Source organism: Streptomyces winkii (assembly GCF_032248595.1).
Classification (GTDB): domain Bacteria; phylum Actinomycetota; class Actinomycetes; order Streptomycetales; family Streptomycetaceae; genus Streptomyces; species Streptomyces winkii.
The window spans coordinates 1-838,128 of record NZ_JASTTH010000004.1 but is presented as its reverse complement, the minus strand read 5'-3'; the positions used below and the strand labels follow the sequence as shown (position 1 = coordinate 838,128).

The 838,128-nt window shown below is 71.3% G+C and carries 695 protein-coding genes, 2 tRNA genes and 13 pseudogenes; 383 read left to right on the top strand and 327 right to left on the bottom strand.

Translation table 11 applies throughout. The features are described from left to right. Positions 1–973: 973 nt before the first annotated feature. From gcl to QQM67_RS15770, 3 genes are all read right to left on the bottom strand, one after another. Positions 974–2,692, bottom strand: a complete 1,719-nt coding sequence (gene gcl, locus QQM67_RS15780) for a glyoxylate carboligase (protein WP_314174460.1) — start codon at positions 2,690–2,692, stop codon at positions 974–976. Between the two features lie 3 nt (positions 2,693–2,695). Beyond that, positions 2,696–3,601, bottom strand: a complete 906-nt coding sequence (locus tag QQM67_RS15775) for a 2-hydroxy-3-oxopropionate reductase (protein ID WP_314174459.1) — start codon at positions 3,599–3,601, stop codon at positions 2,696–2,698. 158 nt (positions 3,602–3,759) lie between these two features. After that, positions 3,760–4,596: a TIM barrel protein gene (locus tag QQM67_RS15770; RefSeq protein ID WP_314174509.1), complete on the bottom strand. Its 837-nt coding sequence runs from the start codon at positions 4,594–4,596 to the stop codon at positions 3,760–3,762. Between the two features lie 295 nt (positions 4,597–4,891). Between QQM67_RS15770 and QQM67_RS15765 the strand changes: the two genes are divergently transcribed. Continuing rightward, positions 4,892–5,230 carry a hypothetical protein gene (locus tag QQM67_RS15765; protein ID WP_314174458.1) on the top strand — a complete coding sequence of 113 codons (339 nt, stop codon included), beginning with the start codon at positions 4,892–4,894 and terminating at the stop codon, positions 5,228–5,230. Positions 5,231–5,292: 62 nt separating this feature from the next. Next, complete coding sequence (locus tag QQM67_RS15760; protein ID WP_314174508.1) at positions 5,293–5,631, top strand: helix-turn-helix domain-containing protein; 339 nt, start codon at positions 5,293–5,295, stop codon at positions 5,629–5,631. Between the two features lie 33 nt (positions 5,632–5,664). Here QQM67_RS15760 and QQM67_RS15755 read toward each other — a convergent pair whose 3' ends face one another. Further along, the gene (locus QQM67_RS15755; RefSeq protein WP_314174457.1) at positions 5,665–6,006 is read right to left on the bottom strand and encodes a VOC family protein; all 342 of its coding nucleotides are present in this window, start codon (positions 6,004–6,006) and stop codon (positions 5,665–5,667) included. Positions 6,007–6,547: 541 nt separating this feature from the next. Between QQM67_RS15755 and QQM67_RS15750 the strand changes: the two genes are divergently transcribed. Further along, positions 6,548–7,165, top strand: a complete 618-nt coding sequence (locus tag QQM67_RS15750; RefSeq protein WP_314174507.1) for a CBS domain-containing protein — start codon at positions 6,548–6,550, stop codon at positions 7,163–7,165. A gap of 86 nt (positions 7,166–7,251) precedes the next feature. Here the strand turns inward: QQM67_RS15750 and QQM67_RS15745 are convergent, their stop codons facing one another. The 3 genes from QQM67_RS15745 to QQM67_RS15735 all read right to left on the bottom strand — a co-directional run bounded on the left by QQM67_RS15745 (position 7,252) and on the right by QQM67_RS15735 (position 8,859). Further along, complete coding sequence (locus tag QQM67_RS15745) at positions 7,252–7,866, bottom strand: cyclodeaminase/cyclohydrolase family protein (RefSeq protein WP_314174456.1); 615 nt, start codon at positions 7,864–7,866, stop codon at positions 7,252–7,254. Next, complete coding sequence (locus QQM67_RS15740; protein ID WP_314174455.1) at positions 7,863–8,015, bottom strand: hypothetical protein; 153 nt, start codon at positions 8,013–8,015, stop codon at positions 7,863–7,865. The genes QQM67_RS15745 and QQM67_RS15740 overlap by 4 nt, the downstream gene beginning before the upstream one ends. Before the next feature lie 124 nt (positions 8,016–8,139). Further along, positions 8,140–8,859 (bottom strand): LysE family translocator, encoded by a 720-nt coding sequence (locus QQM67_RS15735; RefSeq protein WP_314174454.1) that lies wholly within the window; start codon positions 8,857–8,859, stop codon positions 8,140–8,142. A gap of 226 nt (positions 8,860–9,085) precedes the next feature. On the opposite strand from QQM67_RS15735, the gene uraD reads away from it, so the two are divergent. The 6 genes from uraD (at position 9,086) to QQM67_RS15705 (ending at position 14,938) form a co-directional block, all read left to right on the top strand. After that, complete coding sequence (uraD, locus tag QQM67_RS15730) at positions 9,086–9,598, top strand: 2-oxo-4-hydroxy-4-carboxy-5-ureidoimidazoline decarboxylase (protein WP_314174453.1); 513 nt, start codon at positions 9,086–9,088, stop codon at positions 9,596–9,598. Then, complete coding sequence (locus tag QQM67_RS15725; protein ID WP_314174452.1) at positions 9,595–10,110, top strand: hydroxyisourate hydrolase; 516 nt, start codon at positions 9,595–9,597, stop codon at positions 10,108–10,110. The genes uraD and QQM67_RS15725 overlap by 4 nt, the downstream gene beginning before the upstream one ends. 7 nt (positions 10,111–10,117) lie before the next feature. After that, a complete protein-coding gene (gene pucL / locus QQM67_RS15720; RefSeq protein ID WP_314174451.1) occupies positions 10,118–11,026 on the top strand; it encodes a factor-independent urate hydroxylase in 909 nt (302 codons plus the stop codon). Between the two features lie 48 nt (positions 11,027–11,074). Next, positions 11,075–12,502, top strand: coding sequence for an 8-oxoguanine deaminase (locus QQM67_RS15715; RefSeq protein WP_314174450.1), 1,428 nt, complete (start codon positions 11,075–11,077; stop codon positions 12,500–12,502). A 266-nt stretch (positions 12,503–12,768) separates the two neighbouring features. Next, positions 12,769–14,352 carry a nucleobase:cation symporter-2 family protein gene (locus QQM67_RS15710; protein ID WP_314174449.1) on the top strand — a complete coding sequence of 528 codons (1,584 nt, stop codon included), beginning with the start codon at positions 12,769–12,771 and terminating at the stop codon, positions 14,350–14,352. 79 nt (positions 14,353–14,431) lie between these two features. Beyond that, positions 14,432–14,938 (top strand): metallophosphoesterase family protein, encoded by a 507-nt coding sequence (locus QQM67_RS15705; protein ID WP_314174448.1) that lies wholly within the window; start codon positions 14,432–14,434, stop codon positions 14,936–14,938. 71 nt (positions 14,939–15,009) lie between these two features. On the opposite strand, the gene QQM67_RS15700 is transcribed toward QQM67_RS15705, so the two are convergent. Beyond that, complete coding sequence (locus QQM67_RS15700; RefSeq protein ID WP_314174447.1) at positions 15,010–15,516, bottom strand: DUF6624 domain-containing protein; 507 nt, start codon at positions 15,514–15,516, stop codon at positions 15,010–15,012. A gap of 344 nt (positions 15,517–15,860) precedes the next feature. Between QQM67_RS15700 and QQM67_RS15695 the strand changes: the two genes are divergently transcribed. From QQM67_RS15695 to QQM67_RS15675, 5 genes are all read left to right on the top strand, one after another. After that, positions 15,861–16,241, top strand: coding sequence for a tautomerase family protein (locus QQM67_RS15695; protein ID WP_314174446.1), 381 nt, complete (start codon positions 15,861–15,863; stop codon positions 16,239–16,241). Between the two features lie 264 nt (positions 16,242–16,505). Then, complete coding sequence (locus QQM67_RS15690; RefSeq protein WP_314174445.1) at positions 16,506–17,504, top strand: RNA polymerase subunit sigma-70; 999 nt, start codon at positions 16,506–16,508, stop codon at positions 17,502–17,504. A gap of 398 nt (positions 17,505–17,902) precedes the next feature. Next, positions 17,903–18,796, top strand: a complete 894-nt coding sequence (locus tag QQM67_RS15685) for a hypothetical protein (protein WP_314174444.1) — start codon at positions 17,903–17,905, stop codon at positions 18,794–18,796. A 129-nt stretch (positions 18,797–18,925) separates the two neighbouring features. Further along, complete coding sequence (locus QQM67_RS15680; protein ID WP_314174443.1) at positions 18,926–19,507, top strand: putative glycolipid-binding domain-containing protein; 582 nt, start codon at positions 18,926–18,928, stop codon at positions 19,505–19,507. 115 nt (positions 19,508–19,622) lie between these two features. Further along, a complete protein-coding gene (locus QQM67_RS15675) occupies positions 19,623–20,522 on the top strand; it encodes a MerR family transcriptional regulator (RefSeq protein ID WP_314174442.1) in 900 nt (299 codons plus the stop codon). A 56-nt stretch (positions 20,523–20,578) separates the two neighbouring features. Here QQM67_RS15675 and QQM67_RS15670 read toward each other — a convergent pair whose 3' ends face one another. Then, positions 20,579–20,965: a hypothetical protein gene (locus tag QQM67_RS15670; protein ID WP_314174441.1), complete on the bottom strand. Its 387-nt coding sequence runs from the start codon at positions 20,963–20,965 to the stop codon at positions 20,579–20,581. Positions 20,966–21,144: 179 nt separating this feature from the next. On the opposite strand from QQM67_RS15670, the gene QQM67_RS15665 reads away from it, so the two are divergent. Then, complete coding sequence (locus QQM67_RS15665; RefSeq protein ID WP_314174440.1) at positions 21,145–21,882, top strand: class I SAM-dependent DNA methyltransferase; 738 nt, start codon at positions 21,145–21,147, stop codon at positions 21,880–21,882. Positions 21,883–21,907: 25 nt separating this feature from the next. Here QQM67_RS15665 and QQM67_RS15660 read toward each other — a convergent pair whose 3' ends face one another. From QQM67_RS15660 to QQM67_RS15640, 5 genes are all read right to left on the bottom strand, one after another. Then, positions 21,908–22,147 (bottom strand): DUF397 domain-containing protein, encoded by a 240-nt coding sequence (locus QQM67_RS15660; protein ID WP_399066762.1) that lies wholly within the window; start codon positions 22,145–22,147, stop codon positions 21,908–21,910. After that, positions 22,135–22,980: a helix-turn-helix domain-containing protein gene (locus QQM67_RS15655; RefSeq protein WP_314174439.1), complete on the bottom strand. Its 846-nt coding sequence runs from the start codon at positions 22,978–22,980 to the stop codon at positions 22,135–22,137. The genes QQM67_RS15660 and QQM67_RS15655 overlap by 13 nt, the downstream gene beginning before the upstream one ends. Positions 22,981–23,305: 325 nt before the next feature. Beyond that, the gene (locus QQM67_RS15650; protein ID WP_314174438.1) at positions 23,306–24,565 is read right to left on the bottom strand and encodes a BtrH N-terminal domain-containing protein; all 1,260 of its coding nucleotides are present in this window, start codon (positions 24,563–24,565) and stop codon (positions 23,306–23,308) included. A gap of 272 nt (positions 24,566–24,837) precedes the next feature. Further along, positions 24,838–26,466, bottom strand: coding sequence for a malate synthase A (aceB, locus tag QQM67_RS15645; protein ID WP_314174437.1), 1,629 nt, complete (start codon positions 26,464–26,466; stop codon positions 24,838–24,840). Between the two features lie 399 nt (positions 26,467–26,865). Then, complete coding sequence (locus QQM67_RS15640) at positions 26,866–27,501, bottom strand: nucleotidyltransferase family protein (protein WP_314174436.1); 636 nt, start codon at positions 27,499–27,501, stop codon at positions 26,866–26,868. A 271-nt stretch (positions 27,502–27,772) separates the two neighbouring features. Between QQM67_RS15640 and QQM67_RS15635 the strand changes: the two genes are divergently transcribed. The 3 genes from QQM67_RS15635 (at position 27,773) to QQM67_RS15625 (ending at position 30,346) form a co-directional block, all read left to right on the top strand. Continuing rightward, a complete protein-coding gene (locus QQM67_RS15635) occupies positions 27,773–28,108 on the top strand; it encodes a DUF5955 family protein (RefSeq protein WP_399066757.1) in 336 nt (111 codons plus the stop codon). Positions 28,109–28,301: 193 nt separating this feature from the next. Further along, complete coding sequence (locus QQM67_RS15630; protein ID WP_314174434.1) at positions 28,302–29,705, top strand: DUF1996 domain-containing protein; 1,404 nt, start codon at positions 28,302–28,304, stop codon at positions 29,703–29,705. A 53-nt stretch (positions 29,706–29,758) separates the two neighbouring features. Then, on the top strand, positions 29,759–30,346 hold the full coding sequence (locus QQM67_RS15625) for a cellulose binding domain-containing protein (RefSeq protein WP_314174433.1): 588 nt from the start codon (positions 29,759–29,761) through the stop codon (positions 30,344–30,346). A gap of 165 nt (positions 30,347–30,511) precedes the next feature. Here QQM67_RS15625 and QQM67_RS15620 read toward each other — a convergent pair whose 3' ends face one another. Continuing rightward, positions 30,512–31,342 carry an IclR family transcriptional regulator gene (locus QQM67_RS15620; protein ID WP_314174432.1) on the bottom strand — a complete coding sequence of 277 codons (831 nt, stop codon included), beginning with the start codon at positions 31,340–31,342 and terminating at the stop codon, positions 30,512–30,514. 268 nt (positions 31,343–31,610) lie between these two features. Between QQM67_RS15620 and allB the strand changes: the two genes are divergently transcribed. Beyond that, positions 31,611–32,933 carry an allantoinase AllB gene (allB, locus tag QQM67_RS15615; RefSeq protein ID WP_399066812.1) on the top strand — a complete coding sequence of 441 codons (1,323 nt, stop codon included), beginning with the start codon at positions 31,611–31,613 and terminating at the stop codon, positions 32,931–32,933. Beyond that, entirely contained in the window at positions 32,930–34,060 is a 1,131-nt protein-coding gene (alc, locus tag QQM67_RS15610; RefSeq protein ID WP_314174430.1) for an allantoicase, read from the top strand. Before allB ends, alc begins: the two co-directional genes overlap by 4 nt. Before the next feature lie 8 nt (positions 34,061–34,068). Here the strand turns inward: alc and QQM67_RS15605 are convergent, their stop codons facing one another. After that, positions 34,069–34,839: a GAF and ANTAR domain-containing protein gene (locus QQM67_RS15605; RefSeq protein ID WP_314174429.1), complete on the bottom strand. Its 771-nt coding sequence runs from the start codon at positions 34,837–34,839 to the stop codon at positions 34,069–34,071. A gap of 81 nt (positions 34,840–34,920) precedes the next feature. Then, positions 34,921–35,586, bottom strand: a complete 666-nt coding sequence (locus QQM67_RS15600) for an ANTAR domain-containing protein (protein WP_314174428.1) — start codon at positions 35,584–35,586, stop codon at positions 34,921–34,923. Positions 35,587–36,277: 691 nt separating this feature from the next. Between QQM67_RS15600 and QQM67_RS15595 the strand changes: the two genes are divergently transcribed. Continuing rightward, positions 36,278–36,757, top strand: coding sequence for an SsgA family sporulation/cell division regulator (locus QQM67_RS15595; RefSeq protein ID WP_314174427.1), 480 nt, complete (start codon positions 36,278–36,280; stop codon positions 36,755–36,757). 132 nt (positions 36,758–36,889) lie between these two features. Beyond that, a complete protein-coding gene (locus QQM67_RS15590) occupies positions 36,890–37,318 on the top strand; it encodes a ribonuclease domain-containing protein (protein WP_314174426.1) in 429 nt (142 codons plus the stop codon). Between the two features lie 95 nt (positions 37,319–37,413). Here QQM67_RS15590 and QQM67_RS15585 read toward each other — a convergent pair whose 3' ends face one another. The 5 genes from QQM67_RS15585 to QQM67_RS15565 all read right to left on the bottom strand — a co-directional run bounded on the left by QQM67_RS15585 (position 37,414) and on the right by QQM67_RS15565 (position 44,059). Then, entirely contained in the window at positions 37,414–38,904 is a 1,491-nt protein-coding gene (locus QQM67_RS15585; RefSeq protein WP_314174425.1) for a glycoside hydrolase family 30 protein, read from the bottom strand. 134 nt (positions 38,905–39,038) lie between these two features. Further along, complete coding sequence (locus tag QQM67_RS15580; protein ID WP_314174424.1) at positions 39,039–40,427, bottom strand: GH1 family beta-glucosidase; 1,389 nt, start codon at positions 40,425–40,427, stop codon at positions 39,039–39,041. Positions 40,428–40,716: 289 nt separating this feature from the next. Next, a complete protein-coding gene (locus QQM67_RS15575) occupies positions 40,717–41,721 on the bottom strand; it encodes a carbohydrate ABC transporter permease (protein WP_314174423.1) in 1,005 nt (334 codons plus the stop codon). Continuing rightward, positions 41,714–42,730 carry a carbohydrate ABC transporter permease gene (locus QQM67_RS15570; protein WP_314174422.1) on the bottom strand — a complete coding sequence of 339 codons (1,017 nt, stop codon included), beginning with the start codon at positions 42,728–42,730 and terminating at the stop codon, positions 41,714–41,716. Before QQM67_RS15570 ends, QQM67_RS15575 begins: the two co-directional genes overlap by 8 nt. Positions 42,731–42,739: 9 nt before the next feature. Beyond that, positions 42,740–44,059 carry an ABC transporter substrate-binding protein gene (locus QQM67_RS15565; RefSeq protein ID WP_314174421.1) on the bottom strand — a complete coding sequence of 440 codons (1,320 nt, stop codon included), beginning with the start codon at positions 44,057–44,059 and terminating at the stop codon, positions 42,740–42,742. Between the two features lie 138 nt (positions 44,060–44,197). Between QQM67_RS15565 and QQM67_RS15560 the strand changes: the two genes are divergently transcribed. The 7 genes from QQM67_RS15560 (at position 44,198) to QQM67_RS15530 (ending at position 49,868) form a co-directional block, all read left to right on the top strand. Then, positions 44,198–45,472 carry an ROK family transcriptional regulator gene (locus tag QQM67_RS15560; protein WP_314174505.1) on the top strand — a complete coding sequence of 425 codons (1,275 nt, stop codon included), beginning with the start codon at positions 44,198–44,200 and terminating at the stop codon, positions 45,470–45,472. 107 nt (positions 45,473–45,579) lie between these two features. Further along, positions 45,580–46,509 (top strand): sugar kinase, encoded by a 930-nt coding sequence (locus QQM67_RS15555; RefSeq protein WP_314174420.1) that lies wholly within the window; start codon positions 45,580–45,582, stop codon positions 46,507–46,509. Positions 46,510–46,677: 168 nt separating this feature from the next. Then, positions 46,678–47,328 (top strand): bifunctional 4-hydroxy-2-oxoglutarate aldolase/2-dehydro-3-deoxy-phosphogluconate aldolase, encoded by a 651-nt coding sequence (locus QQM67_RS15550; RefSeq protein ID WP_314174419.1) that lies wholly within the window; start codon positions 46,678–46,680, stop codon positions 47,326–47,328. Between the two features lie 204 nt (positions 47,329–47,532). Beyond that, the gene (locus QQM67_RS15545; RefSeq protein WP_314174418.1) at positions 47,533–48,066 is read left to right on the top strand and encodes a GNAT family N-acetyltransferase; all 534 of its coding nucleotides are present in this window, start codon (positions 47,533–47,535) and stop codon (positions 48,064–48,066) included. A gap of 8 nt (positions 48,067–48,074) precedes the next feature. Then, the gene (locus tag QQM67_RS15540) at positions 48,075–48,860 is read left to right on the top strand and encodes a class I SAM-dependent methyltransferase (RefSeq protein WP_314174417.1); all 786 of its coding nucleotides are present in this window, start codon (positions 48,075–48,077) and stop codon (positions 48,858–48,860) included. 165 nt (positions 48,861–49,025) lie between these two features. Then, positions 49,026–49,406 (top strand): VOC family protein, encoded by a 381-nt coding sequence (locus tag QQM67_RS15535; RefSeq protein ID WP_314174416.1) that lies wholly within the window; start codon positions 49,026–49,028, stop codon positions 49,404–49,406. 108 nt (positions 49,407–49,514) lie between these two features. After that, on the top strand, positions 49,515–49,868 hold the full coding sequence (locus tag QQM67_RS15530) for a VOC family protein (protein ID WP_314174415.1): 354 nt from the start codon (positions 49,515–49,517) through the stop codon (positions 49,866–49,868). Between the two features lie 73 nt (positions 49,869–49,941). Here QQM67_RS15530 and QQM67_RS15525 read toward each other — a convergent pair whose 3' ends face one another. Next, a complete protein-coding gene (locus QQM67_RS15525; RefSeq protein WP_314174414.1) occupies positions 49,942–50,940 on the bottom strand; it encodes a Gfo/Idh/MocA family oxidoreductase in 999 nt (332 codons plus the stop codon). 237 nt (positions 50,941–51,177) lie between these two features. On the opposite strand from QQM67_RS15525, the gene QQM67_RS15520 reads away from it, so the two are divergent. The 9 genes from QQM67_RS15520 to QQM67_RS15480 all read left to right on the top strand — a co-directional run bounded on the left by QQM67_RS15520 (position 51,178) and on the right by QQM67_RS15480 (position 60,434). Beyond that, on the top strand, positions 51,178–51,900 hold the full coding sequence (locus tag QQM67_RS15520) for a GntR family transcriptional regulator (protein ID WP_314174504.1): 723 nt from the start codon (positions 51,178–51,180) through the stop codon (positions 51,898–51,900). 135 nt (positions 51,901–52,035) lie between these two features. After that, entirely contained in the window at positions 52,036–53,046 is a 1,011-nt protein-coding gene (locus QQM67_RS15515) for a sugar ABC transporter substrate-binding protein (protein WP_314174413.1), read from the top strand. A gap of 177 nt (positions 53,047–53,223) precedes the next feature. After that, a complete protein-coding gene (locus tag QQM67_RS15510; RefSeq protein WP_314174412.1) occupies positions 53,224–54,363 on the top strand; it encodes an ABC transporter permease in 1,140 nt (379 codons plus the stop codon). After that, complete coding sequence (locus tag QQM67_RS15505; protein WP_314174411.1) at positions 54,360–55,328, top strand: ATP-binding cassette domain-containing protein; 969 nt, start codon at positions 54,360–54,362, stop codon at positions 55,326–55,328. Before QQM67_RS15510 ends, QQM67_RS15505 begins: the two co-directional genes overlap by 4 nt. Positions 55,329–55,594: 266 nt before the next feature. Next, a complete protein-coding gene (locus tag QQM67_RS15500) occupies positions 55,595–56,749 on the top strand; it encodes an ROK family glucokinase (RefSeq protein ID WP_314174503.1) in 1,155 nt (384 codons plus the stop codon). After that, positions 56,746–57,309 (top strand): hypothetical protein, encoded by a 564-nt coding sequence (locus tag QQM67_RS15495; protein ID WP_314174410.1) that lies wholly within the window; start codon positions 56,746–56,748, stop codon positions 57,307–57,309. Before QQM67_RS15500 ends, QQM67_RS15495 begins: the two co-directional genes overlap by 4 nt. Before the next feature lie 81 nt (positions 57,310–57,390). Beyond that, positions 57,391–58,635 carry a bifunctional 3-oxoadipate enol-lactonase/4-carboxymuconolactone decarboxylase PcaDC gene (gene pcaDC, locus QQM67_RS15490; RefSeq protein WP_314174502.1) on the top strand — a complete coding sequence of 415 codons (1,245 nt, stop codon included), beginning with the start codon at positions 57,391–57,393 and terminating at the stop codon, positions 58,633–58,635. Between the two features lie 371 nt (positions 58,636–59,006). After that, positions 59,007–59,645, top strand: coding sequence for an MBL fold metallo-hydrolase (locus QQM67_RS15485; protein WP_314174409.1), 639 nt, complete (start codon positions 59,007–59,009; stop codon positions 59,643–59,645). Positions 59,646–59,654: 9 nt separating this feature from the next. Next, on the top strand, positions 59,655–60,434 hold the full coding sequence (locus tag QQM67_RS15480; RefSeq protein ID WP_314174408.1) for an exodeoxyribonuclease III: 780 nt from the start codon (positions 59,655–59,657) through the stop codon (positions 60,432–60,434). Between the two features lie 87 nt (positions 60,435–60,521). Here QQM67_RS15480 and QQM67_RS15475 read toward each other — a convergent pair whose 3' ends face one another. Then, positions 60,522–62,324 carry a GDSL-type esterase/lipase family protein gene (locus tag QQM67_RS15475; protein WP_399066743.1) on the bottom strand — a complete coding sequence of 601 codons (1,803 nt, stop codon included), beginning with the start codon at positions 62,322–62,324 and terminating at the stop codon, positions 60,522–60,524. A gap of 206 nt (positions 62,325–62,530) precedes the next feature. Between QQM67_RS15475 and QQM67_RS15470 the strand changes: the two genes are divergently transcribed. After that, complete coding sequence (locus QQM67_RS15470) at positions 62,531–62,971, top strand: DUF6278 family protein (protein ID WP_314174407.1); 441 nt, start codon at positions 62,531–62,533, stop codon at positions 62,969–62,971. Positions 62,972–63,067: 96 nt separating this feature from the next. Here the strand turns inward: QQM67_RS15470 and QQM67_RS15465 are convergent, their stop codons facing one another. Continuing rightward, entirely contained in the window at positions 63,068–63,847 is a 780-nt protein-coding gene (locus tag QQM67_RS15465) for a hypothetical protein (protein ID WP_314174406.1), read from the bottom strand. A gap of 126 nt (positions 63,848–63,973) precedes the next feature. Here QQM67_RS15465 and ggt point away from each other — a divergent pair, with 126 nt between their 5' ends. The 7 genes from ggt to QQM67_RS15430 all read left to right on the top strand — a co-directional run bounded on the left by ggt (position 63,974) and on the right by QQM67_RS15430 (position 74,027). Then, positions 63,974–65,803, top strand: coding sequence for a gamma-glutamyltransferase (gene ggt / locus QQM67_RS15460; protein WP_314174405.1), 1,830 nt, complete (start codon positions 63,974–63,976; stop codon positions 65,801–65,803). Between the two features lie 137 nt (positions 65,804–65,940). Further along, positions 65,941–67,521 carry a hypothetical protein gene (locus tag QQM67_RS15455; RefSeq protein WP_314174404.1) on the top strand — a complete coding sequence of 527 codons (1,581 nt, stop codon included), beginning with the start codon at positions 65,941–65,943 and terminating at the stop codon, positions 67,519–67,521. Positions 67,522–67,749: 228 nt separating this feature from the next. Then, entirely contained in the window at positions 67,750–68,592 is an 843-nt protein-coding gene (locus QQM67_RS15450; protein WP_314174403.1) for a nitrilase-related carbon-nitrogen hydrolase, read from the top strand. After that, positions 68,592–69,935 carry an aspartate aminotransferase family protein gene (locus tag QQM67_RS15445; protein WP_314174402.1) on the top strand — a complete coding sequence of 448 codons (1,344 nt, stop codon included), beginning with the start codon at positions 68,592–68,594 and terminating at the stop codon, positions 69,933–69,935. Before QQM67_RS15450 ends, QQM67_RS15445 begins: the two co-directional genes overlap by 1 nt. Further along, complete coding sequence (gene hydA, locus QQM67_RS15440; protein ID WP_314174401.1) at positions 69,932–71,338, top strand: dihydropyrimidinase; 1,407 nt, start codon at positions 69,932–69,934, stop codon at positions 71,336–71,338. The genes QQM67_RS15445 and hydA overlap by 4 nt, the downstream gene beginning before the upstream one ends. Positions 71,339–71,366: 28 nt before the next feature. Continuing rightward, positions 71,367–72,368, top strand: a complete 1,002-nt coding sequence (locus tag QQM67_RS15435; protein WP_314174400.1) for a TIGR03842 family LLM class F420-dependent oxidoreductase — start codon at positions 71,367–71,369, stop codon at positions 72,366–72,368. Positions 72,369–72,461: 93 nt separating this feature from the next. After that, positions 72,462–74,027, top strand: a complete 1,566-nt coding sequence (locus QQM67_RS15430; RefSeq protein WP_314174399.1) for an NCS1 family nucleobase:cation symporter-1 — start codon at positions 72,462–72,464, stop codon at positions 74,025–74,027. Between the two features lie 25 nt (positions 74,028–74,052). Here the strand turns inward: QQM67_RS15430 and QQM67_RS15425 are convergent, their stop codons facing one another. Next, positions 74,053–80,100: a WD40 domain-containing protein gene (locus QQM67_RS15425; protein ID WP_314174398.1), complete on the bottom strand. Its 6,048-nt coding sequence runs from the start codon at positions 80,098–80,100 to the stop codon at positions 74,053–74,055. A 93-nt stretch (positions 80,101–80,193) separates the two neighbouring features. Between QQM67_RS15425 and QQM67_RS15420 the strand changes: the two genes are divergently transcribed. After that, positions 80,194–81,381 carry an SLC13 family permease gene (locus QQM67_RS15420; protein ID WP_314174397.1) on the top strand — a complete coding sequence of 396 codons (1,188 nt, stop codon included), beginning with the start codon at positions 80,194–80,196 and terminating at the stop codon, positions 81,379–81,381. A 105-nt stretch (positions 81,382–81,486) separates the two neighbouring features. Here QQM67_RS15420 and QQM67_RS15415 read toward each other — a convergent pair whose 3' ends face one another. From QQM67_RS15415 to QQM67_RS15405, 3 genes are read right to left on the bottom strand one after another with little or no spacing between them, the layout of a single operon-like run. Continuing rightward, positions 81,487–82,425, bottom strand: a complete 939-nt coding sequence (locus tag QQM67_RS15415; protein WP_314174396.1) for an inositol monophosphatase family protein — start codon at positions 82,423–82,425, stop codon at positions 81,487–81,489. Next, entirely contained in the window at positions 82,406–83,110 is a 705-nt protein-coding gene (locus tag QQM67_RS15410) for a hypothetical protein (RefSeq protein ID WP_314174395.1), read from the bottom strand. Before QQM67_RS15410 ends, QQM67_RS15415 begins: the two co-directional genes overlap by 20 nt. Further along, complete coding sequence (locus QQM67_RS15405) at positions 83,107–84,057, bottom strand: hypothetical protein (RefSeq protein ID WP_314174394.1); 951 nt, start codon at positions 84,055–84,057, stop codon at positions 83,107–83,109. The genes QQM67_RS15410 and QQM67_RS15405 overlap by 4 nt, the downstream gene beginning before the upstream one ends. 176 nt (positions 84,058–84,233) lie before the next feature. On the opposite strand from QQM67_RS15405, the gene QQM67_RS15400 reads away from it, so the two are divergent. Then, the gene (locus QQM67_RS15400) at positions 84,234–85,325 is read left to right on the top strand and encodes a methyltransferase domain-containing protein (RefSeq protein WP_314174393.1); all 1,092 of its coding nucleotides are present in this window, start codon (positions 84,234–84,236) and stop codon (positions 85,323–85,325) included. A 125-nt stretch (positions 85,326–85,450) separates the two neighbouring features. On the opposite strand, the gene QQM67_RS15395 is transcribed toward QQM67_RS15400, so the two are convergent. After that, positions 85,451–86,239, bottom strand: coding sequence for an SIR2 family NAD-dependent protein deacylase (locus QQM67_RS15395; protein WP_314174392.1), 789 nt, complete (start codon positions 86,237–86,239; stop codon positions 85,451–85,453). Positions 86,240–86,593: 354 nt separating this feature from the next. Between QQM67_RS15395 and QQM67_RS15390 the strand changes: the two genes are divergently transcribed. From QQM67_RS15390 to QQM67_RS15345, 10 genes are all read left to right on the top strand, one after another. Next, a complete protein-coding gene (locus tag QQM67_RS15390) occupies positions 86,594–87,652 on the top strand; it encodes a DUF2637 domain-containing protein (protein WP_314174391.1) in 1,059 nt (352 codons plus the stop codon). A 263-nt stretch (positions 87,653–87,915) separates the two neighbouring features. After that, complete coding sequence (locus QQM67_RS15385) at positions 87,916–89,502, top strand: ABC transporter substrate-binding protein (RefSeq protein WP_314174390.1); 1,587 nt, start codon at positions 87,916–87,918, stop codon at positions 89,500–89,502. Continuing rightward, positions 89,499–90,452: an ABC transporter permease gene (locus QQM67_RS15380; RefSeq protein WP_314174389.1), complete on the top strand. Its 954-nt coding sequence runs from the start codon at positions 89,499–89,501 to the stop codon at positions 90,450–90,452. Before QQM67_RS15385 ends, QQM67_RS15380 begins: the two co-directional genes overlap by 4 nt. Further along, a complete protein-coding gene (locus tag QQM67_RS15375; RefSeq protein ID WP_399066732.1) occupies positions 90,449–91,378 on the top strand; it encodes an ABC transporter permease subunit in 930 nt (309 codons plus the stop codon). Before QQM67_RS15380 ends, QQM67_RS15375 begins: the two co-directional genes overlap by 4 nt. Continuing rightward, a complete protein-coding gene (locus tag QQM67_RS15370; protein WP_314174388.1) occupies positions 91,375–92,535 on the top strand; it encodes an ABC transporter ATP-binding protein in 1,161 nt (386 codons plus the stop codon). The genes QQM67_RS15375 and QQM67_RS15370 overlap by 4 nt, the downstream gene beginning before the upstream one ends. Continuing rightward, the gene (locus tag QQM67_RS15365; RefSeq protein ID WP_314174387.1) at positions 92,532–93,626 is read left to right on the top strand and encodes an ABC transporter ATP-binding protein; all 1,095 of its coding nucleotides are present in this window, start codon (positions 92,532–92,534) and stop codon (positions 93,624–93,626) included. Before QQM67_RS15370 ends, QQM67_RS15365 begins: the two co-directional genes overlap by 4 nt. Before the next feature lie 107 nt (positions 93,627–93,733). Next, on the top strand, positions 93,734–95,620 hold the full coding sequence (locus QQM67_RS15360) for a gamma-glutamyltransferase family protein (protein ID WP_314174386.1): 1,887 nt from the start codon (positions 93,734–93,736) through the stop codon (positions 95,618–95,620). Positions 95,621–95,727: 107 nt separating this feature from the next. Beyond that, complete coding sequence (locus QQM67_RS15355; protein ID WP_314174385.1) at positions 95,728–96,546, top strand: inositol monophosphatase family protein; 819 nt, start codon at positions 95,728–95,730, stop codon at positions 96,544–96,546. 43 nt (positions 96,547–96,589) lie between these two features. Beyond that, positions 96,590–98,017 carry a phytoene desaturase family protein gene (locus QQM67_RS15350; RefSeq protein ID WP_314174384.1) on the top strand — a complete coding sequence of 476 codons (1,428 nt, stop codon included), beginning with the start codon at positions 96,590–96,592 and terminating at the stop codon, positions 98,015–98,017. A gap of 191 nt (positions 98,018–98,208) precedes the next feature. Continuing rightward, positions 98,209–99,345, top strand: coding sequence for a glycerate kinase (locus QQM67_RS15345; protein WP_314174383.1), 1,137 nt, complete (start codon positions 98,209–98,211; stop codon positions 99,343–99,345). Positions 99,346–99,394: 49 nt separating this feature from the next. On the opposite strand, the gene QQM67_RS15340 is transcribed toward QQM67_RS15345, so the two are convergent. From QQM67_RS15340 to QQM67_RS15275, 14 genes are all read right to left on the bottom strand, one after another. Next, positions 99,395–100,477 (bottom strand): fatty acid desaturase, encoded by a 1,083-nt coding sequence (locus QQM67_RS15340; protein ID WP_399066725.1) that lies wholly within the window; start codon positions 100,475–100,477, stop codon positions 99,395–99,397. Positions 100,478–100,526: 49 nt separating this feature from the next. Beyond that, positions 100,527–100,712 (bottom strand): hypothetical protein, encoded by a 186-nt coding sequence (locus tag QQM67_RS15335; RefSeq protein ID WP_314174382.1) that lies wholly within the window; start codon positions 100,710–100,712, stop codon positions 100,527–100,529. 5 nt (positions 100,713–100,717) lie between these two features. Continuing rightward, positions 100,718–101,272, bottom strand: coding sequence for a DUF5994 family protein (locus QQM67_RS15330; RefSeq protein WP_314174381.1), 555 nt, complete (start codon positions 101,270–101,272; stop codon positions 100,718–100,720). Positions 101,273–101,393: 121 nt separating this feature from the next. Continuing rightward, positions 101,394–101,789: a DUF5994 family protein gene (locus QQM67_RS15325; protein ID WP_314174380.1), complete on the bottom strand. Its 396-nt coding sequence runs from the start codon at positions 101,787–101,789 to the stop codon at positions 101,394–101,396. Further along, positions 101,780–102,037: a hypothetical protein gene (locus tag QQM67_RS15320; RefSeq protein WP_314174379.1), complete on the bottom strand. Its 258-nt coding sequence runs from the start codon at positions 102,035–102,037 to the stop codon at positions 101,780–101,782. The genes QQM67_RS15325 and QQM67_RS15320 overlap by 10 nt, the downstream gene beginning before the upstream one ends. A 468-nt stretch (positions 102,038–102,505) precedes the next feature. Then, complete coding sequence (gene pssA, locus QQM67_RS15315; RefSeq protein WP_314174378.1) at positions 102,506–103,366, bottom strand: CDP-diacylglycerol--serine O-phosphatidyltransferase; 861 nt, start codon at positions 103,364–103,366, stop codon at positions 102,506–102,508. Beyond that, the gene (locus QQM67_RS15310; protein WP_314174377.1) at positions 103,353–104,000 is read right to left on the bottom strand and encodes a phosphatidylserine decarboxylase; all 648 of its coding nucleotides are present in this window, start codon (positions 103,998–104,000) and stop codon (positions 103,353–103,355) included. The genes pssA and QQM67_RS15310 overlap by 14 nt, the downstream gene beginning before the upstream one ends. Before the next feature lie 169 nt (positions 104,001–104,169). Next, entirely contained in the window at positions 104,170–105,387 is a 1,218-nt protein-coding gene (locus QQM67_RS15305; protein WP_314174376.1) for an acyl-CoA dehydrogenase family protein, read from the bottom strand. A 1-nt stretch (position 105,388) separates the two neighbouring features. After that, complete coding sequence (locus tag QQM67_RS15300; RefSeq protein WP_314174498.1) at positions 105,389–105,925, bottom strand: MaoC family dehydratase; 537 nt, start codon at positions 105,923–105,925, stop codon at positions 105,389–105,391. Positions 105,926–105,930: 5 nt separating this feature from the next. After that, complete coding sequence (locus QQM67_RS15295) at positions 105,931–106,917, bottom strand: HpcH/HpaI aldolase/citrate lyase family protein (RefSeq protein ID WP_314174375.1); 987 nt, start codon at positions 106,915–106,917, stop codon at positions 105,931–105,933. Continuing rightward, positions 106,914–108,935, bottom strand: a complete 2,022-nt coding sequence (locus tag QQM67_RS15290) for a protein meaA (protein ID WP_314174374.1) — start codon at positions 108,933–108,935, stop codon at positions 106,914–106,916. The genes QQM67_RS15295 and QQM67_RS15290 overlap by 4 nt, the downstream gene beginning before the upstream one ends. Next, on the bottom strand, positions 108,928–110,298 hold the full coding sequence (gene ccrA, locus QQM67_RS15285) for a crotonyl-CoA carboxylase/reductase (protein WP_314174497.1): 1,371 nt from the start codon (positions 110,296–110,298) through the stop codon (positions 108,928–108,930). Before ccrA ends, QQM67_RS15290 begins: the two co-directional genes overlap by 8 nt. A gap of 772 nt (positions 110,299–111,070) precedes the next feature. Further along, positions 111,071–111,859: a TetR family transcriptional regulator gene (locus QQM67_RS15280; protein ID WP_314174373.1), complete on the bottom strand. Its 789-nt coding sequence runs from the start codon at positions 111,857–111,859 to the stop codon at positions 111,071–111,073. Positions 111,860–111,956: 97 nt separating this feature from the next. Beyond that, entirely contained in the window at positions 111,957–113,741 is a 1,785-nt protein-coding gene (locus QQM67_RS15275) for a 3-hydroxyacyl-CoA dehydrogenase family protein (RefSeq protein WP_314174372.1), read from the bottom strand. A gap of 403 nt (positions 113,742–114,144) precedes the next feature. Between QQM67_RS15275 and QQM67_RS15270 the strand changes: the two genes are divergently transcribed. Then, entirely contained in the window at positions 114,145–114,777 is a 633-nt protein-coding gene (locus QQM67_RS15270) for a HEAT repeat domain-containing protein (RefSeq protein ID WP_314174371.1), read from the top strand. On the opposite strand, the gene QQM67_RS15265 is transcribed toward QQM67_RS15270, so the two are convergent. Beyond that, positions 114,755–115,330 carry a GNAT family N-acetyltransferase gene (locus QQM67_RS15265; RefSeq protein WP_314174370.1) on the bottom strand — a complete coding sequence of 192 codons (576 nt, stop codon included), beginning with the start codon at positions 115,328–115,330 and terminating at the stop codon, positions 114,755–114,757. The two genes, QQM67_RS15270 and QQM67_RS15265, sit on opposite strands and share 23 nt — an antisense overlap. Before the next feature lie 131 nt (positions 115,331–115,461). On the opposite strand from QQM67_RS15265, the gene QQM67_RS15260 reads away from it, so the two are divergent. Further along, positions 115,462–115,971, top strand: coding sequence for a pyridoxamine 5'-phosphate oxidase family protein (locus tag QQM67_RS15260; protein WP_314174369.1), 510 nt, complete (start codon positions 115,462–115,464; stop codon positions 115,969–115,971). 37 nt (positions 115,972–116,008) lie between these two features. On the opposite strand, the gene QQM67_RS15255 is transcribed toward QQM67_RS15260, so the two are convergent. Beyond that, complete coding sequence (locus QQM67_RS15255) at positions 116,009–116,407, bottom strand: RidA family protein (RefSeq protein ID WP_314174368.1); 399 nt, start codon at positions 116,405–116,407, stop codon at positions 116,009–116,011. Between the two features lie 81 nt (positions 116,408–116,488). Beyond that, positions 116,489–117,535 (bottom strand): Rv2578c family radical SAM protein, encoded by a 1,047-nt coding sequence (locus tag QQM67_RS15250; protein ID WP_314174367.1) that lies wholly within the window; start codon positions 117,533–117,535, stop codon positions 116,489–116,491. Positions 117,536–117,689: 154 nt separating this feature from the next. Here QQM67_RS15250 and QQM67_RS15245 point away from each other — a divergent pair, with 154 nt between their 5' ends. The 7 genes from QQM67_RS15245 to QQM67_RS15215 all read left to right on the top strand — a co-directional run bounded on the left by QQM67_RS15245 (position 117,690) and on the right by QQM67_RS15215 (position 126,972). Further along, a complete protein-coding gene (locus QQM67_RS15245) occupies positions 117,690–118,142 on the top strand; it encodes an SRPBCC family protein (RefSeq protein WP_314174366.1) in 453 nt (150 codons plus the stop codon). A gap of 298 nt (positions 118,143–118,440) precedes the next feature. Further along, positions 118,441–121,011, top strand: coding sequence for an MFS transporter (locus QQM67_RS15240; protein WP_314174365.1), 2,571 nt, complete (start codon positions 118,441–118,443; stop codon positions 121,009–121,011). A 191-nt stretch (positions 121,012–121,202) separates the two neighbouring features. After that, the gene (locus tag QQM67_RS15235; RefSeq protein ID WP_314174364.1) at positions 121,203–122,036 is read left to right on the top strand and encodes a M55 family metallopeptidase; all 834 of its coding nucleotides are present in this window, start codon (positions 121,203–121,205) and stop codon (positions 122,034–122,036) included. After that, positions 122,029–123,357 carry a M20/M25/M40 family metallo-hydrolase gene (locus QQM67_RS15230; RefSeq protein WP_314174363.1) on the top strand — a complete coding sequence of 443 codons (1,329 nt, stop codon included), beginning with the start codon at positions 122,029–122,031 and terminating at the stop codon, positions 123,355–123,357. Before QQM67_RS15235 ends, QQM67_RS15230 begins: the two co-directional genes overlap by 8 nt. A 65-nt stretch (positions 123,358–123,422) precedes the next feature. Next, on the top strand, positions 123,423–125,447 hold the full coding sequence (locus QQM67_RS15225) for a S9 family peptidase (RefSeq protein ID WP_314174362.1): 2,025 nt from the start codon (positions 123,423–123,425) through the stop codon (positions 125,445–125,447). Then, positions 125,444–126,436: a S66 peptidase family protein gene (locus QQM67_RS15220; protein ID WP_314174361.1), complete on the top strand. Its 993-nt coding sequence runs from the start codon at positions 125,444–125,446 to the stop codon at positions 126,434–126,436. Before QQM67_RS15225 ends, QQM67_RS15220 begins: the two co-directional genes overlap by 4 nt. Beyond that, positions 126,433–126,972: a DinB family protein gene (locus QQM67_RS15215; protein WP_314174360.1), complete on the top strand. Its 540-nt coding sequence runs from the start codon at positions 126,433–126,435 to the stop codon at positions 126,970–126,972. The genes QQM67_RS15220 and QQM67_RS15215 overlap by 4 nt, the downstream gene beginning before the upstream one ends. A 42-nt stretch (positions 126,973–127,014) precedes the next feature. On the opposite strand, the gene QQM67_RS15210 is transcribed toward QQM67_RS15215, so the two are convergent. After that, entirely contained in the window at positions 127,015–128,013 is a 999-nt protein-coding gene (locus tag QQM67_RS15210; protein WP_314174359.1) for an aminoglycoside phosphotransferase family protein, read from the bottom strand. 195 nt (positions 128,014–128,208) lie between these two features. Between QQM67_RS15210 and QQM67_RS15205 the strand changes: the two genes are divergently transcribed. From QQM67_RS15205 to QQM67_RS15180, 6 genes are all read left to right on the top strand, one after another. Further along, positions 128,209–130,218: a DUF5107 domain-containing protein gene (locus QQM67_RS15205; protein ID WP_314174358.1), complete on the top strand. Its 2,010-nt coding sequence runs from the start codon at positions 128,209–128,211 to the stop codon at positions 130,216–130,218. A 310-nt stretch (positions 130,219–130,528) separates the two neighbouring features. Beyond that, positions 130,529–131,290 (top strand): DeoR/GlpR family DNA-binding transcription regulator, encoded by a 762-nt coding sequence (locus QQM67_RS15200; RefSeq protein ID WP_314174357.1) that lies wholly within the window; start codon positions 130,529–130,531, stop codon positions 131,288–131,290. Between the two features lie 103 nt (positions 131,291–131,393). Beyond that, complete coding sequence (locus QQM67_RS15195) at positions 131,394–132,755, top strand: ABC transporter substrate-binding protein (protein ID WP_314174356.1); 1,362 nt, start codon at positions 131,394–131,396, stop codon at positions 132,753–132,755. Further along, a complete protein-coding gene (locus QQM67_RS15190) occupies positions 132,752–133,729 on the top strand; it encodes a carbohydrate ABC transporter permease (protein WP_314174355.1) in 978 nt (325 codons plus the stop codon). Before QQM67_RS15195 ends, QQM67_RS15190 begins: the two co-directional genes overlap by 4 nt. Next, positions 133,726–134,607: a carbohydrate ABC transporter permease gene (locus tag QQM67_RS15185; RefSeq protein ID WP_314174354.1), complete on the top strand. Its 882-nt coding sequence runs from the start codon at positions 133,726–133,728 to the stop codon at positions 134,605–134,607. Before QQM67_RS15190 ends, QQM67_RS15185 begins: the two co-directional genes overlap by 4 nt. Beyond that, positions 134,604–135,593, top strand: coding sequence for a zinc-dependent alcohol dehydrogenase family protein (locus QQM67_RS15180; protein ID WP_314174353.1), 990 nt, complete (start codon positions 134,604–134,606; stop codon positions 135,591–135,593). The genes QQM67_RS15185 and QQM67_RS15180 overlap by 4 nt, the downstream gene beginning before the upstream one ends. Positions 135,594–135,900: 307 nt before the next feature. Here the strand turns inward: QQM67_RS15180 and QQM67_RS15175 are convergent, their stop codons facing one another. The 5 genes from QQM67_RS15175 to QQM67_RS15155 form a co-directional block, all read right to left on the bottom strand. Beyond that, the gene (locus QQM67_RS15175) at positions 135,901–136,257 is read right to left on the bottom strand and encodes a VOC family protein (RefSeq protein WP_314174352.1); all 357 of its coding nucleotides are present in this window, start codon (positions 136,255–136,257) and stop codon (positions 135,901–135,903) included. 33 nt (positions 136,258–136,290) lie between these two features. Next, positions 136,291–137,187, bottom strand: coding sequence for a methyltransferase domain-containing protein (locus tag QQM67_RS15170; protein WP_314174351.1), 897 nt, complete (start codon positions 137,185–137,187; stop codon positions 136,291–136,293). Between the two features lie 132 nt (positions 137,188–137,319). Beyond that, complete coding sequence (locus tag QQM67_RS15165; protein ID WP_399066702.1) at positions 137,320–139,131, bottom strand: phosphatase PAP2 family protein; 1,812 nt, start codon at positions 139,129–139,131, stop codon at positions 137,320–137,322. A gap of 605 nt (positions 139,132–139,736) precedes the next feature. Beyond that, positions 139,737–140,135, bottom strand: a complete 399-nt coding sequence (locus QQM67_RS15160) for a DUF2795 domain-containing protein (RefSeq protein WP_314174496.1) — start codon at positions 140,133–140,135, stop codon at positions 139,737–139,739. Continuing rightward, positions 140,122–141,348, bottom strand: a complete 1,227-nt coding sequence (locus QQM67_RS15155) for a baeRF2 domain-containing protein (RefSeq protein ID WP_314174349.1) — start codon at positions 141,346–141,348, stop codon at positions 140,122–140,124. Before QQM67_RS15155 ends, QQM67_RS15160 begins: the two co-directional genes overlap by 14 nt. 155 nt (positions 141,349–141,503) lie before the next feature. Here QQM67_RS15155 and QQM67_RS15150 point away from each other — a divergent pair, with 155 nt between their 5' ends. Continuing rightward, the gene (locus QQM67_RS15150; protein ID WP_314174348.1) at positions 141,504–141,725 is read left to right on the top strand and encodes a DUF6158 family protein; all 222 of its coding nucleotides are present in this window, start codon (positions 141,504–141,506) and stop codon (positions 141,723–141,725) included. A 499-nt stretch (positions 141,726–142,224) separates the two neighbouring features. On the opposite strand, the pseudogene QQM67_RS15145 reads toward QQM67_RS15150, so the two are convergent. Continuing rightward, positions 142,225–144,006: pseudogene (locus QQM67_RS15145) on the bottom strand (thiamine pyrophosphate-requiring protein); the annotation flags it as partial. A 363-nt stretch (positions 144,007–144,369) separates the two neighbouring features. Between QQM67_RS15145 and QQM67_RS15140 the strand changes: the two are divergent. Next, complete coding sequence (locus QQM67_RS15140; RefSeq protein ID WP_314174347.1) at positions 144,370–145,203, top strand: SigB/SigF/SigG family RNA polymerase sigma factor; 834 nt, start codon at positions 144,370–144,372, stop codon at positions 145,201–145,203. 245 nt (positions 145,204–145,448) lie between these two features. Here the strand turns inward: QQM67_RS15140 and QQM67_RS15135 are convergent, their stop codons facing one another. Beyond that, positions 145,449–146,630: a PAS domain-containing protein gene (locus QQM67_RS15135; RefSeq protein ID WP_314174346.1), complete on the bottom strand. Its 1,182-nt coding sequence runs from the start codon at positions 146,628–146,630 to the stop codon at positions 145,449–145,451. A 172-nt stretch (positions 146,631–146,802) separates the two neighbouring features. Here QQM67_RS15135 and QQM67_RS15130 point away from each other — a divergent pair, with 172 nt between their 5' ends. The 3 genes from QQM67_RS15130 (at position 146,803) to QQM67_RS15120 (ending at position 149,955) form a co-directional block, all read left to right on the top strand. Then, entirely contained in the window at positions 146,803–147,552 is a 750-nt protein-coding gene (locus QQM67_RS15130) for a GAF and ANTAR domain-containing protein (protein WP_314174345.1), read from the top strand. A 121-nt stretch (positions 147,553–147,673) separates the two neighbouring features. Beyond that, positions 147,674–148,789: an aminotransferase class I/II-fold pyridoxal phosphate-dependent enzyme gene (locus tag QQM67_RS15125; RefSeq protein WP_314174344.1), complete on the top strand. Its 1,116-nt coding sequence runs from the start codon at positions 147,674–147,676 to the stop codon at positions 148,787–148,789. Beyond that, positions 148,786–149,955 carry an MBL fold metallo-hydrolase gene (locus QQM67_RS15120; protein ID WP_399066696.1) on the top strand — a complete coding sequence of 390 codons (1,170 nt, stop codon included), beginning with the start codon at positions 148,786–148,788 and terminating at the stop codon, positions 149,953–149,955. Before QQM67_RS15125 ends, QQM67_RS15120 begins: the two co-directional genes overlap by 4 nt. A gap of 3 nt (positions 149,956–149,958) precedes the next feature. Here the strand turns inward: QQM67_RS15120 and QQM67_RS15115 are convergent, their stop codons facing one another. Next, positions 149,959–150,549, bottom strand: a complete 591-nt coding sequence (locus QQM67_RS15115) for a DedA family protein (RefSeq protein ID WP_314174494.1) — start codon at positions 150,547–150,549, stop codon at positions 149,959–149,961. 86 nt (positions 150,550–150,635) lie between these two features. Continuing rightward, positions 150,636–151,409 carry an MBL fold metallo-hydrolase gene (locus tag QQM67_RS15110; RefSeq protein WP_314174343.1) on the bottom strand — a complete coding sequence of 258 codons (774 nt, stop codon included), beginning with the start codon at positions 151,407–151,409 and terminating at the stop codon, positions 150,636–150,638. Positions 151,410–151,668: 259 nt separating this feature from the next. Here QQM67_RS15110 and QQM67_RS15105 point away from each other — a divergent pair, with 259 nt between their 5' ends. After that, positions 151,669–153,813: a phage holin family protein gene (locus tag QQM67_RS15105; protein WP_314174342.1), complete on the top strand. Its 2,145-nt coding sequence runs from the start codon at positions 151,669–151,671 to the stop codon at positions 153,811–153,813. Between the two features lie 16 nt (positions 153,814–153,829). Here QQM67_RS15105 and QQM67_RS15100 read toward each other — a convergent pair whose 3' ends face one another. From QQM67_RS15100 to QQM67_RS15080, 5 genes are all read right to left on the bottom strand, one after another. Next, positions 153,830–154,891: a fatty acid desaturase family protein gene (locus QQM67_RS15100; RefSeq protein WP_314174341.1), complete on the bottom strand. Its 1,062-nt coding sequence runs from the start codon at positions 154,889–154,891 to the stop codon at positions 153,830–153,832. Between the two features lie 154 nt (positions 154,892–155,045). Further along, positions 155,046–155,369 (bottom strand): YrhK family protein, encoded by a 324-nt coding sequence (locus QQM67_RS15095; RefSeq protein WP_314174340.1) that lies wholly within the window; start codon positions 155,367–155,369, stop codon positions 155,046–155,048. Between the two features lie 23 nt (positions 155,370–155,392). Continuing rightward, positions 155,393–156,439: a PHP domain-containing protein gene (locus tag QQM67_RS15090; protein ID WP_314174339.1), complete on the bottom strand. Its 1,047-nt coding sequence runs from the start codon at positions 156,437–156,439 to the stop codon at positions 155,393–155,395. Between the two features lie 291 nt (positions 156,440–156,730). Then, a complete protein-coding gene (locus QQM67_RS15085; RefSeq protein WP_314174338.1) occupies positions 156,731–157,831 on the bottom strand; it encodes a LacI family DNA-binding transcriptional regulator in 1,101 nt (366 codons plus the stop codon). Between the two features lie 222 nt (positions 157,832–158,053). Next, positions 158,054–158,854 (bottom strand): helix-turn-helix domain-containing protein, encoded by an 801-nt coding sequence (locus tag QQM67_RS15080; protein ID WP_314174337.1) that lies wholly within the window; start codon positions 158,852–158,854, stop codon positions 158,054–158,056. Positions 158,855–158,990: 136 nt separating this feature from the next. Between QQM67_RS15080 and QQM67_RS15075 the strand changes: the two genes are divergently transcribed. Continuing rightward, positions 158,991–159,296, top strand: coding sequence for a 4a-hydroxytetrahydrobiopterin dehydratase (locus QQM67_RS15075; RefSeq protein ID WP_314174336.1), 306 nt, complete (start codon positions 158,991–158,993; stop codon positions 159,294–159,296). Positions 159,297–159,333: 37 nt separating this feature from the next. Here QQM67_RS15075 and QQM67_RS15070 read toward each other — a convergent pair whose 3' ends face one another. Together QQM67_RS15070 and QQM67_RS15065 are read right to left on the bottom strand one after the other, a co-directional pair. Continuing rightward, positions 159,334–160,530 carry a S1 family peptidase gene (locus tag QQM67_RS15070; protein ID WP_314174335.1) on the bottom strand — a complete coding sequence of 399 codons (1,197 nt, stop codon included), beginning with the start codon at positions 160,528–160,530 and terminating at the stop codon, positions 159,334–159,336. A gap of 389 nt (positions 160,531–160,919) precedes the next feature. Continuing rightward, positions 160,920–162,746 (bottom strand): AMP-dependent synthetase/ligase, encoded by a 1,827-nt coding sequence (locus QQM67_RS15065; RefSeq protein ID WP_314174334.1) that lies wholly within the window; start codon positions 162,744–162,746, stop codon positions 160,920–160,922. A gap of 300 nt (positions 162,747–163,046) precedes the next feature. Between QQM67_RS15065 and QQM67_RS15060 the strand changes: the two genes are divergently transcribed. Further along, positions 163,047–164,069, top strand: coding sequence for a bile acid:sodium symporter family protein (locus QQM67_RS15060; protein ID WP_314174333.1), 1,023 nt, complete (start codon positions 163,047–163,049; stop codon positions 164,067–164,069). Positions 164,070–164,100: 31 nt separating this feature from the next. On the opposite strand, the gene QQM67_RS15055 is transcribed toward QQM67_RS15060, so the two are convergent. From QQM67_RS15055 to QQM67_RS15020, 8 genes are all read right to left on the bottom strand, one after another. Beyond that, on the bottom strand, positions 164,101–165,954 hold the full coding sequence (locus QQM67_RS15055) for an exo-alpha-sialidase (RefSeq protein ID WP_314174332.1): 1,854 nt from the start codon (positions 165,952–165,954) through the stop codon (positions 164,101–164,103). Positions 165,955–166,154: 200 nt separating this feature from the next. Then, the gene (gene fdhD, locus QQM67_RS15050) at positions 166,155–167,027 is read right to left on the bottom strand and encodes a formate dehydrogenase accessory sulfurtransferase FdhD (protein ID WP_314174331.1); all 873 of its coding nucleotides are present in this window, start codon (positions 167,025–167,027) and stop codon (positions 166,155–166,157) included. A 114-nt stretch (positions 167,028–167,141) separates the two neighbouring features. After that, positions 167,142–168,014, bottom strand: a complete 873-nt coding sequence (locus QQM67_RS15045; RefSeq protein WP_314174330.1) for a 2Fe-2S iron-sulfur cluster-binding protein — start codon at positions 168,012–168,014, stop codon at positions 167,142–167,144. Further along, the gene (locus QQM67_RS15040) at positions 168,011–170,026 is read right to left on the bottom strand and encodes an NAD(P)H-dependent oxidoreductase subunit E (protein WP_314174329.1); all 2,016 of its coding nucleotides are present in this window, start codon (positions 170,024–170,026) and stop codon (positions 168,011–168,013) included. The genes QQM67_RS15045 and QQM67_RS15040 overlap by 4 nt, the downstream gene beginning before the upstream one ends. 8 nt (positions 170,027–170,034) lie before the next feature. After that, complete coding sequence (locus QQM67_RS15035) at positions 170,035–171,987, bottom strand: molybdopterin oxidoreductase family protein (RefSeq protein ID WP_314174328.1); 1,953 nt, start codon at positions 171,985–171,987, stop codon at positions 170,035–170,037. Then, positions 171,984–172,961, bottom strand: coding sequence for a 2-dehydropantoate 2-reductase (locus QQM67_RS15030; RefSeq protein WP_314174327.1), 978 nt, complete (start codon positions 172,959–172,961; stop codon positions 171,984–171,986). The genes QQM67_RS15035 and QQM67_RS15030 overlap by 4 nt, the downstream gene beginning before the upstream one ends. Positions 172,962–173,125: 164 nt before the next feature. After that, on the bottom strand, positions 173,126–173,290 hold the full coding sequence (locus tag QQM67_RS15025) for an MFS transporter small subunit (protein WP_314174326.1): 165 nt from the start codon (positions 173,288–173,290) through the stop codon (positions 173,126–173,128). Next, positions 173,287–174,687, bottom strand: coding sequence for an L-lactate MFS transporter (locus tag QQM67_RS15020; protein WP_314174325.1), 1,401 nt, complete (start codon positions 174,685–174,687; stop codon positions 173,287–173,289). Before QQM67_RS15020 ends, QQM67_RS15025 begins: the two co-directional genes overlap by 4 nt. 200 nt (positions 174,688–174,887) lie before the next feature. On the opposite strand from QQM67_RS15020, the gene QQM67_RS15015 reads away from it, so the two are divergent. After that, positions 174,888–175,115, top strand: a complete 228-nt coding sequence (locus QQM67_RS15015) for a hypothetical protein (RefSeq protein ID WP_314174324.1) — start codon at positions 174,888–174,890, stop codon at positions 175,113–175,115. A 56-nt stretch (positions 175,116–175,171) separates the two neighbouring features. Here QQM67_RS15015 and QQM67_RS15010 read toward each other — a convergent pair whose 3' ends face one another. Beyond that, on the bottom strand, positions 175,172–175,930 hold the full coding sequence (locus QQM67_RS15010) for an MBL fold metallo-hydrolase (RefSeq protein WP_314174323.1): 759 nt from the start codon (positions 175,928–175,930) through the stop codon (positions 175,172–175,174). Between the two features lie 59 nt (positions 175,931–175,989). Further along, complete coding sequence (locus tag QQM67_RS15005; RefSeq protein WP_314174322.1) at positions 175,990–176,688, bottom strand: class I SAM-dependent methyltransferase; 699 nt, start codon at positions 176,686–176,688, stop codon at positions 175,990–175,992. A 268-nt stretch (positions 176,689–176,956) separates the two neighbouring features. Between QQM67_RS15005 and QQM67_RS15000 the strand changes: the two genes are divergently transcribed. The 20 genes from QQM67_RS15000 (at position 176,957) to QQM67_RS14905 (ending at position 206,371) form a co-directional block, all read left to right on the top strand. Then, positions 176,957–177,634 carry a GntR family transcriptional regulator gene (locus QQM67_RS15000; RefSeq protein ID WP_314174321.1) on the top strand — a complete coding sequence of 226 codons (678 nt, stop codon included), beginning with the start codon at positions 176,957–176,959 and terminating at the stop codon, positions 177,632–177,634. Between the two features lie 401 nt (positions 177,635–178,035). After that, positions 178,036–179,217: an ROK family transcriptional regulator gene (locus QQM67_RS14995; protein WP_314174320.1), complete on the top strand. Its 1,182-nt coding sequence runs from the start codon at positions 178,036–178,038 to the stop codon at positions 179,215–179,217. A 198-nt stretch (positions 179,218–179,415) separates the two neighbouring features. Further along, complete coding sequence (locus QQM67_RS14990; RefSeq protein WP_399066684.1) at positions 179,416–180,987, top strand: ATP-binding cassette domain-containing protein; 1,572 nt, start codon at positions 179,416–179,418, stop codon at positions 180,985–180,987. Then, on the top strand, positions 180,981–182,006 hold the full coding sequence (locus QQM67_RS14985; RefSeq protein ID WP_314174318.1) for an ABC transporter permease: 1,026 nt from the start codon (positions 180,981–180,983) through the stop codon (positions 182,004–182,006). Before QQM67_RS14990 ends, QQM67_RS14985 begins: the two co-directional genes overlap by 7 nt. After that, complete coding sequence (locus QQM67_RS14980) at positions 182,003–183,142, top strand: substrate-binding domain-containing protein (protein WP_314174317.1); 1,140 nt, start codon at positions 182,003–182,005, stop codon at positions 183,140–183,142. Before QQM67_RS14985 ends, QQM67_RS14980 begins: the two co-directional genes overlap by 4 nt. Before the next feature lie 242 nt (positions 183,143–183,384). After that, a complete protein-coding gene (locus QQM67_RS14975) occupies positions 183,385–184,596 on the top strand; it encodes a Gfo/Idh/MocA family protein (RefSeq protein ID WP_399066680.1) in 1,212 nt (403 codons plus the stop codon). A gap of 351 nt (positions 184,597–184,947) precedes the next feature. Further along, positions 184,948–185,946 (top strand): sugar phosphate isomerase/epimerase family protein, encoded by a 999-nt coding sequence (locus QQM67_RS14970; protein ID WP_314174316.1) that lies wholly within the window; start codon positions 184,948–184,950, stop codon positions 185,944–185,946. 403 nt (positions 185,947–186,349) lie between these two features. Then, on the top strand, positions 186,350–186,745 hold the full coding sequence (locus QQM67_RS14965) for an SseB family protein (protein WP_314174315.1): 396 nt from the start codon (positions 186,350–186,352) through the stop codon (positions 186,743–186,745). Beyond that, positions 186,742–187,380, top strand: coding sequence for a hypothetical protein (locus tag QQM67_RS14960; RefSeq protein WP_314174314.1), 639 nt, complete (start codon positions 186,742–186,744; stop codon positions 187,378–187,380). Before QQM67_RS14965 ends, QQM67_RS14960 begins: the two co-directional genes overlap by 4 nt. A 3-nt stretch (positions 187,381–187,383) precedes the next feature. Continuing rightward, a complete protein-coding gene (locus QQM67_RS14955) occupies positions 187,384–192,081 on the top strand; it encodes a putative T7SS-secreted protein (protein ID WP_314174313.1) in 4,698 nt (1,565 codons plus the stop codon). Positions 192,082–193,114: 1,033 nt separating this feature from the next. Further along, positions 193,115–195,568 carry a PQQ-dependent sugar dehydrogenase gene (locus QQM67_RS14950; protein WP_399066803.1) on the top strand — a complete coding sequence of 818 codons (2,454 nt, stop codon included), beginning with the start codon at positions 193,115–193,117 and terminating at the stop codon, positions 195,566–195,568. A 14-nt stretch (positions 195,569–195,582) separates the two neighbouring features. Next, complete coding sequence (locus tag QQM67_RS14945) at positions 195,583–197,031, top strand: ThuA domain-containing protein (RefSeq protein WP_314174311.1); 1,449 nt, start codon at positions 195,583–195,585, stop codon at positions 197,029–197,031. Positions 197,032–197,344: 313 nt separating this feature from the next. Continuing rightward, entirely contained in the window at positions 197,345–198,547 is a 1,203-nt protein-coding gene (locus QQM67_RS14940; RefSeq protein WP_314174310.1) for an inositol-3-phosphate synthase, read from the top strand. Continuing rightward, positions 198,544–199,959: an SCO3242 family prenyltransferase gene (locus tag QQM67_RS14935; RefSeq protein ID WP_314174309.1), complete on the top strand. Its 1,416-nt coding sequence runs from the start codon at positions 198,544–198,546 to the stop codon at positions 199,957–199,959. The genes QQM67_RS14940 and QQM67_RS14935 overlap by 4 nt, the downstream gene beginning before the upstream one ends. Next, positions 199,956–200,987, top strand: coding sequence for a sugar phosphate isomerase/epimerase family protein (locus QQM67_RS14930; RefSeq protein ID WP_314174308.1), 1,032 nt, complete (start codon positions 199,956–199,958; stop codon positions 200,985–200,987). Before QQM67_RS14935 ends, QQM67_RS14930 begins: the two co-directional genes overlap by 4 nt. Further along, entirely contained in the window at positions 200,981–201,712 is a 732-nt protein-coding gene (locus QQM67_RS14925) for an EboA domain-containing protein (RefSeq protein WP_314174307.1), read from the top strand. The genes QQM67_RS14930 and QQM67_RS14925 overlap by 7 nt, the downstream gene beginning before the upstream one ends. Beyond that, on the top strand, positions 201,712–202,608 hold the full coding sequence (locus QQM67_RS14920) for a TatD family hydrolase (RefSeq protein ID WP_314174306.1): 897 nt from the start codon (positions 201,712–201,714) through the stop codon (positions 202,606–202,608). The genes QQM67_RS14925 and QQM67_RS14920 overlap by 1 nt, the downstream gene beginning before the upstream one ends. A gap of 138 nt (positions 202,609–202,746) precedes the next feature. Then, positions 202,747–203,925, top strand: coding sequence for a metabolite traffic protein EboE (gene eboE, locus QQM67_RS14915; protein WP_314174305.1), 1,179 nt, complete (start codon positions 202,747–202,749; stop codon positions 203,923–203,925). Beyond that, positions 203,922–205,346 (top strand): nucleotide pyrophosphatase/phosphodiesterase family protein, encoded by a 1,425-nt coding sequence (locus QQM67_RS14910; RefSeq protein ID WP_314174304.1) that lies wholly within the window; start codon positions 203,922–203,924, stop codon positions 205,344–205,346. Before eboE ends, QQM67_RS14910 begins: the two co-directional genes overlap by 4 nt. Beyond that, on the top strand, positions 205,343–206,371 hold the full coding sequence (locus QQM67_RS14905) for a sugar phosphate isomerase/epimerase family protein (RefSeq protein WP_314174303.1): 1,029 nt from the start codon (positions 205,343–205,345) through the stop codon (positions 206,369–206,371). Before QQM67_RS14910 ends, QQM67_RS14905 begins: the two co-directional genes overlap by 4 nt. 75 nt (positions 206,372–206,446) lie before the next feature. Here QQM67_RS14905 and QQM67_RS14900 read toward each other — a convergent pair whose 3' ends face one another. From QQM67_RS14900 to QQM67_RS14885, 4 genes are all read right to left on the bottom strand, one after another. Further along, positions 206,447–207,835, bottom strand: a complete 1,389-nt coding sequence (locus tag QQM67_RS14900) for an OFA family MFS transporter (protein ID WP_314174302.1) — start codon at positions 207,833–207,835, stop codon at positions 206,447–206,449. 297 nt (positions 207,836–208,132) lie between these two features. Beyond that, on the bottom strand, positions 208,133–210,292 hold the full coding sequence (locus QQM67_RS14895) for an acetate--CoA ligase family protein (RefSeq protein WP_314174301.1): 2,160 nt from the start codon (positions 210,290–210,292) through the stop codon (positions 208,133–208,135). A gap of 3 nt (positions 210,293–210,295) precedes the next feature. Continuing rightward, the gene (gene frc, locus QQM67_RS14890; RefSeq protein WP_314174492.1) at positions 210,296–211,528 is read right to left on the bottom strand and encodes a formyl-CoA transferase; all 1,233 of its coding nucleotides are present in this window, start codon (positions 211,526–211,528) and stop codon (positions 210,296–210,298) included. A 55-nt stretch (positions 211,529–211,583) separates the two neighbouring features. Continuing rightward, positions 211,584–213,284: a thiamine pyrophosphate-binding protein gene (locus tag QQM67_RS14885; RefSeq protein WP_314174300.1), complete on the bottom strand. Its 1,701-nt coding sequence runs from the start codon at positions 213,282–213,284 to the stop codon at positions 211,584–211,586. A gap of 151 nt (positions 213,285–213,435) precedes the next feature. Here QQM67_RS14885 and sucC point away from each other — a divergent pair, with 151 nt between their 5' ends. The 6 genes from sucC to pntB all read left to right on the top strand — a co-directional run bounded on the left by sucC (position 213,436) and on the right by pntB (position 221,005). Continuing rightward, on the top strand, positions 213,436–214,590 hold the full coding sequence (gene sucC / locus QQM67_RS14880; protein ID WP_314174491.1) for an ADP-forming succinate--CoA ligase subunit beta: 1,155 nt from the start codon (positions 213,436–213,438) through the stop codon (positions 214,588–214,590). 14 nt (positions 214,591–214,604) lie between these two features. Next, the gene (sucD, locus tag QQM67_RS14875) at positions 214,605–215,483 is read left to right on the top strand and encodes a succinate--CoA ligase subunit alpha (protein ID WP_314174299.1); all 879 of its coding nucleotides are present in this window, start codon (positions 214,605–214,607) and stop codon (positions 215,481–215,483) included. A gap of 171 nt (positions 215,484–215,654) precedes the next feature. After that, a complete protein-coding gene (locus QQM67_RS14870) occupies positions 215,655–217,400 on the top strand; it encodes an aldehyde dehydrogenase family protein (RefSeq protein ID WP_314174490.1) in 1,746 nt (581 codons plus the stop codon). Continuing rightward, positions 217,358–217,442: transfer RNA gene (locus QQM67_RS14865), tRNA-Leu, on the top strand. The genes QQM67_RS14870 and QQM67_RS14865 overlap by 43 nt, the downstream gene beginning before the upstream one ends. A 521-nt stretch (positions 217,443–217,963) precedes the next feature. Then, positions 217,964–219,511 carry a Re/Si-specific NAD(P)(+) transhydrogenase subunit alpha gene (locus tag QQM67_RS14860; RefSeq protein WP_314174298.1) on the top strand — a complete coding sequence of 516 codons (1,548 nt, stop codon included), beginning with the start codon at positions 217,964–217,966 and terminating at the stop codon, positions 219,509–219,511. A gap of 6 nt (positions 219,512–219,517) precedes the next feature. Then, entirely contained in the window at positions 219,518–221,005 is a 1,488-nt protein-coding gene (gene pntB, locus QQM67_RS14855) for a Re/Si-specific NAD(P)(+) transhydrogenase subunit beta (protein WP_314174297.1), read from the top strand. A gap of 95 nt (positions 221,006–221,100) precedes the next feature. Here pntB and QQM67_RS14850 read toward each other — a convergent pair whose 3' ends face one another. Further along, the gene (locus tag QQM67_RS14850) at positions 221,101–224,430 is read right to left on the bottom strand and encodes an AAA domain-containing protein (RefSeq protein ID WP_314174296.1); all 3,330 of its coding nucleotides are present in this window, start codon (positions 224,428–224,430) and stop codon (positions 221,101–221,103) included. 150 nt (positions 224,431–224,580) lie between these two features. Continuing rightward, positions 224,581–225,780, bottom strand: coding sequence for an acyl-CoA dehydrogenase family protein (locus QQM67_RS14845; protein WP_314174295.1), 1,200 nt, complete (start codon positions 225,778–225,780; stop codon positions 224,581–224,583). A 573-nt stretch (positions 225,781–226,353) separates the two neighbouring features. Between QQM67_RS14845 and QQM67_RS14840 the strand changes: the two genes are divergently transcribed. The 3 genes from QQM67_RS14840 to QQM67_RS14830 all read left to right on the top strand — a co-directional run bounded on the left by QQM67_RS14840 (position 226,354) and on the right by QQM67_RS14830 (position 229,484). Then, positions 226,354–227,514, top strand: coding sequence for an acyl-CoA dehydrogenase family protein (locus QQM67_RS14840; RefSeq protein WP_314174294.1), 1,161 nt, complete (start codon positions 226,354–226,356; stop codon positions 227,512–227,514). Then, positions 227,511–228,704, top strand: coding sequence for a Glu/Leu/Phe/Val dehydrogenase dimerization domain-containing protein (locus QQM67_RS14835; protein WP_314174293.1), 1,194 nt, complete (start codon positions 227,511–227,513; stop codon positions 228,702–228,704). The genes QQM67_RS14840 and QQM67_RS14835 overlap by 4 nt, the downstream gene beginning before the upstream one ends. Before the next feature lie 147 nt (positions 228,705–228,851). After that, the gene (locus QQM67_RS14830) at positions 228,852–229,484 is read left to right on the top strand and encodes a TetR/AcrR family transcriptional regulator (protein WP_314174292.1); all 633 of its coding nucleotides are present in this window, start codon (positions 228,852–228,854) and stop codon (positions 229,482–229,484) included. Between the two features lie 61 nt (positions 229,485–229,545). On the opposite strand, the gene QQM67_RS14825 is transcribed toward QQM67_RS14830, so the two are convergent. Further along, on the bottom strand, positions 229,546–231,006 hold the full coding sequence (locus QQM67_RS14825; RefSeq protein WP_314174291.1) for an Nramp family divalent metal transporter: 1,461 nt from the start codon (positions 231,004–231,006) through the stop codon (positions 229,546–229,548). Positions 231,007–231,070: 64 nt separating this feature from the next. Here QQM67_RS14825 and QQM67_RS14820 point away from each other — a divergent pair, with 64 nt between their 5' ends. After that, on the top strand, positions 231,071–231,805 hold the full coding sequence (locus tag QQM67_RS14820; protein WP_314174290.1) for a FadR/GntR family transcriptional regulator: 735 nt from the start codon (positions 231,071–231,073) through the stop codon (positions 231,803–231,805). Positions 231,806–231,862: 57 nt separating this feature from the next. Here QQM67_RS14820 and QQM67_RS14815 read toward each other — a convergent pair whose 3' ends face one another. Then, on the bottom strand, positions 231,863–232,351 hold the full coding sequence (locus tag QQM67_RS14815) for a PaaI family thioesterase (RefSeq protein WP_314174289.1): 489 nt from the start codon (positions 232,349–232,351) through the stop codon (positions 231,863–231,865). Positions 232,352–232,379: 28 nt separating this feature from the next. Further along, entirely contained in the window at positions 232,380–233,303 is a 924-nt protein-coding gene (locus QQM67_RS14810) for an alpha/beta fold hydrolase (protein ID WP_314174288.1), read from the bottom strand. A 290-nt stretch (positions 233,304–233,593) separates the two neighbouring features. Between QQM67_RS14810 and QQM67_RS14805 the strand changes: the two genes are divergently transcribed. Continuing rightward, positions 233,594–234,739, top strand: a complete 1,146-nt coding sequence (locus QQM67_RS14805) for a site-2 protease family protein (RefSeq protein ID WP_314174287.1) — start codon at positions 233,594–233,596, stop codon at positions 234,737–234,739. 82 nt (positions 234,740–234,821) lie between these two features. Here QQM67_RS14805 and QQM67_RS14800 read toward each other — a convergent pair whose 3' ends face one another. From QQM67_RS14800 to QQM67_RS14785, 4 genes are all read right to left on the bottom strand, one after another. Beyond that, on the bottom strand, positions 234,822–237,296 hold the full coding sequence (locus QQM67_RS14800; RefSeq protein WP_314174286.1) for a GcvT family protein: 2,475 nt from the start codon (positions 237,294–237,296) through the stop codon (positions 234,822–234,824). Then, positions 237,293–238,930: an APC family permease gene (locus tag QQM67_RS14795; protein WP_314174285.1), complete on the bottom strand. Its 1,638-nt coding sequence runs from the start codon at positions 238,928–238,930 to the stop codon at positions 237,293–237,295. Before QQM67_RS14795 ends, QQM67_RS14800 begins: the two co-directional genes overlap by 4 nt. 67 nt (positions 238,931–238,997) lie before the next feature. Continuing rightward, positions 238,998–239,951, bottom strand: a complete 954-nt coding sequence (locus tag QQM67_RS14790) for a choline/ethanolamine kinase family protein (protein WP_314174284.1) — start codon at positions 239,949–239,951, stop codon at positions 238,998–239,000. A gap of 230 nt (positions 239,952–240,181) precedes the next feature. Further along, the gene (locus tag QQM67_RS14785; RefSeq protein ID WP_314174283.1) at positions 240,182–240,823 is read right to left on the bottom strand and encodes a DUF2238 domain-containing protein; all 642 of its coding nucleotides are present in this window, start codon (positions 240,821–240,823) and stop codon (positions 240,182–240,184) included. Between QQM67_RS14785 and QQM67_RS14780 the strand changes: the two genes are divergently transcribed. From QQM67_RS14780 to QQM67_RS14765, 4 genes are all read left to right on the top strand, one after another. Further along, entirely contained in the window at positions 240,795–241,178 is a 384-nt protein-coding gene (locus tag QQM67_RS14780; protein ID WP_314174282.1) for a hypothetical protein, read from the top strand. The two genes, QQM67_RS14785 and QQM67_RS14780, sit on opposite strands and share 29 nt — an antisense overlap. 387 nt (positions 241,179–241,565) lie before the next feature. Beyond that, positions 241,566–243,080 (top strand): amino acid permease, encoded by a 1,515-nt coding sequence (locus QQM67_RS14775; RefSeq protein WP_314174281.1) that lies wholly within the window; start codon positions 241,566–241,568, stop codon positions 243,078–243,080. Positions 243,081–243,219: 139 nt separating this feature from the next. After that, positions 243,220–243,981 (top strand): dienelactone hydrolase family protein, encoded by a 762-nt coding sequence (locus QQM67_RS14770; RefSeq protein WP_314174280.1) that lies wholly within the window; start codon positions 243,220–243,222, stop codon positions 243,979–243,981. A gap of 279 nt (positions 243,982–244,260) precedes the next feature. Then, complete coding sequence (locus QQM67_RS14765) at positions 244,261–244,653, top strand: DoxX family protein (RefSeq protein ID WP_314174279.1); 393 nt, start codon at positions 244,261–244,263, stop codon at positions 244,651–244,653. A 76-nt stretch (positions 244,654–244,729) separates the two neighbouring features. Here QQM67_RS14765 and QQM67_RS14760 read toward each other — a convergent pair whose 3' ends face one another. Both QQM67_RS14760 and QQM67_RS14755 read right to left on the bottom strand, forming a co-directional pair. Then, a complete protein-coding gene (locus QQM67_RS14760; protein ID WP_314174278.1) occupies positions 244,730–245,587 on the bottom strand; it encodes a TauD/TfdA dioxygenase family protein in 858 nt (285 codons plus the stop codon). 2 nt (positions 245,588–245,589) lie between these two features. Next, positions 245,590–246,657 carry an isocyanide synthase family protein gene (locus tag QQM67_RS14755; RefSeq protein ID WP_314174277.1) on the bottom strand — a complete coding sequence of 356 codons (1,068 nt, stop codon included), beginning with the start codon at positions 246,655–246,657 and terminating at the stop codon, positions 245,590–245,592. 107 nt (positions 246,658–246,764) lie between these two features. Here QQM67_RS14755 and QQM67_RS14750 point away from each other — a divergent pair, with 107 nt between their 5' ends. Further along, entirely contained in the window at positions 246,765–247,739 is a 975-nt protein-coding gene (locus QQM67_RS14750; RefSeq protein WP_314174276.1) for a LysR family transcriptional regulator, read from the top strand. Positions 247,740–247,923: 184 nt separating this feature from the next. Here the strand turns inward: QQM67_RS14750 and QQM67_RS14745 are convergent, their stop codons facing one another. Further along, a complete protein-coding gene (locus tag QQM67_RS14745; protein WP_314174275.1) occupies positions 247,924–248,355 on the bottom strand; it encodes a nuclear transport factor 2 family protein in 432 nt (143 codons plus the stop codon). 97 nt (positions 248,356–248,452) lie between these two features. Between QQM67_RS14745 and QQM67_RS14740 the strand changes: the two genes are divergently transcribed. Continuing rightward, positions 248,453–249,004 carry a PadR family transcriptional regulator gene (locus QQM67_RS14740; protein ID WP_314174274.1) on the top strand — a complete coding sequence of 184 codons (552 nt, stop codon included), beginning with the start codon at positions 248,453–248,455 and terminating at the stop codon, positions 249,002–249,004. A gap of 75 nt (positions 249,005–249,079) precedes the next feature. Here the strand turns inward: QQM67_RS14740 and QQM67_RS14735 are convergent, their stop codons facing one another. The 7 genes and pseudogenes from QQM67_RS14735 to QQM67_RS14705 all read right to left on the bottom strand — a co-directional run bounded on the left by QQM67_RS14735 (position 249,080) and on the right by QQM67_RS14705 (position 255,227). Continuing rightward, positions 249,080–249,838 carry an urease accessory protein UreD gene (locus QQM67_RS14735; RefSeq protein ID WP_314174489.1) on the bottom strand — a complete coding sequence of 253 codons (759 nt, stop codon included), beginning with the start codon at positions 249,836–249,838 and terminating at the stop codon, positions 249,080–249,082. A 164-nt stretch (positions 249,839–250,002) separates the two neighbouring features. Continuing rightward, entirely contained in the window at positions 250,003–250,728 is a 726-nt protein-coding gene (gene ureG / locus QQM67_RS14730) for an urease accessory protein UreG (protein ID WP_314174273.1), read from the bottom strand. A gap of 95 nt (positions 250,729–250,823) precedes the next feature. Beyond that, a complete protein-coding gene (locus tag QQM67_RS14725; protein ID WP_314174272.1) occupies positions 250,824–251,492 on the bottom strand; it encodes an urease accessory protein UreF in 669 nt (222 codons plus the stop codon). Positions 251,493–251,574: 82 nt separating this feature from the next. Then, positions 251,575–253,311: an urease subunit alpha gene (locus QQM67_RS14720; protein WP_314174271.1), complete on the bottom strand. Its 1,737-nt coding sequence runs from the start codon at positions 253,309–253,311 to the stop codon at positions 251,575–251,577. Between the two features lie 103 nt (positions 253,312–253,414). Continuing rightward, positions 253,415–253,723 (bottom strand): annotated as a pseudogene (locus QQM67_RS14715) (urease subunit beta); the annotation flags it as partial. A 100-nt stretch (positions 253,724–253,823) separates the two neighbouring features. Continuing rightward, complete coding sequence (locus tag QQM67_RS14710) at positions 253,824–254,126, bottom strand: urease subunit gamma (RefSeq protein ID WP_314174270.1); 303 nt, start codon at positions 254,124–254,126, stop codon at positions 253,824–253,826. Between the two features lie 186 nt (positions 254,127–254,312). After that, positions 254,313–255,227 (bottom strand): LLM class F420-dependent oxidoreductase, encoded by a 915-nt coding sequence (locus QQM67_RS14705; RefSeq protein ID WP_314174269.1) that lies wholly within the window; start codon positions 255,225–255,227, stop codon positions 254,313–254,315. Positions 255,228–255,554: 327 nt separating this feature from the next. Here QQM67_RS14705 and QQM67_RS14700 point away from each other — a divergent pair, with 327 nt between their 5' ends. The 9 genes from QQM67_RS14700 (at position 255,555) to QQM67_RS14660 (ending at position 265,710) form a co-directional block, all read left to right on the top strand. After that, a complete protein-coding gene (locus tag QQM67_RS14700) occupies positions 255,555–256,343 on the top strand; it encodes a DeoR/GlpR family DNA-binding transcription regulator (RefSeq protein WP_314174268.1) in 789 nt (262 codons plus the stop codon). Next, positions 256,340–257,863 carry a rhamnulokinase gene (locus QQM67_RS14695; RefSeq protein ID WP_314174267.1) on the top strand — a complete coding sequence of 508 codons (1,524 nt, stop codon included), beginning with the start codon at positions 256,340–256,342 and terminating at the stop codon, positions 257,861–257,863. The genes QQM67_RS14700 and QQM67_RS14695 overlap by 4 nt, the downstream gene beginning before the upstream one ends. A 52-nt stretch (positions 257,864–257,915) precedes the next feature. Continuing rightward, positions 257,916–258,938 (top strand): autoinducer 2 ABC transporter substrate-binding protein, encoded by a 1,023-nt coding sequence (locus QQM67_RS14690; RefSeq protein WP_314174266.1) that lies wholly within the window; start codon positions 257,916–257,918, stop codon positions 258,936–258,938. 114 nt (positions 258,939–259,052) lie between these two features. Continuing rightward, positions 259,053–260,627 (top strand): sugar ABC transporter ATP-binding protein, encoded by a 1,575-nt coding sequence (locus tag QQM67_RS14685; protein ID WP_314174265.1) that lies wholly within the window; start codon positions 259,053–259,055, stop codon positions 260,625–260,627. Between the two features lie 2 nt (positions 260,628–260,629). Further along, the gene (locus QQM67_RS14680; protein WP_314174264.1) at positions 260,630–261,637 is read left to right on the top strand and encodes an ABC transporter permease; all 1,008 of its coding nucleotides are present in this window, start codon (positions 260,630–260,632) and stop codon (positions 261,635–261,637) included. Beyond that, positions 261,634–262,740, top strand: coding sequence for an ABC transporter permease (locus QQM67_RS14675; RefSeq protein WP_314174263.1), 1,107 nt, complete (start codon positions 261,634–261,636; stop codon positions 262,738–262,740). The genes QQM67_RS14680 and QQM67_RS14675 overlap by 4 nt, the downstream gene beginning before the upstream one ends. After that, positions 262,737–263,528: a class II aldolase/adducin family protein gene (locus QQM67_RS14670; protein ID WP_314174262.1), complete on the top strand. Its 792-nt coding sequence runs from the start codon at positions 262,737–262,739 to the stop codon at positions 263,526–263,528. The genes QQM67_RS14675 and QQM67_RS14670 overlap by 4 nt, the downstream gene beginning before the upstream one ends. Further along, positions 263,528–264,262: an HAD family hydrolase gene (locus QQM67_RS14665; protein ID WP_314174261.1), complete on the top strand. Its 735-nt coding sequence runs from the start codon at positions 263,528–263,530 to the stop codon at positions 264,260–264,262. Before QQM67_RS14670 ends, QQM67_RS14665 begins: the two co-directional genes overlap by 1 nt. Continuing rightward, positions 264,259–265,710, top strand: a complete 1,452-nt coding sequence (locus tag QQM67_RS14660) for an FGGY-family carbohydrate kinase (RefSeq protein ID WP_314174260.1) — start codon at positions 264,259–264,261, stop codon at positions 265,708–265,710. Before QQM67_RS14665 ends, QQM67_RS14660 begins: the two co-directional genes overlap by 4 nt. Positions 265,711–265,728: 18 nt before the next feature. Here the strand turns inward: QQM67_RS14660 and QQM67_RS14655 are convergent. The 4 genes from QQM67_RS14655 to QQM67_RS14640 all read right to left on the bottom strand — a co-directional run bounded on the left by QQM67_RS14655 (position 265,729) and on the right by QQM67_RS14640 (position 268,355). Beyond that, positions 265,729–265,803, bottom strand: a tRNA-Cys gene (locus QQM67_RS14655). 125 nt (positions 265,804–265,928) lie between these two features. Beyond that, a complete protein-coding gene (locus QQM67_RS14650; RefSeq protein WP_314174259.1) occupies positions 265,929–266,879 on the bottom strand; it encodes a sulfite exporter TauE/SafE family protein in 951 nt (316 codons plus the stop codon). 100 nt (positions 266,880–266,979) lie between these two features. After that, a complete protein-coding gene (locus QQM67_RS14645) occupies positions 266,980–267,438 on the bottom strand; it encodes an RrF2 family transcriptional regulator (protein ID WP_314174258.1) in 459 nt (152 codons plus the stop codon). A gap of 110 nt (positions 267,439–267,548) precedes the next feature. Beyond that, positions 267,549–268,355, bottom strand: a complete 807-nt coding sequence (locus QQM67_RS14640) for a thioesterase family protein (protein ID WP_314174257.1) — start codon at positions 268,353–268,355, stop codon at positions 267,549–267,551. Positions 268,356–268,553: 198 nt separating this feature from the next. Between QQM67_RS14640 and QQM67_RS14635 the strand changes: the two genes are divergently transcribed. Both QQM67_RS14635 and QQM67_RS14630 read left to right on the top strand, forming a co-directional pair. After that, positions 268,554–269,240, top strand: a complete 687-nt coding sequence (locus QQM67_RS14635; RefSeq protein ID WP_314174256.1) for a TetR/AcrR family transcriptional regulator — start codon at positions 268,554–268,556, stop codon at positions 269,238–269,240. 340 nt (positions 269,241–269,580) lie between these two features. Continuing rightward, a complete protein-coding gene (locus QQM67_RS14630; protein ID WP_314174255.1) occupies positions 269,581–270,960 on the top strand; it encodes an MFS transporter in 1,380 nt (459 codons plus the stop codon). A gap of 175 nt (positions 270,961–271,135) precedes the next feature. Here QQM67_RS14630 and QQM67_RS14625 read toward each other — a convergent pair whose 3' ends face one another. The 3 genes from QQM67_RS14625 to QQM67_RS14615 form a co-directional block, all read right to left on the bottom strand. Beyond that, positions 271,136–272,149: a phosphotriesterase family protein gene (locus QQM67_RS14625; RefSeq protein ID WP_314174254.1), complete on the bottom strand. Its 1,014-nt coding sequence runs from the start codon at positions 272,147–272,149 to the stop codon at positions 271,136–271,138. A gap of 284 nt (positions 272,150–272,433) precedes the next feature. Then, the gene (locus tag QQM67_RS14620) at positions 272,434–273,876 is read right to left on the bottom strand and encodes an MFS transporter (protein WP_314174253.1); all 1,443 of its coding nucleotides are present in this window, start codon (positions 273,874–273,876) and stop codon (positions 272,434–272,436) included. 104 nt (positions 273,877–273,980) lie between these two features. Beyond that, positions 273,981–274,463: a PaaI family thioesterase gene (locus tag QQM67_RS14615; protein WP_314174252.1), complete on the bottom strand. Its 483-nt coding sequence runs from the start codon at positions 274,461–274,463 to the stop codon at positions 273,981–273,983. A 285-nt stretch (positions 274,464–274,748) separates the two neighbouring features. Between QQM67_RS14615 and QQM67_RS14610 the strand changes: the two genes are divergently transcribed. Next, on the top strand, positions 274,749–276,455 hold the full coding sequence (locus QQM67_RS14610) for a benzoate-CoA ligase family protein (RefSeq protein ID WP_314174251.1): 1,707 nt from the start codon (positions 274,749–274,751) through the stop codon (positions 276,453–276,455). A gap of 64 nt (positions 276,456–276,519) precedes the next feature. On the opposite strand, the gene QQM67_RS14605 is transcribed toward QQM67_RS14610, so the two are convergent. Together QQM67_RS14605 and QQM67_RS14600 are read right to left on the bottom strand one after the other, a co-directional pair. Next, entirely contained in the window at positions 276,520–277,422 is a 903-nt protein-coding gene (locus QQM67_RS14605; RefSeq protein WP_314174250.1) for a cytochrome c biogenesis CcdA family protein, read from the bottom strand. Between the two features lie 16 nt (positions 277,423–277,438). Continuing rightward, entirely contained in the window at positions 277,439–278,068 is a 630-nt protein-coding gene (locus QQM67_RS14600; RefSeq protein WP_314174249.1) for a redoxin family protein, read from the bottom strand. A 265-nt stretch (positions 278,069–278,333) separates the two neighbouring features. Here QQM67_RS14600 and QQM67_RS14595 point away from each other — a divergent pair, with 265 nt between their 5' ends. Next, the gene (locus QQM67_RS14595) at positions 278,334–278,702 is read left to right on the top strand and encodes a hypothetical protein (protein WP_314174248.1); all 369 of its coding nucleotides are present in this window, start codon (positions 278,334–278,336) and stop codon (positions 278,700–278,702) included. 30 nt (positions 278,703–278,732) lie between these two features. Here QQM67_RS14595 and QQM67_RS14590 read toward each other — a convergent pair whose 3' ends face one another. Next, positions 278,733–279,179 carry a PIN domain-containing protein gene (locus QQM67_RS14590; protein WP_314174247.1) on the bottom strand — a complete coding sequence of 149 codons (447 nt, stop codon included), beginning with the start codon at positions 279,177–279,179 and terminating at the stop codon, positions 278,733–278,735. Next, positions 279,176–279,418, bottom strand: a complete 243-nt coding sequence (locus tag QQM67_RS14585; protein WP_314174246.1) for a type II toxin-antitoxin system Phd/YefM family antitoxin — start codon at positions 279,416–279,418, stop codon at positions 279,176–279,178. The genes QQM67_RS14590 and QQM67_RS14585 overlap by 4 nt, the downstream gene beginning before the upstream one ends. A gap of 126 nt (positions 279,419–279,544) precedes the next feature. Between QQM67_RS14585 and QQM67_RS14580 the strand changes: the two genes are divergently transcribed. Then, entirely contained in the window at positions 279,545–280,678 is a 1,134-nt protein-coding gene (locus QQM67_RS14580) for a CapA family protein (RefSeq protein WP_314174245.1), read from the top strand. A 236-nt stretch (positions 280,679–280,914) separates the two neighbouring features. On the opposite strand, the gene dgoD is transcribed toward QQM67_RS14580, so the two are convergent. The 5 genes from dgoD to QQM67_RS14555 all read right to left on the bottom strand — a co-directional run bounded on the left by dgoD (position 280,915) and on the right by QQM67_RS14555 (position 287,486). Then, positions 280,915–282,063, bottom strand: a complete 1,149-nt coding sequence (gene dgoD / locus QQM67_RS14575) for a galactonate dehydratase (RefSeq protein WP_314174244.1) — start codon at positions 282,061–282,063, stop codon at positions 280,915–280,917. Positions 282,064–282,135: 72 nt separating this feature from the next. After that, positions 282,136–283,074 (bottom strand): carbohydrate ABC transporter permease, encoded by a 939-nt coding sequence (locus QQM67_RS14570; RefSeq protein WP_314174243.1) that lies wholly within the window; start codon positions 283,072–283,074, stop codon positions 282,136–282,138. Next, positions 283,071–284,054 carry an ABC transporter permease subunit gene (locus tag QQM67_RS14565; protein WP_399066635.1) on the bottom strand — a complete coding sequence of 328 codons (984 nt, stop codon included), beginning with the start codon at positions 284,052–284,054 and terminating at the stop codon, positions 283,071–283,073. The genes QQM67_RS14570 and QQM67_RS14565 overlap by 4 nt, the downstream gene beginning before the upstream one ends. Further along, positions 284,054–285,379, bottom strand: a complete 1,326-nt coding sequence (locus QQM67_RS14560; protein ID WP_314174241.1) for an ABC transporter substrate-binding protein — start codon at positions 285,377–285,379, stop codon at positions 284,054–284,056. The genes QQM67_RS14565 and QQM67_RS14560 overlap by 1 nt, the downstream gene beginning before the upstream one ends. Before the next feature lie 85 nt (positions 285,380–285,464). After that, a complete protein-coding gene (locus QQM67_RS14555; RefSeq protein ID WP_314174488.1) occupies positions 285,465–287,486 on the bottom strand; it encodes a beta-galactosidase in 2,022 nt (673 codons plus the stop codon). A gap of 154 nt (positions 287,487–287,640) precedes the next feature. Between QQM67_RS14555 and QQM67_RS14550 the strand changes: the two genes are divergently transcribed. Both QQM67_RS14550 and QQM67_RS14545 read left to right on the top strand, forming a co-directional pair. Further along, positions 287,641–288,516 (top strand): SDR family NAD(P)-dependent oxidoreductase, encoded by an 876-nt coding sequence (locus QQM67_RS14550; RefSeq protein ID WP_314174240.1) that lies wholly within the window; start codon positions 287,641–287,643, stop codon positions 288,514–288,516. Between the two features lie 87 nt (positions 288,517–288,603). After that, positions 288,604–289,344, top strand: coding sequence for a FadR/GntR family transcriptional regulator (locus QQM67_RS14545; protein WP_314174239.1), 741 nt, complete (start codon positions 288,604–288,606; stop codon positions 289,342–289,344). A gap of 96 nt (positions 289,345–289,440) precedes the next feature. On the opposite strand, the gene QQM67_RS14540 is transcribed toward QQM67_RS14545, so the two are convergent. From QQM67_RS14540 to QQM67_RS14530, 3 genes are read right to left on the bottom strand one after another with little or no spacing between them, the layout of a single operon-like run. Further along, the gene (locus tag QQM67_RS14540; RefSeq protein ID WP_314174238.1) at positions 289,441–289,878 is read right to left on the bottom strand and encodes a VOC family protein; all 438 of its coding nucleotides are present in this window, start codon (positions 289,876–289,878) and stop codon (positions 289,441–289,443) included. A gap of 60 nt (positions 289,879–289,938) precedes the next feature. Further along, the gene (locus QQM67_RS14535; RefSeq protein ID WP_314174237.1) at positions 289,939–291,210 is read right to left on the bottom strand and encodes a PP2C family protein-serine/threonine phosphatase; all 1,272 of its coding nucleotides are present in this window, start codon (positions 291,208–291,210) and stop codon (positions 289,939–289,941) included. After that, positions 291,207–292,010 (bottom strand): alpha/beta fold hydrolase, encoded by an 804-nt coding sequence (locus tag QQM67_RS14530; protein WP_314174236.1) that lies wholly within the window; start codon positions 292,008–292,010, stop codon positions 291,207–291,209. Before QQM67_RS14530 ends, QQM67_RS14535 begins: the two co-directional genes overlap by 4 nt. 117 nt (positions 292,011–292,127) lie before the next feature. Here QQM67_RS14530 and QQM67_RS14525 point away from each other — a divergent pair, with 117 nt between their 5' ends. The 3 genes from QQM67_RS14525 to QQM67_RS14515 all read left to right on the top strand — a co-directional run bounded on the left by QQM67_RS14525 (position 292,128) and on the right by QQM67_RS14515 (position 296,404). Then, positions 292,128–292,724, top strand: coding sequence for a MarR family winged helix-turn-helix transcriptional regulator (locus QQM67_RS14525; RefSeq protein WP_314174235.1), 597 nt, complete (start codon positions 292,128–292,130; stop codon positions 292,722–292,724). Continuing rightward, positions 292,724–293,638, top strand: coding sequence for an EamA family transporter (locus tag QQM67_RS14520; protein WP_314174234.1), 915 nt, complete (start codon positions 292,724–292,726; stop codon positions 293,636–293,638). The genes QQM67_RS14525 and QQM67_RS14520 overlap by 1 nt, the downstream gene beginning before the upstream one ends. A 120-nt stretch (positions 293,639–293,758) precedes the next feature. Beyond that, complete coding sequence (locus tag QQM67_RS14515) at positions 293,759–296,404, top strand: ATP-dependent Clp protease ATP-binding subunit (protein ID WP_314174233.1); 2,646 nt, start codon at positions 293,759–293,761, stop codon at positions 296,402–296,404. A gap of 56 nt (positions 296,405–296,460) precedes the next feature. Here QQM67_RS14515 and QQM67_RS14510 read toward each other — a convergent pair whose 3' ends face one another. The 3 genes from QQM67_RS14510 to QQM67_RS14500 form a co-directional block, all read right to left on the bottom strand. Beyond that, positions 296,461–297,174 (bottom strand): GAF and ANTAR domain-containing protein, encoded by a 714-nt coding sequence (locus tag QQM67_RS14510; protein WP_314174232.1) that lies wholly within the window; start codon positions 297,172–297,174, stop codon positions 296,461–296,463. A gap of 137 nt (positions 297,175–297,311) precedes the next feature. Continuing rightward, positions 297,312–298,190, bottom strand: coding sequence for an Fpg/Nei family DNA glycosylase (locus tag QQM67_RS14505; RefSeq protein ID WP_314174231.1), 879 nt, complete (start codon positions 298,188–298,190; stop codon positions 297,312–297,314). A gap of 42 nt (positions 298,191–298,232) precedes the next feature. Continuing rightward, complete coding sequence (locus QQM67_RS14500) at positions 298,233–298,658, bottom strand: OsmC family peroxiredoxin (protein ID WP_314174230.1); 426 nt, start codon at positions 298,656–298,658, stop codon at positions 298,233–298,235. 281 nt (positions 298,659–298,939) lie between these two features. Between QQM67_RS14500 and QQM67_RS14495 the strand changes: the two genes are divergently transcribed. The 3 genes from QQM67_RS14495 to QQM67_RS14485 all read left to right on the top strand — a co-directional run bounded on the left by QQM67_RS14495 (position 298,940) and on the right by QQM67_RS14485 (position 301,108). Further along, the gene (locus tag QQM67_RS14495; protein ID WP_314174229.1) at positions 298,940–299,491 is read left to right on the top strand and encodes a glycoside hydrolase family 25 protein; all 552 of its coding nucleotides are present in this window, start codon (positions 298,940–298,942) and stop codon (positions 299,489–299,491) included. 110 nt (positions 299,492–299,601) lie between these two features. Then, positions 299,602–300,129 (top strand): hypothetical protein, encoded by a 528-nt coding sequence (locus tag QQM67_RS14490; RefSeq protein ID WP_314174228.1) that lies wholly within the window; start codon positions 299,602–299,604, stop codon positions 300,127–300,129. Between the two features lie 109 nt (positions 300,130–300,238). Next, positions 300,239–301,108 carry a DUF1707 SHOCT-like domain-containing protein gene (locus tag QQM67_RS14485; protein ID WP_314174227.1) on the top strand — a complete coding sequence of 290 codons (870 nt, stop codon included), beginning with the start codon at positions 300,239–300,241 and terminating at the stop codon, positions 301,106–301,108. Between the two features lie 64 nt (positions 301,109–301,172). On the opposite strand, the gene QQM67_RS14480 is transcribed toward QQM67_RS14485, so the two are convergent. Both QQM67_RS14480 and QQM67_RS14475 read right to left on the bottom strand, forming a co-directional pair. Beyond that, entirely contained in the window at positions 301,173–302,831 is a 1,659-nt protein-coding gene (locus QQM67_RS14480) for a CoA transferase (protein ID WP_314174226.1), read from the bottom strand. Positions 302,832–303,127: 296 nt separating this feature from the next. Next, positions 303,128–304,054 (bottom strand): AraC family transcriptional regulator, encoded by a 927-nt coding sequence (locus QQM67_RS14475; protein WP_314174225.1) that lies wholly within the window; start codon positions 304,052–304,054, stop codon positions 303,128–303,130. Positions 304,055–304,148: 94 nt separating this feature from the next. Here QQM67_RS14475 and QQM67_RS14470 point away from each other — a divergent pair, with 94 nt between their 5' ends. Next, complete coding sequence (locus QQM67_RS14470; protein WP_314174224.1) at positions 304,149–305,063, top strand: MBL fold metallo-hydrolase; 915 nt, start codon at positions 304,149–304,151, stop codon at positions 305,061–305,063. An 84-nt stretch (positions 305,064–305,147) separates the two neighbouring features. Here QQM67_RS14470 and QQM67_RS14465 read toward each other — a convergent pair whose 3' ends face one another. The 3 genes from QQM67_RS14465 to QQM67_RS14455 are packed head-to-tail and all read right to left on the bottom strand — an operon-like array spanning position 305,148 to position 307,733. Then, complete coding sequence (locus QQM67_RS14465) at positions 305,148–305,954, bottom strand: DeoR/GlpR family DNA-binding transcription regulator (RefSeq protein ID WP_314174223.1); 807 nt, start codon at positions 305,952–305,954, stop codon at positions 305,148–305,150. Then, positions 305,951–306,793 carry a class II fructose-bisphosphate aldolase gene (locus QQM67_RS14460; RefSeq protein WP_314174222.1) on the bottom strand — a complete coding sequence of 281 codons (843 nt, stop codon included), beginning with the start codon at positions 306,791–306,793 and terminating at the stop codon, positions 305,951–305,953. The genes QQM67_RS14465 and QQM67_RS14460 overlap by 4 nt, the downstream gene beginning before the upstream one ends. Before the next feature lie 43 nt (positions 306,794–306,836). Then, positions 306,837–307,733 (bottom strand): SIS domain-containing protein, encoded by an 897-nt coding sequence (locus tag QQM67_RS14455; RefSeq protein ID WP_314174221.1) that lies wholly within the window; start codon positions 307,731–307,733, stop codon positions 306,837–306,839. A gap of 346 nt (positions 307,734–308,079) precedes the next feature. On the opposite strand from QQM67_RS14455, the gene QQM67_RS14450 reads away from it, so the two are divergent. The 5 genes from QQM67_RS14450 to QQM67_RS14430 all read left to right on the top strand — a co-directional run bounded on the left by QQM67_RS14450 (position 308,080) and on the right by QQM67_RS14430 (position 315,050). Further along, positions 308,080–309,243 (top strand): CaiB/BaiF CoA transferase family protein, encoded by a 1,164-nt coding sequence (locus tag QQM67_RS14450; RefSeq protein ID WP_314174220.1) that lies wholly within the window; start codon positions 308,080–308,082, stop codon positions 309,241–309,243. Next, positions 309,240–310,265: an LLM class F420-dependent oxidoreductase gene (locus tag QQM67_RS14445; protein ID WP_314174219.1), complete on the top strand. Its 1,026-nt coding sequence runs from the start codon at positions 309,240–309,242 to the stop codon at positions 310,263–310,265. Before QQM67_RS14450 ends, QQM67_RS14445 begins: the two co-directional genes overlap by 4 nt. 98 nt (positions 310,266–310,363) lie before the next feature. After that, a complete protein-coding gene (locus tag QQM67_RS14440; RefSeq protein ID WP_314174218.1) occupies positions 310,364–311,506 on the top strand; it encodes an acyl-CoA dehydrogenase family protein in 1,143 nt (380 codons plus the stop codon). Positions 311,507–311,545: 39 nt separating this feature from the next. Beyond that, positions 311,546–312,760: an acetyl-CoA C-acetyltransferase gene (locus QQM67_RS14435; RefSeq protein WP_314174216.1), complete on the top strand. Its 1,215-nt coding sequence runs from the start codon at positions 311,546–311,548 to the stop codon at positions 312,758–312,760. A 109-nt stretch (positions 312,761–312,869) separates the two neighbouring features. After that, positions 312,870–315,050 carry a 3-hydroxyacyl-CoA dehydrogenase NAD-binding domain-containing protein gene (locus tag QQM67_RS14430; RefSeq protein ID WP_314174215.1) on the top strand — a complete coding sequence of 727 codons (2,181 nt, stop codon included), beginning with the start codon at positions 312,870–312,872 and terminating at the stop codon, positions 315,048–315,050. A 13-nt stretch (positions 315,051–315,063) separates the two neighbouring features. Here QQM67_RS14430 and QQM67_RS14425 read toward each other — a convergent pair whose 3' ends face one another. Then, positions 315,064–315,852: a MerR family transcriptional regulator gene (locus tag QQM67_RS14425; protein WP_314174214.1), complete on the bottom strand. Its 789-nt coding sequence runs from the start codon at positions 315,850–315,852 to the stop codon at positions 315,064–315,066. Between the two features lie 168 nt (positions 315,853–316,020). Between QQM67_RS14425 and QQM67_RS14420 the strand changes: the two genes are divergently transcribed. Beyond that, entirely contained in the window at positions 316,021–317,856 is a 1,836-nt protein-coding gene (locus QQM67_RS14420) for an AMP-dependent synthetase/ligase (RefSeq protein ID WP_314174487.1), read from the top strand. Positions 317,857–317,900: 44 nt separating this feature from the next. Here the strand turns inward: QQM67_RS14420 and QQM67_RS14415 are convergent, their stop codons facing one another. The 5 genes from QQM67_RS14415 to QQM67_RS14395 all read right to left on the bottom strand — a co-directional run bounded on the left by QQM67_RS14415 (position 317,901) and on the right by QQM67_RS14395 (position 322,299). Beyond that, positions 317,901–319,106, bottom strand: a complete 1,206-nt coding sequence (locus tag QQM67_RS14415; RefSeq protein WP_314174486.1) for a cytochrome P450 — start codon at positions 319,104–319,106, stop codon at positions 317,901–317,903. Positions 319,107–319,216: 110 nt separating this feature from the next. Beyond that, complete coding sequence (locus tag QQM67_RS14410; RefSeq protein WP_314174213.1) at positions 319,217–319,831, bottom strand: GTP-binding protein; 615 nt, start codon at positions 319,829–319,831, stop codon at positions 319,217–319,219. Then, positions 319,812–320,168 (bottom strand): DUF742 domain-containing protein, encoded by a 357-nt coding sequence (locus tag QQM67_RS14405; protein WP_314174212.1) that lies wholly within the window; start codon positions 320,166–320,168, stop codon positions 319,812–319,814. Before QQM67_RS14405 ends, QQM67_RS14410 begins: the two co-directional genes overlap by 20 nt. Then, a complete protein-coding gene (locus tag QQM67_RS14400) occupies positions 320,165–320,581 on the bottom strand; it encodes a roadblock/LC7 domain-containing protein (RefSeq protein WP_070010021.1) in 417 nt (138 codons plus the stop codon). Before QQM67_RS14400 ends, QQM67_RS14405 begins: the two co-directional genes overlap by 4 nt. Then, positions 320,578–322,299 carry an ATP-binding protein gene (locus QQM67_RS14395; RefSeq protein WP_314174211.1) on the bottom strand — a complete coding sequence of 574 codons (1,722 nt, stop codon included), beginning with the start codon at positions 322,297–322,299 and terminating at the stop codon, positions 320,578–320,580. Before QQM67_RS14395 ends, QQM67_RS14400 begins: the two co-directional genes overlap by 4 nt. Before the next feature lie 673 nt (positions 322,300–322,972). Between QQM67_RS14395 and QQM67_RS14390 the strand changes: the two genes are divergently transcribed. Together QQM67_RS14390 and QQM67_RS14385 are read left to right on the top strand one after the other, a co-directional pair. Beyond that, positions 322,973–323,794, top strand: coding sequence for an oxygenase MpaB family protein (locus QQM67_RS14390; protein WP_314174485.1), 822 nt, complete (start codon positions 322,973–322,975; stop codon positions 323,792–323,794). Between the two features lie 160 nt (positions 323,795–323,954). Next, entirely contained in the window at positions 323,955–324,740 is a 786-nt protein-coding gene (locus tag QQM67_RS14385) for a VOC family protein (RefSeq protein WP_314174210.1), read from the top strand. 123 nt (positions 324,741–324,863) lie between these two features. Here QQM67_RS14385 and QQM67_RS14380 read toward each other — a convergent pair whose 3' ends face one another. Beyond that, positions 324,864–326,375, bottom strand: coding sequence for a M1 family metallopeptidase (locus tag QQM67_RS14380; protein ID WP_314174209.1), 1,512 nt, complete (start codon positions 326,373–326,375; stop codon positions 324,864–324,866). Between the two features lie 138 nt (positions 326,376–326,513). After that, complete coding sequence (locus QQM67_RS14375) at positions 326,514–327,440, bottom strand: FAD-dependent oxidoreductase (protein WP_314174208.1); 927 nt, start codon at positions 327,438–327,440, stop codon at positions 326,514–326,516. Positions 327,441–327,600: 160 nt separating this feature from the next. Between QQM67_RS14375 and QQM67_RS14370 the strand changes: the two genes are divergently transcribed. Both QQM67_RS14370 and QQM67_RS14365 read left to right on the top strand, forming a co-directional pair. Beyond that, positions 327,601–331,092, top strand: a complete 3,492-nt coding sequence (locus QQM67_RS14370; RefSeq protein WP_314174207.1) for a hypothetical protein — start codon at positions 327,601–327,603, stop codon at positions 331,090–331,092. Between the two features lie 438 nt (positions 331,093–331,530). After that, entirely contained in the window at positions 331,531–333,177 is a 1,647-nt protein-coding gene (locus QQM67_RS14365) for an ABC-F family ATP-binding cassette domain-containing protein (RefSeq protein ID WP_314174206.1), read from the top strand. 267 nt (positions 333,178–333,444) lie between these two features. Here the strand turns inward: QQM67_RS14365 and QQM67_RS14360 are convergent, their stop codons facing one another. From QQM67_RS14360 to QQM67_RS14345, 4 genes are all read right to left on the bottom strand, one after another. Next, a complete protein-coding gene (locus QQM67_RS14360) occupies positions 333,445–335,880 on the bottom strand; it encodes a Tex family protein (protein WP_314174205.1) in 2,436 nt (811 codons plus the stop codon). A gap of 125 nt (positions 335,881–336,005) precedes the next feature. Further along, the gene (locus QQM67_RS14355) at positions 336,006–336,131 is read right to left on the bottom strand and encodes an LPFR motif small protein (RefSeq protein WP_277400556.1); all 126 of its coding nucleotides are present in this window, start codon (positions 336,129–336,131) and stop codon (positions 336,006–336,008) included. Between the two features lie 87 nt (positions 336,132–336,218). Then, complete coding sequence (locus QQM67_RS14350; RefSeq protein ID WP_314174204.1) at positions 336,219–337,082, bottom strand: SCO6745 family protein; 864 nt, start codon at positions 337,080–337,082, stop codon at positions 336,219–336,221. Between the two features lie 52 nt (positions 337,083–337,134). Beyond that, positions 337,135–337,902 (bottom strand): enoyl-CoA hydratase/isomerase family protein, encoded by a 768-nt coding sequence (locus QQM67_RS14345; protein WP_314174203.1) that lies wholly within the window; start codon positions 337,900–337,902, stop codon positions 337,135–337,137. A 219-nt stretch (positions 337,903–338,121) separates the two neighbouring features. Between QQM67_RS14345 and QQM67_RS14340 the strand changes: the two genes are divergently transcribed. Continuing rightward, on the top strand, positions 338,122–338,670 hold the full coding sequence (locus tag QQM67_RS14340) for an ATP-binding protein (protein WP_314174484.1): 549 nt from the start codon (positions 338,122–338,124) through the stop codon (positions 338,668–338,670). On the opposite strand, the gene idi is transcribed toward QQM67_RS14340, so the two are convergent. The 3 genes from idi to galE form a co-directional block, all read right to left on the bottom strand. Beyond that, positions 338,645–339,205 carry an isopentenyl-diphosphate Delta-isomerase gene (gene idi / locus QQM67_RS14335; RefSeq protein WP_314174202.1) on the bottom strand — a complete coding sequence of 187 codons (561 nt, stop codon included), beginning with the start codon at positions 339,203–339,205 and terminating at the stop codon, positions 338,645–338,647. The two genes, QQM67_RS14340 and idi, sit on opposite strands and share 26 nt — an antisense overlap. Positions 339,206–339,268: 63 nt before the next feature. Continuing rightward, positions 339,269–340,204 carry a cation diffusion facilitator family transporter gene (locus tag QQM67_RS14330; protein ID WP_314174201.1) on the bottom strand — a complete coding sequence of 312 codons (936 nt, stop codon included), beginning with the start codon at positions 340,202–340,204 and terminating at the stop codon, positions 339,269–339,271. Between the two features lie 248 nt (positions 340,205–340,452). After that, positions 340,453–341,457 carry a UDP-glucose 4-epimerase GalE gene (gene galE, locus QQM67_RS14325; RefSeq protein ID WP_314174200.1) on the bottom strand — a complete coding sequence of 335 codons (1,005 nt, stop codon included), beginning with the start codon at positions 341,455–341,457 and terminating at the stop codon, positions 340,453–340,455. A gap of 435 nt (positions 341,458–341,892) precedes the next feature. Between galE and QQM67_RS14320 the strand changes: the two genes are divergently transcribed. The 7 genes from QQM67_RS14320 to QQM67_RS14290 all read left to right on the top strand — a co-directional run bounded on the left by QQM67_RS14320 (position 341,893) and on the right by QQM67_RS14290 (position 349,104). Next, entirely contained in the window at positions 341,893–343,794 is a 1,902-nt protein-coding gene (locus tag QQM67_RS14320) for a DUF5941 domain-containing protein (RefSeq protein ID WP_314174483.1), read from the top strand. Continuing rightward, positions 343,791–344,543, top strand: a complete 753-nt coding sequence (locus QQM67_RS14315) for a phosphocholine cytidylyltransferase family protein (protein WP_314174199.1) — start codon at positions 343,791–343,793, stop codon at positions 344,541–344,543. The genes QQM67_RS14320 and QQM67_RS14315 overlap by 4 nt, the downstream gene beginning before the upstream one ends. Continuing rightward, on the top strand, positions 344,531–345,592 hold the full coding sequence (locus QQM67_RS14310; RefSeq protein ID WP_314174198.1) for an iron-containing alcohol dehydrogenase family protein: 1,062 nt from the start codon (positions 344,531–344,533) through the stop codon (positions 345,590–345,592). Before QQM67_RS14315 ends, QQM67_RS14310 begins: the two co-directional genes overlap by 13 nt. Beyond that, entirely contained in the window at positions 345,570–346,349 is a 780-nt protein-coding gene (locus QQM67_RS14305; RefSeq protein WP_314174196.1) for a CDP-alcohol phosphatidyltransferase family protein, read from the top strand. The genes QQM67_RS14310 and QQM67_RS14305 overlap by 23 nt, the downstream gene beginning before the upstream one ends. Positions 346,350–346,363: 14 nt before the next feature. Further along, positions 346,364–347,272: a glycosyltransferase family 2 protein gene (locus QQM67_RS14300; RefSeq protein ID WP_314174195.1), complete on the top strand. Its 909-nt coding sequence runs from the start codon at positions 346,364–346,366 to the stop codon at positions 347,270–347,272. A gap of 67 nt (positions 347,273–347,339) precedes the next feature. Further along, complete coding sequence (locus QQM67_RS14295; RefSeq protein ID WP_314174194.1) at positions 347,340–348,284, top strand: ABC transporter permease; 945 nt, start codon at positions 347,340–347,342, stop codon at positions 348,282–348,284. Continuing rightward, on the top strand, positions 348,271–349,104 hold the full coding sequence (locus QQM67_RS14290; RefSeq protein ID WP_314174193.1) for an ABC transporter ATP-binding protein: 834 nt from the start codon (positions 348,271–348,273) through the stop codon (positions 349,102–349,104). Before QQM67_RS14295 ends, QQM67_RS14290 begins: the two co-directional genes overlap by 14 nt. Before the next feature lie 141 nt (positions 349,105–349,245). On the opposite strand, the gene QQM67_RS14285 is transcribed toward QQM67_RS14290, so the two are convergent. Further along, positions 349,246–351,510 (bottom strand): MMPL family transporter, encoded by a 2,265-nt coding sequence (locus QQM67_RS14285; RefSeq protein ID WP_314174192.1) that lies wholly within the window; start codon positions 351,508–351,510, stop codon positions 349,246–349,248. A gap of 101 nt (positions 351,511–351,611) precedes the next feature. Between QQM67_RS14285 and QQM67_RS14280 the strand changes: the two genes are divergently transcribed. From QQM67_RS14280 to QQM67_RS14240, 9 genes and pseudogenes are all read left to right on the top strand, one after another. Beyond that, positions 351,612–352,397, top strand: coding sequence for a TetR/AcrR family transcriptional regulator (locus QQM67_RS14280; protein ID WP_314174191.1), 786 nt, complete (start codon positions 351,612–351,614; stop codon positions 352,395–352,397). Positions 352,398–352,609: 212 nt separating this feature from the next. Next, the gene (gene hpnC / locus QQM67_RS14275) at positions 352,610–353,524 is read left to right on the top strand and encodes a squalene synthase HpnC (RefSeq protein ID WP_314174190.1); all 915 of its coding nucleotides are present in this window, start codon (positions 352,610–352,612) and stop codon (positions 353,522–353,524) included. A gap of 7 nt (positions 353,525–353,531) precedes the next feature. Beyond that, on the top strand, positions 353,532–354,470 hold the full coding sequence (gene hpnD, locus QQM67_RS14270; RefSeq protein WP_314174189.1) for a presqualene diphosphate synthase HpnD: 939 nt from the start codon (positions 353,532–353,534) through the stop codon (positions 354,468–354,470). After that, positions 354,467–355,891 (top strand): annotated as a pseudogene (hpnE, locus tag QQM67_RS14265) (hydroxysqualene dehydroxylase HpnE); the annotation flags it as partial. The gene hpnD and the pseudogene hpnE, both read left to right, overlap by 4 nt. A 197-nt stretch (positions 355,892–356,088) precedes the next feature. Next, positions 356,089–357,159, top strand: coding sequence for a polyprenyl synthetase family protein (locus tag QQM67_RS14260; RefSeq protein WP_314174187.1), 1,071 nt, complete (start codon positions 356,089–356,091; stop codon positions 357,157–357,159). 52 nt (positions 357,160–357,211) lie between these two features. After that, the gene (gene shc / locus QQM67_RS14255; protein WP_314174186.1) at positions 357,212–359,251 is read left to right on the top strand and encodes a squalene--hopene cyclase; all 2,040 of its coding nucleotides are present in this window, start codon (positions 357,212–357,214) and stop codon (positions 359,249–359,251) included. Then, positions 359,248–359,937, top strand: coding sequence for a phosphorylase family protein (locus QQM67_RS14250; RefSeq protein ID WP_314174185.1), 690 nt, complete (start codon positions 359,248–359,250; stop codon positions 359,935–359,937). Before shc ends, QQM67_RS14250 begins: the two co-directional genes overlap by 4 nt. Before the next feature lie 7 nt (positions 359,938–359,944). Further along, on the top strand, positions 359,945–360,958 hold the full coding sequence (gene hpnH, locus QQM67_RS14245) for an adenosyl-hopene transferase HpnH (protein ID WP_314174184.1): 1,014 nt from the start codon (positions 359,945–359,947) through the stop codon (positions 360,956–360,958). Between the two features lie 97 nt (positions 360,959–361,055). Next, positions 361,056–362,438 carry an aspartate aminotransferase family protein gene (locus tag QQM67_RS14240; protein WP_314174183.1) on the top strand — a complete coding sequence of 461 codons (1,383 nt, stop codon included), beginning with the start codon at positions 361,056–361,058 and terminating at the stop codon, positions 362,436–362,438. A gap of 21 nt (positions 362,439–362,459) precedes the next feature. On the opposite strand, the gene QQM67_RS14235 is transcribed toward QQM67_RS14240, so the two are convergent. After that, positions 362,460–363,251 (bottom strand): tyrosine-protein phosphatase, encoded by a 792-nt coding sequence (locus QQM67_RS14235; RefSeq protein WP_314174182.1) that lies wholly within the window; start codon positions 363,249–363,251, stop codon positions 362,460–362,462. A 991-nt stretch (positions 363,252–364,242) separates the two neighbouring features. Here QQM67_RS14235 and QQM67_RS14230 point away from each other — a divergent pair. The 5 genes from QQM67_RS14230 to QQM67_RS14210 all read left to right on the top strand — a co-directional run bounded on the left by QQM67_RS14230 (position 364,243) and on the right by QQM67_RS14210 (position 368,256). After that, the gene (locus QQM67_RS14230; RefSeq protein ID WP_314174181.1) at positions 364,243–366,093 is read left to right on the top strand and encodes an ATP-binding protein; all 1,851 of its coding nucleotides are present in this window, start codon (positions 364,243–364,245) and stop codon (positions 366,091–366,093) included. 211 nt (positions 366,094–366,304) lie between these two features. Next, a complete protein-coding gene (locus QQM67_RS14225) occupies positions 366,305–366,721 on the top strand; it encodes a roadblock/LC7 domain-containing protein (RefSeq protein ID WP_314174180.1) in 417 nt (138 codons plus the stop codon). A 9-nt stretch (positions 366,722–366,730) separates the two neighbouring features. Continuing rightward, positions 366,731–367,114 (top strand): DUF742 domain-containing protein, encoded by a 384-nt coding sequence (locus tag QQM67_RS14220; protein WP_314174179.1) that lies wholly within the window; start codon positions 366,731–366,733, stop codon positions 367,112–367,114. Next, complete coding sequence (locus tag QQM67_RS14215; RefSeq protein ID WP_314174177.1) at positions 367,092–367,697, top strand: GTP-binding protein; 606 nt, start codon at positions 367,092–367,094, stop codon at positions 367,695–367,697. The genes QQM67_RS14220 and QQM67_RS14215 overlap by 23 nt, the downstream gene beginning before the upstream one ends. Beyond that, positions 367,687–368,256: a GAF domain-containing protein gene (locus tag QQM67_RS14210; protein WP_314174482.1), complete on the top strand. Its 570-nt coding sequence runs from the start codon at positions 367,687–367,689 to the stop codon at positions 368,254–368,256. The genes QQM67_RS14215 and QQM67_RS14210 overlap by 11 nt, the downstream gene beginning before the upstream one ends. A 72-nt stretch (positions 368,257–368,328) precedes the next feature. On the opposite strand, the gene QQM67_RS14205 is transcribed toward QQM67_RS14210, so the two are convergent. Beyond that, positions 368,329–369,531, bottom strand: a complete 1,203-nt coding sequence (locus QQM67_RS14205; protein ID WP_314174175.1) for an acyl-CoA dehydrogenase family protein — start codon at positions 369,529–369,531, stop codon at positions 368,329–368,331. Between the two features lie 667 nt (positions 369,532–370,198). Between QQM67_RS14205 and QQM67_RS14200 the strand changes: the two genes are divergently transcribed. Then, complete coding sequence (locus QQM67_RS14200) at positions 370,199–371,140, top strand: alpha/beta hydrolase (protein WP_314174481.1); 942 nt, start codon at positions 370,199–370,201, stop codon at positions 371,138–371,140. 69 nt (positions 371,141–371,209) lie between these two features. On the opposite strand, the gene QQM67_RS14195 is transcribed toward QQM67_RS14200, so the two are convergent. After that, positions 371,210–373,450 carry a putative bifunctional diguanylate cyclase/phosphodiesterase gene (locus QQM67_RS14195; protein ID WP_314174173.1) on the bottom strand — a complete coding sequence of 747 codons (2,241 nt, stop codon included), beginning with the start codon at positions 373,448–373,450 and terminating at the stop codon, positions 371,210–371,212. Next, entirely contained in the window at positions 373,447–374,268 is an 822-nt protein-coding gene (locus QQM67_RS14190) for an SAM-dependent methyltransferase (RefSeq protein ID WP_314174480.1), read from the bottom strand. Before QQM67_RS14190 ends, QQM67_RS14195 begins: the two co-directional genes overlap by 4 nt. 697 nt (positions 374,269–374,965) lie before the next feature. On the opposite strand from QQM67_RS14190, the gene QQM67_RS14185 reads away from it, so the two are divergent. The 3 genes from QQM67_RS14185 to QQM67_RS14175 all read left to right on the top strand — a co-directional run bounded on the left by QQM67_RS14185 (position 374,966) and on the right by QQM67_RS14175 (position 376,203). Further along, positions 374,966–375,166: a DUF2180 family protein gene (locus tag QQM67_RS14185; protein WP_314174172.1), complete on the top strand. Its 201-nt coding sequence runs from the start codon at positions 374,966–374,968 to the stop codon at positions 375,164–375,166. A 130-nt stretch (positions 375,167–375,296) separates the two neighbouring features. Beyond that, on the top strand, positions 375,297–375,647 hold the full coding sequence (locus tag QQM67_RS14180; RefSeq protein WP_314174171.1) for a DUF6343 family protein: 351 nt from the start codon (positions 375,297–375,299) through the stop codon (positions 375,645–375,647). Positions 375,648–375,699: 52 nt separating this feature from the next. Beyond that, the gene (locus tag QQM67_RS14175) at positions 375,700–376,203 is read left to right on the top strand and encodes a hypothetical protein (RefSeq protein ID WP_314174170.1); all 504 of its coding nucleotides are present in this window, start codon (positions 375,700–375,702) and stop codon (positions 376,201–376,203) included. A 91-nt stretch (positions 376,204–376,294) separates the two neighbouring features. On the opposite strand, the gene QQM67_RS14170 is transcribed toward QQM67_RS14175, so the two are convergent. Continuing rightward, complete coding sequence (locus QQM67_RS14170) at positions 376,295–377,641, bottom strand: transglycosylase family protein (protein WP_314174169.1); 1,347 nt, start codon at positions 377,639–377,641, stop codon at positions 376,295–376,297. Between the two features lie 281 nt (positions 377,642–377,922). Beyond that, positions 377,923–378,705 carry a DUF6227 family protein gene (locus QQM67_RS14165; RefSeq protein WP_314174168.1) on the bottom strand — a complete coding sequence of 261 codons (783 nt, stop codon included), beginning with the start codon at positions 378,703–378,705 and terminating at the stop codon, positions 377,923–377,925. A 199-nt stretch (positions 378,706–378,904) separates the two neighbouring features. Here QQM67_RS14165 and QQM67_RS14160 point away from each other — a divergent pair, with 199 nt between their 5' ends. Then, positions 378,905–379,549 (top strand): phosphoribosyltransferase, encoded by a 645-nt coding sequence (locus tag QQM67_RS14160; protein ID WP_314174167.1) that lies wholly within the window; start codon positions 378,905–378,907, stop codon positions 379,547–379,549. A 129-nt stretch (positions 379,550–379,678) separates the two neighbouring features. On the opposite strand, the gene QQM67_RS14155 is transcribed toward QQM67_RS14160, so the two are convergent. After that, positions 379,679–380,860: an alcohol dehydrogenase catalytic domain-containing protein gene (locus QQM67_RS14155; RefSeq protein WP_314174166.1), complete on the bottom strand. Its 1,182-nt coding sequence runs from the start codon at positions 380,858–380,860 to the stop codon at positions 379,679–379,681. Positions 380,861–381,227: 367 nt separating this feature from the next. On the opposite strand from QQM67_RS14155, the gene QQM67_RS14150 reads away from it, so the two are divergent. Further along, positions 381,228–382,775, top strand: a complete 1,548-nt coding sequence (locus QQM67_RS14150; protein ID WP_314174165.1) for an FAD-dependent oxidoreductase — start codon at positions 381,228–381,230, stop codon at positions 382,773–382,775. Between the two features lie 237 nt (positions 382,776–383,012). Then, on the top strand, positions 383,013–384,533 hold the full coding sequence (locus QQM67_RS14145) for an LCP family protein (RefSeq protein ID WP_314174164.1): 1,521 nt from the start codon (positions 383,013–383,015) through the stop codon (positions 384,531–384,533). A 142-nt stretch (positions 384,534–384,675) separates the two neighbouring features. On the opposite strand, the gene QQM67_RS14140 is transcribed toward QQM67_RS14145, so the two are convergent. The 5 genes from QQM67_RS14140 to QQM67_RS14120 all read right to left on the bottom strand — a co-directional run bounded on the left by QQM67_RS14140 (position 384,676) and on the right by QQM67_RS14120 (position 389,525). Then, on the bottom strand, positions 384,676–386,478 hold the full coding sequence (locus QQM67_RS14140; protein ID WP_314174479.1) for an acyl-CoA dehydrogenase: 1,803 nt from the start codon (positions 386,476–386,478) through the stop codon (positions 384,676–384,678). 101 nt (positions 386,479–386,579) lie between these two features. Next, positions 386,580–387,281, bottom strand: a complete 702-nt coding sequence (locus QQM67_RS14135; RefSeq protein ID WP_314174163.1) for a TetR/AcrR family transcriptional regulator — start codon at positions 387,279–387,281, stop codon at positions 386,580–386,582. A gap of 71 nt (positions 387,282–387,352) precedes the next feature. Then, positions 387,353–388,294, bottom strand: coding sequence for an SAM-dependent methyltransferase (locus QQM67_RS14130; protein ID WP_314174161.1), 942 nt, complete (start codon positions 388,292–388,294; stop codon positions 387,353–387,355). A 111-nt stretch (positions 388,295–388,405) separates the two neighbouring features. Beyond that, a complete protein-coding gene (locus QQM67_RS14125; RefSeq protein ID WP_314174160.1) occupies positions 388,406–388,663 on the bottom strand; it encodes a DUF397 domain-containing protein in 258 nt (85 codons plus the stop codon). Positions 388,664–388,667: 4 nt separating this feature from the next. Continuing rightward, positions 388,668–389,525, bottom strand: coding sequence for a helix-turn-helix domain-containing protein (locus QQM67_RS14120; RefSeq protein ID WP_314174159.1), 858 nt, complete (start codon positions 389,523–389,525; stop codon positions 388,668–388,670). A gap of 219 nt (positions 389,526–389,744) precedes the next feature. Between QQM67_RS14120 and QQM67_RS14115 the strand changes: the two genes are divergently transcribed. After that, the gene (locus tag QQM67_RS14115; protein WP_314174158.1) at positions 389,745–390,197 is read left to right on the top strand and encodes an ATP-binding protein; all 453 of its coding nucleotides are present in this window, start codon (positions 389,745–389,747) and stop codon (positions 390,195–390,197) included. 208 nt (positions 390,198–390,405) lie between these two features. After that, entirely contained in the window at positions 390,406–391,221 is an 816-nt protein-coding gene (locus tag QQM67_RS14110) for an SAM-dependent methyltransferase (protein ID WP_314174157.1), read from the top strand. A gap of 27 nt (positions 391,222–391,248) precedes the next feature. Here the strand turns inward: QQM67_RS14110 and QQM67_RS14105 are convergent, their stop codons facing one another. After that, positions 391,249–392,166: a helix-turn-helix domain-containing protein gene (locus QQM67_RS14105; RefSeq protein WP_314174155.1), complete on the bottom strand. Its 918-nt coding sequence runs from the start codon at positions 392,164–392,166 to the stop codon at positions 391,249–391,251. Positions 392,167–392,338: 172 nt separating this feature from the next. Next, positions 392,339–392,581, bottom strand: a complete 243-nt coding sequence (locus QQM67_RS14100) for a DUF397 domain-containing protein (protein WP_314174154.1) — start codon at positions 392,579–392,581, stop codon at positions 392,339–392,341. Between the two features lie 213 nt (positions 392,582–392,794). Between QQM67_RS14100 and QQM67_RS14095 the strand changes: the two genes are divergently transcribed. From QQM67_RS14095 to QQM67_RS14085, 3 genes are all read left to right on the top strand, one after another. Next, complete coding sequence (locus tag QQM67_RS14095) at positions 392,795–393,001, top strand: hypothetical protein (RefSeq protein ID WP_314174152.1); 207 nt, start codon at positions 392,795–392,797, stop codon at positions 392,999–393,001. 141 nt (positions 393,002–393,142) lie between these two features. Then, positions 393,143–394,042: a universal stress protein gene (locus tag QQM67_RS14090; protein ID WP_314174150.1), complete on the top strand. Its 900-nt coding sequence runs from the start codon at positions 393,143–393,145 to the stop codon at positions 394,040–394,042. A 197-nt stretch (positions 394,043–394,239) separates the two neighbouring features. Next, entirely contained in the window at positions 394,240–395,673 is a 1,434-nt protein-coding gene (locus QQM67_RS14085) for a dihydrolipoyl dehydrogenase family protein (protein ID WP_314174149.1), read from the top strand. Positions 395,674–395,719: 46 nt separating this feature from the next. Here QQM67_RS14085 and ligD (QQM67_RS14080) read toward each other — a convergent pair whose 3' ends face one another. After that, positions 395,720–396,601: a non-homologous end-joining DNA ligase gene (ligD, locus tag QQM67_RS14080; protein WP_314174148.1), complete on the bottom strand. Its 882-nt coding sequence runs from the start codon at positions 396,599–396,601 to the stop codon at positions 395,720–395,722. Between the two features lie 194 nt (positions 396,602–396,795). On the opposite strand from ligD (QQM67_RS14080), the gene egtA reads away from it, so the two are divergent. The 4 genes from egtA (at position 396,796) to egtD (ending at position 401,292) form a co-directional block, all read left to right on the top strand. Beyond that, positions 396,796–398,016, top strand: coding sequence for an ergothioneine biosynthesis glutamate--cysteine ligase EgtA (gene egtA, locus QQM67_RS14075; RefSeq protein WP_314174147.1), 1,221 nt, complete (start codon positions 396,796–396,798; stop codon positions 398,014–398,016). A gap of 80 nt (positions 398,017–398,096) precedes the next feature. Further along, positions 398,097–399,452, top strand: coding sequence for an ergothioneine biosynthesis protein EgtB (egtB, locus tag QQM67_RS14070; protein ID WP_314174145.1), 1,356 nt, complete (start codon positions 398,097–398,099; stop codon positions 399,450–399,452). Further along, positions 399,452–400,306, top strand: coding sequence for an ergothioneine biosynthesis protein EgtC (gene egtC / locus QQM67_RS14065; RefSeq protein WP_314174144.1), 855 nt, complete (start codon positions 399,452–399,454; stop codon positions 400,304–400,306). The genes egtB and egtC overlap by 1 nt, the downstream gene beginning before the upstream one ends. Beyond that, positions 400,306–401,292: an L-histidine N(alpha)-methyltransferase gene (egtD, locus tag QQM67_RS14060; protein WP_314174143.1), complete on the top strand. Its 987-nt coding sequence runs from the start codon at positions 400,306–400,308 to the stop codon at positions 401,290–401,292. The genes egtC and egtD overlap by 1 nt, the downstream gene beginning before the upstream one ends. Positions 401,293–401,331: 39 nt before the next feature. On the opposite strand, the gene QQM67_RS14055 is transcribed toward egtD, so the two are convergent. Continuing rightward, positions 401,332–401,661 (bottom strand): hypothetical protein, encoded by a 330-nt coding sequence (locus QQM67_RS14055; protein WP_399066792.1) that lies wholly within the window; start codon positions 401,659–401,661, stop codon positions 401,332–401,334. 5 nt (positions 401,662–401,666) lie between these two features. After that, entirely contained in the window at positions 401,667–401,831 is a 165-nt protein-coding gene (locus QQM67_RS14050; RefSeq protein WP_314174139.1) for a hypothetical protein, read from the bottom strand. A gap of 139 nt (positions 401,832–401,970) precedes the next feature. Between QQM67_RS14050 and QQM67_RS14045 the strand changes: the two genes are divergently transcribed. Beyond that, a complete protein-coding gene (locus QQM67_RS14045) occupies positions 401,971–402,612 on the top strand; it encodes a TetR family transcriptional regulator (protein WP_314174138.1) in 642 nt (213 codons plus the stop codon). 57 nt (positions 402,613–402,669) lie between these two features. Here the strand turns inward: QQM67_RS14045 and QQM67_RS14040 are convergent, their stop codons facing one another. After that, a complete protein-coding gene (locus QQM67_RS14040) occupies positions 402,670–404,337 on the bottom strand; it encodes a serine/threonine-protein kinase (protein ID WP_314174137.1) in 1,668 nt (555 codons plus the stop codon). Positions 404,338–404,418: 81 nt separating this feature from the next. After that, the gene (gene ligD / locus QQM67_RS14035) at positions 404,419–405,432 is read right to left on the bottom strand and encodes a non-homologous end-joining DNA ligase (protein ID WP_314174136.1); all 1,014 of its coding nucleotides are present in this window, start codon (positions 405,430–405,432) and stop codon (positions 404,419–404,421) included. A 120-nt stretch (positions 405,433–405,552) separates the two neighbouring features. Here ligD (QQM67_RS14035) and QQM67_RS14030 point away from each other — a divergent pair, with 120 nt between their 5' ends. Beyond that, a complete protein-coding gene (locus QQM67_RS14030; RefSeq protein WP_314174135.1) occupies positions 405,553–406,632 on the top strand; it encodes an ATP-dependent DNA ligase in 1,080 nt (359 codons plus the stop codon). Positions 406,633–406,654: 22 nt separating this feature from the next. After that, the gene (locus QQM67_RS14025) at positions 406,655–407,236 is read left to right on the top strand and encodes a DoxX family protein (RefSeq protein ID WP_314174134.1); all 582 of its coding nucleotides are present in this window, start codon (positions 406,655–406,657) and stop codon (positions 407,234–407,236) included. Here the strand turns inward: QQM67_RS14025 and trxA are convergent. Continuing rightward, positions 407,224–407,640, bottom strand: a complete 417-nt coding sequence (trxA, locus tag QQM67_RS14020) for a thioredoxin (RefSeq protein ID WP_314174133.1) — start codon at positions 407,638–407,640, stop codon at positions 407,224–407,226. The two genes, QQM67_RS14025 and trxA, sit on opposite strands and share 13 nt — an antisense overlap. A 394-nt stretch (positions 407,641–408,034) precedes the next feature. On the opposite strand from trxA, the gene QQM67_RS14015 reads away from it, so the two are divergent. The 3 genes from QQM67_RS14015 to QQM67_RS14005 all read left to right on the top strand — a co-directional run bounded on the left by QQM67_RS14015 (position 408,035) and on the right by QQM67_RS14005 (position 412,102). Next, positions 408,035–408,553: a lytic polysaccharide monooxygenase auxiliary activity family 9 protein gene (locus QQM67_RS14015; RefSeq protein ID WP_314174132.1), complete on the top strand. Its 519-nt coding sequence runs from the start codon at positions 408,035–408,037 to the stop codon at positions 408,551–408,553. 226 nt (positions 408,554–408,779) lie between these two features. After that, on the top strand, positions 408,780–409,853 hold the full coding sequence (locus QQM67_RS14010) for an LLM class flavin-dependent oxidoreductase (RefSeq protein ID WP_314174131.1): 1,074 nt from the start codon (positions 408,780–408,782) through the stop codon (positions 409,851–409,853). 113 nt (positions 409,854–409,966) lie between these two features. Next, entirely contained in the window at positions 409,967–412,102 is a 2,136-nt protein-coding gene (locus tag QQM67_RS14005) for a neutral/alkaline ceramidase (RefSeq protein ID WP_314174130.1), read from the top strand. Positions 412,103–412,218: 116 nt separating this feature from the next. On the opposite strand, the gene QQM67_RS14000 is transcribed toward QQM67_RS14005, so the two are convergent. Further along, positions 412,219–413,532 (bottom strand): S1 family peptidase, encoded by a 1,314-nt coding sequence (locus tag QQM67_RS14000; protein ID WP_314174128.1) that lies wholly within the window; start codon positions 413,530–413,532, stop codon positions 412,219–412,221. A 361-nt stretch (positions 413,533–413,893) separates the two neighbouring features. Between QQM67_RS14000 and QQM67_RS13995 the strand changes: the two genes are divergently transcribed. Then, complete coding sequence (locus QQM67_RS13995) at positions 413,894–414,475, top strand: LAETG motif-containing sortase-dependent surface protein (protein WP_314174127.1); 582 nt, start codon at positions 413,894–413,896, stop codon at positions 414,473–414,475. Between the two features lie 142 nt (positions 414,476–414,617). Here QQM67_RS13995 and QQM67_RS13990 read toward each other — a convergent pair whose 3' ends face one another. Then, positions 414,618–415,850: an acetyl-CoA C-acetyltransferase gene (locus QQM67_RS13990; protein ID WP_314174126.1), complete on the bottom strand. Its 1,233-nt coding sequence runs from the start codon at positions 415,848–415,850 to the stop codon at positions 414,618–414,620. A gap of 160 nt (positions 415,851–416,010) precedes the next feature. Then, a complete protein-coding gene (locus QQM67_RS13985; protein WP_314174478.1) occupies positions 416,011–416,958 on the bottom strand; it encodes a LysR family transcriptional regulator in 948 nt (315 codons plus the stop codon). 203 nt (positions 416,959–417,161) lie between these two features. Here QQM67_RS13985 and QQM67_RS13980 point away from each other — a divergent pair, with 203 nt between their 5' ends. The 6 genes from QQM67_RS13980 (at position 417,162) to QQM67_RS13955 (ending at position 423,764) form a co-directional block, all read left to right on the top strand. Then, positions 417,162–418,109: a CoA transferase subunit A gene (locus QQM67_RS13980; RefSeq protein WP_314174125.1), complete on the top strand. Its 948-nt coding sequence runs from the start codon at positions 417,162–417,164 to the stop codon at positions 418,107–418,109. A 54-nt stretch (positions 418,110–418,163) separates the two neighbouring features. Further along, positions 418,164–418,940 (top strand): CoA-transferase subunit beta, encoded by a 777-nt coding sequence (locus QQM67_RS13975; protein ID WP_314174124.1) that lies wholly within the window; start codon positions 418,164–418,166, stop codon positions 418,938–418,940. A gap of 126 nt (positions 418,941–419,066) precedes the next feature. Continuing rightward, on the top strand, positions 419,067–420,653 hold the full coding sequence (locus QQM67_RS13970; protein WP_314174123.1) for a 3-hydroxyacyl-CoA dehydrogenase NAD-binding domain-containing protein: 1,587 nt from the start codon (positions 419,067–419,069) through the stop codon (positions 420,651–420,653). After that, positions 420,650–421,831 (top strand): acyl-CoA dehydrogenase family protein, encoded by a 1,182-nt coding sequence (locus tag QQM67_RS13965; RefSeq protein ID WP_314174122.1) that lies wholly within the window; start codon positions 420,650–420,652, stop codon positions 421,829–421,831. The genes QQM67_RS13970 and QQM67_RS13965 overlap by 4 nt, the downstream gene beginning before the upstream one ends. 125 nt (positions 421,832–421,956) lie before the next feature. Beyond that, positions 421,957–422,763 (top strand): SAM-dependent methyltransferase, encoded by an 807-nt coding sequence (locus tag QQM67_RS13960; RefSeq protein WP_314174121.1) that lies wholly within the window; start codon positions 421,957–421,959, stop codon positions 422,761–422,763. A gap of 506 nt (positions 422,764–423,269) precedes the next feature. Beyond that, positions 423,270–423,764: a VanZ family protein gene (locus tag QQM67_RS13955; RefSeq protein WP_314174120.1), complete on the top strand. Its 495-nt coding sequence runs from the start codon at positions 423,270–423,272 to the stop codon at positions 423,762–423,764. 123 nt (positions 423,765–423,887) lie between these two features. Here QQM67_RS13955 and QQM67_RS13950 read toward each other — a convergent pair whose 3' ends face one another. Then, positions 423,888–425,171, bottom strand: a complete 1,284-nt coding sequence (locus QQM67_RS13950) for an FAD-binding protein (protein ID WP_314174118.1) — start codon at positions 425,169–425,171, stop codon at positions 423,888–423,890. 370 nt (positions 425,172–425,541) lie between these two features. Between QQM67_RS13950 and QQM67_RS13945 the strand changes: the two genes are divergently transcribed. After that, positions 425,542–426,444, top strand: a complete 903-nt coding sequence (locus tag QQM67_RS13945) for a helix-turn-helix domain-containing protein (RefSeq protein WP_314174117.1) — start codon at positions 425,542–425,544, stop codon at positions 426,442–426,444. An 83-nt stretch (positions 426,445–426,527) separates the two neighbouring features. Here QQM67_RS13945 and QQM67_RS13940 read toward each other — a convergent pair whose 3' ends face one another. Then, on the bottom strand, positions 426,528–427,661 hold the full coding sequence (locus QQM67_RS13940; protein ID WP_314174116.1) for an MBL fold metallo-hydrolase: 1,134 nt from the start codon (positions 427,659–427,661) through the stop codon (positions 426,528–426,530). A gap of 159 nt (positions 427,662–427,820) precedes the next feature. On the opposite strand from QQM67_RS13940, the gene QQM67_RS13935 reads away from it, so the two are divergent. The 15 genes from QQM67_RS13935 to QQM67_RS13865 all read left to right on the top strand — a co-directional run bounded on the left by QQM67_RS13935 (position 427,821) and on the right by QQM67_RS13865 (position 451,168). Beyond that, complete coding sequence (locus QQM67_RS13935) at positions 427,821–428,402, top strand: TIGR03086 family metal-binding protein (protein WP_314174477.1); 582 nt, start codon at positions 427,821–427,823, stop codon at positions 428,400–428,402. 126 nt (positions 428,403–428,528) lie between these two features. Further along, positions 428,529–430,376 carry an MBL fold metallo-hydrolase gene (locus QQM67_RS13930; protein WP_314174115.1) on the top strand — a complete coding sequence of 616 codons (1,848 nt, stop codon included), beginning with the start codon at positions 428,529–428,531 and terminating at the stop codon, positions 430,374–430,376. A gap of 161 nt (positions 430,377–430,537) precedes the next feature. Continuing rightward, on the top strand, positions 430,538–432,439 hold the full coding sequence (locus QQM67_RS13925; protein ID WP_314174114.1) for an alpha-amylase family protein: 1,902 nt from the start codon (positions 430,538–430,540) through the stop codon (positions 432,437–432,439). Positions 432,440–432,464: 25 nt separating this feature from the next. Continuing rightward, positions 432,465–433,586 (top strand): LacI family DNA-binding transcriptional regulator, encoded by a 1,122-nt coding sequence (locus QQM67_RS13920; RefSeq protein WP_314174113.1) that lies wholly within the window; start codon positions 432,465–432,467, stop codon positions 433,584–433,586. A 362-nt stretch (positions 433,587–433,948) separates the two neighbouring features. After that, positions 433,949–435,286: an extracellular solute-binding protein gene (locus tag QQM67_RS13915; RefSeq protein WP_314174112.1), complete on the top strand. Its 1,338-nt coding sequence runs from the start codon at positions 433,949–433,951 to the stop codon at positions 435,284–435,286. Continuing rightward, positions 435,286–436,311, top strand: a complete 1,026-nt coding sequence (locus QQM67_RS13910; protein ID WP_314174111.1) for a carbohydrate ABC transporter permease — start codon at positions 435,286–435,288, stop codon at positions 436,309–436,311. The genes QQM67_RS13915 and QQM67_RS13910 overlap by 1 nt, the downstream gene beginning before the upstream one ends. Next, entirely contained in the window at positions 436,308–437,267 is a 960-nt protein-coding gene (locus QQM67_RS13905; RefSeq protein ID WP_314174110.1) for a carbohydrate ABC transporter permease, read from the top strand. The genes QQM67_RS13910 and QQM67_RS13905 overlap by 4 nt, the downstream gene beginning before the upstream one ends. Continuing rightward, the gene (locus QQM67_RS13900; protein WP_314174109.1) at positions 437,264–438,343 is read left to right on the top strand and encodes an ROK family protein; all 1,080 of its coding nucleotides are present in this window, start codon (positions 437,264–437,266) and stop codon (positions 438,341–438,343) included. The genes QQM67_RS13905 and QQM67_RS13900 overlap by 4 nt, the downstream gene beginning before the upstream one ends. A 95-nt stretch (positions 438,344–438,438) precedes the next feature. Further along, the gene (locus tag QQM67_RS13895) at positions 438,439–439,104 is read left to right on the top strand and encodes a D-sedoheptulose-7-phosphate isomerase (RefSeq protein WP_314174108.1); all 666 of its coding nucleotides are present in this window, start codon (positions 438,439–438,441) and stop codon (positions 439,102–439,104) included. Continuing rightward, positions 439,101–441,593 (top strand): alpha-mannosidase, encoded by a 2,493-nt coding sequence (locus QQM67_RS13890; protein ID WP_314174106.1) that lies wholly within the window; start codon positions 439,101–439,103, stop codon positions 441,591–441,593. Before QQM67_RS13895 ends, QQM67_RS13890 begins: the two co-directional genes overlap by 4 nt. Then, complete coding sequence (locus QQM67_RS13885; protein ID WP_314174105.1) at positions 441,590–444,232, top strand: glycoside hydrolase family 2 protein; 2,643 nt, start codon at positions 441,590–441,592, stop codon at positions 444,230–444,232. Before QQM67_RS13890 ends, QQM67_RS13885 begins: the two co-directional genes overlap by 4 nt. Beyond that, a complete protein-coding gene (locus QQM67_RS13880) occupies positions 444,213–447,713 on the top strand; it encodes a GH1 family beta-glucosidase (protein WP_314174104.1) in 3,501 nt (1,166 codons plus the stop codon). Before QQM67_RS13885 ends, QQM67_RS13880 begins: the two co-directional genes overlap by 20 nt. An 82-nt stretch (positions 447,714–447,795) precedes the next feature. After that, positions 447,796–449,505 (top strand): FGGY-family carbohydrate kinase, encoded by a 1,710-nt coding sequence (locus QQM67_RS13875; protein ID WP_314174103.1) that lies wholly within the window; start codon positions 447,796–447,798, stop codon positions 449,503–449,505. Beyond that, complete coding sequence (locus QQM67_RS13870; RefSeq protein ID WP_314174102.1) at positions 449,502–450,506, top strand: hypothetical protein; 1,005 nt, start codon at positions 449,502–449,504, stop codon at positions 450,504–450,506. The genes QQM67_RS13875 and QQM67_RS13870 overlap by 4 nt, the downstream gene beginning before the upstream one ends. Further along, entirely contained in the window at positions 450,503–451,168 is a 666-nt protein-coding gene (locus QQM67_RS13865; protein ID WP_314174101.1) for an aspartate/glutamate racemase family protein, read from the top strand. The genes QQM67_RS13870 and QQM67_RS13865 overlap by 4 nt, the downstream gene beginning before the upstream one ends. A 128-nt stretch (positions 451,169–451,296) precedes the next feature. Here QQM67_RS13865 and QQM67_RS13860 read toward each other — a convergent pair whose 3' ends face one another. The 4 genes from QQM67_RS13860 to QQM67_RS13845 form a co-directional block, all read right to left on the bottom strand. Continuing rightward, entirely contained in the window at positions 451,297–451,590 is a 294-nt protein-coding gene (locus QQM67_RS13860) for a hypothetical protein (RefSeq protein WP_314174099.1), read from the bottom strand. 87 nt (positions 451,591–451,677) lie between these two features. Continuing rightward, the gene (locus QQM67_RS13855; protein WP_314174098.1) at positions 451,678–453,561 is read right to left on the bottom strand and encodes a GMC family oxidoreductase; all 1,884 of its coding nucleotides are present in this window, start codon (positions 453,559–453,561) and stop codon (positions 451,678–451,680) included. Further along, on the bottom strand, positions 453,558–455,006 hold the full coding sequence (locus QQM67_RS13850) for a hypothetical protein (protein WP_314174097.1): 1,449 nt from the start codon (positions 455,004–455,006) through the stop codon (positions 453,558–453,560). The genes QQM67_RS13855 and QQM67_RS13850 overlap by 4 nt, the downstream gene beginning before the upstream one ends. Continuing rightward, entirely contained in the window at positions 455,006–455,698 is a 693-nt protein-coding gene (locus QQM67_RS13845) for a FadR/GntR family transcriptional regulator (RefSeq protein WP_314174096.1), read from the bottom strand. Before QQM67_RS13845 ends, QQM67_RS13850 begins: the two co-directional genes overlap by 1 nt. Before the next feature lie 198 nt (positions 455,699–455,896). Here QQM67_RS13845 and QQM67_RS13840 point away from each other — a divergent pair, with 198 nt between their 5' ends. Beyond that, positions 455,897–456,598 carry a nitroreductase family protein gene (locus QQM67_RS13840; protein WP_314174095.1) on the top strand — a complete coding sequence of 234 codons (702 nt, stop codon included), beginning with the start codon at positions 455,897–455,899 and terminating at the stop codon, positions 456,596–456,598. A 48-nt stretch (positions 456,599–456,646) separates the two neighbouring features. Here QQM67_RS13840 and QQM67_RS13835 read toward each other — a convergent pair whose 3' ends face one another. Further along, positions 456,647–457,801: an AAA family ATPase gene (locus QQM67_RS13835; protein WP_314174094.1), complete on the bottom strand. Its 1,155-nt coding sequence runs from the start codon at positions 457,799–457,801 to the stop codon at positions 456,647–456,649. 151 nt (positions 457,802–457,952) lie between these two features. Between QQM67_RS13835 and QQM67_RS13830 the strand changes: the two genes are divergently transcribed. Next, positions 457,953–458,861, top strand: coding sequence for an aminoglycoside phosphotransferase family protein (locus QQM67_RS13830; protein ID WP_314174093.1), 909 nt, complete (start codon positions 457,953–457,955; stop codon positions 458,859–458,861). A gap of 145 nt (positions 458,862–459,006) precedes the next feature. On the opposite strand, the gene QQM67_RS13825 is transcribed toward QQM67_RS13830, so the two are convergent. Both QQM67_RS13825 and QQM67_RS13820 read right to left on the bottom strand, forming a co-directional pair. Continuing rightward, positions 459,007–461,166, bottom strand: coding sequence for an OmpL47-type beta-barrel domain-containing protein (locus tag QQM67_RS13825; protein WP_314174476.1), 2,160 nt, complete (start codon positions 461,164–461,166; stop codon positions 459,007–459,009). 95 nt (positions 461,167–461,261) lie between these two features. Further along, complete coding sequence (locus QQM67_RS13820) at positions 461,262–463,793, bottom strand: ThuA domain-containing protein (protein WP_399066555.1); 2,532 nt, start codon at positions 463,791–463,793, stop codon at positions 461,262–461,264. 321 nt (positions 463,794–464,114) lie between these two features. On the opposite strand from QQM67_RS13820, the gene QQM67_RS13815 reads away from it, so the two are divergent. Continuing rightward, positions 464,115–465,095 carry a multicopper oxidase domain-containing protein gene (locus tag QQM67_RS13815; RefSeq protein ID WP_314174092.1) on the top strand — a complete coding sequence of 327 codons (981 nt, stop codon included), beginning with the start codon at positions 464,115–464,117 and terminating at the stop codon, positions 465,093–465,095. Between the two features lie 196 nt (positions 465,096–465,291). After that, positions 465,292–465,495 carry a cold-shock protein gene (locus QQM67_RS13810; RefSeq protein WP_070009937.1) on the top strand — a complete coding sequence of 68 codons (204 nt, stop codon included), beginning with the start codon at positions 465,292–465,294 and terminating at the stop codon, positions 465,493–465,495. Positions 465,496–465,612: 117 nt separating this feature from the next. Here QQM67_RS13810 and QQM67_RS13805 read toward each other — a convergent pair whose 3' ends face one another. Beyond that, positions 465,613–467,133: a hypothetical protein gene (locus QQM67_RS13805; RefSeq protein WP_314174089.1), complete on the bottom strand. Its 1,521-nt coding sequence runs from the start codon at positions 467,131–467,133 to the stop codon at positions 465,613–465,615. Positions 467,134–467,284: 151 nt separating this feature from the next. Here QQM67_RS13805 and QQM67_RS13800 point away from each other — a divergent pair, with 151 nt between their 5' ends. Next, on the top strand, positions 467,285–468,217 hold the full coding sequence (locus QQM67_RS13800; protein ID WP_314174088.1) for a 2-dehydropantoate 2-reductase: 933 nt from the start codon (positions 467,285–467,287) through the stop codon (positions 468,215–468,217). Positions 468,218–468,298: 81 nt separating this feature from the next. On the opposite strand, the gene QQM67_RS13795 is transcribed toward QQM67_RS13800, so the two are convergent. Further along, on the bottom strand, positions 468,299–468,700 hold the full coding sequence (locus QQM67_RS13795) for an RNA-binding S4 domain-containing protein (RefSeq protein ID WP_314174087.1): 402 nt from the start codon (positions 468,698–468,700) through the stop codon (positions 468,299–468,301). Positions 468,701–468,830: 130 nt separating this feature from the next. On the opposite strand from QQM67_RS13795, the gene QQM67_RS13790 reads away from it, so the two are divergent. From QQM67_RS13790 to paaK, 6 genes are all read left to right on the top strand, one after another. Then, on the top strand, positions 468,831–469,388 hold the full coding sequence (locus tag QQM67_RS13790) for a (2Fe-2S)-binding protein (RefSeq protein WP_314174085.1): 558 nt from the start codon (positions 468,831–468,833) through the stop codon (positions 469,386–469,388). Further along, the gene (locus QQM67_RS13785; protein WP_314174083.1) at positions 469,385–470,377 is read left to right on the top strand and encodes an FAD binding domain-containing protein; all 993 of its coding nucleotides are present in this window, start codon (positions 469,385–469,387) and stop codon (positions 470,375–470,377) included. The genes QQM67_RS13790 and QQM67_RS13785 overlap by 4 nt, the downstream gene beginning before the upstream one ends. Further along, positions 470,374–472,554, top strand: coding sequence for a xanthine dehydrogenase family protein molybdopterin-binding subunit (locus tag QQM67_RS13780; RefSeq protein ID WP_314174082.1), 2,181 nt, complete (start codon positions 470,374–470,376; stop codon positions 472,552–472,554). The genes QQM67_RS13785 and QQM67_RS13780 overlap by 4 nt, the downstream gene beginning before the upstream one ends. 274 nt (positions 472,555–472,828) lie before the next feature. Then, positions 472,829–473,611, top strand: a complete 783-nt coding sequence (locus QQM67_RS13775) for a haloacid dehalogenase type II (RefSeq protein WP_314174081.1) — start codon at positions 472,829–472,831, stop codon at positions 473,609–473,611. A gap of 110 nt (positions 473,612–473,721) precedes the next feature. Next, a complete protein-coding gene (gene paaI, locus QQM67_RS13770; protein WP_314174080.1) occupies positions 473,722–474,141 on the top strand; it encodes a hydroxyphenylacetyl-CoA thioesterase PaaI in 420 nt (139 codons plus the stop codon). Beyond that, the gene (paaK, locus tag QQM67_RS13765) at positions 474,138–475,463 is read left to right on the top strand and encodes a phenylacetate--CoA ligase PaaK (RefSeq protein WP_314174079.1); all 1,326 of its coding nucleotides are present in this window, start codon (positions 474,138–474,140) and stop codon (positions 475,461–475,463) included. The genes paaI and paaK overlap by 4 nt, the downstream gene beginning before the upstream one ends. Here paaK and QQM67_RS13760 read toward each other — a convergent pair. The 5 genes from QQM67_RS13760 to QQM67_RS13740 all read right to left on the bottom strand — a co-directional run bounded on the left by QQM67_RS13760 (position 475,452) and on the right by QQM67_RS13740 (position 479,173). Then, positions 475,452–476,360 (bottom strand): SDR family oxidoreductase, encoded by a 909-nt coding sequence (locus QQM67_RS13760; RefSeq protein ID WP_314174077.1) that lies wholly within the window; start codon positions 476,358–476,360, stop codon positions 475,452–475,454. The two genes, paaK and QQM67_RS13760, sit on opposite strands and share 12 nt — an antisense overlap. A gap of 175 nt (positions 476,361–476,535) precedes the next feature. Continuing rightward, a complete protein-coding gene (locus QQM67_RS13755) occupies positions 476,536–477,210 on the bottom strand; it encodes a methylated-DNA--[protein]-cysteine S-methyltransferase (RefSeq protein ID WP_314174076.1) in 675 nt (224 codons plus the stop codon). Continuing rightward, positions 477,207–477,737, bottom strand: a complete 531-nt coding sequence (locus tag QQM67_RS13750) for an RNA polymerase sigma factor (protein ID WP_314174075.1) — start codon at positions 477,735–477,737, stop codon at positions 477,207–477,209. The genes QQM67_RS13755 and QQM67_RS13750 overlap by 4 nt, the downstream gene beginning before the upstream one ends. 112 nt (positions 477,738–477,849) lie before the next feature. After that, entirely contained in the window at positions 477,850–478,470 is a 621-nt protein-coding gene (locus QQM67_RS13745) for a methylated-DNA--[protein]-cysteine S-methyltransferase (protein WP_314174074.1), read from the bottom strand. Positions 478,471–478,585: 115 nt separating this feature from the next. Next, positions 478,586–479,173, bottom strand: a complete 588-nt coding sequence (locus tag QQM67_RS13740; protein WP_314174474.1) for a DNA polymerase ligase N-terminal domain-containing protein — start codon at positions 479,171–479,173, stop codon at positions 478,586–478,588. Positions 479,174–479,629: 456 nt separating this feature from the next. Here QQM67_RS13740 and QQM67_RS13735 point away from each other — a divergent pair, with 456 nt between their 5' ends. From QQM67_RS13735 to QQM67_RS13720, 4 genes are all read left to right on the top strand, one after another. After that, a complete protein-coding gene (locus tag QQM67_RS13735) occupies positions 479,630–480,454 on the top strand; it encodes an LLM class F420-dependent oxidoreductase (protein WP_314174072.1) in 825 nt (274 codons plus the stop codon). Between the two features lie 15 nt (positions 480,455–480,469). After that, complete coding sequence (locus QQM67_RS13730; RefSeq protein ID WP_314174071.1) at positions 480,470–480,901, top strand: TIGR03668 family PPOX class F420-dependent oxidoreductase; 432 nt, start codon at positions 480,470–480,472, stop codon at positions 480,899–480,901. A gap of 219 nt (positions 480,902–481,120) precedes the next feature. Continuing rightward, positions 481,121–481,993 (top strand): PTS sugar transporter subunit IIA, encoded by an 873-nt coding sequence (locus QQM67_RS13725; protein ID WP_314174070.1) that lies wholly within the window; start codon positions 481,121–481,123, stop codon positions 481,991–481,993. Between the two features lie 25 nt (positions 481,994–482,018). Next, the gene (locus QQM67_RS13720; RefSeq protein WP_314174069.1) at positions 482,019–483,638 is read left to right on the top strand and encodes a PTS ascorbate transporter subunit IIC; all 1,620 of its coding nucleotides are present in this window, start codon (positions 482,019–482,021) and stop codon (positions 483,636–483,638) included. A gap of 18 nt (positions 483,639–483,656) precedes the next feature. Here the strand turns inward: QQM67_RS13720 and ssuE are convergent, their stop codons facing one another. From ssuE to QQM67_RS13695, 6 genes are all read right to left on the bottom strand, one after another. Beyond that, positions 483,657–484,235, bottom strand: a complete 579-nt coding sequence (gene ssuE / locus QQM67_RS13715) for an NADPH-dependent FMN reductase (RefSeq protein WP_314174068.1) — start codon at positions 484,233–484,235, stop codon at positions 483,657–483,659. Positions 484,236–484,296: 61 nt separating this feature from the next. Beyond that, on the bottom strand, positions 484,297–485,703 hold the full coding sequence (locus tag QQM67_RS13710) for an MFS transporter (protein ID WP_314174066.1): 1,407 nt from the start codon (positions 485,701–485,703) through the stop codon (positions 484,297–484,299). Beyond that, on the bottom strand, positions 485,700–486,944 hold the full coding sequence (locus QQM67_RS13705; RefSeq protein WP_314174065.1) for an LLM class flavin-dependent oxidoreductase: 1,245 nt from the start codon (positions 486,942–486,944) through the stop codon (positions 485,700–485,702). Before QQM67_RS13705 ends, QQM67_RS13710 begins: the two co-directional genes overlap by 4 nt. Before the next feature lie 309 nt (positions 486,945–487,253). Beyond that, on the bottom strand, positions 487,254–487,334 hold the full coding sequence (locus QQM67_RS30655; protein WP_399066787.1) for a putative leader peptide: 81 nt from the start codon (positions 487,332–487,334) through the stop codon (positions 487,254–487,256). Positions 487,335–487,471: 137 nt separating this feature from the next. Continuing rightward, complete coding sequence (locus tag QQM67_RS13700; RefSeq protein ID WP_314174064.1) at positions 487,472–488,032, bottom strand: hypothetical protein; 561 nt, start codon at positions 488,030–488,032, stop codon at positions 487,472–487,474. Beyond that, positions 488,029–488,223: a hypothetical protein gene (locus QQM67_RS13695; protein WP_314174063.1), complete on the bottom strand. Its 195-nt coding sequence runs from the start codon at positions 488,221–488,223 to the stop codon at positions 488,029–488,031. Before QQM67_RS13695 ends, QQM67_RS13700 begins: the two co-directional genes overlap by 4 nt. Positions 488,224–488,752: 529 nt before the next feature. Here QQM67_RS13695 and QQM67_RS13690 point away from each other — a divergent pair. Continuing rightward, positions 488,753–489,697, top strand: a complete 945-nt coding sequence (locus QQM67_RS13690; RefSeq protein WP_314174062.1) for an SDR family NAD(P)-dependent oxidoreductase — start codon at positions 488,753–488,755, stop codon at positions 489,695–489,697. Positions 489,698–490,057: 360 nt separating this feature from the next. Further along, positions 490,058–490,654 carry an NlpC/P60 family protein gene (locus tag QQM67_RS13685; RefSeq protein ID WP_314174061.1) on the top strand — a complete coding sequence of 199 codons (597 nt, stop codon included), beginning with the start codon at positions 490,058–490,060 and terminating at the stop codon, positions 490,652–490,654. Positions 490,655–490,821: 167 nt separating this feature from the next. Here the strand turns inward: QQM67_RS13685 and QQM67_RS13680 are convergent, their stop codons facing one another. The 4 genes from QQM67_RS13680 to QQM67_RS13665 all read right to left on the bottom strand — a co-directional run bounded on the left by QQM67_RS13680 (position 490,822) and on the right by QQM67_RS13665 (position 495,426). Then, positions 490,822–491,718, bottom strand: a complete 897-nt coding sequence (locus QQM67_RS13680; protein WP_314174060.1) for a carbohydrate ABC transporter permease — start codon at positions 491,716–491,718, stop codon at positions 490,822–490,824. Further along, entirely contained in the window at positions 491,705–492,805 is a 1,101-nt protein-coding gene (locus tag QQM67_RS13675) for a carbohydrate ABC transporter permease (protein ID WP_314174473.1), read from the bottom strand. Before QQM67_RS13675 ends, QQM67_RS13680 begins: the two co-directional genes overlap by 14 nt. A gap of 144 nt (positions 492,806–492,949) precedes the next feature. Beyond that, a complete protein-coding gene (locus QQM67_RS13670; RefSeq protein WP_314174059.1) occupies positions 492,950–494,197 on the bottom strand; it encodes a sugar ABC transporter substrate-binding protein in 1,248 nt (415 codons plus the stop codon). A 68-nt stretch (positions 494,198–494,265) separates the two neighbouring features. Next, positions 494,266–495,426: a LacI family DNA-binding transcriptional regulator gene (locus QQM67_RS13665; RefSeq protein WP_314174058.1), complete on the bottom strand. Its 1,161-nt coding sequence runs from the start codon at positions 495,424–495,426 to the stop codon at positions 494,266–494,268. A 128-nt stretch (positions 495,427–495,554) separates the two neighbouring features. Here QQM67_RS13665 and QQM67_RS13660 point away from each other — a divergent pair, with 128 nt between their 5' ends. Beyond that, positions 495,555–497,768, top strand: a complete 2,214-nt coding sequence (locus tag QQM67_RS13660; RefSeq protein WP_314174057.1) for a glycogen debranching N-terminal domain-containing protein — start codon at positions 495,555–495,557, stop codon at positions 497,766–497,768. 33 nt (positions 497,769–497,801) lie between these two features. Here QQM67_RS13660 and QQM67_RS13655 read toward each other — a convergent pair. Together QQM67_RS13655 and aroQ are read right to left on the bottom strand one after the other, a co-directional pair. After that, a pseudogene (locus tag QQM67_RS13655) lies at positions 497,802–498,696 on the bottom strand (shikimate dehydrogenase). Then, complete coding sequence (gene aroQ, locus QQM67_RS13650) at positions 498,693–499,160, bottom strand: type II 3-dehydroquinate dehydratase (protein ID WP_314174056.1); 468 nt, start codon at positions 499,158–499,160, stop codon at positions 498,693–498,695. The pseudogene QQM67_RS13655 and the gene aroQ overlap by 4 nt, the downstream one beginning before the upstream one ends. A 137-nt stretch (positions 499,161–499,297) precedes the next feature. On the opposite strand from aroQ, the gene QQM67_RS13645 reads away from it, so the two are divergent. After that, positions 499,298–499,960 (top strand): TetR/AcrR family transcriptional regulator, encoded by a 663-nt coding sequence (locus QQM67_RS13645; protein ID WP_314174055.1) that lies wholly within the window; start codon positions 499,298–499,300, stop codon positions 499,958–499,960. 83 nt (positions 499,961–500,043) lie between these two features. Here QQM67_RS13645 and QQM67_RS13640 read toward each other — a convergent pair whose 3' ends face one another. Together QQM67_RS13640 and QQM67_RS13635 are read right to left on the bottom strand one after the other, a co-directional pair. After that, entirely contained in the window at positions 500,044–500,748 is a 705-nt protein-coding gene (locus QQM67_RS13640) for a response regulator (protein WP_314174054.1), read from the bottom strand. Then, complete coding sequence (locus QQM67_RS13635) at positions 500,745–505,298, bottom strand: HAMP domain-containing protein (protein ID WP_314174053.1); 4,554 nt, start codon at positions 505,296–505,298, stop codon at positions 500,745–500,747. Before QQM67_RS13635 ends, QQM67_RS13640 begins: the two co-directional genes overlap by 4 nt. Before the next feature lie 170 nt (positions 505,299–505,468). Here QQM67_RS13635 and QQM67_RS13630 point away from each other — a divergent pair, with 170 nt between their 5' ends. After that, on the top strand, positions 505,469–507,223 hold the full coding sequence (locus QQM67_RS13630; protein WP_314174052.1) for a SpoIIE family protein phosphatase: 1,755 nt from the start codon (positions 505,469–505,471) through the stop codon (positions 507,221–507,223). A 259-nt stretch (positions 507,224–507,482) separates the two neighbouring features. On the opposite strand, the gene QQM67_RS13625 is transcribed toward QQM67_RS13630, so the two are convergent. Next, the gene (locus QQM67_RS13625) at positions 507,483–508,331 is read right to left on the bottom strand and encodes a helix-turn-helix transcriptional regulator (protein WP_314174050.1); all 849 of its coding nucleotides are present in this window, start codon (positions 508,329–508,331) and stop codon (positions 507,483–507,485) included. A 112-nt stretch (positions 508,332–508,443) separates the two neighbouring features. Between QQM67_RS13625 and QQM67_RS13620 the strand changes: the two genes are divergently transcribed. Next, on the top strand, positions 508,444–510,090 hold the full coding sequence (locus tag QQM67_RS13620; protein WP_314174049.1) for an AMP-binding protein: 1,647 nt from the start codon (positions 508,444–508,446) through the stop codon (positions 510,088–510,090). 88 nt (positions 510,091–510,178) lie between these two features. Here the strand turns inward: QQM67_RS13620 and QQM67_RS13615 are convergent, their stop codons facing one another. From QQM67_RS13615 to QQM67_RS13605, 3 genes and pseudogenes are all read right to left on the bottom strand, one after another. Beyond that, positions 510,179–511,183 carry an amidase family protein gene (locus QQM67_RS13615; RefSeq protein WP_314174048.1) on the bottom strand — a complete coding sequence of 335 codons (1,005 nt, stop codon included), beginning with the start codon at positions 511,181–511,183 and terminating at the stop codon, positions 510,179–510,181. Next, positions 511,153–511,389: pseudogene (locus QQM67_RS13610) on the bottom strand (amidase family protein); the annotation flags it as partial. The pseudogene QQM67_RS13610 and the gene QQM67_RS13615, both read right to left, overlap by 31 nt. Positions 511,390–511,498: 109 nt before the next feature. Continuing rightward, on the bottom strand, positions 511,499–512,299 hold the full coding sequence (locus tag QQM67_RS13605; RefSeq protein WP_314174047.1) for an IclR family transcriptional regulator: 801 nt from the start codon (positions 512,297–512,299) through the stop codon (positions 511,499–511,501). A 102-nt stretch (positions 512,300–512,401) separates the two neighbouring features. On the opposite strand from QQM67_RS13605, the gene QQM67_RS13600 reads away from it, so the two are divergent. From QQM67_RS13600 to QQM67_RS13575, 6 genes are all read left to right on the top strand, one after another. Continuing rightward, complete coding sequence (locus QQM67_RS13600) at positions 512,402–513,856, top strand: MFS transporter (protein WP_314174046.1); 1,455 nt, start codon at positions 512,402–512,404, stop codon at positions 513,854–513,856. Further along, a complete protein-coding gene (locus QQM67_RS13595; protein ID WP_314174045.1) occupies positions 513,853–515,412 on the top strand; it encodes a mannitol dehydrogenase family protein in 1,560 nt (519 codons plus the stop codon). Before QQM67_RS13600 ends, QQM67_RS13595 begins: the two co-directional genes overlap by 4 nt. Before the next feature lie 127 nt (positions 515,413–515,539). Further along, complete coding sequence (locus QQM67_RS13590) at positions 515,540–516,586, top strand: alcohol dehydrogenase catalytic domain-containing protein (RefSeq protein ID WP_314174044.1); 1,047 nt, start codon at positions 515,540–515,542, stop codon at positions 516,584–516,586. A 121-nt stretch (positions 516,587–516,707) separates the two neighbouring features. Continuing rightward, positions 516,708–517,961, top strand: a complete 1,254-nt coding sequence (locus QQM67_RS13585) for an alpha-hydroxy acid oxidase (RefSeq protein WP_314174043.1) — start codon at positions 516,708–516,710, stop codon at positions 517,959–517,961. Positions 517,962–518,138: 177 nt separating this feature from the next. Further along, positions 518,139–518,870 carry a creatininase family protein gene (locus QQM67_RS13580; RefSeq protein WP_314174042.1) on the top strand — a complete coding sequence of 244 codons (732 nt, stop codon included), beginning with the start codon at positions 518,139–518,141 and terminating at the stop codon, positions 518,868–518,870. Further along, positions 518,867–519,793, top strand: coding sequence for a RibD family protein (locus tag QQM67_RS13575; RefSeq protein ID WP_314174041.1), 927 nt, complete (start codon positions 518,867–518,869; stop codon positions 519,791–519,793). Before QQM67_RS13580 ends, QQM67_RS13575 begins: the two co-directional genes overlap by 4 nt. 105 nt (positions 519,794–519,898) lie before the next feature. Here the strand turns inward: QQM67_RS13575 and QQM67_RS13570 are convergent. The 5 genes and pseudogenes from QQM67_RS13570 to QQM67_RS13550 form a co-directional block, all read right to left on the bottom strand. Next, a pseudogene (locus tag QQM67_RS13570) lies at positions 519,899–520,720 on the bottom strand (lysylphosphatidylglycerol synthase transmembrane domain-containing protein); the annotation flags it as partial. Further along, positions 520,717–521,580, bottom strand: a complete 864-nt coding sequence (locus tag QQM67_RS13565) for a class I SAM-dependent methyltransferase (RefSeq protein WP_314174039.1) — start codon at positions 521,578–521,580, stop codon at positions 520,717–520,719. The pseudogene QQM67_RS13570 and the gene QQM67_RS13565, both read right to left, overlap by 4 nt. Positions 521,581–521,591: 11 nt before the next feature. After that, the gene (locus tag QQM67_RS13560; RefSeq protein ID WP_314174472.1) at positions 521,592–522,647 is read right to left on the bottom strand and encodes a glycosyltransferase family 4 protein; all 1,056 of its coding nucleotides are present in this window, start codon (positions 522,645–522,647) and stop codon (positions 521,592–521,594) included. 53 nt (positions 522,648–522,700) lie between these two features. Next, complete coding sequence (locus QQM67_RS13555) at positions 522,701–523,099, bottom strand: 6-pyruvoyl trahydropterin synthase family protein (protein ID WP_314174038.1); 399 nt, start codon at positions 523,097–523,099, stop codon at positions 522,701–522,703. A 107-nt stretch (positions 523,100–523,206) separates the two neighbouring features. Next, positions 523,207–524,202, bottom strand: coding sequence for a zinc-dependent alcohol dehydrogenase (locus tag QQM67_RS13550; protein ID WP_314174036.1), 996 nt, complete (start codon positions 524,200–524,202; stop codon positions 523,207–523,209). Between the two features lie 107 nt (positions 524,203–524,309). Here QQM67_RS13550 and QQM67_RS13545 point away from each other — a divergent pair, with 107 nt between their 5' ends. Together QQM67_RS13545 and ribA are read left to right on the top strand one after the other, a co-directional pair. After that, positions 524,310–525,101, top strand: coding sequence for a CDP-alcohol phosphatidyltransferase family protein (locus tag QQM67_RS13545; RefSeq protein ID WP_314174035.1), 792 nt, complete (start codon positions 524,310–524,312; stop codon positions 525,099–525,101). A 141-nt stretch (positions 525,102–525,242) separates the two neighbouring features. Next, positions 525,243–525,899, top strand: coding sequence for a GTP cyclohydrolase II (gene ribA, locus QQM67_RS13540; protein WP_314174034.1), 657 nt, complete (start codon positions 525,243–525,245; stop codon positions 525,897–525,899). Between the two features lie 882 nt (positions 525,900–526,781). On the opposite strand, the gene QQM67_RS13535 is transcribed toward ribA, so the two are convergent. Further along, a complete protein-coding gene (locus QQM67_RS13535; RefSeq protein WP_314174033.1) occupies positions 526,782–527,441 on the bottom strand; it encodes a histone deacetylase in 660 nt (219 codons plus the stop codon). Between the two features lie 276 nt (positions 527,442–527,717). Here QQM67_RS13535 and QQM67_RS13530 point away from each other — a divergent pair, with 276 nt between their 5' ends. Continuing rightward, the gene (locus QQM67_RS13530; protein ID WP_314174032.1) at positions 527,718–528,572 is read left to right on the top strand and encodes an SAM-dependent methyltransferase; all 855 of its coding nucleotides are present in this window, start codon (positions 527,718–527,720) and stop codon (positions 528,570–528,572) included. Positions 528,573–528,618: 46 nt separating this feature from the next. On the opposite strand, the gene QQM67_RS13525 is transcribed toward QQM67_RS13530, so the two are convergent. Together QQM67_RS13525 and QQM67_RS13520 are read right to left on the bottom strand one after the other, a co-directional pair. Continuing rightward, positions 528,619–529,932 (bottom strand): phytase, encoded by a 1,314-nt coding sequence (locus QQM67_RS13525; protein ID WP_399066783.1) that lies wholly within the window; start codon positions 529,930–529,932, stop codon positions 528,619–528,621. Positions 529,933–530,174: 242 nt separating this feature from the next. Next, the gene (locus tag QQM67_RS13520; protein ID WP_314174030.1) at positions 530,175–530,627 is read right to left on the bottom strand and encodes a subtilase-type protease inhibitor; all 453 of its coding nucleotides are present in this window, start codon (positions 530,625–530,627) and stop codon (positions 530,175–530,177) included. Between the two features lie 788 nt (positions 530,628–531,415). Between QQM67_RS13520 and QQM67_RS13515 the strand changes: the two genes are divergently transcribed. Then, positions 531,416–532,504: an RICIN domain-containing protein gene (locus tag QQM67_RS13515; RefSeq protein ID WP_314174029.1), complete on the top strand. Its 1,089-nt coding sequence runs from the start codon at positions 531,416–531,418 to the stop codon at positions 532,502–532,504. 95 nt (positions 532,505–532,599) lie between these two features. Here QQM67_RS13515 and QQM67_RS13510 read toward each other — a convergent pair whose 3' ends face one another. Then, on the bottom strand, positions 532,600–533,817 hold the full coding sequence (locus tag QQM67_RS13510) for an MFS transporter (RefSeq protein WP_314174028.1): 1,218 nt from the start codon (positions 533,815–533,817) through the stop codon (positions 532,600–532,602). Between the two features lie 197 nt (positions 533,818–534,014). Here QQM67_RS13510 and QQM67_RS13505 point away from each other — a divergent pair, with 197 nt between their 5' ends. Both QQM67_RS13505 and QQM67_RS13500 read left to right on the top strand, forming a co-directional pair. Further along, positions 534,015–536,744, top strand: a complete 2,730-nt coding sequence (locus QQM67_RS13505; RefSeq protein ID WP_314174027.1) for a glycosyltransferase — start codon at positions 534,015–534,017, stop codon at positions 536,742–536,744. After that, complete coding sequence (locus tag QQM67_RS13500) at positions 536,744–538,225, top strand: radical SAM protein (RefSeq protein WP_314174026.1); 1,482 nt, start codon at positions 536,744–536,746, stop codon at positions 538,223–538,225. Before QQM67_RS13505 ends, QQM67_RS13500 begins: the two co-directional genes overlap by 1 nt. A 38-nt stretch (positions 538,226–538,263) precedes the next feature. On the opposite strand, the gene QQM67_RS13495 is transcribed toward QQM67_RS13500, so the two are convergent. Next, the gene (locus tag QQM67_RS13495; RefSeq protein ID WP_314174025.1) at positions 538,264–539,520 is read right to left on the bottom strand and encodes an NAD(P)/FAD-dependent oxidoreductase; all 1,257 of its coding nucleotides are present in this window, start codon (positions 539,518–539,520) and stop codon (positions 538,264–538,266) included. Between the two features lie 226 nt (positions 539,521–539,746). Between QQM67_RS13495 and QQM67_RS13490 the strand changes: the two genes are divergently transcribed. From QQM67_RS13490 to QQM67_RS13480, 3 genes are all read left to right on the top strand, one after another. Then, positions 539,747–540,943 (top strand): CdaR family transcriptional regulator, encoded by a 1,197-nt coding sequence (locus QQM67_RS13490; protein ID WP_314174023.1) that lies wholly within the window; start codon positions 539,747–539,749, stop codon positions 540,941–540,943. Positions 540,944–541,025: 82 nt separating this feature from the next. Continuing rightward, positions 541,026–542,549, top strand: coding sequence for a sodium:solute symporter family protein (locus QQM67_RS13485; protein WP_314174022.1), 1,524 nt, complete (start codon positions 541,026–541,028; stop codon positions 542,547–542,549). 12 nt (positions 542,550–542,561) lie between these two features. Further along, positions 542,562–542,684: a hypothetical protein gene (locus QQM67_RS13480; protein WP_314174021.1), complete on the top strand. Its 123-nt coding sequence runs from the start codon at positions 542,562–542,564 to the stop codon at positions 542,682–542,684. Here QQM67_RS13480 and QQM67_RS13475 read toward each other — a convergent pair. Both QQM67_RS13475 and rpsN read right to left on the bottom strand, forming a co-directional pair. After that, on the bottom strand, positions 542,665–543,675 hold the full coding sequence (locus tag QQM67_RS13475) for an arginase family protein (protein ID WP_314174020.1): 1,011 nt from the start codon (positions 543,673–543,675) through the stop codon (positions 542,665–542,667). The two genes, QQM67_RS13480 and QQM67_RS13475, sit on opposite strands and share 20 nt — an antisense overlap. A gap of 133 nt (positions 543,676–543,808) precedes the next feature. After that, positions 543,809–544,052, bottom strand: a pseudogene (rpsN, locus tag QQM67_RS13470) (30S ribosomal protein S14); the annotation flags it as partial. Between the two features lie 294 nt (positions 544,053–544,346). On the opposite strand from rpsN, the gene QQM67_RS13465 reads away from it, so the two are divergent. From QQM67_RS13465 to QQM67_RS13440, 6 genes are all read left to right on the top strand, one after another. Next, on the top strand, positions 544,347–545,249 hold the full coding sequence (locus QQM67_RS13465) for a hypothetical protein (protein ID WP_314174019.1): 903 nt from the start codon (positions 544,347–544,349) through the stop codon (positions 545,247–545,249). A gap of 154 nt (positions 545,250–545,403) precedes the next feature. After that, positions 545,404–546,351, top strand: a complete 948-nt coding sequence (locus tag QQM67_RS13460; protein ID WP_314174018.1) for a glycerophosphodiester phosphodiesterase — start codon at positions 545,404–545,406, stop codon at positions 546,349–546,351. Between the two features lie 388 nt (positions 546,352–546,739). Continuing rightward, the gene (locus QQM67_RS13455; RefSeq protein WP_314174017.1) at positions 546,740–547,144 is read left to right on the top strand and encodes a GntR family transcriptional regulator; all 405 of its coding nucleotides are present in this window, start codon (positions 546,740–546,742) and stop codon (positions 547,142–547,144) included. After that, positions 547,141–548,082 carry an ABC transporter ATP-binding protein gene (locus QQM67_RS13450; protein WP_314174016.1) on the top strand — a complete coding sequence of 314 codons (942 nt, stop codon included), beginning with the start codon at positions 547,141–547,143 and terminating at the stop codon, positions 548,080–548,082. The genes QQM67_RS13455 and QQM67_RS13450 overlap by 4 nt, the downstream gene beginning before the upstream one ends. Further along, positions 548,079–549,023 (top strand): hypothetical protein, encoded by a 945-nt coding sequence (locus QQM67_RS13445; RefSeq protein ID WP_314174015.1) that lies wholly within the window; start codon positions 548,079–548,081, stop codon positions 549,021–549,023. The genes QQM67_RS13450 and QQM67_RS13445 overlap by 4 nt, the downstream gene beginning before the upstream one ends. A 184-nt stretch (positions 549,024–549,207) precedes the next feature. Continuing rightward, the gene (locus QQM67_RS13440) at positions 549,208–551,853 is read left to right on the top strand and encodes a LuxR C-terminal-related transcriptional regulator (protein WP_314174014.1); all 2,646 of its coding nucleotides are present in this window, start codon (positions 549,208–549,210) and stop codon (positions 551,851–551,853) included. Between the two features lie 27 nt (positions 551,854–551,880). On the opposite strand, the gene QQM67_RS13435 is transcribed toward QQM67_RS13440, so the two are convergent. The 3 genes from QQM67_RS13435 to QQM67_RS13425 all read right to left on the bottom strand — a co-directional run bounded on the left by QQM67_RS13435 (position 551,881) and on the right by QQM67_RS13425 (position 554,820). Beyond that, the gene (locus QQM67_RS13435) at positions 551,881–553,212 is read right to left on the bottom strand and encodes a hypothetical protein (RefSeq protein WP_314174013.1); all 1,332 of its coding nucleotides are present in this window, start codon (positions 553,210–553,212) and stop codon (positions 551,881–551,883) included. Between the two features lie 259 nt (positions 553,213–553,471). After that, positions 553,472–554,185 (bottom strand): SRPBCC family protein, encoded by a 714-nt coding sequence (locus QQM67_RS13430; RefSeq protein ID WP_314174012.1) that lies wholly within the window; start codon positions 554,183–554,185, stop codon positions 553,472–553,474. After that, positions 554,185–554,820 (bottom strand): ArsR/SmtB family transcription factor, encoded by a 636-nt coding sequence (locus tag QQM67_RS13425; RefSeq protein WP_314174011.1) that lies wholly within the window; start codon positions 554,818–554,820, stop codon positions 554,185–554,187. Before QQM67_RS13425 ends, QQM67_RS13430 begins: the two co-directional genes overlap by 1 nt. A gap of 328 nt (positions 554,821–555,148) precedes the next feature. Here QQM67_RS13425 and QQM67_RS13420 point away from each other — a divergent pair, with 328 nt between their 5' ends. Then, positions 555,149–555,694: a putative immunity protein gene (locus tag QQM67_RS13420; protein WP_314174010.1), complete on the top strand. Its 546-nt coding sequence runs from the start codon at positions 555,149–555,151 to the stop codon at positions 555,692–555,694. Between the two features lie 215 nt (positions 555,695–555,909). On the opposite strand, the gene QQM67_RS13415 is transcribed toward QQM67_RS13420, so the two are convergent. Then, complete coding sequence (locus QQM67_RS13415; RefSeq protein WP_314174009.1) at positions 555,910–556,209, bottom strand: hypothetical protein; 300 nt, start codon at positions 556,207–556,209, stop codon at positions 555,910–555,912. 657 nt (positions 556,210–556,866) lie between these two features. On the opposite strand from QQM67_RS13415, the gene QQM67_RS13410 reads away from it, so the two are divergent. Further along, positions 556,867–557,409, top strand: a complete 543-nt coding sequence (locus QQM67_RS13410) for a hypothetical protein (RefSeq protein WP_314174008.1) — start codon at positions 556,867–556,869, stop codon at positions 557,407–557,409. A 96-nt stretch (positions 557,410–557,505) separates the two neighbouring features. Here QQM67_RS13410 and QQM67_RS13405 read toward each other — a convergent pair whose 3' ends face one another. Further along, the gene (locus QQM67_RS13405; protein ID WP_314174007.1) at positions 557,506–558,951 is read right to left on the bottom strand and encodes an NCS2 family permease; all 1,446 of its coding nucleotides are present in this window, start codon (positions 558,949–558,951) and stop codon (positions 557,506–557,508) included. A 268-nt stretch (positions 558,952–559,219) separates the two neighbouring features. Here QQM67_RS13405 and QQM67_RS13400 point away from each other — a divergent pair, with 268 nt between their 5' ends. The 4 genes from QQM67_RS13400 (at position 559,220) to QQM67_RS13385 (ending at position 565,712) form a co-directional block, all read left to right on the top strand. Further along, positions 559,220–559,894, top strand: a complete 675-nt coding sequence (locus QQM67_RS13400) for a helix-turn-helix domain-containing protein (RefSeq protein ID WP_314174006.1) — start codon at positions 559,220–559,222, stop codon at positions 559,892–559,894. A 264-nt stretch (positions 559,895–560,158) separates the two neighbouring features. Next, positions 560,159–561,838, top strand: a complete 1,680-nt coding sequence (locus QQM67_RS13395; protein WP_314174005.1) for an FAD-dependent monooxygenase — start codon at positions 560,159–560,161, stop codon at positions 561,836–561,838. Positions 561,839–561,996: 158 nt separating this feature from the next. Further along, a complete protein-coding gene (locus QQM67_RS13390; RefSeq protein WP_314174004.1) occupies positions 561,997–563,517 on the top strand; it encodes a PstS family phosphate ABC transporter substrate-binding protein in 1,521 nt (506 codons plus the stop codon). A 281-nt stretch (positions 563,518–563,798) separates the two neighbouring features. Further along, the gene (locus QQM67_RS13385) at positions 563,799–565,712 is read left to right on the top strand and encodes a LamG domain-containing protein (RefSeq protein WP_314174003.1); all 1,914 of its coding nucleotides are present in this window, start codon (positions 563,799–563,801) and stop codon (positions 565,710–565,712) included. 15 nt (positions 565,713–565,727) lie between these two features. Here QQM67_RS13385 and QQM67_RS13380 read toward each other — a convergent pair whose 3' ends face one another. Then, complete coding sequence (locus tag QQM67_RS13380; RefSeq protein WP_399066512.1) at positions 565,728–566,303, bottom strand: TetR family transcriptional regulator; 576 nt, start codon at positions 566,301–566,303, stop codon at positions 565,728–565,730. 115 nt (positions 566,304–566,418) lie between these two features. On the opposite strand from QQM67_RS13380, the gene QQM67_RS13375 reads away from it, so the two are divergent. From QQM67_RS13375 to QQM67_RS13365, 3 genes are all read left to right on the top strand, one after another. Continuing rightward, the gene (locus QQM67_RS13375; protein ID WP_314174002.1) at positions 566,419–567,210 is read left to right on the top strand and encodes an SDR family NAD(P)-dependent oxidoreductase; all 792 of its coding nucleotides are present in this window, start codon (positions 566,419–566,421) and stop codon (positions 567,208–567,210) included. Between the two features lie 236 nt (positions 567,211–567,446). After that, positions 567,447–568,166 (top strand): hypothetical protein, encoded by a 720-nt coding sequence (locus QQM67_RS13370; RefSeq protein ID WP_314174001.1) that lies wholly within the window; start codon positions 567,447–567,449, stop codon positions 568,164–568,166. After that, entirely contained in the window at positions 568,148–568,339 is a 192-nt protein-coding gene (locus QQM67_RS13365) for a hypothetical protein (protein WP_314174000.1), read from the top strand. The genes QQM67_RS13370 and QQM67_RS13365 overlap by 19 nt, the downstream gene beginning before the upstream one ends. A gap of 19 nt (positions 568,340–568,358) precedes the next feature. On the opposite strand, the gene QQM67_RS13360 is transcribed toward QQM67_RS13365, so the two are convergent. The 3 genes from QQM67_RS13360 to QQM67_RS13350 all read right to left on the bottom strand — a co-directional run bounded on the left by QQM67_RS13360 (position 568,359) and on the right by QQM67_RS13350 (position 571,787). Next, a complete protein-coding gene (locus QQM67_RS13360; RefSeq protein ID WP_314173999.1) occupies positions 568,359–568,853 on the bottom strand; it encodes an SRPBCC family protein in 495 nt (164 codons plus the stop codon). 54 nt (positions 568,854–568,907) lie between these two features. After that, a complete protein-coding gene (locus QQM67_RS13355) occupies positions 568,908–569,528 on the bottom strand; it encodes a TetR/AcrR family transcriptional regulator (RefSeq protein WP_314173998.1) in 621 nt (206 codons plus the stop codon). A 102-nt stretch (positions 569,529–569,630) separates the two neighbouring features. Then, positions 569,631–571,787, bottom strand: coding sequence for a beta-glucosidase family protein (locus tag QQM67_RS13350; protein WP_314173997.1), 2,157 nt, complete (start codon positions 571,785–571,787; stop codon positions 569,631–569,633). A 391-nt stretch (positions 571,788–572,178) separates the two neighbouring features. Here QQM67_RS13350 and QQM67_RS13345 point away from each other — a divergent pair, with 391 nt between their 5' ends. The 4 genes from QQM67_RS13345 (at position 572,179) to QQM67_RS13330 (ending at position 576,158) form a co-directional block, all read left to right on the top strand. Then, on the top strand, positions 572,179–573,126 hold the full coding sequence (locus tag QQM67_RS13345; RefSeq protein WP_314173996.1) for a cellulose binding domain-containing protein: 948 nt from the start codon (positions 572,179–572,181) through the stop codon (positions 573,124–573,126). 353 nt (positions 573,127–573,479) lie between these two features. Next, positions 573,480–573,959, top strand: a complete 480-nt coding sequence (locus QQM67_RS13340; RefSeq protein WP_314173995.1) for an ImmA/IrrE family metallo-endopeptidase — start codon at positions 573,480–573,482, stop codon at positions 573,957–573,959. After that, positions 573,956–575,188, top strand: coding sequence for an MAB_1171c family putative transporter (locus QQM67_RS13335; protein ID WP_314173994.1), 1,233 nt, complete (start codon positions 573,956–573,958; stop codon positions 575,186–575,188). Before QQM67_RS13340 ends, QQM67_RS13335 begins: the two co-directional genes overlap by 4 nt. Next, positions 575,166–576,158, top strand: coding sequence for an aldo/keto reductase (locus tag QQM67_RS13330; protein ID WP_314173993.1), 993 nt, complete (start codon positions 575,166–575,168; stop codon positions 576,156–576,158). The genes QQM67_RS13335 and QQM67_RS13330 overlap by 23 nt, the downstream gene beginning before the upstream one ends. Before the next feature lie 104 nt (positions 576,159–576,262). On the opposite strand, the gene QQM67_RS13325 is transcribed toward QQM67_RS13330, so the two are convergent. Then, positions 576,263–576,718, bottom strand: coding sequence for a helix-turn-helix domain-containing protein (locus tag QQM67_RS13325; protein WP_314173991.1), 456 nt, complete (start codon positions 576,716–576,718; stop codon positions 576,263–576,265). Between the two features lie 255 nt (positions 576,719–576,973). Next, positions 576,974–577,783 (bottom strand): IclR family transcriptional regulator, encoded by an 810-nt coding sequence (locus tag QQM67_RS13320; protein WP_314173990.1) that lies wholly within the window; start codon positions 577,781–577,783, stop codon positions 576,974–576,976. Positions 577,784–577,965: 182 nt separating this feature from the next. Between QQM67_RS13320 and QQM67_RS13315 the strand changes: the two genes are divergently transcribed. From QQM67_RS13315 to QQM67_RS13270, 10 genes and pseudogenes are all read left to right on the top strand, one after another. Further along, positions 577,966–578,571, top strand: a complete 606-nt coding sequence (locus tag QQM67_RS13315; RefSeq protein WP_314173989.1) for a thioesterase family protein — start codon at positions 577,966–577,968, stop codon at positions 578,569–578,571. Between the two features lie 66 nt (positions 578,572–578,637). Next, on the top strand, positions 578,638–579,858 hold the full coding sequence (locus QQM67_RS13310; protein ID WP_314173988.1) for an acyl-CoA dehydrogenase family protein: 1,221 nt from the start codon (positions 578,638–578,640) through the stop codon (positions 579,856–579,858). Next, positions 579,858–582,176 (top strand): acetate--CoA ligase family protein, encoded by a 2,319-nt coding sequence (locus QQM67_RS13305; RefSeq protein ID WP_314173987.1) that lies wholly within the window; start codon positions 579,858–579,860, stop codon positions 582,174–582,176. Before QQM67_RS13310 ends, QQM67_RS13305 begins: the two co-directional genes overlap by 1 nt. Beyond that, the gene (locus QQM67_RS13300; protein WP_399066502.1) at positions 582,164–582,988 is read left to right on the top strand and encodes an enoyl-CoA hydratase-related protein; all 825 of its coding nucleotides are present in this window, start codon (positions 582,164–582,166) and stop codon (positions 582,986–582,988) included. Before QQM67_RS13305 ends, QQM67_RS13300 begins: the two co-directional genes overlap by 13 nt. Positions 582,989–583,144: 156 nt before the next feature. After that, on the top strand, positions 583,145–584,359 hold the full coding sequence (locus tag QQM67_RS13295; RefSeq protein ID WP_399066500.1) for an EfeM/EfeO family lipoprotein: 1,215 nt from the start codon (positions 583,145–583,147) through the stop codon (positions 584,357–584,359). Beyond that, entirely contained in the window at positions 584,356–585,639 is a 1,284-nt protein-coding gene (efeB, locus tag QQM67_RS13290; protein ID WP_314173986.1) for an iron uptake transporter deferrochelatase/peroxidase subunit, read from the top strand. Before QQM67_RS13295 ends, efeB begins: the two co-directional genes overlap by 4 nt. Positions 585,640–585,863: 224 nt before the next feature. After that, on the top strand, positions 585,864–587,720 hold the full coding sequence (locus QQM67_RS13285; RefSeq protein ID WP_314173984.1) for a phospholipase C: 1,857 nt from the start codon (positions 585,864–585,866) through the stop codon (positions 587,718–587,720). Between the two features lie 378 nt (positions 587,721–588,098). Then, positions 588,099–589,353, top strand: a pseudogene (locus QQM67_RS13280) (glycosyltransferase family 4 protein). Further along, positions 589,350–590,321 carry a hypothetical protein gene (locus tag QQM67_RS13275; RefSeq protein WP_314173983.1) on the top strand — a complete coding sequence of 324 codons (972 nt, stop codon included), beginning with the start codon at positions 589,350–589,352 and terminating at the stop codon, positions 590,319–590,321. The pseudogene QQM67_RS13280 and the gene QQM67_RS13275 overlap by 4 nt, the downstream one beginning before the upstream one ends. Positions 590,322–590,377: 56 nt before the next feature. Further along, a pseudogene (locus QQM67_RS13270) lies at positions 590,378–590,500 on the top strand (sugar phosphate isomerase/epimerase); the annotation flags it as partial. 12 nt (positions 590,501–590,512) lie between these two features. On the opposite strand, the gene QQM67_RS13265 reads toward QQM67_RS13270, so the two are convergent. Both QQM67_RS13265 and QQM67_RS13260 read right to left on the bottom strand, forming a co-directional pair. Further along, complete coding sequence (locus tag QQM67_RS13265) at positions 590,513–591,043, bottom strand: PAS domain-containing protein (RefSeq protein WP_314173982.1); 531 nt, start codon at positions 591,041–591,043, stop codon at positions 590,513–590,515. A gap of 156 nt (positions 591,044–591,199) precedes the next feature. Further along, a complete protein-coding gene (locus QQM67_RS13260) occupies positions 591,200–592,123 on the bottom strand; it encodes a LysR family transcriptional regulator (protein WP_314173981.1) in 924 nt (307 codons plus the stop codon). Between the two features lie 332 nt (positions 592,124–592,455). Here QQM67_RS13260 and QQM67_RS13255 point away from each other — a divergent pair, with 332 nt between their 5' ends. Both QQM67_RS13255 and QQM67_RS13250 read left to right on the top strand, forming a co-directional pair. Continuing rightward, positions 592,456–592,641, top strand: a complete 186-nt coding sequence (locus QQM67_RS13255) for a hypothetical protein (RefSeq protein WP_314173980.1) — start codon at positions 592,456–592,458, stop codon at positions 592,639–592,641. 57 nt (positions 592,642–592,698) lie between these two features. Then, positions 592,699–593,673: a hypothetical protein gene (locus QQM67_RS13250; protein ID WP_314173979.1), complete on the top strand. Its 975-nt coding sequence runs from the start codon at positions 592,699–592,701 to the stop codon at positions 593,671–593,673. 254 nt (positions 593,674–593,927) lie between these two features. On the opposite strand, the gene QQM67_RS13245 is transcribed toward QQM67_RS13250, so the two are convergent. From QQM67_RS13245 to QQM67_RS13220, 6 genes are all read right to left on the bottom strand, one after another. Next, positions 593,928–594,314 carry a DUF2255 family protein gene (locus tag QQM67_RS13245; RefSeq protein ID WP_314173978.1) on the bottom strand — a complete coding sequence of 129 codons (387 nt, stop codon included), beginning with the start codon at positions 594,312–594,314 and terminating at the stop codon, positions 593,928–593,930. A gap of 175 nt (positions 594,315–594,489) precedes the next feature. Further along, positions 594,490–595,491, bottom strand: coding sequence for an ABC transporter permease (locus QQM67_RS13240; RefSeq protein WP_314174468.1), 1,002 nt, complete (start codon positions 595,489–595,491; stop codon positions 594,490–594,492). Positions 595,492–595,571: 80 nt separating this feature from the next. Next, a complete protein-coding gene (locus QQM67_RS13235) occupies positions 595,572–596,534 on the bottom strand; it encodes an ABC transporter permease (RefSeq protein ID WP_314173977.1) in 963 nt (320 codons plus the stop codon). Beyond that, positions 596,527–598,179 carry a sugar ABC transporter ATP-binding protein gene (locus QQM67_RS13230; RefSeq protein WP_314173976.1) on the bottom strand — a complete coding sequence of 551 codons (1,653 nt, stop codon included), beginning with the start codon at positions 598,177–598,179 and terminating at the stop codon, positions 596,527–596,529. Before QQM67_RS13230 ends, QQM67_RS13235 begins: the two co-directional genes overlap by 8 nt. Beyond that, complete coding sequence (locus tag QQM67_RS13225) at positions 598,179–599,252, bottom strand: ABC transporter substrate-binding protein (protein ID WP_314173975.1); 1,074 nt, start codon at positions 599,250–599,252, stop codon at positions 598,179–598,181. Before QQM67_RS13225 ends, QQM67_RS13230 begins: the two co-directional genes overlap by 1 nt. 213 nt (positions 599,253–599,465) lie before the next feature. Then, on the bottom strand, positions 599,466–600,530 hold the full coding sequence (locus QQM67_RS13220; protein WP_314173973.1) for a LacI family DNA-binding transcriptional regulator: 1,065 nt from the start codon (positions 600,528–600,530) through the stop codon (positions 599,466–599,468). Positions 600,531–600,744: 214 nt separating this feature from the next. Between QQM67_RS13220 and QQM67_RS13215 the strand changes: the two genes are divergently transcribed. The 3 genes from QQM67_RS13215 to QQM67_RS30650 all read left to right on the top strand — a co-directional run bounded on the left by QQM67_RS13215 (position 600,745) and on the right by QQM67_RS30650 (position 604,259). After that, positions 600,745–603,387 carry a PA14 domain-containing protein gene (locus QQM67_RS13215; protein WP_314173972.1) on the top strand — a complete coding sequence of 881 codons (2,643 nt, stop codon included), beginning with the start codon at positions 600,745–600,747 and terminating at the stop codon, positions 603,385–603,387. Positions 603,388–603,405: 18 nt separating this feature from the next. Continuing rightward, on the top strand, positions 603,406–603,750 hold the full coding sequence (locus QQM67_RS13210) for a hypothetical protein (protein ID WP_314173971.1): 345 nt from the start codon (positions 603,406–603,408) through the stop codon (positions 603,748–603,750). 137 nt (positions 603,751–603,887) lie between these two features. Continuing rightward, complete coding sequence (locus QQM67_RS30650; protein ID WP_399066489.1) at positions 603,888–604,259, top strand: ClpX C4-type zinc finger protein; 372 nt, start codon at positions 603,888–603,890, stop codon at positions 604,257–604,259. 103 nt (positions 604,260–604,362) lie between these two features. On the opposite strand, the gene QQM67_RS13200 is transcribed toward QQM67_RS30650, so the two are convergent. The 3 genes from QQM67_RS13200 to QQM67_RS13190 are packed head-to-tail and all read right to left on the bottom strand — an operon-like array spanning position 604,363 to position 606,300. Continuing rightward, positions 604,363–605,115 (bottom strand): DUF1775 domain-containing protein, encoded by a 753-nt coding sequence (locus QQM67_RS13200; RefSeq protein ID WP_314173970.1) that lies wholly within the window; start codon positions 605,113–605,115, stop codon positions 604,363–604,365. Positions 605,116–605,169: 54 nt separating this feature from the next. After that, a complete protein-coding gene (locus tag QQM67_RS13195; RefSeq protein ID WP_314173969.1) occupies positions 605,170–605,883 on the bottom strand; it encodes a hypothetical protein in 714 nt (237 codons plus the stop codon). Positions 605,884–605,943: 60 nt separating this feature from the next. Next, positions 605,944–606,300 carry an ArsR/SmtB family transcription factor gene (locus QQM67_RS13190; protein WP_314173968.1) on the bottom strand — a complete coding sequence of 119 codons (357 nt, stop codon included), beginning with the start codon at positions 606,298–606,300 and terminating at the stop codon, positions 605,944–605,946. 72 nt (positions 606,301–606,372) lie between these two features. On the opposite strand from QQM67_RS13190, the gene QQM67_RS13185 reads away from it, so the two are divergent. Together QQM67_RS13185 and QQM67_RS13180 are read left to right on the top strand one after the other, a co-directional pair. After that, positions 606,373–607,533 (top strand): cation diffusion facilitator family transporter, encoded by a 1,161-nt coding sequence (locus QQM67_RS13185; protein ID WP_314173967.1) that lies wholly within the window; start codon positions 606,373–606,375, stop codon positions 607,531–607,533. Positions 607,534–607,626: 93 nt separating this feature from the next. Then, the gene (locus tag QQM67_RS13180; protein WP_314173966.1) at positions 607,627–608,274 is read left to right on the top strand and encodes a M15 family metallopeptidase; all 648 of its coding nucleotides are present in this window, start codon (positions 607,627–607,629) and stop codon (positions 608,272–608,274) included. Between the two features lie 52 nt (positions 608,275–608,326). Here QQM67_RS13180 and QQM67_RS13175 read toward each other — a convergent pair whose 3' ends face one another. Together QQM67_RS13175 and QQM67_RS13170 are read right to left on the bottom strand one after the other, a co-directional pair. Then, positions 608,327–609,259 carry a M56 family metallopeptidase gene (locus QQM67_RS13175; RefSeq protein WP_314173965.1) on the bottom strand — a complete coding sequence of 311 codons (933 nt, stop codon included), beginning with the start codon at positions 609,257–609,259 and terminating at the stop codon, positions 608,327–608,329. A gap of 4 nt (positions 609,260–609,263) precedes the next feature. Further along, entirely contained in the window at positions 609,264–609,671 is a 408-nt protein-coding gene (locus QQM67_RS13170) for a BlaI/MecI/CopY family transcriptional regulator (RefSeq protein ID WP_314173964.1), read from the bottom strand. A gap of 337 nt (positions 609,672–610,008) precedes the next feature. Here QQM67_RS13170 and QQM67_RS13165 point away from each other — a divergent pair, with 337 nt between their 5' ends. Continuing rightward, the gene (locus QQM67_RS13165) at positions 610,009–611,199 is read left to right on the top strand and encodes an acyltransferase family protein (RefSeq protein WP_314173963.1); all 1,191 of its coding nucleotides are present in this window, start codon (positions 610,009–610,011) and stop codon (positions 611,197–611,199) included. Between the two features lie 72 nt (positions 611,200–611,271). On the opposite strand, the gene QQM67_RS13160 is transcribed toward QQM67_RS13165, so the two are convergent. Both QQM67_RS13160 and QQM67_RS13155 read right to left on the bottom strand, forming a co-directional pair. Further along, on the bottom strand, positions 611,272–612,024 hold the full coding sequence (locus QQM67_RS13160; RefSeq protein ID WP_314173962.1) for a LamG domain-containing protein: 753 nt from the start codon (positions 612,022–612,024) through the stop codon (positions 611,272–611,274). A 274-nt stretch (positions 612,025–612,298) separates the two neighbouring features. Continuing rightward, positions 612,299–612,565, bottom strand: coding sequence for a GlsB/YeaQ/YmgE family stress response membrane protein (locus QQM67_RS13155; RefSeq protein ID WP_314173961.1), 267 nt, complete (start codon positions 612,563–612,565; stop codon positions 612,299–612,301). An 802-nt stretch (positions 612,566–613,367) separates the two neighbouring features. Between QQM67_RS13155 and QQM67_RS13150 the strand changes: the two genes are divergently transcribed. Both QQM67_RS13150 and QQM67_RS13145 read left to right on the top strand, forming a co-directional pair. Then, positions 613,368–614,381 (top strand): DUF4331 family protein, encoded by a 1,014-nt coding sequence (locus tag QQM67_RS13150; protein ID WP_314173960.1) that lies wholly within the window; start codon positions 613,368–613,370, stop codon positions 614,379–614,381. A gap of 187 nt (positions 614,382–614,568) precedes the next feature. Next, a complete protein-coding gene (locus tag QQM67_RS13145; RefSeq protein WP_314173959.1) occupies positions 614,569–615,414 on the top strand; it encodes an alpha/beta fold hydrolase in 846 nt (281 codons plus the stop codon). A gap of 31 nt (positions 615,415–615,445) precedes the next feature. Here the strand turns inward: QQM67_RS13145 and QQM67_RS13140 are convergent, their stop codons facing one another. From QQM67_RS13140 to QQM67_RS13120, 5 genes are all read right to left on the bottom strand, one after another. Continuing rightward, positions 615,446–615,610: a hypothetical protein gene (locus tag QQM67_RS13140; RefSeq protein ID WP_314173958.1), complete on the bottom strand. Its 165-nt coding sequence runs from the start codon at positions 615,608–615,610 to the stop codon at positions 615,446–615,448. Between the two features lie 219 nt (positions 615,611–615,829). Then, the gene (locus QQM67_RS13135; protein ID WP_314174467.1) at positions 615,830–616,537 is read right to left on the bottom strand and encodes a class I SAM-dependent methyltransferase; all 708 of its coding nucleotides are present in this window, start codon (positions 616,535–616,537) and stop codon (positions 615,830–615,832) included. Between the two features lie 192 nt (positions 616,538–616,729). Continuing rightward, entirely contained in the window at positions 616,730–617,581 is an 852-nt protein-coding gene (locus tag QQM67_RS13130; RefSeq protein WP_314173957.1) for an RCC1 domain-containing protein, read from the bottom strand. A gap of 124 nt (positions 617,582–617,705) precedes the next feature. Beyond that, positions 617,706–618,539 carry an enoyl-CoA hydratase/isomerase family protein gene (locus tag QQM67_RS13125; protein ID WP_314173956.1) on the bottom strand — a complete coding sequence of 278 codons (834 nt, stop codon included), beginning with the start codon at positions 618,537–618,539 and terminating at the stop codon, positions 617,706–617,708. 282 nt (positions 618,540–618,821) lie between these two features. Then, on the bottom strand, positions 618,822–619,343 hold the full coding sequence (locus QQM67_RS13120) for a hypothetical protein (RefSeq protein WP_314173955.1): 522 nt from the start codon (positions 619,341–619,343) through the stop codon (positions 618,822–618,824). A 301-nt stretch (positions 619,344–619,644) separates the two neighbouring features. Here QQM67_RS13120 and QQM67_RS13115 point away from each other — a divergent pair, with 301 nt between their 5' ends. The 4 genes from QQM67_RS13115 to QQM67_RS13100 all read left to right on the top strand — a co-directional run bounded on the left by QQM67_RS13115 (position 619,645) and on the right by QQM67_RS13100 (position 624,256). Then, on the top strand, positions 619,645–620,040 hold the full coding sequence (locus QQM67_RS13115) for a hypothetical protein (RefSeq protein ID WP_314173954.1): 396 nt from the start codon (positions 619,645–619,647) through the stop codon (positions 620,038–620,040). Then, the gene (locus tag QQM67_RS13110; protein ID WP_314173953.1) at positions 620,037–620,537 is read left to right on the top strand and encodes a hypothetical protein; all 501 of its coding nucleotides are present in this window, start codon (positions 620,037–620,039) and stop codon (positions 620,535–620,537) included. The genes QQM67_RS13115 and QQM67_RS13110 overlap by 4 nt, the downstream gene beginning before the upstream one ends. Positions 620,538–620,756: 219 nt before the next feature. Next, positions 620,757–623,390 (top strand): alpha/beta fold hydrolase, encoded by a 2,634-nt coding sequence (locus tag QQM67_RS13105; protein ID WP_314173952.1) that lies wholly within the window; start codon positions 620,757–620,759, stop codon positions 623,388–623,390. Next, positions 623,387–624,256 (top strand): ABC transporter permease, encoded by an 870-nt coding sequence (locus tag QQM67_RS13100; protein WP_314173951.1) that lies wholly within the window; start codon positions 623,387–623,389, stop codon positions 624,254–624,256. Before QQM67_RS13105 ends, QQM67_RS13100 begins: the two co-directional genes overlap by 4 nt. Positions 624,257–624,328: 72 nt before the next feature. Here the strand turns inward: QQM67_RS13100 and QQM67_RS13095 are convergent, their stop codons facing one another. Continuing rightward, on the bottom strand, positions 624,329–625,564 hold the full coding sequence (locus QQM67_RS13095; protein WP_314173950.1) for an MFS transporter: 1,236 nt from the start codon (positions 625,562–625,564) through the stop codon (positions 624,329–624,331). Between the two features lie 416 nt (positions 625,565–625,980). On the opposite strand from QQM67_RS13095, the gene QQM67_RS13090 reads away from it, so the two are divergent. Beyond that, entirely contained in the window at positions 625,981–626,709 is a 729-nt protein-coding gene (locus QQM67_RS13090) for an LppU/SCO3897 family protein (protein ID WP_314173949.1), read from the top strand. 1 nt (position 626,710) lies between these two features. Here QQM67_RS13090 and QQM67_RS13085 read toward each other — a convergent pair whose 3' ends face one another. Continuing rightward, the gene (locus tag QQM67_RS13085; RefSeq protein ID WP_314174466.1) at positions 626,711–627,241 is read right to left on the bottom strand and encodes an isoprenylcysteine carboxyl methyltransferase family protein; all 531 of its coding nucleotides are present in this window, start codon (positions 627,239–627,241) and stop codon (positions 626,711–626,713) included. Between the two features lie 5 nt (positions 627,242–627,246). Further along, on the bottom strand, positions 627,247–628,323 hold the full coding sequence (locus tag QQM67_RS13080) for a type III polyketide synthase (RefSeq protein WP_314173948.1): 1,077 nt from the start codon (positions 628,321–628,323) through the stop codon (positions 627,247–627,249). 273 nt (positions 628,324–628,596) lie between these two features. Between QQM67_RS13080 and QQM67_RS13075 the strand changes: the two genes are divergently transcribed. Then, positions 628,597–629,517, top strand: coding sequence for an NADP-dependent oxidoreductase (locus tag QQM67_RS13075; RefSeq protein WP_314173947.1), 921 nt, complete (start codon positions 628,597–628,599; stop codon positions 629,515–629,517). A 38-nt stretch (positions 629,518–629,555) separates the two neighbouring features. Here the strand turns inward: QQM67_RS13075 and QQM67_RS13070 are convergent, their stop codons facing one another. From QQM67_RS13070 to QQM67_RS13050, 5 genes are read right to left on the bottom strand one after another with little or no spacing between them, the layout of a single operon-like run. Continuing rightward, positions 629,556–630,314, bottom strand: a complete 759-nt coding sequence (locus tag QQM67_RS13070; RefSeq protein WP_314173946.1) for an SDR family NAD(P)-dependent oxidoreductase — start codon at positions 630,312–630,314, stop codon at positions 629,556–629,558. Beyond that, the gene (locus tag QQM67_RS13065) at positions 630,311–631,252 is read right to left on the bottom strand and encodes a BKACE family enzyme (RefSeq protein WP_314173945.1); all 942 of its coding nucleotides are present in this window, start codon (positions 631,250–631,252) and stop codon (positions 630,311–630,313) included. The genes QQM67_RS13070 and QQM67_RS13065 overlap by 4 nt, the downstream gene beginning before the upstream one ends. Beyond that, the gene (locus tag QQM67_RS13060) at positions 631,252–632,058 is read right to left on the bottom strand and encodes an HpcH/HpaI aldolase family protein (protein WP_314173944.1); all 807 of its coding nucleotides are present in this window, start codon (positions 632,056–632,058) and stop codon (positions 631,252–631,254) included. Before QQM67_RS13060 ends, QQM67_RS13065 begins: the two co-directional genes overlap by 1 nt. Next, on the bottom strand, positions 632,055–633,002 hold the full coding sequence (locus tag QQM67_RS13055) for a cupin domain-containing protein (RefSeq protein ID WP_314173943.1): 948 nt from the start codon (positions 633,000–633,002) through the stop codon (positions 632,055–632,057). The genes QQM67_RS13060 and QQM67_RS13055 overlap by 4 nt, the downstream gene beginning before the upstream one ends. 35 nt (positions 633,003–633,037) lie before the next feature. Then, positions 633,038–633,928 (bottom strand): DUF6282 family protein, encoded by an 891-nt coding sequence (locus QQM67_RS13050; protein ID WP_314173942.1) that lies wholly within the window; start codon positions 633,926–633,928, stop codon positions 633,038–633,040. Between the two features lie 268 nt (positions 633,929–634,196). Between QQM67_RS13050 and QQM67_RS13045 the strand changes: the two genes are divergently transcribed. Continuing rightward, positions 634,197–635,495 carry an MFS transporter gene (locus tag QQM67_RS13045; RefSeq protein WP_314173941.1) on the top strand — a complete coding sequence of 433 codons (1,299 nt, stop codon included), beginning with the start codon at positions 634,197–634,199 and terminating at the stop codon, positions 635,493–635,495. Between the two features lie 112 nt (positions 635,496–635,607). On the opposite strand, the gene QQM67_RS13040 is transcribed toward QQM67_RS13045, so the two are convergent. Beyond that, positions 635,608–636,414 (bottom strand): IclR family transcriptional regulator, encoded by an 807-nt coding sequence (locus tag QQM67_RS13040; protein ID WP_314173940.1) that lies wholly within the window; start codon positions 636,412–636,414, stop codon positions 635,608–635,610. Positions 636,415–636,676: 262 nt separating this feature from the next. Here QQM67_RS13040 and QQM67_RS13035 point away from each other — a divergent pair, with 262 nt between their 5' ends. After that, positions 636,677–638,044 carry an FG-GAP repeat domain-containing protein gene (locus tag QQM67_RS13035; RefSeq protein ID WP_314173939.1) on the top strand — a complete coding sequence of 456 codons (1,368 nt, stop codon included), beginning with the start codon at positions 636,677–636,679 and terminating at the stop codon, positions 638,042–638,044. Positions 638,045–638,110: 66 nt separating this feature from the next. Here QQM67_RS13035 and QQM67_RS13030 read toward each other — a convergent pair whose 3' ends face one another. Further along, positions 638,111–638,677 carry a peroxiredoxin gene (locus QQM67_RS13030; RefSeq protein WP_314173938.1) on the bottom strand — a complete coding sequence of 189 codons (567 nt, stop codon included), beginning with the start codon at positions 638,675–638,677 and terminating at the stop codon, positions 638,111–638,113. A 56-nt stretch (positions 638,678–638,733) separates the two neighbouring features. Further along, entirely contained in the window at positions 638,734–640,968 is a 2,235-nt protein-coding gene (locus tag QQM67_RS13025; protein WP_314173937.1) for a 2Fe-2S iron-sulfur cluster-binding protein, read from the bottom strand. A 67-nt stretch (positions 640,969–641,035) separates the two neighbouring features. Between QQM67_RS13025 and QQM67_RS13020 the strand changes: the two genes are divergently transcribed. After that, the gene (locus QQM67_RS13020) at positions 641,036–641,674 is read left to right on the top strand and encodes a TetR/AcrR family transcriptional regulator (protein ID WP_314173936.1); all 639 of its coding nucleotides are present in this window, start codon (positions 641,036–641,038) and stop codon (positions 641,672–641,674) included. A gap of 53 nt (positions 641,675–641,727) precedes the next feature. After that, positions 641,728–642,678 carry an oxygenase MpaB family protein gene (locus tag QQM67_RS13015; protein ID WP_314173935.1) on the top strand — a complete coding sequence of 317 codons (951 nt, stop codon included), beginning with the start codon at positions 641,728–641,730 and terminating at the stop codon, positions 642,676–642,678. A 55-nt stretch (positions 642,679–642,733) separates the two neighbouring features. On the opposite strand, the pseudogene QQM67_RS30645 reads toward QQM67_RS13015, so the two are convergent. Beyond that, positions 642,734–643,321 (bottom strand): annotated as a pseudogene (locus QQM67_RS30645) (MFS transporter); the annotation flags it as partial. A gap of 155 nt (positions 643,322–643,476) precedes the next feature. After that, the gene (locus QQM67_RS13010) at positions 643,477–643,971 is read right to left on the bottom strand and encodes an RrF2 family transcriptional regulator (protein WP_314173934.1); all 495 of its coding nucleotides are present in this window, start codon (positions 643,969–643,971) and stop codon (positions 643,477–643,479) included. Between the two features lie 157 nt (positions 643,972–644,128). Between QQM67_RS13010 and QQM67_RS13005 the strand changes: the two genes are divergently transcribed. Further along, on the top strand, positions 644,129–644,701 hold the full coding sequence (locus QQM67_RS13005) for a cupin domain-containing protein (RefSeq protein ID WP_314173933.1): 573 nt from the start codon (positions 644,129–644,131) through the stop codon (positions 644,699–644,701). Between the two features lie 135 nt (positions 644,702–644,836). Here QQM67_RS13005 and QQM67_RS13000 read toward each other — a convergent pair whose 3' ends face one another. The 6 genes from QQM67_RS13000 to QQM67_RS12975 form a co-directional block, all read right to left on the bottom strand. After that, positions 644,837–646,471: an SLC13 family permease gene (locus QQM67_RS13000; protein ID WP_314173932.1), complete on the bottom strand. Its 1,635-nt coding sequence runs from the start codon at positions 646,469–646,471 to the stop codon at positions 644,837–644,839. 152 nt (positions 646,472–646,623) lie between these two features. Next, positions 646,624–647,709: a tartrate dehydrogenase gene (locus QQM67_RS12995; RefSeq protein ID WP_314173931.1), complete on the bottom strand. Its 1,086-nt coding sequence runs from the start codon at positions 647,707–647,709 to the stop codon at positions 646,624–646,626. Between the two features lie 112 nt (positions 647,710–647,821). Further along, on the bottom strand, positions 647,822–648,784 hold the full coding sequence (locus QQM67_RS12990) for a LysR family transcriptional regulator (protein WP_314173930.1): 963 nt from the start codon (positions 648,782–648,784) through the stop codon (positions 647,822–647,824). Positions 648,785–648,894: 110 nt separating this feature from the next. After that, positions 648,895–649,977, bottom strand: coding sequence for a tartrate dehydrogenase (locus tag QQM67_RS12985; RefSeq protein ID WP_314173929.1), 1,083 nt, complete (start codon positions 649,975–649,977; stop codon positions 648,895–648,897). Between the two features lie 168 nt (positions 649,978–650,145). Further along, positions 650,146–651,045, bottom strand: a complete 900-nt coding sequence (locus QQM67_RS12980) for an ABC transporter permease (RefSeq protein ID WP_314173928.1) — start codon at positions 651,043–651,045, stop codon at positions 650,146–650,148. After that, a complete protein-coding gene (locus QQM67_RS12975) occupies positions 651,042–652,118 on the bottom strand; it encodes an ATP-binding cassette domain-containing protein (protein ID WP_314173927.1) in 1,077 nt (358 codons plus the stop codon). Before QQM67_RS12975 ends, QQM67_RS12980 begins: the two co-directional genes overlap by 4 nt. Before the next feature lie 341 nt (positions 652,119–652,459). Between QQM67_RS12975 and QQM67_RS12970 the strand changes: the two genes are divergently transcribed. Next, on the top strand, positions 652,460–653,191 hold the full coding sequence (locus tag QQM67_RS12970; protein WP_314173926.1) for an alpha/beta hydrolase family protein: 732 nt from the start codon (positions 652,460–652,462) through the stop codon (positions 653,189–653,191). A gap of 212 nt (positions 653,192–653,403) precedes the next feature. Further along, positions 653,404–654,048: a GAP family protein gene (locus tag QQM67_RS12965; RefSeq protein WP_314173925.1), complete on the top strand. Its 645-nt coding sequence runs from the start codon at positions 653,404–653,406 to the stop codon at positions 654,046–654,048. A gap of 54 nt (positions 654,049–654,102) precedes the next feature. On the opposite strand, the gene QQM67_RS12960 is transcribed toward QQM67_RS12965, so the two are convergent. After that, positions 654,103–654,699, bottom strand: a complete 597-nt coding sequence (locus tag QQM67_RS12960) for a TetR/AcrR family transcriptional regulator (protein WP_314173924.1) — start codon at positions 654,697–654,699, stop codon at positions 654,103–654,105. A 116-nt stretch (positions 654,700–654,815) separates the two neighbouring features. Between QQM67_RS12960 and QQM67_RS12955 the strand changes: the two genes are divergently transcribed. Next, entirely contained in the window at positions 654,816–655,721 is a 906-nt protein-coding gene (locus QQM67_RS12955; protein ID WP_314174465.1) for an NAD(P)-dependent oxidoreductase, read from the top strand. A gap of 22 nt (positions 655,722–655,743) precedes the next feature. On the opposite strand, the gene QQM67_RS12950 is transcribed toward QQM67_RS12955, so the two are convergent. Genes QQM67_RS12950 through QQM67_RS12920 form a run of 7 tightly spaced genes read right to left on the bottom strand, consistent with a single transcriptional unit; the run spans position 655,744 to position 664,257 of the window. Then, positions 655,744–657,180 (bottom strand): xylulokinase, encoded by a 1,437-nt coding sequence (locus QQM67_RS12950; RefSeq protein WP_314173923.1) that lies wholly within the window; start codon positions 657,178–657,180, stop codon positions 655,744–655,746. Beyond that, positions 657,177–657,893: a GntR family transcriptional regulator gene (locus tag QQM67_RS12945; RefSeq protein WP_314173922.1), complete on the bottom strand. Its 717-nt coding sequence runs from the start codon at positions 657,891–657,893 to the stop codon at positions 657,177–657,179. Before QQM67_RS12945 ends, QQM67_RS12950 begins: the two co-directional genes overlap by 4 nt. Then, a complete protein-coding gene (locus tag QQM67_RS12940; RefSeq protein ID WP_314173921.1) occupies positions 657,890–659,095 on the bottom strand; it encodes a CaiB/BaiF CoA transferase family protein in 1,206 nt (401 codons plus the stop codon). The genes QQM67_RS12945 and QQM67_RS12940 overlap by 4 nt, the downstream gene beginning before the upstream one ends. 5 nt (positions 659,096–659,100) lie before the next feature. Then, complete coding sequence (locus QQM67_RS12935; RefSeq protein ID WP_314173920.1) at positions 659,101–660,801, bottom strand: thiamine pyrophosphate-binding protein; 1,701 nt, start codon at positions 660,799–660,801, stop codon at positions 659,101–659,103. A gap of 34 nt (positions 660,802–660,835) precedes the next feature. Continuing rightward, positions 660,836–661,843 carry a MaoC family dehydratase gene (locus QQM67_RS12930; protein WP_314173919.1) on the bottom strand — a complete coding sequence of 336 codons (1,008 nt, stop codon included), beginning with the start codon at positions 661,841–661,843 and terminating at the stop codon, positions 660,836–660,838. After that, entirely contained in the window at positions 661,840–663,234 is a 1,395-nt protein-coding gene (locus QQM67_RS12925) for an MFS transporter (RefSeq protein ID WP_314173918.1), read from the bottom strand. Before QQM67_RS12925 ends, QQM67_RS12930 begins: the two co-directional genes overlap by 4 nt. Before the next feature lie 60 nt (positions 663,235–663,294). Next, positions 663,295–664,257 (bottom strand): MaoC family dehydratase, encoded by a 963-nt coding sequence (locus QQM67_RS12920; protein WP_314173917.1) that lies wholly within the window; start codon positions 664,255–664,257, stop codon positions 663,295–663,297. Positions 664,258–664,675: 418 nt separating this feature from the next. On the opposite strand from QQM67_RS12920, the gene QQM67_RS12915 reads away from it, so the two are divergent. Next, on the top strand, positions 664,676–667,429 hold the full coding sequence (locus QQM67_RS12915) for an SCO7613 C-terminal domain-containing membrane protein (protein ID WP_314173916.1): 2,754 nt from the start codon (positions 664,676–664,678) through the stop codon (positions 667,427–667,429). A gap of 91 nt (positions 667,430–667,520) precedes the next feature. Here the strand turns inward: QQM67_RS12915 and QQM67_RS12910 are convergent, their stop codons facing one another. From QQM67_RS12910 to QQM67_RS12880, 7 genes are all read right to left on the bottom strand, one after another. Beyond that, on the bottom strand, positions 667,521–668,522 hold the full coding sequence (locus QQM67_RS12910; protein WP_314173915.1) for a proline racemase family protein: 1,002 nt from the start codon (positions 668,520–668,522) through the stop codon (positions 667,521–667,523). Then, on the bottom strand, positions 668,522–669,460 hold the full coding sequence (locus QQM67_RS12905) for a dihydrodipicolinate synthase family protein (protein ID WP_314173914.1): 939 nt from the start codon (positions 669,458–669,460) through the stop codon (positions 668,522–668,524). The genes QQM67_RS12910 and QQM67_RS12905 overlap by 1 nt, the downstream gene beginning before the upstream one ends. Further along, positions 669,460–670,983: an FAD/NAD(P)-dependent oxidoreductase gene (locus QQM67_RS12900; RefSeq protein WP_314173913.1), complete on the bottom strand. Its 1,524-nt coding sequence runs from the start codon at positions 670,981–670,983 to the stop codon at positions 669,460–669,462. Before QQM67_RS12900 ends, QQM67_RS12905 begins: the two co-directional genes overlap by 1 nt. Next, positions 670,980–671,294, bottom strand: a complete 315-nt coding sequence (locus QQM67_RS12895; RefSeq protein ID WP_314173912.1) for a (2Fe-2S)-binding protein — start codon at positions 671,292–671,294, stop codon at positions 670,980–670,982. Before QQM67_RS12895 ends, QQM67_RS12900 begins: the two co-directional genes overlap by 4 nt. Further along, positions 671,291–672,622: an NAD(P)/FAD-dependent oxidoreductase gene (locus tag QQM67_RS12890; RefSeq protein WP_314173911.1), complete on the bottom strand. Its 1,332-nt coding sequence runs from the start codon at positions 672,620–672,622 to the stop codon at positions 671,291–671,293. The genes QQM67_RS12895 and QQM67_RS12890 overlap by 4 nt, the downstream gene beginning before the upstream one ends. A 114-nt stretch (positions 672,623–672,736) precedes the next feature. Next, positions 672,737–673,330 carry a helix-turn-helix domain-containing protein gene (locus QQM67_RS12885; RefSeq protein WP_314173910.1) on the bottom strand — a complete coding sequence of 198 codons (594 nt, stop codon included), beginning with the start codon at positions 673,328–673,330 and terminating at the stop codon, positions 672,737–672,739. 120 nt (positions 673,331–673,450) lie between these two features. Continuing rightward, positions 673,451–674,140, bottom strand: a complete 690-nt coding sequence (locus QQM67_RS12880) for a GntR family transcriptional regulator (protein ID WP_314174464.1) — start codon at positions 674,138–674,140, stop codon at positions 673,451–673,453. A 32-nt stretch (positions 674,141–674,172) separates the two neighbouring features. On the opposite strand from QQM67_RS12880, the pseudogene QQM67_RS12875 reads away from it, so the two are divergent. The 4 genes and pseudogenes from QQM67_RS12875 to QQM67_RS12860 all read left to right on the top strand — a co-directional run. Continuing rightward, positions 674,173–674,388, top strand: a pseudogene (locus QQM67_RS12875) (hydantoinase/oxoprolinase family protein); the annotation flags it as partial. Between the two features lie 29 nt (positions 674,389–674,417). Further along, positions 674,418–674,777, top strand: coding sequence for a hydantoinase/oxoprolinase family protein (locus QQM67_RS12870; RefSeq protein WP_314173909.1), 360 nt, complete (start codon positions 674,418–674,420; stop codon positions 674,775–674,777). 66 nt (positions 674,778–674,843) lie between these two features. Beyond that, a complete protein-coding gene (locus QQM67_RS12865; protein WP_314173908.1) occupies positions 674,844–676,046 on the top strand; it encodes a metal-dependent hydrolase family protein in 1,203 nt (400 codons plus the stop codon). A 198-nt stretch (positions 676,047–676,244) separates the two neighbouring features. Then, entirely contained in the window at positions 676,245–676,925 is a 681-nt protein-coding gene (locus QQM67_RS12860; RefSeq protein ID WP_314173907.1) for a GntR family transcriptional regulator, read from the top strand. Positions 676,926–676,959: 34 nt separating this feature from the next. Here the strand turns inward: QQM67_RS12860 and QQM67_RS12855 are convergent, their stop codons facing one another. Continuing rightward, positions 676,960–677,703 (bottom strand): GntR family transcriptional regulator, encoded by a 744-nt coding sequence (locus QQM67_RS12855; protein ID WP_314173906.1) that lies wholly within the window; start codon positions 677,701–677,703, stop codon positions 676,960–676,962. Positions 677,704–677,873: 170 nt separating this feature from the next. On the opposite strand from QQM67_RS12855, the gene QQM67_RS12850 reads away from it, so the two are divergent. The 7 genes from QQM67_RS12850 to QQM67_RS12820 all read left to right on the top strand — a co-directional run bounded on the left by QQM67_RS12850 (position 677,874) and on the right by QQM67_RS12820 (position 687,237). Beyond that, positions 677,874–679,589 carry an alpha-amylase family glycosyl hydrolase gene (locus QQM67_RS12850; protein ID WP_314173905.1) on the top strand — a complete coding sequence of 572 codons (1,716 nt, stop codon included), beginning with the start codon at positions 677,874–677,876 and terminating at the stop codon, positions 679,587–679,589. A gap of 4 nt (positions 679,590–679,593) precedes the next feature. Then, a complete protein-coding gene (locus tag QQM67_RS12845) occupies positions 679,594–680,529 on the top strand; it encodes a carbohydrate ABC transporter permease (RefSeq protein ID WP_314173904.1) in 936 nt (311 codons plus the stop codon). Continuing rightward, positions 680,526–681,374: a carbohydrate ABC transporter permease gene (locus QQM67_RS12840; RefSeq protein WP_314173903.1), complete on the top strand. Its 849-nt coding sequence runs from the start codon at positions 680,526–680,528 to the stop codon at positions 681,372–681,374. The genes QQM67_RS12845 and QQM67_RS12840 overlap by 4 nt, the downstream gene beginning before the upstream one ends. Positions 681,375–681,442: 68 nt before the next feature. Next, positions 681,443–682,777, top strand: coding sequence for an ABC transporter substrate-binding protein (locus tag QQM67_RS12835; RefSeq protein ID WP_314173902.1), 1,335 nt, complete (start codon positions 681,443–681,445; stop codon positions 682,775–682,777). Between the two features lie 59 nt (positions 682,778–682,836). Further along, on the top strand, positions 682,837–683,913 hold the full coding sequence (locus tag QQM67_RS12830; protein WP_314173901.1) for a Gfo/Idh/MocA family protein: 1,077 nt from the start codon (positions 682,837–682,839) through the stop codon (positions 683,911–683,913). Continuing rightward, complete coding sequence (locus tag QQM67_RS12825; protein WP_314173900.1) at positions 683,910–684,863, top strand: alcohol dehydrogenase catalytic domain-containing protein; 954 nt, start codon at positions 683,910–683,912, stop codon at positions 684,861–684,863. Before QQM67_RS12830 ends, QQM67_RS12825 begins: the two co-directional genes overlap by 4 nt. Positions 684,864–684,951: 88 nt before the next feature. Next, positions 684,952–687,237 carry an alpha-amylase family glycosyl hydrolase gene (locus QQM67_RS12820; RefSeq protein WP_314173899.1) on the top strand — a complete coding sequence of 762 codons (2,286 nt, stop codon included), beginning with the start codon at positions 684,952–684,954 and terminating at the stop codon, positions 687,235–687,237. Between the two features lie 36 nt (positions 687,238–687,273). On the opposite strand, the gene QQM67_RS12815 is transcribed toward QQM67_RS12820, so the two are convergent. The 3 genes from QQM67_RS12815 to QQM67_RS12805 form a co-directional block, all read right to left on the bottom strand. Then, positions 687,274–687,660, bottom strand: a complete 387-nt coding sequence (locus QQM67_RS12815) for a sensory rhodopsin transducer (RefSeq protein WP_314173898.1) — start codon at positions 687,658–687,660, stop codon at positions 687,274–687,276. A 107-nt stretch (positions 687,661–687,767) separates the two neighbouring features. Beyond that, entirely contained in the window at positions 687,768–688,544 is a 777-nt protein-coding gene (locus QQM67_RS12810; RefSeq protein WP_314173897.1) for an SDR family NAD(P)-dependent oxidoreductase, read from the bottom strand. A 51-nt stretch (positions 688,545–688,595) separates the two neighbouring features. Then, a complete protein-coding gene (locus QQM67_RS12805; protein ID WP_314173896.1) occupies positions 688,596–689,732 on the bottom strand; it encodes a mandelate racemase/muconate lactonizing enzyme family protein in 1,137 nt (378 codons plus the stop codon). A 243-nt stretch (positions 689,733–689,975) separates the two neighbouring features. Here QQM67_RS12805 and QQM67_RS12800 point away from each other — a divergent pair, with 243 nt between their 5' ends. Then, positions 689,976–690,650, top strand: coding sequence for a GntR family transcriptional regulator (locus tag QQM67_RS12800; protein ID WP_314173895.1), 675 nt, complete (start codon positions 689,976–689,978; stop codon positions 690,648–690,650). A gap of 48 nt (positions 690,651–690,698) precedes the next feature. On the opposite strand, the gene QQM67_RS12795 is transcribed toward QQM67_RS12800, so the two are convergent. Next, positions 690,699–691,553 (bottom strand): NAD-dependent epimerase/dehydratase family protein, encoded by an 855-nt coding sequence (locus QQM67_RS12795; protein WP_314174463.1) that lies wholly within the window; start codon positions 691,551–691,553, stop codon positions 690,699–690,701. Positions 691,554–691,680: 127 nt separating this feature from the next. On the opposite strand from QQM67_RS12795, the gene QQM67_RS12790 reads away from it, so the two are divergent. Continuing rightward, on the top strand, positions 691,681–692,511 hold the full coding sequence (locus tag QQM67_RS12790; RefSeq protein WP_314173894.1) for a helix-turn-helix transcriptional regulator: 831 nt from the start codon (positions 691,681–691,683) through the stop codon (positions 692,509–692,511). Positions 692,512–692,732: 221 nt separating this feature from the next. On the opposite strand, the gene QQM67_RS12785 is transcribed toward QQM67_RS12790, so the two are convergent. Beyond that, a complete protein-coding gene (locus tag QQM67_RS12785; RefSeq protein ID WP_314173893.1) occupies positions 692,733–693,482 on the bottom strand; it encodes a dienelactone hydrolase family protein in 750 nt (249 codons plus the stop codon). A gap of 349 nt (positions 693,483–693,831) precedes the next feature. Beyond that, positions 693,832–694,575 carry a helix-turn-helix domain-containing protein gene (locus tag QQM67_RS12780; RefSeq protein WP_314173892.1) on the bottom strand — a complete coding sequence of 248 codons (744 nt, stop codon included), beginning with the start codon at positions 694,573–694,575 and terminating at the stop codon, positions 693,832–693,834. Positions 694,576–694,759: 184 nt separating this feature from the next. Between QQM67_RS12780 and QQM67_RS12775 the strand changes: the two genes are divergently transcribed. The 7 genes from QQM67_RS12775 (at position 694,760) to QQM67_RS12745 (ending at position 699,780) form a co-directional block, all read left to right on the top strand. Continuing rightward, on the top strand, positions 694,760–695,464 hold the full coding sequence (locus QQM67_RS12775) for a GOLPH3/VPS74 family protein (RefSeq protein ID WP_314173891.1): 705 nt from the start codon (positions 694,760–694,762) through the stop codon (positions 695,462–695,464). A 317-nt stretch (positions 695,465–695,781) separates the two neighbouring features. After that, positions 695,782–696,021: a pentapeptide repeat-containing protein gene (locus QQM67_RS12770; RefSeq protein ID WP_314174511.1), complete on the top strand. Its 240-nt coding sequence runs from the start codon at positions 695,782–695,784 to the stop codon at positions 696,019–696,021. A 341-nt stretch (positions 696,022–696,362) separates the two neighbouring features. Continuing rightward, the gene (locus tag QQM67_RS12765) at positions 696,363–697,394 is read left to right on the top strand and encodes an AraC-like ligand-binding domain-containing protein (protein WP_314173890.1); all 1,032 of its coding nucleotides are present in this window, start codon (positions 696,363–696,365) and stop codon (positions 697,392–697,394) included. Positions 697,395–697,557: 163 nt separating this feature from the next. Further along, positions 697,558–697,929 carry a hypothetical protein gene (locus QQM67_RS12760; protein WP_314173889.1) on the top strand — a complete coding sequence of 124 codons (372 nt, stop codon included), beginning with the start codon at positions 697,558–697,560 and terminating at the stop codon, positions 697,927–697,929. Positions 697,930–697,980: 51 nt separating this feature from the next. Next, a complete protein-coding gene (locus tag QQM67_RS12755) occupies positions 697,981–698,715 on the top strand; it encodes a hypothetical protein (RefSeq protein WP_314173888.1) in 735 nt (244 codons plus the stop codon). A gap of 16 nt (positions 698,716–698,731) precedes the next feature. Next, positions 698,732–699,028, top strand: coding sequence for a hypothetical protein (locus QQM67_RS12750; RefSeq protein WP_314173887.1), 297 nt, complete (start codon positions 698,732–698,734; stop codon positions 699,026–699,028). 14 nt (positions 699,029–699,042) lie between these two features. Then, positions 699,043–699,780 (top strand): hypothetical protein, encoded by a 738-nt coding sequence (locus QQM67_RS12745; protein WP_314173886.1) that lies wholly within the window; start codon positions 699,043–699,045, stop codon positions 699,778–699,780. A 57-nt stretch (positions 699,781–699,837) separates the two neighbouring features. On the opposite strand, the gene QQM67_RS12740 is transcribed toward QQM67_RS12745, so the two are convergent. Beyond that, positions 699,838–701,757 carry a CocE/NonD family hydrolase gene (locus tag QQM67_RS12740; RefSeq protein ID WP_314173885.1) on the bottom strand — a complete coding sequence of 640 codons (1,920 nt, stop codon included), beginning with the start codon at positions 701,755–701,757 and terminating at the stop codon, positions 699,838–699,840. A 268-nt stretch (positions 701,758–702,025) separates the two neighbouring features. On the opposite strand from QQM67_RS12740, the gene QQM67_RS12735 reads away from it, so the two are divergent. Together QQM67_RS12735 and QQM67_RS12730 are read left to right on the top strand one after the other, a co-directional pair. After that, entirely contained in the window at positions 702,026–703,600 is a 1,575-nt protein-coding gene (locus tag QQM67_RS12735; protein WP_314173884.1) for an AbgT family transporter, read from the top strand. A 21-nt stretch (positions 703,601–703,621) separates the two neighbouring features. Then, positions 703,622–704,710, top strand: a complete 1,089-nt coding sequence (locus QQM67_RS12730) for an ArsR/SmtB family transcription factor (protein WP_314173883.1) — start codon at positions 703,622–703,624, stop codon at positions 704,708–704,710. Between the two features lie 101 nt (positions 704,711–704,811). On the opposite strand, the gene QQM67_RS12725 is transcribed toward QQM67_RS12730, so the two are convergent. Then, positions 704,812–705,075: a hypothetical protein gene (locus QQM67_RS12725; RefSeq protein ID WP_314174510.1), complete on the bottom strand. Its 264-nt coding sequence runs from the start codon at positions 705,073–705,075 to the stop codon at positions 704,812–704,814. Between QQM67_RS12725 and QQM67_RS12720 the strand changes: the two genes are divergently transcribed. After that, complete coding sequence (locus QQM67_RS12720; RefSeq protein ID WP_314173882.1) at positions 705,007–705,285, top strand: winged helix-turn-helix domain-containing protein; 279 nt, start codon at positions 705,007–705,009, stop codon at positions 705,283–705,285. The genes QQM67_RS12725 and QQM67_RS12720 overlap by 69 nt on opposite strands. A gap of 56 nt (positions 705,286–705,341) precedes the next feature. Here the strand turns inward: QQM67_RS12720 and QQM67_RS12715 are convergent, their stop codons facing one another. The 3 genes from QQM67_RS12715 to QQM67_RS12705 form a co-directional block, all read right to left on the bottom strand. Then, the gene (locus QQM67_RS12715) at positions 705,342–706,355 is read right to left on the bottom strand and encodes an HpcH/HpaI aldolase/citrate lyase family protein (RefSeq protein WP_314173881.1); all 1,014 of its coding nucleotides are present in this window, start codon (positions 706,353–706,355) and stop codon (positions 705,342–705,344) included. After that, positions 706,345–707,562: a CaiB/BaiF CoA transferase family protein gene (locus tag QQM67_RS12710; protein ID WP_314173880.1), complete on the bottom strand. Its 1,218-nt coding sequence runs from the start codon at positions 707,560–707,562 to the stop codon at positions 706,345–706,347. The genes QQM67_RS12715 and QQM67_RS12710 overlap by 11 nt, the downstream gene beginning before the upstream one ends. Before the next feature lie 119 nt (positions 707,563–707,681). Beyond that, the gene (locus QQM67_RS12705; RefSeq protein ID WP_314173879.1) at positions 707,682–708,602 is read right to left on the bottom strand and encodes a LysR family transcriptional regulator; all 921 of its coding nucleotides are present in this window, start codon (positions 708,600–708,602) and stop codon (positions 707,682–707,684) included. A 172-nt stretch (positions 708,603–708,774) separates the two neighbouring features. On the opposite strand from QQM67_RS12705, the gene QQM67_RS12700 reads away from it, so the two are divergent. Next, the gene (locus tag QQM67_RS12700; protein WP_314173878.1) at positions 708,775–710,181 is read left to right on the top strand and encodes a CitMHS family transporter; all 1,407 of its coding nucleotides are present in this window, start codon (positions 708,775–708,777) and stop codon (positions 710,179–710,181) included. 95 nt (positions 710,182–710,276) lie between these two features. After that, on the top strand, positions 710,277–710,921 hold the full coding sequence (locus QQM67_RS12695) for a LysE family translocator (protein ID WP_314173877.1): 645 nt from the start codon (positions 710,277–710,279) through the stop codon (positions 710,919–710,921). 190 nt (positions 710,922–711,111) lie between these two features. Here the strand turns inward: QQM67_RS12695 and QQM67_RS12690 are convergent, their stop codons facing one another. Together QQM67_RS12690 and QQM67_RS30640 are read right to left on the bottom strand one after the other, a co-directional pair. Continuing rightward, positions 711,112–712,455, bottom strand: coding sequence for a M14 family metallopeptidase (locus QQM67_RS12690; protein ID WP_314173876.1), 1,344 nt, complete (start codon positions 712,453–712,455; stop codon positions 711,112–711,114). A gap of 220 nt (positions 712,456–712,675) precedes the next feature. Then, positions 712,676–713,146, bottom strand: a pseudogene (locus QQM67_RS30640) (glycoside hydrolase family 3 C-terminal domain-containing protein); the annotation flags it as partial. 277 nt (positions 713,147–713,423) lie between these two features. On the opposite strand from QQM67_RS30640, the gene QQM67_RS12680 reads away from it, so the two are divergent. After that, positions 713,424–714,551, top strand: a complete 1,128-nt coding sequence (locus QQM67_RS12680) for a hypothetical protein (RefSeq protein ID WP_314173875.1) — start codon at positions 713,424–713,426, stop codon at positions 714,549–714,551. A gap of 938 nt (positions 714,552–715,489) precedes the next feature. Here QQM67_RS12680 and QQM67_RS12675 read toward each other — a convergent pair. Further along, the gene (locus tag QQM67_RS12675; protein ID WP_314173874.1) at positions 715,490–716,704 is read right to left on the bottom strand and encodes a PucR family transcriptional regulator; all 1,215 of its coding nucleotides are present in this window, start codon (positions 716,702–716,704) and stop codon (positions 715,490–715,492) included. Between the two features lie 687 nt (positions 716,705–717,391). Between QQM67_RS12675 and QQM67_RS12670 the strand changes: the two genes are divergently transcribed. After that, positions 717,392–718,996: a long-chain-fatty-acid--CoA ligase gene (locus QQM67_RS12670; RefSeq protein ID WP_314173873.1), complete on the top strand. Its 1,605-nt coding sequence runs from the start codon at positions 717,392–717,394 to the stop codon at positions 718,994–718,996. A 196-nt stretch (positions 718,997–719,192) separates the two neighbouring features. Here the strand turns inward: QQM67_RS12670 and QQM67_RS12665 are convergent, their stop codons facing one another. Together QQM67_RS12665 and QQM67_RS12660 are read right to left on the bottom strand one after the other, a co-directional pair. Continuing rightward, positions 719,193–719,669 carry a (2Fe-2S)-binding protein gene (locus QQM67_RS12665; RefSeq protein WP_314173872.1) on the bottom strand — a complete coding sequence of 159 codons (477 nt, stop codon included), beginning with the start codon at positions 719,667–719,669 and terminating at the stop codon, positions 719,193–719,195. Between the two features lie 9 nt (positions 719,670–719,678). After that, positions 719,679–722,012, bottom strand: coding sequence for a molybdopterin cofactor-binding domain-containing protein (locus QQM67_RS12660; protein ID WP_314173871.1), 2,334 nt, complete (start codon positions 722,010–722,012; stop codon positions 719,679–719,681). 589 nt (positions 722,013–722,601) lie between these two features. Here QQM67_RS12660 and QQM67_RS12655 point away from each other — a divergent pair. From QQM67_RS12655 to QQM67_RS12645, 3 genes are all read left to right on the top strand, one after another. Further along, positions 722,602–723,051: a winged helix-turn-helix transcriptional regulator gene (locus tag QQM67_RS12655; RefSeq protein ID WP_314173870.1), complete on the top strand. Its 450-nt coding sequence runs from the start codon at positions 722,602–722,604 to the stop codon at positions 723,049–723,051. Positions 723,052–723,163: 112 nt separating this feature from the next. Then, complete coding sequence (locus QQM67_RS12650; RefSeq protein WP_314173869.1) at positions 723,164–723,697, top strand: SRPBCC family protein; 534 nt, start codon at positions 723,164–723,166, stop codon at positions 723,695–723,697. Beyond that, complete coding sequence (locus QQM67_RS12645; RefSeq protein WP_314173868.1) at positions 723,697–724,755, top strand: LLM class flavin-dependent oxidoreductase; 1,059 nt, start codon at positions 723,697–723,699, stop codon at positions 724,753–724,755. Before QQM67_RS12650 ends, QQM67_RS12645 begins: the two co-directional genes overlap by 1 nt. 60 nt (positions 724,756–724,815) lie before the next feature. On the opposite strand, the gene QQM67_RS12640 is transcribed toward QQM67_RS12645, so the two are convergent. Next, complete coding sequence (locus QQM67_RS12640) at positions 724,816–725,352, bottom strand: PaaI family thioesterase (protein WP_314174462.1); 537 nt, start codon at positions 725,350–725,352, stop codon at positions 724,816–724,818. Between the two features lie 92 nt (positions 725,353–725,444). Between QQM67_RS12640 and QQM67_RS12635 the strand changes: the two genes are divergently transcribed. Then, entirely contained in the window at positions 725,445–725,909 is a 465-nt protein-coding gene (locus QQM67_RS12635) for a winged helix-turn-helix transcriptional regulator (protein WP_314173867.1), read from the top strand. Positions 725,910–726,020: 111 nt separating this feature from the next. Here the strand turns inward: QQM67_RS12635 and QQM67_RS12630 are convergent, their stop codons facing one another. Beyond that, a complete protein-coding gene (locus QQM67_RS12630) occupies positions 726,021–726,434 on the bottom strand; it encodes a winged helix-turn-helix transcriptional regulator (RefSeq protein WP_314173866.1) in 414 nt (137 codons plus the stop codon). A 438-nt stretch (positions 726,435–726,872) separates the two neighbouring features. Between QQM67_RS12630 and QQM67_RS12625 the strand changes: the two genes are divergently transcribed. Then, positions 726,873–728,096, top strand: a complete 1,224-nt coding sequence (locus QQM67_RS12625; protein WP_314173865.1) for an MFS transporter — start codon at positions 726,873–726,875, stop codon at positions 728,094–728,096. A gap of 158 nt (positions 728,097–728,254) precedes the next feature. Here QQM67_RS12625 and QQM67_RS12620 read toward each other — a convergent pair whose 3' ends face one another. From QQM67_RS12620 to QQM67_RS12610, 3 genes are all read right to left on the bottom strand, one after another. Continuing rightward, complete coding sequence (locus QQM67_RS12620; protein WP_314173864.1) at positions 728,255–729,124, bottom strand: alpha/beta fold hydrolase; 870 nt, start codon at positions 729,122–729,124, stop codon at positions 728,255–728,257. An 88-nt stretch (positions 729,125–729,212) separates the two neighbouring features. After that, on the bottom strand, positions 729,213–730,217 hold the full coding sequence (locus tag QQM67_RS12615) for an NADP-dependent oxidoreductase (RefSeq protein WP_314173863.1): 1,005 nt from the start codon (positions 730,215–730,217) through the stop codon (positions 729,213–729,215). 300 nt (positions 730,218–730,517) lie between these two features. After that, on the bottom strand, positions 730,518–731,204 hold the full coding sequence (locus tag QQM67_RS12610) for an SDR family oxidoreductase (protein WP_314173862.1): 687 nt from the start codon (positions 731,202–731,204) through the stop codon (positions 730,518–730,520). A 115-nt stretch (positions 731,205–731,319) separates the two neighbouring features. Between QQM67_RS12610 and QQM67_RS12605 the strand changes: the two genes are divergently transcribed. The 5 genes from QQM67_RS12605 (at position 731,320) to QQM67_RS12585 (ending at position 736,772) form a co-directional block, all read left to right on the top strand. After that, positions 731,320–731,880: a TetR/AcrR family transcriptional regulator gene (locus QQM67_RS12605; RefSeq protein ID WP_314173861.1), complete on the top strand. Its 561-nt coding sequence runs from the start codon at positions 731,320–731,322 to the stop codon at positions 731,878–731,880. Positions 731,881–733,068: 1,188 nt separating this feature from the next. Continuing rightward, complete coding sequence (locus QQM67_RS12600; protein ID WP_314173860.1) at positions 733,069–734,397, top strand: copper resistance CopC/CopD family protein; 1,329 nt, start codon at positions 733,069–733,071, stop codon at positions 734,395–734,397. Positions 734,398–734,437: 40 nt separating this feature from the next. Then, on the top strand, positions 734,438–735,436 hold the full coding sequence (locus QQM67_RS12595) for a cupredoxin domain-containing protein (RefSeq protein ID WP_314173859.1): 999 nt from the start codon (positions 734,438–734,440) through the stop codon (positions 735,434–735,436). 119 nt (positions 735,437–735,555) lie between these two features. Then, positions 735,556–736,071, top strand: coding sequence for a hypothetical protein (locus tag QQM67_RS12590; protein WP_314173858.1), 516 nt, complete (start codon positions 735,556–735,558; stop codon positions 736,069–736,071). Continuing rightward, entirely contained in the window at positions 736,068–736,772 is a 705-nt protein-coding gene (locus QQM67_RS12585) for a plastocyanin/azurin family copper-binding protein (protein WP_314173857.1), read from the top strand. Before QQM67_RS12590 ends, QQM67_RS12585 begins: the two co-directional genes overlap by 4 nt. A 223-nt stretch (positions 736,773–736,995) precedes the next feature. Here the strand turns inward: QQM67_RS12585 and dapB are convergent, their stop codons facing one another. The 3 genes from dapB to QQM67_RS12570 all read right to left on the bottom strand — a co-directional run bounded on the left by dapB (position 736,996) and on the right by QQM67_RS12570 (position 739,702). Next, positions 736,996–737,751, bottom strand: a complete 756-nt coding sequence (gene dapB, locus QQM67_RS12580; RefSeq protein ID WP_314173856.1) for a 4-hydroxy-tetrahydrodipicolinate reductase — start codon at positions 737,749–737,751, stop codon at positions 736,996–736,998. Between the two features lie 157 nt (positions 737,752–737,908). Then, a complete protein-coding gene (locus QQM67_RS12575; RefSeq protein ID WP_314173855.1) occupies positions 737,909–738,688 on the bottom strand; it encodes an HpcH/HpaI aldolase family protein in 780 nt (259 codons plus the stop codon). 33 nt (positions 738,689–738,721) lie between these two features. Beyond that, on the bottom strand, positions 738,722–739,702 hold the full coding sequence (locus QQM67_RS12570) for an aldo/keto reductase (protein ID WP_314173854.1): 981 nt from the start codon (positions 739,700–739,702) through the stop codon (positions 738,722–738,724). Positions 739,703–739,949: 247 nt separating this feature from the next. Here QQM67_RS12570 and QQM67_RS12565 point away from each other — a divergent pair, with 247 nt between their 5' ends. From QQM67_RS12565 to QQM67_RS12555, 3 genes are read left to right on the top strand one after another with little or no spacing between them, the layout of a single operon-like run. Beyond that, positions 739,950–741,239, top strand: coding sequence for a four-carbon acid sugar kinase family protein (locus QQM67_RS12565; RefSeq protein WP_314173853.1), 1,290 nt, complete (start codon positions 739,950–739,952; stop codon positions 741,237–741,239). Further along, complete coding sequence (gene pdxA / locus QQM67_RS12560) at positions 741,236–742,285, top strand: 4-hydroxythreonine-4-phosphate dehydrogenase PdxA (protein ID WP_314173852.1); 1,050 nt, start codon at positions 741,236–741,238, stop codon at positions 742,283–742,285. Before QQM67_RS12565 ends, pdxA begins: the two co-directional genes overlap by 4 nt. A gap of 33 nt (positions 742,286–742,318) precedes the next feature. After that, positions 742,319–743,155: a DeoR/GlpR family DNA-binding transcription regulator gene (locus QQM67_RS12555; RefSeq protein ID WP_314173851.1), complete on the top strand. Its 837-nt coding sequence runs from the start codon at positions 742,319–742,321 to the stop codon at positions 743,153–743,155. Positions 743,156–743,336: 181 nt separating this feature from the next. Here the strand turns inward: QQM67_RS12555 and QQM67_RS12550 are convergent, their stop codons facing one another. The 4 genes from QQM67_RS12550 to QQM67_RS12535 form a co-directional block, all read right to left on the bottom strand. After that, positions 743,337–744,743 (bottom strand): Nramp family divalent metal transporter, encoded by a 1,407-nt coding sequence (locus QQM67_RS12550; RefSeq protein ID WP_314173850.1) that lies wholly within the window; start codon positions 744,741–744,743, stop codon positions 743,337–743,339. Between the two features lie 78 nt (positions 744,744–744,821). Continuing rightward, positions 744,822–745,889 carry a sialidase family protein gene (locus tag QQM67_RS12545; protein ID WP_314173849.1) on the bottom strand — a complete coding sequence of 356 codons (1,068 nt, stop codon included), beginning with the start codon at positions 745,887–745,889 and terminating at the stop codon, positions 744,822–744,824. 619 nt (positions 745,890–746,508) lie between these two features. Further along, on the bottom strand, positions 746,509–747,066 hold the full coding sequence (locus QQM67_RS12540) for a MarR family winged helix-turn-helix transcriptional regulator (RefSeq protein WP_314173848.1): 558 nt from the start codon (positions 747,064–747,066) through the stop codon (positions 746,509–746,511). A 10-nt stretch (positions 747,067–747,076) separates the two neighbouring features. Next, positions 747,077–748,477 carry an MFS transporter gene (locus QQM67_RS12535; RefSeq protein ID WP_314173847.1) on the bottom strand — a complete coding sequence of 467 codons (1,401 nt, stop codon included), beginning with the start codon at positions 748,475–748,477 and terminating at the stop codon, positions 747,077–747,079. Positions 748,478–748,924: 447 nt separating this feature from the next. Between QQM67_RS12535 and QQM67_RS12530 the strand changes: the two genes are divergently transcribed. The 15 genes from QQM67_RS12530 to QQM67_RS12460 all read left to right on the top strand — a co-directional run bounded on the left by QQM67_RS12530 (position 748,925) and on the right by QQM67_RS12460 (position 767,044). Continuing rightward, positions 748,925–749,488: a flavin reductase family protein gene (locus QQM67_RS12530; RefSeq protein ID WP_314173846.1), complete on the top strand. Its 564-nt coding sequence runs from the start codon at positions 748,925–748,927 to the stop codon at positions 749,486–749,488. Between the two features lie 40 nt (positions 749,489–749,528). Beyond that, positions 749,529–750,980: a 4-hydroxyphenylacetate 3-monooxygenase, oxygenase component gene (hpaB, locus tag QQM67_RS12525; protein WP_314173845.1), complete on the top strand. Its 1,452-nt coding sequence runs from the start codon at positions 749,529–749,531 to the stop codon at positions 750,978–750,980. Positions 750,981–750,994: 14 nt separating this feature from the next. After that, entirely contained in the window at positions 750,995–752,431 is a 1,437-nt protein-coding gene (locus QQM67_RS12520; RefSeq protein ID WP_314173844.1) for a fumarylacetoacetate hydrolase family protein, read from the top strand. Continuing rightward, on the top strand, positions 752,428–753,354 hold the full coding sequence (gene dapA / locus QQM67_RS12515; RefSeq protein ID WP_314173843.1) for a 4-hydroxy-tetrahydrodipicolinate synthase: 927 nt from the start codon (positions 752,428–752,430) through the stop codon (positions 753,352–753,354). Before QQM67_RS12520 ends, dapA begins: the two co-directional genes overlap by 4 nt. A 6-nt stretch (positions 753,355–753,360) precedes the next feature. After that, the gene (gene hpaE, locus QQM67_RS12510; RefSeq protein WP_314173842.1) at positions 753,361–754,845 is read left to right on the top strand and encodes a 5-carboxymethyl-2-hydroxymuconate semialdehyde dehydrogenase; all 1,485 of its coding nucleotides are present in this window, start codon (positions 753,361–753,363) and stop codon (positions 754,843–754,845) included. Beyond that, complete coding sequence (hpaD, locus tag QQM67_RS12505; protein WP_314173841.1) at positions 754,845–755,849, top strand: 3,4-dihydroxyphenylacetate 2,3-dioxygenase; 1,005 nt, start codon at positions 754,845–754,847, stop codon at positions 755,847–755,849. The genes hpaE and hpaD overlap by 1 nt, the downstream gene beginning before the upstream one ends. A 339-nt stretch (positions 755,850–756,188) precedes the next feature. After that, on the top strand, positions 756,189–756,722 hold the full coding sequence (locus tag QQM67_RS12500) for a 2,4'-dihydroxyacetophenone dioxygenase family protein (protein WP_314173840.1): 534 nt from the start codon (positions 756,189–756,191) through the stop codon (positions 756,720–756,722). Positions 756,723–756,752: 30 nt separating this feature from the next. Next, positions 756,753–758,075, top strand: coding sequence for an MFS transporter (locus QQM67_RS12495; protein ID WP_314173839.1), 1,323 nt, complete (start codon positions 756,753–756,755; stop codon positions 758,073–758,075). Further along, entirely contained in the window at positions 758,072–759,169 is a 1,098-nt protein-coding gene (locus QQM67_RS12490) for a 2,3-butanediol dehydrogenase (protein WP_314173838.1), read from the top strand. Before QQM67_RS12495 ends, QQM67_RS12490 begins: the two co-directional genes overlap by 4 nt. A gap of 1 nt (position 759,170) precedes the next feature. Next, positions 759,171–759,905, top strand: a complete 735-nt coding sequence (locus tag QQM67_RS12485) for an SDR family NAD(P)-dependent oxidoreductase (protein ID WP_314173837.1) — start codon at positions 759,171–759,173, stop codon at positions 759,903–759,905. Between the two features lie 242 nt (positions 759,906–760,147). Beyond that, positions 760,148–761,125 (top strand): helix-turn-helix domain-containing protein, encoded by a 978-nt coding sequence (locus tag QQM67_RS12480; RefSeq protein ID WP_314173836.1) that lies wholly within the window; start codon positions 760,148–760,150, stop codon positions 761,123–761,125. A 202-nt stretch (positions 761,126–761,327) separates the two neighbouring features. Continuing rightward, complete coding sequence (locus tag QQM67_RS12475; protein WP_314173835.1) at positions 761,328–762,281, top strand: AraC-like ligand-binding domain-containing protein; 954 nt, start codon at positions 761,328–761,330, stop codon at positions 762,279–762,281. Positions 762,282–762,410: 129 nt separating this feature from the next. Next, positions 762,411–763,823, top strand: coding sequence for an aldehyde dehydrogenase family protein (locus QQM67_RS12470; RefSeq protein ID WP_314173834.1), 1,413 nt, complete (start codon positions 762,411–762,413; stop codon positions 763,821–763,823). 31 nt (positions 763,824–763,854) lie between these two features. Then, positions 763,855–765,372, top strand: coding sequence for a GMC family oxidoreductase (locus QQM67_RS12465; RefSeq protein ID WP_314173833.1), 1,518 nt, complete (start codon positions 763,855–763,857; stop codon positions 765,370–765,372). Positions 765,373–765,676: 304 nt separating this feature from the next. Then, positions 765,677–767,044: an MFS transporter gene (locus tag QQM67_RS12460; protein WP_314173832.1), complete on the top strand. Its 1,368-nt coding sequence runs from the start codon at positions 765,677–765,679 to the stop codon at positions 767,042–767,044. A 60-nt stretch (positions 767,045–767,104) separates the two neighbouring features. Here QQM67_RS12460 and QQM67_RS12455 read toward each other — a convergent pair whose 3' ends face one another. From QQM67_RS12455 to QQM67_RS12410, 10 genes are read right to left on the bottom strand one after another with little or no spacing between them, the layout of a single operon-like run. Further along, positions 767,105–767,536, bottom strand: coding sequence for a carboxymuconolactone decarboxylase family protein (locus QQM67_RS12455; RefSeq protein WP_314173831.1), 432 nt, complete (start codon positions 767,534–767,536; stop codon positions 767,105–767,107). A gap of 23 nt (positions 767,537–767,559) precedes the next feature. After that, positions 767,560–767,865, bottom strand: a complete 306-nt coding sequence (locus QQM67_RS12450) for an NIPSNAP family protein (protein ID WP_314173830.1) — start codon at positions 767,863–767,865, stop codon at positions 767,560–767,562. Further along, positions 767,862–769,553, bottom strand: coding sequence for a bifunctional 3-(3-hydroxy-phenyl)propionate/3-hydroxycinnamic acid hydroxylase (locus tag QQM67_RS12445; RefSeq protein WP_314173829.1), 1,692 nt, complete (start codon positions 769,551–769,553; stop codon positions 767,862–767,864). The genes QQM67_RS12450 and QQM67_RS12445 overlap by 4 nt, the downstream gene beginning before the upstream one ends. After that, positions 769,550–770,398, bottom strand: a complete 849-nt coding sequence (locus tag QQM67_RS12440) for an alpha/beta fold hydrolase (protein ID WP_314173828.1) — start codon at positions 770,396–770,398, stop codon at positions 769,550–769,552. The genes QQM67_RS12445 and QQM67_RS12440 overlap by 4 nt, the downstream gene beginning before the upstream one ends. 1 nt (position 770,399) lies before the next feature. After that, the gene (locus QQM67_RS12435) at positions 770,400–771,002 is read right to left on the bottom strand and encodes an amino acid synthesis family protein (RefSeq protein ID WP_314173827.1); all 603 of its coding nucleotides are present in this window, start codon (positions 771,000–771,002) and stop codon (positions 770,400–770,402) included. A gap of 28 nt (positions 771,003–771,030) precedes the next feature. Beyond that, a complete protein-coding gene (locus QQM67_RS12430) occupies positions 771,031–771,594 on the bottom strand; it encodes a VOC family protein (RefSeq protein ID WP_314173826.1) in 564 nt (187 codons plus the stop codon). Then, positions 771,594–772,616 carry a WD40/YVTN/BNR-like repeat-containing protein gene (locus QQM67_RS12425; RefSeq protein ID WP_314173825.1) on the bottom strand — a complete coding sequence of 341 codons (1,023 nt, stop codon included), beginning with the start codon at positions 772,614–772,616 and terminating at the stop codon, positions 771,594–771,596. Before QQM67_RS12425 ends, QQM67_RS12430 begins: the two co-directional genes overlap by 1 nt. Positions 772,617–772,651: 35 nt before the next feature. Further along, positions 772,652–773,446: an SDR family NAD(P)-dependent oxidoreductase gene (locus QQM67_RS12420; protein WP_314173824.1), complete on the bottom strand. Its 795-nt coding sequence runs from the start codon at positions 773,444–773,446 to the stop codon at positions 772,652–772,654. Positions 773,447–773,486: 40 nt separating this feature from the next. Then, on the bottom strand, positions 773,487–775,001 hold the full coding sequence (locus QQM67_RS12415; RefSeq protein ID WP_314173823.1) for an aldehyde dehydrogenase family protein: 1,515 nt from the start codon (positions 774,999–775,001) through the stop codon (positions 773,487–773,489). Between the two features lie 11 nt (positions 775,002–775,012). Then, positions 775,013–776,581, bottom strand: coding sequence for an acetolactate synthase large subunit (locus tag QQM67_RS12410; protein WP_314173822.1), 1,569 nt, complete (start codon positions 776,579–776,581; stop codon positions 775,013–775,015). A 150-nt stretch (positions 776,582–776,731) separates the two neighbouring features. On the opposite strand from QQM67_RS12410, the gene QQM67_RS12405 reads away from it, so the two are divergent. Then, positions 776,732–777,478 (top strand): IclR family transcriptional regulator, encoded by a 747-nt coding sequence (locus tag QQM67_RS12405; RefSeq protein ID WP_314173821.1) that lies wholly within the window; start codon positions 776,732–776,734, stop codon positions 777,476–777,478. An 8-nt stretch (positions 777,479–777,486) separates the two neighbouring features. Here QQM67_RS12405 and QQM67_RS12400 read toward each other — a convergent pair whose 3' ends face one another. Beyond that, positions 777,487–778,434: a hypothetical protein gene (locus tag QQM67_RS12400; protein WP_314173820.1), complete on the bottom strand. Its 948-nt coding sequence runs from the start codon at positions 778,432–778,434 to the stop codon at positions 777,487–777,489. Between the two features lie 88 nt (positions 778,435–778,522). Next, positions 778,523–779,485, bottom strand: coding sequence for an AraC-like ligand-binding domain-containing protein (locus QQM67_RS12395; protein ID WP_314173819.1), 963 nt, complete (start codon positions 779,483–779,485; stop codon positions 778,523–778,525). A 397-nt stretch (positions 779,486–779,882) separates the two neighbouring features. Here QQM67_RS12395 and QQM67_RS12390 point away from each other — a divergent pair, with 397 nt between their 5' ends. The 5 genes from QQM67_RS12390 to QQM67_RS12370 all read left to right on the top strand — a co-directional run bounded on the left by QQM67_RS12390 (position 779,883) and on the right by QQM67_RS12370 (position 785,960). After that, positions 779,883–781,307 carry an APC family permease gene (locus QQM67_RS12390; RefSeq protein ID WP_314173818.1) on the top strand — a complete coding sequence of 475 codons (1,425 nt, stop codon included), beginning with the start codon at positions 779,883–779,885 and terminating at the stop codon, positions 781,305–781,307. 36 nt (positions 781,308–781,343) lie between these two features. Beyond that, positions 781,344–782,660, top strand: a complete 1,317-nt coding sequence (locus tag QQM67_RS12385; RefSeq protein WP_314173817.1) for a flavin monoamine oxidase family protein — start codon at positions 781,344–781,346, stop codon at positions 782,658–782,660. A gap of 236 nt (positions 782,661–782,896) precedes the next feature. Further along, positions 782,897–784,837 carry a primary-amine oxidase gene (locus tag QQM67_RS12380; protein WP_314173816.1) on the top strand — a complete coding sequence of 647 codons (1,941 nt, stop codon included), beginning with the start codon at positions 782,897–782,899 and terminating at the stop codon, positions 784,835–784,837. Further along, positions 784,830–785,339, top strand: coding sequence for a hypothetical protein (locus QQM67_RS12375; protein WP_314173815.1), 510 nt, complete (start codon positions 784,830–784,832; stop codon positions 785,337–785,339). The genes QQM67_RS12380 and QQM67_RS12375 overlap by 8 nt, the downstream gene beginning before the upstream one ends. A 33-nt stretch (positions 785,340–785,372) precedes the next feature. Continuing rightward, positions 785,373–785,960, top strand: coding sequence for a TetR/AcrR family transcriptional regulator (locus QQM67_RS12370; RefSeq protein WP_314173814.1), 588 nt, complete (start codon positions 785,373–785,375; stop codon positions 785,958–785,960). Positions 785,961–786,033: 73 nt separating this feature from the next. Here the strand turns inward: QQM67_RS12370 and QQM67_RS12365 are convergent, their stop codons facing one another. Next, entirely contained in the window at positions 786,034–787,488 is a 1,455-nt protein-coding gene (locus tag QQM67_RS12365) for an aldehyde dehydrogenase (protein WP_314173813.1), read from the bottom strand. Positions 787,489–788,165: 677 nt separating this feature from the next. Between QQM67_RS12365 and QQM67_RS12360 the strand changes: the two genes are divergently transcribed. Next, the gene (locus QQM67_RS12360) at positions 788,166–789,827 is read left to right on the top strand and encodes an amidohydrolase (RefSeq protein WP_314173812.1); all 1,662 of its coding nucleotides are present in this window, start codon (positions 788,166–788,168) and stop codon (positions 789,825–789,827) included. A gap of 283 nt (positions 789,828–790,110) precedes the next feature. Then, on the top strand, positions 790,111–791,481 hold the full coding sequence (locus QQM67_RS12355; protein ID WP_314173811.1) for an MFS transporter: 1,371 nt from the start codon (positions 790,111–790,113) through the stop codon (positions 791,479–791,481). Positions 791,482–791,625: 144 nt separating this feature from the next. On the opposite strand, the gene QQM67_RS12350 is transcribed toward QQM67_RS12355, so the two are convergent. Further along, on the bottom strand, positions 791,626–792,780 hold the full coding sequence (locus QQM67_RS12350; RefSeq protein ID WP_314173810.1) for a trans-sulfuration enzyme family protein: 1,155 nt from the start codon (positions 792,778–792,780) through the stop codon (positions 791,626–791,628). A gap of 59 nt (positions 792,781–792,839) precedes the next feature. On the opposite strand from QQM67_RS12350, the gene QQM67_RS12345 reads away from it, so the two are divergent. Both QQM67_RS12345 and QQM67_RS12340 read left to right on the top strand, forming a co-directional pair. Continuing rightward, positions 792,840–793,337: an Lrp/AsnC family transcriptional regulator gene (locus tag QQM67_RS12345; protein WP_314173809.1), complete on the top strand. Its 498-nt coding sequence runs from the start codon at positions 792,840–792,842 to the stop codon at positions 793,335–793,337. An 879-nt stretch (positions 793,338–794,216) separates the two neighbouring features. Beyond that, complete coding sequence (locus QQM67_RS12340; RefSeq protein WP_314173808.1) at positions 794,217–794,660, top strand: DoxX family protein; 444 nt, start codon at positions 794,217–794,219, stop codon at positions 794,658–794,660. A 167-nt stretch (positions 794,661–794,827) separates the two neighbouring features. Here QQM67_RS12340 and QQM67_RS12335 read toward each other — a convergent pair whose 3' ends face one another. The 3 genes from QQM67_RS12335 to QQM67_RS12325 all read right to left on the bottom strand — a co-directional run bounded on the left by QQM67_RS12335 (position 794,828) and on the right by QQM67_RS12325 (position 797,837). Continuing rightward, positions 794,828–795,664, bottom strand: coding sequence for an IclR family transcriptional regulator (locus QQM67_RS12335; RefSeq protein ID WP_314173807.1), 837 nt, complete (start codon positions 795,662–795,664; stop codon positions 794,828–794,830). A gap of 539 nt (positions 795,665–796,203) precedes the next feature. After that, entirely contained in the window at positions 796,204–796,959 is a 756-nt protein-coding gene (locus tag QQM67_RS12330) for a 4'-phosphopantetheinyl transferase family protein (RefSeq protein WP_314173806.1), read from the bottom strand. Then, entirely contained in the window at positions 796,956–797,837 is an 882-nt protein-coding gene (locus QQM67_RS12325; protein WP_314173805.1) for a metallophosphoesterase family protein, read from the bottom strand. Before QQM67_RS12325 ends, QQM67_RS12330 begins: the two co-directional genes overlap by 4 nt. 295 nt (positions 797,838–798,132) lie before the next feature. On the opposite strand from QQM67_RS12325, the gene QQM67_RS12320 reads away from it, so the two are divergent. The 6 genes from QQM67_RS12320 (at position 798,133) to QQM67_RS12295 (ending at position 810,774) form a co-directional block, all read left to right on the top strand. Continuing rightward, positions 798,133–798,891: a thioesterase II family protein gene (locus QQM67_RS12320; RefSeq protein WP_314173804.1), complete on the top strand. Its 759-nt coding sequence runs from the start codon at positions 798,133–798,135 to the stop codon at positions 798,889–798,891. A 128-nt stretch (positions 798,892–799,019) separates the two neighbouring features. After that, complete coding sequence (locus tag QQM67_RS12315; protein ID WP_314173803.1) at positions 799,020–801,914, top strand: helix-turn-helix transcriptional regulator; 2,895 nt, start codon at positions 799,020–799,022, stop codon at positions 801,912–801,914. Between the two features lie 19 nt (positions 801,915–801,933). Continuing rightward, the gene (locus QQM67_RS12310; RefSeq protein WP_314173802.1) at positions 801,934–804,744 is read left to right on the top strand and encodes an AAA family ATPase; all 2,811 of its coding nucleotides are present in this window, start codon (positions 801,934–801,936) and stop codon (positions 804,742–804,744) included. Beyond that, entirely contained in the window at positions 804,744–807,545 is a 2,802-nt protein-coding gene (locus QQM67_RS12305; protein WP_314173801.1) for an ATP-binding protein, read from the top strand. The genes QQM67_RS12310 and QQM67_RS12305 overlap by 1 nt, the downstream gene beginning before the upstream one ends. A gap of 332 nt (positions 807,546–807,877) precedes the next feature. Then, on the top strand, positions 807,878–808,561 hold the full coding sequence (locus QQM67_RS12300) for a helix-turn-helix transcriptional regulator (protein WP_314173800.1): 684 nt from the start codon (positions 807,878–807,880) through the stop codon (positions 808,559–808,561). Beyond that, the gene (locus QQM67_RS12295; protein WP_314173799.1) at positions 808,558–810,774 is read left to right on the top strand and encodes a cytochrome P450; all 2,217 of its coding nucleotides are present in this window, start codon (positions 808,558–808,560) and stop codon (positions 810,772–810,774) included. Before QQM67_RS12300 ends, QQM67_RS12295 begins: the two co-directional genes overlap by 4 nt. Before the next feature lie 27 nt (positions 810,775–810,801). Here QQM67_RS12295 and QQM67_RS12290 read toward each other — a convergent pair whose 3' ends face one another. From QQM67_RS12290 to QQM67_RS12275, 4 genes are read right to left on the bottom strand one after another with little or no spacing between them, the layout of a single operon-like run. Further along, positions 810,802–811,023: a ferredoxin gene (locus tag QQM67_RS12290; RefSeq protein ID WP_314173798.1), complete on the bottom strand. Its 222-nt coding sequence runs from the start codon at positions 811,021–811,023 to the stop codon at positions 810,802–810,804. Between the two features lie 20 nt (positions 811,024–811,043). Continuing rightward, positions 811,044–812,219: a cytochrome P450 gene (locus tag QQM67_RS12285; protein WP_314173797.1), complete on the bottom strand. Its 1,176-nt coding sequence runs from the start codon at positions 812,217–812,219 to the stop codon at positions 811,044–811,046. Between the two features lie 28 nt (positions 812,220–812,247). Beyond that, positions 812,248–813,303 carry a DegT/DnrJ/EryC1/StrS family aminotransferase gene (locus tag QQM67_RS12280; protein WP_314174461.1) on the bottom strand — a complete coding sequence of 352 codons (1,056 nt, stop codon included), beginning with the start codon at positions 813,301–813,303 and terminating at the stop codon, positions 812,248–812,250. Positions 813,304–813,308: 5 nt separating this feature from the next. Beyond that, positions 813,309–814,706 carry a glycosyltransferase gene (locus tag QQM67_RS12275; protein ID WP_314173796.1) on the bottom strand — a complete coding sequence of 466 codons (1,398 nt, stop codon included), beginning with the start codon at positions 814,704–814,706 and terminating at the stop codon, positions 813,309–813,311. Between the two features lie 226 nt (positions 814,707–814,932). Here QQM67_RS12275 and QQM67_RS12270 point away from each other — a divergent pair, with 226 nt between their 5' ends. Next, entirely contained in the window at positions 814,933–817,833 is a 2,901-nt protein-coding gene (locus QQM67_RS12270; RefSeq protein WP_314173795.1) for a helix-turn-helix transcriptional regulator, read from the top strand. A 77-nt stretch (positions 817,834–817,910) separates the two neighbouring features. Here the strand turns inward: QQM67_RS12270 and mhpA are convergent, their stop codons facing one another. From mhpA to QQM67_RS12255, 3 genes are all read right to left on the bottom strand, one after another. Next, on the bottom strand, positions 817,911–819,563 hold the full coding sequence (mhpA, locus tag QQM67_RS12265) for a bifunctional 3-(3-hydroxy-phenyl)propionate/3-hydroxycinnamic acid hydroxylase MhpA (RefSeq protein ID WP_314173794.1): 1,653 nt from the start codon (positions 819,561–819,563) through the stop codon (positions 817,911–817,913). A gap of 81 nt (positions 819,564–819,644) precedes the next feature. Further along, positions 819,645–820,835 (bottom strand): 3-deoxy-7-phosphoheptulonate synthase, encoded by a 1,191-nt coding sequence (locus QQM67_RS12260; protein ID WP_314173793.1) that lies wholly within the window; start codon positions 820,833–820,835, stop codon positions 819,645–819,647. Between the two features lie 119 nt (positions 820,836–820,954). Continuing rightward, positions 820,955–821,977, bottom strand: a complete 1,023-nt coding sequence (locus QQM67_RS12255) for an FkbO/Hyg5 family chorismatase (RefSeq protein ID WP_314173792.1) — start codon at positions 821,975–821,977, stop codon at positions 820,955–820,957. A gap of 285 nt (positions 821,978–822,262) precedes the next feature. On the opposite strand from QQM67_RS12255, the pseudogene QQM67_RS30770 reads away from it, so the two are divergent. Further along, positions 822,263–824,947: pseudogene (locus tag QQM67_RS30770) on the top strand (AMP-binding protein); the annotation flags it as partial. A 93-nt stretch (positions 824,948–825,040) separates the two neighbouring features. Further along, positions 825,041–838,128, top strand: a 13,088-nt coding sequence (locus QQM67_RS12250) for a type I polyketide synthase (protein ID WP_449657451.1), incomplete at its 3' end; no start/stop codon positions are given.

The following is an 838,128-nucleotide window of genomic DNA, read 5'->3' as shown; positions in this document are numbered from 1 at the left end:
GCCCTAACCCCGCCCGCACGGCCGCCCGGCCCAACTGGGCCCCTTCGGGGGCCTCCTGGCGGCGGCCCCGGGACCACGGCCCCGTTCCGCCGGTACGGCGCCCGTCCGGGACGGCCGGTGGCGGCGCGGGTGTTGGGGCGCTGGGCGCTGAGCCGGCGGACGCACGGGGGCGGCTCGGCCGCCCCCTGTGGCACCTGTGGCACCTGGGGCCCCGGTAGCCAGGGTGGCCCCGGGGGTTGGACTCGGACGGCCTCTCGGCCGTGACCGCGGGCACCGCCCGTACTTCCGCCGCGACGGTGCCCAGCCGGGACGGCGTGGGTCCGGCGGCTGTACGACGGCCGGTAGCGCTATGGGAGTTGGCACACTGGGTGCCCAACTCATGGCTGCTGGGCAGCACCCTGCCACCTTGCACCGCGACGCGCACCCGGCCGGGATGGCGGGTGGCGGCGCGGGTGTTGGGGCGCTCGGTGCTGAGCGGGCGGACGCACTGAGGGCGGCTCGGCCGCCCCAGTGGCCCGGCGGCCCGGTGCCCCGACCCCGGCCCTCTTTCCGCCGCGACGGCGCGCGGCCGCGACGGCGTGGGTCCGGCGGGACTGTGACGGCCGGTGGTGCTACGGGAGTTGGCACATCGTGTGCCAACTCATCGCTGCCGCTCGGCGCCGAACCGCCGTCCGCCGCGACGCCGTGCGCGGCGGATCCGCTTCCCCGGAGCCGAGGGGACACCGCTCCGGGGAAGCGGATCCGGCTTCGCCGGATCCGTGAAGCCGGAGTGCAGGCCCGCCCGGGATGCCCGTGTCCGGGACAACCTCACCCAGGAGGTCAGGTCCCGAGGCGGGCCCGGCCCGTAGGTGCGCCCGGAGCTGAGGCGGGCCCGGCCCGTGGGTGTGCCGCGGCGCCCGCGTCCCCCGGTTGTGGAGGCGCCGCCGCCCGGGAGGGCGGCCGGCGGGAGGCGGGGCGGCCGCCCGCCCAGGGCCTACGCCTCCTCGAACTCCCGCACCGCGTCGATGTCCGGCCCGTGCGGCGTGTTCGCCTCGCGCTCGATCATGATCTCCACCAGTACGGGACGCGACGTGGCCACCGCCTCCTTCCGCGCCCACTGGATCGCGCCGGCGATGTCCTCCGGCTCCCACACGCGCCGCCCCGAACAGCCGTAGGCCTCCATGACCTTGACGTTGTCCGTCCCGAACTCGTCGTAGTGGATGTCGACCTGGTAGTTCATGCCGAAGCCGATCTCGGCCTGCCGGATCAGCCCCAGATACTCGTTGTTGAGCATGATGAGCACGTACGGCACGTTGTACTGGGCGGCGACGGCGAGTTCTTCGACCAGGTACTGGAAGCCGTAGTCGCCGACGATGCCCACGACTTCGGCCTCGGGCCTGCCCATCCCCTCCAGCGCCTTCTTCACGCCGATCGCGGCCGGGACCTCCCAGCCCAGCGGGCCCGCCTGCCCGCAGACCTGGTAGTGCCGCGGCAGATACGCCTTCTGATGCTGGCCGCCCCAGATCTGGTACAGCCCGATGGCGGTGACGAAGTACGTCTGCTCGTCGAAGGCCTCGTTGATCTCCTTGTACGCGCGCGGCGCCTTCACCGGCGTGGAGTCGAAGTCCTCCCGGCGCACCAGCGTCCGCTTCAGCTCCTTGCAGCGCTCGACCCAACTCTCCACGTCCGCCCGCGCCTTGCGCTTGCGGGCCGCGGCCAGCAGGGCCGTCAGGAAGAGCCCCGCGTCGGAGACGATGCCGAGGTCGGGCTCGAAGACCTTGCCGATCTGCCCGGGTTCGATGTCGACGTGCACGAAGGTGCGCTCGCCGCGGTAGACGTCGATGTTCGCGCCGGTGTGCCGGTCGCCGAAGCGCGCGCCGACGGCGAGCACGAAGTCCGACTCCAGGAAGGAGGCGTTGGCGTAGCGCTGCGAGGTCTGGATGCCGGTCGTGCCGAGGTTGAGTTCGTGGTCGTCCTCGATGACGCCCTTGCCCATCAGCGTCACCTGGAAGGGCACCCGCAACTCCTCGACCAGCTCCCGCAGTTCCGTACCGGCCTCGGCGAGGATCACCCCGCCGCCCGCCAGGACCAGCGGCCGCTCGGCGGCGAGCAGCATGTCCAACGCCCGTTCCACGCGCGGCAGATGGGGCTCGACGGCCGGTACGGGCAGCCGCGCGTCGATCTCGGCGTCGTAGGTGATCTCGCGCTTGGCCAGGTCCAGCGGCAGGTCGATGAGCACCGGCCCGGGACGGCCCGTACGCGCGATGCGGAACGCCTCGCGGAAGACCCAGGGGATCTGCGCCGGTTCCTTGATCTGCACGGCCCACTTGGTGACGGGCTTGGCGATCTCGACGATGTCGACTGCCTGGAACGCCTCCTGGTGCAGCTTCGGCGAGACGGCCTGGCCGGTGAGGCACACCATGGGGATCGAGTCGGCCTGCGCGGTGTAGAGCCCGGTGACGAGGTTGGTCGCGCCGGGCCCGGAGGTGGCGATCGCGACGCCGACCTTGCCGTTCGTACGGGCCCAGCCGTCGGCCATGTGCGTCGCGCCCTCCTCGTGGCGGACCGTCAAGTGCTCGATGCGGCCGTCCACTTCCATCGCCTTGTACAGCGGGAGGATCGCGGCGCCCGGGCAGCCGAAGGCGATGTCCACCCCTTCGTCGACCATGATGGAGACGGCCGCGTCCATCGCGGGCATCCTCTTCGGGGCCATGCGTCAGCCCTCCGTCTTCTCACCGGACAGGCGCCGCACGCCGAGCACGAGCGCCGAGTGGTCGAGGCCGCCGTCGCCCTGCTGCCGCAGCGCGCCGACGAGCTGTGCCAGCAGCGCACCCGCGGGGACGGCCGCGCCGACGTTGCGCGCCGCGTCCGTGACGATGCCCATGTCCTTGTGGTGCAGGTCGATCTTGAATCCGGGCCGGAAGTCGCCCGCGAGGATGCTGTCCTTCTTGCGGGTCAGCACGGTGGAGCCGGCGAGCCCGCCGTTCAGTACGTCCAGGGCGGCCGCGAGGTCGACGCCCGACTTCTCCAGGAAGACGACGGCCTCCGCGACGGCCTGGATGTTGACGGCGACGATCAGCTGGTTCGCGGCCTTCACCGTCTGTCCCGAACCGTGCGGGCCGCACAGCACGATCGTCTTCCCGAGCGCTTCGAGCACGGGCAGCGCCGCGTCGAAGGTCGCCTTCTCGCCGCCCACCATGATGGACAGCACGCCCTCCACCGCTCCGGCCTCGCCGCCGGAGACGGGCGCGTCGAGAACCCGGACTCCCTTGGCCGCGGCGGCCTTCGCCACGTCCACGGAGGTCTGCGGGGTGATGGAGGACATGTCGATGAGCAGGGCGCCGGAGGGGATGTTCTCCAGCACGCCGCCCTCGTGCAGCACGACCTGCTCGACCTGGGGCGAGGCGGGGACCATCGTGATGACGACGTCGGCCTCGCGCGCCGCGTCCGCGATGGAGGAGGCGGGCGTGCCGCCGTCCTTGACGGCCGCGTCCACGCGGGCCGGGTCCAGGTCGTAGGCCGTCACGTCGTATCCGGCGGTGACGAGGTTGCGCACCATGGGCGTGCCCATGATGCCGAGACCGATGAAGCCGATCTTCGTGTTGTCCGGGGTGTGGCTCATGGTGCGTCATGCCTTTCGAAGTCTTCGTCGTACGGGCGGAGTCGGTACGCAGCGGCCGGTGTCCGTCGGTCGCCGTCGGCCGGTGTCCGTCGGCGGTGGACGGTGGCGGTGGTGTCCGGCCCCGGGCCGGCGCTGCCCAGCGGGCCCGGGGCCGGGGCTCAGGCGCGGCGCAGCTCGCGCGGCAGCCAGCCGAAGCTCTCCGCGCTCGGCAGGTCGCCGGGCTTGTACTCCAGGCCGATGCGGCCCTCGTATCCCGCCTTGGCGAGGCGCTCCAGCAGGTCGGGGAAGTCGAGTGCGCCGGTGCCGGGCGCGCCGCGGCCGGGGCTGTCGGCGATCTGCACATGGCCGGTGCGTCCCGCGTGCTCGTCGATGATCTTGTGCAGGTCCTCGCCGTTCATGGCCAGGTGGTAGAGGTCCATGAGGAACTTCGTATTGCCCAGCCCGGTGGCCGCGTTGACCTTGCCGGCGACGTCGACGGCCTTGGGCGCGCTCACGATCGGGCAGTGCGGCGACTCGATGGCGTTGAGCGCCTCGATGAGCAGCACCGCGCCGATGCCGTCGGCCGCGCGCGCCGCCGACGCCAGGTTCTCCAGGGCGAGTTCGTCCTGCTCGTCGGGTGTCGCGCCCGGAACGCGATTGCCGTAGAGGGCGTTGAGCGCCGTGCAGCCGGTCGACTCCGCGAACTCCACGGCGACGTCGATGTTCCGGCGGAACTTCGCGGACTCCTCGCCCGGCACGGACAGCGCGCCGCGGTCCGGGCCCGGCAGCTGCCCGGCGTAGAAGTTCAGACCGGTGAGCCTGGTGCCCGCGTCGCTCAACGCCCGCCGCAGCGCGTCCAGTTCGGCCTTCTCGGGTACGGGCGCGTCCACCCACGGCCACCACAGTTCGACCGCGGTGAATCCGGCCGCGGCCGCGGCGGCGGGACGCTCCAGCAGCGGCAGCTCCGTGAAGAGGATCGAGAGATTGACGGTGTAGCGGTGCTCGGTGCGGCCGATGCCGGCGAGCTCAGAAAGGGGCGCCACGGGCGATCGCCTTCCCTCCGGGTCGGAGTGTCCACGAGGAGAGTTCGAGTGTCGTCGGGTGTTCCGTATGTTCCGTATCGTGAAAGTGTATTTCTACTTTATGGAAGACTGCTCTCGCATCCCGGAAGCTGTCAAGGGGTCTGCGGCCGGTCCGCCGCCGCCGGAGGGTCGTCAGAGGGCCGCCGGAGGTCCGCCGGAGGCATCTCCCGGCGCTTCGGCCGCTCCCTTCGGATGGCCGCTGCCTGCACCGCTCGCGTAGGTTGACGACGTGCGATTGCGAGTTGAGTTCACGACCGAACCCTTCGACCTCGACGAGGCCCCGCGGCATGCGCTCGTGGCCCGCGAGGTCGTGCAGAGCGCACCGCTGGACTCCGTGGACGTCGGCCCGTTCGGCAACACCGCCGAGGGCCCGGCGGAGGCGGTGCTCAGCGCCGTCCAGTCCGTGCTCCGCGACTCGCTGGGCGCGGGCGCCACGCGCATCTCGCTCCAGCTCAACGTCCTTCCGGGCGCGGAAGCGGAGACGAACGCGGACACGGACCCCGGCACCGGTACCAGCACCGGCACCGGCACCGGCGCGGACACCGGCGCCGCCGGGAGCGGGACGTGACCGGCGGAGGAGCATCCGGAGGCCACCCCTTCGCCGACGCGGTCAAGCCGCTCGTCGACGCCATGGGGGGCGAGATGATCGCGCCGGAGGACGCGGAGGGCGACGACGTGGTCCTCGCCTGGGAGGGCCGGGACGTCGTGGCCGTACGGCTGCCGCACCTGTCCGACTCCCTCGACCACATCCTCGCGGAGCTGGAGCGCCGTCACGGGATGCCGCTCTGCGAACTGGACCGCAAGACGAAGCAGTCGGTCGTCCGAATCCTGGAGACCCGGGGCGCCTTCTCGGTGCGGCACGGCGTGGAGACGGTCGCGAGCGCGCTCGGGGTCAGCCGCTTCACCGTCTACAACTACATCAACGCCCAGGAGGAGAAGCGGGCGAAGAAGCGCCGCGACGAGGGGTGACGCAACCCCCCTCGCCGGCGTCGCGGGCCGCCGTCAGCCCCGGGCGCCGCCGAGGCTGATCTCATTGCCGTCCGCGTCCCGGTAGATCACCTTGGTCACGCCGCCTTCGAACGTCTCGCGCTTCGCGGGCTCGATGCCCCGCCCGGCGACCTGGGCGACCTGTTCGGCGAGGTCGTCGACGAACGACAACACCAGCGCGTTCCCCGCCCGTTCCGGGTCCTCGACGATGTAGACGTACCGGTGCTCGGCCACCTCCCACACCGCCTCGATGTCGTTCGGCAGAAACGACGGCTGCGCGCCGAAGAACCGCTCGTACCACGGCAGCGCCGCGGCGTAGTCGGTGACGGGGATGCCGGCGAACAGGTTCAGAGCCATGCCGTCCTCCAGGTGCGGTGGATGCGATGTCCGTACCGACTCCGGCGGCCTCGCCAACTCATCGCCGTCCGGGCCGTTTACGGCTGCCCGGTTCCGTTCGCGGTCATGTCGAGGCCGGGCCACGCCGCACGGCCGGTCGCACGGCGGTCCTGCCGCGGTTGCACACCGTGGCGGCGAACCACACCGTTGAAACAGCGGAAGGGTCTTCCGGCCTGGACGGCGCGCAGGCGGGGCGCTCCCGTCCACCGGCCGTGAGGAACCGTGCACGCCGATGCGAGACCGGTGGCGAACGCACGCTCTGTTGCACCGTGCGCATTGCCCCGTCGTCGTGGCACGAGAGCAGAACCCCGTCCGTGAACCCCGCCGCTGTCCCGCGGCGGGCGCCTGCCGCGCTCGGAAGGGAGCCGCTATGACACCCGAGGCCCACAGCCGGCACCGTGCCCGGCCGTCCGCCGAGCCGGCATCGGCGGAGGCGGAGGCGTCCCGGCCGCATGCGCAGGACTCCGTGCCGGGAAGCTCGTCGCGCACCGTGGCCGACGTCATGACGCGGGCCGTCATCGCCGTGGGCAGGGAGGCCACCTTCAAGGACATCACCCGGAAGATGCGCGAATGGCAGGTGAGCGCCGTCCCGGTCCTGGAGGCGGACGGGCGCGTCATCGGCGTGGTCTCCGAGGCCGATCTGCTGGCCAAGGAGGAGTACCGCGACGGCGCCCCGGTCCTCGGCGAACCCCGCGAACGCATGGAGCAGTTGCGCAAGTCGGGTGCCCTGACCGCGGGCGAGTTGATGACCACCCCCGCCGTGTCCGTCCACGAGGACGCCCCCCTGGCGGAGGCCGCCCGCATCATGGCGCACATGCGCGTGAAGCGGCTGCCGGTCGTGGACGGCGAGGGCAGGCTCCGGGGCATCGCCAGCCGCGTCGATCTGCTGAAGGTCTTTCTGCGGACGGACGAGGACATCGCCGCGGAGATCAGGCGCGACGTGATCGGCATGCTCCCGGGCACCGCCGCTTCCCCCTCGCCGCCCTCGCTTCGCGTGGACGTGGAGAAGGGAGTGGTCACGGTCACGGGCGAGCTGGCCGACTCCTCACTCGTACCGGTCGCCGCCCGCCTCATCCGTTCGGTCGAAGGGGTCGTGGACGTACGGTTCGACCTCGACTGAGCCCCCGGCCTCGACTGGGCCCCGGCCCCGGCCGAGCCCCGGCCTCGATCAAGCGCGACGGCCTGTGCCTGTGCCGATGCCGATGCCTATGCCTGTTCCGGTGCCGATGCCGATGGCGGTCCGAGGGTCTCCCTCATGGCCTCGACCGCCCTCGCGACCGCGAGCGTGTGGGCTCCGGCCCTGCGCTCCGGTTCGTCGTCGAGTCCGCCCGCGCGCACGTTGATCCGTACGAGGGCCACCGCCGACTCCGCGGCCGCGGAGCACAGCATCGCCGCCGTGTACGCGTCCCCGCGCAGGTTCGGGTTGCCGTCCGTGCCGACCCGCGCGGCGAGTTCGGCAACGGCTGCCGCCACGCCCGCGATCCGCAGCGGCACGTCGCACGCCGCGCGGCAAGCTTCGGCGAGCCGCTCCCGGTGGCCGGGTTCCTTGTCGCGGAACGCGGCGAGCAGCTTCCCGTACGCCTCGGCGTCGGCCTCCGCCAGTGGCAGCGCCTCGCCGCGCAGATCGTCGGCGGTCGCCGCGACCCGCTCGGCGTCGGGCAGCTGCTTCGTGGAGAAGCGGGCCGACATCGCGACGAGCGCCGCTGCGGTGCCGGCGGCGAACGCACACGACGCGCCACCGCCCGGCGCCGGCGTGCGCGCCGCGACCTGGTCGAGGAAGCCGCGGACGGTCGCGGACGGGAAGCCGGCCGGTTCGCTCACGACAGTCCGACGATGTCGTTGTTCTCGTCGAGGTCGATGGTGTAGTCGACGCCGTCGGCGCCGTAGACCCGGGTGGCGACGGCCTCGATCTTGTCGCGCAGCGTGGCGCCGTCGGGGTAGAGCGGCCGGACCGCGACGGTTCCTCGCACGCCTCCGCGACGGCCTCGGCGAGCCGGGTCGCGCCGCGTCCGCTGTCGGAGAGGTGGGTGCACACGGCCGACCGTACGCCCTACCGGCTTGCGGCACAGGACCGCGCCCGGGCTGGCCCGTCCGCTACGCGGGGTCCGCGCGTCCGGTGACCGCGACGGTCACCCCGAGGCCGATCATGCTGAGGCCGCCGGCGGCGCCGAACAGCGACGTCCGGCGCGGTGAGCGTGCCAGGCGGCTCCTCGCTGCGGACGCCGTCAGGCCCCAGACGCTGTCCGAGGCGAACTGGAGCAGGGCGCCGGCAAGGCCCAACACCAGCATCTGGAGCACGACATGGCCCGCGCTCCGGTCCACGAACTGGGGCAGCACCGCCATCAGGAAGACGACGCTCTTCGGGTTGGTCACCCCGACCGTGAAGCCCTCCCATGCCTGGCGCGGGCCGCGGCGGGCGTCGTGTGGCGGGCTCGCGGTACGCGCGCTTGCGGTGCGTGCGCTTTCCGCACGGGGCGCGGCGTGTTCGGCCGGGCCGTCGCTGAGGGCGGCGTTCCGGCGGGCCTTCCGGGCGTCGAGAAGTGCCCGTACACCCAGCACCACCAGATACGCCGCCCCCGCCATCTTGATCACGCCGAAGAGGAAGGCCGACCGCGCCACCACACTGCCCAGGCCCGACGCCACCGCGACGACGAGGACGTAGCCGCCGACGGCGTTGCCGGTCACGGACGCGAGCGCGGCCCGGCGTCCGTGGGCCAGCGCCCTGCCGACGACGAAGAGCACGCTCGGTCCGGGCACGGCGGACAGGACGAGGGACATCGCGCAGAAGGCTGCGAGCCGGTGCGGGTCGACCATCCCCCGAGAATCCCGCAGCCGGACCGGCACGACCACCCGGACCTTCGCACCAGCACCCCGGACCTCCGGACCAGGACCCCGGACGTAGCCCGGGACCGGACCGCCGGTGGAGACGTCGTCCGGAGCCAGATTTCAACAAAGTGTTGACGTTACGTTGCTCCGGGGTTTAGCTGTTCCCCAGCCCGAACCGTCTCCGGAGGCTTACGTGACGCCTTCCCCTTCCCCCGTGGCGCCAGGTCTGACCTGGCTCAACTCGGCTTCGCAGAGCGATGCCGGGGCCGCGCTCGACGAGGTCTGCGCCGCCCGTGCATGGGCAAGGCGGCTGCTCGCTGGCCGTCCGTACGCGGACACGGCGGCGCTGCTCGCCGCGAGCGACGCCGCCATGGCGGAGCTGACCGCCGCGGACCTCGCCGAGGCCATGGCGGGGCATCCGCCCATCGGACGGCCCCGCCCCGGCGATCCGTCCTCGGCGCGCGAACAGCGCGGCATGGCCGGAGCCTCCGGCCGGCTCAAGGAGGAGATGCTGGAGCTGAACCTGGCGTACCAGGAGAAGTTCGGCCACGTCTTCCTGATCTGCGCGACCGGCCTGAGCGGCGAGCAGATGCGGGACGCCGCGCGCGAGCGCATCGCCAACTCACCTGAAACGGAACGGGAGATCGTCCGCACCGAATTGACGAAGATCAACCGGATCCGGCTGACCGCACTGGCGGACGCGGACAAGGAGCCTGAACGAGCATGACCAGCGAAGCCGCCGCGGCGAGCGCCGCCCGTACAACGGCGTCGGTCTCCACGCACATCCTCGACACCAGCGCGGGACGCCCCGCCGCGGGCGTCGGCGTCCAGCTGTCCGTACGCACGGGCGGTACGGCGGAGTGGTCCGCGCACGCCGCCTCGACGACGGACGGGGACGGACGCTGCAAGGACCTGCCGCCCCTGCCGGAGGGCACCGCACACGCACGGCTGACCTTCGGGGTCGAGCCGTATCTGACGGCAAGCGGCGCGGACGGCGGGCAGGACGCCGGCCACGCGAAAGACACGAACAGCACGGACAGCACGGACAGCACGAACAGTGCGAACAACGCGCGGAGCACGGACGGCGGCGGCAGCAGCGCGCACGGCGCGCACGCCGCGGGGGAGCGGGGAAGCTTCTTCCCCGAGGTGACCGTGGTCTTCGCGGTCGCCCCCGGTGAGCACTACCACGTGCCGCTGCTGCTCAGCCCGTTCGGCTACTCCGTATACCGAGGGAGCTGACAGCGACATGACGGTGCCGACCACGGTTCTCGGCCAGAACCAGTACGGCAAGGCGGAGAACCGCGTCGTCAAGATCACCAGGGACGGCGCGACCCACCACATCAAGGACCTCAACGTCTCCGTCGCCCTGAGCGGCGACCTCGACGAGGTCCACTACTCCGGCTCCAACGCGAACGTCCTGCCCACCGACACCACCAAGAACACGGTCTTCGCCTTCGCCAAGGAGCAAGGCGTCGAATCCGCCGAGCAGTTCGGCATCGCCCTCGCCCGTCACTTCGTCGACGAGACGGAGCCGATCCGCACCGCGCGCGTCCGCGTCGAGGAGTACGCGTGGGACCGCATCGCGGTCTCCGGCGGCGACGCCCCGCACTCCTTCGTGCGCCGCGGCCAGGAGACGCGCACCGCGCAGATCACCTACGACGGCTCAAGCGTCCAAGTCCTCAGCGGGCTCAAGGGACTTACGGTCCTCAACTCCACCGACTCGGAGTTCTGGGGCTACATCAAGGACAGGTACACGACCCTCAAAGAGGACTACGACCGCATCCTCGCCACCGAGGTGAGCGCCGTGTGGCGCCACCGCTCGGCGGAGGGCGGACCCGGCTGGGACGACTCGTACGAGGCCACCAAGCAGCTGATGCTGCGGGCCTTCGCCGAGACCTACTCCCTCTCCCTCCAGCAGACGCTGTACCGGATGGGCTCCCAAGTACTGGAGGACAGGGGCGAGTTGGAGGAGATCCGGTTCTCCATGCCCAACAAGCACCACTTCCGGGTGGATCTGGAGCCGTTCGGCATCAAGAACGACACGGCGGACGGCGCGGTCTACATCGCCGCCGACCGCCCCTACGGGCTCATCGAGGCCACGGTGCTGCGCGCCGGCGCCGAGGAACTCATACCGGCCGACATGACCAACCTGTGACGCGCGGCGCACCTGCGTACGCGACCGGCCTGGAGGGCACGAGAGAGCATGACTGATCCGGCAGACCGCACCACGAACGACCCGGCCGGGCGAACACGGCGGGCAGAGCGCACCGTCATCGAGAACTGCGCCGTCGCCACCGTCGACGCGCACGGCACCGAACACGCCGAGGGCCACGTCGTCGTCGCCGGCGACCGCATCGAGCACGTCGGCGAGGGCAGCGCGCCCCGCGAACTCGACGGCGTGGTGCGCCGCGTCGACGGCACCGGACACCTCGTCACGCCCGGACTGGTCAACACCCACCACCACTTCTACCAGTGGCTCACCCGGGGACTCGCCCAGAACGCCAACCTCTTCGACTGGCTCGTCGCCCTCTATCCCGTCTGGGCGCGCATCGACGAGGACATGGTGCGCGCAGCCGCCCGCGGCTCGCTCGGCATGATGATGCGCGGCGGGGTGACCACCGCCATGGACCACCACTACGTCTTCCCTCGCGGTTCGGGGGACCTGCTCGGCGCCGAGATCCGGGCCGCGCGGGAGCTCGGCGTCCGCTTCAACCCCACGCGCGGATCGATGGATCTGGGCGCGTCCGACGGCGGACTGCCCCCGGACTTCGCCGTCGAGACCACCGACGACGCCCTCGCCGCCACCGAGGAGGCCGTCGACACCCACCACGACCCGTCCTTCGGATCGATGCTGCGCATCGGCGTCGCGCCCTGCTCGCCGTTCTCGGTCACCACCGAACTGCTGCGGCAGGCAGGCGAGTTGGCGCGCCGCAAGGGCGTACGGCTGCACACGCACGGCTCGGAGACGGTCGAGGAGGAGAAGTTCTGCCACGAGCGGTTCGGCATGGGCCCCACCGACTACCTGGACTCGGTGGGCTGGCTCGGCGACGACGTGTGGATGGCGCACTGCGTCCACATGAGCGACACCGACATCGCCGCTTTCGCCCGCACCCGCACGGGCGTCGCCCACTGCCCCTCGTCCAACGCCCGCTTGGGCGCGGGCATCGCGCGCGTGCCCGACATGCTGGCCGCCGGGGTTCCGGTCGGCCTCGGCGTCGACGGCACCGCGTCCAACGAATCCGGCGAACTGCACACGGAGTTGCGCAACGCGCTGCTCGTCGGGCGGCTCGGCCCGCACAAGGAGAAGGCCCTCACCGCACGCCAGGCGCTGCGCCTCGGTACGTACGGCGGAGCCGAAGTCCTGGGCAGACAGGACGAGATCGGCTCGCTGGAGCCCGGCAAACTCGCCGACCTGGTGCTGTGGCGCATCGACGGCATCGGGCACTCCTCGATCGCCGACCCGGTCGCCGCGCTCGCGCTCGGCGCCGCCGCGCCCGTCACGCTCTCGCTCGTGAACGGCCGGACGGTCGTCGAGGACGGCCGACTCACCACCGCCGACGAGGACTTGATCGCACGCGAGGCACGCGACCAGGCCCGGCGCCTGGCCCGGGCCGCCGCGGACGCGAGCTGAACCGGAGCCGGGCGTCCGCACGACGGCGACCGCGGCGCCGACCCAAGTGGGTGACGACCGCGGCGGCGACCGCGACGAACCGGCAACCCCAAGACTCCGGCCGGGAGGGACGGCTCCCGGCCGGGCCGAACACCACCCAAGCCGTTCCCGGGGCGTGGCCCAACCCCTCACGCTCCCGGGACGGTCCGGCACCACCGGGCGTAACGGCAGCGCACAGCACCACCGTTGAACGTGACTGACCTGTGAACACCGACAGGAGGAACGCCGTGACCGACACGCCCGCACACGACGACCAGCCCCGCGGCGCCGACGACCAGTCGGAGGGCGCCGCCCGCGAACCCGAGGACGCCGGGGCCCCGCCGGCGCAACCGGAACCGGCCGGGCGGGGAGAGCCCCAGGAGGCGTCCCGGGAAGGGGCGCAGGAAAAGCACCCCGTTGACCGGTCCCTCCCGCCGCTCAAACTCCTCACCACCGGCCTCCAGCACGTCGCGGCCATGTACGCGGGCGTGGTGGCGCCGCCCCTCATCATCGGCTCCGCGGTCGGGCTGTCCGTATCCGAGCTGACCTTCCTCACCGGCGCGAGCCTCTTCCTCGCGGGCATCGCCACGCTGCTCCAGACCCTCGGCGTATGGCGCATAGGCGCACGCCTGCCGTTCGTCAACGGCGTCACCTTCGCCTCGGTCGCGCCGATGCTCGCCATCAACAAGTCCGAAGGCCCCGACGACGCGCTCCCCGTGATCTTCGGCGCCTGCATGGTGGCCGCAGCCCTCGGCTTCGTGCTCGCGCCGTACTTCAGCAAGCTCGTGCGCTTCTTCCCGCCCGTGGTCACGGGCAGCGTCATCACGCTCATCGGCGTCTCGCTCATGCCCGTCGCCTTCAACTGGGCGCAGGGCGGCGACTCTCAGGCCCCCGGCTACGGCGCGACGAAGAACATCGCCATGGCCGGAGTCACCCTCGTCGTGGTGCTGCTGCTCAGCCGCTTCACCCGCGGCTTCGTCAAGCAGATCGCGGTGCTGCTCGGGCTCGTCGCGGGCACTGTGATCGCGATCCCCGTCGGCATCACGGACTTCGGGGCGCTGCGCGGCGCGGGCATCGTCGGCTTCCCGGCGCCGTTCCACTTCGGCGCACCGCAGTTCGCCGTCGCGGCCATCGTCTCCATGTGCATCGTCATGCTCGTCTCGATGACGGAGTCCACGGCCGACATGCTCGCCCTCGGCGAGATCGTGGACCGCCCCGCCGACGAGAAGACCATCGCCGCCGGGCTGCGTGCCGACACCCTCGGCTCCTTCGTCAGCCCGTTCTTCAACGGCTTCCTGGCCACCGCCTTCGCGCAGAACATCGGCCTCGTCGCGATGACGCGCATCCGCAGCCGGTACGTGGTCGCCGCGGGCGGCGGCATCCTCATCCTCATGGGGCTCTGCCCGGTGGCCGCCGCGCTCATCGCGACCGTGCCGCAGCCGGTGCTCGGCGGCGCGGGCGTCGTCCTGTTCGGCTCCGTCGCGGCCAGCGGCATCCGCACCCTCGCCCGGGCGGACCTGGGCGACGACAGCAACATCGTGATCGTGGCGGTGTCGTTGGCGGTGGGCGTCATCCCGGTCGCCGCCCCGGACTTCTACGACGTCTTCCCGGGCAGCGCGCGGATCATCCTGGACTCCGGCATCTCCACGGGCTGCGTCACGGCGGTCGTCCTCAACCTGCTCTTCAACCACCTTGGACGGCGGCGCGATTCGGCGGTGAGCGCCCCGCCGGACACGGCCACGGGGAAGGACGCGGTCCCACGGCAGCAAGACAAGGACCACGCCGCGGGCCGCGCGCCCGGGACGCCGGACCGGGCGCCCGCGGAGGGGTGAACTCCCGGACGACGGTGGAACTCCCGGCCCGCGGGACGCCGCACCCGCGCGGCCGGGCCCGTCCGCTACCGTCGCCGTCGTGCGACTACTGCTCACCTCGGACACGCACCTGCCCAAGCGCGCCAAGCGGCTGCCCGACCCGCTGCTCGGCGAACTCGCCCGCGCCGACGTCGCCGTACACGCCGGGGACTGGGTCGACACCGCCACGCTCGACCTGTTCGAGTCGCGCGCACGCCGGCTCGTCGGCGTGTACGGCAACAACGACGGGCCCGAGCTCCGCGCACGCCTGCCGGAGGTGGCGGAGGCCGAACTCGCCGGTGTGCGCCTCGCCGTCGTCCACGAGACGGGCGACGCGCGCGGCCGCGAACGCCGCTGCGCCGAGCGCTTCCCCGAAGCGGACGTGCTGGTCTTCGGCCACAGCCACATCCCCTGGGACAGCACCACGGCCGACGGCCGCCTCCGCCTCCTCAACCCCGGCTCACCCACGGACCGCCGCCGCCAGCCGTACTGCACCTACATGACGGCCCGGTTGACGACCGACGGCCTCTCCCAGGTCCAGCTTCACCGCGTGCCCCGGCGCGGCTGAACCCCGACCCGCGCAGCGCCCAAGGGGCGCCGCACGGCAGGGATTTCCGTTCCACCGCTCACCAACCGGTGTCAGGCCGTTGCGAACTTGGCGACGTACGCGTCGAAGGGCTCGATGCCGACTTCGGCCCGCAGTTCGTCCATACGCTCTGGCTCTTCGCAGGGCCACGGCACGGGTGCCCCGTCCTTCACACCGGCGATCTGAGTGCCGTAGATCTGCTTGCGGCCCTCGTTGACCAGCGTGCGGTCACGTAGAAAGGCCAGCTCGCGCGGACCGGCCGAGCCCGCTGACACCGCCTGCTGCATCAGCTGGAGGGCGCGTCGCTGGACGTGGAGTTGCCGATCGGCGTGCTGGGCGATCAGCCACGCCGAGCGCGCGGCCTCCTCGCCGACGAGTTCCGCGGTAGGCCAGCCGTACTCGTCCATGATCTCGCTGAGCCGGTCACCGTGCCGTGCGGTCAGCCGGCGCCACGCCAGCTGTTCGGCCGGGTCGTCGCTGTTCGCGTGAAGGGAGGACCGGTGATCGCTCGCAGCCATGGCCTTGAGTTCCTCCGCCAGTGCGGCAACATCGTGCGCCACTCTCAACTCCCCAGCCGGATCGCTGTGTTGTGCTCCTCGCCCGCAACCCTAGGGGTGCATATCGACCCGAAGATCATTCCGGAGGACGGTGACAGACACCTCGGCGAACGGCGACAATGGATCCGAGCCCGGAACCAGAGCCGTGGTACGAGCGACGGTCACGGCGCATGGAGGGCAATGGCACGCTTGTCCGTCGCGCGGCCATCGCGCGGAAGACCGTGCTCGCGGATGACCGCCGCGCCTTTTCCCACCCCGTCCCCTGGCCCAAGGCGCAGCCATCGCCTGTACCCACCGGTGCGACAGTGGCTGGGTCACGCTGCAGACCCATCTTGGAGGCATGCACCATGCCACTCGTCCGCATCGACGCCATGCACTGCGACACAGAGCGGTTGAAGGCCCTGGGCCGAGCCGTCCACGAGGCGCTTGGCGAGACGATGGGCTTCCCCGATGAGGACCACTTCCAGATCCTGACCGGTCACGACGGACAGAAGGGACTGCTGCGCCACGGCACGTATCTCGGCGTGCAACGCGATGACGGCATCGTCTACGTGGCCATCACTCTGCGGGCCGGCCGTCCGGACTCGCAGAAACAGGCGTTGTACCGGCGCACATCGCAACTCGCCCAGGAATACGCGGGCGTCGAACCACGCAACATGTTCGTCGTGCTGACAGAGAACTCGAACGCCGACTGGTCCCTTGGCAACGGCGAGGCCCAGTACCTCTGACGACAGCAGCCTCGCACGGGCAGTCCTCGAAGCTCGCACGGACACCGGGCCTGGTCTCGCAGCGGGTCACGAGGACGCTGTCTGGTCCAGGGGCCGGCCGGGCCGCCTACCGCGCCTCCACTCCGTGCTCGTCACCTGATCCGTCACCTGAATCCGTCACCGGATCAGCCACGCCGCCCCGACCCGGTGATGAGTTGTCGCGCCCGCACCCGTCACACATACGACGGGACACGACGATGCACGACGAGGCGGAAGGACGACGCGATGAGTGCGGACACGCGGCCGGAGGAGCTGGGCGTGAGCGGGCTGGGTGAGGTCGGCGAGGCGGCGTTCTCGGGGATGGCGGAGCGGCACCGGCGGGAGCTGCACGTGCACTGCTACCGGATGCTCGGGTCGTTCGAGGACGCCGAGGACACCGTGCAGGAGACGTTTCTCCGTGCCTGGCGGCGGCGGGAGACCTTCGAGGGGCGGTCGACCTTCCGGGCCTGGCTGTACCGGATCGCCACCAACGCCTGCCTGGATCTCCTGGCCAGGCGCCGCCCGGAGCCCGCCACCGGCGGCGAGGTGCTGTGGCTTCAGCCCTACCCGGACCGGCTGCTCGACGAGCTGCCCGCCGGTGACGCGGACGAGCCGGAGACCGTCGCCGTCGCCCGGGAGACGATCGAGCTGGCGTACCTGGTCGCGGTCCAGCACCTCGCGCCGCGCCCGCGGGCCGTCCTGATCCTGCGGGACGTGCTCGGCTGGCCCGCGAAGGACGTCGCGGAGCTCCTCGGGGACTCCGTCAACTCCGTGAACAGCGCCTTGCAGCGGGCCCGCGCCGGCATGCGGGAGCACCTGCCCGCCGAGCGGCAGGACTGGACGGGCGGCGACGAGGGCACCGGGACGCGCGAGCTGGTGCGCCGGTTCACCGACGCCAGCGTCGCCACGGACATCCCGGCACTCGCCTCGATGCTGCGCGACGACGTCCGCTCCTCGATGCCGCCCACCCCGGGCCTGCACGTCGGCCGCGACGCGGTCGTCAACAGCTGGATCGAGGACGGCTTCGAGGGGATGACGGGTCTGCGCCCCGTCCCCACCTCCGTCAACCGGCAGCCCGCCGTCGCCTTCTACCTCTGGCGGGAGCAGGACGGCGCGTACCTGCCGCTGACGATCGACGTCCTGCGCATCTCCGGCGGTGCGATCACCGAGGTCACCACCTTCCACGACGACCAGTTCCCGCGGCTCGGGCTGCCGGAGCGCCTGCCGCCGGACGCCGCGGAGTAGTCCCGGTGCGGACGCTCGCGCAGCGCGACGGCGACCCCGGGCCCGTACTCGGACGCGACGCCGGTTCCGGCTCCGCGGCACCGGCGTCCGCGCCCTGCGGAACCCCGGCCGTCGGCGTCGGCTTTCGACGAGGAATTGCTCGGCTTCTGGCTGGATCGGGCCGGATTCGGCTGATCCGCCCGCCCTGTCGCGAATCCGCGCCGCCCTCCGGATGCACTCTTTTTGCCGATGGCTCATCCGCCACGTACGGCCCGCCACGGGCGAGTACGGTGACGTCTCACCGACGGCCCCGCGGTGGCTGACGCCCCGGGGAAACAGGAGCCGGCACCCCGGCTCCGCGGCTGAGGGCAGTGAGGAACGGTGTTTCGGTGACTGCGGACCATCAAAGGGAAGATGTCATGCCAGAGGCCTCACTCGATCGTGACGAGGACGAGAAGGCCACCGAGCCACCCCCGGGGGCGGGCCCCCCGCCGCCCCCTGCGCAAGGCGTCCCGCTACCCGCGCAGAGAGTCCCGCTCCCCGCGTGGCTTCCCGAGCGTGCGGTGCCGCTCAGACGCGAGGCCCTGTGGGCGCTGGCGGCGGCCGCCTCGTACGCCGTCACGCTCTTCGTGGCCAGCGACGACCTCGTATTCCTCGCGATACCCGGGATACTGGGCCTGGTCGCTCTCGAGGTCGCAGCCGTGCGCTACGTGCTGCGACGGCCGTCCCGTGGCGCTCCCGCCCCGTACGCAACCGACGGCAGCGACCAGAAGGGCCCGGTCCACTTCCTCTACGCGGCCCTGCTCAAGCGCTACGCGATCCTCGTGCTCTCCTGCCTGGTGATCATGGCCGTGCCCCTGGTCACGAGGGTCAGCTACCTCATACCGCTCATGGGCGTCGGCCTTCTCGGGGTGGCGCTGGCGACGGTCTTCTGGTTCGACCAGCTCCGCTGGGTGCGGCAGTGCGCCCGCGTCCTGGACGTCTACCCCTTCGAATTCCGCAGCCCCGTCTACGGGTTGGAGCTGTGGAGGAACGGACGGCGCGTCCTCGTCCTCGGCTATGGCGGCCTGGAGTCGCCGGACATGCACGCCAGGGAGCCCATGGGCCACCCGCGGTGGCCGGACGGCATCGCCCAGGGCGGATGGTTCGCCGGTGACGAGGTGTTCGGCGGCGTGCTGCTCGTCCCGGGGACGGGGGAGCTGATGTGCATGCAGCCGCTGGAGTGGGACGAGTTCGAGCAGTGGCGGAAGGAGGCGGGGGAGGAGCGCCGCGCGAGGGCGAAGCGGGCCGGGCTCGACCTTCACTCCGTCTGACGCGCAGGCCGCACTCAAGGCCGTTGGTCCGCCGCCCTGGCGTGCTCTTCGAACGGCGAGCCGCCTCGGCATGCCCCTGGGCGCGGGCGAGGATGGTGCCTCCGCGAACCCCCAGGAGGAGGCGCCCGCATGGACTTCCGTGACCCGCCGAAGGCCGCAGCGTGGCAGCACATGAAGGCCCGTTCGGGCTTCGAGGTCGTCTACTTCCGCCAGGCCGACGACGGCTGGCGTATCAACGGCTGCACGACGGCCGTTGAGGACGGCCGCACCTGGATCGTCGACTACGAACTCGACCTCGACTCCGCCTGGGCGACCCGCGCCGCGCACATCTCCGGACGCTCCGCGGCCGGGCACCGTACGGCGTCGGTCATCACCGACGGCGCCGGCCACTGGCAGGTCGACGGCATGGTCTCCCCGCATCTCGACGGATGCCGCGACGTCGATCTCGAATCCTCCGTGATGACCAACGCCCTTCCCGTGCGCCGCCTCGGCCTCGCCGACGGGGGCCCCGCCGACGCCCCCGCGGCGTACGTGCGCGCCGCGGACCTCGCCGTCGAACGGCTCGACCAGACCTACGAGCTCGTCCGCGACAAGGCGGGTCAGCAGCGCTACGAGTACGCCGCCCCCGCCCTCGACTTCAACTGCCGCCTCGCCTACGACAGTTCCGGCCTCGTCCGCGACTACCCGGGCATCGCGATCCGCGTCACCTGACGGCGCGGTCCGGCACGCGGAGAGCACGCCGGAGCGGTGTGAGGAGGCCCACGCGCCAGGACGGCCCGCGTCCCGCGCTTGAGTCTCCAGCCGCTGGAAGGTCCACACTCCCGGTATGAGTGACGAACACCCGGAATCTCTCACCATCGGGCAGCTCGCCGAGCGCGCCGATGTGTCCGTACGCACCGTCCGCTACTGGTCGGACGTGGGCGTGCTGACACCGGAGCGGCGGTCCGAGGGCGGCTACCGGCTGTACGGGGCCGACGCCGTCGCCCGGCTCGAACTCGTACGCACCCTGCGCGAGTTGGGGCTCGGGCTGGAGGAGATAAGCCGGATCGTGCGCAGCGAGGCCACGGTCGCCGAGGTCGCCGCCGCACATGTCGCCGCTCTCGACGCCCGGATACGTGCGCTGAAGGTCAGCCGGGCCGTTCTTTCCACCGTCGCGGAACGCGGTTCCACCGCTGAGGAGACAGCACTGATGAACAAGCTCGCGCGGCTCTCCGTCGCCAAACGCAGAACCATCATCGAGGACTTCATGCTGGAGGTGTCCGAGGGCGTCGAGGGCGGGCCCGACATGCGCGAGCGCCTGCGGCGCGCCCCGGTCGAACTGCCCGACAGCCCCACGCCGGAGCAGGTCGACGCCTGGATCCAGCTGGCCGAACTCATACAGGACCCCGACTTCCGGGCCGGGATGCGGAGGATGCTGGAGCTGAGCGCTCCGCGCTCGCACGGCGGCCACATCTGGTTCACCCGGCACGTCGTCGAGGTCGTCAAGGACGCCAGGGAGGACGGCGCGGATCCGAACGGGCCTGAAGCGGCAGAGGTGTTGAGCCGCCTCTTCGGAGACGCCGACAGGGCCGAGGTCCTCGAAAGCCTGGACGCCGGTCTGAACGCGGGCGCCGAGCGCTACCAGGAGCTGTTCCGCGCCGTCAGGGGCCACGAGCCGCTGCCGTCACGCGCCGAGGACTACGCGTGGCTGCGGGAGGCGCTCGGGGCGGAGGTGCAACAGGCGTAGGGAGAGGCCACGACCCCACGGCACCCTCCGGCACCGCGCGGCGGAGTCCGCAGCGTTCACGGCGTCCGCTTCTGCTCCCAGTGGCTCCGGCGCCGGGTGAGCTTTCTGGCCGTCCTCCGTGTCAGGCGTACGACCACGCCGGTCCGGAAATCGTCGAGGAGGACGAGGGCGACGACGCCGAGGGCGACGCTCGCCCACGATTCGAACGCGAAGCAGCCCACGCCGGTCACCGTCGCACCGCCGCCCAGGACGATCTTGTCCCGGAGCCCGAGGGGCCGTTTGTCGTGCAGCTCGTCGATCTCGGCGGTGCGGCGGTCCGCCCAGTCCCGGAGGTGGGCACGCCGGTCCGTCTCGGACTCGGTGGTGCCCGCCAACGTCAGCTCGTAGCGCCTGCGTTCGGCGTCCAGCCGCTCCATCTCCTCTTCGGCCGTCTCGCGTGGCATCTGTCCTCCTCGCCGTTCGGGGCCCGCACAGAACATGCCATGGATGCCCCGGCGGAGGGACGGGTTCAGCCCGGCACCTTCCGTGATTCGCCGGTCGGAGCCTTCTCGGGCGGTGCGTGTCCGCCCCGTCCGCGGAAATCCGATGGCAGCCGGGCGGGCCGGCGTGGGAACTTCGGGCCATGGATGGAGAGATCTGGAACGAGCGGGTGGCGCAGGAGTACGACGAGTCCTCCGCCTTCATGTACGCACCCGAAGTCCTCGATCCCACCGTCGACTTCCTGGCCCGCCGCGCGGGCCGCGGCCCGGCCCTGGAGTTCGCGATCGGGACGGGCCGTGTCGCCCTTCCCCTGAGCCGGCGCGGCATCCGCGTGGCCGGGATCGAGATGTCGGAGCCCATGCTGGAACAGCTGCGCAAGAAGCCGGGAGGCTCCGAGATCCCCGTGTCGGTCGGCGACATGGCGAGCGCGAGGGCGCCGGGCCGATTCAGCCTCGTCTACCTGGTCTTCAACACCATCACCAATCTGCTCTCCCAGGATGAGCAGGTCGAGTGCTTCCGCAACGCGGCGCGGCACCTGGAGCCCGGGGGCCGCTTCGTCATCGAGGTCGGCGTCCCGGACCTCCAGCGTCTGCCGCCGGGGGAGACGGCGCAGCCGTTCCACGTCGGCGAACACCATCTCGGCTTCGACACGTTCGATCTGGCCCGCCAGCGGATGGTTTCGCACCACTACCGGATCGCGGACGACGGGCGAGCGGACGTCTTCCGCTCGCCGCACCGATTCGTCTGGCCCTCGGAGCTCGATCTGATGGCCAGGCTTGCGGACTTGGACCTCCGCGAGCGCTGGGCCGACTTCCACGAGAGCCCCTTCACCGCTGACAGCAGGTCGCACGTCTCCGTCTGGCAGAAGCCGGTCGGCTAGCGCCTCGCGGCCCGGTGCCGCCCTGTCAGTCCCGGGCGGCGTAGGAGACGAACGCCGTCCAGGCGGCGGGGGAGAGGGCCAGTTGGGGACCTGCGGTGTCCTTGGAGTCCCGGACGTGGACGGTGTCCGGGAGGGTCGCGACCTCGACGCAGCTGTCCCCTTCAGAGCCGCTGTAGCTGCTCTTGCGCCAGGTCAGGGCGACCTCCAGGCAGCTGTCGCCGTCAGAGCCGCTGTAACTGCTCTTGAACCACGTCAGTTCGCGCATAGCGATCCTCGCATTCGCCTCAGCAAGTCCATTGATTCCTCGGGGGTTTCGGCTTGCGAGCGAAGTTTGGCATACCGCTGCGAGAGGACACTCACCTCTCCGGACTCTGTGATCAGCATCCCGCTGCGCTGGGCTTCCGAGTAGCCCAGCCACTGATGCGCCGAAGTCTCCAGCAACTGCATGGGCCCGTCAGCACCGGCGTGCCAAGGCTGACAGAGCGGCATCACCTGAATCTCCATGTTCGGCAGCTGTGCGCATGTGACGAGGTGGTCGATGAGCTCTCGCGTGACGTCGACGCCACCCACCTGCCGTTCGATCAGAGCCTGTTCGACGATGAAGCTGTACGCCGTGTTCGGCCTGTCGCGCAGCAGATGCTGCCGGTCGAGCCGTGCCGAAACCTGGTCCGCCACCTGGTTCTCACTCTTGGGCGGCGGGACACTCAGCGTCACCGCCCGCGCGTACGCCTCCGTCTGCAACAGCCCCGGGATCACCCGGCATTCGTACGTGCACAGGCTCACCGCCTCCTCCTCCAGCCGCGCCCACTCGCGGAACCAGGACGCCAACCCCGGCCTGCGTACGGCATGTTGGGCCGCCGCCTTCAGCGCGCCGAAGGCGTCCAGGACGACCTCCGCGCGCTCGACGAGATCGGCCGGTGGCAGTCTCCGGCCCTGCTCCACGGACGAGATGGTCTGCACCGAATAGCAGACTCGCGGGGCCAGTTCTTCCTGGGTGAGCCGTGCCCGCCTGCGGAACACCTTGAGCACCGCTCCGAACGCCTTCAGGCCGTCGGAGCTTTCCGGCTCGCCCCCGTACGCCGCATCGTTCCCCGTCATCTCCGGCCACCTCCGGTGCTCCGCGAACTGCCTCAGATTCAGGGTGCCGATGATTACGGACGGTGATGCGTACCGTCCACGGAGAGAACCCGTACGCGGCCCGGCGTACGAGCCAGAGTGCTGGTCAAGTCGCCTGTCACGAGGGCGGGTTGGCCCGCATGCCCGCCCGTGCGTCCGCGCCGGAGGCCATTACCGTACGTGCGTTCGTGCGGCGATCCAGCGCCATGGGGCGCGGCGCGCTGGGGAATACGGACGACGCACCCGCGCCCGGCAAGACCGAAACGGCGCGGGTGCGGTCGCCCGCACACGGGTGGCAGCGGTCAGGTCAGGCGTCCGCGTCCGCCAGCAGGCGCGCTCCCTCGCGTTCCAGCGCCGCGCAGGACTCGACGATGCCCGCCATCTCGCCGAACAGCTCGCGCCGGGCGGCCTCGTCCAAGTGCCCGTGCTTCTCGGCCAGTTCGTCCGCACGCCTGTCCAGGGCGCGCAGCTGCTCCGGCCGCGGGTCCTCGTGCGACATGAGCAGCCGCATCCGCTCCTCGCAGATCTCGGAGTAGTCACCCGCTTCCGAGACGGTCTCGAGCGCGAGCGCGGCCAACTGCTCCCATCCGCGGCCCGATTCGCGGAAGAGCTTCGCCGCGTCCGGCCTGCCTGCCTGTTCGAGGAACCGCGCGTACAGGGGGCGCGTCGCGCCCGGAGCCGTGTACTCGACCTCCAGGCACTCATGCAGCCGCCGCAGTACGCGGCCGAAGGGAGCCGCACGGTCGAAGCGGCGTTCCCACCCGGTCTTCGTCGTCGTGTCGCGCAGCTGCGCGGCCAGCTTCTCCATCCCGGACAGTCCGAAGTTGACGTCGAAGTTGTTGCCGAGCACCGGGCCGGTCAGATGTGACGTCGTGGCCGCGACGGCTCCTGCGACGTCGGGCTCTCCCGCGGGCGGCCCCGTCGGCACGATCATCTGGTGGCGGCCCTTCTTGTGCGCCGACCAGGCCGCCCCGAACGCCTCGGTGGCGATGGCGTGCGGCGCCGCGGACTCGTCGTCGACGTACAGCGTGTCCCCCTGATATCCGGCGATCACCACGTTGTACGGGTCCTGCCCGAAGCCCGGTTCCATCCCGTGCCACGGCAGCCGCGACTTGTCCACCGTGCAGAAGACGGGACGTCCCTCGTCGAGTGCCTTGCGGACGCGGTCCCAGCGGGGCTTGCCGCTGTGCTGCTCGGTCCAGGGGACGCCGAGCCGGTCCAGCGCCGCCGGCACCCACGGTTCGGGGTGGTGCTGGGCGACGATGGTCATCAACGGCGGCACGTTCTGGTACTCGAAGACGAAGTACATGAACCCGATGCCTCCGGCCAGGCCCGCGATCATCGCCTCGTCGTGCGTACCGCCGAGAGCGCCGAGCGCATGGCGGATCAGGGAGGCGTCGTGATGCTGGTCCGTGCCGAACTCGGTATAGAGCACACCGTCCGGAAGCGCGGGGGCCTCGGCACGTGCGGCCTGGGCCAGTACGTGCCGCCGGGCCGTGGTGTACGACTCTCCGGTACGGGTCATGCGCTGCCGTACCAGCTTCTTCAGTGCTCGCTGCTCGGTCACCGCCGGTCCTCTCAAGGCGCACGATGCGAGCCCCTCACGCGGGCCCACCACCGTCGCCACGAAAGGAAAGGCCGACAAGGCAGACAACGGAACACGCCCGCGATGACAAGGAGATCACCTTCGCCTCCGCGCGGCCCGGCAGCGTGAGTGCCGGGTCAGGAGGTCGGGCGCACAGGCGGCGCCGGCGCCGCAGTCTAGCGTCTCGTCTCCCGTCCCGGCACTGCTCGTCCGCGGGGGAACCGGCCGACGGGGCCCGGTTCCCTTCCCGGGGATCAGCCCAGCAGCTCGTACGCCGGGAGCGTCAGGAACTCCTCGTACTTCTCGTCGAGCGCGACGCGCAGGAGCAGTTCGTGGGCCCGCCGCCACTCGCCCGCCTCGAAGGTCTCGGCGCCCAACTCCTCGCGCAGCTGCGCGAGATCCTCCTCGGCGACGCGCCGCACGAGCTCCGGTGTGACGCGCAGCTCGCCCTCCGGTGCGTCCGGCAGCACGACGCCCGCGTTCACCCACTGCCAGATCTGCGAGCGGGAGATCTCCGCCGTCGCCGCGTCCTCCATGAGGCCGAAGATGGCCACCGCGCCCATGCCGCGCAGCCATGCCTCGATATAGCGGGTGCCGACCTGCACGGCGTTGCGCAGGCCCGCGTACGTCGGCTTCGCGCCGGTCGAGTCGACGGCGATGAGTTCGGCGGCGGTGACCTCGACGTCCTCCCGGAGCCGCTCCTTCTGGTTCGGACGGTCGCCGAGGACGGCGTCGAAGGACTCCTGCGCGACGGGCACCAGGTCGGGGTGGGCGACCCAGGAGCCGTCGAAGCCGTCGGAGGCCTCGCGGTCCTTGTCGGCGCGTACCTTCGCGAGCGCCTGCTCGTTGGCCTCCGGGTCGCGGCGGTTGGGGATGAACGCGGCCATGCCGCCGATGGCGTGGGCGCCGCGCTTGTGGCAGGTGCGCACGAGCAGTTCGGTGTAGGCACGCATGAACGGTGCCGTCATCGTCACGGAGTTGCGGTCCGGCAGTACGAACTTCGCCCCGGCGTCACGGAAGTTCTTGACGATGGAGAAGAGGTAGTCCCAGCGCCCCGCGTTCAACCCGGAGGCGTGGTCGCGCAGTTCGTAGAGGATCTCGTCCATCTCGTACGCCGCGGTGATGGTCTCGATCAGCACGGTCGCCCGCACGGTGCCCTGCGGGATGCCGCAGTAGTCCTGCGCGAAGACGAAGATCTCGTTCCACAGCCGGGCTTCGAGGTGCGATTCGAGCTTGGGCAGATAGAAGTACGGGCCCTTGCCCATGTCGATGAGGCGCTGGGCGTTGTGGAAGAAGTAGAGCCCGAAGTCGACGAGCGCGCCCGGCACTTGCTCGCCGTCCACCCGCAGATGGCGCTCGTCGAGGTGCCAGCCGCGGGGGCGCATGACGACGGCGGGCATGTTCTCGGGCGGCCCCAGCTCGTAGGACTTGCCGGAGACCTCGTCGGTGAAGTCGATGGTGCGCTCGTAGGCGGAGATCAGATTGAGCTGGCCGCCGACGACGTTCTCCCATGTGGGGGCGGAGGCGTCCTCGAAGTCGGCGAGCCACACCTTGGCGCCCGAGTTGCAGGCGTTGATGGTCATCTTGCGGTCGGTGGGGCCGGTGATCTCGACGCGGCGGTCGTTCAGGGCCTCGGGACAGTCGGCCACCCGCCAGTCGCCCTCGCGGACGTGCGCGGTGTGGGGGAGGAAGTCGAGTGTGGAGGTGCGGGCGATCTCGGCGCGCCGCTCCGCGCGCTGGCTCAGCAGCTCGTCGCGGCTCGGCGTGAACCGGCGGTGCAGGGCGGCCAGGAAGTCGAGCGCCCCGTCGGTCAGCACCTCCTCCTGACGCTCCACGGGAGCTGCGCCGGCGATCTCGACCGGGGAGGACGCGGGTGCGGTCATGGTGGGTCACTCCTTAGGGCGGCGTGCGGTCACGGCCGCCGGATCGCGTGCGTCGCGGCACGGAGTGCCGCGGGTCGAGCGGTGCTTGCGGAAGCGGTCCGGTTTACGAGTGTGAGAGACCGGACGCTTCTGAACAGTGGATACTAGTTTTCTCATGGTGGAACAATCAAGGGTCTGTTGATGTCGAGACATCGCTGCTGGGTCGTCGCTCCCGTCAGATGGCCCGGGGTGCCAGCCCGCGGGCAAGGCGTCGGCCCTGTCCTCGGCCCCGTCCTCGGCCCTGTCCTCGGCCAGGTCACCGGCCGGGCATCGCCGACTCATGGGGCGGCGAAGGCGGTTGGCTGAGTTCCGCGCCGGCGCGCGGCGAAACCCCGCGCCGCCTTCCAGGGTTCGGACGTCTCAGGGTCCCGTCCGTCTCAGCCGCTGGAGGTCCTTCGGGGTGTCGATGTCCGCCGGGTCGGCGATGTCGCCGCACTCGACCAGTTCGATCTCATCCGCCCGCGTACGCAGATAGGGGCGCGCTCCCTCGTCTCCCTCCGCGCCCTTGGCGATCGCCGCCCAGTGCTCGGCCCCGAAGAGGACGGGATGCCCGCGCCGTCCGCCGTACGACGCGGCAGCGAGCGTGGCGGAGGAGCGGCACAGCTCCCGCACGCGGGCGACCGCGGCCGCGCCGACCCCCGGCTGGTCGACGAGGAGGACGAGGGCCGCGTCCGTGCCCGTACCCGTGAGGGAGTCGAGCCCGGTCCGCAGCGACGAACCCATGCCGGATTCCCAGTACGGGTTGTCCAGCACGGTGCAGCCCGAGAGTTCGGCCCGTGCCCGCACCTGCCCGGCCGCCGCGCCCAGCACCACGTGCACGCGATCGCAGCCGCCCGCGCGCAGCGTCCGTACGGCGTGCTCCACCAGCGGCCTTCCGGCGAGCGGCAGCAGCGCCTTGGGCCGTCCGCCGAGACGCCTCCCGCCGCCGGCCGCGAGCAGCAGCCCGGCCACGACGGGGGCGGCCCGGTCCTGCGCCTCGTCCCGCTCGGTCGTCATTCGGGCCTCTCTCCGTCTTCGGCTTTCCGTGTGCAGTCGCCTGCTTCGCCTGCTGCCGAGTCGGTGACCGGCGAGCGGTGGCGAGGCACCTCCATACCGCACGATTGTGACGAGTCGCGCAAGGTGTTGCGAACTTGGCGCTGCACGCCCCGAATTTCGCCCTCCGTGTGGCGCGATGTGCGGAGAGTGGCGTTTACTTGGGCGAGCCGGTCGCGCTCCATCCTGTGGGGGATAGGCGCACGGCACCATCTCTGTGTGGGGGAGAACCGTGGTGCGAAGCGATGCTGTGGGGCAGCGTGCGATACCTGTGGCACACCGCGCGGACGATCCGCGCGTCGCCGGGCTGAGCGCTGCCGTGGCCCGTCTCCGGGCCGAACTGGACGCTCATCCCGCCCAGTTGCGCGACAGGCGTGCCGCCGAGGACGAACTCGCCGCGCTCGACGCCCAGGCCGCCGGGGGCGCGGTCACGGCGGAGCAGCTGCGCCACTCGCTGCTTCAGATCGTCGCGGCCGTCGGTTCGGTGAGTGCGCTGTCCGCGGCGCTCTCGGGCCTGCGGAACGCGATAGAACTCTTCGGGGAGCCGTCGGGCTTCCGCAGGGTCAACTAGACGGACGGTCGCCGCCGGAGGAACGGACAGCCCGCGAACGTAAGGGATTTGTCCGAGTCCTTACGCGCCCGTGACGCCGGGGCCGAACCGATGGCTCGTCGTGAGTCCTTCACGCGAGCGTGTTGAACCGATGAGAGCGCGGAGAACCACTCCGCCTCATCGGTATGCCGACACGCGAAAGTGAGGATTCATCGTGCGTGCTCACAAACGCAGCAGGGCCCAGCGCCACGGCATCGTCGCCGTCGTCGCGCTGCTGGTGGGAGGCGGCGGAATCGTGGTCGTAGGCTCCAGCGCCGACGCCGGGGAGTCCGGCGCCTCCGAGCCCGGCGCCTCCCGTACGGCGCAGACGGTCGACTGCCCCTCCGTCCAGGACCGCCTCCAGGGCGTCCCCGCGAAGGCGAAGGACGAGGTGGACCGCGAACTGGCGCAGCTGAAGACCCAGATCGCCGAGGCGAACAGCCGGCTCGCCTCGGCGCGTGGCGAGGGCGGCCCGGAGTTTCCGCGCAACGCCGTTCTCGAACCGCTGAAGGACAAGCGCACCGCCACGCTGGAGCGCATATCCATCGCGATCGGCCGCGTCGCCGACCGCCCCGAAGGCCTCGGCGCGCTCGCCCCCTGCGCGCTCGCGGCCGGGGGCGACGGTTCCGCAGGCGGCTCCGGAGAGGCCGGGCAGGAGCACGGCCACGGAGGCGGCGCGGGCGGCGACGCCGGGGACGGCGGCCCGGTCAGGAGCGACTTCGTCGACATCACCAAGGTGCCCGGCAACGTCGAGGAGCCCAGCCGAGGCGCGGACGCCTCCACCGGCACCTTCACCTCCGCCTGCGGCACCAACTCCGGCGGGCAGCACAACTCCGACAACGTGATCGTGGCTCCGGGCGTGGGCAACGGCGCGCACCACACCCACGACTACGTCGGCAACAAGCAGGTCGACGCCGACTCCACCGACGAGTCGCTCGCGGCCCAGGGGACGACCTGCACCAACGGAGACCAGTCCACCTACTACTGGCCGGTGCTCCGCGACCGTACGAAGCAGGGCCCGGACGCGGACAAGCCGGGCGGCGGCGCCGAAGGAAACCTCGGAGCCGTCATCGAGCCCGCTTCCGTGGACATCACGTTCCGCGGGAACGCCCAGAGCGACGTCGTCGCCATGCCGCGCTTCCTGCGGATCATCACCGGCGACGCGAAGGCCTCCACGAACGGCGGCGCGAACGCCAACGCCTCCTGGTCCTGCACGGGGTTCGAGGAGAAGGTCCAGCTGAAGGACAAGTACCCGATCTGCCCGGAGGGGAGCAAGGTCGTCCGGACGTCGTTCTTCCAGAGCTGCTGGGACGGCCGGAACGCCGACAGCGCCGACCACCGCTCGCACGTCGCGTTCACCAAGGCCGACGGATCGTGCCCCGGCGGCTTCAAGGCCGTCCCGCAGCTGACAGAGCGGCTGACGTACGACGTTCCGGAGGCGCCCGACTTCGCCGTCGACACCTTCCCCGAGCAGAAGCACAAGCCGGTCACCGACCACGGCGACTTCATCAACGTGATGAAGGACGACCTCATGAAGGAAGCCGTGGACTGCATCAACTCCGGTCGCCGGTGCGGCTGACGGGCCCCCTGATTCCCACCGTTGTCATGTGATTGCCGCCGAGAAGGGGGCTGTTGAGCATCGACGATCACGAGGAGTCCCGGGTCGCCGCGGGCCGGGTCTCAGCCCTACGGGCTGTACGGGCCGCACGAGCCGTCCCGGCGGGCACGGTCGTCGCTCTCGCCGTGGTGCTGCTGGGGATGACCGTGGTCCTCCGGCTGGCGGGCGCTTGGCCGTTCGGGCAGTACGAGTCCGTGGACGCCCGGTCCGTGCCGGACGCCAGGCTGCCGCTGCCGCCGTCGGCGGTGGGCTCCGGCGGTTCGCCGTCAGGCCGGGACGGCGACGCCCGGGGCCGTAGTTGCAGGGCCGTCTGGCACGCCGACGCCTGGCGCTCCCGCACCCGGGAGGGATTCGACGCCACGGTCAGGATCGTCAACCGGGCCGAAGTGCCCGTCCGCGGCTGGGAGGTCGCCTGGAAGTGGCCCGGCAGGCAGCGGACGGTCAAGGGCTGGAACGCCCGCATACGGGACTCCGGAAGCGCCGTCACCGTACGCGACGGCAGCGGCAGCGCGGAGATCCCGGCGGGTGGGGAGACCACGTTCGGCCTCCAGGCCACGGGCTGCGCGACTCCGGCTCCGCGTCTGACCTGCCGCGCCCTGTGAGGCCCGCTCTGTGAGGCCCGCCCTCTGAAGTGCGACCTCTGAGGCGGCGGCCCCACCTGCCCCCGAACCCGGCGCCCGTGAGCCCGGGTTCGGGGTGCTGGGGTGCGCCAGTACCGCAGTGCCGCAGTACCGCGGTCGGGGAAGGGGAGAGTGCCGGAGCGTCCGTCAGCGGCCCGTGCCGCCGTTGCCGTCCGTGCTCGCGAGCGCCTTCGAGAGCTGCTCCGCGACCTCGTGCATCAGCGGTACGAACTTGTCCGTGGCCGCCTCCGTGACCCGCCCCGCGGGCCCGGAGATCGAAATCGCCGCCGCGGTGGGCGAGTCGGGCACCGAGACGGCGATGCAGCGCACCCCCAGCTCCTGCTCGTTGTCGTCCATCGCGTAGCCCACCTCGCGGACGTGTTCCAGCGCCGCGAGGAAGTCGTCCGGCGTGGTGATGGTCCGCTCGGTCGCCGCGGGCATCCCCGTACGGGCGAGCACCGCGCGCACCTCCTCGGGCGGGCTTCCCGCGAGCAGCGCCTTGCCGACGCCCGTGGAGTGCGGCAGCACGCGCCGGCCGACCTCGGTGAACATCCGCATCGAGTGGCGCGAGGGCACCTGCGCCACATAGACCACCTCGTCGCCGTCGAGAAGCGCCATGTTGGCGGTCTCACCGGTCTCCTCGACCAGCCTCGCGAGGTGCGGACGCGCCCACGTCCCCAGCAGCCGCGACGAGCTCTCGCCGAGGCGGATGAGGCGCGGGCCCAGCGCATAGCGCCGGTTGGGGTGCTGGCGTACGTAGCCGCAGGCCACGAGGGTGCGCATCAGGCGGTGGATGGTCGGCAGGGGCAGCCCGCTGCTGCCGGAGAGCTCGCTCAGACCGACCTCGCCGCCCGCGTCGGCCATCCGCTCCAGCAGATCGAAGGCGCGCTCAAGGGACTGGACGCCGCCCGAGGAACCCGTGGCGGCGCCGGCGGCGGGATCGGCGGTGGCGGCATTTCGCCGGTCGGACGACGGCACGTCGCATTCCTTTCCTGCGGGTGGGGCGCATGCTACCGGCACGGATTCACCGGCCCCCGGGACGCTCACCCTGCCGGTCTCCCGGCGGAATCGCCCGGAGAATTCTGCATGCTGGAATGGTAGTTCCATTTTGCGGAATCCGCCATGGCCAACGTCTTGACGGGGCGGGGGATCTGCCCAGAGGATCTGACCTCAACAGAATGTTGAAGGCACGGCTCGAAGTGGAGCCGAAGAGGAGGGTGGTCGAGTGCCCGGCGTCCAACTCGTGATGCGCTCGTCGCGCGTCGTCACACCCGAGGGTACGCGGCCCGCGTCGGTGGGCGTCGCGGACGGCAGGATCGCTCACGTCGGTGCGTACGACGCACCGGTTCCGGACGGGGCACGGGTGGTCGACGTGGGCGACGACGCGCTGCTCCCCGGCCTCGTCGACACCCACGTCCACGTCAACGATCCCGGCCGCAGCGCATGGGAGGGCTTCTCGACCGCGACCCGCGCGGCCGCCGCGGGCGGCATCACGACGCTGCTCGACATGCCGCTGAACTCGCTGCCACCGACCACCACCGTCGCCCACCTCCGTACGAAGCAGGAGTCGGCCCGAGGGCAGGCCCACATCGACACCGGGTTCTGGGGCGGCGCCGTCCCCGGCAACGTGGCGGACCTGCGTCCGCTCCACGAGGCGGGAGTCTTCGGCTTCAAGTGCTTCCTCTCGCCGTCGGGCGTCGAGGAGTTCCCCGAACTCGACCCGGAGCGGCTGGAGTCGGCGCTCGCCGAGATCGCCGGATTCGGCGGGCTGCTCATCGTCCACGCGGAGGACCCGGCGCATCTGGCCGCGGCGCCGCAGAAGGGCGGGCCCGCCTACGCGGACTTCCTCGCCTCCCGGCCGCCCGCGGCGGAGAACGACGCGATCGGCCTCCTCATCGCGCTGGCCCGCAAGCTGGACGCGCGCGTGCACGTGCTGCACCTGTCCTCCGCGGAGGCGCTGCCCGCGATCGCGCGGGCCCGCGGCGAGGGCGTGGCGCTCACCGTGGAGACCTGCCCGCACTTCCTCACCCTCGCCGCCGAGGAAGTCCCGGACGGTGCGACGGAGTTCAAGTGCTGTCCGCCCATCCGCGAGCGGGCCAACCAGGACGCCCTGTGGCAGGCCCTGGCCGAGGGCACCGTGGACTGCGTGGTCTCCGACCACTCGCCCTGCACCGCCGACCTCAAGGACGGCGACTTCGGCACGGCGTGGGGCGGCATCTCCTCGCTCCAGCTCGGCCTGCCCGCCGTGTGGTCCGAGGCCCGCGCCCGAGGGCACACGCTCGACGACGTCGTGCGCTGGATGGCCGCGGGGCCCGCCCGGCTCGCGGGCCTGGAGGGGCGCAAGGGCGCCGTCGCGCCGGGCTACGACGCGGACTTCGCCGTCCTCGCTCCCGAGGAGTCCTTCACCGTCGACCCGGCGAAGCTGCACCACCGCAACCAGGTCACCGCGTACGCGGGGCGCACGCTGCACGGCGTGGTACGGGCGACCTGGCTGCGCGGGCGGCAGATCAGCGAGGGCGGCCGACCGCTCCAGCAGACCGGACGACTGATCGAGAGGCCCACGGCATGACGGCAGCAGAGCACGTCGCGCGCTTCACCGGTGACGCGAGCCCTTACGGCGGCGGCGACCCCTACGCCGACTACCGCACCGCCGAACTCCCCTTCACCCACCTTCCCGATCTCGCCGACCGCCGTCTCGGAGCCGGAGTCCTCGCCGCCAACGACGAGTTCTTCGCGGAGCGCGAGAACCTCCTGGAGCCGGGCCGCGCCGAGTTCGACCCCGAACGCTTCGGCCACAAGGGCAAGATCATGGACGGCTGGGAGACCCGCCGCCGGCGGGGCACCGGGGCGGCCGCGCCGCACCCCGCCGCGGACGACCACGACTGGGCCCTCGTGCGGCTCGGAGCGCCCGGCGTCGTGCGCGGAATCGTCGTCGACACCGCCCACTTCCGCGGCAACTACCCGCACGCCGTCTCGGTCGACGCCGCCTGCGTGCCGGGGGCTCCCTCGGCCGGGGAACTGCTCGCGGACGGCACCGAGTGGACGCCCCTCGTCCCGCGGACCGCGATCGGCGGCCACGCGGCCAACGGCTTCACCGTCGACAGCGGCCGCCGCTTCACGCATCTGCGTCTCAACCAGCACCCCGACGGCGGCGTCGCGCGGCTGCGGGTGTACGGCGAAGTCGTCCCCGATCCCGAGTGGCTGGCGGCCCTGGGCACCTTCGACGTCGTCGCCCTGGAGAACGGAGGCGCCGTGCAGGACGCGTCCGACCGGTTCTACTCGCCGCCCAACAACACGATCCTGCCCGGCCGTTCACGCCGTATGGACGACGGCTGGGAGACGCGGCGGCGCCGGGACGACGGCAACGACTGGATCCGCTACGCCCTGACCGCCCAGTCCGCCGTCCGTGCCGTCGAGATCGACACCGGCTGCCTGAAGGGCAACGCCGCGGGCTGGGCCGCGCTTCGGGGCAGGGACGGCGCGGAGGGCGATTGGCTCGAACTGCTGCCGCGCACAAGGCTCCAGCCGGACACCGTGCACCGTTTCGTGCTCACCGACGCTCCGCCCGTGACCCATGTACGGCTCGACATCTTCCCCGACGGCGGCATCGCCCGGCTCCGGCTGTACGGCTCGCTGACGTCAGAGGGCGCGCGTGACCTCCGTGAACGGCACCAGAGGTCGGCTGGCGGTCCGTGAACTCCGGCTCAGCTCGCGCCGGGCGGCGGCGCGGTGGGGTCCGTGGCCGGCTGCTCTGACGCACGGTCGCCGGCCAGCGCGGCGAAGAGCGCTTCGTCACCCTCGGCGATCCGGCGGGCGACGGCGGACAGCCGCTCGTGGTGGGCTCGTGCGTGATCCCGGATCACGGTGAACGCCTCGTCCATCGGCATCCCCAGCCGCGTGGACAGGACCCCCTTGGCCTGCTCGATCGTGATTCTGCTGGTCAGGGCGTTCTGCAGCTGGCCTGCGAGGACCTCGCCCTCCCGGAGACTGCGCTGGGACAGGATGCTGATGGTGGAGATGTCCGCCAGGGCCTGACCGACGTGCCTGTCGGAGTCGCTCAGCGTGCTCGGTTCGCTCTGGAAGAGATTCAGGACGCCGATGATCTCGCCGCGCAGACGCAGCGGGAGTGCGTGCAGCGAGGAGAAGCCGGCCTCGCTTGCGGCATCGTTGAGGTGCGGCCAGCGCGGGTTGTCGAGATCGGTGTTGATCAGTGGCTGTCCGCTGCGGAAGCAGTCCACGCTGGGGCCGGTCTCGGTCTGTGATTCGAACAGATCGAGGAGCCGGGCGTGCTCCGAGGAGGCCGCGGCCGACCGCAGCCGGCCGTGCTGGTCGCCGAGCATGATTCCGGCTGCCTGCACGTCGAGCAGTTCCACACAGCGGTGGGCCAGGGTGTGCAGGAAATCTATGACGTCGAAGTCGTCGACGAGCGTGTCAGCCAACTCCACGAACACCGCGACCAGTTGTTGTTCACGCATCGTGCGTCTTCCTCCAGTCGCCCGCCCGCTGCCGGGCAGTAAAGCCGCCATTGTACTTTGGCAGGGTGTGGGTGGGATTCGTCATAGGCAGTCGGTGAAGTCCAGACGGTGCGCCACGACATCCGCGGCGACTTCGTCGATCGGACGGTTGCTGCCGAACGCGTGGCCCCGCAAGCGGACCAGCGCCTCGTCCAGGCTGATGCCCAGTTGTGCGGCGATCATCCCGGTGGCCTGATGCACCGCGCTGCGCAGGACGACGAACTCGCCGTCGAGAGACAGCCGTAGCAGACGTGAGGTCAGCGCGTCCGCGAGGACCAGTACATCGCTGATCTCACCGGTGCTCATCGAACCCGGGGCATCACGGTGGAGTTCCAGCACACCGAGACCGATCGCCCCGATCCGCAGCGGGAACGCGAACAGCGCGCGTACCCCGAGCTCGCAGGCGGCACCGGCGAAGGCCGGCCAGCGCGTCATCGGCGCATCGGCGAGGTCCGGTTCGAGGACCAGGACGCCGTGCCGTGCGGCGTCGACGGAGGGACCCTCTCCCAGTGTCAACTGGAGGTTTCCCAAAGCTGTGTTGGTCTCCCCGGTCGACCAGATGCTCTCGGCTGTTCCGGCCGTCGTGGTCAGGATCGCGCCGAGGCCGCTGACACCCGCGACGGTTGCCGCCTGCTCACCGAGCACGCCGGTCAGGCTGCCGTTCGAGGTGATCCGCGCCAAGACTGCCGCCATGCGCTCACTGGCCACTGTTGCTCGTCTCTGTGCCGACGTCCTAGCGGAGCGTCATCCCGGACCTCCTTGGTCCGGGTCCGCCTGGGGCGGCTTGCCGGACAACGGTTCCCGCGCGATCCGGGTTCTCATTCGGCGCGGTGCTGCTGTGCGCCGCCTCCAGCCGTCAGCCGGCGGCGGAACGGTCCAGTGAGCCTGGTCCAGCTTAGACCTCCGGCACTCCTGGGCGGTCCGGTGCCGGAGATGAATCCAGATAAGGCGGAAAAAAGCAAGAGTGCACGCCGCAGACTGTACCCGGGAGGAGACGGACGGTTAGTATCCCCGGTACCGTCCCGGACCCGACGGTATCCGCACGAAGCCTTCCCTTGACGCAGGTGCCGCTACGGCACGATCCGGCAGTGCGTGTGCGTCTTCCGTCTCGGCTCCATCAGAGGCGGGGCCGCCGCAACCAGGTCCTCCTCACCAATGCCCGCCGCATTGCGGCCGTTGCGCCCCGGACGAGCCGGATCCCCGAACTGGGCTCCCCTTCCAAGGCCGTCACTGCCCGCTTCAGCGTCGCACTCTGCGGTCCGTCTCTCCCCAGGGACGAAGAACGGCAGGGCACACCCAGGTCGCGCTACTTCACGATCCGTGACCGTCCTTGTGCCGTGAGGTGCCGCACCGTGGTCCCAGCGGCCGGGAGACGCAGGTCAGATGAGGATGCAACACCATGATCACCCCCGGTGAAGAACCGCACGACAAGACACCAGCCGGCAGCGCGGACGGTCCCCAAGCCGTGGGCGTGGAGGACGAGTTGGAACTCTTCCTGCGCTTGTCCTCGGAAGTGTCGGTGCCGATCACGGCCCGTTTCGCCTACTGCACGAACGACCCCTACGCCGTGGACGTCGTCTTCGATCTGGGCATGCATGAGCCGGTGCGCTGGATCTTCGCCCGCGAGCTGCTGGCGGCCGGGATGGACGGGCCGACGGGCGAGGGGGACGTGCTGGTGTGGCCGGTCCGCGAAAGGGCGGTGTGCTGTCTGTCCCTGGCGTCACGTGAGGGTCACGCGCTGGTGGAGATGCCGTCGGGCATCCTCGCGCGGTGGCTGAAGCGCACCCATCGGCTCGTCCCGCCCGGGCGCGAGGCGCAATTCGTCGATGTGGACGCGCTGTCGCGGTACCTGCTGCACGGAGCGGGGCCGGACGGATGAGACGAGGGTCGGCCACGGCTGCCCCTCTGACCTGGCTCGGAAAGGCCGGCCGGAGCTGACGGCTCGTGAACTCCGGGGAAAAATCCTTCACTTGGCGTTGACATGTCATCTACGCGCGTCAGCATGGAATGCATGAGATTCCCCCCACGAATCGCGCGCATCAGCGCCCTCAGTGCCCTGTCCCTGACCCTCCTCGTCGGCGGCCCGGCCGCGATCGCCCAGGCGACGGCGGACGCCCCGAAGGCCTCGGCTCCGGCCGCGCCCGCGCCCGCGGACGTCGGCAAGATCTGCGAGTCGAAGCTGCCGAAGGAGGCCCACGACACCCTCGATCTCATCGACAAGGGCGGCCCCTACCCGTACCCCCAGGACGGGACCGTCTTCGACAACCGTGAAGGAATCCTCCCCGACCAGGAGTCCGGCTACTACCACGAGTACACGGTGGAGACGCCGGGCTCTCCCGACCGCGGAGCCAAGCGCATCGTGACCGGTGAGGAGAAGCAGGAGGACTACTTCACCGAGGACCACTACGAGTCGTTCGACAAGGTCGACTTCAGCTGCTGACGCGTCGTCACGGCCGCACGGCCCGCATGGACCGGGATGTGCGGCCGTGACGGTCAGCGGCGGCGTCAGCCGGCGGCCGTCCGGCCGGCTGCCGTTCAGCCGGCGGGTGCCGCGGGCCAGGTGAAGGTCGCGACGGCGCCCGCCGGCAGCTCGTACGCCAGCGAGCGACCGGACTCCGTGACGGAGAACTTCCGTGCGGACTCCGCGGAGTTGAGGACGACGGCCGCGCGGGAACCGTCCGGGTTCTCGAAGACCACGTCCTCGACTCCGCCCGGCTGCTGGGTCGTCGAGCCGATGCGGTGAGCACCGCGGTCCACGAACTTGGAAATGTGGCCGAGCGAGTAGTACTCGGCGTTCTTCCCGACCTTGCCGCCGTCGATCTCCACGACGCCGTTGCACCTCGTGCCGCAATTGCCGAAGTGCGGGCCGCCGTTCGCGTCGAGCGCCATGTTCCACAGCACGACGGTCTCGGCGCCGGAGCGCAGGCTGCGCACGACCAGGTTCTCCGTCTGCCACTTCAGGCTGTCGGCGAAGGTGTGCGACGGGTCGTCGCTGTCCGTGCCGGAGCACTCGGTGAAGAAGACCCGGCTGCCCGCGTCCCGCACCTGCTGCTGGGCCTCGGGCTCACCGCCGTAGCAGTGGAAGGCGGCGCCCTGGACGCGGCCGATGTCCTTCGTCTTCTCCAGGACTTCGAGCGGGTACTCGGGCTTGTCCCAGTTGTGGTCGTAGGCGAAGAGCTCCGTGTCCAGGCCGGCCGAGGTCAGCTTGGCGTCGAGCACTCGCAGGAACTCCGCCTGCTCGGCGGCGGACATCCCCATCGACGGATACGTGGTCTCGAACAGCGGCTCGTTCTGCGCCGTCAGGTCGTGCACGGTGACGCCCTCGTCGGCGTACGCCTTGAGTGCCTTGACGAGGTAGTCCGCGTACGCGTCGTAGTTCCCGGGCTTCAGCTTCCCGCCCTCCAGCTTGCCGCCCTCCTTCATCCAGGCCGGCGCCGACCAGGGCGTGCCCATCACGCGGATGCCGGAATTGACGCCGAGGGCCTCGCGGAGCAGCGGAAGGATCTCCTTCTTGTCGCGGTCGACGGAGAAGGAGCCCTGCTCGTCCTCGTAGCTGTAGTAGGGGAGTTCGGCGACGAAGTCGGAGCCGCCGAGGGGCTGGCGCAGATAGTCGAGGCCGATGCCGTCGCCGTCCGCGGAGAACAGGCTCCGCATCAGCTTCTCGCGCTCGCCGTCCGGCAGCCCGCTCATCAGACGTGCCGACGCCTCGGTGACGGAGGCGCCGGCGCCGGTGAACTGCTGCCCCTGCGCGGACGCGTCGACGGCGATGTCGATGTCCTGCTTGCTGCCGTCGAAGGAGACGTCCTCGCCGCGCTCCAGGCGCTTGCCGCCGTCGGCGGTCGTCACCCACACCTGGGCCGTGTCCGCGGCGGCCGCGGCGGCCGCGGCGTTCGCGGCCGCCGTCCTCCCGGCGGCGCCGGGGGAGCCGTCGCCGTCCGCCTGGGCGGCCTGGCCCGCCAGCACGTTGGCGCCTGCGAGCAGCGCGAATGCGGTCGCCGATGCGGCGAGTCTCCGTCTGTGTGTCACGGTGCGGCTCCTTCGTCGGGTGTGGGGTGTGGGGCGGGTTGCGGGGACGCCGGAGTGAACCGGCGGGCCCCGTCCCGGTGTTGCGTGTTCCGGTGTCGCGGGCTCCGGTATCGCGGGTTCCGGGTGGTACGCGCTCACGCCGCGCGGCGTGAGCGGCGGCGGTGCCTGCGGACGATGTCCGCGTACCGGTGCCCGCTGCTCTTGACCGTCCGCCGCTGCGTCGCGTAGTCGACGTGGACGAGCCCGAAGCGCTTGTCGTAGCCGTAGGCCCACTCGAAGTTGTCCATCAGGGACCAGGCGAAGTAGCCGGCGAGCGGCACGCCCCGGTCGACCGCCGCCACGCAGGCGGCCAGGTGCTCGTCGAGGTAGCGGACGCGCTCCGGGTCGTGGACCTGGCCGTCCGTCCCCACCACGTCCGGGTAGGCGGAGCCGTTCTCCGTGACGTACAGGCATCGGGCCCCGTAGTCCTCGGTCATCCGCACCAGGGTCTTGGTCAGGCCCGGCGGGTGCACCTCCCAGTCCATGTGGGTGCGACGGGCGCCGGCCGGTACGACCTGGCGGGCGCGCGGGACGGAGCCGCCGGGCTCGTCGGCGACGAGGCTGCGGAAGTAGTAGTTCAGGCCCAGCCAGTCCAGCGGCTCGGCGATCGTGTTCAAGTCGCCCGGCTGCTCGGGGAGTTCGACCCCGTACAGCTCCAGCATGTCCTGCGGGTAGCCGCGGCCGTGCAGCGGATCCATCCACCAGCGGTTGGTGTGCCCGTCGGCGCGGCGTGCGGCGGCGACGTCGGCGTCCCTGTCGGACGCGGGCTCGCAGTGGGTCAGGTTGTTGACGATTCCCACCTGCGCGTCGGGCACCTGAGCCCGGATCGCCTGCACAGCGAGCCCGTGGCCGAGGTGCAGGTGGTACGAGGCGCGCACCGCCGCTTCGATGTCTGTCAGGCCGGGCGCCATGTGGCCCTCTAGATGGCCGATCCACGCGGAGCACAGCGGCTCGTTGAGGGTCGCCCAGTGCTTGACGCGGTCGCCGAGCCGCTCGGCCACCACCGAGGCGTACGCGGCGAAGTGCTCGGCGGTCGCGCGCGCGGGCCAGCCGCCGCGGTCCTGGAGCGCCTGCGGCAGGTCCCAGTGGTAGAGCGTGGGGAAGGGCGTGATGCCCTCCTCCAGGAGGGCGTCGGTGAGCCGGTCGTAGAAGGCCAGTCCCGCCTCGTTGGTCTCGCCGCTGCCGTCGGGCACGACGCGCGGCCAGGCGACGGAGAACCGGTAGGCGTCCACGCCCAGTTGCTTCATCAGGGCGATGTCCTCGCGCCAGCGGTGGTAGTGGTCGCAGGCGACGTCGCCGTTGTCGCCGTTCGCGACCGCCCCGGGGACGCGGCAGAAGGTGTCCCAGATGGACGGGCCGCGGCCGTCCTCGAAGGCGGCGCCCTCGATCTGGTACGAGGCGGTGGCCACGCCCCAGAGGAAATCGGCGGGCAGGGCGTGCAGCGACGCTGCGGGGGCGGTGGAGGCTTCGCTCGCTTCGGACACGGACTTCCTTTCGTACGGACTGGACTGGTGTGACGGGCTGCTCAGGGCGTGACGGACCTGTGGGCCCGCGGCGTGGAGGACGGGCGTGACGGACTGGTGGGGTGGCGTGGCGGGACAGGGCGGTGGCGTCTGCGGGCGCGGTCGGGCTCCGGCGCGGGCCGTGACGGCACGGGCGGGCGGAACGCCCGCCGTGCTCCGTGCCGTTCACGGCCGGCGCGCGGGCTCGTGGGGGTCGTGCGGTCGTGCGGTTCAGTTGTGTGGTCGTGGGATCAGCCGGGGGCGGGTCCGCTCACTTCACGGCGCCCGCCGTGAGCCCGGTGACGAGATAGCGCTGGAGCAGCAGGAACCCGGCGACGATGGGCACGCTCGCGACGAGCGAGGCCGCCATGACCTGGTTCCAGTAGACCTGCGTCTGCGTCGCGTACCCCTGGAGCCCGATCGCGAGGGTGCGGGTGGTCTCGTTCGTCATGACGGACGCGAAGAGGACCTCGCCCCACGCCGTCATGAACGAGTAGACGGCGACGGCGACGATGCCGGGGACCGCGGCCGGCACCACGACCCGCATCAGCGCGCCGAGCGGCCCGCAGCCGTCGGTGAGCGCCGCCTCGTCCAGGTCGCGCGGGATCGAGTCGAAGTAGCCGATCAGCATCCAGATGGAGAAGGGCAGGGTGAAGGTGAGGTAGGTGACGATGAGCGCCCCGCGCGAGCCGTACAGCGCGATGCCCGTCGCGTTGCCGAGGTTGACGAAGATCAGGAAGAGCGGCAGCAGGAAGAGGATGCCGGGGAACATCTGCGTCGAGAGGATCGTGACCGTGAACAGGCGCTTGCCGCGGAAGCGGTAGCGGCTGACGGCGTACGCCGCGAAGGTGGCGATGAGCACCGAGCAGCCGGTCGCCGCGCCCGCCACGATCAGCGAGTTGAGGAAGTAGTCCGCGAGCGGAACCGTGCTCCAGATGTCCACGTACGGACTGATCGTCAGGCCGCTCGGTATCCACCGGAAGCGGTCCGTGACGTCCTGAAGCGGCTTGAGCGAACTGCTCACCATCACCAGCAGCGGCGTCGCCGCGAAGATCGTGAGCAGCGTCAGCACGATGCGCCGCGTCCAGATGAAGGACGGGGGCGGCGCCGTCGGGGAGGCCGCGCGCACGCCGGACCGGCCGCCCTTCCGGGAACCGGCGAGCGAAGTCACCGCCAGGAAGGGCCTGTTGGGCTTCTGTGCGGTGCCGCTCGCCGAGCCGCCCGCGCCCCCGTTCGCCGTCCCGCCCGCGGGGGCGGTCGCCGTCGCCTCAGACATCGCGCTTCCTCCCCGTGCCGGTCGCCAGCAGATAGACGCCCGTCACCACGAGCAGGAAGAGCAGCAGCAGCACGGACATGGCCGAGCCGGAGCCGAAGTCCCAGGTGACGAACGACGATTGGTAGATGTGGATCGAGATCAGGTCCGCCGCCTCGGGCGCCGACTTGCCGAAGAGGATGTACGGCACGTTGAAGTCGTTGAACGTCCACAGGAACAGCACCAGCACCAGCACCTGGTTGACGGGGCGCAGCGAGGGCAGCGTGATCCGGCGGATCTGCTGCCGCATGCCGGCGCCGTCCACCTGTGCCGCCTCGTACAGCTCCCGGGGGATGTTCTGGAGCGCGGCCATCAGGATGAGGAACGCGAACGGCCATGTGCGCCACACGGCGACGACGACCAGGGCGGCGAAGCTGTTGTCGCCGATGAGCCAGAACGGTTCGGAGTCGGTGAGGCCCAACTGGTCGTGTATGACGTGGTTGACCATGCCGCCGTCGCGCTGGAGCAGGAAGGACCAGGTGATGACGGCGGTGTAGACGGGCAGCGCGTAGGGCGTCAGGAACAGCGCCCGCAGCACTCCTCGTCCCCGGAAGGACTCCTGCATCAGGATCGCCGCGGTGACGCCGAGCAGCCAGGCCAGCGAGACCGCCAGCACGGTGAAGGCGCAGGTGACGAGGAACGAGTGCAACAGGGCTTCGCCGACGGGGGCGTCGACGTCGACGGCGATGCGGAAGTTCTCCGCGCCCGTCCACGGCGCCGCGCCCCAGTTGCGGATGTACTCCTGCGTCAGCTCCTTGAAGCTCATCACCACGCCCACGGCCATCGGCGCGAGGTGGATGAGGAGTTCGAGGACCAGGGCCGGCAGCAGCAGGAGATACGGCAGTCCGGCCCGGCGCAGGCGGTCGGGGAGGATGCGCCTGCGCCGGGGGCGTGAGGGTGCGGCGCCGGCCGGGCCGTCCGCGGCGGGAGCCGGGCGGGATGTTCCGGGTGGTGGGGGGCTGAGAGTCGTCATCGGCCGGACTTACTTCCGCATCTGCTGCTGTGCTGCGGACAGTTCCTTCTCGACCGTCGCGGAGGTCACCTTGCGTCCGGCCGCGGCGTCGGCGAAGAGGTCCTTCGTGGCGTTGCCGACGAGCGTCTCGAACTTCGACTCGTCCTTGACCTGCGGGAGCGGTGCGGAGGAGGTGGTGAGGACCTCGCGCAGCACCTTCAAGTCGGGGGTGTCGAAGGCCTTGTCGGACTGCGCCGACTTCACCGGAGGTATCGATCCGTAGGCCTCGTTGAGGGTGCGCTGCTCCTTGTCCGACGTCATGAACTTCGCGAACTTCATCGCGCCGTCGATGTTGTCGGTGTTCTTGAAGACGGCCAGGTTGATGCCCGCGACCATCGACCTCGTGCCCTTCTCGCCCGAGCCGGGCGTCTGCACGGGTATCGGTGCGACGCCGTACTCGTCGGGCTTCATGCCGTTGGACTTCAGCCCGGTCGCCGCGGCCTGCCACATCAGCATGGCGGCCTTGCCCGTGGCGAAGTCGCGCACCGACTCGCGCTTTGCGTACTCGGCGTTGCCGGGCGGTGCGATCTTCTCGGCGGCCACCAGGTCGACGTACTGCTTGACGGCCTTGACCGCACCGGGCGAGTCGAAGTTCGGCTTGCCGGAGGGGTCGAAGAAGTCGGCGCCGTGCTGCTTGCCGAGGATGAAGGCGTGGTGCGAGTTCTCGACCGGGTCGCCGCCCTCGACGGCGATCCCGTACTTGCCGTCGCCCGTGAGCTTCTTGCCGTCCTTCACCAACTCGTCCCAGGTGGCCGGGGGTTCATCGATCCCGGCGTCCTTGAACATCTTCTTGTTGTAGTAGAGGCCGTAGGCGAGCGAGTAGAGCGGCAGGGCCGCCGGGTCCTTCTGCGGCGCCCCGGCCGCGGCCAGCGCGGACGGCGTGAAGCGCTTCGCGCCGCCGACCTTCGCCATGTGCGCGTCGTCCCAGGGCAGCAGCGCGCCCGTCGCCTGGAGCGAGGCGGACCAGGTGTTGCCGATGTTCAGCACGTCCGGGCCCTGGCCGGAGGACGTGGCGGCCAGGATGCGGTCCAACAGGCTGTCCCACGGGATGACTTCGAGCTTGACCTTGATCCCGGTCTGCTTCTCGAAGCGCTTGAGCTCCGGGGTGAGCACGCGCTTGTCGTGGGCGATGCTGGTGCCCTGGTTGCTGGCCCAGTACGTCAGCTCCTTCGGCTTGTCGTTGCTGCCCTCGCCGTTCGTCGTGCTGCCGCCACCGCAGGCGGCGGTGACGGCGGTGAGTGCGGCGACGGCTGTGACGGTGACTGCGTTGCGTGCCCGGCTTCTGCGCATGGCGACGGCCCCTCCCCGAGGCTCCTGCGTTCGGACCCTGAATGGTCCGAACCATTAATTTCACGCCGTGAGTTAAGTAGTGAGAGAAGGGGGCGTCAAGACTTCTGACAGAGGTAGATTGACATGGGAGGGCGGCTCATGGGCGGATACGACAGGCGAACTGTGCGCGACCTGCGGCGGAGCAACCGCGCGGCCGTGCTCCGCCGGCTGTATTTCGAAGGCCCCCTCAGCAGACAGGAGTTGGGCCCGGCGACGGGGCTCAGCTCCGGGTCGATAAGCAATGTCGTCACCGAACTCCTCGCGGAGGGCGTCCTGGAGGAGGCCGGCTCCGTCGGCTCCGACGGCGGCCGCCCCCGTACGTTGCTGCGCGTGGCCCCCGGCAGTGCCTGCCTCGTCGGCGTCGACGTCGGCGAAACGCGGGTGCGCGTCGAGCTGTTCGACCTGATGCTCACCGAAGTGGCCCGCAGCGAGCAGCCGTTGGACGACGGCGGGCACGACGCGAGCCTCGTCGTCCGGCTCATCGAGAAGGGCCTCGCCACGGTGCTGGCCCGGGTCGGCCCCTCCACGGGGCCGCTGCTCGGCGTCGGCGTGGGCGTCCCCGGCATCGTGGAGCGCCGCACACCCGGGGGAGCCGTGGTGCACGGCCAGACCATCGGCTGGGACGCCGTCCCGCTGGAGGCCATGCTGCGCGACTCCGCCGGGCTGCCGGAGGGCGGGCCCCATGCCGAGGGGAACCGCGCGCCGCTCCACATCGACAACGGTGCGAAGACCCTCGGCCAGGCCGAGATGTGGTTCGGCGCGGGCCGCGGAGCCCGGGACGCCGTGATCGCGCTGATCGGCTCCGGCGTCGGCGCGTGCGTGGTCACCGGCGGCGAGCCGTACGGCGGCGCGTCCAGCGGTGCGGGCGAGTGGGGCCACACCGTGCTCACCGTGGGCGGCCGCCGCTGCCGCTGCGGGGCGCGCGGCTGCCTGGAGGCGTACGTAGGCGCCGCGGCCGTGATCGACCGCTGGCGCGAGGCCGGCGGCCGGCCGGGCAGCGACGACGAGGAGTCGGCCCTGGCCGAACTACTGGCGACGGCGCGGGGCGAGGGCACGCGGGCGCGGATCGCGGCGGCGGTGCTGGCCGGGACCGCCGAGTACCTCGGGGCCGGCATCGCCGACCTGGTGAACCTCTTCAACCCGGAACGGATAGTGATCGGCGGCTGGGCCGGACTGTTGCTGGGCCCACAACTCCTTCCCGCTGTGCGGGCCGCGACGGACGCGTACGCTCTCCGGTACCCGGCGGCCCGTACGGCCGTCGAACTGTGCAGGCTCGGCCCGGACGCTGTGACCGTCGGCGCGGCCACGCTGCCGCTGCGCCGGTTCCTCGACGCGGGAGGAAGTCCGCCCCCAGGGGTGGCATTGTCCGTGTGAACGGGTAACGTCTCCACAGAGAGTGATGCCATGGTGGCAGATGTGGGGAGACTTCTAGGGGGAAATCGGTGGTAAACGGACCGGAGGCCATTACGTGCGGTGAGGCGATGCTGCTCATGCTCGCCGAGCCGGGCATGCCGCTGGACCGTGCCGTCTCCTTCCGGCGCTCCGTCGCCGGCGCCGAGTCCAACGTCGCGCAGGGCCTCGCGCGTCTCGGCCACTGGGCCCGCTGGATCGGCCGCGTCGGCGACGACCCCGCGGGCGAGGCCGTGCTGCGTGAGCTGCGCGCGGACGGAGTCGACGTCTCCGGCGCCGAGATGGACCCCCAGGCGCCCACCGGCCTGCTGCTGCGCGACAGCCACGCACAGCGCGTGATCGACGTGCAGTACTACCGCGCGGGCTCCGCCGCCTCGCTCCTCTCGCCGGACCAGATCCGCCTGGAGATGCTCGAAGGAGCCCGGGTCGTGCACGTCACCGGCATCACGCCCATGCTCTCGGAGCCGGCGGCGCAGGCCACTTGGGCACTGATCGAGCGCGCCCGACAGGTCGGCGCCGCGGTCTCCTTCGATCCGAACGTGCGGCGCAAGCTCGGCTCCGAGCACGAGTGGATCCGCACGGTGGGCCCGCTGCTGCGCGAGGCCGACCTCGTCATCGCGGGGGAGGACGAGCTGGAGCTGCTGCTGGGCGGCGGCGCCGAGGAGACGTCGAAGGCGCTGCTGACGATGGGCCGGGCCCGCACCGTCGTCGTCAAGCGGCGCGACCACTCCTCCGCGGCCCTCTCGCGGGACGGCGAGTGCACCCAGGAGCCCTTCGACGTCCCGGTGTGCGACCCGGTGGGCGCGGGAGACGCGTTCGCGGCGGGCTGGCTCTCCGCATGGCTGCGCGGCCAGAAGGCCGAGGTCGCCCTGGCCGAGGCGGCGTGCGTCGCGGCACTGGTCGTCCAGGCGCCGGGCGACACCGACGGGCTGCCCACGGCGCACACCAGGGACCGGGCGCTGGCGGGCTTCCTCGAGGGGGCCGACTCCGTACACCGCTGAGCGCGGGCAGACGCTTCCGTACGGCACGGCGGGAGTCCCGAGTATCAGCGGCCAGACAGGCAACCAGCCCAAGAAGAGCGCATCACAGGAGGCCGGAAGCGGGAGGGGGCCCCACGGCGGCCGTCCGCCCGGCCCGGCCAGGGGACGAGAAGAGAGGCGGCGACTGCCGTGTACCGATGGGAGATCACCCGTACCGCCCTTGAGCAGCGTGTCTTCGCCATCGTCCGCAGCGACAGCTACGAGCGCGTCACGGCCACGGCGGACACCCTCCTCGGGGCGGGCATCACGAGCCTGGAGATCTCGCTGACCACGCCGTACGCACTGGACGCCATCGCCACGCTGGGCCGCGAGACCGGAGAGGACTGCGTCATCGGTGCCGGCACGGTCCTGGACGCCTCCGCCGCCCGCGCCGCCGTCGACGCCGGCGCCCGCTTCCTCGTCTCGCCCGCGCTGGACGCGGAGGTCATCAGCACCGGCCACCGTTACGGGGTGCCCGTCTTCCCCGGGGTCGCCACGCCCACCGAGATGGTGCGCGCACTGGAGCTCGGTGCGGACGCCCTCAAGCTCTTCCCGGCCTCCGGGCACGATCCGGGCTGGCTCAAGGACGTACGGGCGGCGCTGCCGCAGGCGCCGCTGCTGCCCACCGGAGGCGTCACCGTCAAGAACGCCCCGGAGTGGATCGCCGCCGGAGCCGTCGCCTGCGGAATGGGCTCGGCGCTCGCGGAGGGAGACAGGGAGGCGGTCGCCAAGCGCGTCACGGCGCTGTTGCAGCGGCTGGAGGAGGCGGTGCCCGTGCCGTCCGGCAGACGCGGGCGCTGACGGTTCACCGGCGCGGGCACCGACCGACGGTCCGCGGCGCGCAGTTGGCGAGAAGACGGCGATCAGGCAGCGCCGTGGAGACGGCGAGGAGACACGGGCGTGGAGAGGCCGAGGAGGCATCGCCGTCGAGGAGCCGCATGTTCCGCCTCACATGCCTCCGGAACCCCCACCTCACCGGCACATGAGGAATCTAGTCTGTGCGCAATGAAAATCAGGGAGTGCCGGGAAGAGGACGTGGCATTGCTCGACGAGCACATGCCCTGCCCCGGTGCTGCCTTCGACCACGCCTCGCGCTTCGTCCGGCACCGGGACGGCCTCAGCACCCTCCTCGTCGCATGGCGCGACGGACTGCCCGTCGGCAGCTGCGAGGTCCTGTGGGAGGGCTGCCAGGCACCGGAGGTGAGGGCCGTGCACCCCACGTGCTCCGAGATCAGCGGCCTCGGGCTCTGGCCGGAGACGCTCCGCTCCCAGACCGTGGGCGCCGCCCTCATCCACGCGGCCGAGCAACTCGTCCTCGGGCGGGGCCGGTTCAGCATCGGCGTGGGCGTCGAGAAGAACAACCCGCGCACCGAGGACCTCTACAAGAGGCTCGGCTACCGCCCCTCGACCCCGTACCTCGACCTCGGGTCGTACGAGGACAGTGCCGGTCTCATCCACCGGGTGGCCGACGCGTGCACGTTCATGGTCAAGGACCTGACGCCGGCTGACGCGATCGCCGTCCGGGAGACCCAGCCCTGACCCGGTCGATGCGTGGCTCGTTCGACGCCGCCCTGGATTCGTGGCGGGCGTGGCAGGAGAGCCCGTGGGGCCGACTGCGGTACACACTCGCCGAGTTCAACCTTCAGCGGCGGCTGGCCGGGCTCGGCCCCGGGCCCCTGCGGGTGCTGGACCTCGCGGGCGCCGACGGCGGTGACGCCGTGCGGCTGCTGCGGCGCGGACACCACGTCACCATCGCGGACTTCTCCCCGGGCATGCTCGCCGCCGCGCGCGAACGGGCGCGGCAGGCCGGGGCGGGCGACCGCCTGCGCACCGTCGAGGCGGACGTCTTCGAGCTGCCCGCGTCCGTCTCCGGCGAGCGCTACGACGTCGTGCTGTGCCACAACCTTCTCCAGTACGTGGCCGATCCGGCGCTCGCGGTCCGCACGGCGGCCTCCCACGTACGGGGCGGCGGGTTGCTCTCCGTCATGGCGGTCAACCGGCACGCCGCGCCTCTCGGCCTCGCCGTGCGCTCGCTCGATCCGGTGGCGGCGCTCGACGCCCTGGACCGGCGTACGTCCCACGGCGAGACCTTCGACTCCGAACTGACCCTCCACACGGCCGAGGAGATCACGCCGCTGCTCGCCGAGGCGGGCTGCACCGGCATCGAGCACTGCGGCATCCGCAACGTCAACGACCACATCACGGACGACGCGCGCAAGCACGACCCGGAGTTCTTCGCCGCGCTGGAGGCGCTGGAGCTGGCGATGACGAACCGCCATCCCTATCCGCACACGGCGAAGATCTTCCAACTCCTCGCCACCGCGGGCGACTAGGGGGTGTCCTCGGAGCCGACCGCGCGGCTTCCCTTCTGCCCCGAAATCGTTTCGCCCGTGCTCACCCCGTCCCGGTACGCTCGCGGGGTCGTTTTCACTGCTGGGAGCCCATGAGCTTCGCGTGCGGTCTCCCTGGCGGTCCTCAGGCTGAGAGCAGGTTCCCTTATGGCATGTCGTATCGGTGAGCTCGTCCTCGGGTGCCGGGACCCCGAGCTGCTGGCGCGGTTCTGGTGCGAGGTCCTGGACTTCGTCGTGCTCGATCGGGAGGACGACGGCACGCTGGAGATCGGGCCGCGCGAAGGGTTCGGCGGTCCGCAGCCGACGATCATCCTCAGCCGCAGGGACGAGCCGGAGAAGGGCAAGTCCCGGCTGCACATCGACGTCAACGCCACCGACCGCGATCAGGACGCCGAGCTCGAACGCCTTCTGAACATCGGTGCCCGCCCGGCCGACATCGGCCAGACAGGCGAGGAGCAGTGGCACGTCCTGACCGACCCCGAAGGCAATGAGTTCTGTCTGCTCAAGGCCCGCCTCGACCCGCTCTGACGCGACTCGGCCACGTCTCGGGACCAGCCGGCGCCGGCCACCGCCCCCACTCCGTACGACTCCATCCGGCCGGGCGGACGCCCGGCCGGCCGACCCACGGGAGCCTCGATGTCCGTCCGCCGCGTCGTACCCGACATCCGTACCGACGCCATGGAGGAGAGCCGCGATTTCTACGGATCGCTCGGCCTGGAAGAGGTCATGGACATGGGCTGGGTCGTGACGCTCGCCTCGCCCTCCAACGCCACGGCCCAAGTCATCCTCATGACGGAGGACATGACCGCTCCCGTCCCGCCCGACCTCAGCGTCGAGGTCGAGGACGTCGACGCGGTGTACGAGGCCATGCATGCCCGCGAGGCGGAGATCGTGCGGCCGTTGCAGGACGAGGAGTGGGGCGTGCGCCGCTTCTTCGTCAGGGACCCGAACGGGCGCGTGGTCAACGTCCTGAGCCACAACCAGGCCTGAGCCGGTACTCCGCCGGGGCGGGCCCCCAACCGTCGGTCGCGCCCGCCCCGTCGGGTTCCGGCTCCGCCGGCCGCTACGCCAGTTCCTCCACCGCCACCGGGCGCCCCTCGTGCCGCGAGCGCTCGCACGCCTCGGCGATGCGCAGCGCCGCCAACGCCTCGTATCCGTCGCAGGGGTTGGGCGCCTCGCCCCGCACCGCCCGTACGAACGCGGCGAGTTCGGACTCGTACGCGGGGGCGAACCGCTCGAGAAAGCCGGGCCAGGGCGTGCCCTGCGAGGCGCTCGCCGTGGGCTCGACGGAGGTGAGCGGCGTGCGGGCGTCGAGGCCGACCGCGATCTGGTCCTTCTCGCCGGCGAGTTCCATGCGTACGTCGTAGCCCGCGCCGTTGACGCGGGTGGCCGTCGCCGTGCACAGCAGGCCGTCGTCGAGTGTGAGCAGGACGGCGGCGGTGTCGACGTCGCCCGCCGCGCGGAACATCTCGGGGCCGGCGTCCGATCCGGCCGCGTACACGGAGATCACCTCGCGGCCGGTCACCCAGCGCAGCGCGTCGAAGTCGTGCACGAGGCAGTCGCGGTAGAGGCCGCCGGAGAGCGGAATGTACTCGGCGGGCGGCGGCGCCGGGTCCGACGTCGCGGCCCGTACGGTGTGCAGCCTCCCCAGCGAGCCGGACCGCACGGCGGCGCGGGCGGCCGCGTACCCCGCGTCGAAGCGGCGCATGAAGCCGATCTGGAGCAGGAGCCCCGCGTCGTCGACGGTGCGCAGGGCGTCCATCGTGCCGGGCAGGTCGAGGGCGATCGGCTTCTCGCAGAAGACAGGCACTCCGCGTGAGGCGGCCGCCTGGATCAGCCCCGCGTGGGACGAGGTCGCCGAGGCGATCACGACGGCGTCGAGATCGCGGGAGAGGAGTTCGTCGGGGGAGGGGGCGAGGGTCGCGCCGAGGTCCGAGGCCACCGCGGCGGCGCGTGCGGCGTCCACGTCGGTGACGAGCAGCTCGCTCACCTCGGGTTCGGCGGTGAGAGTACGGGCGTGGAAGGTGCCGATCCGGCCGGTGCCGATGAGTCCGATGCGCATGGGGGTACGTTCGCCCGCGCCCTCAGGAGCTGTCAATACTTTGTCAGGACAATTGGACGAGCGTGCCGTACCGGCCGAAGAGGAGCCGGGGTGCGCCGGGAAGAGCGGCGTTGTCCAGGAGCGGCGCCGCTACGGCTCGCTTTGTCCGGACAACCGAACTTACGCCTTCCGGCGAACCGCCCGGCCCACTACGCTCCCCTCGTGGCAAAGAATGATCCCGTGGACCTGGAGTTCAGCGTGGACCGCAGCAGCCCGGTCCCGCTCTACTTCCAGCTGGCCCAACAGCTCGAGACCGCCATCGAACGCGGACGACTCTCCCCCGGAAGCCTGCTCGGCAACGAGATCGAGCTCGCCGGGCGGCTGGGCCTGTCCCGCCCCACGGTGCGTCAGGCCATCCAATCGCTCGTCGACAAGGGCCTGTTGGTGCGGCGGCGCGGCATCGGCACGCAGGTCGTGCACAGTCAGGTGCGGCGCCCGCTGGAGCTGAGCAGCCTCTACGACGATCTGGAGGCCGCCGGTCAGCGCCCCGCCACGCGGCTGCTGCTGTACGAGAAGGAGGAGGCCACGGCCGAGGTCGCCGCCGCCCTGTCCGTGGCCGAGGGCGCCGAGGTGCGGCGCGTGGAGCGGCTCCGGCTGACCCACGGCGAGCCGATGGCGTTCCTCCGCAACCATCTGCCGGGCGATCTGCTCCAGGGGGAGAGCGGTGAGGAGCTGGAGTCCACGGGCCTCTACCGGCTCATGCGCGGGCTCGGCGTGACGCTGCACAGCGCGCGGCAGTCCGTCGGCGCACGGGCCGCGACCGCCGAGGAGGCCAAGCTGCTGGGGGAGGACGCGGGTGCGCCGCTGCTGACCATGGAGCGGACGACCTTCGACGACACGGGCCGCCCCGTCGAGTACGCCTCGCACCTGTACCGTGCCTCCCGCTACGCCTTCGAGTTCCAGCTCCTCGTACGCTCCTGACGAGCGCGGCGGCGGGCCATGGCGCTTCCGGGCTCCCCGAGTCCAGGCCCCTCAGCTTTGTTCGGACAAACTCTCATGGAGAATGTTCGGACAAAGTATTGACGCCCCGCTCCGGCCCCGGCTACAACTCCGCTCATGGTCCTTCGGCGTAGAGCACTAAGAGCGACAACTGTGGCGGCAGCCCTGACGAGCGCGGCCCTTCTCGCCGCCGGATGCAGCAGTTCCGGCGGCAAGGGCGGCGAGGAGAACAGCGACGGCGCGGGCGGCGGCAAGGGCGTCGACACACCGCGCATGACGATCGCGATGGTCTCCCACTCCGGGGAGGGCGACACCTTCTGGGACATCGTGCAGAGCGGAGCGAAGGACGCGGCCCGCAAGGACAACGTCCAGTTCGACTACTCGCACGACGACGAGGCGGGCCGCCAGGCGCAGCTCGTGAAGTCGGCCATCGACAAGAAGGTCGACGGCCTGATCGTCACGCTCGCCAAGCCGGACGCGATGAAGGGCGTCGTCAAGAAGGCGGTGAAGGCCGGGATTCCGGTCATCACCATCAACTCCGGCGGCGAGTTCTCCAAGGAGTTCGGCGCCCTCTCGCACATCGGCCAGGACGAGGCGATCGCGGGTGAGGCCGTCGGCGACGAGCTGAACAAGCGCGACCGCAAGAAGGCGCTGTGCGTCATCCACGAGCAGGGCAACGTCTCCCTCGAAGACCGCTGCGCCGGCGCGAAGAAGACGTTCGACGGCGAGATGAGCACGCTCAACGTCGACGGCACCAACATGCCGGACGTGCAGTCCTCCGTGGAGGCCAAGCTCCAGTCGGACAGCAAGATCGACACCGTCCTCACGCTGGGCGCCCCCTTCGCGGCGACGTCGGCGAAGGCCAAGGAGAAGGCCGGCAGCAAGGCGGAGATCGACACCTTCGATCTCAACGCGCAGGTCGTGAAGGGCCTCAAGGACGACAGCTTCGGCTTCGCCGTCGATCAGCAGCCCTACCTCCAGGGGTACGAGGCGGTCGACTCCCTGTGGCTCAACTCCTACAACGCCAACGAACTGGGCGGCGGCAAGCCCGTGCTGACCGGGCCGCAGATCGTCACGGACAAGGACGTGCCACGGCTGGAGAAGTACACCAAGCGCGGCACCCGGTGAGATCCCTCCGCAGGCGGATCGCCGATACTGGCGCGGGCCTCCGCGCCGGTAGCGGCGACCGCCGCGGGCGCCGGGCATCGAGTCGGGACCGCCGCAGGGGCGGGCACTGACCGGCCCGCAGATCCTCACGACGAAGGACGCATCCACCTTGCAGAAGTACACGAAGCGGGGAACGCGATGACGGCTGCACCCACACCCACACCGTCCGACGCCCCCGAGGCGGCGGAAGAGAACGCGACCACCGCGACCGCACAGTCCGGAGGCGCCGGCGCCGCGAAGGACGCCGGCAAGGCCGCGGGCACCGACGACCGTCTGGTGCACCGCTCGCTGCTCCAGCGGCTGCTGGGGCGACCCGAACTCGGCGCCGTCGTCGGCGCTGTCGCCGTCTTCATCGTCTTCTCGGTGGTCGCCGACAGCTTCCTGCGCGCCTCCAGCCTCTCCACGGTCCTCTACGCCTCCTCGACCCTGGGGATCATGGCGGTGCCGGTGGCGCTGCTGATGATCGGCGGCGAGTTCGACCTCTCGACCGGCGTGATGGTCACCACGTCGTCGCTGGTCTCCTCGATGTTCAGCTACCAGATGACGGCCAACGTCTGGGTGGGCGTCCTCGTCTCGCTGCTCGTCACGCTGGCCATCGGCCTCTTCAACGGCTACATGCTCGTACGTACGAAGCTGCCGAGCTTCATCATCACGCTCGGCACGTTCCTGATGCTGACGGGCCTCAACCTCGGCCTGACGAAGCTCATCAGCGGCACCGTCTCCACCAAGACCATCTCCGACATGGACGGGTTCGCCTCGGCCAAGGCGGTCTTCGCCTCCGAGCTGACGATCGGAGGGGCGGACATCCAGATCACCGTCGTGTGGTGGCTGGTGCTGGTGGCGCTGGCGACGTGGCTGCTGCTGCGCACGAAGGCCGGCAACTGGATCTTCGCGGTCGGGGGCGGGCAGCACACCGCCCGCGCGGTCGGCGTCCCCGTCGCCCGTACCAAGATCGGCCTGTATCTCGGGGTCGCGCTGGGCGCGTGGATCTCGGGCCAGCATCTGCTCTTCAACTACGACGTCGTCCAGTCCGGCGAGGGCGTGGGCAACGAGCTGATCTACATCGCCGCGGCCGTCATCGGCGGCTGTCTGCTGACCGGCGGCTACGGTTCGGCGGTCGGCGCCGCCGTGGGCGCCTTCATCTTCGGCATGACGAGCAAGGGCATCGTGTACGCGCAGTGGGAGCCCGACTGGTTCAAGTTCTTCCTCGGGGCGATGCTGCTGGTCGCCGTGCTGCTCAACGCGTACATACGCAGGCGGGCGGAGGCGAACCGATGACCGCGGACAAGGACGGGAACGTGGCGGACAGCGCACCCAAGGACGCTCAGGACGCCGAGGGAACCCAGGACGTCCAGGACGTCCAGGACGTCCAGGACGCCCGGAGGACGCGGACAGTTCAGGACGCGACGGCGGCGACGGACGACCCGGCACCGGCGGCGGCGCAGGACGCGCCTCCGCTCGTGGAGCTCACCGACGTCAGCAAGTTCTACGGCAACATCCGGGCCCTCCAGGACGTCTCCCTCACGGTGCACGCGGGCGAGATCACCTGCGTGCTCGGCGACAACGGCGCCGGAAAGTCGACCCTGATCAAGATCGTCGCGGGCCTGCACCAGCACGACTCGGGCACGTTCCGGATCAACGGCGAGGAGGCACGGCTCTCCTCCCCGCGCGAGGCCCTGGACCGGGGCATCGCCACGGTCTACCAGGACCTCGCCGTCGTGCCGCTGATGCCCGTGTGGCGCAACTTCTTCCTCGGCTCCGAGCCGACCAAGGGGCGCGGGCCCTTCCGGCGGCTCGACGTCGAGCACATGCGCCGTACGACACACAGCGAACTGCTGCGCATGGGCATCGACCTGCGCGACGTCGACCAGCCCATCGGCACCCTCTCGGGCGGCGAGCGCCAGTGCGTCGCGATCGCCCGCGCCGTCTACTTCGGCGCGAAGGTGCTGGTCCTGGACGAGCCGACCGCGGCCCTCGGCGTCAAGCAGTCGGGCGTCGTGCTGAAGTACGTGGCGGCGGCGCGCGACGCCGGGCTGGGAGTCGTGCTGATCACGCACAACCCCCACCACGCGTATCTCGTCGGAGACCGCTTCGTACTGCTCAAGCGGGGCGCGATGGCCGGCAGCCACCGCAAGGAGGGGCTGGAGCTGGACGAGCTGACCCGGCAGATGTCCGGCGGCAGCGAGCTGGAGCAGCTCAGCCACGAGCTGGAGCGTGCGCAGGTCCCGCAGCACCTGTCGTGAGGCGGCGGCGACGGTCGCGGGGCGCCGGGGCCACGGGTCGCGGGAGTTCGGAGTACGGGGGCTCCGGTTGCGGACTCCGGGGCCGCGGATTCCGGGCGGGCCCCGCGTCGTTGCTGGTGAGAGGCCCGAGGCGCCGCCGGGCCGCGCGGTAAGGCAGAATCGGCCAGTGGGCCGGGGTACGGGGGGACCGTACGGCCTGGCCCACGAACGACCCGACCCGTGGCCCAGAGCCAGCAGCCGCGCACAGGAAAGGCCGCGCAGTGAGCATGTACCGAGAGCGCGCGGACCGTGACCGTCTCTACCGCCGCTCCGCGCCGAGCGCCAGCGTCCTGCGGACCGTCAGCACCAGGGAGCGGCGTTCGCCCCTGTCCGCGCCCCGCGTGCCCACCGTCGGCATCGACATCGGGGGCACCAAGGTGATGGGCGGCGTCGTCGACGCCGACGGCCACATCCTGGAGCAGGTGCGCGCCGAGACGCCCGAGAAGTCCAAGAGCCCCAAGGTCGTCGAGGACACCATCGCCGAGTTGGTCCTGGACCTCTCCGACCGGCACGACGTGCACGCCGTGGGCATCGGCGCCGCGGGCTGGGTCGACGCCGACCGCTCCCGCGTGCTCTTCGCGCCGCATCTGGCCTGGCGCGACGAGCCGCTCAAGGACGCGCTCACCGCGCGCCTCGCCGTCCCCGTCATGGTCGACAACGACGCCAACACCGCCGCCTGGGGCGAGTGGCGCTTCGGCGCCGGCCGCGGCGAGGACAACCTCGTGATGATCACCCTCGGTACGGGCATCGGCGGCGCCATCCTGGAGAACGGCCAGGTCAAGCGCGGAAAGTACGGTGTGGCGGGCGAGTTCGGGCACATGCAGGTCGTGCCCGGCGGCCACCGCTGCCCCTGCGGGAACCGCGGCTGCTGGGAGCAGTACAGCTCCGGCAACGCCCTCGTGCGCGAGGCGCGCGAGCTGGCCGTCGCCGAATCGCCCGTGGCGTACGGGCTGATCGAACGCGTCGGCGGCCACATCTCGGAGATCACCGGGCCGCTCATCACCGAACTCGCCCGCGACGGCGACGCCATGTGCACCGAGCTGCTCCAGGACATCGGCCACTGGCTCGGGGTGGGCATCGCCAATCTGGCGGCCGCCCTCGACCCCGGCGGCTTCGTGATCGGCGGCGGGGTCAGCGCCGCCGACGAACTGCTCATCGACCCGGCCCGCGAGGCATTCAAGCGCCATCTCACGGGTCGCGGATACCGGCCGGAGGCCACCATCGCCAAGGCACAACTCGGCCCGGAGGCGGGCATGGTCGGCGCCGCCGACCTGGCACGCCTCGTCGCCCGCCGCTTCCGCCGCGCCAACCGCCGCCGCCTGGAGAGATACGAGCGCTATGAACGGGCCGCGGACAACCTGCGACGGGCGGTGGGCCAGTGACCACCACGGCGCCGCAGAGCGTGCGACCGTCGCAGCGTCCTCCGCACCGGCCGCGCCACCGCGTGCTCACGCTGCTCATCGTCGTGATGCTGATCGCGATCCCCGGCGGATACATCGTCAAGTCGGCCTTCGAGAGCCGGGCCAGCGGCGAGAAGAAGGAACGCAACGCCGCCGCCACCAACCTCACGTACGGCTGGCCCAGCAAGGTCCAGCGCAGCGTCTACGACGTCCCCCTGCCGTCCAAGTCCAGCCACTACGCCTTCTACGAGACCAACTCGTGGCAGACCAGCTCGCTGTACGTGCAGTTCCGCGTCCCCAAGAAGGAGCTCGACGACTTCCTGGACGATGTCGGGACCAGCTCTTCCGCGCTGCGCCCGGGGCACGTCACCATCAGCGACAAGCATGCGGAGAGGGTCGGCTGGGACCTGCACAAGGACGGCCACGAATACGCGGGCACCACCTACCGGCAGGAGAAGAGCCGGCCGGATGTGGCGATCACGGTCGACCGCAGCTACAAGCGCATGCCCCGTGTATATGTCGTGTCCACCGTGAAGTTCTGATGTACGGGGCAATGCCCCTGTGGCCGCGTCCCGGCAGGCGCTGGGTAGCGTGGCCGCGTGAGCGAGAAGCAGAGTGACCGGATGTTGCAACACCGCCTCGACGGCCCCGACGGCGCCCCCGTGCTCGTACTCGGTCCGGCCCTCGGCACGACCTGGCACATGTGGGACCGGCAGATCCCTGAACTGACCCGCAATTGGCGCGTTCTCCGCTTCGACCTGCCAGGTCACGGCGGAGCCCCCGCGCACGCCGCCGACTCGGCGACCTCGCTCGCCGAGCGCGTCCTGGCGACCCTCGACTCCCTGGGCGTCCAGCGCTTCGGCTTCGCGGGGTGCTCGATAGGCGGCGCGGTCGGCATCCAGCTCGGCCTGCTGGCCCGCGAACGGCTCTCCTCGCTCGCCCTCATCTCCAGCTCGCCCCGCTTCGGCACCGCGGACGCCTGGCGGCAGCGCGGCGTCGTCGTCCGTACGAACGGGCTCGACCCCATCGCCCGCTCGACGCCCGAGCGGTGGTTCACCGAGAGCTTCATCGAGGCCCAGCCCGCGATCGTGGAGTGGGCCGTGCAGATGGTCCGCACGACCGATCCCGGCTGCTACATCGCGGCCTGCGAGGTGCTCGCCGCCTTCGACGTACGCAGCGACCTGGGCAGCATCGGCGTACCCACGCTGGTCGTCGCCGGCGCGGAGGACGAGGCGACGCCGCCCGCCGACGCGCGTGCGCTCGTCGCCGGGATACCGGACGCGAGACTCGCGATAGTGCCCGGGGCCTCACATCTGACTCCCGTCGAACAGCCGGGCGCCGTCACGGAGTTGATCATCAGGCACTTCACCACCGGCTGGCAGGAGTCCTCGGCCGGCCCGCCCGCGCCCGCTCCCGTCATCGCGCCCCGGCCGGCGCCCACCGGCGCCATCGCCGAACTGGAGTCCGCGGACGCCGTCGTGGCCCGCGGCGACTCGTACGACGCGGGCATGAAGGTACGCCGCGAGGTCCTCGGCGACGCGCACGTGGACCGGGCGCAGGAGAACGCCGACGACTTCACCCGGGACTTCCAGGACTTCGTCACCCGCTACGCGTGGGGCGAGGTGTGGACGCGGCCCGGCATCGACCGGCGCACGCGCAGCGTGATCACGCTCACCGCGCTCGTCTCGCGGGGCCACTACGACGAGCTGGCCTTCCACATCCGCGCGGCCCTGCGCAACGGGCTCACACCGGAGGAGATCAAGGAGGTGCTCCTCCAGACCGCGGTCTACGCGGGCGTCCCGGCCGCGCACTCCGCGTTCTCGGTGGCCCAGCGCGTGATCCTGGAGGAGACCACCCCGGACGAGTAGTCCCCTGCCGGCGCGGGCCCGCCCCGGCAGGGCGCTGGGCGATCCGGGCCTCCCGGGCCGCCACGGCCGTGGGCCCCGCAGGGCCCGGTCCTGCCGCCGCGGCGTGCGACGGTCCGGCAGCATGTGCGGCGGCCTGCGGTGCGGCCGGGGCCGCGCAAGTGCCGTGCTGGCGGCCGTCGTTCGTGCCGCCGCACTCTCGCCGTCGTGGCCGCTCGCCGTCGCGGCGGGGGAGGGAAGGCGGGCCAAGCCCGCCGTCTGAGGACGCCGTCGCGGCGGGGATGGCCCGGGGGACCCCGGGGCCCGGGGGGCCTCGGGGTGGTCGCGCGGCGAGGTCGGCCCGGGCGCCGCAGGCAGCAGGCACAATGGGGCCCATGAAGCTGATCAAGAAGGGACACGCCTGCGTACGGATCGAGCGGGACGGGCGCACGCTCGTCATCGACCCCGGAGGCTTCAGCGAGGGCGACGCCGCCGTCGGGGCCGACGCGATCCTCGTCACGCACGAGCACGCGGACCACTTCGACGAGAGCAGGCTGCGCGCCGCCATGGAGGCCAACCCGGCGGCGCAGATCTGGACGCAGCGCAGCGTCGCCGAGAAGATCTCCACGACCTTCCCCGGCCGCGTGCACATCGTCGGCGAAGGCGACACCTTCGAGGCGGCCGGATTCGAGGTCGAGGTGCACGGGCAGCTGCACGCCGTGATCCACCCCGACATCCCGCGCATCGCCAACTGCGGCTATCTCGTGGACGGTTCGCTCTTCCACCCCGGCGACGCCCTGACCGTCCCGGGCCGCTCCCTCGACACGCTGCTGCTGCCCGTGCACGCGCCCTGGAGCAAGGTCTCCGAGATCATCGACTACGTGCGCGAGGTCGCACCGCGCCGCGCCATCGACGTACACGACGGGCTTCTCGCGGACCGGGCGCGGCCGGTCTACGACAGGATGATCGGCGACCTGGGCGGCGTGGAGCACGGCCGACTGGCCCCCGGCGAGAGTGTCGGTGTCGCGCGGTAGATTCACGGCATGCGTATCGCGACCTGGAACGTCAATTCCATCGGAGCCCGTCTGCCGAAGCTGCTGGCGTGGCTGGAGTCCTCGGCCCCCGACGTGGTCTGCCTCCAGGAGCTGAAGTGCTCCGCGGAGGCGTTTCCCGGCTCCGAAATCGCCGCGCTCGGCTACGAGTCGCTGGTCAACGGCGACGGGCGGTGGAACGGGGTCGCGGTGCTCTCCCGCGTCGGCCTGGCCGACACCGTCCTGGGCCTCCCCGAGGGCCCGGCGTACGACGGCGGGGAGGAGTCCCGCGCCGCGGCCGCCACATGCGGCGGCGTCCGAGTGTGGTCGGTGTACGTGCCGAACGGCCGCGAGGTCGGCCACCCGCACTACGACTACAAGCTGCGGTGGCTGGAGGCCCTGCGCCTCACGGCGCAGCGCGAGGCGCCCGGCGACCTGCCGTTCGCGATACTCGGCGACTACAACATCGCCCCGACCGACGAAGACGTCTACGACCGGGCCGAGTTCGAGGGCTCGACACACGTCACCGAGCCGGAGCGTGCCGCTCTCGCGGCCCTGCGCGAGACAGGCCTGACGGATGTGATGCCCCGTCCCCTGAAGTACGACCACCCGTACACGTACTGGGACTACCGGCAGCTGTGCTTCCCCAAGAACCGTGGCATGCGCATCGACCTCGTCTACGGCAACGCCCCGTTCGGCGCGGCCGTCAAGGACGCCTACGTCGACCGGGAGGCACGGAAGGGCAAGGGCGCCTCCGACCACGCCCCCGTCGTGGTCGACATCGAACTCTGACCGGGGTGCCCGGGGCGGGGCGCCCGCAGGCGCCCCGCCCAGGACCCAGTCCGCGCCCCGGACCGGCGCCCCGCCCCGGACCGCGTCCTACGGCACGAGCTTCTTCAGCTCCACCGAGTCCGCCATCGCCTTCAACCCGGCGTCGCCCGGGTGCAGATGGTCGCCGCTGTCGTAGGCGGGCAGCATCCGCTGAGGTCGCGCCGGGTCCCGTACGACGGCGTCGAAGTCGAGCACCGCGTCGAACGTGCCCTTGTTCTCGCGTACGAAGGCGTTGACGGCGCTGCGCTTGGCATCGACTTCGGGAAAGCAGTCCTTGTAGCCCTCGCAGGGCGTCAGAGTCGCCCCGACGACGCGCAGTCCCCGCTCGTGCGCCCGCCGGGCCACCTCCTTCAGGCCCGCGATGACCTCCTCCGATGTCGCGCCCCACCGCACGTCGTTGATGCCTTCGAAGACGACGACGGTGTGGGCGTTCGTCTGCGCCAGCACGTCGCGCTCCAGCCGGTGCAGTGCGCTGACGCCGCCGGTGTCGTCGCTGACGCCGTCGCCGGGATAGCGGTCGGAGACGACGCGGTTCGCGGAGATGCCCTGGTTGAGCACCCCGTAGCGCGGCACCTCCTGCTGTGCGCGCAGCCGCCGCGCGAGCACGTCCGGCCAGCGCCGGTTGGCGTCCGGCGTCGAGCGCACCCCGTCGGTGATGGAGTCCCCGAACGCGACGACCGAGCCCGGTCCGCCGCGCACGTCGACCCCCGTCAGGAACGGCCACACGTTCAACGAGCCGGTGAACGCGGCGCCTTCCTGGTCTCCCGTACGGTCTCCGCTGCCGCCCGCGCTGACGTAGCTGCGCTGGATGGCCTCGCTGTGCACGGGGGCGGCCTCGACCGGCTTCGGCAGATGGACGCTCACCAGCAGGTTGGTGTCGGCCGGCACCTGGAAGCCGACGGAGTCGCTGACGGCGCTCGTGCCCGCGGGCATCACCACGCCGTCCCTTCCGCCGAATTGCAGCCGCACGGGCCGTCCTCTGCCCGTGGCGCCCTCGCGCTGTACGACGACGGACGCGTGCCCGATCTCCACGGGGCCGGAGGCGAAGGTGTTGGCCAGCCTGATCCGCGTGTGCGAACCGCCGGCCGAGGTGTGCACGACGAGCCGGAGGGTCTGGTTCGTCCAGGGGCCGACGGTGGTGTAGCCGGCGGAACTCGTCGTCCAGCTGCCCGTCCAGGACGACTCCTGACGCCGCACGGACGCGGCGAAGACGTGCAGATCGCTCGCCGGGCCCGCGTCGCGCGGCAGCGTCAGCGAGCGGATGCTGCGGCCCTCGCGCACCGGAACCGTGACCGCGTACAGCTTGGCCTTCTCGGTGAGCGGGCCGCCGGACCGGGTGTTGATGCGCGGCAGCGCCACGCCCTTCGTGGCGAGGGGGCCGCCGCGCCAGTCCGGGGCGGACAGCGTGTACGCGGAGGTGGAGCCGTCCGCGTAGCGGATGGTGCCGCTGCCGGTGACGTCGCCGCCGGGGGCGCCGCGGGAGGTGCCCGCCACCAGTAACGAGACGGCGTTGCCCTCGCCGCTCAGCCGCACCTGCTGCCCGTCGGCCCGTACGTTGTCGGGGCTGCCGGGCTTGGTGTGCGGCCAGCGCAGGGCGGCGGAGTCGAGTCCGAGGAGCCGGCCGGGCTCCCATCCGGCATTGTGCAGATCCTGTGCAGAGAGGGAGTTGCCCGCTCCGTCGAAGTCGGCGTCACCCGGGCTCGCGTCGTCGCTCACCGCCCGGTTGTCGAAGAGCCGCTCCAGAGGGAGCGGCTCGGTGGTCGTCGTACGGTCCTCCGCGACCGCGACCGCGGGGGCACCCGCGAGCGTCAGCAGGATCAGGAGGGGAACAGTCCACAGACGTCTGCGCACGCCGGTTGTCCTCTCTCTCGTCTCTCGCGTCCGGCACCAACACCCTTTCCGCGCCCCCTGATTCGAGCGAGGCCCGGTGAAGGTAGAGAGACGGCAAAGCGGCGTCAAGGTGTCCAGTCGGGACACCGTCCGTTTTTTCCGCACCCCTGCCCGTTGCACAGCGTGCCTGTGGTGCTCGCCCATGTGGGGATGACACCCTGATCCGTATGAACATCCCCTTCCTGGACAACTGGCGTAAGAGGCACGAGGACGCGCAGGGCGCGTCGCTCGCGGACGCGGTGTCCAGCGACCCCGAGGGCGCCGCTCAGCTGCTCTCCGAATGCGAACTGCTGCGGGACCACGCAGAGGACGCAGGGGTCGAACTCGACGACTCCGCCGAGTCGTTGTCCGCTCTCGACCAGCTGCTGCCGCGCTGGCGCGAGGACCCGGAGGTCTCGCCCTGGCTCGGCAGCGACGCCGGCCTGTATCTGGGCACGGTCCTCGTGCGTACGGTTCCGGGCGCCGTGTGGGGGCTGCGCCCGGACGGACAGCCGGTGGTGCGGCTGGAGTCGGGCCGGGAGCTGGACGTACTGGAGGAGGGGGCCGCGTGGGCGGAGACCGGCACGCCGGAGCTGTCGCAGCTGTACGCGGAGTTCTCCGAGGGCTGACGGCGGCGGCAGGGCTTGCCGGGGCTCAGCGGGCCGCCGGAGGGGCCCACAGTTCAGGTGCCGGTGTGCCGCGCCCGCGGCAAGGACGGACGTGCGTCAGCTCTTCGCGCGGTGGCCTCCGCGCCGGCCGCCGCCGTCCGGGTCGGCGGCAGGGGGCGGCGGGGCGCTCGCGGCGCGCGTGACGTCGGCGACGAGTTCGACCACGTCCGCCCCGTACGCCTGGGAGTTGACGACCCTCAGCAGCACGCAGAAGTTGCCGTTCGTCCCGTACTTGCGCATCAGACGCGCGTGGTGCCGGGCCAGATAGCGGGCCGCGGCCTGGTTGGTGACGGCGCGCTGGCCGCAGAAGAGGAAGACGGGGCGGGAGGTGTCGCTCTGACCGGCCGTGAGGCGCGCGAGCAGCACGTGCTCCCGTACGCCGGGCTCCAGCAGATGCCGCTCGCCGCCGATGGTGAAGGCACCGCGGTCCGGGCTGTTTCCGGTCTCGGTGTCGATGTGGACGCCGGGCAGCAGCGACTGGAGATGCGCCGCCATGCGGCGGTTGGAGACCGGCCCGCCGATGCAGAACTCGGTGCGTTCGCCGAAGCCCTGCTGCGCCATCTCGTGGGATATGACGTCCCCGTTCGCTCCGCACTCCTTCACGACGGCCGACAGCTCCAGGAGCGCGAAGACGTCGTTGCGCGCGACGGACCACTCGCCGGTGGCCGCGTCGCGGTTGACCACCAGCAGGCATTCGGAGTGCTCCGGCAGCCCGAAGAAGCGCCGCTTGCGGGCGAGTCCGCGCTGCCACAGATACGTGCGCGCGAACCAGCCCAGCGCGGCGGCGAGAGCCGCCGCGAGGACACCCAGCACGAGCGCAGGCAGGTTCTCCGTCATGGGGCGGCAGCGTACATGCGCACGAGAACGGGGCGTACGGGGTGCGCGGGATCTGCGCCGCTCCGGTGCTGACGCTGTTCGGGCCGCGGGCTAGTCTTCGCTGAACCGTCTCGTCAGGAGGTCTCCATGCGGCGCATGACCAACCGCCGTTCCGCCAGACTGCTCGCCGTGGTCACCGCCACCGCCGCCGTCGCCGCGCTGGGAGCGGCGGCCGCGCCCGCGCTCACCGGGAGCGGCGGGGAAGCGGAACACGGGCAGCAGTCGAAGAAGCCGGTCGCGGTCGGTTCCGGCGGCGCCGTCTCCAGCGTGGACGCCGACGCGTCGGCGGCCGGCATCAAGGTGCTCAAGCAGGGCGGCAACGCGGTCGACGCGGCGGTGGCCACCGCGGCCGCGCTCGGCGTCACCGAGCCGTACTCGGCGGGGCTCGGCGGGGGCGGCTACTTCGTCTCGTACGACGCCGCCAGCGGCAAGATCCGCACTCTCGACGGCCGTGAGACCGCCCCGAAGAGCGCCGACGAGAAGCTCTTCCAGGAGGACGGCAAGGCCATTCCGTTCGACGAGGCCGTCACCAGCGGCCTGAGCGTGGGCACGCCCGGCACGCCCGCCACCTGGGAGCAGGCCCTCGGCAAGTGGGGCACCAAGCCGCTGGGCAAGGTCCTCGCCCCCGCCGAGAAGCTTGCGCGCGACGGCTTCACCGTCGACGACACCTTCCGCCAGCAGACCGCCGACAACGAGAAGCGCTTCCGCAAGTTCCCCGACACCGTCAAGCTGTTCATGCCCGGCGGCAAGCTCCCGGAGACCGGCAGCACGCTGCGCAACCCGGACCTGGCCCGTACGTACGGCACGATCGCTCGCGAGGGCACCGGGCCGCTCTACGACGGGGCGATAGCGGACGACATCGTCGACACGGTGCGCAAGCCTCCGGTGGACCCGGACGCCGGGAAGGTGCGCAAGGGCGATCTGACCCAGGACGATCTGAAGGCGTACGGGGTCAAGAAGCAGGCGCCGTCGCACACCCGCTACCGAGGTCTCGACGTCTTCGGGATGGCTCCCTCCTCCTCCGGCGGCACCACGGTCGGCGAGGCCCTGAACATCCTGGAGCGCGGCGATCTGAGCAAGCTCAGCAAGAAGAAGCTGCTGCACCGCTACATCGAGGCCAGCCGCGTCGCCTTCGCCGACCGAGGACGCTGGGTCGGCGACCCCGCCGCCGAGGACGTCCCGTCCAAGGAGCTGCTGTCGCAGCGCTTCGCCGACTCGCGGGCCTGTCTCATCAAGGACGACAAGGTGCTCAAGAGCCCGGTGGCGCCCGGCGATCCGCGCGACCCGGAGGACTGCGGCAAGGGCGACGAGGCCGCGCCCACGACGTACGAGGGCGACAGCACGACACATCTGACGGTCGCCGACAAGTGGGGCAACATCGTCTCCTACACGCTGACGATCGAGCAGACCGGCGGCAGCGGCATCACCGTCCCCGGGCGCGGCTTCCTGCTCAACAACGAGCTGACGGACTTCTCCTTCGTGCCCGCCGACCCCGACGTGCACGACCCGAACCTGCCCGGTCCGGGCAAGCGCCCCCGCTCGTCGATGTCGCCGACGATCGTGCTGGACGGCGGCAAGCCCGCCTTCGCGCTGGGTTCGCCCGGCGGCGCCACGATCATCACCACCGTCCTCCAGAGCATGATCAACCACGTGGACCGGGGGATGACGCTCCCCGATGCCCTCAACGCCCCGCGCGCCAGCCAGCGCAACGCGGCGAAGACGGAGATCGAGCCGAAGCTGTGGAACAGCGGCGTGCGGCCCGAACTCGAGGATCTCGGCCACTCGTTCACCAAGATCGACGAGATCGGCGCGGCCACCGCCGTCCAGCCGCTGCCCGGCGGGCGCTGGCTCGCCGCGGCGGAGAAGGAGCGGCGCGGCGGCGGTTCGGCGATGGTGGTGCACCCCTCGAAGAAGTAGCAGCGGGAGAGCGGGCGGCCGGCGGGACGACCGCCGGCCGACCGCCGCTGGTCGGGCGGTCGGCGGGAGCGGGACGAAAACCGGCCGTAGCGCTCCGGTAACACCCGCCGTAACACGGCGGGTGTGCAATGCGGGGCATGGCCGATATGCCCGCACCGGCGACCGTCCGGCAGCCTCCCGGCGCCGTGCGTTCGTACGCCGCCGAACTCCTCGCGCTGGCCCGGCGGCTGGATCCCGCGTCCGGCTGGTTCGCCGTCTTCGCGGAGCACGATCCGGACGGGCTGCGCGAGTGTCTGTCGGGGCGGGAGATGCCGCCGTGGGACGTCGTGGCCTCGCTGCTGGAGGACCTGCGGCGGCAGCACGGCCCCGGCGCCGCGCGCCAGGCGGAGGAGCAGCTGCGCCCGCTGCACGGCACGGCCGCCACCGCGTACGACCTCCATGCCGGCGGCGAGCCGGTGCTGCGCCGCCGACTCGCCGCGGCGGCGGGGGAGTTGGACGAGGCGGCTGCGCGTGTCCGGGCGCTGGAGCCGGGCGGCGGCGCGGAACAGGCATGGGCGCACGACTATCTCGTACGCGTCGAGGCGCGCTGCGAAGAACTGCGCGCCCGCCTCGCGGCGCTGACCGCCTCCGGGCAGGCGGAGCCGGCGCATCGCGACGCGCACCCGGGCGCGGGCGGCGAGGGCTCCGCGGCCGATGCGGGCTCCGTGGCCGATGCGGCTTCCGCCGCGCCGCCGGCCAAGAGGCGTGTCCGGAGCGGTGGTTCGCGGTTCGCCGGGGCTCTGGATGAGGAGACGGAGGCGGGCGGGCCCGCGCCGATCGTGCCGCCCGGCGCCCCCACGCCCGACCTGGCTCCCCGTAGCGGCGGCGCGGCCGATGCGGGCCCCGTGGCCGATGCGGCTTCCGCCGCGCCGCCGGCCAAGAGGCGTGTCCGGAGCGGTGGTTCGCGGTTCGCCGGGGCTCCGGGCGAGGAGACGGAGGCGGGCGGGCCCGCGCCGATCGTGCCGCCCGGCGCCCCCACGCCCGACCTCGCTCCCCTTACCGGCGGCGCGGGCGGTCCCGGCGACCGCGACGACGCGGCACCGAGCGGTGAACTCGCCCCGCGCGGCGCACGGTTCGCCGGGTCGGTGCCGCGGCCCGCCGAGGCCGGGACCCTGCCCTCCCCCGACGAGATCGCACAGGCCCGCGCCCTCGCGGACGAGGCCGCGGCACGCCTGGTACGGCTGCGGCGTGCGGGAGCCGGCGGCGAGGCGCACGCCCTGCTGTGCGAGGCCGCGCACTGGCCGCCCTTCCGATTCGCCGTCCTGGTCGACGAGTTGCAGGGCCGCGGGCTGGCACCGGACGCGGGAACCCTGCTGTGGGAGGCGGCGGATCTGCCCGCCGGAGCCTTCGCCGCCGCAGCGGCGGCACTGGCCGCGCTGGGCCGCGGCGAGGACGGCGTCCGGATGCTGCGCCAGGGCGTGTCCCGCCCGCCGCGCGAGATAGCCGAGGCGGCGCTCGCCCTGCACCGCGCGGGCCGGGAGCACGAGGCCAGGGAGCTGCTGGCCGCCGTGATCCGGGCCCGCACGCCGGCCGGGGCCGCGCAGGTGGTGCGCGCGGAGCCGGCGGTGCTCGCCGGGCTCGTCCTGGAGGCGGCCCGCGCCATGTCGCACGAGCAGTTGCGCAGGGTCGCCGACGCGCTGCGGACGGCAGAAGTTCCCGGCGTGCCGAGGGCGCTGTGAGGCCGCGGCGCACCCTTGGACGTACGGCGCTGCCGCCGCTCGTCATGCCTGGTGGGCGGCGTTTGGACGGCCGCGGGACCGCGCCGCGCCCCCGCCCGCGGCAGGGAGATCGTTCGGGCGACGTGGCGCAGATGCCCTTGCCACCGTGCGAGAGCCGACCTACGGTCACATTCTCACGTGGATCTACGCGTGTCGAATGGCCTTGACCTCCCGGCAAAGGAGCTGCTCATGCCCGATGTTGTGCGCGCCGCCCTCGTGCAGGCGACCTGGACAGGCGACACCGACTCGATGATCGAGAAGCATGAGCAGCACGCGCGCGAGGCGGCCCGGCAGGGCGCCCGCGTCATCGGCTTCCAAGAGGTCTTCAACGCCCCGTACTTCTGCCAGGTGCAGGACGCCGAGCACTACAAGTGGGCCGAGCCCGTGCCGGACGGTCCGACGGTGCGGAGGATGCAGGAGCTCGCGCGCGAGACGGGGATGGTCGTCGTCGTGCCCGTCTTCGAGATCGAACAGCCCGGCTTCTACTACAACACCGCCGCGGTGATCGACGCCGACGGCACCGTACTGGGCACCTACCGCAAGCACCACCTGCCCCAACTGCCGGGATTCTGGGAGAAGTTCTACTTCAAGCCGGGCAACCTGGGCTGGCCCGTCTTCGACACCGCCGTCGGCCGGGTCGGCGTCTACATCTGCTACGACCGCCACTTCCCCGAAGGCTGGCGCGCCCTGGGCCTGGAGGGCGCCCAGCTCGTCTACAACCCCTCGGCCACCTCCCGCGGCCTCTCCAGCCATCTGTGGCAGCTGGAGCAGCCCGCGGCGGCCGTCGCCAACGAGTACTTCGTCGCCGCCATCAACCGCGTCGGCCGCGAGGAGTACGGCGACAACGACTTCTACGGCACGAGCTACTTCGTCGACCCGCGCGGCCAGTTCGTCGGCGACGTCGCGAGCGACAAGGAGGAGGAACTCGTCGTGCGCGACCTCGACTTCGGGGTCATCGACGAGGTGCGGCAGCAGTGGGCCTTCTACCGGGACCGCCGGCCCGACGCGTACGAGGGGCTGGTGCGTCCCTGATGACCTCCTCACACTCCCCGGGCACGGCCGAGGCGCTCCTCCAGCGCCACCGGGCCGTCCTGCCCGACTGGCTCGCCCTCTACTACGACCGGCCCCTGGAGATCACCCACGGCGAGGGACGGCACGTCTGGGACGCGGAGGGCAACCGCTACCTGGACTTCTTCGGCGGCATCCTCACCACGATGACGGCGCACGCGCTGCCCGAGGTCACCAAGGCCGTCAGCGAGCAGGCCGGCCGCATCCTGCACACCTCCAGCCTCTATCTCGCCCGTCCCATGGTGGACTTGGCCGAACGCATCGCGGCCCTGTCCGGAATCCCCGACGCCCGCGTCTTCTTCACCACCTCGGGGACCGAGGCCAACGACACGGCGCTGCTGCTCGCCACCACGTACCGCCGCTCCAACCAGATCCTGGCGCTGCGCAACAGCTACCACGGGCGGTCCTTCTCGGCGATCGGCATCACCGGCAACCGCTCCTGGTCGCCGACGACCCTCTCGCCGCTCCAGACGCTGTACGTGCACGGCGGAGTCCGCACCCGCGGCCCCTACGCCGCGCTGGACGACGCCGAGTTCATCGACGCCTGCACCGCGGACCTGGAGGACATGCTCGGCCAGACCGGCGGCGACGTCGCGGCGCTGATCGCCGAACCGGTGCAGGGCGTCGGCGGGTTCACCTCGCCGCCCGACGGGCTGCTCGCCGCGTTCCGCGAAGTCCTGCACGAGCACGGCATCCTGTGGATCAGCGACGAGGTGCAGACCGGGTGGGGCCGCACCGGCGAGAACTTCTGGGGCTGGCAGGCGCACGCGCAGTCGGGGCCGCCCGACATGCTCACCTTCGCCAAGGGCATCGGCAACGGCATGTCGATCGGCGGCGTCGTCGCCCGGGCCGACGTCATGAACTGCCTGCCTGCCAACTCGATTTCGACCTTCGGCGGCAGCCCCGTCACGATGGCCGCCGGCAACGCCAACCTCAACTACCTGCTGGAGCACGACCTTCAGGGCAACGCGCGCCGCGTCGGCGGCCTCCTCCTGGAGCGGCTGCGGGCCGCCTCCGCCGGTCTCGGCGTCGTACGGGAGGTGCGGGGGCGCGGGCTGATGGCCGGCGTCGAGCTGGTCGAGCCGCACACCGACACCCCGTCGCCGAAGGCCGCCTCGCTGGTGCTGGAAGCGGCACGCGAGAGGGGCCTGCTCATCGGCAAGGGCGGCGGCCACGCCACGAGCAGCGTGCTGCGCATCGCGCCGCCGCTGAGCCTGACCGTCGCGGAGGCGGAGGAAGGCGCCGAGATCCTGGAGCACGCCCTGCGCACGGCCGACACGGAGCTTGGAGGGGAGAGCACACAATGACGCACTCACGTACGGTCGTTCGCGGGGGACTCGTCATCACCGCGGCCGACGAGACGCACGCGGACGTACTCGTCGAGGACGGGCGGATCGTCGCCACCGCCGCCACCGGAAGCGACGTGGCCGAGGGCTGGAGCGCCGAGCGGACCATCGACGCCACCGGCAAGTACGTCATCCCGGGCGGCGTCGACCCGCACACGCACATGGACATGCCCTTCGGCGGCACCTTCTCCTCCGACGACTTCGAGACTGGCACCCGGGCCGCCGCGTGGGGCGGCACCACGACCATCGTCGACTTCGCCATCCAGACGAAGGGGCACGCCCTGCGCGAGGGGCTGGACCGCTGGCACGCCAAGGCCGACGCCCAGTGCGCCGTCGACTACGGGTTCCACATGATCCTGTCCGACGTGAACCAGGGGACGCTCAAGGAGATGGACCTGCTGGTGGAGGAGGGCATCACCTCCTTCAAGATGTTCATGGCCTACCCGGGCGTCTTCTACAGCGACGACGGGCAGATCCTGCGCGCCATGCAGCGCACGGCGGGCAACGGCGGCCTGATCATGATGCACGCCGAGAACGGCATCGCCATCGACGTCCTCGTCGAACAGGCCCTGGCCGCGGGCCGCACCGACCCCCGCCACCACGGCGAGGTCCGCAAGGCGCTGCTGGAGGCGGAGGCCACCCACCGCGCCATCCAGCTCTCGCGGGTGGCCGGTTCGCCGCTGTACGTCGTGCACGTCTCGGCGGAGGAGGCCGTGGCCGAGCTCGCGTCGGCGCGCGACAAGGGCCTGCCCGTCTTCGGGGAGACCTGTCCGCAGTACCTGTTCCTCTCCACGGACAACCTCGCCGAGCCGGACTTCGGCGGCGCCAAGTACGTCTGCTCCACGCCGCTGAGGCCGAAGGAGCACCAGGCGGCGCTGTGGCGGGGGCTGCGCACCAACGACCTCCAGGTGGTCTCCACCGACCACTGCCCCTTCTGCTTCGTCGGCCAGAAGGAGCTGGGCCGCGGCGACTTCTCCAAGATCCCCAACGGGATGCCGGGCGTGGAGCACCGCATGGACCTGCTCCACCAGGCCGTGCTCGACGGGCACATCACGCGCCGCCGCTGGATCGAGCTGGCGTGCGCCACCCCGGCCCGCATGTTCGGGCTCTACCCCAAGAAGGGCACGTTGCAGCCCGGTTCGGACGCGGACATCGTGATCTACGACCCGCAGGCGCAGCAGACGCTCTCGTCCGAGACGCACCACATGAACGTCGACTACTCGGCGTACGAGGGCAAGCAGATCACCGGCCAGGTGGAGACGGTGCTCTCGCGGGGCGAGAGCGTGATCGACAGGCGCACCTACACAGGACGCGCGGGGCACGGGCAGTACACGCCCCGCGGTCTGTGCCAACTCCTCGACTGAAACCAGCGGTTGAAAGGACGGACAGGGCATGGACTTCGGACTCGTACTGCAGACGGACCCGCCCGGCTCCCGCACGGTCGGCCTCATGCGCCGCGCCGAGCGGCAGGGGTTCCGCTACGGCTGGACGTTCGACTCGGCGGTGCTGTGGCAGGAGCCGTTCGTCATCCACAGCCGCGTGCTGGAGAACACCGAGCGGCTGATCGTCGGCCCGATGGTCACCAACCCGGGCACCCGCGCGTGGGAGGTCACCGCCTCCACGTTCGCGACGCTCAACGAGATGTACGGCAACCGCACCGTCTGCGGCATCGGCAGAGGCGACTCGGCGATGCGCGTCGCCGGGCGCAAGCCCAACACCCTCGCGAGACTCAGCGACGCGATGTCCGCGATCCGCGACCTGGCCGAAGGGCGTGAGGCGGTCATCGAGGGCAAGCCGCTCAGACTGCCGTGGGTGCGCGACGGGAAGCTGCCGGTGTGGATGGGCGCATACGGGCCGAAGGCGCTCGCCATGGCGGGGCGTGAGGCCGACGGCTTCATCCTTCAGCTCGCCGACCCGTATCTGACGGAGTCGATGGTCAAGGCGGTGCGCGTCGCCGCCGCGCAGGCGGGCCGCGACCCGGACGACGTCACGGTCTGCGTCGCGGCACCCGCCTACGTCGGCGACGACCTCCAGCACGCGCGCGAGCAGTGCCGCTGGTTCGGGGGCATGGTCGGCAACCACGTCGCGGACCTCGTCGCGCGGTACGGCGAGGAATCCGACGTGGTGCCCGCCGCGCTGACCGACTACATCAAGGCCCGTCAGGGCTACGACTACGCGCACCACGGCCGCACGGGCAACCCGGACACCGAGTTCGTCCCGGACGAGGTCGTCGACCGCTTCTGCCTGCTGGGCCCGGCCGAGTGGCACATCGAGAAGCTGCGCACGCTGCGGGACCTCGGCGTCGACCAGTTCGCGGTGTACGCCATGCACGACGCCACGGAGTCCGTCATCGACGCGTACGGGCGGGACATCATTCCCGCGCTGAACAGCTGACGGGTGACAGCTGACAGTTGACGACGACTGTCAGCCGACGATTGCCAACTGACAACCGAAGAATTCCAGCACCGAGCCGAAGAGGTGTGAGCCATGACCGGGACCGTTCCCACCGCCGCACCGGGCCCGCAGGGCGCGCCCGGCCACGGCACCGCCGAAGAGTTCACGCACCCCGACGGCCGGGTCGAGCTCGCCCCGGGCGCCATACCCGAGGGCAGCCGCTTCGCCAACGCCGACCTGCACCCGGTGCCGGTGGCCGAGCGGCACTGGACCACGTACAACTTCGCCGCCGTGTGGATCGGCATGGCGCACAACATCCCGTCATGGCTGCTCGCTTCGGGTCTCGTGGCCCTCGGCATGGACTGGAAGCAGGCCGTCTTCACCATCGCCCTGGCCAACGTGATCGTGCTGCTGCCGATGCTGCTGACCGGGCACGCAGGCCCCAAGTACGGCATCCCCTTCCCCGTCTTCGCACGCGCCTCCTTCGGTCTGCGCGGCGCGAACCTGCCCGCGATGATCCGGGCGGCGGTCGCCTGCTGCTGGTTCGGCATCCAGACGTGGATCGGCGGCCAGGGCATCTTCGTACTGCTCGGCAAGATCTTCGGCGGCTGGACGGAGGCGGCGAAGATCGGCGGCCAGCCGTGGACGCTGTGGGTCTGCTTCGTGCTGTTCTGGGCGCTCGAACTCGCCATCATCTACCGGGGGATGGAGACGCTGCGCCGCTTCGAGAACTGGGCGGCGCCGTTCGTCATCGTCGGCGCGTTCGTGCTTCTGATCTGGATGGCCGTCAAGGCCGGCGGCTTCGGCCCGCTGCTGGACGAGCCGTCGAAGCTGGGCTGGGGCCCGGAGTTCTGGCCGGTCTTCTTCCCCGCGCTGATGGGCATGATCGCCTTCTGGTCCACGCTGTCGCTCAACATCCCCGACTTCACGCGCTTCGGAGCGGGGCAGCGCGCCCAGGTGTGGGGACAGTCCCTCGGGCTGCCCACGACGATGACGCTCTTCGCCCTGCTGTCGGTGTTCGTCACCTCCGGCTCGCAGGTGGTGTACGGGGCGTCGGTCTGGGACCCGGTGCAGCTCGCCGGGAAGACGGACAACGTCTTCGGGCTGCTCTTCGCCCTGGTGACGGTGCTCGTCGCCACGATCTCCGTGAATCTCGCCGCGAACGTCGTCTCACCGGCGTACGACCTGGCGAACCTCGCGCCGCGCTTCGTCAACTTCCGTACGGGCGCGCTCATCACGGGCGTCCTCGGTGTCGTGATCATGCCGTGGAAGCTGACCAAGACGCCGGAGCTGTACATCTACACCTGGCTCGGCACCGTCGGCGGTCTGCTCGGCACCGTCGCCGGCATCCTCATCGCCGACTACTGGCTGGTGCGCCGGACCCGTCTCGACCTCGCCGACCTGTACCGCGAGGGCGGCACCTACTGGTACGGCTCCGGCTGGAACTGGCGTGCCGTCGCCGCCTTCGTCGTCGGCGGTCTTCTGGCCGTCGGCGGCTCCTACTCGGCGAAGGGCAAGGGCCCGTTCCCCGCCGACGGCCTGATCCCCTTCCTCCAGCCTCTCGCCGACTACGGCTGGGCCGTGGGCGTCGCCAGCTCGCTGGTGCTGTACGTCGTGCTGATGCGGATCAGCCCGCCGAGTGCGGGCGCCGCGCGCTGAGTTCGGGGCAGCACCCGCGTCACAGTCACAACTCCGCGTCGAGAGCGAGGCGGTGGACCCCGGGAAGGAACTCGTCGAGTTCCCCCGGGGTGAACCGTGTCATGCCGACGACGTGCCAGAACTCGCCCGTCACATCGCCCTCGTACTTGTATCCGCCGCTCGGCGTCAGCGCGGCCCAGCCTCCGGGCACGCCGATCAGGGTGGCGCGCAGGTCCGGGGCGGCCTCACCGGCACCGGCGGCCCCCGCCTCGCCGAACCCGTCGCCCGGTCCGGCCTCGTCGGGCACGTTCCACAGCCGGACCGTGCCGTCCTCGCCGCCGCTCGCCAGCAGCCCGCCGTCCGGGCTGAAGGCGAGCGTGTGGATGCGGCCGGTGTGGCCCGTCAGCCGTGCCGTCTGCTCGCCGCTGTCCGCGTCCCACAGGCAGATCGCGCGGTCGTCGCCCGCGGTCGCGAGCAGCGGGCGGCGCGGGTGTGCCGACGCCGTCCACAGCCGGCCGCGGTGCCCGCGCAGCACGTGCCGCTGCTCGCCGTCCTCCCACACGACGGCCGTGCCGTCCCACGACGCGCTCAGCAGGGCGCTGTCGCCGCAGCAGAAGGTGACGGCGTACACGCGGTCGGCGTGGCCGTCGAGGTCGGCGACCATGCGTCCCGAGGAGGGCTCCCACAGCCGTACGCGGCTGTCGTCGCAGCCGGTGGCGAGGAGTCCGCCGTCCTCGCGGAAGGCGATGGAGCGCACCCGGCCGCGGTGCTGCGTCAGCGTCGTCACATGCGCGCCGGTGCTGCGCCACCACAGCCGTACGGTGTCGTCGTCGTTGGCGGTGGCGAGGAGTTCGCCGTCGCCGCTGAAGGCCTCCGCCCAGGTGTGGTCGGTCTCGACGTCGATCTCGCGCAGATATTCGCCGTTCGCGGCGTTCCACAGATAGACGTCGCCGTCGTTGCTGGCCGTGCCCAGCACGGGCCCGGCCGGGCTGAAGACGGCGGAGACCAACCGGTCGCCGCGGCCGGAGAGTTCGGCGGTGCGCCGCCCGGTGCGGGCGTCCCACACGCGTACGAGTCCGTCGTTGCCGCCGGTGGCGAGCCGGCTGCCGTCGGCGCTGAAGGTCAGGGTGTTGACGCGGCGGCCGTGGCCGCGCAAGATCCGCTTGCCCTGACCCGTCCCGGCGTCCCAGATCTGCGCACCGCCGTCGTTGCCGACGGTCAGCAGCTGCCTGTCCTGCGGACGGAAGGCACAGGCCCAGGCCGAGCCGCGGTGTTCGAGGGGCTGTTGCGGCAGCAGGCCCACCGACGGGCCGCCGGCACCGGAGGCGGTCACGCGCCACATCCGAACGGTGCCGTCGCTGTCGCACGCGGCCAGCAGGCGGCCCTCGTCCCCGAAGAGCACCTGGTAGACGGCGCCGGTGCAGCGCTCCAGCGTCCCGGCCGGCGCCCCGACACGCGGGGCCCACAGCCGCACTCCGCCGTCGGTGTCGCCGCTGACGAGGAGGTCGGCGGCGGGGTGGAAGTCGAGCGTATAGACGTGCCCGGAGTGGCCGGTGAACTCGTGCAGCAGCCGGGGGACTTGCGCGTGCGGATCTGCGTACGGTGCTGAATCCGGGCCCGTGTCCTGCCCGTCCGGGTCCGCGGCTTCGCCCGCGCCCGTCGCCGCCGTGCCGGCCCCGGCTCCCGCCGTGGCCGCCGTCATGTCCCAGACGCGGACCGTGCCGCGGCCGTCGGCGCCGCGGTCGCCGGTGGCCAGCAGCGTGCCATCGGGGCTGAACCTCGCCCGGTACAGGGCCCCTTGGTGCTCGCGCAGCTCAGCGGTGCACCGCCCCGTGCGGGTGTCCCAGATCCGCATGACGGCGCCCGCGTCGCCCGTGACGAGGGTGCCGCCGTCGGGGCTGAAGACCGCCGTGTAGACCGGTACGGCGTGGCCGGGCAGCCGGTGCACGGGCCGCCCCGCGTCCGGCCCCGTCGCGTTCCAGAGCGTCACCATGCCCTCGGCGTCGCCCGTGGCCAGCAGCCGTCCCCCGGCGTCGAGCGAGACGGGCCACACACCGCCGGGGTGGACGTCGAGGCGGTGCAGGCAGCGGCCCGAGACCGGGTCCCACAGCCGCACTTCGCCGTCGGCGGCGCCCGTCGCGAGCACGTCGGCGCGGAACTTGACCGCGTAGACCCGCCCTTCGTGCCCGTGCAGCGTGCGCACCGCCCGTCCGGTGTCCGCCGCGCAGACCAGCACACCGCCGTCCTCGCTTCCCACGGCGAGGAGTTCGCCCTCGGGGCTGAAGGAGATCGGCTCCGGCAGCCGGCTCGTGCGCATGTCGAAGCCGTACGGGACGCCGACCGCCGACGGACGCAGCCCCGCCTCCACCGGCATGCCCGGCGCGACGGAGGCCGTGGCCAGCTCCGGTGCCGACGCGGCCTCCGCGTCGGTGACGGCGTCGATGAGCGCCGCCCGGTTCCACCGGCTGTCCGTCAGCACCGCGCCGCGCAGATCGGTCCTGGTGAGCCGCGCCCTGCGCAGGTCGGCGCCGGTCAGGTCCGCGTCGCCGAGGTCGGCCTGGTCGAGGCGTGCGCCGACGAGGCGTGCGCCGCGCAGTATCGCGCCGGAGAGGTTGGTGCCCAGCAGCCGTGCGTCGGTGAGGTCGGCGCCGGTGAGGTCGACGCCGGAGAAGTCGCGCGCGGAGAGGTCCTCGCCGACGAGGCGCGCGCCGCGCAGATCGGCGTCCGCCGGCACCCGCAGCCGGTCGATGATCCGCACCGCGTTGGCGCGGGCCGCCTCGCTCGTACGGGGACCGGGGGAGTTGAGCACGCCCTGGACCCACTCGGTGCACCGCGCGTGGTCCGCGAGGTCGCAGAAGAACTCCACGGCGAGCTGGGTGAGCGGGCGGGCCGCGAGCAACGCGTCGTCGCCGCGGGCGAGTTGGGCCGCGGCCTCGCGGGCGACCAGCCACTCGACGACGGAGCCGTGGATGAAGTGGAAGAGCCCGTCGTCCGTACGCACCAAAAGGCTCCCGGCGCCGACGGCCTGCGCGCTCTCCTGGGTCGACATCGAACCGCTGTCCGCCAGCCCGCTCAGGGTCTCCGCGACGGTCTCGGTCAGCTCGTCCAGGCGGAGCGCGCTGCGCCCGCTCTCCCACAGCCGCTGTGCGAGCGCGGTGACGGCAGCCCACAGGTGCTCGATGCTCAGGCCGGGGGCGGCCCCCGGCCCGCCCTGGCCTCGGCGCTCCTCGACGGCGAGCCACGCGGCGAAGACGTCCTCGTACAGTCCGGCGGGGCTCAGCGCGCGGCCCGCCCCGGCCACGGCGCGCAGCTGCTCCGGTTCGAGGTCGGCGACGAAGCTGAGCAGCCGCGGATTGCCGCACAGCTCCAGCAGGTCGGGGATGTTCCGCAGCATCCGGAAGCGCTGTTCGGCGACGGCCTCGTCGCCGTAGCGGTTGACGAGGTACGTGCGGATCTGCGCCGGGGCGAAGCCTTCGAGGGACAGCACGCGCCGGCGCGGGAGCATGCCGACGCGTTCGCCGAGCGCCGTGAGGATCTGCGCCTGCGACTTGAAGTGCTGGGTCCGGCTGCTCACCACGATCTTGGCGTTGTCGACGGACGCGTCGAGGAGGACCTGGAGGTGGTCGGCGGCCCGGTCGTAGCTGACGCGGTTGACCAGCTCGTCGAAGCCGTCGAAGAGCAGCACCACACGGCCCTGCCCCAGCATGTAGCGCAGCGCCCGCAGATCGATGGTGTCGACTCCGTGCCCGGCCAGGTGCGCCGCGACGAGACCTTCGAGGCTGTGCGCCCGGTCCAGGGTGTTGAGCGGGATGAGCAACGGCGTGAGATGCGGCAGCTGTTCGGGGATGCGCCGCGCCAACTCCCGCAGCGCGAAGGTCTTTCCGTGCCCGAAGTCGCCGAGGAGCAGTACGAAGCGGCCGTGGTCCGCGGCGAGCAGATCGAGCATGTTCTCGACGAGGCCGTCGCGTTCCTCGCCGTCGGGGCGCTCCGCGTCGCGGAAGCGGCCGGGCAGGTAGAGGCCGGGCGCGTAGCGGCCGTCGGCGGCGAGGCTCGCCGTCTGAGCGCTCACGTACGCGCGCAGGTCGAGCAGCCCCTGGAACTCGAGGAAGCTGCGGACGCGGATGCCGCGGCGGCCCGCGCGCTCGCGCAGTGACCGCTCGGGCGAGGGGCCTTCGTGGACGATCTCCGCCTCGGAGCCGGTGTCGGTCGCGTGGGCCTGCGCCGTGAAGCGGTCGATCTCCTCCTCGGCCGGGGTGCCCGGATGCACGGCGATGCGCTGCTGCCGGACCACGCCCTCCTCGTGCCACGTGGCCATGATCTGCGTCATGTCGTGCGGATCGCGGCGGGGGACGTCCCGCAGGCGTACGCCCTCGCGCCGTGCGCGGCAGACCTCGCGTACGCGTTCGGCGAGCGAGTCGGCGGGCTCGTCGACGGGCCGGTTGTCCGTCTCGTCCTCGGGGGCGGATGCCGTCGGCAGCGGCGCGGCGGGCTCGTCGGGCACGGCGAAGACGCGCCGCGCTGAGCGCCATTCGAGGGGGAAGTCCGCGGGCTCGCTTCCGGCCTCATCCGTCCAGCGGGTGATGCCGCCGGAGCCGACGCGCAGCAGCTCGCAGCGCGCCGGGGCCGCCGATCCGAACAGCGGCAACTCACCCGTGGGGGTGGTCAGTTGTCCGTACGACGGCTCCGAGGAGGTGGTGCGGGGACCGCCCGTGGGCCCGTGCAGCACGAAGTGCAGGCGGCGCGCGGTCAGCCGGGCGAAGGTGTCGGCGTCCCGGAGCGGACCGGGCCCACCCGGCGCGTCGCCAGGCCGCTGCCGGCCGCCGGTGAGCGGATGCCGCAGCACGCCGATGCGCAGCCAGCCCTCCTCCTCGTAGGTGCGCAGCGCCTCGGAGAACCAGGTGGCCTGGTCGCGTCCGAGGAAGCCGTACTGGTCGTCGGTGCGGTGGCTGAAGGCGATGGAGGAGTTGAACCCGGCGACGACGGTGTGCAGTTCGGGCACGGGGAAGAGCGTCCACGGCTGGTCGCTCTCGAAGACCGTGTCCATGCCGTGGTACAGCCCGCGGAACAGCCGTGTGTAGTGGCGCCACTTGGGCCAGTACGGCGGCTGCGGCGGCACCTCGTCGGCCTCGCAGGTGTGGAAGTAGCCCCGGCACGCGGCCTGGCTGACGTCCTGGGTGCCCGGCACGATCACCGTCCGCTGCGGCGGCAGGTCCAGCTGGGAGCGCAGCCCGGTCAGGAAGTTCAGCGCCTGGTCGCACTCGCGGGGGCTGCCGGACGCGGTGAGGTCGCCGGAGACGACGAGCAGATCGGGGGAGGGCGCGCCGGCGTCCTTCAGCTCGACCAGGTCGCTCCACATCTCCCGCAGCAGCGCGTCGGGTTCACGGCCGCGGCCGAAGTCGGGCCCCGCCACATGCAGTACGGACAGGGCCTCCTGCCGCGCCGCGCCGCCGCCCGGCCCGGCGGGATAGTGCGGTGCCCTGGCGGGCCGCCGCCGCCCCGGCCAGCCCGTACGGCCCAGCGGCCGCTGTGCGTCGCCTGATCCGCCGCCGTGCCGGCCGGCGGCGGCCGTCTCCAGCGGGGCGCGCTGGCCGGGGACGTCCGCGGAACCGTCGGCGCCGCCGGGGTAGCCGGGCCGCAGTCCTGGGCGCGCATGGCCCTCGACGGCCTGCCCGACGCGGGTGAGCAGCATGCCGCGCGCCGTCTCCGTGTCGGTCACGCCCACGAGGTCGACGTACGTGATCGTCGCGAGCAGCCCCTCGATGGGGATGTCCTCGACCCGCACGGTGAGCAACTTGCGCTCCGGCGCCTCCGGTTCGGCACGCAGCGCGGCCTGCCACTCCATGCGCCCGTATGTGGAGCGCCCGTAGTGGCTGGAGAGCACGGCGATGACGGCGGCGGACTCGCTGACCCCGCGGTCCATGAAGTCGATGAAGTTGGTGCCGGGAACGAAGTCCCACGCCTGGATCACCGTGCGGTACCCGGCCTCCTCCAGCGTCCACGCGATCCACGACGCCCACTGCTCGTCCGCGGGGGAGTAACTGATGAAGAAGTCCAAGTCCCTTGCCTGCCCCACCAGTTCCCCGTTGTCCGTCATGGGGACATCGTAGGAGCCGCGGTGCAGGCCGGGCACCTCGGCTACGACACGCAGCGACGCCCCCCTCACATCGCGTGTGCGATTCTGTCTGCCGTGCGAATCCTGAAGAGCGTGCATCCACTGGACTGGCTGGCCGGCGGACTACTGGTGTGCGGGGTCCTGCTGGTGGCGACGGGGCTGCTGCCGGCAAGGCCCGCGGGGGACGCGATGACGCGCATCGGGCCGCTGCTCGTCTTCCTCGCCACGGTCATCGTCCTGGCCGAACTCACCGGCAAGGCCCAGGTGTTCGACGCGGTCGCCTCCTGGGTCGCGCGCTCCGGGAAGGGCAGCTATCCGCTGCTGTTCGGGCTGTGCGTGCTCTTCGCCTCCGTCACCACCGTCACGCTCAACCTGGACACCACGGCCGTGCTGCTGACGCCCGTGATGCTGGCCCTCGCGACCCGGGTGGGCATCGCGGCCGTGCCGCTGGCGATGACGACGGTCTGGCTGTCGAACACCGCGAGCCTGCTGCTGCCCGTGTCCAACCTGACCAACCTGCTCGCGGCGGACCGCGTCGCGCTGTCGCCCGTCGAGATGGCCGCCACGATGTGGCTGCCGCAACTCGCCTCGATCGCGGTGACCATGGTCTGCCTGTGGGGCTTCTACTGGCGCCGCGGGCGGCGCGGCGCCGCGAGCTACATACCTCCGGAGCCGCTGCGGCCCGCCGACCCCGTGCTCTTCCGTGTGTGCGCGCTCGCGTGCGCGGGCTTCCTGGCGGCGATACTCGTCGCCGATGTGCCGCTGTGGTCGGCCTCGTTGACGTCGTCCCTCGTCGTCGTCGCGGCCTTCGCGCTCAGACGGAGAGCGGACCTGCGGCTGTCGCTCGTCCCGTGGCGGCTGCTGATGCTGGTCCCGGGGATGTTCCTCGTCGTGGAGACCGTCAACGCGCACGGACTGCACGATCTGCTCACCGCGGCCATCGGCTCCGACGGCGGGCTGGCGGGAATGCTCCGCTCGGCGGGCGTCGGCGCCGGCCTGTCCAACGTGCTCAACAACCTCCCCGTCTATCTCGCGGGTGAGGCGGCCGTACCGGTCGAGAACCAGCACCAGTTGCTCGCGCTGCTCATCGGCACCAACGTGGGCCCGCTCGTCACACCCTGGGCGTCGCTGGCGACGCTGCTGTGGTTCGAGCGCTGCCGCGGGCACGGCACGCGCATCCCCCTGACGCGCTTCGTGGGCACCGGATTCGTCCTGGCCGTGGCGGCGACGCTGGCCGCGACCGCCGGACTCGCCCTCGTCTGACGGCTGTTGAGCCCCCCCCGGTAGCTCTCCTGGCTCTCCTGGCCCTTCTGCCCTTACCGAGCCTCCGCCCCCGCTCCTCCGTCTCTTCCCGCCCGTCCGGTGCTCTCACTGCCGCGCGGGGCCGGCGGCCGGGGCCGCCGCGGACACGAGATCCACGAGATGGCCGAGCACCTCGCCCCGGGCCGCGACGAAGCTGCGGCCCGAGTCCGGCCCGTCGAAGCCCACGTGGAACTCGCCGCCGGTCAACGTACGGAATTCCACGCCCGCTTCGGCGGCCAGCAGCGCGCCCGCCGGAAAGTCGATGCCCTCGGCCCGGTAGCCGACGTAACCGTCGATGGTGCCGCTCGCCAGCATGCTCCACCCCAACAGCGGGGCCCACAACTGGAGTACGCGCCGGGAGTGCAGCTCCAGGGCTCCGCGCAGGCCCCGGGCGCGCGCGTCGCCGCGGCCCACCGCATGCCCCTGCGTCCACGCCAGTACGGGTCCCGGGCGCGGCAGCCGCCCGCACGGGCCGCCCAGCCGCGCGGTGCCGCACCAGGCCCCCTGCCCGAGTGCCGCGCGCCAGGTGCGCCCCGTCACCGGCTCGTGCACCGCGCCGACGACGGGCGAACCGTCCACACACAGCGCGATGCCCACGGCGTAGGCGGTGAGGCCGATCGCGACGTTGTTGCTGCCGTCCAGCGGGTCCACCAGCCACGTCCGGCTGCCGCCCGCGTCGAGGAGCCCGGCCTCCTCCGAGACGATCCGCTCGTGCGGGAAGTGCGTGCGCAGGCGGTCGAGGATGACCTTCTCCGCGGCCAGGTCCAGATCGGTGACGACGTCGCCTCCGTCGCCCTTGCTGCCCACGGTGTGCGCCTCGGCGAAGCGCGCACGCAGCAGCGCACCGGCCTCCTCGGCGGCTTCGACGGCCACCTTCTGCTCGTACGAGTACGTCCCGGCGTGCGACCCCGGCTCCGTCCCGCCCGTCCCCGGGTACGCTCCGCCCGTCCCCGCGTCCGCGGCTCCGCGCGAACTCGCGTGCCTGTCAGTCCCGTTGCCCGGCATGGACCCTCCTCAGCGCCGCCCGCACCGTCCTTCGGGTGTCTTCTGCCCCGCACAGCCGCCGCACAGTGCGGTGTCCGCCGCCGTGCAGGGGCCCGAGGAACAGGTCCGTGCGCCCCGGCAGCGTCCTGCCCAGCACGAGCGTGGCCGCCGGTTCGCCGTGCCGGACGACGGTCGAGTGGAACTCGCCCGCGGCCAGCGTGTACGTCTCGCCGCCGCCGCTGGTCTTCTCCGGGCCGGGCTCGCTGCGCACGAGCCGCCCCGTGGGCCGCAGTTCGTCGGTGCCGTCCGGCGCGCTGTGCACCTCGAAGACGCGGTGCGTGGGACCGGGCGCCGGCGCGGGCAACGTGTCGGCCACCCGCACGGGGACGTTGGAGACGTGCCCGTAGAGCACGTAGCTGAGCAGCTCCCAACTGTGGGCGTGGACGCCGGCGTTCGCCGGCCCGGCGGGGGTGTCCCCGTCGAAGAGGTGCACGCACACGCCGCGTTCGCCGTCGCGCACCACGGGCAGGCACAGAAAGCCCAGCGGATGCCGCACCGCGCGTAACCGCCGCTCTCCCGCGGCGATTTCACCGAGGACGTCCGCGACCGCCTCTCGCGGGCTCCACCGCGGGCCCCGCGACGCCGAGCCGCCGCCGCGCAGCGCGTCTTCGAGCTCGTCGTAGTCCATGGCGCGCGACAGGTTCACCTCCGGTACGGGTCCTCGGCGTGCAGTGCCTTGTCAATGATCTCGCCGACGTCGCCGTCGGTGAAGACGGCAGGGAGCGGAAGCCGCAGATCGTCGAAGACGGCGCGCACTTCGTCGACCGTCGGCTCCTCGCTCAGCGGCGGCAGACCGTGCAGATCGAGCCGCTCGGCCTGCTCTCTGCTCTGGTGCAGCTCGGTGACGTAGTAGTCGTAGAGCGGCTGGTCGCGTGCGACGAGGAGGTTCACGCGGTTGGGGTCGTCCTGGGTGATGACGAGGCAGGATTCGGACAGGTCGAAGCGCAGAGTCGGCACACCGGAGGAGAGATGCACGGTGATCTCCAGGGTGTCCAGGCGCTGCCGGTACCAGCAGGCGGCCAGCACCGTCGCGTACGACTCCTTGCGGGTACGGGTCGCCGTCCAGGCGTTGGCGGCGTCCACGTTGCGCTGCCGTGCGAAGGTCTGCCGGAAGCGCGCGTAGTCCGAACAGGTCTTCTCACTGCCGGGGTTGATGATGTCGATCTTGATGTTGAGCGGTGTCCGCAGCCGCGTGGCCCGCTCCACGCAGCGCGGCAGCGTCACCGCCCGCAGATAGGTGCCCGTGCCGCCCTTGAAGTACCAGAGGTTGGTCTCCTCCCGGGCCTTGCTCAGCGCCTCGGCGACCTCGCTGCCGGTCAGGGAGCGCACCATCGCCAGGTCCTCCAGGGCCCGGCGGGTGTCCGCGGAGACCTCCTGGATGTCGGACCTGCGGCGGACGCGCTCCGTCATCGAGCCCACGGCGAGCGCGCCGAGGACGAGGAGGGTCGCTCCGGAGGAGACGTCGTCGCTGACCACGTCCCCGAAGACGTCGAGGAAACCGATCGTCAGACCGAGCCCGACGGCGATGACGACGTCCAGATTCCGGATGATCCAGCTGACGCCCGACTCCAGGCGTCCCACACGCTGTGCCACGTAACCGCCCCTCCCCGTGATGACCAGCATCGTAGGAGCAGCGGCGATCGGCACGCCAGGCGGGCCGGGTCCGGCTCCCGTCCAACTCCGCGGTGTACCGCGGGATTTCACGGCGTACGGCATGCTGTGCGCGGTGGCGGGGCGGCGGGGGAGCCGTCCGGGCAGGAAGGAACCCGATGACCGACGCGACGCGGTCCGTGCTGGAAGGCGCCGAATCGGCCGCGCTGGCCGAGCAGTTCCACGGCGCGGACGGCCGCGCCGTACGTCCCTGCACGCCCGCCGACGTCACGCGGCGCCATCTGCGCATGCTGGACGTGCGCCCCGGCGCCAGAGTCCTCGACATCGGCGCCGGCTCCGGGCTCTCCGCGGCGCTCCTCGCCCGGCTCGCGGGCCCGGAGGGGCAGGTCACGGCCGTCGAGATCGATGCCGGTCTCGCGGGGCGCGCCGAGGGCCTCTACCGCGCGCACGGGCACCGGGTCGCCGTCGTCGTGGGCGACGGCCGCCTGGGGCATCCGCCCGGCGCCCCGTACGACCGCATACTCGCCGGGACCACGCCGCCGGCCGTGCCGGACGCCTGGCTGCGCCAACTCGCGCCCGGTGGCGTGCTGTTGAGCGGCGTACGCATCAGCGACCTGCCGTTCGGCTACGCGATCGCGCGCATCACCGTCGACGAGCGGCACCGCCCGCACGAGGTCGAAGTCCACCACGGCGGCTATATGCCCATGGCCGGCCCGGAGCGGCCGGACGACGTCACGCACGCGGCCGACCCCGAGCGGCCGGAGCGCTCCGTCACCCTTCTCGGCACGCACGATCCGCGGGTGGCGGACTCGTTCCTCACCGCGCTCACCGGTGCGCGTCACATCGAGCCGAGCCCTGCGATGGAGGGCGACTGGTACCACCTGAAGAACTGGCTCATGGCCGTCGAGCCGGACGGGCTGCTCGAAGCGACGCTGGACCGCGGCAACGGGATCGGCATCGGCGTGCGGGGCGCGGGCCATCCCCTGGCGGGCCATCCCATGAATGCCTCCCCGGACCCGGACTCGCCCCCGGAACGCGGCTCTTGGACCGTGGGAGACCGCAGCGCTCACGCCGCCCTCGTCACCGGCCTGCACCTCGTGGCCGATCACTCCGGCTCGCCCGCTCTCGCACGCCTCCGCGCACTGATCGACCGCTGGCGGGCGGACGGCGCCCCGCGCACGGACCGGCTGCGCGCGGAGCTGCGTCCCGACGGAGACGTGTGGCATGTGCGGATCACCGCCCGGGCGTGACGGCACCCCGCATCGCGTCCGTGTGACGTCGGCAACCAGCGTGCGGTGCCGGGCTGTTCCGATGTGCGCCCGATGTGCGCCCGCGCCCGGGGGGAGAACCGCCTCCCGGCACGCGGCGGCCGCCCTCAGCCCCTGTGCAGGCTCTCCAGCAGCGGCGGAAGCGCCTCGCCGATCGGTTCGCGGACGATCTCGTCCGCCATGCCGTCGTACGGCGTGGGCTCGGCGTTGACGATGACGAGCCGCGCGCCGTGGTCGACGGCGATCTCCGCGAGCGACGCCGCGGGCTGCACCTGGAGCGACGTGCCGACGGCCACGAAGACGTCGCACGCCTTGGCCACGCCCACCGCCTGCCCCAGGACGTCGGGATCGAGTGCCTGCCCGAACATCACCGTGCCCGATTTGAGGATGCCGCCGCAGTCCAGGCAGGCCGGGTCGTCCTCCCCGGCCTCGACTCGCCGCAGGGCCTCCGCCATCGTGCTGCCTGCCTCGCAGCGTGTGCACACCACGGTGCGCGAACTGCCGTGCAGCTCCAGCACCTTGCGGTCCGGCAGCCCGGCGAGCTGATGCAGCCCGTCCACGTTCTGCGTGATGACGCGCACCGGTCTGCCGGACTTCTCCAGCTGCGCGACGGCCTTGTGCGCGGCGTTCGGGCGGGCGTCCCACGTCGGGCTGGTGCGGCGCATCTGCCATGACTTGCGGCGGATGTCCGGATCGTTCATGTAGTAGTCGTACGTGACGAGCTTCTCCGCCTCCGGGTCGCGGCGCCAAAGCCCCTGCGGGCCGCGGTAGTCGGGGATGCCGGAGTCGGTGGAGATGCCCGCGCCGCTGAGGATCGCCACGAGGGGGCCGCGCGGGGAGTCCGCGGCGTGCGGTCCGTCCGGTGCGGGTGCGGAGGAGTCAGGGGAAGCGGCCATGCCCGCCAAGGGTAGTCATCGTCCGGACTCCGGCGGTCGCGGCGCAGCACCCGTCGCGATCGCCTCGGCCCAACCGCCGTCGGACCGAAGCCACTTGACCGGCACCGGACGTCTCGCCTCCTTCTCGCCCGCCACCGGGGAGCAGCTCGCCGAGTATCCGGTGGACGGCCCGGCCGAGGGCGGACGCCCGACTCCGCACCGTGGAACGGCCGTCGGTGTGCACTTGAGCTTGATCCACGTTAATGTTCCGGCTCCTGCACCGGGATGCCTCGCGGCTGACCGGGGGTGACAGGTCGGAGCAGGCTGAGCAGGCACGTCTGGCGACGGGCGGGCTCGCCCGGCAAGGGGCAAGGAATGGCAGAGACAGACATATCGCCGGGCGTGGTGGTGGCGGGCGCTGTACTGCTGACCGCCTCACTGGCGGCCGTCGTGCTGACAACACGAGGAAAGCAAGTGATCAAGCAGACGCGCGACAGCAGCACTTCGTCCGGCGACTCGTGGGAGCAGCTCGAACAGCGCCGCCGCCGCAAAGAGGCCGGTTACGCGTTGGCCGCGTATCTGCTGCTGTTCTGCTGTGCGGCGGTGGCCGCGGCGCTCTCCTTCCACGGTCTGGTCGGCTTCGGGCGGCAGAATCTGCGGCTGTCCGGCGGCTGGGAGTACCTGGTGCCGTTCGGTCTCGACGGCGCCGCCATGTTCTCCGCCGTCATGGCCGTGCGCGAGGCGAGCCACGGCGACGCGTCGCTCGGATCGCGGCTGCTGGTATGGGCGTTCGCCGGCGCCTCGGCCTGGTTCAACTGGGTGCACGCGCCGCGCGGCGGCGGGCACGCGGGCGCGCCGGAGTTCTTCGCCGGGATGTCGGTCTCCGCGGCGATCCTCTTCGACCGCGCGCTCAAGCAGACGCGGCGGGCAGCTCTTCGTGAACAGGGCCTGGTGCCGCGGCCGTTGCCGCAGATCCGGGTCGTACGGTGGCTCCGCGCTCCTCGGGAGACCTTCCGCGCCTGGTCGTTGATGCTGCTGGAGGGCGTACGGAGCCTCGACCAGGCGGTCGAGGAGGTACGGGACGAGCGCCGCCGGCAGGAGCAGGAACGACTGCACCGCCGGGAGCAGCACAGGCTGGAGCGTGTGAAGGCGAAGGCCCTGGGCGGTCAGCAGCCGTGGCGCGGCAGCCCCTGGCTCGGTCGCGGTCTCGGCGGTGCGGCAGCCGCCCCGGCACCCGCGGAGGTCCCGGCCGGTCCCACGGTCCAGGCCCCGCAACTGCCCGCGCCCCAGCCGCAACCGCAACCGCACAACGCCGCCCCGAGTACGCGCGCGGACGCGTCCGCGGGTGCCCGGAGCGAGGAGGACGGCCCGACAGGACCGCGGCTCGACTCGCTGGAGGAGAAACTCGCCAAGATCGAGCGGCAGTTCGGCTGAGACGACGCGGCCACGGGGCCGCGGGCCACCGGCTCGCGGCCCTCGTCGCACACCGTCCCGCCATCGGCGGAGCGGCGAACGACCACCCTGACCAAGTCGCTCGGGCAGGGGGCTAGTCAAGAAGACTGTATACGACATACAGTCGCCCGCATCTGTCGATACCGCTTCAGAGGTGGGCAGCCTTGCTCCCCCACGCTTCGCCTTCCTGGCTCCGTCAGGGGGAGTTCCCCCGGCGCGCACCGGTTCGCTCACGCGCCGCGGCCGTGGCGGCCGTTCTCGCTCTCGGTCTGACGGGCTGTGCGTCCCTCACGACGTCCGCGACCGAGATCGGCGGCGTACGGATGGCGGACGACAGACCGGTGCGCGACGGCGGCACCCTCACCGTGGCGTTCAAGTCCGACCCCGACAAGCTCGATCCGAGCCTCGGCAGCACCCTCGTGGGCCGCAGCGTCTTCGCCGCGATGTGCCAGAAGCTGTACGACACCGACGCGGACAACCGCATACGGCCCCAACTGGCGTCCGGCATGCCGGAGGTGAGCGACGGGGGCCGCAAGGTCGTGATCCGGATACGTGGCGGCGCACGCTTCAGTGACGGCACGCCGCTCGACGCGAAGGCCGTCGAGACGTCCCTGCGCCGCCACCGTGACCTGCCCGAGTCGGCACGCGCCAGCGAACTCGAACCCGTGGAGAAGGTCGAGGCCGTCGGCGACGACAAGGTCGAACTCCGCCTGAAGGAGCCGTACGAACCGCTGCTGGGCGCGCTCGCCGACCGCTCCGGCATGGTGATGTCGCCTCGTGCGCTGAAGAAGTACGGCAAGGACTTCGCCACCCACCCGTCCTGCGTCGGGCCGTTCCGCTTCAAGGAGCGCGTGACGGGCGACCGGATCGTGCTGGAGAAGGACCCCAACTACTACGCCGCCTCCCGCGTCCACCTGCGCAGGATCGTCTACCGCACGATCATCGACGGGAACGTGCGGCTGGCCAACCTCCGCTCTGGCGACGCCCAGATCAGCGACCAGACCGCACCACTCGAAGTGCAGAGCGCGCTGACCGACGACACCCTCCAGCTCTTCAACTCCCCGACGCTCGGCTACCAGGGCCTGACCGTCAACATCGGCAACGCCCACGGCCTGGGCAAGAAGCCGGGCAAGGTCGACGGGGCGCTGGCGCGCGACAAGCGCATACGGGAGGCGTTCGCGCTCTCGCTCGACCGCCGGCTCATCAACAAGATCGTCTTCCAGGGCATGTACGACACGGCCTGCGGCCCCGTCGCCCCGTCCAGCGAGCTCGGCACCAAGGCCCGCTGCCCCGGCCGCGACCTGGCCGGGGCACGACGGCTGCTGCGCGAGGCGGGGGAGAAGGGCCGGGTCCCCGTCGAACTGACCATCTCCAACACGGTGGAGGACATGCGGCTCGGGCAGGTCGTCCAGGCGATGGCCAAGGACGCCGGATTCCAGGTGAAGCTGCGGCCCACGGAGTTCACCACGCTCCTCGAACACGCCGACAAGGGCGACTTCGAAGCCGTGTCCGTCGGCTGGTCCGGGCGGCTCGACCCCGCGGGCAACGTCGACGCGTTCGCCGGCACGCTCGGCTCTGAGAACCGCTCGGGGATCTCCGACGAGCGCATCGACTCCCTCATCGCGGACGGCCGCCGAACCGCCGACCCCGGCGAGCGCCGCGACATCTACCGCGACGTCACCCGCGCCATCAACGACCAGTACGCCCTCATCTACCTCTACCGGCAGCGCAATTACGTCGTCGCGACCGACGACGTCGCGGGCCTGCGTGTCTACGGGGACGGGCTGATCCGCGTCGAGAACGCCGGCTACGCGGAGGGAAGGAGCCGATGACCCGCTACGTCCTGCGCCGCCTGGGACAGTCGGCGGTCACGCTCGTCCTCGTCAGCATCGTCGTCTTCCTCGGCGTACGGGCCATGCCCGGCGACACGGCGCGCGCCCTGGCCGGTGAGGAGACCACGCCCGAGGCGCTCGCGGCGATCCGCCGCCAGTACGGGCTCGACCAGAACATCGCCGTGCAGTACGGCCGTTACGTGGAGCACGCCGTCACCGGCGACCTGGGCACCTCGGCCCGCACAGGGCTGCCCGTCCTCGACGGCATCTTCGACGCGCTGCCCGTCACGCTCGAACTCGCCCTGCTCTCCCTGCTGCTGGCCGTCGTGCTCGGCATCGGCGCGGGCGTCGTCGCGGCCGTGCGGCGCGGCAGGCCCGCCGAGTGGGTGGCCAACACCGTGGCGCTGCTGGGGCTTTCGGTGCCGAACTTCTGGCTCGGCATCGTGCTCATCCTCGGATTCGCCATCGCCGTACCGCTGTTCGCCGCGTCCGGCTACGTGCCGTTCGGCAACGATCCGCTGGAGAACCTGCGGCGCATGGTCCTGCCCGTCGTCGTCCTCGGCAGCGGCCTCGCCGCGATCGTGATGCGGCAGACCAGAGCGGCGATGCTGGAGTCCCTGTCGGCCGACTACGTGCGCACCGCGCGCGCCAAGGGCCTCGCGCCGCACCAGGTGGTCGGCGGTCACGCGCTGCGCAACTCCCTCGTCACAGTCGTCACCGTCCTCGGCCTCCAGCTGGGCCATCTCATCTCCGGTGCGGTGGTGACGGAGCAGATCTTCGTCCTGCCCGGATTCGGCAAGCTGATGATCGACGCGGTCTTCACGCGCGACTACGCGATGGTGCAGGGCGTCGTGCTCTTCACCGCGTCCGGCTACATCCTCGTCAATCTGGCCGTGGACCTGCTCTACTCCGTCATCGATCCGCGCATCAGGCTGGGAGGCGCCCAGTGACCACCGACAGCACGGTCACCACGGCCGGCGGCAGCGCGGACGCGTCCGGAGCGCGCGAGGCCACGCCCGGATCCGGTGCCGCACCGGCACGGCCGAGCGGCCTGCTGCGCCAACTGCGCCGCAACAAACTGGCGTTCAGCGGCGCGGTCATCGCCGCCGTCTTCGTCGTCACCGCCCTGGCCGCCCCGCTCATCGCGCCGTACGACCCGGCGCGCGCCGACTTCGGCTCCGCGCTCGCCGCGCCGGGCCTCGACCACTGGCTCGGCACCGACGACCTCGGCCGCGATCAGCTCTCCCGCGTCATCCACGGAGCCCGCGCCTCCATGCAGGTGGGGGTGCTGGCGGTGGCGCTGGCCTTCGCGGCGGGCGTGCCGCTCGGGCTCGTCGCCGGATACTTCGGCCGGTTCGCGGACTCGCTGGTCTCGCGCGTCACCGACACGCTGCTCGCCTTCCCCTTCCTGGTGCTGGCCGTCGGCCTGGCGGCCGTGCTGGGGCCCTCGCTGCTGAACGCGACGATCGCGATCGGCGTCTCCCTCGTCCCGCAGGTCATACGCGTCATGCGCGCCGAGACGCTGCGCCTGAAGCACCTCGACTACATCGGGGCGAGCATCGCCTGCGGCGGCGGCGACGGCACCGTGCTGGCCCGGCACATCCTCCCCAACGCCGCCTCGGCGCTCCTCGTGCAGGCCACCGTCGGCGTCCCCACCGCCATCATCGGCGAGGCGCTGCTCAGCTTCCTCGGTCTCGGCGTGCAGCCGCCCGAACCCTCGCTCGGCGTGATGCTCTCCAGCGCCCAGCCCTACATCGCCGCGGCGCCGTGGATGGCGGTCTTCCCCGGGCTCGCGATCGTCGCCGCGACGCTCGCCTTCAACCTCTTCGGCGACGGGCTGCGCGACGTGCTCGACCCGAGGGGGGTGACCCGGTGAACCGGACCACCGCCGGCGAAGCGGCCCCCGGCGCCGGGGCGCCCGTGCTGCGCGTACGCGATCTCACGGTCACCTTCCACGCGGAGGAGGGCGACGTGCACGCCGTCGACGGCGTCGGCTTCGACGTCGCACCGGGTGAAGTGCTCGGCGTGGTGGGCGAGTCGGGGTGCGGTAAGTCCGTCACGTCGCTGGCCGTGATGGGACTGCTGCCGGGAACGGCGAGCGTACGAGGCTCCGTCGAGCTGCGCGGACGTGAACTCGTCGGCGCGGACGAGAAGTCGCTGCGCGGCGTGCGCGGCAGCGAGATGTCCATGATCTTCCAGGAGCCGATGACGTCGCTCAACCCGGTGCTGAGCGTCGGGCGCCAGATCGGCGAGGTGCTCCGCCGCCACCAGGGGCTGGACCGGCGCCAGGCGAAGCAACGCGCCGTGGAACTCCTGGAGTTGGTGGGCATCCCCGCGCCGGGGCGGCGCATCCACGAGTACCCGCACCAGCTCTCCGGGGGCATGCGGCAGCGCGTCATGATCGCCATAGCCGTAGCGTGCGACCCGGCGGTGCTCATCGCGGACGAGCCGACCACCGCGCTCGACGTGACCGTCCAGGCGGGCATCCTCGACGTACTGACGTCGCTGCGGGAACGGCTCGGCACGGCCATCGTGCTGATCACCCACGACCTCGGCGTCGTCGCCCACACCGCCGACCGCGTGCTCGTGATGTACGCGGGCCGTGCCGTCGAACACGCCCGCGCCGACGACCTGTTCGCACATCCGCGGCACCCCTACAGCCGCGGCCTGCTCGACGCGGTGCCCCGCCCGGGGGCGTGGTCCGCCGACTCTGCCGACTCCGCCGACGCCCGCGACCCTGCCGATCCGGCGGCGTCGACGGACTCCGCGGACTCCGGGCCCTCGCCCGCCCGGCGGGCGCGACTGCGGGAGATTCCGGGCATCGTCCCCGGACTCTTCCGGCAGCCCGACGAGTGCACGTTCGCGCCGCGCTGCTCCCGCGCCGACGAGCAGTGCACCGCCGAACGGCCCGTGCTCGGCACGCCAGGCGAGACGGCCGGCGAACAGGCGGGCCCCGGACACACGGTGGCCTGCTGGCACCCGCTGGGCGACGCGGGCGAACCGGCCGGCTCCCGGGGAAAGGCAGCACCATGACGGTCCCACCAGCCGCGGCCGGGAAGACCCGGGACGCGGACGCCTCCTCATCTGCCCCCGCCCTCGAAGTGCGCGATCTGGTACGGCACTTCGCCGCGCACCGCGGACGCGGCACCGTACGCGCCGTCGACGGCGTGTCCCTCACCGTCGGACGCGGCGAAGTCGTGGGCCTCGTGGGGGAGTCCGGCTCGGGCAAGTCGACTGTCGGGCAGTGCGTCGTACGCCTCGACACACCGACCGCCGGCACGATCCGCATCGGCGGCACCGACGTCACGCGGCTCTCCCGGCGCCGGCTCCGGCCGCTGCGCAAGCACTTCAACATCGTCTACCAGGACCCCTCGGCGTCCCTCGATCCGCGGATGCGCGTCGCCCGCATCGTCGGCGAACCGCTCGTCCTGCACGGGGTCGCGAGCGGCACCGCCCTCCGCGACCGGACCGAGGAGCTGCTGCGCCAGGTGGGGCTGCCGCCCGGCACGGCGGAGCGCCGCCCGCACGAGCTGTCCGGCGGCCAGCGGCAGCGCGTCTCCATCGCGCGCGCCCTCGCCGTCGACCCGATGCTGCTCGTCGCGGACGAGCCGACCTCGGCCCTGGACGTCTCCGTGCAGGCGTCCGTGCTGAACCTCCTGGCCGACCTCCAGCGCGACCGCGGCTTCGGCTGCCTCTTCATCACCCACGACCTGGCCGCCGTGGAGTTCCTCGCCGACCGCATCGCCGTGATGTACCTCGGCGAGATCGTCGAAACCGCCCCGGCCGCCGCCCTGTTCGCGGAGCCCAAGCACCCGTACACGCAGGCGCTGCTCTCCGCCGTGCCGGTGCCCGATCCGCCCGTACAGCGCGCGCGGCAGCGGATCGTGCTCCAGAGCGATCTGACCGGTCCCGTCTTCCCCGGAGCCGGGGGCGCGTCGCAGACTGTGGACCAGTGCCGTTTCCACACCCGCTGCCCCCTCGCGGTCGAACGCTGCCGTACGGAGGCACCCGAGCACCGCACGCTGCCCGGCCCGGACGGCAACGGGCGCATGGTGGCCTGCCACCTCGTCTCGGACGACGGGACGGCGCCGGACGCGGCGGCGCCCGCCCACGCCCGCCCGTGACCACTCCGATGCGACCCGCGATCCCGTCACCCCATAACCCCCCGCACCCGCAGCGAACCCCGTAACCCGGACCCCCGGGACCCCGACGAAGCAGGAGCCGCACCGCCGTGTTCACCACCCGCCCCACCCTGCAAGGCACCTTCGGCATGGCCTCCTCCACCCACTGGCTGGCCTCCCAGACGGCGATGGCCGTACTGGAGGACGGGGGCAACGCCTACGACGCCGCCGTCGCCGCCGGCTTCGTGCTGCACGTCGTCGAACCCCATCTGAACGGTCCCGCCGGCGAGGTGCCCATCATGATCGCGCCGGCCGGAGGGCCGGTGCAGGTGCTGTGCGGGCAGGGCGTCGCGCCGGGCGGCGCGAGCGTGGAGCACTACACCTCCCTCGGGCTCGAACTCGTCCCCGGCACCGGCCCGCTGGCCGCCGCCGTACCGGGCGCGTTCGACGCCTGGATGACGCTGCTGCGCGACCACGGCACCCTGTCCCTGGAGCGAATACTCGGCTACGCCATCGGCTACGCCGAGCGCGGCCACCCCGCCGTCGAACGCGTCGGGGAGACGGTCGAGACCGTGCGGGAGCTCTTCGAGACGGAATGGACCACATCCGCCGCTCTCTACCTCGACGGCGGACGCCCGCCGGCCCCCGGAGCGCTGCTGAAGAACCCGGCGCTGGCCGCGACGTGGCGGCGCCTGCTCGCCGAAGCGGCGGCCGCCGGCCCGGGCCGCGAGCAGCGCATCGAGGCCGCCCGGCGCGTCTGGCGCGAGGGATTCATCGCCGACGCACTGCTCGCCGCCTCGGCCCGCCCCACCATGGACACCTCGGGCGAGCGCCACACCGGCACCCTCACCGGGGACGACCTCGCCGGCTGGGAGGCCACGTACGAGGACCCCGTCACCTACGACTGGAACGGCTGGACGGTCTGCAAGGCCGGCCCGTGGTCCCAGGGCCCCGCCCTGCTCCAGCAGCTCGCGCTCCTGCCCGCCGAAGTGACGGCGGCGGACGTGCACTTCGGCGTCGCTACAGGCACCGCCGGCACAGCCTCCGCCTCGGACCCCGGCGGCTCCGCGTCCGATGACGCCTCGGCCTTCGTCCACCGCCTCATCGAGGGCACCAAGCTCGCCATGGCCGACCGCGAGGCGTGGTACGGCGACGCCGAGGGCCCGGCCGCCGTCCCCGTCGGGGCGCTGCTCTCCGCCGAGTACAACGACGAGCGGCGCGCGCTCATCGGCGAGAGCGCCTCCCGCGAACTGCGCCCCGGCAGCCCGAAGGGCCGCGAGCCGCGCCTGTCCGCGCACGCCTCCGCCGTCGCGAACGGCGAGGCCACCTCGTTCGACCCCCTTGCCGTCTCCGCGGGCGCCGGTGAGCCCACCGTCGCCCGCACCGGCGCCACCAGCGGAGACACCTGCCACATCGACGTCGTCGACCGCTGGGGCAACATGATCAGCGCCACCCCCAGCGGGGGCTGGCTGCACTCCAACCCCGTCGTCCCCGAACTCGGCTTCCCGCTCGGCACCCGGCTCCAGATGACCTGGCTGGAGCCCGGCCTGCCCAACTCCCTGACGCCGGGCCGCCGTCCGCGCACCACCCTCACCCCGTCGCTGGCGCTGCGCGACGGGCAGCCGGTCCTCGCGTTCGGCACTCCGGGCGGCGACCAGCAGGACCAGTGGCAGCTGCACTTCTTCCTCGCCGCGGCGCTGCGCCCGTACGTACGCGGCGGACTCGACCTGCAAGGTGCCGTCGACGCTCCCAACTGGCACACCGACAGCTTCCCCGGCTCCTTCTACCCGCGCGCCATGCGCCCGGGCAGCGTCACCGTCGAGTCCCGGGCGCCGCACGCGGTGACGGACGGGCTGCGGCGGCGCGGCCACGACGTCGAGGTGGGCCCGGCCTGGTCCGAGGGGCGGCTGTGCGCCGTCGCACGCGACCCGGAGACCGGTGTGCTCAGCGCCGCCGCCAACCCGCGCGGTATGCAGGGCTACGCGGTGGGCCGGTGACGCCGGTCGTCAGCGCACCCTCGGGAGCCAGGTGTGAGCCAGGGGGAGGCAGAGTGCGGCAGGAAGAGGGGGCAGCGCCGGCCGGTGCTCCGTGCTTTCATGGGCGCATGATCGACGATGAGCTGGTCACAGCGGTCGAGGGCGTCGTGCGCAGGGCCGTCGCTCAGGAGGTGACGCCGCGGTGGCGCCAGCTCTCCGACGACGAGGTGGTGCAGAAGAGCGGCCCGCACGACCTCGTCACCGTCGCCGATCAGCGCGCGGAGGAGCAGTTGAGCCGGGAGCTGGCCGCCCTGCTGCCGGGCTCCGTCGTCGTCGGCGAGGAGGCGGTGCACGCGATGCCCGCCACATACGAGGCGCTGCACGGCGACGCACCGGTGTGGATCGTCGACCCGATCGACGGCACACGGCAGTTCGTCCGGGGCCACGAGGGGTTCTGCACGCTCGTCGCCCTGGCCCGCTACGGCGAGCTGCTCGCCTCGTGGACGTACGCGCCGGTGCCCGGCGAGATGGCGGTCGCCCGGCACCGCGGCGGCGCCCTGCTCAACGGGGAGGTGCTGCGCGCCGGTTCGCCCGAGGAGGGCAAGGTCCTCGAAGTGGCCACCTCCCACCCGGACTTCACCACGGACGCGCAGAAGCACTCGCTCCTCGGGCTGCGCACGGAGGGCGTCGCACCCCGCCCGTGCGGCTCCGCCGGGCTGGAGTATCTGTCCGTGGCGCGCGGCCGCGTCGACGCCGTCGCCTTCAGCTGGGAGGCCGCGTGGGACCACGCCGCGGGCCTGCTTCTGGTGGCCGAGGCGGGCGGCGAGAGCCGCACCGTCGCCGGTGAGCCCTTCCGCCTCGCGGGCGGCAACGCGCTGCCGTTCACCGCGGCGCGGGACGCCGGTACGGCCCGGCGTATGGTGGGCCTGCTGCGCGCCGGACGTTGACCAGGTACGGCACGCGACCTCACAGGCGAGGGGAGAGCCGACAGTGCCATCGATCCGTGACGCGGTCGTCGTCGGAGCAGGTCCCAACGGTCTGACCGCGGCGGTCGAACTGGCCCGCCGCGGCTTCTCCGTGGAGCTGTTCGAGGCGAAGGAGTCCGTGGGGGGCGGAGCGCGCACCGAGGAGCTGACGCTGCCGGGCTTCCGGCACGACCCGTGCTCGGCGGTGCACCCCACGGCCGCGGTCTCGCCCGCCTTCAACAGCATGCCGCTGGAGAAGTACGGGCTGGAGTGGCTGCATCCCGAACTGTGCATGGCCAACCCCTTCCTCGACGGCACGGCGGCGGTGCTCTCCCGCTCCGTCAGCGAGACGGCGGTCTCGCTCGGGGCGCGCGACGCGGGCACCTACCGGCGCATGGTCGAGCCCTTCCTCGCCAAGTGGGACACCCTCGCCGCGGACTTCCTCGGCATGGGCTCGTGGTTCAACGGCCGCTTCCCGCAGGACCCGCTGCTGCTGGCCCGCTTCGGCCTGACGGCGTTGCAGCCCGTCAGCCTCCTCAACGTCCGCTTCCGCGACGAGAAGGCGCGGGCTCTGATGGCGGGCATGGGCGGGCACGTCATCGCGCCGCTCGGCACGATCGCCATGAGCGGCGCCGCCCTGACCTTCGCACTGGCGGCGCACAAGGCGGGCTGGCCGGTCGCGCGGGGCGGTTCGCAGGCCATCTCGGACGCCCTCGCCGCGTATCTACGCGCGCAGGGCGGCCGTATCCACACGGGCACCGAGGTCAAGCGCCTCGACGAACTGCCCCCGGCCCGCGCCTACATCTTCGACACCTCGCCCCGCGCGCTCGCCCGCATCGCGGGTCTCGGCAACGCCTACGACGGCTTCCGCTACGGCGCCAGCGTCTTCAAGATCGACTACGCGCTGGACGGGCCGATGCCCTGGACGTCGCACGCCGCGCGCCGCGCCGGCACCGTACACGTCGGACCTACGGCCGGGGCGATCGGCAAGGCCCTCAAGGACGCCGTCTCCGGCCGGGCGCCCGAGCGCCCCTTCCTGATCACCTCGCAGCCGAGCCTCGTCGACGCGAGCCGCGCCCCGGAGGGCAAGCACGTCTTCTGGGCGTACGGGCACCTCCCGAACGGCTGGGAGGGCGACGCGACGGAGGCCATCGAGGCCCAACTCGACCGCTTCGCCCCGGGGTTCCGCGACCTCGTACTCGCGCGTGCGACGGCCGGACCGCCCCAACTCGCCGCCCGCAACGCCAATTACGTCGGCGGTGACTTCTGCGCGGGGGCCGCCGACGGGCTCCAGCTGATGATCCGCCCGAAACTCACGCGCCTGCCGTACGGCACCGCGCACCCCGCCGTCTTCCTCTGCTCGTCCGCGGCGCCGCCCGGCCCCGGGGTGCACGGAATGTCCGGACATCATGCGGCTCGTGCCGTCTGGAGGCAGCTGCGGCAGCGTCCCTGAACGGCCGGCGGCGCCGTACGGGGCCCGCCCGGCGTCTCCGCCTCCCGCATGCGGGAGCCCACCGGCCTTCCGCATGGGCCCCTCTACCGGGGCTCTCGTTGCATAGCCCATGGTGGCCGGGGGCCCGCGCCGGATAAGGTCGCACCGGCGCGACTGCCTGTTCGAACGTAAACAGACCCAGGGGCAGAACCATGACGACGACGGCGCGCGTACTGATCGCCGCGGACAAATTCAAGGGCTCACTGACGGCCGTCGAGGTCGCCGAGCGGATCACGGCCGGGATCAGGCGGGCACGGCCCGACGCGAGCCTGGAATCGCTGCCCGTGGCCGACGGCGGCGACGGCACCGTCGCCGCGGCCGTGGCGTCCGGCTTCGAACGCCACGAGAAGGAGGTCACCGGGCCGCTGGGCGCACCCGTCATGGCGGCGTTCGCGCTGCTCGACGGCACCGCGGTCGTCGAGATGGCCGAGGCCTCCGGGCTCGAACTGATGCCGCCGGGCGTCTTCGCACCGCTGACCGCCACGACGCGCGGCACGGGTGAACTGCTCCTCGCCGCCGTCGAGGCGGGCGCCCGCACCATCGTCCTCGGCGTCGGCGGCTCCGCGACGACCGACGGCGGCGCCGGCATGCTCGAAGCGCTCGGCGCGCGCTTCCTCGACGAGGACGGCGATCCGGTGCCGCACGGCGGCGGCCCGCTGGTGGAGATGGTCTCCGCGGATCTCTCGGGCCTCGATGAACGGCTGCGTGACATCGAAGTCGTCCTCGCGAGCGACGTCGACAACCCCCTCACGGGCCCGAAGGGCGCCGCGTGCGTCTACGGTCCGCAGAAGGGCGCGGGGGAGCAGGACGTGAAGGTCCTCGACGCCGCGCTGACCCACTTCGTGCAGGTGATGGGCGAATCCGTGGGCCCGCGCGCCGCGGAGACCGCCGAGGCGCCCGGCGCCGGCGCGGCCGGCGGCATCGGCTACGGCGCCCTCGTCGGCCTCAACGCGACCTTCCGGCCCGGCATCGACGTGCTCCTGGAGGTGCTGGGCTTCGGTGACGCCCTCGCACGCGCCGACGTCGTCATCACGGGCGAGGGCTCACTGGACGAGCAGACCCTGCACGGCAAGGCGCCCGCGGGCGTCGCGGCGGCGGCCCGCAAGGCCGGCAAGCCCGTGCTCGCGGTGTGCGGCCGGCTCGGCCTCGACAACAAGACCCTCAAGGGCGCCGGCATCGAACGGGCCTACGCCCTCTCGGACTTGGAGAAGGACCCGAGCCGCTCCATGTCCCAGGCCGGGCCGCTGCTGGAGCAGCTCGCGGAACGCCTCGCGGCCGACCGTCTCTGAGAGGACGTCTCCGAGGCGTACGAACCGGCCACGTCGTGTGCGGGCGGCATCAGCCGGCGCGGGCCGCCCGCAGGGGCGCTCCGGCGCGGTGCAGGCTCCTGAGCGTCTGCCGGTAGGAGGCGATGATCCCGGTCTCCAGATAGTCCACACCCATCTCGGAGCAGTACTGCCTCACGATGGGCTGCGCCTTGCGCAACTGCGGGCTCGGCATGCTCGGGAAGAGATGGTGCTCGATCTGGTGATTGAGCCCGCCCAGCGCGATGTCCGTGAACCATCCGCCACGTACGTTGCGCGAGGTGAGCACCTGACGCCGCAGGAAGTCCGGGCGCTCCCCGGCCCTCAGGATCGGCATGCCCTTGTGGTTGGGGGCGAAGATCGAGCCGAGGTAGAGGCCGAACGTGCACTGGTGCACCGCCAGGAAGATCAGAGCCAGGACGGGCGGAAGCACCAGGAAGAGCGCTGTCAGATACAGCCCGAAGTGCGCGAACAGCATGGTCCCTTCCACGCCGCGGCGTTTGACCGCCCGGTTTCGCAGCGCCCTGACTCCGGAGACGTGCAGATTGAAGCCCTCCAGAGCGAGAAGCGGGAAGAACAGGAAAGCCTGTGCGCGCCCGATCAGCCGCGGCAGGCCCCGGGCCGTACGGGCCTGGTCCTGCGTCCACACCAGCAGGTCGGGGACGACGTCGGGGTCCAGTTCCTCGTCGTTGGGGTGAGCGTGGTGACGGGTGTGCTTGTCCTGCCACCAGCCGTAGCCCATGCCGATGCCCAGGTTCCCGGCGATACGCCCCACGCGCTCACTCGCCCCGCGCCGCCGGAAGACCTGACGGTGAGCCACGTCGTGTGCCACGAGCGCGACTTGGCCGAACACCAGCGCCAGGTACCCTGCCACGGCCAGGCTCCACCAGCTCTCGCCGAGCAGCAGGAAGGCGGCCCAGCCCGTGGCGTAGAGCGCCGCCACGAGCGTGATCCGCAGCGTGTAGTAGCCCGGTCGACGGCGCATCAGCCCTGCCGACACGATCTGCTTCGACAACCGGGCGAAGTCACTTCCGCCGGAGCGCGAGGCGGTGTCCGCGGCGGGGGGTGCCGGACCGGAGTGCTGACTGCGGGCCGGTTCGTGTTCAGCGCTGCTCAAGGGAAGAGCCTCCTTTGAAGGGATTGACAGGGGCCGGTGATCATTCATTTCAGGATGCCTCCTTGGAGTGGTCCCCGCGTCGGCCGGCACCGGGACGCCCCTTCCCGCTCCGCCGGAGTGGCTTCTGAAGCGTGGTCGCGGCCCGGTCGGCCTGGGTGCGGTTCAGCCGGCGGATGGTGAGCGTGCCCGCGGCGATCATCGCGAGGACGATGCCGATGGTGATGAGGGTGTCCATCGTGCTCACACTCCGCGCGTCTGTGAGGTTGCGGCGGTCACGGGAGCGGAGCCGCCGTCGGACTCCCACTTCTCCTCTTGGGCTCGCAGCTCCTCGGTCACGGTCCGAGCCGCGTCGTCGGCCGCGAGAAGAGCGCTCGCGGTGAGGCGGAGCCCGGGGTCGATCGCGGCGGCCATCAGCCGGGCGGCAGTGGCCGAGCCCGTCTCGGGCGGTACCACCAGCAGGTCCCAGCGTCCGACGCGGTAGGACAGCAGTACGAGCTTGTGCTGGTCCTGCTCCGCCCTGAACCAGCCGACCTTGACCTCATGACCGGTGACCGGCACCTTGCGCGGGATGACCGGCCAGCGAGCGGGGTTCACGGAGATTCGCGTGATGCGTCCCCGGCGGGGGTCCAACGCGTCCGTGAGGGCGGGGAGTTCACGCAGAAGATTGCGCGAGTGCGGCCACCAGGCACCGTCGAGAAGACCCGCCGGGGCCCCGTCCGACTTCAGTGCGAGCCGGAGCGGCGGCGCGGAATACGGCTCGTGGATCAGTTGAGTGCGGTCTGCGGTCACGTGCATGACGCGTACCTGACTCGGGCGCATGAGCGGCCCGGTGTCTTCCATCGCCCAGGACGGCACCCGTATGGACAAGCGGTGCACGGAAGGCCCTCGGTATCGCCAGCCTACTCCGCCGTGAGGCTCAACGGGTCTGCCACGGCCCGGCGTTCCGGCGGGCCCACCCCGGACCGGGAGGTATGACCAGCAGGTCGCAGTGGGCTGCGGCGGAGCGCAGGCGTACCGTGTGCGGGTCCGGGGGGACGTCGCACCGGTCGATGTGCACCGTGCGGTCCTCGTCAAGTGCCAGGACTTCGGGGCGGATTCGCCACATCGCACGGCTGACGGTGACTCGGGTGATGCCGGGCCAGCGCTCCTCCAGCGCGGAGATGAGGGCGGGAAGTTCCCGGCCGAGGTCGTGCGAGCGTGGCCACCAGGTGCCGTCGCACCACAGCGGTTCCGTGTGCGCGGGCAACAGGGCGAGGCGGACGGCGAGGCGGCCTGTCCGGTGCGGGGGCCTGACGTTCCCGGCTATGCCCATGTCTGTCCGGTTCCTGCTGCCAGGTGTCCGGGCCGCCCCAGTGCGTGCCCACGGGGGAGCCGGCTGGTGTCCAGGGTGAGGCGGAGCTGCGTGCCCGTGCCGGTTTCGCCGGCGGGATAGCTGCGTTGTTCCGTGCCGGCGAAGCAAGCGCGCAGTGCCTGCGCCACCTGCCGGGCGACGTCGGGTGAGGCCGCCGTGATGCGTACCTCGGCGAGGCCGGGCTCGGGAAGGGTGTCATCGTGTGTCATCAGTGGTCCTGATCGTTACGGCGCGTTCCGTCGCGCCTTGGAACCCGCGGCGATCGCACTCCACCCGTCCCCTCGGGGGCGGTGGAGGTCCACCGCAGGGATGGTCAGAAGTCGGCAGCCGTCATCGGGGGATGCGGGGCGGGACCCTGGGGCTCCGCCCCGAAATCCGTGACTGCTCCGGAGGTCTCGCGTGCTGCCTCGGCGTGGTCGGTCATCGCGAACACTGCGCAGACCCGTCCCCGGCCGTTGTCGGGCCGGCGTCGTCGTTCGGCGAGAGCGGCGCCAGCGTGAAGGCCAGCGTACGACGAACTCTCCGTGCCGACTGTACGGCACAGCCGACCGGGCACACAGCCGACGGCTGAACAGAACAGCGCCGGGGCCCGGTTGTGGAAACCCGGGCCCCGGCGCCGACGAGACGGTAAGCGGTGCCGTCGCACCGCGACGCGGTGTGCTGCCGAAGGTGAACCGCTAGCCCTGCGCCGCGGTCCTCGCCTCACGGCGGTTGTCGCGGAAGGTGTGCACTCGGCGGAAGGTCGCGAAGAGCGGGATGACGGCGCCCAGTACGACCTGGAGCGCGCAGCCGGTCTGGAGCAGCAGCTCGCCGCCCGGAGCGTCGAACGCCCAGGCCGCCAGCAGCCCCATGCTCGCGACGATCCAGCCGAGCATCGCCACCGCCAGCCGTCCCCTCGGCTTCGGATACTCGACGCGGCTCACCATCAGCCACGCGACGCCCATGATGGCCAGCAGCGTCGGCACGAACGGCAGCTCCAGCAGCACGATCGACACGACGCTCAGCGCACCGAACGGCCCCGGCATGCCCTGGAACATGCCGTCACGCATGGGCACGCACGAGAATCTGGCAAGGCGCAGCACCACCGCCAGCAGCACCACGACGGCGGCCACCACCGACACCTGCTGGTTCGCGTCGTTGGCGACCATGCCCCACGTGGCCACGAAGTAGGCGGGGGCCAGCCCGAAGCTGATGAGATCGGAGAGGTTGTCCAGCTCCGCGCCCATGGCCGAGCTGCGCAGCTTCCGCGCCACCAGCCCGTCGAAGAGGTCGAAGACGGACGCCAGCAGCATCAGCATCACGGCGGTCGCGGCGCTGTGCCGGGCCATGCCGCCGTCCTCGCTGCCCGTCAGATGCGGGATGAGGACGCCGGTGGTGGTGAAGTACACCGCCATGAAGCCGCAGGTCGCGTTGCCCAGCGTGAGGGTGTCGGCTATCGAGAGCCGCGTGGAGAGCGGCATCTCGTCGTCATCGTCCGCCCCTGCCTCTGCCTCGGCGACCCAGGCGGCGGCCTGCGTATCGGGATCAATCACGGTCAAGGCGAGTCACCCCCGCGGTGGTGGCCTGGCCGACCTCGACGGCGGCCTCGACTCCTTCGGGGAGGTAGACGTCGACGCGGGAGCCGAAGCGGATCAGGCCCACGCGGTCGCCCTGTTCGACCTTGCAGCCCTGCGGCACGTACGGCACGATCCGGCGCGCCACCGCACCGGCGATCTGCACCATCTCCACGTCGCCGATCTCGGTGTCGAAGTGCCACACGACCCGTTCGTTGTTCTCGCTCTCCTTGTTGAAAGCGGGGACGTAGCCGCCGGGGACGTGCTCCACGGACGCCACGGTGCCCGCGAGCGGGGCGCGGTTGACGTGGACGTTGAGAGGGCTCATGAAGATCGCGACGCGGGTACGTCCGTCGTGCCACGGCATGATGCTCTGCACCACTCCGTCGGCAGGAGAGATGACGCGTCCCTGCGAGATCTCGCGCTCCGGGTCGCGGAAGAACCAGAGCATGCCTGCCGCGAGCGCCGTCGCCGGTACGGCGACCGCGGCCGCTCTCTTCGAGCGGCGGGCGCGGAGGAGGCCGACGGCCGCGGTGGCCACGGTCGGCACGAGCCACGGCGACGCTCCGCGCGCGATACGGACTCGTCCGCGGGGTGCAGAGGATGGGCTGTGGGGCATGTATGACCTTCGTAGCGGAGGGAGCCGCGGCAACGATTGGGGGACGGCGGCTTTCCGGGATGCTATCGGTTACGGATGGCAACTGGCCAAGCCAGTGCGGCAGTCCGTGCCGTGAATCCCGGATCGGGATGCCTTCCCGGCTGTCAGGAAAACACCCCGAAAAGGGACATCACCCCTGGAAGCGATACTCCTCCAACAGGCGGCGGCCTACGATCATTTTCTGGATCTCGGCGGTTCCTTCACCGATCAAGAGCATCGGCGCCTCTCGGTAGAGGCGCTCGATCTCGTACTCCTTGGAGAAACCGTACCCGCCGTGGATGCGAAACGCGTCCTCCACGACCTCCTTGCAGTACTCGGAGGCGAGGTATTTGGCCATTCCGGCTTCCAGGTCGTTGCGCTGACCGGCGTCTTTCTTACGGGCCGCGCCGACCATCAGCGCATGGGCCGCCTCCACCTTCGTGGCCATTTCGGCCAGCCTGAACTGAATGGCCTGATGCTGGGCGATCGGCTTTCCGAATGTGTGCCGTTGCTGTGCGTAGTCGATGCCCAACTCGAAGGCACGCTGTGCCACACCGCAGCCACGCGCCGCCACATTCACGCGGCCCACTTCGACGCCGTCCATCATTTGGTAAAAACCGCGGCCCGTCTGGCCGCCGAGCACCCGGTCCGCCGGGACGCGCAGGTCCTGCATGATGAGCTCGGTCGTGTCGACGCCCTTGTAGCCCATCTTGTCGATCTTGCCGGGGATGGTCAGGCCGGGCCGCACCTCCCCGAACCCCGGCTCCTTCTCGACCAGGAACGTCGTCATCGACTTGTGCGGCGCCGTTCCCTCGGGGTGGCCCTCGTCGGTGCGGCAGAGCACCGCGACCAGCGTCGACGAACCGCCGTTCGTCAGCCACATCTTCTGGCCGTTGAGGACGAAGTCCCCGTCGGGGCCGTCGCCCTCGCGCACGCCCTTGGACGAGATGGCCGAAACGTCCGAGCCCAGACCGGGCTCCGACATCGAGAAGGCGCCGCGCACCTCGCCCGTGGCCATCCGCGGCAGGAAGTGCTCCTTCTGCTCCGTGGTGCCGTGCTGCTTGAGCATGTACGCCACGATGAAGTGCGTGTTGATGATGCCCGAGACGCTCATCCAGCCGCGCGCGATCTCCTCGACGCACAGCGCGTACGTCAGCAGGGACTCGCCGAGGCCGCCGTACTCCTCGGGGATCATCAGTCCGAAGAGGCCGAGCTCCTTGAGGCCCTCGACGATCTCCGTCGGATACTCGTCGCGGTGCTCCAGCTCCGTGGCGACCGGCAGGATCTCCTTGTCCACGAAGCCGCGGACGGTGGAGAGGATCTCCTGCTGGATGTCCGTGAGGCCTTCGGTCTGTGCGAGCCTTCCCATCTCACTTGCCTCCCTTGGCCTCGTCGCGTGAGGGCGCCTCGCGCAGTTCGGGCCGGCCCGGCTGCTCTCCGCCGCGCTCCTTGACGTACGCCTCCGTGGGCACCATCACCTTGCGCCGGAAGACGCACACGAGCGTGCCGTCCTGGTTGTAGCCCTTGGTCTCGACGTGCACGATCCCGCGGTCGCTCTTCGACTTCGACGGGATCTTGTCCAGGACCGTCGTCTCGCCGTAGATCGTGTCGCCGTGGAAGGTCGGTGCCACGTGCTTGAGCGACTCGACCTCAAGATTGGCGATGGCCTTTCCGGAGACGTCCGGCACGGACATGCCCAGCAGCAGCGAGTAGACGTAGTTGCCCACCACGACGTTCTTGCCGAAGTCGGTCGTGCGCTCCGCGTAGTTGGAGTCCATGTGGAGCGGGTGGTGGTTCATCGTGAGCAGACAGAACAGGTGGTCGTCGTACTCGGTGACGGTCTTGCCGGGCCAGTGCCTGTAGACGTCCCCGACGGTGAACTCCTCGTAGGTGCGGCCGAATTGCATGTCGCTCACGCCTCCGGTGCTTCGAAGGACGTCGTACGGGACATACCGGCGGCACGGCCCTTGCCCGCGACGACCAGTGCCATCTTGCGGCTGGCCTCGTCGATCATCTCGTCGCCGAGCATCGCCGAGCCCTTCTTGCCGCCCGCCTCGGACGTGAAGTACTCGTAGGCGTCGAGGATCATCTCGGCGTGGTCGTAGTCCTCCTGGGAGGGGGAGAAGATCTCGTTGGAGGCCTCGACCTGGCCCGGGTGCAGCACCCACTTGCCGTCGTAGCCGAGCGCGGCGGCGCGCTGGGCCACCTCGCGGAAGCCGTCGACGTTCTTGATCTGGAGGTACGGTCCGTCGATCGCCTGGAGGTCGTGCGTGCGGGCGGCCATCAGGATCCGCATCAGGATGTAGTGGTAGGCGTCCGACGGGTAGCCCGGCGGCTGCTCGCCCACGACGAGGGACTTCATGTTGATGGACGCCATGAAGTCGGCCGGCCCGAAGACGATCGTCTCCATGCGCTGCGAGGCCGCCGCGATCTCGTCGACGTTCACGAGGCCCTTGGCGTTCTCGATCTGCGCCTCGATGCCGATGCGGCCGACCTCGAAGCCCATCGTCGTCTCGATCTGGGTGAGCAGCATGTCCAGGGCGTGCACCTGCTGCGCGTCCTGCACCTTCGGCAGCATGATGCAGTCCAGGTTGTGACCGGCGCCCTCGACGACGGTGATCACGTCGCGGTAAGTCCAGTGCGTCGTCCAGTCGTTGACGCGCACGACCCGCGTCTTGCCGCTCCAGTCGCCCTCGTTGAGGAACTTCACGATGGTGTGCCGGGCGTCCTCCTTGGCCAGCGGCGCACACGCGTCCTCCAGGTCGAGGAAGACCTGGTCGGCGGGGAGGCCCTGCGCCTTCTCCAGGAAGCGCGGGTTGCTTCCGGGCACGGCCATGCAGGAGCGCCGAGGGCGCAGACGGCGGGATGCCTGGCCGGTGTCCGGCGACGGGGCAGTCATGCGGGGACCTCCAGGGGGTCGAGCTTGTTCGCTGTGCGGATTTCGTTGACGATACGGCCGATGATCTCCGTGATGCCGAAGTCCTTGGGCGTGAAGACCGCGGCGACTCCGGCCTCGCGCAGGGCCGCGGCGTCGGCCGCGGGGATGATGCCGCCGACGACGACGGGGACATCCGCCGCGCCCGCGCGCCGCAGCCGCTCCAGCACGTCCGGCACCAGCTCGGCGTGCGAGCCGGAGAGGATGGACAGGCCGACGCAGTGCACGTCCTCGGCGACGGCAGCCGAGGAGATCTGCTCGGGCGTGAGCCGGATGCCCTGGTAGACCACCTCGAAACCCGCGTCGCGGGCCCGTACGGCGATCTGCTCGGCACCGTTGCTGTGCCCGTCCAGGCCCGGCTTGCCGACCAGCAACCGCAGCTTGCCGACGCCGAGTTCACCGGCTGTCAGCTCCACCCGGCGGCGTACGTCGGCGAGCGCGGAGCCCTCCTCGGCAGGCACCGCCAGGGGCGCGCCGCCGACGCCCGTGGGCGCGCGGAACTCCCCGAACACCTCGCGCAGGGCGCCCGCCCACTCGCCGGTGGTCACGCCCGCGCGGGCGCACTCCAGCGTCGCCTCCATGAGGTTCGCGTCGGTGGCGGCGGCGTCCTTGAGGCGCTGGAGCGCGCGGGAGGCCGCGGCGTCCGGCGAGGCGTCGCGGTCGGCGCGCCAGAGCCTGACGGCGTCGGCCACCTGCGCCTCCGTCGCGGGGTCGACGGTGTGGACGGCCGTCTCCAGATCGGCGGTGAGCGGGTTCGGCTCCGTCGACTCGTAGCAGTTGACGCCGACGATCTTCTCCTCGCCGGACTCGATGCGGCCTCGGCGCTCCGCGTGCGAGGAGACCAACTGCGACTTCAGATAGCCCGATTCGACGGCCGCCATCGCGCCGCCGAGCTTCTCGATGTGCTCGATCTCGGCGGACGACGCCTCGACGAGCTCGTCCACCTTCGCCTCGACGACGTGCGAGCCGGCGAAGATGTCCTCGTACTCCAGCAGGTCGCTCTCCAGCGCCAGCACCTGCTGGATGCGCAGGGACCACTGCTGGTCCCAGGGCCGCGGCAGGCCCAACGCCTCGTTCCACGCGGGCAGTTGGACGGCGCGGGCGCGCGCGTCCTTGGAGAGCGTGACGGCCAGCATCTCCAGCACGATCCGCTGGACGTTGTTCTCCGGCTGCGCCTCGGTCAGGCCCAGGGAGTTGACCTGCACGCCGTACCGGAAGCGGCGCTGTCTGGGGTTCTCGATGCCGTACCGCTCGCGGGTGATGCGGTCCCAGATGCGTGTGAAGGCCCGCATCTTGCACATCTCCTCGACGAAGCGGACGCCCGCGTTGACGAAGAAGGAGATCCGCGCCACCACGTCGCCCATCCGCTCCTGCGGCACCTGCCCCGAGTCCCGTACGGCGTCGAGTACGGCGATCGCCGTGCTCATCGCGTACGCGATCTCCTGGACCGGCGTGGCACCGGCCTCCTGGAGGTGGTAGCTGCAGATGTTGATCGGATTCCACTTGGGGATGTGGCTCACCGTGTAGGCGATCATGTCCGTCGTCAGCCGCAGGGAGGGCCCGGGCGGGAAGACGTGCGTTCCCCGAGAGAGGTACTCCTTGACGATGTCGTTCTGCGTCGTCCCCTGGAGCTTGGAGATGTCGGCGCCGTGCTCCTCCGCGACGACCTGGTACAGCGCCAGCAGCCACATGGCCGTCGCGTTGATCGTCATCGAGGTGTTCATCTGCTCCAGCGGAATGCCCTCGAACAGCCGCCGCATGTCCGCGACATGGGACACCGGCACGCCGACCCGGCCGACCTCGCCGCGCGCGAGGACGTGGTCGGGGTCGTAGCCGGTCTGCGTCGGCAGGTCGAAGGCGACCGAGAGCCCGGTCTGGCCCTTGGCGAGATTGCGCCGGTACAGCTCGTTGGACGCCTCGGCTGTGGAGTGGCCCGCGTACGTGCGCATCAGCCAAGGGCGGTCCTTGGCCCGCTCAGGCATGCTTGCCGTTCCGCCCGCCGTCTGCGTCCCGGAACAAATTGATCGCGCCGAGGTGCTTCGCGCGCTTCTCGGCGTCGCGGACGCCGAGGCCCTCTTCGGGGGCCAGCGCGAGGACGCCGACCTTGCCCTGGTGGACGTTGCGGTGCACGTCCTGCGCGGCCTGTCCCGTCTCCTCCAGGTTGTACGTACGGGAGAGGGTCGGGTGGATCTTGCCCTTGGCGATGAGGCGGTTGGCCTCCCACGCCTCGCGGTAGTTGGCGAAGTGCGAGCCGATGATGCGCTTGAGCGACATCCACAGGTAGCGGTTGTCGTACGTGTGCTGGTAGCCGGACGTGGAGGCGCAGGTCACGATGGTGCCGCCCTTGCGCGTCACGTAGACGCTCGCGCCGAAGGTCTCGCGCCCGGGGTGCTCGAAGACGATGTCGACGTCCTCGCCGCCGGTGAGTTCGCGGATGCGCTTGCCGAAGCGCTTCCACTCCCTCGGGTCCTGGTTGTGCTCGTCCTTCCAGAACTTGTAGCCCTCGGCGTTGCGGTCGATGATCGCCTCGGCGCCCATGCGGCGGCAGATGTCCGCCTTCTGCTCGCTGGAGACCACGCAGATGGGGTTGGCGCCGCCGGCGAGTGCGAACTGCGTGGCGTACGAGCCGAGTCCGCCGCTCGCGCCCCAGATGAGGACGTTGTCGCCCTGCTTCATCCCGGCGCCGTTGCGGGAGACCAGCTGCCGGTAGGCGGTGGAGTTCACCAGGCCCGGGGCTGCGGCCTCCTCCCAGCTGAGGTGATCCGGCTTGGGCATCAGCTGGTTCGACTTCACCAGTGCGATCTCGGCGAGGCCGCCGAAGTTGGTCTCGAAGCCCCAGATGCGCTGCTCCGGGTCGAGCATCGTGTCGTTGTGGCCGTCGGCCGACTCGAGTTCGACGGAGAGACAGTGCGCGACGACCTCGTCGCCCGGCTTCCAGGAGTTCACGCCCGCGCCCGTACGCAGCACGACACCGGCCAGGTCGGACCCGATGACGTGGTACGGCAGGTCGTGCCGCTTGGCCAGCGGCGACAGGCGCCCGTAGCGCTCCAGGAACCCGAAGGTGGACATGGGCTCGAAGAGCGACGTCCACACGGAGTTGTAGTTGACGGAGGAGGCCATGACGGCCACCAGCGCCTCGCCCGGGCCCAGTTCGGGCACCGGCACCTCGTCCAGGTGCAGGGACTTGCGGGGGTCCTTCTCCCAGGAGGGGAGGCCGTCGAACATCTCGGCCTCGTCCCGGTGGACGGTCACCGCGCGATAGGACTCCGGGAGGGGGAGGTTCGCGAAGTCTTCGGCGGTCGTGTCTGACGCGAGGATCGCGTCGAGGATCTTGTTCACGGTAATGCCTCCGGCGAAGCGCTGAGGAAGGAGACGCTTTGAGGGTCGTCGGGTATGAGGCAGAGCCGTCGGTTCGGCGGGGTGATGCTGTTGGCGCGCTGGTGAGCGCGGGGCTCGCCTGGTGACGCAGGCGTCCGGGCACGGACGGTGTGGTGCCGCTGGGACGGCGCCCGGATACTCTGAAGGTATGACACCCAGTGCCAGTACGCAAGACACTGCGTGCCAACAATTTCTCACATGTTACGGAGCCCCGCACGCATGAGCACCCCGGCCTCCGCCCGACCGGCCTTCCCGGCCCGCGCACGGCCCGTACGGCTCCCGTGGCCGTGACCGGTCGCGGGCCCGCACCCGCAACCGGCTCGGGCGGCCCGGCGCTCCCGGGCCGCGCCTGGAGCCCCGGGTGCGTGAACTTGCCTATCTGGCAAGGGGGTTGGTGCCCGTTACGGGCTTGTTCTTCCCGCCGCAGTGGCGGGACGCGGGACGGCGGTGTCCGGCGGTGACGTGCGTGCCGTAGCCGCGCTCGGTGGTGTTCGGTGGGTTCCGCACCGCCGGGCTGCGCCGCTGTTCGTCCCGCCGTCGCGGCGGGTCAGGTGCCCGGCACTTGTCGGTGCGGGGATGCGGCGTGCCTGCTCTGGTGTGATCGTGGCTCGAACTGGCCGGTTCGCTGCGGGAGTTGGTGCCGGGCGCCTTCCCCCGCCACGGCGGAGGGATACCGCCGGGCCGTGCCCGCCGCCGGAGCGGGTGTGAGGGAGCGGGCGGGTGCGGCGCCGCCAGGTGATCAGTCGCGGAGCGCCTGTTCGATCGTGCGCATGATCTCGCCGATAGGCGTATCCGTGCGGGCGACGGTGACCAGCACCTCGTCCTCCCGCGTCGTCTCCGCGCGCGGCGCGGCGGCGCCCGCACCGCCCGGCTCCGGCGCCGCGAGCCGGTTCGCCCCGAAGCCCGTGCCGAAGGTCCTGCGTACGATCGCGAACGCGTGGTCCAACTGCGCCTCCACGTCGCCGACTCCGCCGCTGCGCAGCCACCGCCTCAGCACGTGGTTGTGCGCCGTGACGACCGCGGAGGCCGCGACCTCCGCGAGCAGCGGATCGTCGTCGCCGTCGCGGTGCGCGGCCTCGTCGAAGTGGCCCAGCAGATACCGCGTGAAGAGCCGCTCGTAGCGCGCGACGGAGGCGATCTCGCGCTCGCGCAGCGCCGGCACCTCGCGGGTCAGCTTGTAGCGCTCGACGCTTCCCTTCGGGGACGCCGCGTACATCCGCATGACCTCCTTGATCCCGCGGCACACGGTGTCGAGCGGGTTCTCGTGGGCGGGCGCGGCCTCCAGAACCGCCTGGGCCCGTACGAGCGTGTCGTCGTGGTCCGGGAAGATCGCCTCTTCCTTGGCGCGGAAGTGGCGGAAGAAGGTGCGGCGGGCAACCCCGGCCGTCGCCGCGATCTCGTCGACCGTCGTGGCCTCGTAACCCTTCGTCGCGAAGAGCTCCATCGCCGCCGCCGCCAACTCGCGGCGCATCCTGAGGCGCTGGGAGGTTGCGGCAGGCGAACGGGACGGCTTCGCGGAGTCTGGCATGTGGGGAACGTTACATGCCGTGACGGACTCGGTGGGCGGGCGGCTTCGGGATGGCTCAAGCAGCCCGCCCCACCGGTTGTCCCATTTCACAGACGCGTCACCGTCGTGCGTACTCGCGGAAACCTCGTCCCGTCTTGCGGCCCAGGCACCCCGCCGCGACCAGGTGCTCCAGCAGCGGCGCCGGTGCCAGCCCCGGGTCGCGGAACTCCCTGTGCAGCACCTGCTCGATGGCGAGGGAGACGTCGAGACCGACGACGTCCAGCAGCTCGAAGGGCCCCATCGGATAGCCGCCGCCGAGCCGCATCGCCGCGTCGATGTCGTCGAGCGAGGCGTAGTGCTGCTCGACCATCTTCACGGCGTTGTTGAGGTACGGGAACAGCAGCGCGTTCACGATGAAGCCCGCGCGGTCGCCGCAGTCCACGGGGTGCTTGCGGACGCGCCCGCACACCTCGCGCACCGTGGCGTGAGCCTCGTCACCCGTGAGCACCGTACGCACGACCTCGACGAGCTTCATCGCCGGCGCAGGGTTGAAGAAGTGCATGCCGACGACGTCCTGCGGGCGGGACGTTGCGCGGGCGCAGGCGACCACGGGGAGGCTGCTCGTGGTCGTGGCCAGCACGGCGCCGGGCTTGCACACCTCGTCGAGGCGAGCGAAGAGCTCCCGCTTGACGGTGAGGTCCTCGGTGACCGCCTCGACCGCGAGGTCCACGCCGGCCAGGGCGTCCAGGGAGCCGGCGGGCGAGACGCGCGCGAGCGCCGCGTCGCGGTCCTCCTCGGTCATTCGGCCCTTCTTCACGGCCCGTTCGAAGGAGGCGGCGATGCGGGCTTTCGCCGCCTCCGCCTTCTCCTCGCTGCGGGCCGCGAGCACCGTGTCGTAACCGGCCTTGGCGAAGACCTCGGCGATGCCGCTCGCCATCGTGCCGGATCCGGCGACGCCGACGGACGAGACGGGACGGCCCTGCGTACGGGCGGCGCCGTCGTCCGGGGTCTCGGAATCCGCCACGGTGACGGACGAGCCGGGGGCCTCGTAGGAGTAGAAGCCGCGGCCCGCCTTCTGGCCCGTCAGTCCGGCGTCGCTGAGCTGCCGCAGGATGGGCGCGGGCGCGTGCAGCCGGTCGTGGGAGTCGGCGTACATCGCGTCCAGCACGGTACGGGCGGTGTCGATTCCGATGAGGTCGAGCAGCGCCAGCGGGCCCATCGGGAGCCCGCAGCCCAGCCGCATCGCGCTGTCGATGTCCTCGCGGCTGGCGTAGCGCGACTCGTACATCGCCGCGGCCTGGTTGAGGTAGCCGAACAGCAGCCCGTCGGCGACGAATCCGGGGCGGTCGCCGACCGCGACGGGCTCCTTGCCGAGGTCCCGCGCCAGTTCGGTCACCGCGGCGACGGCCTCCGGCGAAGTCAGCACGGACGAGACGACCTCGACGAGCTTCATCTTCGGGGCCGGATGGAAGAAGTGCAGGCCCAGCACGCGCTCGGGGCGGTCCGAGTCGGCGGCGAGGCGGGTGACCGACAGCGCGTTGGTGCCCGTGGCGAGGATCGCGTCGGGCTTGACGACGGTGTCGAGCGCGGCGAAGACCTGGCACTTGGTGTCGTAGTCCTCGGGCACGACCTCGATGACGAGCTCCGCCTCGGCGGCGGCCCCCAGATCGGTGAAGGTGCGGAAGCGGGCGAGGGCGTCCTGCCGCTCGGCCTCGGTCATGCGCTCGCGCTGGACGGCCCTCGCGGTCGAGGCCTCGAAGGCGGCGGCGGCCTGACGCGCGGCGGCGTCGCTGATGTCGATGCCGACGACCTCACGGCCGGCACGTGCGAGCACGTCGGCGATGCCGGTGCCCATGGTGCCGAGGCCGACGACGGCGATGGTGTGCAGAGGCGGACGGTCCATCACGGGACTCCTCTGTGTGACGACTGACGGTGAGGGTGTGCCGGGCCGCGCGCACGGCGAGCGAGCAGAGCGCGACGGCGGGCAGGGAAAGCAGGCGGCTCGGAAAACCGATGAAGGAAACCGAAGGAGGAAAGAGGTAAGGAAGGCGGGAGGAGAGACGGGTCAACCGGCCGTGTCCCAGGGGCCGTTCCGTACCAAGCGGGCGCTGCCCGGGCTGGGCCGCGGTGGTGCACCGCGGAACCCGGACCCCCGCCGAACCGACTTCACTCTCGGGCGGCTGCGTCACCAGGCCGCCTGAGCGGGGGTGCCGCTCCGACGAGCAGCTTAACTCGTGGGTAACCAATGCGCCAGGGGTATGGCACTTCCAGGGCTGTGGGACGGAGCACGTGGGGGTGGAGCGGAAGTGGGCGACGCATTCCGGTCGTTGATCGATCGCGTACGGGCCGAGGCCGAACCGGCCGAGTACGAGCGCCTGGTCGCGCTCGCCCGGGAGGACACTCCCGCGGCGCGCGACGAACTGGCCTCTGTGCTGGCCGAGGGCCAACGCCCGCTGTGGGCACGGGAGGTGGCGGCGTTCGCTCTCGGCAGCGCGGGAGACAGGCGCAGCTTTGAGACGCTGATCTTCATGCTGAACTACCGCGACCCCGTGCGCTGTGCCACAGCCGCCCACGCCCTCGCACGCCTGCGGGACCCTCGCACGGCCCGCGCCGCCGCCGCCCTCGCCACGAACGAACTGCGCACCGGCTACGCCCTGCACGCCGTACGGCTGCTCACGGCGTTACGGGCGCCGGAGTCCGTGCCCACATTGATCTCCGTGTTGCAGCGCCTGCTGATGGGGCCGGTGCACTACTGGCCGATCGCCGAGGCCTGCGTGCAGGGTCTGGGCGCGCTGGGGGACCGGCGCGCCGTCGCGGTGCTCGGAGCGGCCGCCGAGCACCACCGGCTCTCGCCCTCGGCGAAGGCGGCGCTGGCACGGATTCCCGCGCAGCAGGGGCGGGCCCGAAGGAGAGCGGTCAGGCAGCACCGCTGCCCGTGAGCGGCAGCGGTCTCGCGTAGCGCACGATCGGGACGTGCGTGCCCCGGCCGTCCAGGTCGTACGTCTCCTGTGTGCCGTCCGGTGCGAAGCCTGCGCGCTCGTAGAAGCGGCGGGCCCGCGTGTTGCCCTCGATCACCCACAACACGGCGCGTGTGAAGCCCCGTTGGGCTGCCCACTCCAGGCAGGCGGCCGTCAGGGCCCGCCCGAGACCCGTGCCGACAAGCCCCGGCAGGACGTAGATCGCGTACAGCTCCGCGCACTCGCCCGGCCCCTGCTCGTCCTGCGTCCGGATGTGGGTGTGGATACCGCCGGGCCGGTCCGGGCCGATGGCCGCCCAGCCCGTCACCGTGCCGTCCGCGCGCTCCGTGACGAGGTTGGCGACGGTGCCCTCGGTCCTGGCGAAGGTCTCGCGCCGCCGGGCGGCGTCCTCCTCGACGGACATCGCGTCGAGGAACGCGTCCGGCAGCAGGTCCCTGTACGCGGACTGCCATGCGCGCACGCGCAGTTCGGCGACCGCGCCGACGTCCGCCGTGGTCATCTCCCGTACCGGCATGAAACGGATCGTGGCAGAACGCCGCGGTCACCACGACAGGTTTTCCGGTGACCCGGGCCGCTCGGGCGGGGAGCGGCGCGCCCGGCCGAATCCGGACGGAAGATGTCGGGTATCGGCGCCAGCATGTGCGTATGACTGAGAGCTGGGCGGCCTTCCACGCCGCCGAACCCGACTTCGCCGACGCCGTACGTGCCCGCTTCAAGGCGTTCCAGCACCACGTGCTCGCCACGCTGCGCCCCGACGGCTCACCGCGCCTGACCGGTCTGGAGGGCGACTTCCGCGGCGACGAGCTGTGGCTGGGCATGATGATCGGCTCCCGCAAGGCGCTCGATCTGCGCCGCGACCCCCGCTTCTCGATGTACGCCAACCCCGGCACGGGCACCGGCATGGGCGGCGGCGACGTCCGGATCTCGGGGCGCGCGGTCGAGGTGACCGACCCCGAGGAGTTCGCGCGGTACGCCGAGGGCACTGAGCAGGGCGAGGTGCCGGAGCGCTTCCATCTCTTCCGCGCGGAGCTGTCGGAGGCCGTACGGATCACGATCGAGGACCCGTACATCGTCTTCCAGGTCTGGCGCCCGGGCCACGCCCTGCGCACGATCCGCCGTGCCGACGAGGACAGCACGCTCTACGAGGACGCGTGAGCCGCGCGTCCGCGTGGCACCGGCTCATGCCACGCCGCTAGGAGCGGACGACCGCGAACGCCTCCACCTCCAGCAGCAGATCCGGGCGTACGAGCGAGGAGACCTGGACGGCGGTGCTGGCCGGTGGCCGTTCGACGTCGATGCACGCGTCCCGTGCCTCGCGGACCGCGGGCAGGACGGCGACGTCGGTGGTGAAGAAGGTGAACTTCACGACGTCGTCGAAGCCCGCGCCCGCCGCCGCGAGACAGCGCCGCAGATTCACGAACACCTGCCTGGCCTGCGCCGCGGGGTCGCCGGGGCCCACGAGGTCGCCGTTCTCGTCGAGCGCGATCTGCCCGGAGACGGCGACGAACCTGCCGTCTCCCCATACGACATGGCTGTAGCCGTTGCCGGGGGCGACTCCGTGCGGGGCCCTGATGTGAGTGAGTTCGGACATGCGTGGATCGTCGTGCCTCCCGCACGGCCGCGCGAGCGGTTTTCCGCCCCTCTGCCCTCTGGGGTCCGCCGTCTGGAGCCTCTACAGGAGAGTCAGCTGTGTGCAGTGGGGCGACTCGGGCTCGGCCTCCTGCGGTTCCGTTCTGTCGGGGTGTACGTCGATGCGGCGGTGCGTGCCGGAGTCGGCGGGGCCGATGCCGTATTCGGCGGCCAGTTCGTGTACCTGGCGCGTGATGCGGCGCTGGTACCACTTCGGGGCGTAGGCGCCGTCCGCGTACAGCCCCTCATAGTGGCGCACCAGCCCCGGGTGGTGCTCGGCGAGCCACTGCATGTACCACTCGCGGGCGCCCGGCCGCAGATGCAGCGCGAGCGGGGTCACGGAGGTGGCCCCGGCAGCGGCTATCGCCCGCACTGTGGTGCGCAGTTGGGCCGGCGAGTCGCTGAGGAAGGGGATGACGGGCGCCATCAGCACCCCGCACGGGATGCCCTGGCTGCTGAGGGTGCGCACGACGTCGAGGCGGCGTTCGGGCGCCGGGGTTCCCGGTTCGACGGTGCGCCATAGCGCCTCGTCGGTGAACCCGACGGAGACCGAGATCCCGACGTCCGTGACGGCCGCGGCGGAGCGCAGCAGATCGAGGTCGCGCAGGATGAGCGTCCCCTTGGTGAGGATCGAGAAGGGGTTGGTGTAGTCGCGCAGCGCCGTGAGGATGCCGGGCATCAGCCGGTAACGGCCCTCGGCGCGCTGGTAGCAGTCGACGTTGGTGCCCATGGCGATGTGCTGGCCGCGCCACCGGCTCGAACCGAGTTCGCGCCGCAGCAGGTCGGGGGCGTTGACCTTCACGACGATCTGGGTGTCGAAGCCCGCCCCCGTGTCGAGGTCGAGGTAGCGGTGCGTGCCCCGCGCGAAGCAGTACACGCAGGCGTGCGTGCAGCCCCGGTACGGGTTGACCGTCCATTCGAACGGCATCCGGGAGGCCCCCGGCACCCGGTTCACGATCGACCGGGCGCGCACCTCGTGGAACGTGATCCCGGCGAACTCAGGGGTGTTGAACGTGCGTGTGACCACGTCGGTGCCGAAGAGGGCGGGATTCACCGCCGACCCGTCGCCGCTCAGGTTCTCCCAGCGCATGGACCCTCCTCGTGCCTCGTGCTGTTCGTACGCAGAGAATAGAACATCCGTTCCCACTCGTGCTGTCAAGCCGATTTGGGCCCCGGTCCGCGGGGTGATTGGGTTGCCATGCGCTTACGGGGCGCGACGGACGTACGAGGAGCAGGAGGACCAGATGGCGCAGGTCGAGGCGGAGACCCACCGCGAGATCGCGGCGGAGCCCGAGGCGGTACGCCGCGCGCTCGCCGACTACGGCGAGACCCGGCCGAAGCTGCTGCCGGACCACTTCAGCGAGTACGAGGTGCGCGAGGGAGGCGACGGCGCCGGGACCCTCGTGCACTGGAAGCTCCAGGCCACCAGCAAGCGCGTCCGCGACTGCCTCGTCGACGTCACGGCGCCGGCCGAGGGCGAACTGGTCGAGAGCGACCGCAACTCGACGATGGTCACGACCTGGAAGGTCGCGCCCGGCGCCGCGGACGGCGGCTCCCGCGTCTCCGTGCGGACCACGTGGAAGGGTGCCGGCGGCATCGGGGGCTTCTTCGAGCGGACCTTCGCCCCCAAGGGCCTCGCTCGCATCTACGACGAGATGCTCGCCAAGCTCGCCGCCGAGACGGAGAAGCAGGGGTAGACGCCGCGGAGCGGCCTCTTCAGGGGGCGCGGGAGGGCGGCGCGGCGGCGGGTGAGCGGCCGCACGTGCGCTCACCGGATCGGGTGGTCTTCCCGGTGGGACGGGCGGTGAGCCGCCGGGTGCGTCCCGCCGACGTCCGTCCTCAAAGCCGCAGTTGAGCGCCCGACAGGCGCCCGGGGCAACGGACTTGGCGCATCCGCGGACCGCTGTGCCCCGGGTGCTGTCTGACTTGCTCGCCCTTGTCGCGTAATGCGAGAAATGCTCCCCGAGGACGGGCGGACGCGATCAGGGGAGTGCGATGAGCGGTACGGCTCTGGAGCGCCCGGACGCTTCCCGTGCGCCCGGGGCCACCACCCGGGCCGAAGGCCCAGGGGGAGGCCCGAGCGAAACCCCTGTGCCGCCGGTCGTCGAAGTGAGCGTGGAGATCCCGGCGTCGGGCCTTGCGGCCGCGACCGGCGCGACCGGCGCGACCGGCGCGGCGGAGCCCGCGACGTCCCGGCCCGGGTCCGGCCCCGTCGCCGCCCCCCAGCAGGACAGCCCGGCAGGGCTGAGCCCCAGCCGCGTACGGCTGGTCTTCCTCGCCCTGATGCTCGCGTTGCTGCTGGCCGCGCTCGAACAGACCATCGTCGCCACGGCGTTGCCCAAGATCGTCGGCGAACTGCACGGCCTGGACCGCATGCAGTGGGCGGTGACGTCCTACCTCCTCGCCGCCACGATCGGCCTGCCCGTCTACGGCAAGCTCGGCGATCTCTTCGGCCGCAAGGGAATCTTCCTCGTCGCCATCGCCGTCTTCGTCGCGGGCTCCGCGCTCGCCGGCTGGTCCCGCACGATGACCGAACTGATCGCCTACCGGGCGCTCCAGGGCGCGGGCGCCGGCGGACTCATGATCGGCGTCCAGGCGATCATCGCGGACGTCGTGCCGCCGCGGGCCCGCGGCCGCTACATGGGCCTGATCGGTGCCGCGTTCGGGCTCGCCTCGGTCGCGGGGCCGCTGCTGGGCGGCTGGTTCACCGACGAACTCTCCTGGCGCTGGTGCTTCTACATCAACGTCCCCTTCGGCCTGGTCACGCTGCTCGTCACCGCGTTCGTCCTGAGGCTGCCGCGTCCGCGCGGGCGTCCGAAGCTGGACGTGCTCGGGACGGTGCTGCTGGCCTCCTTCTCCACCTGCCTGGTGCTGCTGACGAGCTGGGGCGGCACCGAGTACGAGTGGGACGACACGGTGATCCTCGGGCTCGCCGCCGGGGGTGCGCTGAGCGTGGTCCTCTTCCTCGCCGTCGAACGGCTCGTGAGCGAGCCCGTGCTGCCGCTGCGCCTCTTCCGGGACTCCGTCTTCAACGTGACCGGCATCGTCGGAGTGGCCGTCGGCGTCGCGCTGTTCGGCGCCGCGAGCTATCTGCCGGGGTTCCTCCAGATGGTCGACGGCGTCACCGCGACCGAGTCGGGCCTGCTGATGCTGCCCATGATGGGCGGGGTCGTGCTCTCCTCGACCGTCTCGGGCCAGCTCATCTCCCGTACGGGCCGCTACCGGATCTTCCCCGTGCTGGGCTGCGCCGTCTCCGCCGTGGGCATGTGGCTGCTGTCCCGGCTGGAGACCGACACCTCGCGCACGGCCTACAGCGTCTGGATGGCCGTGCTGGGGCTGGGTATCGGGCTCGTGCTGCCGGTGCTGGTGCTGGCCGTGCAGAACTCCGTGCCGGCGCGCGACCTCGGCGTGGCCACCAGCGCCAACAACTACTTCCGGCAGATCGGCGGCAGCGTGGGCGCCGCCGTCTTCGGCACGGTCTTCATCCAGCGGCTCACGGACGCCCTGGCGGACAAGCTGCAGCGCGACGCGCCACAGCGGCTTCCCGACCCCTCCTCGCTCACCCCGCAGACCGTGCACAGGCTGCCCGGGCCGCTGCGTGAGATCTACGTGCACGCCTACGCCGAGGCGATGCCGCGCATCTTCCTGTACCTGGTCCCGGTGCTCGTACTCGGGCTGCTCTTCACCTTCTTCCTCAAGGAGAAACCGCTCGTGACCGAGAACGCTCCCGTGCCCGAGGCGCGTACGCCCGGGCACGCCGACGCCCCCGCCCCCGCGTCCGGAGCCGCCGCAAGTGCCCCGCCCGTCGCGGGAGTTCCCGTGTGCGGAAGCGTGCGCCACCACGACGGCAGCAGCGTGCCCCGCGCGGCCCTCACCCTCATCGACACGTCCGGGAAGCAGGTCGGGCGTGGTGCGACGGGCGAGGACGGCCGGTATGCGCTGAGCACGCCCGCCACCGGTTCCTACGTCCTGATCGCCGCGGCGAGCGGCCACCAGCCGCAGGCCGTCAGCGTCACCGTGGCCGAACGCCCCGTGGAGCTGGACGTCGTGCTCGGCGGCGCCGGGCGGCTGGCGGGCTGCGTGCTCACGCCGGACGGGCAGCCCGTGCGGGAGGCCGCGGTGACCCTCACCGACGTACGGGGCGAGGTGGTGGCCGCCACCCGCAGCGGCGTGGAGGGGAGTTACGTGCTCGACGGGCTCGTGGACGGCGAGTACACACTCGCGGCGAGCGCCCCCGCCTACCGTCCCGCGGCGCTGCCGGTCTCCGTACGCGCGGCGCGCGAGACGCGGCAGGACATCGAACTGGCGGGCGGCGCCATGCTGCGCGGCACCGTGCGGGCCGCCGGCGGACGGCCCGTGGAAGACGCGCGCGTGACGCTGCTGGACGCGGCGGGCAACGTCGTGGACACGGCGACCACGCGCGCCGACGGCGTCTTCCGCTTCGTCGATCTGGCCGCTGGCGAGTACACCGTTATCGCCGCGGGTTACCCGCCCGTGGCGGCGGTGCTGCACATCGCGGGCGGCGGGCGCACGGAGCACGACGTGCAACTCGGCCACGAGAACTGACGGTTGGCGGTGGCCCGGACCGGCCTTCGTCCGTGCGTTGACGCGCAGCGTGTCGCGGTCCCGTCGAGAAGGGGCCCGCGACCGGTGAAACGCCAGGTCAGGAAGGGGTGGTGGGACTCCTCAGTGGTTGAGACCACAGGAGTTATCCACAAGGGTGTCACCGGGTTTGCGTACCGCGTAACGTTCCCGCCATGAAGATCCTCATCAGCGCGGACATGGAAGGCGCCACCGGCGTCACATGGCCCGCGGACGTCCTGCCCGGCACCGCCCAATGGGAGCGCTGCCGCCCCATGTTCACCTCGGACGTCAACGCGGCCGTGGCCGGCTTCTTCGAGGGCGGCGCCGATGAGGTCCTCATCAACGAGGCGCACTGGACGATGCGCAATCTGCTGCTCGAACAGCTCGACGACCGCGCGGAGATGCTCACGGGCCGGCACAAGTCGCTCAGCATGGTGGAGGGCGTGCAGCACGGCGATGTGGACGGCATCGCCTTCGTCGGCTACCACACGGGCGCCGGCACCGAAGGCGTCCTGGCGCACACGTACTTGGCGAACTCGATCACCGGCGTGTGGGCCGACGGGGCACGGGCGAGCGAGGGCCTCCTCAACGCCCTCGTCGTCGAGGAGTACGGGGTGCCGGTCGTGCTCGTGACCGGCGACGACCGCACGGTCGAGGACGCGAAGGGATACGCCCCGGACGCGTTCGGCGTCGCCGTGAAGGACTACGTCTCGCGCTACGCGGCGGTGTGCCGCACGCCGGGCCGCACGGCCGCGGACATCAGGGCCGCCGCACGCAAGGCCGTGGCTCTGGCCGAGCGGTCGAGCCCGTCACGGCCTCAGGAACACACGGTGGAGCTGGAGTTCGACGCGGAGCACCTGGCGGGCGCCGCGACCGTCGTGCCCGGCGTGGAGCGCACCGGGGAGCGCCGCGTCGCCTACACCTCCCCGGGCATGTACGAGGGAATCCGCACGTTCAAGGCGGTCACGACCGTCGTATCGGCCGCGGTGGAGGAGCAGTATGGCTGAGCACATCGACCAGACGGCGCTCGACGAGGCGGTGACCTTCACCTCGGAGCTGATCCGCATCGACACCACGAACCGTGGCGGAGGCGAGGGCTCGGAGCGCGCCGCCGCCGAGTACGTCGCCGAGCGCCTCGCTGTCGCGGGAGTCGAGCCGCGGCTTCTGGAGAAGGCCCCGGGGCGTACGAACGTGGTGGCGAGAGTCGCCGGAAGCGATCCGGCTGCCGACGCCCTGCTCGTGCACGGCCACCTCGACGTGGTGCCCGCCGAGCCCGCCGACTGGAGCGTGCACCCCTTCTCCGGGGAGATCCGCGACGGAGTGGTCTGGGGCCGCGGCGCGATCGACATGAAGAACGCCGACGCCATGGTGCTCGCGGTGGTCCGCTCCTGGGCGCGGGCCGGCGTGCGGCCGCGCCGCGACATCGTGCTGGCCTTCACCGCGGACGAGGAGGACAGCGCCGACTACGGCTCCGGTTATCTCGCCGACCACCATCCCGAGCTCTTCGAGGGCTGCACCGAAGGCATCAGCGAATCCGGGGCGTTCACCTTCCACGCGGGGGAGGGCCGCCGGCTGTATCCGGTCGCCGCGGGGGAGCGGGGCACCGCCTGGCTGAAGCTCACCGCGCGGGGCAAGGCCGGCCACGGCTCGAAGGTCAGCCGGGAGAACGCCGTGACCAGGCTCGCCGCCGCCGTCGCCCGCATCGGCGAGTACGAATGGCCGCAGCGGCTCACGCCGACCGTGCGCGCGGCCCTGCGCGAACTGGCCGCGGTGCACGGCCTGCCCGAGCCCGACGTGGACGCGCCCGGCTTCGACGCCGACAAGCTCCTCGCCGAACTCGGCCCGTCCGCCGCCCTGGTGGAGCCGACCGTGCGCAACAGCTCCAACCCGACGATGCTCGACGCCGGTTACAAGGTGAACGTCATCCCCGGCAGCGCCACCGCCTTCGTCGACGGCCGGATGCTGCCCGGCGGGGAAGAGGAGTTCCACCGGACTCTCGACAGCCTCACGGGCCCGCACGTGGACTGGGAGTTCCACCACCGGGAGGTTCCCCTGGAGGCGGCGGTGGACTCGCCGACGTACGCCGTGCTGCGCGCCGCGCTCGAGCACTTCGACCCCGGTGCGCACGTCGTGCCGTTCTGCATGTCCGGCGGCACCGACGCCAAGCAGTTCTCCCGGCTGGGCGTCGAGGGCTATGGATTCACCCCGCTGAAGCTCCCCGAGGGCTTCGACTACCAGGCGCTCTTCCACGGTGTGGACGAGCGCGTCCCGGTCGACGCACTGCACTTCGGAACCCGGGTCCTCGACCGCGCCCTGCTCGCTCTGTGACGCGGACAGGTCCCAGGTCCCCGCACCCGCATCCCGTACCCCACGCTTACGGAGGCTCACAGCACATGGCGAAGACCACCGCGCCGTACGGCAGTTGGCCGTCCCCCATCGACGCCGCCCTCGTCGCGTCGCACGACGGGCGGCCCGAATACCTCGGCGCCGTCGGCGACGAGATGTGGTGGACGGAGCCCCGCCCCGACGAGGCGGGCCGGCGCGCCCTGATGCGGCTGCCCGCCGGCGGCGGCGAGGCACAGTCGGTGCTGCCGCCCCCGTGGAACGTGCGCAACCGTGTCATCGAGTACGGCGGGCTCCCGTGGGCGGGCACACCCCGCGCCGAGGGCGGGCCGCTGATCGTCTTCACGCACTTCGCCGACCAGCGGCTGTACGCGTTCGAGCCGGACAGCCCCGGCAGCGCGCCGCGGCCCCTGACGCCCGTGGCCGAGGTCATCCCGGGCGGGCTGCGCTGGTGCGATCCCGTCGTGGTGCCGGACGGTCCGGCGGGGCCCGAAGTGTGGTGCGTACTGGAGGAGTTCACCGGTGAGCGCCCGACCGATCTGCGGCGGCTCATCGCGGCCGTGCCGCTGGACGGCTCGGCCGCCGACGACCGGGGCCGCGTACGCGAACTGACCGACGACGCAAGCCGCTTCGTGACGGGGCCGCGGCTCTCACCGGACGGCGGCCGCGTCGCCTGGCTCGCCTGGGACCACCCCGCGATGCCCTGGGACGGCACGCAGGTGAAGACCGCCCGGATCACCTCCGACGGCGGATTCTCGGACGTGCGAACCGTCGCTGGCGGCCCGGAGGAGTCCGTCGCGCAGGTCGAATGGGCCGCCGACGGCGCCCTGTTGCTCTGCTCCGACGAGTCCGGCTGGTGGAACCTTCAGCGTCTCGACCTCGACGCGCCCGCCTCCGGTCCGGGCGCCAGAAGGGATCTGTGCCCGCGCGAGGAGGAGTTCGCCGCCGGGCTCTGGCGCATCGGGCAGAAGTGGTTCGAGCCCTTCGACGGCGGGCTCATCGCGGCCCTGCACGGAAGAGGCGCCATGCGGCTGGGCGTCCTCGACCCGGAGACCGGTGAACTCGCCGACGCCGGCGGCCCGTGGACGGAGTGGGCGGCCCTGGCCACGGCGGGCAGCCGGGTCGTCGGCGTCGCCGCCGGTCCGCACAGCTCCTACGAGGTCGTCGAACTCGACACCCGCACCGGCCACAGCAGAGTCCTCGCGGCACACCACAAGGACCCGGTCGACCCCTCCTACTACCCGCAGCCGCTCGAACGCACCTTCACCGGCCCGGACGGGCGCGACGTCCACGCCCACGTCTATCCGCCGCGCCACCCCGGATACGAGGCGCCCGAGGGCGAGTTGCCGCCGTACGTGGTGTGGGCGCACGGCGGCCCGACGAGCCGGGCACCGCTCGTACTCGACCTGGAGATCGCCTACTTCACCTCACGCGGCATAGGGGTCGTGGAGGTGAACTACGGCGGCTCGACGGGCTACGGGCGCGCCTACCGCAATCGGCTGCGCGAGCAGTGGGGCGTCGTGGACGTCGAGGACTGCGCCGCCGTCGCACGGCGGCTGGCCGCGGAAGGCGAGGCCGACGCGTCGCGGATCGCGGTGCGCGGGGGCAGCGCCGGCGGCTGGACCAGCGCCGCGTCCCTCACCTCCCCGGCCGCCGAGGGCCTCTACGCATGCGGGACGATCAGCTATCCCATCCTCGACCTGACGGGCTGGGCCACAGACGAGACGCACGACTTCGAATCGCAGTATCTGGAGTCGCTCGTCGGCCCGCTGGAGCGCTTTCCCGAGCGCTACCGCGACCGCTCGCCCCTCCACCGTGCGGACCGGGTCACCGTGCCGTTCCTGCTGCTTCAGGGGCTGGACGACGTGATCTGCCCGCCTGTGCAGTGCGAACGCTTCGTGGCCCACGTCGACGGCGGCCGCGTCCCGTACGCGTACCTCACCTTCGAGGGCGAGGGCCATGGCTTCCGCCGCGCCGAGACCATCATCCGGGCGGTCGAGGCCGAACTCTCGCTCTACGCGCAGACTTTCGGCATCGCCCGCGACGACGTACCGGTACTGGAGCTGAACGCATGAGCAGCAGCAACGCGCCCGCAACGGCACCCGCACCACCGGCCGCCGACGCCGGTCCCGCACCCGCCGCCCTGACCAGGCCGCGCCGGCTGCGCGCCGGCGACCGCGTCGGGATCGTGGCGCCCAGCGGGCCCGTGCCGCGGGAGCGGCTGGAGGCGGGCCTCGCCGTTCTGCGCGAGTGGGGCCTGGAGCCCGTCGTCGGCCCGCATGTGCTGGAACCGCACCCGTCCCTCGGCCATCTCGCGAGCGCGGACGAGCACCGGGCCCGCGATCTGGAGGAGGCCTGGTGCGATCCGTCGCTCGCGGCCGTCATCTCGGCGCGCGGCGGATACGGCACCCAGCGCGTCCTCGACCTGCTCGACTGGGACAGGCTCCGCGCCGCGGGCCCCAAGGTGTTCGTCGGCTACAGCGATCTGACCGTGCTCCATGAGGCGCTGGCGCAGCGCCTCGGCCTCGCCACCCTGCACGGGCCGATGACGGCCACCGGCTCCTTCCTCGGCGACGAGGCGACGCGCGACCATCTGCGGCGCTCGCTCTTCAGCCCCGAGACGGTCCTGCAGATCGGCCCAACCGAGGGGACCCGCACGCTCGTTCCCGGGCGCGCCCGCGGCGTCACCGCCGGCGGAAACCTCGCCCTCCTCGCGGCCGAGCGCGGCACTCCGCACGCCCGCCCCTCCGCGGCCGGAGCCATCGTGCTCCTGGAGGACATAGACCAGCCTCCCTACAGCCTCGACCGGCTGCTGACGCAGCTGCTGCGCTCGGGCTGGTTCGACGGCGTCGCCGGGATCGCCCTCGGCTCCTGGACCGAGTGCGGCGATCCCGAGGAGGTCGGCGTGGTGCTGCGTGAGCGGCTCGAACCCCTCGGCGTGCCCGTCGTCGAGGAGCTCGGCTTCGGCCACGGGCCCTCGACGCCCACCCTGCCCCTCGGCGTCCCGGCCGTACTGGACGCCGACGCCCGTACTCTCACCTACGACGAACCGGGACTGCTGTGACTGCCATCGAAGCCGCCATCCCGCCACTGCCGCCGGGTCAGCCGGATCCGTCCGTCGGCGATCCGCACGTCCTGCTGCGGGGCTACCTCGACTTCTACCGCGACACACTCCTCAGGAAGCTCGACGGCCTGTCGGATGAGGATCTGCGGCGCAGCCGGGTCCCGTCGGGCTGGTCGCCGCTGGAGCTGGTCCGGCACCTGACCTATACCGAACGCCGCTGGCTCGCCTGGGGTTTCGCGGCGGAGCGCGTCCCCGACCCGTGGGGCGATACGGGCGGCGACGACAGATGGCGCGTGCCCGACGGGATGCCGGCCGCCGATGTCATCGACGCGTTCCGCGCGCAGTGCGACCGCTCGCGCGAGATCGTCCGCGAGGCGCGCCTGGACGCGCACGCCCGGCTCGGAGGCCGCTTCCCCACGGAGGACGAGGCGCCGTCGCTGGCCTGGATCCTCTTCCATCTGCTTCAGGAGTACGCCCGCCACGTCGGACAGCTCGACGTGGCACGGGAGTTGGCGGACGGCGTCACGGGGGAGTGAACGGGGCTCCGGCCACTGGAGCCGCGCAGCCTCGGGTCCCGCCTACAGCCCGGCCAGCTCCGCCAGCACGCGGGCTCGCTCCAACATCCGTACGGCCACGCGCAGTTCGCCCCCCTCTGCGCGTGCCGTCTCCCCGTCTCCGTCCGCCGCCCACAGCGCGTGCTCCACCTGCCGCGCCACGGCCCACGCGCGCATCCGTGCCACGTCCTCGCCGAGGGCGTCCGCGACCAGCTCGGTGCGGTGCGCGAGCGTACGGCGCGGATCGTCGTGCGCGAACGGGTCGTCGATCTGCTCGACCAGCCGCCAGGGATCGAACGCCGGATCGCCGTACATCGGCTTCGCATCGATCGCCAGCCACGGTGTCCGCTCGGCGGCGAGCAGATTGCCCGGGTTGAAGTCGCCGTGCAGCACGGTCTCCCGCCGTGCGCTCAGGGGGAGTTCACGCAGCAGTTCCGCGCCGAGCGCGGTCACGCCGGTGTCCAGCGCCCCCGTCCGGCCGTGGCGCTCCGCGCGCTCCTCGACCAGGTCCGCCCACTCCGCCGCCACGTCGGACAGCCGCTCGACCGACGTCGCAGCGTCCCGTGGCGGCCCGCCCTCCCAGGCCTCGCGGCCCGCGTCCCACAGCCGGCGCAGCACGCCCGCACCCAGCAACAGCCGTTCCCCGGCGGGGATCTCACCGGCCGCGCCCAGCTCGGTGCCCGGCTCGCACCGCTCCAGCAGCAGCGCGTACCGCCCGGGGTCGTGTTCGAGGACGAGCACCGAGCCGCGCCCCGCCCACAGCTTCAGTACCTCGCCCTCGGGCCGCGCCTCCCGGTGCGGCCACGTCACCTTCAGTACGGCCCGGGTTCCGTCGGTGCGCCGCGCCGGTGCCACCCAGGAACAGCTGCCGCCGTGGTACGGAGCGCCGAGCCGCAGCTCCCAGCGCTCGCGGAACTCGCCGACCAGCGCGGGCAGTTGCTCCAGCCATTCCCGTCCGCTCGCGGTGCGCCTCATGTCGTTGAGCACGGGCAGAGACGGCGGGAAGAGCGCGGCGTCGGTCACGCCACGTTCGTACCATGCCCGCCCGCCCCGCGGCCCCGGGGACCTGACACCCGCCCCCACCTGGGGCCCGAGCGCCCCGGCGTACGAGACCGCGCCCCCCGGCGCCCTGTTCAAGGCGCCGTCCACCGTGTTCCATGGCGATCGAGAGGGGGTCCCGGCAAGGCGGCGGCGCCCGCGGAGAGGATCGAGGTAGCCGTGCCGACGACGCTGCGCCGCACCACCCTCACCCTGCCCTTCGCACCGGTCGGCCCCGAGAATCCGCTGCCGGCGCTGGCGCCTCTCGACGAGATGCACACGATCGACGAGCGCCAGCGGGCCGAGCTGCCGCCCGACATGGCGCGTCAGGTCGGCTACGCGCCGCTGCGGTCCGTGCTGCCGGCCCCCGTTCTCGACGGCTACACACGCGAGCGCGCACCCGCGGCCCTGGACGCCCTGGTCCTGGAGAACGACCTGCTGCGCGCGACCGTGCTGCCGGGCCTCGGCGGCCGCGTCCACTCGCTCCACCACAAGCCCAGCGGGCGCGAACTGCTCTACACCAACCCCGTGCTGCAACCCGCCGACTTCGCCCTCAACGGGGCGTGGTTCTCCGGCGGCATCGAGTGGAACATCGGGGCGACCGGGCACACGACGCTCTCCGTCGCTCCCGTGCACGCCGCCCGCGTGCCCGCCCCCGGCGGGGACGGCGCGATGCTGCGGCTGTGGGAGTGGGAGCGGCTGCGCGACACTCCCTTCCAGGTGGACCTGTGGCTCCCTGAGGGATCGGAGTTTCTCTACGTCGGCGCCCGCATCCGCAATCCGCACGACCGGACCGTGCCCGTCTACTGGTGGTCCAACATCGCGGTCCCGGAGCAGGAGGGCACCCGCGTGCTCGTACCGTCGGAGGAGACCTGGTACTTCGCGTACGAACGGCGGCTGCGCCGCATCCCCGTGCCGGAGTGGGACGGCGTGGACCGGTCGTACGCGCTGCGCAGCGAGTTCCCGGCGGACTACTTCTACGAGATCCCCCGCGAGGAGCGGAAGTGGATCGCCTCCCTCGACGAGCACGGCACGGGCCTCGTCCAGACCTCGACCGACCTGCTGAGCGGCCGGAAGCTGTTCGTGTGGGGCCACGGCCCCGGCGGGCGGCGCTGGCAGGAGTGGCTGACCGAGCCGGGGACCGGCGGCTACGCCGAGATCCAGGCCGGCCTGGCGCGTACGCAGCTGGAGCACGTTCCCCTGGAGGCGGGGCAGGAGTTCGCATGGCTGGAGGCGTACGGTCCGCTCACCGCCGACCCCGCCACCGTGCACGGCGAGGACTGGGATGCCGCCCGGCGGCACACCGCGGACCGCCTGGAGGAGGCCCTGCCTCGCGCCGACGTGGACGGGGCGTTCGCGGCCTGGCGCCCGTGCGCGGACGCCGAGCCGCACACGGAACCGGCAGACGGTCCGGACGGTGGGCTGCTGGCCACCGGCTCCGGCTGGGGCGCCCTCGAAGTGGCCCGCGGCGGCTACGAGTTGCCCGGCACGCCCTTCCCGCGGGCGGCGATGGGGGAGCAGCAGCGCCCCTGGACGGAGCTGCTCACGCAGGGCCGGTTCCGCGACGACGCCGCCGGCGTACGCACGGCCCTGACCGCTTCCAGACCGCCCGGGCACTCGCTCGTCTCCGACGCCTGGCGCGACCAGCTGGAGTGCGCGCCCTCGGGCCCGCTCACCGACTACCACCTGGGCGTCGCCCAGTGGCACGCCGGGGACCGGGCCCAGGCCGTACGCAGCTGGGAGCGCTCGGCCGCCGCGGCGCCCACGCCGTGGTCGCTGCGCTGCCTGGCCTTCGCCGACGCCCGCGACGAGACGGCCGGCCTGCACCCCGAGCGGGCCGCCGACCGCTATCTGGCCGCCATGGACCTCGCGTCGGCCGCGGGAGCACCGGCTCTGGCGGCTCTCGTACGGGAGGCCGTGCCCGTACTGCTCGACGCGGGCCGGGCCTCCGCTGCCGCCGATTCCCTGGACCGGCTGCCCGCCGAATACCGCCACCGCGGCCGTTTTCAACTCCTCCGCGCGCAGGTGCTGTTGGCGCAGGGCGAGACGGAGCAGGCGCGCGCGGTCTTCGACGCGGGCTTCGACGTGGACGATCTGCGCGAGGGCGACGAGGTGCTGAACGAGACCTGGGCGGCGATCACCGACGAGCCGCTGCCCGCTCGGTATGACTTCCGGATGCGCCCGGCCTGACCAGCCGGGCCCGGAACGGGCACTTCCGGGCCGGGAAACAGACAGTCCGAACCGCCGTCAGGCCCGTTCCGTCCCAGGGCACAGGGCCCGTATGCAGCAGCGGAACGGGCAGATACGGTCACGATCCGACCGGCACCTGGCCTGGTCCTCGTGTTCGAGGGGCTGTACAACTCTCCACACAGGCCCGAACGGGCAGATCGGTGACCGTACGGAGGACGACCGTGCGGAGAAGAAGACCCCGCGGACATCTGCGGACGTCCGCGGAGCCACTTGGCAATGGAGCCCCGTGGAGAGGAAGGGAGCGCCGCTCATGAGCGCGGAGGAGCGTCAGCGGGAGATCGTCGGGGCGGCCCGGCGAAGCGGATCCGTGGACGTCGCCGAGCTCGCCGCCGAACTGGGCGTGGCGAAGGAGACGGTCCGCCGCGACCTGCGCGTACTGGAGTCCCACGGGCTGCTGCGCCGCACGCACGGCGGTGCCTATCCCGTGGAGAGCGCCGGCTTCGAGACGACGCTCGCCTTCCGCACCACGATGCACGTGCCCGAGAAGCGCCGCATCGCCGCCGCCGCGGTCGAGCACCTCGGCGAGGCGGAGACGGTCTTCATCGACGAGGGGTTCACGCCGCAGCTCATCGCCGAGGGGCTGCCCCGTGACCGCCCGCTGACCGTCGTGACCGCCTCGCTGGCCGCGGCGGGTGCGCTCGCCACAGCCGAGGAGATCACCGTGCTGCTGCTCGGCGGCCGCGTACGGGGCGGCACGCTCGCCACAGTCGACCACTGGACGACGAAGATGCTCTCCGGCTTCGTCATCGACCTGGCCTTCATCGGAGCCAACGGCATCTCCCGTGAACACGGCCTGACCACTCCCGACCCGGCCGTCAGCGAGGTCAAGGCGCAGGCGCTGCGCGCCTCCCGGCGGCGGATCTTCGCGGGCATGCACACGAAGTTCGGTGCGGTGAGTTTCTGCCGCTTCGCGGAGGTCGGCGACTTCCAGACGATCATCACCTCGACAGGTCTGCCCGCCTCCGAGGCCCACCGCTATTCACTGCGCGGACCGCAGGTGATCAGGGCTTGACGGCGCGGACGGCCAGCACGCTTCCGTCCTCCGCCCGTCAGACCCTCCGCCCGCCCCGCCCTCTCAACGCCCGTTTCGCCCCCTTATGAGCAGGAGACCGTTCATGCGCAGCCACAGCCGCCACAGGACACGCGCGCTCATAGGCGTCGCCACGGCCAATGTGCTGCTGGCCGCCTGCGCCGGCGCCGGCAGCCTCGCCACCGGCGGCGACACGATCAACGTCCTGATGGTGAACAACCCGCAGATGGTCGAGCTCCAGAAGCTCACCGCCAAGCACTTCACCAAAGAGACCGGCATCAAGGTCCGCTTCACGACGCTGCCGGAGAACGACGTCCGCGACAAGATCAGTCAGGACTTCGCCAACCAGGCCGGCCAGTACGACGTCGCGACCATCAGCAACTACGAGACGCCGATCTATGCCAAGAACGAATGGCTCAAACCCCTGGACGGCTATCTCAAGAAGGACGCGGACTTCGACCAGAAGGACATCCTTCCGCCCATCCGCGAGTCCCTGAAGGGCGAGGACGGCAAGACCTACGCGGAGCCGTTCTACGGCGAGTCCTCCTTCCTGATGTACCGCAAGGACGTCTTCGCCAAGAAGGGCCTGAAGATGCCCGACAGGCCGACCTGGCCGCAGGTCGCGAAGCTCGCCGCGAAGGCGGACGGCGCGGAGAAGGGCATGAGCGGCATCTGTCTGCGCGCGCTGCCCGGCTGGGGCGAGATGATGGCCCCGCTCACCACGGTCGTGAACACCTTCGGCGGCACCTGGTTCGACAAGGACTACAAGGCGAAGCTGACCGACCCGGGCTTCGCCAAGGCCACGAAGTTCTACATCGATCTGATCCGCAAGCACGGCGAGTCCGGCGCCACGCAGTCCGGCTTCGCCGAGTGCCTCAACAACATGACCCAGGGCAAGTCCGCCATGTGGTACGACGCCACCTCGGGAGCGGGCTCTCTCGAGGCCGCCAAGTCCCCGGTCAAGGGCAAGATCGGCTACGCGCCCGCGCCGACGGTGAAGACGAAGTCCTCCGGCTGGCTCTACAGCTGGGCGTGGGGTCTGCAGAAGGCCTCCCGCAACCAGGACAAGGCGTGGAAGTTCATCAAGTGGGCCTCCAGCAAGGAGTACGAGCGGCTGGTGGGCAAGGAGTTCGGCTGGGCCAACGTCCCCGCGGGCAAGCGCGCTTCGACGTACGAGATACCCGAGTACAAGAAGACCGCCGGAGCCTTCGGCGAGACCACCCGCAAGGCCATCACCGAGACCGACCCGCGCGACCCGGGCGTGCAGCAACGGCCCACGATCGGCATCCAGTTCGTGGACATTCCCGAGTTCTCCGACCTGGGCACGAAGGTCTCCCAGGAACTCAGCGCGGCGGTCGCCGGACGCCAGTCCGTCGAGACGGCCCTGAAGAAGTCCCAGCAGCTGGCCGAAGAGATCTCCGAGGAGTACGAGGGGCGAGGGCAGTGACCGACACGACCGACACCACGACCACCACGACCACACCACCCGGCGCGCCCGCGGACCGTACGGCCACGCCCGCGCCGCCGGCGACCCCGCCCGCCAAGCTCCGCGCCTGGGTCACCCGCGCACCGCTGCTGCCCGCGCTGATCTTCCTGATCATCGTCACGCAGCTGCCCATGGTGGCCACGCTGGTGATCTCCGTATTCGACTGGAACGCCCTGTATCCGGAGGCGCGTTCGTTCGCGGGACTCGCCAACTACGGGGAGGTGCTGGGCGATCCGGAGCTGCGCAAGTCGGTGCTCACCACGATCATCCTCACCGTCACCGTCGTGCTCGTCAGCCTCGTGCTGGGGATGCTCCTCGCCCTGCTGCTGGACCGCCGGTTCCGGGGGCGGGCCGCGGTCCGCACGATGCTCATCGCGCCGTTCCTGCTGGTGCCCGTGGCCGCGGCGCTGCTGTGGAAGCACGTGCTCTACAACCCCGAGTACGGGCTCTTCAACGGCGTGCTGCACGCGCTCTTCGGCGACGGCGCCGCCCAGCCCGACTGGGTCGCGGAGATGCCGCTCGGCGCCGTCGAGGCGTCGCTGGTGTGGCAGTGGACGCCGTTCATGATGCTGATCCTGCTCGCCGGACTGCAAAGCCGTCCCACCGAGGCGGTCGAGGCCGCCTGGATCGACGGCGCGAGCGCGTGGCAGGTCTTCCGCTACATCACGCTGCCGCATCTGCGCCGCTATCTGGAGCTTGGCGCCCTGCTCGGCACGATCTACATCGTGCAGAACTTCGACGCCGTCTTCACCATCACCTCCGGCGGACTCGGCACCGCCAACCTGCCGTACACGATCTACCAGACCTTCTACCAGGGCCACGAGTACGGCCTGGCCTCCGCGGCCGGCGTGCTGGTCGTGATCGGCTCCATCGTCATCGCCACCTTCGCACTGCGGGTGGTCTCGTCCCTCTTCCGCGAGGAGGCCCGGTCATGAGCGCCGCCACGCACGCCACATCCGCACCGAAGGTGCCGGACACCGCGCCCAAGAAGGTCCGCAGGAGGAACGCCGGACTGGGGCTGGTCGCCTGGCTCGTCGGCATCCTCTTCGTACTGCCCGTGCTGTGGATGGCGCTGACCTCCCTGCACTCCGAGACCGACGCCGCGACGAACCCGCCGTCGCTCGCCGCGCCGCTCACCCTCGACGGCTACCGCGAGTTCTTCGGCGCCGGGGGAGGACCCAGCCCGTGGTTCTCGCTCGCCAACTCCGTTACGGCGTCGGTCGTCTCGACCCTGTTCGTGCTGTTGCTGGCGCTGCCCGCGGCGTACGCGCTGTCGATCCGGCCCGTGAAGAAGTGGACGGACGTCCTCTTCTTCTTCCTCTCCACGAAGATGCTGCCCGTCGTCGCCGGCCTGCTGCCGATCTACCTCTTCGCGAAGAACTCCGGCATGCTGGACAACATCTGGCTTCTCGTCATCCTCTACACGTCCATGAACCTGCCGATCGCGGTGTGGATGCTTCAGTCGTTCCTCGCCGAGATCCCCACCGCACTGATCGAGGCGGCGCAGATCGACGGGGCGCGCCTGTCCGTGATCCTCACCCGCGTCGTGGCGCCCATCGCCATGCCCGGCATCGCCGCGACCTCGCTGATCTGCTTCATCTTCAGCTGGAACGAAATGCTCTTCGCACGGGTCCTGACGGGCGTGATCGCGCAGACCGCGCCCGTGTTCCTGACCGGATTCATCACCAGCCAGGGCCTGTTCCTGGCGAAGGTGTGCGCCGCGTCGCTCGTCATCTCCCTGCCGGTGCTCGCGGCGGGGTTCGCCGCCCAGGACAAGCTGGTCCAGGGCCTGTCCCTAGGAGCCGTGAAATGAAGGCAGCTCTCGTCGAGTCCGTGGGCAAGGTCGGACTCACGACCGTGCCCGATCCGACGCCCGGGCCCCGTCAGGTCGTCGTCCAGGTGGCGGCGTGCGGGCTGTGCGGCACGGATCTGCACATACGGCAGGGCGAGTTCGCCCCGTCGCTGCCTCTCGTTCCCGGCCACGAGTTCGCCGGGGAGGTCGTCGGCACCGGCGGCGAGGTGAGCGAACTCGCCGTCGGCGACCGCGTCGCCGTCGACCCGTCCCTGTACTGCTACGAGTGCCGCTACTGCCGCACCGGGCACAACAACCTGTGCGAGCGGTGGGCTGCGATCGGCGTCACCACGGCCGGCGGCGCCGCGGAGTACGCTGTCGCGCCCGTCGCCAACTGCGTGAAGCTGCCCGAGCACGTACGCACGCAGGACGCCGCGCTCATCGAACCCCTGTCGTGCGCCGTGCGCGGCTACGACGTGCTGGGCAGCCGCCTCGGCGCCCACGTGTTGATCTACGGCTCCGGCACCATGGGCCTGATGATGCTGGAGCTGGCCAAGCGGACCGGCGCGGCGAGCGTCGACGTCCTCGACCTCAACGAGGAGCGGCTGGCCACCGCCCGGCGCCTCGGCTGCTCCGCCGCGGCGGCCACCGCCGACGAACTGGACCGCCCGCAGGGTTGGGACCTCGTGGTCGACGCCACGGGGAACGCCGCCGCGATCCAGGACGGCCTCGGCCGCGTGGCCAAGGCAGGAACCTTCCTCCAGTTCGGCGTCTCCGACTACGCGACGACGGCCACCATCGAGCCGTACAAGATCTACAACCAGGAGATCACCATCACCGGCTCGATGGCGGTCCTGCACAGCTACGAGCGCGCGGCCGAACTCTTCGCGGGCGGCGTGCTGGACCCGGAGATCTTCATCTCCGACCGCCTGCCGCTCGACGAGTATCCGGAGGCGCTCGACCGCTTCGCGGCGGGGAAGGGGCGGAAGATCGTCGTCGTGCCGTGAGCCGTGCCCGGCGGGTGGCCGCCGGGGGTCCGGGTGGTGCGGTTCCGTTGCCGGGCGCGAGCCCACCCGCCTCCGGCGCGGGCCCGCGCCCGGGAGAGCCGGGGGCCTCTGCGTGCACGGAACCGGTGCTGTGAACAGGCCTGCGGGCGCGGGGAGTTGGGGCGTGAGGCCTGTGCTTTCCGGTGTGGTGTCCCGTGGTGACGGGCTCGTCGCGGGGTGGTGCGGTTGCGTTGCCGGCGTGGACCCGTGCCGCCCGCGACGGTGGCCCGCCGCGGCGGCACGGTCCTCCCGCGCGCTTGTCCCGCCGTCAGCCGGACGTCTCCTGGCGGTCGACGTACTCGAAGACGCTGCCGTCAGGATGGCGGGCGATGACGCTCCGGCCGATCGGCGTCTCCTTCGGACCCGCGATGATCTGGGCGCCGACCGCCTCCAGATCGGCGACGGCTTCACTCACGTCCTTCACGGCGAGAGTCGCCGCGATCTTCCGGAGGATGTCCAGGTGCTCCGACGGGCCGCTCATCAAGAAGAACGGCCCGACGGCCGCGACCGAGACCGGTCCTTGCGTGAAGCGCACCGCCTCGGTGCTGGCGAGCCGCTCGTACGCCGGAACCGCGGCATCCAGATCGTCGACGCAGACGCGCAGTGAAGTCCCCAGAATGTCCATGCGCAGCACCCTAGTTGGGCGACTCGGCGCACGTCAGGCCCGGCACAGGATCTCCCCGTGAGGCACCGCGAACCAGCCGTCCGGGTGCGTGCCCCACTCCCGCCACGCGGCCGCCGCCGCCCGCAGCTGCTCCCGCGAGGCGTGGCCGCCGTCCACGGCGGACGCCGCGAACGACGACGCGAGCGTGCGTTCCGCCCACAGCTCGCTCCACCACGCCCGCTCCTCCTCGGTGGCGAAGCACCACATGCTCGACGACGCGTGGACGTCCGCCGCTCCCGACTCCCGCGCCCACGCGTGGAGTCGGCGCCCCGCGTCCGGCTCGCCGCCGTTGGCGCGCGCCACGCGCCGGTACAGCTCCTGCCATTCGGCGAGGCCGTCGATGAGCGGGTACCAGAACATCGCGCCGTAGTCCGCGTCCCGGGCCGCGACGATGCCGCCCGGCGCGCACACACGGCGCATCTCCCGCAGCGCCCGCACGGGATCGCCGACGTGCTGGAGCACCTGGTGTGCGTGCACGACGTCGAAGGCGCCGTCGGGGTGGTCCAGCGCGTGCACGTCGCCGGTCTCGAACGAGACGTTGCGCAGCGACCGTTCGGCCGCCGTCGCCCGCGCCTGCTCCAGCACCCCGGACGCCGAGTCGAGGGCGGTGACGTGCCCCTCCGGGACGAGCGCCGCCAGATCCGCGGTGATCGTGCCGGGACCGCATCCGATGTCCAGCACGCGCATGCCCGGCTTCAGTTCGCCCAGCAGATACGCCGCCGAATTGGCCGCCGTCCGCCAAGTGTGAGAACGCAGGACCGCCTCGTGGTGACCGTGCGTGTAGACGGCGGTCTCCGCGTGCGGCCCCCCGTCCGGCGCCGCTGCTGCCGTTGTCGCCTCTTGCGCCCCTGCCACCCCTGCCGTCCCCGCCGCCTCTTCGCCGTCCGTCATGCCCGCAGGCTATGCCGCCAGGGGTGAGGGGGCGATCGCGGACCGCCATGCGGACGGACGCCGCCGGGCGGCCCCGCCGCGTCCCGGACGATCCGGATTCCGGCTCCCCTCACCGGGGCTTCCCGGCTCTCCTCACACGCTCAGCGGCCGGTAGACCCGCAGCGCCTCGTGCTTCTTGTCGAGCAGCAACCGCCCCGGCGCCCTTGCCACTTCACCGTCGTACGTGAGGTGGGTGCCCGGCGGAATGTCGGTGATCATCAGACGCCGCAGCCGCGTCGTGCTGTGCAGCGGCGAGCGGTCCACCGCGCTCGTGAGCGCGGCGATGAACAGGCGCGTACGGGCCCAGCGGCCCGCCTTGACGAGACGGACGTCGAGCATGCCGTCCGCGAGGTCGTGCCGCCGCACGGGCGCCATGCCCACCCGGTACGCGCAGTTGCCGGCGAAGAGCAGCCACAGGGCGCGCTCCTTGCCGCCGAGCCCGGCCTCGACCGGCCCGCTCGTACGAAGGACGCGCAGCGCCGCAAGCACTCCGGCGGGCCACGGTCCGATGCGGTGCGCCCACCGTTCGCGGATGCGGACGAGCTCCGGGTACGCGCCGAGGCTGAAGGTGTTGAGGAAGTAGCCCGCCTTCCGCTCGGCCTCGCCGGCCGCCGCTCCCGGTTCGGGCTGTGGTGTGAAGCGGCCCAGGTCCACGGCGACGGCGTGGCCCGACTGCACGGCACGGCAGGTGTCGGCGAACTCCTCGACGCCGAGGTCGAAGGCGAAGTGGTTGTGCGTGCCGCCCGGCAGCACGGCGAGCGGAACACCCGCTCGTACGGCGCAGGACGCGGCGGCGTTCACGGTGCCGTCGCCGCCGCAGACGCCGAGCGCGCCGCCGAGCTCCGCGGCCCGCCGGGCGGCGTCCCGGAGCGCGTAGGCCAGGCCGCCGGACCTCGCGTCGCAGGTGATGAACTCCGCCTTGGGGAGCATGTTCCGCACGACGCGCAGCGCGGCGGGCTCCGGGGCCTCGGAGACGTCCGCGGATGCCTCCGAGGCCGCGGACGTCGCCGCCGTCGTGGTCGTCGTGGTCGTCGCCGCGGACACGGGGCGCGCCACGGACGCCGTGTGTTCGCGGGACGGACCGCCCGCCGCCTCGGAGTCCTCCAGCCGCGATCCGGACGCGGAGTTGGCGACCAGCACCAGACCCGCGCCGTCCGGCATCGCCGGGGCATCGGCCAACGGGCGCCCTGGGGAGGGGAGTTGGGAACGGGTCGGGGCGATTCCCCGTACGGCGAATGCGGAGCCGACGCCGAGCGCCGCACCCACCAGGACGTCGCTGGGGTAGTGAACGCCGGTGTAGACGCGGGAGAACGCCACGGCCGCCGCGATCGGGGCGAGCGCCGCGCCCCAGCGGGGCGACTCCAGGGCCACACCCGTGACGAACGCGGCGGCGGACGCCGCGTGCCCCGACGGGAAGGACGTGGTCACCGGCTGACGGTGCAACTGCCGTATCAGTGGCACCCCTTCGAGCAGTGGACGCTCGCGCCGCACCGAGCGCTTGCCCAGAGTGTTGACCGTCGCCGAGGCGACGGCCAGCGAGGCGATGCCGCGCGCGGCGCTTCTGCGGGCGCGCGGGGTGTTGGAGAGCGCGAGGGCGCCCGCCACGGCGAACCACAGCCGCCCCTGGTTGGCGCTCCGGCTCAGCCGGGGCAGCACACGTTCGGATCCGGGCCAGTCTCGACGGGCCACGAGCGCGAAGACGCGGCGGTCGGTCTCCGACCAGGCCCGTGACGCCGGCCAGTTCCGCCAGGACGACGTACCGCGGCGCGTACCGGGCCTCGCGGCCCCGGGGACGGCTGCCGATACGGCGACCGGATTCGCCGGCCCGGCGGCCGCCGGGCCCCGAAGGCGCCGGTGCCGGAGTCCTCGCAGGCTCTGCCCCACACGGTAGGTGAACGTAGCCATGGAGCCTTGTTTTCTCCGACCTGGTCGCTGTAAACACTCGCTGCACGTGATCCGTGCCGTAGCGGACGCCGCGGGCCGGTCCTCCGCGGACCTGCATGGACGCGGAACTGGCCGTGGCCGAGGCCGACTTGAGGGCCTTGCGCGTCCGGAGCGTTGACGGACTTCGGCTGGATGGACTCCGCCTGGACGCCCGGCCGCCGTCGGCGGGACAGTCGCAAGCGGGGTCGGCTTCGTGTGGGCGGCCGCATGTCGCGGCCGTCCTCAAGGTGCGGCCGCCGTCGGTGTGGCATGGACGCGGAACTGGCCCTGGCCGAGGCCCTCCTGGTCGACCGGCCGCCGTTGACGGCCGCATGTCGCGGCCGACGCCGGGTTGGCACCGACGCCGAACTCGCTGTGGCCGAGGCCGACGACCCGCCGCCGTCGGCCGGACAGTCGCAAGCGCGTCGGCCGGATCGTCCGGGGTCGGAGCCGCTTCGCTAGCCCTGTCCGGGGCCGGGTCGGTGGCGACCGACCCCGGCGGCGAGTTCGAACGCACCCCCGAGGGGCAACTTGACTCCCCCAGGAAGGCGCCGAGTTGGCCATTCTGCCGCCCGGCTGCGCCCTCCTCACGCCTGGGGCTTCCGCCCCAGTGCGGCCATCACCTCCTGCACGTTCCCGTACGTGTCACGGCTCTTGGGCAGCTCCCGTACGGTCTCCACCAGGAAATCCGGCGCGTACTGGTCCAGCAGGGCCCGCTTGAGCCCCTCACGGTCGGCGGGAAAGGCGCCGCGTCCGAGGTGACGCGCGAGGTCGGAGCGCAGCGCCTCGTCCTCGGCCTCCTCCTGGCCCGCCCCGCCGAGCACCGGGACCGGATGCTCCGTGACCTCGGGGTCGTCGTCCGCGCCCGGTTCGGGGTCGTCCCACTCCTCGGCCCGCGTGGGGTGCCCGGACCGGATGCGGCCCTGCATCTCCTTCTTGGCCTCGTCGTCCCGGTGGACGTTCAACGGGTCACTACCGCGTTGCATGTTGTCCGCCACCGGTTCCACCTCCTTCCGGTGCTCCTCCGTGCGGCCAGCGCAGCAGCGCGCCGAGGCCGCCGTCCGGCAGGTCGCGCGGCACGCCCTCGGGCACGTCGGCGTCCCGTACGCACAGCACGTCGGCACCCGTCGCCGCGGCGGAGCGCAGCAAGGCGTCGTCGGCGCGCGCGGGGGCGGACTCCGTCGCGCCCAGGTACTGGGCCTCGGAGCGCCGCACGGCCAGCTGGCCCGGCTCGTCGCCGACCCAGACCTCGCGGCGCAGATCGGCGCCCTCGGGCCGTACGAGCAGCACGCCGATGCGGTGTTCGCGCGCGGCCTCGGCCAGCGCGGGCACGCCCTCGGCGGCGTCGATGCGGCCCTCCTCGCTGGGCGCGCGCCCCGCCTGGAAGCGCTCCAGCGCCTCGGCGACGCGCCGCCGCGCGTACTGCGAGCGGGCCTCCGCGACCTCCTCCTTCAGCAGCCTCCGGCCGCCGGCGGTGTTGAGGGCCGGGCCCTCGGGACCGCTGTCGGCGCGCACGCCGTGCTCCGCCTGGACCGTACGCTCGCGCAGGTCGGCCGGGAGATGGCTGTGGACCGAGTTCCGCTCGCGGGCGTCCCCGGCCAGTACGAGCACCTCCGCGCCGCACTTCTCCCAGCGGTTGCGCAGCTCTTCGGCGATCTCCGCCGCGTTCTGCTCCCAGGTGTTCTCGACGGCCGTCTGGAAGTGCCGCTCGGACCAGTCGCCGGTGGGGGTGCGGTGCACGGGCCAGTCACTGCCCGTGACGCGGCCCGCGGCCTGTGCGCCCAGGGGGCCCGTCAATTCGAATTCGGCGCCCTTGCGGTCGATGTACGCGACGAGCCCGGGCGGATCGCCGTCGGCCAGTTCGACGAGCGGGCCCGTACGGGGCAGCGCCTGCCAGGCGACGAGGGGTCCTCCGCCGGGCGGCGGCTCTGTCAGCTCGGTGTCCAGCACGACCTCGCCATGGGCTGCGAAGACCGCGTGGCCGGGCGGCTCCGCGCCCCGGGGCAGCGATACGAGCCTGTCGTACACGGCGCGGCAGGTGGCGTCGTCGGCCCCTTCGTCCTTGAGCTGCTCGCGCGCCGACTTGGCGACCAGCTTCTGGCGGGCGGCGGCGTCCTCGGAGGCCGCGGTGGTGTCGAAGTAGACCGACGCCCAAGGGCCCTGGCGCTCCAAGAGCGGACCGAGGAATCCGAGTTCCATTTATTCCCTCCTTGGATTGCCGAGGCCGGGTACCCGTACGGTCGCGGACCACACGAGGAATCCCGCCCACGCGGGCCTCCTGGCAGGTCGGCCGCGGGGCCCGGCGGAGGCCGGGACGCACAGCGCAGCAGCAAGCGAAACCGAGAGGGAGCCCCATGGGAATCGACCCCCGCGAGTTGTCCGACGCGGACCTCCTCAAGGAGCTGGAGACGATCCACCGCACCCGGCACGACACCCTGCTGCACGCCCCGGAGGACGCGCTGTCAGCGCACAGCGTCCGCATGACGGAGCTGGAGGCGGAGTATCTGCGCCGCCACCCGGTCCGTCCGGTCACGCCGGGCCGCACGAGGGAGGGCGCACGGGCCCGGGAGGCCTGAAGGGGCCTGTCCGGCGGCGTGCCCGGCGGCCCGGATGAACGGTGCTGCCGCCCCGGCCCCGGCGGTGTGGCCGGGCGGCGGCCCCACGGGCGCGGCCGGGGAGGCACCGCCCGGCGGCGCCTCCGCGCGGCTCATGCGGCGAGCAAGGACATCAGCTGCCGGCGCCCTTCGCGGCGCGTCCGCGCCGGCCCGTCGCGCGCTCGCGCTTGTGCTTCTTGGGCTCCTTGCCCGCCTTGGGCGTGCCGTGCCGTCGCCCGCGGCGTTCGGCGCCGTGGCGTTCGCCCTCGCCGTGCTCGTACGTACGGTGCTCGCCCGTGCCGTGCTCGTCCGCACGGTGTTCGTCTGGGTGTTGCTCGCCTGCGAAGTGCCGGCCTTCGGGAGGCTCGTGCTCGCGGTCCTCGCCCCGGCGGTCTCCGTTCTCGCGGTGCTTCCCACCGTCCCGCGTGGGTGCCGTCCCGTCGTCGGCTGCTCCCGCCGTCTCCGGCGTACGGGGCCTGCCGCCCGGCAGGAAGTCCTGGAGCTTCGCCTTGAAGCCCTGCCTGATCATCGCCCTGCGGCCGGTGTCGCCCTTGACGATCGACTCCACCGTGGCCTCGATCTGGTCCCAGTCGGCGTGCGGGGGGATCGGCGGTACGGACGGGTCGGTCATGAACTCGACCACCGCGGGACCGCCGCACTCCAGGGCCTGCCGCCAGGCGTCCTCCACTTCCTCGGGCTTCTCAGCCCTGATACCGGTCATGCCGAGGGTGCGGGCGAACGCGGCGTAGGAGACGTCGGGAAGCGACTGCGACGGGACGAACTGCGGCGAGCCGCCCATGGCGCGCATCTCCCAAGTGACTTGGTTGAGGTCGCGGTTGTTCCACACACCGATCACGAACCGCGGATCGTTCCAGGTCATCCGGTACTTGGCGAGCGTGATGAGTTCGGCGAGCCCGTTCATCTGCATCGCGCCGTCGCCGACGAGCGCGATGACGGGCCGGTCCGGGTGGGCGAACTTCGCGCCGATCGCGTACGGGACGCCGCAGCCCATGGTCGCCAGCGTGCCCGACAGGGAGCCGCGCATGGTGCCGCGCATGGTCAGATGCCGGGCGTACCAGTTGGTCGCGGAGCCGGAGTCGGCGGTGATGATCGCGTCGTCGGGAAGCAGCGGATCGAGGGTGTGCGCGACGAACTCGGGGTTCACCGGGTCCGCTTCGACCTCGGCACGCCGCCGCATGACGTCCTTCCAGCGGGCGACGGAGGCCGTCAACTCCTCCAGCCACTCGGTCCCTTCGTCCTTCTGACGGAGCTTCGGCAGCAGCCGCCGCAGGGTGGACCCGGCGTCGCCGATGAGGTTCACCTCGTACGGGTAGCGCATGCCCACCATGTGCGGGTCGAGGTCGATCTGGACGGCGCGCGCCTTGCCGTACTCCGGCAGGAACTGGCTGTAGGGCAGGCTCGATCCGATGGTGAGGAGGGTGTCGCAGTCACGCATCATCTCGTAGCTGGGGCGGCTGCCCATCAGCCCGATGGGGCCGGTCACATACGGGAGCGTGTCGGGGAGAACGTCCATCCCGAGCAGCGCCTTCGCGACGCCCGCCTGGAGCGTGCCGGCGATCTGCCGCACCTCGGACTCCGCGCCGCGTGCGCCCTGCCCGGCCAGAATCGCCACCTTCTTACCGGAGTTGAGCACCTCCGCGGCGTGGTCGAGCGCTTCCTCCGTGGGCTCGGTGCGCCAGCCGCTGGTGCCGATGCTGGAGGGCACCATCTTGAACTCGTGGCCGGGCGGCCGGTATTCGAGCTCCTGCACGTCGGAGTGGACGATGACGGCAGTCGGCGCGCGGCGCGCGTAGGCGGTGCGGACGGCGCGGTCCAGGACGTTGGGCAGTTGCTCGGGAACGGTGACCGTCTCCAGGAACTCCGAGGCGACGTCCTTGAAGAGCGAGTGCAGGTCGAGCTCCTGCTGGTACGAGCCGCCCATCGCGGAGCGTGCGGTCTGGCCGACGATGGCGACGACGGGCACGTGGTCGAGCTTCGCGTCGTAGAGGCCGTTGAGCAGATGGACGGCACCGGGGCCCGAGGTCGCGGTGCACACGCCCAGCGTGCCGCGGAACTTGGCGTAGCCGACGGCCTCGAACGCGGCCATCTCCTCGTGCCGTGCCTGTACGAAGCGGGGCTCGTTCTTCGCCCGTTCCCAGGCGGCGAGCAGGCCGTTGATGCCGTCGCCGGGGTAGCCGAAGACATGCTCGACACCCCACTCGCGCAGCCTGCGCAGGATGTGGTCGGAGACCTTCTCTGACATGGAGGTGCGCTCCTCTCTCGGTACGCGCCGGGGCCGGTCCTCGTGGGCGGGCACGGAGCCGTACGCCGTCGCCGTCGCGACAGCCATGCCGCCGGGTTACCGGACCTCAGGGCCGGAAACCCGCACTCCACGGCGGCGTACGCCGCACCGCGACGGCTGTAAGACGGCCCACATGACGCGGCGTTGACGTTTGCGGCACACACGCCCGGGCACGCGCACCACCAGTGCTTCGGCAAGAAGGCACATCCGCGGGAGCAGGACCTGTGTGTCTGCTCAGGGCCGCACGACGGCCCGTCCGCATGTGCCTCTCCCGCGGTGTCCGCTTGGACGCAGTACACCGAAGGGAAGAGGGCAGAAGCACACATGGCACCCGTACAGACTCGTACGAAGCGAGCCCGTCACCCGCACGACGACGCCCCCGACACCTCCGAGGAGTTCCGCCGCATCGTCTCGCTGCCCGAGGGGCCGGAGAAGGAACGGTTGCGGCAGGAGGTCGTGAGGGCGTGGATGCCGATGGCCGAGCGTCTGGCCCAGCGGTTCCGCAACCGCGGCGAAGCGCTGGAGGACCTCCAGCAGGTCGCGTCGCTCGGCCTCGTCAAGGCCGTCACCCGGTACGACCCCGGGCGCGGCAGCGCCTTCGAGAGCTTCGCCGTCCCCACCATCGTGGGTGAGATCAAGCGCCATTTCCGCGACCACATGTGGGGACTGCACGTACCGCGCCGGGTGCAGGAGCTGCGCAACCGAGTCCGCATCAGCCGCCGCGAGCTGAGCCTGTCCATGGGCGGGCGCAGCCCCTCGGTGGCACAGATCGCGGAGCACAGCCGGATGTCCGAGGAGGACGTCCTGGTCGGCCTGGAGGCGCTGGAGAGTTACAGCACCCTGTCCCTCGACGCCGAGCTGCCGGGCGCGGACGACGGGTACTCCCTCGCGGACACCCTGGGCCGCACCGAGCCCGGCTTCGACCACGTCGTGTACCGGGAGTCGGTCAAGCCGCGGCTGGAGAGGCTGCCGGAGCGCGAGCGCCGCATCCTCTACCTGCGGTTCTTCTGCGACATGACGCAGACGAAGATCGCCGACCAGCTCGGGATCTCGCAGATGCACGTCTCGCGGCTGATCAGCCGGACGTGCGACCGGCTCCAGCGGGAGGTCGACGCCGACGTCGAGCGCGAACGCGAGCCGGAGCTCGCCGCGGCCTGACGGCCGGGCCGCCGAAGGCCCGGCGGTTCCGAGCGCCGGGCCGTTTCCCCCCTGTGTCCCGGCCCGTCCGGTGTCCGGCGCACGCCGCCGGACGGGCCGCGGAACGGCCCACCGGCTCCGGTGCACCGGAGCGGACCCACGGCAGACATGCCGGTGCACCGTCGGACGGACCTCCGCCGGGAGCGGTCGGCGCGCCGCAGGGCGGCCGCAGACGCGCCTTGCGGCGCGGCCTTCCGACCACCGGCTCAGCGGCCGTCGGGCACTTCCTCGCCGTTCCGGGCCCGCCTGAGTGCCAGCGCGATGTGGCGTGCCATGCGCTCCACGGCGCTCGCTTCCGCGAGTTGGAAGGCGCGCCCGCTGCGCCTACGGAAGAGGGTCAGCACCCCCTGCGATTCCGGCAGCGGCGCGCACACCAGCGAGCCGGCCTCGGCCCGCACGAGCACCGCCGAGCCCGTGCCGTCCCAGCCGAAGGCGCCCGAGTCCTCCGTACGCGCCTGAAGGGTGCTCGTGCCCTGCTCGACCGCCTCGACGACCACGGGAGCGGAGAACGGGTCCTGCTCGGCGAGCGCGGCCCGCAACGCCTCGTCGGGGCCGAGTACCACGGCCCGTGCGAGGGCGTCCTTGCCGCCGACGTCGACGATCACCCAGTCCGCGAAGCGCTCGCGGAGCACCGAGGCCGCGCGCTCGGCGACGCGCTCCGGCGGGCCGTCCTCCGCGAGCAGTCCGGCGGCCACGTCGTCGACGAGGTCCAGGAGTCCCGTCAGTTGGGAGACCTCGTCGAGGTCGGGGACGGGGGCGGTCCTCGCGTCCAGCGGCGTCACCTCCGCCGGCGCGGGCCCTTCCTGCCCCTCCACGACGGGCTGGAAGACGCCGAGCACCGCGCTGCGCGCGTCCTGCGGCGTGTGCAGCCCGGTGAGCGTGACCCGGAGCGTGGTGTGCGCGGTCTCGCCGGGCCCGGGTGCCGCGGGGTGCAGCAGATGCACGCGCAGGCTCCGCGCGCCCTCGCCCCGTGCCGTCGCTGCGACCTGCGTACGGAAGAGCGGCCGTCCGTCATGCGTGAGCGAACCGGTGAGGGAGCGGCCCGCCGCGTAGCCGGCGCGCACGCCGAACAGCTGTGCCGCCGCGGAGTTGAGACGGCGCACCACGGCATCCCGGTCCAGCAGGACGACGGGAACCGGCAGCCCCTGGAAGACGGCGCGCAGCAGCTGCTGCTCGTGTCCTTCGTCGCGGCTGCCGCTGCGCCTGCCGGCCGCCGCGAGCTCTTCATAGCGCGGCCACAACACCTCCGCGACGTGACGGAGTTCGAAGAGAGCGGCGTCCAGGGAGGGCTGGTGTTCCTCTTCGGGGAGGGAGCGCGCCGCCCGCAGTTCCTCGACTCGCCTGCGGAAATCCGCCAGTTCAGCGCCGAAGCCCTCAACGTCCGTCATGCAGGTCAACCTAGCGTGCGGGCCAGGCGCGCACACCGTGCGGCCGGTCCCTGCGCGACGTTCACAAGCCCTGCCGGATCTGCGCACACCCGGCAGTTTCCAGGCCTCGATGCCGGGCAGCCGAACGGCTGTGGAATCCCCGCACACCCTCGCAGCCGACCGTTCTCACGCCGTGACACTGCCGTCGCTGACGCCCCTGGGCGAGGCGAACGAGAGCGGCGGAGAGATATCCCTCAGCCGCGGCTTCACGGAACTCGCCGAACGAGCCGTCGCCTGCGTGCCCGGCAGCTGCGCCGCCGCCGTCACGCTCACCGACGCGGCAGGCGGACCGCTCAGCGAGTCCCCGGAGGGACCGGCCGCCGCCGTCACCCACCCCGACGTGTCCGAACTCGTCGCCGTCCAGTGGGAGTCCGAGGAAGGACCTGTTCCAGCGGCCCTGGAGAGCGGCGAACCGGTCCTGGTCAGCGACGTGCTGCACGAGACGCGCTGGCCCCACTACCGCGCGATGTCGTTGCAGCGGGGGCTGCGCGCGTGCGCGACCCTGCCCTACCGGCACGACGGCGCCGTACTGACCATCTCCGTCTACTCCTTCCGCCCCGGCACTCTGGCGGGCGTGGTCCAGGAGCACGGCGCGGAGCTGGCGGGGCTCGCGGCGGGCGTGCTGGGCCGCGACCGCCGCTACCGCGACGCGCTCGTCGAGGTCGAGCAGCTCAACTCCGCGCTCCGCTCGCGGCCCGTGGTGGACCAGGCCTGCGGGATCGTGATGGGACGGGAGAACTGCTCCGCCAAGGAGGCCTTCGGCCTGCTGCGCACGCTGTCCCAGCGCACCAACCGCAAGCTCGCCGACCTGGCCGAGGCCATCGTCCGCAACCGCGGACGCGGCGTGGACGAGCAGTTGGCGAGGCTGCGGCGCCCGCGCTGAGCACGTACGTGTCGCCGCGCGCCACCGTCGAAGCGTCTGTAAAAGTGGACGCATTGTGCGTTTGTCCGATTCCGGCGCCTTACGGGCGGCCGATGGCGGCACGACGGCGGAGGCATGAGCGATGGAGGGCAGCGACGACACCTGCCGGCAGGTCCGTTCCGCCGCAGCCGTTGCCGCCTGCGGCTACTGGCAGCGCCGCGGAATGGACACCCGGCCGGAACAGGTCGTCGCCGCGCCCAGCGCCCCGTTGCTGCTCCTCGCGGTGCTCGCCGCGACGGGCTCCGGCACCGTCCTGACACCGAGGCCCGGCGAGGGCTGGTACACGCGGTCGGCCCGGCTGCTGGGCCGCAGAACGCAGACCGTGCCCGTCCCGGCCGAGTGCGGGGGAGTGCCCGATCCGGTCGCCCTGCGCGAGACGGTGCGCCGCGAACGTACCGCCGGGCACGAGCCGCGCGTGCTGCTGCTCTCCGTGGCCGACGACTGCACGGGCACGGCCGTGCCCCCGGAGCTGCTGCACGAGGTGATCGAGGCCGCCGGGGACGAGAGGCTGCTGATCGTCAGCGACGAGACGTGGCGGGACACCACGCACGCCCCGCACAGCACGGTGATCGTCTCCCCCGCGGAGATGGTCCACGGCGGACGGGAGACGGACGCCGTCGTCGTGCTCGCCGGGCTCGGCGAGACGCTGCTGCCGCAGGGCGCACCCGGCGCCGGGATCGGCCGCTTCCCCCACAGCGGACGCGGACGCGGACTCGCCGAGTCCGTACGGGAGGTGCTGAAGGTGCTGCGCACCGGCCTGAGCGGACCGCACGACGCGGCCGTCGCCGACGCCCTCACCGAACCGGAGTCGCTGCGCAGCGCCCGCGCCGCCACCGCACGCGCCCACGGCACGCTCCTGACCGGGCTGCACCGCGCCGTCACCGCGGCCGGAGCGCTGTGCCGCCCGCCGCGCGTCGGACGGCACGTCTACGCCGACTTCGAACCGCTGCGGCCCCGGCTCGACGCCCGCCGTGTCCGCGACTCCCCCGCGCTGGAGGCACACCTCGCGGGGACGCTCGGCCCGTACGTGTGCGGTGGGCACCGCCTCGGCGACGACCCGGAGGCGCTCCGCGTGAGGCTGTCCGGCGGGCTCCTCACCGGCCCGGAGCAGCCCGGACCAGCGGCATCGCCCGGCGGCAGCCGGGTACTGGACTCGGTGGAAACGGCCCTTGCCGAACTGACGGCCCTCCGGGAGTGAGCGTGGAAACGGACCGGACGCTGACCGATCAGGACGCGCAGAGCGCGGCGAAGCCGGCGGGCCCGCGCCCGCCCGCGGCCCCGCCGACGGCTCCCGAGCGCCCGGCGCAGCCCGTCCGGCCCGGTGGACCCGTCCGTCCGCAGCCCCCCGTGCCGCGTCCCGTCGGCGCCAGGCGGTTCTGGCCGCGGAGCTTCGCCGACCGGCTGACCGCGCCGCTTCCCGACGTACGCGCGCTGCTCCGCGTCGTACGCGAGGGCTCGCTGCGGCCGGACCCCGCGACGCTGGCCGACATCGTGCGGCTGCCCTACGCGCCGGGCCCGCTGCCCGAGGCCGGCCCCGGCACCGTCGCCCTCACCTGGGCCGGGCACGCCAGCTGGGTCGTCCGCATCGGCGGGCTGACGGTGCTGACCGACCCGGTGTGGTCCCGCCGCATCCTCGGAACGCCGCCGCGCGTCACGCCTCCCGGCGTGGCCTGGGCGGATCTGCCGCCCGTCGACGCCGTCGTCATCTCGCACAACCACTACGACCACCTCGACGCCCCCACGCTCCGCCGACTGCCGCGCCGCACGCATCTGTTCGTGCCCGCGGGGCTGGGCCGCTGGTGCCGGAGGCGGGGCTTCACCAGCGTCACGGAACTGGACTGGTGGGAGGCGGCGGAGCTGGCAGCACGCGAAGGCGGCCGCGTCCGCTTCGAGTTCGTGCCCGCGCACCACTGGTCGCGCAGGACGCTGACGGACACGTGCCGTTCCCTGTGGGGCGGCTGGGTGCTCACCCGGAGCTACCCGAGAGCGGAGGGCGGCCGGCGGCCGGAACAGCGCGTCTACTTCGCCGGCGACACCGGCTACGGGCACTGGTTCACGGAGATCGGCCGCCGCTGCCCCGGTATCGATGTGGCGCTGCTGCCCGTCGGCGCGTACGAGCCGCGCTGGATGCTCAAGCCGGTGCACACCTCTCCCGAGGAGGCGGTGCGCGCCTGTGCGGACGTGGGCGCGCGGGCCATGGCGCCCATGCACTACGCGACGTTCCTGCTCTCCGCGGAGCCGCCGCTCGCGCCGCTGGAGCGCGTGCGCGCCGCGTGGGCCGCGGCGGGGCGGGCGCGAGGCGATCTGTGGGACCTTCCGGTCGGGGCGTCCCGCGTGCTCGGGGAAGCGGTCCGGTCGCCTTGAGTCTCAACTCCCGCGCAGCCGCCGCCAGACGGTCGGCGCGACGCTGATGATCACGGTGAGGACGACCGCAGCCACGACCCCTTCCCACGGTTCAGGGAAGAGGGAGCCGCTGAACAGCCCGACGAGCTGATAGGCCACGGTCCAGGCGAGACAGGCGGGCAGGTTTCCCCGTACGAACTCGCGCGTGCGCATCCGCGCGAGCAGGCAGGCGAGCATCACGGGTATGCGTCCCGCGGGTATGAGCCGCGAGACGATCAGCACGGGCACCTCGTGCCGGCGCAGCTGGTCCTGTGCCTGCGTCAGGCGCTGCGGGGGCGCGTGCTCCCGCAGCCGCTCCAGCCAGCGCGACCCGCTCTTCGAGTCGACTCCGCGTCTGCCCAGCCAGTACAGCGTGACGTCGCCGAGGAACGCGGCGGCCGCTCCCACGACGAAGACCGCGGCCAGGGCGCGGCCCGGCACGCTCTGGTGCAGCGCCACCACGGCGGCGCCGCTGACGAGGGCGCCCGTCGGCACCACCGGCACCAGCGAGCCCAGCACCACCAGGAGAAAGAGTGAGGGGTAGGTGACGGCCTGCTGCGTCGACTCCGGGGGCATCACCGCGCCGGCTCCGAAGCCCGTGCCGAGGTCCGTGCCGAGGTCCGTGCCCAGTCCCGCCCCCACGGCCAGGTGGTGAGCGAACATCAGGCCGCCTCCAGGCGCAGGCTCTCGCCGTGCGTGAGCCGGTGTACCGCGACTTCGGGCGCGAGCATGCCGGCCTTCCGTACGAACTCGTCCCCGGGCGCGTGGAATTCATGCGGCCGCACGGCGTCCATGCCGATCGGCCAGTACGTGCCGTAGTGCACCGGCACCGCCGTGCGCGGGCACAGCCGCGTCAGGGCGTGTGCGGCGCTCTCCGCGTCCAGATGCTCCTCGCCCAGCCACGGACCCCAGCCGCCGACCGGCAGCAGCGCCACGTCGACGGGGCCGACGGCCTCCGCCATGCCGTCGAAGAGGCCGGTGTCACCCGCGAAGTACGTACGGGCGGCGCCCTCGACGACGTATCCGAGCGCGGGTGCGCGATGCGGCCCGTACGGCATGCGCCGCCCGTCGTGGGCGGCGGGCACCGCGCGCACCGTCACCTCCCGCACGCTGACGCACTCACCGGCGCGCACCTCCTCGAACCGCAGCACCGGCGCCAGCCGCCGCAGCCGCGGCACGGCGCGCAGCGCGCCGCGGGGCACCACGACGCGGGTGCCGGGCGCGAGCAGGGCGAGCGAGCCGAGATGCAGATGGTCGGCGTGGAGATGGGAGACCAGCACGACGTCGGCGAGGGCGGCCGAGGGCGGCGGAAGGCGGCCGCGCCGCCTGCGCAGGTGCGCCATGCGCCGCACCAGCAGCGGATCGGTGAGAACCGTCACGCCGGAGTCCCGCACCGTGGCGGTGGCGTGCCCCCACCATGTGACCTCCACCGGCACCTGTGCTCCTCCCTGCCCATAGGGATGTCCGTGTCCGTACGGGGATCGCGCGGCTCGGGCTTCCGGCCCGGCCGTCCGTGCGGGCCTCCCGTACCGGTCGCGTGCTTCGAGCGTATGCGCCCGGCGCACGGGGCCGGTACGGGCGCTGTGCCACGAGCCGTCCGGAACATGGAGAATTGGAGAATATCCCGCGCATCGGGTGGGTTCTCGTGCCTGTGGCGTGCGAGCGGAGCGGGGAGAGTCGGGAGGTGCCATGCGGATGCGGATCCTTCGCCCGGCCATGCCGGGGGGAACGCTCCGGCGGTGGCGGTTCTTCGGTGCCGCCCTGCTCCGGGTGCTCGCGGTGTGGGCCGTGAGCACCCTCACGCTGCTGGTTCTCGCGGGCATCCTCCCCGACTTCCGGTTGCAGTCGCCGGACGGCGACAGCGCCACGTACATCGCCACGACCGCCGCCATAGGAGCCGGCGTCTTCGGCCTGCTCGGCGCCGTGGTGTGGCCCTTGCTGGTCCGGGCTCTGCTGCTGGTGCCCGCCCTCGTGCTGGGCACACTCGTCTTCTTCCTCAACGGCTCGCTGCTGTGGCTCGCGCTCTCCCTCGTGCCGTACGGGCGCGGTTCGGCCGATCCCGGCACGGCCGTCGTGGTGGCGGCGGCGATGTCCGCCGCGTCGTCGGCCACGAGTACGGCGCTGGCCGTGCGCGACGACGGCGCATACCGCCGCCGCCTGGCCCGCCTCGCCGACCGCAGGCGCCGCCGCGAGGGCCTGGGTCCGGCGCCGCGCACCCCGGGCACGGTCTTCGTGCAGCTCGACGGCGTCGGGTACGGCATGCTGCGCGAGGCCCTCACCGGTGCGGACGGCGAGCCCGCGCTGATGCCGACCCTCGCCGCGATGTACGGCACCACGCACCGGCTGACCCGCTGGCGTACCGACTGGCCGTCCCAGACCGGCGCCAGCCAGCTCGGCATCCTCCACGGCACCAACAAGGACGTGCCCGCCTTCCGCTGGTACGAGAAGGAGTCCGGCGAGGTGCTGATCAGCAACCGTCCGTCCGGTGCCGCCGAACTCCAGCGCCGCGCCGTCGAGGCGACCGGCGACCGGGGGCTGCTCGCCCTGGACGGCGCCAGCCGCGGCAACCTCTTCAGCGGCGGCGCCAGCCAGGTGGCCCTGGTGGTCTCGGTCGCCGCGCGCCGGGACCGCGAAAACCGCTCACGCGCGGGCTACTTCGCCTACTTCTCCGACCCGGCCAACGCGACGCGCACCGCCGTCTCGTTCGTGGCCGAGGCGGTGCGGGAGGTCTGCCAGTCGACGCGGTCGCGGCTGCGCGGCGACCGGCCGCGGGTGCCCCGCGGCGGGCTGTATCCGCTGATCCGCGCCTTCGCCACCGTCGTGCAGCGCGACGTCGTGGTCGCCGCGGTGCTCGGCGACGTCTTCAGCGGACGCAGCGCCGTCTTCGCCGATCTGGTGGCGTACGACGAGGTGGCGCACCACTCCGGTCCGCGGGGGAGGGACGCCCGGCAGGTGCTGCGCCGGCTCGACCGCTCGGTGGCGATGATCGCCAAGGCGGCGCAGCGCGCGCCCCGTCCGTACCGCATCGTGCTGCTCTCCGACCACGGGCAGAGCGCGGGAGAGACCTTCCGCGCCTCGTACGGGCTGACGCTGGAGGACCTTGTACGGGCGGGCTGCGGGCTGCCGGTCTCGCGCCGCGTCGGGCGCACCCCCAGCGGCGCGGAGGCGAGGGCCGCCGCGCGCGCGGCGCTGCACATCCCGGAGGACGGCCCGCAGGGCGAGGAGCGCACACCGTCCAGGAACGCGGGCCCGATCGTGCTGGCCTCCGGAAACCTGGGGCTGGTCTCCTTCCCCGACGTGCCCGGCCGGATGTCCAGGGAACAGGTCACCAAGCGGCACCCCGCGCTGCTGCGTACGCTCGCCGACCATCCCGGCATCGGCTTCCTCCTCGTCCACAGCGAGCGGCACGGCCCCGTCGTCCTCGGCCGGGGCGGTGCCGAACACCGCCTGGACACCGGTGAGATCACGGGCGGGCCGGACCCGCTGGCACCTTTCGGGCCGGGCGCCGCGGAGGCCGTGCGGCGCACCGCGGGGTTCGGCAACGTGCCCGACATCGTGATCAATTCGGTGGTCGATCCGGAGACCGGCGCCGTCCACGCCTTCGAGCAGCAGATCGGCTCGCACGGCGGCCTCGGCGGCGAGCAGAACGAGGCGTTCCTGCTCTCGCCGCACGAGCTGTCCGCACCGTGCGAGGGGGAGGAGCTGGTCGGGGCCGAGCGCGTGCACCAGGTCCTGCGCCGCTGGCTGAGCGAGTCGGCGGGCCGCGCCGTGCCGCCGACCCGGGCGGGGGACGCGCTGGAGGCCGCGGAGCGCGAGTTCCCGGCCTCCCGCCCGGTGTGAGTGGGCCCGGCAGCAGTCAGTCCCTGATCGGTGCGCCGACCTCGCGCAGATGGTGAAGCGCCTCACGCCACGAGGCGATGAGACCCGTCTCGTGGTAGCCGATGCCCAGTTCGGCACAGTGGTCTCGGACGATGACGCGGGCCCGCCGCAGATGAGGCGCGGGCATGCTCGGAAACAGGTGGTGCTCGATCTGGTGGTTGAGCCCGCCCAGCATGACGTCGGTCAGCCGCCCGCCCCGTACGTTGCGCGAGGTGAGGACCTGGCGGCGCAGGAAGTCCGGGCGTTCCGCGCCGGTGAGCGTCGGCATGCCCTTGTGGTTCGGGGCGAAGATCGAGCCGAGATAGACGCCGAAGACGGCCTGGTGCACGAAGAGGAACGCGAGCGCCGTGACGGGCGGCAGGAGGAGGAAGAGCGCCGCGAGATACGCGCCGATGTGCGTGAAGAGCAGCACGCCCTCCAGCACCCGTCGCTTCATGTGCGCCTCGCGCAGCGCGCGGACGCTCGACACATGGAGGTTGAAGCCCTCCAGCGTGAGCAGCGGGAAGAAGAGACCCGCCTGGTGGCGCCCTATGAACCGCGGCAGGCCCTTCGCGGCGCGGGCCTGCCGCTGCGACCACACGAGGATGTCCGGCTGCACGTCCGGGTCGAGCTCCTCGTGGTTGGGGTTGGCGTGGTGCCGGGTGTGCTTGTTCATCCACCAGCCGTACGACATGCCGATGCCGAGGTTGCCGACGATGCGGCCGCCGATCTCGCTCGGTCTGCGGCGGCTGAAGATCTGACGGTGCGCGAGGTCGTGCGCGACCAGGGCGAGCTGGCCGAAGACCAGCCCGAGGCACCCGGCCACCGCCAGCTGCCACCAGCTGTCGCCGAGCGCGAGGAACGCGGCCCAGCCCGCCGCGAACGCCAGTCCCACCAGCGTCAGCCGGAGCGTGTAGTAGCCAGGGCGCCGCCGCATCAGTCCGGCCGCCTCGATCCTTTCGTGGAGACGGGAGAAGTCGCTGCCTTTGCGGCCGGATCGCGCTGCGGGCGCCGGGGCCTCGGTGGGCTCGACCGTCGTCTGTGTCGCCGGTGTCGTCATGCACCGAGCATCGCCGTGCGGCATGGTGCCCCGACAGCCGCGCAGCAGGCCTCTCACCAGGGGTGTCCGCCTCAGTGCGGGGGTGTCGCCAAGTACACCCCGGTACGGGGGCGGGCCGCGTGCGTGCATCGAGGTTCTGCCCCCGGCGCCGTCCTCAGAAGTCCTGCGCGGCCTCCTGCACCGCGTAACTCCCCCCGTGGATGCGCAGCAGGTGCACATGGCGCGTCAGCCTGATCACCGGCCTGGCAAGCAGCTCGACGCTGCCGAAGACGAAGCACCAGGTGCCCGTCGTCTGCCAGTCGGTGAAGAAGAACATGACGCTGCCCGCGAGGAACCACATCGCGATGAGGATGTCGTTGGCGATGCTGACGACTTCGTAGCGCTGACGGATCACCACTTCCGCGTGGCCCACGTGGATCGTCAACGTCCCCTTGCCGTCGCCGTGCTGGGGCCGGCCGGAGCTGGGCTGCTGGGACACCTTCGTCCTCCTGTCACGTCACGTCACGCGTCGCGTGAACCGTGCGTCCAGCTCAGCAGCTCCGCGGCCGTCCAGGTGGTGATGACGCGCTCGGCGGGCACGCCGCACTCGGCGGCGCGTACGCACCCGTTGATCTGCCAGTCCAGCTGGCCCGGGGCGTGCGCGTCGGTGTCGATGGAGAAGTACACCCCGGCGTCCACGGCCTGCCGCAGCAGTCGGCGCGGCGGGTCGAGCCGTTCCGGGCGGCAGTTGATCTCCACGGCGGTGTCCGACTCGGCGCACGCCGCGAAGACCGCCTGCGCGTCGAACTCGGACTCGGGGCGGCTGGAGCGCAGCCTTCCCGTGCAGTGGCCCAGCACATCGACGAGCGGATGACGGACCGCGGCGACCATGCGCCGCGTCATCTCCGCCGCCGGCATGCGCAGTTTGGAGTGCACCGACGCCACCACCACGTCGAGGCGGGCGAGCAGCTCCTCGTCCTGGTCGAGCGACCCGTCGAGCAGGATGTCGCACTCGATCCCCGTCAGCAGCCGGAACGGTGCCACCTGCTCGTTGACCTCCGCCACCACGTCCAGCTGCTGCCGCAGCCGGTCCGCGGACAGGCCGCGGGCGACCGTCAGCCGGGGCGAGTGGTCGGTCAACACCGTCCATTCGTGGCCGAGTTCGGCGGCCGTACGGGCCATCGTCGCGATCGGGCTGCCCCCGTCCGACCAGTCGGAGTGGGTGTGGCAGTCGCCGCGCAGCGCGGAGCGCAGGCGCCGGGCCTCCTCGGTGACGGGCACGTCGTCCACGGTGGTCGCCTCCGGCGCGGACTCCGCCTCCGTCTCCAGCTTCGCGAGATAGCCGGGGACCTCGCCGCGCAGCGCCTCCCGTACGACCTGCGCGGTCTTGGGCCCCACACCTTTGAGTGACTCCAGTCCCCCTGCGGCGGCGGCTCGCCGCCCAACCTCCTCGGGGCCCAGGTCCGCCAGCACCTGCGACGCGGTACGGAAGGCCCGCACGCGGTAGGTGGGGGCCAGGGCGCGTTCCAGCAGGAAAGCGATCCGGTCCAGTGCCGTGAGCGGGTCCACCGGGTGCCTCCTCGCCGTGCCGGTGCAGTGATGTGCCGTGCAGCGCTGTGCGGTGACGTGTGCTGTGCCGCGTACACAGGTCATCTTCCACGGTGGCGCAGCCGGGCGCAGGGCGCGCGTCCGCGCGGGCGCGGATGCGCCGGGCTCAGCCGGTCCGCTCCGGCCGGACGGCACCGGTGTGCGCGTCGGCCAGGCCGTCGAACGCGGCGGACGCCGTCGACCTCCTCGACGGCCGTCGGAAGGACGACGTCCGGCACGGTGCCGGGAAGCACCTCCCCGTCGTCATCATCGTCAAGGCACTCTCCGTGCCGCCGGCTTCGGCTCAACGGCCGTGCCGCCGGGGCCTGTTGAGGAGCGGCGCCCGGGAGCGGGACCCATCGAGGCGCGCGGCAGCAGCTCGGCGGGGGCGAGTTCGACGTCGTCGGCACGTCCGGCCCTGATCACCTCGTCGAGGGCGCGTGCCGCGGCGGCGCCCCAGCCGAGCGCGTCGGCGCGGGCGGAGGCCAGCGGCGGATGGGTGTAGGCGGCGAGGGGAGTGTCGTCGTAGCCGACGACGGAGAGGTCCTCCGGTACGGACAGGCCCAGTTCGTGTGCCACGGCCAGACCGGCCGTGGCCGACAGGTCGTTGGCGTAGACGATCGCCGTGGGCCGCTCCGAGCCGCCGAGCGACAGCAGTTCGCGGGTGGCCGCCGCTCCGCCGTCGGCGGTGAACCCGCCCGGCAGCACCGGCCCCGGCGTCAGCCCCGCCGTCCGTACGGCCCGCTCCCACGACTCCTGCCGCCGCCGCGCGTGCCGGAACTCCCGCGGACCCGCGACGTGCGCGATCCGGCGGTGGCCCAGCTCGGCGAGGCGTGCGACGGCGGCGCCAAAGGCGGGCCTGTCGTCCAGGCTCACCGCGCACAGCCCCCGCGCGCAGTCCGGATCGCCCACCACCACGGCGGGCAGGCGCAGTTCGCTCGTCAGGGCGGGGCGCGGGTCGTCGACGCGCATGTCGGTCAGCAGCACGCCGTCGACGCGGCGGTCGGCCGCGAGGCGGTGGTAGGCGGCCGCCTCGGCGCCGGGGTTCGTCACATGCAGCAGGAGCGAGTCGCCGCGCGGCGAGAGCACCGTCTCCACGCCCGCGATGAAGGCGGGGAAGAAGGGGTCGGCGCCGACGGCGTCGGTCTCCCGCGTCAGTACGAGCCCGAGGGCTCCGGCGCGGCCGTGTGAGAGCGCCTGTGCGGGACGGCTGGGACGCCAGCCGAGCTCGGCCGCCGCGGCCAGGATCCGCGACTTGGTCGCCTCCGCGAGACCCGGGCGGCCGTTGAGCGCGAAGGAGACGGCGCTGGGGGAGACCCCGGCGAGCCTGGCCACGTCCGAGATCGTGGGGCGTCTCTCACGTGCTGCTGCCATGCCGCGAAGTCCGTTCGGTCGGCGGTCCGTTGAAGAATCCGCGAGGGCTCGGTCGGCTTGTCCGAGTCTGCCCTCGAATGAGGGTCATCAACTGTTTGAACCGCTTTACCCGAGGTGCGATGCGTGCACTCAACCGGAACGCCGCCGGGGTGTCAACGTGTGTGCCGGAAACATCCGTTCCCGAGCGGAAGGCCCCACGGCGTCTGCGGAGCGTGCGGCGTTCTACGGCGCGTGGAGCCGGAGCTGTTCGGCGGTCTCCGGGTCGGCAGGCAGGAACGTCTCCACCGCCAGTTCGGAGACCGTCACGTCCACCGGTGTGTTGAAGGTGGTGATGGCCGAGAGGAACGAGAGCCTGTGCCCCTCGTACTCGACGACCAGCGGGAGCGCGAACGGGCTCTCGTCCCCGGCCACTTCGTCGCCGCCGGGCGGCAGGGGGAAGGCCGACACCTCCTCGTACAGTCCGCGCAGCGGCTGCGAGCGCAGCAGCGCCAGCTGCCGCTCCATCTGATGCAGCAGATGGCCGCGCCACTCGCGGAAGTTGAGGATCCGCGGAGCGAGCCCCTCGGGGTGGAGGGTGATGCGCATGGCGTTCAGCGGCGGTTCCAGCAGCCACGCGGCGACGCCGTCGAGCAGCAGGGAGATGCCGCGGTTGGCGGCGAGCACCCGGTACGTGCCGTCCACGGCGAGCGCGGGATAGGGCTCGTAGGCCGTGACCATGCGCTCCAGGCCCGCGCGTACGGAGCCAAGGGCGGGGGAGTCGAGCGGCGTCTCCGGGTAGTGCGGGGCGTAACCGGCGGACACCAGCAGCGCGTTGCGCTCCCGTACGGGCACCTCCAGCCGCTCCGCCAGCTTCAGCACCATGGCCCGGCTGGGCCGGGAGCGGCCCGTCTCGATGAAGCTGATGTGGCGGGACGAGGAGTCGGCGCGCAGAGCGAGATCGAGCTGGCTCAGGCCCGCGCGCTCGCGCCAGCTGCGCAGCATGGGGCCCACGCCGCTGTCGGCGGCGGCTCCGGCGGTGGTCATGCGCCAAGCGTAGGCCCGCCCGTCGGAGCCGGGCGGGGCGAGCCGCGTCCTACGCTGGTGAGACGTCATCGAGCACGCCGTCGACCACGTCAACCACCCCCTCATGCACGCCGCGACAGAAAGCGAGAGACACTCCATGGCTCCCGAAGCGCTGACCAGGCAGCAGACCGACGAGGCACTGGCCGGGCTGCCCGGCTGGAGCACCGACGGCGACAGCATCGCCCGTACGTACACCTTCGCCAAGCACCTGCCGGCCGCGGCGATGGTGGTCCACGTGGCCGCGATCCAGGAGGAGCTGAACCACCACTCGGACATGTCGCTGGGCTACAACAAGCTCTCGATCACGGTGAACACCCACAGCGTCGGAGGGCAGGTCACCGGGAAGGACATCGAGCTGGCCCGCCGCGTCGAGGAGATCGCGGCGGGCCACGGCGCACAGTAGGGCGGACCCCGGCATGCCCGGGGGCGTGCGCCGACCCTCAGCTGGTGCTCAGGGTCAGCCCGTACGCCGAGAGGGGCTCCGCGACCGGCTGGTAGTAGGTCGTGCCGCCCGTCGAGCAGTCGCCCGAGCCTCCCGAGGTGGTTCCCTGCGCCTGGTCGCCGGAGACGAACGGCCCGCCGGAGTCGCCGGGTTCGGCGCACACGGACGTACGGGTCAGGCCCCGCACCGTGCCCTGCCGGTAGGTGACGGTGGCGTTGTGCTGCTCGATCGTGCCGCAGCGCCAGCCGCTGGTCGACCCGGAGCGGCAGACCGAGGAGCCGGAGGGCACCTGCTTCGACCCGGCGACCGACAGGTTCGCGGCGCCGGGGCCCTTCACATACGGTGTCGCCCTCCAGCCGCTGCCGGCCTCCACCCACGCGTAGTCGTTGCCCGGGAAGGAGCTGCCCCGGACGGTGCCCTGCGCGGCCCGGTTGTGCCCCGTCGTCTTGGCGCCGGCCTTGCCGCAGTGCCCGGCGGTGACGAATCCGTCCTTGCCGCCCTTGGTCACGGCGAAGCCGACGGAGCAGCGCGTGGAGCCCCCGGTGTAGTACGCGTCGCCGCCGCGCAGATCCTCGGCGTACGTGCGGGGCTTCTCCGCGGACTGCGTCACCCGGACCAGTGAGGCGGACGCCCCGCTGCGGTTGAGGAAGTCCTTCGCGGCGGACGGCTCTCCCGCCCGCACGATCACGCTGTTGCTCCGTACGTCCACCGCCCAGACCGAAGTTCCGCGCGGTGCGCGCTTCACGGCCGACTTGTCGAGCGCTTCCTTCGCGGCCTCCAGGGCGGCGAGGCTGTGCTCGACGACCTTCGGCTGGGCGCCCGCGGCCTTGATCGCCGTGCTGTCGGCGCGGTCGGTGCTCGCGACGACGAGCTTCGACGTCGACCCCGTGACCCAGGCGCCGCCGAAGCGCGTCCCGAGCCTCTTGCGGAGCTTCTTCTCCACGGCGACAGCCCGCTGCTCGTTGACGATCCGCTTGCGTGCGTCTTCCGCGGTGATGCCGAGGTCTCTGCTGACGCTCCTGAGCATCCCCGGTGCGATCTCGGGGGCGGGCGTCGCGTCGTCGTCGGCGCCGGTCGTGCCGCCGGCCCCGGTGCCGGGCGGCGAGGGCTCACCCGCGCTCGCGGGCAGCGCGCCGAGGCCGAGGGCGCCGGCGGCGAGGACCGCGGCGGCGAGGACCGGGAGCTTACGGGGCATTGGCGCTCTCCTCGTGTCGCTGGTGCACGGGCGTGCTCGGCTCATGCCTCAGCGTCCGGCCGCGGTCCGGGGCGCACCACTCGTGAGGGGGCCGGATGGAGGTACGCGCGCTCGCGATTTCGCCGCCCGGGCCTACGGGTCACGGGCGTGCGGGTTACGGGCTACGGGGGTGCGGGTTACGGGGTGCGGGCTCGCGCAGGGCGGCCTGATGCGCGGCGGTGTCACGGACCAGGGGATCACCATGTTCCCCGTCAGGAAGTGCCACCGCGGTGCTGCGCTTCCGCCCGCTCAACGACCGTCCGGGCGGCGGCACTCCGGCTGCCGGCGACGAGGCCGCGAGGTGAGACGGGGGCGCGACGTGAGGAGCCGCGACCGGACCGGCGGCCGGATCACTGGTGGTAGAGCGCCTCGATCTCGACGGCGTACGCGGTCTCGATCGCCTTGCGCTTCAGCTTCAGCGACGGGGTCACATACCCCGCCTCCTCGGTGAACTGCGCGGCGAGTATCCGGAAGGTGCGTATCGACTCCGCTTGCGAGACCTGGGTGTTGGCGGCCACGACGGCACGCCTGACCTCCGTCTCCAGGTCCGGGTCGCGCACCAGCTCGGTCGGCTTGAGCTCGGGCTTCTCCCGCATCTGGAGCCAGTGCGAGACGGCGTCCGGATCGAGGGTGACCAGCGCGGAGACGTACGGGCGGTCGTTGCCGACCACGATGCACTGCGCGACCAGCGGGTGCGCGCGCACGCGCTCCTCCAGCACGCCCGGGGAGACGCTCTTGCCGCCCGAGGTGACCAGGATCTCCTTCTTGCGGCCGGTGATGGTGAGGTAGCCGTCCTCGTCCAGCGCGCCGAGGTCCCCGGTCGCCAGCCAGCCGTCGTGCAGGGCCTCGTCGGTGCCCTTGGGGTTGTTGAGGTAGCCCTGGAAGATCTGCGGGCCGCGGAGCCAGATCTCGCCGTCGTCCCCGATGTGCACGGTCGTTCCGGGCAGCGGGTGGCCGACGGTGCCGAAGCGCGTGCGCTCGGGCGGGTTGAGGGTGGCGCCGGCGCTGGTCTCGGTCAGGCCGTAGCCCTCGTAGATGCGCATGCCCACGCCGTCGAAGAAGAGCCCGAGCCGCCGCTCCATCGCGGAACCGCCGGAGATGGCACCACGGCAGAGGCCGCCCATCGCCTCGCGCAGCTTGCTGTAGACCAGCGTGTCGAAGACCTGGTGCTTCAGGCGCAGGGACGCGCTGGGCCCCGGGCCCGTGCGGAAGGCCTTGTGCTCCATCGCCTCCGCGTAGCGCACCGCCACGTCGACGGCCTTCTCGAACGGGCCGAGTTTGCCCTCCAGTTCGGCCTTGCGGCGCGAGGCCTGGAAGATCTTCTCGAAGAGATACGGCACGGCCAGCATGAACGTCGGCTTGAACGTCACCAGGTCGGGCAGCAGCGCCTCGGCCGCCATGACGGGCTGGTGCCCGAGCCTCACCTTGGCCCGTATGCACACCAGTTGCACCATCCGCCCGAAGACGTGCGCGAGGGGCAGGAAGAGCAGCAGGGACGGCGGCTCGCTCGGCTTGGAGCTGAAGACGGGCTGGTACTTGCCCTGGATGGCGTCCGCGTCGGCCAGGAAGTTGGCGTGGGTGAGGACACAGCCCTTGGGGCGGCCCGTCGTACCCGAGGTGTAGATGATCGTCGCCGTGGAGTCCGGGGTGACCGCGAGCCGGTGCCGGTGGACGACGTCGTCGTCCAAGTGGGCGCCCGCGGCGAGGAGTTCCTTCTCCGCCTGGGCGTCGAGCTGCCACAGCCGCTTGAGCTGCGGCAGCCGGTCGATGACGGAGCCGACCGTCATCGCGTGGTCCTCGTGCTCGACGATGGCGGCCGAGACCTCGGCGTCGTGCATCATCCAGCAGACCTGCTCGGCCGAGGAGGTCGGGTAGATGGGCACGACGTGCACGCCGATGGACCACAGGGCGAAGTCGAGCAGCGTCCACTCGTAGCGCGTACGGGACATGATGGCGACCCGGTCGCCGAAGCGGATGCCTTCGGCCAGCAGGCCCTTGGCCATGGCCATCACCTGGTCGCGGAACTCCGCGGCCGTCACATCCTGCCACTCGCCTGCCGCGTCCTTGCGGGACAGGGCGACCCGGTCCGGGTCCTCCATGGCATGATCGAAAACGGTGTCAGCCAGCCCGCCAACCTGGGGCGTGGGCGCCAGGGCCGGGACGGTGAACTCGCGCAATGGGAATGCTCCTCGACGTGCAGTGCACAGCTGTGTAAAGCACAGCGCGCGGAGACCGTATCCGATGAAAGAGCTGGTGGGGAGAGTCCCCGAAGCCCGTTAACCGGTCATTTCGGGGCGCATCGGAATGCCGTCGTCAGGTTGTTGCAGATCGTACGAGCTTTCTGCACCGAACCTCCCCGAGTAAAGCAGCCATGTGGCGTCGGAGAGAATGGGGCGTAGGACATTCGTACCGATGTCCCGCACGGCGGCCCCCTCACCAGGGGCCCCGCGGGACGCCCGCACCGCACCGAGGGAGACATGCGCCGACTGGCACAACTGGCCGACCCGTACATCGCACTGCTTCTCGCGACCGTCCTCCTCGCCGTGTTCCTCCCGGCGAGCGGCGGCGTGGCCACCGGACTCGGGTGGAGCACCAAGGCAGCGGTCGGACTGATCTTCTTTCTCTACGGCGCCCGCCTCTCCACCCGCGAGGCCCTCGACGGGATGCGCCACTGGCGGCTCCAACTGTTCGTCGTCCTCTGCACGTTCGCTGCCTTCCCACTGCTCGGGCTGGCCACACAAGCGCTCGTCCCGTACGCGCTGACGCCGGGGCTCCAGGCGGGGCTGCTCTTCCTGTGCCTCGTCCCCTCTACGATCCAGTCGTCGATCGCCTTCACCTCAGTGGCACGCGGCAACGTGCCGGGCGCCATCTGCGCCGGCACCTACTCCAGCCTCCTCGGGATGGTGGCCACTCCGCTGCTCGCGGCCTGGCTCATCGGCGGTGACACGGGGATCGGCGCCGACGGGCTCGTCGGGATCGTCGGCCAGCTGCTCGCGCCCTTCGTGGCCGGGCAGTTGCTGCGCCGCTGGATCGGGGGATTCCTCACGCGGCACCACCGCATCCTCTCCTTCGTCGACCGCGGTTCGGTGCTGCTCGTCGTCTACACGGCCTTCAGCCAGGGCATGGTCCAGGGGATCTGGGGGCAGATCACACCGCTGCGCCTGCTCGCGCTGCTCGGCGTCGAGGCGGCGCTGCTCGCGCTGATGCTGACGCTCACGTGGTACGGGTCGGGCCGGCTCGGCTTCTCGCGGCCCGACCGCGTCGTGTCCGTCTTCGCCGGCTCCAACAAGTCCCTCGCCGCCGGACTGCCCATGGCGAGCGTCCTGTTCGGGGCGCACGCGAGCCTCGCCGCGCTGCCGCTGATGCTCTTCCACCAGATGCAGCTCATCGTCTGCGCGTTCCTCTCCCGGCGCTGGGCGGGGAGCACATCGCAGGTACGCGCCACCGGCGAGGCCGGCCGCGCCGGGGCAGGGAGCTCCGAGCTCGCCCGCACCCCGTAGCGGGCTCGCCGCGGGGTGCGGGCGGAACCGCTCAGCGGCCCTGCGGCGTACGGACCTCGTCCAGCGGGAGATCCAGCACCCGGTGGGCACCGGTGGTGACACGGACCTCGTCCAGCGCTCCCGTGAACTGCGCCCGGCTGTCGAGCCTCTGCCCCAGGTGCACACCGAACGGGGAGCCGACGCTCACCGAGCCCGGCACATCGGAGGCGGACACGCTCTCCTTGTCGACGGTCAGGCTCAACCGCCCGTCCCCGCGGCGCAGTTCGGCACGGTGCCACTGCCCGTCGTTGTACGCGCCCGCCGTGGCCACCTCGGCGGTGGCGGAGGGCGCCGGGACCCGCCGCGCGGTCACCGCCGCCGTGACGCGCCCGCCCGCCGGGTCGGCCACGAGCCGCACGTGCGGCTGGGCCCCGACGCCGCCCATCCACAGCAGGGGCTGCTCGCCCGCGCCGGCCGAGTAGCGGAACCACAGGCGGGCCGTGAAGTCCCGCTCGCCGAGCGGGAGTTCGCTACGGAACGGCAGGCGCACGGCGTCGTCGTGGCCGTCGAAGGCGAGCGCGCGCCCGTACCGCCCGCGCACCTGCTCGGCCCCGCCGAGCACGGCGGCGTCCGCGGCGCCCGGGGCGTCGTCGTCGGTGACCGGGTCCGGGCCGCGGCGGTCGCCGAGCCAGTCCTCGGTGAAGCGCGCGAACCGGATCTCGTCGCGTGCGTCGGCGGCCCCGCCCTCGTACAGCAGGCCGACCTCGTCGTGGCCGGCCCGCACCAGGTCGGAGTAGCCCGACCAGTCGGTCGTCACGGTACGGCCGCGGTCCACGCCCTCCCATGTCGCGCCCTCGTCGTAGGAGGAGCGAATGGTCATGGTGCGGCGCCGTTCCGGGTCGGCGGGTGCGGACAGCAGCAGCCGGCCGCCGCCCAATGGCAGTACGGAGCCCTGCACTTGAGGCGTGTAGAGGCCGGGCAGCGTGCCGAAGGGCGCCTCGAAGGACTCACCGCCGTCGCCGCTGACCGCGGCGGCCCGGTGCCCGAGGTCGGTGCCCTCGGTCTCGCGGGCGCTCGCGAGGATCGCGCCGTCGCCGCGCTCGTGCAGCGTCAGCTCCTGCGGCTTCTGCCGGAACGTCCCGTCGGCCGCGTGCGGATGGCTGTCGGTGGCGCCGCGGCGCCAGTTGCGGCCGCCGTCGTCGCTGAAGACGAGCGCGGCGTGGTTGCGGGTGTTCCTGCCGTCCTGCCACGTCTCGGCGTTGACACCGAGGACGAGCCGCCCGGCGTGCGGGCCGTTGCGCAGCTGGAGGCCGTGGCCCGGGCCCGTCGCGTACCAGGAGTTCCAGTCGCCCGGGCGTAACTGCGCGCTCAGATCCCGGGGCGGCGACCAGCTCTCGCCGTCGTCGTCGCTGTATTGCAGGTGCGGGGTGCGGTCACAGGGCGACTCGCAGCTCTTGCCGTCCGCGCGGCCCGTGTTGAAGGTCTCCGCGAGCAGGACCCTCCCGGTGCGGCGGTCCACGAGGGGAGCGGGGTTGCCGTGGGTGTCGCCGTCCCCCTGGCTGACCACGCGCAGTGGGCCCCAGGTGCGGCCGCCGTCGGCCGACCGCTTGACGACGATGTCGATGTCCCCGGCGTCGCCGCAGTCGCGCACCCGGCCCTCCGCGAAGGCGAGCAGCGTGCCCTTGGCCGTCCGTACGACGGCGGGGATGCGGAAGCAGCTGTAGCCCTGCTCCTGCGCGGCCTTGAAGAGCACCTGCTCCGTGAAGCCGGTGTCCTGCGCCGCTCCGGCCTGCTGGGGCTGTGCGCCCGCCCGCGCGGGAACCGCGAGCAGCGACGCGCACAGGGTGAGCAGCAACCCCGCCCGGACAGCGGCTCCGTCACGGAAAGCCGAGCAAGTCCACGTCATGCGCGCCCCTTTCCGCGGCCCGAGCGAACGCACCGCATCAGCCGTTGTTCGGATGTCACGGAGTACATGCCCGATTGCCGCGAAAGGTACGTGTGTTGGGGGCATCCGGCCCGTACGGCCTCACGCACGGGGAAGGGCCCGGCCGGCGCAGGGGGCGCCTCCCGCCGGCCGAGCCCCTATCCCGTGCAGCAGGCGGACCGTCAGGCCCGGCCGGCCGTTGTGCGCAGGGCGAGGCGGTGCTCACCTGCGTACACGTTCATGGAGGAGCCGCGGAGGAAGCCGACCAGGGTCAGCCCGGTCTCCGCGGCCAGGTCCACCGCGAGCGAGGACGGCGCGGAGACGGCCGCGAGCACCGGGATGCCCGCCATCACCGCCTTCTGCGCCAGTTCGAAGGACGCGCGGCCCGAGACCATCAGGACCGCGTCCCGCAGCGGGAGCGCGCCCTGCTGGAGTGCCCGCCCCACGAGCTTGTCGACGGCGTTGTGGCGGCCCACGTCCTCCCGTACGTCCAGCAGCTCGCCCTCGGCGGTGAAGAGGGCGGCGGCGTGCAGACCGCCGGTGCGTTCGAAGACTCGCTGGGACGCGCGCAGCGTGTCGGGCAGGGAGGAGAGCACCGAGGGTTCGAGGCGGACCCGGGGCCCGGCGGGGTCCACGGGGTCGCCGGGGTTCTCGATGCTCCAGCGGGCGGTCGTACGGACCGCGTCGAGGCTCGCCTTGCCGCACAGTCCGCACGAGGACGTGGTGTAGACGTTCCGCTCCAGGGCGATGTCCGGGACGGGGACGCCGGGCGCGAGGCGCACGTCGACGACGTTGTAGGTGTTGCGGCCCTCGTCGGTGGCGCCGGCGCAGTAGACGATGTTCGCCAGCTCCTCCGCGGCGCCGAGCACGCCCTCGCTGACGAGGAAGCCCGCGGCCAGCGCGAAGTCGTCACCGGGGGTGCGCATGGTGATGGCGAGCGGCTTGCCGTTCAGCCGGATCTCCAGCGGCTCCTCGGCGACCAGGGTGTCCGGGCGGGTGCTGACCGCACCGTCCCGGATGCGCAGCACACGCCGTCGCTCAGTGACCCGTCCCATTCGGTCCGTCCTGTGGGTGCGTGATGGGGGCGGCGGCTCAGCCGGTCCGGCGGGGGAGGAGGGCCGGGACCGGCTGACAATCGCCGTCATCTGTCATCTGTCATCTGGTGTCTGTCATGTGTCGGCTGTTTTCCCGCCGCCGACGTGCTGATAGCCGAAGCGGCCCTTGATGCAGAGGTTGCCGTGCGTCACCGGATTGTCGAGCGGCGAGCTGACCTTGACGATCTCATTGTCCTGCACGTGAAGCGTGAGGTTGCAGCCCACACCGCAGTACGCGCACACCGTGGTCGTCTGCGTCTGCCGCTCCTCGTCCCACGTGCCCGCCTCCCGCATGTCGAACTCCGACTTGAAGGAGAGGGCGCCGGTCGGGCACACGTCGATGCAGTTGCCGCAGTACACGCACGCGGAGTCCGTCAGCGGCGCGTCGTGCTCGGTGGAGATCCGGGCGTCGAAGCCCCGGCCCGCCATCGAGATCGCGAAGGTGTTCTGCCACTGCTCACCGCAGGCGTCGACGCACTTGTAGCACAGGATGCACTTGTCGTAGTCCCGTACGTACAGGTCGTTGTCGATCTTCGGGACCTCGTTCATGGTGGCGGCGTCCGCACCGAAGCGGCCGGGCTCCGCGCCGTACTCCTTGATCCACTCCGCGGCGCGCGGCGTCGTCGACAAGTCCGTTGCCGAGGCCAGGAGTTCGAGGACGATCTTGCGGCTGTGCCGGGCCCGCTCGGTGTCCGTGCGCACCGTCATCCCCGCCTCCGCCTTGCGGGAGCAGGCCGGAGCGAGCGTGCGGGAGCCCTCGACCTCGACGACGCACGCACGGCACGCGTTCTTCGGCGTGAGCGTCTCGCCCTGGCACAGGGTCGGGATGTCCTTGCCCGCCGAGCGGCACGCGTCCAGGATCGTCGACCCCTCGGGGACGCGGGTCGGTTCGCCGTCGAGCTCGAACTCGACGAGGCGTCGCGGGGGATTCAGCGGTACGGCGGTCATGCGTAGGCTCCCAGTCGGTCGATGGCGGACTCCACGGCGTTCCACGCGGTCTGTCCCAGACCGCAGATCGAGGCGTCGCGCATCGCCTCTCCCACCTCGCGGAGCAGCGCGATGTCGTCGGCGGTCCCGTCCGCCCCGTTCTTGCCGTTCGCGGACGGCACGCCCACCCGCTCGGCGAGCCGGTGCAGCGCCTCCTCCTGGCGCACGGTGCCGATGCGGCACGGCACGCACTGCCCGCAGGACTCGTCACGGAAGAACTCGGCGATGCGCAGCAGAATCCGCGGCAGCGGCACCGAGGAGTCCAGCGCGAGCACCACGCCGGAGCCGAGCGTCGTCCCCGCCTCCCTGGTGCCCTCGAACGTCAGCGGGATGTCCAGCTCGTCGCCGCGTACGAACCCGCCCGCGGCGCCGCCCAGCAGCACCGCCCGCAGATCCTCGCCCGCGCCGGCGAGGCCGAGCAGGTCACCGAGCGTGGCGCCGAAGGGCAGTTCGTAGATCCCGGGGCGCGCGACGCTGCCGGAGACGCAGAACAGCTTCGGCCCCGTGGACTTCCCGGTGCCGATCGCGGCGTAGGCCTCGGCTCCCATCTCCAGGACCGTCAGCACGTTCACCAGCGTCTCGACGTTGTTGGCGGCGGTCGGCTTGCCGAACAGGCCCTTCTCCACCGGGAAGGGCGGCTTGGAGCGCGGCTCGCCCCGGTTGCCCTCCAGCGAGTTGAACAGCGCGGTCTCCTCGCCGCAGATGTACGCGCCGGCGCCGCGCCGGATCTCGATGTCGAAGGCGTAGCCCTGCCCGAGCACGTCCTCCCCGAGCAGCCCGCGGGCACGGGCCTGCACGATGGCGTTCGTCAACAGCCGCAGCGCGCGCGGGTATTCGCCGCGCAGATAGAGATAGCCGTGGTGCGCGCCCGTCGCGTATCCGGCGATCGTCATCGCCTCGATGAGGGCGAACGGGTCGCCTTCCATCAGCACCCGGTCCTTGAAGGTGCCGGGCTCGCTCTCGTCGGCGTTGCAGACGACGTAGTGCGGCTGGTCCGGCTGTGCCGCCGTGGCCTGCCACTTGCGTCCGGTGGGGAACGCGGCGCCGCCGCGCCCCAGCAGCCCGGAGTCCGTGACCTCCCGCAGCACCCCGGCCGGGCCGAGCGCGAACGCCCGGCGCAGTGCCCGGTATCCGCCGTTGGCGCGGTACTCGTCGAGCGACTCGGGATCGGCGACCCCGATCCGCGAGAGCAGCTTCAACTCCGGGTCGCCCGCCTGCGGTACGGCGAGGGCGGCGGAGGGTTCCTCGGGAGCGCCCTCGGGGGCGCGCGCCGCCGCTTCCACCGTCTCGGCGGTGGCGGGCGCGACGACGGCGGTGGCGTACTCCGCAGCTCCGGGAACGGAAGAGGAGGCGGACGCGGCACCGTGCCCGCCCGGCGAACTCCCCTCGGGCGAAGCCCCGTTGGGCGAGACACCGGCCGCGGCGGCAGCCGCGGCACCGGCCCCCGGCCCCGCGGCCGACGGACATCCCTGCCCGGCCCGTATCGCCAGCGCCGCCGGGGCGCGCTCGCACAGACCCAGACAGGGGCTCGGCTGCCAGACCGCGCCGTCGCGCGCCTGGCCCGCCGGGCCGAGGCGCTGCTCCACCTCGGCCTGGAACTCGTCCGCGCCCGGCGCCGCCGCGCAGGCGATGTCCGTACAGACGTGCACCACGGTCGCCGGGCGCGGACGCATCGAGAACATCGAGTAGAACGTCGCCACCCCGTATGCCTCGGCCGGCGGAACCGTCAGCCTGCGGCACAGATAGGTGAGCGCGCCCTCGCTGATCCAGCCCACCCGGTCGTTGACCGCGTGGAGCCCCGGCAACAGCAGATCGCGCCGCTCCCGTGCGTCCCGGCCGCCCAGGGCCCATCGCAGGTCACCCGTGCTGCGGTCGTCCGCTCCCTCCCAGGCGCTGGGAGGCGGCCCGAGCAGATCGTCGACGGCCGCCTTCTCCTCGTCCGTCGGCTTGCTGTCACCGAAGCGCAGATCCATCGCAGGTCTCAGCTCCTCACGGCTGCCGCGACAGGCAGCTTCTCGATCCGTATCGCGGATGCCTTGAACTCGGCGGTACCGGCGATGGGGCAGTTGGACTCGATGGTCAGCTGGTTGGTGTCCACCTCGTCCGGGAAGTGCATGGTCATGAACGCCAGGCCCGGCCGGAGCCCGGGGTCGATCCACACGGGTGCGACCACGGAGCCGCGCCGCGAGGTGACCCGCACCTCCTCGTCCACGCTGACGCCGTAGAGCTCCGCGTCCTCCGGGCACAGCTCCACGTACTCGCCGCGGCGCATCGGCGAGGCGAAACTCCCGCTCTGCACACCGGTGTTGTACGAGTCCAGGCGCCTGCCCGTCGTCAGCCGCAGCGGGTACTCGTCGTCGGTGAGGTCGACCGGCGGGTCGTGCTTGACGATGCCGAACGGCGCCGGCATGCCGCGCTTGTCCGGGTCGCTCTCCCACAACCGCCCGTGCATGTACGGCGGTTCGATCCGCTCGGTGCTGGGGCAGGGCCACTGGATGCCCTGGTGCTCCGCGAGGCGGTCGTACGTCATGCCGTAGTGGTTGGGCGAGACGGAACGCAGCTCGTCCCAGACGGCCTCGGAGTCCGCGAACTTCCACTCGTGTCCGAGCCGCGCCGCGATGTCGCAGATGATGTCGATGTCCTCGCGGGCCTCGCCGGGCGGGTCCACGGCCTTGCGTACGCGCTGCACGCGCCGTTCGCTGTTGGTGGTGGTGCCGTCCGTCTCGCACCACGCGGCGGTGGCGGGCAGGACCACGTCGGCCAGCTCGGCCGTCTTGGTGAGGAAGATGTCCTGCACCACGAGGTGTTCGAGCTTCTGCATCCGCTCGATGGCCTGGCCCGTGTCGGCCTCCGACTGCGCCGGGTTCTCACCGATGCAGTAGACGGTCCGCAGCTCGCCGCTCTCCATCGCCTCGAACATCGCCGTGAGGTTGCGCCCGTGGCGCGGCTCCAGCGTGGTGCCCCACGCGGCCTCGAACTTCTCCCGGGTCTCGGGGTCGAGGACGTTCTGGAAGCCGGGCAGCCGGTCCGGGATCGCGCCCATGTCGCCGCCGCCCTGCACGTTGTTCTGGCCGCGCAGCGGCTGAAGTCCGGCGCCGTAGCGGCCGACGTGGCCGGTGAGCAGCGAGAGGTTGATCAGCGCCCGTACGTTGTCGGTGCCGTTGTGGTGCTCGGTGATGCCCAACGTCCAGCACAGCTGGGCGCGTTCGGCGGTGGCGTAGGCGTGCGCGAGGTCGCGTATCGCTTCGGCCGGCACGCCGGTGACCTTCTCGGCCGCGCTCAGAGTCCACGGCTCGACCTCGGCCTTGTACTCCTCGAATCCGGTGGTGGCGCGCTCGATGAACGTGTGGTTGGCCAGGCCCGCGTGGATGATCTCGCGGCCGATCGCGTGCGCCAGCGGAATGTCCGTGCCGACGTTCAGCCCGAGCCAGCTCTCCGCCCACTCGGCGGTGGACGTGCGGCGCGGGTCGACGGCGTACATCCGCGCGCCGTTGCGGATGCCGCGCAGCACGTGCTGGAAGAAGATCGGGTGCGCGAAGCGGGCGTTGGAGCCCCACATCACGATCAGGTCGGTGGCCTCGACCTCCTCGTAGGAGGACGTGCCGCCGCCGGAGCCGAACGCGGCGGAGAGCCCGGCCACGCTGGGCGCGTGACACGTGCGGTTGCACGAGTCGACGTTGTGCGTGCCCATGATGACGCGCGTGAACTTCTGCGCCACGTAGTTCATTTCGTTCGTCGCACGCGCGCAGGAGAACATGCCGAAGGCGTCCGGCCCGTGCTCCGCCTTGATCCTGCGGAACCCCTCGGTGGCCTTCTCCAGTGCCTCTTCCCACGTCGCCCTGCGCAGCGGGCCGCCCTTCTCGTCCCGCACCAGGGGGTGTGTCAGTCGCGGGTAGTCGGTCGACGGCGGTTTCCCGCGGTCGCGTTGCCTCATGCTGCGCTCCTTACGGTCTGTGCCAGCAGGTCGGTGACTGCGTGGATGGCGCAGAGCTTCGGCACGGGCGTGCCCGTCAGCGCGGCGAGTTCGACCACGGCCGCCAGGAGCACGTCCAGCTCCATGGGCTTGCCGCTCTCCAGGTCCTGGAGAGTGGAGGTCTTGTGTTCGCCGACGCGTTCGGCTCCGGCCAGTCGCTTCTCGACGGAGATGTCAGGGCGGCAGCCGACGGCCTCGGCCACCGCGAGTGTCTCGCGCATCATCGTCGCCACCAGTGCCCGAGTGTCCTGGTGGCGGCAGATTTGCGCCATAGTCGCGCGCGAGAGCGCGCTGAGCGGATTGAAGGCGATGTTGCCGATCAGCTTGATCCACACGTCGTTGCGGATGTCCGCCTCGACGGGGCACTTCAGGCCTCCGGCCTTCATGGCTTCGCTGAACTCCTCGCAGCGCGTGGAGTCCGTCGTGTCCGGCTCGCCGATGGAGAACCGGGTGCCTTCCAGATGCTGTACGACGCCGGGACCCTGCAACTGGGTCGCGGCGTAGACGACGCAGCCGATGGCGCGCTCGGGCGGCAGCACCGCGCTCACGGCGCCGCCGGGATCGACGCTCTCGACGCGCCGGCCCCGGTACGGCCCGTCGAGGCCGTGGAAGTACCACCAGGGGATGCCGTTCTGCGCGGCCACCACGGCCGTCTCCTCGCCCAGCAGCGGATGGACCAGCGGACCGCACTCCGCATAGGAGTTGGCCTTCAGGCCGAGGAAGACGTAGTCGACGGGCCCGATGGCGGACGGATCGTCGGTGGCGTGCACGCGCGCGGTGAAGTCACCGCGCGGGCTGAGGACCTGTACCCCGTTCTCCTTCATGGCGGCAAGGTGAGGTCCACGGGCAATGAGGTGTACGTCGGCGCCCGCGCGGTGCAGCGCTGCTCCGACATAGGCGCCGATTGCTCCGGCACCGACGACTGCGACTTTCATATCCGCTCTCCGTTCGGTTGAGGGACCGAGCGTGGGATCAGACCTGGGATGGTCGACAGAATATTGTATACACTTGCTCCTGTGAACGGACAAGAGATGTGCGGCAGTTACGCCGCGTACGCTCCGTCCGAATTATCCCTTGACGTTCGCCCTGAGGGAACCCGTCAGCCGCCGGTGAAGAGCTGGATCGCCTTGAGGATCAGCTCGTAGAGCCCGTACGCCATCGGTACGCCGACCCAGATCCAGGCCAGCGCGAACAGGCCCGTGGTGGGCGGGTTTCCCGAAGGTGCGGAAGGTGTCCCGGGGTTGCTGTTCTCGCCGGTCGTCATCGCCCCGTCGCCTCCTTGTGCTCCTGGTCGTCGCCGTCCTGCCCGGCGGCGGCGGTCGCTGCGGCCTCGGGCACATGGTGCTTCGGATCGACGGGCCGGATCAGCTCGTTGGCGACGAACCCGACGACGAGCAGTCCGATCATGATCGACAGCGCGAGCGCGTAGAGCCCGGGCCCCGAACGCCCCGCCGCCTCCTGCGAGTCGGCGACCCAGTTGACGATGAGCGGCCCGAGCACGCCGGCGGTGGACCACGCGGTCAGCAGCCGCCCGTGGATGGCGCCCACCTCGTACGTCCCGAACAGGTCCTTCAGATACGCCGGTACGGTCGCGAAGCCGCCGCCGTAGAAGGAGATGATCACCAGCGCGCACACGATGAACAGCGGCTTGGACGAGTCGCCGAGCAGCACGATCCCGAGGTACATCAGCGCGCCCACGCCGAGGTAGCAGCGGTACATGTTCTTGCGACCGATGACGTCCGAGGTCGAGGACCACAGGAAGCGCCCGGCCATGTTGGCGAGCGAGAGCAGCGCCACGAAGCCGGCCGCGGCGGAGGCGGAGACGGGCGTCGAGGTGTCGGCGAAGAAGTCGCCGATCATCGGCGCCGCCTTCTCCAGGATGCCGATGCCGGCCGTCACGTTCATGCACAGCACGACCCACAGGCACCAGAACTGCGGTGTGCGCACGGCGCTTCGGGCCGAGACGTTCGCGGTGGTCACCAGCGGCTTCTGCGACTGCTGCTCCTGCGGCGTCCGTCCGCCCGGCGGTTGCCAGCCCTCCGCCGGTACGCGGACGAGCAGCACGCCGAGGGACATGAACACGGCGTAGACCAGGCCGTGCACGAGGAACGCGGCGGCCACGCCGCCGTTGTCGGAGCCGAAGCTCTCCAGCATCTGCGCCGACCACGGCGAGGCGATCAGCGCGCCGCCCCCGAATCCCATGATCGCGATGCCGGTCGCCATGCCGGGCCGGTCGGGGAACCACTTGATCAGTGTGGAGACGGGCGAGATATAGCCGATGCCCAGTCCGACACCGCCGATGAAGCCGTAGCCGAAGACCACCAGCCAGTACTGCTCCAGGGCCGCGCCGAGTGCGGCGAGGAGGAAGCCGGAGCAGAAGCAGAGCAGCGACACCGTCATCGCCCAGCGCGGCCCGTTGCGTTCCACGAGGGTGCCGCCGAAGGCTGCCGAGAGGCCGAGCATCACGATGCCGAGCTGGAAGGGCAGCGCACTGGCCGTCCCGGACAGGCCGAGGGACGACTCCAGCGGGGGTTTGAAGACGCTCCACGCGTACGCCTGGCCGATCGAGAGGTGGACCGACAGGGCGGCGGGCGGTATCAGCCAGCGGCTCCAGCCGGGAGGTGCGACGGTGCGGGAGCGATCCAGAATCCCAGGTGCCATGGCCAAGGAGCGTAGGAAGTTGAAGAGCGGATGACCAGAGGCGGGAGGAGATTTCGTCGACTGTATGTGGCCGGACCGATGCTCTGCGCCGGGTTGCGCCTAACGAGGGGTTGAAGAACGGGACAAGCGTGTCGTTCTTCATATAGGCATCCGAATAAGCACATTGGTGATGTCAGCACCCCAGGAGAAAAGGATTCCTCATGCGATCTGTCATCCGTCCCGCCTTCGTAGGGCTCGCGGTCGTCGGCATGGCCTTCGCGGGCGCCGCTTCTGCCCAGGCCTGCGACGACGAGTACTCGCCCTCGGAGCACGCGAGCAGCGTGAACGTCGAGGACAGCTTCAACACCATCGAGGACAGCTTCAACGAGACCACCTTCACCAACAGCTTCAACGGTTCGATCATCGACGGTGGTTTGGACGTCAACTGACGATCGTCTGTCAGTGGGGCGGCCGCGCGTTCAGCGGGCCGCCCCGCTTCCTTGTGTCATGAGTCCCCGGCGCCGAGGCGCGCGACGCGTCCGGGGACGGCCACGGAGAGCGCTCCGGTGAACGAGGTGCGGGCCGCGTCGATCGCCTCTCCGTGCGGGGTGCCGGGCCACAGATGGGTCAGCAGGAGCCGGGCGGCGCCGGCCTGCTCGGCGTACCGGCCCGCCAGACGGGCGCTCAGCAGATACTTCGCGTCGGCGGCCGGCACGCTCTCCGGGTAAGTCGCCTCCGAGAGGAAGAGGTCCGCGTCCCGGGCCAGCCTCGGCACATCCGGGCTGGGGCCGGTGTCGCCGGTGTAGGCGAGGACGGCGCCGCGCGGATCCGTGAGCCTGACGCCCGCGTTCGGGACGAAGTGCGGGAGGAGCCGGGTCTCGACGTCGTACGGACCGATCCGCAGCCGTGCTCCCGGAGCGAACTCGTGCAGGGTCCAGGCGTGGGCGAGCATGCCGTGACGGTCCAGCGCGAGCACCGGGCCGAGGGCGCCCGGCGGTGCGTACAGCGGAAGCGGCGGGGGAGAGGCGCCGCCCAGGGCGCGGGCGCGCAGCAGCGGTGAGACGTCGGCGCAGTGGTCCGGATGTCCGTGGGTGACCAGCACCGCGTCGACGTCTTCCGGGCGCACCTCGGCCGGCAGGAGCGGCAGCGTCGCGTAGCCGGGATCGACGAGGAGACGGAAGCCCTCGCAGACGACGAGATAGCCGCTGCACGCCTGCGCCGGAGCCGGCCAGGCTGCGCAGCCGCCGAGAACGGTCAGCTCCACCGGACCACAGTCCTCTCCCAGGGTTCCCTTCCGGCGCTCTTCCCGGCTTCGCGGCTCTCTCAGCGCTTCACGCAGGTGTACGACGCGTAGACGGAGGCGCTGTAGGAGCAGTCGGTGATCTCGAAGCCGGCCGCCGTGAGCATCGGTTCGAACAGCCAGCGGAACGTGCTGTGTTCGGTGCGGACGTGCTCCGCGAGGTCCTCGCGGGTGTAGGCCGTGGCGGAGTCCCGCGAAGCGTTCGCGAGCCAGCGCTCCAGGAAGCTCTCCGCGTCCTGCGGGGCGAAGTCGTAGATCAGGTCGTGCAGCCGCAGGATGCCGCCCGGCCGCAGGATCCCGGCGATGCGGTGGAGCGCCAGCGCCTTCCAGAAGTCGGGAAGCTGGTGCAGCGCGTGGCGGGTGAAGACCGCGTCGGCGGGCGCTCCCGAGTGCTCGTAGCCGAGGAATCCGCCCCGTACGCACTCCAGAGTCGCGAGCCCCTCCGCGGCGGCGCGCTCGCGCAGCACGTCACGCATCGCGGGGGAGATCTCCACGGCCACGACGCGTCCGAAGTGCCGCGCCGCCGGAACCGCGAACTGCCCTGTGCCCGCGCCGAGATCGACGACGACCGAGTCCGCCGAGAGCCCGTGTGATCGCAGGAGCTCCAGGTCCGGGCCGGGGTCGGGGTGTCCCTGCTTGAGGTCGAAGCCGCTGACGAACCCGGGGTCGAGGTGCTCTGGGCCGGCGTGGGCGAGTTCGTCGGGCATCCAGTCGTAGTCCATGGGACGGGAGACTGGCACGGCGGAGGTGCCGGGCGCTCTTGAATATCCAGGGCCCGGCCGCGGCCCGGTCCGGGAGTGCGGGGGCCGGAGGGGACGGTGTGACGCGTCACAGAGGGCCGGAAGATGGCCCACGACCCCGCCACATCGCCACTGCACTCCGTAGACTGTATTCAATAGCCAAGGAATCGAATGTCCTCGCTTTTCACAGTCCAGTTTCAGGGTCCAGTTTTTCACTGTCCGGGGTCCCGCCGAGAGTCAGGAGTCGCCGATGCTGTCCGCCGGATTGCCTGAAGGCGCCATGCCCAAGCTGGAGCGGCCGGGGCCGCTCCGCGAGCGGGTCTACGAAGCGCTGCTGGAGCTCATCACGACGCGCTCGCTCAGGCCCGGCCAGCATCTGGTCGAGAGTGAACTCGCCCAGCACCTCGGCGTCTCGCGGCAGCCCGTACGGGAGGCGCTCCAGCGGCTGAACACGGACGGCTGGGTCGATCTGCGCCCCGCCCAGGGGGCGTTCGTGCACGAGCCGACGGAGGACGAGGCAGACCAACTGCTCACCGTGCGGACCCTGTTGGAGGCGGAGGCCGCGCGGCTCGCGGCCGTGCACGCCGACGCGAACGGCATCGCGGAGCTGGAGGATCTGTGCAGCCGCGGCGAGGCCGCCGTCGGCGGCGAAGAGGTGGAGAAGGTCGTCGAGGCGAATGCCGCGTTCCACGCTCGCGTGATGGCCCTGGCGGGCAACGCCGTCCTCGCCGAACTCGCCCGCCAGGTCGACCGCAGAGTGCGCTGGTACTACACGCCGGTCGCACGGCAGCGCGGCGCGCAGTCCTGGATCGAGCACCGCGAGTTGATCGCGGCCATCGCGGAGCGCGACGAGCAGCGCGCCGCCGGGATCATGCGGGAGCACACAGAGCACACGCGCCGCTCGTACCACGAGCGCGAACGCAGCTGACCCCGGTCGGCCTCCTTTCTCTTCCAGCTTCTCTTCCCGGGCTTCTCCCCGGGTCTGCTCGCCGTTCCCCGATACGGGGCGCCGGGCGGCCGGCCAGGGCAAATCGAGGTCCGGCAAGGCCACTTGGGCTCGCGGGCCGGGCTCCGCGGTGATGCGGGGAGGCTCTCCTTTGTCCAGTGCATGGAAAAAGTCGAAGGGATTCCCGCAGAACTTCTTCCCAGTTGCGCAGAGCGCTGATACGTTCCCAGTCAATCCCCGGGGAGCGACCCACGCTCCGCGGGAGAGGTCGACGAGAAGTCCGGCCGCTGGCAGGGGAGTTGCCTTCCTGCCTGCCGACCGGGTGGCTTCCCGAGAGCCGGCTCGACACGGTGACGAGGGGAGGGAGGGTGGCGGTGAGGCGCATGACTGCTCGGCCCGCGAACGCGCACCAGGCGCGACTGCTCCGCCTGCTGCGTGACGGCGGCCCGAACTCACGCGCCGAACTGGGCGACCACGTCGACCTCTCCCGCTCCAAGCTCGCCGTGGAGATTGACCGCCTGCTGGAGACGGGGCTCGTCGTCGCCGACGGGCTCGCCGCCTCCCGCGGCGGACGGCGCTCGCACAACGTGCGGCTCGCCCCCGGACTCCGCTTCCTCGGCGTCGACATCGGTGCCACGTCGGTCGATGTGGCCGTCACCAACCCGGAGTTGGAGATCCTGGGGCACCTCAACCAGCCGATGGACGTCCGCGAGGGTCCCGTCGCCGTCTTCGACCAGGTGCTCGCGATGGTCGCGAAACTGCGTGACTCCGGCGTCGCCGAAGGCTTCGCCGGGGCGGGGATCGGCGTGCCCGGCCCGGTCCGCTTCCCCGAGGGCGTGCCGGTGGCGCCGCCGATCATGCCCGGCTGGGACGGCTTTCCCGTACGGGAGGCCCTCAGCCAGGAGCTGGGCTGCCCGGTCATGGTCGACAACGACGTGAACCTCATGGCGATGGGCGAGATGCAGGCCGGAGTCGCCCGCTCCGTACGGGACTTCTTCTGCGTGAAGATCGGTACGGGCATCGGCTGCGGCGTCGTCGCCGGTGGCGAGGTGCACCGCGGCACCACGGGCAGCGCGGGCGACATCGGGCACATTCAGGTCGAGTCGGAGGGCCGGCCCTGCCCGTGTGGCAACCGCGGCTGCCTCGAGGCGTACTTCGGAGGGGCAGCGCTCGCGCGCGACGCCGAGGCCGCCGCGCGCGACGGGCTCTCGACCGAGCTCTCCGCGCGGCTGGAGACCGCCGGACGGCTGACCGCCGAGGACGTCGCCACCGCGGCGGCGGCCGGGGACGGCACGTCCCTCGATCTGATCCGCGACGGCGGGGCCCGCGTCGGCCAGGTCATCGCGGGACTCGTCAGCTTCTTCAACCCCGGACTCGTGGTGATCGGCGGCGGTGTGACCGGGCTCGGCCACACTCTGCTGGCGAGCATCCGGACGCAGGTCTACCGCCAGTCGCTTCCGCTGGCGACCGGCAATCTCCCCATCGTCCTGGGCGAGTTGGGCCCCGCCGCCGGCGTGACCGGAGCCGCCCGCCTCATCAGCGACCACCTCTTCTCACCGGCCTGATCCGACTCCCGCACCTCAAGGCCCGGGCGAGACGCCCGGCCTCCACGGCCTGACGGCCCCGTAGCACAGCGCGCGCACAGCCCCGGCACACCGAACCCGTACACACGGCACCCCCGTACACACGGCACTCGACCACCGCCCCGCAAGGGCACCCGCAATTCCCGCCTGTCCGCACGCGGTACGCACGGAGGCCCAGCCATGGCTCCAGAGGTCCCACCGGCTCCACAGGATCGACCGGCCCCACTGCTGACGATGTCCCGCATCACCAAGACCTTCCCCGGCGTACGCGCCCTGGACGGCGTCGACCTCGACGTGCAGGCGGGCGAGGTCCACTGCCTGCTGGGCCAGAACGGCGCGGGCAAGTCCACCCTGATCAAGGTCCTGGCGGGCGCCCACCAGCCCGACGAGGGCGACATCCGCTGGCAGGGCGAGCTCGTACGGCTGGCCACGCCCATGGCCGCGATGCGCCTCGGCATCGCCACCATCTACCAGGAACTCGACCTGGTGGAGCACCTGTCGGTCACCGAGAACATCTTCCTCGGCAACGAGGTCTCCGCCCGCGGCTTCATCCGCGCACGCGACGCCCGCACCAGGGCAGCCGCGCTCCTGCGCCGGCTCGGGCACGCGGAGATCGACCCCGACGTCAGCGTCGGCGCGCTCCCGGCCGCCGGGCAGCAGATCGTCTCCATGGCCCGCGCCCTCTCCCACGACGTGCGCCTCATCGTCATGGACGAGCCCAGCGCCGCGCTCGACCCGGACGAGGTCGACAACCTCTTCCGCATCGTCGGCGGCCTGACCGCGGACGGCGTCGCCGTCGTCTACATCTCCCACCGCCTGGAGGAGATACGCCGCGTCGGCGACCGCGTCTCCGTACTCAAGGACGGCCGCGTCGCCGCCCGCGGACTGCCCGCACGCACCACCGAGACCCGGGAGTTCGTGTCGCTGATGACCGGTCGCGACGTGCAGTACGCCTTCCCCGAGCGCCCGGCCTCGTCCCCCGCGGAGGCCGCGGCCGCGTCGTGCGACGGGGCGCCCCCGCCGGTGCTGCGCGCCGAAGGCCTCACGCGCGAGGGTGAGTTCGCGCCGCTCGACCTCGAACTGCGCCCCGGCGAGATCACGGGGCTCGCCGGCCTCGTCGGCTCCGGGCGCTCGGAGATCCTGGAGACCCTCTCCGGTGCCCGCCGCCCGACCGCCGGCCGCGTCCTCGTCGACGGCAGGCCGCTGCGCCCCGGCGACGTGACCGCGGCCGTACGGGCGGGCATCGGCCTGGCGCCCGAAGAGCGCAAGTCCCAGGCGCTGTTGATGCTGGAGCCCGTCACCAGCAACGTCTCCGTCTCCGCGCTGCCCCGCTTCTCCACCGGCGGCTGGCTCGACCGCGCCCGCGAGCGCACCGAGACCCGCGCCCGCACCCGCGACCTCGCGCTGCACCCCGACGACCCCGACCGGTCCGTCCGCACCCTGTCCGGCGGAAACCAGCAGAAGGTCGTCCTCGCGCGGTGGCTGCTGCGCGAGTGCCGGGTGCTGCTGCTGGACGAGCCCACACGCGGCGTCGACGTCGGGGCGCGCGCCGAGCTGTACACCGTCATCCGACGACTCGCGGACTCCGGCGTCGCCGTCCTCCTCGTCTCCAGCGAAGTGCCCGAAGTCCTCGGACTGGCCGACCGCGTGCTGGTGATGCGGGAGGGCCGCGTCGTGCACACCGCCCCCGCCCGGGAGCTCGACGAGCACCGGGTGCTCGACCTCGTCATGGAAGGGAGCCCGTCGTGCTGAGCCCAACCGGCGCCGACGCCGGCGCCGACGCCGTCAAGGAGCCCGCGCAGCCGCCCGCTTCGCCGACACGGCGCGGCGTCGGCGTACCCCGTGCCGGTCTGCGTCACCTCTCCCTGGCGGGAGTGCTCGTGGCGCTGGTCGTCGTCGGCGCGTTCACGAAGCCGCAGCAGTTCCTGACGGCCGACAACCTCCAGCTGATCCTCACCCAGTCCTCCGTCATCGGCGTCGTCACCGTAGGCGTCACCTTCGTCATCATCGGCGGCGGCATCGACCTGTCCGTCGGCGCGATCGTCGCGCTCGCCTCCGTATGGGCGACGACCGTGGCCACGCAGGAGTTCGGGCTGGGCGGCATGCTGCTGTGCGCGCTGTCCGTGGGGCTGGGCTGCGGCCTCGTCAACGGCGTGCTCATCGCGTACGGGCCGATGGTGCCCTTCATCGCGACGCTCGCCATGCTCGCCTCCGCGCGCGGGCTGGCGCTGCTCATCAGCGACGGCAAGACGCAGGTCGTCACGGTGGAGTCCGTCCTCGACCTGGGCGTCTCCGACAGCTACGTGCTCGGAGTGCCGCCTCTGGTGCTGGTCTTCGCGGCGGTCGCGGTGCTGGGCTGGCTCGTCCTCGGCCGTACCACGTTCGGACGGCGCACCGTCGCGGTCGGCGGCAACGCCGAGGCCTCGCGGCTCGCCGGCATCGCCGTACGGCGCCAGCGGCTGCTGCTGTATCTGCTCTCCGGTCTGTGCTGCGGCATCGCCGCGTTCATGCTGATCGTCCTCACCGGGTCCGGTCAGAACACCAACGGCAACCTCTACGAACTCGACGCGATCGCTGCCGCGATCATCGGCGGCACCCTGCTCAGCGGCGGCCGCGGCACCATCACCGGCTCCGTGCTCGGAGTCCTCGTCTTCACCACGATCACCAACCTGTTCGCCCTCAACAACCTCCAGACCGACGTCCAGCAGATCGCCAAGGGAGCGATCATCGTCGCCGCAGTCCTGGTCCAGAAGGGTCGGAAGACGCCATGAGCCACGAATCTGAGAACCCGAACTCGCCCCGCTACGACACCACTTCGTCTCCTCCGCGCTCGTCGGAGCCCGGCGGTCCGTCCCGTACGGCTCCCGCATCCCGTACGTCCCGGCGGAACGTGCTCTTCGGGACGGCGGCCGCGGGTGCCGCCCTCTTCGCCGCGGGCTGCACCAGCAACACGAGCAACGACGCCAAGGAAGCGGACGCCGGGCAGGCCGAGGTGGCCGACGACAAGCCCGGCAAGCAGGTCACGATCGGCTTCGCCGGTCCGCAGGCCGACCACGGGTGGCTCAACGCCATCAACGAACAGGCCAAGGAGCGGGCGAAGAAGTACAAGGACGTCACGCTGGAGGCCACCGAGGGCTCCAACGACAACGCACAGCAGGTCGGCCAGATCGAGACGCTAATCAACAAGAAGGTCGACGTGCTCGTGATCCTCCCGGCGGACGGCAAGGCGCTCACGCAGGTCGGTCTGAAGGCGATGCGCGCGGGCATTCCCGTCGTCAACCTCGACCGTGTCTTCGCCTCGCAGCAGGCCTACCGCTGCTGGATCGGCGGCGACAACTACGGCATGGGCCTCAACGCCGGCCGCTACATCGGCGAGAAGCTCAAGGGCAAGAAGAAGGCGAAGGTCGTCGAACTCGCCGGCATCGACAACCTGGAGCTGACCCGGGAGCGTACGGAGGGCTTCGACGACGCCCTGAAGAACTACCCCAACATCAAGAAGGTCGCCCGCCAGGCCGCCGAGTTCACCGTGGAGTCGGGCCAGTCGAAGATGGCGCAACTGCTGCGCGCCGAGCCGGAGTTCGACGCGCTGTGGAACCATGACGACGACCAGGGCGTGGGCGCCGAGCGGGCCATCAAGCAGGCCGGCCGGGACGACTTCCTGATGGTCGGCGGCGCCGGGTCGCGGCGGGTCATGGACGCCATCAAGGCCGACAACAGCGTCATCAAGGCCACCGTCCTCTACCCGCCGACGATGGCCGCCTCCGCCATCGACCTCGCCCGTGCGCTCGGGCAGGGCAAGGGGATCGGCGGGCTCGCCGAGTTCGAGATCCCGGCCTCCATGACGCTCTACTCGGCCGTCGTCACCAAGGACAACGTCGACGAGTATCTGCCGACCGGCTTCAAGTAGCGGCCATGGCAGGGCCCGTGGCCGTCGTGCGGCGCCGGTCCGTCACCGCCCCGGCGGGGCGGCGCGTCCGCGCCGGGCCGATTCCGGTGTGAACCCCGGGGCCGCGCACCGCGCCCCCGCGCCCCCGCGCCCCCGGGCTCGGCCCGAGCGAGCCACCGTCCTGCGCCGCGCAGCGCACCACGCCGATGCCGTACCCGCGGCAGTGCCCCACCCCCCACTCGCACCCGACAGGGAGGAGCCCCATGTCCGACGACGCAGCGCCCGCCCCCGCGTCCGTACGCCCCGCGCCCGGCGGTTCGGCACCGCCGACGCTCGGCGTGGGCATGGTCGGCTACGCCTTCATGGGAGCAGCCCACTCCCAGGGGTGGCGCACCGTGGGCCGGGTCTTCGACCTGCCGCTCGCGCCCGCGATGACGGCGGTGTGCGGGCGCGACACGGAGGCCGTACGGGCCGCGGCCGGGCGGCTGGGATGGGCCGAGGCGGAGACCGACTGGCGGGAGCTGATAGCCCGCAGCGACATCCAGCTCGTCGACATCTGCACGCCCGGCGAGAGCCACGCCGAGATCGCCGTCGCGGCGCTGGAGGCGGGCAAGCACGTGCTGTGCGAGAAGCCGCTCGCCAACTCCGTAGCCGAGGCGGAGGAGATGGCGGCGGCGGCCCGGCAGGCCCGTGCGCGCGGCCAGTTGGCGATGGTCGGCTTCAACTACCGCCGCACGCCCGCGCTCGCCTTCGCCCGCCGCATGGTCGTCGACGGGCGTCTCGGCGAGCTGCGGCACGTACGGGTGAGCTACCTCCAGGACTGGCTCGTCGATCCGTCCTTCCCGCTGGCGTGGCGGCTGCGCCGGGAGGCCGCCGGCTCCGGTGCGCTGGGGGACCTCGGCGCGCACGCCGTCGACATCGCGCAGCATCTGGCGGGTTCGCCGCTCGCCGGGGTCTCGGCCCAGACGGAGACCTTCGTGACGGAGCGTCCGCTGCCCGGCGAGGCGTCCGGCGGGGCGCTCGGCCCCGTCACGGTGGACGACGCCGCCATCTTCAACGGGCGCCTCGCATCGGGGGCGCTGGCGTCCTTCGAGGTCACCCGTGTCGCCGCGGGCCGCAAGAACGCGCTGCGGGTCGAGCTCAACGGGACCCGCGGATCAGTGGAGTTCGACCTCGAACGCCTCAACGAGCTGCACTTCCACGACCACACGGACGCGGCCTCGGAGGCGGGCTTCCGCCGCATCCTCGTCACCGAGGCCGACCACCCCTACCTGGAGGCGTGGTGGCCGCCGGGGCACGGCCTTGGCTACGAGCACACCTTCGTGCACCAGGCGCGCGACCTGCTGCACGCGATCGCGACCGGCACCGACCCCGAACCCTCCTTCGACGACGGCCTCCAGGTCCAGCGGGTGCTGGCGGCGGTCGAGGAGAGCGCGGCGAAGCACAGCGAGTACATCGCCGTCGCGGCGGAGTAGCGGCGGCGGGACGGCACGGCGGGACGGCACCGGCGGAGGCCGGAGCGGATCACCGACAGCGGAGACAGCGAACCAAGCGGAGACAGCGAACCAGGCGGAGGCAACGGACCAAGCGGAGAAGCCGAGCGAGCAGGGACAGCGAACCAAGCGGCAGCGACGGCGAGTCAGGCGGATCGCCGGAAGGCGATCGCCATACGGCGAATCGACGGACAGCGAATCTTCGGAACAGCAGATCAGAACAGATCAGAACAGATCAGAACAGATCAGAGCAGGTCAGCGGACAGCACATCGCCGGACGGCGATTCACGCGGATCACGAGCTCAGTTCGGACCGGATCAGGAGGCTGCGTACATGCCCCGACAGTTCACGCTCTTCACCGGCCAGTGGGCCGACCTCCCGCTGGAGGAAGTCTGCGCCCTGGCCCGGGACTTCGGTTATGACGGACTCGAACTCGCCTGCTGGGGAGACCACTTCGAGGTGGACCGCGCCCTGGCCGAACCGGACTACGTCGACGGCCGCCGGGCCCTGCTGGAGAAGTACGGCCTGAAGTGCTGGGCCATCTCCAACCACCTCGTGGGGCAGGCCGTCTGCGACGACCCGATCGACGAGCGCCACCAGGGCATCCTGCCCGCCCGCATCTGGGGCGACGGCGACCCCGAGGGCGTACGGCAGCGCGCCGCCGCCGAGTTGAAGGACACGGCACGGGCCGCGGCGGCGCTCGGCGTGCGTACGGTCGTCGGATTCACGGGCTCGTCGATCTGGCATCTGGTGGCGATGTTCCCGCCCGTGCCGCCGCACATGGTCGAGCGCGGCTACGAGGACTTCGCCGAGCGGTGGCACCCCATCCTGGACGTCTTCGACGCGGAGGGCGTGCGCTTCGCGCACGAGGTGCACCCCAGCGAGATCGCGTACGACTACTGGACGACGCACCGCGCGCTGGAGGCCGTCGGCCACCGGCCCGCGTTCGGGCTGAACTTCGACCCGAGCCACTTCGTGTGGCAGGACCTGGACCCCACGGGATTCCTCTACGACTACCGGGAGCGCATCTACCACGTCGACTGCAAGGAGGCCCGCAAGCGCCTCGACGGCCGCAACGGCCGCCTGGGCTCGCACCTTCCGTGGGGCGACCCGCGCCGCGGCTGGGATTTCGTCTCCGCCGGGCACGGGGACGTGGCATGGGAAGACGTGTTCCGGATGCTGCACTCCATCGGCTACGACGGGCCCGTCTCGGTGGAGTGGGAGGACGCCGGCATGGACCGCCTGGCGGGCGCCCCGGAGGCGCTGCGACGCCTCAAGGCGTACGACTACGACCCGCCGGACTCGTCCTTCGACGCCGCCTTCTCCAGCTGACCCGCGCCCGGCCCGGCCGCGCCGCCGCGCCCGGTCCCGTGGATGTGCCGCCCCTGCCGGGGCGTGCCGCCACGTCCGGTTCCGGCGGGCCGCCGGGCCCGGCGCCCAGAGTCCGCCGCGCCCCGGGCAACCCGCCTGTCCGGGGCGCGGCTTCGCATGCGGGGGCGGCACCGCGGCCCGTTCCCGCCCCGTTGGCGCCCGCCCCCATGGGCAGCCCGACGTGATCATGGCCTCATTCCGCCGCCGTCACCCCGTACGCGTCATACGCGCTGTGTACGGTGACGAGGGACTCCGGCGCTACGGCGAGTTGATGTGTGCCGCGCTGGGGCGGCCGGGGGGCGAAACCTGTTGCAGGCGCGTTGTGTCCCCTACGGTCGGAACAGCTGATCGAGTCGGGGGGCTCATGCTGACGGAGGACTTCGAGGACGGCGGGGACGTCGACGCGGCGCGGGACCATGTGTTCGCCGTGCTGGGCGAGTTCCGCAGGTCGATGGTGCTGGTGCCGATCCGGGACGGCGGTGTCCTCACGGGGGATCAGGGCGGCCTGCGGTGGATCTACGCGTTCACTGACACGGACACGCTGACGGCGTTCGCGCAGGCGCGGGGCGAGGGCGGCGAGTGGGAGTTCCGGCGGGTCTACGGGGCGCGGCTGCTGGACGAGACCGTCGCGGAGGTCGGCGTGCCGTGCGGGGTCGCCGTCGATGTGGGCAGTGAGGGGGCGTTCCTGCTGCCGCCGGCGAAGGGGATCGTGCCCGACGAGGTGGCCGTGACCGGGGAGCCGGAGGGGGCGTCGGAGTGAGCGGCGGTTACAAGTTCGATCCGGAGGCGGCCAAGCAGGTCGAGCAGGGCCTGAAGGCGGCGACGGCGGAGCTGGAGGAGACCGGCTACTTCTCCATCACCGCTCAGCAGGGACACGGCTTCCAGTTCCTCCAGATGTCGGGGATGGAGATGGGCAGCGGTGAACTGGCCGATGTCTTCGGGCAGTTCTGCGGCCGGTGGGGGCTGGCGATCCACGGCAAGATGCAGGACCTGAACGACATCGCGGAGCGGCTCGATCTGTCGGCGGGTCTGTACCACGAGCAGGAGCAGTACGTGAACGACACCCTCAAGGAGGTCGTCGTCACCGCCGGTTCCTACAACCCGCAGCAGGGTGTTGCGGAGGGCGGCAAGGCCGGCGAGAAGTCCTGGGGCGAGGTGTGGGGCGACGTCAAGCCGCGGGTGCCTGAGGTGGATACGTCGCAGCCCGACTGGGGTCAGATGGGCGACCAGTGGGGGCAGGTCGGGGACGACTTCGGCAACTCCCCGTGGCAGGACGTGGCGGGTCCGGACCGGTGGGACGACTCGGACTGGCAGTGGGACGGGCCGCCGCCCGAGCAAGGACAGCAGGGCCAGCAGGGCGGCCAGAGCAACGGCAGCGGCAACGGGGGGAGTTGACCGGTGGGACTGGGGGAGGTCTTCGAGAACCCCATCGGCGCGGCGAAGGACGGGCTGGAGGCGGTCGGCGACGGCGTCGAGTGGGCCGGGGACAAGGCCGCCGACGGCCTGGACAAGGTGGGCCTGGAGAGCGCGGCCGAGGGCGTACGGGACGCCGGCGAGTGGACGGCGGACAAGCTCGGCGCCGACGTCGCCGAGCGGCAGCTGGGCGAGACGGAGGACCCGAAGGAGATCATCCACGGCGACGTGGAGAAGCTGACCGAACGGGCCGAGCATCTGCGGGACTTCTTCAAGGCCTTCGACAAGCTCGGCTCCGGGCTGAAGCGCCTGGACGTGCACGGCTGGGAGGGCGAGGCCGGAGAGGCGTTCCGCACCGAGTTCGAGCCGCAGCCGAAGTTCTGGGTCCAGGCCGCGGACGCCTGCGAGGCCGCCGCGAAGCAGATCGTCCAGTACGCGTCCACCGTCCAGTGGGCGCAGGGCGAGGCCAAGGAGGCCATCGCCCTGTACAAGAAGTCGAAGGCGGACTCCGACAAGGCGGTCGACGACTACAACGCGAAGGCCGACGCGTGGAACCGTAAGAACGAGTCCGGCCAGGACCCGGGCCCGAAGCCGCCGCCGTTCCAGGACCCGGGCAAGGCCGGGCTGGCGCGCGCCCAGCACATGGTCACCGAGGCCCGCAGCCAGCGGGACGACGCGGCACGCCGTGCGACCGACGCGGTCCGGGGGCTGGTGCAGCAGGCCCCGGAGGTGCCCGGTGCCTGGGAGCTGATGAAGTCGGCCGGCCGGGACATGGCCGAGGGCATGGCCCTGAACAGCGTGCACCTCCTCGGCGGGGCGCTGAAGGGCCTCGGCAAGACGGCGGGCCTGGTGCGGATGCTGAACCCGACCGACCCGTACAACATGACCCACCCCGGCCAGTACCTGCAGAACATGAACGGCGTCGCGACCGGCCTTGCCTCCACCGTCGCGCACCCAGAACGTCTCGTCGGCATCGTCACGAACCAGAACTGGCGCGACCCCGGCGAGGCCATCGGGAAGATCGCCGTCGACCTCATCGGCGGCAAGGGCGCGGGCGGCGCGGTCAAGGGAGGCCTCAAGGGCGCCCTGAAGGCGGGCGGCAAGGAAGCCGTCGAGCAGGGCGCGAAGCAGGCCGCCCGTAAGACGATCAGGGAACGTCTCGGAGACCTCGCGCGGGACCTCAACTGCAAGGTCCTGCGCAACGAGCCCGTCGACATGGCCACCGGGCGGATGGTGCTGCCGCAGACCGACGTCTCGCTGCCCGGCACGTTCCCGCTGGCCTTCACCCGCACCTTCGAGTCCGCGTACCGCAACGGCGGCTGGTTCGGGCCCGCTTGGGCCTCCACCATCGACGAGCGCCTGGAAGTCGACGCCGAGGGCGTCGTGCACGTCGCCGCCGACGGCAGCGTGCGCGCCTACCCCCACCCGGCACCCGGCCTGCCCGTCACCCCGGTCAAGGGGGTGCCGTGGTCGCTGGAACGGGAGCCGGACGGCTCGTACATCCTGTACGACCCGGTCGAGCGGATCACCCGCACCTTCGAAGCCCCCGCCGGAGTGGCGCCGGGCGGCGACGGCATCGCCCGGCTCGCCTCCCTCTCCGACCGCCTGGACAACTGGATCTCCGTCGAGTGGGAGCTGGGCCGGCCCCACTCGATGACCCACTCCGGCGGCTACGAGCTCCTCTTCACGTGCGACGCGGGCCGCATCACGGCGCTCTCGCTGAACACGCCGGACGGCCCGGTACGGCTGCGCTCCTACGCGTACAGCGAGCGCGGCTTCCTCACCTCCGTCGCCGACTCCGAGGACCGGGCCACCGAGTACGACGTGGACGAGCGCGGCCGTATCACCAAGTGGACGGACAGCAACGGCCGTTCGTTCTCGTACACCTACGACGACGAGGACCGCTGCGTCCACCACGCGGGCGAAGCCGGACACCTCGCGGCCCGCTTCGAGTACGGGCTGGACAGCAGCCTGCCGGGGTGCACGAGGACACGGGTCACCGACTCCTTCGGGCACGCCTCGCTGTTCACGGTCGACTCGCAGCTGCGGATCGTCGCGGAGACGGACCGCGCGGGCCACACCACGCGTACGACGTACGACGCGCAGCACCGGCCGCTGACGGTCACGGATCCGAACGGTGCGACGGCCGAGTACGCCTATGACGAGTTCGGGCGCCTGCTGCGCGTCGTGCTGCCCGACGGCGGCGAGGTCCGCGTCGAGTACGACGAGGAGGGCCTGCCGGTCCGCAGGACGGGCGCGGACGGTGCGCAGTGGCGGTACGCCCGCGACGAGCGTGGGCTGCTCACAGCCACCACCGATCCGGCCGGCTCGACGACGACGTACGGCTACGACGCCCGCGGCCATCTCGCCTCCGTGACCGATCCGTTGGGAGGGACCAGCACCGTCCGCTGCGACGCCGCCGGGCTGCCGCTCCGGATCACCGACCCTCTCGGCGGGACCACGGTGTACCTGCGCGACGCCTTCGAGCGTCCCGTCACGGTCACCGACCCGTCGGGCGCCGTCACCCGGCTGGAGTGGACCGCGGAGGGGCATCTCGTACGGCGCGAGGACCCCGGCGGCCAGGTGCAGAGCTGGACGTACGACGGAGAGGGCAACTGCCTCACGTACACCGACGCGGCAGGCGGCGAAACCCGCTACGAGTACGGCCACTTCGACCTGCGCACGGCGCAGACCGGCCCCGACGGAGTGCGGCACAGCTTCGCCTACGACAGCGAGCTGCGGCTCGTCGAAGTCGCCAACCCCCAGGGCCTGACCTGGAGTTACGCCTACGATCCCGCGGGCCGGCTGATATCCGAGACCGACTTCGACGACCGCACCGTGCAGTACGGTCACGACGCCGCGGGGGGACTGGCCTTCCGCACCAACCCGGCGGGCCAGACGGTCAGCTTCACGCGCGACGCCATGGGCCGCGTCACCAGGAAGAACGCCGACGGCGACGCGACCGACTTCACCTACGACGCGGCCGGGCGTCTCATCTCCGCCCACGGGCCCGACGCCGAACTGATCTGCCGCCGGGACAAGTTGGGACGCGTCAGGGACGAAGCCGTGAACGGCCGCGTCCTGAACCACGACTACGACGCGCTCGGCCGCCGCACCCGCCGCATCACCCCCGCGGGCACCGTCACCACGTACACCTACGACGCGGCAGGCAACCGCACGTCACTCACCGTGAACGGCCACACGCTCACCTTCGACCACGACGAGGCGGGCCGCGAGACCGCCCGCCGCATCGGGGAGGGTGAGTTGGCCTTCACCAGCCTCTGGGACCCGGCGGGACGTCTCGCGTCCCAGACCATCACCGGTCCCTCGGCGGGAACGGTGCAGCGGCGGACGTACCGCTACCGGGCCGACAGCCATCTCGTCGGCGTCGAGGACCAGTTGAACGGATCGCAGCTCTTCGACCTCGACCGGGCCGGTCGCGTCACGGCGGTCCGCGCCGAGAACTGGTCGGAGTCGTACGCCTACGACGAGGCCGGCAACCAGACCAGCGCCGACTGGCCCGCCCAGCACGCCGGTTCGGACGCACGCGGCGAGCGCGCCTACAGCGGCACGAAGCTGCTCACCGCGGGGTCGGTCCGCTACGAATACGACGACGCGGGGCGCGTGGTGCTGCGGCAGAAGTCCAGGCTGTCGAAGAAGCCGGACACGTGGCGCTACACGTGGGACGGCGAGGACCGCCTCACGTCGGTGACGACGCCCGACGGGGTCCGCTGGCGGTACCTGTACGACCCGCTGGGCAGGCGGATCGCCAAGCAGCGGCTCGGCGACGGCGGTGAGGGGGCCGACGGTCAACAGGTGCTGGAGCAGGTCGACTTCGCCTGGGACGGCACGACGCTCGTGGAGCAGACGACCACGGCCCCGAACCTGCCCGACCCGGTGACGCTCACCTGGGACCACGACGGTCTGCGTCCGCTGACGCAGACCGAGCGCATCACGAACGAGACGACCCAGGCCGAGATCGACTCACGCTTCTTCGCGATCGCCACGGACCTGGTGGGCGCCCCCACCGAACTCCTCGACGAGACCGGCGGCATCGCCTGGCGCACCCGCAGCACGCTCTGGGGCACGACAACCTGGAACGCGGACGCCACGGCCTACACGCCCCTCCGCTTCCCGGGCCAGTACGCCGACCCGGAAACGGGCCTGCACTACAACTTCCACCGCCACTACGACCCGACGACGGCCCGCTACCTCTCCCAGGACCCCCTGGGCCTGGACCCGTCCCCGAACCCGGCGACGTACGTCCACAATCCGCATACGTGGGCGGACCCGCTGGGGCTGGCGGGGTGCAAGGTTGACTCCAAAGCGGTCGAGCAGATGGAGCGCGAAGGAACCAAATTCAATCGAGAACAGCTTGTTGCTGCTGGATTTGATCGTGACGGCAAAGTAGTTTTTCTTGAGGAGGGGAATGCCAAGGCTGGGCTTCAACATGTGGTGGGAGAGCACGCAGATGACTTTGCGCGGCAAGGGGTGTCACGCGAGCAGATTCCCGATCTAGTCATGAGGGCTCGCACTGAAGGAGAAGTGATCGGACACCAAGGGACAGGACCGCGGGCGAGGCCCATTTATGAGGTGGAGTACGGCGGTGCAAAACGTCATGTTGCGGTCACCACCGGTAACAACGGCTTCGTGGTGGGGGCAAACCCGAGGAGTATTGGATAGGGGTGGATATGTCCAAGGTTGTGCGACTGGCCCCTGAGTACGAGTGCTATCCGTTGTGGCGTCCAACGGAGTCTGGCGTTGACAATATTCCGTCCTCTGACCTTCCCGTCAGTGAGTCACTCGCCGAAGAGGTGGAAAACTGGGGCGAGGAATACGAATCCACGTACGATCCTGAAGATCCCCTGAGCTCAGGCTTCTCAACCCCTTACGAGGAGAGCGATTTTGCTGATCGTGGGCGAAGAATTGCTCAACGCCTGGCCGAGGAACTCGGTCCGGATTGGCGCGTATTCTATTCCTTTCCAGGGAGGAAGTCAGAAGAGGTGAGGAGCAAGTCCGAGTAGGGCATGACCTGGGTCCAGGTTGCGCTTCTCTGTCATGGTCGGCACCCGGTCAGCGAGCCCTGAGTCACCTCCATTCCGCCCTCGGCGAAGGAGAGAGGTACTGCTCAAGAGGTGAGCTGTACGACGGGGCAGCCGCTTGTGCTGCCCGGACCTCGGACTCCGCCTCGATCTGGCGCGCCCAGCGGCTGAAGTCGCTCGGGAGATAGTGTCCGTGCTCTTGTCGGCCGCCCCCGCCTGCGCGGTGACCTCGCACACCGGTCGCCGCCCAGTGTGCGGCCCCCCCCCGCGAGGCACCGCACCCGCTCCTCACTTTGTCCACATGGTGGATGAAGCCAACTTGGGGTATGTCAAAGGGGTTTCCGAATCCGACGAAGATGGCTACCGTCCTTGTGATGCAACGGACATGAGCCGCGTTCCCCCTCGTAGCTCGTATGGCTCCCGCACTTGCCCGTAAGCCCCGACTCCCACGCACTCCCGGCCCCCGGGCCGGGCGGACCCCCGGATCACCTCGGCGCGACGGCGCGCGCCTGTGCCAGCTCAAGCGGTCAACGACAGTCACGTCACCAACCGTTCGCCCTCTCAGGAGGAGACGCGTGCACAGGATCACCCGTTACTCATCCCTGCCCTCCGGACCCTTCAGACACCCACGACGGCGCCTGACACCGCGCCAGATCCCCCGCAGGCCGCGGCCGCTGAGCGCAGCGTCCGCTTTCCGTTCCCGTATCGCAGTCCTCGTCTCCGCCGTGCTCGCCGTCGCCGGTCTCACCCTCGGCGCCGCCGCACCCGGCGCGAGCGCCGCCGAGCGGCAGGCCGAGAAGAAGAAGGCGGCCGACTTCCAGCAGGTCACCCTCGCCAAGGGGGTCGCCGAGACCGGCGAGCCCATGACTCTCGCGGTGCTGCCGGACCGCTCGGTGCTGCACACCTCGCGGGACGGCACGCTGAGGCTGACCGACGCGGGCGGAGCCACCAAGGTCGCGGGGCGCATCCCTGTCTACAACCACGACGAGGAAGGCCTCCAAGGAGTCGGTGTGGACCCGCACTTCACCGACAACCGCTTCGTCTACCTCTATTACGCGCCGCCGCTGAACACCCCGGAGGGCGACGCCCCGGAGACCGGGAACCCCGACGACTTCAAGCCGTTCGACGGCGTCAACCGGCTCTCGCGCTTCGTGCTCGGAGAGGACGGCACGCTGGAGGCGGACAGCGAGAAGACGATCCTCGAGGTGCCCGCCAGCCGCGGCCTGTGCTGCCACGTCGGCGGCGACATCGCCTTCGACGGCGACGGCAACCTGCTGCTGTCCACCGGCGACGACACCAACCCGTTCCAGTCGGACGGCTACACGCCGATCGACGAACGCGCCGACCGCAACCCCGCGTTCGACGCCCAGCGCAGCGCGGGCAACACCGACGACCTGCGGGGAAAGATCCTCCGCATCAAGGTGAAGGACGACGGCTCGTACGACATCCCGGAGGGGAACCTCTTCGCGCCGGGCACCGAGAAGACCCGTCCCGAGATCTACGCGATGGGCTTCCGCAACCCGTTCCGCATGACCGTCGACAAGCCCACCGGCATCGTCTACGTCGGCGACTACGGCCCCGACGCCGGCGCCGCCGACCCGGCGCGCGGACCCGCCGGACAGGTGGAGTTCGCCCGCGTGACGAAGGCGGGCAACTACGGCTGGCCGTACTGCACGGGCGACAACGATGCCTACACCGACTACGACTTCGGCAGCCAGAAGTCCGGTGAGAAGTTCGACTGCGCCGCCCCGAAGAACGATTCGCCGCACAACACCGGCCTCACCGACCTGCCGCCCGCGCAGCCGGCGTGGCTTCCCTACGACGGCGCGTCCGTACCGGAGTTGGGCGACGGCTCCGAGTCCCCCATGGGCGGCCCGGTCTACCGCTACGACAAGGACCTCGACTCGGCCGTGAAGTTCCCGAAGGAGTACGACGGCGACTTCTTCGCCGGCGAGTTCGGCCGCCGCTGGATCAAGCGGATCGAGCACGACGCCGACGGCGGAGTCGGCTCCATCAACTCCTTCCCCTGGAACGGCACTCAGGTGATGGACATGGAGTTCGGCCCGGACGGAGCGCTCTACGTGCTCGACTACGGCACCGGCTACTTCAACGGCGACGAGAACTCGGCGGTCTACCGGATCGAGAACGCCACGAACGGCCACAGCCCCGTCGCCGAGGCGACGTCGGACAAGACCAGCGGACAGGCGCCGCTGGAGGTGGCCTTCTCCTCCGAGGGCAGCAGCGACGCCGACGGCGAAGAGCTCAGCTACAGCTGGGACTTCGGTGACGGCGCCACATCCGACGAGGCGAACCCGACGCACACGTACACCCAGAACGGCACCTACTCCGCGACCGTGACGGCGACCGACCCCGGCGGCCGTACGGGCAGCGCGAGCGTGATCGTCACCGTGGGCAACACGGCGCCGACGGTGAAGCTCCAACTGCCCGCCGACGGACAGCCGTTCGGCTTCGGGGACGAAGTGCCCTTCAAGGTGGAGGTGACCGATCCCGAGGACGGTGACATCGACTGCTCCAAGGTGGAGGTCAGTTACATCCTCGGCCACGACAGCCACGGCCACCCGATCACCTCGGCCAATGGCTGCTCCGGCACCATCAAGACCAGCGCCGACGGCGAACACGACCCGAACGCCGACATCTTCGGGGTCTTCGACGCCCAGTACACCGACGGCGGAGGCGGCGGACAGGACCCGCTGACCGGGCACGACCAGAGCATCCTCCAGCCCGAGCACCGCCAGGCCGAGCACTTCACGGCCTCCGCGGACGGGGTGACCGTCGCCGACGCCGAGGGCGCCGAGGGCGGCCGTGCGGTGACCGGCGCCGAGAACGGCCAGTGGATCTCCTTCGACCCGTATGTCACCGAGAACGTCACGCAGTTGTCCGCTCGCATCAAGGGAGGCGGCACCGCGGGCGGCGCCATCGAGGTACGCGCGGGAGCGCCCGACGGCACCCTGCTCGGCACCGCCGAGGCGGGCACCGGAGACGGCTGGCGGGACGTCACCACCGCCGTCGAGAACGCGCCGCAGGGCACCGGGAAGCTCTATCTGGTCTTCACCGGGGGCTCCGGCGACCTGTTCGACCTGGACAGCTTCACGGTCACGACGGGCTGAGAGGAGGAGAACACATGAGACGCAAACGCAGGTCACGTACCGTCCTGCTGGCCGTGACCGCATCGTCGGCACTGCTGCTCACCGCGGCGGCACTGCCGGTGCACACGGACCAGGCGCGGGACGGCACGCACGATGCCACGCACGATGCAACCCGCGCCGCCCCGCAGGACGGCGAGTCCGTGCTGGTCTTCTCCAAGACGGCCGGCTTCCGGCACGACTCCATCCCCGACGGCGTCGAGGCCCTGAAACAGCTCGGCGCCGAGGGCGGGTTCACCGTCGACGCGACCGAGGACGCGGGGGTCTTCACGCCGGAACGGCTCGCCGCGTACGACGCCGTGGTCTTCCTCTCCACGACCGGCGACGTGCTCGACGAGTCCCAGCAGGACGCCTTCGAGGGCTACATCGAGGAGGGAGGCGGCTACGTCGGCGTCCACGCCGCGGCCGACACCGAGTACGAATGGCCTTGGTACGGCGGGCTCGTGGGCGCCTGGTTCGACTCGCACCCGGCGATCCAGCCCGCCACGGTCGAGGTCGAGGACCGTGCGCACCCGGCCACCACCCATCTGGGCGAGACCTGGCAGCGCACGGACGAGTGGTACAACTACCGCGCCAACCCGCGCGAGAACGTCCACGTCCTGGCGGCCCTCGACGAAGGTTCCTACACCGGCGGCACCATGGGCGAGGACCACCCCATCGCCTGGTGCCACGAGTACGGGGGCGGTCGCGCCTTCTACACGGGCGGCGGGCACACCAAGGAGTCCTACGCCGACGATGCCTTCCGGGCACACCTGCTCGGCGGAGTGCGCTGGGCGACGGGCGCCGAGCAGGCCGACTGCCGTACGGAGAACGGCTACAGAGCCCTCTACGACGGCAGCACCGGACTGGGCGGCTGGAAGCAGGCCGGGCCGGGCTCCTTCGAGGAGGGCGACGACGGCACGCTCAACACCGTCGGCGGCATGGGCCTGTTGTGGCATCAGGCGGAACAACGCGGCGGCTACTCGCTGAAGTTGGACTGGAAGATGACCGGGGACGACAACTCGGGTGTGTTCGTGGGCTTCCCGGCCTCCGACGACCCGTGGTCCGCGGTCGACAAGGGCTACGAGATCCAGATCGACGCGAGCGACGTGCCGGAGAAGACCACCGGCTCCGTCTACGGCTTCCAGTCGGCCGACCTGGAGGCCCGCGACGCGGCACTCAATCCGCCGGGCCGGTGGAACACGTACGAGATCCGCGTCGAGGGCGAACGGCTCCAGGTCTGGCTCAACGGCACCCGGATCAACGATTTCACCAACACCGACCCCGCACGCAGCCTCGCGGACGGCCACATCGGACTCCAGAACCACGGCGACGGCGACGACGTGGCCTTCCGCGACATCAGGCTGCGCAAACTCGCCCCGGAGGCGCGCGGCCACAACCGGGACCCGGACGGCATCCACGCCGGGACCGCCGGGCGGGATCGCTAGGCGGCGTACCGGGACGCACCGTCCCGACCCCCGTCCGGCACACGCCGGATGACGAGCCGCAGCCAGCGGCCCGTCCGCACGGTGTCCGCGGTCCGAGGGGGGCCGCCGGCACCGTGCAGGCGGCGGGTGAGGAGAACGCCGACTCCTCCCCGCCGCCCCCGACTTGCCCTTGCCCCTGCCCTTAGTCCGATCACTCCGACTTCCCGCTACTCCGACTGCCGGTGCCCGGAGCGCCGGTGCTCCTCCTCGCTCCGTCAACCCCCTCGCCGGAGCGACGAGACCGACCCGTACCCCCTCACAGCGGAGGCAGGCCGTGACCGAACACCACCCGAACCAGCCGACCGCCACCACCCCGGACGCCGCCCGTACCGGCGTCTGGCTCATCGGAGCGCGCGGCTCGGTCGCCACGACGGCGATCGCCGGCTGCGCCGCTCTCGCCTCCGGGATGCAGCCGCCCACGGGCATGGTCACCGAGACCGCCGCCTTCGCCGGATGCGGCCTGCCACCGCTGGGGCGGCTGGTCTTCGGCGGCCACGACACCGCGTCGTGCCCCCTGCCCAAGCGGGCCGAACAGCTCGTCGCGGGCGGTGTGATCCCGCACGGCCTGCCCGCGGCCGTGCACGCCGAACTCGCCGCCGCCGACGCGTGCATACGCCCGGGCGGACCGCTTCCCGGGGGCGCGTCCGGGCCCCGCGGGACCCAGGGGGACGACCCGCGCGGCGAGGACGGCCTCATCGACTCCTTCGCCGCCGACATGACCGAGTTCGTACGGGAGAACGCGCTCGCCCGTGCGGTCGTCGTCAACGTCGCCTCCACGGAAGGCGCTTGCGCCGACGGCGACCCCGCGCTGCCGCCCAGCTCCCTCTACGCGGCCGCCGCTCTCCGCGCGGGCTGCCCGTACGTGAACTTCACCCCGTCCACCGGCCTGCACCACCCGCGCCTGCGCGAGGAGGCACGCCGCAGCGGGCTGCCGCACGCCGGACGCGACGGCAAGACGGGCCAGACGCTGCTGCGTTCCGTGCTCGCGCCGATGTTCTCGCAGCGCGCGCTGCCCGTACGAGCCTGGTCGGGAACCAATCTGCTCGGCGGCGGCGACGGCGCCGCCCTCGCCGACCCGGGCGCGGCAGCCGCGAAGAACGCCGGGAAGGAACGCGTACTCGCCGACAACCTGGGCGGGACGCCGGAGGGGCGGTTGCACATCGACGACGTGCCCGCGCTCGGTGACTGGAAGACGGCATGGGACCACGTCGCCTTCGACGGCTTCCTCGGCTCGCGCATGATCCTCCAGACCGTCTGGCAGGGCTGCGACTCGGCGCTGGCCGCGCCCCTCGTACTCGACCTCGCCCGCATCGTCGCGCGCGTCCACGAGGCGGGGAGGGCGGCGACGGGCGGCGACGGCGGAGCCGTGGAAGGGCTGGGCTTCTACTTCAAGGACCCGGACAGCGGCCCGGCCGATCTGCCCGGTCAGTGGCGTGAGTTGCTCGCGCTCGCCGACCGCCTGCGGGTGGACGCATGAGGGGCGGTCACACGGCGGGCGAGCGGCCGAGCGACGAGCACCTGAGGGACGGGCGGCTCGCGGACGGGCCGCCGGGCGCCACCAGGCGTGGAGCCGCCGGGAGTGGCGAAGTCGCCGTCGAGGGAGCCGTCGAGAGAGCCGTCGAGGGCCCCTTCGACGAACCTGCCGACGAGGGTCCCGAGCGCGCCGACGGCGCCGCGGCGCGGGCCGCCGCCTGGGCCGAACTGCTGCGCGTGTCGGCCCTGTTCACGGTGCCCGGCGACGCGGTGGCCGGTGCCGCGGCCTCGGGCCACCGGCCGAACCGCGGAACGGTGCTCGCGGCCGGTGCGTCGCTGTGCCTGTACGAGGCGGGCATGGCGCTCAACGACTACGCCGACCGGCACATCGACGCGGTCGAGCGCCCCGGCCGCCCGGTCCCGTCCGGGCGGATCAGGCCCGGCCATGCGCTGGCCGTCTCCGCAGTGCTCACGGTGGCGGGCCTCGGTCTGGCGGCGGCGGCCGGCGGCACCGCCCTGGCGACGGGCACCGCGCTGGCCGGTGCGGTCTGGGCGTACGACATGCGGCTCAAGCACACGGCGCTCGGACCGGCGGCGATGGCCGCCGCTCGGGGACTCGACCTCGTACTGGGCGCGGTAGCGACGACTGCCGTGGCCACGGGCACCCCGGTGCCGTGCACGGGGCCGGGACCCGCGGGACCCGCTCCCTCGGCTTCCCGGATTCGCGCCCTTTCGGGCTCCGTTCGCCCGGGTCCCGCACCGGCCGCGCGAGCCACGCCCGGAGAACCGGCGTCCGGCATCGGCGAGGTGCTGCGGGCCGCCGGGCTGCTCGGGCTCCACACCTTCGCCGTGACGACCGTCTCGCGGCGGGAGGCACTCGGTGGAACATCCGTGGTGCCTCTCGCCGCGCTGGGCGCCGTGGGCGCGGTCGCGGCGGCCCTCGGCCGCAGCCGCCCACCGGGACGTACGCCGGGACGCGGAGGTGTGAGTGCGCCGGGACGCGGGCCTGTCCGGTCACCGGGACGTACACCGGAACGCGGACCCCTACGTGCACCGCGACATTCCGGGAGCGCGGTGCCGGTCCGCCGAGCACCGGGCCGCCGAGCACCGGTTCGCCGCGCACCGGCGGGCCTCCGCACATCCGAACCGGTGGGCTTCCCCGCACCGGCGGCCTCCCGCGCCCCCGCGGTCCTCGCCGCCGCCGCATACGCCGTCACGGCCGCCCGCCCCCTCGTACACGCTGTCCTCAACCCTTCGCCGCCGCTGCTGCAACGCGCTGTCGGAGGCGGCATCCGCGCGACGATCCCGCTTCAGGCGGCGCTCAACGCCCGTGCGGGGCGGCCCTGTTCGGGGGCGGCCGTGCTGTCGCTGCTGCCGTCGGCCGTCCGGCTCTCACGGAAGGTCAGCCCCACATGACGGGCACCGGCGGCACAGCGCCGCCCCCGACACGGTCCGGCCTGCGCTACGCGTACGGCACCAACGGCCTCGCCGACCTCCGGCTCGGCGACGCCCTCGCGCTCCTCGCGGACCTCGGCTACGACGGCGTCGGTCTCACCCTCGACCACATGCACCTCGACCCGCTCGCACCGGACTTGGCGCGCCGTACCGCCGCCGTGGGCAGGGCGCTCGGGAAGCACGGGCTGGCGGTCACCGTCGAGACGGGCGCCCGGTACGTGCTGGACCCGCGCCGCAAGCACCACCCCACCCTGCTGGACCCCGACCCGGACGCGCGCGGGGCCCGTCTGGAGCTGCTGCTGAAGGCCGTACGGGTCGCGGCCGATCTCGGTGCGCACGCCGTGCACTTCTTCAGCGGCGTCCTGCCGCCCCGCACCGACGCGCACACGGCCTGGCCGCGCTTCGCCGACAGTGTGAGCGCGCTGCTCACCGCCGCACGGGCCGCCGGTGTCGAGCTGGCCGTCGAGCCCGAACCGGGCCATCTGCTGGGCGACTTGGCGGCGTTCCAGCGGCTGCGGACGACGCTGGGCGAGCCGGACGGCCTCGGTCTGACGCTGGACGTCGGGCACTGCCTGTGCCTGGAGTCCGCCACGCCGCAGGAGTGCGTACGGGACGCCGCGCCCTGGCTGCGGCATGTGCAGATCGAGGACATGCGGCGCGGCGTCCACGAGCATCTGCCGTTCGGCGAGGGCGAGTTGGACGTGCCGCCCGTGCTGGCCGCCCTCCGCGAGGCGGAGTACGGGGGACTGGTCACCGTCGAACTGCCCCGCCACTCCCACGCCGGGCCCGACTGCGCGCGCGACGCCCTGCGCTTCCTCCGCCGGGCGGAGAGCGTCGCGCGACCTCCCGGAGCCTCGACCGAAGGCGGAGCCGCGTGGGTCGGCGCATCCGGTGCCGAAGCCGGAGCCCGGACGGGGCCGGCCGACGCGGCCGGTGACGCCGCCGGACGCGCGCTCCCCGGTGAGCAGAGAGGAGCCGCACCATGCTGAACCCTCCCGGCCCCGAAGACTTGCAACCGGAGCCCCGAGCCCCGTACCCGGACGCCCGGGGAGCCGAAGGCGTCGAGGAGATCGCGGCGCGACTGGAGAGCCGGCTCGACGAACCGGCCCGCACCTGGCTGCACTCGGCCCTCGCCGAGGCCGCACGCGCTCCCGGCGAGACCTCCTGGGAGGCGCACTTCGCCGCGGCGGGCCGCCACTGCGGACGCGCCTGCGCTGCGGACGCCAGGGTGCTGCTGCTGCGCACCGCGGGTGCCGGTGCGGAGACGCTCACCCGTCTCTACCGGCAGGGCACCGCGGGCGAACGCGTCGCCGTGCTGCGCGCACTGCCCCATCTGCCCGCCGGCGTCGCCCCGGAGCTTCTGCCGCTGGTCGAGGACGCGCTGCGGGCCAACGACACGAGCCTCGTCGCCGCCGCGGTCGGCCCGTACGGGGCAGCTCATCTCGACGCGCACGGCTGGCGGCACGCGGTGCTCAAGTGCCTGTTCACCGGAGTGGCGCTCGACGCCGTCGCCGGTCTCGAACGCCGGGCACGCGGGGACGCCGAACTCGCCCGCATGCTCGACGACTTCGCCCGCGAGCGCACTGCCGCCGGCCGCGACGTACCGGCGGACCTGCACCGCGCCCTGCGCCTGACGGGCCCCCGCGGCGGCTCGTCAGGCCCCGACCCGTCCGATGCCGTCGCCGCGCCCCCGCACCCGCCCCAGGAGTCCTGATGCGCATCTTCGACCCGCACATCCACATGACCTCGCGCACCACCGACGACTACACGGCCATGTACGACGCGGGGGTGCGCGCCCTCGTCGAGCCGTCCTTCTGGCTGGGTCAGCCGCGCACCTCGCCCGCGTCCTTCTACGACTACTTCGACTCCCTCCTCGGCTGGGAGCCCTTCCGCGCCGCCCAGCACGGCATCGCTCACCACTGCACCATCGCCCTCAACCCCAAGGAGGCCGGCGACCCCCGCTGCGTGCCCGTGCTGGACGAGCTGCCCCGGTATCTCGTCAAGGACGGAGTCGTCGCGGTGGGCGAGATCGGCTACGACTCGATGACGCCCGCCGAGGACACCGCTCTCGCCGCGCAGCTCCAACTCGCCGCCGACCACGGCCTTCCCGCCCTCGTGCACACCCCGCACCGCGACAAGGCGAAGGGCCTCACCAGAACGCTCGACGTGCTCCGCGAGTCCGCGCTGCCGCCGGAGCGCGTCCTGCTCGACCACCTCAACGAGACGACGGTCGACGAGGCCGCCGCCTCCGGCTGCTGGATGGGCTTCTCCATCTACCCCGACACCAAGATGGACGAGCAGCGCATGGTGCGGCTGCTCCGCCTGCACGGCACGGAGCGTGTCCTGGTCAACTCCGCGGCCGACTGGGGCCGCAGCGATCCGCTCAAGACCCGCGCCGTCGGCGAGGCGATGCTCGCCGCGGGCTTCGGCGACGACGAGGTCGACCGGGTGCTGTGGCGCAACCCCGTCGCCTTCTACGGGCAGAGCGGCCGCCTGGAACTCGACCGCCCGGAACTCGTACGTCCCGGGACAGGCCCCGATTCCGGGGCGCAGGGCCCGGCGGCATCCGCCACCCACGAGGGCAACTCCATTCTGCGCGGCGGGGGTTGACCCGGGCCGCGGATCCAGGAGCGACGCCCCAGAACCGGGACCCAGGACCCGGGGACCCAGGACCCGGGGACCCAGGACCCGGGCCCCCAGGACCGGGGACAGCGGACCGAGGAGAGAGCAGAGAGGAGAGAGGCCGCCATGCGCTTCAGACACCCCGACGGCTCGACCGTCCACCTCGCGTACTGCACCAACGTTCACGCTGCGGAAGACCTCGACGGCGTCATGAGCCAGCTGCGTGAACACGCCGAACCCGTGCGCCGCCGCCTGCACCGCGACCGCCTCGGCATCGGCCTGTGGCTGGCCCGAAAGGCCGTGCGCACGCTCACCGCCGATCCCTCCGCCGTACGGGCGCTCCGCGCCGAACTCGACCGCCGCGGCCTGGAGGTGGTCACCCTCAACGGCTTCCCCTACCAGGGATTCGGCGAGGAACGCGTCAAGTACCGCGTCTACAGGCCCGATTGGACGGAACCCGAACGGCTGGAGCACACCACCGAACTGGCCAGGCTCCTCACGGCCCTGCTGCCCGATGACGCCGCCGAAGGCACCGTCTCCACGCTGCCGCTGGCCTGGCGCGAAGGCTTCACACCCGGGCGGCGCCGTACCGCCCTCGCCGCCCTCGGCACCCTCGCACACCGCCTCGACGCACTGGAGGAGATGACGGGACGCAGCATCCGCATCGGACTCGAACCCGAGCCGGGCTGCACCGTGGAGACCACGGCGGACGCGGTGGAGGCGCTCGGCGGTGCCGGCGCACCGCCCGCGCACCGCATCGGCGTGTGCGTCGACACCTGCCATCTGGCCACCCAGTTCGAGGAGCCGGAGCGCGCCCTGGACGCCCTCGCCGACGCGCGCGTGCCCGTCGTCAAGAGTCAGCTCTCGGCGGCGCTGCACGCCGAACACCCCGCGTCCGAGGGCACCTTGAGCGCACTCGGCGAGTTCGACGAACCCCGCTTCCTCCATCAGACCCGCGCTCTGACCGCGGCGGGCGTGCGCGGCACGGACGACCTCGGCGAGGCCCTGCGCCCCGGCGCGCTGCCCGGTTCCGTGCCGTGGCGCTCGCACTTCCACGTACCGCTGCACGCGCCGCCCGCCCCGCCGCTGGCGTCCACGCTGGACGTCCTGGAGGCGGCGCTCGCCCGTCTCGTCGGCGGACCCGTACCGCTGACGCACCACCTGGAGGTGGAGACCTACACCTGGCAGAGCCTCCCGCACGGGCTGCGGCCCCGCACCCGTTCCCAGCTGGCCGACGGCATCGCGGCCGAACTCGACGCCGCCCGCGCGATGCTGACCGGCCTCGGCCTCAAGGAGCTGCCATGAGCGACGCCCGGAACTCCTTGCGTTCCGCGGGTACGCCGCATCCGCTGCTCGTCCTCGACGTCGTGGGCCTCACCCCCCGACTCCTCGCCCACATGCCGGAGTTGAGCGCGCTCGCCCGCGGCGGCAGCTCCCGCCCGCTCGGAACCGTGCTGCCCGCCGTCACCTGCGCCGCGCAGTCCACGTTCCTGACCGGACTCACCCCCGACGGCCACGGAATCGTCGGCAACGGCTGGTACTTCCGGGAGCTGGGCGAGGTGCTGCTGTGGCGCCAGCACAACGCCCTCGTCTCCGGCGAGAAGGTGTGGGACGCCGCCCGCTCCCGGCATCCCGGCTACACCGTCGCCAACGTCTGCTGGTGGTACGCCATGGGAGCCGCCACCGACTGGACGGTCACGCCGCGCCCCGTCTACTACGCCGACGGACGCAAGGAGCCCGACTGCTACACCCGGCCGCCGGACCTGCACGACGAACTCACCGACGCCCTCGGCACGTTCCCCCTCTTCCACTTCTGGGGCCCCGGCGCGGACCTCGTCTCCTCCCGCTGGATCATCGACGCGACGCGGCACATTCTGCGCACCCGCCGCCCCGACCTCGCCCTGTGCTACGTCCCGCACCTCGACTACGACCTCCAGCGTCACGGCCCCGACGACCCGCGCTCCCACCGGGCGGCGGCCGAACTCGACGCCGCCCTCGCCCCGTTGCTGGACGACGCCCGCGCCGAGGGCCGCACCGTCGTCGCTCTCTCGGAGTACGGCATCACGCGCGTCGACCGCACCGTCGACGTCAACCGGGCGCTGCGCCGCGCGGGCCTGCTCGAAGTGCACACCCAGGACGGCATGGAGTACCTCGACCCCACCACCTCACGCGCGTTCGCCGTCGTCGACCACCAGCTCGCCCACATCTACGTACGCGACCCGGCCGCCGACCTCGACGCCGCCCGGGCCGCGCTCGAACCCCTGGAGGGCATCGCCGAACTCCTCGGCGAGCAGGGCAAGAAGGCGCACCATCTGGACCATCCGCGCTCCGGCGAACTCGTCGCCGTCGCCGAGCCCGGCGCCTGGTTCACGTACTACTACTGGCTCGACGACGACCGCGCGCCCGACTTCGCCCAGCTCGTCGAGATCCACCGCAAACCGGGCTACGACCCGGCCGAGCTGTTCATGGATCCGCTCGACCCGTATGTGCGCCTGCGTGCCGCCACGGCGCTCGCGCGCAAGAAGACCGGCATGCGCTACCGCATGGCGGTCGTGCCGCTCGACCCCTCGCCGGTGCGCGGCAGCCACGGACGGCTCCCCGAACGCGCCGACGAGGGGCCGGTGTTCATCTGCTCACGCCCCGGCGTCGCGGAAGGCCACGGCCCGCTGCCCGCCACCGATGTCAAGTCCCTGCTGATCGATCTCGCTCTGGGAGAGCACACATGAGACGTACGAAGAAGACGACGAACACCACCGCCCCCGACCCCGGACTGTCCCGTCGGCTGCGCCGCCGCGGCTTCCTCGGCGTCGCCACCGGAGCCGCCGCCGCTGCGGTGCTCGGCGGCGCCACTCCCGCCGTGGCCGACGCCGCCGTGCAGGGCCGTCCGGCCGTGCCGAAGGGCAGGCTCGGCATCCAGCTCTACACGCTGCGCGACAAGGTGGCCTCCCTCGGCTTCGCCGCCGTCTTCGAGGAGCTGTCGCGCTACAGCTACGAGCAGGTCGAGTTCGCCGGCTACACCCAGGGGACCGGAGAGATCTCCCTGGCCGAACTGCGCAAGCTGCTGCGGGAGTACGGGCTGCGCGGCATCGGCAGCCACGTCGGCTACTACTCCGCGAACCCCGGCGACTACACCTTCGACACCCAGCTGGAGAAGGTCGTCGACGACGCCGCCGCCCTCGGACTGCCCCATGTGGGGACGGCCTCCAGCCCCGACCGCTACGGCCGCACGGTCGACGGCTGGAAGCGCGCCGCGGAGGACTTCAACAGGTACGGCGCCGCGGCGAAGCAGCGCGGCCTGAAGTTCTACCAGCACAATCACCAGATGGAGTTCGGCTTCGCCGAGGACCGGCCCGACGTGCGCCTCTACGACGTGCTGCTCGCCGAGACCGACCCGGACCTGGTCTTCCTGGAGATGGACATCTACTGGGCGTACGCGGGCCAGTACCGCTTCAGCGTCCGCCCCGACGGCACCCCGGCGCCCTTCGAGCCGCTGGAGTACGTACTGAAGCAGCCGGAGCGCTACCCGCTCTTCCACGTCAAGGACGGCGAACACGACGAGAGCGCCGAGGACGGCTACCGCATGGTGGACGTCGGCGACGGCGACATCGACTACCGGCGCTTCCTGACGAAGGTCGGCGGGACGCACGGCGGCCGGAGGCACAACTGGCTGGTGGAGCACGACAATCCGGCCGACTCCTTCCGGACCGCCCGCCGCTCGGCCGGTTATCTGCGGTCCCTGCGCGGCAGTTGAGGCCGACGGCACAGAACGGCGCCTGGCCGGCTGCCGCAGTGGACAGCCGGCCGGGCGCCGTGACGAACAGGGGCGCTACATCGCCTCCCTGCTGATCGGCTGCGGGTTGGGCTCGATCGCGGCCTTCCGCGGCCGTCCCGGCTGGTGCAGGAACAGCGCGACGGCTCCGGCCACCAGCGACGTGCCTCCGGCGAGCCCGAAGGCACCGCCGTATCCCCACGCCCCGACCACGAGCGAGCCGAGGCCCGCGCCGGCGAGACCGGAGAGCAGCTTGGAGCTGTAGATCATGCCGTAGTTGCTCGCGTTGTTGTTCTCACCGAAGTAGTCGGCCGTCATCGCCGCGAACAGCGGGAAGATCGCGCCGCCGCCGAACCCGGAGATCATCGAGCAGAGCAGGAACAGCGGCATCGACCCCGCCTGTCCGGACAGCAGGACGCCGAACTGCGCCAGGCCGAGCACGATGCAGACGAAGATCAGGCACTGCTTGCGTCCGTACCGGTCGGACAGCCAGCCGATCACACCCCGGCCGGAGCCGTTGACGATGGCCTTCAGTGACATGGCCGTGGCGACGATGCCGCCGGCGAAGCCCATGTCGTCACCGAAGGGCACCTGGAACGCGATACCGAAGATGTTCACGCCGGAGGTGCAGAGCAGACAGAACCACATGATCAGTGGCGTACCGGTCTTCAGGGCCTCCTTGGGGGTGTACTGCTTGACCGCCGGCGGGTTCTTCTCCAGAGCACGGCGGGCACGCCGGTCGTCCGGTGTCTTCAGCGGATCGACGTCCGCGGGCCACCAGTTCTTCGGCGGGTCCTTGAAGAAGAATCCGGCGACGGCGACCACGAGGGCCAGGAAGACGCCCACGCTCACCAGGACCCACTTGAAATTGTGCAGGTCCATGAACCCGGTGAAGATGTACACGAATGGCACCGAGCCATAGGCGAAGCCGCCGTTGACGAAGCCGGTCTTGCCGCCCTTCCGCTCCGGATACCACTTGCCGACCATGTTGACGCAGGTCGCGTAGACGGCGCCCGCGCCCATGCCGCTGAAGACGCCGAAGCCGAGGTAGGCCCAGATGGGGTTCTCCGCGTACGCGAGCGAGAGATAGCCCAGGAACGTACCGATGGCGCCCCACATCATCGCCAGGCGTGCCGGGAACCGTCCCGACTCGCGCAGCTGCCCGACGGGCATGGCCACACCGGCCTGGAAGAAGACCCAGACGCCCATGATCCAGAAGATGTGCAGGCTGTTCCAGCCGTGTGCGTGATGGAGCGTGTCCTCGGCGGAGGCGAATGCGTACTCCGCCGACGAAATGCCCATCATGCCGACCCACGGAAGGATGACCATCCAGCGCCGGCGTCGCCCCATGATGTCTATGTCGGACTCGCCTATGCGATAGGTCCGTCCGTTGCGGTCGGTCACCTCCCGGTAGGGAAGTGCCGATGGTGCTTCTGTTGTTGTCATGTGCTGCACCCCTTGCGTGGAGAGAGTCTGGCCAGCGCCCCCTGTCCCGATCTCTTGCTCTGGTGCTGCGTCCTGCCTTTCCGCTCGTCCTGGGATGGGTGATGGGTGATGGGTGTGGACTTGCGGGTCTCCCGCGGCCGCGGTTCCGGCGGAGACCCTCCGTGGCCGCCCGCCGTGGGATCGGAGGACGAACCTCCGGCCCCACGGGGGAAGTCCACGGACGGTGCGGCTCTTGAGATGTGCTCGATGTGTGTGCGGCCCGGCCGTCCGGTGTACGGCCGCCGGGCCGCGCGCCCGTCAGTGCAGCAGCCCCGCCGCCCGCGCCCAGCGGTACTTGGCGCCCAGCACGGCCACCGGCTTCTCCGTGGTGTACGGGTAAGCCACCACTCCGCGTTCGAAGAGGTACTGGCTCGCCTCCTCCACCTCGGTGTCGCCTGCGAGCGAGGCCACCACGGGCTTCTCGATGCCCTTCTCCCGAGCCTCGGCCACGACCCTGGCCGTCAGCTCCGCGAACACCATGGGCGGAGTGACGATCGTGTGCCAATAGCCGAGCACCAGGGAATGGATGCGGGGGTCCTCCAGACCGAGCCGGATCGTGGCCTCGTACGTGGAGGGCGGTTCGCCGCCGGTGATGTCCACCGGATTGCCCGCGGCCCCGAACGGCGGGATGAAGGCGCGGAACGCCTCGTCCAGGTCCGGCGGGATCTCCATCAGCGACAGGCCGTTGTCGACGATGGCGTCCGAGAGCAGCACGCCCGAACCGCCGGCGCCGGTGATGATCACGGTGTTGTCGCCCTGCGGGGTGGGCAGCACGGGCAGCGCCCGCGCGTACTCCAGCATCTCGTTCAGGCCCGGCGCCCGGATGACGCCGGCCTGCCGGAGTACGTCGTCGTAGACCGCGTCGTCGCCCGCGAGCGCGCCCGTGTGCGAACCCGCGGCCTTCGCGCCGGCGCTCGTGCGGCCGGCCTTGAGCACGACGACGGGCTTCTTCGGCACGGTCTCCCGCGCCGCCTCCACGAACGCCCGCCCGTCCTTGAGGTCTTCGAGGTGCATCGCGATGCACTTCGTGTTCGGGTCGTCCGCGAAGTAGGTGAGCAGGTCGTCCTCGTCCAGGTCCGACTTGTTGCCGAGCCCGACGATCGCCGAGACACCGGTGCTGGTGCTGCGGGCGAAGCCGAGGATGGCCATGCCGATGCCGCCGGACTGGGACGTGAGCGCCACACCGCCCTTGACGTCGTACGGCGTGCAGAACGTGGCGCACAGGTCGTGCCACGTCGAGTAGTAGCCGTAGATGTTCGGCCCCAGCAGCCGTACGCCGTGCTTCTCGCCGATGGCGACGATCTTCTCCTGGAGCTCCACCTCGCCCGTCTCGGCGAAACCGGACGGAATGAGCACGGCGTTGGGGATGCCCTTCGCGCCGACGGCCTCCAGCGTGTCCGGCACGAACTTCGCGGGCACCGCGAAGACCGCCACGTCCACGTCGCCCGGGATGTCGCCGACCGACTTGTACGCCTTGCGCCCCAGGATCTCGTCGGCCTTCGGGTTCACCGGGTGGATCTCGCCGGGGAACCCGCCGTCCACGAGGTTGCGCATGACCGAATTACCGATCTTGCCCTGCTCGTTGGAGGCGCCGATCACCGCGACCGACGTCGGCTGCATCAGCCGCCGCATCGAGGTGCGGATCTCCGCGGGGGAGTAGCGCCGCCGCTCGGCGGGCGCGCCCTCGGTGAGCAGGATGCGGATGTCGGCGGCCGTCGCGCCCTCGGGGGAGGCGAAGACGGGGTTGAGGTCGACCTCGGCCAGCTCGGGGAAGTCGTGCGCGAGCTGTGAGACGGACGTGATCACCCGCGTCAGCGCCGCACGGTCGACCGGCTCGCCGCCCCGTACGCCCTTGAGGACCTCGGCGGCCTTGATGCCGTCGAGCATCGACTCGGCCTCCTCGCGGGTGGCCGGAGCGAGGCGGAAGGTGACGTCCTTGAGGACCTCCACCAGCACACCGCCCAGGCCGAACGCGACGACCTTGCCGAACGTGGGGTCGGTGACGGTGCCGACCAGCACCTCCTGCCCCGGCTTGGCCATCTGCTGCACCTGCACGCCGAGGACGTTCGCGTCCGCGTCGTACTCACGGGCGTTGCCGACGATCTCGCGGTACGCGCTGCGCACTTCGGCCGCGGAGGACACCCCGACGCGGACGCCGCCCGCGTCGGTCTTGTGCAGGATGTCCGGGGAGACGATCTTCATGACGACGGGGAAGCCGAGCCTGTCGGCCAGCTGCACCGCCTCGTCGGCGGACTCCGCCAGCCCTTCGTCCGGTACGGGAATCCCGTAGGCGTCCGCGACGCGCTTGCCCTCGGGGGCGGTCAGCGACGTGCGGCCCTCGGCGCGTGCGGCGTCGAGCACCGCGCGTACCGCTTCCTTGTCCGGCGTGGCGAGGCCGTCGTTCTTCTCCTGCGCCATCGGTCAGATCACTCCGTTCGTCTTGAGCTGCGCCAGTTCTTCCTCACCCAGGCCCAGCTCGCCTATGTAGACCTCTTCGTTGTGCTCGCCCAGCAGGGGCGAGGAGGTGATCTCCACCGGGGAGTCGGAGAGCTTCATCGGGGAGCCCACCGTGGTGAAGGAGCCGCGTTCGGGATGCTCGACCTCGACGATCATTCCGTTGTCGGCCAGGGAGGCGTCCTCGACGATCTCCTTCGTCGAAAGGATCGGCCCGCAGGGGATGTTGTGGGCGTTGAGAGCGCCCAGCACCTCCCACTTGGGCAGCGTCGAGGACCACTCCTCGATCAGCTGGAACATCTTGTTCAGCTTCGGCAGCCGCGCCTCGGGCGTGTTCCAGTCCGGGTCGTCGGCGAGTTCGGGACGGCCGATGAGCTGCGTCAGCGGCTCCCAGCCCACCGGCTGCACGATCACGTACACGTAGTCGTTGGGGCCGCCCGGCGCGCACTTGACCGCCCAGCCGGGCTGCCCGCCGCCCGAGGCGTTGCCCGAGCGCGGCACCTCGTCGCCGAAGTCCTCGTTCGGGTACTCGCCGAGCGGGCCGTGCGCCAGCCGCTGCTGGTCGCGCAGCTTCACGCGGCACAGGTTGAGCACCGAGTGCTGCATGGCCACGTTCACCCGCTGACCGCGGCCCGTGCGCTCGCGCTGAAGCAGCGCGGCGAGGATCGCGGCGACGGTGTGCACGCCGGTGCCCGAGTCGCCGATCTGCGCACCGGTCGCCAGCGGCGGCCCGTCCTCGAAGCCGGTGGTCGACATCGAGCCGCCCATGGCCTGCGCGACGACCTCGTAGGCCTTGAACGAGGTGTACGGGCCTTCGCCGAAGCCCTTGATGGACGCGTAGACCAGCTTCGGGTTGATCTGCTTGATGCGATCCCAGGTGAAGCCCATCCGGTCCACCGCTCCGGGGCCGAAGTTCTCCACCAGCACGTCGCTGCGGCGGATCAGCTCCGTCAGCAGCTCCTTGCCGCGGTCGCTCTTGGTGTTGAGCGTGATGCTGCGCTTGTTGCAGTTGAGCATCGTGAAGTAGAGCGAGTCGACGTCCGGGATGTCCCGCAGCTGCTTGCGGGTGATGTCGCCCGAGGTCGCCTCGAGTTTGATCACGTCGGCTCCGAGCCAGGCGAGGAGCTGGGTGGCGGAGGGGCCGGACTGGACGTGCGTCATGTCCAGTACGCGAATCCCGTCGAGCGCCCTCTCCGTCACCGTCGTCGCGCCCGTCGCATGACTGGTATCCGTCACATCGGTCACCGAGGTCACCTCACTTGTACATCGTCTGGTTCATGGTTCCGGGGGCGTACGCGTCCGGGTCGATCCACACGTTGATCAGGGACGGCTTGCCGGAAGCGCGGGCGCGCTCCAACGCCGGCCTGATCTCGGAGGGTTCGCGCACGGACTCGCCGTGTCCGCCGAGCATCCGCGCGAACTCGTCGTAGGGGACGTCGCCGAGGGTGTTGCCGACCCGCTCCCGCTCCTCGCCGTACTTGGCCTTCTGGCCGTAACGGATCTGGTTCATCGAGGAGTTGTTGCCGACGATGCCGACGAAGGGCAGGTCGTAGCGCACGAGCGTCTCGAAGTCCCAGCCCGTCAGGGAGAACGCGCCGTCGCCGAAGAGCGCGACGACCTCCTTGTCCGGACGGGCCTGCTTGGCGGCCAGTACGAACGGCACGCCCACGCCGAGCGTCCCCAGCGGCCCCGGGTCCATCCAGTTGCCCGGCGCCTTGGGCTGCACGACCTGGCCGGAGAAGGTGACGATGTCGCCGCCGTCGCCGATGTAGAGCGAGTCCTCGGTGAGGAAGTCGTTGATCTCGCTCACCAGCCGGTACGGGTGGATCGGCGAGGCGTCCGAACGCAGCTGCGGCAGCCGCTTGTCCAGCGCGGTCTGCTCGGCGGTGCGCAGCTCCTCCAGCCACGCCTTGCGCTTGTCGTCGCCCCCGTTGATCCGTCCCGACGCCGCCTGCGTGACGGCGGAGAGCACGAGGTCCGCGGAGCCGACGATGCCGAGGTCGATGTCGCGGTTCTTGCCGACGGTGCGGTAGTCGAGGTCGATCTGCACGACGGTCGCGTCGGGGGAGAGGCGCTTGCCGTAGCCCATGCGGAAGTCGAAGGGCGTACCGACGATGACGATGAGGTCGGCGTTGGAGAAGGCGTAGCGGCGCGAGAGCTGGAAGTGGTGCGGGTCGCCGGGCGGCAGGGTGCCGCGGCCCGCGCCGTTCATGTACGCGGGTACGTTCAGCGTCCGTACGAGCTCGGTCGCCGCGTCCGTCGCCCGGCACGTCCAGGTCTGCGAGCCGAGCAGGATCGCCGGGCGCTCCGCCTGTACGAGCAGGTCCGCGAGCTTCTGGACGTCGTCCGGGTCGCCGGACTGCCGTGTGGACGCGCGGTAGTTGCCGGGCTTCGGTACTCGCGCCTTGTCCGCGGGGACCTTCGCGTCCAGCACGTCGCGAGGGATCTCCAGGAAGGACGGGCCGGGCGCACCGTGGTAGCACTCGCGGAACGCCATCGAGACCATGTCCGCCGCGCGTGCCGTGTCCGGCACCGTGGAGGCGAACTTGGTGATGGGCGTCATCATGTCCACGTGCGGAAGGTCCTGAAGGGACCCCATCTTGTGCTGCGTGTGGGCTCCTTGGCCGCCGATGAGGAGCATCGGCGACTCGGCACGGAACGCGTTGGCCACGCCCGTGACGGCGTCGGTGGTGCCCGGGCCGGCGGTGACGACGGCGCAGCCGGGTTTGCCGGTCAGCCGTGCGTATCCGTCGGCGGCGTGCGCCGCCACCTGCTCGTGGCGAACGTCCACCACGTCGATTCCCTCGTCGACGCAGCCGTCGTAGATGTCGATGATGTGGCCGCCGCAGAGCGTGTAGATGACCTCCACGCCCTCGGCCTTGAGCGCCTTGGCGACCAGGTGGCCGCCGGATATCAGGTCCTGGCCCTCGCGGCTGTCCTGGCTGTCGTCGGGCATGGCGTACGTGTCCCTTCGTCGGGTGTGAGCTCAGGTCAGAGCAGATTGCATACAGTCGACGAATACTGTATGAACCTTGTTATCCCGCATCGAGAGAGCGATGTCCAGGGGGCGTGCACCGATCGTTTCGAAGATCGACCAGGGAGCACATGTGGACCTTTACGAGCACCAGGCGAGGGAACTCTTCGAGCGCTACGGCGTCTTGGTACCGGAAGCACGGGTCGCGGAGACGGGCGGCGCCGCCCGTGAGGCGGCCGTGGAACTCGACGCCGACAGCCGCGGCGTCGTCGTCAAGGCGCAGGTCAAGACCGGAGGCAGGGGCAAGGCCGGCGGTGTGAAGCTCGCGGCCGACGCCGCTGCCGCCGAGATCACGGCACGCCAGATCCTGGGCATGGACATCAAGGGCCACACCGTGCACAAGGTGATGCTGGCCCAGCCCGTCGAGGTGGATAAGGAGTACTACGTCTCGTTCGTTCTCGACCGTGCACGGGGATGCTTCATCGCCATCGCCTCCGCGGAAGGAGGCATGGAGATCGAGGAGGTGGCCGAGGCCCGTCCCGAGGCCGTCGCCCGCATCCCGGTCGATCCGGCGGACGGAGTCACGGACGCGAAGGCCGCGGAGATCGTCGCGGCGGCGGCGCTGCCGCAGGACGTCGCGCCCGTGCTGCGCAAGCTCTGGCAGATCCTGCGCTCCGAGGACGCACTGCTCGTCGAGGTCAACCCCCTTGTCCGTACGGCCGGCGGCGAGATCACCGCCCTGGACGGCAAGGTCACCCTCGACGACAACGCCCGTTTCCGGCAGGCCCGTTGGGGCGAGCAGGACGAGGGCGGCGACCTGGACTCGCTGGAGGCGCTGGCCGCCGGGAAGGGCCTCAACTACGTCAAGCTGGACGGCGAGGTGGGCGTCATCGGCAACGGCGCGGGGCTGGTGATGTCCACACTCGACGTGGTCGCCGGCTGCGGTGCGAAGCCCGCGAACTTCCTCGACATCGGCGGAGGCGCCTCGGCGCAGGTCATGGCCGACGGGCTCTCCGTCGTCCTCGGCGACCCGTCCGTGAAGTCCATCCTCGTCAACGTCTTCGGCGGCATCACCGCATGCGACGCGGTGGCCGAGGGCATCACCCGGGCCCTGGGGCAGATCCGGCTGACCAAGCCGCTCGTCGTACGGCTCGACGGCAACAACGCCGTACGGGGACGGGAGATCCTCGACGCGAACCCCCATCCGCTGCTGGAGCAGCGGACCACCATGGACGGCGCCGCGGGACGGGCCGCCGAACTGGCCACGGCAGCGGCCGCGGCCGCGTAGGGAGGCGGAAGACCATGGCGATCTTCCTCGGCAAGGAGAGCAAGGTCATCGTCCAGGGCATGACCGGCTCGGAAGGCATGAAGCACACACGCCGCATGCTCGCTTCGGGCACCGACATCGTCGGCGGCGTCAACCCGCGCAAGGCCGGAACGGACGTGGACGTGGACGGCCGTTCAGTGCCGGTCTTCGGCTCGGTGGCCGAGGCGCGGGACGCGACGGGTGCCGACGTGTCCGTCCTGTTCGTCCCACCCGCCTTCTCCAAGGCGGCGGTCGTGGAGGCGGCCGACGCGGGCATACCGCTCGCCGTCGCCATCACCGAGGGCATCCCCGTGCACGACGCGGTCGCGTTCCGCGCGTACGCACAGGAGCGGGGCACCCGCATCATCGGCCCCAACTGCCCCGGCCTCATCAGCCCCGGGCTGTCCAACGCCGGGATCATCCCCGCCGACATCGCACCCGAGCCCGGCCGCATCGGCCTCGTCTCGAAGTCCGGCACCCTCACCTACCAACTCATGTACGAGCTGCGCGACATCGGCTTCTCCAGCTGCGTCGGCATCGGCGGCGACCCCGTCATCGGCACCACGCACATCGACTGCCTCGCGGCCTTCGAGGACGACCCGGAGACCGATCTGATCGTGATGATCGGCGAGATCGGCGGTGACGCGGAGGAGCGCGCGGCGGACTTCATCAAGGAGAACGTCTCCAAGCCCGTCGTCGGATACGTCGCCGGGTTCACCGCCCCCGAGGGCAAGACCATGGGCCACGCCGGGGCGATCGTCTCCGGATCGTCCGGCACGGCGCGCGCGAAGAAGGAGGCACTGGAGGCGGCGGGCGTACGGGTCGGGGAGACCCCGACGGAAACCGCGCGCCTGGTACTCGACCGGCTGGCGTGAACTGCCCGAAGCTGAGCGGGCCGGCGTGAACTGCGCGGACGGACGTGACCTTCCGCATATCTGGGCTCAGGCGGTGTCACCGCAGGCGACAACTCACTACTGTCCAGTAATCAGTCCACGCCGGCTTCAGCGACCCCGCCCCGTCCCGTGCAACGAGAGCGGAGAAGAACGATGGGCACCACACCCTCACCCTCGTCACTCCCACCCCCGACGCCACCAGCACCGCCGACCCTGACCCTCAAACCCGGCAAAGCCTGGGCCGACGCCTGGCGCCGCTGCCGCGAGACCGCGCCCGAAGCCTTCACCGCCGACGGCCGGCTCAACAGCCTCCGGCACGGCGGCTGGCACGGCGGGGGTGAAGCGCCTCCCGCCACAAGTCCCGTCGACGGCACGCCGGTTGCCGCCGCACCGGCGCTCGACGCCGCCACGGCCCGCGACGCGGTCTCCGACGCACTCGCCCGGCACCGCGCATGGCGCCATGTTGCGCTGCCGGAGCGCTGCGCCCGCGTGGCCGCCGCCCTCGACGCGCTGGCCGAACACCGCGCCCTGCTCGCCCTGTTGCTGGTGTGGGAGACGGGCGCGCCGTGGAGGCACGCACAGGCGGACGTCGACCGTGCCGTCGACGGCGTGCGCGACCACGTCGGCACCATCGGCACCGCGCTGCGGGGCCGCACCTGTCTGCCCGGTCCCGTGGAGAACGTCACCGGCCCGCACCACCCGGTGAGCGACCTCGTCCACGCCATGCTCGTCGAGGCGCTCGCGGGCAACGCGGTGATCGCCCGGACTCCGGACGAGGGCGGCGCGGCCTGCGTGAGCCTGGCCTGCGCCCTGTCCGTACGGGAAGGGCTGCCCTTCACGCTCGTGAGCGGCCCGCCCCGCCGCGGCGACGGCGAGGAGACGGCCCCGGCGACCGCGCAGGCTCAGGTCAGCCGCCACAGCCTGGAGCGGGAAGAGCCCGCGCGCTGGGGGCTCTGGGAGTACTCGGACTGGGAGCAGCTGACGCACCTTCTCCGCGCGGCCTACGGCGGTGCCGCGCACTGCGGTGGCCGGCGGCCCTGCGCCGCCGGTGCGCGCTTCGCCGTGCAGCGCTCGCTGCTCGACGACTTCCTCGGGGCGTATCTGCCCGCCGTCCGCTCCGCGCGGTACGGGCATCCGCTGGCCGTCGCGTCCCCCGAAGAGCCCCTGCCCGACCTGGACTTCGGGCCGCTGAGCAGCGCGGGCACGGCCGCGGAGCTGTCCGGTCTCGTCCGCGACGCCGTCGGCCGGGGAGCCGTGCCGGTGCACCGGGGCTCTCTGGCGGAGGGCCGCTTCCTGCCCGGCCAGGACACCTCCGCGTATCTGGCGCCGACGGTGCTGCTCCTCCCGTCCCCGTCGGCCGCGCCGCCGCGCAGCGCGCAGGCGTACGGGCCGGTGGACAGCATCGTCGCCGTGGACACCGAGGAGGAGCTGCTCGCCGCGATGAACTCCGGCCACGGCGGTACCTGTACCGGTGCCGCCACTACTGGTGCCGCCACGCTCTGCACCGACGACCGGAACGTCTTCGACCGGCTCGCGCCGCGCGTCCGCGCCGCCGGTACCGCACACAACGGGCCGCGTCCGCGCGGCGGGAGGGAGGAGCACTCCGGCGGCGAAGCCCTCGTCCGGGCCGTCACCGACGGTCCGTCCGGCGAAAGTACGAGCGGCGGTCCCGGTGATCGCCGCTCGCGCGCGGGAACGGACCCCTCTGGACGGCGGCTTGACCGACCGCCGGGACGGGCGGCCCGGCGGAAGCCTCGCCGGGCCGCCCGTTCACCGGGAATTACCGAGGTGAAGAGCGCCGCCGGAGCTTGGTATGGTTGTCCGCGTCGCCACGGCAGAGCCGGGCGACGACCCTTGTCCGGGTGGCGGAATGGCAGACGCGCTAGCTTGAGGTGCTAGTGCCCTTTATCGGGCGTGGGGGTTCAAGTCCCCCCTCGGACACAGACATTGAGCCTGCCGGTGCCGGCCGCTTTCCGGTCGGCACCCGCGGAAATCCCGCCGCCGGGCAGCCTGTCTCTCTGTGTCCGCGGGTTCTCCCGCCCCGTTGCCGCCGCCGACATCTCCGCCCCGCGGTGGGCCACCCCCGGCCGCAGACCGGTGGAGTAAGGCCCCGCGGCCCTTGCCCTGTCCCCGCCCCGCTCCCGCCCGTTCCCTCTGGTTTCGCGCTCGTTCCGCTTCCGGGATGCCGGACCTCCGGCCTTCCGGTTCGCCGGCCCTCCAGGTCTCCGCTTCTCCGGTACGGCCTCCCGTCCCGGAAGGCGTCCCGAAGTGGCGGGCCGCCGCCGCGGAGAAGCCGTCACGGGACCACCTGGGAAACGCGGCGCGGGCCGGGCCCGTCACACTGACAGTAATTGCGCACCCCTGAGCAGTCCCCGCACTGCCGTCCGGCCCGGCAGTACAACTGATCATCCCGCCGGTACAACGGATCACAGAGCCGCCCGAGACCCCGTAAAGGGAGACCGATGTCAGATTCACATCCGCAGCAGGTCGGCGTCGCCGCCGAGTCGAGAGCGGGGGAGACCCGCGTCGCGGCCACGCCCGACAGCATCCGGAAGATCCTGAAACTCGGCTACGAGGCCGTCGTCGAATCAGGAGCGGGCGCGGCCTCGGGCTTCTCCGACGAGCAGTACACCGAAGCGGGCGCACAGATCGGCGACGCCTGGCAGGCGGACGTCGTACTGAAGATCAACGAGCCCTCGAGCGAGGAGACTCAGCGCCTGCGGGACGACGCGACCCTCGTCGCGATGATCGGCCCGGGCCTCAACCCGAGCCTGCTGGACGAGCTCTCCCAGCGGTCCCTGACCGTGCTGTCCATGGACGCGGTCCCGCGGATCTCGCGCGCACAGTCGCTGGACGTGCTCTCCTCGATGGCCAACATCGCCGGATACCGTGCCGTCATCGAGGCCGCGCACGTCTTCGGGCGGTTCTTCACCGGTCAGGTCACCGCGGCGGGCAAGGTGCCCCCGGCCAAGGTCCTCGTGGCCGGCGCGGGCGTCGCCGGTCTCGCCGCGATCGGCGCGGCCAGCAGCCTCGGCGGTGTCGTACGGGCGACGGACCCGCGCCCGGAGGTCGCCGACCAGGTCCGCTCGCTCGGCGGGGAGTATCTGCCCGTCGAGGTCGAGCAGGAGGCCTCCACCGACGGATACGCCAAGCAGACGTCCGAGGCGTACGACCGCCGCGCCGCCGAGATCTACAGCGAGCAGGCGGCGGACGTCGACATCATCGTCACCACGGCCCTGATCCCCGGCAAGCCGGCCCCGCGGCTGATCACCGCGGAGGACGTGGCGAGCATGAAGCCCGGCAGCGTCATCGTCGACATGGCCGCCGCGCAGGGCGGCAACGTCGACGGGACGGTCCCCGGCAAGGCCATCGTCACGGACAACGGCGTCACGATCATCGGCTACACCGATCTGCCGGGACGACTGCCCGCACAGGCCTCGCAGCTGTACGGGACCAACATCGTCAACCTGCTGAAGCTGCTCACGCCGGACAAGGACGGGCAGCTGACGCTGGACTTCGACGACATCGTGCAGCGCTCCGTCACCGTGGTGCGGGACGGCGAGAAGATCTGGCCGCCGCCACCGGTGCAGGTCTCCGCGGCGGCGTCCCCCGCCAAGGCCGACGAGGGAGCCGAGGCCGCGGCCGAACCGAAGAAGCCGCGCCTCACCCCGGCCGGCCGGTACGGCCTCATCGGGACCGGAATGGCCGCGGTATTCGCGCTGATCGCCTTCTCGCCCGCCCAACTGGCGGCGAACTTCACGGTGTTCGCGCTCGCGGTCGTCATCGGCTACTACGTCATCGGGAAGGTGCACCACGCGTTGCACACACCGCTGATGTCGGTCACCAACGCCATCTCCGGGATCGTCGTCGTCGGCGCACTGGTGCAGATCGGCCATGTGGGGCCTGTGGTCACGGTCCTGTCGTTCGTGGCGATCCTGCTCACCAGCGTCAACATCTTCGGTGGCTTCTCCGTCACCCGCCGCATGCTCGGCATGTTCTCGAAAGGCTGAAGCCCCATGACTGCCACCACGTCTGCCCAGGCCGCGGATCTCGTCGCGGCGCTTCTGTTCATCCTCAGCCTGGCCGGGCTCTCCCAGCACCGCACGTCCCGCGCCGGTGTCGTCTTCGGCATCGCGGGCATGGCGCTGGCGCTGCTCGCCACCGTCGTGCTCGCCGCGCGCGAGATCTCCGTCACCGCGACCCTGCTGATCCTCGCCGCGATGGTGATCGGGGGCGCCGCGGGCCTGTGGCGCGCGCGGATCGTGGCGATGACCGAGATGCCCGAACTCATCGCGATCCTGCACAGCTTCGTCGGCGTGGCCGCGGTGCTCGTCGGCTGGAACAGCTACTTCGAGGTCGAGGCGAAGGGGGACGGGCAGCACGTCGTCCCCGCCGAGCTGCTGTCGATCCACCATGCCGAGGTCTTCATCGGCATCTTCATCGGCGCCGTCACCTTCACCGGCTCGGTCATCGCGTTCCTCAAGCTGTCCGCGCGGATCAAGTCGCAGCCGCTGATGCTGCCGGGCAAGAACGTCCTCAACCTCGGTGCGCTGGCCGCGTTCCTGGTTCTGACGGTCTGGTTCACGATCACGCCGAGCCTGGGCCTGATGATCGCCGTGACCGTACTGGCGCTCCTCCTCGGCCTGCACCTCGTCGCGGCCATCGGCGGCGGCGACATGCCGGTCGTGGTCTCCATGCTCAACAGCTACTCGGGCTGGGCGGCCGCCGCGGCGGGCTTCCTCCTCGACAACAACCTGCTCATCGTCACGGGCGCGCTGGTCGGCTCCTCCGGTGCGTACCTCTCGTACATCATGTGCAAGGGCATGAACCGGTCGTTCATCTCGGTGATCGCCGGCGGCTTCGGCATCGAGGCACCGGCGAGCGGCGACGCCGAACAGGGCGAGCACCGCGAGACCAGCGCGGAGGACGCCGCCGAGCTCCTGGGCTCCGCAAGCTCCGTGATCATCACCCCCGGTTACGGGATGGCCGTCGCACAGGCCCAGCACCCGGTCGCGGAACTGACCCGCACCCTGCGCGAGCGCGGCGTCGAGGTCCGCTTCGGAGTCCACCCCGTCGCCGGGCGGCTGCCGGGCCATATGAACGTGCTGCTTGCCGAGGCGAAGGTGCCGTACGACATCGTCCTGGAGATGGACGAGATCAACGACGACTTCGAGCACACCTCGGTCGTCCTGGTGATCGGCGCGAACGACACCGTCAACCCCGCGGCGGCCGAGGACCCCACGAGCCCGATCGCGGGCATGCCGGTGCTGCGGGCCTGGGAGGCGGAGAACGTCATCGTCTTCAAGCGCTCGATGGCCTCCGGATACGCGGGAGTTCAGAACCCGCTGTTCTTCCGGGAGAACACCGCCATGCTCTTCGGCGACGCGAAGCAGAGCGTGGAGAACATCCTCCGGGCACTGGACGACGCCGGGTCCTCCGGCCGGGCACCGGCGCCGGGCGGCAGCGCGGGGTCGGCCCAGCCGGCGGGAGCCTCCGCGGAGTGACACGGCCGGGGCCCGCTCCTCCGGCCGCGCGGCACCCTGCGGCGGGAGGAGCGGGCGCCGCAACCGAAGACGCCCTGCGGCACGGGCCGCCCCGATCAGCTGCTGGTCCGACGCCCCTGCCCTCCGCGGGGCTTGCGGTTCCGGCTGTTCAGGTCGACGGGCTGTTTCCAGGCCCTCTGGCCGGTGCCGTGCGGGCACTGGGAGTTGCAGCAGCGCCAGTACCAGTGGCCCTTGGCTCCCCGCCGGATGTCGACGTCGTTCCTGCGGCAGTGGGGGCACGAGGGCGGGTGGGAGAACGGCTCGGCGTGCTCCTCCTTGAGGATGCGTCGCGCGAAGTAGCCGCCGTCGATGGTCGTCATGATCTCGCGAGTGCTTCTGTGCGACAGGGTGTTGAGGCTTCCCAGCATGACGGTCTGCTCGTCGACGACGACGATCTTCTGATGCATCTCGTGTATCCGCACCACGGTGGGCACCGCCGCCCGGAGCTCCCGCAGGAAGTCCGAGTGCTCCCGCTGGTTTCCGTCGCTCTCGCCCCGTACGAAGACGACCACGCGCACCCCGCGCTGCACGGCTGCCTTCAGTTCGGGAAGGATCGAACGGACCCGGCTGAAGACCCAGGGCGACCACAGCCAGATCGAGTGCCTCGCTGAGCGGACGGCCCGCTGGAAGGCCTCGAAGAACTCCCGCTCGCTGTCGACGGCTTGCACCGTGACGTGCCGGGCCAGCACCTGCGCGAGGTCGTTGCCGACCGCGCCGAGCATCGCCTCCGCCTCGCAGTCGCCCGGCGGTGCGATGAGGGCCCTGGCGGGTATGACGCGCATCTGCGGTGTGCTCAGACGGCGCGCCACATGATGCAGCGCCAGAGCCGGATCGTTCTCGAAGTTCTTGAGCCGCGACCAGCTGCCGATCAGATAGAGGCGTGTCTTGACGCGGGTGACCGCGACGTTGAAGAGCCGCACGCCGTTCCTGTGCCACGTGCTCGCCTTGCTTCCGCGGGACGCCCGCGACATCCACAGCTTCCGGCCGGACTCCGCTTCCACCGTGTCGAAGACGACCACCGGGAACTCCCGCCCCTGGAACCGGTGCGCGGTACCGACCTCCGCGAGAGGCGCCTGGCCGCCTGCTTCGACGTCGCGGAGCGCCTCCAGCGTCGCGGCCGCCTGTTTCGTGTACGGCGTGACGATGCCCGTGCTTCCGGAGCTCTCGTGGTGCAGCTCCGCGAGTGCCCGGGACAGCAGGACACCCGCCGGCCACCAGCCGCTGGCGGCGCCCGTCAGCCGGGGGACCGCGAGGTCGCCCAGACCGTCGGTGTCTATGAGCACGATCTCCGGATCGCCGGGGTCCTGGGGCCGGCGCCGTATGTTCTGCCCGGCCTGGAGGACGCCGTCGTACGCGAGGTCGTTGGCCAGCTGCATCACCGCGTGCCCGAACCGGTTCTGCTCGACGAGGGTGATGCAGCCGGCCGTGGCCTGCGCGGTCGCCGGCGAGTCGATGCCGCAGTGCTCGAAGACGTCAGGGATCAGCCACCGCTGCACCTCGCGCCGCTCGCTGTCCCTCACCGACTGCGGGACGACGGCGCCGAGTTGCATGAAGTCGCCGAGCAGCACGGCCGTCGTCTGCGCCCGCGCGGCCGCGAGGATCACCTCCGGGACGGTGGCGGCACCGGCCTCGTCCACCAGGACCACGTCGTAGTGCTTGTCGAAGACGTGCTTGTTGGTACGGAAGCGCGCGAGGGTGGTGGCGACGAGCTTCGCCTCGCCGATGATCTCGCCCTGGGCGTCGCGGGCGAGCCGCTCGTACTCCGACTCGACGCGCCGGTACTCCGCCTCCAGCGCCTCGCGCCCCGCCCCGTCCTCCTTGACCTCCCGGCGCAACTTCTCGTGCTGGGCGTGCAGTTCGGGGTGGCCGAGGCTTTCGGCCCGTTCGATCAGCCGCTGCGACCGTGCGGCGGCCTTGCGCAGCCCCTTCGCCCGACCCAGCCTGTCGGTCGCGGTCTTGAGCGCCTCGCGCTCGTCCCGCACGCGGGCCGCCCACTGCTGCTGTGCCGCCTCGCACTGGCGGATGCGTTCGCGGCTGTAGGGGATGGCGTCTGCCAGCTCCTGTGCCTGGCGGCCGAGCGTGCCGCCCTGTCTGTCCGCGGTCGAACGGGCGGACAGGGCACGGGCGTTCAGTTCCGCCTCACGTTCCCTGTACTCGGCCAGCTCTGTCAGGGCCGCGGCGTGGGACTTGCGCTTGCCCCATCTGGCACGGCCCGGGGCGCGCTCCAACTCGGCCACGCGTAACCGCGCTTGCTCGCTCGCTTCCGCGGCCAGCAGGGCTACGCCTTCGGCCCGGGACGCGGCCTCGTCGAGCTGAGCCGCCTCGGCACGGAGCGAATCGACCTGCTGCCACAGGTGCCGCGAGTCCTCGGCCGCCGCGAGCTCGTCCCTTGTCGCCTGCCAGGCGTCTTCGGCACTGCGTACGGCCTGTGCGGCGGCGTCCCTCTCCTCCGTGCGCCGCGCCAGCGACGCCTCGCAGGCGGTGAGGTCGCCGCCGGTCGACGCGAGCGTTGAGACGGCCTTGCGGTACGCCTGGGGGTCGAAGCCCTCAAGACGGGACTTCAGGCGGGCCAGTTCCCTCGCCCTCCGCGTCGCCTCCGCCATCCGCCGTGCGATCAGATCGCGGCGGTCGTCCACTGCCTTGAGACGCTGCCTGACGATGAGCGGAAGAGACACGAGGGGATCCTCCGCGATCGCCCGGATGTGCGGAGTGCCGACGCGTAACAGGTCGCCGGGCTCATACCGGGACCCCTTCATGACACCCGAAAGGGCGTTGTCCACCGCGATGTTGGTGGCCGAGACGAGCAGGACGCGTTTGCCGTCCGCGATCAGGTCCCCGATCGCCTTCGTCAGGACCATCGTCTTGCCGGTGCCCGGAGGACCCCAGACGAGCCACAGCCCCGAGCCCAAGCAGGCCCGGTAGACCTCCTGTTGGGCGGGGAGCAGGCCCGCGGGGGGCGAGGTGTGCGCGCGGGTGCCGCCGGGACGCCCTTCCGCGAGCCTGTTGCCGAGCGGGATGTCGGTCAGATTCCGGAGCCGGTCGCGCAGCGCTTCGAGGAGGAAGGTGGGCGGCTGCTTCAGCGCCCACAGGTGCGGGTCGGACGGATCGGCGAACTCGGCGACGCGGACGGTGAGGCTCGACCCGGTCTGCGCGGCATCGAGGACGTTGAATCCGTCCTCGACTCCGGACTCCTCACCGTCGGCCAGCCGCAGGCTCTCCAACTGATCGGCGCCGACCTCCACGCCGCGTACGTCGACGGTGAAGACTCCCGATTCCGCCGTACGCACCGCTCTGCCGATGCGGCTCCAGCTCGCCTTGCGGCCGCTGCCGCCTTCCTGCTTGAGCCAGTGTTCCACCGCTGCGACGACTTCCTCGCGCCAGTCCACGTTCCCCCTCGTTACGCAGCCCGCGATGCCCGAGATCACTCACCGTGATGCATCGTAGAACGCTTCGTGCGAGGCCAACGGGTTGTTGTTGCGATCACTGCAACACCTTCGCGGAGGAGTCACCGGCGCGAGACCTGGCGGCCGGCGGTGTCAGCCGCCGGCGCCCCGTGCGCCCGCGGCCCCGGCGAGCCGCTGCGACCACTGCCCCCGTGCCGCCCCCAGCGCCGTCTCCGCGAGGCGGTGGAGCTGGATGTCGCCCGTACCGGCCGGAGCGTAGGTGTGGAAGGCGTCGCGGACGAGGCGTTCGAGGGGGCGGTCCGTCTGGAGGCCGGCCGCGGCGTGGATCTCCATGGCGGCGCGGGCGGAGTCGATGGCCGCCTCGACGTTGACGTACTTGGCGTGCATCAGCTCCGTGTCGCACGCCCTGCCCCGGTCCAGGAGATGCACGGCGTCGTAGGCGGTCAGCCGTGCCGTCATCAGACGGGCCTGCATCAGCCCCAGCTTGTGCCGGACGGTGGGGAGGTCGGCCAGCGGGCCGCCGTAGCGCTGGCGCTCCTTCACGAAGCGGGTGGTCTCCTCCAGGATCGCCTGGTGCAGGCCGAGCGAGACGGCGGTGAGGTTGGGCCGTCCGTACAGGATGCTGGAGGAGTAGGCGACGGCCAGGCCGTCGCCCTCGTCCCCGATCAGGTTGGCGGCGGGTATCCGGCAGTTCTCCAGGACGAGTTCGCCGAAGCTGAAGCCGTGCAGGCCCATGGCCCGCCTGTGGGGAGCGAGCGAGAAGCCGGGTCTGTCGGACTCCACGAGGAACGCCGAGAGGCCCTTGGAGCCCTCGCCGGTACGGACGACCACGCCGTGTACGTCGCCGACGTGGCTGTTGCCGACGAAGACCTTGCGGCCGTCGAGCACGTAGTCCCCGCCCGAGCGCCGCGCGGTGGCCTCCATGCCCAGGACGTGCCCGCCGGAGCCGGACTCGGTCACGGCGATCGTCGGCAGGCAGGTGCCGTCGGCGAACCTCGGCAGCCACTTCCGCTTCTGCGGCTCGCTGCCGAAGTGGATGACCTTGGCGACCCCGAGCTGGGACGCCTGCACCATCGCACCCATGGCGCCGCTGACGCGGGAGAGCTCCTCGATGACGATGGTCTTGGCGAGATGACCGGCGCCCATGCCGCCGTACTCGGGATCGATGGTCACGCCGATCCAGCCCTGCCGGGCGATGAGGGCCGACAGCTCGTGTGCGACGTCCGCGCGCGCTTCCATCTCCGGCACGCGGGGGGCCACCTTGGCCTCGGCGAACTCCCTCACCCGCAGGCGAAGACGCTCGTGATCTTCAGTCTCGTAGGCGGTGGACATCTCGGTTCCACTTTCTCCCCCGGGTGGTTCTTGATCGATTGGTGTGCCGGCTTCCTGCGCGTGGAGGGCGGGAGAGCCGTCGTCCGTCGTCCGGCCGGAAAAGGACGTACCGGAAAAGGGCGTAACGGACATCGGTGTGCACGGTGGGCTCTGGGTCGGATGCGGGAGTGTGGTGACGGACCCGGCGACCTGGGCAGAACGGCCCGGCACGCATTCTCGAATCGCCGGCCGCCCCAAGATGCCGCGTGGCCGTCGGGTGCTGGCGGAATCACAGCGATGCGGGGCGGTCGGGACCAGGCGAACGGCGAAGCTCTCCTGGTGTGGGTTGCAGAACCAATAGAGCACCACGTGCGACCCCTGTCGAGGGTGATGCGGCCGAAGTCACAGAAAGGGACAACTGAGGTGATCCCGCTCGTCTCGCCCGAAGTGATCGGCCCGGCGGCCGGCGGCTGACTCGCGGTTCAGTCAGGAACCGCCGTTGACACGCTCGGGGCCGCCTCCGGATACTGACTGGCGGTTCAGTTGCGAGACGGGGGACGCGAGAAGGACAGCCGCCCGGGCCCTGGAGGCGCCGTGTCAGACCTGCCCACCGAGCTGGTCCCGCTCAGCGCCGAGCAGCGGGACATCGTCGAACTCAGCCGGGCGTTCGCGAGCGCCGAGATCCGCCCGCGCGCCCGGTCCGTGGACGAGGCGGACACCGTCACTCCCTGGGACGTGTGGCGCAAGGCGGCCGGCGCCGGCATCACGGGATTCATGCTGCCGCAGGAGTACGGAGGCGGCGGGTTCACCGACGTGTTCAGCCAGTGCCTCGTCCAGGAGGAGCTGTGCGCCGGGGACCTCGCCATCGGCAATCTGCTGTGCTCCAACGGCTTCTTCGCCGGCCCCGTGCTGGAGTTGGGCGTCGAGCGGCAGAAGCGCGAGTGGCTGACGCCGCTCGCCGCGTCCGACACGCCGATGACCGCGCTGGCGACCACCGAACCCGGCGCCGGATCGGACGCGGCCTCGATGACGACGAGGGCCGAACGCATCGCCGGCGGCTATGTGCTGAACGGCCAGAAGGCGTGGATCTCCAACGCCGGGGAGGCCGAGCAGTACGTGGTCTTCGCCAAGACCGACCCGTCCGGCGGCTCCCGCGGCGTGACCGCGTTCCTCTTCCGCAAGGACACAGAGGGCGTCGCGTTCGGCGAGCCGATGCGCAAGATGGGCCAACGCGCCATCGTCTGCCGGGAGATCTTCTTCTCCGGGGCCTTCGTGCCGGAGGAGCAGCGCCTCGGAGCCGAGGGCCAGGGCTTCTACGGGCTCATGCGCACCTTCGACGTCTCCCGCACCGTATTGGGCGCCGCCGCGACGGGAGTCGCCCGCGCCGCGTACGAGTACGCCCGTGAATACGCAAGGAACCGGGAGCAGTTCGGCAGGCCGCTCGTCGAGCATCAGGCGGTGGCGTTCCGCCTCGCCGACATGCGTACGAGGATCGAGCAGTCGAGGCTGATGACCTGGCGGGCCGCCAAGCGGCTCGACGCCGGGCTCGACGCCCGCACCGAGGCGGCGATGGCGAAGCTCACCGCCTCCGAGTCCGCCGCCTACTGCACCTGGGCCGCGGTGCAGACGCTCGGCGGCTGGGGCTACTCGCGTGAGCATCCGGTCGAGCAGTGGATGCGCGACGCGAAGCTGGAGGAGATCGAGGAGGGCACCTCGGACATCATGCGGCTCGTCATCTCCGCGGACCTGCGATGAGCGGTGCTCCGGAAGGAACGCCGCTGATCTCGCTCTGCTGGACCGACCATGTCACGGGCCGCCGGGGCTACTTGGTCGTGGACCGCCTCGTGCGCGGCGTCTCCAGCGGCGGCCTGCGCATGCGCAAGGGCTGCGCGCTGGACGAAGTGGCCGGTCTGGCCCGGGGCATGACGATGAAGGAGGCCCTGCACTACGACCCGGACGGCCGCTACATTCCGCTCGGCGGAGCCAAGGGCGGCATCGACTGCGATCCGCGGGACCCGGAGGCCCACGGCGTCCTGGTGCGCTATCTGCGTGCCATGCGCCCGTACATCCAGAGCTTCTGGACCACGGGCGAGGACCTGGGCCTCACCCAGGCGACGGTCGAGGCGGCAGCGGCCGAAGCCGGCGTGGGCTCCACCGTCCAGGCCGTCTATCCACTGCTCGACGACGAGCGCGCGGCGCGCAGGCGGCTCGACGACGCCTTCGCCATCGACGTGGACGGCATCGGCCTCGACGAGCTGGTGGGCGGCTGCGGCGTCGCCGAGGCGGTGCTCGCGGGCCTCGACAGGGCCCAAGTCCCGTACGAGGACACGCGGGTGGCGGTGCAGGGCTTCGGCACCATGGGCGGGTCCGCGGCGCGCTTCCTCTCCCGGGCGGGCCTGAAGATCGTCGCGGTCGCCGACGTCGAGGGTACGGTCGCCAATCCCGCCGGGCTGGACGTCGAGACCCTGCTCGCCGCCCGCGACGGGTACGGCGGCGTGGACCGTTCCGCGCTGGCACGCGGCGACCGCCTGCTGCCGGGCGGTGCCTGGCTGTCCGCGGACGCCGAGGTACTGATTCCGGCCGCGGTCTCCTACGCGGTCGACACCGTCAACCAGGAGCGGATCACCGCCCGTTGGGTCGTCGAGGCCGCCAACATGCCGGTCCTGCCGGAGGCGGAGAGGATGCTCGCGGCGCGGGGGATCACGGTGCTGCCGGACGTCGTCGTCAACTCCGGTACCAACGCCTGGTGGTGGTGGACCCTCTTCGGGGACATCGGCGCCGACGCCGACGAGGCGTTCGCCCACATCCGCCGCTCGATGCGCGCACTGATCGAGCTGATGCTGGCGCGCGCCGAGGCCGAGGGCACGAGCCCTCGCGCGGCGGCCCACGCCATCGTGGCCGACCGGCTGCCCGCGATCGCGGAGCGCTTCGGGTGGTACGGGTGACGCACCTGCCGCACCGTGCGCACCGCACACGGCCGTACGGGCCCCGACTCCCCGGCGGATTCCCGTACTTGAGTCCAGGACGTTTCCGCCGGTCGGGGCGGTTTCCGCCGTCCGGCCGCATGTGACGCCGGTGTGTAGGGTGACGGCGTGGCCAGGGTGCGACTGAGCGTGGAGCAGCGCCGGGAGGAGCTGCTGCGCGCGACGGTGGAGCAGATCGAGGCCCGGGGCGTGTCGGCCGTCCGCATCGCCGACGTCGCATCGAGCCTGGGCGTCAGCAACGCCCTGGTGCTGTACCACTTCGCCTCGAAGGAGAAGCTCGTCGCCGCGGCGTACGCGTATGCGGCCGAGGGCGACCTGGCGCATCTGCGGAAGCTTCTGGGCCGCCGCACCACCGCGCTGCGCAGACTGCGCGCGGCACTGCGCTGGTACGCGCCCACGGGGCACGCCAAGGGGTGGCGGCTGTGGATCGAGGGCTGGGCCGCCTCGCTGCGCGAGCCCGTACTGCGGGAGGTCGCCCGCGATCTCGACGAGCAGTGGAAGGCCGCCCTGACCGAAGTGATCGCGGAGGGGGCCGGTGCCGGCGAGTTCCGCTGCGAGGACCCCTCGGCCGCGGCCTGGCGGCTCACGGCGCTCCTCGACGGCCTCGCCGTGCACGCGATCTCCTACACGGGGTCGCTCTCCCGGGCGGCGCTGCTGCGCTGGGCGGACGACGCGCTCGTACGCGAACTGGGCGTCGACCGCGAGGCGTTGACGACGGCGGGCGGCAGGGCGGTGACGTGACCGGCGGCACGCGAACCGCCGGGCCGGGCGGCCGGCGCGGGGGCCGGCCGCCCGGATGCCGTCAGCCGAAGATGTCCAGGATCTGCTGGCGCACCGTCAGGACGCTCAGCACGCCGAACAGCACGATCGCCCAGATGAGGGCGGCGATCCGGACGCCCCGCACCTTGAGCGGCGCGGGCATCGCCTTGCGGTTCATGTAGAGCAGCAGACCGGCGTAGACGAACATCATCATCCCGGCCACACAGGCCGAGATCACCAGCAGCACCAGCGGCTGGTCGAGCACCGTCAGCAGGATGACCACGCCGATGGCGACGATGGCCCACACCAGGAAGAAGTAGAGCCTGCTCTCGGAGAGCCGGGAGCCGCGCATGTACGTCGACTTGAGGACGTCCGAGGCGAGCCGGCTGGTGTAGTCGACGATGCCCGTCGCGGCGGTGAACAGCGCGAACGCGCCGATCAGCCAGAACAGCACGCCGAACCAGTTCCCCACCTGCGCCTGGAGGGCCTCGCCCTCCTTCTGGAGGAAGCTGATGTCGTTGGCCAGGCCCTTGGAGCCGAAGAGAGTGGAGTGGGCGAGGAGGGAGGAGAGCACGATGGTCAGAACGGTCACCAGGCCGAAGGTCAGGGCCTGTTCGGTGTTCGCGAACCTCCACCAGCGCTTCCACCGCGCCAGGTTCTCCTCGTTCGGCACGAAGACGTACCCGGTGGTCGCCGCCGAGTCCTCCTCCTTCTTGCCGGTCAGGGGGCTGACCAGCCGCGGCACGTAGTGGCCCATGCCGAAGCCCTTGTCACGTATCCAGTTGCTCTGGCACAGGTTCTGCCCGCCGCCCGCTCCGGCGTAGGCGATCGCGCCCATGAGCACGGCGACGCCCAGGTCGGTGGGGAACTGGCCCACGTGCGTCGCGCCCTGCGGCAGATCCGCCCAACTGGACGCCTTCACCGCGAAGATGACCGCCAGCGTGAAGAACCCGCCGATCACCGCGACCTTCAGGAACAGCAGGCCTTCCAGCGCCGTGTAGACGACCGGGGCGAGCGTGAGAATCGCGCCGATGCTCAGAAGCAGGGCGATCGCGATGTACGTGGGATTGCCGCCGAAGACGTAGGAGGCCATCGTGGCCGAGCTGGTGACCCAGCCCGGCCAGAGGTTCGACGCGTATGTCAGCAGCGCCATCACCGCGCCCCAGTGCCGCCAGTACCGGTTGAAGCCGGTCATGGCGGTCTCCCCGGTGGCGAGCGTGTACCGCTCGATCTCCATGTTCAGGAACCACTGGGTGACGATGCCGACGACCGCGCCCCACAGGAAGACGAGACCGGCCTGCGAGGCGATGTACGGCCAGAGGATGAACTCGCCCGAGGCCAGGCCCACTCCGGCACCTACGATGCCGGGGCCGATGATCTTCCAGGTCTTGCGGGGCGGGGGCGGCAGCTCCCGTACTTCGGGTGGCGGCAGATTGCGGGTGCTCAGGGGGAACGGGCCGTCGGCGGTACGGCCGGTGCCGCTTCGGTCGTCCGTGTGCGTCATCGTGAACGCCTCTCTTGGGCCGGGGGGCGGCGTAATGTGGCGGTAATCATCGAATGATTCGATGATGGCGTCCAGGGGGTGGACAGAGACGGTGGAGCAGTACCGGACCAAGCACCAGTTGGTCGTGCACGAATTGGGCCGCCGTATCGTGAAAGGTCAGCTGAAACCGGACCGGCCGCTGCCCGTCGAGGACACGCTCGCCACCGAACTCGGCGTCAGCCGCGGTGCGTTGCGCGAGGCGGTGAAGGTCCTCGCCGCCAAGGGGATGCTGCACTCCCGCCCCCGTACGGGCACGCGCGTACTGCCCCGCGACCAGTGGGACCATCTCGACCGCGATGTGCTGCACTGGCAACGGGCCTGCGAGCCACGGGAGTTGCTGCGCGACACCGGCGAACTGCGGCGCGCCGTCGAGCCGGAGGCGGCCCGGCTGGCGGCCGGGCGTGCCGGGCCCGGCCACATACGGACCATGTTCGAAGCGCTGACCGCCATGGAGACCGCCGCCGGGCAGCCCGATCTCGGCGAGTACGTCGAAGCCGACATGGCCTTTCACCGTGCGCTGCTGGACGCGAGCGGCAACCGCCTTCTCGCCTCCCTGGGGCGAGCGCTCGACGTCGCGCTCCAGCACAGCTTCGCCGTCAGCTCGCAGACCCCGGGAGCGGTCGAGGCCTCGCTTCCGGCGCACCGGGCGATCGCGGAGGCCGTCGAAGGCGGCCGGCCGTCCGAGGCCTCCGCGGCCATCCTGACGATCATCGAATCCGCCGAGCGGGAGATCGCCCGGTCGCCGGGGCTGCCCCGGTGAACTCCGCGAGGGAACGGCCTCGTCGGGCCGGCGTGCCGCAGTGCCGCGCCCCGCGTGTCAGACGGCCCCGGGACCGTCCGCCAGGTCGATGACGCGGGCCGTCGCCGACGCGGTGGCGACGGTCAGGTCGCCGTCGTCGAGGAGATGCGCCTCCAGGAAGGCCAGATCCCCCTCGCGGCGCACCACGCGGCCCTTTCCGACCAGTCGGCCCGGGCGGGCCGGACGGAGGAACGTCACCTTGAGCTCCAGCGTCGACTGGAACTCACCGGGCCCGAGCGTCGCGAGCAGCGCGGGCCCCACGGTGTCGTAGAGCATCGCGGACAGGAACGCGCCCAGGACGTTCCCCATCGGATTGGTGAAGTCCTCCGTCGCGGTGAACGCCAGCTCGATCGTGCCCTGTTCGGGGTCCGCGTCCAGGAACTCAAGGCCGAGGGTCCGCGCCGCGGGGGGGGCATCGGCACGCGTCCCTCGACCCCCTCCCAGAACGGCCCGGTTCGTTCGGGCATCGGATCTCCTGTCTGCCGCCGCCTCGGTCGCACACGGCATTGTCGGCCCGGCGGTGCCGCGCCGCACGTCACATCGGCGTACGTCCCGCGCCGGTGGCCGCCAGGAGGCTGTCCGCGACCGTTCGTGCGCCCTCGTCGCCGAGCAGCAGCGTGTAGTGGTTGGTGCCGGGAACCTTGCGGGGGCGGATGACGGTGTCCTCGATGCCGGCGGCCTTGAGCCGCTGCTCGTCGTACAGGCCCTGCGGCTCGTCCATGATGCCGCGCTCCGCCCACAGCAGTTCGCCGGCGACGGTCAGCTCGTGCACCGCGCGCGCCGTCTCCTCGGCGAGGGTGCCTTCACCGTCCGCGAGTATCGCGTCGACCAGGCACGAGGAGCGCAACTCCGGCTCGGCGCCCACCAGATCACGCATGATGTGCGCCTCCGTCCACGGCTCCCAGGACTCCGCGAACGCCGGATGGCGCTGCCAGAAAGCGCGGTACGCGGCGCGGTCGGGGAACGTCGTCTTGAGGCGCTCCATGGCCGGACCGAGCACGGCGGTGAGCAGGTCGTCCGTCGACAGGCCCTCCGGAACGGGGAAGCCCACGCCGCCGTCGACGAGCAGCAGCGACCGGAACCGCTCCGGGCTGCGCACCCCGGCGACGGCGGCCACGAACGCGCCCATCGAATGACCGGCCAGCACGACCCGGTCGAGCCCGAGCGCCTCCGTGAGGGCCGCCACGTCCTCGGCGTGCGCGGTGATGCCGTACGGGCCGGGAAGCGTGTTGCTCCCGGCGCGGCCGCGCAGGTCGGGCGCGACGAGGGTCACGCGTCCGCCGAGGTGGCGGGCGACTCCCGCCCAGGACATGGCGTTGGAGGTGATGCCGTGCAGAGCGACGACGGTGGGCGGCCCGCTGTCTCCTCCGTCCGGCGGCACGGTCGCGGGCCAGCGCAGAACGGTGAGGTGACCTCCCCGTACGGGCGCCCGCAGCTCCTCGTAAGTGATCGCTCCCATGGGACCTCCTGTCGTGGAACGGCGCCGCCGGGCGACACCCCTCGCTCCTCGCCCCGCCGCTCCCTGTCGCGGTGCGCTGATCGCGGCGCGCGCTGCCGCGTGCCTCATCGTCCGTCCCGTCCTGCCGTACTGGCGATGGAGCACCGGCACATCGCGCCCGCCCGCGCTGTGGGCCGGGCGCCCACCAGGATGCACCCACCGGGCCACCGATGGCCCATCAGCGGTTCGAGGCCCCGGGCGGGGTGGGACGAGTGTCTGCCGGGAGAGGTTTCGAGCAGGGGAGAACGGACGTGCGCGCGACCTTCGTACTGGGACGGGCCGCCGGAGTGCGGATCGGCGTCCACTGGAGTGTGCTGCTCATCTTCGCGCTCATCGCCTTCGGGCTGGCTCAGGGCCGGCTCCCGGCGACGCATCCGGGCAATGCGACGGTCCTGTACTGGGTGGCCGGGCTGTTCGCGGCCGTCGTCTTCTTCGCCTCGCTGCTCGCCCACGAACTCGCCCACGCGATCGTGGCCCGCCGCAACGGCATCGACGTGGACGACATCGTCCTGTGGCTGCTCGGCGGGGCCGCCCGGCTGAAGTCGGAGGCGTCGAACCCGGCGGCGGAGCTGCGCATCGCGGGCGTGGGCCCGCTGGTCAGCCTCCTCTTGGGAGGCGTCTTCGCGCTGGCCGCGTGGCTGTTCCATCTGGCGTCCGCACCGGGACTGGTGGTCGAGGTGGTGGGGTGGCTGGCCGCCATCAACGTGCTCCTCGCCGTCTTCAACGCCGTGCCCGCCGCCCCGCTCGACGGCGGCCGGCTGCTGCGCGCCTTCCTGTGGTGGCGCACCGGAGACCGGCTGAAGGCGACCGCCGGCGCCACCACCGCCGGACGTGTCTTCGGATGGCTGCTCGTGCTGCTGGGCGTCGTGCTGTTCCTCGGCAGCGGCTCGTTCGGCGGGCTCTGGCTCTCGGTGGTCGGCTGGTTCCTCATCGCCGCCGCCACCGCGGAGGGGCGTCAGGCGCAGCTGCGCGGCGTGCTCTCCGGTGTGCCGGTGCGGGACGCGATGACGACCGGGCCCGTCACCGCGCCGTCCGGTCTCGCGGTCGCCGATTTCCTCTCCGGGCCCGCCTACCGCTACCGGCACTCGGCGTTCCCCGTCGTACGCGACGACGGCGTCCCCGCCGGGCTGCTCACCCTGGACGGCGCCAGACGGGTGCCGTGGGACCAGGCCGAGCAAGTGACCGTGGACGAGGCGATGATCCCCCTGGAGAAGATCACGGTCGTCGGTCCGCAGGACTCGCTCGCGGACCTCCTGCCGACCATGGAGCCCGGCGCGCAGAACCGGGTGCTCGTGGCGGACGGCGGAAGGCTCGTCGGCATCCTCACCCTGTCCGACGTCAGCCGTACGGTGACGTGGCTGATGAACTTCGCCCCCGCGCGGCGCGACGGCTCGTGACGGGCGGGTGACGACCGGGCGGGCGGCGCCCCTCGTACTGGCTCCATCGCCGTACCTTTCGAAGCCGCTGTCACCGCAGCCGTCACCGCCGCACCCTGCTGAAGTCCGGGTCGAACGGCGGGCGCAAGTGCACGGTGGCCGGGCTGAGTTCGCCGCCGATGTCGACCTCGTACGTACCGGACGTGAGGTAGTCCCTCGTGACGGGAGCGCCGTCGCGGCGCCACACGTAGGCCAGCCCCGCGCAGGCCCCGAGCGTCGCCCCCCACGCCGCGGAGGTCACCTGGCCGACGGCGGCGCCGTCGCGCAGCAGCAACTCGCCGCCCCACATCATGGGTTCGGGGTCGCCGAGCACGAACGAGACCATCCTGCGCCGTACGCCCTCGGACCTGGCCTTCTCGACGGCCTCCCGTCCGCGGAAGGGGATGTGCGTCCTGAGCTTGCACGCGAACAGCAGCCCGGCCTCCACGGGGTTGTAGTCGGCGGTCAGATCGCTGCCGATCGCGCGGTAACCCTTCTCCAGCCGCAGCGAGTTGATCGCGTAGTAGCCCGCGTCGGCGAGGCCGAGCCCGGCGCCCGCGTCGGTGAGGAGTTCGTAGACCCCGACGGCGAACTCGACGGGCACATACAGCTCCCAGCCGAGTTCGCCGACGTAGGTGATGCGGGTGGCGCGCACCGTGTACGGGCCGATGTCGATCTCGCGGCTCGTGCCGAAGGGGAACGCCTCGTACGAGAGGTCCGTACGCGAGAGCTTCCGCAGCAGGGCACGCGAGTCCGGGCCCATCACGCCGAAGACGGCGTACATCGACGTCACGTCGACGGCGGTGACGTGCGCGTCCTCAGGCGTCCGCCGGCGGACGTAGTCGAGGTCCCGCTGCACCGCGCCGGAGCTGGTGACCCACAGGAACTCGTCGTGGGCGGTGCGCGTGACCGTCACGTCCGCCTCGTAACCGCCGCGGTCGTTGAGCACGCCTGTGTAGACCGTACGGCCGGGAGGAACCGCGACGTCCGCGGTGCACAGCCACTGCAACAGGGCTTCCGCGTCACGGCCCTTGACGAGCAGCTTGCCGAACGACGTCTGGTCGAACAGGGCGACCCGCTCACGGGCGGCCCGGTGTTCGGCGTCCGCCCAGGGCTGCCAGTTCTGCTTTCCCCACCCGTACTCGATGACGGGCTCGGCGCCCGCAGGCGCGAAGACGTTGGCGCGCTCCCAGCCCGTCTTCGACCCGAACACGGCGCCCGCACGCTCCAGCAGATGGTGGACGGGGGAGCGGCGGAAGGGACGGGCGGTGCCCAACTCCCTGTTGGGCCAGGGAACTTCGTAGTGAAGCCCGAGGATCTCGCCGACGCGGGCGCGCAGCCACTGGTTGTTGCCGTTGAAGCGGTTGAAGCGGCGGATGTCGACGGCCCCGACGTCGCCGGTGGGGGAGCCCTCGGCGATCCACTCGGCCAGGGCGCGTCCGGCGCCTCCCGCCGACGCGATGCCCACGGAGTTGAACCCGGCCCCCACGAAGAAGTTCCGCAGCTCGGGCGCCTCCCCGAGGATGAACTGGTTGTCCGGGGTGAAGCTCTCCGGCCCGTTGTAGAACTTCTTGATCCCCGTCTCGTGCAGTGCGGGGATGCGCACCAGGGCGTTCTCCATCAGGACGGAGAAGTGGTCCCAGTCCTCCTCCAGCAGCTGGAACTCGAAGGGGTACGGCAGCTCGTCGGGCGCGGCCCACGGCTTCGCCGCGGGTTCGAACCCGCCCACGACGAGCCCGCCGACCTCCTCCTTGAAGTAGGTATAGCCGTCCGGGTCGCGCAGGACGGGCAGGTCGCCGCGCACGCCGTCGATGCGGTCGGTGACGACGTAGAAGTGCTCGGCCGAGTGCAACGGCACGTTCACACCCGCTAGTTCGCCGACCGCCTTGGCCCACTGGCCGGCGCAGTCGACCACGAACTCCGCCTCGGTGCCGCCCTGTTCGGTGGTCACCCCGGTGACCGTGCCGTTCCGCGTGGAGACGCCCGTGACCCTGGTCCGCTCGAAGATCCGCGCACCGTTCATGCGGGCGCCCTTCGCGAGCGAGGCGGTGAGGTCGGTGGGGTTGGCGGTGCCGTCGCCCGGCAGCCAGATCGCGCCGACGAGGTCGCCGGTCTCCAGCACCGGATAGAGCTCTCTGGCGCGGGCCGGGCTGATCAGTTCGCATTCGAGGTCGTACGCCTCGGCGGTGGCGGCCGTGCGCCGCAACTGCGTCATGCGCTCCTCGGTGCGGGCGACGGTGACGCCGCCGCAGCGCTTGTAGCCGGTGGCCAGTCCGGTCTCCGCCTCCAGCCGCTCATACAGCCGTGTCGAGTACTGGACGAGGCGGGTGCCGCTCTGCGAGGCGCGCAACTGCCCGATGAGGCCGGCCGCGTGCCACGTCGTACCGGAGGAGAGCCGCCCCTGTTCGACGAGGACGACGTCTCTCCAGCCGAGCTTGGTGAGGTGGTAGGCGACGCTGGTGCCGATGACGCCGCCGCCGATGACGACGACGCGGGCGCGGGCGGGCAGGGCGCGCGCGTCCGCGTTCTCCGGGCTCATCGCAGAATCCCGTCGCCGAGGCCGTCGGTGTCGCCGTCCACGTCGGCTGTCCCGTCCACGCCGGCTGTCGCGGGGGCGTGTCCGTCCGCGCGCGCGTGTCCGTCCGTTTGGGAATCGGTCGCCAAGTGGTGTTCTCGCGTGACGCGTTCGGCCTTGTGCCGCTGTACGAGCAGGTAGTACGCGCCGCCCAGCGCCGCCGCCCCGGCGAAGCTGACGACGCCGCCCCACGCGTAGCCGCCCTCGCCGTACAACTCGACGCGCGGCCACAGCAGATTGACGGCCATGAAGAGTCCGTACGCCACCGCCAGGCCGTTCACGAGCAGGCCCGGCACGCGTCCGAGCGTGAACAGCCCGCCGGCGCCCCTGTCGTGCGGCCAGCCGGCGGACCTGCGGCGAAGCACGGGAACCGTCACCAGCAGATAGGCGGCGTAGACGATCGCGATCGCCACGGAGGTGACGATCGAGAAGATCTTGGGGTTGCCGACGTTGACGATCAGGATCGCCGCCGCCACCACACCGGAGACGAGCGCCGGGGCCGCGGGCGACCGCCGCGCGTCCGTGACGTGGGAGAGCTTCTCGCCGAACGGCAGCTTGTCGTCGCGCGCCATGGAGAACGCGATCCGGATCGTGGCCGTCTGGATCGCGAGCGTGCAGACGAACACCGCGATCGCGACGTCCAGCAGCAGGATCTTGCCCATGGTCGAGCCCAGAACCGTCTGAAGGATGTAGGGGAGACCGTCCGTGCCCAGCTTGCCGAGGCCGAGCGTGGGCGTCGCCATCAGTGCGAACAGCAGGAGCAGCGCACCGGCCAGGCCCGACGCGGCGAGGGCCTGGAGCAGCGCGACGGGAGTGCGCCGGCGGGGGTCCCGCGTCTCCTCGGCCAGCGAACCGGCCGTGTCGAAGCCGAACATGACGAACGCGGGCATGATCGCCGCCATCAGCAGAGGCGCACCGTAGCCGAGAACGTCCCAGCCGGGGGTGCCCGGACCCGCCCCCTGTGCGGAGGCGACGACCTGCGGGCCGCGCACGGCATGGACCGCCAGCAGCACCAGCACCACCGCGACGCCCAGCAACTCCGCTGCCACGCCCACGTTGTTGACCTTCGTCATGACCTTCACGCCGAGCGCGTTGATCAGGGTCGTCAGAGCGATGCAGACGGTGCCGAGGAACACCGCGTTGTGGGTGTCGTTCGCGAACACCTGGAATCCCGGCCAGAGTTGAGGCAGTACGACCTGGAGAGCCATCGTCACGGCGGCGACGCTGACGACGGAGCCGACGAGCATCGTCCAGCCCGCCATCCACGCGCCGCCCGGACCGGAGATCCGCTTCGCCCACTGGTAGACGGAGCCGGCGATCGGGAAGCGCGCACTGAGCTCCGCGAAGACCAGGGCCACGCAGAACTGCCCCGCGAGCACGGCCAGCCAGGCCCAGAAGATCAGCGGACCGCCGAACCCGTAGCCCAGGCCGAAGAGCTGGAACATGCCCGTGAGGATCGAGATGTAGCTGAACCCCGCGGCGAAGGAGGAGAAGCCGCCGAGGCCGCGGTGCAGCCGCTGGCGGTAGCCGAGGGAGGCGAGGTCGTCGGAGTCCGCCGTCTCGGACCGGCTCTGCGGACGGGCGTTGCTCTTGCGCATGGGCAGACCTTTCGCAGGTTGCGGGCGTCCGGAACGGGCCTGTGCGGAGTCGGGCCGGTTGCGGCGGTCAGTCCGCGAGCCGGACGTCCTCCAGCAGACGCTCGAAGCGGGGGCCGTCCGAGCACAGCTCGACGCCCGACTCGTACTTCTCCATCCCCCAGGTCCAGAAGTCGAAGTCGATGCGGCTGGTTGCCTGCTGGATCGACGCCCACAGCGTCCAACCGAACTTCGACATCAGTCCCTGAAGCTGCGCACGTGCGACCTTGCTCGGCCGGGGGCGGCCGAAGTACGTGGTGATCAGCTCCTCCAACTGCTCAAGTGACAGGTGGCATTCGCTCCAGATGTTTCCCAGCTCGAAGCACGGGTCGTTGTTGCCCGCGTACTCGTAGTCGATCACCCACACCTGTTCGCCGTCGTCGATGAAGTTCTCGGCGAGCAGGTCGTTGTTGCACGGCACCGTCGGCACGCGGGTGGCGTCCAGGACGGCGCGTACGCGGTGGACTGCCTCCATGTTCTCCATATAGCCGTCCGGCAGCCGGAAGCCGCGGGCGCGCACCGTGGCCAGGTACTGGTCCTGGACTGCGGCCATGTCGAAGTCGTTGACGAATCGCGGTCCTTCGTGGAGGCGGCGGCACGACGTCGCGATGCGGGCGGGGTTCCCCGGCTTTCTGACGAGTTCCTCGGACAGCGTCACGCCGTCGATGTAGCCGACGACCAGCATCCCGTGCTCGGGGAGGTAGTCGATCACGGGTGCGCCGACGCCCGCCGCCGCCGCGGCACGGGAGTTGTGGAACTCGTGGTCCCGGTCGATCGGCAGCTCCGGCTCGTTTCCGAACACCCGCACCACACAGTCGATTCCGGGTGCCACGACCCGGTAGTTGCGGTTCGTCAGCCCGCCGGGGAGCTCGCCGACCCGGCAGGCGTGACCGGAGAGGACGGGGATCTTCTCCAGGAGTTCCTTCAGCGGGCCCTCTTCGGGCCGGTGGAGGTCTTCCACGACGCCGGCGTCCTGCTTGTCCATGAGCGGTCGCTCCTCGGGTCTCGTGTCGTCGTGTCCTCGTGCGCCCGTGTACGGCTGCCGGTGGGGTTTCGGATACGCATGTTCTTCCCTGAGGACTCACGAAGGAATGCGTGCGACACCCCGGGATCACCCGTGAGCGACCGCTGGGCGGGGTGGGTGACGGGGCGGATGTCGGCTGTCAGCTCACGACTGGCAGCTGGCAACTGACAGCTGACAGCTGACAAACGACGCTATCTGTCAACGGCCGACTGCTGATCGGGCCCGACCCCGCTTTCGTGCGGCGCCCCGCCCCCGCGACTGCCGTCCTCCAGAGTCGCCAACTGACGGTCGTGCGCCCTGCCGAGGAGGAGGACGGCCGACGTCGCGCCGACGAGCGCGAGGAACATGTCCCACTGGGTGTCCCACACATCGCCCTGAGTCGCGAGGAAGTCGTCCGCGCCGGAGCCCCCGATGAGCGCGGCCCACCACTCGATCAGCTCGAAGAACGCGCTGAAGGCCAGGCAGCCGCAGACGACGAGCGGGGCAAGCCAGCGGCTGCCGCGCAGCGGAGAGCGCCGGGCGAGGATCTCCCGCCACAGGATCGCGGGGACGAACCCCTGCACGAAGTGGCCGACGCGGTCGTACGGGTTGCGCGTCAGGCCGAACCAGTCCTGGAACCACTCGCCGAGGGGGACGCGCGCGTACGTGTAGTGGCCGCCCAGGATCAGGATCAGCGCGTGCAGGGCGAGCAGACAGCACAGGAGCCCGGTCAGCGGGAAGCGGCGCCGGGCCAGCACGGCGAGCGGTACGCCGATGAAGACCCAGAACGTCTCCATCAGCCACGTGGCGCGGTCGAAGGGCGCGATGCCCGAGACGATCAGCGCAGCGGTCACCGTCACCACCAGCACGGCCCCCGGCGAGAAGCGGAAGCGCGTGCGCGGCGTCGCGGAAGGAGGCGACGTGGCCGACGACGCGGAGGTGGCCGATGAGGCAGACGAGGCGGACGAGGGCATCTGGACCATCCCGGATGAGCTGCTGTCGCGCGCACCGAGTGTGCACGCGGTGCGCGAGGACCTGTTGGGACCTTTGTGCAGGCGCACTCTTCCTCAGGGTGGGGGGCCAGGACATGAGTATGCGTACTCAACCGGGCGGCGCCGGCAAGCCGACGGTTTTGGGAGGGAGGCCGCCGTCCCTGCCCTGACCGAACGGACAGAACTCCGCGCGCCCGCAACGGCTTTCCTCAAGTGACGCTCAAATCCCGGGAAATGTTCTCCCAGGGCCGTCTGACGAACCCTCAGACGATCCTCAAGCCGTACCTCAATTCGGCCTCAAGTGCCCGGCGCGTTCCTTAATCCCCCCTCAAATCGAGGTAACGATCGGAGCGTTGAGGCGGCGGTGATTGAACCGGCACGCAGGCTTATGGGCGGTTCTCCCTGTGGTGCCTGTCACATTTGTGTGCGCGAGCCGGTCCGGCGGCCGTGGTAAATCTTCACGATCTCCTGCACGGCACCCCTCCTGTCGTGCAGGAGACCCTGTGCTGGCGCATTGCCGGCCAGCACCTCCAACCATTCCCGGGAGAGCCGGATCCGGCCCGATACGGAGACGTGGCCGGACGTGGAGAAAGGCACGGACGTAATGGTCTCGGTGGAAACAAGGCAGCCTGAGCAGGCCGGAGATGCTGCCGGCGGACGGCCCGACGAGGAGTACGAGCGGGGTCTGGGCTCACGTCAGGTCCAGATGATCGCGATCGGCGGCGCCATCGGCGTCGGGCTGTTCATGGGTGCCGGCGCGAACATCGCGAAGGCGGGCCCCAGCATCGTTCTGATGTACGCGCTGGCAGGCGTGGTCGTCTTCCTCATCATGCGCGCACTCGGTGAACTCCTCCTCTACCGGCCGATATCGGGAAGCTTCGCGGAGTACGCCCGCGAATTCCTCGGCCCCTTCTTCGGATTCGCCACGGGCTGGACGTACTGGCTCAACTGGGTCGTCACAGGAATGGCCGAACTGACCGCCGCGGCCATCTACATTCATTTCTGGTTCCCGGCTATCCCGCAGTGGTTCAGCGCACTGACGTTCCTGGTGGTGCTCTTCGGCGTCAACCTGATCTCGGTCAAGATATTCGGCGAGGTCGAATTCTGGTTCTCGATGGTCAAGGTGACGGCCATCATCGGCATGATCGTGATCGGTCTCGGCGTGCTGACCCTGGGCTTCTCGGAGGTCGGTGACACCGCCACGACCGAGAACCTCTACGCCCACCACGGCTTCTTCCCCAACGGCATCGGCTCCAGCCTGATGACGCTCCAGGGCGTCATGTTCGCCTACCTCGCCGTCGAACTCGTCGGCGTCACCGCGGGCGAGTCGGAGAACCCGGAGAAGACCCTCCCCAAGGCGATCAACACCCTTCCCTGGCGCATCATCTTCTTCTACGTCGGCGCCCTGCTCGTCATCCTGTCCGTCGTGAAGTGGACGGAGTTCTCGGAGGGCGAGAGCCCGTTCGTGAAGGCGTTCTCCGAGATGGGCATTCCGCTGGCCGCCGGGATCGTCAACTTCGTCGTACTGACCGCGGCCCTGTCGTCCTGCAACTCCGGCATGTATTCAACGGGCCGCATGCTGCGCGACCTCGCGGCGAACAGCCAGGCGCCGAAGATCTTTGGACGGCTCAATTCGCGCAAGTCGCCTGCCGTCGGCATCACGGCGTCCGTCGCGCTGATGGGTGTCGGGGTCGTCCTCAACTATCTGGTGCCGGAGAAGGCGTTCGCCTATGTCACGTCGGTGGCGACGGCCGCGGGCATCTGGACGTGGATGATGATCCTCGCCAGTCACATCCGCTACCGCAGGGCCCTGCGGGCGGGTCTGCTGCCGCGTTCTCCGTTCCCGGCGCCGGGAGGCGCCGTCGCCAGCGCGGTCGCGCTGCTCTTCCTCCTCATGGTCACGGGTCTCATCGCCTACGACTCCGAGGCGCGCATCTCGCTGTACGTGGGCGCCGTCTGGGCCGTCCTCCTCGCGGGCGGCTGGATCAGGCTGAGGAGCCGCCGGACGCAGTCCGTGGAGTCCGTCGAGACCGTGGCGGTCGGGCGGGTCCTCAAGACCGGTGACGACGTGCAGCGGCGGCAGCCGGACGGTACGGACGGCTCGCCCTCCGCCGAGTAGGCGCAGCCGCCGCTCCACGGGTGCCCCGCGGCCCCGGCGCGCTTGTGAATCGCGTCCGGGCCGCGGGGCACCCGAACGCGGCGGCGCGGGACGGTGATAGTACGGAGCGGGCCACCTGTCGCAACGGAAGGACCGCAGCATGGAAACCACGTCCCTCGACGTCGACATACCGGCTCCGGGCGGTACGGCGGACGCGTTCGCCGCCCACCCGGCCGAGGACGGGCAGTACCCGGGCGTGCTGATGTACATGGACGTGATCGGCCTGCGTCCCGTCATCAGGGACCTGGCGAGGGAACTCGCCTCGCACGGCTACTACGTGCTCGCCCCCAACGTCTTCTACCGCCACGGCCGGGCGCCGCTCTTCCCGCTGCCCGACATGACGGAGCCCGAGGGCCGTGAGGCCTTCATCGGCAAGGTGATGCCGGTGATGGCCGAACACACCCCCGACAAGTCGGTGCCGGACTCGGGCGCCTACCTCGAATTCCTTGCCCGTCAGGAGCGGGTGAGCCCCGGCAAGGTGGGCGTCACCGGCTACTGCATGGGTGCGGCGCTCGCTCTGCGCACGGCGTCCGCCCACCCCGGACGGGTCGCCGCCGCCGCCGGTTTCCACGGCGCCCGTCTGGCCACCGACGCACCGGACAGCCCGCATCTGGACGTCGGCGGCATCACCGCCGAACTGCACTTCGGCCACGCCGAGAACGACGCCGCCATGCCCCCAGAGGACATCGCGCGGCTGAACGACGCCCTGGACGCGGCCGGGGTCGCCTACACCTCCGAGGTCTATCCCGGCCCGCACGGCTTCACGATGTCCGACACCGCCGCGTACAGCCCGCCGGCGCTGGAGCGGCACTGGGAGCGCCTGCTGCCGTTGCTGCACCGGAACCTGCCGGACGACGGCTGAGGGACGCCGAGTTCGCGGTTCCCCCCTCGCTGGTCACCGGTCGCCGGGCGCCGGTCGCCGGCTCCCCCGCGCGCCCGCCGACGCCGGTTCTCCGGGCCGTCGTCGGCGCGGCCGACCGAGCCGCCCGACCCGCCCCGACCTGCTCCGAGGAGACCCCGGCCCGTTCCGCCGGGGCGCCTCCGGACCATCCCGGGACCACGTCGGGACCGCGCGGATGTCACATCGCGGCTCCGCGTTCCGTCAGGTGGCTGACGCTGTTTCCGATTCGGGAGTCTCACCATGAACGCCGCGCTGTGGACCGTGCAGATCCTGCTGGCCGCCGTATTCCTGCTGTCGGGCGCCCTCAAGGTCAGCATGCCGAAGGACCGCCTGATCGCCTCCGGCCAGACCGGGGTGGCGCCGTTCCCGCCCGCGGTGATCAAGACGACGGCGGTGTGCGAACTGCTCGCCGCGGCGGGGCTGACGCTTCCGCCGCTCACCGGCGTGGCGCCGGTCCTGACCCCGCTGGCCGCCGTGGGACTGGCCGTCGTGATGATCGGCGCCCTCGCGAGCCACGGCTGGCTGCTGCGCGCCGACCGCGCCGCCGGACGCGGTTCGTCCGAGGCGCGCAACGTCGCGGCGAACCTCGTCATCCTGGCGCTCTGCCTGTTCGTCGCGTCCGGCCGCTTCTGACGTTCCTCAGCCAGAGCCGGGGCAGGGCCTCCCCCGAAACCGGGGGAGGCCCGCGTCCGCGTCTATGCGGTGCCCCTCAACTGCCCGGCGGCAGCCCGCCGTCCCGCAGCGCGGGGTTCTCCAGCGGCGGGTCGCCGAGCACGTGCACACGCCGCAGATGGCGCGGGGCGCGGCTGGTGAAGGCCTCCCGGCCGTGCAGCAGCGTGTAGTTGTCCGCGACGACGAGGTCGCCCGTACGCCACCGGTGCGTGTACGCGACTCCGGGTGCCCGCAGGGCGCCGCTCAGTCCGCGGTGGAACTCCTTCAGACGGCCGGCCGGTATCCCGGTGAACTCCAGCACGGGGTGGTTGATGAACTCGTCGTCCGGAGCGACGGGTTCGTTGTAGCGGATCACGGCCTGCCCGGTGACGGGGTGCTCGGCCACCACCGGGGAGACGGCCGTGCTCTCGTAGAACTCGGTCTTGCGGCGGTAGGTCCCCGTGACCTGTTCCCACAGCGCCCGTGTCTCCGGCTCCGCCTCCCGCAGGACGGCCGAGGTCTGGGAGAAGACCGTTCCGCCCCCCTGGTCGTAGCGGGGTGCGCTCACGCAGTGGAAGATCTGGAACTCCGGCACCTGGGGCCGGTACATGCCGTCCCAGTGCAGCGGCACATGGCGGTGGTCGAAGATGTGGTCGTCGGGGTTCTCGTGCTCGACGAGTTCGAGCACGGCACCGAACGGCCACATGCCGATCTCGCCCCAGCGGGCGCAGTACGCGGCCAGTTCGTCGCCGTCCGCGAAGCCGGAGAACCCGCGCAGGAGCAACAGGTGCTGGGAGCGGGCCAGTTCGCGCAGTTCCTCGACGGGAAGGTCCGTCAGTCTCTCCTGCGGCGAAGACGCCTGGACGAGGGCTCCGAACGCCGCGCGGGGCGGGCGGACCCGAGTACGGATGGTCAAGATCACCACTCCTTCGGTGTGTTGGGTGCGGTGCCCGCCGCCGCATGCGCGACCGCGTGCCGGGCCGTGCCGCCGGAGTCCTCACGCGCGGAGCGGGCGGGCCCGCGCAGGACGTAGTGGCTCGGCCGGCCGTCGCGTTCGACGAGTTCGCAGTCCAGAGCCTCGGCCTCCGCGCGCTTCATCAGCACCGTGCGCCCGCCGATGTCGACGGCGACGCCGTGCCACGGCGTGAGCCATCTCCCGGTGGAATCGCCGAGGCGGATGCCCAGCTTCGCCGCGGAGCAGGGCTGCGGGTGTATCGACAGCCTGACCGAGCCGGGGAAGCGCCCGGCGAGGAACTCGCCCCAGGCCTTGCTGCGTTGGATGACGACGTACGCGCGCGTGCGCGCGTCCCGTTGCAGCGCGGCCCTGCTGCCCTCGTACTCCGGTGTGTTGCCGTCCTCGAAGAGGAAGCGGGTGATCGCGCGGTACAGCGGCACGTCCTCGCCCTCCCGTACGCGGCTGCGCAGCCGGTCCAGCGGCACGGCGTGGCGTTCGATGAGGGCCGTGCGCATCCCGTCGTGGTCGAGGCCCGCGAACTCCGGCACCTGGTCGAGCGTGAAGAGCGAGACGGCGCCGCCCGGAAGCGCGGCGATCATCGTGCGCAACTCCCGGTGGTAGGCGGTGATGTCGTCGTCCGGGATGCGGACCGCGTCGCTGAAGACACGGCCGTCGGAGCAGATCACGATCTCGGCGCCGGGCGGATGGATCCCCCGGATCGCCGCCGCGAGGGAGTCGAGGAAGCCCAGCGCCGCCTCCTCGGCCATGTCGGGGAGGGCGCCCAGCACCTTGGCGCGGTTGGGGGACTTGCCCGGGAAGGCGGGGAGGACGAGACGTACGGGGCGCTCCTCCCGTACGAACGTCTCGATCACGCGGGCCTGAGCGTCGCGGCAGGCGGCGCAGGGCAACTCGCGGCACTCGCCCGGCTGTCCGGTGCGGTGCGGTCTTCGCTGACGGTCCAGCAGCAGTCCGGCTATGTCGTTCGCCCGCTCCCTGGCGCGGGAGGCGGTGCGGGCATGCGGGGTGAGCATGCGAAGGCTCCTGGGGGTGAGTGGGGGGTGGCTCCGGGCGCCCGTGATCTCACGATGCCCGCTGCCGGCCGCTCCCGGCTCATCCCAGCTGGACATAGCATCGTGTGATGGACCTCGAAGTGCGCCACCTCCGAGTGGTCCGGGCCGTCGCGGACGCGGGGAGCCTGACCAGGGCGGCCGCCACTCTCGGGCTCTCCCAGCCCGCCCTGACGGCACAGTTGCAGCGCATCGAACGCATGCTGGGCGGCTCGCTGTTCGTACGGCACCGAGGCGGCGCGGACCCGACGGCACTGGGCGAACTGGTCGTCGCCAAGGCCCGCGAGCTGCTGCCGCAGCTGGACTCGGTGCAGCAGGAGGTCCTGTCCCATCTGGGCTTCTCCGGCGGCCGGCTGACGCTGCGGTACGTCGCCAATCCGGGGCCGCTGATGGTGCGTCTGCTGGAGCCTCTGCGCGCGCTGTTCCCCGGTGCGGAAGCGAGGCTGCGCACGGAGCCGGACGTCGCGACCGTGCTCGACCTCGTCGCCGCCCGGCAGCAGGACCTGGGCGCGCTCGTGGAGTACGAGGGGGGCCCGCGTCCGGAGCGCCGGGAGGTGGAGCAGCGGGTGGTGGCCGTCGAGCCGGCGTTCGTGCTCCTGCCGGAAGCGCATCCGATGGCGGAGCGCACGATGCCGGGCCTCGACGAACTGGCCCGCGACGTATGGGTGTTGCCGCCGAGCCAGGGCAGCGGCCTGCACGACGCCTTCACCGCCGCCTGCACGGGTGCCGGCTTCACCGCGATCGTCCAGCACGAGGCCGAGGCCGCCGCGGCCCGCGAACTCATCGTCGCCGGGGTGGCGATCGGCCTGGGGCAGGCCACGTTCCGCAGCACGCCGGGCATCGTGCCGAGGCCGCTGCGCGGGACGCCGCTGCGGCTGCGGCACTCCCTGGTGTGGCACCGGGACGGCGCCCTGGCACCGCACGGCGCGGCACTCGTCGGCAAGGCGGAGCAGGCCTACGCGGACGCCATCGGCAACAACCCGCAGTACGAGGCATGGCTCAGCGACCACGGCCACCGCGGCCCGACGCACCGGGCGCCGGGCTGAGGGGACGGGACGTTGCGTACCGGTGGCGGGGGCGGGAGACGCGTCCCCGGACGGGTGACCGCGGCGCCGTTCCTCGCCCGCGCGCGCCTCAGCGCCGGTCCCCCCAACGGTCCATGAACGTCCCGTAGTTCATGATCTTGCACACCGGCGGCCGTGCCGCCGGGGCCGGATCAGCCCCCGCCCGTCAGCGGCCGGGAGGTGCGGGGACGAGGCCGTCCGCTACCAGTCCGGCGAGCACCGCCTCGCCCAGCGCCTGCACGGCGGACTGCGGCCGGACCATCACGGTGAACTCCTTGATCCTGCCCGCGTCGTCGAAGTGGAGCAGGTCCATGCCGTGGATCTGCTTGCCGTCCACTGTCGCGCGGAAGAGGAGGACGGCGGCCGCCGCCTCGTCGCCGTCGACGCCGGTCTGGGCCGCGCCCTCGAACTCGCCGATGTAGCGGAAGTCCTGGAACGTGCGCAGCAGGACGCCGAAGAGTCCCATCACCATCGGCCTGCCCTCGAACGGGGCGAACTTCACGGGGCTGTAGAAGCGGACGTCCTCCGTGAACAGGTCTTCCAGCGCTTCGGCGTCGCGGTTCTCGACGGCGGCGCGGAAGCGTGCTGCGGTCTCCATGGTCCTCCTGTGCAGAGCTCTCATACTCAAAAAAGTGAGTAGTCACATTCTTGAGTATGATGCACGGGCGGGCGAAGTCTGGGAAGAGGGAGCGTCGATGGCCTTGCGGCATGCGGTGCTGGCGGCGCTGCTCGACGGCGAGTACAGCGGCTACGAGTTGGCCAAGGCGTTCGACGTCGGCGTCGCGAACTTCTGGCACGCCCGGCCCCAGCAGCTGTACTCGGAGCTCACCAAGCTGGAGAAGCAGGGCCTGGTCACGGGGCGGCAGGTGGTGCAGGAGACCCGTCCCAACAAGCGCCTCTTCCGGGTGTCCGACGCGGGCGTCGCGGAGCTGGAGCGGTTCGCCGCGAATGCGTCGAAGCCCTCGTTCATCCGCGACGAACTGCTCGTCAAGGTCCAGGCCGTGGACCGCACCGGCACCGGCCCGGTGATCGGGCAGCTCGAAGAGCGCGCGTCGGCGGCGGAGGCCAAGATCGAGCTCTTCGGCGAGCTGCTGCGGCGCATGCGCGGCGAGTCGGACGAGAGGGAGTTCCTGCGGCGGGGCGAACGGATCGGCCCGTATCTGACCTGCCTGCGCGGCCTGGCCTTCGAGGAGGGCCACCGGGACTGGTGCCGCCGCGTCGCGGACGTCCTGAGGGCACGCGAATAGGCGTGCGGGGAGGCGTACGGACGCTCGCCCCGGCGGTCATCGAGGCCCGATCGCCGCCGCCCGTCGGCCCGTTCGTCACCCGTCCGGTGCCGGAGGCCATCGCAGCAGCCGGGACACCGCGAGGGCGTCCGGGCCGAGGGCGGTGACGAGCACCGCCGGACCGGCCAGCGGTGTGACCGCCGCTCCCGGGCCCAGGACCCGTGGCTCGGGCGGAGCGCCCGCCAACTCCGGGTCGACGACGAGCAGTTGGCCCGCCGCCCGGTGGCCGCCGAGCACGGCGCCGCCCTCCCAGCCCGGAGCGCCGAGCCCGGTGTCGAGCTGCTGGTCGAGCAGCGGGCGGCCCTCGCGCCGGACCGTGAGCCGCGTGGTGAGACGTCCCGGTTCCTCGCCGCTGCGCCCGAGCACCGAGACGTCGCGCAGCAACAGCCGGGCGGTGGCGGCGAGTTCGATCAGGACGGTCTGCCGCAGGACGCTGCGGGACGCCGAGATGAGCGGCTCCGGAAGCCAGCACAGCTCTCCGTGCTCGCCGACGGACAGCCGTACGTCGTAGTGCGCCGCTTCGCCGCCGCGTCCGGGCAGCGCGACGGTGGCCGCCGCCGAGTCGACGCGCAGCCGGGCCCGCGCCCCGACCCGTACGTCCAGGGCCAGCCGGTCGCCGCCGAGCGGCCCGCTCATGGCGCCGACGAGCGTCACCCGTGCCTCGTTCCCCGCCGCGCGGGTGAGGCGCGGCGCCAGCGGTCCCTCGCCGCGCACCGTGCGCACCGCGGTGCCTCCGCGGCCGTCGGCTTCGGCGCTGATGCGGGCCGCCGCCCGTACGGCGGACGAGTGCGGCACCGGGACCGGGACAGGCTCCGTCGCGGCTGCCGTCGAGGGCGCCGTCGTGCCGCCGCGGGCCGCGCCGGGCACCGCGGACTCGCCCGCCGCGCCCGTCACTTCGGCGTCGCCGGTGTACGTAGCTCCGGTGGTCCCGTCCACGCTCGTCGCTCCGGCCGTGCCGCTCACGCGGACGCGGTCTCCCGCTGCCACGCCGCGAGGCGCGCACGCGTCCAGTCGGCCACCGGCGTCACACCGTCCTCGGCGTTGAGCGACGTGAGGGCGACGGGGAGCTTCCCGCGCTGCTTCTCCGCCTCCGCCGCCATGGACGCCAGGTCGGAACCGACGTACGGGGCGAGGTCCGTCTTGTTGATCACGAGCAGATCGGAGGTGGTGATGCCGGGGCCGCCCTTGCGCGGGATGTCGTCGCCCGCAGCCACGTCGATGACGAAGATCTGCGCGTCGACGAGTCCTCTGGAGAACGTGGCGGTCAGGTTGTCGCCTCCGGATTCGACGAGGACGAGGTCGAGGCCGCCCGAGGGCGCGGCGGCCTCCTCCAGGTCCTCGATGGCTTCGAGGTTGGCGGAGATGTCGTCGCGGATCGCGGTGTGCGGGCAGGCGCCGGTCTCGACGGCGGTGATCCGCTCCGGCGGCAGCACGGCCGCGCGCACCAGGAACGCGGCGTCCTCCCGCGTGTAGATGTCGTTGGTGACCACGCCGAGCGAGAACTCCTCGCGCAGCACGCGGCACAGGGCGGCGACGGTGGCGGTCTTGCCGGAGCCGACCGGACCGCCGAGCCCGATCCGCAGCGCGCGGCGCGCCCCGCCGGACCGTCCGGGCGAGCGCAGGGGCGCCGGTTCGGCGCCGTGGGTGTGACGTTGAGGAAGGCCCTCGGTGTTCTCCAGATGCATGACGCTGGCTCCTTCGTGGGGGTCTGAGTCCTCGGTGTACGGACGCCGCTGCCGGTAACGCGCCCCGGTCACCGTCCCGTTCACCGGTCCGGGTCTCAGGAGGCGAACAGGCGCACCGGCCAGGTGGCGTGGTCCTCCGCGGTGATCTCCAGCAGGGGTGCGGCGGCGGCCGGAAGCGAGTCGACGCTGGCGCCCGCCGCGTCGGCGGCCTGCCGGGCGACCTCGTCGACGGCGGGTGCGAGCCGGGCGAGCACCGCTGTGGCCTCGAAGGGGTCGAGCGAGAGCAGACGTACGGCCGCGGTCGCCGGAACCGACACCGCTTCGTAGGCCGCCGCGTACGCCGCGTCCCGCGGGGCGAGTCCGGCACCGGCGGCCGCGAGCCCGAGGACGACCGGCTGGTGCGCACCCCGCGGACGCGCCGCCGCCAGAGCGTCGAGCGCCGTAGAGGGCCATGCGGCACGGGCCGCGCGCATCAGCTGACGGCCGAGCCTTCGCGAGGTGCGCCGCAGCGCGGGGGAGGGCGTACGGGCGTCGGCGGCCTCGTCGAGGTCGAGGACGTCGTGCACACCGGTCGCCGCCGCGGCGGCGAGCCCCGAGCTCACCAGCCCCGCCGTGTGCAGCCGTCCGCGGCAGAACTCGCGCAGCGTGGCGGCGTCGGTGATACGGCCGGCGCGCACGGCGGCCTCGGCTCCGCCCGAGTGCGCGTGCGTGCCCGCGGGGAAGCGTCCGTCACTGAGGACGAGGAGAGCTGCTGTCGCTGTCATCCGGTGCCGTCCAGCCGTTCCACGGAGGTCACGTGTCCGATGGCACGTGACAGGTGCCAGAGAAGTATCGGTGGCGCGGCCCTCAGAAGAGGAAGTACCGCTGCGCCATGGGCAGTTCGGAGGCCGGAGCCGGGTCGATCGGTTCGCCGTCCACGGTGACCGTGAAGGTGTCGGGGTCGACGGTGACGTGCGGCAGCGCGTCGTTGCCCCGCATGTCCGCCTTCGTGACCCCGCGCGTATCGCCGGTGGCGGCGAACCGCTTGCCGAGGCCGAGCCGTTCGGGCAGCCCGTCCTCCAGCGCCGCCGGGTTCACGAAGTTGAGCGAGTTGGCCGCCGGAGCACCGCCCGTGGCCCCGAACATGGGCCGGGGCAGCACGGGTTGGGGCGTGGGGATGGAGGCGTTGGCGTCGCCGATCTGCGCGTACGCGATCTGCCCGCCCTTGATGACGACGTGCGGCTTCACACCGAAGAACGCCGGTTCCCACAGCACCAGGTCGGCCAGCTTGCCCGGCTCGACGGAGCCCACCTCGGCGTCGATGCCCTGGGCGACGGCGGGGTTGATGGTGTACTTCGCGACGTAGCGGCGGGCGCGCAGATTGTCGGCGCCATCGCCGTCCCCCGGAAGCGCCCCGCGCCGCAGCTTCATCACATGCGCCGTCTGCCAGGTGCGCAGCACGACTTCGCCGATCCGTCCCATGGCCTGGGAGTCGGAGGAGATGATCGAGATGGCGCCCATGTCGTGCAGCACGTCCTCGGCGGCGATCGTCGAGGGCCTGATGCGTGACTCCGCGAATGCGAGATCCTCGGGGACGGCCGGGTTGAGGTGGTGGCACACCATCAGCATGTCGAGGTGTTCCTCGACGGTGTTCACGGTGTGCGGCCGCGTCGGATCGGTCGAGGACGGCAGCACGTTGGGCCGGCCGACCACGGTGATGATGTCCGGCGCGTGACCGCCTCCCGCGCCTTCCGTGTGGTACGCGTGGATTCCGCGGCCGTCGATCGCCGCGAGGGTGTCCCCGACGAAGCCCGCCTCGTTCAGCGTGTCTGTGTGGACTGCGAGTTGGGCCCCGGTCTCCTCGCACACGCCGAGGCACGTGTCGATCGCGGCGGGGGTGGCCCCCCAGTCCTCGTGGATCTTGAATCCGGCCGCGCCGCCCCGCAGTTGGCTGTGCAGCGCCTCGCGCGAGACGGTGTTCCCCTTGCCCAGCAGGCCGACGTTGACGGGCATCCCGTCCATCGCGGCGAGCGTACGGGCGAGATGCCACGGGCCCGGCGTGATCGTGGTCGCCTTCGTGCCCTCGGCGGGGCCCGTACCGCCGCCGATCAGCGTCGTCACACCGGACGCGAGCGCCTCGTCGACGAGTTGGGGACACACGAAGTGGACGTGGGCGTCGACGCCGCCCGCGGTCAGGATCCTGCCGTTCCCGGCGATGATCTCGGTCTCGGGCCCGATGACGAGATCGGGGTGCACGCCGTCCATGGTGTCCGGGTTGCCGGCCTTGCCGAGCGCGGTGACGCGGCCGTCGCGGATGCCGACGTCCGCCTTGACCACGCCCCAGTGGTCGAGGACGAGAGCACCGGTCACGACGGTGTCGGGCGCGCCCTCGGCACGCGTCGCGAGTGCCTGGCCCATGGACTCGCGGATGACCTTGCCGCCGCCGAACACGGCCTCGTCGCCCGCGCGACCGGGGCCTCCGCAACGGTCCTCCTCGACCTCGACGAAGAGCCCGGTGTCCGCGAGGCGCACGCGGTCGCCGGTCGTCGGCCCGTACAGGTCGGCGTAGGCGGCCCGGGAGAGCACGCCGCCGTCGTCAGTCATCGCCGCCTCCGTCCGCGTTCTCCTTGCCCTCTCTGTCCTTTCTGTCCTCTCTGTCCTCGCCGTCACGGCCGGGCTCCTGTCCGGACTCGCCGTCCTGTCCCGGTCCGTCGAGCGGACCGGCCGTCTCCCCGCGGAGCCCGGCCACCACGCGCCGCCCCCGCAGCGGCACGAGCCCGACCTCGACCGGGATGCCCGGCTCGAAGCGCACGGCCGTACCGGCGGGGATCGCGAGCCGCCTCCCGCGGGCGGCGGCGCGGTCGAATTCGAGCCCCGGATTGGCCTCGGCGAAGTGGTAGTGCGAACCGATCTGGACGGGCCGGTCGGCCGCGTTGAGCACCGTGAGCCGCAGTACGTCGGCGCCCTCGTTGAGACGCACCGGCGCACCGGAATGAACGATCTCTCCTGGGATCACTCGGCGACGCTCCTTTCCGCCGTCCCCGCGCCCGTGGTTCCGCCGGGCCGGGCCCGGGACTCGGGATTCAAGGTCGGGGGTCCGGGACTCGGGTTCCGGCTCAGGGAATGGGCCTGTGGACGGTGACGAGCTTGGTGCCGTCGGGGAAGGTCGCCTCGACCTGGACGTCGTGGATCATCTCCGGGACGCCCTCCATGACCTCGTCCCGGCCGAGGACCGAGCGGCCCGAATCCATGAGTTCGGCGACCGGACGGCCGTCCCTCGCACCTTCCAGCACATGGGCCGTGATCAGCGCGACGGCCTCCGGGTGGTTGAGCAGCACGCCACGCCGCCTGCGCTTTTCCGCCACGTCCGCCGCGACGTGGATGAGCAGCCGCTCCTGCTCGTGCGGCGTCAGTCGCATCGTCCCTCCCGCCCCGCGTCTCCCGCCGTCCCGTGGCGAGTACGTACCCGCGGCGAGTACGCGTCCGCAGGTCGCCGCAGCCTATGCCGGGAGCGTTTCACCGGCGTTAACACGGGGTCCGGTCCGTGCCGCCCGGGGCACGGACCGGACCCCGCACCGCTGCGGCTCCTGTCGCCGCTGCGGACCTCAGCCCGGCAGGAGAGCCCCCGCGAGCGCGCGCCACTCGGGAAGCGGCAGCGCGTTGAACGTGTCCTCCGTGACGACCTGAAGCGCCACGTGGTCCGCCCCCGCGGCGAGGAACTCGTCGACCCGGGACCGTACGGCCTCCGCGTCGCCGATCGCGTAGACCGCGTCGAGCAGCCGGTCGCTGCCGCCGCCGGCGAGGTCGTCCTCGGTGAAGCCCATCCGCAGCCAGCTGTTGCGGTAGTTGGCCAGCGCGAGGTAGCGCTTCAGATAGCCGCGGGCCGTGGCGTGTGCACGGTCGAGGTCGGTGTCGAGGACGACCTTCAACTCGGGGGCGAGCAGCGCGTCCTCGCCGAGGACCGTGCGCGCCTGAGCGGTGTGCTCGGCCGTCACCAGATACGGCAGCGCACCCAGCGCCCTGTCGCGCGAGAGCTCCAGCATCCTCGGCCCGAGGGCGGCGAGGGCGCGCTGGTGCGCCGGAACGGGAGGCGCCGAGGAGTCCAGCGCGTCGAGATACGTGCGCATGGCGCTGTAGGGGCGCCGGCGCCGCTCCTCCCGCTCGGCCTCGTCGGTCGCCGCCTCCGCGTGGCTGACGCCCAGGCCGAGCACGAAACGGCCGCCGTGGGCCGAGTTGAGCGCGGCGTGACGAGCCGCGACGTCCTCCGCCCGGTGCTGCCAGATGCTCATGATGCTGGTGCCCACGGTGAGCCGGGTCGTGGCGGCGAGCAGCGGCTCGGCCGCCTCGGGCCCGGGGCTCCCGCCGATCCAGAGGGCGCCGTAGCCCAACTCGTCGAGTTCCGCGGCCGTTTCGCCGATCTCCGTGCGGCGCGAGGGGCTGGTGGAGCCGAGTGCCGTGCTCCACACGCCGATCGTGCCGAGTCGTTCCGTGTGTTCGCTGTGTCGTCGGTTCGTCGCCATGCCCGTACAGACGGCACGGACGCGGAAGGTATTCCGGCCGGTCGTCCGTACGGGGACGCGGATTCGTCCGCCTGGCGCCGCGGGGGCGGCCGTACGGCGGCGGGGGGCGGCCGGGTCGGTCACAGCCGGTCCGGCGGCGGGCGCATTCTCCACGCGCCCGTCACTTCTCGCGGAATACCCGTGCGGTCCCGTCAGCCCCGGCTTTCGAAGGAAAGCGCTTCGAGGGCGGTTTCTGTTTCCTTCATTGACTTTCTGACCTCGGCATTTCTACTCTCACGCAGCGTTTCGAAAGGCCGGGAGCTTCCGGACCCCGCGAGGAGTAGTGACATGCCGGGTATCGCGGAGCACGAACGCCAGCAGGAGGTCCTGCGGCTGCTCGAAGGCACGGGAAGGGTGAGCGTCCCGGAGCTGGCCGAGCGTCTGGGCGTCTCCGTGGTGACGGTGCGCAAGGACCTCGACGCTCTGGAGCGGCGACGCATCCTGCGGAGGGTGCGCGGCGGCGCGGTGGCCGTACGGGGCGCCGACGAGGGCGCGTTCGAGATGCGGGTGCGCTACCGCGTCCCGGAGAAGCAGGCGATAGCGCGGGCCGCAGCGGAGCACGTCCGCGACGGCGACGCCATCGTCCTGGACTGCAGCACCACCTGCTATCACCTGGCCCGGGAGATACGTGACCGCAGCGGTCTGATCGTCGTCACCAACGGCCTGCGCGCGGCGGAGGTGCTGAGCGAGTCGGACGCGACCGTGGTGATGCCGGGAGGCACGCTGCGCCGTTCCTCGTGGTCGCTGGTCGGCGAGTTCGGCGAGGCGTTCAACGGGCGGGGACGCGTCGCCCGGGGCTTCTTCGGCCTGCGCTCCCTCTCGCCGGAACTCGGGCTGCTGGAGCTGTCCGCGGAGGAGACCGAGGCGAAGCGCGTCCTCGTATCGATCTGCGACGAGGTGTACGGGCTCTTCGACTCCGGCAAGGTCGGCCGGTTCGCCCTGCACACCTTCGCGCCCTCGGACCGGATCACCGCTCTGGTCACGGAGGGCGGCGCCCCCGACGAACTGGTCGAGCAGTGGCGTGCGGTGGGCGTGCCCGTGCGGCGGGCCCCCGTACAGGCGGAAGCGGCGACATGACGGCCCGGCGCCAGGTGCTCGCCGTGGACCTCGGAGCGGAGAGCGGACGCGTCGTCCTGGGACGGTTCGACGGGGCGGCGATCGGGACCGAAGAGGTGCACCGCTTCGCGAACGTCCCGCGACGGGACGGGGACGGAGTCCTGCGCTGGAACCTCTCCCGGCTGTGGAGCGAGGTCCGCGACGGGCTGGCCAAGGCGGCCGCGCTCGCCGACGGCCCCGTGGACTCCGTCGGCGTCGACACGTGGGGACTGGACTACGGCTTCGTCGACGCACACGGAGCGATCCTCGACGACCCCGTCAGCCATCGCGACGGCCGTACGCGGGGCATGCTCGCCGAGGCGGCCCGGCTCGTGGGACGCGACAGGCTCTACGCGGACACCGGCATCCAACTGCTGGAGGTCAACACGGTGTTCCAGCTGCTGGCGGACGAGCGGTCCGGAACGGGCCGGCACCGCCGGGCGAGCCGCATGCTGATGCTGCCGGACCTCTTCCACCGTCTGCTGTCCGGCAGCGCCGTGGCGGAGTACACCGCGGTGAGCACGTCCGGCGCGTACGACATGACGCGCCGCAGATGGGCCGTGGAGCTGCTGTCGGACCTCGGCATCCCGACCGGCGTGCTGCCCGAGGTGGTCGAACCGGGCACCGATCTCGGTGCGCTGCTGCCGGAGGCGGCGGACCACTCGGCGTACCGCCGCACGCGCGTCGTCGCGCCGGGCAGCCACGACACCGCGAGCGCGGTGGTGAGCGTGCCGTTCGAGGAGGCCGCCGCCGAGGGCCCCGCCGCGTACATCTCCTCCGGAACGTGGTCCCTCGTGGGCGTCGAGTCGGACGCGCCCGTCGTCGACGAGGGCTCGCGCCGCGCGAATCTGACCAACGAGGGCGGCGTCCTCGGCACGATCCGGCTGCTGCGCAACTGCATGGGGCTGTGGCTGCTCCAGGAGTGCCGCAACCACTGGGCGCGGGAGGGCCGGGAGTACGGCTACGGCGAACTGGTCGCGCTGGCGGCGCGGGCGCCCGCGGGGCGCAGCGTGGTCAACCCGGACCACCGGGACTTCGTGGAGCCCGGGGACATGCCGGCCCGCATCCGCGAGTACTGCACGCGTACGGGCCAGCCGGTGCCGGACGGCGTGGCGGAGACCGTACGCACGGTCCTGGACAGCCTCGCCCTCGGCTACCGCATGGCCCTCGAAGATCTGGCGCTGGTCACCGGGCGGCAGCCGGCCGCGGCGCACATCGTCGGCGGAGGCTCCCGCAACGCGCTGCTCAACCAGCTCACCGCCGACGCGAGCGGCCTGCCGGTCCTGGCCGGGCCCGTCGAGGCGACCGCGGTCGGCAACATGCTCGTCCAGCTGCTGGCCCTGGGGGAGTTGGCGGACCTGTCCGAGATGCGTGCGGTGGTGCGTGCCGGGCAGCGCGTCGGCCGCTACGAGCCGGGAGGCGCGGGCGCGGCGGAGGAGTGCTACGGCCGCTACCGGGAGTGGGTCGCGGCCGATTCGGCGGAGGCGGGGATCACGGACTGACGAAGCAGCCCGGCCCGTCGCTCGGGCCGGGTCACAGGAAGGGAGAGGCAGGATGCGGATTTCGCGAGGCGTCGCGGCGGGTGTCGCGGTCGCCGTGTCGGCGTCGCTGACGCTGGCCGGATGCAGCAAGAAGAACAACGGGTCGGAAGGGTCCGGCGGCGGAGGCGGCCCGAAGGTGGCGTTCGTGCCCAAGGTGCAGGGCATTCCGTACTTCGAGGCGATGAACAAGGGCGGCAAGAAGGCCGCCAGGGACCTGGGCGCGCAGTGGATCTACAAGGGGCCGACGACGGCGGACCCCGGCGCGCAGACCGACATCGTCAAGTCCCTGCTCCAGCAGCGGGTCGACGTGCTGGCGGTGGCGCCGAACGACCCCGACTCGATGCCGCCGATCCTGCGCGACGCCAAGGACCAGGGCGTCCACCCCATGACCTCGGACACCGACGCGCCGAACTCCCCGCGCGAGGTCTTCGTCAACCAGGCCACTCCGGAAGGCATCAGCAAGGCGCTGACCGACACCCTGATGAAGAAGACGGACGGCAAGGGCGACTACGCGATCGTCTCGTGCGGTCAGACCGCGGAGAACCTCAACTCCTGGATCAAGGAGCAGAAGAAGTACACGGCGCAGAAGTACCCGAAGGCGAAGATCGTCGACGTCGTGTACGCGGGCGAGGACGAGGCCAAGGCCGTCTCCATGGCGAAGGACCTGATGAACGCGCACCCCGATTTGAAGGGCCTGGTCGGCGAGTGCACCACGTCCGCGCCGGGCGTCGCCAAGGCCGTCCGCGAGGCGGGCAAGACGGGCGAGGTCGCCACCACCGGCGTGGGCACCCCGAAGTCGATGAAGCCCTACCTCAAGGACGGTTCGTCCGCGGGAGCCGTCCTGTGGAACGTCGAGGCGCTGGGCTATCTGACGGTGTGGGCCGGCAAGCAGGTCAGCGAGGGCAAGCAGTTCAAGAAGACCAACCGGGTCAGCGACGAGTTGCCCGCGGTGAAGTACTTCCCGGACCGCAAGGAGCTGCTCCTCGGCGACCCGCTGCGCATCACCAAGGACAACGTGGACGACTACGACTACTGACGGCGCCGCAGGCCGCGGCCCGTGAACGACGGCCGCCGCCCGGACCGGGCGGCGGGTTCACCGGGCCCGGCCGCCCCGCCCCGACCGTCCGAACGAGGCGCCCGGGGAAGTGAGATGACCGAGAGGAGTGAGATGACCGAGTCCGGGACATTGCTGGTCTCCCGCGGCATACGCAAGCGCTACAGCGGCGTGCAGGCCCTGCGGGGGGTCGACTTCGACGTGCGTGCGGGCGAAGTGCACGCCCTGGTCGGCGAGAACGGCGCCGGCAAGTCCACCCTCATCAAGATCATCTCAGGTGCCGAGGCGGCGGACGCGGGGGCGGTCGAGGTCGGCCGTACGCCGCTCGCCGCGGGAGACACCAACGCGGCGCTGGCCGCCGGTGTCGCGACCGTCTACCAGGAACCGCAGCTCTTCGGGGAGTTGACCGTCGCCGAGAACGTCTTCCTCGGCCGGGAGCTGCGGCGGGGCGCCCTGATCGACTGGGGCGCACAGCGCCGGCGCGTCGCCGAACTGCTCGAACGCCTCGGCCTCGACCCCTCTCTCGCCGACGAGAGAGCGGCCGACCTGCCCGTCGCCGAGCAGCAACTGGTCTCCATCGCCAAGGCGTTCGCGCACGAGGTCCGCGTCCTGGTACTCGACGAGCCCTCCGCCATCCTCACCGACCAGGAGGTGCAGACCCTCTTCCGCGTCATCGACTCGGTCAAGGCCGAAGGCGTGGGAGTCGTCTACATCAGCCATCGCCTGGACGAACTCGTCGTGGTCGCGGACCGGGTGACGGTGCTGCGCGACGGCGAGGTCGTCGCGACGCGCCCCGCCGCGGAGCTCACCGTCCGGCAGATCGCCGAGCTGATGGTGGGGCACGCCCTGGCCTCCCGGCAGGTCAGCCGCGCCGCCCCCGCCGCCGATCCCGTGCTGGAGGTCCGCGGACTGGCCGTTCGCGGCGCCTTCCGCGGCGTCGACATGGCGCTGAACCGCGGCGAAGTGGTCGGCCTCTACGGCCTGGTCGGCTCCGGCGTGAACGAGGTGGCGCGGGCGCTGTACGGGATCGACCCGGCGGACTCCGGCACGGTGACCGTCGCGGGCGAACGGCGGCGGCTGCGCAGCACGCAGGACGCGGTGCGCGCCGGCGTCGCGATGCTGCCCGCGAACCGCAAGGTCCAGGGCGTCTTCGCGTCCAAGTCGATCGCCTTCAACATCTCGATCGGCCATCTGCCGCTGCTCAGCAGGCTCTCCGTCATGATGGACCGCCGCCGAGAGAAGACGGTGGCCGCGGAGTTCCTGGAGCGGATCGCGATCAAGGCACCGGGAGTGCAGAGCCTCGTGGGGACGCTCTCCGGAGGCAACCAGCAGAAGGTGGTGCTGGCCCGGTCACTGGTAGAGCGGCCGGACGTGCTCGTACTGGAGGAGCCCACGCAGGGCGTGGACGTCGGCGCGAAGGACGAGATCCACGACATCGTCCTCTCCCTCGCCGACCGGGGCAGCGCGGTGCTGACGGTCTCCTCCGATCTCGCCGAACTCCAGCGCCTGGCCGACAGGGTGCTCGTCATGCGCGAGGGCGAGGTCGTCGGGGAGTTCCCCCGCGGAGCCTCGCAGGCGGACCTGCTCTCCGCGGCGGCCGGCGGCTCCGAGGCGGAGGAGACCACGTCGCTGGACACCGCGAGGGCGGCGATCACCAAGGAGGTGCCCTAGCCATGGCATCGGCGACCGCAGGCACCGAGAGCGCGGCCCCGCGCGCGCGGCGCGGAACGCTCCGCCTCGCCGAGGGACAGGAAGTCGTCCTCGCGGGACTGCTCGTGCTGCTCTGGCTCACGCTGGGCCTGAGCACCGACACCTTCCTCGCCGCGTCCAACCTCCAGAACATCCTCTTCACCGTCGCGCCCGTGGCGATCGCGGGCATCGGCATGACCGCCGTCATCGTCACCGCGGGCATCGACGTGTCGGTCGGCGGGACGATGGCCGTGGCGGGCGTCGTCGTCGCCAAGCTCATCCGGGACGCCGGCGTCGGGATGCTGCCGGCGGTGGCCGTGGCGGTGCTCGTCGGCGCAGTCCTCGGGCTGGTCAACGGGGCGCTCGTCGCGTACGGGCGGCTGCATCCGATCATCGTCACCTTCGGCACGCTCAACCTCTTCCGGTTCGTGGCCCTCCAGATCTTCGACTCCAAGCAGGTCTCCGGGGTACCGGGAACGCTCGGCCTGATCGGGGGCGGCGAGAGCGGGCTCACCCTCGGGGTGCCGCACGCCGCGCTCCTCGCGCTGGTGCTGGCCGCCGCGGCGTGGACGTACATGCGGTACGTGCCGACGGGCCGGCACCTGTACGCCGTGGGCGGCGACGCGGCCGCCGCGCGCCTCGCGGGAGTCCGGGTCGAGCGCCGCCAGATCAGCGTCTACGTGCTCGTCGGCCTGCTCGTCGGCCTCGCGGCCTGCGTCAGGATCGGCTCGGGCGGCCTTGTCGGACAGGACATCGGCACCGGCTTCGAGTTGGAGGTCATCGCGGCGGTGGTGATCGGCGGGACGAGCATCCTCGGCGGACGGGGCAGCGTCGTCGGCACCCTCCTCGGCGCGATGCTCGTCAGCACGATCACGAGCGCCGTGACGCTGCTGCGCTGGCAGAACGAACTCACCCAGCTCTTCATCGGGCTGTTCATCGTGGCGGCGGTCGGTGCGGATCTGCTGCGCGAGCGAAGGAGGCGGCGGCTGTGAGCTCTTCGACGCCGGAGACGGGAGCACCGGCGGAGGCGCCCGAGGCGCCTTCCGCGCCGGAGAGGGACGGAGCAGGCCACGGTCCGCTGCGCCGGGCGGTCACCGTGCTGCTGACCGAGCGCGTCGTCCTGCTCGCCGCGCTGCTGGTCGTCCTGCTGGTCTGGATGAACGTCCTCGACGCCGGCGGCTATCTGCTGGCCCCGTACGACGTGGCCTATCTCGCCTCCGCACTGGAGACGATGGTGCCGCTGTGCATCCTCGGCCTGGCCGAGCTGCTCGTGATGGTCTCGGGCCGGGGCGGCATCGACCTGTCCGTGGGCGCCATGGTCAGCCTCACCGGCATGTGCTTCGGATTCACGGTGAGCGAGTGGGGGTGGCCGCCGCTGCTCGCGGTCGTGGCGACGCTCGCGGCCGGTGCGCTCCTCGGGGCGGTCAACGGGTTTCTCGTGGCCCGGCTCGGCTTCCCCGCGCTGATCGCCACGCTCGCCACGTACTACGCGTACAGCTCGCTCTCCCTGGTCGGCAGCGGCAACAAGCCGATCTCCACCGCGCCCGTACGGGACCTGCACTCGATGACGAGCCGCGTCGAACTGCCCGGTCTGCCCGGCCTGCCGATGCAGGTCTTCACCTTCATGCTGCCGTGCGCCGTGCTGATCTGGCTGCTGGTCGACCGCTCGACGTTCGGGCGCAAGCTGTACGGGGTCGGGACCAACGACGTGGCGGCCCGGTTCGCCAACGTGTCGGCCGCGTCCGTAAGGCTGCGGGCGTTCACGCTCTCCGGGCTGCTCTCGGCCGTGGTGGCCGTCGTGACGGTGGGCCAGTTCGCCTCGGCACGTCCGGACGCCGGGACCGTCGGCAACGGCATGGCCCTCCCAGCGATCACCATCGCGGTGCTCGGCGGCGTGGCCATCACGGGCGGGATCGGCCGGGTGGGCGGTGTCGTGGTCGCCGCGCTGCTGGTGGCGTGGCTGAACGCGGGGATCCTGCTCGCGTTCGAGGGCTCGCAGGGCAGTCGCACCCAACTCCTCGCCCTCGGCGTCCTGTTGGTGTGCTCGGCCCTGCTGAACTCCGTCACGGCACGGCGGCTGGGAGGCACCCGATGAGCGCCCTGTGGAGGCCGGAGTCGGTGCCCGGCGAGCTCGTCGGACTCACGCGCAGGCTCGGCGACCCGGCGGCGGACCTCGTCGTTCTCGCCGAGGGCAACACCTCGACGCGGCTGGCCGACGGCACGTTCGCGGTCAAGACGAGCGGCGCGCGCATGGACACGGCCGAGGAGGGCGACTTCGCCGTGGTCGACCCGGAGGAGCTGCTTGCCGTGCTGCGCGGCGAAGGCGGCAGCCGCGGACGGCAGGGCACGCAGGAGGAGGTGACCGAGGCGCTGGCCGTCGACGGCCCGTACGAAGGCCCCCGCCGTCGCGCCTCAGTCGAGACGCTGGTGCATCTCGCCGCCCTCGAGTACGCGGGCGCGACCTGGGTGGCGCACACCCATCCGACGGCCGTGGTCGGCCTGCTGGCCTCCTCGGCCGCCGAGGAGCTGTGGCGGGCGCCGCTCTTCCCGGACGAGGCGGTCGTCCTGGGCCGCCCGGCGTGGGTTCCTTACGCCGCACCCGGGCTCCGGCTCGGCCGCGCCGTCGTGGATTCGCTGGTGCGCTACCGGGAGGCGGAGGGAGTCCCGCCGCGCCTGGTGCTGCTGGGCAACCACGGCATCGTCGCGCTGGGACGGTCCCCCGCCGAGGTGGAGGCGGTCACCGCGATGTGCGTGAAGGCGGCACGGGTGCGTTCGATCGCCCTCGGGGCAGGGGAGTTGGCGCCGCTGGACGCCGGCCACGCCGCGGCACTGGCCGGCCGCGGGGACGAGACGGAGCGGTGGGCACGGCTGGGAGGCGCGTGATGAAAGGCTTCCGCGACGTCGAGGCCGTCTTCTTCGACATCGGCGGCCCGCTGTACGACGACGAGAACTTCGTACGCGCCGTGCTCAGCGCCCTCGACGAGCTGCGGGCCGAACGCGCCCGGCCCCCGGCCGACAGGGAACGGTTCCGGCAGATCTACGACGAGACGCGGGCCCGGCAGCACGGCTCGCTGCGCGCCGCCCTCGCCGAGGAGTTCCTGGGCGGCGCCGCGCACCGAGGGTTGCTCCACGAGCGGACGGGCCCGTACTGGAAACACCCGCAGGGCAGCCTGCACACCGACGTCCTGCCCTGTCTGCGGGCGCTGCACGGCAGCGTCCGTACGGGCGTGGTGGCCAACCAGGAGGCGACGGTCGTCGACGCGCTGCACCGCGACGGAGCCGCCCCCTACGTCGACGTGTGGGCGGTCTCCGGGATCGTCGGCGTCGAGAAGCCGGACCCGGCCCTGTTCCGCTGGGCCCTGCGGGAGGCGGGCACGACCGCGGCGCACGCCGTGCACGTCGGCAACAGGCTCGACACCGACGTACGTCCGGCCCGGGCGCTGGGCCTCGGCACCGTGTGGGTGCTGCGCGGCGAGGCACCTCCGGAGCCGACGGCCGCGCAGCTCGCCGAACCCGACGTGGCCGTACCGGACTTGAGCACGCTGCCGGAGACGCTGTTCCGGCTGCCCGCGCCGGGCGGCGCGTCCGCCGCGCGCGACGGGGACGGGCCGCGGTGACGGTCGTGATCGGCGTGGACGTGGCCACGGCCGACGTGCGCGCCACCGCCGTCGACCCCGCGGGCTCGGTCGTCGCCACGGCGGCACGGCCGCTGCCGCCGCCGGTGCGCCCGCGGCCGGGCTGGTCCGAACAGCCCGCGCGCTACGCGGAGGTGGCGTTCGAAGTTCTGCGCGCGGTGGCGGAACGCCTCGCCGGGCGTCCCGTCGCCGGCCTCGCGGTGACCTCCACCTCGGGCACAGTCGTGCCCTGCGGTACGGAGGGCGTCCCGAGAGGCGACGCGCTGCTGTACGACGACAGGCGCGCGGAGCGCAACGGCGGCCCGGCGCCCGCGGCGGACGAACTGCCCGCCGCCCTGGGCCGGATCGTATGGCTGGAGAGGCACCGGCCCGCGCCGCGGTATCTGCACGTCGCGGACGTGGTGGTCGCGGCGCTCGCCGGAGAGATCCAGCCGACGGACGGCAGCCACGCCCTCAAGGCGGGCGCCGACCCGGAAAGTCTCGAATGGCCCCGGCAGTTGCTGACGCGGCTCGGCGTCGGCCCCGGCACGCTGCCCGCTCTGGAGCGTCCGGGCGTGGTCGTCGCCGGAGTCTCCGCCGCGGCCGCGGCGCGTACGGGGCTGCCGGAGGCGGTGCCGGTCGTGCTGGGCATGACCGACGGCTGCACCGGGCAGATCGCGGCCGGGGCCGTCCGCGTCGGCGACGCGGTGAGCGTGCTCGGCACCACGCTGGTGGTCAAGGCCGTCACGCAGGCCCGACCGCGCGCGACGGACTCGGCCGTCTACAGCCACCGCGCGCCGGACGGCCGCTGGTGGCCGGGCGGCGCGAGCAACGTCGGCGCGGGCGTGCTCGGCCCCGCCTCGTCCGGCGCCGACCCGGCCGGGACGGACCTGGCCGCTCTCGACCTCGCCGCCGGCCGGCACGGTCCCGCGGCCGTGTGCTGCTACCCGCTGACGCGCCGGGGCGAGCGGTTCCCGTTCGCCAGGCCGGACGCGGAGGGCTTCTGGACGGGAGAGCCTCGGGACGCCGTCGAGAGGCACCGGGCGCTGCTGGAGGGCGTGGCCTTCACGGAGCGGCTGGCTCTCACGGTGCTCGGCCGCGCCGGGGGTCTCGCGGACGACGGCCCGCTGCGCGCGGTGGGCGGCGCGAGCCGCAGCGACGTATGGCTCCGGATCCGGGCCACCGTCACCGGACGTTCGGTGTCGGTGCCCGAGCATCCGACGAGCGGCTTCGGCGCCGCCGTGCTCGCCGCCGCCGCGACCGTCCACGGCTCGCTCGCCGCCGCGGTGGCCGCGATGGTCCGTCCGGCCCGCACGGTCGATCCGGACGAGGCCGAGCGCGAGGCCCTCGAAGCCTCCTACGGGCGCTTCCTCGCGGGGCTGCGCGAGCACGGCTATCTGGCCGGGGACGACGAAGCGCCCCGCTCCGGGGGAGCGGGGCGCCAGGGCTGACGGGCAGCGGTCGGGACGTGGAGGCCGTGGCGGGAATCGAACCCGCGTAACTCGCTTTGCAGGCGAGCCCCTGAACCGCTCGGGCACACGGCCGTGCCTTCGTGATGCCACGACGGTAGGCCGGGCGCCCCGGCCTGCGGAAGGCCGCGCGGGACAGTGCCAGGAGACCGCAATACGCCGTTCACACCGGGCGGTTCACACACGCGGGGAGCGGTGCGTCACGCCGTGGGCGCGCCTTGCTTCGCGGTGTCCGCACCCGTGCCGCCGGGCTCGCCCGCTGCCTCGGCCTCTTCCCGCTCACGGGCCAGATTGCGCCGGTGCTCACGGATCGAGTATCCGAGCGCCGCCGCCCAGATCGCGTAGAGGACCACGTACACCACGGTCTTGACCGGGCCGCCGGCGGCGATCCAGTCGCTGTCGAGCAGCGTGCGGGTGTTGGTGATGACGATGATGCCGCCGACGGCCGAGCCGAGAACGCGCGGCGGAACGTGCCGCACCAGCCACGCCGCGATCGGCGCCGCGATCACACCGCCGACCAGGAGTGCCGCGGCCCAGGCCAGGTTGATGCCCTCGGAGCCCAGCCCCGTCAGGAAGCCGATGCTCGCGGCGACGGTGACGAGGAACTCGCTGGTGTCGATGGAGCCGATCACCTTGCGCGGTTCGAGCCGCCCGCTGGCGAGGATCGCGGGAGTGCCGACCGGGCCCCAGCCGCCGCCACCGGTGGCGTCGACGAACCCGGCGACGAGACCCAACGGCGAGAGGAAACGCTTCCGCAGCGGCTTGTCCAGATTGCGGGACGAGAAACCGGAGAAGGTGAAGCGGCCGAGCAGGTACACGCCCAGGGCGAGCAGGATGAGGGACATCACGGGCTCGGCGACAGCGGTGGAGAGCTTCGAGAGAACCGTCGCACCGGCGAACGCGCCCACGGCGCCCGGGATTCCGATCTTCGCCACGACGCGCCAGTCGACGTTGCCGAAGCGCCAGTGCGAGGCACCGGAGGCGAGCGTCGTGCCGATCTCGGCGAGGTGCACGGTGGCGGACGCGGCGGCGGGGTTGGTGCCGACGGCGAGCAGCAGCGTCGTCGACGTGACGCCGTAGGCCATTCCCAGGCTGCCGTCGACAAGTTGGGCTCCCAGACCCGCTATTGCCAACAGGATGAGCGTGCGCATGCTGCCCCGATCTGAATCCCTAGTATTCCTACCGCTTTGATAGGGAAATCTGCCGGATGGCAGGAGAGCAGGTCAAGGGCGTCTCGTCAGCTGGACATGATCAGGGATTCGTCCACGACTCCGGTTGCTCCGCGAGCTTGTAGACGCGCTCGGGAAGCTTGGAGCACGCGATGTCGGCGAGCGTCACCTCGCCCAGGATCGCCCGTACGTTGGCGCGCACGGCGATCCACAGCGGCAGCAGCGACTCCGCGGGCCCGGTGTACGACAGCGCGGGCGGCCGCTCGCCCCGTACGGAGACCAGCGGGCCGTCGACCACGCGGATCACGTCGGCGACGGTGACCGTCTCGGCGGGCGCGCTCAGCTTGTAGCCGCCCTGGCCGCCGCGGCGGCTCACCACGAGCCCGCCCCTGCGCATGTCGTTGAGGATGCCCTCCAGGAACTTGCGCGGGACGCCCTGGGCGTCCGCGATCGCCTCGGCCTTGAGCGGGCAGTCGTCGCCCGCGGCCGCCAGTTCCAGCGCGGCACGCACCGCATAGTCCGCTCTCGCCGAGATCCGCATACCGGCATTGTCCTGCACACGCGCGCGCCCGCGGGACGGGCGCCGGAACCGCTCACGCCCGTCCCCGAGGTCCGGCGGGGAAGGCTCGGCGGAGGCTCGGCGCCGGTGCTTCAGCGGCGCGGTGCCGCGAACAGGCTCTGCACGCCCCGGCCGATCTGGCCCTCCTCGTCGTGGAGCGCGGACTCCGTCATGCCCACACCGGCCTCGTCGATGCTCGTACGGGCGTCCACGCAGACCCATTCGCCCCTGGGGTGCCGGTGCAGATGAACAGTCAAGTCCGGGTTGACGAAGAGGTGTTGGGAGAAGTCCAGTACGTTGCTGACGCCGTTGCCGGAGTCCGCCGCCACCAGCACCCGGTCCAGCGGCGCCGGCTTCTCCCCGTCCACGAGCGGGACCCGCATCCGCAGCCAGCAGGCCGCGGGTCCCCGGCCGAGGAACGAGCCGTGCGCGAAGCGGGCCTCCATGGCCGTGTGGTAGCCGACGTCCCACGGGACGGGAAAGAACGGCTCGGCCCCGGAATCGTCCGGGCCGGGGATCTCCGGTCCCGGGGTCTCCTGCGGGACCGAGCCGGGCAGGGTGCGGATGCGCAGCGCCCGCGCGCGCATGACCTCCTCGCCGCCCTCCGGCGTCAGTGACGCCTCGACCAGCTCGACGCTGCGTCCTTCCCGCAGCACGCGCGTGGCCACCGTCAGCGGCTTCAGCGGCACGGGGCTGGTGATCTCGAAGGTGAGCCTCGCCAGGCGCATGTCCTCGCGGGCGCCCGTGCGCGTCTGCACCGCGCGGCCCAGCAGCGCCGCCGGCGGGCCCGCGTGCTGGCTGTCCGCGGACCACGGGCCGCGGGTGTTCTCGGTCGGTACGTACCGGTCGTCCGCCACCCGCTCGAAGAAGGCCTCGGCGGAACTGGTCTTGTCTGTCACGGCTGTTCTCCTGCACACGGTGTGGTGGTCGAGAAGGCTACTGGCAGGTAGTCGGGGTGTCACGGCCGAGGCCCCTGCCGCCCCGGCGGGGGAGAGCAGGTCAGCCCGTCCTGGTGCGAGTCGCGGCAGGTCCCGCGGCAGGTCCCGCACAAGATCGGCGAAGTTGGAGGTGAAACCGAGTTCATGTATACGTTGACCATGGCTACCACCGTGTCCGCGTCCGACGACTGGGACGGAGCCCCGCTGCCTTCGCTGGTGAACCCGGCCCTCCTGCGCGAGACGCCGGCCACCGAGCGCGGCGCGCGACGGCGGTCGACGCTGATCGCGGCGGCGCGCAAGGTCTTCGAGCGCTCGGGCTATCTGGACGCCCGCCTCACGGACATCACCAAAGAGGCCAAGTGCTCGACGGGGTCCTTCTACACGTACTTCAAGAACAAGGAAGAGATCTTCGCCGCCGTACTCGAAGTCGCCCAGCAGGAGATGCTCCACCCCGGCATGGGGCGGCTGCCTGACAGCGAAGATCCGTATGCCGTGCTGGAGGCGAGCAACCGGGCCTATCTGGAGGCCTATCGGCGCAATGCGAAGCTGATGGCGCTGCTGGAGCAGGTCGCCAGCGTCGACCGCACGTTCAGGGAGCTGCGGCGGCGCCGCGGCGAGGCGTTCGTCCACCGCAACGCGCGCGGCATCGCGGACCTTCAAAAGCGCGGCATCGCCGATCCCGGTCTCGACCCGATGCTGGCCTCGCGGGCGCTGTCCGGGATGGTCAGCCGCTTCGCCTTCAGCGTCTTCGTGCGGGGCGGGGACCACCCCGTCGACTTCGAGCAGGTCGTCTACACGGTGACGAGGATCTGGGCCAACGGGCTGCGCTTCCCCGGTCACCGCTGAACCGGAAGCCCCTTCATGACCGGTGGTCATCCGCCGGGTCCTTCTGTGCGCCGTCGCGCCGGGCTGTCATGGGCCGTGGTGCAGCGCGCACGACTCGCTGCATAACTCGCCGCTCCCGTACGGCACTTGGGGCGCGGCGGCGCTCTCCTCGCCGTCGTACGGGCCGTGGCGGCGCGCGCCCGCGCGGTGCCCCGCAGCGGCCGCGTCGTCGCAGCGCAGAGGTTTCTGCCGCGACTGTTGACAGCGTTACTGCCTTCGCCCAGGCTTCGCTCACAGTTGAACCTGACGTCAGCTTACGGTGACCGCTTGCAGTCCACCCCCCCCTCAAGAGGAGTGCCTGATGACTGAAACGGCAGAACCGAGCGGGGAGGCGACCGCGGCGCAGCAGCCCGGGATCGCGCCCAGGAGCCATCGCAAGCTGCTCGCCGCGGGGCTCATCGGCAGCTCGATCGAGTGGTACGACTTCTTCCTCTACGGGACGGCAGCCGCGCTGGTCTTCCCGCACGTCTTCTTCCCCTCCAGCTCTCCGCTGACCGGGACGCTGCTCTCCTTCAGCACCTTCTGGGCGGGGTTCATCGCCCGTCCCCTGGGCGGCGTCCTCGCCGGGCACTTCGGCGACCGCTACGGCCGCAAGCCCATGGTCGTCGCCTGCCTTCTCGGCATGGGCCTCGCGACGTTCCTCATCGGCTGCCTGCCCAGCGCCGAGGCGATCGGGATGACCGCGCCGGTGCTGCTCGTGGCGCTGCGCTTCGTGCAGGGGCTCGCGTGCGGCGGCCAGTGGGGCGGCATCGTGCTGTTGCTCATCGAGTCGACAAGTCCCAAACGCCGCGGATTCGCGGGCACGTTCGGGCAGATGGGCGTGCCGTTCGGTGTGATCCTCGGCAACGTGGCGTTCCTCGCGGCCACCGCCGTCATGCCGGAGGCGTCGTTCATGACGTGGGGCTGGCGCATTCCGTTCTTCTTCTCCGCGGTCCTCTTCCCCGTCGTGCTCTACATCCAGACGAAGGTCGAGGACACCCCGGAGTTCCGGGCACTCCAGGCCGAGGTGTCGAAGAAGAAGCAGACGGTGGCCCGCGCCCCGCTGAGCGAGGCCGTACGGAGGGACTGGCGCAGGATCCTGCTCGCGTGCGGCATGCTCGCGGCCACCAACTGCCTCTTCTACATCAGCATCGCGGGCGTCCTCAGCTACGCGACCGAGAAGCTCGGCATGAGCCACGAGTCGCTGCTCGCTGTCTCGCTCGGCTCCTCGCTCATCGGCGCGGCGGCGATCCTGTGGTCCGGCGCGGCGTCCGACCGGATCGGGCGCAGGCCGATGGTGCTCATCGGCGCGGCGATGCTCGTGGTGTGGGCGTTCCCGTACTTCTGGCTCGTCGACACCAAGAGCCTGTGGCTGTTCTTCGTGGCGCTGGCCGTCGGCAGCGTCTTCCAGTCGATGACGTACGGGCCGGTCGCGGCCTACATCGGGGAGATGTTCGCGCCCAACATCCGCTTCTCGGGCGCCTCGTTGGCGTACCAGCTCGCGGCGATCACCGTCAGCGGCGCGACGCCGCTGGTGATGACGGCGCTCATTGCGGAGACCGGTTCGACCACTCTGGTGTCGGTGTTCGTGGCGCTGATGGGCCTGATCACCTTCGGCTGCACGTGGGCGCTGCGGGAGACCAACCCCGCGGAGGTGCGCGCCGATCCGAACGCCGTGCCGGGCGAACTGCTGCACGCCTGACGGGAGCCGGGCCGGGGCGGGGGTCGGGGCCGGCCCGGCCCGGCGGCCCGTTGCGCGCGAGGCGAACGCCCTGCCCGGGACCGCTGATTCGGGACGGTCCCGGGCGGGGCCGTCCCGAACGCGCGCGACATGCGCGCGACATGCGCGCGGCGTCGGGACCGTACGGCGCGAGACCTCAGTAGCCGCCTGAACTGCCCAGAATCCGCCGGGGATTGGCGCTCATCATGGCCGTGATCTGGTCCTCGGTCACGCCCCTCTCCCGCAGGGCGGGGAGCACGTCGCGGGAGATGTGCAGGTAGTGCCAGTCCGGGAGCAGGGACGGCAGTTCGCGCATCGGATACCAGTCGATGTAGCAGGACGCGTCGTGGGCGAGCACCATCCGGTCCGCGTAGCCGCGGGCGCACAGCGCGGCGACGGTCTCCACGCGCTGCTCGAACGGCAGCCGCGTCTCCAGGCCGAAGCGGTCCATTCCCAGCACGGACCCGCGGTCGGCGACCGACATCAGATAGTCGAGGTCGGTGGTGTCGCCGCAGTGACCGATGACGACACGGCCGAGATCGACGCCCTCGGCCTCGAACACGTCCTGCTGCTCGGTGCCGCGGCGCGTGGCGGCGTGGGTGTGCGTGAGGATCGGTGCGCCGGTTGCGCGGTGTGCCTGGGCGACGGCCCGGAGTACGCGCTCCACGCCCGCCGTCAGCCCGGCCTCGTCGGTGGCGCACTTGAGGATGCCGGCCTTCACGCCGGTTCCGGCGATGCCCGCGGTGATGTCCTCGGTGAACATGTCCACGAGCGGCTCTTCGCCTCCCAGCAGCGTTCCCGGCCCGCGGTACTGGAGGTAGTGCGGGATGTCGCCGTAGGTGTAAAGACCGGTGGCGACCACGATGTTGAGGCCGGTACGCGCCGCCACCCGCTGGATCCGCGGAATGTACCGGCCGAGGCCGACGACCGTCGGATCGACGATCGTGGAGATCCCCTCGGCGGCGAGCGCGTCGAGCCGCCGGGCGGCCTCCGGTATCTGCTCCGACTCCCGGAACCCCTCGTGCTCGGGGTAGTTGTCGGCGAATTCCGGGCTGAGGATGAAGATGTGCTCGTGCATGAGGACCCTGCCCAGCTCCGCGAGCGGCAGCGGCCCGCGGACCGTCTCGACCGTGCCGGCCCCTGCTGCGGGCGTCTCGTCCTGGTGCGTCATGCGGGAGGTGTCCCCTCACGTACGTCCTCGTGTACGGACGCGCCGCCCGTACGTTCTGCCGGTGCCCCCGCGGGCGCGCACGCGGGCGAGTGCGGGGCGGGCACGTTCCGGCCCGCGGGTGATCGGGCGGTGACAGCGACGGTGATCGCGGTGCACGCGGCAGCCGTGCGGCGGCGACCCTAGGCGCGCCCGGATACGGGGTCAATGACCGGTCGGGGGGGCGGTTCCGCGCGTCCGCCGGGCGGTGCTTCCGTGGAACGGAGCCAAGTGCCGTGCGCGGCGACTCACTTGGCCTGCGCGGCGGCGTGCCGGGGCACCGTCAGCGCGGTGAGCGCGGCAGCGAGCAGAAACGCGCAGCCCGCCACCGAGAGCGCCACCCGCAGCCCGCCGCCCGGCGAGGCCCCGGTGTCGTGCATCAGCGCACCGAGCAGGGCGACGCCGATGACGCCTCCCGTCTGCCGCGCCGCGTTGATCACCCCGGAGGCCAGCCCCGCGTGTTCGCCGGGAGCCGCCTCGACCACGGCCGTCGTGGCCGCGGGCATGGTGAAGGACATGCCGAACCCGACGGCTATGAGCGGCGCGACGAGCAGCCCGTACGCGGCGCTCGTCCCCGCACCGGCCGCGGCCAGCGCGAAGAAGCCCGCGCTTCCCGTCAGCAGTCCGGCGAGCATCGTCGTACGCGGACTGCCCGCCCGCGCCGTGAAGCGGCCCGAGAGCGCCGAGCCGATCGTGGCCATGCCCATCTGCGGCAGCAGTGCGATCCCCGTGAGCAGTGCGGAGAGACCGAGCACATGCTGGAAGCCGAGGTTGAGCACGAACAGCTCCCCGTAGAAGCCCAGATTGATCAGCAGCCCCACGAAGGTCGCGCCGGTGAACGTGCGGTCGCGGAAGAGTCCCAGCGGCAGCATCGGTTCGGTGACGCGGCGTTCGACGGCGACGAACGCGGCGCACGCGAGGACGAACGCGGCCGCCGCGGCGGCCGCCGGCCCGCCGGCCCCGCCCCGTCCGCCCTCGATCAGCGCATACGTCAGCGCGGCCAGCGCGACCGCCCCCAGAACCTGCGCGGCCGGGTCGAGTCGGCGGGGGGACGGCGCGGGCGCGGGCACGTGGCGTGCGGTGAGCACCATGGCGAGCAGGGCGACCGGCACGTTGACGAAGAACACCAGCCGCCAGCTGGCCTGACTCACCAGCAGCCCGCCCAGCACCGGTCCGGACGCCGCGGCCAGCCCCGCGACCGCGCCCCACGCCCCGATCGCCCGTGCCCGCGCTGAGCGTTCGGGGAACGCGGCCCGCAGCAGCGCCAGCGAAGCGGGCACCGTCAGCGCCGCGCTCGCGCCCTGTACGAGCCGCGCGGCGACGAGTACGGAGGTCTGCGGCGCGAAGCCGCACGCGGCGGACGACACGGCGAAGAGCACCAGCCCCGCCTGGAACACGCGGCGGGCACCGGCCCGGTCGGCGAGCGCCCCGCCGGTGAGGAGGCCCGCGGCGAGGGTGAGCATGTAGCCGTCGACCACCCACTGGAGCCCCGCCACCCCGGCGTTCAGGTCCGAACGCAGCGCGGGAAGCGCCGCGTTCACGATCGTCGTGTCCAGGATGACCATGAAGTAGCCGAGGCACACGGCAAGGAGCGCGGGTGAGTACGTCCGTGAGTGCGACTGTCCTTCGCCGGAGCCCGTGGAGGCGTCGGGCTCCTCGGCCGGGGCCGCGCCCTTCTTGTTCGCTCGCATCGCAGCAGTCTCGCCGCGGAACAGTTCGGTCGCGGTCGAAGTGACGGCGCGCGGCCGGGCGCGGGTGCGGTACGGGCGCCGCGGGTGCGCGCGCCGCCCGGGGCTCAGGCGCCTTCGGAGCGCCCCGCGTCCGCGGCCTCACCGCTCTCGGCAGCGTCACTGCCCTTGTCGCCCTTGTCGTCCGTGCCGGAACTCCCGTCCGCAGCGGGCAGGTTGGTCAGGCGCACCTCGCCGCGCGCGACGTCGCGGCCCGTGTCGTCGGTGACGGTGACGAGCCAGAGCTGCTGGGTGCGGCCGCGGTGGATCGGCGTCGCGGTGGCGGTGACCGTGCCCGAGCCGATGGCCCGGAGGAAGTTGGTGTGGTTGGCGACGCCGACGACGTTGCCCCGGTCGCCGTACCAGATGGCGCCCGCGACGCTGGCGGCCGTCTCGACGAGCGAGCAGTACACGCCGCCGTGGACGATGCCGTAGGCCTGGAGGAGTTCGGGAGTGATGTCGCAGGTGACGACGGTCCGGTCGCCCGTCAACTCGGGGAAGTCCATTCCCACGGTCTTCTCGAAGCCCGTCCCGAACCCGTTCCCGTTCATTCACTCACTCCGTGGTCGAGGGCGATCCTGTGGCGGTCCGGGCGAAGCCGCCCGGCGCTGCGGCGTGCACGGAAGAAGCCGCGCCCCTTCCGCCCCTTCCGTATGCGTGTGGCGACCAAGTATGCGCCGGTCGACCGTCGCTCTGTCCAATGCCGCGTGCGACGGAACGCCCGATGCGCTGCCAGGCGCCGACCGGTGCCCCGGCCAATCATTCCACACTGCTATTGACGAGCGTCCCGAATATGTAGAGCATGACGCCACGATTCCAGGCGAAGGGGAGACCCGATGACCGCCCACAGCGCGACTCCGTCCGTCACTCCCGTCACACCCGTCGTCCCCGACATGTTCAACGCCTCCGACTACCTCCTCCAGGCCGCCGTCCAGCCCGGGACGGCGGACCGTACGGCGGTCACTGGCCCGGCGGGAGAGCTGACCTACGCCGAACTGGCCGAGCTCGTCGGCCACATCGCCGCCGGGCTCCAGGCGTGGGGTGTGCGCGCCGAGGAGCGGGTCATGCTGCTGATGGCGGACGGCCCCGACATGGCCGCGGCGATCCTGGCCGCGATGCGGCTCGGCGCGGTCCCCGTGCCGGTCTCCACGATGCTGACCGGGCCCGAACTCGCCGAGCTCCTCGGGGACTCGCGGGCGAGGGTGCTGCTGGTCAGCGCGGAGTTCCGCGCCGCAGCCGAGGCGGCGGTCGCGCGGGTGCCCGGAATCCAGTACGTCGCGGTCGCCGGGGCCGGGGCCGGGGCCGGCGGCGGGGGAGACGTGCGGAGTTCCCAGGGCACCGAGGGTGCCGAGGGCGCGGGCGGTGACGTGCCCCCGCTGGCCGTGCCCGCAGGCGTACGCGTGCGCCCCTTCGCCGAGCTCGTGGAGGAAGGACGGCGCCGCGGCGGCGAGTTGCACGACCCGTACATCACCTCCGGCGACTCCTGCGCCCTGTGGCTCTACACCTCCGGAACCACCGGCAAGCCCAAGGGCGCGATGCACCGGCACGCCAACATCCGTCATGTCGTGGAGAGTTACGCACGCCAGGTGCTCGGCATCACCTCGGAGGACCGCTGCCTGTCCGTGGCGAAGCTCTTCTTCGCATACGGCATCGGCAACTCGCTCTTCTTCCCGCTGGCGGCCGGCGCCGAGACCGTACTGGATCCGCAGCGGCCCACGCCGCAGTCCGTCGCGGAACGGCTCACCGAGTACCGGCCGACGCTCTTCTTCGCCGTGCCCACCTTCTACGCCGCGCTGCTGCGCTCGGACGTTCCGCGCGAGGCCTTCGACTCCGTACGGCTTGCGGTGTCGGCCGGAGAGGTGCTGCCCGCGGATCTGTGCTGCAGGTTCGCCGACCGCTTCGGCGTCGAGATCCTCGACGGCATCGGCTCCACGGAGGCCCTGCACATCTTCCTCTCCAACCGCCCCGGCCGCTCCCGTCCGGGCACGACGGGCACCGCCGTCGACGGTTACGAACTGCGCGTCGTGGACGGCGAGGGACGCGACGTCCCGCCGGGCGAACCGGGCTCGCTGCTGGTCAAGGGCGAGTCGATCGCGACCGGTTACTGGTGCCGCACGAGCGTCACCAGGCGGGTCTTCCAGGGCGAGTGGCTGCACACCGGCGACACCTACGTCGTCGACGACGACGGCTACTACACCTGCCTGGGGCGTACGGGCGAGATGCTCAAGGCCGGCGGCATCTGGGTCGCGCCGTCCGAGGTCGAGGCGCGGCTGCTCCAGCATCCGGCCGTATCGCAGGCGGCGGTGGTCGGCCTGCCCGACGAGGACGGCATCGACAAGCCGGTGGCGTGCACCGTGCTCGCGGACGGCGCGCACGTCCGCCCGGAGGAGCTCATCGACTTCTGCCGTGACGGCCTCGCGGCCTTCAAGCGGCCCCGTGAGGTGCTCGTCGTCGACGAACTGCCCACCACCGCAAGCGGAAAGCTGCGGCGTCACGCCGTACGCGACCTCGCCGCGGCGCTGCTGGGGCCGTCCGCGGAGTGAGCCTCCGGGCTCCGCACGCGGATGACCGGCGCAGCGCCCGGCAGCCGCAGACGGAGACCGGGCGTCAGCTGCTGGCGTGGCCGGGAACGCCCTCGCGCTCCGGTGGCGCCGCATCGGCGGCCGGCCGCCGCGACCGCTTCCGTACGAGGAACAGCGCCGCGGCCAGCGCCACCACGAAGGCTCCCGCCACCACGGGGATGCCCGTCCACTGCAGGGCGCCGGCGATCGCGCGCTGCACCGCGCCCGCGCCGTCGATGACCGGATCGCCGTCCGTGATCCCGCCGCTGAGAGCACGGATCTCGTACCAGCCGTAGTACGCCGTGTACGCGCCCACGATCACCAGCAGGCCGCCGCCGAGCCGGGACGCCGCCGCGCCCAGGCGCCGCAACCGGCCGACTGCCGACGTACGGGCGAGCGCCACGGCCAGCGCCGCAGTGCCGACGACGGCGCCCATGCCGACCGCGTACGCACCGAACAGGGCCAGCCCGCCCGCCACCGATCCACTGCGGAACGCGGAGACCACGATCGCCAGGAAAGGCGCGATGGTGCAGCCGAGCGAGGCGACGGCGTACGCACCGCCGAAGAGCGCCATCGACGGAACGGAGCGGGTGACGCCGGGCGCGCGGCGGACTCCCGGCAGCAGCTTCGGCAGGTCACGCCCGGCCAGCAGCCACACCCCGACACCGGCGAGAAGCACCCCGAACACCACCGTGAACCACGGCAGATGCTGCTGCACCTGGCTCGCGGCGGGCGCCACGACCAGGCCGAAGAGCCCGAAGACCGCCGCGAATCCCAGCGTCATGGCGGCGGTCGCCGCCAGCGCCCGCCCCACCGCGGCGCCCCGCGAGGGAGAGTCCTCGCCCAGCACCAGCAGCGACAGATACGCGGGAAGAAGGGCGAATCCGCAGGGGTTCACCGCGGCGAGCATGCCCGCGGTGAGCGCCAGTGCGAAGGGCAGATCGGCCATCGGTCGGCGTCGTGGTTCAGCCGGCCAGCCCGGCCACCTGCTTGGTCAGGTCGCTGGGACTCGTCGCGGCACCCTCGTGGACCGTCTTGCCGTTCTTGTCGAGCATGACGTACGAACTCTGCTGCGAGATCCCGAACTTCTTCCAGACCGCGCCCTTCTGGTCGTTGAGGTGCGGGAAGTTGCCGACCTTCTGCGTCTTGACGAAGCCGCGGATGGGCTCGGTCTTGTCCAGGCCCGCGACGCCGAGGAAGTTGACCTTGCCCTTGTACTTGTCGGCGAGCTTCGCCGTCTGCGCCGCCTGGCCCTGGCAGGTGCCGCACCACGGCGCCCAGAACCACAGCACGGACGGCTTGTTCGCCAGGGACTCGCCCTTGAACGCCTTCCCGTCCAGCGTGGTGCTCGTGAACCGCAGCTTCGCGGGCGTGTCCTTCCCGTCCGGTGCCTTCTCCCCGGGCGCGACGCCCTCCGGCGCGTCCTTGTCCCCTGCCTCTTTCCCGCCCTTCTCGTCCTTCTGATCGTCCGCCCCGGCCTTGCCCGCGGGCTTCGGGGCCGCGGAACCGGCGTCGTCCATGCCGCATCCGGCCAGGGACAGCGAACTCGCCACGAGCAGGGCAGTGAGGGCCACACGGGTACGACCGGCACGCATCATCTGAATCCTCTGGTGATGAATCGGGCTCGTCACGCTAGGACTTCCCTCCCGCCGGCAGTCGGTCTTTAGCGGCAGCTGACTAATCCGGACCGATCACCGAGGCGCGGTGTCCGCCCTCCCGCCAGGCTCCCGTTGCGGCCCGGCGCACTCCATCCGCGTGACGCCCCAGCGGTCCCGGCGCGGGTCCCGGACGAACGGCGCGCACGGTGGAGCACGATGCGGCGGTGACTCGGGGATACCGGGCACCGGAAGGACGACGGGGATGGACACCCACTGGCACGCCTTCGGCTACACCGGCCACGAGAGACCGGGCGACGCCGAGGCACGCGACCCGGAGTCGGCGACACCGCCGATCGAGATCGACCTGTGGTTCCGGAAGCCCCGTTCGATGCTGGAGGGCACGTTCACCGACGCCTCCGCGGCGGCGGACTGGCTGGAGCGAGAGCTGAGCGAGTCCCCGCCCCAGGACGGCGCGCTCCCCGTCCGGTCGCATCTGCGCCACGCCCGCGACGCGCTCGCCCGCGGAGCGGACGCATACGTCGGCTACTACACGACGCACGGCCGCTTCCTCGTCCGCGCCCTCCTGTCCTGCCCCCGCCCCGGCCTCCCGTGCCCGTCACCCCCGCGCTGACGGCACGGGACTGGCGGCTGCTGTGGGCCGCTACACGTCGTCTGGAAGCAGACGGAACGCCGCGTGCCCGGTCAACGGGACCATCATGCGGAAGTGCTGGTCGCTCGTGAATACCGTCTCGGTGCGGTACGCCGCGGCCAGGGCAACGTTCATCGCGTCGGCGAGGCCCACGCCCCGGCCGTTGTCCGCGTCGCGGTAGCCCTCCATCACGGCGAGGGCCGCGCTCATGTGCGGCGCCAGGTCGGGGATTTCGAAGCGGCGGGTCGCGGTGTAGCGGTCGATGAACCGCAATGCGGTGATGGCGCTGTCCGCTCCGGCTCTGGTGGACAGGAGGTAGTCCAACTCCCCGAGCACCAGTGGGGAGATCACAAGGTGCCGGATGCTCCCCAGCGCCTTCCTGTGCTCTTCGTGTCCGGAGAGCCGAGTGTCGAGTACGCGGTACAGGGCGTTGGTGTCGGCGACGACGACGTCGGTCACGATCCCATCCCGCGCAGAGTCTCTTCGATCTCGTCATCGGTCAGATCCGGGAGGTCCAGGTCGGGGATGTCGAGGTCTCCCATCGGGCCGACGGGGAAGGGCGGGACCTCCTCCGTCTCGTAAGGACGAACAACGGCGACGGGGCGCCCGTTCTTCGTGACCGTGATGGTCTCGCCCGCCTCCGCGGCAGCGAGAACGCGCGATGAGTTCTGGTTGAATTCGCGGGCCGTCGTCTCCATGTAGTACAGAGTAGTACACGAGAACCGGGTCACTTCTGGAGATCTTTCTCCGGCGGCAGGCGGTACATCCGGCCATGCGTTCGCGCAGTTCGCTCCGCATCGTCGGCCGGCGCCTATATTGCGACGATGAGCGGTGAATCGGTCACTTTGTCCCTGTGCGGTGACGTCATGCTCGGCCGCGGCGTCGACCAGATCCTGCCGTATCCGGGCGATCCGGAGCTGAGTGAGGGGTTCCTGCGGGACGCGCGGGCCTATGTCGAGCTGGCGGAGGCGGTGAACGGGAAGGTGCCGGTGCCGGTCGACGATTCGTGGCCCTGGGGGGACGCCCTGGAGGTGCTGGATGACGCCGCGCCCGATGTCCGGGTGGTGAATCTGGAGACCAGCGTCACGCGGCACGGCCACTTCGACCCCCGCAAGGGAGTCCACTACCGGATGAACCCCGCCAACCTCGGCTGCCTGGCCGCGGCCCGGCCCGATGTGTGCGTTCTGGGGAACAACCACGTGCTGGACTTCGGGCAGCCCGGCCTCGAGGAGACCCTGGACGCCCTCGCAGAGGCGGGCCTGCGGACCGCGGGCGCGGGACGGGACCTGGACGAGGCGCGCGGCCCCGCCGTCGTGCCGGTCGACGGCGGACGGCGGCGCGTGCTGGTGCTCTCGATGGGGACGCCCTCCAGCGGCATCCCGGTCGCGTGGGCCGCGCGCCCGGACCGTCCCGGAGTGAACTTCCTTGCCCGGCTCAGTGAGGAGGCGGCCGGCGAAGTGTCCGGGCGGATGCGGGAGTTGAGACGCCCTGGCGACGTCGTCGTCGCGTCCGTGCACTGGGGCTCCAACTGGGGTTACGGCGTCCCCGCCAACCAGAGGCGGTTCGCGCACGCGCTCATCGACGGCGGCGGCGTCGACGTCGTACACGGCCACTCCTCGCACCACCCCCGCCCCGTGGAGGTGCACCGCGGCAAGCTCGTCCTCTACGGCTGCGGCGACTTCATCGACGACTACGAGGGCGTCGAGGGCCACGAGGAGTACCGCGACGATCTGCGGCTGCTCTATCTGGCCTCGGTCGAGGCGGACACGGGCCGCCTGGCCGCCCTGCGCATGGCGCCCTTCCAGGCCCGGCGCATGCGGCTGACGAGAGCCGCACCCGAGGACGCCGAGTGGCTGCGGGCCGTACTCGACCGCGTCAGCGCGGACTTCGGCGTACGGGTCGGGTACGGCGGCGACGGCATGCTGACGCTGCGGACCGAGGGGAGCGACGGGGACTGACAGCCGGGGCTGCCGGGGCCGTTGACCGGGACCGCCGGCGGCGAGGCTCCGCCGTGAACGGCCTCGGCAGGCCCGCTCGTACTCGACCTGGTCGACGGGGTTGCCGTCGCCGTGGTCGTACGCGCGCGACGCCGACGGGTCTGTGCGCGGCGGCCGGCGTCACGGTGTGGACCCTGCTGGCCCCGGTTCGCCGCGATTCCGCGGCCGTGCCCGCCGCGACGTGAGCGTGCGGCGGCTCACCACTCCGCGAACGCGCCGTCCCTGTGCCGCCAGAGCGGGTTGTGCCAGCTGCCCGCTGTCCCGTCCGCGGCCCGTACGGCCTTCTCGTCGATCTCGACTCCCAGACCCGGTGCCGTCGGCAGCAGCAGATGCCCCTCGTCGAAGCGGAAGACGGAACGGTCCGCGACGTAGTCGAGCAGCTCAGCGCCCTTGTTGTAGTGGATGCCGATCGACTGTTCCTGGATGAGGAAGTTCGGGGTGCAGAAGGCGAGTTGGAGGGAGGCCGCGAGCGCGAGCGGCCCCAGCGGGCAGTGCGGTGCGATCGCCACGTCGAAGGTCTCCGCGAGCGCCGCGATGCGGCGGGTCTCCGAGATGCCGCCCGCGTGCGAGAGATCGGGCTGGAGCACCGCGATCCCCGCCCGCAGCGCGGGCAGCACCTCCGAACGGGAGAAGAGCCGCTCACCCGTGGCGACGGGCAGCGTCGTCGAGTCGGTCACCTTTCCCAGCAGATGCGTGTACTCGGGCAGTACGGGCTCCTCCACGAACATCGGCGCGTACGGCTCCAGCACGCCGACGGCCCGCACGGCGCCCGCCGTGGAGAAGCGGCCGTGGAAGTCGATCGCGAAGTCCCGCCCGGGGCCGAGGACTTCACGCGCGGCCTCCGCCCGTGCCGCCACCTGATCCAGCTCGGAGACGGTCGGCAGCCGGCTCATCCGTCCCGACGCGTTCATCTTCACCGCGGTGAAGCCCGCCTCCACCTGTGCGGCCACCTGGTCGCGCACGGCCGCCGGCTCGTCGCCGCCCACCCAGCTGTAGGCGCGCGCCCGCTCCCGTACGGGGCCGCCCAGCAGCCGGTGCACGGGAGCGCCGAGGGCCTTGCCCGCGATGTCCCACAGGGCCTGGTCGATTCCGGCGACCGCGCTGGAGAGGACGGGACCCCCGCGGTAGAAGGAGCCCTTCGTCATCACCTGCCACAGGTCCTCGATGCGCGAGGGGTCCGCGCCGACGAGGAACTGGTCGGCGAGTTCGTGCACGGCGGTGCGTACGGTCTCGGCCCGGCCCTCCACCACCGGCTCGCCCCAGCCGACGAGGCCGTCGTCCGTCTCGATGCGGCAGAAGAGCCAGCGCGGCGGGACGGCGAAGGTCTCGACTCGGGTGATCTTCAAGTGGTGCTCCAGGTACGTCAGTTCGGGCTCAGTGCGGCCGGTGCGGACGGTTGCGCGGACGTTCCGTGCCGATCACCCCTTCAGGCTTCCCTCGGTCAGGCCGGTCCTCCAGTAGCGCTGGAGCACCAGCATCGCGATCGCCAGCGGGATCACCGAGAGGAATGCGCCGCCGACGGTGTACTGGATGAGCTGCGGCACCCGCTCACCGGCTGTCTGCCAGGCCGTCAGGCCCAGCGTGACCGGGTACTTGCGGTCGTCGGAGAGCATGACCAGCGGCAGGAAGTAGTTGTTCCAGATTCCCACGAACTGGAAGAGGAAGACCGTCACGAGCGCGGGCGACATGATCCGCAGGGCGAGCCCGAAGAAGATCCGCCCCTCGCGTGCCCCGTCCACCCGTGCCGCCTCCAGCAGCGTGTCGTCGACGGCCGACTCGGCGAAGATGCGGCACAGGTAGACACCGAAGGGACTGACGAGGCTGGGGATCAGCACCGCCCAGTACGTGTTGACGAGGCCGATCTTGTTGAACAGCAGATACAGCGGCAGGGCCAGCGCGGTGTGCGGCAGGAGTACGCCCGCGAGCACGGTCTTGAACACCGCTTCCCGGCCGTTGAAGCGGTACTTGGCGAGGGCGAAGCCCGCCGCGGCCGCCAGCAGCGTGGCAAGCGCCGCGCCGACTCCCGCGTACAGCAGGGAGTTGAGCACCCACTGGAGATAGATGTTGTCGTCGTAGGTGAGGATCTTCCCGAGGTTGTGCAGCAACTGCGGGCTGTCGAACCAGAGTCCGGTGCTGCCGTAGAGCTTGGCCGTGGTCTTCGTCGCGGCCACGACCAGCCAGTAGACCGGCAGCAGGAAGTAGCCCGCCGCGGCCGCGAGCGAGGCGACGAGCAGGATGCGGCCCGGCGACGGCACGCGCCGCGGCCCGGCGGTCGCCGCCGCAGCCGGTGAGGGCCCGCCCGCGGCGACCGCCGCCGCCCCGGCCCCGGCGCCCGATGCACTGGTCGTTGTGCTCATCGCCTGCTCCTGTCCTTGCGGCTGACGAGGGTGAGGAAGCCGAACGACACCGCGCAGGCGGCGAGCGCGAGGATCACCGACTTCGCCGCCGCCAGATAGACGTTGGCGTTCGCGAAGGCGTCGTTGTAGGCACTGAGGTTCGGGGTGAAGCTGGCGGTCACCGCCGGCGAGAGCACCCGCATCACGAGGGGCTCCGCGAACAGCTGCATCGTGCCGATGATGGAGAAGACGCAGGTGAGGATGAGCGCCGGGCGCACCAGCGGAATCTTGATCCGCAGCGCGGTCTGCCACGGCCCCGCTCCGTCGATCTTCGCCGCCTCGTACAACTCCTGTGGCACGGACTTCAGTTGGGCGACGATGATCAGCATGTTGTAGCCAGCGAACTCCCAGACGACGATGTTCGCGATCGACCACAGCATGTTGTCGTAGCTGAGGAAGTCGGGTGCGGCACTGCCGAGCACCTCGGTGATGGGGCTGATACCCGGCACGTACAGGAACCCCCACAGGATGGTCGCGATGACGCCGGGGATGCCGTACGGCAGGAAGTACGAGGCGCGCAGCAGCCCCGCCCAGCGGTTCGAGACCTGGTCCAGCAGCAGCGCCAGCGTCAGCGCGAGTACCAGCATCACGGGCACCTGGACGACGCCGAAGAGCAGTACCCGTCCGAAGCTCTCGACGAAGTCGGTCTGCTGGAGGGCGAGGGCGTAGTTCTCCAGCCCCCCGAATCCCACCGTCGGCTTGCCCAGCCCGAGCGGGCCGTGCCGGTCGACCTTGAGGAGGCTCTGGTAGACGGCGTAGCCGATCGGCAGGACGAAGGTGAAGAGGAAGAGCGCCAGGAACGGCCCGAGGAAGAGCCAGGCGGCGCGGTCGGGCCGCGAGGAGCGCTGGGAGCCCCGTACGGATGTGCCCCGGGAGACGCCCCCGGATGAGGCGGCGGCAGCGGCGTCGCGCCCGGCTGCCGTTTCGGACTGTGCCGGCATCATGCGCTCCTCACCTTGAGCCCCTTGGCCTTCAAGTCGTCGAGGACGCGGATCTGCACGTCGCGCAGCGCGTCCGTGAGGCTGCCCTTTCCGGCGGAGGCGCGTCCGAAGGCGTCCTTGATGTGCTCGAAGGACTGGACGGTGGTCGGGGCCCACTTCCAGGAGGTGTCGACATGCTCGTCGGAGGCCTGGAACACCTCGTTGTAGCGCTGTCCGCCGAAGAACGGATCGGGCTTGCCCAGCGCCGACTCCTCGAGATCGACCTTGGCGGCGGGCCATCCGTAACCGGCCTTGACCAGAAGGTCGATGCTCTTGGGATCGGTGTTGAGCCAGTGCGCGAACTCGATGGCCTCCGCGGGGTGGCGGGTGCCCTGGAGTATCGCGGTGGACGAACCTCCCCAGTTGGCCGAGGCGGTCTGCCCGGCCTCCCACTGCGGAAGGCCGGTCACGCGCCATTTGCCCTTCGTGCCGGGGGCGTTGCCGCGCAGCAGCGCGTCCCCCCACTGCGCCGCGAGCCAGCTCACCAGCTGCCCCGACTGCACGGCCTTGAACCAGGGGCCCTGTGTGTCGGGCATGACCGCGAGGAGATCGTCCCGCAGCAACCCGTCCCAGAAATCCGCGACTTCGAGCGACGCCTTGCTCGCGATGTCGACGATCCAGGTGTCGCCCTCGGAGCGGATCCACTGCGCGCCGCGCTGCCAGGGGAACGCGGCATACCACTGGGCGTTGTTGGGCGGGAACGCGCAGATGTGGGCTCCGCCGCCCCGCTTCTTGACCTTGAGCGCCGCCGTCCTGAACTCGTCCCAGGTGCGCGGCACTTCGATGTCCCAGCGCTCGAAGAGATCCTTGCGGTAGAAGTGGGCCATGGGGCCGGACGCCTGCGGTATCGCGTGCACCCGGCCGTTGAAGACGCCCTGCTTCCACTGCCAGTCGACGTAGTCGCCCTTCAGCTTGTCGGCCCCGTGCTCGCTCAGATCCGTCAACCCGTTGACCAGCATGAACTCGGGCAGGGCGTAGTACTCGATCTGCGCCAGGTCCGGCGGGCTGCCCGCCTTCAGCGACGAGTGCATCTTCTGGTAGCCGCCCTGGGTGTTGGCGGGCACGATCTGCACCTTTACGTGGATGTCGGGGTGCGTCTTGTTCCACAGGGCCACGGCCTCCTGCAACGGAACCCACGTCCAGAAGACGAGCTCGACCTTGCGGCCTTTCCTGCGCGGCGCCTGCTCGGTGAGCCGGGCCGCGCCCGCGGACTCGCCGCACGCGGCGAGCGCGGGAGCCGCGGCAGCGGTGGCGCCCCAGGCGAGAACCTTCCTACGGACCGGCATCTGACCTCCTTGTCAGGCCGTCCCCCAGGCTGGAGGCCCAGGGTGGGGGTCCCCCCAGGCCGCAGGCCGAGGGGGCAGTTGGTTGTCAGCGCTCCATGACTGCGACGCCACGGGGCGGCAGCGTCACGGCGGTGACGGGGCCGGCGCCGTCCGGGCTCAGCCGGTCGCGCATCGGCTCCAGCAGCTCGACCACGGCGGACTCGTCGCCGTGGTTGAGCAGGAACAGGAAGCTGTGCTCGTCGTCCTCGCGGACCGTGGCCTGCACGCGGCCGGGCAGCCCCGGCAGTACGGGGCCCACGCCCGCCGCCTCCCGTACGTGGTCCAACAGCCCGCGCAGAGCGGCGGGTTCGAGCCGGGTGCCGACGTACCAGGCGGTGCCGGTGCCGTGGCCGTGCCGCGTCACCGCCGGGCGGCCCGCCGACTCGCCCTCGCCGAAGACCGCGACGGCCTCCGCGCCCTCCAGCTCGATCGCCTCGGACCACAGATCGCCGACGGCGCCCGACTCGGCGCCGGGCTCCCCGCCTTCGGACCTCGGGGCCGGCAGTCCCTCTACGCGCACGCTCGCGCCCTCGTCCAGCGGGTGGAACTCCTCGACGCGCAGACCGAGCAACTCCCGTAGCGGCGCCGGGTATCCGCCCAGGTGCACGCGGTCGCACTCGTCGACGATGCCCGAGAAGAAGGAGACGAGCAGATGCCCGCCGTTCTCCACGTACTCCGCCAGACGACGGGCGTCGGCCTCGCCGAGCAGATACAGATTGGGGACCACCACGAGCCGGTACGCGGAGAGTTCGCTCGCGGGCGGCAGGATGTCGCAGGCCACGCCCGCCTCGAAGAGCGCTCGGTGGTGGGCGCGGTTGATCTGCGTCAGGTCCAGCGCGGTCGAGGGATGCGAGTCGAGCTCCAGCGCCCACCAGCTGTTCCAGTCCGTCAGCAGCGCCGTGTCCGCGCGTGAGCGGGTGCCCGCGATCTCCGGCACGGACGCGAACTCCCGCCCCAGCTCACTGACTTCGCGGAAGATCCGGGTGTCCGTGCCGCCGTGCGGAAGCATCGCGGAGTGGAACTTCTCGGCGCCGCCCCGCGACTGCCGCCACTGGAAGAACATGATCCCGTCGGCTCCCTGCGCGACGGCCTGCCAGCTCCACAGCCGCATCGCACCGGGAGGCTTGGGGCTGTTGCGGGCCCGCCAGTTGACGGCGCTGGGCGCCTGCTCCAGCAGCAGCCACGGCTGCCCGCCGCGCGCCGAGCGCATCACGTCGAAGTTGAACGCGGCGCCGAGATGCGTGTCCGCATCGAAGGGGTCCTGGTAGAAGTCGAGCGACATCACGTCCTGATGGGGAGCCCATGCGAAGGCGTCGACGGGCTTGTGGTGCGGCATCAGGTTCGTCGTCACCCGCACGTCCGGGGTGAGTTCGCGCAGCACGGCCAGTTCGGCGAGGTAGCACTGCCGCAGCGCGTCGTCGCTGAAGCGCCAGTAGTCCAGCTGCTGGGAGGGGTTGGCGAACGTCGGTGCCAGGCGCGGCGGCAGCACCTCCTCGAAGGAGTCGTAGCGCTGCGACCAGAAGGCGGTGGACCAGGCGTCGTTGAGGGCGTCGACGGTGCCGTAGCGCTCGCGCAGCCAGCGGCGGAAGTCCGCCGCCGAGACATCGCAGAAGCACTGGCGGATGTGGCATCCGTACTCGTTGCCGACGTGCCACAACTCCAGGGCCGGGTGCTGCGCGTACCGCGTCGCGACCTTCCTCACGAGCCGGGTGGCGTACTCGCGGTAGACGGGGCTGGAGGGGCAGTAGTGCTGCCGGCCGCCGGGCCACTTGCGGCGGCCGTCCTCGGTCTCCGGCAGGATCTCCGGGTGCAGCCGCGAGAGCCACGGCGGCGGTGACGCGGTCATCGTCGCGAGGCAGACGCGGAGCCCGGCCTGCGAGAGGTTGTCCATCACGCGGTCGAACCAGCCGAAGTCGTACTCGCCGGGGCGCGGTTCGACGCGGGCCCAGGCGAAGACCCCCGCCGTGACCATGGTGACCCCGGCCTCCTTCATCAGCCGGGTGTCCTCGGCCCACACCTCTTCGGGCCACTGTTCCGGGTAGTAGTCGCCGCCGAAGTGGATCTGCATGTCTGACCTCTTCATGCTTCGAGCACCTTCGAGTCGTCGGCCGCCGTCGCACGCCCGCCCATGGTCAATCCATTAATTATGAATTAACGTAAGTGGGGTCCGGGTGGTGGTCAACCCTTCCGGTCCGATCTGTACCGAAGCGAGGAGCAGCCCGATGGCAGGGTCCAGGACGGAGGGCGGAACGGCCGGGTCAGCAGCGGCGGCGGGGTCGGCAGAGTCTGCCGGGTCTGCCGGGTCTGCCGGGTCTGCCGAGTCAGCAGCGGCAGGGCACGGATGCCCTCACGGCCGCTTCCGCGGGAGGACCGCCGTCGTCACCGGCTCCGCCACGGGCATCGGCGCGGCCACGGCTCACCGCCTCGCCCAGGAGGGCGCCGCCGTCGTCGTCGCCGACGTCGACGAGCAGCGGGGCGCCGGGGTCGCGGACGCGATACGGGAGAGCGGCGGCGACGCCGTCTTCGTCCCCGCCGATGTCGGGCAGGAGGAGGCGTGGCGGCGGATCCTCGAATCCGCCCACGCCTACGGGCCCGTCGGCGTCCTCGTCAGCAACGCGGTGAAGGTCGAGGTCGCACCCGCGCACGAGACCACGCCCGACTCCTGGAACCGGCAGATCTCGGTGGGTCTCACCGCCGCCTTCCTCGGCGTACGTGCCTGCCTGGAGGACCTCCGCGCCGAAGAGGGCGCCGTGGTGCTCGTCTCCTCCGTACACGCCTACCGCGGCATCCCCGGCCACCCCGCGTACGCGGCGGCGAAGGGCGGACTGCTGTCCCTGAGCGGCCAGTTGACCGTCGAGTACGGGCCGCGGGTGCGGTTCAACACCGTGCTTCCGGGGCCGGTTCTCACCGGACTGTGGGACCGGGTTCCGCAGGAGGAGAGGGAGGCCAGCGTCGCGGAGACCGCGGCTCGCCGCTTCGGCACCCCGGAGGAGGTCGCCTCCGCCATCGCGTACCTTGCCTCGCCGGAGGCGTCGTACGTCACGGGCGCGAGCCTTCTCGTCGACGGGGGCTGGAGCGTCATGAAGTCCTCTGCATGACGGGGGATTCCGGGACGGCGAGACCGGTACCGGCGGAGGGAGAGGGCTCGGAATCGGGGGCGGATCGAGGAGAGAGAAGGTTCAGGAATGGCCGGTTACTCGGGCCGCGGAGTACACGGCCAGACCGTCGAGGCCATCGCTCACCGGGTCATCAGCGGCCGCATCGGTGAGGGCGACACACTCGACCTGGCGGCGCTCCAGGACGAACTCGGCGTCAGCCTCACCGCGTTGCGCGAATCGCTGAAGGTGCTCGCCGCCAAGGGCATGGTCGACGCCCGGCAGAAGCGGGGCACGTTCGTACGGCCGCGGTCCGACTGGCACTTCCTCGACGCGGACGTGCTGCGCTGGCAGTTCGAGTCCGCGGAGGGCCCCGCGGCCGGCGCGGGCGACCCGCTGCTGCGCGACCTGGGCGAGGTGCGCGGCATCGTCGAACCGGCGGCGGTACGGCTCGCCGCGGAGCGCCGTACGGACGCGGACCTGGCCGCGCTGGACGAGGCGCTGGACGCGATGGCGCGCGCCTCCGAGGTCGGCGACGAGGCCGTGGACGCCGACCTCGCCTTCCACCGCGCGCTTCTCGCCGCGTCTCACAACGAGATGCTGGAACGGATGGAGATGGTGATCGCCACGGGCCTCGCCTTCCGCGACCGCCTCGTCCACGCCTCCGGCCACCGCCCGCAGAACCCCGTGCCCAGCCACGGGGCGGTGCTCGACGCCGTACGGGCACAGGAGCCGGACGAGGCCGAGGCCGCCATGCGGGCCCTTCTGGAACAGTCGGCACGCGACCTCGACAAGCTCCGCGGTACGCGCGGCGGGCGGCGCACGCGCTGACCGCAGGCGGTACGGAGGGGTGGGGCATTGCGCGTCGTCGGTCCTCCAACCACCGCTAGGCTTATGGGAGTTGGTTCGAGGCCGCCGGCCCGGCCGTCAGTCCTTCTTCAGCTCCTCGGCGAGCATCACGATGATGCCGCTGGGACCGCGGACGTACGTGAGCTTGTAGACGTCCGCATAGGTCGCCACACCGCGAAGCGGACGGCATCCGTGCCGTGCGGCGATCTCAAGGGCTTCGTCGATGTCGTCGACCGAGAAGGCGACGCGATGCATGCCGATCTCGTTGGGACGTGTGGGCTGCGACTCGATCGCTTCGGGGTGGATGTACTCGAAGAGCTCAAGGCGACCGTGACCGTCCGGTGTCTGGAGCATCGCGATCTTGGCGTGATTGCCGTCAAGGCCGACGGCGGTGTCGGTCCACTCACCGCTGACCGTGTCCCGGCCGAGGACCGTGAGGCCGAGGTCGGTGAAAAAGGAGATCGTTGCTTCGAGGTCGCGGACGGCGATGCCGACGTTCTCAAGTCTGATGGGCATGCTTTGCATGCTATTGAAGGCAGCCGGAACACTCTGGCCGGGCGCGACCTGTTCACCCCGTCACCCCGGAGCGCCGTGCGGCGGAACGCCGAGGGCCAGTACCGCCGTGTCGTCGACCAGGCCCTCGCCGAAGGCGTCCAGCAGTTCGGCCATGGCGTCGACGGTCTGCTCGGCGGTGCAGGGAGCGAGGACGTCGGTGTAGGCGAGCAGTGCGTCCTCGCCGTAGCGGTCGCCTCCCGCGGTGGCGGTGTGGGCCTCGGTGAGTCCGTCGGTGTAGAGGAGCAGCGTGTCCCCGGCTTCGAGGCGTACGGACGTGGTGGCCACCGTCGGGTTGGCCAGCACGCCGATCAACTGCCCGCCGGGCGTGGGGATGTACTCGGCGGTTCCGGAGCCGCGCAGCAGGAGGGCGTGGGGATGGCCGCCGCTGGCCAGCGTGACGCGGAAGCCCTCGTCCTCGCTGTGCAGCACGCCGAAGAGGACGGTGCAGAAACGGGGGTCGTGCTCGTAATCGGCGGTGTTCAGCACGGTGTTGAGGTTGCTGAGCACCGCCACCGGCTCGGGGTTGTAGACCGTGGCCGCTCGCAGGGTGTAGCGGGCCAGCGACGTCAGCACCGCCGCGGGCGCTCCCTTGCCGCACACGTCGCCGATGAACAGTCCCCACGTGTCCCGGGCGAGGGGGAACAAGTCGTAGAAGTCTCCGCTGACTTCGTCGGGGGAGGCGATGTGGTAGTGGGCGGCGACGTCCAGTCCCGGAGGGGACGCCAGGACCGGCGGCACGAGCGTCTGCTGGAGCGTGCTGACGAGGCGCTGAGAGCGTTCCCGTTCGCGTTCGGCCTTCTCGCGGGAGCGCAGCAGCTCCGTCTCGTACGAACGGCGGTCGCGCGCGTCGTTGACGGTGGTACGGATCAGCTGCGGGCGCCCCGCGCTGTCCGTCTTGACGCTGGCGGTGACCAGGACGGGCAGCCGCGTGCCGTCCGCAGCCTTCAATTCGAGGGCCACACCGCTGACTTCGCCCTGGAGGTGGAGCAGCGGCGCGAAGTGGGTCTCGTGGTAGAGCTTGCCGCCCACCGTGAGCAGGTCGGCGAAGCGCATGCGCCCGACGACCTCGTCGCGGTCCCGGCCCAGCCGTGAGAGCAGCGTCCGGTTGGCCCTGACGATCAGCCCGTCCAGCTGGGTGGAGAGATAGCCGCACGGGGCGTTCTCGTACAGCTCCTCGGTGTCCTCGTCCGACAGCCTCTGCGGGCCGGACTGCTGCTGCCCGGACTGCTGCGGGCCGCCGACCTGTGGGGAGGCGCGCCGGTACGGGGGCGGGGATCCTGCTGCGGACATCATCCGTCACGGGCCGCGAACCCGGCGATGGCCTCGGTGGTGGCTGACGGCGCGCTCAACTGCGGGCAGTGGCCCACCGCGTCGAGCGTGACGAGCTCGCTGCCGGGGATCGACTCGTGCACGAAGGCGCCGACCTCGCGCGGTGCGATCACGTCCTGGGCGACCTCGATCACCCGCGTCGGCACGGAAACCCGCGGCAGATCGGTGCGGTTGTCGGAGAGGAAGGTCGCCCGCGCGAACACCCTGGCGATGGCGGGGTCGATCCGGCAGAAGCTGTTGGTCAACTCGTCGGTCAGCTCGGGCCGTTCGGGGTTGCCCATGACGACCGGAGCCAACGACTCGGACCAGCCCAGATAGTTGCTGTCGAGGGACTCCAGGAGCTCGTCGATGTCCTCGGCGCTGAAACCGCCGCGGTATCCCTCGTCGTCGATGTAGCGCGGCGAGGGCGTGAGCAGAATGAGCTTCTCGAACAGCTGCGGCTCCCACGCCACGGCGAGGACGCCGAAGACCGCGCTCACCGAGTGCCCGACGAGTACGACGGGACCGAGGGCGAGCTCGCGGCAGATCTCGACGATGTCCTCGGCATAGGCGTCCACCGACGTGTACCGCTCCTCGCTCCACGCGGAGAGATCCGAGTTGCCCGTTCCCACATGGTCGAACTGGACGACCTTGAAGTCCCGGGCCAGCTCCGGCGCCACCAGGCGCCACATGTTCTGATCGCAGCCGAAGCCGTTCGCCAGCATGATCACCGGGGCGCCCTCACGGCCCGTGATCACCACATTGTTTCTGCTCAGCACATCCATAACGGGCTCCGTTTGCCATGCTAAATCGCTTATGAGGCGGTTGCAGGCGATCGAGCCGCAGTGATCAACTCGCGTCCGGGGGTTGAGGGTGCACGGGAATCCATGTATGCATGAGTCATGCATGATGCGAATCGCACGGCCAACCTCCTCGGCGCCACCGCACTCGCCGTGACCGACATGGCCCTCACCGGAGCCACCAAGGCAGCGGGCACGAGTGCGAGCGGCGCCTCCGCGCTCGTGGTGCTCTCCGCCTCGCCCGGCCTGAGCGTCACCGAGCTGGGCCGCCGCGTCGGCCTCTCGCAGCCGGCCGCGGCCCGCATGGTCGACTCGCTCGAAGCGGGCGGACTGGTCACCCGCCGTCAGGGGCCCGGGCGTTGGGTGTCCGTGAAGCCCACCGCCGCCGGGACCCGCACCGCCCGCACGATGCTCGCCGCCCGCGGCACCCCGCTGAACGCCGTCGTGGACGTACTGGACGAGCCGGAGCGCGAGACGCTCGACGGCCTCCTGTCCAAGCTGCTGACGCGGCTGTACGGAGAGGTCGGCAACGCCGATCTGCTGTGCCGCCTGTGCGACCGCGCGGGCTGCGTACGGGACGGCGCGGTCTGCCCGGTGGGGCAGGCCGAGCGCGACGAGCAGGCCGCCCAAGACGGCGCGGGCGGCGAAGGCGGCCACGAGGGCGGCGGCGGAGAAGGTGCCGGTCCGCGCGGCAGCTGATGGGCGCCCTCCTCGCGCTCGGCTCCGCCGTCCTGTACGGCCTCGCCGACTTCGCCGGCGGGCTGCTCTCGCGCCGCGCGGCCTTCGCCCTCGTCGCGCTCGCCGGACAGGCCGGGGGCCTCGCGCTCACCCTGGTTGCCGCGCCGCTGCTCCCAGCTCCGGCTCCGGCCGGGTCCGATCTCGCGTGGGGAGCGCTCTCCGGCATCGGCACCGGCACGGGGATGGTCTTCCTCTACCGCGGCATGAGCCGCGGCGCGATGAGCACCGTGGTGCCCGTCAGCGCCGTCGGTGGTCTGGCCCTGCCCGTGCTGGCCGGTGTCGTACTCCTCGGAGACCGGCCGTCGGCGCTGTCCTGGCTCGGCATCCTGACAGCCGTGCCGGCCCTGTGGCTGGTCTCCCGCGGCGGGCCGGCGCGCTCCGCCTCGCCCCGCGGCACCGGCGCCTCCCTGGACGGACTGACCGCCGGCGCCGGAATCGCCCTCCAGTACGCGGCGCTCGCCCAGGCCGGCCCGGGCACCGGCATCTGGCCCGTCACGGCCGGGCGTCTCACCGCGATCGCCGTGATCCTGCCCGCCGCGCTGCCGCCGCTGCTCCGCGGGATGCACCGCCCTGCGACGGATCGCGTCGGGACAGAGCGCGCCGGTACGGGTCCCGCGGACGGGATGCGGCTGCGGCTGCCGCCGCTCCGCGCGGCCGGAGCCGCCGCCACGGGCATGGCCGCCGCGCTGGCCCTCGTGCTCTATCTCCTCGCCACACGGGAGCAGCTCGTCACCGTGGCCGTCGTGCTCTCCTCCCTCTATCCGGCGATCCCCGTGCTCCTCGGGCTCACCGCGCTGCGTGAACGCCCCACCCCGCTACAGGCCGCCGGGCTGCTCGGCGCCGCCACCGCCACCGGCCTGCTCACGGCGGGCTGAGCGGCGCGGCACCTGTGCCGTACACGTGTCGCACGGCCGTACAGGGGAACCCCGCACCGGAAGCTTGATGCAGCCGACACAGCGTGGCCCGGCGACGTCGGGTCAGCGGGACGGATACCTATGACCAGCGGGTACATGGGTCCCGAGGACTTCGGCAGGGACCCGTTCGGAGAGTTCATCGCGCGCTTTCTGGGGGGCGCCGCCCCGTCCGGCAGCGGCGGGCGGGACCCCCGCTACTACGACTTCCTCCGTCTGATGAGCGAGCCGGCCAGGCAGCTCGTATCCGAGGCAGCCTCGTACGCGGCTCAGCACGGAAGCAGCGATCTGGACACCGAGCACCTGCTGCGCGCGGCGCTCACCACCGAGCCGACCCGCACCATGATCACCCGGGCCGGTGCGGACGCCGACGCGCTCGCCGAGGAGATCGACCGGGAGGTCGGGGAGGGCACACCGCGCAAGTCCATCTCCGTGAGTCCCGCCGTGAAGCGCGCCCTGCTCGACGCGCACGACATCGCGCGCTCTCGCGGCGCCTCGTACATCGGCAGCGAGCACGTCCTCATCGCGATGGCGGCCAACCGCGACTCCGCGGCCGGACAGATCCTGGGCGCGGCCCACTTCGACCCGCGTTCGGCGTCCTCCGGCGGCTTTCCCGGACACCCGGGCCAGCCGGGTCACCCCGGCCAGGGCGGCGCCGGATACCCGGGCGCGCAGGGCTCCGGCCCCGAGACACCGGCCGGGCGCGGGGCGCAGGGCAAGCCGCCCTCCGACACCCCGAACCTCGACAAGTACGTCACCGACCTGACGGAGATGGCCCGCGACGGCCGCATCGACCCCGTCATCGGCAGGAACGAGGAGATCGAGCAGACGATCGAGATCCTCGCCCGCCGCGGCAAGAACAACCCCGTACTCATCGGGGAGGCCGGCGTCGGCAAGACGGCCATCGTGGAGGGGCTCGCGCAGCGCATCGTGGACGGCGACGTGCCGGACAACCTCCTGGGCCGCCGCGTCGTCCAGCTCGACGTCTCGGGCGTCGTCGCGGGAACCCGCTACCGCGGCGACTTCGAGGAGCGCCTCAGCGGAATCATCGACGAGATCCGCCGCCACTCCGAGGAGCTGATCGTCTTCATCGACGAGCTGCACACCGTCGTCGGCGCCGGCGGAGGCGGCACCGAGGGCGGCTCGATGGACGCGAGCAACATGCTCAAGCCGCCGCTCTCCCGGGGCGAGTTGCATGTCATCGGGGCCACCACGCTGGAGGAGCACCGCCGCCACATCGAGAAGGACGCGGCGCTCGCGCGGCGCTTCCAGCCCGTCCTCGTCCCCGAGCCGAGCGTCCCGGACGCGGTGGAGATCCTCCGCGGCCTGCGCGACCGTTACGAGGCGCACCACCAGGTCCGCTACACCGGCGACGCGCTCATCGCCGCCGTCGAGCTCTCCGACCGCTATCTGACGGGGCGGTATCTGCCGGACAAGGCCATCGACCTCCTCGACCAGGCGGGCGCCCGCGTGCGGCTGCGCACCGCGACCCGCGGCACCGACGTGCGGGCACTGGAGCGCGAGGCCGAACAGATCAACCGCGACAAGGACCAGGCCGTCGCCGCCGAGGACTACGAACGCGCCACACAGCTGCGCGACCGGCTCGCCGAGGTGGAGAAGGAGATCACCCGGGACGAGCGCAAGCAGCAGCCCAACGGCCGCATCGCCGAGGTCACCGTCGAGGACATCGCCGACATCGTCTCCCGCCAGACGGGCATCCCCGTCAGCAACCTCACCCAGGAGGAGAAGGAGCGCCTGCTGAGCATGGAGGACCGGCTGCGCGAGCGCGTCATCGGGCAGGACGAGGCGGTCGCCGCCGTCGCCGACGCCGTGCTGCGCTCGCGCGCCGGGCTCTCGAGCCCGTCCAAGCCCATCGGCAGCTTCCTCTTCCTCGGGCCGACCGGCGTCGGCAAGACCGAACTCGCCCGCGCGCTCGCCGAGTCGCTCTTCGGCACCGACGACCGCATGGTGCGCCTGGACATGAGCGAGTACCAGGAACGGCACACCGTCAGCCGTCTCGTCGGCGCCCCTCCCGGCTACGTCGGGCACGAGGACGCGGGCCAGCTGACCGAGACCGTTCGCCGCAACCCGTACTCCCTGCTGCTCCTGGACGAGATCGAGAAGGCGCACGCGGACGTCTTCAACATCCTGCTCCAGGTGCTCGACGACGGGCGCCTGACGGACTCCCAGGGCCGCACCGTGGACTTCACGAACACGGTCATCGTCATGACCAGCAACCTCGGCTCCGAGGCGATCTCCGGACGCGGGGCCGTCCTCGGCTTCGGCGGCGGCGACGAGGAGGACGAGGAGGAGGCCCGCCGGGAGCGGGTGATGCGGCCGCTGCGGGAGAACTTCCGGCCGGAGTTCCTCAACCGCATCGACGAGATCGTCATCTTCCGCCGGCTCTCGGACGAACAGCTGCGCACCATCACCGACATGCTGCTCGACGAGACCAGGCACCGGGTGCACGCACAGGACCTGGCCATCGACTTCGCTCCGGCCGCGGTCGACTGGCTCGCGCGGCGCGGCTACCAACCCGAGTACGGCGCACGGCCGTTGCGCCGCACCATCCAGCGCGAGGTGGACAACCAGCTCTCGCGGATGCTGCTCAGCGGTGAACTGAAGCCGCACACCAGGCTGCTGGTCGACGTGGAGGAGGACGCGCTGGTCTTCCGTACGGAGCAGGAGGCGACCGCCGGGGCCCGTGGGAGCGACATGGGCGGCGAGTGACTGCCCGACGGGAGCGGCAGGAGGCGCGGCCGCGGTGGGCGGGGAGCGCGGCCGCGTCAGTGAGGCTTCGGCTTCACACCGGGGATCTCGCCGGTCTCCGTGACCGTCCGCACGATCTCGCGCAGCTTGGTGTTCCGGTCCTGTGAGCTCTTCCGCAGCACGGCGAACGCCTGGTCCTCGTCGAGCTTGTAGCGCTCCATGACGATGCCGACCGCCTCGCCGATGTTGTGCCGGGTCTCCATGGCGGTGTGCAGCTGCGCGTGCGTACGGGCGCTGGAGAAGGCGACCGCCGCGTGCGAGGCGAGCAGCCAGCCGATGTGCTCGGAGCTCTTGGTGAAGGCGTTCGGGGCGGAGGAGTAGAGGTCGAGGGCGCCGAGGTTGTCCTCGTCGGTGTAGAGCAGGAAGCCCATCATGCTGCCGATGCCGATCCGGCGTGCCTCGGGCGCGTAGCGCGGCCAGCGCCGCACGGTCTCGGTCATGTCGGCGACGCGGTAGACCTCCTTCGGCGTCCTCGCGGCGTCGAAGCACGGGCCCTCGTTCAGCTCGCCCTGTATGCGGTCCGAGGCCAGCACCACGTCGCTGCTCGACGCGAGCGTGCGCACCCGCTTGTTCTCCACCGTCATCACGCCCGCGGCCTCGCACCCCTCCACCAGGTCCACCGCGTGGACCACGATGCGGTCGAGCGTCCTCTGCACGGAGTCCTGCGCGAGCAGATCGCGGGCCATGTGGGCGAGGCCTGTGGCGAACTCCTCCAGCTCGTCGGCCGACATGCCTGTCCCTTCATGACTCGCCATCCCTGAACCCCCGGGGTGTGTGCCGGCGCAACGGTAGTACGTCCGTCCCGGCGCCCTGCCGCAGCGCCTTGCGCCGCGGTCCGCCCGTGGCGGTAGCCACGGGCGGACCGCCGCTACTTCAGCAGCCGTGACATGCGCCGGTCGGCGAGCGGTTTGCCGCCGGTCTGGCACGTCGGGCAGTACTGGAGCGAGCTGTCGCTGAAGGAGACCTCCCGCACGGTGTCGCCGCACACCGGGCACGGCTCGCCCGTGCGGCCGTGCACCCGCAGCCCCGTCTTCTTCTCCGACTTCAGCTCCCCGGCCGCCAGCCCGCGGGAGCGCTCGACGGCGTCGCGGAGGGTCGCGCGCAGCGCCTCGTAGAGCCCGGTGACCTCCTCCTCGGAGAGCTCCCCGGCGATCTTGAACGGTGAGAGTCGTGCCGCGTGCAGGATCTCGTCCGAGTAGGCGTTCCCGACGCCGGCGATCACGCTCTGATCGCGCAGCACCCCCTTGATCCGGTGACGCTCGCCGCGTACGAGACCGGCGAGGACCTCCCGCGTGAACTCGTCGGCGAGCGGATCGGGACCGAGGCGTGCGACACCGGGCACCTCGGACGGATCGTGCACGCAGTACACCGCGAGGCGCTTGCGCGTGCCCGCCTCGGTGAGGTCGAACCCGCCGCCCTCGCCGCCCTGTTCGGAGGCGGCGAGGGTCAGCCGGAGAGCCAGCGGGCTCTTGCCCGGACGCGGCGGAGCGGCCGGCATCGACTCCCGCCAGCGCAGCCAGCCCGCCCGGGCCAGATGGACGACCAGATGGAGACCGCCCGCTTCCAGGTCGAGGAACTTCCCGTGCCGGGACACACCCGTGAAGGTCTGCCCCTCCAGCGCGGCCGGCTGCGGCTCGTACGTCTTGAGCACGCTGATCGCCACCGGCATGACGCGCTCCACCGTGCGCCCCTCGAGGCGGTCGTCGAGGAAGTCACGCAGGGCCTCGACCTCGGGCAGTTCCGGCATGTCTCCTCCGCTCCGTGCGGCGCACGAGCGCGCCGTGCACGCTCAGCTCAGCTTGGCCGTCAGGGTGATGGTGGTGCCCGAAAGGGCCTGGGAGACGGGGCAGTTGGCCTTGGCCTCCTCCGCCGCGGCGACGAAGGCCGCCTCGTCGATGCCCGGCACCTCGCCCTCGACGGTGATGTGGATGCCGGTGATCCCGGTGCCCGGCTGCAAGACCACGTCGGCCTGCGTGGTCAGCCGGGTGGGCGGCTTGCCCGCGGAGTCGAGCCCGTTGGAAAGCGCCATCGAGAAGCAGCTGGAGTGCGCGGCCGCGATCAGCTCCTCTGGGCTCGTCCTTCCGTTGGGCTCCTCGGCGCGCGACGCCCACGTGACGGACTGGGTTCCGATGCCGGAGGAGTCGAAGGTGATCTCACCCGACCCCTTCTTCAGGTTCCCGTTCCACACGGTGTGCGCGGTGCGTGTCGTCGCCATGGTCGTGCTCCTCTGCTCCTGTTTCGGCTCTGCTCCTGTTTCGGGCGGGCCGTTCTCCACCAGTGTGCCGCGTGCGCCGGCACTCGCCGGGACCGATCCTCCGCCCACGGGCGCCGCCCGGACAGGGACGACGCGCCGGAGCACGCGCGGGCGGCTCCGCGCGGTGACCCGGAGCGACCGATCGGTGCCCCACAGCGGCCTGTTCGGGGTACGGTGCGCCGCGTTGCGGGTATCGGAACGGATGAGTGAAAGCGCTTGTCCGTACGGCAGAGGAGAGCATCGTGATCAAAGGCGTCGACGTCTCGTCGTACCAGCCGCGGGACTACAGCACGAAAGGTCTCGACTTCGTCTTCATCAAGATCACGGAAGGTACCTCGTACACGAACCCGAAGTGGGTCGACCAGCGTCAGACCGCGCGCGACGCCGAACTCGTCACCGGCTTCTACCACTTCGGCCGTGCCGGGAGCATGAAGGCACAGGCCGACTACTTCATGTCGAAGATCAACCTCGTCAAGGGCGACATGCTCGTACTGGACTGGGAGGACTCCGAGGTCACCAACGCGGAGAAGGACTCCTGGATCAAGTACGTACAGGACAAGCGCCCCCACACCAGAGTGCTGCTGTACTGCAACACCAACTTCTGGTTCAACCACGACACGACGTCCTTCGCGGGCGACGGCCTGTGGATAGCCCACTACAACGGCAAGCCCGGCCACCCCGGCATCAAGCACTCCTGGCGCTTCCACCAGTACACGAACGACCCGATCGACACGAACATGGGCAACTTCGACAGCCGCTCCGAACTGCGGAAGTGGACGCACAAGGAGCCCTAGGGACAAGGGAGTCGAGCCGCCGGACAGTTCGCGGCGGACGATCGCGGGCCCCATCCCGGCCTGGCCGACCCCGCGCGACAGACGCCGGCGAATGCGGATAACCTCCCGGCATGCCGGAAGCCAACATAAGCCCGCCGACCGACGACGAGACGACCGGAGCGCGGGCCGCCGCGGCCGACGGGGACGGGGAGCCAGCGACCTCGCCCGCGGAGGGCGAGAAGCGGGCGGAGCGCTCGGAGTCCTCGGAGCAGCCGGTGTCGCGGGCGCCTTCGGAGCAGGGGGACGGGGAACTGGGGGAGCAGGAGGAAGCGGGGGAGTACGCGGAAGCGGGGGAGCAGGCTCACCCGGCGGAAGTGGGGGATCCGGATGCGCGTCCGGGCCTCACGCCGCGGCAGGCGCGCAGGGTCCGCGCGATCGTCTCCGGCATCGTCATGGCGGCGGTGGCCGTCGCGCTCGTCGTGCGACTGGGCAGCGCGCCGTCCGTGCTCACCATGGGCTTCTACGGGATCGCGCTCATACTCTCCGGCACCGCCATCGCCCTGAGCCGACGGGGCCGCACCAGGGTCGCGACGGGCGTGCTGGCGCTGGGATTCGCGGCGGTGGCCCTGGCCGAGTGGCTTCTCGCGTCCGTGGAGTAGCCCGCGGAGGGACCCGAGCACGCGGTCGGCGTTCCGACGCGGTGCGTGCACGCCGGGGGGCGCGCAATACGGTACGGGCCCGCAATACGGTGCGTAATAGGGTGGCCACATGAGTGACGAGCTGCCCGAGATGCGTGCGTCGGACGCGGAGAGAGAGCGCATCGCCGAGGTGCTGCGCGACGCGCTGTCCGAGGGGCGGCTCGCCATGGACGAGTTCCAGGAACGGCTCGACCGCACCTATCAGGCCCGTACGCGGGGGGAGTTGGTGCCGCTCGTCCGCGATCTGCCGCACCACGGGAGCGCCGACTCCTCCGTGAGCGGCCTGCCGGACGTGGCCGGTGGGCGGAAGGATTCCTCCGTTCCCTCGCTCCGCAAGAAGCGGCGCTGGGCCGAGCGGATCGGCGGACGAGCCACCTCGCGCTGGGGCGTCGGCATCATGGGCGGCTTCGGCCGCAGGGGCGAGTGGACGGTGCCGCGTGCCTTCACCGGCGTCGGCTTCATGGGCGGCGGCGAACTCGACCTGCGGGAGGCCCGGTTCGAGGAGCGGGACGTCGTCATCCGCTGCTTCGCGCTGATGGGCGGATTCAGCGTCATCGTGCCGCCCGGGGTCGGGGTCGAGGTCCGCGGCGTCGGCATCATGGGCGGATTCGACTCCTCCGCCGCGGGGTTCGCGGACCCCGAGGCGCCGCGCGTGGTCATCACGGGTCTCACCGTGATGGGCGGCGTGGGCGTCGCGCGCAAGCTTCCGCGGGAGGAGCAGCAGCAGTTGCGTGCCGAGCGGCGCGAACGGCGGGAGCTTCAGCGCCGTCAGCGCCGGGAAGGGCGCGGCGGCAGGCGCGGCCACGGCGGTCCGCACGGCGGGTCGCACGGCGGACGGTACGGGCCTCACGGCGGACGCCGGGACGACGAGTCCCCTGGAGGCCACCGAGATCACGGGGACCACGGGGACCAGGGAGACCAGGGGGGCAAGTCGCTCTAGGACGGCGGGTGTTGGCGGCCGTGCTGTTGCCGCGCGCCGCCACCCGCGCCGCCGCCGCGGAGGCTCACCACCACTCGGCGGGGTCGCCGCCCGGCACACCGGGCGGCCGGGACCAGTCGGCGGGGGAGCCCTCATAGCCGACGGGCGGCAGCGCATAGCGCAGCCGCCCCAGGGGGCTGTCGGTCTCGGCCAGCCAGAGGGCCGGGTCCTCAGGGCGGGCCGGGTGTTCCGGGTCGGCGGGGTCGGCGTGATGGTCCGGGCCGGAGCCGTTGCCCGGACATGCGGGCCGCGCGGCGGGCGCGCCCTGTGAAGTGAGCCCGTTCATCAGCCAGTCGGCGGTCTGGGCGAGCGCGAGCCGTACGAGCCTCGCGCCCGGCCGTCCGCGCCGCTGCTCGGTGAGGGCCCGCATGACGGCGGCTGCCAGAAGATAGCCCGTGGTGTGGTCGAGGGCCTGTGCGGGCAGGGCGCCGGGAATCTCCTCACCCGCCTCGTCACGCTGCCCCTCGATGAGGGAGATGCCGCTCGCCGCCTGGACGAGGCTGTCGAACCCGCGTCTCCTGTGCCACGGGCCGTACGCACCCCAGGCGCTCAGCTGGCCCACGACCAGCCCGGGACGCCGGTCGGCCAGCGACTCCGGTGCGAGGCCGAAGCGGTCCAGCGCGCCGGGCCGGTAGCCGGTGACCACGACGTCGGCCGCCGACAGCAGCTCCTCGAAAGCCGACTGCCCCGAGCGGGACGAGAGATCGAGGAGCGCGGAGCGCTTGCCTGCTCCGGTGTCGGCGTGCGTGTCCGCGTTCTCGGGAAGCTGCGGGGCGTCGAGGCGCAGCACGTCCGCGCCGAAGAGCGCGAGGACGCGGGTCGCGACCGGTCCGGCGAGAACCCGGGTGAGGTCCAGCACGCGCACCGCATGCAGCGGGCCGTTCCCCTCCGGCGAGGGCAGCGGGCGAGGGAGCGCCTGGTCCATGCGCGCGGTGGTGAGCAGCGGACGGCGGGAGGCCTGCTCGCCCTGGGGGTGGGCCGCCCACTCCTGCGGCGTACGGACGGCGACCGCGAGTCCGCCCGCCGCGAACACCGCCTCCTCGACCTCGGCGGCGCTGCGCCCGGAGAGCTCGGAGGCGAGGATCTCCGCGAGCGTGGCGTCGTCGCGGTCCTCGACCGAGATGCCGAGGGCGGAGAGCAGCCGGGTGCGGTGGTGCGGGTAGTTGGCGTGGGTGCGCAGCCAGCCGTCCGAGGTGCGCCAGAAGCGGGAGAGCGGGGAGAAGGTCACGGGTGCGCGGCCGTCCGTCCGCAACCGGCGCTCGCTGGTGAACGCGGCGGCCACCGCGCCGTCGTCCACGCTCACGGCCGGAACCACCGGCCCGGCTCCGGCCGGGGCGCCCGCGCTGCCCGCGCCGGCTGCGCCCTCGGACCGTACGGACGAGAGTTCGGCCGCCGCGAGCGAGCACACCGCGACGGACGCACGGGCCAGCTCCCGGACGGGCAGCCGCGCGGGCAGGACCGCCCGCACCGTGCAGGAGATCCGGTCGAGCAGTGCGATGTCGCCGCCCAGCGCCCTCCAGGCGTGCGCGGTGCCGGGAAGTCCGGCGGCCGCCTCCGCCGATTCGCGTCCTGCCGCATCGGACCGTGCCGGGGCGGAGTCCGCGCCGCGCGGATCACTGTCGAGGTGGTCCGCCGGGCCGGCCGGGGCCGCCGTGCCGGCTGCCGCTGAGGAAGATCGTTCCATGCTTGGCATTCTGGCACCGGCCGTCCGCGTGCCGGCGGTAGCGGACTCCAAGGCGGCCGCGTCGTTCCCCGGCGGCGGACCCTCACCGGCCCCGCCCGCACGGCGAGTTCGCCGGACCGCTCGGCTCGGCTCCGGGGCTCGACGGCGTGACCTCGGCCGGGGTCATGTGGGCCATGGGACGAGGCCCGGATCACCCGGCCGTTCGGCCGCGTGCCGCCGGGCGCCCGGCTGCTGGGCGCCCGGTTACGCGTCCGTCCGGCCCGGCCGGAACCGCCGTGCCGTCCGTCGATCCAGACTCATGACCCCGGGTTCAGTGGGGGATGCGGCGCCGCGGTCTCCTGCGCCTTCTGCCGGTCCTCGCGGTAGCGGGCCGGCGCCATGCCGAACTCTCGCTTGAAGGCGTGCGAGAACGCGAACGGCGAGGCGTAGCCGACCTGTCGCGCGACGGCCGCCAGTGCCAGTTCGGTCTCCCGCAGCAGGCGGGCCGCGAGCGTCATCCGCCACTGGGTCAGATAGGCCATGGGAGGCTGGCCCACCGACTCGGTGAACCTCCTCGCGAGGGTGGCCCGCGAGAGACCGATCTCCGCGGCGAGGTCCTCGATCCGCCACTGTCTGGCCGGGGCGCCGTGGAGCGCTTCGAGCGCGGCGGTGATGTCGTGATCGCTGAGCAGCCGTGGCCGGCCATCGCCGTCTCGGTGGTCGTCGAACCACGCGCGGATCATGTAGACGAGCAGCAGATCGAGCAGGCCCGCGATCGCCGCGTCCCGTCCGGGGCGGCGGCCCGTCGCCTCGCTGCCCAGCAGATCGACTGCCGAGCGCAGGTCCCGGTGATCGCCGACGCGGGCCGGAAGGTGCACGACGTCCGGCAGCATCGCCAGAAGCGGGTGCGTACGGTGCCGCTCCAGCCGGTACTTCCCGCACAGGAACTCGGTGTTCCCGTCGGGATCCGCGACAGCCGTCTCGAAGGGGACCGCGCCGGACCCGTCCCGCGAATCCGACAGCACATGTGCGCGGCCGGACGGCATCAGCACCACGTCGCCGGTTCCGAGCCGTACCGGCGCCCGCTGATCCATGAGAAGCCAGCCGGAACCGCAAACGACGACGTGGAACCCCGCCCCGTCATAGGGCGCGAACCGGTAGGACCAGGGGGAGCCCACCCGCAGGCGGCTCGCCGAAGGGCGCCCAGTGCGCATGACACCGGTGATGTCGCTGAGCAAATCCACGGTGCCACCATACGCTCGACGCCTGAGACGTACGCGTATGGGAAAGCGACGATCAGCCATTCATGCGCTCGGAACCCGGGGATAGCTTGACGGTATGAGTGACTTCAACGTGGGTGCCGTGGAGGTGACGAAGGTGGTCGAGTGGCAGAGCGAGATCGCTCCCGCCCGCACCGTCGTCCCCGACAGCACGCCGGAGATCTGGCGGGACAACGCGTCGTGGCTCGCGCCGGACCACTGGCATCCGGAGACGGACGCCTACCACGCGGCCGTGCAGACCTGGGTACTGCGCAGCGACGGCAGGACGGTGCTCGTCGACACCGGAGTGGGCAACGGCCGTGAACGGCCGCAGATCCCGCTGTTCGACCGTCTCGACACCGGCTTCCTCGACCGGCTCGCCGAGGCGGGCGTGCGGCCCGGGGATGTGGACGTCGTCGTCAACACGCATATCCACTACGACCACGTCGGCTGGAACACCCGCTCCGGGGACGGTGGTTGGGAGCCCGCCTTTCCCAACGCCACATACCTCATCCCGGCCGTGGACCAGCGGTACTTCGCCCCGGAGAACGCTCACCGGCGCCGTACGCCGCGCAACGACTTCGAACGTCTGCGGCAGCGGGGGAGTCTGCTCGTCTACGCCGACAGCATCGCGCCGGTTCTCGGCCGGGCCGTGCTGTGGGAGGGGACCCACCGCGTGGACGACAACCTCGTGCTCGAAGCGGCGCCGGGACACACCCCGGGCTCGTCCGTGCTCAGAGTGCGGTCGGGTGCCGACAGGGCGGTCTTCGTGGGAGACGTGCTGCACAGCCCGGTGCAGATCCTGGAGCCCTCGTACAACAGCTGCTTCTGCGAGGACCGGCGGCAGGCGGCGGCCACGCGGCGCCGGCTGCTCGAACGCGCCGCCGACGAGGTCGAGTTGGTGATCCCCGCTCACTTCGCCGGTGCGGGTGCCGCCGAGGTGAAGCGGGACGGCGACCGCTTCACGGTCAGCCGGTGGGCTGGTTCCGGCTGACCCGCGACGGGCGCTTCCGCGGCGCCGAGTGCCGCGCAGGTGCCCTCTCTTGTCGCCGGAACGCGGCTGCGTCGCCAGGTGCCGTCAGGCCTCCGCGATGTGCGGGGCGGCCACCACCACGCGCAGCCCCTGGTCCGCGAACTCCTGTCGCGCGTCGTCGTCCATCCCCGTGTCCGTGACGAGAGTGCCGAAGACGTCCGCGCCGCCCACCCGGGCGAAGCAGCGCAGCCCCAGCTTCGAGGAGTCCGCCACGACGACCGCGCGGGCCGCCCGCTCGGCCATGAGCCTGTTCGTCGTCGCCTCGGCCTCGTCGTGGACCGTGCCGCCCCACTCCGCGTCGATGCCGTTCACACCGATGAAGGCGATGTCCAGTGTCAGCTGCCGCAGCACCATCTCGCTGTAGGGGCCGGTGAGTTCGAAGGATCGGGAGTGGGCGACGCCGCCCGTCAGCACGATCTTGATCTGCGGGCGGACCGCCAGCTCGTTCGCGATGTTCAGGGAGTTGGTGACGATCGTCAGATGTGCGCGCGGGCCCGGCTCCGCGAACTCCGGCCGGGTGGCGAGGACTCGCGCGATCTCGGTCGTCGTCGTGCCGCCGCTGAGCCCCACGACGTCGCCGCGTGCGACCATTCCCGCCGCGGTCTCCGCGACGGCGTGCTTCTGCACGCCGTGGTGCCCGTGCTTGTAGCGGATCGGCAGGTCGTACGCGACGGAGCCGAGCACCGCACCGCCGCGGGTGCGCTTGAGCAGCTGCTGCTCGGCCAGCGCGTCCATGTCGCGGCGCATGGTGGCCGCGGAGACCTCAAGGGCCGTCGCGGCCTCCTCGACGTCGAGCCTGCCGCGCTCGCCGAGCAGCTCCAGCAGCGCGTTCATCCGCTCGTGCCGCTTCATGACGCAGGGCTCCCGAGCACGCGCAGCAGCCGCTCCGCCTCCCGCGCGACGGCCTCACGGGCCGGGCCCACGTACTTCCGTGAGTCGATGAGCGACGGGTTCTCCGACAGCGTCCTTCGCACCTCGCCGGTGAACACCGACACCAGATGGGTGGAGATATTGATCTTCGTCATGCCGGCGGCGACCGCCGCACGCAGCTCCTCGTCCGGCACCCCCGACGATCCGTGCAGCACCAGCGGCACGGGAAGCCGCTGACGCAGCGCCCGGATCAGTTCCTTGTCGAGCACGGCCGTGCGCTCCCGCATCGCGTGCGAGGAGCCGACGGCGACGGCGAGGGCGTCCACCCCCGTGGCCTCCACGAAGGCGAGCGCCTCCTCCGGGTCCGTGCGCGCACCGGGTGCGTGCACGCCGTCCTTGCCTCCCACCTCTCCCAACTCGGCCTCCGCATAGACCTGCCGGGCGTGGCACCAGCCGGTCAGCTCCGCGGTCGTGGCGACGTTCTCCCCGTACGGAAGCGCCGAGGCGTCGATCATCACCGACCGCGCCCCGGATTCGACGCCCTCCCGCAGCAGGGCGGGGTCGGTGATGTGGTCCAGATGTACGGAGACGGCCGCAGCGGAGGCCTCCGCCAGCGCGAGCGTCGCACGCAGCAGAGGCGTCAGACTCCCGTGGTACCGGGCGCAGTTCTCGCTGATCTGGAGGATGAGCGGAACGCCCGCGCTCTCCGCTGCCGCGACGAGCGCCTCGGCGGTCTCCAGATGCAGCACGTTGAACGCGGGCGCGCCGAGGCCCGCCGCACGTGCCGGATCGAGGATGGACGCGGTGGAGACAAGGGGCATGCTGCGGGCCTCCGTCGAGGGCAGGGCGGTGGATGGATGCGAATCAGGGGGCATCCAGCATGACGGAGCGGGTCAGGGCGCGCGGAGCGTCGGGGTCGAGCCCCCGCGCCCGTGCCCGCTCCAGCGCGACGCGCTGCACCAGCACCAGCTCCGCCAGCGGATCGCGCCCCGCATGGTGCACGAACGCCCCGCCCGTGCCCGCCACTTGCTGCTCCAGCCCCTCGGGCGACGGCCCGAACAGCCATGTCACGCGCCCGGGAGCGGCGATGGATATCGGGCCGTGCCGGTATTCCATCGCCGGATAGGACTCGGTCCAGGACTGCGATGCCTCCCGCATCTTGAGCGCGGCCTCGTGTGCCAGGCCCACCGTCCAGCCAGTGCCCAGGAACGTGAACTGCTCGGCCTCCACCCACTCCTGGCGGACCTCGGCCGTCAGCGTCTCCCGCGCGTCCCGCGCGGCCTCCTCGACGTCCTCCCCGAGGTGCGCACGGAGCAGCGCGAGCGCACTGGTGGCGAACCGCGTCTGGACGACGGACCGTTCGTCGGCGAAGGGCAGGGCCACCGTCTCGTCCGAGACGGCCGTGGCCGGGGTGTCCGGATCGCCGATGACCGTCACGGTGGGGATGCGGCCCCGCACCGCCTCCAGCAGGCGCAGCACTTCCGTCGTGGTGCCGGAGCGGGTGATCGCGAGCACCTGCTCGTAGTTCCGCTCCGCGCCGAGCAGCGCCTCGGAGGCCGCGAACGCGTCCGTCACACCGAGCCCCGCGCTCTCGCGCAGTGCCGCGTACGCCTGCGCCATGAACCACGACGTGCCGCATCCCACCACGGCCACCCGCCGGCCGGCGCGCGGCAGCGGCGCCCCCGCCGCGAGCTGCGCCGCCGAGCGCCACGCCTCCGGCTGGCTGCGCAACTCCCGCTCCATGTGCGTGGTTTCGCTCATCGGACCCCCATCAGACCTCGCCGCTCCGCGCCTCAGCGATCTGCGCGAAGTTGTTCATTAGAGCGGTATCGCAGTCAGTATTGCGCAGTTTCCGCTCTCGTGCCATCGCTCGTACCGGTGAGCAGCGGCGCTGTTGACCGACCCGGCCGGCCGCGCCCGGCGCTGCCGCGGCCGACCGCCCCGCGCGGGCGGAGAAGGAGGCGTCCGCACGGCCGTTATCCGGTGTGGTGCATGCCACGGGACGACCGGCTCGGCGCTCCGGGGTGCGGGCTTGTGGATTGCGCGGGACGTCCTTAGCATCCCTGGTGTTACATCAGTTGTGTCAAAGTGTCAGGGGACGGGCGTGATGACAGCGGCGTCGTACACCGAGGGCCCGCTCCGTGGCGTACGCGTCGTGGAACTGGCGGGGATCGGCCCGGGCCCCTTCGCGGGGATGGTGCTCGGCGACCTGGGCGCCGACGTGGTGCGCGTCGACCGGCCCGGCGGCGCCGCCCTCGGCATCGACCCCGCCATGGACGTCACCAACCGGAACAAGCGCTCCGTCACCCTCGACCTGAAGGACCCGGACGGTCTCGCCGCCGTCCTCGACATGGCCGAGCGCGCCGACGTCCTCATCGAGGGCAACCGCCCCGGCGTCGCCGAGCGCCTCGGCGTGGGCCCCGACGCCTGCCTCGCCCGCAACCCCTCGCTCGTCTACGCCCGCATGACCGGCTGGGGGCAGGACGGGCCGCTCGCCCAGCGCGCCGGGCACGACATCGGCTACATCGCCCTGACCGGCGCCCTCGGCATGACCGGCCCCGCCGAAGGCCCGCCGTACGCGGCGGCCAATCTGCTCGGTGACTACGCCGGAGGCTCCCTCTATCTGGTGATCGGCGTACTGGCAGCCCTCCAGCACGCGCGCACGCCCGAGGGCCGGGGCCAGGTCGTGGACGCCGCCATCGTGGACGGCACCAGCCACCTCACCGCCATGATCCACGGCATGCTCGCCGCGGGGGCCTGGCAGGACAGGCGGGGTGCGAACCTGCTGGACGGCGGCGCCCCCTTCTACGGGACGTACGAGACGGCCGACGGCGGCCACATGGCCGTGGGCGCTCTGGAGCCGCAGTTCTACCGGGAGTTCACGAGGCTGCTCGGCATCGAGAGCGAGGTGCCGGGCCGTGACGACCCGGCCGCCTGGGGCGAGTTGCGCGCCGTCGTGGCCGAACGGTTCAAGGCACGTACGAGGGACGAGTGGAACGAGGTCTTCCGCGACTCCGACGCCTGCGTCGCCCCCGTCCTCTCCCTGCGCGAGGCGCCCCGGCATCCGCACCTCGCCGCCCGCGGCACCTTCGTCGAGCACGCCGGCATCACCCAGCCCGCGCCCGCGCCGCGCTTCTCCGAGACGCCCGCCGCCGTCTCCCGCCCGCCCGCGGTGCCCGGCGCGGACGCCGCAGAGGTGGCACGCGACTGGCAGCTGCCCGCGCTCGCCGAGCCCGCCCGTACCGACTCCGCCAAGGACAGTGACGCATGAAGATCGCCACCCCCCTCCAGTACGCCGACAACCCGCGCACGGCCGCCGAGGAGGCCGTGAAGCTGGAGGCCGCCGGCCTCGACGCCGTGTGGGTCGCCGAGGCGTACGGCTTCGACTCGCCCACCATCCTGGGCTACATCGCCGCCCGCACCGAGCGCATGCTCATCGGCGCCGGCATCCTCAACGTCTACTCCCGCACGCCCGCGCTCATCGCCCAGACGGGAGCCGGCCTCGACGTCCTCTCCGAGGGGCGCGCGCTGCTGGGGCTCGGTGCGTCCGGGCCGCAGGTCGTCGAGGGCTGGCACGGACGGGCATACGACAAGCCGCTGGGCCGCACGCGCGAGACCGCCGAGCTGTGCCGGCGCATCTGGCGGCGGGAGGTCATCGACCACCACGGCATCACCGACATGCCGCTGCCGGCGGAGAAGGGCGGCAGGCTCGGCAAGCCGCTGAAGTTCCTCAACCCTCCGCAGCGAGCAGAGATCCCGATCTTCATCGCCTCCCTCGGCCCTGCCAACGTCCGCATGACCGCCGAGATCGCCGACGGCTGGCTGCCCCACCTCTTCGTGCCGGAGAAGGCCAAGCAGGTGTGGGGCACGGCCCTGGCGGAGGGCGCCGCGCTGCGCGATCCGGCCCGCGGGCCCCTGGAGATCTCCGCGGGAACCCTGCTGGCCATCGGCGAGGACGCCGCGGCGGTACGGGAGCAGGTGCGCCCCCTCATCGCCCTCTACATCGGCGGCATGGGCGCCAAGGGGAAGAACTTCTACAACGACGTGGCCCGGGCGTACGGTTACGAGGAGGCGGCCGAGAAGGTGCAGGACCTCTACCTCGCGGGAAAGAAGAGGGAGGCAGAGGCCGCGGTCCCCGCCGAGTTCTGTGAGCTGGTCTCCCTCTGCGGCCCCGAGGGATACGTGCGTGAGCGCATCGAGGCGTTCCGCGAGGCCGGGGTGACGATGCTCAACGTGACGCCCGTCGGGCCCGACCCGGCCGTGCTGATCGAGAAGGTCAAGGGCTGGCTCTGACGAAGCCGCCGGCTCGTGGGCGCGGTGCGCGGCAGGGCGCGAGCAGGCGAGACGCGAGGATGCGAAGACGCGAACGCTCGAAGGGGAGCACCGACCACATGAAGCGCCAGATCTACACCGAGGACCACGAAGCGTTCCGGCAGACCGTCCGCACCTTCCTCGCCAAGGAGGTCGAGCCGCACTACGAGCAGTGGGAGAAGGACGGCATCGTCTCCCGCGAGGCGTGGCTGGCGGCCGGCCGTCAGGGCCTGCTCGGACTGGCCGTCCCCGAGGAGTACGGAGGCGGCGGCACGGACGACTTCCGCTACGCGGCCGTGCTCGCCGAGGAGTTCGCGCGTACCGGCACGGCGGGCCTCGCCCTCGGCCTGCACAACGACATCATCGGCCCGTATCTGACATCCCTCGCGACGGACGAGCAGAAGCGCCGCTGGCTCCCCGGCTTCTGCTCCGGCGAGATCATCACCGCGATCGCCATGACGGAGCCCGGCGCCGGCTCCGACCTCCAGGGAATCCGGACGACGGCGGAGGACGAGGGCGACCACTGGGTGCTGAACGGCTCCAAGACCTTCATCTCCAACGGAATCCTCGCGGACCTGGTGATCGTCGTCGCCCGTACGAAGCCGGAGGGCGGCGCCAAGGGCCTGAGCCTTCTCGTCGTCGAGCGGGGCATGCCCGGCTTCGAGCGGGGCCGCAACCTCGACAAGATCGGGCAGAAGTCGCAGGACACCGCCGAGCTGTTCTTCGACAACGTACGCGTGCCGAAGGAGAACCTCCTCGGCGAGCTGCACGGCGCCTTCCTCCACCTGATGACCAACCTGGCCCAGGAGCGGCTGGCCATCGCGGTCGGAGCCATCTCCGGCAGCGAGGAGATCCTGGAGCAGACGACCCGGTACGTGAAGGAGCGCGAGGCCTTCGGGCGTCCGCTCGCCAGACTCCAGCACGTCCGCTTCGAGATCGCCGAACTCGCCACCGAGTGCGCCGTGACCCGTGCCTTCCTCGACCGCTGCATCGAGGACCACGCGAAGGGCGAACTGGACGCCGCGCACGCCTCCATGGCCAAGTGGTGGGCGACGGAACTCCAGAAGCGCGTGACCGACCGCTGCCTCCAACTCCACGGCGGCTACGGCTACATGAACGAATTCCCGGTCGCCCGTGCCTACACCGACGGGCGCATCCAGACCATCTACGGCGGCACGACCGAGATCATGAAAGAGATCATCGGCCGCTCGATCCTCGACTGATCCGACCCGTACCCCGTACGCACCGAAAGGCTGCCGATCGTGAGCACCGAAGCGTATCTCTACGACGCCGTCCGCACCCCGCGCGGCCGCGGCAAGGCCAACGGCGCCCTGCACGGCACCAAGCCCATCGACCTCGTCGTCGGCCTGATCCACGAACTGCGGCGCCGCTTCCCCGACTTGGAGCCCGGCGCCATCGACGACATCGTGCTCGGCGTCGTCAGCCCCATCGGGGACCAGGGCTCCGACATCGCCAAGACCGCGGCCATCGCGGCCGGGCTCCCCGTCACCGTCGCCGGAGTGCAGGAGAACCGCTTCTGTGCGTCGGGCCTCGAAGCCGTCAACCTCGCGGCGGCGAAGGTGCGTTCGGGCTGGGAGGACCTCATCCTCGCGGGCGGCGTCGAGTCGATGTCCCGCGTGCCGATGGGCTCCGACGGAGGCGCATGGCACATGGACCCCATGACGAGCCTGGAGACGGGCTTCGTGCCGCAGGGCATCGGCGCCGACCTCATCGCCACCATCGAGGGCTTCTCGCGCACCGACGTCGACGAGTACGCCGCCCGCTCCCAGGAGCTGGCCACCCAGGCGTGGAAGGACGGGCGCTTCGACCGCTCGGTCGTCCCCGTCGTCGACCGCAACGGCCTCACCGTCCTCGAACGGGACGAGCACATCCGGCCGGGCACCACGGTCGAGTCGCTCGCCGGTCTGAAGCCCTCCTTCAAGGACATCGGCGAGATGGGCGGCTTCGACGCCGTGGCGCTCCAGAAGTACCACTGGGTCGAGGAGATCGACCACGTGCACCACGCGGGCAACTCCTCCGGCATCGTCGACGGAAGCGCACTCGTCGCCGTCGGCAACGCGGAGGTCGGCGAGCGCTACGGGCTGCGGCCGCGCGCCCGCATCGTCTCCGCCGCCGTCTCCGGGGCCGATCCGACGATCATGCTCACCGGCCCGGCGCCCGCCTCCCGCAAGGCGCTCGCCAAGGCGGGCCTGACGGCCGCAGACATGGACCTGGTCGAGATGAACGAGGCGTTCGCCGCGGTGGTGCTGCGCTTCGCCCGCGACATGGAACTGCCGCTGGAGAAGATCAACGTCAACGGCGGCGCCATCGCCATGGGCCACCCGCTGGGCGCGACCGGGGCGATGCTGCTGGGCACCCTCGTCGACGAACTGGAGCGCCGCGACCAGCGCTACGGCCTCGTCACGCTCTGCGTCGGCGGGGGCATGGGCAGCGCCACCGTCGTCGAACGGCTCTGATTCACGGCCCCGTACGGCCGCCGGGCCCGGGCCCGGGCCGTACGGACCGCCGTCCGCGCACACCGCCCGCCCCCACCGCATCGCTTCACGTACGGAGAGAGCACCCACCATGCCCGAGTCCACGACCATCCGCTGGGAGCAGGACGAGACCGGAGTCGTCACGCTCGTACTGGACGACCCGGACCAGTCCGCCAACACCATGAACGCCGCGTTCAAGGAATCGCTCGGCGTGATCGCCGACCGCCTGGAGCGTGCGAACGAGGCGGGCGAGCTCCGCGGCGTCATCTTCACCTCTGCCAAGAAGACCTTCTTCGCCGGCGGCGACCTCAACGACCTCATCCGCGCCCGTCCCGAGGACGCCGACGAGGTCTTCGAAGGGAGCATGCAGCTCAAGCGCGATCTGCGCCGCATCGAGACCCTCGGCAAGCCCGTCGTCGCCGCGATCAACGGCGCGGCCCTGGGTGGCGGTTTCGAGATCACGCTCGCCTGCCACCACCGCGTCGCGCTCGACGCGAAGGGCTCCAAGATCGGCTGTCCGGAGGCCACCCTCGGCCTGCTTCCCGCCGCCGGCGGCGTGACCCGCACGGTCCGCCTGCTGGGGATCGCCGACGCGCTGCTGAACGTGCTGCTCCAGGGCCAGCAGTACTTCCCGGCCAAGGCCAAGGAGAAGGGCCTCGTGCACGAGGTCGTGGAGAGCGAGGAGGCCATGCTGGCCGCCGCCCGCGCCTTCATCGACGCCAACCCGGAGTCCGTACAGCCCTGGGACGTGAAGGGCTACAAGATTCCCGGCGGCACGCCGTCCCATCCGAAGCTCGCCGCCAACCTGCCTGCTTTTCCCGCCAACTTGAGGAAGCAGACCGGTGGCGCCCCCTACCCGGCCCAGCACAACATCCTGGCCGCGGCCGTCGAGGGCTCCCAGGTCGACTTCGAGCTGGCCCAGGTGATCGAGGCCCGCTACTTCGTCGAGCTGGTCACCGGGCAGATCTCGAAGAACATGATCCAGGCGTTCTTCTTCGACATGCAGGCCGTCAACGCCGGACGCAGCCGCCCCGCGGGCGTCGAGTCCCGCCCCGTGCGCAAGGTCGCGGTGCTGGGCGCCGGGATGATGGGTGCGGGCATCGCCTATTCGTGCGCGAAGGCCGGCATCGACGTCGTGCTCAAGGACGTGTCGGTCGAGGCCGCCGAGAAGGGCAAGCGCTACTCCGAGGGCCTGCTGGAGAAGGCACTCAAGCGCGGACGTACGACCGAGGCGAAGCGCGACGAGTTGCTCGCCCGCATCACGCCCGCGGCCGACCCGCAGGCGGTCGCGGGCTGCGACGCCGTCATCGAGGCGGTCTTCGAGGACCCGGCGCTCAAGCACAAGGTCTTCCAGGAGATCCAGGACATCGTCGAGCCCGACGCCCTGCTGTGCTCCAACACCTCCACGCTGCCGATCACCGCGCTCGCCGAAGGCGTCGAGCGCCAGGCCGACTTCATCGGGCTGCACTTCTTCTCGCCCGTCGACAAGATGCCGCTCGTGGAGATCATCAAGGGCCGCAGGACGGGGGAGGAGGCGCTGGCCCGCGCCTTCGACCTGGTGCAGCAGATCAAGAAGACCCCTATCGTCGTCAACGACTCCCGCGGCTTCTTCACCTCCCGCGTCATCGGCCACTTCATCAACGAGGGCGTCGCGCTCGTCGGCGAGGGCGTGGAGCCCGCGACCGTCGAACAGGCGGCGGCCCAGGCCGGCTACCCGGCCAAGGTGCTCTCCCTGATGGACGAGCTGACCCTCACGCTGCCCCGCAAGATCCGCGAGGAGACCCGGCGCGGCCTGGAGGCCGAGGGCGTCGAGTGGAAGGCGCACCCGGCGGACGCGGTCATCGACAGGATGGTCGACGAGTTCGGGCGTACGGGCCGAAGCGGCGGCGCGGGCTTCTACGACTACGACGAGGACGGCAAGCGCGGCAAGCTCTGGCCGGGCCTGCGCGAGCACTTCAAGAAGGACGCCGACCCCGGCATCCCCTTCGAGGACATGAAGGAGCGGATGCTCTTCTCCGAGGCGCTGGACACCGTCCGCCTCTTCGAGGAGGGCGTGCTGACCTCGGTCGCCGACGCCAACATCGGCTCCATCATGGGCATCGGCTTCCCGCCGTGGACGGGCGGCGTGATCCAGTACATCAACGGATACGAGGGCGGCCCGGCCGGGTTCACCGCCCGTGCCCGCCAGCTCCAGGAGCGCTACGGCGACCGCTTCGCCGTGCCGGACCTGCTCGCGGAGAAGGCGGACAAGGGCGAGTTCTTCAAGGACTGACGTCCTCAAGTCCTCAACGACGGACGTCGTCCGGGGAGTGCGGGGCGCGCCCCTTCGGGAACGCGCCCCGCAGCTCCTCCTTCAGCGACCGCTGGAACGCGGTCATCAGCGCCTGCACCACCATCGGCTGCATATGGGCCGAAAGGGACTTCATCCGCTCCACCTGCTCCGGATCGTCCTCGCGCGACCGGTAGGGCTCCCACACCTCGTCCTTGAAGAGGCGGCTCAACTCCCGTGCCGCCGCGCGCGCGTGCTCCAGCATCGCCTCGCGCGCGGCGAGGATCGTCTGCTGCGACAGCGGCATGTCCAGCAGCCGCACGCCCAGGTGCAGCAGCGCGGGATCCACCAGGAAGCGGCCGGGGTCGTCCGTGGTCTCCAGGACGCCCATCGCCGTCAGCCGCTCCAGGTCGTCGCCGGTCAGCTCCCGGCCGACCCGCCCCTCCAGCTGCTCGCGGGTGGACTCGTCGACGGTGTCGGGCATCCAGGAGGCGACCATGGCGCGGTGGATCGCCAGATCGTGCGGGTCCGTGTCCTCCGGCAGGCGCCGCAGATAGCGCTCGATCGCCGCGAGGGTCATGCCCTGGTTCTGGAGCTCCTCGATCAGGGCCAGCCGGGAGAGGTGGGCCGGTCCGTAACGGCCCACCCTGCGCGGCCCGATGGCGGGCGGCGGCAGGAGGCCGCGGGTGCTGTAGAAGCGGATCGTACGGACCGTGACACCCGCCCGCGCGGCGAGCTGGTCCACGGTCAGGCCGTCGGCTCCGGCGCTTTCTCCGCCCTCGCCGCCCTGCTGCTCCTCCACCATGCGCCTCTCCCTGACACCGTCCGCCGGAAATCCGCTGAACCGCGTTCAACAGTATTGCTGTCTCACCGGTCCTGTACTGCAATGCCCCGAGCAAAGTCGCCGCACGCCCTCCTGCCCGCCCGTAAGGTCCCGTGTCACCGGTACAGCCGCACACGTACGGAGGCAGCCATCACCACCGCACTGCGACTCCCCGCAGCCGACCCCGCCGAAGTCACCGTCCCAGCACTGCTGTTGCGCAACGCCGAGGACCACGGCGACCTGCCCGCCCTCTCCTGGAGAGAGCACGGCGGGCGCCCTCCGTCCGGCGGAGACGGCGCACGGTGGGCGACCCTGACCTGGGCCGAGGTGCGGGAGCGCACCGCGCGGCTGGCCACGGGCCTCGCCGCCCTCGGCGTCGATCGCGGCGATCACGTCCTGATGATGATGGGCAACCGTCCCGAACACTGGCTCACCGACCTCGCCCTCGTCCATCTCGGTGCCGTCCCCGTGTCCGTGTACGGCACCGCCGCACCCGCGCAGATCGCCCACATCGCCCAGCACAGCCGCGCCCGGCTCGCGGTGGTCGAAGGAGCCGCGGAGGTACGGGCGTTGGGGCCGCACATGGAGCGCCTCGTCGTGGCCGAGGGGGAGGCCGCCGAAGGGCACACCCCGTGGGCGGAGCTCGAACGCTCCTACGACGCGGCGGAGTTCGAGAACAGGTGGCGGGCCGCGGAAGCCTCCGACCCGGTGACCGTCGTCTACACCTCGGGCACGACCGGCCCCCCGAAGGGCGTCGTCGTCTCGCACCGCAACGTCGTGCTCAGCGGCCTCGCGCTCGAAGAGGTCGTCCGGCTGCCCGACCACGTCGAGCACATCTGCTACCTGCCCTTCGCCCATATCGCCGAGCGCATGCTCGGCATCTATCTGCCCGTGTTCCGCGCCTCGCACGTCCACATGTGCGCCGATCCGGCCGAAGTCGCCGCCACCGTACGGGAGTTGCATCCCGCGCAGTTCTTCGGGGTGCCGCGCGTGTGGGAGAAGCTGACGGCGTCCGTACGGGCAGCGCTCGCGCAGCTCCCCGAGGAGCGGCGCCGCGCCGTCGAGGAGGCCGGCGACATCGCCCGCGAGTACGTGGGCCATCTGGAACGCGGTGAGGAGCCCCCGCCCGCGACGGCGGCCGCCTACGAGCGCGTCAAGCGGGAGATCCTCCAGCCGATGCTGGCCCTCGCGGGCTTCGACCGGCTGGTCTGGACGGCGAGCGCGTCCGCGCCCATGCCGCAGGAAGTGGTGCGGTTCTGGGCGGGGTTCGGCCTTGTGATCATGGACGCCTGGGGGCTGTCCGAGACGACGGGCGCCGCGACAGCCAACGGCATGGAGGCGTTCCGGCTCGGCTCGGTCGGCAGGCCGCTGGACGGCGTCGAGTTGCGCATCGCGGGAGACGGCGAGATCTCCGTGCGCGGCCCCATCGTCTGCGAGGGGTATCTGTGCGCCGACGGGTCCGTGGAGCCCGTCACGGACGGCGAAGGGTGGTTCGCCACGGGCGACATCGGACGCATCGACCAGGACGGCTTCCTGTGGCTGACGGACCGCAAGTCCGAGATGATCGTGGCCTCGACCGGCAAGAACGTCTCACCCGCGCTGGTGGAGAACACCCTCAAGGAACACCCGCTCATCGGGCAGGCGTTCGTGCACGGAGACGGCCGCTCGTACATCGTCGGCCTGCTGGTGCTGGACGGTGAGGCGGCGCCCGCATGGGCCGCGGCCAACGGCGTCGACGCGGAGCCCGGCCGCCTGCACCTCCACCCCGCGGTCCTGGCCGAGACGGACCGCGCGGTGGCGGCGGCCAACGCCCGCCTCGAACGCGCCGCCCAGGTCCGGCGGTACGAGCTGCTGGGCGACGAATGGAGCCCGCAGACCGGCGAGTTGACGCCGTCCCTGAAGCTGCGCCGCAGCACGCTGCGCGAGCGGTACGGACATCTCGTCGAGCAGCTGTACGCGGACGGCGGGCGCACTCCCGCCGTCTGAACGGGCCGCCGCGCCGCGGCCCGGCGGCGCGGCCCGTCCCGGCGTCAGCGCCTGCCGCCCACCGCGGAGGTGGGCGTGAAGGTGACGGGCAGCGCCTCCAGCCCGCGGAGGAACGGGGAGGGGCGCCAGGTCAACTCCTCCTCGGGGACGGCGAGATCGACGTCGGGCAGCCGGTCCAGCAGCACCTCGATGCCCGTACGCGCGATGCCTTCGGCGATCTCCTGCGCCGGGTACGGGCAGCGGTGCGAGCCGTGCCCGAAGGAGAGGAACGCGCTGTTGCCGCCCGTGAACGAGTGCTGGTCCGGGCGGATCTGGGGATCGGCGTTGGCGGCGGCGAAGCTGAGGATGAGCAGGTCGCCGCCCTGGATGTGCCGGCCGCCGAGCTGAGTGTCGCGCGTCGTCCAGCGTCCGGCGATGTTCTGCGTGGGCGTCTCCTCCCACAGGACTTCGTTCATCGCCTCGCCGACGCTGGCCCGTCCGCCGCCGAGCGAGGCGGCGAACCGGTCGTCCGTGAGCATCAGCCGCAGCGAGTTGCTGATCCAGTCCGCGGTGGGCTGATGGCCCGAGACGATGTTGACCATCATGTCCTCGAGGATCTCCTCCGAGGAGAACTCGCCCGAGTCCGGATGCGTCTGCATCCGCGTGGCCACGTCGCCCGCGGGCGAGATCGCCCGGGAGCGCAGCAGCGTTCCCATGGCGCGCTGGAGGTGCTGCCTGCCCTCGATCGCGCCGTCGTCGCCGTCGACGACCGCGTTGATGCTCGGGACGAGCGCGGCGCCGTCCTCGTCGGTGAAGCCGAAGATGCGGGCGAGCACGAGCGCGGGGAGCTGCATGGCGTACTGGTCGACCAGATCGGCACGGGCGCGCTCGCAGAAGGCGTCGATGAGCTCGTCGGCGTGCTGCTCGCAGTGCGTGTGCAGTTCGAACGGGTCGACGCCGCGCAGCGCGTCGCTGACGAGGGCCGAGCGCCGCTCGTGCCGGTCGCCCACCTCGTAGAGGATCGAGGGCTGGCGGCCCACCATCGGCATCAGCGGCCAGTCCTGCGGAATCCGCTCCCACATGTTCCAGACCGAGGAATCGCGCGTGAACAGCGCGGGGTTGCCGGTGATCTGGTGCAGCTCGCGGTAGCCGAGCACCAGCCACGCGGGCACGTCGCCGATAAGGGTCACCGGAGCGACGGGGCCGTGCTGTTCGCGCATGTCGCGGTAGAGCTGCCCTCGGTTCTCGCTGATGAAGCGGTGCCCGAACATGGGGACGGCGTCGGGGTGCACCGGGCACCCGGACGCCGGCGCGGTCCGCTCCGATTCCGCGTCGCCGGGCTCGCGGGACTCCTCGGAGGCGGACTGCGGGTCTGGGGTGGTCACGTAGCGCTCTCCCGGGCGGAGGAGGACAGGGTGTACAGGTGGTCGACGAGGGTGATCAGCACTTCCTTGCTCGACTCGCGGGAGCGGGCGTCGCATTCGATGAGCGGGATGCCGTCGGACAGATCGAGCGCCTCCCGCACGTCGTCCGCGGAGTAGTGGGGACCGCCGAAGTCGTTGCTGGCCACGATGAAGGGCATGCCGTGCTGTTCGAGGCGGTCGATCGCGTACCAGCTGTCGACGAGTCTGCGGGTGTCGACGAGGACGACGGCGCCGAGGGTGCCGGTGAAGAGCCGGTCCCACAGGAACCAGAAGCGCTCCTGGCCGGGCGCCCCGAACAGGTACAGCACCGTGCGCTCGTCGAGGCTGATGCGCCCGAAGTCGAAGGCGATCGTGGTCGTCGTCTTGGTGGGCACGCCGTCGGCGTCGTCGACGCCCTCGCCCGCCCGCGTCATCGTCTCCTCGGTGTTGAGCGGACGGATGTCGCTGACGGAGCGCACCATCGTGGTCTTGCCGACACCGAAACCGCCGACGATGACGATCTTGAGGCCGTTGTCGGCGGTGCTGCGCAGTGGTGGGCGGGTTCCTGTCAGATCAGAGATTGCGGAGTCCAACGAGCACCTGCTTCAGGATTTCTGGATCGGGGAGTTGATCCGCCGCTGCGGCCGTACGCGGATGCCGGGCGGTGATCCGCCCTGCGGCATGCAGGTCGCCGAGGAGGATCCGTACGATGCACACGGGCAGCCCGAGGTCCGCCGCGATCTCGACGACCGCCGTGGGCGACCGGCAGATCCGCAGGATGGAGGCGTGTTCCGACTGCATTCCAGGAGTCGGCTCGGACTCGCTGACCACCAGCGTTACCAGGTCGAAGGCGTCGGTGCCCGACCGGCTGCGCCCACCCGTGACGGTGTACAGCCGGTCCGGGTCGTCGTCCCGGCCCGGCCGTTTCATGCGGGGTCTCTGGTCTCGTCCTGCTGCCTGGGCGGAGTGGTGAGGTACTCGCTCAGCTGCTCGACGAGTTCGTTCATGTTGTGGCCGATGAGGCCCACGTCCGAGTCCTCCGTCGCCACGACCGCGAGATGGGCTCCTGAGCCCGCCTCCACGACGAAGAGGATGCCGCCGTAGAACTCGGCCATCGCCTGGCGCACGCCTCCGCTGCCGTTGCCGAACTCCACGGACGCGCCGTGGGAGAGGCTCTGGATGCCCGCGGAGATGGCGGCCAGCTGATCGGCCTGGTCCATGTCGAGTTCGGAGGAGCTGCACAGCTTGAGTCCGTCGCGGGACAGCACGAGGGCGTGCCGCGCTCCCGGTGTCCGCCGTAGCAGACTCTCCAGCAGCCAGTCGAGCTTGCCGTCGGTGATCATTCGGTGTTGTCCTCCGGGCGGGACGAGGAGGTGGAGGGGGACACGGAAGAAGCGTCGTCGTCGGGTTTCTGCTCCTGTGCGGACGAACCGCCCTGCACGGCCCGGCGGAAGGCACCGAACCGCGACCCTGACTGCTCGGCCGATCTCGCCGGCTGGGCCGCGGCCCTTCCCGGTTCGGAGGACGCGTTGCGCTGCTGGGCCGCGGCGAGCGTCTGCCCGCGCCGCCGCTTGGGCAGGCCGCTGGGGCCGGTCTCCGTGACGGAGGCGTGCTCGGGGGAGGGTTCGGGTTCGTCGTTGCGGCCCGGGTCGGCCGTGCGCGCGGACGCCAGGGCCGTGTCCTGTTCCGTGCTCTCGCCCGCGGGTGCCGCGTCGGGGCGCCTGCGCCGCGGCAGATCGCCCGTGCGCTTCGACTCCCGGCCGGGCAGCGAGGACTCCGTACCGGAACCGGCGACGGGTTCGGACGGACGGGGCCCCGAGGGAGCGGACGTCGCGGGGGAGGAGCGCGGCCCGGAGGCACCGCTCTCGCGGCTGCGTGCGGGCGCGGGGCTCTCGGTCTCCCGCTTGGGCTGGGTGACCAGCGTCTGCGGGATCATCAGCAGCACTCCGGTGCCGCCGTGCGCGGAGGGCCGGAAGGAGACGGAGAGGTTGTGCTTGTGGGCCAGCCGCCCCACGACGGCGAGACCCAGCCGCGTACCGGAGAGGTTGGTCAGGTCCAGCGACTCCGAGGAGACGGCCTGCTGCGCGCGTTCCAGGGCGACGTCGCCCATCACGAGCCCGCCGTCCTCGACGGTGATGATGACGCCGGCGGACGCCTCCTCGACGTACACGTGCACTTCGGAGGTCGGCGGCGAGAAGTTCGCGGCGTTGTCCATGAGTTCGGCCAGCGCGTGCATCACGCCCTCGGCCGCGTGACCCGCCACGGCCAGCTCGCACGACGAGTGCAGGCGTATGCGCTGATAGCCGCTGATGCGTCCCATCGCGCCGCGCAGGATGCTCTCCATGACGATCGGCTTCGCCCAGCGCCGCCCGGTGCGGGCGCCGGTCAGCACCGCGATCGAGTCCGCGAGACGCCCCGTCTGCGCCGTGCGGTGGTCCAGGTGCAGCAGGTCCCCGAGGACCTCCTCGTCGGAGTACTTGTGCTCCATCTCCCGGAGGTCCGCCGCCATGCTCGTCGCCAGCGCCTGCACGCGGCCCGCCGCGTTGGCGCACGCGGCCATCGCGGCGGCGCGCATCCCCTCTCCGCGGTGCACCTCGTTGGCCAGGGAGTGCAGTACGCGCTGGTGGGTGCTGTTGGCGACCGTCGGCACGGCGGCGAGCGCCGTCTGCGCCGACGCGCCGGAGCGCAGCCGCTCCACCAGGATCGGGACGATGACGTCGGCGAAGTGCGCGGCCACCGCCCGCTCGGCCTCCGCCTCCGAGTTCTGCCGCTCGATGACGGCGCGAAGCCCCCGGGCGACGAGGATGCCGCGCGTCGCGAGGGCGACCGCGATGCTCAGCGCCGCCGCGGCCGCGCCGCTGCCCCAGGCGATGCCGGGGCGCATGGACTGCGGCGCCGCATAGACGGCGACCAGGCAGGCAGGCCCGGTGAGAAGCACGGCTATCAGCAGGGCGAGAGCCGTGCCCGTCCCCGCTCTCGGCGTCTTCGGCGGCCGGCCGGATCCAGTGGCCGCGGCGCCGTTGGCGGAGCGTTTGGACGGTGGAGAGGTCTCGGGGGTCATCAATCAGGGTCCTTGTGGACAGGTCCGGGCAGGGAGGGAAGTGAGCCGCGACAGCCCGATCAGCGCCGCACCAATATAGGGGAGCCCGCGATCATTTAAAGCCGCAGGCCGAAAAGATCTGATCAATCGCTCATCTCTGTCCGCCCGTTCAGAACTTCCGGGTGCGCGGGACCGGCGTAGGAGGTCGAAAGGCCCGCCGAATATGTCCCGTTGGATCCCGCTCGTACCGCCGCAGACCTGAAGACCACCGCTGCACGCAAATGCTGCTTCCCCTGTCGTATCTGGTCGTTCGGGCGTGACCGGCCGCCCTCCGCATGTCTTCCCGCCGCGAAGTGCCCGACCGGTTACGCCGTCTTCAGTCTGGCCATGGATGCCTTCCGTGGGAAGGGCTCGTGAGGTTCCGCATCGCCTCGTCGCTGCGGTCCGTGCACCGAAAGCCGGGCGCTCTGCGAATCGGCGGCCAAAACGGCAGGACGGATGCGCAGCACGTGAAATTACCCATCAACCGCAGGCGGACGGGCACTCGTAATCCGCAGGGAGCATCATGAGCAATGTGAGCGGCGACAGCAGCGACGGCAGGAACCGCGACGGCGGCACGGACGGCGACGGAACGTCCCTCACGGGCGGGACGGCCGACGCGGCCGAGGCGCCCCAACCGCCCCCGCCCGGCGGCATGCTGTGGGATCTGGCGGGCGAGGTGCGGACGCTGCTGGCCCTTCCGGCCGCCCTGACCATGCAGGTCGCGCACCCCGCCGTCAGCGCCGGAGTCGACGAGTACTCGGTCTTCCGCACCGACCCGTGGGGCCGCGGCGAGCGCTCCCTGGCCAGCGTGCAGCTGTGGGTCTACGGCGGCGACGAGGCCGCGGCGGAGGGCCGGCGGCTGCGGCGGCTGCACCGCGGAATCCAGGGCGTCGACGCGCACGGCCGCGAGTACCGCGCCCTCGACCCGGGCTGCTACTCGTGGGTGCACGCCACCGGCTTCCCCGTCTACCGGAACGCGCAGCGCTACCTCGGCAGCCGCCCGTACACGGACGCCGAGGAGCGGCAGCTGTACGGGGAGTGGCTCCAGGTGGGCCGGGTCCTCGGCATCCCGGACCGCCACATGCCGCAGAGCGTCGAGGAGTTCTGGCCGTACTACAGGCGGATGCTGGCGGAGGAGGTGGAGAGGACCCTCGTCGTGGACGAGCTGGTCGACACCGGCCGTCCGCTGCCTCCGCCGGATCTCGGCCCGCGCCCCCTGCGCGCCGTGCTGCGGCTGCTGTGGCCGGCGCTGCGGCGCGGGGTCGCCCGCTTCCGGCGCTTCGTCACCATCGGCCTGATGCCGCCGGACGCCCGCGAGGCGATGGATCTGCCCTGGACTCCGCGGCAGGAGCGGCGGCTGGTGCGGCTCGGGCGGGCGGTGCGCCTCGTGATGCCGGTGCTGCCGGAGCGGCTGCGGTACCTGCCTCCCGCGTACGCGGCACGCAAGGAGCACCGCGAGGGTCTGCGCCGCTGACACCCCCGCGCACGGCCGCGGTGCCGGGGCACCGGAGCGCGGATGAGGGGATGCGAGTGAATTCGGTGTGGCGGCCGGGGCCGGGGGCGGCGTGGCGGAGGCGGCCCCGCACGGCTGTCTCGGCACAGTGACCGGCACCGAGTCCCGACAAGGAGCTGTCATGCCCGAGGTAACTCAGAGGTACGAAACCGGCGTCCCGTGCTGGACCGATCTGATGGTCCCCGACCAGCAGGCCGCACTCAACTTCTATACGGATCTCTTCGGCTGGCAGGGCCAGATCGGCCCTCCGGAGACCTCCGGATACTCGGTCTGCACCCTGCACGGCAAGCCCGTCGCGGGCATCATGAAGGCGATGCCCGCGGACGACCAGCCCACGCCGCCGACCGCCTGGACCATGTATCTGGCGACGGAGGACGTCGACGCCGCGACGCACCGCGTCACGGCCAACGGGGGCGAGGTGATGGTGCCCGGCATGGACGTGATGGACCTCGGGCGGATGGCCGTCGCCAAGGACCCGACCGGTGCCGTGTTCGGCCTGTGGCAGGCGAAGGACTTCATCGGCGCGCAGATGGTCAACCAGCACGGTGCCGTGATCTGGAGCGAGCTCAACACCTCCGACCCGGACGCCGCGATGGCCTTCTACCGGAACCTGGGCATCGAGACCACGCCGATGGAGGGCGCGCCCGGCTACCACGCGCTCAACGCGGGCGGGAAGACGGTCGGCGGCATGCAGGGCCTGGAGAACTCCCCGCCCGGAACGCCCTCGCACTGGATCACGTACTTCGCGATCGACGACACGGACAGCACGGTCGACGCCCTCACCAGAGCGGGCGGTTCGGTGCTCGTGCCGCCGTTCGACATGATGGCGGGCCGCATGGCGGTCGTTCAGGACCCGCAGGGCGCCGTGTTCGCGCTCATCAAGCCCGTACCGATGGGCAACGCCTGAGCCGTCCGGGCCCTCGCGGCTCACGACGCCACACCGCAACGCCCCGGCTTCCGGAACCGGCCGGTTCCGGAAGCCGGGGCGTGTGTGTGCGTGGTGGCGCCGTACGACTCGCCGGGACGTCGCTCAGTGGCGGTGCGCGGTGTGCACCGCCTGGATCTCCTCCCACGACTCCGGCCGCTCCCGCTTGCCGTCGGCGGCCTTGCCCTCGGCGGCCGCCGTACCGCCGCCGAACGCGGGCTTCGCGGGCTTCGAGGCCGTGCGCAGCCACGTGTCGAAGAGCGACGAGAGGGACTTGCCGGAGACCTTCTCCGCGTACTTCACGAAGTCCCCGACGCGCGCGTTGCCGCCCCCGCGCTCGGCCGGCCAGCCCTTGAGGATCGTGAAGAAGTCCTTGTCGCCGATCTTGTTGCGCAGCGCCTGGAGGGCCATCGCCCCCCGGTCGTAGACGGCCTCGTGGAACTGGTTCTTCGCGCCGGGGTCGGCCGGGGCGACCTTCCAGAACTCGTCGCCGGCGGGGTGCGAGGCGTAGACCTCGTCGGCGATCTCCTGCGCCGTGCCCTCGTCCTCCTTCTCCGACCACAGCCACGAGGCGTACGTCGCGAAGCCCTCGTTGAGCCAGATGTCCCGCCAGTTGCGCACCGAGACGCTGTCTCCGTACCACTGGTGCGCCAGCTCGTGTACGACGACGGAGACGTCCGTGCCCTCCTTGAACCGGTCGTTGCCGTAGAAGGGCCGGGTCTGCGTCTCGAGCGCGAAGTGCGCGCCCGTGTCCGGCACATAGCCGCCGACCGAGCTGAACGGGTACTTGCCGAACACGCTCTCCAGCCAGTCGGTGACCTCGGCGGTGCGCTCGATGGAGGCGCGCGCCGAACCGTCCTCGTCGCCGAGGCCCTTGCTGTAGGCGTTGACGACGGGTATCCCGCCCTCGGTGCGGCCCTTGGTGATGTCGAATTTGCCCACGGCCAGCGTCGCGAGATACGTCGCCTGCGGTGTGCTGGAACGCCACGCGTCGCGGACCCAGCCGTCTCCCGCGGGCTCCTGGGAGACCAGTTCGCCGTTGCTGAGGCTCTGGTAGCCCTTGGGGACGGCGACGCTGATGTCGAAGGTCGCCTTGTCGCTGGGGTGGTCGTTGCTGGGGTACCACCACCACGCCGACTCGGGCTCGTTGGCCGCGACGGCGCCGTCCGGCGTGCGCTGCCAGGAGGTGAAGCCGTTGACCTCCACCTTGGAGGGGACGCCCGAGTACCGCACGACGACGGTGAAGTGCTCGCCCTTTTCGATCGGTTGGGCCGGAGTCACCTCCAGCTCGTGGGCGCCGGTGGCGGACGCCTTCGCCTTGCGGCCGTTGACGTGCACCTCCTTCACATCGAGCGCGAAGTCCAGATTGAAGCGGCTCAGGTCCTGGGTGGCACGGGCGAGGACCGTGGCGGTGCCGCTCAATTCGTCCGACTTCGGCTGGTACTTCAGCCGCAGGTCGTAGTGGGAGGCGTCGTAGCCGCCGTTGCCGTAGTCCGGGTAGTAGGAGTCACCCGCCCCGGGGGCGCCCGGCGAGGGCCCCGCATCGGCCGCGGATGCGGGGACCGTCAGCGCGAGGGCGGCCACCACCGCGCCCGCAACGATGAGTCTGTGACGCACGAGTCCTCCAACTCCCTTGAAACAGCGCCGAGATGCGCGATTCGAGTAGTCGAAGGGTAAGTACTGGGGTCGCGTGCCGTATCTGTTTCGTATGCATCTACACATGAATGCCATGCGATTGGCATCCGGCACCGTGCCTCAACTGCGCGCGTCCGTCTGCCCGTCGCCGTGCATCAGCCGTACGGCCTCCCGGGCGCAGCCCCAGGAGACGGTGACTCCGGCGCCGCCGTGGCCGTAGTTGTGCACGCACGGCGTGCCGTCCGGCAGGACCTCCGACTCCAGCCGCACGCGCGGCCGGTACGGGCGCAGCCCCACCCGCACCTCGATGATCCGCGCCTCGGCCAGCGCGGTGTGGACGCGGGAGCAACGGTCCACGATGGCACGGGTGGTGGCGGGGTCGGGCGTGGTGTCCTCGGCGCCCTCGTCGGCCGTGCCGCCCAGCAGAAGTCCGTAGGGCTGCGGCAGTACGTACGTGGTCTCGGCCGAACCCTCCTCGGAGGAGAGGAACCACTCCTCGACGCCGGGGTTCTCCACGACGACGATCTGGCCCCGCACGGGCCGCATTCCGGTGTCACCGGCCAGCTCCCGGGCGCCGAGCCCGGTGCAGTTCACCACCGCAGACGCCTCCGCGGAGGCCTCGTCGAGCGAGCCGACGGTGCGCCGCTCGCAGCGGCCGCCCGCCGCCGCCAACCGCCCCCGCAGATACGGGAGATACCGCTGCATGTCGGCGATGGGAGTGCGCGGCGGCGACCCGATGAGGGAGAGCCACTCGGGCGGCGCCGAGCCGGACGCTGCCCCCTCCAGGGTGCCCCGCACCAGCCGCACACCCGTCAGCGACGGCTGCTCCGCGAGCCAGGCGAAGTTGCGGAAGGAGCGCACCGCCCACTCCAGCGCCTTCTCCTGCGGCTCGATGCGGTACGGCCAGCACAGCCCTCCGGATATGCCCGACGCCGTGTCCTCGTCCGCGTCGCGGCTCCACACCCGTACGTCCAGGCCGCGCTCCGCGAGGAGCACGGCCGTCGTCAGTCCGCTCACCCCGCCGCCCACGACGATCACTTCGTCCATGGACCGACGTTATCCCGCGGTCCCGGTGGGGCACTGTCCGACCGGGAGTGAGGCGTCTCGGCGCGTTCATGTACACGTACCGGCCGCAAAACACTCACGTCCTGCACATCCCTGCGAAGAACTCTTACGTGACGCACATGCAGGGGGCAGAATCCCCGGCATGTCCCGTGCAGCCGCCACCGAACTTCTGGACACCCTCGAGCCGCTCGCGTATCCGCAGCGCACGCGGCAGATCGCGGCCCACGCACGGGCCCTCGGCCGCGAGGAGCTGACGGGGCTTCTGGAGGGGCTGGAGGAGTACGGGATGTACGGGCGGCGGGTTGCCGTGATCGCCGCCTGCGCCGGCCAGGACAGCGTCTACCTCTCGGCCCGGCTCGCACACCCGGACCCGTTCGTGCGCGGCCACGCCCAACGCGCCGCCGCCGCGCGCTCGGCCGCCGTCAGCGACGACGCGCTGTGGGTCGCGCTGCACGACGCGCCCTCTGCCGTACGGGCGCAGCTGGTGCGCACCATCGTCCGCGGTCGCCGAACCGAGCTCGCGGACGGTCTGGTAGACGCCGTCCGCGGGCGCTGGGGGGACGCGGAGGCCGCCCGGCTGCTCCCGGCCTGCGGGCCGGAGACCGTGGCGCGGCTGCTGCCCGCACTCTTCCACGCCGTCACGGGGTGGCGCTCGCTCGCCGTGCGGCACTCCGACGTCCTGCTGGCGGAGGCCGGACGGCAGTTGGACGACCTGCCGCACGCGCTGCGCGAGCAGTGGTGGCAGCGGTACGGCGCCGGCGTGGCCCGCACGGCCGGCCAACGGCCCCGGCGCGTACTGGATCTGCTGGAGCAGTACCGCGAAGGGGGCCTGCTCACCCCGGAGTTCGAGCCGCACCTCGTACGGCTGGTCTCGGCGGACGCGGGCCGCACCCTGCGGCTGCTGCTGCGGCCGGGGCAGATAGCGCAGCTGCGCGAACAGGGGCTGTCCGCACGGGTGTTGAGGCGGCTGGTGGACGCGGACCCGCCCGAGCTGGCGGATCTGGGGCGCGTGCTCAGCGGTCACCCGGCCCGCTTCGCCGAGCTGCTGCACGCCCTTCCGCCGGCCGTCCGCGACGGGTTCTACGACATCGCGACCGACCCGGACGAACGCGCGCACGGAGTGCTCGACGAGGCCGTACTCGAAGCGCTGCCGCACGACCGCCGCGAGGAGGAGGCTCGGCGGATGGCGCGGCAGGCGCGCGCACGCGGAGCGCACTGGACCGTCGTGCTGGCCGCCCTGGCCCATCTGCCCGACGAATCGGCGTATGCGGAGGTCACCGCCGCGACCCGCCGCCCGTCCCCGGAGGACAGAGCGACCGCCTGGCCGATGCTCGTGCGTCAGGCCGCGCACACCGCCGCCCGGCACGGCGGCAACAGGAGCGTCGTGACGGCGCTCGTCGCCGACATGGCGCGGCTGCGCGAGGAGCCGGAGACCGTACGGGCCGCGGCGCTCTCCGCCCTCGCGGACCTGTCTCCGAGGCTGTTCGAGGACGAGGCCGTCGACCATCTGGACCGCGTCGCCGGCGACGCGGTGCGCGCCCCCGGCTCCTCGCACGAGAGCCGGGCCGCGCTCGGCCGTCTCGCCCGTGCGCTGCTCCGCGAACACGTCGCCGGCCCGCGGCAGGGCCTGGTGGGCTGGGCGCTGCGCACGACCGTGCGGCTCTCGGGCAACACCGAGGGAGCCGACCTGGGGCAGCTCGACCGCACGCTGCCGCACGGGCAGGAGCACGCCGTGCACGAGGCGCTGCGGTACTGGCTGGAGGCGGGCGCCGAGAACGACGACCACGGGCTGACGTTCGCCCTCGCACGCGCCGTCGGCCGGCGCGCCGCAGGCATGCCCGAGTTGCAGCAACTGCTGTGGCAGGCAGTCCAGTTCGGCAGCGAGTCCACGGCACGCACCGCCGTCGCCCTGTGGATGGACGACCCGGCGACGCGGGAGGAGAGGGCAGCGCAAGTGCTCGCCGTCGACGCCTCCGCGGCACTGCTGCCGAGCGTCGCCCGGACGATCACGACGCGGCGCACCGACCTGCTCGATCCCGTACTGGACACCACTCCGCCCTACGGACGGTTCCTGAGCAAGGAGAGCCGCCGCCCGCAACCGCCCGTCGGCCGGTGCACGGCGCGCTGGCTGCCGCGCCAACAGCGCGCCGCCGCACGCCTGTTGGTGCAGGAGGCGGACGACGACGGCAGCGACATGCGGATGCGGTGCGCAGCGCTGCGGCGGCTTGCGACGATACCCGGCGACGGCGCGAGGGACCTGCGCCTGTGGGCGAACGACCCGGTCGAGGCCGAGTCGGAGCTCGCCGACACCGCGCTCGCGGCGACCGTCCGCACCGACCGGCCCGACGAGGCGCTGCCGCTGCTGCTGGAGCACGCCCGCGACGGCCGCGCCCGCGTCGCCGTCCCCGCGCTGGCGCGGGCCTTCCGCTACACCGATCCCTGGCGGCTCTCCGACGTACTGCACCGGCTGCTGCTCCAGGCGCCGTCGGGGGAGACGGAAGGCGGCGGGAGCACCGCAGGCAGCGACGGCGACGCCGACGCCGACGGCGGGCAAAACGACGCCCGCGCGCCCCTCCCGGCCCCCGGACGCAAGGCGATGGTCCGGCTCGCCGCGGAGTGCCTCCCGCTCGCCGAGGCGGCGGAGCTGCTGCTGAAGGTCTACTCGCTGCCCGGCCAGCACCCCCAGGTGAAGGCGGCCTGCGTGGCCTGCTCACCGCGCCTGCTCGACGACGACCGCGCCTGGGAGCTCGTCGAGTCGGCGGCGCAGGGAGTGCCCGTACTGCGCCACGCCCTGCTGCGCGCGCGCCCGCTCGGGCTGCCGGAGCGGCACCGGGAGAGGTACGCGAAGCTGATCACCGGGCTGTGCCACGCGGACGACCGGGGCGTCACGGAGGCCGTCTACGCCTCGCTGGCCGACTGGGCGCCGTGGGCGCCGGACGCGGCGGCGGTTCTCTCCGCGGCCGTCACCGACCTCGGCAACCGCGGCACCTGGCGGCAGGCCGCCGAGGGACTGGTCGAGCTGGTCGTCGCGATGCCGGGCACCGGCCGCACGCTCGAACAGGTCCTGTCGGGACTCATCGCGGCGGACGCCGCGCCCGACACCCCCGACGCCCGCGCCGACCGCGACCGCCCGGCCAGGCGCCGCGTCGAGCACATCGCGCTGACTCTCGGCGACCAGGCGCGGCGGCGGCCCCTCGCACGCCGCACCGCGGGCCGTACGGGCGTACTCCTCGCCGGGCACGAGGAGTTCGTACCGGACGCGGCGCGCCTGCTCTGCTCCGCGGTGACCCTGGAGAGCGACGCCGAGACGCTGAACCGTCAGCTGCGCGGCATCGCCGGACTGCACGCCCACCGGCCGGGGCTCGCGTGGCGCACCGCGGAGGAGCTGCGCCGCTCGCTGGGCCCCGTACAGCGCCCGGCCGAGACGAGGGAGCGGCTGCTGCCGGTGGCCCAGGACCTCGCGGCCGACGGCGGCGCGGCCACAGGGCTGCTGGCGGTGACGCTCGCCGCGGGCGTCAACCCGGCGAGCGGCTGGCCCGAGCCATGGCGTGAACTCCTGCGCTCGATACGCCGCCACGACGAGCCCGACGTACGGGCGGCGGCGCTGGAGGTGGCCACGCACCCCGCGGAGTGACCGGGGGCGGGGAGTTCGGGGCGGGACTGGGACGGACCGGAGCGGGTGCGGCGGGCACGGGCTGGGCCGTGCGGTTGCCGACAGTCGGGGCAGACCGGGCCTGGCAGAGCGGGCGCGCTTGGTCGGGCCCGCCCGGCGGGGTGCGGCGGAAGTGCGTGCACTGTGTGCCGCGGTGGGCGCATGCCGCGGCCCTGGGCACCCCGCGGAGTGACGGCGGGGGACGGGGAGTTCGGGGCCGGGATGGGCCGGAGCGGGTGCGGCGGGCACGGGCCGGGCTGCGCTCGCCGCGCCCGGCGGACCGGCGGTGCCTGGCCGGACCGCCGACGGCGCGGCGCAGCGCGCACGCCGCCGGAAGCGCGCGGACACGTCCGCGTACGCCGAGCCGCCCCGCGGAAATGCTCGCGACCCGCGCGGTGAATCCCCGTAGCATCGGCGGCCATGTCCGCCACTCTCGTCGCCAAGGCGCTCGCCGCCGGTCACGGTGACCGGCCCCTCTTCTCCGGACTGGATCTCGTCGTCGCCCCGGGCGAAGTCGTCGGCCTCGTCGGGGTGAACGGCGCCGGCAAGTCGACGCTCCTGCGGCTGCTGGCGGGGCTCGAGAAGCCGGAGCAGGGAGCGGTCTCGCTCACCCCGCCGACCGCGACAGTGGGCCACCTCCCGCAGGAGCCGGAGCGGCGCGAGGGCGAGACCGTCCGGGCCTTCCTGGAACGCCGCACCGGCGTCGCCGCCGCCCAGACCGCCCTCGACGAGACCACGCACGCGCTCGGCGAGGACCGGCCCGGCGCAGCGGACGCCTACGCCCTCGCGCTGGAGCGCTGGCTGGCGCTCGGCGCCGCCGACCTGACCGACAGGGCCGCGGAGGTCACCGCCCGGCTCGGCCTGGACGTGGCCCTGGACCGGCCGATGACCACTCTCTCCGGCGGGCAGGCCGCACGTGCCTCCCTCGCGTCGCTGCTGCTCAGCCGGTACGACGTCTTCCTGCTGGACGAACCCACGAACGACCTGGACCTGGACGGCCTGCACACCCTGGAGACCTTCGTCGGCGGACTGCGCGGCGCCACCGTCCTCGTCAGCCACGACCGCGAGTTCCTCGCCCGGACCGTGGACAGCGTGCTCGAACTCGACCTCGCCCAGCAGCAGGTGCACCAGTACGGCGGCGGATACGAGAGCTATCTCGAAGAGCGCGCCCGTGCCCGCAGGCAGGCCCGCGACGAGTACGAGGAGTACGCGCGGGCGCGCGCCGGGCTGGAGGCCAGGGCGCGGCAGCAGCGCGGATGGATGGACAAGGGCGTGCGCAACGCCCGCCGCAAGATGCCCGACAACGACAAGGGCCTGCGCAACGCCCGCGTCGAGGCCACCGAGAAGCAGGCCGCCAAGGCCCGCCAGACGGAGCGCATGATCGAGCGGCTGGACGCCGACGCCGTCGAGGAGCCCCGCAAGGAGTGGCAGCTGCGCATGGAGATCGCGGCCGCACCGCGCTCCGGGGCGGTGGTCGCCACGCTGCGCGGCGCCGAAGTCCGGCGCGGAGCCTTCCGGTTGGGGCCCGTTGACCTCCAGATCGACTGGCGGGACCGCGTCGCCGTCACGGGGCCGAACGGCTCCGGCAAGTCGACGCTGCTCGCCGCCCTGCTCGGCAGGGCCGAACTCGACGCCGGTGCCGCCTCGTCGGGGTCGGGCGTCGTCGTCGGCGAGGTCGACCAGGCCCGCCGCCTCTTCCTCGGGGACGAGAGCCTGCTGGACGCCTTCCGCGGCGCCACGTCCATGGAGCCGGAGGAAGTACGCACGCTGCTCGCGAAGTTCGGCCTCTCCGCCGGGCATGTGCTGCGCCCGGCGGCGACCCTCTCGCCCGGCGAGCGGACCCGCGCCGCGCTCGCGCTGCTACAGGGACGCGGGGTCAATCTGCTGGTGCTGGACGAGCCCACGAACCATCTGGACCTGCCCGCGATCGAGCAACTGGAGTCGGCCCTCGCCTCGTACGAGGGCACGCTGCTGCTCGTAACGCACGACCGGCGGATGCTGGAGGCCGTGCACACGACGCGGCATCTGGAACTGGACGGCGGCCGCGTGACGGAACGCCCGCGCTGAGACGCCGCGAGGCGTTCCCTGCGGATCGCGAGGCGCGAGGCGCCGGGCGCGGGGCTCGTACCGCCGAGCCGCGAACCCGGGCACGGAACACCGGCGTTGACGCCACGAGCCGTTCGTTGCGGGCCGCGAGGCGTGACCCACGAGCCGCGCCCCGCGGCCCGCGAGCGCCGGGCGCAGTCACCCGCCCGGCATCCCGCGTCCCGCAGCCCGCTCAACTCATGCGTGCCCGGCGCCGCTTGGCACCGGCGCGCCGCATCACGCCCGCGCTCAGCGCTTCTTGCCGTCGCCGCCGAGCAGCCCGGCCCGGCGCAGCGCGTCCGCCATCTCGCTGTTGGCGGGGGCGGAGTCCCGGCGCTGCTGCCTGCCGCCGCTTCCGCCGCCCTGCCTCCTGCCGTCCTGGCGTCCCCCGCCCTGCTTGCCGCCGCTCTTGCCGCCGCCGTTCTGACGCGGCCGGGACGGGCGCTCCCCGCCGCCGCGGGACGCGCGTGCACCGGAACCGGAGTCGTCCGCGCCCGAACCGGAGACCTCGTCGTCGAGCCGCATCGTCAGCGAGATCCGCTTCCGTGCCGCGTCGACCTCGCGCACCTTGACCTTCACGATGTCGCCGGGCTTGGCGACGTCCCGGGGGTCCTTCACGAACGTCTTCGACATCGCGGAGACGTGCACGAGCCCGTCCTGGTGCACCCCCACGTCGACGAAGGCGCCGAACGCCGCGACGTTCGTGACCACGCCCTCCAGGACCATCCCGGCCTCCAGGTCCGTGAGCTTCTCGACGCCCTCCTTGAACTCCGCCGTCTTGAACGCGGGACGCGGGTCGCGGCCGGGCTTCTCCAGCTCCCGCAGGATGTCCGTGACGGTCGGCAGTCCGAACGTGTCGTCCACGAACTGAGCGGGGTCCAGCGAGCGCAGCACCGCCGTGTTGCCGATGAGGGCGGGCACGTCGGTGCCCGCCGCGCGCACCATCGTGCGGACGACGGGATACGACTCGGGGTGCACGCTGGAGGCGTCCAGCGGGTCCTCTCCGTCGCGGATGCGCAGGAAGCCCGCGCACTGCTCGTACGCCTTCGGGCCGAGCCGCGCCACGTCCTTCAGCTCGCGGCGGCTCTTGAAGGGGCCGTTGCCGTCGCGGTGCGCGACGATGTTCTCCGCGAGCACCGTGCCGATGCCGGAGACGCGTGAAAGCAGCGGAGCGGACGCGGTGTTGACGTCGACGCCGACGCCGTTCACGCAGTCCTCCACGACGGCGTCCAGCGAGCGCGACAGCTTCACCTCGGACAGATCGTGCTGGTACTGACCGACGCCGATCGACTTGGGGTCGATCTTGACCAGCTCCGCGAGCGGGTCCTGGAGGCGGCGCGCGATGGACACCGCGCCGCGCAACGAGACGTCCAGCTCGGGCAGTTCCTGCGAGGCGAAGGCCGAGGCCGAGTACACGGAGGCGCCCGCCTCCGAGACCATCACCTTCGTCAGCTTCAACTCCGGCTGCCTGGCGATGAGTTCGCCGGCGAGCTTGTCGGTCTCGCGGGACGCCGTGCCGTTGCCGATCGCGATCAGCTCGACCGAGTGCTCGCGCGCCAGCTTCGCCAGCTTCGCCAGCGACTCCTCCCACTGCTTCTGCGGCGCGTGCGGATAGACGGTGTCCGTCGCGGCGACCTTGCCCGTCGCGTCGACGACCGCGACCTTCACGCCCGTACGCAGGCCGGGGTCCAGGCCGAGCGTCGCGCGCGTGCCGGCGGGAGCGGCGAGCAGCAGATCGCGCAGGTTCGCCGCGAAGACCCCGACCGCGTCGTCCTCCGCGGCGGTACGCAGCCGAAGCCGCAGATCCAGCCCGAGCCGCACCAGGATGCGCGTGCGCCACGCCCAGCGCACCGTCTCGGCGAGCCAGGCGTCGGCGGGCCTGCCCTCGTCGCGCACGCCGAAGTGGTGCGCGATGGTGCTCTCGTACGAACTCGGCGTGCCGGACGCCTCCTGCCCGGGCTCCTCCGGCTCCAGGGTCAGATCGAGGATCTCCTCCTTCTCGCCGCGGAGCATCGCCAGCACCCGGTGCGAGGGAAGCTCGGTGAAGGCCTCCGCATAGTCGAAGTAGTCCTTGAACTTGGCGCCCTGCTCCTGCTTGCCCTCCCGTACGGCGGCGGACAGCCGGCCCCGCAGCCACATCCGCTCGCGCAGCTCGCCGATCAGGTCGGCGTCCTCGCTGAAGCGCTCGGCGAGGATCGCGCGGGCGCCCTCCAGGGCGGCAGCGGCGTCGGCGACGCCCTTCTCGGAGTCGACGAACGCGGCGGCCGCGGCCTCCGGTTGGACTCCCGGGTCGCTCAGCAGCCCCTCGGCGAGCGGTTCGAGCCCCGCCTCGCGGGCGATCTGCGCCTTGGTGCGGCGCTTGGGCTTGAACGGCAGGTAGATGTCCTCCAGACGTGCCTTCGTCTCGGCCGTCCGGATCTGCTCCTCGAGCTTCGGATCGAGCTTGCCCTGCGACCGTACGGATTCGAGGACCGCCTCGCGCCGCTCCTCCAACTCCCGCAGATAGCGCAGCCGCTCCTCCAGGGAGCGCAGTTGCGCGTCGTCGAGCATCTCGGTCGCTTCCTTGCGGTAGCGCGCGATGAACGGCACGGTCGAACCGCCGTCGAGCAGCTCGACCGCGGCCTTCACCTGGCGCTCCCGTACGCCGAGTTCCTCGGCGATCCTGCCTTCGATGGTCGTCGTCACGATGGTTGGTCCGCCTTCTTGGTGCTGGGTGTCCCCGGTGACCCTGCATTGTGGCAGGCGGCACCGTCAGGCGGAGGCACGGTCCGTGTGTCTCTCCCGTCTTCTCGCGGGATGTGCGGGGGGATTCAGACCCTGCGGCCGGCCCGGGACGCGCCGCCGAAGAGGCGGGCCAGCAGGCGGAACGGCAGGGTCACCACGGTTGCGACTGCGCCCCCGATCATGCGGAGGCCGTCTGCGATTGCTCGGAACATGCGGGCCGGGTAGCCCGGCAGCGCGCGGACAAACCGGCGGGCCCGGCCGCCGCCGCGGCGCCGGCGGGCCCAACCGGCCGCCGTGGCTCAGGCCTTGCCGACCAGGTCGTCCGGGAAGGCGCCCGCCTGAGCGGCCGCCGCGGTGAATCCGCCGGCCAGTTCTGTCAGGCGCGCCACGCCCGCCTCACCGAGGTGTTCGTACGGGGCGCTGTCCAGGCGGTCCGTGTCGTACTCCAGCTCCTTGCGCAACGCCGAGCCCGCCTCGGTGAGTTCGCCCTCGTCGTCGAGCAACCCCCGCTCGCGCAGGCGCTCCTGGGCCGCCGTCCAGTCCTGCCTGTTGTAACCGCGGGTGGACAGCACCCACTTGGGGGCCATGCCGCGCCCGCTCGCGGTGTGGCTGACGAGCGCCTCCAGCGGGTCCAGACCGGCGGACAGCAGCACGGCTATGTGCGCGTCGCCGCGGTGCTCGCGCAGCAGCGTCGCGGCGTGCCAGTAGGCGAGGTGCGGCGCGTCCGGAAGGGGCAGGTCGGCGTTGGCGGAGTAGAGCGGACGGCCCGGCCGCGTACACGCCTCGGCGGCCTTCAGCGCGAGCTGTGCCGCCTCGCTCATCTCCGGCGAGGAGACGGCCTCGTCGCCGAGCAGGCCGCGCAGCATCGAGTCGACCGCGCGCAGCCGGGCGGCGAGCACCGTCGCGGGGGAGGCGGACTCCCATACGGCGGGCACGAAGCGGGAGACGAGCGCGTGGCTGAAGTTGTAGAAGGTGGCCGTGACCGTGCCGGCGCTCGCCGCTCCGAGAGGCGCGGCGCGTCCCGCGAGATAGACGGCGCTGGGGTCCTCGATGCCGTACGGGGCGAGTTCCTTGCCCAGCGCGGGGGAGAAGTACACGGCCGAGTGGACCGGGTTGACCATGTTGTGGCACCGCCGGGCGGCGCGTTCCGGGAGTGACGTCATGACCACACGTTACCCGTAGGTATGAAGTGTCCCTTGTGCTCCCCTCACCGGTTCACGGAGTCCAGCGGAAGCGCGGAGCGCGCCGCTCCAGGAACGCGGCGGCACCTTCCGCGGCTTCGCCGCTCTCCGCGGCCTCGCGCCGCCAGTGCTCGGCACGGGACGCGTCGGCGCGGCCCGAGGCGAACTCCTTCGCGGCGGCCTGCGTCAGCTGCGAACGCTCCACCAGGGTGCGCGTGAACGCGCCGACCCGCTCCGCCAGGCTCTCCGCCGGGTGCACCTCGTCCACCAGACCGGTGCGCAGCGCGCGGTCGGCGTCGATCAACTCACCGGAGAACAGCAGGTACTTGGCGGTCGCCGGTCCCACCAGCGAGACAAGCCGCCGCGTCGAGGACGCCGGATAGACGATGCCGAGCTTCGCCGGAGTGACGCCGAACAGCGCGCCCTGCGCCGCGAACCGCAGATCGCAGGCCGCCGCGAGTTGTGCGCCGCCTCCCACGCAGTGGCCGCGCACGGCGGCCAGGGTCGGCTTGGGGAACGCGCTCAGCGCCTCCTCCGCGGCCACCGCCAGCGACTGCGCGGACTCGGCGGAGTCACGCAGCGCCGAGATGTCGGCGCCCGCGCAGAAGGTGTCCTCCGCCCCCGTGACGACGAGGACGCGCACGGACGCGTCGTCCGCCAACCCCGCCAGCAGCCCGGGCAGTTCGCGCCACATCGCCTCCGTCATCGCGTTTCGCTTGGCGGGGTTGTGGAGGACGAGCGTCGTGACGCCGTCGTCGTACTCGGTGAGCAGCGTCGGCTGCGCTGGTCGTACTCGCTCCATCTGCGGATCGTAACCGGGCCGTGGCCATCGCCTGCCGGAGCGTGGATGCAAGCTCTGTCACAGAGCCGTCCCGCGCGTAAGTCTTCTGTCAAATGCCATCGATAAGTGCCGACTTGCGGTCAGTGGGCCGGACCTGGGCCTCGGCTTACCAAGACTCGTGCACGTACATCTGCAAGAACGCCCGGATGCAAGAACAGCCGGAGGAGTGGGGTGCGGGAGATGGAGAGCCGCGGGAGTGATCCGCCGGGTCCGGGCAGAGCGCCCCCGACCGCGCTGCCGGTACGGGAGTGGGCCGAAGCCCCCGTTCGCGAGGGGACCTGGCGGTTCACCGCGCCCGCGGTGGACTCCTCCGTGCCGCAGTTGCGGCACACCGTGCGGGATCTCGTCCGGCGCCAGGGCGCCGTGCCGGACGAGACCCTTCAGAACCTGCTGCTGATCCTCTCCGAGCTGGCCACCAACGCCGTACGGCACGCGGCGCTCCTGTCGCCCGAGATCGGAGTGGAGGTACGGCTCCATGGAGGGTGGCTGCGCATCGCCGTCGAGGACAGCCACCCCTACCGTCCCAAGGCCCTGGTCAACCATCCGGATCAGGAGCACATCGGCGGACGGGGCCTGCTGCTGGTCAAGATGATCACATCCGAGGCGGGCGGCATGTGCGACATCGAACAGACCGGTACGGGAGGGAAAGTGATCTGGGCGGCGCTGCCGGTGCCCGTCGCGGGCGGCGCGCTGCCGCCCGCCGTCACCAGCCGGCCGCCGCTCCCGTGACCTCGCCGATCGCGGGACGAGCCGCGTCGAGCACCGTCATGAACCAGGTGGAGAACGCCCCTTCGGCATGCCGGCGCGCCAGCTCGCCGGCGGTGACGAAGGCCGTGTCGGCGATCTCCTCGGGATCGGGGCGCAGTTCGTCGCGTACGAGCCCCGCGAACAAGTGGTTGAACTCCTGCTCCACCAGGCCCGAGTCGGGGTCGGGGTGGTTGTAGCGGACAGTGCCCGCCTCCCGCAGCAGGAACGGCGCCACGCCCAGCTCCTCGCTCACGCGCCGCGCCGCCGCCGCGAAGGGCGCCTCGCCCGGAAACGGATGCCCGCAGCAGGTGTTGGACCACACGCCGGGGGAGTGGTACTTGCCGAGCGCACGGCGCTGAAGCAGCAGACGGCCCGATTCGTCGAAGAGGAAGACGGAGAACGCGCGGTGCAGCCGGCCGGGAGCCACATGCGCGGAGACCTTCTCCGCCGTACCGATCGTGGTCCCGTCCTCGTCGACCAGTTCGAGCATGATCGGTGCCGCTGCGCTGTTCGCCATGTTGATCCTTCTATCGGGGCTGTCCGTCGTCCGTCGGCCGGCAACGCCCCAGTCTGCCGCAGATCAGTGGCACAACTTCGCTTCGTGGGCCGCATGTCCGCGCGGCTCCAGCTGGAACGTGCAGTGCTCGACGTCGAAGTGGTCACCGAGGCAGAGCTGGAGGTCGTGCAGCACCCGCTCCTGCCCCACGGAGTCCAGCATCTGCTGTGTGACGACCACGTGGGCCGAGAGAACCGGCATGCCGGAAGTGATCGTCCACACATGCAGATCGTGCAGCCCGACCACGCCGTCCACGGCGAGGATGTGCTCGCGCACCTCGGCCATGTCCACGTCGCGCGGAGCCGACTCCAGCAGCACGTCGAGCGCCTCGCGGGCCAGCTTGAGCGTCCGCGGGACGATCATCGCGCCGATGACGAGCGAGGCCACCGGGTCCGCCGCCTGCCAGCCCGTCGTCGCGACGATCAGCGCCGAGATCAGCACGGCCAGCGAACCCAGTGCGTCCGCCAGCACCTCCAGGAACGCGCCGCGCACGTTGAGGCTCTCGCGCTGGCCGCGCAGCAGCAGCGAGAGCGAGACGACGTTCGCCACGAGGCCGATGGCGCCGAAGAGCGCCGTGAGCGCACCGTTCGTCCCCGCCGGTTCGATGAACCGCTCGACGGACTCGAAGAGGATGTAGCTGCCGACGCCCAGCAGCAGGAGGCAGTTGGCGAGCGCCGCGAGGATCTCCGCGCGGGCGAGGCCGAAGGTGCGCCGCTCGCTCGGCGGCTTGTTGGCGAAGTGGATCGCGAGCAGCGCCATGCCGAGCCCGAGCGAGTCGGTGGCCATGTGGCCCGCGTCCGCGAGCAGCGCGAGCGAATCGGCGAGCAGCCCGCCGGCGATCTGCGTGACCAGGACACCGAGCGTGATGAAGAGCGCGACACGAAGCCGCTTGCGGTACGCCGCCGCTGCCGTACCGCCTGCTGCCGGAGCGGGCCCTCCGTGAGCGTGCCCAGCGCCCATCGCTGCGAGCCTCCGCGTCCTTCGTCCTGTGCGCCGCGCGCCTGTCGATCGCAAGTCAACTACGCCGGACGGGCAGGTGCAACGCGACGCTGAACACCGTTGTCATGTGCTGTGACCTGGGATTTCCGTCTGTGCCAAGGGCGGACGGGCGCCGGGCGCGCGCCGGGCACGGCCGGTGTGCGCCGCGTGCTGTCACCGTCCGCCGTGTTCCGTCACTGTCCGCCGGTGCCGTGTTCCGTCACCCGGGGTCACCGCGCTTCGGGATGCCGCAGGCACCAGCCCTCCCAGGCCGAGGTGATCATGTCGCGCACGCTGTGCCGGGCCGTCCAGCCCAGCTCCTTCTCCGCGAGCTCTGCCGAGGCGACCACACGCGCCGGGTCTCCCGGCCGCCTCGGGGCGACCTTCGCGGCGGGCTCGCGCTTGCCCGTGATCTCCGCGACCAGCGCTGCCATCTCCCGTACGGACAGGCCCTCGCCCGTGCCGATGTTGACGGTGAGATCGCGGCCGGCGTCGCCCGCGGGCCCCGAGAGCCGCCGGGCGGCGGCCAGATGCGCCTCCGCCAGATCCTTTACGTGGATGTAGTCGCGCACGCAGGTGCCGTCCGGCGTCGGATAGTCGTCACCGAAGATCAGCGGGGCCTCGCCGCGCGTGAGGGCGTCGAAGAACATCGGGACGATGTTGAAGACCCCGGTGTCCGCGAGGCGCGGCTCGGCGGTGCCCGCGACGTTGAAGTAGCGCAGACAGGCCGTGGCGATTCCGGAGGCGCGGCCCGTGGCGCGCACCAGCCACTCGCCGGTGAGCTTCGTCTCACCGTAGGGATTCACCGGCACGCAGGGCGTCTCCTCCGTGACGAGGTCGACGTCCGGGGTGCCGTAGACCGCGGCGGAGGACGAGAAGACGAAGCGGCGCACGCCCGCCGCCACGACCGCCTCCAGCAGCACCGTCAGCCCGTGCACGTTCTCCCGGTAGTAGCGCAGGGGCTGCTCGACCGACTCCCCGACCTGCTTGCGGGCGGCGAGGTGCACCACGCCGGTGACCCCGTGCTCGGCCAACGTACGGTCCAGCAGCGCCCGGTCGAGGACCGAGCCCCGCACCAGGGCGGGCTGCGCCGCCGCCCCCGGCATCCCCTCCAGACGCTCGGGCACCCCCGCCGAGAGGTCGTCCAGGACGACCACCCGCTCACCGGCCTCCGCCATCGTCCGCGCGACATGCGCCCCGATGTAGCCCGCCCCACCTGTGATCAACCACGTCATGGGCCGCAGCCTATCCGGCGCCTCGCGGGCCGGTCCGTGCCGCGAGAGCCCGCCCGCCGCCCGCCGGAGCGGGTGGTGGCGACCGGCCCCGTGGGGGCACCACCCGAACGAGGTCGCGTAGGCACCCTCCCCCTTGTCGATTCGTACGGGTTCCCGAGGTTTTCAGCCGGTTCGAATCGGCTCCGGCACCGCTTCCGGGGAGCGCCGGCGCCGGCGCGGGCACCCGCATTTGTCGCACCGTCCAAGATCGACCATGCTGTTCCGCGGCAGCGCAACACCGGCCCGGTGAACGTGCGATGAAAGACCGGCCGTTCGATCCGATAGCCTCTGCCGACGCGCCGCCCGCACCCGACGGGCCACGGCGCACCCTGCCCGCCGTCCGGCCGTCCCCAGGCCGGAACACGCGCCGTGCGAAGCGTCCAAGGAGTGAGTTCGCTGCCGACCGCCATCCTCACCGGTCCGCCGGTCGCGGGATCGTCCCTGGAGGGCGACCTGCGGTCGCTGGGGTTCGTCGTGCGCGTCGCCGCGGACACCGGCATGGTCCCGGCGGAGGTGGCCGCCGCCCCCGCCGGAGCGCGCATCGCGCTCGTCGACCCGCACTTCGTCGGCCACGTCCACAGTCTCCGCCTCGCACTGACCGACCCCCGCTTCGCGGCGGGCGCGGTCCCCGGAGCCCTCGCCGTGCAGGCAGAGGCCCGCGGCGCGCTCACGCGAGCCCTGCACCAGGCACAGTCCGCGAGCACGGCTCGTCCGATCGACTCCGCCGGCCGCGCCGCCGATGACGACGTGGCCGTCACCATGCCCGCGCGCACCCTGCCGGACGCCGTCGCCGACGCCCTCGCGTCGGACGACATCGACGTGCACCGCCCGGAGTTGGGGCTCCTGGTCGCGTCCGTGCCCATGGACGACCAGGCGCGTGCCGCCGCGCGCGGCGCCGTCGACGCCGTCGACGACGAGGCGGAGCGCCTGCACAACGCGGTCAAGTCCCGCGACGGCTTCTTCACCACCTTCTGCGTCAGCCCGTACTCGCGCTACATCGCCCGCTGGTGCGCCCGCCGCGGTCTCACCCCGAACCAGGTCACGACCGCCTCCCTCGTCACCGCGCTGATCGCCGCCGCGTGCGCCGCGACCGGCACGCGCGGGGGCTTCGTCGCCGCCGGTGTACTGCTGATCGCCTCGTTCGTCCTCGACGCCACCGACGGTCAACTCGCCCGCTACGACCTTCAGTACTCGACCCTCGGCGCCTGGCTCGACGCCACCTTCGACCGCGCCAAGGAGTACGCCTACTACGCCGGCCTCGCCCTCGGCGCCTCGCGCGGCGGCGACGACGTATGGGGGCTCGCGCTGGGCGCGATGGTGCTTCAGACCGTGCGCCACGTCGTCGACTTCTCCTTCAACGAGGCCAATCACGACGCGGCCGCCAACACCAGCCCCACCGCGGCCCTTTCGACCAGGCTCGACAGCGTCGGCTGGACGGTGTGGCTGCGCCGCATGATCGTGCTCCCGATCGGCGAACGCTGGGCGCTCATCGCGCTGCTGACCGCCTGCACCACGCCCCGCATCACCTTCGTCGTCCTCCTCGTCGGCTGCGCCCTCGCTGCCTGCTACACCACCGCCGGCCGTGTGCTGCGCTCCCTGACCAGGAAGGCGCACCGCACCGACCGCGCGGCCCGAGCCCTCGCGGACCTCGCCGACAGCGGCCCGCTCGCCGGGAGTTGCGCGGACCTGGCCCTCCGTACGGGCCTGCGCCTGCCCGCATTCGGGGCGCCCGCCGTCGCGTTCGCCGGCACGGTCGTGCTCCTCGCCACCGCCCTGTGGACACCGCCGGGCAGCGTCTGGCCCTGCATCGCCGCCCTCGTCTACGCGTCGGCCTCCGGGTTCGCCGTCGCGGACCCGCTGCGGGGCGCGCTCGACTGGCTCGCACCGCCCTTCTTCCGTACCGCTGAATACGTGCTCGTGCTCGTCCTCGCGGTACGTGCGGGAGAATCAGGCGTGAACGGCGCACTGCCCGCCGCTTTCGGGCTGGTGGCGGCGGTCGCCTACCATCACTACGACACGGTGTACCGCATCCGCGGCGGCACCGGCGCGCCTCCGCACTGGCTTGTCCGTGCGACCGGGGGTCACGAAGGTCGGGCCCTGGTCGTCGCCATCGCCTCCGCTCTGTGGGTGTCAGGCGCAGGCAGCGGCCCCGGCCAGGCGGACCGGGGCCAAGGTTTCACCATCGCGCTGACCACGCTCGCCGTGGCCATCGCGGCAGTGGTGCTCGTCGAGAGCATCCGATTCTGGGTGTCCTCCAAAGCACCCGCCGTACACGACGAAACAGGAGAACCCGCATGATCGGCCTCGTGCTGGCCGCCGGCGCCGGACGGCGTCTGCGCCCCTACACCGACACCCTCCCGAAGGCCCTCGTGCCGGTGGGCCCCGAAGGTGACGAGGAGTCCCAGACCGTCCTCGACATCGCCCTCGCCAACTTCGCAGCCGTGGGCCTCACCGACGTCGCCGTGGTGGTCGGCTACCGCAAGGAGGCCGTGTACGAGCGCAAGGAGGCGCTGGAGGAGAAGCACGGCGTCAAGCTCACCCTCGTCGACAACGACAAGGCCGAGGAGTGGAACAACGCGTACTCGCTGTGGTGCGCGCGCGAGGTCATCAAGCAGGGCGCGCTGCTCGCCAACGGCGACACCGTCCACCCCGTCTCCGTCGAGAAGACGCTCCTCGACGCCCGCGGCGGCGGCCAGAAGATCATCCTCGCCCTCGACACGGTCAAGCACCTGGACGAGGAGGAGATGAAGGTCGTCACCGACCCCGAGAAGGGCGTCCAGCAGATCACCAAGCTGATGGACCCGGCCGTCGCCAGCGGCGAGTACATCGGTCTCACCCTCATCGAGCCGGAGGCCGCCGAGGAGTTGGCCGACGCCCTGAAGGCCACCTTCGAGCGCGACCCGCAGCTCTACTACGAGGACGGCTACCAGGAGCTGGTCAACCGCGGCTTCAAGGTCGACGTCGCACCGATCGGCGACGTGCAGTGGGTCGAGATCGACAACCACGACGACCTCGCCAAGGGCAGGGAGATCGCATGCCGGTACTGACCCGCCTCATTCCGTCGCCCGTCGTCGTCGACATCAGCCGCGGCGCCCTGGACGACCTGGCGGGCCTGCTGGCCGATCAGCGGATCTCCTCCAACGGGAAGCTCGCCTTCGCCATCAGCGGTGGCTCGGGCGCGGCTCTGCGCGAGCGCTTCGCCCCCGCCCTTCCCAGCGCGGACTGGTACGAGGTCGGCGGCGGCACCATCGACGACGCCATCAAGCTCGCCGACTCCATGAAGTCCGGGCGCTACGACGCCGTCGTGGGCCTGGGCGGCGGCAAGATCATCGACTGTGCGAAGTTCGCGGCGGCGCGCATCGGCCTGCCGCTGGTGGCCGTCGCCACCAACCTCAGCCACGACGGCCTGTGTTCGCCGGTCGCCACCCTCGACAACGACGCGGGCCGCGGCTCGTACGGCGTGCCCAACCCGATCGCCGTCGTCATCGACCTCGACGTCATCAGGGAGGCCCCGGCCCGGTTCGTACGCTCCGGGATCGGTGACGCCATCTCCAACATCTCCGCCGTACGGGACTGGGAACTCGCCCACACCGTGCGGGGCGAGGACATCGACGGCCTCGCCGCGGCCATGGCCCGCCAGGCCGGAGAGGCGGTGCTGCGGCACCCGGGCGGCGTCGGCGACGACGCATTCCTCCAAGTGCTCGCCGAAGGGCTGGTGATGACCGGCATCTCGATGTCGGTCGCGGGCGACAGCCGCCCGGCGTCCGGCGCCTGCCACGAGATCAACCACGCCTTCGACCTGCTCTACCCCAAGCGCGCGGCCAGCCACGGCGAACAGTGCGGTCTCGGGGCGGCGTTCGCCACGTTCCTGCGCGGCGACCGGGAGATGTCGATGCTGATGGTCAAGGTGCTTCAGCGCCACGGGCTTCCCGTATTGCCGCACGAAATCGGCTTCGACGAGGACGAGTTCGTGAAAGTGGTCGAATACGCCCCGGATACCCGCCCCGGGCGGTACACCATTCTCGAACATCTCGACCTGTCCGCCGACCAGATCAGGGACGCTTACCGCGACTATGCACAAGCCATCAGTAGCTGAACTCCGCCCGGTCGTTCACCCCGAGGGCGTGAAGGACCGGCGCAGCGGTGAGCACTGGGCCGGGCGGCTCTACATGCGCGAGGTCTCCCTGCGCATCGACCGGCATCTGGTGAACACACGGGTCACGCCCAACCAGTTGACCTACCTGATGACAGTCGCGGGTGTCCTCGCCGCCCCGGCCCTGCTGGTGCCGGGGGCCGGCGGGGCGGTGCTCGGCGTGATCGCGGTCCAGCTCTACCTGCTGCTCGACTGCGTGGACGGCGAGCTGGCCCGCTGGAAGCAGCAGTACTCGCTCGGCGGCGTGTACCTGGACCGGGTCGGCGCCTACCTGTGCGACGCCGCCGTGCTGCTGGGCTTCGGCCTGCGCGCCGCCGACCTGTGGAGCGGGGGCCGCATCGACTGGCTGTGGGCCTTCCTGGGCACGCTCGCCGCGCTCGGCGCCGTACTGATCAAGGCCGAGACCGACCTGGTCGGTGTGGCCCGCCACCAGGGCGGGCTGCCGCCCGTGAAGGAGGCCGCGAGCGAGCCGCGTGCGTCCGGTGTGGCGCTGGCCCGCAAGGCGGCCGCGGCGCTGAAGTTCCACCGGCTGATACTCGGGATCGAGGCCTCGCTGCTGATCCTGGTCCTGGCGGTCGTGGACGAGATCAGAGGGGACCTCTTCTTCACCAGGCTCGGTGTCGCCGTGCTCGCGGGCATCGCCGTCGTCCAGACGCTGCTGCACCTGGTGTCCATCCTCGCCTCCAGCAGGCTCAAGTGACGGAGGGAGCCACCATGCCGCAGCAGAGCCCGGAGCGCTCCGTGCCGACCCCGAGGCTCGGTGCCGTCATCCTGACGATGGGCAACCGCCCCGAGGAGCTCCGTGCGCTGCTCGACTCCGTCGCGAAGCAGGACGGCGAGCAGATCGAGACCGTCGTGGTGGGTAACGGGGCGCCGCTGCCCGAGTTGCCGGAAGGTGTACGGACGGTCGAGCTTCCGGAAAACCTCGGCATCCCCGGAGGCCGCAACGTCGGCATCGAGGCGTTCGGCCCGTCCGGCGCCGAGGTCGACGCCCTGCTCTTCCTGGACGACGACGGGCTGCTGCCGGACACCGGCACCGCCGAGCTCGTCCGGGAGGCCTTCACCGCCGACCCGTCGCTGGGCATCATCAGCTTCCGCATCGCCGACCCGGACACCGGCGAGACCCAGCGCCGGCATGTGCCCAGGCTGCGGGCCGCGGACCCGATGCGCTCCTCCCGGGTGACCACGTTCCTGGGCGGCGCCAACGCCGTCCGTACGAAGGTCATCGCCGAAGTCGGCGGACTGCCGGACGAGTTCTTCTACGCCCACGAGGAGACGGATCTGGCCTGGCGGGCCCTGGATGCGGGCTGGTCGATCGACTACCGCGCCGACATGGTGCTGCACCACCCCACCACCGCCCCCAGCAGGCACGCGGTCTACCACCGCATGGTCGCCCGCAACCGCGTCTGGCTGGCCCGGCGGAACCTGCCCGCCCCGCTCATCCCCGTCTACCTCGGCGTATGGCTGGCGCTCACGCTGGCCCGCCGCCCCTCGCGGCCGGCGCTGCGCGCGTGGCTCGGCGGATTCCGGGAGGGGTGGACCCGACCGTGCGGCGGCCGCCGACCGATGCGGTGGCGTACGGTGTGGCGGCTGACCCGACTAGGTCGCCCGCCCGTGATCTGACAAGCTCGTTCTCAGCACCACCATTTCCTCCAGTTCACCTGCGCGCGTAAGGACGAAAGTTTCCAACGTGACCGAGACAACGCACGGTGGTGCGGTGGGCGTGAAGCCCCCGCCCACACCGGACGACCGTCTGTCCCCGGCCGAGCTCGCTGCGAAGTACGGCCTGTCGGTGAGCGGGGCGCGCCCCTCGCTGGCGGAGTACGTGAGGCAGCTGTGGGAGCGGCGCCACTTCATCCTCGCCTTCTCGCGGGCGAAACTCACCGCCCAGTACAGCCAGGCGAAGCTGGGGCAGCTGTGGCAGGTGGCGACGCCGCTGCTGAACGCCACCGTCTACTACTTCATCTTCGGGCTCCTGCTGGGCGGCAGGAACGGCACGCCGGGCGGCCACCAGAACTACATCCCGTTCCTGGTCACCGGCGTCTTCGTCTTCACGTTCACGCAGACCTCCGTCCTCAACGGGGTCCGTGCGATCTCCGGCAACCTCGGCCTGGTGCGCGCGCTGCACTTCCCGCGCGCCTCGCTGCCGATCTCGATCTCGTTGCAGCAGCTCCAGCAGCTGCTGTACTCGATGATCGTGCTGGTCGCCATCCTCATCGGATTCGGGCATCTGCCCACGTGGTCCTGGCTGCTGATCTTTCCCACGCTGGCCTGCCAGTTCCTCTTCAACACCGGCATGGCACTGATCATGGCCCGGCTGGGCAGCAAGACCCCCGACCTGGCTCAGCTCATGCCCTTCGTACTGCGTACGTGGATGTACGGGTCCGGCGTGATGTTCCCGCTGGAGCCCATGCTGCGCGGCCGGGCGCACGCGCAGGGATGGCTGGTGGACATCATCCAGGCCAATCCGGCGGCCGTGTACATGGACCTCATGCGCTTCTCGTTCATCGACGGATACACCCCGGCGGACCTTCCGCCCCACGTGTGGTCGCTGGCGCTGGGCTGGGGGCTGCTGATCGGCATCGGCGGATTTGTTTTCTTCTGGAAGTCGGAGGAGCGTTATGGCCGTGGCTGAGGAGACCCAGGAGGAGACGAAGACGGTCCAGCAGCAGGCGGCCCCTGCTCACCAGGAACCCTGGGTTCCCACCGTCATCGCCGAGGATCTGCACATCGTCTACCGCGTCTACGGCGGCGCGCGGGGCAAGGGCAGCGCCACCGCGGCGCTGAGCCGGATCATCCGCCGCAAGCCGGGCGGCGGCAGCGTCCGCGAGGTGCACGCGGTCAGGGGCGTCAGCTTCACCGCGTACCGCGGCCAGGCCGTCGGCCTGATCGGCTCCAACGGCTCGGGCAAGTCGACGCTGCTGCGTGCCATCGCGGGCCTGCTGCCCCCCGAGAGCGGGCGCGTCTACACCAACGGCCAGCCGTCGCTGCTCGGAGTCAACGCCGCGCTGATGAACGACCTGACGGGCGAGCGGAACGTCGTGCTCGGCGGACTGGCGATGGGGATGTCGCGCGACGAGGTCGCCGAGCGCTACCAGGGGATCGTCGACTTCTCCGGCATCAACGAGAAGGGCGACTTCATCACGCTGCCGATGCGCACGTACTCGTCCGGCATGTCGGCCCGGCTGCGGTTCTCCATCGCCGCCGCCAAGGACCACGACGTGCTGATGATCGACGAGGCGCTGGCGACGGGCGACAAGAAGTTCCAGCGGCGCTCGGAGCAGCGCGTCCGCGAGCTGCGTGAGGAGGCCGGCACGGTCTTCCTCGTCAGCCACAACAACAAGTCGATCCGCGACACGTGCGAGCGGACGCTGTGGCTGGAGAAGGGCGAGCTCGTGCACGACGGCCCGACGGAGGAAGTGCTCAAGGAGTACGAGAAGTTCACGGGCAAGTAGGTCCGCGGGCCCGTACGGAGTTGCCAGCCCGTACGCGCAGAACACAGCAGCGGCTGATCCGGTTCCGTACCGGATCAGCCGCTGTCTTCCGTGGCGGGGCCCCGGACCGAGGCGCGGGGCGACGGACCGCTGAGGCCCTCGTCAGACCCCGGCTCCCGTGGTTTCCCCGGCCTGTTCCATCTCCTGCCCCGGCTGCGGGTCCAGGCTCGACCGTGCCGGCGTCCGGGCCCCCGCGACCGGCGCGGCCGACTCGTCCAGTCCGACCTTGCCGTGCAGCTTCCGCAGCACGCGCGGCGCGTACCAGGCACCGCGTCCCAGCAGCCGCATCGCGGCGGGCACGAGCACTCCCCGCACGGCGACCGCGTCGATGAGGATCGCCAGCCCGCTGCCCAGGCCGAACATCTGGAGGAAGCTGATCTCGCTGGTCGCGAAGGCGAAGAAGCTCACGGCCAGCAGCCCCGCCGCCATCGTCACGATGCGCCCGGTGCGCGAGAGCCCGCGGGTGACGGCCGTCGCGTTGGCCTCGCCGGCGTCGTGCAGCTCCTTGATGCGGCTGGTGACGAAGACCTCGTAGTCCATGGAGAGCCCGAAGACGATGCAGAACATCAGGACCGTCATCGAGGTGTCCATGGGCATCTCGGTGAAGCCCAGGACCGACGAGAGGTGTCCCTCCTGGAAGATCCACACCATCGCGCCGATCGACGCCGTCAGGCTCACCGCGTTGAGTACGAGCGCCCGCAGCGGCTGGACGACGCTGCCGGTGAAGAGGAAGAGCAGCACGAAGGTCGTGCCGACGACCATGCCGACGGCACCCGGAAGCCGGTCGCCGATCGACGCCTTGGTGTCCACGAGCTGCGCGTCGCGCCCGCCCACCAGTGCCTCGCCGCCGCCGGGAGCCGGCACGTCGCGGACGCTGTGCACGACGTCCTGCCGCTCCGCGCTTCCGGTGCCCGACTCCGGCGTGACGGTGAGCAGTTGCGCGTCGGGCTTGCCGAGCGCCAGTTGCGCGCGGCCGGCCGGCGCGGACTTCCCGTCGGTGTAGACGCCGCTGCTCGCCTGGACGCGGGCCACGCCGTCGAGGCGTGAGAGGTGCTTCGCGTAGGAGTCGAGTTCGTCCGCGGGCACTCCGGCGGTGGTGACGATCTGGAGGCCCTCGGTGGAGCTGCCGGGGAAGTCCTTCTCCAGCGCGGTGCTGACCTGCCGGCTCTGCGCGTCCTCGGGCAGCACGCGCTCGTCCGGCATCCCGAAACGGGCGCCCAGCAGCGGGCTCGCGGCGAGCAGCAGCACGGCCAGCACCGGCAGCGCGGTGAGCACGGGCCGGCGCATGACCGTACGAGCGACCGTGCCCCACATCGGCGCGTCCGGGCGCCGTACGGCATCGGCCCAGGGCAGCCGCCCCTTGTTGACGCGGTGACCGAGCACCGCCAGCAGCGCCGGCACGACGATCAGCGCCGCGATCGCCGCGATGGCGACGACCCCGATCCCGGCGTACGCGAACGACCGCAGGAAGAACGGCGGGAACAGCAGCAGCGCCGACAGCGCCGCGACCACGGTGGCCGCCGAGAAGGCGATCGTGCGTCCGGCCGTCGCCACGGTCGTACGCAGCGCGTCCCCGACCTCGTCCCCCGCGGAGAGCCGTTCACGGAAGCGGCTGACGATGAGCAGCCCGTAGTCGATGCCGAGCCCGAGTCCGAGCGCGGTGGTGAGGTTGATGGAGAAGACCGAGACGTCGGTGAGGCTGCCGAGGACGAACAGCTCGGCGAAGGTGCCGAGGGTCGCGATCAGCCCGATCGCGAGCGGCAGCAGCGCCGCCACGAAGCTGCCGAAGGCGATGACGAGCAGAACGAGCGTCAGGGGCACGGCGATCGACTCGGCTATCGCCAGATCCGCCGAGACCTGTTCGGAGATGTCGTTGTTCAGCGCGGCGCCGCCGCCCGCCCGCACGTCGACCGGACCCTGGTCACCGCTCCACTTGTCGGTGACCTCCCTGGCGTGCTCGGCGACGTCGGTGCTGTCGCCCCGCACGTGCGCCAGTACGAGCGCCTGCGAGCCGTCACGGGAGGTCAGTGCCGAGCCCCCGGCGTCCCAGTACGAGGAGACCCGGGAGATCTGCGGCTCCTGCTTCAGATCCTTCGTGAGCTTCCGGCCGGCCTCGCGCGCGGCTGAGGTGTTCAGGTCCCCGTCGTCCGCCCGTACCAGCAGCACGAGGTTGTCCTCGCCGCCGAACTTGTCCGCGATGAGCGTCTGCGCGCGGCTCGAAGGCGCGTCGGGATCCTCGAACCCTCCGGCCTGGAGCTTGCCGAAGGCGCCGAAGCCGATGGCTCCCATGGCCACCACTGCGATCAGGCTGAGTACGAGCAGGGCCCGTGGCCGGCGCAGGGCCAGCTCCGCGATTCGTCGTAGCACTGTCTTCGTCCCCCCATGAGGCGTCCGCGCCGATGTTTACGGCGTCAACATAGACTGTGGCAGCGGATGTTAATGCTGTCAACATCGGGCAGGATGAAAGCATGACGGACATGGAGACCGGCGGAACGGGCGCGGACCGCGCGGCGAAGAACGGGGAGGACGCGGGGGAGGAGCGCGCCTCCCGTACGGGCGGCCGGGCCGCCGGCGGAAAGGGCGCCTACCACCACGGCGACCTGCGCAACGCGCTGATCGAGGCCGCCACCGACCTCGCCCGCGAGGGCGGGCCCGAGTCCGTCGTGCTGCGCGCCGCCGCCCGCCGCGTCGGCGTCTCACCGACGGCCGCCTACCGGCACTTCGCCGGTCAGGCCGAACTCCTGCACGCGGTCAAGGAGCTGGGCCAGGAGCGCCTGGCCGACAGCATGGAGGCCGCGAGCCGAACGGGCACCGACCCCGGCAGCGGCCCGGAGGCCGCCGAGGCGCGGCTGCGTGCGCTCGGGCACGGCTACCTCTCGTTCGCTCTCGCCGAGTCGGGCCTCTACCGGGTCGCCTTCTGTCCCGACACGCTCCATCTGAGCCCGGTGGACGGCACCGTGAACTCCGATCGTGAGGACGGCGGCTGGGAGGCCCGCTCGTTCGCGATCCTGATCCAGGTCCTGGACGCCCTCGTCGAGCACGGGCGGATGCCCGCGGAGCGGCGTCCGGGCGCGGAGATCACGGCCTGGTCGACGGTGCACGGGCTGGCGATGCTCTGCCTGGACGGCGTTCTGACGCAGCTGTCGTCCGAGGAGGTCCACGCCATGGCCGAGCGCGCCTTCGACGTTCTCATCGCCGGTTTCACCGCGCCGGTCACACCCGCCGGTCCCGCCGCGTCCTCAACCGGGCACTGACGCGCGGCTGTCGCCCCGCGGGCCTGCCGCCGGGCCGCGACCTGCCGTTTCCGTACGCCGGTCGCCCCCGTTCCGCGAGCGCCGCGAGGAGCCGCCGCGGGCGGCCGTGAGCGCCCAGGCCGCCGCCGTGCCGGAGCGGCGTGTCCGAAATAGGATGTTTTCGCCCAGCGGTGTAGAAACGGAGATGTGACGGCAATGGCCCCTGGCAGCACGTGGTGAGCGCCGAGGCGGACGCGCATGCGCGTGCCGTCCTCGCCAAGGCCACGCGGGAGAACTTCCCAGTGGCGCCCGGATTCCTGCCGCGCGAATGGCGCTACGACCTGATGGCCGTCTACGGCTACGCCCGGCTCGTCGACGACATCGGCGACGGCGATCTCGCCCCCGGCGGTCTCGACGCGAAGTTCCTGGGCCTCGGCCCCGGATGGGGGAGCGAGCCCGGTGCCGACCGCCTCGCGATGCTCGACGCCTTCGAGGCCGATCTGCGCGGTCTCTTCGACGACGGCCGTCCCGCCCCGGGCCATCCGCTGCTGCGGGCCCTCGCGCCCACCGTGCGGCGCCGCAACCTCACCCCCGAACCGTTCCTCGCCCTCATCGAGGCCAACCGCCAGGACCAGAAGGTCCGCCGCTACGCCGACCACGCCGAACTGCTCGGCTACTGCGAGCTGTCGGCCAACCCCGTCGGCCATCTCGTCCTCGCCATCACCGGAGCCGCGACACCCGAGCGGATCCGGTACTCCGACGACGTGTGCACAGCGCTCCAGATCGTCGAGCACCTCCAGGACGTCGCCGAGGACCTCGGCCGCGACCGCATCTACCTCCCCGCCGAAGACATGGCCCGCTTCCACGTCACCGAGTCGGACCTCGCCGCACCGCGGGCCAGCGCATCCGTCCGCGCGCTGCTGGCCTACGAGGCCGAGCGCGCCCGGGACCTGCTCTCGGCGGGCGACCCCCTCGTGGCCAGCGTCCGCGGGCGACTCCGGCTGCTGCTCGCAGGGTTCACCGGCGGTGGACGGGCCGTCCTCCGCGCCATCAGCCGTGCCGGATACGACGTACTCCCAGGACCTCCCCGGGCCACCACGCGCGGGCTGCTGCGCGAGGTGGCCGCAACCCTGCGACGAGAGGGGTGAGCGGACCGTGGACAGAGCCCGGCCCGTACCGTATGTGCCGCCGCCGGTGGCCGCCGCGTACGACTACTGCGAGTCCGTCACGGGTCAGCAGGCCCGCAACTTCGCCTACGGAATCCGGCTGCTGCCGACCGGGAAGCGCCGGGCCATGTCCGCTCTCTACGCGTTCTCCCGGCGCGTCGACGACATCGGCGACGGCCCTCTCGAAGAGTCCGTCAAGGTGGCCAGGCTGGAGGAGACCCGGGAACTGCTCGGCCGCATCCGCGACGGAGCCATCCAGCAGGACGACACGGACCCGGTGGCGGTCGCCCTGAGCGACGCCGCGCGCCGCTATCCCGTCCCGATGGGCGGGCTCGACGAACTCATCGACGGCGTGCTGCTGGACGTGCGCGGCACCACCTACGGCAGCTGGGAGGAGCTGGAGGTCTACTGCCAGTGCGTGGCCGGTGCGATCGGCCGCCTCTCGCTCGGCGTCTTCGGCACCCTCCCCGGGGTGCGCGACGCGGTACGCGCCTCCGAGTACGCCAACACTCTCGGGCTCGCGCTCCAACTCACCAATATCCTCAGGGATCTTCGGGAAGACGCCGATCACGGACGTACGTATCTGCCCGCGGAGGATCTTGAAAAGTTCGGCTGCTCCACCGACTTCCGCAGCGAAGTACAGCCCGGCAGCGACTTCCGCGGGCTGGTGCATCACGAAGTCCAGCGCGCCCGCGCCCTGTTCGACCAGGGCTACCGGCTGCTTCCACTGCTCGACCGCAGGTCCGGTGCCTGCGTCGCGGCGATGGCCGGGATCTACCACCGTCTGCTGGAACGTATCGCCGCCGATCCGTACGCCGTGCTGCGCGAGCGCGTCTCCCTGCCGAGCAGGCAGAAGGCGTACGTCGCGGTGCGTGGGCTCACCGGGATCGACGCCCGGTACGCCGCGAGACGGAGAGTGCGCACATGACCGGGCATGACGAGACCGGGGCGGCTCGTCCCGGCTCCCGCCGGGAGCGCCGCGCCGTCGTGATCGGCGGGGGCATCGCGGGGACCACCGCGGCGCTGCGGCTGGCCGACGCGGGGGTGACCACCACGCTCCTGGAGTCGCGTCCGCGCCTCGGCGGGCTGGCGTTCTCCTTCCGCCGCGATTCGGCGGCCGGGAGGCTGACTGTCGACAACGGGCAGCATGTGCACCTGGGTTGCTGCACCGCCTACACCTGGTTCCTGGAGCGCATCGGCGGGGCCGGGCTCGCGCCGCTGCAAGAACGCCTCGACGTCCCCGTCCTCGATGTGGGCCGCGAGCGGCCGCGGTTGAGCAGGCTGCGCCGCAACTCCCTCCCCGTACCACTGCACTTGGCCGCGAGCCTGGCCGGCTACCGGCATCTGACACCGGGGGAGAGGGCCCGGGTGGGGCGTGCGGCGCTCGCGCTGGACGGGCTCGACCCGGCCGATCCCGCCCTGGACGACGTCGACTTCGCGTCCTGGCTGCACCGGCAGGGCCAGAGCGACCGCGCGATCCGCGCGCTCTGGGACCTCGTGGGAACCGCCACCCTCAACGCCCGTGCCCCGCATGCCTCGTTGGGCCTCGCGGCGATGGTCTTCCGGACCGGCCTGCTCTCCGAGCCGGGCGCCGCCGACATCGGGATCTCCTGCGTACCGCTCGGGCACCTGCACGACACGCTCGCGCGGAAGGCCCTGCGCGCCGCCGGCGTACGGACCCTGACGCAGGCACGGGCCCGCGCGGTGACCGCGGCGGAGGGCGGCGGGTGGACCGTCTCCGCCGAGCACGGGCAGGCCTCCGGGGGCGATCACGGTGAACACCGCGCCGACGCCGTCGTCATCGCCGTACCGCAGCACGAGGCGCACCGTCTGCTGCCCGGGGGAGCGCTGCCCGCGCCCGGCAGACTGCTGGAGATCGGCACCTCCCCGATCCTCAACCTCCATGTGATCTACGACCGCCGCGTGCTGCGGCGCCCCTTCTTCGCCGCGCTCGGATCGCCCGTGCAATGGGTATTCGACCGCACCGGCCCCTCGGGGCTCGGCAGCGGCCAGTACCTCGCGGTCTCCCAGTCGGCCGCGCACGCGGAGATCGACAAGCCCGTCGCGGCACTTCGTGAGCGCTATCTGCCGGAGCTCGCCCGGCTGCTGCCCGCCGCCCGGACCGCGCACGTGGTCGACTTCTTCGTCACCCGGGAGCGCACCGCCACCTTCGATCCGCGGCCCGGCGTCGGCCGGTTGCGCCCCGCCGCCCGCACCGCCGCGCCCGGCGTCTGCCTCGCCGGAGCTTGGACCGACACCGGCTGGCCCGCGACCATGGAGAGCGCCGTACGGAGTGGAACGACCGCCGCCAGGGAAGCCCTCAACGTCATGGGCCGTCCGTACGACAATGATCGGGTGCCAGGCACCACAGGAAAGGGCGGTGGCATGAGCAGCGCCGACACAGGCGGCACGTCCCGGCAGCGCAGACGGACGGCACGCACGGAACCTCCCACACACGCAGCACCCCGTACATCCGCAGCACCCCACGCGCCGGCATCGCGAGCAGCGGTGCCCGCACGCCCCGCACAGAACGCAGAGGAGACCCCGTGACCACGGCGAACCAGCACCCCGTCGTCGACAACACGAGCGTCAGCGCTCTGCTGGAGCGTGGGCGCAGGCTCGCCACTCCCGTGCTGCGCGAGGCGATCGGCCGGCTCGCACCTCCGATGGACACCGTCGCCGCCTACCACTTCGGCTGGATCGACGAGGCCGGGCGCCCCTCGGAGGCGCACGGCGGCAAGGCCGTACGCCCTTCGCTCGCGCTGCTCTCGGCCGAGGTCACCGGCGCAGCTCCCGAGACGGGCCTGCCCGGCGCCGTGGCCGTCGAGCTCGTGCACAATTTCTCGCTGCTGCACGACGACCTGATGGACGGCGACGAGCAGCGCCGCCACCGCGACACCGTGTGGAAGGTGCACGGCCCCGCCCAGGCGATCCTCGTCGGCGACGCGCTGTTCGCCCTCGCCAACGAAATACTGCTGGAGCCGGGCACCGCCGAGGCCGGCCGCGCGACGCGGCGGCTGACCCGGGCCACCCGAAAGCTCATCGACGGTCAGGCGCAGGACATCTCGTACGAGCACCGCGAGCAGGTCACGGTCGAGGAGTGCCTGGAGATGGAGGGCAACAAGACCGGCGCGCTGCTGGCCTGTGCCGTCTCCGTCGGAGCCGTGCTCGGCGGCGCCGACGACCGCACGGCCGACGCCCTGGAGTCCTACGGCTACCACCTCGGGCTCGCCTTCCAGGCCGTCGACGACCTGCTGGGCATCTGGGGCGACCCCGAGGCCACCGGCAAGCAGGCGTGGAGCGACCTGCGGCAGCGCAAGAAGTCGCTGCCCGTCGTGGCCGCGCTCTCCTCGTCCGACCCGGCGGCCACGCGCCTGGCCGACCTGATGAGGACCGACGCGAAGAAGAGCCAGGAGGAGTTCGAGGACTTCGACGAGGCCGAGTTCGCCACGCGTGCCGCGCTGATCGAGGAGGCGGGCGGCCGCGAGTGGACCTCGGCGGAGGCGCAGCGGCAGCACACCAAGGCCCTCGCCGCCCTCGAACCGGTCGACATGCCCGTCCACGTGCGCGACCAGCTGGTCGCGCTGGCCGACTTCGTCGTCGTACGACAGCGATGACCACCCTGCCCCGGCGCTCGCGGCGTCGCAGGATCCTCCGGAAGGGAATGAGATGACAGCGACGACGGACAGCGGCGCCGGGGCGACGGCCACCGCCGAGCCGAGAGGCGACGGGAGCCTCGCCGACCGTGCGGAGCGCACGGCCGCCCTCGCCGTGGAGAACCTGCTCGCACGGCAGGACGAGGCGGGCTGGTGGAAGGGCGACCTGGAGACCAACGTCACCATGGACGCCGAGGACCTGCTGCTGCGCGAGTTCCTCGGAATCCGCGACGAGACCACCACGCGGGAGGCGGCCCGCTTCGTACGCTCGCAACAGCGGGCGGACGGCACCTGGGCCACCTTCCACGGCGGGCCCGGAGACCTCTCCACGACCATCGAGGCGTACGTAGCGCTGCGGCTGGCCGGCGACGCGCCCCACGCGCCGCACATGGAGCGGGCCTCGGCGTGGGTGCGCGAGCAGGGCGGCGTCGTCTCCAGCCGGGTCTTCACCAGGATCTGGCTGGCGCTCTTCGGCTGGTGGCGCTGGGCCGACCTGCCCGAGATGCCGCCGGAGATGATCTGGTTCCCGAAGTGGTTCCCGCTCAACATCTACGACTTCGGCTGCTGGGCACGGCAGACGATCGTGCCGCTCACCGTCGTGTGCGCGAAGCGGCCCGTACGGGCGGCGCCTTTCGCGCTCGACGAGCTGCACCGGGACCCGGCGTGCCCCAACCCCCCGCGCGGGATGGCTCCGGCGGCCAGCTGGGAGGGCTTCTTCCAGCGCCTGGACCGTACGCTGCACGCCTACCGCAAGGTCGCCTCCCGCTCGCTGCGGGCCGCCGCGCTGCGCAGCGCCGCCCGGTGGATCATCGAGCGGCAGGAGAACGACGGCTGCTGGGGAGGCATCCAGCCGCCCGCCGTCTACTCGCTGATCGCGCTGCGCCTCCTCGGCTACGACCTGGACCACCCGGTCATGCGTGCCGGGCTGGCCTCCCTGGACCGCTACACCGTCAGATACGAGGGCGGCCACGGGGAGGCGGGGAACGGGAAGTCCGAGGACGCGCGTTCCGAGCACGCTCGGGACGGTGCCATGCGGATGGTCGAGGCGTGCCAGTCCCCGGTCTGGGACACCTGCCTGGCCACCATCGCGCTCGCCGACGCGGGCGTGCCGCCCGACCATCCCGCGCTGCTCAAGGCCGCGGACTGGATGCTCGGCGAGCAGGTGCTGCGTCCCGGCGACTGGTCCGTACGCAAACCCCAACTGGCGCCGGGCGGCTGGGCGTTCGAGTTCGAGAACGACAACTACCCCGACGCGGACGACACCGCCGAGGTCGTCCTCGCGCTGCGCCGCGTACGCCACCGCGACCAGCCGCGCGTCGACCGCGCGGTGCGCAGGGCCGTTCGCTGGAGCCTCGGCATGCAATCCAGGAACGGCGCGTGGGGCGCCTTCGACGCCGACAATGACAGCGCCTTCCCCAACCGGCTGCCCTTCTGCGACTTCGGCGAGGTCATCGACCCGCCTTCCGCCGACGTCACCGCCCACGTCGTGGAGATGCTCTCGGCGGAGGGCCGCCGCGACGATCCGCGCGTGCGCAAGGCCGTGGTCTGGCTGCTGTCCGAACAGGAGGTCAGCGGCGCCTGGTTCGGCCGCTGGGGCGTCAACTACATCTACGGGACGGGGTCGGTGGTTCCGGCTCTCATCGCGGCCGGGCTGTCCGCCTCCCATCCCGCCGTGCGCCGCGCCGTCAGCTGGCTGGAGAGCGTGCAGAACGGCGACGGCGGCTGGGGCGAGGACCTGCGCTCCTACCGCCCGGGCCACGAGCGCGAGTGGGCGGGCCGCGGCACCTCGACCGCCTCGCAGACCGGCTGGGCGCTGCTCGCGCTGCTCGCGGCGGGGGAGCGGGAGTCGATGGCCGTCGAGCAGGGGATCAGCTGGCTCGCCCGTACGCAGCGGGAGGACGGCTCGTGGGACGAGCCGCACTTCACCGGCACCGGATTCCCCTGGGACTTCTCCATCAACTACCACCTCTACCGTCAGGTCTTCCCGCTCACCGCACTCGGCCGGTACCTGCACGCGACCGGCGCCGGTCCCGTGCGGCAGGAAGAGAGATGACCGTCCCCGGTCACCGCGGCCCCCTTCTGATCGCCTGCGCGCTGGGCATCGAACGGCTCGCGCTGCGGCGCTTCGGCGACGCCACGGCCAGGACGGACGGAGCTGACGGGAGGGACGGGCGGGTCACCGTACTGCGCACCGGAATGGGAGCGCAGGCGGCGGGCAGCGCGGTGGCACGGGCCCTGCGGGACGAGCGGGAGCCGGGCAGCACCGCGGTCGTGGCGACGGGCTTCTGCGCCGGGCTGCTGCCCGGCATGCACCCCGGGGACCTCGTCGTCGCCGACGAGACCCGGGACGCCGAGGGCCGCACCGAGTGCACCGGCACCCGGCTGCTGGCCGAGGCGCTGCGCCCCCACGGAACCGTCCACGTCGGGCCGCTGGCCGGGTCCTCGCACATCGTGCACGGACTCACGCGCGCCGCACTGCACACGACGACGGCCGCCGTGGCCGCCGACATGGAGTCCGCCGCCACGCTCCGCACCGCGACGCTCGCCCCCGGCGAGGCGGCCGGGGCCGCGGAGCGCAAGCGCCCCGTTGCGGCCGTACGGGTGGTGGTCGACGCGCCCGGACATGAACTGATCCGTCTCGGGACACTGCGAGGTGGAATATCGGCATTCCGTGTACTCCGCGGAATCATGCCCGCGTTCCTCGAATGGCACCGATCCTTGCTGCTCCCCCGGAGGTGAGCGAGTCATGGCCATGCCTCTGCGTCAGACCGTCCGAATCGGCACGTATCTCTTCCAGCAGAAGCTGCGAGGCCGCGAGAAGTTCCCGTTGATCGTGGAGCTGGAGCCGCTGTTCGCGTGCAATCTGAAGTGCGAGGGCTGCGGGAAGATCCAGCACCCGGCGGGGGTGCTCAAGCAGCGGATGCCGGTCGCGCAGGCCGTCGGGGCCGTGATGGAGTCGGGGGCGCCGATGGTCTCCATCGCGGGCGGCGAGCCGCTGATGCACCCCCAGATCGGGGAGATCGTCCGGCAGCTTGTGGCGAAGAGGAAGTACGTCTTCCTGTGCACCAACGCCATGCTGCTGCGCAAGAAGCTCGAAGAGTTCACCCCCTCCCGCTACTTCGCCTTCGCGGTGCACATCGACGGTCTGCGCGAGCGGCACGACGAGTCCGTCGCGAAGGAAGGCGTCTTCGACGAGGCCGTGGAGGCGATGAAGGAGGCCAAGCGGCGCGGCTTCCGCGTCACCACCAACTCCACCTTCTTCAACACCGATACGCCTCAGACCATCATCGAGGTGCTGGACTACCTCAACGACGAGCTCCAGGTCGACGAGATGATGGTCTCGCCCGCCTACGCCTACGAAAAGGCCCCGGACCAGGAGCACTTCCTGGGCGTCGAGCAGACGCGTGAACTGTTCCGCAAGGCGTTCGCCGGCGGCAACAGGCGCCGCTGGCGGCTCAATCACAGCCCGCTCTTCCTCGACTTCCTGGAAGGCAAGGCGGACTTCCCCTGCACGGCGTGGGCCATTCCCAACTACTCGCTCTTCGGCTGGCAGCGGCCCTGCTACCTCATGAGCGACGGCTACGTGCCCACGTACAAGGAGCTCATCGAGGAGACCGACTGGGAAGCGTACGGCCGCGGCCGCGACCCCCGCTGCGCCAACTGCATGGCGCACTGCGGCTACGAACCCACCGCTGTGCTGGCGACGATGGGCTCGCTCCGGGAGTCCCTGCGCGCGGCCCGGGACACCGTACGCGCCTGAGCCGTACGTACGCCTGCGGCTCCGTGCCCCGCGAGGGCGGCGCGGCCAGCCGCGCACTTCGCAACGAGGAATCCGACACCGAGAAGGGGGCCGGGCGATGGGCGACTTCGACCTCACCGAGCTGCTGGCGGAACGCGGAGCCGAACGGTACGAACTGCACGCACGGCATCTGAACCACCAGCAGCCGCGGATGCTGCGGACCATCGGCTTCGACAAGGTCTACGAACGTGCCGAGGGCGCCCGGCTCTTCGACGCCGAGGGACACGAATACCTCGACATGCTCGCCGGGTTCGGCGTGATGGGAGTCGGCCGGCACCATCCCGTCGTGCGCCAGGCGCTCCACGACGTGCTGGAGGCCCAGCTCGCCGACCTCACGCGCTTCGACTGCCCGCCGCTGCCGGGGCTGCTCGCCGAGCGGCTGCTCGCCCTCACGCCCGGCATGGAGCGGGTCTACTTCGGCAACAGCGGCACGGAGGCCGTGGAGACGGCGCTGAAGTTCGCCCGGTACGCCACCGGGCGGCCCCGGATCCTCTACTGCGACCACGCCTTTCACGGGCTGACCACGGGGTCGCTGTCCGTCAACGGGGAGGCCGTCTTCCGGCGCGGGTTCGGTCCGCTTCTGCCCGACACCGCCGTGCCGCTGGGCGATCTGGCCGCCCTGGAGCGGGAGTTGGGGCGCGGAGAGGTCGCGGCCCTCATCGTCGAGCCGATCCAGGGCAAGGGCGTACACCCCACGCCGCCGGGATACCTCGCCGCGGCCGGCGAACTGCTGCACCGGCACGGCGCGTTGCTCATCGTCGACGAGGTGCAGACGGGCCTGGGCCGCACGGGCGACTTCTTCGCCTACCAGCACGAGGCGGACGTGCGGCCGGACATCGTGTGCGTGGCCAAGGCCCTCTCGGGCGGCTACGTACCGGTCGGCGCGACTCTCGGCAAGGAGTGGATCTTCAAGAAGGTCTTCTCGTCGATGGACCGCGTGCAGATCCACTCGGCGAGCTTCGGCACCAATGCCCAGGCGATGGCCGCCGGGCTGGCGACCCTGTCCGTGATCGAGAACGAGGACCTCACCGCGCGGGCGCGCCGCATCGGCGATCTGCTGCGCGGACAACTCGCGGCGCTCGTCGGGGAGTACGAGATGCTGCACGAGGTGCGCGGGCGCGGACTGATGGTCGGCATCGAGTTCGGCAGGCCCAAGTCGCTGGGCCTGCGCGGACGTTGGACGATGCTCCAGGCCGCGCGGAAGGGGCTCTTCGCGCAGATGGTGGTGGTCCCGCTGCTCCAGCGGCACCGCATCCTCACGCAGGTCTCCGGCGACGAACTCGAAGTCATCAAGCTGACACCGCCGTTGGTGATCGGGGAGGCGGAGGCCGAGCGCTTCGTCGGCGCCTTCAAGCAGATCATGGACGAGGCGCACGACGGCGGCGGCCTCATGTGGGAGTTCGGACGGAACCTGATCAAGCAGGCGGCGGCGAACCGCTGAAGGCCGCCGCGGCCCTTGGCGTCAGCCGTCCTCCAGCAGCCTCTCCTGAAGCCGTCCGCGCGTGGCCGCGTCCAGTCCGAGCCCCTCGGCGAGGTACGCCTCGACGCCGCCCCACGTCTCCTCGATGGTGTTGACGGCGGCGTGGAGATACGCGGTACGCGCGTCGAAGAGCGGGGAGAGCAGCTCCGCCACCTCGGGGGAGACGCCGCCGTTCGCGCCGCGGTGCATCTTGTAGCGGCGGTGCGGCGAGTTGGACTGGAGGTAGTCCGCCTCGATGGCCTCCTGCTCCACCCCGAGCGCCATCAGCGTCACCGCGATCGACAGCCCGGCCCGGTCCTTGCCCGCCGCGCAGTGCATCAGGGCGGGCACGCTGTCGTCCGCGAGGGAGTGCAGGATCCGGCTGTGCTCCGCGGTGCGGTTCTTGATCATCGACCGGTACGAGGCGATCATGCGGGCCGCGCCCTGCCCGTCCGCGAGGACCGTGCGCAGCTGGTCGAGCTCGCCGTCGCGCACCATCTTCCAGAACTCCGCGCCGTCCGCCGGGTCGGAGAGCGGGATGTTCACGTTGCGCACACCCGGGATCTCGATGTCCGGGCCCTCCAGCGCCTGGTCGGCGGAGTTGCGGAAGTCGAAGACCGTGTGCAGCCCGAGGCCGCCCAGGAACTCCGCGTCGGCCTCCGTGGCATGGGCCAGGTGGCCGCTACGGAAGAGGACGCCGTGCCGCAGCCGCCGGCCGTCCGCCGTCGGTACTCCGCCGACGTCGCGGAAGTTGCGCACCCCGGTCAGGGCCGGTTCGGTGGACTGCTGGCTCACGGATGCTCCTCGTCTGTGCGACAGCCGATGCCCGAACCGACGATACGACATGGGGCGGGTGGCGGCTGGTCCGGCTGATGAGAGCGGTGACACAGGGTGCTGTGCCGTACTCGTTGAGTGTCCATGGGTTCGCGCGCCCTGGCGCGCCGGCGGTGCCGGACGGGGATGACTTCCGGCCCCGTCGACGGGGCTGAACGCGGTGCTCCGCGGAGCGGTCCGGCGGAGCGAATATGCCTGCGTCAGCGAATCGGCAACGGTCCTGCATGCACGCTTATGCGCGGTTCGCGTGGATCATCTCGCACAGGGAAACAGCGGGTTGGGTTCCACTTGTGAATCGGTTCATGACGTCCGCGGCGGTGCGGGCCTCCGCGACGTCCGTACGACGCCGACTCGCCCTCCATAGCGGCGAATTGGCAGGCCAGAGGGGGTGTCGCGGTGAACTCCGCGACCCCGGCGGCCAGTTGACCGGCGAGCCTCGTGCCCCGTCCGGGCCCGCCAGGGGATGGCGAAGAGTAACCGCGGGGCTCCGTAAAGGAGTTACGATCCCCACGCGTGCCAGAGCACACGGCGTTGCGATCTTCACTCGTTAGGAGCTGGCGAAGGGTGGCGAATATGTCATCTGCGTCCGCGATGAGTGGTTGTGAGCACTAGCGTGGCGGTGGCGCGACAGAGCTGACGCGCACTGCTCCCGTGCTCCCGAGAAGCCCACCAGCAGACCTCAAGTCAACCGAGGAATCCGATGCCTGAACCCCCGAGCCACGCGGTGCAGACAGGAAGGGGAACATCCGCTCCCGCACACTCCTCGGGCCTCCACCCCGGGAACGTCCCGCTCCCCGTCGCCGCTCCGGGGCCCAACGGCGCAATCCAGCACGGTGCGGCGGCAGTTCAGGCCCCGGCGGTTCAAGCGGCGGCCGCCACGGGCGGCTCCCGGCGGCGGCACGGCCGCGTCCCGGCACGGCAGAGCCAGGGCGACGCCGCGCTCAGACGCCGCATGGTGCGCAACGCCGTGCTGCCCGCCTGCGTCATCGCCGTGGCAGGGGCCGCGGTCGTCGCGTACGTGATGAGCTTCGAGGGCGGCACGGCTGCGTCCGTGCAGGGCGACGACGGGGTCGTGCTCTGGAGCATCCTCGGTGCCGCGCTCTTACTCGTCTGCGGCGTCATCTTCGGGGCGGCCCACACCGCCACCGCGCAGGCCCGTCTCGCGCTGGAGCGCCAGACCGTACTGCGCCGCTCCGTGGCACGCGGACACTCCGAGATCCGCGCCCTGCTGAGCAGGCTAGAGCAGGGCGAGCGTCCCCGGCCCCGCCAGCAGCCGCCGCTGCCCGAACCCGGCGCGCAGGCCGACGCGTTCGAGCTCCTGACCCACGAACTCGCCCACGCGCAGCACGCGGCCGAGACGGCCGTGACCGACGCCGTGGCGCTCGTACGCAGCACCACCAGCGGCAGCGAGGAGAAGGTCGAGGTCTTCGTCAACCTCGCCCGGCGGCTCCAGTCCCTCGTCCACCGGGAGATCGAGCTCCTGGACGAGCTGGAGAACGAGGTCGAGGACCCCGACCTGCTCAAGGGGCTCTTCCACGTCGACCACCTCGCCACCCGCATCCGCCGGCACGCGGAGAACCTCGCCGTTCTCGGCGGCGCCGTCTCCCGCCGCCAGTGGAGCCGCCCCGTCACCATGACCGAGGTGCTGCGATCCTCCATCGCCGAGGTCGAGCAGTATCCGCGGGTCAAGCTCGTACCGCCGATCGAAGGCACCCTTCGCGGGCACGCCGTCGCCGACGTCATCCACCTGCTGGCCGAACTCGTCGAGAACGCCACGGTGTTCTCCGCCCCGCAGACCCAGGTGCTGCTGCGCGCGCAGCACGTGACGGCCGGCCTCGCCATCGAGGTGGAGGACCGCGGGCTCGGAATGCCGGCCGCCGAGCAGAACCGCATGAACGCGGTGCTCTCCGACCCCGAGCGCATCGACGTCGGGGAGCTGCTCCAGGACGGGCGGATCGGCCTGTTCGTGGTCTCGGCGCTCGCCCAGCGGCACGGCATCGTCGTACAGCTTCAGAGCAACATCTACGGCGGGATCCAGGCGGTGCTCGTGCTGCCCCGCGAGGTGCTCGGCGACGACCCCGGTGCGGGCGAACAGTCCGGCGCCGCCGGAGCCGCCGCAAACGGCAACGCCGCCGGCCGTGCCGCTCGCGCACGGGCGGAGAGCGCGGAGCACGCGCACCAGCGCGGCCAACAGCACCCGCACCAGCAGCCGTTGCCGGACGCCGCGCCGGCGCGCTCGATCCCCGCGCAGCCCCGGTCCGGGCACGAGGCTTCGCCGCAGGCGGCGGGGTCCCAGCACGCCTCCCAGGAGCAGCCGCACGCACACTCCCAGGCACAGGCGCACTCGCATGCCCACTCCCGGCCCGAGGCGAACTCCCACTCCCAGGCCCACGCACAGTCCCACTCGCAGGCCCAGTCCCAGTACCGGCCTCAGACCCGACCTCAGCCCCAGACCCAGGCACAGGCGCCGTCCCACGGCGGGCCGCAGGCCCAGCCCCAGCCCCACCCGCAGGCACCCCTTCCCAGGCGATCCGCACCGGCCGGCGGTGCCATGAACGGCGAGCGCCCCGAACTCCCCAAGCGCCGCCGTCAGGAGCACCTCGTGCCCGAGCTGCGTGAGGCACCGGCCGCCCGCGGCGGTGAGTCCGCGGACGCCGGCTGGGACGAGGCGGCCCAGGGCCACGACCCCAGCCTGATGGCGGCGTTCCGGCGCGGCACCAGCCTCGCCGAGAGCGACTCCGACGGCACCACCGGCCGCAGGGCCGACGGCACGGGCACCGACGCCGCCGACCCTGCCGACTAGGCCCGCCCGTGCGCTTTCCGCGATACCCCGCCTTCCGGCACGGGCGTTCCCACCTGCCCACCGGCACGGCCGACCAGACGTCCCCGGCCCCGCGGCCGCACGCAGCACCACAGGCCGCGGGCCCCACCCCGAGATTCCGACGGACCGGGCCCCGCACGGCCCCGTCCCAGCCCGCTCTGCGGTTACCGCCCTGAAGGAGAAGAACGCGATCATGGTGAGTGAAGCCCCCATCGGCCACACGGCAGACCTCTCCTGGCTGCTGACCGGACTCGTCCAGCGTGTGCCCCACACGCGCAGCGCGCTGCTGCTGTCATCCGACGGTCTCGTCAAGGCCTCACACGGTCTGGAGACCGACACCGCCGACCACATGGCGGCGCTCGCGTCCGGGCTGTACTCCCTGGCACGCAGCGCCGGGGTCCGCTTCGGGGACGGCGGTGAGGTGCGCCAAGTGGTCGTGGAACTCGACACGTCGCTGCTCTTCGTCTCGACCGCCGGGCAGGGGGCCTGCATCGCCGTGCTCGCCGGGCGCGACGCCGACGCCGCCGTCCTCGGATACGAGATGGCGATGCTGGTGAAGAGCGTCCGTCCCTATCTGGGCACACCGGCACGACAGCCCGCCGGCCACTGAGGCGGCCGGATGAGACAGGAGCCGTTAGAAGGGCCGTGGCTCGACGACGACGCCGGGCGGCTGATCCGCCCGTACACGGTCAGCAACGGACGTACGAAACCCTCGGCCCAGTTCGACCTGCTGACGATGGTGATGGCCACCGGCGACCGTCCGCACAGCTATCTGGGCCCCGACCACAGCCATGTACTGAAACTGTGCGGCGGACCCGTCTCGGTGGCCGAGATCGCCGCACAGATAGCCCAGCCCGCAGTGGTCACCAAGGTGCTGCTGTCCGACCTGGTGGACTGCGGAGCGATCACTTCGCGTGCTCCGGGGCGTGCACCGCTGGGCAACGACCCGACCGATCGAGACCTGCTGGAGGCGGTGCTGGATGGGCTCCGTAGACGACTCTGAGGCGAGCCGTGCCGATCCGTTCCCTACCGCGCTGAAGATCCTCATCGCCGGCGGCTTCGGGGTCGGCAAGACGACCTTCGTGGGCGCGGTGAGCGAGATCGAGCCCCTCAGTACGGAGGAGCTGCTGACCCAGGTCAGCGCCGCCACCGACAGCCTCGACGGCGTCGAGGACAAGGCCACCACGACGGTGGCCATGGACTTCGGCCGCATCACGCTCAGCGCCTCGCACATGCTCTACCTCTTCGGCACCCCCGGCCAGGAGCGCTTCTGGTTCATGTGGAACGAGCTGTCCGAGGGCGCCCTCGGCGCGGTCGTGCTCGCCGACACCCGGCGCCTCGAACACTGCTTCGCGGCAGTGGACTTCTTCGAGCGGCGCGGGATCAGCTTCATCGTCGCGGTCAACGAGTTCGACAACTCCTACCGCTACGAGCCGGACGAAGTGCGCGCCGCGATCGACCTCAAACCCGATGTGCCGGTGGTGCTCTGCGATGCCCGGCAGGCCAGTTCGGGCACGCAGGTTCTCGTCTCCCTTGTCCAGCATCTGATCAATACGAGGAGCTCCCATGGCACCGATGCAGTTTGACCCCACCAGCCATCTGCTGCTGACCCCGGAGGACGCCGAGGCTCCCAACAGGGTCGTGCGGCTGAGGGAGTTGGGCCTCGGCGAGGCTCCCGTCCCCGAGTTCGACGACTTCGCCCGCCATCTCGCGCGGGTCACGGGCGCCCCGTACGCGATGGTCAACTTCATCGACGAGGAGCGTCAGTACTTCGCCGGACTGTACGCGCCGGGCTCCGACCAGGCCGTCGAGCTGGACGCCTCCTCGAACGCCGGCGAGTCCGTGGGCCGCGTCATGGCGCGCGACCACGGCTACTGCCCGCATGTGATCGTGCGCCGCAAGGCCCTGGTCCTGGAGGACGTCTGCGACTACCCGCGCTTCGCGGGGAACCCCGTCGTCGACGAGATCGGCATCCGCTCCTACCTCGGGGCGCCCCTGATCGACCGTACGGGCATGGCGCTGGGCACGGTGTGCGTCGTCGACCAGGAGCCCCGGCCGTGGGGACGGCAGGGGCTGGAGACCATCAAGTCGATGGCCGCGGACCTCGTGGAGCAGATCCACCGGCGGGAGCACCAGGGGCCCTGACGGGTCCACCGGCGCCCGCCGGCCGCGCAGGCATCCACTGCTGTCAGCCGGCGGGCCGGGGATCGGCCGGGGTCAGCCGGTGGGTTCCGGCTCGCGCCGCACGAGCTCGCTCAGCCGCTCGGACCAGGAGCCCTTGGCCGTGCCGAGGGCGATCTCGCCCAGGCGCAGCCGCTGGACGTCGGAGGTCCCGGCGGGAGCGAAGATGTGGTGGGCGTCGCGCAGATACCGCTCGACGGGCCGGTCGGTGAACAGGCCGCACGCGGCGTGGATCTCCATGGCGTCGCGCGCGGAGTCCAGGGCGTACTCCACGTTCACCAGCTTGGCGTTCATCAACTCCGCGTCGCACGGCAGCCCTTGGTCGAGCAGATGGACGGCGTGATACGCGGCCAGACGTGCCGTCATCAGCCGCGACTGCATCTGGCCGAGCTTGAGCTTGATGGAGCCCAGCTCGCCCAACGGGGCGCCGTAGCGCTGCCGTTCGCCGCAGAACGCGGAGGTCTCGTCCAGGATCGCCTGGTGGATGCCGAGGGAGACGGCGGTGAGGTTCGCGCGCCCGTAGAGAACGCTCGAGGAGTAGGCGACGGCGAGGCCGTCACCCTCCGCACCGAGCCGGTTGGCCGCCGGGACACGGCAGTTGTCGAAGACCAGCTCTCCGAAGCTGAAGCCGTGCAGGCCCATGGCGGGCCGCTGGGCGCCGAGCGAGAAGCCGGGGGTGTCGGACTCGACGAGGAAGGCGGTGAGGCCCTTGGAGCCCTCTCCGGTGCGGACGACGACGCCGTGGAGGTCCCCGACGTGTGAGTTGCCGACGTAGACCTTGCTGCCGTTGAGGATGTAGTCGTCGCCGTCGCGCACGGCGGAGGAGGTCATTCCGAGTACGTGGCCTCCGGAGTCGGGTTCTGTCACGGCGATGGTCGGCAGGCAGTCGCCAGAGGCAATCGCCGGAAGCCACGTTTTCTTTTGCTCTTCGTTGCCGAAGTGAATGATCTTCGCGACGCCGAGCTGTGAAGCCTGGACCATGGCGCCCATCGCGCCGCTCACCCTGGACAGTTCCTCGATCACCACCGTCTTGCCGAGGTGCCCCACGCCCATGCCTCCGTATCCGGGTGGGACGGTGGCGCCGATCCACCCCTGACGGGCGATCTGACGCGACAGTCCGACGGATGCGGTGCGGGTGGCCTCCATCTCGGCTATTCGGGGTGTGACCTCGGTGTTCGCGAACTCCCGGACCGCCACTCGTAATTCCTCGTGGCGTCGGTCCGTGAAGTAGCGTTCCATGACGAGCCCTTCTCCGCGGGTGGCTCCGCTTCCGGTTGGGCGGAGGTCTTGCATCGGCAGCTGACCCGCCCCTGGCATAGGCCGACCGCATTATCCTCCACTGTCGCACCGCCGGTTCAAGATCGCTCAGGCGTTTTGGCCGAAACCCTCCCTCATGCAACCTCAACTGGCTTGTGCAAAGGGGCGTATGCCACCGGCAGCGGACCGGCGCATGCGGGGACGCCCCACAGCATTACCCACTGGCATAGCACCGTTACCGCTTGCGGTCAGCAATTCCGGCCGATTGGCGGCAACTCGACACGGGCGGAACCAAAGTGGATTCGTGAGGATGCGACGCCGGTCGTCGGCGTCTGTGCCGGTTTGTGCGGACAGGAGCCGCTGTGCCGCAGCCCGGCGACCTGTGTGCGCTCCGCGCCGCGGGCGCGTGCGGCGCACGCGTCACGCGAGCCCGCCGGCCGGGCGCCGTGCGGCTGAGGCGAGTGCGCTCGGTTCACTGTATCCGGCGTCAACTGTGCGACGAGTACGGCCAGTACGTCATCGAGGGGCCGGGGCGGTCGGCACATCGTGTACGTGCTCTCACCCCGGAGCGGTGACCTTCACGCCGGACGCACCGGACAGTACGGTGACCGTCTGCGAACCAGCCGGGCGATGCGAGGAGGCGGACACCGTGGGCGGCGTACGGCAGGACCACACGACGGCAGCGGACGGCACCCGGATCGCCACCTACACCTGGCACCCGGACGACGCCGAAGGTGCGGGCAGAACCCCGCGTGCCCTGGTCCAGATCGCCCACGGCGCCGCCGAACACGCCCAGCGCTACGACCGGTTCGCCCGCTTCCTCGGCCGGTACGGCTACGCGGTCGTCGCCTCCGACCACCGCGGCCACGGCGCGACCGCCGAGCAGACCGGCGGATACGGCGTGGTCGGCGAGAGCGGCTGGCGGGCGACCGTCGAGGATCTGAAGGCCGTCGGCGACCGCGTGCGGGCCGAACTGCCCCTCGGCACGCCCTTCGTCTTCTTCGGGCACAGCATGGGCTCCCAACTGGCCCGCGACTACGTCCAGGAGTACGGCGAGGGAGTGGCCGGGCTCGTCCTCTCCGGCACCTTCCGCTCCCTGCCCGGCTGCGAGTCGGAGACGGCGATCCGTCAGCTGGAGGGCGAGATCGACAAGGGCGGCCGTGACGCCGTCTCGGACTTCGTGCCCGATCTGTTCAGCTCGTTCAACGACCCGTACGCCCACCGCACCGGGTTCGAATGGCTCTCCCGCGACGAGGCGGAGGTCGACGTCTACGCGGGCGACGAGCGCTGCGGCTTCGCCTTCAGCGCCGGGCTCTCCCTGGACTGGGTGGTCGGCAGCCGGAAGATCAACGACCCCGAGCAGCTCGGGCGCATCCCGCGCGACCTGCCGGTGCACATCGCCGTCGGCGACCAGGACCCGTGCAACCAGGGCATGACGCTCGTCTACGAACTCCTGGAGGACTTCCGCTACTTGGGGCTGCGCGAGCTGGGGTGGAGGGCGTACGCGGGTGCGCGCCACGAGATCCTCAACGAGACCAACCGCGACGAGGTCCAGACGGACCTTCTCCAGTGGCTCGACGCGCGGGTGTGAGACGTACGTACGGGCGCCGCGCGCGGGCCCGGCTCCGGGAGCCGGCCCCGGGCACCCGGCGCGTCCGGCTCACAGCGTGACCGCGAAGCCCTGCTGGAAGCTGGCGGCGGGCCCGGGACGCGCGTAGTACCAGCCCTGAGCGGTGTCGCAGCCCAACTCCCGCAGTTTCGACGCCTGGTGCTCCGTCTCCACGCCCTCCACGGTCACCGTCAGGCCCAGCGCGTGCGCCAGCGTGACGATGCCCTCGACGAAGGTGACGTCCGCCGGGTCGGCCGGGTGCTGTTGCAGGCCGCGCGTGAAGGAGCGGTCGAGCTTCAGCGTGGTGGCGGGCAGGCGGCGCAGGTTCGCGAGATTCGAGTAGCCGGTGCCGAAGTCGTCGAGCGCGATCTCCACGCCCAGCTCGGCGAGTTGGCGCAGCGGCTTCAGCTCGTCCTCGTCGGCGCCGATCAGCGCGCTCTCCGTCACCTCCAGGCAGAGCGAGGACGGCGCCATGCCGGCGGCCTCCAGCACCGCCACCGTGTCCGGCACCAGATCGGGGTGGTGCAGCTGGCGGGGGGAGAGGTTCACATTGACCCGCAGCGGCCTGGCGTCGTCCACCGGTGCGCCGTTGGCCTTGCTCCCGCCGTTGCCCTTGCTCTTGCCTTTGCCCTTCCTGCTGCCGTTCTTCGACGCGGCGCTGCGCTCCTCGTGCCACGCGCACGCCTGGCGCACCGCCTGCTCCATCACCCAGCGCCCCAACGGGACGATGAGACCGGTGTGTTCGGCGAGCGGGATGAAGCGGTCCGGGCCGAGGAGCCCGTGCACGGGGTGCTTCCAGCGCACCAGGGCCTCGGCTCCGTCCACGTGGCCGTCGCTCATGCGGATCAGCGGCTGGTACTCCAGGAAGAACTCGTCCCGCTCGAGTGCCGCCGGCAACCGGTTCGTCAGGCTGTGCCGGTCTATCGCCCGCGCGTCGGAGTCCGGGTCGGCGAGCTCGTAGCGGTTGCCGCCCGCGTCCTTGGCCCGGTACATGGTGATGTCCGCGCTGCGCATCACCTCCTCGGGGCGCAGCTCGCCGCTCGGGCCCTCGACGATGCCGATGCTCGCCCGTACGGACAGCTCACGGCCGTCGATGCCGATGGGCGTCGCCAGGGCCGCGAGCACCTGGCGGGCCAGCTCGGCGACCTCCTCCGGGCCTGAGGGATCGGTGACGAGCGCCGCGAACTCGTCGCCGCCGATGCGGGCCACGAGGTGGCCGGACCCGGCGGTGCAGGACTGGAGCCGCTCGGCGACGTTGATCAGCAGCTGGTCGCCGACGGCGTGGCCCAGGCTGTCGTTGACGGCCTTGAAGCCGTCGATGTCGAGATAGCACAGCCCGAACCGCTTCACGTCGCTGCTCGCCGACAGGAGCCGGTCGAGCCGCTCGGCGAAGAGGGTGCGGTTGGGCAGGCCCGTCAGCTCGTCGTGCGTCGCCTCGTAGCGCAGCCGCAGATGCAGCAGCCGGCGTTCGGTGATGTCCTCCAGCAGCGCGAGCTGGTAGCGCGGTTCGCCGTCGGCGTCGCGCAGCAGGGAGACGGTGAGATTCGTCCACAGCACCGTGCCGTCGGGCCGGTGGTACGGCTTTTCCACGCGGAAGTGATCGCGCTCGCCGCGCACCAACTGCCGGTGCATGCGCCAGACATGGGGAGCGTCGTCCGGATGCACCCACTCGTTGACGTTGCGCCGGCGCATCTCCTCCTCGGAGCGGCCGAACATCCGGGCCAGAGCCCCGTTGGCGTCCCGGATACGCCCGTCCATGTCGGCGATGGAGATGCCGATGGTGGTGCCGTTGAAGACGGCGCGGAAGCGTGTCTCGCTGGCGTGCAGCGCCTCCTCCACGGCCGTCTGGGCGGCCAGGGCGGCCCGGGAGAGGGACTCCTGCTCGCTGAGCGTGCGGTCGCGCAGGGCCTGGGTGAAGCCGGCGGCGATGGAGTGCTGGAGGCGGGAGCAGCGGGCCCGTGCCTCGTCGACGTGGAGCTCGGAGCTCTCCGGGTCGCGTCCGTAGAGCACCAGGTAGGAGTCGATGACGCCGAGGAGATGCGGCAGCGCGTCGGGGCTGGTGCAGTGGCCGTCGACGAGCGCGGAGCCGACCTCGCGGCCGACGGCCGGGGAGAAGGGCTGGGCGTGGAGCGCGTCGCACAGCTGCACGGCCAACGGGTAGAGGTAGTCCTCCAGTTCGGCACGTGTCATCGAGGTCTGCGTCACCGGGTAGACGGCGCGGCTCCAGATCGTCGCGAAGCGCCGTAGTCCGTCGTTCTCGAGCCCTTCGGACTCGTGCGGCCCCGAACTCACCCGACGCTTCCCGCCTTGCGCCCCACCCCTGCGTAGCCGCTGAGGAGGAGAGGATCTTCCGTCTCCGGCATGTCTTCGGGGCGCCAGCGGGGGATCGGCACCACCCCCGGTTCGACGAGGTCGAACCCCTCGAAGAACTGCTTGATCTCCGAGCGGCTGCGCGTGATCAGCGGTGAGCTCGTCTGTCTGTACACGTCGCGGACATCGTCGCCGACGCTGCGCAACGGGCCTTCGTCCGCCGAACTGTGCGACACCACAAGGAGACTGCCGGGTGCGAGAGCGTCACCGATCTCCCTGACGGTCTTCCAGGGATCGTCCTTGTCCTCGATGAAGTGCAGCACGGCCACGAGGAGCACGGCCACGGGCCGCTCCAGGTCCAGCAGCCGTTCCACTTCAGCGCTGCACAGGATGTCCTGCGGGGAGCGGAAGTCGGCCGAGACGACGTCCGCGCGGTCCTCGTCCTCGAGTACGGCGCGGCTGTGGGCGACGGCGACGGGGTCGTTGTCGGCGTAGAGCACGCGGGCGGAGGCCTCAGCGGACAGGGCGACTTCGTGGACGTTTCCGAAGGTGGGGATCCCCGAGCCGATGTCGAGGAACTGCGTGACGCCTTCCCCGATCGCAAAGCGGATGGCGCGGCGCATGAAGGCACGATTCGCCTGGACGATTTTCGGAAGCCCCGGCCAGGCCTCCATGGCACGCTTCCCGGCTTCCCTGTCCACCTCGAAATTGTGCGAGCCGCCCAGATAGTAGTCGTACATCCGGGACACGCTCGGCACCGTCAGGTCTATGCCCTGCGGGGCCCATGCAGGACGTTCCATCCGGGTCTCCAGCTCGTTCAGCTCCACGGCGGCTTGCCGTCGATTCATGAGGCTACTGACAGGTGCGGGGCAGTTGGAAGGAATCGGTAACTCTGCGGCTGGATCTTGTCGGCTGGCGCGGTGAGTTTCCGGGCATAGCACCCTGGCAAGTCCACCCCGGCCGGATGACGCCCCCCGAGAACGGGACGAACTGGGCGGCCCTGCCCCTGTGTTGGCTTCATCTCACTCCGCGGCGCGGGCTGCGACGCGGATGCATGGCACCGTAACCCTCTTCGGTGTCCGAGCGCGCGGGAACGGCAGACCTTCAGTGCGAATTGCACAGGAACGGTACGTGCGGCGTGAGCCGCACGATCCGTGCACGGGGCGGCCAACCCGGCGGATTCCGGGGTGCGTTCGGGGGTGCGGTTCCGGGTCGGTGTGCGTGCGGCACGGGGCCGGCGCGCATGCGGGCGCGGGGGCGTGCGCGTTCCGCCTCCTGCTCCCGGGGGCGTTCGTCCGCCGCGGGGCACCGGGGTCGGTCGTGCGTGCCGGTTGTGCGCTCGTGGACCGGCGAGCACCGGGCCGTCCCCGGTCGCGGTGGTCTGCGCCGTCGGGGCGGTTCCGCGTCGCCTGCCGTTTCCGGGGCGCGGGCGGTGGCACCCGGGCGCCTGCGCGGCGGGCCGTCCGGTCGCCGCAGGCGGCAGGAGGGAGACCGGTCATGAACTGCTACGAGTGTCATGCACGGCAGGAGCCGAGGACCGCCGTGGCGGTGTGCAGCCGATGCGGAGCGGGCCTGTGCCTGGACCACGCCCATGTCGCGCCGCAGACCGTCCACGAGGCCGCCGGTACGGGCCGCTCCACGCACACACCGAACGCGCGTCGCCTCACGTGCGGCGTGTGCCACGAGGCCGAGATCTGAGCGGAACGGGGTATCCCAAGGCATCCCCGGCGAGCGGCGCTCCGGCCTCCGCGAACAGCGGCTCCCCGCCGCCGTACGCGCTGGAGGACACTGGAAGTGGAAACCCCGAGCACGGGAAGAGGCGAGAGAGATGACACTTCGCCGTCCCGGACAGCGGGCCGGTACACGGCGCCAGGAGCCGCGCCCCGAGCCGCCGCAGCCCTTCGAGCGCTACTGGTCACGTACGGGCACGGAACCCGTCACGGCCCGTAGCGCCCTGGGTGTCCGCCTGTTTTTCGCGGCGCTCTTCACACCCGTCTTCCTGGCGGCGACCGGGCTGTTCTGGTTCTGGATGACGCAGACGGGCCCCGGCGACGTGCCGGGCGTGGACTCGCTGCGCACCCTCACTGCGATCTGTGGGGGCCTGTCGCTGTTCGCCCTGACCGACCTGATCGTCGTGCTGCGGCGCAGGAGCAGGCGGCGGCCTCCGCCCGCCCGATGAGGGGCCCGGCATGGACGTTTTCCGCACCACCACACGGGTACCGCCGGGTGGCATGACTGAGGACGAAGGCCACGACCCGGGGGCGGAGCCTGAGGACGAGGGAATCCCGGACGTCCAGGACGACGGATCCCCCGAGGCGGAACTGGCCAGCGACCCCCAGCGGGCGCCCGTTCCGGGCGACGAGCCCGTGGCCGTCGAGAGCTACGGCACCACCTTCGCCGAGCAGGTCGCCGGCGAGTCCCTGGACGAGCGGCTGTCCGAGGAGGAGCCCGACATCGGCGACGAGGCCGCCGAGGAGCCCGCCGACGAGCAGGCAGGGCAGCTGAGCGACGACCCGCTGTCGTGGCGGGCGGCGAACCAGGACACCTTCTCCACAACGTCTCCGGCGCAGGGGATGTCGGGGGAGGAGCGGGCCGTGCACGTCGCCGAGGACGACGACCGGGAACTCGGCCTGGACCTCGAGGACATCGAGGAGGCGGCGGAGGGCCCAGACCTGCGGCCCGTCCGTCCTGCCGGTCCGCAGCGGGTCGACCTGGACACCGAGGAGGATCTGTGAGCTGCCGTACGGTCAGGGGCCGAGCGGACCGCGGACGCGTGTCAGGTTCGCCGACCTCACAGATGCGCGGTGTTCTGCGGGACCGCAGTCCTCACAACCGCACGCCGCGCCCCCGCAGATAGCCGAGCGGGTCGATGTCCGTGCCGTATCCGGGGCCGGTGCGGATCTCGAAGTGCAGGTGCGGGCCCGTGGCGTTGCCCGTCGCTCCCGAACGGCCGACGCGCTGCCCGGGATTGACGGTCTGCCCGGCCCGCACGGAGATCGCAGAAAGATGCCCGTACTGGCTGTACCTGCCGTCGCGGTGGCGCAGCACCACCTCGTAGCCGTACGCGTCCGCCCAGCCCGCCGAGACCACCTTGGCGGCGGAGACGGCCTTCACGGCGGTGCCCGTGGGGACGGGGAAGTCCACACCGGTGTGGTGACCGGAGGACCAACTGCCGCCCGCCGCGCGGTACGGGGTGCTCGGGCTGACCCCGCCGACCGGGGCCGAGACGGCGGGCGAGGAGGGCTTGCGGGCCGGGGCCTGGGCCCGGGCCTCGGCCTTGCGCTGCGTCGTGCGGTCCGCGTGACGGTTGGCGCCCGCCTTGGGCTTGACCTTGTCCGCCGACTTCTCCGCTGACTTCTCCGCTGACTTCTGCGTGGATTCCGCCCCGGGCTTCGTGGTGGGCTTCTCCGTGGCCTTGGCGCCGTTCTTCGCCTTCGCGTCGGCCCTCTTGCCGGACTCCGCCCGCGTACCGTTCAAGTGCAGCCGCTGCCCGGGGAGGATGAGGTCCGGGTCGCCTCCCACGGTCTTGCGATTGCGGTCGTAGAGGCCCGGCCAGCCGCCCTTCACATCGTGCTCAGCGGCGATGGACGAGAGGCTGTCTCCGCTGACGACTTCGTACGTCGTCGCCTTCTTCGACCGGTCGGCTCTTGCCCGTTCGGCTCTCTCGGTCCGCTCGGCCCGTTCCCGCTCGGCCTGTTGAGCTTGTTCGGCCTGTTCGGCCTGTGCCGGCTCCGCCGAGCGCTTCTCGTCGCCGGCGCTCCCTCTCTTCGCGCGCGCCGAGAGGGGACGCGCGTCGCCGGCCGAAAGTCCGCCGCGCGGACCGCAGTTCGGCCACGCCCTGGGGCCCTGACCCGCCAGCACCTTCTCGGCGACGGCGATCTGCTCGTCCTTGGTGGCAAGGTCAGCGCGGGACGCGTAGGCGGTGCCGCCGTACGCCTCCCAGGTGCTCTGGGAGAACTGGAGCCCGCCGAAGAAGCCGTTGCCCGTGTTGATCTGCCAGTTGCCGCCGCTCTCGCACGCGGCGACCTTCTGCCATGTGTCGGCCGGAGCGGCATGCACGAGCTGCGCACCGACCAGGGGTAACGCGACGCCGGCTCCCCCGGCGGTGACCTTGAGCGACGTGCGCGAGAGCGTGCCGGTGCGGTTGCGGCGGTGGCGTCCGCGAGCGGCCATGGCGGGACCTCCGGTCAAGTGGGCACCCCGTCAAGGGAGTTACGGAGCGTCAGTGAAGTTACGGAGCGCGCCCACGATACGGTCGGCGCCCAGAAGGTCACAAGGGGTCACAACGCGTCGCACCGAGGCACACTCCGGCACTCATGCCGTACGGGCGGGCGTACGGACGTACGGATGCTGAAGAACCGCGCCCGGGAGCCGTGTTGAGGAACCGCGCCGGCAACTGCCCCCAGGAGCCCAGCCCCAGACGGACGTTCAGGAGCCGCGCCGGTGAACCGAGTTCAGGAGCCGAAGCCGCGGTCTCGCACGAGGCGGTTCACGGCGCGGTCGGCGAAGCCCTCCTCCAGGTAGACCTCGCAGACCAGCGCGCCCGTGCCCGACAGGTCGTGCTCCACCTCGTAGAGGCTGATCTCGGAGCCGTCGGCCAGCAGGAACGCGTGCTCGTACACCGTGCACCAGACCTGCCACTCGTGGGCGAGGATCTGCGGCTTGGGCACCGGAAGGATCTCGTGCCCCCGGGCCGTCTCCAGCAGGGCGGCGATCTCCTCGCCGGGGCGGTCGGCGTTCTCGGCACGGCGCAGCAGCCTGCGTGCGTGATCGGGGGAGCCCGTCTCGCTGTAGGTGCGGCGGCCGAAGGGATGGTCGGCGGTCAGCAGAAGCTCGACGGGGACGTCCCGCCTGCCGGGCCTTCCGCGCGGCCTGCGCACGGCCGCCCGGTGCGCCTGCTGCACGCGCTGCTCGGAGCGGATGAGCGCCTCTTCGCTCTCGTACACCTCGTGAAGGACCCCGGTGGCGACGCCGCTTCCGTCGTCGGCGCTGTCGTAGCTGAGCTCCCACAGCGACACCAACTGCCCGTCGGACAGCAGGAAGACGTGGCGGTGGCTGCTGCACCGCAGGGCCGGCGCGGGTGCCTTGCGCTGCCGCCAGCCGTGCAGCTCGACATGGCAGACCATGGCGTCCTCGAGCCGCGCGATCACGGCGTCGGAGACGTCGAACGGATTCCGGGCCCGCGCCAGCAGTTCACGCACATGCACAGCAGGCGTCGGCACTGCTTCCATGCCCATTGCGGAGCCCCTCCCCGGCATACACCACATGACGATCCCCGCAGCCACACACCGTAGTCCTGAGGGCACGCTCGTGGGGTCGGATTCGATGGAATTCCCGTGCCGGAAGCGGAACTTCCGTGGTGCCGTCCTGTGTAATTCCAGCGCATCCGGGTACCGCGGGCGCCAGAGCTCCCCGGCATGGAGGGAGGCGGCCGTCATGCAGTTCCGCGACCGCCGCGAGGGCGGAAGGGCCCTCGCCGAGAAGCTGACCGCGCAGCAGCAGGAGGGACGGCTCCGCGATCCCGTCGTGCTCGCCCTGCCGCGGGGCGGGGTGCCCGTGGGGGACGAGATCGCCCGCGCTCTGGGCGCACCGCTCGACGTGGTCGTCGCCCGCAAGATCGGCGCACCCTTCCAGCCGGAGCTGGGCGTGGGCGCGGTGGCGGGCGACGCTCCGCCGGTCTACGACCCCATGCTGCTGGGGCACTTGGGGCTCAGCGAGCGCGAGCTGGAGCCGATCGCCGAGCGCGAGCAGAGCGAGCTGCGGCGGCGTGAGGAGGCCTACCGGCACGGCCGCGGCAGGCTCGACCTCACCGGGCGCTCGGCCGTCGTGGTCGACGACGGCGTCGCCACCGGCTCGACCGCGCGGGCCGCGCTGCGCGCCGTACGGCAGGCGGGCCCCGTGCGCACGGTGCTCGCCGCTCCCGTGTGCTCGCGGGAGGCCAAGGAGCAGCTGTCCGGGGACGCCGACGAGATCGTCTGCGCGTACGTCCCGCCGGCCTTCGGCTCGGTCGGCTTCTGGTACGAGGACTTCCCGCAGCTGAGCGACGACGAGGTGCTGGACATCCTGCACGTCACGAAGTGACGCCCGGGCGGTCCTCCCGGGTCGCCGCGCGAGGTCCCCGCCGTCCCCGCGGGCGGGGCTCCGGGGCCCCTCCCACGGGGTCCGTCTCGCGGTACACCCGCGGAACCCCGGTGCAGGCTCTGCGGCTGGTCAGGGCTTCAGGACGACCTTCACGGCTCCGTCGGCCTTCTTCTGGAACATCTCGTACGCCTCGGGCGCCTGCGCGAGCGGCAGATGGTGGGTCGCGAAGTCGTCCACGCCGAGCACGTCCTCGTCCGAGAGCAGCGGCAGGATGTCGGGCACCCAGCGCTTGACGTTGGCCTGTCCCATGCGCAGCTGAATCTGCTTGTCGAAGAGCGTGATCATCGGGAGCGGGTCGGCGGCGCCTCCGTACAGCCCGGAGAGCGAGATCGTGCCGCCGCGGCGGACGATGTCGATCGCGTGCTGGAAGGCGGAGAGGCGGTCCACTCCGGCCTTGGTCACGGCCTTCTCCGCCAGCTTCCCGGGCAGCATGCCGCCCATGCTCTGCACGACCTTCCCGGCGACGTTGCCGTGCGCCTCCATGCCGACGGCGTCGATGACGGCGTCGGTGCCGCGGCCGTGCGTCATGTCCCGTACGGCCTCGCCGATGTCGACGTGCCCGGTGACGTCGAGCACCTCCGCGCCGCGCGCACGGGCGCGGGCCAGCCGCTCCGGCACGAGGTCGATGCCGATCACCTGCCGGGCTCCGCGCAGCAGCGCCATCCGGCACGCCATGTCGCCGATCGGTCCCAGGCCGATGACGGCGAGCGTGCCGTCCTTGGGCACGTCCGCGTACTCCACGGCCTGCCACGCGGTGGGCAGGACGTCCGAGAGGAACAGGAACCGGTCGTCCGCGGGCCCCTCGGGGACCTTGACCGGTCCGTACTGGGCCTGCGGCACCCGCAGATACTCGGCCTGCGCTCCGGGCACCGATCCGTAGAGCTTCGTGTAGCCGAACAGCGGCGCACCCATGCCGTGCTCGCGTATCTGCGTCGTCTCGCACTGCGTCTGAAGGCCCTGATCGCACATGAAGCAGTTCCCGCACGCGATCTGGAACGGGATCACCACGCGGTCGCCGGGCTTCAGGCCCTGCACCCGGCTGCCGACCTCCTCGACGACGCCCATCGGCTCGTGGCCGAGGATGTCGCCCGGAGCCATCAGCGGCGTCAGGACCTCGTACAGGTGCAGGTCGGAGCCGCACACTCCACTCGAAGTGATCTTCACGACCGCGTCGGTCGGTTCCTGCACGGCGGGGTCGGCCACGTCCGTGACCTGCACGTCGCGCTTTCCCTGCCAGACGACTGCCTTCATTCGTCATCACCTCCGTCGGAGGCGGCCACGGGTACCCGGCAGTTCCCGGCAGGACACGTACGTCCCGCAGCCGGACGCGTACGTGCCCCGACCGGGGATATACGTGCCGCGCCCCCCGGAAACGTACGTGTGCCGCCGTGAACCCCGCTGTCACGCGTGACACGTGCGGCGCCGGGAATCACAGCAGGGCGACAGCTCGACGGGGGCGGCACGGGCAGCACCGGCGGCACGATCACCGGCGCCGCGGACGCGCGAGCCGCACGAGCGTCGCGAGCCCGATGCCACATGCCGCACGAGCGGTACGGGCAGCACGGCCCGGACGAGCCGGAGGAGCCGGCGAGCCGCGGACGACCAATGAGGAGCAGCGGTGACCACACTGCCCGTCGGTTACGAGTCGTACTGGATGCTGTCCGCGGGGGCCGCTCCCCATGCACCGCTCCCGCCAGGGAGCGTGACGGACGTGGACGCCGCGGTCGTCGGCGGCGGCGTCGCGGGCCTGTCCGTCGCATGGGAGCTGGCGCGGGCGGGCCGCAGCGTCGTGGTGCTCGAAGCCGACCGCATCGCCGCAGGGGTCACGGGCCACACGACCGGCAAGGTCTCGGCACTGCACGGTCTCGTCTACTCGTATCTGAGGGAGAAGCGAGGCGCCGGGGACGCCCGCCTCTATGCCTCCTCGCAGCAGCAGGCCGTCGAGCATCTCGCCGCCGTGACGGGGGAGTTGGGGATCGACTGCGAGCTGGAGCGGATCCCCGCGTACTCCTTCGTCGAGTCCGGTCACCACGCCGACGAGATACGCGCGGAGGCCGACGCCGCCCGCGAGGCCGGTCTGCCCGCCTCCTTCGTCACCGAGACGGGGCTTCCCTTTCCGGTGCGCGCGGCCGTACGGGTCGAGAACCAGGTCCAGTTCCATCCGCGCAAGTACCTCCTGGGGCTCGCCGAGGACCTGCTGCGGCGCGGCGGCCGCATCCACGAACGCACCCGCGTGACGGGCCTGGACGAGGGCGAGCCGTGCCGCGTGGTCACCGAGAACGGCGCCGAGGTGGTGGCGCGGGACGTCGTCGTGGCCACCCATTACCCGGTCTTCGACCGGGCGTTGATGTTCTCCCGGCTGGAGCCGCGGCGCGAACTCGTCGTCTCGGCGCTGCTGCCCGCCGGGCAGGACCCCGGGGGCGCGTATCTGACTCCGGAGCGCGGCACGCGGTCGGTGCGCACCGCGCCCTATCCGTTCGGGAAGGGGAGGCGGCTGCTGATCGTCACCGGGGAGAAGTTCACCCCCGGAACCGCCGGTCAGGGCTCGGTGAACGCGGGCTACGAGCGCCTGGCGGCATGGACGTACGAGCGCTTCCCGGACGCCCGCCTCGTGCACCGGTGGGCGACGCAGGACAACGACACCACCGACGGCGTGCCCTACATCGGCGCCTTCCATCCGGCCTCGCAGCACACCTGGGTCGCCACCGGATTCGGCGGCTGGGGCATGTCCGGGGGCGTGCTCTCCGGGCAGCTGCTGGCCGCGTACATCACCGGTCAACAGCTGCCGCCCTGGGCGAAGTTGTACGAGCCGCGCCGGCTCAGCCCCCGTGAGGCGCCCGCGATGCTGCGCTTCCAGTCGACGGTCGCGGGCCGCTTCGTGGGGGACCGGCTGCGGTCCTCGTACGCCGACACCGTGGACGAGATCGCTCCGGGCACCGGCGCGATCGTGCGCGTGCGGGGACGGCGCTGCGCGGTGCACCGCACGCCCGAGGGCGAGGTGCGCGCGCTCTCGCCGCGCTGTACGCACCTGGGGTGCCTGGTGCGCTTCAACGACGCGGAAGGCGCATGGGAGTGCCCGTGCCACGGGTCGCGCTTCGACACGGAGGGCCAGGTCATCCAGGGGCCGGCGACGAGACCCCTGGAGCGGCGCGACGACGTGAGCTGACGTGAGCACGGTGTGAGCCGGGGAGCGTGCCCCATGGGTGGGCTCACCGTTGGGGCACGGGGGAGGGCCCCGCGGCGGAGAGCGCCCGGCGCGTGGGAACGGGCCGGGCCCCTGCGGGCCCGGTCGGCGTTCATCTGACCGGGTGAGCCGGACGGGTGGCCCGACGTATCGCCGTTGGTCCGGATCCAGCGGTGCCTAGCATGCGGAATCCCACATTCCGCGGAGGTGTTCAGGCTCATGTCCCCTCACTCCCACCCCTCCCGCTCCCACCCGTCCCGCTCCGGCCTGGCCCGCATCGCCCGATCCTCTCGCTCGCGCCGCTCGCTCGCGCTCTCGTGCGCCGTCGTGGCGGCGCTCACCTGCGGCGCCGGGTCGACGGCACCGACGGTCGCCGCCAACGCGCCCACGCCGCCCGGCGGTTCGGACCGCGTACGCGACGCGTTCGACAAGGTCCCCGCATCGGGCAGACCCGCGCGCGGGCCCGGCGTCAACATCCTCATCGCCGGCCTCGACCGGCGGGAGGGCCTCTCCAAGGAGACGAAGAACCGGCTGCACGTCAACGGGGAGCAGTGCGACTGCACCGACGTGCTGATGCTGGTTCACATCTCAGCCGACCGGAAACGCGTCAGCGTGGTGGGCATCCCCCGCGACTCCTACGTGCGCTTCGCCTCCCACCGCGACCACGGCAAGGGCTTCGGCAAGATCACCGCGCGCACCACCCGCCACCTCGGCAAGATCAACAGCACGTACGCGCACGGCGGCCCCGCACTCACCATCCGTACCGTCGAACAGGCGACGGGAGTCCGCGTCGACCACTACGCCGAGACGGACTTCCCCGGGTTCGAGAAGACCGTCGACCGGCTCAAGGGCGCCAAGGTGTGCACCTCCAAGGCCCTGGAGGACAAGAACAGCGGCCTGCGGCTGGCGAAGGGCACGCACGTACTGAACGGAAACCAGGCGGTGCGGTACGTGCGCGCACGCCACGTCGACCCGCCCGGCGACCTCGGGCGCATGCGCCGGCAGCAGCACGTTCTCGGAGAGCTGCTGCGGACGCTGACCAGCGACCGCCTCGCCGCGCACCCCCTCGAAGTCATGCGCACCGCCGCCGCGTTGCGCGGTTCGGTGCGCTGGGACAAGGGCCTGACCACCGCCCGGCTCATCCGCCTCGCCCGCGAACTGCACGGACTGAAGCCGAACCGCACCGAGTTCGCCACCGTGCCGATCCTCGACTTCGACCAGCGCGTACCGGTGTGGGGCTCGACACTCGGCTGGGACGGGCCGCGCGCCCGCGCCCTCTTCGCCGATCTGCGCGCCGACCGGACCATCACCGGCAATCCCGTGACCGGCCCGGCGCCGGGCGCGACGGCCGTCCCGTACCGGCCCCAGGACGTGACCGTACGGGTCGAGGGCAGCGGCGAGACGGCGGCGCGCATCGCACAGGACCTGCGTGACAACGGGTTCCACGTCCTGGACGCACAGCGCGGCGGCGCGGCCGGCCCGCGCGGCGGACGTACGGAGATCACCTACGACTCCCACTGGGAGCGCAAGGCGAGCACCCTCTCGTCGGCGATGCCGGGTGCGGTGATGCGGCCCAAGACCGTGGCGGGCAGCAAGCATTCGCACGTCTTCACGGTGCGGCCCGGCACGGAAGGCACCGACGTGGCCGACGTCGTCCACGACCGCAGCAGCGTCGAGGGCGCCCCGGTGCACGGTGACGATCTGGACTGCGACGGGCGGACGCCGCACAACAAGGGCTGAGCGGCCGGAAGTTCACGCGCGGGCCCGCCGAGCAGGCCGGACCCGCGCGTGCGCCTGGCAGCCGGGAAACCGGGCCCCGAAGGCGCAGCCCTGGAGGCGGGTCGGGGAAGCCGGGCCCCGGCTCCCGCCCTGGAGCCCGGCCCTAGAACCAGTCCGGATCGGTGTCCAGCGTGGTCGTGTCCAGCGAGTCCAGCAGGTCGAACTGCGGCCCTGTACGGGGCAGTTCGTAACGGAAGAAGTAACGGGCCGCCTGCCGCTTGCCCTCGTGGAAGCCGTCGTCGTGACCCGTCGTGGCCATGAACTGGCCGAGCCATATCCACGCCACGACCGTGTGCCCCACCGCCTCCAGGTACACCGAGGCGTTGGCGAGCGCGACCGACGGGTCGCCCGTGCTCCACAGCCGGGCCGTGCAACTCGCGACCCGCTCCCACGACTCCCGCAGCGCCGCGCCGAGTTCGGCGGCCTCGCCGCCGGTCGCCAGCGCGCGCTCGACGGTCTTGCCGATCGTCTCGCCGAGCGCGACGAGACCCGCGCCGCCCTCCATGACGGCCTTGCGGCCGAGCAGGTCGAGGGCCTGGATGCCGTGCGTCCCCTCGTGGATCGGGTTGAGCCGGTTGTCGCGGTAGTGCTGCTCGACGTCGTACTCGCGGGTGTAGCCGTAGCCGCCGTGCACCTGGATCGCGAGGTTGTTGGCCTCCAGGCACCACTGCGAGGGCCAGCTCTTCGCGATCGGCGTGAGCACGTCCAGCAGCAGCCGCGCGTGTGCCCGCTCCTCCTCCAGCTCGGCGGTCTGCTGCTCGTCGACGAGCCGCGAGCAGTACAGCAGCAGGGCCAGCGCGCCCTCGACGTACGACTTCTGCGCGAGCAACATCCGCCGCACATCGGCGTGTTCGACGATCGGGACCTGCGGCGCCCCGGCGTCCTTCGCCGCCACGGGACGGCCCTGCGGGCGCTCGCGCGCGTAGGCGAGAGACTTCAGATAGCCGGTGTAGCCGAGTGCCATCGCGCCCGCACCCACGCCGATGCGCGCGCCGTTCATCATGTGGAACATGTACGACAGCCCGCGGTGCGGTATGCCCACGATCTGCGCGACCGCGCCGGGCTGACCGCCCGGAGTGTGGGCGCCCTCACCGAAGTTGAGCAGCGTGTTGGTCGTACCGCGGTAGCCCATCTTGTGGTTGAGCCCCGCCGTCACGACGTCGTTTCGCTCGCCGATGCTCCCGTCGGAGCCGACGAGGTACTTGGGCACGACGAACAGGGAGAGCCCCTTGACGCCGGGCGGCGCCCCGGGAATGCGGGCGAGCACGAGGTGGACGATGTTCTCCGACAGCTCGTGGTCGCCCGCCGAGATCCACATCTTGCTGCCGAACAGCCGGTAGCTGCCGTCCTGTTGGGGTTCGGCGCGCGTGGCGACGTCCGCCAGCGAGGACCCGGCCTGCGGCTCGGAGAGGCACATGGTGCCGAAGAACCGGCCCGCGAGCATGGGCCGTACATAGGTGTCGATCTGCTCGCGCGAGCCGTGCTCGCACAGGAGCCTCGCGTTGCCGAGAGTGAGGAAGACGTACGAGGACGTGCCGACGTTGGCGGACTGGAACCAGCTGAAGCAGGCGGTCGCCACCAGCTGCGGCAGCTGCATGCCGCCGAGCTCCTCGTCCATGGGCGCCGCGAGCAGATCGGCCTTGGTGAAGGCGTCGAGCGCCTCCTTCACCTCCGGCACGGTGTGGACGCGCTCGCCGTCGAAGTGCGGCTCCTGCTGGTCGTTCTTCTTGTTGTGCGGCGCGAAGTGCCGCGTGGCGATCTGCTCGCTGAGGTCGAGGACGGCGTCGAAGGTCTCGCGGGAGTGCTCGGCGAACCGCGGGCGGCGGGTCAGCTCCTCGGCGTCGAGCCACTGGTGGAGCAGGAAGTCCAGGTCCCGGCGGGAGAGGAGGAGCGACGAGGAGGCCATGTGGCGTGATCCGATCACGGTCGGCGGCAAGCGGGAGAAACCTAAGCGCTTGCTTATCCTGCGTCGCTCCGCAGCTCCCTGTCAACGGCCGCCGGCGTCCGTCAGCGACCGGCCGGCTTCCGCGAGGCGGACCCGGTCATGCCGGGGCTTTCCCCGGGCTCCTTGCGCGTCTCCCGCGCCTCGACGGCCCCGTACAGGAACAGCTGCGCCAACTCCTGTGCTGTCAGCTGCGGTTGGTCGTCGCCGCCGCGGGGCTGCATGAACAGCAGCCCGAGGAAGACGGCGGCGGTCTGCTCGGCGGGGTGCCGCAGGGACTCCTTGTCGGGCTCCAGGAGCTCGGCCACGGCGGTGCGGATCTTCGCGAGCGAGTCCTCACGGTCCCCGGGCCTGGGCTCGGCGGTCTTCCCGCCCCTCTCGCGCCGCCGGTGGCCGGAGGCGTGCAGGGATCCCGCCACCGCGCCCATGCGCGCCAGATATGCCCGCAGCGCGTCGGCGGCCTCGGCCAGGCGGTCCGCCAGGGGCTGGTCGAGCGAGATGGAGTTGAGCTCGCGGACGGTGTGGTCGGGGCGCATGGCCTCCGCCATGCAGGCGTCCAGCAGCTCTTCCTTGTCGGCGAAGACCCGGAAGACGGTGGCCTCCCCGATGCCGGCGGCGCGCGCGATCTTGCCGGTGGTCACTGCGGCGCCGTACTCGGCGATCAGCGGGATCGCCGTGGAAATGATCATGTCCCGGCGCTGGGCCGGCGTCATGCCCGGCGCACGGCGCCGGCTGCTTCGTGTCTCGCTGTCACGTGTCTCGGTCATGCGTCGAGTCTACGGAGTGAGTACTCACTCCGTCAATGCCTGAGTGAGTGCTCACTCCGCACGCGCTCGTCTCAGGGCTTGCGAGCCACCCCCGCATAGCTCGGAACGTCCGCACCGGAGAGGTGAGTTGGCGTCTCCGGGTCCGGGCGCCAGCGGTGGGGGAGCACGAGGCCGGGCTCGGCCATCTCCAGCGCCTCGAAGAAGCGGGCCACCTCCCGCCGCGTACGGGGCCGCAGCCGCGCTCCGCTCTCCGCGCAGTGCTCCAGGACGGCCGCGGCGCGGGCCGCGTACGCGTCGTCGAGGAAGTCGGCGGTCGTATGTGTGAGGACGAGATGGCTGTCGGCGGGCAGCGCGCCGAGCAGCGTGCGGACGATGTCGTACGGATGCTGCTCGTCCCCCACGAAGTGGAAGACGTCGTTGAGGGTGAGCGCCACGGGGCGTCCGAGGTCGATCGTGTCGCTCAGGCCGGGGGCGTCGAGGATGCTCTCCGGGTCGGTCACGTCCGCGTGGACGTAGGCGGTGCGCCCGTCGACGGCGCAGTCGCCGCTCCCGTCCCCGCCCCCGGTTCCGTTCCAGTCCGCGGCACCGTCACCACCTGCGTCACCGCCCCCGTCAGGGCACAGCATCGCGTGCGCGTGCCGTACGACGACCGGGTCGCTGTCGCTGTAGACGACCTTCGCCTCCGGCGAGACCGTCCGTACGACCTGGTGCAGGCCGGGCTCGGTGGGAAGCCCGGACCCTATGTCCAGGAACTGTCGTACGCCGCGCTCCGCCGCGAGCCACCTGGCCGCCCTGGCCATGAAGTCCCGGTTGGCGCGGGCCGCGGTACGCACGGCGGGCACCTCGGTCGCCACCGCCTCCGCGGCTCTCACGTCAGCTTCGGAGTGGTGGCAGCCTCCGAGGTAGTAGTCGTGGATCCGGGCCGGGTGGGCTCTGTGGGGCTCCTCCGCGGGGGCCGGAGGGGCGCTGCCGCCGCTGCCGCGCCCGCCGCCCTGGCCGCCGCCGCGAGCCACCGCCGCCGGGCGTACCGGCCCCGTCCGAGCCGGGCCCGGCCGTGCCGCCCGTCCCGGCGTTCCCGTCGTTCCAGTCAACGGTGTCTCCGTTTCCGTACTGGGCGGTCGTGGTCATCCGTGGGTGAGCAGGAAATCGGCCTCCCCGCGCTTGGCGCCGCGTATGAAGGTGTCGATCTCGGCGGGGTCGTAGATCAGGGCCGGACCGTCCGGGTCGTTGGACTGCCGCAGCGCTATACGGCCGTCGGCGAGCCTCATGGCCTCCAGGCAGTTGCCCCCGTTCGGGCCGCTCCACGGCTTGTGCCAGCCCTCGGCGCCCAACTCGCGGGAGGGCATGCCGTTGTAGATGTGCTGTGTGCTCTCGCGGCCCATACAGTCAGAACTCCTTGCGGATCTCACCGAGGAGAGCCTCGGTGCGTTGTGCCGGTGCGGCCTGCGCACCCATGCGGTCCAGTGCCTCCAGGAAGACGCCGGTGTCGCGGCGTTCGTCGTGGTAGACGGCGCCGCTGAGGCTCTCGGTGTAGACGATGTCGGGCAGTTCGGGGATATCGAACCGGAAGAGCTGGAAGGGCCCGAACATGGCCGGGTGCGCGCCCGCGAGGAACGGGATGATCTGCACCGTCACGTTCGGCATGGCCGCGCACTCGACGAGCCGGTCCAACTGGGCGCGCATCACGTCGGGCCCGCCGACGTGCCGGCGCACGACCTGCTCCTCCAGCAGCACCCACAGCCGGGGCGCGTCCGGGCGGCGCAGCAGCTCCTGCCGCTCCATCCGCAGGGCCACGCGCCGGGCGAGCTCTTCGTCGGGTGCGTTGGGGAATCCGGTGCGCAGCAGCGCACGCGCGTACTCCTCGGTCTGGAGCAGCCCGTGCACGCAGTGCGGTTCGTAGGCGCGGATGAGGCTCGCCTCGCCTTCGAGGCTGACGTAGAGGCTGAACCAGGACGGCAGCACGTCGCGGAAACCCTGCCACCAGCCGGGCTGGTTGGCCTCGTCCACCAGCTGAAGGAAGGCGGTGATCTCGTCCTCGGGGATTCCGTACGTTTTGAGAAGTTTCTCCACGTACGGTGGTTTCAGGCCGACTTCGGCCTTCTCCATGCGCCGGACCGTGGTGGTGTTGACGCTCAGAGCCGCGGCCGCTTCGGAGAAGGAGCAGCCGGCCGCCTCCCGCAAGTCCCGCAGGCGCAGGCCGAGGACCATCTGACCCACGGTCGGTGCGGTACGGCCGTCAGCCAAGACGCCTCCCTTCCACCGGACTTGCTGCGAAAGAAGTCTGCCATGCGATCAGTGCACCGGCCACACTGCGCCTGCGATTCTGCAATTCGCAGAACGAGTCTTGCCAACTGTGACGAGCGCGGAGCATAGTGATGTACGTGATACAGCTCATGAGCCGGATCGTGCTGCCTCCACGCCCCGTCTCCTTCTCCCTCGGGTAGTCGGAAGGCATAACCAACCGTGGCCCTGTCCCGCCCCGTCATACCGCTCACCCCGTCCGGACCGGCCGGGGCTCTCGTGCGCCGTGAGGGCTTCGAGCTGCCCGCGCACGCGACGGCGGTCGCGGACGCGCGCGAGAAGGTATGGGGCCAGGTGCGCAGCTGGGGCCTTCCGGAGGAGCTGGGGCGGACGGCGCAGCTGGTTGTCTCCGAGTTCTTCACCAACGCCGTGGTGCACACCGACAGCTGCCGCGTCAGATGCAGACTCCTGGTCATGGGGGAGCGGCTGCGCATAGAGGTCTGCGACGAGGGCGCCGAATGCGACGACGTCGCGCCGCGCGAGGCCGCGACGGAGGATGTGAACGGGCGGGGGCTTCAGCTGGTGAACGCCGTGGCCGAGACGTGGGGCGTGCGCTCGGAGGACCCGGACACCGGACGCGTCGTATGGGCGGAGCTGACGCTTCCCGAGGTGTGACCGCGGCCGTGGCCGCAGGTCCCTCGTCTTCGCGACCGCAGGCCCCGTGCGCCACGGTCGCCACTGCGGCCACAGCAGCCGCATTCCTTGCGAATTCCCCTTCCCTACTGGGCAGTTGAGGTGCTCTGCGCCACGTCACCGTGCCATGCTTCGCCGTAACGGATCGTGTACGCAACGGGACGCGTCACGGCGAGACGGTGAGGCACGCATGCGCGAAGACGAAGCCGCGGCGGTCACGGGGGTGGACGTCACCACCCCGAGCGTGGCGCGGATGTACGACTACTACCTCGGCGGCAAGGACAACTACGAGGTCGACCGCCAGGCCGTCGAGGAACTCGACAAGGTCGTGCCGAGCACCAGGCCGCTGGCCGTCAACAACCGGCGCTTCCTCCAGCGCGTCGTCCGCGTCCTCGCCGAGGAGTACGGGGTGCGGCAGTTCCTCGACCACGGGTCAGGCCTGCCGACGCAGGACAACGTGCACCAGGTCGCCCAGCGCGTCGACCCGGAGTCGCGGGTCGTATACGTCGACAACGACCCCATCGTGCTGGCACACGGCAGGGCACTGCTGGAGGAGAACAGCAACACGGCGGTCATCCAGGCGGATCTGCGCGGGACCGAGGAGATCTTCGGGCACCCCGAGGTGCGCCGGCTGATAGACCCCTCACAGCCCGTCGGCGCCCTCTTCGTCTCCGTGATGCACTGCATTCCGGACTCCTCCGACCCCGCCGCCCTGGTGCGCGGAGTCGTCGAACGCCTGCCGTCCGGAAGCTTCCTGGTGATCAATCAGCTGGTGAGCGAGGACAAGGCCACGCGCGACTTCGTCACCGACTTCATGGCGAAGAGCACCGGCGACCGCTGGGGCAGGGTGCGTCAGGCGCACGAGGTCGAGCGGTACTTCGACGGCCTGGAGATCCTGGAGCCGGGGCTGGGGGAGATCAACGACTGGCGGCCGGACTCGGAGCTCGGCCCGCGGCAACTCACCGACGAGTGGTACGAGTTCGGCGGAGTCGCCCGTAAACCCTGACGGGTCGGCGAGGGCCGGCGGCCGGCGTCAGCCGAGCTGGCCCTCGAAGCGGCTGAGCAGCCGCTCCAGGAAGTCGACGGTCATGGACGGCGGTTCGGCCGTGGCGCAGAGGCGGTCCATCACCACCATGTAGTTCTCGACCTCTTCGCGCTTCTCCAAGTACAGCGAGGAGGTGAGCTGTTCGAGGTAGACGATGTCCGGCAGGTCGGGCTCCTGGAAGCGGAGTATCGTCACCGGACCGCCGGCCGCCGCGAGGCCGCCGATCGCGAACGGGGCGATCTGCACAGTGATGTTCGGCTGCTCGGTCGCCCACAGCAGCCGTTTGATCTGCTCGCGCATCACGTCGGCGCTGCCGAGCGGCCGCTGCAAGGCCGCCTCGTCGACGACCGCCCACAGCTTGGGGCTGTGCGGCCGGGTGAGGATGGCCTGTCTGTCCTGTCTCAGCCCCACGCGGCGCTCGATCTCCTCGGTCGAGGCGCGGGGATGGCCCAGCCGCATGACCGCGCGGGCATAGTCCTCGGTCTGCAACAGGCCGGGGACGAACTGCACTTCGTACATGCGGATCACGGAGGCCGCTTCCTCCAGGCCGATCAGCCTGTCGAACCACGGCGACATCACATCGCTGTACTTCTGCCACCAGCCTGGGGTGTTGGCGTGCCGCGCCAGCACCAGATACTCCTCGCGCTCACGCCCTTCCGTCACGCCGTAGAGGGAGAGCAGGTCGGCCACGTCCCGTTCCTTGCAGCCCACCCGGCCCAGTTCGAGACGGCTGATCTTGGCATGCGATCCGCGGATGGCCTCGCCGGCTGCCTCACGGGTGATGCCGCGCTCCTCGCGGAGCCGCCGCAGCGCCGTCCCGAGCACGATGCGCAGAATCGTCGGCCCACCGCGCGGGTGGTCGAGGATCCGCCTGACCGACGAATCGCCTTCCTGCTGTGCTGCCATCAGGTCTTCCTGCTCCCGTGAGTGACGCGTCGAACGCTCAGTGTCCCACTTGGCGAACCGCCCGTACAGTCATGCTGATTGCACATACCCCGGCCATGTGCCGGTGCCGACTCGGCGCCGTACACGGCCGGGGGCCTGCGCCCCCGTATCTGTGCTCAGCCGGTGTGCCGGCTCAGCCGTCCGCCGTCAGCAGATCGTCGAAGTCGCCGTCCTTGGCGCCCTGTACGAATGCAGCCATCTCCGCGGGGGTGTAGATCAGCGCCGGGCCGGAAGGATGGCGGGAGTTGCGTACGGCGACATGGCCGCCGGGGAGTCCGGCCACTTCGACGCAGTTGCCGTTCGGGTTGCTGCGCGCGCTCTTGCGCCACGTGACGTTCGTGAGGCGAGTCGCCTCGATGCCGTTGTCGATCTGCATGAATGCCTCTCCGTGACTTCCATCTGACGGGCGTACGGGGGGTGTTGGCTCAGTACTGTCTCACAGCGGAGCGTTCTTGCATCTGTAATTGCAGATGTACTTGCAGGGGTAAGTACGCCCGTGGAGAATGGCCGACGCAGTGGTACTTGAGCGCTGAACATGCCCCGGCAGCACGGCAGTTCGGCTCATCTGTCCCTCACTCATGGAGCTCTGGTGACCTCAGACGGATTCGAACGTCCCGCCACAGCCGGGCCGGTGGACGCTCAGTCCGCCATCGCCGAACTCGAGCACTGCGACTGGGACGACCCGCTGACGCGGCTGCTCCTTCTGCTGGAGATCGCCGACCGTCCCGCGTGGCTGCGGGAGGTCGCCTCCCGCAGCGGACAGCGCGGCGGTTCGGGAGGGCCCGCCGGCGCCTGAACCGCCCGCCGCCCGGGCCCACGCACGCCGCTCACCTGGCCCGACGCCTCGTCATCTCAGGCCGTTCCGCCTCCTCCGGGCCTTCGCCCGAATCCCGCACACTGGGACATACGGACGAGCCGAAGCGAGGAGAGCATCCAGATGAATGACCGCTCCGCAGCCCATGGCGCCGAAGGCCGCGTGGTCGTCGGCGTCGACGGATCAGAACCTTCGCTGCGCGCCCTCGACATGGCCGCCGAGGAGGCGGGCCGCCGTGGAGCCACCCTCGAGATGGTGTACTCGGCCGGATGGCCCCGCCGTTCGCGTGTGCCCGTGACAGAGGCCGACACCGAGCGCTTCCGGGTCGCCGGGGCCGCCATCCTGGACGACGCGGGGCAGCGCGCCCACGAACACGTGCCCGGGCTGCGCATCATGGCGCAGGTGCACACCGAGTCCCTCGCCGCCGACGTACTCGTCAAGGCCACCCGCACGGCCGCGCTCACCGTCGTCGGCACCCGCGGATACGGCGGATTCGCCGGGCTGCTCGTCGGCTCCGTCAGCCTCCGCACCGCCACCCACTGCGAAGGTCCGCTGCTGGTCGTCGGCGACAGCCGGATCGGCGGCGGGCCCCAGCGCGGCACCGTCCTGGCAGGGGTGCACACCGAAGCGGACGAACCCGCGTTGCGCTTCGCCTTCGAGGAGGCCGCCCGCCGCGGCTCGTCGCTGCGCGTGCTGCACGCCTGGAGCCAGCCCCGCATGCCCGGCAGGCTCCAACTGCCGCGCAACGAGGCCCAGCGGGCCGGGGCCGCCGCGTCGGAGCAGCTGCGCGAGATGGTCGACCCCGTCAGCAAGAAGCACCCCGGCGTGGAGGTCAGCGCGGAGGAGCAGGGCGGCAGCCCGGCCGCCACCCTCATCGAGGCCAGCCGCGCCGCCGACGTCATCGTGATCGCGGTGCACCGGCGGCAGCCGCGCCGCCTCGGGTTGCAGCTCGGCCCCGTCGCGCACGCGGTGCTGCACCACGCGCACTGCCCGGTCGTGCTGGTGCCCACGGAGGTGAGCTGAGCCGGGCGAGGCCCACACCGCCACGGAGCCACACGAGTCCCGGCCCGCCCGTGCGGAGGACGCACCGGGCGGGCGGACACTCGGGTGAGCCAGGCGTCCCGCGCGCCCCGGACGTACTCCACCGGCCTCGTACGCCGTTTACCGGCGCCGGTCCGCGCGCACCCGCAGCACTCCAGCACCCTTCACGTGGAGGCCACATGACAGCCGACGAGTACGACGTCATCGTGATCGGAGCGGGCCCGGTCGGGGAGAACGTCGCCGAGCGCGCACACGCCTCGGGGCTCAGCTCCGTCGTCGTCGAGAACGAACTCGTCGGCGGGGACTGCTCCTACTGGGCCTGCATGCCCAGCAAGGCGCTGCTGCGCCCCGTTACCGCGGTCGCCGACGCCCGCCGCGTGGCCGGCGCCGCGCAGGCCGTCGGCGGCGCCCTGGACGTGGACGCCGTGCTGGCCCGCCGCGACTCCTTCGTCTCGGACTGGCAGGACGACGGCCAGGTCGGCTGGCTGGACTCCGTGGCGGTGGACCTCGTACGCGGGCACGGCCGTCTCGACGGGCCCCGGCGCGTCGCCGTCGAGACCCCCGACGGCTCGACCCGGACCCTCACGGCCCGTCACGCCGTGGCCGTCTGCACGGGCAGCCGCACCGCCCTCCCGGATCTGCCGGGCATCGCCGAGGCACGGCCCTGGACCAGCCGGGACGCGACGTCCTCCAAGGAGGTCCCCGGGCGGCTCGCGGTCGTCGGCGGGGGAGTCGTCGCGGCGGAGATGGCCACCGCGTGGCGGAGCCTGGGCGCCGAGGTGACCATGCTGGTGCGGGGAGCGGGGCTGCTTGCCCGCATGGAGCCGTTCGCGGGTGAACTCGTCGCCGAGGCGCTCACGGAGGCCGGGGCTACGGTGCGTACGGGCGTCTCCGTCGAGAGACTGGAGCGGCCATCCCCGGACCGGCCCGTCACGCTCTCGCTCAGCGACGGCGGACGGCTGGAGGCCGACGAGGTGCTCTGCGCCACCGGCCGCGAGCCGCGCACCGACGACATCGGCCTGGAGACGGTGGGCTGCGAGCCGGGGAGCTGGCTGACCGTCGACGACAGCTGCCGCGTCACGGGCGTGCACGGCGGCTGGCTGTACGCCGTGGGAGACGCCAACGGCCGCGCGCTGCTCACGCACCAGGGCAAGTACCAGGCGCGGATCGCGGGCGGCGCCATCGGTGCGCGGGCCGCGGGCGTCCCGCTGCTGGAGACGGACCGCTGGGGCGCGCACGCGGCCACCGCCGACCACGACGCCGTCCCCCAGGTCGTCTTCACCGACCCCGAGGCCGCCTGCGTCGGACTGACCGCGGCCGAGGCGGAGCAGCGAGGCCTGCGGGTGCGGGCCGTCGACCAGGACATGGGCGCGATCGCGGGGGCGGCCCTCTACGCGGACGGCTACCGGGGCCGCGCCCGCATGGTCGTCGACCTGGACCGCGAGGTGATCGTGGGGGTCACCTTCGTCGGGCCGGGCGTCAGCGAGCTGCTGCACTCCGCGAGCGTGGCCGTCGCCGGCGAGGTGCCGCTGGAGCGCATGTGGCACGCCGTCCCCTCGTATCCCACGATCAGCGAGGTGTGGCTGCGGCTGCTGGAGACCTACCGGGGGTGACCGGCTCCGGACCGGTGCGTGCCTGGGCGAGCGCTGCGGGAAGCCGTCAGACCACGTCCGTCAGCCGCCGGTCCGCGGCCCGTACGGAGCGGCCCCGGACGCCCGTCTTCGCCCACGGATCGTCCTCGCCCAGCCGGTCGGCGATGTTGCGCAGGGTCCACCGGTCGGGCCGCAGCTTCGGATCGTCCAGCTCCGACCAGCCGACGGGCGTGGCCACGGGTGCGCCGGGCCGTGCCCGCACCGCGTACGGCGCGACGGCCGTCTGCGCGTAGGCGTTGCGCTGGATGTCGAGGTAGACGCGGTCGCCGCGGTCCGCCTTGCGGGGCTCGTCGGTGAGCCGGCCGGGGTGGCGTGCCACCAGCACTTGGGAGACCCGGCGGGCGAATGCCCGCACGGTGCCGAAGTCCGACCCGCGGTCCAGGGCGGCGATGACGTGGAGCCCGCGCGAGCCCGTCGTCATCAGCTGCGTCGGCAGCTCCACCTGCTCCAGCAGCCCGCCCACGCACGAGGCCGCCCAGCGCACGTCCTCGAAGTCGGCGTCGCCGCTGGGGTCCAGGTCGAACACCAGCAGGTCCGGGTCGTGGGGACGGTCCGCCTTCGCGAGCCAGCGGTGCGGTGTGACGCACGCCTGCCCGGCGAGATACACCAGCGTGTCGGCGTTGTCGCACACGGCGTGCAGCACCGTGCCGCCCTCCTTTGCCAGTTCGGCCGTGTGCACCCAGTCCGGGAAGTAGCCGGGGACGTTCTTCTGCATCAGCGGTTTGCCGCCGATGCCGTCCGGGTGGCGCTCCATCATCAGCGGCCTGCCCCGCAGCCGCGGTACGGCGCGGGACGCCACGCGACGGTAGTGCGCGGCGAGTTCGCTCTTGGTGATCCCGTCGTCCGGGAAGAGCACCTTGTCCGGTCTGCTGATCTCGATGTCCTTCACGACGCGACGAGTTGACCGCTCCCAGCAGCGCAAACCGCCGCCGGGCACCCGCCGTCGCCGTCCGCGGAACGGCGCCCGGATTTCACCCCGGCCGACACTGCCGTCTTGCGCGCAGCGCGTCCCCGAAGCAGTCTCGGACTCCTCAGGACTAAGCTCGCGCACCGCTCCGTATCCGACAGGAGGCGCCGGATCCCATGGATGCCGTGCTGAACGAGGACGAAGCAGCCGCGTACGTCGGCGGGATCTGTTTCAAGACGGGCCCGCCGCGCCGGGTGGGAGTGGAACTGGAGTGGCTTGTCCGCGACCGTTCCGCGCCGTCCCGCGCCGTACCTCCCGACCGTCTGGAGAAGGCGCTCGCCCCGCTGTGGACCCGCGGCCTGCCCGGCGGCAGCAGGCTCACCCGGGAACCCGGCGGGCAGCTCGAAGTCTCCTCACCGCCCGGCGAGACGCTCGCCGAGTGCATCGCCACCACCGCCGCCGACCTGACCGTACTGCGCAACCGTGTACGCCGCTCCGGTGCGCTGCTCTACGGGCGGGGACTCGACCCGTACCTCAGTCCGCCGCGGGTGCTGGAGGACCCCCGCTACCGCGCCATGGAGGCGCACTTCGACCGCTCCGGCCCCTGGGGCCGGATGATGATGAGGGCCACCGCCGCCGTCCAGGTCAGCGTGGACGCCGGTGACGACTCCGACGGGCCCACCGGTTACCGGCACCGCTGGCGGCTCGCCCACCGGCTCGGCCCCGTACTCGTGGCCGCCTTCGCCAACTCCCCGCTGTGGCGCTCCCGTCCGACCGGCTGGGTCTCCACCCGGCAGAGCGTGTGGGCACGCGCCGATCCGGGACGCACCAGGCCGCCGCGTTCGCACAGCGACCCCCGCGAGGGCTGGGCCCACTACGCGCTCGACGCCGAACTGCTGTGCCTGCGCCGCGATCCGCCCGCCGAGTGGACGGCGCCGCCGCGGCTCTCCTTCCGTGCCTGGCTGCAAGGCGCGCACCCGGAACGCCCGCCCACCCGCGACGACCTCGACTACCACCTCGGGACGCTCTTCCCCCCGGTGCGACCGCGTGGCTGGCTCGAACTGCGGATGATCGACGCGCAGTGCGGCGACGGCTGGATCGCCGCCACCGCCGTCGCGGCGACCCTGCTGGACGACCGGCGGGCCGCGGAGTCGGCGTGGGCCGCGACGGAGCCGCTGGAAGGCGACTCGACGGTGTGGCAGCGGGCCGCGCGCGACGGCCCCGCCGACCCGCTGCTGGGCCCGGCGGTGCGGCAGTGCGTCGCGGCCGCCGAGGCGGCGCTGTCACGTCAGGCACACGGCAGCGTGGCGCACGGCTCCGTCCTCGACTTCGCCGAGCGCTACTCCGAACGCGGGCGCTGCCCCGCCCACGACCAACTGGACGCGATGCGCGGCTGATACCTGCGGCTGATCAGCCGCGCGCGCTCGCGCCCCGGTCGTGCACAGCCGTCCCGCACAAGGAGAGGAGACCACCGAACATGTCCGAACACGCAGCCGCGCCTGCCTCAACTCACGGAGTACGCGGCGGCCGTGAGCTCGCGCTCGCCGCGCTGGAGCGCGCGCGACGGCGTACCGAGGCGCTCACCGACTGCCTCGACGAGAGCGAACTGACCGCACAGCACTCCAAGTTGATGTCACCGCTCGCCTGGGACCTGGCGCACGTGGGCAACCAGGAGGACATCTGGCTCCTGCGGGCCGCCGGCGGCACGAAGGGCGTGCGTCCCGATCTCGACGCCGTCTACGACGCGTTCCAGACCCCCCGCGCCGACCGGCCCGCCCTGCCGATGCTCTCGCCCGACGAGGCCCGCGCCTACATCGCCGACGTACGCGCCCGCGCCCTGGAGGTGCTCGCCGGGCCGCCGCCCGACGGCGTCGATCCCGCGCTCTTCGAGGGCGACTTCGTCTTCGGCATGGTCGCCCAGCACGAGCAGCAGCACGACGAGACCATGCTCGCCACGCACCAGTTGCGGCGCGGCCCCGCCGTCCTCGACGCCCCCGACCCGCCCGCGCCCACCTCCAGGGCCATGGACGAGAGGCACGGCGAAGTGCACGTGCCCGCGGGGCCGTTCACGATGGGCACGTCCACCGAGCCCTGGGCGCTGGACAACGAACGGCCCGCGCACACCGTCGACGTCGCGGCGTTCGACCTGGACGCCGTGCCTGTCACGAACGGCGCCTACCAGCGCTTCATCGAGGACGGCGGCTACCGCGACCCGCGCTGGTGGCATCCCGAGGGCTGGGCGTACGTGCAGAAGGCGGAGCTGAGCGCGCCCCTGTTCTGGCGCTGGGACGGCGGGATGTGGCTGCGGCGCCGCTTCGGATACACCGAACGGGTCCCGCCCGGCGAGCCGGTGATGCACGTGTGCTGGTACGAGGCCGACGCCTACGCCCGCTGGGCCGGACGCCGCCTGCCGACGGAGGCCGAGTGGGAGAAGGCCGCACGCCACGACCCGGAGACCGGCGAGTCCCACCGCTACCCGTGGGGCGACGACGAACCCGACGAGGGCCGCGCCAACCTGGGCCAGCGCCATCTGCGTCCCGCCCCCGCCGGTGCCTATGCGGCCGGTGCGGCCCCGTGCGGCGCGCGGCAGTTGATCGGCGACGTGTGGGAGTGGACGTCGTCGGACTTCACCGGCTACCCCGGATTCACCGCCTTCCCCTACCGCGAGTACTCCGAGGTCTTCTTCGGAAGCGACCACAAGGTGCTGCGCGGCGGGTCGTTCGGCACGGACGAGGTCGCCTGCCGGGGCACGTTCCGCAACTGGGACCTGCCCGTGCGCCGCCAGATCTTCGCCGGCTTCCGCACCGCGCGCAGCAGCGGGGGAGCGCTCTGATGTGCCGCCATCTCGCCTACCTGGGCCCTCCGTCGGCGCTGGCGGACCTCCTCGTCCGTCCGCCGGGCGGCCTGTACGAGCAGTCGTGGGCGCCTCGGATGCAGCGGCACGGGACCGTCAACGCCGATGGTTTCGGGGTGGGTTGGTATCCGGCCGGCCCGGGCGAGGCGTCCACCGGCGGCGCTCCCGCCGACGGTGAGCCTCCTGCCCGCTACCGCCGCGCGGTTCCGGTCTGGGCGGATGGGAACCTGCCCGACCTGGCGCGCGCCGTGCACAGCACCGCCGTGCTCGCCGCCGTGCGCGACGCGACCGAGGGCACGGCGCAGGACGAGACGGCCGCCGCGCCCTACGCCGACGGCCCCCTCCTCTTCAGCCACAACGGCGCGGTGCGCGACTGGGAACGCCTCGTGGACGACCTCGGCGTGCCCATGCGGCGCGGCGAACTGCTCGGCCTGGAGGCCCGCTGCGACTCCGCGCTGCTGTGGGCCCTGCTCACGCGCAGGATCCACGACGGCGAACCGCCCGAGGACGCCCTCGCATGGCTCACCGGCCGCGTCGCGGAGATACGCCCCGGCGCCCGGCTCAACTTCCTTCTCACGGACGGCCGCACGATCTGGGCCACCCGCCGCGGCGACACGCTCTGGTACCGCACCAGGCCGGGCAGCGTGCGCGTCGCGTCCGAGCCGGACGCCGCCCCCGTAGCCGGCGCCGAGGCCGGCTGGCAGGAGGTCCCCGACGAATCGCTGCTGGTGGCCACGGTCTCGTCCGTACGCACCGTCCCGCTGGTTCACGCAGCCCAGCCGGCCCCGGAACAGTCCGGAGGCGTGCAGGGCGTCCACGCAAGGAGATCCTGATGACGGGCCGTTTCGAACTCACCCGCCGTCTGCCCGACGGATACTTCACCGACGCGCTCCACACCGACGTGCTCAAGGGCCTGACCGGCCGCCCCAAGTCGCTGCCGCCGAAGTGGTTCTACGACGCCCGCGGAAGCGAACTCTTCGAGGAGATCACGCGGTTGCCCGAGTACTACCCGACGCGGGCCGAGCACGAGATCCTCGGCGACCGGTGCGACGAGGTCGCGGAGGCCACCGGCGCGCGCACGCTCGTCGAGCTGGGCTCCGGATCGTCCCGGAAGACGCGGCTGCTGCTCGACAGCCTGCTGCGGCACGGCACCCTGGAGTCGTACGCGGCCCTCGACGTGAGCGCCGACGCGCTGCGCGAGGCGGGCGAGCAGCTGTGCCTCGAGTACCCGGACCTGAAGGTGACGGGGTGCGTCACCGATCTGGAGACCGACCTCGGGATGCCGGAGAACGCTCCGGGCCCGCGCCTGGTCGCCTTCCTCGGGGGCACCCTCGGCAACCTCGACGGCGACGCGCGGCCGGCCTTCTACGCGGCGCTGCGTCGCGAACTGAAGCCGGGGGACGCCCTGTTGCTCGGCGCGGACCTGGTGAAGGACCCGGGGGTCCTCGTTCCGGCGTACGACGACGCGCAGGGCGTCACCGCGGAGTTCAACAAGAACGTGCTGCGCGTGCTCGACCGCGAGCTGGGCGCGGACTTCGACCCCGGCGCCTTCGAGCACGTCTCGGTGTGGAACGCGGAGGAGGAGCGCATCGAGATGCGCCTTCGCTCGCTCCGCGCGCAGACGGTGGAGCTGCCCGCCCTGGAGATGACGGCGGAGTTCGAGGCGGGCGAGGAGATCCTCACGGAGATCGCGGTGAAGTTCCGCCGCGGCCCGCTCACGGCCGAACTCGCCCGCGGCGGCTTCGGATTGAGCCGCTGGTGGACGGACGAGCAGGGGCGCTTCGCCCTGCTGCTCGCCGAGCCCGAGCCGGAGCCGTAGACGGCCCGTACCGCCGCGGAGCCGCTCGGCCGCCGACGCTCAGCCCGTGATGCTCCAGGAGAACGACTGGTCGGCGGCGGCGACCGCGGCGAGTACGGCGAGGTCGGCGGCGCCCAGCGTCAGCCCGAGGAAGGCCCGGGTCCGGCGCGTCGTGCCGCGCGTCAGGGCGAGCCCCGCGAGCACCAGGGCGCACGGCCCCAGAACGACGTTGAAGACGAGCAGACCCGCCAGGCCCAGCACGAAGGAGGCGACGGCCATTCCGTCCGCGTCACGCACGCGCGCGGAGAGGGCGGTGCGCGTCCGCTCGCCGGACTCGTCCGCCTGGGGCGCCTTCGCGTGCGAAGTACCGGGACGGACAAGGGTGTTCATGGCGTTCACTGGTCAGCTCCCTTGACGTGGTGCTTGCGCTCACGGACGGCGAAGATCAGCAGCCAGGCGCCGATGGCGGCGGCTGCGGCGAGGGTCGCCGGAAGCGGGATGTGCGCCGCGGTTCCCACCAGAAGTCCCAGCAGGAGGAACGCGGCAACGATGAAGAGCATGAGTGGCCTTTCTTCTCGGAGGCCGAGGCAGCGTCTGTGATGCTCTGCCTCACGTCTCAGTGAACAGTTGGGATTACAACTGTTCACTGAGAACAGCGTACCTTGGCACACGACCGCGAACACCTGTTTACTCAATGACATGAGCCACACCCCCGCACCCGAACCGACCGCCCGGGAGGCCCAGAAGGCGAGGACCCGCCGGGCGCTCCTCGACGCGGGGCTGCGGCTGCTGGAGCACCAGAGCCTCAGCAGCCTGGGCCTGCGCGAGGTGACACGCGTCGTCGGGGTGGCCCCGGCGGCCTTCTACCGGCACTTCAAGGACATGAGCGACCTGGGCGTGGCGCTCGTCGAGGAGTCGCTCGGCAGCCTCCACGCGGTCGTGCGCGAGATCCTCTCCGCCCCCGCCGACGAGACCGCGCGCATCGACCGCACGGTCTCCGTCATCGCCCGCTACGTACGCGAACACCCCACGCACATCCGCTTCGTCGTACGCGAGCGCCACGGCGGCGTCCCGGCCGTACGGGCCGCCATAGGCGCCGAGTTGGACCGCTTCGCCGACGAGGTCGCCGGTGCCCTGGCCACGGACGAGGTCTCGGACGGCTGGAGCGCCCAGGACATGCGGATGCTCGGCGAACTCTTCGTCGACCACATGGTGATGACGGCGTCGGCCTTCCTGGACGCCGAGCTCGGCGAGGGCCCGGACGAGAAGAGCGTCGCCCGCACGGCCCGCCGCCAGCTGCTGCTCATCAGCATGGGACGGCGGCACTGGCTGGACGGCTGAGCGGCGGCGAGCGAAGGTGACCTTCGGCGGGGAAGAGGGAGTCGGGCCCCCGCAGCGTCAACTCGGCGGCTTGATGCGGAAAGTCTTCACCGCCATGTCGAAGTACTTCTTGGAAGCGCCCCATTCGGCGTCCGGCGCCGAGAGGTAGAGCGCGTAGTGCCGCTCGCCCTCCTTGCCGAAGCCGAGGTCGATGGCCCGGAAGGGCCGCGCCCGCCCCTGCCAGGTGTACTCCCAGATCGCGGCCCTGCGGCCGTGGTAAGTCGTGGCGTTCATACGGAGGTTGCGGTAGCCCGGCGACTTCTGGCGCACCTCCGGCTCCAGCTTGCGCCAGTGTTGCAGCGGGCTGTTGCCCGCGAAGTCCAGCACGCTGAACTTCAGCCCCGCGAGCCGGGACGGGGAGAGGTAGTCGACCTCCTGCCCGCCGGGCTTCTCCTGCCGCGTCCAGCCGTTCGGCACGTCGACGGAGAAGCCGAGCTTGTCCCTGACGCGGTGATAGCCGTTTGCGACGGGCCCCCGAGGGGGCGGCCCCGCATGGGACGGATCCGCGGAGTGGGAGGCGGGCGGCTTCGCCCCGCCGGGAGCGCCCGGCCCGTCGCCCTGCTGCGCGAGCCACCAGCCACCGCCCGCGGCGGCGGCAGCGGCCACCGCCGCGCCCGCGGCCCAGGCCACGGCACGCGATCCGCGCCGCCGCGGCGAGCCGGACGCCGGGGGCGGCCCGTACGGGGCCCCGGCCCCGGCCCCCGGACCGGGACCCGGACCCTGACCCGGACCCGCCGCAGAGTCCCGCTCCGGGCCCTGCCTCTGCGGGGCCGTACGCTCCCGCTCGTCCCGCGGCCCGTGCTCCCACGTTCCGTGCTCCCGGGCCCCGTCGCCGTCGCTCCACGGCGCATCCGACGGCAGCGACACCGTGCCCGCCGCGCCCGCCAGCCACTCCTCGGCGCGCTCCAGCGTCATCCGCTCGTGCGCGTCCTTCTCCAGCAGCCCCTCGATCAACTCGCCCAGCGCACCGGCCCGTTCCATCGGACGCGGCGGTTCGCTCGCCGTGGCGTACGCCGTCTCGACCCAGGTGCCGCGCCGGAAGGGGGCGACGCCCTCGACGGCCTCGTACAGCGTCGCGCCGAGCGCCCAGGCGTCGGCGGCCGGCCCCGACTCGCCGCCCTGCATCCGCTCCGGAGCCGCGTAGTCGATGGAGCCGACGAACTCGCCGGTGCGGGTGAGCGTCGTCGTGCCGGAGGCGGCCGCGATGCCGAAGTCGGTGAGGACGATGCGCTCCGCGTCCTGTGAGAGCAGTACGTTGGCGGGCTTCACGTCGCGGTGCAGCACCCCGGCGGCGTGCGCGGCACGCAGCGCCGCGGCCATCGCGACCCCCGTACGGGCCGCGGCCTCCGGCGCCAACGGGCCGTCCTCACGCAGCACATCGCTGAGGGAGCGCGAGCGCACGTACTCCATGACGATGCACGGCAGGCCCTCCTCCTCCACCACGTCGTGCACGACGATGACGCCGGGGTGGCTTATCCGGGCCGCGCTGCGCGCCTCGCGGCGCGTGCGCTCGTAGAGGCGTGCCCGGTCGTCGTCGTCCAAGTGCGGTGGCACATGCAGCTTCTTGACCGCGACGCGCCGGTCCAGCAGCGCGTCCTGAGCGAGCCACACCGTCCCCATTCCCCCGCGGCCGAGCTCCCGGGAGAGCCGGTACCTCCCCGCCAGCAGCCGGTCCTCGTCCGTCACCTCGAACTCCCGATCCCCCCGCGTGCACGTGTTCCGAGGTGAACCCTAGCCGCCCGCCCGGCAGTTGTGAGGGTGCGGTGCTCAGTCGGCCGTGCGCTTGGCCCTGCTCGGCTGCACGCGCTTGGGCTCGCCCTTCACCTTGGGGTGCTCGGGAGGGTAGGGCAGGTCGCCGAGGCCGTGCTCGCGCTCGTCCCTGTTGGCCAGCTCCAAGGCGGCGTCCAGGCGGCAGGGGTGCGCGTCCATCTCCGCGTGCACGTCGCCGACTTCGGCGAAGCGCAGCGGCATGGTCACCACGTCGAAGTCGTCGGGCTGCGCGCTGCCCAGCTCTTCCCAGCGCAGCGGCGCGGAGACCGTCGCGCGCTGGTTGGGACGTACGGAGTAGGCGCTGGCGATGGTGCGGTCGCGCGCCGTCTGGTTGTAGTCGACGAAGATGCGGCTGCCGCGCTCCTCCTTCCACCAGGCCGTCGTGACGCGCGACGGGTCGCGGCGCTCCAGCTCCCGTCCGATGGCGATGGCGGCGCGCCGCACCTGCGCGAAGTTCCACTCGGGCTCGATGGGGACGAAGACGTGCAGCCCGCGTCCGCCGGAGGTCTTCGGCCAGCCGCGCAGCCCCAACTCCTCAAGGAGCGGCCGGAGTTGCTCCGCCGCCCGTACCGCGTCCCCGAAGTCCGTGCCCGGCTGCGGATCGAGGTCGATGCGCAGCTCGTCGGGGTGGTCGGTGTCGGCGCGGCGCACCGGCCAGGGGTGGAAGGTCAGACAGCCGAGGTTCGCGGCCCACAGCACCGCGGCCGGCCCCGTCGGGCAGATCTCGTCGGCGTGCCGCCCGCTGGGGAAGCTGATGCGCGCCGTGGGGATCCAGCCGGGAAGGTTCTTGGGCGCCCTCTTCTGGAAGAAGGACTCGCCCCCCACGCCCTCCGGGTAGCGCTCCAGCGTCGTGGGCCGCTCGTGGAGGGCGCGCGCGATGCCGTCCCCGACGGTCACGTAGTACCGGGCGACGTCCAGCTTGGTGAGCCCGCGCTCGGGGAAGTAGACCTTGTCCGGGCTGGACAGCCGCACCTGCTGCCCGCCGACCGTCAGCTCCACCGCCTCACCCATGCCGCCACGCTATGCGGGCGGGGGCCGCGGCGCCTCCCGGCGGACGGTAAAGCTTCGCGGCTCCGCACGGTCGACGCAGAGAACGGGCGTGACCGCTCACGCCCGAATAGAGTGCCGGTCATGGACCTGCCGGTGATGCCGCCCGTCAAGCCGATGCTCGCCCGACTCGCCTCGAAGATCCCGGCGGGCATGCAGTACGAGGCGAAGTGGGACGGCTTCCGCGCCATCGTCTTCCGCGACGGCGACGAGACCGAGATCGGCAGCCGTACGGGCAAGTCGCTCAAGCGCTACTTCCCCGAACTGGTCACGGCGCTGCTCGCGAATCTCCCGGAGCGCTGCGTGGTGGACGGGGAGATCGTCGTCGCCCGGGAGGGCCGGCTCGACTTCGACGCCCTGGGCCAGCGCATCCACCCGGCCGACTCACGGGTGCGGCTGCTCGCACAGGAGACCCCGGCGTCCTTCGTCGCCTTCGACATCCTCGCGCTCGGCGACGACTCCCTCCTGGAGACGCCGCTGGAGGAGCGCCGCGCGATCCTTCAGCGTGCGATGCGGCCCGCGCGGGACCCCGTCTTCGTGGCTCCCGCGACGACCGACATCGACCTGGCCAGGCAGTGGTTCGACGAGTTCGAGGGAGCCGGGCTCGACGGACTCGTCGCCAAGGCCCTCAACCTGCCGTACCGGCCGGACGAACGCCTCATGGTCAAGATCAAGCACGAGCGCACCGCGGACTGCGTGCTCGCCGGGCTCCGCCCCCACAAGAGCGGCGAGGGAGTCGGTTCGCTGCTGCTCGGCCTGTACGACGAGACCGGCACCCTCCAGCACGTCGGCGTCTGCGCCTCCTTCACCATGAACCGTCGCCGCGAGCTGATGGAGGAGCTCGAACCGCTGCGCATGTCCGATCCCGGTGAGCATCCGTGGGCGCGCTGGCAGAGCGAGGACGCCCACATGGAGAGCCGGATGCCGGGTGCGCCGAGCCGCTGGTCCGGCAAGAAGGACCTCTCGTGGGTGCCGCTGCGCCCGGAGCGCGTCTGCGAGGTGGCGTACGACCACATGGAGGGTGACCGCTTCCGGCACACCACGCAGTTCCGGCGCTGGCGCTCCGACCGCGACCCGCGCGGATGCACCTACGCCCAACTCGAAGAGCCCGTCAGCTACGACCTCTCACGCATGCTGACCGAGTCCCCGGAGACCCCCGACTGAGCACCTGAGAAGGGACGACGCCATGGGCCACACGATGTGCTGCGGCAGGCGCCACCGGCGCAGCCACCGCATCCACAACACCCGGCACGACCTCGGACTCCTCGCGCTGCGCCTCGGAACCGGAGGCGTCCTCTTCGCACACGGTACGCAGAAGCTCTTCGGCTGGTTCGGCGGTCACGGCCTGGAGGGCACCGGACGGTTCATGGAACAGCTCGGCTTCCGGCCCGGGCGCAACCACGCCCTCGCCTCCGGTCTCGGTGAGGCCGGAGGCGGGACGCTGCTCGCGCTGGGTCTGGCGACTCCGGGAGCCGGCGCCGCGGTGGCGGCGGCGATGTCGGGCGCCGCCTCCATCCATGTGCCGGCGGGGTTCTTCAACGACAAGGGAGGGCTGGAGTATCCGGCCTTCCTGGGGCTCGCGGGCACGGTCCTCGCGCTCGCGGGGCCGGGCGGCTTCTCTCTGGACCATCTGCTGGGGCACCGGCTCAACCAGCCCTGGATGCCGGTGGTGACGTTCGCCGCCGCGGCGGCCGCGGTGGCGTGCGTCGTCTCCAGGCGGGCGCGCGCCCAGCGCGAGGAGGCGGGGGAGGAGTCTCAGCCCGGCTGACCCGCGGCGCCGGACTGCCCGGGCTCGCCGGCCTCGCCGGCCTCCTCCTCGGGCACCCCCGCGGACTGGCGTACCTCTTCCATGTCCAGGCCGCGCGCCTGGCCGATCAGGTCCTCCAGCGCGGCCTCGGGCAGCGCTCCCGGCTGCGAGAAGACGACGATGCGGTCCCTCACGATCGTCAGCGTGGGGATCGACTGGACCTCGAAGGCCGCGGCGAGCTCCTGCTCGGCCTCGGTGTCCACCTTCGCGAAGGTCAGATCGGAGTGACGCTCGGCAGCCGCCTCGTAGACAGGCGCGAACTGCCGGCACGGACCGCACCAGCCCGCCCAGAAGTCGATCAGCACGAAGCCGTCGTCCGCGACGACCTCGTCGAAGTTGGCCTTGGTGAGCTCCGTGGTGCTCATGTGCTCTCCTGCTGTTGAGGACGGTGTCGGACCGTGGCGGCCCTCAGTGGGCCCGACGGGTGATGCCGGGAGTCTGGGACCGCGTTCCCACCGTCTCACGCGACGTAAACCGCTCGTCCGGCCCCGATGTTCCGCAAGCGCTCTCACCAATCGCGTCCGGAACTCTTGACCGATCCCAGACAATCGCTATGGTCTAGACTAATGGCGAGCGTGAATAACGGGTCCCCCAGCTCGAAGCCGTCAGAACCTCCTCCCACGGCTGGTCCTCGCCGCTGGCGGGGCGTGCCTTCACATCGCCTCCGTGCTCAACGAGGCCGTCCGTAAGGGTGTGCGGCACCCGTGTGCCCTCCCCTCCTCGCCGCTTGCCGGCGGCCCGGACCGTGAAGGAGTTGGCATGCACTTCAAGAGGAAGCTCGCGGCAAGTATCGGGGCGGGGGTCGCGCCTCTGCTCGTCCTCACCCTGCCGGCCTCGCCGGCCAGTGCGCACGGCTACGTCGACTCGCCGCCGAGCAGGCAGGCGCAGTGCGCGGCGGGCACCGTCGAGTGCGGAGACATCAAGTACGAGCCGCAGAGCGTCGAGGGCCCCAAGGGGCTGACGAGTTGCAGCGGCGGCAACCAGAAGTTCGCCGAGCTGGACGACGACAGCAAGGGCTGGGCGGTCACCGACGTCGGCAAGTCGACGAGCTTCAAGTGGCATCTGACGGCTCGCCACTCGACGAGCACATGGCAGTACTTCGTCGGCGGCTCGAAGATCGCGGAGTTCGACGACGGAGGGGCGCAGCCCGGTGAGACGGTCACGCACCAGGTCGACTTCGGCGGCCTGAGCGGCAAGCAGAAGGTGCTCGCCGTGTGGAACATCGCCGATACGGCCAACGCGTTCTACGCCTGCATCGACGTGAACATCGGCGGCTGACGCCGCCGGCCCCTCTTCCCCTCGTCCCACGCGGCGCCGCCGGAGGTGCGACTCCGGCGGCGCCGTCGTGTGCGTGGCCCGCGGCCGGTCGCGGGCGCGTGTCCTGCGGCGTCGCCTCAGCTCGCCCTCCGCGCGACCATGGAAGTGACGCGCGTGGGAGACTCCCCGGCGTAGTTCAAGAGTGAACTACAGGTCGCGCGCCGCAGCGAACGAGAGGGTGAGAGCCGTGCAGTTCGGGATCTTCAGCGTCGGGGACGTGACACCCGATCCCACCGACGGCAGCACGCCGAGCGAGCACGAGCGGATCAAGTCGATGGTCGCCGTCGCGCTGAAGGCGGAAGAGGTGGGGCTCGACGTCTTCGCCACGGGCGAGCACCACAATCCGCCGTTCGTCCCGTCGTCGCCGACGACCATGCTCGGATACATCGCCGCCCGCACCGAGCATCTCGTCCTGTCCACGTCGACGACGCTGATCACCACCAACGACCCGGTGAAGATCGCCGAGGACTTCGCGATGCTCCAGCACCTGGCCGACGGCCGGGTGGACGTGATGATGGGCCGCGGCAACACCGCACCCGTCTATCCGTGGTTCGGGCAGGACATCCGCCAGGGCATCCCGCTGGCCATCGAGAACTACGCGCTGCTGCACGAGCTCTGGCGCAAGGACGTCGTGGACTGGGAGGGCCGCTTCCGCACCCCGCTGCACGGCTTCACCGCCACGCCGCGCCCGCTGGACGGGGTGCCGCCGTTCGTCTGGCACGGCTCCATCCGCAGCCCCGAGATCGCCGAGCAGGCCGCGTACTACGGCGACGGCTTCTTCGCGAACAACATCTTCTGGCCCAAGGAGCACTACATGAAGCTCATCGGGCTCTACCGCGAACGCTTCGCCCACCACGGCCACGGAACCCCGGAGCAGGCGATCGTCGGCCTCGGCGGCCAGGTGTTCATGCGCAGGAACTCCCAGGACGCCGTACGGGAGTTCCGTCCGTACTTCGACAACGCGCCCGTCTACGGACACGGGCCCACGCTGGAGGAGTTCACGGAGCAGACGCCGCTGACAGTGGGCAGTCCGCAGGAGGTCGTCGACAAGACCCTCACCTTCCGCGAGTCCTTCGGCGACTACCAGCGGCAGCTGTTCCTGATGGACCACGCGGGGCTTCCGCTGAAGACCGTGCTGGAGCAGCTGGACATGCTCGGCGAAGAGGTCGTGCCCGTGCTGCGCAAGGAGTTCGCCGCACGCCGGCCCGCCGGAGTTCCGGACGCTCCGACCCACGCGTCGCTGCTCGCGCAGCGCACCTGAGATTGGTCCGGTCCTTTTTTCAGGCAATCCCCGCACGCTCATTGTGAGAGGTGACAGGGGCTGCCATCCTCAACGGGCAGTTACCGGGAAGTATCCCTACCGAGGAGAACCCGTTGAGTAGTACCCACCCCCACACCCCGCCGTCCGCCGGCGAACCGGAGCACCCCACGTCTCCGGACTCCCCGCCCCAGCACAGCAGCCGACGCACGGTACTGCGCGCAGGCGCAGCACTGACGGGCGTCGGACTGGCCGGGGCGGCCCCCAACGCCCGCGCCGCGCAAGCGGATCGGGCCGCACACGCCGCCGCTGCCGCGAGCGGCTATCTCGTCGGCCGGGGCGTCTCCGACGCCACCGGCGAGATAGCCGAGGTCGGCATGATGGGCTACGGCCGCGTCGACCAGCAGGCGCAAGGACTCCATACGCGGCTGCGCGCCCGGGCGTTCGTCTTCGCCGACCGGGAGACGGACGAGCGCGTGCTCCTCGTCGTCGTCGACACCGCCATGATCTTCGAGAGCGTGCACCAGGCGGTGCTCAAGAGACTCGGGGAGAAGTACGGCGACCGCTACACGCACCGCAACGTCATGATCGCCGCCACGCACACCCACTGCGGGCCGGGCGGCTCCTCGCACCATCTGCTCTACGACCTCACCACGCTGGGCTTCCACAAGAAGACCTTCGAGGCCATGACGGACGGGATCACCGAAGCGGCCGTCCGCGCCCACGAGGACCTCGCGCCGTCCGAACTGACCCTCACCCACGCCGAGTTGCGCGGCACCAACGCCAACAGGTCCCGCGAGGCCTTCGAGCGCAACCCCTCGGACCTGCGAGGCCACTTCCCCGACGCCGTCGACACGCAGAGCACCCTGCTGCGCGTCGAGCGCGACGGGCGCGCCGCCGGAGCGGTCAACTGGTTCCCCGTGCACGGCACCAGCATGTCCGGCGACAACAAGCTGATCAGCGCGGACAACAAGGGCTACGCCGCCTACCACTGGGAGCGGGAGGTCGAGGGCGCGGACTATCTCGCGGACGCCGCACCCGACTTCGTCTGCGCGTTCGCGCAGACGAACGCCGGCGACATGTCCCCGAACCTGGATCTGAAGCCGCCGACGACGCCCGCCGACTTCGGGCACACCCGCGAGTCCGGTCTGCGTCAGTACGAGTCCGCCGCCGGCCAACTCGACCAGCGCGGCACGAAGATGACGGGCGGCGTGGACTCCCGGCTCGTCTACATCGACCTCTCCGACGTCACCGTCGAGCCCGAGTACACGGGAGACGGCAAGCAGCACAAGACGGCGAAGCCCGCGATCGGCGCGGCGATGGCGGCCGGAAGCCTCGAGGACGGCCCCGCCTTCCCCGGCTTCGACGAGGGCGAGAACCCCCTGTGGGACACCATCTCGGACTCCGTCATCTACGAGGCGTCGCCCGAACTGCGCGAGGCGCAGGCGCCGAAGGGCATCTTCGTACCCATCGGCGAGATGAACGCGATCTATCCGTGGGTGCAGGAGCAGGTGCCCGTACAGCTGCTGCGCATCGGGCAGTTGTACCTGATCGGCGTCCCCGGGGAGGTCACCGTGTGCGCCGGGCTGCGGCTGCGCCGCACCGTCGCGGAGACCGTCGGCGCGGACCTGCGGGACGTACTCGTCGCGGGCTACGCCAACTCCTACTTCCACTACCTCACCACGCCGGAGGAGTACGACTCGCAGCAGTACGAGGGCGGCAGCACCCTCTTCGGGCGATGGCAGCTGCCCGCGATCCAGCAGACGGCGGCGCGGCTCGCGCGCGCGATGCGCGACGGGGAGAGCCTGCCGATCGGACCCGTCGCCCCGGACATCTCCGGCAAGACGATCTCGCTCCAGCCGCCGATCGTGCTCGACGCACCGCCGCTGTCGCACGAGTTCGGCGACGTGCTCACGGCGCCGCGCGCCAACTACCGGGCAGGGGAGCGGGTCACGGTGGTCTTCGCGGGCGCCCACCCCGGCAACGTGCTGCACAGGGGCGGGACTTATCTGCGCGTGGAGCAGCGGAAGGACGGAGGATGGCGCACCGTCGCGGACGACGGCGACTGGTCGACGACCTTCCACTGGGAGCGGTACGGCGTCGCCGCCTCGAAGGTGACGGTCACCTGGGACATCCCCAAGGGGACGGACTCGGGCGAGTACCGCATCGCCTACGAGGGCGACGCCAAGCCGGTCGCGGGCGACCCGAAGGCCATCTCCGGCACCAGTCCCGGTTTCACCGTGAGCGGCTGACGGGCCGCCCGCCGGAGCGGCTTACTCACCCGGCCGCTCGTGCGAGCGGCTTCTGCCCGGGTCGCCCGTCGGGGGCGGGCGACCCGGGCAGCGCTTGCCGTACTTGCTGTGTGTGACTACTGCTGCTGCTGTTCCTGCTGTCCGGCCTGGTCACCGGCCCCGGCACCGCCGTCGCCGATCGTCGCGCCGGTCGCCTCCAGCGCCGCGGTCACCGGCTGGAAGAAGGTCTCGCCGCCCTGCGTGCAGTCGCCGCTGCCGCCGGAGGTCAGGCCGACTGCCTTGTCCTCGGAGAACATCGCGCCGCCGCTGTCGCCGGGTTCGGCGCAGACGTTCGTCTGGATCATGCCGTTGACGACGTCGCCGCCGCCGTAGTCGACCGTGGCGTCCAGGCCCGTGACCTCGCCGTCGGTGACGCCGGTCGTGCTGCCGCTGCGCTGCACCTGCATGCCCACGGCCGCCTCGGCGGCTCCGGTGATCTCCTGCGTGCCGCCCTGGCCCTCGCCCAGCGGGTCGAGGTTCACGGCGCTGGTCGCCTCGGCCTGCGCGTCGTCGAGGGTGGCGATCGCGAAGTCGGTCTCCGGGAACTTCGAGTCCTGGATCGTGCCGAGCGCGTTGGCGCCGCCCTCGTCGGAGGTCCAGTTCTTCGCCTCGTTGCCGCAGTGGCCCGCCGTCAGGAAGCCGGGCGCGCCGTCCACCTGGACGTTGAAGCCGAGGGAACAGCGGACGCCTCCGGCGAAGATGGCGTCGCCGCCGAGCACGCCTTCCGCGGCGGCCTGGCTGCCGTCGCCGGCGGCCGCGCCCTCGTCGCCCTGGCCCGCGCCGTTGCCGTTGCCGGCGCCTTCGGCACCCTGGCCGGCGCCGTTGCCCGCGCCGTTGCCCTCTTCCATGGCGCCCGCGCCGCCGTTGCCGTGGAACCGCTTGAACTCGCCGCCGGTCCGCTTCAGCGTCATCATGCCGCTCATGCTGTCGGCGGTCTTCTTCAGCGAGGCCCACTCCTGGCTGTCGACGGTGCTGTCGGCGAGCACGGAGACCTTGTTGGTACGCGGGTCCACGGACCAGGCCGAACCTTTCACCGAAGCGCCGTTCGCCAGCGTGTCGCTGGCCTTCTTCAGCTCCGCCTTGGAGTTCTGGACCATTCTGGCCTGGGCGCCGCTCTCCTGGACGCGCTGCGCGGTCTCCTCGTCGAGTACGTTCATGACCAGGCGTTTCGCCTTGCTGTCGATGAACCAGCCCGCCGTACTCGATCCGTTCTCGTCCGCGAGTTTCGTGCCCATCGCGGCGGCTGCCTTTGCGCTCATCGTGCGCGGACCCGGCTGCGCCTGCTGCCCCGCGTTCGCGTACGGCAGCATGATCGCGGCCGTCGCCAGTGCCGCTGTGCCCGCGCCGGCTATCACATACGCCCGCTTGCTGTCCTTGCGTCGATGGCTCAACTCACTGACCTCCCTGGATGGTGGACCGGCGCCTTGTTGCCGGCTCGGCGCAGTGGCACGCCATGGTGCTCCACAGGTACTCGCTCGCTTTGTTTCGTAGTTGAGACCGCTCAATGTCCGTGAGTTTCCCCCGCCGTTGTCCGGGAGGCGGTAGGGTCAGCGGGTTCCAGCGGGAACGGGCGGGCAGCCACCGGACCGCACGGGGGAGCGTCGCATCACACGCCACCACGCCTGAACTGCCCCTTTTGCAGGGCTTCTTGGTAATCGGGGGGCAGGCGAGACCAGTGATGTACCGGGGAGTACCGTGCTGTCCTCGCACGACATCCGCTCTGCATCACTTCTTCATCCTCAGAGGGAGACCATGACTGCTATACGCCAGAGATGGCACCGCTCCGCCGCCGTCGCCACCGGTGCTGCCGCCCTTGTCGGCACAGGGATGTTCGTCGCCTCGCCGGCCTCGGCCCACGTGCCGGGCTGGAACGTGGACTGCTACTCCACGAGCATCCACCTCGAGAACTACAACGAGCAGGCCAAGAACACCATCACGATCACCGCGGGCGAGAAGACCCTGGTGAACGAGGAGTTCGGCAGGACCTTCGACAAGAAGGTGAAGCTGCCCAAGCACACGTCGCCGCTCGACGTGCACCTGGTCATCAAGGCCGGTGACGACGACAAGTTCTCCCGCGACGAGCACAAGATGTCGCCCGTGTGCGAGGAGTCCCCCTCGCCCTCGTCGCCCGCTCCCTCGCCCAGCGAGTCCAGCAGCGAAGCCCCGGCGCCGTCCGAGAAGCCCAGCACCGCTCCCAACGGCGGAGGCGACGACCTCGCCGAGACCGGTGCCTCCAGCGCCACCCCGATGATCGCCGGCGCCGCCGGTGTCGTCCTCGTCGCGGGCGCGGGCCTGGTCGTGGTCGCGCGCAAGCGCCGCTCCGCGCAGGACTGAGCCTCACCAGCACGCTCTTCGAAGCACGGCACGAAGGGGCCCGGCAGCCGAACGACGGCTGCCGGGCCCTCGTAGCGTGTGCCGCACCTCCCGCACCTCGCCGGACAGTCCAGCAGCACGGGCCCCAGGCCGCCGCCCGACGTCAGCAGCGCTCGAACACCGCGGCCAGCCCCTGCCCGCCGCCGATGCACATCGTCTCCAGGCCGTACCGCGCCTGTGTGCGGTGCATGTGGTGCGCCAGCGTCGTGAGGATGCGCGCACCCGTCGCACCGACCGGGTGGCCCAGCGAGATGCCGGAGCCGCAGACGTTGATCCGCTCCTCGTGGTCCTGCTCCGTCAGTCCCAACTCACGTGTGCAGGCAAGGACTTGAGCGGCGAAGGCCTCGTTCAGCTCGATCAGGTCCACGTCCCGCGCCGAGAGCTCCGCGCGCTCCAGCGCCGCCCTGGTCGCGCCCACCGGGCCGATCCCCATCGTTTTCGCCGGAACGCCCGTACGTGCGAAGGAGACCAGCCGCAACAGCGGCCGCACGCCGAGGCGTTCGGCCGTGGCGGCGGTGGTGACGAGGCATGCGGCGGCGGCGTCGTTCTGCCCGCTGGCGTTGCCCGCGGTCACCGTCGCCTCGGGGTCCGCCTTGCCCATCACCGGGCGCAGCGCGGCCAGTTGCTCCGCCGTCGTCTCCGGCCGCGGATGCTCGTCCACGGAGACGGTGCTCTCACCCTTGCGTCCCCGCACCGTGACCGGGACGATCTCCTCCGCGAACCACCCCTCCTCCATCGCGCGGGCGGCACGCTGCTGCGAGCGCAGCGCCAGGGCGTCCTGGTCGGCTCGGGAGACGCCGTACTCGCGGCGCAGGTTCTCGGCCGTCTCGATCATGCCGCCCGGCACCGGGTGGTGCTCGCCGCCCGCGGTGACCCGGCCGCGCGCGAGGGCGTCGTGCAGCTGGAGCCCGGGACCCTTGATGCCCCACCGGCCCTCGTGCGTGTAGTACGGCGCCGCGCTCATCACGTCGACGCCGCCCGCGATCACGACCTCGCTGAAGCCCGCCTGTATCTGCATGGCCGCGTCGAGCACCGCTTGGAGGCCCGAGCCGCAGCGCCGGTCGATCTGGATGCCGGTGACCGACTCCGGCAGGCCCGCGTCGAGCGCGGCGACCCGTCCGATGGCCGGGGCCTCTGCGCTGGGGTATGCGTGGCCGAGGATGACCTCGTCGACCCGCGAGCCGTCGATGCCGCTGCGCGCGACGACTTCGGAGATGACGTGTGCCGCCAGCGCGGCAGGCCGCTGGCCCGCCAGGGCACCTCCGAAGCGCCCGATCGGTGTGCGCAGCGGATGGCAGACGACGACGTCGGAACGAGCCGGGACGGGGGCTGACATGGGGTGTGGCCTTCCTGGCTGGAGGTGGCGGTCTGGTCGTGGCGCGCAATCTGTGCAGGGCGGTCGGGGTGCGGACGGGCTGACGCTCGCGTACGACCCTTCCACCGCGCACTTTTCCGGTCCAATATCCGATTCGCCTCGCACTGATATGCAGGCGTACTCAATCGCCGCCGCCGTCCCCGCCGTTGTCGTTGTCGCTGCCGCTGTCTCCGCCCTCCCCGGGGTGGGGCAGCGTCTCCGCCGCGACGTCCAGGACGCTGCGCAGCGCCGCCGACGGGTTGTCCGTGCGCCATGCGAGCGCCGACTCCAGTACGACGGGCGGCCCGGCGAGCGGCCGGTAGACCAGCCCGGTCTGCTGGACGTGCATGCAGGAGGTGAGCGTGAGCGTCACCCCGACTCCCATCGCCACGAGCGCCAGGATCGTGTACGAGTCGGGGGCCTCCTGCACGATCCGCGGATGGAAGCCGTTCTGCGCGCACGTGTCGAGCGTGACGTCCCGCAGGCTCGACCCGGTGCGGTCCGGGAAGCTGACGAACGGCTCCTCGGCAAGGTCCGCCACGGCGATCCGGCCGTGCCGCGCGAGCCGGTGGTCCGAGGGCAGGGCGCACACCAGCTCCTCCTCGGCGATCACCCGGTGTTCGACGCCCGGCCGGTTCACCGGAAGCCGCACGAAGCCCAGATCGAGGGTGCCGTCGGCGACCCGCGTCAGCGCGTGGTTGGCATAGGTCTGGCCGAGCATGACGAGCTCGATGCCGGGGTGCGCCGACCGTACGGCACGGGTGAGCCGGGGAAGGGTCGCGTGGCTGGAAGCACCGGCGAAGCCGACGCTGACGCGCCCGTACTCACCGCGGCCGGCCGCCTTGGCGACGCGGGTGGCGATGTCGATGTCGGCCAGGACGGTGCGGACCGGCTTGAGGAAGGCCTCACCGGCGCTGGTCAGCCGCACCGAGCGCGTGCTCCGCTCGAAGAGCTGCACGCCCAGCTCCCGCTCCAGCTGCCGGATCTGCTGGCTCAGGGGCGGCTGCGCCATCTGGAGCCGCTTGGCGGCGCGGCCGAAGTGCAGCTCCTCGGCGACGGCGACGAAGGAGGAGAGATAGCGCAGTTCCACGTCGGGCACGGCCCCTCGGTCAGTTATCAGTCTCGCGTCTCAAACTGACCTTAATTCGGTATTGGACGCCAATCAATGGAGGGTGGGAGCGTGGTCCCGGACCCTGCCGATGCCCGCCGCCCCGCCGCCCCGCCGCCGCCCTGCCGAACCTGCCGGTTCGTGCCGTGAAGAGCCCCGCCGAGCCCCGCCGAGGAGATGTGGAGATGTCCGTGGAGACCGCGACCGACAAGACGACGACGATGCGGGAGGCCGTCGGCACCTACGTACGCGACGGCGACACCGTCTCCCTCGAAGGCTTCACGCACCTCATACCGACCGCCGCCGGTCACGAGATCATCCGCCAGGGCCGCCGCGACCTGACCGTCGTCCGCATGACCGCCGACATCGTCGTGGACCAGATGCTCGCGGCAGGGTGCGTCTCGCGGCTCGTCTCCTCCTTCGTCGGCAACTCCTCCGCGGGCTCGCTGGGCGAGCTGCGCCGCCGCGTGGAGCGCGCGGACCCCGAGCCCCTCGCCTTCGAGGAGTACAGCCACTACGGGATGATCTGCCGCTACATGGCCGGAGCACAGCGGCTGCCCTTCTACCCGCTGCGCAGCTACGGCGGCAGCGACCTGCCGGGCGTCAACCCGGCGCTGCGCAAGGTCACTTCGCCCTATCCGGGCCCGGACGGCGAGACCGAGGAGATCTACGTCGTGCCGCCCGTCAACCCGGACGTGACGATCGTGCACGCGCAGCGCGCCGACCGCTCCGGGAACACCCAGATCTGGGGCCTGACCGGCGTACAGGCCGAGGCCGTCTACGCCGCGCGCAAGGCGGTCGTCGTCGTGGAGGAGATCGTCGAGGACGACGTCGTACGCTCCGACCCGAACCGCACGCTCATCCCGGCACACGCCGTGGACGCCGTCGTCGTCTGCCCCCGCGGCGCACACCCCTCCTTCGCGCAGGGCTACTACGACCGCGACAACGCCTTCTACCGCTCCTGGTCGGCGATCAGCAAGGACAAGGAGCGGCTGACCGCCTGGCTGGCGGAGTGGGTGCACGGGACCCGGGACCACGCCGAGTACGTCGACAAGCTCGGCGAGGAGTTCTGGGACGGGCTCGCCGTCGGCGAGGCGATGAGCCGGCCCGTCAACTACGGGCGGCGCCTGTGACCGCCCGCCCGCCCCTCCCGTCCGCAGCCCCGAGTGCATGGAAGTGAGCCGCAGATGACCGCAGGAACCACCAGCGCCGTGACCTCCTCCGAGCTGCTCTCCGTCGTCGCCTCCCGCGAACTGGCGGGCAGGCGCGCGGTGTTCGCAGGAATCGGGCTGCCCACGCTGGCAGCCTCGCTCGCGCATCTCACCGTCGCGCCCGAGCTGGAGATCGTCTACGAGTCCGGCGTGTGCGGCGCCCACCCCTCGCACCTCCCCGAGACGATCGCGGACGCCGTGCTCATCACCGGCGCGGAAGCGGTGATCCCGATGCCCACGCTGTTCGGCTCCGTACTCCAGGGCGGCCACATCGACGTCGGCTTCCTCGGCGCCGCGCAGATCGACAAGTGGGGCAACCTCAACTCGTCCGTCATCGGCGACTGGCACCACCCCAGGACGCGGCTGCCGGGTTCGGGCGGCGCGAACGAGGTCATGGCCAACTCCGCCGAGGTGTTCGTCGTCATGCGCCGGCACGATCCGCGCTCCTTCACCGAAGAGCTCGACTTCTGCACCTCGCCCGGCCCGGACCGCGCCCTCGCCGACGGCATCCGTCCCCTGGGAGCCGGAGTCACGCGCGTCATCACGGAGTTGGGCATCCTCGCCCGCGAAGGCGTGGGCGAGGAGCTGAAGCTGGCCGCCCTGCACCCGGGCGTGACGGCCGAGGACGCGATCGCCGGCACCGGCTGGGACCTCCGGGTGGCGGACGGCCTGAGCGTGATCGACCCGCCCACGGACGCCGAACTCGCCCTGCTGCGCGAGGATGTGGACCCCGAGCGGGTCTATCTGCGCTGAGAACGGGAGGGACCGACCTGGACCGGCTGGACGGTGGACCGGCCGGACGGAACCCTGCGGCAGGGCACGCGGCAGCACGGGCGCGCTGCGGCGCGGCGCCCCGGGGGAGCGAAGGCGGGAGAAGAGATGCGCATCAGAGTCGTCGGCACGGGCGTCATGGGACGCGGCATCGCCCAATGGGCCGCCACAGCCGGGCACACCGTCGAACTCGCCGACGTACGGCAGGAGTCGGTGACCGAAGCCGTCGGTTTCGTGACCGGCATGCTGGAGCGGGCCGTGGAGAAGGGACGGATGAGCCGGTCGGACGCCGACGCCGCCCGAGAGCGGCTGCTGCCGCTCTCCTCGCCCTTCGCCGCGCCGGACGACGCCGGGACCGCCCCCGCGCTCGTCATCGAGGCCGTGCGCGAGGACCTGGAGACCAAGGCCGGTGTGTTCGCCGAACTCGCGAAGGTGCTGCCAGAGACCACCGTCTTCGCCACCAACACCTCGTCCCTCTCCGTCACCGCGATCGGCGCACGGCTGGCCGGCGCGGCCGATCCGTCCCGCCTCGCAGGCCTCCACTTCTTCAACCCCGTACCGCTGATGAAGATCGCGGAGGTCGTCCCCGGCGCGGCGACCCGCGAGGACGTCCCCGCGTTCCTCACCGGCTTCGTCGAGGGCTGCGGGCACCGCGCGGTGACCGTCGCGGACACCCCCGGGTTCCTCGTGAACCACGCGGGACGCGGGCTCGTCACCGAGGCGCTGGCGCTGCTGGAGGAGTCCGTGGCCCCGCCCGGCGACCTCGACGCGGTCGCCCGCGACGTGCTCGGCCTGCGCATGGGCCCGTTCGAGCTCATGGACCTCACCGGCCTCGACGTCACCGCGTCCGTGATCGACACCATCTGGCGGGGCTTCCGCCACTCCGACCGGCTGCGGCCCTCGTACCTGACCGCGAACCGCGTCACCGCGGGGCTGTACGGGCGCAAGAGCGGGCGCGGCTTCTATCCGTACGGCCCCGACGCGCCCGGCGACGCCGCCGCGCCCACCCCGGCACCCGGGGGCGGCGACGCCACGCGCGCCGTGACCGTCGTCGGCGAAGGGCCGGACGCGGAGACGGTACGAGGCCTCCTCGGCAGCCGTACCGAACCCGGCGCAGGAGAGGGCCGGCAGGGCTCGGGCCCCGAGCCCGTGCTGCTCGTCCCCACATGGGGCGGCACCGTGGCCGGCGCGGTCGCCGAGCACGGCCTGCCCGCGGACCGCACGCTCGGCATCGACCCGCTGTCGGCGGACGGCGCACGCCGCGTGCTCGCGGTGACACCGGCCACCGGTGCCGGAGCCGTACGGGACGCGGCGGCCGTCCTCGGCGCCGGCGGCGCGCAGATCACGGTCGTACGGGACACCGCGGGCTCCGTCGCACAGCGCCTGCTCGCCTCCATCGTCTCCGTCGCGGCCTCCATCGCCGAACGCCACATCGCCGCACCCGGCGACATCGACGTGGCGGTCACCGCGGGCCTCGGCTACCCGTACGGGCCGCTCGCCTGGGGCGAACGCATCGGCGCGGCACGGATGCTCGGCCTGCAACGCGCTCTGCTCGACGCCACGGGCGATCCCCGCTACCGGCCCACGCGGTGGGTCACGGAACGCGCGCAGCTGGGGATGCCGCTGACCGCCCCCGACGCACCGCTCGGCGCACACGAACAGCACCCCCAGCACTCCCAGGAGAACTCCCCATGACCAGCCGGGACTTCACGGGCCGGAGCCGGGACTTCGGCCTCACCGAGACCCAGCGCGACATCCGCGCCATGGCGGCGGACTTCGTCGACGCCGAGATCGCACCCCACGCCCGCGAATGGGACCGCGCCGAACGTGTCGACCCGGGCATTCCCAAGCGCCTCGGCGAACTGGGCTTCCTGGGGCTGACCGTGCCCGAGCGGTACGGCGGCACAGAGGCGGACCTGCTCTCGTACGTCCTCGCCACCGAGGAGCTGGGCCGGGGCGACTCCGCGGTGCGCGGCATCGTCTCCGTCTCCCTCGGCCTGGTCACGAAGACCATCGCGGCGCACGGCACCGAGGCCCAACGCGAGGAGTGGATACCGAGACTGGTCCGCGGCGACGCACTGGGCTGCTTCGCGCTGACCGAGCCCGGCACCGGCTCCGACGCCGGATCGCTGAGCACCCGGGCCACCCGCGACGGCGGCGACTGGGTCCTCGACGGCAGCAAGATGTTCATCACCAACGGCACCGTCGCCGACGTCGCGCTGACCTTCGCCCGTACGAGCGAGAGCGGCGTCACCGCGTTCCTCGTGCCCACGGACACCCCCGGCCTGACCGCCACGGAGATCCACGGCAAGCTCGGCCTGCGCGGACAGGCCACGGCCGAAATCACCCTCGACGGCGTGCGCGTACCCGACTCCGCCCGGCTCGGCGCGGCCGGCCGCGGGCTCGGCATCGCGCTCGGGGCGCTCTCCCGCGGCCGCATCTCCGTGGCCGCGGGCGCCGTCGGCCTCGCCCAGGGCGCGCTCGACGCGGCGGTCGAATACGCCACGCAGCGCGAGCAGTTTGGCAGGCCCCTCGCCTCGTTCCAGCTGGTCCAGGAGCTGCTGGCCGACTCCGAGGTCGACGTGCGGGCGGCCAGGCTGCTCACCCACCACGTGGCGAGGATGGCCGACGCGGGCGCCTCGCCGAAGGAGTACGCGACGGACGCGTCCGTCGCCAAATACCACGCGAGCGAGGCCGCCGTGCGGGTCAGCAACAACTGCCTTCAGACCTTCGGCGGTTACGGCTTCATAGACGAGTACCCAGTCGGCAAATACCTGCGAGACGCCCGCGTGCTCACCCTCTACGAGGGCACAAGCCAGGTACAGAAGCTGATCATCGGCCGCGCCCTGACCGGTGTGGACGCCATGACGTGACGACGACGGCCCGCGCGACGCGGGGATCGCCGGCGTGACGGGGCGTTCGGCCGGATCCGGAGCTGTCCGGGACAGCCATCGGTGAGAGGGTGTTTCGCCCGCGAACGCGCGCACAGGGGAGAGCAGTGACCGCGAACGACGAGATCGACACCAGCAGGCCCCATCCGGCACGGGTCTACGACTACTGGCTGAACGGCAAGAGCCACTACGAAGCGGACGCGGCCGCCGCGGAACGAGTCACGCGCGTATGGCCTGGAGTCGTGCTCGGCGCCCGCCTCAACCGCGAGTTCATGCACCGGGTGACGCACTGGCTGGCCGAAGAGGCCGGTGTGCGGCAGTTCCTGGACATCGGCTCCGGGATACCGACGGAACCCAACCTCCACCAGGTCGCCCAGGCCGTCGCCCCGGAGAGCCGGATCGTCTACGCGGACAACGACCCCATCGTGCTGCGCCTCGCTCGGGACCTGCTGACCAGTACGCCGCAGGGACGTACGGCCTATCTGCACGCCGACGTCACCGAGCCCGAGACCATCCTGGCCGCCCGCGAGCTGCGGGAAACGCTCGACATGGACCGCCCGGTGGCGCTCTCCCTGGTCGCTCTGCTGCACTTCATCACCGACGAGCGTGGCGCTTATGACATCGTTCGCACTCTCATGGACGCGCTGCCGTCCGGCAGCTATCTGGTCGTCTCCCACGCCACCGCCGACTTCGACCCGGATCTGCTGACGCGCGTCGCCGAGGCATACCAGTCGACGGTCGCGGAGGGGCAGATCCGCTCCAGCTCGGAAGTGAGCCGCTTCTTCGAGGGGCTGGAACTCGTCGACCCGGGCGTCGTCGTCGCGCACCGCTGGCGGCCCGCCGGCGGTGAGGCGCAACCGGAGATCACCGACGCGGAGTTCCCTGTCTACGGCGGCGTCGCACGCAAGCCCTGATCCCGAGCCCTGGTCCCGCCGGCGGCCGGCCGGAGCGCGGGCGGCGCATGCTTCGAACTGCCGGGGGTAACTGCTGGCCAGACAGTACTGACGCCCTCCGGGGGTGCGAGCAGGTGCGGAACTTTCTGAACGGAACGAGGGGAAGGAAGCAGGCGGCATCGGCCGGGCCGAAGCGGCCCGCGGGGAAGCCGGCGTCCGCCGGAAGGCAGCCAGCCGACGGGAAGCAGCCCTCGACGAGCAAGCCGAAGCGCCCTGCTGCGAAGCAGCAGACGAAGCAACAGACGAAGCAGCAGGCGAAGAAGCAAGGTGCGGGGAAGAAGCGGGCACCGGCGAAGAAGCAGGCGGCGGGGGCAGCGCGAGCTCCGGCGAAGAGGCAAGGCGCTGCGAAGAGGGCGCCGTCCGGGAAGAAGGCGGCAACGCGTAAACAGCCGCCGGCCCGGAGGCAGCCCGCCTCGGGCGCCCTTGACGACGCTCTCACGCGGCACCGACTGCCCCTCGTCTGGCGTGTGTTGATTCTGCTGGCGGCGTTCGCCGCGATGGTGGGCTTCGCCGTCGTCCTGTCGAAGCTGACGCTGGGGCCCTCGGCCGCGTCCGAGTCGCTCGTCCACAGCAACCTCCGTCCCGGCGACTCGATCCGCGCGTACCTCGCGCAGCCGGCCCTCCGCGACGCTCTCAAGCAGTTGGGCGGCAATATCGTGCTCGGCATGCCCTTCGGCGCGCTGCTGCCGGCACTGGTGCCGCCGACCCGGGGTCTGCTGCGGGTGATGGCGGCCACCGCGCTGGTCATGCTGCTGGTCGAGCTGGTTCAGGGAGCCCTGGTCCAGGGCCGGGCCTTCGACATCGACGACGTCATCCTCAACACCACCGGCGCCATGCTCGGTTATCTGATCCTCGGGCGGCGTCTGGGCCGTGCCGTGCATCCGCAACGGCGCCACTGGTGGCACCGCAAGGCGAAGAGCGGCACGTCACGGAGCGCGTCACCGCAGAGCACGCGGACGTGAACACGCGGACATGAGCACGCGGACGTCAACTCCTGGGCGTGAGGCGCGTATCGGCGTGCGTCGGCCTGACGCGCCGAACCCGGCCCGCGCGGACGCGATCCGCACCCCGGAGAGCGACCGCTTTCAGAGCGCGAAGACCCGGTCCACGAAGTCGTTGGCGAATACGCGCCCGGGGTCGCGCTCCCGTACCAACTGCCGGAAGTCCCCGGCCCGTTCGTACAGCGACGCGATCCGCTCCGGTTCCATGGCGATGAGCTTGCCCCAATGAGGCCGTGCCCCCAGCGGCAGCAGCCGCTCCTCGACGGCGGCCACCACCGGCAGCACCGCCTCCGTGTCCTTGACCCAGGTGAAGTGGAAGGCCACGCAGTCGCGCTCCCAGGCCGGGCTCAGCCACAGGTCGTCGGCGGCGACGGTACGCACCTCGGAGATCTGGAGCACCGGTGCGATGCGCTTTCCGAGCGCGCGCAGTTCGGCCAGCGCCTCCGGGGCCGCGCCGCGGGGCAGCAGCAGCTCGGACTGCAACTCCTCGCCGTTGCTGGGCGTGAAGTCCGGCCGGAAGTGCGGAAGCCGCGCGTACCACGGGCCCGGCACTCCGAGCTGCTCGGTGCAGTGCGTTGCCGGGATGCCCGGAATCGGGTGGTGGGCGGCGTCGGCAGGTGTCTCGCCCTCCCACCCCGGCGGCCTGACGCTGCCGTCCCGTTCGGTGGTGCGGCGCTTGACCCAGACACGTGCCTCGCCGCTGCGGTAGTCGGTGAACGCGCTGACGCTGTAGGCGCTTGAGAAGATCTCCCCGAATCGTGCGGCGACCTCCGTGAGGGGGACGCCGGTGTAGATGTGCTGGGAGACCTCGAAGGTGGGCTCCACGCTGAGCGTGAGCCGCGTGACGATGCCCAGGGCGCCCAGCGCGACCACCGTGCCGGGGAAGCGCTCCGGGTCGCTCTCGCGGCTCAGCAGCGACAACGCGCCGTCCGCGCCCACGACTTCCATCGCCGTCACCGCCGCGGCGAGGCACTTCTCCGAGTCGCCGGAGCCGTGCGTGGCCGTCGCGCAGCAGCCCGCGACCGAAATATGCGGCAGCGAGGCCATGTTGGCCAGGGCGTATCCGCTCGCGTGCAGCAGGGTGGCCACCTCGCCGTACCGCATGCCCGCGGACACGGTGACGGTGGCGGCCTCCTCGTCGACGTCCACGAGGCGCGGGAGGCCGTCGAGGCGCACCAGGTCGCCGCTGGTGTCGGCGACGCGGTTGAAGGAATGGCCGCTGCCGAGCGCCCGCACACGGTCCGCGGAGCCGACGATGTGCTGCAACTCCTCGACGGACTCGGGACGTTGGACGCTCCGTGCGCCGAAGACGGTGTTGCCCGCCCAGTTTCGGGCGGGAAGGCCGGATGTCAGACCGGATGCAGGCATGTGCGTTCCTGAACGTCGGGCTCGGTGCGGGCTGTTGGGGTGCGGAATCCGGCCCGAGGGGGATCAGCGAGCCCGTTCCGCGTCCGGATTCGATCGGGTTGCGCGGTCTGCCGCCCGTAGGGAAACATTTTCGGCCTCCGGGATTGGCCGAACCACGCCACACAACGTACATTCCATCCCTTGTGCAACTTGCGCAACGGTCCCCCTCCCAGTGACCCGGTGGCGGGGACTGGACAGGGGCATGTGCGGGAATGAGGACGGACAGTGCCGTGGAAACGTACCCCTCGCGCAGCGCGAGGAGGAGTGGACCGGAGCGGACACATGGTCACCGTGGCGCGACCAATGCGTTCACAGCACGGGGAGCTGAGGCATGCGCATCACTGAGATTCCGGGCGGCCCGCCCGACCGCCGCATCCCGGACCGGCCCGCAGGGCCCGCCGTGCCCCGCCTGGTGCTGGGGGAGCGGCTGCGCAGACTGCGGGAGGCGCAGTACATATCCCGCAAGGAGGCCGGGGAGGCCATCAAGACCTCGGACGTGACCATCGCCCAACTGGAGCGCGGTTGCAGCGGATTCCGCGAGCGGGACGTGGCGGACCTGCTGACCATCTACGGCATCACCGACGCGACCGAACACGCCACCCTCCAGGCCCTGGCCGTGCAGACCAACGCCCCCGGCTGGTGGCACGCCTACCACGACGTGGTGCCGGACTGGTTCCACACCTACCTCGGGCTGGAGCAGGCCGCGGGCGTCATCCGTACCTACGAGGTCCAGTTCGTCCCCGGGCTGCTCCAGACACCCGAGTACGCCCGTGCCGTCGTCGAGCTCGGACACCCCAACGGCCCCGAGTCGAGGATCCGCCGCCGGGTCGAGCTGCGCATGCTGCGCCAGCGCATCCTGCACTGCGCGAAGCCGCCGCACCTGTGGGCCGTCATCGACGAGGCCGCGCTGCGCCGCGGCGTCGGCGGACCCGAAACGATGCGCGGCCAGCTGGAACACCTCATCGCCGCCTGCGAACTGCCTCACGTCACGATCCACATCATGCCGTTCGCGGCAGGCGGCCACGCCGCCGCCGGCGGACCCGTGACGCTGCTGCGGCTGCCCGAGCGCGAACTGCCCGACGTGATCTACCTGGAGCAGCTCATCGGCGCCACGTACCCCGCCGAGCGTGAGGAAGTCGACTACTACCGGCACGTGATCGACCGGCTGGTGACCGGCGCCGCCCCGGCACAGCAGACCCGCTCGCTGCTGCTGGGCATGCTCGGCGAACTCTGAGGCGACCCGCACCGCGCCCGCGGGAAACACGGGTGTGTGCCGCCCCCGCGTCTTAAAGGACACGCGCTTCACGGACACGTGCCTCACGGACGCCTGAGCTGCGCCCCCGCGCCCGAGGCGGGCCGCGCCCGCGCGGGCCTGATCTCGTCGGTGAGGCCGCGCCACCAGGGTGCGGCGGGCAGCGCGGGCGACGACGGCTCGAAGCTGCCGCCCGGCACGGGCAGCGCAGCCCGTACGCCGGTCTCCGCCGCGGCGGCCAGGACGCGCTCGCCGGGCTCGGCCCACGGGTGCGGCGCGAGGTTGAAGGTGCCCCAGTGGATCGGCAGCATCGCACCGGCGGCGCCCGTCAGATCGAGGTGGGCGCGCAGCCCGTCCTCCGGCGTCATGTGGATGTCCGGCCAGAACTCGCTGTACGCGCCGACCTGGATCATCGTGGCGTCGAACGGCCCGTACTCGGCGCCGATCTCGGCGAAGCCGGGGAAGTAGCCCGTGTCGCCGCTGTGGAAGATCCGGTGCTCCGGGCCCGTCACCACCCAGGACGCCCACAGGGTGCGCTGCTTGTTGCGCAGCCCCCTGCCGCAGAAGTGACGGGCGGGCGTGGCCGTCAGCCGCAGCCCGGCGATCTCCGTCGACTCGTGCCAGTCCAGCTCGCGGAAGCGCTCCTGCGGCACGCCCCACCTCTCCAGGTGAGCGCCGACCCCGAGCGTCACGGCGAACGGCACGTCGCTCGCGGTCAGCTCACGGATGGTGGGCAGATCCAGGTGGTCGTAGTGGTCGTGCGAGATGACGACGGCGTCGAGCCGGCCGAGAGCGGCGAGCGGCACGGGAGCGTCATGCAGGCGACGGGGCCCGATGAACGAGAACGGCGAACAGCGCATGCCCCACACCGGGTCGAACAGCACACGCCTGCCGTCGATCTCCGCGAGCACGGTGGCATGCCCGAGCCATGTCAGACGCAGCCCCGAGGCGGGCGGCGAGCTCAGCTCGGGGCGGGAGACGGGGATCGGGCCGGTGGGTCTGCGCCCCTCACGTCTGAGCAGGGCGCGCAGCATCTCGCGTCTGCCCCGCACCGCGGTGGGCGTCGTGCCCGCGGGCAGGGGGTTGCGGAACGCGCCCGCCTCCGCGTCGTAGTTCGGCGACCGCTCGATGCGGGCCAGCCGCTCGCCCGAGGGCTCCGCGCCGAAGGAGAGGGGGTCGAAGCCGAGTACGCCGCTCATGGAGTTCTCCCGTTCTGACGAATGCCAGCACAACGCCGCCCGGTGCCCGGTTTGTTCCCCGGCGATGAGTTCCCCGGGCCCGGCCGGTCGTCACATGGGACCGGCGGAAGTCCGGAATCCGGCAAGCGCGGGGACGGGAGCGTGTGGAGGGTGACGACGATGTTCGATCTGGGGCCGCAGGCCCGCGAGGTGAAGGCACTGCTCGACGGAGTGAGCGACGACGACCTCGCCGGGCCGACTCCGTGCCCGGAGTATTCGGTACGTGAGCTGCTGGCCCATCTGCTGGGCCTGAGCTGGGCGTTCACACACGCCGCTCACAAGGACCTCGGAGCGGCGACGGACCAGAATCCCGGCGCCTCCCTGCCGCAGCTCCCGGACGACTGGCGCAGCCGGCTGCCCGTACAGCTCGACGAGCTCGCGGAGGCCTGGCTCGGCGAGTCGGCATGGGAGGGGGAGACGCGAGCCGGCGGCGTCACGCTGCCCGGCGCCGTCGCGGGCGTGGTCGCATCCAACGAACTCCTCCTGCACGGGTGGGACCTGGCCCGTGCCACGGGGCAGCAGTACCGCGGCGCCCCCGAGAGCCTGAAGGCCTCGATCGCCATGCTCTCGGCGCCGGAGGCCCTGGAGCAGCGGGACGCGATCTTCGGCCCCGTCGTCGAGGTGCCCGCGGACGCGCCGCTCCTGGACCGCGCGGTCGCGCTCGGCGGGCGCCGCCCGGACTGGAGCCCGTCAGCCCGCTGAGGTCCTGCTCAGGTCCTGCCGTGCTCTCTGCGCGTCCCGGCGTCTCGTTGACGCTGTCCGGCGCAGGGTGGCATCGTTCCCACATGGGATCGATGCCACCGCGCGCGGTCCCGGAAGGGAAGCGCAGTGGGGCTCCGCATCTGTGACGACGTCTTCCTGTACGAGGACACCTGTCACGTCTACGTCCTGCGCGACCGGGACAGCCGGGAGGCGGTGCTCGTCGACTTCGGCAGCGGCGACGTGCTGGACCACCTGGACGACCTCGGCGTGGAGCGCGTCACGGACGTGCTCGTCACCCACCATCACCGTGACCAGGTGCAGGGCCTCGCGCGCGCCGTCGCCGCCGGCATCCGGATCTGGGTGCCGCCCGTCGAAGCCGGGCTGATCGCGGACGTCGACGAGCACTGGCGCACCCGTCCCCTCGACAACAGCTACGACGTGCGACAGGACCGCTACTCGCTGCTGGAGCAGGTGCCCGTCACCGGCACCGTCGCCGAGTACCGCACCGTTCGGTACGGGCCGTTCGACATCTACACGCACCCGCTGCCCGGCCACACCGTGGGCTCCGTGGGGTACTTCGCCGACATCGGCGGACGGCGCCTCGCCTTCACCGGCGACCTCATTCACGGCGAGGGCCGCGTATGGTCGCTGGCCGCGACCCAGTGGGCCTACACCGGGTTCCACGAGACGGCCGGCATGGAAGGCGTCGCCGCGACCGTGCTCTCCTGCATGCAGGTGCTGGATCTGGAGCCCGAACTGCTCCTCCCCTCACACGGCGATCCGGTCACCGATCCGCCGGCCGCCGTGGCCCGCGCGCGGGCGGCGCTCCAGGAGCTGCTCGACATGCGCCGGCGCACCCCATGGGATCCGGAGGAGAGACTCCGCAGCCCATGGACGCGGATCACCCCGCACCTGCTGCGCAACACCACCAGCATGGCCAACTCCTACGCCCTGCTGTCCGAGCACGGCAGCGCCCTGCTGCTCGACTTCGGCTACGACCAGACCACCGGCCTTGCCGGCGGCAGCGACCGCTCCTCGCGGCGGCCGCTGCTCGCCTCCATCGAGGCGCTGCGCCGCGACCACGGCATCGACCGTGTCGAGGTCGCGCTGCCGACGCACTACCACGACGACCACGTCGCCGGGTTCAACCTGCTGCGCGAAGTGCACGGCACCCAGGTGTACTCGCCGTCCCACATCGCGCCGGTCCTGCACTCGCCCGAGCGCTGGGATCTGCCGTGCCTGTGGTACGACCCGATCCCCGTCGACCGCGAACTGCCCGCGGACGGCCGGCCGTTGCGCTGGCGCGAGTACGAGATCGGGGTCCACGAACTGCCCGGGCACACCCTCTACGCCGCCGCGTACTCCTTCACCGCCGACGGGCGTTCCGTCATCGCCACGGGCGACCAGCAGAGCACCGAATGGGAACCCGGCATCCGCCCCGAGCTGCTCAACTACCAGTACCGCAACCGGTTCCGGATCGACGACTTCGTACGCAGTGCCGAGCTGTACCGGAGACTGCGGCCGGAGTTGATGATCAGCGGCCACTGGGCGCCCTTCGAAGTCGGCGACGACTACCTGGACATGCTGCTGTCCGAAGGCGAGAGGCTCGCCCGGCTCCACCGCGAACTGCTGCCGCGCGACGTCGACTTGGGCGCCGAGGGGTTCGCGGCACGCATCGACCCGTACCGCAGTGCGGTGGCGCCCGGCGGCATGGTCACCCTCGATGCCGCCGTCCTCAATCCCTTCCCGGTGCGGGAGACGGCGGAGGTGACGCTGTGCGCGCCCCGCGGCTGGGAGGCCGAACCGGCCGCGCTGGGGCTGGAGATCCCGCCGCACGGCGAGGCCGTCGCGCACTTCCGTCTGCGCGTGCCCGGCAATGCCCCGCGGGCCGAACGGCGGCGCGTGGCCGTCGATGTGACGGTCGGCCGCATGCGGCTGGGCCAGCAGGCGGAGGCGCTGGTGAGCGTGCGGTGAGCCGGGAGGCGGCCGGGCATGTGCGAACGGACTCAGGAGCGGATTCACCCGCGAAGGCTGGGGGAGAGGTCCGAGCGGGCTCAGGAGGACAGGTACGAGAGGATGTACGGGCCGAGCTCCGGCCCGACGGGTCCGTCGAAGTCACCGCCTCCGCCTATGTGTTGACCGTCGCCGCCGACGGGCTGACGGCCCTGGTCCGCGCCCGCGATCCCCGTTGCGGCCGCGGCCCGTCCGCCGGGACGGCGGCAGAGGCGCCCGTCGTCCTCCAACTGCCGGGCGTGGTGGACCGTTCGGGAGCCTACGACGAGACGCTGTCCGTCTCCCCGCCGCACTTGGAGAGCGGCGGCCCCCACCCGTACCCCCGCATCACGGTCGTCCGCCGCAGCTCCGCATGGCGGCACGCGCTCACCCGTATCGACTGCACACCGCGAGGGCCGCAGCTGCGGTGGGAGGTCACCGGCGCCGGGGCGGTGACCGAGGTGCTGCCCTTCGCCGTACGTGCCGCGCTCGGCGGGCGCGGCAGCGGCCTGCGCCCCAGCGGACACGACTGGCGCACCCTGTTCACCCCCAACCCGGGCCCGCCGCGCAGGCTGACGCGCGGCGCCGGGGAGAGCGCCGTCATCGGCGCGTACGGAGACGCGCGTCCCGGCCGGGGCCACTGGTTCTTCACGCCCGCGCCCCTCTGCCTCGCCCTCACGCACGACGCGCTCCCGGACGACGCCGGCCCGGACGGCACCGGCCCGGACGGCGCCGGCCCGGGCACGGGCGGATCCCCGGTGCGGAACTGGTGGACGATCGGCGTGGGCGCCCCCGTCCGCACCCTCACCTTCACGCAACTCGCGTACGTCCCCTCCGACCAGGGCTTCCACCTGCGGCTGGAGTACGAGGGCCACACCCGCACCGGGAGCGCTCCCGACCTTCCCTCCGGCACCGGCACCGGCACCGGCACCTTCACCACGCCCGCCGTGCTCGTCTCACCCGGGCACCCCGATCCGTACGCGGGTCTGCGGGCGCATCGCGACTGGCTCGCGGACCACGGCTGGGCGGCGACCGGCGAGCGCACCGACTCGCCCTCCGCGCGGCCGAGTTGGTGGCGGGAACCCATGTTCTGCGGCTGGGGCGCCCAGATGGCCCGTGCGCGCGAGACCGGGCGCTCCGCTCCGGAGCTGAGCACGGCCGAGGAGTACGACGCGCATCTGGCACACCTGGCTGCGCACGGCCTCATCCCGGGCACCGTCGTCATCGACGACAAGTGGCAAGCGGCGTACGGGTCTTGGGAACCCGATCCGGTCAAGTGGCCCGATCTGCGCGGCTGGATCGGCGAGCGGCACGCGGCCGGGCAGAGGGTGCTGCTGTGGTGGCGGGCGTGGGCCACCGAAGGCGTGCCGGACGAACTGTGCGTACGCACCCCCGACGGGCACCCCGTTGCCCTCGATCCGGACCACCCGGGCGCACGGCGGCTGCTCGCCGGCAACATCTCGCGGCTGCTCACGCCCTCGCCCCGGGGGCTCGGCGCCGACGGACTGAAGATCGACTTCACCGCGGACACCCCCTCGGGCGCGGGTCTCACCTCGCACGGCCCGCACTGGGGCGTCGCGCTGCTGCACCGCCAACTCGCCGTCATCCGCGCCGCCGCGAAGCGGGCGAAGCCCGATGCGCTGATCGTCACGCACACGCCCCATCCGGCGTTCGCCGACGTCACCGATATGATCCGGCTCAACGACATGCTGCGTCTCGACGATCCCGACCCGTACGCGCCGATCGTGCCCCAGATGCGTCTGCGGGCAGCCGTCGCAGCCGCCTCCTGCCCCGGGCTGCTCGTCGACACCGACGACTGGTGCGCTCCCGACCGCGAACAGTGGCGGGCATACTGCGCCGTGAAACACGAACTGGGCGTGCCCGCCCTGTATGTGGCCTCGCATCTGGACCGCACGGGCGAGCCGCTGGAGGAGGGGGACTACGCCGCGCTGCGGGCGTCGTGGGCGCGCTGGCGGGACGGCGGCGGTGGTGGCGACGGCGGAGCGGGAGAGGGCGGCGGGGCGGCGCCGGCGGAGAGCGGCTGAGGAAGCGGAGCTGAGAGAAGAGCACATGGGCAACGCACGCGTACGCAACGGCGGCAGACGTGCCCGCGTCACGCTGCACGAGGTCGCCGAGGAGGCGGGCACCTCGCGCTCGACGGCCTCACGCGCCCTCGGCGGTCACGGCTACGTCGCCGAACACATCAGGGAGCGGGTGCGCGCCGCCGCCGAGCGGCTCGGATATGTGCCGGACGTCTCCGCCCGTACGCTCAAGGGCCGCTCCAGCAGGGTGATCGGGCTGCTGGTCTCGGATCTGCGCAACCAGTTCTACGCACAGCTCGCGGCGGGCGTCGAGAAGACCCTCTCTGCGGCCGGATACCAGGTGGTGCTCGTCGACGACCACGGCAGCGAGGAGCGGTCGGCGGACGGTGCGCGCGCATTCCTCGCGATGCGTGCCGACGGCGTACTCCTCGCGCCCGTGGGCCGTCCGGCGACCGAGGTGCTGGTGGAACACGGCACGCCCGTCGTCGAGGTGGACAGGCGCTCGGGCGTCCGTGGCTGCGACGCGGTCGCCATCGACAGCGAGAGCGGAACCCGGGCGGCGGTCGCACATCTGCTGGAGCTCGGCCACCGCGAGATCGCTCTCGTCGTGGACGAGACGAAGTGGGCGACGGGCAAGGACCGGCTCAAGGGGTACCGCGCCGCGCTGCGCGAGGCGGGCGTCCCGTACTCGCGCAAGCGTGTCCTGGATCTGGGGTTCGGGGGCGGTACGGGCGAAGGCCGGACGGACGCTGGTCCTGACGCCGACGTCGAGGGGGAGGACGAGGGGGAACGGGAGGGCGTGGCCGAGGTCGGCGCGCTGCTGGACGCCAACCCCGGTGTGACCGCGCTCTTCGCCGCGAACAACGTCGTGGCCGAACTCGTCTGGCAGGTGCTCAAGCAGCGGGGCCACGCCGTGCCCGGTGACTACTCGGTGGTCTCCTTCGACGACCAGACGTGGATGCGCATGGTCGAGCCCAAACTGACGGCGGTACGGCAACCCGTGTACGAAATGGGCAGCCGCGCTGCCGCGTTGCTCCTCGAGCGCGTCGACAGCGGCCCCGCCCGCGCCGAAACCCACATCCTCCAGCCGGACTTGGTCGTGCGCGGCTCGACCGCGGCGCCGTCGGGGTCGCCCTCCCCGTCGCCGTAGCCCTCCGGCCCCGAGAACCCCCGGGCCACCCCTGCCAGAACCAGGCTCACACACCCGTTCCGTCCGATCCATTGACGGGGTCGGAGGGTGTGGTTACGTTCTCATGTGGCATCGATGCCACATCGGGTCACGGCGGCCCGCAGCGGTGTCGAGTCCCATGCCGAACCGGCCCCCCACGCCCGCATCCCCTCCCGTCACGCCGTGTCGGCCACATGCTCGAAGGAGAGAACATGGCGGCACCACCAGGGCGATCCCGTCATCGCACACCGGCGCGCGCATCACAGCGGCCGCGGCTCCGTCAGCAGGCCCGTCTCCGTCCGCGGCCCGGGTTCCGTGCGCGGCGTCCGCGCACCACGCGCGGGGTGGCCGCGGCCGCCGCCGTGCTCGTACTGCTCCCGCTCGCCGCGTGCGGCGGGGTGAGCGTGGCCGACAACCGGTCCGGCACCTTCACCACGATGGGGTTCGGTCTGGGGGACGCCATCGCCACGTCCCGCATCGACGACGCCCGCAAGGCGCTCGCGCCGAAGGGGATGGAACTCCAGATCAACGAGGGCGCGTTCGACGAGCAGCAGTTCCTCTCGGCCGTCGCCGCCGGGGACCCGCCCGACGTGGTGAACATGGACCGCTCTCTGATCGGCGGCTATGCGGCGCGCGGCGCCCTGCTGCCGCTCACCGGCTGTCTCCGCAAGGAGCACATAGACCTCGGCGAGTATCAGGACTCGGCGCTCCAGGAGACCAAGCTGGACGGAAAGGTCTACGCGATGCCGGACAGCTTCGACAGCCGCATCCTCCTCATGGACGCGTCCGTGCTGAAGAAGGGCGGCTTCGAGGCGTCCGACACCGATGTGGACACCTCCGACCACAAGGGACTGCGCAAGCTCACCGACGAGTTGAAGCGGCGGCAGGGCGGCAAGCTCACCCGCATCGGCTTCGACCCGAAGATCCCCGAGTTCTTCCCGATGTGGGTACGGGCCAACGGCGGCTCGCTCATCAGTGACGACGGGAAGACGGCGCGGCTGGACAGCGAGCCCGTGGTGGAGGCCCTCACGTACACGACCGGGCTCATCGAAGCGCAGGGCGGCTGGGGCAGGTTCAAGGCGCTGCGCGACTCCTTCGACCAGTTCGGCAAGGGCAATCAGCTCGTCAAGCACCAGGTGGGCGCCTATCCCATGGAGGACTGGTACGTCGCCGTGCTCGGCGACACCTCACCCCAGGTGGATCTCGGCAGCGGCTACGTCAAGGACCGCGAGGGCAAGCCCGTCAACTACGTGTCCGGCACCGGCTGGGCGATCCCCAAGGGCAGCAAGCACGTCGACGAGGCCTGCACCTTCATCAAGACCATGACCTCGACCCGGGCCTGGGTGAAGGCCGCCAAGGCGAAGGCGAAGGAGATCCGCTCGCACGACGCCTACTACACCGGCGACTTCACCGGCAACCGCGAGGCGGACCGCCTCATCGAGACGACGGTGTGGAAGCCGACCGGGAAGAAGTCCTTCGACGACGCGACGCGGCGGCTCTACGACATCCAGGACGACGGCTTCGCCATCCCGGCCAACGCCGCCGGCTCGGAGTTCAAGCAGGCCTGGCAGGACGCCTGCAACCGGGTGCTCTCCGGCGACCAGACGCCGAAGCAGGCACTGGAGCAGGCCCAGCAGGAGGCACAGAGCGCCCTCGACATCAGCAACCAGGGGCGGAAGTGATGACCGTGCCGAGCCCAACCACCACCGTCTCCGGCAGGCCTGGCGCTTCCGCCACGCCGTCCCCGACTCGCGGCACCGGTACGGCCGACGGCGGCCGGGCCCTGCGTGCCCGCCGCTGGCGCGAGTCGTGGCGCAGGCGGGAGACCCGCGCGGCATACGGGTTCCTCTCGCCGTGGATCTTCGGCTTCGTCGTGCTCACGGCGGGCCCCATGATCGCCACGCTCTGGCTCTCGTTCACCAACTACGACGGCATCACCGCGCCGCGCGGCGTCGGATTCGACAACTACGAGCAGCTCTTCGCGGACCCGTCCGTCGCCAAGTCCCTCATGAACACGCTGGTGTTCACGGCGCTGCGCGTGCCGCTGTCGATGGCCGCCGCGCTCGCCCTCGCCATGCTGCTGCTGCGCGTGGGCCGTGCCACGGGGTTCTTCCGCACGCTGTTCTATCTGCCGGTGATGACTCCGTCGGTCGCCGTCGGCATCCTCTTCCTGCTCCTCTTCAACGGCAACGTCGGCCTCATCAACACCGTGCTCGGCTTCGTGGGCATCGACGGACCCAGCTGGACCACGGACGGCGACTGGATCAAGCCGGGTCTGGTGCTGACGAGCCTGTGGTCGGTCGGTTCGACCGTCATCATCTATCTGGCGGCGCTCAAGAACGTCCCGCAGGAGCTGTACGAGGCGGCGGAGATCGACGGCGTCAGCCGCCGGCAGGCGTTCGTCCACGTGACGCTGCCGCAGATCTCGGGCGCGCTGTTCTTCACGCTCATCGTCAACACCATCGCCTCGCTCCAGACGTTCACCGAGGCCTACACCGCGTTCTTCGGCTCCTCCAACGCGCAGACGTACAGCAACGACGCGGCTCTGTTCTACGTCGTGCACCTCTTCCAGCAGGCGTTCCAGTACATGCACCTGGGCTACGCCTCCGCCCTGGCCTGGCTGCTCTTCCTGGTGATCCTCGTGATCACCCTGATCCAGGCGAAGTTCAGCAAGCGGTTCATCTACTACGAGGGTGACGAGCGATGACACAGCTGACGACGCCGCCCGGGGACACGCCCTCCGTCGCGTCCCCCTCCTCGTCCCCTCCCGGCGGGGGTACGGCCGCCCCCCGGCGCGCGGCCCGCCCGGGCCGGGTGCGGCATCCGCGGGAGACGGCCGGGCCGGCCGGACGCACGGTGCGCCTCGTCGGTCTCGCCGCGCTCTCCGTGATCTTCATCTATCCGTTCCTGTGGCTGATCAGCGCGTCGCTGAAGCCGTCGGAGAGCGTCTTCGACAACGTGCTGATCCCGCACGTCTTCCAGTGGGAGAACTACACCGGCATCTGGGACGAGGTGCCGCTGCTGACCTGGGTCGGCAACAGCGCGGTGGTCACGCTCGCCGCGGCGACCACCGTCACCATCAGCAGCGCCGTCGTCGCCTTCGGCTTCGCCTACTTCCGCTTCCCCGGCAGGAACGTGCTGTTCGGGCTCGTCATCTCGACGATGATGCTGCCCGCGGTGGTGCTGATGATCCCGCAGTACCTGGTGTGGAACTGGCTGCACCTGGCGAGCAGCCAGATCCCGCTGTGGGCGCCGAACCTCTTCGGCAGCGCCTTCTACATCTTCCTGCTGCGGCAGTTCTTCCTCGGCCTGCCCCGTGACTTGTTCGAGGCGGCGCGCATCGACGGGGCGAGCTACTGGGGGATGTTCTGGAGGATCGCCCTGCCGCTGTGCAAGCCCGCGCTCGTGGTCACCTTCATCTTCGAGGTGCACGCGTCCTGGACGGACCTCGTGCGGCCGCTGGTGTACCTGCGCGACCCGCAGCTGTACACGGTGCCCCGCGGACTCAAGGCGGTGCTCGACCAGTTCGGGGAAGGGGGCGAGATGCGCTGGGAGGTGGTGGCCGCCGCCAGCGTCATCGTCACCGTACCCATGATCATCGCGTTCTTCATCTGTCAGAAGCACTTCGTCGAGGGCATCGCCACACAGGGACGGAAGGGTTGACGGCGTCGGAGCAGCAGCACAGCGACCCCGCCCGGCACAGCGCGACGGCCGGGCGGCCGGCCGTGCTCGCTCTGGACATCGGAGGCACCAAACTCGCGGCGGGAGTCGTACGTTCGGACGGCGCCGTGCTGTCGTACGAGACCTGCCCGACCGGCGTCACGGACGGCCCCGCGGCCGGGCTCGACCGCCTCTTCGCCCTCGCACGGGCGGCGCTCGCGGGGCAGCCCCCGGGGCAGCAGCTGCTGGGCACCGGCATCGGCTGCGGCGGCCCCCTCGACTCGGTGCGGGGACGGCTGATCTCGCCGCCGCATCTGCCCGGCTGGACGGACATCCCGCTCACGAGCCTCGCGGAGGACGCCTTCGGGATGCCCGCCGTGCTGGACAACGACGGCACCGCCGGCGCGGCGGGGGAGTGGCGCTTCGGCGCGGGGCGCGGCACACGCCACCTGCTCTACCTGACGATCTCCACCGGCATCGGCGGCGGCATGGTCGTCGACGGCCGCACCTACCGGGGCGCGGCGGGCAACGGGGGCGAGCCGGGCCACGTCACCGTCCGCTCGGACGGGCGCCGCTGCGCCAGCTGCGGGCGCGCGGGCTGTCTGGAGGCGTACGCGTCCGGCACGTCCATAGCCGAACGCGCCCTGGAAGCGGCCGAGTCGGCGACCCGCGACGGCGAGGCGACGACCCTCGCCGGCCGGGAGACGCTGACGGCCGCCGAAGTCGCGCAGGCCGTGCGGGACGGCGATCCGGTGGCGTGCCGGGTATGGCAGGAGACGACGGAGACGCTCGGCAGCGGACTCGTCTCCCTCGTCAACCTCTTCGAACCGGGGCTCGTCGTGCTCGGAGGCGGTGTGTTGCGGTCGGGTGATCTGCTGCTCTCGCCGCTGCGCGAGAGCGTCGCCCGGCTCGCCATGGGACCGGCCGCCGCGGCCGCCCGCATCGTCCCGGCGGCCGGGGGCGAGCAGGCAGGGCTTCTCGGAGCGGCAGCCATCGCCTTCGAACGTCTGCCGCAGCAGCCCGCACCGGCGGACGGGGCCGACCGCACCGACCGCACTCCTCTGACCCGCGAACTGTGAACCGTGGCCCGCGAATTGGGCCCGCCCCTCGGGCCGTGAACTGCGACCCGTGAGTTGTGACCGTGAACGCGCCGAACGTGGAGCGAGACCGACAGATGCCTGAACCACCGCCCGTACCGCCGTCCCGGCAGCTCGACGACCACCTCGAAGCGGCCGAGCGCACGCGGGACCTGCTGCCCGGACTCCGTGCGGTCGCCGCCCGGCTGATCGAGGTGTACGGGGCGGGCGGCCGCCTCTACACCTTCGGCAACGGCGGCAGCGCGGCGGACGCCCAGCACCTGGCCGCAGAGATGATCGGCCGCTATCTGCGCGAACGCCGCCCGCTGCCGGCCGTCTCCCTCACCACTGACCCCTCGGTGACGTCGTGCATCGGCAACGACTACTCCTACGAGGAGCTGTTCGCACGGCAGGTGCGGGCGCTGGTGGCGAAGGGCGACATGGTGATCGGCTTCACCACGTCCGGCAGGTCGCCCAACGTCGTACGCGGCCTGGCCGAGGCGCGCCGCGCGGGGGCCGTGACCGTGCTGTTCTGCGGGGGTGAACAGCACGGCATGCCCGCCGCGGCGCACGCCGACCACAGCCTCGTCGTACCGGCGACGGCGACCGCGCGCATCCAGGAGATGCATCTGACGCTGCTGCATCTGCTCAGCGAGCAGGTCGACGCGTGGGCGGCGGGCTCCGGCCCCGATGGGACCGATGCTCCCGGCAAGAGCGACGCACCCGAAGTGACCGACGGCGAACGGCTGGAGACCACCGCATGACCGGCACCCCTGGGCCCGAGCGGACCCTCCACATGGTGGGCAACGCCCACATCGACCCCGTATGGCTGTGGCGCTGGCCGGAGGGCCTCCAGGAGATCCGCGCCACGTTCCGCTCCGCCGTGGACCGCATGGAGGAGTACCCGGACTTCGTCTTCACGTGCGACTCGGTGATGTACCTGGAGTGGATCGAGCGTCACGACCCGCAGCTGTTCGAGACGATCCGGGCGCGCGTGGAGGAAGGCCGCTGGCAGGTCGTCGGCGGCTGGTGGATCGAGCCGGACTGCAACATCCCCTCCGGCGAGTCCTTCGTGCGGCAGGCGCTGTACGGGCAGCGCTATCTGCTGGAGAAGTTCGGCACCGCCTCGACCGTCGGCTGCAACGTCGACCCGTTCGGGCACAACGCGATGCTGCCCCAACTGCTGCGCAAGTCCGGCATGGACGGCTACATGTTCCTGCGGCCCGGCCCGCACGAGCAGGAGCTGCCCGGACAGTTCTTCGACTGGGAGGCCCCGGACGGCTCACGCGTCCTGGCGTACCGGCTGCCCAACGAGTACTGCAGCCCCGGCAAGGACATCGGCGGCCACCTCGACAAGGCTCTCGCGCTGATGCCGTCCGGCGAACCGGAGTTGATGGTCTTCTACGGGGTCGGGAACCACGGCGGCGGCCCCACCAGGGCGAACATCGACAGCATCCACCGTCTCGACGCCATGGACGGGCTGCCGAGCCTGCGGCTCAGCCATCCCGAGGCGTACTTCGCCCGCATCCGGGAGCGCGCGGACCGCGGCGAACTCCCCGTGCACCGCGGCGAGCTCCAGCACCACGGCCCCGGCTGCTACTCGTCGCACTCCGGCGTGAAGGCCTGGAACCGCCGCGCCGAGAACGAGCTTCAGCGCGCCGAGAAGTGGGCGTGCGTCGCCCGCGAGGTCGCCGGCGAGGAGTATCCGCACGCGCGGTTCGCCGAAGCGTGGAAGCTGGTGCTCTTCAACCAGTTCCACGACATCCTCGCCGGTACGTCCCTGCGCTCCGCCTACGAGGACGCACGCGACGACTACGGACGCGCGCGCTCCCTCGCCGCGGAGATCTTCAACCGCTCGGTGCAGGCCGTGGCCCGGCGCGTGGACATCCCCTTGCCCGAACAGCCCGAGCACGCACAGCCGTTGGTCGTCTTCAACCCGCACCCGTGGGAGCTGCACACCGACGTCGAGGCCGAGTATCTGCACGCCACCGGAGCCGGCCTGACCGACGACGAGGGCACGCCGGTGCCCGTGCAGCACACGCGCTCCGAGGCGACCATGGCCGGCAACCGGGCGCGCATCGCCTTCCGCGCCGAGGTGCCGCCGCTCGGCCACCGCGTCTACCACCTGCGGCCCGGCCTGCGGCCGGAAGGGGACGCGCGGGACGCTTCCGGGCCCGTACGCGCGAGCGGCACCGTCCTGGAGAACGAGCACCTGCGGCTGGAGATCGACCCCGGCACCGGCTGGCTCAGCTCCCTCAGCAGCGTCCACGGGGAGCTGCTGCCACCCGAACCCGCCCCGCACGCCGTCGTCATCGACGACTCCTCCGACACGTGGGGCCACCGGGTCCGCTCGTACGACAAGACCGCGGGCGTCTTTTGCTGCACCCGCGTCAGGCTCGTCGAGAGCGGTCCCGTGCGCGCCGTGCTGCGCGTGGAGAGCACGTACGGACGCTCGGAGCTGGCCGAGGAGTTCGTGCTCTCCGCGGGCTCACGGCAGGTCGAGGTGCGCACCACGGTCAACTGGCAGGAGAAGCTGAAGCTGCTCAAGCTCCGCTTCCCGACGGCCCTTTCGGATGTCACCGCAACCCACGAGATCCCCTACGGTCACCTGGAGCGCACCCCGGACGGCACGGAGGAGCCCGCCCAGGCGTGGGTGGACGTGACCGGGCGCCTGCCCGACGGACGTCCGGCGGGGCTGACCGTCGCCAACGACAGCAAGTACGGCCACGACGTGCGCGGCGGCGAGATCGGCATGACCGCGCTGCGCAGCCCCGTATACGCGTGGCACGAGCCGCAGCAGCTCGACCCGGACGGCGTCTACGACTATCTGGACCAGGGCCGGCAGGACTTCCGCACGCTGCTGATCCCGCACGGCGGCGACTGGCGGGAGGCCGACCCGGTGCGGCGCGCGGCCGAACTCAACCAGCCCGCCTTCGCGTTGCTGGAGTCCTTCCACGCCGGGCCCGTCTCCCAGCGTGTCTCGTACGCCGACGACGGCGGTGACACCGTGGTGGTCACCGTCGTCAAGGGCGACGAGGACGGCAGCGGCGACGTGATCGTGCGCGCCTACGAGTCGGCGGGCCGCGCCACCACGGCCCGGATCACGCTGCCCATGCTCGGCGGACGCACCGTCGAGGCGGCGTTCGGGCCCTGCGAGATCAAGACGTTCCGTGTGCCGCGGGACGAGCAACAGCCGGTCACCGAGACCGACTTGCTGGAGCGGCCGGCGGCGGTGGACGCGGTCCCCGGATGACACGCGACGCGGAGGAGGCGCTCACCGGCGGCTGGCAGCTGCGCGGCTGCCTCGGGGACACCTGGCGCTGGCTCTGCGGGCCCGGGCGGCCCGAGGGGGAGCCCGGCTGGCACCCGGCGCGAGTGCCCGGATCCGTACTGGACGACCTGCACCGCGCGGGGCAGGTGCCCGACCCGTACCACGGCACGCAGAGCCTCGCGGCCGAGTGGGTGCCGCAGCGCACCTGGCTCTACCGCAGGACGCTGCGGGCGCCGGGCGGTCCCCTCGGCGAGGCGCAGCGGGCGCTGCTGCGTTTCGAAGGCGTCGACCACGACGCGACCGTCCTTCTCGACGGCGCCGAAGTCGCCCGGCACGAGGGGATGTTCACGCCGTTCGAAGTGGACGTGACCCGGCACGTCGCCGACGGCGAGAGCCATCTGCTGGCGGTGGCGGTGCACCCGGCGCCGCCGAGCGAACCACAGGTCGGCCGCACGGACCGGGTCACGGTGCACAAGACCCGGATGAACTACGGCTGGGACTTCTGCCCCCGGATGATCCACCAGGGCATCTGGCGTCCCGTCACCCTGGAGATCGCCGGGACTCTGCGCCCGGTCTCCCACGCCGTCTCGGCCGGGACCGACGAGACGGGCACGCAGGGCCGCATACGCGCCGAGGTGAGGTTCGAGGCCGCGGCCGGAGCGCGGGGCGTGCTGCACACGGCCGTACGGGGCCCGGACGGCGGTCTCGTCGCCGAAGCCCGGCAGAGCGTGCCGGGGGAGGGCGGGACCGGCGGCGCGGTCACGCAGCAACTGACCGTGGAACGGCCCGCGTTGTGGTGGCCGAACGGACACGGCCGACAGCCGCTCTACGACGTCACGTCGACGCTCACGGACGCCGACGGGAACGCCGCCGGACGCGTCCTCCGCGCGACGACCGGATTCCGCCGGGTCCGGCTCGTACCCAACGCGGGCGCCCCCGCGGACGCGCTGCCCTACACCCTCGAGGTCAACGGCCGCCGCATCCACACCAAGGGATGGAACTGGGTGCCGATGGACGCCCAGTACGGCGTTCCGCGCCCGGCCCGTCTGGAACATCTGCTGCGCCTCGCCGCCGACGCGCACGTCACGCTGCTGCGGGTGTGGGGAGGGGGACTGATCGAGAGCGAGGGCTTCTACGGGCTGTGCGACCGGCTCGGCCTGCTGGTGTGGCAGGAGTTCAGCCTCTCCAGCTCCGGAATCGACTCCGTACCCTCGGACGACCCCGGCTACGCCGAACTGCTCGCCCGCGAGGCCCGGTCGCTGCTGCCGCGGTTGCGTCACCATCCGGCGCTCGCGGTGTGGGGGCCGGGCAACGAGCTGCACGACACGGCCGCCGCCCGTCCGCTGACGGAGGCCGACTCGCCGGCTATCGCGGCGCTGGCGGACGCCGTCGCCGAGGCGGACCCGTCGCGCGCCTGGCTGCCCGGTTCTCCCTCGGGGCCCGACTTCCTCCACCGCGCGGACGACGACGGCGACGGCGACGACGGCGGCGGCTCGGGCGCGAGGGGCCGGCTGAGCCAGCACGACGTGCACGGCCCGTGGGAACACCAGGGCCTCGGCGCACAGCAACAGCTCTACGACGGCGGAACGTGCCTGCTGCACAGCGAGTTCGGAGTCGAGGGCATGGCCAACGCCCGCACCTGGGACGCCGTCGTGCCGCGCGGCGAGCAGTGGCCGACGGGCCGGGACAACCCCGTGATGGACCACCTCGGCGCGTGGTGGAACAACACGCCCCTGGTGCTCGCCGCGTTCGGCGGGCGTCCGCCGGACGTCGCGACGGTGCGCCGCGCGAGCCAGCAACTCCAGTACGACGGGCTGCGATACGCCGTCGAGGCCACCCTGCGGCGGGCGCCTCGGGCCTCGGGCTGCATCCCCTGGCAGCTCGACGAACCCTTCCCCAACGCCTGGTGCACGGCCGCCGTCGACCACCGCGGTGACCCGAAACCCGCCTACCACGGCGTGCGGCGCGCCTACCGGCCCTCACATGTGTGCGCCTCGTTCGCCACCCAGGCGTGGGGCGGACGGGAGACCTTCACCGCCGAACTCTGGTCATGGCGGCCGGAGCCGGGCGGCAAGGCGTCCTGCGGTGACGCCGACGGCACGGTCGCCGCCCGGCTGCTGGACGCCGAGGGCACCGTCCACGCCGAGTGCGTACTGCCCGAGGGCGAGCCGTCCGGGCCGGGACCCGAGACGTCCCTGCGGCCGGCCCGCGCGGGCCTGTTCGAGGCACCGCTGGGCGGCCTGCCCGGCGATGTCTTCGTGCTGCACCTGGAGTTGCGCGGCGCGGGCGGCGAACCGCTGGCCACCAGCCGCTGGGTGCACAGCCGCACCGGCGACCTCGCGCCGCTCCTCGACCTCCCCGCGGCGCACGTGGAGGCGCTGGCCGATCCCGGGCTGACCGCCGTGCACATCCGGCACCTGGGCGGTCCCGCCGCGCTGGGCCTGTATCTGACCGACGCCCGGCCCATCGAGGCGGAGGGCTGGGCCGTCTTCGAGGACAACATGCTGGACCTGCTGCCCGGCGAGTCCGTACGGGTGCCCGTCACCTGGCGCTCCGCGCCCGAGGAGGGCCGCGCAGTACGACTGGAAGGGTGGAACGCCGGTGCCCTCGAACTGCGTTGAACGGACGGACGGCGGCGCCGGGCGCTCCGGCGGCCTGCTGCTGCGCCACGGCGAGGACGGCGGCGTCGCCGAAGTCCCGTACGTCGCCGCCCTGTTGACGGACGACGGGCGCTGCCTGCCGGTGCCCGTGCAGGAGAGCGACGACCACGACGACGGAAGCACGACGGTGCGCGGCGAGGCCCACGGCTTCGCGGCGCGGCTGCGGCTGGCGCCCCCGGACGGGACCGGCCGCGGCGCCGAACTCACCGTCCGCCGCACCGCGGAGACCGCCGCGCGGGCGGGGCTGCGGGCCGAACTGCGCCTCGGCGCCCTCGCCGAGGACGGCGACCCCGGCTGGCTGATCCCCGGCGTCTTCTACGGGCAGAACAGGCTGCCGGGCTGCACGCGCCTGTATCCCCGCTACGAGGCGGGCACATGCGACGTGCCGGCCATGACCGCCGACGCGTGGTCCTTCCGGGCCGACCGCTGCGCCACCCCCGCCGTCTTCGCCCGCGACGGCGCGGGCGGCGCCGCGCTCGTGCTCGCCGCGGAGTGCGGCGGTCTCGGCGAGAACGGCGTCGGCTTCGCCCTGCTGCCCGGCGCGCGGCCCGCGCTGCGCCTGCACGCCCCGTATCGCGAAGAGCCGCTCAGCTACTACGGATCGTCCGAGCCCCTGCCCGCGCGGACGCCGACGCACCTGTGGCGGACCGGGGAGGTCCACACCCTCGCCTTCACCGTCCATCTCCTCGACGCCGACCCGCACGCGTACGCACCGGTGCTGCGCGACCTGCATCAGCGCCGGCTGCCCGACGTGCGGGGGGAGGCGGGCGCGGGCCCCGCCGCGTGGGCCGGCCTGGAGGAGACCGCCGAGCTGGCCGCGTACGGACTGCACCGGTGGCACTACCGCCCCGATCCGCCCGTGCTGCTGGAGACCGCCGCCTTCGACCGGGAGGCCCTCGGCGAGCGCGGCGACCGGCAGGCCATGCACGTGTCGTGGATCAGCGGCGTTCCGTACGCGCACGCGCTGCTGCTGCACGCGCGCCGCACCGGAGACGAGGAGAAGGCCGCCGCGGCCCTCGCCGTGCTGGACCACATCGCCGGAAACCTCACCCCCGGCGGCACGTTCTGGGGGCAGTGGACGCGGGAGCAGGGCTGGAACGTGGGCTGGCACTCCGACCGCCGGCGGCTGCACTCCCGCACGCTCGGCGACGCCGCGCTGTTCCTGCTGCGCGCCCTCGTCGCCGAGCGGTCATACGGCACGGACCACCCGGACTGGGAGCACGCGGTGCGCTCCAACCTCGCCGCCGCCGTGGCCGGGCAGGACGCCGCCACGGGGCGGCTGCCCGCCGCGCTCGACAGCGGCACGGGCGGGGCGGTGGACCACGAGGGCGGTGCTGGACTGTCCTGGATCGCCCCGCTCGTCGAGGCCGCGGGCGTCCTCGGCGAGCCCGACCTGCTCCGGGCCGCGCGGCGCGCGGGCGCGCGCCACGCCGCGGACGTGCGGGCCGAGTTCCTCTGCGGCGCACCGGAGGACGTCTCCCTCGCGCCGACCTCCGAGGACGGCTACAACGCCCTGATCGCCTACACGCTGCTGCACGAGGCGGACCCCGGCGACCGGCGGTGGCTGGATCTCGCCCGCCGCGCCGCCGACTGGACACTGACGTTCCGCTACACCTACGACGTGCGCTTCGACGAGGACACCCTGCTGGGCCGTTACGGCTTCCGCACGCGCGGAGCCGACCAGGCGTCCCCGTCCAACCAGCATCTCCACGCCTTCGGGCTGATCTGCCTTCCGGAGACCGTGCGACTGGCACGGCACCTCGGCGACCCGTACTACCTGCGCTCCGCCCGCGAAAACCTCGACTGCTTCCGGCAGTTCGTCGCCCGCCGCGACGGCGACTTCAACGCCTACCGCGGCATGGTCAGCGAGCGCTTCTACCAGACGGAGTGCTTCCAGGCCAAAGGGATGCTGCTGACGCTCTCCCACGCGTGGTCCGCGGGGGTGCTGCTGTACGCGTGCGAGGCGGCCCGCGGACTGCCCGAACTGAAGGAGCAGCAACAGGAGCAGCAACAGGAGCAGGACGGCGACGTCGCGGTGGAGGGCGGTGCGGAGGGGACTGTGCTGCGCTTTCCCGAGGGGTTCCGGTGGGGCACCGCGACGTCCGCGTACCAGGTGGAGGGGGCGACGGACGCCGACGGCCGGGGCGAGTCGATCTGGGACCGCTTCTGCCGGGTGCCCGGGGCCGTGGAGAACGGCGACACCGGTGATGTGGCCTGCGACATGTACCGGCGCGCCCTCGACGACGTCGGCCTCATGGCCGAACTGGGCACCAACGCCCACAGGTTCTCGCTCGCGTGGCCGCGCATCGTCCCCCGCGGCACGGGCCGTGTCGAGCCGCGCGGGCTGGCCCACTACGACCGGTTCATCGACGCGCTCCTGGCCCGCGGCATCAGCCCGCTCGTCACTCTCTACCACTGGGACCTGCCGCAGCCGCTTCAGGAACGCGGCGGCTGGCGCGCGCGGGAGACGGCGGAGGCGTTCGCCGAATACGCCGCCGTGTGCTTCGAGGCGTTCGGGGACCGCGTACGCGACTGGGTGACGGTCAACGAGCCGTGGATCGCCGGGCTGCTGGGGCACCAACTCGGGCTCCACGCACCGGGGGAGCGGGACCTCGCCGGTTCCGTGCGCGCCATGCACCACCTGCTGCTGGGGCACGGGCTCGCCGCCGCTCAGGCGCCCGGCGACGCCCGTACGGGCGTGGCACACGCCCTCTTCCCGCACACGCCCGCGGACCCCGGGAGCGCCGCCGACCGTGCCGCGGCCCGCGCGTCCGACGGCTACGTCAACCGCTGGTTCCTGGACGCCGTGCACGGCCGCGGCTACCCCGACGACATGCGGCGCCACTGGGAACGGGCCGCCGGCGAGCTGGACTTCGTACGCGACGGCGACCTGGAGACCATCGGCGCCCGCAGCGACTTCATCGGCGTCAACTACTACACCCGGCGCATCGTCAGCGCCCGCGCCGGGTCAGCAGCGGAGGGCGCGGACGGGCCGTGGCCGTGGAAGGTCGAACCGGGGCGGCCCGGAGTGCCGCGCACGGACCTCGACTGGGAGGTCGTGCCCGACGAGCTCACGGCGCTGCTCCTGCGGCTGCACCACGACCATCCCGGCGTTCCGCTGCTGATCACCGAGAACGGCGGCGTGTTCGACGACGGACCCGGCGCCGACGGCGCCGTGCAGGACGAGCGGCGCGTGCGCTTCCTCCGCGCCCATCTCACCGCCGTACACCGCGCGTTGGCGGCCGGGGCACCCGTCGAGGGCTACTACCACTGGTCGCTCATCGACAACTTCGAGTGGGCCATGGGCTACCGGCCGCGCTTCGGCCTCGTACACCTCGACCGGGACACACAGCGGCGCACCGTCAAGGACAGCGGCCACTGGTACGCGCGCGTGGCGCGCAGCGGGACCCTGACAGGTGCTCCCTCGAACCCGCCGCACTGACACCGTCCCCCGACAGGGCGGCGGTGTCAGTGCGGAGGGGAGCCGGGCGGGGCAGGACGGGTATGGACGGGGAGGAGGTGACATGACAAGCGACTCGTACTCCAGCATCACACCCGCCCCCCACACCCGCGCCGGCACGCCGCTCCTGGCGGGCATCGACGTCGGCAGCACCCACTGCAAGGCCCTGCTGTGCACCCCCGACGGCACGGTGGTGGCGCGCGCCGCCCGGCCCACGCCGCGTGACGCGGGCCGGCGCACGTACGACGCGGAGAAGTTGACCGGAGCCGCGCTCGACGCGCTCACCGACTGCGTACGGACGGCAGGACGGCCCCCTGACACGGTCGGACTGACCGGCATGGCCGAGACCGGCGTACCGCTCGACCGGCACGGGGCGCCCGTCGGCCCCGTACTCGCGTGGCACGACCCGGCGCCCGCCGAGCATGCCGAAACGTTGCGCCGCAGATGCGGCGCGGCCGAACTGCACGCACGGACAGGCGTGCTGCCCAGCGCCAAGGTGCCCCTGGCCCGCTGGTGCTGGCTCCGCGAACACCACCCCGAGCGGCTGAGCCGCATGCGCCAGTGGGCCGGAGCCGCGGACCTCGTGGCACGCGCGCTGACCGGACGCGTCGGCACGGACGCCACGTTCGCCCAGCGCAGCATGGCCTGGGAGCCCGGAACCGATGCCGCCGCGTCCGGCCGGTGGAGCCCCGGACTGCTCGCCGAGGCCGGGCTGACGCCCGCGCACATGCCGCATGTGCACCCGCCGGGACGCCCCGTCGGGGCCGTCACCCGCGCCGTCGCCCGCCGCCTCGGGCTCCGCGCGGGCGCACAGGTCGTCGTCGCCGGCCACGACCACCTCGTGGGCGCGTGGATCGCGGGGGCGCGCCGCGCGGGCCTGGCCGCCGACTCCATGGGCACGGCCGAGGCGGTGCTCACGGTCTCCGGCGCGCCGCCGGACCGTGCCGCCGCGGCGGCCGAAGGCATGTCGTGGGGACGGCACGCGGACGGCGAGCACTGGATCACCCTTGCGGGGATGGCGAGTTCGGGGGCGCTGGTGGAGTGGTTCTGCGACCGCTTCCTCCACCGCCCGGGAACGGGGCGGGACGGCGAGGGAACCCCGGCCCCCGAACCGGCCGCCCGCTACGAGGAGTTCGCCCGCCTCGTCGACCGCTGCGACCCCGGACGGCCTCCGGGCCGGCGCCCCGGGTCGCCCAGCGGCATCACAGTCGAGCCGTATCTCCAGGGGCGCAGCGCCCCGCGGCCCGACCCCGGCGCACGCCTCGCCGTGCACGGCATGGCCCCGTCCCACGGCCCCGCCGATCTGGCGCTCGCCCTGCTGGAGGGAGCCGCCTACCAGGCACGCTGGATGGCCGACGTACAGGCCGAGTTGACGGGTTCGACACCGCGGGCCGTCACGCTCCTCGGCGGCTCGACCCGTCAGCGCGCATGGACGGCGCTGAAGGCAGCCGTCACGCCGTGGACCACCGAGATCTGCACCGAGCCCGAGGCGCCCGCCCTCGGGGCGGCGGCGTGGGGCGGCGCCGCCATCGGCGTCGATCCCGCCGGCATACGGCCCGCGACCGTGCCCGTACGTGCCGACGGCCCGGCCGCCGCCGCCCACCGCGACGCCTACCGGGACCGGTTTCTGCCGCGGGTGACGGGACAGCACGAAGGGCCGGAGCACGCCGGCTCGGAGTGCACGGGCTCCGGTCAGAGACGAAGAACCCAGGACAGGCAGCGCAGACAGCGCGGAGAAGAAGAATCCCCGCAAGGAAAGGCAGCACATCCATGAGCGCCGCGACACCCGCCTCACCCGTGCCCGCTCCCGCGCCGCCCCCGGCCCTCGCGGGCGGCTCGCCCGCGCCCGCGGCGCTCGCCCGGCCCTCCGGCCGCTTCGCGATGGTCGCCATGGACCAGCGCGACTCGCTGCGCACCATGATGGCGGCGCGCCGCACCGGCGGCGCCGGAACGGCGGCGGCCGGAGCCGCGGCTCCCGTGCCGGACAGCGAACTCACCGCCTTCAAGCTCGAAGTGGCCCGCGCCCTGGGGCCGTTCGCGTCCGCCCTGCTCATCGACCACGACTACGGCTACCGCGCGCTGACGGACGCACGCGTGCTGCCCGCGTCGTGTGCGACCGTCCTCGCGGTCGACACACTCGACCAGGCACCCGGCGGCCCCGTCGAGGACACCGGGCTCGACGAGACCGTCGATGTCACCGCCGCGGCGGCCGACGGCACACGCGCCCTGAAGCTCCTCGTCATCTGGCGCCGCGACGGCGCCCGCGACCGGCGCATCGCGCTCGCCGCGCGCTTCACGGAGCTCTGCCGCGCCGCGGGTCTCGCGTCCGTGCTCGAACCCGTCGCGCGCCCGACCCCCGAGGAGGAGTCCGCCGGCACGTTCCGGCTGGACGACGCCATCGTCGAGGCCGCGCGCGAGCTCGCCCCGCTCCGCCCGTCCCTCTACAAGTGCCAGGTGCCCGGCGGCGGTACGGGCACCGTCGCCGAGACGGCCGCACGGGCGGAACGGATCGACCGGGTCGTCGACGTGCCCTGGGTCGTGCTCTCCCAGGGCGTCGCACCGGCAGACTTCCCGCGCGCCGTGGAGGCCGCGTGCCGCGCCGGAGCGTCGGGATTCCTCGCCGGACGGGCCCTGTGGACGGACGCGCTGGACGCCGCGGACCGCGCCGCACACCTCGAAGGACCGTGCGCGCGGCGGCTGCGGCGGCTCGGGGAGACCGTCGACGCCCACGGCAGGCCCTGGTGGGAGGCCGCCGCCGCGGGAGGCGCGGCATGAGCGCCCGGGTGTGCGTGCTGCACACCGTCGCGACGCTGCCCGCCGTCTTCGACCCGCTGCTGCGCGAGGAGGCACCCGGAGTGCGCCCGTACCACGTCGTGGACGAGAGCCTGCTCGCGGACACCGTCGCACACGGCCGACTGCCGCGTACGACCGCACGGTTGGCCTCCTACGTGACGCACGCCGAGGCGGCGGGCGCCCGCGCCGTCCTCGTCACCTGCTCCTCCGTCGGCCCTGCCGCGGAAGCGGCCCGCGCGCTGGTGGGGATACCGGTGCTCCGCGTCGACGACCCGATGGCGGCGGAGGCCGTGCGCAAGGGCCCGCGCATCGGCGTCCTGGCCACCCTGGAGTCCACCCTCGCCCCGACCGCCGACCTCGTACGGCGCCACGCGGACGACCAGGGCGCCGAGGCCGCCGTCACCACGACCACGTGCCCCGGTGCGTACGAGGCCCGGCTGGCCGGGGAGACGGCGGAGCACGACCGCCTGATCGCCGCCGAGGCCCGGCGGCTGGCCTCCGGGCACGATGTGCTCGTACTCGCGCAGGCGTCGATGTCGGCCGCCCTCGGCGCGACGGCCGCGGAGGACCTCGGCGTCCCGGTGCTCACCTCACCGCGCAGCGGTACGGCGCAACTCGCGCGGCTTACCGACCGGACCGGTTGACCACTGCACTGCGCTGCACCCTCATCCCTCATGGACAACTCGCCGCTGTACGCTGCTCGTTCGGGGGTGGATATTCGGGCGGCGTGGACATTCGGGCAGGGTGACGCGCCCTCCCGGAAACGGGCAGTTCAGCCGCTGCAGTTGAGGTCCGACTGGAGCATGTGGCCCAGCGGTTCTCCCGTGTCGGTGCGGTAGACGCGCCACAGCCTGGCCGGCCCGGTGGCGGCGACCTCCTCGCCCGCGCGCATCGTGCCCAGGACCTTGCTGTCCGCCCCGTCGGCCGCGTAGCGCGGGGCGTAGTCGTGCACCACCTCGCAGATCGCTCCCGCCTGCGCGCTGCCGCCGACCGAGGGGATGGCGATGGCGGCCACGGCGAGAGCGCAGGGTGCGGCGAGACGAACCGCCAGTTTCCGTTTCTTCATCCTTCTCCCCGTATCGGTACGGCGCGGTGCACATCTCCACCACCATCGTGCCAACCATCCACCCTCGTAGGCACGTTCGGGGGTGGATTAGGCACTCTGTGCCATACCGGCGGCCGTTCCCGCGACCGCCAGGGCCGTCGCCATGATCGTCAGCTGCGGGTTCACCTCCGGGCAGCTCGGAAGTGCCGAACCGTCGGCGATGAGCACGCCCCGCACGCCGCGCAGCCGCCCTTCGGCGTCCGCCGGTGCGGTCTGCGGGTCGGCGCCCAGTGCCACCGTCCCCGTGGGGTGGAAGGCCGACAGATGCAGCTGTTTGGCCGTCACTCCCCGCAGCAGTTCCCGCAGTTGCTCCTGCGAGCCCGCCCTCGGCGCGGAGGGGACGCCCGTGAGGACCTCCCGTGCGCCCGCCGCGAAGAGCACCTCGCCCATCGCCTCGATGGCCCGCATCAGCCGCTCCGCGTCGCGGCGGGCGAGGTCGTAGCGGAGCACCGTGCGGCGGGCTCCCATGACGCGCCCCGAGGGCAGATCCGCGATCATGGCCCCGAGCGTGGCCAGGGAAGCGGCACCGTCCAGCTCCCGGCGCAGGGCGCGCCCCACCCCGGGAAGCACGAACGACCCCATTCCCGGCGGCCCCGCGGTGGCCTCGATGAGGATGCCGTCGCCGTGCAGCTCCTCCACACCGACGCTCTGGAGCACCCCGCGCCAGGCGGTGACCGATTCCTCGAAGCGTCCCGCCACGCTGGCCGCGGGGTGGATCGCGAGGTTGCGGCCGAGCCGGGGATGGCCGCCCAGGCCGGAGCGGCGCAGCAGCGGCGGCGAGTGGAGGGCTCCGGCCGCGACCACGACGAGCGGGCTGAGGATCTCCAACTCGCTGCCGTCCGGGCGGCGTACGGCCACACCGCACGCACGCGGACCGCCCGGCCTGTCCTTCTCGACGAGGACGCGCTGCACGTACGCACCCGTGACGATGCGCGCACCCGCCGCGCACGCGTCGGGCAGCACCGACAGCTGCACGCTCTGCTTCGCGCCCGTGGGGCAGCCGACGACGCACTGGCAGGAGCCCTTGCAGCCGGTCGCGTTGCGGCGCAGCGGCGCGGCCTGCCAGCCGAGCCGTTCGGCGCCGAGGAGCGCGGTGTGTCCGTTGCGGCCGAGCACGTCGAGAGGGGCGGAGGCGACCTGGAGGGTGCGCTCGACCTCGTCGAGGCATTCGCCGAAGGCGCCCTCGTCGGCCAGCGGGAGTCCGTACGCGTCGCGCCAGCGGGCCAGCACATGGCCCGGAGTGCGGTAGCACGTACCGGAGTTGACGACGGTGGTGCCGCCGACGGCCCGTCCGACCGGCAGCACGACCGGCGGATTGCCGAGGGCGACGGTGCCGCCGCCGTCGCGGTAGAGCTCGCCGAAGCGGTCGAGAGGCGCGCGGCGCCCGAAGTCGGCCGTGGTGTGCCTGCGCCCTTCCTCCAGCACGAGGACGCGCATGCCGGCGCGGGCGAGCGTACGGGCCGCGATGGCGCCGCCCGCACCGGAGCCGACCACCACGGCGTCCGCCGTCGAGCGGTCCGGCCACTCCACGGACGGCACACAGTCCAGCGGCGGGTCCTCCGGCGGTGCGAGCGCAGCGGGTGCGGGCTCCTCGTGGAGCATCCGCTCCGTCCCGGCGGCCAGCATCACCGGCACCTTCACCGCGTCCAGCACCGGCAGCAGCGACCGGCGCCCCGCGAGCGAGGCCAGCACCGACTCCCGCTCGTCCGGGGTGAGTCCACGCAGGCGGCGGCCCGTGCGGAGCGCCGAGTAGGCGTCGACGGCGGCGGCCGCGGCCCGGACTCCGGCACGCGCCGGAGCGGGCATCGTGCCGAGAACCGTACCGAGGCGGCCCGGGACCGCACCCGGCCACGCCGTGGCGCCGTCGTCGGCGAGAAGGGCGGCGACGAGGCCGCCGAGCCGCTCGTCGCGGCCGCGCACGGGAGTGCTCATCGGTCGCCCACCTCCGCGTGCGCCGTGCCGTCCAGGACCCACTCCGCTTCCGTGCGCCACCGTCCCCACCACCGCTCCAGCAGGATCCGCGCGTCCGCCGTCTCGCTGTTGCGGCACACGGCGCCGCTGCCGTCGGGGTCGGTGTAGTCGAGGGCGAGCGTGCGCTCCTCGGGCTGGGTGACCTCGACCCGGATGCGGCGCAGGCCGCAGCCGCCCGTCACCGTCCAAGTGGGCAGCGAGAGGCGGGACGTGAACCGGCCCACGCCCGCCCAGCCGAGCGCGGTGCGCTCCGGCCTCCGTGGCCACGTGCGGCCGTCCTTGCGCAGCCGCAGGAAGACCAGAGGCGGCAGCCTGCGCAGTCCCGGCCGCATCGACGTCGCCGCCACGATCTCCAGCACGTCCCCGCCGCCGAGATCCGCGTGCAGCCACGCCCAGCGGCGGGCGTTGCCGTGCCCGTAGATCCGCGCGGTCGCGCCGGGGGCGTCGTCGAGACTCAACTCGCCCCCGTCGTAGGCGAACGTGCCGTTGTACGAGGCACGGGGCGCGGGCACGATCTGCGCTGCGGGCAGCAGCGGCCGGCGCCAGGACCAGCGGGGAAAGGTGAACAGCGGCTCGTCCTGCGGGTGTTCGGCCAGTTCCCAGCGGAACGGTCCGGCCGCCCCGCGCAGCCGGCCCGGCCCGACCTCGATGCCGTCCGAGGCGAATCCCCGAGCGCCGGGCTGCGGCTTCCAGGGCGCGGGCCCGAACCGGGCGTGCTCGGCGGGGTGTTCGCCGTCGGCGGGGAAGCGGGCGACCCAGCCGTGCGCGTAGGCGTCCGAACCGTCGGCGGGCGCGACGAGTTCGTGGTGCAGCCACAGCCCGTCGCGGGTGACCGGGTCGGTGACGGTCGTGTACCACACCTCCGTACGGCCCGCGGCGCCGTCCCAGCGCGGCGCGAGCTGTGCCGCGGCGTCCTCGGAGCGGGGGAAGCGGAAGCTGGCGAGGAACGGCAGCAGCTGGGTGACGAGGGGAAAGCGGAGCGTTCCCCGGCCGGTCTCCCGCCCAGGGTCCTCGGTGCGCTCGGTGTTCCCGCTGCTCTCGCCGCCGGCGTCCTGCTCGAAGAGCGAGAACGGGAGCACGGTCATCGACTTCACGGGCCGGCCCGGGGATATCGACTTCCAGCCGTCGAGGCAGTAACCACCGCCCTGCGCGGTGAAGTTCACCCGGTAGCGGATGCGGCGCCGCGCGAGCGGCGAGATCTCCAGCGTGCCCGTGGCGTCCGCGTCGTCGGCCCAGCCCGCGATGCGCACCCGTCCGGTGAGGACACCGTCGGTGGTGCGGTGGGGGAGCAGCACATCGCCGGTCCGTACGGACAGATCCAGACGCATGGGCCGCGCCTCGCTCTCCCCGGACAGCCGCACCGTGCCGACCATGACCTCCGAGAACGTGGTGCCCCGGGCGCTCATCAGGCGATCCCGAGACCGTCGAGCATGATGCGCTCGGTGGCGGCGAGATAGGCGTCCGCCGCCTCCCGCGCGGCCTTCGCGTCGCCCGCGCCGACGGCGGAGACGACCGGTTCCAGGCGGCCGTGCGCCACGTCCGGGTCGAGGAACGGCCCGACGAGGTGGGCGCGCATCGGCACGTACGCGTTGAAGAGGGTGTTCGTCAGCAGCGTGTAGACCCGGTTGCCGGTGGCGCGGGCCAGCGCGCGGTGCACCTCGATGTCGGCGAGCTGCACGTCGCCGCCGCCCTCCGCCTCGCCGACCGCGGCCAGCAGCGACCGGAGTTCCTCGCGCTGCTCCGCCGTGGCTCTCATCGCGGCGCGCTCGGCGATCAACGCACCGATGCTGCGCCGCACTTCGAAGATCTCACCGAGCCAGTCGGGGCTGTGCCGCACCAGCATGGGCAGCAGGTCGGCGCCGCCGAGGCGCACGAAGTCCCGCACGCGCGTGCCCACTCCGTGCCGGGTCTCCAGAAGCCCGGACTGTACGAGGCGCCCGAAGGCGTGCTTGAGCGTCGTGCGCGTGACGCCGTAGCCGTCGGCCAGCTCACGCTCGGGCGGCAGGTAACTCCCGGCGGGATGCGATCCGGTGAGGATCTCCTCGCGGAGCTTGTTCTCCAGTACGTCGACGATCGTCTCGCGGGGCAGAGTCTCCACGGCCCGGCACCTTCCTCAGTGACTCAGTGGATGAGCCACTGAATCACGTACAGTCCGACGGGACAAGGGGCGGGTGCCGGCCGCCGGGCCGGAGAGGGACGGTGGACGCCTCAACTGCGGTGTGGTTAACGTGCGTTAGCCCCACTGCCCACTGCCCACTGCCCACTGCCCACTGACCCCGGCGTCGGCCCGCACCTCGTGCCGCTCGCCGAGGCCGACGTCACGTCCCGTAATCCGCACACCTGGGAGCCCGCCGTGCCCGAACTGACCGCCCACGAGCTGCTGACCACCACCCGGAGCGTCCGCAAGCGGCTCGACCTGACGCGCCCGGTCGACCCGGCCCTCGTACGCGAATGCGTGGAGACCGCCCTTCAGGCGCCCAGCGGCTCCAACGCGCAACGCTGGCACTGGCTCGTCCTCACCGACCCGGAGGTCCGCCGGGAGGTCGGCGCGCTGTACCGGAAGGCGTGCCGCGCCTATCTGGACTCGCCGAACGCGGCGGGCCGCCTCTACGCCGACGACCCGGAACGCTCACGGGTGCAGGCCCGCGTCAACGACAGCGTGGCCTACCTCGCGGACCGCATGGGCGACGTGCCGGTGCTGGTGCTGCCCTGCCTGCGGCTGCCCTCAGACGAGCTGCCCGAGGGCAACCAGGCGGGCCTGTGGGGCTCGATCCTCCCGGCGGCATGGAGCTACATGCTCGCCGCGCGGTCCCGTGGACTGGGCACCGCGTGGACGACGCTGCACCTGCGGTACGAGGACGAGGTCGCGCGGGTGCTCGGCCTCCCCGGAGACGTCCGGCAGGCCGCCCTCATCCCGACCGCCCACTACACGGGCGACACCTTCAAGCCCGCTCCGCGCGCGCCGCTCTCGGAGGTGCTGCACGAGAACGGGTGGTGAGAGAGCACGAGAGCGGGTGGTGAAGGAGGGGGAGCCGGGCGAGCGGCCTCACCGCTTGGGCCAGTGCCAGGCGGGCTGGTCCAGCAGCCCCTCGCGGCCTGCCACTTCGGTCTGGCCGTACTCGTCCTTGACCAGCTCTATCGAGTTCACCCCCAGCCGGTGGCGCTCGGCGCCGCGCTCCAGCTCGCCGGCCAGCTCCGCGGCGTGCGTGACCACCACGATCTGCGTGTCCGGTGCGGCCGTGACGATCAAGTCGGCCAGAGGCGGCAGCAGTTCGGGATGGAGGCTGGCCTCCGGCTCGTTGAGGACGAGGAGCGCGGGCGGACGCGGCGTGAGCAGCGCCGCCGCCCACAGCAGATAGCGCAGGGTGCCGTCCGAGAGCTCGGCGGCGGTCAGAGGACGCAGCAGCCCCGGCTGGTGCAGCTCCAGCTCGAACCGTCCGCCCTGGCTCGTGATGCTCAGGCGGCTCCCGGGGAACGCGGCGTCGACGGCCTCCTCCAGCGCCTTGTGGTTCCCCACCTCGTGGATCGTGCGCAGGGCGGCCGCCAGGTCCGCGCCGTCGTGCCCGAGCACCGGCGTGCGGGTGCCTATCCGGGCCTCGCGGGCCGGCGCCCGGGCGTCGGTGCGGACATGGTCGTAGAACCGCCAGGACCTGATGTGCTCCCGCAGCCGCAGCAGGTCCGGCGCGAGGTGCGGGTCGGCGAACTCGCTCAGCATGCTGTCGTACGGGCGCAGTTCGCCGGCCGAGCGGTGCCAGTCGCCGTCCGCGGTACGGGTCCGCACGGCGGGCCCCTTCCGCTCCGAGAGCACGGCGGCGGGGCGCAGCACCGGACCCGCCCAGGTGGTTTCGACCTTGATCTCCGGGTCGAGGTCGAAGAGCGACTTGGCGGGCACGGGATGCCCGAAGTCGACGGCGTAGCCGAACTCGTCACCGGCGAAGCCGAGCTTCAGCCCCACGGGACCGCTGCGGCCCGCGCCCTGCGCGGGATTCTCCGCACCCGCCCACAGGGTGGAACGCAGCCCGCCCTCGCGGGCGAGCGCTGCGACGGCACCGCCCTGCGCGGCGTCGGCGAGCAGCCGCAGCGCGCGGTACAGGCTCGACTTTCCGGTGCCGTTCGCCCCGGTGACGACGTTCAGCCTCTCCAGCGGCACGACCAGGCGGCTCAGGGAACGGTAGTTCTCGACGGCGAGAGTGGTGATCATGTGGGGGCTCTCTGCGTTCGGTTCGGTCACTGGTCGGCTCGGTCACTCGATCCCCACCAGTGTCACCGCCGGGACTGACAACGCCCCCGCGCGCGGAGTCTGCTCGGGAAATTCACTGGCGGCCGCGGTGCCGGGGCCGAAGGCTCCCACCATGACGCTTCACGAGAACGAGATCCGTGCGGACGAGGAAGTCGTCCGGGCGCTGCTGCGGGAGCAGCGACCGGAATGGGCGGCCCTCCCCGTCTCGCCGGCCGGTGCGGGCACGGACAACACGATGTACCGGCTCGGCGACCAGCTGCTGATCCGGCTGCCGCGCACCCCGGACAACGCGGAGGCGGTACGGAAGGAACAGGCGTGGCTGCCGCGGCTGGCGCCGCATCTTCCCTGCCGGATCCCGGAGCCGGTGCACGTCGGCACCCCGGGTTCCGCCTTCTCGCTCGACTGGTCGGTGTTCCGCTGGATCGACGGCGACGAGGCCGGTCCGGGAACGGTCACCGACTGGTCCGCGTTCGGCGCCGACCTGGCGGAGTTCGTGCGGAGCCTGCACTCCGTTCCCCTCATGGGAGCGGTTCGCCGGGGCGAGCTCAGCTGGTACCGCGGAGGTGACGTGCAGGCGTGTGACCGGTGGGTCGACGGGTGCTTCGACGACTGCCGGAGGATCGAGGGTCTCGACCTCGACCTGACCCGCCTGCGACATCTGTGGCAGAGCGCGCTCGCCTTGCCCGGGCCGCCCGGCCCGCAGGTGTGGCTCCACGGGGATCTCAAGCCCAGCAACCTCCTGGTTCAGCGGGGGAGGCTGCACGCGGTCATCGACTTCGGCGGCCTCTCCGTCGGCTTTCCCGACGCCGAGCACGCGCCTGTGTGGGACCTTCCGCCCGCGGCCCGCCAGGCGTACCGGGACGCCATGGGCCTGGGCGACGCGACGTGGCAGCGTGCCCGGGCGTGGGCGATCGCCGTCGCGGTCAGCGGAGTGTCGTACTACTGGGGCACGTATCCCGCCTTCGTCACCGAGTGTCTGGCGCGCCTCCGCGCGATCCTGGAGGCCGCCGGTGAGCGGTGAACGGTCCCGGACGGGTGCGACAACCGATCGCGTCCGATGAGCGAGCCCCGGGCGCCCTTTGCGCACCCGGGGCTCGCTCAGCCTGTTCGGCCGCGTTCCCGGCCGTGTTCCCGGCCGTGTTGTTCGGTCGTGTGCGGAGGAGGGCCTAGAGCTCCTTGATCCGCACGTCGCGGTACGAGATCACGTCCGTCACGCTGTGCACCTGGAGACCGATGTAGCCCGAGGCGTAGCGGCGTCCGTCGGTTCCGGGATCGTCGTCGCGCGGCGGCTCGAAGACCTGACCGCCGGTGTTGTCGAACTCGTTGATCAGCTCTCCGTTCCGGTAGACCGAGTAGTGCTGGCCGACGACCTTGATCTCGTAGTCGTTCCACGTGCCCTTCGGCGTGACCCCGGCGCCGCCGAGTCCCACACGGTCGAAGCCGTAGACCGAGCCCGTCTTGTACATGTCGCCGTCGGGCCTGTCGAGGATCTGGAGCTCGTGCCCGAACTTGATGGCGACCCACTCGGGCCGTGGCTCCTCCGGGTTGTCGTGGACGTACGGGAAGCGGGCGAAGACACCGGAGTTGGCGTTGCCGTCGCCCGGGGCGTCGTCGCGGAACTGGAGCTTCAGCGAGTAGTCGGCGTACTTCCGCTTCGGATACCACAGCATGCCCATGCCCTCGACGTCCGTGCGGCTCGTCATGCTGCCGTCGCCGTTGAGCGAGAACGCGCCGCCGCCGACGTGCTGCCAGCGCTCGAAGGACTCCTTCGTCCCGTCGAAGAGCTTCCGGTAGCCGGTCTGCTGCCCCGGCTCGCCGATGCCGGAGTCCTTCGCCGCCCGGTTGATGAGCTTGTGCTCGCGCGCGTCGAGCACCTTGTCCCTCAGCAGCGCGTCGGTGACCTCCCTGACGTGCTTGAGGAACAGGGCGTGCGAGGACCAGTCCTTCTCGTCCTCGATCAGCTCGCCGATCGTGCAGCGCTGCCGAGTCATTCGGTTCTCGACGCCGGTGTCGACGTCGCCGACGAATACGGTCTCCCGCTCGTCGTACTCGGGGCAGTCGGGAGCCGGAACGCCTCCGCCGGGCACGACGTCGAAGGACTCCGCGACGGCCTGTGAGGTGTTGCCCGCCTTGTCGGTCGCGCGGTGGGCGACGCTGTGGTGCCCCGTGCGGTCGACCACGACCGGATCGGTGTAGGCGAGGAACGGGCCGCCGTCGAGGGAGTATTCGACCCTCTCCACGCCCGATCCCTCGTCGGTCGCGGTGAGGGTCACCGTGGCCTTGCCGAGGTAGTCGCCGTCGGAGTCGGTCCTGCCCTCCGTCTTCGCCGTCGTCTCCGGCGGCGTGGTGTCCTCCTCGGGCTGCTTCACGACGGTGAACTCCACCGACTTCGCGCCGGACGCGTTGCCGGCCTTGTCGGTGGCTCTGTAGCGGAAGGTGTACGTGCCCGGCTCGTGCACCATCACGGGCGCGGTGTACGGCTGGAACTCGCCGTCGCCCAGGGCGTATTCGACCTTCCCCACGCCCGACCCGGCGTCGGACGCGCTGACGGTGACGGTGGCCATGCCGACGTACGCGCCGTCGGCGTCCTGTTCGCCGTCGACCGTCGCCGACGTCTCGGGCGGCGTCGTGTCGTCCGTCGGCGGTGCGACGACGGTGAACTCGACGGACTTCTCCTCCGCGACGTTGCCCGCCTTGTCGGTGGCTCTGTAGCGGAAGGTGTACGTGCCCGGTTCGTGCACCATCACGGGCTCGCCGTAAGGCTGGTAGCCGCCGTCGCCCAGCGCGTACTCGACGGTGCCGACGCCCGAGCCCGCGTCCGTCGCGCTGACGGTGACGGTGGCCATGCCGACGTACGCGCCGTCGGCGTTCTGGTCCCCTTCCACCTTCGCGGACGTCTCCGGCGGTGTGGTGTCCTCGCCGCCGCCTCCGTCGGTGACGACGAGGGTGCCCTGCATCTGGCCGTGCCCGGGAATGGTGCAGTGGTACTTGTACGTCCCGGGAGTCAGGGTGACCTCGACCGAGTGCTTGCCGCCCTGCGCGTCCGACGGGTTGGCGAGGATGTTGACGTTGACGTCGTCGTTGTAGTCCGGGTCGCTGGTGACGAACGTCAGCGTGTGCGGCATGGACGTGGTGTTGCCCGTCGCCTCGCTGTTCTCGAACTCGATCGTCGCCGGTCCCGCCACCGCCGTCTCCGGTGCGGAGGTGTACCGGGTGATGTCGTCGCCCGCGGTCCACCTCAGCAGTTGCTCGGCCGCCGTGCCCGCGCCGCCGGGCCGCGGCGCCTGCTGCCCGTACGCGGGCGCCGAGGTGAGCCCCAGCACCATCAGCAACGACGCGAACAGCGCCGTCACGGCGGTGCGGAGGCCGCGCCGCCGGCGTGCGGCGGGGCACGTGCGTGCGCGTGCGTATGCCGTCGCTCTCATCGTGCCGCCCCCTTCGCGGACTTGCCGACGACGTCGCCGGCCGCCGGAGTGGCCTTGCCGCCCTCGTAAGTGACGTGCCACAGCGCGGACTTGTCGTCGGAGGTGAAGAACCCGCGGCCGTAGTCGAGGACGTAGAGCGAACCGTCCGGGGCGAACTTCCAGTCCATCAGGTTGCGGATGCCGTCCTCGCCCACCGGGATGATCTTGCGGAGGCTCTCGGCGTGCACCGGCAGCGCGCCCGCCTCGTCGCCGTCGGGCATCACCACGGCGTGCCGGGGCTGTTCGGCGTCGTAGAAGTCGCCGACGAACCACTTGCCGTCCCAGTACGCGGGCCACTTGCCCTTCGAGGCGACCGACTTGTCGAAGCGGTAGACCGGGCCGTCCATGGTGGCCTGGCCGCCGCCCTTGAGCCACGGCAGCAGCAGCTTCTGCTCGTCGAGCTTGTAGCTGGGCACGCCGTTCTCGTCGCGCGGATAGTCGGGGCCGCCGCCCTGCGGCGAGTACCAGATGTTGTTCGGCTGCGCGGGCGGGATGTTCACCAGCCCGTCGTTGTTGGGGGATTCGTTCTTCAGGTGGTCGCAGTCGTACCAGCCCAGCGGCTTCTCCGGGTCCGGCAGGTTGCGGTCGCGGTAGGGCTGCTTGTTGCCCATGCAGTACGGCCAGCCCTGGTTCCCCGCGTGCGTGATGCGGGCGAAGGTGTCGTACTTGGCGGGGCCCCAGGTCGTGCTGGGCTGGCCCGCGTCGGGTCCGACCCAGCCGGCGTACAGGACGTCGGTCTCGGGATCGATGGAGATGCGGGCGGGGTTGCGCACGCCCATCACATAGATCTCACCGCGCGTCTTGCCGCCGCCCTCGTCGCTCTCCTCGCCGGTGAAGAGGTTGCCCTCGGGGAGGGTGTACGTGCCGTCGTCCTCCGGGTGGATGCGCAGGATCTTGCCGTTGAGATTGTTGGTGTTCCCCGCGGTACGCCGGGCGTCGGCGAACGAGACGCCCTTGAAGTCGGGCTCCGGGTTGTTCCCCGAGTAACCGTCGCTGAACTGCGAGGAGTTGTTGTCGCCCGTCGCGATGTAGAGGTTGCGCTCGGAGTCGAAGGCCATGCCGCCGCCCGCGTGGCAGCAACTGTGCACCTGCACGGGCCACTTGAGCAGCACCTTCTCCGAGGACTCGTCCAGCTTCCCGGACGTGGCGTCCACCGTGAAGCGGGAGACGCGGCGCTCGGCCATGTGCGTGTCCCGGTTGAGCTGCGAGTGCGGTGTGTAGTGCAGATACATCCACCCGTTGTCGGCGAAGTCCGGGTCGAGGGCGATGCCCAGCAGGCCCTCCTCGACCTTGACGAGCTCGTCGCCGCCGCCCTTGTTGCCGAACACGGTCAGCGAGCCCACCAGCGAGACCTTCTTCGTCGCCGGGTCGTACACGTGCACCGTGCCCTGACCCTTGCCGATCGCCGGGTCGTCCCAGTCGGTCACCACCGGCGCGTCGGAGTCGCCGCCGCCGCGGCCGATGTAGAAGACACGTCCGTCGTCGGCGGTCGCCATGCCGTGCGGCTCGCCGATCTGGTCGGACTGGCCGGGCTGGTTGGGTGAAGTGACCCGCTCAGCCTTGTAGTTGGCGGTGATGGTGGCCTGGCAGTCGGCACGCGCCAGCCGGGTCGTCCACAGCAGCGCGCCGCGCAGATGCGTGCGGAAGTCGGCCTCCTGGAAGCTGTCGGCGGTGCCGCCCATGCCGGTGTAGAAGGAGCGTCCGCCGTCGTAGTCGCGGCACCAGGAGACGGGGTGGTCCCAGCCCATCGCGCCCTCGCCGGGGTCGTAGCTCCTCTCCCGTACGCGGGCCACTGTGTGCACCGAACCGCTCGGGTTCTCCTTCCAGTTGAGCCACTTGTCGGGGCGCTTCCACTCCACCGGCAGGTCCTTGGTCGCCGGGTTGCGGCGGTCGCCGATCTCGACGGTGGCGCGCTGCGCCTTCTCGGGGCCGCCGGCCGCGGGGCGCGCGCCCACCAGGCCGGAGAACCAGTCGGAGTACGGCTCGGCCTGCGCCGCGCCGTGGATGCCGAGGAAGCCGCCGCCGGCCTCCATGTAGCTCTCCAGGCCCGCCTCCTGCGCCGGGTCGAGGACGTCGCCGCCGCCGGTGAGGAAGACGACGGCGTTGAACCGTCCGAGCCTGTCGGAGGTGAACACCGACGGGTCGGCGGTCGCCGTGATCGTGAAGTGCTGTGCCGCGGGGCCGCTCTGGCCGATCTTCTCGATGGCCTCGATACCGGCGTCGACTGTGGGTGGCTCCTCCCCGGCGGAGGCGTGGAAGACCAGCACGCGGACGTCCTCCCCGCCCGGCGGGCCGGGGAGCCGGAGCTTCGCCGCGTCCGGGTCGGGCGGCGTGCCCGCGGCGGCCGGGCCGCCTCCGAGCAGGGCGGCCGAGAGGACCCCCGCCAGCAGCACCGCGAGCCGCCCGCGCCGGGACACCCGCCGCCACGTGAGTCGTGATCTGCGCAACCCTCTCCGGAGTAAGGGCTTTTGATGCGGTTCAAGCCGCATGACGGATCCACCCCTCTTAAGTCACAGAAACGACGAAGAAGTTAGACCCCTTTCGGTGGAACGCCAAGACCTATGACCGCAATTCAACGAACTTTGTCCTGGATATGGATAAACACTCGCGGTAGCGCTACCGTCCCTCTCGGCTCACCTCAACGCCGGGCAGCACAGGGGGAGTTCAGGCGGGGGATCGGACGTCAGGCCGGGGCAGGGCAGGCCCGGTTCACGCGAGGCGCCGTCGTCCGTCCAGCAGGCAGCAGGCAGCAGGCAGCAGGCAGCAGGCAGTGCAGGAGCAGCCAGTCGCTCGAAGGGAGACCGGTCCCGATGTCCGAGACGTCCCATGGCGGGCTCGCCCGCCGCAGCTTCAGCAGGCGCCTCCTCGCCGGTTCGGCCGCCGCCGCGCTCGCACCCGCCGTCCTCGGCACCGTGGCACCCGCGGCCGCGGCAACTCCCGCCGCCGGCGCGGCCGTCCGCCGTGCAGGACCGGGCGGTGAGGTCCGCCACATGAAGCTCTACGCGCAGAAGCTGGCGGACGACCAGATCGGCTACGGCCTGGAGAAGGGCAAGGCGACCATCCCGGGCCCGCTCGTCGAACTCGTCGAAGGGGACACCCTCCACGTCGAGTTCGAGAACACCACCGACACCACCGTGAGCCTGCACCCCCACGGCGTCGACTACGACAGGGCCAACGACGGCACCAAGATGAACGACAGCGTCGTGGAGCCGGGCGGAACGCGCACCTACACCTGGCGCACCCACGCCCCCGGCAAGCGCAAGGACGGGACGTACCGCCCCGGAAGCGCCGGCTACTGGCACTACCACGACCACATCGTGGGCACCGAGCACGGCACGGGCGGCATCCGCGCGGGCCTCTACGGGCCGCTCGTCGTGCGCAGGGAGGGCGACATCCTTCCGGACAAGCAGTTCACCGTCGTCTTCAACGACATGACCATCAACAACCTGCCCAAGGGGCCCGACTTCAAGATGACCGTGGGCGACCGCGTCGAGATCATCATGATCACGCACGGTGAGTACTACCACACGTTCCACGTGCACGGTCACCGCTGGGCCGACAACCGTACGGGCCTGCTGGAGGGCTTCGGCGACCCCAGCCGGATCGTCGACAACAAGATCACGGGCCCTGCCGACTCGTTCGGGTTCCAGATCATCGCCGGAGAGGAGGCGGGCGCCGGCGCGTGGATGTACCACTGCCACGTGCAGAGCCATTCCGACATGGGCATGGCCGGGCTGCTGCTCGTCGCGAAGCCGGACGGCACGGTCCCCGGCCACGACGGACACCACTGACACCGCCTGAACTGTCCGCGGCGTCTGCGGTGTGCTACGTTGCACGAGTTGCAGTTTTGGTACCCAATACTTTGTGCGCCTGACGGTTGTGACCTTCAGGCGCACTTCTGTTTTCCGGTGTTTCTGGATGGGGTCAGGGCGGCGACGGAGCTCCGCGAGGTGCGGTGCTCCAGTTTTGCCTCACAAGGAGATCGGCATGGCATCCGGCACCGTTAAGTGGTTCAACTCGGAAAAGGGCTTCGGCTTCATCGAGCAGGAGGGCGGCGGCGCCGACGTCTTCGCCCACTACTCGAACATCGCGGGCCAGGGCTACCGCGAGCTCACCGAGGGCCAGAAGGTGAACTTCGACGTCACCCAGGGCCAGAAGGGCCCGCAGGCGGAGAACATCACCCCCGCCTGACGCGAGCACTTCCCCGGACGGGGCCCGCACCACGCGTGCGGGCCCCGTTTCGTGTGCGGTTTCGTGTGCGCGGAATTCCGCGCTCGGAGGACCTCGAACTGCTCGTGACCGATACGCCTAACGCGACGCCCGGCCGTCGCCGCGGGGCGGCGCGACGTAGACGGTGTAGCCGGGCATCTTGCGCAGCTGTGCCGAGGGCCACTCGCGCGCCCAGCTGGGCGGCGGCCGGTGGCCTCGGGTGGTGACGGCCATCGGTTCGTGCCGCATGGCGAGTTGCCGCAGCCCGTTGCCGGTGATGTTCATGTCGTGGCCGTTGGACTGCCGGGACGTGCATCCCGCGTAGTAGCTCATCGGCACCGCGAGCGGGCCCGTGACGGTGCACGGGGCGCGCAGCCCGAGCCGGTGCATCGTGTCGGCGGCCTCCGTCAGCTGACCCGTCATCTTGTGGTTGCGCTCCAGCACCGAGCCCAGCACCTGGTACTGCACGCCGAAGTGGCTGCCCATCAGCAGCGCGGGCAGCAGGATCAGCAGCAGTGGGCGCCGTCCGTTCGGACCCTGCGTGAAGACGCGCCGCACGCACTCGCCGACGGGCATCGCGATCAGCGCGTACGAGGGCAGCAGGAAGCGGGGCGCTGCGTAGCCCATGAGGAACAGGTAGGGGAGGGCGAGCACGACGGCCGTCATGGACGCGAGTACGGCTGTGTCCCTGCGGCCCGCGCGCACGGCCGCGATGATGCCGGCTCCGGCCAGCAGCGGAAGCGCGAACCACCAGACCGCGGTCTGCGGCTCCTCCCAGGCCATGGTGCACGGGCGGCAGAGCATCCGGCCCTGGAGGCTCCGTACGTGGTCGCCGATCGCGATGTTCCACCCCATGCCGCCCTGGATCTCGCTGGCCCGGTGCAGCCGTGCGAAGAGACCCCCGTAGCTCGTGTACGCCTCGACGATCCACGGGCCGGCGCCGGCGACGGCCCCCGCGGCCAGCGCGGCGAAGAGCGAAGGGCGGCGCCAGCCGGGGACGAGCAGCGCGGCGGCGGCGAGCGCGATCACCAGCCAGGCGGCGTCCGGCGGGCGCATCAGCGCCACCACGCCTACGGACGCCGCGAGTCCGGCGAGCGTGCGGTGGCTGTCCTCGCCGCGTGCGGCACGCAGGAAGAAGCCGGCCGCCGCCAGCGACCCGAAGGCGCACCACAGGTTCGGCATGGCCTGCGGCCCGTAGTAGAGGCTGATCCACAGGCCGCCGAAGAGCCCACCGCCCCAGGCGAGCACCGGCGCGGGCAGCAGCCGGCGCCAGACCCACAGGCTGGCCAGCAGCGCGGCCCCGGACAGCACGGCGAGGAAGACGCGCAGCAGCGTCGTGGAGGAGGTGAAGGAGACGAGAGGCGCCACGAGATAGGAGATGCCGCGTGCGCGGGGGGCGCTGAAGTACGCCGCGGGGGCCTGGCCGTCGACCTGGCTGATGTAGACCGATTCGTCCCAGCCGAGGCCGGTGCCCGGAAGCACGAGCACGATCTGTACCAGGGTGTAGAGCGCCGCGACCGTCCCGAGGTGGAGCAGGGGGCGACCGGAGGGTCCGGGCCCGTACTCGGAGAGGCGTTTGAGGCGGTCGGTGACTGGTGCGCTCGGAGCTGCAGGCAGCACGTACATGGCCGAACCTCGTCCCGCTTGTGAAACCTGTGAAACCGGCTGATGAATCTGTGCGCGAGATCTATGCGTAACACCGGATATGTCGGTTTTGCGGTAATGGTTGCCCCGGCCCGGTCACTCACGGGCGGCGCATACGATCGCTCGCATGAGCTCTTCAGCACCGACCGGACGGATAGCTGTCATCGGAGGCGGCGCGATCGGCGGCCTCGTCGCCGCGTTCGCCCAGGAAGCCGGGCTCGACGTGACTCTCTGCCTGCGGGCCCCGCTCGACGAGCTGACCGTGCGCACCGACGGCGAGGTGCTGAGCCCAGCCCTGCGCTTCGTCACCACCCCGGCCGAAGTGGCCGCGCACGACTGGGTCTTCCTCACCACCAAGGCGCAGGACACCGACGGCGCCGCCGGCTGGCTGGAGGCCGTGTGCGGGCCGGGCACCGTCGTCGCCGTCGTCCAGAACGGCATCGACCACACCGAACGGGTCGCGCCGCTGCTGCCGGAGGGCGCCGAAGTGCTGCCGACGCTGGCCTACATGGCCGTCGAGCGGGTCGCGCCCGGCCGGATCGTGCACCATTTCTCCAGCGAACTGCACGTCCCCGAGGGCCCGTCGGCGAAGCGGCTGGAGGACCTGCTCGCGGGCAGCAGGCTCCGCGTGCGAGGCGTCGCGGACTTCCGTACGGCGACCTGGCGCAAGCTGTTCACCAATGTCGCGGCCAATCCGCTGACCGCGCTCCTGGCGCAGCGCATGCGCATCCTGTCCGATCCCGAGATGCGGCAGCGCGCCGAGGAGATCCTGCGCGAGGCGCTCGCCGTCGCACAGGCGGAGGGCGCGCTGCTGGACGAGGAGGACGTGCAGCGCGCGCTGGAGGCGAATCTCGCCGTGGGGCCCGACGGTGGCACGTCCACCTTCTACGACCGGATCGCGGGGCGCCCGATGGAGCACGAGCACATCACCGGCGCGATCGTGCGCACCGCGGACCGGCACGGGCTGGCCGTGCCGCTCAACCGACTGCTGCTGACCATGCTGCGTGCCGCGGACCGCGAGCTGCGGGAGGGCGCGGACCGCGAGGTGCGCGAGAGCTGAGACGCGGCCTGAGACGTGGGCTGAGACGGCGGCCGGGGCGGGACCGGCAGTCCAGTGCCGTGCGTCCGTGCGTCCGTTGCCTCAGGGCGTGCCGCGGCGCGAGCCTCCGTCCAGGCCTCGCAGGCGTTCCATCTCACGCCGGTCGCGCTTCGTCGGGCGTCCCGCGCCGCGGTCCCGGCGTCCGGCGGGTGCGACGGCCTCGCGCGGCGGCGGGGGCGGGCTGTGGTCGGCGTAGCACTCGACCGCCACCGGGGCACCGACCCGCTTGCGGATGACGCGGGAGACCACGACGACGCGCTCGCGCCCCGCGTGCCGTACGCGCACCTGGTCGCCCTGCCGCAACGGATGGGCGGGCTTGACGCGTTCGCCGTTCACCCGCACATGACCGGCACGGCAGGCGGAGGCGGCCATCGAGCGGGTCTTGGTGAGACGCACGGACCAGATCCACACGTCGACCCGTACGGTCCCTGCGTCGTCAGCCATGCCCCGACTCTAGAGCGCCCCGGGGCACCGGGTCAGCGGCGGGAGGACAGGGGCGGGACGGGCGGCAAGGGGGCGGCGTACGGCGTCGGGTCAGGTTTGGCGCCGCACGCCCGCGTGGTACTGGGGCGGGGTGGATTCTCAGCTCACACTCCGGGTCGACGGCGAAGCGCGGTCCCTGACCGTCGACACTCGCACCACACTCCTCGACGTCCTGCGCGACCGGCTCGCCGTCACCTCGCCCAAGAAGGGCTGCGACCACGGTCAGTGCGGCGCCTGCACGGTGCTTCTCGACGGGCGGCGCGTGCTCAGCTGTCTGACGTTCGCCGTCGCACACGACGGGGCCGAGGTGACGACCGCCGCGGGCCTCGCCTCCGCGGACGGCGAACTCCACCCGCTCCAGCAGGCGTTCCTCGACCACGACGGCTTCCAGTGCGGCTACTGCACACCCGGCCAGATCTGCTCGGCGGCCGGAATGCTCGCCGAAGCGGCGGCCGGGCACCCCAGCGCTGTCACCCCGGTGACGGACGGCGGACGCGGCGGTGGCGACGGGGGAGAGGACGCCGGACGTGCGGGGGCAGGCGCCGCCCTCGCGGACGACGAGATCCGCGAGCGCATGAGCGGCAACCTGTGCCGCTGCGGCGCGTACGTCAACATCGTCGCCGCCATCCGGGAGGTGTCCGCGAAGTGATCCCCTTCGACTACGCGCCGGCGTCGGACACGGACAGCGCGGTCGCCACCGTCATGGCACGTCCGGGTGCCGTGTTCCTCGCCGGCGGGACCAACCTCGTCGACCACATGAAGCTGGGCGTCGCCTCTCCCGACCTCCTGATCGACGTGACGGGCCTGCCGCTCGACGGGATCGAGGAGCTGCCCGACGGCGGCGTGCGCATCGGAGCCACCGTCCGCAACAGCGACCTCGCCGCACATCCGCTGGTGCGCGGGCGGTACCCCGTCCTGTCGCAGGCGCTGCTGGCGGGCGCCTCCGGCCAGCTGCGCAACGCCGCGACCACCGCCGGCAACCTGCTCCAGCGCACCCGCTGCGGCTACTTCCAGGACGTGACCACGCCGTGCAACAAGCGCGAACCCGGCACGGGCTGCGCGGCCGTCGGCGGGTGGAACCGGCATCACGCGGTGCTCGGCGCGTCCGAACACTGCCTCGCGGTGCACCCCTCGGACATGGCCGTCGCCATGAGCGCCCTCGACGCGGTGGTGTGCGTGCTCGGCGAGGAGGGCGAACGGCGCATCCCCCTGCGGGAGTTCCACCGGCTTCCCGGAGACAGCCCCGAGCACGACACCGTCCTCGCGCACGGCGAACTGATCACGTCCGTCGAGATCCCGCCGCTGCCCGCGCAGGCCCGCTCCGGATACCGGAAGGTGCGGGAACGCGCCTCGTTCGCGTTCGCGCTGGTCTCCGTCGGCGCCGTCCTCGTCACCGACAAGGAGCGGGTGCGCGAGGCGCGCATCGCCTTCGGCGGTCTCGCGCACAAGCCCTGGCGGGCCGTCCACGCGGAGGAGGCGCTGCGCGGTGCGGCGCCGACGGAAGAGGCGTTCCGTCAGGCCGCGGACGCCGAACTGCGGTACGCGCAGCCCCTGTCCGGCAACGCCTACAAGATCCCGATGACGCGCAACACGCTCGCCGCCCTCCTGCGCGAGCTCGCCACGGAGGAGCGGCGATGAGCCACGCGAACGCCCGCGACACCGCCCGGACCACGGCGACCACTCCGACCACACAGCCCTCCGAGCCGCTGAAGCCGCTCGACGTGCGGTACGTCGGCACGTCGCCGCAGCGCGTGGACGGCAGGCAGAAGGTCACCGGCACGGCCCTCTACGCATGGGAACACCCCCTGCCGGACCCGCTGTTCGTGGCGCCCCTCCAGGCCGCCGTCGCGCGCGGACGGGTCGTGGAGATGGACACCGGGCGGGCGGAGGCGCTCGACGGGGTCCTCGCCGTGCTCACCCCGTACAACGCTCCGCGGCTCGCGGACACGAGCGACGCCGAGCTGGCGGTGCTCCAGTCCGAAGAGGTCGCCTTCCGCGGGCAGTTCGTCGGCGCCGTCGTCGCCGAGACCCCGCAGGTGGCGCGGCAGGCCGCCGACCTCGTCGACGTCGTGTACGAACAGCGGCCGCACGACACGGAGTTGAGGACCGACCGGCCGGACCTTTACCGCCCGGAGACCGTCACGCCCGCCTATCCCGCCGACTCCGAGGACGGCGACGTTGACGCCGCCCTCGCCGCCGCGCCCGTCACGGTCGACGTCACCTACAGCACGCCCATGGAGCACAACAACCCGATGGAGCCGCACACCTGCGTGGCCCTCTGGGAAGGCTCCGATTCCGCGCCGCGGCTGACGCTGTACGACTCCACCCAGGGAGCACACCAGGTCCGTACGGTGCTCGCGCCGGTCTTCGGACTCCCCGCGGAGAGCGTGCGGGTGATCTCGCCGCACGTCGGCGGCGGCTTCGGCTCCAAGGGGATGCCGCACGCGCACAACGTGCTCGCCGTGCTCGCGGCCCGCGTCTGCGAGGGCCGTCCCGTCAAACTGGCGCTCACCCGGCAGCAGATGTTCTCGCTCGTGGGTCACCGCACCCCCACGGTGCAGCGCGTACGGCTCGGCGCGGACACCCGTGGACGGCTGACGGCCCTCTGCCACGACGTCGTCGAACAGACCTCGCGCATCAAGGAGTTCGCGGAGCAGACGGCGGTGCACGCCCGCACGATGTACGCCGCCGACAACCGCCGCACCAGCCACCGGCTGGCCGCTCTCGACATCCCCGTGCCGTCGTGGATGCGTGCGCCCGGCGAGGCTCCCGGGATGCTCGCGTCGGAGGCCGCGATGGACGAACTCGCCGTCGCCTGCGGCCTCGACCCCATCGAGCTGCGCGTGCGCAACGACCCCGAGACGGACCCCGAGACCGGGAGGCCATGGTCCGGGCGCCACCTCGTGCAGTGCCTGCGCACCGGCGCCGAGCGCTTCGGCTGGGACCGGCGCACCGCGCCGGGCACCCGGCGCGAGGGTGACTGGTTCGTCGGCCTCGGCGTCGCGAGCTCCACCTACCCCGCGTACACGTTGCCGGGGTCCGTGGCCGAGATCGAGCGCCGCGCGGGCGGCGCCGGCGGACCCGACGGGTACGCGGTACGCATCGGAGCCGCCGACCTGGGAACCGGCACCTGGACCGCGCTCACTCAGATCGCCGCCGACGCTCTCAACTGCTCTTTCGGGGAAGTGCACTTGGAGATCGGCGACACGGACCTGCCGGCCGCAAGCGTCGCCGGCGGCTCCTCCGGCATCAACACCTGGGGCTCCACGGTCGTGGCCGCGTCACGGGCCTTCCGGGAGGAGCACGGCGACGATCCCGCCCCCGGGACGCGGACCCGTGCCGCCACGCCCTCCGACCCCGATCTGCCGAACTACGCCGCGCACTCCTACGGGGCGCAGTTCGCCGAGGTCCGCGTGCACGCCGGCACCGGGGAGATCCGGGTGCCGCGCATGCTGGGCGTCTTCTCCGCGGGACGCATCATCAACCCCCGTACCGCACGCTCCCAGTTCATCGGCGGGATGGTCATGGGGATGTCGATGGCGCGGTTCGAGGAGAGCGTCTTCGACCACGGCACGGGCCACGTCATCAATCACGACTTCGCGCAGTACCACGTCCCCACCAACGCGGACGTCCTCGACGTCGACGCCGTGTGGCTGGACGAGCCCGATCCGCACGCCAACCCCATGGGAGCCAAGGGCATCGGCGAGATCGGCATCACGGGTTCGCCGGCGGCGGTGGTCAACGCCGTGTACAACGCCACCGGGATCCGCGTCCGCGATCTGCCGGTGACTCCGGACAAGATGCTCCGGGCCTGAAACGTTATGACCGGGCCGGTCGCGTGGTGCGGTCCGGTGCCGCGAAGTGCCGTGCGGCGCACGGCGGTTGGTGTGCGCGGCGTGTTCGGGATTCGTGTCCGTGATGTGCCGGTGACTCCTGACAAGGTGTTCCGGTCCTGAAACGGTGCGGCTGGGCAGGGAAGGATGGGGCTGGGCCGGGAACGGGCGGGGAGGTCCGGCCGGTACTTGCCGGTCACACACGATTCACCACTGCCGCCCCCCGGCAGGTGTGACTGCGGGTATCTTGCGGAACATGCCCCCGGAACAGACCGGTCCGCTCGACGCGGAGGCCGCACCGCCCCCACCGTCCGGGTACCAGCTCAAGGCGATCGTCTTCGACGTCAACGAGACGCTCAGCGACATGACGCCGCTGCGCGGCCGTTTCGAGGACGTGGGCGCGCCCGCGGAGCTCATGCCCACGTGGTTCGCCGGAGTGCTGCGCGACGGCTTCGCGCTCGCCGCCGCCGGTGCCTACGCGGACTTCGCGGACATCGCGCGCGACCAGCTGTGCGTACTGCTCACCGCCCTCGACGGCCGCGCCCAGGGGGAGGCGGCCGAGGCCGCCCGGCACGTCCTGGAGGGAATGGACGAGCTGCCGGTGCACCCCGACGTCGCGGGCGGCGTCCACGCGCTGCGCGGCGCAGGGTACCGCCTGGTGACCATGACCAACGGCTCGCCCGAGATGACCGACGGGCTGCTCAAACGCGCCGGAGTGCGCGACCAGTTCGACGCCCTGCTGAGCGTGAGCGGGCCGCGCTGCTGGAAGCCCGCCCCCGACGCCTACCGGTACGCGGTGCGCAGAGCTGGCGTACGGCCGGGGGAGGCCCTGCTGGTCGCCGTGCACCCGTGGGACGTGGACGGCGCGCAGCGCGCCGGGCTGGCCGGTGCGTGGCTGCGGCGCGGCGCGGCGCACTACCCGGAGACCATGTCGCGGCCCAAGTGGATCGCGGAGGACCTGGAGGAGCTCGCGGAGGCGCTGGCCTCCCGCGGCACCGGCACCGGCACCGGCGCGGGCACCGGCACCGGCCAGGGCTGAGGCCCGGGGGCCGGGCCCTTGACACGCAGATCCGTTGCTGGATTACTGGACCGCGCCGCAGTGGTGACCGAATGGTCGGTCGGTGGAGCGAGTACGAGAGCGTGGAACGCATGACGCAAGCCATGAGCGACGGGTCGGCGCAGGCGATGTTCGCCGCGGACGAGGCGTCCAGGGCCCTCGGCATCACGCTGCTGGAGGCCGCGGAGGGCGCCGCGAAGCTGCGCATGACGGTGACGCCGGCCATGGTCAACGGCCACGGCATCGCGCACGGCGGCTATCTCTTCCTCTTCGCCGACACCGCCTTCGCCTGCGCCTGCAACAGCCACGGCCCGGTCACCGTCGCCTCCGGCGCCGACATCTCCTTCGTCAGGCCGGCCAGGGAGGGCGATACGCTCACGGCCCTCGCCGAGGAGCGCACCACGTACGGCCGCAGCGGGATCTACGACGTGAGCGTCCTGCGCGACGGCGAGGTCATCGCCGAGTTCCGCGGCCGCAGCCGCACCGTAGGGCGCGTGGAGGGTTCCCCATGACGATGAGCGAGACGCCCGAGTCCGCCGGGGCCGGAGAAGTGCTGGACGCGGGCGAGCGGATGGGCGGCGAGGAACTGCGCGCGTACCAACTGACGCGGCTGCGGCGCACCCTGCGTACCGCCTACGACCAAGTCGAGCTGTACAGAAGGAAGTTCGACGAGGCGGGGGTGCGTCCGGAGGACTGCCGCACCCTGGAGGACCTCGCACGCTTCCCCTTCACCACCAAGGCGGACCTGCGGGAGACCTATCCGTTCGGGATGTTCGCGGTGCCCATGTCCGAGGTGCGCCGCATCCACGCCTCCAGCGGCACCACAGGGAGTCCCACCGTGGTGGGGTACACCGAGGCCGACATCTCCATGTGGGCCGACATGGTGGCCCGTTCCATCCGCGCGGCCGGCGGGCGTCCCGGCCACAAGGTCCATGTCGCGTACGGATACGGGCTGTTCACCGGCGGGCTCGGCGCGCACTACGGGGCGGAGCGCGCCGGCTGCACCGTCATCCCCGTCTCCGGCGGCATGACCGCACGCCAGGTGCAGCTCATCCAGGACTTCCGGCCCGAGATCATCATGGTCACCCCGTCCTACATGCTCACGCTGCTCGACGAGTTCGAGCGGCAGGGCGTCGACCCTCGCGGCACCTCCCTGCGTACGGGCATCTTCGGCGCCGAGCCGTGGACCGAGGGGATGCGCGCGGAGATCGAGGAGCGCTTCGGCATCGACGCCGTCGACATCTACGGGCTGTCGGAGGTGATAGGCCCCGGCGTCGCGCAGGAGTGCGTGGAGACCAAGGACGGCCTGCACATCTGGGAGGACCAGTTCTACCCGGAGATCGTCGACCCCGTCACCGACGAGGTCCAGGAGCCGGGCGCGGAGGGCGAGTTGCTCTTCACCTCGCTCACCAAGGAGGCCATGCCGGTCATCCGCTACCGCACCCGCGATCTGACGCGGCTGCTGCCGGGCACCGCGCGCCCCGCCTTCCGCCGCATGGAGAAGGTCACCCGTCGCTGCGACGACATGATCATCCTGCGCGGCGTCAACATCTTCCCCAGCCAGGTCGAGGAGATACTGCTGCGCACTCCCGGCCTCGCGCCCCACTTCCAGCTGCGGCTGGGCACGCGCGCACGCCTGGACCACATGACGGTGCGCGTCGAGGCCCGGCCGGGCACCGCTCCCCAGGAGCGCGAGGCCGCGGCGCTGTCGGTCGCCGGGGCCGTCAAGGACGGCATCGGGCTCACCGTCGAGGTCGAGATCGCCGAGCCGGACACGCTGGAGCGCTCCGTGGGCAAGATCCGCCGCGTCGTCGACGAGCGCTCACGGGGCTGACGGCTCCGGCGGGACGGACGGGCCCGGGTCCCCGCGGTCGTCCCGCGCGCCGAAGTTGCGCGTCGTGAACTGGGCGTTGGCGATGAGGAATCCGCCGTCCACGGGATACGACTGGCCGGTGGTGTAGGCGGCTGCGTCCGAGGCGAGCCAGGCGACGAGGGAGGCGACCTCGCGTGGGTCGCCGGGGCGCGCCACGGGCAGCGCGGGGCGGTGCAGGGTGTGGACGTCGGCGTCCTCCAGGCCCGACATCCTGGTCGCGATGAGCCCCGGGGCGACGGCGTTCACGGTGATCCCGTGCCCGGCCAGCTCCAGCGCCATCGACTTCGTCAGCCCGCCCAGACCGTGCTTCGCCGTGTTGTACGCGGCGGACGACGGGAGCGGCGTGTGCTCGTGCACGGACGTGACGTTGACGATGCGGCCTCCGTGCCCCTGGCCGATCATCCGGCGGGCGGCGGACTGGCTCAGCAGGAACGGTCCCTCCAGGTCCACCCGCATCACATGCCGGAAGTCGTCGAAGCCCATCTCGGTGAACGGTGCCGCCCGGTTGTCGCCGGCCGCGTTGACGAGGACGTCCAACCGGCCGAAGGCGTCGGCGAATTCGTCGATCACGGCCTCCGGGCCCGGCAGCCGCGTCAGGTCCAGAGGGCGCACCTCCGCGCGGCGTCCGTGGGCGCGCACCTGGTCCGCGGTGCGGTGCGCCTCCGCCTCGTCCCGGAACCAGGTCACGCCGATGTCGAAGCCGTCGCGCGCCAGCGCCACGGCCGTCGCCCTGCCGATGCCGGACTCCGAGCCGGTGACGACGGCGACCTTGCGGCCGGCGGCTGCCGGGCCTTCCCGGCCTTCCGGGGCTACGGGGCCTGCCGGGTCTGCGGGGCCGTTGGTGCGGTGGTCGTCCATGTGTTGCCGCTCCTCGTCTTCCGCGGTCTTCCGGGGCGTCGTGCACCGGGTCCCATCGGGGTCACACCTGTCCGTCGGATCCACCGAGGGCTCCGGTGGCGTCGCCGATGCTGAAAGGGTGCCCCGTGCGGGCCGCGTGGATCACACCGCCTGGACGTGGACGCGACCGCGTGGATCAGGCCGCGGCCTCCAGGCTCAGCAGCGTCCGCTTCGCCTCGGCCCCTCCGGCGTAGCCGCCCGTCGAGCCGTCCGAGCGCACCACCCTGTGGCACGGCACGACGACCGGCAGCGGGTTGGTCGCACACGCGGTGCCGACGGCGCGGACCGCTCGCGGGCTGCCCGCCGCAGCGGCGATCCGGGCATAGCTCTCGGTGCGGCCGTAGCCGATGTCCGGAAGGCACTTGATCACCTCGCGCCGGAACCCCTTCGTCAGCCGCAGATCCAGGGGGAGTTCGAAGCTCGTACGTCGCCCCTCGAAGTACTCCTCGATCTGCCGCGCAGCCTGCGCCAGCCGCCCGGGCGCCCTCAGCACGCGCGGGCTGACACGCTCGGCGAGGTCCGTCAGCACGGCGGCGTGGTCCTGGACGTCGTACGCCACACGCACCAGGCCCGCCTCCGTGGCGGCGAGCAGCAGCGACCCGACGGGCGTCTCCAGCGTGCGGTAGGCCACGTCCAGCAGCCCGTCGCGCTGGGCGCCGTCGACCAGACGGGCGTGGAGGCGGTCCTGTGCCGCAGTGTCCGTGACGGGCAGTCGCGCGAACAGCTCGTGGTTGTGGTCGTCGTCGCCGTTGTGGTGGTGGTCGCGTTCGCCGGAGTCGGCTCCGGACGCACCGGCAGCGGGGATCGTCATCGTCTCTCGCCTCTCTCCTCCATGCCGTCTTGCAGGGTCTTGCGCAGGGACTTGATGCCGTCGGCCGCGGCCCTGCGCGCCGCGTCCGTGGTGCCGCCCGTGATGGCGGCGATCTCCTTGTAGGGCAGTCCGGCCAGGTGGTGGTAGGCGATCGCGGTGCGCTGACGCCGTGGCAGCGCCTTCAGCGCGTCCCACAGGTCGCCCTCCCACAGGCCGCCGTCGCGCTCCCACTCCGGCGGCTGCCCGTGCGGGCCGGACGCTCCGGGCTCCGGGACCTCGGCGACCGCGACCGGCCGGCGCGAGCCGGCACGTGCCGCGTCGATGGCCTTGCGGTGCGCGATCGTCACCAGCCATGCCTCGACGCGGGCGTCCTCCGGCAGCCGTGGATACGCCTTCAGCGCGGCGAGGAACGTCTCCGACCAGGCGTCCTCGGCGTCCACCGGGCCGACGACGGCCCGGCAGACCCGCAGCACCATGGGCCCGTACTCGGTGACGATCTGCTCGAAAGGTCTCAAGGTCTCACTCACACCCCGTAGGCGGAATCACGGCCGGGCGGTGGCAGGCCGGCCCTGCCGCGAGCCAGGTCCCTGGGGAGGAACCGCGTGCTCGGAAGGTCGCGTGCTCGGAAGGGCCGCGTGCTCAGAAGAGCCGGGCCGTCCGCGTCACCGATGCCGCGCCCTCCAACTCCAGCAGGAACCGCTTGCGTTCCAGTCCGCCCGCGTAGCCCGTCAGCGCTCCGTCGGCACCCACCACTCGGTGGCAGGGCACGATCACCGACAGCGGATTGCGGCCGTTCGCGGCGCCGACCGCCTGGGCGAGCGCCGGATCGCCCAGCTCGCGGGCGAGCAGGCCGTACGAGCGGGTCTCGCCGTACGGGATCTGCCTCAGCAGCTGCCACACACGCTGCTGGAAGGGCTCGCCCCGTGGTGCGAGCGGAAGGTCGAAGTGGCGGCGCTCTCCCGCGAAGTACTCGTCGAGTTGCTGCCGCGCCTGGCGGAACGCCCCGTCGTCGCGCGGCCCGATTTCGTCCGGGGACGGACCGCGCAGATGGCCCTCGAAGTAGACGCCGGCCAGCGCGGCGCCGTCGCCGACGAGGGTCAGCTCGCCCAGCGGTGATCCGACGACGGTGTGCCTGATGTGGCCGCTGTCCGCCGAGTTTCCGGCGCCTTCGCCGCCCTTCGCGCCGGTCCGGGTGGTCCCGTGGGCCGCGCCCGCCGGGACGGTGGCGCCGTGCCCGGCCGCCTGTGTGTCTGCCGTCATGGCCCCGCTCCTTTCCCTGTTCCGTGGCCGATTCTTCCGGTCCACACAAGGAAGACGTCACGGGAGCCCCGGACGTGAGACCTGATCCGGGGGATTTTCGCGGGGCCGGGCCGCCTCAGTCCGTGCCGTCCTCCGAGGCCACCTGGCGCAGCGTGCGCCTCGTACGGGCCGAGCGCGCCCGCTGCGGATCGGGCGTACGGCTCTCGCGCGCCGCCCGTGCGTCGTTCTGCTTCACCAGCAGCCATGCCTCCCGGCTGCCGTCGCCGTCGCCGTCGCCTCCGCGGAAGCGGGTCAGCGAGTAGCCGCCGTGGAGCTTCGCGCCGTCCAGCCAGAACGTGGCGTGGCCGCGCCGCAGCGCCTCGGCGAAGTCGTCGGAGAGCGGCCGGTAGGTTCCCTCGTCCCAGACGATGACGGTGCCTCCGCCGTACTCTCCCGCCGGGATCACGCCCTCGAAGTCCCGGTATTCCAGGGGGTGATCCTCCGTCGGCATCGCCAGTCGCTTCTCGCTCGGGTCGGGCGACGGGCCCTTCGGGACCGACCAGGACTTCAGTACGCCCTCGACTTCCAGCCGGAAGTCGAAGTGCATGGTGCTCGCGTCGTGGATCTGCACGACGAAACCGCCGGCGGCGTCGGCGGCGGGCGCCCCGGCGCCCCGCGGCTCGGCCGTCTTCCCGAAGTGGCGCTTGTCGCGGTAGTGCTTCAGGGCGTCGGGCCCGCCGCTCCGGCCGCCCTTCGCGCCCCTCGTGCCCTTGGTGTCCTTCGTGCGTTGGGTGCCCTTCCCGCTGGTCCCGGCTGTGGTTCCGGTGCGCGGTGTCTCCTTCCCGCGCTGCCCGCGCCCGGCGCCCTGCGCGGTCCGGCTCCCGCCCTTGCTCGTACTTCCGCCCCCGCTCGTACCCGTGCTCTTGTTCCTGCGCGTGCTCGCCTTCTCACTCACCGCGGCTCCTTCCGGACGGACGGACACCGCGCCGGGTGCCCACCGGCACCGCTCCACGCACCCCCGCTTCGCGGGAGGGCGCGGGCCGTGAGGGCGCGAGCACCCGGGAAGAGGGCGGCGACGGCACGCGCTGTAGTGAACGGTGCGAATGCGGGTACCTCCGCCGTCCCGGAGAGGCGCCGGCACCGCACGACCGGCCACCCGAACCGAAGGGAAGCAACCACCGTGAAATTCGGCGTATCGACCTTCATCACCGATCAGGGAATCGCCCCCGACGCCCTGGCCCGCGCCGTCGAGGAGCGCGGCTTCGACTCGCTGCTGATCGCCGAACACACCCACATCCCCGTGGACCGCCGCTCGCCGTTTCCCGGAGGCGGCGACCTGCCGGTGCGGTACTACCGGACGCTCGATCCGTTCGTCGCGCTGAGCGCCGCCGCCGCGGTCACCGACCGCCTGCTGCTGGGCACCGGCATCGCGCTGGTGGCACAGCGGGACCCGATCATCACGGCGAAGGAAGTGGCCTCGCTCGATCTGGTCTCCGGAGGGCGCGCGGTCTTCGGCGTCGGAGTCGGCTGGAACCGTGAGGAGATGGAGAACCACGGGACGGACCCGTCCACCCGCGGGCGCCTCGTCGACGAGCGGCTGAAGGCGATGCGCGAGCTGTGGCAGGCCGAGAAGGCCGAATTCCACGGGGAGTTCGTCGACTTCGACCCCGTCTATCTGTGGCCCAAGCCGGTGCAGCGCCCGCATCCGCCCGTGTGGGTCGGCGGCGGAGAGGGAGCCTTCAAGCGGGTGGCCTCCCTCGGCGACGCGTGGCTCGCCAACAGGGTCGCGCCCGAGGAGCTGGGGCCGCAGATCGAGCGGCTGCGCGGGGCCGCCGGGCGGCAGGTGCCGGTGACGGTGTACGGGGCTCCGGACGACCCCGCGACGATGGAGGGCTACGAGCAGGCGGGTGCGGAGCGCCTGCTGCTGTATCTGCCGACCCTTCCCGAGGGCGAGTCCCTCGAAGTGCTCGACCGGCTCGCCGCGGCAGCCGACCGGTTCAGCTGACGGGCGGAGACGGCCATGCCGACGATGACGGGCGACGAGGCGCGGGAACGCTTCGCCCGCGCGCGCTCCGCCACCCTCGCGACCGCCGACGAGGCGGGCCGCCCGCACCTCGTGCCCGTCACCTTCGCCCTCAGCGGCGATGTCGCCGTCTTCGCCGTCGACCACAAGCCGAAGCGGTCGCAGCGGCTGAAGAGGCTCGCCAACATCCGGGCCAATCCCGCCGTCTGCCTCCTCGTCGACGCCTACGACGAGGACTGGGAACGGCTGTGGTGGGCGCGCGCGGACGGCACCGCGCGCGTGCTCCCGCCGCCGGAAACCTCGGAGGCGTCGGCGCGTCACATCGAGCTGCTCGCCCTCAAGTACGGCCCGCAGTACGGAAGCCGGCCGCCGCAGGGGCCGGTCGTGGAGATCGCGGTCGGCCGGTGGTCGGGCTGGCGGGCCGTCTGACCGACGGTCCGGCGGGCGGACCGGTTGACGGGCGGCCAGGCGGCCGGGTGAGGACCCCCGCGACCGCGGACCGGACCGGAGCCGGACCGGAGCTGGGTTCCGGGCTCCGAACTCCCAACTCACGTACTCCCGGACCGACTTGTTCCGCCGGTCTTCCGGCCGCCGCGTTGTCGGGTCCCGCCGTTCCCGATGTTCGGTGAACGTGCAACGATCCGCCCCATGGCGACAGTGAGTGAACTCCTGCCCAGTGACGCCGTCCGGCTCGACGCCGTGGCCGGTGACTGGCGCGAGGCCGTACGGCTGGCCGGGGAGCTGATGGCCCGTACGGGCTGCGGCACCGCCGAGTACACGGCGGAGATGATCCGGAACGTCGAGGAGAACGGCCCCTACATCGTCATCGCGCCCGGCTTCGCGCTCGCGCACGCCCGCCCGTCGCCCGCGGTAGTGAGAACCGGGATGTCGTGGGTGCGGCTCGCGGAGCCGGTGGAGTTCGGGCACGAGTCGAACGACCCCGTGGACCTGGTCGTCGGCCTCGCCGCCGAAGACCAGAGCGCCCACCAGGCGGCGCTCGCCGGGCTGGCGAAGCTGCTCGCCGACCCCGCGACGGTGCGGTCGCTCAAGGACGCCGCGACACCCGGCGAGCTCCTCGCGGTTCTCGCGGACGACGAGGACGGCGGCATGCGGACGGAACACCCCGCCGAAGACCGCGCAGAGGACCGCGCCGGGCGCGCTGACCACGAGCCCGCCGAGGAGCGCGAGGACCGCCGCGGCACCGGCACCGGCTCCCGGAGGAGCGACTCCGCGACCGTGCACAAGATCCTCACGGTGTGCGGCAACGGCCTCGGCACGAGCCTGTTCCTGAAGAACACCCTGGAGCAGGTCCTCCAGCGCTGGCGCTGGACCGCCCACGTCACCGTCGAGGCCACGGACACCGTCTCGGCCCGGGGCAAGGCCTCCGAGGCCGTCGCCGTCTTCACCTCCCGCGAGATCGCCGCCGCCCTCGCGGACGTGGGCGTCCCGGTCCGCGTCATCGAGGACTTCACCAGCACCGCCGAGGTCGACGGCGCTCTCCGCGACACCTACGACGTCTGAGGACGGGAAGGGAGCAGGCGGCACCATGGGCCCGCTCATCGCCACGGCCGAATTTCTCGTCAACGAGATCCTCAGCCAGCCTCCGTATCTGATCGGCCTGATCACCGCCGTCGGCCTGATCGCACTGAAGAAGCCTGCCGGTCAGGTCGTCGGCGGCGCCATCAGGGCGACGCTCGGCTTTCTGCTGATCAACGCGGGCGCCGGGCTCGTCGTCGACTCCCTCGCCCCGCTGGGCGAGATGATCCAGGGCTCGACCGGCGCACACGGCGTGATCCCCACCAACGAGGCGATCGTCGGCATCGCCCAGGAGCAGTTCGGCGCGCGCGTCGCCTGGCTGATGATCACCGGGTTCGCACTGAGCCTCGTGCTCGCCCGCTTCACGCCCCTGCGGTACGTGTTCCTGACGGGCCACCACATCCTGTTCATGGCGACGCTGACGACGATGGTGCTGGCGACGGCCGGGCTCTCGCCGGTGGCCGTCGTCATCGTCGGCGGCGTCCTGCTGGGCATCATGCTCGTCTCCATGCCCGCCTTCGCACATCCCTGGACGAAGCGCATCACCGGCAACAACACCATCGCCATCGGCCACTTCGGCACCGCGGGCTATGTCACGGCGGGCGCGGCCGGGCAGCTCTTCGGCAGGCGCAGCCGCAGCACGGAGGAGATGAACCTGCCCGAGGGGCTGCGCTTCCTGCGTGACTCGATGGTCGCGACCGCCCTGTCCATGCTGCTGGTCTACGTAGTGATGGCGCTCGTCCACCTGGCGAAGGCGGGCCAGAAGACGGCGTTCAAGGCGTTCTCGGCCGGCGGGGGAGAGGCGGCGAGCGACGTCGGCAACTACGTGATGAGCGCCGTCATGCAGGGGCTGCAGTTCGGCATCTCGGTCGCCGTCATCCTCTTCGGCGTCCGTACGATCCTGGGCGAGATCGTCCCCGCCTTCCAGGGGATCGCCGCGCGGGTCGTTCCCGGTGCCGTGCCGTCGCTGGACGCGCCGATGGTCTTCCCGTACGCGCAGAACGCCGTGCTGATCGGGTTCATCGCCAGCTTCACCGGGGGCCTCGTCTCGCTGGGCCTGCTCACCGCCGTCTTCGGCCCGGCGTTCGGGCTCGCGCTCGTACTGCCCGGCCTCGTGCCGCACTTCTTCACCGGCGGCGCGGCCGGCGTCTACGGCAACGCGACGGGCGGCCGGCGCGGCGCGGTCGTCGGCGCCTTCCTCAACGGGGTGCTCATCACGTTCCTGCCGGCGCTGCTGCTGAAGGTGCTCGGCGACTTCGGCGACGCGAACACCACGTTCGGAGACGCGGACTTCGGCTGGTTCGGCACGCTCATCGGCAACGCCGCCAAGGCGGGCCAGACCGCGGGCGTCGTACTGATGCTGCTGATCGGGGGCGTCGTGCTCGGCGCGGCGGTGCTGATGCAGAAGCGCGTCGTGGAGCGCGGCTGGGACCCGGGCGCCCGCCGCGACGCCCTGCTGCCGCCGCAGAAGGACGAGGCGGACGGGCCCCCGGCAGCCGGTGCGGCCGCGACGATCCCGGCCCAGGCCGCCGGCACGGGCGCGGACGCGGGCACGGGCGCTCGCGGGGCGAAGATCGCTCCGCCCCGCGGCGCCCCTGCTCCGCCGCCACCGCCGGCGAAGGACGAGTGACCGCGGCCGTCCGGCCGTTCAGACCGCGGGGGCCAGCCCGCGGGGCCCGGACGCCGTCGTCGGAGCGGCGGCGGCGAGGCTGTCGATGAGGCGGGCGGCCGTCTCCGCCACATCGTCCGCCGCCTCCGCGGCGACGGCTCCGGCACCCTCCGCGTCGGCGGAGATGTGCCGGTCGAGGACGAACCAGCCGCGGAGCACGCTGTCGGTGCCCAGTGCGGTGAGGACGGGCCGCAGCGCGTAGTCGATCGCCAGCACGTGCGCGGTGCTGCCGCCCGTCGCCAGCGGCAGCACCGTCTTCCCGGCGAGCGCGAACTGCGGAAGCAGATCGAGCAGCGTCTTCAGCAGACCGCTGTAGGCGGCCTTGTAGACGGGCGTGCCCACGACGAGGGCGTCCGCCCAGCCGATCGCCTCGACGACCTCCTGGATCGCCGGATGCGCGGCGTTCCCCGCGAGCAGCGGTTCGGGAGGCAGGTCGCGCACCTCGACGTGCCGTACGTCGTGGCGTTCGGCGGCGAGCAGCCCGCCCACGTGACGCACCAGCGACGACGTACGTGAACGGGTCGACGGACTGCTGGAGACGGTGAGGACGTTGGGCATGTGCGAATCTCCTTCGAAGGTCTGGGAGCGCGGCTCGGGAGCGTGGGCCGTCGGCTCCCCGTCAGGGAGACAGCGGCGCGGGCTCGCCCCGCGACTGCCGTTCCGGGTGCGTCTCGCCCGGCCCGGCTCCGCCGCCGCGGGGGCCGCCGCCGGTGACGACGTACAGGTCCTTCTCGCGCAGCCGCGCCGTCGCCCACATGCTCACCAGAGCCGTCAGCGCCAGATATCCGCAGGCCGCCCACGGTGTTCCGCCGCCGAGTGCCAGCAGTGCGGTCATGATCAAGGGCGTGACGCCCGAGGCGAAGATGCCGGACATCTGGTAGACGAACGACATGCCGGTGTAGCGCACCTGCGTCGCGAACAGCGCCGCGAACAGGGTGCCTTGGGCGCCGTAGAAGTAGGCGTGCACCAGCCCGAGCGTCACCACGAGCACCGCCGCGAAGCCCCAGGTCCCGCCGACGCTGAACACCCAGAAGGCGGGGAAGACCGACAGCGCGAACAGCCCCATGCCGACGAAGTAGACGCGGCGGGCCCCCTGACGGTCCGTGAGCGCACCCGACAGCGGTATCGCCGCCGCCATCACGAGCGCGGCCACCGTGACGGACAGCAGCACCGCGCTGCGGTCCAGCTTCAGCGTGGCGGTCGCATATGTGAGGGCGAAGACGCCCCACGTGTTGAAGGCCGCGCCCTCGCCCCAGCGGGCCAGCATGCCCAGCACGACATGGCGCCGCGAGGGACGCTCACGCAGCAGCTCCACCAGGGGCGCCGACTGCGGGAGTTCCCGGAGGCGCCGCACGGCCAGGAACGCGGGCGTCTCGTCGATCTTCAGCCGTACGGTCAGGCCGACGGCGACCAGCACCAGCGACACCAGGAACGCCACGCGCCACCCGTAGCCGAGGAACGCCTCGTCGCTGAGCACGTTGTTCAGCAGTGCGAACGCGCCCGTGCCCAGGGCCAGTCCGAGCGCGAGCCCGATCTGCGGATAGCTGCCGTACCGGCCCTTGCGGCCCTTCGGCCCGTACTCCACGGCCAGCAGCACCGCACCGGCCCACTCGCCGCCCAGCGCTATCCCCTGCGCGACGCGCAGGACCAGCAGCAGCGCCGGAGCGAGGATCCCGGCCTGCTCGTACGTCGGCAGCACGCCGATCAGGGCGGTGGAGACGCCCATCAGGCTCATCGTGAAGGCGAGGGTGCGCTTGCGTCCGATGCGGTCGCCGATGTGCCCGAAGAGCAGACCCCCGACGGGGCGGGCGAGGAAGCCGACGGCGAACGTCGCGAACGAGAGCAGCGTGCCGACCGTGCCGTTCGTCGTGGGGAAGAACAGCTCCCCGAAGACGAGCCCGGCGGCGGTGCTGTAGAGGAAGAAGTCGTACCACTCGACCGTCGTGCCCAGCAGGCTGGAGAGCACGACCGTCCGGAGCTTGCGGGGTTCGGTGGACGCCGGGGCCTCCGGCCGCGCCGCGCTCACCGGCCCGCGAACGGGACGATGCCCGCCTCGGCCGTACGGGCGCCGTCCGGGTGCCGCCACAGGCCGCGCCTCTCCAGCAGGGGCAGCACGCCTTCGCCGAACCAGTACGCCTCCTCCAGGTGCGGCACCCCGGAGAGGACGAACTCCTCGATGCCGAGGCGGTGATACTCCTCGATGAGGTCCGCGACCTCGGTGTGGCTGCCCACCAGCGCCGTGCCGGCGCCGCCGCGGACCAGCCCGACACCCGCCCACAGGTTGGGGTAGATCTCCAACTGGTCGCTGGTGCCGCTGCCGTGAAGCTCGCGCATGCGGCGCTGCCCCTCGGACTCGCTCGTGGCCAAGCCCTCCTGCACGGCCTTGATGCGCTCCGGATCCATGCCCTCCAGAAGGCGCTGAGCCTCCGCCCATGCCTGGGTGGAGGTGTCACGGGTGATGGTGTGCAGGCGGATGCCGAACCGCACGTCGCGTCCTTGCGCGCCGGCGAGGGAGCGCACCCAGTCGATCTTCTGCTTCACCTGCTGCGGCGGTTCGCCCCAGGTGAGGTACACATCCGTGTAGCGGGCGGCGACGTGACCGGCCGCGGGGGAGGAGCCCCCGAAGTAGATCTCCGGCGCCGGTTCGGGAAGACGGTTGAGCCGCGCGCCCTCGACGTGGAGATGCTCACCCTCGTGGTCGACCTTCTCGCCGGTCCACAGGCGGCGCACGATGTCCAGGAACTCGCCCGTGCGCGCGTAGCGTTCGTCCTTGCCGAGGAAGTCTCCGTACGCGCGCTGCTCCGCCGACTCGCCGCCGGTGACGACGTTGAGGAGCAGCCGGCCGTGCGACTGGCGCTGGTAGGTCGCGGCCATGTGCGCGGAGAGAGTCGGCGAGATCTGCCCGGGCCGGAAGGCCACGAGGAACTTCAGACGCTCGGTCACCTGCGTGAGCATCGCGGTGGTGATCCAGGCGTCCTCGCACCACGCCCCGGTCGGCGTGAGCGCGCCGGAGAAGCCCAACTGCTCGGCGGTGCGGGCGATTTGGCCGAGGTATTCGACGGACGCGGGACGGTCGCCGCCGGCCGCGCCGGGCGTCGAACCGTGCCCGCCTCCGACGATGTGGCGGCTGTCGCCCGTCGTCGGCAGGAACCAGTGGAACGTCAGCGGCGGTTGGGGCGGCTCCGGCGGCGAGGCCGCGGCGGGGGAGGACTGGGAGGCCGAGGACGACAGGGAAGACGACGAACTCGCGGAAGACGGCGAAGACATGGAGAGACTCCAGGGTCCAGGGGGGGGCGGAGAGGAACCGGACGGCACCCGGCAGTCCGCGGCGGACGGCGGCCTGCTGCGGGCGCGGCGGTCACGGCGAGGCGCTGCCCGCGTGGCGCGAGGGCTCAGGCGCCGAGGGGCGACGGCCGCGTCCGAGCCCGCGGCCCGCTGCTCCGGTCACTGCGCGCACACCACGGCAACCCCTGTGCGGGGCACGGGTGTTGAGCGATGCGGGCGCCGTTCAGCGCGGCTCGTACGACCGCGAGACGGAGCGGGGAGACGGCGGGCGGCACAGGCCCTGCCGGGAGATCAGCTGTGACAGGTCGCGCTCGACTGGCGGCACAGGTCGACGTGGAGGCGTTCCACGAGGAGTCCGGCGGCAGCTGTCATGGTTCGCATTCTGGGCGAGCCGCTCCTGGGGTTCAACCCCTACCGGCTCACGTTTCGGCAGGTGAGACGGTGCCGCGCCGCTACGCGGACGAGGCGGGGGCCCGGGCGGGGCGTCCGGCGACCCGTCGACGCCCGGGTCAGCCCTGCCCCAGAACGCCCTTCGCGGCGGCGAGTTGCAGCTCCTCAAGGGTCTCGCCCTGCTCGCGCGCGCGGCGCAGCAGCCGCGCCAGCTGCTCGTCGTCGAGTACGGCCGAGCCCGGTCCGCTCAGCGCGCTCAGCGCCTGCCACATCAGCCTCTTGCCTTCGACTCCCAGGCGCAGGGCCTCCAGTTCGAGGACGCTGCTGAGCGGTGCACGCCGTACGAGGAAGCCGTTGGTCTTCGCCCGGCCCGCCTTCTCCAGCAGCCATCCCACCCCCGTCTTGTAGCGGCGCGCGGGGACGCCGAGGTCGCGCATGATCCCCAGCAGCGCGGCACGGTCCTGTGCGATCTCGTCCGCGACGCGGATGAGTGCGCCTCCCGCGGGGGATTTGGCGTGCTGCTTCGCGATGCGGCGTGCGAGTTCGCTGCCGCTGGTGGCCCCGAGGAGATGGTCGTTGAGGTAGATGGCAAGCGGTGTCCGCAGCGGACCCGCCGTGACGGGCGCACTCCGCGCGGAGCCGCCGGGCCTGTCTGTCGCGCTGCTCGCCGTGTGTGTCATGGGTGACTCCCGTCGGGATGCGCGAGGACCTTCGTCCGGCCCTCGGCGCGGTCGTCGAAGCACAGGTGGGCGTCGCGGCCCTCGGAGAGGTGCGGCCCGTGCGGGACGGTCCACGGCTGCTCGGCCGTGCGCCGCTCCGGGGCGTTCAGGACGCGGGCCTGCCGCGGAGCCTCGTAGACGAGACCTTCCATGGAAACCCCTGCTTCCTGCGGGGACGGGTCGGAGCGGGCAGCCGCCGGGCTCAACCCCCTACGCCGTCGTACGGGGTGCGACCGTACGGTCACCGTGCCGGGCCGTGGGCGGTGGTTCCGGGGGACGACGGCCCGGCGGTTGAGCGCCCGCGTGCTTCTCCCGCGGGCCACGCGCCGCCGGCTGCCACCCAGCCCCGCGGAATCGTCACCCCAGCCGTCACCGGCTGTGATCGGCTGTGATCGGTCGTCTCTCGGGAGCCGCGACGGGCCTGCTCCTTCCAGGCTCGCACCCGAGGGAGCGCTGTCAATTCGCGCTCTGCCGCCGCCCCCGTGGCAGGGGAAGCGGGGCGCCGTCCGCTCGCCTCCCGGTCCGGTGGTGATCCGTCCAGGTGCGCGTTCGCCCGACCGGAGGACAGGCCGGATTGAGGATCCCCGGGGGCTCCGGTGAAGTGGTCGTAGTGGAGGTTCACGGCGTTCCCCAGCGCGCCCGCCCCTCCCGCTCCGGACCGCCACGCGAGACGGGAAGACCATGACCGACACCGCCCCCATCAGCACTCCCTTCACCGCCGAATCCACCGCCGATGAAGTCATCGACGGCATCGACCTGACCGGACGGCGGGCCGTCGTCACGGGCGGCGCCTCCGGCATCGGCGCGGAGACGGCCCGCGCGCTGGCCGGTGCCGGAGCGCAGGTGACCCTCGCCGTGCGGGACACGGAGGCGGGGCGGCGCCGCGCCGCGGAGCTCGTCGCCGCCACGGGCAACGAGGAGATCCGGGTCGCCCCGCTCGATCTCGCGGACCGCAAGTCCGTGGCGGGATTCCTCGCCGCGTGGGACGGCCCGCTGGACATCCTGGTCAACAACGCGGGAGTGATGGCCTCGCCGGAGGTGCGTACGCCCGAGGGCTGGGAGCTCCAGTTCGTCACCAATCACCTGGGGCACTTCGCGCTCACCGTCGGGCTGCACCGGGCGCTGGCGGCCGCGGGCGGCGCGCGTGTCGTGTCGGTCAGCGCCGACTCGCACGTGCGCTCACCGGTCGTCTTCGAGGACGTCCACTTCCGTGCGCGCCCCTACGACCCGTGGTCCGCGTACGCGCAGTCCAAGACGGCCACGGCTCTCTTCGCGGTCGGGGCGTGGGAGCGCTGGGAGAGCGACGGCATCGCCGTCAACTCCCTTACGCCCGGGGCCGTTCGCACCCGGCTTCAGCGCCATGTCAGCGAGGAGGAGCTGGAACGGGTGAGCGCCGAGGCCGGCGGCGGGGCCTCGCCGTGGAAGACGCCCGGACAGGGCGCCGCGACGTCCGTGCTCCTCGCGACGTCGTCGCTGCTGGAGGGGATCGGCGGCCGGTACTTCGAGGACTGCAACGAGGCGCCGGTGAACGAGCCCGGCTCGGCGCGCGGCGTGGCACCGCACGCCGCCGATCCGGAGGCGGCGGCGAGGCTGTGGCAGGTCTCCGTCGAGACGCTCACGAGCTGACCTGCGGACGGGCTGACAAGCGGGGGACCTGACGGGTATCCCCGTCGGGCGACGTGGCGGGTACCCCGCCCCGCGCCCCGTTCCGCTCCTGCGCCGCGAGTCGCTGTGCCGCCGCTCCGGGGGACCGGTGACGCCGCATCGTCTTCATTGGGCGGTCTTCATTGGGCGCACCTGCGGAATCCGAAGGGAAACGGTGTCGGCGCGCGGCGCACTTGCGCCGTGATGTCCGAATCCGCTTGTGCCCATCAGGTGAAGAACCTTTTGCGCGCGCGGTGTTCGCGAGGAGAGCGGGCCCAGGATGTGCCTGCTTCGGGCCGGGTGGCCTGTGGCAACGCACACCCCCCACCAAAGAGGAGCGGAATGTCTCTGACGTCCCTCAGCCGGCGTGCACGTATCTCACTGGCCGCCGTGGCGGCCGGAAGTGCCGCCGTTCTGGGCTTCGCGGTACTGCCGTCGTCCGCGACGGCGACCCCCGCCGAGAAGCCCGCCGCGGCCGCGGCCAAGAGCGAGAAGTCCGCCAAGGCCGATGCGATCACACGGGCTCAGATGCTGGAGCGGGCGGCCACCTGGCTGACCGCCAACAACGGTTCGCAGGTTCCCTACAGCCAGACCGACGTCTGGTCGGACGGGTACCGGCAGGACTGCTCCGGCTATGTCTCGATGACGCTGGGCCTGTGGAAGTCCGGGCCGAACACCGTCGAGCTGGCGAGCAACCGGGACCTGACCACCCCGATCAATCTGGGTGACCTCAAGCCCGGCGACCTGCTCATCGACGCCGACGGCTCGAACACCACGCGCCACGTGGTGATCTTCGAGAAGTGGACCGACGACTCGCACACCGCCTACTCGGCCTTCGAGCAGCGGGGCGGCCACGGCACGGACCACCGGGTGCTGGACTACGGCCTGGCGTCCGGCAGCGAGTACAAGCCCTACCGTCCGAACAACCTGACGGACTGAGGCAGTTCGTGCCGGAGGCCCTCCGGCACGGCACCGAGCGGGTCCCGCGAGCGCTCCCGCCCCCCACCAGGGCGGGAGCGCTCCGTGCCGCCCGCGAGGCGCGGGCGACGGTCCGGGGGGACCCGGAGGGTTCGAGAGGTTCCAGGGCCTCTCAGGGAACGAGCCCCTCACTCCTTCACGGAGCCCGCGTTCGCCCCGCGGATGAAGTACCGCTGGAAGCAGAAGAAGAGCACCGCCACCGGAATCGTGGAGAGCAGCGCCGCGCCCAGCTTCAGCGGATACTGCGTTCCCGCGCCCAGACCGCCGGAGACGAAGCGCGCCAGACCGGTGGTGAGCGTCTCGTAGTCGCTGGACTGCGTGGACACCAGGAAGTGCGTGAACTCGTTCCACGATCCCTGGAACGACAGCAGCGTGACGGTGATCAGAGCGGGCCGCGACATCGGCAGCACCACGTACCAGAAGATCCGCCCCACGCCGGCGCCGTCGATCCGCGCCGCCTCCTCGACCTCCCTCGGGATGGACTCGAAGAACTGCTTCATGATGAAGATGCCCGCCGCGTCGAAGAGCAGCGGCACGATCATCCCCGTGTACGTGTCGAAGATGCCCAGCGTGTTGAGCACCAGGAACTTCGGGATGAGCAGCACGACGGGCGGCACGGCCATCACCGCGATGAGGAAGGCGGTGAGCACGGCACGGCCGCGGAAGCGCAGCCTGGCCAGCGCGTATCCGGCCGCCGAGTCGAAGAGGACCCGGCCCAGCGTCACCACGACCGTGACCAGCGTGCTGTTGCCCAGCCACCGCATGAACGGCACGCTCCCGGCCCCGCCCGAGCCGGTGAGCTTGTCGAAGACGGCCGTCGTCGGCGCCGCCGGCCACAGCGAGAGAGGGTGGGACGCGGCCTCCGGGTCGGTCTTGAAGCTCGTCGCCAGCTGTACGAGGAACGGCAGCGCGTACAGCAGGGCGAAGCCGAGCAGCAGCGTGTAGCCCGCGATCCGGGCGGGACGCGGGAAGCGGGCCAGGACGGGCCGCTCGTCCGTGGAGACCGGTTCGTCAGTCGTGCGCACGGTGCGCCTCCTTCCCCTCGTCCTTCCCTTGGTCGTTCCCTTCGCTCGTCACGTCGCCCGGCGCGTCTACGGCACCCGGCCGCTGTGCGACGGCCGCGGCGATGCGCCGCCTCAACGGGCCCCGCACACCGCGCTCCCGCAGCAGCAGGCGCTGAACTCCCGTCATCAGCAGCACGATTCCGAGCAGGATGAACGAAATGGCCGCGCCCTGCCCGAACTCCGCGTTGTCGAAGCCGTAGGAGTACGAGAGGAACGCGGGCGTGAGCGTGGTGTTGGCGGGATCGCCCTGCCCCAGCACGTACACCTGGTCGAAGACCTGCCAGCTGGCGATCAGCCCGAGGGTCGTCACCAGGAACATCACCGGACGCAGCGCCGGCAGCAGCACATGGCGCAGCACGTGGCGCCGGCGGGCCCCGTCCAGGGCCGCGGCCTCCTCCAGCTCGCGGGGGATGTTCTGGAGCGCCGCGAGGAAGATGAGCATGAACGTGCCCGAAGTGGTCCATACGGCGAGCATGATGAGCGTGCACATCGCCACGGACGGGCCGGCCAGCCACTCGGAGTAGGGCAGTCCCAGCAGGCGGTGATCCGCGAGGACCCCGCCGGGACGGCCGTCGACGATTCCCAGCGCGTCGAGCAGCACCCACAGGACTCCGCGCGAGTCCTGGAACCAGTTCGGTCCCTTGATCCCTATCCAGCTCAGCAACTGGTTGACCGCGCCGCTGCCTTGGAAGAGGAAGAGGAAGACGGTGCACACCGCGATCGAACTGGTCACGGACGGGAAGTAGAACGTGGTGCGCAGCATGCTGCGGCCGCGCAGCATCCGCTGGTTGACGATGATGGCCAGCGTGAGCGACAGCGCCGTCTGCAAGGGCACCACCAGCAGCACGTAATACAGGTTGTTGCGCAGCGACGTGGCGAGCAGCGAGCGCGCCAGCCCGTCCTCGGCGAGCAGGCTGCGGTAGTTGTCGAGCCCGATGAAGTCGGCGTCGGGCGTGAACGGATTGGACTGCCCGTCCCAGTTCAGCAGGCTGACCCACGCGGCCATGAGGATCGGCAGCGCCATGAAGAGGCCGAGCCCGAGGACCATGGGGCTCACAAACAGCCAGCCCCACACTCCCTCACGTCCGCGGGTCGTACGGGAGCGGGAGCGCCCGGGGAGCCCGGGCCGCCCAGGCCGCCGCCTGGCAGGCGGCGGCGCCGGACGCTCAGTGACAGTGGTCGGCATGCGAGGTCAGTCGCCCTTCTTGATCGCCTGCTCGCCGTTGCGCTGGAGCGTGGAGAGGATCGTGGCGGGTGATCCCGTGCGCAGCCCCTGAAGGTCGGCGTTGAACTGGTCGACGACCTTGGTGAACCCCGGCACGGTCACCGGGCTCTGGGCGTACTCGTTGCCGTCGACCCAGCCCTTCGACTCGGGGTGCTGCTTGCCGAAGGTGTCCATGACGCTCGTACGCGACGGCATGACGCCGATCGCGTCGGACGACGCCAACTGCTCCTTCGCGGAGGTCAGATGGCGGATCATGTCGACGGCCGCCTCGCGGTGGGCGCTCTCCTGGGCCACGCCCCAGCAGTTGCTGAAGGCGAGGGTGCCCTTTCCGGCCGGGCCGGCGGGCAGCGGGAGGACCTTGTAGTCGATGTCGGGGAAGTCCAGCTTCATGGCGCCCGCGAGCCAGTTGCCCTCGATGATCATGGCGGCCTTGCCCTTGCCGAGCGCCTCACCGGCCCAGCCGGTGTCGACCTGCTTGGCGTACTTCATCGAACCGGAGCGCAGCAGCTTCTTGGCGAAGCCGAGACCCTCGGCGTTCTCCTTGCTGTCGGCGGTCATCTTCGACTCGTCCGAGTTGGTTATCCAGCCGCCGGCCTGCTTCATGAACACGCCCAGCCGCTGGTACTCGTTGGTGGTGACGAGCCCCGTCGTCTTGCCCGAAGTGAGCTTGTCCGCGACCTTCTCCAGCTCGTCCCACGTGGTGGGGTAGTCCTTCGACGTCAGCCCCGCTTTCTTCCACATCTCGGTGTTGATCGCGAGGCCGAGCGTCGAGGAGTCCTTCGGCAGGCAGACCAGCTTGCCCTTGTACGTGAACGCCTTGCGCAGGTTCGGCGCGAAGTCCTTCTTGTCGGGGATCTTGTCGCCGTACGCGTAGAGCGAGCCGCCCTTGGCGTAGTTGGCGAACTGGTCGGAGTTGACGTAGAAGGCGTCCGGCGGGCGGTTGCCCGCGAACGCCTGGGCGAGCTGCTGGTCGATGTCCTTGGCGAGCTGCACGGTGACCTTGTTGCCGGACTTCTTCTCCCAGGCGGCGGTGGCCTTCTTCACGGCCTTGGTCTCGGCGTCGCCGGAGGTGCCGATCAGCACGCGCAGCGACTGCTTCTTGCCGGTGTCCTGCTCGGGTCCGTTCTTGCTCTTGTCGAATCCGGACGAACAGCCGGTCGCGGTGGCGGCGAGCACCGCGCACGCGGTGACTGCCACGGTGGAGCGACGGAACATGCGGGCCTCCTGGAGGAGTTGATGCGGAGAATGGAGAGGTGGGGCGTGGGTGACGCTCGGTCTGCGGATCAGCCGGAAGCGGCACCGAGGCTTGCTCGTACGACGAGAGCGGGCGGCAGCAGCACCCGTTCGGGAGGTTTTCCGGGGTCGGCCATGCGGGCCAGCAGCAGGCGCATCGCCTCCCGGCCCACGTCGCCGAGAGGCTGCGCGACGCTGGCGAGGCCGGGGGAGAGGAGCGGCGCGACCGAGGAGTCGTCGAAGCCCACCACGGACACCTCGCGTCCGGGTGTGCCTCCCGCGTTGGAGACCGCGCGGTAGCAGCCGAGCGCGAGCGTGTCGCTGGCGGCGACGACCGCCGTCACGCCCGCGTCGAGCAGGGGCTGGACGGCGCGCGCCGCGGCGCCCACGTCGTCGACGCACTCGACGCGGAGTCCGGGAGCCTCCAGGCCGTACGAGCGCAGCGCGCGCAGCCAGCCGGCGGCGCGGTCGTCGCCGGAGCCGGAGCCGGAGGGCCAGCCGAGGAATCCGATGCGCTCGTGGCCCTCGGCCACCAGCCGCTCGACGGCTGCCTCGGTGCCGGCTGCGCCGTCCACGTCGACCCAGTCGCCCACGTCGTGCTCGGACCACATGCGGCCGAAGGCGACGAAGGGGATCCCGCGGTCCTCCAGCCAGGCCTGCCGGGGGTCGCCGTGCGCGGTGTTGCTCAGCACGAACGCGTCCACGCCGTGCTCGCCGAGCAGCTCCTCGTACGCGGCCAGTTCGCGCTGGCCGGAGCCCGCGGCGAACAGCAGCAGCCGGTATCCGGCCGCGTCCGCCGTCTCCGACAGGGCGTGCAGGAACCGGTCCAGCACGATGTTGCCGGGGCCGGCCGGCTCGATGCCGAAGCCGATGAGCCTGCTGGCGCGCGTACGGAGCGAACGGGCCGCGCGGTGCGGGCGGTAGCCCATCTCGTCCACCGCGCGGCGGACGCGCTCCAGGGTCTCGGGCCGCAGCAGGTCCGGGGTGTTGAGGGCGTTGGAGACCGTCTGCGTGGAGACTCCGGCACGCCGCGCGACCATCGCCATCGTCACCGAGCCCGAGCCCGAACCGGACGCGGAGCCGGACGCCGACGCGGAACCGGACGCCGGCCCCCCCGGACCGGCGTCCGGAGCGGCGTCCCGACCGGCGTCCGAACCGGCGCCCGGGCCCTGGGCGGGCACGGACGGCGACGGATCGGGGCGTGACGGCATGACGTGAGCTCCTGTGAGCGAGGACGGTCGAACCTGGACGATCTCCCGTGCAAAAAGGGCAATTTGGGCTCTTGACCTCTTTGCTAAGGTCTTTTTGATCGATCCAATGGCTGAGAGGTTGCGCCCACGTGGAGACAACTGTCAAGACTCCCGACAACACCGGCACGAGGGCGTCCGCCCCGGCGGAACTCCAGCCGTTCCTGCACGACGCCTGCATCTCGCTCTGCGCGCCGAGCATGGCGGTGTCCCGCCCGGACGGTCAGATGCACGACGGCTCGGACGGCTTCTTCCACGGCGACCGCAGGGGCCTCTCCCTGCTGACCGTCCTCGCCGAGGACGTGCCGAACGCCCCCATCAGCGGCGGCCCGGACAGCGCCGAACGCGCCTCGTTCCGTACGGTGCTGCGCGGGCTGGCCGAGCACAGCCCCGACCCCGCCGTCACGCTGGAGCGCCGACGCGCCGTGGAACCCGGCGAGTTGAGCGAGACGATCACGCTCCACAACGCCGGACTGACCGCCGTGCGGGTGCGGCTGACGCTGCGCGCCGCAAGCGATCTCGCCTCCCTGGAGAGCGTCAAGTCCGGCCGCTCGGTGCCCCGCGTCGCACCGTCGCTCCAGCCGGACGGGCCGGTGTGGAGCGACGGGGAGCTGACCGCGCGGCTCGCGTGCACGCCCGCGCCCGACACCGCTGGGCACGCAGGGGCCGGCGCCGCCGGACCCGCCGACGGTGCGGGTGCCGCCGCCGGCACCTCCGAAGCGCCCGGTACCACCGCCGAGTTGACCTACGGCGTCGAACTCGGCCCCGGCGAGCGCTGGCAGGCCACGCTCCGCTGCACGATCGAGGACACCAAGGGCGAGGCGTTCCGCCCCGCCTCGCCCCGGGCCCGTGCCGAGTTCGCGTCCGGAGCAGCGCTCACGACGGCCGACCGGGGCCTCGACCACTGGTTCGCCCGCTCGTGCTCCGACCTCGGATCGCTCCTGCTCGCCGACCCGTTGGAGGAGGACGACACCTTCCTCGCGGCCGGCGCCCCGTGGTTCCTCACGCTCTTCGGGCGGGACTCGATCTGGGCCGCCCGCATGCTGCTGCCGCTGGGCACCGGGCTGGCCGCGGGCACGCTCCGCACGCTCGCCCGGCGCCAGGGAGCCCGGAGCGACCCGGCGACCGAAGAGCAGCCCGGCAAGATCCTGCACGAAATACGCCGCGACGGGCTGCACTTCGCCGACGGGATGTCCGTACCGCCCTGCTACTACGGCACCGTGGACGCCACCCCGCTGTGGGTGACGCTGCTGCACGACGCATGGCGCTGGGGCATGCCGCCGCACGAGGTCGAACCGCTTCTGAGCCACGCCGAGTCGGCCCTCGCGTGGATGGACGAGTACGGCGACGCCGACGGCGACGGGTTCCTCGAATACGTCGACAGCACCGGCCGCGGGCTGGCCAACCAGGGCTGGAAGGACTCGGGCGACGCGGTGCGCCACCGCGACGGCCGCCTCGCCGAACCCCCCGTCGCCCTCTGCGAGGTGCAGGCGTACGCGCACGAAGCGGCCCTGTCCGGCGCCCGGTTGCTCCGCGCCTTCGGCCGGCCGGGCGCGGACCGCTGGGAGGAGTGGGCGCAGCGGCTGCGGCGGCGCTTCCGCGAGCGGTTCTGGGTCGAGGACGCCGACGGCCCGTACCCGGCGATCGCGCTGGGCAGCGACAAGCAGCCGCTGGACGCGCTGACGTCCAACATCGGCCATCTGCTGGGCACGGGGCTGCTGGACGACGACGAGAGCGGGCTGGTCGCCGCGCGGCTGGCCGGCGAACACCTCGACTCCGGATTCGGCCTGCGTACGCTCGCCGCCGACTCGGACGGCTTCACCCCCCTCGGCTACCACATCGGCACCGTGTGGCCGCACGACACGGCGATCGCCATTCAGGGGCTCGCCCGCGACGGGCACCACGCCGCCGCGGAAGCGCTGGCGGCCGGACTCGTCCGGGCGTCGGTCTCCTTCGACGGGCGGCTGCCCGAGCTGTTCGCGGGCCACGGGTCGCGCACCGACTCCCGCCCCGCTCCGTACCCGGCGGCCTGCCGTCCGCAGGCGTGGTCCGCGGCCGCGGCGGTGGCGGTGCTCCAGGCCGTGCTCGGGCTTCAGGCCGACGCACCGGAAGGGCGGCTCACCGTACGCCCGAAGATGGCGGACGGATATGTCCCGCTGCGGGCGAGCGGACTGCGGCTGGGGGAGCGGCAGTTCGAGGTCGCGGTCGACGCGGACGGCACTCCGCGGGTGAGCGGGCTCCCGGACGGCTCCGTGGCGGTGGAGACCCCCGCGGAGGAGAACTCCGGGCAGCGCAAGGGGAGTTAGGACAGGACGGCGGACGCGCCGGGCAGCGGCGGCTCAGGCGGCCCGCGGGCTCACAGACGTGCCCCCGGGCGCCTCCGCGAGGGAGGCGAAGTCCGCGAGCATGCGGCTGCTTTCGGGCTCCCGGCCGGCGAACAGGCGCAGCGCGTCCGCCGCTTGGAAGACGGCCATGCCGCCGCCGTCGAGCACGCGGCAGCCCGCGGCGCGTGCCGCCGCGAGCAGCTCGGTCTCCAGCGGCCGGCAGACGACCTCGGCGACCCACAGCCCGGAGTGGAGCGAAACGGCCGGCACGGGCAGCCCGGGATGGGCCGCCATCCCGGTGGGCGTGTCGTGCACCAGGCCGTCGGCATGTGCCAAGTGGGCGCCGGAGTCCCGTAGTTCGGCCGCGAAGGCGCGACGGCTGCCGAAGTGCCGGGAGAGCGAGGCCGCGAAGCCCCGCGCGCGCGCTCGGGCTCGGCGTCGAGGACCGTGAGTCGTCCGGTGCATAGCCCGAGCATCGCGTGCGCCACGGCGGCTCCGGCTCCTCCGGCGCCGAGCGGCACGACCTCGTCGATCGGGGCGTCCCGCAGGCTGCGTGCGAAGGACGCGGCGAAGCCGCTGACATCCGTGTTGTGTCCCATCGCCCGCCCGCCGTCGAAGACCAGGGTGTTGACCGCGCCGAGCGCCTCAGCCTGCGGCGAGAGCACGTCCGGCACGGGAATCGCGGCCTGCTTGCAGGGATGCGTGATGTTCAGCCCGTCGAAGCCCAGTCGTCCGGCGGCGCGTACGAGGTCCACGGCGCGCTCCGATGCGGCCCCGGCGGCGCCGGCGTCGATGAGCCGGTACACGTAGCGCAGTCCGAGCCGGCCTCGCGCTCGTGCAGCGCCGGGCTGAGCGAGGGGCCGATGCCGGAGCCGATGAGGCCGACGGGGCAGGTGCGTTCCGCACTCACCGCTTCTCCCGCACCAGCGTGGCCGCGTGGGCCAGCGCCAGCGCGTACCCGTGGGCGCCGGCGCCGCAGATCACGGTGTCGGCGACGGCGGAGACGTAGCTGTGGTGGCGGAACGCCTCCCGCTTGTGGATGTTCGACAGATGCACCTCGACGACGGGAAGCTCCACCGCGGCGAGGGCGTCGCGCAGCGCCACCGAAGTGTGGCTGTATCCGCCCGGGTTGATCACGATCGCGCGGTGCGCGGTGCGCGCCTCGTGGACGGCGTCGATGAGGACGCCCTCGTGGTTGCTCTGCCGGCAGTCCGCCCGCAGCCCGTGTTCGGCAGCCGTCTCCCGGCACAGCTCCTCGATGCCGGCCAGGGTCTCCTTGCCGTAGATGTCGGGCTCACGGAGGCCGAGGAGGTTGAGGTTCGGGCCGTTGAGTACGAGCACGGGGGTTCCGGGCCCGTCGGAGGAGTGCGGCATCGGTCGCTTCCCATCAATGTACGAACTGGTTCGTTAGTGATATCAAGCCGGTGACGTGCTGTGAAGTCCCGGCCGGACGGGGCGCACGGCGCGCGCCCTACAATCGCCGGACTGCTGCGACCCCGCCGAGGAGCCGGATGACCACCGCGGAAGAGCCGGCGCAGTCCGCCGGACGCGTACGTGACGCCGCCCGCACCCGGGCCGAGATCATGGACGCCGCCACGAAGGAGTTCGCCCGCGCCGGCTACGCGGGGGCCCGCGTCGACGAGATCGCCGCCCGTACGCGCACCACGAAGCGGATGATCTACTACTACTTCGGCGGCAAGGAGCGGCTCTTCACGGCCGTACTGGAGCGGGCGTACTCGGTCATCCGCGAGGCCGAACAGCAGCTGGACGTCGAGCACCTGGACCCGGCCGCGGCCATCCGCCGGCTCGCCGCGGTCACCTTCGACCACCACGAGGCGCACCCGGACTTCATCCAGCTCGTCAGCATCGAGAACGTCTACGGCGCGGAGCACATCGCCGGCTCGGACGAGCTGCGACGGCTCAGCTCTCCCGCGATCGACGTCATCCGGCGCATCCTCGATGCGGGCCGGGCCCAGGGCGTGTTCACCGCGGACGTGGACGCCGTGGACCTGCACGCGATGATCAGCTCGTTCTGCTTCTTCCGCGTCGCCAACCGCCACACCTTCCGCGCCCTCTTCGAGCGCGACCTGCTGGGAGAGGACCGCCGCGAGCACTACCGGACGATGCTCGCGGACATGGTCATCGCCTACCTGACGACCGGCGAGAAGGGCTGAGCGGCTCACCCTCCAAGGAAAGCCCATTCCGGCCCCCTTGTCGCAAGCGGAATGCGGTGGGCCGCAGGGCCGAGCCGGTCACCTCACAGGGCTTCCTCGTCCGCGCCCAGCCGGCGCACGGACCGCTCCAACTCCGCGATGCGGTTGGAGAGTTCGGGCGCCTCGGAGGTCTCGCTGCCGCGCAGCATCATCTCGATCTGCACGAGCCTCTCGGTGATCTCCGCGAGCTGCTCCGCGCCGCCCCTGCCGGCCCCCATCCGCTGCGGCTGCCCGGTGGCGGACCAGGTGCCCTCCAGCGGCCCCTCCGCCGCCGCGGCGCCACCGCCCCGGGGTGAGTGCTCCGCGACCAGGAGCCTGCGCAACTGCTCGGCCTGGACGGCGAGTTGCCGGTTCTTGCGGTCCAGGTCGAGAAAGACGTTGACCTTCGTACGCAGCACCCACGGGTCGATGGGCTTGGAGAGGAAGTCGGCGGCGCCCAGCGCGTATCCGCGGTAGGCGTAGTCCGCGTCCACGTCGGTCCCGGTCAGCAGGATGATCGGCACGTCCTTGGTCTGGTCGAGGCGCTTGATGTTGCTCGCGGTCTCGAAGCCGTCCATGCCCGGCATCAGCACGTCGAGCAGCACGACCGCGAAGTCCTGGCGCAGCATCGCCTTCAGCGCGGCCTCGCCGGAGCGCGCGGTCACCAACTGCTGGTCGAGCGGCCCGAGTACGGCCTCCAGCGCGACGAGGTTCTCCTCCATGTCGTCGACGATCAGGATGCTCGACCTGTCGGGCACCGGCGCACTCATGTCCCACGCCCCGGCGGTTCGCTGCCGCCGCCGTCACCCGGGGGGCCTTCGTGGTGCTCCATGCCCCCGCTGCCGTCCGGCGAGGCCGTGCCGTGCGTATCCCCGGGGCCGCCCGCGGCGCTCCGGGTGCCGCCGCCGCTCTCGGACAGCAGGTCGTACATGGACTGGAGCAGCTCGTCGAGGTCAACCGGCTTGGCGACGTACACGTCGGCGCCGCTGTCGAGCGCCTTCTGGCTGTCGCCCGACATCGCCTTCGCGGTCAGTGCGATGACGGGCAGGCCCGCCAGCCGCGGTGTGTGCCGGATGGTGCGGATCGCCTCGTAGCCGTTCATCTCCGGCATCATGATGTCCATCAGGACCAGCGACACCTCGGGGGAGCGGTCCAGGACGTCGAGGCCTTCGCGGCCGTTCTCCGCGTACTTGACGGAGATTCCCACACGGCCCAGGACGTGGGTCAGCGCGAAGACGTTGCGGATGTCGTCGTCGACGATGAGCACGTTGGTCCCGGAGAGGACCTGTCCTCGTGATCCGCCGAGCCACCGCTTGAGCTGCGTCGTCTCCGGCCAGGCCTCCGGGTGGCTCTCGTCGGTACGGGACTCCGTCCCGGCCCGTTCGATGCCGACGGGTTCGCGCCGTGGCGGCGTCCCGGCCGGCATGGGAGCCGGCTCCGTGGCCTCGGGCCACGTCGCGGCGGGCGGCTCGGCCCGTGGCTCGGGCGTCGGCCGTGCCCCGGGTGCCGGTGCTTCGGCTGCGGACCCCGGTTCCCGGGCCTCACGGGCCGGTGCCCCGCGAGCGGGTATCTCGTGCACGGGCGCATGTCTTTCGGCAGCCGGTCCTTCGGCAGCCGGTCCCTCTGGGGCCGGCGCCTCGGGTGCCGGAGTCGCGCGAGCCGGTGCTTCGCGTGCCGGTGCCTCGGGGGCCGAGGGCTCCGCGGCCGCACCGCCGGCGGGTCCGAGCGGTTCCGGCTCGGGCAGCGCGGCGGGCGTCGGCGCAGACGGCGCGACCGCTCCGCCGCCCTGTGAAGCGCGGCCCGCACCGCCGGGCACCGTCCTCTCGGCGATCGCGGCGGCGCCGGTCTCGGGGTAGACCGCCGGGATGTACAGCGTGAACCGGGAGCCCACGCCCTCCTCGCTCTGCACGTCGATCCGCCCGCCGAGCAGGCCCGCGATCTCCCGGCTGATGGACAGGCCGAGGCCCGTGCCGCCGTACCGGCGGCTCGTGGTGCCGTCGGACTGCTGGAACGCCTCGAAGATCACCGCCAGCTTCTCCTGCGGGATGCCGCTGCCGGTGTCCTTGACGGAGAACGCGAGCACGGTGTCCGCGTCGCGCAGCGTCGATTCGGAGAACTCCTCGTTCCTGGCCACCTCGACCCGCAGCTCCACGCCGCCGGTCGACGTGAACTTCACCGCGTTGGAGAGGAGGTTGCGCAGCACCTGCTGGATGCGCTGCTCGTCCGAGTAGAGCTCGCGGGGCACGTTCTCGCCCACGGCGATCTCGAACGCCAGCCCCCGGTCGATGGTCATCGGCCGGAACGTCGCGTGCACGTAGTCCAGCAGCTTCGTCAGCGGCAGCCTCCGCGGCCGTACGTCCATCCGCCCGGCCTCGACCTTCGACAGATCCAGGATGTCGTTGATGAGCTGAAGCAGGTCCGAGCCCGAGCGGTAGATGGTGGTGGCGAAGTCGACCTCCTGCTCGGAGAGCCGTCCGTCGGGGTTGTCGGCGAGGAGCCGCGCGAGGATCAGCAGCGAGTTCAGCGGCGTGCGCAGCTCGTGCGACATGTTCGCCAGGAACTCCGACTTGTACTGCGACGAGGTGGCCAGCAGCGCGGCCTTGTCCTCGAGTTCGGCGTTGGTGCGCTGCAACTCGTCCGAGCGCTGCCGCAGTTCCTTCGTCAGCCGCTGCGACTCCGACAGCAGCACCTCCGTACGGGCGTTCGCCAGGATGGTGTTGATCGAGACGCCGATGGTGTGCACGAACTGGTCGATGAACGTCAGGTAGATCTCGTTGAACTTGCTGAACGAGGCCACCTCGATCACGCCGAGCGCCCTGTCCTCGAAAAGGATCGGCAGGATGAGGATGTTCGCCGCGGGCGCGGAGCCCAGCCCCGACTCCACCCTCACGTAGTCCGGCGGGGCGTCCTCGATGAGGATGCGCTTCTTCTCCGAGACGGCCTGCGATATCAGACCGCGCAGCGGCGAGTCGGGTGCGCCCGGCTGCCCTCCGCCGCTGGTGCCGTACCCCGCGATGTACTCCAGCTCCTCGCCCGGCTTTCCGCCGGAGCCGACCAGGAAGAACGCGCCGGCCTGCGCGTTCACCAGCGGCGTCAGCTCTCGCAGGATCAGGTCGGCGACCTCCACCAGATCGCGCTGGCCCTGCATCAGACCGGCGATGCGGGTCAGGTTGGACTCCAGCCAGTCCTTGGTACGGGTGGTCTCGCGCAGGTTCGCCACCATGACGTTGATGTTGTCCTTGAGCTCGGCGACCTCGCCGCGCGCGTCCACCGAGATGGCGCGCGACATGTCGCCCTGGGTGACGGCGCTGGCGACCTCGGCGATCGCCCGTACCTGCGTGGTGAGATTCAGAGCGAGCTCGTTGACGCTGGTGGTCAGCCCCTTCCAGGTGCCGTAGACGCCCTCGACGCGGGCCTGACCGCCCAACTGCCCCTCGCTGCCCACTTCGCGGGCGACCCGCGTGACCTCCGAGGAGAACGACGAGAGCGTGTCGACCATCGTGTTCAGGGTCGTCTTCAGTTCCAGGAACTCGCCCCGGGCGTCGACGTCGATCTTCTTGGAGAGGTCGCCGTTGGCGACGGCCGTGGCGACCTGCGCGATGTTGCGCACCTGCGAAGTCAGGTTGGAGGTCATGAAGTTGACGTTGTCGGTGAGGTCCTTCCAGACTCCGGAGACGCCGTGGACCTGGGCGCGCCCGCCGAGGTTGCCCTCGGTGCCGACCTCGCGTGCGACGCGGGTGACCTCGTCCGAGAAGGCCCGCAGCTGGTGGACCATCGTGTTGACGGTGTCCTTCAGCTCCAGGATCTCGCCGCGCGCGTCGACGTCGATCTTCTTGGAGAGGTCGCCGTTGGCGACGGCCGTGGTCACCTGGGCGATGCTGCGCACCTGTGAAGTGAGGTTCAGCGCCATCGAGTTGACGCTGTCGGTCAGGTCCTTCCACACCCCGGAGACGTCCCGCACCTGAGCCTGCCTGCCGAGGTTTCCTTCGGTGCCGACCTCGCGTGCGACGCGGGTGACCTCGTCCGCGAAGTCCGACAGCTGGTCGACCATCGTGTTGAGCGTGGTCTTCAGCTGGAGGATCTCTCCCTTCGCGTCCACGGTGATCTTCTGGCTGAGGTCCCCGTCGGCGACCGCGGTGGCGACTTGGGCGATGCTGCGCACCTGTGAAGTGAGGTTGGACGCCATGAGGTTGACGTTGTCCGTCAGATCGCGCCACACCCCGGAGACGCCCTTCACCTCGGCCTGTCCGCCGAGGTTTCCTTCGGTGCCGACCTCGCGTGCGACGCGGGTGACTTCGTCGGCGAAGGCGGAGAGCTGGTCGACCGTCGTGTTGACGGTGCCCATCAGCTGGAGGATCTCTCCCTTCGCGTCCACGGTGATCTTCTGGCTGAGGTCGCCCTGTGCGACGGCGGCGGACACCTGGGCGATGTTGCGTACCTGTGAAGTGAGGTTGGACGCCATGAGGTTGACGTTGTCCGTCAGGTCCCGCCAAGCCCCGGACAGCCCCCTGACCTCGGCCTGTCCGCCGAGGTTTCCTTCGGTGCCGACCTCGACCGCGACGCGGGTGACTTCGTCGGCGAACGCGGAGAGCTGGTCGACCATCGTGTTGACCGTGAGCTTCAGCTCCAGCAGCTCACCCGAGGTCTCGACCATCACCTTCTGCGTCAGATCGCCGCGCGCGACCGCCGTGGTCACGCCGGCGATGTCGCGCACCTGCCCCGTGAGCCGCTCGGCCATGTCGTTGATGGCCTCGGTCACGCGCCGCCAGTCGCCGGAGAGTTCGCCCACCTCCGCGCGTCCGCCGAGGTTTCCTTCGGTGCCGACCTCGCGGGCGACCCTCGTGACCTCTCCGGTGAACATGGAGAGCTGATCCACGAGACGGTCAAGGCCGCTCTCGAGGCGTCCCAGGTCCCCGTCGTGGACGTGCTTGCCGTCGTGCCGCTCCATGTGCTGTGTGAGGTCCCCGTCGGCGACCGCCTCCATCACCCGGGTCGCCTTCGTCACGGGGTGCGCGAGGGCTTCGATCAGCTGGTTGGCCTCGTCGACACTCGTCGACCACGAGCCCTGGCCCGGGCTCGCGGATATCCGTTCGTCGAGTCGGCCCTTCTTTCCCACTTCACGGCGGACCCGCCCCAGCTCCGCCGACAGATGTTCGTTCCGCGCGGCTATCTGGTTGAAGACCCCGGCTATCTCGCCGAGTACTCCTTCGCTGTCGGTCGCCGCACGTGCCGAGAAGTCTCCGTCACTCAGCGACCGCATGGCTCCCAGCAGTGGACGCAGCTCCCCCTCGCGTACCGACCGTCCCTGGGGCTCGTCCATGGCATCCCATCCCAAGCATCCTGGATGTGTAGCTTTATCCTATTGTAGAGGCTTTATCGCTATGGCATCCCAGTCAGGAGAGGCATGTGCGACTGCCGTCCGCCGGCCTGAGCGATCCAGAGTCGCGCAGGGCCCTGCCCACGAGTCAGCTCGCACCCTCCACTGCTCGTGTGCTCGTGCGCTCGGAGATCGAAAAGTGGGCGCGTACGAGCGCGACGCCGGGGCGAGTGACGGAGCGGCTGGCCGACGACGCGGCGCTGCTGGTCAGTGAGCTCGTCACCAATGCACTCATGCACGCGGGTACGCAGATCGAGGTGGCCTGCGGCGTCGAGACCGAGCCCTCGCCGCCGGGAAGGTCTCTCTCTCCGGACCGCGAGCAGGAGGACACGGGGCCGGTCGATGTCTCCGCCGCGGTGGTCGAGGTCACCGACAGGCAGCCCACCGGCCGGGTCACCGGCGACTCCTCCGCGCGGCGCGGAGGACGCGGCCTCGGGCTCCAGATCGTCGGCTCCCTGGCCGAGTCGTGGGGCGTGACCTACCGGCGCACGGAGAAGGTCGTCTGGTTCCGCCTCGCCGTATCCGAGATGGTGCCGAAGCCGTCCGGGTCCCTGAGCGAAGCGATGCACCGGGAGCTGGACGCCGCCGAGATCTTCTCCTCCTCACCGCACGCCGACCGGCGCCGCACGGCCGAGTGGGCCGACCGCGGCGGAGCCTTCCTGGCGGAGGCCAGCGAACTGCTCTCCGGGCAGCTCGATGAGGACATGGTCGCCGCGCTCGCGGGGCAGCTGCTGGTGCCGCGGCTGGCCGACTGGTGTGCGGTGTGGCTGACCACCGACGACGGGGCGATGCGCCTCTCCCGCGCCTGGCACTCGGACGAGCGCAGGGTGGACGCCCTCCGCTTCGCCCTCGAACCGGACCCTCCGCCCGCCGGGCTGCGGACCGTGGGCATCCCGTGGCCGTGGCCGGAGAGCGCGGACCTGTCCGGGAAGGGCGGCTCGGCGCTGGCCTTCTCCCTGGTCTCCGGAGGCACGTGCCTGGGCTCGCTGGTGATCGGAAGGGACGGGCCCACGGAGATGACCGACTCCGTGGCGCGCACCGTCGAGGACGTCGCGCGAAGGGTGGCACAGGCGGTGGTCACGGCGCGCCAGTACACGCGTCAGACAAGCATCAGCCGGGCGCTCCAGCGCAGGCAGCTGCCGCCGTCGCTCGCCAGCCTGCCGGGCGTGGAGACGGCGATCGTCTACGAGCCGCATGCCAGGGGGCAGACCGTCGGCGGCGACTTCTACGACCTCTTCCCCCTGGGCCGCAACCGCTGGTCCTTCCTGCTCGGCGACGTGCAGGGCAAGGATCCCGAGGCGATGTCCGTCACCGGCCTGACCCGGCACCTCGTGCGGCTGCTCGCCCGTGAGGGCCACGGCGTGGAGTCCGTGCTCGGCAGGCTGAACGCCGCCATGGCGGAAGAGGGCGCCGAGGCGGTGGCCGTGGGCGGCGAGAGCGCGCAGCCCCGCTTTCTGAGCCTGGTCTACGGGGAGGTGGAGCCGGACACGAAGGCCGGCGGCGCGCGCTGCTCGATCGCCAGCGCCGGACATCCGCCGCCGCTGAAGCTGTCCGTCGAAGGCGACGTCGTGCCCGTGGTGGACTCGCAGATGCTGCTCGGCATCGACGAGGGCACCGAGTTCGTGGCCTTCGAGTTCGATCTGTCGCCGGGGGAGACGCTGCTGTGCGTCACCGACGGCGTCACCGAACGGCGCAGCGGGCAGCGGCAGTTGGACGACGACGACGGCCTGGCGGAGATCCTCGCGGGGTGCGTCGGCATGGGGGCGATGGCGGTGGCGGAGCGCGTACGCCAGGCGGCACACGACTTCGGACCGGAGCCGGTGGAGGACGACCTGGCGATCCTGGTGCTCCACGCGGTCGTCGCCTGACGCCGCCGCGTCGGCGGTCTCCGGCTCTCCGGCGCGGCCGGCGCGGTGGTGTTGGGGCGCGGGGCCGTCAACTCGTGTGCGTGGGAGGGGTGTTCCGCGCGCCGGTCGCTGGGCGCTGGCCGGGCCCCCGGGCCCCGGGGCCGCGTCTCGCGTGAGGCGTGTGTGCGGGCCTGCCCGGTCGCGAGTTCGGAGCGCGCTCCCTCGGCACCGGGGCCCGCGGTAACCGGCGATCGGCGTCCCCGTGTTGGGACCTCGGCCGTCAGGGGATGAGCGCTGCGCGGCGGGCCGCGACCACCGTTTCGAGCCTTGTGTGGGTGCCCAGCTTCCGCATGGCGGAGCGCAGATACGCCTTGACGGTCTCCGGCTTCAGGCCGGTACGGGCCGCCACCGCCGCGTTCGTGCCGCCTCCCGCGATGCACGAGACCACGTCCACCTCGCGCGGAGTGAGCGTGACCGCGTCCGGCGGACGCTTCCCCTGCCCCCGCGCCGCCTCCGGACCGCACGCGGTGGCCAACCGGCCGCAGGCGTCGAGCAGTTCCTGTCGCAGCGCGCCCTCCGGCAGCCGGTGGGCCAGCGTGCGCAGTTCGGCGTGGGCCTCGCGCACCTCCTCCCAGGCGCGGGGGTCGCGGACGGGGGTCTGCTGGGCCTGCATCAGCCGCTGCGCCTCTTCGCGTACGACGAGGGTCTGCTCCAGCTCCCGTACCGCGTCGGCGGCCGTGTCGAGGGCGCGGTCGCCGAGCGCGAGCGACTCGCGCAGCGCCGCGTACACCACGCCGCGCACGCGGCGGCGCACCACCACGGGCACCGCCAGGACCGAGCGCAGCCCTTCCGCCGCCACCGCGGAGTCGTACTCGTGGCTGATCACGCGCGAGGAGCGGTAGTCGGTGACGGAGGTGGGTCTGGCCAGCGCGACGGCCTTGCCGCCCAGCCCGTTGCCCGGCGCTATCGCCAGGCCGCGCAGGGCCTGCGTCGTGGTACCGGTCAGCTCGGTGATCCGGAACCCGCGTCCTTCACCGGTCATCCCCGCGAACGCGACGGGTATCTCCGTCGTCCGCCGCAGCCTGCTCAGCGCCGCCCGTATCGCGCCGGATTCGGCAGGATCGGTCATGGCCAGTCCTCTCTCGCGCTCCCCGCACCACCTCACCCCCGTTCGGGGGTGGTGAGGCGCAGATCACTCACACACGATGCTAAAGCCATGGCTCAAGGACGAGGAGGTCCCGGTGACCCGAGAATCCACGGCGCTCTCGTACGCGAGCGGGACCGCCACCACACCGCTGCTCGGCGAGACGATCGGCAGCAACCTCGACCGCACCGCGGCCCTGTACCCCGAGCGTGAAGCGCTCGTCGACGTCCGCGACGGCAGGCGCTGGACATACGCGCAGTTCGTCGCCGACGTCGACCAGCTCGCGCGCGGGCTGCTCGCGCGCGGCATCGACAAGGGCGACCGGGTGGGCATCTGGGCGGTCAACTGCCCGGAGTGGCTGCTCGTGCAGTACGCGACGGCGCGCATCGGCGCGGTGATGGTCAACATCAACCCGGCGTACCGTACGCATGAACTGGCCTATGTACTGCGTCAGTCGGGCGTCCGTCTGCTCATCGCGTCCACCGAGTACAAGACGAGTGACTACCGTGCGATGGCACGGGAGGTGGCGGGCGAATGCCCGCAGCTGCTGGAGACGGTCCACATCGGCACCCCCTACTGGGAGGTGCTGACCGACGCCGGACACGAGATCACCGAGGAGCAACTGCACGCCGTCGAGGCGACGTTGAGTTGTGACGACCCGGTGAACATCCAGTACACCTCGGGGACGACCGGCTTCCCCAAGGGGGCCACCCTCTCGCACCACAACATCCTCAACAACGGTTACTTCGTAGGGGAGTTGCTGGGCTACACCGAGCAGGACAGGGTGTGTCTGCCGGTGCCCTTCTACCACTGCTTCGGCATGGTGATGGGAAACCTCGCCGCCACCAGCCACGGCGCGTGCGTCGTCATCCCCGCGCCGACCTTCGAGCCCGCGGCCTCGTTGCAGGCCGTGCAGGACGAGCGGTGCACTTCGCTGTACGGGGTGCCCACGATGTTCATCGCCGAGCTGGGACTGCCCGACTTCCCCTCCTACGACCTCGGTTCGCTCCGTACCGGGATCATGGCGGGCTCGCCGTGCCCGGTCGAGGTGATGAAGCGGGTGGTCGCGGAGATGCACATGGATGAAGTGGCGATCTGCTACGGCATGACGGAGACGTCGCCGGTCTCCACGCAGACGCGCACCGACGACGACGTGGAGCGGCGCACGGAGACCGTCGGAAGGGTGCTCCCGCACCTGGAGGTGAAGGTCGTCGACCCGGCGAGCGGTGTGACGGTGCCGCGCGGCGAGCCCGGCGAACTGTGCACCCGCGGCTACTCGGTGATGCTCGGGTACTGGGAGGACGAGGAGCAGACGTCCCAGGTCATCGACCCGAGCCGGTGGATGCACACCGGCGACCTGGCGGTGATGCGCGAGGACGGATACGTCGCCATCACCGGACGCATCAAGGACATGATCATCCGCGGTGGGGAGAACGTCTACCCGCGCGAGATCGAGGAGTTCCTCTACACCCACCCCAAGGTCTCCGACGTGCAGGTGGTGGGCGTTCCCGACGAACGCTTCGGCGAGGAGATCATGGCCTGCGTCATCCCGAACGACCAGGACGATCCGCCCACTCGGGAGGAGATCGCGGCGTTCTGCAAGGGCCGGCTCGCGCACTACAAGGTGCCGCGCTATCTGCGCGTCATGGCCGAGTTCCCCATGACCGTCAGCGGCAAGGTGCGCAAGGTCGAGCTGCGCCGGGAGGCGATGGAGGAAGCGGAACCGGTTCCCGGAGCGCTGTAGACCGGCGGACGGGCTTCCCGACGGGAGGAGCCGCCAGGCCCTGGGCGGGAGGTGCCGCGGCTCCGGACGGGATGTGCCGCGGCTCCGCTCACCGTCTGCTCTCGGCGACCGCGAGGTCCAGCAGCGCGCGGTCGCTGCCCGGCGCGGCGATCACGCACAGCCCGACGGGCAGACCGCCGGCCGCCATGCGCGGCAGCACCAGGCACGGCAGTCCCGCGCCGGACGCCAGGCACGTGAGCTGGACGGCGGCGCGCCTGACCGCGCTCCGCTCGTCGGCGCCGGCGTCCCTCGCCGGGGCCGGGCCCGGTGCCGCGGGCAGCAGCAGCACGGTGCCCGGCGTCAGCACCGCGCGCAGTGCGCGGGCCGTCTCCCGCACGGACTCGCGTGCCCTGGCGGCGCGTTCGCCGCCGACCCCGGACGCCCAGGCGAGGCGGCGCTCCACGTCCGGACCCAGCGCGCCGGGGTGCGACGCGACCCACGCGCCGTCGCACTCCCACACCTGCGCGGCCTGTGCGAGGGAGAAGGCCTCCGCGCGCTCCCGGGGGTCGCCGCCGAAGTCGCACTCCTCCCTGCGCAGCCCGAGCCGGACGGCCAGCCCCGCGGCCGCGCCTGCGAACTCCGCCCGTACGTCCGGCTCCACCGGCGCGAGGAGGTCCGGTGCGACGAGCGCCGTGTGGAAGGGCCCGGTCTGCCGAGCCGTGTCCGCCCCGGGCAGCAGTACGTCTCCGATGCGGGCCAGTGTGGGCGCGTCCCGCGCGAGCCAGGCGACCGTGTCGAAGTCGGGGGCGAGCGGCAGCATCCCGGCGACGGGAACCGCCCCGTGCGTGGGCCGCATCCCGTACAGCCCGCAGTACGAGGACGGCACGCGGATCGAGCCCGCGGTGTCGGTGCCGAGACCGGCGTCCGCCTCGTGGAGGGCGACGGCGGAGGCCGGGCCGCTGGAGGAGCCGCCCGGAGAATGCGGCCGGGAGCCTGGGGGTTGGGAGGGGTGCCGTAGTGGGCGTTCGTACCGTCGAGGCTGTAGGTCAGCTCGTCCGTCTGCGCGATGCCGGTGATCTCGGCGCCGGCGTCGAGGAGGGCGCCGACCGCCCACGCGTGCCTGGTCTCCGGTTCCGCCTCGGCGAGCCAGCGGGGGTTGCCCGCGCCGATGCGATGCCCCGAGATCGCGTACACGTCCTTCACGGCGAGGCGCAGGCCGCTCAGCGGTCCGCTGCGGGACGGGGCGAGAAGCGGGGCGCCGCGCTCCCGCCACACCGCCTTCTCGGCGTTCGCCTCCGCGTTCGTCTCGGGCGTGGTCATGGGCCTGCCTCCGGGTCGGTGGGATCGCGGCGGCCGTGGCGCGAGCCGGGCCGGGGTGCGATGTGTACCCGCGGGCGACCGGCGCCGTACCCGGCCACCTGGGGCGGTGTCACCGGCCGAAGAGCGGCTCCAGCCGTTCGGCGGTCTCCGTCAGCGCGCCCCGCAGCGCGAGCACCTCCTCGCGCGCCACCACGAAGGTCACGGTCGAGATGCTGACGGCGCCGACCACCTGCCCCTCGGCGCTGCGCACGGGCACGGCGACGCATCTGACGTTTTCCTCGTTCTCCTCCTCGTCCAGCGCGTACCCGTCCTCCCGTACGCGCGCCAGCTCCTGCTCCAGGGCGGTACGGGTGGTGATCGTGGCGTCCGTGCGGCGCTCCAGGCCGACCCGTTCGACGATCCCGTGCAGCGCCCGGTCGTCCAGGCCGGAGAGGATGCACTTGCCGATGGCCGTCGAGTGCAGCGGCTGGTACATCCCCACCCGCGAGGCCATCGCGAAGGGCTGGTCGCCCTCGACCTTGTGCGTGTAGATGATGCGGTCGCCGCTGCGCACCCCGACGTGGACGGTCTGCCGCACCTCCTTCTGGAGCTCGACCAGTACGCGCTCGATGCTGTTGCGGCTGCCCGACCCGGAGATCGCGGCGCCCAGCGCGCGCACGGCCGGGCCGATGCTGTAGCTGCCGCCGTCGTGTGCGACGGCCCACCCCTCCTCGGTCAGTACGCGCAGCAGCCGGTGTGCGGTCGGCTTCGACAGGGCCGCGGAGGCAGCGAGCCCGGCGAGCGGCGCCGGACCCTGCGAGGAGCACAGCGCGTCGATCAACCGGAGGAGCCGCCGCGGGCCGGCGCCGTCGCCCGTTCTCGCATCGCCGCCGTGGGCAGGGGAATTCGACGTCGGGTCCGCAGAAGTCATTGACACCACCAAGGACTCTCCATAGGTTGCGGCAGGATTCTAGATCACGGAACTCCGTTCCGGGACCCGGAATCGATGGATCGGCGCATGTGAGGAGGGCTGATGACTGCTCAAGCAGATGTACGGAACCTCTCGGACGCCGCTGCCAGACACGTCCTCGCCAAGCACGGCACCGACACCGGCCGCCGCACCGGCTGGCTGATGATCTCGACGATCCTGATCGAGGCGTGGGATCTGTACGCGATCTCCTTCCTCCTGCTCTTCGTCAAGGAGGACCTCCACCCCAGCGCGAGCATGCTCGGCCTCGCCTCTGCGGCCGTCCAACTGGGCGCGCTCATCGGCGCGGTGTGCGGAGGGTGGTTCGCCGACAGGTTCGGGCGGCGGAAGGTCTTCATCACCACGATGGTGCTCTTCGTGGTCCTCGCCGTGGCCCAGTCGTTCGCGACGAGCATGTGGGAGCTGGTGATCATCCGCTTCCTGCTCGGGCTGCCGCTCGGCAGCGACATCTCCACCGGCTACACGTACATCATGGAGACGATGCCCAAGGGCAAGCGGGAGGTGATGGGCAACCGCTGGCAGGGCATGTTCGGCCTCGGTGAGATCGCCGCCATCGCCGTGATCACCGTGATGTACCTGGCCGGCATGGACCACAGCCTGCTGTGGCGCGTCGGGCTCGGCCTCGGTGCGGTGCCCGCGCTCGTCCTGCTGATCGGCCGCCTCGACGTGCCCGACACCGCGCTCTGGCTCATCCAGCGAGGCAAGTTCAAGCAGGCCAAGGCAGTGGCGAAGAAGATGTTCGACGACGATCTGCCGATGCTGCCCGACGAGGACTTCGTGATGGAGCGGCCCCGCACCCGCGACTTCCTCGCCGGCATCCGCAAGGACCCGGTGCGCAGGCGCGCGAGCGTCTTCGCCTGGATATCGAACGCGATGCAGGGGGCGGAGTTCGCCGCGTTCGCCTTCTACCTGCCGGTCATCCTCGTGCTCACCGGGGTCTCCGGCATCGGCGCGACCAACTTCATCACCGGGGCGATCTATGTCATCGCCACGGTGAGCGGCTTCGTGGCCCCCGCCGTGACGCCGAGACTCGGGCACCGCGGCATCGCCCGCTGGGGATTCGGCACGTCCTTCCTGTCCCTGCTGCTGGCCGCGCTCTTCCTCCACCTCGACTGGAAGGTCCTGGTGCCCTTCGCCGCGGCGGGCCTGATGTGGGGGCACTACTGGGCGGCGTCCAACGGCATGACCATCGCCTCGATGGTCGCGCCGAGCCGCTACAAGGCGACGGCGTCCGGCTTCGGCTACATCTTCGTCAAGCTGGCCGCCTTCGTGACGATCTTCTTCTTCCCGATCCTGTTCGAGAACCTGGGCGTGCCGCTGGCGACGGTGATCGTCTCGGTGCTCTCCCTCACGGGCTATCTCGCGGCGACCTTCGTACTGCCCGAGGTGTACGGGTACGTCGAGCAGGAGGACGAGAGCGGGAGCGGTGCCTCCGCCGGACCGTCCGGCGGCGCGTCGGGCGCCGCACCGTCGAAGTCCCTTGCCGAGGAGGGTTCTTGAGCGCAGTCGGCGGTGCGCACCGCATCCTGCACCTGGGTCTCGGGAACTTCCACCGTGCCCACCAGGCCCTGTGCACCGAGGACGCGGGGCGGCGTTCCGGCGACCCCTGGGAGATCACGGGGGTCGCCGGGCGCAGCCGTGCCGTCGTCGAAGCCCTGCGCCGCCAGCGGATGCGCTACAGCGTCGTCACCCTCGGCCCGAGGGAGACGCGTGTACGCCAAGTCGCAAGCATCACCGACGCGTTCGTGGCCGCCGACGAACCGCACAGGGTCGCGCGGGAGATCGCCGATCCCCGCACGCGCGTCGTCTCGCTGACGGTCACCGAGAAGGGGTACGACATCAGCCCCGTCACCCGGCGGCTCGACCTCGACGCACCGGGCGTCCGCGGCGATCTGGAAGCCCTGGCGGGGCGCGGGAGCCGGCGGGGCCCGGGAGGGCGGGAAGGGCCCGAGGGGCGGGAACGCGGGACTCCGCCGCGCAGCACCGTCGGGCGCCTCGCCGCCGGACTGCTGCGCCGCGCCCGCGAGGCGGGAACCCCGGTCACCCTGCTCAGCTGCGACAACGTCACCGCCAACGGCACGACCCTCGCGGGACTGCTGCGCGACTTCGCCGCGGCCATGCCGCCGCCGGACGGCACCGAGCTGCTGGCCTACCTCGACGAGGCCGTGACCTGCCCGGACACCATGGTCGACCGGATCGTGCCCGCCACCACCGACTATCACCGGCAGCTGGCGGCCGCCGCGGGCCACCCCGACGAAGTGCCGGTGCCCGCCGAGCCGTTCTGGATGTGGGTGATGCGTGACGACTTCGCCGCGGGACGGCCTGCCTGGGAGCAGGCCGGCGCCGTCATGACCGACCGCGTCCACGACTACGAGACCGTCAAGGTGCGCCTGCTGAACGGCAGTCACTCGCTCCTCGCCTATCTCGGGCTGCTGACCGGGCGGGACCTGATCGCCGACGCGGCCGACGACCCGGCGATCGCGCGCGTCGTACGGCGGCTCGGCGACGAGTACGAGCCGACGCTCACGCTTCCCGCGGGCTTCGACGTCGCCGCTTACCGCAGGCAGTTGTGGGAACGGTTCGCGAACCGGCGGCTCGGCCACCGCACCGCACAGGTCGGAGCCGACGGCTCGCTCAAGCTCGCCCAGCGCGTGCCCGACGCGGCCGTGTGGCATCTGGACGGCGGCCGGGTCCCGGGCGCGCTCGCGCTGACCGTCGCGGCATGGCTGCGCTGCACGGCGTATCCGGAGCAGCTCGACGCGGACCGTACGGGAGTGCCCGCGGACCCGGGCGGCGAGCGGATACGGGCGCTCGCCGGGCGCTCCGGCGCACTTGGCGGCAGCGGCAGCGGCAGTGGCGGCGCGAGACGCGCACGGCACCTGGCCCGGGCGGTGCTCCGGGACGAGGCGGTACTGGGGCAGCGGCTCGGCGAACACGAGGAGTTCACGGAAACAGTCGCCGGGCTGCTGGAGTTGATGGAGAGCGGCGGACCGGACGCCGCCCTGCGTGCCGTGGACGAGGACGCAGAGCCGTTCCGGCCGCCCACGCCCACATGACGGCGGGGCCGGGCGAGCTCGGAGCACAGGGAGTACGCGCGGTGGGGGCAGAGCGACGAGGACGGGACGAGGAGCGCGGGGGAAGAGCTCGGGCGACGGTGCAGGCGAACAGCCGGGGGAGGGGCGGATGCTGACGGCGGTCGTGCACGGCGCGAGCGATCTCCGCGTCGAGGAACGCGCCGCTCCGGTTCCGGGGCCGGGCGAGGTGCTCGTCGCGATGACGCACGGCGGCATCTGCGGCTCGGACCTGCACTACTACCGCGAGGGCGCCGTGGGTTCCTTCGCCGTGAGGGAGCCGCTGGTCCTCGGCCACGAGGTCGTCGGAAGGGTCGCGCAGGACCCCGAGGGCGGACTCCGGACCGGGACACCCGTGGCCGTCCACCCCCGCACCTCGTGCGGGGCGTGCGGGCAGTGCCGTCAGGGACATCCCCAAGTCTGCCCGGACACGCGCTACTTGGGGTCGGCGGCGACGTTCCCGCACACGCAGGGCGGCTTCGCGGGGCTGCTGGCCGTGCCCGCCGGACGTCTGCACGTCCTGCCCGTTGAACTTCCGCTCTCCAGGGCCGTACTGGCGGAACCGCTCGCCGTGGCGCTCCACGCCCTGGCACGGGCGGGCGGAGTGGAGGGAGCCCGCGTGCTGGTCAACGGCGCCGGGCCGATCGGGGCGCTGACCGCGGGAGCCGCCGCCGCGCGGGGGGCCGCCGAGGTGTGGGCGAGCGACATCCAAGCGCCGCAGCTGCGCGTCGCGGAGCGGGCCGGAGCGGGCACGACCGTCCTGGTCGGCCAGGACGCCCTGCCCGGCGAGCACTTCGACGTCGTCGTCGAGGCGTCCGGCGCACCGGCCGCGCCCGGCGCGGTGATGGGCTCCGTGCGCAGACGCGGCGTGATCGTCCAGCTGGGCTCCGCACCCGCGGAGCCCGTCAGGGTCCCCTTCGGGCCCGTCGTCGCGAAGGAGATCGAACTGCGCGGCACGTTCCGCTTCGCGCACGAACTCGACGACGCCATCGCCATGCTGGCCTCCTCGGAGCGTCTGGAGACCGTCATCACCCGCGCCTTTCCGCTGCGCGAGGCGACGTCGGCGATGGAGACGGCCGCCGACCCCGCCGTCCCCGGAAAGGTGGTCCTCCTCCTCGACGGCGGCAGCGACGGCGACGGGGAGGCCCCGTCCCCCTAGTTCACGGCGGCCGCCCGGCACCCGGACGGCGACGACCCGTACGGACAGCACGGCAGCACCACGGCACGACAGCCCGGCACAGCACGACCGGCACGACCCGCACCACACGGAGAGCAGCCCCATGACCCGACTCGAACGGCGAATCCCCCGGCCCAGGGACCTGGCGCCCCTTCTGAAGCTGAAGACACGCCACGGGAGCGCGGTGGAGCGCAGGCTCGCCGACGCCCACACGATCTGGGACCTGCGGCGCATCGCCAGACGCCGCACCCCCGCGGGCCCGTTCGACTACACGGACGGCGCCGCGGACGGCGAGATCGGCCTGCGCCGTGCCCGGGAGGCCTTCGAGGACCTGGAGTTCCGGCCCGGCGTCCTGCGCAACGTCGAGCAGGCCGACACCTCGACGACCGTGCTCGGCGGGCACTCGGCACTGCCCTTCGGGCTCGCCCCCACCGGCTTCACGCGCATGATGCACTCCGCGGGCGAACGCGCCGTCGTCGCGGCGGCGGAAGAGGCGGGAATCCCGTACGCGCTGTCCACCGTCGGCACGACGTCGATCGACCAGGTCGCCGAGGCGGCGCCCTCGGCGCGCAAGTGGTTCCAGCTGTATCTGTGGAAGGACCGCGGTCTGTCGCGGGAACTGGTCGCGAACGCCAAGGCCGCCGGGTACGAGGCACTCATCGTCACCGTGGACGTCCCCGTGAACGGCAACCGCCTGCGCGACCTGCGCAACGGCATGACGATCCCGCCCCAGCTGACGCTGAGGACGTTCCTCGACGCCTCCTACCGCTGGGAGTGGTGGCTGAACTTCCTGACCACCGAGCCCTACACCTTCGCCTTCGACAAGGACGGCCACGGCGCCCTGAGCGACCTCGTCAGCAAGCTCTACGACCCGACCGTCACCTTCGAGGACCTGGAGTGGATACGCGAGGTCTGGGACGGCCCGATCCTGGTGAAGGGCATCCAGACCGTCCGCGACGCCGAGGACGTCATGGCACACGGAGCGGACGGCGTGATCGTCTCCAACCACGGAGGCCGCCAGCTGGACCGCGCGCCCGTACCGCTGCACCTGCTCCCCACCGTCGCCGAGGCCGTGGGGGAGCGCGGCACCGTGATGCTGGACACGGGGATCACGAACGGCGGCGACGTCGTGGCGGCGCTGGCCCTCGGCGCGGACTTCGCCCTCGTGGGACGCGCCTACCTCTACGGTCTTATGGCCGGCGGCGAGGCCGGGGTGGCCCGCGCGATCGCGATCCTCGCCGACGAGATCGAGCGCACGATGAAACTGCTCGGCACCACCCGCGTCGCCGAACTCGGCCCGGAGCACGTGCGGTTGATGACGAGGCGAACCCCCGTCGTACCGGACGGGAAGGGCTGAGCGCCCGGCCGCGCCACGGTGGGGGCGCGCCACGGGACCGGCCGCCGTGACGGCGGCCGGTCTGGCCGCAGCGGTCTTTCTGTGGAAGCGTGATCGCGGCGCCCGACCAGCCCGCCGCGCGTGCGGCCCCCAGCGGCGCCCGCACCGGCGACCGCACCCCGAGGAGCAGAACCGTCCATGGACACCCCCGCCCACGCCGTCCGCGCACTGCCGACGGAGACCACCGGCGACGCGGCTGAACGCGAGGCCGCGGTGGCCGTGCTGCCCATCGGCAGCTACGAGCAGCACGGGCCGTATCTGCCGCTGTCCACGGACACGCTCATCGCCTGCGCCGTGGCCGAGCGGGTGGCCGCCTCCTATCCGGTGCAGCCGCTTCCGCCGCTGACCTTCTCCTGCTCGCAGGAGCACTCCCGCTGGCCCGGCACCGTCAGCATCACCGCGAGCACCCTCAGCGCCGTCGTCGGGGACATCGCCCGCTCGCTGCGGAAGTCCGGCGTTCCCGGGCTGGTGCTCGTCAACGGCCACGGCGGCAACTACGTCCTGCGCAACGTCGTGCAGGAAGCCACCGCCGACGGCCACCACATGGCGCTCTTCCCCGTCGCCGCCGACTGGGAGGAGGCCGCCGCCAAGGCCGGAGTGGAGACCCCCGTGCGCAGCGACATGCACGCCGGGGAGCTGGAGACGTCGATCCTTCTGCACGCCCGCCCCGACTGCGTACGCGAGGGGTACGAGACGTCGGACCTGATCAGCGACGACCGCAGGCATCTGCACGCGCTGGGGCTCGGGCCGTACACGGAGTCGGGAGTCGTGGGGCGGCCGTCACTGGCCACCGCACGCAAGGGCGACGAGGTGCTCACCGCGCTCACGGGTGCCTTCGCCGACCATCTGCGCGTCCTGGAGTCGTGGTGACGGCCGCGGGCCGGCCCGCCCCGGCCGCGTCCGGCGCGCACATACCCGGACACCGCACCGGTGACGGGCCGGCCCCCGCCGTCATGGGCGCCGAGGCCGCCTGGGAGCGGCTGCTGGACGTGCGCACGCGCCAAGAGGCCGCAGACGCGGGCCTGTTCCGCGGCGAGGACGGCGCATGGCGCTGGCGGCAGCCGGCCTCGGCCGAGGCGGACACCCTCGCGGGGCTCTACACCCCGCTCTGCCTCGGCGGGCCCGATCTCGCCTTCGCCCAGCTCGGCCAGAGCATCGACGGCTTCATCGCCACCCGTACCGGCCACTCCAACTTCGTCACCGGCGAGGAGGACCGCCTCCATCTGCACCGGCTGCGCGCCCTGTCGGACGCCGTCCTCGTCGGCGCGGGCACGACCATCGCCGACGACCCGCAGCTGACGGTCCGCGCGTGCTCGGGTGCCGATCCCGTGCGCGTGGTGCTCGACCCGCGCGGCAGAGCCGGCCGGGAGAGGCCGCGGGCGCGGGTCTTCACCGACGGCCGGGCGCCGACGCTGCGCCTCGTAGGCGCCGGAGAACCCGGCGACGGCGCACCGGCGCCCGTACACGGCGACGAGGAGGTCCTCGAACTCCCCTGCGGCGAGGCGGGGTTCGAGCCGCGGCTAATACTGGAAGCCCTCGCCCGCCGCGGCCTTGGCCGGGTACTTGTCGAGGGCGGCGGCGCGACGGTGTCCGGGTTCCTCCGCGCGGAAGTGCTGCACCGGCTGTACGTCACGGTCGCGCCGGTGCTCCTCGGAGACGGCGTACCCGGGCTCCGCTTCCCAGGGCCCGTACGGATGGGGGAGGCCCTGCGCCCCCGGACCCGTGCCTTCCCGCTCGGCGCGGACATGCTCTTCGAACTCGACCTCGTGGGCGGCCTCGACGGCACGGCGTGAACGCCGCGCGGCGAGAAGCCGGCAGACCAGAACCGCCGCCCCGGGCAGGCTGGAGAGCAGCGCCAGCGCCCCGTACACCACAGCGGAGGCCAGGCCCTGGGCCGCGCCCAGTCCCGCCGCGCCGAACGCCAGCGCGCACATGCCCTCGCGCGGGCCCCAGCCGCCGACGTTGACGGGCAGCGCCATCACCAGGAGCGCCATCAGCAGCGGCGCCACCAGCGCGGTGAGCGGCGCCGGGGAACCGGCCACGCGGGCCGAGGCGAGGAAGAGCCCGAGGTGCCCGCACAGGGCGAGTACGGACAGGGCCGTCACCGCCGGCCAGCTGTCTCGGGCGAAGAGCGCGGTCCGCGCGTCGTCGAGGAACTCCCCGAGGTCGCGGCGCCACTTCGCGGCGCGCCCGCCCCGTCCCGCGAGAACCACGCCGGCGACGGCGGCCACCGCACACACCGCCGCGCCGGCAGTGGCGAGCGGCACTTCGAGGGCGTCCAGCACCGGCAGCGGAGGCGTCGCGGCGACGAGCACCACGACGCCGGCGCCCACGATGACGGCCTGGCCCGCGGTGCGCTCGAGTATCACCGCACGCACGCCACGGGCGACGTCGCCCGCGTCGCGGCCGTTGCGCACGGCGCGGTGCACATCGCCCAGCACGCCCGAGGGCAGCGTGGCGTTGAGGAACAGAGCCTGGTAGTAGTCGGCGACGGCCGTACCCAGCCGAAGCCGTATCCCGAGCCTGCCCGCCACGAGACGCCAGCGCCAGGCGCTGAAGACGGTGGCGGGGACGCTGAAGACGAATGTGATCGCGACGGCCTGTGCGTCGATGCGGTCGAGTGCCCCCACCAGCGCGGAGGTTCCGAGGCGGTGGACGACCACGCCGAGGATGATCAGTGCGACGGGTGCGCGCAGCCTGCGCCAGAGTTTGCCTTTCATATCGAAGCAGCCCCCGCCGGGGACCCGGGCAGCGCGAGCAGGTCGCGGTGGTGGACCACGGCCCGCAGCGTGCCCGCCTCGCACGCGTCGAGTCTGCGCCGCAGATACTCCTCGCTCGCCGCCTCCAGCTCCGGTTCCTGCGCGCATGCCGCGGCCACCCATCCCGCCAGCCACTGCGCGGTCAGTGCGCTCTGCTCCGGGCCGAGCCGCCACGGCGACGAACGCGTGAGCACGGTCGCGCCGTTGCGCTCGAACGCGGCCGTCGCGGCGTCCACCGCGTCGGGTCCCAGCAGCCTGCGACCGCCGTCGGTGCGGCGCTGATGGGCGTCGAAGGCAGCCGCGAAGCGCGCGTCCAGCGGATCGGACGGATCGATCTCGACGCGTCCCTCGACGGACAGCGCCAGCAGTACGGCACAGCCCGCCGCGGTGCAGCTCGCCGCGAGCGACTCCACCTCGTCCGCGGTCAGCAGGTCGAGCAGCGCGGACGCGGTCACCACGGACGTGCCGGCGAGGTCGTCGGCGGTCAGGCGGGTGATGTCCCGCTGCTGCGGCACCACTTCGAGCGGGCTGCCGTCCGCGGACTCCTGTGGCATCCGCGCCGCGATGTTCTCCAGCAGCGCGGGGTCGCGGTCGTACATGAACCAGCGCTGCGGACCGTCCAGCCGGGCCGCGAGCCAGCGGCCCATCGAGCCCGTGCCGCATCCCAGGTCGTGGATCGTCAGCCGGCCGCCCGGTGCGGGGTGCTCCGCGAGGAATCCGTGGAGCGGAGCGATGAGTTCGGCGGCGCGGGCGCGGGCGTCCGCGTCCTCGCGCAGCGCGAGCCACTCCGGGGCGTAGCGGGGCGAGCCGACAGTGTTCAAGCGCTACTCCGTTATTCGAGCCGGACGCTCTCCAGCACTCGAGCCAGCTGACGAGAGCTTTCAGCCCAACCCTGTAGCTTGGTCCGCCGCCCGCGCGCGGATGTTGTCAGATGCGAACGAATTCCTGGATCTGTGAGCCAACGGCGCAGCGCAGCGGTTAGAGCGGTGACGTCGCCCGTGGGAACCAGAATGCCGGGAATGCTCCCGTCCGGGGCCGTGCCGACCGTCGACGGCACGGCCCCCGCGTCGGTGGCGAGTACGGGAACGCCGCGCGCGAGCGCCTCTGTGAGCACCATTCCGTACGTCTCCGTGTGTGACGCCAGCACGAACAGGTCCGCGGCGTCGTACGCCGCGTCGAGGTCGCCGCCCGACCGTGCGCCGGTGAGGCGTACGCGCTCCTCCAGGCCGCACTCGCCGATGCGGCGGCGCAGCCCCGCCACGTAGGCGGGCGCCCGGTCCAGCGGGCCGGTCAGCTCGCACGTCCACGGCAGTCCGTCCAGCCCGGCCAGCGCCTCGACCAGCAGGTCCTGGCCCTTGCGCGGCGTGAGCGCGGCGACGCAGAGCAGCCGCGAGGCCCCGTCGGTGCCACGCGCGAGCGGAGCCGGGTCGGTGCCGGGCAGAACGGCGTGGACGCGGGAGGGCTCCAGGCCGTGCCGTCCGGTGATCTCCCGGGCGGCCCAGTCGCTGGTGGCCACGGCGGCTGGCGCGGCGCGCAGGGTCTCGCGCTCCAGCCGTTCCAGCTCCGCCGCCTCCGCGGGCGCGAGCCCCGTCTCGTCCGCGAGCGGCAGATGTACCAGCACCGCCAGACGAAGCCGGCGGGCCTGCGGCACGACGACGTCCGGGACGCCGCAGGCCACGAGGCCGTCCACGAGCACGACGGCACCGTCCGGCAACTCGCCCAGCACGGTCGCGAGTGCGGCGCGTGCCGCCGCCGAGGGACGGGGCCACGAACCGGGCACGACGGTCTCGCGCACCGGCGTCCCCGACGCGCTCAACTCGCGGCAGACGCGGCGGTCGTAGGTGTTGCCGCCGCTGACGGAGTCCGGGTCGTCGACGTCGCCCGGCATCACCACATGGACGGGACGCGGTGCGGACGTGCCGCCGGGCCCGTCCGCACCGCTCACAGCGGACGCTCGTAACTCGCCCACGCGACATGCGACTCGTGCAGCGTCACCGAGATCTCCTCCAGGCCGCGGGCTCCCTCGCCGAGCGCGCCCGAGTGGATCTTTTCGGCGATGCGGTCGGCGACGACCCTGGCGAGCATCTCCGTCGAGGTGTTGATCCCGGCGAAGGCCGGTTCGTCGTCCAGATTGCGGTAGTTGAGATCGGCGAGCACGCCGCTGAGCTCCTGGGTGGCGGCGCCGATGTCCACGACGATGCCGTCGGCGTCGAGTTCGCGGCGCCGGAATGTGGCGTCCACGACGAACGTCGCACCGTGCAGGCGCTGTGCCGGGCCGAAGACCTCACCGCGGAAGCTGTGGGCGATCATCATGTGGTCACGAACGGTGATGCTGTACATCGGCTCACTTTCCTGTACGGGCGTGTACGCGTTCCTGTGGGGCGGGTTCGGGTTGTGGCTGTACGGGGTCTGCCGTACTGCGCTCTGGCTGGGCTGCCGTGCCGCGCTCAGCCGGCAGGCGTGTCGTCGTCGTAGGTGATGAGATGGCACAGGGCGGGCAGATCCCCGCCCGCGATCCGGGGCATCACGTCCGGCAGTTCGCCGAACCGGGACTCCCCGGTGATCAGTGTCTCCAGCTCGGGAGCGGCCAGCAGATCGAGCGCGAGCGCCATCCGGTCGGCGAACGTGCGGCGTGCGCGGCGCGACGGCGGCAGCGCGCCGACCTGGCTGCTGCGCAGCACCAGCCGCCGCGAGTGGAAGGCCTCTCCCAGCGGGATGCTGATCTGCCGGTCGCCGTACCAGCTGAGTTCGACGATCTCCCCGTCCGGCGCGAGCAACTCCAGCGACCGCGCGAGCCCTTCCTGGGACGCGCTGGCGTGCACGACGACGTCGCACTCACCGGCGGCGTCGCCGGGCAGGGCGAAGGGCACGCCGAGGGCTTCGGCGACGGCCGCGCGCGAAGGGTCCGCGTCGATCAACTGCACGCGCGCTGCGGGGAATCGGGAGAGCACCGACGCCACGCAGCTGCCCACCATGCCCGCGCCGACCACGGCGATGCGGTCGCCCAGTGCGGGAGCCGCGTCCCACACGGCGTTCACCGCGGTCTCCACCGTGCCGGCGAGCACCGCGCGCCTCGCGGGCACCGCATCCGGGACGGGCGTCACCGCGTCCGCCGGCACCACATAGCGGGTCTGGTGGGGGTAGAGGCAGAAGACCGTGCGGCCCACGAGGTCCGGGGAGTCGCTCTCTTCGACCACTCCCACATTGAGGTAGCCGTACTTGACCGGCCCGGGGAAATCGCCCTCCTGGAAGGGCGCCCGCATCACCTCGTGCTGGCTTTCGGGAACGCGTCCGCCGAAGACGAGGGTTTCCGTTCCGCGGCTGACGCCCGAATAGAGCGTGCGGACGAGGACTTCGCCGGGACCGGGGGAGCGCAGGGCGACGGGACGGATCTCGCCGGAGCCCGGGGAGCGCAGCCAATAGGCGAGAGAGGTGCGCTCCATCTATGTGTCCTCCAGGTATGACAACAACTGCAAAGCCTTCACATCTCAGCGGCCACTCGTACCATAATCAGCCCCGTTCGACTCCGCCAGATGCACCAGGAGGCGCGATGAGCAGCCAGCACAGGCACGACAGGCGGGCAACGGATCAGCTGAAACTCCAGCTCGCACTGGGACTCGCGGGGCAGCTGCTGCTCCTCTCCGTCCTGTGGACCGTGACCGGACTCGGGCCCGTGGGCTGGGTCGTGGGAACGGCCTGTGGGGCGGCCGTCGGTGCCTTGTTGTTGCGATCGGGAAAGCCCGCTCTCGGACCGGCCGATCTCGTCACGCTGAGCAGAGCGGTCCTCGTCGGCGGAACGGCGGCGCTCGTCACGGACCAGGGCCGGGACGCGTCCCTCGTGGTGGTCGCGATCATCGCCACCGGTGCGCTGGTCCTCGACTTCGTCGACGGCCTGGTGGCCCGGCGCACGGGCACGGCTTCGGCCCTCGGCGCACGCTTCGACATGGAGGTCGACGCGTTCCTGATACTCGTGCTCAGCGCCTTCGTCGGCCTGTTCGTGGGTCTGTGGGTGCTGGCCATCGGCGCCATCCGGTACGCCTTCGTCGGTGCCCAGCGCGTGCTGCCGTGGCTGAGGGGTCCGCTGCCGCCCAGCCGTGCACGCAAGACGGTCGCGGCGGTCCAGGGCATCGCGCTGGTGGTGGCCGGATCCGGACTGGTTCCGGGCCCGGTCGCGGTATTCGTGGCGGGCGGCGCGCTCGCCGCTCTCGTGTGGTCCTTCGGCCGGGACATCGCCTGGCTGTGGCACGTCCGTACGCTTCCGGTCATCGCGGAAGGCGCACTCGAACTCGCCGTGGTGCCGCGGGGCGGAAGCTCGCCCGCGACGGGCGGGCAGAGGGGTTGAGCGGGCGCCATGGACGACGAAATGCCCGGGAAACCGCACATTCCCCTCCGCTCCGTGCAATCAATTCCACGTACACGCAACCCGGTTGAGGATTCTCCTAAAAAACCAGATGCGGAGTTGGCCGACGGGTATGCTCGCCGCATGGCGTACAAGGAACCCACTGTGAACGGCTCTCCGCGGCAAACCGCCGCCGTCGAGAGGGTGGTGGAGGTCCGGCTGCCCACGGTCCATGGAGAATTCCGAGCCATCGGATACATGGACCGCCGCACCAACCAAGAGCAAGTCGCGCTCGTGCACGGCGACATTGCCGCCCACGGCGCTCTCACGCGCGTGCATTCGGAGTGCCTGACAGGCGAGGTCTTCGGGTCGACTCACTGCGAGTGCGGAGATCAGCTGGGCACTGCGATGCGGATGATGGTCGAGGACGGTGCCGGCATCCTCATCTACATCCAGGGGCACGAAGGCCGCGGAATCGGTCTGCTGGCGAAGCTGAAGGCGCTGCAACTGCAGCAGGCCGAGGGGCTCGACACAGTGGAGGCGAATCTCGCGCTCGGACTTCCCGTCGACGCGCGTGAGTACACGGTCGCCGTCGAAATCCTCAACGATCTCGGTGTGGAGTCCGTGCGTCTCCTGTCGAACAATCCGAGAAAGCGGGACGCCCTGGAGGCGAACGGCATCACGATCGCGGAGCGCATTCCGCTGCTGATTCCGCCGAACAAGGAGAACCACCAATATCTGCTGGCCAAGCGGAAACGACTCGATCACAGCCTTCCGCATCTCGACGGCCTGCTCGGCTGAATTTCCGCCGCGCATCGAATAGCAGTGGTGAAACCCGTCGCAATGACGGTGCGCTGAGAGTGTGTTGAAACCTTCCGGCGACGCGGCGTCCGACGGAGAGTCCGGCTGCGCGTGAATCGCCTTGTTCCGGGTCGCGGTGCGTTCCGGGAGGATTTCTGCGAAGTCGCGGAACCGGGCGCCGATTTCACGAAGAAGACGGAGCAAGGGAAAGCGGTTGCGCGGGCCTCGCCACTGCCGACAGGTCATCTGAACCGCCCTCGGTGCCGCGTCCCGGGCGAGGCATCGCCCCGGCCCGGACGCAGGGCGGACGGCGGCGTGACGGCGCCTCTCGGGGCGGCCAGTAGCCCCAATCCCCCGGGCCGAGGCGGCCCCCGGCGTCGAAGACCGCCTACGGCGGCTCGCCAAGCGCTTTACGTGCCGCGGCAGTTCGCCTCTCCCGGGAATCCCCGCCCGTAAGACCGTGACGGCGGCGTCGTGGAATTGCCCCGAGCGGCACCGCGAGACCGCTCCGGAAGATATGGGCCCCCTGCGAGCCGCTTCTCCCCAAACGGAGCGTTCGAGGCGTCGGTCGGCGGCCGACAGGCAAACAACTGGCAGGAGAACAAGCTAGGAGAACAAGCTAGGAGAACAAGGCAGGAGAACAAGGCGGGTCAGGAAACGGGCATGGTCCGGGCGAGACGGGCTCACGCACGGCGTGACGGGGCGGTGTGGAGAGAGCCCCCCACACCCCGCAAGGGGCTACTGCGCATGAGCATGCGCAAGGGCATTACAGGCCGTTTCGCTCGCACCTCGCGGCGCACACAAACCTCTGCGTCACGGCCCGCATCCCGCAATTCCCGGGAGCCCTCCGTACGTCGGCGGCCCGTGGCCGGGCCCGAGCTGTTATGCGCCCACCGCGGTGTGCTGGAGGAGCTCGGCGACTGACTCCGCGCTCCAGTGCCCCGCGGCTCCCGGACGCATGGCGAGGTACTCGGCGATGCGCGCGCCGGACCAGCCGTGCGACTCGGCCAGCCCGGACGCCAGATGTTCCAGATAGGCGGCGGCCGGAGGGTTCCCCGGAACGTCCGTACGTCCCCAGGGAGCGGTGAACGTCAGTACGGGGTCGCCGTCGAGGACGCCGGCGCAGACCAGCGTCTCGTAACGCCCCGGCCCCGTCTCCTCCCTGCCGGAGGTCAGCACTTCCCGCAGATCCAGGTCCGTGCCCGGCGGCCGGTGCATCTCCTGCGCGGCGATGTCGGAGAACTGCCCGGCCGTGACGAGCCAGGCACGGGCCGCCGTGCTGCCCTCGCCGTCAGGGTCGTAGAAGGCGGTGCCGCCCGTCCACACCGGCGACTCCAGCGCGAAGTAGAGCTCCCCGGGAAGCATGACCGGCAACGCGCGCTCGGGCGGCCGCTGATCGCGGCACCCCGGCTGCGCCCGTCGGCCGCCGGAGGGACGGCCGCCCGTCAGATAGCAGTCGAGGCGCGAGCGGTGCATGTTGGAGCCGAACGCCGCATACCAGACCCGCTGCGGAGCGGTGAACTTCCGCCGTGTCGACGGCATTCGGCGAGGAGTGATCACTGAGGCTCTCCGAGTCGGGGCTGGGACGGGGACGGGCCGGGGCGGCGGGACGGAGCGGCGCGGGGAGCGGATGCCGGAGCGGCCGATCCGGTGCCTACCCGCCCCGTCACCCCGGCGAACAGTGTGACCGCTCACTTCCCGGAGCCCGGCGTACTCTCACGCGTGCCGTCCCGCCCTACGGACTGAGGAACGCGGCCCAACGTGACTAGTATCACGGGGAGTTGCTGACCAGAGCCGACGGTGACCGAGGGAGCCGCGATGGATGAGACGCCCGCGTGGATGCAGGCCGAGCCGAAGGCTCCGGTGGACTTGCAGACCGACCGGCCGCACGGCGCACGCGTCTACGACTTCCTCCTCGGAGGCAAGACCAACTACGCGGCCGACCGTGAACAGGCCCAGAAGGTCCTCGCGAGCATCCCCGCGGCGGCGGCCAGCGCGAGGGAGAACCGGGCGTTCATCCACCGCGCGGTGCGCCATCTCACCGCCGAGCACGGCATACGCCAGTTCCTGGACATCGGCACCGGCATCCCGACCTCGCCCAACCTGCACGAGGTCGCGCAGGCCGTCGCCCCCTCCTCGCGCGTCGTCTACGCCGACAACGATCCGATCGTGCTCACCCACTCCCGTGCTCTGCACATCAGCTCACCCGAGGGCGCCACGGCCTATATCCAGGCCGACGCGACCGACCCGGCGGGCATCCTGGAGTCGAGCGAACTGCGCGACACCCTGGATCTGAAGCAGCCCGTGGCGATCACCCTCTGCCTGCTGCTGCACTGGCTGCCCGAGGGGTACGACGCGCACGGCATGGTCCGTACGCTCCTCGACGCCGTTCCCGGCGGCAGCGCCCTGGTGATCACCCACGTCACGAAGGACTTCGACGAGCGGGCCGGGGGAATCGAGGAGGACTTCAAGGACACCGGCTCGACGGTGCGCACCCGCACCCGGGCGGAGGTCGCGCGCTTCTTCGACGGCCTGGAGCTCGTCGAACCCGGACTCCGGGCGCCGCAGAAGTGGCGCCCGGAGCCGGTGGATATCGAGGCCGGGGACCGCGCAGTGGTGCGCGACAGCGACATTCCCATCTGGGCGGGAGTCGCGCTCAAGCCCGCGGCGTGAGCCGGGGCGGCGGCCCGGAGACGCTCCCGGTGCCGTGGCCCCCGCGTCAGTCGGGGTCGCGCGGGTCGAAGGAGTCCGTGTCGACGATCAGGGGCTCGGGGAAGGCACCGGCGATGCGGTCCCACCTGACGAACTTGAAGTCGGTGCCCTCCCGTTCGCCGTCGGCCGGAGTCTCCTCGCCGTCGTGCGTGACCAGGACGCCCCTCGGAAACGCCTTGCCCAGTGGGACGTTGAGCGCCGTGGCGCCGTCGGAGTGCTGCACCCCGTCGGTGTCCGGGCCGTCCGTGACGGTGAACGACCCGAGGTAGGAACCGCGTCCGCCGCGCCCGTAGACGGCGAAGGTGTCGTCGCCCTGGCTGGAGGCCAGGACATAGCCCTTGCCGTCGCCGGCGTGGTAGACGGTGACGCCCTCCGCGTCGGCGCTGAGATGGCTGCCTCCGTGGCCGGGGTCGTGGTCCGTGTCGAGTACGCACTCCTCCTTCTCCTCGTCGTACGTCCACGGCACCCCGAACTCGCGGACCTTGTCGAAGAGCGAAGGCCCGGCGAAGCGGCCGTCGTCGAGGTCGACGCGCCACAGGCCCACGTCCTCCTGGGCGGCGTAGAGCACATGCTTTTCCTGGTCGACGGACATGCCCTCGACCTGGGCGTGCTCACCGGGGTCCGCGCACGGCGTCCACTTCTTCCCGCCGGGCAGCGTGAAGGAGCCCGGCAGGTCGGCGGTGTCCTCGGTGGTGTAACCGACCCTGCCGTCCTCCTCGTTGAGCTTCAGCAGCCTCAGCCGGGTCTCGGCGCGGCGCGAGACGACCGCGTACGCGTCGCCGTCGTCGCTGTACGCGGCGAGCCCGTACGCGGTGTGCTGCTCGTCCACCTCGTCCTCGTCCGCGGCGAAGACGGGGCGGGCGCCGGGCGCCGTGACGTCGGTCAGCGGCGGCTTGCCCGCGGCCACGGCCTTCGGGTCGATGGCGTAGGCGCGCATCCGGTCGCGGCCGCGGTCGCTGACGAGCGCGAGGTCGGTGGCGTGGCCGTTCAGGCCGAACCCGTAGACGATGTCGACGTTGTTGAAGCGGCCGGGCTGCGAGTCCTCGCCGGGTGCGGGCGGTGCGTCGATGTGCTGGAGCCGCCGTCCGTCGAGCCCGTACACGTCCAGGCCGGCTTCCTTGAGCGTGCCCACGACGAGGCTGCGCCCCGCGTCGTGCGGGTCGACCCAGACGGCCGGGTCGTCGGCGTCGGCGTTGCCGCCCGCCTCGTCGTCGTGGACCGCAGGGGTCTCGACGTCGGCCGTGGCCCGTACGGGTCCGGGGTCACCGGCGGCGGCCCGGGCGGCCGGGACCGCGGCGACGCAGAGCAGGGCGGCGAGCACGGCGGTGCCGCGGACGACCGCCCCCCGGCCAACCGCCGCCCGGCCGAGGGGACTTCGGGCGGCGGCGCTCAGGACGGCGGCAGGACGGACGGCGGAAGGTCTCGGTCTCACAGCTCTCCTCGGGCAGGAACACGGGGTGGCAACCCTGCACCGGAATGGTGAATTCCCTTCCACCGCCCGGCGTCTGAAGCCGTATCAGTGCATGACCGTTCTCATATCGGAGCGCCGCATCCGGCCAGCGGTCAGAAGGCGAATACGCTGCCGCCGGACTTCTCCAGCGTGCAGGAGTTGGCGTAGGTGTGCTGCCAGGAGACCCGCTGGCCCTTCCACACGCCGTCCGCGGTGACGACGACCGGGTCCCAGATTCTGGTGCACGTCATTCCCGGCGCACCGGCCTCGGCGAGCTGCTCGAACCGGCCGTCGACGCCCCGAACTTCGGCACAGGCGCGGTCCGCGGCAGGGTGGGTGCCGCTCGGCTTCGGGGCGCAGTTGAGCACCACGGCCCGCTGGACGGCGGCGGTCGCCACGTCCGGCCCCTTGCCGACGGTCAGCACGAGCGCCGACGGTGCGTAGAGGCTGTCCGCCTCGACGGAGTCGGCGTGGGCGACGCCTCCGACGCCCATCACGCAGCCGACGGCGAGCGCTGCCGCTGTCCCGAGGACCTTGACGTGGTTCCGCACGGCGAAGTTCCGCATTACGAACACTCCTTGGGTTGAGTTCCCAGATATCGGACGAATGTTGGACGGGGTGACTCTGGCGCAAGCAGGCCGCGAATGCACACCGAACGATCACTTCCGGTCACAGAGCGTTGAGCAACTCGGGGCCGGGGAGGGGTCGTTCCAGGTGGGAGCCGTGTGCCGGGCCGGTCTCCAGCTGTCCGGCATATGGACAAATCAGTTGTCGTTCAACGGGAAACGACCCTTCGAGCTGCGGAAACGGCGCACCGCGTGCTCGTCGCGACGTCCCATCTCGGCCTGAAAGCACCGCCTCCGGGCATCCGTCCCAACTCGCAGCCGCTCAGCGCCCATTGGGCCCTCCCTGCGGGAGCGAGGGTTCGCATCGCACGCCGCGGGCCGTCCCAGTGCCGTGGCGGTGATTCACCCGGACATGCGGTGACACATGCTGTAAAGAGCCCCATCCCTGAATGCGCGACGGAGGCCCGTAATCGATTGTTCTTACCCTTACGTTCCGGCCATTTTCTTTGCTCAGAAGCTTTCACGCGCGTGCTGTTTCGCTGTTGACTGGACTCCGGCTGGCGGGAGATCCGCGCCACCGTTGCCGTATACCGCCGGGAGGTCACGACCTGATTCCCGCGACTTTCGGAGCCGTCCGATTACGGAATGGCCCACCGCAGGTCAGCGCCTGATGGCGCTGTTCACCGCGACCGTCGCGTCACGGAATGCGCCGCCGGTCCGCGGAAGCCCGGCGATGAGCCGTCCAGGCCATTCCCTTCCTTTCAGCACATCGTCACCGAGAGGACGCGATGACCGATTCCCGTGATGAGCAGCAGGGCCACGCGGATTCCCGGAACCACGAATCCGCCGAATCCCCGCGCATGCCGGGCGAGAGCCCGGCTTCATCGCAGGATCAGGATGAGAAGGACATCCGGGCGCGCTCCGTCCCGTACGTCGAGACCGGCTCGGACACGGGCACGGTCTCGATCACGGACACCGGCCCGTACGGGGGCGGCGGCACGCACGCCGGTGAGGACTCGGGCGACGACGACGGTGCCAGCCGCGTCGTCACGGCCGTGAACCCCCGTATCGTGCCCGCGGGTTCGAGAAGCCCGGCACCCCCGCCACCGCCGCCGAGCCGCACCCGCAGAGCGGTGCTCGCCGCGGTCGCGGCGCTCGCCCTCGCCGGGTTGTCGACCGGTGCGTACATGCTCTTCGGCGCCGACGAGGACAGGCGGGTCTCCGGCCCGGGGGTCACGCCCGGCCCGGAGTGGGAGGGCGGACAGGAGAACGAAGCCCCTGGCTCGGCCTCACCTCCCGCCGAGTCGTCGCCCGGCAAGGACAAAGACGGCGACAAAGACAAGGACAAGGACAAGGAGCCCGGGCGCAGTTCGCCTTCCGAATCGTCCGGCGACGGGGACGGCGACAAGGACCGCCCGCCCCAGGACGGCGACGGCCACGACTCGCAGCCCCAGAACCCGCCCGGCGGCTCCGGCGGCGGGAACGGCCCGGACGGCACCGTGAAGATCTGGAACCACAACTCCGACCAGTGCATCAACGTGGCCGGGGGCGACGGGCGCGACGGCATGCCCCTGGAGATCAACACGTGCTCGGACGCCGAGTCGATGCAGTGGACGTTCGAGAGCGACGGCACGGTGCGGGCGCTGGGCCTGTGCATGGACGTCGCCAACGGTTCGAGCGAGAACGGCACCGTGATCCAGCTCGCCTACTGCAGCGGCAACCCGGCGCAGCAGTTCCGCCTCAGCGAGGGCAGCGACCTCGTCAACCCGCAAGCGGACAAGTGCGTGGCGGTGCGGGACGACGACGTCCGGCCCGGCCAGAGGCTCCAGTTGTGGGACTGCAACGGCCTGGACAGCCAGAAGTGGAGCCCCGTCTGAGGGTGCCGGCGCCCTCGGCCGCACAGGCTGGGGCCGGGCAGCGGGCCCCGTCGCTCGCCCGTCGTGCGTCGCGCGCGTCGCCCGTCGCCGTACGGTCAGGCCCCTCCGTCGCCGCCCTGGCGGCCCGCCTCCTGGAGTTCGCGTGCCGCCGGGCGTTCCCCTGCGAGCGGGCGCTTGCGTATGGCGAGAGCGGTCGGGGTGATCAACGCGGTCATCAGGCCGATGAGACCGACCGACACGGTCAGGCTCGTCAGCGAGGCGACACCGCCGACCAGCGGCGGCCCGCCGAGGAACCCGGCGTAGGCGACGGTCGTGACGAAGCCCAACTCCCGCTCGCCGCCGCCCCCGTCGGCGCGCCGGCCCGCGTCACCCGCGAGCGCCATCGCCGTGGGGAAGCAGAACGCCAGGCCCGCGCCCGCGAGGGCGAACCCGGCGTAGGCCACCGCACCCGCGGGGACGGCCGCCGAGGCCGTCAGCCCGAGGGCCGCCACGAGCCCGCTGCCCGCGAGCACCCGGTGCGGCCCGAACCGGGACTCCACACGCTCGCCGACCAGCCGCGTCAGCGCCATCGTCACCGAGAAGACCGAGTACGCGGTGGCCGCGACCGACTCCGTGAGCTCACGCTCGCGCACCAGGAACAGCGCCGACCACTCGGCGCACGTGCCTTCCGCGACCGCGGCGCACAGCGCCACCGCGGCGAGCAGCCACAGCCGCCGGCGCACGACGACGTCACGGAACGTGCCCCCGGCGCGCTGCTGTTGCTCCGGCCGCTCGCCCGGCACCGCGCGCCCTGCGACCAGCAGCGCCAGCAGCCCGGCCGCCGACACGAAGCAGAAGTGCCCGGCCGGCGCCACCGTCAGCGCGGCCGCCAGCGCGGCGCCCAGCGACCCGAGCAGCCCGCCCGCGCTGAAGCCCGCGTGGAAGAACGGCATCAGCGGGCGGTCCAGCTCCCGTACGACGGCGACGGCCGCGACGTTCATCGCCACATCGACCGTGCCCATCAGCCCGCCGAGCCCCGCCAGCGCGAGGCCGAGCGTCAGGGGCGACCCCGCGAGGCCCACGAGCGGCAGCACGAGGCAGGCACCCACGAGCGCCGTCACGACGACGAACCGCGCACCCCACGCCGCACAGGCGCGCGCCGCCAGCGGCGCCGTCACGATCATCGCGATGCTGGGGCCCAGCAACGCCAGCCCGAGCGCGGCCGGTTCCGCATCGACCTGCGAGGCGAGCGCGGGCACCCGGGCCGCCCATGCCCCGTACAGGCCGCCGTTCACGACGAACACCACGGCCACGGCGGCGCGGTGGGAAACCACGCGTCCCCCTTCTGTCGGTCGGTCGGCGACCCGTGGGTGACGGATCTCAGGCTGCGAGGGAGGTCAGGCTATTGGCATCTGCCTTTCCGTGGGCGGAAGTTGATCGGATCGCGGTGTTCTCCTCAAACCTCTGCGGTGGTTGCCTAATGTCTGGACCAGCGGGGCAGCGGCAAGCAACGGCAGGAGTACCGGAGTCCATGACCGTCCTGTGGGGAATATCGTTCGATGCCACGCCGATCTCCGGTGTGGTGGTGGAGTTCGTCAAGACAGCGCGCCACTTCCGCGACCGGGGCTACAAGGTGCATCTCGACCTCGGCTACGACGTGAAGGCGGACAAGAACGCGTTCTTCCGGCCCTATGACGACGAGGCGGCGCTGCTGCCCGGCTGGATACGGCTCGACCGTGTCGAGGGCCTCGCCCAAGTCCCCGGCTACGACCAGCAGTTCGTCTCCGACGTACTGCGCGAGTGCGTGCGCGACGGCGCAGGCGAGCATCTTCTGCCGCGGGTGGAGGCCGCCGCCGAGGCGATCAGCGAGCGGATCGTGGAGACCTGGGAGCGGCTCGGCGTGTCGTTCGTGATGGTGGAGAACGGCACGCTGCCGGAGAACATCACGTACACGAAGGCGCTCTACTCCGCCATCGCACGCTACGGGGAACGGCACCGGCTGGGCCGCTTCGTCCTGTGGCGCGACCACGACCTGATGTGGCAGAGCGAGCCGGGGACCGGGAAGTACGGCACCTTCCCCTACCCCCGCACGGTGGCACCGGTGAACTCGCCGCACATCCGCTACATCGCGCTGCACGAGGAGGCACGCAACAGGACCCTCGAATGGGTGCCGGACCTGGATGCCATCGACGTGCTGCCCAACACCTTCTCCCACACGCCCGCCGTCGAAGCCCGGGCCTGGTCCGGGTCCGGGGATGGGGATGGGGATGCGACCGGGCGGGACTGGCGTGACGGCGACGGTGCCGGCCGGGTTGCGGGCCGTGGCGGCGGCCAACGCGGCGGATTCCGGGAGGAGTTCGGCATCCCCGACGACGCCCCGCTGATCGCCCGCTTCACCCGGATCATCCCGCAGAAGCGCATCGACCGGGACATCCACCTCGTGGCCCGCCTCGCGGACCGGGCCGACGTCCGCCTCTTCGTCGCGGGCGACACGGCCGAGTCGCCGGAGGAGCATGAAAGGCTCGTCCGCCTCGCCGAGTCCCTCGGGGTGCGCGACCGCGTCGTCTTCGGCGGGCGGCTCGCACCGCACGAGGCCGGCGTCGGCGCCGCACGCGGCCACGGCTACTCGGTGCGCGACCTGCTCGCACACGCCGACGTCGCGTCGTTCCTCACCTCCTACGACTACGAGAGCTACGGGAACCCCATCGGCGAGGCGATCGCCTCGCGCGTCCCGTATCTGACGACCCGCTACCAGCTCTACGACACGGTCTACGGGGACAAGGGATTCCGCGCCCCCGTCATGGAACTCACCGACGGCGACCTGCCCACGCAGACCTTCGTGGACGGCGTGGCCGAGCTGATCCTGGATGAAAGGAAGCGCGAGGAGATGGCGGACTTCAACCACCGGCTCGGAGAGCGGCACTTCGGCGAGGACAGGGCGGGCGAGCTGCTGAGCGAGCTGCTCCTGCCTCCCATGGGGGAGGCGACCCGCATGAGCGTCGTGCTCCCCGTCTACAACGAGGCGGAGAACCTGCCGGCCGTGCTCGCGTCGCTCCACGGCCAGCGCGGCGCGCACGGCCCGCTGGACAAGTCGCTGTACGAGGTCGTGCTCGTGGACAACAACTCCACGGACGACACGGTGAGCATCGCTCGCCGCTTCGCCGCCGAACACCCGGACCTCGCCCTGCACATCGTCCCCGAACCCGAACAGGGCGTGGCCTGCGCGCGGAAGACCGGCATGGACTTCGCGTCGCAGCGCAGCGTCCGGCGCGAACAGGCCGACGCCGAGCGGCGCTTCTACCTCGTGTCGGCGGACGCCGACTGCCGCGTCGACGAGCGGTGGCTGTGGGAGCTGCTGACCGCCATGGACTCGGGCAAGGCCGCGATAGGCGTGTGCGACTACTACTACGCGCCCGAGCACTTCACCGGGCGGCCGCGTCTGTGGGACGCCATCCAGCGCACGCTGCGCTGCCGCGCCGTGACGTTCGCGCTGTTCGGCGGCTTTCCCGACGGGAAGGGCTTCGCCGTCGACCGCGACGCCTACGAGAAGGTCGGCGGCATCGAGATCTTCTACCAGCTCCAGAACGGCAGGTTCGTCAACCACCTGTCCGACGACTGGGACTTCGGGATCCTCGTCCGCGGCTCGGGCGAGGACATCACGTACGTCCCCGCGTCGCGCGTGGAGATCAACCCCCGCCGGGTGAACCACGCCATCGACGAAGTGATCACCGGGCGCGCCTACGGCTCGGACGGGATCATCGTCATGCGCGACATCCGCGTCTCCGAGCCCGCTGCGGACTCCGACCCCGGCGGCACCGCCCCGCAGGACCTCACCGAGGAAGAGGCCCGGCAGGCATGGGAGTTCTCCATCAAGGACTTCACGCCGAAGAACACGATCCTGCCCGTACTGCTGACGCCGTCGCTGCTCGCCGAGGACGCTGTCGTCGAGTTCTTCGGCGCGTCGCTCGCCGAGCGGCTCGGCCGGCGCATCGCCGAGATCACCGACGAGATGCGCATGACCGACTTCACGCCGATCCACTCGTACAAGACCCCGTCCTACCGGCTGTACTTCGAGTTCGCCGACGAGATCTTCGCGCGGCTGCGCGCCACCGTCGGCGAGGACATCGGCCACCCGCCGCCGCTTCCCGAGTGTCTGCGGGACGTGCCGGAGGACCGCTTCACGGAGTTCGTCAGGTACTTCTGCGAGGACCGCGAATCCGGCGAGGCCCACAACTACTTCGGGAACGGAGGGGTGTTCTGATGGACATCGGCCACCGGGACCTCTACGGGACGTACCAGACGTACGAGGAGTCGCTCGACTCACTGCGGCAGACCGACCCCCGCCACCCGGAACCGGCGGTGCTGGAGCGGCTGGCCGCCCCCGAGAACCGCCATCTGCTGGAGTACGTGACCGAGGACCCGTTCGGCGCGCACGTCTTCCCCGGCAACATCCCCGACTACTCCCCGGCGGACTTCCTCTCCGATCTCGACGAGCAGCTCGCCGCCACGGCACCCATCCACCTGTGGTCCTACATCCCCACCTGCGCCTACCGCTGCCGCTTCTGCCAGTACCCCGTCGTGCTGGTCAAGGGGGCGCCCGAGGTCGCCGACAGCAAGGCCACCCAGTGGGTCGACTGGAACATCCGCGAGGCCGAACTGTGGCTGCGCGAGGTGCCGCACCTGGCGTCGGCACCCGTCGGCGAGTTCAACGTCTTCGGCGGCACCCCCTCGTTGCTGCCGGCCGACGCCATCCGCCGGCTGCTCGACTTCTACAAGGAGAATTTCAACTTCACCCCGGACACGGCGATCCGCTTCGAGGGCGACCCGAGCACGTTCACGCCCGCGAAGCTGGAGCTCCTCGCCGAGCTGGGCTGCACCAAGCTGAGCAGCGGCGTGCAGTCCTTCGACGACCCGGTGCTGGAGCAGTGCGGCCGGGAGCACACCGCGCAGATGTGCGTGGACTTCATACGCAACGCCCAGCGCATCGGCTTCGACTGGACCAGCATCGACCTCATGTACGGGCTGCTCGACCAGACCGTCGACAGCGTGCGGCGGGACCTCGACATCGTCCTCGAGAACGAACTGACGGCCGTGGTCTGCACGAAGCTCCACCTGAAGTCCTACAGCGACACCCGCACGGGAGTCGCCGGAGTGCAGCCGGCCGCCTGGCAACTGCCCGACTACCGGGCCAAGCTGGTCCGGAACGGCCACCGGTGGCCCGCGCTCGGAGAGCAGTACCAGATGCGCGAGGTGCTCACCGAGGGCCTCGAACAGGGCGGTTACCGCGAGCAGCCCACGATGTACTTCGCGCGGGAGGGCCTCGGCCCGGAGAAGTGGAAGGCCATCATGGTCGACCAGGACAAGCAGGAGGCCGAGGTCGCGATCGGACTGGGCGGCAGCTCCAGCTGCCGCACGTCGGAGGCGATCACCGACGTCAACTGGAAGACGTACTCCGAGGCCGTCGAGGCGGGCCGGGTGCCGCTGGGGTCGGCGACCCGGTTCAGCGAGGAGGCACAGGAGGCCAGGTCGGTGAAGATGGCCCTCTCCACGCTGCGCCCCCTCAGCGAAGAGCTCCACCGGCGGCGCTTCCCCGGATCGTCGCTCTTCGAGGAGCCGTGGGCCGGCAGGTTCCGCTCCCTGGAGGAACGCGGCCTCGCCGTCGTCGATCAGGGCGGCGGGGAGGTCCGGCTGACGCCGGAGGGGAAGGTCCTGGTCGAGGCGGTCATCAACTCCGAATTCTGAGCGCCCGCTTCACGCCCCCGGCCGGCCGCCGGAGCAGATCACGCCCGGAGGGCCGGCCGGCCGGGGGAGAGGAGCGTACTGATCGCCGGGTCGGGACGGTCCGTGACGAGACCGGCGACCATGCGTCCCGTGGCCGGACCGAGCATCAGCCCCAGCATGTTGTGACCCGAGGCGAGATAGACCCGCGAGCGCCCGGGGACGAGGCCGATGGCCGGCAGACCGTCGGGCGTCATCACGCGGGCCCCGACCCACTCCTCGTGCCGGGCCGCCCAGTCCGCCGACTTCAGACAGCCGCGCGCCGCGTTGACGATCGCCCGGATCCGGCGCGGGTGGAAGGCGTCCGCGTCGCTGTCGAACTCCATGGTCCCGGCGACCCGCAGCTGCTTTCCCATGGGGGTCAACACCACGCGCGCGTCGCCGAGATGGACCACGCGCCGCGGCATCGGATCCGCGTCGACGGAGAAGCTGTAGCCCTTGCCGGGGAAGAGGCCGACGTCGGCGCCCAGCCCCCGGCACAGCCCGCGCGACCACACCCCGGCCGCGACGACGGCGGCGTCACCTGTGACGTCGCCCGCGGACGTACGCACGTGAGTGCGTCCTCCGGACTCGGACACCGAGGTCACCCGGGCGCCCTCGACGATCTCCACCCCGTGCTCGCGCAGCACACCGGCCAGCCGGTCGACGAAGAGCGAGGGCACCACGGACCACTGGTCCTCGACGAGGATTCCCGCCACCGCACCGGGCCCCAAGGCCGGTTCCAGCTCGGCGAGTTCGGCCCCTTGAACCACCCCGGAGCCGAGCGGCGCACCGAGCTCGCGGAAGCCCCTGAGCGCGCGGTTCGCGCTCCGCGGTGAGGCGTACGCGAAGACGAAGCCACGCTTGACCGCGTCGGCGTCGACCCCGGCGGCCTCCAGCTCCTCGAACAGCCGGAAGCTGCCCGCCGCCAGCCGCGACAGCGCCCGTACACCCTCGGCATGGCGGCGGCGCGTGGAGTTGCGGGCGAACCCGGCGAGGAACCGGACCAGTTCGGCGTTCAGGCGCGGCCGGATGTACAGGGGGCTGTCCGGACGGGGCAGCGTGCGGAGCGCGGGACCGATGACGCCCGGCGCCGGCAGTGGCGTGACCAGGTCGGGGCAGACCTCTCCGGCGTTGCCGCGGGACGCGCCGCTTCCGACGTGGTGGCGCTCGACGACGGTGACGCGCAGGCCCGCCTCGCGCAGGTAGTACGCGCAGCACAGCCCGATGAGGCCTCCGCCCACGACCGTCACGGACTCGGTCCTGCGTTCAGTGGTCACGTGGGCTGCCTCCCATGAGCGATGCGGATGCGTATGCCGTGCGTGCGAGCGGGGGTCCGGTGCGCGGGCGCGGCTCCGGTGCGCCGGGCCGCCGACGACCTTAGACAGCCCGGCCGTGCCCGGGCATCGGCCGAAGCGTCCAAGAGACTGCCGGACCGGGCGGTGTTCTTCGTATGGTTGGTCCGACGGCACGGGTGGGGGCGGGCGGGAGCAAGCGGGAGGGGCCATGGCGGAACCCGGCAAGGCGGCGGCCCTGACCCCGGAGCTGGCGCAGGAGATCGCGGGGGAGACGAGCGCCGTCATCGGCCTGAACGTCCTCATCACCGACCGGGACGGGACGGTGATCGGCAGTGGCGACACCTCGCGCGTGGGCACTGTCCACGAGGCGTCGATCGAAGTGCTCCGGACCCTCCAGGCCCGTACGCACTCGGCGGAGGAGGCCGCCCGGCTGCGCGGCGTGCGGCCCGGCATCACGCTGCCGATCGTGCTCGACGGGGTGCCGGCCGGCACCGTCGGTCTCACCGGATCGCCTCGGCGGGTGCGGCAGTTCGGCCTCGTCGTACGGCGGCAGACCGAGATCCTTTTGCAGGAGTCGGTCCTGCTGCGCCATCGCCTGGTGCGCGAGCGGGCGCGCGAGGACCTGCTGCGGGACGTGGCCTTCTTCGACCCGGGCTCGGCCGACCCCGGCCTCGTCGTGGCGCGCGCCGCGGAGCTGGGCGTCGACCTTCTCCTGCCCAGGGCCGCGGTTCTCGTCGTCACGGCCCCTCGGGACGCTGGACCCCGGGCAGGCCCGCCGGGAATCCTCCCGAGCACCTCCTCTCCGCTGCGCACCGCACGGGAGATCTTCAACGGCCCGCAGGACGTGGTGGCGGAGATGCGTGCGGGCCGCATCGCCGTGCTGTGCCGCCTGCCCGCGGGTGAGGACTGGGCGTACGGGCTGGAGGCCCGGTGCCGCGATCTGCTCCACGAACTGCGGCGCCGCCACGGCGCCGTGGCACACGCGGGCTTCGGCGAGGCGGCGTCGGACCTGCCCGCGCTGCACGCCTCGTACACGGACGCGGACGACGCTGTGCGGATCGGGCCCGCGGCCCTGCCCGGCCGGGACGTCTACCCGGTCCGCGCCCTGCGGGTGCAGCAACTCCTCGCGAGTACCGGGCAGCAGGCGCGCGCGAGGTTCACCGCCGCCCGGCTCGGCGGACTGGCCGACGAGCCCGCGGGCGCGGCGCTGCGCTCCACCCTGGTCGCGTGGCACGAGTCCGGATTCAACCTGGTGCGGGCGGCGAAGAGCCTGCACATCCACCGCAACACGCTCCTCTACCGGCTGGAGAAGATCAGCAAGCTGACCCGCAGGAACATCCGCGAGCCGGCCGAGGCGACGGCGGTCTATCTCGCGTGCCTGGTCGACCAGCTGGACGGCGGCTGAACCCCGTTCGCCCCCGAGCCGCACTGGACGCTTCGTACGAAAGACACCGCGAGAAGCCCGATGATCCGGGTCACTTCGAACAATGACGCGGATCACGGCCCTGCCTACTGTGATGGCCCTCTACCTGGCCCGCTGTTCGCGGAGGAAGGTGAACACCGTGGGGCTTCTCGACTGGATCATGCTCGTTGCCTATTTCGTTCTCCTCGTCGTCATCGGAGTTCAGACGATTCGGAAGGTGAAGTCCGAGGAGGATTTCGCCGTGGCCGGAAACCGCATCATCTGGCCGGTCTTCTTCGGCTCTCTCGCGGCGTCGTTCCTCGGCGGAGGCGCATCGCTGGGAATGGCGGGGAAGACCTTCTCCGACGGCTACGTCTACATGTTCGCGTTCTTCGGATACGCCGTCAGCTTTCTGCTCGTGGGCCTGTTCGTCGCGCCGCGGCTCAAGCGCTACACCGGCGCACACACCGTCGGCGACGTCATGGACGAGCACTACGGGAGGCCGGGCCGGCTGCTGACCGGCGTCCTGTCGATCCTGCTGTGCGCCGGGATTCTCGGTGCGCAGGCCCTCGCGATCGGCACTGTGGTGAACGCCACGCTCGATCTGCCGAGCGGGCCCTCGATCGCGATCGGCATGGCCGTCGTCGTGCTCTACTCGTGCTTCGGCGGAGCATGGGCCGTGATTCAGACCGACATGCTTCAGTTCGTTTTCCTGGGCGTGTTCATTCCCGTCACTCTGCTTCTCGCACTCGGCAAGGCAGGCGGCCCGTCCGGTCTGGTCGACTCGCTTCCCGACGCGCATCTCACAATCGGCGGCGGCTACGGCCTCGCCGCCTTCGCGGGGCTTTTCGTGGCGTTCCTGCTGGGCGAGACGCTCGTACCGCCATACGCACAGCGGACGTTCTCCACCCCGGACAGCAGGCACGCCCGGCGGGGGTTCGCGCTCACCGGGATCTTCGCTTTCCTCTTCTATTTCGTCGCCGCCACGCTGGGCCTGATCGCCCTCGCCCTCTATCCGGACATCGAGCCGGACCAGGCGATACCGACGCTGGTGATGAAGCTCGTTCCGGCGGGGCTGGTCGGGCTGGTGGTGGCGGCGCTGCTGGCCGTGGTGATGTCAACGGCCAGCTCGTATCTCAACGCCGCTGCCGTCGCGTTCGTGAAGGACGTCTACCAGCCGCTCGTGCCGGGAGCGGTCAGCACGAGGCGCAAGCTGTCCCTGGAACGCGGACTCACCCTGCTCGTCGGCACGCTCGCGACGCTGTTCGCCCTGGCCGTCCCGTCCATCGTGGACGCGCTGATCTACGCGTACTCGTTCTGGGCGCCGACCGTCGTCATACCCCTGCTCTTCGCCGTGCTCCTCGGCAGCAGGTCCAAGGCCGCCGGCGTGACCGCGATCCTCGCGGGAGCGGCCGCCACGCTCGTCTGGCTGGTCTGGTTCCAGGAGCGGACGGGCCTGGACCCGATCGTCGTGGGCGCCGCCGTCAATCTGGTCGCCTTCGTGATCGCTCACGCGGTGACGCGCCACCGGCCGCGCACCCCCGGTGGCGGTGCGGCCGAAGCACCCGGTCCGGCCCCGGACCGCATGGCTCCCGGCATGGGCTCGTGAAAGGAGAAGAACGTGGCTGTCTACGCAGTACTGCTCTACGCCGTCCCCGCCGTGCTGATCGCGGTGACGCTCTGGACCGGCTACCTGGGTTTCAAGTTCTACCTGGCCGAGGTCGTCAAGCAGCCCGACGAGTGAACCGCGGCGGGTCCCGGCCCGCCTGACGTCCGCCCTGCGCCGTCCCGCGCTTACGCCGGGCGCCGCAGGCGTCCTGTCCCCGGCGCTGCCCGTCGCTCCCGCACATCCGGCTGAGATGCCGCACGATGCGGCCGGCGTGGTGCAGCCCCGGATCGAGGTCCGGGTTGTAGATGCACAGCGTGATGCCTACGCAGCCGGGCGCGCGCAGGGCGGTCGAGGCCAGCAGTTCCAGTTCCGGCCAGGTCAGCCCGCCGGGCTGCGGGTAGTCGACGGCGGGCAGCGCTTCGGTCGACAGCACGTCGAGGTCGATGTGCAGCCACCAGGAGTCCACGCGGCTGAGGATGCGATCGGTGGCCTCACGCGCGTACGTCCCCGGGGCGTCCGGAGACGAGTGCAGCTCGTCCGGCGTGCGCATGAGGATGTGGCCCGCGAGCGACGGAATCCGGTGCGCCGCCAACTCCCCGGCGTCGCGGGGCCCCAGCGCGACCACGGCGGACGGATCGACCTCCGGCAGCAGCCGCACGAGCGACCGCGGCAGCTTCCCCCTGTTCAGCCCCAGAAGAAGTCCGAGTTCGCAATCCGCGGCCTCGCCGGTGGTGCTGAGATCCGGCGCCCACGCGTCCTCGTGGCCGTCGACGAACAACAAGCCGGTCTCGCCCGCGACATCGCGCGCACCGCTCAGGCAGCCCAGCAGGACGGGACAGTCACCGCCCACCACGAGGGGACGCTCGCCGGCATCCAGCGCGTCCGCCACCCCTCGGCGCACCGAGCCGGTGGTCGTCTCCAGGCCCCGGAGCGCCCTCAGCCCCGAGAGCGCGTGCCGTTCCGGGCTGAGCACGCCGACGTCCACGTCGCCCGCGTCGTGCACGCCCCCGTCCGGCCGCCCGGCGCGGAGCCGGCTGACGAGTCCCGCCTCCCGCAGCGCTCGCGGCGCACGCGCCACACCGTCCGGGAGGCCGGAGGAGTTGAACGGAACGCCGAGGACTCTCAATTCGCCCTCCCGGACGTGGACTGACGAGTGGCTACGGGGCCGGGAGACGGCACCCGTACAGCGAGTGTGTACGTGACGTGCCCGCACCGCGATCGGAGACCGCCCGGTGGGGCGAGACTGCGCCCGCGCCCTGCCAGCTCGCCTTCCGTACGCCGGGCGGATATCCCGCGGTGCGCCATGTCGCGCAGCCGGATCCGCGAGAGCCCGAACGCCCGGACATGGCCGCGTGGGCGCCCGTCCACCGCGTCACGGTTGCGTACGCGCGTGGGGCCGGCGTCGCGCGGCCGGCGCGCCAATTCCCACTGGGCCGCGGCGCGTTCGTCCGGCGGGGTGTGCGGCGCCCGGATCACGGCCTTGAGCCGGGCCGGGCGTTCGGCGCAGGACTGAGGCCGGACATGGGCGTATGCGACGACTCACCGGCGCTTTGAGCATCGAATGCTCTATTCCACGGCTGACCCCGCGGCGACTCTTGAGCCGTGTCTGCGCGGCCTGGCCTTCCGGCCGGGGGAACCCGGGGGAACAAGGCCGGTCCGGCCTCGACCACCGCGCAGACCTCCCACGAGGTGTGCCGCCGGGCAGGGATCTCCGTATCTCCGTGAACTCGGCGGATCCATGGGCGCTTCGGGGAGTTCCCAGGGACTCCCGGGAGACCGGGAAGGAGCGGAGGACCGATGAGAGGCAAGCCGGGCAAGAGGATCCGGCGGTCCGCGGTGGCGGCCTCCACCGCGGCGCTGCTGGCGGCAGCGGGGGTGTTCGGCTGGACGGCCGTGGGGGAGGACACCTCTCCCGGCGGTGCGCTGTTGCCGAGAGCCCAGTTGGAGCCGTCCGGCGTCAACGGCGAAGCGGTGGCGGAGACTTGCGGCGAATTCGACGAGGACGCCGGGATCACCGACCCGAAGATCGCCAGGAACCGGATCAAGGAGAACGCGTTCGAGGACTCGCAGGCGTGCACCGAGTACCAGGGTGAGGAGTACACCCCCGAGAACTTCGCCAACCAGCGCCCCGTCGACGCGGTCCTCGAAGACTGCCGTACGGGACGGGCCGTGTGCGAGTTCACGCCGAACCGCGAACCCGAGACGTACACGGAGAAGTTCAAGGTCGGTACGACGAAGGAGAACTGCACCGAGGAGGTCTCGGAAGAGAAGATCAGCAAGAAGGTCGTGGTCGGCACCAAGGACAGCACCGGCCACACATGGGGCAAGACGGAGCGCAGCGAGTGGTCCCTGGCTCCGGAGATCTCGGTGACCGGCCCCGACGGGGCCGGCGGCGGCGGTTCGCTCTTCGGGATCGGCGGCTCGACCGAGGAGAAGGACGAGCACACGACGGTCACGGAGAAGAGCTACTCCCAGGAAGACCTGGAGGAGAGCCTCATCAAGCTCAAGCCCGGAACCGAGGGCTCCTTCACCCTGAAGCAGAAGCTGGTCAAGCAGGTCGGCACCCTGAGGGCGTTCTACGTGATGAACGACGACGACACGCCTCTCGGAGTCGTCCAGCGCGTGGACAACTACAGCGCCGTCGGACCGACGGACACCGGCACGATCCGCGAGAAGGCGAAGCCGGCCACGTGTGACTGAGACCGGCCCGCCCCGTCCGCCATGGCCCGCCGTACGGGTACGGCGGGCCATGACGTCGCGCATCCCGGCGCCTGCGCCCGGAGCCCGCCCGAAGTCCCGGCGCGGCAGCGGCAGAAGGGGATCCCGACCAGACAGAGAACCCGCAGGAGCAACCATGAGTCGACGTCACAGAGACGAGGGAACGGGCCGGCGGACGGTTCTGACCGCCGGTGCCGGGGGAATCGCGGCGCTCATCGGCCTTTCCGCGTTCGGCAGCCGCGACGCGAGCGGGGCACCGGCCGCGCCCGCCGTGAAGCAGGCGGCGAAACCCCTGATCATCGCGCACAGGGGACTGAGCGACATCTGGCCGCAGCACACGATGCAGGCCTACAAGGCGGCGCGTGCGGTGGGGGACGACATCGTCGTCGAAGCGGACGTCTTCGCCTCGTCCGACGGCGTGCTCTTCTGCCGCCACGACGAACTCCTCGCGGACAGCACGGATGTCAGGGAGCGGTTTCCCGCGCAGGCAGAGGCGAAGGTGTGGGAGCTGAAGGCCGCACAGCTGGAGCAGCTCACCGGAACCGGCGGCGATCCGGCCCTCCAGGACGGCCCGGAACCGTCGCCGGAGGACCTGAGGGTTCCCCGCTTCGCCCGCTTTCTCGACTACGCGGTCGCCGAAGGCGTCCGGGTCTACGTGGAGACCAAGCACGCGCAGGCCGTCGCTCCCCTGAAGCGTCTCCTGGCCGAGAAGCTCAGCCGGACCACGCCGGACCTGTATGTGGAGTCGTTCGTCGCGCAGCATCTCAGGGACATCGGGTTCTCCGAACTCCGCAACCGGACGCGGCTGATGCAGGAGATCCCGGACGACGCGGCGCTCCGGGAGATCGCCGGGTACGCGAGTGTCTTCGCACCTGCCGCGAAGACGGCGACCCGGAGCACGGTGGCCCGAATCCATGCAGCGGGACTGGAAGTTCACGTCCACGGTCTCGAAGAGGCGGGTCTGCCCGAGAGCGACAGGGACTCCTACACGGCACTGCTGAACGCAGGAGTGGACGGAATCTTCACCGACCGGTGCGATGTCGGCAAGCGGGCCCTGGACGGGTGGCTGGCTGACGAGCGCTGACGAGCGCTGACGAGCTCTGACGCGCGGGGGCCGCGGCGGCGCGGCCCCGGCCAGTCGGCCTGTGCTTCAGCTCCCGGTGCCTGCGTGCCGGTGGGCGACGATCCCGTCCGGCGCCGGCAGCCGACGGGGCTCCAGCCGACCCGGGCGACGTGGCTGAGAGAGCAGCCCCGGTACGGCTCGTCGCGGGACCGCGCCGTCGCCGATCACCCGGCGGCGGCGCCTGGTTCGCGCTCGCGCTCCTCGCGGCGCCCCGGAAGACGCGCGGCCGTGATGAACCGGACCGGCGCGGGCAGGGGAGGCGGTCCGAACAGGGCGGAAACCCACAGGGGTTGACATCTGCGAGGCTGACTCGCACCCTTTCACTACTCAATTAGTGAAAGGGTGCTGAGTGACCACGGCAGGAACGATCAAGTTCCGCATCGACCGCGGCAGCGGTGTCGCCACCTACTGGCAGATCGTCCAGCAGGTGAAGCAGGCACTGCGGCTCGGTCTGCTTCAGCCCGGGGACAAACTGCCCACCGCCCGTGAAGTCGTCGAGGCGACCGCCGTCAACCCGAACACCGTGCTGAAGGCCTACCGCGAACTCGAGCGGGAGGGACTGGTCGAGGCCCACCGGGGTCTGGGCACCTTCATCCGGCAGTCGCTCGGCGCGTCCGACGCCCTCGATTCGCCGTACCGCACCGAACTCAAGGACTGGGTGGCCCGCGCCAGCCAAGGCGGCCTGGACCGGGAGGACTTGGCGGCCCTCTTCGACTCCGTCCTCGACGAACACTTCCCGCAGGAGACAGCATGAACAACGCCGCGGCAGCGCTGGAGGCGACCGGAGTGAGCGTGTCGTACTCGCGCCGGAGACAACCCGTCTTCGACGACTGCTCCTTCCGGCTCCCCCGAGGCCACGTATGCGCCCTAATCGGCCCGAACGGCGCCGGCAAGTCCACGCTGCTGAGGCTGGCGGCGGGCCTGCTCCGTCCGTCCTCCGGCACGCTGACGGTGCTCGGGCGGACACCGGCCGAGGCGCGCAGCCACATCGCGTACGTCGCCCAGGGCAAGCCGCTGCACGGGAACCTCTCCGTCGCGGAAACACTGCGCTACGGCGCGGAGTTCAACGGCCCGGCGGGCCGCTGGGACCAGGAGGCCGCCGAGCGGATCGCCTACGACGACGACGCCCTCAAGCCTGGCGCCAAGGTCCGCTCGCTCTCCGGAGGCCAGCGCACCCGCGTCGCGCTCGCCCTCGCCTTCGGGAAGCGGGCCGAGATGATGCTGCTCGACGAGCCGATGGCCGATCTCGACGCGCTGGCGCGCCGCCGGCTGACGGGAGCGCTGCTGGCCGCCGCCGCGGAGTACGGCACGACCATCGTGATGGCCTCGCACATCATCGCCGAGCTGGAGGGCTCCTGCGACTTCCTGCTGCTGCTCGCCGGGGGAAGGCTCCGGCTCGGCGGCGAGATCGAGCAGGTCGTGGCGGCACACACCCTGCTCACCGGCACCACCGCCCTGGACGGGGCCGGGCACACCGTGATCGAGCAGCACCCCGCCGGGCGCGGCACCACCGCCCTGGTCCGCCCGCACGGCGGACCGCTGGGCGACCGGGTCGAGGAGCGGCCCACGACGGAGGAGGTCCTCCTCGCGCACATCCGCAACTCCCAGGTCCCGCCGCTTCTCACGGGGACCGCCGTACCGGCGGCCGTCGCGCGCCCGCCGCACCCCCGATCGCAGGAGGACGCCGCATGAGCGCCACGACCACGACGACGACCCCCGCTGCGAGCGGCCCCGCCACCGCGTCCCGCACAGGCACGTCCCTGGGCCGGCTGGCGCTCGTACTCCGGCTGCACCGCATGGGCCTGTCGGCCGGAGCGACCTGCGCGGCGCTCATGGCGGGGGTGCTGCTCTGGCTGCGCTTCGGCCCCGACGCGGCGGCCGCCGCCAAGCTCCAGGCCCGGTGCGCCACTTCGCACGGGCGCGAATGCCTCTGGTTCCAGCAGAGCGAGCTCTTCCAGTTCGAAAGCGCCGTCTCCGACATGGTGGCGGTGCTGCGGGACGTCGTCCCCCTCATGGCGGCCGTGGCGGGCGCCGCGCTGGTGACACGCGAACTGGCCAACGGCACCGCGGAGTTGGCCTGGACCCAGTCCGTCAGCCCCGTCCGCTGGCTCGCGGAGAAGCTCGTCCTCCCGGCTGTCCTGCTCGCCGTCGGTACGGGCGTGCTCGTCGTGCTGTGCCGTGACCTCCTCGACTGGGCCGGCGCCCACCGTCTCCTGATGGCGGGGTACCAGACCAACGACCACTTCTTCGCCGTGGGGCCCTCGATCGTGGCCTACGCCCTCCTCGGCCTGACCGCCGGGTTCCTCGCCGCCGTCCACTTCCGCAGGGCGCCGCTCGCGCTCGTGGGCGGGGCCGCCGCCACCTGGGCCGCCGCGTACGTCCTCGACCCGTGGCGCACGCAGATCTGGCCGACGGTGAGCCGCGCGGTGCGGGGCGACGGGCCGTTCGGCTTCACGGCCTGGCCGTGCGAGTACGACCAGGCCGAGCACAAGTACTCCATCGACGCCTGTCTGGGTGCTCAGCCCGCCTCGCACTACTGGCCCGTTCAGCTCGTGGAGACGGGTTTCGTGCTCGTCCTCGCGGCACTCGTCGCCGTCGTCGCGCTCTGGCGGCTCCGGCGCCGCACGGGGTGATTCAGGCCACTCGGCCGCAACCGCGCAAGCCCGCAAGCCCGTCTCCTGTGGACACGGGACGCGTACGCCGACCGGAATCGACCGAAGGGAACAAGCCTCGAAGAGACCGGGAGCCACCGGGCCGCGCGTTCGGCCGCCCGCATCGGACGGTGCGGCCCGGGACCGGCACCGCAGAGGGGGAAACATGGTCGACCCGATGAGTTGGCCGTTCGTGGGGCGGGAGAGCGAGATCGCCGCGTTCGACGAGGCGCTCGCGGACGAACGGTGCCACGCGTTCGTCCTCCACGGCCCGAACGGTGTGGGGAAGTCGCATCTCGCGCACGTCTGCCGGCGCAGGGCCGAACAGGCCGGTCATGCCACGGGCAAGGCCGTCACCGTCTCCGAATCCCCGTCCGCCGCCCTGGCGTCGCTCGCGCATCTCCTCCCGGAGGACGTGGGCGTCGACGACCCGGTCGCCCTGTTCAGAAGGACCCGCGACGCCCTGACGGACACCGTCGGCCCGGGCGCCCAACGCCCCGGCAGGCGACGGAGGTTCGTGCTCCTTGCCGACGACCTCGACGGGCTCGACGAGGCCTCCGCGGGCCTGGCCGGGCAACTGCTGGAAGCCGGAGCCCTCTTCTTGCTGGGCGTGGTGACGTCGCTGCGGGCGGTCAAGCCGGTCGCCTACTCGCTCCTCGCGGGCGAGCCGGCGCGGCGGATCGATCTGGAGGGGCTGAGCGAGGCCGATGTCGGTGCCGCGATGCGCGGAGCGCTCGACGGACCGGTGGAGCCCCGCACCGTCACGATGATGCACAAGGTCAGTGAGGGAAATCCCCGCTATCTGCGGGAGTTCGTCGTGTGCTCACTGTCGTCCGGCGCCCTCGCCGACGACGGCGAATCGTGGGCGCTCGTCTCCGAAGTGGGCTCGACGCCCCTTCTGGAGGGCCTGCTGGAGCGGCGGCTGGTCGGCGTCACACCGTCCGCTCGCAGCGTGCTGAACCGGATCGCCCTGTGCCAGCCCGTGGACGCCTCCAGCCTGCCGGACGACGCGACGGACGAGCTGGAATCCCTCGGATTCGTACGGACGAACAGGGAGGGACGCCGTCACTCGGTGACCCTGCGGCACCCGGCACACCAGGTCGTGCTCCAGCTGGCGATCCCCTCATCGGAGAGGAGGCGGATACTCGAAAAGGAGGCCGCCCTGATCCGGTCGCGCGGCGCCAGACGGTGCACGGACAAGATCCGTATCGCCTCCTGGCAGCTGGCCGCCACGGGGTCCGCGGACCCCGAGACCCTGCTGCGGGCCGCCGAACTCGCCCGCCGCGACCAGAAGTTCCGCCAGGTGTGCGACTTCGCCGAGGCCGCGTGCCGCCTCGGCGAGGACTTCCGGCCACGGCTGCTGCTCGCGGAGTCACTCCTGGAGATCGGTGAACTCACGGGCGCGGAGGAGGCGTTCGGCGAGGCGGCGAAGAGAGCCGTCCACGAGCGCGACCTGCTGCTCGTCGCGCTGGGCAGATGCCGCCTGTTCGCCTGGGGAGTCATCGACGCGGAGAGGGCCCTGGAGACCGTCGCGGAGGCGATGCGCGAGATCCGCGAACCCCGCCACCGCGCCGTGCTGACGGCCGCCCGCGGAGCCGTCCTCATGGCCTTCGGGCGCCCCGCGGAAACGCTGCACGCCCTGCGCGACCTCGCCTTCGCCGGCGACCCGCACGTCGGCATCATCGGCAAGGGGCCCAGGGCCGCGGCCCTGGTCGCGACGGGCCGGGTGGCCGACGGCCTGGAGCTGGCACGGGAGGCGTACGAGGACCGCGTCACGTTCGAGGACTCCCCGGCGATCCCGCATCCCGTGCAGTACCTCAACACGCTGATGTTCGCGCTGGAGGAGGGCGGCAGGCTCGAAGAGGCCTACCGGACGGGCCACAAGGGCTGGGGCGAGGCGCTGGCCGACGACGCGGCCGGTGCGGAGGCGTGGATCGCCGCGGCGCTCGCGCGGTGTTCGCTTCTGCGCGGCCGTCCCGGCGACGCCGAACGCTGGGCCTCCCAGGCGGCGTCGGTGGCCGGCCGGAACTCCCTGCGCGGCACGCTGCACATGGCCCTGGCACGCAAGGCGGAGGCCGCCGCCGTGAGAGGCGACGTCGCGACGGCGCAGCGCGCGCTGAGCGAGTGCGCCGGCCTGCCCGACTGGGGAGCGTTCCGCTCCGAACTCCCCGCGGGCCGGGCGTGGTCGGCCGTCGCGCAGGGGAGAGTGCAGGAGGGCCGGGAGCTGCTGTGGGAGGCCGCCGCATCGGCACGGACCGCCGGCCATCTCGCCAGCGAGGCCAGACTCCTCACGGACATCGCGCGGCTCGGCGACGCGAAGGGCGCGCTGCCGAGGCTGCGCGACATCTCGGGGGACATGGACGGCGATCTGTTCGCCGCCCGCCTCTCCTACGTCGAGGCCCTCGCCGGAGCCGACCCGTCGGGGCTGCTCGACAGCGCGCGCTCCCTGGAACGCACGGGCTCCCTTCTGGTCGCCGCAGAGGCCGCCGCGTCGGCCGCCGTGCACTGGGGCAACAAGGGCGAACAGCGACAGGCCGCGGCGGCCGAGAACTTCTCCAACTCCCTGCGGCGGCACTGCCAGGGAGCCTCCAGCCCCGGCCTCGCCGTGCTGGGAGCGGCGAGGCACCTCACGCGCAGAGAGGCCGAGATCGCGGAGCTCGTATGCGCGGGCCTCAGCAACGCCGAGGCCGCGGAGGCGCTCACCCTCTCCAAGCGCACCGTCGACAACCACCTCCAGAACATCTACCGGAAGCTGGGAGTACGCAGCAGACGCACCCTGAAGGAGGAGTATCTGAGGGGGAGAGGGAACTGAACCCCGGCAGCGGCTTGTGGCTGCTTGCTACTTCTTGATGCGCTGCTCGTAGTACTGCTGTACGGCGGCGGCCACGGCCTTGCCGGTCCGCTCCGGATGCGTGTTCTTCAGCGAAGGCCCCATCTCCAGTTGCAGGGCGTCGACTTGGCAGGGCGACTCGGTACGGGACAGCAGGGGTTCATAGGTGACGCCCTCGGGCTGCCCTGGGCTCTCCTGCTCCAGTGCCTTCGTGATCTGGCCCGTCAGCTTCGCGTTGGCCTTCCGGCCCCGGTCGCTCTCGTCGGCGTACAGCGCGTTCCGGCCCGCGGGCCCGGCGCCGTCGACCCTCTTCGTCCCGTCCTTCGCCCCGCCGCCCGTCTCGCCGTCCGCCGCGAGACTCACGTGCGGGTCGAGGGTCTTCTTCCGGCCGGCCTTTCCCCGGTCGAGGTCCATGCCGGGGAAGGTCACCAGCGAGCCGGTGGGGGCTCCCGCACCGGCTCCGCCGCCCGTGGACTTGTAGTAGACCGGTTCACTGCCGCCGACGGCGGCGAAGTCGTACCCCGCGAGCTTCTCCACGCTGTAATGCCTCGTCGTATAGCCGCCGTTGAAGGGCGACTCGGAGGCTTCGAGGTCGGTGTAGAACGCCTCGCCCGCCGGGATGAAGCTGCTCCCGTTCGAGTAGATGCCCTGTCGCAGCACCTCGTCGTGGAGGGGTTTGAGGAAGTCCTCCTTGATCCCTGCCTTGCTCGCCTCGGAGATGGTGCCGCCCTCGCCGGTGCCGCGGTTCAGGTTGTCGTCGCCCTTGCCGTGGACGTCGACGATCAGCGCACGGTCGCTGGCCTTCTCGATCTTCTTGCAGAACTCGGCGACCTTGTCGTGGTACAGGCCGTACGCGGCCTCGGCGTCCCCCGAGCCGTTCTCGAAGTGCCGCCAAGCCCCGGCGGCACGCCGGTTGTTGTCGACGAAGCCGCGCGCGACGTCCGACTCGACGACGTACGGCTTCTGCTTCGCGCCGAAGTTGCGCCAGATCGAGTCGGTGACTTCGATCGTGTTGCCGTCGAAGGCGCTGAACGGCTTGCCCTTCGTGAACGTCACCTCCCCGTCCCCGTATTCGGCGAAGGCCGCGTCCGACTCCCGGGGGAGCGCGCCGCCCGGCCGGGTGTCACCGCCGTGCCCGGACAGCAGCAGTACGGGGATGCTGCCCTCCTTGGAGATCACGCAACTCCTGGTCTCCTTACCGGCCGTCGTGCATGTGAGGGCGCCGTCGCCCTCGGCTGCCGGGGAGTCCGGAGCCAGCAGCGCGGCCACGACGACCGCCGCTCCGGCGCCCGCCCCGGTCTTGATCCATCTGACGGTCGTCCTTCGGCCCCGTCCGGTCATGGTTCTGCCTCCTGCGGTGGGATGCCTGGGATGCGGCCCGAGGTGCATCGGCGCCGTGGAGAACACGATCGGCGACGCGGCGCGCGCGACCATGAGCAAACGGAACTCAACTCCGCATGAGCCCTGAGCCCTGAGCCCTGAAGCACGCGAGAGGGCCTGTCCGGCGGATCCGCCGGACAGGCCCTGGGGGATGTCCCGTGTGCGTTGACGGGCTGCAACGCCTACGCCGTCGTACGCCAGAAGACGCCGATGGGTTCGATCAGGCGAACAGGCCGTCCAGCCAGGACTTCCACGCCTTCTGGGTGCTCTCGCGGTCGGTGGGTGCGTAGAGGTAGTGGCCTACGGCGATCGGCATTCCCATGTCGGCCCGGTTGTGGAAGCGGTACAGCCCGTCGCTCGTACGCACGGCGAGGAGGTCTCCGCCAGGCTCGACGTAGTCCACGACGCCTTCGATCGCGGGGAGCCCTTCGGGGGAGAGCTTCACGGGCTCACCGACCCCGACCGGCCCGGTCAGTCCGAGCGCCCTTTGAAGCGCGGGCCAGGATTCCTCGGCGGAGGTCGCCGGTGGTGCCTCGGCCTCGACGTACGTCGCGGGGCGGCCCGGGAAGTACTTCACGTACTGGGCCAGCGTGTGCAGGTACATGTCCCAGCCGCGCCGGGTCATCTCTTCGAAGCTGAACTCGGCGTCCCAGTCGTCGCCGAGGAAGCCGCTGTGCACGAACCGGAGCACGGTCGTGCCGCCCTCGCGTGCCTCAAGGACGTACTCGAACGCGTGGAACGCGCCGTTCGGTGCCTCCGGGGTGCGCACGCTCAGACGCGTGGGCGACTCGCGCTCCACGCGGACACCCTCCAGGGACGTGTACGGATCGGGGGACCAGCCCGCCTGCCCTTCAGGGGTGGCGATCGCCTGCCATACCTGTTCCGGAGTGGCCTCCAGCACGACCTCTTTGCGGATCTCGAAGTTGTTCGACATCAGGCCTCCTCGGCGTCTGCTGCGTCTGCTGCATCTGGTTCGGCCGTACGGGCCTGGGGTGTGACGGTGGGATGGATCGCGACGACCACGCGGTGGCGGCGCCCGCCGTCGCTCTGCTCGTCGTGGTATTTGCGGACCAGCGACGTGAGGGCACTGGACAGTTCCTCGGTGAACGCGGCGCGGTCTGCCGCGGAGGCGAACCGCACCTCGCCGTCGGCGGCGAAAGTGGCAACCCGCTTCCGGGCCTTCCGCGCACCGGTGATGAGGGCGCCGACATCCCGCACCAGGCGGACGGCGACCGCGAGCAGCCAGCGCGCGGACAGCTGGTCCGGCGAATGGGCCGGATCGGGCTGAACAGCGGCGAGCACGCTGGGCGAGATCACATAGGACGCCGCTGAAGCGCGCAGAACCCGTTCGGTGCAGTTGCCCTTCCTGCGCTCCTCCACCAACTCGACCAGCCCGTGCCGCTCCAGCGCCTTGAGGTGGTAGTTCACCTTCTGCCGCGGCATGCCGACCCGCCCGGCCAGCGTCGACGCCGAGCCGGGCTCGGCCAGTTCGGCCAACAGCCGCGAGCGCGTCGAGTCCAGCGAGACCTCGGCGACCGCGGGATTCTCGATCACTGCTATATCAAGCACGGCCCCACGATGGGTCCGACAACTTTTCTTGTCAAGACCAGAGAACTGGTCCGTGATGAGAGAGCCTCCTGGGGCTCCGTATCTGCGATGACAGGGGGCAGTGGCACCGTCCCGTTCCGGTACGGGGGAGCGGCGAAACGACGATCAACGGCGTCCAAGTCCCGTCTGAACTGGGAGAGATGGCGAACTGGGAGAGTCGATGTGCTCGCTGAGCGCACGAGCGTGGGCGTCTCTCCGACCGGAGCGACATCGGGCTTCGAGGCCGCTCCGGGTGAAGTCCGGGCAGCTGTACGGAAGTTCCCGGTCGCCTTGCAGGAGGATGAGCGCCATGGCGGACGACGACGACTCAACCACGATCCAACTCAGCCTCTCCGAGCTCCGGGAGGTCACCGGCTACGCCGTGGCGTGCGCGCGGACCGCGCTGCCGGTCTTCGAGCGTGAACGCCCCGGCGATCGGCGCCCACGAGCCGCGGTCGACGCTGCGCAGGCGTTCGCGGACGGAGCCAAGCGCACCAAGGCGCTACGCGACGGCGCGTGGGCAGCGCATCGGGCGGCGCAGGAGACCCGCGACGCGGGACAGGCCGCGGCGAGTGACGCCGCACGCGCGGCCGGCCACGCGTGCGGTGCGGCGTTCCTCCACCCCCTGGCGAAAGCCACCCAGGTCAGGCACATCCTCGGCTCGGCCGCCCATGCCGCACGAGCGTTGGAACTCTCCGCAGGAGACGAGCCCACCGTCGGAGCGGGCCACATCGCGCACTCGGCCACCCTTGCGCGCCCCGTCGTCGTGGACGTACTGCGGCGATACCCGGCCGCCCCGGGTGGCGGCGGCCGGGCCGGAGAACTGCTCCGCGAGCTGGACGCCTCGCTCCGGTGATCCGGGACATGTCCCGGGAACGCCCTGTCCGTACCGTCAGAGCCGGTCACGCCTCGTCACAGGGCCGGACCGGTGAAGGCCGCACCGGGCTGGCGCCGTGCCGGTGGCGCGGCGCTGTCCGGCCGGCGGCCGGCCCGCACGCACCGGGCACCGGGGAGGGGAAACACACCGTGAACCGGCGTGCACGGCCCCTCGCCCGTCACAACAGAGGGCCCTCACACAGGGGGCTCTGTGTCGGTGTCGTCCTCGTTGTGGGTGTCCACGGGGTCGCCGTGGAACTGCGGGTCGATCGCGTTCGCCGCCCCGAGGGCCGTGAGGAGCCACGCATCGTCACGGGGCCGCGTCCGGGCGGCCTCCCTGTGGGCGAGCGCCGCTTCCAGCTCGTCGAGGGCGCTCTCCAGCTGCGCGGTGTCCAGTCCGGCCGCGGCGTCGCGAACGTGCTGGCGTGCGTCCTCCACGCCTTGGTTCGCGTCCTCGTACAGGGCGTCGGACTCGGGCTTCTTCGGATCAACCATGGTTCCGAGGTTACGGTTCCCGCGGCCGGGTGTGCCGTGGCGGGGTCGTGCGGGTCCGACGAGGATCTGTGCTTCCTTGCGGCGCTGCGGTTACGGGCCGCGCGAGCGCCGGACGGCTGGGCACGAAATCCGCAGGCGCCGCCCTGCCGGCCGCAGCGACCACTGCGCGCCGCTGCGCGAATGGCGAGAAAGGCACTGTTGACCAGCGCTGATTCACTCGCGACCTGACAAGCGTCTTACGTACGGACGAGAGCCTGGCTACCGTCGTCCTGCACAGCGGCGCGTCGGAAGCGGCGCGCGGACGCACCGCACGGGAAACGTCGCGACGACGTACAGACGACCACAAGCAGCGGCCCGCTCGGCTCCGAAGCCTCCCGGCAGGGGCGCGGCCCCGTTCCACCGAGGAGAACCGCCGTGGCCTCACCGGAGTGCTCCAAGTGCGGGGCGCGCATCCGTACGGACGGCACGTCGCCGTGCTCATGCGTACTCGCCGCCGCGGAGGAAGTCGACGCGGTCTTCGACGCGCTGGAGTCGCGTGAGAGAACCGCCCCGCCGCCGCCCATGAGAGACCGCACGGCGAAATCCGGCCGAAGAGCGAGACCCGGTGCGCAGGCGGGATCCGGCCCCGAGCGGAGTGCGGCGCGGGGCCGTCCGCGCGTGGGCAGACGCGGGAAGGGCGTCGTCCTCGCGGTCGTCGCGGCGGTGACGGCCGGGATCGCGGTGTCCACGGTGGCGGCGAAGAAGACGGACGAGGACGCACAGCGCGGCGGGGCGCCGCCCGCCTCGGCCGTGACCGAATGGGACCACGCCCCGCCGGAGACGATGGACGACTCGGGGGGACCGTCGTTCTCCGAACGGCCCCCAGGCGCCCCGGAGTCCGGGGCCGGCGATGGCTCGTACGACCGGGGTCACGAGCAAGCGGAGGGCCGCGACCAGCAGAAGCCCGGCCCGCGGCCGCCTGGCGACAGCTCCTCGCCGCCGGAGGAGACGGCGGACGGCGGATCGTCCGAAGGCGGGCCGGCGGACGGGGGCTCCGGCGGCGACCCGGGCGGCGGCAAGGGCGGCACGTCGGGCGCAGGCGGCACCCAGGGCGGCGGAGGCTCGGACGGCGGCGGTGACGACGACCCGCTCGGCGCGCTGCTGGGCGGCCTCCTGAACGGCGTGCTCGGCGGCGACGGCGGAAAGGGCGACAACAGCTGACCCCCCGCGGCAGCCACCGGCACTCGCCCGCCGTCGAACGACGGGGCGGCCTCGGCATGTTGAGCCGAGGCCGCCCCGTGTCGCTTGGGCGTCGCCTTACTTGACGCCGAGGAGCTGCTTCAGCGGCTCGATGGCGAAGTAGACGAGGAACAGCAGCGCGCTGCCCCACAGCAGCCAGTGGACCTCGCGGACCTTGCCCAGGCACGCCTTGATGACCACGTAGGCGATGAAGCCGGCACCGATGCCGTTGGTGATGGAGTAGGTGAACGGCATGACGATCATGGTCAGGAAGGCCGGGATCGCGAGTTCGTAGCTGTCCCAGTCGATGTGCTTGACCTGGGTCATCATCGTGAATCCGACCACGACCAGGGCGGGTGACGCGGCCTGGAAGGGCACGATCGTCAGGATCGGCGTCAGGAAGAGCGCCAGACCGAAGAGGCCTCCGGTGATGAGGCTGGAGAAGCCGGTACGCGCGCCCTCGCCGACACCGGCGGCGGATTCGATGTACGTGGTGGCGGACGAGGTGGAGGCGGCGCCGCCGGCCACTGCCGCCGCACTGTCGATGAGCAGGACGCGTCCCAGGCCGGGTACTTGGCCGCGCTCGTCCAGGAGCCCGGCCTCGGCGGTGACGCCGACGATGGTGCCCATGGTGTCGAAGAAGTCGGTCAGGATGAGGGCGAAGATGAGCAGGACGGCGGAGAGCACGCCGACCTGCGCGAACGAGCCGAGCAGGTCGAATTCGCCCACGAGCCCGAAGTCCGGTGCGGCGACGGGCTTGTCGGGCAGCGCGGGAGTGGTCACGCCCCAGTTTTTGACCTTGGCGAACTCGTTGACGACGATCGAGACGATGGTCATCAGGACGATGCTGATGAGAATGGCGCCCTTGACCTTGCGGGCGAAGAGCACGGCCGTCACGAGCACGCCGACGCAGAAGACCAGGATGGGCCAGCCGTTCAGGGTGCCGGTGCCGAGCTGAACCGGAACGGTCGTCTTCGCGGCGTCCGGGATGCGGGTGACGAACCCGGCGTCCACAAGGCCGATGAAGGCGATGAACAGCCCGATGCCGACGCTGATGGCCTGTTTGAGCGCTTGCGGGATGGCGTGCATGACGGCCTCGCGCACGCCGGTCGCCACCAGCACGGTGATCAGCAGGCCTTCGAGCACGATGAGGCCCATCGCGTCGGCCCAGCTCATCAGGGGAGCGATCTGGAAGGCGACGATGACGTTGATGCCCAGGCCCGCGGCCAGGGCGAGCGGCAGGTTCCCGCCCACGCCCATGATCAGGGTCATCACACCGGCCACCAGGGCCGTGGCGGTGGCCAGTTGGGCGCCGTCCAGCTGCTGACCGAACTTGTCCTCGGCACTGCCGAGGATGATCGGGTTGAGCACGAGGATGTACGCCATGGTGAAGAACGTGGCGAACCCGCCGCGTATCTCGCGGTTGATCGTCGAGCCGCGTTCGCTGATGCGGAAGAAACGGTCGACGGGGCCGCCGGCTCTGCTGGGCGGCGCGTCGGGCGGGCTTGTCGTGCTGGTCTGCATATCTGCGTCTCCTGGACCTACAGGGTGAGGGGGCAAGCTGGGCGATTTCGCCGGGAGCGTAGGCAGTTGTACAAACACGCATGCGGCGCCTTGCCGAGCGGATCATACGCGGCAGCGAGAGTTCCACAATTGTGTTGCGTCATCGAGGTTTACGGAGCGCAGCGAGCGCTGTGGGTTCCTACAGAATCGGCCCCGACCTATCTCTCAAAACGGGATGCAGGGACAGTCACCCATGGAGTCGCGGTGTGTAACCCCCTACTCTCTCCCCGTGCATCCACCGATCTCCTTCAACGCGCGCGCCGCCCGCGCCCTGCGCGAGAGACTGGGGATGGCTCCTGGCCACGTCGCCTACGGCATGCGCGCCTCCTACGGCATGAGCCACGTCAGCCCCGACCACATCACCGCGTGGGAACGCGGCGACGCCCTGCCCAATGCCAACGAACTGACGGCCCTAGCCGGAGCCCTGTGGTGCCACCCCGGTGAACTCATGGGCCGTCCCCGCACGTTGCTCGAACACCGTCTGGCCCGTGGAATCTCCGCCGAGGACGTCGCCCGCCTCATCGGCGTCGACCTCGACGCGTACCGGTACATGGAAGAGACCGGCCGGTGGACCGGCGACAAGCGGCAGTCCGCCAACCTCGGCAGCGTCCTCAAGCTGCCCCCGCGCGACTTCATCGCCGTCACGGGGCTGGAGGACGAGCTCGCCCGGCTCCTGACGGAAGCCGTCTCCACCCGCTGGCAGGCCCATGTCCGCGCCATCGCGCGGCTCGTCTCGATGGACAAGCGCGACTTGCAGGAACCCCTGCGCGCCATGCAGCAGGAGTACCAGGCCCTCATGGCCGCCACCCTCGGCCGCGCGAGCAGCAACGCCACCGGCGAGGAGGGGCGGCGCTACCTCGAGGACATCGTCAGCCACTTCTGGGCGCAGATCCCGGAGCAGTAAGCCGCAGGCCGCGGCCGCTCGTTGATCTCGCGGACGAGGGATCCGGCCGCCCCGAGCCGATCGTCCGCGAACCCGCCGACTGCGACCCGGCCGCTTGCGAGCCGCCGGTCTTCTCGTCGCGCGCCCTTCTCCCCTCGACTCGCATCCTTCCCTGCCCGGAACCGCGATGTCCGGCCGGCGCCTATGGACGGATGCACGTCGTCCGTTGCACCATGACACTTGTAATTCATCAAGTGGCGAATTTCGGTAAGGGGCTGATCCGTGATGGACGAGCGGCTGACTCCGGTGCTTGTGGTCGGTGCGGGACCGACGGGGCTGACGGTGGCGCACGAGCTGGCGCGGAACGGCGTCGCCGCGCGCGTCATCGACCGCGCTCCCGCCCCGGCCACCACGTCACGGGCTCTGGTGGTCATGCCGCGGAGTCTGGAGATCTTCGACGACATGGGCGTGATCGAGGACGCGGTGGCGGCGGGCAACAGCGCGGCGGCGTTCACCGTCACGTTCAAGAACAAGAAGGTGCGGATGGACGTCGCGGACCTGCTGACCGGTCCGCGGGACTACACCGCCTACTCCGGGCTGCGCACGCTCTCGCAGGACGACACCGAGCGGATGCTCACCGAGTCCCTGGCCAAGCAGGGCGTCGAGATCGAGCGCGGGCTGGAGTTGACCGATCTGACCCAGGACGGCGACACGGTGACGGTCTCGCTGCGCGACGCAGAGGGATCGGCCGAGACCGTGCGATGCCGGTGGGTCGTCGGCTGCGACGGCGCGCACAGCGCGGTGCGCAAGGCGGCCGGTGTTCCGTTCGCCGGCTCCACCTACCGCGACGAGTTCATCATGGCCGACGCCATGGTCGACTGGGAGCTGCCCCATGGCGAGCTGTACGCGTTTCCCAGCCCGGCCGGGATCTTCGCGGCCTTCTCGATGCCGGGGGACCGCCGGTACCGCATCTTCGGCAACGTGCCGACGAGTCCGGAGTCGCAGGGCGCCGAGTACAGCGAACCGACCCATGAGGAGTTCCAGGCGATGCTCGACGAGCGGGTGCCCTACCCGGCCGAGGTCGTCGAGGAGTACTGGGTGACGCGCTACCGCGTGCACAGCCGCAGCGTGCCGCGCTACCGCGTCGGACATGTCTTCCTGGCGGGCGACGCGGCCCACGTGCACAGCCCCGCCGGGGCCCAGGGCATGAACACCGGCATCCAGGACGCCTACAACCTGGCATGGAAGCTCGCCCTGTTCGAGCGCGGCATCGCCGAGGAGTCGCTGCTGGACAGCTACCACGCCGAACGGCACCCGGTCGGCGTCCGGTTGCTGAAGACCACCGACCGGCTGTTCTCCGTCATCGCGGGGCACAACCCCGTCGCGCGGATCGCCCGCGGCCGAGTGGCCCCGCAGATCGCCGGCCGGGTGCTGACCCGGCGCTGGGTCAGGCGCCGGCTCCTGGGCACGCTCGCCCAGTTGCGGCTGCGCTACCCGGGCTCTCCCCTCAACTCCGAGGACGGCACGGGCTGGCAGGAGGCTCCGGCACCCGGCGACCGCGCACGCGAGGCAGATCTGCTCGTCGACGGAGAGCCGGGACGCCTCCACGACGTGCTCCGCGGGACGCACCACACCGTGCTGCTCTTCACCGGCCTCGACGACCACTCGCGCTCTCCCGTCGAGCTGTGCCGCGTCGCCGAGCAACTGGAGCGCGCCTACCCGGGGTTGGTGAGGGCGCGCGTGATCAGCGCGGAACCGCTGGCGGGCCATCCGCTCGCGCTGGGCGACACGGACCGGTCCGCGCACCGCCAGTACGGGATGGCGTCGGCCGGTGCCTTCGTCGTCCGGCCGGACGGACATGTCGGCTACCGCGGCCGCCCGATCGACGCCGGCAGGCTGACGGCGGATCTGGCGGCCCGGCTTCCCGGCGCGTCCCGGACTCCGGCCGCCGGGCACGCCAACTGAGCAGGGACGACCGCCGTGCCGCCCTCTTCGGGGTCACGAGGGGGTGCGCGACCGTAACGGGCGGTGAACATCCGTCGACGGTGCGGGCAAGTCGGCGTTCCGCCCTGCCTGGCCTCGTAAGTTGACCGCACACAACAGGTCAAGAGTGCGAGGCGCCCATGGAGTGGTTGAGCCCCGAGAATCTGCTGGCGCTGCTCGGCGTCCTCGCGACGGTAGGCGTGCTGACGTACGAGCGGCTCATGCCGGGGCTCAAGCGCATCGGCTACCGCGTCCAGATGGACACTCCCATAGGCGGCGACGCGCACAACGGCCAACCGGACGTGCGGCTGGGGCTGTTCGGAGAGGCGCCGGAGATGTCCGACGCGTCGCTGGTGCTGCTCCGCATCGAGAACGACGGACTGCGCGGCATCTCGTCCGACGACTACACCTCGCGCGAACTCACGGGCCTGACCGTCACGTTCACCGACCGTGCCGTCACCGGGATCGCCGTCACGGAACCCAGCCACGACCACCTGATGCAGCACTTCGCGGGCTACGTGGGCCTGCGGCACGAGGGCAATGTGATCTCCGTGCCCAAGGTCCCGCTGAACAAGGGAGAGCACTTCAAGCTGCTGGTGCTCCTCACCGGTTCCGGAGTCGGCGGCGCAGTGACCGTGAGCGGCGGCCTCAAGGACGGTGCCGTCAAGCGCAACCGCAAGCAACCGCGGCCCAGCAACCGGGTGCTGGGGCTCGTCACCTTCCTCGCCGTGCTCCTCATACTGGAGCCGCTGATGCTGACCCTGGGCAAGGCCACCCCCGCCCCGATGGGCTGTGCGCGCGGAGAACTGACCGTCACGGGCTCCACGGCGTTCGCGCCGGCGCTTCAGGGCGCGGGCCGCGCGTACGAGAAGGAGTGCCCCGGAGCGAGGATCACCGTTCAGGCCACGGGCAGCGTCGCCGGAATCAGGGCGCTGGACGCGGCGGGCAAGGCCTCGAAGCAGGGCGCCCCCGCGCATCTGACCTTCTCGGACGGCCCGAAACCCGGCCACTACAAGCAGCTCAGGGGAAGCCGCGTGGCCGTCTCCGTCTTCACGCTGGTGGTGAACGACAAGGCGCGCGTGAGCGACCTGTCGCTCTCCCAGGTACGGGACATCTACCGCGGCACGACCCGCAATTGGAAGGACGTGGGCGGACCCGACCTGCCGGTCCGGCTGGTGAGCCGCGGCGCGGACTCGGGGACCCGCGAGGTCTTCCAGCGCCGGGTCCTGCGGGGCGGCGAACAGGCCTACTCCTCACGGGACTGCGTGACGCGCGACGACCCTCACGCACCCGTCCTCCGATGCGAACTCGACAGCACCGAGGAGGTGGTCAAGACCGTCGGGGAGATACCGGGCGCCGTCGGCTACTCCGAACTGCGCGCCGCCACGGGGCACCACGGCCTGCACACGCTCCGGCTCAACGGCCGCAAAGCCTCCTCCGAGGCGGCCACGGACGGCGGGATCCCCGAGGGCCTGGTGACCGGTGCATATCCGTACCGGGAGATCGAGTACGCGTACACCTACGGGCAGCCGGCGGCCGGGTCGCTCGTCGCGGGCTTCCTCGACTACCTCACCACGGGCAGCGGCCGGCACGTCGTGCGCGGCCAGGGCCATCTCCCGTGTGCCTCGCCGCCGAACGAGAAGCTGTGCGGGTCGCTCTGAGCGCCGCGGAGGGGGAGGCCCCGCCCGGCCGCCGACCGGACGAACCGGCACCACTCCCCACCAACCTCCTCGCGGCATTATCCGCTTCGGCTAGAGACTGCGTCGGCTATGGAATTCGCGGCTCGTTTGCGCTGGACTAAGGGTCGACCGCCCATGACATCGACACAGGACCCGGTGTCGAGCCCCCACAAAGCATTCGTGTCGTGACCTCGTGATCTCGCGACTGCCCACGGAGAGGCCGTGAACCGCCGGGAGTTGATCGGGGGAAACGGATGGATTGCGTGAACCTCTCCGACGCGGAGCTGCTGCGTCTCGTCCGGGAAGGGGGAGACCCCTCCTTCGCGGCGCTCAACGAGCTCGAACAGCGCCACTTCCACGCCGTACGGATCTTCGCGACGATGAGTTCCGTAGGGTCGCCGGCCGCTGCCCAACTGGCGTACCAGTCCTGGGAGGAGGCGCTGCGGCACCTGGTGGACGGCAGTGCCGCCGGTGCGATACGTCCGTGTGTGCTCTCTTCGGTGCTGCGCACGGCCTCCGGCTGGATGCGAAGCGGCCAGCGCTTCTCGCTGCACCCGGACCTCGCAGCGTGGATCGACGCCAACGGCCCGGTGATGCTGGGCAACACGGCGACGGCGGGATTCCGAAGGCCCTCACTCGTGGCACGCGCCTTCGCGGGTCTTCCGCACCGAAGACAGACGATCCTGTGGCACCAGAGGGTCGAGCGCGACGACTGCGCGCTGACCGGCCGGCTGATCAGCACGGGCCCCGGCGAGGTGAACGTCCTCACCGGACGCATACAGGGGGAGCTCTTCCACTCGTACATCCAGATCCTCCAGGACGGGATGCCGTACGAGTGCAGCCGCTTTCAGAGCCTCGTGCCCGCCTACGCGGACGCGAGGTCCGCGGACATCGCCGCAGTGCTCACGCCTCACCTGGAGCGGTGCCCTCGCTGCTCCCAGGCCGTCGCCGACCTGACGCGTCTGCGGCACGACTGCGGCACGCTGCTCGCGGAGTCCGTACTGCCGTGGGGCGGCCCGGAGTACGCCGCGCGCGGCATCGACGCGGGCCCCACCCGGGAGCTCTTCGCGCCCCGTGCCGGCATACCCGCCGCCCCGCAGAACCGCAGCCTCCCGCCGGCCGTGCATACGCCCGAGATTCTGCCGCCCGACCCCCATGTCACCGCGGGCCACGGGGTTCACCGCCCGGCGGCCGGCAGGGGCCGGCATGCTTCCCTGAACGCGTCGGGCGCCGGTGCGCGTGCGAAGGGCAAGAGACGCGCCGACCTGGTCGTGCGGGGTACGGCGGTCGCCGGTGTCTGTGCGGTGGCCGCCGCCTTCGCGTTCGTCGGGGACTTCGACAAGGACGGCGAGCCGCAGAGCAAGGAGCAGGCGACGCCCCCGGCCGAGGCCCCGCCGCCCGCGTCGAAATCCCCGAGCCCCTCGCGTACGAAGGCGTCGCCGACCGGCGGTTCGACGGCCTCCAAGACCAAGTCCCGGCCGCCGAAGCCCAGTCCGACCAGGACCCGGCCGTCCCCGCCTTCCCAGTCGGATGTCGGCAACGCCGCGGTGGCGTGGCTCTTCAACTCGGTCGACGGCGACGGCGTCACGCCCGACAGCTCGGACAACGACAAGGACGGCACGCTCTTCGGCGCGTCCCGTCCGACCTCTGTGGAGGGGGATGCGCTGGCGTTCGACGGGACGCAGTTCGTGGCCTCCAGCGGGCCGCTCGTCGATACGGGCAGCAGCTTCTCCGTATCGGCCAGGGTCAAGCTGGACCGCACCGATGTCTCGCAGACGGTGGTGAGCCAGGACGCCTCGGACTCCAGCGGATTCCAGCTCCAGTACGACGCGGACGACTCCCGGTGGGAGATGCGGATCCCGGAGGAGGACACGGACGACGCCGACGGCGACGCCGACGAGGCCGTCTCGCTGTCCGACGCCGAGGCCGGCGAGTGGACGCAGCTCACGGGCGTCTACGACGACGCCGCCGACGAGGTCCGCCTGTACGTCGACGGCCGCCTCGGCGAAACCGCCGAGCGCGAGCAGGACTTCGGCTCCGACGGCAGGTTCGTCGTGGGCCGGGGCCTGTCGGACAACGAGTTCTTCCAGGGACTGCAGGGGACCGTCGACAACGTGAAGGCCTTCGGACGGGCACTCACCTCGGCGGAGGCGAGGGCTCTGGCGCGCGAGTCCTGACGACCCCCGGCCGGGTCAGCTGCCCCGGGCCCCGGGCGCGATCAGCAGCAGCGCGTCGACGAGTTCCTCGGCCGGCGAACCGGTGGCCAGGCGCCGCAGTTGCAGCCCGAAGACGAGCGCCACGCAGGTGCGCGCGAGCCGTTCGGCACCGGGCACGCCGAGGCCGGTGAGGATCTCGGCGGCGAGCCGGTCGTACGCGTCGAAGCACTCCGTGGCCGCGGCGCGCAGCCTCTCGTCCCTTCCGGCCTGGACGTACAGCTCGAAGGGCGCGATGTGCCTGCTGTCGAACTCCGTGCCGCCCGCGACCTGGGCCACCATCGAGGCCGCGCCGTCGAGGTCGATCACCTCCGCGTGGCACCGGGCGGCGAGTTCGGTGAGGCGCTGGGTCTCCTCCGAGACGAAGTGCAGCAGGCTCTCGCGCAGCAGCTCGTGCTGGCTCTCGAAGTGGTACGTGACCGAGCCCAGCGAGATCCCGGCCTCCGTGGCGATGCGCCGGTTGGTGACGCCCGCGATGCCGTCCTCGCCGATGATGCGCAGGACGGCGTCGATGATTCTCTGCCGGGTTCCGGCGGCCTTCGACACGCGGGACATTCTTCCACCTGTGTTCCTACGGGAGGACGGCCGGCCGGTTCCCGGGACGGGATGTGGGCGCGGCGCCCGCCCGTATACTGTTCGTTCGAACGAACAGATTGGAAGGGGTACGCGCATGCGCATCACCGGATCGACCGTTCTGCTCACCGGTGCCACCGGCGGTGTCGGCCACGCCCTCGCGCGTGAACTCGCCGCGAACGGCGCCGAGTTGGTGCTCACCGGGCGTCGCGCCGACGTGCTGGAGCCGCTCGCGGCCGAGGTCGGCGCGCGCACCGTCACCGCCGATCTCGCCGAGCCGGACGACGTCGAACGTCTCGCCGGGACGTGCGCCGACGCCGACATCCTCATAGCCAACGCCGCCCTGCCCTCCAGCGGCGATCTCCTCGACTACACGCCCGAGCAGATCGACCGGTCACTGGCCGTCAACCTCCGCGCCCCGATCATGCTGGCCCGGCTGCTCGCGCCGCGCATGGTCGAGTCGGGCCGGGGCCACATCGCCCTGATCGGGTCGATGTCCGGCAAGGCCGCGACGCGCTCGTCCTCCCTTTACAACGCGACCAAGTTCGGGCTGCGCGGGTTCGCACTCGGCTTCCGCCAGGACCTGCACGGAACGGGAGTCGGAGTGTCCGTCGTCCAGCCCGGCTTCGTGCGTGACGCGGGAATGTTCGCCGCGACGGGAGCCACCCCGCCGGGCGGCATGCGCACGGTCTCCCCGGCGCAGGTCGCGGCGGGCGTCACGCGGGCCATCCAGCGGGACCTGGGTGAAGTCAACGTCGCACCAGCGGAGTTGAGGGTGCTCGGCGCCGTCGCGGGGCAGTTCCCCGACTTCGCTGAGAAGGTCCAGCGCCGTTCGGGCGCTGAACGCGCGATCGGGCAGATCGTGGAGGCCCAGCGGAAGAAGCGGTGACCGCCGGGCGGCGAATTCGGGATCGGGGGATTACGCCGGTCCGTACATCCACCCGTGAGAATTCACCGTCTCCTTCGGCGTGGAGGCTTTTCCTGATCCGTGATCCTGCCCGCGCCGAAAGGCGCGCCATGGCGCAACCGCTGGTTTTGTGTTCTCAGAATCCGGGGACGGGTGTGCGCACCGCAGCTGTTTGAACCCAGCGCCATGACGGCGCCCGACGCGACAGCGAGGACACCATGGGTTGGACACGCACACGCCGCTTGGCCGCCTCCGCCGCTTTCGCCGGCGTGATCGCCATCGTTCCGGTGGCCGTGCCGTCCGCGTCCGCCGGGACACGGGCCGGTGCCGCGCAGGCGTCCGGGACCGTGGAGGCCGAGCGGCCCGCCTCGGACACGCCGCCGCCCCCTCGCCTCCCGCGGAACTTCCGCGGCAAGGGCAAGTGGATCGTCCGGGACCTGGGCATCACCGTCCCGTTCAGCTGGCAGGGGAAGAACGGCGACAGCCAGATGACCGCGGGAGGGCCGCAGTACCCGATCTGGTTCACGAACCTGATCTACCGCAACACGCTCTACACGCTGACGTACAAGTGGCCCGGCCTGAATGTGCATTCGTGCTCGCGTATCCCGGGCTTCAGCCTGAACCAGCTGAACCAGGCACTGAAAAGCTCGCGGTTCGTGGGGAGGGAGACCCTGGAGAGTAATCCGCGGCGGCACGTGAATCACTGGAGAGTCGGTGTCGTACTGCCGAAACGGCCCCCGGGACTTCACCTGCGGTTTCCGATCGCACTCGGCGACATCTACGTCGACCAGCGCAATCGGGGCACGTTCTGGCAGGTGCTGCAATTCGGCCTCCAGAATCTCTACGACCCCGAGCTGGACGAGTGGCTGAAGATGAGGACGTTCGAGCACAAGCCCGGAAAGGTCACGCTTCCCCGCAGGTGCCAGTCCCCGACCTGAACCCGGGGCCACCGGAGCTCGACCACGAGCGCGTACGCGCGCACATCCGGCACGCGCTGCGCGGGACGCCCGGCGACGTGTCCGTACGGGTGCAGATCGTCCCCGGCGAGCCGGTGGCCGCGCTGCTGGGCACCTGCCACGAGGCCGATGCCTGGCAGAACGTGGCGGATTGACCGTCCGGCCGATCGCGGCCTACGCGGCGGGTACCGACTCCAGATGGGCCTTGAGGCGTCCCAGAGTGGTGGTGATGTGGGCGCTGTTGGCGCCGATGCGGTCGGCGACGCCCGTGACCAGGATCGCGAACGGGATGAACCACAGCGGCACCCGCAGCCAGTTGGTCTCGGTGACCGTGCAGCCCTGCTCGGTGGGTTCGATGTCGTACTGCCAGCGGGAGATCGGGATGCGCAGCGGTGACGCCGTCACCTCGTACGCGAAGCTCCGGCCCGGCGCTGCGTCCGTGACGCGGCAGGTGGTGGCCCAGCGGCGCAGGCCGTTGCGGTTGTAGCCGCGGAAGCGGGCGCCGACCGACGCGGTGTCGGTGCCGCCCAGCCAGCGCGCGCTGTGCGCCTCTTCGGCGAGGCGGGTCAGTACGGGCGGGTCGCTGATGACCCGGTACGCCTCGGCGGGAGTCGCCCGGACGGCCACCGTGTCCCGGGCCGCGGGCTCGGGGAAACGAGGTATGCGCATCGCATGTCCCTCCGCTGATGTGAGCAGTGATTACATCAGCGGTGCGGGAGGTGGTCAAGACCCGCGGACATCGGGAGAGTTGGCGATCCCGAGGCCGACGGTGTCCAGCACCTGCACGGCCAGGTGCTCTGCCTGGTCCGGCGGGAGATAGCCGTCGACGATCATCTGGGACAGGCCGTAGACCAGGGCCTGTCCCGCGAGGCCCACCACCGCGGGGTCGCCGGCGCGCAGCTCACCGGTTCGCTGCCCCTCGACGATGATGTCCGTGAGCGCCGTCTCCACGCTGGAGAGGCGCTCGTGCAGTTCCGGCGGACGGGCGGCGCCGAACACCCTGGATCTGATCAGCTCGAAGCGGTGCGGATGACGGATCGCGTAGCGCACGAAGCCCAGACCGAACGCGTGCATCGCGGGCCGCCCCTGCGGGTCGGCGACCGCGTCGAGCTGCCACTGCTCGAAGTCGGCCAGGATGTCTCCGGCGACCGCGGTGAGCAGGGCCTGCCGGTCGGCGAAGTGCCGGAACGGCGCGCCCGGCGACACCCCGGCCCGGCGGGCGACTTCGCGCACCGTCACCTGCTCCGGACCGCGCTCGTCCAGCAGCTCCAGCGCGGCTGCCGTGAGCGCGGCCGGGAGGGAACCGTGGTGGTAACCGGCGCGTTCGGCGGGCTTGTCCGTCATACGCGCAGTGCTACCACAGCCCAGCGAGCCGGCCCCGGGGCAGGCGCGTCCCGCAGCGACGCCACGGTGCGCCGGCACCGTCACGCCCGTCCGTACGGGCTCTCACTCCGTGACCCGGTAGACGCTGCTGAGCGGGAGCTTGCGCGAGGACGAGCCGACGCTGATGCCGTACTCGCCCTGCCGCACCCGGAATCCGTCGCTGTCCGCGTCCCAGTAGGACAGCTGGCGCGGAGCGACGGAGAGCCGGACGTGCTTGCTCTCGCCGGGGTCCAGGCTCACCTTCCCGTAGCCGCCCAGCTCCCGGGGCGGGCTGTGCGCGTCCGTGTCCGGTTTGCCGACGTACACCTGCGGTGCCTCGGAGCCCGCGCGCTTCCCGGTGTTGGTGACGGTGAACGACAGTGTCACCGGGTCGCCCGGGCCGCCGGAGTCCTCCTCCAGGCGCAGGTCCGAGTAGGCGAAGTCGCTGTAGGACAGGCCGTGTCCGAAGGGGAAGAGGGGCTCCGTGCCCGTCTGGTCGTACCAGCGGTAGCCGACGTCGACGCCCTCCGAGTAGTGCGCCGTGCCGTTGACGCCCGGGTACTGCTTCCTGGTGTGCGCCGGGACCTCGTCCTCGCGGGCGGGGAACGTCTGGGGCAGCTTGCCCGAGGGGTCCACGTCGCCCCACAGCAGGCGCGCGGTGGCGGCACCCCCGCGTGCGCCCGGATACCAGGTCTCCAGGACGCTCTTGACCCGCGGCAGCCAGGGCATCAGCACGGGGCCGCCGGTCTGGAGCACCACGGCCGTCCGGGAGTTGGCGGCGGCCACCTTCGAGATGAGTTCGTCCTGGCTGCCGGGCAGCGACAGGCCGGCGCGGTCGCTTCCCTCTTCCTCCGTGTCGTGCGCGAAGACCAGTGCCACGTCGGCCGACTTCGCGGCCTTGACCGCGGCCCGCACATCGCGCCCGTCGTGGTAGGTGACGTGCGCCGAGGAGCCCGCGCGCTTCCTGATCGCGTCGAGGGCCGTGTCCTCGGAGAGCGGGTCGACCTTGCTGCTGCCGCCGCCCTGCGCCGAGTCGGCGGCCGCGGAGCCGATGACGGCGATCCTGTCCGCGGAGTCCGTCAGGGGCAGTGCCGCGCCGTCGTTCTTGAGCAGGACGGAGCCCTTCTCGGCGACCCGCTGCGCCGCGGCATTCCCAGCCGCCTCGTCGATCGGGGACGTCGCGGTGGCGTCCCGCTCGAAGAGGCCGAACCGGAACATGACGGTGAGCACTTCCCGTACGCGCTGGTCGATGTCCTCCTGCGTGACGGCGCGCCGGAGTTGCGCGGCGCGCACGGTCAGGGCGCTGACGTGGACGCCCAGGGGCAGTTCGACGTTGAGTCCGGCCGCGAGGTCGGAAGTGCCGTGTGTGGAGGGGTAGTCGGAGACCACGTAGCCGTCGAAGCCGAAGCGGGAACGCAGCATCGTGAGCAGGGTGTGCGCGTTGGAGCACGCGTAGACGGAGTTGACGCGGTTGTACGAGCACATCACCGAGCCGGGACGGCCCTGCCGCACGGCCAGTTCGAAGGGCTTGCCGTAGATCTCGTGCAGCGTGCGTTCGTCGATGTCGGCCGAGACGGTCATGCGGTCCGTCTCCTGGTTGTTGGCCGCGTAGTGCTTGACGGTGGCGATCACGCCCTGCGACTGGATGCCGGTGGTGTCGGCGCCCGCGATGGTGCCCGAGAGGTAGGGATCCTCGCTGTAGTACTCGAAGTTGCGGCCGTTGACGGGAACGCGCTGGATGTTCGTCCCGGGCCCGAAGACCTGCGCCTGGCCTCGCGCGCGTGCCTCCCGTGCGACCGTCCGGCCGTACTCCTCCGCCACGTCGGTGTCGAAGCTCGCGGACTGGGCGATGGGGGCGGGCAGTTCGGTGGCCTTCTGCCCGTTGCGTACGCCCGCGGGGCCGTCCGTCATCGTCACGCCGGGCACGCCGAGGCGCCGTATCGGGGCGATGTAGCCCGTCGTCGGCACGGGGGAGCCGAGGGCGCCGTGCAGCATGCGCGCTTTCTCGTCGCGGGTCATCGCCCGCAGCAGGAGATCGGCGCGGTCCTCTGGGCTGAGCGATCTGTCCGTCCACGGACGGTCCTGCTCCCCGCTCGCCGAGGCGGCGTATGCCTGGGCCTGCCCTCCTAAGGAGTCCGGCAGGGAGCCGTCCTCGGGGAGCGCGCCGGGACCCGGCGCGGTCAGCGCGGCACAGAACACCATGATCGTCGCAACTCTGGCCAGGGGCCGAGGAGATCCCATCACCTCAGCACGTCCTTTCCGCCGCCCCAGCGGCCTCACAGACGATTGGCATGCACGTGCCACGCCACTCCGTGGTTATCCCCATGTGCCGCTGGAGAAATGCGGCGGCGTCCCGTCCGCGGCGATGCGTGCGGCCAGCGCTCAGCCGGGCGCGAGGAGTTCGGCGTGAATTCGCCCGTGGGGCGCGAACGTCCACCCGGAGAAACGCCATCAATCGCTCATGCCGGGCGAGTTCGGGGCGGAGATACCAGTTCGGTGCCGTGGACACTGATCGGTAACTAGCCAGTCCCGGGGGTTCCGGGAGTAATCTGCTGCCCCCCTGGAAGGCGCCTCCTCGCGACAACGCGGCAGGCCTCGCCGGTACTTGTGGACGTCATCGGAGGAAGGCCCCGTGAGCACGGAAGACTCCGAATCCGCCGCCGTCGGTTCCGGGAAGTCCGACGACGAGAAGCAGACGCCCCGGACGTCCGAGCCCCCGCTCGTGCGCCCGTACGCCGACATTCCGGCGCACATGGTGGAGGCGCCCGCGGTCCTGACAGGGTCGGTGCGCGAGGTCCTGGACCGTACGGCGGCGGGGAACGACCGCTCCGGAGCCGGCGACGGAGAGGCGCGGCCCCGATTCGCGCCGCTGCGGCGCTGGTTGGACGCCGCGGCCGAGCAGCGCCACCGGCACGCCGTAACCGTCCTGGTCGTGGGTGTCGCCGCGGCGATGGTGCTGTTCACCGGGGTCGTGCTCCACCAGGTCGGTGCCTGGCCCTTCGGATCGGCCGACGACGGAGCCGACGCCCCCGTGCCGGACGCCAGGCTGCCCCTGCCGCCGCCGGCCGGCGGCACGGACGGATCGCCCTCCGACCGCGACGGCGACGGCGACGGCGACGGCGACGAAAAGAAGCACCCGAAGCCGTCCGGCTCCGGCGACGGCCGGAAGCACGAGGACGAGGCCGGGGGCGGCTCGGACGAGGCACCGTCGACCAGCCCCGCGCCGTCCTACCCGAGTTACCTCGCGCCCGGCGGGCCCGGCGGTGGCGGTCAGCCCGGAAGCCCCGGCTGCGAGGCCAGTTGGCAGGTCGACAGCCAGTGGGAGAACTTCAGCGCGACCGTGAGGGTCACCAACAGCTCGGGACAGCGGATCAACGGCTGGCAGGTGAGCTGGACCTGGCCCGGCGACCAGAAGGTAGTCAAGTACTGGAACGCGGAGTTCCAGGAGTCGGGGAACACCGTCACGGCCCGCAACGTCGACACGAACGCGGAGATCGCCACCACGGGTGAGGCCTCGTTCGGTCTCGAAGCCACCGGCAGCGGGACCCCCGCACCGCGTCTGACCTGCCGGGTCCTCTGACGGCGCCGGAGCCTGACCGTCCCCGCGCGGCCGACCCCCTGAAGACACCGGCCCGGCCGGGGTGCGAAGCTGTCTGCTGTGCTTGACCGGGCCGCAGTCCGCGGGGATCTGCCGCCCGAGGGGAGATGAACGGTTCTAACTGGGGGCGGGCGTTGCGCCAACTGGAGTGGTGGCACCGGAGTCGGGAACTGAAACGGATACGCCGCTCAAGCGAAGAGGTCTTCGCGAGTCTGGATCTCCCGGATCCATGCGACATCGCGGTCCTGTGCGGCCGGCTGAGCGAGAGACGCGGGCGCCCGATCCACCTGCTGCCGGTCGGCCTGCCGGGCTCGCATCCCTGCGGCATGTGGATCATGACGCAGAGCGTCGACTTCATCGTGTACGAGGCGGACACCAGCAAACCGCACCAGGACCACATCATCGCCCACGAGTTGGCCCATATGGTCTGCGGCCACCGCAGCGGCGCCGGAGCGGACGTCGACAACGAGACCGCCCGGCTGCTCTTCCCCGACCTCGACCCCGGGCTCCTGCGGAAGATCCTCGGGCGCACGAGCTACTCGACCGTCCAGGAGCGGGAAGCGGAGGTGACCGCGTCGCTCATCCTGGAGCGCATCAACCGGCCCGTACTGGAGCCCATCTCGGCCGTGCCGTCCGAGGACGCGGGCGCGGTGGAGCGCATCGAACGCTCGCTCCGGCGGCGGGGTTCCGAAGACCGGCCGTCCGGAAACCGGGACGGGAGCGAGAGACGCACAACCGAGGCCACTCCCGGCGCCACCCCTGAGACTGAGGGTTCCGAGGCCGCCGAGGCCGCTCCCGGAGCGGAGACACCGTGACCGAACTGAAGAGCGTCGTCTTCCCGCTGTGCGCCGGGATCTGCGCGCTGGCCTTCCTCTACAAGCTCCGCGATCTGCGACCGGGGCGGCGCGACCCGGCACTGCTCGCGCTGCTCGTCGCGTTCCTGTTCAAAGGGGTCTCGTTCACCCTGTCGACGCCGGTGGTCTCGGCGGGAGTCGACAAGTACCTGGGCGTGCCCGATCTGGGAGCCCTCGGCATCCATCTGGCGGGCGGCGTCACATCGAGCGCGGCGTTCCTCGCGGCTCTGGTCTTCTGGGTCTACCCCGCCGAGCAGGCGTGGCCGAAGGTCCGCCGGCGCATCACGGTCTTCGCTCTCGTCGCGGCGACCATGCTCGTCCTGTGGTACACGGCCGGGAGCGGCGGCGGCCGCGCCAGGTCGGCGCACTATCTGCTGGAGAACGCCCACCGTCCCGTGATCGCCGCGTACTTGCTGCTGTACGTGACGGCGTTCGCCGCGGGAATGGCCGAGATCTTCCGCCTGGGGCGGCGGTACGCGAAGGCGGCCGGGCGTCCGTGGCTGCGGCGCGGCCTCAAGACCACCTCCGTCGGCGCGATCATCTACATCGCCTACTGCGCCAACCGCGCCTGGGCCGTCGTCGCCGTGCAGTTCGGGCTGAACCCCCTGGAGTGGGAGATCGTCACCCCGCTCTCGAACGGCATCGGCATCCTTCTCGTCGCCGCCGGGTTCACCATGCCGTCCTGGGGTCCGGCTCTGTCGGCCGCCCGCGTGTGGGCCGCCAACTACCGTGCCTATCACCGGCTGTATCCGCTCTGGAGTGCTCTGTACCGGGCGACCCCCGAGATCGCCCTCAACCCGCCGGCGCCCTCGTTCATCGAGCGGTTCAGGCCCGGCGACCTCCGCTACCGGCTGTACCGCCGGGTGATCGAGATCCGTGACGGGCTGCTCGTGATGCGCCCGTACATGGACGCGGAAGCGGCAGCCGAAGCGACGCGGAAGGCGCACGAGGCGGGCCTGGAGGGGGACGCGCGCGACGCGGCCGTCGAAGCGGCCCGCCTGAAGGCCGCGTTGAGAGCCAAGGCCGAGGACCAGTCGGTGCCCGGCGGCCCGTCCGGCGGAGATCCGCCGTCCCACGCCAGTGGTGACTACGCCGGCGAACTCGGCTGGCTGCTCAAGATGGCGAAGGCGTACGCCGACGCTCCAGGTGAACAAGGGGAGGTGCGAAATGGAGTTCCGTCCGCTCGGTGATCCGGCCGCACAGGTGTCCGCGATCGGTCTCGGCTGCATGGGCATGTCGATCGCCTACGGGGCCGCCGACGAGAAGGAGTCTCTGCGCACGCTGGACCGTGCCGCCGAGCTGGGCGTCAATCTCCTCGACACGGCCGACGTCTACGGCGTGGGCGCGAACGAGGAGTTGATCGGGCGCTGGCTGAGCGGCCGCGACCGCGACGCGGTCTTCCTCGCCAGCAAGTTCGGCCTCAAGCGCGGCGCCGGCGGCAGGGTGGACGAGGTCGACACCTCGGCCGAGTACGTCCCGCTCGCCTGTGACGCCTCGCTGCGCCGGCTCGGCACCGACCATCTCGATCTGTACTACGTGCACCGCCGTGATCCCGCCGTGCCCGTCGAGGAGACGGTGGGGGCCATGGCCGCACTGGTCGACGCGGGCAAGGTCCGCTTCCTCGGGCTGTCCGAGGTCAGTCCGTCCACTCTGCGGCGGGCGCACGCGGTGCATCCCATCGCCGCGATCCAGCTCGAGTACTCGCTGTTCACCAGGGACGTCGTGGAGGGGGAGATGCTCGCGACCTGCCGTGAGCTCGGTGTCTCCGTGGTGGCCTACTCGCCGCTCGGACGAGGCATGCTCGGCGGCGCGCTGCGCTCCCGCGAGGCCCTGTCCGAGGAGGACAACCGGCGCCGCTGGCCGCGTTTCTCCCCCGAGAACATCGACCGCAACCTCGCGCTGGTCGAGGCCGTGAAGAGCGTCGCCGCCCAGATCGGCTGCACGCCCGCGCAGGCCGCCCTGTCCTGGCTCCTCGCCCAGGGCACGGACATCGTCCCCATCCCCGGGACGAAGCGCGTGCGGTACTTGGAGGAGAACGTCGAGGCGGCCGGCGTGAACCTCAGCCCGGCTCAGGTGCTGCGCCTGCGCGAGACGGTGCCGGCCCGGGCCGTGGCCGGTGGACGCTATCCCGATCAGGCGCTCAGCAGGCTCGGCCACTGAGATCGCGGGTGCGTGCGCGTGGATGAGGCGTACGTGAAGGCTCCGCGCGCCAAGTCGGTGAGCCGTAAAGGCGGTTACGCGGGAGAACGGTCACGCTGAGCCCATCACGCGTTCCGGCTCTTCCCGGTCTCGTCGGAGTCCGGCTCGCCGTGCTGCCGGCCGCGTTCCGGTTCGGAGGACTGGAGCGCGCTGACCTCCGCGATGATGCGGAGCAGCGACGCGCGACCGGCGTCGTCCATGCGCATGGCGCGCAGCGCGATGTCGCGCACCTCCGCGTTGCGCATGGCGGAGGCGAGGGCGATCTGGCTGTCGATGCGCTCGGCGGTGTCGTCGTCGAAGAAGTAGGCGACGGGCACCTGGAAGAACGCCGCGAGGGCCTCGAGATGGCGCTTGGTGGGGTTGTCGCGCTGCCCCGTACGCAACTGCCAGATGTACGTCTTGGAGAATGTGCCCGCCGACAGCTCACCGCAGCCGCGCGCGACCTCCTCGTATGTGTACTCGCGCCCACCTGCCCTGATGGTGCTGAAGAGCTTGTCGATCTTCTCGGCCAGTGAAGGCATAGAGGACCCCTTCGTTCGCTGAGATGACCACCATCCGGGCTGCTGTACATCGTAGTTGACACCGTCCGAGGCGGGCGTCTAGGTTCGACTGTGTTCGCTGAGATGAACACAGCTGATTCGTTCGCCCACCTGAGCAGCCGCTCGGCTCGCCGCCGTACGTGAGGCAGTGCGAGTGCGCGGCGGACGAAGCTGCCTGCCCCCCACGGGGGAGGGGGCGGGCACCTCAGCTGTGCCCGGACGTCTCCTGCGGGGTGCTCACGCCCCCGGTGTGAGGCGTCCGCGGATCTCCCGCGCCGCCTGGGCGGCCTGAGCGCCGAGCTCGGCGAAGCGCGATTCGGGGACGCGGTCCCGCGGACCCCAGACGCTGACCACGGCCACGGGGTGGTCGTTCGCGTCGAGCACGGGGGCGGCCACCCCGTAGAGCTGCGGCTCCAGTTCGCCGACGCTGACGCTGAAGCCCTGGGCGCGGATCTTGGCGAGTTCGGCGTGGAGCACCTGCGGGTCGGTGTGCGTGGTCGTGGTGTACGCGGCGAGCGGGTCGGAGAGCAGGGGGTCGACCTCTCCGGGTGCCTGCCAGGCCAGCAGCGCCTTGCCGGCGGAGGTGGCGTGGATCGGGACCTGGCGGCCGAGCCAGCGGGCGGTGAGCACCGCGGGCGGGACGACCTCGTCGACGTAGGTGAGTCCGAGCCGCCGGGCCACGGCGAGGTTGGCGGTCTCCCCGGTGTCCCGGCACAGCCGCTCCAGTACGTCGTGCGAGCGGCGGATCAGCCCCTCCACGCCCGCGGTCGAGGCCAGGCGGCTGACGGCGGAACCGATGGTGTACCGGTTGCCCGCCGGGTCGCGCTCGACCATCGCGTGGTGTTCCAGGGTGGCCAGAAGCCGCCAGGCCGTGGCCCGGTTCAGGCCGCACTCGGCGGCGAGTTCGGCGACGGGGCGGCCTTCGGGTGCGCTCGCAGAGACGGCGTTGAGCAGGGCGATGGCCCGGTCCAGGGCCTGCACCCGGCCTCCGCCCAGACGTGTCCCGCCCTGTTCCTCCGGGACGGCCGGGGCGTGCGCCGCGTCCATGTCCGCCTCCTCCGCTCTCTCTCCGCGTCCGTTCCCGGAAGCGTAGCCGTCCGCCTCGCGGGGGCTCGTGCGGGCGGCCGCCGCCCTTGACGGGCCGGAGGTCCATCCGTAGCGTCGCACATTACGAACGCACGACGCACAATATGCGAAGCAGAGCGAGCATCGACCGCGATCCGTGAAGCGTGAGGACGGGCGAGCGGTCTGCGGGCGGGCAGGGGCAGATGGCGGAGAAGGCGGAGCGCATCGTCACCCCGTACGAGGGGACGGGCCACCGGCGCTGGGACGACGCGGCTTCCGTGCCGGCGCCGCTCGCGCTGCACAGGACGTCCGTACGTCCCGAATGGACCGACTACAACGGGCACATGAGCGAGTCCTGCTACTTGCTCGTCTTCGGCGACGACTCCGACGCCTTCTTCCGCTACCTCGGCGTGGGCGAGGAGTACCGGGCGGGCGGCGGCTCGCTCTACACCGTCGAGACGCATCTGCACAACAAGCGCGAGGCCGCCGAGGGGGAGCCGCTGCACCTCACGCTGCGGCTGCTCGATCACGACGCCAAACGTCTGCACCTCTTCCACGAGATGCGGCACGGCACCGACGGCACCCTGCTGGCCACCGCCGAACAGATGCTGCTGCACGTCGACATGGAGCAGGGGCGAGCGTGCCCGCTCCCCGGCGAGCTGCTGCGCCGGCTCGGCGCGATCCAGGCCGCGCACGACGTACTGCCCGTGCCGGACGCGGTCGGCAAGCCCATGGGCATACCGGGCGGCCGGGGCCGTCGTACCAGGTGAGGAAGGGGTCGGGGGAAACGTCAGGAAACGGCGGGCAACGGCCGAGAAGGGCGAGGAGAGGAAGCCATGGAGTTCCAACTCACCGGCGAGCAGCGCATGATCGTGGAGACCGTCCGCAGGTTCGTGACGACCGAACTGGAGCCGCACGCCGACGAGGTCGAGGAGCGGGACGACGTACCGCCCGAACTCGCCCGCCGCATCCGCGAGAAGGCGATCGGGGCCGGGCTGTACGCGGCCAACATGCCCGCGGAGACAGGCGGCGGCGGACTCGACGCCGTCAGCATGACCCTCGTCGAACGCGAACTGGGCAGGACGAGCTACGCACTTCAGATGCTCGTCGCCCGCCCCAGCAACATCCTCGAAGCGTGCGAGGGCGAGCAGCGCGACCGTTACCTCCTCCCCGCCGTGCGCGGCGAGCGGCACGACTGCCTCGCCATGACCGAGCCGGGCGCCGGCTCCGACGTGCGCTCGATGCGCACGCGGGCCGTACGTGACACCGACGGCAGCGGCAGCGGCGGCCCTTCGGGCGGGGAGCGCGGGAGCAGCGGGACGGGTGAGGCCGGTTACGTACTCAACGGCACCAAGCACTTCATCTCGCACGCCGACATGGCCGACTTCGCCATCGTTTTCGCCGCCACGGGCACCGAGGAGACACCGCGCGGCTCCAAGAACCTCATCACCGCTTTCCTGGTGGACTTCGACACTCCCGGCGTCCAGGTGCGGCGCGGCCCGCGGTGCGTGTCGCACCGCGGATACCACCAGTGCGAACTGACCTTCACCGACGTCCGGCTCCCCGCGGCACAGCGGCTCGGCGAGGAGGGCCGCGGTTTCGCGCTGATGGAGGAGTGGCTCGGCGCCAGCCGCCTCCAGGTCGCCGCGACCAGCGTCGGCCGCGCCCGCCGCGTCCTCGGTCTGGCTCTCGAATGGGCCGCCGAGCGCGAGCAGTTCGGGCAGCCCGTCGGCCGCTTCCAGGGCGTCGCCTTCCCGCTCGCCGACCTGGCCACCGAGCTGGAGGCCGCCGAACTGCTGACCCTGCGCGCCGCCTGGAAGCAGGACCAGGGCACCATGACCGACCGCGACGCCGCGATGGCCAAGCTGTACGCCTCCGAGGTCCTGGGCCGCATCACGGACCAGGCGCTCCAGACCCTCGGCGGGATGGGGCTCATGGCCGAACTGCCCGTCGAACGCTACTGGCGCGACGCCCGCGTCGAGCGCATCTGGGACGGGACCAGCGAGATCCAGCGGCACATCATCTCCCGCTCCCTGCTGCGGCCCCTGGGCGCCTGATGGCGCGCGCCCACACCCCGGCGCCCGGCCTGAAGCGCCTGCTGGCACCCCGTCACATAGCCCTGTACGGGGGCGAGGCGGCGGCCGGGGCCGTGCGCCAGAGCCGAGCCGTCGGGTACCGGGGCGAGCTGTGGCCCGTACACCCGCGGCGTGAGCGCATCGAGGGCCTGCCCTGCCACCGCAGCACGGCCGACCTGCCCGAGGCACCGGACGCCGCGTTCGTCGCCGTACGGGGAGAGGCAACGGTCGAGGTGCTCGCGGAACTCGCCGGGCGCGGCGCCGGAGGAGCGGTCTGCCACGCGTCCGGCTTCGCCGAGGACGGGCCGCGCGGTGCCGCGCTGGAGGACGCGCTGCGCGCCGCTGCCGGAGACATGCCGGTGATCGGCCCCAACTGCCTCGGCGTCCTCAACTACCTTGACGGCACCGCACTCTGGGCGGACCAGCACGGCGGCGCCCGTACGGACAGCGGCGTCGCCGTCGTCACCCAGAGCGGCAACATCGGGCAGAACCTCACCATGCAGCGCCGCGCCCTGCCCCTCGCCTATGTGATCACCGCGGGGAACGGCGCGGTCACGGGAGTGCCGGCGCTGGTCGAGGCGCTGCTGGAGGATCCGCGGGTCACCGCCGTCGGGCTGCACCTGGAAGGGATCGCGGACGCGGCCGAGTTCGCCCGCGTGGCGCTGTCCGCGCTGCGGCGCGGAGTTCCCGTGGTGGTGCTGAAGACGGGCGGTTCGGAGCTGGGGGCGCGGACCGCCCTGAGCCACACCAGCTCTTTGGCCGGTTCGGACGTCCTCTGCGACGCCTTGTTCCGCCGCACCGGCGTCGCGCGGGTGGAAGAGATCGGCACCTTCGTGGAGACGCTGAAGCTGCTGCACGTACACGGACCGCTGAACGGCGGTCCTGACACGGCTGGGCACGCCGCCGGTAACGAGGCCGGGCACACCGCCGGCCACGAGGCCGCGCAGGGGAGCGGTGCCCGGATCACCTCCGCGAGCTGCTCGGGCGGCGAGGCGGCCCTGCTGGCGGACACGGCCCAGCGTCACGGCGTCCGACTCCCGCCGCTGCCCGGCCGGTCGGCTGCGCGGCTGCGCGAAGTGCTGGGCGAGCGGGTGCACGTGGGCAATCCCCTCGACTACCACACCTATATCTGGGGCGACTTCGCCGCGTTGCGCGACTGCTTCAGCGCACTCCTCGGAGCGGGCTGTGACATGAACCTTCTGCTGCTGGACATGCCGCGCGCCGACCGGTGCGAGGACGGCACGTGGGCTACGGCCCTGGACGCCTTCGCGGCGGCGCAGCGCGGCACCGGCGCCCCGGCGTGCGTCGTCGGCTCGCTGCCGGAGGGGCTGCCCGAACCGGTCGCGCAGCGGCTGCTGTCGGAGGGCATCGCTCCCCTCCAGGGGCTCGCGGACGCCGTACGGGCCATCGCGGCGGCTCACCGGATCGGCGCGGCCCAGCGGGCCGGGGCCGGTGTGCCGCCGAGCGGTCCGCTGCCCCGGCAGGCCCTCCGTGGGCGGGAGTTGAAGGGCGAGGGGTCTGCCGTGGGCGCACTGCCGAACGGCGCGCCGAGTGTCGCCGGACTCGGGCAAGGGGAGGAGGCGGGCGCGGAGCCGGGGGACACCGGACTCCTGGACGAGTACGAGGGCAAGCGGGTGCTGGCCGCGTACGGCCTGCCCGTTCCGTGCGGTGCCGTCGCCGCGACACCCCGCGAGGCCGTCAGAGCCGCTCGCGAACTGGGCTTCCCCGTGGCCGTCAAGGCCGTCGCGGCGGGTCTGGCGCACAAGAGCGAGGTCGGCGGCGTACGGCTGGGGCTGGACGGCGAGGAGGCGGTGTCGGAGGCCGTCTCGTCCATGGCGGGGCTCGCCGGCCGCTTCCTGATCGAGCGGATGGTGCCGGACGCCGTCGCCGAACTCCTCGTGGGAGTACGCCGGGACCCGGCCTTCGGGCATGCGCTGACCCTGGGCGCGGGCGGCGTACTGGTGGAGCTGGTCCGTGACACCGCCACGCTGCTGCTGCCCGCCACCGGCGAAGAGGTCGAGTCCGCGCTGTCCTCGCTGCGCTCGTGGCCGCTGCTGCGCGGCTTCCGAGGGCGCCCGGCCGGCGACGTACGCGCCGCGGTCGAGGCGGTGCGGGCCGTCACCGACTACGTACGGGACCACCCCGAGGTCACCGAACTGGACGTCAACCCGCTCCTGGTGCTGCCGGAGGGGTGCGGGGCGGTCGCCGCGGACGTACTCGTCAGGCGCCCCGCGCAGGCGGCCCGAACAGTGCAGGCAGCGCAAGCACCTCAGACGAGGCCATCGGCGTGGCCGGTGTGAACACCCCGAACGACGGAGGCGACGCCATGGACCCCGTACGGCAGGACGTAGACGACGGCGTACTGGTGATCACGCTGGACCGGCCCAAGGCCAACGCCATCGACTGCGCGACGAGTTGTGCCCTCTACGAGGCCTTCGACCGGCTGCGCGGGGACGGCACGCTGCGGGCCGCCGTGGTCACGGGTGCGGGGGAGCGGTTCTTCTCCGCGGGATGGGATCTGAAGGCGGCGGCGGAGGGCGAAGCCGTCGAAGCCGACCACGGGCCGGGCGGATTCGCCGGGCTGACGGAGCTGTTCGGCCTGGAAAAGCCCGTGATCGCCGCGGTGAACGGGCTCGCGCTGGGCGGCGGCTTCGAACTCGCCCTGGCCGCCGACCTGATGGTGGCCGACGCCCATGCGGAGTTCGCCCTCCCGGAGGTCAGGATTGGACTGATCCCCGACTCCGGCGGCGTACTGCGGCTGCCCCGCAGGCTGCCGCGCGCCGTCGCGGCCGAACTGCTGCTGACGGGCCGGCGGTTCGGCGCGGCGGAGGCCGCACGGTGGGGCCTGGTGAACCGCGTCGCCGAGCCGCCGGAGACCGCGCTGGAGTGCGCGCTCAGGCTGGCGCACTCCATCCGGGAGTGCGCCCCGCTGGCTGTGGCGGCCCTGAAGGAAGTGCTGTGCGCGACCGAGCAGTTGGGGATCGAGGAGGCGTTCGCGAGGATGCGGGACCCGGATCTGTGGCGTTACCGCGCCATGTTGGCCTCCGCGGACGCCCGGGAGGGTCCTCGCGCGTTCGCGGAGAGGCGGGTCCCGCGTTGGACCGGTGCGTAGCAGGCAAGCCCGCTGGTGTGCCTGCGGTGGGTGCCGCACGTAGGTTGCGTGTGCCGCGGCGCCGGAAGGTGCGCATCGGTGGCCGGGGGATGCCGGGAACGGACACGTCCTAGCATGGCGGCGCTGCCCCGCGCGGTGTGATCGTCAGGAGGTCGTGTGTCCCGTCCCGGCACCCTTTCCCTCTCGCGGCGTGTGCTCACGGCCGCCGGAGGGGCGGCCGCCGTGGCGGCCACCGTCCTGTCGGTGTCCTGGTGGCCACAGGCGCGGCCTCACCACGGAGCGCCCGGGGCCGCCGACGGCCTGCGGCACGCGCGGGTCGAGGTCTCCAGCGGCAAGTGCGGCCGCGGCTGGGGCGGTTCCCGCACCGGCCTCCAGGTCTTCGACCTGCACAACGGGTCCGACAGGGCAGCCGAGGTGTATCTGAGGGACGCACGCGGCGCCGTGCACGGCGAGGTGGAGGGCGTCGGGCCGGGCACCACCCGCACGCTGCGGGCCGATCTCGGCAAGGGCGCCTATGCCTTCGCCTGCTACCCCGACGACGGTGCGCCCGCCGCCGGCCCCACGGTCCGGGTGCGCGGCGGCAGCGGAGGGCCCGGCGGTCCGGCGGCCCGTCCCGTCGACCAACACGACCTGATTCCCCCGACGTTGAGCTACCAGCGCTGGGTCTCCGGCCGGATGGGCCCGCTCCTCGACGCCACGGAAGAGCTGCGCTCCGCGATCGACGACGGCGACCTGGCGCGGGCCCGCACGGCATGGCTGCCCGCCCACCTCACCTACGAGCGGATGGGCGCCGCGTACGGCACGTTCGGCGACGCGGACGCCGCGATCAACGGCACCACGGCCGGCCTGCCCGGCGGCACGCACGACGAGGACTTCACCGGCTTCCACCGCATCGAGCAGGGGCTGTGGCACGGCGCCTCGGCGTCCTCGCTCCGCCCGTACGCGGACCGGCTGGTCAAGGACGTACGCACACTGCGCAAGGACTGGAGCCAGGCGCGGATGGACCCTCTGGATCTCGGCCTGCGCGCACACGAAATCCTGGAGAACACCGTGCAGTTCGAGCTGACCGGCCGCACCGACTACGGCAGCGGCAGCAACCTCGCCACGGCGCGGGCCAACCTGGACGGCACGCGTGCCGCCCTGTCCCGGCTGCGCCCGCTGCTCAGCTCGCGCTACCCGCACATGGCGCGGCTCGAAGACGAACTCGACGGCATGCAGGCCCGCCTGGACCGTCACGAGCACGACGGGCACTGGACGCCCCTCGCCGGACTCGGCCGCCGGGAGCGCGAGAAGGTGAACGCCGACGCGAGCGAGCTGGTGGAGCGGCTCGCGGATGTCGCCGCGCTCTGCGACGTACGGAGAACCCGATGACGGACGACAGCGAGGTACGCCGGCGCGGCTTCCTGCGCGGAGCCGCTGTGGGAGTCGGCGGGGCGCTGGCGGGCACGGGCCTCGTCGCGGCCGACCACAGCACGGCGGGCGGCTCCCCGAACTCCGCCTCGACGGCCGCCGGTTCAGGCGCCCACGCCCACGCCGACACCGGCGTGCCCTTCCACGGCCCGCATCAGGCGGCCATCCTCACCCCGCCGAGACGCACCACCGCGTACGTCTCCTTCGACGTCACCGCCGGGAACCGGGCCGAACTCGCCGACCTGCTGCGCACCGTCACCGAGCGGGCCCGGCTGCTGACGGCGGGCGGCACCCCGGCCCCGGCCGGGATCACCGCCCCGCCCACGGACTCCGGGATCCTCGGCCCCCGGCCGCCCGCGGGGCGGCTCTGCGTGACGGCGGCCGTGGGAGCGTCGCTCTTCGACGACCGCTTCGGCCTGGCCGGACGCAGGCCCCGGCACCTGCGCACCATGGAGCCCTTCCCGGACGACGACCTCGACGAGGACCGCTGCCACGGCGACTTGAGCCTCCAGTTCTGCGCCGACGACATGGACACGGTGCTCCACGCGCTGCGCGACGTCGCACGGCACACCCGCGGCGGGATGCAGGTCCGCTGGCGCGTCGACGGGTTCTCCAACCCGCCGCGTCCGTCCGGCGCGCCCCGCAACCTCCTGGGATTCAAGGACGGAACCGCCAATCCGTCCCCGCGCGACGCACGCGCCATGCGCCGGCTGGTGTGGGTCGCGAGCGGTTCCGGGGAGCCCGCGTGGGCCGCCGGCGGGAGCTATCAAGTCGTGCGGCTGATCAGGATGCTGGTGGAGTTCTGGGACCGGGTCTCGCTCACCGAGCAGGAGCGGATGTTCGGCCGCAACCGCGAGACGGGCGCGCCGCTCGACGGCGACCGCGAGAGCGACGAACCGCGCTACGCCCGGGACCCCGAGGGCGACGTGATCCCGCTGGACAGCCATATCCGCAGGGCCAATCCCCGCACGCACGGGACGGCGGAGCAGCGGATGCTGCGCCGCTCGTACAACTACGACCTGGGAACGGACACGAACGGCAACCTCGACATGGGGCTTCTCTTCGGCTGCTACCAGCAGGATCTGGCGCGGCAGTTCGAGACCGTGCAGAAGCGGCTGGAGGGCGAGCCGCTCGTCGACTACGTGTCTCCGTTCGGCGGCGGCTACTTCTTCGCCCTCCCGGGCGTACGGGACCGCTCGGACTGGCTCGGGCGCGGCCTGCTCGACGGCACCGGCAGCTGACGCCGCGCGGCCGGCCCGCCTTCTGACCGTCCGCCCGGAGGGCCGCCGACGCCGGCCTCAACTGCCAAACGCAGCCCAATTCTTGGCATGCTCTCTGTGAACAGAGGTTCACTTCTGTGCCATGGAGAAACAGCCGCGGCATGGTGAGGTGCGTGCCGGGGGACGGACGACGCGAGCCGTATCCGCACGGACTCATCCGGGCAGCAGTGGGAGGGCGGAGACGCATGGGAAGCGCAGCCAGGAGGACGGGCGCACGTCGCTGGGGGATGCTGACTGCCGCCGCCGCGCTGACCGTTCTCGGCGGGGCGGCGCCCTCCTCGGCCTCCGCGTCGGCACCCGCCACCCCGCACCAGCGTGAGGCCGCGACGCCGGTCAAGCACCTGGTGGTCGTCTTCGACGAGAACATCTCCTTCGACCACTACTTCGCGACTTACCCGAAGGCGGCGAACACGGACGGCACGAAGTTCACTCCGTCCCGGCACACCCCGAAGGACATCGACAATCTGCGCACCGCAGGGCTGCTGAAGAAGAACCCGAACCAGTACCTGCCCAAGCGCCTCACCCCCGAGCAGGCGGTCACCTGCGACCAGAACCACTCGTACGGGCCCGAGCAGTACGCCTACAACGGCGGCAAGGCCGACAAGTTCGTGGAGAACACCGACTCCGGCAAGTGCTCGGGCGACCTCTACGGCGAGCCGGGCCTCGGCATGGACTACTACGACGGCAACACCGTCACCGCCATGTGGAACTACGCCCAGCACTATTCGCTCAGCGACCGCTCGTTCGGCTCCGCGTACGGGCCCTCGACCCCCGGGGCGCTGGAGCTGGTGTCAGGCCAGACGCACGGCGTGGTCTCCACCGACCCCGACTCGTCCACGGAACACCCGGAGCAGACCGCCGAGCCCGATCCGGCGGCGGTCTCCTCGCCCGACCGCAAGGGCGTCGGCACGATCATCAACGACCCCGATCCGGCGTACGACGACTGCTCGGGCGAGGACCACACCAAGGACGACTCCTTCGCGAAGATGAGCGGCAAGAACATCGGCGACCGGCTCAACGAGAAGCATGTGAGCTGGGGTTGGTTCCAGGGCGGCTTCCGCCCCGGCAAGGCCTGGGACGGGAAGGAGTCGCATCACGCTGAGTGCGGCGACGTCAAGCACAAGAACGCCGGCGGCGAGGAGGTCGTGGACTACAGCCCGCACCACAACCCGTTCGCGTATTACGAGTCGACGTCCAACCCGCACCACATCCCCCCGAGGTCCGTCTCCGAGATCGGGCACGACGGCAGGGCGAACCACAACTACGACGTGACGGACTTCGACGCCGCGCTGAAGTCCGCGAGGCTTCCGGCGGTCAGCTTCCTGAAGGCCCCCGCGTACCAGGACGGGCACGCCGGCTACTCCGACCCGACCGACGAACAGCACTTCCTGATCGAGCAGATCAACAAGATCCAGCGGGCGCCGCAGTGGAAGGACACCGCGATCGTCCTCGCCTACGACGACTCCGACGGCTGGTACGACCACGTCTACGCCAAGCCGCAGAACGGTTCGAAGGACACGAGCAAGGACACTGACGGCAAGCCCGTGGACTCGCCGGCCTGCCGGAAGGGGCCGAAGGCCGCGGGCGGTTACCAGGACCGCTGCGGCCCGGGAGCGCGGCAGCCGCTGATGGTGATCTCGCCGTACAGCAAGGTCAACGACATCGACCACACGCAGACCGAGCAGACCTCCGTCACGAAGTTCATCGAGGAGAACTGGCACACGTCCGCCATCGGCGACCACTCCTTCGACACGCGGGCCAACTCGCTCACCGGCATGTTCGACTTCCGGCACCCCAACGGCAAGCAGGTGCTGCTGAAGGAGGACGGCTCGGTCGAGTCCGTGGGCGGCATCCCGGACGTCGAGCCCGTCAAGACGAGGATCCAGGGGCAGACCGGGGTACGGCAGGACATGGCCGAGCATGAATCCCCGGCGCCCGGCGCCGCCTTGGGCATCGGCGCCGGCGTCCTCGTGCTCGGCGGCGCCGGTGCGGCGCTGATCGTCCACCGCCGCCGCGCGGCGGCGAACGCCCACCGGCGCTGAGGCGGTCTGCCGTCTCCTGATGGGGACGTATCGGCGGAATTGAGCGCCGCATACTCATGCTTCCGCTCTTGTCCCGCACCGATCCTGTTCGGCAGGCGCGCTCGTGCGCCGCACGCGCCGCGTGCGGCGCGGAGAACCGGAACGGCGATCGAGGAGTGAGTGGGCCGTCGATGACGACGGCGCGGTTCCGCGAGCCGCGCGGAACGATTCCGGCGGGCGATTCGGTTCCCGCCGCGCAGCACAGTATCTGAACTCTTCCGGAACAAGCCCTTGATAACGGCGATTGCGCCGCAACTGCCGTGGGCGGGGCCTTGTCCTGCTGATGAAAGACGTTCAGTTGGGGACTGAACACGACCAAGACCAGGGGGACATGGGGAAATGCACATCTCGTTTCTCATCAACAGCGCATACGGCATGGGGGGGAACGATCCGCACCACGTTCAATCTGGCGCGGACGCTCGCCGAGCAGCACGACGTGGAGGTCGTCTCGGTCTTCCGGTACCGGGACAGGCCGTTCTTCGACCCCGGTCCGGACGTACGGCTGAGGGCGCTCGTCGACATGCGGCGGCACAGCCCCGGCTATGACGGCGGCGATCCCGAACACGCGATTCCCGCACGGGTCTTCCCCGTCGCGGACGGCCAGTACCGCCAGTACAGCGCGCTGACGGACCGCCGCATCGGCGAGCACCTGGAGAGCACGGAAGCCGATGTCGTCGTCGGCACACGGCCCGGGCTCAACGTGCACATCGCCCGGCAGACGCGGCGCGGTCCCGCGCGACTCGGGCAGGAGCACCTCACGCTCGCGACGCACTCCCCGCGGCTGAAGCTGATGCTGCGCCGCGCCTATCCGAGGCTCGACGCGGTCACCACGGTCACCGAGGCCGACGCCCGCGACTACCGGAGGGTCATGCGGCTGCCGGGTGTGCGCGTACAGGCGCTGCCCAACAGCGTGCCCGAGCCGGGTCTCAGGCCCGCGGACGGCAGCGGGAAGTGGGTCGTCGCCGCGGGCCGGCTGGCCCCCGCGAAGCGTTACGACGTGCTGATACGGGCCTTCGGCGAGGCCGTCGCCGAGCGCCCGGACTGGGGCCTGCGCATCTACGGACACGGCCGCGAGCGCGACAAGCTGCGGGCGCTCATCGACGAACTCGGCCTGTACAACCACGTGTTCCTGATGGGCCCCGCGCACCCCATCGAGGCCGAGTGGGCCAAGGGGGCGATCTGCGCCGTCACCTCCAGCCTGGAGTCCTTCGGCATGACCATCGTCGAGGCGATGCGCTGCGGGCTCCCGGTGGTGTCCACGGACTGCCCGCACGGGCCGGGCGAGATCATCCGCGACGGCGTCGACGGACTCCTCGTCCCCACGGGCGACGTGAGGGCGATCTCCGGTGCGCTGCTCCGCCTCATCGACGACGAGGAGCTGCGACTGCGGATGGGAAGGGCCGCGCTCACCGCGTCGGCACGGTTCGACCCCGCCCAAGTGGCCGCTCGCTACGAGGACTTGCTGTCCTCGCTGGCGAACCGCGGCGGCGGCACGCTCCACCGGGCGCGTGGCACCCTCCTCGGCGGTGCGTACGCGGCCAAGGAGGCCGTGCGGCTCGGGCTGGGCTACGCCCTCCGGGGAGCACGCGCATGACCGGGCACGCCGCCGGATCGTCACGGCCCGGCGCCGTGGCGGTCTCGAAGAGTCGCGGGCCCCGATCGGGCCACGGGACCGACGGCCCGCGCGCCGACTGCACGGCCGACAGAGCCGGAGGGCTCACCTTCGACGTGCGGCTCACGGACCGTGTGCCGGAATCCGGGGTGCCGGAGCCGCCGCGCGAGGCGGCCATGCTGCTGCGTCTGCGGGGCGGCGAACGCCCGGAGGACACCGTGCGGTTGCCCCTCGACGCCACCGCGTCCGACGGCGTGCTGCGTGCCGAGCTGCCCGGCTCGCTGTGGCTGCCGGAGGGCCGCTGGGACGCCTGTCTTGCGCTCGACGGCGAGGAGCCGCGGCGGCTGCTGCCCGGCGTGCACGATCTGCGCTCGCTGGTCGACCGGGTGCCGTCCGACGCGCTCGCATGGGTGGGCGTGCGCATTCCGTACGCCACCAAGTACGGCAATCTCACGGTCCGTTCATGGCTGCGCCGGCCCCACGCCGAGGCGGGGCCGCTGCACGTCGCGGAGGGTGCCATGCACCTGCGGGGCACGCTCTACGGAGCGCGGCTCTCGGCCACCGCGTGCCTGGAGGTGCATCCGCGCCACACGGCCGAGGCGCCCGTGACGGTGCCGGTGTTCCCGGACGGTGGGGCTGTGTACGGGTACGGCGGCGACCGTGCCCCCGGTACCGCCGTGCCTGAGCGGGCGCACGGCTTCACGGTGTGGCTGCCCCTGGACGCCCTGCCGCCGGGGGAGCAGGCGTGGGACCTGTGGCTGCGCCCGCGTGCGGGGGAGGAGCCGGTCCGGCTCGCGCGGATACTGGACGACGTCCCGGACAAGAAGCAGATCTTCAGCTATCCGCCGCAGCGCGTGACGGGCCGGGACGGCGCGGCGCGCTCCGTCCGGCCGTACTACACGCTCGACAACGACCTCTCGGTGCGGGTGAGTTGCACGGAGCCGGGGTGACCGGCGGCGGGGGAGCCGCGGCGGGCGCGGCCGTGCGGCCCATGTACGGGCCGTGCGGCCGCCTGCGCGATCTGGACTTCGACGGAGTCGCCACCGCCCGCGTCTTCGCCTGGGAGGAACGGGCCCGGGAATCCTCGGCGTTCATGCTGGACCGCATCACCAGGGAGCTGGCCACATGAGTACGGACGGGCTCAGTCTCCGCGTGCCTCGTCCGTGTCACTCCCGTCCGTGTCGCTCCACCCGTGGGGGAGCATCTCGCGCTCGAAGGACTCCCGCCCGGATTCGTCGAACCGGCGGCAGAGCTCCTGCACTTCGTCCTTGAGCAGCACGATCTGCGAGAAACCAACGAGCTCGCCGCCGACACGGACGGGCGACACGGTGACGAGGATCGTCGTCTTTCCGTAGGGGCGGGCGACGTATCTGACGGGTTCGGTCCGGCCGTTCTCGAAGAGAGCGGTCATCGCGTCGAACCGCGGATTCGTCACCGCCCGGCGGTGGCGCCGGCGGACGTCCTCGCCGATGTACTCCGGCTTCCTGTCCAGGTGTTCGGCGGCCCATGCGTTGTAGTAGAGGACGACCCCGTCGCGGTCGAGGACCGTCACCCCGACACCGGCCTGCTCGATGAGCCGGTCCGCCCAGAGGCCCGGCTGCCACCCGGAGTGGGCGCGTCCTTGCGCCTGTTCGGGGAGCGGCGCGCGGTCGCCGCCGTCGTTGTCGCTCACTTCGGAGCCCACCTCGATTCCTCGTCGGCTTGTCGTCGCTTCCCCGCCGATTCCCCTCTGTGCCGAGGGGGCGGCGCGAACAGGCGTGACGTTAGGACGGGCCGTGCGGACGGGGAGGCGGGCTTCACGAATCGTGAACTGCCCTTGCGTTCCCGGTCAGCAGCGGTGGGCCGGCGACTCCGGCGACAGTCCGTCGCCCACCGACCGCGCCAGCCGCGCCGCGACCGACCGGAACGCGGCGACGTCGGGACTCGTGTCGCCGCGGCGCACGGTCAGCACGCTGCTCTCCGCCGGCGCGTCGACGACCGGAACGCAGACCGTGCCGGGCCAGCGGTAGTAGCGCTCAAAGCTGTGCAGGGAAGACCCCGTGCCCCGGCCGAGCGCGGCGCTCACCAGCACCTCGTGCGGCGTCGTGGCGACATCGGGGGAGCGCCGCGGCCTCTCGCCGTTGCGCAGGTCGTTGAAGTACATGAAGTCCGCGAACCGCGGCATGGTCCCCGTCGGCAGATCCACATAGGGCAGTTCGAGGACGTCCGCGGCGCGAACGGCCCCGGCCTCGGCGACGCCGCTGCGCGCCGAAACGACGACGATCCTCGACTCGGTGGTGACGACGTCCGACTCCACGCGCTCGTCCTGCGGCGCGGGGCGCACGAACGCGACGTCGACGCGATGGTCCAGCAGAGCGCTCACGTGCTCGCGGAAGTTGAGCGCCGTGAGGGAGATCCGTACCTGCGGCCGGGAACGTGCGAACACATCGATGACGGCGGGGGTGATCTCCGCCGACCCGTGCGCCATCACACCGATCCGGAGGACCTTGCCCCGGCCGTGGCCCAGAGCGGCGACGTCCTCCATTGCGGCCCGCTCCGCATCGAGCATCGTCCGCGCGTGCCTGAGGAACCGGTGGCCGGCGGGCGTCGGCGCCACGGGGTGCCGGTCGAGGAGTACGGTGCCGAGCTCGCGTTCGAGCCGGGCGATGTGAGCCGTGACGGCGGCGGGGGAGAGATACAGACGGCGCGCGGCGAGCGCGAACTGCCCCTCCTCGGCGACCGCCACCAGCGACCTCAACTGGCGGAGTTCCACGACCGTCCCTCCCCGGCGCTCATCGCGTACCGGTGAGCAGGTCTCCCGATGCCGGCGCGGAATTCCCCGGCGGCTGGTTGTGCACGAGCACAAATTCTCACGGCTTCGCATGGGAGTCCATCCCTTGTCTCGCCGGATTCCCCTTGGTGCCGTGTCCGGCAAGCACAAGGGCGGTCCCCTGAGACCGCGCGGAATCGGACGGGATCCTTGGGCGGTACGAAGGCTTCCTTTCCCTGAACTCACCGTCGCAGGCCGGGATTTCCGAATTCGTGATCCGGTCGCCTCATGACGGGAGCGAAGCCGGACGCGCCCGGGCGGCGAGCACCGCGGACGTGGACGGCGCGGTCCGCGCGGCCGGTCCCCTCACGCGCGTCGCCATCGGCGAGGGCGACGCCATCGAGAAGGGCGCGCTGATCGCCGGGATCACCGAGTCCGGCTGGACCGCCGGCTCGTGGCACGCGGGTCAACGGGCCCCTTGCGGCCCGTTTTGGGCCCTTGCACAGGCCTGTTCGCCGTGAGTACGGTCCCGGCGGCCCTCTTCTACGCGTGTCACTGACAGAAGCTGAAAGGGACTCATGCCCCCCACGAAGCACCTCAGAACCACCCTCGCCGTCGTCGGCGCGGGAGCGGGACTCGCCGTCTCCGCCGCCGTCCTCCCCACCGCGTACGCGGCGCACGACGACGGCTGGCAGTCCGCAGGCAAGGGCAAGACCGCCGGCATCAGCGGAATCGCGGTGTCCGGCACGGAAGGCTCGAAGGACGACGTGGACGCGATCGTCGTCCGCGACAACAAGAAGTCCGGCGAGAACCGCATAGCCTCCGTCCGCTACCGCGACGGCAAGGACCCCGACGTCGACCCCCTCGACTGGAAGGGCGGCGAGCCGCCCGGCGACCTGGAGGCGCTCGCGGGCGTGCCCGGGGAGAAGGGCGGTTACCTCGCCGTGGCCAGCTCGGGCACCGCCTACCACCTCCAGGTGGACGGCGGCGCGGCGCAGGCCGTGGACAGCTTCACGCTCCCCGCCGTCGAGTCCGGTGACGAGATCGAGAACCTCGCGATCGGCACGCCGCCCTCGTCCGCCGGCGCCCCGGCCCAGGAGGGGAAGCTGGTCGCGGTGTGGGGAGACCGCGGCGAGGACGACCGCCCGGGAACCCTGCACGCCGCAGCGGTCTCGGTGGACCCGTCCGGCGGGAGCCACTTCGGCGAGGTGCGGTCGGCCGAGGTCCGGGCGCCCTACCCGACCGAGAACGTACGCCACGCCTCCGACACCGGACTGACCGAGTCCGGTGCGCTGCTGGTGAGTTCGGCCTCGGACCCCGGCGACGACGGCCCCTTCGACTCGGCCCTCTACATCGCCGGACGCGTCTCGCTCGACGACAAGGGCGAGGCCGTCCTGTCCGTGGAGAAGGACCCCGAGGCGCTGAAGAAGTTCGGCAAGCACAAGATCGAGGCGCTCGCCTGCCTCCCCGGCTCGGACAAGGCCGTCCTCGGCACGGACGACGAGAACGACGGCGGGTCCCTGACGACGGCCGGGGGAGTGTGCGCGGACTGAGACCAGGACCACTGAGGACTGGGGACTGAGGCGCGCCGCCCGGCCGTGCCGGGCTGCCCACGGACGACGCCTTGCGGGTGTGGGCGCTCGTACACGAGGAGCCGGACGGCACATGGGGCACGGGCGGGTCGGCCGTCCGCTGTGCCGATCTCGTCGCGCCGGCCGCGGGGGACGGGAGCCCGGTCAGCGGGGCGTGAACTGCCGTACGCTGCCCGCGCGTTCGGCGCGGCCGGACGCCCGGGCAGGCCGGCCGGCTACGACTTGGGTTCGGCGGGGGAGACCTTGAGTGTCGTGGCGCGGGCGGATTCGGCGATCATGGGCGGCACGTAGGCGCTGTGGCGGGCGTACTTGGTGCGGTACGCCTCGTCGATGCGGTCGTTGAGGGCCGGGTCGCGGACCTCGGTGAAGGTGACGTCCGTGTCGACGCCGTCGCAGCTGATGTGGCCGGCGTGGCTGGCCTGGGCGGTACGCAGCCAGCGTCCGTCCGGGCCCCGGTAGGAGCGGACGAACACCTCGTCCCCTTCGCGGATGACCCAGATCGTCGTGGGCTTGCGCAGCGCTCCGTCGGCGCGCTGGGGCTGGATCTGGAGCTCGTCCGTGCGCTCGATGCGGGAGAGCTGATCGGAGGTCCAGCTGTTCATGATGACGGTCTCCTTCTCTGCGGCGAGGTCGGTGCCGCCATCGTTGCAGCGGGATCCGGGCCGGTGCCGGATGCCGACCGGCGCGTTCCCGTACCTGCCCCGGCCGGGCCCGCAGGGCGCGCGGGCCCGGCTCGCGGGCCGTGGGCTCGGCGCCGCCGGGCTCTGACGGGTGCGCTCAGCCGGGCGCCGTCAGGCGGGCCTTGCGTCTGCGGCCCAGCCAGGTCTGCACGACCACCACCACGACCAGGAACGCTCCGCTCACCACCTGCTGGTACGCCGAGTCGAGCGAGCCGATCTGGTTGATGACGTTCTGAATGACCTTCAGCAGCAGGACGCCGACCAGCGAGCCGCTCACGGAACCCAGCCCGCCCGTCAGCAGCGTGCCGCCGATCACGACCGCGGAGATCGCCTCCAGCTCCATGCCCTGGCCGAGGATGGTCACACCGGAGGCCAGCCAGGCGGCGTTGAGGGCACCCGCCAGCCCGGCCAGCAGCCCGGAGACGACGTACACCGACACCTTCGTACGGTTCACGGAGGCGCCCATGAGCGAGGCGGCGTCCTCGTTCCCGCCGACCGCGTAGACGTGCTGGCCGAAGCGGGAGCGGCTCAGCAGCAGCCCGCCGAGCAGGAACAGGGCCAGCGTGATCCACACGGGCATGCCGACGCCGAGCAGCTTGCCGCGCCCCAGCCCTGCGAAGACCGACTCCTTGGCGACGAGGAAGGTGTCGGCGCCCTCGTCGGTGATGTTGAGCATCAGCCCGCGTGCGCCCAGCATCGCGGCCAGCGTGACGATGAACGGCGCCAGCCGCGCCCGCGCGATCAGCAGGCCGTTGACCAGCCCGATCGCTCCGCACACCGCCAGCGGCAGCAGCAGCGCGACGAGCGGGCCGTGCCGCGAACCCCACGCGGCGAGCACCCCGCCCAGCGCGAACACGGAGCCGACCGACAGGTCGATGCCACCGGAGACGATCACGAACGTCATGCCCAGCGCGACGATCGCCAGGAAGGCGGAGGAGACGGCGACGTTCTCCAGGTTGCCGGGAGTGGCGAACGAGTCGAAGGAGAGCGAGGCGGCCAGCACCGTCAGCAAAAGCGCCACGAGTGCGCCGTGCCGCTGCGCGAGGGTGCTCAGACGCTCCGCGCGGGTGCCCGGCCCCGCGGGGGAGGTGTGACCCACCGGCGGCGCGTCCGGTGCCGGACCCGCGGGCCCGGCGGTCTCCGGCGAACCGGCGGCGCGGTTCCGGGTGTTGGTGGCGCTCACCGCTTCCCCCTCTCGCGTGCCGCGTACACCGCGAGCACGATGACGACGGCCTGCCCGATCTGCGTCCACGAGGGCGGCAGATCGTGCTTGATGAGCGTGGCCGTGAGCAGCTGGATCAGCACGGCGCCGGCGACGGTGCCGCCGACGCGGACCCGCCCTCCGCTGAGCGGGGTGCCGCCGACCACGACGGCGGTGATGGCCGACAGCTCCATCAGCGTGCCCAGCGACGTCGGATCGCTGGCCTGGAGCCGTGCCGTCGCGAGATATCCGGCGACGGCAGCCAGCGCGCCGGAGGCGATGTAGACGCACAGCAGGACCCGGCGCACCGGGAGTCCGGCCAGCCGGGCCGCGGGACGGCTGTCGCCGATCGCCAGGAGCTGCCTGCCGAACGTCGTACGGCGCACCGTGAAGGCCACCAGCACCACCAGCGCCAGCGCGATCACCACCGGGTACGGGACACCCAGCAGATCGCCCGAGCCCAGCGCGCGCATCCCCGGGTCCCGTACGTCCTCCAACTGCGGCACCAGGACCAGGGCCAGGCCCCGGCCGCCGACCATCAGCGCCAGCGTCGCCACGATGGGCTGGACGCCGGCGAACGCGATCAGGGAGCCGTTGACCAGGCCCACCGCCATGCCGCCCAGGACCGCCGCCAGCAGCGCCGTGCCCGGTCCGTAGCCCAGATACAGCGCCACCAGCGAGGTGGACAGCGCCATCACCGAGCCGACCGACAGGTCGATCCCCTCCGAGCCGATGGCCAGCGCCATGCCCAGCGCCACGATGAGGATCGGTGCCACCTGGACGGCCTGTGTGCGGAAGTTCTCGGCGGACAGGAAGTGTTCGGTGAACGCCACGTTGAACAGCAGCAGCACCGCGATGCCCGCGTAGACCCCGTACGCCTGGAGCCAGGCGTAGACGGCGGCACGGTCGGCCGCGGGGCGGCGGAGGGCGGCCTCAGCCATGCGGTGCCTCCTCTCGCGCGGGGCGGGGCGCGTCTCCGGTGCGGTCCGCGGAGCCGTCGTCCGCGGAGCCGCCGTCCGCGGAGCCGTCCTGTTGCGCGGGCGTCGGTGCGCCGCCCGCGGGCGGTGCGTCGTCGGAGGCGGCGGCGATGGCCTCCATGAGCCGGTCCTCGGTGACCTCGTCGCCGGTCAGCTCGCCGACCACGGCGCCGTCCCGCAGCACGACGACCCGGTCGGAACCTTCGATCAGCTCCTCCAGATCGGAGGAGATCAGCAGCACGCCCAGGCCGTCCTCGGCCAACTCGTCGACGAGGCGCTGCACTTCGGCCTTGGCGCCGACGTCGATGCCGCGGGTCGGCTCGTCCAGGAGCAGCACCCGCGGCTCCGCGGCGAGCCAGCGGGCCAGCAGCACCTTCTGCTGGTTGCCGCCGGAAAGCTCGCCCGCCTTCTGGTGCGGCGAGGACGCCTTGATCCGCAGCCGCTCCATGAAGGTGCCCACGAGCGCGTCGATCCGCGCCTCGGAGACCAGACCGGCGCGGGAGAGCCGCGGCAGCACGGCGAGCGCGATGTTCTCGCGCACCGAGAGTCCCGGGACGATGCCCTCGCTCTTGCGGTCCTCGGGCAGCAGGGAGATGCCCGCGCGGATGGCCGCGCCCGGCGAACCCGTGCGCACCGGGGCACCGGCCACCGTGACCCGTCCGGCGCTGGGCGTCATGGCACCCGCGACGGCCTTGACCGTCTCGGTGCGGCCCGAGCCCAGCAGCCCGCCCAGGCCCACCACTTCGCCGGGACGCACCGCGAAGGACACTCCGTGCAACTGGTGCGGGACGCTGAGCCCTTCGGCCCGCAGCACCGGTTCGGCGGAGGCCGCCTCATGGTCGCCGCCGAACTTGGTGGTGCCCTCCGCACGCACCTCGCCGATCTCGCGTCCGAGCATCAGGGACACCAGGCGCAGCCGCTCCAGCCCCGCCAACGGGCCGCTGTGCACGGTGCGTCCGTCACGCAGCACCGTGACCGCGTCGCACACGGCATACAGCTCGTCGAGCCGGTGACTGACGTAGACCACGGCCACTCCCCGGTCCCGCAGGCGGCGGATGATGCCGAAGAGGGTCTCGACCTCGCGGGGCTCCAGCGACGAGGTCGGCTCGTCCATCACGACGACCCGCGCGTCGACCGAGACCGCCCGCGCCAGGGCCACCATCTGCTGCGCCCCGACGCCCAGTCCGCCCAGCGGCCGCCGCACGTCGGTACGCACCCCGTACTCGCGCAGCACCCGCTGGCTCTCGCTGTGCATCCGGGCGAAGTCGATGAGCCCCAGCCGGCCGCGCGGCTCGCGGCCCAGGAAGAGGTTGCGGGCCACGCTCATCAGCGGGACGAGATTGACCTCCTGGTAGATCGTGGAGATCCCCGCCTGCTGCGCGGCCAGCGGCGTGCCGAACGAGACGGGCCCGCCGCCGAAGTGCACTTCGCCCTCGTCCGGCGCGTGGACGCCGGTGAGGACCTTGATGAGCGTGGACTTTCCCGCGCCGTTCTCGCCGATCAGCGCGTGCACCTCGCCGGCCCGGACGCCGAAGTCGACGCGGTCCAGGGCGAGTACGCCGGGGAAGCGCTTGGTCAGCCCGTGCGTGGAGAGGGCGTACTCCGTCATCAGAACGCCTTGCTCAGGTCCCGCTTGGCGTTGGCCGGAGTGTAGGCGTCGTCCTTGATGACGATGGTCTGGCCGACCTTCTCGCCGCGGGTGAAGTCGTCGAGCGTAGAGAAGGCGAGCGGGCCGAACCGCGGGTTGGACTCGATGACCCCGTGGATCCAGCCGTCGATGATGCCCTGCACCGCGTTGCGGGTGCCGTCCACCGTCACGATCTTGACGTCGCCGGCCTTCTTGCCCGCGCTCTTGAGGGCGTTGACCGCTCCCAGGCCCATCTCGTCGTTCTCCGCGTAGATCCCGTCGATGTCCGGCTGGGACTGGATGAGCTGCTCGGTGACCTGCTGGCCCTTCTCGCGGGCGAATTCGCCGGTCTGCTTGAAGACGACGTCGAGCCCGGGGGCCTTCTGCTTGATGCGGTCGCGGAAGCCCTTGGTGCGCTCGGTCGTGACGTTGTTGCCGGGCGTGCCGAGCAGGATGGCGATCTTGCCCTTGCCGCCGGTGGCCTTGATCATCCGGTCGGCGGCGCGGCGGCCCTGCTCCACGAAGTCGGAGCCGATGAAGCTGACGTAGTCCTTGCACGCCTTGGCGTTGATCTTCCGGTCGACGGTGACGATCGGGACCTTCTTCGCCGCCGCCTGCTTGAGCACGGGCTCCCAGCCGTCGGAGTTGAGCGGGGCGATGACCAGCAGGTCGGCGCCCTTGGAGATGAGGTCCTGCACGTCGCTGATCTGCTTGGAGAACTGCGACTGCGCGTTGGACGTCAGCAGCTTGACGTCCCGCTTCTTCGCCTCGGCCTTGATCGAGGCGGTCTCGGCTATCCGGAAGGGGTTGGCCTCCTTCTCGGACTGGGAGAAGCCGACGGTGGCCTTCGAGAGGTCCAGCTTCTCGGCGCCGTACTGCCCGGCGGTGCAGGTCTTGGCGCCCTTCGTGGGCTCGGCGGCGACCTGGCCGCCGCCTTCGCCGCCGGACCCCGACTTCGCCTTGTCGGCGTCGTCCTCGGACTTGGCGCAGCCGGTGGCGAGAGCGAGAGCGGTGAGGAGCGCGGCGGCGGTGAGACGTCGTGCGAGCGGCTTCATGGGGACCCCCACGGTGTTCGTGACCTGACGCCAGGGATTTTTATATCGTTGCAAGGCCGCTGTAAACAGTGCGCGTCCGAACTGGGCTTATACCGTTACCGGTTGGCGGTGCGTGCGCGGCCGCTCCCGCCCCCGTCGGTTCCTGACTCGTGCCGGGTCCCGGCCGGCGGCGATGCCTGCGCCGAACCGCCGATCCTCCGATCCGCCGAAGCGTCAGTGCCGCGGGCCCGTCCCGAGCGTGCTCTCCCGCTCCACCAGGGCGAATCCAGGCTGGAGTCGACGGTTCGTGCCGTCGCTGCCGGAGGTGCCGTCGCCGGCGGTCGTGCCGTCGCGGCCGTCCTGCCCGGCCAGGCGGTCGACGATGGACTCGACCGCCAGCCGGGCTATCGCCTGCTTGTCCGGTGCCACGGTCGTCAGCGTGACGGCGCCGTACCGTCCCTCCGTCAGATCGTCGAACCCGACCACGGCGACGTCCTCCGGAACCCGCAGCCCCCGCTCGGACATGACCCGCATCGCCCCGATCGCGATCAGGTCGTTGTAGGCGAACACCGCGTCCGGCCGGTGCCCCGCGTCCAGCAGGGCGGCCATCGCGGCGGCCCCGTCGGCGCGCTCCCAGCCCTCCACCGGTGCCACGAGCGCCTCGTCCGCCGCCACGCCGCTGGCGGCCAACTCCGCCTGCCAGCCCAGGAGCCGAAGATGCGCGGGCTGGCTGGGGCGGTCGCCGCGGGCGCCGAGGAAGGCGATGCGGCGCCGTCCCAGCTCCAGCAGATGACGCACGGCGGTGCGCGCCGCCGCGATGTTGTCGATGGCGATGTGGTCGTACGGCAGGTCGTATCGCCGTTCGCCGATCAGGACAAGCGGCGCGTTGTCCGTACGGGCCGCCAGGTCCTCCGACTCCAGCTCCAGGGGATTGAGGATCAGCCCGTCGATGACGCGGGCCTGGAAGCCCTGGGTGACGAGCAGTTCGCGCTCGCGCCGTCCCTGCGTGTGATCCAGCAGCACCGTGTAGTCGTGTGCCGCGGCCGCGTCGATCACGGCGCCCGCCAGTTCGGCGAAGTACGGGTTGCCCAGCTCCGGCACCGCCAGCGCGATGATGCCCGTACGGCCCTTGCGCAGGTGACGGGCGGTCAGGTTCGGCCGGTAGCCGAGGTCGTCGATGGAGCGCTGCACCTTCTCCCGCATGGCGGGGGTGACGTGCGGATACTTGTTCACCACGTTGGAAACGGTCTTGACCGAGACCCCGGCGTGCTCCGCGACGTCCTTGAGACTCACCCTCACCCTGCGCTCCTCATCCTCCGTGGCCGCCGTACTTCCACCGCGTACTACCACCGCGTACTTCCACTGAGTGCTTCCACCGCCGCCGTCACGCACCTGGACAGGGAACAGCGGGCGTGCTGTCATGCCAACAACCCTTGTTTCCAACGTTATACAAGACGGATCGGGTCAAGGGCAGTGCCGCATTCATCACCTGCACACCTCATCCGGAGGTCCCGTGAGACGCGCACACACCTGGCCGGCGGCCGCTGCCGCCGCTTTCGCCTTCCTCGTCCTCCTGGCGGCCTCGCTGGGACCGGTCTCGCCCGCGGCGGCCGTGCCGCCCGGCGACCAGCCTCCCGAGGTGCACGGACTCAAGGGCGAGTACTGGACCCAATCGGCTCCCGGCGCACACGACTTCGGCACCTTACAGGCCACGTCCTTCGATCCCTCACTCGATTTCGCCGACCTGGAGCCGCGGCTGAAGGAGCGCTCCGGACAGGCCGACCACGCCAGCGTCCGCTGGACCGGAACGCTCACACCCACCCGGACCGGCGCGCACACCTTCCACATCACCGGTGACAACGGCTTCCGCATGTGGGTCGACGGCGAACTGGTCATCGACCACTGGGTCGCCGACTGGGACAAGGAGCAGACCTCCGAGCCCGTGGAGCTGACGGAGGGAACGGAACACGCCGTCAAGGTCGAGTACTTCGAGGACGACGGCGGATCCAACCTGCACGTGCGCTGGACCCCGCCCGGAGGGGAGAAGACCGCCATTCCGCAGTCCGCCTACACCCCGCCCGGGGATCTCGACTACGACGGACCGGCGGTCGTACGCGTCGGCACCACCGGCCGCACCCTGGAGCTGGCCTTCGCGCAGCGCCTCGCCGAGCCGCCCGAGGCGTTCAAGGAGCACCTGGACGCCGTGATCGGCGGCGCCGAGTGGCCGCTGGGCACGGCGCGGCTGGACCCGCGCGACGACCACCGGCTGGTGGTGACCCTCACCGAGCCCGTGGTCGGCCGCGGTGGCACCGCCGAGGTGCGCTACGACGGCGCCGGCGGGCTCGCGGGCGCCGACGGCGAGAAGGTCGGCGAGTTCTGGACCTCGGGCGAGAACGGCTCGACGTACCAGCTCACGACCGACTGGACCGACGAGGTCGGGCCGGACAACGCGCTGCCCGAGTACCCCCGTCCGCAGCTCAAGCGCGACAAGTGGCGGAATCTCAACGGGACGTGGCAGTTCGCGGGCGCCGAGAAGGGCGAGCAGCCTCCGGTCGGCAAGGAGCGGAGGCTGGACGAGAAGATTCTCGTGCCCTACCCCGTCGAGTCCCGGCTCTCCGGCGTCGAACGCCATGAGGAACGCATGTGGTACAAGCGGTCGTTCACCGTTCCCGCCGACTGGCGCGTCGGCTCCGGCAAGCGGCTGCACCTCAACTTCGACGCCGTCGACTGGCAGGCCGACGTGTACGTCAACGGCGAGCGGGTCGGCGGCCACAAGGGCGGCTACGACCGCTTCACCGTGGACGTCACGGACGCGCTGCGCCCGGGCCGGGACCAGGAGCTCGTCGTCGGCGTCTACGATCCGACGGACTCGCCCGACGGGGAGAACCCGCCCGTGGGCAAGCAGCGGCTGGACCCGGAGGGCATCTGGTACACCCCGTCGTCCGGCATCTGGCAGACCGTCTGGATGGAGCCGGTCGCGGCACAGCACACCACCGACGTCCGTACGACCCCCGATGTGAGCGGCGAGCAGGTGACGGTCACGGCGCGCGGAGTGCCCGGCGGCGTGCCGGTCACGGCCGTGGCGTACGACAGCCGGGACGGCGCGAAACGGGAGGTCGGACGGGCCACCGGCACCGGCGACGAGCCCTTCGAGGTCCCCGTGCCCGACCCGAAGCTCTGGTCGCCGGACGACCCGCACCTCTACACCCTCAAGGTGACGGTGGGGGAGGGGAGTTCGGCCGACACCGTCGAGAGCTACTTCGGCATGCGGGAGATCGCCGTGAAGACCGTCGACGGCCAGCGGCACATGGTGCTCAACGGCAAGCCCGTCTTCTCGATGGCCACGCTCGACCAGGGCTTCTGGCCCGACGGCCTCTACACCGCCCCCACCGACGAGGCGCTCGCCTACGACCTGGAGGCGCACAAGAAGCTGGGCTTCAACTCGGTGCGCAAGCACATCAAGGTGGAGCCGGACCGCTGGTTCTACCACGCGGACCGGCTGGGCCTGCTCGTATGGCAGGACATGCCCTCGATGCGGTCGGACCGCACACCGGACGCCTCGGCACGTGAGCAGTTCGAGCACGAGATGAAACGCATGATCGCGCAGCACGACAGCCATCCGTCGGTGATCATGTGGGTCACCTTCAACGAGGGCTGGGGGCAGTACGACCAGGCCCGTATCGCCGACTACGCCAAGACGCTCGACCCCACGCGGCTGGTGAACAACATGAGCGGCCACAACTGCTGCGGCGCCGTCGACGGAGGCAACGGCGACGTCTCGGACGCGCACGGCTATCCGGGCGCCCAACTACCGGCCCCGGACGGGCGGCGCGCGCTGGTCAGCGGCGAGTACGGCGGCCTCGGGCTGGCCGTGCCAGGCCACGCGTGGCCGGTCCGGCACACCTATGTCGGCGTGGAGAAGGAGAAGTTCACCGACGAGTACCTCGCCAAGCTCAAGGACATCGAGCAGTTCGCCGCCTGCGAGGGCAGCAGCGGCGCCGTCTACACCCAGATCACCGACCTGGAAGGGGAGTTGAACGGTCTGCTGACCTACGACCGGAAGGTCGGCAAGGCCGACGCGGGCCGCCTGGCCGCCGCCCACGCCGCCCTGCTGAAGGGCGTCGCGGACGGCACCCTCACCTGCGACCGCCGATAGCGCACCCGGCCGGCTCCGGTGCGGCACCCGCCCTCACCGCTCTCGCGGCGGAGGGCGGGTGCCGCATCGCGCGACAACGGGCACTGGACCAACGGACGTTGCGCGCTCCCGGAGGCCAAGCTGGCCAAGGCCGCGGGCGAACACGCCGCGGTCGTCGCCCACAACATCGGCGCACTGATCCGGGGCAGCACGGACCTGACCACCTACCGGCCCTCTCCGCCCGCGATCTCGTTTCCGCTGGGCCCGAGCGGCGGTGCCTCGTACGCGCCCGGCAGGGGTGTCCTCGGCGCGGAGGCGACCTCCCGACTCAAGGGCGCGGACCTCAAGGTGGGCCCGTACGAGACGCTTTTCGGCCTCGCCTGAAGGGGCCGTCTGAAGGAGCCGCCTGAAGGAGTAGTGGGCGCGGAGCCGGCCGCGGGCCATTGTCAGGCACTCCCTGACTCCGTAAGGTCGCGGTCGACGCCGTCAGGAAGGACCTGACGGAGGAGAGGGGGGATCGGATGCCGTCTGCCACGGAGAGTCCGGTGATCGCGGCGTGCTCGTTCTGCCTGAAGCCGAACACCGAGGTGGGGACCCTCGTGGCCGGGCCTGGGGTGTTCATCTGCGACGAGTGCGTATCGCTCTGCACGCTGGTGATCGAGGGGAAACCGGCAGGGGGCGGATCTCAACTCGCCCCGTGGGACCAGGTGTCGACCAGCGAGGAGGTGCTGGCGAACCTGCCGAAGGTCGCGGCCGCGGGAGCGCAGGTCGACCGGAACCTCGTCGGCTGGGTGCTCAAGGCACGCGCGCTGGGCGTCTCCTGGGCGCGCATCGGGGAGTCGCTGGGGATGACCCGGCAGTCCGCGTGGGAGCGCTTCTCCGGCGAGGAGTAGGGACGTTGCGGCCGTTGCGGCCCGGTCGCGCACATCCCGCGGTCGGGCGTTCCCGCGTGGGGTGCGGAGCCGCGACCGGTCCCGAACCCCACGCGGTCGCGGGCTAGTTGCCGGACCCCGGCCCGGACCCGGAGTTGGACCCGGAGTTGGCGCCGCGGCGCATCAGCAGCACGCCGGCCGCGCTGAGAGCGGCGAGGACGCCGGCCACGATGATGAACCAGACCGCCGTCGGCAGCCCGCCGTCGTCCTTCGGCGCTGCGGCGTCGTTGGCCTGCCGGGTGGGAGACGGCTCAGCACTCCCGCCACCCGAGGACTCCGCAGCCTCCGCAGATTCCGCAGCCTCCGCGGAGTCGCCGGGCTCGGCCGGTTGCAGCTTCAGCACGGGAGCGGGTTCCTCCGGTTCCGGCTTGCCCTCCTGCGGCAGTTCGATCCAGCGGTCGGTGCGGCCGTCGTCGTAGCTCTGGAGTGTCTTGAACGCCAGCTCCTCGGTGTCCGGCAGCCGGCGTACGGAGATCGAATGGGTCGCGTTCTTTCCCGCCTCGATCTCGGGGCCTTCGACGGTGTATCCGTCGCCGGAGGCCGTGAACTTCCAGCCGTCGGGGCCGTCTTCGTACGTGGCGTCCTTCGCGTCGATTCCCTCGGGCAGGGTCACCTCCAGCCTGGTGATGCCGGCGCTGTCGGACTCCGCTTCGGCTTCGAAGGTGATGACGGCGTCCTTCGCGAGCGCACGGGCGTCCTCGGACTCGACTTCGACATGCGCCGCGGCCTGCCCCGCGGTGGCTATCACGAGCGCCGCGGCGGCCGCCGCGGCGACGCCCACGCGGCTCGCGCGGGCGGGGAGAGATGTTCGGGCCATGAGTGATGCTCCAAGGATGTGAGGGAAGAGGGCAGCCCCGGGCGCCCCGGGGGTTCAGGCGATCCCGAACCCGCGCGGAGGACCGCGCCGTACCACCACATCCGCGAGCAACGAGGACTTCGGCGGTGACCGCTCCCAGCGCATGCCCGGCCGGGGAGCGGGTTCCGGACGGCAGCGAGCCGAAGTCCACGCCCACGCGGAGAACATCCGTCCCATCGCGGCCACGACGAGCGCCGCCACGCCCGCGCCGCCGCTCGACACGGACCAGCACACCGCGTCGGCGCGGTGCATCACGACTGCGATGACCAGCGCGACCAGTACGTGCGCCGCGGTCATGGCCACCGAGTGCTGAAGCCGTACGTGCCAGGCGTCGTGCCCCGCGGCCGGCCCGCCGTCGGCGGCCAGGACGGCCGGACGGTGACCGTGGACGGCCTCGGCCGCCGCCGGATGCGCGACATGGAGCCCATGCGTGACATGGAGCCCGCTCAGGATCTCGTGCAGCCCGGTCTGCGCGACCAGGCAGGCAGCAGTGACCGTCGTCAGCGAACGCCGGCGCCGTGCGCCCGGCACCGCGGCGGCGAAGAGCAGTCCGGCCGCCGCGCCCACCCGGGGCCACGACACCGCCTGCCCGGTGAGCAGATGGTGGGATGCCACGCCCAGCGCGAGACTGACCAGCGTGAACAGCCCCGCCCGCGCCGCGGCCAGGGGAGCTCCGGCAGACCGGACGACGGCCTGCTGTGCGGGAGTTCCTCGGCGCGTCCTCGGCATGGCGGCCCATCATCGGCCATGACCCCGGGTACCGGAAGGCGAATCAGGTGAGCCCGTCGGTCAGTCGTGCGGTGGCAGCCGCCCGATCCGGTGGTCGGCGACGCTGAGAGCCTCGTCCACCAGGCGCCGCAGATGTCCATGCCGCACGGCGTACACCACGCGCCGCCCTTCCTTGCGGGTGGTCACCAGCCCCGCCAGCCGCAGGCGGGCCAGATGCTGGCTGACGGACGTGCGGCTCGCACCGCAGGCCTCGGTCAGCGTCCCGACGTCCGCCTCTCCCTCGCCCAAGCGCTGTAGCAGGGCCAGCCGTGTGCGGTCGGCCAGCAGCCCGAGCACCTCCACGGCGACGGCCAGGCGCTCGCCGTCCGCCCGCTGTTGCGAGCCCTGCGCTGCTGAGAGATGCATGCGTGCGCTCATACGCACATAATGGGCCGCATGGCAGCGCGCTGTCCACGACGGCCGGCGGCCCGAGGAGAAAGAGACGACCTCGTGACGGAACATCGCCCCCCGCACAGCCACGGGGATCACGACGCACCGGCCGGCAGGCCCGCGCACTCCGCGCACGCGCACGCCCACGGCCACAGCCAAACCGGCAGCCACAGCCAAGCCCACGGCCACAGCCACGGCCACGGCCACGGCCACGGCCAGAGCCACGGTCGCCGGGCAGGGCTCCGCCACCGGCTGGCCCATCTGCTCACCCCGCACGGCCACGAATCCGCCGACAAGGTCGACTCCGCGATGGAGGCCTCCCGGAAAGGCATGCGCACCCTGTGGCTGTCCCTGGGCATCCTCGGACTCACCACCGTGGTCCAGGCGGTCGTCGTCGTGCTGTCGGGGTCCGTGGCCCTCCTCGGCGACACCGTCCACAACGCCGCCGACGCCCTGACCGCCGTGCCGCTGGGCGTGGCCTTCGTCCTCGGCCGGCGCGCGGCCAACCGCCGCTACCCGTACGGCTACGGGCGAGCGGAAGACCTGGCCGGCATCGTCATCGTGCTCACGATCGCGGCTTCCGCGGCGCTGGCTGCGTACGAGTCCGTGGACCGCCTGCTGAACCCCCGGGACATCACTCACCTGTGGGCGGTGGCGGCAGCGGCCGTCGTCGGTTTCGTCGGCAACGAATGGGTGGCCCGGTACCGCATCCGCACCGGCCACAAGATCGGCTCCGCGGCGCTCGTCGCCGACGGACTGCACGCCCGCACCGACGGGTTCACCTCTCTCGCCGTCCTCCTCGGTGCCGGCGGCGCGGCGGTCGACTGGCCGGCAGCCGACGCGATCGTCGGCCTGTGCATCACCCTCGCCATCGTCCTCGTCCTCAAGGACGCCGCCCGCGAGGTGTACCGCCGCCTCATGGACTCGGTGGACCCCGAGCTGATCGACACCGCCGAGACCGCACTGCGCGACGTGGACGGAGTACGTGACACCGGCCAGGTCCGCATGCGCTGGATCGGCCACAGCCTCCGCGCCGAAGCGGACATCGTCGTCGACCCGCATCTGACGGTCGTTCAGGCACACCAGCTCTCCGTCGCGGCCGAGCACGCCCTGATGCACGCTGTCCCCAGGCTCACGGCCGCCACCGTGCACACCGACCACATCCCCGACGGCAAGGACGAGGACCCGCACGCTCTCCTCGCCCACCACACGACCGACTGAGAGGCCGGCGTGGCCGCCGTGGCGGCCCTGGCGGCCGTACGGATCGGCTCCCCCTCGCGCCGGCGAGCGGGGACGGCACGCGGGAGGGTGCTCATGGAGGAGATCGTGCTGATGTCGGACCCGAGGGTCTCGGCCGTCGAAGTCGAAGACTGCGACGAGCCCCTGGTGGACTGCCGAGGCACGCTCCGGGTCGACGAGCGGCGGTCCGACACGACAGGCAGCTGGGCGTCTCTGCGATCGGGGGTCCTGGAGCGGCTCGTACGTGCTGAGGAGCTGCTCCCGGACGGGCGGCGGTGGCTCCTGGTCGAGGGGCATCGCCCGCCGCAGGCGCAGCAGCGCATCTTCGACGGCTATCTGGCGTCGCTGCGCCGGCTGCGTCCGGGCTCCTCGGAGAGCGAGTTGACGACGGCCGCCGCACGGTGGGTCGCGCCACTGGAGACGGCCGGTCACGTGGCCGGGGCCGCCGTCGATCTCACGATGTGCACGGCGGCCGGCGTCGAGGTCGACATGGGCTGCCCGGAGGCCGCCACCCCTGAGGAGAGCGGCGGAGCCTGCTACACCGACGCGCAGGGGCTCCCGGATGCGGCGCGGCGGAACCGAGCGGTCATGGGCGCCGCCCTGAGAGCGGCCGGCCTGGTCAACTACCCTACGGAATGGTGGCATTGGTCCTACGGCGACCGGTACTGGGCGCTGCTCACCGGTGCGGGCCACGCGATCTACGGGCCGAGGGAGCTTCGCTGAGCCGCGACCCGCGGTGGCGAACCGGCCGTCGTCAGCTCACAGAGTCGTCACCTCACAGAGGGGTCGCCGCCTGAAGGACGGAGACCAGCGCGAAAGTCGCGTTGGCCGAGGAGAAGGCGGACGCGGTGGTGCCCGCGGCGGCCATCCACAGCGCCAGGCCCACCGCGGTGTACGCGGGCGGCCAGGTGCGGGCGTCCGGCGCGGGGCCGAGCAGCGCCTGTACGCGACGCGGCACGGGCCCGGGCGCCGCGAAACCGGCGAGGGACTGCGTCGGCGCGGGACGCGAGACCAGCGCGGCCTTCCCGACGGTCCGGGCCATCAGCCGGCGGTCTCCGACCGTGTGCGCGGCGGCCTCGTCCGCCCACCGTTCCGCGCTGAAGGCGATGGCGGTCCTCAGCGGACGCAGGAACGGATTGGCGCGGGCGGCCAGTTGAGCCGCCAGCAGGAAGCGGTGGTGGCGTGCCGCGAGATGGGTGCGTTCATGGGCGAAGAGCGCCTCGCGCTCGTGTGGATCGAGGCACGCCAGCATCGCCGTGGAGACGACGATCCGGCCCCGCTCACGACCGGGGAGGGCGTAGGCGTACGGGGTGTCGTCGGGCAGCACGGCGACCTGTGACGACGGCAGCCCCCGCAGGGCGTGTTCGGCCTGGCGCCGTATCCGGGAGTGACGCCAGAGGGTTCGCGCGCAGGCCCCCGTCACCACGACGAGAGCGGGAATGGCCACCTTGCCCGCCACTTCGTCGTACGGGACCGCCTCCCGGACCTCCGGATCGGACCAGCCGTCGGGGAGGGGGTTCCCTGGGAGTTGGGCCGTGCCGACCACCATGATCAGCCCCAGGCACAGAGTGCTGCACACGGCGAGCACGACGCCGGCCGCGGTCAGCAGGCGGGCCGCGGTGCGCGGATGGAGACGGGGCTGGGCGAGCCGGGCGATGGGCCATGCCGTCAAAGGCAGGACGAGTGGCAGAAAGACGAAGACGCCCATCGCTCTAGTCCTCTGCCTCCCTCTCGGCTTCCCCCAGCAGGTCGCGCAGAAGCCGTTCGTCCCCCGGCGGCAGCGCCGTCACGAAGCTGGTGAGGACCGCCTCCCGGTCCGCCTCGCTGTCCAGGACCCGCTGCATCCGCAGGGCCGCCAGTCCGGCCGCGTCGACCGCGGGCTGCCAGTCGAAGGAGCGGCCCGAACGTTCACGCGTCACGGCGCCCTTGGCCAGCAGCCGGGACAGGATGGTCACGACCGTGGTGTAGGCGAGCGTGCCGTCCAGCCGCTCTTGGACCCAGGCGGCGCTGACGGGCCCGGGAGCGCTGTGCAGCACGGTGAGGACTTGGGCTTCCAGTTCGCCCTGGCCGCGGCGCGGGGCAGGGGAGCCGCCCGCCGGCTTGCTGTTCCGCTTCGGCAAGGCTCCCCCTTACGTCGGCTCGGCTCGGTTGGACACTCGGGTGGCGGTCATCGTAGCGAAAGCCCGCCCTGTGATCACAATTTCTACAGCCTTGTCGATCTTGAGGGCGGGTGAAGCGGGGCGGATGAAGCACCGCCTCCTTCCGGGCCCTGTCCTGCGAAGTTCCGCTCCGGGAGGGCGAATTCGCATGTCAGGGGAGGCGCCGGTGTCCACGTGCCACGCCTTCGAAGACGTGTGACCGCCGGCCCTTCTTCTACTACAGTGCTGTAAATGTTCGGTGCTGTTCGCCTCGGCGAGCGCGCTGCTGAGTCTGGACGCATCAGCGGAGAGGAGGCTCGTGGTTCACGACCTGTCCACTCAGTCCACGTCACCGCCTGACGGTGGTCCGGCCGCTCCCGCAGCAGATCGGGCGCAGGTCCAGGGCGCCACGGTCCCCTCCTCTTCCGGCAGTCGCGCCGGTCCGGAACCCGGGACGGAGAAGCTGCGCGACCCCTTCTTCGACAACGCCAAGTACCTTGCGATCGTCCTGGTCGCGCTCGGGCACTCGTGGGAACCGCTGAGGGACGAGTCGCGAACGGCGGAGGCCCTGTACTTCTTCGTCTTCACCTTCCACATGCCGGCCTTCATGATCATCTCCGGGTACTTCTCCCGCGGTTTCGAGGGCAAGCCCCACCAGCTCAAGCGGCTGGTGACCGGCGTCGCCGTGCCCTACGTCCTCTTCGAAGTCGTCTACACCCTCTTCAAGCGCTGGGCCGACGACGACCCCGGATACCACTTCAGCCTGCTGGACCCCTGGTACCTGACGTGGTTCCTGGCCGCGCTGTTCGTCTGGCGTCTGACGACGCCGCTGTGGAAGGCGTTGCGCTGGCCCGTACCGCTGGCGCTGACCATCGCCGTCCTCGCCACGATCTCCCCGGACATCGGCGACGACCTGGACCTCCAGCGCGTCCTTCAGTTCCTGCCGTTCTTCGTGCTCGGGCTGAGACTCAGACCGGAGCACTTCGACATGGTGCGCCGCCGCGCGGCACGGTGGCTGTCCGTGCCGGTCGTGCTCGGCGGCCTGCTCTTCGCCTACTGGGCGACCGACCGCATGAACGCCGTGTGGTTCTACCACCGCGACAGCGCACAGGAGTTGGGCGTGCCGTGGTGGGTCGGCGTCGTGATGACCCTTGCGCTCTTCGGCTGCTCGCTGGCGCTCACCGCGTGCTTCCTCGCCTGGGTGCCGCGCCGCCGCATGTGGATCACCGCGTTGGGAGCCGGCACGCTCTACGGCTACCTCCTGCACGGCTTCCTCGCCAAGGGGTCCCGCTTCTGGGAGTGGTACGAGGCCGACTGGGTCCACACGCCCTGGGGCGCCGTCGCCGTCACGCTCATCGCGGCGACCGTGATCACGGTGCTGTGCACGCCGCCGATCCAGCGGGCCTTCCGTTTCGCGATGGAGCCGAGGATGTCCTGGGCGTTCCGCAGCGACCCCGTCCACGAGGCCCGCGAGCGCCGCAACGAACCCGGCACGGCTCAAGCGGGCTGACAGCCCGCTCCGTGACTCCCTCGGGTCGGTGACTCCCTCGGGCCGTCCCGAGTGCGGCCGGAGCCAGGGCCGTCAGGGCCGGTAGACGCGCAGGCCGCCGACCTCGTACGACACAGAGTGGGTCGTGGGCGGCGGAGCGGGGTGGTACGCCCCCGCGCTCACCGACAGGTTCACGATGAGGTAGGCGGACCAGTCGTCGCCCACCCCGGCGCCGTCCGAGAAGGCGTGAGCACCGTTGATCCACCACGTCACGCAGTCCGCCCCGAACTCGACGCTCACGTCGGCCCACGCTCCCGGACGAACGGCGGGGTCTCTGAACTCGTGCCCGCTGCCGCGGACATGGTTGGACAGTTCGAGTACGCCGGGGTTGTCGGGGTGGTACTCGAAGACGTCGATCTCGCTTCCGCCGTCCCGCCATGTCCAGATGGCGGGCCACGCGCCCACCTCCTCGGGCAGCCGTACCCGCGCCTGGAGGAGGTCGCCGGTCCGTACGGTGAAGCCTTCCCGGCTGCCTTCGGTGGTCAGCAGTCCCGCGCTCCAGAGGCCCCCGTCGCGGCGGGTGGCCCGGAAGACGCCGCCCCGGGAGTAGGAGGGGTCGGCCACCAGGTGGTCGAGCTTGTTGTCGCCGGGGTTCGTGGGGCCGCCGTCGGGATAGGCCCAGGAGCGGCCCGCCTCCCACTGCCACGTCGAGGAGAAGTCAGCGACGAAGACCAGGTCGCCCCGTGGAACCGACGGGGACGCCGGGAGGGTTCGGCCCGCGCCCGAGGGGACCGGCTGAAGCCTCTGTCTGAGCCGGTCCAGGAGTCCCGGCACGTGGTCGGCCATGACGGGTGCGCCTTCCGGCAAGCGGCGGGGGAGGAGGCCGCCGCTCCGTTCGCTGCGCGAGGCGGGCCCTGTGCTGTTTCCGCGGCAGGGCCCGCCTGTCGCAACTCACCGAAGCGGCATTCCATGCGATCGCTCGTCAGGCTACGGCGAGCGCACCGCCGGGCCGGGCGCGACACACTGGGAATCTACAGCCGTGTAGATACCGCAACGCGTGCCGGACCGGGTCCGGTCAATTCACAGCGGGCGTCACCGTCGTCATGCAGTCGGCAGGCGCTCAGCGCCGGGAGTTTCCGGCGATCATGCGATAGCCGATGAGCAGCACCAGTGATCCCGCGATGGCGGCCACCCAGGTGGCCAGGTCGAAGAACTGCTTGTCCACGGGACGGTCGAGGACGGTCGCCGAGAGCCAGCCGCCCAGGAAGGCGCCGGCGATTCCGATGAGTGTCGTGACGATCAAGCCACCCGGGTCCCGGCCCGGGAGGAGCACCTTGGCTATCGCCCCCGCGAGCAGACCCAGGATTATCCAGCTGATGAAGCCCATGAGTTCTTCCGTTCCTTGGTGAGTCGGTGCGTGCAGAGTCCTCACCTGCGAGGACGACACAACGAGCCGCAGCGGTTGCCCGTCGGTCGGGACTGCTTCCGATCGCCGGTGCCGCCGGTGCCGCCGGTGCCGTCCGTCTCCGCCGCTCCTCTGTCACGGGGCGGGTGGACGACGTACGACGCAGAGCCCGTCCCGGCCCCCGCGCGCTCCGCTTTCAGGTGTGCCGAAACGCGCGTGCTGTGCCGGCGACCTGGCGGCGGGGCGTCGGCAACTCGCCGTGCGGGCACGGATGTTCCTCCCGCCTCGGGGGGCGCTTGCCTTCCGGTCACCTGCATGTCGCACAAGATTTTCTACAGCGATGTAGAAAATTTCCGCGGCGCCGGGCTAGGCTCGCTGCCGCCAGGACCTCGACTCGCCGGTCTCGGGACGGCTACCCATGGCACCGGCGAGCATCCGACGCGGGTGTTCCGCGAGGTCTGTGCCCCCGGTGCCGATGCACCGGGGGCTTTTTCTGCGGTATCAGCGCGTGGTGGGCCGAACTGCCGCCCCTGCCGCCGCCCTTGATGTCCTTGCCGCGCTGTCGTTGCCGTCCTCGACGTCATGAAGGCACGTGGCCGTATGCGGCCGCCGACCGGCAACCCCGTTGCGAATCCAAGCTGTTTGACAGCATTCATGCTTGAATGCCCGAATATGCGCGGTAAAGGCAATATCCCCTTCGGGGGGATGCGTCACCCCGTATTCCAGGCCCAGTTTCTGGCCCCGCCCGGCCGTTGACCCATCAGCAGCGAAAGGGGCATCCCTGATGTCGAATCACTTCACCGGTCTCAGCCTTGGCTCACCGCTCGGGGACCCAAGGCTCGACCTTTGCGACCTCTTTGCGTTTCAGTCGCCCGCCGACCCGAAGAGGACGGTGCTCATCCTCGACGCGAACCCGAACGCCGACGCCCTGCACCCCGACGCCGTCTATCGCCTCAACATCGACAATGACGGGGACTACCTCACCGACATGGCGATCAGTTACGTCTTCTCGCCACCGGAGGACGGCCGTCAGACATTCAGCGTCTTCATCGCGAAAGGCGAAGAGGCCCGCTCGCCCGAGGCCGTGGGGGAGAAGGTCGTGATGGACGCCGAGGTGTCGTTCGGCACCACGGCCAACCGCGTCACCGCCGGTCCTTACACCTTCTTCGCGGGGAGCCGCAGCGACCCGTTCTTCTTCGACTTCGACGGGATCGAGAATCTCTTCGACACAAGCGGTGGCAGGAACTTCACCGCGCCCCATCTCGGTGGCAAATCGCCGTGGACCGGTGTGGACTCCAACACGGAAGCCAACGTGTTCTCGACAGTCGTGGAATTGCCCACGAGTGAGCTCGGGGCCAAGTCGGCGATCCGGATCTGGGGGCGTTGCAGTCTGCACGAGGACGGCCGGCTCGTCCATGCCGACCGTGCGGGACACCCTTCAGTCAGCAGCTTCTTCAACACCGACGAGACAAAGGAGGAGTACAACGCCAGTGAGCCGGTGAACGATCGCGAGCGCTGGACCGATCAATTCGTCCACCTCATGGGGCACACCGGAAACTACACACGGGAAGAGGCGATCGCGGCGATCGAGGAGGATTCCATCCTGCCCGACATGCTGGTCTTCGACCCGTCGAAGCCCGCGCAGTACCCCAACGGACGGGTCTTCACCGACGACGTCATCAACTACCGGCTCTCCTTCCTCTCGAAGGGCGACATCCCTCCCACCGGGCTCGCGCCGCACACCGATTTTCTGAACGAGTTCCCCTACCTCGGCAACCCGCACCCGAAGTCCGACTAGTGCGGCGACAGGCGGGGTTGGCCGCGTCGGTGACCTCGTCCGGCGGACCGGTGCTGTACCGGCCGGGCAGCCGGACGAGGTCGGCGCACTTCTCAGTCCGCCTCGCGGCGATGAATCCGGTCTTTCCCGACGGTCAACTCTCCGGTCCAGCACGGATGCAGAATCGGGCGCGGTGAGGAGACGGGCCATGTCTGAGCGGATGATCGACGCGGACGGCGTCGAACTGTGCACCGAGTCCTTCGGCGATCCGGCGGACCCACCCATCCTGCTGATCATGGGCACCGGGGCCTCGATGCTCTGGTGGGACGAGACCTTCTGCCGGATGCTCGCCGGGGGCGGACGGTTCGTGATCCGTTACGACCACCGCGACACCGGCCGATCGGTCGCCTGCGAGCCGGGCCGCCCCGGATACACCGGTGCGGATCTGGCCGGCGACGCCGTCGGGGTGCTCGACGCCTACCGCATCCCGGCCGCACACGTCGTGGGTGTCTCGGCCGGAGGGGCGTTGGCGCAGTCCGTGGCGCTCGGCCATCCCGATCGAATCCTCTCGCTCGTACTGATCAGCACATCTCCCGCAGTGTCCACTGACCGTGAACTGCCCCCGCCGACCGAGGAGTTCATGCGGTTCGTATCGACCGCACAGGCCGACTGGTCGCAGCCCGCCTCGGTGATCGAGTACCTCGTCGAGTACTCGCGCGTGCTCGCAGGCGGCCGGCGTCCCTTCGACGAGACCCCCGTACGCGACCTCGTCCGCCGGGACGTCGAGCGTGCGCGCGACTTCGCCGCCGTACGCAACCACGACTCACTCGCGGAGGGCGAGCAGCCGCAACAGCCCCTGTCGTCGATCGCCGTGCCCACGCTGGTGATCCATGGAACCGCGGATCCGATGTTCCCGCTCGCGCACGGCGAGGCACTGGCCGAAGAGATCCCCGCCGCACGGCTGTCGGTCCTGGAAGGCGCGGGCCATGGGCTCGACCGCGCCGACTGGGAGACGGTCGTCCCCGCGATCCTGGCCCATACCGCCGCAGGTTGAACTGGGCTGACGCGGCGGCGAGTTCACCCGGTCACCCCGGATCCGGAAGCACCGAGGCGAGGTCGGCGACGCGGTCGAGGTCGAGGATTCCGTCGATGAGCCCCGCGGCCCGCGCGGCATCCGCGCACAGGCCATGGACGCCCGCGGCAACCTGCTCGACGACTTCGTCCTCTCGGGAGCCGCCCACATCGTCCACGTCCGCAACGCGCCATCGCCAGGCGCGACTTCGGTCCTCGCCATCGCAGAGCACATCGCGAACGAGGCGCTCCGGCGCCGGGGCTGGGCGTAAGGACGGGGGCGTTTCACCGCCCTTGAGGCCGTCCGGCAAGTGCTCTTCGGGTTGCCGTGTCGGGTTGCCGTGTCCGCTGCGACCGAGCTCTTGAGCCGGCCGGTGCGCTCGGATTCGCCGTCCGGCTCAGCAGAACGGCTGGAAGTCCTTGAAGTCCGGCGCCGGGTGCGGCTCGGGCAGCCGGTAGGCCCGGGTCCGCGGCCGTCCGCTGGCCGGGTCGGTCGTCCCTCCGGCCAGAGCGTCCGGCACCGGACGCCACCCCAGGTTGGTCTCGAAGTAGGCGACAGCCGCGCCGACCGAGGGCCACCAGACGTCGTCGAGCAGCACCATGCCGCCAGGCCGGACGATCTCGCCCAGGAAGTGGAGGTCGACGAACACGTTATGGAAGTGGTGGCTGCCGTCGACGAACGCCGCGTCCGCGGTGAAGCCCACGTCGGCCAGCCTGGCGAGGAACCGCTGCGACGGCTCGGTCACCAGCTCGACGACGTCGTCCAAGCCGGCGCTGCGCAGCAGTTCCCACCCCACTCCGTCGTACGCCGTGTACTGGTACGGGTCGATCACCACGTGCCGTGGGGTCTGTGAACCAGCGCGCAGCAGCGCCTCGCCGATCGCCAGCGCCGAACCGGCATAGGCGAGTCCGATCTCGACGACCGTGCCGGCTCGCTCCTCCACCAGGAGGTCACGCACCTGATCGCAGTCGCGCTCCGGCAGCGTCACCGTGGCGAAGTCCGGAGCACCGCCGGGACTCCGCGGCGGCCCGTGCTCGGCAAGCTCGCGACGTACGGCAGCAACGCGCTCCGGCCACTCGCCCGCGGCTCCGCCCGGTTGCACCATCGAGCTCACCAGACCCACTCCTTCTCGCTGAGGGCACGTGCTCTCTTGGTGAGGGCACATGATGTGGCCAACTCTGACACCCGGAGAGGCCCTTGATCGTGTCCTGAAGGGCCTGTGACGTCGGCAGGGGATGAGGACTCCGAGCGCTCGGGAATGACGGCATGTCAGTTCGCGATGGCGCGGCCCGGAGGCCTATGGGGGCCCAACTCCGGACCAGGCATCGACTTCGCACTGTCTGTCGGCATTGTTCCCCGCGGTCACGACTGTGCCGTTGGCGCGCAGGCCAAGGGTGTGCGTTGAACCGGCCGCCACGGCGACGATGTCGCGCCAATCGCCGACGTCGCACTGTCCGTAGCTGTTGTCTCCCGCCGCGAGGACCCGTCCGGACGCAGTGGCCCCGACGGTGTGGTAGCTGCCCGCGTCGAGCGCCACCACGTCTTCCCACTCATCGACCTCGCACGCCCCGGCTGCCCGGTCTCCGGTCGCTACTGGCCGCCCGTCCGCTCTGAGGCCGACGGTATGGAGATACCCGGCCGAAACGGCGGCCAGGTCACGCCACGCTTCAACGGCACACTGCCGTCGCCGGTTGTTTCCCGCAGCCAGGGCAGAACCGTCCGACCGGACACCGACCGAGTGCCAGTCACCACACGAGACGACGACCATCTCGCGCCAGGACTGCACGTCGCACTGTCCTTCCGAACTCCGGCCAACTGCCAGCACGCGGCCGTTCGCGAGCAGCCCGAGCGTGCGGCGCCAGCCCGCGGCCACGGCCGTGACGTCTCGCCATCCGGCGACATCACATTGACCGTCGCCATTCCACCCCGTTGCCAGCACCGTGCCGTCCGACCGGAGTCCGACCGTATGAGACCTGCCCGTGTTCGTCGCGGTATGGACGTTGCCGGCTGCTACCGCGATCACGTCTTCCCATCGCTCGACACGGCATTCAGCGGCTGCGGTACTGCCCACGGCGAGAACGGTTCCATCCCGGCGCCGTCCGACCGAATGACGCCTTCCGGCCGCCAGCACCGACGGGTCAGCGGGCATTCCGTCTCCTTGTGCTGGGCGGGAGTTGGTGACATCGGCTTCCACCCTACTTTCGGACTACGACGCCCAGCCTCGCCTCTCTGCTCATCTCCATGGGCGGTGCGTTGCCCGGGTCTGACGAGCTTCATCGTGAGTCCGCGTCCGGCTGGCGTCCGAGGTGATACCCCAGGCGCATTTCGTAGTCGCCCGGCTGGTTGCGTCCCGCGCTCTCCGCGGTGGGTAGCCTGCGCCTGGATCCCGGCCAGCCAAAGGACGCGAAATAGATGTCATAGGAGGACTTCAGGTCGTCCCCGGACGGGAGGGTGTACCTGTTGACCTGTTTTTTTGCCTCGGTGATCGAGTCCTTGTCGAACGAGGCGATCCGCCTGGCAAGACTGTCCACCAGGAGGTCGAGCTCGCTGTCGGGGACTGTGCGGTTGACCCATCCGTACCGTTCGGCCAGCTCGCCGCCGTAGTCGTCGCTGGAGAGGACGACCTCCAGGGCCCGTGCCCGGCCGAGCAGCAATGGCAGGTGTTCGAGGCCCCCGCCGCCAGGCAGGTTGCCGTTGGCGACCTCGGGCTGACCGAACAGTGCGCTCTCGCCGGCGAAGCGCATGTCCATCGCCTGGGTCAGCTCGCTGCCCACGCCCCGGACCCGTCCCCGGATCTTCGCGATCGAGACGACAGGCAGGCGGGACAGGCGCGTGCCGGCGTCGATCAGCAGTGGGTAGCCGCTTGCCCCGAGCCCCTTCGGGGTCTCGGCGACCCGGGAGGTGTCGTAGTGGTTCAGAAAGTAGTCGGGGTTCGCCGACTCGAACACGGCCACACGCAGCCCCGAAGCGGCCTCCATCTTGTCGACCAGCTCCGGGAGCTCGATGAGCATCTCCGGGGAGACCAGGTTGATCGGCGGGCTGTCGAACGTGATCCGCCACAGGCTCCTGGTCTCTTCCGTTACGGAAAAGTGAGTCCACGGTTTCACGGGCCGTCTCCTTGCTTGTCTGATGCCGCGCGGCCCCGGCCGTCGGCCATCCGGCTTCAGCGAGGTGCGGACGGAACCGCTCAATCCGCGCCTGTTGCACGTCAGTTGACGGCACACCCGGACCAACGACGAAGCTCCGACTCAGGTCACAGCATGTACCCGGCCTGAACCCCCGGAAGGTTCGCAGGCAACTCCCTTTCGGCGGGGAGCTGACGGGCCTGCCGAGGATCACGCCCCCGGCCCGAGGCCACGACGGCCACGGGACCCGCCCGGCCGCGACGCCTAGACGAAGGTGTCGACGTCGCAGACCGGTGCGTCGTAGTTCGCGTACTCCGCGCAACTGGCCACGTCGATGGTCTGAATCTTCGTCCACACGCCCTTGTCGACCCATTCCGGCGCGTTGCCGTAGACGGAGACGTAGTAGCCGGTGCCGGTGAAAGTGAAGGCGTCGACGTCCTTGTCGGAGCCGAAGCCGCCCGCGTCGTCGCCGGGCGCCAGCTTCTCCTCGGGGTCGCAACTGGCGTCGCGGGGCTTGTCGTTGTCGTCGGCCCAGTACCAGACGCGGCATGAGCTGCCGTCGTACCGCAGGTTCGCCGTGTACTTCATGTGCCGGTCGGTGTCGTTCTCGACCCCGCCGCACACCCAACCCCACGGGCCGACGCAACCGCCCATGATGCCGACGTCGTCCGTGCGGTCCGCGGGCCCCGCGTGCGTGGCCGCGGCGGCCTGCGGCGCCATGGCTCCCAGGGTGCCCGCCACGACGGCCGTCGCGACGACCGCGGCTCGCTTGAACTGCTTGTGCATCAGTGTCCCCCTCCGTCACGCCGATTCCCCCTGGGGCGGCGTGGACCCCGGCCCACCTGTGCCGTGGGCGTGCCCGGAACGCTAGGGCGGTGCGCTCGGCGCGGTCGAGCTGTTACGGGCAGGGACGAAACAGGCAGCAGGGAGGGGGAGATGTGCCGCACCGGCTCCCCGGGACGGCGGATACGGGCCGGAGAGGCGGCAATGAGCTGACTTGGCCTGTTCTCGGCTCTTCTGGGCGTGACGGCTCGGACTATCCTCGCCGCGGCCGTGGGACGGAGCATCCGGTTTGAGGGGGGCGGACATGGGCGTGCCACCGGACGTGGCCTTCACCTACGAGGACCTGCACAGGCTCGGTGCGAAGCTCGACCGGGTCTATGAGTGGTCGCGCGATCTGGGAGCCGGCATCGGCCGGGTCCCCGCGCCCGATGTGGGCGATGCCGGGACGCGTAGCCGTCTCGCCGCGGCCCTCGACGATCAGCTGCCGAAGTGCCGGAGGCTCGCGCTGGACCTCGAAAAGGCGGCCCGCGGAGTCAACGCCGCCGCGTCCCGGTACCAGAGCCTCGACAGCGATCTGAAGGAGAAGTTCGAGGGCGGCGACGACGTCGGCGACTACGTGACCGGGACCGTCCTCAAGGCCCTGGAGGACGCCGTGTTCAAGCGGCACAGCACGAACAAGGTCCTGGACGACTTCACATGAGCATGCCGCCGCCTCTCCTGCCGGGCGACCCGGCGGAAGTGTGGCGGTACGCGGAGTTCCTCAAGCGCCGGGTCGGCCAGACCCAGGGGGTCCTGGACGCGATCGACGAGGCGCGGCGCGACGCGGGGCTGTGGTGGGGCGAGGCCGGGAGCGCGTTCGCCCGGTACCTGGACGAGGTGCGGGCCGACGCACTCCGGCTCCGCAAGGGCCTCGACGAGATGGCGGGCCGCTACCGGGACCTGGCGAACGGGCTCCGCGGTGCCCAGGACGCGGCGAAGAAGTGCGAACGGATCGCGCAGGAGCTCGGCTTCGAGGCCGTGGACCTCGTCCACCGCGACGCCCTCGACCGCGCGCTGCTGAAGGCCGGCGAGTTCTTCAACGGGCTCACCCGTGAGCAGGTCCAGGCGAAGCTGAGGGAGTTCGACACCGCGCTGGAGCGGGCACGCCGGCTCGCGGACGCCACCCGCTGGAAGGCGACCCGGGGCCTTCCCGGGTAGCCGTTGGCGGGTGCACCCTCCCGGCTGCCCGGCACGGTGTCACCAGACGCCCTACTCCGCCGGTTGTACGCGGGCATGTGCGCGTACGCCCGGGAGCCGAGGCGGGGATCCACCTGGAGACAGCCGCAACCACGCGGTTCGTCCTTCTAGGGTTCGAGCATGGAACTGCGACAGAGCCGTGGGACAAGGCCGACTCGACTGTCGGCGTGGTTTCGCGGCATGGCACGCGGCGGCTGGAGACGGTGGCTCGCCGTGGCCGCCGTCGTGGTCACGCTCGCCGGGGCGGGCACGTGGAACGCGGTGGCGTCCGGCGAAAAGCCGCCGGTGCAGCGGACGGACCGCGCCTTCGACATGCCGGGTGCGCGGATCGACGCCTCGTACTTCACCTCGGGTTCCCCGTCCGCGAAGCGGCCCGCGGTGCTGCTCGGCCACGGTTTCGGCGGGAGCAAGGACGGCGTGCGGGCGCAGGCGCAGAACCTCGCCCGCGAGGGATATGCCGTACTGACCTGGTCGGCGCGCGGCTTCGGAGCCTCGACCGGTGAGATCGGCCTCAACGACCCGGAGCACGAGGTCGCGGACGTCTCCCGCCTGATCGACTGGCTGGCCCGGCGCCCGGAAGTGCGGCTCGACAAGAGCGGCGACCCGCGGGTCGGCATGGCAGGAGCCTCCTACGGCGGCGCGATCGCCCTCCTCGCCGCCGGGCACGACGACCGGGTCGACGCCATCGCGCCGCGGATGACGTACTGGAACCTGGCCGACGCTCTCTTCCCGGACGGGGTCTTCAAGAAGCTCTGGGCCGGGGTCTTCTTCGGCACCGGCTCTCCCGCAGGCGGCTGCGGCCGCTTCGAGGCGGAGCTGTGCGAGATGTACGAGCGGGTGGCGGTGAGCGGCGAGCCGGACGCCGCCGCGCGTGAACTGCTCGCATCGCGCAGCCCGTCCGCCGTCGGCGGCCGGATCAAGGTGCCCGCGCTGATCGCCCAGGGCCAGTCCGACTCCCTCTTCCCGCTCGGCCAGGCCGACGCCATGGCCAAGGCGATCCGCGCCAACGGGGCGCCCGTCTCCGTCGACTGGTTCGCGGGCGGGCACGACGGCGGCGACCTGGAGACGGGCCGCCTCGACACCCGTACGACGGCCTGGTTCGACCGCTATCTGAAGGGCGACAAGGGCACGGACACAGGACCGGTCTTCCGCGTCACCAGGGCCGGAGGGATGGACTCCACGGACGGCACCCTCCAGACGCGGGGCGCCACCGGCACCGCCTACCCCGGACTGAACAGCGGTGCCCGCACGGTCGCCCTCGACACCGCGGAGAAGCCCTTCGAGAACCCGCCGGGAGCGGGACCACCCTCGATCTCCTCCGTTCCCAGCGTCGGCAGCGGCCTCTCGCAGCTGTCCTCCCTCGGCGTCGGCGGGCTGAACATCGACTTCCCCGGACAGCATGCGCGCTTCGACTCCCGGCCGCTGAAGAGCTCCCTGCGCATCACCGGGTCGCCCACGGTCACGGTGCGGGTGAAGTCCGACCGTGCCGACGACGCCGTGCTCTTCGCGAAGGTGTACGACGTCGGGCCGGACGGCACCCGTACGCTGCCGTCCCAGCTCGTCTCACCGGTCAGGATCGACGGTGCCCGGAAGGGCCGGACCGTGGAACTCCGCCTCCCCGCCGTGGACCACGAGGTCGAGACGGGCCACCGGCTCCGGCTCGTCCTCGCCGCCACCGACCTCGGCTACGCGTCCCCCGCCGAACCGAGCTCGTACACCGCCACGGTGCAGGGCGGGCTGAGCATTCCCACCGCTCGCGGTGTCACCACCGAGGCCGATCCGCTGCCCGCCTGGGTCTGGGGCCTTCCCCTCGCAGGCGCCGTCGTCGCGGTCCTGCTGGTGACCGGGGTACGCCGCCGTACCCCGGCGCCGGACCTCGATCCGGAACTGGCCGAAGTGCCGCTGGAAGTCGCCGGGTTGACGAAGCGCTACGGGAAGTCCGCCGACCGGTACGCCGTGAGCGACCTGTCCTTCCGCGTGGAGAAGGGCCAGGTACTCGGTCTCCTCGGCCCGAACGGCGCGGGCAAGACCACCGCCCTCCGCATGCTGATGGGCCTGGTCACGCCCGATTCCGGCGAGATCCGGATCTACGGGCACGCCGTGCATCCCGGGGCCCCGGTGCTCTCCCGGGTCGGCGCCTTCGTCGAGGGCGGGGGCTTCCTCCCGCACCTGTCGGGGCGGGCCAACCTGGAGCTGTACTGGGCCGCGACGGGCCGTCCGGCGGGGGACGCGCACATCGAGGACGCCCTGGAGATCGCCGGTCTCGGAGACGCGATCCAGCGCGCCGTGCGCACCTACTCCCAGGGCATGCGGCAACGTCTCGCCATCGCCCAGGCCATGCTCGGCATGCCCGATCTGCTCGTCCTCGACGAGCCGACCAACGGGCTCGATCCTCCGCAGATCCGCGAGATGCGCGAAGTCATGATCCGGTACGCCGCCCAGGGCCGCACCGTGATCGTCTCCTCCCATCTGCTGGCCGAGGTCGAGCAGACCTGCACCCACCTCGTCGTCATGGACCGCGGCCGGCTCGTGCAGGCGGGCGCGGTCGCGGAGATCACCGGCTCCGGCGAGACGCTGCTCGTCGGCGTCGACGGCCCGCCCCTGCCGGACGCGGTGGTGGGGAAGGTGGCCGGGCTGCCGGGCGTCGTCTCCGCCGTACGGATCGACGAGGGCCTCCTCGTACGGCTGGGCGGGGCGAGCCCCTCCCAGTTGCTCGCGGAACTCGTCGGGATGGAGATCCCCGTGAACGGCCTGGGCCCGCACCGCCGCCTGGAGGACGCCTTCCTCACCCTGATCGAAGGAGAGACCTCGTGACCGCCCAGCAGGAGACGGCGCCCGGCTACCGGCCGGGCCGCACCCTCCCGTTCCGCGTGGAGGCCGTCCGGCAGCTGCGGCGCCGTCGTACGGCGGTGGTGGCGGTGATCCTCACCGTCCTTCCCTTCGTCCTGGCCGTGGCCTTCGCGATCGGCGGCGGTGGCGGCGGCGGTGACGGAGCCGGCCAGGAGCAGCGGATCGATCTGACGGACACCGCCACCGTCTCCGGGCTCAACTTCGCCACCTCGGCGCTGTTCCTCTCGGCGGGCTTCCTGCTGGTCATCCCCGTGGCGCTGTTCTTCGGGGACACCGTCGCCTCCGAGGCCGGATGGTCGTCGCTGCGCTATCTGCTCGCCGCGCCCGTGCCGCGTGCACGGCTGCTGTGGAGCAAGCTCGTGGTGGCGCTGACCTTCAGCGTGGCCGCGATCGTGCTGCTGCCTCTGCTCTCCCTGGCGGTGGGGACGGTCGCCTACGGGTGGCATCCGCTGCAGAGCCCGACGGGCAGCTCGATTCCCGCCGGCGACGCCCTGTTCAGGCTCGCCCTCGCCGTCGCGTACGTCTTCGTCTCCCAACTGGTCACGGCGGGGCTGGCGTTCTGGCTCTCCACCATCACGGACGCGCCGCTGGGCGCGGTCGGCGGAGCGGTCGGGCTGACCATCGTCGGCAATCTCCTGGACGCGGTCGAAGCCCTCGGCTCCTGGCGGGAGTTCCTTCCCGCGCACTGGCAGTACGCGTGGGCCGACGCGATACAGCCCCAGCTGGAGTGGACGGGGATGATCAAGGGAGCTTCCGTTTCGGTGGCCTGCGCCCTGGTGCTGTTCGCGCTCGCCTTCAGGGGGTTCGCCAGGAAGGACGTGGTCTCCTGAGCGGCTCCGGCAGCCCAGGCACGTCAACTCATCGGCGAGACGGCGGCGTTGGATGAGCGGGCAGGGGGTGGCTCACCGCTGCTCCTCCGCTGCCGCCGCCCGGTCCTCGCCGGCCGTCGCCCGTCGTCCGCGCGCCGCCGATCGGTCCCACCAGGCCAGGAGGAGCGCCGTCAGCATCACCAGCGCCGTCAGGACGAACGCCCAGGGGTAGCCGGTCCAGCCCACCACCGTGCCGAAGCCGGCCGCCCCGGCGCCCATGCCCCCGTCGTACGCGACGTTCCACAGGGCGCTCACCGTCCCGTACCCGGAGGCCGGGACCCGCGAGTACATCAGCGTGAGGGTCGCGCTCTGGGTGATGCCGAAGCCGATTCCGAACACGACCGCACCCACGACGACCGCGACGGGGACGCCCGTGAGGGCGACGACGAGGATGCCGACGGCGGAGACGATCAGCCCCGGCGTGACCAGCCCGGCGGGTCCGCGCCGGTCGGCGCGCCGCCCGGCGAACCAGCGGGATGCGGTCGTGGCGGCCGGCTGCCCGAAGAGAGCCGCGGCGACCACGCCGGAGTCGCCCGGCGCCACGGCCAGCGGCAGGAAGGTGACGATGATGCCCGCGCCCACTGCCGTGACCGCGAACACGCCCGTGGGGCGGCTGAGCGCGCCGGAACGGGCCCCGGCGAAGATCCCCAGGGGCGGCCCCGACGCCGCCTCCCGGCCGGGCAGGCCCAGGACGGCGGCGATGGAGACCAGGGCGGTCAGCGCCGCCATCCAGCAGACTGGTCCGTACCCCGCGTCCGATGCCAGCCAGGCCCCGAGCGGCATGCCCGCCAGCGACGGCACGCCGGCCGTGACGCCGACCAGGGCCAGCCCCTCGCCGCGGCGTTCGGGCGGGATCAGCGCGGCCGTCAGCGCCCCGCCGGCCACCAAGGTGAACCCGAAGCCGAGGCCCCGGACAAGGCACACCGCCACGATGTACGCCATGCTCTGCGACACCGTCAGGGCCAGTGCCGGAGCGCCCAGCAGCAACAGCCCCGCCCCGAGCAGCACGCGATAGCCGCAGCGCGCGGCCAGCCACGGGGCCGTCAACTCGCCGGCCACCGTGGCCAGCATCAGCGCACCGGTGACGAGGCCCGCCGCGCCGCTGCCTCCGCCCGGTGCGCTCTGCGCGTACGCCGGGACGACCGGCAGCAGCAGATGGAAGCTCGCCGAGGAACCGACGACCGTCACCAGGCGCAGCAGCAGCGGGCGGGTCACCAGACGCGGCCGCGCCCGGCCGACTCGGCTTCCGGGACGGGCGGATGAGGCCATGGGGTGAACCTAGGAGACGGAGAGGCCCGAACGCTCCCCGATTACAGGCCTGTTCAGCGGGCCCGTTCAGCGGGCCGGTTCGCAGCCGGAATCCGTCACCGGTGAGCCGAGGCGCACAACGTGGGGGAGAGCGCCGGGAATTGAGGTCTCGTGCGGGTGGACGAGGGGCGGCTGAGCGTACGGTCCGGCAGTCGGTAGCATTCGCAGGCCATCGACGAAGCAGTGAGCACGGGGGACAGCACATGAGCAACTCCTTCGGTCCGCCTGGGCAGTTCGGCCCGCCTGGCCCGCCGCCCGGGCCCCCGCCCGGCCAGCCGCCGGGGCCGCCTCCCGGCCAGCCGCCGGGGCCGCCAGGACCAGTCGGCCAGCCCGGACCCTTCGGTCCTCCCCAGCCGGGTCCTCCCAGCGGCAAGAACGTGGCGATCATCGTCGCCGCCCTCGCCGTCTGCGCCCTCCTCGGCCTCGGCGTGCTGGCCTGGTTCCTGCCCTCCCTGCTGACGGGCGACTCGGACGACGACGCCTCGCCGTCCACGACCTCCTCGCCCTCCTACAGCGCCTCGAGTGGAGGCTCGTACGACGACCCGGGCTCCGGCGCGAGCTCGACCGCGCCGCCCGACCCCACGGCCTCGGCCTTCGACGAGATATCGTCCGGCGACTGCCTCGACGTCTACGACACCGGCAACGGCGGCGAGACCTCCGTGGACTGGAGCAGCGACATGCCGTCCGACGCCGTGTCCTGTGACAGTTCGGACGCGACTGTGCGCGTCTCCCAGGTCGGTACGTACACCAGCAGCTGTAAGTCCGGGACGGGACACTCGTACTGGTCCTACCAGCCCTCGGGCGGCGGCGAGACCAAGGTCCTCTGCCTCACCCGCATATACCGGAAGAACTACTGCCTGCTCGGCAAGCAGTCGGGCAGCGACGCGAGCCCGCGGATCTCCCTGGGCTCGATGACGGCGGTGGAGTGCACGGACGAGCAAGTCCCCGTCCCCTACAACCAGATCGTGCAGATCACCGGCGTCTACGACGCGCCTGCCGGTGCCACGGCCGACGACTGCACCCGCACCCCGGGCGACCAGACCCAGTACTGGGCGTGGAAGGTGGACGACGGCGACACGCTGCTCTGCACCACGGTCTACGACTGACTCAGACGGTCGCCGTCTTAGTCGCCGTCTTAAGGGAAAGGGCCCGTTCCTCGGTACGGATCCGGACGGACAGTGCGACGGCGTTGAGAAGAGTGAACGCCGTCGCCGTGATCCAGGCGGAATGGATGAGGGGAAGTGCGACCCCTTCGACGACGACCGCGACGTAATTCGGGTGACTCAGAAAGCGATATGGACCGGAGCGCACACGGGAGAGTCCCGGGACCACGATCACGCGGAAGTTCCATTGCCGGCCGAGGGCCGAGATGCACCAGGCGCGCAGCGCCTGCGCGGCCAGCAGAAGCGCGAGCATCGGCCAGCCGAGGAACGGCACGAAGTCCCGGTGCGCGAGCAGCGGTTCGGCGATGCAACCGGTGAGCAGGCCGACATGCAGCAGGACCAGAAAGGGATAGTGGCGGCGGCCGAACTCCACGCCGCCCCCTTCGAAGCTCCAGGCGGCGTTGCGGCGGGAGATCAGCAACTCGGCCAGCCGCTGCACCGCGACAGCCGCGACCAGCAGTGCGTACGCGATCATCCCGGTCACCACTCCAGCAGGACGAGTTCGGAGGCGAATCCGGGTCCCAGCGCGAGCAAGAGGCCCGGCGCACCGCGCGGATGGCGGTCCAGCGCGATCGTGTCGCGGAGCACGTAGAGGACCGACGCCGAGGACAGGTTGCCGATCGCGGCGAGCGACCGCCAGGTCACCTCCAGCGCGCCGGACGGGAGGTCCAGGCTTTCCGCGACTGCGTTCAGCACCTTGGGTCCGCCCGGGTGGCACACCCAGGCCTGGATGTCCGCCGGCTTCAGGTCGTGCTCGGCCAGGAAGCGTCCGACGTCCTCGCTGAGATACGTGCGTACGACCTCCGGGACCTCCGGCCCGAGGACGACCTGGAAGCCGGAGTCGCCGACGTCCCAGGCCATGACCCGCCGGCTGTCGGGATAGAGCCGGCTCCGGGTCGCGAGCACCCGCGGCCCACCGCGCGGGCCCGGGCTGCCGCCGAGTTCGTCCGCGCTCGGTCCGCGGAGTACGGCTGCTGCGGCGCCGTCCCCGAACAGTGCGCTCGCGACCGCGTTGGCGATCGAGGTGTCGTCGTGTTGCAGCGTCAGCGAGCAGAGCTCGACCGACAGCAGCACGGCCGTCTGGCCGGGCCGGCCGGTGAGGTAGTCGTGGACGCGGGCGAGCCCGGCCGCACCGCCCGCGCAGCCCAGCCCGAACAGGGGGAGGCGCTTGACGTCGGGCCGCAGGCCGAGGCGTTCCACGAGCCGCGCGTCGATCGAGGGGGCGGCGACGCCGGTGGTGCTGGTGAACACCAGCAGGTCCACCGCCGTCGGGGGCAGGCCGGCGTCGTCGAGCGCACCGGCGACGGCGTCGGCGCCCAGGTCGAGAGCCGTCTCGATATACGCGTCGTTCGCGTCACCGAACCCGCGCAGCGTCGCGTAGTCCTGAAGGGGAAGGGCGAGGTGGCGGGTCTCCACCTGGGCGCTGGCGTGGAGCCGGTCCAGATTCTCCCGGTCGGCCCCTTCGATGCCGCACATATGGGCGAAGGCCTCGGTGATCTCGCTCTGGGCGTATGGATGGCGAGCCGGCACTCCGTGAACAGCGGCGATTCGCGTCATTCCCGCATCGTATGTACGGAAATCGACTGTCGCGATTGGACGATGGGGCCGCGAACTGCACGAATTCGCGCCCGTCTTCGCCCCGGCGGATTCGCGTCGCAGACGAGGGGAGTTCTCTCTCCGCGGCCACCTCGGACGGGACCCGTTCGAGATTCGGCGGGTGCTGTTCGGCCATCGGTTTGCCGGACCACTCGATCAGCGTTGGAATGGATCCTGTCCCGCGAATCGTCATGTTCGCCGGAAGCCGCGTTCCGGGAGACGGAGGACGACGCCATGCCGAGGGCCGTGAGATTTCGCGAGTACGGGAGCGTCGACGTTCTCGAGGTGGTCGAGGTCGACATGCCCAGGCCGGGGCCGGGCCAGCTCGTGGTCGCCGTCCGGGCGGCCGGCATCAACCCCGGCGAGGCGGCGATCCGCGAGGGTGCGCTGCACGAGGTATGGCCGGCGACCTTCCCGTCAGGGCAGGGAAGCGACCTCGCCGGGACGGTGAGCGCGCTCGGCGAGGGCGTCGAGTCGTTCTCGGTGGGGGACGACGTGCTCGGGTTCACCGACGACCGCGCCAGCCAGGCCGAGTTCGTCGTCGTCGAGGAGACCCACGTCGTGCCCAAACCGGCGTCGGTGCCCTGGGACCAGGCAGGAGCGTTGAAGGTCGCGGGCACCACCGCGTACGCCTGCGTCCAGGCGGTCGGCGTGGGTGACGGCGACACCGTCGTCGTGTCCGGTGCCGCCGGCGGCGTCGGCTCGCTGACGGTCCAGCTCGCCCGGCAGCGAGGCGCCACCGTGATCGGCCTGGCCGGACCCGGCAACCATCAGTGGCTGCGGGACCGGGGCGTGGTCCCGGTGGACTACCACGGGTCCGGCCTCGCGGACCGCATCCGGTCCGCCGACGGCTCGGTGAACGCGTTCGTCGACACCTTCGGCAGCGGCTACATCGACCTGGGACTCGAACTCGGCGTGGCTCCCGGCCGGATCAACACCACCATCGACTTCGCCGAGGCCCAGAGCCGCGGCGTGCGGGCGGTCGGCGGGGCCACGGCATCCACCGCGGACGTCCTGTCCGAACTCGCGGAGTCGATGGCGTCGGGCCGGCTGGAGGTGCCGATCGCCCGGACGTACCCCCTCGACCAGGTGCGCGAGGCGTACCGCGAGCTGGCTCACCGGCACACCCGCGGCAAGATCGTCCTCGTGCCCTGAGGCCCGGGCGGGCAGGGCCCGCGCACCCGGCCCGCCGCTCAGGCGAGGAACCCTCCGTCGACCGGCAGCACGGCACCGCTGATGTGGCTCGCCAGATCGCTGAGCAGGAAGGCGGCGGTCGCCCCGACCTCCGGGCCCGTTCCGACCTTGCGCAGCGGGGTCGCGGCGATCCGCGCCTCCACGCCGCCGGGGATGGCCCGGCGCGTCTCGGCGAGCATCGGGGTCTCGGTCGGGCCGGGCGCCAGCACGTTCACCCGGATCCCGTGCGGCCCGACGTCGTGGGCGGCCGTACGGGTCAGGCCGATGACCGCGTGCTTGGTCGCCTGGTAGGCGCCCATGCCCGAGCTGCCGCGGAGCCCGCCGATGCTGCTCACGTTGACGATCGCCCCGGACCCCTGCCGCTCCATGACCCGTACTTCCTCACGGATGCACAGCCACGTGCCCTTCACGTTCACGGCCATGATCCGGTCGAAGTCGGCCTCGGAGACGGCGTCGAGGCGCCCGCCCTGCGTCATCGCGGCGTTGTTGAACGCCCCGTCGAGCCGTCCGAACCTCGCGACCGTCGCGTCGACGAAGGCCGCGACGCTCGCCGCGTCGGAGACGTCGCCGGTCGTGAACGCCACGTCGTGTCCGGCGGCCGTCAGCTCGTCGGTGAGTGCGGCGAGCGGTTCCTTGGTACGGGCGACGAGCATGAGGGCGGCGCCGTTTTCGGCGAAGACGCGCGCGGCGTCGGCTCCGATCCCCGCGCTCGCTCCGACGAGGAGGACGACCTTGCCGTCGAGTGGCGGAGTGCTCATGAGACCTGGCTCCTGTCCGTGTCCGCGGCGCCCCTGAGCGCGAGGATCGCGCGGGCGTCGGCCGGTGTGGCGATCTGCTTGTCCAGGCCCTCGACGAGGTCCCGGATCTTCCTGACCTGCTGGGCGTTGCTCTCCGCGAGCCGCCCCTTGCCGATCCACAGGCTGTCCTCCAGCCCCACCCGTACGTGGCCGCCGAGCAGGGCGCTGTGCGTGGCGAACCGCATCTGGTCGCGGCCGGCGGCGAAGGCGGAGAAGGAGTAGTCGTCGCCGAAGAGCTTGTCGGCGATCCGCACCATGTGCTCCAGGTTCTCGTGGTGGGCCCCTATGCCGCCGAGGACGCCGAACACGCCCTGGATCAGCAACGGCGGCTTCGCCAGGCCCCGTTCGAGGAAGTGGGCGAGGCTGTAGAGGTGCCCGATGTCGTAGCACTCGTACTCGAACCGGGTGCCGAAGGCGCCGAGAGTGCGCAGGGTGTTCTCGATCGAGTCGAAGGTGTTGATGAACGGGTTGGAGTAGGTGCCCCGCACGTAGGGCCGCTCCCACTCGTGCTTCCACTCGGTCACCTTGTCGGCGGTCCCCGCGTACACGAAGTTCATCGAGCCCATGTTCAGCGACGCCAGTTCCGGCCGGACCCGCAGGGCGCCCGCCAGCCGCTGCTCCATCGTCATCGCCGGCGAGCCGCCGGTGGTGATGTTGATGACGGCGTCGCTCCGCGCGGTGACGAGCCCGACGATCCGCTCGAAGACCTCGGGCTCGAACGTGGGCTTTCCGTCGGGCCGCCGCGCGTGCAGATGCACCACGGCGGACCCGGCCTCGGCCGCCTCGATCGCGGCCTCGGCCACCTGTTCCGCGGAGAGCGGCAGGTAGGGGCTCTGGGACGGCACGTGTACGGAGCCGGTCACCGCTGTGGTGATGACGACCTTCTCCGCCGCCCGCATCAGTTCGTCCCCTCGGCGGCGCTCTTGGGTTCCGCTTCCCGGAACCCCGCGACCAGCCCGCGTGCGGACTCCGCCAGCATCGACGTGTCGTTGCCGAGCAGGACGAAGTCGCAGCCGTCGCGCACCGCTTGGGCGGCCCGCTCGGGTACGCCGCCGAATGCGAGTCCGCAGCGCTTTCCGGCGGCGTGCGCGGCGTCCTGCACCGAGCCGATCAGCTCCAGTACGTCCGGCGACGTGGGCGTGGACCCCATCGACATCGACAGGTCCGCGGCGCCCACGAACACCGCGTCGACGGAGTCGAGAGCGAGCATCCGCGGCGCGGCCGCGACCGCTCCGGCGCTCTCCAGCTGCGGAATGCACAGCACGTCGTCGTTGCCCGTGGCGAGGTAGTCGGCGTTCGGCCGCAGACCCCACCTGCCGGCGCGGCTGGTGCCGCCGGCGCCGCGCACGCCGTCGGGCGGGAACCGGCACGCCCGTCCGACGGCGGCGGCCTCCTCGACGGTGTCGACGTGCGGTACGAGGATGCCCACGGCACCCGCGTCGAGGATCTTCTGGATCGTGGACGGCGCCTTGTCCGGCACCCGTACCAGCGGCGCCATCCCCAGCGCGGCGGCCGAGTTGATCAGCCGGTACGCGGTCTCCAGGCCGAGCGGCGCGTGCTCCAGGTCGACCACGACGAAGTCGAACCCGGCGAACGCCATGATCTCGGCCGGTTCCCCCGAGGCGATCTTCAGCCAGGTCCCGAGCGGCGTCGTGGCACGCTCCGGCGCGAACAGCCCGCCGCCCGTGCGTCGTCGCGCGATCACGGCATCGGATAGTCGTCGGCGTTGAGCACCCAGCCGGGCTTCTGCGAGAAGTCGGTGCGCGGCGGGCTGAAGATGTCGATGAGCTGGTTCACGCCGGGATCGGCGGCCTCGGACGTGTGCACGGTGGGCGGCGGGATGATCGCGAGGGACGGGCTGCCGAGCCGCACGTGCTCGTCGTCGCGCCAGGCGGTGCTGTCGTTGAGCCACGGGGTGCGGATGTGGTGCACGTACTGGCCCTGTACGGCCAGGGAGAGCTGCTCGAAGTCGTCGTGGGTGTGCGGTGAGAGCTTGCCCGGATCGCGCGGACCGTCCATCTCGGGCAGGAAGTTGACCATGAACGAGCGGGTGCGGAAGATGCGCCCGAACCGCGCGGGATCGTCCGGCACCTCGGCGAGCGGATAGAACCGCACGGCGCTCCCGCCGGCCGGCTCCGGCCACCGCTTCAGCAGCGCGACGCGCGGGTGGTCCTCCGCGTACGCCCCGGCGTTGACGGCCCGCTCCCGCCACGCCGGTTCGCCGGCCTCGACGAGGCGGACGAGGGGGCCGTCGCCGTGCACGCTGATCCGTGATGCGCCGGGCGGGACGACGGCGAGTCCGGGCCCTTCGACGAGCGTCGTGCCGTGGGTGGTGAGCACCGTGAAGGCGGGTGAGGCGCCGGTGGCGATCACGGCGAGTTCGCCGTCGAGCGTCCCGTTGTCCAGGTCGTCGCCGGACCGGGCCTCGGTGTGCACGAGCACCACGTTCTGAGCGCGGACGACGGCGGTACGGGCGTCCGCGCTCGCGTCATCGTCTGTCGCGGCGTCTGTCGCGCCGTCGGGTGCGGCGCCGGGCGAGGCGAGTTGGCGCAGATCGAAGTACTGGGCGGCCGCGATGGCGCCGCCACCGTCCGGCCGTGGCGCGGTCGCCGTCGCGAGTGAGGAGCGGGGGTCGTCCTTTTCGTACACGGTGCGGTCCTTCCTTTCGCTGGTCGTCGGGCAGCTCAGTCGTCGAGGTCGAGCAGATAGGCCGGGTTGTCGCGGACCATGCGCCGCAGGTCTTTCTCCGGCAGGCCGAGGTCGAGGAGCGCCCCGGCGACCCGCAGCCATGCGTCCACGGGCTTGGGGTTGGCCTTCTGGCCGAAGTCCGAGGCCAGCACGGTGTGTTCGGGGCCGAGCGTCTCGATCCACGTCAGGAGCTGCTTCGGGTCCCACTTCTGGAGTCCCTCCGGGTCGTACATGCCGACCTCGTGCTCGACGAACGCGCCGAGTCCGACCAGTTCGCGGCACAGGCCGGGCTCGGCGCCGATCACGAAGTCGGGGTGGCTGACGACCATCCGCTTGATGCCGCGCTCCTTGGCGGCCTCGAACAGCGTGCGGATGTAATCGGGGTACATGTGACCGCCGTTGACGACGGCCTTCTGCTCCTTGATCTCGTCGAGGATCTCGGCCGCCTCGGGCCTGAGGGCCCCGTGCTCGTCGACGATGTCGATGCGCTCCAGGGTCAGCGGCACGGTGGTGGTGGGGAACGCCCCGTCCTCGGGATGGCACTCGATGTGGCGGCCCGAGGAGATGGTCGGGAACCAGACGACCTTGCCGCCCATGCGCAGGCACATCCGCACGGCGTGCACGTTGAGGCCGCCGACGGTGCTGTTGAGCGCGATGCCGCCGTAGGCGGAGGCAGCGACCTGGTCGAAACGCCCCTTCATCGCCAGGATGTCCATCTGGGTGTTGTGGTGGTGGGACTTCGCGACCATCGCGCGCATCCCTATCCGGGCACCGTCCTGCGCCGCCTCGACGTGGTCGAAGCGCCGGGGGAACGGGCTCGGGCCCGAGTGGACATGCATGTCGACCAGGCCGTTCAGGACGGAGGCGAGGGCGGGACGGTCACTCATGAGGCCACCTCGGTTCGTATTGTGAAGTCGAAGTTCACTATAAGACGGCTGTCAACCCTCTCCCGACCTCTTGTGCGGGGGTGGCCGCACGCTTATGGTGTGGGCGTTTCACTTCGTGAACATTGAGTTCGAAACATCGGATGCGGCGCCTCAGCCGCAGGTAGCCGGCAACCGAGTTCGGAGGACGACGATGTCCGCACTGCCCCCCGCGGAACCGGATTCAGCACCCTTGAACGACGCTCGCCCGGACCCCTCGCACGGTCCGGACATGGCCAAGGTGCGCGCCGCGGTGCGCGGCGGGACGCTGGCCTACTTCGTCGACCAGTTCGACATCTACCTGCCGATCGTCGTGCTCGCGCCCGCGACGATCTACTTCCAGTCGGTGCACCTGAGCGCGAGCACGACGGCCATGCTGTCGTCGCTCGTCTTCGCGTCGACGCTCATCGGCCGCCCCCTCGGCGCGGTGATCTTCGGTCACTTCGCGGACACGGTCGGGCGCAAGCGCACCACGCTGGTCGCCGTCGGCGGCTTCGGCGTCACCACGCTGGCGATCGCGTGCCTGCCGGGCCACGAGACGATCGGGACGTGGTCGATCGGCCTGCTGATCGCGCTGCGGTTCATCGACGGGATCTTCCTCGGCGGCGAGTACACGACCGCTGTTCCGCTCGCGATGGAGTGGAGCCCGAAGCACAAGCGCGGCCTCTACGCCTCGATCATCACCTCGACGTCTCCCGCCGCGTACGCGGTGATCGCCGGCGTCACGCTGCTGATGCTGCAACTCCTCCCCGCCGCGGGGCTGGACAGCAGCTACGTCCAGTGGGGCTGGCGGGTGCCGTTCGTCATCGGCGCGCTGCTGGCGGCCGTGCTGTTCCGCTACTACCTCACGCAGGTGCACGAGCCCCCGGGGGAGCTGACCGGCGAGCGGCACAAGCTCCCGCTCGTACGGCTGCTGAAGCGCTACCCGAAGTCCCTGGCGCAGGTGTTCGTGCTGATGACCGGCGTATGGCTCGCGACCAACATGGAGGCGGCCGTCACCCCCGGGCAGCTCAAGGAGCACCTTGAGCTCTCCAGCGAGGGGGTCACGCTGACGATGCTCGTGATCAACGCCTCCGCCGCCGTCTCGTACCCCTTCTTCGGACTGCTGTCCCAGCGCATCGGACGACGGCGGTTCTACATCGGCTACGGTCTCGCGGTCCTGGTGGTCGGCTCCGGCTCGTACTCGCTGCTGATGCTCTCCGACGGCGGCCTGGGCACGGCGCTCGGCTGGGGCGTGATGATCGGCGTCTTCACCGTCGGCACCTTCGGCCCCATCGCCGCGTACCTGACCGAGCGGTTCCCGGCGAGCATCCGCTCCACGGGGTACGGAGTGGGGTACAGCCTCGCGCTCATCGCACCGGCCTTCTACCAGTTCTATCTCCAGCAGTTCGACGGCGTGATGTCCGCGCATATGGCCCCGGGCGTCCTGATCGCGCTCGCCGGGGCGCTCATCAGCCTCGGCGGCTTCCTCGGCCCGGAGACGAAGGACGTCGACATGGCCGACGACCGGACGATCCCGGCGCTGTCCTGACCGCCGGCCCCGGCCGCACCGTGACGCGCGGCGCTGTGCTCACGGGCGTACGCGCGAGGGCGGCCGTCCCGCGGCTGCGGCCGCCGGGCCGGCCGTCGGCGGGGTGGCCGCCCTACCCCGTCCGCCGGTCGAGGTCGTCGGGCCGGTAGCGGCCGCCGAGTTCGTGGGTGAGCTCCCGTGCGGTGGCGACGACGCCGCGCAGCTCGGGGGCGTCGTCGGACATCGACAGGGTGTTGTCCGGGCCGACGACCGCGATCGTGGCGCAGATGCCGTACTCGTCGAAGACGGGGGCCGCCACCGCGACGACGCCGGGGGTGCTCATCGCGGAGCAGTGGCCGACGGTGCGCACCCGCTCGACCTCCGCGCGCAGCTCCTCGCGCGCCTGCCCCGGCAGGTTCGCCATGAGCCGCTCCATGGAGAGCTGGTCGGCGTGGTAGGCGAGGAAGACCTTGCTCTGTGCCGTGTCCAGCGGCAGGTGGCTGCCGACCCGTACGGACACCACGACGATGCTGGCGATGTTCTCCTCGACCCGGGAGACCACCGGCCCGGTCAGGCCCCAGAGGCTGAGCACGACGCTCGTCTGCGTGGCCCGCGCGAGCGCCTTCATGTGCCGCTCCGCGAGGTCGATGACGCGGCGGCGTCCGATGGCGAACGCACCGAGTTGCAGCAGCAGGCCGCCGGGCACATAGCCGCCCTCCGCGCTGCGCTCCAGCAGCCCCGCCGCGACGAGGGATGTGCAATACCGGTACGCCGTCGTGCGGTTGAGGCCGAGCCGCTCGGCGACCTCGCCGGCCGTGACCTCCGGGGTGGCGGGCTCGAACAGCGACAGGATCTGGCTGACACGGCTCACGGCCTGGATGTCGGCCTGGTCGCCACGGTCCGCGCGCGCGGCGTCGGACGACCGCGTCGCCTTGGTCACGAGGAGCCTCCGCCGGTGGTGATCGAGGGCCTGACAGGCATGTTCACTTCCCGAACATGGCCGTCAGGCTACCCGAGTTGACGGCGGGCCGCCGCTGCCCGCGGGTCCCTGCACCGCCCCGCGCAGGGACGGCCCCGTGCCGCACGCGGAGTCGCCGGAGCGCACGTCCGCCGTTCTGCAACAGCGTGCAACGGATTGCCGCGTTCGGCAACAAGTCCCCGGTGTCGCCGATGCCCGCGTATTGGTCTGGTCCAATGTCCTCATGACGACGAACACCCAACCCCCACAAGGCCGTTCGCGCCGTCTGCACTTCGCCGTACTCACCGTCGCCGCCGTGACGGGTCTCGCCGCAACCGCCTTCGGGCTCGGCTGGGACGGCTCCAGCAGCGAAGCGAACGCCACGCCCCCCGCCCGTACTTCCGCGGGGAAGGCCGCGCAGGAGAACGCCGACCTCGACGGCGACGGCTTCGCCGACGTGGTCTTCACCAGCGCCAAGGGCGACGGCCCGGACTACTCGGGCCGCTTCCTCGCCGTCGTGTACGGCACGGAGAAGGGCCCCGACCCGGAGAAGCGCGCCGTCTTCACCGACAAGGACCTCGGAGTACCGGACGACGAGGAGCTGGACGCCCCCTACGCGGAGCAGCCGACCGTCGCCGACCTGGACGAGGACGGCAACCCCGACGTCCTCTTCGGCGCCGCCGGTCGCGTGCTCTGGGGAAGCCCCAAGGGCCCGCAGCCCGGAAAGCCGGGGCGGGTGAAGCTTCCGGACGCGGGCAAGGAGACCGCGTCGAGCGCCCAGCCCGTCGCCGGGGACTTCAACGGCGACGGGCACGAGGACCTGGCCACGTACGACTACAGCGACGACGGGCAGACCACCTCGCTCGCGGTCCTGCACGGGCCGTTCAAGCGCGACGGCTCACCCGCCGCGACCGCCTCTCATAAGAACCCCATCGGTGAGGAGGCCTTCCTGACCCCCGGCGACGCCAACGGGGACAAGGCCACCGACCTCGTCGTCCACGCGGTGGGCGACGACGAGGACGCCGACTCCACCCTGCTCACCGGCGGCGCCGACACCGAGACGGGGCTGAGCGAGAAGGACACGAGGCTGCCGGAGGGCAACCAGGTCGTCTTCGGCGACTTCGATGGCGACCAGCGCCGCGACATCGCCGTCGGCAACAGCGGCATCCCCAACGACGAGGACCCCGACGGCAAGAAGGTCAAGGGCTGGGTCGACGTCCTCTACGGCAAGGATCCCGGGAAGCCGGTGAGGATCAAGGGCGGAGCGGTCGGTGAGGGCTTCGGCGTACGCCTGGCCACGGCCGACGCCGACGGCGACGGCGTCGACGACCTGGCCGTGCAGCTCTCCGACTTCATTCCTTCCAAGGCGAAGATCCAGGTGCTGCACGGCAGTTCCGACGGCCTCGGCAGCAAGCCCTGGCGCAGCACCAAGCGGACGACCTCGGACAGGCACTACGCGCCCGAGATCCTCGGGGCGGGGAACTACGACGCCGACAAGAACAGCGAGATCATCCTCGTGAAGAGCCCGTACCTGGACCCGAAGAGCCACTGGTGGTTCACGGAGGGCACGGACAAGAACGACGCCGCCTTCACGACGACCGACTTCTCCTGAACGCGGCGGCGGGGGAGGCGAATCCCGCCGGGAGCGCCTCCCCGCTGCACGCCCGCGGACCGGTCTCTACGCCGGGTTGCGGCGCAGCCAGGCCAGCACCTCGCCGGCGTGCTCGTTCGGCGGGAAGACCGGATAGAAGACGTGCTCGATCACGCCGTCCCGGATGACCAACGTCAGCCGCTTGTAGAGCGTCATCCCGCTGATCCCGAACGTGGGCAGACCGAGCGCGCGGGCCAGGTTCCGAGCGGGGTCGGAGAGCATCTCGAACGGCAGGTGGAGCCGCTCGACGGCCTCACGCTGGTAGTCGGTGTCCTGGCTGGACAGGCCCAGCACCCGGACGGCACCGGCGGCGAGCAGCTCCTGATGGTGGTCACGGAAGCCGCACGCCTCGGGCGTGCAGCCACGCGCTCCCGGGACCGCGTCCCATCCCTCGGGCAGGTCGGTGCCCGGGCGGCCGGTGAGCGGATAGACGTAGAGCACCGTCCGGCCCGCGCCGAGCGCGTCGAGGCGGACCGTCTCACCGCCGGTGCTGTGCAGCTCGACGGAGGGCACCGTCATCCCGGGCAGGTGGGCCGCCGCGCCGTCGTCCCCGGGCACGGGGAGGTCCGCCGGCAGGCTCGTGAAATCGGTCATCAGGTCCTCTCCTTCGTCCGCCGGACGGTGCGATCCGGCTGCAACCGGCCCCGCGATCAAGGGTCCGTGATGTCGAGGGTCACCTTCGACAGCGGGCTGCCCACGCACGTCAGCACGTAGCCGTCGGCCTTCTGCTCCGGCGTGAGGCAGTTCGGCTCGTTCAGCGTGACCTCCCCGCCGCGGAGCCGGACCATGCAGTCGCCGCAGTTCCCGACGGTGCAGGAGTACGGCATCGGCAGCCCGGCGGCGAGCCCCGCGTCGAGCAGCGTCTGGCCGGGCTCGACCACTGCCCCGCCGACGGGCTGTCCGTCCTCCTCGACGGCCATCTCCCGCGGGACGGTCGTCGGAGTCCCGGTGTCCGCTCCGCTGGTGTAGCGCTCGCGGTGCACCAGTTCGTCCTCGACTCCGAGTTCGGTCAGGACGCCCTGGACGGTGTCCGCCAGCGGTTCCGGACCACAGACGTAGTAGTGCGCCTCCCGGGCAGGGGACAGTCCGGTGACCCAGTGGCGTATGCCGTCCGCGTCGAGCCGCCCGTCCCGGGCGGTCAGGACGTGAGTGACGGACAGCCGGCCGGGATTCTCCTTCGCGAGCCGGGTCAGCTCGTCGCCGAAGAGGATCTCCTCCGCGCTGCGGCTGCTGTAGAGCAGAGCGATCCGGTCGCGTCCCGGCCGGTCGGCGAGCCGCGTGCGGATCATGCTCATCATCGGCGTCATGCCGCTGCCCGCCGCGACGAGCACTGTCTCGTCCGGGAGTTGCGGCCCCGTGTGGAAAGATCCCGACGGGCCGCGCACCGCGAGCCGGTCCCCGGCGCGGAGGCTCCGGTGCACGTGGGTGGAGAACCGGCCGCCCTCCACATGCTTGACCGTGACCTCCAGCCGGGACGATCCGGGAGCCGACGAGGCCGAGTACGCCCGCCGCACCGGGCGGCCGCCGATGTCGGCGACGAGCGTGAAGAACTGGCCGGGCCGGAAGTCGAACCGTCCCTTGCGCCCGTCGGCGTCCTCCAGCACCAGGGTCACGGCGCTCGGGGTCTCCCTGCGCACCTCGGCGACGCGCACCTCCCGCAGGAGCTTGTCCGTACCGCCGTCGCCGGCAGTACGTCGGTGCGCGACGCCCCGGCGCCGGCCGCCCGAACCGGGCTCGACGTCCTCGTAACCCTCCTTACGCAGCCCGGAACGGTACGCGAGGTTGATCACCGGCCGCAGCAGCCGGCTCATGCCCGGGATCGCCGTGACGGCCTTCAGCAGGAACGCGCTCGGACCGCCCTCGGCCTCGGCCGAGTTGGCGGCGAGGTGCTCTCCCGCCAGTGCCATCAGATCCGGCGCGGTGCCGCGGCCGAGGTGCGCGCCGGGAGCCCACGGCCGCGAGCGCGCCACCGCGTCGTTGCCGGTCACCTCGGCGTGCTCGACGTCGACGAGCAGCGCCAGGTGCGGCGGCATCCCGCGCAGCGCCATCGTCTCCAGCAGCGCGGGATCGTCGGTGATGGCGCCGCGACCGCGGACGTGCAGCACGCCGCTGCGTCCCGGCACGAGCGCGGCGAACGAGAGCCGGTCGTCCCGCAGCAGATTGTGGAGCGTGTCGGCCCGCCTGTTGCCCTTACGGTCCGGGATGACGAGCGTGCGGCCGTCCAGGATCCGCGCCACCGCCTGCCGGTCACCGCGCGGACTCGTGTCGCTCCCGCCGGACGAGTCCCACGTGGACAGCGCGAGGAAGGGTGCCGCGGCCAGGAACGCGGCGACGCCGGGACCGGACAGGGGCCCGTCGTCCGCGAACTCGGCCCCCGGTTCGGTCAGTTGAGGTGACTCGGAAGGGGCGGGCGGCTGCCACAGCCGGGACCGGAGGACGGCCTGCGCGCAGTGCACGTACGCCTCCTCGACGTCGACGGTCGTCTCCGCGTCCTTCCGGGCGCCCCTCCGCGCGGCCACCGACCCGTTGACCCGCAGGATCTCCCCGACGCCCGGGAGCAGGAAGAAGAACGAGACCGGACCCTGCGGGTCGCCCGGTCCGGGCAGGGAGAACGAGATGCGCGTGGGCGAGCGGACGCGTGCGAACCCCGGCGTACCGCCGATGAACGTCGTCCTGCTGGTGCCGTCGGCGTCCCGGTAGCCGAAGGCCGCGATCGGGCACCGGGCGAGAACGGTGCGGCAGCCCTCGTCGAGGGCGCCGATCTGCTTGAGCATGATCACCGACGCAGGGCGTCCGATCGCCGTCTCGACCTCGTCCGCCGTCGTCAGCCGGTGCGGGGCGCTCGACGGACTTGCTTGCCGTCCGGCATTGTTTTCCCAGGTCATGGCAGTATTGTGAACAATAACTCAGCTCTCTGACTACTCGCTTTTCGCGCCCTGGGAGGGTCCCCGGATGCCGTCGGCCGACCGCCGCCTTGAGCCACGTCGCAAGCCTCGCCAGGTGCGCGCCGAGCTCACCCGTGAGCGCATCCTCACCGCCGCTGCTCACGTTTTCGCCGAGTACGGGTACGCCGCGGGCACCACCAACCGCATCGCCGAACGGGCCCGCATCTCCATCGGCTCGCTGTACCAGTACTTCCCGAACAAGGACGCCATCCTCGCCGAGCTGCTGCTGCGGCACCTCGACCGCGGCGCGGGGCCGCAGGCGGACCAACTCGACCTGTCCGCGGGGAACTTGGAGGAGACGGTGCGAGCGCTGGTACGCGACGCGATCGACAACCACCGCGACGATCCGCAGCTGCTGCGGATCATGATCGAGGAGGCCACGCTCTCGAAGGGGCTGCTCGACGCGATCGACCGGCACGGGAAGGTCCGCGTCGCTCAAGTACGCGACATCCTCGCCCGGCACCCGGACGTCCGCGTGCGCGACGTCGCCACGGCGGCCGAACTGATCGTGTTCACCGTGGAGATGAACACCCACAAGTTCATGGCCGACCCGCGGACGGCCCCGGTCGAGACGCTGGAGAAGGAACTGGTGGACATGGTCACCCGCTATCTGCGCGGCGATCAGCAGGACCAAGCCGAGTCGTAGCCCGAATTCGACCCGGCGGCCGCCACCGTCCCCGCAGAGCGGACAATGAAGAGATGGAGCGGTGGATACCTGGCATGTCGGCGGTGCGGGAGCGGCTCGGCAAGGGCCTCTTCCAGCGCGTGGCCGGCCCGTCGGGGGGCGAGAACCGGGCACGCATCCACGGGACGCCGGGGCCGCGATGGTTCGGCGAGGACAGGCCCGTCCGCACAGTGCACGGCGACGCCTCGATGTTCATCGGCGGGCTGAGCGCGCTGCTGCTGCAATCACTGCACCCGCTGGCCATGAGCGCCGTCGCGGCGCACTCCGGCTACAAGGGCGACCCCTGGGGACGCCTCCAGCGGACCAGCCTCTTCCTCGCCACGACGACGTACGGGACGGCGGACGACGCGCAGCGCGCGGTGGACCGCGTGAGGGGCGTTCACCAGCGCGTACGGGGACGGACCGCGACGGGAGCCGAGTACCACGCGGCGGATCCGCATCTGCTCGCCTGGGTGCACGTCGCGGAGGTCGACAGCTTCTGGCGGGCTCACCGCCTCTACGGGGCGCATCCGCTGACGCCGGCCGACTACGACGGCTACGTGGCCGACATGGCACGCGTCGGCAGCGCCCTCGGCGTCGTCGATCCGCCGCGCGACCGCGCGGAGTTGGCCGAGCGGATCGAGGCGTACCGCGCCGAGCTGCGGGCCACGCCGGAGGCCGAGGAGGCCGCCCGCTTCCTGCTCCGGCATCCCCCTGTCCCGCTGGCCGCCCGGCTTCCATACGCCGCGATCGCCGCGGGCGCGGTCTCGCTGCTGCCGCCGTGGGCCCGGGGACCGCTGCGGCTTCCCTACGTCCCCGCGCTGGAGAGGACGGGTGTGCGCTGGGCCGGTTCGGGAATCACGTCCGTGATCCGCTGGGCCATGGTGCGCCGGCCTCCCGAGGCTCCCGCGGAGACGTCCGGCCACGTGGCGCCGCCCGTGGGCGGCCAGGGCGAACACGACGGGCAACGGGCCTCACAGGGCTGACAACGTCCGTACGCATCAGCCGACTTGACGGTCCCGGCCCGCTGCGCAGCCGTCCCGCGACGGCGGCCAGGCCGAAGGACAGGGGAATCCCGAGCATCGAGGTGACGGCGAACAGCAGACCGGCGGACTCGGCGGACAGTCCGGCATCGCGGAAGAGCTGCGGCAGCCAGCCGATGATGACGTACGCGGCGGTGGCCTGAAGGCCGAAGTAGAGGGCGAGCGCCCAGGCGGTCGGGCTGCGTGTCAGGCGGAGGCGCGCGCCGGAGCAGCCGGGCGCGGCACTCTCCGCGTCCGGCGCCCGGTGGTGCGTACCGGCGCGGTCACGGGCGAGGACGAGCCAGGGTGGCACGGCGACCGCGGCGAGCAGCGCCCATGCGCCCAGACCGACCCGCCAGTCGCCGCCGAACACGCGGGCCAGGGGGACGGTGACGGCGGCGGCCGTCGAGGCACCGACGTTGAGGGCCATCGAGTAGGAGCCGGTCATCGCGCCGACCCGTCGCGGGAAGCGGCAGCCCGCCGGCGTCCTCCCGCACCGTCGCCGCGTGTGCGCGGCGACGTCCGTGACGAACCCCTCGTACCAGCGCCGCTCGGCCTCGGCGTCCGGCGGCGGATCGTCGTCCTCGTCGAAGAGGATGCCGAACACACGGCGCCAGGCCGCCCGTTCGCCGAGGGTGTGCCGCAGCAGCCGGAACGCGGGTTCGGAGCCCCACGCCCACGGGCAGACCGGGTCGGTGAACTCCGTGACGCGCAGGGCGGTCTGGCCGCCCGGGGCGCGGGGGGCCGTGTCCTCCGGGCCTGTCACGGCGCCACCGGTGCCGGGGTGTCGCGTGCGGTCCGCCCCCCGCTCCGTGCGTCATGCGGGCGGCTGTCGTGTGCGGCATCGCGGTGTGCCGGTGCTCTGCCCGCGAGTTGGGCGAGCGTCAGCGTGGCGAGCACGCCGTCCGCGGCGGCCTCTACGGCACGCCACGTATCCGGCAGGCGCCGCGCGGCCCCCGGATATGCCAGGTCGTCGAGGCTCTCGCCGCGCAAGGTGAGGAATGCGCCGTCGACGGCGCGCATCACCTCGGCGACGGTGATCGCGCTCGCGTCGCGGGCCAGCCAGTAACCGCCCTCGCACCCGCGCCGGCTGCGCACCAGATCCGCCCGACGCAGGTCGCGGAAGACGGACTTGAGGAACCGGAACGGGATCTGCTGTGCCTCGGCGATCCCTTCACAGGTCTGCGGCTGCGTGCTGTCCGAAGCGAGTTCGAGAAGCGCGCGCACCGCGTAGTCCGCCTTCGCCGATATCTGCAAGTGGCACCGTCTTCCGGGGGTTGCGCCGTCCGCCCGACGCCGTACCGGTCGGCGAACGACCAGCTCGTCGGTAATGGACACATCTTGACATCCATTCTCCGGTCTCTCTACGGTCGCGGCGTTCCCCCAGCAACGGCCAGCCGAGGAGCACGAGCCCATGGCCTCGCCCACGTCGTCGTCACAGCCCGGCAACTCTCCCTCCGGCGGCCACGGTTCGGGGACCGACGGTCCGGGGGCCGACGGCTTCCACCCCGATCTGCCGGACGACGCAGGAGACGCCGGCGCACTCCCGCTGCGCGCCCGGCTCCACCACATCCGCGCCGGCGCGCTCGACGGCGACACCGCCCAGACCGGAGGGATGCGCCGGTTCGCTGCGATCAGCGGCCGGTCGGTGGGATCGGAGCGCATCTGGATGGGCCAGACGCACGTCGCGCCGGCGACCGCGTCCACCGACCACCACCACGGCGCCTCGGAGACCGCGATCCATGTCGTCAGCGGCCACCCGGAGTTCGTCTTCCTCGACGACGCCGGAGGCACGCCGGAAGAGGTGCGTCTGCGCACCTCGCCGGGCGACTACATCTTCGTGCCTCCGTACGTGCCGCACCGCGAGGAGAACCCCAGCCCGGACGAGGAGGCCGTGGTGGTGATCGCCCGCAGCACGCAGGAGGCCATCGTGGTCAACCTCCCGCACCTCTACGTCTTCGGCACCGAGGAGCACGACGGTTCCTGACACGCGGTACGCGACCGGTGCCGGGCGGCGGGAAGCGCCGCACGGCACCGGTCACCGTTCCACTGGGAACTCTGCGAGCGCCCATGGAGCCGTCGGCGTCTCGCGCAACCGGCGCCCGTGGCGGCCGAGTTCACCTCACAGGAGGGCCGCCGCCAGGACGGGCAGCAGGACGATGATGAGCAGTGCGCCGATGACGTCGAAGGAGAAACCGGACCGGATCATCCTGGTGATCGGCACGGTCCCGGAACCGTAGACGATGGCGTTCTGGGGCGTGGACACCGGCAGCATGAAGCCGAAGGACGCGGCGAACGTCGCCGCGAGCGCCGGCGTCAGCGGGTCGACCCCGGCGGCAGCGGCAAGCGGGATGATGATCGGCACCACGACCGCCGCCGAGGCGGTGTTCGACGTCGTCTCGGAGACCGCGATCGCGAGCAGGACGCCGAAGACGGTGATGGCGACCGAGCTGCCGATGTCCAGGGCGCCGAACGTGCCCTTGCCGATGGTCTCCGCCAGTCCGGTCTCCTCCAGCAGGGTGCCGAACACCACGCCGGAGCCGAACAGCACGATCGTGCCCCAGTCGATCTTGGCCGCGTCTCCCCAACGCAGCGTGAACTCCCGCGACTTCCAGTCCGTGGGGAGCACGAAGAGCAGGGCCGCGCCGAGCACCGCGGCGACGCCTTCGTCCAGGTTGTTCGACACGGTCTCGTAGGCGGTGGAGCCGCTGCCGGCGACCAGGCCGACGACGGCGGGGAAGACCCACAGGACGACCGTCACCGTGAACGCGATCAGCGTGTTCTTCTCGGCACGGCTCATGGGACCGAGCGCCGCCCGCTCCCGCTGGACGTACTCCTCGACGCCCGGGAGACGGCGGACCTCGGGCCGGTTCAGCAGAAGCAGCACGATGCACAGACCGACGAACATCAGGGCGCAGATCGGAAACGCCATCGCCATCCACGTACCGAAGGGGATGGGCTTGTCGGTGGCCTTCTCGATCAGCTCCCGTCCGATCAGGTTGGGCGGGCTGCCGACGGGGGTCAGCAGGCCGCCGACGCTGGCGCCGTAGGCGAGCATCAGCATCATCGCGAAGCCGACGCGCATCCGCGTCGGGTCGAAGCGGTGCATGGTGCCGTCGGCCTCGTGCTTGTCCTGGACGATGTTGCCGACCACTCCGAGGATGCCGACCGCCGTCGGCATCAGCATGGCCACTGTCGCGGTGTTGGAAATCCACGCGGAGACCAGGCAGGTGATGAGGCCGAACGCCATGACGATGCGGAACGAGCTTCGGGCGACGCCGGGAATCGACAGGATGCGGAAGGCGAACCGCCTGGCCAGTCCGTGGACGAGCATGGACTGGGCGAGGATGAAGGCGCCGATGAAGGTGAAGACCGTCCCCGAACCGAATGGCGCGAGCACGCCGTCGGCGCCGTCGTCGCCACCGACACCGAGCAGGACGAGCAACGAAGCGCCGATCAGCCCGGACACCGGAATGGGGATCGGCTCGGTCACCCAGGCGACGATCACCCCCACCAGAACGGCCGCGACGTTGTGCTGGGTCTGCGGAAGGTCCAGCGGCAGCAGGAACATGACGATGGTGGCCAGCGGTGCCAGGACGAAGCCGGTCGTACGCCGGGCCCTCTCGAACCGCTCCTCCGCCGGGGAGAGTTTCTGCTCGGCGAGACCGCGGTACGTGGACCCGCCTATCAACGCCTTCTCGACGTCGACGCGCTCTGGTGTGCTGCTGGGTTTCGGCTGATCTCCGGTGATGGCCATGTCATCTCCAATGAGTTGGATCCCCCACGGTTTTCGTGACGCGGCAACAGGTAGAGAGCGGACTCCGCATGGGTGCCGGACGACTCTGTTCTGGTCGGTGAGTCCTGGCCGTGGTGAGGGTGCCAGCTCGCGGAGTCGCTGGGAATGGGCTGTCAGCCGTTTCCCAACCGGTCGATGACGGAGTCCGTGACCTCGCCGGCGGTCGCGGAGCCGCCGACGTCGCGGGTGCGGATTCCGCTCCCCGTGGTCTCCTCGATCGCCCGGCGGACGGCCTTCGCCTCGTCGCCGAGGCCGAAGTGCTCCAGCATGAGGGCGGCGCTGCCGATGGCTCCCACGGGGTTGCATAGTCCCTGACCGGCGATGTCCGGGGCCGAGCCGTGCACCGGCTCGAACATCGAGGGGAAGCGCCGCTCGGGATTCAGGTTCGCGCTCGCCGCGAGACCCAGGCTTCCCGTGATGGCGCTGCCGAGGTCGGAGAGGATGTCGGCGTGCAGGTTGGTGGCGACGACCACCGAGAGATCCTCGGGCTGAAGGACGAACTTGGCGGCCATGGCGTCGACGAGAACGCTCTCGGTGTCGACGTCCGGATAGTCCGCGGCGACCCTCCTGAAGACCTCGTCCCAGAGCACCATGCCGTACTGCTGGGCGTTGCTCTTGGTGACGCTGGAGACCTTCCTGCGGGTGCGGGTCCGCGCGAGATCGAAGGCGAAGCGCATGATGCGCTCGCAACCCGCCTCCGTGAACAGCGCCGACTGAACCGCCACTTCGGCACCGGGACCCCGGCCGGAGAGGTTGCGGCCGCCGAGCCCGGCGTACTCTCCCTCCGAATTCTCGCGTACGACAACCCAGTTGAGGTCGTCGCGGTCGGCGGTGCGCAGCGAACTCCGTATGCCCGGCAGGAATTCGACCGGACGTACGTTGGCCCACTGGTCGAAGTTCTGGCAGATCCGCAGGCGCAGTCCCCACAGGCTCACGTGGTCGGGAACGGTCGGCCACCCCACGGCACCGAAGTAGATGGCGTCGAAGTCCTTGAGCTGTTCGAGGCCGTCGTCGGCCATCATCTTCCCGTGCTCGGCGAAGTAGGCCGAGCCCCACGGGAATTCGCACCAGTCGAAGGCGAACCGGCCGTCCGAGCGGGACGCGAGTGCGTCCAGGACGGCCCGTCCGGACTCGACGACCTCGATGCCGACACCGTCCGCGGGTATGGCGGCGATACGGAAGGTCTGCTCAGCGGTCACCGGTGATCCTCCAAGACGTCGTCGTCGACTGGCTCATGGAGGAGTGAACCGCGTCACTTCACGCGGCGTCCAAGACGGGCTGGTGATCCGAGTGAGAGGCCCTGCCTATCGGTTACGCCGTTGCCCGGCGGGCGCCCTCGGGCAGTTGTGCGGCGTACCTCTCCACGCACGCGGCGAAGGCCTGTGCCGCCGGTGTCAGCACCGTCGTACGGGTCACGAAGAAGATGCGGAGCAGGGAGACAGGCTCGATGTGGCGGACGCGGGCACCCGCACCCTCGGCGAGCCCGGTCCACGACGAGGGCACCACGGCATGGCCCACGCCGGCCATGACCATCGGCAGGACCGATGTGCGGTGCTCGACCTCGACCACGATCTGGGCCTTCACGCCGCTGGAGAGCACGTCGTCGACGAGCCGGCGCATGAGGCTCCCGCGCTTGCTCACGACCAGCCGCATCCCGTCGAGTTGCCTGCGCCGGACGGTTCCGGCAGCCCGCGTGCCCGCCTGCGCCTGCTCGTCACGCCCGCTCCGCGACGGCGTCTCCTGGCCGCTGCCCGGAGGCGACATGAGGACCAGCGGCTGGTCCTCGACGTGCAGGACCCGCAGCCCTTCCGTCGACGGCGTGGACGCCCCGCCGAGCAGGCCCAGTTCCACTCGCCCGGACTTGACCGCGTGGATGACCTCCTCCGGCGTGAACGCGGCTTCCACGGTGGCCGACATGGCCGGGTGCTCCCTGGTGAAGTCGCTCGTGATCGTCGCCAGGGGCTCCATTCCCGGACTGGGCATGGAGACCAGCTCGACCCGCCCCCGCTGGAGACCCCGGACGGACTGCGCGGCGGCCTTGGCCGCGTCCAGATCCCGCAGCACCTGACGTGCGGGCTCGACCAGTTGGGAACCCGCGTCGCTCAACACGATGCCCCTGCCGATGCGATGGAAGAGCGGCACGCCGAGTTCGCGCTCCAGCGTTCGCATCGCCTGCGAGAGCGACGGCTGCGCGATGCGGAGTTGCTCGGCGGCGCGGCCGAAGTGCTCGTGCTGGACGACGGCGAGAAAGTAGCCCAGTTGCCGTGCGTCCATGTGCCACCTCCGTGACGACGGATAGGCACAGCCTACTGATGCGGCGAGGAGCGAGAACCGGCCCGGGCCGCCGCACGTCCGCCGCTCAGACGGGCAGGGACGCGGACTCGTCAGCGGCCGTCGGTGCCGTCGACGGCGTCGATGCCGTCGAGCACGAGCCGGGTGAATTCCCTAGTGCCGGCGGTTCCGCCGAGGTCGGGCGTCCGTACGCCGGTGGTGGCGAGCACCGAGGCGAACGAGTCGAAGACCTCGGCGGCGGCCTCGGGATGACCGAGGTGGTCGAGCATCATCGAGGCGCACCAGATCGCGCCGAGGGGATTGGCGACGGCCTGGCCGGCGATGTCGGGGGCGGAGCCGTGGACGGGCTCGAACATGGAGGGGTACTCCCGCTCGGGGTTGAGGTTGGCCGCGGGCGCGATGCCGATGCTGCCCGCGACGGCGGCTGCGAGGTCGGAGAGGATGTCGCCGAACAGGTTCGAGCCGACGATGACGTCGAACCGGGCCGGATCGAGGACGACTTTCGCGACGAGGGCGTCGATGTGCTCCTGTCGCCAGGTCACGTCCGGGAAGCGGTCTCCGGCTTCCTTCACGAGCTCGTCCCAGAACGGCATGGTGTGGATGATGCCGTTGGACTTGGTCGCGGAGACGAGGTTGCCGCTGCGCTGACGGGCGGTGGTGAAGGCGTAGTCGAGGATGCGCTCTACGCCGGCACGTGTGAAGACGGCCTCCTGGACGGCCAGTTCCTCGGGAGTGCCGCGGCCCAGGCGTCCACCGATCTCGGAGTACTCACCTTCGACGTTCTCGCGGACGACGACGAAGTCGACGTCTCCCGACGCCTTCGACACCGGGCTCGGCACGCCGTCGAGAACCTTGATGGGACGCAGGTTCACGTACTGGCGGAACTGCCGGCGGATGGGGATGAGGAGGCCCCACAGGGAGACGTGGTCGGGCACGCCGGGCCATCCGACGGCGCCGAGGAGGACGGCGTCGTGGTGCCTGATGCGGTCCAGGCCGTCGGCGGGCATCATCGCGCCCTCGGCGGCGTAGCGCCGGCAGGACCAGTCGAACGAGTCGTAGGCGAAGGCGAGTCCGTGGCGCTTGCCGACGGCGTCGAGGACTGCGCAGGCGGGCGGCAGCACCTCGGTGCCGATGCCGTCGCCGGGGATGAGGGCGATGCGGTAGCGAGTGGCCATGGCCTCCATGGAACGCCCCGGGGTTCGCGACTGTCCAAGATCGGTTTGCAGCCCGTTCGATACGCGTTGCCTATCGGTCGGGCCGATCCCGCGCCCGGTCGATGTGCGCTCCGCCTCGCCGCCTGCTCAGGACCGCCTGTTCAGGACCGCCTGCTCAGGACCGCCTGCTCAGGACAGCACCCTGCGCCGGAAGTTCCGCAGCCCCAGGGCGAGGAAGAGCACACAGGCGCCCAGCAGCACCGGATAGACGACGTAGAGCGGCATGTGCGACAGGTCCGTGAAGCCCGCGCGCATACCCTCGCTGATGTAGATCAGCGGATTGACCAGGACCAGCGCCTGGAGCCAGTGGAACCCGCCGACCTGCACGGACCCGAGCTTGGTCCACTGGTAGTACGTGCCGCCGAGGAAGACCAGCGGCAGCACGATGAACCCGAACATCACGCCGATGTTCCGCGGTTCGAAGGCCGTTCCCAGCACCAGCCCCAGAGCGGTCATGGCGACGCAGGCCAGCGGGATCAAGGTGAGCACGATCCACCAGCGGATCCGCAGTTCCGGGTGCACGCCCGGCGCGTGCACGACGGCCGCGAGCGGCAGTACGAGGACAGCGGAGATCAGCCCCTGGACCGCGCCGGAGAGCACCCGGGCCACGGCGACCAGCCAGATGGGGCAGGGGGCCTGGACCCGGTCCTCGATCTCCCTTGTGTAGCCGAACTCCTGGGACATCTGGATCGCCACCGACTGGATCCCCTGGAACATGATCGCGATGGACACGACGCCCGGCACCAGCACGGTGGCGAACGCCGATTGGCCGTCCTGCCCGGAGCCGCCCCCGATGCCCTGCCCGATGCTCGGGAAGACGTAGAGGAAGACGAAGACCAGCAGGAACGGCTGCATCAGGGTCCGGCCGACGAACTCGCCGAAGCTCTTGCGCAGCACCGTCACGTCCCGGAGGACGAGGGCCGCCAGCGCCGAGCGGCTCGCCGCCACCGCGGACCGCCGCGGCCGCACGGTGATCGGCGCCCCGGCCCGGCCGGTCCCCGGACGGCGTGCGCTGTACGAGTCCGTCACTCCCGCAACTCCTTTCCCGTGAGGTTCATGAACACGGTCTCCAGCGTGCTTTCGGTCAGCGAGAGGTCGACGAGATCGAACCCGGCGGACTCGGCGCTCGTCACCACCCGGGGAAGCAGCCGGTCGGCGCCCTTGACCTGGAGCTCGGCACCGCCGTCGACCGTGCGGGTACGGACGATGCCCTCGATGTCCGCGCTCAGCCGCGCCGCGAGCGCCTCCGGATCGCCGCTGGTGGTGACCCGGACGACGGTGTCGGCCCCGAGGCTCCGCTTGAGCGCGGCCGGGGTGTCCAGGGCGAGGACGCGGCCGTGGTCGATGATCGCCACGCGGTCGCAGAGATGGTCCGCCTCGTCCATGTTGTGCGTGGTGAGGAGGATCGTCTGGCCCTCCGCGATGAGACGTTCCAGAACCTCCCAGAGGGCCAGCCGGCCCTGCGGATCGAGCCCGGCGGTCGGCTCGTCGAGGAAGAGCACCGCGGGACGGTGGAAGATCGCCCGAGCCACGAGCAATCGCTGCGCCATCCCGCCGGACAGCTCGTAGACGGAGGACTTGCCCCAGCGCGACAGGGAGAAGCGGTCGAGGAGGTCGTCGGCCGTATGACGGGCCTCGCGCCGGGGAACGCCGAACAGCAGCCCGTGGAAGTACAGGTTCTCCCAGACGGTGAGCGAGCGGTCCAGGGTGTTCTCCTGCGTCACGACGGCGATGACCTGCTTGGCAAGCGCCGGGTGCCCGACCACGTCGATGTCCCCGATGCAGGCGGAGCCCGACGTCGGCACGACGCGTGCCGTGAGCATCCCGACGGTCGTGGTCTTGCCCGCGCCGTTGGGACCGAGCAGCCCGAAGATCTCCCCTTGCTCCACCGTCAGATCGACACCGTCCACCGCGGCGAAGTCCGCCTTCGGATAGACCTTCCGCAGGCTGTCCGTGCGGATCACGGCCTCGTGACCGCCGGGTGCGGTCACCGCGGTGCGGCCCGCCGGTGGACGGCTCGCGTGGAGACGGCGACGGCGACGGTACGGGGGACCGCCGTCCGCGTCCCGGCCGCGATCCGTCCCGGCGAGAAGGTCGCCCACACTTCGCTCTCCCAGCATCGGCTTGGCCGGCCTCGCGGGCAGTCCGGCGTGCGTACGCGGTCCGGAGCCGTCACGAGGCAGACGGAGGACTCTCCAACTGATGGTGCGTCGCACACCGCCGGACGGCATCCGAAGCGCGTGCAGCCGGGCGGCGCCGGTCCGGTCCTCCCGCGAGGCAGACCCCGGAGGCGGCAGCGGTCCGCCGTGATACCTTCGGCGCCGCTGTGCACCGCTGCGAACCGGGGAGGTGAGACCGATCAACGCGATGACAGGTCGGGCCTCCCTCCTCCGCATGGCATAGGGAGCGCCCGCAGAAGGCATCCCGAAAGGCGTGAATCGCTATGCGCTTCGCCTCTGAGACGTCGTCCGACGGTGTCTTTGAACAGCTCTTCTTCCTCGACGGGATTCCCGGCGTGCTGTGGACGCCGGAGGGTGCTGCCGGTCCCCGCCCCCTGATCGTGATGGGACACGGCGGCGGTCAGCACAAGAAGGCCCCCGGCGTCCTGGCCGGTGCGCGCCGTTTCGTCGCCGAGTGCGGTGTCGCGGTGGTGGCGGCCGACGTGCCCGGCCACGGCGACCGGCCGAAGGACGAGGAGTACGACCGGATCGCGGCCGGGAACGAGGCCCGGGTGGAGGCCGGGGAGGAGCCGGCCCCGCTGATCGCCGGCTTCCAGGCGCTCGTGGCCCGGCAGACCGTCCCGGAATGGCGGGCGGTCCTGGACGCGGTCCAGCAGCTCCCGCACGTCGGCGCCGGTCCGGTCGGCTACTGGGGGATCTCTCTGGGCTGCGGGCTCGGCGTTCCGTTCGTCGCCGCCGAACCCCGCGTCCGCGCCGCGGTCTTGGGCCTGGGCGGGGCCCTGGCCTCGGCCGCGGACGCCGCGCGGATCACCGTCCCGGTGCAGTTCCTGGTGCAGTGGGACGACGAGCGGGTGCCGCGTGACCAGAGCCTGGCGCTCTTCGACGCCCTGGCCTCAACCGAGAAGACGCTGCACGCCAACCCCGGCAGGCACGGGGACGTTCCGGCCTTCGAACTGGACAGCGCGGCAAGGTTCTTCGCCCGGCACCTCACCTGACACCGCCGCCGGCTCGGTCCGGACGCGCCGGCCGGCGTCCGTCCCCGGCCGGCGGGTCCGGCGCGCTCGTCCACCACCCGTTCGGGCGCGTCCCTGGCGGCCGCCCTCGCCGACGACCGGCCGTCCTCCGGGATGCCGTCCGTGTCCGTGCCCCGGAGACTCTCCGTACGTGCGAGGCGCGCGCTGCCGACAGCGGGCGGAGAGGAAGTGACGTGGACGGTCTGCGTGTTCTGCCACTCGCCGTCACCATGATGGCCGGTCCCCAGATCATGTCGGCCATCGTCTTCGTGACGGCTCCGAAGGCGGTCCGCGTCTCCCTCGCGTTCGTGTCGGCGGTCGCCGCCGCCACTGCGGGGGGCCTCGCGGTGACGCTCGCCATCGTCTCGGCTCTGGGCGGCGGGGGAGATCTCGGCGATGCCTCCGACAGGGGGTCGGTGGGGCAGATCGTCGAGTACGGCCTCGTCGCTCTGCTCGCACTGCTCGCCCTGAAGAACTGGCGGCAGCGGGCCACGGTGGAGCCGCCGAAGTGGCTCGGCACCCTGATGTCCGCCGACCCGCGCCGCGCGTTCCGGATCGGTCTGCTGGTCATTCTGCTGATGCCGTCGGACCTGATGGTCATGCTCACCGTCGGCGTGCATCTGCGCCAGCGCAACGCCTCGTACACCGACGCCTACGTCCAGGGACTTCCGTTCGTCGCGGCGACGGTCCTGATCGCCGCCCTTCCCCTGCTGCTGCGCCTCGCCTTCGCCCGTCGGGCCGAGGCAGCCATGCCGCGTGTCCGGGACTGGATGAACACGCACTCCTGGCTGGTCAACATCGCCGTGTGCCTGCTCTTCATCGTCCTGATCCTCGCCTGACAAGAGGCGAGTGCGGACGAAAGGCGGTACGGCCCAACGCCCGGGCGGCCATGGTCAGTCGGCTCTGTCCACCGCCTCGTCGAGGAGAGGGCCGAGTTCCCGGGACACCGTCGCCAGGGCGCGCACGTCCCGCTCCGCCCTGGCGATCAGGATCGCCCCTTCGAGCGCGCCGATCATGAGGGTGGCCAGCGCTCCGGTGCGCTCCTCGGGTACGCCCAACTCCGCCAGAGCCCGGGCCACCGACTCGGTCCAGGTGGTGAAGGCGGCGGACGCGGCCTCCCGCGTGGAGGCGGTGGATTCGGCGCAGTCCACCGTGGCGGCGGCGACGGGGCAGCCGCCCGCGAAGCCCGTCGTCGCGTACTCGTCGGTCCACTGGCGCACCATCTCGGCGAACAGCCCGCTGGGCGTCGGCTCGGGCAGCGCGGCGACGAAGCGGGCGACACGGTCGCCCGCGTAGCGGCCCGCCCAGTCCACCGCCTCGTTGACGAGTTGCTCCTTGCCGCCGGGGAAGTAGTGCTGGAGCGATCCGCGGGGTGCCTGGGCGTGCACGGCGACATCGCGCATACCGGCGGACGAGACTCCCTCGCGCCGGATGAGCTGAGCCGCGCTGAAGACCATCCGCTCTCGTGGCCCACGTTCGGACACGGTCATCCCTCGGCCTCCCACTGCCACTTGAGAATTCCGGGTCCCACCCTATGACGGCGGTCATAGTCCGCACTACTATGACCGCTGTCATGATCTGTGAGCGCGAGGGACGGCGGTGCGTCGTGAACGTGGGTTTCGTCGGCCTCGGCGTCATGGGGCAGCCCATGGCGCTCAACCTCGCCCGGGGCGGGACGCCGCTCGTCGTCTGGAACCGCACCGGGGCCCGGTGTGAACCGCTGAGGGCGGCCGGTGCCGACGTCGCGGCGAGTCCCGGCGAGGTCTTCGACCGGGCCCGCGTCGTGATCCTCATGCTGGCCGGAGAGACGGCGGTCGATGCGGTTCTGGAGCGGGGCACCCCGGGCTTCGCCCAGCGAGTCGCGGGACGCGTCGTCGTCCACACGGGAACGACCTCGCCGGATTACTCCGCCGCGTTGGAGGCCGACATCCGTGCGGCGGGCGGCGAGTACGCCGAAGCTCCGGTCTCCGGCTCCCGAGTCCCCGCCGAACAGGGGCAGTTGGTGGCCATGCTCGCGGGCGGCGAAGCCGCCGTGGAGACCGTACGGCCCCTGCTCGCCCCCATGTGCCGTGAGACGTTCGACTGCGGCCCCGTCCCGGGAGCCCTGCTGATGAAGCTGTCGGTGAACCTGTTCCTGATCACGCTCGTAACCGGTCTGACCGAGGCATTCCACTTCGCCGGCCGGCACGGGCTCGACCGGCGCCGGTTCCTGGACGTCCTCGAGGCGGGCCCGATGGCCAGCCCCGTCTTCCGTATGAAGGCGCCCAAGCTGCTGGACCGGGACTTCGCCGTCCAGGCGTCGGCCGGGGACGTCCTGATGAACAACCGGCTGATCGCGGAAGCCGCCCGCAAGGCCGGCCTGGCCTCCCCTCTCCTCGATGTCTGCCACACCCTCTTCGACGAGACCGTCGCCCAGGGCCACGGTGGCGAGGACATGGTGGCCGTGCTGCGGGCGCTGGAGGCCCGGACCGACGGCGCACTCCCGCACGACGCAGCGGGACAACGGACGTGAGGGACGCGCCGGGACGCGCGGGTCAGCCGTCGGTGCCCGCTGCCCGGTCCACCGCGTCGTGCAGTTCGCGCCAGCGGGAGTAGAGCCGCGCGTAGCGGGCGGCGCGCTTCTCGTCGGGCCGCAGTTCGCGCATGGTGCCGATGAGGCGGGAGCGCAGATCGTCCATGTCCGTGGCCGCACCGGAGCCGAGGAACGCCAGCGCGGCGGCGCCGAGCAGGGTGACGTCCGGCTGCGGCGAGACGAGCAGGGGACGGCCGAGAGCGTCGGCGCGCAGATGCGCCAGGTGTGCGCTGCGGGCCGAACCGCCGGCGAGGACGACCGGAAGCCGTCCCGAGGGGTCGAGCCGGTCCAGCCCTTCGCGCACGGTGAAGGCGGCCCCTTCCTGAGCGGCGCGCAGCACATGAGCGGGGCCGTGGCCGGGGTGCTGCCCGAGGACCGCTCCGCGGGAGGCGGGCCGCCAGCGCGGGAAGCGCGCGCCCGTCATGGCGGGCAGGATCGTCAGCCCGTCGGCGCCCGGCGGGACAGCCGCGATCCGCTGGTCCTCGACGTCGCCGGCCAGTGACCGCCACCGGGCGACCGCTCCGCCGGTCAGCCCGGTGGCCCCGCCCGCGACGAACCGGGCGGGCAGGACCGAGGGGTTGAGGACGGCGCCGTCCGGAGCGTCGTCGGCGGACGGCAGCAGCCGCCCGACCACGTCGGTGGTTCCGGCGACGTCGGCGATGGCGTCCTCGGACGTGCCCAGGAGCAGCCCGATGCCGACGGAACCGTCCGGCCCCCCGGCAACGACGGGAAGCCCCTCGGGCAGGCCCGTGTCTGAGGCGGCCCGGCCGGTGAGCGCGCCGACCACGGACGCCGGTTCGGTCTGCGGCGCGAACACCGCTGAGTCCAGGCCCAGTTCGTCCAGCAGGGCGGTGTTCCAGGAGCGGCTGCGCACGTCGGACGCCAGGGTGTAGGCGGCGCTGACGGTGTCGGAGAACACCTCCCCGGTGAGCCGGGCGACGAGGAAGTCCTTGGGGGAGAGCACCGCACGGACCGACGCGGCGTGCTCCGCGTCCATCTCCAGGAGGCGGGCCAGCGCGCCTCCGGCAGGAGAGGGCCGGCCGGACGCGCTCAGGACCCGGCGTACGGTCCCCTCGCCGAGCTCCGCGAGCGTCCGCACTCCGCGAGGATCGGACCAGCCGCCGCCGAGAGCCTCGGGTTCGAGGTCGTCGTCCACGGCGACGGTGCCGATGTGGGCGGCGATCGCCAGCGCGGACGGGGCCTCGCCCGTGGAGGACACGCCTCTCAGCGCGGCCAGTACGTCGCGGTGCAGCGCGACCGGATCGAAGGTCTCTCCGCCCGGATCGCACGCGCGGGAAAGGTGATGGGAGGCCAGGACACCTCCGTCGATGTCCACGACGGCGGCGCGGACGGCGGAGGTGCCGACGTCGACCGCGACGACGCGTGCGCCTGTGCTCATTCGGCGTCTATCCGCAGCAGGAACGGGAACTGCGGCAGGGTCCAGCTCGTGGTGAGCTCGACTATGCCGCCCGTCGCGTCGAAGGTCGTACGGCGGGCCTCCAGTACCGCTCCTCCCGGTTCGGCGTCGAGGAGCGCGGCCTGCCCGTCCGTCAGCAGCGCCGCCGTCATGGACTGGTCGGCGTAGCGCAGCTGGACGCCGAAGCGCTCGCTGAGCGTGCGGTACAGGGAGCCGCCGAGCAGCGGCTCCCGGCACAGCGAGGGCGCGACCGCGTAAGGAATCCAGGCGTCCTGGAGGGCGGCGGCGCTGCCGTCGATCAGCCGCACCCGCGTGATGTGGTTGGCCAGGTCGCCCTCGGCGACGCCGAACGTGTCGGCGACCTCGGCGTCCGCCTTCGCCGTCTCGGCCCGTACGACGCGCGAGGTGACCTCGCCGCTGGTGCTCGCGATCTCGTCCGCGAAGGAGCGCAGCCGGTTCAGCCGCCGGCCGTGCTTGGCGTTCTCGCTGACGAACGTTCCGCTGCCCTGCCTGCGTACGACGAACCGGTCCGAGTCCAGCAGGTCCAGGGCCTGACGCACGGTCATCCGGCTGACCCCGTACTGCCGGGCGAGATCGGTCTCGCCCGGCAGTTGTGCGGCGGGAGCCAGCGCGCCCGACTGGATCTGCTCGACGAGGTCGTTGTAGATCACCTGGTATCTGGGGGCGCGCGTCACGGCCGGATCGCCCCCGACTCCCGGAGCCCCGCCGTCTCTTCGGCGGTCAGTCCGAGGATGCCCCGGTACACGTGGTCGTTGTCCTCGCCGACTCGGGGCGGTGCCTTGCGGACCATGGGCGGGGTCTTCTCCATCTTGATCGGGTTGCCGGGCATGCGGATCGTACCGAGTTCGGGATGCTCCGCCTCGACGATCATTCCGCGGGCGGCGATCTGCGGTGACCGTGCGACCTCGGCGACGTCGGCGACCTTCGCGTAGGGCACTCCGGCCTCCTCCAGCACGCGGGCGATCTCGGCCACGGTGCGCGAGGACGCCCATGCGCCGATCTCGCCCTCCAGGTACTCCTGTTGAGCCATTCTGCCGTCGACGCCCGCGAAGCGGGGGTCCTCGGCCAGGTCGGGGCGTTCCATCACGGCGCAGATCTTCGAGAACAGCGACGCGGTTCCGGCCTGGATGTAGACCGGGCCGTCCGCGGCCTCGTACACGTTGACCGGCGCGGTCAGCAGGTCGCGCGACCCGCTGCGCGGCATGCTCTGCCCGAGCATCAACTCGGAGATGAGGCGTATGCCCAGCGCGGAGAACATCGTGTCGAACGAGGCGACGTCCACCAGCTGCCCCTCGCCTGTCCGTTCACGGTGCAGGATCGCCATCAGCGCGCCGATGGCGCCCTGGTAGCCGGTGGTGTAGTCGGCGATGTAGGTGCCGCTGAGCGTGGGCTTGCCGCCGGGTTCGCCGGTCATGCTCATCAGGCCGGAGGACGCCTGGGAGATCGCGTCGAAGAGCGCCCGGTGCGAGTCGGGGCCCGTCTGCCCGAAACCGGAGATGGAGACCAGGATGACGTCCGGGTTGAGCTCCTTCATCCGCTCGTAGCCGATGCCCATCTTCTCGATGGTGCCCGGGCGGTAGTTCTCCACGACGACGTCCGCCCACTCGATGAGCCGCTCCAGGATTCCCAGCGCCTCGGGGTGGCGGGTGTCGAGCGCCGCGTCGTACTTGTTCCGGTGGTACAGGAACATGTAGATGCTCTCGTCCTCGTGGTACGGCCCGTGATGGCGGGAGTCCTCGCCGCCCGGCCGCTCGATCTTGACGACCTCGGCGCCGAAGTCCGCCAGGATCTGCGAGCACAGCGGGCCCGCGATGAACCGCGACAGGTCGAGCACCTTCACGCCCGCGAGCGGCGCCGCCGCCGTTGCGTCCGCCATGTCCCTCACCCCTCCTCCTCTTGCCGGGCCACGAACGCCGGGTACGTCCAGGCGTTCGCGCCGCGGTCGATCTGGACGTCCAGCACCTTGGGGCTGCCGGCCGCGAAGGCGTCGGCCACGCGCTGCCGCAGCGTGGGCAGGCTGCCGACCGTCGCTCCGTCGACGCCCATCGCGACGGCGGCCATGGCGAAGTCGACCGGGCCGAAGTCGACCCCGACGGTGCGGCCGCCGAAGTGCAACTCCTGTTCCTGGCGGATGTTTCCGTAGCTGGAGTCGTTGAGGACGACGACGCAGACGTTGCCGCCGACCCGGGCGAGGGTCTCCAACTCGCCCATGCTCATGGCCAGGGAGCCGTCCCCGATCAGTGCGAGGACGGGACGCGCGGGGTCGATGAGGGACGCGGCGACGGCCGAGGGCAGCGCGAACCCCATGTTCCCGAAGCCGACGGGCTTGATGTAGCTGTTCGGCTGCCGGACCTCCCAGAGGAAGGACCACACGCCGGGGTTGCCGGCGTCCGGGATCAACAGGGTCTCCTCGGGCGCCACTTCGCGCAGGGTGCGCACGATGTCGGCGGGGGACAGGGCGCCTTCGGCGCCGGCGTCCGCCACCTCGGTCCCCTGCCACCACGCGGCGCGCGCCTTCTCCAGCGAGGCCAGCCACTCGGCCCGCATCTCCCGTGCGCCGGCGGCCCGTTCACCGGCGGCGGTCACGAGGTCGCGGGCGAAGGAGGCGAGGTCGCTCACCACGCCCTCGGTGATCTGCGAGTAGTAGCGCCCGATCATCGCCGGCTCGACGTCGACCTGGACGATCTCGGGCAGCGAGCGCCGCCAGCGGGTGGTCGAGACGGCGTTGAGGCTGTTGCCGAGGGCGAGGACCAGGTCGGCCTCGTCGAGGACCCTGCTGGACAGGGCGGTGCCCATGCGGCTGGCCGCCCCGAACACCAGCGGATGCGTGGTCGGTACGGACCCGATGCCGTTGAAGGTGGTGACGACCGGGATGGCCAGGGCCTCGGCGAGGGCGAGCACGTCCTCGCTCGCGCGTGCCCGGTTGCCGCCGTTGCCGAGCCAGATGACCGGCCGCTGCGCACTCAGCACGCGCTCCGCGGCGCGGGCCAGTACGGCCGCCGCGGCGGACGGGCGCTCGGTGACCCACTGCCGGCTGGGATGCGTCGCGGGGACGGCGGGCGGGTTCTCGATGCGGCCCTCGATCGTGTCGCGGGCGAAGTCGAGGTGCACCGGCCCGGGATTGCCGGTGAGCGCGTTGACGTAGGCCTCCTCCATGGCCTGCTGGATCGACGAGGCGTGTGCGACCAGACGCGAGAACTTCACCAGGGGCTTGATCAGTTCGACGTGGTCGGCGTTCTGCGCGTCGTCCTTGTGGATGTTCTCGCCGTTGTTGTTGCAGGTGAGTACGTAGCCGGGGCTGGAGTCCCGGTAGGCACCGCCCACGCCGGTGAGCAGGTTGGTCGCGCCGGGACCGGTCGTCGCTATGCACGCGGCCGGTCTGCCGGTCAGCCTGCCGTAGGCGTCCATCATCACGGCCGCGGCGTTCTCGTGGCGGGTGTGGACGAGTTCGATGCCGGGGGTGTCGATGATCGCGTCGGTGATCGCGAGGGTCTGGCCGCCCACGACGCCGAAGACGTACTCGACGCCGAAGGAGCGCAGCATGTCGACGACGACCTGACCGCCGGTCTTGGATGTACTCATCTTTCGGTGATTCGCTTTCTGTCGATGCGTCCGGTCAGGACGCGGGAACGGTCGCGCGGGCCCAGCCGGCCGTCATCAGCCGGCCGTCCGACTCCCGCCGGACCCAGACCTCCAGGTCGACGCGGAGGCCCGAGCCGACCGGAGTGACCGCCGTGACCACGCCGGTCGAGAGGAACGGTTCGAAGACATCCAGGGGAGCCAGGAACTTCACCCGCAGCCACCCGGAGGTGAAGAAGGCCCGCCCGAACCGCAGGCTGAGCAGCTGAGCCAGTACGCCGAACTGCTGCTGGCCCTGCACGATCGGCACACGCAGCCCGCCCGAGCGGGCCACGCCGATGTCGTTGTGGATGTTGCGTACGTACTCGCCGACGCGGCTGAAGACGGCTGCCTGCTCCGCCGTGATCGTCTTGTGCAGCGGAGCGAGCACGTCGCCCGCCCGCACGCCGGAGTCGACGGTGGTGACGACCCGCGCGTCCTCGTCGACCTCGCCCGTCACCCGCCGCTCCGGGCTCGCCGATCCCCGGCCGCCGATGGCGCCCGGGTCGGTCTTGAGGATCTCCACGCCCCGGTGCCGGACGATGCTCCGCCCGTCCTCGCCGGTGGCCCGCGCGTCCATGACCACGTAGCCCTGGCCGCGGCGCCGGTAGGCCTCCGTGTACGTCCCGGTGAGCGTGACCGTCTCGGCCAGCACGGCCGGGCTGTCGAACCACATCTGCTCCTCGGTGTGGTAGCCGACGACCTTGCTGGCGGCGTAGACGAGCGTGAAGAGCTGGACGAGGTCGTTGCCGAGGAGCGCGGCGTGCGCGATCCGCTTCCCGCCGAACGGGCTCTCGTGCAGATGCCAGAGCGAGTGGTCGTCCTGCGTGAACGCGAACCGCTTGATCTTGTGGTCGTCCACGAGGACCCGCACGGTCCCGAGCTCCTCGGGGATGCTCAGATTCTCGAACTCCGGTTCCTTCAGGCCCGCTTCGAGCACGTCGGCCGCGGCGGTACGGCGGGGATCGGTCAGGTCGCGCCACGGGCGCGGGGAAGTACGGGTCACGGCGCCACCGCCTCCGGCTCGTCCTTCCGGTCCCTCTCCTGGCTCTCGCCGACGCGGTCCATGTCCCTCGTGCGGGTCTCCGGCGCGAGCAGCGCGCAGACCAGGGCGATGAGAAGGGAACCCACCGTGATCAGCGCGATCGGCCAGGGAGCGCCGTCGGTCGCCGCGAGCAGCGCCGTGGAGGCGAGCGGCCACAGACCGATGAGGATGCTGGGGATCTGCGCCGCCATCGACACGCCCGTGTAGCGCACCTTCGTGCTGAACAGCTCGGAGAAGAAGGCCGGTTCTACGCCGTAGAGGGCGCCCACCCCGATCGCGTAGGCCACGGTGTAGATCACGTACGTGAGCACCACGGCGTCGGCCTGGAGGATCCAGAAGAAGGGGAACGTGACCACGAGGCCCGTAACCGCGCCGATGATGAAGACGGCGCGCCTGCCGATCCGGTCGGAGAGCTTTCCGAAGAAGTAGTACGTGTAGATGGCCGCCGCGGCCGCGACTGTGCTGGCGACGAGCACGTCGGTGCGGGGAACGTCGGTGTAGTTGGTCGCGAAGGTCAACCCGATGGTGAGGATGATGTAGCCGAAGACGGCCTCGCCCAGCCGCATGCCCATGGCCAGCAGCAGCGGCCGCTTGAACCGCCTGAACAGCTCGGCGATCGGCATCTTCTCCTTCACCTTGGCGTCGGCTACTTGTTCCTCCAGCCGCTCCTGGGCGGCACGGAACGCCGGCGTCTCGGTGAGCCTGAAGCGGATGAACAGGCCGACCGCGATCAGCACCGCGCTGAAGAGGAAGGGAACGCGCCAGCCCCACCCGAGGAGTTCGTCGTCCGGCAGCAGGGAGACCAGCGCGAAGATGCTCGTCGACAGCACCAGCCCCACCGCGTTGCCGATCTGCGGGGCGCTGCCGTAGGCGCCCCGCTTGTGTTCCGGCGCGTACTCGACGGCCACCAGCGAGGCGCCTCCCCACTCGCCGCCGACGGCGAAGCCCTGGACGAGCCGCAGCAGTACGAGCAGGACGGGTGCCCATATGCCGATGTGCGCGGTCGTGGGCAGGAGCCCGATGAGGAAGGTCGATACACCCATCATCATCAGGGTCGTGACCAGGGCCGCCTTCCGTCCGAACTTGTCCCCGAAGTGCCCGAAGACGATGCCGCCGACGGGGCGGGCGACGAAGCCGACGCCGAACACCGCGAACGCCGACAGGGTGCCGATGATCGGGTCCTCTTCGTTCGGGAAGAACAACTGGCCGAGGACGAGCGCCGACGCGGTGCCGAAGATGAAGTAGTCGTACCACTCGACCGCTGTGCCGACGAGGCTGGCGACAGCGGCGCGCTTGGCGAGCGCGGCCCGCTCCCGCCCGCCGGACGGCCCGGCGGTGGCTGTTTCTGGCATGGGTGACTCCGTTGTCGATCTCGATGTGAGTGATGGGCGGCGGGTGCGGGAGCGCTCGGGTCACACCAGCCGGGTGGGGCGCGCGGGGTCGCCGTCGACGCGCGCGGACGCCCAGCCGAGGGCGCTGCGGGTTCCGTCGGCCTTGTCGACCCAGACCTCCAGCTCCAGACGGTCGCCGCTGACGCCGGAGACCGCGCCGCTCGTGGTCAGCTCGTCCCCGACGAAGACCGGGGAGACGAAGCGCAGGTCGAGCTCGCCGGAGGTGAAGAAGCTCTTTCCGAAGACCTCGACGAGGTTGGAGATGATGAAGCCGGTCTGCTGCTGGGCCTGCACGATCGTGCGGTCCAGCCCGGCGGCGCCGGCCTTCTCCCGGTGGGTGTGCACGTTCGCGTATCCGCGTCCGGCCCACGAGAACACCGACATCTGGTCCTGGGTGAAGACCGTCGTGCGCGCGGGGACGGCGGCCCTGTCCGGGGCGTCGAGCCGCGCGCGGTCCAGCGGGGGAACGCCGCGGTCCACGGTGCCGAGCACGGTGCGGGGCCGCTGATCTCCGGCCGCCCGGCTCTGCCCGACGACCTCGCCGGCGACCGTGCGCATGATCTCCTTGCCGACGTGCCGCACGAGCAGGCGCCCGTCGGCCCCGCGCGCTTCCGCCTCGAGGACGACGTAACCCTGGCCGCGCCGCTGGTACTTCTCCGTGTAGCCGCCCTCGACGGTCACGGTCTCGCCGACCGCCACCGGTGCGTGGAAGGTGAGGTGCTCGTGGGTGTGCAGACCCTGCGCGGTGTTGCCGTCGTAGTTCTCGTAGAACAGGAACAGCAGGTCGTTGGCGAGCACGAGGGGATGGCCCACGGCGCCGCCGAACGGTGACTCCCCGAAGTACCAGGAGCCGAAGTCGTCCTCGCAGTACGCGTAGTCGAGGACCTTGCGCCGGTCCACCGTCACCTCGACGGGGCCCATGGGCTCGGGTATCTCGACCAGTTCGAAGCGGGCCTCCTTCAGGGGCGAAGTCTGCGACGCCATGGTCACCTCCGTGTCAGGCCCGTCGGGCAAATTGTCTAGACGACTAGGCTTTACGTTAAGGTCACACAACGGAAACTGTCAACGGGTTCGTCCGCTCCGGTCCCAGCTCCTCCCCGGCGATCTCGCTGGTCCGGGGCGCGCGGGCGGGGCGTCGGCGGGTTCCGGGCATCGCGAACGCCCCCTGTGCGGGCGGGAGTTGGCAGCACGCTCCTCCGGGGTGTGGGGGTGGCGGCAGGCACTGCCCCGGGTGCGGAGCGGGGGAGGGGCGCACGGCGACCAGGCCCCGCGGTGGCCGCGGTCGCCGGTCTCCGGCATCTCGGCGGCCACCAGGTGAGAGGGCCGCCCGTGATCGCGACGGGCCCGATCTGAGTATCCCTACGGATGTCAGGGGTACGGGTGCGGCGTCAGGCTGCCCGGCATGGAGTACAAGCAGCCGTTCGCGCACTGCCCTGACTGCGGTGGACCGCTCGGGCAGTCGGCGGGGCACGCGGAGGGGCAAGGGCTCGCCCAATGCCCTTACTGCCGTCTGCCGTTGACCGGCGCCGAGCACGGCGAGGTGCGGCGGATCGACGAGGAACTGACCGGTCTGGAGCGGCGGCGCGCCGCGCTCCTTGGGCGGCGGCAGGCCCTGCTGGCCGGGCTTCGGGCCTCGGCGCAGGGCGCTGCGCACGGAGCGTCTGCGCACGGAGCGTCTGCCCAGGGCGCGGCTGCGGCCGGACCCTTCGGGCCCGTGCCGGGGCACGGGCCTGTACCCCGGCCTTGGGCCGCGGGGCGGGCCGAGACCTCCTCGTACACCGCACGCAACGTCCTGCTCGTGCTGGGCGGTGTGCTGCTGACCGTCGCCGCGTTCGCCTTCACGCTGCTGAACTGGGGAAGCATGGGCGTGGGCGGCCGTGCGGCGGTGCTCGGCGGGCTGACTCTGGGCACCCTCGCCGTACCGCTGTGGCTGTTGCGCCGCGAGCTGGTGGCCACCGCCGAGTCCGTCGCCGGTTTCGGGCTGGCGCTGCTGGTGCTGGACGCGTACGCCCTGCACGAGGTCGCCTTTCCCTACGCGGACGGCCTCCGCTTCGCGGCCTCCAGCACGGCCCTGATCGCCGCGCTCTGGGCGGGCTACGGGCTGGCGCTTCCGGCCCCGGGGCTGCGGCTGCCGCTGCCCTTCGCCGTCGTCGTCGCCCAACTGCCACTGCCGCTTTCGGCGTTGAGCCTGGACGGCTCCTCGGACAGGACGGCCTACGGACTCGCCGTGGCGCTGCTGCTCACGGTCGCGGCCGACGTCGCGCTGGCGGTGTCTCACCTGCGGGACGGCATAGGCACTCGGGCGACCGCCCGGCCGGTGCGGCTCACGGCCGCCGTGGCGGCGGTGCCGGTAGGCGCGCTGCTGATGGGCGTGACGCTGTGGCATCAGCCCGACGGCGTCGTCTCGGCCGCTCGGTGGAGCGCCGTGCAGGCGGTGGCCGCGGCGGTGCTGCTGTACGCGGGGCAGCGACATCAGGCCCGTCGCCTGGCGGGCCCGCTGGGCACGGCGGCCGGGCTGGTGCTGATCGCGGCCCTGGGGAGCTTCGGCTGGGCCGTGGTGGAGGCCGGGGGTCCGGCGGGCCGGGACTGGTGGGTTCTGGTGCATCTGCTGTGCGCGATGGGCCTGTTGGGCGCGGTGCTCGTCCTGCGCGTAGTGCGGGCATGGCGCGCACCGCAGTCGGCCGGACTGTGCGTCGCCGCCGTCGTGGTGCAGTGCGGCGCACTGCTGTGGACCCTGGCGCCGGTGGCCGAGGCGGTGTTCGGGCCGTGGTTCTTCGTGAAGCAGGCATGGGAGGGGCCGCCGCGCGGCCCGGTCCGGCAGGCCGTCGACGGCGAGCACGCCTGGACGGGCTCTGCCGCCACGCTGCTGGTCCTTCTGCTGCTGGCACTGTCGGTGACGCTGCTCGCCCGCGTGCTCGGCGGGGCCGCACGTGACGCTCAACGTCCCTCCGGCGAGGGTGTGTTGAGCCGCCTGCCCGTACTGCCGCCGCTCCCCGTACTGCTCGCGCTGTGCGCCTGCATCGGTGCGGCGGCGCCGCCGGCCCTCGGTCTGTCGTACGGGCCCACCGTGACCGTCGTCTCCGCGCTCGCGGTCGTCCTGCTCGCCGCCGCGGTCACCGCGGCGGATTCCGCGGCCGGCGTGACAGCACTGGTCTCGGGCCTCACCCTGGCCGTCACCGCGATCGGCTGGGCGCTCGCTCAACAGGCCGCCACCCTCGCGGTGCTGACCCTGCTGTGCGTGGCGTCCGCGGCGGCCGCGGTCCGGTCACCGAAGGGCGGCCCGGGGCGCCGGGCCGCGCTTGCGGCGTCGGCGGTGGCGCATGCGGCCGGGCTGGCCGGGGCGCTTGCCGCGGCAGTGCGACTTCCGGCGCACCAGGCGTCGTTCGCGGTGCTCGCGGTCGTGGTGGGCACCGTCCCGGTGGCGGCCTGGCTGCGCGGCGGTCCGGCTGGGGCGGCGCCCGAGCCACGGAGGGCGATCTCACTCGCCGTCGAATGCACGGGCTACGCGGCCGCGTTGGCCGCGCTCGGCCTCTGCGCCCCGCGCCCGGACACCCTCTGGCTCGCCCTCGCCGTGTGCGCCGTCTCCGCTGCGGGCGTCGCCCTGCGCGCCGACCGGCGCCCGGGAGCAGGCTTGTGCTCGGCGGCTCTGCTCGTACTCGCCACGTGGGTACGGCTGTTCGCGTCCGCCGTCTCGACCCCCGAGGCGTACACGCTGCCGGTCTCCGTCGCCCTGCTGCTCATCGGCTGGCTGCACAGGCGCCGGACCGGCGGCAGCGGCGAGGGGTCGGCGCGGCCCCGGATCTCGTCGTGGCGGGCGTACGGCGGCGGGCTCGCCTTCACCTTCCTGCCGAGCCTGGTCATGGTGTGGAGCGACCCGCACTGGCTCCGCCCGCTCCTGCTGGGCACCGGCGCGCTGGCCACCACGCTTGCGGGCGCCCGCCGGCGGACGCAGGCACCGCTGCTGCTCGGCGGGGCCACCCTCGTCTCGGTCGGCGCACACGAACTCGCCCCGTACGTCGCCCAGGTCGCCTGGCTGCTGCCGCGCTGGCTGATGCCCGCCCTCGCCGGACTGCTCCTGGTCGTGACCGGTGCGACGTACGAGCGGCGACTCGAGGAGGCGCGGCGGCTGAAGCACGCCTGGCAGCGGCTGAGTTGAGGCGGGGGGACATGTCGCCGCCTCTCACGTCGGTCTCCCGGCAGGGGCTGGACGCGATGCCGCCGGGCGCGGCCCTCCGGGGCGGCCCGGGCTAGAGCACGAACCCGTGCGGGAACGGGTCGGCCGGGTCCAGCAGATAAGTGGCCGTGCCCGTGATCCATGCGCGGCCTGAGAACTCCGGCACGACCGAGGGTCTTCCCCCGACCTCGCCGGTCCCGACGAGCTGTCCGGTGAAGCGGGTGCCGATGAAGGACTCGTTGACGAACTCCGTCTCCAGGGGCAGCTCCCCGCGCGCGTGCAGCTGCGCCATGCGTGCGCACGTGCCGGTGCCGCAGGGCGAGCGGTCGAACCAGCCCGGCTGGATGGCCATGGCGTTGCGCGAGTGCCTGGCGTCGGATCCGGGAGCGAGGAACTGCACGTGCTTGCAGCCGTGGATGCCGGAGTCCTCGGGGTGTTCGGGCCGGTTCTGCTCGTTGACGGCGTCCGAGATGGCAAGGCCGGCGGCGAGGATGTCGTCCTTGCGGGCGCGGTCGAAGGGAAGCCCGACGCTCGCCAGGTCGACGATGGCGTAGAAGTTGCCGCCGTACGCCATGTCGTACGTGACCTCGCCCAGCCCCGGTACGGTCACCGTCGCGCCGAGCTGGAGCGCGAAGGCGTCGACGTTGCGCAGCGTGACCTGCTCGGCGACTCCGTCTCGTACGGTCACTCTCGCCTCGACCAGGCCCGCGGGGGTCTCCAGCATCACGGACGTCTCCGGCTCGGTGACCGTCACCATGCCGGTCTCCACCAGGACGGTCGCCACGCCGATCGTGCCGTGCCCGCACATCGGCAGGAAGCCGCTGACCTCGACGTAGATCACGCCCCAGTCGGCGTCGTCGCGGGTCGGCGCCTGGAGCAGCGCGCCGCTCATCGCGGGGTGCCCGCGCGGCTCGTCGACCAGGAACCGCCGCAGCGTGTCGAGGTGTTCGACGGCGTACCGGCGCCGGTCGGCCATCGTCTCGCCCGGGATGGGCGGCACGCCGCCGGTCACCACGCGCGTGGGCATGCCCTCGGTGTGCGAGTCGACGGCGCTGAGGCTGCGGACGCTGCGCATCAGGCCGACTGCTTGTCGGCGGACAGGGCGTCGACGGCCTGCTGCATGGCGGCCCGCACCTGCTCGCGGTGCTCGGGGACCAGCGGGCCGCGCGGCGGGCGGCAGGGCCCGCCGTACCGGCCGACCATCTCCATCCCGAACTTGATGGCCTGCACGAACTCCGTACGGGAGTCCCAGCGGAAGGCCGCGACGAGCGGCTCGTACAGGGCGCGGGCCTCCTCCAGCTTGCCGCTGGCGGCCAGTTGGAAGAGCCGGACGGACTCGGCAGGGAACACGTTCGGGAATCCCGCGAACCAGCCGACGGCGCCCATCAGCAGGCTCTCCAGCGCCACGTCGTCGGCGCCGCTGATGACGTCGAGGCCGGGGGCCTTCTCCTTGATCTCCAGTACGCGGCGCACGTCGCCGGAGAACTCCTTCACGGCCTGGATGTTGTCGATCTGGGCGATCTCCGCCAGCAGGTCGGGCGTGAGGTCGGTCTTGGTGTCGTGGGGGTTGTTGTAGACCATGACGGGCAGTCCGACGGCGGCCACGGCCTCGAAGTGGGCGAGAACCTCTCCGCGGTTGGCGCGGTACATCGTCGGGGGCAGGCAGAGCAGGCCGTCGGCGCCGTCCTCCGCGGCGGCCTCGGCCCACCGGGCCGCCTGGTGCGAACCCACGCTGTGCACGCCGACGATGACGTTGCCGCGGCCCTTCACCGCGTCGATGGCCGTACGGGCGACGGCGCGGCGCTCGTCGTCGGTGAGCGAGGAGTACTCGCCCAGCGATCCGTTCGGGCCGACGCCGTGGCAGCCGTTGCCGACCAGCCAGTCGCAGTGCTCGGCGTAGCGGTCGTAGTCGACCGCGAGCCCCGCCGGCGCGGACGGGTCCTCCCGGTAGGGCAGTGCCGTGGCCACCACGACACCGTCGAGCGGGCCGGCCTGCCGGGTGCTGCTGCTCATCAACTGCTCTCCTCCCCTTGGGAAGCCGGGTCTGCGGGACGGCCGGGCTCTCCCGGCCGGGTGCCGGCTCTCGTACGCGTCGGTTCGGGCGTGCGGGCGAGTTCGCCGAGCCGGATCGGCTGGGCGACGGGCCTGTGGTGCGGTGCGGCGGCGACGGCCTCGCCGGTGTGCCCCGCCGCGGATTCGCCCGCCCGCAGGCGCAGTTCGGCGACCGTGGGACCGCAGACCCGGGCCTGGCACGGCCCCATGCCCGCCCGGGTCGCCAGCTTCGCCACGCGAGCCTCGGTGCTCGTCGGGTCGGCCGCCGCCCGGCACACGGCGGCGTAGTCGGTCTCCTCGCAGCGGCAGACGATTGTCCCGGGACGCAGCCACCCGGTCCACGCGGAGCCGACGGGGTGCGCATGGGCCAGCCGCCCGGCGAACGCACGGCCCTGGTCGCGGCTTCGGCGCAGCGCACGCAGGGCGCGTGCCTCCGGGTCGCCGCCCGCGGCGGACCAGCCGGCGACGGCGCCCTCGGCACGTGCCGCCGGGGCTCCCGCGATGCCGGTGACCTCTCCCGCGGCGTACACACCCGGAACGCTGGTGAGCTGGTCGCCGTCCACGTCCACGAACAACTCGGCGGGCCCTCCGCCGGGTTGGGGCCGCAGGGCGCACCCCGCCGCCACCGGCAGCTCCAGCTGCGGCGTGAATCCGTGGCCGACGCAGACGGCGTCGACGGCGGCGACGCGTTCGGTCCCGGGGATCACGGACCAGTCGGCACGCACCCGCGCGCTGACGACCTCCTCGACCCGGCCCTCGCCGCGCGCCTCGACGACTGCGCGGCCCAGCCGGTACGGCACCCGGTGCCGGGCCAACTCGGCGGCGTACGAGGCGAGTTCGCCGGTCTTGCCGGCATGGGCTCCCAGCTCCCATGGGCGCCGCAGCCAGCCGCGTACGAGGGCGGGGCGCGCGCTCGCCTCCAGCACCTCCCGTACGCCGCCTCCCGCCTGAAGCAGCGAGGCGGCCACCGGCAGCAGGAACGGGCCGGTGCCCGCGACCACCACGCGGTCGCCGACGAGCACCCGCTCGCCCTTGGCGAGGGCCTGGGCGGCTCCGGCGGTGAAGACGCCCGGCAACTCCCAGCCGGGGAAGGGCAGCACGCGGTCGTGTGCGCCGGCGGCCAGCACCAGCGCGTCGGCCTCCAGCACATGGCGCCGGCGGGACGTCTCGCGCAGCACGTGCACCAGGGGCGGGCCTGACGCGTCGCCGGGGCGTTCCAGCGCCCATACGGAACTCTCCTGCCACCAGGCGCAGTTCGGGTGCTCCAGCACCCGCCGGGCGCGCCGTGCGAAGCCGCGGTAGCCGTGCTGCACCAGCTCCGGGTGCCGTGCCCCGTACGCCTCGGGCGGCATCCGGTGATACTGCCCGCCGGGCCGCTCGCCCGCGTCGAGCAGCGTCACCTCGGCTCCGGCGGCCAGCGCGGCTCCGGCGGCGGAGAGCCCCGCGGGCCCGGCACCGACGACGGCCACGTGACGGGCGGTCATGAGGAACCCGCCGCCGGGGGCTGCTGCGTGGTGACCTCGTCGCCGTCCAGCGCGCGGCGGCGGCAGGCCCGCACGTCGCGCTCGCCGTTGACGGTGACCAGGCAGTCGAAGCACACGCCGATGCCGCAGAACACCCCGCGCGGGGCGCCCGACCGGGACCGCCGCCACGACAGGCGGTCCGCCGCGAGCAGCACGCCGGCCACGGTCTGGCCGGCGATCCCGGGCACCGGCTCGCCGTCGACGGTGATCGTGAGCGGGGTCTCGCCGCGCCCGACGGGGTCGGACGCCGCGGGCACCAGTCTCGGAGTCATGAGCGCTCCCTCGTCGTGCGGGCGTGGTCCGCGGCCGGAGCCGGGCCGTCGGCGGGGTCGTCGTCGGCGTCCTCCGCGGGATCGCCGGCGCCCAGTACCGCGGGCCTGTCCACCCGGAACGGCGCTGCGTCGGTCTCCGGGATCTCGCCCAGCAGCAGGTCGCGCAGCAACCGCCCGGTGCCGACGGACAGTCCGATGCCCGCACCCTCGTGCCCGCCGGCGTGCCACAGGCCCGCGACGCGGGGATCGGGACCGATGACCGGCAGGTGGTCGGCGACGTACGGGCGGAATCCGCCGTAGGCGCGCATCACCGGGACGCCCGCCAGCGACGGGTACAGCCGCAGCGCCTTGGCGGCGATCGCGGAGAGCACCTCGGGGCGCGTACGGCCGTCGAAGCCGACGCGGCGGCGCGACGAACCCAGCAGCACGCTGCCGGCGCGGGTGGACTCGACGACGGTGGACACCTGGAGTTCCTCGGCGGCGCTGCCCACGGCGCCCACGTAGTCCGCGTCGTAGACCTTGTGGAAGACGGTGGGCGGCAGCGGCGTCGTCACCAGGATCTCGCCGCGCCGCGGGTGGATGCCGACGGGCGCTCCGAGGCGCGCGGCGAGCTCGCCGGCCCACGGGCCCCCGGCGTTGACGAAGACGTCGCCCTCCAGCAGCCCGCCCCCGGTGCGCACGCCCGTCATGCGCCCGCCGCGCACCACGGCCCCCCACACCTCGCGGCCCGTGCGCAGTTCGGCTCCGGCCGCGAGCGCGTCGGCCAGCAGCACCTGGGCGGCTCCGGCCGGCTGCACCTGGGCGTCGTCCGGATAGTGCACCGCGGCGGTATGCCGGGCCGTCAGATGGGGCTCCGCCTCGGCGAGAGCGCCGGGCGTCATGACCTCCGTACGTACGCCCGCGGAGCGCTGCTCGGAGGCGAAGGAGAGGAGCGCGGCGGCGCCCTCCTCGGTGGTGGCCACGACGATGCCGCCCTTGGGTTCCCACTCGGCGGCTTCTGCCGGGCCCGTCCTGCCGGTTCGGGCGGTTCGGGCGGTTCCGCTCGTTCGGTCTGCCGATCCGGTACGTCCGCTCTCTTCCGCCGCCCGCGCGATGTCGTCCAGCACCTCGGGCCAGAGCCGCCTGGACAGCCTGGCGAGCTCCAGCTCGGGCCCCGGGCCCTTGTCGGAGACCAGCACGTTGCCCTCGCCGTGCGAGGTGGTGGCCGCCGCGGGACCGCCGCGGTCGACGAAGACGACGTCGAAGTCGCCCTCGGCGCGGGCGAGTTCCCGGCCGCAGGCGGCACCGACGATGCCGGTACCCAGAACCACCACCCGCGTTCGGTTCACCAGCACTCCAACGTTCTGTATAGCGAACGACCTTTTTGAGGCTAGGACTGGGCCCGCGGGGTGTCAACGGTCCCGCGGCGCCGCGCACCGCGGGCGGAACTTCGAGGGCACGCCCTAGTGCGGGGCGTTGGGCACGTCCGGCGGCTGCGCCGTGCCGGACCTGTACTGGAGCAGCAGCACCGAGCGCACCGGCCCGTCCGGCGCCGAATAGCAGTGCGGGAGCGAGCCGTTGAAGGCCACGTAGTCACCCGGGCCGAGCCGCACCTGCTGCCCGTCGACGTCCACGTCGAGCCTGCCGCTCTGCACGACGGTGTGCTCCGTGCCCACGTGGCCGAGCGACGGCTGCCGCGAACCGGCACGCACCTGCTGGTCGTAGACCTCGACGATGACGCCGCCCGACTCGATCCGCTGGAGCGCCCGCAGGTCGACGCCCTCGCCGCTCAGCACCTCGGTCTCGGCGGCGCGCACCACGGTCACTTCGGAGGAGAAGTGGTGGTCCAGCAGGTCGGAGATGGGCATCTCCAGGGCGCGCGAGAGGCTGAAGACCGTCTCGATGGTCGGGTTGCCGGTTCCCGACTCCAGCTGCGACAGCGTCGCCTTGCCGATCTCCGACAGGCGGGACAGCTCGGAGAGCGACAGACCGCGGCGGCTCCGCTCCCGCCTGAGGTTGGCGGCCAGGGTGGCCCGCACCGAGCTGGCGGACGTCAAGGGTTCTCCTCCGGGGTCGCTCGCAGTGTTCGGTTTAGCGTACGACCTTTCCGGAGTCCGTTCCACATGATGAACGCAAGAGACGAACGAGACGGCGACGTGGCAGTGCGGCGTGCGCGCTCAGCCGGCGAACTCGTCGGCTGACGCGTGCCCTTCGCCGGACGCCGGCTCCTGCTCCGGCTCGCCGGCCCACTTGCCGCGCACGTGCCCGATGTGACGGCGCATCATGTCGTGCGCGCCCTCGGCGTCGCGCCGTTCGATCAAGTCCATCAGGTGCAGGTGCTCTTCGGCGGACTTGCGCAGCTCGCCGCTCTCCGCCAGCGAGGCGAGCCCGTAGAGCCGCGTCTGCGAGCGGAGGGTCGAAATCGTCTCCACCAGCCGCGGGTTGCCGCTGTGCCCGAGCAGTTCCAGGTGGAAGAGGCGGTCGGCCTCGGTGTACGGGATGAGGTCGCCGCGCTCGGCGTGCTCGACGATCTCCTCTGCCATCTTCCGCATGCGGGGCAGGTCTTCCTCGGGGATCAGCGGGACCAGGCGCCGTACGGTCGCGGGCTCGATCAGGAGGCGCAGCTCCGTTATGTGGTCGAGGTCGGTGGCGGAGACCTCGGTGACGCGGAAGCCCTTGTTGGGCACCGAGGTCACCATGCCCTCCCGTACGAGATCCAGCATCGCCTCCCGCACGGGGGTGGCCGACACCCCGAACCGGGCGCTGAGGGCCGGCGCGGAGTAGACCACGCCCGGCTCCATCTCCCCGGCGATGATCGCCGCCCGCAGGGCGTGCGCGACCGAATGGCGACGGCGACGGCCTCGTATCCGCGGCGGCGGATAACGAGCGCACCTCCACCGCCGTACTCGACGCCTACATCAAGCCCGCCGTACGCGGCTACCTCCAGCACCTCGAAGCCGAGTTGGAGGCACGCGGCTTCAACGGCCGCTTCCTGGTGTCCCGTTCGGGCGGCGGTGGCATGACCGGCTCCACCGCGCGCGAGCAGCCCGTCAACCTGATCCTCTCCGGCCCCGCCGGAGGCGTGGTGGGCGCGCCGCCGCCTTCGCCGAACTGACCGGCAGGCCCAACCTGATCGGCCTCGACATGGGCGGGACCAGCCTGGACGCGTCGCTCGTGCTGGACTCGCAGCCCGTGCTGCACCACGGCGCCGAGTTCGAGGGCCTGCCCATCAACACGCCCTCCCTGTACATCCACACCATCGGCTCGGGCGGCAGCTACAACCACCTGGAGGCGGGCGACACGCTCGCCAACGAGACCGGCGGCGGCGGAGGTTGCGGCGATCCGTTCACCAGGGACCCGGCCGCGGTCGCCAGGGACGTGCGCAACGGCTTCGTGTCCGCCGTCGCCGCCCGCGAGTCGTACGGCGTGGCAGTGCGAACCGAGGACTTCACCGTCGACGACGCCGCGACGGCCACCCTCCGCGCGGGAGCGCGCACGGATTGACGGCCAGGCACGCCGAACCCGCAGAGCACGCCACCGCGTACACACATCGGGGAGGAGAATCCGTCCATGGACACGTCCGCCGGTGAACTGACCATCGACAACGCGCTCGTCTTCGACGGCTGGTCGCAAGAGCTTGAGGAGATGCGCCTCTACATCCGTGACGGCGTCATCGAGGAGACCGGCCCGAGTGTCCGCCGGGCCGGGCGGGTGCTGGACGCCCGCGGCCGTACGGTGCTGCCCGGTTTGATCGACGCGCACTTCCACGCCTACGCCGTCTCCTTGCACAACCTGGAGTTCGAGACCGGGCCGCTCAGCTACGTCGCGCTGTCCGGCGCGCGGCGGCTGGAGCGGGCGCTGCGACGGGGCTTCACCACCGTCCGGGATGTGGCAGGCGGCGACATCGGGCTGGCCCGGGCGGCCGAGACCGGCCTGATCACCGCACCGCGGTACCTCTTCACGGGCCCCGCGCTGAGCCAGACGGGAGGCCACGGCGACGCCCGCCCCGCGGACCTGGACATCTGCCTGCACGGCGGACACATGAACGAAGTGGTGGACGGAGTGGAGAACCTCCGGGCGGCCGTGCGCGACCGGTTCCGGCGCGGCGCCCACGCCATCAAGATCATGACCTCCGGCGGGGTCGTCTCGCCCACGGACCCCATCCGCCCGGCACAGTACTCGCCGGAGGAGGTCGCAGCCGTCGCGAACGAGGCCGCACGGCGCGGCAGTTACGTCGCTGCGCACGCCTACTCGCCCGAGGCCGTCCGGCACTCGGTGCTGGGCGGCGTGCGCTCCATCGAACACGGCAATCTCCTGGACGCGGAGACCGCCGCACTCATGGCCGAGCGGCACGCCTACCTCGTGCCCACCCTCGCCACGTACGACGCGATGGACCGGCGGGGCGGCGAGGTCGGCCTGTCCGCTACCGGCCAGGCGAAGAACAAGGAGGTGCTCGACGCGGGCCGCACTGCGGTCGAGCGCGCGCACGAGGCGCAGGTCCGCGTCGGCTTCGGCACCGACCTCATGGGAGACCTGGAGGACGACCAACTCATCGGGCTGCGCCTCCAGTCGGAAGTGAGCGGCGTACTGGCCTGCCTTCGCTCCGCGACCTCCGTGAACGCCGCCTTGCTGGGGCGCGACGACCTGGGCCGCATCGCGCCGGACGCCCGCGCCGACCTCCTGATCCTCGACGGCGACCCGTTCCGCGACCCGGACCTTCTGTGGAGCGAGGAGCGGCCCCGCCAGGTCGTCCGCGGGGGAGTGCCGATCTGACCCGCGGGCGGCGGTCGGCAGGGGAGTCCGGCAGGAGCCGGTCCCGGCGGCCGGAGATTCCAGCACACCGGTGTCTTGGCACATCCCCCTCTCAGAGGCCACCATCACAGACATCACAGAGGCAATTATCGATAATCAGTAAGAGCGCTTCTCATGCTAGATTCACCGATAATCGACGACTGACCTACGGACGGTGTCATGCCCCACACCCGGACTACGGAGGCCCGCTCCACGCGGGCCCACATCGTAAGTCTCCTGCGGGAAGCGATCATTGAGGGACGGTTGCAGCCCGGGGCCCGCCTCCGCCAGGACAGGCTCAGCGAAGAGTACGGGGTGAGTGCCACGCCCATACGCGAGGCCCTGCGGCAGCTCGAGAGCGAGGGCCTTGTCGTACACGAGCCGAACCGCGGCGCGTTCGTCGCCGAGGTGACCGCCCACGAACTGCGCGGGCTGCTCCTCCCGCTGCGGCTGCAACTGGAGAGCTACGCGGCGCATCAGGTCCTCGAGGCGCCCCCGGCGGGCCTCGACGCCGAACTCGACCAGATCATCTCCGGCATGTATGCGGCCGCGGACCGCAACGATCTGCGGGCCGTCACCGACGCCGACGTTCACTTCCACCGGGTGCTGGTCGAGGCGGCGGGCTCGGTCCATGCCATGCAGCTCTGGTCGGGCATCGAATCCCGACTGCGCCTGCAGTTCTACGGCTTCGGCCACCCGGAACACCGGCTCCGCGAGATCGCGGACGAACACCGCGACCTGCTCGACGCCTTGCGGTCCAAGGACGTCGCGAAGGTGGACGCGGCTCTCCGGGAGCACGTCGTCGACGCGGTCGAACGCCTCCTGGGAGAGCGGACCGAGCGGGAGACCGCCGGGGCCTGAACGCCCGTGCCGGGCAGGGGAGCGCGGCCGTTTTTCAAGGGCCCGTCGAAGGATCCGACTCGCCCTGCCGGTCCCCGTCCTCGCCGTCCTCCTCCTGATCGCGGAGCAACTGCGCGGCGGAGCCGATGATGTGCTCCTCGATCGCCGCCCGGAGCCCTTCCTCGTCGCCGGCGCGGATCGCTGCGATGAGTTGCCGGTGCTCCCGGGGGATCTCCCGCAGATCCTGGTGGTGCGGTGCGAGCCGGTAGATCTGCGCCCGGATGCGGGGCTGGACGTTGCGCCACACCTGCAAGGCGTGCACGGAGCCCGCGGCTTCGACGGTGATCTCGTGGAACCGGACGTCCAACTCGTTGATCAACGCTACGTTCCCGTCACGGACTCCTTCGTCCATGCGTTCCACGAGGGCCTCCAACTCCCCGAGGCGCTCGCTGCGCAGCCGCTCGACGGCGAGCGGCACGGCGTACGCCTCCACTGAGAGCCGCACGGGCAGCAGCAACCGCATCAGCTCGCCGGTGCTCGTCTCGGCGACGTACACGCCTCGGTTGGGCACGTGCTCGACGAGCCCTTCGCTCTCCAGATGACGCAGCGCCTCCCGCACCGGGCCCGGGCTGACCCCGAACGACTCGGCGATCAGGCCCTGTTTGAGCTGCTCGCCGGGCTTCCGGGCGCCGGTGATGATCCCCTCCCGCAGCTGTTCCAGCACGTGCTGAGGGGACGAGCCGTGCACCACGCCCCGCCCTCTGGTGAGAGAGCCGGTGCCTCTGTCTGTACGGGCCATTGGTCGATTCTCCTTGCCGGTCTGCCGACGAGCAGCAACAGGTACCGCTCCCGCCATTGACATATTATCGACAATAAATAATAGTCCCAGTCGTGAGCTCCGGACCCCTTGTCGATCGCCTTCGGTGAGGGCCCAACTTCGCCGTCCGGCCAGAACGGAGACCGACGCGCATGACCGCCCAACTCCCGCTCCCGTCGCCTCACATCGCGCCGTCCAGTGCCAGCACCCCGGCAGAACGGCCGTGGTGGCACGGCGCGGTGATCTACGAGAACCATCTGCCGACGTTCCGGGACGGCGACGGCGACGGCATCGGCGATCTTCAGGGTCTGACCGATTCGCTCGACTACCTGGCGGAAACGCTGGATGTGGACGGCATCTGGGTGGGCCCGTTCTTCCGCTCGCCCCTGCTGGACCAGGGCTTCGACATCAGCGACTACCGGGACATCGAGCCGGTGTTCGGGACTCTGGACGCCTTCGGCCGGCTGGTCTCCGCCGCGCATGAGCGCGGTCTCAAGATCATCGTCGACTACGTGCCCAACCACACGTCCGATCAGCACCCCTGGTTCCTGGAGTCGCGAAGCTCACGGGACAACCCGATGCGGGACTGGTACGTCTGGGCCGATCCGCGCCCCGACGGCTCGCCTCCGAACAACTGGGTCAGCGAAGCGGGCGGCTCGGTATGGGAATGGGACGAGCGGACCGGCCAGTACTACCTGCACTCCCACCTCAAGGAGCAGCCCGATCTCAACTGGCGCAACCCGCAGGTGCGCGCGGAGATGCTGGACGTGCTGCGGTTCTGGCTCGACCGCGGCGCCGACGGATTCCGTATCGACGTGGCGCACATGCTGATGAAGGACCCGGAGTTGCGCGACAACCCCCCGTCTCCCGGTGCCGGCGCGAACCAGTACGACGTGCAGCACCCGGACTTCCACACCCAGTTGCACATCCACGACCGGCTGCACCCCGACGTTCACGGCGTGCTCAAGGACATACGCAAGGTCCTCGACGAGTACGACGGCAGGGTGGCGATCGCCGAGATCGAGGCCCTTGACTGGCACGAGTGGGCGGCCTTCTTCGGTTCCGAACTGGACGAGGTCCACTTGCCGTTCGCCTTCCGCCTCATCGAGACGTCGTGGCGGGCCGGCTCGCTCGCGGAGGAACTCCGGCGACTGGACGAGGCACTGCCGCGGGGAGCGTGGCCGATTCTGGCGCTCGGCAACCACGACCGCCCCCGGCTCGCAACCCGGCTGGGCAAGGGCCAGGCCCGGGTCGCGGCGATGATGCTGCTGACGCTGCGCGGGACACCGTGCCTGTTCTACGGCGACGAACTCGGCATGCGCGACCAGCCCGTGCCGGCCGAGCGGCAGCGCGACTACTTCGGTCTCGTCAGCGACGGCGTATCGCGGGACCCGATCCGCACCCCCATGGCCTGGGGTCCCGAGCCGGGCGGGGGGTTCTCCACGGCCCCGCCCGACGAGTTCTGGCTGCCCGTCTCCGTCGAGAAGGACACGGTCAACGTCGCGACCCAACTGGCCGACAAGGACTCGATGTTGAACCTCTACCGGCGCCTTACGGGCGTCCGGCGTGAGAGTGCCGCCCTGCGCCACGGCGACTGGCGGCTGCTCCCGTCCGAGGGGGACAGTACGGAGCCCGGCCCGGGCGTGCTGACGTACGAGCGCTGGCTGGGGAACGACCGCAAGATCGTCGCCTTGAACCTCTCGGCGTCCGACTGCCTCGTGCGTCTTCCCGCCGGCGGTGCGGTAGCGGTCTGCACGGACGTCGCGCGCGAGGGCGAGCCCGTGGCCGGGCAGATCGTCCTCGGCCCCGACGAAGGCGTGGTGGTGGACGTTCCCTCCACCGATGCGTCCGTACGCGAGGGTCGGTGAGGCCGTGGCTGCCCGAACGATGGCGCCACCCGCGACCGCCGCGGTGAGGACCGGGCGACGTCGCGGGAGCGGCGTACGCAAGGCCGAACCCAGGATCGCGCTCGCGATGCTCTCTCCGGCGCTCGCCGTGATACTGCTCGTGGCGCTGCTGCCCGTGCTCTACTCGATCTACCTCAGTCTCCGCACCGCGACCATCGCGGACAGCGGCGACTGGGCCGGTCTCGGCAACTACCTCGACGTGCTCGCCGACCCGGAGTTCCACACCGCGTTCACGAACACCGCCGTATTCACCGTCGTCAGCGTCGCGTTGGAGTTCGGACTCGGTCTGGCCATGGCGCTGGCACTGCACCGGATGCTCCGGCTGCGCGGTGTGATGCGCGCGGCGATGCTGATTCCGTGGGCCTTTCCCGTGGCCATCTCCGCGATGCTGTGGCGGCTGATGCTCCAGGACCAGATCGGCATCGTCGCCCGGATCGTGCACGGAATCGGTCTGAGCGACCAGCCGATCCTCTCCGACCACACGTCGCTGATGGTCGCCGCCATCGGCGTGGACGTGTGGAAGACGACCCCGTTCGTCACGCTCCTGCTGCTGGCGGGGCTTCAAACGGTTCCGCGTGAGCTCATCGAGGCCGCCACGGTGGACGGGGCCACCGCCGTGCAGCGCTTCTTCGCCGTCACACTGCCGCACTTGAAGCCGGTCGTACTCGTCGCCCTGCTGTTCCGGACGCTGGAATCGTGGAGCGTCTACGACCTCTTCTGGGTCATGACGGACCGCCAGCTGACGTCGCTGTCCACGTACGTCTTCAAGGGCGTGAAGGTCAGCCAGCTCCAGTTCGCGAACGGCAATGCCGCGGCCGTCCTCATCTTCGCGTCCTCGATCATCATCGCGCTGCTCTATCTGCGGATCTTCCGCACCCGCGACGCACGGACGGGAGGATGACCATGGCCTTCACCGGCGCACGGCTCCGGATACGGCGACTCCCCGTCTGGTCGGCCGGACTCACCATGGTGTTCCTGCTGTGGAGCGTCCTTCCCGTGGCCTGGGTGCTGAAGATGAGCGTCAGCTCCGACAGCGAACTGCTCTCGCCGACGCTGCTGCTCCACGACGCGACGTGGGGCCACTACGCCACCGTGCTGACCGACCCCACGTTCCGCTCCGGTCTGGTCAACAGCCTTCTGATCGCCGGAACGACGACCCTGCTCTGCCTGACGCTGGGAACCGCCGCGGCCTACCCGCTGGCGCGGCTGCGATTCCGGTACCGGACGCCGGCGATGACGGGCATCCTCTCGCTGGCGTTCTTCCCGGCGGTGGCGATCATCGCGCCGCTGTTCCGCGAGTTCAAGTCGCTCGGGCTGCTGGGCACTTACCAGGCCGTGATCGCTGTCGACACGGCCTTCGCGCTGCCTCTCACCATCTGGATCATGGCTGCCTTCTTCCGGGAACTGCCGGCGGAACTGGAGGAGGCGGCCCGCATCGACGGAGCCGGCGTCACCCAGACGTTCCTCCGCATCATCATGCCGCTCGCGCTCCCCGGAATCGTCACGGCCGCGATCCTCACGTTCATCGCCGCCTGGAACGAGTTCCTGTTCGCGAACACCTTCCTCTTCGACACGTCCACCTGGCCCGCGACCGTCATCATTCCCAATTACGCCACCACACGCAGCACCGACTACGGGGCCCAGGCCGCCGCGACCCTGATGGCCACCGTTCCCCTCGCCGCCGCGGTGCTGCTCTTCCAGCGCCGCCTGGTCGAAGGACTCACCGCGGGCGCCGTCAAAGGCTGATCCCGCGGTCTCCTGCCGCACCGCTTGCCCCCGATCGCCCTTCCCATCCAGTGACTTGGGAGTCACCCATGCCTGAGATCCAGTCTTCAGCACCGGCGAGCCGCCTCGGCAGACGCCGCTTCCTCGGCCTCGCCGGACTGACCGCGGCCGGCATCGGCGCCCCCGCTCTCGCCGGCTGCGGCGGCCAAGGCACGGGCAGCGGCAAGGACCGCATCGTGATCGGGCTGGTCCCCGACCTGGCCAAGCTCTTCAAGAAGCCGATCGCTCAGTACAACGCCCGCAGGACGACGGGGAAGAAGGTCGTGCTGCGCACCATGTCCAGTGACAGCGGCGCGTACTTCGACACGATGCGCACCCAACTCCAGGCCGGGGCCGACGACATCGACGTGTTCATGGCCGACATCATGTGGGGCGCGCAGTTCGCCCCCAGCGGCTGGATCGCCGATCTGTCCGATCGCTTCACCCCCGCGGCACGGAAGAAGTTCCTGACCGAGGGGATCAAGCTGAACGAGTTCGACGGCAAGATCTACGCCGTGCCGTGGACCTGGGACTCGGGGCTGCTGTACTACCGCAAGGACCTCCTGGAGAGCGGCGGCTTCGACGCCCCGCCCGAAACCTGGGACGAGTTGCAGCACATGGCCGAAAAGGTCATGAAGGACCAGAAGGTCAAAAACGGCCTCATCTTCCAGGGCGCCGACTACGAAGGCGGAAACCAGAACGGCGTGGAGTACATCCGCAGTTCGGGCGGCGACGTCCTCTCCCAGAGCGGGGACTCCGTCAAGATCACCCTGGACAGCGCGGAGGCGCTGCGGGGCCTGAGCATCGAGCGTTCCATGGTGACCAGCGGCGTGGCACCCGAGGCGGTGGCCACGTTCAAGGAGCCCGAGTGCGAGAAGCTCTTCCTCGCGGGCGACACCGTCTTCTGCCGCAACTGGATCTATATGTACGGGCTGCTCGGCGACACCACGAAGACGAAGCTCGAACGTGCCCAGGTCGGCGTCGCCGAGATACCCGTCGCCAGGCGCGGCATCGACCACGTCTGCCTCGGCGGCGGCTGGAGCCTGATGGTCAACGCCAACTCCGCCAGCCAGGACGAGGCGTGGAAGCTCGTGGAGCATCTCACCGGCGACGAGAGGCAGAAGATCTTCGCCAAGGACGGCTTCCTGCCGACCCGGCCCGGCCTCTACACCGACCCCGAGGTGACGAAGGCCCAGCCGGTCTTCGAGCTCGCCAAGGACGCCATCGAGCACACGACCACGCCGCCGATCACGTCCGTCTACTCCGACATGTCCCTGGAGATGGCCAAGCACTTCAACTCCTCGCTGCGCGGGGCGGAGAAGCCCGAGGACGCCCTTGAGCAGTTGCAGGTCAAGCTCCAGAAGATCGCCGACGAGAGCCAGTGACGACCAGGGAACGCAGCGGCGTCCGGCACCGGACGCCGGCACCCGAGAAGAGGAGCACCATGACGTCGACCGGACGGCCGGTCCGCTGGGGCATCCTCGCGACCGGCGGGATCGCGGCCGACTTCGCGCAGGATGTGACTCACGTACCCGATGCGGACGCGCTCGCCGTGGGGTCACGGTCGCCGGAGGCCGCCGAGCGTTTCGCGGCCCGGCACGGAATCGAGCGGGCATACGGCAGTTGGGCCGAGCTGGCCGCCGACGCGGACCTCGACGCGGTGTATGTGGCGACGCCGCCCGCCGCTCACTTCGCCGCCGTTGGCGCATGCCTTGCAGCGGGCAAGGCGGTGCTCTGCGAGAAGCCGTTCACGGTCAGTGCCCGGCAGGCCGAGCGCCTCGTCGGCATGGCCCGCGAACACGAGGCGTTCCTCATGGAAGCCATGTGGATGCGCACCAACCCGGCGATCCGGCGGATCGTGGAGCTGGTCGCGGACGGCGCGATAGGCGAACTGCGCGCCGTACACGCCGACTTCTCGCTGCCCGGACCCTTCGCCGCGGACCATCGCCTGCGCGATCCGTTCCTGGGCGGCGGCGGCCTGCTCGACCTGGGCGTCTACCCGGTCTCCCTGGCCCATCTGCTCCTCGGCGTCCCCGAGTCCGTGCAGGCCGCGGCTCGCCTGACGCCGGAGGGCGTGGACGGCAACACCGGCCTTCTCCTGAAGTACGGATCGGGAGCGGTGGCTCTGCTGAGCTGCGGCATCGAGTCCGCCGGCCCCTGCGTCGCGACGATCAGCGGCACCTCGGGCCGGATCACCGTCGGAGCCCCGTTCTTCCGGCCCGACCGCTTCGTGCTGCAACGCCTCGGCGCCGCGCCCGAGGAGGTATCGCTGCCGTTCGCCGGTCTCGGCTACGTCCACGAAATCGAAGAAGCGGGACGCTGTCTGCGCGCGGGCCGGCTGGAGTCGCCCCTCGTGCCGTGGCAGTCCTCGCTGGAGGTGATGCGGATCCTCGACTCGGTACGGACGCAGATCGGCGTGCGGTACCCGTCGGAGGAGACGGACCCCGTGACCCCCGGCGACCTCATGGGGGCCGCCGGCTCAGCCAGTCCGGATTTCACCAAGGCGGGAGATCCCACATGAGCACCAGCACCGGCACCGTCACCGGACGGATCGCCGAGATCACCGCACCCCGGACCTTCACCGTCCGGCCCGAGCAGTTCCCAGCACCTCCGCCCGGACAGGTCCTGATCCGGGTTCTCCGCGTCGGCATCTGCGCCGGCGAGCTTCCCGACTGGCAGGCCGGGCCCGCGGACGGCGCACCGCCGCTGCGGATCGGCCACGAACCGGTGGGCCACGTCCATGCCGTCGGGGACGGTGTCCACGGCCTGAGCGTCGGACAGACGGTCACCGGGCGGGTGGAGCCGTCGCTGGCGGACTACGTCTATGCCGACCCCGTCGACCTCGTCCCGGTGCCGGACGGCGTCGATGACAGCGAGGCGGTGGGGGAGCCGCTGGGCTGCGTCGTCGAGGGCTACCGCCGGTCGCAGCCGGCCCCGGGCGCCCGTACGGCCGTTATCGGTCTCGGTTTCATGGGCCTGGTCATGACGCGGCTGCTGGCGATGAGCCCCACGTCGTCCGTATGGGCCGTGGACCCGCGTACCGACGCCCGCGACGCCGCGACCACGTCCGGGGCGACCCGGGCGCTCGCACCCGACGAAGTCGCCCTCACCGACGCCGAGTTCGACCTGGTCGTGGAGGCCACCGGCACCCAGGCCGGGCTCGATCTGGCTTCGGCCCTGACCGCCGAGAGGGCCGTACTGTCCATCCTCGGCTATCACCAGGCACCAGGCCGCGACGTCGATATGCGGGCGTGGAATTGGAAGGCCCTCGACGTCGTCAACGCCCACATACGCGACCGGAACCGGCTCGCGGACAGTACGCGCGCCGCGCTGCGCCTGCTCGCCTCCGGGCGGCTCCGCGTCGCCGACATGCTCACCCACCGATATCCCCTGGAACGCTCCGGCCAGGCCTTCGAGGCACTGGAGAACAAGCCTCCCGGCTTCGTCAAGGCCGTCATCGACCTCACGTAGAGAAGCCCAGGAGCCCAGCCGAGCCTCGTCACGCGGCGGTTGCCGAGCCGGCTGTCCCATTCAGCGCTGTTGCCCGAGGAGTTCACCGATGACGACCATCATTCGCGACGGGCCGGACGGTACCTTCGACGTTCACGGGGCCGCCGGCCCGATCGGCGTGCGGCTTGACGCGGGCTCCGGCGCCCTGGTCGGCCTCGTCGACAGGAGCGGCCCGCCGGCGCTGACACCGGCCTCGGTCGCCCTGACCCCCGTCTGGGGCGGAACCGAGGTCTTGGGCGCGGTCGGCGGCCTCGAGTACCGCGACGCCCGGCGCCGCGAGCTGACCGGCCTCGAACTCGTCGCCTCGCGCCGCGAGGACGCCGGTGCCTCGGACCGCTTCGTGGTGACCGCGCGGGACGGGGAGTGGGAGGCCGATCTGCACTACGAGTTCCGCGCCCGCTCGCCGCACATCGGGCTCGGCGTCACCGTCCGCCGGAGCGATGGAGCACCGCCGCAGCAACTGCGCGATCTCATCCTCGCGTTCCGGCTGCCGCTCGACGACCCCGGCCGCTGGCTGCTCAATGCGCCGGGCAATCAGTTCCGCGCCGGCATCGCCGTGGACACCGTCGCCGCTCCGCTGCGGATCTTCAGCGCGGCCGACACGCTCGGCGGATGCGGGCTCGTCGCCCTCAGCGACACCGCGGCGGAGCGTACGACGGTCGTCTGGCCGCTGTGCACGACCGAGGTCGGCACCGGCGAGGTGACGTTCACACCCGAGGGCACGGTGTTCACCGTACGTACCGGCATGGCGGGCGGAGTGGCGGAGGGCCGCGGCCTCACCTGGGGCACCGCCTATCTGGAGACCCGGGAAGAGGGATGGCCCGCGGTCCGGGGGCGACTTCGCGCGTGGTACCGGGATCTCGGGATCGTGCGCCCCGACGACCGCCCGGCGTGGGTGCGGCGTGCGCACATCTACGAGGCGCACACGGGCTTCTCGGTCTTCGCCGGCGGCCACCGCTACGAGCGCTACGGCACACCGGCCGACCTGGAGGCGGACCTCCCGCGCATCCAGGCCCTCGGGTTCGACGTGGTCCAGCTCATGCCGCGCCATCCCTATCCGAGCTACAACGTCCACGACTACGCCGACATCACCACCACGTACGGCGACGAGAAGCAGGTCCGCTCGCTTGTCGACGAGTGCCACCGCCGCGGCATGCGCGTACTGCTCGACGTCGTCATGCACGGTGTCATCGATCAGGAGGTCATGGACGAGACGCTGGAGAGCGTCCGCACGGGTCCCTATGCCGACCGCCTCGGCGACGGCACGCTCGAACTCTTCGCCGGCACAAGGGAAGACGTCGCCTGGTCCCGGCACATCGTCGAGTACGCGCCGTACTGGCGTGCCGGATCGCCGGTGCGCAACCCGCTTCCCGACGAGCATCCCGACTGGTTCATGAGGGATTCCGCGGGAGCGATCACACGGCGCTACACCAAGGCCTTCGACATCGCCGCCCCGTCCTGGCAGCGGTACTTCGTCGACGCCTGCCTCGATGTCACCGAGCGGCTGGGCACGGACGGCTTCAGGGTCGACGCGCCGACCTACAACGACTTCGCGACCTGGGCCGAGGGGCGAGGACACCGGGCGAGCTACGGGTCCATGGCCTCGCTGCCACTGCTGCGCGAACTGCGCGCGCGACTGCGGCAGGTCCGTCCCGGAGCCACCGTCTACACCGAGCCCGGAGGGGCGCTGTTCCGCGCCGCCGTCGACATGACCTACAACTACGACGAGCACTGGCTCGTCGAATCGCTGCTGGCCGAACCCGGCCATCCGCAGCGCGGCTGGCGCATGGTCCGGAACGCCCGCGACCTCGCGCGGTGGCTGATGGAGCGGGATCTCGCGGTGCCCGCGGGCGCGGGCATCGTCCACCACATCGACTCCCACGACTCGGTCTGGTGGCGGCTTCCGGGCGCCCAGTGGCGACGTGAGCGGTTCGGGACCGAGGCCTCCGCGGCGCTCCTGGCGGTCTTCGCGCTCGGCACGGAGGGCGGGTTCATGACGTTCATGGGCGGCGAGGAGCAGATCGAGCAGGACCTGCGCCGGGCTCACGAGCTACGGCGCCGGCTCCCCGAGCTGGGGGAGGGGTCGTGTACGTATCTGCCGGACGCGGCCTCGTCGGACGCCGTGTTCGCCGTACGGCGCCGCCTCGGCGACGAAGCGTCGCTCGTGGTCGTCAACCTCAGTGCCGGGGCGGTGACATGTGACCTCGCGCTGGACGGTGCTCTGCTCGCCGATGCCTACGACCACTGGAACGAGGAGCGGAGCGGCGACGTCGGGGATTCGCCGCTGCACCTCGCGCTGAACCCGTATCAGACCAGGGTCTTCCGGCTGGTCTGATACGGGACTCGGCGGCCCGGGCGCACGGCCGCATCCTCACCTCGCCGGGTAGGCGACGGTGCTCATCAGGGCGTTCGCCTCCTGGCGTGAATCGAGGCGGGTGTGCTGGACGACGATCGGCACATCGCTCACCACGACCAGGCAGTAGTCGGTCCCGGTGGGAATCCTCTCCGGGTCGTGAAAGTCGTTGATGCGCTGGTGAAATGCGCGCCGGGCCCCGATACGCAGGGCAAAGGGGCCTGCGGGCTCACGGTCGGTGAAGTAGACGTACACATCGACCCGCGCCTCGTCCTCACCGGCATTCAGAATGCAGATGCTGTCGTGGCTGGTCATCTCCGGTTCGGGGCCCGAACTCCGGTCGGGGATATAGCCGTCGGCGATCACCCATACGGTGCTTCCGACAGGACTGCGCGCTGCATGCATGAGGCAACTCTCTTCAGGTGCTGGATTGTTGAGGCGGTGTAGTGGTGCGGCGGAGTGGTGCACGGGATGGTGTGCGGGGCGATGCGGGGGCCGGATCGTGAACGGGCTCAGAAGTCGTTCGCGCCCCGGGCGGTCAGGCCGCCGTCGACGTACAGATGGCTCCCCGTCACATAGCTCGCCTTGGGGCCGAGGAGCCAGTCGACGGCTTCCGCGATCTCCTCGGGCCTGGCCATCCGGCCGAGGGGGATCTGCGACTTCGCGCGTTCCGCGATTCCGGCCCCGTCCGGTGAGACCACGTCGAGAAGCGGGGTCTCCGTGGCGCCGGGGACGACGCCGTTGACGCGGATGCCGGCTGACGCGTAGTCGATGGCCAGGGCCCTGACGAGGGCGGAGATGCCGCCCTTGGAGCTTCCGTAGGCGCTGTTGGACCCTCCGGCGAACCCCACGACCGCGGACGGCGATGAGAGGCAGACCACGGAGCCCGGCACCTTGTGACCGAGGAGGAGCCTGACCGCCTCCCGGCAGGTGATGAAGGTGCCGGTGAGGTTGACGTCGATGACCCTGTTCCAGTCGGCCGTCTCCGTCTCATGGGCTTTGCCGGAGATCTCGATCCCGGCGTTCGCGACGACGCGCGTCGGGACACCGAGGGACTTCCGGCATTCCTCGAAGGCCTGGGCGACAGCGGTCTCCGAGGAGATGTCGGCTGTGAGGGCGAGGACTTCGGGGGATCCCTGCTCCTTCGCCTCGGCGGCGACGCTGTTGGCGTTTCCCTCGTCCACGTCGAGCAGCGCGACCGGACGTCCCGCCCGGGCCTGCATGAGCGCGACGGCGCGCCCGATGCCGGACGCCGCTCCGGTGATCAAGGCGACGCTGTTCCGCGGCATCCTCGCCTCCAATCCGTACGAATGCTCCTCACGTCGTCGCTGCCGTGATCGCTACGGCCGCAGCAGGGCCGCGGCGTCCGCGTAGCGGCCGAGGGCGTCCGGGTCGATGTGCACGCCGAGCCCCGGTCCTTCGGGGACGGCGAGCATTCCGTCGGCGTCCAGTCGCCACGGATCGGCCGTGATCGCGTCGACGTAGGGCGAGCCGGTGAGGTATTCGACGAGGTCGGTGCCGGGCAGCGCCGAGGCGAGGTGGAGGTCGGCCGCCAGCCCGACGGCGGTGTTCCAGCCGTGCGGGATGAGCCGTACGCCGTGGTCCTGCGCGGCCCACCCGATGCGGCGCTGCTCGCTCAGGCCGCCGACCTTCGTGACGTCGGGCTGGACGATGTCCCAGGCCCCGGCCTCCAGCCAGGGGTGGAAGCTCTGCCGGCGGGTGAGGACCTCACCGCCGGAGACGGCGACCGGCGCTTCCCGGCGCAGGTGCACATAGTCGTCCAGAGCATCGGGGTTCAACGGCTCCTCGAACCATGCGACGTCGTACCGGTGGAGCATCTGGGCAGTGTTCAGGGCCCACTTGTAGCCGTTCGACCAGGCGCTGTCACTCCCACCCGCGTCGACCATGAGCATGGCGTCGCCGCCGACCGCCTCCCGCGCCGCGGCCACGATCTTCTCGTCGAAGGCCGGGCTCACGCGGCCGAAGGGCCCCCACCCGATCTTGAAGGCGGTCCACCCCGTCTCGGCCAGCCGCCCCAGCTTCTCGGCCAGAACCTGGGGCCGGTCCATGAGCAAGGACGCGTACGGACGGACGCGTTCGCGGTAGCGCCCACCCAGCAGGCGGCCGACGGGCTGGCCGGTGACCTGCCCGAGCACGTCCCACAGCGCGATGTCGATCCCGCTGATCGTGTGCGTCACCGAACCGCCGCGGCCCAGCCAGAACGTGGACCGGTGCAACCGCTCCGAGACCCGCTCCGGCTCCGTCGCGACCTCGCCGATCAGCAGCGGACGCAGAACCTCCAGCGCGCCACGGACCAGAGCCTCACTGGTGAACACGCTCCCGATGCCGACCGGCCCGTCGTCGGTGTGCACCGCGACCAGAGTGTGAACGACGTCGTCGTGCCCGAGCTCTTCCTGCCATCCGCCCGCCGGGGTCGCGCCCCGCAGGCCGGCGGCGCGAATGTCACGGATTCTCATGAGGTCCCGTCTTGTCCTGGGCACTCTGCGGCAGCCGGTGGGCCGACGGGCGCTTGCGTGCGGTTCGTTCGTCGAGTCGGTCGGATCGTCGAGGTCAGATCCGAAGTGAGTGTGACGTGGTGCCTCCGAAGGCTAGCAGCTGATGGCAGATGGTCAACCATCTGCCATCGGTCGACAGCTGGGCTATGGTGAGCACCGGACGAACTGCCGCTCCGGCGGACCCGCACACGGGACGGAGAACACGTGACAGCCTCGACCCCGACGTCGGCGCCGCCCATCTCGCGGCGGGAGTGGATTCTGAACTGGCTCCGGCAGGCCATCGCGTCCGGTGAGTTCAAGGCCGGAGACCGGCTGGTCGAGCGTGAGATCTCGTCCCTCTCCGGTGTGAGCCGTGGCCCCGTCCGCGAGGCGATCATGATCCTCGAACAGGAAGGGCTCGTGGCATCCCATCCGTACCGGGGCGCGGTGGTCGTCGGGGTGTCACAGCGGGAGGTGAGGGAGGTCCTCGTCCCGATCCGGCTGACCATCGAGCGTTTCGCGTTCCGTGAGGTCGCCGAGCAGCGGCCCCCCGAACTCCTCGACCGTCTCGAAGGACTCGTGGACGAGATGTTCGAGGCCGCCGCCGGCGACGAAGGGTCCGCCGAGCGTCTCGCCGACCTCGACGTGGCGTTCCACGAGGCGGTCATCGAGGCCGGAAGGCATGCCCAGACTCTCCAGATCTGGCGCACCATCCAGCCGCGCGTGCGCGCCTACTTCGTACGCGACGCACCGGCCCACCCCGCGCCCGACGAGGTCCCGAGGCAGCACCGGGCGCTGGTCGACGCGATGCGCTCGGGCACCGCGGCAGAGGTCGACAGAGCCCTGGCCGAGCACATCGAGACGTACCTCGGCGGGGACGCCCCGACGGAGCGCGCCTGACACTCCGCGGGTCCGCCCGAAGCGCCCCCGTCGCCCAGGGCCTCCCGCCTACAGCAGCCCCGCGTCCCGCGCCGTCCACACCGACGGGACCAGCGGACGGTAGCCCAGTTCGTGACGGATGCGCGTCGTCGACATCACGCTGTGCCAGGGGTCCGGGGTCTCCTTGTCGTACGCCTCCTGCGGCACCGGCATGCCGTGGAGCTGGAAGAGGTCGACCGTGGTGACCGGGGCGTCGTCGGCGATGTTGTAGACGCCCTGCGCGCCGGGCGCGTACAGCAGCCGCCGCAGGCCTTGCGCCACATCGATGTGGTGGCCCATGTGCAGGCGCTGCATCGCGGGCCAACTCGGCGCCCACTCCATCACGTCGACCAGATGCGGGTCCCCGTCGCCGTACACGAACGGCAGCCGTCCGATGCGCAGGTCGCTGAGGCCTTCCAGCTCCCCGAGACCACGCTCCGCCTCCCACTTTGACTCTGGGTAGGCGCCCCAAAGGTGCGTGCCCGGCACCGTCTCGTCGTCCTCGACGAGCGCCCTGCCCCGTCCCGCGCCGTATACGAGTCCGGTGCTGACCTGCACGAAGCGCCGCACGCCGGAGGCCGCCGCGGCCCGGCCGAGCTCGATGGCCGCGTCCCGGTTGACCGTCCGTGCCTCCTCGTCCGCCACGCCGCGGAACGCGGCGGCGACGTTCACCACCGCGTCCGCTCCGGCCGTCGCCTTGCCGAGCGCCTCCGCGTCGCGCAGATCACCGACCAGCACCTGCGCGCCGAGCGCGGCGAACCGCTCGCCGCGTGCCGCGTCCCGCACCAGGACCCGCACCTCGTCGCCGGGTGCCGCGCCCTGCAGCAGCCTCGGTACGAACCGCCGCCCGACCTGGCCCGTCGCTCCTGTCACCAACGTCAGCATGGCCGCCTCCTCGTCGTCGTAGCCATACCGGAAGCGTGCGCGAGCGGCGGCAGCGGCGGGAGAGACGCGGTTATCCAGGGACCGGCACTCCCTGGATACGAGTCCGGGTCCGAGGGACCCTGAAGCCATGGACCGAAGTGAACTCGCCGACTACCTGCGCCGCGCCCGCACCCGCCTGACCCCTCGCGACGTGGGCCTGAGTGCTGGCCCGCGACGGCGGACCCCGGGCCTGCGCCGCGAGGAGGTGGCGCAGCTCGCCGGGATGTCCACGGACTACTACACGCGTCTGGAACAGCGCCGCGGATCCCACCCGTCGCGGCAGATGCTCACCGCACTCGCCCGCGCCCTGCGCCTCACGGACGTCGAGCGCGACCACCTGTTCCACCTGGCGGGGGAGGAGCCACCCCGGCCCGGCGGCTCCTCGGAGCACGTACGCCCGGGGCTGCTTCTGATCCTGGACCGGCTGCACGACCTCCCGGCGTCGGTGCTGAGCGACTGGGGCGAGGTGCTCGCGCAGAACGCGATGTCAGTGGCCCTGACCGGAGATCACACCGGGACGAATATCATCCGCCACTGGTTCACGGTGCCGGGCGGACGCGACCTGGCCCCGCCCGAGAACCACGGGCAGCACGGCCGGGCGCACGTGGCGAGCCTGCGGGCGGTCACCGCCGCCCGCCCCGACGACCCGGGGCCCGCCGCCCTCGTGGCCGAACTCCGCGCCGAGTCAGAGGAGTTCGAGGAGCTGTGGACGGCGCACGACGTCGTGGTGCGGCGCCCGTCGCCGAAGCGCTTCCTGCACCCGGTGGTCGGCGTTCTCGACCTCGACTGCGAGGTGCTGCTCAGCGACGGCCACAGCCAGCAGCTCGTCGTGCACTCGGCGCGTCCTGGTACGCAGACGTACGAGGGGCTCGAACTGCTGCGGGTCGTCGGCCTCCAGGACCTGTCCCCCAGCCCGTAACAACGGCTCCAGGATCGCCCATCGAGCGTCGCTCAGATCGATCCGTCTTGTCAGCGCTGAGCTGACCACGATGCCTCCGGCGTCTGGTTCTTCTTGGTCGATGAACCCTCCACCGGAGACCTCGTTATTTCTGGCTCAGGCCACGCCGCCGCCGAGCTCACATCGAACACGGCCCGAGACTCCGGAGCCGTGTACTGACGACTTGGCCCCACCTTGGAGCCTCAACTGCCGGCCAGGGTCCGGTCGAGGAGGGGGAGCAGGCGGTTCCAGTGGCGCTGTAGTGCGGAGGGGTTGAAGGCGGCGGTGTCGGCCATGGTGAAGCCGTGGATGGTGCCGGGATAGGTCTCGATGGTGTGGTCGACGCCGGCGGCGTCCAGGGCCTGGTCGAGCTCGCCGATGGCCTCGGGCGACATGTCGCCTTCGGCGAGGCCGAGGTGGACTTGGGCGGTGAGTTCGTGGGCGAGGCGGTGCGGGCTGTCAGGCGCGTCGGTGACCACGAAGCCGGGGTGGAATCCGGCGAGGGCGGCCACCTGGTCGGGGTGGGCTGTTGCGGTGCGCATCGCCAGGGCAGCGCCGATGCAGTAGCCGATCACGCCGATTGGTCCGGGGCTGACCTCGGGCCGGGTGGTGAGGAACCTGAGGTAGGCGGCGGCGTCGCGCAGAACTTGTTCGGTGGTGTGCGCCTCGATCAAGGGCATCAGCCGGGAAATTACCGCGGGCCGGATGTCTTCTCCGATGTGCTCGGGAAGTTCGATCACCGGTGCCTGGCCGTGCCGGTAGTAGATGTTGGGGACGAGCACGTAGTAGCCGTGCTCGGCCAGTTCGCGGGCCCGCTCCTCCAACTCGGGCCGCACACCGAAGGCGTCCTGGTAGAGCAGCACGCCCGGGTGCCGCTCGCCATCGTCGGGAAAGGCGGCGAATGCGTCGGCCTGGCCGTCAGGGGTGGGGACCGGCAGGGTCTTGGCAGGCATGAATCCTCCTGTCGTGGTTGACGTGTCGAGCCTGTGATCAACACGACGGAGGCGGAGCCCGCGCAGCAGCGCAAGACCCTCGGTCGGACTGCGGGCCTGTACCGGCCCGTACGGCGCTCAGAACAGCACCGGGTCACCGATCCGTGTGTGGCGCAATGCCGTCCCGGTATTCATCGCCGCACAGCGTAACTCGCCCGGCAGAACCCCACGCCAGTGCCCCAATGACCGTGCGATGCGCGAGAACGACCTCCGCTCGCCCGGATCCTGGAACCCGGCCGACGTGCCGCCCCCGACCGCAGGGCCGATCTTGCGGCTGCACGACCGTCACCGACCCCACCGATCAACACACCTAGGTGTCTTGATCGGCCGCTGCGGGTGTGGCGAGGAGTTCGTTGAGGCGCCGCATGACATCGAGCTGCGCCGGGTTGTACAGGTCCCTGAGGGCCTTCCCGATGGTCTTCATGGCGAACGCCTCGCCGTGAGGGGTGCCGACGGCCGGTGAGCGCAGCTCCGGGTGCTTGTCGAACAGCTCCCGGAGGCCCGGCAGCATGCGCTCGGCGAGGTCCTGGCGGGTCTGCTCGCCGGCGTCGGCGGGTAGCACGTCGAATTCCTCGCCCACGGGGTCGTACGACTGGTTCCGCACCATGTCTGCCCAGGCCTGCCGGGGGCCCGGCCCGAGGACTCGCATCATCACCGTGTTAAGGGACCGGTCGGCATCGGACATCAGCGTTACGTCGGCCGGGGCGAACTCGGGCTGTACGTCGGCCGGCAGCGAATGACGCAGAATCAGGCCGAGTTCGGCGCGGGCCCGCTGGAGGCGCTCGATGGTGGCCGCCAGTTCGGTGTCGAGGGTGCGCAGAGCCTCCTCGGGGTGGTGCTCGACGTCGCCCATGGCGGCGATCCGCGCGAGTGAGAACCCGAGATCGGTGAGGCGCTTGATGCGCACCAGGCGGACCAGGTGCGCGACGCCGTACTGCTTGTAGCCGTTGGCGCGCCGCTCGGGCTCGGCCAGCAGGCCGACCTCGTGGTAGTGCCGAACGGCTCGCAGGCTGACGCCGGCGAGCTCGGCGATCTCTCGGGTGCTCCAGGCCATACGACCAGTGCACACCATGCCGTAACGGCACGGGCAAGACCCCCTGTCCGCCCGTCCGTGCGTCATCGGCCGCTTGACTGTGACGCGGCGGCACAGTGTGTCGTGAGCGGAAGCGGCCCACCGGGCCCGGCACCAACGTCCCCGACGCGGCGGCCTCTTGAGGCCGGGCGCACCACCCATCCCGATGACGACGGCTGGAAACGAGACCATGCTGAACGACCCGCTCATTGCCGAAGATCTGATGCTGCTGATGATGGACGACACGTCGGGAGCGATCGCTGGAGAAGGCACGCTCTACTACACGCTGGGCGGCGCGGTGCTCGTCGAACTCAGCAACGGCGGACACGTCACCGTCGACCAGAACGACAGGGGACTGACCGGCCTGAAGGTGCGCGCCGTCCCCGGCCGCCGTCTCCGGGACCCTCTGCTCCGCAGCGCCCACGGCAAGGCCGCCGAGCGAGTACGCGGCGTCCAGAGCCTGCTCGCCGAGATCGGCACCGGGCTGCGCGAGCCCGTGCTCGGCCAGCTCGTCAAGCGAGGCACGGTGCGCCGGGAAAGCAAGAAGTGGCTGGGAGTCTTCCCGTCGACGTCGACGGCGATCGCGGACACCGGGCACAAGAAGGCCCTGGTCGAGAAGGTACGGGCCGTCCTGGTGGACGACGTGGAGCCCGACGCCCGTACGGCGGCGCTGATAGGGCTGCTCTCGGCGAGCGGCACTCTGCCGAGCCTGCACCGCTCCGTCCCGTGGTCGGGCAAGGTCTACAAGCGCGCGAAGGAAGTGGAACAGGGCAACTGGGGCGCCGCAGCAGTGAACACCGCCGTGATGCGCACCATGGCAGCGATCTCCGCGGGAACCGCCGCCGCGGTCAGCGCCGCCGTCTCCAGTTAGGCCTGCCCGCTTGGCACGGCCGGCCCTTCAAGATCCCAAAGCGGCAGAGATCCGGCGATCGTCCGCGCCCGACCACCGTTCGCCGCCATGCTCCTCGGGTGGGGATCTCATCACGGCAGCGGCGCGAGGCTTCGCGAGGCAGGTACACGCCCAGGCTCTGGTCCGTCTGGATCGTGGCGCCGCTGGCGCGGCTTGTCGTCGGCGCTCTGGCCCTCCCTCGCTTCCCACTACGTGTCCGAACTGCTCCTGCACACGGCCAGAACCCAGAAGCCGCACAACCCGGTCGACGTCAACGGCGTCATCAAGACGACCGCGAGGTGCGCCTGACCATCATCAGGGTCATCCGGGACCACCTGCGCCTCCCGGACGCCGCGACCGCCTGGTCCACGTACGCCCTCGACTTCGCGCGCGCGACCTTCGACTGCGGCGACTTCTCACGCAGCCGCATCCGAGGTGCGGTCTCCTTCGAGGGCGCCAGGTTCAGCGTCGGTGAAGTCTCGTTCGACGGGGCGACGTTCGGCGGTGGTGCAGCGTCACGGCGCCGGGCCGTACGGTGAAGCTGAGATCAGCGACGACGGTCTTGTCTCCATAGCGCTTGGTGAGCGCGTGAGCTTCGATCATCGGGATTCCTCGTCGGAGGTGGGAGCCGGATGAACCCCAAGCTAGATTTCGCACCCCGCCGAGCGCGTGAGCCCACAGGCTCGACTTTTCGCTGAAGAACTGCATCCACGGGTGGCCGCCTACGCCTTGAGCCGCCGCCGTGCCGCGACGGCGGCGGTGACAGGCATCTTGAGGGGCGGCAACTCCCCGCGCCACATGTGGCCGAGGCCCGGCGCATGGCACGCTGGACGCGCCGGACGCACTCAAGTACGCGGAGGAGACGGGGGAGGAGCGAACGGTGTTCGAGACCGTGTTCCGGGGAGCGGACCTGCCTCCGGAGGAGCGGTTCGAGGGATGGCGCCAACTGGCCTTCGCCAGCCATGCGCCGACCGAACTGCGTACCGACCATGCTGACGACTTCGACGCGACCCTGCGCCTGCTGGGACTGGGCCCGGTGCAGGTGTCCGTGCTCGCCTGCCCCTCGCTGCGCTCCGACCGCACGCCGAAGCTGATCCGGCAGTCGGACCCCGAGTTGTACCATCTCGCCTTCGCGCGGCGGGGGTCCGTCGCCATCGACCAGGGAGACCGGCAGACCGTCCTGGGGGCCGGTGACCTGACCCTGTCCACCACCTCACGGCCCTACGTGGGACGGCTCGGCGCCGACCGGAGCGCGGCACGCCGGAGCGGGGAGGACCAACGGGCCGCAGGTGACGTCACGTTGGTGCAGGCACTCATCCCACGGGCGCTTCTGCCGCTGCCTGCCGACGTCGCCGACCGGCTGCTCGCGGTGGACTTACCCGGCCGGGAGGGGATCGGCGCCCTGTTCGCCCAGTTCATCGCCCGCCTGGCTACTGACGCGACTCGCTACGCGCCCGCGGACGCCTCACGGCTGGGCGGCGTGGCACTCGATCTCGCCGCGTCGTTGCTTGCGCACCACTTCGGCGCCGACCGGGCGCTGCCGCCCGAGACCCACCAGCAGACCCTGGTCGTACGCGTCCAGGCCTTCATCAACCGGCACTTGGCCGACCCTGGTCTCGGCCCGGACCTGATCGCCGAGGCCCATCACATTTCGCTCCGCACCCTGCACCGCCTTTTCCAGGGCCAGGGCACCACCGTCGGCGCGTTCATTCGCCAGCACCGGCTCGAACGCGCCCGGCGCGACCTCGCAGATCCGACGCTGGCCACCCGGCCGATCCATGCCGTGGCCGCGCACTGGGGCTTCCGCCGCGCCGCCGATTTCACCCGGGCTTTTCGCACCGCCTACGGCATACCGCCGCGCGAATACCGGCAGCTGGCCCTGCACGGTGGCGGTCCTGACGCAGCACGCTAAGAGGCTGGCACTCACTGCTAACGACGCCCCCGCGGCGGCGGGCTAGCTTTGAGCGTCGACCACGTCAGAACGGCGGCGTGGGCGAGCGCCCGCAGTACCGGCGCACCGCTTGCGCCGCGCTCTCGGATCACTCGAGGGGTATCGGGCCAAGGGGGAGTATCTCGTGCATTTCCGACGTAGCGCAGTTGTGGTTGCCGCGGCCATCGCCATGACCCTTGCCGGTGGGGAGGTTGCCGGCGCTGCGCCGTCCCAGCCGCACTTCACCAAGTACCGGGTCAAGACCCTGTACACACCGACCAAGGGTCTCTCGGCCGACGTCGGAAAGTGGTGGAAGAAGGACGGTCACGGCGGTTACGACGGTCACCTCAAGTGGGCAGGCGCCGATGCTCACGTGTCCGTGCAGATGAAGATCTACTGGGAATCGGGGAGGGTGACGCAGAAGTATATGAAGTTCGGAAAGAACTACCCTTACCGGGGCGCCCTGCGCGTGTATATGCGCGCCTGCGACAACGTCAGTTGCAGTCGGTGGTGGTAGCGGCAAGGGGCGGGAGGATGCGACTTTTCACTGCCGACCGCAGGTCCTGCCGTGGATGAGCGGCTGCTCGGGGAATTGCGCGCGCTCGGAAAGCAGGCCGCGGAGGCGCAACGGATATTCTCCGAGATCCAAGACCGCATTCCGGCGGGCGCAACAGGCTCCGATGTCCGGGGAGTTGTGGAAGTGCGTATCGGCGCGGACGGCCTGCCGGAGCGGATCGCCGTATCCCGAGACTGGAGCAGGCGACGGCAACCGGACGAGATCGGTACCGCCGTGATGGAGGCGGCCGAGGCCGCTGCGTCGGAGCTTATGTCCGCCTGGTCATCCGGTCTGTTCGAAAGCGACTGGGAGGCGCGGGCCGCGCGCTTGGACGGAAGGGACGAACCCTCGGCTGCCTCCACCGATGAGGGCGGTCCGGAGCCCCGGTACGTCTTCGCGCGCTCCGTGGATGAGATCGCGGAAGAGGCCATCTCAGCCCTGGACCGTGCCATCGACGCGCCGGCACTCCCTGACCCCCGCGTCACCGGCGCCGACCGCAGCCGCCGGATCTCACTGACGCTCGGCGGAGGCACGTTCCAGGGCTGCACGGTAGACGCCGCCTGGGCCGGCAAGCAGTCAGCCATCGGCTTGAACACCGCTTTCGAAGAGGCGCTGGAGGATGCCCGCGCGGCACTCCGCCAAGCCGAAGGCTCAGCCGCCGCGGCGGGAGAGGCACAGCATCTGTCATCTCTGGTCGACGAAGCGTTGTCGGTCCTCAAGGATCCGCGACGGCTCGCCGGGGACTGACGAAAGGGGGTATTCGATGACCGTGAAGGCTGAAGCCGACTCGATCCGCAGAGAGGCGAGAACGTGGGACAAGAGCGCCGAGGCCCTGAAAGAAGTCGAGCAGCGCGTGGAGTTGCTCCGTATGACGCGCACTGAGGCCGGGGTCTTCCAGATCCTGTTCACCGCATACGACAAGGCGGTGACACAGGTGTCGGACCGCTGCCGCGAAGGGGGTGCGGAGATGGGGAAGATCGCCGACGCACTGTTCAAGACCGCCACCGCCTATGAGGAAAACGAAGGCCGGGTCAGTGAGGAACTCACAGGGATTTACTAGTGGAGGCCGACTCAATGGCAGCTTTCAACACGGCTCAGTTCGAGACCGCCATTGAAAAAATCAACCGAGGGCTGTGGGTGGGGCCCGATCAGCTCAAGAAGATCGTCGGTAGAGTCAATGAATTGCTCAACAGCCCGTTGATCCCGGACCCTGTCAAGAAGGCGATCAAGTGGTCCGCACAGCAGTTGGTGTCCCTGACCGACCAACTGCTTGAAAAACTGGTGGAGATCGTCAAAGGGTCTGCGGCCCCTCTGCTGATGTTCCGCGCGGCTTCAGACTGGGGCGACCACTATCTGAAGGTGCATGGAGACATCAAGGGACCGCTGGACGCCCTCGCGTCGCGACGAGATTGGCACGGGCCCGCCGCTGAGAGGTACGAGAACCGGGTATCGCGGCAGCCGGTGGCCGTCGGCCAGATCGGAGGGATCGCGAAGAAGATGGCCGACATCCTGACGACGTCTGCCGGCGCAGGGTTGGTCTTCTATGTGGCCATCGCCGGTGCCGTCGCCCAGTTCCTGGGCGAGATGGTGGCCTGCTATGTCGCTGTGGCCACGGGAGAAGGAGCTGCCGCAGGACTGAGCGCCGCAGGCGTCGCGGTCGGAGCGAACATCACGTTGCTGGTCACATCGGTGGGGGCCCTGACCACCTTCCTGACCGGGCAGGTCTCCGCCGTGAATGATGTGAAGAACAAGGCTCAGGACACCTACGCCTTCCCGGGCGGATTGTGGCCCGTGGGGACTCCGAGCTCCTGAGAAACCGTCGCATGAGAACCCGATGTCCTCCGACGTCGTGTGCATGTGGCCGTCTCCTCAGGGCGTCCCCGCCAGCGCGCAGGCCCCTCCCTCCAGCCACACCAGCAGATGGGAGGGGTGCTCGGCGTCCATGTGAACGGTGTTCGTGGCCACGGCGGTTCTGCGGGCGCGGGCCTCCGGTTCGCCGGTGTTGGTGTTGACGTCGAAGCGCGGGAAGTTGCTGGAGGAGATGTCGAGCCGGATGCGATGGCCGGCAGCGAAGCGGTTCGCCGTGTCCGGGGCCGTCACGTCGATCTCGTAGACCTCGCCCGGGGTGAGCAACTCCGGCCTCTCGTTGGAGCGGTGGAAGCGGCAGCGGACGATGCCGTCGGTGAGGAGCATGGCGAAGCCGTGCGGGTAGTCGTCGTTCGGCGGGTGGACGTCGACGAGCTTGACGGTGAAGTCGGTGTCCGGAGCCGTGCTGGATATGTAGAGCCTGGCCGAGACCGGGCCGGCCAGCACCACGTCGCGCTCCAGCGGCGGCGTCGTCAGACTGACCACGTCGGGACGGGAGTTCAGCGGCAGATACGGCTCGCGCGCCCCGTAAACCCGGGCGTCGGGTGCGTTCTGGTCGTATGCCCCGCCCGTCATCACCGGCTCGCCCGATGTGACCTGGCCGCCCATGGTCGGTACCGGGTTGCGCGGGTCGAAGTCGTAGGTCACCGACGCGGAGGCGGCCTTGGGCGGGGTGGTGGTGATCTGGCCCTCGGCGGTGAGGTAGAGAGCGACGGGTCCGGCCGACGTCGGCGGCCACTGGGTATCGGTACGCCACTCACCGCCGTGGCGCATCCGCCCGGCCGCGTCCCGCCGGCCGTCGCCGCCGCCCATCAGGAAGTACTGGACTGCGGGGATCTCGCCGTCGTCCGGGCTCCCGCCGTCGGCACGGCCCAGCGCTCGGTCGAACCAGCGGCGCCGGAACTCCAGATACGACGGTGCGAGGTTGCCGTCGAGCGTCGACTGCGGGCCGAAGTCGACGTCTCCGGCGTAGCTCTCGCACCGGTGTCCGTGCGTCCACGGCCCCATCACCAGATACGCGGGCGCCGACTTCAGCTCTCGCAGTGCGGTGAAGTTCTCGATGGTGGAGCGGACGTACGGGTCGTACCAGCTGCCCATGTGCAGACTCGGTGCGTCGGGGAAGCGCTCGTAGAAGCCGCGGCCGTAGATCGCGGGGTTGCGGTAGTAGTCCCCGAAGGCGTCCTGCCGCCACTGCTCCAGCAGGAAGTCCTCGTACGCGGGCAGGTGCCGCAGCGGTGAGCAGCCAGGCCGCCACGGCATCGCACCGAACCAGCCCGCCACGTCCACCCGGCGCAGCTCCTTGGCAAGCACGACGTCCGCCGCCGCTTCCGGGCTGTTCGTCGCGTGCCGCAGCGCCCAGGTCACCTGCTTCAGCTCGAAGGCGCCGCCCATCCGCATTCCTGCGTCGTAGCCGGAGGAGAGGCCGCCCGAGTCCTGGAACATCGCCGCGAGTCCGGCCACCCCCTCGGCTGCCGCGGCCGCCTGGACGTGTGCGGAGTAGGACACCCCCGTCATCGCGACCCTGCCGTCGCACCACGGCTGGCCGGTGAGCCAGGCGATCGTGTCGGCTCCGTCCGCGCCCTCGCCGAGGTACTTCACGAACGTGCCCTCGGAGTCCCCCCGTCCCCGGCAGTCCTGGCGTACGACGTGGTACCGGGCGTCGGTGAAGTACCGGGCGATGTCCTGCGGCTGCGGCACGGGCGCATCGCTGCGGTCCTGGTCCGACGCGCGCCGCGAGCGGCGGCCGTACGGGGTGCGTTCCAGAAGCACGGGGAGCGGGGTCGTCTCCGGCTCCGGTGAGGCGGAGTAGACGTCCGCGGCGAGGAGGACGCCGTCACGCATCGGGATGTGCACGGTGCGGCGCCACAGTGCGCCCCGGTGGAGGGGTTCGGGACTGCGGGCAGGAGTGTCGTACGTGGTCACACCCGGGACGGTAGGCAGTGGCCGCCGCCATGGCGATCACTTGACGTCATCAGGTCAACTGTCCGTCCGGACGGTGACGGGCCCGGACGCGGGACCTACTGTGCAGCGCAACCCAAGAGGCCCGCCGCCACCGCGACGGCTCTCTCGCACCGATCCTGCTCGGCCCGGGTCTGCCCGGCCCTGAGCTCACTCCCCGCATGTCGATCCGCACGCCGCGGCTGAAGAGCCGCGTGGTGCCCGCATTCCCGCCGTCCCAGTGGAGATCGCCGTGAAGACAACTGACAACCGCAGCCAGGAGGCACCGGCCGCCGAGCCCGATGAGGGCGGCCGCGGCCTGCGGCTTCTCGACAAGGTCGAGAGGGCGGGGAACGCACTGCCCCATCCGTTCTGGCTGTTCTGGATCCTGTGCGGGATCGTCGCCGTCACCAGTTTCGGGCTGAACGCCGCGGGCCTGAAGGTCGAGGACCCGTCCTCGGGCGACCCGGTCGCCGTCCGCAGTGCCCTGTCGGCGGACGCGGTACGCGACCTGATCAGCGGTGCCCAGGAGTCGTACGTCACCTTCGGCCCGCTCGGCACCGTACTGATGGTCATGCTCGGCGTCGCCGTCGCCGAGCGGTCCGGGCTCTTCGAGGCGCTCGCCCGCCGCATGCTGTCCGGTCTCTCGCCGCGCACGGTCGTCCTGGGCGTCGCCCTGGGAGGCGTACTGGGGAAGTTCCTCTCCGACTCCGCGTACGTCGTCCTCATACCGCTCGGGGCGGTGGCGTTCCGCGCCGTGGGGCGTTCCCCGATGCTCGGCATGATCGTCGCGTTCGTATCCATCAACGCCGCGGGCGACGCCAACCCGCTGATCGCCCCCGGCGACGCGCTCTTCGCGTCCGTGGCCACCGAGGCCGCCCGACTCGTCGACCCCGACGTCGTGGTCCGCGCGACGGACAACATGTACTTCACCACGGTGTCCGCGTTCGTCCTCGCCGGAACCATCGCCCTCGTCGTGGACAAGATCCTCGCCAAGCGCGAGCACCATCTGACGCCTGACCCGGACCTGGAGGCCGCCGCCGCACAGCAGACGGTCGCCGCCAGGGTCGATGAGGCGACCGAGGCGCGGGCCCTGAAGCTGACCGCGCTGGCCGTGCTCTGCTACGCCGCCTTGATCGTGTCGGCGATGCTGCCCGCCGCCTCGCCGCTCCGTGGCAAGGGGGGCGCCATCGTGGAGTCCACCTTCATGGACGCCATCTCGGTCTTCCTCACCGTCTTCTTCCTGCTCATCGGCGCGGTGTACGGACGCCTCACCGGGCGGATACGCGGAAGCCGCGGGATACCGGAAGCCATGGCGGAGGGAGTGCGTTTCATCGCGCCGCTCCTCGTGCTCTTCTTCGCCGTCGCCCAGTTCGTCGCACTGTTCCAGTGGACCAACATCGCAACGGTCGTCGCGGTCGAAGGAGCGAACTTCCTCCAGCAGCTCGGCGCTCCCGCCCTGGTGCTGTTCACCGTGCTGATCGTCGCCGTCGCCCTGATGAACCTGCTCATCACCTCGGGCTCGGCCCTGTGGGCGCTGATCGCCCCCGCGCTGGTGCCCATGCTGTTGCTGCTCGGCACCAACCCGGCCACCACCATGGCCCTTTACCGCATCGCCGACTCCTGCACGAACTCCATCACGCCGATGAGTACGTCGTTCATGCTCTGCATCGGCTACCTCCAGACCCTCCGCCGCAAGGCCGGCATCGGCACCCTGGTCTCCTTCACCCTGCCCGTCGCCATGATCATGCTGGTGGTCTGGGTGCTGCTGTTCTTCGCCTGGTATCTGATCGGGATCCCGCTCGGTCCGGGCGCTCCGGTGCGGTGAGCGCCGCCGTAGGCTGACACCGTGAGCATCGTCCTCGACCTCGGGGGGCTCGACAGCGCCGACCTGGCAGTCGGACCGTCCGCGCTGTCGGAACTGATGGCGAGCCTGCACGTGCTCGCCGAACCCGAGCACCACCCGGAGGCCGCCGACTGGGCGGCCCGCGCAGCCGCGGCGGACCCCGTCCTGTGGGAAGAGCTGTCGGTGTTCGCGCCCCTGTGGGCACGCTTCCGCTGCCGCCTCTTCTTTCCCCGTACGCTGCCGCTCGCGGCGAGTCTGGACGAGGACCTGGCCGGGGTAGCGGCGCTGCCGGTCGAGGACTTCACGGAGCTGGTGGCCCCCGGGGTGCTCGGCACTCGCGGGCCCGTGCCGCCGCCCGGCGAACTGCGCGCCGGCACCTCGTCCGCGGACGACTACGTACGCCGTTGTCTGCGCCGCTCGTACGCCCGCGGTGAGCTGGCACGGCAGCTGGTGGCGTCGCCGACGGACCTGCGGGACCGGCTGCTGGCAGTGCTGCGGGCCGCCGACAGCGCGTTCTTCGCCGAAGACTGGCGCTCCCTGCGTCCGGCCCTGGACCACCATGCGCGGGAGGTACGGAACCGGCTGACGGCACGGCCGCCGGCGGCGGTGCTCACCGAACTGCTGCCGACGGCCGCCCGGTTCGGGCCCGGGAACCGGGTGCGGCTGGACAAGCTCCAGATCGACGAGGTCAAGGTCTCCCCGCGCTCGCTCGTCCTGGTGCCGTCGGCACGGGTGTGGCCGCACCTGACCGTGAAGAACGAGCACTCCTCGTGCGTCGTGGTGCAGTACGCGGCACGCGGCGCCGCCCCGGCAGGGCAGCTGACCGTGCGGGACCTGCACGACCGGCTGATGGCGCTGGGATCGCCGGCCCGCATGGAGCTGTGCCGTCATCTGCTGGGCGAGCCCATCACCACCTCGGAGCTGGCAGCCCGGCTCGGGTCCAGCGAACCGCAGGTCTCCCGCACGCTGCGGACGCTGCGCGACGCGGGCCTGGTCCGTTCCACCCGGGACGGCAAACTGGTGCGGCACCGGCTGGCCACGGATGTCATACGGCGCCTGGGCCACGACGTCCTCGCAACCGTCGCGCGGTGAACGCACCGCCGCCCGGATCCTCAGGCGGTGAGGATTTTCGGGGGCGATGCCGTCGACGGGTCCTGGGAGCACACGGACCTGAGGGAATCCTCATTCCGGGCTCACGGTGACTTCAGCTCGGTGGGCGAGAACAGGTACATGGGCCGACAGGGAGCGGCGGGTGCGACGGCCGGAAGCTCGAAGTCGATCTGGTTCTGCTCGCGGCCCGCATCCGCGCGCGGCTGCGGTCCCGGGAAGAGGCGAGTACCGCGCTGAAGGCCGGTCCGCTGACCGTCGACCTGCTCACGCACCGCGCGGTGCTGGACGGGCGCGAAGTCGATCTGTCCAGCCGCGAACTCACGCTGCTCGCCACCTTCGTCCGGCATGCGGGGATGGTGCTCTCCCGCCGTCAACTCCGGCGCATGGTCTGGGAGATCGACTTCGATCCCAACTCCAATGTGGTCGAGGTGTACGTGGCCGCGCTGCGGCGGAAGATCGGGCCCGCGTTCCTCGAGACCGTCCGCGGGCACGGCTACCGGGTCGGCCATGGAACCTTTATCGCCCGCCGACCTGAATCCACAGTGAGCCGAAGCTGAGGGCTTCCTCATCCTGCGTGCGCTGCACACGGCGCCCGGGTCTCGCCGGGTGTCGCTCAGGCCGAGTGGCTCGTGCCGCCCTCCGCGTCCGCCTCCGCAGGGGCCACGCGCCGCCCGTGCCGCATGAGGACCTCACGGGCGTTCGCGGCCATCGCCTCGTCCACCATCCGCCCTTCGAAGGTCACTGCGCCCGTGCCCGCTGCCTGTGCGTCGCGCACCGCGGTGATCAGCCGCTCGGCGCGGGCGAGTTCATCCGCGTCGGGGGAGAACACCTCGTTGATCACAGGGACGTGCGAGGGGTGGATCGCCATCATTCCCGCGTAGCCGAGTGAGCGGTTCTCTTCCGCGAAGCGCCGCAGCCCCGGTAGATCGCCGATGTGCGTCCACAGACCGCTGACGGGGTGTTCGGCACCGGCGGCCCGTACGTCGAGCAGGACGCGCGAGCGCAGGGCGTGGGTCTCGGCGCCCTCGGGACTCCAGCGGTAGCCGACGGCGCGTTCGACGTCGCCGCCGGGTGCGGTCAGCGCGCCGGCGTAGGCGACACGGGGGGCCGCGGCGGCGACGTCGTGTGCGTTGCGCAGGGCGCGGGCCGTCTCCAGCAGGGGGACGAGTGCGAACGTGCCCACCGGGAGGCCGTGTTCGCGCTCGCACCAGCTGAGCAGCCGGTCGGCGATCCTCACATCCTCCTCCGAGCGCACCTTCGGCAGGACGAGTCCGGTGAGTCCGGGCCGTGCCACTGCCCGCAGTTCCTCGGCGGCCTGCCACGAGTCGAGCGGATTGATCCGTACGAAGAGCGCCATGCCGCCCGAACCGCGAGTGGGCTCACGGTCGCCGGTGCTGCCGCCATCGTCCGTATCGGCTGCGGAACGCCGGGCGACGGCTTCGGCCACGCGCTCACGGGCCGCCCCCTTGTCCTGCTCCGCCACGGCGTCCTCCAGGTCGAGGATCGCCGCGTCGGCACCGGAAGTCTCGGCCTTGGCCAGCCGATCCGTCCTGGTGCCTGGGACGAACAGCAGCGACCGCAACGGCGCGCGCCGGATCCCGCACGGCCCTTCCCGCTCAGACGACACCGTGCTGCTCCAGCTCGGCGAGCTCCTCGTCCCCGATGCCGAGCCAGTGGTGGTAGACGAGGCGGTTGTCCTCGCCGAGCGCGGGCCCGGTGCGCCACACCCGCCCGGGGTTCTGCCGGAAGTGAGGGATGACGGCCTGCATCCGCACGCGGCCGAGATCCGGGTCCTCGACGGTGATGATGTCCTCCCGCTCCGCATAGACGGGGTCGGCTGCGATGTCCGCGGCGTCGAAGACGCGGGAGGCCACCACCTCGTTGCGGGCGAAGAGTTCCAGGCATTCGTCGGTGGAACGCCGGGCGACCCACTCGCGCAGCCCCGCGTCGAGCCGGTCGCGGCCGGCCTGCTGTGCCTCGGCCGTGGTGAACTCCTCCTCGGGCAGGCCGAGAAGGACCGCGACGTTGCGCACCGACCGCAGCGTCGCCGAGGTGACCGTGATCCACTCGCCGTCGCGGGACCGGTATGTGTTGATGACAGCGGCGGGTGCGACGGCGAGCTGGTTGCCTGACCGCTCGGGCACGGTGCCCAACTGGTCGTGCACGATGACCTGCCATTCGACGAGCCGGAAGAGCGGTTCGAAGAGAGCGAGGTCGATCCACTCGCCGTCGAAGTCCGGGTCGCGTTCGCGGCGGTGGAGTGCGGCCAGCACCGCGTACGCGCCCATCAGTCCGTTGACCGCGTCGCCGTGGGAGAAGCCGGTGTGCACGGGCGGGCCGTCCGGAAAGCCGGTCAGATGAACGACGCCGCTGCGCGCCTCGCCCATCTTCCCAAAGCCGGGGCTGTCGGCCAGCGAGGATGTCGCGCCGTAGCCGGAGACCTGGAGCAGCACCGCCTTCGGGTTCAGCCGGTGCACCGACTCCCAGTCAAGTCCCCATTCGCGCAGGCGTCCCGCCCGCAGCGTGACGATCACGACGTCGGCCCAGGCGACGAGGCGGCGCGCGAGCCGGCGGCCCTCCTCCTGATGCAGGTCGAGAGTGACGGATCGCTTGTTGCGTCCGGCGACCTTGAACCACAGGGGTGCGCCGTCGCGCCGCGGGCCCATGGCGCGAGCCGCGTCACCGGACCCCGGGGGTTCGACGTGCACGACGTCCGCGCCCTGGTCCGCCAGCATCGAGCCCGCCAGCGGTCCGGCCACGACGTGGGCGAACTCGACCACCTTCAGATCGCACAGCTGCCCGCGGCGTCCGGAGTCGTGGTGGTCGGCGGTCACAGGGGCGCTCCCTCGCTCGGCAGTGGTCGGCGTCCCGTTCAGCCTCTCCGAGCGAAGAAATGCCTGTCCAGCAAGAAAGAACCATCAATCGATGCGCATTTGGCATGGCTGCCGGGGTCTCACGCCCACGAGACGCCGTCCGGGAGGCCGCCGTCCTCCTCGCGCAGCGCGGTGAGAGTCTCCAGGAAGCGGTGCGCCGCGAGGGGAACCGTCCGCCGTGCCCGCATGGCGACGTCGAGGCGGCGGTGGACCACGGGCCGGGCGAGCGGCCTGGTCACGAACGGCCCGCTCCCCAGGAGCGGAAGCACGAGAGCGGGCATGGCGGAGACTCCGAGCCCGGCCGCGACCAGACCGCCGAGCGTCGCCACGCTCACGGCCTCCGCGGCGGGAACGACGCGGGCGTCGATCTGCGCGAAGGTGGCGTCGGCGAGCCTCCGTACGCTGGCGTCCCGGCCGACCGCGAGATACGGATGCTGCGCCAGCTCCTCCCACGCCACCTCCTCCCGCTCGGCCAAGTCGTGGCCGGGCGGCAGCACCGCGACGAACCGGTCGCGGACCAGGGGCCGGTGCTCCAGCTGCGCCGAGGGCTCGCCCGTCGTGATCGCGAAGTCCGCGTCGCCCGAGGTGACATGGCCTAGCACGGTGCGCTCCGGGCCGTCCATGATCCGCACGGCCGCGTGCGGCCGCTGTCTGCGGAACTCCGAGATCACCTGCGGCAGCAGTACGGCGGCGACGGACGGCAGCGTCGCCACGGCGACGGTCCCGGACTCACCCAGCAGGAAGCGCTCCATCTCCTTCATCCCCGCCCGGTGCGCACCGAGGATCTGGTCCGCGATCCTCAGCGCTTCCGAACCGGCCGCGGTCAGCTGCACGTTGCGGGTGTCGCGCTCCAGCAGCTGCGCCCCCAGCACCCGTTCGAGGTCGGCGACCGCACGGCTCAGCGACGACTGCGAGACGTGCAGCTGCGACGCGGCGGCGGTGAAGCTCGCCGCCCGTGCGACGGCGGCGTACGCGGAGAGCTGGCGGAGTGTGGCGTCCATGAGCGGTCAGCATAGGTGCGAGCAACGCCGAACTGATGCGCACATCGCATGAGTGGATCCCGGTTCAATGCTGGACACCCATTCGATCCGGCTCCGAAACTCTCGGGCAACGCGACGCCCCCACATCCATGAGTCGCCCGCCGCCAGGCCCGGGACACGAGAGCGAGAGATCATGCTGGCAGCACTGGGCTTCACCACGATCGGTCTCTTCCTCCTGCTCACCATGACCAAGCGGCTGTCCGTGCTGGTCGCACTGGTGCTGCTTCCGGTGCTGGCGGCGCTCGCAGGAGGCTTCGCGGACAAGCTCGGCGCGATGGTCCTCGACGGGCTGGCGACGGTGGCGCCGACCGGCATCATGATCGCCTTCGCTGTCCTGTACTTCAGCCTCATGGTGGACGCCGGTCTCTTCGACCCGCTGATACGCGGCATCCTCAAGATCGCCCGCGGGGACCCGCTGCGCATCTGCGTCGGCACCGCCGTGCTGACGATGTGCGTGGCACTCGACGGCGACGGGGCATCCACCTTCCTCATCACGGTCTCCGCACTGCTGCCCGTCTACCGCCGGCTGGGCATGCGGCCGCTCGTCCTCAGCGGGGTCGTCTGCCTCGGCGCCGGCGTGATGAACATGGTCCCCTGGGGCGGGCCCACCGCAAGGGCGGCGGCGGCGCTCAAGCTGGACACCTCCGAGATCTTCGTGCCCCTCCTGCCCGCGATGGGCTGCGGCATCGCATGGGTCCTGCTGGCCTCGTACCTCATCGGGCGGCGCGAGCGGAAGCGTCTGGGCGATCTGTCCCGGGAGGACGCACGTACGGACGGCGCAGAGGGCCCTGACGTGGAGGCCGGCGGCACGGCGCTGCCCGGAGAAGCGCAGAGCGGACCCGCCGTCACGGCGCCTGGCCCGGTGGCCTCGGCCACGGTCGCGGATGCGAAGGACGAGCACGAGGCGCCGGCCCGTCCACGCACCTGGCTGATGGTCTTCAACCCGGTGCTCACGCTGACCCTGCTGGTCTGCCTGGTGCTGCAACTGATGCCGCTGCCGGTGCTGTTCGTCCTCGGCTTCGCGCTCGCGCTGCTCGTCAACCACCCCCGCTGGGAGGACCAGCAGGCGCTGCTCGACCGGCACGGCAAGAACGTCGTCCTGGTGACCACCATGATCTTCGCGTCCGGGGTGCTCGCGGGAATCCTCACCGGCACCAAGATGATCGACGAGATGGCGCAGGCCCTCGTCTCCGTCATCCCCGCATCGATGGGAGGTCATCTCCCCGGAGTCGTGGCCGTGACGGGCATGCCGCTGAGTCTCGCCCTGACCCCCGACGCGTACTACTTCGGCGTGCTGCCGGTGCTCTCGGAGACCGCACACGGATTCGGCACCGAGCAGGCCGAGATCGCCCGCGCGGCCATTCTCGGCCAGATGACGACGGGCTTCCCGCTCAGCCCTCTCACGGCCGCCACGTTCATCCTCGTCGGCATGACGGGCGTCCAGCTCGGCGAGCACCAGCGCTTCATCTTCGGCTGGGCGTTCGCGACCACGCTCGTGATGACCGTGGCTGCCGTGCTGACCGGCGTCGTGCCGCTCTGAGAGCGGACAGCCTCAACCGGCCCGGGGCGCGGTGGCCGCGCCGGCCGGCAAGAATCAAGGTGCTCAAGGACGTTGGCTGTAGCTAGGCTCACGGCGTGAGTGAGGCAGCAGTCGTCGCGTTCGTGATCGCGGTCTTTCTGCTCAGCGTGGCGCCGGGTCCCGACATGATGTTCATCGTGGCCAACGCGCTCGCCGGCGGGCGGAAGACCGGTGTTGTCGCAGCGCTCGGAGTATCGGCCGGGCTTGCGGTGCATACGGCCCTGGCCGCGTTCGGGTTGGGTGCGCTGCTGCGGGCGGCGCCGTACGTGCTCGAAGTCGTGCGCGTGTGCGGCGCGTTGTTCCTGGTCTATCTCGCGGTGACGACGTGGCAGGCGAGTCGGCAGCTCAACGGGGCCGCGGAAAGCACGCTCCCGGCTCACAAGCGTTCGTTGCGCAAGGTGTACGTGATGGCGTTCCTCACCAACCTGGCGAACCCGAAGATCATCATCTTCTACCTGGCGTTCTTTCCGCAGTTCCTGACGACCAGCGGGGGCAGCTGGCCGGTGACCCTGCAGTTCATGGTGCTGGGCGCGATCTTCATCGTGGTCGGTCTGACCGTCGACGCGTCGGTCGGCCTGCTGTCCGGAACGCTGTCCGAGCAGGTACTCCGCCGGAACGCCGTCCGCCGCTGGCTCGACCGGGTCTCGGCCGCCATCTTCGGTGGACTTGCCGTACGACTGGTCGTGGACTCGGCTCGCTGACCGCGTCATTCCGGCACTGACGCGAAACGCGCCGGCCATCCAGCGTCATGACCACTGCAACTGTTCCCGGGCGGGAACATCCCGGACGGCGGGAGCATCGTCACGCCGCACGTGGCACCGTCCCCGGTGAACGCACCAGGGCCGGGCACGTGAAGCACGTGCCCGGCCCCTCGGCCGCGTCTCTCGCGACTCACTTGTCCTTGCAGTACTTGTCTTCCTTGCCGATGGACCGGTACATGCAGTCGGCGTTCTCGATCAACTGCAGCACCGCGTCCCGGTTACGGCTCGTCTCGCGCTCGATGACCTCGTCGGGCGGGTAGAAGCCGCCGCTGCCCGAGTCCGTCGGATACATCTCGAAGGTGTAGGCGAAGACCTTCTGGTCACCCCACAGCCAGTCGTCGATCGATCCGTCCGTGATGTAGAGGTCGCTGGACTGCTCCGCGGTGTATTTGTTGCTCTTGCCCATCTTCTTGCCCACGGCCTCGAACGCGTCGTGGTCGTCCTGGGTGAGGCCCTCGGCGGTGTCGTCGGTGGTCCACCCGTAGGGCCAGAGCACCAGCTCGCTGTAGGTGTGGAAGTCGATGGCCGCCTTGAGCTGCTGCTTGCCTCCGACCACGCGGGAGCGTGCGAAGTCGGCGACGACCTTCACCTCGGGTGCGGACTCGCCGGACTTGCCTCGGTAGGTCTCGTCGCCGGGATCGTCTGAAGAGCCGCCGCAGCAGCCGAACTTGAAGTCCCAGTTGCGATTCAGGTCCGTGCCCACCTGATCGGAGCCGGAGTTGGGCTGCCGGTTCTTGCGCCAGCTCTCATAGGAACCGGACTTGATGTCGTACTCGCCGCCGTCCGGATTGAGGTCGGGGACGATCCAGATCTCGCGGCCGTCCACGGCCTTCTTTATCCGGTCGTCCGAGTCGTAGTCCTTGCCGAACTCACGCATCAGGTAGAGCGCCATCTCGACGGTGAGGTGCTCGCGGGCGTGCTGGTGGTGGGTGAAGAGGACTTCGGGCTCGTCCTCGTCCTTCTTGACGTTGTCACTGATCTTGACGGCGATGAGGTCCCGGTCCTCGTGGGACTTGCCGATGACCTTCTTGCTCATGATCTCGGGGTTCTGCTTAATGCGCTTGTCGATCTCTTTCATCGCTTCGGCGTAGGTGTGATAGCCGGAGTCGTCGGGCGGGAAGTCGCCTGGCTTGCGGGCCTGTCCGCCTGTACGGGCAGGGGGCCCGCTCAGCTTCTTCAGCTTGTGCCCGAGCTTGCGCAACTTGGCGGCCTGGGCCGAGTCGGCGCTGACGACCACGGAGTGATCGTGGACTTCGTCCAGCGAGACACCGGTGGCGGCGAGTGCCGTGCGGTCTGCGGCGCTGGAGGGCCCCTGGATCTCGTACTGCCTGATGTCCTCGTCCGCGGCCGTGCTGGACGGCCGGTCCGGGGGAGAGGCGGTTGCGTTCGCGGTGACTATGAGCGCCCCCGCGAGAACCACCGCAACCAGGGCGATGAGGGTGTTGATCGGTTTTCGGAATGTGCGAAGTCGCATTGCAGCTCCTCGATAGGGAGGTGGGGGGTGCCCCGAAGCTCGCGATGGCGTCCGCGCGCTTCGGGTCTGGCGATGCGTGTCGTGCGTAGATCCTGACTCAGAACAAGCTGTCGAGCAGCTGGTTCGGGGAACCGGCCATCAGGTCATGGACCTTCTCGCTCGTGGCGTTGGCCACGAGAGCGTCGCGAACCTCGGTGCGGGGAAAGGGAGTCCGCGTTCCCTCGCCGGGGAAGAAGGCCTGGCCGGCGGCGGCCGCACGGCCGGCATGGGCGCCGAGCGCGTAGGGCCGGCCGGATACGACGAGCAGCACGACAGGCGTGCCGGTGGCCGGCAGCGCGTCGGCCAACTGGCCCTGGACGCCGGGCAGGGCGAGGTCTTCGGCGTCGCAGCCTTCGCCGGAGGTGCCGAGGCCGAAGAGCCCGGAGCGGTCGCCGATCACGGCGACGCAGAGCTCCGCCCTTCGCTCAGGCGACGGATGTCCGGACGAGCCGGCTTCCACCTTCTCCTGGAACGCATCCCCCTCGCGTGACGGAGAGCCGCGGTATCGGAGCGGGGCGGCCACAGCAGCCTGAGCAGCCCGTGCTGAAATCCCCGCCGTCGAGCGTCCACGCTCGGGTGAACCCGGTACGGCTGCGGGACCCTGGTCAGTCGGAGTCAGAGATGACGTTCCATGCGCCAATGCGGTCGGAGGCGTCGCTTTCGGTCTCGCACGGCCCAGCGGGTGCCGGGCTTCGAGCCCGGAGAGTGGACCTCTCGATGCGAGGACGGGGCCGAGGACTCGGTTCGTCCGAACCCGAGAGGGCCCGGGGTCAGGAGGCCGCCAGACGGCCCATTCGCGTATGCGCTGGATACACGCTTCGTATACAGCTCTGAGTGTCGGTCGGTGCTGCTCAGGGGCGATGGCTGCCCGGTGGCTGGGCGTCACCGTCCCTCGTTCTCCCTGCCCGTCCTCACAGCCAAGGGAAGCCATGACAGACACCCTCAGACGCGTATCCATGATCGCCGTCACCGGCCTCGGCCTGTGCCTCACTCTTCTCCCGGCCGGACCAGCGCAGGCACAGGCGCCGACGCGCGTTCCCTGCAACGACATCGACGCTCTGAAGACGGCCATCAACAAGGCCAACGCCGGGGGCGGATCCATCGTCCTCGCCTCCCGTTGCGTGTACTCCCTGACGGCGGCCGACAACGCCGACGACGGTCTGCCCGAGATCTCCGGTACGGTGCGGATCTCCGGAGGGGAGCGCACCACCATCCAGCGTTCGCCCGGCGCCAGCGGAGGCTTCCGGATCTTTCACGTGCAGCAGGGAGGCCGCCTCAGCCTGGCCTCGGTCACCGTCCGCGGCGGTGACGCATCCGGTACGGGGGCGGGAGACAGAGGCGGGGCCATCTACAACGACCGCGGAAGACTCACCCTGACCGGGGTGACGGTCAGGAACAACAGAGCGGGCTTCCTTGCCGGCGGAATCTGGAACAACCAGGGCACACTCGCGCTGAAGGACACCACGGTCCATGACAATTCCAGTGACATCGGCGGCGGTGTGGCCACGAGCGGAACGATGACGATGCGGGGCGGCGCGATCCGCGGCAATGTGGCCGGCGACTGGGCCGGAGGGCTCGCGAACGCTGGTGAGACCAGACTGGACGACGCGTCCGTCGAAGGAAACGACGCCGAAGAATTCGGGGGCGGCATCATGACCCTGGACATCAACGGCCAGACCGGGCCGCTGCGCCTGAACTCCACCCGGGTCACAGGCAATATCGCTTCGGTACGCGGCGGCGGCCTCCTCATCGGTTCGGACGAGCCGACGACCCTGTACCGCAGCACCGTCACCGGCAACGCGGCCAACGGCGGCCGCGGTAGCGGCGGCGGCATCCTCAACGACGGCAGTCAATTCGGCGTCATCCTCGGTCCCGACAGCGCCAAGCGGAAACAGAGCAGTGGTGCTGCCGCGCAGATGCTGCCCAAGGTGAACCTCATCCGCAGCGTCGTCTCGATGAACACACCCGACAACTGCGCACCGCCCAACAGCGTCCCGCACTGCGACGCCGTCGGCTCCGCGCCCGCCACGAACACCACGAAACCCGGCAGGAGTTGAGGCGCTGGAGCGCCGGCCCGGGCCGCACACGGCACGGGCCGGCGCTCACTGGCGACATCCACGTTCCTTCAACGGCGAACCGGTGGACGCCCGCCGCGTGCCGACGGCCGCCGGTCGACTGTGCTGTTTGTGACAGGTTGAGTTGGCGTCTGGCACAGACACTCTCGTAGCCCTGGAGCCGAGGCGCTGACGGACAACTTCTCGGCCGGATTCTGCGTCCTCATCTCGGCGTGGTGGTGATTCCACGGCTCACGTTCCGCGGCACACGACCCGTCACAGGGGATGACGTACGTCAACCAGGAGGGGAGGCCCTTATGGCTCAGGGCACGTCGGCTTCGTGCGCCCGGCAAGGCCGCTTTCGCCGCTGGAGCCCCCGAAGGCTGATATCTCTCGGCTGCGTCGGGGGAGTTGCAGTGACGGCTCTGGCGTTCGGTGTTCTGCTGTGGCCTCGATCCGACGTCGTCTACCGTGACCATGAGTCCTCAAGGAGCATGTACCGGGATGAATCACCGCACTATCTGGGGCTGATACGCGAGCGCGCACTGGCCGGGGATGACTCGTATCGATTGGTGATCGGACGGGATTCGAGCCTGACTTATGGGCACTCGGTGGACGTCGACGCCGAAACAAGCGCGGACGGGGTCGAGTCGGCTGACTGGACTGCTGCCGGTGTGCGACTTCAATTCAAGACCGGGCACAGGGTGTTCGTCCCCGCAGAGTACTTCGTAGGGGGACGATGAGGGTGTGCGATGCGTTGACGGACCGTATGTGATGCCGTATCAGCCGAGCTTGCCCGCAATAGCCCACAGGCTACGAAGCCGCTTGCTGCGGTGCTTCGTTGCTGGCCGCTCATGCAAACCCTCGACCCCGGCTTTGCCCTACCTGGCTGCAACACCCTCCGCGCGTGTGGTGGGGGCGTCTTCTTGTGAGCCGCGCGCTCAGTACACCGTTCCATGCATACCTGCTGACCCTTGCGGCCCGCGCAGGCCTACGGCTGCGAGAGCGATGTACAGCTCCGCGCAGGACTCCGCGTCGGCGGTGTGCCGGCCGGTCAGTTCGGCGATGCGTTTGAGGCGGTACAGGACCGTGTTGCGGTGGCAGTGCAGGCTGTCGGCCGCCGCCGTGGTCGACCCGCCGACGACGAACCAAGTACGCAGGGTCTGCATCAACGTGGTCTGTTCTTGCGGGGGCAGAGAGAGGAGCGGACCCAGAACTGACTGGGCCACTTCCTGAGCCATGTCGGGGGAGGCAGCCGCAAGCAGTGAGACAGGCGCGCGGCCGTACAGGTGGGTGCCGGTAGTGCCGTGTGGCAGGCACCGAAGAGCCAGTTGGGCCTGCCGCCAGGCTGCTGGGGCGTTTACGGGGGAGGCGAAGGGGCGGCCGACCCCGACACGGGACGCAGCGATGTCGGTCAACTGGTCGACCGCCATCGCGATGGCCTCTTCATTGGGGAGAGACAGCAAACCCACCCAGGCCCCGGCCTGTTGAGTCCACTCTGAGCCGATTCCGACGGCACGGAGGCGCCGCTGCACGCAGGGCAGCGGCTCGTCCCTGTCCGGGGCTTCGGCGTTCACCACAAGAAACGGGCCCTGGCGGTCGAGGTCCAGGATGCGTACGAACTCCCAGGCACTCGCGTGTGTGCCGGCCCTGCCATCGAGCAGGGTGGTGAGCATCATGCGCCTGGCTGCGGAGTTGCGACGTGACTGTTCCTCGACGGTGGCTCGATAGGAGTCGGCGGCCACGCTGGAGTAGTCGTCGATGACCGTCCAGATGTCAGATGCCATATGCAGCAGTTGGACGGTGCTCTGCTTGTCCACGGCGGTGTTGACCAGCCGGTCCCACAGGAAGCGCCCGGCCATCCGGTAGGCGTGCAGGAGTGCTTCGAGGGGGATGCCCTGTTCTGCCTTCAGCCGCCCGGCGGCGCGGGGCGCGTCCGCTGTCGTGGGCCGTCCCTGAAGCGCCAGGAACATCGTGGACAGGTTGTCGCGCACCACAGTGCGCAACTGGTCACGGCTGAGCAGCGTGCTCTCGGCGTACGACTCCTCGCCCCCGAGGATCTCGTCGGTAAGGTCCTCGGCGAGCCGGCCCGCCTCGGTAAGCAGCCCGCCGATCAGTTCTATGGCCTGGTCATTGGGCCTCAGCTGTGGCTTCACGTGCGCAGTTTAGCCCCCGTGGTTGTGCAACGGCACAATACTGCGGCGCAATTTCCCGTCCCCCGCCTATGGCCCAAATTCGGGGTGCACGGTGAAATCACCGACAGTGTGTTTCACGTGATTTCACTCATGAGGCATGCGCACAAGAAATGGCGGATCGAAGGAGATCGTATGAACACCTGTGACCACGTTGTCGGTGCTGATCCCGCCAGTTGCGTGCTGGTCGCCGCGCGGTGACCGAAGGACATCATGTACGCGTGGCCTTGAGGGAGGCCGGTGACGAGCACGACGCTCGGAAAGTCCGCACCCCGGCCGCATACAGCCACTTGTTTGCAGGCGACTTCGACGGTGAGCTGATCGCTTCGCAGGGGAGGGCTAAAGCACCGTCGCCATGAATGCGTGAGTGTCTTGGACCGGTCACGGCTCCCTGAGCTCCACGGCCAGCCGGGCACTTTCCAGGACGCCTTGACGACGTACAGAGAGGCATCGGCGGCGTGCGCGACGCGTCCGCCCCTGAGGCACTGAAGTACACGATCGTGGAGCCCCCTTCGGCCGCGCCGTTCTGTGATGCGCGGAGAACCGTCGGCTACGAGGCCGCTTCGACCCGTCACCAACCGCACCGCCGCCACCGGGCCACTGCCACCGACTTCATGCTGCGAGCTGACACCGAACCACTGGAGAACCACCATGCTCAACTTGGCCGTCGTCCTGGAGAACTCCGCCCGGGAACATCCCGACCGTGAAGCGCTGATCCTCGGCGACACCCGCATGTCGTACGCCGAAGTGGACGCTGCGGCGAGCCGCATAGCGGCTGCCCTTGCGGCGCACGGCATCAGCCCGGGCGACCGGGTGGCCGTCAGCTGTCCCAACCTGCCGTACTTCCCCTGCGTCTACTTCGGTGCTCTCAAAGCAGGCGCCGTGGTCGTACCCCTCAACATCCTGTTGACCGACCGGGAGATCGCCTATCACCTGGAAGACTCGGCGGCCAAGATCTTCTTCTGCTTCGAGGGCACGGACGAGCTGCCGATGGGCAAGACGGGGCTGTCCGCGTTCGATGCAGTGCCGGGCTGCGATCACTTCGTCATGATCACCGCCGACCCGCAGGCACCGGCTCCGGTCGACAGGGTCACAACGCTCAACGAGTTCACCCGCGGCTGCCCGCCTGCGGTCGAAACCGCCATGACCAGTGAGACCGACACGGCTGTCGTGCTCTACACCAGCGGCACGACCGGCCGGCCCAAGGGAGCACAGCTGACCCACAGCAACATGGTCCACAACGCACTGCTGGCCAGCCGTCAGTTCGGAATGAACCAGGACGACGTCCATCTGCTGGCTCTACCGCTGTTCCACTCGTTCGGCCAGACGGTGCAGCTGAACGCGGCGTTCGCCAGCGGGGCGACAATCGTGCTCCTGCCCCGATTCGATGCCGCTGCCGCCTTGAAGGCAATGGAGCAGGAGAACATCACTTTCTTCGCCGGCGTACCGACCATGTACTGGGCGCTGCTCAGCCATGAGGCCGCAGACCGCCACGACCTCCAGCGCATTGCGCAGAACCTCCGGATCAGCATCTCCGGTGGATCAGCGCTGCCGGTAGAGGTACTGAGGGCGTTCGAAGAGCGCTTCAACGTGCCGATCCTGGAGGGCTACGGGCTGTCCGAGACGAGCCCGATCGCAACCTTCAACCCACGGGACCGGCCTCGTCGGCCGGGATCGATCGGACTGCCGGTATGGGGCGTGGAAGTGAAGGTGATCCGCAACGACGGCACGCAATGCACCGTCGACGAGCCTGGCGAGATCTGCGTGCGAGGACACAACGTGATGAAGGGATACCTCAACCGGCCCGAGGCGACAGCGGAAGCGATCGACGCGCAGGGCTGGTTCCACACCGGAGACATCGGCAAGCGGGACGTGGACGGCTACCTCTACGTCGTCGACCGCAGCAAAGACCTGATTATCCGGGGCGGCTTCAACATCTACCCGCGCGAGTTGGAGGAGGTGCTGCTCACGCATCCCGACGTGAGTCTGGCCGCAGTAGTGGGCGTGCCGCACGAGAGCCAGGGCGAAGAGGTCAAGGCATACGTCATCCCGCGCGCTGGAGCCACTGTCACCGAGGAAGACCTTGTGGCATGGTGCAGGCGCAACATGGCGGCCTACAAGTACCCGCGGATCGTGGAGTTCAGGGACGCCCTGCCGATGACCGCAACCGGAAAGATCCTCAAGCGGGAACTGGCTCAGGACGCAGAGCAAGGAGCCGCTACGAGTACGAACAACCCGCCTCACGAGGGAAGTTGACAGCTCCGCGATCGCCCGGGTGGTGAACGGGACGAGATGGCCCGGCTACCTCTTGACCGCTCGACGCGGACCAGGGCTTCACCCCGTAGGCGAGGGCACGGATGGCGCCGCCCGGAGCGTGCGCGATCCAGATCCACGGAGCGTTGGCTCCTCCTCTTCGGTGGTGGTCACCTGCGCGGCGCACCCGGCTGGTGGGTCACATGTGCGCAGCGCCCGCCTTGATCGCTTCCCGGATCCGGTTGTAGGTACCGCAGCGGCAGATGTTGCGGATCTCGTCGAGGTCGGAGTCGCTGATCTCATGACCGGCAGCCTGTGCTTGCCTGACCTTGGCCACCGCCGCCATGATCTGCCCGGGTTGGCAATAGCCACACTGCGCTACGTCAAACTCCAGCCAGGCCTCCTGCATTGGGTGCAGGTCCTTGCCGACGGTATCCGGCAGGCCTTCGATCGTGGTGATCTCGTCGTCCGGCCCCACGTCCTTGACTTCCACCGAGCAAGGGTTGAAGGCCTTGCCGTTGAAGTGGGACGTGCAGGCTTTGCAGACATTGATGCCACAGCCGTACTTCGGTCCGGTGACGTTCAGTACGTCACGCAAGACCCACAGCAGTCGAAGGCTGTCATCGACGTCGACGGTGACCCGCTTGCCGTTGAGGATGAAGGTGTGCTTGCTCATGATGGGCTCTCAGTAGGTGTGGCTCAGGCCGTCGGACGGGGACGCGGGAATGGGAGGGGTGAACGGCTTGACGTCGAAGGACAGCGTGTCGTGGTAGATCGGGAACCGGGAGGGCATCGTGCCGGTCGCACGGGCGTAGGCCCCCGCGACCGCGGCCACGGATGCGGCCACCCCGGCTTCGCCGGCACCCCCAGGCTGCTCGGAGTCGGAAGGCATCACGATGCACTCGAAGTCAAAGGGGACGTTCCACTGCCGGGTGTAGAAGTAGTTGTCCCAGCTGGCTTCGAGGAAGTGCCCGTCACGCAGGTGAAGGCTGCTGGTGAGGGCGAGCGCGATCCCGTCCGAGACGCCGCCCAGCATCTGGGCCTCCAGGCCCTGTGGGTTGATCACCAGCCCGGCGTCCACAGCGATCACGGCCTTGGTCACCCTGGGCCCGGTGACCGCGTGGTGGATCTTGCGGTTGACGGTCTCGGCTCGACAGTCGATCTCGACGAGCACCGCGGTCGCGCCCTTGTACTCGCTGTGGATCGCGATGCCCTGCGCCATCCCGGCGGGCATCGACCTGCCCCACCTGCCAACGTCGGCGACCTTCTGGAGCACCGCCTTGACCCGGTCGTTCTTGAGGAACGCGAGCCGGAAAGCCAGCGGGTCCTTACCCATCTTGCGGGCGAGCTGGTCGACCACGAGTTCGTTGGCACACGCCACGTCCGGCGAGTAGATGTTGCGCATGCTGCCGGTGTTGAAGCGCGCGTCGGTCTCGTTGAGCAGCTGGGTGACGACGCCGAAGTTGTAAGGGAGTTCCTGGGTCAGCGCGAAGATGCTCTCAGAGAACCCAAGGGCGCCGAGCCCGCTGGGCAGCCTGTCGGCCGTGGCCGTGATCATTTCACCGAGTCCGTGGCTGAAGTCGGTGACCACACTCGTATGCCGCTGCTCGAAGGTCAGCACCTGCCCTGCCAGGTACGTGGCCCGGATCCGCGATGTCGCCATGGGGTGCACGCGTCCCTGCCGAGGCTCGTCGGCGCGATGCCACATCAACTTGACCGGTTTGCCCATCGCCTTGGAGATCTTGGCGGCCTCGATGGCCGGGTCGGCGAAGAGCTTGTGTCCGAACGATCCTCCGCCGGTGACCACGTTGACGGTGACCGCGTTCTGCGGCAGGCCGACGGCCTTCGCGATGTCGCCCTGAGCCACGATCGGCACCTTCAGCCCGGCCCACACCGTTGCCCGGTCCGATCGGACGTCGGCGATCGCACAGTTCGGCTCGAGCGCGGCGCTGCTGCGGAACATGAAGGTGAAGTCCGCCTCCACCCTGCGCGCCAGTACAGGGACCTTCGGGACCGCCAGCGGCAACTCGGCCTTTTTCAGCCGAGCCAGGATCGATTCGTCGGACTCGCCCTCGACCGGGCCCGGGTTCCACTGCACGTCGAGGGCGCGCACCGCGTCGATGCACTGCCCGAATGTCTCGGCGCGAACAGCGACACCTGTGTCGACCGTCGCCACATCCGTTACGCCCGGCATGGCAAGCACCGTGGCGCGGTTACGTACAGACTTCGGCGAGCCGTTCAGAGTAGGCGGACGGCAGACCATGGTCGGCAACGCATCCGGCAGGTGCAGGTCCAGCGTGAATTTCTTCTCCCCCGTAACCGCACGGCGGGCGTCCTCCCGCCGGTGGGGCTTGCCGATCACCGAGAAGTCCGACGTGTCCTTGAGCTCGACCTCCACGGCCTTGACGGTACGGCTGGCGGCCTTGGTCGCCAGCGAGCCGTACGTCACTGACGACCCGTCAGGCGCTGAGACCACACCCATCTTGGATTTCAGCAGCTCCACGGCCGAGCCGAGCTCGATCGCCGCAGCTTCCAGCAGTGCCTTCCTGGCGATCGCCGCGGCGACTCGTACAGGTGTGAAGGTCGAGACCGTGGTGTTCGATCCGCCGGTGAGCTGGTTGAGCATCAGCTCCGGTCGGGCCGGCGCCAAGGCCACGTGCACCTTGTCGACCGGCAGGTCGAGCTCCTCGGCGATGATCATCGCTGTCGATGTGGTGATTCCCTGGCCGACTTCCATGCGCGGAAGCTCGAACGACGCGGTGCCGTCATCGTGGAGCACGATCTTGATCAGCGCAGACGTGGGGCGCGCGGCGTCGGTCTGCAAATCCTCGAGATCGTACAGTTCCGGGATCTGGGGTACTGAGCGCACTGCTGCTTGAGCAGGTGTGCTCAGCCCGAGGTCGGCGGCCACGGCAAGTGTGGCTCCACCCAGCACATAGCCAACGAACGCGCGGCGGCCGACCCGCGCGCGCTCACCGCCCCCGGTAGTGCGGCCACTGTTGTCAGGGACGTTGGTCATCGGCCATTCCTTTCCTATCCCGCTTGTCCGCTCTCGAGATCGGCCGGCAGATACGTTTCCGGGACCGCGCGGCAGGGAGCACTTGGCACAACCAGTCGTCGGCTCTCGATCAGCGAGCGGACCAGAGCCTAGAACTGCTCAAAGACCTGGTCTCTAGGCCGAGCACCAGCGAAGCGGGGCGGCAGGTTGTGCGTGAGCACAGTGGGAGGCGGCCATTCGCACAAGATGAGAGTGCAACGAGGAGGCAGTGAAAGCAGACAGTGAAAGGATCCGTCCGCTGCATGTGGGCGCCGGGGAACCCGCCAGTTCCCTGATCGCCGGAAGACGACCCGCGCCGCCTTTCGGAGTTGTCGTCCAGAGCTCATTCGTGCCTGAACGGCGTCCGGACCAGCCACGGCCGCATTCCAGGGAGCGCACCGTTGCGCGGTCTGCAGGGGAACCAAAAGCTCCGCACAGGAGTCCGCACCTTCGGTTCGCCGACCACTTGGGCCCTTGCTGTACCTGCTGGGTCTCATGACAGGACGGACTTATGCTGGCTGTCATGAGGCGGACATCCTTTGCGCAGTGGCCCTGCTCGATCGCGCGGACCATGGATCTACTCGGGGACTGGTGGACGCCGTTGGTCCTGCGGGAGGCGTTCTACGGTGTCCGGCGGTTCGATGCGTTCCAGGAGACGCTGGGGATCGCCCGCAACACATTGACGGACCGGCTGCGGCGGCTGGTGAAGGAAGGTCTGCTGGAGAAGCAGCCGTACCAGACGGAGCCGGTCCGCTACGACTACGTGCTCAGCGCCAAGGGGCGCGACTTCTACGGCGTGCTGCTGGTGATGAACCGGTGGGGGGATCGCTGGCTGGCAGGTGAAGCGGGCCCGCCGGTAGCGATGCATCACGAGACGTGCGGGCAGCAGAGTCATGCCGAGGTGGTGTGCGCCGCCTGCGGCGAACCGATGACATCGGAGAACACCCGCCCCCGGATGGGCCCCGGCTATCCACCGCACCTGGCCCAGCGGCCGGATGTGCGGGAGCGCTTCGCGGACTAGCTCAGGAGCTCCGTGTGAAGGCGTCCGCCCTTGACAAGTAAATCTATCTACGCAACTTTACTGGTCAGAGCCTTGATTCGAGAAGTCCCGGATGGGGAGGAGGCGCGGGATCGTGGAGTGGACGGGCGCGCGCTATGCGGACAAGCCGACGGTCGAGGTCTCCACCTGGATCGCCGCTCCGCCGGCACAGGTGTGGACGTTGGTGTCCGACGTCGAGCTGATGCCGCGGTTGAGTTCCGAGTTGCAGTCGGTGGAATGGCTGGAAGGCGGGAGCGGCGCCGCTCTGGGAGCACGCTTCATCGGCAGGAGCAAGCATGAAGCACTGGGGGAGTGGGCCACCACGTCCCACATCGTCGAGTACGAGCAGCCGAGAGTCTTCGCCTGGGCGGTCGAGGATCCCCAGCACCCGACGGCGATATGGCGCTTCGTATTGGAGCCGCACGACGGTGGCACGCTGCTGCGGGAGTGGATGCAGATGGGGCCGGCTCGTTCGGGCCTCTCCTTCGCCATCGATCGCATGCCGGAGAAGGAGCAGAAGATCGTCTTCGTGCGCATGCGGGAGTTCGAGGCGAACATGACCGCCACTCTCGGAGCGATCAAGAAGCTGGCCGAGAGGGACCGCACCGCTGGAGAGGCGAGTCTGTAATGCGTACGTCCACCACGATCGAAGCCTCCGGAGGCGACTGGCGGGAGCTGGTCGACTACGTCACCGAGGCGGAGAAGCTCGGCTTGGACATCTGCTGGGTGGCGGAGGCGTGGGGCTCCGAGGCGCCCTCCCCGTTGGGCTACCTCGCGGCGAAGACCGAGCGCATGCTTCTCGGATCCGGAATCATCCAGCTCGGCACTCGCACTCCGATGGCCATCGCCCGCGCTGCGATCACGTTGTCGCAGATTTCGCAGGGCCGATTCCTCCTCGGCTTGGGCCCCTCTGGGCCGCAGGTGATCGAAGGGCTGCACGGTGTGCCGTTCGACCGGCCGCTGTCCCGGATGCGCGAGACCGTAGCGATCGTGCGGCAGGCCACGCTCGGCGACAAGATCTCCTATTCCGGGCGGGAGTTCCAGATCCCGCTGCCTGGCGAGGCGAAGCCGATGCGGCTGTCGATGCGCGCCGAGTACGACATTCCCGTATACCTGGCGACGCTCTCGCCGAAGTTGCTGCGCCTGACCGGTGAGATCGCCGACGGCTGGCTGGGTACCAGTTTCGTGCCTGAGGGCGCCAAGAGGGCGTACTTCGACCACCTGGACGAGGGGCTGGCCGGCGCCGGACGTACCCGCTCCGATCTCGACATCTGCCAGGGCGCAGAGGTCGCCTTCGCCGAAGACGAGGACGCGCTGCGCGCGATGGTGGCCGGACGCAAGAAGGAGTTGGCCTTCAGCCTCGGTGGCATGGGCTCCGCGACCACGAACTTCTACAACAACGCCTACAGCCGCCAGGGATGGCCCGAAGTGGCGGCCGAGGTCCAGACCCGTTGGCAGGCCGGGGACCGGGACGGCGCAGCGGGTCTGATCACCGACGAGATGGTGCTGGCGACCACGCTGATCGGAACCGAGGACATGGTTCGCGAACGGCTGCGCGTGTGGCACGACGCCGGCATCGACACCGTTCGGTTCTACCCCGCCGGCGAGACCCTTGAAGCGCGCCTCGCCACCCTGGGCCGGGCCATCGACCTGGCCCGCAGCGTCGCGGACGAGGCGGCAGAGTAGCGTCCCGGCCACGCCTCTCGGAGAGGTCTGCTATGCGGCGGCCGCCCACGAGGTGACAGTTCAGGTCAACGGTGCACGATCACGCCGTCCGCTGCCAGGCTCGACATCAGCGGGTAGCGGGAACAGCATGCAGGTGCTGGTGGCGTGGGCGAGCAGGCGGTCCGCCGCATCGACCAACTGTGCCTGGGCGAGGGCGGTCTGGCTTCCACTGCTGATGACCGTGCCGATGGCGCGGACCGTGCCTGTGTCCAGGGTGACCCGCCGAAGGAACTTCACTGTCAGGTCCAGCGACGTGTACCCCGTGCCCTGTGGCAGCGTCGACTGGACGGCGCAGCCTGCCGCCGAATCGAGCAGTGTCGCGTAGACCCCGCCGTGCATGCTGCCGATGGGGTTGTAGTGCTCTTCTCCTGGTGTCAGCGAAAACACCACGCGCCCCTTCTCCACCTCCTGGAGCCCGAAGCCCAGAGTGGCGCCCACCGGGGCCGTGGGCAGGACGCCGGCCTGAAGGTCGCGCAGGAAGTCCAGGCCGGAAGTGCGCCCGGCGGCAGCTGCGGTGAGCGCCGGGTCCCCCCAGTCGTATGTCCGTGTCCGTCCCACGATCTTGCTCCTCCCGGCCTCGCTCTTCACGGAAAGCTAGCCTCCTGCTTCTCTGACTGTCAATCTTGAAGCCAGGGGAGTAGCCTGCCGGAATGGAGTGGCTTGAGGCGAGCACCGAGAACTGTCCGGTTCAGATCTCGCTGGGTGTGGTCGGAGAGAAATGGACGTTGCTGATCCTGCGCGACGCCTGCAACGGAGTCCGCCGTTTCGACGACTTCCGCCGCCACATCGGTCTGTCGGAGGCGATCCTCAGTAACCGGCTCCGGAAGCTGACCGCCGCCGGCATCTTGAAGACCGTGCCTTACCAGGAGCCCGGCAGCCGGTCCCGCAACGAATACCGCGTGACCCGCAAGGGGTGGGATCTGTGGCCCGTCCTGGTGGCGTTGAAGCAGTGGGGAGAAGCGTACGGCGACGACTCGTCAGGGCCGGTTCTCGATCTGCGGCACGACGAGTGCGGCGCCCCAGTGCGGGTGGTCGTCGGGTGCACCGAGGGCCACACCGACCTGGCCCCCTCCGAGGCGACGGCCAGGCCGGGGCCGGGCGCCCGGATGCGCTGACCCGGTCCCCGCAACACCGCTGACGGTCACGCTCGTTCCCGTCTCCTCCATCGCTGGCCGGTGTCCTGCACGGTGCACGTGTGCGCTCGCAGAGCGACGGCGCGAACCAGGTCACTCCTCGCTGACGGGCGGGGGCGGGACTGGTGCGAACTCCACTTGCGCCGGCTCCACGGGCGTGCCGGACTCCTCGACGAAGGACACCCGGACGCGACTAGCGGAGCCGTTCACGAAGGGCAGAGCCTTCAAGGGCTTCGCAGACGGGAGATGCTCGTCGCCCCACTGCTGCAGAGCGGCCACGACGAGTTTGAGCTCCTCTCCTGCCGGAGTAAGGGCGTAGGCGTCCCGTGTCCGTTGACCAGGCTGACGGTAGGGAATTTTCTCCATGATGCCGTGCTCGACCAGGCTGGCCAGGCGGGCACTGAGAACGTCAGTGGCGATGCCGAGCCTGTCTCGGAACTCCGCGAACGTACGGCGCCCGAGAAGTGCTTCGCGGAGAAGGAGGAAAGTCCACGGGTCGTTCAGCACTCCGAGGCTCCGGGTGATCGCGCACGAGCTGACCAGTGCGTCGGAGAGAGCTTTGGACCGCGGAGCCATGACCCTCATCGTACTGCGACTAGCCCTGGCCGACTCCGGCGCTGATCAGCGACTCGGGCGTACGCGTGGCCGCCTCGTTTGGCGCCACACCGCCCCAAACCCTGGAGAAACTTGCTCAGTTGACGTTGCCCTGGGCCACCCCGCACGGTCTGCGGCAACCGATCTCCGGGTTCCGTGATCCGCCGCCTCGCCAGGCCGAGTAGCCACACTCTTCCGGTAACACAACGCACCAGTTCGCGGTGGCCAGCTCGGTCTCTGCACGGCCACGTCGTACCGACTGCCGGGTCCGACAGCTCGTGCTGCATCTCCCTCAAGCCGGGCTCAACGAACGTGAGTTGGTTTAACCAACTCAGATGCTAGGGTCACGCCATGGCGTTGAAGAGCGACGTGGGTGAACGTTCCCGGAGGCCCCGGGATTTGGGCAGGCGGGGATCCTTTTTCGCTGCGGCTGCCACGCTCGCTCTGTCCTTGTGGTCCAGTGGCGCCCCGAGCGTGCTCTATCCGCTGTACGCGGAGGCATGGGACCTGACGCCGCTCGTCGTCACCTCGGTCTTCGCGACTTTCCCTGTTGCGCTGATCGTCACGATGACGCTCCTCGGTGATCTTTCGGATGCGATCGGCCGACGGCGAGTGATGATGTGGGGAGTCGTGCTGATCGCTGCGTCCGCTGGGGTCTTCGCGGTCGCGCCCGCCGTCTCCTTCCTGTTCGTCGGCAGAGTGCTCCAGGGTGTCGGCGCCGGCTTGGCGATGGGCGCCGCAAGTGCCGCGCTCTGGGAGAACAACATCTCGTCGAATCCGAGACTGGCCAGCTCCGTCGCGACCGTCTCGACGTCGACAGGACTTACGCTCGCGCTCGCGCTGTCGGGCGCCCTCGCGCAGTTCGCCCCCCTGCCGCTGGTGTGGAGCTACATCGTCCTGCTCGTGCTCGCCGTCGCGACCGTGGGTGTCCTCGCTGCGGCACCCGACGATCGCGGCGCGAACGTCCGCAGGTGGCGGCCCCGTCCACTGCGACCTGCGCCGGGTATCCGCCACCCCTTCGCGATCGCCACCCTCTCCGTCGCGCTCGCGTACTGCATGGGCGCGGTCTTCCTGTCTCTCGGCGCGCACATGATCCGGCAGTTCGCACAGACCGACGATCTGTTCGTCATCGGTGTCCTGCTCGCGTGCTCATCGGCGGCCATCGGCGTCACCGGTCTGTTCCTGGGCCGGGTCCCGGCGTATCGCGCAGCGCGGATCGGCGCGGTGAGTGCCCTCGTCAGCCTCGTCCTGATGGCGCTCGTCGCGGGGACGGGCTCGATCGTGCTGCTCCTGGCCTGGTGTTGTGTCGGCGGTGCGGCATACTCGTTCGCTTTCACCGGCGGACTCGGCGTCATCAACCACGCCGCTCCTGGCCGCCACCGCGGAGCCACACTCTCTCTGCTCTACCTCTTCGCCTACCTTCTCCAGGCAGGCACCGCCGTCGGAGTGGGCGCCCTCGCCACGGCGTTCGGTCTCGGCATCGCCATCACGGCGGCGGCCGCTTTTCTCACACTCATCTGCTTGACGGTCCTCACGCTCGCAAGGACCCTGCCCAAGGCTGAGCGGTCGAAATGACCCGCGTTACGGGGGCGCTGGCGGGCTCGGGAGAGCGGTATCGGCACTGGCCTCGACACCGGTCCGCGCCCGCGGCAGTGGTCGCGGGCGGCGCGCTCACCGCCCCGAAAAGGGGGCACGCCCCACTGCCGGTATTGGTCGATGAAGGCCTGGCCCGCTCACGATTCGAGGAATTCAAGTACCTGTGAGACGAATTCGTCGTGGTACTGGAAGATCCCTCCGTGCCCGGCGTCTGGGTAGAGGGGTACGAGTTCGCCCTGCGGCAGCCGTGCGGCCAGGTCGAGTGTGTTCTCACTCGGTACCATCCGGTCGCTCTCGCCGTTTGCCACCAGCGCCGGATGGTGAATGCGCGACAGGTCTGCCGGCGTCTGGAGGCCCCATCGGCGGATGGCCTTCAACTGGGCACGGAACGACCACAGTGTCATGGCCTTATCGCGGTCGTCTGTGCGCTCCTTCAGCCGTTCCAGGAAGGCGCGCCCTGCCCGTCGGCCGCCCTCGGTGCCGGTGAAGAAGAGGAACTGCTCAGGATCCTGGCGGGTCAGGGCTCCTTTCAGCATGGCTCGGATGGTGAGCGGCGTGACCTTGTCGATGCCGGGGCCTCCGGCGGGGCCCGTGCCCGCGAGGATGAGTTTGCGCACGAGGTGCGGATCCTCTGCTGCGATGACCTGGGCGATGAAGCCGCCCATCGACAGGCCGAGCAGGTCGGTCTGGTCGAACCCGAGGGCCCGGATGAAGAGCACGGCGTCGTGGGCCATCGCCTCGATGGTGTCGGGCGTGGAGCCGCCTGACGCACCGACTCCGCGGTTGTCGAAGGTGATCACCGGGCGTCGGGCCGCGAGTCCGTCGATCACGCGTGGATCCCAGTTGTCGAGGACAGCGGCCAGGTGGTTGAGGAAGATCAGCGGTACGCCGTCCTTGGGGCCGAGCTGCCGGTAGGCGAAGTCGACGCCGCGTACGGACACGGATCGAGTCGGTGCGCTCTTGTACGACGACGGGGTGGGGGTGGGGGAACTGTGCGGTGCACTCATGACCGGGTCCTGGGGATAGTGAGGGTGCGGGATCGTCGCGTTGCCCAAGGAGGTCTTCACCGGTTGTCCGGCGGGGGATTGTCTGTCCTCACGTCATCGCGACGACGACCTTGCCGGCCTTCGCGCGGCCCTGCTCGACGTACTCCATGGCCTCCCGGGTCTCCTCGAACGGGAAGACCCGGTCGAGGACGGGGCGGATCTTCCCGGCGTCGATGAGCGGTGTGAGTTCGCGCAGTTGGTCGCCGCTTGCCTTCATGAACAGGAACGAGTACGTCACGTTCCGGTGCTTGGCGCGGCGCCGGGTCTTGAAGCTCAGCGCGCTCATCGCCAGTCGGAGGATCGCGTTCGCGCCCAGTTCGCGGGCGAAGGCCGCGTCGGGAGGACCTGCGATGCTGATGACCTTCCCGCCGGGCTTGAGTACGTGCAGGGACTTCTCGAGCGTCTCGCCGCCGAGGGTGTCCAGAACGACGTCGTAACCGTCGAGGACCGTCTCGAAAGTCTGCTGCTTGTAGTCGACGGCGACGTCCGCGCCGAGTTCCTTCACCAGGTCGATGTTGGCCGTGCCCGCGGTGGTGGCGACGTGTGCGTCCAGCTGTTTGGCCAGCTGGATGGCGGTGGTGCCGACGCCGCCGGAGCCCGCATGGATGAGGATCTTCTGGCCTGGCCGCACCTGTGCCCGTTCGACCAGCGCCTGCCATGAAGTCAGGGCGACGAGGGGAAGGCAGGCGGCCTCCGCCATGGTGAGTTTGGCCGGTTTGATCGCCACGTCGTCCTGGTGGACGGCGATGAGTTCGGCGAACGTGCCGATGCGGTCCTTGCCGGGCCGTGCGTAGACCTCATCGCCCACCGCGAACCGTGTGACGTCCGATCCCACCTGGACGACCACCCCGGCGAGGTCGTTGCCCAGGATGAGCGGGAGCCGGTACGGCAGGATCGCCTTGAATTCCCCGTCGCGGAGCTTGAGGTCGAGCGGGTTGACGCTCGCCGCGTGGATGTGGACCAGGACGTCGTCGGCACCCACCCTCGGCTCGGGCATCTCGCGGGCGCGCACCCCGTCCTTGTCGCCGTACCGCTCGATCACGAAGGCCTTCATCGTCGTCTCCGTTTCTCGTCCGTGCGGGAACGGGTCCTTGTTCATTCTGGGTTTTATTCCGGAACAGGACACTTTGTGGCGTTTGCTCGGGTGTCCCGGAGCTCAGCTTGTGTGTCCTGGAGCCCAATCTGATGCGGCGGGCGGCCGGCGCCGGCTCCCCGTCCGGTGCCGAAGTTCGCCGTGCCGAGCGCGTACTCGAACACGCGCAGCCCGGTTCGGCGTCCGAAGGACGTGTAACGCATCAGGTCCGTCCTCACTCCAGGAAATCGACAGCAGGGAGGCGGTGCGGCGAGACGTGCCTCACGCCGCATTCGGCGAAGCGGCCAGGCTCTGCCTGACGTACCGGGTGGTCTCGTCGGCGAGGATCTCCGGTTGGCCCGTCTCGATGCCGCGCAGGGCCTGTGCGGCGACATCGGCGGGGTCGGTCTTCTGGTCGGCGGGAACGTGCGCGGCCATGTCGGTGTCCATGTATCCGACGTGCAGCGCCGAGACGGTGATGCCGTTGGGTGCCAGCTCCTCACGTGCCGCGTCGGTCAGCGCCCATGCCGCCGCCTTGGCCGCGGCGTAGGACCCGAGGCCGGCGGGGTGCCACCAGGACAGGACGGACAGGACGTTGAGTACGGCGCCGCCGCCGTTGCCCCCGATGACGGGGCTGAAAGCTCGCGTCACGGCGAGCGGACCGAAGAAGTTCGTCTCCATCTCCAGGCGCACCGCGTCCAGGCCGCCCGCGATCAGCGGCGTGGCGGTGGAGATGCCCGCGTTGTTCACCAGAAGCGTCGCGTCGGATGCGGTGCGGGCCGCGGTCCGGATCGACTCCTCGTCAGTCACGTCCAGCCGCAGCGGGGTGACCTCCGGGAGGTCCACCGTTTCCGGGCGGCGGGCCGCCGCGTACACCTTCGCTCCGCGCTCCACGAGCTGGGTGGCCAGATGCCGCCCGAGCCCACGATTGGCGCCGGTGACCACCGCCACTGCGTCCTTCAGTTCCATGCCTGCCTCCCAGCGTTGCCGACGCTGCTGAGCCGTCGCGCAATTTAGATTACGATGACAATCTAAAGCCTAGTCTAGGATAGATGCCAATCGACATCCAATCGGGAGGTGGCTGATGGGCCGCGTATCGCAGGCGCGAGCGGAGGAGAACCGCCGGCGGGTCGTGGAAACCGCTTCCCGGCTGTTCCGGGAGCAGGGAACCCACGTCAGCGTCGCCGACCTCATGAAGGCGTCCGGCCTGACGCACGGCGGCTTCTACAAGCAGTTCGCCTCCAAAGAGGCGCTCATCGACGAAGCCACCGCCCACGCGTTCGACGAGCTCACCCGGCTCCGCAACGACGGACTCGAGCAGCACGCCGGACAGCGCGAGGCCGCCCAGCAGGCGCTGATCGACACCTACCTCTCCATCGAGCACCGCGACAGTGCGGCAGACGGATGCCCCGCCGCCGCACTGGCCACCGACATGGCGCGCGAACCAGGAGACCGCGAGGCCCGCCGCGTCTACACGGAGGGCGTGAGCGACTTCGCCGAGTGGCTCGCCACCGGGGACCAGGACGGCGTTACCCGGCTGTGCACCATGCTCGGCGCACTCGTCCTGGCCCGAGCCACCAAGGGCTCCCCGCTCTCCGAGGAGATCCTCACCGCCGCACGCGCAGCGTTGACGGCGACCGGCTGATCAGGGGACACGATTCCGGGCAGCGCACAAGACCTGGTTCGCCGCGCGAACTTCCTCCGACTTCAGGGGGCGTTGTGCTGCGGGCACTGGCCACACCGCTGCCCATCGCCCCGGTGACGGCAGATTCCGCCTACGGCCAGGAACGGCGCTTCCGCACCGCATGCTGGACGAAGCCGAGGTCGGCTACGTCCTGGGTGTGCCGAATCCCAGCCCGTACACGCCCTGGGCCGCATCGAGTTCGCCAGGCGACGCGCGTCCAGTGGCGCGGGCCCGCCGCAATTGCCCCGGGTCACCGGGGCGTCGCGCAGGGCGGTGTCGGCACCGGGCCCGTGGCGGACGGTCGACTCGGCAGGGGAACGCCAAAGGCGAGCCGACGCCCGGTAACGGAACCGCTCTGTGCTGCGTTCGGGCCGCTTTCCCGGGGATCCTGTGAGGTGTTCAGCCGGTCTGTTCCGTTCTCACACGGAACAGGGGCGCTGAGAGAGCGATACCGCACGGTCGATTTACGGCTGCGTAGCTGAACGGAATCTTGCTGAAGGTCCACTCCTTGGCATCGCACGTGATGTGACTCACGACAGGAGTGACCATGCCCTTTCTCCCCAGGGCGTCGTGGCCGGCGGACCGCCGTGACGAGATCGTCGCGGGTGTGCTCGTCGCGACGGTGGTCGTCGTCCTCGGGTACGCCTCCGGCATCGGTGGCTCCGTCACGGGGGCAGCGAACAGTGCATCGCCACCGGTGACGTCACCTTCACCGATCCCGACGCCGTCTGCCGATCCAAGCGCCACGGCACCGGCCGAAGCAGCAGCAGGTGGAGGCGAGCCGAAGACGCACACAGGTGGTGGTGGGGCGTTGCCTGTGACGAATGTGCCGGGCGGCGGCGGTGCATCGCATGAGCACGGTTCTGGATCCGGGGGGCACGCCGGCCATTCCGGTCCATCGTCCCGTCCGGGTGAGTCGTCCTCGCCCAGCCCGGCGCCGTCCGTGCCGGGGGAGTGCCAGGGCGGCGAGGTGCACCTCGTGCAACCCTTGCTCAATGGCGTTGCCGCTCCCGTGAAAGGGCTGCTGGACGCGCCCTCCGTACTCTCCGCGGCCGCGTCCGCCGAGCGCGCATCCGCGTCCTCCGCAGAGGCCCCGACTTTCCCTGTGTGCACCGGTCTTGAAGCGACGCCCCACGTGCGGGTGACGCCATGACGGCAGCCCGCCGGACGAGCGCCGTGCTGCTCGCTGTCATCGCTGTGCTGCTGTGTGCGCCTACCGCGTCCGCCCACACCGAACTCACCTCCTCAACACCGAAGGACGGGGCCCGCCTCGACCGGGCCCCACGCAGTGTGCAGCTCACCTTCAGCGAGCCGGTGGATCCGGCTGACGTGCGGGTCACCGTGGGTGGAGAGAAGCTGACGGTTGCCCGACTCGGAGCCGACCGCCCTCGCACCGTCGCCGTCGCCGTTCCGGCCGAGGAAGAGACAAAGGCGAAGGGTCAACTGGTCCTGGCCTGGCGGGTGGCCGACGAGCACGACGGACATGCCACAGCAGGGAACGTCTCCTTCCACGTCCGTACCGCCGCCGCACGTGCGGCCCGTGGCGGCGAGGACGCCGTTGCGACGCTCTCTCCCGCCCTGCGGAACACTCTGGCCGCCGCCCGCTGGGTCGAATACCTCGCTCTGGCGCTCTTCGTGGGCGGCCTCGGCTTCCTTCTGATGCTCTGGCCCCGGGGCAGCGAGAATCGCAGGGCCCGTACTGTGCTGGTCGTCGCATGGGTCTGCGGACTCCTGGCCACGGCAGCGGTCATCGGCCTTCAGGGCGCATACGCCGCGATGGGCTCGCTGTCCGACGCCCTTGCCCCGGCGACGTATGCGGACGTTCTGGCCACGGATGCCGGGATCGCCTCGGCCGCGCGGGAGTTGCTGTGGCTGCTCGCGGCCGTCGTCCTGACGGCAGTCCTCCAGGGCGGTGAGCGGGCCGCCCGCTCACCGGGCTGGCGCGTCGGCGCGGTCGTCGTCTGCCTCGGATTGCTGCGCACCCTCGGCATGACCTCCCATGGCAGCGAGGGCAGCCACCCCGGCTGGGGTTCGGTCGCCGGCCTGGTGCATCTGCTGGGCATATCGCTGTGGATCGGCGGGCTGGTGCTGCTGCTCGTCGGTGTGCTGCCGCAGGGGCGACCGGAGGAGCTGGCCGTGGTGGTGCACCGCTACTCGACGCTCGCGGGAGTGTCGGTGGCCGCGGTCGTGGGTGCCGGGGTGGTGCTGTCCTGGCAGGTCCTCGGGTCCTTCGGGGCGCTGTTCGGTACGTCCTACGGGCAGTTGCTGCTGCTCAAGGTGGCGCTGCTGACCGTGGTGCTGCTCGTCGCGCAGCGCAGCCGGGGCTGGGTGCGGACCCGGCTCGACATGGCCGTACTTCTGCGTGGCGACCGCGTCACCGTGCGGCCCTTCGTCTACTCCGTCGCGGCAGAGACGGGCCTGGTCCTGGCCGTCCTCGCCGCGGCGAGTGTGCTCGTCACGGCCGCTCCCGGCCGCTGACCGTCTCAACGTCCCCTCTCACACAAGGAGTTGCTCACTCATGCAGGATGAAGACACCGGGCGCCGCACGGCGCCCGCACAGCGGGGCAGTCGCGGGCTGCTGATCGGCGGACTGGCCGCCGCCATCAGTGCCGTGGCGTGCGTCGCGCTGCTCCAGTCGGCGAGCGGTGCTCCGGCGGCCGACCCCGCCGCACCAGCCGCGGCGCATCCCGCTGCGGCCAAGGCGGCGGATCACACCATCAAGATCAAGGACATGGCCTACGCACAGCCGAAGTTGACGGTCAAGGTGGGCGAGACGGTGACGTGGGTCAACGAGGACTCCGCGCCCCACACGGTCACCACCACCAGCGGCCCGGAGAAGCTCGACTCCGGAAATCTGGAGAAGGGCGAGAGCTGGTCGTACACCTTCAAGAAGGCAGGCACCTACTCGTACTACTGCGGCGTGCACCCGGACATGAAGGCGAAGATCACCGTCGAGAATGACAGCTCCGGCAGTTCGGGCGGCGCCAGTTCGGGCGGCTCGGGTGCGAGTGGCTCCACCTCGGGCGGCTCTTCTGCCGCGGGCGGTACGACCGGCGGGAGCAGCACGGGCGGCGCGTCCGGCGGCCACTCCGGGGGCATGTGGGGTGGCTCCGACTCCGGTGGCATGCCGGGTGGTTCGGCGGGCGGCGGTGGCTCCGAGGAGCAGTGCCACAGCGTCAAGGAGTCCCTGATGCCGGTGCTTCAGCACCTCAACTCCGCTCATCTGGAGCGGTCTCCGGGTGAACAGGTTCAGGACGCGCTGAAGCTCGACCAGTACATCAAGCTGCATACGGTCTGGGTCGAATCGATACTCACGCCTGCCGTCGACGGCGGCGGTGCCGTCGCCGACGGGACGCTCAGCGCCCTGCTCCAGCACGTGAAGTCCGCCCATCTGGAGGCGTCGCCGGGCCAGCAGGTCCAGGACATCCTCAACCCCGACGCGTACGTGAAGACGCACACCGTATGGGCCGAGAAGATGCTCGCTCCCACCGAGAAGTACCTGACCACGTCCTGCTGAGGGTCACCAAGTCCCGCTGAGGACCCCGCAGTACGAGGAGACGGTGGGCCGGCCGAGTCACAGTCGGCCGGCCCATCACCCCGCCATTGTCCCTCTCCGCCGCCTACAGAGGTGCCCGGATGACAGCCGAAACCGCCGAAACCCGCTCTCAGACCCCCGGCCCGCCGCCCGCCGACGGCCCGTCCTGGCTCCCCGGCCCCGGCACCTACACCGCCGAGGCCGGCCGTTGCATCGTCGAACTCACCGCCCGCTGCGGCCCGTTCGTGACCCTCCGCCGCCGCCTCACCGCATCCGGCGCGGTCCTCACGGTCGTTCCTGACGCCGAGGGCTGCGTCCTGCACCTCGGGCTCAAGGGCGGCCCGCTACGGCGCTCCACGCTTTCCTTCGACACCGAGCGTGTAGCACCGGCCGACCAGGGGGCCCGCATCCTCTGCCACGGCGAACTGACCCTGCACGGCAAGCCCGTCTCCGCGACGCTTCCGCTCCGCGTCGTCGAACGGGCCGACGACCGGCTTCTCGTGACCGGCACCATGCGGATGCCGTACTCCCTCCTGCGTGCCGCCACCGGCTTCGCACTGCCCCGTACTCGCCCCGCAGACCGGCTGCGTCTGCTCGTCGCCGCGGAGTTCACGTGACCGTCCCTGCCAAGACCGCCGTCGTACGGACCGTGGCGGCCGCCTTCCTCGTGGCTGCCACGGCCCTCTCCGGCGTGCCGTCCAGCACCGCACACGCCGCAGGCCAGTACCAAGTCCGCATGTCCGGTTCGGCCTTCAGCCCTCGCAGCCTCACCGTCCCCGCGGGTGCCACCGTCACCTGGACCAATCAGGACACCGCGCCCCACGACGTGAAGACCTCATCCGGGCCGCACTCCTTCCACTCCGCCATGCTCAACAAGGGCGACACCTGGAGCCATGACTTCGCCACCGCGGGCAATTACAGCTACCTCTGCACGGTCCACCCCGGCATGACGGGACAAGTGACCGTCAAGGCTGCCCCCAGCACCCGACCGCCGGCCACTCCGTCGCACCGTCACGAAGGCGCGGCCGAGCACGACCATGCCGAAAGCCCGGCCGCGGTCCCATCGGCCACTTCCAGCGGCAGCACCCGGGCACCCTCGCCCTCCAAGACCTCCCCGGCGCCCACGAACTCCGCCCCGGCGAGGGCAGATCAACAGACCGTCCCCCGGCCCCAGGCCGCCGCTGCCTCCCGGCCGCTCCAGCCTCTCCTTCTCCTCACCGGGGCCACAGCCGGATCCGCCGTACTCTGCCTGCTCCTGGTGGGCTCACGATCGGCTGCCGCACGACGGGCGAGGACGGAAGGGGACGGTGACGCGTGAGAACTCATGTACCTCGGCGGGCCGCTCGGGTGGCCGGCGCCGTGGCTGCCCAGGCCGGCGCAAGGGGGTCGTAGAAACGGTTCCGGCGTACCTGCGCCGCTCACCGTGGCAGAAATCCGGCGACTCCTGGCAGCTGGACCGTCCGCCGCCCACGCACCTCCGGGGCACCGGTCACGCACTGAACCGGTCCCGTTGGCGACGACGGCACCCCCCCGGCGCTCCGTCATCCGTCCAGGTCGAGGAAGTGCTCCAGTCCGTAGGTGAGTCCCGGTGCGGAGCCGACACGGCGCACTCCCAGGAGCACACCGGGGATGAACGAGCTGCGGTGCAGCGAGTCGTGCCGGATGGTGAGCGTCTCGCCCTCGCCCCCGAAGATCACCTCTTGGTGCCCGATGAGGCCGCGCAGCCGCAGCGCGTGCACCGGGACGCCGTCGACGTCTGCGCCGCGCGCACCGTCCAGGGTGGTACTGGTGGCGTCCGGCTGTGCGGGCAGCCGGGCCTCCTGCCGGGCCTCGGCGACGAGCTGCGCTGTGTGTACGGCGGTCCCGCTCGGGGCGTCGGCCTTGCCGGGGTGGTGCAGCTCCACGACCTCGGCGGACTCGAAGAAGCGCGCTGCCTGCTGTGCGAAGCGCATCATCAGTACGGCGCCGATGCCGAAGTTGGGAGCGATGAGCACGCCCGTGCCCGGCGAGGCGTCGAGCCAGCCGCGTACGGTGCGCAGCCTCTCGTCGGTCCAGCCGGTAGTGCCGACGACCCCGTGGATGCCGTGCGTGACGCAGTGCTCCAGGTTGCCCATGACGGCGTCCGGGCGCGTCAGGTCGACGGCCACCTCGGTGCCCGAACCGGTGAGCGCGTCGAGGCTGTCGCCCCGGCCGAGGGCGGCGGCCAGCTCCATGTCGTCGGCGGACTCGACGGCCCGTACGGCCTCGGAGCCCATGCGTCCCTTCGCGCCGAGGACGGCCACACGCAGCTTGCTCATTAATTCGTTCCTTCGCGGAGACGACGGCAGGGGGACCGGGTTGGTGAGGGCGGCCTGAGGCGACCTCGGGTGACCCCCTCCCTCGTGCTGGCTCGCCGAGCTGGTGGTCATGAGCCTGACTCCGGGCCGGACGGGCCGGGGTCCGGACGGGAGCGCGTCAGCGTGATCCCTCGGTGTCGCGTGCGGCGCTGAGATGGTGCCGGGCGGACTGTTCGAGGTGGACGACGTCGCTGGCGACGGTGGCGAAGGTGAAGCCCTCGGCGAGGCGCTTGGCGGCGCTCGCGCCGTCCGGATTGTGGATGCCGGCGGCGATTCCGGCGGCCTGCGCGGCCTCTCGTACGCGCACCAGCGCCGTCTCGAACTCGTCGGCGACGGCCGGGTCGGTGGAGGTGGCGCCGCCGATGGCCAGCCGCAGGTCCGAAGGACCGACGTAGATGCCGTCGAGGCCCTCGGTGGCGCAGATCTCCTCTACCTCGGCGAGGCCGCTCGCGGTCTCGATCATGGCGAGGACGACGGTCTGCTCCTGGGTCTGCGCCGGGTCGGGCCCGATGCGCAGGCCCGAACGCATCGGCCCGTACGAGCGGTTGCCGAGCGGCGGATAGCGGACGGCGGCGACCGCGTCGGCGGCGTCCTGGCCGCTGTCGACGAGTGGCACGATCACGCCTGTCGCGCCCGCGTCGAGCGCCCGGCCGATCGGTGCCGGGTCGTTGGCCTCGACGCGGACCACGCCGACTGCGGTGCTGCCCTTGGTGTCGATCGCCATGAGGTTGTTGAGCATGCCCTGATAGCCGAAGAGGCCGTGCTGGGCGTCCAGGGCGATGTAGTCGTAACCGACGCGTGCGAGACGTTCGACCGCGACTGGCGCGTCGAGCAGCGACCAGTAGCCGATCAGCTGCCTGCGGGCGCGGAGGGCCGCCGTGAACTGGGCGGGAGTCATGACGGGCGCTACCTTCCTTCTCTCTGTCAGAGGTCACCGGTTGTACGCGGGCATGGGCCCGCGCAGTGCCGCTCCCACCGCGTTGCAGGCCGCCTCGACGTCAGCGGGAAGCGGGCCCGCCTGCGCGCTGTTGATGTTGGCGCGCAGATGCTCGGTACGCGAGCCGCCGAGCAGGAGCGCGTCGGTGGAAGGACGGTCGAGCAGCCAGCGCAGGGCGAGTTCGGCGAGCGGGACGCCCGCCCCGTCCGCGATGTCGGCCAGCTGCCCGACGGCGGTGAAGAGGCGCTCGTCCCAGTAGCGCTGCTTGTACATCGCCGCGACCCTGGAGTCTCCGAACCGGCCTTTCGCAGGGGCTTGGTCGAAGCGGTGGCGGCCGGTGAGCAGGCCGCCGCCGAGCGGGTTGTAGACCATCGTGCGCAGGCCGGTGGTGGCCGCGTACTCGACGTACTCCTCCTCGATGCGACGGGCCAGCAGATTGTGCAGCTGCTGTGCGACGACCGGACGGGGGGCGCCCGTCTCGTCGGCGGCACGCACGAGTTCGGCGATCTGCCAGGCCGCGTAGTTGGAGACGCCGAGAGCGCGGATCTTGCCCTCGGTCACGAAGTCGGCGACGGTGGCGAGTGTTTCGGCGATCGGCGTGGCCCGGTCGGGCTGATGGAGATAGAAGAGGTCGACGTGGTCGGTGCCGAGCCTCTTCAGGCTGCCTTCCAGCCCGGCGCGCAGTCCCGCGGCGGACAGCGGGGCGTGTCCGGCCTGATCGGGGTGCGGGATGCCGGCCTTGGTGGCCAGCACCATGCGGTCGCGGCGGCCGGGCAGCAGTCCTGCGAGGATGCGCTCGCTCTCGCCGCCCGCGTAGCCGTTGGCGGTGTCGACACCGGTGATGCCGCTCGCGAGCGCGACGTCCAGCATCGCGGCGGCTTCCTTGGCGTCGGCGGTGTCGCCGAAGGTCATCGTGCCCAGGACGAGCCGGGAGAGCGGAACGGGGACGTTCGGCAGGGCTGAGCCGGTGGTCACGGTGCGGTCCTTCCGGTGAGGATCGACGAGGCTGCGGGGTTCGCTGCCCACGCGGCGTGCTCGCCGGTGGTGCCGAGGGTGGCGCCGTCGCCCGCGGGCATGCGCCTCGGAGACGTACGGCGTCCGTCACTCCGGAAAAGGTGGCATGGCTGCGTGTTTCGCGCAAGAGTCATCGCGCATTTTGTGCAGGCTGTGTCATCATCGGTCTGCGGGCTCCGAAATCCAGCCCCGTCCCAGGAGGTTCGATGTGTCCCCTGTGACCCGCAGCCTGCGGGCACCCCGCCCCGTGCTCGCCCTCGCGGACGACCTCTCGGGCGCCGCCGAGACCGCCGCGGCACTGGCCGTGCGCAGCCGGCTCGTGCTGGGCCCGGCCACCGTGGTGCCCCCGGAACGCGGTGAAGCCGTCGTGGTCGATCTCGACAGCCGGTGGTCCTCGGCGGACGAGGCTGCCCGAGCCGTACGCACCTCCCTGGCGGCCGGGACGCCGGACGACGCGGTGCTGTTCAAGAAGGCCGACTCGCTGCTGCGCGGGAACATCGCCGCCGAGGCGGCCGCCTACGCGGCCGGCGCACAGGCGGTCGTGATCGCGCCCGCGCTGCCGGTCGCCGGCCGGACCGTTCTCGACGGCGTCGTGCACCTGCACGGCACGCCGCTGCACGCCACGGACGCATGGCGGGCCGAGTCCGGTCCCGTGCCCCGTTCGGTCCCCGATGCGCTCGGCGCGATACGTACGGAGACGGTGCCGCTCGCCGGCGTGCGGGCGGGACCGGACGCGCTCGCCGGCCGGTTGCGCGCCATCGCCGCGGACGGAGGCCACCCGGTCTGCGACGCGGAGACGCAGTCCGATCTGGACGCCGTCGCCGCAGCGGCCCTCCGACTCGGCCCGGGATTCCGGCTCTTGGGCGCGGGCGGGCTGGCACTCGCCCTCGGACGCCACCTCACGGAAGGCCGGCCGCACCAACAGGCCGAAGCCGGGCAGTCCTTGTCACCCCGTCCGCAGGCGAACCGGCCGCTTCTCATCGTGGTCGGCACCGCGGACCCCGGCGCCGTTGCGCAGATCGCGCAACTGACGTCGAACGGTGTGCGCCACATCGCCCTCTCGCCGGACGCGCTCGGGAAGGCCGAGCCGCCGCGGCTCGACGTCGTCCCCTCCGGGATCACGGTCGTGAGCATCGACAACTCCCGTGGCGTGCGCCCCGGTTCGGGCCGCCGCCTCGTGACCGCCCTGGCCCGTTCCGTCGCCGGCGTGCCGACGCGGGCCGATCTGGTCCTCACCGGAGGCGAGACCGCCCGGTGCGTCCTCGACGCGCTCGGCATCACACAGCTCACGCCCGCCGGTCAGATCCACCACGGCGCCGTGTGCGCGTACGCACCGGACGGACGGACGGTCGTCACCCGTCCCGGAAGCTTCGGGGACGCCGATTCCCTTCTGCGGATCGCACGCGCGCTGCGCCCGCTGCCCCGTCCCGCACCACCGGCACCGTCCGCCGCCCCCGCTGCTCAACCATCGCCCGTAGCGCAAGGAGAAGCCCTGTGAACGCAGCACCCGCCGCCGTCCCGGCCGACCGGTCCGCGACCAGCGGCCGTCCACTCCCGGTCATCGCCGTGACCATGGGCGACGGCGCCGGCATCGGCCCCGAGGTCGTCGTCCCGGCGCTGCTCCACCCGGAGACCCTGCGCGGCTGCCGCCCCGTCGTCGTCGGAGACGCCGGGCGGCTCCGTCAGGCGGCGGACGTCCTCGGCGTCGACTGCACCGTGGTCTCCGTCGACCGCCCCGAGGACGCCCGGTTCGGCTCGGGCCGCATCAACGTCATCGACCTCGGGCTGCTCCCCGCGGACCTGCCCTGGGGAAGGCTCTCCCCGGTGGCGGGCGACGCGGCCTACCAGTACGTACGGGTCGCGGCCGAACTCGCCGTCGAGGGTGCCGTGCAGGGCATCTGCACCGCACCGCTCAACAAGGGGGCCCTGCACGCCGCCGGCCACTTCTTCCCCGGCCACACCGAACTCCTCGCCCATCTCACGGGCGTCGACGAGGTGTCGATGATGCTCTCCACACCGAAGGTGAAGGTCATCCACGTCACCACGCACATCGGTCTCCTGGACGCGGTCAAGCGCATCGAGCCCGGGCTGGTGGAGCGCACGGTGCGGCGCGGCCACGCGGCGATGGTGCGGGCCGGGAGCGCACGGCCCGTCATCGGCGTCTGCGGCATCAACCCGCACGCCGGCGAGAACGGCCTGTTCGGATACGGCGAGGAGGAAGAGAAGATCGTTCCGGCCCTGGAGGCCGCCCGCGCCGACGGCATCGACGCCCGAGGCCCGCTCCCCGCGGACACCGCCTTCTTCCTGGCCTCCCGCGGCGACTACGACCTGATCGTGGCCATGTACCACGACCAGGGCCATGGCCCCGTCAAGATCCTCGGCATCGAGGCCGGCGTGAACCTCACCGTGGGCCTGCCCGTCATCCGTACGTCTGTCGACCACGGCACCGCGTTCGACATCGCGGGAACGGGCGCCGCGGAGGCCGGTAGCATGGTCGAGGCTCTGCGGCAGGCGGCCGAAATGTCATCCTCGCCCGCCAGTTGACCATCGGCACATCGCCCCAGAGGACAGAGACTGATGTCTGCCATCGGATCCCAGGCCCGGCGCGACCGGATCGTCCAGCTCGCCAACACCACGGGACTCGCGAGCGTCGAGGAGCTCTCCCGGCTGTTCGGCGTGACCGCCTCCACGATCCGCCGGGACCTGGCGAAGCTCACCACGAACGGGCAACTGGCACGCACCTACGGCGGGGCCATGGCCCTGACCGCCCACCCGGAGGCGTCGCTGCGGCAGCGCACCGGTGAGGCGTACGAGGCCAAGCGGGACATCGCGCGCTGGGCGGCGGCGCAGGTGCAGGCAGGCGAGTCGCTGCTGCTCGACGCCGGCTCCACCGTCGGCGCCCTCGCCCACGAGCTGCGGACGGCCCGCAAGGTGACCGTGGCGACCACGGGGCTGACGGCTCTTCAGGAGCTGTCCGACGTGGAGACCGTGCACGTGGAGTGCCTCGGCGGCACGCTGCGTCCGCTGAGCCAGGGCTTCGTCGGTCCGCTGACCGAGGCCGCCCTTGAGCGGATGACCTTCGACCGAGTCTTCCTCGGCACGGACGGGGTCTCGCACGAGCACGGCATCTGTGAGGCCGACCTGCGGCAGACCCGGCTCAAGGAGCTGATGGCCCGCAAGGCCGACCATGTCTACGTCCTGGCCCACGCGGCCAAGCTCGGCCGCCGTCCGTTCCACGCCTGGGCGAGGCTCCCGTCCGGCTGGACCCTGGTCACCGACACCTCGGCCGACCCCGCGAGCGTCGAGGCCCTCCGCGCCAACGGCGTCGAGGTGGTACTCGCACAGCCCGCCGAAGCCTCACCGGTACCCGCGCAGGGCTCCGATGCTCCCGCGACGGACGACGTCGCGGACTGAACACCTCCGCCGAGGCCCTCCGCGGCCGACGCTCCGGTCCTCAAGATCCTTGCCCCCTCTACAGGTCGAGATCGTCAACCGCCGCGCATGAGCCGGGCCGGAGACAAGGCTCCGGCCCGGCTCATGCGCCAACTCCGAGCAGGACGCGCAGATCTGTGAGCAGGCGCCCGGGTCGCGGCGGTCAGCCGTGCGACACGGTCCCCACGATGGAAACCACCAGTTCGTACGTCGCCCAGATTCCGACCGCGCCGATGCCTGCGAGCACCAGGTTCTCCCACCACCTGTTGGCATGGCCGGGGAGCATCAGATCCTTGCGCATCGTGATCGCCACCAATCCGACCATGAGGGCCGGCACGGTGACCACACTCAGCCCGTTGCCGAGCAGCGTGAGGACGATCAGGTCGGGCGCGAACGGCAACGAGAAGATCACGGGCGTGAGCATGATGAACAGCAGCACCGACTTGAACAGCTTGTCGGTGTGGTGCAGTTGGTCCGGGGCCGTGTCCGGAGACTTCGCCTGGAGCCGGCGGAGCCGGTCCGGCCGGGACTTGTAGACCGACTCTGCCAGCATCTGCACGAACACCCGCGGCTGAGTCACGATGTTGTCGAAGACGACGAAGAAGATGGCCAGCCACATCAGAGTCGGTCCGGCCGGCCCGACTGCGCGCTCCATCATGAGGACGAGGCCCTGCTCGGAATCCACACTCGCGCCTGTCCCGTGCAGAGTCTCGGCGGCCACCACCCACACCGCGAGGACCAGGCCGAACATCACCGTCGTGCCGGTGATGAGGTCGTACCGCTGGAGTCGGCGGAACTCCGCACCGCGCCAGCCCTTCTCGTGCATGAGATACGGGTAGAGCAGGTTCGCCGCCGACCCGCCGACGGCGCCGATGAGGGCGACCGCCGTGGTGACGGCCGTGATGTACCCGTTCTCTCCCGGCGGGAGATCCAACGCCATGCCCTTGACGAGGGCGGACACGTCGATGCCGGTGCCGATGAGCGCGACGAGGAAGCACACGACGAGAGCCGCCATGGTCAACTGCGCGAGGATCTCCAGTCCCCGGTAGTGGGTGCGCTTGAGGAAGGCCAGATACGTCGCCGCTGCGGCAGAGACGATCGCCCACGCGGGCGTGCCCCAGTCACCGAGATGAATCAGACCGCCGGCGAGGTGGTTCAGCGCCGTGCCGGCCGCGACGGCCAGGAACGAGACATAGACGAAGCCCAGGATGCTGGTGGTGACCCCGATGTAGAGGGGGAAGCCCTTCCACAGCCGGCGATACCCGTCGAGGATCGTCTCGTCTCCAACGGCATTGCACAGCTGGTACTTCGACATCGTCGAGACGATGAAATAGCGGGATCCCACGGCCAGGACCAGGGTCCATATGAGGGCGTATCCGTATGTCGACCCGGACACCGCGGAGCTGATGAAGTCGCCGGTTCCGAGCCAGGAGAGCACGACCACGATTCCGGGGCCCATGCCCTTGAGGAATCCCATGAAGGTGGTCGGCGGCAGGGTTTTGCGTTGGGTGTTCTCTGTTGAGGTTTCGCGATGCGCGCCTTCTGTTGAGGCTTCGCGGTGCGCAGTCATGGTGACTCCAGGGCGTGGGCAAGGTACGGGGTTTGCCCGGCAGGACCTATGAACGGGTCGCGGCGGGCCGGCGGAGGCTCAGGAGTCGAGCCACGAGGGGTGCAGACGCACGTGCTTGATGGCTTGGCGGAAATGCGTGTAGGCGAGGTGCAGTCGACCGTCGGGGGTCTGCACGAGCGAGGGGTAGGACAGCTCGCGGTTGAGCCCCTCGCGGGAGTTGTTGGTGAGGCAGTAGCCGTCGCCTTCTTCGACGTTCCTCCTCACCGGCCACGTGAGGCCGCCGTCGGAGGAGACGGCCAGCGCGAGCGGTGCGCGTGGCGCCCCCCAGAAGGCCAGACCAGGAGGTGCCGGAGTCTGGGTGTCCGAGCCGTCGATCTCGTCGTAGAGCGAGGAGCGACGTTCGGCCGCGTCTGCCGCGCTGCTGTGGTTGTAGGCCACGACGACGCGGCCGTCGTGGAGCACGACCGCCTGAACCGACGAATTGTTGTTGGGCAGTTCCGTCGGCACTGGTGCGCTCCACGTGACGCCGTCTGCCGAGTGGCTGCGGTGGATGAAGTCGGCCTGCCGTCGCCGGAAGAGAGCGAGGAACGAACCGTCGTGCAGACGCAGGACGTTCATGTGCACGCAGCCCGTGCTCTCGGGGACTTGGTGGGCCGTCCACGTCGACCCGTTGTCCGGTGAAACCAGCACTCCGCTGTAGTCGGCGTCACCGACCCACCGGCCGTTCTCGGGCCGGGGGCAGTAGAAGACGGGGAGCAGCAGCCGGCCCTCGCCGAGGACCAGCGGTGGCTGGCGGACGTAGACGCCGGTCCCGGCCCTGGCGGGCACCGCGGTCCGCCCGGGTTCCCACGACCGTCCACCGTCGCCGGAGGATGCCAGCCGGACCTCCGCGGTGTCCTGGTCTCCCGCGTTCTGGGCGGTGAAGTAGACACGCAGTTCGTGCGGCCCGGCAACGAAGGGCACCGGATTCTGTTCCGAGCGTGTCGCGTCGTCGCTGACCTTCACGGGCGTGGACCAGGCGCCGTCCGCCGAGAGGACGGAGAACCAGACGGCGACGTCGGAGAGACCCTCCTGCGTGCCGCCGAACCACGAGCAACCGAGCGCCCCGTCCGGCAGCAGGACGAGGTTCGCGGCGTGGCACTGCACTGTGGGAGCCGGGAGAAAGCTCTCGGCGCGCTCGGTATCGCTCTTGTCGAGAGCTCCGCGGGCAGCGCGAGGAGTGCTCTCAGAGCTGCTCGGCCGACTGTTCATCTTCGCCTCCGCGCTGATTCGAAGGGGCTCGTGGTGACCTGTCGTGGGTGGACCGCCCGGGCCCACGAGACCCCACAGCGCCGTGAGACGGCTGACGCTGGCCATTCCCATCGCGTCTCCTTCGTCCGTGATCCGCCAACGGGACTGTGTGGTAGTCACGCACCTTGGCACCGCTGCGCGAATCACGCAATAGAAGCGCGCGTATTTTACGCACGCCTTGCTGTGACTGCCGCGCGACGCACAGTGACAGCGCAATTCCCCGGCCCTCGCGAGGCGGATCAGCAGTCCGAAGGCACCGAGCTCAGATCGCCCACTGAGCAAGCTCGGTGTCAGTTGGCACGCGCAACTCCCGCTGTCGTCGGTCTCGGTTGAGCCACTTCCATGCGCGTTTCACGCATCGGTGGGCCCAACTCAACGACTGCGCTGGACCCTCCGCGGAGCATGGCCCTTGGCGACGCGATCCCCGGGGCGCCGACTGGCACCTCACCGAATCGAAGAGTCACGCCCTGCGTCTCTACGTCCGCCGCCGGGCTTCGAAGTGGACGGACTGGGCGGTCAGCTTCTCCAGTAGTGCGATCAGGGTCTCCTGCTCCCCGGTGCTGAGGGTGCCCGCCCAGTCCTGTTCGCGGGCGTTGTGGGCGCGGAAGGCGTTGGTGATGGCCTTCCGCCCCGGCTCCGTCAGGCTGAGGTTGACCGCGCGCCCGTCCTGCGAGGAGCGCTCCTTGGCGAGGAGGCCGTCCCGTTCGAGGGTGTTGACCAGGGCGGATACGGCCGCGCGGCTCATCCCGGAGAGCTCCGCGACCTTCTTGCCCTCGACGGGTCCGGTGAGCCAGACGACGAACAGTACGCGGAAGCCGCCCCAGGACCAGCCGCGCGGGCGGTGGACGGAGGACTCCAGGTCGTAGACGAGCATGTTCGTGACGCGGTGCAGGCTGAGCACGAGCCGCATCGCGAGCGGATCCACTTCCGGCAGTTCACCGGTGGTGCGCGAGATGGCGTGGTCGACGAACGACCAGAAGTGGAGCTGCTCGTTGTCGGGCTGACCGTGCTGGTCCGGCTGGTCCTGGGTCACATGGCGGAGTCTAGGTGGCCGCAGTTTCGACGGCCGCCGTGCCCGCTCCCACGCTCGGACGCCGGTTCAGCAGCAGGACACATACGAGGCTGAAGGCCGCGACGAGGACGAGGTAGAGCGTGATGGGCCACGTCGCCTCGTCGATGCCGTAGAGGGCGGTGGCGACCGTGGGGGCGATGCCGCCGCCGAGGATCGCGCCGAGCTGGTAGCCGAGCGAGCTGCCGCTGTAGCGCAGCCGGACGGGGAAGAGCTCGGCGAAGAGCGCCGCCTGCGGCCCGTATGTGAAGCCCAGTACGACCGCCATCACGACCAGCCCGGTCAGCATGGACGCCATAGACGCGAGATCGACAACGGGGAAGAAGGCGGCCGACCAGACCAGCAGTCCCACCGAGCCGGCGACGAACACCCGGCGGCGGCCGAACCGGTCCGACAGCGCCGCCGACCAGGCCGTGGTGACCAGCCAGACGGCGGCGGCGATCAGCACCAGGACGAGCATGAGGTCGCGGTCGAGGCCGAGTTCGGTGCTTCCGTACGAGAGCGTGTACGCCATGAAGATGTAGCCGAGCGCGTTGTTGCCGATGAAGGTGCCGCCGGCGAGGACCACGTCCCGCCACTGCTGGCGCAGCACCTCAAGTACTGGCAGCCGTGCGGGCTCTGCGACCTCCACCTGCCGTACCCCTTGTTCGTGTACGGGGTCTTCGCGTGCTGCCTGGAATTCGGGACTCTCCGCCGTCCCGAGCCGGACGACCACGCCGACTACGACGAGCACGAAGCTGGCGAGGAACGGCACGCGCCAGCCCCAGGCGGCGAAGGCGGTACCGCCCAGCCCGTGGGAGGTGGCGAGGAAGACGAGGTTGGCGAGGATGAGGCCGCCGGGCACGCCCATCTGCGGGAAGCTGCCGTAGAAGCCCTTCCTCCCGGGCGGCGCGTGTTCGACGGCCATCAGGACGGCGCCGCCCCACTCGCCGCCGACGGCCAGGCCCTGCACGAAGCGGAGCAGGACCAGCAGCGCGGGCGCCCAGACGCCGATGGTGTCGTAGGTCGGCAGCAGCCCGATGGCCGTGGTGGCCAGGCCCATCACGGTGAGCGAGAGCACGAGCATCGCGCGGCGGCCGATGCGGTCGCCGAAGTGGCCCATGACCATGCCGCCGAAGGGGCGCGCGACGAAGCCGACCGAGTAGGTCGCGAAGGAGGCGAGCGTGCCTGCGGTCGTGGAGAGCTGGGGGAAGAACTGCGGCCCGAAGACCAGGGCCGCGGCCGTGCCGTAGATGAAGTAGTCGTACCACTCGACCGCGGTCCCGATGAAGCTGGCCGCCACGACGCGGCGCATGCCGGAGGGACTCGGGCCCGCGGTGGGGGGCGCGGCCGCGGAGGCGGCGGCCCTGGATGAACGTGCGGGAGTACGCACCATGTGAGGCTCCTTGAACATTGAATGCGGGACAAGGAGCCGAGCCGTCCGCCCACGGATCGGCCGGCGGCGCGGAGTCCGCACCCGGACTCGACGACCGCGAGCGGACAAGGTAGGCGACGGATTGCGACCTGACAAGAAGTGGCGGGCGGCCGCGACGAGTTTCGCCGCGAGGGCCGCAGAGGGGTTTACAGCGTCGGTGCGCCGTCGCTAACGTCAAATTAATCAAAGCTTTGATTGTTTGATCCGGTCCACTTGCCGCGTCCTTTCCGGCACCCCGGGGAGCGGCGGTCGACCTCCGACGCCATCCCGTCTGACACCCCGAACCCACCCCTGTACGGGGCGGCCCCGGCCCGCCCGCCGGGGGCGTCCCGTGCGCCCCGGTTCTGTCAGCGCCACTCAACCGGCTTCTTCGCCCCACCACTCGCTCCAGAGCAGGTGAGTTCGCACATGTCCCTCAAGTCCCCTCCACCCGCCCCCGTACGGGACGGCCGCGCCGACCGGGGCCGACTCCCGCCCGGCCCCGGCGCCCTGCGAGCCTGCATGGCCCGCTTCGCTACCGGCGTCACCGTGGTGACCTACACCGACGGCGGCCCCGACGGGCACGGTGACCCACGCGGCGCCACGATGAACTCCTTCACGTCCGTCTCCGCCGATCCTCCTCTGGTGCTGATCAGCGTGGCCCAACGGGCCCGCTGCCACGACCAGTTGACGGGCCAGCCGTTCTGCGTGAACGTCCTCGGCGCCGAACAGGAGCCGCTGGCCCGCCTCTTCGCAGGTTCGCGCGGCACAGCCGAACCGCGGTGGGTTCCCGGCGCCCGCATCCCGCGACTCCACAACCCGCTCGCCTGGTTCGAGTGCGAGCCCTGGCGCTCGTACAGCTGCGGTGACCACACCCTCGTCATCGGATGCGTCACCGATCTCGGATACCGCGACGGCGACGCCCTCACCTACGCCTGGAGCCGCTTCGGCACCGCGGCCCAGTCCACCGACGGCATCGAACACCTCATCTGAGCCCACCGGGCCCCCACCCCGCACACCAAGGAGCAGGAACATGGCCGCGCGCACCGGCAAGGAATATCTGGAGCGGCTGTCCGCCTCCCGCCCCACCGTGCACATCCAGGGCGAGACCCTCACCGGAGGCGTCCAGGACCATCCCGCGTTCCGCAACGTGGTCCGTACGTACGCGGAGCTGTACGACCTCCAGCACGCCGACGAGCACAGGGACGTCCTCACCTGCACATCCCCGGCCTCAGGCGAACCGGTCGGCACGTCGTTCCTCACCCCGAAGACCCCCGAGGACCTCGTCAAGCGGCGCAAGGCGTTCAAGATCTGGGCCGATCACAGCAACGGCATGCTGGGACGCACCGGCGACTACATGAACAGCTCGCTGATGGCGCTTGCTTCGGCGGCCGACTGGTTCGCCCAGTCCCGGCCCGAGTTCGGCGAGAACATCCGCCGTTACTTCGAGAAGGTGCGCGAAGAGGACCTGCTGTGCACCCACACCCTCATCCCGCCGCAGGTCAACCGCTCCGTCGCCGGCACCGAGCAGGGCGGCGGCAAGCTGTCGGCCAGGATCGTCGACGAGGACGACAACGGCGTCGTCATCCGCGGCGCCCGCATGCTCGCCACGATCGCCCCGTTCGCCGACGAGATGCTCGTCTTCCCCTCGACCGTGCTGCGCGGCACCCCCGAGGACAAGCCCTACAGCTACGCCTTCGCCGTCCCCAACGACACCGCGGGCCTGCGCTACATCGCCCGCGAGCCGCTGGACTACGACCGGCCGCGCCACGACCACCCGCTCGGCTCGCGCTTCGAGGAGTCCGACTGCGTCGTCGTCTTCGACGACGTCCACGTCCCGTACGAGCGCTGCTTCGTGCTCGGCGACCCCGAACTGTGCAACGGCTTCTATTCCCGGACCTCCGCCCAGGTGCACATGACGCACCAGGTCGTCACACGCACCTCGGCCAAGACCGAGTACATCCTCGGCCTGGTCTCCCTGCTGACAGAGGCCATCGGTCTGGAGCAGTTCCAGCACGTACAGGAGGACATCGCGGAGATCATCGCAACGCTGGAGACGCTGCGTGCGTTCCTGCGCGCGGCGGAGGCGGACGCCGAGATCAACGAATTCGGCGTGCTGACCCCGGCGTTCGCGCCACTCAACGCCGCACGCAACCTCTACCCCAAGCTCTACCAGCGCTTTCCGCAGATCCTGCGCAAGCTCGGCGCGTCCGGCCTGATGGCGACCCCGACCGAACTCGACGTCACCGGTCCCGCCGCCGCCGACATCGAGGCCTACCTGCAGTCGGCCACCCTGACCGGACCCGAGCGGGTGAGGCTCTTCAGGCTGGTCTGGGACACCTGCATCTCCGCGTTCTCCAGCCGCCAGGCGCTGTACGAGTACTACTTCTTCGGCGATCCGGTGCGGATGGCCGGCGCCTACGTCAAGTCGTACGACCGCGAACCGTACAAGGCCCGCGTCCAGGCCTTCCTCGACCGCGACTGAACGGGGGCGCCGACATGACACATCCACTCGGGACAGCGCCGTCGAAGGTGATCGCGGTGCATCTGAACTATTCGAGCCGGGCACGGGAGCGGGGGAGGGCGCCCTCGCAGCCCTCGTACTTCCTGAAACCGCCGTCGTCACTGGCAGGTACGCAGGAAGCTCTGGAGCGGCCCGCCGGGTGTGAACTGCTCGGTTTCGAAGGCGAGATCGCTCTCGTGATCGGCTCGCGCGCACAGCGAGTCCCGCCCGACGAGGGCTGGTCGTATGTGCGGTGGGTGACGGCGGCGAACGACGCAGGCCTGTACGACCTGCGGTACGCCGACCGGGGCTCGAATCTGCGCTCAAAGGGTGCCGACGGGTTCACACCGCTCGGGCCACGGCTGCTGGACGCCGGCGAAGTGGATCCGGCCGGGCTGCGGTTGCGCACGTGGGTCAACGGTGAGGTGGCGCAGGACGATACGACCGGGCATCTGCTGTTTCCCTTCGGTGAGTTGGTCGCGGACCTGTCGCGGCTGGTGACCCTGGAACCGGGCGACGTGATTCTGACCGGCACGCCCGCCGGGGCGTCGGTGGTGCGGCCCGGCGACGTGGTCGAGGTCGAGGTCACTGCGGGACAGCTGTCCACGGGTCGGCTGCGCAACCCGGTCGCTGAGGCGCCCGCGTTGGAGCCGTTCGGGGCGATGCCTCGGGTGGACGCCGCCGAACGCGCCGCCGCATGGGGGGCCGCATGGACGCCGGAGCCGGTGCTCGATCCCCGCCTGGAGGAGGGGCTGCGGTCGGTGGCGGTGGCCACCTTGAGCGCGCAGTTGCGTAAGCGGGGCCTGCCGCACATGTCGATCGACGGGGTACGCCCCGTCCAGCCAGGCCGGCAAATGGTGGGCGTGGCGCACACGTTGCGGTATCTGCCGCTGCGGGAGGACCTCTTCAAGCGGTACGGCAACGGGTTCAACGCGCAGAAGCGTGCCATCGAGGAGATCCAGCCGGGCCATGTGCTGGTGATGGACGCCCGCCGGGATGCCGCCGCCGGCACGCTGGGCGACATCCTCGCCCTGCGGGCACAGAAGCGGGGTGCGGCCGGGGTCGTCACCGACGGCGCCGTCCGCGACAGCGCCGCCATCGCCGAGCTGGGCCTGCCGGTCTACGCGGCCGGCGCCCACCCCTCGGTGCTGGGACGCCGCCATGTTCCGTGGGACACCGGCATCCCGGTCGGATGCGGGGGAGCGCTGGTGCAGCCCGGCGACCTGCTGGTCGGTGATGCGGACGGCGTCGTGGTCGTACCGCCGGACCTGGCCGGAGAGTTGACCGCCGACTGCCGGGAGCAGGAACGGCAGGAGCGCTTCATCACCGAGCAGGTCCGTGCCGGAGAGAGCGTCGACGAGCTGTACCCCCTGGGTCCCGCCTGGCGTGAGCAGTACGAGAAGTGGTGCAAGGAAGAAGGAGCAGACGCGTGAAGTTCCGCAGCGACCCCTCCGGCATCCGGGGTTCGATCGCCCCGCTCGTCACTCCCTTCACCGGCACCGGTGCCGTCGACCACGACAGCCTGCGCGGCCTGGTGCGCTTCCAGCTCGAAGCGGGCTCGCACGGCATCTCCCTCGGCGGATCGACCGGTGAGCCGTCCGCCCAGTCCGTGCAGGAGCGCATCGCCGGGATACGGACGGTGGCCGAGGAGATCGGCGACCGCGTGCCGTTCCTGCCGGGCACCGGCTCCCACACGCTGGGGGAGACCCTCGAAATCACCGCGGCCGCAAAGGAGTCGGGCGCAGACGCCGTCCTGGTGATCACCCCGTACTACGCGCGGCCCACTCAGGAAGGGCTCTACCAGTGGTACGCGACGGTGGCGCGGGAGTTTCCCGGCCTGCCGGTCGTCGCCTACAACGTGCCCTCCCGCACGGCGGTCGACATCGCCCCCGACACCGTCCGGCGGCTGTTCGCCGAGTTCGACAACTTCGTCGGGGTGAAGGAGACCACGAAGGACTTCGAGCACTTCTCCCGCGTCCTGCACGCCTGCGGCAGGGAGTTGCTGGTGTGGTCAGGCATCGAACTGCTCTGCCTGCCCCTCCTCGCCCTCGGCGGCTCCGGCTTCGTCTCCGCGGCGGCGAACCTCGCGCCGCAGGCGGTGGCCCGGATGTACGAGCTGTGGGAGGCCGGAGACTTCGAGGCCGCGCGGGACATCCACTACGCGCTGCACCCCCTGGTCGACCTCCTCTTCGTGGAGACCAACCCCGCACCGGCCAAGTGGGTGCTGGCCCGGCAAGGCCGCATCGCCTCCGCCCACGTCCGCCCGCCACTGGTGCAGCCCACCGAAGCGGGACTTGCGCGCATCCGCACCCTCCTCGCCGAGGGCGGCGACCTCACCCGGCAGATCGGAGCGTAACTGCTGATGACGATCGACAACCTCCCCACCCGCATCCGGCACTGGATCGGCGGCGAACTCCTCGACTCGGCAGACGGCCGTCTCTTCGACGTCGCCGATCCCGTCACCAACACCCCCTACGCGCAAGCCGCCAGGGGATCGCAGGCCGACATCGACCGTGCGGTCTCTGCCGCCGGCAGCGCGTTCCCTGCGTGGAAGGGGATCTCGAACCGCGAGCGGGCGAACATGCTCAACCGGATCGCAGACGCGGTCGAGGCCCGGCACGAGCAGCTCGCCCAGTTCGAGTCCTTCGATTCGGGCCTGCCCATCACTCAGGCCAAGGGCCAGGCCAAGCGGGCAGCGGAGAACTTCCGCTACTTCGCCGACGTCATCGTCGCCCTGGGCGAAGAGGCCTTCCGCCAGGCCGACTCCCAGTTCTCCTACGTCGTACGCACGCCCGTCGGCGTCGCCGGGCTGATCACGCCGTGGAACACCCCGTTCATGCTGGAGTCCTGGAAGCTCGCCCCGGCGGTCGCCTCCGGCTGCACCCTCGTGCTGAAGCCGGCCGAATGGACCCCGCTGTCGGCCTCGTTGTGGCCTGAGATCTTCGCCGAGGCCGGCCTCCCGGCCGGGGTGGTCAACATCGTCCACGGCGTCGGCGAAGAGGCCGGCCAAGCCCTGGTCGACCACCCCGACGTGCCGCGGATCTCCTTCACCGGCTCCACCAGCACCGGCCGCCACATCCTGCGCTCCAGCGCGGACCATCTGAAGACCACTTCCATGGAGCTGGGAGGCAAGTCACCCGTCGTCGTCTTCGCCGACGCCGACCTCGATGCCGCTCTCGACTCCGTCGTCTTCGGCGTCTTCTCCCTCAACGGCGAACGCTGCACTGCCGGCTCCCGTGTCCTCGTCGAACGCACCGTCTACGACGAATTCGCCCAGCGCCTCGCCCACCGGGCCGAGCAAGTGAGGGTCGGGCCGCCCTCCGACCCCGTCACCGAAGTCGGCGCCCTCGTCCACCCCGACCACTACCAACGCGTCCTCGACTACGTCGACATCGGACGCAAGGAAGCGACGCTCCTCGCCGGCGGTACCCGGCCCGACCACCTTCCCGACGGGAACTACCTTCAGCCCACGGTCTTCGCCGGCGTCACCCAGGACGCCCGCATCTTCCAAGAGGAGATCTTCGGCCCCGTCGTCGCCGTCGCCCCCTTCGACACCGAGACCGAGGCGATCACCCTCGCCAACGCCACGCAGTACGGGCTGGCCGCCTACATCTGGACCAGCGACCTGCAGCGGGGCCACCGCCTCGCCCACGCCGTCGAATCCGGCATGGTCTGGGTCAACTCCCACAACATCCGCGACCTTCGGACGCCGTTCGGCGGCGTCAAGGCGTCCGGGGTGGGCCGCGAAGGCGGCGCCCACTCCGTCGACTTCTACACCGAGTCCAAGATCGTCCACGTCGCCATGGGCCACGTCCACACCCCCAAGTTCGGAGGAGGCACCTCCTGATGACCAAGGCCGCCGCCCCCGACGTCGTCCGTTCCGCCTACGCCCAACTCGTCGTCACCGACATCGAACGGGCCCGCTGGTTCTGGGCCGACATGCTGGGCTTCCACATCCAGTACGAAGACGACGCCACTCTGTGCCTGCGCGGCATGGACGAACTCACCCACCACTCCCTCGTCCTCCGCCAAGGCGGCACCCCCGCCCTCGACCACCTCGCGTACCGCGTCCGCACCCCCGACGACGTCGACAAGGCGAAGAGCTACTTCGACTCCCTCGGCCGACCCACCCGCCGCATCAAGGCCGGCGACGGCACCCCCGGCATCGGAGACGCCGTCCGCGTCATCGATCCCCTCGGCTTCCCCGTCGAGTTCTTCTACGAGATCGACCACGCCGAACGCCTCATCCAGCGCTACGACCTCCACCACGGCGCCGAGATCGCCCGCCTCGACCACTTCAACATCTGCACGCCCGACATCCCCGCCGCCTACGCCCACTACGAAAACCTCGGGTTCGGCTGCTCCGAGACCATCGAAGGCGACCAGCACGAGCTCTACGCCGCCTGGATGTACCGCAAACAGACCGTCCACGACGTCGCCTTCACCGGCGGCGCCGGACCACGCCTCCACCACATCGGCGTCGCCACCCACGAATCCCACAACGTCCTGCGCACCGCCGACATCTTCGGCGCCCTCCACAAGGAACGCCACATCGAACGCGGGCCCGGACGGCACGGCGTCTCCAACGCCTTCTACGTCTACCTCCGCGACCCCGACGGCCACCGGGTCGAGATCTACACCAGCGACTACTACACCGGCGACCCCGACCACCAGACGTACCGCTGGAACGTCCACGACGACCGCCGCCGCGACTTCTGGGGCAACGCCGTCATCGAATCCTGGTACAAGGAAGCCACCCCCGTCCTCGACCTCGACGGCCGGCCCCAACCCGTCACCGACGCCCTTCTCGACGAATCCGCTGTCGCCGTCGGCGCCGACGGACTCGGCTGAGGAGGGGCTGGACGAACGGGACAACCAGCCCGGCCGAGTTCGCCGCTCAGCCGTCCGACCGGCCTCCTGCTCGCTCGCCAAGTCCGGGCCGCCCATCTGCGGACGTGGAGTGCAGATGGGCGGAACGCCGTGCGACTGCTCATGGCGCGGCAGACCGTCCAGCCGCGTGCGTGGCGGCACTTGAGCTTCGAGGGGACCGTCCTTTCGCCCCGCTGAGCTGCCGCCGGTGCGACGTCCACGTGTCCGGAATCGGCAAACGGTGATGTCTCGCGTGGGAAAGACGCGCCTCTCCTCTCACGGTTCACTTCCAGAAACCGACAGAGGCGAATGGAGAGCACCATGCCCGAGGAAGCCGGCAGCGAATTCTGGAAGAGCCTCAAGCCGATCCAGAACTCCTTCAAGCCGGACGCGCTGCCCGAGGTCTACCTCTCTCAGGTGGCCACGGATGACGATCGCTACTACGTACCGTTCACGGAGACTGTCGGCTCGCGTCCGCTGTGGATCAACGTGAAGGACAACACGTGGTCCGACATTCTGCGGGCCAAAGAGGCGGGGCTGGTCAACCGGCATTACCACCCGCACGAGGTGTTCGCCTACACGATCTCCGGGAAGTGGGGCTATCTCGAGCGGCCCTGGACCGCGCACGCCGGTGACTTCGTCTACGAGGCGCCGGGCGAGGGGCACACCCTGGTCGCCTACGACAGTGACGAGCCCATGAAGACGCTGTTCATCGTCAAGGGGCCGTTGATCTGGCTGGACGAGAACGGCGAGACGGCCGGCTACTTCGACGTCCACGACTACATCGAGATGTGCCGCAAGCACTACGACGAGGTCGGACTCGGTGCCGAGACCGTCGATTCCCTGTTCCGATGATCCGGCTTCTCCCAATTACCAGAGGTCACCATGACCGGTACCGATAACCGCCCCGGCACAGCGGTCCCACTCACCGTGGGCGAAGCGCACCGCTATGAGAACCGGCTGCTGCTCATCCTGTTCCTGTCCTTCGGGTTCGTCTTCTTCGACCGCCAGGCGCTGTCTTTCCTGGCACCGTTCATCAACAAGGAATTCTCCCTGTCCAACACCGAGTTGGGCACGCTCTCCGGGGTGCTGGCGCTCACCTGGGCACTGTCGGGGATGGTGGCCGGCCGTCTGTCGGACCGTCTGGGCAGGCGTAAGCCGATTCTGGTGGCGGCTGTTGTGCTCTTCTCCTGCTTCTCGGCCGCGGGCGGGCTGGTGGCCGGCTTCGCAGGCCTGCTCGTCGCCCGAGCGCTCATGGGGGTGGCGGAGGGCGCGGTGCTGCCGCTGTCGCAGTCGCTGATGGTGGAGGCGTCACGGGAACACCGCCGTGGCCTCAACATGGGCCTGCTTCAAGGCTCGTCGGCCGGGCTGCTGGGAGGGATCGTCGCCCCGCTGGCCGTGGTGTGGATCGCTCAGCAGCACAGCTGGCGTACGGCCTTCCTGGTGACGATCGTCCCGGGCCTGCTCATCGCGGCCTGGATCGCGAAGTCGGTGCGGGAGACGCCACCGGGCGGCAAGGCGCGCGTCGGTGGCGAGCCCGATGCCGCTGCGGGCCCGGCCACCCCCAAGGTGTCGGCGCGGGAAGTCCTGAGGCACCGCAACATCGTGCTGTGCGTGCTGGCCGCCTGCTGCTACCTCACCTGGTTCATCGTCATCATCACCTTCACACCCACCTATCTGCAGACCGTCAAGGGCTTCTCCCCGGGCACCATGAGCGCTGTCATGACCTGCTTCGGGGTGGCGTGGGTCCTGTGGGGGTTCCTCACTCCCGCGATCTCCGACCGCATAGGCCGCAAGCCCACCATGATCGTGTTTTCGGCGGTCGCGGCACTCTGCCCGGTGGCAGTGGTGTACGTCGCCGACCCGCTGGCGCTGGCGCTGGTCGTGGTGTTCACCTACACCGGGCTGGGCTGTTTCACCCTGTTCATGGCCACGATCCCGGCCGAAACGGTGCCCCGCGGCGCGCTGGCCACGGCGCTCGGTCTCGTCATGGGAGTCGGCGAACTCGCCGGCGGTTTCCTCGCCCCCATGATCGCCGGACGCGCCTCGGATGCCTGGGGTCTGCAAGCCGCGATGTTCATCTCCGCCGGCGGAGCGGTCGCCGTCGTGCTGCTCTCCTGCGGGCTTCGGGAAACCGCACCGCGTGTGTTGCGCCGGCGAGCGGCCCGCGTTTCCGCTCCTAAGGCAGCGGCCGGAACGGCCGAATGAGGGCCGCGGTCTGGTACGGAGCCCAGGACGTCCGTATCGCGGACGTGGCAGTTCCCGAACCGGGGCCTGGCGAGGTACTCCTCAAGGTGGCCTTCTGCGGCATCTGCGGCAGCGACCTGCACGAGTACGCCGACGGGCCGCATGCCATCCCGGTCACCGAGCCGCACCCGGCCTCCGGCACGAAGGCACCGCTCGTCCTCGGCCACGAGTTCTGCGGGACGGTCCTGTCCCTCGGGCCGGCTGTGACCGGGGTCGCCGCCGGTGACCAGGTGGCGATCGAGTCGAATTACCGGTGCGGTGTCTGTCCACGCTGCCGGGCCGGCGAGTACAACATCTGCCGGCACTTCGGATTCGCCGGCCTGATGGGCGACGGTGGAATGGCCGAATACGCCGTCGTCCCCGCCTACATGGTGCACCGGCTCCCTGCGAGCGTTCCGATGGAACAGGCCGCTCTCTTCGAGCCTGCCTCGGTCGCCCTGCACGCCTTGCGGCGCGCCGGCCCAGCGCCCCGCGAAGTAGCGGTCGTCGGTCTCGGACCGGTCGGCCTGCTGACCGTGCTGCTTGCCGCCGAGCGCGGCGTACGGCGGATCATCGCAGCGGACCTCTCCCCGGAGCGACTGGACATCGCCGCACGGCTCGGCGCCACCGACCTCATCGACGCGGGCCGTGCGGACGCTCCGGGGGAGCGGATGCGCGAACTCGCCGACGGGGAAGGCGTCGACGTCGCGTTCGAGGTGGCCGGTTCCGAGGCCGCCCTCGGCACCTGCCTCGATGCGACCCGGCGCGGCGGACGGGTCGTCCTCGTCGGACTGGCTCAGGAGGTACGCCTGGACGCCTTCGCCCTGGTCAACAAGGAGCAGTCGATTGTTGCGAGCGTCGGCTATCGCGACACCTACCCGGAGCTCATCCGGCTCGTGGGGGAGAGGGGCCTCGACCTGACACCCGTCGTCACCTCGACCGTGGCCCTCGACGACGTGATCACCGACGGCTTCGAAGCGCTGCGGAAAGACGCAGGAAAGCAGATCAAGATCCTCGTGGACCCTGCGGGCCCCGGTACCGGAGCACCACGGCCGCCCACGGAAAGGAGAGCCTGACGTGACCAGCGGAATGCTGCCCGACTCCTTCGCCGGCCGAAGCGTCCTGATCACCGGAGGGACCTCCGGCATCGGTGCCGCAACGGCTGTCCTCTTCGCCCAGCTCGGCGCCGACGTGCACGCGCTCGGGCTGCTTCCGGCGTCGCCGGACGAACTGCCTCGGCATGAACGGGTGCACGTCGCGGACCAGGACGTCACCGATCGCGACGGGCTCGCCCGCCGGATCGCGGCATGCGGCCGCCTCGACCACCTGGTCACCTGCGCCGGTGTCAGCCGGGACCGCGACGAGTACGACGTTGCTGCCTGGGACCACGTGCTGGCCGTCAATCTCAGCGCCACGATGGCGGCCTGCCAGGCGGCGCGCCCGCTGCTCGTTCAGACCGCCGGGAGCATCGTCACCGTCTCGTCGATGTTCGGCTTCTTCGGAAGCCGGGACCGGCCCGCCTACAGCGCGAGCAAGGGCGGCGTCTCCCAGTTGACCCGTTCCCTGGCCGCCGAGTACGCCGCGGACGGTGTCCGCGTGAACGCGGTCGCACCGGGCTTCGTCACCACCCCGCTCGCTCGCGGCGTCATGGACGATCCGGACGCCGCGCAGGCGGTGCTGGCCCGTGTCCCGCTCGGCCGGTTCGGCCGACCGGAAGAGATAGCCACCGCGATCGCGTTCCTGTGCTCGCCGGCCGCCGCCTACGTCAACGGAGCCATCCTGCCGGTCGACGGGGGATATCTGGCCGTCTGACCTCCGGCCGGCCTGCTGCCGCCGGCGCCGGGCGCCATCCCACCCTCGACCGTTTTCGGGCGCCGGCTGGTGCCGGAAGGCTTGGCCCTGCCCCGGCGGTGATGTGGACTCTCGCACCGGCGAACCCTACGGGCGCTCGGGTATGTACCCCCCAGCGCCACTCGCTCTACCCTGCTGGGCACCCGCACGATTCCGCCTGCATCCCAAGCAGCGCGAAGCATGCGCACGGTAAGGAGGCCGACATGCCCGTACACGCTGTCTCCACCGTGTCGACGAGATCCGTCGACCCCGCGGACCGGGTCGACTTCTGGGAGGACCACAACCGGCGAGCGCTGGTGGGACTGACTTGCTCGCCCTATTCGGATCAGGGGTTGCTGGCCTCGGAGACCAACATCGAGCTCGGCGACCTTCGGATGGCTGAAATCGCCGGCAACGAACACGTCATCGAGCGCACGCCGCGAACCTGCCGGGCGTATCCGAAGGACTCGGTATTCGCCACCCTGCTGACAGCCGGGAAAGGGGTGTTCTTCCACGCGGGTGGCTGCCTCCTGTTGGAGGCAGGTGACCTGGTGCTCTACGACACCCGCCGCTCGTACCTGTTCGGATTTCCCTCAGCCATGCGGCAGTTGCTGGTGGACATCCCCCGCGAGGTGTTCCGCCAGCGCTGCGCTGAGGGCGACGTATCGGCACCGATCCTCTTCCGCAGGGACTCGGCAGCTGAAGGCGCACTGATCTCCACGCTGCGGTCGACGCTGTCCGACTCGGTCGCGCGGGCGCGGGATGGCGCCGATGACCCGGCGGAGACCGAGACCATCGTGCTGGACCTCGTCCGATCACTCGCCACGCCGCTTCTGGACGACCGTTCCGTGTCTCCCGGCCGGCTCTCCCAACTGACCGTCGCCAAGGACTATGTCGACCGGCACCTGCGCGACCCCCGGCTGTGCGCCGAGCAGGTAGCGGAAGCGGTCGGGGTGTCGACCCGGCACCTCAGCCGGATCTTCGAACCGACCGGCGTGAGCCCGTCACGCCACATCCTCGAGCAGCGGCTGGTGAAGGCCCGCGAGCAGCTCACCTGCACCGGCTCCAGCGACCTCACGGTTGCGGAGGTCTCACACCACTGGGGTTTCGCCAGCCAGGCGCACTTCACCCGGGTGTTCCGTGAGCGGTTCGGGCGGACTCCCGGCGAAGTACGTCCAGCCGCCGCACGTCCTCGCTCCTAGCGGTGGCCGGGCACCTGCCAACAACGTCGCCCCGATTCCGCATCCGGGGCCCACAGCTGCAAACACGGCGTGATCAGGGTCGAGTACTCCCCGCATGGCGGGGATGCCCTCGTGCTTTGCCGGCTCCTGGTAGATCGGCCCGGGCCGGCTCGTCCGGCTTGGTCAGGTCGCGGAAACCGTGACATTTCGGTGAGGGATGATGATGTCTGACCAGCCCCGTCGCTTCTCTACCCGTCCGCCGGAGGATCTGCAGGATCTCGCGGCGTATCGCGCCAAGGTCTCACATGCTGTCGTCTCACTCGATCTCCACTCGGGAGAGCCCGACCGCTTCCGCGGACGGCTCAGGGCAGGAACCACCGGTGACATCCACCTCTTCGACATGCATGCCGACGCGCACGCGGTCCACCGCACCCCCGTCCTCATCGACCGGGCACCGCAGCAGTACTTCAAGTTCTCACTCATCGAGCAAGGCACCGGCATGATCGTCCAGGACGGTCGCGAGACCGAACTCCGGCCCGGCGACATGGCGCTCTACGACACGGACAAGCCTTACTCGTTCCTGTTCGACGACTGGGCCCGCATGTCGGTCGTCATGTTTCCGAGGGAGCTGCTCGACATTCCGGCCGGTCTGCTCGCCGGTCTCACAGCCGTACGGCTCGACGGCACGAGTGGCGTCGGCGCCATGGTCCGTCCCTACCTCAGCGCCCTCTCGCACCAACTCGGCCAAGTCGACGGCCATATGGCCCGGCGCCTGTTCCGCACGGCATTCGAGCTGGTTGGCACTCTCCTTGAGGACAGCCTTCCGAGCGCTTCCGCCGCAGGCGATCACGACGCCCTGCGGCGCCGCATTCTCGACTACATCGACGAAAACCTCGCGCGGCCGGATCTGTGCCCCGCACAGATAGCTGCTGCTCACTTCATCTCCGTCCGGCGCCTTCACGCGCTCTTCAGCGATCAGTCCACGACGGTCTCGACCGTGATCCGCACCCGCCGACTCGAGCGGTGCTACGACGAACTCGTCAATCCACTGCTCAACGGAAGACCGGTCACTGCCATCGGACGCGCCCACGGCTTCGCCGACGCAACCCACTTCAGCCGTGCCTTCCGCGCTCACTTCGGGGTGCCGCCTTCGGCCGTGCGCCGCGAGCACGCCTGACTCGGCCCTTCCGCACACCGCGCACCGATTCTCTGCACTCGGCGTCAATTCCTCTGCACAGAAGGCAAACCGGGCGCGGAGCCTCGATCCGACAATGAGCCCCTTGCTCACGTGATCGAGGAGGATCCCATGTCCGAGGCGACCGGCGCCCTGCTGGACCTGATCACCGTCCCGCCGGATGCCGGACGTGCGATCCCCGATGCGGCCACGGGTGAAACGATCGGCTACGCGCCGGAGCACACCGTCGCGGACCTCGATGCTGCGATCGAGGCGTCACGGAAGGCGCAGGCCGCATGGGCCCGACGCGGTCACGCCGGGCGGAGCCGCATTCTGAACGAGATCGCGGACGACATCGAGGCGCACAGCGAGGAGTTGGCCGTCCTCCTCTCTCGCGAGCAGGGCAAGCCGCTCGAGGGGCCCAACGCGCGCTTCGAAGTGGGCGCCTGCGCGGTGTGGACGCGCAACGCAGCCGACACCGTGCTCGAACCCGAAGTTCTCGTCGAGGCAGGAGACAGCCGCGCCGAGCTCCGTTACGCCCCGCTCGGCGTCGTCGGCGCGATCGGGCCGTGGAACTGGCCGATGATGATCGCCGTTTGGCAGATCGCCCCGTCACTGCGCATGGGCAACGCCGTCGTCGTCAAGCCGAGCGAGTACACCCCGCTCTCGGTGCTCGCGCTCGTCGAGGTCTTCAACCGCCACCTGCCGCAGGGCGTGCTCACAGCGGTGTCCGGCGATCGCGAGGTCGGCGCCGCGATCGCCGCACACCCCGACGTCGACAAGATCATGTTCACGGGCTCGACCACGACAGGACGCAGGATCGTGGAGAGTTCGGCGCACAACCTGGCCCGGCTCACACTCGAACTCGGCGGCAACGACGCCGGCATCGTGCTGCCGAGCGCCGACGTCGAGTCGATCGCCGAGAACCTGTTCTGGGGCATCTTCATCAACACCGGCCAGACCTGCGCCGCCCTCAAGCGGCTGTACGTCCATGACTCCCTCTACGAGCAGGTCGTCGACGCGCTGGCGGGTATGGCGGGGCGTATGCCGATGGGCAACGGACTCGAGCCGGGCAACGTGCTCGGCCCGCTCCAGAACAGGAAGCAGTTCGACATCGTCAGTCGGCTCGTCGATGACGCCCGCCGGCGCGGCGCCCGCATCGTCACGGGCGGCGAACCCGCGACCGAGCTCGGGCCGCTGTTCTACCGCCCGACTGTCGTCGCGGACATCCTGGACGGGGCGTCACTGGTCGACGAGGAGCAGTTCGGACCCGCGATCCCGGTCATCCGGTACACCGATGTCGACGACGCCATAGCGAGGGCGAACGCGAGCGAGCAGGGTCTCGGCGCCTCGGTGTGGTCGGACGACCCCGACGCCGCGCTGGCAGTGGCTGAGCGGCTCGAAGCAGGCACCGTCTGGATCAATCAGCACGGCGCCCTCAACCCGCTCGTGCCGTTCGGTGGCATCAAGTCCTCTGGTTACGGGATGGAGTTCGGGGCGCATGGTCTGAAGGCCGTCGCCGCGCCCAAGGTGATCGCGCGATGACCGCACGGCACACGGGACGAGGAGACCGGTGATGACGGAGACATTCGACGCGATCGTTGTGGGTGCCGGCACAGCCGGATCGGTCGTCGCCAGGCGGCTCGTGGACGCGGGGCGTCGCGTGCTGCTGCTCGAGGCGGGAGGGCGCGACGAGAACCCGATGATCCACGACATAGCGGGGATGGGGACTCTCTGGCACGGGCCCGAGGACTGGGACTACTACACGGTCCCGCAGGAGCACGCGGACGGTCGCCGACTGCACCTGCCCCGCGGAAAGGTGCTCGGCGGGTCGCACTCGCTCAACGCCGCGATCTGGGTGCGCGGACTTCCCGCCGACTACGACGGCTGGGCCGCCCGGGGATGCGAGGGCTGGGGCTGGGACGACGTCCTGCCCGAGTTCCGCCGCATCGAGAACTGGCACGGCGCTCCCTCGACTCTGCGCGGCCGCGGTGGGCTCATCGACGTGGCCGGTGACGCCGGCCTCGTGCCCATCCAGCAGGCCATCATCGATGCGGCCGTGCAGACGGGCATCCCCTACAACCCGGACTACAACGGCGAGGTCATCGACGGCATATCTCAGCAGCAGATCACCGTCCGGGGCGGGACACGACTCACGAGCTACACCGCGTACGTGCGCCCTGTCGAAGACAGCGACCTGCTCGAGGTGCGCACCGGAGCCTGGGTGCACCGCCTCCTGCTCGACGGGCCCCGCGTCGTCGGCGTCGAGTACGAGGCCGGTGGCGCGCTTGTGCAGTCGCAGGCCGACACCGTGGTGCTCTCGGCCGGCACGCTCGACTCGCCGCGCATCCTGTTGCGGTCGGGCATCGGACCGGCCGGGGAACTCCGGGACCTCGGGATCGAGCCCGTGCGGGACCTGCCCGGCGTCGGCAAGAACCTGCACGACCACCTGCTCTCACCCGTGATCTTCACGACCGACGTACGGGAGGTCGCGCCGCCGCAGCCGAACGTGTCGGTCACCCAGACACACCTGTTCTGGCGCAGCGACCCGTCCCTGCCGGTGCCCGACACGCAGCCCATCAACTTCAGCGTGCCGATGTACGAGCCGTGGATGGAGGGACCCGGGCACGGCTTCTCGCTCATGGCGGGCCTCATCACTCCGCGCAGCCGCGGCTCGGTCACCCTGACGGGACCGGGCCCGTACGACCGGGTGGCGATCGACCTCGGCGCACTGGAGGACGAGCGGGACGTCGCATCGCTCGTGGCCTCGGTACGCCAGTGTCGCCAGATCGGCCGCGCTCCCGCCCTCGCGGAGGAGTGGGGTGCCCGTGAGCTGTACCCGGGGCCCGAGTATGCCGACGACGAGATCGAGGCGTGGGTGCGCAAGACCGCGATCACCTACCACCACCAAGTCGGCACGTGCCGAATGGGCATCGGCGACGACGCCGTCGTCGACCCACAGCTCCGTGTAGCGGGCCTCACGGGTCTGCGCGTGATCGACGCCTCCATCATGCCGGCCATCGTCTCGGGCAACACGAACGCGCCGACCGCGCTGATCGGCGAGAAAGGCGCGTCGTACCTGCTGGCGGAGTGAGCCGCCGCGCGCCTTCCGGGGCGGACGAGCAGAAGGGGGCCGTGCAGGCGAGCCGGCTTACGCAGAGGCGCATCGGTGACTTTCTGCTGCTTCGTTGGCTGGGCCGCGTCCTCCCGGTTGACCGATATCCGCCCGGTTGATTGCACTGCGTGCATTTACGCTTACGCGTTCACTCTGCGGTCGATCCTCCCAGTGGGAGTGGTGGCGCCTTCTGTGAGCGCACCAGTCTTGACGGCTGGCCATGCATCTCCCAACATGAGTGCACCATACGAACTCACAAGTGCGCTAGACGCACGGGAGAGTCATGATCCATTCTTCCCACTCGGGGGAGTCGAAGACCGCCACTCCTCGTGGCTTGCGCAAGGTGGTCGCTGCCGCGACAGCCGGCACGGCCATCGAGTTCTACGACTTCTTCCTGTACGGCTCGGCGGCGGCGACGGTCTTCAACACCGTGTTCTTCCCGGAGAACAGCGCACTGATCGGCGCGCTGCTGGCGCTCGCGACGTACGCGGTCGGCTTCGTGGCTCGTCCGCTCGGCGGCGTGCTGTTCGGACACTTCGGCGACCGCCTCGGCCGCAAGCGGATGCTCGTTATCAGCCTGCTGATGATGGGCGGCTCGACAGTACTCATCGCAGCGGTGCCCTCCTACGCCGCTATCGGCGTCGCGGCACCGCTCTTGCTGGTGCTGCTGCGGCTGACCCAGGGGCTTGCGCTGGGCGGTGAGTGGGGCGGCGCCGTGCTGCTCATCGCCGAGCACGGAGACCACAAACGCCGCGGCTTCTGGACGAGTTGGGCTCAGGCGGGGGGACCGCTCGGCAATCTGATCTCCACGGCGGTGCTATGGGTCATGGCCGCGCTGATGTCCGAGGAGGCGTTCACCGCTTGGGGCTGGCGCATCCCCTTCGCCCTGTCCGCACTGCTCATCGCCGTGGGTTTCTTCCTGCGCCGCAGCATCGAGGAGTCCCCCCTATACCACCAAGCCGCCGAGCACCACGGGCCCCGGCACCAGGAGGCACAGGTTCGCAGCCCGGTCGCCCTGGTGCTGCGGCACCACCGCAAGCCTGTGCTCATCGCGTTCTTCGCCGGTATCGGCGAGAAGACCACCTACTACACGTTCGCCATCTTCGGGCTCACCTACCTCGTGGAGACCGTCGGTGTCCCGAAGGCTCAAGTGCTCAACGCGCTGACCATCGGCTCGGTGTTCTGGTTCCTCACGATCATCGTCGCCGGGCGGCTCTCCGACATCATCGGACGGCGCATCACGACACTGACCGGTGTGGCACTGGCTGCCGCGTGGGTTCCCGTGGGGTTCACCTGGGCTTCCGGAGGTGGCTCGGTTGCCGTCACGGCGTTGATGACCGTGGGTCTGATCGCCGACGGCATCATCGCCGGCGGCACCGCTGCCTTCTTTGCTGAACTCTTCCCCACGCACGTCCGCTTCAGCGGGGCGTCACTCGGCTATCAACTCGCCACGGTGGTCGGTGGTTCGGCCGCCCCGCTGCTGGGCGTTGCCCTGCTCGCTGCAACTGGTTCCATTGCCCCGGTCATGGTTTTCGTCCTGGCGATGCTTGCACTGGCAGCGGTAGCCATGCTCTCGGCCGGCGAGACCAAAGACCTCGATCTGGCCGACATCCCCGTGGACTCCGCGGCCGTACCGAAGACCCCGTCCTAGGGTGCATCGGTGGCGGCGTCCGCTCCCTTGGGGTTGATCAGTCCGTTCCGGAACCGCCTTTCAGTCCGTTCCGGAACCGCCCTGAAGAACCTCCGCCGTGGGTTCGATGCCGCTCGCGCCGACCGCTTCCCGCCAGGCGTCCAGGCCTGTCTGGAATGCCACGATGCCCGCTTCGGGCAGGGCGATCTCGATGGCTTCAAGGATCTCCTGAGGGGTGAGGCCGAGGTCGAGGGCCACTTTGATGTGGCTCTGGATGTGGCCCTTGGCAGCGCGCATCACGGTCAGGCTCAGAATGAAGAGCAGTTCCTTCGTGGCAGGAGGCAGACTGCGCGGTGCGAGGTAGGCGGCGTGCACGAGTTGGTTCGTGGCTTGCAGTACGTCGAAGTCATGCTCGGCCATGACCTTGTGGTAGTCGAGGACGTATCCGCGATCGCGGGCCATAGCGTCGACGTAGTCCTGTGGGCTCTGCCGCGCCGAGGGGTTCGTGGGCATCGTTCTTGTTCTCCTTGCGGGTCTCAGAGCGGAGTGGCCGGCGTGAGAATGCGGTTGGTCTGGCGAATCAGCAGACCTCCGACCCGTTTGCGGAAGGCGGCGAAGTCGGGATCGGCCGCCAGCTCCGCACGCCGCTTTGCACGGTCTTCGTGGCTGTCGTAACCCCAGAGGTAGACCAGGGTGTTCAACTCGCCGATCTCCGTGGTGTAGAAGCCGAGCAGATCCCCGAGGATGCGGGTCTGGGGCTCCCGGCCCAAGTCGACCCACAGCCGGGCGTACTCCGCCACAGCACCTGGCCTGACCAGGTACTCGCGCTCTTCCACGATCACGACGCACCTCCCAGAGGTTCGAGAGACGACCGCGACGAGGGCAGGTCCTCGGCCTTCGAGTTCCGGCTCGGGGAGAGCAGACGCTCGAACTCGCCGCTCAACGAGGCGAGTTCGAGGGGTTCGGTCACCGCGGCGACGTAGCGGTCGGGGCGGATCACGGCGATGGTGCCGGGCTGGGTCGCGAACCAGTCGCGCAGGGAGCCGTCGAGGTCCTCCACCACGACCGAGTCGGTGGCGGAGGTGGGGCGTTCGCCCTGCGAGCGGCCCGAGCGGGATTCGGCAACGGCGACATAGCGGGTGCCGATGCGGTCCCAGAAGGCACGGGACTCGTCGTCGAGGTGGATCAGCGGGTCGGTGCCGTATCCGATGAGGGTGAACCAGGTTCCGAGCGTGTCGTCGAGATGGACGGCCAGACCTGCGGAGGTTTCGACCTTCGGCTGTATGAGCATCCGGCCCACGGCGCAGTTCTTCCCGGCCTCTTGCTCTCGGTGCAGCACGATGCCGCGCTCGGAGTAGCGGGGCATCGGCTTGAACCGCATGTCCAGGAGCCAGTCGCGTACCGCCGGGGCCAGGCGGAGGCCGCGGAAGAGGATGTCGCGGGGGCGGGCGACCCAGGGGCTGGTCGGGGAGAGGATCTTGCCGAGGGTGTCCGAGAGGTCCACCATCGCCTTGGCGTGCGCGCGGCGTTCGGTGTCATAAGTCGAAAGGATGCGTGGGTGAGCCCGGCCGCTGACCACCGCGGCCAGTTTCCAGGCCACGTTGGTGGCGTCGCGGATGCCGGTGTTCATGCCCTGGCCGGCCCACGGGGGCATCAGGTGGGCGGCGTCACCGACGAGGCAGATCCGCCCCTCGACGAAACGGCTCGCGACCCGGGAGTGATGAGTGTAGACGCGAGCTCGGATGACGTTGAGGGCCGCCGGATCCGGTACGTGCCCCGTGAGCAGTTCCCGGACCGTCTCGGGCCGCAGCATCGCCTCGGCGTCCTCGCCGGGGAAGAGCATGAACTCCCAGCGGCGGTAGTTGTACGGGAGGTCCAGGCATACGTACGGCCTTCTCGGATCGCAGTGCAGGCCGGTGTACGGGGCGTCGAGCGGGTCGTTGTCGCATTCGATCACCACCCACTTACGGGGGCTCGTTTCGCCGGCCAGCGGGATGTTCAGCTGGGTACGGATCGTGCTGCGGCCGCCGTCCGCCGCGACCACGTAAGCAGCGCGGACGAGGACACCTTCGCCGTCAGGGCCGCTGAGGTGCAGACGCACCTCGGTGCCGTCCTGTTCCACGCGGATGAGTTCGTGGCTGTACAGCGGCCGTATATGCGGGTAGCGCTCCAGACCCTTGCGCAGTGTGCGTTCGGCGAGCTGTTGCATGAAGATGTTGCGCCTCGGCCAGCCGAACTCCTTCGTGGCCGGGCGGATGTCTGCGAAGCAGCGGCCGTCCGCGCCGAACATCTTCAGCGGGATGTTCTGCAGCATGTCGGCAAGCATCTCGTCGGCGAGGCCTATGCCTTGAAAGCTGCGCAGGCACTCGTCGTCCATGCCCACCGCGCGCGGGTAGTCGACGATGTCCGTGGTGCGGTCGACGAGCAGCGTCTCCACGCCGTACAGACCGAGGTAGTTGGCGACGGTGGCTCCGACCGGTCCGGCGCCGACGACCGCCACCTGCGTGCGGAACTCTGTGGGTGCGCTCATGGAGCGGCCTCCAGGCTGGTCAGGAACTGTTCGAGCTGGTGGTGAAAGGCGTCTGGCGCGTCGTCGTGGACGTAGTGGCCGGCGCCGGGGATCTCCACGGTGTGCACGAGCGGGTTGCGTACGGTCATCTCCGCTGCCGTCGCGGCGGGAAGGAAGTCGGAGGCACCACCGCGGACGACCAACGTCGGGCAGCGCAGCGCCTCCACGCTGGGCCAGAGGTCGAACTGGCGGGCAGGGTCGGTGTCGAGGCGGGCCGCCGCTATACCGGCGAGGTCGAACTTCCAGAACCAGCGTCCGCAGGTGCCCCGCCGCAGCGTATGCCTCATCCGGGATTCCAGAGCGTCGGCGGTGATTCCGGGGCGGATACGGCGCCAGTACGCGCGGGCGGCATCCAGCGAAGGGAACTCGGCGGGCGTCCCGGCGACTTCGCGTTTGATGCGCTCGGCTCCGGCCCCGCTGAGCGACGAACCGGGACCGATGTCCTCGATGACGGCCGCGGTGACACGCTCGGGGTGACGGGCGGCGTAGACGTATGCGGTGGCACCGCCCATGGAGTGGCCCAACAGGACGAAGCGGTCGAGGCCGAGGTGATCGGCGAACTGTTCGAGATCGGCGACGTAGGCGGGCGTGTAGTACTCGCCCCTGGGGTCCCATTGGCTGTCGCCCCGGCCCCGCGCGTCCACGGCGACGATGCGGTAGCGGTCCGAGAGCCGGACGGCGAGCGGTTCGAAGGTGCGGGCGTAACTGCGCAGGCCGTGCAGCATGAGGATGGCAGGCCGGTTCGGCTCGCCCCATTCGACGTAGTGGGCGCGCAGACCGTTCAGAGTGGTGAAGCGGTCGTACATCTCAGCGCAGCCCGTCCTGCCCCTGGACCTCGTCGGCCCGGATACCGCCGAGCCTCGCGTGTAGCCGGCCGCGTGTGGCGAAGGCGAAGATGACGACGACCTCGTCGGGGTTCGGGGTGTCGGTGAAGGTCGCCGTGATCGTGTCGTAGTGCGAGCGGACGTAGAGCGCGTCCTTGTGCGCCAGCGGGATGTCGATGGTGGTGCCGGGTGCGCCGCGCTTGCCGGTCGAGGGCACCCAGGAGGCGCCACCGCCGACCGCGTCGCGCACCGGGTCGGCGAAGACGGCGGTGAGGAAGGCGTTGCCGTGTTCGTACTCGCCGTTGGCACCGACGAGGCAGGCCTTGCCGTAACTTTCGACCGGACGGCCCGCGGCGGCTTCGGCGATGCGCCGGCCGAACTGCTCCCCGAGCTTGGGGGAGTCGGCGACGATCAGGTCGAGGTTCTCGCTGAACCGGCCGGCGTAGGGATTGTGGACTGCGGCGGCGACGACGATCTTGCGGACCGGCTCGCCGTCAGCGAGCGCTCCGGTCTCGTTGGCGAGGGTGTCCTCGGTCTGTATGAACCACTTGCGGACGTGGTAACCGGCGAAGTTGGCTTCGGGCATGGCGTGCTCCTGTTGAGAAAGAGGGGTGTCAGCCGTAGAGCGGCTCGATCTCGAAGGGCTCGCTTGGGGCTCCGTAGAGGCCGAGAATGCGCTTGCCCTCTTCGTCGTCGGTGACGGTCTCGTGGAAGAACTCCAGGCGGTTGCCGTCCGGGTCCGTGAAGTACAGGCCGAAGCCCACCTTGTGGTCGGTGGTCTTGACGACGTGCACCCCCTTGGTGAGGAGCATCCCGTAGAGCCGCCGCCAGTTGTCGAGGTCGCCGGCGACCTCCAGGCCGTAGTGCTGGAGGCCGATGCCGCCGGTGGTCGCAGCTTCCTCGGCGCGGATCAGGGCGATGTCGTGGTGCTTCTTGCCGAAGGACAGGAACACCCACTGCGGCCCGCGCGCGGTGACCTCCATGTCCAGCACGTCCTGGTACCAGGTGGCCGAGGCCTCCGGATCGCGGACGAACAGCGAGAGGTGGGTGCGGACCACCCGTGGCCGGACGGTGCGCGTCCCTTCGTCGATGAGCGGTGTCGGCGGCTCGTGCTGGTCCAGGGTGCGCTCGTCGGGATCGATGCCGATGTCATGAGGGTTGTGCGGCTTGCTGCTCATCAGTGTCCTTCCGGGGTCGGGGCGAGGGCGGGTGTCCACGCCACATCTGTGATCTCGCTGAACTCCCGCCACTCCTTGGCCCAGGTGCGGCCCGCGTCGACGGAGCGGAAGAGGTGGCCGTACTTGGTGCCGGCGAAGGCGAGTTGCGGGTCTGCGGGGTGGACGCCGAAGGCCCACACAGTGGAGTTGGCCGGCTCGTCGAGGTGTGACTCCTGCCAGGTCTGAGCAAGGTCGGTGGAGCGGAAGATCTTCGTCAGGGTGCCGGGCGTGGCATCGCCGATGCCCAGCAGGAGTTCGTTGGTGCCGGGGATCTGCTTGACCAGGCGGGTGTAGTAGATGCCCCACTCCTTGCGGGTGTCGGTGCGGTTCCAGGTCCTGCCGTCGTCCTGGCTGACGAACAACGCGTTGACGACCGCCACCACGATGGTTTTGGGCGGACCTTCGAGGACCAGGACGCAGTGGATGTCGGAGTTCGTGACGCCCTGAGGGAGGCTCGCGGGAGTGCCGTCGATGCGTGTCCAGGTGTCGCCGCGGTCGCCGCTGCGCCACAGCCCGCCTTCCTCGATGCCGAACCAGAGGTTCTTGGGGTCGTACCGGTCGACGGCGGTTGTAAGGATCCGGGGCTTGCTGACGCCCGCGCAGAACTCGGGTATCTCCGGGGGGAGTCGGTCCCAGCTCGTGCCGGCGTCGGTGGTGCGGTACACCGCGGCCCGGGAGGGTGCGCCGGTGCCGACGATGATGAAGTCGGGGTCGGTCGGGTCGACTGCCAGGGACCAGACGGTCCGGTCGTTGAACGGCGAGTCGACGCGGCGCCAGGTCGCGCCGGCGTCGTCACTGCGGGCGAGGCCCGCGTCGGCACCCGCGTAGACGACGTTCGGCTGCTCGGGGTGGACGGCGAGGCAGCGGACCACGGCGTCGAACTCGATGTCCTGCCCGAGTCCGAGGCGGTGCCAGGTTCCGCCGTCGTCGCAGCTGCGCAGGACCCCCTGGCCGGCGGTGGCGACGAGGATGGTTCCTTCCATGGATATGACTCCTGTCGGTTGTTGCGTCTGACGGCTCAGAGGAAGATGCCGCGCGTCAGGCCGCCGTCGATGCCCAGCGATTCCCCGGTGATCGCGGCCGCCCTGGGCGAGGCGAGGAAGGCGATTGCCTCGGCGATCTCGTTGGCCTCCAGGACCCGGCGGATCGGGGTTCTGGCGACGAAGTCGGCTTCGACCTGGGCCGCTGTGCTGCCGCGCTTGGTGGCTTCCTTCTCGTACAAGTCGTGGATGTGCTCCGTCTCCACGACTCCGGGGTGCACGGTGTTGACGGTGATCCCCGAGGGCCCCAGTTGGTCGGAGAGGGTCTTGGTCATGTGGACGACGGCAAGGTTGCGCAGCCCGGAGAGTGCGTGACTGGAACGCCCGGTCAGTCCGCCGATGTTGAGGATCCGGCCGTAGCCGTTCGCCTCCATGTGCGGGGCGACAGCCTGGGCGCAGCGGAAGTAGCCGACGACCTTGGTGTTGATGTCGGCCAACAGCAGTTCGGGGTCGGCCTCCCCGACGGAGTTGCGTACCAGCCCGGAAGGGGCGGCGGCGCCGTTGACGAGGATGTCGATGCGGCCGAGCTCCTCGGCCGCCGAGCGCACCATGTGCCGTACGGACTCGGTGTCGGTGGTGTCCGAGACGAGGGTGACCACGCGACTGCCGGTCTCTGCCTCGATCTCCTTCGCGGTCCGTTCCAGGGCCGGCTTCCGGCGTGCGGTGATCACCACGTTGACGCCCTCGCGGGCGAGTTCGCGGGCGACCGCCTTGCCGATGCCCAGGCTGCCGCCGGTGGCGAGGGCCACTCGGCCCGCCAGTGCGAGATCCATACGATGCTCCCGATGAACGATGTCCTTGAGTGACGCCATGTCAGCCGAGGTTGACCCAGACGCTCTTGACCTCTGTGTAGAGATCGAGCACCTTGCGGCCCATCTCGCGCCCCCAGCCGGACTGCTTGAACCCCCCGAAGGGGGAGGCCGGGTCGGTGAGGTTGAAGCAGTTGATCCAGACCGTGCCGGCCTGGAGTTCGTCGGCGATCCGATGGGCGTGGCCGAGGTCGGAGGTCCAGATCCCCGCCGAGAGTCCGAAGGGCGAGTCGTTGGCCTTGGCGACGAGGTCGTCGACGTCGCTCCAGCGCATCGCGGCGAGCACCGGCCCGAAGATCTCCTCGCGCACGATCCGCATACCGTGGTCGGCTTCCGCGAAGACCGTCGGCCGGAGGAAGTAGCCGTTCGCGTACCGGTCGTTCAGGTCGGGGCGGGCGCCCCCGGCCGCGAGGCGCGCGCCCTGCCGCCGTCCGGCTTCGATGAAGGAGCTGACCCGGTCGTGGTGCCGGGCGGAGACGAGCGGGCCCATTTCGCTGGCCGGGTCGGTGCCCGGCCCCACGACGATCTTCTCGGCCCGTGCGGCGACCGCGTCGACCACGTCGGCATAGAGCGCATCATGGACGTACAGCCGGGAGCCCGCCGTGCACACCTGCCCCTGGTTGAAGAAGATCGCCTCGGCTGCGGCCTTTGCGACCGCCTCCGGGTCGGCGTCGGGCAGCACGATGTTCGGTGACTTGCCGCCGAGTTCGAGGGAGACCTTCTTGAGATTGCCCGCGGCGGCGCCGACGACGGCGCGGCCGGTCTCGGTGGAACCGGTAAAGGCGATCTTGTCCACGTCGTCGTGGGCGGCGAGCGCTGCTCCTGCGGTAGCGCCGCGCCCGGTGACCACATTGATCACACCGTCGGGCACTCCGGCCTCGACGAGAAGCTCGGCCAGCCGCAGCGTGGACAGCGGGGTTTCTTCGGCGGGTTTCAGGACGACGGTGCAGCCTGTGGCCAGCGCGGGCGCCAGTTTCCAGCAGGCCATCGACATCGGGAAGTTCCACGGCACGATCAGGCCGACGACCCCGACCGGCTCGTGGGTGGTGTAGTTCAGCACGCGCAGGCCGCCGCGCGGCGAGACCGGGACGGTGCTGCCCTCGAACTTGCTGGGCCACCCGGCGAAGTAGCGGAAGAGCTTGACGCTGGTACCGACGTCGACGGCGCGGGCGACGGAGACGGGTTTGCCGTTGTCGCGGGACTCCAGCAGCGCGAGTTCGTCGGCGTTGGCCTCGATGATGTCGGCGATGCGGTGCAGCAGCTGTCCGCGGTCCAGGGGGCTCACGCGCCGCCATTGCGGATCCGCGAAGGCGCGGCGGGCGGCGGAGACGGCGCGGTCGATGTCGTGTTCGTCGCCGTCGGGAACCTGTGTGAGGACTCCGCCGGTGGCAGGGTCGACGGTGTCGAAAACACGCCCGGAGGACGCCGGAACCCAGTTGCCGCCGATGAGCATCGGGCGGGGCGATGAGAGGAAGTCCCGTACCTTCTCCTCGGCGGAGGCGATGACGGTGGGAGGCACGCGGGTTCCTTTCACAGGACCATCTCGATGAGCTGCGGGCCGCCGGCTGCAAGCGCCTGGCGCAGAGCGCGGGCCAGTTCGTCGCCGGTCTCCGCCCGCTGGCCCGGTACGCCGTAACCCGCGGCCAGCGCAGGCCAGTTCAAGGGGGGATCGTCCAGGCTGGTCAGAGAGGCGGAGGCAGGTCCGCCGGCGCTCCCGCCGTGGCGGTTCAACTCGGTGCGCAGGATGCCGTAACGGCGGTTGGAGGCGATGAGCGTGACGACGTCGGCCTGTTCGCGGGCCATCGTCCACAGCGCCTGGATCGTGTACTGGGCACTGCCGTCCGACTGCAGGGCGATCACCTGGCGTTCTGGGGCGGCGACCGCCGCGCCCAGCGCGGCGGGCAGGCCCTGACCGATCGCTCCGCCGGTGTTGGTCAGCGTGGTGTGCCGGGCGGCGTACGCGGAAGCGGTGAAGAAGGGGTAGCCGCAGGTGCCTCCCTCCACGGAGACGACCGCGTTCTCGGGCAGCAGGGCGGACACGATCCGGCCGATCGAGGCGGGAGCGAGCGGGCCGTCGGGAAGACCGTCCTGGATGTCCGGCTCGCGGCGGCGGGTCGAAGCGTTCGTAGCGCCGAGAGCCTCCGCCAGTTCCTCCAGCGCCCCTACGCCGTCCTCTCCCGGTTCGGCGAGTATCTGTACGGAGCCTGGCTCGGCGAGCAGGCTCGGCACGCCGGCGTAACCGAAGTACGCGACCGGCTCCTTCGCGCCGGCCAGCACCACGGACTCCGCATCGGCCAGGGCCTTGACGGCCGCCTCGGGGAAGTACGGCAGCCGGTCCAGGTCAGGCAGGCCTCCGCCGCGTTCGGCTGTGGCGGGGAAGGTTTCGCTGTACAGCTTCGCGCCGGTTGCCTCGGATATCCGTTGGGCCGCACGCTGCCCGCGTGCGGTGAGGGTCTCCGCGCCGAGCAGCAGCACGGAGCGGGAACCGTCGCGCAGCCGCTTGGCGGTCCGCTCGACGCGCCCCGTCGCGAACGGCGCCGGCGTCTGCGGCGGTGGTACGGCTGCGAGCGGTTCGGTGACCGTCGCCTGCTGGAAGTCGGCCGGGACGATCAGGGTGGCACCGCAGCAGGGTGGGGTCATTGCGGCGGCCAGGGCCTCGACGGTGACCTGGCTTGTCCGCGCAGCGGAGTCGACGGTCCCGACCCAGCCGGACACCGGAGTGGCCAGCGACACGATGTCGCTGGCCAGCGGCGCGTCGTAGGGAAGGTGCCAACTGGAGTGATCCCCGACGACGTTGAGGACGGGCGAGTTGGCCCGGCGCGCGTTGTGGAGGTTGGCGATTCCATTGGCGAAGCCCGGACCCAGGTGCAGCAGGGTCATGGCGGGCTTGCCCGCGAGCCGTGCGTATCCGTCCGCGGCTCCCGTGCACACTCCCTCGAACAGTCCGAGGACGGGACGCAGGGCGGAGACCTCGTCCAATGCCGTCACCAGCGGCATCTCCGTGGTGCCGGGGTTGGCGAAGCAGACCTCGACACCTGCGGCGGCGGCCGTCTCGACCAGCGCCCGTGCCCCGGTCACTCCGGCAACACGCTCTGTCATGGGCGGGACTCCTCTCGTGGATCGCCCGGAATCTTCGCTGCGTGCACTTAGCGCACTCTCTAATGCGAATAGTGCACTCAGCTTGGATGTGCGGAGCCCGTCACGTCAAGGGGCCACATCGCCGATTACTGCTGCGGCTAGACTCGCGGCATGAGCAGGAGTGCACAGAACGCAACGGTCGAGGGCGATTCGGAGGCGGCTGAAGCCGTGAAACGTCCCAGTCAGCCGGCCGCGCAGACACTCATCCGCGGCCTGGCGGTCCTGCGTGCGGTGGCGCAGCGTCCGCAGGGGCTGACGGCGACCGAGATCGCGATCCAGACCGGGCTGCACCGAACCGTGGTCCATCGCCTCGTCAACACGCTCACGGCGGAGGGCTTCGTCGCCAAGGACGCCACGGGGTACTACCGTCCCGGGCGCGAACTGCACAGTCTCGCGAACATGTCACAGCCCACGCTCGTGGAATTCGTCCAGCCCCATCTGCAGGGGCTGGCGGACGACCACGGGGGGACGGCCGTGGTCTTCGTGGCTGAGCGGGACAACGTCGTCGCAGTGGCGACGGCCGTGCCGGCACAGGGCGATTACCACCTCGCCTACCGCAAGGGCAGCCGCCAGCCTCTGGACCGGGGAGCGGCGCCCGATGCCATCCTGGCTGGGCGACCCGCCACCGCTGAGGACTCCGCAGCGGTACGGGAGGTCAGGCGCCGAGGTTGGGCCGTCAGCCACGGGCAGGTGGAGCCGGGGGCGCACGCCGTCGCCGCACCGCTGGCCCGGGACGGCGACGTGCTGGATGCCTGCGTCACGTTCATCTCTCACCGCCGGGACCGCGTCGAGGCGGCTACACACGACGTCCTGGTGGTGGCGGAGGCGACCCGCGCATTTTGTCTCGGAGCGAAGTGATGCCGCTGTCAGACGGTTCGTGACTGCTCGCGCGAGAAGACAGCGACCGGATCGCGGCCGTCCACGTTCCACGGCCAGTCGGTGACCGTTCCGTCCAGCGTGGTGAACACGGCGGCTGCCTCGCTCCTGCGTTCGGCCGCGCAGAGGGCGTAGGCCAGGAGATTGAGGTCCGCCTGAGCTGCGGCATGGTGCAGAAAGCCCGGCTGGGGCCAGGTTGCGGCGGCCTGGTCGAGGGCCTTGGCCACTTGGGGGTGCTTCCAGAGGTCGCGGGCCATGAGGGCTTCGACACCGCCCCGGGCCACGACGCTCTGGTAGTTGAGCGCGGCCGCCGTCAGCTCCAGCGCGGCCGTCGGAGCGTCGGCAGGGGCGCGGGCGAGCACGAAGTCGACGAAGTCGAGGACATCGACGCGCGATCCCCCTTCCTCGGGTGAGAGGTAGCCGAGCAGCTGCAGATGCGCCTCGCGGTTCCAGGGGTCGCGGGCCTGCGCCTCGTGCCAGACCGCGAGCAGGCTGCCGCGCTCGTAGCGCTGCAGTCGTGCCACGCCGAGGACGATCACCCAGGGAGTCGGGTCCTCGGTGCTCAACTCGGCCGCGTGATAACAGGACTTGACCAGGCTGACCGCGTCGCTCAGGCCGCCGGACCGTCGCCCCCGAGTCAGAAGCGCCCAGGCGCTGAGGAGCAGCGCGTCGGGATTGTCCGGCTCGCGGGCGGCCCACGCGGACGGCACACCGGAGGCGGCCGTAGCCTCCGCCAGCACCGACAGCCGGTACGTACGACGGTCCCAGTCCGTCCCGGCCTGCTTCAACAGGTCGGCCATGCGCGCCATATGGAGGTCCGCCATGCCGATCATGCCCGCCCTGGGCACTTCCGACAGGGACTTCACAAAGCGGCCCAGCTCCGCGTCATCGAGTGCGGGAGCAAGACGCGGCTTGCGACGGCCGGAGAAGAGAACCATGGTGCGGGAGAGTACGAGACGTCGGACACATCGCCAACACCGGCGAATCAGCGCATAAGCAACGCCGTCGCTGCCAGGCCGCCCGGCCTCAGTTCCGGTCGCCCCCAGCCAGGGCCCGTCGGCGGAAGTCCCGTGGCGTCTCTCCGTACGCCGTCTTGAACACCCGGCTGAAGTGCCGGCAGTCGAGCAGTCCCCAGCGTGCGGCCACCATGCTGATCGGCTGGTCGGCCGTTGCCGCACTCGACAGATCGCGGGCGCAGCGTTCCAGACGCCGCGTGCGGATCCAGCCGGCGACAGTCGAATCGTCGGCGGCGAACAGCTTGAACAGGTAACGGCGTGAGATGCCGTGCGCCTCGGCGATCGAGTCCGGCGTGAGATCCGGATCCGAGAGCCTTTGCTCGATGTAGGTGCGGATGCGCAGCATCATCGCATCCTGCGGAGCGGCCGGCGCGGACAGAGCCAGCTGCTCCGTGACCAGACTGGTGACCAGGGAGACGGTTCCGTCCATCAAGCTCCTGGCGGCCGGCCCCGTACAGTCACGGGCCTGCTCGCCCAGCGACTTCAGGAACGGAGCCACGACCGCCCCGACTCCGGCGTCGGCAGTGATCCGCCGGGCCGTGAGGCCGCGCAGGGCCTCGGGGCGCACCGGCAGCATCGGACGTGGCATCAGCATCAGTACCGTGCTGAAATCGGTCGTGTAGGTGAAGGAGTACGGACGCGAGGTGTCACAGATCGCGATGTCCCCAGGGCCCAGTGCGCTGCACACCCCGTCCTGTTCGATCGCCGAAGTGCCCGCCACCTGGAGCACGACCTTGTAGAAGTCCTCTTCGTACTGGGCGACCAGCCGCTCCGTGCGACGGACACGCAGCGGCCCCGCGCTGACGGAGCTCAGCTGGAGCAGGCCGATGTCACCGCTGGCGGCCCGTCCGTGGAAGGGGATCCGCGAGGCCGGCCGTGTGTCCAGACCGGCGAAGACCTTGGACATCTCCGATGTCCAGTGATCGAAGCGCTCCGTCCGGGCGACGGAGTTGGTGGTCACGATCGTTCGCATGGTGTGCTCACCTCCCGGAAGTCTCTCGCACACATAGCTCGCACGCGTTCACTGCGGGCTCCCTGGATATTTCCCTGCGCTGCCCACGCGGGAAGGCGCCGGCGGACATCGGGTGTGCATGCATTGGCGAGAACGGGTGCACCCCGCAACACTCCGGCTGCCCGGCGTAGACGCACAGTACTGCACACCGGACACCAGGTTGGAAAGACTGATTCCCCTGCGGCGGTCGAAGGGGATGGTCCGTGCCCTGTGCTCGCGCACCACGATGGCTTCCCCTGCCTTCCTGGTCCTCAGTGAGCGGTTTTCTCCACGTCGCCGTACCTCCCAGGGAGTTTCCGTGACTCAGCAGCCCTCGCCCCCGAACCACCGCACTCACCTCCGGCAAGGAGCCGTGGGCGTGGCCGGGATCCTTTTCTTCGTCCTGTCTGCGCAGGCTCCCCTCACGGGTGTCGCCGGAACCCTTCCCATCCCCCTCGGCCTCGGCAACGGGGGTGGTGTGCCGGCTGTGTACCTGGCGGTCGGCGTCATGATCGGCCTGTTCTCGGTCGGGTTCATAGCCATGAGCCGCCATGTGACCGATGCCGGCGCCTTCTACGCCTACGTCTCACGGGGATTGGGCAAACCGCTCGGCGTCGGCGCCTCCCAGGCTGCGGTGCTCTGTTACAGCGCGACCCAGGCAGGCATGTACGGGCTATACGGCGTGGTCGTGCAGGGCCTTTTCCAGAAGTACGCCTCGATCGACCTGCCCTGGTGGGTGTGGACAGTGGGGACCATCTGCCTTGTTCAGGCGCTCGGCTCGCTGAACATCGAATTCGGTGCACGGCTGCTGGCCGTCCTCGTGGTGGCAGAGACTTCGCTGCTCGTGGCGTTCGCGATCCACGAGGTGCTGTCGGGTGGCGGCCCGCAGGGACTGGACGTCGCGGGTTCCTTCTCTCCCTCGGCCTTCTTCTCCGGAGCGCCGGGTGTCGCGCTGACCTTCGCGATCGCCTGCGTCATCGGATTCGAATCCACCGCGATCTACGCGGCGGAGGCGAAGGACCCTGCCCGCACCGTGCCCCGGGCCACCTATCTCTCCGTCGCCGTGATTTCGATCTTCTTCGCCTTCGTGTCCTGGATGTTCGTCAGCTACTACGGCCCGGACAACGTGCAGGACGTCGCAAGGAACGCGCTGGAGAGCGGTAGCGCAACGTCAGTGGTCTTCGACGCGGTGACCGCCACACTGGGCTCCTGGGCCACCGGCACCATGCAGATCCTGCTCGCCACCTCGCTGATCGCGGGCGTGCTGGCCTTCCACAACGGCATCAACCGCTACTTCCACTCCCTCGGCTCCACCGGCGTCCTGCCCGCCTGGCTGTCCCGCACGAACCGCCAGGGCGCCCCGTATACGTCGAGCCTGGTCCAGACGCTCGTGACGCTCGCCATGGTCGTCCCGTTCGCGATAGCCGGAGCGGACCCGGTGATCACCTTGCTGACCTGGGGCGGCGGGGTGGGTGTGCTCGCGTTGATGCTTCTGTACCTGCTGACCTCGCTCTCGATCGTCGTGTTCTTCCGCAGGACCCGCCTCGACACCCGGCGCTGGAACACGCTGATCGCACCGCTGCTGTCCATGGCCCTGCTCCTCGGCGCCACCGTGCTGGCACTGAACAACTTCACGACACTCATCTCCGCGTCCGGCACCACCGCAGTGGTCCTGGAGTTGACCGTGGTCGCCGTGTTCACCGCCGGTGTCGCGCTCGGTTACGCACGTAACCGTGGGGCCGGGGCCGACCCTGCGGACCCGGCCCCACGAGACGCCACGCACGACGTACCGGCCTCAGCCTGACCGGCTCCTCCCAGGACCACAAGGAACAAGAACGATATGAGTCGCAAAACGGATGTTCTCGTCGTCGGCGCCGGCTTTGCCGGCCTCGTCGCAGCACGCGAGCTGACTCGCAGCGGACGCAAGGTGGTGGTCCTCGAAGGCCGCGACCGCATCGGCGGCCGGACCTGGACCGACAGCCGACTCGGCCAGGAGCTGGAATTGGGCGGCGCCTGGGTGCACCCCCTGCAGCCGCACGTCTGGGCCGAATTGACCCGCTACGGTCTCGGAGTCGTTCCCAGTCCGGATGCCCGGCGATTCCTCGTGGCCGCCCCGGCGGGCATTCGGGAGCTCACCCCCGACACGGCACTCGAGCTCCTCGAACAGGGCCTTGGCGGACTGGTCGCCGAGGCGAGGGAAGCCCTCCCCTATGCCTTCGACCCGCTGTTCGCGCGGGACCTCGTCACCGAACTCGACCTGACCAGCGTCGCCGACCGCCTCGAGGTGCTGCGCCTCGGCGAAGACGCTCGCATGATCATCGAGGCGTTCTGCGCCACCGGCTTCCAAGCTCGTCCGGAGGACGTGAGCCTCGCGCACGTCGCGCGCCTGATGGCCCTGGCCCAGTGGGACGCGGCAACCGACCTGGAGGCCGCCGCCACCTTCAAGATCCAGGGCGGCACGCGGGCCCTCGCCGAGGCGATCGCCACGGACGGGACGGCGACCATCGAGCTCGACACCGAAGTCGTGGAGGTGACGTCACACGACGAGGGCGCCACGGCACGCACCGCCACCGGCGAGGTGTACCAGGCCAAGGCCGTGATCGTGACCGTCCCGCTCAACGCACTGCCGGGCATCACCTTCCGGCCCGAGCTGCCCAAGCCCAAACGGGCCGCGGTCGAGCAGGGGCAACCCTCTCGCGGCATCAAGTTGTGGGCGCGGATCCGGGGACCGGTGGAGCCGTTCACCGGCTTCGCCTCGCCGACCGTCTCTCCGCTGTCCGTCGCACAGTATGAGTACGAGGTGGAAGGCGACAGCGTTCTCGTCCTGTTCGGCGACGACGCTTCGCGCATAGGACCGGAGGACCGCGAGGCCGTTCAGGCCGTGGTCCGCCGCTGGCTGCCGGATGCCGAAGTGATCGCGGTCGACGGTCACGACTGGACCAACGACCGCTTCTCCCGGGGCACTTGGGCCAACCTGCGGCCGGGGCAGCTCACGGGTGTGATCCCCGAACTCCAGCAGCCGGAGGGCCCGGTGCACTTCGCGGGCAGCGACTACGCCACCGCGTGGCTCGGGTACATCGACGGCGCGATCGAGAGCGCGCTGGTCACTGCGGCCCGGATCCGCACAGACGTGACGGGTCGCCGTACGGCGGACTAGAGGACCGGCGGCACGCCTCCGGGGCTCTGGGCTGCTCCATACCCCGGGGCCAGGATCCGTTTCTTCTGGCGGGCCGCGGATTCACCAACCCGTGCACCTGGTGTCACCTGTCCATGCACGGGATCCCGTGGAACGGCAGAAGGCCTGTGCAAGCGTCTGGACCTGGACCACCGTCGTCCTTTTTCCTCTACGAACGTAGAAAAACGCGTCCCCAAGTGCATCCCCGGAGGAACGCCATGACCGCCACAGCTCACCCTCTCGACCGACTGACCGGCGAGGAGATCATCCGCATCCGTTCGGTGCTGGACCGAGCCGGTCTGTTGCGGGACACCTCACGGTTCGTCTACGTGGGCCTCGAAGAGCCCACAAAGCACGAGTTGCTCACCGCCTCGGAGCGGCCCGCCCTCGACCGCCGGGCCAGGGTGCTCCTGCACGACACCGCCGGTGCGCCGGGCCAGGACCTCGTCGTCTCCCTGACCCGGCGGAACGTCGTCAGCAACAGGACCCTGGACCCCGTCGCGGACGGCCAACTCCCCATCCTGGAAGAGGAGATCGCCGCCGTCGAAGAGGTGCTCGCCCAGGACGAGGAGTGGCTCGCCGCGCTGAAGAGCCGCGGTCTCGACGTGGCGCAGGTCCGCGTCGCCCCGCTGTCCGCCGGCGTCTACGCCGACGAGTACCCCGAGGAGACAGGCCGCCGGATCCTGCGCGGCCTGGCCTTCGTCCAGGAACACGACCGCGACCATGCCTGGGCCCACCCCGTCGACGGCCTGGTCGCCTACGTCGACATAGCTGCCCGTACGGTCCACCGGATCGTCGACCTCGGTCCCGTCCCGGTCCCGGCCGGGTCCGGCAACTTCGACGACCCCGCGGTTACCGGCCCCGCCCGGACCACCCAGAGGCCCATCGAGATCACCCAACCCGAAGGCCCCAGCTTCGCTCTGGACGGCGACCTCCTCACCTGGGAGAACTGGTCGCTGCGCATCGGCTTCGACGCCCGCGAGGGCCTCGTACTGCACCAACTGGCCTTCCACAACCGGGACAAGGGCCGCGAGGTCCCGATCATCCATCGCGCCTCGATCGCCGAGATGGTCGTGCCCTATGCCGACCCGTCCCCGGTCCGCTCCTGGCAGAACTACTTCGACACCGGCGAATACCTGCTCGGCCGGTCGACCAACGCCCTGGAACTGGGCTGCGACTGTCTGGGCGACATCACTTACCTCGACGCGGTCATCGCCGACGAGTCGGGCCGTCCATGGACCCTGCCCAACGCCATCTGCCTGCACGAAGAGGACTACGGCATCCTCTGGAAGCACAGCGACCTGTGGACGGGCTCGCACGAGACCCGCCGCCAACGCCGCATGGTCCTCTCGTTCTTCACCACCATCGGCAACTACGACTACGGCTTCTACTGGTACCTCTACCTCGACGGCACCATCGAGTTCGAGGCCAAGGCCACCGGCGTCGTCTTCACCTCCGCCCATCCAGGCGGCGACCACCCCTACTCTGCCGAGATCGCCCCCGGCCTCGGCGCCCCGTACCACCAGCATCTGTTCTGCGCCCGCCTGGACATGGCGCTCGACGGCACGACGAACCGGGTCGAGGAAGTCGACGCCGTACGAGTTCCGATGGGCCCCGGCAACCCCCGTGGCAACGCCTTCACATACCGGCACACGCCGCTGACCCGGGAGAGCGAGGCCCAGCGCTCTGCCGACATGACCGTCGACCGGGTCTGGCACATCACCAACCCCGTCTCGCTCAACGCGCTGGGCAAACCGGTCGGTTACGTGCTCCACCCGGAGGGCAAGCCGACCCTGCTCGCCGACCCGGGCTCCTCCATAGCCGCCCGCGCCGCCTTCGCCACCAAGCACCTGTGGGTCACGGCCTACGACCCCGCCGAGCGCTACCCGGCAGGCGACTTCGTCAACCAGCATCGGGGCGGTGCCGGACCGCCCGCATACGCGGCGGCCGACCGGGACATCGACGGGCAGTCGCTGGTCGTCTGGCACACCTTCGGCCTCACCCACGCACCCCGGCCGGAGGACTGGCCGATCATGCCGGTCGACTACACGGGATTCAAGCTGAAGCCGGTCGGCTTCTTCGACCGCAATCCGACGCTGGACGTCCCCCCGAACTCGCCCGCGTCGCACGGCGGCTGCGACAGCAAGTGCCATGAGTGAACTGCTTCCGGCGGCCGGCCTGGCGGGGGCGGTTCTCTGCCTGGCCGGTCACCTGCCCGGGCCGGTTCACAGGTGGGGCCCGCAACTGCTGGCAATGGGCGGCATGGCGCTGATGGCCGGCGGCAAGGTGTCTCCCGGCACCTGCGCAGCCGGGGCCGCATGCCTGTGGAGCGTCGTCCGGGCCTGTGCCGCCCGCCGAGGCTGGACCCGGTCGGTCGACCTCGCCGCGATGACACTGCTCATGACCCTCATGAGCGGTGACATCACCTCCGGCGGCTCGCATACGCACACGGCCGCGGCGGCGGGTGACCCAGCGGGCGCGGCGGCCGTGCTGACCGTCATTGTCTGGGTCACCGCCAGAGCAGGAGGGATCATGTTCCGGCGGTTGTCGGGCACTTCATCCACTGCGGAGGCGATTGCCTCGCCGGTACGCAGGGCCCGGGCGTACCGGGAGTCAGGGGCCGTACTCATGATCGTCAGCATGGCCGCCATGCTCGTCTGATCCTTCTGCGACGGCGATGAGGAGAACCACCGGATGCCGAAGATCGTCGACCACGACGAACGCCGGCGGCTGATCATCGAGTCGGTCTGGGCGCTGATCAGCCGCCGCGGCCTGGCCGCCGTGACCATGCGGGAGTTGGCGGCCGAGGCCGGTTTCGCCAACGGCGGGCTCGCGCCGTACTTCCGCGACAAGGACGAGATACTGCTGGCCGCCTTCCAGTACGCGTGCGCCGCCACCGAGCGCCGTCTCGCGCCCGTCGTCGCCGAATCCGGCGGGCTGGCCGCCCTGCGTGGCCTCTGCCACGAACTGATGCCGCTGGACGACACCCGGCTGCTCGAAGCGCGGGTCGTGATCGCGTTCTGCGACCGTGCCCTGTACGACCCGGGCATGTCGTCGGCCTACCAGGCCACAACCGCCCGTTGGCGGACGCTGATGCACAGTTGCCTCGCACAGGCCAGGCTCCTCGGCGAGGTGACGACTTCCGGCCCCGACGAGCGCATCGTCGAGACTCTGGTCGCCGTCGTCCTGGGCTTCCAGGCCAACGCGGTGCTCACACCGGCAGCCACCACGCCCGAACGACAGCTGGAGGTTCTGGAAGGGCTGCTGGACTCGTACGTCTGAACAGAAGAGCAGACGGATCGGAGGGGCTTCGACCGTGGCGACGGACGAAGCCCCTCCCCGCGGCGCGGGGGCGTCAGCAGTAGACCGACTGGATGTGCAGGTACGACTCCAGCCCCTCGGGGCCGAGTTCGGTGCCGAGGCCACTCGCCTTGACACCGCCGAAGGGAGCGACCGGGTCGGGCAGGTAGCGGTTCACCCCGATCGTTCCGGTGCTCACACGGCGGGCGACGGCCGCGCCTCGTTCGGGATCCGAGGTCCACACGGTCCCGCCGAGGCCGTAGTCCGAGTCGTTGGCGATCCGGACGGCGTCGTCGACATCGTCGTACGGCAGCACGCAGAGCACCGGCCCGAAGATCTCCTCCTGCGCGACGACGAATCCGTTGTCGACGTCTGCGAAGACCGTGGGCTCGACGAACCAGCCCTTGTCCAGGCCGACGGGGCGCCCGCCGCCAGTGGTGACGCGGCCCCCTTCGCTGCGTCCCTTCGCGATGTGGCCCTCCACCCGCTCCCGCTGATGTGCGGTGGCCAGCGGCCCGATGAGCGTGTTCTCGTCCATCGCATCGCCCACGGGCAGGGTGCGGGCGAGCTCGGTGACGAGGTCCACGACCTCGGCGTAGCGGCTTCGCGGTGCCAGGATGCGGGTGCTGAGGAAGCAGGTCTGGCCGTTGTTGGTGAGGGTCGCGCGGACCAAGTCCTCCCCGATCGTCCCCGGGTCCAGTTCGGCATCGTCCAGGATGATGCCCGCGGACTTGCCGCCGAGTTCCAGAGTCACCGGGCGCAGCAGCCGCCCGCAGGTCTCGGCGACGGCCCGGCCGGCCGGCGTGGAGCCGGTGAAGGCGACCTTGTCCACGCCGGGGTGGGCCACGAGATGTGCGCCTGCCTCCCGGCCGCCCGGCACAACGTTGAGCACTCCGGCTGGAACACCCGCTGCCTCTGCCGCCTCGGCGACCAGGAACGAGTCGAACACGGCTTCCGGGGACGGCTTGAGGACAACCGTGCAACCCGCCGCCATCGCGGGCGCGATCTTGAACATGGACAGGACCTGCGGATAGTTCCACGGCACGATCGCCGCGACGACGCCCGCTGGGACGCGGCGCACTTCGACCGAGCCCCCGAGCAGCCCCCTGCGGACCTCGGAGAAGTCCGATGTGCGAGCCAGCCCGGCGTAATAGCGCAGCACCTCGGTCGGATATCCGGCCTCCAGTTGCCGGGACATGCTGATCGGCATGCCGTTCTGAAGGCTGACGAACTCGGCGATACGGCCGGCACGCGCCTCGATCTCCGTGGCGAAGCGTTCCATCACCTCGGCCCGGTGCCCTGGCTCCCAACCGGCCCAGCCACCGCGCTCGTCGAAGGCCCGGCGCGCCGCGTCGACCGCGGCATCGACATCCGCCTCGAGCGCCTTCGGCACGCTGCCCAGTGCCACCTCGGTGCTCGGGTTGACGGGAGTGATGACGTGGCTGGTGGAGGCGCCCACCCACTCCCCGCTGATGTAGAAGTGCTCGTAACGACATTCCTGACGGTCCATCAGTACTCTCCTGCGATCCGGTGCACGCCCGGGTACGGCGCTCTGCTCGACCTTCGCCGGGCGCATCGCCCGCCGGGTGCCCTTCGGTGCACGGGCAGCCACCAGGGAATGCATGGGATCCAGGTACCGGTTCCGGCAGATCACATCACTGGCGGTCTGCCGGCCTGATGCTGCGGTACGGGACGGCCGCCGCAAGCGTGGGGGAGTGTTGACAGGCCCGACCCGGAGCGGTCGGCCCCAGGCCCTCATCCCGGAGTTACGGATGCGCCGCCGATTCGGTCCGTCGCAGGCGTGCGAACTGGGCGGGCAGCCTTGCCGATCCTGCCCCAGGACGACGCGATCGAGCCTCCCACACCGCCTTCGCACGGGGACCGGAGATCGGCACAACCATTCGCTCACCAGCACTCACCGTTCGGCTGTCCGACGAGGACAGTCGCCAAGCCGCTGCCGATTCGGGGTCAATCCGCAGTGCTGTACCTGCCGGCCGGGGCGCTGGTCGACCGCTGGCGCCGCGGCGGCCGTACTCGGCGATGCCATGCATTTTCTGGTGGCTGCCTGTGCACTTTCTGGCGACCCACGGTCGGCGTCGTACGTGACGGTTGGCGAGGTAGTCCCGCACCCGGGGCCGCCCCAGGCACCGGCCAGTCCACACATCCTGCCTTCCCAAGGGGAAACGCATGCCCGTCAAGGCTGACGTCGCCCATCGCAACGCCCGCATCCACACCCTCGATCCTGCCCGGCCACTGGCCTCGGTCCTGCTCGTCGCTGACGGCACCCTCGCCGCGATCGGCGGCGAGGAGTTGCTCGAACAGGTCGAAGGCGCCCCCGAGATCGTCGACCACGGCGGCTCGATCCTGATGCCCGGCCTGGCCGACGTCCACAACCATCACATGATCGCCGGCCGGGCTGATCTCTACGAGCTGCAACTCGATGCCAGCGCCGATCTCTCCGTGCTTCTCGATGCCATCCAGGACTGGTCAGCCGACCTCGCACCCGACGCCTGGGTCGTCGGCGGTGGCTGGGGCATCGGATTGATCCCGGAGCTGTCCGACCTGAAGGCCCTCCGCGCCCTGGACGAGGCCGCGGGAGGGCGCCCCGTGCTACTCCGCGACGACAGCTGCCACAACCGCTGGGCCAGCTCGGCCGCACTTGCGCTCGCCGGAATCGACGCCGCCTTCCCCGATCCCCCCGGCGGCACCATCGTCCGCGACCCCGCCACCCGTGCACCGGTCGGCCTGCTCTTCGAATCCGCTGTCATTCCCCTCGAGCACGCCTACATCGCCTCGGCCCCCACCACCGTGGGACAAGACGCTGCGGCATGCCGACGGGGCATCGAGATCCTGCACACGTTCGGGGTCACCGCTTTCCAGGACGCTGCCGCCTCCGTCCAGATGCTGGCAGCGCTCAAGCATCTCGACGACACCGGCCGACTCGACGCCTGGGTCGTGACCTCACTTCAGATCAACGACCATGTCCTCGGTACCACCCCGATCGGGCAGGAACTGATCGACCGACGTGAGACCTACCGCAGTCCCCACCACAGACCCGACTTCGTCAAGGTCTTCCTCGATGGCGTCCCGCCCGCAAAGACCGCGTCGTTCCTCGAGTCCTACCTGCCCGACGACGTGCACGGCACCGAATGGCGCGGCAAGACCATGATGAGCCTGGCAGATCTCACCGGATGGCTCCTGCGCGTCGCCGAACAGGGGCTCGCTGCGAAGATCCACAGCACTGGCGACAGAGCGGTACGCATGAGCCTGGACGCCATCGAAGCTGTCCGTGCGGCAGGGCACGCCGAGACCCGGTTCCAGATCGCTCACGGCCAGTACATCGCAGAGGAAGACCAGCCCCGCCTCGCCGAACTCGACGTCATCGCGGACATATCACCGCCGCTGTGGTACCCCGGCCCGATCCACCAGGCTCTCTGCAACTGCCTCCCTCGTGATCGCGCCGAGCGGATCCATCCCAACCGGAATCTCCTCGACGCCGGTGTCCTCGTCGCCGGTGGCTCGGACTGGCCGGTCGTGCCCGCCCCGAACCCCTGGCACGGCATACAGGGCTTGGTGACCCGCGCCCACCCGACCGGGACCTTCCCGGGGCACGTCTGGCCGGAACAGGCGATCACCCTCCACGAGGCCGTATACGCATACACCCTCGGCGCAGCCCGGGCGATGGGCACCGACGACGTCACGGGTTCGCTCGAAACAGGTAAGTCCGCGGAGTTCGTCGTCCTCGACCGAGATCCGTTCACCGTCCCCGTCGAACAGGTGGGCCGCACCACTGTGATGCAGACCTGGTTCGCTGGACGCAAGGTCTACGACCGCCTGCCTGCCGCTTGATCGTTCATCGCAGCAACCGGCCTGGCCCCGGGCATCTACAGCAAGGACCCGCTCCGGACGGGCCCGCAGGGGCACTGCAAGTGCGCATTCCTAGTGCACTGCCCCCGAACTCCTTGCGCCATAGGAGATTCCTTCAACCGCGCAGGACGATCCCTTCGCCGGCAGGCCGGATTGCGTTCTCTGCATCGTGTGCCTCATAGGTACCGGAGGGAAATCCTGCTCAGGTCAGCTCCTGGCTGAGGGCTTTCTCTTTCGCTGACGACAATTCGATAAGGAGCCGTCCATGACCACGAACGACCCAACTTCCGCCCGGCTTACCAGCAGGGGCCGCCTTGCCTTCGCCAGCGGCGTCGGCTCCGCCGTCGAATTCTACGACTTCGCGATCTACGGAACGGCCACCGCGCTCGTCTTCACTGACACGTTCTTCCGTACGGGCAATGCATGGTTGAGCACTTTTATGGGTCTTGCCACGTTCGGCATAGGTTTTCTCATGGGACCGATCGGCGCGGTGCTCTTCGGCTGGGTGGGGGACCGCTACGGTCGGCGGCGCGCGCTGATGCTCACCTTCATGGGAATGGGAGCAGCCACGGTGCTGATGGGGCTCCTGCCGACGTACGCACTGATCGGCGTCGCGGCTCCGATCCTGCTCGTGATGCTCCGGCTCATTCACGGACTCACTGCGGCAGGTGAGATCGGAGGTGCGGCGGTGCTGGCGATCGAGCACGCCCCTGCGGAAAAGCGTGCGCGGTACGGCGTATTCGTTGCGCTCGGCGCTCCCGTCGGTACGATCCTGGCGAATATCGCGTTCGCACTCGTGCTCTTGGCGCCCGCCGAGAGCGTCCAGAACTGGGTCTGGCGGCTGCCTTTCCTGTTCGGTGGAGTTGTGCTGCTGATCGGCCTCTGGCTTCGGAAGGGCGTGGCAGAGAGCCCGGTGTTCCAGGAGATGATGCGCGAAAAGAAGGGCCTGCTTCAGAAGCAGGCCCCACTGTTGCAGGTCTTCCGTGTCAATTGGCGTCGGGTACTCCTCGGCGCAGGCGTGAGCATCGGGATCAACTCCATGGCGTTCGTCATGTCCATCTACATGCTTTCGTACGCCACCGCGCCTGCGCCCGAGGGTCTCAGTCTGCCCCGCCAGCCGATCGTCATCGGGAGCATCGCCGCGCTGCTGTTGCACGCCGCGGCGAACGTCCTCTCCGCGTTCCTGTCCGACCGGATCGGTCGCCGCCCGGTGATGATCGGTGGCGCGGTCGCCTCGATTGCCGGCGCCCTGTTCATCTTCCACCTCGCCGCGCACGGCACACTGGCTTCCGTGAACGCCGCGATGGCGATCGGCTTCACCGCAACCGGTCTGCTCTTCGGCCCGTTGTACACCTACTTCACCGAACTCTTCCCACCCGAGCAGCGACAGACGGGCCTGGGCGTCGCATTCCACGCCGGCGCGGTGCTCGGTGGGGGCATGGCACCCATGATCGCCAACCGGATCGTGGCCACCACCGGCCAGGCGGCGAATATCGGCTACTACCTCGCCGGGATTCTCCTCGTTTCGCTGATGTGCCTGATCGTTCTGCCGGAAACGGCACCTGCGCGGACGCGCCGGGCATCGACCGGACCTTCGGCGCCGGTCACCTCGATCGACGGAGCGCCCAGGGTATGACCGGCTGGCGATCGGTACTGGACGGATTTCGCTCGCCATCCCCATTTCGGCGGCGGCATGTGCGATCGGACGACTCCGGCATCGCTCAACCAGTCGTCAGCGGCCTTCGGGTACAGCGGAGCCCGTGGTGAGGCACGTCGGCGGCTAATTTCCGGCGCGGAGTGCTTGGTCGAGATCGCTCCACAGGTCGTCAACGTCCTCAAGGCCGACCGAGACGCGCAGAAGCCGGGGCGAGACGCCGGCCCCGTCGCGGGAACCGGGGTCCATCACGTGGTGGCTGAGCGAGACCGGGTGCTGGATGAGGCTGTCGACGCTGCCCAGGCTGACCGCTGGGGTGAGGAGCCGGACTGCGCCGATGACGGTGTGCGGGTCGGCGTGGGTCTCGAAGGAGACCATCGCGCCTCCGCTGCTCATTTGGCCGCGGGGTCGGGCGGCACCCTCAAGCCCCGGGTAGTGGACCCTGCTTACGGCCGGGTGGTCCGCCAATCGGCCTGCGATCTCAGCGGCGTTGGCCGACGCGGCTCGCACTCGCACTTCCAGCGTCGAGAGCCCGCGCAGGAGTTGGTAGCCCGCGAACGGATGCAGGACTCCTCCGGTCATGAACCGTACGCGCCGCAGTGCCTGCACGAATGTCTCGTCTCCAGCCACGATTCCGCCCATCGCGTCGCCATGGCCGCCGAGGTACTTCGTCGCACTATGCAGCACGATCGCCGCCCCCAGCGTCAGCGGCCGCTGAAGTGCCGGTGTCGCGAAGGTGTTGTCCACCAGTAGCGGCACCGGCGCCACGGTGTCGGCCAGCGACTGGATGTCGACCTCGCAGAGCGTCGGATTGGCCGGTGTCTCCACCATGACGAGACCGGTCTCGGGGCGCACCGCCGCTGCGACCTCCTCCACGGACGCCCACGTCACGGAAGTGCCAAGCAGTCCGGAGGTGAGCAGGACATCGCTCGTCCCGTACAGCGGACGTACGCCGACGACGTGCGGGCGCCCAGAGGCGACTTGCGCGATCAGAACCGCGGAGAGCGCCGCCATACCGCTGGCGAAAGCGGCCGCTGCCTGCGCGCCCTCCAAATCGGCCAGTGCGGCTTCGAACCGAGCAACAGTCGGGTTGCCGAGCCGGCCGTAGACGGGGAGACCGCCGTCAGCGGCACCGGTGCCGAGGATATCCAGGCGGCCGGCCTCGCCGGCGCTGTCGCGACTCGGATAAGTGGTGGACAGGTCGAGCGGAGGCACATGCAGGCCGACGTCGACGAGGTCGTCACGGCCCGCGTGAAGTGCGCGGGTGGTCCAGGAAGTCATGGAGCAAGCGTGGCTGTACGTTCGCGAACAGCGGTCTGTGGCTGTTCTAGATTCGGTCCATGAGCGAAAGTGTGGCTTTGGATTCGATAGACGCAGCGATCGTGCGTGAGTTGCAGAACGACGGTCGTCTGGCCAACAAGGTGCTGGCAGGGCGGGTCGGGGTCGCACCCTCAACCTGCCTGGCCCGGACCCAGCGTCTGCAGCGGGTCGGCGTAATCTCCGGCTTCCATGCGAAGGTCAGTCCGCAGGCTGTCGGCCGTGGAGTCGAGGCGGTGCTGGCGGTGCAGTTCGTCGCCCACTCCCGGCCTCTCGTGGACCCATTCGTCGCCTGGGCACAGGCTCTGCCCGAAACCCGCAGCCTCCAGCACGTCACCGGGCCCGATGACTTCCTCGTCCAGGTGGCCTGCGCGGACACCGCCGACCTGCAGCAGCTGGTACTCGCTTTCACCGCCCGACAGGAGGTCGGCCGACTGCAGACCTACCTCGTTTTCGCGTCGTGGGAGGGAGGCCCAGTCCTCGCGCCACAGGGCGCACACCGGGAACAGAGTGGCCCTTGACCGTGGGCAAGCCCCCCACGACCCGAGCGATCTGGCCAAGAGCCCTGTCGTCAGCGTCCTGCCCCGCGACAGCCAGGTGACGCCGCCCGGCGTGAGGGTCCAGGTGGGGTTTGGTACCCGGCCTGGCCCTTCGTCCCTGAGCGGTTTGCCTCGTTGGGGGGTTCCGCTGCGTCAGCTGCTCACGCCACGGTCGAGCTCCCAAAGCTGAAGCAGCGCCGAGGAGTTGAGTGCCCTCCACGCCTGTGATGTCGTCGTGGGCCGCGACGCACTGCTTGCCTGCGGAGCGGAAGCACCGGGACGTCGCCGGCAACGATGTTCTGGGCGCGCGCAGCTCTTCTTGGCGTCCGCGCGGTTGGGCTCGCGCCGGGTCCGCGGTATCAGTTCGTCCCGGATCTCCTTGTTGGAGTGAGGGGAGTTCAGGACGTTGTTCCGCCCCAGCACTGCATCTGCGGATCGTGCGCTGACGCTGGAGGAGGCACAGAAAAAGCCCGTTGACCTGGAGATTCTCTCTCCGTCAGCGGGCTTCACCGTGTTGTCGGGACGGCGGGATTCGAACCCACGCCAGGACGACACAAGCCCTCGAACCAAGCGGCACCCTTGCTGTCGGCCCGTGCCACATCACGCGGAAGCGCGGGAGTCAACGGCCAACTCACAGCACAGAGTTCCGTCTCCGGTCTCGCCCGTATCGCCTTCCGCTCGCCCTTGTCGTCGTGGGCAGGTGGTCGACGGTGAAGAAGCTGGGCATGTGGGCTGACGGGCCCGGGCGAAGGTCCGGCCGCCGTTTCGCGAGGAGAGAGATGCGGCAGCGCGGTCTGCTCCGGGTATGAGGTCCCGCACGCGCCCTGTACGACCTCGCTTGCTCGTGAAAGGGGTTCCGAAATGAACGAATCAGCCGGACCTTCGACCGGTTCCCGGGGATCCGCCGCCGCGGCCCCCGTGCGCCGCGGCCGCGGCAGACACGTGGCGCTGTGGGTGCTCCAGGCGGTGCTCGGGCTGTTCTTCGTGGCGGGCAGCGCCGTTCCCAAGCTGACGGGCGCCTCGGCCGCGGTCGACTCCTTCGAGCAGATCGGCCTCGGCATGTGGTTCATGTACGTCGTCGGTCTGCTGGAGCTCGCGGGCGGTCTGGCACTGCTCACCCCCTGGCTGCCGGGTCTGTCCGCCCTCTGTCTCATCGCGCTGCTGATCGGCGCGTTCACCACGCAAATGACCGTCTTCGACGGCAAGGACGCCGCCTTCCCGCTGATCGTGATCGTCCCGCTCGCCGTGGTCGCGTGGGGCCGGCGGGACACCCTGGCGGATCTGCCCCGGCTGCTGAAACGCTGAGGCGCTGAGGCGCTTCTCCGACCGCCCGCCCGGTCTGCTTCCGGCGACGGGGCCCGCTCGGCTGGGTGTCGCAACTCAGCGCAGTGCGGGTCCCGTCGGAGGGAGGCCGGCGGCGCTCCTCGGCGCACGAGAGGCGTGAACCGGGGCCCGGCCCTGCGCCGCCGGGGTCAGCCGCGGTTCTGGTGGCTCGCCTCGGCCTGCCCGGCCTGCCTGCCGATCTCCCTTGCCGCCTGCTGCACCTGCTGCACGGTCGGCGGCTGGAGCGTCCCGTGCACCGGCCCCACGGCCGTGAGCGCCGCGAGCACCCTGCCGTCCGGCTGCACCACGGGCGCGCAGACCCCGCGCATCTGCCTGCTCGTCAGTACGACCACGTCGTCCGTGCGCTCTTCCCCGCCGTCGTCGGGGGCGAACGGGGAACCGTCCGGGCCGCATTCGCGGCAGGGAGACAGCCCACCGGTGTCGCCGGCAGCCGCTCCGGAGACGGCTGCGTCGACGGGGGAGGGCGCGGACTTCGACAGCACCTTGGTGACGGCCGCCGTGCAGACGGCCCGGCGCTCGCGCACGGTGGACGCGTTGGGCGTGCGCGTCGGCCCGCGCACCGTGTCGATCTGCACCACTTCGCTGCCGTCCAGCACACACAGATAGACGCTCGCTCCCGTGGCCGACTGGAGCCTGTCCAGGACCGGCCGGGAGATGCTGCGCAGGTTCCTCGGCCCCGGAGCGCGCAGCCCGAGCACGTACAACTGCGCCCCCAGGCGCAGCCCTTGCGGGCCGCGCTCGACCATCCCGGCACGGGCCAGCTCGCCGGCGAGCCGTTTCACCGTCGGCTTCGGCAGCGAGGTGCGGCGCGCGATCTCCGGCAGCGGCACCCAGTTCTCGCCGGGCTGGAAGGAGTTGAGAAGACGGAGTCCGTGACCCAGGACCGCCGGGCCGGTGCCGGTCTCCTCCTCCGCGCACACGGGGCGCGAGCGGCCCACCGCGGTGCGGGGAGTGTGCATCTGCATCAGCACCTCGCAAGTGAACGGAGAACGGCCGTCTGAATGCCGGTCACGTGCCGCTGGTAATGCTCAGAATGCACGCGACTTGGCCGGGATAATAGGCAGGAGCATTGCCGCTGTGTCAATCAAGGCCCGCCTGAACGGTGTTGGGCGGCAAAAGAGAGGTGTGGACCACTCGACTTCCGCCCCTTCGTGGTGATTACGAAGGTCTTCGCAGGTCAGTGCAGGGGCGGACGGGAGTGCAGAGGCGGGCAATTCCGGGCGCGCCCGGCCGGTGAACGGACTGGCATCTACGCGGATTTCCTTCCGCTGTCGGGCATTCACGGCCGCCGGGAACTCCCCTTGTGGGGACGTAAAACTCAGCCTCTGACCGGTGAATTCCTGCTATCTCAAGGTGAATTCTCGTCCGGAGCCCGGTCGGGCGGTGCCAGCACGACCGGGCTCCGGACGGGCGTGACGGGCCCGCGTGTGAGCGCCGTAACGTGACGCCGGCTCACGGGGCGGCGGCCTGTGACGGGACCGCGGCCGCCGGTGTCCCGCCGCCTTCAGCCGCCTGCGGAGGGGGAGTCGGCGGCGGACCCCTCCCCACCGGGTTTCGCACTGAGCTTCTCCGCATCGGGCTCTTTCGCGTCAGGCCCGTGCGGGAGGCGGATCGCCGTGGCGAGCACCCCCGCCTCCGAAGCCCAGCGGCCCGCGAAGTGCCGCAGCCGTGAACCGCCTACGACCGAGCCCTCGACGAGAAGGCGCGCGTCGAAGGTGCCCGCCTCCGCGTCGAACGTGATCTCCGCCTCGTTGAAGCCCAGTTCACGTGCGGTGAGCGGGTACCAGGTCTTGAAGACGCTCTCCTTGGCGCTGAACAGCAGCCGGTCCCAGTGCACATCGGGCCTGCGGGCGGCGAGAGCGTCAAGGGCCCGCCGTTCCGCGGGCAGTGAGACGGCCTCCAGCACGCCTTCCGGCAGCGGCCCGTCCGGCTCGGCGTCTATGCCGATGCCCGCGACGTCAGCCTCGCGGGCGACGGCGGCGGCCCGGTACCCGGCGCAGTGGGTCATGCTCCCGACGACTCCCGCGGGCCACCGCGGTGCGCCGCGCCGCCCGGGGACCAGCGGAACGGGCGGCAGGCCGAGCTGCGCGAGGGCGCTCCTCGCGCACACCCGCACCTGCGCGAACTCCCTCCGCCGCTTGAGGACCGCGTTCGCCACGGCCGCCGCCTCCTCGGGAAAGAGGGCATCGTGCGCCTCGTCCGTCCCGTCCCCGAAGGACTCCTCGGCGTACACACCGGCTGGCAGCAGGGACCCGATCACGGCCTGCCTCCCGCCCGGGCCGAGGGCGCGGACGGCGACGCGGACTGCGCCGGCGGCTCGGGCAGGATCTGGCGCAGCCGGTCGCGGGGCGGGCGCCTCCGCCACTCCCGCGGGTAGCCGACGGACACCTCCTCGAAGCGCACACCGTCGTACCAGGTCACCCTCGGAATGTGCAGGTGACCGTAGACGGCCGTGACGGCGTTGAAGCGCTTGTGCCAGTCCGCGGTGAGGTCCGTGCCGCACCACTGTGCGAAGTCGGGGTACCGCAGGACCCTCGTGGGCGCCCGTACCAGGGGATAGTGATTGACCAGCACGGTCCTCTCGCCGGGTGCGAGGGCCGCGAGCCGCTCCTCGGTCTGCCGCACACGGACGCGGCACCACTCGTCGGGCCCCCCGTAGGGGTCGGGGTGGAGCAGGTACTCGTCCGTGCACACGACGCCCGACTTGTGCGCCCGCCGGAGCGACTCCTCCTTCGTATGCGCCCCCGGAACGCGGAACGAGTAGTCGTAGAGGACGAACAGCGGCGCCACGGTCACCGGACCGCCGTCGCCGCGCCACACCGGGAAGGGGTCCTCGGGCGTGACGACCCCCAGGCTGCGGCACATCTCGACCAGGCGCAGGTACCGCTCCTCGCCGCGCAGGGGGCACGAGTCCTGCGGATGCGTCCACAGTTCGTGGTTCCCGGGGGTCCAGATCACCTTCGCGAAGCGGCCGGCCAGCAGCCGCAGCGCCCACTCGACGTCTTCGAGACGCTCCGCCACGTCCCCGGCGACGATGAGCCAGTCCTCGTCGGACTCGGGGGACAGCTCCTCGGTGACCGCCCTGTTCTCCTCGTACGCGACATGCAGGTCACTGACCGCGAACAGCTTGCCCGTCATCGAATCGTCTACCCCTTGCCTTTCGGCTGCTCCCGGACCGGTGGCACACGCCACCGGCAAGTACACCGCGCCGGCAGCAGGGAAAACACTCGACTTCCGGGAGCCGGCTGCCCGAGGCATGCACGGCTGCGGACCGGGCAGGCGCGAGACAGCCGATCCGTGCTGCCGCGGCCGCCGCCGAGACTAGGGAATTCCTCACTCTTTCCTCTGCGACGCTGGGGGCGGCACGAGGCGGTCGAGACGGGCCGGGCCCGCTCCGTTGCCGGCCCGGTCGCGAGAGAGGTGCAAAGACGCGATGACGGAGTCAGAGGACGAAGGCCTGTGGATCCGGCGCTACCACCCCGCGCCCGGGGCGCCGCGCCAGCTCGTGTGCTTCCCGCACGCCGGGGGCTCCGCGTCGTTCTTCCACCCGGTCTCCGCCCAGCTCTCCTCCACGGCCGAGGTGCTGTGCGTGCAGTACCCCGGACGCCAGGACCGCAGGGGGGAGACCAGCCCCGACGACATCGCCACCATGGCCGACCAGGTCTACGGCGCGCTGCGCGGCGCTCTCCGCTCCGGCCGTACGGCGTTCTTCGGGCACAGCATGGGCGCGACGGTCGCCTTCGAAGTCGCCCGCCGCTACGAGCAGGACGGCGGTGAGCTGACGAGGCTGTTCGCCTCGGGACGCCGGGCGCCCTCCCGGTACCGGGAGGAGGAGAACGTGCACCTCAAGGACGACGACGGGGTCGTCGAGGAGCTGAAGCGGCTCGCGGGCACGGACAGCTCCCTGCTGGGCGACGAGGAGATCCTGCGGATGATCCTCCCGGCCCTGCGCAGCGACTACAAGGCGGCCGAGACCTATCGCTGCGAGCCGGGCGCCGCGGTGGAGGCCCCCGTGACCGCGCTCACCGGGGACGACGACCCGAAGACGTCCCTGGACGAGGCGGAGGACTGGCGCCAGCACACCAAGGGCGACTTCGACCTGAAGGTCTTTCCCGGCGGGCACTTCTACCTCGGCCCGAAGGCGGCCGACGTCATCGCGCTCCTCCGTGAGCACCTGAAAGTCGGTGTGTGAGGCTCGTCTTGGCCGGTGGCAGCGGATCCGCTAGCGTAAACGATCAAATTTCGCACGCGAGCGATCATTCGGAGACAGGTTCCGGCGTTACGCCGGGGCCGCTGGATGACACGGTTGCGAGGAGTGGAATGCTGCCGGACCGGTCGGCCCCTGCTGGTCTCTCCGACTGCCTGGTCGGCCGTGCCCACGAGATGGCTGTCCTCGAACGCAGCGCGGTCGCCGCCCGCCGCGGACGGGCGGGACTCGTCACGCTCGCCGGCCCCGCCGGCATCGGAAAGACGAGCCTTCTGCGCACCTTCCTCGGCTCCGACGCGTGCCGGGGGATGACCGTCCTCCACGGCTCGTGCAGCGAGATCGAGGCCGGCGCAGGCTACGGAGGGGTCAGGGCGCTCTTCAGGTCACTCGGCCTGTCCGCCCAGGACGCGGACAACTCGCGGCTGCTGAGCGGAGGCGCCCGCCGCGCTCTGCCCGCCCTCACTACCGGCTCCCTCACCCCCGAGTCCTCCGGCGCGTACTCCGTCATGCACGGCCTGTACTGGCTCGCCGCGAACCTCATGGCGGAGCGGCCGCTGCTGCTGGCCCTCGACGACGTGCACTGGTGCGACGAACGCTCCCTCGCCTGGATCGACTTCCTGCTGCGCCGCTCGGAGGAGATGCCGCTGCTGGTCGTCCTCGCCCAGCGCAACGAGGCCGTGCCCTTCTCCTCGTCCGCGCTCGCCGACATCGCCGCGCGTCCCTGCTCGGTCACCCTCGAACTCGCGCCGCTGTCCCGGCAGGACGTGGTGGACCTGGTCGGATATGCCTACCAGGGGGCGGCGGACAGCTCCTTCGTGCGGGACGTGGCGGCGCTGCCGGGCGGCAACCCCATGCTCCTCAAGCGGCTCCTGCTGGAACTGAGGAGCGCAGGCGTCCACCCCGACGAAGAGGGCGCGACCAGGGCGCGGGAGATAGCCGGGCACGTCGTGTCGGACTCCGTGCGGGGCGTGCTCGGCTCGCTGCCCGACTGGGTACGCACTCTCGCGCGCGCGGCCGCGGTGCTGGGCGACGCTCCGCCCGAGCGTGTGGGCGCCCTCGCCGGCCTGCCCCCCACGCTGGTGGACGAGGGCGTGAAGGTGCTGCGCAAGGCCGAGATCTTCGCGCCGAACGGACTCGGCCTCGTGCACGACCTGGTGCGCTCGGCCGTACTCGACGACATGGACGGCGACGAACTCGCCGAACTGCGCACCAATGCGGCCCTGTTGCTGAACGACGAGGGTCTGCCCTCGGAGCAGGTCGCCAACCAGCTGCTTCTGCTGCCGCGGCTGACGGCACCGTGGATGACGGCGGTGCTGTGCGAAGCCGCCGACCAGGCCGAGAGCCGGGCCGCGCCCGAGGCCGCCGTCCGCTACCTCAACCGCGCCCGCGAGGCCGACCCCGACAGCCTCGCGCTGCGGCTCCAGCTCGCGCGGTGCGTGGTGCAGGCGGAACCGGCCGAAGCCGTACGGCAGTTGGAGTCCGTACTGGACTCTCCTCTCGATCTGCGCAGCAGGGCTGCGGTCGCGGTGCAGTTCGGCAGGGTGTGCGTATCGGCCCAGCAGTCGCCCGCCGCCGTACGGGTCCTGGAGGACGTACTCGAGCAGCTCGACCGCGAACTGGGGCGCGACCCGGGCCCCGCCGACGTGGAACTGCGCACCGGCGTCCAGGCGGCGCTGCTGATGACGGGTGCGGACGAGACGATCACCATCGGGCCGGTGCTCGAGCGCGCGTCGGCGATGCCCACCCCGCCCGGCGACACCACCGCCCAGCGGCAGCTGCTCGCCATGCAAGCCTGGCTGGGGGCAGTGGGAGGCGCCCCCGTCGACGAGTGCGTCGAGAAGGCGCGCCGGGCCATACGTTCCACCGGCGGCCCCAGCGAGGAGTCGCTGTTCGCCTCCGCCTTCACCCTCAGCCTCGCCGACGAGGCCGAGGAGGCGCTCGAAGCCCTCGACCAGCTGCTTCAGGCCAGCCAGCGCAGCGCCGCGGCCTGGAGCTACGTACTGGCGCTGGCCATCCGTGCGTTCGTGCTGCACGGCATCGGCGCGCTCCCGGAAGCGCTGGCGGACGCGCAGACCTCGGTGGGCATCATCGCGGACGAGCGGTGGGGGCACACCTCCGCGATGCCGCAGATCTCGCTCGCCATGGTGCTCACCGACCTCGGCGAGCCGCAGCGCGCCGAGAGCGTGCTCGACACCATCGAGCGGCCGAACCTCGACAGGTTCGTCACGGAGTACCCCTGGTACGCGCAGGTCGCCGCGCGGACCCGCTGGTCCCTCGGCGACGTCGAGGGCAGCCTCGACCTGCTCTACGCGTGCGGCAGATCGCTCGACGAAAGCGGCGTCGCCAACCCCGTGTTCCTCCCCTGGTGGCTGGACGGGGCAGGCATGCTCATGGACCTCGGCCGCACGAAGGAGGCGCGGGGCCTCGCCGAACGCGGCACCGAACTGGCCGAGCGGTGGGGCACACCGCGTGCGAAGGCGCTGGCGGCACTCGGCCGCGGCCTGACGACGCCGGGCCGCGAAGGCATCGAACTGCTCGCCGAATCAGCGCAGATGTTCGCCGGCTCGCCCGCGCGCGGCGAGCACGCGCGCGCCGAGTTCCTCGCGGGGCGGGCGCTGCTGGCCGAGGGAGACCGGCGTACCGCACGCGACCACCTGCGTACCGCGGCCGACCTGGCGCAGCGCTGCGGCACGTTCAAACTGGGCGAGATGGCCCGCAGCCTCCTCATCGAGGCCGGCGGCCGCATGCGGAAGATGAGCGGCTCCCCCCTCGGTATGCTCACCGGCATGGAGCGCAAGGTCGCCGACCTCGCCGCCGCGGGCACCAGCAACAGGGCCATCGCCGAAGCGCTGTTCGTGACGGTCCGCACCGTGGAGACACATCTCACCAGCGCGTACCGCAAGCTGGGCGTCACCAGCAGGGCGGACCTCGCTCCCGTGCTCTCCGCCCGCGAAGACCTCGTGAAGAAGCTGCCCTTGAGGGCCGCGTACCCGCCTGCGCGACGCTGACCGGACACGGGTGGCACGTGTGACCAGGAACTGGGGCGATCAGACGCAGCCGCGGACCGCGTGGCGGGACGGCCCGGGCTCTGCGGATTCCGAACGGCCCCTGTACGAGCGGGAACAGCAGCGAGACGTCCTCGTCACCGCGCTGGAGCGGCTGGACGCCGGGCAGCCCTCCCTCGTCACGGTCGAAGGCAGGCCCGGCGAAGGCCGCAACGCCCTCATGCGCCGGCTCGCCCGGTGCGCGAGGCACCGGAACCTGAGAGTGCTGCACGCACGGGCCACCAGAGCGGAACAGCAGCTGTGCTACGGCGTGGTGCTCCAGCTCGTGATGCCGCTGGACGGAACGGTCTGCGACTCCGTGCGCCACAACTCCCTCGGGCACGGGCCGGGAACCCTTCCCGGCCTCGTGGAGGTGCTGCGGTCGGCTCCCGGAGCGCCCACGCTGCTCGTCGTCGAGGACGTGCACTGGCTGGACGCCGCCTCCCGGGAGTGGCTGGAGGCGCTGGCCAGGCGCCTGTACGCGGACGTGCCGATCGCGCTCGTCCTCAGCAGCTGCGCGTCAGCGGGCAGTTGGGGCAGGCTCGTGCCCTCCCGGCCGTCGGAGGTCCTGGTCCGCAACCTCACGACGAGTCCGCTGGGGCCGCGGTCGGTCTCCGCGGCCGTACGCGACGTGTGCGGCGCCGGCGGCGAGCCGGCCTTCGACGCCGCCGCCCACGAGGTCACCAGGGGCAACCCCGCCCTGCTGCACTACGCGCTGCGCGTCTTCCACGAGCGGGGCCACCGGCCCGTGGCCGCGCGGCGGCCCGAATTCCGCGCGATCGCCGACGAGTTCGCGGGCGACATGTCGCTGCGTGCGCTGGAGGGGCTGCCCGCCGAGGCGCAGGGCGTCGTGCGGGCGCTGGCCGTCTGCGGCGACGTGCTGGACTTCCCCCTCGTGCGCACCCTCGCCGGACCGCGTGAACTTCCCGACCGTGAACTGCTCGAAGTGCTGGAGTCGGCGGGCCTGGTCGTCGCGTGCGGACACACCGCACGCATCCCCTACCCCCTCGCGCGCACCCGCGTGCTGGAGCGGATGCCCGCCGAGGAACGCGCCGACCTGCACGTCAGGGCGGCGGCCCTGGCGCACCGCGCGGGCGCCGCGGACGAGGACATCGCCGCCATGCTCTTCCGGGCGACCGCGATCGGCGCGCCGTGGGTCGTGGAGACCCTTCAGCGCAGCTCCACCGACGCCCTCGCCCGCGGAGACCTCGAACACGCCGTGGCATGCCTCTCCCGGATACTCCTCGAACCCCTCGAGCCCGGCAGGCGCGCCCGGTTCTCCCTGGAGCTGGCCGGAGCGGAGATCGTCGGCAGCCCGCAGGTCGCCGGCAGGCGGCTGGACAACCTCGTCAGGAACGACGAGGGCGGTCCAGCAGCGGCGCTCAAGCCGCGCGCCGTCGACCTGGGACTGGCCCGCGGCGACGACGACTGGGCCGCACGGGCCGCCGCTGAAGCGCTCACCTGCGACCCGGAGCCCGCCCGTGACGACCTGATCGCCTTGTACTGGCTGGCGCACCGCGACCGCCGGGACGAGGCGGAGCTGATGGTCCCCGTCGTACCGGCGCTGCCCGAGAGCCCCGAGGCGCCCCTACAGGCAGGGGCACTCGCCTGGCGTCTGGCCGTACGCGCCAGGAATCTGCCCGCGGCGCGCGCTCTCGCACGCACCTGTCTGAGCGCCTCCGCCGCCGGGGGCCCCGTGATGCCGCGGCTCGCCGCGTGCAGGACCCTCGTCGCGGCCGGCGACATCGAAGAGGCGCACGCCGCTCTCGACGCCCTCGTCCGGGAGGCGAGGCGCGGCCACGCCAGGGCGGCCTGCGCGCGCCTGCTGACCCTGCGGGCCGAGGTCGAACTGCGCGCGGGACGTCTGGACGCCGCACACCGCGACGTCCAGGACGCGCGGGAGGCGCTGCCCGTCGGCAGCTGGCATCCGGCGGCCGCGCCGCAGCTCGCCGCGGTCGGCCTCCACGCCGCCGTCGAGAGCGGACAGCAGGACACCGCGCGGCGGCTCGCACAACAGGAGATGCCCGAGGGGGCGGAGAGCGGCCCGGGCTGGAGCCTGCTGCTGTTCGCCCGCGCCATGGTCGCCACCCGGGACCGGGACTGGGCCGCGGGACTCCGGCTCGCGAAGGAGAGCGGCAGCGGGCTGCTGCGCCGCCAGTGGCTCAACCCGGCGCTGCTGCCGTGGCGTTCGCTGGCCGCACGCTGCCTCGACGGCCTCGGCCGCCATGAGGAGGCGGAACAGCTCGCGCGGGAGGAGAGCGACCTCGCCCGCCGCTGGGGGTCGGCCTCCGCCGTCGGGCTCGCGGCCGTCACCGCGGGGCCCTTGACCGGGCATGCGCAGATGGCCAGGCTCAGAGAGGCGGCCAGGGCGTTCGAAGGGTCGCACGAGACGCTCCTGCACACCTGGAGTCTGGTGCAGCTCGCCCGTGCGGAACTCAACGCGGGTGACGCTCAGTCCGCCGCGGGGCACGTGGTCCGTCTGACCAGGCTCACCACCACGTACCCGTCGAGCCGCCCGGCCGAGGCCGTCCGCAGACTCATCCAGGACCTGGAGCAGCCGGCGGCCCCCTCCTCCGCGAAGGCGCCGGGAACCGCGGGCCTGCTGACCGAGGCGGAGCGGGAGACGGCGCTGCTGGCGGTCCGCGGACATGGAAACCGCGAGATCGCCGACCTGCTGTCGGTCGGGAAGCGTGCCGTGGAGCTGCGCCTGAGCAGCGTCTACCGGAAGCTGCACGTCGCAGGGCGCGAGGAGCTGCGCGCCACGATGCTGAGGAGAGAGGGGGCGGCCCCCTGATGCTGCTTGAGCGAGAGAAGGAGATGGCTCAAGTGAGCGGTGCGCTGCGTGCCGCGAGAGCCGGACGGTCGTCGATGATCGTGGTGACCGGACCGCTCGGCATCGGGAGATCCGCCCTGCTGCGCGGGGTCGCCGCGGGCGCCTACGGCAGCGACGTGCGGGTCCTCACCGCCCACGCCGCCCTCATGGAGCAGGACTTCGCGTTCGGCGTGGTGCGCCAGCTCTTCGACTCCCTGATGACGGGCGCCGCCCCCGAGCCGCAGAGCAGGCTCCAGGACGAACCGGACCGCTTCGCACGCAGCGTCTTCTCCGGGGACGACGGGACCGCGGGCATGGACCCCGGTATCGACACCACCGAGGCCACCCTCCACGGACTGCGGTCGTGGCTGGCGGGGCTGTGCGAGGAGACGCCGCTGCTGATCCTCGTCGACGATTTGCAATGGGCGGACGTCCCCTCGCTGCGGTGGCTGGCGTACCTGGCCAAGCGCCTGGACGGACTGCGCATCGTCCTCGTGTGCACCCTGAGGGAGGGCGACCCGTGGTCGCGGTACTCGCTCGTGCGCGAGGTGACCCAGTGCGTCGGGCAGACGCTCGCGCCTGCGCCCCTGTCGCTGGACGCGACCCGGACCATGATCGAGGAGCAGTTCGGGGAGCCGGGGGAGGAGCCCTACGTACGCGCCTGCCACGAAGTCTCCGCCGGCAACCCGCTGTTCCTGCTGTCCGTCCTGGTCGGCATGGCCGTCAGCGGCCACCGGCCCACCGCGGACAACGCCGAGACGGCACGCTCGCTGCGCCCCTCCGGGCTGCGCGAGCGCCTCGCGGGGTGCATCCGTACCCAGACCGAGCCCGTACGGGATCTGGCGGCGGCCATCGCGGTCTTCGGCGACCAGGCCCAGCCCGCTCTCGTCGCGCAGCTGGCCGGGCTCGACGACATCGGGCTCAGCTCGGCCCTGCGCGTCCTGTACGAGCTGGGGCTGCTGCCCGAAGAGGGCACGCCGCGCTTCATCCACCGCGTCGTGCAGGACGCGGTGGAGTCCTCCCTGACGGTCACTCAGCGCGAGGACCTGCACAACAGCGCCGCCGCCCTCCTCTACGAAGGAGGCCGCCCCGCCGAGCAGGTCGCGGCCCAGCTCATGGCCGTAACCGGGCAGAGCCCCGGCTGGTCCACCGCGGTGCTGCGTTCCGCCGCGTCCACCGCCCTGCGCCGCGGCGCACCGGAGATCGCCGCCCGCTATCTGCGCCGGGCGCTGCTGGACAGCGCGGGGCAGAACACCGAACGCGCCCGGCTGCTGATCGACCTGGCCACCGCGGAACGCACCTTCGACCCGGCAGCCTCGGAGCGGCACATCGCCCAGGCATTGCCGATGCTGCCGGAGGTCAAGGACCGGGCCGTGGCAGTGCAGCGGATGCCTCCCGCCCTGTTCGCCAGGCCCTCGTCCTCGATGGCCGAAGTGGTGCGCCGCACGGCCGAGGAGCTGGGCGCCCCCGAGGAACTCGACGGCACCGCACGGGAGACGGCGCTGTGCCTGGAGGCGAGGCTGCGCCACTACGCGCAGGAGGACCCGGCCGCCCTCTCCTCCGCGACCGAACGGCTGCGGGAGCTGGGAGACGATCTCCCGCTGGAATCCGGCGCCGGGCGGGAACTGACGGCGGTACTGCTGTGCTCGGCGACCTTCGCCGGGCGGCTCTCCGCGAGCGCCGCGGCCCGCACGGCCGCGCGCGTCCTGGAACGGGAACCGGCGGACGAGGCCCGGGTGCACACCACGGTGCCGCTGGCGGCGGTCACCCTGCTCGCCGCCGACTCCGCCCACGACGTCGAGACCTGGCTGACGCCGGAGAAGCACCCGAGGCGGCCGGTCAGCGCGTCCGAGGAGGCCCTGTTGCTCGCCCAGCGGGCCATGGTGCACATCACGCGGGGCCGGCCCGCACTGGCCCACGAGCACGCGAAGCGGGCGGTGCGGCTGACGGCGCCGTACTGGTATGAGGCGCCCAGCGTCGTACTGGCCGCGGTGGCGCTGGAGCTGGGGGACACACCGCTCAGCGAGGAGATCCTCACCGGCGCCGGCTCGCGCCAGCCTGCGGGCCTCGCGCTCGCCTCGGCGCTGAGCATCCTCCAGGCCTCGGTCCACGCACAGCGAGGCATGCGGGCGAGGGCACTTGAGGACCTGCTCGCCTGCGGCAGGCAGCTGGAGTCGCGGGGGTGGCACAACTCGGCCGTCTTCCCCTGGCGTCCCCGCGCGATCGGCCTGTACGAGCGCCTCGGCGACGACCTCTCCGCGATGGTGCTCGCGGACGAGGAGCACTCGTGGGCGGCGGCCTGGGGCGCCCCGGCGGTACTCGGCCGTGCCCTGCGCCTGAAGGGCCGGCTGCACGGGGACCGCGGCGTCCCCATGCTGCGGCAGGCGGTCGAGGTGCTGCGCTCCTCGCGCAACGAGCTCGAACTCGCCCGCACCCTCGTGCTGCTGGGCGGCAGGCTCGGGAGCGGGCCCGAGGCCGAGTCGGCGCTGCGCGAGGGCGGCGAACTCGCGGCCCGCTGCGGAGCGCCGTGGCTGGCGAAACGCGCGGAAGACGGACTGGGTCCGGCGCCCGCCCAGAAGAACGAGCTGACGCGAAGTGAACGCAAGGTTGTGTCGCTCGCGGGCGAAGGCCTTACGAACCAGGAAATCGCGACGTCGCTCGGTGTGAGTCTGCGTGCCGTCGAGAAACACCTTACGAATTCTTACCGTAAAATCGGGGTGTCGGGGCGTACGGAACTTGCGAAGGTTCTGCGTGTGTCCGAATTTGCACATCTTCGCCTTTGAGGTGAAGACTGCCTCAATGAGGTGCTTCCGCGTGTTTTCGGGATGGACGCGCAGCTCAGCGGTGCTCTTGAGCTGTATTTGAGATTGTTTTTGAGGTCGAGTTGAGCATTCCGGCACCGCACCACACCACCGAAGCCGAACCGTCGACCGAACCCCCGGAACCGCCGCCCACGGGATTAGTACGGGCCCTTACCGGTTCGTTGACCGCCGCCGCACCGCTGCATAGCCTCACCAACGAAGGCGCAAATAGAAGGCCTTCAGGGATCGGCCGGAAACCTTCCCGGGAAGTTAAGAAAATGTTTCTGGGCGGGGCCAGAAAGGATGGCAGTGCAATGGCGGTTGCTGCATCTGCGGGCCCGGTGCGGGTGAACGCGGGAGAAGTCTCCTCGGGCAGTGTCCACGGAATCCCCAGACAGGGATCCGCACCGTCGGGGCTGTGCACGGCCTCGCTCGATCCGGACCTGGTCATCCAGCACGCGAACCTCGAGTTCTCGCGCCAGTTCGGGGCGTCCTCCGCGGAGGTCTGCGGCCTCGACTTCCGCGAGCTTGTCCACCCCAGCGTCAAGACCTCTCTCATGCGGCAGTTCGCGCGGCTGCTCGAAGGCAAGCGTCAGCTCTTCGACACCCACGTCGTCGCCGTCCGTCCCGAGGAGGGAGCCTTCGTCGGGTCCCTCACGGCGGCCGCCGTCTCCGACGACGCGCCACAGGTGTCCGCCGTGCTGATCTTCATGCGCTCCTCCGAGGGGAACGAGGACGCCGGTGTCCTGCCGGCCCGCAAGAAGCTGCTCAGCGACATCGACGCACGGATCCTCGAAGGCATCGCGGCGGGGCTCTCCACGATCCATCTGGCCTCGCGGCTGTATCTGAGCAGGCAGGGCGTGGAGTACCACGTCACGGGCCTGCTGCGGAAACTGCGGGTGCCCAACAGGGCGGCCCTGGTCTCGCGGGCCTACTCGATGGGCGTCCTCAACGTGGGCACGTGGCCGCCGAAGGTCGTCGAAGACTTCGTGAAGTGACCCGCCCCGACGGGGCGGACCAGCGGCGCGGCCACGGCGGGAACACGCTGTGGCCGCGCCGCCGTTCACGCCGCGACGAGCTGACGCAGCGGCTGGAGGCCCGCGACCCGCCAGTCGCCGGCTTCGTGAGCGGCGACGCGGCGAGGACCGTGTACGTCGCCGGCACGACCCCCTCCAGAGCGCGGCTGCTGCGGCTGCGCGAGGAGCACTACGCCTCCACGCTCGCCGCCATGGGCGTACCGGTCTGGGACGTACACGACGAGGACGCTCTGCACCTGCTGTGCTCGCAGCACCTGCTCCCCGCCCCCGCACCGCCCGAGGCCCCGTTCGCTTCAGGGCCCCGGGCCCCCGGAGCCCTCGACTCCCCGGCACCGCGCACCGCGCCCGCCGCCAGGCGGGGCGAACCCGTCGGCGGAATACGCGTCACCCTGAACGAGCCACGGCGCGGCGACCTCCACGAAGACTTCGCGCGGCTGCCGCAAGTGGTGGGCGACGAGGGCGCGTTCTGGGTGTTCGCACGCGAACTCGTCCACCCCGCGCACCGCGGGACGGAGGTCTCCACGGTGCTCGCCCACGCCGCCTGCCTCTACCTGCTGGAGCGGTCCCCGGTGCGGCGGGTGATGTTCACGACCATCGCCGGCGCGGGCCACGGCGCTCCGCGCGGGCTCTTCGGCGCGACACCCGTGGCCCCGCCCGTGCCCCTCGGGCCGCAGGGCCGCGACGTCGCCCTCTTCGCCGGAGACCTCGCCACCCTGGCCGAGGAGACCGCCGTGCGTCTGGAGCGCACCGGCTGGTCCGTCTCCCTCCCGGCGCCGCCGCCCGCGGAGAGGCAGCCGCAGGTGCCCGCTCCTGGTCTGCCGCCCGCCGCCGGGAAACACCCCGAGGACACCTCCGTTCCTGACGCCCCTGCGCCGGCGCGCTCCTCGGGGGCCCCTCCTGCGGCGAACGGCTCCGCAGCGGACGGCTCTCCAGGCTGCCCCGCCGGGCTCGGACCGACGGGCGCCTCCGCACTGGACGCGGCATCCGGCGGCGGCCCGCTCAGCCTTCCTTTCCCCCACGACGTCCCCGGTGCGCCGCCCTCCATCTACCGGCGGCTGCGCGCCGAACGTCCCGTCTGCCCGGTGCGCATGGCCACGGGGGACACGGCGTGGCTCGTCACGCGTTCCGGCGACGCACGGTTCGTACTGGCCGACTCCCGCTTCAGCAAGGCCGCACTGCTCGCGCCGGACGCTCCACGTACCCGCCCGGGCGCGCTGCCGCGCGGACTGCTGTTCACCACCGACCCGCCCGAGCACACCAGGCTGCGCTCGGTGGCGGCCGCCGCGCTGTCGAAAGAGCGGACGGAAGCCCTCAGGCCGGTGGCCGCACGTCTCGCGGCGCAAGCGGCCGCGCGGCTGGAGCGCCGTCAACGGGCCGATCTGGTACGGGACTTCGCCCGGCCGCTGGCCATGGGCACCATGTGCGCTCTGCTGGGCGTCCCCGAGGACGAAGCGGACGACTTCGCCGGCTGGGCGGAGACCGTCCTCACCACGGGGCCTGCACCGGACGGCGAGGTGGAGCGGGCCCAGGACGAACTCATGGCCTGCACGCGGCGGTTGGTGACCCGCCGCGCCGACGCGCCCGCGGGAGACGCGATGTCGGCGCTGCTCGGTCCGGACGGCGACGTGGAGCGCGCGGTCTCCCTGGTGGCCACGCTGATGGCCGCCGGCTACGAGACGATGGTCGCCTCCGTCGCCAACTCCGCGCTCCTGCTGCTCGCCGGCGAAGGGGGCCTGCCCGCCCCCTGGCCCGACGACCCGGGCGCACTGGTAGAGGAGCTGCTGCGGCTGAGCACCTTCGGCGACGCGCTGCGCTCGCGCCGGGCCACGGCGGACCTGCGGATCGGCGGCGAGCTGATCCGCTCCGGGGACGTCGTGCTGGTCTCGCTGGCCTCCGTCAACAGGGACGAGGCCGTCTACGACGACCCCGACCGGCCGCTGCCGGGCCGCCGTGCCCGGCACATGGCCTTCGGGCACGGCGCGCGGCGCTGCCCGGCCTCCCGGCCGGCGCGCATGGAGCTGGCCGTCGCGATGGAACGTCTCACCCGCTCCTTTCCCGGCATGCGTCTCGCCGTCGCGCCGCAGGAGATCGTGCTGCGCTCCGAACTGGCCGAGAGCTGCCCGGAGTCGCTGCCCGTACTGCTGGGGCCGCGGCCCGCCGGGCAGAACCGCTGACGGCGAAGACCCGCCGACGGCGGGCGTTCAGCCTCCGGCCGCGCCGGCGTCGTCCCCGCCGCTGACGACGATGGACTGCGAGGGGCAGATCTTGCCCGCCATGCGGGCCTTCTCGCCCTGCACGCCGTCGGGATGCTCGTCGAGGACTTCGACGAATCCGTCGTCGTCCTGGTCGAAGACGTCGGGCGCCGTCAGGACGCACTGGGCGGCCCCGATGCAGCGGTCGGGCACCACACTGACGTGAACCATGGTTCCTCCTGCGTGAGTTGTCACCAGCGGACGGGAAGCTCGTGCAGCCCGAAGAGCACGCCGTCGTACTTGAACGGCAGCTCCTCCAGCGGCAGGGCGAGCTCCAGGGTGGGAATCCGCTCGAAGAGCGTGCGGTAGGCGACGTCCATCTCGGCGCGGACCAGGTTCTGTCCGAGGCACTGGTGGACTCCGTAACCGAACGCCACATGCTGCTGCGCCGACCGCTCCGGGTCGAACGTCCCCGGGTGGTCGAAGAGTTCGGGGTCGTGGTTGGCGGCGGCCACCAGCGGTACGACGCCCTCGCCCGCACGCACGAGCTGGCCGCCGATCTCCACGTCCTCCACCGCGACCCGCAGCGCCACCAGGTCGGCAACCGAGTGCAGCCGCAGCAGCTCCTCGACGGCCCGCTCGTCGCCGATCCACTCCGGGTGCGTCAGCAGCGTCACCACGCCCAGCGCGATGTTGTTCGCCGTCGTCTCGTGTCCGGCGATCAGCAGCAGCATCGCCACCCCGGACATCTCCTGCGGCGTGAGCGCTCCGGCAGCCAGCAGCCTGCTGATCAGGTCGTCGCCCGGGCGCTTCTGTTTCACCGCGATCAGCCGCGCCAGATACCGCAGGAGCTGCCTGCTGGCGTCCTCGCGCTCCTCGTCGGTCGAGGAGATCGTCACCAGCACACGGGTCTTGGCCTCGAAGAAGTTACGGTCGATCTTGGGCACGCCCAGCATCGAGGAGATCACCAGCGACGGCACGGACAGCGCGAAGTCGGCCATCAGGTCGGCGCCCGGCCCCCGTGAGAGGACCGTGTCGATGCATCCGTCGACGATCTCCTGCACGGCCGGGCGCATCGCCCTGATACGGCGGACGGTGAACTCGGGGATGAGCGCCTTGCGGTACTTGGTGTGGTCCGGCGGGTCCAGTGCCACGAACCAGCCCGGCACCGTCTCGGAGTCCGGCACGCCCCCGGTGCGGCCCGGGCTGGGGAAGCCCTCACGGCTGGGGTCGGAGCTGATCCGCGGGTCGGTCAGCACCGAACGGACCTCCTCGTGCCGGGTCACCAGCCACACCACGTCGCCGGTGGGCAGCTCCGAGCGGACGAGGCCCGGCTGCCGCCTGAACGTCTCGTACTCCGGCGGTGGGAAGGGCTCGCCGGGCCGCCGCAGCATGAACGGGACGAGGCCCGCCTCTGTGCTCGTCATCTGCCAACTCCGTGGGTCGGGGGGTCGGTCACGCGCCGTAGAACTCGCGTATTCTGCCGACGATGTAGTCTTGGCCGGCCTCGGTCAGGTCGGTGTACGTCGGCAGATACAGGCCGTCCTCGCTGAACCGGTGGGCCTTCAGCGACGGCCAGACGGGGTCGAGGTAGAACGGCTGACGGCTCATGGGCTTGAAGAACAGCCGTGTCTCGATGCCGGCATCGGCGAGGTGGGCGCGCAGTTCGTCGCGGCGCTCCGCCCGCAGGTCGAACATCCACAGGACGTCCCGCTCCGGCAGCAGCGTCAGGCCGTCGACGCCTTCGAGGCCCTGCTGGTAGCGCTTCTCGATGCGCTTGCGCGCGGCGAGGATCTCGTCGAGCCGCTGCACCTGCGCAAGGGCCACCCCAGCCTGGAGGTTGGTCATGCGGTAGTTGTAGGCGACCTTCTTGTGCAGGAAGTTGTGCTCCTTGCTGAAGGCCATGGCCCGCAGGTGCGCCATCTGCTCGGCGAGGTGCCGGTCGTCGGTGAGGCAGACGCCGCCCTCCCCGGCCGTGATGATCTTATTGGCGAAGAGTGAGAAGCAGGCGATGTCCCCCACGGGCCGCACGCCGTGCGCCTCCGCCGAGTCCTCGACGACCCGCAGGTTGTAGTCGTGGGCCAGCTCCATGATCGCGTCCATGTCGCAGCGGCGCCCGTAGACGTGTACGGGCATCAGCGCACGGGTCCGCGGAGTGATCTTCTCCTCGATGCGGGCGACGTCGATGTTGAGGTCGTCCCCGCAGTCGACGAAGACCGGTGTCGCGCCCGTGTGTGTGACGGCCCACGCGCTCGCGATCATGGTGAACTCCGGCACCACCACCTCGTCGCCGGGGCCCATCCCAAGCGCCCGCAGGGCGAGTGTGAGCGCGGCGGTGCCGGAGGAACATGCGACGCCGTGTGCGACGCCGTTGTACTGGGCGAAGGCGTCCTCGAACTCGCGGACGTAGGACCCCTGCGAGGAGATCCAGCCGTCGGTGACGGCCCGCGTCACGTAGTCGAGTTCGGCGTCCTGGAGGGAGGGCCGGGAGACGGGGTAGGTGAAGGCCACCGCGCTCACTCACCCTCCGGCCGCTGCGACACGGGAGGCAGGGCGCGTATCAGTTCGGCGGCCCGCTCCCGGCCTCCCGCCTCACGTTGTATGCGGCCCAGACGCTCCGCGTTCTGTTTGAAAGACGGCTCGGTCAGCACCCGGTTCAGTTTGGCGATCACGTCGTCCGGGTCGACGTCACGCGGCTTGTCCAGCGTCAGCGAGACGCCGAAGTCCTGGGCGCGGACGGCCTGGTCGTAGCAGTCGACCCACAGCGGCCGCATCACCATCGGCTTACCGAAGTAGACGCCCTCGTGGTAGGCGTTGCCGCCGCCGTGCGTGAAGAACGCCGAGACGTTCGGGTGGGCCAGCACGTCGAGCTGCGAGGGCAGCCAGCTCTCCACCCGCAGGTTGCCCGGGAGTTCCCCGGCCGGCGGAAGCCACCGCTGCTGGTCCTCCGGGAGCTTCCACAGCACGTGGTGGCGCCCCTCCAGACGCCGCGCCACCTCCACCAGCGCGCCCACCTGCTCGCGGGTCAGCCGGGTGATGGTGCCGAAGCCCATGTAGACGACGGACTCCCGCGCGTCCAGCCACTCGGTCAGCTCGTCCGGCTCGCACTGCGGCATCGGCGGGATCATCGCCCCCACCATCCGCACCGAGTCGGGCAGTTCGAGGGGATAGTCGAGCTCCGGCACCGAGTAGCCGACCACCATCTCGGCCGAATCCACCCTGGCCAGCAGCCCGTTGGAGGCCGGGTCGATGCCCAGCTCCTCGCGCACACGGGCGTCGCGGGCGTTCCTCTCCCGCATCGAGCGGGACAGGAACATCCCCAGCGTCCGCCACTTGAACAGCCGGTTCGCCAGCCGCTGCCGCGTGTTCATCCGGTACGGCAGCCCGGAGTGCGGCACGGGGAAGTCCTTCGGCGCGTACGAACGTCCCACCGGCACCGTGGAGGTGAGCACCTGGCTGATGACGAACGGAACCGTCAGCACGTACGGGATCTTCTTGGTGATCGCCAACTCGCACCCGTACTGGCACATGCACTCGACGACCATCAGCGACGGCTGGATCTTCTCGACGGCCTCCTCCAGCCTGCGGTACTTCTCCACCCGCAGCTCCGGCGCGAACGTCTGCTCGATCACCGCCTGACGTGCCTTGAAGCGCGACCGCTGCGTCACACGCCGGTACGTCTCGTCGTCCCAGGTGACCGACGACATCTCGGGCACCACATCGCCCAGCGAGTGGAAGCCGACGCCGGTGCCCACGCTCAGCGCCTCCACGTCGCCGCGCCGCGGCTCGTCGGTGGCGAACCACAGGTCTTCCACGCCCTGCCGGGACAGCTCCTCGGCCAGCACCAGCATCGAGTTGAGCAGACCGCTCTCCGGGAGGCTCACGAACAGGATCGGCTGCTTGCTCGTGCTCATTCGGCGTGCACCCTTCAGGCGTGGGGAAGGCCGGGGCCCGGCGCGTGGGTTCGCACGCCGTGGGGCCGCTTGACCCCCACATCGTGCACGAGCACCGCCGGGGTGTCCCCGCGCGAAGGCGAAGTCGAGGACATCCCCTAGTTCGCCGACCCGAGAATCGGGATCAACCCCGACCTGGGACGACGATCGCCGTGCCGGACGGCGTCGGGCGAGAGGTTCTGGATTGATGAAGGGGATGACCGACCGCGGGGCCTGCCCGCCGGGCCTGGCCGAACGCGACCGCCAGTGGTCCGGCCTGACCCGGTTCCTTGCCGAGGCGCACGCAGGCTCCGGCCGCGTCGCCGCGGTGACCGGGCCGGTGGCCTGCGGCAAGACCGAACTGCTGCACACTTTCGCGGAGTTCGCGCAGTCGGAGCTCGCCGGGGCCCAGGTCGCGGAGGGCTCCCCCGCGCGCAGCCGCGCGGGGGAGGAGTCCCGCCCCGCAAACGGCCTCCTCGTCGCCACCGCTGTGTGCTCCGCCGCCGAGAGCGCCCTCCCGTTCGGCGTCGTCGCCCGGCTGCTGCGCACCCCGGCGCTGCACGCCGGGCAGGAGACCGAACGGCTCCTGGAGCGGGCCCGCCGAGTGGCCGACGAGCAGGGCGAGTTCGATGCGGGCACGTCCGCCGCCGCCCGGGTGCTCGACGCCCTGTGCGAGGCCGTACTCGGCGCCGCACGCACCGGCACCGCCCTGATCGGAGTGGAGGACGTACGCCACCTCGACGCGCCCTCGACGCACTGGCTGCTCTACCTCGTGCGCCGGCTCGGCGCGGCCCGCGTGCTGCTCGTGCTGACCGACACTCCCGCCCCTCGCTCCGCGCCGTCCCCGCTCCACACGGAGCTGCGTCGCCATCCGCACTGCCGCACCGTCGAGTTGCCGCTGCTGACCGAGCAGGGCGTCGCCGCCTGCATGGCCGCACACGGCGGCGACGCGGAAGCCCTTTCCGAGGCGGACCGGGCCGGCATCGCACGGGCCGGGGGCGGCAATCCGCTGCTGGTGCGCGCACTGCTGGAGGACCGCCGCAGCGGCGCGGCCGACCGCGACATCGGCCGCGGCCCCGAGTTCCAGAAGGCGCTGCTCGGCTGCCTTGAGCGCTGTGAGGGCGCCGCGGCCGAGACGATGCGCGCACTGTGCGTACTGGACGGCCCGGCGCGGCCCTCCGCCCTCGCCCGGCTCACCCGCGCCGGCAGCGAGACCGTGGCGGCGGCGCTCGCGGCGCTGGAGGAGACGGGGCTGCTGCACCCGGGCGGGCCGCCGCACCCCGCCGTTCGCGACGCCGTCCTGGAGAGCCTGTCCTCCGGCGAACGGTCCCGGCTGCATCTGGGCGCCGCCGAGCTGCTGCACGCCGAGGGCGCACCGGCGGACGACATCGCCGCCCACCTGCTGACCGCGGGACGACTGGACGGCCCCGAACTGCTGCCGGTGCTGCACGAGGCGGCGCAGCACGCGCTGCGCGCGGAGCGGCCCCGTACCGCCGTGCGCTGCCTCGAACTCGTCCGCGACGCCTGCGACGGCGCCCGCAGCCGCACCGCCGCCGAAGCGCAGCTGGTACGCGCAGAGTCGAGAGCCAACCCCGCGGCCGCGGCCCGCCGCCTGCCCGCCCTGGCCGGCGCCGTACGCGGCGGCACGGTCGACCCGAGAGACGCCGCGGCGCTCGCCGTGACGTTCGCGCACCACGGCCGCACCGACGACGCTGCCGCCGCTCTCCGGCACGCCCGCAGCGCGGGACCCGACCCCCACCCGCGCGCCGCGGCCGAACTGCGCGCGGTGGAGATGTGGCTGGCCTGCACCCACCCCCCGCTGGCGCGGCGGGGCCCGCCGGGCGCCGCAGGTCCGGCGGCCGGGACAGCCGGACCGCACGTGCGGCCACTGCTCACGTCAACCGCCGCCCTCGCGCAAGTGCTCGGCCAGGGGCAGACGGAGACGGCCGTCGCCGACGCCGAACACGTCCTCCAGGCCGCACGCCCCAGCGACGCCACCGTCTGGGGAGTCGAACCGGCGCTGCTCGCGCTGTACACGCTCGTCTACGCCGACCGTCTGGAGGAGGCCCGGCTTTGGTGCGAGCGGCTGCTGGAGGACAGCGGCCGGGACGGCCAGCGAGTCGCGCAGGCCTACTTCGCCGCCGCGAGAGCCGAAATCGCGCTGCGCCGCGGCGAGTTGACGAACGCACACGCGTACGCCCGGCATGCGCTGACGCTGCTGCCGCCGCCTGCGTGGGGCGTCGCCCTCGGGCTGCCGGTGTCCACCCTGGTGCACGCCGCGACCGCCATGGGGCGCCACGACGACGCCGCGGCACATCTGCGCGAACCCGCGCCGGAGGCGATGTTCCACACGCGCTACGGGCTGCACTACCTCCACGCACGCGGCCGGCACTACCTGGCCACCGGCCGGTACTACGCGGCCGCCGCGGACTTCCTCTCCTGCCGCGAACTGATGACGCAGTGGGGCCTCGACGTGCCCGGCCTCGTACCGTGGCGCACCTGCACCGCGGAGACGTGGCTGCGCCAGGGCGGCGACCGGGACGAGGCCCGCCGCCTGGTCAACGAACAGCTCGCGAAGCTGGGGCCGGGGCCCTCCCGTACGCGCGGCTGCGCGCTGCGGCTGCTGGCCGCCCTCAGCTCGCCCCGCAACCGCATGCAGCTGCTGGCGGAGTCCGTCTCGATCCTGGAGGAGCGCGGCGACCAGTGGGAACTCGCCCGCGCACTCGCCGATCAGAGCGCCGCACACCGGGAGTTGCGGGCCCACCGGCGCGCCTGGAGCGTGGCCCGGCGGGCGTGGCACGTCGCCGAGGCGTGCGGTGCGCAGGAGCTGTGCGAGGAGCTGCTGCCCAGCCGCACCCGGTCGGAGGGCGCGGAGAGCCGGGGGAGCGGTGAGCCCTGTGCGGACGGCCTCGGGGCGCTGACCGACGCGGAGCGCCGCGCCGCCGCACTTGCGGCAGCGGGCCATACGAACAGGGAGATCGCCGCGCGGCTGTGCATCACCCCCAGCACAATCGAGCAGCATCTCACCCGCGTCTACCGCAAGTTGAACGTGAAGCACCGGCGCGACCTGCCGCCCGCGCTCAAGGCGTATCTCCCCGACACCGCCTAGAAGCGCCCGCGCCCGCGTCCGGGACCGGAGGCCCGGCCCTGCTTCCCGGGGCGGCGCCGCCCGTGGGACCGCTCGCCTCAGCGCGCCGCGAGGGGCGCCCGAGAGAGGGCCGCCGTCGCCGTCAACTGCCGCCGCAGATCGCCCACCAGCCGCGGAAGGTCCGAACGATCCCGCGCCGTACCGAAGATGTGGAAGTCCGGGCGGACCAGGGCCGCGACGCAGCCGGCACCGTCGAAGAACGGCACGTAGACGTTCTCCACGTCGACCACCTCGTGCGCAGCGACCTGCCTCGGCGGCGTCCCGACCGGCAGCACCCGCACCAGGTGCGCGTCCAGCCGCTCCAGGAACGCCAGGTTCTTCCCGTCCAGCACCCCATACGGGTCGAGTGTGGTGACGAGGACGAAGCCCCGGCCGACGACGTCGTCGAACAGGGCCCTCTCGGTGCCGCGCGCCACACGCCCCTGCGGCATGAGGCCGCCCGCGGGACCGCCGGACGCCCTCGCGTCGCGGCGCAGGACTCCGTCCTCCAGCGGGAAGAACGACGGCGCGACGTCACGCTCCGGGGCGTCCTCCTTCATCGCCAGCAGGTACGCGTCCCGGCGTTCCGCCGCCTCGGCGTCCAGCTCGGAGACGATCTTGCCGACCTCGACCGACATGTCGATGGTGTGCCGCACCTGCTTGCCCCGCTCGGCCTGGTAGGTGTCGAGCAGCCGCTCCCCGGCGACGCCGCCGAGGACGAGGTCCAGCTTCCACGCGAGATTGGCCGCGTCCCTGATGCCCGAGCACATGCCCTGACCGGCGAACGGCGGCATCTGGTGGGCGGAGTCCCCGGCCAGCAGCATCCGCCCCGCACGCCACTTGTCCGTCGTCGAGGCCTGGAACGTGTAGACGATGTTGCGCGTCAGGGTGGCGTTCGCAGGGGTCACGCCGTGCGGCTCCAGCAGCTCCCACATGCGCTCGACCGTGCTGAGCTCCTCGTTGGTCTCGCCGGGCAGCCGCATGAACTCCCAGCGGCGGTGGCCCCGTCCGCTGGCGACGATCGTCGTGGGCCGCGCCGGGTCGCAGATCTGCACGTCGTTCGGCGTGAACTCGCGCGGCTCGTGGAAGACGACGTCGCACAGCAGCCAGTCGTGCGTGAAGCCCAGGTCCGTCACCTTCGCGCCCATGCGTTCCCGTACGAAGCTGTTCGCACCGTCGCAGCCGACCACCCAGCGGGCCGTCAGCGGACGGTCACCCGACTCCGGGCCCGACGCCCGCACTTCGACGCGGTCCCCTTGATCGGCGACGTCCTCCGCCCGGTGTCCCGTCAGCAGCCGCACGTTGTCCAGCGTCGCCGCGTGCGCGCGCAGCGCCGACTCGAACGTGGGCTGGTGCATCACCGTCGCCTTCGGCCAGCCGTCCCGGTCGGGCCGGTAGGGCGCCTCGAAGCTCAGCAGCGTCTGCCCGGCGGCGTTCTGGAACGCGTACTCGCCCAGAGGCTCGCCCAGTTCGTGAAGCGACTCCCCGATTCCGGCCGACGCGAAGTTGCGGGCCGTCTCCCCGTCGAACGCCACCACGCGCGGGAACGGGTACTGGTCGGGGTACTGCTCCAGGATGACCACCTGCCACCCGCGGTGCGCCAGCAGGAGGGCGAGGACGAGGCCGACCGGGCCGCAGCCGACAACGACCACGTCCGCGTCGGTCCCGGCACCGGCGCCGGAAGCCCCGGCAGAGTGCGGCATCTGACTCATCGGCTCACTCTCGCTCGTTCGTCGTTCCCTCTACGGTCCGGCCGCGAGGCATCCCGCGCGCCGGAGCCGCTCCGCCGCCTCTCACAGGACGGCGTCGATCAGCATGCGGGCCTGCTCCGGGCGGAGCCTGGGATCGCACAGCGACTCATACCGCGCGCCCAGCGCGGACTCGCCTGCGACGGGCCCGCCCACGCACTCCGTCACATCGCGGTCGGCGACCTCGAGATGCAGGCCCCCGGGGTGCGCTCCCGCGCTCTCCACGACCCGCACGAAACCGCGGGCCTCCTCGATCATGTCGTCCAGGTGCCGGGTCTTGAGCCCCGACGGGGTGCGCACGGTGTTGCCGTGCATCGGATCGCTGAGCCAGACGACGGGATGCCCCGCACGCCGGACCCGGCGCACCACTTCCGGCAGCAGCCGCGGCAGGGCCGCGGCTCCCATGCGCACGATCAGCGTCAGCCTCCCCGGTTCGCGCTCCGGGTCGAGCACCTCGCACAGCCGGACCACGTCCCTCGGATCGGCCGACGGCCCGACCTTGCACCCGACGGGGTTGACGACCGAGGCGAGCAGCCTGACATGGGCGCCTTCGGGCTGTCGAGTACGGGCACCGGCCCACGGGAAGTGCGTGGAGGACAGGAACCGCCGGCCCGTCACGGGGTCCGTGCGCAGCAGGGACTCCTCCCAGTCCAGCACCAGCGCCTCATGGCACACCCAAGGGCCGCCCGCCGCTCGGCCACCGTGCCCGTATCCGGCGCGCAGCGCCTCCAGCACGCGGGACGCGGCACCGTAGGCACGCAGCATGCGGCGCGGATCGTGCCGCCGTGAACGGGCGTCGGCCGTCGCGGAGTTGACCAAGTCGCCCCGGTATGCGGGAAGTTCGACACCGTTCACGGTCTCGGCGGGCCTGCTGCGGGGCTTGGCGTACTGGCCTCCCATCCTGCCGAAGACCACCACATCCTCGCCGGTGCGCTCGCGCAGACGGCCCGCGAGGGAAGCCAGCACCGCCGCCTTCGACGCGGTGCGCGCCGAGTCGCCGTCGGCGAAACTCTCCGCGCAGTCACCGGCTTGCAGCACGCGGGCCGAGCCCCGCGCCGCCGACGCCAGCGCGCGGCGTGCCGCCGCCACCTCCTCGGCGGTCACCAGGGCCTGTGCGGCGGCGAGTTGACCGCGCACGAGCGGCAGGTCGGGGTGGTCGGCCCAGTCCGGCTGCTGAGGCGCCGCCGCGCCGGTGGCGGCGGGACCGGCAGGGGACCGGGACCCGGTGAGCTGCATGGCGGGAACTCCCACATCTGAAGGGGGCCGGGGCGAGGCCGGCGGCCGGAGGGACGCCCGGGCAGGGCCGGAGGGCGGCAGGGGAGAGCCGGTGCGCCCGCCGGGGGCGCACCGGCCGGTCAGCACACGATGCCCTCGATCTCCACCAGCAGATCGGACCGGCAGACGTCGACATTGAGGAAAGCGACGTCCGCATCCCCGGAAAAGGCACGCGAACACATCCGCTGCACCACGGGAATATCCTCGGCATTGCGCACGTACACCTTGATGTTGCGCAGATCCGTCAGCGCGCGGCTCTCCCGCACTCCGTACGCGGAGAGATTCTCCGGCCCTATGACGTGCGCGATGTTCTCCAGAGCCAGCGCGCACTGCCGCTCGATGTCACCCGCGAACAGAGTCTCGTGGCCGCGTATGCTCGCCGTCCCCGAAACGTAAATCTGCTCCGCCGCCCCACCCGTTCCCGGCCGCGAAACACACGTCGCCCTGGAGAACTTCGGCGGCCTCGGCCCGTAGCGGGCAGGATAGTGGTACGGAGGAACCTGTTTCGAATTCTCCACCGCCGTGAGAACCGCCGAGCGGCTCGCCAGGAAATAGAAGGCTATGCCGCCCCCCAGGGCCCCGATGCCCGTCGCCGCGGGCAGCTCCGACCCGCGGAAGCGGAACCGCTCGAAGGCCTCCGCACGGCCCCGGCAGAAGTCCCGGTAGACCTCCAGGCCGTCCGCATTGTCCTCATTGATCCGGCTCACGAAGTTCCACATGCGGAGACACTTTGTGAAGCCGAGGGTCTCCATCAGATCCAACGCGTTGAAGTACGCCGACCTCGTTCCCTCCGCATACCGGGAGCCCGACGGTATGAGCCCCGCGCAGAACAGATACTCCCCGTCGTGCGCCCACACGATCCCGTCCCGCTTGCCGCGTTCCGCGACAACCCCGGAACTCCACACCTCTGCGAATTCCCGCTCCGCGGAGTCCGCCATGTGCACACTCGACTCGACCGTGCCCTGAGACAGGCGCGGCGCAACACATTCCGTCGCGTAACGAACGACGCCCAGAGTGGAATCCCGCGACTTCTCCGCGTCCGCTTCCCCGAGGCTCACAAACCTCGAAGACGGCAACGCCACCGCGACATCGGCGAATGTCATCGTCATCCCTTCCCGAGTGCACGGCAAGCCACCCGGAGACCAGAAACAAAAAGACCGACAAGGGCCGGACACCCGAAGTGCGGAGCATTCCGAACCACTGATCCCGGACGCTAACAGCGCCCACGCGCCTATTGCGTCCCACACCGCAGCCAACCAGGCGCCGGCGAGAAGATAGGGGGGTCGCAGGGGTTTGTTAGGTGATTTCCTAGTCCCCCCGGTGACACGCTCCCCCGGTAGCAAGGTGACGCGGCCGACGAGTGCCTGGAACCAGGGGAGCGCCTCGGGATGTTTCGTATCGAACTGATCCGGCCCCTGCCCGAGCTGCTGCGGGACCACGCCCGGCTCCGCGGCGACAAGCCCGCCTTCCGCGACCGCCGCCGCACCCTCACCTACGGCGAACTGGAGGAGCGCACCGCCCGCTTCGCCGGTCACCTCGCCGGGCTGCGGCTGCAACCCGGCGACCGCGCCCTGATCTACCTCGGCAACTGCGTCGAGACCATCGAAAGCTACCTGGCGATCATCCGCGCCGCCGGTATCGCCGTCCCCCTCAACCCCCACTCCGCCGACGCCGAACTCGCCTACGTACTCGACGACTCCGGCGCCCGCGTCGTCGTCACCGACCCCGCACACCTCGACCAGGTCCGCTCGATGCTGCCCGAACGGCCCCACCTGCGCGTCGTCGTCACCGGCAGCGCCCCCCTGCCGTGGGACGCAGGGCAGAGCGCCGTCTCCCACCAGGACCTGCTCACATCCCCGCCGCCCGCACCCGCCCGCGACGACCAGGCACTCGACGACTCCGCGTGGATGCTCTACACCTCCGGCACCACGGGAAAACCCAAGGGCGTCCTCTCCAGCCAGCGCAGTTGCCTGTGGTCCGTCGCCGCCTGCTACTCGCCCATCGTCGGGCTCAGCGAGGACGACCACGTCCTGTGGCCGCTGCCGCTGCACCACAGCCTCGCCCACGTCCTGTGCGTCATCGGCGTCACCGCCGTCGGCGCCACCGCCCGCATCCTCGACGGCTTCTCACCGGGCGAAATCCTCGAAGCCATGCGGGAGGAGTCCTTCACCTTCCTCACCGGCGTCCCCGCCATGTACCACCGCCTCGTCGCAGCCGCACGCGAAGACGGCGAAGGCGTACCTGCCGGCAGCCTCCAACGCTGCCTGACCGCAGGGTCCGTGTGCCCCGCCGCGCTCCGCCGCGACTTCGAAGACACCTTCCAGGTCCCGCTCCTCGACGGATACGGCAGCACCGAGACCTGCGGCCTGATGACCGTCAACTCGCCCGACGGCGCCCGCATCGACGGCTCATGCGGACTGCCCGTACCCGGCCTCTCGCTGCGCCTGGTCGACCCCGAAAGCCACCGTGACGTCCCCACCGGACAGGAGGGCGAGGTATGGGTCCAGGGCCCCAACCTCATGTCCGGCTACCACAACCAGCCAGAAGCCACGGCCGAAGCACTCCCCGGCGGCTGGTACCGCACCGGGGACCTCGCACGCCGCGACGAACACGGCTACCTCAGCATCACCGGCCGCGTGAAAGAACTCATCATCCGCAGCGGCGAGAACATCCACCCCGCGGAAGTCGAAAGCGTCCTCCTCCAGGTGCCCTCGGTCGCCGACGCCGCTGTCGTCGGGCGCCCCCACGACGTACTCGGCGAAGTGCCCGTGGCCTTCGTCGTCCCCGGAGAGGACGGCCTCGACCCCGAAGCCCTGTACGCCGCCTGCCGTGAACAGCTCGCAGGCTTCAAAGTCCCCGAAGAGATCTACGAGACCGACGCCGTCCCCCGCACCTCCTCCGGCAAGATCACCCGCCACGTCCTGCTGGAGCGTCCCGCACGCCTGCGGGCCGCAGGCGGCAGCCGCCACGAGGCCCTCCTCCACACCGACTGGACGCCACTGCCGTCCGTACCGGCCGCCACCGGCCGGCCCGCCGCCACACGATGGGCGGTCATCGGACCCGACCCCTACGGCCTCGTCGCCTCCCTCAGCGGCCACGGCCACGACGTCACCCGCCACCCGGACCCAGCGGCCCTCCTCCACGCCCTCGCTGAAGGCGCCACCGCGCCGGAGACCGTCGTGCTTCCCGTACCCGGCGACACCGACCCCGCAGGACGCCTCGCCGCCACCGCCGATGCCGAACTGGCGCGCCTGAAGCGGACCTTGGAGGAGTGCACCGGAGCACCGGAACTCGCAGACAGCGGCATCTGCGCCGTCACCCGCCAAGCCGTCGCCGCAGCGAACGGAGAGCCCACGCCGGACCTGGTCCACGCCCCGCTCCGCGGACTGCTGCACGCCCAGCAGAACCGCCACCCGGGCCGCATCACGCACATCGACATCGACGGCCACGACGACTCCCTCACCCTCGTGCCCCTCGCCGTCGCACTCGACGAACCCCAGATCGCGGCCCGCTCCGGCGTCGCCCTCGCGCCCCGGCTCACGCGCGTCCCCGCAGGCGGCCACAGCGACGACGCACCGCGTCCCGACCCTGAAGGAACCCTCGCCGTCGCAGGCGAACCCGGCCCCACAGCAACAGCCCTCACCCGCCACCTCGTCGCCGCCTACGGCCTGCGCCACGTCCTCCTGCTCGGCCCCCGAGGCGAGGGCGACGACGCGACGGCCGCCCTGGCACGCGAAACAGCCGGTCTCGGCGCCCACGTGACGGTAACCGCCTGCGACCCCGCCGACCGTCCAGCCCTGGCCGCGGCCCTGGAAGGGGCCTCCAGCCCCCTCACCGCCGTCCTGCACTGCGCCGCCCCCGGCGAGAGCGCCGCCCCCGGATCACCGGCCGCCCTCGCCGAACCCGCGACCCGCCGACGGCACTTCGCCCCCGCCGCCGAGGCCGCCGTCAACCTCCACCAGCTCACCAAGCACGCCCGCCTCGCCGCCTTCGTCACGATCGCGTCCCACGACGGCGCCCTCGGCACCCCCGGCCACGACGAACAGGCCGCCGTACACGCCTTCTTCGACGCCCTCGCCCACCACCGCCGCGCACGCGGGCTCCCCGCCCTCTGCCTCGCCGCGGGCCCCACCACCCGCACGCACGAACTCACCGCGATGTTCGACGTGGCCCTTGCCTCCGACCGCACCCAGGCCCTCGTCATGCGCCCCGGCGAGATCAGCGGAGAACAGCACGACCCGTCGGCGGCGGTGCCTCCGCTGCTGCGCGGCCTCCTCGACACCACACCCCTCACCGCCGCAGGCGAAGACGAACGCCACGCGCTGCGGCAGCAGTTGACGGAGATGACGCCCGACGAGCAGACCGCGCGCCTCGTCGAACTCATCCGCACCGAGACCGCCGCCGTCCTCGGCGGCGACGGAGCCGAACGAGCCGCCGCCGCACGCACCTTCCGCGAGATCGGCCTCACCTCCGTCAGCGCGGTCCAGCTCAGCAACCGCCTGGGTGCCGCCACCGGCCTGCGGCTGCCCGCACCCATCGCATACGACCACCCCACGCCCGAAGCCCTCGCCCGGCACCTGAGGGCCGAACTCCTCGACGAGCCACCCGAGTCGGACCCCGCACGCCGCACCTCAGACAACGGCGCGTCCGCAACCGCCCGACCGCACAGCCCGCAGCGAGCGTCCCACGAACCCGCCGAACCCGTGGCGATCGTCGGCATGGCCTGCCGCTACCCGGGCGGCATCGGCTCACCCGAAGACCTCTGGCGCCTCGTCGCCCAAGGCGCCGACGTCACCGCCGACTTCCCCACCGACAGAGGCTGGGACCTCGACCGGCTCTTCAACGGAGCAGGACGCGGCCGCGTCGGCACCAGCGACACCCGTCACGGCGGATTCCTCTACGAAGCCGCCGAGTTCGACGCAGGCTTCTTCGGTATCTCCCCACGCGAAGCGCTTGCAATGGACCCGCAGCAGCGGCTGCTGCTGGAGACGAGCTGGGAGGCGGTCGAACGGGCCCGCCTCGACCCCGCCTCCCTGCGCGGCTCCCGCACCGGAGTCTTCACCGGCGTGATGTACCACGACTACGGCACCGGACTCGTCCAGACCCCCGAAGGAACAGAGGGCTACTGGACCACCGGCACCGCAGGCAGCGTCGCATCCGGCCGCGTCTCCTACGCCCTCGGCCTCGAAGGCCCCGCGGTGACCGTCGACACCGCCTGCTCCTCGTCGCTCGTAGCCCTCCACTGGGCCGCGCAGGCGCTGCGCAGCGGCGAATGCTCACTCGCACTCGCCGGCGGCGCCACGGTCATGTCGACGCCGAGCACGTTCGTCGAGTTCTCCCGGCAGGGCGGCCTCGCCACGGACGGCCGCTGCAAGTCCTTCTCGGACGCCGCCGACGGCACGGGCTGGTCCGAGGGCGTGGGCGTGCTGGTGCTGGAGCGCCTGTCGGACGCGGAACGCAACGGCCACCGGATACTGGCGGTCGTACGCGGCTCCGCGGTCAACCAGGACGGCGCCTCCAACGGGCTCACCGCGCCCAACGGTCCATCTCAACAGCGGGTCATCCGGGAGGCGTTGGCGAGTGCGGAGCTGTCGGCAGCAGAGGTGGACGCCGTCGAGGCGCACGGCACGGGCACGACACTCGGCGACCCGATCGAGGCGCAGGCGCTGCTGGCGACCTACGGGCAGGAGCGGGATGCCGAAAGGCCTCTGCGGCTGGGGTCGGTGAAGTCCAACCTCGGCCACACGCAGGCCGCCGCCGGCGTCGCGGGCGTCATCAAGATGGTCGAGGCGCTGCACCACGGCGAACTGCCCCGGACGCTGCACGTCGACGCCCCCTCGTCCCACGTGAACTGGGACGCGGGCGCGGTCGAGCTGCTGACCGGGCACACCCCGTGGCCGGAGGCCGGGCGCCCGCGCCGGGCAGCGGTCTCCTCCTTCGGCGTGAGCGGCACCAACGCACACGTGATCCTCGAAGAGGCCCCCGCTCCTGCGGGCGGGGCGCATCGCGACCGGTCCGGCGATGCGTGTGCCGACCAGGCCGCTGAGCAGGTTGGGGAACCGTTCCTGGACGAGGCCGGGGGGCGTCCGGAGAAAGACCAGGGAGTCGTACCGGGCGTCGTGCCACGGGTCGTGCCGGTCTTGGCTTCTGCGAAGTCGGCGGAGGCGTTGGCTGGGCAGATCGAGCGGCTGGGGGAGTGCGCCGTGGCGGGGTCTGCGGTGGATGTCGGCTTCTCGTCGGTGGTGACGCGTTCGCTGTTTGAGCACCGTGCGGTGTTGCTGGCCTCGGGGGACGGGCTGACGGAGGCGGCTCGGGGTGTGGTGCCGTCCGATCCGGGCGGCCTTGCAGTGCTCTTCTCTGGTCAGGGGAGTCAACGCCTCGGTATGGGCCGGGAGTTGTATGCCCGTTTCCCGGTCTTCGCGGAAGCGCTCGATGCCGTGCTGGCGCATCTGGAGCCGGGGCTTCGGGATGTGATGTGGGGCGAGGACGAGGAGCTGTTGAGCCGTACGGGGTGGGCGCAGCCGGCGTTGTTCGCGGTGGAGGTGGCGCTGTTCCGTCTTGCGGCGTCGTGGGGTGTCGAGCCGGACTATCTGGCGGGTCACTCGATCGGTGAGATCGCTGCGGCCCATGTGGCTGGTGTGCTGTCCCTGGAGGATGCCTGCCGGCTTGTCTCTGCTCGGGCTCGGTTGATGGAGGCGTTGCCCGAGGGCGGTGCGATGGTCGCCATCGAGGCGGCTGAAGACCAGGTGGCCCCTCTCCTCACGGACGGTGTCTCGCTGGCGGCGGTCAACGGGCCGTCGTCGGTGGTGGTGTCGGGTGAGCGGGAGGCTGTCGAACGGCTTGTTGACCGGTTGGCGGAAGGGGGCCGGAAGACTAGGCGTTTGCTGGTCAGCCATGCCTTTCACTCGTCGTTGATGGATCCGATGCTGGAGGAGTTCCGGGAGGCCGTGGCGGGCCTGTCGTTCGGCGAGCCCTCGATCCCCGTGGTGTCGAACGTGACCGGTCGGGCCGCGGAGGTCGCGGAGATCGCCTCCCCGGAGTACTGGGTGCGGCACGTTCGCGAGCCGGTGCGCTTCGGTGACAGCCTCCAGTGGCTCGCTGACCAGAACGTGTCGTCCTTCGTGGAGTCGGGTCCGGACGGCGTGCTGTCTGCCATGGCTGCGGCCACCGCACCGGACGCCGCGACGGTTCCTCTTCTGCGTAAGGACCGCGACGAAGAGGCCGCCGTGCTGGGGGCGTTGGGGCGTCTGCATGTCGACGGCGTGCCGGTCGAGTGGCAGCGGCTCTTCGACGGCACCGGAGCCCAGCGGGTCGACCTGCCCACCTACCCCTTCCAGCACGAGCGCTACTGGCCGGAACCGTCCACGTCTGCCCGCGACGAATCCCATCCGGTGGACGCCGAACTGTGGAAGCTCGTCGAGTCGGAGGACGCGGACGCGCTGGCACGGGTGCTGGGCGTCGACCCCACCACAGCGTCGGCTGTCTCGTCCGGCCTCTCGGAATGGCGTAACCGTGAACGCGTTCGTTCCAGCACGGAGGGCTGGTGCTACCGCGAATGGTGGAAACCCCTGACGGGCCCGGCCGACCCCGTCGCGTCCCTGCCACAGGCCCCGGTGGCCGTTACGGGCACCGCCGCCGCTGACACCTCGCCTGAGTCGCCGTCCGCCGAGGACTCCGCTTCTGCTGCGGGTGTGTGGTTGGTGGTGGTGCCTGCTGGTGGTGGTGTGCCGGTGGAGTGGGCGTCGTCGGTCGTCGGGCTTCTGGGTGCGGGGGTGGCGTGTCTGGAGGTCGAACCGGGGGTTGGCCGGGCTGAGTTGGCGGCGCGCCTTGGTGAGGTTCTGCCTGTGGATTCCGAGTGTGTGGGTGTTCTGTCTTTCCTTGCGGTGGCGGAGAGCCGGGTGGAGGCCGAGATCCGGGGCGCGGGGGCTTCAGGGGCCTTTGTCTTGTTGGTTCAGGCGTTGGCTGATGTGGGTGTGTCGGGGTCTGTGTGGGGTGTGACTGCGGGTGCTGTGGTGGCGGTGCCGGGGGATGTGGTGTCGGCGCCGGTGCAGTCTGCGGTGTGGGGTTTGGGTCGTGTGGCGGCGTTGGAGTTGCCGCGTCGTTGGGGTGGGTTGGTGGATCTGCCCGCGGATGTCGAGGCCTGGGATGAGGAGTTGGCGGCGCGTGTGGCGGGGGTGCTGGCTGGGGGTGGTGAGGATCAGGTTGCGGTGCGTGTGTCGGGTGTGTATGGGCGCCGTCTGGTTCCGACCGAGTTGGGTGCGGCTGTAGGGGAGTCGGCGTCGCCGGCTGTCCCCGAGCTGGAGGCTGTGTCTGAGACGGGGGTCGAGCCGTCGCCTGGTGTGTCGACTGGTGGGTCGGTGGGTTGGGTGCCGTGGGGGTCGGTGTTGGTGACGGGTGGTACGGGTGCGTTGGGTGCTCGTGTTGCCCGGTGGGTGGTGGAGCGTGGTGCGGGTCATGTGGTGTTGGCCAGCCGTCGTGGTCCGGATGCTCCGGGAGCCTCAAGTCTGTGTGCGGAGTTGGAGGGTTTGGGTGCGCGGGTGACGGTGGCCGCGTGTGATGTGGCGGACCGTGATGCGCTGGCTGGTGTTGTGGAGGCGGTTCCGGAGGATGTGCCGCTGACGGCTGTCATCCATGCCGCGGGTGTCGGAGCCGGGGATGCCCCTGTGGAGTCGCTGGAGCCTGGGCAGTTGGCGGGGGTACTTCGTTCGAAGGTCGCAGGTGCCTGGCATCTCCATGAGCTGACTCGCGATCTCGATCTGGATGCGTTCGTGTTGTTCGGTTCGGGTGCCGGCTGCTGGGGCAGCGGTGGTCAGCCCGCTTACGGTGCGGCGAACGCGTTCCTCGACGGGCTGGCGCAGTACCGGCGTGGTCTGGGGCTGTCTGCGACGTGTTTGGCCTGGGGCGCTTGGGGCGGGGATGCGGGTCTCGCCTCCGACGAGGCGGTGGCCGGGCATTTGGAGCGTCGTGGGCTGGTGCCGATGGAGCCGGAGTTGGCGCTGTGGGTGCTGGGTCAGGCGGTGTCGGAGGGCCGGTCGCTGCTGACGGTGACGAATACGGACTGGGAGCTGTTCGCGCCGAGTTTCACCGCGGAGCGGTCCAGTGCGTTGTTGTCGGAGATTCCGCAGGTGCAGCGTGCGCTGGCCGCTGCGGAGGGTGAAGTAGCGGCCGGTGAGGGCGAGTCGGGTCTGAAGGCGCGGCTGGCGGGGCTGTCGGAGGCCGAGCGCGGCCGGGAGCTGCTGGAACTGGTCCGTACACACGCCGCCGCCGCCCTGGGCTACCGGGACGCCGAGGCTCTGCCTGCCAACCGTGCCTTCCGTGACGTGGGTTTCGACTCCGTGATCGCTGTGGAGCTGCGCAACCGGCTCAAGCGGGCCACCGGGATGCCCCTGCCCGCGACCTTGATCTTCGACCACCCCAACCCCACCGCCCTCGCCGGGTTCCTGCGTGACGAACTCTTCGGCGCCCAGCCGACGGGCGAGCCGCCCGTCCAGGCGCTGCCGCCCGTGACCGACGACCCGATCGCCGTCGTCGGCATGGGATGCCGCTACCCGGGAGGCGCCAGCACCCCGGAGGAGCTGTGGCAGCTCGTCGCCGGCGGGCAGGACGCCATCGGCGGCTTCCCCTCCGATCGCGGCTGGAACCTCGCGGACCTCGCAAGCGCCACGTACGAGGGCGGCTTCCTCGACGACGTCGCCGGATTCGACGCCGCCTTCTTCGGGATCTCACCGCGCGAGGCGGTCGTCATGGATCCGCAGCAGCGGCTGCTGCTGGAGACCTCCTGGGAAGCGCTCGAACGCGGCGGCATCGACCCCGCCGGTCTGCGCGGCAGCCGCACCGGCGTCTTCATGGGCACCACGGGCCAGGATTACGCCGAACTCGTCGCCGCCTCCACGGAAGACGTCGGGCTGTACGCCACGACCGCGCACGCCGCGAGCGTGCTCTCCGGCCGCATCTCCTACCTGCTCGGCCTGGAGGGGCCCGCCGCCACCGTCGACACCGCCTGCTCGTCGTCGCTGGTGGCGATGCACTGGGCGGCGCAGGCGCTGCGTTCCGGCGAATGCGACCTGGCCCTCGCGGGCGGCGTGGCCGTGATGTCCACGCCGAACGCCTTCGCCGCCTTCACCTCGCAGGGAGGACTCGCACCCGACGGACGCTGCAAGGCCTTCTCCGACGCCGCCGACGGCACCGGCTGGTCCGAGGGCGCAGGGGTGGTCCTGCTGGAACGGCTCTCCGACGCCCGCCGCAACGGCCACCACGTACTGGCGGTCGTCCGCGGCAGCGCCGTCAACCAGGACGGAGCCTCCAACGGCCTCACCGCGCCGAACGGCCCGTCCCAGCAGCGCGTCATCCGCCAGGCACTCGCCAGCGCCGGACTCTCTCCACGCGACGTCGACGCAGTCGAGGCCCACGGCACGGGCACCACCCTCGGCGACCCCATCGAGGCGCAGGCCGTCCTCGCCACCTACGGCCAGGACCGCGAACAGGCCCTGCTGCTCGGCTCCATCAAGTCCAACATCGGCCACCCCCAGTCGGCGGGCGGAGTCGCAGGCGTCATCAAGATGGTCATGGCCCTGCGCGAAGGGCTCCTCCCGAGGACGCTCCACGTCGACGAGCCCTCCAGCCACGTCGACTGGACCGCGGGCGCCGTCGAACTCCTCACCGAGGCCGCCCCCTGGCCCCGTACCGACAGGCTCCGCAGGGCAGGTGTGTCCTCCTTCGGCGTCAGCGGCACCAACGCGCACCTCATCCTCGAACAGGCCCCGGAAACCGCCGACTTGACCGGCGAAACCCTCGCCGTCCCGGGCACCGAAGGCCCCGCCGCGGGCGACGGGCAGAACGCCGACGCCACGGGCACCCAAGCCACGAGCGTCGACGCCACGAGCACCGAAACCGCCGCCGGACCCGGCGACCGCACCACCGGGACCGCACCCCTCTCCGGCCGCACACCGGTGCCGTGGGTGGTCTCCGCCCGTACCGAAGCCGCCCTTCAGGCACAGCTCGAACGCATCCGGGCCTTCGCCGACCGCGCCGCAGCACACGGCACCCCGACGGCCACGCCCCTCGACATCGGCTACTCCCTCGCCGCCTGCCGCACCGCCTTCGAGCACCGCGCCGTACTCCTGCACAACGCAGGAGAGAACGGAGAAGAAACCGCCGGAGAGGCCGTCGAGGCCGAACGCGGCGAGGCACCCTCCGAGGGGCGGCTGCTCGCGTTCGCCTTCTCGGGCCAGGGCAGCCAACGCCTCGGCATGGGACGGGAGTTGTACGACCGATTCCCCGTCTTCGCCGAAGCCTTCGACGCCGTCACCGCTCACCTCGACCCCCGGCTGCGGAAGGTCGTCTGGGGCGAGGACCCGCAGGAGCTCGCCGGCACCGGCAACGCACAGCCCGCCCTGTTCGCACTCGAAGTCGCCCTCTACCGGCTCGCGGAGTCCTGGGGCGTCACGCCCGACTACCTGGTGGGTCACTCCGTGGGCGAGATCGCAGCGGCCCACGTCGCCGGTGTCCTCTCACTCGAAGACGCCTGCACCCTGGTCTCCGCACGCGCCCGCCTGATGCGCGAACTCCCCGACGGCGGAGCCATGACCGCCGTCGAGGCATCCGAGGACGAAGTGCTTCCGCTGCTCGACGGCAGGGACGACGTGGCGCTCGCCGCCGTCAACGGCCCCACCTCCGTCGTGATCTCCGGAGCCGACCAGGCCGTACGGCAGATCGCCGGCGAGTTCGCCGCGGCCGGCCGCAAGACTAGGAATTTGCTGGTCAGTCATGCATTTCACTCGCCCTTGATGGATGCGATGCTCGACGACTTCCGCGCCGCACTGGACGGCCTGACGTTCGGCGAGCCCGAAATCCCCGTCGTCTCCAACCTGACCGGCGGCATCGCCACCGGCGACGAACTGCGCACCGCCGAGTACTGGGTACGGCACGTCCGGCAGACCGTCCGCTTCGCCGACGGCATCAACGCCCTCGCCGAACAGGGCGTCACCGCGGTCCTCGAGATCGGGCCCGACGGCGTACTGTCCGCCACCGCGGCCGAGACCCTCCCCGGAGCCGTGGCGGTGCCGCTGCTGCGCAACGACCGCGACGAGACCCGTACGGCGCTCGGGGCGGTGGCACGGCTCCACGTCAACGGCGCCCGTGTCGACTGGGCCCGCCACTTCGACGGCACGAGCGCCCGCCCCGTAGACCTGCCCACCTACCCCTTCCAGCACGAGCGCTACTGGCCCGAGGCGGCGACCGCAGCCGGAGGCCGCGAGAACACCACGGCGGACGGGGACGGGGAAGGCGACGCCGAGTTCTGGGCGCTCGTCGAAAGCGGCGACGTCGACAGCCTCGCCGCCGAACTGGGCGTACCCCCGGAGTCGACGGCCACGTCGCTGAGCGCTGTGCTGCCCGCCCTCAGCTCGTGGCGCAACCGCCGCCGCACCCAGTCGACCATCGACTCCTGGCGCCACGTGGAGCGGTGGATCCCGCTGACCACCCCCGCCGCTCCCCGCCCGTCGCACGGCACGCCGCAGCCTCAGGGCAGCTGGCTCGCCGTCCTGCCCGCCGAGGCGGCGACCACCCCCGAGGCCGAGGAGTGGATCACGCAGGCAGTCGAGGCGCTCGGCGACGACGTGGTGTGCGTACGCGTGCCGGACGTCGGCCACGAGGACGCCGCGTTCCCGGTACGTGACGAACTGGCCGCACGCCTCCGGGCCGCCCTCGATCCGGCGGACCTCCACGACACGAAGAACCTGCCCACCGAGGCTCTGCCGGCCGGTCTTCCGAAGTCTCCGAGCGGCCCCACGGCGACCGGAGCCGATGCGACTGACGCCCAGGCGACCAGCGGAACGGCGACCGGCGAACCGCACACAGGAGCCGACGCTTCCGGCGAAGCGCCCCGCATCCACGGCGTCGTCTCCCTCCTGGCCCTCGACCGCTCGGAGAACTCCGCAGGCGTCCCCACCGCCGTACGGAACACGCTGCTGCTCGTGCAGGCCCTCGCGGGCAGCGGCGTCACCGCACCCCTGTGGGCGGTCACGCGTAACGCCGTCGCCGTCGACGGCGCCGAACGGATCGAGCACCCCGCCCAGGCAGGGGTGTGGGGTCTCGGCCGCGTGGCCGCGATGGAACTGCCGCAGCAGTGGGGCGGACTCGTCGACCTGCCGTCGGCCCTCGACCGGCGCGTCACCCGGCGCTTCGCGGACGCGCTCGGCGCGGCCGCAGCCCGGCACGACGGCACACGCGAAGGCGACACCGACACGTACGACGAGGACCAGCTCGCCGTACGCGCCTCCGGCCTGTTCGGGCTCAGGCTCCTACCGGCACCGGAAAACGCCGCCCCCGCCGCCTGGGTGCCCTCCGGCACCGTCCTCGTCACCGGCGGCACCGGCGCCCTCGGTGCGCACGTCGCCCGCGACCTCGCCGCCCGCGGAGCCGGACGGCTCCTGCTCATCAGCCGCCGCGGCGACCAGGCGCCCGGCGCGGACCGCCTGCGCGACGAACTCGCCGCGCTCGGCGCCGAAGTGGACATCGCCGCATGCGACGCCTCCGACCGTGACGCTCTCGCCTCTGTCCTCTCCGCCGTCCCCGCGGAGCAGCCGCTGACCGGCGTCGTCCATACCGCCGGCGTACTCGACGACGGCATCCTCGAAGGGCTCACCCCCGAACGCTTCGACTCCGTCTTCCGCTCCAAGGTCGCCGCCGCCCGCGCACTCGACGAGCTCACCCGCGAAGCGGACCTGTCGGCCTTCGTGCTGTTCTCCTCCGTCGCCGGGCAGATCGGCAACCCCGGACAAGCCAACTACGCCGCAGCGAACGCCGTACTCGACTCCATCGCCCGCGCCCGCCGCGCCGAAGGGCTGCCCGCCACTTCCATCGCCTGGGGAGCCTGGGCCGGTGACGGTATGGCCTCCGCGAAACCGCGCCGCGACGACGGCACGGACCCGGTCGCGCCGGGCAACGCCGGTTCGGGCAACGACCGTACGGGCAACGGCGGTTCGGGCAACGACCGTATGAGCGGGGACGGTTCGGGCGGTGACCTTTCGGCCCGTGGTGCCTGGGCCGACCGCGACGGCGCCGGACTCATGGACCCCCAGCCGGCCCTCGAAGCCATGTGGCAGGCAGTAACCGGTGACGCTGCCGCGATCACCATCGCGGACCTGAGCAACCGGCAGCTCCTCGGCTCCCTCCTCGAAGTGCGGCCCATGCCGCTGCTGTCCGAACTGCCGCACGCGCGCCGCGCGTTGGAGGACATCCGCACCGCCCGCGGCTCCCGCCCGGCTGTCGCCTCCCAACTCCGCGACCAACTTGAGGCGTTGAACGAGGCGGACCGGTACGAGGCCGTCCTCGACCTCGTACGGACCCGCATAGCCGCGGTCCTCAACTACTCCGGCGGAACCTCCGTCGGCACCGACAAGGCCTTCCGCGACCTGGGCTTCGACTCGCTCACCGCCGTCGAGCTGCGCAACCAGCTCAGCGCCGCGACCGGGCACACCCTCTCCGCGGGCCTCGTCTTCGACCACCCGACACCACGCGCCCTGGCATCCCACCTGCTCGAAGAGATCCTCGGCGCGCAGGGCGAAGCGCAGAACGCGGCCACCCGCGGCACGGCAGCGCCCCGCCCAACCGACGAGCCGATCGCGATCGTCGGCATGTCCTGCCGCTTCCCCGGAGACGTCAACACACCCGAGGACTACTGGCAGTTCCTCATCGACGGCAGGGACGGCATCGGCGACTTCCCCACCGACCGCAACTGGGACCTGGAGACCCTCTTCTCCGGCGGCCCGGGAGGCAGCGTCACCCGGCAGGGCGGATTCCTCATCGGAACCGCCGACTTCGACGCCGCGTTCTTCGGCATCTCGCCGCGTGAGGCGGTGGCGATGGACCCGCAGCAGCGGCTGCTGCTGGAGTCGTCATGGGAGGCGCTGGAGCGCGCCGGTGTCGACCCCCAGTCCCTGCGCGGCAGCCCCACCGGCGTCTTCGTCGGCACCAACGGACAGGACTACGCCACCCTCGTCAACGACAGCGCGCAGGACACCGAAGGCCACGCCGCCACCGGGCTGGCCGCGAGCGTCATCTCCGGGCGCCTCTCCTACACCCTCGGCCTCGAAGGCCCCGCGATGACGGTCGACACGGCCTGCTCCGCGTCGCTGGTCGCTCTTCACCTGGCCGGACAGTCGCTGCGTCAGGGGGAGTGCGACCTGGCGCTCGCCGGCGGCGCGACCGTCATGTCGACGCCGATGGTCTTCGCCGAACTCTCCCGCCAAGGTGCCCTCTCCGCGGACGGGCGGTGCAAGGCGTTCGCGGAGGGCGCGGACGGTACGGGCTGGTCCGAGGGTGTCGGGCTGGTGGTGCTGGAGCGGTTGTCGGATGCGCGGCGCAAGGGGCACAACGTGCTTGCGGTGGTGCGTGGTTCGGCGGTCAATCAGGACGGTGCGTCGAACGGTCTGACGGCGCCGAACGGTCCGTCTCAGCAGCGGGTGATCCGGCAGGCGTTGGCGAGTGCGGGGCTGTCGGCCGCGGATGTGGATGCGGTCGAGGCGCACGGTACGGGCACGTCGCTGGGTGATCCGATCGAGGCGCAGGCGCTGCTGGCGACGTATGGGCAGGAGCGGGATGCCGAACGGCCGCTGTTGTTGGGGTCGGTGAAGTCGAATCTGGGTCATACGCAGGCTGCTGCGGGTGTCGCTGGTGTGATCAAGATGGTGGAGGCGCTGCGGCACGGCGAACTGCCGCGCACTCTCCACGTGGATGAGCCGTCCTCGCACGTCGATTGGGATGCGGGTGCGGTCGAGCTGCTCACGGAACGCACCGCCTGGCCGGAGTCGGGTCGTGCGCGGCGTGCGGGTGTGTCGTCGTTCGGGATCAGTGGCACCAACGCCCACGTCATCCTGGAACAGGCACCTGAATCCGCTTCCGGGATGGAGTTCGCCGACCCGTCCGCTGATTCTGAACCGGCCTCGCTCGGCGTTACGGACTCTGCCCAGACCGCATCTGAATCTGTTTCTGATTCTGGTTCCGGCGTTGTTTCTGGTGTTGTTTCTTCGGTTGCGGTGTGTGGTTTTGAGGGTGTGGTGCCGTGGCTGGTTTCGGGGCGTTCTGAGGCGGCGTTGGATGGGCAGTTGGGTCGTCTGTCGTCGTTTGTCGAGGGTGTTTCCGGGGGTGTGCGGCCGGTTGATGTCGGTTTTTCGTTGATGTCGTCGCGGTCGGTTTTCGAGCATCGTGCGGTGGTGGTGCGGGAGTTGGAGCCGGGGGAGGGCTCTGTCTCGTCGGCGGGTTCTTCGGATTCTTCGGTGTTTGGTGCTGCTTCGGTGGTGCGGGGTGTTGTGGGGGATGTGGGTTCTGGTCCGGTGTTTGTGTTTCCGGGTCAGGGTTCGCAGTGGGTGGGGATGGCGGTGGAGTTGCTGGATTCTTCGCCGGTGTTTGCGTGGTGGATGGGTGAGTGTGACCGGGTGGTCGGGGGGTTGGCTGGTTGGTCTGTGGTGGAGGTGTTGCGGGGGTCTTTGGAGGGTGATTCGGGGGTTGGGGTGTTGGAGCGTATTGAGGTGCTCCAGCCGGTGTTGTTTTCGGTGATGGTGTCGTTGGCGGAGTTGTGGCGGTCGTGTGGGGTGGTTCCGTCTGCGGTGGTGGGGTCGTCGCAGGGGGAGATTGCGGCGGCGTATGTGGCGGGGGTTTTGAGTTTGGAGGATGCGGCGCGGGTGGTGGTGCTGCGTTCTGAGTTGTTTGCGCGTGAGTTGGTGGGTGGGGGTGCGGTGGCGTCGGTGGCGTTGCCGGTGGAGCGTGTGCGGGGGTTGTTGGAGGGGTTTGCTGGTTTGTCGGTGGCGGGGGTGAATGGTCCGTCGGCGGTGACGGTGGCTGGTGGTTTGGGGGTGTTGGAGGAGTTTGTTTCTTCGTGTGAGGCGTTGGGGGTGCGTGCGCGGGTTGTGGGGTCGTCGGTGGCGTCGCATTCGGTGCAGGTGGAGCCGTTGCGTGAGGAGTTGCTGGGGTTGTTGGAGGGGGTTGAGGGGGCCTCTGGTGGGGTGCCGTTTTATTCGACGGTGTCGGGGGGTGTGGTTGATGGTGGTGAGTTGGGTGCGGGGTATTGGTTCCGTAATGCGCGGGAGCCGGTTGATTTTGTTGGTGCTGTTCAGTCGTTGGTGGGGGATGGGTTTCGGGTTTTTGTGGAGTGCAGTCCGCATCCGGTGTTGGCGGGGGCTGTTGAGGAGTCGGCTGAGGCGTCGGGTGTTGAGGTGGTGGCGCTGGGGTCGTTGCGGCGTGGGCAGGGTGGTGG

Bases quoted from the DNA above. Each gene is read 5' to 3' on its own strand.
- QQM67_RS12700 (WP_314173878.1), top strand. From the start codon at position 708,775: ATGCTGGCAGCACTGGGCTTCACCACGATCGGTCTCTTCCTCCTGCTC.
- QQM67_RS15400 (WP_314174393.1), top strand. From the start codon at position 84,234: ATGACCGACGCGACGCGGTCCGTGCTGGAAGGCGCCGAATCGGCCGCG.
- QQM67_RS14620 (WP_314174253.1), bottom strand. From the start codon at position 273,876: ATGCGAGCGAACAAGAAGGGCGCGGCCCCGGCCGAGGAGCCCGACGCC.
- QQM67_RS15100 (WP_314174341.1), bottom strand. From the start codon at position 154,891: ATGACGACACCGGCGACACAGACGACGGTCGAGCCCACCGAGGCCCCG.
- QQM67_RS14925 (WP_314174307.1), top strand. From the start codon at position 200,981: ATGCTGAACCCTCCCGGCCCCGAAGACTTGCAACCGGAGCCCCGAGCC.
- QQM67_RS12840 (WP_314173903.1), top strand. From the start codon at position 680,526: ATGACCATGGCCTTCACCGGCGCACGGCTCCGGATACGGCGACTCCCC.
- QQM67_RS14885 (WP_314174300.1), bottom strand. From the start codon at position 213,284: ATGCCCGACGACAGCCAGGACAGCCGCGAGGGCCAGGACCTGATATCC.
- QQM67_RS12455 (WP_314173831.1), bottom strand. From the start codon at position 767,536: ATGCCCACGAACCCCTCGGCGCGGCAGAGCCCACAGGACTACGTCGAC.
- QQM67_RS13130 (WP_314173957.1), bottom strand. From the start codon at position 617,581: ATGCCCGCTGACCCGTCGGTGCTGGCGGCCGGAAGGCGTCATTCGGTC.
- QQM67_RS15250 (WP_314174367.1), bottom strand. From the start codon at position 117,535: ATGCGCTGGGAGAACCTGAGCGGCGACGGGTCGGCGGTGAATCCCGCC.
- QQM67_RS12440 (WP_314173828.1), bottom strand. From the start codon at position 770,398: ATGTACGACCGCTTCACCACTCTGAACGGTCTGCGCGCCCACTACGTC.
- QQM67_RS14220 (WP_314174179.1), top strand. From the start codon at position 366,731: ATGAGACAGGAGCCGTTAGAAGGGCCGTGGCTCGACGACGACGCCGGG.
- QQM67_RS12705 (WP_314173879.1), bottom strand. From the start codon at position 708,602: ATGGACGCCACACTCCGCCAGCTCTCCGCGTACGCCGCCGTCGCACGG.
- QQM67_RS13340 (WP_314173995.1), top strand. From the start codon at position 573,480: ATGACGCAGAGCGTCGACTTCATCGTGTACGAGGCGGACACCAGCAAA.
- QQM67_RS13625 (WP_314174050.1), bottom strand. From the start codon at position 508,331: ATGACCGATCCTGCCGAATCCGGCGCGATACGGGCGGCGCTGAGCAGG.
- QQM67_RS12850 (WP_314173905.1), top strand. From the start codon at position 677,874: ATGACCGCCCAACTCCCGCTCCCGTCGCCTCACATCGCGCCGTCCAGT.
- QQM67_RS15345 (WP_314174383.1), top strand. From the start codon at position 98,209: ATGACGACGACGGCGCGCGTACTGATCGCCGCGGACAAATTCAAGGGC.
- QQM67_RS14280 (WP_314174191.1), top strand. From the start codon at position 351,612: ATGACGGACATGGAGACCGGCGGAACGGGCGCGGACCGCGCGGCGAAG.
- QQM67_RS14585 (WP_314174246.1), bottom strand. From the start codon at position 279,418: ATGGAGACGACGGCCCGCGAATTCAACCAGAACTCATCGCGCGTTCTC.
- QQM67_RS13020 (WP_314173936.1), top strand. From the start codon at position 641,036: ATGCCGTCGGCCGACCGCCGCCTTGAGCCACGTCGCAAGCCTCGCCAG.
- QQM67_RS13230 (WP_314173976.1), bottom strand. From the start codon at position 598,179: ATGACGGAGTACGCCCTCTCCACGCACGGGCTGACCAAGCGCTTCCCC.
- QQM67_RS12615 (WP_314173863.1), bottom strand. From the start codon at position 730,217: ATGAAGGCCTTCGTGATCGAGCGGTACGGCGACAAGGACGGGGTGCGC.
- QQM67_RS15435 (WP_314174400.1), top strand. From the start codon at position 71,367: ATGGACTTCGGACTCGTACTGCAGACGGACCCGCCCGGCTCCCGCACG.
- QQM67_RS15115 (WP_314174494.1), bottom strand. From the start codon at position 150,549: ATGCCCCCGGAGTCGACGCAGCAGGCCGTCACCTACCCCTCACTCTTT.
- QQM67_RS13085 (WP_314174466.1), bottom strand. From the start codon at position 627,241: ATGATCGCGTACGCACTGCTGGTCGCGGCTGTCGCGGTGCAGCGGCTG.
- QQM67_RS12360 (WP_314173812.1), top strand. From the start codon at position 788,166: ATGCCCGTCAAGGCTGACGTCGCCCATCGCAACGCCCGCATCCACACC.
- efeB (WP_314173986.1), top strand. From the start codon at position 584,356: ATGACGGACGACAGCGAGGTACGCCGGCGCGGCTTCCTGCGCGGAGCC.
- QQM67_RS13945 (WP_314174117.1), top strand. From the start codon at position 425,542: ATGCGCATCACTGAGATTCCGGGCGGCCCGCCCGACCGCCGCATCCCG.
- QQM67_RS13095 (WP_314173950.1), bottom strand. From the start codon at position 625,564: ATGGCCTCATCCGCCCGTCCCGGAAGCCGAGTCGGCCGGGCGCGGCCG.
- QQM67_RS15445 (WP_314174402.1), top strand. From the start codon at position 68,592: ATGACCTCCTCACACTCCCCGGGCACGGCCGAGGCGCTCCTCCAGCGC.
- QQM67_RS12435 (WP_314173827.1), bottom strand. From the start codon at position 771,002: ATGCCCGAAGCCAACTTCGCCGGTTACCACGTCCGCAAGTGGTTCATA.
- QQM67_RS12785 (WP_314173893.1), bottom strand. From the start codon at position 693,482: ATGCCTGCCAAGACCCTGCCGGTCCCCACCCCTGACGGCCAGGCCGAC.
- QQM67_RS12480 (WP_314173836.1), top strand. From the start codon at position 760,148: ATGCCCGTACACGCTGTCTCCACCGTGTCGACGAGATCCGTCGACCCC.
- QQM67_RS15640 (WP_314174436.1), bottom strand. From the start codon at position 27,501: ATGACGACCGAGCGGGACGAGGCGCAGGACCGGGCCGCCCCCGTCGTG.
- QQM67_RS14450 (WP_314174220.1), top strand. From the start codon at position 308,080: ATGACAGCGGCGTCGTACACCGAGGGCCCGCTCCGTGGCGTACGCGTC.
- QQM67_RS12535 (WP_314173847.1), bottom strand. From the start codon at position 748,477: ATGGTGCGTACTCCCGCACGTTCATCCAGGGCCGCCGCCTCCGCGGCC.
- QQM67_RS13310 (WP_314173988.1), top strand. From the start codon at position 578,638: ATGGAGTTCCAACTCACCGGCGAGCAGCGCATGATCGTGGAGACCGTC.
- QQM67_RS14105 (WP_314174155.1), bottom strand. From the start codon at position 392,166: ATGGCAGCACAGCAGGAAGGCGATTCGTCGGTCAGGCGGATCCTCGAC.
- QQM67_RS14025 (WP_314174134.1), top strand. From the start codon at position 406,655: ATGGGCCACACGATGTGCTGCGGCAGGCGCCACCGGCGCAGCCACCGC.
- QQM67_RS12860 (WP_314173907.1), top strand. From the start codon at position 676,245: ATGCCCCACACCCGGACTACGGAGGCCCGCTCCACGCGGGCCCACATC.
- QQM67_RS15590 (WP_314174426.1), top strand. From the start codon at position 36,890: ATGAGATTCCCCCCACGAATCGCGCGCATCAGCGCCCTCAGTGCCCTG.
- QQM67_RS14775 (WP_314174281.1), top strand. From the start codon at position 241,566: ATGGTCTCGGTGGAAACAAGGCAGCCTGAGCAGGCCGGAGATGCTGCC.
- hpnH (WP_314174184.1), top strand. From the start codon at position 359,945: ATGGCCATGCCTCTGCGTCAGACCGTCCGAATCGGCACGTATCTCTTC.
- QQM67_RS12810 (WP_314173897.1), bottom strand. From the start codon at position 688,544: ATGCCGCGGAACAGCGTCGCCTTGATCACCGGAGCGGCGTCCGGCATC.
- QQM67_RS15275 (WP_314174372.1), bottom strand. From the start codon at position 113,741: ATGGACCGTCCGCCTCTGCACACCATCGCCGTCGTCGGCCTCGGCACC.
- QQM67_RS13600 (WP_314174046.1), top strand. From the start codon at position 512,402: ATGACTGCTCAAGCAGATGTACGGAACCTCTCGGACGCCGCTGCCAGA.
- QQM67_RS12350 (WP_314173810.1), bottom strand. From the start codon at position 792,780: ATGACTTCCTGGACCACCCGCGCACTTCACGCGGGCCGTGACGACCTC.
- QQM67_RS13405 (WP_314174007.1), bottom strand. From the start codon at position 558,951: ATGCAGACCAGCACGACAAGCCCGCCCGACGCGCCGCCCAGCAGAGCC.
- QQM67_RS14690 (WP_314174266.1), top strand. From the start codon at position 257,916: ATGCGGATTTCGCGAGGCGTCGCGGCGGGTGTCGCGGTCGCCGTGTCG.
- QQM67_RS15500 (WP_314174503.1), top strand. From the start codon at position 55,595: ATGTACCGAGAGCGCGCGGACCGTGACCGTCTCTACCGCCGCTCCGCG.
- QQM67_RS12905 (WP_314173914.1), bottom strand. From the start codon at position 669,460: ATGAGCAGCAGCACCCGGCAGGCCGGCCCGCTCGACGGTGTCGTGGTG.
- QQM67_RS14490 (WP_314174228.1), top strand. From the start codon at position 299,602: ATGCCGGAAGCCAACATAAGCCCGCCGACCGACGACGAGACGACCGGA.
- QQM67_RS12835 (WP_314173902.1), top strand. From the start codon at position 681,443: ATGCCTGAGATCCAGTCTTCAGCACCGGCGAGCCGCCTCGGCAGACGC.
- QQM67_RS14905 (WP_314174303.1), top strand. From the start codon at position 205,343: ATGAGACGTACGAAGAAGACGACGAACACCACCGCCCCCGACCCCGGA.
- QQM67_RS12895 (WP_314173912.1), bottom strand. From the start codon at position 671,294: ATGACTCCGAGACTGGTGCCCGCGGCGTCCGACCCCGTCGGGCGCGGC.
- ligD (WP_314174136.1), bottom strand. From the start codon at position 405,432: ATGGGTGAGGCGGTGGAGCTGACGGTCGGCGGGCAGCAGGTGCGGCTG.
- QQM67_RS14290 (WP_314174193.1), top strand. From the start codon at position 348,271: ATGGCCGTGGCTGAGGAGACCCAGGAGGAGACGAAGACGGTCCAGCAG.
- QQM67_RS12345 (WP_314173809.1), top strand. From the start codon at position 792,840: ATGAGCGAAAGTGTGGCTTTGGATTCGATAGACGCAGCGATCGTGCGT.
- QQM67_RS13820 (WP_399066555.1), bottom strand. From the start codon at position 463,793: ATGCGGCTTGAACCGCATCAAAAGCCCTTACTCCGGAGAGGGTTGCGC.
- QQM67_RS15245 (WP_314174366.1), top strand. From the start codon at position 117,690: ATGGCGCAGGTCGAGGCGGAGACCCACCGCGAGATCGCGGCGGAGCCC.
- QQM67_RS14500 (WP_314174230.1), bottom strand. From the start codon at position 298,658: ATGGCGACGACACGCACCGCGCACACCGTGTGGAACGGGAACCTGAAG.
- QQM67_RS15755 (WP_314174457.1), bottom strand. From the start codon at position 6,006: ATGGCTCTGAACCTGTTCGCCGGCATCCCCGTCACCGACTACGCCGCG.
- QQM67_RS12970 (WP_314173926.1), top strand. From the start codon at position 652,460: ATGCGCTTCGCCTCTGAGACGTCGTCCGACGGTGTCTTTGAACAGCTC.
- QQM67_RS14465 (WP_314174223.1), bottom strand. From the start codon at position 305,954: ATGAAGCGGCACGAGCGGATGAACGCGCTGCTGGAGCTGCTCGGCGAG.
- QQM67_RS13870 (WP_314174102.1), top strand. From the start codon at position 449,502: ATGAGCGCCGCGACACCCGCCTCACCCGTGCCCGCTCCCGCGCCGCCC.
- ureG (WP_314174273.1), bottom strand. From the start codon at position 250,728: ATGCATCTGGAGAACACCGAGGGCCTTCCTCAACGTCACACCCACGGC.
- QQM67_RS15225 (WP_314174362.1), top strand. From the start codon at position 123,423: ATGGCGAAGACCACCGCGCCGTACGGCAGTTGGCCGTCCCCCATCGAC.
- QQM67_RS15200 (WP_314174357.1), top strand. From the start codon at position 130,529: ATGAGCGCGGAGGAGCGTCAGCGGGAGATCGTCGGGGCGGCCCGGCGA.
- QQM67_RS12780 (WP_314173892.1), bottom strand. From the start codon at position 694,575: ATGGCCTGGAGCACCCGAGAGATCGCCGAGCTCGCCGGCGTCAGCCTG.
- QQM67_RS13080 (WP_314173948.1), bottom strand. From the start codon at position 628,323: ATGACGCGAATCGCCGCTGTTCACGGAGTGCCGGCTCGCCATCCATAC.
- QQM67_RS14510 (WP_314174232.1), bottom strand. From the start codon at position 297,174: ATGTCGGCCGACGAGCTGGAGGAGTTCGCCACAGGCCTCGCCCACATG.
- QQM67_RS15055 (WP_314174332.1), bottom strand. From the start codon at position 165,954: ATGACGTGGACTTGCTCGGCTTTCCGTGACGGAGCCGCTGTCCGGGCG.
- QQM67_RS15575 (WP_314174423.1), bottom strand. From the start codon at position 41,721: ATGTCTGAGGCGACGGCGACCGCCCCCGCGGGCGGGACGGCGAACGGG.
- QQM67_RS15195 (WP_314174356.1), top strand. From the start codon at position 131,394: ATGCGCAGCCACAGCCGCCACAGGACACGCGCGCTCATAGGCGTCGCC.
- QQM67_RS14185 (WP_314174172.1), top strand. From the start codon at position 374,966: ATGAACTGCTACGAGTGTCATGCACGGCAGGAGCCGAGGACCGCCGTG.
- QQM67_RS13780 (WP_314174082.1), top strand. From the start codon at position 470,374: ATGAGCCACGCGAACGCCCGCGACACCGCCCGGACCACGGCGACCACT.
- QQM67_RS13885 (WP_314174105.1), top strand. From the start codon at position 441,590: ATGACACGCGACGCGGAGGAGGCGCTCACCGGCGGCTGGCAGCTGCGC.
- ribA (WP_314174034.1), top strand. From the start codon at position 525,243: ATGGCGTACAAGGAACCCACTGTGAACGGCTCTCCGCGGCAAACCGCC.
- QQM67_RS13500 (WP_314174026.1), top strand. From the start codon at position 536,744: ATGGACATCGGCCACCGGGACCTCTACGGGACGTACCAGACGTACGAG.
- QQM67_RS14975 (WP_399066680.1), top strand. From the start codon at position 183,385: ATGTCCGACGACGCAGCGCCCGCCCCCGCGTCCGTACGCCCCGCGCCC.
- QQM67_RS13370 (WP_314174001.1), top strand. From the start codon at position 567,447: ATGGGTTGGACACGCACACGCCGCTTGGCCGCCTCCGCCGCTTTCGCC.
- hpaE (WP_314173842.1), top strand. From the start codon at position 753,361: ATGACGATCGACAACCTCCCCACCCGCATCCGGCACTGGATCGGCGGC.
- QQM67_RS13745 (WP_314174074.1), bottom strand. From the start codon at position 478,470: ATGACGGCAGACACACAGGCGGCCGGGCACGGCGCCACCGTCCCGGCG.
- QQM67_RS14100 (WP_314174154.1), bottom strand. From the start codon at position 392,581: ATGCAGATCGACAACGGCATCGAGGCGACTCGCCTCACGAACGTCACG.
- QQM67_RS15560 (WP_314174505.1), top strand. From the start codon at position 44,198: ATGGGCGGATACGACAGGCGAACTGTGCGCGACCTGCGGCGGAGCAAC.
- QQM67_RS15565 (WP_314174421.1), bottom strand. From the start codon at position 44,059: ATGCGCAGAAGCCGGGCACGCAACGCAGTCACCGTCACAGCCGTCGCC.
- QQM67_RS12425 (WP_314173825.1), bottom strand. From the start codon at position 772,616: ATGGAAGGAACCATCCTCGTCGCCACCGCCGGCCAGGGGGTCCTGCGC.
- QQM67_RS12900 (WP_314173913.1), bottom strand. From the start codon at position 670,983: ATGACCGCCCGTCACGTGGCCGTCGTCGGTGCCGGGCCCGCGGGGCTC.
- QQM67_RS14460 (WP_314174222.1), bottom strand. From the start codon at position 306,793: ATGCCCCTTGTCTCCACCGCGTCCATCCTCGATCCGGCACGTGCGGCG.
- QQM67_RS14330 (WP_314174201.1), bottom strand. From the start codon at position 340,204: ATGGGCGCTGGGCACGCTCACGGAGGGCCCGCTCCGGCAGCAGGCGGT.
- QQM67_RS15660 (WP_399066762.1), bottom strand. From the start codon at position 22,147: ATGCGCGAACTGACGTGGTTCAAGAGCAGTTACAGCGGCTCTGACGGC.
- QQM67_RS15515 (WP_314174413.1), top strand. From the start codon at position 52,036: ATGGTCCTTCGGCGTAGAGCACTAAGAGCGACAACTGTGGCGGCAGCC.
- QQM67_RS14920 (WP_314174306.1), top strand. From the start codon at position 201,712: ATGCGCATCTTCGACCCGCACATCCACATGACCTCGCGCACCACCGAC.
- QQM67_RS13635 (WP_314174053.1), bottom strand. From the start codon at position 505,298: ATGGACGAGCCCCAGGGACGGTCGGTACGCGAGGGGGAGCTGCGTCCA.
- QQM67_RS13980 (WP_314174125.1), top strand. From the start codon at position 417,162: ATGTCCGTGGAGACCGCGACCGACAAGACGACGACGATGCGGGAGGCC.
- QQM67_RS12950 (WP_314173923.1), bottom strand. From the start codon at position 657,180: ATGAGCACAGGCGCACGCGTCGTCGCGGTCGACGTCGGCACCTCCGCC.
- QQM67_RS12315 (WP_314173803.1), top strand. From the start codon at position 799,020: ATGCTGCCGGACCGGTCGGCCCCTGCTGGTCTCTCCGACTGCCTGGTC.
- QQM67_RS13200 (WP_314173970.1), bottom strand. From the start codon at position 605,115: ATGGCCCGAACATCTCTCCCCGCCCGCGCGAGCCGCGTGGGCGTCGCC.
- QQM67_RS14520 (WP_314174234.1), top strand. From the start codon at position 292,724: ATGGGCGCCCTCCTCGCGCTCGGCTCCGCCGTCCTGTACGGCCTCGCC.
- alc (WP_314174430.1), top strand. From the start codon at position 32,930: ATGACGGCAGCAGAGCACGTCGCGCGCTTCACCGGTGACGCGAGCCCT.
- QQM67_RS13560 (WP_314174472.1), bottom strand. From the start codon at position 522,647: ATGCCGGGCGACGTCGACGACCCGGACTCCGTCAGCGGCGGCAACACC.
- QQM67_RS15330 (WP_314174381.1), bottom strand. From the start codon at position 101,272: ATGCACGTGACCGCAGACCGCACTCAACTGATCCACGAGCCGTATTCC.
- QQM67_RS30650 (WP_399066489.1), top strand. From the start codon at position 603,888: ATGCCGTCTGCCACGGAGAGTCCGGTGATCGCGGCGTGCTCGTTCTGC.
- QQM67_RS14050 (WP_314174139.1), bottom strand. From the start codon at position 401,831: ATGCTCTTCATCGTTGCCGCGTTCCTCCTGCTGGGACTTCTGGTGGGA.
- QQM67_RS12380 (WP_314173816.1), top strand. From the start codon at position 782,897: ATGACCGCCACAGCTCACCCTCTCGACCGACTGACCGGCGAGGAGATC.
- QQM67_RS14980 (WP_314174317.1), top strand. From the start codon at position 182,003: ATGAGCCACGAATCTGAGAACCCGAACTCGCCCCGCTACGACACCACT.
- QQM67_RS14445 (WP_314174219.1), top strand. From the start codon at position 309,240: ATGAAGATCGCCACCCCCCTCCAGTACGCCGACAACCCGCGCACGGCC.
- QQM67_RS13865 (WP_314174101.1), top strand. From the start codon at position 450,503: ATGAGCGCCCGGGTGTGCGTGCTGCACACCGTCGCGACGCTGCCCGCC.
- QQM67_RS15415 (WP_314174396.1), bottom strand. From the start codon at position 82,425: ATGCCGGGCAACGGGACTGACAGGCACGCGAGTTCGCGCGGAGCCGCG.
- QQM67_RS13445 (WP_314174015.1), top strand. From the start codon at position 548,079: ATGAGCGCCACGACCACGACGACGACCCCCGCTGCGAGCGGCCCCGCC.
- QQM67_RS14430 (WP_314174215.1), top strand. From the start codon at position 312,870: ATGCCCGAGTCCACGACCATCCGCTGGGAGCAGGACGAGACCGGAGTC.
- QQM67_RS13855 (WP_314174098.1), bottom strand. From the start codon at position 453,561: ATGAGCACTCCCGTGCGCGGCCGCGACGAGCGGCTCGGCGGCCTCGTC.
- QQM67_RS13490 (WP_314174023.1), top strand. From the start codon at position 539,747: ATGGCGGAACCCGGCAAGGCGGCGGCCCTGACCCCGGAGCTGGCGCAG.
- QQM67_RS13505 (WP_314174027.1), top strand. From the start codon at position 534,015: ATGACCGTCCTGTGGGGAATATCGTTCGATGCCACGCCGATCTCCGGT.
- QQM67_RS15510 (WP_314174412.1), top strand. From the start codon at position 53,224: ATGACGGCTGCACCCACACCCACACCGTCCGACGCCCCCGAGGCGGCG.
- QQM67_RS12555 (WP_314173851.1), top strand. From the start codon at position 742,319: ATGTCTGCCATCGGATCCCAGGCCCGGCGCGACCGGATCGTCCAGCTC.
- QQM67_RS14090 (WP_314174150.1), top strand. From the start codon at position 393,143: ATGAATGACCGCTCCGCAGCCCATGGCGCCGAAGGCCGCGTGGTCGTC.
- QQM67_RS13825 (WP_314174476.1), bottom strand. From the start codon at position 461,166: ATGGTGCTGGGGCTCACCTCGGCGCCCGCGTACGGGCAGCAGGCGCCG.
- QQM67_RS13435 (WP_314174013.1), bottom strand. From the start codon at position 553,212: ATGACCGGACGGGGCCGAAGGACGACCGTCAGATGGATCAAGACCGGG.
- QQM67_RS15300 (WP_314174498.1), bottom strand. From the start codon at position 105,925: ATGCAATTCGGCCGCACCTACGAGGAGTTCACCGTCGGGGACGTCTAC.
- QQM67_RS13815 (WP_314174092.1), top strand. From the start codon at position 464,115: ATGTCCGAGACGTCCCATGGCGGGCTCGCCCGCCGCAGCTTCAGCAGG.
- QQM67_RS14680 (WP_314174264.1), top strand. From the start codon at position 260,630: ATGGCATCGGCGACCGCAGGCACCGAGAGCGCGGCCCCGCGCGCGCGG.
- QQM67_RS13320 (WP_314173990.1), bottom strand. From the start codon at position 577,783: ATGGACGCGGCGCACGCCCCGGCCGTCCCGGAGGAACAGGGCGGGACA.
- QQM67_RS13585 (WP_314174043.1), top strand. From the start codon at position 516,708: ATGACCCGACTCGAACGGCGAATCCCCCGGCCCAGGGACCTGGCGCCC.
- QQM67_RS12745 (WP_314173886.1), top strand. From the start codon at position 699,043: ATGGCAGCTTTCAACACGGCTCAGTTCGAGACCGCCATTGAAAAAATC.
- QQM67_RS13970 (WP_314174123.1), top strand. From the start codon at position 419,067: ATGCGCATCAGAGTCGTCGGCACGGGCGTCATGGGACGCGGCATCGCC.
- QQM67_RS14425 (WP_314174214.1), bottom strand. From the start codon at position 315,852: ATGGTGGAGGAGCAGCAGGGCGGCGAGGGCGGAGAAAGCGCCGGAGCC.
- aroQ (WP_314174056.1), bottom strand. From the start codon at position 499,160: ATGCCGCACTCCTCCGACGGGCCCGGAACCCCCGTGCTCGTACTCAAC.
- QQM67_RS12395 (WP_314173819.1), bottom strand. From the start codon at position 779,485: ATGCGAACGATCGTGACCACCAACTCCGTCGCCCGGACGGAGCGCTTC.
- QQM67_RS13065 (WP_314173945.1), bottom strand. From the start codon at position 631,252: ATGCGGGCGGCGGAGAAGGTCGTCATCACCACAGCGGTGACCGGCTCC.
- pucL (WP_314174451.1), top strand. From the start codon at position 10,118: ATGACGGTGCCGACCACGGTTCTCGGCCAGAACCAGTACGGCAAGGCG.
- dapB (WP_314173856.1), bottom strand. From the start codon at position 737,751: ATGAGCAAGCTGCGTGTGGCCGTCCTCGGCGCGAAGGGACGCATGGGC.
- QQM67_RS14755 (WP_314174277.1), bottom strand. From the start codon at position 246,657: ATGCTCACCCCGCATGCCCGCACCGCCTCCCGCGCCAGGGAGCGGGCG.
- QQM67_RS13685 (WP_314174061.1), top strand. From the start codon at position 490,058: ATGTCTCTGACGTCCCTCAGCCGGCGTGCACGTATCTCACTGGCCGCC.
- QQM67_RS14145 (WP_314174164.1), top strand. From the start codon at position 383,013: ATGTCCCCTCACTCCCACCCCTCCCGCTCCCACCCGTCCCGCTCCGGC.
- QQM67_RS13695 (WP_314174063.1), bottom strand. From the start codon at position 488,223: ATGGAAGGTCTCGTCTACGAGGCTCCGCGGCAGGCCCGCGTCCTGAAC.
- QQM67_RS13155 (WP_314173961.1), bottom strand. From the start codon at position 612,565: ATGGGCTTCATCAGCTGGATAATCCTGGGTCTGCTCGCGGGGGCGATA.
- QQM67_RS14945 (WP_314174311.1), top strand. From the start codon at position 195,583: ATGAGACGCAAACGCAGGTCACGTACCGTCCTGCTGGCCGTGACCGCA.
- QQM67_RS12620 (WP_314173864.1), bottom strand. From the start codon at position 729,124: ATGAGTGCACCGCACAGTTCCCCCACCCCCACCCCGTCGTCGTACAAG.
- QQM67_RS15355 (WP_314174385.1), top strand. From the start codon at position 95,728: ATGATCGACGATGAGCTGGTCACAGCGGTCGAGGGCGTCGTGCGCAGG.
- QQM67_RS12775 (WP_314173891.1), top strand. From the start codon at position 694,760: ATGACGACGGCTGGAAACGAGACCATGCTGAACGACCCGCTCATTGCC.
- QQM67_RS14385 (WP_314174210.1), top strand. From the start codon at position 323,955: ATGCCCGAGGTAACTCAGAGGTACGAAACCGGCGTCCCGTGCTGGACC.
- QQM67_RS13965 (WP_314174122.1), top strand. From the start codon at position 420,650: ATGACCAGCCGGGACTTCACGGGCCGGAGCCGGGACTTCGGCCTCACC.
- QQM67_RS12910 (WP_314173915.1), bottom strand. From the start codon at position 668,522: ATGCGCAGCGTCCGCAGCCTCAGCGCCGTCGACTCGCACACCGAGGGC.
- QQM67_RS14240 (WP_314174183.1), top strand. From the start codon at position 361,056: ATGGGCGACTTCGACCTCACCGAGCTGCTGGCGGAACGCGGAGCCGAA.
- QQM67_RS13450 (WP_314174016.1), top strand. From the start codon at position 547,141: ATGAACAACGCCGCGGCAGCGCTGGAGGCGACCGGAGTGAGCGTGTCG.
- QQM67_RS15020 (WP_314174325.1), bottom strand. From the start codon at position 174,687: ATGGCACCTGGGATTCTGGATCGCTCCCGCACCGTCGCACCTCCCGGC.
- hpaB (WP_314173845.1), top strand. From the start codon at position 749,529: ATGGCCGCGCGCACCGGCAAGGAATATCTGGAGCGGCTGTCCGCCTCC.
- QQM67_RS14685 (WP_314174265.1), top strand. From the start codon at position 259,053: ATGACCGAGAGGAGTGAGATGACCGAGTCCGGGACATTGCTGGTCTCC.
- QQM67_RS13030 (WP_314173938.1), bottom strand. From the start codon at position 638,677: ATGACCGATTTCACGAGCCTGCCGGCGGACCTCCCCGTGCCCGGGGAC.
- shc (WP_314174186.1), top strand. From the start codon at position 357,212: ATGACAGCGACGACGGACAGCGGCGCCGGGGCGACGGCCACCGCCGAG.
- QQM67_RS30655 (WP_399066787.1), bottom strand. From the start codon at position 487,334: ATGACAGCTGCCGCCGGACTCCTCGTGGAACGCCTCCACGTCGACCTG.
- QQM67_RS14225 (WP_314174180.1), top strand. From the start codon at position 366,305: ATGGTGAGTGAAGCCCCCATCGGCCACACGGCAGACCTCTCCTGGCTG.
- QQM67_RS13850 (WP_314174097.1), bottom strand. From the start codon at position 455,006: ATGAGCGCCCGGGGCACCACGTTCTCGGAGGTCATGGTCGGCACGGTG.
- QQM67_RS13325 (WP_314173991.1), bottom strand. From the start codon at position 576,718: ATGCCTTCACTGGCCGAGAAGATCGACAAGCTCTTCAGCACCATCAGG.
- QQM67_RS13190 (WP_314173968.1), bottom strand. From the start codon at position 606,300: ATGAGCGCACGCATGCATCTCTCAGCAGCGCAGGGCTCGCAACAGCGG.
- QQM67_RS12940 (WP_314173921.1), bottom strand. From the start codon at position 659,095: ATGGCGGACGCAACGGCGGCGGCGCCGCTCGCGGGCGTGAAGGTGCTC.
- QQM67_RS14845 (WP_314174295.1), bottom strand. From the start codon at position 225,780: ATGTCCACCGCCTACGAGACTGAAGATCACGAGCGTCTTCGCCTGCGG.
- QQM67_RS14250 (WP_314174185.1), top strand. From the start codon at position 359,248: ATGACCGTCCCCGGTCACCGCGGCCCCCTTCTGATCGCCTGCGCGCTG.
- QQM67_RS12610 (WP_314173862.1), bottom strand. From the start codon at position 731,204: ATGGAACTGAAGGACGCAGTGGCGGTGGTCACCGGCGCCAATCGTGGG.
- QQM67_RS15220 (WP_314174361.1), top strand. From the start codon at position 125,444: ATGAGCAGCAGCAACGCGCCCGCAACGGCACCCGCACCACCGGCCGCC.
- QQM67_RS15695 (WP_314174446.1), top strand. From the start codon at position 15,861: ATGCCACTCGTCCGCATCGACGCCATGCACTGCGACACAGAGCGGTTG.
- QQM67_RS14930 (WP_314174308.1), top strand. From the start codon at position 199,956: ATGACGGGCACCGGCGGCACAGCGCCGCCCCCGACACGGTCCGGCCTG.
- QQM67_RS13605 (WP_314174047.1), bottom strand. From the start codon at position 512,299: ATGACTTCTGCGGACCCGACGTCGAATTCCCCTGCCCACGGCGGCGAT.
- QQM67_RS14030 (WP_314174135.1), top strand. From the start codon at position 405,553: ATGGACCTGCCGGTGATGCCGCCCGTCAAGCCGATGCTCGCCCGACTC.
- QQM67_RS15230 (WP_314174363.1), top strand. From the start codon at position 122,029: ATGGCTGAGCACATCGACCAGACGGCGCTCGACGAGGCGGTGACCTTC.
- QQM67_RS13395 (WP_314174005.1), top strand. From the start codon at position 560,159: ATGGACGAGCGGCTGACTCCGGTGCTTGTGGTCGGTGCGGGACCGACG.
- QQM67_RS14705 (WP_314174269.1), bottom strand. From the start codon at position 255,227: ATGGCGACGAACCGACGACACAGCGAACACACGGAACGACTCGGCACG.
- idi (WP_314174202.1), bottom strand. From the start codon at position 339,205: ATGGCGAACAGCGCAGCGGCACCGATCATGCTCGAACTGGTCGACGAG.
- eboE (WP_314174305.1), top strand. From the start codon at position 202,747: ATGCGCTTCAGACACCCCGACGGCTCGACCGTCCACCTCGCGTACTGC.
- QQM67_RS15160 (WP_314174496.1), bottom strand. From the start codon at position 140,135: ATGCAACGCGGTAGTGACCCGTTGAACGTCCACCGGGACGACGAGGCC.
- QQM67_RS13515 (WP_314174029.1), top strand. From the start codon at position 531,416: ATGACCGATTCCCGTGATGAGCAGCAGGGCCACGCGGATTCCCGGAAC.
- QQM67_RS12275 (WP_314173796.1), bottom strand. From the start codon at position 814,706: ATGAGCACGAGCAAGCAGCCGATCCTGTTCGTGAGCCTCCCGGAGAGC.
- QQM67_RS14800 (WP_314174286.1), bottom strand. From the start codon at position 237,296: ATGAGCCCGGAGAACGCGGACGCGCGCGCCCTGCCCGCCCGCGCCCGC.
- QQM67_RS14110 (WP_314174157.1), top strand. From the start codon at position 390,406: ATGCGCGAAGACGAAGCCGCGGCGGTCACGGGGGTGGACGTCACCACC.
- QQM67_RS13110 (WP_314173953.1), top strand. From the start codon at position 620,037: ATGAGCATGCCGCCGCCTCTCCTGCCGGGCGACCCGGCGGAAGTGTGG.
- QQM67_RS13485 (WP_314174022.1), top strand. From the start codon at position 541,026: ATGACGCGGATCACGGCCCTGCCTACTGTGATGGCCCTCTACCTGGCC.
- QQM67_RS13835 (WP_314174094.1), bottom strand. From the start codon at position 457,801: ATGATCACCACTCTCGCCGTCGAGAACTACCGTTCCCTGAGCCGCCTG.
- QQM67_RS15430 (WP_314174399.1), top strand. From the start codon at position 72,462: ATGACCGGGACCGTTCCCACCGCCGCACCGGGCCCGCAGGGCGCGCCC.
- QQM67_RS12520 (WP_314173844.1), top strand. From the start codon at position 750,995: ATGACACATCCACTCGGGACAGCGCCGTCGAAGGTGATCGCGGTGCAT.
- QQM67_RS12445 (WP_314173829.1), bottom strand. From the start codon at position 769,553: ATGAGCGCACCCACAGAGTTCCGCACGCAGGTGGCGGTCGTCGGCGCC.
- QQM67_RS12410 (WP_314173822.1), bottom strand. From the start codon at position 776,581: ATGACAGAGCGTGTTGCCGGAGTGACCGGGGCACGGGCGCTGGTCGAG.
- QQM67_RS15760 (WP_314174508.1), top strand. From the start codon at position 5,293: ATGGGGGGCGAGATGATCGCGCCGGAGGACGCGGAGGGCGACGACGTG.
- QQM67_RS14355 (WP_277400556.1), bottom strand. From the start codon at position 336,131: ATGTTCCGAGCAATCGCAGACGGCCTCCGCATGATCGGGGGCGCAGTC.
- QQM67_RS15535 (WP_314174416.1), top strand. From the start codon at position 49,026: ATGGCATGTCGTATCGGTGAGCTCGTCCTCGGGTGCCGGGACCCCGAG.
- QQM67_RS12530 (WP_314173846.1), top strand. From the start codon at position 748,925: ATGTCCCTCAAGTCCCCTCCACCCGCCCCCGTACGGGACGGCCGCGCC.
- QQM67_RS15005 (WP_314174322.1), bottom strand. From the start codon at position 176,688: ATGGACTACGACTGGATGCCCGACGAACTCGCCCACGCCGGCCCAGAG.
- QQM67_RS13755 (WP_314174076.1), bottom strand. From the start codon at position 477,210: ATGACGATCCCCGCTGCCGGTGCGTCCGGAGCCGACTCCGGCGAACGC.
- QQM67_RS13195 (WP_314173969.1), bottom strand. From the start codon at position 605,883: ATGCCGAGGACGCGCCGAGGAACTCCCGCACAGCAGGCCGTCGTCCGG.
- QQM67_RS14795 (WP_314174285.1), bottom strand. From the start codon at position 238,930: ATGCGCAAGAGCAACGCCCGTCCGCAGAGCCGGTCCGAGACGGCGGAC.
- QQM67_RS13675 (WP_314174473.1), bottom strand. From the start codon at position 492,805: ATGGTCCTCGGGCTCGGCCTCTTCATGGCGCTGCCGATCCTCATGGCC.
- QQM67_RS12490 (WP_314173838.1), top strand. From the start codon at position 758,072: ATGAGGGCCGCGGTCTGGTACGGAGCCCAGGACGTCCGTATCGCGGAC.
- QQM67_RS15080 (WP_314174337.1), bottom strand. From the start codon at position 158,854: ATGACCACCGCCGGAGCCGCCGCCGACAGCGGCGTGGGCCCCATGCTG.
- QQM67_RS15150 (WP_314174348.1), top strand. From the start codon at position 141,504: ATGGGAATCGACCCCCGCGAGTTGTCCGACGCGGACCTCCTCAAGGAG.
- sucD (WP_314174299.1), top strand. From the start codon at position 214,605: ATGGCGATCTTCCTCGGCAAGGAGAGCAAGGTCATCGTCCAGGGCATG.
- QQM67_RS15280 (WP_314174373.1), bottom strand. From the start codon at position 111,859: ATGCCAGACTCCGCGAAGCCGTCCCGTTCGCCTGCCGCAACCTCCCAG.
- QQM67_RS12600 (WP_314173860.1), top strand. From the start codon at position 733,069: ATGACGGCAGCCCGCCGGACGAGCGCCGTGCTGCTCGCTGTCATCGCT.
- QQM67_RS13920 (WP_314174113.1), top strand. From the start codon at position 432,465: ATGGGCAACGCACGCGTACGCAACGGCGGCAGACGTGCCCGCGTCACG.
- aceB (WP_314174437.1), bottom strand. From the start codon at position 26,466: ATGACCGCACCCGCGTCCTCCCCGGTCGAGATCGCCGGCGCAGCTCCC.
- QQM67_RS14365 (WP_314174206.1), top strand. From the start codon at position 331,531: ATGTCCGCCACTCTCGTCGCCAAGGCGCTCGCCGCCGGTCACGGTGAC.
- QQM67_RS13705 (WP_314174065.1), bottom strand. From the start codon at position 486,944: ATGTCTTCGCCGTCTTCCGCGAGTTCGTCGTCTTCCCTGTCGTCCTCG.
- QQM67_RS14015 (WP_314174132.1), top strand. From the start codon at position 408,035: ATGCACTTCAAGAGGAAGCTCGCGGCAAGTATCGGGGCGGGGGTCGCG.
- QQM67_RS12375 (WP_314173815.1), top strand. From the start codon at position 784,830: ATGAGTGAACTGCTTCCGGCGGCCGGCCTGGCGGGGGCGGTTCTCTGC.
- QQM67_RS12325 (WP_314173805.1), bottom strand. From the start codon at position 797,837: ATGACGGGCAAGCTGTTCGCGGTCAGTGACCTGCATGTCGCGTACGAG.
- QQM67_RS12475 (WP_314173835.1), top strand. From the start codon at position 761,328: ATGTCTGACCAGCCCCGTCGCTTCTCTACCCGTCCGCCGGAGGATCTG.
- QQM67_RS13045 (WP_314173941.1), top strand. From the start codon at position 634,197: ATGGCCAAGGTGCGCGCCGCGGTGCGCGGCGGGACGCTGGCCTACTTC.
- QQM67_RS12750 (WP_314173887.1), top strand. From the start codon at position 698,732: ATGACCGTGAAGGCTGAAGCCGACTCGATCCGCAGAGAGGCGAGAACG.
- QQM67_RS14540 (WP_314174238.1), bottom strand. From the start codon at position 289,878: ATGCCCATCAGACTTGAGAACGTCGGCATCGCCGTCCGCGACCTCGAA.
- QQM67_RS12690 (WP_314173876.1), bottom strand. From the start codon at position 712,455: ATGCGACTTCGCACATTCCGAAAACCGATCAACACCCTCATCGCCCTG.
- QQM67_RS12670 (WP_314173873.1), top strand. From the start codon at position 717,392: ATGCTCAACTTGGCCGTCGTCCTGGAGAACTCCGCCCGGGAACATCCC.
- QQM67_RS13640 (WP_314174054.1), bottom strand. From the start codon at position 500,748: ATGAGTGCGCCGGTGCCCGACAGGTCGAGCATCCTGATCGTCGACGAC.
- QQM67_RS14780 (WP_314174282.1), top strand. From the start codon at position 240,795: ATGCCCGAGACGATCAGCGCAGCGGTCACCGTCACCACCAGCACGGCC.
- QQM67_RS15305 (WP_314174376.1), bottom strand. From the start codon at position 105,387: ATGGGAAGGCTCGCACAGACCGAAGGCCTCACGGACATCCAGCAGGAG.
- egtB (WP_314174145.1), top strand. From the start codon at position 398,097: ATGTCCGAACACGCAGCCGCGCCTGCCTCAACTCACGGAGTACGCGGC.
- QQM67_RS13375 (WP_314174002.1), top strand. From the start codon at position 566,419: ATGCGCATCACCGGATCGACCGTTCTGCTCACCGGTGCCACCGGCGGT.
- QQM67_RS15725 (WP_314174452.1), top strand. From the start codon at position 9,595: ATGACCAGCGAAGCCGCCGCGGCGAGCGCCGCCCGTACAACGGCGTCG.
- QQM67_RS12260 (WP_314173793.1), bottom strand. From the start codon at position 820,835: ATGCAGCTCACCGGGTCCCGGTCCCCTGCCGGTCCCGCCGCCACCGGC.
- QQM67_RS14565 (WP_399066635.1), bottom strand. From the start codon at position 284,054: ATGCCGGCACAGTCCGAAACGGCAGCCGGGCGCGACGCCGCTGCCGCC.
- QQM67_RS14210 (WP_314174482.1), top strand. From the start codon at position 367,687: ATGCAGTTTGACCCCACCAGCCATCTGCTGCTGACCCCGGAGGACGCC.
- QQM67_RS12320 (WP_314173804.1), top strand. From the start codon at position 798,133: ATGACGGAGTCAGAGGACGAAGGCCTGTGGATCCGGCGCTACCACCCC.
- QQM67_RS15540 (WP_314174417.1), top strand. From the start codon at position 48,075: ATGCGTGGCTCGTTCGACGCCGCCCTGGATTCGTGGCGGGCGTGGCAG.
- QQM67_RS15595 (WP_314174427.1), top strand. From the start codon at position 36,278: ATGATCACCCCCGGTGAAGAACCGCACGACAAGACACCAGCCGGCAGC.
- QQM67_RS15425 (WP_314174398.1), bottom strand. From the start codon at position 80,100: ATGACGGACAACGGGGAACTGGTGGGGCAGGCAAGGGACTTGGACTTC.
- QQM67_RS15125 (WP_314174344.1), top strand. From the start codon at position 147,674: ATGGAGGGCAGCGACGACACCTGCCGGCAGGTCCGTTCCGCCGCAGCC.
- trxA (WP_314174133.1), bottom strand. From the start codon at position 407,640: ATGAGCACCACGGAGCTCACCAAGGCCAACTTCGACGAGGTCGTCGCG.
- QQM67_RS15240 (WP_314174365.1), top strand. From the start codon at position 118,441: ATGAGCGGTACGGCTCTGGAGCGCCCGGACGCTTCCCGTGCGCCCGGG.
- QQM67_RS13520 (WP_314174030.1), bottom strand. From the start codon at position 530,627: ATGCGGAACTTCGCCGTGCGGAACCACGTCAAGGTCCTCGGGACAGCG.
- QQM67_RS13360 (WP_314173999.1), bottom strand. From the start codon at position 568,853: ATGCGCATACCTCGTTTCCCCGAGCCCGCGGCCCGGGACACGGTGGCC.
- QQM67_RS15555 (WP_314174420.1), top strand. From the start codon at position 45,580: ATGCTGCTCATGCTCGCCGAGCCGGGCATGCCGCTGGACCGTGCCGTC.
- QQM67_RS15265 (WP_314174370.1), bottom strand. From the start codon at position 115,330: ATGCCGGTACGGGAGATGACCACGGCGGACGTCGGCGCGGTCGCCGAA.
- QQM67_RS14645 (WP_314174258.1), bottom strand. From the start codon at position 267,438: ATGCGGATCTCGGCGAGAGCGGACTATGCGGTGCGTGCCGCGCTGGAA.
- QQM67_RS13070 (WP_314173946.1), bottom strand. From the start codon at position 630,314: ATGAGCACTCCGCCACTCGACGGCAAGGTCGTCCTCCTCGTCGGAGCG.
- QQM67_RS15185 (WP_314174354.1), top strand. From the start codon at position 133,726: ATGAGCGCCGCCACGCACGCCACATCCGCACCGAAGGTGCCGGACACC.
- QQM67_RS14205 (WP_314174175.1), bottom strand. From the start codon at position 369,531: ATGGAACGCTACTTCACGGACCGACGCCACGAGGAATTACGAGTGGCG.
- QQM67_RS15295 (WP_314174375.1), bottom strand. From the start codon at position 106,917: ATGACTGCCCCGTCGCCGGACACCGGCCAGGCATCCCGCCGTCTGCGC.
- QQM67_RS13995 (WP_314174127.1), top strand. From the start codon at position 413,894: ATGACTGCTATACGCCAGAGATGGCACCGCTCCGCCGCCGTCGCCACC.
- QQM67_RS15325 (WP_314174380.1), bottom strand. From the start codon at position 101,789: ATGGGCATAGCCGGGAACGTCAGGCCCCCGCACCGGACAGGCCGCCTC.
- QQM67_RS15525 (WP_314174414.1), bottom strand. From the start codon at position 50,940: ATGCGCATCGGACTCATCGGCACCGGCCGGATCGGCACCTTCCACGCC.
- QQM67_RS14790 (WP_314174284.1), bottom strand. From the start codon at position 239,951: ATGGACAAGCAGGACGCCGGCGTCGTGGAAGACCTCCACCGGCCCGAA.
- QQM67_RS13235 (WP_314173977.1), bottom strand. From the start codon at position 596,534: ATGGCTGAGGCCGCCCTCCGCCGCCCCGCGGCCGACCGTGCCGCCGTC.
- QQM67_RS12990 (WP_314173930.1), bottom strand. From the start codon at position 648,784: ATGGACGCACGGCAACTGGGCTACTTTCTCGCCGTCGTCCAGCACGAG.
- QQM67_RS15015 (WP_314174324.1), top strand. From the start codon at position 174,888: ATGCGATCTGTCATCCGTCCCGCCTTCGTAGGGCTCGCGGTCGTCGGC.
- QQM67_RS14175 (WP_314174170.1), top strand. From the start codon at position 375,700: ATGACTGAGGACGAAGGCCACGACCCGGGGGCGGAGCCTGAGGACGAG.
- QQM67_RS14165 (WP_314174168.1), bottom strand. From the start codon at position 378,705: ATGGGCATGGAAGCAGTGCCGACGCCTGCTGTGCATGTGCGTGAACTG.
- QQM67_RS13115 (WP_314173954.1), top strand. From the start codon at position 619,645: ATGGGCGTGCCACCGGACGTGGCCTTCACCTACGAGGACCTGCACAGG.
- QQM67_RS12575 (WP_314173855.1), bottom strand. From the start codon at position 738,688: ATGACTCCCGCCCAGTTCACGGCGGCCCTCCGCGCCCGCAGGCAGCTG.
- QQM67_RS13135 (WP_314174467.1), bottom strand. From the start codon at position 616,537: ATGGTGCAACCGGGCGGAGCCGCGGGCGAGTGGCCGGAGCGCGTTGCT.
- egtC (WP_314174144.1), top strand. From the start codon at position 399,452: ATGTGCCGCCATCTCGCCTACCTGGGCCCTCCGTCGGCGCTGGCGGAC.
- QQM67_RS12665 (WP_314173872.1), bottom strand. From the start codon at position 719,669: ATGAGCAAGCACACCTTCATCCTCAACGGCAAGCGGGTCACCGTCGAC.
- QQM67_RS12855 (WP_314173906.1), bottom strand. From the start codon at position 677,703: ATGGCCCGTACAGACAGAGGCACCGGCTCTCTCACCAGAGGGCGGGGC.
- ggt (WP_314174405.1), top strand. From the start codon at position 63,974: ATGCGGCGCATGACCAACCGCCGTTCCGCCAGACTGCTCGCCGTGGTC.
- QQM67_RS15480 (WP_314174408.1), top strand. From the start codon at position 59,655: ATGCGTATCGCGACCTGGAACGTCAATTCCATCGGAGCCCGTCTGCCG.
- QQM67_RS15030 (WP_314174327.1), bottom strand. From the start codon at position 172,961: ATGAAAGTCGCAGTCGTCGGTGCCGGAGCAATCGGCGCCTATGTCGGA.
- QQM67_RS12655 (WP_314173870.1), top strand. From the start codon at position 722,602: ATGGATCTACTCGGGGACTGGTGGACGCCGTTGGTCCTGCGGGAGGCG.
- QQM67_RS12935 (WP_314173920.1), bottom strand. From the start codon at position 660,801: ATGAGTACATCCAAGACCGGCGGTCAGGTCGTCGTCGACATGCTGCGC.
- QQM67_RS14215 (WP_314174177.1), top strand. From the start codon at position 367,092: ATGGGCTCCGTAGACGACTCTGAGGCGAGCCGTGCCGATCCGTTCCCT.
- QQM67_RS12830 (WP_314173901.1), top strand. From the start codon at position 682,837: ATGACGTCGACCGGACGGCCGGTCCGCTGGGGCATCCTCGCGACCGGC.
- QQM67_RS13390 (WP_314174004.1), top strand. From the start codon at position 561,997: ATGGAGTGGTTGAGCCCCGAGAATCTGCTGGCGCTGCTCGGCGTCCTC.
- QQM67_RS15680 (WP_314174443.1), top strand. From the start codon at position 18,926: ATGGACTTCCGTGACCCGCCGAAGGCCGCAGCGTGGCAGCACATGAAG.
- QQM67_RS15070 (WP_314174335.1), bottom strand. From the start codon at position 160,530: ATGCCCCGTAAGCTCCCGGTCCTCGCCGCCGCGGTCCTCGCCGCCGGC.
- QQM67_RS15035 (WP_314174328.1), bottom strand. From the start codon at position 171,987: ATGAGGCAACGCGACCGCGGGAAACCGCCGTCGACCGACTACCCGCGA.
- QQM67_RS12465 (WP_314173833.1), top strand. From the start codon at position 763,855: ATGACGGAGACATTCGACGCGATCGTTGTGGGTGCCGGCACAGCCGGA.
- QQM67_RS13025 (WP_314173937.1), bottom strand. From the start codon at position 640,968: ATGACCTGGGAAAACAATGCCGGACGGCAAGCAAGTCCGTCGAGCGCC.
- QQM67_RS12625 (WP_314173865.1), top strand. From the start codon at position 726,873: ATGGCGTTGAAGAGCGACGTGGGTGAACGTTCCCGGAGGCCCCGGGAT.
- QQM67_RS14820 (WP_314174290.1), top strand. From the start codon at position 231,071: ATGGCGTCCAGGGGGTGGACAGAGACGGTGGAGCAGTACCGGACCAAG.
- QQM67_RS15135 (WP_314174346.1), bottom strand. From the start codon at position 146,630: ATGACGGACGTTGAGGGCTTCGGCGCTGAACTGGCGGATTTCCGCAGG.
- QQM67_RS14390 (WP_314174485.1), top strand. From the start codon at position 322,973: ATGCTGTGGGATCTGGCGGGCGAGGTGCGGACGCTGCTGGCCCTTCCG.
- QQM67_RS15075 (WP_314174336.1), top strand. From the start codon at position 158,991: ATGGCTCCCGAAGCGCTGACCAGGCAGCAGACCGACGAGGCACTGGCC.
- QQM67_RS12960 (WP_314173924.1), bottom strand. From the start codon at position 654,699: ATGACCGTGTCCGAACGTGGGCCACGAGAGCGGATGGTCTTCAGCGCG.
- QQM67_RS12500 (WP_314173840.1), top strand. From the start codon at position 756,189: ATGCCCGAGGAAGCCGGCAGCGAATTCTGGAAGAGCCTCAAGCCGATC.
- QQM67_RS12420 (WP_314173824.1), bottom strand. From the start codon at position 773,446: ATGGATCTCGCACTGGCGGGCCGAGTGGCCCTCGCCACCGGCGGCAGC.
- QQM67_RS13245 (WP_314173978.1), bottom strand. From the start codon at position 594,314: ATGAACAGCTGGACCTCCGATCAGCTCTCCCGCATCGAGCGCACGGAC.
- QQM67_RS12820 (WP_314173899.1), top strand. From the start codon at position 684,952: ATGACGACCATCATTCGCGACGGGCCGGACGGTACCTTCGACGTTCAC.
- QQM67_RS12635 (WP_314173867.1), top strand. From the start codon at position 725,445: ATGGAGTGGCTTGAGGCGAGCACCGAGAACTGTCCGGTTCAGATCTCG.
- QQM67_RS14995 (WP_314174320.1), top strand. From the start codon at position 178,036: ATGACTGCTCGGCCCGCGAACGCGCACCAGGCGCGACTGCTCCGCCTG.
- QQM67_RS14935 (WP_314174309.1), top strand. From the start codon at position 198,544: ATGAGGGGCGGTCACACGGCGGGCGAGCGGCCGAGCGACGAGCACCTG.
- QQM67_RS15665 (WP_314174440.1), top strand. From the start codon at position 21,145: ATGGATGGAGAGATCTGGAACGAGCGGGTGGCGCAGGAGTACGACGAG.
- QQM67_RS14525 (WP_314174235.1), top strand. From the start codon at position 292,128: ATGCATGATGCGAATCGCACGGCCAACCTCCTCGGCGCCACCGCACTC.
- QQM67_RS15320 (WP_314174379.1), bottom strand. From the start codon at position 102,037: ATGACACACGATGACACCCTTCCCGAGCCCGGCCTCGCCGAGGTACGC.
- QQM67_RS13795 (WP_314174087.1), bottom strand. From the start codon at position 468,700: ATGGCTGACGACGCAGGGACCGTACGGGTCGACGTGTGGATCTGGTCC.
- QQM67_RS13760 (WP_314174077.1), bottom strand. From the start codon at position 476,360: ATGGACGACCACCGCACCAACGGCCCCGCAGACCCGGCAGGCCCCGTA.
- QQM67_RS14160 (WP_314174167.1), top strand. From the start codon at position 378,905: ATGCAGTTCCGCGACCGCCGCGAGGGCGGAAGGGCCCTCGCCGAGAAG.
- QQM67_RS12470 (WP_314173834.1), top strand. From the start codon at position 762,411: ATGTCCGAGGCGACCGGCGCCCTGCTGGACCTGATCACCGTCCCGCCG.
- QQM67_RS13005 (WP_314173933.1), top strand. From the start codon at position 644,129: ATGGCCTCGCCCACGTCGTCGTCACAGCCCGGCAACTCTCCCTCCGGC.
- QQM67_RS14670 (WP_314174262.1), top strand. From the start codon at position 262,737: ATGAGCGCCCTGTGGAGGCCGGAGTCGGTGCCCGGCGAGCTCGTCGGA.
- mhpA (WP_314173794.1), bottom strand. From the start codon at position 819,563: ATGAGTCAGATGCCGCACTCTGCCGGGGCTTCCGGCGCCGGTGCCGGG.
- QQM67_RS14835 (WP_314174293.1), top strand. From the start codon at position 227,511: ATGAGCGGTGCTCCGGAAGGAACGCCGCTGATCTCGCTCTGCTGGACC.
- QQM67_RS15505 (WP_314174411.1), top strand. From the start codon at position 54,360: ATGACCGCGGACAAGGACGGGAACGTGGCGGACAGCGCACCCAAGGAC.
- QQM67_RS13075 (WP_314173947.1), top strand. From the start codon at position 628,597: ATGCCGAGGGCCGTGAGATTTCGCGAGTACGGGAGCGTCGACGTTCTC.
- QQM67_RS14745 (WP_314174275.1), bottom strand. From the start codon at position 248,355: ATGGAGACCGCAGCACGCTTCCGCGCCGCCGTCGAGAACCGCGACGCC.
- QQM67_RS13430 (WP_314174012.1), bottom strand. From the start codon at position 554,185: ATGTCGAACAACTTCGAGATCCGCAAAGAGGTCGTGCTGGAGGCCACT.
- QQM67_RS13555 (WP_314174038.1), bottom strand. From the start codon at position 523,099: ATGTACAGCATCACCGTTCGTGACCACATGATGATCGCCCACAGCTTC.
- QQM67_RS12385 (WP_314173817.1), top strand. From the start codon at position 781,344: ATGAGTCGCAAAACGGATGTTCTCGTCGTCGGCGCCGGCTTTGCCGGC.
- QQM67_RS14895 (WP_314174301.1), bottom strand. From the start codon at position 210,292: ATGGCGCAGGAGAAGAACGACGGCCTCGCCACGCCGGACAAGGAAGCG.
- QQM67_RS15105 (WP_314174342.1), top strand. From the start codon at position 151,669: ATGCGGATCCTTCGCCCGGCCATGCCGGGGGGAACGCTCCGGCGGTGG.
- galE (WP_314174200.1), bottom strand. From the start codon at position 341,457: ATGACGTGGTTGATCACAGGTGGGGCGGGCTACATCGGGGCGCATGTC.
- QQM67_RS13000 (WP_314173932.1), bottom strand. From the start codon at position 646,471: ATGGCCATCACCGGAGATCAGCCGAAACCCAGCAGCACACCAGAGCGC.
- QQM67_RS13830 (WP_314174093.1), top strand. From the start codon at position 457,953: ATGACGCTTCACGAGAACGAGATCCGTGCGGACGAGGAAGTCGTCCGG.
- QQM67_RS13690 (WP_314174062.1), top strand. From the start codon at position 488,753: ATGACCGACACCGCCCCCATCAGCACTCCCTTCACCGCCGAATCCACC.
- QQM67_RS14170 (WP_314174169.1), bottom strand. From the start codon at position 377,641: ATGGCCGCTCGCGGACGCCACCGCCGCAACCGCACCGGCACGCTCTCG.
- QQM67_RS14860 (WP_314174298.1), top strand. From the start codon at position 217,964: ATGTCAGATTCACATCCGCAGCAGGTCGGCGTCGCCGCCGAGTCGAGA.
- QQM67_RS15655 (WP_314174439.1), bottom strand. From the start codon at position 22,980: ATGACGGGGAACGATGCGGCGTACGGGGGCGAGCCGGAAAGCTCCGAC.
- QQM67_RS15465 (WP_314174406.1), bottom strand. From the start codon at position 63,847: ATGACGGAGAACCTGCCTGCGCTCGTGCTGGGTGTCCTCGCGGCGGCT.
- QQM67_RS13550 (WP_314174036.1), bottom strand. From the start codon at position 524,202: ATGGAGCGCACCTCTCTCGCCTATTGGCTGCGCTCCCCGGGCTCCGGC.
- QQM67_RS14900 (WP_314174302.1), bottom strand. From the start codon at position 207,835: ATGACAACAACAGAAGCACCATCGGCACTTCCCTACCGGGAGGTGACC.
- QQM67_RS15365 (WP_314174387.1), top strand. From the start codon at position 92,532: ATGACGGTCCCACCAGCCGCGGCCGGGAAGACCCGGGACGCGGACGCC.
- QQM67_RS14350 (WP_314174204.1), bottom strand. From the start codon at position 337,082: ATGACGTCACTCCCGGAACGCGCCGCCCGGCGGTGCCACAACATGGTC.
- QQM67_RS12290 (WP_314173798.1), bottom strand. From the start codon at position 811,023: ATGGTTCACGTCAGTGTGGTGCCCGACCGCTGCATCGGGGCCGCCCAG.
- QQM67_RS15335 (WP_314174382.1), bottom strand. From the start codon at position 100,712: ATGGACACCCTCATCACCATCGGCATCGTCCTCGCGATGATCGCCGCG.
- QQM67_RS14965 (WP_314174315.1), top strand. From the start codon at position 186,350: ATGCTGACGGAGGACTTCGAGGACGGCGGGGACGTCGACGCGGCGCGG.
- QQM67_RS14700 (WP_314174268.1), top strand. From the start codon at position 255,555: ATGCCGGGTATCGCGGAGCACGAACGCCAGCAGGAGGTCCTGCGGCTG.
- QQM67_RS14440 (WP_314174218.1), top strand. From the start codon at position 310,364: ATGAAGCGCCAGATCTACACCGAGGACCACGAAGCGTTCCGGCAGACC.
- egtD (WP_314174143.1), top strand. From the start codon at position 400,306: ATGACGGGCCGTTTCGAACTCACCCGCCGTCTGCCCGACGGATACTTC.
- gcl (WP_314174460.1), bottom strand. From the start codon at position 2,692: ATGGCCCCGAAGAGGATGCCCGCGATGGACGCGGCCGTCTCCATCATG.
- QQM67_RS15175 (WP_314174352.1), bottom strand. From the start codon at position 136,257: ATGGACATTCTGGGGACTTCACTGCGCGTCTGCGTCGACGATCTGGAT.
- QQM67_RS12915 (WP_314173916.1), top strand. From the start codon at position 664,676: ATGGAGTACAAGCAGCCGTTCGCGCACTGCCCTGACTGCGGTGGACCG.
- QQM67_RS14555 (WP_314174488.1), bottom strand. From the start codon at position 287,486: ATGCAGATCCACTTCGGCGGCGACTACTACCCGGAACAGTGGCCCGAA.
- QQM67_RS13590 (WP_314174044.1), top strand. From the start codon at position 515,540: ATGCTGACGGCGGTCGTGCACGGCGCGAGCGATCTCCGCGTCGAGGAA.
- QQM67_RS14485 (WP_314174227.1), top strand. From the start codon at position 300,239: ATGAGTGACGAGCTGCCCGAGATGCGTGCGTCGGACGCGGAGAGAGAG.
- QQM67_RS15380 (WP_314174389.1), top strand. From the start codon at position 89,499: ATGACCCGCTACGTCCTGCGCCGCCTGGGACAGTCGGCGGTCACGCTC.
- QQM67_RS14605 (WP_314174250.1), bottom strand. From the start codon at position 277,422: ATGGCCGATCTGCCCTTCGCACTGGCGCTCACCGCGGGCATGCTCGCC.
- QQM67_RS14595 (WP_314174248.1), top strand. From the start codon at position 278,334: ATGGACACCCACTGGCACGCCTTCGGCTACACCGGCCACGAGAGACCG.
- QQM67_RS13355 (WP_314173998.1), bottom strand. From the start codon at position 569,528: ATGACGGACAAGCCCGCCGAACGCGCCGGTTACCACCACGGTTCCCTC.
- QQM67_RS13890 (WP_314174106.1), top strand. From the start codon at position 439,101: ATGACCGGCACCCCTGGGCCCGAGCGGACCCTCCACATGGTGGGCAAC.
- QQM67_RS12370 (WP_314173814.1), top strand. From the start codon at position 785,373: ATGCCGAAGATCGTCGACCACGACGAACGCCGGCGGCTGATCATCGAG.
- QQM67_RS12340 (WP_314173808.1), top strand. From the start codon at position 794,217: ATGAACGAATCAGCCGGACCTTCGACCGGTTCCCGGGGATCCGCCGCC.
- QQM67_RS14480 (WP_314174226.1), bottom strand. From the start codon at position 302,831: ATGGAACGATCTTCCTCAGCGGCAGCCGGCACGGCGGCCCCGGCCGGC.
- QQM67_RS13225 (WP_314173975.1), bottom strand. From the start codon at position 599,252: ATGAAGCCGCTCGCACGACGTCTCACCGCCGCCGCGCTCCTCACCGCT.
- QQM67_RS14630 (WP_314174255.1), top strand. From the start codon at position 269,581: ATGACTGAAACGGCAGAACCGAGCGGGGAGGCGACCGCGGCGCAGCAG.
- QQM67_RS14055 (WP_399066792.1), bottom strand. From the start codon at position 401,661: ATGAACACCCTTGTCCGTCCCGGTACTTCGCACGCGAAGGCGCCCCAG.
- QQM67_RS13150 (WP_314173960.1), top strand. From the start codon at position 613,368: ATGTCGAATCACTTCACCGGTCTCAGCCTTGGCTCACCGCTCGGGGAC.
- QQM67_RS13665 (WP_314174058.1), bottom strand. From the start codon at position 495,426: ATGCCGTCACGCCCCGATCCGTCGCCGTCCGTGCCCGCCCAGGGCCCG.
- QQM67_RS12870 (WP_314173909.1), top strand. From the start codon at position 674,418: ATGGGCGGGACCAGCCTGGACGCGTCGCTCGTGCTGGACTCGCAGCCC.
- QQM67_RS14720 (WP_314174271.1), bottom strand. From the start codon at position 253,311: ATGACTGACGACGGCGGCGTGCTCTCCCGGGCCGCCTACGCCGACCTG.
- QQM67_RS15390 (WP_314174391.1), top strand. From the start codon at position 86,594: ATGGCAGAGACAGACATATCGCCGGGCGTGGTGGTGGCGGGCGCTGTA.
- QQM67_RS14545 (WP_314174239.1), top strand. From the start codon at position 288,604: ATGGCCGGTTACTCGGGCCGCGGAGTACACGGCCAGACCGTCGAGGCC.
- QQM67_RS14910 (WP_314174304.1), top strand. From the start codon at position 203,922: ATGAGCGACGCCCGGAACTCCTTGCGTTCCGCGGGTACGCCGCATCCG.
- QQM67_RS15290 (WP_314174374.1), bottom strand. From the start codon at position 108,935: ATGCCTGAGCGGGCCAAGGACCGCCCTTGGCTGATGCGCACGTACGCG.
- QQM67_RS14535 (WP_314174237.1), bottom strand. From the start codon at position 291,210: ATGATGTCCGCAGCAGGATCCCCGCCCCCGTACCGGCGCGCCTCCCCA.
- QQM67_RS12920 (WP_314173917.1), bottom strand. From the start codon at position 664,257: ATGGCGTCGCAGACTTCGCCCCTGAAGGAGGCCCGCTTCGAACTGGTC.
- paaK (WP_314174079.1), top strand. From the start codon at position 474,138: ATGACGATGAGCGAGACGCCCGAGTCCGCCGGGGCCGGAGAAGTGCTG.
- QQM67_RS14395 (WP_314174211.1), bottom strand. From the start codon at position 322,299: ATGACCCCCGAGACCTCTCCACCGTCCAAACGCTCCGCCAACGGCGCC.
- QQM67_RS14580 (WP_314174245.1), top strand. From the start codon at position 279,545: ATGAGCGGTGAATCGGTCACTTTGTCCCTGTGCGGTGACGTCATGCTC.
- QQM67_RS13730 (WP_314174071.1), top strand. From the start codon at position 480,470: ATGCCGACGATGACGGGCGACGAGGCGCGGGAACGCTTCGCCCGCGCG.
- QQM67_RS14375 (WP_314174208.1), bottom strand. From the start codon at position 327,440: ATGGACGAAGTGATCGTCGTGGGCGGCGGGGTGAGCGGACTGACGACG.
- QQM67_RS14180 (WP_314174171.1), top strand. From the start codon at position 375,297: ATGACACTTCGCCGTCCCGGACAGCGGGCCGGTACACGGCGCCAGGAG.
- QQM67_RS14405 (WP_314174212.1), bottom strand. From the start codon at position 320,168: ATGAAACGGCCGGGCCGGGACGACGACCCGGACCGGCTGTACACCGTC.
- QQM67_RS14515 (WP_314174233.1), top strand. From the start codon at position 293,759: ATGACCAGCGGGTACATGGGTCCCGAGGACTTCGGCAGGGACCCGTTC.
- QQM67_RS12865 (WP_314173908.1), top strand. From the start codon at position 674,844: ATGGACACGTCCGCCGGTGAACTGACCATCGACAACGCGCTCGTCTTC.
- QQM67_RS15690 (WP_314174445.1), top strand. From the start codon at position 16,506: ATGAGTGCGGACACGCGGCCGGAGGAGCTGGGCGTGAGCGGGCTGGGT.
- QQM67_RS14370 (WP_314174207.1), top strand. From the start codon at position 327,601: ATGTCCCGTGCAGCCGCCACCGAACTTCTGGACACCCTCGAGCCGCTC.
- QQM67_RS15715 (WP_314174450.1), top strand. From the start codon at position 11,075: ATGACTGATCCGGCAGACCGCACCACGAACGACCCGGCCGGGCGAACA.
- QQM67_RS14970 (WP_314174316.1), top strand. From the start codon at position 184,948: ATGCCCCGACAGTTCACGCTCTTCACCGGCCAGTGGGCCGACCTCCCG.
- QQM67_RS14815 (WP_314174289.1), bottom strand. From the start codon at position 232,351: ATGCCGTGTGCGACCGAGGCGGCGGCAGACAGGAGATCCGATGCCCGA.
- QQM67_RS13415 (WP_314174009.1), bottom strand. From the start codon at position 556,209: ATGGTTGATCCGAAGAAGCCCGAGTCCGACGCCCTGTACGAGGACGCG.
- QQM67_RS15545 (WP_314174418.1), top strand. From the start codon at position 47,533: ATGAAAATCAGGGAGTGCCGGGAAGAGGACGTGGCATTGCTCGACGAG.
- QQM67_RS14695 (WP_314174267.1), top strand. From the start codon at position 256,340: ATGACGGCCCGGCGCCAGGTGCTCGCCGTGGACCTCGGAGCGGAGAGC.
- QQM67_RS13670 (WP_314174059.1), bottom strand. From the start codon at position 494,197: ATGTTCCGTCGCTCCACCGTGGCAGTCACCGCGTGCGCGGTGCTCGCC.
- QQM67_RS12805 (WP_314173896.1), bottom strand. From the start codon at position 689,732: ATGAGAATCCGTGACATTCGCGCCGCCGGCCTGCGGGGCGCGACCCCG.
- QQM67_RS12285 (WP_314173797.1), bottom strand. From the start codon at position 812,219: ATGACGAGCACAGAGGCGGGCCTCGTCCCGTTCATGCTGCGGCGGCCC.
- QQM67_RS14550 (WP_314174240.1), top strand. From the start codon at position 287,641: ATGGCAGGGTCCAGGACGGAGGGCGGAACGGCCGGGTCAGCAGCGGCG.
- QQM67_RS14455 (WP_314174221.1), bottom strand. From the start codon at position 307,733: ATGAGCGAAACCACGCACATGGAGCGGGAGTTGCGCAGCCAGCCGGAG.
- QQM67_RS13940 (WP_314174116.1), bottom strand. From the start codon at position 427,661: ATGAGCGGCGTACTCGGCTTCGACCCCCTCTCCTTCGGCGCGGAGCCC.
- QQM67_RS13810 (WP_070009937.1), top strand. From the start codon at position 465,292: ATGGCATCCGGCACCGTTAAGTGGTTCAACTCGGAAAAGGGCTTCGGC.
- allB (WP_399066812.1), top strand. From the start codon at position 31,611: ATGCGCTCGTCGCGCGTCGTCACACCCGAGGGTACGCGGCCCGCGTCG.
- QQM67_RS14155 (WP_314174166.1), bottom strand. From the start codon at position 380,860: ATGAAGGCAGTCGTCTGGCAGGGAAAGCGCGACGTGCAGGTCACGGAC.
- fdhD (WP_314174331.1), bottom strand. From the start codon at position 167,027: ATGGGACGGGTCACTGAGCGACGGCGTGTGCTGCGCATCCGGGACGGT.
- QQM67_RS15060 (WP_314174333.1), top strand. From the start codon at position 163,047: ATGCGCCGACTGGCACAACTGGCCGACCCGTACATCGCACTGCTTCTC.
- QQM67_RS12550 (WP_314173850.1), bottom strand. From the start codon at position 744,743: ATGACTGCGCACCGCGAAGCCTCAACAGAAGGCGCGCATCGCGAAACC.
- QQM67_RS13275 (WP_314173983.1), top strand. From the start codon at position 589,350: ATGACCGGGCACGCCGCCGGATCGTCACGGCCCGGCGCCGTGGCGGTC.
- QQM67_RS12590 (WP_314173858.1), top strand. From the start codon at position 735,556: ATGACAGCCGAAACCGCCGAAACCCGCTCTCAGACCCCCGGCCCGCCG.
- QQM67_RS14610 (WP_314174251.1), top strand. From the start codon at position 274,749: ATGACCGCCCACAGCGCGACTCCGTCCGTCACTCCCGTCACACCCGTC.
- ssuE (WP_314174068.1), bottom strand. From the start codon at position 484,235: ATGCCCAACGTCCTCACCGTCTCCAGCAGTCCGTCGACCCGTTCACGT.
- QQM67_RS15685 (WP_314174444.1), top strand. From the start codon at position 17,903: ATGCCAGAGGCCTCACTCGATCGTGACGAGGACGAGAAGGCCACCGAG.
- QQM67_RS15470 (WP_314174407.1), top strand. From the start codon at position 62,531: ATGAACATCCCCTTCCTGGACAACTGGCGTAAGAGGCACGAGGACGCG.
- QQM67_RS15140 (WP_314174347.1), top strand. From the start codon at position 144,370: ATGGCACCCGTACAGACTCGTACGAAGCGAGCCCGTCACCCGCACGAC.
- QQM67_RS15025 (WP_314174326.1), bottom strand. From the start codon at position 173,290: ATGACGACCGGCGAGAACAGCAACCCCGGGACACCTTCCGCACCTTCG.
- QQM67_RS14650 (WP_314174259.1), bottom strand. From the start codon at position 266,879: ATGCGCACGCTCATCCTGTTGGCAATAGCGGGTCTGGGAGCCCAACTT.
- QQM67_RS14635 (WP_314174256.1), top strand. From the start codon at position 268,554: ATGGCTACCACCGTGTCCGCGTCCGACGACTGGGACGGAGCCCCGCTG.
- QQM67_RS12255 (WP_314173792.1), bottom strand. From the start codon at position 821,977: ATGACATTCGCCGATGTCGCGGTGGCGTTGCCGTCTTCGAGGTTTGTG.
- pntB (WP_314174297.1), top strand. From the start codon at position 219,518: ATGACTGCCACCACGTCTGCCCAGGCCGCGGATCTCGTCGCGGCGCTT.
- QQM67_RS14570 (WP_314174243.1), bottom strand. From the start codon at position 283,074: ATGAGCACAACGACCAGTGCATCGGGCGCCGGGGCCGGGGCGGCGGCG.
- QQM67_RS14470 (WP_314174224.1), top strand. From the start codon at position 304,149: ATGAGTGACTTCAACGTGGGTGCCGTGGAGGTGACGAAGGTGGTCGAG.
- hpaD (WP_314173841.1), top strand. From the start codon at position 754,845: ATGACCAAGGCCGCCGCCCCCGACGTCGTCCGTTCCGCCTACGCCCAA.
- paaI (WP_314174080.1), top strand. From the start codon at position 473,722: ATGACGCAAGCCATGAGCGACGGGTCGGCGCAGGCGATGTTCGCCGCG.
- QQM67_RS14990 (WP_399066684.1), top strand. From the start codon at position 179,416: ATGGCTCCAGAGGTCCCACCGGCTCCACAGGATCGACCGGCCCCACTG.
- QQM67_RS12335 (WP_314173807.1), bottom strand. From the start codon at position 795,664: ATGCAGATGCACACTCCCCGCACCGCGGTGGGCCGCTCGCGCCCCGTG.
- QQM67_RS13440 (WP_314174014.1), top strand. From the start codon at position 549,208: ATGGTCGACCCGATGAGTTGGCCGTTCGTGGGGCGGGAGAGCGAGATC.
- QQM67_RS13105 (WP_314173952.1), top strand. From the start codon at position 620,757: ATGGCACGCGGCGGCTGGAGACGGTGGCTCGCCGTGGCCGCCGTCGTG.
- QQM67_RS15455 (WP_314174404.1), top strand. From the start codon at position 65,941: ATGGCCGATATGCCCGCACCGGCGACCGTCCGGCAGCCTCCCGGCGCC.
- QQM67_RS15000 (WP_314174321.1), top strand. From the start codon at position 176,957: ATGCTGTCCGCCGGATTGCCTGAAGGCGCCATGCCCAAGCTGGAGCGG.
- QQM67_RS12605 (WP_314173861.1), top strand. From the start codon at position 731,320: ATGGGCCGCGTATCGCAGGCGCGAGCGGAGGAGAACCGCCGGCGGGTC.
- QQM67_RS12405 (WP_314173821.1), top strand. From the start codon at position 776,732: ATGAGCAGGAGTGCACAGAACGCAACGGTCGAGGGCGATTCGGAGGCG.
- QQM67_RS13725 (WP_314174070.1), top strand. From the start codon at position 481,121: ATGGCGACAGTGAGTGAACTCCTGCCCAGTGACGCCGTCCGGCTCGAC.
- QQM67_RS14345 (WP_314174203.1), bottom strand. From the start codon at position 337,902: ATGGAGCGAGTACGACCAGCGCAGCCGACGCTGCTCACCGAGTACGAC.
- QQM67_RS12645 (WP_314173868.1), top strand. From the start codon at position 723,697: ATGCGTACGTCCACCACGATCGAAGCCTCCGGAGGCGACTGGCGGGAG.
- QQM67_RS13175 (WP_314173965.1), bottom strand. From the start codon at position 609,259: ATGGGCGTCTTCGTCTTTCTGCCACTCGTCCTGCCTTTGACGGCATGG.
- QQM67_RS14825 (WP_314174291.1), bottom strand. From the start codon at position 231,006: ATGACGCACACGGACGACCGAAGCGGCACCGGCCGTACCGCCGACGGC.
- QQM67_RS14810 (WP_314174288.1), bottom strand. From the start codon at position 233,303: ATGGGAGCGATCACTTACGAGGAGCTGCGGGCGCCCGTACGGGGAGGT.
- QQM67_RS15675 (WP_314174442.1), top strand. From the start codon at position 19,623: ATGAGTGACGAACACCCGGAATCTCTCACCATCGGGCAGCTCGCCGAG.
- QQM67_RS13800 (WP_314174088.1), top strand. From the start codon at position 467,285: ATGAGCTCTTCAGCACCGACCGGACGGATAGCTGTCATCGGAGGCGGC.
- QQM67_RS13120 (WP_314173955.1), bottom strand. From the start codon at position 619,343: ATGCACAAGCAGTTCAAGCGAGCCGCGGTCGTCGCGACGGCCGTCGTG.
- QQM67_RS13035 (WP_314173939.1), top strand. From the start codon at position 636,677: ATGACGACGAACACCCAACCCCCACAAGGCCGTTCGCGCCGTCTGCAC.
- QQM67_RS13460 (WP_314174018.1), top strand. From the start codon at position 545,404: ATGAGTCGACGTCACAGAGACGAGGGAACGGGCCGGCGGACGGTTCTG.
- QQM67_RS14710 (WP_314174270.1), bottom strand. From the start codon at position 254,126: ATGCGACTGACGCCGCACGAGCAGGAGCGGCTGCTCATCCACGTCGCG.
- QQM67_RS14665 (WP_314174261.1), top strand. From the start codon at position 263,528: ATGAAAGGCTTCCGCGACGTCGAGGCCGTCTTCTTCGACATCGGCGGC.
- QQM67_RS15180 (WP_314174353.1), top strand. From the start codon at position 134,604: ATGAAGGCAGCTCTCGTCGAGTCCGTGGGCAAGGTCGGACTCACGACC.
- QQM67_RS15570 (WP_314174422.1), bottom strand. From the start codon at position 42,730: ATGACGACTCTCAGCCCCCCACCACCCGGAACATCCCGCCCGGCTCCC.
- QQM67_RS12925 (WP_314173918.1), bottom strand. From the start codon at position 663,234: ATGCCAGAAACAGCCACCGCCGGGCCGTCCGGCGGGCGGGAGCGGGCC.
- QQM67_RS13860 (WP_314174099.1), bottom strand. From the start codon at position 451,590: ATGAAGAAACGGAAACTGGCGGTTCGTCTCGCCGCACCCTGCGCTCTC.
- QQM67_RS15170 (WP_314174351.1), bottom strand. From the start codon at position 137,187: ATGACGGACGGCGAAGAGGCGGCGGGGACGGCAGGGGTGGCAGGGGCG.
- QQM67_RS15045 (WP_314174330.1), bottom strand. From the start codon at position 168,014: ATGACCGCCGTACCGCTGAATCCCCCGCGACGCCTCGTCGAGTTCGAG.
- QQM67_RS14615 (WP_314174252.1), bottom strand. From the start codon at position 274,463: ATGAACGGGAACGGGTTCGGGACGGGCTTCGAGAAGACCGTGGGAATG.
- QQM67_RS12790 (WP_314173894.1), top strand. From the start codon at position 691,681: ATGGACCGAAGTGAACTCGCCGACTACCTGCGCCGCGCCCGCACCCGC.
- QQM67_RS15750 (WP_314174507.1), top strand. From the start codon at position 6,548: ATGACGCGGGCCGTCATCGCCGTGGGCAGGGAGGCCACCTTCAAGGAC.
- QQM67_RS13160 (WP_314173962.1), bottom strand. From the start codon at position 612,024: ATGGCCGACCACGTGCCGGGACTCCTGGACCGGCTCAGACAGAGGCTT.
- QQM67_RS15605 (WP_314174429.1), bottom strand. From the start codon at position 34,839: ATGCGTGAACAACAACTGGTCGCGGTGTTCGTGGAGTTGGCTGACACG.
- QQM67_RS13465 (WP_314174019.1), top strand. From the start codon at position 544,347: ATGAGAGGCAAGCCGGGCAAGAGGATCCGGCGGTCCGCGGTGGCGGCC.
- QQM67_RS13775 (WP_314174081.1), top strand. From the start codon at position 472,829: ATGCCCCCGGAACAGACCGGTCCGCTCGACGCGGAGGCCGCACCGCCC.
- QQM67_RS13380 (WP_399066512.1), bottom strand. From the start codon at position 566,303: ATGTCCCGCGTGTCGAAGGCCGCCGGAACCCGGCAGAGAATCATCGAC.
- QQM67_RS12460 (WP_314173832.1), top strand. From the start codon at position 765,677: ATGATCCATTCTTCCCACTCGGGGGAGTCGAAGACCGCCACTCCTCGT.
- QQM67_RS12795 (WP_314174463.1), bottom strand. From the start codon at position 691,553: ATGCTGACGTTGGTGACAGGAGCGACGGGCCAGGTCGGGCGGCGGTTC.
- QQM67_RS15310 (WP_314174377.1), bottom strand. From the start codon at position 104,000: ATGCCCCACAGCCCATCCTCTGCACCCCGCGGACGAGTCCGTATCGCG.
- egtA (WP_314174147.1), top strand. From the start codon at position 396,796: ATGGATGCCGTGCTGAACGAGGACGAAGCAGCCGCGTACGTCGGCGGG.
- QQM67_RS12355 (WP_314173811.1), top strand. From the start codon at position 790,111: ATGACCACGAACGACCCAACTTCCGCCCGGCTTACCAGCAGGGGCCGC.
- QQM67_RS13895 (WP_314174108.1), top strand. From the start codon at position 438,439: ATGCCTGAACCACCGCCCGTACCGCCGTCCCGGCAGCTCGACGACCAC.
- QQM67_RS13700 (WP_314174064.1), bottom strand. From the start codon at position 488,032: ATGACACACACGGCGAGCAGCGCGACAGACAGGCCCGGCGGCTCCGCG.
- QQM67_RS15260 (WP_314174369.1), top strand. From the start codon at position 115,462: ATGACTGAGAGCTGGGCGGCCTTCCACGCCGCCGAACCCGACTTCGCC.
- QQM67_RS12680 (WP_314173875.1), top strand. From the start codon at position 713,424: ATGACAGACACCCTCAGACGCGTATCCATGATCGCCGTCACCGGCCTC.
- QQM67_RS14765 (WP_314174279.1), top strand. From the start codon at position 244,261: ATGAACGCCGCGCTGTGGACCGTGCAGATCCTGCTGGCCGCCGTATTC.
- QQM67_RS14400 (WP_070010021.1), bottom strand. From the start codon at position 320,581: ATGATCACCGACGGCAAGCTCGACTGGCTGCTGGAGAGTCTGCTACGG.
- QQM67_RS15155 (WP_314174349.1), bottom strand. From the start codon at position 141,348: ATGGAACTCGGATTCCTCGGTCCGCTCTTGGAGCGCCAGGGCCCTTGG.
- QQM67_RS15530 (WP_314174415.1), top strand. From the start codon at position 49,515: ATGTCCGTCCGCCGCGTCGTACCCGACATCCGTACCGACGCCATGGAG.
- QQM67_RS13330 (WP_314173993.1), top strand. From the start codon at position 575,166: ATGGAGTTCCGTCCGCTCGGTGATCCGGCCGCACAGGTGTCCGCGATC.
- QQM67_RS14085 (WP_314174149.1), top strand. From the start codon at position 394,240: ATGACAGCCGACGAGTACGACGTCATCGTGATCGGAGCGGGCCCGGTC.
- QQM67_RS14740 (WP_314174274.1), top strand. From the start codon at position 248,453: ATGGCCTTGCGGCATGCGGTGCTGGCGGCGCTGCTCGACGGCGAGTAC.
- QQM67_RS15395 (WP_314174392.1), bottom strand. From the start codon at position 86,239: ATGGCCGCTTCCCCTGACTCCTCCGCACCCGCACCGGACGGACCGCAC.
- pcaDC (WP_314174502.1), top strand. From the start codon at position 57,391: ATGTTGCAACACCGCCTCGACGGCCCCGACGGCGCCCCCGTGCTCGTA.
- QQM67_RS12430 (WP_314173826.1), bottom strand. From the start codon at position 771,594: ATGAGCAGCAAGCCGCACAACCCTCATGACATCGGCATCGATCCCGAC.
- QQM67_RS12365 (WP_314173813.1), bottom strand. From the start codon at position 787,488: ATGGACCGTCAGGAATGTCGTTACGAGCACTTCTACATCAGCGGGGAG.
- QQM67_RS13645 (WP_314174055.1), top strand. From the start codon at position 499,298: ATGACCACCGCGGAAGAGCCGGCGCAGTCCGCCGGACGCGTACGTGAC.
- QQM67_RS14770 (WP_314174280.1), top strand. From the start codon at position 243,220: ATGGAAACCACGTCCCTCGACGTCGACATACCGGCTCCGGGCGGTACG.
- QQM67_RS13145 (WP_314173959.1), top strand. From the start codon at position 614,569: ATGTCTGAGCGGATGATCGACGCGGACGGCGTCGAACTGTGCACCGAG.
- QQM67_RS13305 (WP_314173987.1), top strand. From the start codon at position 579,858: ATGGCGCGCGCCCACACCCCGGCGCCCGGCCTGAAGCGCCTGCTGGCA.
- QQM67_RS14415 (WP_314174486.1), bottom strand. From the start codon at position 319,106: ATGTTCGGGCACCGCTTCATCAGCGAGAACCGAGGGCAGCTCTACCGC.
- QQM67_RS13285 (WP_314173984.1), top strand. From the start codon at position 585,864: ATGGGAAGCGCAGCCAGGAGGACGGGCGCACGTCGCTGGGGGATGCTG.
- QQM67_RS14305 (WP_314174196.1), top strand. From the start codon at position 345,570: ATGCACAAGCCATCAGTAGCTGAACTCCGCCCGGTCGTTCACCCCGAG.
- QQM67_RS14125 (WP_314174160.1), bottom strand. From the start codon at position 388,663: ATGGGCCGCGAGAGCACACAGCACATCTACAACGGCATGCCCTCCCGC.
- QQM67_RS12825 (WP_314173900.1), top strand. From the start codon at position 683,910: ATGAGCACCAGCACCGGCACCGTCACCGGACGGATCGCCGAGATCACC.
- QQM67_RS13905 (WP_314174110.1), top strand. From the start codon at position 436,308: ATGACACAGCTGACGACGCCGCCCGGGGACACGCCCTCCGTCGCGTCC.
- QQM67_RS15485 (WP_314174409.1), top strand. From the start codon at position 59,007: ATGAAGCTGATCAAGAAGGGACACGCCTGCGTACGGATCGAGCGGGAC.
- QQM67_RS13935 (WP_314174477.1), top strand. From the start codon at position 427,821: ATGTTCGATCTGGGGCCGCAGGCCCGCGAGGTGAAGGCACTGCTCGAC.
- QQM67_RS13535 (WP_314174033.1), bottom strand. From the start codon at position 527,441: ATGCCGTCGACACGGCGGAAGTTCACCGCTCCGCAGCGGGTCTGGTAT.
- QQM67_RS14725 (WP_314174272.1), bottom strand. From the start codon at position 251,492: ATGACAGCGACAGCAGCTCTCCTCGTCCTCAGTGACGGACGCTTCCCC.
- QQM67_RS14625 (WP_314174254.1), bottom strand. From the start codon at position 272,149: ATGACGCACCAGGACGAGACGCCCGCAGCAGGGGCCGGCACGGTCGAG.
- QQM67_RS12815 (WP_314173898.1), bottom strand. From the start codon at position 687,660: ATGCATGCAGCGCGCAGTCCTGTCGGAAGCACCGTATGGGTGATCGCC.
- QQM67_RS12270 (WP_314173795.1), top strand. From the start codon at position 814,933: ATGAAGGGGATGACCGACCGCGGGGCCTGCCCGCCGGGCCTGGCCGAA.
- QQM67_RS14750 (WP_314174276.1), top strand. From the start codon at position 246,765: ATGGACCTCGAAGTGCGCCACCTCCGAGTGGTCCGGGCCGTCGCGGAC.
- QQM67_RS14140 (WP_314174479.1), bottom strand. From the start codon at position 386,478: ATGGCCTCCTCGTCGCTCCTCCTCTCCCGCCGGGACCTGGACTTCCTG.
- QQM67_RS15040 (WP_314174329.1), bottom strand. From the start codon at position 170,026: ATGGATCTGCGCTTCGGTGACAGCAAGCCGACGGACGAGGAGAAGGCG.
- QQM67_RS13250 (WP_314173979.1), top strand. From the start codon at position 592,699: ATGCCCCCCACGAAGCACCTCAGAACCACCCTCGCCGTCGTCGGCGCG.
- QQM67_RS12400 (WP_314173820.1), bottom strand. From the start codon at position 778,434: ATGGTTCTCTTCTCCGGCCGTCGCAAGCCGCGTCTTGCTCCCGCACTC.
- QQM67_RS13990 (WP_314174126.1), bottom strand. From the start codon at position 415,850: ATGTCAGCCCCCGTCCCGGCTCGTTCCGACGTCGTCGTCTGCCATCCG.
- QQM67_RS13530 (WP_314174032.1), top strand. From the start codon at position 527,718: ATGGATGAGACGCCCGCGTGGATGCAGGCCGAGCCGAAGGCTCCGGTG.
- QQM67_RS13580 (WP_314174042.1), top strand. From the start codon at position 518,139: ATGGACACCCCCGCCCACGCCGTCCGCGCACTGCCGACGGAGACCACC.
- QQM67_RS13910 (WP_314174111.1), top strand. From the start codon at position 435,286: ATGACCGTGCCGAGCCCAACCACCACCGTCTCCGGCAGGCCTGGCGCT.
- QQM67_RS15255 (WP_314174368.1), bottom strand. From the start codon at position 116,407: ATGTCCGAACTCACTCACATCAGGGCCCCGCACGGAGTCGCCCCCGGC.
- QQM67_RS13720 (WP_314174069.1), top strand. From the start codon at position 482,019: ATGGGCCCGCTCATCGCCACGGCCGAATTTCTCGTCAACGAGATCCTC.
- QQM67_RS13950 (WP_314174118.1), bottom strand. From the start codon at position 425,171: ATGCCTGCATCCGGTCTGACATCCGGCCTTCCCGCCCGAAACTGGGCG.
- QQM67_RS14300 (WP_314174195.1), top strand. From the start codon at position 346,364: ATGCCGCAGCAGAGCCCGGAGCGCTCCGTGCCGACCCCGAGGCTCGGT.
- QQM67_RS13180 (WP_314173966.1), top strand. From the start codon at position 607,627: ATGGAGGAGATCGTGCTGATGTCGGACCCGAGGGTCTCGGCCGTCGAA.
- QQM67_RS12725 (WP_314174510.1), bottom strand. From the start codon at position 705,075: ATGCCGGACGAAGGTGGCGAGCAGCGTGAGTTCGCGGCTGGACAGATC.
- QQM67_RS14190 (WP_314174480.1), bottom strand. From the start codon at position 374,268: ATGGAACGTCCTGCATGGGCCCCGCAGGGCATAGACCTGACGGTGCCG.
- QQM67_RS15670 (WP_314174441.1), bottom strand. From the start codon at position 20,965: ATGCCACGCGAGACGGCCGAAGAGGAGATGGAGCGGCTGGACGCCGAA.
- QQM67_RS15085 (WP_314174338.1), bottom strand. From the start codon at position 157,831: ATGGCAGCAGCACGTGAGAGACGCCCCACGATCTCGGACGTGGCCAGG.
- QQM67_RS12495 (WP_314173839.1), top strand. From the start codon at position 756,753: ATGACCGGTACCGATAACCGCCCCGGCACAGCGGTCCCACTCACCGTG.
- QQM67_RS15735 (WP_314174454.1), bottom strand. From the start codon at position 8,859: ATGGTCGACCCGCACCGGCTCGCAGCCTTCTGCGCGATGTCCCTCGTC.
- QQM67_RS14560 (WP_314174241.1), bottom strand. From the start codon at position 285,379: ATGCCGGTCCGTAGGAAGGTTCTCGCCTGGGGCGCCACCGCTGCCGCG.
- QQM67_RS15450 (WP_314174403.1), top strand. From the start codon at position 67,750: ATGCCCGATGTTGTGCGCGCCGCCCTCGTGCAGGCGACCTGGACAGGC.
- QQM67_RS12985 (WP_314173929.1), bottom strand. From the start codon at position 649,977: ATGGCCACTCGCTACCGCATCGCCCTCATCCCCGGCGACGGCATCGGC.
- QQM67_RS14135 (WP_314174163.1), bottom strand. From the start codon at position 387,281: ATGACCGAGACACGTGACAGCGAGACACGAAGCAGCCGGCGCCGTGCG.
- QQM67_RS13015 (WP_314173935.1), top strand. From the start codon at position 641,728: ATGGAGCGGTGGATACCTGGCATGTCGGCGGTGCGGGAGCGGCTCGGC.
- hydA (WP_314174401.1), top strand. From the start codon at position 69,932: ATGACGCACTCACGTACGGTCGTTCGCGGGGGACTCGTCATCACCGCG.
- QQM67_RS14230 (WP_314174181.1), top strand. From the start codon at position 364,243: ATGGTGCGCAACGCCGTGCTGCCCGCCTGCGTCATCGCCGTGGCAGGG.
- QQM67_RS13350 (WP_314173997.1), bottom strand. From the start codon at position 571,787: ATGGGATCTCCTCGGCCCCTGGCCAGAGTTGCGACGATCATGGTGTTC.
- QQM67_RS14505 (WP_314174231.1), bottom strand. From the start codon at position 298,190: ATGCCGGAACTGCCCGAGGTCGAGGCCCTGCGTGACTTCCTCGACGAC.
- QQM67_RS14340 (WP_314174484.1), top strand. From the start codon at position 338,122: ATGGAGAGCCGCGGGAGTGATCCGCCGGGTCCGGGCAGAGCGCCCCCG.
- QQM67_RS12660 (WP_314173871.1), bottom strand. From the start codon at position 722,012: ATGACCAACGTCCCTGACAACAGTGGCCGCACTACCGGGGGCGGTGAG.
- QQM67_RS12300 (WP_314173800.1), top strand. From the start codon at position 807,878: ATGGCGGTTGCTGCATCTGCGGGCCCGGTGCGGGTGAACGCGGGAGAA.
- QQM67_RS15235 (WP_314174364.1), top strand. From the start codon at position 121,203: ATGAAGATCCTCATCAGCGCGGACATGGAAGGCGCCACCGGCGTCACA.
- QQM67_RS14315 (WP_314174199.1), top strand. From the start codon at position 343,791: ATGATCGGCCTCGTGCTGGCCGCCGGCGCCGGACGGCGTCTGCGCCCC.
- QQM67_RS15165 (WP_399066702.1), bottom strand. From the start codon at position 139,131: ATGGCTACGTTCACCTACCGTGTGGGGCAGAGCCTGCGAGGACTCCGG.
- QQM67_RS12595 (WP_314173859.1), top strand. From the start codon at position 734,438: ATGCAGGATGAAGACACCGGGCGCCGCACGGCGCCCGCACAGCGGGGC.
- QQM67_RS12305 (WP_314173801.1), top strand. From the start codon at position 804,744: ATGCTGCTTGAGCGAGAGAAGGAGATGGCTCAAGTGAGCGGTGCGCTG.
- QQM67_RS14310 (WP_314174198.1), top strand. From the start codon at position 344,531: ATGCCGGTACTGACCCGCCTCATTCCGTCGCCCGTCGTCGTCGACATC.
- QQM67_RS13975 (WP_314174124.1), top strand. From the start codon at position 418,164: ATGACCGCAGGAACCACCAGCGCCGTGACCTCCTCCGAGCTGCTCTCC.
- QQM67_RS13875 (WP_314174103.1), top strand. From the start codon at position 447,796: ATGACAAGCGACTCGTACTCCAGCATCACACCCGCCCCCCACACCCGC.
- QQM67_RS13420 (WP_314174010.1), top strand. From the start codon at position 555,149: ATGGCGGACGACGACGACTCAACCACGATCCAACTCAGCCTCTCCGAG.
- QQM67_RS13545 (WP_314174035.1), top strand. From the start codon at position 524,310: ATGAGCAGCCAGCACAGGCACGACAGGCGGGCAACGGATCAGCTGAAA.
- QQM67_RS15775 (WP_314174459.1), bottom strand. From the start codon at position 3,601: ATGAGCCACACCCCGGACAACACGAAGATCGGCTTCATCGGTCTCGGC.
- QQM67_RS14045 (WP_314174138.1), top strand. From the start codon at position 401,971: ATGAGCCACACCCCCGCACCCGAACCGACCGCCCGGGAGGCCCAGAAG.
- QQM67_RS14530 (WP_314174236.1), bottom strand. From the start codon at position 292,010: ATGGATGTGCTGAGCAGAAACAATGTGGTGATCACGGGCCGTGAGGGC.
- QQM67_RS14870 (WP_314174490.1), top strand. From the start codon at position 215,655: ATGGGCACCACACCCTCACCCTCGTCACTCCCACCCCCGACGCCACCA.
- QQM67_RS14600 (WP_314174249.1), bottom strand. From the start codon at position 278,068: ATGCGTGCCGGTCGTACCCGTGTGGCCCTCACTGCCCTGCTCGTGGCG.
- QQM67_RS13050 (WP_314173942.1), bottom strand. From the start codon at position 633,928: ATGAGTGACCGTCCCGCCCTCGCCTCCGTCCTGAACGGCCTGGTCGAC.